This is a genomic window from Alkalicoccus daliensis (genome assembly GCF_900103955.1).
GTDB classification, from domain to species: Bacteria; Bacillota; Bacilli; order Bacillales; family Salisediminibacteriaceae; genus Alkalicoccus; species Alkalicoccus daliensis.
The window spans coordinates 113,160-945,964 of record NZ_FNIL01000001.1 but is presented as its reverse complement, the minus strand read 5'-3'; the positions used below and the strand labels follow the sequence as shown (position 1 = coordinate 945,964).

Genomic DNA, 832,805 nt, shown 5'->3' with positions numbered 1-832,805 from the left:
ACTCGGATCAAGGCTGGCACTACCAACACAAAAAGTGGGTAAAAACCTTAAAGAAACATCGAATCTTTCAAAGTATGTCCAGAAAAGCAACCTGCGCAGATAATGCCATGATGGAGAATTTTTTCGGGATTCTCAAACAGGAGATGTACCACGGAGAAGACCTGGTTTCGTATGAAGAACTGAAACGAAAACTGGAGAGGTACATGGAGTACTATAATCATGAACGCGTAAAAGCAAAATTGGACGGATTGAGCCCCATCCAATATCGGAATCAAACCATCCAATCAGCTTCATAAGAAAACTCTAACTTTTAGGGGTCACTACCAAAGCGTCCATCTGTAGTGGAGATCATTCTACATTGTTCGGAATGTACTCCCTAATAATCAATTATGAAATCTGCTCAATTCACAGTGTGAAAATAATATGCTTCAAATGAAAGCTCACTATCTGTTTACAGATAGTGAGCTTTCAGGCTGTTGAGAAAGTACTTAATCTGTATAAGTATTCGCTGCTTTGCTTTTTCTCCGAAGGATCGCTTTGGTTCCACCGGGAAGCGAAGGAAAAGTAAATACATTGAAATTATAAATATACAATAACTCTTACTTTTTATGTTTTATCTAAGGAAAACACTTAAATAATATCTCTGTATCCACATGTAATGGGGTTCGTTCCTATCGGGTGGAAATCACTTAACTCTAAATGATTATAAAATTCATTTCTCGAGTGACTATGAAAGTGCAGAAAATTTGGAATGGACTGGGATAAACAGGGAAACAAATGAAATTGCGCCGTTTTTGTGAACAACGATTGATTTTCCTTTCACTTAAAGTTAAAAAGCGTTAAAATGTGTAACGGATATACAGGTTTATATTTTGTCTTGATTATTAAAAGAAGATAATCATCAACACAGTTAAAATAATGACATTTGTAAAACAACTTTGAAGAATAATGAGGTGTAAGCAGTAATGCAGCAGATGAATGACACGTTTTTAAAAGCAGCCAGAAGAGAAAAGGTAGATCACATTCCTGTATGGTACATGCGGCAGGCAGGGCGTTCGCAGCCTGAATACAGAGAGCTTAAAAAGAAATACAGTCTGGAAGAAATTACGCATAGGCCGGAAACATGTGCATGGGTAACGAAACTGCCCGTCGATAATTACAATAACGATGCAGCTATTCTTTACAAGGATATTATGACGCCGCTTCCTGCTATGGGAGTAGATGTACAGATTAAAAGTGGCATTGGTCCGGTGATCTCCAACCCGGTTACTTCACTGGCGGATGTGAATAAACTCACAGAACTGCACCCGGAAAAAGATGTAGACTATGTATTGGAAACAATTCGTATTCTCCGAACACAGCTGCAGGTTCCGTTAATCAGTTTCAGCGGAGCTCCATTTACCTTGGCAAGCTATATGATTGAAGGCGGACCCTCGAAGAACTATACAAAAACAAAAGCAATGATGTACAGTCAGCCCGAAGCCTGGAACGCGCTGATGGAAAAATTAGGGGATATGGTCATAACCTATGCACGTGCACAGATCAAGGCAGGTTCTCAGGCAATACAAATCTTTGATTCCTGGATTGGTGCTTTAAGCCAGGCAGATTACCAGCAGTATGTTAAGCCGGTAATGCGGAGGATTTTTGCAGAGCTTTCGAAAGAAAATGTTCCTTTGATTATGCATGGAGTGGGAGCGCGCCACCTTACTCAAGACTGGGCAGAGCTGCCGCTTGACGTAGTAGGACTTGATTGGAGATATCCTATCGCTGAAGCCAGACGGGATGGGATTACGAAAGCGGTACAAGGAAACCTTGATCCGAGTGTTCTTTTAGCACCCTGGCCTGTAATTGAAGCAAAGGCAAAGGAAATTCTTGATCAGGGAATGGAGCAGCCGGGATTTATCTTTAATTTAGGGCACGGAGTTTTCCCGGAAGTTGATCCTGACGTATTAAAACAATTGACAGCTTTTGTACACGATTATTCCGCTGAAAAATTATCTAAATAATTATAGTAGAGGATGATAATTGATGAAGAAAAAAATGGGCCTGCTCGTAATGGCATATGGAACTCCGCGTTCTGAAGAAGAAATTGAACCGTATTACACGCATATCAGACGAGGAAGAAAACCGTCGCAGGAACAGCTGGATGACCTTACAAGCCGTTACAAAGAAATTGGCGGTATTTCACCGCTTGCAAAAATTACTTCTGCCCAGGCAGAGGAACTAAAGAATGAACTGAACCGCAGAAATGAGGAAATAGAGTTTACAGTTTATGAAGGATTGAAACATATTGATCCATTTATTGAAGATGCAGTACTGCAGATGAAGCAGGATGGCATTAAAGAAGCAGTCAGTATCGTGTTAGCTCCTCATTATTCCACGTTCAGCGTAAAATCTTATAATGGAAGAGCGAAAGAAGAATCTGAACTTATTCAAGGACCTTCCATTACCAGTGTAGAACAGTGGTATGATGAGCCAAAGTTTATTAGATTCTGGGCAGAGGGCGTAAAAAACACAATTCAGAAAATGAGTGAAGAAGAAAAAGAACATCACTGCGTAATTTTTTCAGCGCACAGCCTTCCTGAAAAAATTCTGGCAGCAGGCGATCCTTATCCAGAGCAGTTAAAAGAAACTGCTGCACTTATTGCAGAAGAAGCAGGAATAAAAAATTATGAGATCGGCTGGCAGAGTGAAGGTAATACGCCGGATCCGTGGATCGGTCCAGATGTGCAGGATCTTACAAGGGATCTTCACAGGGAGGAAGGATATAAAGCCTTTGTATATTGCCCTGTTGGTTTCGTAGCGGACCACCTTGAGGTTCTTTTTGACAATGATTATGAATGTAAAGTTGTCACGGATGAAGTGGGAGCAGGCTACTACCGTCCTCCAATGCCAAATGCAAAGCCAGAATTTATTGATGCTCTTGCGACTGTAGTAGAGCGGCAGCTTACGAAAAAGGAAGCGTAAGAAATGGCTGAAGAAAAAATCGCGGTAATTGGCGGCGGTATTACGGGATTATCCGCTGCTTATAAGCTGCAGAAAGCAATCGGGCAGGGTAAACTGAATGCTTCGTATAATTTATATGAAGCATCCGCTGAATTCGGCGGAAGTATAAAAACAGAGTACCGGGACGGGTTTGTTATTGAGAAAGGACCGGATTCTTTTTTAGCCAGGAAACGCAGTATGTATGAATTAGCGAAAGACCTGGGAATAGAAGATGATCTTGTTACGAACAAAACAGGATCGTATATTCTTCATAAGAACAAACTCCATAAAATTCCCCAAGGGGCAGTAATGGGTATTCCCACGCAGTGGCGGCCATTTGTAACTACTTCTTTGTTCAGCTGGAAAGGGAAATTCCGGGCAGCAATGGATGTTTTTCTTCCGCGTAGCAAAAATGAAGACAGTGATATTTCTGTCGGAACTTTTTTCAGAAGAAGACTTGGAAATGAAGTAGTTGATCACATGATTGAACCGCTTCTTTCAGGGATATATGCAGGGAACATTGATAAATTAAGTCTTAAAGCAACATTCCCGCAGTTTCTTGAAGTAGAAAAAAAGCATAGAAGTCTTATCCTGGGAATGAGAAATTCTACAGGCAGCAAAAATACTAAAGAAGAACCAATACTGCTTGGCAGAGAAAAAAAACCTGCAGGGATGTTTCTTACTTTCCGCAGAGGGCTCCAATACTTCACAGAAACGTTAGCGGCAAGTCTCCCTGCAGAGAAATTGCACAAACACAAGAAGCTCGTGGAATTAAAACGTACGCAAGGGAAATATATGCTGTTTTTTGAAGATGGAAGTTCTTCAGAAGCAGACAAAGTAATTTTAACAACGAGACATCAGCAGGCTTACGAACTTTTTCAGGATCATTCATTTATGTCTTCCCTGGGAAAAGTTCCTTCTACTTCCGTAGCTACTGTGGCTCTCGCATACAATGAGAGTGATTTAAATGAGAAGATAGATGGCACTGGATTCCTTGTCCCGAAGTATGCAGGCTATACGATAACTGCATGCACGTGGACCCATCAAAAGTGGAAGCATACAGCACCGAAGGGGAAAGCACTGCTACGAGCTTATGTAGGCCGTGCCGGTGACGAAGACATTGTAGCTGAGTCAGATGAAGCAATTGTAGAAACAGTGAGGAAAGATTTAAAAGATATTATGGGTATCAAAGCGGAGCCGGCATTCAGCATCGTAACAAGATGGCGTCAGGCAATGCCTCAATATGAAGTGAACCATAAAGTACTTCTGGAGGATGTTAATAAAGAACTTTCCGTTTCTTTTCCTGGCATCATTCTAATCGGTGCAAGCTATCATGGTATCGGACTGCCTGACTGCATAGATCAGGCAAAAAAAGCTGTAAATAAAATTGTGAAAGAAGCTGAATAAATAATAAATCCCTGCAGCCGGAAAAATCCTTATCCGACCTGCAGGGATTTTTATATTATAATATCGTTTACTGTAAGTAAATCCAGCGAGATTTAAGCAAAAAAATAGACCGCCCGTAAGTACGCGCGGTTTTTTCCTCATTTGAGGAACATAAGAAAGTGGGGGGAGTTAAGGCTATTATTCCACGATGTAAATAATTATAAACCTTTAAATAAAATAATTTATTTATTTTCTCTGCGGACTGCTTCTCCGGCAAGGGCATACAAAGCTATAAAACTTGCGAAGTGGGAGCTGAAGTCCGTCGTATCCTGCTGAGGATATACTTCCACAAAATCCATACCCACTACCCCGAGCTTACAGACTTCATGAACAATTTCAAGCAGTTCAAAAGAGTTTAACCCATTGCCGTCTACAGGGCCGCCTGGGTTGAATGCATGGTCGAGAACATCGCTGCAGATACTCAGGTAAACTACATCCGTACCCTCTGAAGCTGATGCATAAGCTTCTCTTGCAATCGCTCTTGCAGATTCTGCTCTGCGAATATCCTGAATAGTAATTGTTTTTGCTCCTGCAGCCTGTGCATCTTTACCGTTCTGCGGCTTATTTCGGGGTCCGTGGATACCCATGTGGACGAGCGCTTCGTTTACTACGCCTTCCGTTTCGTACAAGCGCTTGAAGGGGGCACCACGGCCGTAAGGATCTCCGTTGGAATGATCGTTGTTATCGTAATGCGCGTCCAGATGGATAATCCCGACTTTTTTGTCTGTCGCCTCAATTAACCCTTCAATAATAGGATAGGTAATCCCATGGTCTCCGCCAAAAGCAATAGGAAATGAATTTCCTTTCCAAATATCCTTTGCAAAACTGCGTATTTTCTCCATCGTTTCTTCAGGTTCAGCAGGAGTTACTGCTACATCGCCTTTATCTCCCATTTTTAAATGGGAAAAAACATCGATATGATCAAGTTCCGGCAGATATCCGCTGTAGCGGCCGGAGCTTAAACGAATTACCTTGGGTCCCAGCTCACAGCCTGTAAAATCTCCCCATGTGACAGCACCTTCCCAGGGCACCCCATATACCACTACATCCATTTCATTTTCTCTATGAGGTTCTTCAACAAGATTTATTGAATTTAAAAAGCAAGGGGTGTTTCCATAAATATTTTTAGCCATACGATAATACCTCCCAGAAAATTAAGTTACTTCTATATTTTAAACGATTTTAAAGAAATACAAACCTTTTATTAAAAAGCTACCTTGCAAAGAGTCCGTTTATGAGATATACATAATGCTGCTGAACTCTCAATTCGGCTTACCCGAGGGCTTGTTCCCGACTGATTTTAGTTAAAGAAAACCTCGCCAAAACAGATTCTCGACCTGCGTAGTTGTAAAGTGATAGGAGATCAGTGGTTTAAGATAGAAGCTCTGTTAATGTTCATTGTTGGTATTAGAAACCTCGCTGCAACTGACCTGCTGTGGAGGAGTTCTCCGGGTAGATTCACTTCTTCCGGTGTCTTGAATCCAAACAAGACGGTTTTGTTTTTCTTGGATTGGCTGCGCAGAACCCTGCTGATTTCGAAGGGATAGCTGAAGGGTTTCTCCACGGCAAGCGAAGATAAAAGAGCCTTAGGCGTACCTTCCTTTTATCAACACCAGCCTTAACAGAGACAAGATAGAAAGAGAAATTTCAGCACCAGACGCTCGATTTTCCAAGTCTATTTCTTTTGCTTCGATCCCTCAGAAGAGGGGAATATTTGTGGAAAGCCTCTACCTGCAGTGAAAATCCTTTACAAAGTGAAAATGTTGAAGCAAAGAGAACTTAAAAATTTATTTAAACCACCTTCAGTGGTGAAGAGCCATTTATGAATAAATGTTCCACTATATAACTGCATGAAGCTGCCGGCCTCAAAACCTTCAGTATGGAACAACGCCTTGTAAAAAGGATGATTCCTATTTGCAGAATATATGTTATGATTAAGAGTATTGTCAATTTCGTTGGAAGTATTCCTGAAAAAGTTTAGAAGAATGTCAGGAGAGATATGATGGCAGGCGTCCAAAATATAGTTCAGGCATTAAGCCACTACCGGCATGATTTTTTAAATGATATACAGTTGATAAAAAGCTATTTAGCTTTAGGGAAATTAGAAACTGTAGATGCAGTGCTTGAAAAAATAATTTACCGAGCAGAGCAGGAAAGCAGGCTCAGCAGTCTTCATATGCCTGCTTTTGCTGAAAAACTTTTGACTTATAACTGGCACTCCCCGAAAGTACCTGCTGAAATTGAAATTAATGCAGGTAATGATAACTGGGCAGTAGTTGAACAACATGCTTTAACAATTTTTAACCGTTTTACAGGCCTGGTGGAAAAGAAAACGAAGCTGGGAGAAGATCGTCAGCTGCTGATTATATTGCAGCAACTGGAAAACAAAGAACTTGCACTGGAATATACCGGCATGGAAATCAGCCAATCCATGAAAGAACATACAGAAATATTTTTAAGGGAACTTGACTGCTTAATGGAAGCTGACATATCATCAGATACGATTTATTTCCGGGTGGCTTTGCAGCCGGAGAAGAAGAGAGAGGAGAAATAATATGTTTGTAGATAAGGTTGATATATATGTAAAAGGAGGCGATGGAGGTAACGGTCTTGTTGCTTACCGTCGCGAGAAATATGTCCCGAACGGCGGACCTGCCGGAGGGGATGGGGGAAAAGGTGCCGATGTAGTATTTGAAGTGGATGAAGGACTCCGCACGTTAATGGACTTCCGCTACCAGCGGCACTTTAAAGCAAAACGCGGGGAGAACGGAATGCCTAAAAACCAGCATGGTAAAAGCCGTGCGCAGATGATTGTGCGGGTTCCGCCCGGTACAACCGTGCTTAATAAAGAAAGCGGAGAAGTAATTGCCGACCTTACAGAAGACGGCCAACAGGCTATCATCGCACGTGGTGGACGTGGAGGAAGAGGAAATTCAAGATTTGCTACCCCGGCCAATCCAGCACCTGAAATTGCAGAGAATGGAGAACCAGGTCAGGAAAAAGACATTACCCTGGAACTGAAGGTTTTAGCTGATGTGGGGCTGGTTGGATTTCCAAGTGTAGGAAAGTCTACGCTCTTGTCTGTAGTATCAGCTGCTAAACCCAAAATTGCTGATTACCACTTTACCACTCTTGTTCCTAACCTTGGAGTCGTGGAAACTGATGATCAGCGTAGCTTTGTTATGGCTGACCTTCCGGGCTTAATAGAAGGAGCTCACAGCGGGGTAGGGCTCGGCCATCAATTTCTCCGTCATATCGAACGCACAAGAGTAATTGTTCACGTAATTGACATGAGCGGTATTGAAGGCAGAGATCCCTACGAGGATTACCAGACGATCAACCAGGAATTAGAGCAGTACAATATGCGTCTTATGGAACGTCCGCAGATAATTGTTGCAAATAAAATGGATCTTCCTGATGCCCAGGAACATCTGGAATTATTTAAAGAGCAGGTAGGAAATGAAGTGGAGATTTATCCAATCTCTGCTGTTACACAGTCCGGCCTGCAGAATCTGCTGCGTTCAATAGTAGATAAGATAGAAACTACTCCTATGTTCCCGCTTTACGAAGAAGATACAGATCAGCGTGTCGTATATAAATATACGAAAAAAGCAGATCCATTTACAGTAGAACAGGATGAGGACGGAAGTTTCGTAGTCAAAGGTCATGAAATTGAAACACTCTTTAAAATGACAAACTTTGACAGGCACGATTCTGTGCAGCGTTTTGCAAGAAAGATGAGACGTATGGGTATTGATCAGGCACTCCGCGATCTGGGAGCCCAGGACGGGGATATTGTCAGGATTCTGGAACACGAATTTGAGTTTATCGAATAGTGTGTGTTTCCCCCTGGTAGACAAACGTTTTTGTCTGCTATACAATAAACTCTTATAAACAGAATTATAAGGGATTAGGCGGTGAAACAGTTTGCGGAAAAGATCAGATCAGTTTTATCTTGTGCGGGAGGATATGCTCTCGGAAGCTATGCTTAAAACTGTAGAAGCTAAGCGCCTGCTGGAAAGTGATACAGTTCAGACAATCAACGAGGCAGTAAACGAAGTAGAACTCAGCAGAAGTGCATTCTATAAATATAAAGATGGAATTTTTCCCTTTCATACAATGGTGAAAGAAAAAATCATTACCCTCACCATTCATTTACAGGATCAGTCGGGATCATTATCTAAGCTGCTTTCCATGGTTGCGCAGACAGGAGCGAATGTATTAACGATAAATCAGACAATTCCTTTACAGGGAAAAGCTACGATTACACTGACAATTGAAACAGCGGCGATGACTTCAGACGTTACCGGACTGCTGGATCAAATGCAGCAGCTCGAAGCTGTACAAAGAGTTGAAATTGTAGGCTCAGGTGCTTAACTGCAGAGAAGGAGAGAAGTAAAGTGGAAAAAGTTGGTTACCTTGGTCCGGAAGGATCTTTTACTGAGGCTGCTGCCGCTACGCTTGTTCCGGATATGAAGAGAGTTCCTTTCAGGTCCATTCCGGATACGATGGATGCGGTGGCTGAGGAGAAAGTTACACAGGCAGTGGTCCCTATGGAAAATGCAATTGAAGGAACGGTAAATATCACGCTGGATTATTTCATTCATCATCAGCGGATGAACATTTCTGCGGAGATAGTAGCACCTATTGAACAGCATCTGCTGATTTCAAAAGGAAAAGAGCAGGCGTGGAAGGATATTGACGTTATTTATTCCCATCCCCAGGCGATTGCCCAATGCCATCAGTTTTTACGGGAATGGCTTCCTGACGCAGAAATCTCGTACATGAATTCTACAGCCTCAGCTGCAAAATACATTATGGAGCATCCGGAAGAAAATGCTGCAGCGATTGCAAATGACATTGCTGCAAAAGCATATGGCTTATCATTGGCACAGCTGAAAATAAATGACTATGAACACAATCGTACCCGTTTTGTTTTATTAACGAAAGATGAGCATACCTTCCAGCACGAGTTAATTACTCCGGAAACTACTTTTAAGACATCGATGATGATTAGTCTTTCTTCTGATTTCGCAGGAGCTCTTCATCAGGTGCTAGCAGCATTTGCATGGAGAAAAATAAATCTTTTAAGAATTGAATCCAGACCTACAAAAACCGGGCTGGGAAATTATTTCTTTATTATTGATGCAGAAATAAAAAAAGATAATGTTCTTATTCCTTCAGTAATTGAAGAACTCAGGGCATTAGGATGCGGTGTGCATGTTTTAGGAAGCTACCCCTGCTTTACCTGGGAAGAATTAAATGGAGCAAGGGCAATACCTAAGGTAAGGCAAAAATAATTTCTGCGCTGTTATGGGCGCGAATGCATTCTTTATTTATGGATGTTAACTGTACGTTCAGATAAAAAGCATCACCTGAATCTCTTTCTGCAGGACAGAAGGAGATTTTTCAGGTGTATTCAGGAGGGTCTATTATGGCGGGTCATTCTAAATGGAGTAACATTAAGCATAGAAAAGGCAGACAGGATGCAAAGAAAGGGAAGATATTCACAAAAATATCAAAGGAAATCTTCCAGGCTGTTAGAAACGGCGGTGACAATACAGAGACCAACCATGCTTTGAAAACAGCTCTCGATAAAGCAAGGCAGGCGAATATGCCAAATGAAAATATTGATAGAACCATAAAAAAAGCCAGTGGAAATTTGGAAGGCATTAATTATGAAGAAATTATTTACGAAGGGTATGCGCCTCATGGGGTGGCAGTCTATGTAGAAGCTTTGACAGAGAATAAAAACCGGACTGCCGCTGAAGTCCGTCTTGCTTTTAATAAAAATGGCGGAAACTTAGGAGAAACCGGATGTGTTGCCTTTATGTTCCAAAGAAAAGGTTATCTTTTGTTTGAAAAAGAGCAGGAGATAGAGGAAGATGATTTTATGATGGAGGCTCTTGAAGCAGGAGCAGAAGATGCAGTATTTTTTGAAGATTCCGTGGAGGTATTTGTACCCGCAGAGGAGACGCAGAAAACTGCACAGTTACTGGAGGTCCCGGGGCTTCGTCTGGAAACAGCCGAGGCGGCTATGATACCTGATACAAAGATTGCATTAACAGAAGAGCAGCTGGAAGAAGTCATGGTTTTAATTGAAGCGCTGGAAGACAGTGATGATGTCCAGAGTGTTGCCCATAATGCTTCCTTCTGATTTACTCCCTCTGCCTTTATTTATTCGAATATGCTAAAATGGAATGTGTGTTCGTTATGAATAGAGTGGAGGGAAATACTAAGTGATTGAATGTTTAACAGGCAATGTTGTGCATATAGAGGCTGATACAATTGTATTAGATGTAAATAAAGTAGGTTATTTACTGCACTGTGGAAATCCATACCGGTATGAGCAGGACAAAGGAAATGAAGTTACTGTATATACATACCAGCACGTAAGAGAAGATGCGATTAAGCTTTATGGTTTTTCCCACCGGGAGGAACGCCGCTTATTTGAAAAGCTGCTGCAGGTTTCAGGTATTGGACCTAAGGGGGCGCTCGCTATCGTAGGCTCAGAGCAGCCGAAGCTTGTAGTGGAAGCGATAGAACAGGAAAATGAAACATTTTTAACTAAATTTCCGGGTGTGGGAAAAAAAACTGCCCGTCAGATTATTTTAGATCTGAAAGGAAAAGTAAGCGAAATTGTTCCTACGCTTGCTGAAGGATTATTTGCTGCTCCACTTACAGTTCCTACAGATCAGGAATCTGCTTTAACAGAAGCATTGGAAGCCCTTCGAGCACTGGGATATACAGAACGGGAAATTAAAAAAGTTACTCCGGCCCTGAATGCAGAATCGCTGACGACAGATGCATATATTAAACTTGCTTTACGGGAAATGCTGAAGGGCTGATCGGAAAGGAGAAACCGAGATGGACGAAAGAATGATGAGTGGAGAAGCACAGGGAACAGAGGAAGCAGAAGAATTCAGTCTTCGTCCGCATACCCTGGGGCAGTATATCGGACAGACGACGGTTAAAGAAAATCTGCGTGTTTTCATTGAAGCTGCTACAATGCGGGAAGAGAGCCTGGACCACGTGCTGCTTTATGGACCGCCCGGACTCGGAAAAACGACCCTCGCTATGATTATTGCAAATGAAATGGGCGTTCAGCTGCGGACTACTTCCGGACCGGCTATTGAAAGACCGGGAGACCTGGCTGCAATACTAACAGCGCTGGAACCGGGGGACGTGCTCTTTATTGATGAAATCCATCGGCTTCCCCGAGCTGTAGAAGAAGTTCTGTATCCGGCAATGGAAGATTTTTTCCTGGATATTGTAATTGGCAAAGGACCATCTGCAAGATCTATAAAACTCGATCTTCCTCCCTTTACTCTGGTGGGAGCAACCACACGAGCTGGGATGCTCTCAGCGCCATTAAGAGACAGGTTTGGAGTAATGAGCAGACTTGAATACTATACGGAGCCTGAACTTAGGGAAATCGTCCTGCGTACAGCAGATGTTATGGAGGTGGAAATTATGAATGATGCTTCCTATGAAGTAGCAAGGCGTTCCCGGGGCACTCCAAGGATTGCCAATAGGCTGCTGCGGCGTATACGTGATTTTGCACAGGTAAAGGGTGACGGAAGTATTTCAAGCTTCATAACGAATGAAGCGCTGGATTTATTGCAGGTAGACAAGCTTGGCCTGGATGACATAGATCATAAATTACTCAAAGCGATGATTGAACGATTCAGGGGCGGACCTGTTGGACTGGATACGATCGCTGCCACAATTGGTGAAGAATCACATACGATAGAAGATGTATACGAACCTTATCTGCTGCAGATTGGCTTCATTCAGCGGACGCCGCGGGGAAGGATTGTAACGCCTGCAGCTTATCAGCATTTCCATATGGAGGTGCCGCAATAATGACAATTCCAAAAATGCTGGTTACTGCTGGAATAGTACTGATTATAGCTGGAGTAATCTGGCAGGTGGGCGGTAGATTTCTTTCGCTTGGGCGCTTGCCTGGGGATATTATTATTGAGCGTGGAAATTCTACTTTCTATTTTCCGCTCATGACATCAATTATCATAAGTATCGTGCTTTCTCTGCTGTTCATGTTTTTTCGCAGATAAAGTGAAATAAAGGAGATTGAAAGTATGGATGTTTCACAATTTGATTATGAGCTCCCGGAAGAATTAATTGCACAAACGCCTTTGAGAGATCGGGAGGCTTCCAGAATGCTGGTGCTGGATAAAGAAAAAGGCAGCAGAATGCATGAATATTTTCATCAATTAACGAACTACCTGGAGCCGGGAGATACACTTGTGCTGAACAATACTAAAGTTATTCCTGCCAGGCTGTTTGGAATAAAAAAAGATACAGGTGCTAAAATCGAAGTGCTGCTTCTGAAGGAAGATATAGGGCATGTATGGGAAGCGCTGGTGAAACCTGCAAAAAGAATAAAAAAAGGTACGGTAATCGAATTTGGAGAAGGCTTACTGCAGGCACAGTGCCTAGAAGAACTTCCGGATGGGCGAAGAAAACTGGCTTTTCAATTTGAAGGTATTTTCCATGAAATTCTTGATGAGCTGGGAGAAATGCCTTTACCGCCTTACATTCAGCAGCAGCTGGAAGAGAAAGACCGGTATCAGACGGTGTTTGCCAAACACCGCGGATCTGCTGCCGCGCCCACAGCCGGCCTTCACTTTACAGAAACAATGATAGAGAAGCTGAAACAAAATGGTATTGAAATAGCTTATCTGACTTTGCACGTTGGACTGGGGACGTTTCGTCCGGTGTCCGTTGAAGACGTGGAAAGCCATACGATGCACGCTGAATTTTATAATCTCCCGGGCTCGACCGCAGATGTCCTGAATGAAACGAAAAACCGAGGCGGAAGAATTATTGCGGTAGGCACCACTTCTGCACGTACCCTGGAAACAATTGCAAGAGATCAGGATGGAATTTTCACAGGATCCACAGGTTGGACTGATATATTTATCTACCCAGGATTTGAATTTCGCGCCATAGATGGACTTTTAACCAATTTTCACCTGCCTAAGTCCACATTGGTAATGCTTGTGAGTGCACTGGCAGGCAGAGAAGCAGTACTCGAAGCTTATAAAGAAGCTGTAGCGCAGAAATACCGATTTTTCAGTTTTGGAGATGCCATGCTGATCATTTAAACAAGCTGTATTAATAGAAAGAGGGACTTTAAATGCCAGCGATAACATACGAACATATTAAAACTTGTAAGCAGTCCGGAGCGCGGCTGGGTATTGTTCATACTCCGCACGGCTCCTTTGAAACACCGATTTTTATGCCTGTGGGTACACTGGCTACGGTGAAAACAATGAGTCCGGACGACCTTGTAGAAATGAATGCACAGATCATTCTCAGCAATACGTATCATCTATGGCTGCGGCCTGGAGAAGATATTATTGAAGAAGCTGGAGGACTGCATAAATTTATGAATTGGGACCGTCCGATTTTAACGGATTCCGGCGGCTTTCAAGTATTCAGTTTAAGTGATCTGCGTAACATTACAGAAGAAGGGGTGCATTTCCGCAATCATTTAAGCGGGGAGAAGCTTTTCCTGACGCCGGAAAAATCTATGCAGATACAAAATTCTCTAGGGCCTGATATCATGATGGCATTTGATGAGTGCCCCCCTTATCCAGCAGAACATAAATATATGAAAGATTCTGTGGAGAGAACAAGCAGATGGGCAGAGCGCTGTCTTGAAGCACACAAACGACCTGGGGACCAGGGGTTATTTGGAATTATTCAGGGAGGAGAGCATCCGGATTTACGCAGACAAAGTGCAGAAGATCTCGTTTCACTTGATTTCCCCGGTTATGCAATCGGAGGTCTTTCTGTAGGAGAGCCGAAAGATGTAATGAACCGCGTACTGGAAGAAACAACCCCGTTTATGCCGGATAACAAGCCCCGGTATTTGATGGGAGTGGGCTCCGCAGATTCTTTAATAGATGGTGCGATCCGCGGTGTAGATATGTTTGACTGCGTACTGCCTACGAGAATTGCAAGAAATGGAACTTTAATGACAAGTTCAGGCAGACTTGTTGTCAGAAACGCTAAATTTGCCCGCGATTTCCGGCCTTTGGATGAGAACTGTAACTGTAAAGTCTGTAAAAATTATTCCCGTGCTTATCTCAGACATCTTATTAAAAGTAATGAAACACTCGGGTTAATATTATGCTCGTATCACAATCTTCACTTTTTGATCACATTAATGGATAAAGTAAGGCAGGCGATTCGTGAAGACCGGCTCCTGGACTTCCGTGAACAATTTTTTGAAGCTTACGGGTTTAATAAGCCGGACGCAAAAAATTTCTAGTTAGGAAATTTTATTGATTTTATAGCATAAGTTTGTCTACAATAGAATTTGGGAGATTGTCCTTACAGTTCAAGCTGGAACGGAAGTTTCACTTGTTTAGTTAGAAGGGAGTGAATAGATTGGACGTTTTAGGAGCGTTAATTCCACTTATTTTAATGTTTGCTATTTTCTATTTTCTGTTGATTCGTCCTCAGCAGAAGCGCCAGAAAAAAGTTCAGCAAATGCATGCTTCCCTGCAAAAGGGAGACAGAATTATTACAATCGGCGGACTGCACGGCACGATTGATGCAATTGATGAAAATCGTGTAGTAGTAGATGTTGATGGAAGTAATAAGTTAACATTTGATCGTCAGGCGATTCGTGAAGTAACGAATCAGGACTGATTATCAATGGGGTGTCTAAAGGGAGAAACCTGATAGACTCCCCTTTTTTAGAATAAGTATACAGAATTTTACATAAAGGGAGATCTGTACCGTGCATTGGAGAAATTTGTACCGCGGCTTTTTAATGGGTATCTGCGATATTATCCCGGGGGTAAGCGGTGGAACCATGGCGCTTATTTTAGGCATTTATGAAGATTTTATCCGCGCAATCAGCGGGTTTTTCAGTAAAGACTGGAAGCAGCATCTCGGATTTTTAATTCCTCTTGGTATCGGAATGGGAACTGCAATTATTGCGCTTGCGAATCTGATAGGACTAATCCTGGAAAGATATGGCCAGGAAACAAACTTTTTATTCACAGGTTTATTAATAGGAGTACTGCCTCTGTTGATAAAACAGTCTTATGTTACCTCAGCTTTCAATTCCAGACATTATCTGTATATGCTGATTGCAGCTTTGGTTGCACTTTATATAGGCGGTACGGCAGATCCGGAAGCAGGACAGGCAGTAATGGAAGTAACTTCCGCAAATGCGATTTTATTCTTTGTGGCAGGATGGATCGCCAGTATGGCAATGCTTCTGCCTGGAGTAAGCGGGGCATTTGTACTTTTACTGTTTGGGGTCTATGCCTCTGCTACGAATGCGTTATCTTTTTCAAATCCGAACTTTGCAGTGATAGCCATTGTCGGGTCAGGTGTAATTTTAGGGTTTATTATCAGCAGTAAGGCAATACGATATTATTTCAAGCATCACCCTGTGAATGTGTACGCCATAATTATTGGTCTGATAGGCGGAGCAGTTTTTACTATTTTTCCAGGCTTTGGTGAAGGAAATGTCTTCGCCAGTTTAGGTACATTTGCGGCTGGTACTTTTGCAGCGTATGTATTAAGCTTAAAGCAGCCTTAAGGTACACCTGCGGCTGATTATTCTTTGCCTCTTAAGTTAAAGCGAAGTCTCTTCCTGTCAACATGGAATATAAACAGAGATATTTATGCAATATTTTTTCACTATGCAAGATGAAAAGAAATACTGTTGTGCAACGAAGGAGAAACCGCACCAGCATTATTACTTTTTTAGATGAACCGTTTACTTTTTCAGGCAGCGTAACTAAAAAGAATTTTAAGACAAAACATCAAGAGGAGGCGGTCAGTTTGGAAAATCAATGGGAGGCGTGGCGGGGGAAATTAGCTCCTGTAATTACAAGCAAAGCAGAAGAATGGGTTATTTACGGGCATGATCAAGTGACGGAAGAAGATGTATGGAATACATTTATTGAAAAAATGCGGCGCAAGAAAGATATCCCATCGAATCTTCGGCTTCACTGGGTAGTTGCGGAACTATTCGCTGTTTCAGCAAATGATTACATGACGCAGTTAACGGTCAGTGCTTACCGCAGTGATGATTGGTTTTCCTCAAAAGGATCGTTTTCTTTGAAAGATTTGTGAACTTAAACTTGAAAACCTGTGCGTGATTGACATAGGTTTTTTAACAGGACTATAATAAGTCTATTGGTTTTATATACTGAACCAATTTCATAAAGCAGTTTCCGAAAAATTCAACGGACATTATATAAAAAATCACTATTTTTTATCAAATATTAGCCGGCCGATCCCTCAGTATCAGCTTAGTCAGAAAGTCTGTTCAGCCCTTTTGGTATGGATTTAAATACGGGTACTGCGGGAAACGTCCGGATGAAATGCAGATCCTTTTCATTGTTCAGAAATAATTTTATTGATGTGACGTATGAAATTGATTCTATTGCATAAATTCTGAGAGGATGTCTGGAGGCGGCTTCAGCATCCTTCTCCTGTGTTTACATAAGCATAGAGCTGCGAATGAAGGAGGAGCTTGTATTGGTTAAAAGAAGAAAAGGGGTCCGGAAAAGTCTGATCGCCGTATTTTTTGCAATTATTATTGCTCTCGGTGCTCTGATCGCTTCCAATGTGACGGATCACGTGGAAGATATCAGTCTCGGACTGGATCTGCAAGGTGGATTTGAGGTGCTGTATGAAGTTCAGCCCCTCGATGATGAAGAAGGCACTGAGATTAACAGAGAATTACTTACGGATACTGTAAGTGCGCTGAATGCTCGTATAGACGTGCTGGGGGTATCAGAGCCCAGCATTAATATTGAGGGTGAGGACCGAATCCGGGTGCAGCTTGCCGGGGTGGATGATCAGGAACAGGCAAGAGAACTCCTGTCGACACAGGCAAGGCTTGAATTCCGGGACACAAATGATGTTTTAATGATGGATGGCTCTGACCTGGTAGAAGGAGGAGCACGTCAGAATTTCCGTGAACAGACAAATGAACCAATCGTTTCAGTTACGGTGGATGATGCTGATTTATTTCGTGAAATAACTGCAGAGATTTCCCAGCGTCCTTTTCCAGATAACCGGCTTGTAATCTGGCTGGATTATGAGGAAGGAGACTCCTACGAAGAAGAAATACAGAGAGAGGATTCAAAAATAGTTTCTGCACCGACAGTAAACGAAACGATTCCCTCTCGTGATGTAATGATTTCTGGGGACTTCACTACAGAATCTGCTCAGGATCTGGCAGGTATATTAAATGCAGGCGCACTGCCGGTGGAATTAGAAGAGCTTTCTTTGAATTCCGTGGGAGCACAATTAGGTGAAAGATCAATGGATATGGCGGTCAATGCAGGTTTCATTGGCATCGCACTAATCTTTGCCTATATGCTTGTGTATTACAGATTTATGGGAGCTGTAGCTGTTATTACGCTTTCTGCTTATATCTACCTTGTGCTTGTAGTATTCAATTGGCTGAATGCTGTCCTGACTCTTCCTGGTATTGCAGCTTTAATTCTGGGTGTCGGAATGGCAGTGGATGCGAATATTATTACTTTCGAAAGAATCAAAGATGAACTGCGGAGCGGCAGATCAGTAATGAGTGCTTTTAAAGCAGGAAGCAAACGTTCGTTATCTACAATACTCGATGCCAACATCACAACAATACTCGCAGCTTCAGTTCTCTTTTATTTTGGTACGAGTGCTGTGCAGGGTTTTGCGGTTATGCTTATTGTAAGTATTTTAACCAGCTTTATTACCGCAGTTTTTGGATCCCGGCTGATTTTAGGGTTATGGGTGAACAGCCGTGCACTGAATAGAAAGCCTCGACTGTTCGGTGTAAAGGAGCGTGAAATTAATGAACTTTGATCATAAGTCTTCCAAGCTGGATTTCATGAAGTACCGCAAAGCGTTCTTCGGCTTTTCACTGCTTTTCCTTCTTATCGGAGTGGCTTTGCTTTCTACTGTCGGTTTAAATTTGGGAATCGATTTTGAAAGTGGTACCACTGTGGAAGTACTTGCAGAAGAGGAAGTAACTGCTGCAGAAATTGAAGATGAATTTATGGAAATCGGCTACGAACCCGATGAGGTAGTGCTTGCCGGTGATAACAATGACATTGCGCGGGCTTCCTTTATCGGAGGTATTACCCAGGAGGAATCCCTGGAAATTCAGGCGCATTTTGATGAATTATATGGTACAACGCCTAACATAAGTACGATCACCCCGATTGTAGGGGAAGAATTAGCGAGAAATGCTATCATTTCTGTGTTAATTGCTGCGGTTGGGATTATTATCTATGTCACGGTCCGTTTTGAATTTCTTTACGGTATCTCTGCAATTATTGCTTTGTTTCATGATGCTTTATTTATACTGACCATTTTCAGTATATTGCAGATGGAAGTAAATATTCCTTTCATCGCCGCAGTTCTTACCATCATCGGTTATTCAATAAATGATACGATCGTTACCTTTGACAGGATCAGAGAAAATATGGGTCTGGAAAAGAAAGTGGAGTCATTCGAAGACGTTTCGAGAGTTGTAAATAAAAGTCTGGTGCAGACATTGGCCCGTTCCATTAATACTGTGTTAACAGTGGTGTTTGCTGCTGGTGCACTGCTAGTTTTTGGCGGGGAAGGTCTAAGAGTGTTTTCTTTCGCGCTGGTTATAGGTCTTGTTGCGGGTACGTATTCTTCCTTGTTTATTGCGGCTCAGATCTGGGCGATTCTTAAAACGAAGCAGATAAAAAAACAGCAGCAGAAAGCTTTACTCAGAGAAGAAGAAGCAGAACAGGCAGGAAACGTTTAAGTTACAGCGCCTTGGCTTAATTATAAAATGCAGCAAATATACGTAATATGAATGGTGAATCTATTTAAGAAAGTATATTTCGAATAGATAAGCGGAAAAATATCACTGATAATAATTTTTTCGACAGCCTGATAAGCACCCTGCGGTAAATAAGCAGGGTGCTTATTTATACCTGCAGTTTTACAGCATTCATGATATGGTTAAAGAAGAGTGGGCAGAAAGGCGTGTCTTTATGACGGAAATAAATGCAGATCGTTACAAAAAAGTTCAATTCGGCGCATGGATTGGCATATTGGGAAATGCCCTTCTTGCTATTGTAAAAGGAATCGTAGGGTTAGCGGCTGACAGTCGTGCACTTGTTGCCGATGCTCTTCATTCAGCTTCAGATGTAGTAAGTTCTATTGCTGTCTTAATAGGAGTGCGAGCTGCCCAGCAGCCGCCAGATGAAGACCATCCATATGGACACGGGAAGGCAGAAACTGTGACAGCAATCATTGTTTCTGTTTTATTAATCATTGTAGGCATTGAGGTGGCAGTGAATTCTTTTACCGCGATGTTTTCTCCGGAGTCTATTCCAGGTATATGGGCGGTATATGCAGCAATGTTTTCTATTCTCTTAAAAGAATTAATGTTTCAATACAAGTTTAAATTGGGTAAAAAATATAAAAGTGATGCTTTGATCGCAGATGCATGGCATCATCGTTCTGATGTATTTTCTTCTATAGCCGTTTTAGCTGGAGTAGGAGCGGCGATTGCAGGGGGAGCGCTCGGCTTCAATCAAGCCGCTATATTTGACCCGATTGCCAGTGTTATCGTTGCTGCATTCATAATAAGAATGGGCTGGAAATTGGGAGCAGAAGCGATTCATCAGACTATCGATCATGTACTTCATGAAGAAGACAGCAAATGGATGATGGAGGCCGCACACCGTGTACCGGATGTTTTGTCTGTAGATGAACTTCTGGCGCGGGAACACGGACATTACGTAATAGTAGATATCAAAATATCCGTGCATCCTTATATCACTGTAGAAGAAGGACATGCAATCGGCAAAAAAGTAAAGGCTGAATTAATGAAGTACGGATACGTCCGCGATGTGCGAGTACACATAAATCCATTTTCTGAGAAGGAGGAATAATAATGAAAGGTCAATGGGGATTAATCATAGGTCTTATCATCGTGCTGGTGATAGCAGTATTTGCTGTCATTAATGTGGATCCTGTTACTGTGAATTTCGGATTTGGAGAAGCGGACTGGCCGCTTGTACTGGTAATTTTAGGTTCAGTTTTAATGGGCGGACTGATTGTAGGACTTGTTGGAATGTATAAGATTCATAATTTGCAGCGGGAAAACAAAAAATTACGTACGAATAATGACCACAGCACTGCAAAAAATAATAAAAATCCGGATAAGTCCAAGAATGATGACGATATTAAACCGAACCCAATGGAAAAGTAATAACAAGTGAACTATTCCGGACAACGGAAGTGTTAGTGAAGCCCCCCCCCTTATTAAGGGGGGACTTTTTTGTAAAATAATATATAAAAAATCCAGTGGAATTTACAATGCTTAATTTCGTTTGTTTCCTTTGTTACGCTTATGTATAATGAACAAGTCAGGGGTGATACAATGCTACACGCGAATGCCGATTGGATTATTTCTGCAGCGCCGGAAGAAGAAGTGGAAGCACTGCAGAAAAAAACTGGATTAACAAAAATAGCTGCTCGTTTTTTAGTGCAGCGTAACATAACAGACACAGATGCAGTAAATGATTTTCTCACATTTGATGAAAGTAAACTGCATGATCCTTTCCTGATGAAGGATATGGAAAAAGCAGTAAACAGAATTAAAGAAGCGATTGCTTCTGAGGAAAAAATACTTATATTTGGAGATTACGATGCTGACGGCGTTACTAGTACGTCTTTACTTTATTCAGTATTGAGAAAACTTGGAGCGGATGCAGGCTTTTATGTGCCGAACCGTTTTACAGAAGGCTATGGACCAAACGAGCCCGCTTTCAGGCATGCAAAAGATGAAGGTGTCAGTTTAATTGTGACAGTAGATACAGGGATATCCGGAAATCATGAAGCAGAGGTTGCAAAGGAGATTGGGATAGATTTAATTATCACAGATCATCATGAGCCGCCGCCTCAGGTGCCCGATGGTTTTGCTGTCATCAATCCCAAGCAGGAAGACTGCTCCTATCCGTTTAAAGAACTGGCAGGTGCAGGAGTAGCCTTCAAGCTGAGTCACGCCTTATTAGGTGAAATACCTAAAGAGTATTATGATCTTGCTGCTGTTGGAACGATAGCGGATCTAGTGCCTTTACTTGGAGAAAACCGAATTATTGCCGCAAAAGGTCTGCGGGCCATGCAGTCAGTACTTCGTCCCGGATTAAAAGCGCTGCTGCATAAAGCTGGCGCAGAACAAGCTGATATTGATGAAGAAACAATCGGGTTTCTGATCGGACCCCGCTTGAATGCAGCAGGACGGCTGGACAGTGCAGATCCTGCAGTAGAACTATTACTCAGCAGAGATCCTGCAGAAGCAGAAGAGATAGCATTAATGATTGATGATCTGAACAAAGAGCGTCAGAAAATAGTAAAAGATATTACAGTCGAAGCAGAAGCGATTGCAGAAGAGCAGGGTATTCCTTCCGTTCTTGTGGTAGCAAAAGAAGGCTGGAATCCGGGAGTAATAGGAATCGTTGCCAGCAGGCTGGTAGAAAAATACTATCGGCCGGCAATCGTGCTCAGTATTGATCCGGAAAAAGGTACTGCGAAAGGATCCGCCAGAAGTATTGCTGGCTTTGATATGTTTCGCTCCCTATCAACGATGAGAGAGATTCTTCCCCATTTTGGTGGACATCCAATGGCGGCAGGTTTAACAATGGCGCTGGATAATGTGGATGAAATGAGATCCAGGCTGGTGAAAATTGCCGAAGAAACCCTGACAGATGAGGACTGGAAGCGAAAGCTTTATGTAGATTTACCAGCGTCTGTAGAGGAAGTTTCTGTAGAAACAATTAATGATTTAGCGCAGATGGCTCCTTTTGGTATCGGAAACCCTTCGCCAAAAGTACTGCTGGAGAACACAATTGTAGAGCAGTCCAAAAAAATAGGAGCGAATCAGGATCATTTAAAGCTAACGCTTACAAATGAAAACCACGATCGTGCGCTTGATGCTATTGCATTCAGAATGGGAGAGAAACATCATCAGCTTTCTCCGCTTGCTAAGTTGTCAGCAGTCGGAAAACTCTCGATTAACGAATGGAATGGCAGCGTAAAGCCGCAGATGATTGTAGAAGATATTAAAGTTTCAGAATGGCAGCTGTTTGATCACCGGGGAGACAAACGTTATGGTCAAAAGGCAGAAGAAGAAAAAACGATACTTTATTTTCAGAACAAAGAACAGGTAAAGCATCTTCCGTCCAGCTGGAGGAAAATAGATGTTTCCGCTCCGGAAGCAGTGAAAAAAGATCTTTCAGAAGTTACTTATGCAGTACTGTATGATGTACCTGATACGATGGAGCAGATATCACAGGTGATGAGTGAACTCATTAATATAGAAAGAATTGATGCTGTATTTCAGCATGAAGAAGAATTTTTCTTTACGGCGCTCCCTTCAAGAGATCAGTTTAAGTGGTTTTATGCTTTCATGCAGAAACGGCAGCGCTTTGACCTGAATGAGCATCTTACTGCTTTAGCAAAACATAAAGGATGGAGCGAAAGCACAATTACTTTTATTTGTGAGGTGTTTTTTGAGCTGGAATTTGTTAAGATGGAAGATGGTTTAGTTACTGTAAGGGAAGAACCAAGGAAACAAGCATTGACAGCGTCACCGACTTACCAGAAACATATACAAAAAAGCAGGATTCAGCAGGAACTTTGTTATTCAACATTTCGTTCCCTGAAAAAACAGCTGGATTCTATGATGATTTCGGCAGCTTCAGTTTCTCAGTAAACTGAAGGAAAAGCCGATAGGAGGAACTGTGAAATGGATTATAAGCAATATGTAACAGTAGTAGAAAATTTCCCGAAAGAAGGAATACGTTTTAAAGACATTACTACACTTATGGAAAATGGCCCTGTATATAAACAGGCGATTGAAGAAATGGCTGACTTTGCGGCGGATAAAAATATAGATGTAGTAGTGGGGCCCGAAGCCCGCGGCTTTGTTGTAGGATGTCCAATCGCTGTGCAAATGGGAATTGGGTTTGTCCCTGTTCGTAAAGCTGGAAAACTTCCGAGAGCAGTACTGGAAGTGGATTACGGGCTGGAATACGGAAAAGATTCCTTGAACATTCATAAAGGTTCTATTAAACCAGGACAAAGAGTATTGATTACAGATGACCTGCTTGCTACCGGCGGTACAATTGAAGCTACGATAAAAATGGTGGAAGAGCTTGGCGGTGTAGTAGCAGGAATTGCTTTCATGATAGAATTAAGCTATTTAAATGGTAAAGACCGACTAAAGCAGTACGAAGTATTTTCCTTAATGACTTATTAAATACCTGAAGCGACAAGCCGAAAATTCAAAAAGGTTTTGTCGCTTTTCTCTACCTGCATGATTTAAGATTTACATAAGCAATTAACCTCATGATATGATACTTAGAAGTATGCTAATATAAAAGTAATGTATTCGACATAATTAGTGTAATTTTGCAATATTATGACATAAACTCCCGCTCTGTCTTTACTTTGTGGCGATAGAGACTTAAAGAAAATGTAAGGTGATTACATGACTAGTGAACAAGTGCTTGAAAAAGCGAGTGAATATCTTCCCGAAAAAGATGTCGCTTTTTTACGGGAAGCTTATGAAATGGCGAAGTATGCTCACAGGGAGCAGTATCGGCGTTCAGGTGAACCGTATATTTGGCATCCAGTACAGGTAGCAGGGATCCTTGTGGAACTTGGCATGGATCCAGATACGATTGCTGCCGCCTTCCTTCATGACGTAGTGGAGGATACAGATATAGGTCTGGATGAACTGGAAGAAAAGTTCGGAGAACAGGTAGCCATGCTTGTAGATGGTGTCACCAAGCTTGGTAAAATAAAATACAAGTCAAAAGAAGAGCAGCAGGCAGAAAATCACCGGAAAATGTTTGTCGCCATGGCAAAGGATATTCGGGTCATTTTAATTAAACTCGCAGACCGTCTTCATAATATGCGGACATTAAAACATCTTCCTCCGGAAAAACAGCGGAGAATCTCAAATGAAACACTGGAGATTTTTGCGCCGCTCGCTCACCGCTTAGGTATATCCAAAATAAAATGGGAGCTTGAAGACACTTCCCTGCGCTATTTGAATCCGCAGCAGTACTACCGTATTGTAAATTTGATGAAAAAGAAGCGTGTGGAGAGAGAGAGCTATATTGAAGAAGTGCAGTCCCTGTTAAAAGAACGGTTGGGCGGAATGGATATTGAAGCAGATATTCATGGAAGAGCAAAGCATATTTATAGTATTTATAGAAAGATGGTACTGCAGAACAAGCAATTTAATGAAATTTATGATCTGCTCGCAATCCGGATCGTTGTAAAAAGTATTAAAGACTGTTATGCAGTCCTTGGTACGATCCACACGCAGTGGAAACCGATGCCGGGAAGGTTTAAAGATTATATTGCGATGCCGAAAGCGAATATGTACCAGTCTCTTCATACAACAGTTATCGGGCCGAAAGGTGATCCGCTGGAAGTGCAGATACGTTCAGAGGATATGCATAAAGTCGCAGAATTCGGTGTGGCTGCCCATTGGGCGTATAAAGAAGGAAAAACTGTTTCTGATGCCGAGTCTCTTGAAACAAAAATGTCATGGTTCCGTGAAATTCTTGAATGGCAGAACAATACAAATGATGCACAGGAATTTATGGAATCTTTGAAAATAGATTTATTTTCTGACATGGTATTCGTATTTTCTCCAAAAGGTGATGTGATGGAACTGCCGAAAGGCTCTGTGCCGCTTGATTTTGCCTTTAGAATCCATACAGAAGTGGGAAACCGCTGTATTGGCGCGAAAGTAAATGGAAAAATGGTACCGCTCGATCATCAGCTGAAAACCGGTGATATCGTGGAAATACTTACTTCCAAGCATTCTTACGGTCCCAGCCAGGACTGGATAAAAATTACGCAGAGTTCCCATGCGAAAAATAAAATCCGTCAGTGGTTTAAAAAAGAACGCCGGGAAGAAAATGTGGATAAAGGCCGGGACATGATCGAGAAAGAAATAGAAAACAAAGGATTTACTCCGAAACAGGCGCTGACGAAAGATAATATTCAGCGGGTAATGGATAAATTCAGCTTTACTACCGAAGAAGATATGTATGCTGCAGTAGGATATCATGGTATCACAGCAGCACAGGTAGTAACCCGGCTGACAGATAATCTGAGAAAGCAGGAGGAAGCCCCTGAAGGACAGACGCTTACAGAAGCGGTGGGAGAGTTAAAGCAGCAGACGAAAACTCCCGCAAAATCAGATCAGACTGGTGTAAAAGTGCGCGGGGTGGATAACCTGATGATTCGTCTTTCCCGCTGCTGTAATCCGGTTCCCGGAGATGAAATTGTCGGCTATATTACTAAGGGCAGAGGAGTTTCCATTCATAGGAGCGACTGTCCGAATGTTCAGGATGAAGAAAATTCAAGGATCCTTCCTGTAGAGTGGGAAGAGCGGCCGCAGCAGTCGAAAAATTATGATGTGGATATTGAAATATCGGGTTATGACCGAAGATCTTTACTAAATGATGTACTTCAGGCTGTAGCGGAGACAAAAACTAATATACAGGCTGTTTCAGGGAAAGCGGATAAAAATAAAATGGCACGGATAGATATGACAATTTCTATTCAGAACACCGCACATCTGCAGCGTGTAGTTGACCGTATTAAGCAGATTTCGGACATATATTCCGTGCGGAGAATTATGCATTAGAAGGAAGGTAAGCAGTCATGAGGGTGGTTGTACAGCGTTCAAAAGAAGGAAAAGTTACAGTAAATGAAAAAACAGTCGGGCAAATTCAGCATGGACTGATGCTGCTCGTTGGTGTAACACATGAGGACAGCAGGGAAGATGCTGAGTATCTTGCCGACAAGATAGCCGGACTTCGTATATTTGAAGATGAAGACGATAAATTAAACCTTTCCATTAAAGAAACAAATGGCCAGATTTTATCGGTATCTCAATTTACATTATACGGTGACTGCCGGAAAGGGCGCCGGCCTAACTTCATGGCTGCCGCCAAGCCGGATCATGCAGCGGAAATCTTTGATTATTTTAATGAATACCTGCGTGAGAAGCATGATCTGCATGTTGAAACAGGAGAATTTGGTGAAATGATGGATGTATCATTTACAAATGATGGACCAGTAACCCTCATTGTTGAAAGTAAATAATTTATCGACTTGACATACATGCAAACAATTCGTATTATAAGACAATATCGCATCACCAAGGACGGAGAAAAGTAGTAAAGAGTTTTCTTGTCGAACAGAGAGAAAGTGCCTTTGGCTGGAAGCACTTTTGTACAGAACTTTACGAAGGAACACTCCATAGGTGCCTCTTTGAAATATAAGTAGATGAGGCCGTGAATCAGGCGTTAACTGATATAAGTGGAAGCAGAACTGCTTCAACTAGGGTGGTACCACGGGTTTATTCCTCTCGTCCCTGACTATGTCAGGGAGGGGAGTTTTTTTTATGTCAAAAATTAAGTGAAACAGGAGGATTTGATCATGTCATTTACAATTCCACGGGGGACTCAGGATATACTTCCTGGCGAATCCGAAAAGTGGCAGATAGTCGAGCAGACTGCGCATGATTTATGCAGACGCTACAATTACAAAGAGATACGCACTCCAATTTTTGAACAGACAGAGTTATTTGCGCGTGGAGTAGGTGACACTACAGATATCGTGCAGAAGGAAATGTATGAGTTCAAAGATCGTGGAGATCGAAGTCTTACGCTGCGTCCGGAAGGAACTGCACCAGTGGTACGCTCTTATGTAGGAGAAAAAATGCATGGATGGGTGAACCAGCCGGTAAAACTTTATTATACAGGACCGATGTTCCGCTACGAACGTCCGCAGTCAGGACGGATGCGCCAGTTTGTTCAATTTGGAGTAGAGGCACTGGGAAGTGCAGATCCGGCGGTAGATGCTGAAGTTATCGCCTTGGCGATGGAACTTTATCAGGAACTTGGGTTAAAAGATTTAAAGCTTGTCATTAACAGTCTCGGCGATAAAGAAAGCCGGGAAGCGCATAAGCAGGCGCTGATTCAGCATTTTGAACCGAGAATTAATGAGTTCTGTGCCGACTGTCAGGCGAGGCTTACAAAAAATCCATTGCGTATTTTGGATTGTAAAGTAGACAGAGATCACGAACTTATGGGCAGTGCACCGGCAATTCTTGATTATTTAAATGAGGATTCCACAAAGTATTTTAAGCAGGTACAGGAATTTTTATCCGCGATGAAAATTCCGTTTGTAGTGGATCCGACACTTGTGCGTGGCCTGGACTATTATAATAATACTGCATTTGAGATTATGCTTGATGGAGAAGGGTTTGGAGCGATTACTACGTTGGCGGGCGGTGGAAGATATAATGGCCTTGTGGAAGATATCGGAGGACCTGAAACCCCGGGCATTGGTTTTGCACTCAGTATTGAGCGTTTGTTAATGGCGCTGGAAGTACAGGGCGTAGATTTAATCCAAGATTCCCAGCTGGACGTTTACTTAGTCACCCTGGGAGACAAGGCAAAAAATAAAGCTCCTGAACTGCTTTACCAGCTGAGAAAACAAGGATTTTCCGTGGATGCTGATTATATGGGCAAGAAAATGAAAGCACAGATGAAAACAGCGAACCGCCAGCAGGCACATGCAGTCCTGATATTAGGAGATGACGAGCTTGCAGAAGGAAAAATAAATGTAAAAGAGATGGCAACAGGAGAACAGAAGCTTCTGCAACTAGGTGAACTGGAAGCGGAACTTGCTGCACTGCTGCAAAGAAAGGATGAAGCATAGTGAAACAGCGTACACATACATGTGGAGAATTAACAGAACAACAGGTGGGAGAAAAAGTCATTCTGCTGGGATGGGTGAAAAAACGCCGTGATTTAGGCCAGGTCATTTTCATTGATCTGCGTGATGCCGCAGGGCAAGTACAGATTGTGTTTAATGGCGAAAAACAGCCGGAAGCTTTGGCTGTAGCAGAATCAGTAAGAAGTGAATATGTGCTGGAAGTCGAAGGGGAAGTAGTGCAGCGGGAAGAAAGCACCGTAAACCCTAAGATAGATACAGGCAGAATTGAGATAATCATTGAAGACGTCCGTGTACTGAATGCAGCAAAAGGTCTTCCGTTTGTTATTGAAGATGAAGCTGAATTAAACGAAGATGTACGTCTGAAATACCGGTATCTTGATCTGAGACGTCCAATGATGCAGGACACCATGAAGCTGCGGTACCGCACTACGAAGATGATCAGAGATATTCTGGATGAAGAAAAATTCATGGAGATTGAAACACCGATGCTTACAAAAAGCACGCCGGAAGGTGCCCGTGATTATTTAGTTCCCTCCCGTGTGCATCACGGTGACTTCTATGCGCTTCCTCAGTCACCCCAGCTGTTTAAGCAGCTATTAATGGTTGCTGGATTCGAAAGATACTTCCAGATTGCAAGGTGTTTCCGTGATGAAGATCTGCGGGCAGACCGGCAGCCTGAATTCACTCAGGTCGACATTGAAGCTTCTTTTATGGGGAAAGAACAATTAATTTCCATGATGGAAAAAATGATGCAGCGCCTCGTAAAAGACCTGCGCGGAGAAGACGTGGAAACTGCCTTCAAAAGGTTAACCTACCAGGAAGCAATGAACAGGTATGGATCAGATAAGCCAGATACAAGGTTCGGTATGGAACTTGTGGATATTTCTGAACAGGTGAAGGAAAGCGGATTTAAAGTGTTTTCTTCTACAGTAGAAAATGGCGGTGTCGTAAAAGGCATCTGTGTGAAAGGAATTGCTCCCGAGTATTCCCGTAAAGACCTCGATGAACTAAGTGGATTTGCAGAAATTTACGGTGCAAAAGGGCTGGCATGGCTGAAGGTTTCTTCTGAAAGTGAAGTGAAAGGACCGATCGCCAAATTCTTTAACGAAGAGGAACAGAAACAGTTAATAGAGGTGTTTGAAGCTGAAGAAGGAGATGTGTTGTTCTTTGCAGCTGATAAAATCCGGGTGGCATGGGATGTGCTGGGAGCACTGCGGACGAAATTTGCCAAGGAAAGAAACCTGATTCCTTCGAATACGTTTGACTTCCTTTGGGTGACAGAGTTTCCACTCCTGTCCTACGATGAAGACGAAAAGCGCTATGTAGCTGAACATCACCCATTTACACGCCCTGTAGCGGAAGATGAAGAGCTGCTGACGACGAATCCTGAAAAAGTAAGAGCAGAAGCTTATGACCTTGTATTAAATGGCTACGAACTCGGTGGTGGGTCTCAGCGTATTTATGAACGTGGACTTCAGGAAAAAATGTTTACAGCACTTGGTTTTTCAGAAGAAGAAGCGAAAGAGCAGTTTGGATTTCTCCTGGATGCATTCGAATACGGTACACCGCCGCATGGAGGAATTGCGCTGGGACTGGACCGGCTCGTGATGATTCTTGCAGACCGCACGAATCTGAGAGACACAATTGCTTTCCCTAAAACAGCAAGCGCCAGCTGTCTGCTGACAAATGCACCAAGCAGTGTAGAGCAGTCAAAGCTTGATGAGCTTCATTTGAACGTGCAGGAAAAGAAAAAAGAAGAAACAAAAGAAAAGTAAGATCAGTATGCTGTCGGAAAGGCAGCAGTGGAGCTTAAAAAAAATTCTGTGCCGGGATTTACCAGCAGAACATCAGAGTTAACTAATTATTTAGAAAATTCATCTTGCAATTATTAAATTCATGAGGTAAGATGAAGATGAAATAAACGTTATCTTTTATAAGGGTCCTGCGGTGTACGTGTTAAACGACGGTTTTGAGCCAACATTTTCACGTAGGGAGCTTATTCGTTCCATTGGAATGGACACGCCTCGCTTGTCAGAGGACTTCCGGACTTGTGGGCAGAGCACCCACCTGCCTGGGCAGGTTCAAAGCAAGTGAACATAACGGCATTATGGGACTCTTATACTCACTATAAAACTTTAAAGCTGATTTACTAAAGAATTTTCTTTAGTAAATCAGCTTTTTTTATTTTCCTTTTCTTTTTCTTTCTGCAAAGTAATCCAGTCTGCGCTGTACCGTTTTTTCATAGCCGTTCGTAGATGGGTGATAAAACGTCTTATGCTTCAAATGATCAGGCAGGTACTGCTGTACAGCATAATGATTCTCATAATTGTGAGGATACAGATAGCCCTCTCCATGTCCAAGCTTACTGGCTCCCTTATAGTGAGCATCTCTTAAATGCATAGGGACTTCTCCTGTTTTTTCTTTTTTAACAGTATTCAGAGCGCTGTCTATACTTGTAATTACCGCGTTGCTTTTCGGAGCGGTAGCTAAATAAAGTGCTGCTTCTGCTAAGGGGATACGTGCTTCAGGCATGCCGAGAAACTCCACTGCGTGAAAAGCAGCTTCCGCAATAAGCAGTGCGTTCGGATCGGCAAGGCCGACATCTTCTGCGGCATGCACATAAATTCTTCTGGCAATGAACCTCGCATCCTCCCCGGCATAAATCATCTTCGCGAGCCAATACATAGTCGCATCCGGATCTGAACCGCGGATGCTTTTAATAAAAGCTGAAATAGTATCATAATGATTATCTCCATCTTTATCATATCTCACCATCCGCTGCTGAATGGACTGCTCTGCGGTAGTAAGGTCTATTTGAATAATCCCCTCACTATTCGGATTTGTAGTAAGAACTGCAAGCTCCAGTGCGTTTAAAGCAGTTCTTGCGTCACCCTGAGCGATATTAATAATATGATTTAAAGCCTGCTGGTCAATTTGAATTTCATAATTCCCAAATCCTCTTTCACTATCGTGCACAGCTTCGTAAATCACCTTTTCCATATCTTCATCAGTAAGCTTTTCCAGCTGAAACAGGCGGGAGCGGGACAGAAGTGCAGGATTCACCTCAAACATAGGGTTTTCTGTGGTCGCTCCGATTAAAATAACGGTCCCATCTTCTACATGCGGCAGGAGTGCATCCTGCTGACTTTTATTGAACCTGTGGATTTCGTCAATAAATAAAACTGTTTTTCTTTCATCAAAACGCAGGCGGTCTTTTGCCTTTGCCACCACTTCCTTCACATCTTTTACTCCAGCCGTTACTGCATTGAGCTGCTCAAAAAAAGCAGTAGAAGCTTCTGCAATTACTCTGGCCAGTGTTGTTTTTCCTGTTCCGGGGGGGCCAAAAAATATCATTGCAGAAAGACGGTCTGCTTCTACAGCTCTTCTTAACAAAGTATTTTCACCAATAATATGATCCTGACCTCTTACTTCAGACAAAGTTCTCGGCCTCATTCTTGCTGCAAGCGGGCCTTTATTAGTATTTGAAGATTGATTTTCGAATAAATCCATGTAATACCTCCTGGAAAACTTAATTCACCGGTGCAACCTAATTGCAATTTTAGCGGAACCTCGTTAGAATGCAAAGGGTTACTGACTTTCGAACTTTGTTTCAGAAAGATATTTCATGCTATAATAGCGGAGAGACAGTTAAATTAGGAGGACTTGTTAGTGAAACCATTACATTTAAATTTAAACAGTCCTCTAATTCGATGGACAATTTTTACGATCGGTTTATTAATAATGAGTTTAGGGATTGCTTTGATGATACGTGCAGAATTAGGAAGTGCTCCCTGGGATGTACTGCATATTGGTTTAACACAGCAGCTCGGCTTAACGGTAGGAAGCTGGACAGTAATTATGGGCTTTTTATTATTAGCACTTTCGACAACGTTGACAAAAAAGTTTCCGCAGCCTGGAGCCTATGCGAACATGCTGCTGGTCGGCTTATTTGTCGATATTTTTTTGTTTCTAATCGGTACCCCTTCCGCGTGGGGAGGACAGCTGCTTATGCTTGTTACAGGAATTTTAGTTATGGGCTTTGGAATCGGAGTCTACATTGCTCCAAGATGTGGTGCAGGACCAAGAGACAGCATTATGCTGGCTCTTTCCGCCAGAACTGGAGCTTCGGTAGCACGCGTGCGTGTAATAATGGAAATCCTTGTATTAGCATGCGGCTGGATGCTCGGAGGACCGGTGTTTTTTGGAACAATCCTATTCAGTTTAACTATTGGACACGTAACCGGCTATTCATTAAATATATGCAATTATTGGATGGATCGACTAACGGAAAGAGGGATGCAGGTTGAAAATATCAACTAAAGGACGATATGGACTTACTATAATGATAGCACTTGCGAAAAAATCTGGAGACGGACCAGTTTCTTTAAAATCAATTGCAAAAGAGCATTCACTTTCAGAACATTATCTGGAGCAGCTGATTGCACCGCTTCGAAACGCAATGCTCGTAAAAAGTGTGCGCGGTGCTTATGGCGGCTATATGCTTGCAAAACCTGCTGACACTATAACTGCCGGGGATATTATCCGCGTACTCGAAGGGCCGATCACTCCTGTAGAAATTATTGAGGATGAAGAGCCTGCGAAAAGAGATCTCTGGATAAAAATACGTGATGCGGTAAAAGAAGTTTTGGATTCCACTACGCTTGAATACTTAGCAGAGTATAAAGATGAGGGAAATCAGGACAATTATATGTTTTATATTTAGGTGAAAGGTGGAAGTCAACTTGGAAAGAATATATCTGGACCATGCAGCCACGTCCCCAGTACACCCTCACGCTGCAGAAGCAATGATTCCTTATTTAACTGATTTTTTCGGCAATCCTTCGAGCATTCATCACTTTGGCAGGCAAGCGAGAGCAGGGTTGGATGAAGCGCGGGAAAAAATCGCTGCTTTTATCGGTGCGTCTTATAATGAAATTGTTTTTACCGGTGGCGGAACTGAAGCAGATAATCTTGCCATTATCGGTTATGCCCGGGCAAACCGGCAAAAAGGAAATCATATTATTACTGCTTCCACTGAGCATCACGGGGTGCTCAACGCTTGTAAGCTGCTGGAAACTGAAGGGTTCGAAGTAACTTATCTGCCGGTGGATGAGTATGGGCGTATTTCGTTAAAAGGGCTGGAAGCAGAGTTAAAAGATAATACGATTCTCGTATCGATTATGACTGCAAATAATGAGACTGGCATTCTTCAGCCAATAAAAGAAATTGGCGCACTTTTAAAAAGTCATTCCGCAGTCTTTCATACGGATGCTGTGCAGGCCCTGGGAAAGCATTTGATAAATGTGGAAGAGATGCATATTGATATGCTTGCTGCTTCTGCCCACAAATTCAATGGACCGAATGGTGTCGGTTTCTTATATGTAAAGCAGGGTATTGAGCTTTCTCCTATCCTTTTTGGAGGAGAGCAGGAACGAAAAAGAAGAGCCGGCACGGAAAACACTGCTGGAGTTATAGGGATGTACAGAGCCCTGGAGATATCTCTTGAGCATCGAGAGGCGAGAAATGAAGATTACTTGTCATTTCGTAATCTTTTGCTGGAAAAGCTATTTGAAGCGGATGTAAAATATGTTATTAATGGTGATGCCCCATATATGCTGCCGAATGTCTTGAATTTAAGCTTCCCGGGGGCAAACGTAGAACAGCTGCTGATGAACCTCGATCTGGAAGGAATTGCTGTATCAAGCGGTTCTGCCTGTACTGCAGGGTCAGTGGAACCATCTCATGTTCTTTTAAGTATGCATGGGGAAAATGAACGAAGTAAATCAGCAGTCAGGTTCAGTTTTGGCTATGGAAATACAAGCGGCCAAGTGGAGAAAACGGCACAGGTGTTAAATAAAGTATTAAAACGAATGAAAATATAATTTAAATTGGAGGTGTCTGCGTTGGCAGATAACGCAAATACAAGAGTCGTTGTCGGTATGTCAGGCGGAGTCGATTCCTCTGTTACGGCCCACTTGCTGAAAGAGCAGGGGTATGAAGTAATCGGCATTTTTATGAAAAACTGGGATGATACAGATGATTCCGGTATGTGTACAGCAACGGAAGATTATAATGATGTCATCCGTGTATGCAACCAGATTGGCATTCCTTACTTTGCTGTGAATTTTGAAAAAGAGTACTGGGATAAAGTATTCACGTATTTTCTGGAAGAGTACAAGGCAGGGAGAACCCCCAATCCGGATGTAATGTGCAACAAAGAAATTAAATTTAAAGCTTTCCTTGATCACGCACTTGCGCTTGGGGCAGATTATGTGGCTACCGGCCATTATGCACAAGTATCGAGGGAGAACGGCCAAGTAAAATTATTAAGAGGCCTGGATCAGAATAAAGATCAAACCTACTTTCTTAATGCACTGAGCCAGGAGCAGCTGCAGAAAGTAATGTTTCCGCTTGGTGATATTGAAAAACCCCGTGTGCGTGAAATTGCAAAAGAAGCGGCACTTGCGACAGCAGATAAAAAAGATTCTACAGGGATTTGTTTTATCGGCGAAAGAAACTTCAAAGAATTTCTTTCTCAGTATCTCCCGGCGCAAAAAGGAAATATGGAAACAATGGATGGAGAAATAAAAGGAACCCATGATGGGCTGATGTATTACACGCTTGGTCAGAGACAGGGGCTTGGTATCGGCGGTTCCGGTGAACCATGGTTTGTGGTAGATAAAGATCTGGATCGTAACGTTTTAATTGTCGGACAGGGCTTTCATCACCCGCAATTGTATTCTGAAGCTTTAACTGCAGTAGATGTAAACTGGATTTCCGGGAAAGCACCGGAAGAAGCTTTTACCTGCACTGCAAAATTCCGATACCGCCAGGAAGATCATCCTGTGACAGTAATACCGCAGAAAGATGGATCTTTAGAGGTTTCTTTCGAAGATCCAGAAAGAGCAGTGACGCCCGGACAGTATGTGGTATTCTATCACGAAAGAGAGTGCCTTGGCGGAGGAACGATTGATCAGGTCAAAAAAGCTGCGGCAGTATAATAAACAAAAGAAGCTGTGCCTGAATTATTTTAAGGCATGGCTTTCTTTGCTCAATCTAAAGGAGAGTGTATAATATGGACAAAAACACACAAGCTGTAACAGAAATGCAGGAAGGGAACATTGAAGAAGCGGCAAAACTGCTGAATGAAGCAATAGAAGAAAATCCAGAGGATCCTGTCGCCTTTACTAATTTCGGGAATCTGCTTGCTGCGGTGAACGAAGAGGACCGCGCTGTTGTTTTCTATGAAAAAGCAATTGAACTGGAAGAAACTTCCGGGACGGCATACTATGGTCTGGGAAACATATTTTATAACAAAGAAGATTTTAAGCAAGCGATTGATGCTTACCAGGAAGCGATTCACCAGGGATTAATGCAGGCAGATGTATATTACATGCTTGGAATGAGTTTCTTTCAGGGAGGAGATTTTCTGCGGGCAATTCCTCATTTATCCCGCGCAGTGGAAATGAATGATGAAGATGTAGACGCGCACTTCCATTTTGGACTGGCACTCGCCCAGGCAGAAGAAATTGATGAGGCAATGAAACAGTTTCAAAAAACAATAGAACTGGAGCCGGAGCACGCAGACTGCTATTTTAATATGGGTGTTGGCTATGCGTATCAGGATGACGCAGAAACGGCATTAAGTATGTTTAATAAAGCACTGGAAATTCAGCCCGATCATGCACTCAGTGCGAATGGGAAAAACCAGATGGAAAAAGCGATTAATGGAGAACTGGAAGAATAAGAATGGAGGTGAAGACAGGTGGAGGATCAGCAGCCGCATATTAAAGGAGAACTTCTCCACCTGATTTACCATCAGGAGGATTCTCTCTATACTGTAGCAAAGCTTAAAATCACCAGTGCTTCTGAAGAGGTTACTGAAAAAGAAACTGTAGTAGTGGGGTTAATGGCTAAACCGGAGCGTGATACGCTCTATACTTTTCATGGCTCGATGAAAGATCACCCCAGATTTGGCAGGCAGTTTAAATTTGATACATATAAAAAGGAGCTGCCTGATACTAAGCAGGGGCTGATTCTTTATTTTTCCAGCGATCGGTTTCCGGGTATCGGCCGTAAAACTGCGGAGAATATCGTGGATACATTCGGTACTGATGCAATATCTATTATTTTATCTCATCCAAGCAGACTGACAGAAGTACCAAAGCTCGATCCTGAAAAAGCTGATATTATCCACGAGCAGCTGATGGAAGATCAGGGAATCGAAGAAGTCTTAATGAAATTATATGAATATGGATTTGGACTGAGACTTGCTATAAAAATTTATCAGACCTATCAGACAGAAGCGCTCCATATTATCGAAAGAAACCCGTACAAAATGGTTGAAGATGTGGAAGGCGTTGGGTTTATTAAAGCCGACCAGATCGGAAGAAAACAGGGAGTGACCGGAGACCACCCGGACCGTATAAAAGCAGCAGTTATGTTTACGCTGCAGGAACAGTGTTTGAATGAAGGTCACGTGTACGTGGAGAGCGATCAGGTAATTACGAATGCAATTGAACTGCTGGAACATGGAAATGGTGAAAAAATTGACAGATTGAAAGTAGCAGAAGTCATTTTAATGCAGACAGAGGAAGAAAAAATTATCGATGTAGAAAAGGCGTTATATATACCTTCCCTGTATTTTGCAGAGAAAGGAATTGCGACCAACGTCCGAAGATTGATGGACCAGGAAGAACTGGATGAATTTCCTGAATCTGAACTGTTAAAATCGATTGGGGAGGTCGAGGACAGATTTAAAGTAACATATGCTCCTACACAGAAAACAGCGATTGAAACAGCTGTTACTTCCCCTATAATGATGCTTACCGGAGGGCCGGGGACAGGGAAAACGACTGTAATCCAGGGAGTAATTGAAGTATATGCTTCTTTAAAAGGTCTTTCTGTAAATAAAGACGATTACACAGGCACTAAAGATCCTTTCCCCTTTCTGCTTGCAGCTCCTACGGGACGCGCTGCGAAGCGGATGAAAGAGTCCACCGGCCTGCCGGCGTCCACAATACACCGGCTTCTTGGTTATAAGGGGATGGAGGGGGAAGGTTTTGAAAAAGACGAGGAAACCCCACTGGAAGGCCAGCTTCTCATTCTGGATGAAATGTCCATGGTGGACACTTGGCTTGCAAACCAATTATTCCGGGCAGTACCCGATGGAATGCAGGTGGTAATCGTCGGGGATGAGGATCAGCTTCCTTCTGTGGGTCCCGGTCAGATTCTGACGGATCTTTTAAAAGCAGAACAAATTCCTACGGTAAGATTAACTGATATTTACAGACAGTCGGAAGATTCAAAAATAATTACATTTTCTCATGAAATAAAAAACGGGACTTTACCGGAAAATATTGATAAATCAAGTGATGATCTGCGCTTCTTTCCATGTGAGTCGGAAAGCGTTCCGGAAGCGGTAGAAAAAATCTGCAGAGGCGCAATCTCGAAAGGCTACACTGCCCGGGACATACAGGTGCTTGCACCGATGTACAGAGGGGTGGCAGGTATTGATAATCTGAATAAGCTGCTGCAGGAGCTCTTTAATCCAAAAAAGGAACGCATGAAAGAAGTGGCTTTTGGCGATGTGGTGTACAGAACGGGAGACGTGGTACTCCAGCTTGTGAATAATCCGGAAGAAAATGTATTTAATGGGGACCGCGGTGAAATTGCTGCCATACTTACTGAAAAAGAGACCGCAGATAAAAAAATGCAGATCGTCGTATCTTATGATGGAATTGAAGTTATTTATTCAAAGCAGGATCTGACACAGATCACACATGCTTACTGCTGCTCTATTCATAAATCGCAGGGAAGTGAATTCCCGATTGTTATTATGCCGGTAGTAAAAAGCTATTACCGGATGCTGCGGCGAAAACTTATCTATACAGGCATTACCAGGGCAAAGCAGTATCTTCTGTTATGCGGCGATTGGAAAGCGCTGCAGTTTGCGGTGGAAACCGACCGTGAACTGATTAGAAATACTTCACTTGTAGATAAATTAATGCAAAAAGATGGGGATGAATAGCAGGTAAAAGACCGAGATCTTAAAGCTGCCGCTCTATCAAGCTGCTTCGATAACGTTTCGTAAGATGTTCGAAAGTAATACTTCTTTCGTTAAATATGATTTTGATAAAATATTTTTAAATTTGGTTTGACACAAAGTATAAATTTTTTCTATAATATGAAACGGATATAGTAAACATGTTGAAGGAGAAAAGTTTTCACAGCCCTTTTGCAGAGAGAGATTCCCCCGGCTGAAAGGAGTCTTAAAAGAAGAGTGAAAAACTGCTGCTCTGGAGTGCAGGGTAACACCTGCCGGCAGGCGACCGTTAATTCGTCAACTGAAGTGGCAGACAAGCGTCTGTAACCAGGGTGGTACCGCGTGAATTTATCTCGTCCCTAGCAATCGTTGCTGTGGGAGGAGATTTTTTTATTAAGTATTTATTTTTTACCGCAGAAGTGTCAGTAACAAAAGCGGTTTGGAAATGATGGGGAGAAGCCATTCACTTGATTAGAAAATCTAAGGAGGAAAATATAATGAAATATTTAACATCAGCAGAAGTGCGGCAAATGTATTTAGATTTTTTTAAGGAAAAGGGCCATACAGTAGAACCGAGTGCTTCACTAGTACCTCACGAAGATCCATCGCTGCTCTGGATTAACAGCGGGGTGGCAACGTTGAAGAAATACTTTGATGGTCGTGTGATCCCAGAGAATCCGAGGATCGTGAACGCCCAAAAATCTATACGCACAAACGATATTGAAAATGTAGGAAAGACTGCCAGGCATCATACTTTTTTTGAAATGCTCGGGAACTTTTCTATTGGTGAATATTTTAAAAAAGAAGCTATTCACTGGGGATGGGAATTTTTAACGGATAAAAAATGGATTGGTTTCGATCCAGATAAACTAGCAGTAACCATTTATCCAGAGGATGAGGAAGCTTTTCGAATCTGGCATGAAGAAATTGGTCTGCCGGAAGAGCGGATTATCCGTCTGGAGGAAAATTTCTGGGATATAGGTGAAGGGCCATGTGGTCCAAATACCGAGATATTTTATGACCGGGGGCCGGAATACGGTGAAGATGAGAATGATCCTGAAATGTACCCCGGGGGTGAAAATGAGCGCCATCTGGAAATATGGAATTTAGTATTTTCACAGTTCAACCATAATCCTGACGGAAGTTACACTCCGCTTCCAAAGAAGAATATAGATACAGGTATGGGGCTTGAAAGAATGGTTTCTGTTATTCAGGATGCTCCTACTAATTTTGATACTGACTTATTCCTGCCGATTATTAAGGAAACCGCTTCTATCTCCGGGAAAGAGTACGGAGTATCTCCAGAACTGGACACAGCTTTTAAGGTGATAGCAGATCATGTGCGGACAGTAAGTTTTGCAGTTACTGACGGAGCACTTCCTTCCAATGAAGGAAGAGGCTACGTGCTGCGGAGACTGCTTCGCCGTGCAGTGCGCTATGCGAAAGTACTCGGTATTGATGAGCCGTTCATGTACCGTCTTGTTCCGGTGGTAAGTGATATTATGGTAGACTTTTATCCTGAAGTAAAAGAGAAGTCAGAATTTGTGCAGAAAGTAATGAAGAATGAAGAAGAAAGATTTCACGAAACTTTGCATGATGGGTTAAATATGCTTCAAAAAATTATTGAAGAAGCAAAACAACAGGGAGAAACAAAAATCCAGGGTACTGACGTATTTAAACTTTATGATACCTATGGCTTTCCTGTAGACTTAACAGAAGAATACGTGGAAGAGGCAGGTTTGGAAACAGACCGTGAAGGCTTCGAAACAGAAATGCAGAAACAGCGGCAGCGTGCAAGAGCTGCAAGACAGGACTCCGGCTCTATGCAGCAGCAAGATGAAGTACTCGGAGGACTTACTACACCTTCTGCATTTGTGGGATATACCAAATTACAGACGACGACTCGGGTATCAGCTATTATTAAAGGTAAGCAGCTGAATGATTTTGCCACTAAAGGAGACAAAGTTCAGATTGTCCTTGAAGAAACTCCTTTTTATGCAGAAAGCGGCGGACAGATAGCGGATATTGGCACAATCGAAAATAAAGATGTTACTTTAAATGTTATCAATGTTAAAAAAGCACCAAACGGACAGCATCTCCATGAAGCTGAAGTAACAAATGGAACAGTAAAAATAAATGCAGAAGTATCTGCAGAAGTTGCGGAAAATACAAGAAAAGCAATCATTAAAAATCACTCTGCCACTCATTTAATGCATCAGGCACTGAAAGATATCCTGGGCGACCATGTGAATCAGGCAGGATCACTGGTGGAACCAACCCGGCTCCGATTTGATTTTTCACATTTTGGACCTGTTTCAGAAAAAGAAATTGAAGCAATTGAAGCAATCGTAAACGAAAAAATCTGGAATGCAGTACCAGTGGAAATTATGGAAACAAGCCTTGAAGAAGCAAAGCAGATGGGTGCGATGGCGCTGTTTGGTGAAAAATATGGAAGCAGCGTAAGAGTTGTCCGAATGAGTGATTACAGTCTGGAACTTTGCGGGGGATGCCACGTAAGCAGCACAGCGGAAATAGGCCTCTTTAAAATCGTATCTGAAGGACGCATTGGTGCAGGAGTTCGACGGATTGAAGCAGTCACTGGTAAAAACGCCTACGAATTTATGAACAGTCAGGTAGAGAAGCTTAAAAAAACAGCTGAAAGCCTGAAAACAGGCTTGGAAGAAGTTCCTGGCCGTGTGCAGCAGCTGCAGAAGCAATTGAGAGAAAAAGAAAAAGAAAATGAATCGCTTACTGCAAAATTAAGCCAGATGCAGGCCGGCAGTTTGTTAGATGAAACACAGGAAATCGATGGAGTTAAAGTATTAACAAAACAGGTAAACGCCTCAGATATGAACGCTTTAAGAGGACTGGCGGACAGTTTAAAAGAAAAGCTTGGATCCGGTATCCTGGTTTTAGCTTCTGTGACCGGAGAAAAAGTGAGTATTGTAGCAAGCGTGTCAAAAGATTTAATCGATGAAGGCTATCATGCTGGAAAAATTGTTAAAGAAGTAGCTGCTATCTGCGGCGGAGGCGGAGGCGGCCGTCCTGATATGGCACAGGCAGGTGCAAAAGATGCTTCAAAAGTAGAAGAGGCACTCGCAAAAGTTGAAGATCTTGTGAAAAAGTAATTGTTTTTCATATACAACTGCGAGTACTCATACTAAAATAGATATAGTGTACCTTTTCTTAAAATTATAAGAAAGGCGGGAGAGATATGAGTTCAATGGACAAAACAATGAAATTCAGTTTCAATGAAGATGATTCTATGGATCAGCATGTAAAAGACGTACTCATGAACGTTTATTCATCCCTTGAAGAAAAGGGGTACAATCCTATTAATCAAATCGTGGGGTATTTATTATCAGGAGACCCTGCGTACATTCCAAGACACAATGACGCCAGAACTCTTATTAGAAAGATGGAAAGAGATGAAATCATTGAGGAACTAGTCCGTTCTTATCTGGCGAAAGAAGATAAAAAAGATCAATGAAAACATTAGGACTGGATGTAGGAACTAAAACTATCGGTGTGGCTGTCAGCGATGCTTTCGGCTGGACCGCTCAGGGACTCACCACGCTCCGCCGTGAGGATGGAAAAGAAGAAGAGGATATTGAAGCAATAAAGCAGCTGATTAAGGAGCATGAGATCAGTACCATCGTAGTTGGACTTCCTAAAAACATGAATGGAACAATAGGTCCCAGTGCAGAATTATGCCAGGACTTTGCGCAGCAGCTCCGTGAGCGCACAGCACTTGAAGTGAAAATGTGGGATGAGCGGCTTACGACAATGGCAGCAGAAAGAATGCTTGTAGATGCAGATGTAAGTCGTAAGAAGCGGAAAAAAGTAATTGATAAAATGGCTGCAGTAATGATTCTGCAGGGCTATCTTGACAGCAAATAAAATTGACAGAGGAGGTGCAGTTACATGTCTGAAATGAAAATTAACCATCCAGAAGGTGATGATAATAAAATTGTCATTCCTGATGAAAACGGAGATGAGCATTTATTTGAAATCTTATTTACATTTGATGTAGACAGTACAGGAAATTCTTACATGGTTCTTGCTCCAGAAGGATCAAGTGAAGATGAAGAAGACGAAGTGGAAGTGCATGCTTTCCGCTACGAAGATGAAGAAGGAGAAGATCTTTCCCTATTCCCGATTGAAACTGAAGAAGAATGGGATATGGTGGAAGAACTATTAAATACGTTTACTGAAGATGATGAATAAAATTTTCCGCCGGTAAGTCTAACCGGCGGATTTTCTATGTATACAGATTTCCAAAAAAGCCAGGGCAGAAGGATTGCACTACTGATCAATTTTTCCAGTACTGTTGAAGAATGAGAGTTTATTGCTTAAAAAATTCAGCTCTGTTAATACTCCTTGTTAATAAGAGAAAACTTCGCTGCAACTGGCCTGGCGTGGACGAGCTCCTTCGCTTCCTCACTGCGCTGCGGGATGTTCCCAGCTCGTTCTTCCGGAGGCTGTGTGAACTTTCTCCGCGCACTGGCGCAGCCGACCAAATGATCTTAAAGTCATCTTCAGGGTCTTTGTGCTGATGACTGCTGGTCGAGCGGAGCAATGCTCACTCTCTAAACAGGCGTCCGCCGGTTTCCGCTCTGTTCTTCCCTTTGCGAAACAAAAGAAAGAGATTGTTTTTATTACAAGCTTTTCTATCCAAAAAATGAAGACAAGGCGGTAAAGACGCCTGCAGTAAAAGAAAGCGTGAAGATCAGAGATTCTTTCGGGGCTATGAACGAATTCACAGCAGGAGTGAAGCCAGCCATGGTCTTACATCCAAGTAAGACGATCTTTGGCTTACATGGATGGACTGTGCGGAACCCTGCTTTTTAAAAGGGAGGGATAACTGAAGGATTTCTCCGCGGCAAGCGCAGAAAAAGGAGCCCCAGGCGTACTTTTCTTATATCAACATCAGACTCCCTCAGTAAGATAGGTATATCTCTTTAACAGAGACACTCATGCAAAATATTTGCACCATGAAGTATGAACATTCATACTGCTGTGTAACGAAGGAGAAGACGCCCAAAGGATGAGCGCCGTTGGAGAATCCAAAGTGACCTTCCGGAAGGTCACGAAGCACGTGCGGAATCGATCCTGGTTTTTAAAGACAGCATGGCGGTCTTTGCCCTGCTGTCTGTGGATCGATGGAAGCCGTGCCCTGTGAGAGAAATTGGTCGAGAACAAGCCCTTGGGCAAGCCTCTCCGAAAGTGAAGCAGTATAAATACTTCTTTTTAGCAAAACTTTTATTTTCAAGGTAGCCAAAAATTTAAAAATCATTATTAATGAATATACTTATAAAGCCGTATGATAAGAATATCTTAATTATATTCCAGGAAATACATACGAAAGTGAGCAGGATTTATTGTATAATAATCGTGGAAGGAGTGACAGCATGTGAGTGAAATATCCAAAGAAGAAAAGAAGCGTTTGAAAAAAGAGGCGCATCTTAGAAAAGTTCAAGAACGAAAGAAAGAAGCCGGACTCGTCCGGAAAATTGTGTTTAGTATAATTGTCTTATTTATATTAATTTTAGGAGCGGTAGGATTCGGTTCCTACCAATATGTGATGGGGGCACTTGGTCCTTTGGATGAAGAAAGCAGTGAAGCAATAGAAGTCGAAATCCCTATCGGCTCTACGACTGATTCAATCGCAGAAATACTGGAAGAAGAAGAAGTCATTGCAAGTGCAACGATGTTCCGGTATTATGTGCGTTTGCAAAGTGAAGATGGATTCCAGGCAGGTCAATATGAACTTAGTCAGGATATGACACTGGATGAAATTATCGTTGAATTGCAGGAAGGGACAGTCTATGAAGATTATGCAGCTTCCTTTACGATTCCTGAAGGGCTTTGGGCGGAGGAAATCTTTCCAAGAATTGAAGAAGCAACAGAAGTTCCTGCAGATGATTTTGAAGCATTACTTGAAGACGATGAGTATTTACAGGAATTGATTGAGGAATATGACATCTTATCAGATAATATTCTGGAAGAGGATATCAGAGTTCCTCTAGAAGGATATCTCTTCCCTGCCCGCTATGATTTAATGGAAGAGGAGTTAGAAGCTGCTTCTATAATTGAAACAATGCTCAGCAGAATGCAGACGGAAATTGAACAAGCTACAGGGGATCCAGCTTCAGATAATATGCACGAGCTTTTAACGAGAGCTTCAATTATAGAAGGGGAAGCGCGCAACGATGAAGAACGGCATACGATTTCAGGAGTAATCGAAAATCGGATCAGTATCCCTATGGCGCTGCAGATGGATCCAACTGTAGCCTATGCCCACGGGGAACGATTAGCACGTACTATGTTTGGTGACACGGAGATTGAATCTCCTTACAACACCTATCATGTACAGGGGCTGCCGATTGGACCGATTAATAATCCGGGAGCTGCTTCTATTCAGGCAGCGGCAGAACCGGAACAGCATGACTATCTTTATTTTTATCATTCGCCGGACGGAGAGGTGCATTTTAATGAAACATATGAAGAGCACCAGGCTACGGTAAGCGAATATCAATAAACTAATAGTACAGTGTCAATATTCTTTGACACTGTACTATTTTATGTGTTACGCTTTCCCGGTTATATTTGCAATACTGCGGTAAAGGAGAGGCAGTTTATGGAAATAAGTAAAGCAACAAGAAATTATATTTATGAGATGCTGCCGAAAAGTTCAGGTCTCGAAGCAGAGATGGAGGAATATGCAAAAGAGAACCATATTCCGATTATGGATGCTGAGGGTCTTCACACAATGCTGACTATTATGGGCATTGCACAGCCGAAAAATATCCTGGAAGTAGGAACTGCGATAGGATATTCTGCAATACGCATGCTGCATGCAGCTCCAGAAGCAGTAATAACTTCCATTGAGCGGGATGAAGAACGGAGTCAGCTGGCCGAAGAAAACATTAAAAAGGCTGGACTGGAAGATCGTTTTCATCTGATTAAAGGCGATGCTCTTGAGTCAGCTTCACAAGTTGCTGAAAAAGCTCCTTATGATATTTTATTTATTGATGCGGCAAAAGGACAGTATGAAAGTTTTTTTAATTTATTTGAACCGCTCGTAAATGAGAACGGAATTATTTTTTCAGACAATGTTTTATTCCAGGGATATGTAGCTGGTGAAAAGGAAATGGAATCGCGAAGATTTCGGGCGATGGTAAAAAGGCTGGATCAGTTCAACAAAAACATAATGAATAATCCGCGATTTGCTTCCACCCTTCTGCCGGTGGGAGATGGATTATTAGTAACCAGAAAATGTAAATCAATCTAAACGAAAGTAACAGGATAATCAAATACTATATTGACAATCAGGTAGATTCTCTTGTACGATGACTTGAAAGGAATTTAGAGTTTATGCAGAAAAAACCGATTATTATAGGGGTTGCCGGCGGTTCTGGTTCCGGCAAAACTACAGTGGCCAACGAAATTTACAGACAGTTTCCAGAGCAGTCCATACTTATGATTGAGCAGGATGCTTATTATAAGGATCAAAAGGATCTTCCAATGGAAGAGAGATTACAGACAAACTATGACCATCCGCTTGCTTTCGATAATGATCTGCTGATTGAGCAGCTCAACAATTTGATGGAAGGCAGAGAGGTGGAGAAGCCGGTATATGATTATGCAAATCATACACGTGCTTCAGAAGTTATACCAATTGAACCGAAAGACGTAATTATTCTTGAGGGAATTATGATTTTAGAAGATGATAAATTAAGAGAATTAATGGATATTAAACTTTTTGTGGATACAGATTCCGATATGAGAATCATCCGGCGTTTAATGCGTGATATTAATGAGCGGGGACGCACGATAGATTCTGTAATAGATCAGTATACAAGTGTTGTCCGCCCGATGCACCTCCAATTCATTGAACCCACAAAAAGATATGCTGATATTATAGTTCCAGAAGGCGGAAAAAACCACGTTGCAATTGATTTAATGGTTACAAAAATTAAAACTATATTAGAAAATAAGTCTATGTTATAAAAAATTTGGCATTTTTGCCTAATTTTGATTATAATACTAGATATATAGCAGGATCACAATCAGATAGCAGCTCAAAACAGCGCCCTTATGTACTGTATTAGTGCATCGGGCGCTTACAATTTATATACTATACGTTGTTTGATTTTTGTAAACGCTACCTGCACATTTTATATAGGAAGAAGGAGAGGAACATGATGACAGAAGAAAAGCATTATATGACAGAAGAAGGTAAACAAAAGCTCGAAAAAGAGATTGAAATGCTGAAAACAGAACGCCGCAAAGAAGTGGTGGAACGAATAAAAGTAGCAAGAAGTTTCGGCGACCTTTCTGAGAACTCTGAATATGATTCTGCAAAAGAAGAACAGGCATTTGTAGAAGGGCGCATTCAGCAGCTTGAAACAATGATCCGTAATTCTGAAATCATTGAAGAAGACAATAACTCCTCCAGTGTACAAGTTGGAAAAACGGTAAAATTTAAAGAACTGCCTGATGGAGATGAAGAAGAATATACGATAGTGGGACGTGCGGAAGCAGATCCTATCGAAGGAAAAATCTCAAATGATTCTCCTTTGGCGAAGAGCCTGTTTGGTAAAGAAACAGGAGATCAGGTAACTGTGTCTACACCGGGTGGAGATATGAAAGTGGAAATAATTGAAATATACTAAGCATACATTCAAATAGAATGAAAGAAGAACTGTCCATAATTATATCGGACAGTTCTTCTTTATAGCCGCTTAAATTAGAGAATGAATATTTCACGCGTATGAATAATCCAGTAAAATCTGGATGCTTGCCTGCTCGTTTTCAGCTACTTGCAATGACTCCCAGCTTCAACAAAATAAAAAGAGAATGTCCAGAAAAATCGTTTGGACATGCTCATACAGACTGCGCTTGAATCCCGGGCGCCATGGGAATAAGTTTTTTTCTCAGCTGCAGTCAAAGAAGGTCGACTGCCAGGAAGATTAAGAACGATTCTTATATCTTCCCATGTGTTTTACTGGAAAGATATAGTAAGCATGCGCGAAACCAGCCAATGATCTTGAAATCCCTGAAAAGAGCTCTTTGCTTTCCAGTGATTTGGATGCGTGAAGCCATGCTCCTCTTTTAAGGAGGCAGGTTCGCTGAAAGAGTTCCTTTCGAAACGAATACTGCGAAGGTAAAGCATAAAAAGTTTATACTTATATAAAAGAAGCAATTTATTAACAGCCTGAAATATATAGAAGATAACCTCTATATATTCGTAAGATTTTCAAAGAAAACAGTGCAAAAGAAGGAGAATTACAAAAAATAGTCGAAATATACTTAACTATATCGTAATTTCTTTAAAAATAGCCTATAATAAATGAGAACCTTGGTAACAATAAAAGGAGGAGTTTTTCAACGTGAGTAATCGAATTCCACAGCGCCAGAATTATCGTAAAAAAAGAAAGATCAATACAGTTCTAAATATTTCAATCGGATTAGTGGCATTATTAATTTTAGTTGTAAGTATAAACTTATTTTTAAACAGCGGTTCGAACAATTTGGCCGATGAAAATAATTCGGGTGAACTGGCTTCTGCTGAAAATAATAACACAGAAAATACAAATAATATTTCTATCAACACGAACGACAATGAGAATGAAAACAATGCAGGCGAAGAGAATTTAAACGTTTCAATTAATAATGAAGAAAACAATAATGAAGATAACATGAATAATGAGAACGAAAACACTAACGAAGAAAATAATGGTAATAATGAAAACAATGAAAATGAAGAAAACAACGGTAATAATGAAAATGAAGAAAATAATAATAGAGAAAATGAAGAAAACAATGGTAGTAATGAGAATGAATCTCCTGATGGAGAATGGGAGCCGATCGGTACCGAGCAAACCGGCGGGTTAAGCGGCTCGTATGAACGCAATTCTCAAAACTGGCAGGAGATGGTCGAAGCAATTACGTATGCTGTCGGATTACCTAATGATGAAGATGAAATAGCCTTATGGAGAATTGAAAATGGCGGAAGTCCTGAAAGCGCAGTTGGTACTTTAAGCCCCCACGGTGGAGATTACGATTCTCCTTATCAGGTTAGAATTGAATGGGTGGAAGGTGAAGGCTGGCAGCCGGTAGATGTAACAAGACTTAATTCCAATCCCTATAGATAAGCGGAAAAACAACAGATATAGCCTGCAGGTACAGGTCGGTATCTGTTGTTTTTTAATTAGCTGATTATAATTAGGCATTCACTTTCAAAGGTCACTGGAAAATCTTCTTATAGAAAAATAATTATGAAACAGTGTTTTCTGCTCTGAAAATTGCTTTGCCGACATGTATTAGAAAAAAATATGGTAATTGTATTATCAGGAATTCTCCGGCTGCTTAAAATGAACCATCCCGGTCGCGTGCGTACGCCCATTTACGGGATTCGTAACTACCTGGTAGTGAACATGCTGCACTTCTAATAATAAATCTGCGTTCATTTCAATTTTTTTCTGAATCTGCGCTTCCAGCTGCTGAAGATCCTTTGCTTCAAAAAATTCTACTTTGTCCTTTATTGCATCTGATTTTAATATCATTCATTTATTCCTCCTCGTGATATATTGTACCTGTTTGCTGAGTCATGAGTAAACAAGGAGTGTTATTTTGACTTGTCTGCGGAAGCGAGTTGCGTTAAGATTGAAAAAGTTAAAACGTAGAAGGAGTGTTTATATGCGTATAGGCATCATTGGAGCAATGGAAGAAGAAGTAGATCTGCTGAAAAAAGAAATGAAAGACCCTGCAGAAACCTTTGTAGCAGGGTGTGAATTCTGTGAAGGGAGATTGCAGGGTGTTGATGTAATCGTAGTTAAATCCGGAATAGGAAAAGTAAATGCTGCAGTAAGTACTACACTCCTGAATCAGCTGTTTTATCCCGATTATGTCATTAATACCGGATCTGCCGGTGGTTTTCACAATGAGCTGGAAGTAGGTAATATTGTGGTCTCAAACCAGGTAAGATATAACGATGTAGATGCTACTGTATTCGGTTATGAATTTGGACAGGTGCCCCGCATGCCAGCTTTCTATGAGCCGGATTCCCTGCTGATGCAGAGCGCGCTGGACTGCGCAGAGGAAATAGGAATACCTTCTGTGGAAGGATTGATCGTTTCAGGGGATTCTTTTATAGGCAGCGAAGTACAGGTGGATGTTATACGCAATCGATTTAAAGAACCATATGCCTCAGAAATGGAAGCAGGCGCTATTGCACAGGTCTGTTATCAATTTCAGGCTCCGTTTGTTATTATCCGTGCCTTATCTGATATAGCTGGTCAGGACTCGAAAGTTTCCTATGATCAGTTTTTAGAAACAGCTTCAGTAAATTCTGCGAATATGGTTTTATTGATGCTGGAAGATTTAAGAAGAAAAGGCTAGTATTCAGTAGAAGATATTTAAATAAAGAGTAATTTTTCTTTATATGGATTTACTTATTATTGTGTCGACTTCGAAGTTGCTTTTTCCATAGCGACCGGCGGAAGCAAAGCGCCTTAACGCATTCTTGAAAAAAAGCTTCTTCTTATATTTTTTAGATAGGAAACACGAAATATCATTTGGATAATATTGGCTACTCAACAGACGTGATTGAAACCAGAAATATTCCGCCTTTACTACTTTATAAATATGCTGAAAAGCCTGTACTGCATTCAGTTCGCAGACAGGCTTTTTTTAATTTCATCAAGTGCATGGGTCAATAACCGGGCAGTTAAGCCCCAAATAATATAATTGTTATACTCGTAAAATTGTTCTTTGATAATTCCGCCGCTCCAGAGATAATCTTCCCCATTAGGAATTAGATGATATGGAAAATCGTCTTCAGGCTGAATAGAAAGATGTATTTTATGGGTCTGCGGTTTTAAGGATAAGAGTTCTTTTAAAGATATTGTAAAAACTTCTTTCACTTCCCGCTCATTAATTTGCAAAGACGTTCCTTTTTCAATTTCGCCGATAAATGGAAAAATCATTGCTTTAGAAGGAGTAACCATATAATCTAGTGCCCCAATTAAATTTACTTTTGTTTTGGAGACACCCAGTTCTTCACTAAGCTCTCTTACCGCTGCTTCTGAAGGAGAAGAATCTTCTTGATCCACTTTTCCTCCAGGGAAACAGATTTCACCAGGCTGTGAAACATAAGATGATCTAACTTCAAAAGCAAGATGCAGCTCCTCATTAATAGCAATTACAGGAATAAATATTGCATATTTTTGATATAATTTTTCATCCAGTACCTTGGGTTCCCGCTGTTTAAAATAATGATGCAGATTATCTGACCAGATTTCCAAGAAACATACCTCCAATCGTCCGTTCTGCAATTGATTGTAGCATGATTTTCACCAAGTTGCTTGAAGCACCAATATTATCTATTTTTCGGAAAGTGTTGGCGAATGTGTTGACTTTCGATATAATAGAGCAAAGTCATGGATGGAGGAGATAGTATGGATTTGAAAGTAAAGAAACCTATTTTTGCAAATACTGCAAGTATATTTGTGAATCGCATGAGTGAATACGAAGGAACAGTATTAATTAAAAAAGATCATTGGGTAGTGGATGCAAAAAGTCTGCTTGGTGTTTTAGCGCTCTCCTTACAGCCTGGAGATGTTATTGACCTGGACTTTTCGAATGGATCAGATGAAGACGCAGTGAGTTCCTTTGTAGATCAGGGCTTATTTGAAAAGAAATAACGTTAGGCGGTGTGGAGGATACTTCCACACCGCTTTTATTATATTTGTTTGAACCAGAAAATAAGTTCCTTTAATCGTTCTTTTCTTAGATGCGGCGGACCGCTGCGGGATAGTTCATGATTCGCTTCAGGAAAACGTACAAATCTTGTGCTGCGGTCCAGCTGTTTTAATGCTACAAACAGCTGCTCCGCCTGTTCAATGGGGCAGCGTAAATCATTTTCTCCATGCATAATCAACAGCGGTGTATGAATATTTTTTACATATTTTAAAGGTGAATGGTGCCAGAGTTTGTCCGGGTCGTCCAACAAGTCTGAACCGACTTCCCATTCGGTGAAATAGTATCCTATATCACTTACTCCATAAAAACTCGTCCAATTGGAAATACACCGCAGTGTAGCAGCAGCTTTAAAGCGATTTGTATGTGCTGTGATCCAGTTAGTCATAAACCCTCCATAGCTGCCTCCTGTGACCCCGAGTCTTTCTTTGTCGATGAATTTATAAGTATCGAGTACAGCATCTGTAAAGGTCATTATGTCCTGGTAGTCTTTACCGCCATAATCACCGCGTACTGCATTAACAAACTCCTGTCCGTACCCATGGCTTCCTCTTGGATTACAGTAGAATACTGTATACCCCTCAGAAACAAACAACTGAAGCTCGTGAAAAAAAGTATTTCCATACATGGCATGTGGTCCGCCGTGAATTTCCAGTATCCCTGGAGAACTTTCCTGATCGAGCGGCTTAATTATCCAGCCCTGAAGCTTCCATCCATCTTCAGCTTCACACCATACCTCTTCCGGTTCAAAGAGGTGAACTTCTTTCTTCCACTCTTCATGAAAATGAGTAAAAAGGCGATAATCCTCTTTTTTTAAAGAGCCGAGATATAATTCGCCTGGATTAACAGGCGTACTAATACCAAGTACAGCAATGTCTAATGAAGTATCCACCGCAAAAGAATAAACATGCTGCTCTCCATAAGTTTTCTGCGTGATCGTTCCATCCATTGTTATTTCGTATAGATGAGTATTCCCATGATAACTGCCAAGTACGTATAATGCAGAATCTGTATGATTCCAATATGGTCCCGGATGGGTCATTCCACCCCTGATATCCCCGATCATCGTGTCAGAGAATCCTATATCTTTATGATTTGTAAGACATAAAGCAGTTTCAGCATCAATATCATATACCCACACTTTCATCTGTGTGGCTCCTTTGAATTCTTGTTCATGTCCGTATACCGCAATTTTTCTGCCGTCATTCGAATATCTTGCTGATGAAAAAGCACCTGTTAAAATTTTGCGGTGCTCCTTGGTATTACGGTTATATAGAAAAAGGTCGGAGCCGATTCTTTTATCATCTTCCTTATTAGCAGTATAAATAATAAAGTTGTTATCAGGAGATACATCGGTTAATTCCAGATCGTAATTTTCTCTGGTAAATATAGTAACTTCTTCTAAATCTACTGATAAAGAAGCAATCTGTTTCTTTTTCGAAGTCAGGAATCCTTCTGCATCAGATTTATACTTAAGTCTTTCTACAATCAGAGGCTGGGATTTTTCTTCAGAGGCTTCTGTGTCTGAAGCTTCGCCTTCTGGGGCGTGGGAAGTATTGAAAAAAACTTCTGATGAATCAGGAGCCCAGACAGGCTGTACAGCGCCTCCTTTAAGTTCTGTCATTTTTCTTGCTTCCCCACCTTTTGTGGAAATGAGGTCAAGCTGGGCCAGGCTGCCTTTATCTTGTGAGGATGTGAAGGCAATCCAATTGCCATCCGGTGAAATACGAGGAGTGTGAACCGTACCTTCCCCGAAAGTCCACTGCACTGGCAGAGGCTCATCGAATTTTTGTACGAATAATTGAGAATAATAGGTATCGTTAATAATTTGCTTTCTAACATAAACAGTAAATGTGCCATCAGGAGAAATCTGCTGATCTTGAAGTACATGAATATTGTCTAAATCATTTACTTGAAGAGAACGCTTATTCATAAACTCACTCCTTTTCGAATAATATACTTATCGTAGCAAATAATTTCGCAATACGAAAATAAATACCTATAAATCCCTGGTATTAAACAAGAGGTCCGGAGGAAAGTGCGGACACCTGAAAGGCAATCTATAAGCGTGCTTTACTAATTAATTTTTACTGGAAGTTAAAATCCATCGGTAATTCCCGTATAATCTGCAAAGCCTGATAGAGTATAAATCATATATTCCCACCCTAAATCCCTTACTCCACATATATAAGAATTTATTAACTATAAAAAATCTGCCTACTTTTCTTTACAAATATAAGGGAACCTTTTATAATTATCACAGGAAATGTTTCCTTAAGGAAACTTTTATAGCCAAAGCAAAAACAGGAGGAAGTTATGAAAAAATTATTGCCAATATCTATAGCTGGTATTTTATTTTTAAGTGCATGTGGAAATGATTCAAACGATGCTTCTTCAGCCGCAGAAGCAGATGAGCTGATGGTTACCACCAGCTTCTCGGTTATTGCAGACATGGCAGAAGCTGTAGTCGGGGAAGAGGGAAGCGTGGATTATATTGTGCCAATAGGAGAAGAACCGCATGAATATGAACCTGTGCCCAGTAATTTTCAAAAAGTAAATGATTCACATGTTTTTTATGTGAATGGATTAGGTCTGGAAGAATGGCTGGAGCGAGTAGTAAATAACGCTGCTGAAACAGAAGTAGTGGAGCTGGCAGCGGGGGTAGATGAAATTACTCTTGTTGGAGAAGATGCTCCCGATCCCCATGCGTGGCTAAGTCCCAAAAATATAGATGTATATATAGACAATATTGTGGAAGATTTAAGCGGACGAGTACCTGAAAAAGCAGAAATTTTTGAAGAGAATGGAGAAATATATAAGCAGGAAGCAGAAGAACTGACAGAAGAAATAGAAGAGATGATGCAGGAAATTCCGGAAGAGCACAGGCTTATCGTAGTCTCTGAAAATGCGTTTAAATATTTTGGAGAAGATTTTAATATGGATACAGACGGCATTTGGGAAATGAATTCTCATGAAGAGGGAACTACCGGTCAGATGAACAGAATTATTGACGTATTAATCGAACGTGAAATACCTGCAGTATTTGTGGAATCAACGGTGGATAATAGATCTATGGAGACTGTGGCGGATAATGCAGATATCAGTATAGCTGGAGAAGTTTTTACAGATGCGGTCGGAGCGGAAGGTTCAGGTGCTGAAACATATTTCGATATGCTGCGGCATAATGCTGAAACCTTTGCTGATGGTTTAACTAACGAATAAGCAAAGATATTGTCAATCTGCTTATATCTTGCTAAAATGCAAAGAGTAAATATCATTACAGCGGGGTGAAAAAATGCAAATTACAAATGAAGCGAAAGAATATATTAAAGAACTTATGAGTGAACATGAGGCGACAAATATCAAAATTTTCGCAGCTGGAATGGGCTGAGGCGGTCCTCAGTTAGGGCTGGCGCTGGATGCGCCCGCAGAAGAAGATATTTTAGAAGAAATTAACGGAATTCAAGTAGCATTTGAAAAAATGATACATGAACAGGCTTCTACTTTACAGCTTGGTTATCAGGAAACTGAAGATGGCGGTGGACTGGTAATGAACGGCGGCGGAAGCGACTGCTGTTAATAGAATGTTCCATAACCTGTGCTGTTTTACCAGCGCAGGTTATTTTACTAATTCCCTGATAATGTGTCTGATAAAAATTATTTACTTAATAAAAGTCTCAGAAAAGAGGTTCTCGAATGAAATCTCCCAGAAGAAAGCTTGGACTATCAGATTTAGAATTATCACCTGTGGGACTTGGCTGCTGGCAGTTCAGCAAAGGCAGTAACACAATAGGAAAATATTGGGATACTGTAGAAGATAATGAAATGCAGGAAATCGTGAAGAAAAGCCTGGAGGGCGGTATTAACTGGTTTGATACTGCAGAGATATATGGTAAGGGAGCTTCTGAAAGAGGTTTAGCTTTTGCCCTGGACAATCTAGAAGTTACTTTCGATGAGGCAAAAATAGCGACTAAATGGTGGCCTGCACTTCGAAAAGCCAGTAATATACTTCATTCTATTGAAGCCAGAAAAGACGCTTTAAACCAACGACCAATTGAACTGTATCAAATTCATCAGCCCTTTTCATTTTCCTCTATTGATAAGCAGATGGAAGCAATGAGTAAATTAATGCGTGACGGTCATATAAAGAACATTGGTATAAGCAACTTTTCCGAAAAAGCGATGAGAAAAGCGCATGCTTCTTTACAAAATTATGGAAGTCCCTTGATTTCCAATCAAATGAAATACAGCCTGCTTGACAGAAGAATTGAATCTAATGGCTTTTTAAAGACGGCAAAAGAACTTGATATCGCAGTAATTGCTTATTCTCCACTGGAACAGGGACTTCTGACGGGTAAATTTCACGATAATCCTGAAATAATTAAAGGTTCTTCAGGACCACGGAAATGGATGAATAAGTTTAAAGAAAACGGTCTGCAAAAAACTGCCCCTTTAATTAAAGTATTACAAAAATACGCGGAAAAATATGGAGTAAGTGTAAGCCAGGTAGTGCTGAATTGGATGATATATTATCATGGAGAAAATATGTTCGTCATTCCGGGTGCTTCCAAAGTGAAACAGGCGGAGGATAATGCAGGAGCAATGAGTTTTAAACTATCAGAAGAAGAACTGGAAGATATTTCAGAAGCTTCGTGGAGAGTACAGCTTTATTAGAGGCCGAGGAACTTCAGCGAAAGTAAAATATGCACTTAATCCAAGGAGGAATCAGGGTGGAATTAGAATTTTTAAAATGTCATGGTTCTGGAAATGATTTTATTATTATAGATGAATGGAGTAAAGACTATGCTTTCTCTGAGACGGAGCGGGTGGAACTTGCGAAACAGTTAAGCAGGCGCAATGCAGTAATAGGATCTGACGGGATATTATTCGTGCTGCCGAGCAGTAAGGCTCATGCGGCTATGAGAATGTTCAACAGTGACGGAAGTGAAGCAGAAATGTGCGGAAATGGACTTCGCTGTGTGGCAAGATATGTACTGGAGATTGCCGGAAAAGACAAATTAACGATTGAAACAATGAAGGCAAACCTGGAAGTCGCCAGAGTTCCGGATGTTTATGAGGGAGTTCAAAGTTTTGAAGTGGCAATTGAACCAGTTTCCTTTGAGACGGACACGCTGCCCCTTAAGAATGAAAGCCGGGACTTAATTAGTCAGCCAATTCCGCAGCTGCATCAGTCACTTCGGTTTACTGCGTTAAGTGTTCCAAATCCGCATTTAGTTGCTTTAGTAGAAGATATTAATGACGAAATGCTAGAAGAAATTGGAAATAAAGCGAATGCAAATAAAGATATTCTTCCTAATGGAACTAATGTGAGTTTTGTTAAGGATTTAGGCGAAGGCTCCATCTTTGTAAGAACTTTTGAACGCGGAGTAGGACTCACCAATGCCTGTGGAACGGCGATGTCTGCTTCTACCGTCGTAAGCTGCGTTCTTGGTAATCAGAATCTGGATGAAGTGATAACAGTATTAAATCCCGGAGGAATGGTGCAGACAAAGGTTTTCAAGAAAGATGAGAGTACGTATGCAGTAAAACTGCGTGGAAACGCGACTTATGAATTTTCCGGAATAGTGGACCTTCACCTGAACAAGGAAGAAAATACGCAGTTATTAGAAATTATTGAATTTGAAGAAGAGCAAGCACTTTATCAGCAGATGGCAGACTTTGCAAATAAAAAAACAATAAAACTTTGATCAGTATAGTTCGTTTTTTCAAAAGGACAGTCTGATAAGTGCTGTGAATCTGTTCGCAGTATTAATTTGCAAAATAAATATAAAACAATGTAAAAAGTGATTTTTCTGGATAAGTTTACGATTTTATGCTTTTTTCTTTGAAGGGAACTCTCTTCGCGAACCTGCCTTTCTAAAAAGAGCATGGCTTTGCGCATGCTTACTAAATCTTCCCAGTAAAAACGCCCGGGAATATATAAGAATCGTTCTATCTCCTTATGGGAGTGGTCCTTCTGCGCCTGCAGCATAAATAGGGGAGACAATGGTTCTATACGAAACAGCAGAAACACGAACACTTTTATCAGCAATAACTTTACTCCATAGCGCCCGGCGAGGGAGAGCAGGAATTAAGCGCATTCCAAAGAACTGAAGATGAGCAGTCAAGCTTCCGCCGGATAGTGAAGGAGCATCTTATACCCAGCAATTATAATTATAAGAAATACCTGCTTTGTAAACACGCTGAAAATGAGTCTGCCGCTGCGGCAGACTCGTTTTTATTAAATAGGAACTGTATTTTTAATATTCATTATCTCGTATTCATTTCTGCAGGTTTTGGACCTTTACGGATACCACGGTCCAAGTTATTGATAATTTCTATTTCATCGTCTGACAGCTCAAAATCAAAGACCTCAAAATTTTCTTTAATTCTTGAAGGAGTAACAGATTTAGGGATAACGATAGAGCCATTCTGCAGATGCCAGCGCAGAATTACCTGCGCTCCCGTTTTCTGGTGATCTTCTGCAATTCCCTGGACTACGGGATGGTTCAACACTTCTCCTCCCTGCATCAGGGGACTCCAGGCTTCTACATAAATATCATGTTTGTGGCAGAAGGTTTTCAACTCATTTTGAGCAAGAAAAGGATGACACTCCACTTGATTCAATACAGGTTTCACTTCGCATTCATCTAAAATTCTTTCAAGATGCTCAATATCGAAATTACATACACCGATTGCCTTCACTTTTCCATCTTTATAAAGTTTTTCCATCGCTTTGTAAGTGTCAACGTAATCGTCAAATTCAGGTGTCGGCCAGTGAATAAGATACAAATCTACGTAATCCAGCCCGAGTCGTTCAAGACTTTCCTCGAAGGCACGCAGTGTATTGTCATAGCCTTGATCTCCATTCCACACTTTTGTAGTAATAAAAAGCTCTTCTCGCGGAACATCGACTTCTTTGATTGCCCGGCCTACACCAGCTTCATTTTTATAAATCATTGCAGTATCAATAGAGCGGTAGCCTGTTTTTACAGCTTCTTTTACAGCTTCAGTAGCTTCTTCATCGCCTACCTGCCATACTCCAAATCCAAGCTGTGGCATCTGCAATCCATTATTTAAAGTTATATGCTTCATAAAAAACCGCCTCCTAATACGAATTTAACATCCTAAAGTATAACATAAATGCGCTTACAAAAAGAATTAAGAACGCTTATAAAAGTGCTGCAGCCATTAACTTGGCTACCTTGAAAATTCTACAGTTCGAGACGAGCTTTCGATCTTCACGCTATCTTTTTCCGCAGCATCTAAACCGTCCAGTATTCGTTTTGTGAATAAAAAGCTTGTAATAGAAACGACCCCTATCATATGTTTCACAGTGGAAAGAGCGAGACGGAAACCTGCCCGTGGCAGAACGAGCCGGGAAGATCCCGCCGCGAGGAATGCCCGGTGAAAGGTAAGCAGGGGAGCATCATGAACAAGCAGGCTTGCTAAAGAATATGATAAAATGAATAAGGCGAATACTAAAGGAGGATATTTTAATGATTTTTATTGATAACGAAAATATTCACGATCCGGGAATTAATTTAGCTCTAGAGGAATATGCACTGAAAAAACTTCCTGCAGACGAAACTTATCTGCTTTTTTACGTAAATGAACCGTGCATTATTATAGGGAAAAATCAAAATACACATGAGGAAATTAATAAACCTTTTGTAGACGAAAATAATATTAAAGTTGTGAGGCGTCTTTCCGGCGGGGGAGCAGTATATCAGGACCTTGGTAATCTCAGTTTCAGCTTTCTTACAAAAGATGATGGAGATAGTTTTTCCAACTATGCTAAATTCACAGAACCTGTAATAGAAGCACTGAGAGAACTTGGAATAGATGCGGAGCTCAGCGGCAGAAATGACATACATGTAGGTGAAAAGAAGATATCAGGGAATGCCCAGTATTCCACCAAAGGCAAAATGTTCAGCCATGGGACACTTTTAGTAGATGTTGAAATGGAAAACATTATGGATTCGCTGAATGTAAATGAAGAAAAAATTCGATCCAAAGGAATAAAGTCTGTGCGAAGCCGGGTAGCAAACATAAACGAACTAATTGATCGAGAGATAAACGTAGAAGAACTGAAGCAGATTATTTTAAGCTATGTATTTCAAGGAGAAGATATTCCTACTTACCGGTTTTCAAAAGAAGAATGGGAAGAAATTTATCAATTAGCTGAAAAGAGGTATAAAAACTGGGACTGGAACTACGGAAAATCTCCCAAGTTTGATGTTCGCCGCTCTAAAAGGTTTGAAGGAGCCGGCTCCATTGACGTAAGACTTGATGTGAAAAAAGGAATTATTCAGGATTGCAAAATATTTGGCGATTTTTTTGGTATTGGAGAAGTAGGGGAGATTGAAGAAAAGCTTCGAGGAGTTAAATATGAAAAAAATGCTATTCTTCAGGAAATCGAGGATATTGATATGAGTTATTATTTTGGTCCTGTTTCCAGAGAAGGGTTTATTGAACTGATCTATTAAAACACTGCCATTAGTGGTTAAACTCTCTAGTTATTAACACATAAATAAATGATAAAGAACAGGCTGATGGAAATAATATCAGCCTGTTTATGGAGAAAAGTTATTAACGAAGAAAAAGTGTTCGTATCTCTGGAGTTTCGTATAAAACCATTATCTCCCTTAATTATGCTGCAGTCGCAGATGAGCCGACTCCTGGAGGATTTAGTACGATTCTTATATCTTCCCAAGTGTTTTACTGGGAAGATATAGTAAGCATGCGTGAAGCCATGTCCCTCTTTTTAGGAGGCAGGTTCGCGGAAAGAGTTCCCTCCGGAAAGCGTACCTTTGAAGGGAAAGCATAAAATCGTATACTTATACAAAAAAATCACTTTTTCAATAGCCTGTTTTATGAGGGGAAAAATAGATTCTACTGCTCTACAGCAGCGGAAAGTGCTACGTGAACCATTTCATTAAAAGTTTCCTGGCGCTCCTGGGAGGAAGTTTCTTCGCCGGTTAAAATATGGTCACTTACCGTAAGAACGGAAAGTGCCTGCACTCCAAAACGTGCCGCAATTGTATATAAAGCAGATGTTTCCATTTCCACTGCAAGCACCTGGTGTGCAGCAAGCATAGGAATCAGGTTTTTATCTTCGTTGTAGAACACATCAGAAGTAAATACACTTCCTACATTTACTTTCAAACCTTGTGCCACAGCGCCATCGTAAGCTTGCTTCAACAATGTAAAGTCGGCTGTAGGAGCAAAATCAATCCCATTAAAATGATGTTTATTTACTCCTGAGTTTGTAGTGGCGCTCATAGCAATAATAACATCCCGAACCTTTACATCTTTTTGAATAGCTCCACATGTGCCTACGCGGATAAGTTTCTTTACATCATAGCTGTTTATTAATTCATGTGCGTATATTGAAATTGATGGAACTCCCATGCCAGTGCCCTGCACGGAGACACGTTCACCTTTGTAAGTACCCGTAAAACCGTACATTCCCCGTACATCGTTATACTGAGTTACATCTTCAAGAAAATTGTCAGCGATAAATTTTGCTCTTAATGGGTCTCCGGGTAAAAGAATAGCTTCTGCTATCTCTCCTTTGTCTGCTCCAATGTGTACACTCATATTTATCATCCTTCCTTTTTTAAATCCCTTATTAATTTATCATACCTTTACTGTAACGTGTATTAGTTTTATTTTACAATAGGAAATTGAGCCAATGAACATAGATATTTTAAAATAGAAAAGGATCTGCTGAAGCTGGGTTAAAGCAGGCTTGTACCAAAGAAATCCTTTTGCTGAATCTCTTCAGTATCCGGCACTTATTGTACTTTCTTTTCCGTAAGCTCTGTTAATGTTTATGGCTCTTACGCAAACCTAGTGAAAGTAAGGTTTATTTAACAAATTTTCTAACTTTAACCAAATAACTTTAGCTGTTCAAACCTTTACTCACAGCTTTTTGAGCACAAGAATAACTGAAAATTAATAACAAAAAAATAAAATCACTTTTTTCACGTAAGAGCCATGTTTATTGTTGATAGAAGGACACTTCACTGCAACTCGGCAGGCTTGCCGTGGACGAGCTCCTCAGCTTCCTCGCTGCGCTGCGGGATCTTCCCAGCTCGTTCTACCACAGGCGTCCGCCGGTTTCCGCTTCGTTCTTGCTTTGCAAAAGACAGAGATTGTTTCTTTCTCCAACTTTCCTATCCAAAAAAGCGAAGACAAGGCGATTTTTCAAGACGCCTGCGGAAAAAGAAAGCGTGAAGATCATCCCGGACGAAAGGAAGGGATAGCTGAAGGGTTTCTTCGCGGCAAGCGAAGAAAAAGGAGCCGCAGGCGTACTTTTTTTATATCAACACCAGGCTTTAACAGAGCTTTTCCGTAAAAGCCCGCCTCTTAAAAAGAATAGAGAGATTCTAAGTCCGGCTGGGCAGGTTAGCTGAGAAAATCGACTAAGGTGCACCAATAAATTCGGAAGCTGGAAAACTTATATTTCTATAAAAATATTATTTCAAAATACTGTTAAAAATAATTAACAAATCGTTTTACTTTCGCTGCAGTTTAAGTGACGCTTAAAAATGTAATTGCTGAACAATGAAGTTTTACCGTTTGCTCTTTAACAGATTTAATTTAGTCATGGGGTGCTGTTGAAAACTTTTTGAATAATTTCTTCTGTAGATAACGCAGGATTGCTTAATTTAATTAACTCAGCTTCAAATAGGATTGCTGAAAAAGATTTATCAGGAGATCTGCCTGCTTTTATCAAGTCTTTTCCTGTTACCCAGTCAGTAATCCGGCATCTGCGATAAAGATACTTCATTATAGACCAACGCAGCTTTTGATCTGTAAAAGCAACTGTAAATGCTGTAATTGCATTGACACTGTAAGCATGCAGCTCTATATGAAGTTCTTTTATGCTTTTATTTTTCCAGCGCTCAGGAGCATTAGTCTCTAACCATCCGGTCCATATATAAACAGTTTTTTCTTCGTTTTTATTCATGGCAAACGGAAGGATATCACTTAAATTCGTTTTATTCCGTGAAGCAAACTGCATCCAGTAGCTGATCCACTGCCGTTCTCCATATGATAAACTTTTAAATAATTTCTCATAAGCATAAAGCTGACGTATTCTCTTATTTATAACTTGGTGCGGTGCCGAGTACTGCAGCAGCTCTCTTTCAATATTAAAATTTAAAAGGCGCTGTGCTCCTTTACGTGGATCAGAATGGGTAAAAAGACGCGACAATTCATCAGAGAGCCTTTTATGGGAAACTGAACGGAGAAGATGCTGATTTTCTTCTGCGAGGTACTTTGTCTGCGGAGCCATCCTGAAATTAAAACGGGTTTCAAATCTAACTGCTCTAAGGATTCTCGTAGGATCCTCCACAAAGCTGAGATTATAGAGAATCTTTAATTTTTTTGCATAAATATCATCCAGTCCGTTAAAATAATCGGTTAGTTCCCCAAAAGTTTTTTCGTTGATTGATACAGCCAGTGCATTTACAGTAAAATCTCTCCGGTATAAATCTTCCTTTAAGGAAGAAGGCTCGACTTGAGGCAATGCGGCTGGAAAATCATAGTATTCTGTTCTTGCACTGGAGAGATCTACTTTTTCTCCGTCAGGATGCGTCCAGGTGGCCGTACGGAAGGCTTCATGTGCCTTTACTCTTCCACCGTAAGATTTTTGCAGCTCTTCTGCCAGATCAATCGCATCACCTTCTACTACGATATCAATATCCTTATTTGGAATATGAAGAAACATATCTCTTACAATACCACCAATTAAATAAGCTCTTGTACCGCGCTTATCTACGTTACGCTTTACAAGCTCCAATAAGTAAAGGACTTCGGCAGCTAAAGTATGCTGCATTGTTTTCGTAACCTGTCTTTTCACCGGCCTGCCATTCAATATTGTTTTTTCAGCAGCAGGAGCTCCGTGCATCGCCTGGATAATATCTGTTCGGGAGACTAGCCCGATAATTTTACCATCTTTCATTACAGGGAGCCGGCCAACCTGGTTGTCCATCATAATGTTACGGATGGTTTCCAGGTGTGCGTTTTCTTCTATCCATAAAGGGTTGCGCTGCATAAAACCTTTCACGGGTGCGTGGCCGAGTCCATGATGAATTGCTTTATCGATATCCCTTCTGGAGATCACTCCTATTAACTCTTCATTTTCCACTACTGGAAAGCCGCTGTGTCCGTAGCGGTATAGCATTTTAGAAGCAGTATCCACAGCTGTTTCCGGTGCAATGACTCTGACCGGTGTGCTCATTAAATCAGATGCCCGCTGTGCAGGAACTACGCTGCGCGGGAGTTCCTTTTCAATAAAGGATTTCACTTCTGAAATTGGTGTGTTTTTCATACTCGCTGATGCTGCCTGAGGATGACCGCCGCCCCCTAGTTCTGCCATGATAGGTCTGTAATCTATTTGTTCAGACTGCGCCCGGGAAGTGACGAATGTTTTATTACCCATTCTAACTAAAGAAATTACGCCGTCCACTCCAGAGATCTGTAAAAGTTTGCGGGTAATATGTGCTAAGTGTCCTGTATAGTGTTCCTGTTCATGCAGACACAGCATTATTTCAAGCCCATTGATAATTTTTACTTCACCATGTTCGAGCATCTGCTGAAAAAGCTGCTGCTGATCACTTGTTAAAGGGACTTCCCTGAATTGATCGACTACTTTTAAATTCGCTCCATTTCTCAGAAAAAAAGCACCTGCCTCCAGGTCTCTGGAAGTCGTGGTCGAAAGAGTGAAGGAATCGGTATCAGAGTAAATCCCTAAAGAAAACACTGTCGCTTCCAACGGAGTAATTTCTATTTTTTCCTTTTGTATTCGTTCAGATAATAAAGTAATTGTAGCTCCCACAGGTTCACACTCGTAAAATTCAACATCCGGTATTTCTTCGAGCTCATGATGATCATGAATAATAAGAGGAAGGTCCTTTAAAGATTCAGGGAGCTGGTGATCTAAAAAGGAAGTATCTACCAGAATTATTTTTTCAGCTTTACTCCAATCGCATTCATTAGCTTTTACAAAAGGAAAAACATTTTTATAAATAGTAATAAAATGTTCTACTTCAGATGTTATACGGGAGGGGAGTACCGGAGTTGCATTTGGATATAATTTTTTTGCCGCAATCATTGATGCTAAAGCATCGAAATCCAAATTATTATGAGAAAGGATAAAATTCATCAGAACACCTCATTTATAGACATTCAACCTGTATCTTCTGCTTGAATAGAGCAGGCTTCGAAATTTTGTTACAATAAAGAAAACGTGTGACAATATTATAGCATAGCAGTACGCACATAAATTTAATAAGGCGGCGATCAATATGAAGAAAAAAACCTATCAGCTGTTAATGGATTTAACCCATAATCCGTTATATGCTTCAGTATTAAAGCGTTCCGTGGAAAGCAGGCTGAGCCGATGGATCGTTCCATCTTTTGCTAAAACGTTTAAAATTAATGAAGAGGAAGCGGAAAAACAAATAAATGATTTTTATTCCCTGCAGGATTTTTTCACCAGACATCTGAAGGAGGGAAGCAGACCGGTCTCCATGCTTGAAAAAGCGGTAGTCAGCCCTGTGGATGGCAGTATGACTGCAGCAGGAGAAATTTCACCAGCACAGACGTTTGAAGTAAAAGGAATGATCCATGATCTGCATACGCTGCTGCGCCGTCCGGATAAAATAACAAGATATGCAGGGGGGAGCTATGGCATTTTTTATTTGTCTCCCCGAGAATATCACAGAATACATGCACCAGTTTCCGGTAAAGTGATTTCAAGATGGGCACTGGGGGAATTTTCTGAACCTGTTAATGATCTGGCTTTTCAATTCGGGGTCCAGCCACTCTCTTCTAATTACCGGCTTATTACAGAGATACAAACAGAAACAGGGAAAGTAGCTGTAGTGAAAATCGGGGCTTTAAATGTCAACAGTGTGCATTATGCACACCTTCACGATGAGATGCAGAAAGGAGAAGAGTTCGCTTACTTTGGATTTGGCTCCACAGTTATTTTACTATTCGAACCGGGAATGATTAAATGGACGAAAGAACAAGGAAGTGTTTTAAAGCAGGGAGAGGCTTTCTGTTTCTTAAAAAAGTAATTGAGAGTGTTTTATTACAGGCTACCTTGAAAATAAAAGTTCCGCTAAAAAGAAGTAATAATGCTGCTCCACTTTCGGAGAGGCTTACCCAAGGGCTTGTTCTCGACTAATTTCTCTCACAGGGCACGGTTTCCATCGATCCACAGACAGCAGGGCAGAGACCGCCATGCTGTCTTGAAGAACCAGGATCGATTCCGCTCGTGCTTCGTGACCTTCCAGAAGGACACTTGGATTCTCGAACGGCGCTCGTGCGTCCTCTCTTTCGTTACACAGCATTATTAATTTTCATACTTCATGGTGCAAAAATTTTGCATGAGTGTCTCTGTTATCGTTTATTATTGTTATCACAAGAAACTTTGCTTCAGTCCGGCAGGCTCGCTGTGGACGTCCTCGCTGCGCTGCGGGATCTTCCCAGCTCGTTCTTCCAGAGGCGCTGTGAACTTTTACCTCTTTAAACCGAAACAAATTATTGCTTAACTTCCGAGCTTTTTAGCGAAAGGAAGTATACTGCGGTTTTTACAATATATATCGATAAGTAGTAAATGCCGGGATAAAAACTTCCAGCGAAAATTCATGTTAAGCAGTGCAGCAGCAGAGTACATTTTACTTTTAGTTATTTATGAAACGTAAAAAAAATTTTAAAAAATTAATAATAATAGTTAGAAAAAAGCGCTGAGACAGGGAGTCCCTGTCTCAGCGCTTTTTTTGCATTTTATTTTGTAGCGTCTTTTTTCATAAAGGCTTTTAAATCGTCCTGCTGCGTCATAGAGGAAAGAGGCACTCCCGTCCTGTACGCAGCCCTTGAAATCATGAAGGCACCTACTGGTGCAGTTAAAAAGACAAACACAATTCCCAGCAGGAGCTTTCCGACGAATAAGTCGTGAATTACCAGGAAATAGAGGAAAGTTGCAAGAACGATTCCAATAACTCCCAACGTTGCGCTTTTCGTAGCTGCATGCAACCTTCCATACACATCTGGAAAACGCAGAATACCCACAGACCCTAAAAAGCTTAGAATACCTCCGAGCAGAAGAAAGATACTAATAATTACTTCAACGATCAATAACAACGCCTCCTTCCAAAAACTTCGCAAAGGAAACTGTACTGATAAAAGCAAGGATCGCAATTATTAGCAAAGCTTCAGAATAAAGAATAGTCTGCTGAACAATCATGATTACCCCAATAAAACCAATTAAATTTAATCCAATAGTATCAAGAGCTACCACTCTATCTGCCATAGAAGGCCCTTTGAGCAGCCGGATAATACATAAGAGCACGGAAACAGACAGAAGACCTAAAGTGATGTAACTAGCTAAGACAACCAATTATTCTGTCACCTCCAAAATAGCTCTTTCAAAACTTTCATGAATTTCCCGGATTGCTTCTTCTTTATCCGGAACATGGATAGAATGAATAAACAGTGTTTGACCGTCTTCCGAAAAATCCATAGTCAGCGTACCAGGTGTTAAAGAAATTAGGTTTGCCAGTAGAGTTTTTTCCCACTCACTCTTTAATTTCGTTGGTACGGCAATAATTCCGGGTTGAATATCCATTTTCGGTTTCACAATAATTTTAATAACATCGTAATTTGCCAGGATTAATTTGTAAATAAACAAACCTAGCAGCTTAACAAAAGCGATTACCCGACGGAAATAAAAAGATTCTCTCAGGAACCTCCTCATCAGCCACAGCATGCCCAAACCTACAATATAGCCAATAGCGAATGTAACTCCGCTGAAATTGTTCTGCAGGAGCATCCAGATAAACGCAATGACGATATTAATTAATATTTGAAATTGCATAAATTACTCCCCCAGTACAGAATCAATGTAAATTGATGGATCGAGCAGCTGATTGGCTACAGTTTCTGAGAATACAAATATTGGTTCTGCAAACAGTCCCATAGAAATAGTAAGTACTATTAAAGGAATGATCGGCATCAGCAGCGGCATCAGCTTGATATGCGCATAATCCTGCTTTTGCAAGCTTGGGGCACCCCAGAACACATAAATAAATATTTTCATCATAGAAAAGAGCGTTAATATCCCTACGAGTAAGGCTACAGCTACGATGAGATATCTTCCTTCTTCCACACCGGATAAAATCAGGGCAAACTTACTGAAAAAGCCACTTAAAGGCGGGATTCCTGCGAGGGAGACCGCAGCGATAAAGAACAGCCAGGCCAGCGCAGGGTGTGTCTTCAAAAGACCACTCATTTTCTTTAAGTCAGTAGTTCCCGTAATTTTTTGTGTAGCTCCGGCAAATAAGAAGAGCGCCGCTTTAACTACGATATGGTGGGCAATATAATAAATTGCGCCAGCAAGGGCTAATGGAGTAAATAATCCAAGACCCATCACCATATATCCTACCTGACTGATAATGTGGAATGATAAAATCCGTTTAAAATCAAATTGTGCAACTGCACCAAGTACACCGAAGAACATCGTTAATCCTGCGACCATTAAAATAATATTATGTGTAAAAGATATATCATGTACAAATATTAAAGTAAAGGAGCGGATGATTGCGTATATCCCGACTTTAGTCAGCAGCCCGCCAAATAGAGCGGCAATAGCAGCCGGCGGTCCAAAATAGGAGTTCGGAAGCCAGAAATAAAGTGGAAATAAACCACCTTTAATACTGAAAACAATTAACAGGAGTATTGCAGCTACATTTACTACGCCCTGCTGTTCCAACTCGGCGATCTGTACAGCAATATGTGCCATATTTAAAGTTCCTGTCAAAGAGTAAATATAAGCGATAGCAATTAAAAATAACCCTGAAGCGAAAATGTTAATAACTACATACTTATAAGATTCACGCAGCTGATATTTTGATCCTCCAAATACAATAAGAATAAATGAAGAAATCAGCATTACTTCAAAAAATACAAAAAGGTTAAACAAGTCCCCGGTCAGGAAAGAACCATTAACCCCGGTCAGCAGAAAAAAGTAAAACGGGTAAAAGAAAAACTTTTCCCGCTCTTTTGCTAACGTCTGAAAAGCAAAAAACAAACAAGTAACTCCGACTATGGCGGTTAAAAGCACCATAAGAGTAGAAAATAAATCTGCTACTAATACAATTCCAAATGGTGCAGACCAATTACCAAGTTCTATAGTTAATATTCCACCCTGATACACCGTATAGAGGAGGTGTACAGCGCTGATAAGCAGAATGAGTACTACTACAGCACTGGCGACTCTCTGCGCTTTAGGGTAGTTCCGAAAGAGAATAAGAAGCGTTCCAGCTATAAATGGGATAAGAACTGGAAGCAGTACAATATTATTCATCAGCATTACCTCTCAATTCTTCTAAATCATCTGTTCCATGGTCCTGGTAGGTTCTATAAGCAAGTACCAGCAGGAATGCTGTCATACCAAAACTTATTACAATTGCTGTTAAGATAACTGCCTGCGGCAGCGGGTCTGTATATGCATCCGCATTCTCCGTCAAGAGAGGCGGGGCACCTGTCTGCAGCCCGGACAGAGTTAATATAAGCAAATGGACGCCATGGGAAAGCATTACTACGCCAAACACTACCCGGAGAAGACTCCGTGTCAGAAAAAGATATGTGGCTACTGCAATTATAATCCCTGAAGTAAATATCATGAGTATTTCCATTATGAAACATCCTCTGCAATCGATAAAATTGTAAGGAGAGCCACAGCAACTACAACCATATAAATCCCCAGATCAAAGGGAAGAGCTGTAGTTAATTCAACTTCTCCCATTATTGGTACTTGATAATACTCAAAATACTGTGTTAGAAAAGCATCCCCAAATAAAAGGCTGTTCAGACCTGTCAAAATAGCTATGAGCAGTCCCCAGCCAATGATGGTCGTATAATCAAAGGGAATGACTTTTTTTATTTTATCTATATCAAAAGATACGTACAGCAGAATCAAAGCACCAGCCATCATCAGTCCCCCGATGAACCCGCCTCCGGGTGCATTGTGTCCTGCGAAAAATAGATAAATCGAAAAAGAGAGGACGATAAATGAAACAATCCTTGTTATGGTGTGGAACATCAGGAAGTTCGTCTTCATACATCCTCACCTTCCTTCATTTTGTGTTTAATCAGTGTAACTACTCCAAGTGCAGCAATTGCGAGTACGAGAACTTCGAGAAGTGTATCCAGTCCTCGGAAATCAACAAGAATAACGTTTACCATGTTATACCCGCCGGCTAACGTCTTTGAATTCTCAATAAAGTAATCGGAAATAGGAGTGATATCTGTTCCTTGATTAAGCGCATGAACAGAAAGCCCTGTTAATATTACTGCTCCTCCCACGGCAGCTGAAACGATTGCTTTCATACTGGTTGACCATATGTTCTTCGCTTCTTTTGTAATTTCAGGCAGATGACGGTAAGTAAGAAGGAATAATACTACCATCACCGTTTCTACCAGCAGCTGAGTAAGCGCCAGGTCCGGTGCTCTGAAAATCACAAAAAGTAAAGCAATTAAAAAGCCTACGACACCGAGTAACACAATATTCGTAATCCGGTGAGAAATGAAAGGCAGTGCAAGAGTTGAAGCAAGCAGCGCTGCTACAACCAGGATTACATAAAAAGGCACCGCAAGTTCATTTGAAAAATCAATCGCAAAAGCATCGTAGCGGAAGAAGGTCCAGAGCATAATACCGCTGATGAAAACAGCCATATATAAGAGATAATCTCTTAATCTTCCAGTCATCTGCATATTCGTTACATTCTGTGCCTGCACTACAAGCTGGTCCAGACCTAGATCATAAACAGCATTAAGAGGATCACGTTCTCGCTGGAAAAAGTACGACTCCTGCCACTTTTTCAAGTTCAAAGCAATAGCAAGACCAATAAGAACTACTGCAATTGTCATCAAGAGCTCGGTATTGATTCCATGCCAGTGATAAATATTCACATAGAACTGTTCTCCAACCGAAGTAAGACCAGGTAAAATAGACTGCATTGTCGGCTCTATCAGTGTATAGGCAAGTATATTTGGGAATAATCCGAAGATGATTACCAGACTTGCAAGAATGATAGGAGAAATTAACAATCCGATAGGTGCTTCATGTACATCTTCTTTATAATTTTCAGGTTTAAATTCACCTGTAAAAGTACGGGTGAAAATCATCATGCTGTAAACAAATGTAAATACACTTGCTATCCAGGCCACTACAGGAATGAAGAAGCCTAAAGTTTCCAAGTTAAATATATCCAGGCTCGCTACATTTAAAGATGCAGTAAAGAAAAGCTCTTTACTGAGGAAACCATTAAAAGGAGGCAGTCCTGCCATAGCAGCAAGACCAATCAGGGAAACCGTGAAAGTTATCGGCATGATTGCCATCAAACCGCCCAGCTTACGGACATCCCGCGTACCGGTTTCATGGTCAATGATCCCCACCACCATAAAGAGAGCACCTTTAAAAGTGGCATGGTTTATTAAATGGAAAACTGCAGCCATGATTGCCGTATAATAGATAGCTTCCGTTTCCACATAATCAAAATGAAGTGCTGCTGAGCCCATCCCGAGCAGGGACATAATTAAACCGAGCTGGCTGACTGTGGAAAAAGCTAAAATTCCTTTTAAATCAGTCTGCCGCACAGCAGAAATGGAACCCCATGTTAACGTAACTAAACCAAAGATAAGCACGATCCAGAACCATTCCACCGTAAGACCAAACACAGGCGTCATCCGGGCAACAAGATATATCCCGGCCTTTACCATTGTGGCTGAGTGTAAATAAGCACTTACCGGTGTAGGAGCTTCCATTGCATCGGGAAGCCAGATATGAAAAGGAAACTGGGCTGACTTTGTAAATGCGCCGAGCAGTATTAAAAGCATTGCAGGAAGAATTAATGGGTCCTGCACTACTACATCCGCCTGCGCAATAATTTCTCTAATACTGAAAGTACTGCCGGCAATCACATATAATAGAGAAAAGCCAGCCAGCATCGCAAATCCGCCGCTTACAGTAATCAGCATGGATTTTTGAGCGCCGTACCGGGATTTTTCCTTATGGAACCAATAGGCGATAAGCAGCGCGGAGGATAAGCTTGTAAGCTCCCAGAATACATATAGCACTATTAAGTTGTCTGAGAAAACTACACCAAGCATTGCGCCCATAAACATAAGCAGGTAGACGTAAAAGTTATTGAGCGGTTCGTCAACCTTGTTTTTAATATAGAAGATCGAATACAAAACTACGAGCGTCCCAATACCGGTGATTAATAAACCAAACAGAAGACTGAGACCGTCCAGATAAACACTGAAATTGATGCCTAAAGAAGGAACCCAGGGCACCGTATGTTCCACCGGTTCCAGCCCACCTCCGTTAATAGGGATGTATGTAGCAATGTAAATGAAAAGAATCAGTGGCAGCGGCAGTAAAAACCAGCCTGTGTGTACTGAGCGGAATTTATAGTAAAAGAATGGCATAAAAATAGCCATGATAAAAGGTGCCAAGACCACAAAATGAAGCAATGACAAAGCGAGAACCTCCTTTATAAATTTTAAATTAGTTGAATTTTCGTTAATTCCAGGTCAAGTCCATAATAGATTATAATATAAAAGTTACTGGAATGCATTATGTTAGCACTTATATTCACTGCCGTAAAAAAGTACTTTTATGTAGAAAGTCGATAAAAATTAATTGAAATTTTTTAGTTATTCGATTGAAAGAAAGGAATTTTTATTTTTTGGCAGCTGATTTGGTGGAACAACGCGGGGGTACCTCAGTGTTAGGATTTACTGAAGTTGATAAATAGTGTATTCTAATCCCAGCTGAACCTTCGTAAAGTTGAAGAATTTATAAAAGGAGGAAATGATTTTGATCAAGAAATTTATACCGGATCAATATGTGCCATCCGTATATGACATAGATATTGAGGTGTTAAAAGAAAAGGGCATTAAAGGTATCATAACAGACTTGGATAATACTCTTGTGGAATGGGATAGGAAAGATGCGACAGAAGAGCTCCTGGAGTGGCTTCAAAAATTAGAAGATGAGGGATTTGAAGTAGTTATTGTATCAAACAATAATGAAAAGAGAGTGCATACCTTTGCAGCACCCCATGGACTGACATTTATTCACAGTGCAAAAAAACCTTTCAGTAAAGCTTTCAGGGCGGCGTGCAGGCTTATGAACCTTCAGCATTCTGAAGCAGTTGTAATAGGCGACCAGCTTCTTACGGATATTCTCGGCGGGAACAGAGCAGGCTTTCACACTATTTTAGTAGTGCCAGTTGCCGCTACGGATGGTATACTAACCAAGTTCAACCGTTCGATCGAACAGAGAGTATTTCGAGCGATGAAACGGAAGGGGTTAATTGAATGGGAGAAAAAATAATCTGCGCCGGATGCGGTGTGGAAATTCAGACTGAAAAACCAGGGGAGACTGGCTATGCACCAGCTTCTGCTTTACAAAGAGATGTGATTATCTGTCAGCGGTGTTTCCGCTTAAAACATTATAATGAAGTGCAGGATGTATCATTAACTGATGATGATTTTTTACGCATGCTGAATCAGCTGAGTTCCAGAGAAGCTTTAATTGTAAAAGTTGTGGATTTATTCGACTTTGATGGCAGCTGGCTTTCCGGAATGCCGCGGTTTATCGGAAACAATCAGGTGCTCCTCGTAGGAAATAAGGTGGACTTGCTTCCCAAGTCGGTAAAAAGACCGAAAGTAATTAACTGGATGAAGCGCCAGGCAAAAGAGTACGGACTTAAACCGGTTGATGTAACACTGATGAGTGCCGCTTCTGGTGAAGCAGTTCTGGAAACTGCACAGGCGATAGATAAATATAGAAAAGGAAAAGATGTGTATGTAGTAGGCTGCACAAATGTAGGCAAGTCCACGTTTATTAATCAGCTGCTTAAAGAGTTTGGTGCGGGGGACGGACCGATGATCACCACCTCCAATATTCCTGGAACAACGCTTGATATGATTGATGTCCCTCTGGATGATGACAGCACTTTATATGATACACCGGGTATCATCAACCATCATCAGATGGCACATCTTGTAACGAAAAAGGATTTGAAAATTATCAGTCCCCGGAAAGAAGTAAAGCCTAAGATTTATCAGCTGCAGCAGGCGCAGACTCTTTTCTTCGGGGGACTTGCAAGATTTGATTTTATAGAGGGAGACCCGCAGTCTTTCGTCGTGTATATGTCCAATGAGCTGACAATTCACAGAACAAAACTGGAAAAAGCGGATAATTTATATCAAAATCATGTAGGAGGACTTCTTACGCCTCCCAATGCGGAAGAATTAGATGAGTTTCCTCCTTTTAAAGAAAAAGAATGGAAAATGCCGAAAGAAAAAGTGGATCTCGTTTTTTCAGGTTTAGGCTGGGTGACGGTAAATGGAGAAGGCGGGACGATTCGCACCTATGCTCCTGAAGGTGTTACAGTAACGATGAGAGAATCAATATTTTAATCGGAGGGAATTAAATGACTCATGTATTTGGAGTAATAGGCAACCCCATTTCCCATAGTTTATCTCCCCTCATGCACGAAGCAGCTTATAAAAAACTGGAGCTTGATGCACGGTATGTGCCTTTCCAGGTGGAAGAAAAGAATTTGGAAACAGCTGTAAAAGGTATGAAAGGGCTAGGGATAAAAGGATTGAATGTTACTATACCTCATAAAGAAGCAGTGATTGAATTTCTTGATGAACTCGATCCTTCAGCAGCAGCCTTAGGGGCGGTTAATACAATATTCTATGATGAAAAGCAAAATAAATTAATTGGTTATAATACAGATGGGGAAGGTTTTTACCGCTCCCTGCGCCCAGAGCTGAGAAAGCCACTGGAAGACTCCCTTATATTAATGATAGGAGCCGGAGGCGCTGCCAGGGGGGTAGCAATCACGCTGGCAGGCAAAGGTGCAAAGCAGCTTACGATTGCTAACAGAACGAAAAGCAAAGCAGAGGAATTAGCTGCCGACTGCGGTGCTTCAGCAAGAGCAATGACACTTAATGAAGCACAGGCAAAATTAACAGAATTTGATATTATTATAAATTCAACTTCTATTGGAATGACGCCAAACATTGGTCAAATGCCGATGTCCCTTGAAACCTTAAGCCGGGATACGTTAGTATGTGATCTGATTTATTCACCAATGAAAACTAGATTTTTAGCAGAAGCAGAAAAAAAGCATGTCAGGACTTTAAATGGTATGGGTATGTTTGTTCAGCAGGGCGCCATTGCATTTGAACACTGGACAGGACTTGATGCGCCGGTGGAAATTATGGAAGAGGCTATTTTAAGCAGATTAAAAGAGGTGTAACAATGTTATCAGGTAAGCAAAAACGCTATTTAAGAAAAAAGGCACATCATATTAAACCAATTCTTCAGGTTGGAAAAGGCGGCATCAATGAAAATGTCATTAAGCAGGCAGATGATGCGCTGGAAGCAAGAGAACTTATTAAAATCAGTATCCTTCAAAATAATATGGACGAAAAAGATGAGGTTGCGGATGAAATTGCTGGAAAAACAAAAGCGGATATTGTGCAGATTATCGGAAGTACAATTATTTTGTACAAAGAGTCAAAAGAAAACAAGCAGATAGAACTCCCGGTTCAGGAGGACTGACGATGAAGAAAATAGGCATCCTGGGAGGAACTTTTGATCCTCCGCACATAGGACATCTGGCTATGGCAGAAGAAGCGAGAATAAAATTTGCGCTTGATGAAATCTGGTGGATGCCTAACCGCCTGCCCCCGCACAAATCTCTTACAGGTACTACCGAAAAGCAGCGTATTGAAATGGTAGAGCAGATGGTTCGATTATCACCGGCATTTGTTTTATGCTTAAATGAAATGGAGCGGAAAGGCCCTTCCTACACGATTGATACGTTCTCGGAGCTGCAGACTGAATTTCCCGAACATGATTTTTATTTTATTATGGGCGGAGACAGCTATGAAACTTTTCATTTATGGCACGGTTTTAAGAAATTACAGGAAATGCTGGCATTTATAGTGATGGAAAGACCTGGAACGCAGACATCAGAAGTCCGTCCGCAGGATTTTAAGAGCATTCATTTTTTGGAAAGAATTCAACTCGATATTTCTTCTACTTCTATTCGAAACAGTATAAAAGAAGGTACGTGGAATCGGTTTCTAGTAACTGAAGGGGTAGCGGAAGTAATAAAGGAGCATCAATTGTATGAATGAGCAGGAGGCACTGTCAGCAGTAAAAGAAGCACTAAAGCCCCAAAGGTATGAACATACACTGCGGGTAACGGAGACGGCGGAACAGTTATGCCATGTATACGGCGGGAACCTCCAAAAAATCCGCCTTGCTTCTATCCTCCATGACTATGCGAAATACCGCTCTGCTTCAGAAATGAGAAATACAGTTAAAGAAGAAGCAGATCTTCCGGACCAGCTGCTGGATTTTGGAGATGAACTTCTGCATTCATTCGTAGGTGCGTTTTACGTAAAAAAAGAATTAGGCATAGCAGATAAAGATGTGCTGCAGATGATCGCTTCACATACAACAGGAAGAGAACAAATGTCTCTGGAAGAAGAAATTGTTTTCCTGGCTGATTATATTGAGCCCGGCAGAACATTTCCTGGAGCTGCTGAAGCAAGGAAAGCTTCAAAAGTAAGTCTGGAAGCAGGATGCCTGTCAGCGCTGTCACAGACTATTACGTTTTTGGTTTCAAAAAGAATTTCGGTGTATCCGGATACTTTTGCAGCGTACAATTATTATATTATGAAACGAAAGGATGATTTTTTTAATGGAAAGTAAAGAATTATTGGATATTACCGTACGTGCTGCTGATGAGAAAAACGCGCAGCAGATTAAATCCCTGAATATGAAAGGTGTTTCTTCCATCGCAGATTATTTTGTGATCTGTCACGGGAATTCCGAAACACAGGTGGAGGCAATCGCCCAGGAAGTGAAACAAAAAGCGCTGGAGTCCGGAATTGATGTAAAAAGAATGGAAGGGCTGAAAGAAGCACGCTGGGTTTTAATAGATTTAGCTGATGTTGTTGTGCATATTTTCCACAAAGAAGATCGCGATTATTATCAGCTCGAAAAATTATGGGGTGATGCTCCGATTATGGACGTGGAAGAAATGCTCCGCTGATCCCCCGGGAGGGAATTATATTGTCAGAACAGCACTTTGCAGCATTATATGACACTCTTATGGAGGATGCTCCTTATGGTGCGTGGCTTCAGTTTGCGACCAGCTATGTGAAAAAATCTGCAAGAATTCTGGATCTCGCATGCGGAACAGGAACATTAACGCTGCAGCTTGAAGACCAGGGGTTCCAGACAACTGGAGTGGATATTTCTGGAGAAATGCTTGCTGTAGCGGAAAAAAAAGCGCGGGAAAGAGGAAATAATACCGTTTTTATGGAACAGGATATGAGGCATATCTCAGGCTTCAGCAATATGGATGCTGTAACTTTATTTTGTGACGGGCTGAACTATTTAGCTGAAGAAAATGAAGTGAAATCCACCTTTTCACATGTAGCCGAAAGTCTACGATCAGGAGGAGTATTTTTATTTGATGTTCATTCTCCTTTTAAGGTGGAACATATATTTGATCATCAGCTGTACGGGGAAAATGCCGAAGAAATAACTTATTTATGGTTTTGTGAACCAGGTGAAGCGGAACTCAGCGTTCATCATTCTCTTACCTTCTTCATTAAACAGGAAGATGGAAGGTATCTTCGTGAGGATGAGGAACTGTTCCAGCGTACTTTTCTTCCTTCCGTTTATAAAAAGTGGCTTATAGAGGCTGGGTTTCATAATATTGTAATTAGCGGTGACTTTGGAAAAAGAGATTACCTTGAGGAAGATGATCGTATTTTTTTCAAAGCTGAAAAAAAATAGTGGACGAATACGTGTTCGGTATATATAATATTTATAAATTCATATTTAACCACTTAGAAGTGGTCTGCCATTTACTGAAAGACTAATAACAGGAATTTTCTGTCCGCCGAATCAGGCAGGGCGGATTTTTTTGTGTAAAAAATATATTTTTACTGCAAAAATCATAATAAGGAGGGGGAAAATGAATGCTGTACTGGATAGGCTGAAAAATATGGATCGGTTACTGCTGGGGAAGATAGCAGGAGGGATCATTCTGCTTGCGGCGATTGGATTATATTACTTTTTTACAGAAGAGGAACAGTTAAACTCTGAAACTATCATGGACATAGGGCATACTGCTGAAGAAAATGATCTGGAAGAGACACCTGTAGAGATGAAAGTCGATATTAAGGGCGAAGTACAGTTTCCTGGTGTTTATACCGCATCCTCAGAAGACAGAGTAGAAAAATTAATAGATGAAGCCGGTGGACTTACAGCAGATGCAGCGATAGAGACGGTGAACTTTGCACAGCGTGTGTATGACGAAATGGTAATTATCATCCCCTCTGCTGAAGAAGCAGAAGCTCATACAGGTGAAACTCCCCAGCATGAAACTGTGGAAATGAATAAAATACCTATTAATACAGCTGAACAGGCATCCTGGGAAACGTTAAACGGTATTGGTCCTGCAAAAGCTTCAGCAATCATACAATACAGGGAGGAAAATGGCCCTTTCACTTCCGTGGAAGAGCTGATGGAAGTCCCGGGGATTGGGGAGAAAACACTGGAATCAATCAGGGATCAATTATCTTTGCATTAACAAACAATTTGTAAGGGGGAAACGCTGTAAAGATTACTTTATAATACTCCCGGGGCATACTGAAATCCTGATTAGTATGATAAACTTTTAGTCATAGTGAAAACTTGAAGGAGTGAGGTAGTTGGAACGGATTTCCTGGCATCAATATTTTATGGCGCAGAGTCATCTTTTAGCATTGAGAAGTACTTGTACGAGACTTATGGTCGGAGCTTCGATTGTAAGGGATAAAAGAATAATTGCAGGCGGTTATAACGGATCAATTTCTGGAGGAAGCCACTGCTCTGAAGATGGATGCTATCTTGTGGATGACCATTGTGCACGAACTATCCACGCGGAAGTAAATGCTATTATCCAGTGCGCAAAGTTCGGAGTAGCTACAGAAGGGTCCGAGATTTACGTGACTCATTTTCCATGTCTTAACTGCTGCAAAGCAATTATTCAAGCTGGAATCAGAAAAATTTATTACGCAGCAGATTATAAAAATCATCCATTTGCAGAAGAACTTTTCAGAGAATCCGGCGTATCGGTGGAACAAGTGGAACTTGAAGAAATGATTTTAGATACGAATAATAAAGAGAAGCTTGCATTTACAGCGGAACTGCTGGGAAAGCTTGAAAAAACGGGCATGCCCGAAAAAGAGCTGCAGAAAATGAGAAACAAAGCAAACGAACTTTTTATACATACCAGCTAGGTGTCGTTTGCGTGAATATTACAGAACGGATAAATGCTCAAGCGCTTCTCATGTGGAAGAAGGTTTGGTATGTATTCGTTTTTTTATTTATTCAGCGGTACCATCCTGGGAATAGTCTTATATATTAGTTATAATCCAGAAGGACGTCTCACCGGGATTGCATTATTATTTATTTTTATGTGTTTCAGCAGAAAGAAAAGCTTTTTGCTGGCAGGGTTGATATTTGGGTTCGGTGCGGCTTTGTTTACCGCTGCAGATATGGAAGCAGTGGAGCCAGAAAAAAACTTATCAGTTGCTGGGCAGGTGGTAACGGTTCCTGTTCCTGCAGGGAGTCAGAACAATGTCAGCTATACTTTTAATACAGCCACCTCGGGGAAACTGCGGGTTTATTCAGAGGCGATCCCAGAAGCAGGGTCTGAGTGTATTCTGCATGGAGAAATCGCAGTTCCTGCTGCGGTCAAAAGTCCATATCAGTTTGATTATAAAAATTATCTTGATACTTTAGGGATAGCAGGCCAGTTTTTTGCGAAAGAAGTAAATTGTAATAATAATACATCGATGTTTTATAAAAGTTTGGATAAACGGCATCACATTATTAAGAAAGTAAATGAGGAAGAGTCGGAAATCAGAGCTCTCTTTACTGCGCTTGTTTTTGGGGAGCGGGCTTATATTGCAGAGGAAAGAATTACCCTGTACCAGCGGCTTGGGGTAATTCATCTGCTGGCAGTTTCAGGGTTGCATGTAGGTCTGCTTTCCGGAGCACTCTGGTATTTGTTAGTCAGGATTGGCCTGACGAAGCAGCAGGCAGCAGCGGCTGTTATCCTGTGTATGCCGGTTTATATTGTCCTGGCTGGTGCAGGACCTTCCGTTATTCGATCTGGGAGTATGATGATACTTGGTTTAACTTTGTATTTGTTTAAACAAAGACCACCTTTAATAGAAGTGTGCAGCATTATTGGTACGGGGGTGCTGCTATGGAACCCGCTTATGCTTTTCCACGTAGGTTTTCAGCTTTCTTTTTTAACAAGTATCGTGCTTATTCTTTCTGCTCCGCTGCTGAGAGAAGGCGGATTTTTAATATTAAAAGTTACTTTTACAGCCCAGCTTGCTTCTCTTCCGTTGATTCTGTTTTATTTTTATGAAATCTCTTTTCTGACTTTAATTGCAAATACATTTTTCATCCCCTTTGTTACTTTCATTATGCTTCCTTCAGCTTTCGTGTTCATGATTCTGTTTCAAATTCATCCCGCTTCAGCAGAGTTCATTGAAAAGACAGTTCAATTTTTTCTTATTCCCGCACATGCACTTTTGGAATGGATGGACAGTTTCTCTGGCCATATGATTAATACCGGAGCCGTCCATCCTCTGGCAGCTGTGGTATTGGCAGCAGCGGCAGCGGTATTGTTTTTATGCTGGGAAATCAGGAAGTATCGGTATAGTGCTGCGGTTTTTCTGGTATTTTGTTTATTGGGTACTGCCACTTCTTTAAAATTAGATAAATATGGCTATGTGCATTTTCTCGATGTGGGACAGGGAGATACAACTATTATTGAAATGCCTTACAAACAGAACATTTATATGATTGATACTGGTGGAGAAGTCCGATTCACAGAAGGGGAACTCGAAGTTTCTGATAATGGACCCGGAAAAAGAACGATCCTTCCTTTTTTAAAAGGTAAGGGGATTACAGAAATAAATATAGTTGTAATTACACATGGGCATGCGGATCACATGGGAGAACTCTGTTATTTAACGGATCATATTACTATTGGACAGGTACTTCTTCCAATAAATATTAGTCAGTCAGATTTTCTGCAGGAACAGCTGAGCTGTTTAGAAAATAACCGTGTGCCTGTAAAATATGTACAGGAGGGTGATAGATGGATAGATGGTGAAAATATTTTTCAGGTTATCCACCCGCACCCAGATCTAATCTATAGTGAAAATGACCAATCTGTCGTTATCAATGCAGAAATTGAAGGAGTGAAATTTTTATTTACAGGGGATATTGAAGAAGAGGCAGAAAAAGATATTGTAAAGCAAGGCGGAAATCTCGCAGCGGATATTTTGAAAGTCGCACATCATGGCAGTGCTACTTCTTCTTATGAAGAGTTTTTAGCTGAGGCAGCTCCTGAAGCAGCTATAATTCAAGTGGGTGAAAATAACAGGTACGGGCATCCTTCCGCGGAGGTACTGCATGCTCTTGAGTCTGTGCAGGTATACCGAACAGATCTGCATGGAACTATTTCTGTGAAAGTCCTTGAGGGAAAGTGGGAAGTGCTCCCGTTTATTCGGGAGCAGGATGTAAGGTGACATTTATATACGACAAAAGCCTATCCTCAAAAAGGATAGGCTTGCTGAAGCTCTTTTGTCCGGTGCATATCGGTGTTTAGAAAAACAGGTCCACGATATGACCGATAGAGAAAATAAGCATAAAAAATACAAAGGAAGCGACAAAGCCGATCCCACTATCGATAGCATCATTGCGGTTCGACTGGACGTCTTTTTCGAACTCGTTCATACGTATCCCTCCTGTCATAAAAATTATAATCGATTATTTGATAAAAATCTACTCAGGGGTAAAAAGAAATTAATTAAGAACTTAATTTAACGCCTGTTATCATCGTTTTTAGAAAATGAACATGGTATGGTATGATATATGAACATTACATAGGGGGCATTTTTTATGTCTTATTTGGACAGGTTAAAGGAAATTAAACAAAATAATATAGCACCGGTGTATCTGCTTTATGGAAACGAAACATATTTAATGGAAGATGTTCTGCAGAAACTGATCACTCAAGTTCTGGCGCCTGAGGAGCAGGACATGAAATTATTGAAATTTGATATGACAGAAGAAAGCATTGATACAGCGGTCGAAGAAGCATATACATTTCCGTTTATGGGTGGTAAAAAAGTTGTGGTAGTGAAAGATGCTTATTTTTTAACTGCGCAGAAAAGAAAAGAAAAAGTAGAGCATGACATTACCAAATTAAATGAGTATGCCCTTAGAGCTCCTGAAGAAACTGTTTTTATAATTTTAGCTCCTTACGAGAAGCTGGATGAAAGAAAAAAAGTTGTAAAGCAGCTTAGGAAACAGGCCGCAGTTCTCGATGCAAAACCTTTAAATGAAAAAGAGCTCAGGAAATGGCTGGAGGAAAAAGCTTCTGAATTAAATACAGCGATCGACTCTGCGGCTGTAGAGAAGCTGCTTTCTTTAGTGGGAGACAATTTATTAATGTTAACTTCAGAAATGAATAAACTTGCTACCCATTCCGAGGATGGAGTTATTCGTGCAGAAGCAGTAGAAACTTTAGTATCCCGGTCTCTGGAACATGATATTTTCTCCCTAGTTGATCATGTTGTGAAAAGTGACATTGAGAACGCTATGAGGATCTACCGGGATTTAATTAAGCAGAAGGAAGCCCCGCTGAAAATTCTGGCACTGATGGTAAGGCAGTTTCGTATTTTATATCAGGTGAAGCAGCTTGTACAGCAGGGGTACGGAGAAAAAATGATCGCATCCCGATTGAAACTTCATCCTTTTGCAGTCAAACTCGCAGCAAAACAGTCCAGACAGTTTGAAGCAGCAACGCTGCTCAGCCTGCTGGATGACCTGGCAGAACTCGACTTTCGAATAAAAACAGGAAAAATTGAAGAAGAGCTGGGTGTGGAACTTTTTCTGTTAAGCAGATCAAAGCCATCTATTCAATTTTCTTAAATAATGAGAATATAATTAAGTGCAGACTCTGAATATTTGGCAGGTATTTAAACCGCAGACAGCTTATGAAAACACGAAAAAGGGTTGAACCGAAAGACCTGCCGGTTCAACCCTTTAGTGCATATTATGCGCTAATTTCGTTTAAACGCTTCTGTAAACGCGCTTTGCGACGATTTGCAGCGTTTTTGTGGAAAAGGCCTTTGTTTACTGCCTTATCCAGCTTGCTAGTTGCGCTGAGGAAAAATTCCTGCGCACTGTTTACGTCCTTCTCGTCTGCCTTCGCGTGGAATGCTTTAATCGTAGAACGTAGGTCAGATTTGAATGCATTATTGCGTGCACGAGCTAATTCGTTAACCTGAACACGTTTTTTTGCTGATTTAATATTTGCCACCTGCTTCACCTCCTCTAAGATGCAACGGTAACGGTTGAAGATAATTGCAACACTAGAGATTTTATCAAATGCCCTTTTAAAAAGCAATATTATTTTACTGTAAGAATTATAAAGAAAGTTTGAATCAAGGGTAGAGTTATTGTTATAATGAGGAGCAATGTAATGCTCGGAAGCAGGATACAGGAGTGATAATAGAATGAAACCAGAAGATAGAATTAAAAGAAGAGACAAAATACGAAATTTCTCCATCATCGCCCACATAGACCATGGAAAGTCTACGCTGGCAGACAGAATTCTGGAGAAAACCAGTGCGCTGACGCAGCGCGAAATGCAGGACCAGATGCTTGACGCTATGGATCTTGAGCGTGAACGCGGCATCACTATTAAGCTGAATGCAGTTCAGTTAAACTATAAATCGCAGGATGGAGAAACTTATATTTTTCATCTGATTGATACGCCGGGTCATGTAGATTTTGCTTATGAAGTCTCAAGAAGTCTTGCAGCCTGTGAGGGCGCACTGCTGATTGTCGATGCAGCGCAGGGGATTGAGGCGCAGACTTTGGCAAATGTATACTTAGCATTGGATAATGAGCTTGAAATACTGCCGATCATTAACAAAATTGATCTGCCGAGTGCGGAACCCGACCGGGTGCGCCAGGAAGTTGAAGATGTAATCGGACTTCCGGGAGAAGACTGTATCCCAGCTTCTGCAAAAAATGGGATCGGTATAGATGATATTCTGGAAGCAGTAGTGGCGAAAGTGCCTGCGCCTACGGGAGACCCTGAAGCACCTTTGAAAGCGATGATTTTTGACAGCATCTATGATCCATACAGAGGTGTTATCGTTTATATCAGAATCATGGAAGGAACCGTTAAGCCTGGCCAGAAAATTAAAATGATGGCGAACAATAAAGAGTTTGAAGTGCAGGAGATTGGAGTCTTCACACCAAAGCCTTTAGCACAGGAAGAACTTACTGTTGGAGATGTAGGATTTATGATTGCCGGGATTAAAAATGTCGGGGAGAGCCAGGTGGGTGACACAGTTACCCATGCGCATAAACCTACAGCAGAAGCTATGCCAGGATACCGAAGATTGAATCCGATGGTTTTCTGCGGATTATACCCAGTAGATGCGAGCGACTATAATGATTTAAGAGATGCTTTGGAAAAACTTGAGCTGAACGATTCTGCGCTGCAGTTTGAAGCAGAAACTTCCCAGGCGCTGGGCTTCGGTTTCCGCTGCGGTTTCTTAGGACTGCTTCATATGGAAATTATCCAGGAAAGAATTGAGCGGGAATTTGATATTGATTTGATTACCACTGCTCCAAGTGTTATCTATGAAGTGACTAAAACGGATGGTTCTTCGATTGAAATCAGCAACCCGTCAGATATGCCGGATGCGCAGTCTGTGGATTACGTACGGGAGCCTTATGTGAAAGCGGAAGTAATGGTACCAAATGATTACGTAGGGGCCGTTATGGAACTTTGCCAGCGTAAACGGGGGGATTATGTTGATATGAAATACCTTGATGCGAACCGGGTAAATATCATTTATGAAATCCCTCTTTCAGAAATAGTGTATGACTTCTTTGATACGCTTAAATCGAACACGAAAGGCTATGCTTCTTTTGACTACGAAATCATTGGTTATAAGGAAAGCAACCTTGTGAAGATGGACATCCTTCTTAACGGAGAATCAATTGACGCCCTGTCTATTATTGTTCACCGGGATTCCGCGTATGACCGCGGAAAGATAATTGCAGAAAAGCTGAAAAAACTTATTCCAAGACAGCAGTTTGAAGTTCCGGTCCAGGCAAGTATCGGCCAGAAAATTGTTGCCCGTTCCACGATCAAAGCCATGCGTAAAAATGTTCTTGCAAAATGTTACGGCGGAGATATTTCCCGTAAAAGAAAACTTCTTGAGAAACAAAAAGCAGGTAAGAAACGCATGAAGAGCGTTGGTAACGTAGATGTGCCGCAGGAAGCTTTTATGTCGGTACTTAGTATGGACGAAGACAATTAATAGAGAAGAGGGTGGCATCGTCACCCTTTTTTCTGTGTTTTAAAGAAAGGATTAATTCGAATGAGAAAATCTCTCTATGTGCACGTTCCTTTTTGTGAACAAATTTGCCATTACTGCGATTTTAATAAATTTTTTCTCAAAAACCAGCCGGTGGATGAGTATGTGGAAGCAGCTGTGGAAGAAATGAAAAAAACTGCTGCAGCGTTTCCCCAGCACGAATTTATTGAAACAATATATATTGGCGGCGGCACCCCTACTTCTCTTTCCAGTACACAGTTAAAACATCTGCTGGAAGCGATACCGAATAATTTCACACTGGCAGATACTACCGAATGGACAGTGGAAGTAAATCCAGGAAGTGCAGACAAAGAAAAGTTTGAAATGATAAAACAGGCAGGGGTGAACAGACTAAGTATAGGAGCCCAGACTTTTGATCCGGATCTTTTACAAAAAATAAACCGGGATCATAAGCCGGCGCAGGTGGAAGAAACGATCCGGCTTGCACAGGATGCAGGCATTGATAATTTATCTATAGATTTAATGTTCGGACTTCCCGGCCAGACGATGGAGCAGTGGAAGGACACGCTCTCTCAGGCGGCTGCACTTCCTATAAAGCATATTAGTGCCTATTCATTAAAAATAGAACCGAAGACAGTTTTTTATCAAATGCTGAATAAAGGAACATTAAAGCTGCCGGAACAGGAACTGGAAGCAGAAATGTATGAATATATGCTGCAGTTTCTCCGGGAAGAGGGATTTCAAGCTTATGAAATTAGTAACTTTGCAAGAAATAGAGAAGAAAGTCTTCATAACCTTACGTATTGGGACAATAACGAATACTATGGAATAGGAGCAGGCGCACATAGTTACATGGATGGCGTCCGACGGAGAAACCATGGTCCCCTTCCAAAGTATTTAAAAGCAATTGCTGAAGACAAGCTTCCGTATTTAGAGGAGAATCCAGTTTCCCGGAAAGAAATGATGGAAGAAGAAATGTTTATGGGCCTCCGAAAAAGGCTAGGAGTGTCTAAGAAGAAATTTGAGAATAGGTATGACCAGACGATTGACCAGGCATTTCCAGGAATTATTACTGGATTAAAGCAGCAGGGCCTGCTGGAGGAAACAGATTACTACATTTACTTAACTGAGACCGGTCTTTTGCTGGGAAATGAAGTTTTTGAACAATTTTTAGCAGGGTAACTTCCTGCAGCTTTCCTTAATTAATATACTCAGTTTCCCGGAAGCCCGGACAGAAGACGGCGGGAGAGTCAAACTCGTCAGGGCATTCGGGAAGGTCATAAAGTACGAACGGAATAAAACCTGCTTCTACAGGTAAGTGTGTGGATTTTTCATGCTGACTGATGGAGCGGCAAGATCAGGAGATACGACAGCAAATAATCAGAGAATGCCGGCAGGAAGCCCTTCAGCAAAAAATCTTTTTAGGGTAATTTCCAGCGGCGTAATTCAAAAGTTCGCTTTATAAGAATTATTTTTAAAAGAAATAAAGAAAAAAAGCATAGTTTCGTTGACAAACTAAATCCTTCTTTGGTACTTTATATAATAGATTTAGCACTCGTAAGGGAAGAGTGCTAACAGGAGGGATGCAAGATGTTGACAGAAAGACAGCTTTATATTCTCAAAGCCATTGTCGACGACTACATTACGAACGCTGAACCTGTAGGATCCCGTACGATTTCTAAAAGAGAGGACATAAGCTTTAGTCCTGCTACAATTAGGAATGAAATGTCCGATTTAGAAGAACTTGGTTTTTTAGAGAAACCGCACAGCTCAGCAGGCCGTATTCCTTCCCAGAAAGGATACCGCTATTATGTAGACCATCTTTTATCTCCATCAATTTTAACTAAAAAAGATGTTTCTGAAATTAGATCTCAGCTGGCTGTACAGTTTCACGAATCTGAACAGGTGATTCAGCAGTCTGCAAAAATGCTTTCTCAATTAACTTCTTATACCTCTATTGTATTAGGGCCGGAAGTTTTTGAGTCTAAACTGCAGCAGCTGCAAATGATCCCTATATCAGGTGAACAGGCAGTTGTAATCATCGTAACCGACTCTGGTCATGTGGAAAGCCAGACAGTTCAATTTCCTGAAAGTGTCGCCAGTGCTGACGTTGAAAAAGTAGTAAACATCTTAAATGAAAAACTGCGGGGAGTGCCGATTTATCAATTACAGCAGAAGCTTTCGCAGGAAATCGCAGCAGTGCTGAAAAAATATGTATCCAAGTATGAAGTGATGATTCATACGCTGAAAGATATTTTTTCAGATCAGCAGCAGGAAAAAGTATATTACGGCGGAAAGACAAATATTTTAAGCCAGCCGGAATTTAACGATGTGGAAAGAGTCAGAAATATACTCAATCTCTTTGAAGAAGATGCCGTCATTTCCAAGCACCTTCGTTCTGAAGATCAGGGATTAACTATCCGGATCGGCGAAGAAAATGAGTTTAAGCCTTTTGACGATCTTACTATCGTAACTGCTACTTATACGCTGGAAGGAAAATACATCGGCACACTCGGTATTTTAGGTCCTACACGAATGGAATATCCGAGAGTAATAAGCTTAATGGAATATTTTTCTAAGGATATGTCCAAACTTTTAAACAAAAAGCAAAGGGATTAAGTATGTTAAGGAGGTGAACGCAGTGTCACAAGAAAAAAGAGACGACCTGCACGAGGAAGAGGTACAGGAAGCATCTGAAACTGAAAACAATGCTTCATCCGAAGCGGAAGATATAGAGGAAGCAGAAGAAGAGAATGCTGAAGAGGTTTCTCCGGAAGCTGAAGAGATAGAGCAGTTAAAAGCAGAACTGGAAGAAGCACAGAATAGAAATATCCGCCTGCAGGCAGATTATGATAATTTCCGCCGCAGAACAAAAAAAGAAAAAGAAGAAGCAGCAAAATTTAAATCTCAAAAATTAGCAGAAAGCCTTCTGCCGGCTATTGATAATTTTGAAAGAGCGCTGACCATTGAACCTGAAACGGAAGAAGCAAAAAATCTTCTTCAGGGTATGAAAATGGTGTATAACCAGATTTCTGAAGCACTTCAATCAGAACAGGTGAAAGCTATGGATACCGTAGGACAGCCATTCGATCCGCATATGCACCAGGCAGTGATGCAGGTGGAAGAAGAAGGATACGAATCAAATGTTATTGTAGAAGAACTTCAGAAAGGCTATACCTTAAATGATAAGGTAATCCGCCCAGCAATGGTGAAAGTTAACGCTTAATTTGAACAAGGAGGAATTTGATTATGAGTAAAGTAATTGGTATTGACTTAGGTACAACAAATTCATGTGTCGCAGTTATGGAAGGCGGCGAAGCTACAGTAATTTCAAATGCAGAAGGTGCTAGAACTACTCCTTCCGTAGTTTCTTTTAAAGATGGAGAACGCCAGGTAGGGGAAGTAGCAAAGCGCCAGATGATTACAAACCCTGATACGATTACATCGATTAAGCGTCATATGGGTACTGACTATAAGGTGGAAGCAGAAGGAAAACAGCATACGCCGCAGGAAATTTCTGCAATCATTTTACAGAAGCTTAAAGCTGATGCAGAAGCTTATCTCGGAGAAAAAGTAACAAAAGCTGTTATTACAGTTCCTGCTTACTTTAACGACTCTCAGCGTCAAGCTACAAAAGATGCTGGTAAAATTGCAGGACTTGAAGTTGAAAGAATTGTAAACGAGCCAACAGCAGCAGCGCTTGCGTATGGTCTCGACAAAGAAGATGACCAGACGATTTTAGTTTACGATCTCGGGGGCGGTACTTTCGACGTTTCCGTACTTGAATTAGGCGACGGTTTCTTTGAAGTTAAATCTACTTCCGGAGATAACAAGCTCGGCGGGGATGACTTCGATGATGCTATCATTGATCACCTTGTAGCAGAATTTAAAAAAGACAATGGTATTGATTTAAGCCAGGATAAAATGGCGCTTCAGCGTTTGAAGGATGCTGCTGAGAAAGCGAAAAAAGACCTTTCCGGTGTTTCCCAGACACAGATCAGCCTGCCATTTATTACTGCGGATCAGTCAGGGCCGAAGCACCTTGAGCTAACACTCACTCGTGCTAAATTCGAAGATCTTACTTCACACCTTGTGGAAAAAACAATGGGGCCGGCGCGCCAGGCATTAAAAGATGCAGGACTTTCTGCAAGCGAAATTGATAAAGTGGTTCTTGTAGGTGGGTCTACACGTATTCCTGCAGTACAGGACGCTATCAAAAAAGTTACCGGCAAGGATCCTCATAAAGGGGTAAATCCGGATGAGGTTGTAGCACTTGGTGCAGCAATTCAAGCTGGTGTTCTCACTGGAGATGTTAAAGACGTAGTACTACTTGACGTAACACCACTTTCTCTAGGTATTGAAACAATGGGCGGCGTGATGACAAAACTTATTGAAAGAAATACTACAATTCCAACATCAAAATCTCAGACATTCTCCACTGCTGCGGATAACCAGCCTTCTGTTGATATCCACGTAATGCAGGGTGAGCGTGAAATGGCTGCAGATAACAAAACACTCGGCCGTTTTCAGCTGACTGACATCCCACCGGCACCGCGTGGAGTTCCACAGATCGAAGTATCTTTTGATATTGATGCGAACGGTATTGTAAATGTTCGAGCAAAAGATCTGGGTACTAATAAAGAGCAGTCTATTACCATTACTTCCAGCTCCGGTCTTTCCGATGAAGAAGTAGAGCAGATGGTAAAAGATGCAGAAGAAAATGCAGAAGCAGACAAGCAGCGCCGTGAAGAAGTAGACACACGCAACGAAGCAGACCAGCTTGTTTTTCAAACGGAAAAAACATTAAAAGACCTTGAAGATAATGTGGATGCTGAAGAAAAAGAAAAAGCAGAAGCAGCTAAAGAAAAAGTGAAAACAGCACTTGAAGGAGACGACATCGAAGCAATTAAAACGGCAAAGGATGAACTCCAGGAAGTGGTAACACAATTAACTACGAAGCTTTATGAGCAGGCCGCGCAGCAGCAGCAGGCTGAAGGTGAAGGCGAAGCAAAGCAGGACGACGACGTAGTAGATGCAGATTATGAAGAAGTAAACGACGATAAGAAAGAGTAATGGGTGGAAAGTCAAAGTCAGGGTTCTCTTGGCTTTGACTTTTTTCACGAGAACATATCTTTACTCATGGAACCCCAGGTGATAACATATCCGTTATGGAGAAAATTCGGGAGTGGTTAATTTATGGCTAAAAGAGATTTTTACGATGTATTAGGCGTTGATAAAAACGCAGATGAACAGGAAATTAAAAAAGCATACCGCAAGCTGGCACGAAAATATCATCCAGACGTAAACAAAGAAGAAAATGCAGAAGACAAATTTAAAGAAGTAAAAGATGCGTATGATACATTAAGCGACAGTAACAAAAGAGCTCACTATGACCAGTTCGGTCATGCAGATCCTAATCAGGGATTTGGCGGAGCAGGTGGCGGCGATTTCGGCGGCTTCAGTGATATTTTTGATATGTTTTTCGGAGGCGGCGGAAGAAGGCAGGATCCGAATGCCCCAAGGCAGGGTTCCGATCTGCAGTATACAATGACGCTCGAATTTAAAGAAGCTATTTTCGGAAAAGAAACAGATATTGAAATTCCAAGGGAAGAAGATTGTAATACGTGCGGGGGAAGCGGTGCAAAACCAGGTACCTCTCCGGAAACATGTACGCAGTGCGGCGGGGCAGGTCAGCTCAATGTAGAGCAGAATACACCGTTTGGACGAGTGGTCAACCGCCGGGTCTGTGATAAATGTGACGGTACTGGCCAGCAGATTAAAGATAAATGTAATACGTGCGGCGGCCGCGGCAAAGTGAAAAAGCGCAAAAAAATTCATATAAGAATTCCAGCCGGCGTGGATACCGGCCAGCAGATTAGAGTAGCAGGCCAGGGCGAGCCGGGTACCAATGGCGGACCTGCAGGAGATCTTTATGTAGTCTTTAACGTAAAAGAACACGAATTCTTTCAGCGTGACGGAGACGATATTTTCTGTGAAATGCCGATTACTTTTGTGCAGTCTGCACTAGGCGATGAAATTGAAGTGCCGACGCTGGAAGGAAAAGTGAAGTTGAAAGTACCTGCAGGGACACAGACAGGTACACATTTCCGTCTGCGTGGTAAAGGAGCGCCAAATGTAAGAGGTGCAGGCCAGGGTGATCAGCATATACAGGTTAAAATTATCACACCAAAAAAACTATCAGACCGTCAGAGAGAGCTGCTACGCGAATTTTCTGAAGAAAGCGGATCGCAGGCACCGGATGAACAGAGTGAAAATTTCTTTGCGAAAGTAAAGCGCGCTTTTAAAAATTTCGGATAATAGAGAGACAGGGAGCTGAATGAATTATGAAATGGTCGGAAATCAGTATTCATACTACTCAGGAAGCTGTGGAACCTATCAGTCACATTCTGCATGAAGCAGGAGCCGGCGGAGTAGTTATCGAAGATCCAGCCGACTTATTTAAGGAAAGAGACACAAAATTCGGGGAAATCTTTCAGCTCTCTGCGGATGATTACCCGGAGGACGGAGTTATTCTAAAGGCATATCTGCAGATGAACAGCTTTTTAAGTGAAACGGTGGATAATATCAAGCAAGCGGTGACACAGCTGGAGTTCTACGATATTGACATTGGAAGAAATGAAGTCATTTTAAATGAAGTACATGAGGAAGAATGGGCTACCGCATGGAAAAAATATTATAAGCCGGTGAAAGTGGGAGAGCGTATTACAATCTCCCCAAGCTGGGAAAATTATAATCGTGTGACAGAAAACGAAATTGTTGTACAGCTTGATCCCGGTATGGCTTTTGGGACAGGTACGCATCCCACTACAGTTCTCTGCATACAGGCGCTTGAAAGATATATTAAAGGGAAAGAGAGCGTGCTGGATGTAGGGACAGGTTCCGGAGTATTAGCAATAGCCTCTGCCAAACTGGGTGCCTCTTCCATAGAAGCGATTGATCTGGATGAAGTAGCAGTGGAGGCTGCTTTGGATAATGTGAAAATAAATGAAGTTGAGAGCAGCGTGAATGTTACCCAGGGGAATCTTCTGGATCACATTACAGGCACCTACGATGTTTTGGCGGCGAACATACTTGCAGAAGTTATTGTGGAAATGTCGGAAGATGCTTATAAAGCGTTGAAGCCGGGAGGCGTGATTATTACCTCCGGCATCATTGAAAAAAAGCGTAATTTAGTAAAAGAATCTTTAACTCAGGCAGGATTTCAGATCATAGAAGTAGTGGAAATGGAAGGCTGGGTGGCAATTGCAGCTGAAAAAAAGGCAGAGGAGCAAAAATAATGCAGCGCTATTTTCTTGCAGACCACTATTTTCAAAACGGTAAAGTAACTTTCAGTGAAGAAACAACAAAGCATATCAGCCGGGTAATGCGTATGAAAGCAGGCGCCCGGCTGATTGTCTGTAATGAACATGGAGCATGTTTTACAGCGGAATTGACAGAAGAAGAACCCCTTTCCGCAAAAATTATTGAAGAGGAAAAAGACATAAAAGAACTTCCTGTGCAGGTAACTATTGCACAGGGACTTCCAAAGGGCGATAAACTAGAATATGTGATTCAAAAAGGTACTGAATTGGGCGCAGCAAGCTTTCTCCCCTTTACTGCTGCTCGTTCCATCGTGAAATTCGATGATAAAAAAGCAGCCAAAAAAATTGAAAGATGGCAGAAAATAGCCCAGGAGGCAAGTGAACAGGCGCATCGGTCCCGGGTGCCGCTTGTGAAAACTCCTGTTAATTTTTCTTCTTTGTGCAAAGAAGCGGAGAAGTTTGATCACATTATTGCAGCTTATGAGGAGTCTGCAAAGATAGGTGAAAAGACCTTATTCAATCAGACGCTTCAATCAATGTCCGCTGGGGATAAAATTCTTGTTATAATTGGACCCGAGGGCGGTTTATCTGAAAAGGAAGCTGCATCATTAGAAGAGCATCAAGCAATGCTTTGTTCATTTGGCCCTCGTATATTGAGAACAGAAACAGCGCCATTATACGCGCTTGCTGCCCTCTCTTATTATTTTGAACTATCGAGGTGAGAATATATGCGGAAAGTAGCATTTCATACATTGGGATGTAAAGTAAATCATTATGAAACTGAAGCTATCTGGCAGCTTTTTCAGGCGGAAAATTATGAAAAGGTGGAATTCACGGATACTGCAGATGTTTATGTTATTAATACTTGCACAGTAACGAATACAGGAGATAAAAAAAGCAGGCAGGTTATACGCAGAGCGATTCGTAAGAACCCTGATGCAGTAATTTGTGTGACGGGTTGTTATGCACAGACTTCTCCTGCAGAAATTATGGCAATTCCCGGCGTAGATATTGTTGTTGGTACACAGGACCGCCATAAAATGCTTCCTTATATTGAGGAATTTCAGCGGGAACGGGAACCGATTAATGGTGTAGGGAATATTATGAAAACCAGAGTGTATGAAGAATTAGATGTCCCGGCTTTTACAGATCGCACGAGGGCTTCACTCAAAATACAGGAAGGATGCAATAATTTTTGCACATTCTGCATTATACCGTGGGCACGAGGGCTGCTCCGCTCCAGAAAGCCGGAAGATGTTTTATTTCAGGCGAATCAGCTTGTAGAAGCAGGCTACAAAGAAATTGTACTGACCGGAATTCACACTGGCGGCTATGGAGAAGATATGAAAGATTATTCACTGGCAAAACTCCTTGAGGAACTGGAACAAGTAGAAGGATTAAAACGTATTCGGATTTCATCTATTGAAGGAAGCCAGATTACAGATGAAGTAATCCGTGTAATAAATAATTCCAGCAAAATTGTGCGTCATCTGCATGTTCCAATGCAGTCCGGTTCTGATACAGTATTGAAACGCATGAGAAGGAAGTATACGATGGAGTTTTTTAAGGAAAGAGTTGATCGTTTAAAAGAAGCTCTTCCAGGTCTTGCTGTTACTTCAGACGTAATCGTCGGTTTCCCGGGAGAAACAGAACAGGAGTTCCAGGAGACTTATGATTCCATCCGGGATATCGGTTTTTCAGAACTTCACGTTTTTCCCTATTCGAAGCGGACTGGTACACCGGCTGCCAGAATGGAGGAACAGGTGGAGGACGAAGTGAAAAATGAAAGAGTCCATAAATTAATTGAGCTTTCCAATCAGCAGGCAAAGGAATATGCTTCTCTGTATGAGGGAGAAGTGCTGGAAATGATTCCGGAGGAAGCAGATAAGGAAGACAGCAGTCTTTTGATTGGATATACAGATAATTACATGAAAGTGAAAGTGAAGCTGGATGAAGCATTTATCGGAGAAATTGTAAAAGTGAAAATCACTAAATCCGGTTATCCGTTTAACGAGGGCGAATTTGTAAAGGTTGCTGGGGAAGCGGAGAAACTTGCCCTCACCTGAATTTATTGAAAAACCCCATTGACCGGAGATGTAAATTCCTTTATAATCGAATCATACATGCAATCTGGCATGTCTTATTGGTTGTCCGGAGGGAGGGATACAGAATGGCAGAAACACGCGTTCGAAAGAATGAGAATCTCGATACTGCTCTTCGTCGTTTCAAGAAAACGATGTCTAAGGAAGGGACTTTAGCGGAGGTAAAAAAGCGTAAGCACTACGAAAAGCCTAGTATTCGCCGCAAGAAAAAGTCTGAAGAAGCTAGAAAGCGTAAATTCTAAGGAGTGGATCGTTGTGTCTCTATCCGTTCTTGATCAGTTAAATCAGGATATGAAACAGGCCATGCGAGACAAAGACAAGCTGCGTCTGTCGGTCATTCGTTCGGTGAAAGGTGCACTGCAGAACGAAGCGATCAGTCTCGGACACGATCTTTCTGAGGAAGAAGCATTGACCGTGTTAAATCGAGAAATGAAACAGCGCCGCGAATCCCTCCAAGAATTCGATAAGGCAGATCGTGATGACCTTGTTGAAAAGATGCAGTCGGAAATAAACATCCTGACAGAATATCTGCCGGCCCAGCTTTCAGAAGAAGAGCTGCAGTCGATTGTAGATGAAACGATTGAAGAAACCGGTGCTTCCGGTAAATCTGATATCGGTAAAGTCATGGGAGCTGTTATGCCGAAAGTAAAAGGCAAAGCTGATGGTACGGCTGTAAGAAATCTTGTTCAGCAGTCATTGCAATAAAGATTTAAAATGAAAGCACAGGGGACCCCTGTGCTTTTTTATTTTTAATTATATTGTAAATAAAAAGATGCATACTCATCCAGTTGGCAGGGTAAAGAAAAATATGAAGCAGAGGAGGAATTCGAGATGGAAAAACAATCATATTTTGTTATTTGGAGATCAGGCACAGATGTAGAGTTATCACCTATGCTGCCTGATACTCAACTAATTCACTATGAAGTAGTGCTTGACAAGGAAGGAAAGCAGAAAATTGAAGACAAGCTTGCTGAAGTGCAGGAAGGTGATGTAATGCCTGAGCAGATTTTCACTTCACCATTTGATGAAACAAAAGATGAAAAAGAAAAATTAGAACTTGGAAGAGATGAAGATAATCTTTTTCATATGATCTATACGTATGGAACTCCTGAAACTAAAAAACGCCTGGAACAAATGTATAATAGCTAGTTTTAAAAAAGGCATCTCAAAATAAAATTTTGAGATGCCTTTTCATATGAGCCAATTTCATAATGCAATTTTACGGCTGTTTTAACGAATGTCTCAATAAAAAATAATAAAGACGTTCGTATACAAGACAGAGATTGAAACGTAAGACGGCGACTCCGATAGGTGAAAGTGAAGTCTGCAAATTCATTTTGACAGCGCATAGCGGTGAAGAAATAAGTTGAAGACGAGCCCCACCGGTTTTCGCTTTATCTTACATTTTTAAAACAGAAGGAAGACGGATTTTATAAATTACTCTTTCTTTTTTAATGAATTTAGAAGGCAAGGCGGTTTAGACGCCTGTGGAAAAAGAAAGCGTGAAGATCGATGGTTCGTCTCGATCTCCAGCCTTCAACAGAGACACTCATGCAAATTTTTTGCACCATGAAGTATGAAAATTAATACTGCTGTGTAACGAAGGAGAGGACACCCAAAGGATCAGCGCCGTTCGAGAATCCATTTTGGCGGACGTCTTTCCGTCAAAATTAGTCGAGAACAAGCCCTTGGGTAAGCCTCTCCGAAAGTGAAGCAGCAGTATTACTTCTTTTTAGCGGAACTTTTATTTTCAAGGTAGCATAAGAAAAAAGCAGCCGGTATTATTTTTCAGCATCCGGTGCACATAATTTTTAAATCTTCATAAAAATACTTACTGAATCGTGAAACTTTTCTCCAGTGCCGGTCGTAAGATATACTAGAACAATAAGGCACGATGAGGGGAGGCCGGCATAAGTGAAAAACATAAGAATAATGTTGTTTTCCTCGCTGCTTGTTGCAGCGTTTGCAATGATGATTTTTGTTCCTTCTGCAGCACAAACAGAAGGGGAAGGGAAAACAGTTTATTTTGTGCCTGTTGAAGAAACAGTGGAAAGAGGTCTTGAATCATTTCTAAGCAGAGCAATTGAAACCGCTGAAGAAGAATCGGTAGATCATATAGTTCTTGAAATGAATACGCCGGGAGGCAGGGTGGATGCTGCCGGAGAAATAGCAAAAGTTGTAAGAGAAACTGAAATTCCGACAACTGCTTACGTAGTGAGAGAAGCAATGTCTGCCGGAGCTTATATTTCGTTAAATGCAAACGAGATTGTTATGCAGCCAGGGACAGAGATGGGATCAGCGCAGGTGATTGACGGCACAGGGAATGCAGCTGAAGATAAAGCCCAGTCAGCGTGGCTTGGAAATATGAGGTCCGCAGCAGAAATAAATGACCGCGACCCTCAGGTAGCGCTTGCTATGGCAGATCCATCTATTGAAATAGAAGAACTGAACCTTGCAGAAGGAGAATTATTAACGCTTACAGCTTCTGAAGCAGTGTCAGTAGGATATGCTGAAGCAATTGCAGCTGACAGGGAAGAACTTCTAGAATACCTGGGTCTAGAAGGGGCAGAGGTGCAGGAATTTGAACTGAGCTTTGCTGAGCGTATTGCGAGAATTGTTACTCATCCAGTAGTCATACCGATCCTTCTATCTGTAGGGGGACTTGGACTGGTATTGGAATTATATTCGCCTGGATTTGGTATTCCAGGAATAATGGGTGCTTCCGCTTTATTTTTATTTTTCTTCGGTCATACGGTAGCGGGATTTGCAGGATGGGAAGCATTGATATTGTTTATTGTAGGAGCTGGTCTGCTTGTTCTGGAAGTTTTTTCTCCAAGTTTCGGTCTTTTTGGAATTTTGGGACTTGGAGCAATTCTGACAAGTTTGATCATGAGTTCTTTTTCTACAGTTAATATTTTAATTTCTTTTGTTATTGCAGTTCTGGTGACAATTACAGGCATGATTATACTCATGAAATATATTGATCGTGCAGGTCCAATGAAACGAGTTGTACTGAATGACGCCACTACCACAGAACTCGGTTATATTTCAAGTAATTCGCGGGATGATTTAGCTGGAAAGACAGGGGAATCTTTAACTGTCCTCAGACCTTCAGGTTCAGCGATGATTAATGATGAACGACTTGACGTTGTTTCTGAGGGAGGATATATTGAACAAGGAAGAAAAATTAAGGTGGTTTCCGTTTCCGGCTCCAAAATAGTAGTTCGGGAAACCAGGACAGAAGACAAGGATAATAAGAAGGAGGAAAATGAATAATGGCAGATCAGATTGGTATTTATATTGTCATCGGGGTAATCCTCGTTGGTGTAGTTATTCTATTTACGTTCGTACCGGTAGCTCTTTGGATTTCTGCATGGGCAGCTGGAGTTAAAGTTGGTATTTTCCAGTTGGTTGGTATGCGTTTAAGAAGAGTTATTCCTCATCGGGTAGTAAACCCTTTAATCAAGGCTGTAAAAGCAGGCCTGGATATCAGCACCAACAAGCTGGAAGGTCACTACTTAGCCGGGGGTAACGTTGACAGAGTAGTTAATGCACTCATTGCTGCACAGCGTGCAAACATAGAACTTACTTTTGAACGATGTGCTGCGATTGACCTTGCTGGACGGGATGTACTGGAAGCTGTACAGATGAGTGTAAACCCGAAGGTTATTGAAACACCTTTTATTGCCGGTGTGGCAATGGACGGGATTGAAGTAAAAGCAAAGGCAAGAATTACAGTTCGTGCCAATATTGACCGCCTTGTCGGTGGTGCCGGTGAAGACACTGTAATTGCGCGAGTAGGGGAAGGTATTGTTTCCACGATTGGTTCTGCCAACAGCCATGCGGCAGTACTGGAAAATCCGGATATGATTTCCCAGACAGTCTTAAAGAAAGGGCTGGACGCTGGTACTGCATTTGAAATTTTGTCTATTGATATTGCAGATATTGATATCGGTAAAAACATTGGTGCAGGACTGCAGACAGACCAGGCAGAAGCTGACAAGAAAATTGCACAGGCTAAAGCAGAAGAACGCCGTGCAATGGCAGTAGCACAGGAGCAGGAAATGAAAGCCAGGGTAGAAGAAATGCGTGCGAAAGTAGTAGAAGCGGAAGCGGAAGTTCCACTCGCTATGTCTGAAGCACTCCGCCAGGGTAATCTTGGTGTTATGGACTACCTGAACTTCAACAATGTAAAAGCTGATACTGATATGAGAGATTCAATCGGCAAAGCTACAAGTGATGGAAGTGAAGATGATAATTCCGGTGCAACAAGAGCTCCGAAACGATGATAAATAGAAAGGAGCGTTTATTATGGAGAATCTAATAAGTTTACTTCTGGATTCTCCGCTCCTTCTATTCTTTATCCTTGCGGCAATATTCAGTTTTATTCAATCCAGGTCAGGCAGCAGCGACCAGGAAGCGGAAGGACGAACAAACCAGCCGCAGACGTATGAGCAGGGTGAAGAAGTCTCTTCTGAGCGGAGACAGCAGAAAGAATTTGACTGGAAAGACATTTTATTTGAGGGTGAAAGAGAAGCTAAGCAGGAAGAAGCGCCTCAAAAAAGTGAAGAACCTGCAAATAATCAGACGGAAATGCAAAAACATTATGAGAAAGTTCGTAAACGCCAGAGGGAAGCAGAAAAATCTTCTGCAAAAGTAGAAAATTCTCCTATTACAAGAGGGGACATAACTAAAACTGACAATTCTCCTGTAGATATTGATTTCAGTAATATGTCGAAACAGGATATTGTAAAGGGTATTGTCTGGTCAGAAGTTTTAGGGAAGCCAAAAGCAAGACAGTCGAGACGATAAAGAAATAATTTGCTGCCAGTCTTAACGGGACTGGCAGCTTTTTCTTAATTAATTCATGACTGGAAAATACTTTGCACGAGTGAAATGTGAATGGTAAAGTAAAGGTAGCTTTAAATAGTGAATTTTGAAAAGCAGGGAGATTGACGCACATGAATCGCACCATCACTATACCGGCGCAGGATGCCAATGAAGTGCAGGCGCTGTTTGGTCCTAATGATAAACATCTTTTACGTCTGGAAGAAGCTTATAGAATTGACCTTGTAACAAGAGGACAGGAAATCATAATTGAATCCACGGAAGAAACTGCTGATAAAATAGAAAAGATTCTGCTTACCTTACTGCAGTTGATAAGGAAAGGTGTACGTCTCCACGAAAGAGATGTAGCTTATGCAGCCCAGCTGGCTGATAAGGATATGCTTGGTGAAATGCTTGATCTTTATGATGATAAAATTACGGTAACTGCGAAAGGGAAGCCGATTATTGCTAAAACGCTGGGGCAGCGTCATTATGTATCAGCAATAAGGAAAAATGATGTAGTATTCGGTATCGGGCCTGCAGGAACCGGCAAAACTTACCTGGCAGTAATATTAGCAGTACATGCTTTAAAAGAGGGGCATGTAAAAAAGATAGTACTTACAAGACCTGCAGTGGAAGCAGGAGAAAATTTAGGGTTTTTGCCAGGGGACTTAAAGGAAAAGGTAGATCCTTATTTACGGCCGCTGTACGATGCACTGCACGATGTTTTTGGTACGGAGCACACGAACAGACTGATGGAACGGGGAACAATTGAAATTGCGCCGCTTGCTTATATGAGAGGGCGTACGCTTGATGATTCTTTCGTTATTTTAGATGAGGCGCAGAACACAACGCCGGAACAAATTAAAATGTTCCTTACAAGATTGGGCTTCGGTTCGAAAATGGTGGTCACCGGTGATTTGACGCAGATTGATCTGCCAAGAGGAAAACAGTCCGGATTAAAAACTTCTCTCCGCATATTGGATAACATAGAAGGTATTTCGTTCATCCATCTGCAGGCAGCAGATGTTGTCCGGCATTCGCTGGTACAGCAGATGATCGATGCTTATGATAAGGAAGAAGAGCGCTCTAAAAATAATCATTCTTAGAGAACCTTACTAAAGAACATGCCTCTTTTATGCTGCCATGTATCTTCACAGTGCCATCAAAAAAACAAAGTTATTTAACTATTTATATCCATCATAAGTAAAAAATCTTATGATGGATTTTTAAAAGACAGGAGCATGAATAACTAATTTAAGCAGCTGGACCAGCAAGTAAGCTTTCATTAATTCATCATTTTACTGATGCTGGAAAAAACATAGAGGGTTACTTCTGCAGCTCATGGGAGCAGAAGAAATTAGCCGAAGAATAATTCTCAGGCATGTATTCCCTGAAATATAAATAAGAGATATTTTAATTTGGAAGAACCTGCAGAGTAAAAAACAAATAAAAATTCACTCACTGCTCACACATAGATATTTTTTGAAAACGGTAAATAACGGCATAGGGAAAGGTGGGGACCGGTGTGCCCAGTCAATCTTCAATTGAGCACCATAGCTGGTGGAAAAAAATCAAAAACCACCGCTATATTCGCTTCTTTTTATTTCTGATATTTGGATTAATAACGTTTGGCCTTCTGGCTTCCAACGTTATTCCGGATAATATTGATATTGAAGCAGGCGCTGTTTCAACGCAGGACATCCGCTCTCCTGTTACGATTGAAAAGACAGAGGAAACAGAACGGATCCAGCAGGAAGCAGCTGAGAGTGTGGAACCTGTTTATACGCTGAATGCAAGATATGCTGATAACCAGATGGAGCGAATTAATGATGTCTTTCATTCAATCAGGCTCATTCAGCTGGAAGTCCGGGAACAAAGAGGAGATTTTTCGAATATTGGAGATGCCGAAGCCGGGGTTACCCAGGATGAGGATCAAAATGTCTGGACAATGGAAGAACGGATCGAAGAACTGCAGGCCCGCCTTTCCCCTGAGCTGGGAGAACAGCTTTCAGAAGAAACACTGCAAACTTTATTAAACGCTTCTTCAGAGGAGCTGCAGGTTGCCCAGGAAGCTACTACGAGTGCAGTCTATGATGTGATGACTGAAGAAGTGGGGCTGGGGGATGTCAGTGAAGCCAGAGAAAATGCAGAAGAGAAGGTAAGGGCTGCTTCGGTAAGGGCTGGTTTATCTGATGCGATGACTGAAGTGGCCCGCCGGGGGATCACCGCCAACTATATGATAGATGAAGAAGCCACGCAGGAGGCCAGACAGTCAGCAGCTGAGATGATAGAACCGGCAATGATAAGAGAGGGTCAGCTGTTAGTGGAGGAAGGCCAGGTAATTACTGCTGAAGTCTACGAAGATTTATCACTCGTCGGATTAACGGATGATAACTATAATTACAGTCCGTTATTGGGACTTGCTATGCTGGTTTTCCTAATGATGTTTGTATTGGCCTTATATTTGAATAAAGCGAAAACTTCGCTCCAGTCAAATAATACACATCTGCTTTTGTTTATGCTTGTGTACGCTCTTACCTTAATATTAATGAAGCTTACGAGCTTCTTGTATCAGACAGATCTTCCAGGAGTGAGCTATATCGTGCCCGCTGCCGCAGGAACTATTTTAGTAGCAATGCTGCTTCAGTCAAGAGTAGCTTTGTTTATGAGTTTTTTACTTAGTATCGCTGCAAGCATTATATTTAACCAGCAGACAAGCGGAATGATGGACTATTCTTTTGGATTATTTGTTTTTTTCAGCGGAATTGCCGGAGTTTTCTTTTTAAATCAGTCCAATAGAGTTTCGCACATGCTGAAAACAGGTACGTTAATTTCCCTGATCAATCTTACTATAGTGATGGCACTGATATTGCTGAAGAGTCTGCCGCTGAGTATCGCAGAATTAGGGATGTATGCAGGTTATGCTGTTACTAGCGGATATTTGTCTATCATCCTGGCAGTAGGCCTACTTCCGTTTTTTGAAGCTGGGTTTGGTGTTTTGTCCACCTCAAAACTAATTGAATTATCCAATCCGAATAAACCGCTGCTTCGGAAAATTCTGCTGGAGGCACCAGGAACGTATCATCACAGTGTAGTTGTAGCAAATTTAGCGGAAGGTGCTTGTGAAGCAATAGGAGCAAATGGTCTGCTTGCAAGGGTCGGCGCTTATTATCATGATATCGGTAAAACAAAGAAACCGCAGTTTTTCATTGAGAATCAAATGAAAATAGAAAACCCGCATGATAAAATACCTCCAAAGAAAAGTGCGGAAATAATTATCGCTCATCCTTATGAGGGAGCGGATATGCTGCGGCGTGAAAAATTTCCTAAAGAAATTATTGAGATTGCGGAGCAGCACCATGGTACCACTCTGTTGAAATATTTTTATTTTAAAGCAAAAGAAGCTGGAGAAAAAGTTTCAGAGAATGAGTTCAGATATCCCGGTCCCCGTGCCCAGACAAAAGAAATAGCGATCGTAGGCATTGCGGATAGTGTAGAAGCTGCTGTAAGGTCGATGCAGTCACCTACATTTGAAAAAATTGAAGATCTGGTGCGTAAAATTATGAATGACAGACTGGAGGATGGCCAGTTTGATGAATGTGATATTACTTTAAAAGAGCTGCATAAAGTATTTCTCTCTATATGCGAAACTTTAAAAGGAACATTTCATTCAAGAATAGATTATCCAGACGATGAAGATATGAAAAAAGTAGAGGGGGAGTAGTATTATGTATCTGATAGAGATTAATGACGAAACATCACAGCTTTCGGAAAAAATCCTCGAAAGTCTGCAGGGGGTCTTGAAAAAAGCAATGGTTTCAGAAGATACACCGGAAGATACAGAAATATCTATAACTATCGTAAATGATGAGGCGATTCAATCACTTAACAAGGAATACAGGGGGAAAGACAAACCTACAGACGTCCTTTCTTTTGCGCTTAACGAGGGAGAGGAGGAAATCTTTGGAGCTGATATTCCAAATACTCTGGGCGATATTATTATCTCTATTGATAGAGCGCGTCTGCAGGCGGAAGAATATGAACACTCTTTAGAAAGAGAAGTCTGCTTCCTTGCAGTACATGGATTTCTGCATCTGAAAGGTTACCTTCATGAATCAGAGGAAGAAGAAAAAGTGATGTTTACCAGACAGAAAGAGATTTTAGAGGCGTATGGAATACAAAGATAATAAATCATTCATTTCCTGGAGCCGATTAAAAAAGAGCTTTCATTATGCCTCGCAAGGAGTTCGCTTTACCTGGAAAAATGAGCAGAACTTCCGGATTCATACACTTGTAGCTTTTATCGTATTTATTGCAGCCCAGGTGTTCAATATTCCACTATTGGAGCAGGCTGTATTATTTATCGCAGTGGGAGCTGTGCTCTGCCTGGAATTATTAAATACTTCAATAGAGCATATAACTGATTTAATTATACAGACTTATGATGAACGGGCGAAAATAATCAAGGATACCGCAGCAGGAGCAGTGCTTGTATTTTCATTGACAGCGGCAATTGTAGGCGGTATGATATTCATCCCTCGTATCATACATATTATATTTTAATAGGCGGTGTTAAAATGGGAACGAAAGAAGATTTAATAAGCAAAGCAAAAAGTGCACGTGATACGGCATATGTACCCTATTCGAACTTTCCGGTGGGAGCTGCGCTGGAAGCAGAAGATGGAACAATTTATACAGGATGTAATATTGAAAACGCAGCATACAGCATGTGCAACTGCGGAGAAAGAACTGCGATCTTTAAAGCGGTTTCAGAAGGAGCAAGAAAATTTATTGCAATTGCAGTCGCGGCTGATACGGAAGGACCGGTGTCTCCATGCGGGGCATGCCGTCAGGTTATGTCGGAGCTGCTTCAACAGGATACGAAAGTATATTTAACAAACATGAACGGGAACGTGGAAGAGACTTCGGTGGCAGCTTTGCTTCCGGGGGCTTTCACCAAGGAGGATCTGCATGGCTGAAACACCATTTAAATCAGGATTTGTAGCGTTGATCGGCCGGCCGAATGTTGGTAAATCAACATTGTTGAATAACCTTTTAGGTCAAAAAATAGCAATTATGAGTGATAAGCCTCAAACTACGAGAAATCGTGTCCAGGGAGTGTATACCGAAGAACGAGGCCAGGCTGTGTTTATTGATACACCGGGGATTCATAAACCTAAACACCGTTTAGGTGACTTTATGTCCAAAGTAGCAAGTACAACATTGCGCGAAGTAGATCTGATTCTTTTTCTAGTGGATGCCAAAGAAGGAAAAGGAGCCGGGGACAGCTATATTATCGAACGCTTGAAAGATACTAAAACTCCCGTATTCCTTGTGGTAAATAAGATAGATGAAGTGCATCCCGATGAACTGCTTCCGATCATTGCTTCCTATCAGGAAGAGTTTAATTTTGATGAAGTTATTCCAGTTTCCGCCCTCGAGGGAAATAATGTACCGGTACTTGTAGATCAGGTGTTTCACCGTCTGGAGGAAGGACCACAGTTTTATCCATCTGACCATGTAACTGACCATCCGGAACGATTTTTAATGTCCGAGATGATACGTGAAAAGGTCTTACATCTGACGAGGGAGGAGATCCCTCATTCCATCGCTGTAGAAATTGAGCAGATAAAGCCGCGTGAATCAAATGATACAGTTTATGTAGGAGCTGTAATTGTGGTAGAAAGGAAGTCGCAGAAAGGTATTATTATTGGGAAGCAGGGATCCCTGTTAAAAGAAATTGGAAAGCTTGCAAGACAGGACATTCAAAATCTGCTTGGAACGAAGATATTCCTGGAATTATGGGTGAAAGTAGAAAAGGACTGGCGCAACAAACCTAAATATTTAAAGGAGTTTGGATACGACCAGGAAGACTATTAACACAATAAGGCGGGAGAACTGTGCTGAATAAAGTTGAAGGAATCGTGCTGCGAACGACAGATTATGGTGAAACTCATAAAATCATTACTGTGTATACCGAGGAACTTGGGAAAGTAGCATTGATGGCGCGTGGAGCGAAAAAACCGAAAAGCCGTTTCGCTGCTGCGTGTCAACCTTATGTTCAAGCCGTTTTTGTGTTTAATCAGTCGAGAGGAATGGGGAGTTTAAGTTCCGCGGACATCGTAAATTCGTTTCGATATATCCGGAGCGACCTGATGAAAACTGCTTACGCTTCCTATGCGGTCGAACTTCTTGATAAGCTGACGGAAGACAGGGAACCAAACCCTCCACTTTACGATCTGCTTTCTGATATCTTTCTTCGTATGAATGATGAAGGAGAAGAGGAAATTCTGATTCGCATCTTTGAAACGAAAATGCTGTATACAACTGGTGCTGCCCCTGTTCTCCATGCGTGTGTAAACTGCGGAAATATGGAAGAACCACTGCGCTTTTCGCTGTCGCATGCTGGCGTACTCTGCCGTGATTGTATTCATCTGGATAAATATCCACTTCCGGTAGGGCCTCAGGCAGTAAAGCTGATGCGTCTGTTTCAGCAGTTGAATCTGGCAAGGCTTGGAAAGATTTCCGTAAAGCCGGAGACTAAAAAACAGCTGCAGCTGCTTCTTGAAGCATACTACGATGAATATGTGGGAGTATACGTGAAGGCGAAGCGTTTTTTAAAGCAGATGGAAGATTTGGAGAACAGGCAGGTTGACAAGGATTCAGATTTTACGTAAGATTTAATCACGAATAAAAGCCGCATTGAAAAAGATTAGTACTCTTTTATGGAACCTTTACATCAGCGAGTCCGGAATAGTGGAAGCCGGGTGGTTACCGAAAGAGGAAGGCGCTTTGGAGCGGATGCACGTAAAGTGGAATCGCCGACTGCGATTCAAGTAGGGTGGAACCGCGGGTAACTCTCGTCCCTATATCTTGCTGAAGATATAGGAGACGGGAGTTTTTTTGTTTTTCATCGAAATTTATTAATATAATGGAGGGTGTTATTGTGAATGTACAAGAAATGATACTTACACTGCAGGATTTTTGGGGAAAGCAGAACTGTCTTCTGCTGCAGCCGTACGACATAGAAAAGGGAGCAGGAACGATGAATCCGATGACTTTCCTAAGAAGCATTGGTCCTGAGCCATGGAATGTAGCATATGTGGAGCCTTCCAGACGCCCGGCAGACGGCCGGTATGGTGAAAATCCAAACCGCCTTTACCAGCATCATCAGTTTCAGGTAATTATGAAGCCGTCTCCAGATAATATTCAGGAATTGTATCTTGAAAGCTTGAAAAAGCTCGGAATTGATCCTGAAGCACATGATATTCGTTTTGTAGAAGATAACTGGGAAGCGCCGACACTTGCTGCATGGGGACTCGGCTGGGAAGTTTGGCTGGATGGAATGGAGATAACCCAGTTTACTTATTTTCAGCAGGTTGGGGGTCTCGATGCAAAGCCGGTTTCTGTAGAAATCACTTATGGGATCGAGAGGCTCGCTTCTTATATTCAGGATAAAGAAAATGTATATGACCTTGAATGGGTTGGGGATTTTACCTACGGCGACGTTTTTAAACAAAATGAGTATGAACAGTCTAAATATGCTTTTGAAGTAGCAGACAGACAAATGCTGTTCCAATTGTTTTCGACTTATGAAAAAGAAGCTAAAAGAGCACTCGAGGCTGGCCTCGTAATTCCATCTTACGATTATGTGCTTAAATGCTCCCATGTATTCAATCTCCTGGATGCCCAGGGTGCGATATCAGTTACTGAAAGAACAGGATATATCGGCCGTGTCCGTGCACTTGCAAGGAACTGTGCCAAAACATACTATGAATCCCGAGAAGCTCTCGGATTCCCTATGATAAAGGAGGAGAATCCACATGAATAAAAAAACATTGTTACTTGAAATAGGTTTGGAAGAAATGCCGGCAAGGTTTGTAACGAACGCAATGAATGAACTTACAACCCGTACTGAATCGTGGCTGAAAGATCTCCGGATGAACTTTGAAAGCGTACAGGGTTATTCCACTCCGAGACGCCTTGCTGTGATGGTTACGGAACTGGAAGATAAACAGCCGGACATTGAACAGGAAGCAAAAGGGCCGTCAGAGAATGTAGCTGTAAAAGATGGAGCCTGGACGAAAGCAGCAGAGGGCTTTGCAAGAGGACAGGGAGTTTCTGTAGATGACCTTTATTTTCAGGAGTTAAAAGGTGAAAATTATGTATATGCTAAAAAATATATTCAGGGCGAAAATGTGCTTTCACTTCTTCCGCAGCTGAAAGAAGTTTTATTGCAAATTCCTTTTCCGAAAAACATGAAATGGGCAGATAATGATCTTCGTTATGTAAGACCAATCAAATGGATTACCGCTTTACTCGATGAAGATGTTATTCCATTTGAGATTACAGAGGTGTATTCCGGAAGAAGTACACAGGGCCATCGTTTCCTTGGTAATAAAGTGGAACTCGACCGGGCGGAAGATTATGTGGAAACATTAATGGGGCAGCATGTGATCGTGAATCCTCTGGAAAGGAAGCAGGCAATTCAATCACAAATTGAAGATATTGCAGATAGCGAAGGCTGGGTAATTCCTGTAAATGAAGATCTGCTGGAAGAGGTTAATAATCTTGTGGAATATCCTACTGCGCTGTTCGGTTCGTTTGACGAGAGCTATCTTCAGGTTCCTGACGAAGTATTAATTACTTCGATGAGAGAGCACCAGCGGTATTTTCCCGTAATGGATAAAGAAAATAATCTGCTTCCTTTCTTCATAACAGTACGTAACGGCGATCACCGCCACCTGGAAAATGTGCGAAAAGGAAATGAAAAAGTGCTGAGAGCCAGACTGGCTGATGCAGAATTCTTTTTTAACGAAGATAAAAAAGAAACTTTGGAAGCTCGGCTGCCAAAGTTGGATGCTATTGTTTATCATGAAGAACTGGGGTCAGTGGGAGACAAAGTCAAACGAGTGGAAACGATCACAAGGTTTCTCGCTTTACAGACGAAAGCAGCCCCTGAAACTGTAGAAACGGCTTTAAGAGCTGCAAAATTATCTAAAGCAGATCTGGTCACACATATGGTAGGGGAATTTACAGAGCTCGAAGGAAACATGGGTGAATATTATGCACTGAATGATGGAGAAACTACCGCTGTGGCTCAGGCGATTCGTGAACATTACATGCCGAAACAATCTGGAGATCTGCCGCCGGCATCTGAAGCTGGCAGCCTGGTGGGAGCTTCAGAAAAGTTGGATACTCTTCTTACAAGTTTTGGTATAGGAAATATTCCTACAGGCTCTCAGGACCCGCACGGGTTAAGAAGGCAGACAGCTGGTATTCTTCAGATTTATCTGGCAGCCGGCTGGAAATTTGATTTGTTTGCTTTCATGGAGGAAGTTCTTTCTATTATTGAAAAAGAAGGAATCTTAAAACGAACTGTAAAAGAAATTATGTCAGATCTGCATGAATTTTTTGAGCTTCGCTATAAAAACCTGCTGAAGGATACGGGCGTAAGATACGATGTAGCAGAGTCAGTAATGAATGCAGGAGTTTCTTATCCGCATGTCGTAATGAATAAGAGCAGCTTTCTTATGAATCAGCTGGAAGATCCAGTGTTTAAAAAGGAAGTGGAAGCCTTCAGCCGCGTTACTAACATTGCACAGAAAGCAGATGAGCATACCGTAATTGCTCCTGAACAATTTCAACAGCAGGAAGAAAATAACTTGTATGAAGCAACCGTTTCAGCACAAGAAGAAATATTAGAAGCGGAACAATCAGGAAATGTTGCTTCAGCTTATGAGACCCTAAAGAAACTGGTTCCTGTTATTCACGAATATTTTGACAATATTATGGTAATGGCAGAAGAAGAGGAAATAAAACAGAACCGGCTGGCACAGATGCAGCGGACTTCCACGCTTATACGTTCCTTTGCTGATTTCCAAAAAATAGTATTTCACTCTCAGAATTAAAGAGAGTTGTATGAAGGCGGTGAAAGCATGGAATTATCCAAAAGGCAGCATCGTATTGTGGAGATTGTAAAAGAAAAAGGGCCGATAACTGGAGAAAATATTGCTGAGATTTTAGAGCTGACCAGAGCTACACTCCGTCCTGATTTAACCGTGCTGACAATGTCGGGATATCTGGATGCAAGACCGCGCGTAGGTTATTATTACACCGGTAAGACGGGCGGGCAGCTGTTTCAGGAAAGGCTTTTAAAACTAAAGGTGAAAGACTTCCAGTCGATTCCTGTAGTAATTCCTGAGAATGCCTCGGTATATGATGGTATCTGCACAATGTTTCTTGAAGACGTCGGGACTCTATTTGTAGTAAATAATAATGGGAAACTGATTGGAATTGTTTCCCGCAAAGATCTCCTCCGGGCCAGTATGGGAAAGCAGGATCTGGAATCACTCCCTGTTAGTATTATCATGACAAGGATGCCGAATATTACTGTTTGTTCGCCGGAGGATTCTATGCTGGAAGTTGCCAATAAGCTGATCAGCAAGCAAATTGATGGGCTGCCTGTAGTAAAAAGTGACGGGGACGGCGGCTATGATGTAATCGGCCGCATGACTAAGACCAATATTACAAAAGCTTTTGCTTATATAGGTGTAGAGGAACAGAGCTGAGAGGAGAGTCTGCATGGGGAAAAAACAAGAGCATGTAACTGTTTATATTATTTCTGATTCTGTAGGAGAGACTGCAGAACTTGTTGTAAAAGCAGCGATCAGCCAATTTGATGAAGCAAAAACAAGCATCAGGCGAATTCCATATGTTGAAGATATAGGTACGGTTGATGAAGTGATTGCTGAAGCAAAAGAAAATAAGGGGCTGCTGGCTTTTACCGTAGTAATTCAGGAGATCCGGCAATATATTCTTCGCAGGGCAAAAGAAGAAGGGCTCCCTGTGTATGATATTTTAAGTCCGCTGTTAACCATGATGGAAGACAGACTCGAGGAAGCTCCAAAGTATGAATCTGGCCTTATTCATACTTTGGATGAAGATTACTTCCGTAAAGTCGAAGCGATAGAATTTGCGGTAAAATATGATGATGGCCGTGATCCACGCGGCGTTCTGCGTGCAGATGTCGTACTTGTGGGAGTTTCAAGAACTTCGAAAACCCCATTGTCCCAGTATCTTGCACATAAACGGCTTAAAGTCGCAAATGTGCCCCTGGTTCCCGAAGTAGAACCGCCGGAAGAGCTATTTAAAATTAAACCGGAAAAAATCATTGGTTTAAAAATCAGTCCTGAAAAGCTGAATGGTATTCGAACAGAACGGTTAAAAGCACTTGGTCTCAAAGCAGAGGCGAATTATGCTACTCTGCAGCGCATTGAGGAAGAGCTTCGTTATTCTGAAGCCATGATGGAAAGATTAAACTGCCAGGTAATAGATGTTTCTACGAAAGCTGTAGAAGAAACAGCAAATATTATATACCAAATTGTGCACTCTAATCACTCCTGAAAATAATTGCAGATATTCAAAGTTCGCTACTGGTTAGAAATAATCTGCGGTACAGGTTTTTCTGCAGGCTATAGCTGCCTTCAGAACAGCAGCAGACAAGTTTAGCAGAACGTCTCCTCCTGGAGCGAAAATCATCTCTCACTATTCAAAATAAATTAGAGAATTCTTTAGTCATGATATTGATTCAATTAAACATTATCACTGGCTATTGGGACTGAATTGAATTATAATTAACTATTGTGATTATAATGATTTTAGAAAAAAATAAATTCAGCAGGATTATTTGGAATTGATGAAGAAAGAGTAATTTATGAAGAAAAATAATATTTCTATTTTTATTGATGCAGATGCCAGCCCCGTTGTAAATGGGGTAATACACCTTAGAGAAGAATTAAATGTTTCTGTGATTCTTATCCATTCCAGAGCGCACATTCGTAATAAAGAACTGCCTGCAGATGTCCAGACAGTAATAGTGGAAGCAGGTCCTGATGCAGCGGATTACGAAATAATCCGGAGAGCAAAAAGCGGAGATATCGCCGTTACGGAAGATTTAGGCCTATCAAGTATTCTGCTGGCAAAAGGCGTGCACGTTATTAATGCGCATGGAAAAATCATTTCTCAAATGGAAATGGACAGCCTCCTTGAGGTTCGTCACGCTGCTCAGAAGGAGAGAAGAAGCGGAAAACGGGTAAAGGGACCAAAGAAGCGAAAGCAGGAAGATGAGGAGCAATTTCTGGAAAAACTCAGAGAGCTCGTAAAGCTGAGTACTTAAGTACTCAGTCCTGAGATAAGGTTGGTGACAAAGTGTGACCCAGCGGATACCGGAAGAAGTTGTGAATGCTGTCCGCAGAGAGCTGGACGTAGTAGATGTAATAAGTGAATATATTCAGTTGAAAAAACAAGGGCGCAATTTTACTGGATTGTGCCCCTTTCACGGGGAAAAAACACCTTCTTTTTCTGTGTCGCAGGATAAACAGTTATATCATTGTTTTGGATGCGGAGCAGGAGGGAATGTGTTTACCTTTGTGATGGAATATGAAGGTCTCAGCTTTTTGGAAGCTATTCAGAAGCTCGGTAAAAAAACCTCTGTTGCTTTACCTGAAATAGATGAAGCAGCACAGGAGGCTCCGAAACAGGAGGAAAAATCCTGGTATAAAGGGCACGAACTGGCGATGAAGATGTATCATCATCTTCTTGTGTCTTCACCGGAAGGAAAAAAAGCGAGGGAATATTTACGCGGTCGGGGTTTCACAAAAGAAGTGATTGACCGGTTTCAAATTGGGTATGCACCTGATTCCTGGAACTTCCTTACAGATTTTCTCACTAAGAGGGGCTTGGATCCTAAAGAAATGAGTACGTGCGGGCTGCTGGCTGCCAGAGAAAGTGACGGAAAGCAGTTTGACCGTTTTCGTGACAGAATTATGTTTCCTATATGGGATAAGCGGGGAAACGTAATTGCCTTTGGAGGAAGGGTGCTGGATCCGGAAAATAAACCAAAATATTTAAACAGTCCCGAATCAGAAGTATTTAACAAAGGAAGTCTGCTTTATCATTTTCATGGGGCAAGGCCGTCCATGAAACGTAAAAATGAAGCCGTATTGTTTGAAGGCTATGTAGACGTTATATCTGCGTATCGTGCGGGTATAGAACATGGAGTAGGAGCGCTTGGTACAGCACTTTCTGATGAACAGGCAAGAATGCTTCGGAGGAATGCTGATAAAGTTATCCTTTGTTATGATGGGGATAATGCCGGACAGACAGCTTCCTGGAAAAATGCAGAAATATTAATGAATGCCGGCTTGGAAGTTTATATTTCTGTCCTCCCTGATGGCCAGGACCCGGATGACTATATCCAGCAGTACGGAACAGAACGATTTGCAGACAACATTATCGGCAGGCCGAAGACGCTGATGGAATTCAAATCAGGTTTTCTGCGCAGAGATAAAGATATGAGCCTGGAAGCGGACCAGCTCCGTTATGCAGAAGAAATGCTTATTGAAATAGGGAAGCTGCCGAAAGCATTGGAGCGGGATCATTATTTAAAACAGCTGGAAGAAGAATTTTCTTTATCTTATGAAGTATTAAAGCAGGAAATGAAGGAGCACGTGCAGAATAATGTAAAGGCACGTACTAAAGAAGTCAGACAGGTTCAGCGTAAAGAAACTGCAGCCAGAGCTAAGAAGATGCAGACAGCGGAGGAAAAAGCAGAGCAGGATTTAATTACACTGATGCTGCATTCTGAGGAGGCTGCAGAGAGGGTGGAAGAACGGATTGGCTCAGCTTTTCAAAATGAGACGAACCAGGCGTTGGCAGCTCTTCTTTACAGTTACTATGCCTCCGGTCATAACAGCGACCCTGCAAGATTTATTGAGTCTGTACAGGACAATGATTTAAAGCAGCAGGCTGCGGCTCTTGCAATGAAGCAGATTCATTTGGATTTGACTGAGCAAGTGATGGATGATTACGTAAACCAGATTCTTTACCGTGCACCTGTGAAGCGTCAGATAGAGCATCTCCAGCAGTTGATGAAACAGACTTCAGATAGAGAAGAGTTAACAAAATACGTGAATCAGCTGGTGGAATTGAAATCAAAGCTGCAATAGATGTTTTACTTCTATTGTTTCTTGATTATGAGAAAGGAGGGGTCGCATGGCTGAGAAACCAATCCGTCCAATGGCGGAAGGAGATTTAACCATCGATCAAGTGAAAGAGCAATTACTGGAATCCGGTAAAAAACGGGGTTCATTAACATATGCTGAGATTACCGAGCGCTTAGGGGCGTTTGATCAAGACTCCGAGCAGATGGATGAATTTTTTGAATATGTAGGGGAACAGGGAATTGAAATTATTAATGAAAGTGAAACAGTTCCGAGTATTCAACAGGTCCAAAAAGAAGAAGCGATTGATTTAAATGATTTAAGTGTCCCTCCAGGTATTAAGATTAATGACCCGGTCCGGATGTATTTAAAAGAGATCGGCCGCGTTCCTTTGTTGTCTGCAGCTGAAGAAATAGAGCTGGCAAAGAAAATTGAAGATGGCGATGAAGAAGCAAAACGCCGTCTGGCAGAAGCGAATCTTCGTCTAGTTGTAAGTATTGCAAAACGCTATGTCGGCCGGGGAATGCTGTTCCTTGATTTGATCCAGGAAGGAAATATGGGTCTGATTAAAGCGGTAGAGAAATTCGATTATAACAAAGGGTATAAATTCAGTACGTATGCAACATGGTGGATCCGTCAGGCAATCACTCGAGCGATTGCTGACCAGGCGCGTACGATCCGTATTCCGGTGCATATGGTGGAAACAATTAATAAGTTGATCCGCGTACAGCGGCAGCTGCTGCAGGATCTGGGCAGAGAGCCTACACCTGAAGAAGTTTCAAAAGAAATGGATCTGACACCGGATAAAGTTAGAGAAATTTTAAAAATAGCGCAGGAACCGGTTTCTCTGGAAACTCCTATAGGGGAAGAAGATGATTCTCATTTAGGTGACTTTATAGAGGATCAGGAAGCATTGGCACCTTCAGATGCAGCAGCTTATGAATTATTAAAAGAACAGCTTGAAGATGTTCTTGATACACTTACAGACCGTGAAGAAAATGTGCTGCGCCTCCGTTTTGGTCTGGATGATGGCAGAACGAGAACTCTGGAAGAAGTTGGTAAAGTATTTGGTGTAACGCGTGAGCGGATCCGCCAAATTGAAGCGAAAGCGCTGCGGAAGCTTCGTCACCCAAGCCGCAGTAAAAGACTTAAGGATTTTCTTGAGTAAAATTGCTTGAATAAAACCCAAATTTCAAAATGTCCCTTATCTAATTGATGAGGGACATTTTTGATTCCGCCTATTTTCCCCGGAAACCTGTATACTCTGTAAATCCTGCGTTATAATAAGTAAGAGAGTGTGAAGGAAATAGGTGATGTGCTTGGATGAAAGAAGTAAAATAATTGTGCAGGAAATAAACAAATGGAAAGAAAGCAGGCTTCTTCCAGAGACATATTGTGAATTTTTATTAAGTCTTTACCTGGAAGGAGATAAAGAAGCAACAGCAGATCCTGCTGTTTTAAAAAAGAGAAAATGGTTCAATAAAAAGAAAACAATTTTTTTGCTTGGAGCTTTTTTACTGTTATGTACGGTAATTATTTCCGCGATTATATTTGCTCTGCTCCCGGAAACAGGGCAAATAGCCGGGCTGGGAATCATTTTAATTGTATGTCTGGGCATTGCCGGGTTTTACATAAAGAATAAATCCCCGGCAGCCCATATTTATATCATTTTAGCAGCTTTTATTTCCTTTATATTTACGATGACAGCAGTAGAGTTGTTTTTTGACGGTGCACGGTATGCGCTGGGAGCAGGAGTTGCATTGTTGTGCAGTACCTGGCTGGCAGCAGGATGGAAATTCCGTATCGCCTACCTGCTCATATCCGGAGGAACAGGGTTATTGTTTCTTGCAGGACTGTTATTATGGGAAAGGATGTTGTAAGGAGGCTATTCGGCATGGATATTATTGGACACAGGGGATTTAAACGATTATACCCTGAAAATACGATGGTGGGATTTAAAGCGGCGTCTGCTTTTTCGATCGATGGGATTGAATGTGATGTGCACTGGACAAAGGATGAAGTTCCAGTGATAATTCATGATGCAGAATTAGAGAGGACAACGAATGGCAGAGGTCGGGTTGCTGATCATACCTGGGAAGAATTGCAGCTGCTGGATGCGGGAAGTTATTTCGATAAAAAGTTCAAAGGCGAAAAAATCCCGTCACTGCGGGAGCTCGCACAGTGGCTCCAGGAAAACAATCTTACTCTGCATCTTGAATTAAAAGAGCAGCTGCATACAGATAACTCTAACTTTGTACTGAGCTGTATCAGCCTTCTGCGGGAGCACTCTTTAATTAGAAGAACTATTATTTCTACTTTTTATCACAGTTATATTAGAGAAATTAAAAGGCAGGAGCCTCTGCTGCAGACTGCCCTTTTAACAAAAACTCCTTTTCGGAGGGGGAAAAAATACGCAAACAAAGTTGCAGCTGACGGCATTCATATTCGTCACGGTGTGCAGGCTTCTATGTATTATGGTCCCTGGAGAAGACAGGGATTAACTGTCAGAGCCTATAATGTAAAACGGAAACAGGATTATCTTCGCTGTCTCCGTGCTGGAGTATCCGGAATCATTACAGATGATCCCGAACAGATGGCGGAATTGAAATTTGATCGTTTTGTGAACTCTTAATGTGCTGCACTTATAAAGTTATATTGAAAATACTTTTCATTCTTAATTTTTTCATATACAATATAATAGAGCAATGATACGGGCATTTTTTAGCCTTTAGATTCACAGATATATAAGGGAGGTACATACAGATGAAGGGAGCACCTTTAATCCCATTTGCAGCAACTGCATTTCTTGGGCTTCTGCTCGTATTCCTACTTTCTCTCGTTGGTCTTAATGTCGGAGGCGACATGGCTGGTGAAAATGGAGAAGGAAATAATAACGCAGAAGAGCAGGAATTCGATGATCCAATTGAGTTAGGCGAGAGTGTATATGAAGGAAACTGTGCATCTTGTCATGGTGGTGACCTTAGTGGTGGTGCAGGTCCAGCTCTTGACGGCGGAGACCACTCTGCAGAGGACATTATCGCAGCGATCGAAGAAGGTCCTGGAAGCATGCCTGCCGGTCTTGTCGATGGAGAAGAAGCAGAAGCTGTAGCAGAGTTTATATTAGCTGAAAATGAATAATCAACGGGGGTGTTTTAAAGGGAGTTTCCTTTTAAGACACCCTCTTTGTTGATAAGATATAATCATATTAAATTTTTAAGAAACCAGGTGGTTGAAGTGAACGAACAGCATTTATCAAAACGACTGGAAAAAGTGGCCGATTATGTGTTGGAAGAAGGAACGGTAGCGGATATCGGTTCAGATCACGCATATCTGCCTGTTTATTTAGTAGGAAACAGTTTATGCGAGTATGCAATAGCAGGAGAATTAAATGAAGGACCATTAAATTCAGCGATTGAAAAAATTAAAGCAAATCATTTATCAGATAAAGTGGAAGCAAGACTTGGCAGCGGGTTATCAGTGCTGGAAGGCCGAAAAGCTGATACAGTAGTAATCGCAGGCATGGGGGGGCCATTAATAGCTAATATTCTTCAGGAAGGCCAGAAGCATCTGCCGGATGTGAAGCGGCTGGTGCTTCAGCCGAATGTAGCAGCGGAGCATGTAAGAAGATGGCTGAAGAAGAATGGCTGGTCTCTGATCGACGAAGCAATTGTGGAAGAGGACGGCCATATTTATGAAATTTTAGTAGCTGACAGGTCAGGAGTAGATCCTTACAAAGAAGAAACAGTAGAAAAGCAGCTCTGGCTGGGCCCCTACCTGATGGAAAGCAAAGAACCGCCTTTCCATGCAAAATGGAGAAAAGAATATGATCAGTTAAAGCGGATAAAATCCCAGCTGCAGCTTGCGAAAAACACGCATGCGCAGCGGAGAATTGAAGAAATGAATATGAAAATGAATTGGTTAGAGGAGGTTTTATCTTGAAACAGGCACACGCACAAACAATCATTCAGGAGTTTGAGCAGTACTCACCGAAACACCTTGCAGTAGAAGGAGACAAAATTGGCCTGCAGGTCGGATCTCTCCAAAAGAAAATTTCCAAAGTAATGATTACTCTGGATGTCCTGGAGCCGGTAGTGGATGAAGCGGTGGAAGAGGGAGTAGACCTGATCATTGCACATCATCCGCTCTTATTCCGTCCGATCAAAAAGCTTGATGTAGATACCGCTTATGGAAGAACCGTAGAAAAATTAATTAAACATGATATAACTGTGTATGCCGCTCATACGAATCTTGATGTTGCTGAAGGCGGAGTCAATGATTTAATGGCCGATGCACTTGAACTGCAGGATACGGAAGTACTGGTGCCTACTCACGAAGATAAACTGTTTAAATTAATTGTGTTTGTTCCTGTCTCCCATGCAGATAAAGTGCGGGAAGCTTTAGGTGATGCAGGAGCTGGAAAAATAGGAGACTATAGTCATTGCGCTTTCACTTCCCAGGGAAGAGGTGCTTTCCGGCCTGAGTCAGGTGCAGATCCTTATATCGGGGAACAGGGAAAACTGGAACGGCCGGAAGAAGAGAAAATTGAAACTGTCTTCTATGAATCCGACAAGCAGAAAGTTTTAAAAGCAATGTTTAAAGCACATCCTTATGAAGAAACAGCTTATGATATATTTGAATCAGCGGCTGGAGGAAGAAAGCAGGGTCTTGGAAGAATAGGGAAATTAAATAGCGAAACGACACTCGACGAATTTGCTGAAAAAGTGAAAGAGGCTTTCCAGGTGGAAGGACTCCGGGTTGTAGGAGACGGCTCACGAACTGTTAAGAAAGTTGCAGTACTCGGAGGAGATGGCAACAAATATACGATGACTGCTCTTCATAAAGGCGCAGATGTATATGTTACAGGGGATTTATATTTCCATGTGGCGCACGATGCCTGGATGGAGGGATTAATGATGATAGACCCCGGGCATCATGTAGAGAAAATAATGAAGCAGGCAGTAGCTGACAGACTGCGGGAATTCTTATCAAAGAACCAATATGATACTGCAGTGATGGTATCCAAGGTGCAGACAGATCCATTCAGATTCAAATAAAAAAGTAAAAAAATGAGCTGGAGAACGAATCTCCAGCTCATTTTTTATAAAATATCTGATTACTGCACAGGACTTTTAGCTGTATGATTTCTTTTTTTGCGGATTTTCGGAAGAATTTTTGCGAGCTTCACTGTGCTCGTAGTGTCCCATGTGTGCGGGTCATCTTCATCGAATTGCTCAATAAATTTAATAACTTCTTTTGTAATCAGCGTAGGGGTACTGGCTCCAGCCGTAACCGCTACTTTATTGATTCCTTTCAGCCATTCTAAGTTTATATCATTTACGTTGCTGATCCGGTAAGAAGGAGTTCCAGCAATTTCTTTGGAAACCTGTGCCAGGCGGTTGGAGTTATTACTTTTTGGATCACCGACTACAAGAAGCAGATCTGCTTCTCCCGCCTGCTGTGCAACAGCTTCCTGCCGCACCTGCGTGGCATTACAAATTTCGTTATGAATTTCTGCGTGTGGATATTTATCTGCCGCAGCCTGAATTAAGTGGCGAACATCCCATTGGCTCATTGTTGTCTGATTCGTAATGATAATCTTTTCAGACTGAATGTTTAAGGCGGCGACATCGTCCAGGTTTTCAACAAGATGAACGATCTCCGGAGCGACTCCGATTGCACCTTCAGGTTCCGGATGTCCTTTTTTCCCAATATAGATAAACTCGTAACCTGCATTCATTTTTCCTTTAATCAGATCATGAGTAACTGTTACATCAGGGCATGTTGCATCAATAGCAGTGAGGCCCTTTTCATCAGCAAGCTTCCTCACTTCAGGAGAAACACCGTGAGCAGTATATATTACTGTCCCTTTTTCAACTTTTTTCAGTATTTCCAGCCGGTTTTCTCCATCAAGCGTGATAACACCGTCTTCTTCAAATGCGTCCGTAACATGTTTATTATGAACAATCATGCCAAGAATATAAATAGGCCTTGGCAGATCCGGATTTGCCGCTGCTTCTTTTGCCATTACCATCGCATCTACTACACCGTAGCAGTAACCGCGGGGGGATATTTTCATAACTTCCATTAACGTAAATCCTCCTCTGTTATTATCGTTCTGCGCTCTATTATAATATGTGCGGAGGGCACGTGACAAATAAAGCTTAGATTTTAACTCAGGCTTCTTTTAAAGGAGTATTAATTTTATCTTCTAAAATTCTTACTGCATCAGCTTCTTCAGCATCATGGACCAGCATCAGTTCACTTATTAATAGTTTTCTTGCTAAGTCGAGGCTTTTCTTTTCTTCTATATGGAGCTTCTGCGGACTATGGGATTTCTTGCATGTTAATTCAAAGTAAACATCGATACAATCTTCAATTTTTCCGGAATTTAATCTTTCATCCTGACGTCGGGACGGTTTTTGAAATTCCTCCTGGATATCTTTCGTCCCGTAGGATGCCAGTAAATCCATCAGCTCTTCTTTATCCGTTGTCTGTCTTAGTCCAGAATCAAGAATTTTCTTTTCTGGTAAGCTTAGAGTGATACGCTGGAGTGGAAAATAAACAACAAAATATAGTTGTTCTTCGTTTAATATTGTTTTCTGCATTACTTCCTGTATTTTCCCTGCACCATGGCCGGGATATACGACATGATCTCCTACTTCAAACATGCGCACTCCTCCATTCTAATCAATTCTCTTACTATCTTACCATATCTGTTGAAAAAAGCACACCGATACGAATTGTTATTATAGTCAAAGCAGTAGGATTCATGCTAAAATAAACTGTTGGAGATTTGAACGTGTATTGGAATAGAAAAGGATGATAATAATGGAAAAACACAATTTTGAACGGTATGACTTAAATGAGGAACTCATAAATGCTCTTCGTAATGATGGAATAGAACACCCAACTGAAATACAGGAGCGGTTAATCCCATCGATTAAACGTGGAGTGGACGTCATTGGGAAATCACAGACCGGCACAGGGAAAACTTTGGCTTTCTTACTGCCGATGCTTCAAAATGTGAACGCGGATGTAGTGGAAACACAATATATAGTAACCGCCCCGACAAGAGAACTTGCTTCTCAGCTGTACGATGTATTTACCAGATATGCAGGTAAAAGTATTACGACAAGTCTTGTAGTAGGCGGAACTGATAGAAACAGAATGGTGGAAAAAGTAAGCAACAAGCCGCACGTAGTGATAGGGACACCGGGACGCGTACTTGATATGATGAAAGAACACGCAATCCATCCTGGCACAGTGAAAGGTTTCGTAGTAGATGAAGCAGACCAGATGCTTGATTTGGGATTTCTGGAAGAAGTGAATGCAATTGCTTCAGCGCTTGATGAAGATACACAGCTGCTCGTATTTTCCGCAACGATTCCAGAAAGCCTTATGCCTTTCTTAAAACGATATATGAAACAGCCGAAGCAGGTGGAAGTACAGCCGAAAACTATTTCTCCGAAAGAGATGGAGCACTGGCTAATTTCGGATCGTGATAAAGAACGTCACGAAGCACTGCTGAGTGTTATTAGAAAAGTAAATCCTTTCCTTGCTATAGTGTTCTGCAACACTAAAGAAATGGCAGATGCTGTTTACAGCACGCTGCAGAATGAAGGGCTGAACGTAGATCTTCTTCATGGAGGAGTAGCTCCTAGAAAAAGAAAGAAAGTCCTGAAAAAACTGCAGGATGCAGATGTACAGTATCTAGTAGCAACAGATCTAATCGCGCGTGGAATTGATATTACCGGCGTAAGCCATATTATCAATGCAGAAATTCCTCATGAGCTTGACTACTATATTCACCGTGTAGGACGAACAGCGCGAGCAGGATGGACAGGAAAAGCCCTGACGATTTATGGGCGATCTGACGAAGCAGCAATTGCTAAATTAAAGAAACGCGGCATCCATTTTGTTTACAAAGAATGGAAAAATGATGAGTGGGCAACAGTGGAAAAGCGCTCAGACAACCGGCCGCAGCAGCAAGTAACTTCTATGCCTGCAAAAAAGAAAAATGCAAAAGTAAAGCCTGCCTATAAGAAAAAGGCACGTGAAAAGGCTGAAAGAGACCAAAAGAGAGAAAGAAGATTGAATCGTCGCAGAGATAATAAAAAATAGGGGTGGGAGTAAGATGCTTTTAGGTTCACATGTTTCAATGAATGGGAAAAAAATGCTGCTGGGAGCAAGTGAAGAAGCTGCTTCCTATGGGGCCGGAACATTTATGATTTATACAGGGGCACCGCAGAATACCCGCCGCAAAGCAATTGAAGAATTAAATATTGAAAACGGCACTGCACACATGAACGATAATGGAATATCAAATATTGTAGTGCACGCTCCGTATATTATTAATATCGGTAATACAAATAAGCCGGAAACATTTCAGCTTGGAGTAGATTTTCTGAAAAGCGAAATTGACCGTACAGAAGCTCTGGGGGCGAAACAGATCGTACTGCACCCCGGTGCTCACGTAGGGGCTGGTCCTGATAAAGGAATTGCAAAAATCATCGAAGGATTGAATGAGGTTATCGATCCTGATCAGGATGTGCAGATAGCTCTGGAAACAATGGCCGGTAAAGGATCTGAATGCGGCCGCACCTTTGATGAGCTGGCTAAAATAATTGATGGGGTTACTCATAATCAACAGCTATCAGTATGTTTTGATACTTGCCACGTGCATGATGCCGGGTACGACCTGATTCACGATCTGGATGGAACTTTAAAAGAGTTCGACGAGATCGTCGGGCTCGACAGAATAAAAGTAGTACACGTAAATGACAGCAAAAATGAACGGGGTGCCGGGAAAGACCGTCATGAAAATATCGGCTTCGGTCACATCGGTTATGATGCGCTGGAAAAAATTATTTATCATAATCAGTTTAAAGATATCCCAAAAATTCTGGAAACTCCTTATGTAGGCGAAGATAAGAAAAACAAAAAGCCTCCATATGAAATGGAAATAGCTATGATCAAAAATAAAAAGTTTAACGAGAAATTAAAAGAAGAATTAATGAACTAGCTCCAACGGGAAAGCCAACGCAAAACTCATACAATAGAATTTTTAATTGTCTTTCCGCTGGTTATAATTCAATAAAATCAATTAAAATGTACGTTCCTTACACCTTTGCAAAACTGATATCTCCAAAAGAATAAGTTCAGCTTGAGAGGCCTTCCGATTATTATTGGAAGGCCTCTTTTAGATTCAGGGTAGCGGTTGGATTCACGCCTGCTTTTCGAGTTCGTCTACAGTTCAATTCACACTTTCTTTTTCCGCACGTTGTCTTCGTTTTGTTGTTTGTGGGTGAAACAAACTTTTTCTTTCGTTACGCCAAGGGAAGAACGAAGCAATCACCTGCGGACGCCCATGACAGGTCAGCTGCACGAAGATTTCTAAATATCATCAATGAACATTAACAGAGACACTCATGCAAAATTTTTGCACCATGAATTATGAAAATTAATATTGCTGTGTAACGAAGGATTGGACGCACCAGCGCAGCTTAATAATCCAAGTGGCCTGGTCACGCAGCACGAGCGGAACCGATTCTGGTTATTAAGGCAGCGTGGTCTCTGCCCAGATGTCTGTGGATCAATGGAAGCCGTGCCCTGTAAAAAGAGATTATTTGAAAACTGGCCTTTAGTAAAGACTCTCCGAAAGTGAACCAGTATGATCACTTCTTTTCAGCAAAACTTTTTTTTGAAGGCAGCGTATTTAATAAAAAATAGAATTATTATCAACTGCTGAAAATGTAATGGGAAGTATTCAGCTGTCACTTATTCTGCCTGATGTTATGCAGTTTGCAAAATAAGAATTCGTCTATTATAATAGAATTATCAGAAAAAGTTTCCTTAGTGCAACTTTTTAAATAGACTACAACTTTTTATGAGGGGAGGCGCATTAAATATGAAAAAAACTATAGAAGTAAAAAATCTTTCAGTGCATTATTACGGAGATATTGCATTGGAAAATGTATCGTTTTCTATGAATGAAGGAAATATTATAGGAGTCGTTGGGCCAAACGGTGCAGGTAAATCAACTTTGATGAAAGCTCTGCTTGGTCTTGTAAAATTTGATGGCGAAGTTTCTATTTTCGGTCAACGTGTGAACGAACTTCGTAAAAACATTGCTTATGTTCCCCAGAGATCAACAATAGATTGGGATTTTCCGATTTTGGTAGAAGATGCTGTATTGATGGGGAGGTATATGCACATTCCCTGGTATAAGAAAACAGCTAAAAAGGATCGAGAGAAAGCGGAAAAAGCCTTGGAACAAGTAGGGATGGAGTCATTTCGGAAAAAGCAGATAGGGGAGCTTTCGGGCGGGCAGCAGCAGAGAGTGTTTATAGCCCGTGCCTTAGCACAGGATGCCGATTTATTTTTCCTGGATGAGCCGTTTGTAGGGATTGATGTTAATTCTGAAGAAATTATTGTTAATTTACTCAAACAGCTCAGAGAACAGGGGAAAACAATTTTTGTTATTCACCATGATTTAAGCAAAGTAGAAACCTATTTTGATGAGCTGCTCATGCTGAATCAGCGTCTGATCGGAGCAGGCCCTGTGAAGGAAATATTTAATCCGCAAATTTTAAAACAAGCGTATGGAGGGAATGCAGCAGTAATTTCTTCCGATAAAGAAATGGTGGTAGTAGGACCATGATTGGAGAAATACAAAATTTCATTCAACAGTTGATGAATTATTCATATCTGCAAAATGCTCTGATTACAGCTGTTCTTGTAGGCCTGATCTGCGGGGTTATCGGATGTTTTATTATTTTAAGAGGAATGGCTCTTATGGGAGATGCTATTTCTCATGCGGTGCTCCCTGGAGTAGTTTTTTCTTATATGGTCGGTGCAAGTATGTTTATCGGTGCCTTTATTACAGGTGTCCTGACCGCGCTTGCTATCGGCTTTATCTCCCGTAACAGCAGAATAAAAGATGATTCGGCAATCGGAATCATGTTTACCGCCATGTTCGCTTTGGGAATAGTAGTAATGACGTCTTTGCGGGGGACGTCTGTAGATTTAATGCACTACTTGTTCGGAAATGTACTTGCAGTATCATTTACTAATTTTATTATTACATTAATTATTGGCGGAGTTGTATTAATCTCAGTGGTATTATTTTATCGGCCGCTGCTGCTGAGCACTTTTGATGAAACGATGGCCCAGGCTGCAGGGCTTCCTGTCAAAAGAATTCACTATTTGTTTATGCTGCTTTTATCATTAGTAACAGTAGCTTCATTGCAGACAGTAGGAATTATTTTAGTAGTGGCTATGCTGATTACACCAGGAGCTACTGCTTACTTATTAACGGATCGTTTTCCAGTGATGCTGGGTTTATCCGCTGCTTTCGGGGTTTCATCAGCAGTCATCGGCCTGTTTTTTTCAGTGGTTTATGATGTTGCCTCAGGTGCCTCTATTGTACTGGCGGCTTCTTCCTTTTTTGTTATTGCGTTCTTCTTCGCTCCGAAACAGGGGTATTTTATGAAGCTGTTGCGCAAACCTGCCGGCAGAGAAAAAGCAGCTTAATGTCAGGGAGAGACACCTGAGTCTTTAGAAGGTATTTTATTTGCATCCTGCTTAAAGTTCCGTTAATATAACTACTTGTATTTATTTTAATAGACTTAACTACTTTTAGGAGGATGAGGGATGAGGTTGTCTTTCCTTACGATGCTTACTGCAATAGTTCTATTGGGTTCCGTTTCTCTGGTGCTCGGTACTAGCTATCTTGAAACGCAGGAGCAGATTGAAGAACTTGAGCAATATCAATTAAGTGTACAGGAACATAATCGCAGTAAAGTGGACGAAACTTTTGTGGAACTGCTTGATGAAGTTGAAAAACTTCCGGGAGGTTATGAGGTAGCTGGTGCAGCAAACTGGCAGAGCGCCAGTCAGCTGGCTTCCCTACTTTATGAAGACAGTGAGGGACTTTTCCCGAAAGACTGGGGCCTGCTGCTTGCCTTGGAATCAGAGAAAAGAAATATTGACCCGATGGTTGTATATGAACTTTTACGAGTGGAAACGGGCGATACTTTTGATCCGGAACTGATAGGTCCGGAAACGAAGTATGGAAAAGCTTATGGGCTTGCTCAGTTTATGGAGAATACCGGTCCGTGGGTTGCAGAAATGGCAGGACTCCCTTATGAACAGGAAATGTTATTTGATCCACACTATTCCATTCAGCTGTCTGTAACTTATTTAGAGTACTTGTATGATAAGTATGACGACTGGAATCACGCGCTCACAGCGTATCATCGCGGTATGACTGGTCTGCAGGAGTATATCGCAGATAACGGAGATGCGAAAAGCTGGTATGCTGTAGAGATTATTGAAAATGCTGAATCCACAGCTACCGCTTTCAGCGACTGATTGTCAGCGCTGAACAATAATATTATAGATTATAAAAGGCCGCAGGAAATGTTCCTGCGGCCTTTTATATCGATGGTTTCATGGATTGAAGCATTATCATGACCCGTCTAATTATCTTCAGAAACAGTTTTTGCTTTACTTTGAAAAATTTCCTGGCTGTTAAGTGGAGCGGAAGATTTTGTCTTTACATATCTGTAGGACCCGTCACTTTTTAACTCTCTTGCTTTTTGGTTGTCTTCCAGAGAAACGAAGAGCACTTCTTTTACTCTGTCTTTTACATGAGATGCATAAACGGGGAATACCACTTCAATACGCTTTTCCATATTGCGGGTCATCCAGTCTGCTGATGAAAGAAAAATAGCTTCTTTCCCATTTTTGTAGAAATAAAAAATCCGGCTGTGCTCCAGAAACTGTCCTATAATTGAACGGACTCTTATGTTTTCACTAACGTCCGGAACACCAGGTTTTAAACAGCAGATCCCGCGGATTATTAGATCGATTTTTACTCCTGCGCAGCTTGCTTCATACAGCTTCATGATCAGTGGCTTATCAGTTAAGGAATTCATTTTCCCAATAATATATCCGTTCCCGTGAACCTTATGAGATTTAATTTCCTCATCAATTCGTTTCATAAAGGAATCTCTAATTTCAAAAGGTACAGTTGCTATTTCTTTCCACTCAGGTTTGCTGCTGTAGCCGCTTAAATAATTAAAGAAATTCGTTGCATCGATCCCGAAGCTTGTGCCGGAAGTAAGCACTCCCATATCGGTGTATAGTTTTGCAGTAGAATCATTGTAATTTCCGGTACCCAGGTGCACAATCCGCTGAATACTGTTTTTCTCATGACGGACAATTAAAGTAATTTTACTATGCGTTTTTAACCCGGTAATCCCATAAATTACATGACAGCCTGCTTTTTCAAGTTTTTTTGCCCACTGGATATTTTTTTCTTCATCAAATCTCGCCTTCAGCTCCACAAGCACAGTTACCTGTTTTCCTAATTCAGCAGCTCTGGCCAGGGCTGCGATGATAGGAGAATCACCACTGACTCTGTACAAAGTCTGCTTGATTGCCAGTACATTTTCATCTTCTGCTGCCTGCATCATCAAATCTATAATAGGCTGAAATGACTCAAAGGGATGGTGCAGGAAAATATCTTTTTTAAGAACTGCTTCAATAATATTCTCTTCATGAATAAGGTCCTTCGGCGGCTGGGGAATAGCTGTTTCATAAATAAGGGATTCATGATACGGAGCAAGTTCTTCGTAAAACGAAAAAAGAAAAGATAAATCAAGCGGTCCGTCTAACTCATATATATCTTCTTCTTTTAATTCCAATACTTCCATTAATAATGATAGAACGTTGCTGTCCATTTTATCTTTTACTATTTCAAAGCGGACAGCAGCACCCCATTTTCTTCGTTTTAATTCCTTCTCAATTTCCACAAGTAAATCTCGGGCTCCCTCTTCGTGGATCGTCAGGTCTGCATTGCGCGTAATTCGAAAAGGAGAAACAGACCCAACTTCGCTACCTGAAAATAAATGAGAAATAAACTCTGTAATTACTTCTTCCAATAATACATATACGTGGCCTTTGTCAACAGCAACAGTCCGGGAGAGAACAGCTGGAACCTGAACAATAGCCAGTTTTCGCTGGATTTCATACTTTAGGACAACGGCAAGATTTAAGCTTTTGTTAGAAAGTTTCGGAAAGGGTCTTGAAGCATCTATTGCCATAGGGGTTAATACCGGAAGAATATAGTTTTTAAAATGTTCATTCAGTCTTTTGTATTCTTTTTTGCTGAGATCTTTTATGCTTTTAAAGGTGATACCAGCTTTATCAAGTGCTGGTATCAGCGGTTTTTTAAAGTGTTCATACTGACGCTCCACCAGTTCGTGATTCTGAAGTGAAATTCGCTCCAGCTGCTGCTTGGGCGTAAGAGAAGTTTTGTTTTCCGGTTTATTATATCCTGCACGTACCTGGTCCTTTAAACCAGCTACCCGCACCATAAAAAATTCATCCAGGTTTGAACTGAATATTGCTAGAAATTTCAGCCTTTCCAGCAGAGGATTGTTTGTATCCATCGCCTCTTCCAAAACTCTCTCGTTAAAGCGAAGCCAGCTAAGTTCTCTATTATGATAATACTGCGGGTTTTGAAAAACCTGATATTTATCTTCTGTTTTCATCCTGAATCACCTTCTTTTAAAATCTTCATTAATTACCTTTACTGCATGCAGCAGGTTATTCAAAAAATCAGGCGCTGTTATCTGTAGTTGTAGTATCAGCAGAAACTCCGCTCCAGCCCGGACCTGACGTGGATAATCGTCTTTTTCCCAAGCGGTTTGAGAATTTTAGCGCAGGCGCAGGTCTCTGTTCCGTGCTTTATTCCAAATGAATTCCCCGCATGCAGGAAGTAAGCAATTAGTTATTAGCGAACGGTGAAATTTTAATAGTACAGCTGTATTCTATTTGTCCTCTATAAATTTAAGGTCAATGCTTCTGTTTAAAGGCCTTTCTAAATGCTTTTTATATTTATTTGCTTGTTCTTCCTCGAAAAAACAGTCTCCCGAATAATATATTTCGAAAGTAATGCCGCGTTTAGATACTTTCGTAATTTCCAGCTTGTTAATAACACTTTGTTCCGAAATATTTAATGCATGGCAGAATCTATTCAGTGCACCTAATAATTCATATGTCTGCAGGGTATCCTTTTCCACCCATTTTTTAAAAGGCTTTGCAAATTGTTTCAGCTGCGATTTAGATTTAAAGGAAGAAATAAAGGCCACAGCCAGTCTGTCCATATGCGATAATCCATCAATAGACTGATTGGTTAATAGATAAAATGTATGTTCACTTTCTGACTCCGCATGAATGGATCTTCCGATATAAAATACATTTGCTCCGAGACGAAGCAGGTGGGACTGCTCGGCAGTTAAATTAATTAAATCGTGTCTTCCGAGTTCATTTGCCAAATAAGTAGAGAGTACGGAGATCCGTTTTTGATGCTGGGCGTTTAAGCGGTAATAGTTGCTCAGCTGATAAAAACTTTCTTCTTTAACATTAGGAAAATGTGTTACTTCAATAGAAGCAAGCATTTTTTCGAAAAATAAACCATCTCTTAGTCCTCTGTTACTGACAACAAACTGTTCTGTCCCAACTTCCTCAAGAAGTACCTGCATCGCTGCAATTGCCGGTAGAATAATGTCGGCCCGGTCTTTTGAAAGCCCATCAAGTTTTTCTCTTTTTTTCATAGACATGTCCAGAAGATCCTCTGCGGTATTTGAGATATCATCCAGCGTCATTGTATATTGGTGCAGTCCGGAGAGAGGATAGGAGATATCATCCTGATGCACAAGTGCCAGGTTTCTGGCAGATCCGCCGATACCAATCACCGGAACATTTTTGTCAGCGATCCAGTCCAGCGTATGATAGGAATGCTTAATAAATTCACAGAGCTTTTCCCATTCATCATCATTTGGTGTATCTCCGGATATAAACTGTTTTTTTAATGTAATCGCCCCGAAAGGAAAGCTGAAAGACTGCTGCAGTTCCCGGTTCTTAAAATACGTTATTTCCGTACTTCCACCGCCGATATCAATAGTCACGGCTTCATCAAAATCTGTTGAATTTGTTACAGCCAGGTAGCCATAGTATGCTTCCTGCTCTTCTGTCAGAACTTCAAAAGGGAATTCGGATTCTGTTCTTATTGCTTCCATAATTTCATCGCGGTTGGATGCGTTGCGGATTGCTGCAGTGGCGACTCCCCTTACCGCAGTTAACTGATAACTTTCCGCGATAGAAGCAAACTTATCAAGGGTGTCCAGTACAAGAGATATTCCTTCCTTATTCATAAATCCTTCATCGTCAATGTATGTGCTGAGACGGGCAGTAATTTTAAGATTTTGAATTTCTCTGAAACATGCCTGTTCATCCACCTCATAAATGACGAATCTTACGGAGTTTGATCCCATATCAATAATTCCGATTTGCTGTATAGTCATTTTATCTGCCTCCTTTGTTCGTCTCAGTCTATTATAACCTCTGTAAAGAAAGAGGGGAAAAGTTTTCAGAAAATACCTCTGCATTTACAAATAACACACGGATAAGTTATACTACAAACATCATAAATCGTAATAGTTACTATCATAAGAGTCGTTCATAATTAAGCAAGCTCAATAAGAAAATAAAAACTGCTGCTGCCGTGAACCTGACCAAGGCGAAAAACAATCTCTTGATCAAGTTTATGGCAATGAAAAGTTTTTTTGCCGGAAGCACTAATGTTTTCAAGGTAGTTACTGTTTATCTAAAAGGAGTATGTAACATGCAAACGAATAACCCGTCTCATATATTAGAAATGGATAACGTCCATTTCAGTTACGCGCATCAGCCAGTATTAGAGGATATTAATATGAAAGTTTCTCCTGGATCTTTTCTAGGACTGGTAGGGCCAAATGGTTCAGGAAAGTCCACATTAATGAAACTTCTGCTCGGTCTGCTTACTGCTGACCGGGGAGATGTTAAATTATTCGGAGAGCCTGTAAAATCGTTTAAACAATGGAGTAAGGTGGGCTTTGTTTCACAGAAGGCAAACAGTTTTAACAGTGGTTTTCCTGCAACTGTATTTGAAGTAGTATCAATGGGAATGTATGGAAAAGTAGGGTTGTTCCGCTTTTTAAAAAAACATCATAAGCAGAAGGTAAGAGAAGCAATTGCCCAGGTAGGAATGGAAGAATATATGTATCAAAATATTGGGAAGCTTTCGGGGGGCCAGCAGCAGCGTGTTTTCATCGCGAGAGCTCTCGTAAGTGAACCGGATCTGCTTATCCTCGACGAGCCGACTGTAGGGGTGGATGCCCAGTCTGTCACAAACTTCTACGAAATGCTGAAAGAGCTGAACGTTCATAAAGGTATAACACTTATTCTGGTTACCCATGATATTGGAGCTATGAGTGACTATGTCACAGATGTAGCATGTTTAAACAAGTGCATACATTTTCATGGCAACAAAGAAACATTTGAGGCGAACCGCGAAGAAATGATGACCGCCATGTATGGGCATGATGTCAGTGTGATTGAACACAACCATGCACATGATCACCATGACCATTCACATGACCACGATGATCTGGCAGGTACTCGTTCATGATTGAAGTTTTCTTTCAATATGATTTTTTAAGATATTCATTATTTACAGGTCTGTTAATAGGTTTACTGGCTCCGTTAATCGGAGTTTTTATTGTGGTTCGCAGGCTATCTCTTATGGCAGATGCGCTGTCTCACATAACACTCACCGGAATAGCTTTCAGTCTACTGCTCGGCAGGCATATTAACTTTTTTGCAGGCATGAACCCTGTATATATGGGAATGATCTTCGCCGTTTCCGGATCAGTAATGATTGAAAAGCTCCGCCACACTTATCGGTTTTATAAGGAGCTTGCCATACCCATTATTCTATCAGCAGGCATAGGAATTGGGGTTGTATTTATTTCTTTGGCAGATGGGTTTACCACTGATTTATTCAGTTATCTATTTGGAAGTGTAGTAGCAATATCCCGGACAGATTTTATTGTAGTATTACTTTTAACAAGTGTTGTAGCTATTTTATTGTTTCTATTTTATAAGGAACTTTTTTTCCTGAGCTTTGATGAGGAACAGGCAGTAATTTCAGGAATCCCAAGAAGATCTCTTCATTTGATGTTTATCGTTATTGTAGCTGTCGTGATTGGACTTTCGATGCAGATAGTAGGGATACTTCTCGTTTCTGCTTTAATGACGCTGCCGGTAGCCGCGGCTATGAGACTGGCAGGATCATTTAAGCAAATGTTTTTGTATGCTGTCATCATTGGGGAAGTATCCGTTCTTTCAGGACTATTCACAGCGTTTCACATGGATCTGGCTCCTGGAGGAATGATCGTTGTAATAAATGTGGTAATCCTGTTATTCGTACTGGCCTTTACCTCGAAAAAATAGGCTCTGTTAAAGCCTGGGGCTCTTACGCAAACTTAGTGAAAGTAAGATTTGTTTGGTTCTTCACCATAACATATAGTTGAAATACAGATAGGTATTTTTTACCTTGATGATTGCAGCCTTTGTGTCCATGGGGACGCTTTCCGGGCGGCCCGGTCTCAGCTAATTCCTTCCTCCGGCTCGTCGGGCGGAATGGATCTTCGACTCGGCCAATTTCGCCTCGGAGTCGCCCCATTTCCACTTGGGCTGCAGAAGCAGTGTTATTTTGGGGTAAAATCTTTTTCGATTTTTTCTTATCAACTACACTTCGTGGTGATGAACCGTTTGTTTAACGAATTTTCTGACTTTAACCAATAACTTCAGTTATCCAAACCTTTACTCACGGCTTTTTGAACATAAGAACAACTGGAAATTAATAACTACAAAAATAAATTCACTTTTTTCACGTAAGAGCCGAGAACATTAACAGCACCTTTATGCAGAAAACTGTACCATGAAAGATAAAAATTAATACTGGTGTGTAACGAAGGAGAGAACAAGCCATTAGGTAAGCCTCTCCGAAAATACAGCAGCAGTATTACTTTCTTTTGAAGAATCTTTTTTCAAGGCAGCAAAAAATAAGAAAAAGACTCGGGTGATATTTTGGAATTGCTACAGCAGTTAACGTTTTTGGAAAGAGGAATTGCTGCGGGACTTTTAATAGGATTTATTAGTCCTCTTATCGGAGCTTTCCTGCTTGTTAGAAGAATGACAATCATATCTGAAGGACTCTCGCATGTAACCTTAACTGGAATTACTGCCGGCGTGCTGATGACGCAGACAACGGTTCTATTTGCTGGAGTTAATCCGCTTTATATGGGTCTGCTGTTCTCTCTGGCCGGGTCATTATTAATTGAAAAGCTCCGTCAGGTTTACCAGCACTTCCAGGAGCTTGCTATTCCGATTATACTTTCAGCAGGAGTAGGATTGAGTGCCGTACTGATAAGTATGACTCAGTCTAGTTATACTGAGTGGTACAGCTACCTGTTTGGAAGTATAATCACAGTTACCTTAAATGATTTAATATTTATTTTCGTTACCGGAATAGCAGCGATGATTATAGTCGGATTGTTTTATAAAGAATTACTTTCTATTTCTTTTGATCAGGAGTTTGCAGTCACTTCGGGTATTTCAGTTAAAAGAATTAATTTTATTTTTTCGGTACTGATTGCATTAGTTATTTCTATGTCTATGAAGGTGGTGGGCATTTTATTGGTAGGAGCATTGATCACCCTTCCTGTTGCTGCCGCCATCTTATTTGCGAAAAGCTTTCGACATGTGTTAATTCTTGGTATCCTGTTTGGAGAGGCTGCTGTATTAGGCGGAGTTATTTCCTCTTATTATTTTAATGTAGCTACAGGTGGAATGATTGTCGCTGCAGGTATATTTATTTTAGTAAGCGCAGCCTTTGTGAGGAAACTAATGGATCTGTCTGCGAAAAGAGTAAGAAAGGAGCAGCTGTCATGAATGTACAGGACGCAATTGAACTGTTAAAAAAAGAAGGATATAAATATACAGATAAAAGAAAAGATATGCTTCAGCTTTTTTCTGATGAAGGAAGATACCTGGCGGCAAAAGACGTACTGGAGTATTTACACCCGACATACGGAGGAATGAGCTTCGATACAATTTATCGAAACTTATCTTTATTTACAGAACTGGGAATTTTAGAAGCAACGGAATTAGAGGGGGAAAAGCGATTCCGCTTTTCCTGTGCAGTCGAAGATCATCACCACCATGTGATTTGTCTGGACTGCGGCAAAACAAAGCATATCCATCATTGTCCGATGGATAATGAGCCGGTGAAAGCTTCTGGCTTTGAGGTAGTCGGCCATAAGTTCGAGATCTATGGATATTGCGAACAGTGCAGCGCTCAAACTTAATGTTTGAGCGCTTTTTTGAATAAGTCCACTGTATTTTCTCTATTAATAAAAGGAAAAAGAAGAAAGGTGGAAAAGTGGCGAGGGCCAATGTGAGAAGCTGGGACAAAAGCATAAAATCGTATACTTATACAAAAAAGTACTTTTTCAACAGCATGAAACCCCTCCCTTTCATTAGAAAGAGAGGGGTTTCATGTAAAGCATTTCACATCCAGCCAGGAGTATTTACTTCGATGTCATAAATAAACGGTCTACAATTTCTTTTGCATGATGCCAGTTTTTTGCACGATGCACATTATCAGGAACGCTCATCTGATTATAAGGTGTTTCCATTAGGATCACCGGAATTTGGAATTCTTCTGCAATATTTACCGCATTATCGTGCTTGTCTTCAAAGAAGGTATCTACTTTATGTTCTCTGACAGCATCAAGTTTATCGTGCTGCCCCAGCAGCTCAATATGGTCATAAGGCACTTCGAGACGGTGGAACCATTCTTCTGTAATATCATATAAATGGTTTGGCCGGGCACTGATATAAAACAATTCAAAATCGCTTTTCCACGCAGTTAAAATTTCTTTCGCATTATCAGCGATAATTGATTTTTGATAAAGCATGGATTCATGTTTCTGCATCCACTTCCAAAACTGCTCTTCTGTCACATCCAGTGCTTTTGTTAAATCATAATCTACGATATCAGCGAGCGTCAGCTGCTTATTAAAGTGTTTGTTCAGGTGGGGGATAAATGTTGCCGGATCTGTAACAGTACCATCTATATCTATCCCAAAGCGGTAGGGCTGATTTGACATTCTTACATCACCTCATTTGTTGGTAATACGCATTAAAGAGCATTATCTCATACTTTGCTTTTAGTTTCACGGTCTGGGAAGGAATAAAAAGCGGAAGTTAGTAAAAAACTGCCTCTCAATTGCTGGAGGCAGTTTTACAACTGAATCTATGCTTTTTCCACAGCTTCTTTTTCAAGACGCTGTTTTTCATAATGTGCTTCAGCGAGCTTATCGATTTCTTTCTTTAATTCTTCCACCATTGTCTCCTCCGGTACTTTCCGGATGGTCTTGCCTTTCATAAACAATAGGCCTTCTCCTCGTGCTCCGGCAATCCCAATATCTGCTTCTTTTGCTTCGCCCGGGCCGTTTACTGCACAGCCGAGCACAGATACCTTAATTGGTGCATGCACTCCCTGGAGGTATTCTTCTACTTCGTTGGCAATGCTGATAAGATCAATTTCAATTCTGCCGCATGTTGGGCAGGAAACCAGCGTAGCAGCATTCGCAGCCAGTCCAAAGCTTTTTAAAAGTTCCTTTTGTACTTTAATTTCCTCTACAGGATCCGCACTTAAGGAAATTCTCATCGTATTACCGATTCCTTTATGCAGAAGTACACCCAGGCCTGCAGCACTTTTTACTGTTCCTGCAAAAAGAGTACCGGACTCTGTAATCCCTAAGTGCAGAGGATAATCAAATGCTTCTGCAGCTTTTTCATAAGCCTCAATGGCAAGATCTACGTCAGATGCTTTCATAGAGACAATAATGTCATGAAAGTCTAGATCTTCTAAAATCTTAATGTGATGCAGTGCGCTTTCAACCATGCCTTCTGCAGTAGGATAACCGTATTTGTCAAGAATTCTCTTTTCAAGCGAACCTGCATTTACACCAATGCGGATTGGAATTCCTTTTGCTTTTGCAGCGTTTACTACTGCTTCTACTTTTTCACGGCGTCCGATGTTTCCGGGGTTGATCCGGATTTTATCTGCGCCGCCTTCAATAGCTTTTAATGCCATTTTATAATCAAAATGAATATCTACAACAAGTGGAATATTAATACGTTTTTTTATTTCGGGAATTGCTTCCGCATCTTCCATTTTTGGACAAGCTACACGAACAATCTGGCAGCCAGCTTCTTCCAAGCGTAGGATTTCAGCTACAGTAGCTTCAACATCGTGTGTCTTTGACATCGTCATGCTTTGCATAATTACTTCGTCAGAGCCTCCGATTGTCAGTGGTCCAACTTTCACTTTACGTGTATTTTTTCTGTGAGTAAATTGGGTCATTATTCACCATCGCCCCTTTATAGTCTTCGCGCGTTCAACGTATATTGTAACAACGTGGTCAAGAAACTACAAGCGAGAAAGGGTTGGGACTGTGTAAATATTAAGTAAATTTATAAATTCTCACTGTATGTTTCATTAAAAGTGAAACTTTTTCATAGGGAAGAACGACTCAAATAATGTACTTATACAAAATAAAGCGGGGGATTGAAATGAATCAATGGTTAAAAACGGGACTGATCTTATTTCTTACATGGTTTGCATTTTCTTCAATAGTATTTGCAGATGCTGCCACTGGAGATGAATTAGTTACACTGGGAGAAGACTTAAACCCACAGCAAAGAGAAAATCTTTTAAGTGAGATGGAAGTTTCAGAAAATGAAGTGATGATTATTGAGGTGACCAATGAAGAAGAACACCAATATTTAGGAGATTATATTGATGCATCTGTTATTGGAACAAGAGCACTTTCTTCCTCTAAAATAACACTGCTGGAAGAAGGCGCTGGTATTGATGTTGAGACGAATCGAATTACCTGGGTATCTGAAGGTATGTATGCAAATGCGTTAATTACAGCTGGAGTGGAAGATGCGGAGATATATGTTACAGCGCCTTTTGAAGTTTCCGGTACAGGAGCGCTTACAGGATTAATTAAAGCGTATGAAGAATCAATGGAAGAAGATATTCCGGAAGAGCAGAAGCAGGCGGCAAATGAAGAACTAGTTAAAACAGCTGAACTCGGAGAAGAGTATGGTGTGGAAGAAGCGACGGAGCTTATGGCGCGTATTAAAGAAGCACTGGCAGAAGAGGATGTAGAAACTGAAGAAGACCTTCGGGCGCTGATTCAAAGGATTGCTGAAGAATTGGGAATGAATTTGTCAGAAAGTGAGCTGGACGGCCTGGTTTCTTTATTTGAAAGAATCCGCGGGCTGAATATAGACTGGGATCAGGTAAGAACTCAGATTGACAGTATCCGTGGTAATATCGGAGACTTTGTGCAAAGTGAAGAAGGACAGGGAATCCTGCAGTCAATTATAGATTTCTTCCATTCTCTGCTGGACATGATTCAAGGGTGGTTCAGTACAGAATCATCATCTAATTAAAAACATTTTCTTAATAGGAGGTATCCCTGCATATGGGATATCTCCTTTTTCACATACTGATAGAAAAATAAATTTTTTTGATTTTCCTCTCTTCGGTGTTTATAATTCTTTTCTTCAATTATGAAACTTTTTCTCTGAACGTTCGTACGTGATATTAAGGATAAATATCTGGTAAAATAAAATTGTAAGCGAGGAAAGAGGGAGTGACGATATATGGAATTTTTAGATATGGCCGTGTTAGGTTTTTTCGTGGTCTTTCTCGCAACTTTATTCCTTTTTGGGGAAGTAATGGTAAAGGCTAAGGGCTTGTTTGCGGTGATAGGAATTGTAATCATGTCGGTATATTTCTCTTACCATTTAACTGCGGCAGACAGCATGTGGGTAGTACTGTTATACGTTATTGGCCTGGCGCTTATTATTTTTGACGGCAAAGTAACTTCGGATGGCTCCATTGCCGGTGTTGGTATTATACTGATGATCTTAGGGCTGGCACTGCCGGCACCGACTTTCACCTATGGCGTATTAGTTTCTATGGCATTTGTATTCGCTGCGCCAACTTCTTATCTCTTTACAAAAGTATTTACTGCAAGAGCAATGTGGGATAAAGTTCTGCTGAAAGACAGAATGACGGAAGAAGAAGGTTATAACTCTATGAACAATTCCTACAAAGAACTTGTAGGAAAAGAAGGAATTACGAAAACTCCTTTTCGTCCTACAGGTACTGTAGAAATTGAAGGGAAGCTTTACAGCGCAACCACTGATAATTTTTGGCTGCAGGAAGAAACCGATATAAAGGTACTTTCTGCGGATGGGACAAGAATTCTTATCACGCCGGTTAAAGAGAAAGAAAAAGAATCATAAAAAAATCTCTCCTTGGCTCAGTGCCGAGGGGAGATTTTTTATTTATCCAAAATGATTTTCTTTTGTATTATCAGATTCCATAATCTTTTCAAGCGGTATATCCAGAACGATAAATAGTCTCTTGACTATAGTAATAGAAGGGTTTTTCTTTTGATTTCTTTCCAGATAGCTTAAATATGATTTAGAAACACCGGTGCGTCTGGAAAGCTGAGAGAGTGTCCATCCTTTTCTTTTTCTTTCATATCTGATTAAGTCCCCAATACTCATTTTATATCCACCTCTCTTCGCTGTTTTGTTCATTATAACGCACGGTCTTTAAAAAGTAAATTAAAATGCTCATAAATATCCTAAATAAAGAACAAGTCCTAGATAAAAAGAAAAACACAAAAAACTGCAGGAGAATGGTCTCTCCTGCAGGGCATCAAAAATTTTGATTATAGTGAATTAGAGCTACTTTTGCTTTATTTTCCACTTATTGTATTCCAGGAAGTCTCTAAATTCTTCTTTGGAAACTCCGGAATTCATTGCTTCTGCAATGAGTGACTGCCACTCTTCATCAAGAGCTGCAGCTTCTTCATAAGTAGAGCTTGTTACATCTTTTAGCAAAACATTTATATCTACATCTAGTACCGATGCGATTTTATCTAGAAACTGTATCGAAGGGTTTGTCTGGATGTCTCTTTCAATTGCACTCAAATAGGATTTTGCTACTCCTGCGCGTTCGGCGAGTTCACTCATAGTTAATCCTTTAGCATTTCTGTATTGTCTCACTCTGGATCCGATCATTACGCAAAATCACCTCCGTCAATGAATCCTGCTATTTATAATATACCTTAAAACATTTTCTTTCGAAACTAATAACAAGTTTATTTTAAAATATCTTTCCTCTGAATTATAGCACTTGATTTAAACAATAAACAATCAAGGAGTATAATTAATAATTTCAGTTTAAGGTATTTTCTTCGGCAGGTCGTGTTTTAGGAGCCGGAACCTGTTTTAAAACCAAATTCATCATTACTGCTGCAATAATCCAATAGATCACAAACGAAAATGGAATTAATAACCCAAGGCCTTCGAGGACTGCAAACAGAATGGTTGGAAGGGTTACAGTATAAGCAGCAAGTATCCAGCAATGTCTGTAACGCAGGTGGTCTGCTGTATTCTTTTTCATTGCAAGAGCAATTACCGACAAAGTAAAAATACCAAGAAATTTTAGTGCAGTATTAAATAGATAAAAACCTGCAAGAACAATGGTAATAATTAAAATAGACAAATCGCTCAGCGTAGTGTAAAAATTCTCAAGCTCCTGCTTGGAAACATCAATACCAAATTCCTGATAGGCGATCCGTTCTGCTACTCCCCCCGTTACAAATATTATTTCTCTTTCCAAAAATGCAATCACATTTCCGTATTCTTCAAGGTCTCCTCCGGACATGTCACCCGTAGAATCAAATACTAACGTCATATCATCTTCATCGTTCACGTATGGTTCTTCCTGATCAGCCTGAAGCACTCCATTCTCAATATCGAAATCAGGTATTTCTTGCATATACTGATCTCCCGCTGCAAATAATGCGGATAATGATATAGTTAGAGAAATAAACATAGGGATTGATGCAATCAGCATTAAAAGGAATACATATAAAATTGTTCTTCCAATTTTCGCCATTCTAAACTTCGCTATTGTCTCAGGGGAATACAAACTTTTAATAAATTGTTGGAAGATATTCATTTTTACTCTCCTTCTTATGTATATGAACTGCATGAACTATTTTACAGTTTGAATTAATTTAATACAACAAAATCAGTTATTTACAAACTTAATAAAATCTTTACAAAACCTTAACATATAATTTACAAACTTCACGTAGGATGAACACGGGTCAACGAACGATACATATTGAAATCAGGGGGACATCGTTTTGGATATGGAATTAAGAGATTTAATATTTATGTTTGTCGGAGGCCTTGCTATTTTTCTTTTTGGAATTAAATATATGGGGGATGGATTACAAAAAGTAGCTGGAGACAAACTGCGGGATATATTAGATAAATTTACGAGTAATCCAATTATGGGTGTTCTTGCTGGGATTGTAGTGACAATATTACTGCAGACAAGTACAGGTACCACTGTACTTGCAATTGGTCTTGTTAACGCAGGATTTATGACACTGCGGCAGTCGATCGGTGTGATCATGGGTGCAAACATAGGAACAACAGTTACAGCATTTATTATCGGGCTGAATATTTCAGATTATGCGCTGCCTATTGTTGCGGTAGGAACATTTCTTATATTTTTCTTTAAAAATAAAAAGGCAAATAACTACGGACAGGTTTTCTTTGGGTTTGGTGCATTGTTTTATGGACTGAATCTAATGGGGGACGGACTGCGGCCGTTAAGGGAACTGGAAGCTTTTGCAGAACTTACAGTAAATATGAGTGCGAATCCGCTGCTCGGAGTTTTGATTGGTACTATTTTTACGGTAAGTGTTCAAAGTTCTTCCGCTGCAATTGGTTTGCTTCAGCAGCTTTTTGCTCAGGGGGCTCTTGATTTGGATGCCGCACTTCCTGTATTGTTTGGAGATAATATTGGGACAACAATTACAGCTGTATTAGCATCTCTCGGGGCCTCGATTGCTGCGAAACGCGCTGCGCTTACACATGTTATCTTTAATGTAGTAGGTACTATTCTCGTCTTAATTATTATTCGGCCGTATATCTCGATGGTCGCATATTTTCAGGAATCATTAAATTTAAATCCTGAGATGACGATTGCTTTTGCGCACGGTATATTTAACGTGTCAAATGTATTAATACAGCTGCCTTTTGTGGCGCTGCTTGCACTCGCAGTAACAAAGATAATTCCGGGTAATGATATGATAATTGAATATAAAGCGCAGCATCTTGATCCAAGCATCATTTCACAATCATCTTCTATCGCCTTATCACAGGCGAAAAAGGAAACGCTCCGTATGGGAGAATTATCTTCCCAGGGGCTGCAGGAAGCAGCAGAATTTGTTAAAACAAATAACAAACGTCACGCAGAACTTACGTATCAGTTTGAAGATGCTATTAATAATCTGGATAGAAAAATCACCGATTATTTAACCAGAATTTCAACAAATTCCCTCACAGCGGCTGATTCCAGATATCATTCAATGCTGATGGATACAGTCCGGGATATTGAACGTGTCGGCGATCATATGGAAAACATTATAGAATTAAAAGAATATCAGGTGGCAAATAAGGTGAAACTTTCACAGTCCGCGATGGAGGACCTGGAAGAAATGTTTACATTAACGATTGCCACGTTGAAAGAAGCTTTTGAAGCTTTGGACAATGATAATGTAGAAATGGCGCGCTCTGCAATCTTAAAAGAAGAAGAGATAGATAAAATGGAACGTCAGCTTCGAAAGAAACATATTATGCGTTTGAATGAAGGTCTTTGTGAAGGTTCAGCAGGTATCGTATTTGTAGACATGATCAGCAACCTGGAAAGAATTGGAGACCACTCTGTAAATATTGCAGAAGCAGTAGCTGAAGAGGGAGAATAAACGCAGTATTTAACCAAGAAGATTATCTTAAAAAAATATTTTTTAAAAAACGTTGACTAATTTAAAAGGTGCATGCTAAGATATTACTTGTCTTTGCAGAAATGGCGGTGTAGCTCAGCTGGCTAGAGCGTACGGTTCATACCCGTGAGGTCGGGGGTTCGATCCCCTCCGCCGCTACCAACCTTTTACATATGATTGGACCCTTAGCTCAGTTGGTTAGAGCTGACGGCTCATAACCGTCCGGTCGCAGGTTCGAGTCCTGCAGGGTCCACCATTATTTTCCTGAGGAGGAATACCCAAGTCTGGCTGAAGGGATTGGTCTTGAAAACCAACAGGGGTGTCAAAGCCCGCGGGGGTTCGAATCCCTCTTCCTCCTCCATAATGTATTCAACGAGAAGCTGATGCTTCTCGTTTTTTATTTGTACATTTTTACAGCTATAATTAAAAGGCTCTGATTAAGCTGGTTGGTGTTATAGATAGGTGCGCAGAAGTGCTGTGTTTTCTTAGATTTATATGAATCTTTATAATTTATAATAATCATAATTAGTTTGTAAATCGATTTTAAAGGGAAATGTATATATTGGAGTGGAAAGGAGAGGTTCAAAGTGAAAGTAGAAATTACAAATGCCGCACTGGAAAAGTTGAGCGAAATGAATTTTCCTGAAGAGCTGAATGTATTATTCATTAGTCATGAGACGGCGGGCACAGGTTGTGTTGTCAACGGAGTGAGTGATCTGGTTTTAACATCAGAATCTCAGCTGCCGCAAAGTATTTCTTTTATTGAAACGAACGCAGACTCCTTTCTGGCTGCGCTTGATTCCAGAGTAGACTGGATTTATGAGGAAAATATGAAAATAGATTACAATGAAAAAGCAGGTGCGTTCCAACTTTCATCGCCTGCGCAAATGTTAAACCCGCGGATGAAAGTCCGATCAGCAGAGAAGGTTTAATATTTGAAAGGTTGTGGAATGTTTGATATTGTAAGTAATGCAGGAAACATTTCAAAAGATTGGTTTTCTGACTGCATTGGATCATAAATTTTAAGGAGGAGATATGAATGGCATTTACACTACCAGATTTACCTTATGCACACAACGCTCTAGAACCTCACATTGATGAGGAAACTATGAAAATTCACCACGGTAAGCACCACAACACGTATGTCACGAAGCTGAATGATGCGTTAGAAGGTCACTCCGATCTTCAAAACAAAAGCATTGAAGAGCTCCTAACAGACTTAAACTCGCTTCCAGATAGCGTGAAAGGTCCTGTCCGAAATAACGGCGGCGGTCATTACAACCACACAATTTTCTGGAAAATGATGTCCCCGGATGGCGGCGGTACTCCAGACGGAGAATTAGCAGAAGCTATCGACAAAGCTTTTGGAAGTTTTGACAAATTTAAAGAAGAATTTAAAAATGGTGCGTTAACTCGCTTTGGTTCCGGCTGGTCCTGGCTTGTAGTTAATAACGGCCAGCTTGAAGTAATGACTACTCCAAACCAGGATACACCTATTAGTGAAGGTAAAACTCCATTACTTGGTGTAGACGTTTGGGAGCATGCTTATTATCTCAAGTATCAAAACAAGCGCCCTGATTATGTAGATGCATTTTTCAATGTAGTTAATTGGGATGAAGTAGCAAAGCGCTACGCTGACGCAAAATAATTAATGAGGCGGCCTTTTTATAAAAGGCCGTCTTTTATTTTCCGGCAAATCTTCTCTTGAAAAAACTTTCATATAAAAGACATTTCAGTAATATTGATTAAAAGGTAAATAGTGTTGTATACTTGTTTTAGATTAATAACTGCCTGCGGTGTTGGTGAACTTCCAGTTTAATTCGAACCGAACACCAATTCACTTCGGGAGCCTTATATTAAACTGTCGACAACACGCCTGATTTTTTCAGGAAGTTGAAGCCAGTTTTGCGGGCACCCACCTGCCTAGGGCGGGTTCGTGAAATCTTGAAGATAACCGCACATGCGGGCAATAGTTTCTTGAGGGTGTCCTGAAAGTTTCACTTTGGGACACCCTTTTAAAAATTTTAAGTTACTGCGGAATGCAGCAATGTAAATAGAGGGTGTAATTATGAGTGAGAAAAAAATACATAAATCACATTTGTCCATTCGCCTGAATATATTATTTTTTGTAGTCTTTTTATTGTTTTCTGCATTAATCCTGCGTCTCGGAGTAGTGCAGATTGTGCAGGGAGAAGAGTTCCAGAATCAATTGGAAAATGAAGTGAGTGTCAGTCAGGAAGTAGAAGCCCCGAGAGGTCTTATGTATGATAGGTACGGCAACCTGCTGGTAGATAATAAACTTCAGTTAACAGTTACTTATACAAATCGAAACCGTCCTCAGGAAGAACTGTTAGCGACAGCGGCTGATTTAAATGAGTTTATTACGCTGGATACTGAGGGCATAGAATCCAGATACGAGAGAGACCGAAGAGAATACTGGGCGCTGCTGAATCCTGAAGAGTTTGAGGAAAAATTAACCTTAGAACAGCAGAATCAGCAGGAGCTTAGTGATGGAGAAGCTCATACTCAGCGAATAGAAGCTATTACGCAGGAAGAGCTGGGTTCTTTTTCTGAAGAAGAACTGGAAGTGTTTATGATTTGGCGTGAATTCAACAGCGGTTATAACGATGTGCCACATAAAGTGCTGCGTGGAGTGGAATATGAAGAAGCTGCGCAGATAATGGAGCATATGGAATATTTACCAGGGGTAGATATTATTCGTGATTCCACTCGGAGATATGTTTACGGTGATCATATGAGTTCTATATTTGGACGGGTAGGTTCAATTCCTAGAGATGATTTAAGTGGATTTCTAGCGAAAGGCTACCAGAGAAATGATGAAGTGGGTAATAGTTATCTGGAAGCGCAATATGAAAACGTGCTGAGAGGCCGGAATGGAAGTTTGGAAAACTACACAGATCAAAGCGGGAATATCATTCGCAGTCCAGAAGAAGAACCTGGGAGCAGGGGCAATGATTTAATGCTTACGTTTGATATGGAGTTGCAGCAGCGGGTCAGCGAAATTATTGATGAGGTGCTCGAAGACCGCAGCAGCGATTTTATTGCAGACCCTGATGCTTATGTAGTAATGATGGAACCTGATACAGGGGAAGTGCTCTCCATGGCTGGAGGAAGCAGTGACCTTGGTACGTTTACCCAGGGCTACGTAGTCGGATCATCAATGAAGGGAGCAACTGTGCTCGCTGGATATGATACGGGAGTTCTGCCGCCTGGATCCGGCATATATGACAGACCGATTAATCTGCCGGGCTCCCAGCCGATAAGATCGGTAAATCAATTAGGCTATGTTGATGATTTAACGGCTTTGGAGCGTTCTTCCAATATTTATATGGTGGAAGTTGCTATGCGGCTGGTAGATTACGTGCCGGGCGTTTCCGGACGTAATTGGGGGAATTATACTCGTGGATACGATATTCTTCGTTCTTATTATCAGCAGTTTGGCCTGGGAGTAGAAACAGGAATTGATCTTCCAAGTGAGTTCGCTGGTATTAATGGTGGGATAATAGATCCAGGAAGCATGCTCTTCCTTTCTTTTGGCCAGTTTGATACGTATACGCCTATGCAGCTTGCGCAGTATGTATCTACAATAGCCAACGATGGGGTAAGAATAGCACCGCGGGTAGTAAGCGAAATTATCGATCCGGATCCGCAGTCTGAGGAATGGGGAACTATTTCTCATCAGTTCGAACCGGAAGTATTGAATATTATTGATGTAGATCAAACCTACTTTGATAGAATAAAAACTGGGTTTCATAGAGTTATCAATGGAAATCAAGGTACTGCGCGTGCCTACTTTAACAATCTCGATGTAGAAATGGCTGGAAAAACAGGAACTGCGCAGGTAACCGTTAATGGAGAAGAAGCGCATAATCAAACGTTCGTCGGTTTTGGACCGTATGAGGATCCTGAGGTAGCTTTTTCTGTTGTTGCTCCAGGAGTGGATACAGATTCTGATGCAGCAGGTATCGCCAATACGATTGCAGAACGTGCAGCTGAAGCCTACTTTGAGCTGAAGGAAGAGCGGGAAGGTCCACAGCAGCCCGAGGATGGAGCAGAAATTATTGATCCTGAAGAGGAAACTGAAAATTAAATTATAAAAAAGCTGATCCAGATGACTGGATCAGCTTTTTTTCATTCATCGGCAATCAAATGCGCTATTTCTTCCGGACTCATCGTATCATTAATTTCATAAGTTCCGATTTGAATATTCTGTGCCAGGTCATTTGCACGCACGGCATCTTTTAAATCCTGAGATTCCTCAATCATTTGCAGTTGAACGAGCCGCTCTGAAATCTCTTCCAAATTCATTCCGGAATTAATTTCTAGTATGGCTACTCTATGAATGTCATCCTGATCCGACGAATTATCTGGCGATCCAGAATTAATTTCTTCCTGCATGGAGAGAATCGTCTCTTCTAAACGCTGAATCTCTTCTGTCAATTCCTCAGATTCGTTTTCCTCAACTTCCTGAACCTGGTTAGAGGAAAAATTTTCTTCGACTGTATTTTCTTCGCTGAAAACGTAATAATAAACGGCTGAAATAACTCCAAGAATAAAACTCAGAGCAGCAGCACCTCGTAAAAAATCACTATTCATTCAGGCTCTCCTCTATTCCTTTCATATTATCCATACAGCAGTTCTTCCACTTGCACAACAGTGTACCCGGTTATTCTTGCAATTTCCGCTACATCATAACCTTCTTCCTGAAGTTCCAGAATGTCATTACGACTCAGTTCAGGTGGGGAAGGGTTAGTGGTTTCCCTGAATTCATCTTCCAGCTGCTGAATTTTTTTCTTTAAAAAGTACATTTCCTGCATCATTTGAATAGAATTCTCTTCCATCTGTTTTTCAAGCTTCTGGTAAGAATCTTTTTTCAAATAAGAAACTATAAATAATAAAATAGAGATTAAAAACAAACCTCCAATTAACCATTCAGCCATTTTGTTTACTTCACCTTGCTTTCATGAATATTCATTTATTTTATCAAACCCGGGAAATAAAAGCGATAGGACTTAAACGCAGATTATTTATTTTATTTTGAGGCACTTGAAACTTCATAAATGATGTATTAAATTGAACTAAAGGAAAATTCCTTTACAGACATACTTGAATAAATTATGTTTCTCTGCTATTATTTTAAGGTATGAGTAAAACAGAGTTTGGAGGGGTATTATCATGCGTGTACAAGTAACTTTAGCTTGCACTGAAACTGGTGATCGTAACTATATCACAACAAAGAATAAACGTACGAATCCAGATCGTATTGAACTGAAAAAGTACAGCCCGCGTCTGGGTCGTCACACGACACACCGCGAAACGAAGTAAGCAAGAGATAAAAGCCTGTTTTCCTTTAATAAAGGGAGACGGGCTTTTATTTTTTGGTTCTGTTTAAGGATGATGCAGACATAAGAAAACTTAGGGCTTACTTAAAAAAGGCTACACGCAGCCAATCTCAAGAAAGGAGACCGCCTTCCTGAAATTTCAAATCCTTGGATGGCTACAATCATGCGAAGGTCCGACCAAACGGCAGGGTGTCCAGTGATCTTCTAACTTTCTTTTTCCGCAGTATCGAAATAACACCCTGCCCCTGCAAAGAATCTTTTATTTACGTAGAAGATGTAGGGGGTATCTCGTCATTTCGTAAAACTACAGTATCGCTTTTCCTAAACGTGAAAAAAAAGCGGCGCACAGCCGGCGACTCTTGGAGGAAAATTGGACGATTCGAACATCCGGCTGCCGAAGACAGACCAGCGGAGAAAGTCTCTTGTGGAAATCCTCCGGTGGAAACAAAGCGCCGTAGCACATTCTTGAAATGAAGCACCGTCTATCCTTTTTGGATAGGAAACACGAAATATCATTTAGATAATATCCGCTAATCAACAGAAGTGATTGTAAATTATATTACAAAACTTAATTTCTTAATTATTTAAATAAATCCGTTTAAAAATCATCACTCCCAAAAATAGATTAATTATTTTTTGAAACTTTCTAATATAAGTCAGTTTTCTTGCCGATAATAAACTTATAAGTATAATAGAACTAACAGCATGTGAAAACGGCTGTTGGTTCCATCTACAAAAGAGGTTAATATTTCAATCATAGAGGGGGATTCACTGATGGATTTAAAAGAAGTAAAAAAGATGCCAAAAAGTCCTGACAGTGTGCAGAAAGTAGAATCTGAAAAGAAAGTTTCTGCTGAAGAGAAAGAGGGAGTTGGCCCTTACAACTATAATGTACGAAAACCTACATTAAGTTAAAGCATCCTATACGGATGCTTTTTATATTTTAGGAGAATAATAATAATTTTATATAGAGGTTACTATAAGCATACGCAGTTATTTTTAATAATTACTCGCAGGTACATTATAAATGCATTGTTGTATTATGAATGACTGAGTGAAAACGAATTCGTTTTTCCAGGGATTAGCACAGAACAAGTCTTTGGATTATCATTTCCGAAAGTAAAGCAGCGTTATTACTTTTTTAAAACGAACTTTTTATTTTCAAGACAGCTTTTATAATAGAAGTTGTTTTCTCCGTTAGTTATATTTTTAAAAAATGACTTATGAAATTCTTTACGGTAAAATGAGGGAACGTTTAAACTGCAGTTTATCTTTCTGCGGATTGGTGCAAGTAAATTTATCTGTGAGTAAGTGTTAGGAGGTTTTGGGGAAAATGAAAACACAAATCAGGCAGAAAATGCTTTCATACCGAAAAAATACAGAGATCTATGATAAAAAAGACCAGGAACAGTTATTATATAAGCAGCTCTTTGAGCACGAGGCATGGAAACATGCTGACGTAATTGCAGTAACTATTTCTGTCGGAGATGAACTTGATACATATCCCATCATACAGAAAGCCTGGAAAGAAGGTAAAACAGTAGCAGCTCCTGTTGTTAATAAAAATACACGTCAATTAGATTTTTACAGCTTTACCGACTTTTCTGAATGCAGGAAAGCATCATTCGGCCTGATAGAGCCCGATCCTTCAAAAACAGGCTTTTGTGCAGCTGATATGCTTGAATTAATTATAACTCCCGGTCTGGCTTTCAATAAGGAAGGCTATCGCATTGGATACGGCGGGGGATATTACGATAAGCTTCTTTCAAGAACATCTGGATATTCCATTAGTTTATGTTTTGATTTTCAATTAGTGGAACATATACCAGTCGAAACATTCGATCAGCCTGTAAATGAAATTCTGACCCCGTAACGGAGGATGTTTAACATGGATTTAATATTATATGGAATAGTAGGGGCAGCTGCCTTTACAGCCTGGAAAGCGAATTCATTAACTTCTTCTGGAGCGGGAGCAGCCCTTATTGTAGGTACTTTATCTGCTGCAGCATTTCATTGGACCGGCTTACTTGTACTTGGCGCTTTTTTTATACCGGCTGTATTGTTAGAAAAATTTTTGAAAGTAAATGATAAGGTAGAGGAAAAAGGTTCAAAAAGAGATGCATTGCAGGTACTTGCAAATGGTGGTCCTTCAGGATTGGCTGCGATGTTATTTCTCCTCTATCCACACCCCGCTTTTTTGGGTGGTTTCATTACAGGTTTTGCCGCAGCAGCTGCGGATACCTGGGCTTCTACTATTGGTAAACGGTCAAAAAAACAACCTAAAAGAATTTTTACTTCTCAGTCTGCAGCCAAAGGAATTTCAGGTGGAGTAACTACTGCTGGACATGCTGCTGCATTTGCAGGGAGCGGCATCACGGTACTGGCTGCCTACATAACACATGACACAGGGCTCAGTCTTTGGCTTCTTACGACTTTTGTAGTAGTCGGTTTTTCCGGACAAATTGGAGATGCCTGGATGGGGGACCGCTGGCAGTCGCTTTACCAATGCAATGTGTGCTGTGCTGTTACTGAAAAAACGCAACACTGTGGCGAAAAGCCAGTACTTATTAAAGGGAAAACTTTTATTTCAAATGATATAGTGAATTTGGTAACTGTATTTTTAGCGGCGGTCCTCGGAGGAATTATTACGATGTTATTCACGTGAAAGTCATAATTTACTCTTATTGGTTTGTGACATAAGGATTTGGATGCGTTACAATGAATGTGAATGTAATCACAATTATATTATTTTAAAGGAGCTTGATATTTGATGGCATTTGATAAAAAGCCCAATAAAGTTGTTGTAATCGGCACAGGCTACGTAGGGTCAAGTTATGCATTTTCTTTAATTAATCAAAATATTACAGATGAGTTGGTATTAATAGATTTGAATAAGGATAAAACAGAAGGCGATGTAATGGATTTAAACCATGGGGTGCCTTTTGGAGCGCCAACCAAAGTGAAAGCTGGAGATTATGAGGATTGTGAAAATGCAGATCTTGTCGTAATCACAGCAGGAGCAAATCAGCAGCCGGGAGAAACCCGCCTGGACTTAATTGAAAAGAATGCACGCATATTTAAATCCATAGTAGAAAATGTCATGAAGGCAAACTTTGATGGTATTTTTATTATTGCCACAAATCCAGTCGATGTTCTATCTTATGCAACCTGGAAATATTCGGGTCTGCCGATGGAACGTGTTATTGGTTCAGGTACGATTCTTGATACGGCAAGATTCAGATTTATGCTGGGAGAATATTTTGATTTAGATGTGAGAAATATTCATGGGTATATTATGGGGGAACACGGTGACACCGAGCTTCCTGTCTGGAGTCAGACTAGAATTGGCTCAGAGCATATCCATCGTTTCATGGAGAAGTATAAACCTGAAGGAACGATGGAAGAACTTGAAAATATCTTCATTAATGTGAGAGATGCTGCATATCATATCATTGAACGAAAAGGGGCTACCCATTATGCAATCGCTATGGGGCTTGCACGCCTCACGAAAGCTATACTCCGGAACGAGCAGTCAATTTTAACAGTTTCGACTCTTGTAAGAGGAGAATATGGCTTGGATAACTTATATATAGGTGTGCCGGCTGTTGTAAGCAGGCGGGGAGTAGAAAGAATCATTGAAATTGATTTAAATGATCTTGAGAAACAGCAGCTGGAACATTCTGCAAAAGTCTTAAAAGAAGCGATGAAACCTGTCTTTGAAGTATAATATATAAAGGCTAGTAATTGAAGGTGCTTCGTTTACCTGTTCCTATATTAAGGAATAGTGTAGAAGCATCTTTTTTGTAGATAAGCTCATTAAAACATTATTTTTCGGCTGAGCTGCTTATCTTGTCAGCAGTGGATGCAGTAAGCTGAGCTGTTGCAGGATCGGCTTTAGTTTGTTTTTAAACAATTGAGTAAAATATTCTGTACGTAGAATCCCGGCCAAAGAAGTGATTGTAAGGGGAAGAATCAGACTGCTGGGAGATCGGAACAGAGAAATTTTATCTGGAAGCACACTGAAATCCTTTTTAAGCCGACAAAGTATTAATGAAATCAGTATTTTCAGGGAGGAGGAGCAGTTTGGATCATTTAAAGGCAGAAATACGATTTTGGGAAACACTTCATCATTTAATAAAAAAAGAAGATATGAAAGTGATACACATAAATGAAGAAGGTAAAATAGTCTGGCTCGAAGACGACAGATTTAAAAACAGTAATCTGATTCGTCTCCATTTAAGAAGCTATGACTGGAGCAGCCAATTGCGCAATGATATAAACCGGGCGCATGAATCGGCGAAATCGATCAGAAAAAAAATGAAAATGCGTGATGCAAATGTGACGAATGTAATTTTTGCTCCTTTTACCCCTGTGGACAGCTATGAAGACGAAGTTTCCCAGCCTTTACCATTTACTGCAGGAGGAAAAAGGCAAATGAGGTCCATTATTATTCCAATGGAAAACCTCTATGAAAATTTTTTTCCGTTGGCCACTGAGTGGAAGCTGCATGATATGCCATCCTATGTGCCTGAGTATCAGCTGGAGGATGAAGAACAGAGTGAACAACTGTGCAGGACTTTAAAACACATGGTGGAAAGAAGTTATCATAAAAGAAGAGAAGAAGAGCGAAACATTTTTATGTATGGAAAGCCAACTTTTACCTTGGCGCTGCTTATTGTAATTTTTTCGATCTATTTTTTTATGGAACAAGTAGGATCTTCCACCAGTACGAGAACATTAGTATCGCTGGGAGCAAAATTTGATCCTTTAATCATAGAAGGAGAATGGTGGCGTTTCTTCAGTGCTATGTTTCTTCATATAGGTTTTCTTCATTTATTTATGAATTCTCTCGCGCTTTTTTATCTGGGCAGTGCTGTAGAAAGAATATTTGGTTCAGCCAGATTTGTTTTTATTTATTTCACCGCAGGATTTTTTGGCTCAATTTCCAGTTTTGTGTTTAATGACAATATTTCTGCAGGTGCCAGTGGTGCTATTTTCGGATTATTTGGGGCCCTGCTGTATTTTGGTGCAAGAAATAAAAAATTGTTTTTCAGAACCTTTGGAAGCAGTGTAGTGATTATTCTTGGAATTAACCTCGCTTTTGGATTTCTGGTACCCATGGTTGATAATGGGGCGCACATCGGCGGGCTGATAGGAGGGTTCGCTGCCTCAGCTATTATAGGCTTACCTGAGAGAAAATATTTGAAATCGCAGCCGCTTGCTGGTATTGGAGCTGTTTTAGCCGCGCTGATTCTTTTACTAGCAGGCTTTACACAAAATGTAGAAAGTTCTCAGCTGCAGACAATTTATTATGAGCTGGGAAGAGAATCAATCGAAGAGAACGATTATGAAGACGCGGAAAGTTATCTGGTAAGAGCGGTAGATATAGAGGGTGATGAAAGCGGCCCTGTATCTGATGAAGAAATTCAGGCCAACTCGTACTTTTTGCTTTCCTATGCTCAGCTGCAAAGAGAGAGATATGAGGAAGCTGAAGAAAATCTCTCCACTGCAATTGAGCTCCGCACGGATTTTCACGAAGCCTATTATAATCTGGCAATACTTCAGTATGAGAGAGGGAATTACGAAGAAGCACTGGAAGCAATAAACAGTGCTCTGGAAATAACGGGAGAAAGTGATTATGAAGATTTAAGAAATGAAATAATAGAAAATGCGCCTGACAATTCCTAATTGCCGGCGCATTAATTTTTCCCCATTTCCTCTTCAAATATGCTGTCCTTAATAAAAATATTATCTTCCTGATGGATAGCATAATCTGTCGTGAAAACTATGCCGAGCGGTGTTGCCTGAAAATCATTATGCACAGTAAAGGGAACATTTTTTTCATTTGCTGCTTTGACATAATTGTTATAAGAAGTATAAGGGAGGTTGCCATTAATAAGCATACGCATATCATTATGTCTGCTCATCAGCTGGAGTGCTTCCTCGTACATTCCTTTCTTGTAAACCTGGCCGTTTGTCAATGCTAACCTGACTCGTTCCGCGTACGTTCCTAAAAACAAATGTTTTTCTTCCGGCCTGATCTCGGGTTTTCCGTAAATACCTTCCTGTATAATCTGTTCAAGTTTATCCTGATGCATCAGTGGTCCCTCATTTCTGTAAGCGTGATTGTGAATTTGTGAACAATTTTATTTTATCATGTTTATCACTTCTTCTCAATCACAACCGACACTTCTCAAATATAATTATATAATTGACGCAAAGTATATAGTCTACCTGTTATAATAGTAGAGATTTGGTTATTGTGATAAATTCTAGCCGAGCAATTATTTTAATTTGTTAGCTCTGTTAAAGTTCATGGTTGCCATGAGAAAACTTCGCTGCCACAGGTCTGCCGTGGACAAGCCTCTCCGAAAGTGCAGCAGCGGTATTACTTTTTTAAAACAAAACTTTTATTTTCAAGGTAACCAATTTTTATTAGGACCCTGGATAAAATGCGGGAGGAAAATCGTTGACTTACTTAGAACTTCTTCAACATTTAAGAGTGTATCATGTGTTTGTTTATACAGGGGATAAAGAAGCTGATTTAGACCTGATAACAGAAGAAATAAAAGAGCAGTATCAGCTTGGTATTGTAGATAAATTTTTTTTGCATCAGGCTTTAACAGCTGTTGCAGCAGAGCGTTCTAAATTGAAAAAGCAATCATGAATGCTGCATGTTACAATGGATAAATGATTTTTAAAATGAGGTGAAGGGAAATGGACAAAAAAGCTGTCGTAGGAATAGATGTTGGCGGCACTACTGTAAAAATTGCTTTTATAGCTCTGTCAGGAGAGATTCTAAAAAAATGGGAAATTACAACGAACCAAAAAGATAACGGCGCTTACATAGTAGAAGAAATAGCTGCTTCTATTATTAAGGAGCGTAAAGAGCTGAATGAGGAATTGCTTGCGGCCGGGGTAGGTGCACCTGGCTTTATTGATGTAGATAATGGATTTATTTATGAAGCTGTAAATTTAGGGTGGAAAAATTACTCTCTGCAAAATGAAATGGAAGCACTCTTAGGTCTTCCTGTGATAGTGGATAATGATGCAAATCTGGCTGCCGGCGGCGAAAAGTGGAAAGGTGCCGGAGAAAATGCCCGGAACATTATAGCTGTAACACTCGGTACCGGAGTAGGGGGCGGAATTATTGCCGGCGGCGAGATTATTCATGGAGAAAGCGGCATGGCAGGAGAAATTGGTCACATATCCTCTGTGAAATCAGGCGGAGCGCGCTGTAATTGCGGGAAAAGCGGCTGCTTGGAAACTGTTTCTTCAGCTACAGGAATTGCCCGTTTAGGGTTGGAAGCTGTTCAACGGGAGAAAGCCGGTTATTTACAGAAGGTATTCCTTAAGGACGGCAGCGTCACGGCAAAAGATGTCCTGGACGGAGCAAAACAAGGAGATGTACTGGCTGGAAAAGTTTTAGATGAGTCAATGGAGCATTTAGGATTTGCTTTAGCTAATTTAAGTAATTCACTGAATCCGGAAATCATTGTGATAGGCGGAGGAGTGTCCAAAGCTGGAGACTTCCTGCTCGAAAAGCTTTCTTACTTTTTCAAAATGTATGCAATTCCTAAAATTGCGCAGGAAACTAAAATTAATATTGCTACGTTAGGCAACGATGCCGGAGTTATTGGAGCGGCCTGGATTGCAAAAGAATTAATTTCTCAAAAGGGGCTTGATGCAGGTGCAAGGTAATAAAATCCTTATATTTCTCCCCCTTTTAGTAATGCTTGGGTTATTTGCAATTGGATATTACTCGTTAACCCAGACGGGAGGTTTCACAAATACAGATCTGGAAGAAAATATTTTTATCGCTTATGAAAGAGAAGAAAATCAATATATAGAATGGCAGTGGGGAAGTTTTCCTGAGGATGGGATTGCAGGAACTGACTATATTGAACTGGTAATTGATGCTGATGCAGTGGAGGAAGTGGAACTGCGGCTTCAGCAGGCAGGAGAAATATTATATGAAACTTCTGAGTGGGAAGAAACCCCGGATGGAATAGCGGTAGAATTTCCTACTTATGCAGATGGTGAGCAAATTATTGGAGCATTAGGTGAATTGCTGTTGGATGCTTCTGCAGATATAGATGCTGTAAGATATTATCATACCTGGGCTGCTGCAGAAATTAATGTTTCCTCCTCGGAATCAATACAGGAACTGCTCGAAGAGAGAATTCCTGATCAATTTTGGGTGGTAGAAGAGCCGGTTTAATTGGAGGGCATGAATGATACGGGGAATCTCACATGCAAAAGGTATTATGTTTTTCAGTCCGGCGTGCATTTCTCACGCTTGGAATGTTCATGGCCAAATACACCATCAGGTAAACGCTTATTCAAAAAAAGGAGTGCTCTTTGAGTGCATACGAGCGTTTTTCATGCTTCCAGCCAGGTTTATTATAATTATTCTTGGAAGCGCAGCGATTTTAATTTCAACATATTTTTTTGATGCTGTTCCTCCTATTTCTTTTCATTATTATCTGATTTTCTTGTTCAGCTTTCATTTTTGGTTCCCGAAAGAAATGAAAAAATTTCATGCTGCTGAGCACCAGGTGTTTTCCTGCAGGGGGGAGATTCGGGGGGACAACCTTTCTCTGATTAGTAAGAGTTCCGTTATAAATCGCAACTGTTCTACCAATGTTATCGTCCTTTTCTTTATAAGTTTATTTTTGTTATTCCTATTAGGAAATGTTTTTTTGCCGGCGGGCGAGGCTTTAGCCGCAAGTACTTACATTGCTGCTGTATTATCATTTGCAGCATTGGGAAAGTGGTTTAAATCAGATAAGTATCTTATAAAAAAAGCAAGAAAAATTTCTTATTGGCTGCAGAGAAAAGTAACGACCTCCATTCCACAGCGCATACATGTACAGACAGCGATTACAGCATATGAAAATCTGAAAAGATTTGAAAACGAAAAAAAATCCGGTGAATAAACTCACCGGATTTTCTTTGATTATAAAGTAGATATAAAGGCTACTACGCCTCCGCCGTCCGTAAAGATTACAGCTATGATTGTCCGCACAGAAAACCATCCAAATACAGCAAAAGAAACAAAAGCAAATCCTGCTCCGAATATGTTTTTCCGTTTCATCTCTTTAATCAGACCAAAAAATGATAAAATAGCAACAGCTAAAGTTATAAGACCAAGAAACATGTTGTGTGAACCTCCTTCTGTCAAAATAAAAAAGTATAATAATTATGTAGCAAATCTCAATATCCTAAAGGATGACAGCTACTATCACTTCATATTTTACTTTTTTTCTGATAAATTGTCGAGTGGGAGTTTCTGAGAAATAAAAAAATAAAGGATATTTTGTGAACAATAAGCAAATAAAGAGAGGGGAATTTACATATGAATTACGAACGTATGCCATTAGGTGCACTGCAGACAAACAGTTTTATTTTATGGAAAGATCAAAAAGCGATAGTAATTGATCCTGCAGGGGAAGCAGAAAAATTAGCAGCAAGGCTGGAGGAGCTTCAAGTGGAAGTTGAAGCAATTCTTCTAACGCATGCACATTTTGATCATATAGGAGCTTTGGAGAAAGTCCGTAAGCGATGGAACTGTCCAGTATATCTGCATGAGGAAGAGAAGGATTGGCTTGGAGATGAAAAACTGAATGGGTCAGGTCTGTTCCCTGGTATAGAAAAAGTATCCTGCAGCCCAGCTGATTATCATTGGGAAAAGGAAGGAGTAAAGCAGATAGGAAGCTTTCAATTTGAACTGCTGGAGACACCCGGACATTCTCCCGGAAGTGTCACTTATTATTTTTCAGAAGAGAAAACCGCTTTCTCTGGAGATGTTTTATTCAGAGGCGGAGTGGGCAGAACAGATTTGCCCGGGGGCAATCATGATGTGCTGTTAACTTCCATTCATGAGAAGCTGCTTGAACTTCCTGAGGAAACTCTCATTTTAAATGGCCATGGTCCCGAAACTACAATTATGGCTGAAAAAGAAACAAATCCTTTTATTAATGGTTTTGGGTGGTAGATATGAGTAAAAACTGTTTGAAAAAGAAGTAACAAAACTGAATAAGAATTAATTTTTCATTTGATAAAAGATTTAGTTGCAGAACTGGTCAGATGTTAACAATTTTCATATAAAAAAACTGCTCTCTTTAAGATAGAGGCAGTTTTTTTATGAATAGTGTTTTAGTGACCGACACCAGGTACCATAATAAACGTAGTGTAATAAGTAAAGCCGACGAAAAATACTGTTAAATAGGCACCGAAAATATAAACATATGCACGTTCAGAAAGTCTTAAATAACTAAGTGCAACAAACACACCTGTTTGTGCGAAGAATAAAATCGATGCTTCCAGCATGTCGCCCACAAGAAATAATACGGCAAAAATACCCGTCCAGAATCCCAGAACCCGATACATGCGCTCCATGACTTGCCCTCCTTTTTATGTAGCTGATACTTATTATATGAACGTAAGTAAGTTCACTTTATTATAAATCGTTTCCACGCCTTTTGTAAACTATTGCATCTATATAGTTTTAAAAAGAGCTGCAGTTATTTTCAACAGGTACTGCTCCTTATTTGATCTGATTTAATAACAACAGGCTCTGTAAAAGATCTTGCACTGCAGTGAGGAAGCGGAGGAGCTCATCCACGGAAGGGCAGTTTCAGCAGAATTTTTTTCCTATCCACAATGAAGATTTACAGAGCTAAATCTTCAAAAAGGTGTTGATTTAATGGATGTTAATGTTTATTTTTAAATAAAAGAAGGTATATAACACTTTATGTAGAACTTAATACATATCGGAATTAAAGGAGGATGTTATGAATGGGTAAAATGGATACGAAGGATTTTATTATCGGAGCTGTAGTTGGCAGCGTTGTCGGAGCTGCTGCCGCAATGCTTTACGCACCAAAGTCAGGTCAGGAACTGCGTACTGATATTAATCAAAAGGCCTCTACTGCGAAAGACAAAACAGTAGAATGGTCGAATACTGCAAAAGAAAGAGGTGCAGATTATACGCAGACTGCAAAAGAAAAATCAGATGCCTGGACTAAAACAGCAAAAGAGAAAAGCGCTGAATATTCACAGGTAGCTAAAGAAAAGTCCAATGCTCTTACAAGTGCCGCTAAAGAGCAGTTCGAACGGGTCACTGAAAGAGCGAGCGGAGTAGCAAATAAAGCGTCCAACATGGGTGATGAGCTTGCAAAAGATGTCAAGAGTATTATGGACAGTGAAAAGTCTGAAGGTAAAAAACTGGCACAGCAGGTTGTCGATGAGATTGAAGAAACAAAAGAGCGATTACGAGCAGATGTGGAAGAATTAAAACAGGAAGATTTAAAAAATGAAGAACAAAAATAACTTTTAGAAAAATCTCCGTTCTGCGGAGATTTTTTTGTTTTTTTAGCAGGAATTTTGTGTTTAATGTCGAATGTATGTTCTGTGCAGTAAAATAATAGTAAAGGAGCGTGATGAATGGAAGCAGCCTGGAAGTTAAAACAATTAGTTAGAGAAGCAGCATTGTTAAGAGCATCCGATGTGCACTTAATCCCCGAAGAAAGAGGTGTTATTGTCCGATACCGGCTGGATGGTCAATTAATAGATGTAGAAGTTCTTACCCACCAACTGGGAAGAAAATTAATTTCCCACATGAAGTTTATTGCTGGAATGGATATTGGAGAAAGAAGAAGACCTCAAAACAAGCGTATAGAGCTGCAGGTCGATGATATTACGATTTTTATACGATTGTCTACTTTTCCTTCTGCACTGATTGAAACATTGGTATTAAGAATATTCCCATACTCAAAATCAGACAACCTTTTGGAATTAGCACTTTTTCCCTCGCAGGTAGAATATCTTCAGAAACTTATACATAGCCCCCATGGTTTAATACTTATTTGCGGTCCGACCGGGGCCGGAAAAACTACTACCCTTTACTCCCTTCTTAAAGATAGAATGCAGCATACGAAAGAGAACATCATGACTTTAGAAGATCCTGTAGAAAGAAGAGAAACAGGACTTTTACAGATGGAAATTAATGAAAAAGCAGGAGTGACCTATGCAGCTGGACTGCGTAGTTTATTAAGGCACGATCCCGATTTGATTGTAATAGGAGAAATAAGAGATGAAGAAACTGCAGAGATCGCGGTAAAAGCAGCAATGAGCGGCCATTTGGTTATTTCAAGCCTTCACAGCAGCTCCACTTCAGGCGCAGTCCGAAGAATGCTGGATTTAGGAGTGGATGCAGCTGATTTACAGGAAGTGCTTCACGGTGTAGTAGCCCAAAGACTGATTGATCTGAAGTGCAGCTTCTGCACAGGAAAATGTTCTATCCATTGTAAAAAAAGAAGAAACACCAGAAGAAAAGCTTTATATGAGATTTTAATGGAAGAAGAACTGCAGCAGGTCTTTCATTATCTCGATACACCTCATGCTTCGGCCTACCCTGTCAATAATCTGCGCAAGCAGTTACGCAGAGGGATCGCTTTAGGTTTTATAAGTGAAAAAGAATGGATGCGACTCGGAAAAGGGGCCTATGTGTGAAAATCCGTCTTTTTAAAAATGATTATGAACGCGGCAAACTTCTTGTTGAATTATCTTCGCTTCTTCAGGATGGATATCATATTGATGAAGCTATTGAACTGTATTCCACATTTTTAACAGGGGAAAGAAGAGCATGGCTGCTGCAGGCTTATGAGGAAATGGAACAAGGAGAAATGTTTGCTGACCAGCTGAAGGAAGCCGGTTTTTCGAATGAAACTATCAGTTTTATCAGAATGATGGAGCTGTACGGTTCATTTCAAAAAGCTTTAGATCAGTCTGGCTATTTGTTATTAAAACGGCATGAATTAAAAAAGCAGCTTCAGACTGTGCTTCATTATCCACTGATTCTGCTGGCAGGGGTTTTCCTGCTTGGAATTGTTTTATTGGAAGGAATTCTGCCGCAGTTTGAGCAATTTTTCACTTCTATGCAGCATGAGCTTCCAGGGATTACGAAATTCATGCTGTTTTTTACTGAATGGGTAAGGCTCCCATTATTCTTAGCAGGTATTTTCATATTCGCAGCTTTATTTCTCTGGGTGAGAAGAAAACCTGTCTCGGAACAAGTGAATTTACTTTTAAAAATTCCATTGATACATCTATATGTACGCCAGCTGATAACATATTATTTCACTGCACAACTCGCTCCCATGCTGAAGGGCGGGCTTTCTTTACAGCAGGCGCTGCTGACGATGGAAAAGGAATCCATGATTTTATTCTTTCAGCTGGAAGCGGAATTTTTTCTGAAACAGCTGGAGGAAGGCGAAAAATTTTCTGAAGTACTTTATTTAAGGCCTCATTTCATCCCGCAGCTTTCTGTTGTCTGGTCTTTTGGTGAAACAAAGGGACAGACTGCACAGGAATTAGAAACCTTTGCAGCTTACTTATTTCAGCAGATGTATGATTATTCCGCAAAAGCAATCAGATTAATCCAGCCTGTTGTCTTCTGCTTGATCGGCGGAGTAGTGCTTATTTTGTTTTTTTCGATGATGCTGCCGGTATTTTCAATAATCGATACTTTTAACTAAGTTTAGTTTACTTGTGTTTTTTCCTAAATGAAGACTTTTAAACAGCAGATGAAAACATTAAATCCAAATAAGAGGAGCAAATTTATGAAAAAAATAATGAAGTTTTTTAAAGCTCAAAAAGGTTTCACATTAATAGAAGTAATGGTGGTCCTCGTGATCATTTCCATCCTCCTTCTCGTGTTTATACCAAATTTAACGAAGAACCATAGTGTAGCAAATGAAAAGAGCTGCAGTGCTACGCTGGAGCTCGTAGAAGCACAGATCATGGCCTACCAGGTAGAAACCGGCAAACTGCCAGCTTCTATTAACGTAATGAAAGAAGCAGGATATGTAGACAGCGAAACTTGTCCAAATGGTGAAGCTATTACGATTAACGGATTAAAAGCTGATTCCGTTGGGCAGTAAAGGAGCAAGTCTGCTGGAAGTAATGACAGCCCTTGTCTTAATAGGCATTATTTCCACGATGGCCATTCTGCCGGTACAAAGTTTAGCTGCGCAAATGCAGGCAGAGTATGTAATAAAAGAAATTCAGCAGGATCTTCATCAAATGCAGCTGCATGCAATGAAGACTGGAAAAGAAGTGAGTTTTCGATTTTACCCGGGAGGAACGTATACTGCAGCTTCAGAAGGGAAAGTGATTCTCCAAAAAGAATTTGATTACCCTGTACGTTTTCAGGAATTATCACTGCATTTACATCAGGTAGTGTTCAGGCCTAACGGAAACCTGAGAAATTTCGGTCAAATAAGAGTACAGGCTGCCGGAAAAGCGTATCGGCTGGTATTTCAAATAGGGAGGGGAAGATTTTATTTTGCAGAACTGTAATCAAGGTTTTGTATTTATTGAAACAATGGCTTCGCTGTTAATAATGGGAACAATCATCAGTGCGTTTGTACTTATCTCCCATACCATTCATCTTGAGTCCCAGCATATGAATATGGAAAGAGAAGCAAATAATTTGCTGTTCCGCCAGCTTCAGGAACATGATACTGTAAGCGGAAAATATACAGGACAATTTGGGGAATATCAGGGAAAAACTATTTATACTCAGGACAGCCGTATGTCTTGTCTTACTTCACAGAGTGATAGAAATAGAAAAGTGGAAGTCTGCCTTCCAGCATATGCGTCATAACCAGAAGGGCTTTACACTTATTTCTGTCCTGGCAGGTTTTCTTGTATTAATGGTGTTAATTTCTTTACTGACTTTTGGTCTGAAGTTCTGGCTGCAATCGAAGCCTGAAGTAAATGAGTTTGCTTCCTATGAATATCAGGTGTTTCTTTCCCAGCTGGAACTTGAGTTTCGTCAAAGTGAGCAATTTTCAATTTCTCATAACCAGCGCGCTGTAAGTTTTAATAATAATAAAGATATTGTAAGATATGAACCTTACCAGACCAGTATCAGGAGAGTAGTAAATGGGACTGGCCATGAAATAACATTGCAGCATGCTGGTCAGTACAGATTTGAATATCATCCTGCAGGGATTCTTATTATTAGAACCGAAAAAAATAAAGAGCATACGAACCTGCTTATACACCCAAGAAAATGGTCGAAAGATATTTAAGCCGGAAACAGGGGAGAGTCATATGAAACACCGTCAGTCCGGATTTATACTGCTCTATTCAATGCTGCTTGTACTATGCCTCAGCGGATTAGCATTTTATATTATTTATGATTATGAAATGGATAGAAAGCTATTAACATTTGAGCTGGAGAAAATACAGGTAAACCAGTTGATATTCACTGAAGTTAAAAATATAATCCGTCAGTTTCCCGACACGCAGGATTACGAAGTTTCTTATGAAAATACAGCCTTTGGCTACGTGCACAGAGAAATATCGAAAAATGAAAAAGAGTGGGAGGTATCACTTAATCTTGTAAGAGATGGATATACAAAACAAATTTTTTTTATTTATAATGAGGAGATAAAGGAAATAATAAGCTGGAGAGAGGGGAATGCATAATTGTGAGAAGAAGATCTATCTTTTTAACTGGATTTATGGGAGTAGGAAAAACAACTATCGGCAGAATACTTGCAGAATCTTTAAACATAGAATTTATAGATTTGGATGAGTATATAACTGCGAAAGAAAAAAAAGAAATCAAAGATATTTTTCTGGAAAATGGGGAAGCAGCTTTTCGGGGAATGGAGGCGGAAGCGGCTGCGGAATGGACTGGCAGAGATGCTGTAGTCGCAACAGGGGGCGGTATTATAGAGAGTCCTGAAGCAGTGAAATCTATGAAGGAAAAAGGATATGTTATTTATCTGCAAGCTTCTTTTCCAATATTGTATGAGAGAATAAAAGGTGATAAGACAAGACCGTTGACTGCTGTTGGTAAAGAAGCATTGGAAGAGCGCTTCACACAACGCATAACTTTATACGAAAAGGCAGATATTGTGTTGAACACTGAAAATAAGACTCCAGAGCAGGTTGTAAATGATATTAAAACTTCTTTAGCAGATAAAAGAAAAACTTGATTGAAAAAAGAGAATAGTGGTACTATTAACATGCATTCACGCAGCAAGCGAATATAATATAAGCGAATGACAGCAGGGGGAGAGAACGGCTACGCCGTCGCCGAAGGAGCAAGCGCATCAGCGTGAATCTCTCAGGCAAAGCAGACTCCTGTTGGACGCATCTCTGGAAAGTCCCGTTATATGGGCACCCATGGGGAAACCTTTCTTTAAAAAAAGGAAAACTCTCAGGTCAAAAGGACAGAGGCGTACTGATTTATTCAGTATGCCCCTGTCCTTTTTTGTGTAAGTCGTGAGTATATACATATTATTTGGAGGTGCTGTTATTGGGAAATAAAACACCGCTTTATGACAGTTATGCAAAATACGGAGGAAAGACGATTGATTTTGGAGGATGGGATTTGCCTGTACAGTTTTCTTCTATTAAAGAAGAGCATCATCAAGTGAGAAACAAATCAGGTGTGTTTGATGTTTCTCATATGGGTGAAATCCGCGTAACAGGTAAAGATACCATTAAATACCTGCAGAAGATGCTCACAAACGACATAAGCAAAGTGAAAGACGGTCAGTGTCAATATACGGCTATGTGTTATGAAAATGGCGGTACAGTTGATGATCTTGTTCTTTATAAATTTTCTGACCAGGAAGTCCTTCTTATTGTGAACGCAGCAAACATACAAAAAGATTATGAGTGGCTGCTTGAGCACAGAACAGAAGAGGTAAATGTAGATAATGAGTCAGAAAAATTCGCCCAGCTTGCTGTGCAGGGTCCTGAAGCAGAAAACATTTTGCAAACATTTACGGATACAGATTTAAATAACATTAGATTTTTTCGTTTTCAGAATGATGTGAGGTTAGCGGGGCATGCAGTTTTAATTTCCAGAACTGGTTATACCGGAGAAGACGGGTTTGAAATTTACTGCCGGCCGGAAGCTGCAGCTGACATCTGGGATAAAGTAATAGCTGAAGGAGTTTCACCAATTGGTCTGGGAGCGAGGGATACGCTTCGATTTGAAGCGAAATTAGCGCTGTACGGGCAGGAATTGTCAAAAGATATTACGCCAATTGAAGCCGGTATCGGGTTCGCTGTAAAACCGGACAAAGACATTAAGTGTATTGGATACGATACTTTAAAGAAGCAAAAAGAAGAAGGCCCTGAACGGAAGTTGATCGGTCTCGAAATGATCGATAAAGGGATCCCCAGAACAGATTATAAAGTGCTGACAAACGACAAAGAAATTGGTTTTGTCACTACTGGTACACAGTCTCCAACATTGGGGAAAAATGTGGGACTTGCAATAGTGGACAAAGAATACACAGAGTTGGGAACTGAAGTTTTCGTGCAAGTAAGAAAACGAACTTTAAAAGCCAAAGTAGTAAAAACACCATTTTATGTACGTAATAAAGAGTAAGAGAGGATGAATATAGTATGAGTGAATACCGATATCTGCCGATGACGGAACAGGATCAGCAGGAAATGCTGGATACAATTGGAATAAGTCAGCTGGAGGACCTGTTTGATGATGTACCGGAAGAAGTGAAATTTAAAGGAGAACTTGATGTAAAGCCTGCTCTCCATGAGACTGCGCTGATAAAAGAAATGCAGCGCCTTGCTGGAAAAAACACAAATATTAAAGACTATCCTTCCTTTTTAGGAGCAGGTGTATACGAACATTACATTCCTTCGGTAGTAAATCATATGCTGCTGCGCTCGGAATTTTTTACAGCATATACACCATATCAGCCCGAGATTTCGCAGGGAGAACTCCAGGGTATTTTCGAATTTCAGACAATGATTTGTGAACTCACCCAGATGGACCTTGCCAATTCATCAATGTATGATGGTCCCACGGCACTCACCGAAGCTGCGATGATGAGCTGCGGACAGATGAAGAAAAAAGAAATTCTGGTATCAAAGACCGTACATCCTGAAGCTATTGAAGTATTAAAAACAAATGCTGTTGGCCAGAATTTAACGGTTATTGAAGTAGAGGACCTAAATGGACAAACAGATATGAAAGACCTGGAAAGCAAGTATTCTGATAACACCGCTTGTGTTATTGTGCAGTACCCAAATTTCTTCGGTGAAATAGAAGATTTAGCTTCAATCGAAAAGATTGCTCACGCTGAAAAAGGCTTAATGATTGTTTCTTCTAATCCTCTCAGCCTGGGCATGCTGAAGGCACCTGGCGCTTTTGGTGCAGACGTAGTAGTGGGAGATGCCCAGCCGTTTGGTATTCCTACGCAGCTTGGAGGACCCCACTGTGGATATTTTGCAGTAAATAAGAAATTAATGCGTAAAGTTCCTGGAAGACTTGTCGGCCAGACGGTTGATGAAAATGGGGAACGCGGTTTCGTCCTTACCCTGCAGGCCAGAGAACAGCACATCCGCCGTGATAAGGCTACGAGTAATATTTGTTCCAATCAGGCGCTGAATGCACTGGGGGCTTCTATCGCTATGAGTGCCATAGGTAAATACGGGCTGAAAGAAATGGCTTACCAGAATATGCAGAAAGCGCATTATGCAAGCAGACAGTTAGCTGCTGCCGGATTTAAAGTCGTGACGCAGGGCTCATTCTTTAATGAGTTTGTAGTTGAATTTGATAAAGAAGTAAAAGAAATAAACGAAAAATTGTTTGCTGAAGGAGTAATAGGAGGGCTCGATCTCGGACGATTTTATCCGGGAAAAGAAAAGCAGATGCTGATTGCTGTCACTGAGCTGCGTACAAAAGAAGAAATTGATGCGCTTGTTTCTGCATTGGAGGGGTTGAAATGACGAATAAAAATCAAGCACTTATATTTGAGATGAGCAAAGAAGGAAGAATCGGGCATAGTCTGCCTGTATTGGATGTTGAAGAAATTCCGTTAGAAGAAATGCTTTCAGGCGAATTTGTACGTGAAGAACCTGCAGAGCTGCCGCAGGTGTCTGAATTGCAGCTGGTACGGCATTATACTGCTTTATCAAGAAGGAATCATGGAGTGGATACAGGCTTTTATCCGCTGGGCTCCTGTACGATGAAATATAACCCGAAAATTAATGAGGATGTTGCACGTTATCCTGGATTTGCGCATCTGCACCCTTATCAGCCGGAAGCACAGATTCAGGGAGCACTGGAGATGATGTATGAACTCCAGTATTCACTGGAGGCTATTACTGGAATGGATCAGGTTACTTTACAGCCAGCGGCCGGTGCTCATGGCGAATGGACTGGCCTGATGCTTATCAGAGCATACCACGAAGCAAATGGCGATACACAGCGTACAAAAGTAATCGTTCCGGACTCTGCACATGGCACAAATCCTTCATCAGCTGTTGTCGCCGGATTTGAGGCAGTAACTGTTCGTTCCAATGAAGAAGGTCTGGTTGATCTGGATCATCTCCGTGAGCTTGCAGGAGATGACACTGCTGCACTTATGCTGACGAACCCAAATACACTGGGGCTTTTTGAAAGACAAATTGTTGAAATGGCTTCAATTATCCACGAAGCAGGTGGCAAGCTTTATTATGATGGAGCAAACTCCAATGCAATTTTAGGTATTACACGTCCAGGAGATATGGGCTTTGACGTAGTTCATTTAAATCTGCATAAAACTTTTACAACCCCGCACGGCGGCGGCGGGCCTGGCTCAGGGCCGGTGGGGGTGAAGCAGGATCTGGTACCTTACCTCCCTGCTCCGATCGTAATGAAAGAAGGGGATTCCTACCGCTTTTCTTATGACTTCCCGGATACTATCGGCAGAGTAAAGCCGTATTATGGAAATTTCGGAATAAATGTACGTGCATACACGTATATTCGCACCATGGGTCCAGAAGGATTAAGACAGGTGTCAAGACAGGCAGTGCTGAATGCAAATTATATGCTGCGAAAATTGCAGCCTCACTTCGATACTCCTTATGAACAGCACTGCAAACATGAATTTGTGCTTTCTGGAAAGCGCCAGAAGAAACTTGGTGTACGTACACTGGATATGGCTAAAAGGCTGTTGGACTTTGGTTATCATCCGCCGACAATTTACTTCCCGCTGAATGTAGAAGAGTGTTTGATGATAGAACCTACGGAAACAGAATCGAAAGAAACTTTGGATGAATTCTGCGATGCGATGATCCAGATTGCGAAGGAAGCTGAAGAAAATCCGGAAATTGTCCAGGAAGCACCGCATACGACGGTCGTAGGACGCATGGACGAAACTACAGCTGCAAGAAAACCTGTACTTCGTTACACTCCGGAAGAGTACGCTTCAGTTAAGTAATTAAAAAGAGCGTTATGGTGTGGTTACCATAACGCTCTTTCTTTATTACACTATATTTTCAAGAGGAAAAAAGTTATTTTTTGATTTTTCCGGACCATTTTTTAAATCCGCCTTTTAACATGGAAATATCTTCTGCATTCCGTTTTTTCTTGAGGATTTTTGCTGCCTGGATAGAACGGGAACCATTCTGATCATAAAGGTAAACAGGTTTATCGGGGCGGATTTCCGCGTTCCTCATTCTTAACTGAGAGAGAGGAATATTACGTGCCCCAAGAATATGGCCTGTTTTAAATTCGCGTTCTTCCCGAACATCAATCAACTGAGCTTTACGGTAATTTTTTGTAAATTCCTCCTGATCCAGTGTTGTGAGGTAACTGGGTTTTCGGAGACGAAAAAGTATAAAAGCGATTAATAACAAAATAAGTATGAGGATCATCCACCAAGTCATTCTAGCACTCCTTTGTTGATTTACATGTTTCTTCATAAATGATATACCTTAATAATGATTTGTGCAATCTTTGGATTTTCTTTTTGTACAAATTCTTTAAATTAGGTATGATAAAATAGATAGGAGGAATTCTCTTGGAAACTTGGTCATACATAGATTCAAAAAAACAGAATCCTGCCTTTAATATGGCAATGGATGAAAAACTGATGGACTGGCACCGGACGGGGGCTGTTCCTCCAACTATTCGATTTTATGAATGGGACCCGCCAACACTCTCCTTGGGATATTTTCAAAGAATAGAGAAAGATATAGATTTAGCGCAGGTTAAAGCGCACAAAATTGGTTTGGTGCGAAGGGCCACGGGCGGAAGGGCAGTATTGCATGATGATGAACTGACTTACAGTGTCATCGTGAGAGAAGACCACCCTCTCATGCCTGCTTCTGTAACAGAAGCGTACCGCGTGATTTCACAGGGGCTGCTGGAAGGGTTCCGCGAGATGGGCCTGGATGCGGATTTTTCAGTGCCAAAAACAGAGCGGGAAAAAGAAGAGCTGAGAAATCCCCGGTCTGCAGTTTGTTTTGATGCACCTTCCTGGTATGAAATGGTTGTCAATAACCGCAAAATTGCGGGAAGTGCGCAGACAAGGCAGCGGGAGGTTATTCTGCAGCACGGCTCAATTATCAGGACGCTTAATGAAGATCAGCTGTTTGATATGTTTAAATTCCCCAATGAAAGAGTACGGCAGCGAATGCAGCAGGGATTCAAGAAAAAAGCTACCCCGATTGAAGACCTGCTGAATCCGCTGCTATCGCTGGAAGAAATGAAACGCATCTTTAAAAAAGGATTTGAAAAAGCACTAAATATTAATCTTCAGCCATTGGATCTTTCTGAAAAACAGCTGCAGGAAGTCAGATCTCTTGCAGCTTCAAAATATGCACAGGACAGCTGGAATTTTAAATATTAGTCCAGGAACCAATTTCAAAATTTTATTTTATAGAAAATTAATGAATACTATCTGAAATAACTATCCAAATGTTCGTGTATCTGAAGTGAAAGATGAGAACTCCCATATCAGGCAGTTTGAATTAACGAGGATTTTTATCGTTCTATTAGCTGCAGGAGGAAAATTTCCAGCTTACAATTTATTTTTATATATTTATTTCTCAGAAAGCCTAAAGCAGTAAGCTTTCAATATTATTTACATTTTCCGGTACAAAATAATAAGTTTACAACCTAAAGCGCAGGGTATAGAATATGAAGAAGATACCCTATATGTTGATATTGTGTTCGATACAGGCACAATATATAGCGTGTGAAGGTGTAGGCGCCAACTTTAGAAGCCTGACTTCAGGCTTCATTTATTTTTGTGCCGGCACAATTTAAGAAGAAAAAGGAGCGAGGCCTGTGACTACTTATATGTCAGAGAAACGTATTGACGTGGAGCAGCTGAACAAAGATATTGAACAATTTCCTCAGGTATTCCCAATTACACCAGAAATGAATAAAAAACAAAGTGGAGTTTCAAGACTCGTAATGCTTGACCGATATACATTCAAAGATACGGAGAAGAAAACGTTGAAAACAGGAGATTTCGTTGTCCTTACTGTAAAATCAGATCCTAAATTTCCGGCTCGAGGCTATGGGTTTGTGACAGAAGTAAACTGGAATGACGGGACTGCAAAGATCGCAGTTGATGAAGAATTTGTTGGAGTTCTGGATCATCCTGAAGAAAAGAAAACTGGCATTGTGGAACGTCCATTGGCTACAATTGATAAACCTCTTGAAATTTATTATGAGCAGATCGCAAAGAGAAATGCGAGAGGCTTATCTTCTGTTGAAACTACAGAAGAAAAACAACAGGAATGGTTCGAAAAGTTTTATGCAGAACTGGTCAATATGAACTTTGTTCCGGCAGGAAGAGTGCTTTACGGAGCAGGAGCGGAAACAGATGTAACTTATTTCAACTGCTATGTAATGCCGTTCGTAGCAGATTCCCGCGAAGGAATTTCTGACCACAGGAAACAGGTTATGGAAATAATGAGCCGCGGCGGCGGTGTAGGAACAAATGGTTCTACGCTTCGACCTCGTAATGCTCTTGCAAGAGGAGTTAATGGAAAATCTTCAGGTTCTGTTTCCTGGCTTGATGATATCGCGAAACTTACTCATTTAGTGGAACAGGGCGGCTCCAGACGTGGTGCGCAGATGATTATGCTTGCTGACTGGCATCCTGACATTTTAGAATTTATCATTTCTAAAATGCAGAATCCAAGAATTCTCCGCTACTTATTGGAGCAGATTTCAGACGAGCAAATTAAACTTCTTATTAAAGAAAAACTGAAATTCACTCCGTTAAGTGAATTGGAAGAAGCAATGTACCAAAGCATTGTAAATTATAAGCACCTGGAAGGCCAGGGTGGATTTGACCCCAAAGTTATACGTGAAGCAGAGTCTAAACTTCGTGACGGCGGTACTTATCAGGTGAATAATCCTGAATTTCTGACCGGTGCGAATATTTCGGTATGTATTACGCATGATTTCATGAAAGCGGTGGAAGAGAATGCTGAATACGAGCTTCGTTTTCCTGATGTGGAAAACTATTCAGAAGCTGAAATGGAAGCTTATAACCGGGAATGGCAGGAATATGGTGATGTGCGTGAGTGGGAAAAACTAGGTTTTGGAATTCGGACTTACAGAAAAATTCAGGCACAGGAGCTGTGGAATTTAATTAATATCTGCGCCACCTATTCTGCAGAACCTGGCATTTTCTTTATTGATAATGCGAACGAAATGACAAATGCAAGTGCATATGGCCAGAAAGTAGTTGCTACTAATCCATGTGGGGAACAGCCGCTTGCTCCATATTCAGTATGTAACCTTGCTGCAGTAAATCTGGCAGAAATGGCTGATCTGGATAAAAAAGAAGTGGACTTTGATAAGCTTGCTAAAACTGTAGCGACAGGAGTAAGGATGCAGGATAATGTTATCGATGCCACTCCATATTTCCTTGAAGACAACACGAAGCAGGCACTTGGGGAAAGACGAGTGGGTCTCGGCGTAATGGGGCTTCATGATCTGCTGATTGAAACAGAAACAACTTACGGCTCAGCAGCAGGGAATGAACTGGTTGATAAAATTTTCGAAACAATTGCAACAACGGCTTACCGTACTTCCATTGAAATTGCGGGAGAAAAAGGAAGCTTTCCATATCTCATAGGCGAAAATGAAAAAGAAACAGAACATCTTCGTGATAAGTTTATAAGCACTGGATATATGAAAAAGATGCCTGCAGATATCTTAGAGGGAGTTAAAACAAATGGAATCCGCAACTCTCATCTGCTGACAGTTGCTCCAACAGGCTCTACTGGAACGATGGTTGGCGTTTCTACGGGGCTTGAACCTTACTTCTCTTTCTCTTATTTCCGAAGCGGAAGATTAGGGAAGTTTATTGAAGTGAAAGCTGAGATTCTGCAGCGTTATCTTGAAGCTCATCCGGAACAGGATCCGAACGAACTGCCTGAATGGTTTATATCCAGCATGGAATTAGCGCCGGAAGCACACGCGGACGTTCAATGTGTCATTCAGAAATGGGTGGACAGCTCATTAAGTAAAACAGTAAATGCACCTAAAGGATACACTGTAGATCAGGTGAAATCTGTTTACGAAAGATTGTATAAAGGGGGAGCAAAAGGCGGTACGGTTTATGTTGATGGCAGCCGTGATTCCCAGGTGCTGACCCTAAAAGCTGAAGAAAATGATAATTATGCAGTTGACTTAACTGGTGGTGAAGAGAAGAACGAAACTAACAAACCGGTAGTGCTTGTTGACACAATTAATGATCTGCGATCAACTTCTGTAACTTACGGAAGTGAAGTTGGAGATACATGTCCCGTATGTCGTAAAGGAACAATTGAGGATATCGGTGGTTGTAATACATGCACAAACTGCAGTGCGCAATTAAAATGCGGACTATAAAAAGCTTATTTAAAACGGGTTAATAAATAAAAACATGCTGTCAGTCTACTGACGGCATGTTTTTTTGTGAAATTTCTATTCGCATTCTGTGGCTTTAGAAAGACTGAAAACTCCATAGTAAAGCATTTTATGTTATGCTAAAATGAATTGTATAGAATGTATTTTTATCTGCGAGGTTTAAATGTTTGGAGGATCGCTGCATGCCGACACCCAGTATGGAAGACTATTTAGAAAGAATCTATCAACTAATCGATGAAAAAGGATATGCAAGAGTTTCAGATATCGCGGATGCTTTAGAAGTACATCCATCTTCTGTTACTAAAATGGTACAGAAATTAGATGCGAATGAATACCTGGTATATGAAAAATATCGTGGTTTGATATTGACTGCAAAAGGAAAAAAATTGGCAAGCGACTTGTTTTCAGGCACGAACTTTTAGAGGAATTTATGAGGATTATCGGAGTGGACCAAAAATATATATTTAAAGATGTGGAAGGTATCGAGCACCACTTAAGCTGGGAAGCGATTGATAGAATCGGTGATCTTGTACAATACTTTGAAGAAGATAATGATCGTCTGCTTGAATTGAGAAATGTTCAGGAAAAAAATGAAAAAAACATGAAAGAAGAATAAGGCTTTGAAAAAGCTTTTTAAGCAGATGAAAAACTACCTGAGCAACCCAGGTAGTTTTTTTATTAATTCTTTTCGGTACAGGATAATACTGGCTTCTGAGGATCTTGCATTCTTCGTCCAGGAGGTTATACTATTTGTTCAGATTTTCCATGCTTTTCATATAAATTGGCTGCCAGCATAATAAACGGAAGCATCAGCGTTATCCACAGACCGGTAAAAACACCGGAAATTAATTCTCCTGCAGGAAAGATACTGAATACTGGTCTTACAGCAGCATGACTAAATACGATGCCACCAGAACCTACAAGAAAAGCAATTATTTTTGCTTTTCTTGCAGTTGCTTCTATATTCATTCTTATTTTGTACTGTTCCAGGGAAGCACCGATGCCAATCCCAAGCAGTAATCCAGGAAATAACAGAAAATAAGCTTCTGGATAAATTAAAGCAGAGATAAAAAAAGGAAGAATAATAGCGAATGTAAATAAGTAGAAATCCGGCATAGCACCTAGCCACTCCAGACTTCGATAAAATGAATAACTTACAAATCCTCCTATAAGTATTCCCCCGCTTACAGTGAAAGCTGGTATCCCCTGCATAAGCAGATATAATAGGCTGATAATCAATGGAGCAGCAATACATATCACAAGCTCCCTGCGACGCTTACATAAAGGAAGTAAAAAAGCGAATAAAGTTACTGAAGCCTGAATATGCGGATGGGTAACCAGTACATTTTCGTTACTTAAATAAATAAACGGAAAGTATATTACAATAATATATCCTAAAGATAATGATAAAATGGTTAAATATAATAGCTGAAAGCCGGCACGTTTATCCAGCCCCCAATAGATGCCGCCGGCAGTAATCAGCCAGCCGACAAAAAGTAGCTGTGAGTATATACTTACAAAAAAAGAAGGAGCCGTCATAGTAAAACCTCCTGCATTTAAAAGCTGATTTCCATCAAATTTATTGTGAAGTTTAAGGAGAATACTGGTTCAAATAATAGAATTTAGATGCAGTTTTAATAGGTGGACAGAAAAAAAGCACTGCTGCTTAAAAGAAAAGAGCCAAGCAGTTAAAACAAAGCCCGGCTCTTCTTCTTTGTGTTCTTCTTTCCTTCAATCACCGTTAGTTTTACATCAGATTGACGTTTAACCAACGGTTTTGCTCTGCTTTTTTCCTGTTTTACAGTCTTCAGCTGAGTAGTGCTGCGGCGGGTTTTCGGTTTAGGCTTCGTTTTCGCCTGGGTGGAAGTAACCGGCCTGCCGTTTTTAACAGGAACCTGAAATCCGGATTGACGCTGCATTAATTTCGGCTGGATAAAACGCCGGAAAACTAAAATGAATAAAGTGAGTATCCCAATGGTGACAAATATGCTGGTAATAAAACCAGTAGGATCTTGAAATAAACTGGTTCCTATTCCAAGGACTGCAAGCCCTATTATTACTAAAAGCAGTAGATGGGATTTAACTTTGGACATATGCTCACACCTCCTAGGAATTTTTAGTGGAACGAGGGGCCGAGAACATTGAATATAATATATCTATTCTACACCAGTAGAGTAAATTCCTCTACGTTCTTTATTTTCTTTTCCCTTTTTGCAAGCAATTTACACCTCTATTTACGTGATGATGAACGCAACTATTCAAGTTCACTGGCGTATGATAAAATATGCGGGGGAGAGAATTCAATTCAGAACTGAGGTGTTTATTTTTGTCGAAAAAAATCCTAATTATAAATGGGCCTAATTTAAACAGACTGGGCAAAAGGGAACCGGATTTATATGGGTCATCAAGCCTGAATGATCTGGAAGAAATGTTAAGAAATGAAGCTTCAGGATTCGATATGGAACTGGATTTTTTTCAAGCGAATGTGGAAGGAGCAATTATAGACCGGCTGCACCAGGCAGAATCAGATGCAGCAGCGGTGATTATTAACCCTGGAGCTTTCACCCATTACAGCTATGCGATCAGGGATGCTATAGCAAGTATTCACATTCCTGTGCTGGAGGTTCATATTTCCAATGTTCACGCAAGAGAAGAGTTTCGTTCTACCTCTGTTACCGCACCTGTGTGTGCAGGGCAGATAAGCGGCTTGGGATTTGAAAGTTATACAGCAGGATTGTATTATTTTGCGAGGAGGCTCACGAATGAATAATATTAGTGCACTTAGAAAACAGCTGGCAGACAACAATATCGATGCTCTTGTAGTAACAAGTACATATAATCGCAGGTACATTTCAGGTTTTACGGGGACAGCTGGAGCTGCTTTGATTTCAAAGGAGGATGCAATTTTTCTTACTGACTTTCGTTATACAGAGCAGGCAAAAAAGCAAGCTGAAGAATTTGAAGTAATCGAACATAAGAAAACACTGATAGAAGAAATAAGCACTCAGGTTGAAAAACTTAACATTAAACGGCTTGGGTTTGAAAAAGCACATCTTTCATATGCAGAATACGAGAGCTATAAAGAGAAAATTCAGGCAGAGCTCGTACCAGTAAGCGGTTTGATTGAAAAGCAGCGATTAATTAAATCACCGGCAGAGCTGGAAATAATCCAAAAGGCTGTCGATATTGCTGATGCAGCTTTTGCGCATATCCAAAGCTATATAAAACCCGGTGCAAGAGAAATTGATATTTCTAATGAGCTGGAGTTCTTTATGAGAAAACAGGGAGCAGTCTCCTCTTCTTTTGATATAATAGTAGCATCAGGCTACCGCTCAGCACTTCCTCACGGTGTTGCAAGTGACAAAATCATTGAGGATGGAGATTTGGTAACTTTGGATTTCGGTGCCTATTATCAGGGATATTGTTCAGATATTACTCGGACAGTGGCTGTTGGTGAACCAAGTCAGGAACTTCGAGAAATCTACGAAACTGTTTTGGAAGCACAGAAAAGGGGGGTTGCCGGATTGAAACCGGGTATTACTGGTAAAGAGGCAGACGCTCTTACAAGAGATTATATTAATGAAAAAGGGTATGGGTCCTACTTTGGACACTCGACCGGTCATGGAATGGGACTGGAAGTTCATGAAGGTCCAGGACTTTCATTCCGCACAGATCAAAAACTGGAGCCTGGGATGGTTGTCACCGTGGAGCCGGGAATTTATGTTGCTGGTGTCGGCGGCACGCGAATTGAAGATGATGTAGTAATAACTGAAGACGGGTGCAGAATTCTGTCCCGGTCACCAAAAGAACTTATCATATTGGGATAGTGAATTTAAAAGGAGGATTTTAATAATGATTTCTGTAAATGATTTTAAAACTGGTTTGACGATTGAGACTGATAACGACATTTGGCAGGTATTGGAATTTCAGCATGTGAAGCCTGGAAAGGGAGCTGCTTTCGTTCGATCAAAACTGCGCAGTCTGCGTTCAGGAAATATACAGGAAAAAACTTTCCGTGGGGGAGAAAAAGTAGAAAAAGCACATATAGACAACTCAAAAATGACGTATTTATTTTCCAGCGGGGATACTCATTCATTTATGGATACTTCCTCCTATGAGCAGATTGAACTGCAGACTGCTCAGATCGAAAGGCAGCTTAAGTTCTTAAAAGAGAATATGGAAGTAAGTGTACTTCAGTATGGCCACGAAATTTTGGGAGTAGAACTTCCGCAGTCTGTAAAGCTGGAAGTTACAGAGACAGAACCTGGCATTAAAGGAGATACAGCGTCCGGTGGTACGAAGCCGGCTACACTCGAAACCGGGTTGACAGTGCAGGTTCCTTTCTTTGTGAATCAGGGAGATATACTAATAATTGATACAAGAGAAGGAAAATACGTTTCAAGAGCATAACGCTCACATTGAAGCTGAATTAATTTAGGAGGCAAAAGCATGGATTGGTCAGAATTAACTGAAGGTGCCAAGGCGGTACTGGAGCAGACACGCAACATTAAAAGCGATAAAATTCAAATTGTAGAATTTGAAGTAGGTTTTGAACAGACAGAGGAAGAAGCCGAGGGAAATCCTCCTGTTTCAATTCAGGAAGAAGATTACCAGAGCTTAAAACGCTTTACTAAAGAAAATGAATATGGAGAACATTACCATATGGCACGCAATAAAAATATTGTTAAAATTATTCTTCTGGAAGATGGAAAAATCCCGGATAACTTATCTGATTTTCCAATATTCCGTGAATACAAAACAGCACCCAAGCCTGAAGAGTCCTAATGAAAAAGGAGATGTCTAAAAGACATCTCCGATTTTTCTTTTTCCAGTGTAAGCGCTGTCAAATTCTTTTCGCGGGAAAAAGGTTTTCAATTATTGATTTTTAAGGTAGCATAAAAATAATGAGCATCAGGCACTAAGACCTGATAATCTACATATATAGATGATTTAAATTCGATAGGAGTGAAGAAACATGTTAAAAATCCAGGAAATAAGAGAACTCATTAAATTGATTGATGATTCAAGTATTGACGAATTCAAATATGAACAAAATGGAGCGAAAGTTTCTTTAAAGAAAAATAATGGGGGAGAAACAATCTCTGTTCCGCAGAAGCAGCAGCCTGCCGTACAGGCAGCACAGCCGGAGGCGCCCCAGGAGACAGCTGCGCCTGCTCCGCAGCAGACATCCCCGGAAGCTGAGCCTGAGACTGATTCACCAAAGGAAGGTCATTTTACAATAACTTCCCCAATGGTGGGCACATTTTATTCTTCCCCTTCTCCGGAGTCAGATCCGTATATTCAAAAAGGAGATAAAGTTTCAAAAGACAGTGTCGTCTGTATTGTAGAAGCGATGAAACTTATGAACGAAATTGAAGCAGAAGTTAAAGGTGAAGTAGTAGATATTCTTGTCGAGAATGGACAGCTGGTTGAGTATGGTCAGGATCTGTTCCTCGTCAAGCCGGAATAGAGGGATGAAAATGCTCAAAAAGATTTTAGTGGCAAATCGTGGAGAAATTGCAGTTCGAATTATTAGAGCCTGTAAAGAATTAGGCATAGAAACGGTAGCAGTTTATTCTGTTGCTGATAAAGAGGCACTGCACGTGAAATTGGCTGATGAAGCTTATTGTATCGGTCCAGCTTCCAGTACAGACAGCTATTTAAACTTCACCAATATTATGAGCATAGCAACACTTACAGAGTCGGATGGAATTCATCCCGGTTACGGCTTTTTATCCGAAAACCCTGACTTTGCAGAAATTTGTGATGCATGTAATATTACATTTATTGGGCCAAGTCCTCATGCCATCAGCCAGATGGGTACAAAGGATGTTGCCAGAAAAACGATGGAAAAAGCTGGGGTGCCTGTGGTTCCAGGATCCGACGGGCTTATTGAATCTCCGGAAAAAGGAGTGAAAATCGCTGAACAAATCGGCTATCCTGTCATTATTAAAGCAACAGCTGGAGGCGGCGGTAAGGGTATCCGGGTTGCCAAGACGGAAGAAGAGCTTATCAAAGGTATTTCAGTAACTCAAAAAGAAGCAAAAGCTAACTTTGGTAACGAAGGGGTATACCTTGAAAAATATATTGAGGATTTCAGGCACGTGGAAATTCAAGTAATGGCAGACTCTTTCGGGAATACGATACACTTGGGAGAGCGGGACTGTACTATTCAGCGGCGTCTGCAGAAGCTGGTGGAAGAAACTCCTTCTCCTGCTGTTTCTGAAAAAGTCAGGGCAGAAATGGGAAAAGCGGCAGTACGTGCAGCTGAAGCTGTAAATTACTGTGGAGCTGGTACGATAGAATTTATTTTCGATCATAATGATGATAAATTTTATTTTATGGAAATGAATACACGTATTCAAGTGGAGCATCCGGTGACGGAGATGGTAACGGGAGTGGATCTTATTAAAGAGCAGATTCGGGTTGCTTCCGGAGAAAAGCTTTCGCTTTCGCAGGAGGAAATAACGTTTAATGGCTGGGCCATAGAGTGCCGGATCAACGCAGAGGATCCGTATAAAAACTTTATGCCTTCTCCAGGTAAAATAAACTTTTACCTCCCCCCCGGCGGTCCTGGTGTAAGAATTGACAGTGCTGCTTTTACAGGCTATGCAATTCCGCCTTATTATGATTCAATGGTTGCAAAGCTGATTGTTCATGGTGCAGACAGAGAGGAAGCTGTAGCGAAAATGGAAAGAGCTTTAGGTGAATTTATGGTTGATGGGGTGAAAACTACGATTCCATTTCATATCCGGCTGTTCCAGCACGAAGTTTTCAGAAAAGGCGACTTCAATACGAAGTTTCTTGAAACTTATCCTATTCGACCGGAAGAGGAGGATGAAGATGGTAGATAACCATTTAGTAAAACTTTCAGAGGATAAAAATGAGCTGGGAAAAGTAGAAATTTCTCCAGAAGTTATAGAAGTTATTACCGGTCTTGCTGCAATCGAAATCGAAGGGGTAGACCATTTACGCGGTAACTTTGCATCTGGAGTTGCTGAAAGACTGGGGAGAAAAAGCACTCACAGTAAAGGTGTAAAAGTAGAACAGGCTGAAGACAGTATTACTCTGGATGTTTTTATTGTTACGAAATACGGCTACTCTATTCCTGAAGTAGGAAAGAAAGTACAGGAAAATATTGTACAGACGTTAAAAACAATGACGGCAATCAATGTCCTGCATGTAAATATCCATGTTACGGGAGTACAGTTTGAAACTAAAATTGAGCCTGAGCCTCGTAAAAAAGATTCAGATCACTTGTAATTAATGAAGCGGCAGTGGTATATCCACTGCCGCTTTCAAAGTGTTTATAAAGTAAGAAATTTTGTACATTTATGATTTGCTGTGTATAGGTTCTCCTCAACTTTCCGGCGGAAGCTTGCCGACCGGTCTTCAGCTATTTGCAATGCCTGCCGACATTACAAAGGATCTTCAGACTGCGCTTTACTCCCGCTGTCACCGCCGGGCGCTATAGAGAAAAGTTATTGCCGGAGAAAAAGTGTTCGTATCTTTACGGTTTCGTATAAAAACCAATGTCTCCCTTAATGATGCTGCAGGCGCAGAAGAGTCGACTCCTGGAGGATTTGAACGATTCTTATATCTTCCCAGGCGTTCTTTCCGGGAAGATATAGTAAGCATGCGCGAAACCAGCCAATGATCTTGAAATCACTGGAAAGAGCTCTTTGCTTTCCAGTGATTTGGCTGCGTGAAGCGATACTCCTCTTTTAAAAAGGCAGGTTAGCTGAGAGAGTTCCCTCCCGAAAGCGACCCTTCGGAGACAAAAGCATAGAATCGTATACTTATACAAAAAAAGTACTTTTTCAACAGCCTGGAAGCGGCAGTGGTATATCCACTGCCGCTCTTAAATGTAAAGTGAAAGATTGGCGATTAAAATTTTAATTAAATTAATTCGGGAAATCCTCCCGTGCACCAGCTGCTCAATTTATGCTATTATGAGTAAGTGTTGAAATGATCTGTGATAGATAAAAAAGGAGCAAGATATAATGAATCGAAGAGTAGCCAGGATCAAATCGGTCCAAGCGCTTTATCAAGTAGAAATGACAGGAGTAGAGCCTCAGACAGCGATTGAAACCGTACTGGAAGAGGGAGAAACCAGTGATGGGTTTTTAACACAGCTGGTGGAAGGGACGCTTGACAACCAGGAAGAAATTGACGGGCTCCTGGAAGGAGCCCTGGAACATTGGACGCTATTAAGACTCTCGAGAATAGACCGGGCCATTTTAAGACAGTGCGTCTATGAAATGAAATATATAGAAGATGTTCCTGTAAATGTAAGTATCAATGAAGCCGTGGATTTAGCAAAAGGCTTCAATGCAGAAGAAGAATCCGGCAAATTCGTTAATGGTGTAACTTCTAAAATTGCTTCAATTATCAGTGAAGAACTATAAATTCCAGGGAGTGATAATATCATGGCTGCAGAAATAATTTCAGGCAAGGAACTTGCTCTAAAAACAAGAGCAGAGCTGAAGGAAGAAACTAATAAACTGATTTCCCAGGGAGTAACTCCTGGACTTGCAGTAATATTGGTAGGGGACGATCCTGCGTCCTCTTCTTATGTAAAAGGGAAAGAAAAAGCATGCGCAGAAACCGGCATTTATTCTCAGGTAGACCGTGTTCCCTCAACTATTTCAGAAACAGAACTTCTCGAAAAAATTGAAACATTAAATAATGCAGATGAGATTCATGGAATACTTGTCCAGCTGCCTCTGCCTGATCATATTTCTGAAGATAAAGTAATTGAAGCGATTGATCCGCAAAAAGATGTAGATGGTTTTCATCCAATCAATATCGGAAAAATGATGATTGGCAAGGATACTTTTCTCCCTTGTACACCATTTGGCATCATACATATGCTCAAATCAAAAAATATTGAAATATCCGGCAGGCATGCTGTGATAATTGGAAGAAGTAATATTGTCGGAAAACCTGTCGGTCAGCTTCTTTTAAATGAACATGCGACAGTTACTTACTGTCATTCCCGTACAGCAAATATGAAAGAGATCACCAGACAGGCAGATATCCTTGTTGTTGCTGTTGGTAAAGAAGGGTTCGTAGACAGTTCCTATGTAAAAGAAGGAGCGGTTGTCATCGATGTAGGGGTAAACCGGAACAGTGAAGGTAAATTAGTGGGGGATGTAGTATTTGATGAAATAAAAGAGTCTGCTTCATATCTTACTCCAGTTCCCGGCGGTGTAGGACCGATGACGATTACTATGCTCATGTATAATACAGTGCTTTCTGCACAGCGGTTCGTTGAAAGAGAGCAGGGGGTAAAGTGAGTCAGCAATTTCTAAGCGTCACAGATGTTACCCAGCAAATAAAAAAGCTGCTTGAAACTTCAGCACGTCTGCAAAATGTGTGGATTCAGGCGGAAATTTCAAATTTCAAAAGGCATTCCCGCGGCCACATGTATTTCACCTTAAAAGACGACAACTCCCGACTCCAGTCAGTAATGTTTGCTGGAAGTAATAAATCTCTAAAATTTCAGCCTGAAAATGGAATGAGTGTGCTGGTAAGAGGAGATATCTCTGTTTACGAACCATTCGGCCAGTATCAGTTTTACGTAAAAGAGATGCAGCCTGACGGTATTGGCCATTTGTATATGGCCTTTGAACAGCTGAAGAAAAAGCTCAGCATGGCAGGGTACTTTGAAGATTCGATTAAGAAAAAAATTCCGAGAGTGCCGTCACATATAGGGGTGGTTACTTCTCCTACTGGAGCTGCAGTAAGAGATATTATTACTACAATAAGAAGAAGATACCCATTGGCAAAAGTGACTTTATTTCCAGTTCTTGTGCAGGGTCCTCAGGCAGCTGCATCAGTTTCAAAAGCAATTTATCAGGCCAATGGGATAACCAGCCTCGACACCCTCATAGTAGGAAGAGGAGGAGGATCTCTGGAGGAATTATGGGCGTTTAATGAGGAAATCGTAGCTACTGCAATATATAAATCTCATATTCCAATTATATCAGCAGTAGGACATGAAACTGATATTACCATCAGTGATTTCACTGCAGATGTCAGAGCTGCCACTCCTACGGCTGCAGCAGAGTTAGCTGTTCCAGACATCCAGGAAATGCGGGCGTTTGTCAGTGAAAGGCACGCACGGCTGTTAAGAGTGATGAGCCAGCATGCCAGTCAGGCAAAGGAAAGACTGCACCGCCTGGAAAACTCTTACGCTTTCAAGTACCCTCAAAAATTAATTGAAGAAAAAGAACAGCAGCTGGATATGATGCATGATCGTTTAAAGCGGAGTCTTGAAATAAGCACGAAAGAAAAGTCGAATACCCTGAAAATGTGGGATGACCGGTTAAAGAATGTCCATCCGCAGACAAAAATAATAAAAGCAGAGGAAAATCTGCTGCAATACAAAAAGGGATTGGAGAAGTCGATGGCGCAGCTTCTGCAGCGAAATCAGCAAAAGCTGGAAATGCAGATGTCCAAACTGGATCTCTTAAGTCCCATGAATCTCATGAAAAAAGGCTATTCACTTGCTTATACCAGCGAAAACAGCCTTATCAAATCAACAGAACAAATTCATGAAGGGGCGCAGATAAAACTAAGAGTAAAAGACGGAATGCTCGACTGTGAAGTAAAAGATATTACAAGGATGACAGAGGAGGAAAAATAAATGACAGAAGATAAAAAGCAGACTTCTTTTGAAACTTCCATGCGGGAACTTGAAGAAATTGTTCAGAAGCTTGAACAGGGAGATGTTCCTCTGGAAGAAGCAATAGACATGTTCCAGGAAGGAATGAAACTCTCAAAGGATTGTCATGACAGACTACATAAAGTAGAAAAGCAGATGACAGAGGTGCTTTCAGAAGACGGCACTTTATCTGAGCTGCCGGAGGGCGATCTTTAATGACAAACCTGCAGAATTTTATTGAGGTTCATAAAGAGCGGGTGGAAAATTTATTCCCTGAAATTATCGAGTCGCTGCACTGTTCATCTCCTCTTAAAAAATCTATGCTCTATTCACTGCAGGCAGGCGGAAAAAGAGTAAGACCGATGCTTCTTTATGCAGTACTGGACAGTTATAAAATAGATAAGAGTTTGGGAGACAACGCTGCGGCTGCGCTCGAGATGATTCATACTTACTCTTTGATTCACGATGATCTTCCCGCAATGGATGACGACGACCTGCGGAGAGGAAAACCGACCAATCATAAAGTTTTTGGGGAAGCTACGGCTATTTTAGCTGGAGATGCTCTTCTTACTCACAGCTTTTATTTGATTGCTTCAGATGACCGCCTTTCCACAGAAGTGAAAATTGAGATAATTAAACTTCTGTCATTTGCTTCAGGGGCAAACGGTATGGTTGGCGGACAGACGGCAGATATGGAAGCGGAAGGAAAGTCTATTGACGTCGATTCTCTTGAAAAAATACATACGCATAAAACGGGAGATTTATTAGCAGTTGCACTGCAGATCGGAGCCGCGATTGCCGGAGCTTCTCCAAAAGAACAAGATCATCTTTATCAGTTCGGGAAAAATATAGGGCTCTCTTTTCAGATCAAAGATGATTTACTGGATGTAGAAGGAGACCAGGAAATTATTGGGAAACCTGTCGGCAGCGATGAAGATAATGAGAAAAATACTTATGTAAAGCTGCTGGGGCTGAATGGTGCGAAAGAAAAGCTGGCATGGCACACGCAACTGGCTATGGATGAGTTAAGCGGTATATCGGCAGATACAGGAATACTGAAAGCCCTGGCGCAATATATTGGGGAGAGATCTCAGTAGCGAACGCTTGTCCGTACCTTTAAATTCATGTTACAATGAAGTATATGAGTGGTGCAGTATCCTAGTCGGTTCTACACTTTCGAAAGCGGGCCTAAAAATCCGCTAAAGGGCACATCGATGAAGTTCCTAGTCTTGGCTTGAGGCGCCCAGCCTTGGGTCTTGACTGGGAGTAAAGGCTGTAGGGCGATCCACAATGGCATGTGGGCGATGACCCTGCAACCGCGGAGGCCCGTAAGTGTGGCGTCGTTCCCATCGACGCTATGCTTATGGGTATGAACCTGCCACGCAAGTTAGGGAACTTGTGGGCAGCGTAGCCTGCCTTGAGTGGAGATTGAGGGGATTATGGTAAGCCAACCATATGAAATCGACTCTGCAAAAGAGGATAGAGAGTGCTGTTGAACTGTTGAGGAAAACTCCTAGGCTGTTCCGATGGACATTAAAAGAGGATTATAGTGCGTTCTAAGTGGCAATCCAGTCTGACGTTTGGCAACAGCGTCAAGTCGGGTTTAAAGGGAAACCGTCACGGCGGCGACGCCGAGGTACCCGGCTGGGAAAACCTACTGGACCTATGGCGCAGTTTTTACTCTTTTAATGACCACTCTTATACATATTATGCAACCAGCAAAGGAAAGCCGGGAATAACTTATGAAAGCCTCGATAAAAAAATCTCTTCATTGGAGCTGGATGATTGCCGTTATCACACTCGTGCTAGCGGCTATTTTTTCTGTGATTTCCACCGCTATTTTAAGCGGGGTAACATGGGCAGTGGGCATGATAATAGTGTTTTTGATTGTGCTGTTAGGGGTAATATCAGATACTATAGGGGTAGCTGCGACTGCAGCGAGAGAAAAACCCTTTCATGCAATGGCTGCAGAAAAACTTCCGGGGGCCAGGCAGGCTGTTCAAATTACACGGAACGCAGATAAATTTTCTAATTTTACAAATGATGTAATTGGAGATATAGCGGGTGTTATCAGTGGTACAGCTTCTGCTTTTGTCGTCATCCAGCTTGTAACTCAACTGGGTCATGGGGAAGGCTCTAATGTACAGATAGTCGTTTCAGTAATTTTTACCAGCGTGGTTGCAGCCCTGACTGTGGGAGGAAAATCAGTCGGTAAAACAATTGCAATCATGTATTCTACTGAGATCATCTACCGTGTGGGTAGATTATTTTATTTGATAGAGGTAAAATTGAAGATAACAATTTTTAAAGATAAAAAACACCGGAAGAAATCTAAAAGATAGAAAGCGAGGGTTTCTCTTGAATGTACTTGATATGAAGGATCCTGCATTCCTGAAACAGCTTAGTGAAAAAGAGCTGAGCGAGGTAGCTGCGGATATACGGGCGTTTCTAATTGATAAACTATCAGTAACGGGCGGACATTTAGGACCAAACTTAGGCGTAGTAGAACTCACTTTGGTACTTCATCAGCTGTATGACAGTCCGAAAGATAAATTTTTGTTTGACGTTGGTCACCAGGCTTATGTGCATAAGATATTAACAGGCCGGGCAGGTCAGTTCGATACGTTAAGACAGCATAAAGGCTTATGCGGCTTTCCGAAACGGTCCGAATCTATTCATGACTGCTGGGAGACTGGACATAGTTCCACTTCTTTGTCTGGAGCTATGGGAATGACGCTCGCCAGAGATTTAAAGGGAACAGATGAACACATTATTCCTATCATTGGCGATGGCGCATTGACCGGAGGTATGGCTTTGGAAGCGCTTAACCATATCGGGCATGAACAGCGAGATATGACAGTGATTCTCAATGATAATGAAATGTCTATCGCCCCCAATGTAGGTGCGCTTCACAACATGCTCGGCAGAATGAGAACAGCTAATAAATACAATAAGGCAAAAGAAGATTTAGAACTTCTTATTAAAAAAGTTCCTGCTTTTGGAGGGCGCCTTGCTTCCACAGCAGAAAGAGTGAAGGACAGTCTGAAGTATTTACTTGTTTCGGGTATGTTTTTTGAAGAGCTTGGATTTACTTATCTAGGACCTGTAGACGGACATGATCTCCATGATTTAAAAGCTAATATTTCTTACGCCAAGAAGACAAAAGGACCTATAATAATTCATGTAGTCACTAAAAAAGGAAAAGGCTATGCTCCTGCTGAAAATGATGCAAAAGGAACCTGGCATGGGCTTGGTCCTTACAAAATTGAGTCAGGGGAAGTAGTGAAAAAACCGGGTCCTCCAAGCTACAGCGGTGTTTTTGCAGAAACGTTAAAAACAATTGCGCGTTCAGATGATCGTTTAGTTGCAGTTACTCCTGCAATGCCGAACGGAAGCGGACTGGATAAATTTGCGAAAGAGTTTCCAGAAAGAATGTTTGATGTAGGTATTGCAGAACAGCATGCGACTACTATGTCCGCAGGCCTGGCTGCTCAGGGAATGAAACCGGTGCTGGCAATTTACTCCACGTTTTTACAGCGTGGATATGATCAGCTGGTCCATGACGTTTGCCGCCAGAATTTAAACGTTGTTTTTGCAATCGACAGAGCAGGTCTGGTAGGGGCAGATGGTGAAACACATCAGGGTGTTTTCGATATTTCCTATATGAGACACCTGCCGAATATTACCCTGCTGGCGCCAAAAGATGAGAATGAGTTTCAGCACATGCTCTATACGGCTGTAAATCATGAGGATGGACCGATTGCAGTACGCTATCCTCGCGGCAGTGGACTGGGAGTACCGATGGATGAAGAGTTGAAGGAACTGCCAATTGGAAAATGGGAATCAGTAAGAACAGGGAAGGATGCTGCAATTCTTGCATTTGGCACAATGATGCCGGTAGCGGAAGCTGCTGCAGAACTTCTTGCTGCGAAAGGAATTGAAGTAGAAGTTATCAATGCCCGGTCGATTAAACCACTGGATGAGGAGAAACTCAGTGAGATTTCGGAATCAGGCAAACCTATTTTAACACTCGAAGAACACGCTCTTCAGGGAGGTTTTGGAAGTGCGGTGCTGGAATATTATCATTCAGCAGGAATCCATTCTATCGTTGTAGAGCGTATGGGTATACCAGACTGGTATATCGAGCACGGCAGTGTACCTGAACTGCTGGAAGAGATCGGTCTTACCGCGTCTGGTGCAGCTGAAAAAGTCCAGAAGTTAATTCCCAGAAAGAAGCAGCGTGCATAACTTATGAAAAAAGAAAGAATAGATGTGCTCTTAGTAGAGCAGGGATTTTTTGAATCACGGGAGAAAGCAAAGAGATCTGTGATGGCGGGCCTGGTGCTTGCAGATGGAGAACGGGTTGATAAAGCAGGTGCAAAAGTAGCGATAGAAGCCGAATTAACAATTAAAGGAAATGCGATCCCCTATGTAAGCAGAGGTGGCTTAAAGCTGGAGCGCGCAGTGAAGGAATTTAAACTGTCACTGGAAGAAAAAATTGTTCTTGATATTGGAGCATCGACAGGTGGATTTACTGACTGCGCTCTGCAAAATGGTGCAAAACTGGTTTATGCGCTTGACGTAGGCTATAATCAGCTTGCGTGGAAGCTGCGGCAGCATGAACAAGTGGTGGTCATGGAGCGGACGAATTTCCGCTATTGTACACTGGAAGATTTTCCGCAAGGGCGGCCGGAGTTTGCCACAATTGATGTCTCTTTTATATCTTTGAAATTAATTCTGCCTGTGCTCAAGGATATATTAACTGCAGATGGAGAGGTATCTGCATTAATAAAGCCGCAATTTGAAGCAGGACGAGAACAGGTTGGAAAAAAAGGAATAGTGCGTGATCGTAAAGTTCATGAAAGTGTTATTGAGGAAATGATTACATTTTCAGAACTGCTTGGTTTTACTGTACAAAATATAATACCTTCCCCAATAAGAGGCGGTGAAGGTAATATTGAATTCCTGATGCATCTTCAAAGAAAGGGGAAGTCAAACTTCTCTATTGAGCACATAAAATCACTCGTAAATACAGCACATGCTTCACCAAAAATCTAGCGGGTTGAATTGTCATTCCCTGACGCTTGGAGGAAAATACGAATGAACAAAGGGCAGCGCCATATTAAGATCAGAGATTTAATTGGAAATAATGATATAGAAACTCAGGATGACCTTGTGCACCGGCTGAGATCCGCTGGTTTTAATGTGACACAAGCTACAGTGAGCCGTGATATTAAAGAACTGCATCTAGTCAAAGTTCCGATGATTGATGGCCGTTATAAATACAGTCTTCCCTCAGATCAAAGGTTTAATCCGCTGCAGAAACTGAAAAGAGCTTTGGTGGACAGCTTTGTTTCCATCGACCAGACTGCAAATATGATAGTGATAAAAACACTTCCAGGAAATGCAAATGCAGTGGGGGCTTTAATTGATAATTTAGACTGGCAGGAAATTATGGGTACAATCTGTGGAGATGATACGATACTAATTATCTGCAGGTCCGAAGAAGATCCAGCGCTCCTTACAGAGAAATTTTTAGAAATGCTTTAATACGTTCAATGTTCATAACTATTCTTATTGATCATTCTATAGATCAAGGTGATTTTTTCGATAATCATCGCTTTGGAATGTATAGGTGAGCCTTATGTGAACTGCGGAAGCTAAGCCCCGCGGGCCCTCCAGTGAAATATGCAGGTGTTCAACGCTTAGATATCAATTTTGGGAATTTATTCTTTATAGAAAAGGGCTGGTCCAATTAACAGGATACAGCTCTTTTTTCAGCATTTAAAAAGAACAGTAGGAGCTATGCTGTAAATTCATAATTAAACAGCAGACTTTTTAAAGAAAGTATGCCGGCTTAAAAATTTTAAAATGCGGTGGAGATATTATAATTAATTACATAATTAAGAAAGGTAAAATTATACTATTGAAATGTTTATAGGTATAATGTAACTTGCCGGAAAGCTGCAGTAACAGAAAGATACAACATATAACTAAGTTAATTGATATTAAAATCTAAACGTCTAAAAACGAGTACATGCGAGTGTCCAGCTTTTTGGAGGGTTGCTTTCCATTCTGGCCTTCAGCTGTTCAGAACGGAAAATACTCCTGCCAGCTTTTAAGATTGAGCCCGCAAGAGCATTTCAGGAGCTTTATGACAAGTGTGCAAAAGTGTTCATTTAAATTAAAATCCGTAAATAATATTCGGAGATGAAATAGAAAATTACTTCAGCTGTTTTGCGTTGAATTCATAACCGTCGTTATTTATACAGCCAACGCAATGCAGTTTTTGCTCTGAATATTTAAGCAGAGATAATAGCGAATAAAGAAAGGTTGATTCAAATGCTGATGGAGTTATCAATAAGAAATTTTGCGATAATTGATGAATTAACAGTTTCGTTTGATGAAGGGCTAACCGTGTTAACAGGGGAAACTGGAGCTGGAAAATCCATTATAATAGATGCTATAGGACTCTTGATAGGCGGAAGAGGCTCTGTTGATTTTGTAAGGCATGGAAGCAAACGTGCTGAAATCGAAGGGCTTTTTACTATCGATCAGCCGGTAACTGAGGAGTTAACAAATCTTTTTGAAGACATTGGGATTAATTTTGATGAAGAAGAAACGCTAGTTTTAAAACGGGAAATTACAAAGCAGGGGAAAAGTGTCTGCAGAATCAACGGTAAATTGATAACACTTGCAATCCTCCGCCAGGCCGGACAGCAGCTTGTTGACATTCATGGACAGCATGAACATCAACAGCTTTTGCAGACAGATAAACACGGAATGTTTTTGGACAGATTTGCTGAAGAGGATCTTCGTGATGCATTAAAAGAGTATAAGGTACTTTATAAACAATTCATGAAAAAAAGACAGCAGCTTAAGCAGCTGACGGAAGGTGAACAGCAGGTAGCGCAGAGGCTGGACCTAATCCAATATCAATATGAGGAAATTGAAAAAGCCCAGCTGCAGCCGGAGGAAGATATTGAATTAACGGATGAAAGAAATAAATTAAATAATAGTGAAGGCCTTTATTCCACGGTACATGGAGCCTATGATTCTTTGTATGGGGAAGGTAAGGGACTTGAATGGGTAATGGCTGCTATGAACCAGATAGAAGAAGCTGCTGAATTAGACCAGAACCTGTTGAATTTAAAAGAAAGTATTACAAATAATTATTATATGCTGGAGGAAGCATCGTTTTCATTAAGAGATTATTATGAATCCATCGAATTTGATCCGGAAAGACTGAATACAATTGAAGCCAGGTTAAGCGAAATCAGTCAGCTTAAGAGAAAATACGGAAGTTCTGTCACTGAAATTCTAGAATATGCCCAAGGTCTGGAAGAGGAACTGGATACGTTGACTAATAGAGAGCAGCGGCTGGGGGAGTGGCAGAAAGAACTTGAATCTACTGCACAGGATCTTTTTGTAGAAGGAGCTAATATCAGCAAAATAAGGAAAAAAGCAGCTGTAGAACTTAAAGAAGCGATTCAGCAGCAATTAAAGGATTTATATATGAATGATACTGTCTTTGAAGCATTTGTGAATAGCACTTCCAATGAACAATTGCACGCTGAAGAGTTAGTAAGCACCCATCCTTTTCATGCTGATGGTATTGACACTATTGAATTTCAAGTTGCTACAAATAAGGGTGAACCACTAAAATCACTTGCAAAAGTCGCCTCAGGCGGGGAAATTTCAAGAATGATTCTGGCACTAAAATCTATCCTTGCTAAACATGAAGGAGTAACTTCATTAATTTTTGATGAGGTCGATACCGGGGTAAGCGGCAGAGTTGCCCAGTCAATTGCAGAAAAAATTCATGGCATTGCGCAGGGGTCGCAGGTATTATGCATCACACACCTGCCTCAGGTAGCGGCAATGGCGGATACGCACTTATTTATATCGAAAAAAGAAAAGCAGGGTAGAACTATTACCAGCGTGGCACCTTTAAAGGCAGAAGAGCAGACTGAGGAAGTCGGCAGGATGATTTCTGGTGTAGAGGTCACTGAATTAACAAGAGAGCATGCGAGAGAGCTGATAGGGCAGGCAAAAGCAAAAAAGCGATAGACGATTTTCCTGCATAAAGTAGTGACTATTATTGCAGGTAAAGGTTATGTTATACTAATCTCTACTATGTCAGCAAAATTTCTTTTTGTTTGAAAAAGCTTCACTTTCGGTAAATGCTTGCTGAAGAGATGGTCTGCGGCTGTTTCTCTGCCGCTGCACATCCAGTGGATTCTCAGACTGAATTAATCCATTCGGAGGCCTTTCTTTTTTACGCAGCAGAGGGGAATTTCACCATATATTGTGAAGATTTATTTTCTCAAGTGTCAGACAAGCACGAAATTAAATAAAGTTTGTATTGAGTAACTTATCGTTAGGGGGAATCTCTCATTGAGTAATATTACAGTTTGCGTGGCAGATGATAATCGGGAGTTAGTTCATTTGCTGGAAGAATATATTAATAATGAAAGTGACATAGAGGTAATCGGCAGAGCCTATAATGGGCAGGAATGTTTGAGTATTATTGAAAATAATACTCCTGATGTGCTGATATTGGATATTATAATGCCTCACCTGGACGGTCTTGCTGTATTAGAAAAGATCGGGAGCTTAAACCTTTCAAAAAAACCAAACATTATTATGCTGACAGCATTTGGTCAGGAAGATGTAACAAAAAAAGCGGTGGATCTGGGTGCTTCTTATTATCTGCTGAAACCTTTTGATATGGATATTTTAGTGAATAAAATCAGGGATGTTGCAAAAATTGGAAGTGGAGTTAACGCAAAATCTATGGATGCCAACCAAATGCGCCATGATAATACTCCAATGAATCTGGATGCAAGTATCACAAGTATTATTCATGAAATTGGAGTTCCGGCACATATTAAAGGTTATATGTATTTAAGAGAGGCAATTACTCTTGTCTATCATGATATTGAACTATTGGGGACAGTAACAAAAGTACTTTATCCAGACATAGCGAAAAGGTTCAATACAACACCGAGCCGAGTGGAACGTGCAATTCGGCACGCCATAGAAGTTGCGTGGGGCCGGGGTAATATTGAATCTATTTCAAAAATGTTCGGGTATACGGTAAATGTTTCTAAATCAAAACCTACGAATTCGGAGTTTATTGCCATGGTAGCTGACAAGCTTCGGGTGGAACATCGAAAAAATTAGCAGGCAAATATGGCTGTATAGGATAATGTTTCTTCATATTAGATTTTCTTTAACAAAGGCTACCTTGAAAATAAAAGTACGGCTAAAAAGAAGTAATACTGCTGCTTCACATTCGGATAGTCTTGCCCAAGGGCTTGTTCTCGACTAATTTTGACGGAAAGAACGACCGCCAAAATGGATTCTCCAACTGCGCTCATCCTTTGGGCGTCCTCTCCTTCGTTACACAGCAATATTAATTTTCATAATTCATGGGGCAAAAATTTTACATGAGTGTCTCTGTTAAAGGCCGGTATTGATATAAGAAAGGCAGGCCTGCGGCTCTTTTTTTCGCTTGCCGCGGAGAAATCCTTCAGCTCTCCCTTCGAAACCAGCAGGGTGCCGCGCAGCCAATCCAAGCAAGACAAAAACCGTCTTGTTGGGATTCAAGATCCCGGAAGACGTTAGTCTACCCGGAGATCTCCTCCACGGCAGGTCAGTTGCAGTCGCAGAAGGTCGACTCCGGGAGGAATCCACCTGCCAGAGGCAGGTTAGCTGAGAGAGTTCCCTCCGGAAAGCGTACCTTCAAAGGCAAAGCACAAAAGCGCATACTTATACAGAAAAAATACTTTTTCAACAGCCTGAAAAAGCTGCGAACCCATTAGGTTCGCAGCTTTTTTATGTTCGAGCTGGTTTTTTTTGAAATTTAGGGGCTACTTTATTGTTTTTGCGATCTCTATGCAGGATAAATCCGCCGATTATCCAGATGCCGGCTGCGAATGCAATCATCCCAGCTAAAAATTGAAGGTATAGAGATGGGAAAGGAACATTTAAAATTTGAAACAGCGTATCTCTCATTAATTTAATTCCATAACCAGCTGTAAGTATAGGAATTAATAAAATAATCAATGCAATAAATCGCATAATTGTCATAATAGTACCTCTCTTTATTCATTAAGTCATTATCATTCTATCTAATATTTTAAAAAAAGTCGAGTGGCATATCCTCCTGTTATTTTAGTATGATAGACAGGAAGGGAAGACAGGAGGCTGAAAATGTTAAATTTATTTTTCTATGGAAGGTCAGAAGAAATAAATAACTTTCTGAACAAAACACCGGTGCCTTCGGAGGTAAGTATTGAAGGAGCTGTGCTTACAGGAGAGGAGAGAGTACTTAATCATCCGCTTCCTGTTTATCATTCATTGGAGCAGGTTGATTTTAATAAAGATAACATTCTACTTGTGACAAATCACCATTTAGAAGAAAATTATAAAAATATAAATTATGAGGGAGCAGAATTACTGTTCACTTTAATGATTTCAAAAGAACAAACATATAAAGAATATAAAAAAAATAACGAGAAGTTAATGAAAATTATTAATGCGACTCATGACGGAATGATAGCAATTGATGAAAAAAGCCGCTTAGTGCTAATTAATAAACGAGCAGCAGAAATGACGGAACTGTCAGTGGAAAACTCGCTGGGCAGAAATATAGAAGAAGTAATGCCTACGAGCAGACTGCCCCGGGTATTAAATACAAATATTACAGAATATAATAAAAAACAAATAATTGGAAATGATCGAAGTATTATTACTACCAGAGTTCCTATGTATGAAGAGGGTAATATTATTGGAGCACTGGCAGTCTTCAGGGATGTTACTGAAATAGTAAAAATGGCAGAAGAAGTAACCAATTTAAAAAGTATAAGAACAATGCTGGAATCTATCATTAATTCTTCCGATGATGCTATTTCGGTTGTAAATGAAAAAGGCATCGGCTTACTGATTAACCCTGCATATACCCGTCTGACAGGATTATCGGAAAAGGAAGTAGTAGGAAAGCCTGCAGCTACGGATATCTCTGAAGGAGAAAGTATTCATATGCGGGTACTGCAGACAAAAAAACCTATAAGAGGAGCCCGGATGAAGGTAGGCCCTTTAAGAAGAGATGTTGTAGTGAATGCTGCCCCGGTAATAGTCGATGGAAAAATAAAAGGGAGTGTCGGAGTAGTTCATGACGTTTCAGAAATGGAATCCCTGGCATTGGAGCTGGAGCAGGCGAAAAGTATTATTAGAACGCTGGAAGCTAAATATGAATTCGCTGACATCATCGGGAACTCGACAGAAATCAAAATGGCTGTTGAACAAGCAAAAGTAGCCGCTAAAACGCCAGCAGCTATATTGCTCCGTGGAGAGTCAGGAACAGGAAAAGAACTATTCGCACATGCAGTACATAACGAGAGTAAAAGAAAGTTCAATAAATTTATCAGAGTTAATTGTGCCTCACTTACAGAAACGCTGCTGGAAAGTGAACTTTTTGGCTATGAAGAGGGAGCGTTTTCCGGTGCCAAAAGAGGAGGAAAAAAGGGGCTGTTTGAAGAAGCTGATAAAGGAAGTATATTTTTAGATGAAATCGGGGAGCTTTCCCCAAAAATGCAGGCAAAATTACTCCGGGTGCTTCAGGAACATGAAATCGTCCGCGTGGGCGGTACTGCAGCTATTAATGTAGATGTAAGATTAATAGCTGCGACGAATATTAATATAGAAAAAAAGATCGAAGAATCCCAGTTTAGAGCAGATTTGTTTTTCCGGCTGAACCGGGTCCCTATTTTTATACCGTCATTAAGAGAAAGAAAGCAGGATATTCCTATTCTTGCAATGCACCTTCTGAGAAGATTAAATCAGGATTATGGTAGATACGTGAATGGTTTAACTGAGGAAGCTGCGTTGAAACTGCAATCATATCACTGGCCCGGGAATGTAAGAGAATTGGAAAATGTTTTAGGCAGAGCGGTAATTCATATGCCGCAGACTGCCCAGAAAATTCATGCCTCACATATTACGATTGCAGAGGAAACGAAACCCGCTTTTCAAAACAGTGAAACTTTTGACAGCCGCACTTTGGAAGAGCAGTTAAATTGGTTTGAGAAAAATCTAATACAACAGCAGCTGATCAAAAATGATGGAAATAAAACACAAACTGCTAAAAAATTAAATATCAGTCTGCGGAATTTATATTATAAAATGGAAAAATTCAGTCTCTAGAAACCGCGCAAAATAATGCATGCAATAATTTGCGCGGTGTGCAATAATTTGCATGTTCTAAAATAATAGTTCACGATGATAAAAGAATAAAATATATTTAATTTAAAGAATATTAATGTTTTATTTTTCTCGGGAGGACTATTAACTATATTGGAACAAAATATAATAAATTGGTAAAAAGGTATTCCTTTTTCATTAGTTCTGTCACTGCTCAAAGCTGATATGAGAAACCTTCGCTGCGGGATCTTCCCAGCTTGTTCTTCTTAAGGCTGTGAGAACTTTCACAGCCAAAAGCATAGGCGCATCCGATTAAATGTTCTCGAGGCTATCTTCACGATCTTTGTGAAGATGGCTACTGGACGAGCGGAGCAATGCTCTCTCTAAAAAGGCGCCCGCCGGTTTTCGCTTCGTCTTACATTTGATAAACAGCAGGAAGACAGCTTTTATAAATTACTCTTTCTTTTTTAAAGAATATAGAGGGCAAGGAGGTTTAGACGCCTGGGGAAAAAGAAAGCGTGAAGATCATAGATTTGTTCAGGTCTTTGAACGAATCTCTTAGCAGGAGTGAAGCAAGTTATTGCCCTGCATCCAAGTGATACGGTTTTTGGCTTTCTTGGATGGGCTGGACGGAACCTTGACTCCGGAGGTGTCCTTATCTTATAGCAACATCATATTTGATTAGAGAACTTTCAGCAAAAAGTGCACCATAAAGTATGAAAAAATCACTGTATTACTCATAATGAAAAATCTTGTGCAGAAAAGAGGAAATCAGCTTTTTGGCAAGTCAGTTTCAAAAGCGGAGCTGTTTTGGCATCATTATTGCATATTATAATACTGAAAATTAGAGGAGGTAAAAATGAATATTGCCGAATTGAAATTAAAAATCAGCCAAAGAGAAAAAAAAGCTGTTATTGCAGTGGCGAATGCGACAGATCCTTCTATATTTTTAGCTGCACAGGCAGCAAAAGAGGATGGACTTGCCAAGTTCGTTTTTACAGGACCGCTTCAGGAGGTTACTGATGCAATGGAAGAAGCTTCTTTTACACCAGATGATCAATACCATTCATTTATAGACTGCAGCACAGACCAGGAAGCAGCAGAAGTTGCTGTCAGACTTGTTTCTGAGGGGAAAGCAACGGTGCTGATGAAGGGGATGATTGCTACCTCTACTTTGTTAAAAGCCGTACTAAATAAAGAATACGGGTTAAGAACTGGCGGTATTCTTTCTCACATTGCTGGGTTCCAGATTAACAGCAGAGAGAAAATTTTATTTTTAACAGATGCAGCGATGAATATTGCTCCAGAGCTGGAGGAGAAAGTTCAAATAGTTGAAAATGCTGTAAAAGCTGTCCGGCAGATGGGAATCGAACAGCCGAAAGTAGCAATGCTTGCTGCAGTTGAAACAGTAAACCCTGCGATGCAGGCTACGCTCGATGCGGCTGCAATAACTCAGATGAACCGCAGAAACCAGATAAAACATTGTCTTATTGACGGCCCTTTAGGCTTTGATAATGCGATTTCAGCCGAAGCCGCAGTTCAAAAGAAAATAGAATCTCCAGTGGCAGGAAGTGCTGACATACTGGTTGCTCCACAAATAGAAACTGGAAATTCACTTTACAAATCCTTTACTTATATTGGTGGAGCTGTAGTCGGAGGAATGATCGTTGGAGCTAAAGCTCCAATCATTCTGACTTCGAGAAGTGATTCGGAAGAAAGTAAATTATTTTCATTGGCCATGGCAGTAAGTACTACATGAAACCAGCATTTACTGATGTTAAACCTTTTCTTTCATCCTAAAGCTCGAAGCAGAAAAGGACAAAATAAATTATATAAACTCAATTAACATTGTTACTAATTTTAGGGGGAATACGCAATGGAACTTTTCACTTATATGGAAGAATACGATTATGAGCAAGTGGTAGTGTGCCAGGATAAAGAGTCAGGCTTAAAAGCTATCATAGCAATTCATGATACAACGCTGGGCCCGGCTCTGGGCGGCACGAGAATGTGGACTTATGAAACGGAGGAAGCTGCGTTTGAAGATGCACTTCGTCTCGCTAAGGGGATGACATACAAGAATGCCGCTGCAGGACTGAATCTCGGCGGTGGTAAAACTGTAATCATAGGCGATCCTAAAAAGGATAAAAACGAAGCAATGTTCCGCGCATTTGGCAGGTTTATTCAGGGGCTTAACGGTCGTTATATTACTGCGGAAGATGTAGGAACGACAGTGGAAGATATGGATCTTGTTTATTCAGAGACAGATTATGTAACAGGGGTTTCTCCGGCATTCGGATCTTCAGGCAATCCTTCTCCTGTAACAGCCTACGGCGTATACGTCGGGATGAAAGCTGCAGCGAAAGAAGCTTTTGGAACAGATTCGTTAGAAGGTAAAACAGTGGCAGTGCAGGGCGTCGGGAATGTTGCTTATAATATGTGCCGCTATTTACACGAAGAAGGAGCAAAGCTCGTTGTTACTGATATTAATAAAGATTCAGTAAAAAAAGCTGTAGAAGAATTTGGTGCAAGAGCAGTCGATATTGATGATATTTATGATGTAGACTGTGATATTTATTCTCCATGTGCTTTAGGCGCTACAGTGAATGATGAGACAATTCCCAGATTGAAAGCGAAAGTAATCGCAGGTGCTGCAAATAATCAGCTGCTTGAAAACAGACATGGTGATATTATACAGGATAAAGGAATTGTCTATGCGCCGGATTATGTAATTAACTCAGGCGGAGTAATAAATGTTGCAGATGAGCTGCTCGGGTACAACCGGGAAAGAGCAATGAAAAAAGTCGAAACAATTTACGACAGTATTGCTAAAATAATGGATATTTCCAGACGGGATCAAGTACCGACATATGTAGCCGCAAATCGTCTTGCAGAAGAAAGAATTGAAACTATGAGAAAGTCACGTCGTCAATTTTTACAGAATGGGATGAATATACTATCCCGCGGACGTTAACAGGAGGGACCGAAGTGGAACATTTTCGTATATTAGCCATTAATCCAGGTTCAACTTCAACTAAGATTGGTGTATTTGATAACGAACAGGAAATATTGGAACAAACAATTAGACATGACAGAGATACAATTGATACTTATCATACAATTATTGATCAATATTCATTTCGTAAAGATATGATATTGCAGACGCTCGACCAGGCCGGGATCAATTTATCGAAGCTTTCAGCGGTAGTGGGCCGCGGAGGGTTGCTGCGGCCAATCGAAGGCGGCACATACAAAGTTAATGAGGATATGCTGCATGACTTGAAGCTTGGATATGCAGGGCAGCACGCTTCAAATCTGGGAGGTATACTCGCTTATGAAATAGCTTCCCAGTTAAACATTGAATCTTTTATAGTAGATCCAGTGGTTGTGGATGAACTTGAAGATGTAGCGAGAGTTTCAGGTTTTGCTGATTTTGAAAGAAAAAGTATATTTCATGCGCTGAATCAAAAAGCAGTAGCGAGAAAAGTAGCAGAGCAGCTGGACCGTTCCTATGAAGATTTGCGGCTGATAGTTACACACATGGGCGGTGGTATTACCGTAGGTGCGCATCGATATGGACGTGTTATCGATGTAAACAATGGTTTGCATGGGGAAGGGCCTTTTTCACCTGAAAGAGCAGGAACTGTACCTGCAGGTGATTTAGTTTCCATGTGCTATTCGGGAGATTTTTATTCCGATGAAATTATGAAAAAAATTGTCGGTCAGGGTGGGCTTGTAGGCTATCTGGGAACGAATGATGCGGTGGAAGTGGAAAAGCGTATTTCTCAGGGGGATGAAAAAGCAGAACTTGTTTATAACTCCATGGCTTATCAAATTGCCAAAGAAATAGCCGCAAATGCAGCGGTGCTGGAAGGAAAAGTGGATGCGATCATTTTAACCGGAGGACTAGCTTATGGAAAAGAATTTGTGCAGAAAATTGCTTCTCGTGTAAAATGGATATCAAGAGTAGTTATACATCCAGGAGAAAATGAACTTCAAGCACTGACTGCCGGGACATTGCGCGTGTTAAGAGGGCAGGAAAAATCAAAAGAATACAGTATTTCGTAGAGAAATTCATTGAAAAGGAGAGATACCTATGGCTGAAAAATATGATCTGGTCATATTAGGAGCTGGTACAGGCGGGTACGTAGCCGCAATACGAGCTGCTCAGTTGAATTTGAGTGTCGCAGTAGTAGAAAAGTCAAAGCTAGGGGGCACTTGTCTGCATCAAGGATGTATTCCCAGTAAAGCTCTTTTAAGAAGTGCCGAAGTATTTAAAACAGTAAAAGAATCGGAAAATTTTGGAGTATCTGCAGAAGCACCGTCATTAAATTTTTCGAAAGTTATGGAGCGGAAGCAGTCGATTGTCAATCAGCTTCATAAAGGTGTACAAAACCTAATGAAAAAAGGGAAAATAGATGTATACCACGGATTTGGCCGTATTTTAGGACCTTCTATTTTTTCGCCTACTCCAGGTACTATTTCTGTGGAGTACGAAGAAGAAGATAAAGAAAACGATATGCTGATACCTTCGAATGTCATCGTTGCTACAGGAAGCCGTCCGAGATCACTGCCTGGATTGGAAATAGATGAAGAAAAAATCCTTTCATCCAATGGAGCCTTAATGCTGGAAGAACTGCCTGAATCGCTTTCTATTATCGGAGGCGGGGTAATCGGTGTAGAGTGGGCTTCCATGTTTGCTGACTTCGGGGTAGATGTAACTATTTTTGAATATACAGAACGCCTGCTGCCAACCGAGGATAAAGAAATTTCTAAAGAAATGGAAAAATCTCTGAAAAAAAAGGGAATCTCAATATTTACAAATACAAAAGTGGATGCTGCCAATATTAAAGCTGCTGATAAAAATGTAATTATTCCTTATGAAAGAGAAGGAGCAAGCGAAACTGCCACTACTGAAAAAGTACTTATTTCTGTTGGAAGAGAAGCCAATGTAAAAAATATAGGTCTCGAAAATACAGATATTGAAGTAGAAAATAGTGTAATAAAGGTTAATAAACATTACCAGACAAAAGAAACTCATATCTATGCGATTGGTGATGTGATCGGAGGAATGCAGCTTGCCCACGTAGCATCTCACGAAGGTATTGCAGCAGTGGAGCACCTGGCAAGACTTCAGCCGCATCCCGTAGACCCCTCTCTTGTAGCCCGCTGTACATATTCTTCCCCGGAGGTCGCGAGTGTAGGGCTGACGGAAGAACAGGCATTGGAACAGGGATATGAAATTAAAGTCGGTAAATTTCCTTTCCAGGGTGTAGGCAAGGCACTGGTATATGGAGATGCTGACGGGTTCGTAAAATTAATCTCTGATAAAAAGAGTGATGATCTGCTGGGTGTTCATATGATTGGCCCTCACGTAACCGATATGATTTCGGAAGCTGCCCTTGCTAAATTCCTGGATGCTACTGCCTGGGAAATAGGAGAGTCCATTCATCCGCATCCGAGTTTATCAGAAGTAATAGGAGAAGCTGCACTAGCAGTGGAAGGAAAGCAAATTCACGGCTAATCGTTTAAAGGAGGTTTTAATAATGACAGAAAATCGACATCACGCGCTTGGTTTATCAGACGATCAGGTTTTGACGATGTATAAGACGATGCTTGAAGCAAGAATGATTGACGAAAGAATGTGGCTGTTGAACAGAGCTGGGAAAGTACCTTTTGTAATTTCTTGTCAAGGACAGGAAGCAGCTCAGGTAGGAGCATCTATGGCACTGGATACTGAGGTGGATTTTGCACTTCCGTATTACCGGGACATGGGAGTAGTGCTTCATTTTGGGATGTCAGCCAAAGATCTGATGTTATCTGCTTTTGCGAAAGCAGAAGATCCAAACTCAGGGGGGCGTCAGATGCCCGGACATTTTGGCTATAAAGCAAAACGTATTGTTACCGGTTCTTCTCCTGTAACGACGCAGGTACCGCATGCAGTTGGCTTCGGACTCGCTGCAAAAATGAAAAAACAGAATTTTGTAGCATTTACTACTTTTGGCGAAGGATCTTCCAATCAGGGAGATTTTCATGAGGGGATTAATTTTGCAAGTGTACATGATCTTCCTGTAATTTTTATGTGTGAAAACAATAAATACGCAATTTCAGTGCCACTGGATAAACAGCTGAATATTGAACACGTGTCCGACAGGGCTGCCGGATATGGAATTTACGGGGAATCTGTAGATGGGAACGATCCACTCGCAGTATACGAAGCTATTAAAAATGCGAGGGAACGTGCCGTAAAGGGAGAAGGCCCTTCTCTGATAGAAACAGTTTCCTATCGTCTTACTCCTCACTCAAGTGATGATGATGACAGCACATACCGCTCCCGGGAAGAAGTCAACGCTGCGAAGAAAATTGATTCTATTCACACTTTCAGCGAATATTTACGTGAATTGAATATACTTACAGAAGAAGTTGAGGAAGAAATTAAATCCAAGCTGCGCAGAGAAATTGATGAGGCTACTGACTATGCGGAAAATGCAGATTACGCTTCAGCAGATACGCTGATGCAGTATGTCTACGAGGAGGAATAATCTTATGCCTGTGATGACATATATCGAAGCAATTACAAAAGCGATGCATGAAGAAATGGAACGTGATGAAAATGTTTTTGTGCTAGGAGAAGATGTTGGAAAAAGAGGCGGAGTTTTTCGTGCCACCGATGGGTTATATGAGGCTTTTGGTGAAGAAAGAGTAATAGATACCCCTCTAGCTGAATCTGCGATAGCAGGTGTAGGAATTGGTGCAGCAATGTTCGGCATGCGGCCTGTGGCAGAGATGCAGTTTGCAGATTTTATTATGCCTGCGGTGAACCAGATAGTATCTGAAGCTGCTAAAATCCGTTATCGTTCCAATAATGACTGGACTTGTCCTATTACAATACGTGCACCTTTTGGAGGGGGAGTGCACGGAGCGCTTTATCATTCCCAATCAGTGGAAGCCCTTTTTGCAAACACTCCAGGCCTGAAAATTGTCATCCCTTCAAATCCATATGATGCAAAAGGGTTATTGAAGTCGGCAATAAGATCAAATGACCCAGTTCTATTCTTTGAACATAAGCGGGCTTACCGCTTGTTAAAAGAAGAAGTACCTGAAGAGGATTACACAGTACCGATTGGAAAAGCAGCTGTTGCGAGAGAAGGATCTGACGTAACTGTTATCACCTACGGGTTATGTACACACTTTACCAAACAGGCGGCAGAAGAAGTGGCCGAAGACGGCGTCGAAACACACATACTGGATCTGCGTACAGTTTATCCTCTGGATAAAGAAGCAATCAAGGAAGCAGTGACAAAAACCGGGAAGGTGCTGCTCGTTACCGAGGATAATAAAGAAGGAAGTATTATGAGCGAAGTAGCCGCAATAATTGCAGAATATTGCCTCTTCGAACTCGATGCCCCTGTAGAGCGGCTGGCAGGGCCTGATGTGCCGGCGATGCCATATACACCGCCGTTGGAAAAAGCATTTATGGTGAATACGGATAAGATTCAAAAAGCAATTCGTGATTTAGCTGAATTTTAATTGAGTTAAAGGAGGAGAGAAAATGGCGACTGAAATTACAATGCCCCAATTAGGTGAAAGTGTTACTGAGGGGACTATCACAAAATGGCTCGTCTCCCCGGGAGACAAAGTAAATAAATATGATCCCCTTGCTGAAGTAATGACAGATAAGGTGAATGCAGAAGTCCCGTCTTCCTTCAGCGGAACAATTGAAAAATTAATTGCAGAAGAAGATCAGACGATTGCTGTTGGAGAAGTAATCTGTACAATGAATGTGGAGGGCCAGCCGGAAAAAACTCCGGAAACATCTAAAGAGCAGCCGGATCAGGAAACATCCACTTCACCCGCGGAAGAATCACCTAAAGCAGAAAGTGATAATTCCTCTAAAAATAGATATTCTCCAGCAGTTATGAGGCTGGCACAGGAAAACGACATTGATTTGTCTAAAGTCGATGGGAGCGGAAGAGGGGGAAGGATTACTCGAAAGGATATTCAGGCGCTTATTGAAAACGGTCAGGAGTCCGGAAAAGAGCAGGAAGCTGCTCCCGTAAAATCAGAATTTTCATCTCCTTCTCATGCAGCGACGTCTCCAAGTCTCTCTGCCCCAGCAGGCGGACAGGGAAGGACCGAAGAAATTCCTGTAAGCGGGGTAAGAAAAGCCATAGCACAAAATATGGTGCAGTCTAAACATAATGCGCCGCATGCCTGGATGATGGTGGAAGTAGATGTAACAAACCTGGTCAAGCTCAGGGAGCAAAAGAAAAACGAGTTTGCTTCGCAGGAAGGCTTTAAACTGACGTATCTTCCATTCTTTATGAAAGCTGTCGTAGATGCTCTTAAAAAATATCCACAGGTAAATGCGAAGTGGGCAGAAGATAAAATCATCCGTTATAAAGATGTTCATTTATCCATGGCAGTAGCTGCAGATGAAGAATTATATGTTCCGGTCATAAAAAATGCTGACGAAAAAAATATTACAGGCCTGGCTCGTGCTTTAAATGATATAGCAGGGAAAGTTCGTACCGGCTCATTAACTTCCCAGGATATGCAGGGAGGTACTTTCACTTTAAATAATACAGGGTCGTTTGGTTCTATTCAGTCGCAGCCTATTATCAACGCCCCTCAGGCAGCAATTTTATCTGTAGAATCCATCGTGAAGCGTCCTGTTATCATGGAAAACGATGCAATAGCAGTAAGACATATGGTGAATTTATGTATGTCCCTCGATCACCGGGTACTTGATGGGTTAATATGCGGAAAGTTTATGAATGATATTAAAACAAGCTTAGAAAGCATTAATGAATCAAATACAACAATTTATTAACACCACCCGATTTTCTGAAGCGTTACTGAATACAAAATCCGATTGGATTGAATTTCAGTTCAGCAGCTTATCCAATTATAAATTGGATAAGAACTATCTTTGGAAATTATTCAGTATAACGTGTAAAATAGAAATAGAAACTATAAGGAAAGGGTGATATTACATGGAATTCCAAATGTTTATGAACGATGTGGTTCAATCCGCTCGTCAAGATATGGACCAGGCTGGTTATCAGCAGCTGACTTCGGCAGAAGAAGTAGAGCAGACTCTTTCACAGGAGGGTACTACATTTGTAGTTGTTAACTCTGTCTGTGGGTGTGCTGGAGGTATTGCCCGGCCATCTGCTGCCTACATGAAGAATTATGAGGTGCAGCCTGACCGTTTTGTAACGGTATTCGCAGGTCAGGATAAGGAAGCTACAGAAAAGGCCCGATCTTATTTCACTGGATACCCTCCATCTTCCCCGTCTTTTGCGCTTATTAAAGATGGAGAAATTAAGGCAATGGTGGAACGCCATGAAATTGAAGGACATGAGCCTATCGAGGTAGTAAATAAACTTGAGTCTCATTTCGATGCTCATTTTAAAAAGTAATTTCTGTTAAGAGCTGTTCTGACAAAATAGGGAGCAGCTCTTTTCCCTTTAAAGTTAAGGGGGCCTCTCACTGGGGCTATGCAATAAACAAGTAGTATGCTATAATCTTAAATCGTCAGCACAATCGTCCGAAACTATTTTTAGGAGTGGTGGATTAATGCAAGAACTGTATAAAGAGATACATATGTATTTAAATCAGGAAGAGGAAATTCCATTTAAACAGTTTGATGATTACTACAAAAGAGTGATGAAGTATTTTAATGATCATGCAGACGAATTTGATGAGGATCACATCTGGAAAGCATTATTTATTTCGGAAAATGTAATGTCAAATGCAGATGGACGTGCAAAGGAAGTTACGAATCAAAAAGAAACTAAAAAGTATGCGCGTATGTCTAAGCGTCTTACACTCTGGGCACAAAATTTTGCAGCAAGACTCGCTCGTAAAGGCTATAATGAGGAACAAATGAATGCCCGATTTGAAAAGATGTTCGAGGATTATGAAAAATTTAAGAATGAATAGTGCTTGCTATTATTAAGTTATACTGCTATAATTATCTAGTGTCGGTGAAAAGCTGCGACACTTTAGGCGCCCGTAGTGAAATGGATATCATACGAGATTTCGGCTCTCGCGTTCCGGGTTCGAATCCTGGCGGGCGCGCCATTTAATAATGTTAACCTCCAGTCTGCTGGAGGTTTTTTGTTATTACAAAGCAAATAGTTTACACTTGAAATTGCTTGGAATCGTAAAAAGAAAGAAGCGATAAAATTATGTTTGGTATCGGATATCGTACTTTAAAAACAGCGGTAGGAGCATCTGTCGCGATTTTAATTGCCCAGATGCTGCAGTTGGAATTTTTTGCTTCAGCGGGAATTTTAACAATTTTATGTATTCAAAAAACAAGAAAAAAGTCGTTTCAAAGTGCCTGGGAGAGAATGCTTGCTTGTTTCCTGGGACTTGCAGCTGCAGGTCTTATTTTTGAATTGATCGGATATCATTTTATAAGTGTAGCTCTTCTGCTCCTTATTTTTATTCCTATCACTGTACAGCTTAAAATTACTTCAGGCATTGTTACGAGCGCAGTAATTATGTTTCACGTTTATACAGCTGGAGCTCTTACTGCAGAACTGATGTTAAATGAACTTGCGCTTATTTCCATAGGTGTAGGCATAGCACTGCTGATGAATATTTACATTCCAAGTAACGAATCCGTGTTGGATTCTTACCAGGAGGAACTTGAAAGTCTTTATGCAAAGATTTTTCATGAATTTGCTGCTTATATAAAAAATGGAGACAACAAGTGGAACGGCAAAGAAATAACAGAAGCATCAGAACTGTTAATAAATGCAAAAAATTTAGCCATGCAGAATCTTGAAAACCATATATTCAGGTACGAAGACAGCTATTACCACTATTTTAAGATGAGAGAGAAACAGCTGGATATTATAGAGAGAATGATGCCGCTGCTGACATCTATAGATTATCATGTGGAACAGGCTGACATGCTTGCTGCTTTTATGGATGATCTTGCAGAAGGAGTTCATCCGGCAAATACAGCACACCTGTATATAGAAAAATTGGAAAAATTACAGAACTCCTTTAAAGAAATGCCGTTGCCTGATACAAGAGATGAATTTGAAGCGCGCTCTGCTTTAGCTCATCTTGTCAGAGAGCTGGATCAGTATTTATGGATTAAACAGCAGTTTAAAGTTACAAAAAAATATGGTGTGTTCGAGTCAGATAAATAGTCAGATTGGTGCTGGCACGCACGATATTTCACTGCATACAAAATTACCCTGCTGCAGCTTTGCTGCAGCAGGGTAATTTAAATTGGTTTTATTCTCTTTAGAAGTAGGACACTCCCATAAGTGCTGTTCCTAAAAACATTACAATAATCATCATATACACAATCGCTTTGCGAAACTTTCGAGGCATACCTTTTCCCTCCTCATTGACTTGTTCTGCTTTTATTTTATCTTTAATAGCAATCGTTTTCAAGAGTAGAGGTGGCAAAAGGAAAGATATGTTATAATGAATACATATTCACCAGCTTAAGGAGGATATTATGGAAGAGTATAAAATTGCTTATGAGAAGTGGCAGCACGAAGTAAAAAAGAATCTTTCCAGGCGGCCGGAAAGAAAAGATGAATTTACTACCGGCTCTCAGCTGGAAGTGAAGAGAGCTTATTTTCCGAACAATTTTGACAGCGCTTACATAGATAAACTTGGTTTTCCAGGGCAGTATCCTTACACCAGGGGAATTCGTCATACAATGTACCGTGGACAGCTGTGGACGATGAGGCAGTATGCGGGGTTTGGTTCTGCCAAAGAAACAAATAGTCGTTTCAGATATCTGCTGGAACAAGGGCAGACCGGCCTGTCAGTAGCTTTCGATCTCCCTACACAAATCGGCTATGACTCAGATGATCCTATGTCTCTTGGAGAAGTAGGAAAAGTAGGAGTCGCCATAGATTCTCTGGAAGATATGGAATTGTTATTCGATCAGATTTCTTTAAAAGATGTAAGTACGTCTATGACCATTAATGCTCCGGCTGCAGTCCTGCTTGCCATGTATATAGCTGTAGCGGAAAAGCAGGGGGTACAGGCAAGTCAGGTAAGAGGAACAATTCAAAATGACATTTTAAAAGAATACATTGCAAGAGGGACTTATATATTTCCGCCGAAGCCTTCCATGCGTCTAATTACTGATATTTTCGCATACTGTGCAGACAATGCCCCGTCGTTTAACACAATCAGTATCAGTGGTTATCACATACGGGAAGCAGGATCGACTGCAGTGCAGGAACTTGCGTTCACGATGGCAAATGCAATTGCTTATGTAGAAGCTGCGCTTGCAGCAGGCTTGGATATAGATGATTTTGCTCCAAGACTTGCTTTTTTCTTTAATGGGCATAATGATTTTTTTGAGGAAACTGCAAAATTTCGTGCAGCGAGAAGAATGTGGGCAAAGCTGATGAGAGAGCGCTTTGGGGCTAAAAAACAAAAAAGTGAACAGATGCGTTTTCACACACAGGTTGCAGGCTCTACGCTGACTGCACAGCAGCCGGAAAACAATGTCATACGAGTGGCCCTGCAGGCAATGGCAGCAGTACTTGGGGGAACCCAGAGCCTTCATACAAATTCAAAAGACGAGGCGCTTTCTCTTCCGACAGAAGAAAGTGCACGAATTGCACTCAGAACGCAGCAGATTCTCGCGCATGAAACTGGAATTGCGAATACTATAGATCCATTAGGCGGCTCTTATTATGTGGAAGCACTTACCGACCAGCTCGAAGAGGAAGCATTCCGCTATATTGATCATATTGAAAAGCTTGGAGGCGCAGTGAGTGCGGTCGAAAAACAGTATATGCAAAGGGAAATTCACCGAGCAGCCTATGATGCACAAAAAAGGCTGGAAAAAGAAGAAGATATCGTTGTAGGAGTAAACAAATTTCAGAGTGGGGAAGAGCAGGCTCCGGACGTAATGACGGTAGATGAAACATTTGTAGAAAATCAGCTGAACCGGCTAAAAGAGCTGCGAAAGGAAAGAGATAACGAACGTGTGAGACTTTCACTACAGCAGCTTAAAGACACAGCCTCAGGAGAAGGGAACTTAATGTACGATATTTTGGAAGCAGTGAAAGCATATGCGACAGTTGGAGAAATATGTCATACGCTGCGCGGTGTATTTGGTGAATATTCTGTATAAGGGGGAGGAGCATATGAAAAAAATACGAGTACTTATTGCAAAACCCGGACTCGATGGTCATGACAGGGGAGCGCTTGTTATTTCACAGGCACTGCGGGACGCAGGAATGGAAGTTATATATACTGGATTGCGCCAGTCTCCCGCCCAGATAGTACGAGCGGCTGTGCAGGAGGATGTAGATGTCATAGGACTTTCCAGCCTTTCCGGAGCACATAATGTCCTTTTTCCTGCAGTAATTAAGCAGCTTCAGGAAGAATCTGCAGAAGATATCATGGTGATCGGGGGAGGAGTCATTCCGATAAATGATGTTATTGCCCTGGAAAAACAAGGTATTGATAAAATATTCACACCCGGCACACCGACTTCATTAATTGCCGCTTATATAGAAGATGCTGTAAGAAAAAAACACGGGGAAGAGTCTATGTTTTTTACGAAACCAATCGGTATTGATCACATAGGAATTGCGGTGAATTCAATTGAAGAGACTGCAGCTTTCTACACTACCCATTTTCAATTAGAAATAGATAATGTAGTGGAAGTACCTGAACAGGGAGTACGTGTTGCATTTCTTCCATTAGCTTCGGTTACGCTGGAACTATTAGAACCGATGGGAGAAAACAGCCCCATCCAGAAATTTATTGATCAAAGAGGAGGAGGACTGCATCATATTGCCGTCGCTGTAAGCAGTATTGATGAGAGGCTGAATCAAATGAAGAAATCAGGCATACCATTAATAGATGAAGTTCCTAAAAAAGGAGCGAAAGGTGATCCAATAGCTTTTATTCATCCTAAAGCAGCGGATGGTACATTAATTGAACTGCTGGAGAAAAAGGAGGAAGCAGCTGATGGATATGTATGACAAACTGAATGAACTATATGATAAAAGAAGAAAAGTAGAATTAGGCGGGGGTGACGAACGAAGAAAAAAACAGCATGAAAAAGGAAAGCTCACTGCCCGGGAACGTATAGATATTCTTCTGGACGAGGGGACGTTTGTAGAGCTGCAGCCTTTTATTGAACACCGTTTTAACGAACCTGGAATGGAAAAGGGCTCTGCACCAGGAGAAGGTGTCGTTACAGGCTATGGACAAATAGAAGGCAGGAAAGTCTTTCTTTTTTCACAGGATTTCACTGTCTATGGCGGTGCACTGGGAGAGATGCATGCCAAAAAAATCGCCAATGTCATGGACCTTGCTGTAAAAAATAAAGCCCCCTTTATCGGATTAAATGATTCCGGCGGTGCCAGAATACAGGAAGGTGTTCTTTCTCTCGATGGATACGGGCAGGTGTTTTACCGGAATTCAATTTATTCGGGTGTAATTCCGCAGATTTCTGTAATTATGGGGCCCTGCGCAGGTGGAGCAGTTTATTCCCCTGCGATTACGGATTTTGTTTTTATGGTGGAAAAGACCAGTCAAATGTTTATTACAGGTCCTAAAGTAATTGAAACAGTTACAGGTGAAAAAATCTCAGCTGAAGAGTTAGGCGGAGCAGATGTGCATAACTCTATAAGTGGAAATGCACATTTTTCTTCTGAAACGGAAGAGGCAGCGTTAAGCCAGGTACGTAAGTTACTTTCCTATCTTCCGCAGCATCAGGGAGAAAGTGCTCCCGTGGTGGAATATGTAAACAAAGACGAGTTCTTATATGATCTTTTGGATTACATTCCGTTCGACCCTGCAAAGCCATATGATGTAAGAAAAATGATTATGCAGATAGCAGACAGTGAATCATTTTTTGAGGTGCAGCAAAATTTTGCGAGAAATGCAGTGGTTGGTTTTGTGAGATTGGGAGGTAAACCTGCCGGAATTATTGCTAATCAGCCAAAAGTGATGGCGGGGGGGCTGGATATCAATTCCTCTGATAAAATTGCAAGGTTTATCCGTTTTTGCGACAGCTTTAATATTCCTATTATTACTTTTGAAGATGTTACTGGCTTCCTTCCAGGTGTTCAGCAGGAACATGGAGGAATTATCAGGCACGGAGCAAAAATTTTATATGCATATTCGGAAGCCACAGTTCCTAAAATTACCGTAATTACCCGTAAAGCCTATGGAGGTGCGTATGTAGCGCTTAATAGTAAATCAATTGGTGCGGATATGGTCTATGCATGGCCCAATGCCGAAATAGCAGTAATGGGCCCCCATGGAGCCGCTAATATTATCTTTGCAAAAGAAATAAGAGAAAGTGACAATCCTGATAGTACACGGGAAGAAAAAATTGAGCTCTACCGCGAAAAATTTGCAAATCCATACATTGCTGCAGCGAATGGGATGGTCGATGATGTTATTGATCCCCGGGAAACGAGACAAAAATTGATGGAAAGCCTGACAATGCTGGAAAACAAAACCGAGTATCGTCCAACCAAAAAGCATGGAAACATTCCTCTTTAGAAGCTTTATGATACAATCGGGTTCGTACATATTGTTTTAGGAGGATGTTTTAAATGAATGAAGAACGACTGTTAAATGAATTTTTAGAATTAGTAAAAATTGATTCGGAAACAAAATATGAAAGAGAAATTGCAGACGTATTGATTAAAAAATTTCAGGAGCTTGGAATGAAGGTGGAGGAAGACGATTCAATGAAACATACCGGCCACGGGGCAGGAAATCTTATCTGCACCTTGGAAGGCAGCATATCAGCACCAGCTATTTATTTCACTTCGCATATGGATACAGTAGTACCAGGATTAAATGTTAATCCGATTGTAAAAGAAGGTTATGTTTATTCGGATGGAACGACGGTACTCGGAGCTGATGATAAAGCTGGAATTGCGGCCATGATCGAGGCTGTTCGGTCAATACAGGAAAGTGGAGCAACACATGGCACAGTTCAGTTTGTGATTACTGTAGGAGAAGAATCAGGTCTGCTGGGAGCAAGACACCTGGATATGAGTAAAATTAAAGCTGAGTTCGGCTATGCACTCGACAGTGACGGACCGGTCGGAGACATTGTTACCGCAGCGCCTAATCAATCAAAAATATTTGCCACGATTCATGGAAAAAAAGCTCATGCCGGCGTTGCACCGGAAAAAGGAGTTTCTGCGATTGCTGTAGCTTCTAAAGCAATCGCTGCTATGCCGCTTGGAAGAATTGATGAGGAAACTACTGCAAATATAGGAAGATTTGAAGGCGGAACGCAGACAAATGTGGTATGCGATAGGGTAGAAATTAAAGCCGAGGCTCGCTCATTGGTGAAAGAAAAAATGGTGCAGCAAACAGATAAGATGAAAGCAGCTTTTGAAAATGCAGCTAATGAAATGGGTGCGGAAGCCGAAGTAGATGTGCATATTGTGTATCCAGGGTACAAGCAGGCAGAAGATGATAAAGTAGTTGCTATTGCTAAGCAGGCTGTGAACAGAATTGGGCGGGAACCTAATATCAAACAGAGCGGCGGCGGAAGTGATGCAAATATCATAGCAGGACACGGCATTCCTACTATTAATTTAGGAGTGGGCTATGAAGATATCCACACTACTGATGAAAAAATAGCAATTGCAGAATTAAATAAATTAACGCAGCTGGTAATGGAAATTATTCATCAATCAACGAAGTAGCAGTTTCAGGTAATAAATGAAAAAGGGATCTCCCGGCGTCGACCATTTTCAAAGCCGGGAGATCCCTTTTTAAAAACTCATTTTACTGTAAAATTGAAACTTGTTCTAACATGCCGTATTCGAGCGATTCTAATATGGTTTCTTCAGAATGTCCTATTTGCATAGAAATCTGTTTGATCGTAGGTGATGGTCTGTTTTGGACTGCATGGTCACTTACCGCTTCCAGTACAAGATGAAGTACAGAATGGTAAGAAGAAGTAAAAGAAGACAAGCCTGTCATAATTATCGACCACCTTTCTTGTAAGTATTGTAACATACTTTGCCATCTTAATTTAAGGGGTTAAGCTATAATAGTATGTGTATTTATCCAAATTAATACACCTGCATTACAACTATATTAAGGGAATGTGTTAATATATAGATAAATAGAACGTACGTTTCACAAGGGGATGATTCGGTGACAGCCCGTGTAGTTTTCCACGTAGATATGAACAGCTTTTATGCATCTGTTGAAGTGGCAGATGACCCATCACTGTTGGGAAAACCCCTCGCGATAGCAGGAAATGCAAAAAAAAGGAAGGGGATCGTCGTCACTGCCAGTTATGAGGCAAGAGCGAAAGGCATCAAACCGCCTGTGCCCCTTTGGGAAGCAAAGAAATTGTGCAGGGACCTCATTGTAAAAGAACCCAGATTTGAACGTTATAGGGAAAAGTCTAAACAAATGTTTCAGATCTTAATGGAATATTCAGAACTAGTACAGCCAGTATCTATTGATGAAGGATATATGGATGTCACACATACAACCAGCCGTAATTCGGCGATTCACATGGCAGAAACAATCCAGCAGAGGCTTTTAAAAGAATTAGGGCTCCCAAGCAGTATAGGCATTGCCCCTAATAAATTTCTTGCAAAAACAGCAAGTGATATGAAAAAACCTATGGGAATTACTGTGCTTAGAAAAAGAGAGGTATCTACAAAGTTATGGCCGATGGCTGCCGTGGAAATGCATGGAATCGGTGAAAAAACTGCAAAAAAACTCGAACATCACGGTATAAAAACAATAGGAGACATTGCAGGAGAGGACCCTGAAAAGCTTTCGCGGATTTTTGGCGCGGGAGGCAGAAGAATGTATGAAAGAGCTTATGGTATAGATAACAGACCGGTAGATCCGGAAGAGGCGAAGCAATTTAAAAGTATCGGACATTCCCGTACTTTGGAGGAGGATGCTGTAGACACTAAAGATGTTTATCCAGCATTAACTCTTATGAGTGATTCTGTAAGTGAACGACTTAAAAAAAAGCATGTTTATGCGAGTGGAATTCAGCTTACGATACGATACGCTGACTGGGAAACCGTGCAGAGATCAGCCAGGCTTCCTGCTCCTCTGGATGATGGCAGTATAATTCTTTCTACAGCAATTAAAATCTGGGAAAACAGCTGGAACGGTAAGCCTGTACGTTTAGTAGGGGTTACCGGAATAGATTTGGTCCCAAAGGGCCAGGCGAATAAACAGCTGGATTTATTTTCTTACCAGTCAGATAAAAAAAGCTGGGAAAGAGAAGAGCTTTTAGAGAATTTAAATAAAAAATTCGGCGAAGGAAAAGTCAGGCGCGGTTTTAATCAGCCTCCTCTTAATTAAAAAATTTTATAAGCCTTGCCGTTTTTATTATTCACGCCTCCCTGCCTTTTTTCACGCTATGCATAGTCGCCTAATTAATCCATCCAGAATCGACTTCTGGATGGATTTTTAGGCTTCGCCGATCAGCAGAAGCAGCAGCCTGACTCTTCCAATGTACGGTTCTGTGTTAATCAACTGCTGCTTTTTCGGCTGGGAGCGGGGTTTCTCATGATTACAATATAAAACAATTACAATTTTTTTTGTGCAAAAAATCTGCATCTAAAAAGAGGGAAATAAACATCGCTTTGTAACGAAAGAGAAAACGGACACCATCGCTGATCCCTTTCTTTAACGATCAATTTTGTAAATGATCTTATTTCCCTTTTATATAAATTCTCTAAAAGTTGTAATAATTGACTCAAATGAATGAAGAATTTGAGATGTATCTTAAAATATATTAAGAAGTTATTTTAATTACCTAAAGAACATAGAAATACCGCCGATATAAAAGTCAGCTGAAAGTTCAAAGGAGCGGGAAATAATGGAAATTCAATCACAAGCCGGGGCCCAGACCTTAAGTGGGGACAAAGCAGGGAATATGAAAACTGGAGAAACTGTTCGTCTGCAGGTAACTGAACGAATTTCTGATAAGGAAGCAATGGTAAAAATACGAGGAAATGAAGTGCGTGCAGTTTTTGAAGGAAAAATACCTTCAGGAGAAAAAATAAACGCAGAAATAAAGCAGATTACCGCTGATGGAATTAGAGTACAGGCGATAGAAGAAAAACATCCCAGAGAGCAGAAAAATGAGGTTTCTAAAGGAAATGGAGATGCAAGGCAGGTGCTTAAAGAACTGGGAATAAAAGAGCCCTCCCGAGAGCTGCAGCGGGCTGCCCAGCAGTTGATAAATAGGGGCATCGAGCTGAATAAAGAATCTGCAAGGGATCTCAACCAATACATAGAGAAAGGTCCTGGAACCCCCAGGGAACGAATGCAGACAGTTCATATGCTCGCCCAGAAGAGAATTGAACCTGGAGCAGCCCAGATAAAAAGTGTTCATGAAACACTGCATGGTCCAAAAATGCAGGATCAAATGAGGCAGTTAAATGCTCATTCAACTTCAGAATCCCGCTTTACACAGCAAGAGACACAACAAATTTCTGCACAGCACTCAGGAAAAAAACTGGGGGCTGGCACTCCGACAGAATTAATGCGTGCTGTAGATCAAGTGCGTGCGAGCCTGCAGGACGGTAAGGGGCTCCGCCAGTCTATAGAGAATTTGCAGCAGGCTGCAAAAAATACAGGAGAAAATGTACAAGTACATAACGTAAACCAGCTGTTACGCAATATGCTGACGGTCCAGGCACAAAGTGGGAAAACTGCAGCAGTTTCCGTTCTTACAGAATTTTTAGGGAGTACTGGTACCCAAAATATTCCAGGTAACACTTCGGCCGTTCAGAGTACCCCCGCGCAATGGCAGCACAAATTAGAGCAGGCGACAGATATACGGCCGGTATTGAAAGAAATAACTCAGCAGTTGCATTCTTCCGGATTTGAGAAACCTGTAATTAAGTCTCTTCTGCAGAAAATTGACAGTGCACAGCAGTTATTAACAGAAGGCAGGGAATTAAAGGCAAGATCGACACTTATAGATGCATTTAAGCAGCTGCCTCAAGCAACTGCAGAAATTACAACCCAGTCGCCGGCATTAAAAGAACTCGAACACTTTGTTCGTAATGAAGTACTCGCTCCGGCCAATGTAGAAGCAAAAGCGGTTCTTGTTACCGAAATTACGGAAAGACTTGCAAAGGCTACCGATGAATTTAAAGCGTTTCAGCGGGATAGCAGGAATCATCTACATAAAATTGAGCAGGTTATACAGCAGGTAAAATTACAGGCAGCTCCCATTGTAAAACCAATGCTGGAAAATGTAATAAAACAGCTTGACCGTGCAATTACCAAAAGCGACTGGCTTCTCTACGCTGATATGAAGCAGGAGAGAAAACTTTTAGGGGCTAGCAGTCAGCTGGCGGAAGCAAAAAATCTTTTAGCAAAAGGTCAGGTGCAGGAAGCAGCACAGCACGTTAGAGAAGTGAGACAAGTTTTGGAACAAATACAATTTAAGCCGTCTCACCAAAGATTACAGCATCATGTTACAGACACTATGAGGTTTGAAAGAATGCCGACTTCCGGAGAGCAAGCTTCAAAGCAGTTTGAACATGCTGCAAGAACACTTACCTATAACGACCATTCTCCCAGACAGATATTCGAAGGAATGCGCACGCTTGGACTAAACAGAGAGACAGAATTGTCACAGACACTTATACAGGGGAAAACCCCAACGGACCAGCAGCAGCGGGATTTAAAATCAGTTCTATTGCAGATGGCGAAAAATACAACTGAGGAAGGAAGCAGACAGGCACAGCAGGCGGTTTCCCATATAAATGGGCAGCAGCTTTTAAATCGGCATGATTCCACTCAATTAATGCATCTATTTCATCTGCCTGTCCAGTTGAAGGAAGAAGTGGAAGAATTAAAGATTTTTGTGAATGATAATAATGGAGGAGAAGAAGTTGACTGGGAAAATATGAATTTATATTTTCATATTGAAACGAAAAAACTTGGACCGCTTGGAATATCTCTAAACGTAGCTAACAGACAGCTGTCCATTGTTTTAAAAAATGATTCGCATAATTTTGAAGAAAAAGTTCTTCCACTCACTCAAAAATATATGGATAATTTTGAAGAGATAGGATTTCAAGTGCAAAAAGTTAAAACCCAGGGGTTAAATTCTCCTGAAAATATAAAAAAAGAAAGTAAACCTGTGAGTCACCCTCCAATTATGACGGAGAAAGGATTTGATTATAAAGTATGATAGTCCAAAAACATTTTAATCAGGTCAATCGGAGACAGATCAATGGTCCGTCAGCTGTAGTTATCAGCTACGATGAAGCTGAAGGCAATGAACCAAGAGTTATCGCTTCCGGCAAGGGGTATGTAGCAGAGAAAATCTTAAAAATGGCGGAAGAAAATAATATTCATATGGAAGAAGATGCTTCTCTGCTGGAAAATCTGCTCGATTTAGACTTGGGAGAAAATGTACCTCCCCAGCTTTATGCAGTAATTGCAGAAATTCTATTATTAATCGAAGAATTAGAAAGAAGCTATTAAGAATATAGATTTAAAAACCGATATTGAAAATAGAAACATATTTCCAACAAAGTATGAAGACAGGATGTATTTAACGGAGGTCAAGTAAATGATTACAAATGAAGCACTGCATAAAAAATCTCCACAGGAACTCACCAGTCTTCTTTATGAAGCGCTTCTTGAACGTCTGGAAGAAGCAGGGGAAGCAATGCAGGCCGGGGATATGTGGAAGGCTAACGAAAAATTCCAGAAAGCAAATGACATACTGACACGGCTCGGCGCCGGGATAAATTATGAAGCAGGAATCATTGCAGATCAGCTGGATACTCTATATAACTACCTGAGTGATCAATTAGTTCAAGTGAATTATAAAAAGGATATAAAAATGCTTGAAGAAGTTATAAAATTAATTCAATCGATTATGGCGGCCTGGCGGGAAGCAATGAAAACGCAGAAAGACAGCCAGCCTAAAATGATGAAGCAGCGAGTAAGTGCGTACGAAAAAAATACAGTCTTCGAATAGAATGTTAAAGGGAGTGTTTTAAATTGAAAATTAACAACAATATCCAGGCATTAAATGCTTATAGAAATTTATATCAAAATCAGCAGTCCACGTCCAAAAATCTGGAGAAATTATCTTCCGGTCTTCGTATTAACAGAGCAGCGGATGATGCAGCAGGGTTAGCGATTTCGGAAAAAATGCGTTCTCAGATCCGCGGGTTAAAAATGGCAGAGCGCAACGCCATGGACGGCATATCTTTAATGCAGACTTCTGAAGGGGCACTGCAGGAAGTTCATTCGATGCTGCAAAGAATGAGAGAACTCGCAGTGCAGGCTGCAAATGATACAAACACGGATGAAGACCGTGACCAGCTTCAAAAAGAAATTGATCAGCTGAAAGAAGAAATTGACAGTATTTCCGAGAAAACGGAATTTAATACAAGAAAACTTCTCGATGGCAGCAGTGCAGTGCTGACGAGCTTCCCGGACAATAACTCAGCTACGAATATGACGAACTTTCCACAGGTCCAGAATGCAAACTATCCTACTGGAACTTACCGCTTAGATTTAGGAGCATCCGAGCAGAGTGTCAATATCACTCAGACCTCTGCAGGCATTAACAATGCTGCTGACGTTACTTTAGCTGGATTCGGGACAGATGAAGCTGAAGGTGCAAAATTTGGTGAGTACTCAGTGCTAATCCGCGATTATAATAGTGAAACTAATACGGCGCGGGTGGAAGTTCTGGATCCGGACGGATTAAGCAAGGGAATTAAAGTGGTTGACACCAATGGAGAAGGTGATGCAGCCCGGGATACGATCGGCGGCCTGAGCATCGACGTAGGAAAAATCAGCGGCAACGGAACAGTAAAAGCAAGCATTGAAGTTAAGGCACAGCTTACATTATTCCAGGTGCAGGATGAGGCAGCTGAAAGAATCAGAGCGCCGAAAACACTGACTTCTGTAAACGGCAATTTTAAGTATGAAGGTATTGAATACAGCTATAATGGAAATATTGCAGATGGAGAGGAAACTTTTAATCTGACAAATAATTCACTTGCTTTCCAGATCGGGCCGAATACGAATCAGGATGTAATGATTGATATTCCTCGTATGGATGTAGTAACTCTGGGTATTACTAATATTAATGTATCTTCCAATACCGGAGCGAACCAGGCAATCTTTGAACTGGATCAGGCCATAAGCAAGTTATCTGATGCAAGAGCAAAGCTTGGAGCGGTACAGAATCGTATGGAACATACGATCAACAATCTGCAGGTGACGCATGAAAATCTTACAAGTTCTGAATCCAGGATCCGGGACGCTGATATGGCGCTGGAAATGACTGAATTTACGCGTAACAATATTCTTAATCAATCTGCTACTGCGATGCTGGCGCAGGCCAACCAGCTTCCACAGGGAGTGTTACAGCTGCTTCAGTAGTAATAATATAACTATGCGACAGTCAAACGTTATTATATAAAGCCTTAGAAGTGTTTTTTTACTGCACTTCTAAGGCTTTATTATATTTTTTATGATCATTCTTTTCACTATTCGATCCATCCGTTATACTGAAGAGATGAAGGGGAAGGAAAGGAAGGGAAATTATGGATGTAAATAGAGTGGGAAGGCCTGGACTGCAAAAAGCAGAATCCAAGACTTCTTCCGGTACGCAGGCAAAAATTTCTTTTCAGGAAATTATGCAGCAGGGAAGAAACAGTGCGCAGTATGAAAAACTCGGAGAGCTGCTTCTTAAAATTGAAGATCAGGGAAAAACTCTTTCAGAATCCCGTACAGTAGATGAATTAAGAAAGTATAAACAGCTTGTGAAAGAATTTTTGGACGATGCTGTGAAGTTAGGTCTGAATTTGGAAGAACGGAAAGGTTTCAACCGCCGTGGGCGGACAAAAGTCTACAAAATTGTTAGAGAAGTAGATACAAAATTAATGCAGCTTACAGATGCTGTACTGAATGAACAGAAAAAAGGGCTGGATGTATTAAAAATGACAGGGGAAATTCAAGGACTGCTTGTAAATATATATGCGTAACTTTCAAGATACTGTAATACATCCAGTATCTTTTTTTATCAAAGAACTGGCTGCGGTTTTAAATTAAACCATTCACTTTTACAGCTTCAAATTAACAAACATTATTTTACTGGGAGGCATAATATGTTTACAGGTACGTTTCATTTCAAAACAGAAATTGATAAGCCGCTGGAACAGGTTTGGAATTTTTTTCAATCTAATGAAAATTTAGTTGCAATCACTGGATTTCCTAAAATTTCTCTTCTTGGAGACAAGGAGGTATTTGAAGGGGCTGATATTCAGTTAAAGATGAATTTTATATTTATGAAATTACACTGGCAGGGGGAAATTACTGAGGTTGCAGACCATTCATATTTTATAGATGAAGGAAAAAAACTTCCGTTTCCTTTTAAATCATGGAAGCACGTCCACGCTTTTAAAGAAAAAGATGCTGAAACGACAATCATGTATGACAGGGTGGAGTTTGAAAGTTATCTTCCCGCCCCATTTATTAACTTAATGCTTACAGGTATGTTCAAAGATAGAAAAAGACAGCTTAACGGTGTGCTGGGGAAAGTGAGGTAGCACCAGAGGATACAGATAATCAAAGCAAAAGCGGGACTCTGAGGAACTGTTAATTTCGAAAACAGCGCTTCACGGTGACAGCAAAATAAAAAAACGCCCCGATTTGTTTAAATCAGAAAGGCGCTTTAATAATAATTTAATTTTCATTCTGATGAAATGTTTTTCTTAAGTCATGCAGATACCCATTAAGATGTGCGAGTATTTTACTCCGGGGAATAATACCGATGAATTGCTTTTGAGGATCTTCTACACATACGAAGGGATGTTGGATAGACTGAGTCATCACCCGCTCAAAAGGAGCATCTTCCTGCACAGATACGAAGTCTCTTTCCATTACGTCCTCTACGAGCCAATTGCTCAGTTTTTCGGGTTCTATTCGTTCGATTCCTAATATCGAATCCAAAATTTTCGCTTTACTGATAATTCCTTTTAGTTTATTATTCATTCCGAGCACAGGAATAGCAGTATAACCGGACTTTACAAGAACCAGTAGTGCGTGCTCTAAAGAGTTGTCCGGCTGAACATGTGCTACTTCTTCTGCAGGCACAACGAACAAATGGATGCTGCCGCTGAGGAGATCCATTTCCTGAATGTTTGGCATTATGATGCACACTTTCTCTTGTGGGATTAGAGGTAAAAGAGCCTCTCAAAGCTAATATTAGATGGAAAGAAGAAAAAAGTCAATGCAGCGAAGAGGACAGACAAGGAGAAAAATCACCAGTATTTCCATTTGAAGGTAAAAGGAGATCTGGTGATTCTTCTCGTTATTTGCGCATTTTAAATGCGGCATTAAGCTGTCCACGTAACATTTTGCTCCGTACGTCTGATTTTTTCATTTCCTCTTTTCGAATTTCAAAAGTCTGCATGCCATCTTCCATTTTATTTGCAATATCTACTAATCTTTCCACATCTCCAAAGGAGTATTTCCGTGTACCCCCTTTACTTCGGTCTGGAAAAATAAGCTTCCTTTCTTCATAATATCTAATCTGCCTTTCAGATAATCCAGTGAGTTCGCTGGCGATTCCAATACCAATCACTTTTTTATCTTTATAGGATGCTGTTTCTGACAAAGAAATCCCCGTCCTTCCCAATGCAATGGCGTTTTTTATACTATACCACGATAGGATTATAAGGCGGGATAAATTGTTAGATAATCTAACATAATTACTGGAGGTTAGTTTTTTTCTCTCATCATATCTTTTAACTCTCCAATTTCTTCACGCAGTTTGAGGATTTGATCTTTTGTTTCAGCTTCTTTTGCTGCTGCCTCTTTTTCTTTTTCCTCATTTTCAGCTTTTTCAACATTATTAACAATAACCCCGATAAAAAGGTTGAAAACAACGAATGTACCAACAAGCACAAAGCCAACAAAATAAATCCACGACCACCATACCTGCTCAAAAATTGGTCTCATCACCTGAGAAGCCCAGGACTCCAGGGTAACCACCTGAAACAGCGTCAGCAGAGAGAGCTGAAGGTTTCCAAAATATTCAGGGGCAATGTTCTGAAACAGCATTGTTCCTATTACAGCAAAAATGTAAAAGATAATACTCATCAGAAGCATGATGTTACCCAGCGCAGGAATCGTCATCAGCAGTGCATCCACCAGCCTGCGCAGGCTGGGGACGATAGAAATGGTTCGGAAAACTCTTAAAACCCTTAAAATTCGGAGCACAGTAACAAATTGCCCGCCTACAAAAATGTGGCTTGCTGCAACGATAAGAAAATCAAACCAGTTCCAGCCGTTGGAAAAAAAGTGTTTAATAGAATTTGAAGCCAGCATTCGTAGTGCAATTTCCACTGTAAATATCCACAAGAGTATTCTATCAAGAGTAAAAAATAACATCTGATTGTTTTCGTAAACTCCCGGGTATGTTTCAATTCCTACTATAACGGCATTAAATAATATCAAAGTCAATATGGTATACATAAATATATTATGGTCAACAAGAGTGACTATTTTCTTTCTCCATTTCGAAGTTAAACTTGCCATATGTATTCGTACCTGACCTTTCTGGATATCAGTATTCTCATGCTTTATCCATTCTACTAAAAATAGATGGATGGAGAAAGAAAAAGCTTTAGGAATTAATCTCTTTACGCAGGAAATATACTATATATATGTCCGGGCTGAGATTTTATACCAAATCATTTGATTGCTCCTAATAAATAACGGCAGCAATAATTAACTGCCGCCGTTCAATAATATAAATGAAACTTGCTATCTCTGCTTAAGAGAAGTTTTTCCTTTTCCAAGTTGCTGAGACCTCTCATAAGCACTTCCTATGCAGTCGATTATAGCTTCCTGTACCTGTCTTTCTTTCAAAACATCAAATCCTGCTTCCGTAGTTCCTCCAGGACTCATTATCTGCTTATAAAGTTCTGCTGGCGTAGATTCTTCTTCCTGAACTCTTCTGCTCGCTCCTATTAGTGTCTGGGCCACCAGGTCACGCCCTATATGGGCTGGGACACCAATGTTGGCTGCAGCCTTTTCCATGGACTCCATTAAATAATATATATAAGCCGGCCCAGTTCCAGTGAGAGCAGTTACCGCATCCATCATTGTTTCTTCGAGAACTGCAGTTTCTCCAATATAACTAAATAAAGATTCTACAGCTGCTTTTTGAGAGGAACTTACCTGAGCTCCGTATGAGATGGATGTCATGGAAGCAAGTACAGCTGCCGAAGTATTTGGCATCGTACGAATGACTGGAGAAACAGGTACCAATTCTTCTATTGAAGTAATAGTGACCCCGGCCATTACAGAAGCAATCATAGTTTTTTCATTTAGATGAGGAATAAGTGGTTTTAAAGCAGATTCCCAGTCTTTAGGCTTACAGGAGAGGATAACTATATCTGTTTTATCAGTAAGCTCTAAAATATCCCGTGAAATACTTACTCGGTAGTGATCTTTTAATTGGTTTAATCTGCTGTTATCCTCTCGATTTGTTACAAATATCTCCGCAGGGTTGAGCGAACCTTCTTTTACCCATCCTGCAATTAAAGCTTCAGCCATAGAGCCGGCGCCGATCATAGTTATTTTCATTTTATCCGTTCCTTTCTCTTTTGCCTTGTTAGTAGATACAGCAGAGTTATATAATAATTTATAATGCAGAAGATTTTGATTGCCTCATTTGATACCAGTTCGTCTTCAGCTCTTATAAATTTAATAGGTGAGTCACGAATGACGAAAGGAAACCATTCATAAGAAGGACACTTCTAACCGAAAGCTTTCTCTACGCCAGGCGAAGAAATAGAAATCTCAGACATCGCAATAAAGCATTTTATACCCAGATTATTTCAAATGAATAGATAATCAACAGGCTTGTTATTTTTTAAAACAAAACAGGCTATCAAAACCATAATATCTAAATAAGAGCCAGCTGGAAATGAAAATTAAATCTATTATCTGTGTTACGGCTGCTTATGTCAACTTAATTCAGAAAACGTTTCAATTAGAGGTACTATCTTAATAATTTTTCTTTTTAGCGTTAACAAAATTAATTATTTATTTTAGAAGAAGGTGCAGAATGAAAAAAAATCTCAGTGAAAAAATTGTAGTAATTACTGGAGCTTCAAGCGGTCTCGGTGAAGAAATGGCTTTAGAGACTGCTCACAGGGGCGGAATCCCAGTACTTCTGGCGCGGCGAGAAAATAAATTAAAAGCTTTATCTGCCAGAATCCAGGAGGAAACCTCAATTTATGCCCCCTGTTATCCGATTGATATAAGTGATTTTGAAAATGTATATGATGTTTTTCAAGAGATCGAGACGCATATGGGAAAAATCGATGTTCTTATTAATAATGCAGGATTTGGAATTTTCGATTACGTGAATAATGCATCAATCCAGGATATTGAAGAAATGATGAAAGTAAATGTAATTGGTGGAATAGCTGCGGTGAAAGCTGTACTTCCCGGAATGCTGAAAAATCAACAAGGTCATATTATTTTTATTGGTTCTATTGCTGGTAAAATGGCAACACCAAAATCAAGTGGCTATTCCGCTTCCAAGCACGCTGTTATAGGATTTGCAAACGCTTTGAGAATGGAAGTAGCTCAGCAGGGAATTAAAGTTAGTACGGTAAACCCCGGTCCGATAGAAACAAGTTTTTTTGACAGAGCTGATAAAGAAGGTACTTATAAAAAAAGCGTATCAAAAATTATGATGCAGTCAGAAAAAGTAGCAGCAAAAACTATTAATCTGCTTTACAAACCGAAACGAGAAATAAATTTACCTGTGTGGATGGGGATTGCTGCCATCGCATACCAGACAGCACCTAAAATAGTAGAGTGGGCAGCAGGAAGTCAGTTCAGAAAAAAATAAATAGATACGGAAGATTATCTGGGAAAGAAGGTGCAGAATGATTAAAGTACTTTTCGTTTGCCTGGGAAATATATGCCGTTCTCCAATGGCAGAAGTAATTATGAATGAATTAATAGAAACGAACGGTTTGGATAAACATATAACTGTGGATTCAGCAGGAACCGGGGACTGGCATACTGGCCTTCCTCCTCATGAAGAAACTGTAAAAATTCTTTTGAATAATAAATTAAGCCCCGAGGGTCTTACTGCGAGACAGATTACAATTCAAGATTATGAAGCTGACTACTTAATTGGCATGGATGCAGCTAATATAGGTTTTTTGCATCAAATGAGGAAGCCAGACGCATCTCCAGAAATCTTCCGTCTGCTCGATTTTGTGACGGATACCGAAATAATAGATATACCTGATCCGTATTTTACTGGCGATTTCAATGAAACTTATGAACTTATACAAAAAGGCTGCACAGCATTATTAAAATATATACAGCAAAAACATCATTTGACATAACTGAACAGTTTAAAAATCCTTTTCCAGGGAATGTAGATTACATTGATTAACATTTTATGAAATGGGAAGGTGAGCAGTTTGAGCGAATTACAACGTGTTCTGCAGGCGCGCAATTGGATGAAAACAAATGAAAATTTTTTACAAACTTGGCATGCGCACGTAGGCTATAAAATGGACCTATTTGACAGCTTTAAAAAATCTGCAGAAGTAAAAAGTGTAGCAGAAACAAGACAGCTATCACCTGATCTCCTGCAGCGGTGGGTAGATGTCGGAGTAGTAGTCGGTCACTTAAAAGAAACAAAAAAGAACCAATATAAATCGAAAAGAAGGCTGGTTAAGTATGCTTCTAAAAACAGTTCCGAGTCAGTTGGTATTTTACTGAGCGAAATGATGGAACTTCATATACCTACACTGTTGGAATATCCGGAAATATTGGTGTCTGATGAAAGAATTACATATATGTCAGACAAGTTTGCCCAAATAGTAGCAGAGACTTCAACGCTGCTTGAAAAAGCAGCTGTCAATCCTATATTAAAATGGGTGAAGAAGGAAAAACCTTCCAGTATTATAGATTTAGGAAGTGGACTAGGCGGTTATTTAAAGTCCATCAATAATAAATTTCCAAGGATCGAACTTACTGGAGTGGAATTAAGCGAAGAAGTAGTTAAGAATGCAAAGGAAAAACATGGCGATCAAATAAACATTATTCAAGGCGATATAGTAGAATTCCTTAATAAGTTTGAAGGGAAGACCGATATGCTTATGGCTCATAATCTGCTGTATTATTTTAAGCCGGAAGATAGAGTTGGTTTATTTAAAAAGTTTAATAATGCTTTATCCAGTAAAGGCTCTGTTACGATTATATCTCCGCTGGTTAAAGCAAAATATGGTGCTGCCTTCACCACAGCATTCAATACATTTATGACAGCACATGCAAATCTTTATCCGCTTCCTTCTCCAGAAGAATTAGAGAAGGATGCAGATGCTGCAGGATTTTCAGTGAAAGAAATGAAACCTTTAATCAGAGAAGGCGGATGGTATCTGGTGACGCTGAAGAAGGTTAATTAAATCAAGCCCGGCCAAAAATGGCCGGGCATTTTATGCGGAAAATAAAAGGGTTTTATGGTACGATAAAACTCATACAAGAGTTATACAATTATTGTTTAACTAAATTTGAATATATTATGTATTGATGGAGCCTGTAATCAAGAAAGAAGGTGCTTAAAAATGACACAAGTGGCAGTTATCGGCGCAGGCCCAGGCGGACTGGCAGCTGCAATGATTTTATCCTCGCAGGGATACAAAGTTTCAATTTACGAAAAGCAATCATATATAGGCGGAAGAACTTCTTCCTTCTCAGAAAACGGTTATACGTTTGACCTAGGCCCGACTTTTTTTAGTATGCCCCACATTCTCGAAGAAGTTTTTGAACAAAGCGGAAGAAAAATGGGTGATTACCTTGACCTCATCAGGCTTGACCCTATGTATACTCTTAAATTCAAGGATTTAGAAATAAATGCAAGCAGCGATGAAGTTACAATGTTTAATGAAATAGAAAGACATTTTCCGGGGAGCGGTCCAGAATATAAAAAATTCATGAAGGACACAAGAAAAAAATTAGCAGTACTTTCTCCAATTCTGCAGCAGGAGCATGCTTCCTTGTTTGATTATATCCGCTTAAGAAGTCTGAAAGCACTTCCTGAGCTTGAAATCGGAAAATCTTTATATGATGTATTATCTAAATATTTTTCAGATGAACGATTAAAGCTTTCATTTACGTTTCAATCCAAATACTTAGGAATGTCTCCTTGGGACTGTCCGGGCGCTTTCAGCATTCTCTCCTTTATGGAGCATGAATACGGAGTTTACCACCCCAGGGGAGGAATGAATCAAATTACTAAAGCTATGGCAAAAGTTGCGGAAGAGCATAATACTTCCATTCACCTGAATACAGGAGTTTCCAAAATTCATATTGAGAATGGTAAAGCTTCAGGGCTGCGGCTGGATAGCGGAGAAGAAATTGAAGCAGATCATATTATTATGAATTCTGACTTTGCGCACAGTATGCAGCACTTGATAGATGATGATCACAGAAAAAAATACAAAGATGAAAAGCTTTCTCAAAAAAAATATTCATGTTCCACTTTTATGATTTATGCAGGAGTAAAAGGAAAAATAAACTTGGATCATCATACAGTTTTCTTTGCAGATGATTATAAGAAAAACGTTGAAGAAATAATGAAACTTGGACATTTATCTACGGATCCGTCTATTTACGTTCATAATGCTTCTGTAACAGATGACTCCCTGGCGCCGGAAAATAACTCTGCTCTTTATATACTGGCACCAGTGCCGAATAATATGAGTGGGATTGACTGGGAAAATAAACAGATAGAGTTTCGGAATTTGGTTATGAAATTAGTAGCTGAAAAAGCAGGTATTCCTGATTTGGAAGAAAGAATTGAATTTGAGAGGATTCTTACACCAAAGGGCTGGGAAATAGACAAGTTCATTTATGAGGGAGCCACCTTCAGTCTGGCTCATAACCTTGGTCAAATGATGTATTTTCGTCCTCATAACCAGTTCGATGATATTAAAGGTCTCTGGCTTACGGGCGGCGGGACGCATCCTGGGAGCGGACTGCCTACGATATTTGAGTCAGCACGAATAACAGCTAAATTAATTCATAAAGCAGGTAAAAGGAAAGTGACATCATGAAAACAATAATTGTAGGCGGCGGAATCGGCGGCATGATTACAGCACTTTATGAAAAACAGGCAGGCCATGATGTGGAAATTTATGAAGCTAAACCGAAACTCGGCGGCAGACTTGCATTTCATAACAGAGGCCCTTACAAAATTGATGAAGGACCTACTGTAGTGCTTCTTCCTCAAATGATTAATGACATCTTAAAAGATCTCAATCTGGAAAATAGAATTGAGATGCTGCGTATTGATCCGCTATATCCACTTCATTTTCCAGGTGGGGAAACACTTTTAAAATGGAGCGACAGGAAGAAGCAGGCTGCAGAAATCGAAAGAATTTTTCCGGGAGAGTCAGATTCATTTCATAAATATATGAAAGATATGGAGCAAAGGTTTGAGGCTGGAAAACCTGCTTTTCTTGATCGTGCTTTTTTACAAAAAAGTTCTTTTTTTACAAAATCCAATATTAGTATTTTAATGAAGCTGAAAGCATATCAGAGTGTGCGGAAGCAGGCAAAAAAATATTTTAAATCAATAAAGCTGCAGGAAGCTTTTTCGCTCCAAACGCTTTATATCGGTGGTTCGCCCTTGCAGACATCTGCAATATATTCCCTGGTGCCTTTCAGTGAGCATGCACATGGAATTTGGTATGTAAAAGGTGGATATGGAAAGCTTGCAGAAGTCATTGCTGAAGCTTTAGAAGAACGCAATATTAAAGTAAATACACATGCTTTTGTAACTGAAGTAAAAACGGAGAAAGATAAAGCCACAGGTATAGTATCCCGAAATAAGTATATTCCTGCAGACCGAATCATCTTAAATGGAGAATTTCCCTTTATGAAAGACCTTATGCCCGGCCAGCAGAAGAAAACTTTTCAACCTTCCTCAGGATGTCTGTTAATGTTTTTCGGGTTAAGCGATAAAATAAATACAAAGCACGTTCATAATTTTTTTATGGGAGAGAGTCTGGATACCCACATGGAGAATTTGTTTAAAAAAAATAAATTGGATGAGGACCCAGCTTTTTATGTGTTTAATCCATCTTTAATTGATGATACTTTAGCGCCGCAAGGACATGGGGTTGCTTACGTCCTGGTACCGGTACCTGCTGCGGAGCATATTACCAGAGAGGATTATTTAATTTATTCAGAAAAAATAAAAAAGCTGCTGATTCAAAGAACAGATCATAATTTACAGGACAAAATTGTATGGGAACATATAAGGACACCTCATGAAGCTAAAGCTGATTACTTGTTTGAAGGCGGCAGTTTCGGAATAGCGCCAAGTTTATTGCAATCTGGTGTGTTCCGTCCTCAAATAAAGCCTTTTTCATATAAAAATGTTTATGCTGTAGGGGCATCAGTGCACCCTGGCGGAGGGATTCCCATAGTTATGCAGGGAGCAAAAATACTTTCTGAACTGCTTCGTAAAGAAGATGAGCAAGTAACTATCAACTAAGCTGAACTGATGGTAAAATTTTGTTAAGTATTTTATTTTTTTAAACTGAAATCTTGCGGCGAACCGAAGAAAGGAGTTACGCCAATGCATGTACAGCAGGCTTATGAGTACTGTAAGGGAATAATTGAAACTAATTCAAAAACTTTCGCAAAAGCTTTTCACCATCTCCCGAAACATAAGCGGCAGGCCGTATGGGCCGTTTATGCTTTTTGCAGGCAGGCTGATGATATTGTGGATGAGGAGTCGAGTGAAAATATATCACTGGAAGACTTTCAAACGCAGCTTAATCAATTTGCAGATGGGGAACTTATTACTGAGGATCCTTTATGGATTGCCTTAAAAGATACTTTCAAGAAATATCCAATGGACTTGCAGCCTTTTTATGAAATGCTTCAAGGACAAAAAATGGATTTAAATCATTCTAAGTACAAAACGTTAAGTGAAGTATTAGATTATTCCTATCATGTAGCCAGTACAGTTGGTCTTATGCTCCTGCCGATTTTAGCGCCCGATAAAACAAAGGAACTCCGGGAAAGCGCGGTGAAACTTGGTTACGCAATGCAGATTACGAATATACTCCGGGACATCGGAGAAGATTATGAAAAAGGCAGGAGGTATCTGCCTGAAGAATTAATGAAAAAGCATGGCTATACAGAATCTATGCTGTCGGCAGGAATAGTAAATCAAGCATTTATTCATCTTTGGGAGGATCTGGCAGGCTGTGCTGAAGGGTTTTACCGAGAGGCACTAAAGGATATGCATTTATATCCTCTGCCATCCAGAGTACCAGTGCAGGCAGCAGCACACTTCTATGAACGTATTCTGCATTCAGCCAGAGCGAATAATTACGATGTATTTCAGCAGCGTGCTTTTGTTTCGTTAGAAGAAAAGAAAACGATTTTAAATGGATTAGCAATGATAAAATAAATATCAAATCTTAATGGCAGTTACTCTTTTCCGCAGGCGTCCGCTGGTTTCCGATTCGTTCTTCCCTGTGTAAATCAAAAGAAAAAAATTGTTTCTATTACAAGCTTTTTTATTAACAAAATAAAGACTGGGCGATGTTCAGAAAGCCTGCGTAAAAAAGAAACGCTGCAATGATAGTGGCGTAAGTTTGAAACGCGGAGGGAACTCTTTATCTTGCAAAAAGGGCGGCGAATGATCTAACAGATCATTCGCCGCCCTTTTTATAGGGGTTTTAATAGGATAAAAACTCTTACGCTCACCTCGGGAACACAAGCTGATAAGCAGTGGAGCCCCCAAACAACAAAATCCTTCCTGTATTATTTTTTTATGTTGCACATTTAACCGTGGATTTTACTGATAAGGTTCCCAACATTCAATCCGCTTAAAGTAACCATTGGAGAGCCGCCTCCCGGGTGAGTGCTTCCTCCTGTAAAATATAAATTATTAATATCTGCTGAACGGTTATACGGACGGAGGAATGTGTTTTTACGGTCATTGGAAGAAAGACCGTAAAGCGCTCCGCGAAAAGCATGAAATTTATTTTTTATATCTTCTGGATGTATCATTTTTTTTGCTTCGAGATAAGGGGAGATATCTATTTTATGCTTTTTTAAGACATTGAATATAATTTCTTCTTTTAACGAAGGAGAAGCATCTTTCTTATGAAGAGGAGGAGCATTCACAAGTATAAATAAATTATCTCCTTCAGGGGAACGTGCAGGCTCTGTTTTTGCTGATGTACATATATAAATCGTTGGATCATCAGAGAATAAGCCCTTTTCAAATATATTCGTGAATTCTTTGCGCGGATCTTCTCCGAAAAAAACATGATGATGGTTCAGCGGAAAGCTTTTATTAGTGGCTGCGAGCATTACTGAAGCAGACACAGATGGCTCAAAATGATCGATTTTTTTGTCCGATAAAGAAGGACGGTCTGTTTCTTTTATGAGCCGCGGATATTGAGTAAGCAGATCTCCGTTTAAAACCACAACATCTGCTTCATAGCTGCTTTTATCAGTAACTACAAGTGTTGCTGTTTTTTTGGATACAGCTATTTCTTGTGCTTCTTCAGCAGTTCTGATATCTACGCCTATTTTTAAAGCCAGCTTTTCAAGTCCCTCAGCAATTTTATGGTTTCCTCCTTTCGTGTAAAACACTCCTTGCCCCAGTTCCAGATAACCAATTAATCCGAAGGTCGCAGGGGATGAATAAGGAGAGGAACCGATGTATGTCGCGTATCTGTTAAAAGCAGAAATGACACGTTCATCCTTAAAATAACGCCGGTGAAAATGATCCAGAGTTTCCAGTGGGCGGGAAGAAATAAGACCTTTTGTTAAGGGAAGGGATAAGTAATCTTTCCAGCTTTTAAAAGTTCTGCGCAGAAAGTAATTCTGTGCCAGGTCATGAAGCTTTTTCACTTCTTTTAAATAGGAGGAGAAGTGATCCGCTGCATACCCATCTAAAGACAATAATTCTTCTTTCATTCTTTCGTTATCAGATGAAAACATAAAAGAAGAGCCGTCTTTAAAAGAGTTTGTAGTATGATTCGTTAATTTTTGAAATTGGAAAAAATTTTCAGGTTCTTCCCCGGTCTGCCTTACCACCTCATTAAATACTTGAGGCATTGTAATTGTATTCGGACCAAAGTCAAAGCTTGCAGACCCTAAACAAACTTCATGCAGTTTGCCTCCAGTGTGATTATTTTTTTCGATCAGTGTGGTTTGAAAGCCTTTATTTTGAAGGGTAATAGCCGCAGCGAGCCCTCCTAGTCCTGCACCAATTATTACTGCACGCTTAATATTCATTGATACTTCCTTCCTTTCCAGTCGAAACCTTTTCTCGAAATACCTAAATAGGCAGAATAAGCGAGCATTGCAAGCATTGCAGCAGCTGAAAGAGGAAACAGCAGAAATAAGTAAAGTTTCTGATTTGAGAACACATCTACCGTTAGTTTTATGGAGAAAGTTAACAGAAGGGGCAGAAAATAAACAAGATTCAAAGAAAGGATACCCATAAAAGCAATCAATGCCGGCAGAATAAACAGCCCCATATAAACTACAGTTAAACCAAAGGCTGCTGTAAGACTTCTTCCCAGTCCAGGGAAGAAATTTTTAGCAAAACCGTGCCATACTTCTTTATTTGTTTCATACATATAGCAGGAAACAAAGTTTGTATTATTTACAAGACTTACGTACCAGCCGTGTTTCTTAAGTTCTTTCGCAATATGTATATCCTCAGTGAGTGAGTTTTTTACTGACTTGTGTCCGTCAATAGCGTGATATGCTTCTGCACGGAACATCATAAATGCTCCATGTGCAGCTGTTGCTTTAGACCAGAGCGTTTTATTTGCGAGCAGTACAGGAAGATGGACATAAACAAAAAAGTGCTGCATAGGAACCAGCAGGTGACCGAGAAAGCTTTTTAAGGGAATGTGAGGAAAACCAGTAATAAGCCCCGTCCCTTTCTTGAAAAGGGCCAGAGAACGTTGAATTACCATCGGATCTACTCTTACATCAGCATCTAAAAACAGGAAAAACTCCCCTCTGCCATACTGAGCCAGCTGATAACATGCGTGTACTTTTCCAACCCATCCCTCAGGCAGTTTCTTCCCGGAAATTATTTTCATCCGTGCATCGCCGTCAATATATTCTTTTAGTAAGGCATCAGTATTATCAGTGGAATTATCATTTAAAAATATAAATTCAACATTGTTATAACTTAAATTTTTTAAGGAATTTATTAAAGCAGGAATATTTCTTTCTTCGTCTCTTAAAGGAATGAGTACAGATACCAGGGGCGCATCTGTTTGAGGCATAAACTGATTTTTCATACCTGGCAGAGAGATGGTATTAAAAATTGTCCACACGAAAAGCAGAGCTAATAAGGTGAGGTAGAAAGTCATTTCAATATGCCTGCCTTTCTTTTTAACCTTTCCCAATGAGTACTGATATCCTGATATCCGGAAAGAAGTGGAACGAAATTATCATTTTCTTGAATTATATCCTCACGAAGATAATTTAACTCCTGCGTATGATAATCTTCCATTTGTTTCGTCCATTTTTTTCGGTTCCATGAAGGGGCTCCGGAAACCGGGGCTCCAATATGAATGAACCATTCAGGTTTGGAATGATGAAAAAGTCCGTGATAAAAGGAGATTGGTATTACAGGGGCAGTAGGCACCTGGTATTTCAAATGGCCCGCCCCGGAAAAAAATTGCAAGGGTCTTTTATCAAGAGGAAATTCATTGCCCTGCGGAAAAAGAAAAATATGCTTTCCTGCCCGAAGCTGTGCTGCGGCGTAATCAAGTGATTCTACTATAGAGCGGGGAGAATTGGGATTAATGGAAAACGCCCCTATTTTTTTAAAAAAAGGAAATCTGGCCAATCCATCTTCACTCATCATCGCAAGCGCATTTTTTTTCCAGATACTTTGATTTAAATAGAATAAAATTAATGGATCCCACCACGAGCTGTGATTTATAAGGACTATGGACCCCTTGGCAGGAAGGGGATTAGAGTTCTTTGTTAAATAAATTCCGTGAAAATTACGGCGGATCAGATGCTTATTATAATTATGGAAAATAAGTTTAAAAGTTTCATTATCTGAAGCCTGTATCATTATCTATACTTCCTTTGTAATTTATTATAAATAACATAAAATACAGCAGTTAGAAATATTACGATTACAGGAGCGAGTATAAGACCATTTACTGCTGCAATAATCACAAACATGACTACCATCATTCCGTACAGATATAACATTTTTTCTTTCCAGAAAGAGTGCTGTAAATTTCTCCATTCTCCTCTGCGGAAAAATACAAGTGAAATAATAAAGTGCAGGACAAAAGAAAGAATAAACCAGCCTAAGAAATTACTGAATGGAATATCATAATAAAATCCACCTTCGTGCCAAACCCAGTACTGTTTTACTTCAAACGCTACCGGGTCAAGGATCAAATCCAGGGAAACAGCAATGAAAGCTCCATAAACAGAATAAATAATCCTGCTGAAATGGTGGACAATATTAACTAAAGGAGCAGCAAGTACGTGGGAAGTGGCGATCACCATAACCCAGGCAAACCCAATAGTAACCGGGACCCCTATCACTTTTGGACCGAAATCAGCCTGATAACTGTACTCTCCAAAAAATAATCCTGTATGTACCCCGAAACTTTCGATAGCAATAGAGAGCACAAAAATGAAAATAACAACCATTATACCGAGAATGCGGGACTGGCTGCGGTAAAAATAAATCATTCCAAGAAAACCGGATGTGACCAGGAAAACTACATTTGCCCATTCCAGCCACGGTGGTACAAGGTCAAATGTCAACAGGACTACGCCTATTGCATACCATACAAGAAAAAATCTGTAAATATAAAGGTCGAATTTCGCTGGCATAATGTATCCCTCTTCTAAAGTAAAATATTAAATGAAATAGATTAATTTCCCTATGAAGGTTTTTTGTCATACAGTTTCAGCAGTATTCTTTTTTCCAGCCACGCTGCTGAGCAATTTATGTTTGGGGCTGTTCAATTTACTTGATAAACTTATTAGAGTTTGCCATCATTAGATTTTAATAAGAATCTTTTTATGGATCTTGAATTAATTATACCTAACAGAATTTTTTAAAGCGAGTGAAGCGTGCTTTATTAAGTGTGGAAAGCAGGAGGTTAATAATGAGAAATGTTATTGTAACGGGAGCGGCGAATGGAATAGGAAAAAGTATAGCAAGAAGATTTGTGGAAAACGAAGATAGAGTTTTTCTTGTAGATAAAGATGCAGCAGGAGAAAAAACTGCTGCTGCATTAGGAACTAATGCTTTTTTTATTCAGGCGGACCTCGCAGTACCTGAACAAATCAACCGTACTTTTTCTGACATTTCTGAACATGCTTCTCAAATTGATGTGTTAATTAATAACGCAGGAATTTCAGCATTTAGAAATTTTGATGAACTTACGATCGAAGAGTGGGATCACGTGATTAACTCAAACCTGAGAAGCGTGATGCTTATGAGTAAATATGCCTCTAAAATAATGAATAATGGGGCTATAATTAATATAGCTTCCACAAGAGCAGCAATGTCAGAACCGGGAAGTGAAGCATACGCAGCTTCCAAAGGCGGTATCACAGCACTAACGCATGCGCTGGCTGCAAGTCTTGCTGCAAAGAAGATCACGGTAAATGCAATAAGCCCCGGGTGGATCCATACAACAGAAGAGCCATTAGATGATTATTATCATGATATGCACTGGTCGAAAAGAGTTGGCAGACCGGAAGATGTAGCTTCGTTATGTATGTTTATAGCGCAAAAAGAAAATGCTTTTTTAAATGGTGAAGATATTCAATTAGATGGCGGGATGACAAAAAATATGAGGTATGACTGAAGGAGAAATTAATGAACTCAGTAAAATTAATTGCAACTGATATGGACGGCACTTTGTTAAACAGCAGAAGAGAAATTTCTGAAGAAAATATTCAAATGATTAAAGCGGCACAGCGAGCGGGAATCATTGTGTGTGCTGCGACAGGAAGAGATTATGCAGAAGCTTCACATCCACTAAAGAAAGCCGGATTAAGCTTGCCTATTATCGGTACCAACGGGGCTGAAGTCTATCTGGAGGATGGGGAACTGCTGGCCGAAAAAGGGATTGAAGAAACTTTATTCAGGACTATTACTGAAGAGTTGGAAAATCAGAATGTTTATTATGAAGTGTATACGAATAAAGGAGCATTTACAGTTAATAAACAGCAAGGTTTAAATCTTGTGATAGATGTTTTAACAGGGAAAGGGTCGCAATATACTTTAGAAGAAGCCCATTATTTAGCAGAACAGCGTTTTGAAGAAGGAGCAATTAAAGTTATTGATAGTTTTCAGGCGCTCCTTGAAGAAAGAACAAGAATTCTCAAAATACTAGCTTTTTCAGCAGAATTGACTGTAAGAAACAAAGTTAGATACGAGCTCGCTGATCTGCCATTAATTATCACTTCTTCTGCAATGGAAAACTTGGAAATTAATTATGAAAAAGCGACAAAAGGAAGGGGACTCCGGACATTGGCAGATCATTATAATATTGATATTGCCTATACTTTGGCAATTGGAGATAATGAAAATGATTTATCAATGTTTCAGGAAGCTGCTTTTTCTGCAGCAATGGAAAACGCAGTGGAAAGCGTAAAAGAAGCGGCAGGAAGTCTTACAAGCAGCAATAACGAATCTGGCGTGGCAAAAGTAATCGAGAAGGTCCTCGTTCCTGAAAAGAAAAGTTTATAAATTTTTTTCAAGGGAAAAGTATTCCTAGCACGACTAAGAGTGCAGCCTGCCATGCTGAAAATCCACAAAAATTTAAAAGTATAATGTATTTTATAACGCAGTAAGAGAAAGGAGATTATTATGTTTAAAAAATTATTTGGCAAGGAAAAAAAACAAGATGTAGAAATGCCTGAAGCTGATGGAAAAGATATATTAGTGAGTCCTGTAAATGGAGAGGTTGTACCTCTTTCAGAGGTTCCGGATCCTACATTTGCCGAAAAGATGATGGGGGATGGAGTGGCAGTGAAACCTACTTCCGGCACAATTGTTGCACCTATTACAGGAGAAGTAATGCAGTTATTTCCTACAAAGCATGCTGTTGGAATTAAAACGGTCAACGGGGTGGAGATCCTTCTTCATATCGGCATAGAAACGGTAAATATGCAGGGAGAAGGTTTTAAAGCTTTCGTGAAAGAAGGAGACAGAGTAGCTGTTGGGGATAAGCTGATTGAGTTTGATATGGATATGGTAAATGAAAAAGCCGAAAGTACGATTACCCCGGTAATTGTAACAAATGGCGATATAGTTTCTACCATAGATAAAGTCGAAGGCCAGCAGGTAACTGCAGGTGAAACCACAATTTTAACAATTACTACGAAACAGTAAACTTGCATAAAAAAGCCCTTTTCTCTTAGTGAGAAAAGGGCTTTTTTTTAAATATCCATGACAGTATTCGGATCAATATAAAATAACACAAAAGCAGCCAACGCAAAGCAGTAAATGGCAAAATAGATAAGCTTACTTTTTTTCAAGAAGTCAATCAGCCAGATAATCCCCAAAATTGAAAATATAAAAGTAATAATAAAGGAAACTATTAAATTAAGTACTCCAATGTATTCAACCATTTCAGGAGTGAAATCTCTGACTCCAAGAACTGTCGACCCTAAAATAACAGGGATCGCAAGAAGAAAAGAGTAACGTACTGCAGTTTCACGGTTTAAGCCGCACAACAGAGAAACAACCAATGTAGCTCCAGAACGAGAGATACCAGGAAAGACTGCAAGCGTCTGTCCTAAACCAATAATTACAGAATCTTTTGCTGTCATAGTAGCTTCGGTTTTCGGCCCGGTCCGATGAAATCTCTCAATAAAAATGAGAGCAAATCCTGTCAGTGTTAAAGCAGCTGCAATAATGCCAGGTGTTTTAATTGCATCTCCCATAAAATCTGAGAGGAAAAATCCTAGTATTCCTGTAATGAAAGTAGCTGTTAAAATGTAGATACCGAAAAAGAACATTGGCTTATCAGAGGAGGACCTCCTGGAAATAAAACGAAAAAATCCAACAAATACTTTTTGGAGATCCTTCCAAAAATAAATAGTAACTGCTAATACAGATGCTATATGTAAAAATATTTCAAAAGACAGTCCTGGAAACGAATAACCGAATACAAGCTGGGTGATAACGATATGTGCAGTACTTGAAATAGGCAGAAACTCCGTAATACCTTGGACAATACCAAATATTATTGCTTCAATCAGTGACATGAAATTCGTCCTTTCCTCCTTAAAATTCATACGTGTTTTATTGTAGCAGGATATTAAAAAGATTGATATGTTATTTTTGTTACATATTCACTTCTGGTGTATTGTTAAACTGCAATTTAAAGTATAATTTACTAATGTGTTTTATTTTAGTTTGTTTTAGATAGTAAAGAGGTGATTCTATTGAAAAAAATTGTTTCTATCCTGCTTCTAGTAACTGCAATCGCAGCAGGGGTGTTTGTAATATATCAAGAGCAGCAGGGTGATACTGCAGAAAACAGTGAAGCCCTGAATGCTTATATGAACCAGCAGGGAATTGAAAGGGCTCAGCCTGAAGAAAATGAAATGATAAGTTTTGAGCAAATCGATGAAACTGGGGTGACGCCTGGTATGATGGCTCGCGAGTTTCAGCTGCCTGACTTGCACAAGGATGAGGAAATAGCGTTAAAAGATTTAAGAGGGAATTTCGTGATAGTAAATATGTGGGCAACTTGGTGTCCGCCCTGCAGAGATGAAATGCCGGATTTTGTAAAATTTTATAATGATTATGAAGACGATAATTTAGAGATGATCGGTGTTAATATGACCGCTACAGAGCGGAATACGGAGGTTGTATCCCAATTTGTAGAAGATTTTGATATTCCCTTTTACACCTTGCTGGACGAGGAAGGAATTATGGAAAATTTATATGACGTTTATGTTATGCCGTCCACTTATATTATAGATCCGGAAGGCAGAGTAGTTATGAATCGGCCGGGATATATAAGCTATGACATTTTAGAAGAGAATTATCTGGAGATAAGAGAAAACTATGAAGCAGGAACATAAAAACTTTTTTGGGTAAAAATTCAGCGGTTCAAATGATATGAACCGCTGATGAACCCTTATTTAATCAGGGGATCGTTTTGCAGAAATTACATAAAACTACTCTCGGTGATTTTCGTAAATTGAAGCCTTTGCAGCCTGCTTCACAGCATCTATAATATCTGAAGAAAGAGACGGTACTTCAGATGCCTCCAGATTTAATTGAAGCTGTTCTTTTGTTCTAGCCCCCTGCACAGCAGTAGCTGTAGTTTTTTGATCCAGCACGTACCTGAGTGCCAGTGTACTGAGTTTCATGCCGGCGTCTGAGGCAATAGTTTTTAACGTATGAATCGTTTGTTTCAATTCATCCTCAGTATAGTCAAGATAGCCTTCGCTGGTTATTTTTTTCTGATAGCTGTCTGTTAAAAGGCCTTTCGCAACCGGTCCCCTTGCTATTACAGATATATCTGCATTTTCCAGAAGTGACAGCCATTCTTCCGGTCGCCGGTCAAGAATACTGAACTGCATCATATTGCTGACTATTTCAGAAGAGGAAGAAAATCGTTTGATCACATTCGGCCGGATGGAAGAAGTTCCGTAATAGCGGATTAGCCCTTCTTTTTTCAACTCTTCCAGTGCTTCAATTGTTTCGTCCAACGGATCATCTATTGTTCCTCCGTGCAGCTGATAGAGATCTATATAATCAGTCTGCAGACGATCCAAAGAATTTTTACAGGCGTTTTTAATATATTTTTTAGAAGGGTTCCAGCGCCAGCCGTCAATACCCTCTCCCCATTCATTACCGCCTTTCGTAGCAATATAGATATCTTTCCGTTTTTCCTTTAAAGCTCTGCCGACCGATTCTTCATTAAAGCCAAACTGATAAAGATCTGCAGTATCAAAATAATTAATTCCACCATCGACTGCCTGGTGAAGAATTTCTTCATTTGCATGATGGTCATCTGAAAGTGACATACATCCAAATCCTACTTCAGAAACTTGAAGTTCAGAAGATCCAAGCTGATTTTTACGCATATTTACCGCCTCCTAATCGTCAATATAAATTCAACTTTACGTAAACGATTGCGGGAACGCAAGGAATAGCCTATTCTTGGAAAAGAGATAAAATGAGGAGTGGATGGAATGAAAAAACTGTATGAAGAAACAATTAAAACTGAATCAATTTATAAAGGGAAGATAATTGACCTTGAACTGCAGGAGGTAGTGCTGCCAAACGGCTCACACAGCAAAAGAGAAATAGTAAATCATCCCGGAGCAGTCGCAGTTATTTGTATTACTGGAGAGAATAAAATGGTTATGGTACGTCAATATAGAAAAGCACTTAAGAAATCCATCATTGAAATCCCTGCCGGAAAACTGGATGCAGGAGAAAAACCTGAAGATTGTGCGAAAAGGGAATTGGAAGAGGAAACGGGAATTATTGCAGGGATACTGAAAGAGTGTGATTCGTTTTATACCAGCCCGGGATTTGCCAATGAGCTTGTGTATGTATATGAAGCTGAAAATTTAAGGCAGGGCGAAGTGCATACAGACGAAGATGAGTTTGTAGAACGTATGGATGTAACTTTGACGGAAGCAAAAAAATTAATTAGAAGCGGCGAGATTCACGACGCAAAAACAATTTATGCCATTCAGTATTGGGAATTGAAGCAGTATAACAAAGCTTAATTATAATAATTATTAAATTATCATGATAATCATTATCATTTGACAGTGATTTTTAAACAAGCTTATAATACAATAAGAAGAGGGGCTTTCCCTGTTTCATATGAATGTATCTTTGTGATACATCGATTGGGGGATAAACATATTATGGAGCAACGTATAGATCGAATTAAAAAGCAGCTGCATTCCCAGAGTTACAAGTTAACACCGCAGCGTGAAGCAACCGTAAGAGTGCTGCTTGAGCATGAGGACGATCATTTAAGTGCTGAGGATGTATATATGCTCGTAAAAGAAAAGTATCCGGAAATTGGGCTGGCTACCGTCTATAGGACACTTGAATTACTGACTGAATTAAAAGTAGTTGATAAAATAAATTTTGGAGACGGTGTTTCCCGGTATGATTTACGGCAAGAAGGAGCTGCACATTTTCATCATCATCTAGTCTGCCTGGAATGTGGGTCTGTGGATGAAATTCAAGAAGATTTACTGGACGATGTAGAAAAAGAAGTTGAAACAAGATGGAATTTTGAAATAAAAGATCATCGGTTAACTTTTCATGGGATATGTCACAGGTGCAAATAAAATAGTTTGTGAAAGGAGCTGGTTATTTAAAGCTCCTTTTTTTAGTGGGAATTAATAGCAAGATTCGAATTCATTATTCCTTTCTTTTCGTTCCTTCTAATATATAACAGACATTATGTAGAATTTATTTAATGCACTTTCTGTATTTTCAGAAAACCTGATAATAAATTTGGTTCAGTGAATTAAAAATAGTTCGAATTTAATAACAGGATTTGAAATTATCATCATATTCATTTGAAGTCTCCCTATTGAATCCGCGAAGCAAAAAATTAACCTTCTCCTCCTAAGAAAAAAACTAATAATAACAACGATTTTTGTTAACGTGAAGACAATATTACCATCAGTTAATGAAATTACATTTTTTCAAATGCTAATGCACGTTAGTGCATATTATGGTATGCTGAAAGCGTGAAATCCGGAAAATGAGGTGAGTTCAGCTGAATAACGAGATTGAAGAATATATGAACTTTCTTGTAGTAGAAAAAGGCTTGGCAGTAAACTCATCCAAGGCATATCGCCGGGATTTGAAAAAGTATCAGGATTATCTTCAGAAAGTAGAGCTATTAAAAAATTGGGAGCAGGTAAACAAAGCGCATGTGCTTGCGTTTCTTCATTATCTTCATGATCTGGGGCGTGCTTCGACTTCAGTATCCAGAATGCTGTCCTCTGTGCGTTCTTTTCACCAGTTTTTAGTGAGGGAAAAATTCACTTCTGCAGACCCAACCCTTCATGTTGACAGACCCAGACTGGAAAGAAGGCTGCCTAAAGTGCTGTCCATGAAAGAAGTGGATACTCTTTTGGAGCTTCCGGCTTCCAATTCACCGCTTGACCGAAGAAATAAAGCAATGCTTGAACTGCTTTATGCAACTGGAATGAGGGTTACGGAGCTGTGCAGCATTAAACTTTCAGACCTACATCTTTCTATGGGTTTTGTGCAATGTCTCGGGAAAGGAAATAAAGAAAGAATTATTCCTTTAGGCAACCATGCAGTGGAAGCTATGGAAAAATATTTAAACGAAAGCAGATCTCAGCTTGTTAAAAAGGAGCATGAATTTGTTTTCGTCAACCATCATGGTCGATCTTTATCGAGACAGGGTTTTTGGAAGATTCTTAAAAAGCTTGCTGACGATGCTGAAATCGAAAAAGAACTTACGCCACATATGCTCAGACATTCATTTGCTACACACTTACTGGAAAATGGTGCTGATCTGAGAGCTGTACAGGAAATGCTGGGGCATGCAGATATTTCCACCACTCAAATTTATACACATGTAACAAAAATGCGTATGAAGGATGTCTACACTAAATTTCACCCCCGTGCTTAAAAAGGGGATAAAAAGAAGTCTGACTTCAGACAACGATGCATGTTAGTGTTAGCATTAGAGAGGGAAATATACTAGAAATTCTAATTATCGGAGGGGTAATAAAATGACATCACATAATTTTAAAAGAATTTTTCTTATCGTAATGGATTCTGTAGGAATAGGAGAAGCACCTGATGCGGCTGAATTTAATGACAACGGGGCAGACACACTCGGTCACATAGCTGAAAAAATGAAAGGACTCCATATGCCTAATATGGATAAGCTGGGTCTCACAAAAGTGAAGGAATATATGGGGGGACAGGAAACAATATCTCCATTGGCATATTTCGGGAAAATGGCCGAGCTGTCCGCAGGAAAAGATACAATGACAGGTCACTGGGAGATCATGGGGCTTCACATTGACAAACCTTTCCGAACTTTTCCAGATGGTTTTCCTCCAGCGCTTATCAATGAAATTGAAGAAAAAACGGGAAGGAAAGTGCTTGGTAATAAAGCAGCTTCCGGTACGGAAATTTTAGATGAATTGGGAGAAGAACATGTAAAGACAGGAGATCTGATTATATATACATCTGCAGACTCTGTGCTGCAAATTGCAGCTCATGAAGAAGTTATCCCTCCAAAAGAACTTTGGGAAATCTGTGAAATGGCAAGAGAAATGACGTTAGAAGATCCTTATATGATTGGACGTGTTATTGCACGGCCTTTTATAGGCACGCCTAACAATTGGGAAAGAACTCCTAATCGTCATGATTATGCATTAAAACCTTTCGGGAGAACCGTGATGAATGAACTCGCTGACAGTGGTTTCGATTCCATTTCCATCGGAAAAATTTCCGACATTTTTGACGGGGAAGGTGTAACTGAATCACTGAGAACTGAATCAAATATGGACGGAATGGACAAACTGGAAGAAACGCTGGAAATGGATTTCACCGGGCTGAGCTTCCTGAATCTCGTAGACTTTGATGCGAAGTTTGGACACCGCAGAGATCCTATTGGGTATGGAAAAGCTTTAGAAGAATATGATGCCCGTCTTCCAAAGGTGATGGAAATGTTAAGAGAAGATGATTTACTAATTATCACTGCCGACCATGGAAATGACCCGGTCCATCACGGAACGGATCACACGAGGGAATTTGTACCCCTGCTAGCATACAGCAAAAAACTGCAGAAGCCAGCTTCATTAAACACTAGAGCAACTTTTGCAGACGTTGGCGCTACTATTGCAGAAAACTTTAATGTGAAAATTCCGCAGCATGGTACCAGTTTTTTAGCAGACTTAAAATAATCACAAAAGGAGCCGATAAAATGAATTCTTTAATTGAAGCAAAAAATACGATTGAATCTAAGTTAAATGGAGCTAAACCAACGATAGGTCTTATTTTAGGATCAGGGTTGGGCGTTCTCGCTGAGGAGATTACTTCTCCCACTGTAATTAAATACCAGGATATACCAGGATTTCCGTCATCCACAGTAGCTGGACATAAAGGCCAGCTTGTCATAGGTGAATTAGAAGGAAAAACTGTAGTTGCCATGCAGGGAAGGTTTCATTTTTACGAAGGTTATGACATGTCTCTTGTAACATTGCCGGTACGGGTAATGAAGGCAATTGGGGTAGAAAAATTGATTGTCACAAACGCAGCCGGTGGAATTAATGAAAATTTTGAGGCGGGAAACCTGATGCTGATAAAAGATCATATTAATCAATTTGGAACAAATCCGTTGATTGGAAAAAATGATGATTCTCAGGGAGTGCGTTTTCCAGATATGTCGAATGCATACAGCAGGGAATTATTAGACCTGGCTGAGAGTGCAGCTGAGGAGCAAAATGTAACTGTGCAGAAGGGAGTCTATGTAGGGACAACTGGACCTTCGTACGAAACTCCGGCAGAAGTCCGTATGCTTAGAAAAATGGGAGGAGACGCGGTTGGAATGTCTACAGTACCTGAAGTAATTGTAGCACGCCACAGTGAAATTGAAGTACTTGGAATCTCCTGCATCTCCAATATGGCAGCCGGTATTTTAGATCAGCCATTAACTCATGATGAAGTCATGGAAACTACGGAACTGGTGAAGCAGGATTTTCTGACGCTGGTAAAATCAATCATTAAAAAACTATAGGAGGATATTTTGATGCAGCAATCATTTATTAAAGAAGCTGCTGAAGCGATCACGAGTAAGCTGGATTTCCAGCCTGCAGCAGCACTTATTTTAGGCTCCGGGTTAGGAGAATTGGCTGATGATATAGATAATCCAGTAGTTTTTCCTTACGAGAGCCTCCCGCATTTTCCAGTATCAACGGTCGAAGGCCATAAGGGACAGCTCGTGGCAGGGTTTTTAGAGGGAGTCCCTGTCCTTGCGATGCAGGGAAGATTTCATTATTACGAAGGATATTCTATGGCGGAAGTTACTTTTCCCGTTCGCGTAATGCAGGCAGCAGGATGTACGAGTCTGATTGTCACGAATGCATGCGGAAGTATGAACAAAGAATTTGCTCCAGGAGATTTAATGCTTATTACAGATCATATTAATAATACTGGAGGAAATCCTCTTATTGGAGAAAATAATAATGCTTTAGGTGAGAGGTTTCCTGATATGAGTCAGGCTTACAGCAGGGAGTTGATTCATCTTGCGGAAACTTCCGCATCGGATATCAACCTTAATGTCCGGAAGGGAATATATACAGCTGTAAGTGGACCCACTTATATGGCCGGTGCGGAATTAAAAATGCTTCGTTTGTGCGGGGCTGATGTAGTGGGTATGTCTACAGTTCCTGAAACAATCGTTGCGCGTCATATGGATATGCAGGTCCTTGGTATTTCCTGTATTACTGACATGGCAGTCGGAGAAGAAATTGATGGAATCACCCATGAAGAAGTAATGGAAGTAGCCGCGAAAGCGAAACCTGCTTTTAAAAAGCTCGTGCGCAGTGTCCTGGCAGCAGGGGACTGGAATGCACTGGTAAAATAGGAGGACGTAAAAATGCGCATGGTGGATGTTATAGAAAAGAAAAGAAACGGGAATGCTTTAACTGAAGAAGAGATTCGTTACTTTGTTGATGGATATACGACAGGGGACATACCTGACTACCAGGTTTCTGCTCTAATGATGGCAGTTTATTTTCAGGGTATGTCAGATAAGGAAACTGCAGTTTTGACGCAGGCTATGGTAGACTCAGGAGAAACCATTGATCTGTCTTCGATACAGGGGCATAAGGTGGATAAACATTCTACTGGCGGTGTAGGAGATAAAATAAGCTTCCTGGTTGGGCCGATGGTAGCTTCTGTAGGAGTTCCTGTCGCAAAGATGAGCGGACGCGGGCTGGGCCATACAGGCGGAACGATAGATAAACTGGAGTCCATTTCGGGGTTTAATGTTGAAATCACCAAAGATGAATTTATTGCAAATGTAAATAAAAATAAATTAGCTGTAGCCGGCCAGACAGGAAATTTAGCACCGGCTGATAAAAAACTTTATGCACTCAGAGATGTAACTGCTACTGTTGATTCTATACCATTAATCGCGGGCTCCATTATGAGTAAAAAAATTGCTTCTGGCGCAGACAGTATCGTGCTCGATGTGAAAACAGGATCAGGTGCTTTCATGAAAACACTGGAAGATTCTGAAGCGCTGGCCCGGGAAATGGTTGCTATCGGAAAAAACCTGGGAAGAAACACAATTGCAGTAATCAGTGATATGAATCAGCCGCTTGGTTATGAAGTAGGAAATGCCAATGAAATCAGAGAAGCTGTGGAAGTATTACAAGGGGCAAAAGTGAATGATTTACGAGAACTTTCCTTAGAATTATCCGCCCATATGGCTGTTCTTGCAAAAGTATTCCCGGATTATGATGCAGCATATAAACAAATCGAGGAGAATATTGATAACGGAAAAGCGTTTGAAGCTTTTAGAACATTCGTTGCTGCGCAGGGCGGAGACGTTGCTATGATAGACGATTTATCTCTGCTTCCTTCAGCTCCTTACGCTGTTGAAGTAAAGGCACAGGAAGAAGGATATGTGAATGCAATAGATGCAGCCTCTATCGGAGTTGCAGCCATGTATCTTGGGGCAGGCAGAGCTACGAAAGAAAGCGAAATCAATCACGGGGTCGGAATCTCCTTAAAGAAAAAAATAGGAGATCATGTAAAAGCAGGGGAGACACTTCTGGTCCTGCATTCTGAAGAGGAAGAGCCGAAGGATTCCACAGAAAAAGCTTTACAGGCCTATGAAATTTCGTCAGGAAAGCCTGATGATCTGCCATTGATTTATAAAGTCATTCGTTAAATAATTTTTCATGTGAATTTGTACTGCTTGATTTATTATCTGCTATGTGCTATGGTTGAGCAAATTAATTGAATATGAGATAGAGGTGCAGAACTAATAAGTATATTCCGGGAACGTCAGGTGCGTATAGATCGGAGTAAAAAGGTAGTTCTGCCGAAGGAGAATTTCTTGCCTGAGTTATTTTCCTGGGGGCACAATGAATAATTGTGTCACTGTCACGGGTAACTGTGGAGAACTATCTTTTTTCGACTCGGAAATGAATCGGGAAATGAATGGTTGTCATCATTCATTTCCTTTTTTGTTGGGGATTTTTACAGAAGGAGTGTTTTTAATATGAGTATGTATGGTACACAGATAATAAATGAACAAGGCCACCTGGAAATAGGAGGGGTGGATACTATCACCCTTGCTGAAAAATACGGCACACCTTTATTCGTATATGATGTAAAGGATATTCGTGATCGCGCAGAGCAGTTTCATGAAGCTTTCCGGGCGCAGCAGGTGAATTACCAAATTGCCTATGCATCGAAAGCATTCAGCTGTATTGCAATGATGGAACTTGCAGACGAATTAGGCTTAAGTCTTGATGTGTGTTCTGACGGAGAATTATTTACAGCTCTGGAAGCTGGTTTTCCTGCAGAAAGAATTCATTTTCATGGTAATAACAAAACACCGCAGGAACTTGAAATGGCAGTAAAAGAAAAAATCGGCTGTATAGTAGTGGATAACTTTACTGAACTGAGCTGGCTGATGGCCCTTACCGAAACGGAAAAAACGGAAATGGAAGTTTTAATCCGTATCACTCCCGGGGTGGAGGCGCACACTCATGAATATATTTCTACAGGCCAGGAGGACTCTAAATTTGGTTTTGATTTAAACAGCGGTCAGGCGGATAAAGCAATTAAAACAATTCTCGCGCATGACTATTTAAAACTGCAGGGAGTGCATTCTCATATAGGTTCCCAGATCTTCAGAGCAGAGGGCTTTGAAGAGGCAGTAAAAGAAATTTACCGCTCTATCAAAAAATGGGATACAGAGTTTAATTATTATCCAAAAGTTTTAAATGTCGGCGGCGGCTTTGGAATTCGCTATGCAGCAGGTGATGAACCGCTTCCTCTTCATGTGTATATAGACAGAATGGTGGAAGCTGCTAAAGATGAAGCAGAAAACATGAATCGTCCAGTGCCGGAAGTCTGGATTGAGCCGGGAAGAGCACTTGTAGGAGAAGCGGGTACTACACTTTACAGTATAGGCTCCAGAAAGGACATTCCCGATGTCAGAACATATATTTCTGTGGATGGGGGTATGACTGATAATATCCGGCCGGCGCTTTATCAGGCAGAATATACTGCTGTACTTGCCAATCGTGCAGCAGAGGCACTGGAAGAGACCGTTTCTGTAGCGGGTAAATGCTGTGAGAGCGGAGACATGCTTATATGGGATTTATTGCTCCCGAAAGTAACTCAGGGGGATATACTTGCAGTTTTTTCTACAGGAGCGTATGGATACTCCATGGCGAATAATTATAATCGTATTTTAAGACCTGCAGTTGTATTTGTAGAGAATGGCAGACATGAATGTGTTATTGAAAGGGAAGTACTCTCTGATTTGACACGCAGGGAAAAGAGCTATTCACAAATTCGTGCAGTTGATCCGATTTAACTTTAAAGTAAAATACATTCCTTTAAACAGTTTATAATTGAAGACTAATTTGTTATTTAATAAGGCACGGATGATAAGCTTTTTGCTTTCATCCGTGCCTTTTAATTATGGGTGGGCAAGCGGCATGATTATTTGGAAGACCTTAAATTACATCTTCAAAAATAACTATAGTTTAGTTCAAGTATTATATATGGCATGAGGAAGCGGGTTCTGCTAGAATGAATATGTTACAAATAAATTAAACTTTTGGAGGTTTTACATATGAAAAAAGGCGAAATTAAATTTGAGAACGGCGAAGTAATCGAAATTGAGTTTTTCCAGGAAGACGCACCTGGAACAGTAGAAAATTTTGAAAAACTTGCAAATGACGGTTTTTATAACGGACTGACTTTTCACCGTGTCATTCCAGGATTTGTTGCTCAGGGAGGATGCCCAAACGGAACAGGCACAGGTGGCCCAGGATATACAATTAAATGTGAAACAGATAATAATCCACACAAGCACCAGAAAGGAAGTCTTTCTATGGCGCATGCCGGCAAAGATACAGGCGGCAGCCAATTTTTCCTTGTGCTTGAAGCTCAACCCCATTTAGATGGAGTTCATACAGTATTCGGTCAAATTACTGAAGGTCTGGATACACTGGAGCGTATTAAGCCGAATGATACGATGCAGGAAGTAAAAGTTTACGAGGTATAATTCTCATAAAAGCGTAAATTCTTGCCTCTTTCATTTTGTTAGTGGTATAGTAGTTTGTAAGAATCTCAATAAAACTAAATAAAACGCAGCATTTTGTTAAGATGGTGCGGTTCCTTCGGGGTCAGGTGAAATTCCTAACCGGCGGTGATAAAGAGGAAACTCTTTTTAGTCCGTGACCCGGCTATTTTTAATAGACGGTGGATTTGGTGAAACTCCAAAGCCGACAGTTAAAGTCTGGATGGGAGAAGGAATTTTTAAGCGGAAATTCGGGAAGTCTAGAGGTATGTCTTTTTTTTCCTGAATCACTCCGCTTAATTTGAAGTACAAAATTCTGTACTTATGCCCTGAATGGATTGATATTCATTCAGGGCTTTTTGTATTTTAAACGTGGGGGATCGAAGAATATGAATGAGACCTATATGAAATTAGCTATTGAATTAGCAGGTGCTGCAGCTGGACAGACCTCTCCGAATCCTCTGGTCGGGTGTGTGATTGTAAAACAAGGTGAAGTTATTGGCATGGGGGCGCACCTAAAAGCAGGTGAAAAGCATGCAGAACGGCACGCATTGGCTATGGCAGGCGAAAAAGCCGCAGGTGCGGAAATGTATGTGACGCTGGAGCCATGTTCTCATACAGGCAGAACTCCGCCATGTGCAGATGCAGTGGTGGAAGCAGGAATAAAAAAAGTATATATTGGTTCAGTTGATCCTGACTCGCGTGTTGCAGGAAAGGGAATCCAAAAGCTGCAGAATGCAGGGATTGAAGTTGTTACTGGTGTAATGAAGGAAGAAGCGGACAGCTTAAATCGCATCTTCTTTCATTATGCTGTGAACAAAAAACCATATGTTACTTTAAAGATGGCTACAAGCATTGATGGTAAAATCGCTACAGTAGATGGAGAAAGTCAGTGGATTACAGGAACAGCAGCCAGATTAGACGGGCACAAACTGAGACATCTTCATGATGCAATACTTGTCGGTATTGAAACTGTACTGGCCGATAACCCTTCGTTAACAACGAGACTTCCTCAGGGAGGTAAAAACCCTCTGAGAATTGTGCTGGATTCGAGACTGAGAGTTTCTAAAGAAGCTACTGTTATTAAAGATGGGGGAGAAACATGGATCTTTACTACAGAGCAGGCTGATACGGAAAAAGTAGAGGAAATTAGGGCTGCGGGTGTGAAGTTGACTGTAGTACCTGGATTCAGGGTCCCGGTAGAAGAAGTTCTTATAAAGCTTGGTGAAGCAGAAATAACTTCTTTATTAGTAGAAGGCGGGGGAACGATCCATGACAGCTTTCTGCGTGCTGGAATACTGAATGAAATTGTCCATTATTCTGCACCGTTGCTAATAGGAGGAAATAGTGCTCCTCAAGCTGTGAGCGGGCAGGGACTTTCCAGGTTGGCTGAAGTTCCGAGATATAATCTTGCAGCGACCGAAATTTTGGGAGATGACATGAAGCACGTGTATTATCGAAAGGAATGAAGCATATGTTTACAGGTATTATTGAAGAAAAAGGAAAGGTTCTCTCTATGCAACAAACGGGAGAAGCAATTGTTTTGTCAGTAGAAGCTCCGACTATTTTAAAAGATGTAAAGCTTGGCGATAGTATTTCTGTAAACGGGGTGTGCTTGACCGTTACGTCTTATACAGCAGAATATTTTACAGTCGATTTGATGCCGGAAACAGTCAGAGGAACGAGTCTGAGAAATATTAAGGAAGGTTCTCAAGTCAATCTGGAGAGAGCGATGGCTGCAGGCGGTAGATTTGGCGGACATTTTGTAAGCGGCCATGTAGATGGAGTGGGCAAGATACGGTCTAAGGAATCTGATCATAATGCAGTTTATTATACTATTGAAATACCTTTGGAACTGCGTAAATATTTTACGATGAAAGGCAGCGTATCAGTAGATGGCACAAGCTTAACGGTGTTTGGTTTGACAGATAACTCTTTTACTATTTCTATTATCCCCCATACACTTGAAGAGACGGTGATAGGACAAAAAGAAGCAGGAGATATAGTGAATGTGGAATGTGATATGCTCGCTAAATACGTGGAAGAATTGCTTCTGCAGAGATTTCAGTCAGAAAATTCACCTGAAACAATGTCAGAAGAATTTTTGAAGAATCACGGCTTTTAGAAGGAGTAGAGAAAGGGGAGGCAGGCAGATATGAGTTTATTTGACCCGATTGAAGATGCTATATATGCATTGGCACAAGGAGAAGTTGTGATCGTATGTGATGATGAAGACAGGGAAAATGAAGGAGACTTTATTTCTCTGGCAGAAAAGACTACACCTGAAGTGATAAATTTTATGGCTACCCACGGAAGAGGACTGATCTGTGCGCCTATTACTGAAGAAAGGGCTGCTAAATTAAATTTAGTACCTATGGTGGACAGAAACTCCGATCCCCACGGTACAGCTTTTACTGTAAGTGTAGATCATAAACATACTACTACTGGTATTTCTGCTCCGGAAAGAGCGCTTACTGTAGAAGCGCTGATTAATGAAAATACAAAACCTGCAGATTTTCAGCGGCCGGGTCATATTTTCCCGCTTGTAGCAAAAGATGGAGGAGTCCTGCGCCGGGCGGGCCATACGGAAGCTGCTGTAGATCTGGCAAAAATGGCGGGGGCATCCCCGGCTGGAGTAATTTGTGAAATTATGAATGAAGACGGTACGATGGCAAGGGTTCCTGAACTGCGGAAAATAGCAGACAGGCATGAGCTGAAAATGGTAACTATTAAAGACTTGATTCAATACCGTAACCGTAAAGATAAACTGGTCCAGCGGGAAATTGAGATCAAGCTGCCTACGGATTATGGAGAATTTAAAGCAATTGGGTATTCAAATGTAGTGGATGGAAAAGAACACATCGCTATTGTTAAAGGAGAAATCGGGGGCAACAAACCTACTATGGTGCGTGTGCATTCTGAATGTCTGACTGGGGATGTGTTTGGCTCAAGACGCTGTGACTGTGGCCCTCAGCTGCATGCAGCCCTTGCGCAGATCGAACAGCATGGTTCCGGGGTTATACTTTACATGAGGCAGGAAGGCAGAGGAATTGGTCTTTTAAATAAAATGCGGGCATATAAGCTGCAGGAGGAAGGCCTTGATACTGTAGAAGCAAATGAAAAATTAGGATTTGGTCCTGATTTAAGAGATTATGGGATCGGAGCGCAAATTTTGAGGGATCTTGGAATTCGTAAAATGAGGTTATTAACAAATAACCCTCGCAAAATTACAGGATTAAAAGGGTATGATCTCGAAGTGGTAGAAAGACTGCCAATCCAGTTGCCGCATTCTATGAACAACGAAAAATATTTGAAAACTAAAAAAGACAAGCTGGGACACATGTTGCACTTGTAAATTAAGAAGGAGCTGTTATTCAATGGGGAAAACTTTTGAAGGAATTTTGTCAGGTACGGATTTAAAAATAGGAATTGTAGTAGGAAGATTTAACGATTTTATTACGAGTAAATTATTAGCGGGAGCTGAAGATGCCTGCCGCCGTCACGGCGTAAGTGATGAAAACGTGGATATTGCATGGGTTCCTGGAGCTTATGAAATACCTTTTATAGCTAAAAAAATGGCTGAAACTGGAGAGTATGATGCTGTTGTAACGCTTGGTACCGTTATAAGGGGAGCAACTCCTCACTTTGACTATGTATGTGGAGAAGCAGCTAAAGGAGTTTCCCAGGCAGGACTGTCCACCGGTATTCCTGTTATTTTCGGAGTGGTAACTACCAACACGATTGAACAGGCAATTGAGCGAGCGGGTACGAAAGCAGGAAATAAAGGCTGGGATTCCGCTGTTGCTGCTATTGAAATGGCTAATTTAAATAAGCAGTTTTCTTAAGAAGTATTATAAAAAACGAACAGGGATTAAAAAATCCCTGTTCGTTTTTTATAATGATTGTAATTCATTAATAACGGGCTGCTGACTTTGTTACAAGTGATGCTTTCCTTGCGGCAATCACTTCACTCCGGTCACGCATTCTATGCTTAAAGCGTAAATCTGCAGGAGTATTTTGATCATCATTTTTCCAGTCAGCATTCCAGGAAGCAGCTATATTGCGGCATTCTACAAGAAGGTCTTCATCTATAAGCGGCAGGTTTAAAGGTTGATAGGGCTGATTCTCTTCCAGGCCTTTTATCCTTTTTGAAATAAGAAACGCAAGCTGTTCTGCATCGATACTTAATTCTTCAAATAATCTTTTATCATGCAGCATATGATGCTGTACTTTATTATAAAGTTTGTAGCTTCCACGCAGGTTTCCCTGCCGTTCATGATAAACTGCTACTGCAAGCTGTATTAAGGCAAGCCAGCGGGTTTCTTTATTTTGTTCGAGCCAGTACTCTTCCAGAATTTCATGACATTCGAAAAAATCACGAGTACCATGAAAATGGGCCAGGAAAAGCTTATATTCTGCAGGGTAATTATATTTCGTAGTGGTCGTCAAAAATAACTCTCCTTTGTAAATACAGGTTCTGGTTTATATTATATAGGAGAGCAGCAAATAAGTGAAGAAATGAGACTGATTTCTGTTTTGCATATGATATAATAACGCATGGAAAAGGAAGTGTTTAAAGTGAGCTACAGTGTAAAGCTGCAAGGGTTTGAAGGGCCGTTGGACCTGCTCCTTCATTTAATAAATAAAAATGATCTGGATTTATACGATATACCAGTGAAAGAAATTACTGAGCAGTATATGAACTATATCCAGGCGATGCAGGTAATGGAATTAAATATAGCGAGTGAATATCTTGTTATGGCTTCTACTCTTCTGCAGATGAAAAGCCAATTGCTTCTCCCGATCGAAGATACAAACTGGGAAGACGGCTTAACTGAGGAAGAGGATTGGACAAAAGAAGACTTAATCGACCGCCTGGCTGAATACAAAAGGTATAAAGAAGCAGCTTCAGGTTTGAAAGAAAGGGAACTGGCCCGAAGCGAACTTTTTTCAAAACCAATGACAGATTTAACTAATTATTTGGCGGAAGAAAAAGAAGATAAAAATGCTACAATAGATGTCTCTGTTTACGATATGATGAAAGCTTTCCAAAATATGAAAAAAAGAAAAAAGAAAAGTACCAAGCAAACAACAAAAGTAGCCCGCGAAGAAATTCCCATTGAAGCCAGAATGAAAGATGTAGTTTCTTATCTTGATCTTAATAATGGCGCTGCAACGTTTAATGATTTATTTGAGGAAACAGAAGACAGTGCGCTCGTTGTAACTTTTTTAGCAATATTGGAACTGATGAAAGTAAAAGAAATTGAATGCAGTCAGAGTGGAAATTATCAGGATATTCATATTATAAAGAAAGGAGCTTACATCACGATATGAATGAAGAAATAAAAGCTGTCATAGAAGGACTTCTTTTTGTAGCGGGAGAAGAAGGGATGGAGGAAAAACAGCTTCTGGATGTCCTTGAAATTAATCAGCAGGAGCTCCATGAGTATATTGAAGCGATGAAAAAAGAGTACGATTCCCCGGGGAGGGGGATGCAGCTGAACAGTCTTGCAGGAGGTTACCAGCTTACTACAAAGGAAATTCATGCACCTTACTATAAAAAATTGCTGCAGTCGCCATCTTCCGGCACATTATCGCAAGCTTCTCTGGAGTCGCTTGCAGTAATTGCCTATCGTCAGCCGGTTGCCCGTATGGAAATTGAAGACATCCGTGGTGTAAAAACTGAAAGACCGTTAAGGACCCTTCAGTCTAAAGGATTAATTAAAGAAGTCGGACGCCAGGAGGGTGCAGGACGGGCAATATTATATGGCACAACAAAACAATTTTTAGAACAGTTTGGACTTCAGTCTATTAATGATCTTCCTCCACTTCCTGAAGCAAAAGAAGACGATCCGGAGGAAGAATTTGATTTATTTTTTGAAAAGTTTCAGGATGCAGTGAAAACGGAAAATTAACGCATTACACTGCCTCCGGAAATTTTAATGGATTCCCCGATGATATTTTTAGAAGCGCCTGTAAGAAGGAATAAAATTGTATCTGCTACTTCTTCAGGAGTAGTTATTTTTTTGGAAGGAAGTGCTTCTTCAGTACGATTCCGCTGCTCCTCATAGCTTATGCCGGCTTTTGCTGCTTTCTTTTCAAGAATATGCTGTGCCATAGATGTATCTACAAACCCAGGACAAACAGCATTCACCCTTACTCCATAATCAATAGCTTCTAAAGCGAAAGATTGTGTAAAGCCGATCAGTGCAAATTTGGAGCCTGCATAAGCTGTGTTACCATAAGTGCCTCTTAACCCTGAGAGAGATGATACATTTACAATATTTCCTCGCTGCAATTCCTTCATCTGCTTAAAGACGAGCTGGCTTAACATAACTTGCGCAGTGAAATTTAACTCCATGATCTCATTAATTTCTTCTTCCTGAATATTTTCTACAACGTCTCCGCCAGATATGCCAGCGGAATTTACCAGTCCCGTAATAGGACCAAACGAATCATTCGCTTCTTTAACAATACGATGCCTGTCATTAGGAACCGTAATATCTCCACTGACCACGTGCATGCGCGAGGCATCAGCATGATAGTGAGCTTCCTGTTTGATTCTGGACAATTTTTCATCATTTCTTCCTGTTACAGTAACGCAGGCACCGGCTTTAAGAAGTGCGAGGGATGTCACATAGCCTATGCCGCCTGTGGCCCCTGTGATTAAGATATGCTCGTTGGTAAAAGCGCTGTTTGAATAAAAGCTCATTCGTTATTCCTCCTTTATTTACATATTTTTAATGTTCCCTAATCGCCTCTTTGAAAAACTTTCTCTCCCGGATAAAAGACTTAAAAAGTAATTTCAAAGAATGAATGGCATAATGGAAAATAACTGAGGAAAAAGTCTCCTTATTAACTGGAAACGTATTCTGCTTTCCTTCAGCTGAGTGAGATCTTTAACAAATCTCTCATAGGCTTTCCGCAGCAGTCGATTCATGCAGGTGTCATTAGCAGGAGCTCTCACATATTAAAGCATGGAAGGCTCGTTTATTTACCTCTGCAAAAATGTAATTATTTAATCGATCCTGATTAAATAATGTGAATAACAAGTATTGCAAGATTACTTTAATTGATGGAAAAGAGAATTAATTAAGTTAAAATTTCAAAGGGCTTTGTTATATTGAAAACTCAAGTTTAAATTAATGTTTTTTATTAATAATCTCTGTTAATGTTCATTATTAAGATCAGAGTATTCATTTTAAACTTACAGTTTAACGGGCACAGCATTAATTGGACTCTGTATTATTATCTGAAGTTTGTTTTTAATGAGGAGGAAAATATATGAATAAAGAAGAGCAGGAATCTCTGAAGCTGTTTGTAGTGTTTTCAAGAGCTTACGCTGCAGTGCATAAAGAAGCAGAAAAAGACATGAAAAGCTATGGTTTGAATCCAACGGAATTTGCTGTCCTGGAACTTATTTATCATAAAGGAGAACAGCCAATTCAAAAAATTGGAGAAAAAGTTTTAATAGCCTCTTCAAGCATCACATATGTGGTTGATAAATTAGAAGGAAAAGAATATCTAGTACGAAAAGCTTCTAAATATGACAGAAGAATTACACTCGCGGATATTACGAATAAAGGCAGAGAGTTTATGGATGAAATCTTCCCAAAACACCGTGCTTTTATTAATGGTCTAATGGAGCCCTTGAGTAAAGATGAGAAGAAACAGATGCTTACACTTTTGAAGAAAATGGGATACCATGCAGAGAAATAATTTAGGAACTAACAAATTTATAGTAATTTTCATTTGTAAAGAATCAAACAGTATGATATATTTAATTTAAGAAATATCTCGAATTAATAATAAATTAATCCGAGGAATGTGTTATTTATAATTTCCCGCATGATAAGTCGGAGGGAGCATGAAAATGAGTATTTTCAGTAAGCTATTTGGTAAAAAGGAAGAGAATAACAACAAAGAGGAGAGATTTTCAATGAGTGAATTAAATGTAGCAGTTATCTACTATAGTTCTACAGGATCTAACTATCAGCTTGCTAAGTGGGCGAAAGAAGGAGCAGAAGCAGCTGGAGCAAATGCGAAACTTTTAAAAGTGCAGGAACTTGCTCCCATGGGTGCGATTGAATCGAATCCAGCATGGAAAGAACATTATGAGGCTACAAAAGATGTGCAGGAAGCTTCAATGGATGATTTAGAGTGGGCTGACGCAGTTATTTTCAGTATGCCAACTCGTTTCGGTAATCTACCTTCTCAAATGAAGCAGTTTCTAGATACAACTGGTGGTTTATGGGCAAATGGTAAACTTGTGAATAAGGTTGTCAGTGGAATGTCTTCTGCGAGTAATGCTCACGGTGGACAGGAAGCAACAATTTTAGCTCTTTATAATACAATGCACCATTGGGGCGCAATTATTGCATCCCCTGGGTATTCTGATCCCGTACAATTCGCAGCAGGTGGAAACCCTTACGGAGTAAGTGTAACCGTTGGACAAGATGGAGTAATGCAGGAAAATGTAGAGGATGCGGTGAAGCATCAGGCAAAAAGAACTGTAGACGTTGCCACATGGGTTAAAAAAGGTCAAGAATAAAGAAAGAAAGCCGGCCGGCAGCGGCCGGCTTTTCTTTGTCCAGAAAATTATAAGTAACTTTCTCTGTGGATAACCTGCCAGATTTTGATAGAAAGGAGATAGTGCAGGCATGAGGAATTCATACGCAAGGTGACTGCAGTTAATCTTGGTGATTTTAAGGAGTTTCATGTCATGTTGCAAAATAATTCCAGAATTACCAGGAAGAAATGGTCGAGAAAGCGATACACTGTGGCTTAGGTACAATGAATTTATTAACAATTTATTTATGTAATAACTATTGATGAGTGTTTTAAAAATAATAGGTCGAAATAAAACAACGGGGAAGCTTTTGGAAAAAGCAGAGCAGTAATATAAACACTTCTTTTTCAAAAAATGTAAGTAAACCTAATTAAAAAATTCAGCTGTATTGCAAGTCTCCTATAGGAAATTTATAAATTAATTCATTACATTTAAGTTTAAAAGATATAATAGAAATTAAGTGGGAGTTCCACTTCTTTAGTTTACATAATTAAATTACTGTCTATTGATTGACTGATTTAAAGTGAATAGCTTATTACGCATAATTGCACTGGAAGGAGTGTTGAAATTGAATCTTATACCGAAAATGCTCGCTTCGATCCTGTGGTCTGTTATATTTTCATTTAGTATAACAAGTCTTCTTTATGTGCCACAGGTGGAAAGAAGCAGTGAAGGAAGTTATTTTGAATTTCTTCCTCTTTTTACACTTTTCATTTTTCTTTTCACTCCTTTTATTATTGTATTAGGCATTTTCGCAGGAATAATAGCTGAACATATTTCAGGGAAGATTTCCTGGTCTCCTTATTGGAGCCAGCTTTTAATATATGCAGGAATAGGTGGATTAATAAATTATTTTTTTTACTATTCATTGTTCGTATATGGTCCTGCGGCAGTTACATGGGTCCTCTTGCTATACGGTATAGGGGGCGGATGGCTGTATATGCATATATTGATGTTTGTTAAATGGCTGGGGACAAGAAAAAAAGAGCCTGATCCGGCTCTTTAGGAATTTGAAGAAATATCACTTAAAAAAGAATGGATTCCTTCCCAAAATAAAGGGGACTGCTGCAAATTATTATGATGGTAACCTGCAAGTTCTATAGTCGTGACAGGACCACTCCACTTGCTGAATGTTTCATACGAATGTGATGGCGGTATTACTTCGTCATCTGTGCCTGTAATACCAAGTAGTGGTGAATTGATCTCTTCAGCCATTTCGCTTACTTCAAATGGGTGGCGGATAAAAGTGCCGTGGGGAAGATAAGGAAACCTTTCCTGCTGGAGCCTGGTTCTCGTATCATAAGGAGAAACAAGTATCGTACCGGCTGTCTGTTCCGTTAAACTTAAATGTGCAGCGGAAGCAGTTCCCATGCTGCGGCCCATTACTACAATTCGGGAAGAATCAATATCTTTTCTGCTGGCTGCATAGTCAAAAATCTCCCTGCTGTCCTCGAACAATTTTTGTTCACTTGGAGTTCCACTGCTTTTACCATAATCTCTGTAATTGATATATAGTCCTGCCCAGTTTTCAGGAAGACTGTGTGACTCCATCGCTTGAGAGGCTTCTTCTCCATTTCCTCCAAAATAGATAAGCAGCGGAGAAAGCTCTTCATTCGATTGTTTTATCCAGCCATGGAGTGTTTCTCCATCCTCAGTATCTATTAACACCTCTTCAGTTTCCGGGATGTTATTTACTTCTTGTAACCTATCTTCACTTAATTGCGCCCCTTCAAACAGAAGCTCTTCCTGGTTCGCAAGCACCGTCCATGCCTGAAAACCATAGAGCAGTATAATAATAATGAAAGCTGTACCTAATATCTTCAAAATTTTCTCTCCTCACCTTAACCAAACTATGGAAGAATAGTACCCTGAAAAAGGAGGGAGTATGTTTAATTCCTTTATTTTTCATAATTTCCCGATATTATTGAAGCAATTTCATATTACTGAAGCATAATGACACAGATCGCATGGAGAAGTATTAATCTTATAAATATTTTCTCCAGGCAATAAACCAGGCATCCATTTTCTCCACCAATTCTTTGGAGGCATATTTTAATTGGGCTGCATCGCTGTCTGGAAGACTGTCATTCCCTGAAAATACGGTTTTTAATGTGCCTTTTTTAGTAAACCAATGCTGTTGTAAGTAGGTTTGATAAAGTCTGTAGAACTCCTCTACAAGAGCTTTTTGCTCTTCAGATAATGCGTTAAGCAGCCGTTCATCCCCGCCCAAATAGTGCTTTGGAGCGAGCTTCATTTCCGTGTAATGTATTTTATCTGTTTGTTTATCTACTGCGTTTCTTATACGCAGGCATTGAAATTCCAGCGTGCGAATAACCTCTTTAAGCCACTCTGTTTCTCCCACAGTTTCTTCCACTGGATTTTCAGCCTGTTTAACTGGCATTTTGCTTTTAGACTTCCATATTAAAAAAATAGTTAAAGCCTGAAGCAGCCCAATTACCGTAAAAGAAATATACATTCCAACCATCTTTAGTTAAAACCCCTTTCTCTGCTTTGCGCATCTTCCCATTTAGAGTTACAATATAATACTGGTGCTGAAATTGTATCATATTAACGTTGTCGCGATGATAACAAGAAGGAGAGATTTATATGGAGAGACTTCAAAAAGTAATAGCAAATGCAGGAATTACTTCCAGGCGCAAAGCTGAAAAATTAATAGAAGAAGGTAAAGTTACGGTCAACGGAAATGTTGTAAAGGAATTAGGAGCAAAAGCTGACATATATAATGATGAAATTGTCGTGGAAGGTGTGCCGATTGAAAAAGAAGAGCCTGTGTATTACTTGCTTTATAAGCCGGCAGGAGTTATTTCGAGCGTAAAGGATGAGAGTGACCGGAAAGTAGTTACAGATTTTCTTCCGGCTGATAAACGAATTTATCCTGTAGGAAGACTGGATTATGATACTGCAGGGGTTCTTATTATGACGAATGATGGAGATTTTGCCAATAAATTAATGCATCCAAAATATAAAGTAGAAAAAACTTATTTTGCAAAAGTAGAAGGTATTCCTACCAGAGAAGCAATCCAAAAAATCAGCAGAGGTGTGCAGCTGGAAGATTTTAAAACTGCTCCTGCGTTTGCAAAAGTCAGAAAAAGCGATGCGAAAAAAGGGACTGCAATTGTGGAACTGACGATACATGAAGGGCGCAACAGGCAGGTAAGGCGCATGTTTGAAGCGTTGGGGTATCCAGTATTGAAATTAAAAAGAGAGCGGTATGGCATACTGGACTTAAAAGGCCTGAATGCAGGTGAATACAGAGAATTAAAACCACATGAAGTGAAAAAACTAAGAGAGTCGGCTGTCACATAACTTTCAAATTCTTGCGGTACTTTGCGCTATGTAGTCTTTTTTAATAAATGATAAGATGTACTAGAGATAAAACAAGACAGAAGGATGGATGCGGCATGAGAAAAAAGAAGAGGCTGTGGATGCGTTCCGCTATTCTTCTCGTGATGGTGGCAGCTATCGCTTATACTTTCTATAACCATTTTTCTGAAGAGCGCGGCTTAGTGGACGCTGGGGACGAAGCTCCTAATTTCGTGCTGGAAGATATGGATGGAGAGCGGGTGGAGCTTTCTGAACTGAGAGGTCAGGGTGTATATTTGAATTTTTGGGCGACTTACTGCACTTACTGCCGTCAAAAAATGGAATATTTAAAAGATTACCATGAAGAATATGCGGAAAAGGGTGTCCGTATACTTTCTGTGAATGTGGATGAAACTACTTTACAGGTGGAAAGACACCAGCAAAGATATGACATAAATTATAATCTTTATATTGATCGTAATATGCTCGTAAGTAATGCATATGGAGTCGGAGTATTACCTTCCGTTTTTCTGATCAATGAAAATGGTTCAGTCATTGAAAGGCAGATTGGCGGCAAAACGGAAGAGCAAGTCGTAGCTGCTCTGGATGAGCTGGTACCTGAAAGCTAATTGGGGGTTCGTCATGAATAAAGTAACATGCGAATGTGGACATAAGAATCCATACGGGACGTACTTATGTGAATCTTGCGGGAAACCTTTAAAAGATGAAGGTAAGCTTGCAAATATGCGGTATGAAGGGGTTGCGCGGCGTTCACAGACGTATCAGAAATCCATTGTCGACAAAATTTGGAACTTCTTTTCTTCCGTGAAAGTGGGCATTTGGATTATCGTACTGTTGTTAGTTACTTCTTCCTTAGGAACTTTGTTTCCGCAGGAGATGTATATACCGCCTGGAGAAGATCCTTCTTTATATTATGCACAGGAATATGGAATTCTGGGACAATTATATTATGATTTAGGATTTCACAATTTATACTCCTCCTGGTGGTACATGCTGTTAATAGCAGCTCTTGGAATATCCTTAGTCATTGCAAGCCTTGATCGCTTTGTTCCTCTCTACCGAGCACTTAAAAATCAAAGAGTTACCAGACATACTGCTTTTATGAAAAAACAAAGAGTGTATGGAATGAAAGAGAACAGTGAAGCGTTGGATATCAAGGCGCTGAGTACTTCCTTAAAAGAAAGAAAATATAATGTACGGGAAGAAGATGGTAATCTGCTTGCTGAAAAAGGCAGGTTTGCAAGATGGGGTCCCTATGTGAATCACATTGGGCTGATAATATTTCTAATCGGAGGGATGCTCCGCTTTTTCCCGGGAATGTATTTAGACGATTATGTATGGATAAGGGAAGGAGAAACGGAAGTAATCAGCGGAACAGAAGGCGAATATTTTGTTCAGAATAACCAATTTTTAGTAGAGCTTTATGACGAAGAAGATAACGAAATTTTTCAGGAAGCGCTGATGAGAGAAGGATCGCCGGTCGTATCCAACTATCAAACTGATGCAACGCTTTTTAAGCGTTCTACAGAAGGAAGTATCGGAAGCGAAACAGAACTGGAAAAAGTAAAAGATCACAGTATTCGCGTGAATGAGCCGTTAACTTTCGAGGGTATTTCCCTTTACCAGGTGGATTACCGCTTAAATGAGCTTTCTACATTTACATTTGGTGTAGAAATAGAAGAAGATGGGGAAGTGCAGGCGCTTGAAGAAGTAGTATTTGAAGTAGATCTAAATGACCCCCAGATGTATTATGAATTTGATAATGGCTATCAAATTGAGATAATAGAATATTTTCCAAACTTTAATATTGATGAAAGTGGAGAACCGACAACGTTAAACAGAGTTCCGGATAATCCGAGAATTATTTTTGAACTGTATCCTCCAGATGCAGATCCTGAAGAAGATACTGGTGAGATAAGTCTTATTGGAGTACAAGTAAATGAACCGCTGAACGAAGATCATGATCATACTTTACGAATGCTGGATGTTGAATTCGTAGATGTTACGGGACTGACTATCCGCAGAGATCATACGCTTCCCATCATTATTGCGGGCGGAATTATTTTTATGATCGGTCTTACGCAGGGTTCTTACTGGTTCCACAGAAGAATCTGGATCCAGCAGAAAGATGGCCAGCTTTACGTAGCTGGACATGCCAATAAAAATTGGCATGCTTTAAAAAGAGATATTGAATATCTCAGAGAAAAACATGATCTGCCGGAGACAGTGGATCAGGCTGATGAAGAAGTGAAAGAGAAAGATCAGGTAAATGAAGGGGGCAGGGATAAAAATGTTTGAACTCAGTAGTACGCTTTTATATATAGCCTTTGTACTTTATTTAGCGGCCACGGTGTTTTTTGCTGTTTCAATCACAGGGAAAAAGTTTAGGGACAGAAGCGGCAATGAAAATAATAAGGCTGGTTTATTTGGTTATATAAGTGCTTTACTGGCTCTTATTACTGCAATTTCTTATTTTATTATAAGGTGGATGGCCACTGGTCATGCTCCTGTGAGTAATATGTTCGAATATACTACGGCGCTTGGGATAGCTATGTCATTGGCTTTTGTTATCCTTTACCCTATTTATAAAAGTAATTATCTGGGATTATTTACAATGCCGGTGGTAATGTTAATAATTGCGTATGCTTCTATGTTCCCTGGAGAAGCGCAGCCGCTTATTCCAGCGCTTCAGTCCAATTGGCTTTTTATTCACGTAATAACTACGGCGATCGGCCAGGGTATTCTTGCGATAGGTTTTGCGGCCGGAGTGCTTTATCTCGTGCGAATGATAGATTTTACAAAGGCTTCAAAGAAAGTTAAAGGCATTGAATTTATCATGTTTACCCTGCTGGCAACTATCGCATACGTGGCAATCGGTATGGGGTTCGAGGCTTCGGGATATACTGCAACGTTTAATTATGTCAACGAATTTGGTGAGGAAGCGCAGATGGATTATCACCTTCCGCCACTTGTGGGGCCAAATGAAGGTGAACTGGCTTCTGAACAAGGATTTTCACCAGTTGTTAACACACCGGAGTATATAAGAAGTAATGATGTTAATACGGTGTTATGGTCGATTATTGGCGGGTTAGTTTTATATGGAGGCCTGCGCTTTGGTTTTAGAAAGCCGGTTGCAGGGCTGCTGCAGCCTTTAGTCAGAAACGTAAATCCCCAGACAGTAGATGAAATAAGCTACCGGGCAATTGCGATAGGATTTCCTGTGTTTACCCTGGGAGGATTGATTTTTGCAATGATCTGGGCGCAGATTGCCTGGACGAGGTTCTGGGGATGGGATCCTAAAGAAGTCTGGGCCCTTATAACATTTTTATTTTATGCTGCTTATCTGCATCTTCGGTTATCCAGAGGATGGCAGGGAGAAAAAAGTGCTTGGCTCTGCGTAATTGGGTTTGCCCTGATAATGTTTAATTTGATTTTTGTGAATCTCATTATCGCCGGACTTCACTCTTATGCTTAAGTCGGCTACAATAGAATTATGAAATGAGGCTGTCTTGTTATTATAAGACAGCCTTTTAGTTGGAGGGGTATATATGGAAAACAACAGTACAAATATATTAGTGGTAGATGATGAAGAACGAATCCGCCGGCTTCTGAGAATGTATTTAGAGAAAGAAAATTATCATGTAGAAGACGCTGAAAATGGAGAATCAGCGCTCGAATTTGCTTTAAATAATGACTACGATTTAATTATTCTTGACTTAATGATGCCGGGTATGGATGGAATAGAAGTCTGTGAAGAAATCAGAAAGCAGAAAGCTACACCTATTATTATGCTTACAGCTAAAGGCGAAGAAGTTAACAGAGTGCAGGGATTTGAAGCTGGAACTGATGATTATATAGTTAAACCATTCAGCCCGAGAGAAGTAGTACTCAGAGTTAAGGCTCTGCTGCGACGTTCTTCTTCTACTAAATTTCTGCAAACTGAAACGAAAACAAAAGAGGTTTTTGAATTTCCATATTTGTTAATAGATAATGATGCGCATAGAGTAACGGTAGAAAATGAGCATATCAGCCTTACTCCTAAGGAATATGAGCTGCTCCTCTATTTAGCTCAGGCGCCTGATAAAGTATTTGCTCGGGAACAGCTGCTGAAAGACGTATGGAATTACGAGTTTTTTGGAGATTTACGTACAGTAGATACACATGTAAAGAGACTGAGAGAAAAATTAAGCCAGGTGCAGCCGAAAGCAGCAGATATGATTAAAACAGTATGGGGAGTCGGTTATAAATTTGAGGTCACGGAAAACGGATGATGTTCTGGAGAAGCGTAGTTGGAAAACTATGGTTTACTATTCTGCTTTTAGTGTCCGTCGTGCTTCTTGTACTCACAGTATTGCTTTTAGGCTTTTTCGAACAATTTCATACGGAACAGGCCGAAGGGGAACTTTTTAACCATGCAAATCTTTTAGTTTCATTTTTGGAAACGGAAACAACTGATGGTGCAGCGCTGGATATGAGCCAGATAATTTCTGAATCTTATGCTTCCCGGGCTGTTCTTATAGGAGAAGATAATTACTGGTATACAGCCAACGAAGATTCCGATGGTATACCTATTTCTTATTTTTATGAAGATCCGGTACTATCAGAGGTAATTGAAGCTGACGAAACTATTGTGACTCAGGGTGATTATGCGCTTGCTAATCAGGAGAACTGGGGAGGAGAGATCATGATAGTAGGGATGCCGGTTACATTTGCAGATGGGGAAGAAGGCTCTCTTTTTCTATACCAGTCTTTAGCAGTCGTGGAAGAAGCTTCAGCGCAGACGAAGCAGATCATATTTTTATCAGCTGGATTTGCTATCATACTTACAACAGTATTTGCGTTTTTTCTATCTTCCAGAATTACGGCACCTTTACGTCAAATGCGCACTGCATCTTTGGAAGTAGCAAAAGGAAACTTTGAAACAAAAATTCCTATACAAACTAAGGATGAGATTGGTCTTCTGGCTATGGCTTTTAATAGAATGGGGCGTGCTTTAAACACCAACCTGCATGCTTTAAATCAAGAAAAAGAACAGCTTTCACGCATACTGAGTTCCATGGCTGACGGTGTAATGACATTGAACAGACAGGGACACGTAATGATTATGAACCCGCCTGCCTCAGCCTGCATGGCTGCCTGGAGATATGAAAAACAACTTTCAGAAGATGAAGAACCCCTCCATTTAAATCGTCTGTTTGATAAAGTAGTCTCTGAAGAGACAGAAGTCGTAGATGAAGTTACAATTCAAGGAAGAACGTGGGTGATTTTAATGACGCCACTTTACGATGAAGAAAATATCCGCGGCGCCGTAGCTGTTCTTCGGGACATGACAGAAGAGAGGCAGCATGATAAGCTGCGGAAAGATTTTATCGCTAACGTTTCTCATGAGTTGCGGACACCTATTTCTATGCTTCAGGGATACAGTGAAGCAATTGTTGATGATATAGCTGAAACACAGGAAGAGAAAAAAGAAATGGCCAGTATTATCTACGATGAATCGCTTCGAATAGGGCGTCTTGTAAATGAATTGCTGGATATCGCGAGAATGGAAGCGGGGTATCTGAACTTAAGAAAAGAAGAAATTGACATGAAAATTTTTGCTGACAAAATTCTGCGGAAATTTCAAGTTGTAGCAAAAGAGCAGCAGATAGAATTAATAGGAGAATTTTCTCCACTGACTAAAACATTATCAGCAGACGTTGACCGGCTGGAGCAGGTAATGACGAATTTAATTGATAACGCAATGCGTCATACGATGGAGCATGGACAAGTGATATTTAGAATTTCAGATGCAGAGACTGGAGTTCGTATTGAAGTCGAAGACACAGGAGCCGGAATTCCGGAAGATGACCTGCCTTTTGTATTTGAGAGGTTTTACAAAGCAGATAAAGCACGTACGAGAGGAAGGGCCGGAACCGGGCTGGGTCTTGCAATTGTAAAAAATATTACAGAAGGCCATGAAGGAAAAGTTTCAGTTCATAGTAAAATTAATGAAGGCACTACTTTTTCTGTATTTCTACCTTACGATACTTCGGGCTGAAGAAGGCAGGCGCTTGGGCTGACTCGCTGCATGCGGGATTACATTAAAGAAAGCAGGGGTTAATTTGAAGATTTATACTAAAAAAGGAGATAAAGGACAAACTCAGCTTATTGGGAAAAGAGTAGCTAAAACAAATCAAAGAGTAGAAGCTTATGGAACTGTAGATGAATTAAACAGCTTTATCGGAGTAACAATAAACGCGCTGGAAAGTGAAAAAGTCGCAGATATGCGGCAGGAACTTCTAACTATTCAGCATGAGCTGTTTGATCTGGGTGGTGATCTTGCAAACGTCACCGCAAAGAAAGAATGGAGCCTTTCGATGGAATCTGTAGAAAGATTGGAATCTCGCATTGATGAATACTGGGCAGAGGCTCCGGAATTACGAAAATTTATTCTTCCGGGAGGAGAACCTGCAGCAGCTCATCTTCATGTATGCCGTACAGTAGCAAGAAGAGCAGAGAGATTAGCTTCAGCAATTGCAGATGAACATGAAGTTTCTGCATCAGCGCTCCCATATTTAAACAGACTTTCAGACTTTTTCTTTGCAGCAGCAAGAGCTGTTAATTCCCGGGCAGGGAAAGAAGATATATTATATGCAAGAAGTAAAGATGTATTCAAATAGAGGCTGTGAAGCGGATACCACCAGGATTAATGGAATATCGTTTTTATAAATATTTTATTGAGAACTGGAAAGCACAAAAAAACTGCTCCTGAATAAAGGGAGCAGTTTTTGTTTCTAATCTTATTATAGTAAAATTTCTATTTCAGCACTTTCGCGAAGATCTTCTACATATTGATTTTGAAGAAGCTGTTCTTCAAGGTCTTCCTGTACATCTTCAAACTCCTGATCTGCGATCTCAGGATCATTCGTTGAAGCAAGTTCATAATATTCTCTTACTTCTTCTTCACTTACTTCATACTGATCTTCGTCTACATGGTCCATAGTAAGAAGTTCTTCTACCAGTGTAAGCTCACGAATTTCCTGCATTAAGTCTTCCTCGGTGTAACCTTGCATTTCTAATGCTTCCTGGAAATCATCTTCCGAATCGAACTGGCTGCGGATTTCTTCCATTTGTGATTCGACCTCATCTTCATCAGCTTCAATGCCTTCTGATTCAGCCTCTTGAGCTAATACGCGCTGGTTGATCAGCTGGTCCAGGAACTGCTGCTGGAACTGCATCATCATCATTGCGCCTTCCTCTTCATCCATATCCTGTTGTGCAAACATAGCTTCAAATTGTGCAAGCTGCCCCTGGAGTTCGCCACTTTGAATTTCTTCACCATTTACTATCGCAATTGGCTCTTCAGGATCCTGATCCATTACAGATGTTCCGGATTCAGGTGCTGCTGTTTCATTCATTCCATCGTTGGTTTCTTCATCAGCATCATTTTCTTCCGTATTATCTGCAGCATTGTTTTCGTTGACAGCTGCTTCTTCGTTGTTTTCCTGATCTTCATTTACTTCCACATTCGTTTCTTCTGTGTTCGTATTTTCGTTATCGTTTGTAGCATTATCTTCATTGTTATTTCCACATGCTGCCACTACCATCACTGTAGATAGTGATAGAGTTAACAAACCGTTCCGTACTGTTTTTTTCATTCTTGTATCAACCTTTCTAGTATGTGTCCCTTTATGCATATAACTGTATCATAAAAGAAGATGTGTTATCAATTTTCTAATTCTATAAAAGTGTGGGGCTAAAGTCACCAATATATTATAACAGACATTATAGAAGAATATAACAGATGATCTGAAAATTCAAATAAATAATTTTAAAAAGACCACAGTGCCGACTTATGTTAAGTTCTGTTAATATTCATATTTAATTAATAGCTTTTCAAGGACTAAATTTTAATATTTGTAAAATCATTATAAAGTTCGTTGAGAGAGACGGAGTGTGCGCGTCTTTTTGAAATTATGCAGGTTCCAGTGAGAAAAGAACCGGGCTGGTTAAGCTGATGAAACTCATTGAAAGAAATCAATAAAGGCGAAAGGTAAAAAACCCCTGCTGTTTGAACAGCAGGGGCGTAAAGGTATATTCGAAAGAAAAAAGATACTGGAAGCAGTAATTTACAGTTCGATTGCAGAAACAGAAATTATTTCTTCAATTTCCTCAAATGCCTGGATAACTTTTTCATTACATTCTTTATCGGTGGATAATAGCATAATGGCGTCTCCGCCTTCTTCTTTTCTGCCGACCTGCATTGTGGCGATGTTTACATCATGAACACCCAGGAGCTGGCCAACCTTTCCAATAACACCGGGGCGGTCATTATGACGCACGTAAAGAGTGTGTTTTGCAGGCTGGAAGTCTAATTTAAAGTCATTGATTTGTACAATTCGCGCTCCAATCTCCTGACTGTAAGTGCCATGAATATGAATGGTACTATGCTCTCCGCGAATAAATGCTTTTACGAAATTGGCATAGCCCTGAGATTCACTCTCATGTTTTTCCGAAACCTGTACATCTCTTTCTTTTGCAATCCATGAAGCATTTACCTCATTTACATAGTCATCGATGCGGTGTTTAAAGAAACCTGCAAGGAAGCTGCGGTTAAAAAGGCCTGTTTCCTGGTGAGATATTTCACCTGCATAACTGATTTCAATTTCTTTTACTGGTTCTCTAAACAGTTGTGAAGCTGTATCACCTAAAGTTCGTGTTAATTTTGTAAAGGGAGAAAACTTTTCAAATACATCCTGGTCAAGGTAAGGTAGATTTAAAGCATGAGGTGCAGGCTTGCCGTTTAAATAACCAAGCACTTCGTGAGAAACAGATTCTGCCACATTCTGCTGAGCTTCTGAAGTAGATGCAGCAATATGCGGAGTAGTAATTACTTCCGGCAGTGAAGAAAGCGGATGGTTTTTCGCTGGCTCTTCTTCAAAAACGTCAATTGCTGCTCCCCGCACATGACCTGATTTAACAGCATGATAAAGAGCTTCTTCATCAATAATACCGCCGCGTGCACAGTTCAAAATGAAAACACCAGGCTTTGTCTGCTTCAATGTTTTCTCATTCAATAAACCTTTTGTTTCTTTCGTAAGAGGAGTATGAACCGTAAGCATGTCACTCTGCGCAAGGATCTCATCAAGAGTAACAGCTGTTACATGATTTTTTTCTGCTCTGGATTGAGTTAAGAATGGATCAAAGGCAAGTACATTCATACGGAATGCTCTTGCTCGCTGAGCGATTTCAGCACCAATTCGTCCGAATCCAATGATACCCAATGTCTTTCCGTATAATTCTGCCCCTTGATATTTTTTGCGGTCCCAGCGGCCTTCCTGCATAGATTGATTCGCCTGTGGAATATTTCGCACGAGAGAGGCAAGCATTGCAAAAGTGTGTTCTGCTGTAGAAATTGTATTTCCATCAGGAGCGTTAATTACTACAACACCATGAGAAGTAGCTGCTTCAAGGTCTACATTGTCTACACCGACTCCTGCACGTCCGATGATTCTTAAATTTGGCATTTGATCTAAAAGTTCAGATGTAACAGTAGTGGCACTTCTTATTAAAAGCGCATCTACTTCATCAAGAGGAAGGCTGGTTTCGTAGATATTCTCACGAACTACGTTCACTGTTGCACTTTCTAATATAGGCTTCAACCCATCTTCGCTCATATTATCTGAAACGAGAACGTTGTAAATTCCTTTTTCAAGCTTTACTGCCTGTTGAACCTGTGTCATTTGCTAATCTCCACCTTTACTTTTAATTGTTGATTTCATAATACTAACATGAAATTCTGAAAATTTGGTCGTCCTTGAGGAAAAAACAAAAGTTTTTTAGTGAAGAACTTAAAAATCTGAATATTAAAACGCTTACATTGGAAAACTATAAAAAAACTCCCTTAAAACTTAATTTAAGGGAGTTTCTCAACTTATTCGAATTTTAAAGCATCACCATCAAATGGTTCTTCTGCTATTTTAATAGAATCAGTTGGACAGCCGTCGAAAGCATCTTCCAGATCTTCATACAGGTCCTCCGGAACAGCTTCTGTTCCTGCGTTATCGTCCAGAATAACATAAGCGATACCTTCATCGTCATAATCATATATATCTGGAGCTGCTGCACCGCAGGCACCGCAGGCAATGCAAGTATCTTTATCTACGATAGTAAATTTAGCCATATTTAAACCTCCTTGGAATGAAATTGAGCATAAGAGCAGACAAGGCTTAAGAGTCTGCGGAAATAATATACTACTGGCAGATGATCTACGCTAATCAATTGTAAAGGTTCTTATCTGACTTTTCAACTGTCAATTGATTACAGAACAAAGATTAGTGGATAACCTGTACAGAGAATATGATATTATACATGTTGAAAACGTATAAACCGGGGTGGGCGTAAAATGGACATTCTAATATTAAATGTACTGAACCTTTTAAGAGGAGAACGATCATTAAGTGGAGCAATTCATATATTAAAAGGGAAACGTTCCGCACAGACGATCCAGGATATTTCTTTATATAACCTTGAAAAATGGGCCGCTGCATTGAAGTTGCATAGTTACACAGATATTAATAAAATCGGCGTACACCTTTATAACAGAGAATTAATCGTTGACCAAGGAAAGCAAACATTAGTTACAAATAAGGGGAAAGAAATTATAAATAAAGCAGCTCCGCTGCTGGATAATATTAATTTTCAGGGAAGAAAATATGAATGGAATAATGAAGCTGAAAATTTTTGGAGAAGATTATCTCTGCTCATTCAAACTGTCAGTTATGTAAAAGCAGGGCAATATCAATTCATACCTGTACTTTCTGAATACCAGGACAAAAATATTGTTAAACAATTACTGCGTTCTCATTCGGCAGAGCAGATCGTTTCAGAACTGGAACCCTGGCTGTATCATATATTGAATCAATATGACGAGAAGGATGCACATATTTTTGTCGACAGACTAAGTGGGTACAATTATCATGGTGCTACTTTAAAACAACTTGCCGCTAAAGAAGGTGGAGAACTTGCTGTTTATTTAAAATTCCGCAGTATGCTTCACTTTTTCCTGGAAAATCAACATCAGGCGCCCGGGATCTTCCATCAGCTCTTTCCTCTGCAGTCAAAAGACAAAGCATTAACGAAAACTGCAATTGAAACTAGATTTTTGGTCAACAAGGGATATGCGAAAGAGGAGATTGCAGCAGTCCGGAGCTTAAAAACTAGCACGATTGAAGATCATTTGGTTGAATTAGCTATGTACGATAACAATTTTCCTTATCAGGCGTATATTGAAGCGAATGTTTTAGATAGAATTTTAAAGATGATCAATGCATACGATAAAGTGGATGGATTAAAACAAATCCGTGAAAAATTAAACAGAGAAATAGATTATTTTGAAATCAGACTTGCGATGGCACTTAAGTATAATTGGAAGGAGGGAGACTATGCTGCAAAAAACACTGAATGAAATGGGTTACCAATCGTTCCGTCCCGGCCAGAAAGAGATCATTAACTCAGTTATGCAAGCGAAAGATACCTTCGCAATGCTTCCTACAGGCAGCGGGAAAACCTTGTGTTATCATTTGCCGGCAAAAATTTTACCGGGACTTGTACTTATTGTGTCTCCACTCGTTTCATTAATGTCAGATCAGGTTACCCAGATGCGTGCACAAGGAGAAAAAAAAGTAAATCTATTAACGAGTCATCAGTCTTCGGCTGAAAAAAAAGATATTTTACGCAATATTTTTTATTGGGATATGCTTTTTGTCTCACCGGAAATGCTTTCCCTGCCTAGAATTCAAGAACAGCTGAAGAGGGTGTCGGTGGATTTATTTGTAGTGGACGAAGCGCATTGTATTTCTCAGTGGGGACACGAATTCAGACCGGAATATCAGCGGCTGGGAAATTTTGCTGAATTGCTTGGGCACCCTCCTCTTCTTGCATTAACTGCTACAGCCACCAGGGAAGTGGAAGAAGATATCAAACAGCAATTAGGAATGAAGGAGCCCGCTGTATTTAAAACCTCAGTAAACAGAGAAAATATTTACTTATCAGTTATAAAAGCTGAGTCTGCTCAGCATAAAAATGAAATATTAGAAGAAAATATCTCAAATGTCCCGAAACCCTGCATCATATATGCGGGTACGAGAAAAGATACAGAAGAGATAGCTGCTGTTCTGGGAAAGTACAAAACAGCCTTCTACCACGGGGGGATGACTGGAGAGGACAGGACGCTCGTGCAGGCACAGTTTCTCTACAGCGAGATCGATATACTTGTAGCTACAAATGCATTTGGAATGGGAATAAACAAGCCGGATATCCGCACTGTAATTCATACGCATATGCCAGCTTCTTTGGAACAGTATACACAGGAGATCGGAAGAGCCGGAAGAGATGGGCAGCAAAGTGCAGCGATTCTTTTGAGTGCAAAAGGGGATAATATGCTGCCATTTCATTTTATCAGTATGGAATTCCCTGCGGAAAAATGGTTGGAGGAGAAGCTTTATCCGGAGATTCGTCATGAATGCAATGTTACAGATACACAGGTTAAACTGGAGGTTTCTGAGGGCATCTGGCGGATGATATTATCTCATTTAAAAGAATATTCTCTTATAAAAGATGATAATTTTGTTCACAGAAGTAACACTTTAGAAATTCTTGAATTGCTGGAAGAAAGATATAAGAAAAGAAAATCGAAAAAAATAGAGCAGTTTAGAAGCGTGGAATATTTCGCTTCTTCCCAAGGCTGTTACAGAAGGAAATTGCTTGATTATTTTGAAGAATTTTCGCAGATGCAGCAAGGCAGTCCGTGCTGTTCCACCTGTCATCCGGAATTTTATTGGAAGGATGAGAAAAAATCAATTTCAATTTCAAACAGATCCTGGCAGGAGCGTCTGAATAATATTCTTCATCCGGTCGCCGAGGTAAATCAGTGAGAAGCCAAAAAGAAATTCTGCATACCTTATCCGACAAAGAATTGTATCTGAATTTATACCTTACTCAATGTTTTATGCTGTTTACAGCTGTCATTGGAGCATACTTTTTCCAGGGATCTATTTTAGTGCCTTTTCAGCAAATCACGATTTCGTTAAAAGCAACTTTAATAGGAGCAGTGTTTGCTTTTATTGTTATCGTAATTGAAATTATCTGTATGAAACTGCTTCCTGAAAAATGGTTTGATGACGGAGGAATTAATGAACGTATATTTAAAAATATGCACCCGTTACAAATTGTTTTTTTCAGCATAATTGTAGGTTTTTCAGAAGAGCTTCTATTCCGAGGTGTAATACAGACTGAATTTGGAATTGTTATTGCTTCATTAATTTTTGCACTTATTCATATCCGGTATCTTGGAAACGTGTTCTTATTTAGTTTCGTGGTAATAATCAGCTTTTCCTTGGGTGCTCTATACTGGTGGACAGGAAATCTTTGGACATCGATCACAGCCCACATAATAATTGATCTCGTATTAGGGATACTTATCCGCTATAATAGATTTAAGTAATTATTATAAACTATTTCTGAACCATTTGATCACAATAAGCAGTTGGAGGAGGTGGATGCTTTTGGAGAGAGAATTGGCAGATTACCCTGAAACAAAAGAGGAAGAAGTATCCTCTTTACCATCCAGAAAAGAGCTTAGACAGACAAAACGCAGGTCATCCAGGAAGCGGAGGAAAAAAAAGAAAAATACAATTGAATTTCCTTTAATGAGAATTTGTCTTTTGTTGTTTTTTTCCATAGTTACAGCAATGTTTACTTATCCAGTTTGGATTGATGCATTACCATAGAAGAAAGGAGCGCCCCAGCGGCGCTCTTTTTCAGTTTCAAAAACCCATTGGGACTGAAAAAAGATAAACACGGGCAGACATACAAATTTGTTCTGATGTTACAAATTCTCATTCAAGTTATTATTTAAAAAGTCCGTTAAGATTAATTAAAAATATTAAAAGAAAGCGTTTTCATAATATCTTGCACAGTGAAGTAAGATTGTATATGATAAATATGGTTCTATCACATTACGGAATGAGGAGAGATACATATGTCCCACGTGCCATCTGATATTGAAATAGCACAGGAAGCGAAAATGAAAAAAGCTTTGGAAATAGCTGAAGATTTAGGTATAGAAGAGGCAGATATCGAGCCATATGGTCATTATAAGGCAAAATTGTCCCTGGATATTCTTGAAAAAAAAGAACGAGATAAAGATGGAAAAATTATTCTTGTAACCGCTATTAATCCTACTCCTGCAGGTGAAGGGAAATCTACAGTTACCGTTGGACTTGGACAGGCATTAAATTACACTGGAAGAAAAGCTGTTGTTGCACTGAGGGAGCCTTCTCTCGGACCGACTATGGGTATGAAAGGCGGAGCGTGCGGCGGGGGGTTTTCACAAGTTGTGCCAATGGAAGACATTAATTTGCATTTCACTGGAGATATACATGCAATAACAACAGCTCATAATGCACTGACTGCACTAATTGATAACCATATCCATCGCGGAAATGAGCTTAACCTTGATGTGAGAAAATTGACCTGGAAGCGTGTAATGGATATGAACGACCGCTCACTTCGTCATATTGTAGCAGGACTGGGAGGCCCGCTCCAGGGAGTGCCGCACGAATCAGGATTTGATATTACTGTTGCTTCTGAAATTATGGCAATTCTATGCTTATCTGACAGTATTGATGACCTGCGTAAAAGACTGAAGAAAATAGTTATCGGGTATGATTTCTCTGATCATCCAGTCACAGTGGCTGACCTAAAAGTGGAAGGGGCACTTACTCTGCTTCTGAAAGATGCATTAAAACCAAACTTAGTACAGACACTTGAAAATACCCCGGCATTAATACACGGAGGCCCATTCGCAAATATTGCTCATGGGTGTAATAGTGTACTTGCTACTAAAATGGCTGCAAAGCTTGGAGATTATGTTGTTACTGAAGCTGGGTTCGGAGCGGATCTTGGAGCCGAAAAGTTTCTCAATATCAAAACTCGTGCTGGAAAAATAAAGCCTAGTCTCGTAGTCGTAGTTGCTACAATACGTGCGTTAAAAATGCACGGTGGTGTGCCCAAAGATGAATTAAAAGAAGAAAATATCGATGCAATGAAAAAAGGGCTGGCAAATCTTGAAAAACATATTGAATCTATTAAAACGTTTGGTCTGCCGCATGTAGTAGCAATAAATAAGTTTGTTCACGATACAGAAGCAGAAATTGCTACATTAACCGATTTTTGTAATTCCAAAGGTATTAATGTGGAACTGGCAGAGGTTTGGGAAAAAGGCGGAGCTGGCGGGAAACAGCTGGCAGATAAAGTAGTTAATGTCATTGAAGAAGAACAAAACAATTTTAGACATCTATACGATCTTGAAACTGCCCCGGAGGAGAAAATTAATACCATCGCAAAAAATATTTACGGGGCACAGGGTGTAGACTTTTCTGCGCAGGCTGCCAAACAGCTGGAACAGTTAAAAAAGCATGGTTGGAGCAGTCTGCCGGTATGTATGGCTAAAACACAATACTCTTTAAGTGATGACCCTGTAAAAGTAGGCCGGCCTTCTAATTTTCGTATAACTGTCAGAGAACTTAAGGTCTCTGCAGGAGCCGGGTTTATCGTGGCCTTAACCGGCAACGTAATGACCATGCCTGGCCTTCCGAAACATCCGGGAGCACTTGATATGGATGTTTCAAGTGAGGGAAAAGCTGTAGGTCTATTTTAAGCTGATTAAAAGTCGTTTTAGTCGAATAAGTATATGAGCTTTTATAACAGCAGAAGTCCTGAATTGTGGTATGCTGATAAGATATTCAGATACTTGTGGAGGACGACAATGAAAAAAGTTATTTTAGGAATATTTACTGCCTGCGTTTCAGTTTTTATCTTAATGCTTCGTCAAGCAGGAAATACTTCTTTTAAGACGCACCATATTCCGTTCTTTACAAACAGTGCCTCTGTAAAGCTTTTATTTATCGCCGATTTGCATAAGCGCCGAATAAATTATCGGGACTTTGCAAATGCAGGTGAAATAGAGTTAATTTGTCTGGGCGGAGATTTAGCCGAAAAGTCCACTAGAAACAAAACTATAGAACATAACTTGCAAATTCTCTCAGCGATGGCTCCCATTTATTTTGTCTGGGGAAATAATGATTATGAGAAAAAAGAGGTGCTTCAGGAGCTTTTTAAGAAGTATGGTGTAATTGAACTGAATAATGATAATATTTTCTTTGAAGCCAAAGGCTGGACATTAGCAGGAGTGGAAGATATTAAATTACTGCGTGATGATACAGCTCTTTCACTCGCTGGTTCGAGAGGACCGGTTTTACTGCTGAGTCATAACCCTGAAGCAGTATGGAAGCTGCCCTTGATACACAATGTAAAACTTGTGTTATCAGGTCATACTCATGGTGGTCAGATTAGGCTGGGGCCCTGGGGGATTGATGAATTAGGAGGATTAAAGGAAAGAAATAAAGTTCTTCTTCTTTTATCAAATGGCTACGGCACTACCGGTTTACCGCTCCGGTTTGGAGCCAGACCTGAACTTCATATTGTTCACCTCCTGCATCATCGATAGTCTTACTTGATATAACTTCGAATGTACTATATTCTTATAAGGTAAAAAAAGTTAGGGAAGAAGCAGGTGACAAACACATGGGTGAACCGCAAGGGAAATATAACATTAAAGCAGTATCGAACCTTTTAGGTATACATGCGGGAACTCTTCGTGCTTGGGAAAGACGCTATAAAATGATTGAACCTGTAAGAAATGAAGCCGGTCACAGACTTTATACAGATGAACATATAAGGATTTTAAAATGGATAGTAAATAAAGTCGAAAATGGATTTACCATAGGACAGGCGGTAGAGTTATTACACAAACAGGATGAACCAGCTTTTATAGAGCATGACCCGCGGATAGCTAATCAAATGGATGTATTAAAAGAACAGCTGCTGCACGAATTGTTGAAGTTTAATGAATCAAAATCAAATGAACTCATTGATAGAGCATTTAGTCTTTTTTCAACTGAGAAAGTATTGATCCGTATTATGGGAGGCATACTTACTCAAGTGGGATTAAAATGGGAAAAAGGAGAAATACTAACTGCGCATGAACATTTTGTAACTTCTTTGCTTCGCACGAGAATAGGGATGGTGTTTAATTCTTTGCCCGTAAACGGGTTTCTTCCTAAAGCACTTTGTGTATGCGGTCCGGAAGATCAGCATGAAATAGGGCTGCTGATTTTCACTTATTTCTTAAAACGCCGTGGATACGAAACAGTCTATCTAGGTACCGGCATCCCAGCTGAAGAAGTAGAACAAATAGTGGAAGAAATCGATGCAAAACTTGTAATAATTTCATCTACTATCCCTACCCATAGATCTAAAGCAGTTCAGCTTGCTTGCGCCTTAAAAGATAGCGGCAGAGATTTAAAAGTAGGGCTTGGCGGAAATGCTTTAAATATGCTGAGTGATCAGGAAAAGAAACGATGCAGGGATATGCTGGTCGGCAGTACAGAAGCTGAGTGGCGGGAATGGCTGAAAGAGTAGCAGATAAATGCTGCTCTTTTTTTATGGTTCATTTAACTGAATTACTTTTGTAATACAAACGCAGCGAATCAAATTAGATGAAATATACTCCCTGAGTTTCAGCAGGATGCCAGTCGCCTTGAAAACCCAGCCCTTCAGACTGCACATCAATCCTTCATACGTCATCACCTTTTACTTTGAAATATATATAAATGAACATCAACAGTTCAAAGTGACTTATTATACTAAGATTTTTCACTATCCAGAAATAAGATGATAGAGTCGAGATTCATGGAGAAAAAGCTGTAAAAATGGTTAATAGCAACCAGAGAAACCTTTTTGGTACCACGAAATCAAAAAGATTGTGGAAAAACCTTCTCTTCTTCTTTATAGTAGATAGTAGAAGACAATATTTTCAGCGGTACTTATAAAATCGGAAAACTCATAGAGGTGAATCGTATGGATGAAAATACTAACACTGAAAAGCAAGCTGCCTTGGATAAACAGGAAAGAAATGTGCTGGAATCCACGCAAAAAGTTATCCATAAAGCATTAGGCAAGCTAGGCTATTCCGAACAAGTGTATGAATTACTGAAAGAACCCCTTCGTATGATGACAGTAAGGATCCCTGTGAAAATGGACGATGGATCCACTAAGATATTTACCGGATTTAGAGCCCAGCATAATGATGCAGTCGGTCCTACAAAGGGAGGAGTGCGGTTTCACCCTCATGTAACTGAAACAGAAGTAAAAGCGCTTTCTATATGGATGAGTTTAAAAGCAGGAATTGTAAACCTTCCCTACGGCGGAGGGAAAGGTGGAATTGTATGTGATCCAAGGAATATGTCATTTCCTGAAGTCGAGCGTCTAAGTAGAGGGTATGTTCGCGCTATCAGTCAAATAGTCGGCCCGACAAAAGATATTCCTGCCCCAGATGTACAGACGAATTCTCAGATTATGGCCTGGATGATGGATGAATACAGCAGAATGAAAGAGTTTGATTCTCCGGGGTTTATCACTGGGAAACCTCTCGTACTGGGAGGTTCGCATGGCCGGGAGTCTGCCACTGCGAAAGGTGTGACGATTTCAATTAAAGAAGCTGCCAAGCGAAAAGGAATCTCTTTGGCGGGAGCAAAAATTGTTATTCAGGGATTTGGCAATGCAGGAAGTTTTTTAGCTAAATTTATGCATGACGCTGGAGCTAATGTTGTAGGAATATCAGATGTCCAGGGTGCCTTATATGATCCAGATGGGCTGGACATTGATTATCTGCTGGACCGGAGAGACAGCTTCGGAACAGTATCCAACCTTTTTAAAAACACAATAACAAATGAAGAGTTATTAGAGCAGGAATGCGATATACTTGTACCGGCAGCTATTGAAAATCAAATTACAGAAAGAAATGCACATAAAATTAAAGCTAATATTGTAGTGGAGGCTGCAAATGGCCCGACTACAATGAAAGCTACGGAAATACTTTATGACCGGGGTATTTTATTAGTGCCTGATGTACTTGCCAGCTCCGGTGGTGTGACAGTTTCCTATTTTGAATGGGTACAGAACAATCAAGGTTTTTACTGGGAAGAAGAAGAAGTAGAAGAGAAGTTAGAAAAAGTGATGGTTCAAGCTTTTGATAACGTGTATAGAGTGGCCCAAATGAGGAATGTAGACATGCGATTGGCTGCTTATATGGTAGGTGTGAGAAAGATGGCGGAAGCAAGCCAGTTCAGAGGATGGATTTAATAAATATTTTTAACTTGTATAGAGGATGTCTCGATTCAAACTGAGACATCCTCTTTGTATGTGAAAGTTATATAATTTAAAATAAACATATATAAGTAAGAGGTGCTGATTTACTGGATCTAGCAAATTTGAGTATGATAAGTAAAGAGTAAGTCTCAGCTCACAAAAGTTTACTGCCTATTAATCAGAATAAATTAGCAGCATTAAATTATATTTGGATACAGAGATTAGTTTTGAAAGGAGATTTATCGTGAGAAAGGAAAAAGTAATCGTTATTGGGGGAGGACCCTGTGGGATGTCAGCGGCAATTGAATTACAGGAACGGGGATTTGATCCACTTATATTAGAGCGGGGCAATATAGTTCATTCTATTTACCGTTACCCTACGCATCAGCAGTTTTTCAGTACGAGTGAAAAACTATCGATAGGCGGCATTCCTTTTTACAGCACGGAAAGAAAACCGAAACGGAACGAAGCGCTTGTTTATTACAGAAAAGTCGCTGAAGAAAAAAAACTGCGTATCAATTCTTATGAAGAAGTTAAGAGTGTCACGAAAAATGAAAAATTTCTTGTGGAAACAGTAAAACGGGGAGAAACAAATATATATGAAGCAGACTATATTGTAGTGGCTACCGGGTATTATGATTCTCCCAATACTCTTGGGGTACCTGGGGAAAGCCAGCCGCACGTTTTTCACTATTTTCATGAAGCACACCCTTATTACGGACAAAAGGTAGCGATTATAGGAGGGAAAAACTCTGCAGTAGATGCAGCTTTAGAGTTGGAAAAAGCAGGAGCAGAAGTTTCCGTATTCTACAGGGGTGAAGAATATTCTAAAAGTATCAAACCCTGGATACTTCCGGAATTTCAAAGCCTGGCAAAAAATGGTTACATTAACTTAATATTTAATGCTGATATTACAAATATTGGTACAGATACGCTGACTTATGAAGTGGACGGCAAATCCTATAAAGAAACAGCGGATTTCGTTTTTGCAATGGTCGGATATCATCCAGACCATACTTTTATTCAGAGCATGGGTGTAAGCATAGATCACTTGTCAGGAAGGCCTGAATTTAAAGAAAATATGGAAACCAATGTTCCTAATATATATATTGCAGGGGTAATTGCAGCAGGTAATAATGCGAACGAAATATTTATCGAAAATGGCCGATGGCATGGAGTGGATATTGCAGAAGATATTTTAATGAAGGAAAAAATGTCGTCTCCTGTGGAAAAATAATTTACAGCAGAGGATTTTATATTTAAGCTCTGTTAATACTCATTGTTGATAAGAGAAAACTTCGCTGCAACCCGGCCTGCCGTGGACGAGCTCCTCAGCTTCCTTCCTGCGGGATCTTCCCAGCTCGTTCTTCCGGAGGCGGTGAGCACTTTCACCGCGCACTGGCGCAGCCGGCCAAATGATCTTACAGTCATCTTAACGCTCTTTGTGAAGATGACTGTAGGTCTAGCGGAGCAATGCTCCCTCTAAAAAAGGCGTCCGACGGTTTTCGATTCGTTTTCCCTTTGCGAAACAAAAGAAAAAGATTGTTTCTATTACAAGATTTTCTATTAACAAAACGGAGACAAGGCGGTGTAGACGCCTGTGAAAAAAGCTCACCAGACTACACTTCCTTCTACATATGTTACCGAAGGACGGACTGGAGAAAAGTGATTTATACGAAAAAGCCACATGTTGTCATCATAGGAATCCTTATTAAATGTTTGTTTTCAAAACCAGGAGATCAGGTACTGTGTTTAAATAAATGAATTTAGGAGGAAAAAATGAAAAAAGTACTAATAATAAGTACAGGCGGCACAATTGCCAGTACAGAAAATGCAGAGGGTAAACTGGAAGCAGGAAAATATTCCGGGGATGAACTTGCAGCAAAACTCGGTATCCCTGAAGATATAGAAGTGGATATATTGTCAGCACTTCAAAAGCCGAGTGTACATATTTCGATTCAGGATTTAGATAATATAAAAAAAGTAATTGAAGAGAAACAAAATTATTATGATGGAATAGTAATTACTCATGGAACAGATACTCTGGAAGAGTCTGCCTACTACCTGGATTTAATTACAAATTACAGCCTGCCAATAGTAGTAACTGGTTCGCAGAGGTCCCCGGATGCTCTCGGAAGTGATGCGTATATTAATCTGCGTCATGCTATTTATACAGCAAGCAGCCAAAGTATGAAAGATACTGGAGTAACTGTAGTATTTAATGAACGGATTTTTTCCGCACAGTATGTGAAGAAGGAACATGCGTCAAATATTCAGGGTTTTAATGCTTTTGGTTTTGGATACTTAGGAATAATTGATAACGACAAAATTCATTTATACCAAAAGCCGGTACGAAGAGAATTTTATGACATTAACGAAAATAAACCTGCTCATGTAGTTTTGATTAAGTGTCATATGGACTCGACTGATCTATTTATCAGAGCAAGCATTGAAGCTGCTGTGGATGGAATAATATTAGAAGGACTGGGGCGCGGACAAGTTCATCCTTCTATGATGGAAAAAATTGAAGAGGCCATACAGCAAGGGATCCCGGTAGTAATTACTACTGCATCAGAAGAAGGGCATGTATATACAACATATGATTATGTTGGAAGTGCCTATGACCTTTTTAAAAAAGGCGTGATAATGGGAAGAGACTATGATGCGAAAAAAGCGAGAATTAAGCTGATTGCCTGCTTGAGAGCTGAAAAAGAAATTTACAGTGCATTTAATTACTGACAGGTACGGTCAGGACCTTTTTAGGAATTAAACGCGCCTGCAGGACTGAAGAGAATTGACTAAAAAATTTAATATTTATAATTTAAATGTGATTTGCAGAGAGAAGGTGTAGATTTGATTGGCATCCTGACTGCAGCATGCGCTCCCGCTATTGCACTTTTACTTTACTTTTATTTAAAGGATCAATTTGAATTAGAACCTTTTCATATGGTAATAAGATCTTATGTTTTTGGAGGCCTTTTAGTTTTTCCTGTTATGTTCATTCAGTACGCGGTAATTACTGAAACCGGAATTTCTTCTTCGTTTCTGCTGTCAGTTATTTTAGCTCCTTTTACCGAGGAATTTTTAAAATGGTTTACTGTAATGTTTACTGTGTATTTTCATATGCATTTCAACCAGCGGTACGATGGCATAGTATATGCATGTGCAGTGGGTCTCGGTTTTGCTTCTGTAGAAAATATATTTTACCTTATTGAAAATGGCCTGGATACTGCTTTTCTCAGAGCTGTTTTTCCAGTAACCAGCCATGCGCTTTTTGGAGTAGTCATGGGATATTACTTTGGGCTGGCTAAATTTTCAGCAAAGCGCAAAACTTTTCTTTTAATTTCTTTTCTGGTGCCTCTGCTGCTGCACAGTGTCTATAATGTGATCCTGCTGGCACCGGGTTCCTGGGCATATCTGCTAGTTACCTTCATGATCTTTATGTGGATATTTGCAATGAAGAAAGTAAAGTCTGCTAATAAAGCACAGGCTGCAGATGAATGGCGCTTTTCTTGAATGAAAAGTGTGATTCATTGTATAGTGAATGCATGATTATCTTTACAAAGAAGAAGGGAAGTGAGTTTTTTGCCTGAAACTAAACAGCGCTACAAGGTTACGATTCGTTGTCAAGCTTGCGGGGAAAAATACATCCTTCGGGGAAGGCCTAACGAGAATGGTGGATTCGATACGGGATTTAAAAGATGTGTATGCGGAAATGAGCACTTGTTCGATACGGATATTTCACCTGAATAAAATCGTTTAATGACCGATAATAGATATAGCGGATTTTCCGCTGTATCTTTTTTATTTACATTGCCTAACCAAGCAGAAACTACTGCACCTCTAAAGGAAAATACTTTAAAATTCAAAGGTCAAGTATTTATTTAAGTGCAGCTGCGCTCCACTCAAATGATTCGGAAGAAAGACTTGCAGTAAGTTTCTGCCGTATATGAATCAGGTGGAAGAACTCTTATAATTATTACAAAACAGGATTCCCTTTTGTGGTAATCTGTCTATAATAGAATATAGGATTATTTAAAAGTCATTGCTAAGGGTGGGGGAGCTTACGTGCTTGTAAAACTGGGAAGCACTATTAATTTGGAACTTGAAGATGCTGAAAAAGGGAAACATAGATTAAGGAGTAAAATTTTAGATTATCATAACTCAAAGTTTTATATAGATTATCCCATCTCAGAAGAATCTGATCGACAAAAGTTTTTTTTGGAAGGAACGGAATTCCAGGTTTCCTTCATAGGAAAAGATGAAGCAGTATATTCTTTTAAAACAGAAGTAACCGGAAGAGTCAAAAAAAATATTCCTATGCTGGTACTCCGGGATCCGGGTAAAGAGAATTATTCTCGTATCCAAAGAAGAGAATATGTAAGAATAGATACTTCTATAGACCTTGCTTTATACAGTGAGGAAGAAAAATTTCAGCCTTTTACCACTATTACGAATGATATCAGCGGAGGAGGAATGTCGGCTACTCTCCCTAAAAATCACAAACTGCATAAAAATGATGTGATTACTGCCTGGCTTTCCCTGCCTTATCGAAGTGGAGAGATTCAATATCTGTCTGTAAAAGCTCAGGTCATCCGCATCAGGCTGGAGAGAGAATGGCCCAGAGCTTCTTTTAAGTTCAGGAACGTCGATGAGGGAGTGAGGGAAAAGATTATTCGCTTTACCTTTGAGAAACAGCATGAAGAAAGCGAAAAAGGCCTTCACTAACTTAGACAATCGTAGTTCGACCATCCTTATCCATTATGTTAAAATAAGATCACAAACTATTTAAATTACAGTGAGGTATGCTGCATGAAGTCAAAAGTAAATATAGCAATCGATGGACCGGCCGGAGCCGGTAAAAGTACTGTAGCAAAGAAGCTTGCAGATAAGCTTTCCTACGTCTATATCGATACCGGAGCAATGTACAGAGCGTTGACCTGGAAGGCGCAGAGAGAAAAAGTAAATTATAATGATGAAGAGAAACTTGCAGAATTGCTGAGAAGGATGGATCTTAAGTTATCCAACAGTTCTGCCGGTACGAATATTTCAGTTGATGCAGAAGATATTACGAGTGAAGTGAGGGAGCCTTCGGTTACCAATGAAGTTTCCTATGTAGCGAAGCATGAGGCTATACGTAAACAGATGGTAGCGAAACAGCAGGAACTTGCTGCAGGTGGAGGAACTGTCATGGATGGAAGAGACATCGGCACAGCTGTATTGCCTGATGCTGCAGTAAAGTTTTTCCTGAACGCGACAGTTGATGAAAGAGCTTCAAGGCGACACCAGGAACAGTTAGTAAAAGGGATGGAATCTGATTTAAAATTATTAAAGGAAGAAATCTCTCTTAGGGATAAACTGGATTCAGAAAGAGAGTTTGCACCACTCAAGAAAGCACCGGACGCTATGGAAGTAGATACAACAAGCATGAGTATTGAAGAAGTAGTAAATTATTTGTATGATCAAGTAAGGAAGCAGGCTGATGTCCATGAGTAAGCTTTATTCTGTAGGACAATTCGTATGCAGAGTTTATTTAAGGCTTTTTTTCCGCCCAAAAATAATTGGAAAAGAAAATATTCCTGATAATAAGGGCGTGTTGCTCTGCAGTAATCATATTAATAATTTAGATCCTCCATTTCTTGGTGCTTTTCTTAAAAGGCAGACCAGGTACATGGCAAAGGCAGAATTATTTGAACTTCCTGTATTAAAGCAGCTTCTCCCAAAGCTTGGTGCTTTTCCTATAAAGAGAGGATCCAGTGACAGACAGGCGATGAGATCCGGTTTAAAGCTTTTAAGGGATGGTGAAGTGGTAGGAGTATTTCCTGAAGGAACCCGCAGTAAAAATGGAAAACTTGGGAAGGGTCTGGCCGGGGTAGGTTTTTTTGCATTAAGGTCTGATGCGGATGTCATCCCCTGTGCTATAGTAGGTTCCTATAAGCCTTTATCAAAAATTTTACTGGTATATGGTCCGCCTGTGGATATGGAAAAATTACGAAAAGAAAAAGCTTCACCGGAAGCAGCAACAGAAGAAATTATGTCTTCCATACAAAAACTTTTAGATAAATATCAAAAATAAGCAGGAATTCGCTGTTTCAGCAGAGAATTATATAAAATGTAGAAGTTTTAGGCCCGGAAATTTGACGGGGCATAGGGAGGTAATTGTCAATGGTAGAAGAAATGAATAATGAAATGACGGATTTCCGTTCACTATCTGTCGGAGATCTCGTCAAAGGTACGGTTGCAAAGGTGGAAGATAAGCAGGCTTATGTAAATGTCGGCTACAAAATGGATGGGGTATTACCTATTAGTGAACTGTCGAGCCTTCATGTGGAAAAAGTAAGCGATGTACTGCAGGAAGGTGAAGAGTACGAGTTCAAAGTAACTAAACTTTCAGAAGATGAACTTGTTCTTTCAAAAAAAGCAGTCGTAGCTGAAAAAGCCTGGGAAGAAATGGAACGCCGTCTGGAAAGTGGAGAAGTGTTTGAGGCGGAAGTAGCGGATGTCGTTAAAGGCGGTCTTGTAGTGGATGTGGGAGTAAGAGGTTTTATTCCTGCTTCTTTGGTGGAGCGTCATTATGTAGAAGATTTTTCTTCCTATAAAGGTAAAACACTGCGACTAAAAGCAGTTGAAATGGACCGTGAACGCAATAAGCTTATTTTATCCCAGCGGGCAGTGCTTGATGAAGAAGCAAGCGAGCGCAAAAAAGATACTCTTGAGCAGATTAAAGAGGGCGATATTATCGCTGGAACCGTACAGCGTCTTACTGACTTTGGAGCCTTTGTAGATGTCGGGGGAGTAGACGGATTGGTTCATATCTCACAAATGGCGCATCAGCATGTGGAAAAGCCATCGGATGTGGTATCTGAAGGAGATGAAGTCAATGTAAAGGTTCTTTCAGTGGATCCTGATAATGAACGTATTTCGCTTTCGATTAAAGATACACTGCCCGGTCCCTGGGAAGCCATTGCGACAGAAATTAAGCAGGACGATGTGCTTGAAGGTACTGTGAAGCGCCTTGTTTCATTTGGAGCTTTTATTGAAGTGGCACCTGGTGTGGAAGGGTTAGTGCACATTTCTCAAATTGCCAACCGGCACATTGCTACTCCGGGTGAAGTTCTCACAGAAGGTGAAACTGTAAAAGCAAAAGTTCTGGATGTGAATATTGGTGAAAAACGTATCTCTTTAAGTATCCGTGTATTAGAAGAGGATAAAGTTGAAAAAGAAGAAAGTGCCGCTAAGCAGGAGTATAAAAAAGATGATGAAGGCGGATTTTCTCTTGGGGATATGATTGGTGACCAGTTAAAGAAATATAAAAACTAATACCTTTCTTAATAGTGTGACAAAACAGCAACGGTGCAGGAGGTTCTGATGTTTTTTGATCAGGCCTTTGTTCCGTTGCTATATTTTTGTTTAAATGCTTAATTAACTTGACTCATTAGAAAAGTTTCAAGTACTAAAATAATTGATTCGTTTTGTTTAAAGTTAGTGTGTAAGTATGCATCAGACCGAGCCAATTACTCAGCAGTGGAAAAATGCTGTTTTTAGAAAGGAGATTAAACTTGAGCAGAACAAAGAGAAAATTAGACCATATAAACCACGCCCTCAGCAGTAAAATAGTAAATACGAATGGATTAGAAGATATTACTTTTGTTCATCAAAGTTTTCCTGAAACGTCATTAAATAGTATATCGATTGAGAGTGAATATAATATTTTGAAGCTCGGCGCTCCACTGTTTATAAATGCCATGACCGGTGGGGGAGGCAAGGCTACGGAAGGAATTAATGCCCAGTTGGCTGAAATAGCAAATTCTCTGCATATTCCTATCGCCGTTGGTTCTCAAATGGCTGCTTTAAAAGATAATTCGCAGAGAGCTTCATATGAAATCGTACGAAAAAATAATCCTCGCGGGTTAGTTTTCGCAAATGTTGGAAGTGAAGCTACGATTGATGAGGCATTGGCATGTGTGGAGATGCTTGAAGCAGATGCACTTCAAATCCATATGAATACAATTCAGGAGCTGGTGATGCCGGAGGGTGACAGAGATTTTAAAGGAGCACTTTCTCATATTGGAAAAATTGTCGAAAAGCTTCACATACCTGTAATTGTAAAAGAAGTCGGGTTCGGCATGAGCAGGGAAACAGCAGAAAAACTTCTGGAGAATGGTGTAGAGTGCCTGGATACAGGAGGAAAAGGGGGAACTAATTTTTCGTTGATCGAAAATGCCAGAAGAGAAAAACAGCTGCCTTTTTTTGATGAATGGGGAATCAGTACTGCAGCCAGTCTTGTGGAAGTCAAAGCAGCTGGTGTACCGCATATTGCAGCTTCCGGGGGAATTAAAACTTCGGAAGATATAGCAAAAGCTATAGCTCTTGGTGGAGACATGTGCGGAATGGCTGGTCAGGTGTTAAAGTGGCTCCAGCAGTCAGGACAACAGGCGGCACACGAAAATTTAGAAAATGTATTATCTGAACTTAAAATTATCATGACTGCTCTTGGGGCAAAGAATATCAGCGAACTGCAGCGTGTGCCATTAATAATTTCTGGCGATACCTATCACTGGCTGCAGGAACGTGGAAACTCAACAAAGCATTTTGCAGGCAGGACAATAAAATAATACCTTTTTTTTATTATTTTCAGGTGCTAGTATGAAGATACAAGTATTAATAAGGGAGTATGCTATAATTAGCATTGTTTTAAAGAAAGATAATGGAACTGAAAGCGGGGAAATAGAGTGTCTAAACCAGTATTAGCAATTGTAGGGAGACCGAATGTTGGTAAATCTACAATCTTCAATCGCCTGATTGGAGAAAGATTAGCAATTGTAGAAGATAAACCAGGAGTGACCAGAGATAGAATTTACAGCTCAGCAGAATGGCTGCACCATCAATTTTTTATTATTGATACAGGCGGCATTGAAATTACAGATGAGCCATTAATGGAGCAGATGAGAATTCAGGCGGAGCTTGCGATAGACGAAGCAGATGTAATCTGTTTTGTCGTAAATGGAAGAGAAGGAATTACAGGAGCTGACGAAGAAGTTGCGCAGCTATTGCTGAGATCTAAAAAGCCTGTAGTTATCGCGGTGAATAAAATGGATGACCCGACGCTGCACGAGAAGCTTTACGAATTTTACAGTCTTGGAATCGGAGATCCTTACCCAGTTTCAGGTTCTCACGGTCTTGGTCTTGGGGATCTGTTAGATGCGGCAGCTGAATATTTCCCTAAGGACAATGAAGCTGACTATGAAGATGATACGATCCGTATGAGCCTAATCGGGCGTCCAAATGTAGGGAAGTCATCTTTAGTAAACGCTATTCTTGGGGAAGAAAGAGTGATTGTAAGTAATATTCCCGGAACTACAAGAGATGCCATTGATACTCCCTTCACAAAAGATGAACAGGATTATGTAGTTATAGATACAGCAGGCATGAGGAAGCGCGGTAAAGTTTATGAAACCACCGAAAAGTACAGTGTGCTGCGTGCATTAAAAGCGATAGAACGTTCAGATGTAGTGCTTGTGGTTATCGACGGCGAAGAGGGTATTATCGAACAGGATAAAAAGATAGCCGGATATGCACATGAAGCAGGAAGAGCGATCGTTATTGTAATCAACAAGTGGGATGCTGTGGAAAAAGACGGGAAAACGATGCAGAAATTTGAAGAAAATGTTCGACAGGAGTTTCAATATCTTGATTATGCACCGATAGTTTTTCTTTCGGCGCTTACAAAACAGAAGCTCCAGAATCTGCTTCCTGTAGTAAATCAGGTAAGTGAATCGCACAATCTGCGTATTAAGACCAATGTTCTTAATGATGTAATCATTGATGCCGTAACAACAAATCCTACACCTACAGATCATGGTGGAAAAAGGTTAAGGATCAATTACGCTACGCAGGTGGCTGTTGCTCCTCCTACTTTTGTGCTTTTCGTAAATGATCCTGAACTAATGCATTTTTCCTACCGCAGATATCTTGAAAATAATATTCGCAGGGCCTTTGGTTTTATTGGAACACCAATTCGGATTTTAGCACGTAAAAAAAGTGATTAACCGCAGATTAGTAAAAGGGGGCTAATATGGGGATTCTTTCTATTGTACTGTCTTATTTGATTGGAGCTGTCAGTTTCAGCTATTTAACAGGACAGCTATTAAAAAAATTAGATATAAGAGATCACGGCAGCGGGAATGCAGGAGCTACTAATACGCTGCGGGTGCTCGGAATCGGTCCGGCTATTGCAGTGCTGCTTTTGGATTGTGGTAAAGGTATCCTTGCTGTGTGGCTGGGGTACTTGATGAGCGGCGGCGATCCAGTAATCTCAGCCGGAGCTGGAGTTGCTGCTGTTATAGGACATAACTGGCCGGTATTTTTTGGATTTAGAGGAGGGAAAGGTGTCGCTACTACGATTGGTGTACTGGCTACATTAGTATTTTGGCCTGCGCTGATCGCTGGTACTATAGCTATCCTCTCTATTGTATTTACGCGGTATGTTTCGTTAGGTTCATTACTTTTTGTCATAGGAACTACTGTTTTGACTGCCGCTTTATATAATGTATTTAATTATCCTTTTGAATACATTTATTTTCTTGCCGGCTTAACCATTCTGTCAGTATGGAGACATAACGAAAATGTAAAAAGGTTAATGAAAGGAACAGAAAGTAAATTAGGGCAGAAGGTAAAAGCAACTTAAAGAGGAGGATGTACTATGAAAAAAGCAGCTGTAATAGGTGCCGGGAGCTGGGGGACAGCACTATCAATGGTATTAGCGGATAATGGGCATGAAGTAAAATTATGGACCAGATCTCAAGAGCATGCAGAATCGATCCAGCAAACCGGGAAAAATCTGCGTTACCTCTCCGGAGTTGAACTGCCTTCTTCCATTCAAGCTACTTCCTCTATACAGGAAGCGGTCAGCGGGAGTGAATTTGTAATAGTAGTAGTTCCGACAAAAGCAATGCGCGAAGTTTTACCTATGTTAAAAGACTTTTTAGAGAAAGATGCGGTAATCGTGCATGCCAGCAAAGGGATTGAGCCGGAAACTCATTTGAGAATCTCAGAGATTATTGCGGAAGAAGTGGGAGATCGGCCTGTAGCCTGTATCAGTGGTCCGAGTCATGCAGAAGAAGTCTGTAAAAGGCAGCCTACTACAATAACGAGTTCTTCCATACATACAGAAATTGCAGAACAGGTACAGGATTTATTTATGAATCAATCTTTCCGGGTATATACCAATCCTGATTTAATAGGTGTGGAGATCGGGGGATCTTTAAAAAATATTATCGCCATCGGTTCAGGAATGACAAGCGGACTTGGATTTGGAGATAATGCACGTGCAGCTCTGATGACAAGAGGGCTGGCCGAGATTTCCAGACTGGGAGTGAAACTTGGGGCAAACCCCTTAACTTTTTCAGGTTTGTCAGGATTAGGAGACCTGATTGTGACCTGCACTTCTTTCCACAGCCGTAACTGGAGAGCAGGAAATATGATCGGTAAAGGTATGTCTGTCAGCCAGGTGGAAGCTGAAATGGGTATGGTAGTGGAAGGGGTCAGAACTACCAAAGCGGCATTCCAGCTCTCTAAAAAGCTTGGTGTAGATATGCCGATAACCAAAGAATTGTTTGAAGTTTTATTTGAAGATAAAGATGTGGAAAAAGCGGTTAATGCCCTAATGGGAAGAGTGAAAAAGAAAGAAGTTGAAGGCTTGATGAGCGGTTTTGATAAAATGAACAACAATGATCCTTTAGATCATTTTGAGCCTTAAAATAAAAATCACCCGAAGCCTGATTTTAATATTTTCAGCTCTGCTGAAGTTCATTGGTAATTGGAGAAAACTTCGCTGCCACTAACTTTCCATGAGTGCGCTCCTCCGTTTACATGGATCGCCTGTTCGGAACCCTGCAGGAACAGGGGAAAGATTTCTCCGCAGCAGGCGCAGAAAAAAGTAGCCGGCGGAGTGCCTTTTTTGTAACAACTCCAAACTTTAAAAGAGTCATTTTTATTTATCAGTCCCGTAAAAAGCTTATGCTTTATTTCGGGGCTATTAGCTCTGAGATTAGTTTTAAAAACCTGTTACCGCAGTATTAATTTCAACTTCAGGCTTAGGAAACGCGAGTAAATAAACTCGCTGAACATCCAGTAACGAATTAAAGTGCAGTCTCATGCACTGTTGATGGTATTATGCTATAATAATGCAGAATTCAAGAGATTGAGGGGAGGAAAAATATAATGTTTGAAGATCCATTATTAAAAATGTGGATATCCTTTATTGCTATGGGTTTAATGTTTCTCTCCGTTGTTATCACAATTTTAACGAAAGAAAAACTGACAGGTTTTCTTAGATATACATTACTTACAATCAGTTTTGCATGCATTATGGTTTCTGGATTAATCGTTTTCCTTGTGACTTTCAGCGGACCTGTCCCAGACTGATTTTACAAAAAGAAAGCAGGTATAGTATGAAAATTTTGAAGGTTATTCTGCTGTCATTAATAGTTGCATTGTTAAGCGGCTGTCTTTATCCTCAGGATCAGAGAAGCAGTCAGCAGGGGCCTAATCAGGAGCAGCTGGAAAGAGTACAGGCTGCTGTAGCACAGTTTCAAGAAACTACAGGGGTGCTCCCTATAGCCACACGAGACGCGGACACCCCAATATTCCGCAGGTATCCGGTCCAGTTTAGTCAAATTGTTCCAGGATACATGAGTGAGCGTCCGGCGAATGCTTTTGAGAACGGTGGCAGTTTTCACTATGTTCTTATCGATGTGGAAGAACAGCCTACTGTAAAACTTATTGATCTAAGAACAGCGAGAAGAATTCAGGAGTTTGAAGCGAGACTGAATGCTTACAGACGCGAAAATCAGTATGCCCCAGTAGATGAGATTATTAAGGGCGAAATAATTCGTCCTGATTATGAGGAACTGGGATATGATGAGCAGCCTACGGTGGAAAGCCCATTTCATCCAGATCATCTGCTTCCTCTTTTATTGACTACTCAGGGAGATGTTATTATTGATTTTTCTTTGGACATTCAGCATTATATAGATGAATTCGGAATGGGCAGCTTTGAAGAAGGAGATGATCTCCGCTGGCTGCTCGCTGAAGAGTCGCCATTTGTTCCTGCATATTCTAAGCCGCAGACATTGGAAAATGATGAAATAGTGTTTATAGAAGGAGATTTAGGGTAAACCTTTGATGGAGAGGAAGTTTAGGGGAATTAATGGACAATATACCTATTTATTTCCTTTTTTTCTAATATAATTATAATTTTTCAAAGAAATGCGTAAAAATTGTTGAATTAACAGGGTTTTTCGTTTAACATAAGCCTTGTTATCCCGTGTTTGCACGGGTATAGCATTTCAAAGGTTACAACAATGCAAAAGAAGTATACCTTGCAGGGAGGTGAATAATGTGAATAAAACAGAACTGATCAATGCGGTTGCTGAAAAAACAGACCTTTCTAAAAAGGATGCAACAGGTGCTGTTGATGCTGTCTTTGATATCATCACAAGCTCTCTTGAAAAGCAGGAAAAAGTACAGCTGATCGGATTTGGTAACTTTGAAGTTCGCGAGCGTGCTGCCCGTAAAGGCCGTAACCCGCAGACTGGTGAAGAAATCGAAATTCCAGCAAGCAACGTTCCTGCATTTAAGCCTGGTAAGGCATTAAAAGATGCAGTAAAGTAATTACATAAGTCTACTTATGTAATAAAAGGAACCCGTTAAGCTTTTGCTTATCGGGCTTTCTTTTATTTTAGGCTTGCTGATGCTGTGCTAAGGAAGGCGGTTCTCAGGATATTTTTTGCCTGCCGGGAAGATCCCGCAGCAAAGCGAGAAAGCGGAAGAGCTCGTCCCCGGAAGGGCAGTGGCAGCGAAGTTTTCTATTATCATCAATGAGCATTAACAGAGGCACTCATGCAAAATTTTTGCACCATGAAGTATGAAAATTAATAATGCTGTGTAACGAAGGAGAGGACACCCAATGGATGAGCGCCGTTCGAGAATCCATTTTGGCGGATGTTCTTTCCGTCAAAATTAGTCGAGAACAAGCCCTTGGGTAAGCCTCTCCGAAAGTGGAGCAGCATTATTACTTCTTTTTTAGCGGACTTTTATTTTCAAGGTAGCTTATTGATATAAATTTTTTAAATAAAAGCGATCCCTTTTAAAATCATATAGGTTAGAACGAAGCGAGTATGCTCTGAAGTCTTTTTTTTGGAAAGACAGGTGAAGGTCAGGACTGTTTTCAAAGATTTTTATAGCTTCTTAATAGGGAAATTTGTTGAAATAATTCTCCATCATTTACATTAATAATAACCGCCTTTTAATTAAAATCCATAAGCTTTTGAGCAATGATATTTAATTTTTTTCTTAGGAATCTGGTGCAATATATTGACCTTTAACATACCTCTGAAATCCGGCAGCCGGTAAAAACCTTATTTAAGATATGACTTATGAAATATCCAGGGTCGAAAACTTGAAAGCATATAATTTCTGAGGAAACCGCCGCTTGGGATACATACAGTTTGATCCAACATGAGCATCTCAGTAAATGTTAGAGCTGCGCAATATGAAAGTCTCATTTCTTGTCCTAATAATTTACGCTGTGATATTATCTAAACACTGCAATTAATTTGTTTTATTAGATTTGAATAGGGGGCACTTTTGAATGAGCCAGGTAGATCACCAAAAAATCCAGCAGGCAGTAACCATGATTCTCGAAGCAATTGGGGAAGACCCAACTCGCGAAGGACTGGAGGATACGCCTAAAAGAGTAGCAAGAATGTATGAAGAAGTTTTTCAGGGACTGAATGAAGATCCGAAAGAACACTTTAAAACTGTATTTGGGGAAGACCATGAGGAACTGGTTCTGGTTAAAGATATTCCCTTTTATTCTATGTGCGAGCATCACTTAGTGCCTTTCTTTGGTAACGTGCATATAGCATATATACCTAAAGGTGGAAAAGTCACTGGATTGAGCAAACTGGCCAGAGCAGTGGAAGCTGTAACCAGACGTCCTCAGCTTCAGGAGCGAATTACTTCCACGATTGCTGAATCAATGGTGGAAACACTTCAGCCAGGTGGTGTTATGGTCGTGGTGGAAGCAGAGCATATGTGCATGACGATGCGTGGGGTTAAGAAGCCGGGGTCCAAGACAGTTACTTCTGCAGTTCGTGGTACATTTGTTGAAAACGATGCCGCTAGAGCGGAAGTATTATCGTTCATAAAATAGTTTTCTAAAGGAGGACTAAGATTGGCAGAATCTAATGATTACATTGTGATTAAAGCGAAGGAGAACGGTGTGAACGTAATCGGACTTACCAGAGGGACAGACACCCGTTTTCATCATTCTGAAAAGCTAGACAAAAATGAAATGATGATTGCTCAGTTTACTGAGCATACTTCCGCTATTAAAATACGCGGAAAAGCTACGCTTCACACAGCGCATGGGACTGTATCAAACGAAGATAGCAATGAATAACTTTTCATAAACGTGCCGCTATACAGCGACACGTTTTTTGCAGGAGATATATTATTGCAATAAAACTTTGGTTCGATCCTTTCTCGTCGTAAATTAATTATGCTATACTGAACTAGCGGGTTTTGGACTAAATATTTTAATACAGAGAAAGAAAGCTGTCTGGAGGATTATGGAATGACTGCTACGTATGATCACGTCCACATACTACATAAATTAACAACTGAGTTTTACCAGCAGGTAAGGCTTCCTTATGTGCAAAGGTTCATCCCTGAACCTATTATGAATCCTATGCAGGCAAAACTCCTGCTGATTATGCTGGAAGACGCAGAAATAAGCAGTCCCTCCCAGCATTCGATCACTCTTGCTGCCCTTCTGGTACAGGCAGCCATGGATACTCACGACCGTATAGGCACGCTTGAAGTTTCCTCAGAGATTGAAAGAAAGCAGCGGCAGCTGACTGTGCTTGCAGGTGACTATTACAGCAGTTTATATTACAGTATACTTGCAGGCAGAGGAGAAGAAACTTATATAAAAGTGATGTCAAATGCTGTTGAAACAATTAACGATGCCAAAATGAGAATTTTACAAGCATCAGATATAGAAACTTCCCTATTTCATTTAGTTACTGTTAAGAGTGCTTTGACCACTCATATTGCTGAGTATTTAGGATTCCATGATGCAGCAGATTCTTTAAGACAGCTTTTTCTTATTCAAATACTGACAGAAACTGACGAATTGTCAGCGAATAAATTTCCTATAAATATCCACTTGATTCAAAGCAAGAGGAAAATCAAGGAATCTCTGGAGCATATTCAACGAAATGAGAACTCCAGTAATAGAATTCAGCGTATTATTTTTGAAGAAGCAGTAAAAAGAGCATCTGCTTCTTTCTAGAGGTGAATGAAATGAATCAGTCGAAAGAAAAGCGGGTACATGAGGTATTTGAATCTATATCGACCAGATATGACCGAATGAATGCGATAATAAGCTTTCAGCTGCATGTTTCCTGGCGTAAAGATACAATGAAAAGAATGAAAGTGAAAAAAGGCGCTGCTGCTTTAGATCTCTGTTGTGGAACTGCGGACTGGACCAGGCAGCTGGCAGAAGCTGCAGGAGCTGAAGGGGAAGTAAAAGGACTTGATTTCAGTAAAAATATGCTGCAAATAGGTGAAGAGAAAACTGCAGACCTCCCCCAAGTCGAACTGATTCACGGGAATGCTATGGAACTACCCTTTGAAGATAACTACTTTGATTATGTGACAATTGGTTTTGGATTGAGAAATGTTCCTGATTATCTAACAGTCCTCAAGGAAATGAAAAGAGTAGTTAAAAATGACGGATTAGTAGTTTGTCTTGAAACATCCCAGCCGACACTTCCAGTTTTTAAACAGTTTTACTGGCTTTATTTCACTTATGTGATGCCGGTATTCGGAAAGCTTTTTGCAGGCAGTTACGAACAGTACTCCTGGCTTCAGGAATCCACGAAAGAGTTTCCTGATAAAGTGAAATTGAAGCAGCTGTTTCTGGAAGCAGGATTTAAGACCGTAGAAATAAAATCCTATTCAGCTGGTGCTGCAGCTTCTCATTTTGCATCTAAAGAAGAGGGCAGGAAGCTTATATGAGAAAATTAAAAATAATTTTGGAAATGATAAAATTTGAACATACAATATTTGCGCTTCCCTTTGCTTTTTTAGGAGCGATCCTGGGAAGTGTGCTGGTAACTGGTTCCTGGCCGGCTGCAGCAGACTGGCTGTGGATTACTCTTGCAATGGTTGGAGCGAGAAGTGCGGCTATGTCTTTAAATCGTGTGATTGATGCTAAGATCGATAAAGATAATCCACGGACTGCCAATAGAGCTATTCCAGCTGGTCTTCTGTCGGTTTCTGAAACGCTTGCTTTTATAGCAGTGTCTTTTTTTGTGCTTATCTTTTCTGCGTTTCAATTAAATATGCTGGCGGTCTATTTGCTGCCGTTAGCTGTTTTCTTTTTAGTTTTTTATTCCTATACCAAGCGGTTTACCTGGTTTTGTCATGTTTTTCTGGGGATTACTATAGGGCTTGCTCCACTTGGCGGCTGGGTTGCAGCTGCAGGAACGCTCAGCTGGGAAGCCTTTGTGTTGTTCGCTGCAGTAGCGTTATGGACTGCAGGTTTTGATGTAATCTATGCCACACAGGATGCAGAATATGATAAAAACGTGAAATTGCATTCGATTCCAAGTCATTTCGGAATACCACGTGCATTAACTTTCGCAAGAGGATTTCATATGGTGAGTTTTGCAGCAATGGTGACCCTGGTATTGATTACTCCTTTAAGCTGGATCTTTTTAGCAGGTACACTCATTGTAGGAGCTATCATGGTTTATGAGCATTCATTAGTCTCTCCCAACGATCTGTCGAGAGTCAATGTAGCTTTCTTTACTATGAATGGTATTATTTCTCTGGTAATGTTAAGTTTTACAATTGGAGACCTGCTGTTGATATCTTAGAGAGAAAAGAGGCTGGTCAATGTCTTTGAAAATTGGTGAAATTAATTACACAAATATTATGCCAATGTTTTTTTATCTCAATCGTACAGAGTTAGTAAATAGAGGCTTTATTTTTGAACAGGCAACACCTTCTGAGTTAAATAATAAAATGTCTGCAGGACTGGTAGATGTAGGAGGTATAAGTTCCTTTGAGTATGCACGTAATCCTGATGAATATATGATACTCCCGGAATTATCAGTATCTTCTATAGGCAGTGTAGGTTCTATATTCATGTTTTCAAAAAAAGAAGCATCAGAACTGAACAACAGCTCTATTGCATTAACTTCAAGTTCAGCCACATCCGTTCACCTGCTTAAGCTGATTATGAGCCACTACTTTAAAGTGAAACCATCGTATACCACAGAAACACCATCGCTGGAAAAAATGCTTGAGTCTCATGACGCATGCCTGCTTATTGGAGATGATGCAATCAGAGCTTCATGGAAGATGGATGAGACCCTTTATAAATATGATCTGGGAAAGTTATGGTATGAATGGATGCAGGTTCCGATGACTTATGCACTTTTTGCAGTGAGAAAAAAAGCAGCTGAAGCTTACCCGGAGAGCCTTCAATATTTATTCGAAGAATTTCACCGAAGCAAACTGTTAAATATGGAAAGATCTTTTGATGAATTGACGCAGCATATAAAACATAACATTGGTGGGGAAGAGAAGTTCTGGATAGAGTACTTTCAACAGCTCCATTTCGGCCTGACAAATGAACATATTACTGGGCTAAACAATTTTTTTGATCTACTGGCAAAAGATAAATATATTAATTCTGCTGAAAATATTAAATTATGGGCGCCAATCAAGACTGATTTTAGTAATAGGGTGGATATAACATGAAGTTAGCGGAAATTTACAGGCACCTGCGGCCGGATATACTACAAATAGAAAAAGAGATTGAGCTGCAGGTGCAGGCGGAACATCCTCAGCTTCGGGAAGCTTCCACTCATATACTAAAAGCTGGCGGGAAAAGAATCCGGCCGATTTTCGTATTATTGAGCGCTCAATATGGAGATTATGATTTAAATGAAATCAAAAAGGTTGCAGTCCCTTTGGAATTGATTCACATGGCTTCTCTTGTGCATGATGATGTGATAGACAATGCAGATCTTCGGCGGGGGAAAAAAACGATCAAATCCAAATGGGATAACCGCGTAGCGATGTACACGGGAGATTATATTTTTGCAAAAGCGACGGAGATAGCTACGAAAAGCAAATATCCGCAAGTGCATTCAATTCTAGCGAAAGCGATGCAGGAAATGTGTATAGGTGAAATAGAGCAGATCCAGGATCAATATCAGCTTGATCAGCATGTGAAACAGTATTTACGCCGCATCCGCAGAAAAACTGCATTACTTATTTCTGTCAGCTGTGAGTTAGGAGCGCTTGTCAGCGGCACATCAGCAAAAACACAGCATGCTTTAAAAATGTATGGATATTATGTAGGAATGGCATTTCAAATAACGGATGATATTTTGGATTTCGTGGGTTCTGAGCGGGAGCTGGGGAAGCCGGCAGGAAGTGATCTTGCACAAGGAAATGTCACTTATCCGGCCATCTATGCTATGTCTAAAGACAGAGAGTTTTATCAAAAGATGCAGGAATTTGCAGCCGAACCTTCACGTTATCCACTGCAGGTAGATGATGCAATTCAATCTATTAAAAACTCTGGTGCTGTAGAAGCTTCCAAGGATCTGGCCAATAAATATGTAAACAAGGCGAATAAAATGTTATATAGTATCGAAGAGAAAGAACCTGCAGCATCTTTAGAGAAAATTGCTCAATATATTGGAAACCGCAAGTATTAATTGAAAAGATTGGTTCTTCACCATAACATATAGTGGACAATAATAAAGAAAGAAAACTGAAGAGAAAATAATCACCTTCAATGTATCAGCGCAGAGGCTGCTGATGAAGTGGGAAAAAGCGTATTATTATTTACCTTTGTGGTAGGGATTTCTCCTGCGCTTACCGGAGGAAGCTTGCCGGCCCGTCTTCTGCTGTTTCCCCTGTCTGCAGGCAAGGGAAATGATCTTAAGACTTCGCTTAAAACCCACAGGCGTCCCCGTCGGACACTCTGGTAAAGTCTCCTGGTTTCTCAGCAGAAAGACTAGTCTATCAGCACTTTTCTTCCCGTAACATTGCTTCTCTATTTTAGATAATATAAATAAATTCATTAGTCAACTATACTTTTTGGTGAGGAGCCTAAAGGTTGCATATTTTTAAATCGCAATAATACTCTTAAAGTGAAAATCTTGCTGTGAAAACAGGGACGCTGATTTTTCGCTGATGGCAGTATTCACTTCATATGAAGTTTCTGCGCTCAGAAGAAAAAATATCCAGAATGATTTCTGCATGTTTTGAGATAATATGCATAGACTTTAAATAGGCATTCTCATCAGACGGTGTTCAAAACTTACATATGGTTCCCGCCTGCGGCTTTGGAAAAGCACAGCCATTTTTAAAATAACATTTGAAAGCGTTGTCATGTGATTTTTGTTTTGTTATAGTAAGATAGAATTACATATTTTGCATTTAGGAGTGGGTAAAGATGGAAAGAACTTTTGTAATGGTAAAGCCTGACGGTGTAAGCAGAGGATTAACAAGCGAGATCTTAAGTCGTTTCGAGAAAAAGGGATATTCTTTAGTAGGTGCTAAACTGCTTCAGATGTCAGAAGACCTTGCTCAAACGCATTACGAAGAACATAAAGAACGGCCTTTTTTCAATACGCTTGTGGCATTTATCACTTCAGGTCCTGTTTTTGCAATGGTACTTGAAGGAGAAGGGGTTATAGCTGAAGCTCGGAAAATGATTGGTGCTACGGATCCAAAAGAAGCAGTCCCAGGGTCTATCCGAGGGGATTTAGCAATTAAAAAATCTGAGAATGTGATTCATGGATCTGATTCTCCAGAGAGCGCAGTACGGGAAATCTCTTTATATTTTAATGAGGATGAGTTAATAGGAAATAAAGCAGCTCAAAACGTTTAGAGTGAAAAGCCTTGATAAACATCGAGGCTTTTTATAATTTTCAGCTTTTATTTATCATCTAATATGGAGTGCGGGAGATTTTTATGGTATGACTAAAGAGATAGTTTTTATCTAAAGTGAACTTAAAGGAGATACAATATGGAAGATTATCAACAATTCACCGCTAAAATACATACCCGCACAGGGATAAATCTTGCTTTATATAAGGAAGCCCAGATGAAGCGACGGTTAACTTCTCTTCGTGAAAAAAGAGGCTACAGTAATTTTGATGCCTATTATTCAGCTCTCACAAAAGATCAGGAGTTGTTTGAAGAATTCCTGCAGAGAATGACAATTAATGTTTCAGAATTTTTCAGGAACAGAAGCAGATGGGACGTGCTGGAAAAGAAAATAATGCCCAGAATTCTCAAGGATAAAACAAAAATAAAAATTTGGAGTGCTGCATGTTCCACTGGGGAAGAACCTTATTCACTTTCTATATTAATGAAAAATTTAGTGGAGCCTTCCCAATTCAGCATTACAGCTACAGATCTTGATAATTCCATTCTTGAAAGAGCTAAAAAAGGCTTTTACCCTGAACGATCTTTAAAAGAAGTAACGACAGATCACATCAATAAATATTTTACCGCGGAGAGCTTAGGCTATGTAGTAAAAGATGAATTAAAAAAACAAATCACATTTAAAAAGCATAATCTCTTAGATGACAGCTATGGTTCGGGTTACGATTTGATAGTATGCAGAAACGTGATGATTTACTTTACTGAGGAAGCAAAAAACATTATGTATCAGAAATTCAGTGACGCTTTAAATAAAGGCGGAGTGCTGTTTGTCGGCAGCACAGAGCAGATATTTAACCCTGGAAAATATGGCCTTGAAACGGAAGATACTTTTTTCTACAAAAAGAAATAATAATGAATGGTGTTTAATGTGGAGTTTCACGTATTTCAGTACAGATGTTTTACCAAAGTGTAAGACAGTAAATGAAACGAGAAAGAAGCTGAGGGTAAAAACTTCAAAAGATCATTACGTATGAAATCTGCTTGAAATTCAGAGGAAAATAACATTTTCTGAAATACGATTCCAATCCCGCAAAATCATCCGGAAATTCCTATTATTATAATGTTTATGAAAGCTTCCTATAATCGCTATTTAAAAATGATTTGTAAAAATCAGCTCTATCCCCTTGAAAAATGACCGAAAATCGTAAACAATAGGAGTATGACATTTTAACGCATAAAAGCGATAAAGAAAGCAGAGGTAGGTAAAATGCGATTTTTAACAGCGGGCGAATCACACGGCCCTCAACTTACAACCATTATTGAAGGAGTTCCTTCACAGCTTCCATTAACAGCAGAAGATATTAATGAGCATTTGGCAAGAAGGCAGAAAGGTTACGGACGCGGCAGAAGAATGCAGATTGAAAAAGACCAGGTGCAGATTTTGAGTGGAGTGCGCCATGGTAAAACGACCGGTGCGCCCATAACATTGGTAGTTGAAAATAAAGATTGGACCCATTGGACTAAAATAATGGGTGCTGAACCATTAACCGAAGAAGAAGAGAAGGAAGTAAAGCGGAAAATCACACGCCCTAGACCCGGACACGCTGATTTAAACGGCGCGATTAAATATAGACACCGTGATATGCGTAACGTACTGGAACGCTCCAGTGCGAGAGAAACTACAGTGAGAGTAGCAGTCGGTGCGCTGGCACAGGTTATTCTAAGACAGTTTGGCATTAAGCTGGCTGGACATGTACTTGAAATAGGAGATGTTAAAGCTGAGCAGCAGCCCTTCACAACAGTCGACGCATTAAAAGAGATAACTGAATCTTCAGAAGTACGCTGCATGGATGAAGCTGCAGGCGAAAAAATGAAAGCGGCAATAGATGATGCTAAAGAAAATGGAGATTCTATTGGTGGAATTGTAGAAGTAATTGCTGAAAATGTTCCTATTGGACTTGGAAGCTTTGTACATTATGATAGAAAGCTCGATGGAAAAATTGGTCAGGCAGTGCTAAGTATAAACGCGTTTAAGGGAGTAGAAATTGGTCTGGGCTTTGAAGCAGCTCGAATGAAGGGCAGTAAAGTACACGATGAAATCGCTTATGAAGAAAACCGTGGATTTTACAGAAGCTCCAATCGACTGGGTGGATTTGAAGGCGGAATGACAAATGGAATGCCGGTTGTTGTTCATGGGGCGATGAAACCTATCCCAACTTTATATAAACCGCTGAAGAGTGTCGATATAGATTCAAAAGAACCATTCACAGCTTCTATTGAACGATCCGACAGCTGTGCTGTACCTGCTGCTGCTGTAGTTTGTGAAGCAGCTGTTGCATGGGAACTTGCAGATGCATTTTTAGATAAATTCGGTTCAGATACGATGGAAGATATTCATAAAGCTTACGAACAGTATCAGGAGGAAGCGAGGAATTTTTAATGGGAGAGCAGCTTTCCGTAAAAAGTAAAGATCACCGTTATTCTATCTGGATAGGAGATAATCTACGGTTCCAAACTGCAGAATACGTACAAAAAGCTGTTCCAGATATGTCTACTTGTATGATTGTTGCCGATGAGCACGTATCCTCGCTGTATTTAGAGGACGTGCTTTCCTCTTTTAATACCAGACCTGCAGTGACTGTAATACCTTCAGGAGAACAGTCAAAATCAATGGATCAGCTCCATATCCTTTTGACGAAATCATTAGAAGCTGGGCTCGACAGAAAATCCGTGATTATTGCCCTCGGAGGCGGAGTGACTGGTGATTTAGCTGGGTTTGCAGCAGCATGTTATATGAGAGGCATCCGTTTTATCCAAATGCCAACCACACTGCTTGCCCACGACAGCAGCGTTGGCGGGAAAACCGGTATTAACCATCCCCTTGGAAAAAATCTTATCGGTGCCTTTCATGCACCGCATGGAGTTATTTATGATGCTGACATGATGAAAACTCTGCCTGAAAAAGAATGGCGTTCTGGCTTTGCGGAAGTAGTAAAACACGGATTAATCGAAAAGAACACAGGCTTTCTTCAATGGCTGAAGTCAGAAGCTCCTTCCTTAAAGAAAATGGAAGGGGAGATATTGCATGAATTACTCCGGCGCTCTATCCAGGTAAAAGTAGATATTGTGGAAGAGGATGAATTCGAAAGAGGTAAAAGAGCATACCTTAATTTAGGGCACACTCTGGGGCATGCTATCGAAGCAGAGGCAGGGTACGGAATAATTACTCATGGAGAAGCAGTAGCAATTGGAATTATTTTTGCTTTGAAGCTGAGTGAAAAGCACTTTCAAATTAAACTTCCTGTAAAAGAAACTGCTGCATATTTCGAAAAAAATGGATACAGTCTTGCTGTTCCGGATGGATTGAAAGCAGACAGGCTGCTTGAAAAAATGAAACGGGATAAGAAAGCGCAGGGCGGAAAATTAAATTTTGTTCTTTTAAAAAATGTTGGAGAACCGAGTCTGGAAGAAGTAGATGAAAGCATAGTACATAATTTATTAGTGGAGGAGGGAAAATAATGATTCGTGGAATAAGAGGTGCCACTACAGTCGAAAAGAATGACGCTGGTTTAATTCATCGTGCTACGGAAGAGCTTATGAAGCAGATTGAAGAACAAAATAATTTGAAGCCACAGGATATTTCTCATGTCATCATTACTGTTACAGAAGAATTAACAGCCACCTTTCCAGCCAGAGCTTTGAGAGATCTCCCCGGTTATCAGTTTGTACCAGTAATGTGTGCACAGGAAATTCCCGTTCCCGGAAGTATGAAAAGCTGTATCAGGCTGATGGTCACAGCTGCTACAGAAAAAAACCAGGAAGAAATTAATCATATTTACCTGAATAAAGCAGAGAAGCTGCGGCCGGACTTGTCCTTGACAAAAGAGCGGTGATCACGTAGGATTGTCGCTAATAGCAGAGTAAAGAGAAGAGCAGAGAGAAGTTTAGCAGAGGATTGAAGAGCAGAGTAGAGGCAATGTTACCCGCGTATTAATAGAATAGTTCAGCCAATGTTTTGTGAAATATACACAAAGCATATTTAAAGCTATTCTCCTTCAAGCAGTTCCCCGCTGACTTCATCTGAATCCAAGATGAGGTGATTTACATGCATTCATTTTCCAAACAGCAATTCATTGATCAAGCTGCCCAATACAAAACAGTAGCTTTATCTACAACAGTTATAGCTGATACTAAAACCCCTATCCAGCTTTTTCAATTATTTGACAAGCAGGCAGCTTTCCTTTTGGAGAGTAAAGATCCTGTGTCCCCTTGGTCAAATTACTCTTTTATAGGATTAAACCCTACATTATATCTCCGGGATGAAGAAAAGCAATTTGTTCTGCGGGATGCGAAAGATAATTTATTATGGCAGGAACAAAACCTCCAGACCGCCTGGGAACGAGTAATGAATGGATTTCAAATTTCTCCGGATCTCCCGGATCTCCCATTTCCCGGCGGAGCGGTAGGCTATCTTGGGTTTGAAGGTTTTCGCTTTTATGAGCCGAGAATTGGCGGAGAAGCGGAAGGCATTCATGATGCTAATTTCATGTTCTGTGAAACAATTCTTGCATTTCATCATAAAGAGGAAATCCTTACCCTCGTGCACTTTCAAGAGACTTCCGCCGGTCCGGAAGCCTCTTATGAAGCAGCTAAAAAGAAATTAACAAATATTACAGAGGCTATTGAAAAAGGGGCCAGTGTGAAGTTTCCGCTCCTTCCAGCAGATGAAAAATTAAAAGAGGAAGATATTTTTGAAGGCGTAACCTCTAATTACACAAAAGCTTCATTTGAAGCAGATGTAAATAAAATTAAAGACTATATAGCACAGGGTGATGTGTTTCAAACAGTTCTTTCACAGCGCTTTGAAATTCCAGTTAAGTCAGATGGTTTATCATTATACCGTGTCCTTCGTAAAGTGAATCCAAGCCCCTACTTATATTACATCAGATTTAAAGACCAGGAGATAATAGGGAGCTCCCCTGAAAGACTGGTTAAAGCTGATGACACGAGAAAGCTGGAAATACACCCTATTGCAGGCACACGAAAGCGGGGCTCCAGTAAAGCAGAAGATGATGCTCTTGCTGCGGATCTTCTGGCGGATGAAAAAGAACGTGCGGAACACCTGATGCTCGTTGATTTAGCCAGAAATGATATCGGAAGAGTAAGTGAATATGGGAGTGTAGAAGTACATGATTTGATGGACGTATCGTATTTTTCCCACGTGATGCATCTTACGACAAAAGTAACCGGACTGAGGAAACCTGATGTACATCCCTTTGAAACTTTGTTTTCAACTCATCCGGCAGGAACAGTTTCAGGAGCACCGAAAGTCCGTGCAGTGGAAATCATTCAGGAGTTGGAGCAGTCTCACCGCGGGGTTTACGCCGGAGCTATTGCTTATTACGGGTTTAATCGTGCGATTGATTCCTGTATTGCAATCAGAACCATGATATTAAAAAATGGCACAGCATATGTTCAGGCAGGCGCAGGAGTTGTGCAGGACTCAGTACCTGAATTAGAATGGGAAGAAACAAGGAACAAAGCCAAAGCTTTAATTTACGCAGTGAAAATAGCAGAGCAGAGAACAGCAAAAGAGGAGGTTATGAGTCATGACATTGCAAACAGTCATGAAAGATAAGCCGCTCAGCAGAGCAGAGTCGAGAAAAATAGTTACGGATATGATGGAAGGAAAATATTCAAACGAAGAAATGGCAGCAATTCTTGCGATTCTGGCATACCGGGGGGAGTCTCCGGAAGAAATCAGCGGATTTGCACAGGGGATGATCGATAAAGCGACAAATATCTCGCTGCCTTATGAACTATTAGATACATGCGGAACCGGAGGAGACAGTTCACATACTTATAATGTTTCCACGGCTTCTGCGATTCTTCTCAGCTCTATGGGTGTGAAAGTTGCAAAGCACGGAAATAGAAGTGTCTCCTCAAAAACAGGCAGTGCTGATGTTCTGGAAATAATGAATATCCCCTTTCAGGCGAATATTTATGAAGCAGAAACTGCATTAAAAGATCATTCTCTGAGCTTCTTTTTTGCTCCCATGTATCACGAAGCGATGAAGTTTGTTGCTCCAGTGAGGAAAGCTCTGAAACAGAGAACGATTTTTAATATCCTTGGACCGCTTACTAATCCTGCTAAGGCTTCCCGTCGGATTATAGGAGTTTACAACCTGGAAACCGCGAGAAAAATGGCCGAAGCTTCTCTTTCTCTCCCGATCTCACAGGCCTTATTTGTTACCGGGGAAGATGGACTGGATGAAATAACTGTACAGGGAAAAACACATATTATCGAACTGCGGAATGGTGAAATAAGAGAGTATACGATCACGCCGGAGGATGTGGGACTGACCACAGGCTCCTTATCTGAAACCTTAGTTTATACACCCGAGCAGAGTGCCCGGATGATACAGGATATTTTCAATAAGAGAGCTTCTGCTGCAGCCACTGACCTGCTGCTGATAAATGCAGGAGCAGCACTTTATATTGCAGATCATTCTCCTTCGATTAAATCAGGAGTGGAGGCTGCAAGAGAAGCATTGGGTGATTCTGTACAGGCTCACCTGAATAATCTGCAGCAGAAAGGAGCAGGGAGTTTATGACAATACTTCAAACGATTACAAACAGAAAAAAAGAAGAGTTAACCAGTCTGCAGCTTCCTGCAGAAAGGTTGACTGAAGCACCGAAGCTTTCTTTAGCAGATGCCTTAAGAAATAGCAGCTATCCACTGGGAATAATTGCTGAAGTTAAAAAAGCTTCTCCATCGAAAGGAGTGCTTCTGGAGGACTTTCACCCTGTCGCTATCGCGAAAGAATATGAAAGTGTGAATGCCTCTGGAATTTCTGTGTTAACCGACAGAGATTTTTTTCAGGGCCACGCACAATATTTAACAGATATAAAAAATGAAGTAAATCTTCCATTATTAAGAAAAGATTTTTTAATTGACCACAGGCAGGTTACGGAAGCAGAAAGAATTGGAGCGGATGCGATCCTTCTTATCGCTGCTATTCTGGAAGGGAAACAGCTGCAGGAATTGTATCTGCAGGCAGAGGAACTTGGAATGGAAGTGCTCGTAGAGGTTCATAATGAAGAAGAGCTGGAAAAAGTCCTAACCTGGAGCAAACCCGAAATTATTGGTGTAAACAATCGTAATCTTAATACGTTTGAAACGGATTTAGCCACCTCGGCAAGACTGCAGCCTTTGATTCCTGAAGATATTTTATTCATCAGTGAAAGTGGTGTGCACAACAGCAGGGATGCCCAGTACCTTGCATCAATTGGAGCAGATGGGCTATTGATTGGAGAGGGATTCATGAAAGCAGTAAACAAAAAAGAGTTCATTCATTCTCTCTTTAGTGATTTGTCATGAGTTTGCTCAAATTCTGCGGTACCCGCACTGAGGAAGACTACAAAAAAATCATTCAGACAGATGTTGATTATATAGGTTTTATTTTTGTGAAAAGCAAGCGTCAAGTTTTTCCTGAGGATGTTGCAAAATGGCAGCAGAATAATCATAAAGGTACAAAAAAGCTTGTTGGAGTATTTGTAAACGAAGCAATCGAAAAAGTTGTAAGTACTGCAAAAGAAGCTAAGCTTGATGTGCTTCAGCTTCACGGAACGGAATCGCCTGAATACGTAGAAAATCTGCGGACAGAATACCAGGGAGAAATCTTTAAAACAATTCACCATGATACGCATGGGATCGAAATGATGAAGCAATTTGAAAATGTAGTGGACGGTTTTGTAGTGGATACAAAATCGCCCGGACACTGGGGTGGCACGGGAAATAAATTTGACTGGGGAGCTGTACCTTCTTATCAGAAGGAAGCAAAGAGGCAGGGGGTCAGCTGCTTTATCGCAGGCGGAGTAACCCCGGATAATATAAAAGAACTTCTTTTATATCAACCTGATGGCATTGATGTTTCTTCAGGAATTGAAAGTAAGGAAACGAAAGACGAAAGGAAGATGAAGCAGATGACTGATTCACTGAAAAATATTTATCAGGCGCCTGATGCGTTAGGAAGATTCGGCCCGTTTGGTGGAAAATATGTGCCGGAAACGCTGATGTATGCACTGGAAGAACTGGAGAATGCTTACCGGGATGCGAAAGATGATCCGGCGTATCAGGAAGCATTGTGGAAAGAAATGAAGGAGTATTCCGGTCGGCCTACAGCTTTAACTTATGCAGAACGGCTTACGGAGCACTATGGCGGAGCAAAAATTTATTTAAAACGGGAAGATTTAAACCATACAGGTGCACATAAAATTAACAATGCTCTTGCACAGGCGCTTCTCGCGATTAGAATGGGGAAAAAGCAGATTATCGCTGAAACCGGTGCCGGACAGCACGGTGTAGCATCAGCTACGGTAGCAGCAAGGTTTGGTTTAACCTGCAAAGTGTTTATGGGTGCCGAAGACATTAAAAGACAGGAGTTAAATGTTTTTCGAATGAGGCTGCTGGGAGCAGAAGTAATTGAAGTAACTTCAGGCGGGAAAACGTTAAAAGATGCTACGAATGAAGCAATCAGGCACTGGGTAGCAAATGTAGAAGATACTTTTTATCTAATCGGAAGTGCTGTAGGCCCTCATCCTTACCCGATGATGGTCAGGGATTTTCAAAGTGTTATCGGTACGGAAAGCAAAAGTCAGTTAAAAGAAAGAATCGGAAAACTGCCGGATCATGTGGTAGCCTGCGTCGGTGGCGGCAGTAATGCGATCGGAATGTTCCATCCATTTATAAATGACAGCGAAGTTAAATTAACTGGAGTCGAAGCTGCAGGAAAAGGAATAGACACAACAGAACATGCAGCCACGTTATCTAAAGGGAGAAAAGGAGTACTTCATGGTTCCTTATCTTATCTGCTGCAGGATGAGCACGGAAATATCACGGAGCCTTATTCTATTTCGGCAGGTCTGGATTACCCGGGCATTGGACCGGAGCATGCACATCTCAGGGATATTGAAAGAGTAAACTATGTTCCGGCAACTGACGAGGAAGCAATGAAAGCGCTGAAGGACCTTTGTGAACTCGAAGGAATACTTCCTGCAATTGAAACTGCGCATGCGTTAGCATTTGTAGAGAAACATGCGCCCGAAATGGATAAAGAGGAAGTAATTCTTGTTTGTCTCTCTGGTCGTGGAGATAAAGACGTAAATACAATACAGCAGACGTTGGAGGGGAATGAGGAATGAATCGTTTAACTGCGAAAGAATTTCAGGAAGAGAAAAATCGGTTTGTCCCTTATATTATGAGCAGTCACCCTTCGTACGAAGCTTCTATCGATATTGCGTTAACTCTGCAAAAAGCCGGTGTCAGTGCTATTGAATGGGGGGTCCCTTTCAGTGACCCTCTTGCAGATGGGCCGGTTATCCAGGAAGCGGGAGATCAGGCAAGAGCAGCTGGTGGAAGTTTAAAAAAAGCTGTACAGGGAGCTAAAGAAGCAAGAGACAGAGGATTAACTGTACCTCTTGTATTATTTACTTATGTGAATCCAGTACTGTCAGTTGGTTTTCAGGAAGTCATTAACTTAATGAAGGAAGCCGATATGGATGGGATACTGATACCGGACCTTCCGCATGAAGAAAGTGATGAACTAAGAGCTATTTGTAATGAAGCTGGAATTTCCCTGATTTCTCTCGTAGCTCCCAGCTCGCGAAACAGAATGCAGAAAATAAGCAGTTTAGGTGAGGGGTTTATTTATTATGTTACTTCCCTTGGAGTCACAGGGACCAGAGAAAATTTTGCAGATGAACTGGAAGAAACGATTGCAGAATTAAAGTCATTCTCTAAAGTTCCAGTACTTGCAGGATTTGGCATATCCAAACAGGAGCATGTGCAGTTTTTTCAAAAAATTGCTGACGGTGTGATTGTCGGAAGTGCACTTGTCCGATTTATTTCCGAGAGAGCAGAACACCTTAATAATCCGGATGAAAAACCAAAAGCTTTAGAAGAGATCGCTTTATTTATTAAAGATTTAACTGCATAAAGTTTAGGAGGAAAAACAATGAAAGTTAAACAATCTATGATAGGACTTCACCCTTATCAGCCAGGGAAGCCTATGGATGAAGTGAAAAGGGAACTCGGACTGGATGAAGTTATTAAACTTGCTTCCAACGAAAATCCTTATGGTGCGTCTCCTGAAGTAGCAAAGGCTGTTAATGAAGCAATTGCGCAAGTAGCTGTATATCCCGATGGCTATGCCCGGCTGCTGCGCCAAAAAGTTGCAGAACAGCAGAATGTGAAAGAAGAACAGCTTATATTTGGGAACGGTTCTGACGAAGTAATCTTAATACTATGCAGAGCAATTTTAAGTGCTGGCGACAATATTGTCACAGCCGTTCCTACGTTTCCACAATACAAACACAATGCAGTAATAGAAGGAACGGAAGTAAAAGAAGTTCCGCTGGCAGACGGTGTACATGACTTGGAAGCTATGTATGCTGAAATAGACGAGCGCACGAAAATTGTGTTTGTATGTAATCCAAATAACCCCTCAGGTACTTACGTCAACGAGCAGGCATTTACTGCTTTTATGGAAAAAGTTCCAGAAGATGTCCTGGTAGTAAGTGATGAAGCTTACTTTGAGTATGTGCGGGCAGAAGATTATCCGTCAACTATCCCGTTACTGGATAAATATAAAAATTTAATGATTTTAAGAACTTTTTCTAAAGCATACGGACTTGCTTCGCTTCGGGTAGGGTACGGTATTGGGCATGAAGAATTTATTCAAGCTGTAGAGCCCGGGAGAGAGCCATTTAATACAAATAGTGTAGCGCAGGCAGCAGCGATAGCTGCAATAGATGATACTGAATTCTTAAACGGATGTGTACAGCAGAATGCTGAGGAAATGATAAAGTTTGAACACTTCTGTAAAGAAAACAACTTTCCCTACTTTCCTTCTGAAGCAAATTTTATTTTAATGAGTGTAAACAGGCCAGGCGGTGAAGTTTTTGATAAGCTCCTGCACGCAGGCTTTATTGTAAGAAACGGAGAAGCACTCGGCTTTCCTGAATATGTAAGGATCACTCTGGGCACCCCGGCTCAAAATGATAAGATAAGGGCTGAGCTGTTAAGCTGGCTTAAATAGGAGGATTCTTTTTTGAAGAAAAATGTTGTTATTATAGGTTTAGGGCTCATTGGAGGATCTCTGGCTCTTGCAATTAAAAGCAGCTATCCTCAATCGGTAATCAAAGGTTTTGATGTAAACAAGCAGGCAGTGAAACTGGCAAGAAGTCTTCAAATTATTCAGGAAGACGGGGATAACCTTGGAGAAATAGTCAAGGATGCAGATGTGATTATTATTGCTTCTCCAGTAGAAAGCTCTATAAAAATTCTGGATGAGCTTTCTTCTCTGCCGCTGAAAGAGGGTGCGATCGTTACCGATGTAGGAAGTACCAAGCAGTCAGTAATGGAAGCAGGAAACCGTCTGAATGGGAAAGGAGTTACTTTTATCGGCGGTCATCCGATGGCCGGTTCTCACAAAACGGGAGTGGAAGCAGCACGGGAAAGGCTGTTTGAAAATGCTTTTTACATACTGACTCCCAGTGAAGAAACACCTGATTCAAAATTAATTCAGCTGCAGAACCTTTTAAAAGGGACCAGAGCTAAGTTTATTCAGCTAGATGCGGTCTCCCACGACAGGTTTGCCGGTTTGGTGAGCCATCTGCCGCACATTATTGCTTCTTCTCTCGTTCATCAGGTGAAAAAAGCAGGGGAAGAGGATCCACTGGTACAGCAGTTGGCAGCCGGCGGTTTCAGAGATATTACTCGCATTGCCTCTGCTTCACCAACGATGTGGCGCGATATATTAATCCACAATCGATCAACTCTTCTCCCAATGATTGGAGAATGGAAAGAGCAGATGACACGTATCGAAGAGATGATTGAAAGTGAAAATGCAGAGATGATTTATGACTTTTTTGCTGATGCCAAAGCTGCCAGAGATAATTTACCTTCAAAGAAAAAAGGTGCGATGCTCCCGTTCTATGACTTATTTGTCGATATCCCGGACCATCCAGGGGTAATTTCTGATGTAACGGGATTACTAGCTAAACAGAATATCAGTATTACTAACATCCGAATTATCGAAGCCCGCGAAGGAATAATGGGGGCTTTAAGATTGAGTTTCCGTTCAGAAAGTGATCTGATTACTGCGAAAACATTATTAGAGGAACATATGTATGAAACCTACGACGCTCCATAACATTCAGGGAGGCAATGAAATGATAAAAGTGATACAGAAAGCGAAAGGCCCTCTGAAAGGGACTGTGAAAATACCCGGAGATAAATCTATCAGTCATAGAGCTGTATTATTTGCATCTATTGCAGAAGGAACCTCCACTATCCATGGATTTTTAAGAGGACAGGATTGCTTAAGTACAATCAGCTGCATGAGGGAACTTGGGGTTGAAATAACCGAAACTGATGATGTGATTACTGTAGAAGGAAAAGGGTCTTCAGGATTGGCTGAACCTGATAAACTGTTGGATGTAGGAAACTCCGGTACAACGATACGTCTGTTATCCGGTATATTGGCAGGTCAGGAATTTTATAATGTATTGGCCGGAGACGATTCAATTGCGAAACGGCCAATGCGGCGTGTAACAGGACCTTTAAAAATGATGAATGCTTCTATAGATGGCAGGGATTTTGGGAATTACACCCCTTTAACGATACGCGGCGGAAATCTGCAGGGAATTCACTACTTTTCTCCAGTAGCAAGTGCACAGGTGAAATCGGCTGTTCTTTTGGCAGGATTGTACGCAAATGGACAAACGACAGTAACGGAGCCGTTCCTTTCAAGAGATCATACTGAAAGAATGCTGAGAACCTTCGGCGTGGAAGTAGAAACTGAAGATCTGTCAGCGACAATCAGAGGCGGACAGAAGCTGCAGGCGACAAAAGTGGAAGTACCGGGAGATATTTCTTCTGCTGCATTTATGCTGGTGGCAGGCGCAATTGTTCCTGAGAGTGAAATCAAACTGGATGTAGTAGGAATTAATCCTACAAGAGCCGGCATTATCGATGTAATGAAAAGAGCAGGGGCAGATGTTACTCTGGAAAACGAGCGTATGCTCGGGGGAGAACCAGTAGCTGATATTAGAATAAAAGCTTCTTCCCTAAAAGCCGTAGAGATAGCTGGAGCAGATATTCCGCGGTTAATAGATGAAATTCCCGTATTAGCGCTGCTTGCTACCCAGGCAGAGGGGACTACAGTGATTAAGGATGCTGCTGAATTAAAAGTAAAAGAAACGAATAGAATTGATACTGTAGTAAATCAGCTGAACAAACTGGGAGCTTCCTGCGAAGCTACGGAAGACGGTATGATTATTCACGGACCTACCCCTTTAAAGGGAGCAGAAGTAGAAAGTTTTCACGACCATCGTATCGGCATGACAATGGCACTGGCAGGCCTCATTTCTGAAGGAGAAGTAAAAGTAAAAGATACAGAAGCAATTGCAGTATCTTACCCGGATTTCTTTGAGGATTTAAAAGGCTTGTTAAATTAAAATGTTTTTCTATTTAGAGGACGTATGGGACTGTACATATACGTTCTCTTTTGCTTTGTAATGTCACGTCTATTGATTATCCATTTAAATGAAAATGATTGCCTATAGGATGCTGGAATGCAGTGTCTGCGGTTTTTATTTCTCCGCTTGCCGTGGAGAACCTTTACATCTTAAGCAGAAGGCTTAAAACAAAATTTTGAAGTTGTATCGAAGTTTTTTACTGACAAAAGGAGCTCATGGAAGCCGGAGGCATTAATGGTGGACAATCTTCTTTTCAGTTGACAAAATAGAAGAAGCAGAAAGAAGGGAGAACTTAACTTTATGAATGAGAAACTGCAGGAAGCTATTAAACTAATTGAAGATGGGTACCATGAAGAAGGACTTACAAAAGTTGAAAATATCATTGAGGGTGCGGATGATGAAACTAAGCGGACGATCGCTGAGCTGTATTACGAGCTGGGGCTTGTAGATAAGGCATTAATATTAGCAGAAGATCTGATGTTTAAATATCCTGATCATGGAGAGTTATTTGCATTTGCTTCTGAATGCTATATAGAGCTTGGTAAAGAAGAAGAAGCCTTGGACATGCTCAATGAAATCAATGAAAAGGATCCTGCGTTTCTTCAGGCACAGCTTCTTTTAGCTGATTTATATGAAAGCCAGGGCCTGGAGGAAGTTGCCGAGAAAAAATTACTGGAAGCACTGAAGCATATGCCGAACGAAAGTGTACTTCAGTTAGGCCTGGCGGAATTTTATTTAAACAGAGGTGACTATCAACAGGCTATCTCCTATTACAAACAAGCTGTTTACCAGGGGAATCTGCCGGATGATCTGCCAGTAGACCCTCAGGTAAGACTTGCAGAAGCATACAGTGCAAGCGGACAGTTTGAGGAAGCGATTGAACATTATAAAGAAGGTTTAAAGAAAGAACCAACGGCAGATGGTTTATTTGGCCTGGGTTATACCTCACTGCAGCTGGAAGATTATATCACCGCAGTCGATGCATTTAATAAACTGCTGGAACAGGATCCTGATTATACATCCGCGTATGGAGCACTAGCAAAAGCGCATATGGCAATGAAAAATTGGGATGAAGCAAGAGAAGCACTTAAAGAAGGAATCAGCAGAGATGAATTTAACGAAGAGCTCTATCTTGAAATGGCTAAATTACAGCTTTCCCAAGGGGAAACAGAGGATGGGAGAGAATTTTTAAAAAGAGTGATTGCAATGAACCCTTCAAATGTATCTGCGGTGCAGGAGGCATTATTTTATTATGACGATGTGGAGGATTATAAGGAAATGCTGGAATTAATCCGCTTCCTGGATGACTACCATGAATTTGACCCTATGTATGAAAGGTTCCGTGCGAAAGCATTATTTGAGGAAGATGATATCCAGGGCGCAGCACAGGCTATGGACGTTGCTTTATCCAGCTCTGACAGAGATGAGAGACTGCTGGAAGATGCAGCGATGGTATATCTAGCCAACCGCCAGAAAAATAAAGCACTGCCCCTGCTGGAAGAAGTTTTATCTCATGATCCGGACAGGGAAGATATACGGTTCAGAATAGAAGAGTTAAAAGAAATATAATGTAATAGTTTTTCTTTGCAGGATTTTATCTGCAGGCGTAGAATAGATACTATAGCAGAATATATCTTGCTGCGAGCGAATAGTGAAAGGGAGGGAAACGTAATGAACAGTGCAATTCCAGTAATGGAAAAGCGGGATTTTCTTAAGTGGTTCCTGGAAAAATACCAGCTTAAAAGAAGAGAATGTGCATGGCTGCTAAATTTCTTGATGAGTGACGATATATTAATGGAACGCGTGCATTTTGTTGAGCAGGCGGAACACTGCCCGAAAGCTTTGATGATTTCAGCTAACGACGTGGACCAGGTACCTTTTGCATTTCACAAAAATCAGCATGTTACCATGGATGCTGAAAAATCTTTTCATGATATTCGACTTAATCGCAACGAAGATATTTTTATTCAGCTTAACTTTAGAGAGAAACACACACTGCCTCAGTATGCTGCAGTACTGGAAGAAAATCCTTATTTACCGGTAAATGTAGAAGAAGAGACAGTAAATGGTCTTTTAGCAGAGCTTGTCCTTGACGAGGCAGTGCGAAAACAGCAGCTTAAAACGCTGGAGGAACAGATTGATGCTGCACTGGAGAATAAGAACCGTGATGCATTTAATACTCTTTCTAAAAGATATTCAGAATTGAAAGCCCTCGATTCCTAGGGCTCTTTTTTTTGGATAGGCAGTGCTGAAAAACCTGCACAAGCACCGCCTGAACATTCATAATGGCAAAATGTCTTTTCGCCGAAATTAGCCGGGAACAAGCCAATAGGCAAGCCCTTTCGAAAGTGTAACAGCGTTATTACTTCTTTATAAATGGAACTTTATTTTTTAAGGCAGCTTTTCTATTAACAAATTACTTGAAGATAGGGGTATTTTTATGAGATGGAATGAAAATGATGCAAAAACGTACCAAAGCGCAAAAGAATATGTAGATACAGCAATTATCCCTCTACTGCCGGTTGCTGGAGGGAAAGAGCAGGAAGAAGCGGTGCGTATGGGAGAATTCACTTCCTATTTAACAGATTTTCTTGAAAGACAATATACTGGAAGAGTTTACCTTTTGCCTCCTTTCACTTATCTGAAAGAAGAATCTACCGAGGATAGGCTGGAAAGATTAAAGACTTGGACAGAACATTTTAAGAATCAGGGATTCTCACATTTTCTTTATGTTACTTCTGATTCCCGTTGGAGACAGGCAGACGCAAGGGATTTAGGAGAATTAGTATGGATACCTGCTTTTTCATTAGCGGAAATGGATACGAACAAAAGACAGCAGTCTATAGAACAGCAGGCGCAGCAGATCATTCCATTAATGACTGAAAAATGGAGTTAGAAAGCGCTTTTAGAGAATACTATTCTTATAAAATGATTAGCCTTATTTTATTGACATGGTCCTGTTTGATAGGCTATGATGTAAATGTCTTAGTATGATATTTTATAAAAGTGTGTAGAAAGTAAGTGAGGAGGGAAGGTCGTGAGCGAGAAAAACCACCGAGTTTCAAGACGCCAGTTCTTGACCTATACATTAACAGGTGTAGGCGGGTTTATGGCAGCAGGAATGCTCGCTCCCATGGTAAGAATGGCTTTAGATCCAGCGCTTGAAGCTGCAGGAGACTCTGAATTTGTTTCCGTTGGATTAAGTGAAGACGAAGTTTCTGAAGAACCGCAGCGAGTAGATTTCAGTATAGAGCTGGATGATGGCTGGTATTCATCAGAGCAAAGCCGCTCGGCCTGGGTATTGCGAGAAGGAAATGAAATTCTGGCACTATCACCTATATGTACCCATCTTGGTTGTACTGTAAACTGGGGTACCAATGAAGAAAATCCAGAAGAGTTTTTCTGTCCGTGCCATTTCGGCAGATTTGAACGTGACGGAACAAATATTCCTGGTACGCCGCCAACGCGGCCGTTGGATGTCTACGAGGTTGAAGTTCGGGACGGAATGATTTATTTAGGACAAATTAATCAGCGTGGTTAATTAAGGGGGCCAGAAAATGTTACAAAAAGTGTACGACTGGGTTGATGAACGGCTCGATATAACCCCTCTATGGCGAGATATTGCAGACCACGAGGTACCTGAGCACGTTAATCCGGCCCACCATTTTTCAGCATTTGTTTATTGTTTTGGAGGAATGACATTTTTTGTTGTTGTCATTCAGATTTTATCGGGTATGTTTTTAACAATGTATTATGTACCGGATATCATTCATGCATATGAATCAGTTTATTACTTACAGAATGAAGTGACGCACGGGATGATTGTGCGGGGAATGCACCATTGGGGTGCCAGTCTGGTTATCGTAATGATGTTTTTACATACATTACGGGTTTTCTTTACCGGTTCCTATAAAAAACCGAGAGAATTAAACTGGGTTGTAGGTGTTCTATTATTCTTTGTAATTTTAGGTCTTGGTTTTACAGGATATCTCCTGCCTTGGGACATGAAAGCATACTTTGCAACGGTAGTTGGACTGGAAATCGCAGAAGCTGCTCCGGTAGTTGGAGACTTTGCCAGAGTTCTATTAGCCGGCGGTGACATCATCGGCGCACAGACACTGGCCCGATTCTTTGCGATTCACGTATTCTTCCTGCCAGGTGCACTGCTTGGATTACTCGGAGCGCACTTCTTCATGATCCGTAAGCAGGGTATTTCCGGGCCGTTGTAAAAAGTAGAGAAGGAGGGGAAAATATGCATCGCGGAAAAGGCATGAAGTTCGTCGGGGACTCACGTGTTCCTGCCGAAAAAGAGCCGAATATACCAAAAGACTATTCCGAATATCCAGGTAAAACCGAAGCATTTTGGCCGAACTTTCTGCTTCGGGAATGGATGGTAGGGGCGGTGTTTTTAATCGGTTTCCTCGTGTTGACAGTTGCACACCCAGCTCCGCTGGAATCAATTGCCGACCCTACGGAAACAGGATATATTCCACTGCCTGACTGGTATTTCTTATTTTTATACCAGTTGTTAAAATATGAATTTGCTTCTGGTCCTTATACAGTTATTGGTGCGGTAGTTCTCCCAGGTATCGCTTTTGGAGCACTGCTGCTAGCCCCATGGCTTGATGGCGGACGGGAACGACGTCCTTATAAGAGACCAATTGGAAGTGCTTTAATGCTTCTGGGTGTTATTTCAATCATCTTCCTTACTTGGGAATCTGTAGACCAGCATGACTGGGAAGCAGCTGCTCAGCAGGGAGCAATTGAAGATGAGGTAGAAGTCGATGAATCTGCGGCAGGTTATGAAATTTATCAGACGCAGGATTCTTGTATCGGTTGTCACGGTGGGGATATGCAGGGCGGCGCTGCTGGTCCAAACATCTTCCAAAGTGATTATGATACAGATGAAGTAATTGATATCATTCAAAATGGTATCGGAGAAATGCCGGCTGGCCAGTTTGACGGTTCTGATGAAGAACTGGAAACACTCGCAGCCTTTATTGCCAATGATGGACAAGATCCGGAAAATGGTGAGGGCGGCGGAGATGAAGATGCCGAAGGCAACGAAGAAGAAAACACTGAAGGCAATGAAGAAGAAGCTGAAGGTGAAGAAGAAAACGAATAGAATTACAGGGAAGAGCCGGCTGATGTGTGTGTCGCCGGCTCTTTTAATGGATTATTTTATATATTTCATTTGTCTGGAGGAATTTCATATATGAAGGAGTACATATTAGGTATACTGCGCTCCCGGGGATTTTTATGGGCTTTATTCATTGTAAACTTTCTCGGGACGGTTTATGGTTATATATGGTATGATGCTCAGCTGCTGCAGACTCCTTGGTACTTTTTGATATTTGTACCGGACAGCCCAACTGCCAGTCTGTTTTTTACGATAGTACTTGGATGTTTCTTAGCAGGAAAAAGATTTCCTCTGATGGAAGCCCTTGCAGCGGTTACGCTGATAAAATATGGTATATGGGCAGTGATAATGAATCTTGCAGCTGGAGCTGCAGGCACACCGTTAAACATTCTTCATTGGATGCTCGTTTTTTCTCATGCAGGAATGGCGCTGCAGGCAGTATTATATCTCCCATATTTTAGGATTAAAAATTGGCACTTAGCAGCCGTAGCATTATGGACTGTCCATAACGACTTTATAGATTATATTTACGGTATGCACCCATGGGTTTCAAGGTCATTAACTCCTTATATCAGTGAAATTGGTTATTTTACCTTTTGGCTGAGCATAGCTTCTATTGCAGCGGTTTATTATATGAACAAGAAGTATCAGGCTGACATTTTTTCTGCAGGCATTTCAATTGACGCTGACAAAAATTCTGACTAAAATTGACCTTAAGAGATATAAAAATTTAAGGGGGAGTGCTTGAATGTTTGGTAATATGGGCTTTTTTCTTTTGTATTTCGCGGTACTTTTAATCGTTCCCTTATGGGCAAATGCAAGAGTTAAAAATACGTACAAAAAATATTCCCAGGTAGCATCTTCTTCCGGAATGTCCGGGGCGGAGGTAGCGAGGAAAATCCTGAATGATAATGGCTTATTTGACGTAACTGTGGAACCTGTCAAAGGACAGTTAACGGATCACTACGATCCCCGTCAGAAAGTTGTTAGATTATCTGAAAGTAATTATTACGGCAACTCCATAGCAGGTGCCGCTGTAGCTGCGCACGAAGTCGGGCATGCAATACAAGATGCAGAAGCATACAGCTTTCTCCGGTTTCGTTCCGCGCTGGTACCCGTAGCGAGCTTCGGGTCGAATATATCTATCTTTTTGATCATCGGGGGAATCCTGCTTTCTGCTTCCGGCCTGCTCCTGGCAGGTATAGTATTAATGTCTTTCGCAGTATTGTTCCAGTTTGTAACGCTTCCCGTGGAATTTAATGCATCTTCAAGAGCAATGGAGCAGGTGGTTTCCACCGGGGTTATCCGCAATGATGAAGAGCGGGAAACGAAAAAAGTTCTTAATGCTGCAGCTCTGACTTACGTAGCTTCCGCGCTGGTAGCCGTAATTGAATTAGTGCGATTCATAATGATGTACTTTATGATGAATGATGATTAAAAAAAACAGACCATCGGATTTCCAATTTCCAATGGTCTGTTTTTTTATTCAATTGGTCTTTTTTGATCATCAAGTGTAAAACCTTCTCCCATCACGTCCTGCACATCCTGTAAAGTAACGAATGCATGTGGATCTACTCGTGAGATTAAGTTTTTTAATCGTACCATTTCATTTCTGCCTACTACGCAATATAAAACTTCGCGTTCTGAGCCGGTAAATGATCCTCTGCCCTGAAGTAATGTTGCTCCCCGATCCATCTCCTGCAGAATTACTGCTGCAAGCTGCGGAGCTTTTTCAGAAACAATCATTGCTGCTTTGCCGGAATAAGCTCCCTGCTGCATAAAGTCTATTACTTTGGCAGCTACAAATACTGCCAGCAGTGTATACATAGCCTCCCTGTAATTCAAGTAAAATAATGAGGCAGTAATAACACAGGCATCAAACACAAACATCGTTCTGCCCATACTCCATCCATAATACTTAAATCCCAGCTTTGCTATAATATCCACCCCTCCTGTCGTGCCTCCAAAACGAAAAACGATACCAAGGCCAACTCCAATAAATACACCGGCAAAAAGTGCGGCCAAAGTCATATCGTCCCGCAGGGGTATAGAAATAACAGGATAAGCTTGAAATATCCAAAGAAAAACTGATACAGCCACTGTGCCAATCAGCGTATAAATGAATGCATTTCTCCCCAGCACTTTCCATCCTAAAATAAATAAAGGGATATTCAGCCATAGGTTAGAATAAGCTGGATTTAAATCAAAGATAAAAAACAGAATTAGTGTAATTCCAGTAAAGCCCCCGTCAGCTAAGTTGTTTTCCATGTTAAAATAAACAAGTCCAAACGAGAGAATTGCTGTACCGATTAAAATAAAGAATATGTTTTTAACATGCACCCGATTAATCAAGTAAATGCCTCCTTTCAGCCTGCTTCATTATAATCCAAGCCCATAGTTCCTGCAATGGCAATTCTTAATATCACCCATACATAAGGATTTTCACTGCGAAGTGTATTTGGCAGATAAAAATCACTAGTATTTGCCGCTGCATTGTTTATTTTTCAGGCTACCTTGAAAATAATAGTTTTGTTTAAAAGAAGTAATACCTCTGCTGCACTTTCGGAGAGGCTTACCTTAGGGCTGTTCTCGACTAATTTTTCTCACAGGGAATGGCTTCCATCGATCCACAGCCAGCAGGGCAGAAACCCCCATGCTGTCTTGAAGAACCAGGATCGCAGGCCAGTTGCAGCAAAGTCTTCTATTATTATCTGAACATTGACAGAGCTATTTTAAAAACCTTAGGAGATGTCTGCCGTGGCAGATGACCGATGACCGGATGGATTGTTTCCGGCTACTAAAAAAATACTTTATAAAAAAACATATTATTTTCAGATGTTATATTCAGGCAAGGGGTTGCAGGTGGACTTGTTTTTCAGCTAAGTTACAGGAAGTCCTGAATTCATAAAACGAAGCATTTATATGCTGGGGAATCTTGATAAAAAAAATTCTTATCTACAGGGTAAAAATTTGTAATACGGAGTTAAATTCGCTACGATAATCTTGGGTTTAATTTGGTGAGGGAGTGATAAAGTGAGCGACAAATCGATTAAGGACATGCAGCTTGAAGTAGACAAATACATAGGTCAGTTTAAAGAGGGTTATTTTAGTCCACTGTCCATGATGGCAAGACTTACAGAAGAAATGGGCGAACTCGCACGCGAGATAAATCACACATATGGAGAGAAGCCGAAAAAATCCACAGAAGATGATAATTCAATGGAACAGGAAATGGGGGACATATTATTTGTGTTAATATGTCTTGCAAACTCACTCGATATTAATCTGGAAACATCTTTTGAGGAAGTAATGCATAAATTTAATACCAGAGATAAAGACCGCTGGACGAGGATAGATTCTGAGGAGGATAACATATGATAAATATTATAATTGCGGGTCCAAGAGGAAATATGGGAAAAGAAGCTGTAAAAATGGTTGAGAAGCAGCATGAATTTAATTTGTGTGCTGTCGTAGATTATAAATATGATAATATTCAGATGAAAGATGCAGAAGGCATGGAATCTCTGAAGATCCCTGTATATTCAGATCTGAAAACATGTATCGCCAAAGAGAATCCGGATGTACTGATCGACCTTACTAACCCGGAAACCGGAAAAAAACACCTTCGTACTGCGCTGGAAAAAGGGGTCAGACCTGTTATTGGAACTACAGGTTTTACTGATGAAGACATTAAATCATTAAGTAATCTGGCGGAGGAAAAGCAGCTTGGAGCAATTATAGCGCCTAACTTTGCGATCGGTGCTATACTGTTGATGAAATTTTCGCGGGCTGCTGCAAAATATATGAGTGATGTGGAAATTATAGAGCAGCACCACGATAAAAAACTTGATGCGCCATCAGGAACAGCGATGAAAACAGCGCAGTTAATCTCTGAGATCCGCGAGGAAAAACAACAGGGGCATCCTGAAGAAACTGAGGCATGGCCGCATGCGAGGGGTGCAGAATATGAAGGCATGAGGATTCACAGCGTCCGTCTGCCCGGAAGAGTTGCTCATCAGGAGGTAATATTTGGCGGGGAAGGACAGGTTCTTACGCTGCGGCATGATTCCATGAATAGAACTTCTTTTATGCCCGGAGTAAAACTGGCAGTGGAACATGTGATGGAATCTACCGGTTTAATATACGGATTGGATGAGTTAATAGATTAATCGAGGAGGCACAATAGTATGAATATTGCTTGTATTGCTCACGATGAAAAGAAGAAAGATTTGGTACAGTTTATGATGGCGTATGAATCAGTTTTAACGGGGCACTCACTATTTGCTACGGGTACTACCGGGACCCGGATAAAAGAAGCTACCGGCCTTAATCCGCATTTGTTTCGTTCCGGACCTCTTGGCGGCGATCAGCAGATTGGTGCCATGATAGCGGAAAATAAAATGGATCTCGTGCTTTTTTTTAAGGATCCTTTATCAGCCCAGCCCCACGAACCGGATATTAATGCACTCAGCCGGCTTTGCGATGTGTACAGCGTACCAATTGCCACTAATATGGCGACTGCTGAAGTTCTGATTCATGGTTTAAGCAGAGGTGATTTAAATTGGCGTGAGCTTGTCAATGGAGAGAAGAGGTTAATAGAAGATGAAAGCTGATATTCTCGCAGTTGGGGCCCATCCCGATGACATAGAAATTGGCATGGGCGGTACAATTGCGAAAGCTGCTGCAAATGGAAAAACTGTAGTCATGGCACATCTTACAAAAGCAGAGCTGTCTTCCAATGGTTCAGTGGAAGAAAGACTGAAAGAATCTGCAGCAGCTGCCAAGGTGCTGGGAGCTGAAAAACCTCTATCTTACTCATTCTCAGACCGCGGACTGTTAAATGAGAGGAAGGAAGCGATAGCTGCGCTGGTTAAATTAATCCGGGAAGTAAAGCCGGTACATATATTTGCACCTTACCATGAAGACCGGCACCCGGATCACGGTCATTGTGGAGAAATTGTAAAAGAAGCCTTTTTTTCAGCGGGGATAAAAAAGTATGGTGAAGGTGAATCCTTCAAACCGGAAGCGTTATATTATTATCAGATAAACGGTTTGATAAAACCGGACTTTGCAATAGATATCAGTGCTTTTATGAATCAAAAATACGAGGCATTAGCGTGTTTTGCTTCACAGTTTCAATCTGGAAAGAATAAAGTAGAAACTCCTCTAACAAACGGCTACCTGGATGATTTAAGAGCGAGAGACCGTCTGCTCGGAAGAGAAACTGGCGTTTCGTCTGCTGAAGGTTTCGTTTCTGAGAGACTTTTGCTTTATCCTTTTCCTGAAAAGGAGAATAAAGAATGAAAATTGGAATCACCTGTTACCCTACGGTAGGGGGATCAGGAGTCGTAGCAACAGAACTAGGTAAAGCACTTGCACAGAAGGGCCACCAGGTACATTTTATTACTTCCAGTATCCCATATAGGTTAGAGGAGGGTGAGTCGAATATTTATTTTCACGAAGTAGCTGTAAGTTCTTATGCAGTTTTTCAATATCCGCCTTATGACCTTGCTCTCGCTAGTAAGATGGCAGACGTTATCAAACAGGAGAAACTTGATATTCTTCATGTCCACTATGCTGTGCCTCATGCAGTAAGCGCTTTTTTAGCCAAAGAAATGGTTGAGAGGAAAGTGAAAATTGTCACTACATTACACGGGACCGATATAACAGTACTCGGGTATGATCCTTCCCTAAGTGAAATGATCCGCTTTGGAATAGAGCGTTCTGACGCAGTGACTGCTGTATCAGATGACCTGGCAGCCCAAACCAAAAATTTACTGCGGACGAACAGCAGAATCGATACTATTTATAATTTTATTGATAACAAAATTTATTATCCCAGAGAAGCTGCAGGTCTTAAACGCGAACTAGGGATCGAAGAAAACACGAAAGTTATTGTCCATGTCTCAAATTTCAGGAAAGTGAAAAGAGTAGAAGATGTAGTCCTTACTTTCCATAAAGTACTTCAGGAGATAGATGCAAAACTACTTTTGATCGGCGATGGTCCGGAACTTCCAGTGATCAGAGAGTTGGTGGATCAGCTGGGATTAAACGGGAAAGTCCATATAACCGGCAGTCAGAAGCGTGTAGCAGAACTGCTTTCGATCAGTGATGTGAAACTGCTGCTGTCCTCTAAAGAAAGCTTCGGTCTTGTAATTTTAGAGGCAATGGCCTGCGGCGTACCTGTAATAGGAGCTGATGTTGGTGGAATTCCAGAAGTGATTCAGCATGGAAAGAGCGGTTATATTACTCCGGTGAAAAATCCTGAAGCTGCAGCACAAAGAGTATTGGAATTATTGCAGAATCCAGAAAAGCAAAAAGCTATGGCTGCAGAAGCAATGCGGAGGGCTGCCGAAGATTTCAGGAAAGAAGATATTGTAAAACAATATGAAGCGATATATGAAAGAGTCGTTGAAGAATGAATAACTACTTCTGGGAAGAAGCATTTCTCATACTGGAAGAAATAAACAATTATGGCTATGAAGCGTACATAGTAGGAGGAGCCGTTCGAGACCGAATTCTACAAAAAGAAGTAAAGGACATAGATATAGCTTCGAATATACCTGCGGAAAAGCTGAAGCAGGTATTCTCAAAAGTAATACCGATTGGAAGAAACGGTCAGACCTTTCTCGTATATCAATCTGAATATCATTTTGAGATTACAAAATTTAAGGGAAACAACATTGAGGAAGATCTACAGAAAAGAGATTTCACCTGCAATGCTTTAGCATTAAACAAAGAAGCAGACTTAATCGATCCACTAAATGGAATAAAAGATATAAGCTCTGGACTGCTGAAAGCAGCAGGTGATCCATACAGAATGTTTCAAAATGATCCAGTACGCCTTTTAAGACTCATCCGATTTTCAATTTCAGAAAACTTTCTGGTAGAAGATCTTCTTTTCAAAGCATTTATAGTCAATGGCAATTTAATACACAATGCAGCTGGAGAACGTATTTTCAATGAACTGGATAAAATAAGAACATGGGTTGAAGATCAAAGTGACTGGGAGAGGTTTATTTTTTATTTAAGCAAACTTCCGCTCTCTTTACTTCAAAATGAAAAGATCCAGTACTACCTTTTACATTACTCAGGTTTCGTGTCCCAAAAAACATGGTGGACTTTACTGCTGTATGGAATTGATAATCATGAGCTGTTTCCTTATATTCCTTCAAATATTAAAAGACACCGGAAGAAAGCTGAAAATGCTTTGAGCGAATATCCATGGGACAATATTAAGCTTTACGATTACGGAATCGAAGTTATCAATACAGCTGTATTTTTAAAAAAATGCTTTGGTGCAGATATTCAAGACGAGGTTGAAAAACAATTTTTATCGCTGCCTATCCAGCATCGCAGTGATCTGGAAATAGGAGGAAAGGATCTGCTTTTTTTTCCGGCGAAATTAAGGGGCAGCCTTCTGCGTGCGTGTGAACAAGCAGTTCTTCGTCATCAGGTAGAGAATGATCGAGCTCAACTATTAGCTTTTTTAAGAAGAGGTGAATTTTTTGAAGAGTGAATTGTTAACGCTGTTAATGGAGGCTGCCCCCAATTATATTTCTGGCCAGGCAATCTGTGAAAAATTAAACTGTTCCAGGACAGCAGTGTGGAAGCAGATCGCGCAGCTGAAAGAAGAAGGGTATGAAATAAAGGCAGTAAGAAATAAAGGGTATCTGCTTGCACATTCTTCTGTACCTTTTTCAGGACATGCGGTAAAAGCGAAATTAAATTGCCGGATATTACCCTATCAGATAATTTTTTCATCCTCGCTTCCTTCAACGCAGACAAAAGCACTCCGTCTCGCAACGGATGGCGCGGAAGAGGGCACGGTCGTCATAGCTGACCAGCAGACGGGAGGGCGAGGGAGACTTGGGCGTGCCTGGTCTACTGCAAGGGGCACCGGGTTAGCGATGAGTCTTTTATTAAAGCCCGATATTCCTATACATCAAGCGCCGCAAATTACTTTAGTCGCTGCGGTGAGTATTATAAAAGTGTTAAGAAAAATAGGATTTGATGCGAAAATAAAATGGCCGAATGATATTTTAATTGATAACCGGAAGGTCTGTGGTATTTTAACTGAAATGCAGGCAGATCCGGACAGAATTCAAACGATTATTCTGGGAATTGGACTGAATGTCAACGAACAGGAATTTCCGGAGGCTATTAGGAATTCTGCAGTTTCACTGAGTTTAATCAATAAAGAAGAACTCAGCCGTACTGACATTGCTGCAGGACTATTAAATGAATTTGAAACTGACTATCAATTATTTTTACAAAAGTCTTTTTCAGCTTTTAAAAGCCGGTGGGAAGAGTATTCTGCAACATTGAATCGGAATGTCTCAGTATTACATAACAATCAAATGATATATGGTCAGGCTGTTTCTATAAGCAACGAAGGTGTTTTGAAAATAGTAGATGAAAGCGGTAAGGAGCATAATATCTACTCTGGAGACATTGAAATTCATTGATTTCGACACAGAAGGAAAGCATTTGATATAATATGTACTGGACAGTATCTGTCATAAGAACTGTACCTCTATAAAATTTTTTAAAATCGAAACTGCCTTGATCCAATCTGGACAGGGACAGAAGGAGTGTAAATCATGGTGAAAACAACTTCAGATTTCCAGAAAATGAAAAGCAGCAGGGAGCCAATCGTTATGGTAACTTCCTACGATGCACCTGGTGCCTCGTTATGCGAGGAAGCGGAAGTAGATACTATTCTCGTGGGAGATTCTTTAGGGATGGTGGTATTAGGGTACGAGTCGACTGTTCCGGTGACCATAGATGACATGGTTCACCATACGAAAGCGGTGAAAAGAGGAGCAAGGAATACTTTTATCGTAACCGACATGCCATTTATGACGTATCATGCTTCTCTACAGGAAACAATGGCAGGGGCCCGCAGACTGATGCAGGAAAGCGGTGCAGATGCCTTGAAGCTTGAGGGGAGTGGGGAAGTATTTGTACACACTAAAGCACTGGTGGATGCTGGTGTTCCTGTCGTAAGCCATCTTGGTTTGACCCCCCAGACTGTGGGTGTAGACGGCGGGTATAAAGTAAAAGGAAAAAGTGCTGCAGAACAGGAGCAGCTTTTAAAAGATGCAAAGCAGGCTGAAAAAGCTGGTGCGTTTATGCTGGTACTGGAATGTGTGCCTGAAGAAGCAGCAAAAAAAGTACAGGCAAGCATCTCAATACCAGTCATTGGTATTGGAGCAGGAAGGTATACAGACGGGCAGGTGCTCGTTTACCACGATATCACCGGGTATTATGCAGGCCATACTGCAAAATTTGTAAAGCAGTATACGAATATCAGCGAGCCGGTGCAACGAGCTTTAAAGGAATTCAAACAGGAAGTAAAAGCAGGTATTTTTCCTGCAGAAGAACATGTTTTTCAGCCGCTGGATAAACACGTTAAATTATATGGTGACAAATAATGAAGCAGATCAGAACTTTGCAGGAATTAAATGAATATCTAAGCTCCGAAAAACAGGCAGGCAAAACTATAGGGTTTGTCCCCACGATGGGATATCTGCATGAGGGGCACCTGCAGCTTGCAGCACAAGCTGTGAATAAGTATGACTGTGTTGTGATGTCCATCTTTGTAAACCCGCTGCAGTTTGGAGCAGGGGAGGATTTTGAAACGTACCCCCGGGATGAACAGAGAGACAGCAGACTTGCTCAAAATGCAGGAATTGATGTTCTTTTTATTCCGGAAATGGAAGAAATGTATCCTCAGAAAATGACCATTTCATTAAAGGTAAACGAGGGTGCTGATATTCTTTGTGGGAAAAGCAGACCCGGCCATTTCGACGGAGTTGCTACAGTAGTGATGAAGCTTTTTCATATGGTGGAACCTGACGGCGCTTTTTTCGGGCAGAAAGACGCCCAGCAGGTGGCTGTCATTAAAAACATGGTAAGAGATTTCAACATGAATATTCATATTCATACAGTGCCGGTCGTACGGGAAAAAGATGGGCTAGCCATGAGCTCAAGAAATATACGATTAACAGCAGTAGAGCGTCAGGAAGCCCCACAGATTTATCAGCTGTTGAAAGATATTGTGAAGATGACAGAGAAAAATAAAACTTCAGTTTCTTCTGCAGAAGCGAAAGCATATTTTCAGGATCATCTGCACGGGAAAATAGATTATGTGGAAATATTGACATTTCCGGATCTCCTTCCGCCGGCCCCCTCATATAAGGGAAAGCTGCTGGCAGCAGCTGCAGTGCAATATTCTCAGGCAAGACTGATCGATAATATTATTTGGGAAAGCGGAAAGGATGAACAGAATGTTTAGAGAAATGATGAACGGAAAGCTTCACCGGGCAACGGTAACTGAAGCGAACTTAAATTATATAGGCAGTATTACTATTGATGAAGATTTGCTGGATGAAGTTGATATGCTGGAAAACGAAAAAGTTCAGGTGGTAAATAACAATAATGGAGAAAGACTGGAAACTTATATAATTGCCGGAAAAAGAGGTTCCAGAACTATTTGTTTGAATGGAGCTGCTGCAAGGCTTGTGCAGCCGGGAGATAAGGTGATAATTATCTCCTATAAATATCTGGAAGAGCAGGAAGTAAGAACTCATGTACCAAAAGTGGCAATTCTTGATGAAGAAAATAATATCGTTGAAAAGATGGGCACGGAAACTCCTGCTACTGTCCGCTGAAAATTTCAGTCTCAGCTGACAGGGTGAAATTTTTCACCCACTTATTTTTAAGCAATATTTTTAAAGGGTTGTATATTTTTAGCTCAGTGAATGCTCATTATTGATAAGAGGAAAATTCGCTGCAACTAGCCTGCCGAGGGCAAGCTTGTGCTGCGGAGTCTTCCCTCCTCTCTAAAATCCACTTCTTTCTTCTAATGGCGAAACAAATGAAAGAGATTGTTTCTATTGCAAGCTTTTCTATCAACAAAACGAAGACAAGTCGGGGTAGACACCTGCGGAAAAAGAATGCGTGAAGAGCGAAAGTTCATCTCGGACTGAAGACGAACTCGTAAAGCAGGTGAAGACAGCCAATATCTCGAATCCATAAAAGACGGTCTTTGTCATGCTTGGATTGGCTGTGCCGAATCCTGCTTATTTAGAGGGATAGCGGAAGGATTTCTCTGCAGAAAGCGCAGATAAAGGAGCCTTAGGCGTACTTTTTTTATATAAGTATCAGACTTGAACAGAGACACTCAGCAAAATATTTGCACCATGAAGTATGAAAATTAAAGCTGTTGTGTAACGAAGGAGAGGACACCCAAAGGATCAGCGCAGTTGGAGAATTTATTTTGGCGGACGTTCTTTCCGTCAAAATAAGTCGAGAACAAGCCTTTGGGTAAGCCTCTCCGAAAGTGAAGCAGCAGTATTACTTATTTTTAGCGGAACTTTTATTTTCAAGGCAGCCATATTTTTAAACAAGACCGGCTGCGCAACAGCCGGTCTTTCTATTCGTCAGTCGTAAACACTTATCAAAACATGTTACAATGACGTAGCAAAGTTAACTTGAAAGAAGGGACTTAAATGCTACGTTTTGTCGTACTGGACCTGGAAACAACCGGAGTTTCATATACTGCAGGGGACCGGATTATTCAACTGGCTTACAGTATTATTGAAAATAATAAAATTATCAAAACATATAACAGTTATATTCATACAGATCAGGATATCCCGCCTTTCGTGCAGCAATTAACGCAGATTGACCGGGAAAAAATAAAGAATGCTCCTGCATTCAGCGAAGTTGCACCGGAGCTGCTTCGAGATTTGAATAATGCCTATTTTGTAGCTCACAATGTAGATTTTGATTTGTACTTTTTAAATGAATCACTGGAAGACGCGGGTTATGATGCTTTTGAAGGACCTGTACTCGATACGGTAGAATTAAGCAGAATCACTTTTCCAACTGAGGACAGCTATAAATTATCAGAGCTTTCCGAAACGCTGGACGTATTGCACGAGGCTCCGCATCGAGCTGATAGTGATGCGATGGCCACAGCTGAACTGCTGCTGAAGAACTTATCTATGCTGAAAAGCCTTCCAAAGGCTGTCTTAAAACATCTGTTGGGTCTGCAGAATGGGTTAAAAAGTGACATAAGGCCAATTTTAGAAGAATTTTTTGAGGAATCTTCCGATGATCTGTCAGGTATAGAAGAATACCGGGGGATTGCTTTGAAAAAAGAAAATAATACAAAAGCTGAATATGAATCTGAAACTACCTCCTTTGAAGATCTTTTCTCTCTTTTTCAAAATCCAGATAAAATGTCAGAAATTATGCCTGATTTTATCCGCAGGGAAGGTCAGGAAAAAATGATGCATTTTGTACATAAGGTATTATCAAATGATCAAATTGGGCTAGCTGAAGCTGGTACTGGTACAGGAAAAACGCTTGCTTATCTTCTTCCGGCAGCTTGTTTTTCAGTGAGCAGGGGAGAGAGAGTTGTTATCAGCACAGAAACGATTCAGCTGCAGGAACAGCTGTTAAAAAGAGAAGTTCCTTTAATTGATAAGTTCCTGCCTTTTCCTGTTCGGACAGCGTTGTTAAAAGGGCGCAGTCATTATATCTGTCTGCAGAAAGTGGAAACGCTCCTGGATACAAGTTTTCAGGATGTTTATGAAAGAACTTTAGCAAAAGCACAGATTCTCGTCTGGCTGACAGAAACAGCAACAGGTGATATAGAGGAGTTGAACCTGGCAGCAGCTTCAGATCGCTTCCTGAGAGAGATAACGAGTGATCCAGATTCGTGCAGAGGGCCTGAGTGTCCCTGGTTCAGCAGGTGTTTTTACCAAAGAGCTAAAAAATCTGCGAGACACGCAGACATCATTATCACGAACCACGCACTGCTTTTAACAGATATTGTTCATGACAGCCAGGTGCTTCCCGGATACGACAGCGTAATAATTGATGAAGCACATCATCTGGAAGAAGCTGCTACCAGGCAGTTTGGATTAAATTTAAACTATGCAGATATGGCACAGCTGTTAAACGAATGGAGTTCAAAAGACAGCAGCTTTACACTGGAAAGCTGGCTGGATTTAAACTTTGGAGAGTTATGGAATTCCTGCAGGGAGCAGCTTGCAGAAACACGTATGGAATGGAATGACTTATTTCTTACGATTTTTGATTATGCAAATAAGAATTCAGGAAGAATCGATACGGGAGATCTTTCCAAGATAATTGAATATAATAAAGACTGGGAGGTTGTTACGGAGGCTGCTTCGAGATTCAGCTTTCACATAAAAAAATCTCTTGCGGATCTTTTTACTATTCAACAGCAAGCAGATGATAAATGGGACACGGCTGGAGAGTACCAGCGGGAAAGAGCAGCGATTACAAAATATTTAAACGAGCTGGAAGAAATGAACCGGCAGTTTGAACAGCTTATTCTTCAGCATGACGATAATCACGTATATTGGATGGAACGATCGGCCAGAGGACCAAAACAATCTATTTCTATCTACCGAAGTCCAACGGATGTGTCTAATTTACTGGCAGATAGATTTTTCCAGAAAAAAAAGCGTGCTCTGCTGACGAGCGCAACGTTAACAGTAAACCGTTCATTTGATTATATTATCAGACAGCTTGGACTGGAAGATTTTGAAATTGCTGTAGAACAGGTAGAATCTCCCTTTCACTGGGAAAATCAAGTTGCATTTATGGTTCCTGAAGATATGCCGCTCATCCAAAGTGACGGGGAAGAAGCTTATATTTATTCCTTAGTGCATGCGGTCTATCAGGTTTCGCAGGTATCCAAAGGGAAAATGCTCGTATTATTTACATCCTACGATATGTTGAAAAAAGCACATAATCTGCTCCAGCCTATGCTGGATGAATCCTTTCTTCTTATCGGACAGGGAATACAATCAAAAAGCAGAACGAAACTAGTAAAAATGTTTCAGCAATTTGATCAAACCATCCTTTTCGGTACGAGCAGCTTTTGGGAAGGGGTAGACATCCCCGGTGATGATTTAAGTATTATTGTTATGGCGAGACTCCCATTTTCACCACCGAATGATCCTGTTTTTCAAGCGAAATCTGCCAAGTTAAAGGATAAAGGAGCTTCACCATTTATGAAACTTGCCCTGCCACAGGCAGTCCTTCGGTTCAAACAGGGGTTCGGACGGCTGATCCGAAGGGAAACTGACCGGGGAGTAGTCCTGGTGCTGGACCGAAGAATTGTTACAGCTAAATATGGGAAGCAGTTTATTAAATCCCTGCCTGACATACCTTTGAGAGAAAAATCAATCCATGAAATTGAAAAAGATATTCATGAATGGCTGTATGAAATTCCGGAAAGCGGGGGCTCATCTTCGTGAAAATATTAAAAAATGTTGTTATCGTCAATCCTGGTGAAAAACCTTATAAAGGTTTTGTAACAATCGAAAAAGATAAATTTATTTCTGTTTCTCCCGGGGATCCGAAATCTCAGGGAATTCCGGAAGAGGATGGTTGTGGTGGATGGCTTCTTCCGGGTTTGGTAAATACGCATGGACATGCCGGGAGCTCCATCCTGCGGGGTGCAGGAGATGATATGGCTCTTGACACATGGCTGAAAACTGTTATGTGGCCGAATGAAAGCAAATTCACCGAAGAAACTGTAAAGGCAGCCACAAATCTTGCAATGGCAGAGATGATAAAATCGGGCACTACAACATTTTTGGATATGTATCATCTATTTGTAGACCAATTCGCGGAAAGAATCGCTGATACTGGTTTAAAAGCTGTATTAGGCAGAGGAATGATTGCTTTTGGAACTGAAGAAGAGAAGCAGAGTAGATTAGAAGCTTCGAAACATTTAATTCAGCAATTTCATGGAAGCGCGGACGGCCGGCTGCATATTGCCGTGACCCCACATGCCCCCTATACTTGTCCGCCGGAATTTATGTTGAAAGCTGTTGAATTAGCATTAGATAAGAATGTACTATTTCATACGCACTGTGCAGAAACAAAAAAAGAAGTGGAGGAGCATTATTCCACCTACGGAATTCATCCGGTAGATCATCTTCATAAACTGGGAGCCTACTCCGGGAAATCTCTTCTTGCGCATGCAGTACATGTTACGGAAGCACACATTGATTTATTCGCTGCACATAAGGTCTCGATTTCTCATAATCCGATGTCCAACTTAAAACTAGGTTCCGGAATTGCACCTGTAGCTGAGATGATAAAAAGAAAAGTGAATGTAAGTATAGGAACGGATTCTACTGCAAGTAATAATTCTCTGGATATGGTAGAAGAAATGAGAATGGCAGCGCTGCTGCCAAAAGGACGGCAGGAAGATCCTACAGTGACCAATGCAGATCAAAGCTTTTCTGCAGCAACTGTCGGAGGAGCCAGAGCTCTTCATTTAAACAAAACTGGAATGCTGAAACCCGGTTGGTTCGCAGATATGATTCTTATTGATCCGAAAGGACTTCACCTGCAGCCGCAGAGCCTGGAAAAAATTAAATCCCACATTTTGTACGCCATGAAATCATCAGATATTCAAAGCGTTTGGATTCATGGAAAGCAATTATTGAAAAACAGGGAATTAACAACATTGGATGAAGAGAAAATAATTTATGAGGCGAATATTCAGGCACAAAAATTAAGATAATATAAAACAGCCTGACGAAAAATATGATAAAATAAGATCGATCATTTATTAGAGCCTGTTTTATAATTTGCAGTCTGCAAGACTAGTGATAGAAAGATATTTTATTTCATTTATATGAGTCCGAATATGAAAAAAATAACGATCATTTTTCACGAAGTTCAATTGCAGACAATATATCAGCGGCATTAATTTCATTTTCATGAAATGGGTTCAAATTACAGGGAGGATTTTGCATGGATAAAGACCAGGTTCAGCTGCTCAGCTCAGTAAAACTCGACAAATGCAAAGATGCTTACAAACTGGTCGATTCACTGAACAGAACTTTAAAAGACAGAGATTTGATGTTCGGGATTGCTTTAGATGAGGCAGATAAAGATAAAATGGTATTTACTATTTATGATACAAAAGGAAAAGCTGAATGAAAGCGTGGATAGTATCAATATCCTTAATGGTTGCAGCTGCTGTCACTGCATCACTGTACTTGCTTTATGCGTCAGCTACTGATCCTATGGAGGAGAGACAGCGGGAGGCTGATGTTTTTGCAAGAGAATCACTTGATTTTAATGCTGTGAGGGAAGTTACCTTTTTTCATGGAACCCATTCCTATCAGGTAGTGGATGGCGTAAACGACGCTGGTGAAGATGTTTTTGCCTGGGTACCGGAACACATAGAAGAACCTTCCTTGGATATGGAAGTACAAGAAGAGGAAGAAGCGGAAGGTGAAGAGGAAGTAATGGAGCCCGTTATCCGGCTTCATTCTGAAGGGATTTCCGCAGCAGAAGCATTGGAAATTGCTGAAAATGATGCAGACGTAGCAAGCCTGCGGTCTGTCCAGCTGGGAATTATCGGTGCTTCCCCTGTATATGAAGTAAACTACAGAGACAGTGATGGCCGTTTCGGTTATTACTATGTAGCTTTTGAAGATGGCCAGTATTTAAGAAGATATGAACTGGCCCCATAATCTATTTCAATGAGGAGAGATACTTATGAAATTTTCTGCAAAGGTAGAATCAATTACTCCATCATCTACACTGGCTATTACCGCAAAAGCGAAAGAATTGAAAGAACAGGGACATGACGTTATCGGCCTAGGGGCCGGAGAACCGGATTTTAATACACCCAATTATATAATTGAAGCGAGCTATAAGTCTATGCTGGAAGGCCATACGAAATATACACCTGCGGCAGGGCTGCCAAAATTAAAGCAGGCGATCTGTGATAAGTTTAAGCAGGACAATAACCTGGAATATACACCTGATCAGATCATTGTCTCTACAGGAGCAAAGCATGCTTTATCATCTATATTCCAGACAATTTTAGAGGATGATGATGAAGTGATTATTCTGACTCCTTACTGGGTCAGCTATCCGGAACAGGTGAAAATTGCTGGTGGAATTCCAGTATATGTAGAAGGGAAAGAAGAAAATCAGTTTAAAGCTGCGAAGGATCAGATTGCAGCAGCAGTTACGGATAAAACAAAAGCAATAATAATTAACTCACCCAGCAACCCTACAGGCATGACCTATTCTAAAGATGAACTGCTGGATATCGGAAATCTATGTCTGGAAAAAGATATACTGATTATTTCCGATGAAATTTATGAGAAACTTCTTTACGATGGGGCAGAGCACGTATCTATTGCACAGCTGTCTGATGAATTGAAAGAACAGACGCTTGTTGTCAACGGCGTTTCGAAATCACATTCCATGACAGGCTGGAGAATTGGATATACAGCAGGGAGAAAAGATGTTATTAAAAAGATGGCCAATCTTGCCAGCCACACAACTTCCAACCCGGCAGTGATGGCACAGTTCGGTGCAATTGCAGCTTATACAGAGGATGATGGGTCGGTGGAAAACATGAGAAAAGCTTTTGAAGAAAGACTTTCAAAGGTAATTGACCGTGTGAATGAAGTGCCTGGATTTACCTGCCAAAAACCTCAGGGAGCTTTTTATCTTTTTCCGAACGTAAAAGAAGCGGTTGAAAAAAGTTCTTACAGCAATACAGAAGATTGGGTAAAGGGACTCCTGGAAGAAGCGAAAGTGGCCGTTGTACCTGGAGATGGATTTGGAGCTCCTGACAATATCCGGCTGAGTTATGCTACCAGCCTGGAGCAATTTGAAGAAGCGCTGGACCGGATTGAAAAATTTGTAAGCAAACAGTAAAACATATTGGTGGAGGTTTTTGTGTGAAAACAACAATTAAGCAGATTGGTAAATTTGTAGATAAAGAAGTGAAGCTCGGAGCGTGGCTTGCTAACAAACGTTCAAGTGGTAAGATTGCTTTTTTACAGCTGCGGGATGGTACGGGCTTCATTCAGGGAGTAGTAGTTAAAGCAGAAGTGGGAGAGGAAAAATTTCAGCAGGTGAAAGATCTTACGCAGGAAAGCTCTCTGTATGTAACCGGCGTCGTTAAAGCAGATGACCGGGCTCCTTCTGGATTTGAACTTACGGTGAATGACATTGAAATTATTCACCAGGCAGAGGATTATCCGATTACACCGAAAGAACACGGTACTGAATTTTTAATGGATCATAGGCATTTATGGCTCCGCTCTAAAAAGCAGCATGCTATTATGAGAATACGAAATGAAATTATCAGAGCTACTTATGAATTTTTCAATGAAGAAGGTTTTGTAAAAGTAGATCCTCCGATTCTGACGGGCAGTTCGGCGGAAGGTACAACGAACTTATTCCATACAAAATACTTTGATGAAGATGCCTACCTTTCCCAGAGCGGACAGCTTTATATGGAAGCGGCAGCGATGGCGCTTGGGAAAGTATTTTCTTTCGGCCCTACTTTCAGAGCAGAAAAATCTAAAACCAGGCGTCATTTGATTGAATTCTGGATGATAGAGCCTGAGATGGCTTTTACAGACCATGAGGAAAGTCTGGAGCTTCAGGAAAATTACGTGAGTTATGTTATTCAGTCAGCTTTAAAAAACTGTAAACAGGAGCTGCAGGCTTTAGAAAGGGATACTGCACAGCTCGAAAAAATCAAAGCGCCTTTTCCCCGGATTTCCTATGATGATGCCATCACTTTTTTACAGAAGGAAGGGTATGAAATTACTTGGGGGGAAGATTTTGGGGCGCCTCATGAAACTGCAATAGCAGAATCACATGATATGCCGGTTTTTATTACTAATTATCCTAAAGATATTAAAGCATTTTATATGAAACCACACCCCGAACGGGAAGATGTAGTTTTATGTGCTGATTTAATAGCTCCGGAAGGCTATGGAGAAATTATTGGGGGAAGCCAGCGGATAGATGATGAAGAATTGCTGAAACAGCGGTTTGATGAGCACAGTCTTTCTGCAGATGCTTACCAGTGGTATCTGGATCTGAGAAAATATGGATCAGTTCCGCATTCAGGTTTTGGTCTCGGATTGGAACGTACAGTAGCATGGATTTCAGGTATTGAACATGTTCGTGAAACAATTCCTTTCCCTCGATTGTTAAACCGTTTATATCCTTAATGCCGACGACTGTCCTGTTTTTGATCTGCGGGACAGTTTCTTTTTTGAAAGAAAGGGGACACCTGATGAATAAACATAAAGCAATTGCATGGATGCAGGAAAAACCATTCGTGTTTCCTGCGTCACTTTTTAAAAATTATAAACTGCTTGGATTAAGTGATATGCAGTTCCTTGTAATCCTTCAGCTGCATCAATTAAGGGAAGAAGGGCACAGTCTGCCGACACCGGGGCAGATATCTCAGCGTATGAGTGTGAATGAATACGAATGTTCAAAACTCCTGCATGAACTCCTCAGTGCACGCTTTATTGAAATTAAAGAAGTGGCTGTAGAAACCGGTCAGGTAATTGAAGAAGAAATCTCGCTGGAGCCTTTATTTGAAAAATTCTATGAGTTTACGTCTGAGGAATCTATGGAAGAGGACCAGGAGACTATAAAGAAAATTGAAGGCACTTTATTTGAAACATTTGAAAATGAGTTTGCGAGACCGCTGACTCCTATGGAAATGGAAATGATTTCCATGTGGCTGGATGAAGATCTGCATGAGCCCACGCTGATAGAAGCAGCCTTAAAGGAATCAGTCATTTCTTCAAAGCTGAATTTCCGGTATATTGACCGTATTTTGCATGACTGGAAAAAAAGCGGTGTAAAGTCTGTGGAGCAGGCGAAAAAGCATGGAGAAGAAGTGCGGAAACACCATACTGCAGCACCGCTTCAATTAAAAGTATCCAAACCTCATCCCGGTTATAATTGGCTGGAGGGAAGAAGTTAATGCTGAAAAAACAAGAAATCAGATATGTACTGGATACTATGGCAGAAATGTTTCCTGAAGCGGAATGCGAATTAACCCATAAGAATGCTTTCGAATTAACAATTGCAGTTGTATTATCCGCTCAGGCTACAGATGCTTTAGTTAATAAGGTGACTCCAGGTTTATTTGAAAAATATAAAAAGCCGGAAGATTATATTAATGTTCCTCTTGAAGAATTGGAGCAGGATATCCGGCGGATCGGCCTGTTTCGAAGTAAAGCAAAAAATATTCAGAAGCTGTGCCGTTCTTTAATAGATAATCATAATGGAATTGTTCCTCAAGAAAGAGATGAGCTGGTGAAATTAGCAGGAGTCGGCAGAAAAACTGCCAATGTGGTAACTTCTGTTGCTTTTGGGGAACCTGCAATTGCAGTTGATACGCATGTGGAAAGAGTGAGCAAAAGACTAGGATTCTGCCGCTGGAAAGATTCAGTGCTTGAGGTGGAAAAAACTTTAATGAAAAAGATTCCAGAAAATGAATGGTCCGACACTCATCATCGAATGATTTTTTTCGGAAGATATCATTGTAAATCCCAGAGACCCAATTGTCCTGAGTGCCCGCTTTTAGAATTATGCCGGGAAGGAAAGAAAAGAATGAGGAAGACGGCAAGTGCGTGAATGTATCATACCGGAATCATTTATAAAATTACCTTTTCATACGCCAGGGACCTCAATAAATACGACTTCTAAGCTCTGGGAAACGGACGTCCCTTTTATCGAAGATATATGTAAAATTCAATTACCAGCGCCTGAAGATACATGGGTATTATTCTTTTCAACCTGGGATAAGGAAAAAAACCTCATAAAGTCCGGGAACAGCAGAGGGCTTGTGGTATGCTGGCTCGCGAGGTTTATTCAGTTATTCCATTATATAGAGGGCAGACATGTACAAAGTATTACGCAGGGACTCCTCTTTTTGAATTACCATAAGTCTTCACCATGGAACGTGGAAGAAAGAATTGCTTTTATTATGGAAAACCCCGGGCATTTTACCAGGCAAATAGAAATTATTAAATTAATTGAAGAATCGCAGTATAGAATAAAAAGGTATATATCTTCAAAAGAGTAAAGCAGCCCTGCTAAAATAGCAGGGCTGCTGTTTACGTTACAATAGAATTTACTTCAGCTGAGTTCCGGGAGTGTCTGTCGTATGTTAAAGGAATAAGTTTTTTTAAAAGAAGAAATTTTCTCTTTTGCTTCAGTCGCAGAAGGCTAACTCTGCGAGGAGAAGTTCCCTAGGAAATGCGCTTCTTCAACGATAAACATAGAAGCGTAACTTCTCCATAGGTTCTTTTCTAATAGCCCGAGCTCCCTTAACATAATTAAGGGAGCTCATAATTCATTTTTTAATCACTGTTGTTTTGAGAACCATTAGACTCGTTTATACTGCTGGTTTCTACTTCGTTGTTATCTCCGGAGTTGTTCGTATTTTCTGCTCCTTCAGGTCCTTCGTTATTATTCACTGGTTCCTCCGCTGGTTCATTTTGAGGAGTATCAGCAGGCTGGTTATTCTCTGTATCATTTTCTTCAGGCTGTTCTGTATTCTCCTCGGCAGGTGCTTCAGTATTTTCTTCGGATTCATTTGTTTCTTCCAGATTTTCATTACTGTTCTCTTCATTATTATCTGTTTCTTCATTTTCGTTAAGTGCTTCATCATTTTCATTTAATTCATTGTTTTCTTCTTCATTTATTTCATTTTCATTTTCTTCAATTTCTTCTTCTTCTTCAGGAACAGTTACGCTTACTGTAGCTGCCTCTCCAGATTCATCACTGTTATCTGCCACTGGAGTTACTCTGAACGTATAGGTTTCACCTGCCGCTGGGCTTGAAATGCTGTATGACATTTCTTTTGAGGTGGAAACCGTGGAAAATTCGGCACCGCTTCCTTCAGCTACATCAATTTGGAAGCTGTAAGCACTTAATTCTTCTTCAGGAAAGCTCCAGGAAGCATTAATTGAATCTGAATTTTCATCATAAGAAGCAGAAAGATTGGAGATTTCAGAAGCTTCTTCAATTTCAAATTCCTCTGACACAGTGCCTGGCTCCGTGCCTCTGACAAAATACTCCGTGATAATTTCACTTTGAGGAGTATTTGAACTTGGGAGCAGTCCGGTCGACTCTTCTATTGCGACTTCAACTACCGAATCAGGCTGGAGGAAGGGAGAAGCGCTTAAACCTTCGTGCGCATAGTTCATTACTTCCTGGAAAATATCCTGTGATATATGATGTTCATTGTTGTTTCTATCAATATATCCTTCATTTGCCGATGGATATCCGGTCCAGATAGAAGCAGTAAGTTCAGTAGAATAACCTACAAACCAGGCATCAGGTATTGCATCTGCGTCCGCAGGAATACCAAATGTTTCCCGGTCTTCCGGCTGAAAATTTGTAGATCCGGTCTTCCCGGCTACTTCGAAATTCCCCATCTGCAGTCTTGCAGCAGTGCCATTTGTGATAACATCTTTCAGAATGTCGGATACCATAAATGCAGTGTAATCATTCATTGCCTGCGTTTCTTCCGGCGTCAAATCAATTACCTGTCCATCCGGGAATTCTACTTTTCTTACAGTATGCGGTTCATTGTACAAACCGTTATTACCGAAAGCCCCGTAAGCACCTGCCATTTCATAGGATGAAACCTCATTTGCCCCAAGAGCAAATGACTCCTGCGGTGTATCAACTGGTATGCCAAGTCCTCGAGCGAAATCTCCTGCAGTATCCACTCCAACTTCGTGAATTGCTTTAACAGCAGGGACGTTAAGAGAATCTCTTAATGCTTCTCTGATCGTTATATCCCCGCGGAAATCACGGGAAAAATTTCTTACCGGTGTCTGATCCTCATCGTTATACGTGTATTCTTCATCAGTAAGGAGATGCCCTGTGGACCATTGTTCATTGTCAATTGCCGGACCGTAGGCAAAAATAGGTTTGCTGGTAGAGCCTGCCTGACGGGAAGGGTTTGTCGCCCAGTTCCACATCCGGACGCCTTCCGCTGCTTCTCTCATCCCGCCGATGGCCCGGACCTGCCCAGAGTCTGTATCCATTAAAGTTATCCCTGCCTGCATAAACTCATCAGGAAATTGAATGTATTCATCCGTCTGCATTACACTTTCCACATGCTCCTGCAGGTTTTGATCAAGATTTGTATATATCTTTAAGCCGCCGGTATAAATGTCACTTGACTCGATACCGTCGATTTCTTCTACTTCACTAAGAACCTGATCAATATAAGACTGATAGGCATTTGTTTCGCGCTCTGATCTCTGCAGCTGATCTTCTACTGGAACACTCTTTGCCTGTTCGCCCTCTTCTGCAGTTATTTTTCCATAATGAACCATTCTATCAATTACCGTATTTCTTCTGTTTTCTGCAAGGTCTGGATTATTGTAAGGATTGTGTGCATTTGGACGCTGGGGGATACCTGCCAGTAACGCAGCGTCTTCTATTTCAAGTTCTGACAAATCTTTACTGAAGTAATAATTTGAAGCTTCTACAATTCCATAACGTCCATCTGAAAAGTAAATTGCATTTAAATACATTTCAAGTATTTGATTTTTCGTGTAATTCTGCTCCAGCTGAACCGCTAAGTACTGTTCCTGCAGTTTTCTTGTAATAGTTTTATCAAAGTCAAAGAACAGGTTTTTAACTACCTGCTGTGTAATTGTGCTTGCTCCTTCACTGCCAAAACCGCTTCTGACATTTGCTACTATTGCACCCCCGAGTCTTCTGATATCTATCCCAAAATGATCATAAAATCGGGCATCCTCAATAGAGAGGACCGCATCTACCATTACTTCAGGTACGTCATCAATATTCGTCGATCTTCTATTTTCAATTGATTCAAGAGTAGTGACAACCTCATCATTCATGTCCAGGATCTCCGGATTCTGCGAAAGGGTCAGCATATCGTGATCTAACTCAGGTGCGTCCCGAATAATAGCGAATGCCGTAATGCCCCCTGCAACAATGCCTGCAAAGAGTAAAATAAGTAATATCATAAAAGTTTTCTTAATCCAGCCGCTTCCTTTGGCTGAAGTATTCTTTTTCTTTGGTGCCGGCTTCTTACTGCTTTTCCTTGCTTGACGTGACAGATGATCTGCCATAGTTCATCTTCCTTTCTCCCCCTGTATACTTATTGATTATGCAGCCATTTATCTAAAGCGGCTAAATAATCAATTTTCGGTAAATAACCGGTGGAAACCGGGATACCATTTTTTTCAATCTCTTTTTTTGGAATCGACTTTCTTGCCTGATCTTTGTTATCAAACCATTCTATAAAACAGGATCCGGGCACAAGGTATATTTCCTGATGTATTCGAAAATGAAGCAGCACAAACACTATTCCCTGCTGACTCAATACAGATTTCATATGTTCAATCTGGTGTGCATGGAAATTTTTTAAAGGAAAACTTGTTTTATTCCTAGTTTCTTTCGCTTCGAAATCTATATAAAGTCCTTTATACACCCCGTTGAAGTCCGTAGTAGAAGGCTTTTGAAAATAAGCTTCTGTAACCACTGCAGCACTGCGGTGGGGATAGTGGACATTCACTATCTGCAGAGGGGTGGGCTTTTTATGAATCACTGCTTTTTCGTGAACCCGGTAATATTCATTAGACTCCTGAATATCATCCTCAAAACTCATTCCGCGGTTACTGAAACTATCATCTTTTTTATAGTCGCTTTTTTTCTTGTCCGGGATACGCTTTTGAATAAATTTTTTTCCGTTAGGATAACGTATCGGCATATTTTCCCTCCTATCTGCAGGAATCATCAATCTATCATATCATAACTGTGCAAAACGGAAATAGGGCACCCGTCTTATTCGCGAAAGGAGAAGGAATCTGATACAATACTGCGTGGGGTGAAGATATGGCAATTCAAATCGTGCAGTTAAAGAGACAGATTAATGAACTGAGAGCTTTAAATGAAGAGGCTTATCATAATTTTCATAAATACAGACTTGGAGAGGATGAAGCTGATTTTTATGAAGATGTAAAACCATTTGCAGACTGCGTAAGAGAAAAGTTAGAAGAAACTGTTTCTCATATTCTGCGTTTTTTGGAAAGAGCAAAACCTGCGTATGTCCATCCTCAGCAGATAGACCAGCTGGCGGAAAATTTCGAAATGGTATCAGTAACTTGTTTTCAAAAAGATACGAAAAAAAAGAGATTCAATGAACAATATAAATCAATAGAATATACGCTCTCCATGGTACTGCAGGCTATCGAAGAGGAAAATAAACAGGAATGAAGGGAAGAGGATTCATGCGTAAAGCGTTAATACTTCTGATCGCTGCTTTCGTATTGACAGCTTGTGGAGAAGAAGGTGTGTGGGAAGAAGTTGATAGGGCAGGAGCAGAAGAAGAGGAAGAATTCATTCTAGAGTACATTTCAGCGTGGGAAGAAAGCTTGGAAGTACAGAGTTTTTCCGTACTTGAACCATATTATGTTTTAAATACTCACGGGTATCATACAGAAAGGCGTCAGCACCAGCAGCTTGTATCAAGCAGAAGTGTAGAAGCCCTGGAAGAACTGCACTCTATTTATCCGGAAGAAAATGAGTTTGGGGAAGAACGTGTACGATTAGAAGGGGTTTTTTCCACCACTGCTGGAGGGGAGAGTGTAGAAGAAGAACAGACAAGATATTATTATTTAATGAGAAAAAACGACGAATGGAAGATAGATGCAATAGGCAGGGAAAATCAATCTGAATAATAAGACACTGCAGGCCCGCTTAAAACTTTAAGCGGGCCTGCAGTGTCTTATTGTGAAAAATCTTGAGCATCTTTGCATTTAAACTATCACTTTCTGCCCCTGTAAAGCTGCATCCAAACGCTGGAAGAGCACGGCAAAGCTCAACTCGTATCGCAAACATCCGCTGAGACCGGGAAGAAAAAAGCATAACAGGTGTTGAAATGCGTATGAACCTTAAATTTTTTCTACATCGAAAACCCGAAAGCCGTCTCCTTCAAGCTGAGCAATCATCTTTTTTAAAGTTTCCGCCTGTATCTCTTTCGGAAGAGTAATAATAACCCTTCTAAAAAAAGTACTGTCATTATCCAGAGTCATCATACTATGTATAGGTGTAAACCTTTTTATGCTGGTCATAATAGAGCTGAGTGCCCCCTGGTATTCGTGTGTGGAAACTGTAAGAGTGTAATTGCCTTGTGCCACACCCCAGGAATCTTCGAGAATGGCCATAACATTTGCGTGTGTCAGAATACCGGAAAATAATCCGTCTTCATCCTGAACGGGGAGGTAGGGATATTTTTTAATACTTGAAAAAATCCTGAAAAATGAAGCAGTTTCTTCTATTGAAACATCACTGTCTTCTGCAAGTTTCATAATATTATCGCTTTCTGCTGCATCATTTTTCCATAGGGCCCTGTAAACTACCTGGGCATAAATATTTCCTTTAAAAACTTTTTCATCATCTGAAAGAATCGGAACACACCGGTAGCCGCTCTGTTCTAATATTGCTAAAGATTCAGCAAGGGTATTGGATTCTCTACAAACGGTAACTTTGTGTTTTGGAATAATATTGTACTTAATCTGCATGAGATCATTCCTTTCATTATCGAGTACTTTCCTTCTGATTATATACTAAAAACATGCTGAGACAAACTTTGGAAACGTATGCCATGTTAACCCGGGAATATGGCGGAAGTATCGGGGGAGGGTAAGAAAGGAAAAATTGATCTTTGTATATGCTATACTTAATTTAACAATTTAAAGGGGGATTCATGAATATGGAAGCCTTGCTGGTCATAGATTATACAAATGATTTTGTTGCCGAGAATGGGAAATTAACCTGTGGTGAACGTGGACAGTCTATTCAGGAAAGAGTGACAGAAATAACAAAAGAATTTATTGATAAAAAACAATATATTGTTTTCGCAATTGATGCACACGAAGAAGGGGATAACTACCATCCGGAATCAAAATTATTTCCTCCGCATAATCTTTTAGGCACTAAAGGAAGAAAGCTGTATGGCGTACTGGGAGATTATATTGATAATTTAAGAGATGAACCGTATGTGTGGATGGATAAAACCAGATACAGTGCATTTGCCGGTACAAACCTTGAGCTGAAACTGAGAGAACGCAACATTACGAAACTGCATTTGATCGGAGTCTGTACAGATATATGTATACTTCATACTGCTGTTGATGCTTATAATAAAGGTTTTCAGATCGTTGTTCACAGAGATGCCGTAGAAAGCTTTAATCCTGAGGGGCATGAATGGGCGCTTAACCATTTTAAAGACACGCTCGGAGCAGAAGTAACAGGAAAAAATGACGGTTAAAATTGTATTATGCAGGGTAAGTTTCTACAGGAGGGATAAACTATGGATTTACAATCAAGCAGAAAGAAATTAGTAGAAGTATCTCATGCCAGTCAGGAATTGAAAAATATGTATTTAAGAATGAATGAAAATGAGAGAAAAGAGTTTCTGATAGGTTATAAATTACCTACAGACGTAGATGAAATGGCAAGAATTTTATTTGACTGGTCTGAAGAGCAGGATGCACGCCAGCGTAATTTGAACGATTAAAAGTTTTAGATGCCTCCGCATTACTGGTAGGCATCTTTTCTTGATTCTTAATACTTTTCAGGAGGGCAGTTATGTGGATTGATATTTCACAGGAATTAAAAATCGGAATGAATGTTTGGCCTGGAGATGTAGAGTTTCAGTATCATAAAACATTAAAAATTTCAGAAGGAGACTCTGTGAATACTGGAAAAATCACAATGAGTTCTCACACAGGAACGCATATAGATGCCCCCTTCCACTATGATGATAACGGGATCTCTATAGAGAAAATGGATATAAACCGCTTGTCAGGTATTGCAGAAATTGTTAATTTAGAAGGGGTAAAACAAATAGATTATCATACAGTTGCTGGATTGCTGCCTTTTGAAACTACGATACTTATTTTTAAAACAACTGAGCAGGAGCATGATTATGATTCTTATCCCTCTTTTACAAAAGAGGCTGCAGAGCTGCTCTCAAAGAATGGCATTCAAATGATCGGCACAGATGGCCCTTCAGTAGACCCTTTAACAAGTAAAGATCTGCCGGCACATCATGCCTTTAATACCCATCACATATATATTCTGGAAGGACTACGTCTTCAACATGTGAACCCGGGGTTATACGAATTTATGGCGCTGCCTCTTCCGATTAAAGGCGCAGATGGGTCTCCAGTAAGAGCGGTGATAAGGGAAATGGAGTGAGAAGCTGATGGAAGAGATTGATAACTTTACAGCTGGAAAGGCGCAGGCTGCAATATATTTTTATACTCCTGCCTGTGGAACATGTGCGCTGGCAAAGTCCTATCTGACAGTGTTAAAAGAAGTACCTGAAATGCCGGAAGTATTAGAGCAGGATATTAATTATTTGCCTGAAGCAGCTGAAAAGTGGAGAATTGAAAGTGTACCTTGTTTAATAAAACTGGAAAACGGGGTTATAACAAATAAATTATATGCATTTGAAAACGTTACGAAAGTTTATAAATTCTTAAGAGGTGATGAATAATGGCAGCTCCCGATTTTAAATTACAGGATATTCATGGTGAAAAAACTTATACACTGGAAGATTTTAAAGGTAAACCAATACTATTAACTTTCTGGGTTTCTTGGTGCCCCGACTGTAATAGGGACCTTGAAGCCAAAAGAGCATTATATGATGCTATGAACACAAGTGCACTGGAAGTAGTAATGATAAACGTTCCTGGAAGAGAAGCAGAGAAGGATGCGGGTTTAAAGCACTATGAAGAAAAAGAATACCCGTTCCTTTCTTTACAGGATGACGGGCAGAAAACATATGATAAATATCAATGTATGACTGTACCAACTACAGTCGTGCTGAATAAAAATGGAGAACTGGAAGCGAAATTTCACGATAAAGCTTCAATTCAGGAAATGATGCCTGCCATTGCCAATGTTATGACAAATTAAGGTCTTTTCCCATAACGGTAAATGTGTGTCAGCAGTGAAACAGCAGCTTCAGGATACCCAGTCTCGTGCAGGTCTCTTACCGCTCTTTCAGTATCATAAGCAACTCTTCTGAACTGCATATGAATATCATTTTCTCTCGTTAAAATAGTATATGAAGCCCTCGGATCACCATCAAAAGGGAGCCCTACACTGCCTGGATTAAATATTTTTCTTCCATCAATATGCCTGAAATGACTTAAATGGATGTGTCCGTAAGTAAAAAATTCAGCTCGAGGATCTGCATCAATAAAAGTTGAGAATTCCTCATTTTTGCTTTCATCAGTTATTACATCAAATAAGCTTGAGGGGGTCGCATGACAAGCAAATAACTGACGTTTGTTAGTTAAAGGAATTTCTAAAGTAGCAGGCAGTTCATCCAGAAAACGCAGATCTTCCGTGCTGAGTAAAGAAGAGGTAAAAATCTGCTCTGCCTGCATCATTTCCAGTGCGGCGGGAGGGACTTCACCTTCTTTAATTCCGCGGACTGCCCACGCGTCGGCATTACCTTTTACAATTTTATCCGCCCGGCTGCGGACTAAATCCAGACACTCTTTAGGCTTTGGTCCTCTGTAGGAAATATCTCCCAGCATAAGAACGTCGGTGACATTTTGTGCTTCCATATCTTCAAGTACTGCCTGAAGTGCTGCTTCATTCCCATGAACATCTGAAAAAACTGCAAGTTTCATTATATTGCCTCCTTAATAATTAAGCGCTGCTGATGTAATGTGTCACTTTGAATTTGCGTTCCTTGCATCAAAAATAAACTGCGTTTACAAACAATGATTCAACAGTGCTTTGAGTAAGATATGGATTAAGCTTAACAAAACTTTTCTTCGTTAAAAAGGTTTTGCGCTTTTGAAGCGCTATTAAGAGTATGATACGATGAGAACGTTACATAAGAAAGGGGTAATAACTATGAAAATTATTGCTGTGGAACCGACTCCCAGTCCAAATACAATGAAATTTACTTTAAGTGAAGCTTTACCGCAGGGAAAAGCAAATAACTATAATCAGGATAATTTAAGCGATGCACCCGATTTTGTAAAAGATATTTTTGCGATTGAAGGAGTGAAAGGACTGTATCATGTTGCTGATTTTATCGCTGTAGACCGTCATCCGAAAGCTGACTGGCAGACGATTCTCCCAGAAGTGAAGAGTGTATTCGGCGAAGAGTCTGAAGAACTGGAAACAGCTAGTATAGATGAGCATTTCGGAGAAATTCAAGTTCAGGTCCAGATGTTTAAGGATATTCCAATGCAAGTAAAAGTTACTGATGGAGAAGAAGAACATAGAGAAGCGTTATCTCCGAAGTTTGTAGATGCAGTAACTTCAGCGACGAAACCAGAAGACAATGTAGTTATGCAGCGAAAATGGGTGGCTCAGATGCCCAGATACGGAGATCTTACAGATGTTGCGAAAGAAGTTGCAGAAGAACTGGAAGCAACTTATTCCATGGAGAGGCTGGATCAGCTTGTTGCTTCAGCTGCACTGCCTCCGGAGGAGCAGAAGACAACTCGTAAATGGTTGAAGGTAACGGAAGAAATGCTTGATGTGGAAGATTGGAAAAAGCGCTTTGCCCTTTTAGAGCAGATGGATCCAAAATTAGAAGACCTTCCTGTTCTGGAAAAAGCATTAAAGGATGTAAAACCTTCTATAAGACGGCTTGCAGTAGTGTATCTTGGTATGCTGGAAAGTGATGAGGCAATCCCTTATCTTGAAAAAGCTATGGAAGATAAATCAGTCACAGTAAGACGCACCGCAGGAGATGCATTTTCGGATTTAGGTAGTAAAGCAGGTATTGATGCAATGATTAAAGCATTAGAAGATAAAAGTAAGCTGGTCCGCTGGCGTGCAGCAATGTTTTTATATGAACTTGGGGATGAGCGTGCACTCCCGGCACTGAAACAAGCTGAAGGAGATACAGAGTTTGAAGTAAGCCTCCAGGCAAAGCTTGCCTCTGCCAGGATTGAAAAAGGAGAGGAAGCAAAAGGATCAGTATGGAAACAAATGTCTGAAGCTTTCGATAAAAATGAATAAGGAGATATAAATATGACAAGAGATGAATTAGTAAGACGTCTGGAAGATAACAATATGTCAGAAGCATTGGAACTGTTGACTGATGCGGAGAAAGGCGGTCTCGAAGAACTTGAACTGGCTCCTTCCATCGGACTGCTGCGGGACGAAGAATTAAATGATGCACTGCTTTCTTATTTAAAAGAGCAGGGTGTTGAAATTATTTACGTTAATGAAGAGGATGAATAAGAAACGGGGCGGTAAGCATGCGGTCTTTACCTGATAAATCACTTGCCCCAAAAGCATTGTCAGTTTGGAAAATCAGCGCTGTAATTGAATCTGTTTTTTTGTTTTTAATTCCACTGGCCTATTGGGGTACTATGCAGATCTGGGAACTTCCACTTTGGATTTTATATGCTTTAATTGCGTTTGCGGCAGTAATTGCTGTTTTAGATATCTTTATTATCCAGACGCTTAAGTGGAATCGATGGAAATATAAAGTTTACGAAAATGAAGTGGAATTAATGAGGGGAGTTTTTATTGTAGAACGTGTTATTATCCCGATGATCAGGGTGCAGCACGTTGACACGAGGCAGGGCCCTATTCTGCGCCATTATAAACTTGCAAGTGTTACAATTTCAACTGCGGCAACTGTGCATGAAATTCCAGGTCTGCAAATGGAAGTAGCAGATGAATTAAGAGATCAGATTGCACAACTTGCGAGAGAAGCTGATCCTGATGAATAACTGGCAGCGACAGCATCCCGCCGCAATTTTTATATCTTTTTTAAACAGCTTAAAACAGTTAATAGTAACTCTGGTACTTGTATTTATTTTCGGGCAAACATCCCAGGGGATGTCTTCCATCTTTTTCATCAGTTTTTTTCTTTTAATTTTATTCGGATCTCTTATCAGCGGCTTTATCGGCTGGTGGAAGTTTCAATACTACTTAAAAGAAGACGAACTACAGGTGAAGCAGGGATTGATTTTCAGGAAAAATAGATTTATCCGCCGAGACAGAGTGCAGAGTATCGACATTAATGCAAAGGTGATCCAGAGAATCTTCGGGCTTGTCGAGTTAAAAATAGAAACGGCCGGCGGGGGAAGTGAACCTGAATTCAGACTGATTGCTTTAAAAAGAGACGATGCTGAATTAATAAAAAAAGAACTCCTGGAAGGAAAATCGGCTTCTCAGGAAAAAGAAGGATATTTAGGAGAAATAAGTGAAGGAATGGCGCAGAGTCTTTCTTTATCAGATTATAAGGAAGCAGAGACAAAGGAACAAGAGAGCAGCAAAGCTTTTACATGGGATCTTACTCCAAAACGGTTGATTATTGCTGCTATTACATCCAGTGGAGTAGGGATTGCAGCCACTTTTATGGCAGCTGTTATTTCCCAGGTACCTCAGTTTCTCCCTGATTGGCTGATCAATATTGCAATTGGCTGGATTGTGCAGTCAAGCATTGTTTATGTAGGAATGTTTTTAGTAACAGTACTTATATCTGCATGGATTTTCACCATAATTTCTACAGTCTTAAAATACGGAATGTTTTCTGTTACAAAGCGGGGAAAAGATATTCATATCTCCCGTGGTGTTCTTGAACAGAGACAGTTAACTTTATATGAAAATAGAATAAATGCAGTAAGGATTGTTCAGAATGTACTGCGGCAGCCTTTTGGCTACTGTGCAGTATATGTGGAAAGTGCTGGAGGTGGGACGAAAGAGGAAGATTTATCGACGATCCTCCTGCCCCTATGTAAAAGAAATGAAGTAATGAATCTGCTTGAAGAATTAGTACCGGAATATGCTTTTGAAGTAAGTTATGAGTCTCTGCCGAAAGAAAGTATGCGAAGGTACATGATTAAATTATTTGTACCGTTGTTTATTGCTGCCGGGATAATTACCTACTTTTTCAGCTATGGATGGCTTGCTTTCATTTTTCCAATTGCAGGAGGAACATTAGGGTATATTCAGTATAAAACGGCAGGAATTGAATCTTTTAAAGAGTATTTATGCATTCGTTCGAGACAGCTTTCCAAGACAGAAGTATTTTTACCTAAAAGAAGAATCCAGGATATGGTGCATTCCCAAAATCCTTTACAGCGGTTAGATCAGCTTTTTACAATTGAAGTTTCAGTGCTGACTACAGTGGTAGGGAAAGTATTCTCTCTGAAACATATTTCTTCTCAGCAGAAAGAGAATTACATGGAATGGTATTCTTATGAAGAAAGTACAGAAACTTTGCTTCCGGAAGAAAATATTTAGTAAGGATTCTTTGAATCTTAATTTTCATAAAGCAGTTTACCATTCCATAAAGAAGACCTCGTTCATTGAACGAGGTCTTTTCAAAGCATTTATAATAATTTAAGTCTGGATTAATCCTGGGATACTTCTGTCGTGTAACTGGCAATCGAGCGGCTGCCTTTATCCGAAGTAAACTCAAAGCGGTCAAAAATATAATCCGTCGCTTTTTCTTTGATGATTCTTTCGTAGTGATGCTGTACGAGTATTTGATTTGATCCTGTAGAATAGGAGATAAAGTTAACCCCGCTAAATTGTTTTTCTTCAGGAGGAGCAAGTAATTGAATTAAAAGTGAGTTATGGCAGTGAACACAGTTTTCATGACCTATATTCAGCTGCTTTAAACCTTTTTCAAGTGCCTGTAGAGAAGCAGGTTCCAGTTCATTTGTGAGCATTTTATAAGGATCAAACTGCTCTTTGTTTAACCGGAGCATTGTCCCATCAGCTACTTTAAGCTGATTTCCTTCTTCCGTTCTGAAAAACAGGTCGTAATCATACCAGGCGGATACCCATTCAGCATCTATTTGGATCTCAAATTCAAATGGACAACCATCCAATAGCAGTGAATCTTCTTTTAACTCATCATAAATATAAAGATCTTTTCCTTTTTTAGTTACTTTATAATATACATAGGAAGCTTGATCCAGTACGTGTTCCATCTGCCATTTTTTAAGTTCCTGCTGAATAAGAAGAAGGTGATTTTCCTTCTGCTCAAGAATATCTCTTTCCTGATCCCATTCTCGCTTAAGCGCCTGCGCAAAGGATTCGCGATAGGATAATTTGAAATCACCGGAATAAATATCTATCTTACTTCCATTCACAGTGACGGATTCATCTTTTTCGTATGCAAGTGGAAGCATACTTTGTTCCGTCTTATCTAATAAAGGGGTTGATAATATACCTTTTATTGTAATCTTGCCAGACCATGGTTTTTTTGGTTCACTGATAATCTCGTTTAGCACACCAACATATTTTCCATATAGTCCTTTATTAATTACTACGAATTTATTCACATATTGTTTTGCAGTTTCTCTATCCATGAAAATCCCTCATTTTCTATCCATATAAGCCTGCAGAGGCTGTTTACCATATCTTATCATGGGAAGAGGGGAGACAACAAATGAGATTAACTGAGTGTTCGTGGAAAGGAGGGAAAAGAAAAATTATTTCAATGCGGGCGGCAGATCTAAAAAGAGCTGGAACATTTTAAATTGAATGTCCAGCCTTTTTCTTAATCGTTATCGATCTGTTTTTGATGCCTGCGCATCATGGTAGAGGTCTTTTCATTTTCCCGCGGCAGGTTTGGGTCATATCGCAAATCATTTAATTGCAATAGATGTTCCATCCGCTCCATTCTAGTAGCCTGCAGATCGTTTGCCTGCTTGTCTATAAATTGAAACATGTTTAAAAGAGACTGCTGCACTCTGGGATAAGATTCTTTTTTTTGTTCATTGGAAAGTGAATCGTACGTCTGCAGAAGATTGGGAATATCGTGCAGAATCATCCTTTTAAGATGATGTTTTTCTTCCACATCGAGTAAAGAATATTCTTCAGAAGTCTTTTGCATAGAACCATACATTTTATCTAGTTGCAGTAATAGTGGATGATCCAGGTGCTTGAATCTTTTTTGTGCATCTGACAAAGCATCCACCAAAGAAGCTGCTTCCTGCGCAATGGTCATATTTGTACTTTGCGCGACGGGCTCAGATTGTGGAAGCTCTTTAGGAAGAGGCTCTCCAGCGATTGACAGGTCGAGTCTGTGCACGTGATAAAAAATAGACTGAAACAGAGGATGTTTTCTTACGCTTCTTACCTGAGTTTTCCCATCTTTTTGAAAATAAATAGTGGAATCTATTAATTTGCCTGTCCCTGACTCTTGTTTAATATGGCTTCTGAACATTGTGATGAATACGCGTTTTTTCATCGCAGAAGCAGATTTTTGCGTGTCGATCATTTCCACGTGAATTTTTCTCTGTTTTATTTTAATTTTGTAGGTGAATCCCTGTATGCTCCGTTTAAATGTTTTGTTTACCCGGGGCAGCTCGGATAAAGCTGCCAGGTCAGATATAAATTCTTCTGCTTCGTATACAAATTCCCTTGTATGCTCATTCATTAAGCCGGGTTCATCCAGAGGTTTCATATAACTAGGCAGAAACGGAAGCAGCCAGCTTTGTTCAGTTAATTTATCCCGCCAATTCATCACCGCCACAGTTCACCCTCCTATTCAAGCAGTTTTTTCTCCATCTGCTGGTTTAGTTCATCCATTTCAGTAATGAATTTCTTGCTGGAAGTAATAATACGCTCATTGGACTGCTCTGTCATTTCAATTGCAGAATAAACATCTTCATATGCTTTCCGGAAAGTTTCCAGGGCAATAGCTGGCTCTTCCAGAGTTTTTAAAGTTTGTTCTGTATTTGTTTTCAGCATTTCAGCGTTACTTAAAAGCATTTGTTCAGTTGATTTATTGACATTCTGTACTGCATCAATTACCTGACGCTGATTACTTAATGAAAGTTGAATGGAAGCAGTAACAGTAATTATATTTTTTGTCATAGTAATAGAGTTGAATATTGCCTCTTCAAGCTTATCGTTGTTTTCTACTATTATATCTACCGAAGCAAGAGACTGTTGCAGTACAAGCACGGCCTGCTGCATGTTTTTCACTCTGGAAAGAACTTTCTGCTGGCCTTTCTGCACTGGAGATGGGTCATCTTTCCATTCAGGCTTCTTCAGTTCTTCTTCCAGCATTGAATTTAATTGTTTTCCCACTTCAATCTGCTCTGTTAATCCGCTGATCCTTTCCCGCGCCACGCCTTTTAACTGGTGAAGCATGACAGTGTCTTCCTGCAGTTTGTCTTTTCCATGAAGCAGTGCTTCAATAATCGTATCCACTTCAGACTCTACAGACTGATATTTTCTTGCATATTTTTCTATCGGACTTTTGCGCGCTACCTTTGATAAAAACTGTTTGAACTTTCCCTGTTGTAAATAGTTCGGTTCAAGCTCAGCTACTACTTCTTTCAGTTTGCTCAATTGATCGGGCAGGCTGTGATTAGGATCATTCATCATATCACTCACTGGTCTTTTGAGTGCTTCCAGCGACTCACCAGCTTTTTCCTGTTCTTTTGTGCCTAAAGATCCGATGGAATCGAGGATCTTATCAATATTGGAAGTATCACGCAATCCCGAAACGATAGCTTCCGCTTCACTGTTAACAGGCTGGTGTTTTTCATTGTTATTGTCTTCATTTATAGGGTTCTGCTCCTGCGGGTTATTAAACTCGTTATTTTGTTCAGACATATATATACCCCTCCCAATTCTCTTCTATTAATACTCTATATACGCTGCTATCTTATATAAGTTTCATTCCCATTATACTCTCTCATTAACCGCCATACAATTGTCACAGCGTCCTGCATAATTAGGGTGTATATAGATACGTCCTGAGACTTAGGCAAAGGAAGACCCGGTTAGTGTCCAGGACACTGCAGACCTTGCAAAAATTTTTCATTGAAATCGACTTAAACTAAAAGATTTTATAACATCAGGCAGTCAGGGGGTATATAAAAAAAGCTGCCTTAATAAAAGTTTTGCTAAAAAGAAATAATAGTACTTCTTCATTTTCAGAGAGGCTTACCCAAAGGTTTGTGTTCGACTAATTTTGGTGAAAAGAATGTCCGCAAACATCGATTCTCTAACTTCGCACATCTATTGGGTATCCTCTCCTTCGTTAGAGAGTAGTATTAATTTTCATATTTCATGGTGCAATAATTTTGCATGAGTGTCTCTGTTAAAATCGTGAGTGGTTAGGAGGATAGTACGCTTGCAGCTCCTTTTTATCCACCTGCCGTGGAGAACCCCTTTAGCAGTCTTTACTTTTTAAAAAAGGGACCGTCGAGCAAACCATATACCGCCAGCTTACGAGCATGAGCATGGCAGGCTATACTCCAGCTCAAAGGTTCGTTTAAGGGCCTGAATGAATCTTTGATCTTCAAGCTTTCTTTTTCCGTAGGGGTTTTTAAAATCACCTCGTCAGCGCTTTTGGTGTTAAAGGATTCGAATGGGAAGCCTATATCTGCTTTGGCTTTACAGAAGGAAGAACAAAACAGAAATTGGCCCACGTCTTTTTCAGAGATTGTATTGTATCGCTCGGCGTTGAATTTTTCACAGCTTTGAAAGAATGAACTTAACAATTAATTGTTAATAACTAACTGTAAGGATGAAGCAAATTATTAAACATCTACCTGCTGTTCTTGATATACTTGTCAGCGTAGATGAATAATGGCTACAGCTGTGTTAATGATGCTTTGTATTCTACAAAAATATCGGTTTCTCAAATTTCTAATAAAGTAAAAATTAATAATCTAAGGTGATAGAAAACCAATTCTAAAAAGGGAGATGAATCATGTGTGTATTATTGGTACGGCTCTCCAGGTTCATGAATCATTTCCGTTTATACTAGCTGCTAACAGAGATGAGTTTATTCAAAGACCTGCCTCCTCAGCACACTGGTGGAATGGGAATTTTGTAGCAGGAAAGGATTTATCCCAGGGGGGAACTTGGCTTGGTCTTGCACAGGATGGGAAAATCGGTGCGTTAACAAACGTGAGAGCCCCCGAAGAAGACGGATTGGCAGAATATTCACGAGGAATGCTGATTCCATTATGGCTGAAAGAAGGAGAGATAACTTCTCTGCTGGAAAAGAAATTTAAGTTTGGTGGATTTAATATGTTTTATGGCACAATTAAAGATTTATATTATGTTTCAAACAAAACGAATAAGTTTATTAAGTTAGAAACAGGCATTCATACAATTTCCAATGCAGATTTATCAACAGAGTGGCCTAAGACAGCACAATTGAAAAAAGATTTCGAGTCGTTTATGGATCTGCCGAAAAATCAATTAATTGAAGCACTTTTTTCAGCATTGTATAAAAAAGAAAAATGGCCTGATAAAGTTCTCCCGGATACGGGGGTAGGGTTAGAACTGGAACGGTCACTTTCTCCTGCTTTTATTGAAATGGAAGATTACGGTACAAGATGTTCCACTGTTATACTCGTAAATAATGATGGAGTAGCAACATTTATAGAAAGGTCGTTTCGGCCGCAGGAAAAAGAAGTCTGCTATCAATTCCAGCTCCAAATTAAGCCGGATAAATAATACTAACCAGAGTGTTGAAAAGTATTTTTATTTGGCTCTGATGTGGCGTGCCTGCAGCAGGAAAAGAGTCACCGGAAGAAGCTGAAAACAAGCATTCAGGTTACCGCCTGAATGCGATGGAGAACACTATTCACATTACAATATTTACATACTTTGTATTCGAATTTGTCTCCACTCTGAGGAACGGTTATTTTTGAAAGTGCATATGTTTATTAGCATTCGAAAATTCATGGTTCTGTAACTTTTTACTCCTAGTACCATTACGTTAATTGTGTTATGATGTACCCAGTTATCGATCCATTTGCAGGATCAAGGAGGTTAAAGTTATGTTAGGCGGTATTGGTATTCCAGGTTTAATATTAATTCTCGTTATTGCGCTAGTTATTTTTGGCCCTAAAAAGCTTCCGGAGATTGGGAAAGCGATGGGAGAAACGCTCAAGGAATTCAGGAATTCTACGAAGGACTTGACTCAGGACGACGAGAAAGACAATAAAAAGCAGCAGTAAGCAAAACATTTAAGGGAAGCTTGCTCAAGTAAAAGCTTGAGCTGGCTTCTCTTTTGTGCTCATAAAATAGATTGAGGGAGAAGGTTTCATGGCTGCAGGAAATAATATGGAAATTGTAGAACATTTAGATGAATTAAGAAAAAGACTTATAATAATTATTGGTACATTTATACTTTCGTTCATACTGGCCTTTGTATTTGTACAGGATATTTATTCCTGGCTGACGAGAGATTTAGATACGGCACTGGCAGTGCTTGGCCCCCTGGATATCATATTAATTTATTTTAGTATCGCAGCGGTAGCTGCGCTTGCATTAACGGTACCAGTTATTATCTTTCAACTCTGGCTTTTTGTTAAGCCGGGACTTACGCCTGAAGAACAAAGGGCTTCAAGCCTTTATATACCTGCTTCTTTTATTTTGTTTGCAGGAGGGCTGGCATTTGGTTATTTCATCGTGCTGCCGCTCGTATTAGATTTTCTTTTAAACTTGGGAGCAGGAACGTTTGAAACAGTGTTTACAGCAGATCGATATTTTCAGTTTATTTTAAGAATGACAGTACCTTTTAGTGTACTGTTTGAAATGCCTCTGGTAGTAATGTTTTTAACTTCCATTGGAGCCATTACTCCTCAGGGGATGCATAAAAACAGAAAATACGCTTACTTTGTAATTGTAATTGTAAGTGTACTTGTTTCTCCACCGGATTTTTTATCTGACATACTCGTAATAATACCACTAATTTTCTTATATGAAGTGAGTATCAGTCTTTCTAAAGTTGTATACAAAAAGCGATTGAAAAGACTTGAAAATGAAAAATATTGATAAATTATTAAAGAGCCTTTCTTATGAGAAGGGTTCTTTTTTTACGCTTTACTTTAGGCTGCCTTGAAATAAAAGTTTCGCTAAAAAGAAGTAATACTGCTGCTTCACTTTCGGAGAGGCTTACCCAAGGGCTTATTCTCGACTAATTTTGGCGGAAAGACCGTCCACCAAAATGGATTCTCGAACGGCGCTGATCCTTTGGGTGTCCTCTCCTTCGTTACGCAGCAGTATTAGTTTTCACCTTTCATGATGCAGTTTCTTTCTGCATGAGTGTCTCTGTTAAAGCTGGTGTTGATATAAGAAAGGTACGCCTGCGGCTCTTTTTTATTCGCTTCCTGCAGAGAAATCCTTCAGTTGTCCCTTGAAAATAAGCAGAGGGCCATGCAGCTAATCCAAGCAATCCAAGTAAGACAAAGAAAGACAAAGAAAGACCATCTTCCTGGATGCAAGACTTTGGCAGGCTTCCTTCCTGCTTTTAAAGTTCGTCTGCAGTTAGAGACGAACCATCAATCTTCACGCTTTCTATTCCGCAGGCGTCTTGAGGAGAAAGTTCCCTCCGGAAAGCATCCGGTGGGAGCACTGTCTCTTACCGCATTCCAGATAAGAAGCTTCTTTTTTGTTTTTAGAAAGAAACAAGAGATATCAATTGGATAAGCAACATAGGTGGAGTATTAATTCATTTATAATGCTGGGAAGTTTTCTCCGGAAGCGCAGGCAATAGCATTCGCTGCTGTAACTGCAGAAGTCATAAAAAACCGCCTCAATCCGTTTTGTATACATAAACAGATTGAAACGGTTTTCTTTCATTTTTATAGCAGTCTGGAAAGAGATGATGACTAACTACTGATCAAAATACCTCAAGTAAAACAAGAATATAATATTTATTTACTAATATAAGTGAAAGCGGGCACCACCTTCCTGTGCCTATCTATAAATAACGTGTTTGGAAGAAGGGCTGGCCTGCAGAGCTTCAACTGCACGAATAATCTCTCTCATGGAATCCAGATCGTTGCAATCATAGTTATCAATATCTAAATGCAATACCGGACACTCCTGAAAATTTTCAATCCATTGCTGGTAACGGTTATATAAATCTTTCCAGAATTCTGGAGGAGTATCAATTTCCATCTGCCGTCCACGACTATGGATACGGTCCATGATACTCTCAAAAGATCCATTAATGTAAATCAAAACATCTGGTTTTGGAAAATATGGATTCATTACCATCGCCTCAAACAAAGAATGATATGTATTGAAATCTCTGGAAGTCATATTTCCCTGATCATACTGCAGTTTTGCAAAAATTCCTACGTCTTCATAAATACTTCGATCCTGTACATATCCAAGGCCCTCTTCATGCATTTGCTTTTGTTGTTTAAATCTTTCAGCTAAAAAATACATTTGTAAATGGAAAGACCACTTTTTAAAATCATGATAGTAATCCTCCAAGTATGGATTCCCATCTACTTTTTCAAAAGCAGCTTTAAAGCCCAATGTCTCTGCAAGAGTTTTTGTTAAAGTTGACTTTCCTACACCGACAGTACCGGCTAAAGTTATTAAAGAGTCTGGTTTTAGTTTATGAGCAATAGGGGTCATAATATCCGCTCCTTCAAATTTTAAATTAGTCAATAATAGTTACAGCAGAGTTCTTTTACGCCGCATTGCTTCATCCACTTGGTCAACAATTCGTTGAAAATCATGTTCTTTTTCAACAAAATCAAGATTATCCCCATTTATAGTAACGATTGGAATTTCAGGATATACATGTTTGTGGTCCCGCATAAACTGTTCGTAGTCAGAGGATAACTGCTGAAGATAATCTGGATCGATACCTTTTTCGATTTCTCTTCCGCGTAATTTTATTCTGCTCAAAAGAGTTTCCAGACTTGCATTTAAAAAAATGATTACATTAGGGCGTGGGAGATCATCTGTAAGAATATGATAGATTCTTTCGTATTTTTCCATATGCTCATCTGTAAGTGTCTGCTTCGCAAAAAGATGATTCTTAAAAACATGATAATCACTTACCACCGGGTAACCGGCGTGCAAATGATTTTTGTAAAGGTCTTCCAGCTGCTTAAACCGATTGCAGAGAAAAAACATTTCAGTTTGAAAACTCCACTCATCTATATCTTCATAAAATTTAGATAAAAAAGGATTTTCATCGACAATTTCCTTTAAAAGATGAAAATTATAATACTTGCTTAATTTGATTGCTAAGGAAGTTTTTCCAACCCCAATGGGTCCTTCTACGGCAATAAATGGAGCATCAAATTGTTTAGTCAAGACGATTCCTCCTTTGGTTCATTTAAACCTGACGCTTATCAGTAAGAGATTCATGTAATTACAATCTCGATATCTTACAAAAATCAGCATTTTTTATTTTATCATAGAAGCTGCATTATGGGTGGATTTTTAGATTAAATAAAGAAGAGAAAGATAACGCAGTTAAGCAGGTTTCATGGCTTAATTCAATTCTGTTCACTTTAAAGTGAAAAGACAAAAACGGCATTCAAGATTAACTGCTTTTCCTTGTGACAGCCGGTCTTTTTCTTCAGCAGAGTAAGTCTTAACATAAGAAGATAGTTATAGTATGCTTTAGTGGAGTACATTATTAGTTTGAAGGAGTGAAAAATTTGGCTGAACAGGTAAAAATCGTCACTGATTCTACAGTAGACCTTCCTAAAGAACAGTTAGCAAAAATGGGTGTAACGGTTGTTCCGCTTACAGTAACAATAGAAGGGGAATCCTACTTGGATGGTATAGATATTACGAATAGTGAATTTGTATCAAGACTTGTATCATCAAAAGAAATACCAAAGAGTTCACAGCCCTCTGCGGGGGTGTTTGCAGAAACGTATGAAAAACTTGGAGCGGATGGCAGTAAAGTTATTTCCATTCATATGACTTCCGGTATGAGCGGCACTTTCCAAAGTGCACTAACAGCGTCTGAAATGACGGATGTAGAAGTAACGGTAGTGGATTCAAAATTTATTTCCCTTGCTTTAGGTTTTCAGGTGCAGGAAGCTGCAAAACTCGCTTCAGAAGGAAAAAGTGTCGCACAAATTATTAAAAGGTTACATGAAATTAAAGAAGCAACTTCCCTTTATATAATGGTGGATACCCTGGAATACTTAGTAAAGGGCGGGAGAATTGGCCGTGGAAAAGCCCTGGTAGGTTCGCTCATGAAAATTAAACCTATTGCTTCACTGCAGGATGGTCTTTATACCCCCGTAAGCAAAGTACGGACACATGCGCAGATGGTCAAAAATCTGACGGCCAGATTTGAGGAAGAAACAAAAGGAAAAGTGATTAAAAAAATAGGGATCGCGCAGGTGGAAGCTATGCACCTGGCTGAAAAATTAAGAGATAATTTAGTTTCGATTCATAAACCCGAAGAGTTTCCTATAGTGTCTACAACACCTATTATCAGCACTCACACGGGTCCGGGTGCTTTAGCATTAATGTATTATGCAGAGTAATAAATTTTCCGAATGACAGGATTTGCCTGCCGCTCCACTTTTCGTTAAGATAATATTAGATAATGTAAGAGAGGTGGACACATTGGAAAAAGCAGGATTAGTGTTAGAAGGGGGAGGAATGAGAGGAGTCTTTACAAGCGGGGCTTTAGAACTTCTCCTGGAAAAAGATATTCAGCTTCCATATATTATTGGAGTTTCTGCGGGAGCCTGCAATGCCGCTTCCTATGTATCCAGACAGGCAGGAAGGAATAAAGCGGTAACGGTTGGATACGCAGGGCACCCGGATTATATTTCGTTAAAGCGGCTGTTAAGGTATGGGGAACTTTTTAATATGGATTTAATTTTCGATCGCATTCCCAACAATGAGAATCCTTTTAATTATGAGCAGTTTTTCTCTTCAAGCCAGGAATTTTATGTCGGAGTCACAGACTGTTATACAGGAGAAACGTTATACTACGAAAAATCAGAATTACGTAAAGATTTTAATATGATACTGCGTGCTTCTTCCTCGCTTCCCATGGTAGCTCCTTTTGTTGATTACAAAGGGCGCAGGCTGCTGGATGGAGGAATAAGTGACCCAATTCCTATTAAAAGATCCATAACAGACGGTAATAAAAAACACGTAATAATTTTAACGCAGCAAAGCGGCTATCAAAAAACACCTGCCAAAAGGGGAATGTGGTATTTCCGCAGGAAATATAAAGATTGTCCCGGATTAGTCAAAATAGTGCAGGAACGATATGAAATTTATAATGAAGCTTTATTGCAAGTGAAAAAACTTGAGCAGGAAGGGAAAGCTTTCGTGTTAAGACCGGAAAGTCTGTTTGATGTCGGAAGAACAGAAAGAAAAGCATGGAAACTGGAAAAACTTTATCAGCACGGGTATGAAATGATGAAAGAAAGGGAAGAAGAGCTGCTTGCATTTTTAAAATCATAAATTCCTTCAGCAAAAACGGCTATCTGCCGTTTTTTTTTTGATATAATATTACGGAATGCGAAATAAATAGCGGCAAGAGGCGATGGTAGTAATGACTAATAAAAATCTAACGGTAATGTGGATTGCGAATTTTTTTGTAGCTGCGAGTGCGACAATGATCCTGCCGTTTTTATCAGTATATATCGAAACATTTGGAGACTACCCAGCGGATTATGTACAGCGCTGGTCTGGTATAATATTTGGCGTTACCTTTTTAGTAGCATTTATTGTTGCCCCGCTATGGGGAAGATTTGGTGACAAATTTGGAAGAAAGAAAATTTTATTGCTCACAGGGTATGGTATAGCCGTTTCAATCCTTCTTATGAGCTTTGTTTCCACAGTTTGGGAACTCTTTTTACTGCGTATGTTTATGGGAGTGGTTACTGGATTTATTCCTACTTCTATGGCGCTTATATCTGCACAGACAAATAAAGAAGAAGCGGGTAAAGTATTAGGTACATTACAGATGGGCACAGTTTCCGGCGGGCTATTTGGACCTCTGCTCGGTGGAATTCTTGCTGACAGCATAGGATTTACATATACTTTTCTTATTACTTTTGTTGTAATAGCACTTGCTACCAGCTTCGTGGCTCTGGGTATTAAAGAAGTAAAACCAGCTGATGTGAATACTGAAAAGTATAAACGTTCTATGAAAGAAGTAGTTATCCTGATGTTAAGGAACAGAATGCTTCTTATGGTGATGGTCCTGTCCTTAGTAGTTCAAACAGCAAATTTCAGCATTCAGCCGCAGCTTGCACTTTATGTAGGAGAATTGACGCAGGCAGAAAATGTGGCATTTTTAGCAGGAATGGCTTTTTCAGCTACCGGTCTCGGAAATTTAGCAGCCACACGTTTTTGGGGAATAAGAGGAGACAAAATGGGACACGATAAGATAATATTAATATGTCTTATACTGTCAGCGGCAGCTTTTCTGCCTCAGGCTTTTGTCACTTCTATCTGGCAGCTGGTAATACTAAGATTTCTGTTTGGGCTTGCCCTGGGAGGAATTATTCCTTGTGCGACTGCTTATATCAGGCAGACAGTTCCAATAGAGGTACAAGGAGAAGTACTCGGGTATAATCAAAGTTTTCGCTTCCTGGGGAATGTGACTGGTCCTGTAGCCGGCGGGTTCATAGCCGGATCTTTCAGTATTGCTTCTGTTTTTTATTCATCAACTATTCTGCTAACGTTAATGGCAGTTATATTTTATATTGTCTATCGAACAAAAAGAAATTTTCAGAAAGGAAGAAATATGTATGCTTTTAACATCAAAAGAAAAAAATTTAATTCTTAAACTGCTGAAAAAGGAAAAGAGAAAAAAGTTTCTCAGTAGGGAGAGGTCTGCCTCTTTGAAAGAATTAATAAATAAATTAGAGCAGAATAACCGTAACGAAAAAGTAAATGACACTAAGCCTACAAAACTGTAACAGTTCTTTTCCTGCTGAATAAACTCATGTATACTAAGCTAGGGACAAAGAACAGAGGGGAGAAAATGAAAATTAATTCTTTTTGGAATACATTAGTTAAACATCATATTAAAACTGTCATTATTATTACTTTAACAGTAAATATTCTTATAATGATTTTATCCTTCCTTCCGGGATATGTAGGGGAACTTCCTTATTGGGTCACGCAGCTTCCGCTGGTTAATGCAATATTAAACAGTTTCACTTTCTTTTTTCTTTTAAGTGCACTGTTAGCGATAATGAAGCGCAATATTACGCTGCATAAGCGATTTATTTATGCAGCTTTTACGACTACTTTTTTCTTTTTGATTTCCTATGTCACTTTTCACTTTATGGCGGAATCCACTCCATATGGCGGGGATGGATTTATTGCAGTATTTTATTACTTCATTCTTATTACACATATTATTTTAGCTGTAATTATAGTTCCTCTTGCGTTGATGAGCTTTTTTACAGGTTATAAAGATATGAGGCCTGTGCACAGAAAATGGGTGCGCTGGACGATGCCTTTATGGCTTTATGTAAGTTTTACAGGAGTGCTTGTTTACGTAATGATTTCTCCTTATTATTCATTTTAAAGCTTAAAACACCTGAAGAAATAGCTTTCTTCAGGTGTTTTTAATAGAAATGAAAGTAAAACTTAATGGATTAATTATCATCCATGGTAGATAAATCACCTGTAGGTTCATCCAGCTCCCAAGCCTTCAGAACTCTTCGCATAATTTTCCCGCTGCGCGTTTTAGGCAGGTTATCTTTGAATTCAATTTCTTTCGGCACAGCATGAGCAGCCAGCTCTGTTTTAATAAACTTCTGAATATCAGCAATTAATTCATCGTTTTCCTCATAGCCGCTGTTTACCGCAATAAATGCTTTGATAATGTGCCCTCTGATTTCATCGGGTTTGCCAATTACTCCTGCTTCAGCGACCGCAGGATGCTCTAACAGCTTACTTTCAATCTCAAATGGTCCCACCCTTTCTCCTGCAGTCATAATGACATCATCATTTCTTCCCTGGAACCAGAAATATCCGTCTTCATCCTGGTAAGCTGTATCCCCGGAAACATACCATCCTTCAATAGCAAAATATTCATTGAATTTTGCTTCGTTATTCCAAATTTTTCTCATCTGTGCAGGCCAGCCTGCCTTAATAGCAAGGTTTCCCATTTCATTGCGAGGCAGTTCATTACCCTGGTCATCAATGATTGCTGCTTCCACTCCAGGAATAGGCTTGCCCATCGATCCAGGTTTAACAGGTTCAGAAGGATAGTTGCAGATCAGCATGGCTCCTGTTTCAGTCATCCACCACGTATCGTGTATACGTAAGTTAAACTTTTCCCAGCCCCATTTAACCACTTCAGGATTGAGAGGTTCTCCTACACTTAAAATATGACGGAGGGAGCTTAGGTCATGTTTCTCAAGTACTTCAGCTGGAGCTGCCATTAACATCCGGAATGCAGTAGGAGCGCTGTACCATACAGAAACATTGTATTTATCTATAGTTCCATACCAGTCGTCAGGTGAAAATCTGCCGCCGCGTACCACATTGGTTACGCCGTTCAGCCAAGGGCCGAATATACCGTAGGATGTACCCGTAACCCACCCTGGATCGGCAGTACACCAGTAAATATCGTCCTCTTTTAAATCCAGCACCCATTTAGCAGTTTGGTAATGCTGCAGCATGGCGTGATGAACATGATAAACACCTTTAGGTTTCCCGGTGGAACCAGAAGTATAATGCAGTATAAAACCATCTTCCAGGTCTACCCATTCAATTGCACTGTCATCAGTTGAAGCCTCTTTCAAATTTTCATCAAATGAAACAAATTTTTCTTCAGAACCGATAAGATCACTTTCTCCAGCTATAATTATTTTGTTAAGAGAGGGGAGATCGTTATGTGGTATTCGGGATACCAAATCAGGTGTAGTAACAATTGCGGTTGCTTCACTATCTTCCAGTCTCGCCCGAACTGCGTCCTGCATAAATGCCTCAAACAGTGGTCCGACGACTGCACCGGCTTTTACAGCACCGAGCAGAGCTACATACAGTTCAGGAGAGCGTGGCATAAATATAAAGACGCGCTCTCCCTTAGAGATGCCCATATTTTTAAACATATGCGCAGCCTGATTTGTTTTTAATTTTAACTCTTCAAATGTGAAAGATTCTTCCCGTTTAGCATCAGAGTAAAGAAGTGCCGTTTTACCGCCGTTTCCTTCTTCTACATGTCTGTCAATCGTTTCGTAAGCAATATTCACTTTTCCTGTTTTATTCCAGGTGAAAGCTTCCTTTGTCTGTTCCCAGTCAAAGTTTTCCCTGACTTTACTGTAGTCTGTTAATTGGTATGTACCATCCTGCGGCTGTATTGTCTCCACGCAAAACACCTCCAGTAAGATTATCTTTCTATAAATATCATAACTATATAATTCTGAAAATTCAATCGATATATATTTTTCTGTAAAGAATGAGCTTATCTTGATTTTTTAAGGAAAAATGGGTAACGTAAACGATGTACTGATGATACAAGTTTTATAAGTAAGGGCTTACATAATTTTAATCTGACATTATTAAGGAGGAAATGAAATGAGCTATCGTACAGAGAAAGATACACTTGGTGAAATACAAGTACCCGCAGATAAATGGTGGGGGGCACAAACTCAGAGAAGTACTGAAAACTTTAAAATTGGAAAAGAAATTATGCCAAGGGAAATTACCGATGCTTTTTCAGTATTGAAAGAAGCTTGTGCAGCAGCCAACCTGAAACTGGAGAATATGGAAAGTGAAAGGTCTGAGATTATTCAGCAGGTCTGTAAAGAGATACGCGAATCGAACAACTATGATCATTTTCCGCTCGTTGTCTGGCAGACAGGAAGCGGCACCCAGTCCAATATGAATATGAATGAAGTGGTAGCCTACCGAAGCAATCAGCATTTAGAGCAGGAAGGAGCAGAAATCCGAATACATCCTAATGATGATGTTAACCGGTCACAAAGCTCGAATGATACTTTTCCGACTGCTATGCATATTGCTGCCCTGCAGGAAGTTCATAATAAACTTATTCCTTCATTGCAAAAGCTTAGAAGTACTATTGAAGAGAAGTCAGAAAGATTTAATGATATTATCAAAATTGGGCGGACACATCTGCAGGATGCTACGCCGCTGACGCTTGGCCAGGAAATGAGCGGCTGGGCTTTCATGCTGAAAAAATCCGAGGAGATGATTCAGCAGTCAGCAGAGCAGCTCCGCCATCTGGCGATCGGTGGAACAGCTGTAGGCACAGGTATTAATGCGCACCCTTCTTTTGGAGATAAAACAGCAGAAGAAATAAGCCGGATTACGGGTATGCAATTTTATTCTTCGGAAAACAAATTTCACGCTCTTACAAGCCATGACGAAATTGTTTATGCGCACGGTGCGGTAAAGGGGCTGGCTGCAGATTTAATGAAAATCGCGAATGATGTAAGATGGCTTGCGAGCGGTCCGAGATCAGGGATCGGAGAAATAACTATCCCTGCAAATGAACCGGGGAGCTCTATTATGCCGGGGAAAGTAAATCCTACTCAGTCTGAAGCACTTACCATGGTTGCTGCACAAGTGATGGGCAATGATACAACTATTGGGATTGCTGCAAGTCAAGGTAACTTTGAACTGAACGTATTTAAGCCGGTTATAATATATAACTTCCTGCAGTCTGTACGTTTACTGACAGATGCAATGGAGTCCTTTAATGATAAATGTGCTGTGGGGATTGAAGTAAATGAAGATATCATTAATAAACACGTGAAAAATTCTTTAATGCTGGTTACGGCGCTGAATCCTCATATAGGATATGAAAAAGCAGCTACTATTGCGAAAACTGCTTTTGCAAATAATTCTACCTTGAAGGAAACAGCTGTAGAACTGGGATATTTAACTGAAGAACAGTTTGATGAATACATTAATTTAGAAAAAATGGTACGACCTACCGAGTAAGGAGGCTCAATGAATATTTATGATTTACACTGTGATGCTTTATTGAAACTGCAGGAAGACCGTTCGTTGAACTTTACCGACAGCAGTAATTTAGAGGTTAATGCAGAAAGATTAAAAAAAGGGAATGTAAAGCTGCAGATTTTTGCTGTATTTATCGAACCGGAAGTTTCAGCAGATGAAAAGTTCGGGCAGGCACTTGATCAGATAGATTTATTTTATGAAAAAATAGTGAAGCCTCACCCTTTTATAAAGCATATTACGCAGTGGGAGCAAGTGAACGAACTGAAAGATGGAGAAATTGGAGCAGTCCTTTCTTTAGAAGGAGCGGATGCATTCGGTAATGACCTAGGAAAATGGAGAATATTAAATTACCTCGGAGTTATTTCACTCGGATTAACCTGGAATAACGCTAATTTATGTGCTGACGGTGTGGGAGAGTTAAGAGGTGCCGGACTCAGCAGATTAGGCAGAGAAGTCGTGCTGCTGAATAACAGCAGGGGGATTTTAACTGATGTATCTCATCTTTCCTTACAAGGTTTTTGGGATGTCATGGAAATTGCAGATTATCCTGTGGCGACGCACTCGAATGCAAGAGGATTATTTGAACACCCAAGAAATCTAAATGATAATCAGCTGAAAGCTTTATTTGAAGCTGGAGGACTGGTCGGAGTTGTTTTTAATCCTCCTTTTATCGGAAATAACTACAATGATACCTCCGTCTCTGAATTTATCGAGCATATTGCTTATATGCTTAAATTAGGGGGAGAAAATTCCGTGGCCCTAGGTTCAGATTTTGACGGGATAGAAACACATGTAGTTGAACTCTCGAATGCATCTGAACATCAAAATCTGGTAAAAATATTGCAGGACCGTTTCGGTAACGAACTTACTGAAAAGATCTGCTGGAAAAATGCCCATCGCTTTTTTGAGAAAATTAAGCCGAATGGCAGCAATTCTTTTTAATTCATTGCTGCATAATATAAGAAGACGAGCTGGATTTTGAATTTCAGCTCGTCTTCTTTTTTAAAAGAGTTCGTTAAAGCTGATGTTAGTGTAAAAAAGGTACATGGGTGGCATAATTTTTCTTCTTCTGCCGTGCAAATGAATTTAAGATTATTTGATCGGCTGCGCAAATGCTTCCGGCGGTGAAAGCTCTCATAGCCTCAATAAGAACGAGCTGGGAAGATCCCGCATTGCAGCGAGAAAGAGTTCGTCTATGAAGGTCACTGGCAGCGAAGTGTACTCCCATAAACAGTAACCCTAAACAGAGGACTTCATATAGAAAAAGCTGCACCTTGAAAGATGAAAATTAATGTTTATGTGTAACGAAGGAGAGGAAACATGTGCGCAGTTTTAATTCCAATTTTGCGGACGTTCTTTCCGTAAAAATTAGTCGAGAACAAGCCCTTGGGTAAGCTTCTCGGAAAGTGAAGCAGTATGATAACTTATTTTAAGCAAAATTTTATTTGCAAGGTAGCTTATTTTATAAGCTGATGGCATTTGCAGGGAAATTAAATGCAGCAGGAACATATTAAGTACTGTGGTGGTAGTGGGTAATTCAATAGTATTTAATGGAGGGTTTACAAGGCCAGGTGGAAAAGATGTGAAGAGAGTCATGGGACAGAAGAGCAGGGATGTGAGTAAAAGTTAAACAAATTCGATTCTCTCTGCTTTATTCGATACAGTTTTTGAAAACCCGCAGTCTAAAGCACACTTATAAGTAACGTATGAATACACGGTGTATGCACCACCCCTTTCCGTACTGACAGTTTTAAATCTGCTGGAATACAATTTCCCTGCACATTCTGGACATTTTTTCATATCTGCACCTCCCGTTCTTCCCTAAATTATATACAAACAATTCAGATAATTCAATTATTTCTTTTCTTTTTTAATTATGCAGCTTCAATGATAAAATATAGTGAAAGGAGGGATTCATTAATGTTAGAAAAAGCTACGTTTGCAGGTGGATGCTTTTGGTGTATGGTTTCTCCATTTGAAGAAGAAGAAGGAATTGAGGAAGTGATATCCGGGTATACTGGAGGTCATACTGAAAATCCGACATATCAGGAGGTATGTTCTGAAACTACCGGTCATCTGGAAGCTGTACAGATAACTTACGATCCAGATAAGTTTTCCTATGAGAAACTCCTCGGTCTTTTCTGGGCGCAAATTGATCCAACTGATCCCGGGGGTCAATTTAACGATAGAGGAGAGTCCTACACAACTGCTGTTTTTTATCATTCTGAGGAGCAGAAAGAAATGGCGGAAGCTTCAAAAAATAAACTGGAAAGCAGCGGTAAATTCAGTAAGCCTGTAGTTACTAAAATAAGACCTGCTTCCGCTTTTTACAAAGCGGAAGAATATCATCAAAAATATCACCGTAAAAATCCGCTCCATTATAAAATGTACCGTCATGGCAGCGGAAGAGCCTCATTTATAAAAAAGCATTGGAGCGTGTAAATAATGAGAGAAGATATAAAAAAGAAATTAACACCTCTTCAATATCAGGTCACCCAGGAAGATGGCACGGAACCTCCTTTTAAAAACGATTTATGGAATTTTTTCGAAGAAGGACTTTATGTAGATATTGTATCGGGAGAACCACTTTTTCATTCTGCTGATAAATTCGAGTCGAATTGCGGATGGCCGAGTTTCAAGAAACCTGTGCAGGAAAGTGCAGTCATAGAAAAAACAGACAGAAGTCATTTTATGGTGCGGACAGAAGTGAGAAGCGTGGAAGCAGATTCTCATCTGGGCCATGTTTTTCCAGATGGGCCTCCTCCTACAGGTTTGCGATATTGTATTAACTCTGCTTCGCTCCGGTTTATACCGAAGGATAAGCTGGAGGAAGAAGGATACAGCGACTTTGTTTCAACCTTTTAAAGCGGAAAGCTATTTTAATGGAAGCAGCAATGCCTGCTGAGATCTTTGTTGAGAGAGATGTGTAAAATGTCCATCAAAAAATACCCAGCGGTCCATTAGAGGTCCCTGGGTATTTTTTTGATTTAAGATACTACTGTCTGATCCTGTTAATGGCAGCGATAAGCTCCTGTTTCCGGGGGAGTGCTATATTTCCAGGATGCTTTCCGGAAAATGGAGATATCACGTCTAAGTTATCGTTCTGCACTTTACTGTAAAGATCCTCGCACGCTTGCACCAGATCCTTGCTCGTGCCATTTTCCTTCCATAGCTTTTTAATCATCATAGCAATAGCTTCAGTTTGGCTTGGAGATACGATTTGTTCAACTGCGTCCAGCTGTAAGCTGCTTCTTCCAATACTAATCTCTGACATACCTCGTCCTTGAATGTTCTCTTTTTTATCCAGCTTCGCTTTAATGTCTTTAAAAGGAAACTGCCGCTCATGGAAAGCAGGGAAGCGGGCACCATATTCTTTATCTCTGTGGGAAACATATGATTTTACAAGTTCTTTCGCTTCAGCAGTTTTATCGACCGGCTTGTATTCATCCATCATTATCACTGCATCTGCCGCTTCAAAATAATCACCGGAACCTCCCAGGACTAGAATCGTTGATGTTTTTTGTTCCTCGAAGAGATCCCTGACTCTATCTACAAATGGAGTTATAGGTTCTTTATTCTTCCTGACCAGCTTCTGCATCCGTGCATCTCTTATCATAAAATTAGTGGCGCTGGTATCCTCGTCAATTAACAAAGTACTGCTTCCAGCTTCCAGTGCTTCCATTATATTCGCTGCCTGCGAAGTACTGCCACTTGCGTCGGCAGAATTGAACCTTTCTGTAGATTTATTATTAGGTAATTCATTTATGAAAGGAGATATATTCACATCCCTTACACTGCGTCGATCCTCTGCTCTTATTTTCACAGCTGAATCTTCGGTTATAACAAATTCTCTTCCATCGTAAGGTTCGTGGTTATAAACTCCGCGTTCGATTGCCTGGAGCAGAGTACTTTTCCCATGATAGCCGCCGCCGATAATTAACGTTACTCCTTTATTAATTAACATGCCGGTAATTTTCTTTCCGTTTGAAAGGGTAATGGAATGTTTGAATTCTTCCGGTGTTTCAAAAGGCACGACGGATGAATGAGATAAAGGAAGGCTGCTTTCTCCACTTTTTCTCGGGAGGACAGCTCCATTACCTATAAAAGCAATTTTATCCAGTCTGTTTAATTCTTCCCGAATGATCTGTTGGTCATCAGCAAGAATAAGAGCATTTGTTAATTTTTCTTTATCAAAAGACAATGCAGTTTCTTCTGCAATTAATGGAATTGTTTTGCAAAGAAGATCTGCCGCTGCCTTTCCCATAACTTTTCTTCCTTTCGCAGGAATCCCGCAGGAAATTCTAAATTCCAGATAGGAAGAGCTTATCTCAACAGAACTGCGGTCAATTACTTCCTGACCGGGAGTGTCAATCATAATCATTCCGCTTTTTCCTGTGCCGGATATATATGATTGTTTCTGCTTACGGACATTATCAAACTCTTTCGTGAAAAAATGCTTCAAGGCAATTTTACGTGAGGGAGAAGAAAACATCTCTCCGGTAATTTGAGTATTTGTCAGGGGAATCCTGATGCGGAGTCGGGAAGGGGAAGCAAAAGGATCTCCCTGTATATAGTCTAAGTGCACTTCAGTATTGCTGGCATTAAGATAAGTACCTTGAACAGATTTTAAGGTATTGTAGCTTTTTTTATCGAGCTCCAGCAATTTATCTTTTAAATTCGATAGGGATTTTATCATTTTTAAGCTCCTTTTCTTAAAACTGGTTAAATCTTCATAAGTAAAATCATGTATAATAGTAATCAGAATATATCGTGTATTTGGGGGAACTCTTCAGAATAATACCCGGCTGAAGGGACACGGTAAACATTCAAAGAAGGTTAGTTGATTGACAGGGGGTTACCAGGGAATGATGAGGTTAAGGGCTGCTTTTAAAAATATATTTTTAATCAGTTCGGTCTTTGTAGCTTTAATGCTAGTAGTTATTTCTGCAGCAGTTTTTTTATGGCAGACTACAGAGGAGGGGAGACTTCCCGCGAAAACCGCTGTAGTGCTGCATGCAATCAATAATAACTTAGTTGATCTGGATATTAATATTACTCCTCCCAGAATTGTTTCCGGTGAAAAAGGAGGAAGTCCGACCATACTTAAAGAAGATATATTTATGCCTGTCCAGGGAGATGTCCAAATTCCTGCAAGAATTTACCGTCCAAGGGGAGAGGGACCCTTTCCTATCGTAATGTATTATCATGGAGGAGCATTTATGGAAGGATTTGGGAATCTGGATACGCATGATAATATTATCAGGTCTGTGGCATCAAGAACAAACAGTATTGTTATAGCGCCATCCTATCGCCTTGCTCCGGAACATATTTTCCCATCCGCAGTAGAAGACAGCTATACAGCGCTGCAGTGGGCTGTTTCAAATGCGGACAGCTTAAATGGTGATATTGAGAAAATTACTGTTATGGGGGACAGTGCCGGAGGAAATATAGCGACCGTAGTGGCACAGATGACCCGGGACAGAAATGGTCCGGAACTGCTATCTCAAGTGCTTTTATATCCCCTGACTACGTTTCAGGAGGTACCACTTGCGTCCAGGGATATATATGACAGCGGCTATTATCTGCTTTCACGTTCGGTGATGTACCGGGCACGGGATGCATATACTCCGGAAGAATGGATGTGGTCTCATCCCTATACTTCTCCGCTGCACTCTGAAGATCTCAGCGGACTGCCGCCGGCTTTAGTTATAACTGCGGAATTTGATCCGCTTCGTGACGAAGGAGAACAGTACGCAGAATTACTGCATGATCACGGAGTTTCTGTAAGAACTTCAAGATATAGGGGAGTCATGCATGGATTCATCTCCTTTTATGAGGTGATGCAGAGTGGAAGGAATGGCATGCATGAAGCGGCTTCATTTATAAAACAGGCCAATCAGGATCAGCTTGTTTTTACCGATGAATATCAACTGCAGGTACGACAGCCCCCACAGGGAATGGAGCGGGTGAGGGAACAGACTGAAGCGTTTGCTATTGCAGCATATTTATTAGGTCGATCAGGAGCTGATATATTTATTAATGAGTAGAGTGAGGGAAACTTTTATGAATTATGATGTGAGACAACAGGTTAATTGGGGAATACGCATTTATGCAGCAGCTATTCTCCTTTTTTCACTCATGTATATTGGATATTATCTTTACATTAGTTTTACTTGGGGACTGCGTCAGGGAGGACTGAGCCTTTTAGTTTCTGATGGAATTTTTTTATTATTTCTTCCAATAGCTGCAGCCCTATTTTATTTTAAGCCTGCCGGCTGGTGGCTGAATATGATTGTTTTTACATATTTACTTATTTCAAAGATTGTTGCAGTAGCGGCGAATATTTTTTTGCTCCAGGCTGGATTGATCGTAGACCAGGAAGGCGGCATGAATTTTGCTATAGAAACATTTTATATTGTGCTTTATCTTGCAATTCTCATCTTATTTTTATGGAAGCCCGTAAGAGAAGCTTTAAATGTATATTTGGAGAGACTGAGAATCAGCGCATTTTGGAGGATTTTTCCGGCTGCACTGGTAATTTACGCCCTGCAATTTTATGCAGCAATTATATTTCTTAATTAAGTTGTTTCAGAAAGGTGATTACTCGCATGAACCCAAACATAAATCCACACGTAAAAGAAATTCAAATTTCCGGAATCAGACAATTTTTTAATCGCGTGCAGGAATATCCTGAAGCAATGCAGCTGACTTTAGGACAGCCTGATTTTCCGACACCAAAACATATTAAAACAGCAGCTAAAACAGCACTTGATAAAGATAAAACCACCTATACAGCGAACGCAGGAACGATAGAGCTGCGAAAAGCTGCTAGTGAATGGATACAGAATAAATATGAACTTGCTTATCATCCATTTTCTGAAATCATTGTAACTGCGGGTGCTTCTCAGGCTATAGACGTTGCTATGCGCACGATACTTGAGCCTGGGGATGAAGTTATTGTTCCTGCACCCGTATATCCTGCCTATGCTCCTATTATTAAACAGTGCGGGGGTATAATTAAGTATGCAGATACGAGAAAAAGTGATTTTAAATTAACGCCGGAATTAATAAGAGAACATATATCTCCTGCTACAAAAGCCATAATGATCCCTTACCCTTCAAATCCTACAGGAGTTGTTTTAAGTGCTGATGAAATGCAGGCTTTGTATTTGGAACTGCGTGAGAAAAACATATTTATTGTTGCTGATGAAATATACAGTGAGTTATGTTTCGATGATGCACACAGGACAATTGCATCCTACCCGGGGATGAAAGAAAAAACTATACTGATTAATGGACTCAGCAAATCTCACTCCATGACAGGTTGGAGAATTGGATTTCTTTTTGCCGATGCTTCAATTACGCAGCACTTGCTGAAAGTTCATCAATACAATATCAGCTGTGCCAGCTCCATATCACAGGAAGGGGCCCTGGCTGCTCTGGTAGAAGGTCAAAATGACCCCGAAGAAATGAGAGAAACATATCAGAAACGAAGAAATTGGATGCTCAGTAAACTGCAGGAAATAAATATCCCGGTGGTAAAACCGGGCGGCGCCTTTTACCTTTTTCCCGATATTCGAGCTTCCGGATTAAGTTCTTTTGATTTTGCACTGCAGCTGCTTGAAACTGAGAAACTGGCGGTAGTCCCCGGAGATGCTTTCTCAGAATACGGAGAAGGTTATATAAGAATATCTTATGCATACTCCATGGAGCAGCTGGAAGAATCCATGGAACGGCTGGAGCGATTCTGGAAAAGAATAATTTCCTGAAAGAATTAAACAATTAAGTGCAATAGTGATTTTAATAAAAGCATAACTGAAATTTCTTCAAAAAAGTTTTAAACTGACTAATTAAATGATTACAAAACATTTGAGAGATATTTTTCCAAATACCTCACTTAAAATCAGGAGAAATGGTAAACTAATCTTTGAGGAAAGGATTAGATAATGGTAGAATAAATGTGTAAACGCTTTACATTACTCGGTGACAACTTTTACATATTTACAAATTCACTGGAGGTAGCAGACATGGGAAGTGAGTCAATTAAGTTGAGCGAAGGCTGGTCGCAGTTTTATGGACCGAACCTTGGTTACATGCTCGAAAAGTTTGATGATTATCAGGATGATCCGGAATCAGTAGAGGAAGATCTCGCCGCTTTTTTTCAAAAGTGGGGAGCATACCAGGAAACGGCTGAAAAGCAGCCCGCAGCACCTGTTGCAGGTACTGAAGAAAATCGGGGAAAGCAGGATTATTACACAGCTATTAATGCTATGAGGCTTGCAGAATCCATTCGTAGAAATGGACATTTGATGGCAGACATAATTCCTGTCCGTCTGGATGAAGTAAAAGACATTCTTAATTATGAAGAGTTCGACCTTACCAGAGAAGAATTAAAACTTGTACCACCAGAACTTCTCTCCCCTCATAATTATGAGTCTTTTAATAATGGTCTGGAAGCGGTGGATCATTTAAAAGAAACATATACGAAAAGAATGGCATTTGAAATTAAACAGGTACATGATATCGAAGAACGCCGCTGGCTGTTTCGTCAAGTAGAGTCAGGTAGATACCTTCCCGAATTGACGAACGATATTCGTAAGCAGTTTTTGGAAAGACTGAATCAGGTAGAAGGTTTTGAACATTTCATACATAAGACTTTCAAAGGGCAGAAGAGGTTTTCGATTGAAGGTCTGGATGCTATGGTGCTGATGCTTGATGAAGTCGTTCGTGAATCCGTTGAAGACGGTGCTGAAAAAATGATGATCGGCATGGCTCACCGCGGGCGTCTTAATGTTTTAGCCCACGTATTAGGAAAGCCTTATGAACTTATTTTTTCGGAGTTTCATGATGCGCCGAATAAAGACCTTGTACCATCAGAGGGTTCTGTGGGAATAAATTACGGCTGGACCGGAGATGTAAAATATCATCTGGGTGCAGATCGTGAAATTCATGAAGATCAAACGGATGTTACTATTACATTAGCAAATAATCCAAGTCATCTTGAGTTTGTTGATCCAGTAGTGGAAGGTCTTGCAAGAGCAGCACAGGATGACCGTTCCAAGCCTGGAAAACCTTCGCAGGATATGACAAAAGCTCTGCCAATTCTAATACATGGAGATGCAGCATTTCCAGGTCAGGGTGTAGTAGCTGAAACTCTCAACATGAGCAGGCTGGATGGTTATGCTACTGGTGGTACTATCCACATCATTGCTAATAACCTTATCGGATTCACTACAGTAAGCGGTGATTCGAGATCTACTATCTATGCCAGTGACTTGGCAAAAGGATACGAAATTCCAGTCATCCATGTTAATGCGGATGACGTGGAAGCTTGTGTTTCTGCTATGCATCTTGCCTATACGTACCGTCAGGAATTTAATAAAGATATTGTAATTGATCTGATTGGTTACAGACGCTATGGTCATAATGAGATGGACGAGCCGATGACTACACAGCCCAGCCTTTATAAAAAGGTGAAAGAGCATCCTACTGTATTCAATATTTACGGCGAAAAATTAGTACAGGAAAATATCGTTTCAGAAGACGAATTCAATTCTATGCGGGATAAGCTGAACGAAAAGCTTACCAATCATTTTGAAAACATCAAAGGAAACAAACGGGAAACTATTGACGGGGATATGAATCCGCCTGAATATGTGGAAGACAGACTGGAAGGTATTGAAACTGCAGTAGATAGAGATACGCTGAAAAAAATAAATGAAGAACTTTTGCAGTTCCCTGAGAATTTTAACGTTTTTCCTAAATTAGGTAAAATATTAAACCGAAGAGTAGAAGCTGTAGAAGAAGGCGGTAAAATAGATTGGGGCCATGCCGAAACTTTAGCATTTGCTTCCATAATTACTGAGGGAATTCCTATTCGATTAACTGGACAGGACTCCGAGCGGGGCACATTCTCTCAAAGAAACCTTGTACTGCATGATTACGAAAACGACAGCACGTATTATCCGCTTCACGGGCTATCAGAAGGTAAAGCATCTTTTACTGTGCACAACAGCCCGCTCTCTGAAGTAGCGGTAGTTGGATTTGAATATGGATACAATGTACAGTCTCCTGAAACTTTAACGATTTGGGAAGCACAGTATGGAGATTTCTCCAATGGAGCCCAGGTTATCTTTGACCAGTTTATTTCCAGTGGCCGGGCAAAGTGGGGACAGAAGTCGGGCTTAGTTCTTCTGCTTCCGCACGGCTACGAAGGGCAGGGTCCGGAGCATTCCAGTGGACGAATGGAAAGATTCCTTACGCTTGCTGCAGAAAATAACTGGCACGTAACAAATTTGACGCGAGCAAATCAATATTTTCATCTTCTTCGAAGACAGGCGAAAATGCTCAAAGAAGATGTATCAAGACCGCTCGTTCTCATGGCACCTAAAAGCTTATTGCGAAATGAACTGGTTGCCTGTGACCTTACTTCTCTCGCAGAAGGAGAATTTAAGCCGGTATTACCAGTGGATGGATTAGCAGAGACACCGGATAAAGTGAAGCGTGTAGTATTTGCTTCCGGAAAAGTAGCAGTTGATATGGAAGAGCGGCTTGCGTCTCTTGATGAAAAGCCGGATTGGCTGCAAATCATTAAAGTAGAAGAGCTCTACCCATTCCCACGGACTCATATTAAAGAAATTATTGATGAATATACAAATCTGGAAGAAATCTTCTGGGTTCAGGAGGAGCCGCAGAATATGGGCGCCTGGCATTATATACATCCACATTTGTTAAGTTTGACGAACAGTGAAATTGCAGTGGAATTTGTTGGGCGCAGACGTCGTTCAAGTACTGCTGAAGGTGATCCGAAAGTTCACAAACTGGAACAGAACAGAATCATTGATGAAGCGACGACACGAGATGGTGAAGGGAGTAATGAATAAATGTTGGAAATCAAAGTACCAGAATTAGCAGAATCTGTAACAGAAGGTACGGTGGCAGAATGGCTGAAACAGCCGGGGGATTATGTGGAAAAAGGGGAAGACATCGTTGAGCTTGAAACTGATAAAGTCAACGTAGAAATTTCTGCAGATGAAGCTGGAGTGTTAAAAGAAACAAAAGCAGAAGAAGGAGATACTGTAAAAGTAGGAGATACAATTGCAGTGATTGATACTGAAGCATCTTCGGGGGATTCTGCGGAATCTTCAGAAGATAAAAAGGAAGAAACACCTAAAAAAGAAACACCGAAGGAAAAAGAACCTGAGAAGGAAGAAAAACAGGTGAATAAGGAATCCGGGACTACTGACGGTTCTTCCGATCAAAGCAGCGATGAAAGAGTTATTGCTTCACCTTCAGCAAGAAAATATGCAAGGGAAAAAGGAATTAACTTAAATGATATCCAGCCGCGTGATCCGCTCGGTCGTGTAAGAAAAGAAGACATAGATGAACATTCTTCCAAAAAAGAAGCGCCTAAATCAGAAAAGCAGCCAGAAAAACAAGATGACCCTTCAAAGCCTGTCCGAAGGGAAAAAATGTCGCGCAGACGACAGACCATTGCCAAACGTCTAGTTGAAGCGCAGCATACTGCTGCAATGCTGACTACTTTTAATGAAGTTGACATGACAAACCTTCTTGATTTAAGAAGCCGCCGTAAGGATAAGTTCATGGAAGATAATGGCGTAAAACTTGGCTTCATGTCATTTTTCACAAAAGCAGTAATCGGGGCTCTAAAAAAATTCCCATACATTAATGCTGAAATTGACGGGGATGAAATCATCCTTAAAGATTATTACGATATTGGTGTAGCAGTTTCCACCGATGACGGATTACTAGTACCGGTAGTCCGAGATGCAGATCGATTAGGATTTGCTGGGATTGAAAAACAGATTGGTTCTTTGGCTCAAAAAGCTCAAAATAAGAAACTTAAACTTGATGACCTGCAGGGTGGAAGCTTTACAATCACAAATGGAGGAGTTTTCGGGTCCCTATGGTCCACTCCGATTTTAAACACTCCACAAGTAGGTATTCTTGGGATGCATAAAACGCAGATGCGTCCAGTCGCAATAGATAATGAAAGATTTGAAAACCGGCCAATGATGTACATCGCGCTCTCTTACGACCACCGTATTATCGACGGCAGTGACGCAGTCCGGTTCTTAGTAAAAGTGAAGGAACTACTTGAAGATCCAGAACAGTTATTACTCGAAGGATAACTAATTTACCGCAGTCAGATATTCTGACTGCGGTTTTCTTGTTCTCGGAAAACAATTTAAATTATACTGGTAGTATTAGTTTTGGCAGGGGTGAGTTAAAGTGAGCAAAAAAATTGTGATAGTAGGTTCAGGATTTGCCGGAGTAACGGCAGGGGCACTTCTTCAGAAGCAGGGACAGCAAGTTACTCTGCTTGAAGCCGCTGCTGAATGGGGAGGCAGCGCAGGGAAATTCCAGAGAAATAAGTTTCGATTTCCTGTCGGAGCTACGCTGGCTATGGGGTTTGAACGGAACGGTGTCCATGATCAGATAAATAAATATTTAAATATCAGCGTCGATATCAGTAAACTTGATAAAGTAATGGATATCCATTTAGGAAATGAGCACATTCCCTATTACCAAAATAGAAAACAGTTTTTAAGAATGTGGTCGAGGCATATTCCTGAAGCTTCAGAAAGAATAGAAGCTTTTTTTAAAGAAGTTTGGTTTTATGCTTCTCTCACAAGGACTTATATGGAACATTTTCCTGTATTGTATCCTAAACGTTTGCACGAATTAATGGCCGTCCGCAGAGGGTTTACCATCAACTCTCTGCTTTTGATGCCTCACATTCATTCTTCACTTGATAAATTAGTTAAAAAACATCGTCTAGAAGATGAAACAACATTTACTCAATTCCTGGATAGTGTATTAATCGATAGTATGCAGACAGGTTATAAAACATGCTCACTGCTAATGGGATGTACCGCTCTGGATGTTTATCATAGAGGAGTCTGGTATATTAAAGGTGGTTTCTTTAAGGTAATTGAAGAATTAATTGAATCTCTGAAAAGAAACGAAGGAACTGCAAAAAAATTGCGAAGAGTTACTGAAATCATACCGGGAATATGCAACGGACCAGCCTGGCTGGTGAAAGATCATCGTGGAAATGAATATCCGGCAGATGAAGTAATTTTAAATATGCCAATTAAAAATACGAAAGACTTATTTCCGCAGCATTGTTATGATCAGCTGAAGCCTCATTTTAAAGGAAAAGATTCTTCAAATGAACAGTGGGGGGCATTTACATTATATTTAGGTACAAAAGATATATTTCCGGCTGATACACCGCTTTTTCAACAAATTCTGGTAAATCCAGAAGGACCCGTCAGTGCAGGCAATCATTTTTTTGTATCAATTTCGGAACAGGGTGACATAGAAAGAGCGCCTGAAGGATACAGGTCAATTACTATATCCACCCATATTGATTTATTAAACTGGAATACAAAAGAAGAATATGATCAACTATCTGAACAAATCCAGGAAACAGTATTGAGTATATTGGAAAAAAAGTTTCCCGGATTTACTGAATCAGTGGTGCATGGTTTAAGTGGTGGACCTAGAGCCTGGGAAAGGTATACAAAGCGAAAAGGGGGAGCGGTTGGTGGATTTCCCCAGACACCTCAGAACGCTTTGCAAAGAGCCATTTCTCACAGAACACCGCTTCAGGGTATATGGCTGTGTGGGGATAACGTATTCCCCGGAGCAGGGTCTATCGGAGCTTCCAGTTCTGGAGTTCACGTTGCTCGATCCATTTTGAAAGATCGGATTTTTTAATGTATAACGGAGGGTAGCAAGTGTCAGATTATAACAAGGACGATGATAAAAATCAGGATTTAAAAGACAAAAAGCCGGAAGATTTAGAAGAGAAGAAAGAATCTGAAGAAGAGTTGTTTTTCGATGGGGAGAACTATTTAACGAAAGAAGAATTTTTCAATCCTCCTGAAGAAGAAAAACTCGAAAATCAGAAGCCGAAGAAAACGAAGCGTTTTTTTAAGGTTATTATTGCATCAGTAGTTACTGTAGCTTTGTTAGCAAACGTGTTTGCAGTATGGCCCCAGCTGTTTAACTTTCCAGCTGCAGAATTTTTAGAAAATGCAAGAGAGCTGTCAGATAATGAAGAGGTTCAAAGTTATAAAGAATCAATTGTCGTAGTAAGAACGGAAGATTCCAAAGGAACAGGATTTGTATTTGACGAAGGCAGAATAATGACAAATGAACATGTGATCAGGGACGGTGCAGAAATCACGGTTCACTTTGAAAACGGTGATTCTTATTTTGCTGAAGTAGAAGATGAAAGTGAAGAACTGGATATTGCACTGCTGACAGTTGACAGCGATGACTTTTCCCACCCTGAACTCTCACTGTCAACAGCCTGGACAGAAAATGAAGATATAGTTGTAATTGGAAACCCTTTATTTTTTAATTATATAGCGAATAGAGGTATGATTTTGGAGCATGTTTCTATAAACAGTAAACCAAGTGATGTCATTGCTCTTGAGGCTCCAATTTACAGGGGCAGCAGTGGTAGTCCTGTAATTAATGAGGATGGGGAAGTAACTGGAGTAATTTATGCTACTTCCAATATTCAATTTGATACAGAATCACAGCGGGTTGGTCTTGCTATTGATATGGAGGATATTTTGGAAGGGTTCGAAGAGTTAAATTAATATACTTGCTTTTTTTATGATAGCTTGAGATAATGGCACATGGTTTTAAATGAACGGAGCACTACGCGAGATTAAAGAAATGAGGGTTTACCATGAAAGAGTCTATTTACGGTTATACTTTTACAGCACTGGAAGATTGGTTTGTTGAACGCGGCCATAAAGCTTTCCGTGCGAAACAGGTATGGGACTGGTTATATAAAAAAAGAATTGATAGTTTTTCTGAAATGACAAATGTGAAACAGGAACTTATTGAAGTTTTGGAAGAATCATTTACACTGCAGACGCTGGATGTTCATTCAAAGCAGGTATCACAGGATGGAACTATGAAATTTCTTTTCCGTCTGAAAGACGGGAATCTTATTGAAACAGTTTTAATGAGGTTCGATTACGGATCTTCCGTCTGTGTAACCACACAGGTAGGATGTAATATCGGATGCAGTTTCTGCGCAAGCGGACTGCTGACGAAGAGCAGAGATTTAACAGCGGGAGAAATTGTTGAGCAGATCATGCATGTGCAAAAAGCAATGGATGAAGAAGAGAAAGAAGAACGCGTAAGTCATATAGTAGTTATGGGTATTGGAGAGCCGTTTGACAACTACGAAAATCTTATGGCCTTTCTACGGGTAGTTAACAGTGACCGCGGCCTTGGAATAGGAGCCCGTCATATTACGGTTTCAACAAGTGGGATTATCAAAAGAATTTATGACTTTGCAAATGAAAATATTCAGGTCAACCTGGCTGTTTCTCTCCATGCGCCTAATAATGAAATGCGTACGAGAATAATGAAAATTAATAAAGCACAGCCGATCGAAAAGTTAATGGAAGCGATAGATTACTATTTAGAAAAAACGAACCGCAGAATTACTTTCGAATATATTCTGCTGGACGGAGTCAATGACAGTAAAGAAACTGCATTGGAGCTTGCTGAGCTAATTAAAGACAAGAAAAAGCTTTCCTATGTGAATCTTATCCCCTACAACCCGGTGGATGAGCATATTCAATATGAACAAAGCAGAAAAAGTAATATCCTTACCTTCTTTGACACTCTGATGAAGCAGGGCGTTCAATGTGGTGTGCGTCATGAGCAGGGATCGGATATTGATGCTGCATGCGGCCAGCTGCGAAGCAAGCAAATGGAGAAAGACCGTAAAAAAGCAAAGGCCTCTGCAGGAAAAGAATAGTATAAGAAGAATTTGATAAGGATGTCTCATATATGGGACATCCTTTCTTACATAATAATTTACTGGCAAAGGAGAAACGAATTCATATGAAAGCTATATTATTTGATCTTGATGGTACACTGCTCCCTATGGATACGGAAGCATTCATTAAAAATTACACAAAAGAACTAGCACCAAAAGTCGCGCATATTGTAGAACCGGACCAGTTTATTAAAGCTTTGTGGACCGGCACAGAAGCTATGATGTCAAACAAAGATGCGGCAAAAACCAATGAAACAGTATTTATGAATGCATTTCTACCAATTGCTGAGGTGGAAAAAGATGAAATTTGGCCTGTGTTGGATAACTTTTACAATTATGATTTTGCTTCTTTTTCTTATTTAACTTCTCCTACTTCAAGTGCCAGAGAAATTGTAAATACTGCGCTGACCAAAGGATATAAAGTAGCGATAGCCACGAACCCTGTTTTTCCAAAAGTAGCCATTGAGCACAGGTTGGAATGGGCGGGACTAAAAGATTTACCGCTTGATCATGTAACCTATTACGAGAACAGTTATTACACAAAACCTCATACTGAATATTACCAGTCGATTGCTGAAGAATTAGGAGTAAATACAAATGATTGCGTGATGGTCGGGAACGATAAACAAGAAGATATGGCAGCAGGAAACTGTGGAATGAAAACATATTTAGTACATGGACACGTTATTGACCGGGGAACTGATAGCTTCGCGGTTAATGATGAAGGAACGCTCGAGCAATTAACGAAAGATATTTCAGATAATACAGGCATATTCAAAACCTAAGCTGCCTTGAAAATAAAAGTTTTGCTGAAAAGAGGCTCTTCACCTTAATAAGTAGTTGAAATAGAAAGAACAACCTTCCTTTCATATACAGCCTCCTCTTTCATAGTGCAGTTTAATCTGCCTGTAGTTTTCATTGTGACAGGAGAAAATTTCGCTTCTGCTGTCCGGCTCTGGAGAACCTCTACAGCTCAGACTTCCATCTTCCGTGATATTCCACATGTGTCTGCCGGTTTTCATTTTTTATTACCTATGCTATATAAAATAAACGCCTGTTTCTGCTGTGCACACTTATATTAACAGGAAGGTTTATACGCCTGAGGATAAAAAGACCGGAAAAAATAAGGGAACAGCTGAAGAAGGTCACCACGTCAGGAGGGGTTTTCAACACCAAAACAGACGTTAGTAGGTCCAAATTATTAAAATAATATACTTTTTAAATGAAAATGTTCTGTAAAGTGGATATTTCTATAGCCAGCTGGAAAAGAATCTGTAGACGTATGAATAAATTTTCTGGCATCAGAGCAGTCGAAAAGGTAAGATAAGTTTGTAGAATTAACAAAGATTCACAAGTGGAGGGATTAACAGATGAAAAAAATAGCTGTATTAACAAGTGGAGGAGACGCACCAGGAATGAATGCTGCAATAAGAGCAGTAGTAAGAGCGAGCATTTATTTTGATATGGAGATATATGGTGTAAAAAGAGGTTTTGAAGGACTTATCCATAAGGACATATTTCAACTGGATGCTTCTTCCGTAGGTGATATCATACATAAGGGCGGAACCTTTTTAAAAACTGCCCGTTCAGTAGAGTTTATGTCCAGAGAGGGACGTTTAAAAGCAGTGGAAGCTTTAAAGGACATAGGGATTGAAGGATTAATAGTAATAGGAGGAGACGGCTCATTCAGAGGAGCAGAAAAATTAACGGAAGAAGGAATAAAGACGATAGGCATCCCAGCTACTATAGATAATGACCTCGCTTATACAGATTATACTATTGGCTTTGATACTGCGGTAAACACAGTGATTGATGCAGTTACCAAGATCAGGGATACTTCCACTTCTCATGAGAAAACTACAATAATCGAAGTAATGGGGAGATATTGTGGAGATCTGGCACTGTATGCAGGTGTTACCGGAGGGGCGGAAAGCATAATAGTTCCTGAAGATCCAGTTTCTATAGAAACGATTATTAATAAATTGAATCAAGGAAAAAAACGAGGAAAACTTCACCATATTCTTATGCTCGCAGAAGGAGCAGGAAGTGCTTCCAAACTGCAGGAGGAGTTACTTGCTTCCACTGGAGAAAATGCGAGAGTTACTGTGCTGGGTTTTATTCAACGCGGTGGAGATCCTACAGCTGATGATCGGCTGCTTGCCAGCAGAATGGGTGTAAAAGCGGTTGAATTGTTAAAGGATGGGGTTTCAAATCACGTGATAGGAGTCAGAAAAAATAAACTTTTTTCAAAGAAAATTGATGAAGCTCTCAAAGAAGACAAAGTACTCGATAAAGAACTTATCCGATTAGCAGAAATTTTGTCAGTTTAATCTATTTATCAACCTCGTGTTTAAATGTGGAAGATCAGGTGAATATACATCTATGAGACTCTACAAGGAGGAATTCCACATGGAACAAAAAAAATTGGATAAATTTAAAAAGATATTGGAAAGCAGAAAAAAAGAATTAAAAACTGATTCCACAGTCGATCCGCTTGATGATGAAGAACTATCGAACTATGATAATCATCCGGCAGATCAAGGTACTGAATTAGCGGACAGGCATACAGAGCAAGCTCTGACTAATCATCAGAAAAACGAGTTATTTGAAATAGAGGAGTCTCTCAGGCAGATAGAAAAAGGAACTTATGGAATATGCCAGGTGAGTGGAGAAGAAATCCCTGAAGAACGTCTGGAGGTTCAGCCTACTGCTAAAACAAAGGTTGAATACAGTGACCAGCTCCAGGAAAATAGAAGACCTGTGGAGGAAGAAGTAACGAGTACTATGCAGAGTGGCCAAAGAGACCGCCTGCGGCAGGGTCACTTAAATGACGCGATGGATCATGGCACTTCAGATTCCGATCAAGATAAATAAAGATAATAAGTGCTTGATAAATCAATCTTGTCTATTATGAGCTTCTTGTGTAAAGATAGTGGACACTGTGCCAAGCACCTTCTCAATTAGTGAAGCCTGTTATTTAAGAAATAAATTACTGCTGGTTTTCCAGCATGTTAGACTGCAGAAAAATTAAAAAGGCAGAGGACCTATGACCGTCAGTTGCCATAGTCCTCTGCTCTTTTTATTCGTTTTTTCTTTAAAAAAAGGAAAATTATCAGAAACAGAATATATAATATAATAGCTACAATTATTAAATTTGAATATTCAATCATTGCATTGTACCGGGTTACAATTATGATTGAAATAAGAAGAGCCGTAATAATTATCGTATACTTAGGAATCGGAACATTCTTTAAACTGGGAACTGGAATTTTACTGACCATCAAAATGCATAAAAGCATATATACTGCAGAGATAGCTGCCTGTGGAAGTGCATAGTTAAATAAAGTTAATAAAGCGATGATCCCTCCTGCAGCAGTTATCGGTACACCTGTAAAGTAGCTTTTAGTGGAAGTATCGGAATCAATGTTAAATCTAGCAAGACGAATTGCCCCAAAAATTGGGAACGTACCAGCAATGAGTAATCCGATAAAACCAAGGTCTGTAAAAGTTGTACCGAATATCAGCATAGCAGGAGCGGCCCCAAAGGTGACAATGTCTGCAAGTGAGTCGAGTTCCTTTCCAAAAGTGGATTCTACCCCTAATTTTCTTGCAGTCCATCCATCCATGCTGTCAAGCATCATTCCTATCAATATAAATATCGCAGCATTCTGATAATCTCCAATACTTGTTGCACCTATAGACATAAATCCAAATAACAGATTGGATAAGGTTATTCCGTTTGGTATATGTTTTATCATCACTAAGTTTTTTCTCCCTCCCTGTTATTTTCGTAATAATCTTTAGTATACCTTACTTTGTGAGTGAGAAGAAACTCCGAAGGAATCAATCTGAAAAATGGAAAAGTACCGACAAAGCTTACTGCATATGATAATATGAGAACATTGATATAATGCTGGAGGGATTATTATGCAAAATGATATGAAATTATTTACTTTAAATTCAAACAGAAAATTAGCAGAAGAAATTGCAGATAAGTTAGAAATGCCCCTGGGTGTTTCTTCAATTACACGTTTTAGTGATGGGGAAGTACAGATGAATATTGAAGAAACTGTCCGAGGATATGATACTTATTTGATTCAATCTACTTCTGAACCAGGTAATGAATATTTAATGGAATTATTAATCATGATTGACGCATTAAAACGTGCTTCTGCCAGATCCATTAATATTGTAATTCCTTATTATGGCTATTCACGCCAGGATCGAAAGGCTCGTTCCAGGGAACCGATTACAGCAAAATTGATTGCAAATTTATTGGAATCTGCTGGAGCAACGAGAATTCTGACGCTTGATCTTCATGCTGCACAAGTTCAGGGATTTTTTAATATCCCTGTGGATGAATTAAGAGCAAACAGCTTATTATCAGAATATTTTCTGAAAAAGAAGTTAAAAGATATCGTGGTAGTAGCTCCTGAAAATGCAGGAACTGCAAGAGCAAGGCGCTTAGCTGATCAGCTGGATGCACCGATTGCATTTATCGATAAGCAAAGAACCGCTGAAACAACTTCCGTTCACGGAATAAATATCATTGGAGACATTAAAGGAAAATCAGCAATAATTATAGACGATATGATTGATACAGCACGTACAGTGACATCCGGGGCCTCAGCTTTAATAGATCTGGGTGCGAAGGAAGTTTATGCATGCTGTACACATGGCGTACTGTCGGAGCCGGCAGTATCCAGAATAAGAGATTCTGATTTAAAAGAAGTAGTGATAACTAATTCTGTATTTTTACCTGCTCAGAAACAAGACGAACGAATTAAAGTTCTTTCTGTGGGAACATTATTAGCGGAAGGAATCAGACGCGTCCAGACAAATGAATCTGTGAGCACTTTATTCTAAAATAATTCGTAATATACTATTAAAATAAAAAACTTATATGAAAGAATTCACAAATCAAATAATACTTTTAAGGCAAAGCGGGTAAGAGTCATAGAAGGGTAATATTTCATCAGTGTCAGTACAGGGGCTGCTGAAACATTTATTTTATTAGTATATGTATATCAGTATGATCCTGACAGAAGTAAATATCCCTCTTCCGGTGATGGAATCGATTTAAATAACCACCCTATGAAATTTTCCATGGAACAGGGGGAAAATTCAAAAGAATTTATTGGCAGAGAGGAGTAATGTATGCCTAAGTCGAAATGGTTTTTGTTTTTATACAGCATCGTCCTACTTTTACTGGCAATTAATTTAGCGGTAGAAGTACCGTTTATATTTACGCCGATTACAGTAGCATTGTCATCAATTGCCCCAGTTATTATCGTCGGGGGAGTACTCTATTATATTTTAAGGCCGCTGGTAAATTTACTAGAAAAGTACATGCCGACTGTAGTGTCGATTTTACTTATTTTCTTAACATTTATTGGAGCGATTGCTGCATTAGTAACTTTTGTGGGTCCTATTATAGTGAGGCAGGCTCAGAACTTTGCCGATAATGTACCTAATATCATCAGCTCTGTCGAACAATGGATTAACGACATGATGACCAGTGAATGGATGGAGATGGTGCAGGGGGATCAGCTCCTGGAAGATTTCGATCCATCTGTAATTACTGATAACCTTACGCAGATAGCTGCTAACTTTGGAGGGAATATAGCAAGCATTTTAGGAATGATATTCAGTATCATCATGCTCATTGTTGTACTGCCTTTTGTATTATTTTTCCTTTTAAAAGATGCTCAAAAGCTGCCTGAAAGTATTCTGGGCTTTCTCCCGAGCGATCAGGAAGACGAAGGTAAAAAAATTATGAGTGAAATGGACGGCACTTTGAGTGCCTACATTCAGGGACAGGCTATCGTGAGTTTTTGTGTAGGTATACTTTCATTAATCTTATATTTAATTATTGGTTTAGATTATGCGTTAGTATTAGCTCTTGTTGCAATGCTGACAAATCTAATTCCTTTCGTAGGTCCTTTTATTGGAACGATTCCAGCAGTATTTGTAGCGTTTTTTGATGCACCAATTACAGCGCTTTGGGTGATATTAGGTATTGTGGTTATTCAGCAGATTGAAAGTAATTTAATATCCCCGAATGTAATGGGACATAAACTGCATATCCATCCGTTAACTATTATCCTTCTACTATTACTGGCTGGAAACCTGGCAGGGTTAATAGGACTGATACTTGCCATTCCTGCTTACGCTGTATCTAAAGTGATAGTACAGAATGTATATCGTTTATTAAAACTAAAGTATCCGAACCTAAGGTAATATTTATACAGTTTAACCGGCATTTTCAATAAAAAAGGTGGTTCCCCAATGTGTTTTTACATTTGAAACCTTTTTTATTTGAACAAATGATGCTGAGAAAGAAGATTTCTTTTAGCTGTGGAAGAGAGTGGGATGATGTAATTTCTCACTTTCTTATTCCTGCAGCCTTTAAGGGAATTTTCTTTTTTTATGAGCAGACAACTAATTTTCCAGACATCTTAAAAAAAGTTTTAAGAAGGGAAGGTACCTTCTATTAAATGTATCTTCACCAGTTTTGTTCTGCTTAATTTTAAAACTTAAACGATTTTTGCTTGTTAGTATAAGCTGTAAATAGGTTAAGCCTGAATCTGTTTCTAATTTACATAACTTATAATTTTTTTAAACACACAATAATCTAATGTGATAAAGCTGATTCGTACTGTTAAACTTTAAAATATCTTACAAACTATCTATATTCAAAAAACTGATAAAAAGAGGGATAAACATGTATGTATTTTTAAAGGAATACTTTTTAGAAATTAAAAAAGAGTGGAGTAAAGACCAGGCTCCGTTGTTGGCAGCTGCGCAGGCTTTTTATTATTTATTGTCGATTGTCCCTATGTTAATCCTGATAATTTCAATTCTGCCTTATTTCCAGTTTCAGCCTGAGCAAATTATAGAGTATGGAGAAGAATTTTTACCGGCTGAAGCGATGGAGGTAATGGAAGATACAATCATAGATACCGTTTCCACTCCTAATGGGGGGTTGCTTACTTTCGGAATTATAGGAACTATATGGTCGGCCTCTAATGGAATGAACGCTTTTATCATGGCGATTAATACTGCCTATAATGTTAAAACCAGGCGTACGTTTATTAAGCACCGGGCACTGTCCATACTTATGACGCTGCTGCTTATCTTTTCTTTTTTGGTCTCACTGACTCTGCCCATCTTCGGACAGGCTATTCTGGATTTAGTGACATCTTTTATAAACCTTCCGGAACAAATAGAACTCATCTTTCAAATAAGCAGGTGGGTTGCAGCCTTGATTATTATTACTCTAATTCTCTCTATTCTTTATAAAGTTGCACCTAATATGAAAATTCCTTTTAAAAAAGTCCTTCCTGGTGCATTGATTGCTACAGTCAGCTGGATGTTAGCTTCATTTGGTTTTTCCTTGTACATTAGCAACTTCGGTAATTTTTCTGCTACTTACGGAGGCTTGGGAGGAATTATTATATTGATGCTTTGGTTCTTCCTTACAGGTGCAATCTTACTGTTAGGTGCAGAAATAAATGCGATTCATTATAGAAAAACAAAAGGAAGGTAGTTTCTTAATAGAATTGCACTGCTGAACTGTAGAGGAAGGTGAGGTAATGATCACCTTTTCAGACTTTATTTCGAGTAAGAAAGCAGCAGAGTAATTAGCCGGAGACAACACCTCATTGAATGTGAATCAGCAATTTGAAATCTCTTTTTAAAATAAATTATATTTCAAGAAAGGTAATCTCTTTGAAAACAAAAAAAGCATACCAGGATAAAACCTGGTATGCTTTTAATTAAACAGCAGAAGAATATAATTTTCTTTGTAAAATTTGATAAATATGCTGCTCCTGCTCCTGAGTTAATGGAGTCAGCGGCAGTCTGACGGATCCTGCTTTCACATGAACCATTTCAAGTGCTGCTTTGACAGGAGAAGGACTAGGCGCGCTGAACATCGCGTCCATTACAGGCACGAGTTCGCGGTGCTGCTGGGCTGCATAGGCAGTCTGACCATTATGGAAGGAAGACAGCATCGATTGCATTTCGTTACCAATAATGTGCGCCGCTACAGAAATGATTCCTGCTGCTCCCACGGCAGCGGAAGGCAGTGTCAGACTATCATCTCCACTGTACAAAGTGAAATCTTCCGGTGTGCCGGAGATTACAGCCGTCATGTGATCCAGGTCTCCGCTCGCATCTTTAATGGAAACTATATTATCAACATTTTCAGCTAAAGCAATCGTTGTAGAAGCGTCTAAATGTACTCCCGTTCTCCCGGGAACGTTATAAAGGATTACAGGCAGAGAAGTTGCATCAGCTACAGTTTTAAAATGCAGATACATTCCCTCCTGATTAGGTTTATTATAATAAGGGGTAGAAAGCATGACAGCATCTACACCAGCCTGTTCTGCTAACTGAGTTAATTCTACAGCTGCATAGGTACTGTTTGTGCCCGTGCCTGCAATAACAGGTACCCGATTAGCTGCAAAATCAACTGTATTTTTGAATAAAGCTGCTTTTTCTTCGTGAGATAATGTAGGTGCTTCACCAGTAGTTCCTGCTACTACAATGGCATCGGAACCATTTGCAATAAGGTGATTAATCAGTTCACGAAGTGCCTGAAGATCAATATTTCCATTTTCATCAAAAGGAGTCACCATAGCTGTAATAACTTTTCCAAAATTCATAAAAATCCACCCTCTATTCAATAATTTTTCTGCCGGAACGACAGAGCTTTGAATAGAGCTAAATCATTGGCTTTAAAAACGAAAAAACAGCAGCTTGAAAGGCTCAGCTGCTGTGGTAAACTTCGTTTATCCAGCGTGAGATAGCCCTTCATACAGTCCGATTTTAAGACTATATGACAGTGTTGAACTTATTCAGTCCAACCCCAGCATTCCGTTCATGGTGAAACAGTCTGCTTCGGCAATGTTTCCTTTCAGTAAATATCTTAGGGACCCCATTCCCTCCATTTACCTAATTTTAAACAATGCGCCTCTAAACTCACTTCAATTGTTTGAAGTAATGTTAATTTGTAATTTCACACTACCAGAAAAAATAAAGTTTTGCAATCTTTACTTCTTATCAGGCAAATGTTTGAGAATATACTTTCATTTCGCTAAAATGGGGAGGATAGGAATCGGAATAATGGAGGATATTATGACAAAAATCAATGTAATCGGAGGAGGAATTCTTGGGGCTTCTACTGCTTTTCATTTAGCTGTAAAAGGAGCGGAAGTCACTTTAATTGATTCTTCCTATAAAGGACAGGCAACAAATGCCGGGGCAGGAATTATTGGTCCCTGGCTCTCGCAGCGGAGAAATAAAGACTGGTACAACATGGCGCGGGGAGGCGCAAAATTTTACCCTGAACTGATCAGCCGTCTTGCTGAATATGATGAAAGAAATACAGGATATAAAAAAGTAGGATCGATTCATCTTCATGATTTAGATGAAAGGCTGGAACATAAATATAACCATGCAGTGAAACGAAAAGAAACAGCTCCAGAAATAGGGGAAATATCGCTGCTGGATGAAAAGGAAACGAGAGCTTTTTTCCCGCAATTGAGGGAAGGATATCGTTCAGTTCACATTACAGGATCTGCGAGAGTAGACGGCAGAGAACTTAAAAATGCTTTACTGCAGGCTTCGGTAAAACTAGGTGTAAATATAATACATGGAGAAGCTGAACTTATTAAAGAAAAGAAGGAAATAATTGGTGCAACAGTTAATAAAAAGCATACTTATTACGCTGATAAAACAGTTGTGACTACGGGGGCATGGACCAAAAAATTATTGGAGCCGCTGGGTTACAAGTGCCTTGTAACACCTCAAAAAGGACAGATTCTTCATATGAAAATTGAACAAGAAAATGATTCCTGGCCCGTGGTAATGCCGCACAGCGAATACTATCTTCTTCATTTTGGAGGAGGTCATGTAGTCTTTGGAGCGTCTAGAGAAGATAACAGCGGGTATAATACTCAGGCTTCTGTCGGCGGACAACAGGAAATTATCAATGCCTGCCTGGAACTCGCTCCTGGTTTGAAAAACGCCGAAATAATTGAAACAAGAGTGGGGCTGAGACCTTTCACACCTGGGTTTTTACCGATTTTCGGGCGGATACCGGATACCGTCAACGGGTATATAGGCGATGGACTGGGAGCTTCCGGCTTAACTGCAGGTCCTTATCTAGGCAGGGAGCTTGCTTCACTTGCTCTGGAAAGTGAAACAGAGTTGAATCCCGATAATTACTCGGTGGATAATGCAGTAAGCGTTTGGAACAATGATTAATATACAATTAAAACGGATATAGAGGAAGAAGGAGTAACGTTCATGCAGCTGCACGTATTTTTAAGAGCAGGTCTGATATTATTTATACTTATTGCTCTATATTATATTAATACTACGTATTTGAATTTAGAAGCAGAAGAGCTTCAGAATTTTTTACTTTCTTTTGGAATTTTAGCGCCGGTTATATTTATATTGCTTTTTAGCATCAGGCCTTTTCTATTATTTCCTTCTTCAGTATTAGCTATTGCAGGGGGGCTGGCATTCGGGCCGTTTATCGGTCCGCTTGTTACTTATATTGGTTCTTTAGCAGGCGGGATATTATCCTTTCTATTTATAAGAAAAGTCCGAAAGAAAAAGACTGAAGGAGAAGGCACGAAAAGAGAACTTATAAAAAAACGTATCGAAGAAAATGGGTTATTTTATATAGTTTCCCTGAGAATCATTCCTGTAATTAATTTTGACCTTGTAAGTTACTTAGCTGCACTATCCACAGTACGTTTTAAAACTTACGCTGCTGCAACGATGATCGGGATAATTCCTGGAACAATTGCTTTTAATTTACTGGGAGCTTCTTTAGCAGACCTTTCCCCTGGTTTAATTGCAGTAACAGCTTTAATGTTTGCGATTGCCCTTTCAATTCCTGTGTATGTAAGACACCTGCTTCGTAAACGAAATCTGGATATAGAAGATATTACTGATAAGAAGTGACCGTGCAGAAGGTGGTGTAATTTTGGAGAAATTTCAAGTGGTTATTATTGGGGGAGGAGTCGGAGGTTTAACTCTTGCACTTCGGCTTGCTCAATCAAATGTAAAAGTACTGGTGATAGAAAGAGATAAAAATCCTGGAAAAATATACAAAGGGGAACTTCTGCAGCCTAAATCACTGCTTCACTTTCAGGAAATGGGCATCGCAGATAATGTTTTAAAAGAAAGTCTCGCACTACCCACTATTCATACTTATGAAGTGAAGGAAGATAAAAATGGAACAATCAGCGATTCTATGTATATCCCTTTACATTATGACCGGCTTGAAACAGCTTTTCCAGAAGCCAGAATGATTCCCCACGAAAAGCTTAAAGAAATTATATTTAAAGAAGCTGAGAAGCTTGAGAATTTCCATTATTGGAATCCAGCTGTGTTTAAGAAGTTCACAAAAATGGATCAAAAGAAGAAAAAGTTTTCTAAAGCAAGCGTGAAGTACGGGGAAAAGGAAATTGATGTAGAAGCGGACTTTTTTGTAGGAGCAGAAGGAAGAGCTTCACTAATGAGAAAAGCAATGAATCAGCATTTAGTTACTACACAGTATAACCATCACTTTCTCACAGTAACTTTTCCGAGGCCTGCCAATTATACCGAGGCACGAATGTATGCCTCTCACAAATCATTTATTGGACTTTTTCCACTCCCAAATAATGAAGTAAGGTGTGTGATGTTAATAAAGCCTGGTGAATATAATAGGATGAAGAAAGAAGGCCTTCATACATTTACTGATCCTTTTATTCAATTTGAGCCTGAATTAAAAGATTACGTAACGCAAATAGCATCCTGGAAGCAAATTCAGCTGATGATTCCTATCAGGCATAATATTCACGAATACGTCCAGGGGAATGCTGCTATTATTGGCGATGCAGCGCACGCTGTTCATCCGATGGCAGGGGAAGGGATGAACTTAGCTATACAGGATGGGGCAAATCTGGGAGACCTCCTGGCATGGATGTATGAAAATAATCAGCTGCATCCAAAAAATTTAAAGAAATTTGAAAGAGTGCGCAAAAAACGATCTGACAGAATTTCCATGCTCAGTCACTTTTCTGCGCTTGGCTATGCGTGGTCTTTCAGGTGGTACCAGTTTGGGAGAATGTTTGCGTTAAAGAGATTTGAACGGCATCCAATTTTACATTATAAACATATGCTCAATATTTCCGGAGTAGGGTGGTGGACGTATACTCCTATGGATGTACTCAGGTTTTTCGGTCCTGCCTCAATGTACCTTAAAAGAAGATTTAAAAAAAGAAGCAAAGAAGCAATATTTTCTGAATCGGATGATTACCCATGGCGGTATAAGAAATAATATAAGCAAAACTAGATGCCCCTCATAAAAGTATACTCTTTGTGCGGGGCATTTTTACTGTGCATCTGAGGGTTGCTGAAGCAGGTAAATACATATTTTAAAAAGTGCAGCATCATAAAGTCTTAGGAGAAGGTAAAGGTCATAACAGCAAATTCTGAAATAATACAGAGTGTTTATAAAATAAGAGTTATTGTATATTTATGACTTTCTATGCATTGGGTTCTCCTCCGCTTCCCGGCGGAAGATTGGTCTGGTCTTTAGCTGTTTCTCCTGCCCTTGGGGCAGAAGAAAGGACCTTCAGACAGCGCTTAAATCCCGCTCGTCTTTTTCTCAGCTGCAGCCGCAGGAGGTCAACTCCTGGAGGATTATGAACGACTCTTATATCTTCCCAAGTGTTTTACTTGGAAGATATAGTAAGCATGAGCGAAGCCGTGCTCCTCTTTTAAGAAGGCAGGTAAGCTGAGAGAGTTCCCTGCGGAAAGCGACCCTTTGGAGACAAAATCATAGTAGCGAATACTTATATAGAAAAATGCTTTTTCAACAGCCTGTATTCTTTCAGCGTAGTGCGGTGAAAGAATATTTGAGAAGAAGCGCTGCAGAAAGATTCCTAAGGAGTTGAACATAATATTTATATTCCTGACAGATATAGTATATAAGATGAAGGAAACTAATTAATATGAGTAATAATTAAATTTAAACAGCTTATCTGTATAAAGGATATCAGACGCTAAGGTTTACCTACCTCGTTTTTAAAAACTCTGGTAAAATAAAGATATACGAACATACGGTTGTATTAAAGAAAAGAGGTGTTCTTTTGGCTATTAATATTTACACCGGCAGATCTGGAACTGGAAAAAGTTATGAGATGCATACAGAAATAATTCAGCGTTGTACAGATAACCCCGATGGGTCTCCCATCGTCCTGCTAGTACCTGATCAGATGACTTTTCAAACAGACAGAGAACTGCTCTTACGTGCCGGTAAAGGTCTAACACGAGTGAGAGTGCTCAGTTTTACCCGCCTTGCATATCTGCTTCTTCAGCAAGAAGGCGGTATAACTAAAAAACAAATTTCAAAAACTGGTATTCACGCTTTGATTAGAAAAGTAGCTGCAGAAGCTGCCGATAATCTGGAGCTATATGGAAATTCGATTACATCGAGAGGATTCATTACACAGTTAGAAAGAATGCTTACTGAATGTAAGCGCTATGACCTGACCTGTGAGACCATGCAGCAAATATATGACGAACTCTTAAAAAGCGAAAATTTATCAGCTTCTGAAAGAAAATTAAAAGCGAAGCTGCATGATTTTCTTATTATCCAGAATGCAATGGAGAAGACGCTGCAGGGAGTCCATGTGGAAGAAGAGGATCTGCTGAACATGGCAGCTGAAAAGATTAAAAATGGCGCTAAGGAAAATACAGATTTTTATGTAGACGGTTTTCATAGTTTTACTCCCATAGAAATGAATGTAATTGACAAACTGATTCAATCTGCTGACTTTCATATCGCACTAACAGCAGACAAAATACCTGCCATTTCAGAAAATCTGCAGCCGCTTGATTTGTTTTATGAACCAGTTTCTACAATACAGACAATTTTGCAGCTTGCAGAAGAAGCGGATGTACCATGTTATATTAAACAGTTTAATAAACAGAAAAGATTTATATCACCGGAATTGGAACATCTGGAAAAAGATTTTAATTCATTTCCCCCGAGAAAAATCGTAAATAACCAGGTGAACCTCTGGGAAGCAGTTCATCCAAGGGCCGAAGTGGAACATACAGCAAGAGAAATATTCCATCTTATTAAAAAGAAAGAATACAGATATAAAGATATTGCTGTGATAAGCAGGGACATTAACAGGTATAAAGATTATGTTGAAACTATTTTTCCATTAGAAGACATTCCGTATTTTACTGACAGCAAAAGATCAGCTGAAGATCATCCTTTAACTGAATTTATTAAATCCAGTTTGGAAGCAGTGGAAAAAAACTGGCCTTATGAAGCGATGTTCAGGCTTATAAAAACTGAGTTTTTGTTCTCAAATGACAGAGTGAGAGAAAGAGAATTAGCAGACCAGCTGGAAAATTATGTGCTTGCATACGGGATACGAGGGAAACGCTGGTATGATCAAAAGCCCTGGAACTACCGGTTTTCCAACAAATCAGAGCAAACGGAAAATGAAGAGGAAGATACACTAATTCAGGATTTAGAAAGTATGCGAAAAAAATTAACAGAGCCGGTTCTGAAATTACAGGAAAAGTTAAAAACAGCTGTATATTTGAAAGAATACGCACAGGCGCTCTATGATTTTGTAGAAGCTGCAGATATTCCGGAAAAGCTTGAAGAAATGAGCAGGGAAGCCATTGAAAAAAACAATTTAAAAGAAGCAGCAGAAAATGAGCAGATGTGGAAAGAGACAATTCAGCTGCTGGACGATATTGTTGAAGTAAGCGGTGAAGAAAAAGTAACGCTCTCTATTTTTCGTGACATGATAGATTCCGGGCTGGAATCTATGAAATTTTCTATTATTCCTCCTGCATTTGATCAAGTCGTCCTTGGTGATGCAGAAACTTCCCGATTATCAAACATAAAAATTTTATTTCTTTTAGGAATGAATGATGGGGTCTTTCCAAGAAAGCCGGAAGAGGAAGGATTTCTTACAGAGGAAGAACGAAATTTAATGGAGAGGACTGGAATGAATCTGGCACCTGGTGCGGAAGCACAGCTTCTCGGGGAAAATTACTTATTTTATCGTGCAGTGACCCAGCCCGAAGAAAGACTTTATGTAAGTTATTCCCTGCAGGATGCCGATGGGAAAAATTTGCAGCCTTCTCTCTTTACCGGAGTTCTTACAGAAAGGCTTGAAGGTCTTCAGGCAGAGACAAAATTTGAATCCCCTCATGAACATGAAACAGAACATGAGAAGCTGTTTGTCACGAATGAAGACAGATCATTATCTTACCTTACCGTTCAGCTGCAGCAGTGGAAAAATGGGTATGCGATCCATCCATTGTGGTGGGATGTTTATAACTGGTTTGCTGAGAAAAATCCAAGCAGAAGATTTGAAGTGCTTGTATCCAGCTTATTTTATAAGAATTTACCGGACACTTTAAAAAAGGGAACAGCAGAGAAAATATATGGCAAACGGTTAAAAGCCAGTGTTTCAAGGTTTGAGCAGTATAACGCCTGTCCTTTCTCCCAATATGCAAAATACGGACTGAAGTTAAAAGAAAGAGCTGTATTTAAGCTGGAAGCACCTGATATCGGTTTATTATTTCATGATGCGCTGAAAGATGTGTCTACGAAAATAATGAAAGAAAGAGGAGATATCAGGGAATTATCTAAAGCTGAAGTGATCAGATATTCCGATGATATTGTAGAAGCCCTCGCTCCCCAGATCCAAAGGGAAATTTTCCAAAGCTCTGATCGTTATAAATATATACTGCATAAATTAAAAAATGTAGTATCCCAGGCTGCTGTAATGATGGCTGAACAATCTAAGCGAAGTGAATTTGTGCCTGCTGGATGGGAGCTTGGTTTTGGGAAAGGGGAAACCCTGCCTCCGCTCAGTTTTAAACTTGCAAACGGTGCCCTGGTTGAAGTAGTTGGAAGAATAGACCGGGTGGATAAAGCCGAGACAGCTTCTGGGGTTTATTTACGGATTGTGGATTATAAATCAAGTGATAAAGATATAAAGCTGGAAGATATTTATTATGGCCTCTCCATGCAGATGCTCGTGTATTTAGATGTAGTGCTTACACATTCTTATGAATGGCTGCATGTAGAAACTGATGCTGCAGGTGTACTTTACTTTCACGTTCATAATCCAATGCTGAAATCAGATAAGAGATTGACGCTTGATCAGATAGAAAAAGAAATTTTAAAGCAGTTTAAAATGAAAGGATTACTATCTGCAGATCCTGAAGTTATAAGTGCTACGGATACGTCACTTTCCAATGGCTCTTCTGAAATAGCGCCTATTCACGTAAAAAAAGATGGAACCCATGGAGCAAGGTCGAAAGTACTCGGCCCGGACAATTATGAGCTGTTGCGGCATTTTGTACGCAGACAGATGAAACAATATGCAGAAAAAATTGCTGAAGGAGATATTTCACTTACGCCTTACAAGAAAAAACAGCATGTGCCGTGCACCTACTGCTCCTACCGGTCTTTCTGCCAGTTTGATCAATCTCTTGAAACAAATAAATATCGAGTCCTAAAGTCAAAATCTGAAGAAGAAGTTATGCTGAAGATTCAACAAGAGGGAGGGGTGCCAAAAAATGAAGGATAAACCTGCAGATTCAAAATGGACAGATGAACAATGGGAAGCGATCGCAGATGAGCACCGCCCCATGCTTGTTGCCGCCGCGGCAGGGAGTGGAAAGACTGCAGTGCTGGTAGAACGCATAGTCAGAAAAATTATTGATCCGGGAAATAATATTGCACTGGATCAACTGCTGGTGGTTACATTTACAAACGCAGCAGCTGCAGAAATGAAGCAGAGAATAGGTAAAGCTATTGAAAATGAATTATTAAAAGAACCAGGCTCCAATCATCTCAGAAGGCAGCTTTCCTTACTTCAGCGGGCGAGTATATCGACTCTTCATTCCTTTTGTATGAATGTGATCCGAACTTATTATTATGAGTTAGGAATTGATCCACAGTTCAGAATGCTTGACCAGACGGAGTCTCAGCTGCTGGAAGAGGAAGTAGCGGAAGAAATGATTGAAACGGCATACAGAGAAGATCCTGAATTTATTAAGCTAGTTGATTACTTTACCGGGGATCGTACAGATGACCAGCTGAAAGTTTTATTTTTGGAATTATATCATTTTTCACGTTCCCACCCAGACCCTGAGAACTGGCTGAATCAAATTATAAAAGTATATGAATCATCTGGTACGGAGGAATTTGATAATCTTCCATGGGTACAGGAAGCAGCAGCGCACGTTAAAGAAAAACTGAGCTATTGTATTTCAAGGCTGGAACTGGCTGTAAAAAAATCAAAAAGTCCTGAAGGACCCGGTATGTACGTTCAAACACTTCAAAACAATATTCACCAACTGAATTTTCTTTTAAACGCAGCTGGATGGGAAGATTTAAACAATAGTTTTAAATCACTAAAGTTAGAATCTCTGCCGCGTGTAGTTAAAAAAAATCATCCTGATATGGATCCGCAGCTGCAGAAGGAAGTGCAGGCCATCCGCAAAAAAGTAAGTGAAGACCTTGAGGCAGTTGAAAATTCATTTTTCCATGCAGACAGCGATCTTATAGCTGCAGATATGCAGCAGATGGCTCCTGTCCTTAAGCAGCTTATATTTTATGTGAACCGGTTTTCTCAGCTCTTTCAGCAGGAAAAAGTTTCCAGAAACTCTCTGGACTTCAGTGACTTAGAGCATTATTGTCTGGCTTTGCTGCAGCAGGAGGAAACACCAACGGATATTGCCATTCAATATCAGCAGGAATTTCAAGAGGTCCTTGTAGATGAATATCAAGATACTAATTTTGTACAAGAAACGATCCTTACCAAGCTTTCAGGTACCGACCAACTGTTTATGGTAGGAGATGTGAAGCAGTCCATATATCGTTTCCGGCTGGCAGAGCCTGGACTTTTTCTAAATAAATATAAGCAATACCAGCAGCTGAGTGAAGGGAAAAGAGTGGATCTTACAAAAAATTTCCGGAGCAGGGAAGAAGTTTTATCTTCCACGAATTTTGTATTTCGCCAAATTATGAGTGAGAATTTTGGCGAACTTGAATATGATGAAGCGGCTGCATTAAAACAGGGTAATTTTGAATTTAGTGAAAATGATACTATGAGTACAGAAGTTTTGATAGTAGACAAACAAAAAAAAGAAAATAATACAAGCGAGCTGGAAGAGCTGGAAACCTCCCAAATTGAGGCAAGAGCAATAGCTGAGAAAATCCGGGAAATGGTGGACAGTAAATTTATGATTTACGATAAATTTCTGAAAACGGAAAGACCTGTTACTTACAAGGATTTTGTCCTTTTAATGCGTTCCATGCCCTGGGCAGAAACTATGATGGAAGAATTTCAACTTTATGATATTCCTCTTTACGCTGATTTAAGTACTGGATACTTTGAAGCCATAGAAATAAAGGTAATGCTTGCTTTGCTGCATACCGTAGATAATCCATATCAGGATATTCCGCTTGCTTCAGTACTGCGGTCTCCTATTTTTTCGCTTGATGAAGAAATGCTTTCAACAATAAGATTGCGTGCCCCTGAAGATTATTATTTTACTGCGTTAAAGATGGAAGCTGAAGCTGTACCGGAAGGAAAAGCAGCAGCAGCTCTGCAGCAGCTGGAAAAATGGCGTGACGCAGCAAGATCCAACGGGTTATCAGAATTAATATGGAAATTATATGAAGAGTCCGGTTACCTGGAATATGTAGGAGGGCTGCCGGGGGGAAAGCAGCGACGTGCGAACTTAACTGCCTTGTATGATAGGGCCCGTGCTTACGAAACTACCTCTTTCAGAGGATTGTTCCGCTTTTTAAGATTTATCGAACGAATGCAGGAACGGGGGGACGATCTCGGCAAGGCGAGGGCAATTGGGGAACAGGAAGATGTGGTCAGGTTAATGACCATTCATAAAAGCAAGGGTCTTGAATTTCCTGTTGTCTTCGTAGCCGGAATGAATAAACAATTTAATATGATGGACGTTAATAAATCGTATCTTAAGCATAAAAGATTAGGTTTTGCCGCCAGGTTTATCGACCCAGTGCATAGAATTTCCTATCCTACAATTTATTATTATGTAGTACGGGAAAGAATTCGTAAGGAAATGTTAGCTGAAGAAATGCGTATACTATATGTAGCGATGACAAGGGCTGAACAAAAGCTGATTCTTACAGGGACTGTTGATCAGCTGGAAGATTCACTGGCGGGCTGGACTGCTTATATGCCTGGAGAAAAAGTTCCGGAATCGCAGCTTTCTCAAGCTAAAAACTTTCTGGATTGGATAATGCCTGCTGCTTTAAACAGCAAAGAAGGAAACAGATTTCTGCAGAATTTCAGCACTGAAAAATATAAATATTTAGAAAGCAATGCCAGGTGGAAATTTACTGTTTTACAGGCTGGGGAATTAGAAGCGCCATTAACAGAAGATGTTTCGACAGATAAAGACTTCAGGCTGCGTGCTGTAGAGAATCTTGAGCCGGTAGAGACTAAGTCAGAAAAACAGTCTTTATCGCTGGATTGGCAATATCCTTTTAATGATGCGGTAAGAACGAGAGTAAAGCAGTCTGTCACAGAATTAAAAGAATATGAAAAAGATCCTTATGCAGCAGAAAACTTGGTGCAAATCCCTTCAGCATTTGACAGACCGAAATTTGTGCAGGAAAAAGCTTTCAACCCTGCAGAACTCGGAACAATTCTGCATAAATTAATGCAGTTCATTAATTTTAATATAACTTCAGCGGAAGAAGTGGAAAAAGAAATATACAAGCTGGTAATAGAAGAAAAAATGATGAAGACGGAAGCAGAACAAATAAATATTCATTGGATAACTGCTTTTCTGAATTCACAAATAGGAGATGTATTACGAAGGTCAGTGCGGATAAAAAGAGAATTGCCATTTACTTATCCTATAGAGGCTTCTACTATTTATTCAGAATGGAATAGTAAGGAAGAATATTTATTTGTGCAAGGGATAATGGACTGCGTATATGAAACGGAAAATGGAGAGTTGTACATTCTGGACTATAAAACGGATCGAATTACTGGACGTTTTCATTCAGATCAGGAAATTACTGCTTATTTCAAGGAAAAATACTCTTTTCAACTTTCGCTCTATAAGCAGGCATTGGAATCAGCATGGAACCGAAAAGTCAGTGGCGCATGTTTATATATGTTCGATGGCGGATATGTGATCGAAACTGATTAAAACCAGCAATGAATGAAAGGTGAACGAAAAGCTATTAATAACAACCCTCGGATAAGGAGGGTTGTTATTTTATTTTGAAAGAATTATTTTCTAACTAATGAAAGAAAAGAACGCTTCCGGGACAATTCCGGAAGCGTTCTTTATATATAATGGGTCAGTGCAGTCTTTTAATATTGAAATTAAATCGTTGCTGATGTCATACGTTCTTTTACATATTCATCATAGGAAATCTCTTTATCATAAATGCCATCATCTTTAATCTCTATAATTCTGTTCGCTAATGACTGATTGAACTGATGGTCATGTGTAGCAAATATTAATGAACCTTTAAACTCCAGCAGACCATTATTCAATGCTGTAATCGACTCAAGGTCCAGGTGATTTGTCGGTTCATCGAGCAATAGAACGTTTGCTCCGGAAAGCATCATTTTAGAAAGCATGCAGCGTACTTTCTCTCCTCCGGATAAAACAGAAGGACTTTTCTTCGCTTCTTCTCCGGAAAATAACATTCTTCCTAGGAAACCACGGATAAACGTTTCAGATTGATCATCTGGAGAATATTGACGCAGCCATTCTATCAGGCTTCCTTCATTCCCGTGAAAGTGTTCAGAATTATCTTTTGGAAAATAAGCCTGGGAGGTGGTAATACCCCATTTATATGATCCGCTGTCAGGCTCTACTTCTCCCATTAGAATCTGCATGAGTATCGTTTTTGCTTGTTCATTTGGTCCGGTCAGTGCAACTTTGTCGCCGGGGTTTAAAGAAAAAGATACGTTATCCAAATATTTCTTGCCATCTATCGTCTTGGAAATATTTTCCACTGTCAGCATATCGTTACCCATTTCCCGTTCCGGTTTAAAAGCAATATAAGGATATTTACGGGAAGATGGTTTGATATCTTCCAGTTCAATTTTTTCCAAAGATTTTTTACGGGAGGTAGCCTGTTTCGATTTGGAAGCATTCGCACTAAATCGGGCAACAAAAGATTTTAGTTCTTCTATTTTTTCTTCTTTCTTTTTGTTACGCTCCTGTGCCATTTTCAAAGCCAGCTGGCTGGATTCATACCAGAAGTCGTAATTTCCGACGTATACCTGTATTTTTCCATAATCTAAATCTGCAATATGTGTGCAGACGTTATTGAGGAAATGACGGTCGTGGGAGACAACAATTACTGTGTTCTGGAAATTGATTAAGAAATCTTCCAGCCAGTGAATTGCTTCAATATCAAGACCGTTCGTAGGCTCATCCAAAAGAAGAACTTCAGGATTACCGAATAGAGCCTGCGCCAGAAGTACCTTCACCTTATCTCCTTCAGTAAGTTCTGAAAGCGTCATATAGTGTTTAGCATCTTCTATGCCAAGGCCCTGTAAAAGAACAGCAGCATTTGATTCAGCTTCATAACCGTTCATCTCGGCAAATTCACCTTCGAGTTCAGCAGCTTTCATACCATCTTCATCCGAAAAATCTGCTTTCATATAGATAGCATCTTTTTCCTGTCTGACTTCATACAGACGTTTATGGCCCATCATAACTACTTCAAGAACCTGCTCATTTTCATAAGCATAATGATCCTGCTTAAGAACTGCCAGACGCGCATCTTTTGGCAGGGAGACATGACCAGACTGGGCATCAATTTCTCCGGACAGAATTTTGAGGAAAGTGGATTTTCCGGCACCATTGGCACCAATTAATCCATAACAATTCCCCGGTGTGAACTTAATATTAACATCTTCGAACAGCTTTTGATCGCCAAAGCGTAAGCTGACATCTGAAACTTGCATCATAATTTATATCATCCTCTTCATAAACATACTGCATACAATTATAACACCTTTTCAACTTTATTACGAGGGTTATTAAGATTTAGGAGGCAGGCACAGCAGTGAATGAGAAAGGCAGTATGATTTATAAAGAAAATAGTTTTCAGAAAGATTAATAAAAAGCAAGCTCCAGCTTTAAACAGTATATTAATATATTATTGATTTAATTGTTGTTATTTTTAAATGCGTTTATCTTTAAAAATTCAGTTCTGTTAATGCTCATTCTTGATAGGAGAAAATTTCGCTGCCACAGGCCTGCCGAGGACGAGCTCCTCCGCTTCCTCGCTGCGCTGTGGGATTTTCCCAGCTCGTTTTTCCAAAGGCGGTATGTACTTTCACCGCCGCAAGCATTGGCGCAGCCGACCAAATGATCTTAAAGTCATCTTCACGCTCTTGATGAAGATGACTGCTGGTCGAGCGGAGCAATGCATACTCTCTACACAGGCGTCCGCCGGTTTCCCCTCCGTTCTTCCCTTTGCGAAATAAAAGAAAAGATTGTTTTTTATTACAAGCTTTTCTATCAACAAAATGAAGACAAGACGATTTTCAAGGCTCCAGCGGAAAAGAAAGCTTGAAGTTCATTCCGAAGGATAGGGAGACAGTCAGCTGAAGGAACTTTCCGGGGCAGATACAGAAAAGGAATTCACAGGCGAAGCTTTCTAATATCAATATCAGACGTTAACAGAGACATTCATGCTAAATAATGCAAATTGAAAAATGAAGAGAAATATTGTGATTAACACGGTAGCACAAGCCCTTGGGCAGAACTTTTCAAATGTGAAGCAGCATAATTATTTCTATATAGCAGACCTTTTATTTTCAAGGAAGATTTCTATAAAATAGGTGATTTTGTAAAATTTTTATCATTATTTATATCATCGTACATTTTTTAAAATGAATATTAGTTAAATAATGGAAGTTTAAAAAAGTTGTTTTTAGGATATTATTTCAATAAAGAGATTGTTTAAGTAAATTGAAAAGAGTGATGGTTTATGCAGAAAATACCTAGCTTAAAGGATGATTATGCTGACGTGGAAGAAAGACTGATTCATTTTATAGAAATGATGTCACACGCAGATATTAACAGTGCCTGGCATCACTTTGCATTCTTAGCTGAAGACAGATCAAGTACATTTTATGAAGAAGGATATTTAAAAAAATCACGAAAATTCCAGGTATATTATAAAGATAAGCTTTCCTACGAAGGTTACCTATGCTGGTGTTATCCTCATAAAAAGAACGGAAAATGGCATGCAGAAATTTCCGTGAGGTTCGACAAAATTAGGAAGGGGAACAGTCTGGACCTCACAGAAAAGTATTTTCAGCTGGATATAAATCTTTTGGACTTCTTAAATGAATCGAGAGAAGAACTTCATATTGATGTTATTGAGCTGCCAGAATCATTAAGTGACTACGATCAGAAGCGAATGAATATTATTCTGGAAAAATGGGGATTGCAGAGCAGGACAGTAATTAATTTTGATAAAGTTGATTATTCCCAGCTGGAAGTTTTTGTGCAGCACCTTATTTCTACGGCAATATTAGTGCAGGCTGGATACCGGCGAGAAAAAGTTCCTTACAGTAAAGCATCATTATCATAGTAATTATAGGAAAAGAACTGTCCAGCAGGGCAGTTCTTTTTAATTGTATGCACTTTTGTTATGCGTCTTCAAAAGTAAGCTTTATGAAGAGGTCTTTTCATCCAGGCTGCCCAGGAGGTTGTTAAACCATTGGATATCCTCCATATTTCATAAAACTGCAGTAGCACTTTGCTGAAAGTAATTAAAAAACCAAGACGGCCTTTTTCAATAAAAAGAGCGGCACGCAGCGACAACACCCCCGGGAGGAAAATGGACGATTAGAAGATCCGGCTGCCAAGGGCATACCAGAGAAAAAAGCCTCTCTGGAAAGCGTGCAGCGGAAGCAGAGTGCCTAACACATTCCATTCAATAAGCCCTTTCGAACATAGACAGGGGACACGAGGTTTTTGCTTGGATAATAATAGCTAATCAACAGAAGTGCTTTAATATAAACTAGATAGAATTTGCAAGGTGTGGCAGGAGTTAGTAAAATATCAATAACTAACAATTTAAACTTAGGTTTTGTGCGTGAAAACATACACGAGATAATAACAGGAATAAAAATTTAAAGAGGTGAAAAAGTGAAAAGTCTAAACGAAGAAATAGCAGAGACCCTGGATAAAAAAAGATTATGGAATAAATGGAATGAACATGTTTTAAGACTTTCTGAGCAGATCGCAAAAAAACAGATTAAAGCAAGTCAACTATCAAAGCTTATAGAGTCACATAATCACAGCTTAGAGGATATACATACCATGTCGGTACTGAAGCTTATTTCTACTGTACTAAAAAAGGAGCAGGAAGGGTTTTCGCAGGAGCAGGAGGAAATAACCGGAGCAAAATTAAAGTATCAGGAAGCAGTAACAGCTTTAAATGAACTTGAAAAAGAGAAAAAAATGTATGAAGAGCACCGGGATAGTCTGGGAGAAGTCCACCAGGCTTCTGAAAATTTACTTTATCGTAAAAAACAGCTCATTGAAGATGAAAATACCGTCTGGTCTGAAAAACTTTATGAAATTACTTCCAGAGAAATAGAATTATTAGGAGGGGAACAGGAACTCTCAGAAGCGGTTGATGCGGGAGAACATGTTTACTATTCACTGGAAGATTCATTAAAAGCACTCGATAAAGCTTCTAATTGGTCAGTTATGGATTTGATAGATAGAGGGATGGTCACAACTTACATGAAGCACAGTCAGCTGGATAATGCGAAAGATTCCCTGCATCGTGCTGAAAGGAGATTAAGGCAGTTCCAGGATGAGCTAATTGATGTTGAACAGCATGAGTATATCCAGTTAGATATAGGGGACTTTTTAAGTGAAGCCGATACCTTTTTCGATGATATTATTCTTAGCTGGCTTATCCATAACAGAGTAAGGGAAGTGTCTGATAAAATATCTTCTATTCAGGAAGCAGTAAGTGAATTCGTTAACCTGCTAAAAGAAAAAAGAACTGATATTAAAAAACAGAGAATCCGTTTATCAGAAGAAAGAGTAAATATTTTACGCAATGCTTAACTATATTATTATTATGTAAACTAAAAGGAATGATTTAATGTTTTTATTTGTATACGGTACATTAAGAAAAGGTGAAACAAACCATGCACTGCTTCAGGGACTAGATTGTATTGCGGAGCAGGCATATACTACAGGAAATTTATATGATACAGGGTATGGATATCCTGGATATGTGGAAGAAGGAAATGAGAAGGTCTTTGGTGAGATATACTTTCTTCCGGAAAACCTTCTTCCGGCTGTCGACAGACTGGAAGGGTATCAACCGGGCAGAAAAGATAATTTGTATGAAAGGATTACTAAAAAAATAATTACTGATGAAAAAGAAATAGAAGCTGTTGTTTACGTATATAATGATACTGCTTCATTAGATAAGAAAGTCCCGTTTCAAGACTGGAAGGTATATCAATGGCTGAAAGAGAAAAAAGCAGTAGCCTATTTTGCATATGGATCCTGTATGGATACTGAACGAATTGAAGCTGCAGGCATGGAAGATGCTTTTCAGCAGTGGGAAGCGGCTGAAGCAGAAAATCACAGAGTTGATTACACCCAGCATAGAGCAGATGGTGCGCGGGCGAATTTACTGGAAGCAGGGAAAGAACCGGCGGAGGGTATTCTTTATACAGTTCCTTCTGGCGCCGTGGAATATCTATTCAGACGCGAAGGAGTAAAAAAAGGAGCTTATCGTCCTGCATTTATTAACGTAAGAACACAAAACCGTTCTATGGCAGCTTTAACTTTCATCGTATTGGAAAGTAAAGCACCTAAAGCTCCTCCATGGCATTATGCAAAAGAAATTTTAAGAGGAGCACAGCGGGGATTAAGCAGAGAATACCAGCACAAGCTTTTGGAAAGAATGAAAGAACTTAATACTGAACTTTACCCGGAAGAGCTTTAATAAATTTTCCGGGTTATTTGTTTTCCCAATAAATTTCTCCTGACTGTTCCGATTCGTTCAGATGAATATGAAAGTTGTGTTTTTGGTAAAAATGAATAAGTCTGTCAGAGTGTCCCCAGTCCCGTGGTGAAATATTTCCTGTCAGAAAAGGAACGTTCCGGCTTTTTATATAATCCTTTAAATGCTGAATACATACAGAACCGAATCCTTTGTCCGCCTCTCCACGGATATCGTCGATATGGAGACAGTCTTCTTTATAGCTTGCATGAATAGAGAAATCCCAGTGGCCCTGGAAGGGTTTATTGCATTCATGAGCCATAAATCTGCATATTTCTCCATTATCCGAAGTATATAAAATTAATAAACTATCTTCTTTTGTCTGTTCGACCCCAACCACATTATAATGTTTAGCGATTTCTTTTAAATTGTTCTGCAGCCGAAGAAGCTGCATCTCTAAATTTTCATATTCCTGGATTATAGTTTCTTTTTCTTTTGTTTCCTTTGCATCCATTAAAAATGCTGTCTGCACAATAGGGCCTCCTTTCAAAAAACGCTCACAATTTTGGTATTCTACTAGAAAACTTAATTTATTTCAAGCCTGTTTCTTTTCTTTTTATATTTTAAAAAGCTATACTTTTACTAACTTAAGTAAAGCAGAAGGTGACAATATGCAGATAGGAATTGAAGCGATTGAAGGAAGAGGCAATGCCTACGAATTTGGCAGAAAACAGGCAGCAGCTTTGAAAGAAACAGCGCTTTTCGATAAACATACTAATAGAAGGAAAAAATCTATAAAAAGATATCAGACAGATTTTATGGAAGCGAAATCCTGGATAAAAGAGTTATCTCCTTCTCTATGGGAGGAAATGCAGGGACTTGCAGATGGATTAGAGTGGCGCCTTTCCGATGTGGTACATGAGTATGGCGGCTATCAGCAGAGCTGGAAAAAAAGCGGGTGCAGTGCGATTATTACGAATGAAGTGTATGGAAGAAATTACGATTATCACCCAAAAACCTATGATGGAAGGTTTGTATTATGGCAGCCGGAAAACGGATATGCCCATATTGGTTTTGCACAGAGAATTATTGGACGCATGGACGGAATGAATGAACATGGTCTGGCTGTTGGATATCACTTCGTTAATAGGATATCGCCTGAAGACGGGTTTATCTGTTGTTCTATTGCACGCTTTCTGCTTGATTCCTGCAGGACTACGAGGGAAGCAGTGGAAATACTGAAAGATCTTCCTCATCGGCATTCTTTCAATTATTCTTTATCTGACCGTTATGGTGATGCAGCGGTAGTTGAGGGTTCTGCAAAGAGCACAATTGAACTGATAAAACACGATAATGTATGTTCCAATCATTTTCGTAGTGAAGCGAAAGCGAATGAAAACAGACATATGCTTACGGAATCGAAAGAAAGGCTGCACCGATTGAAAAAACTTCAGAAAAGTAATCCTGGTGCGCTTGAAGTATTTAAAATGCTGAATCAGCTAGACTACGGTGTGGCAAAAACCGATTATAAGAATTGGTCTGGAACAATACACACAGCAGTTTATAATTCAAAATCGCTGGAAGTGACAGCAGGAATTGGTGTCAACGCCTTACCAGTGCAGATTTCCTTTAAAAATTGGCTGGCTGGCAGCAGGTTTATCGTAAAAAGACTGCGTGGAAAAATTGAAGATGTGAGTGGGGGAGAACACCTTTCTTCAGAAAAACTTCCTCTGAATCCCTAGGAATCTCAGAACAATTTGAAGCTTTTAGAAGGATTTCTCCGCGGCAGGCGAAGAAAAAAGAGCCGCTGGCGTACTTTCTTATATCAACACAAGCTTTAACAAAGACTCTGATGCAGAAAGAAACTGTACCATGAAAGGTGAAAATTAATACTGCTGTGTAACGAAGGAGAGGACGCACCAGCGCCGTTCGAGAATCCATTTTGGCGGACGGTCTTTCCGCCAAAATTAGTCGAGCTCTTGGGTAAGCCTCTCCGAGAGTGAAGCAGTATTATTGTTTCTTTTTCTTTATAGCAAAGCTTTTTATTTTCAAGGCAGCCTAAAGTATAAAAACCGGCTGAGAAACAACTCTGAACTTAAAAGTACATTTTTTCAGCAAAAAGAGGTTTAATTTACGGATAAGTAGTGAATAGGAGTAACTGTGAGAAGATTTTTACAATAAATGGAGGATGATCTAACATGGCAGAAACAGTATTTTCTACAAAAGCTACAGCAAAAGGCGGAAGAGAAGGTCATGTAAAAAGTGATAATGGTGTGGTAGATGTTGATTTGAGAATGCCGGACAAAAACGGAATTCCAGATGATGCTTCTAATCCGGAACAACTTTTTGCAGCGGGATACAGTGCCTGCTATGATGGAGCATTAAATCTTATGGCTTCAAAAGCAAAAAAAGAAATTGATTCTGAGATCACAGCAGAAGTCAGCCTTAATAAAGATCCTGAGGACAACGGGTTCAAAATCAGCGTAAAACTGCATGTAGATATCAGTGGTGTTTCCCAGGAAGAAGCAGAAGAGCTGGCGCATAAAGCACACGATTTCTGCCCATATTCAAAAGCTACAAGAGGCAATATTGATGTAGACCTGCATGTTACAAGTAAATAAATTATGATGAAATGCTTCGCTGAATTTTTCAGCGAAGCATTTTTAATGAGAAAGGCTAATGAATCAGTTATAATTATTTAGTAAGTATAGGAGGTGAGACAGCATGAAAAAAATCATCATTGCGTTATTCACCCTGATATTTTCTATAGTTGCAGTTATTTTTATTCCTATTATTTATGATTATTTCACGCAGCGCTCTTATGGAAGTGAACCAGTGGAAATAAACGAAAAAGACTTCAGGGAAATTGCAACCTTTGCAGGAGGATGCTTTTGGTGCATGGAACCTCCTTTTGAAGAGGTAGAAGGAGTAGATCAGGCTGTTTCCGGATATATCGGAGGAGAGGAAGAAAATCCTTCTTATGAAGATGTGGCTTCCGGAGAAACATCTCACGTGGAAGCAGTACAGATAAGCTATGACCCTGAACTTGTAAGCTATGAAGACTTACTGGAAATCTTTTGGAGACAGATTGATCCTACCGATGATGAGGGACAATTTGTAGACCGGGGAGAACAATATACAACTGGAATTTTTTATCATGACGAAGAACAAAAATCAAAAGCAGTGCAATCAAAAAAACAGCTTGAAAATTCAGGCCGTTTTGAAGATCCTATTGTAACTGAAATCACAGCGGCGGACACTTTTTATAAGGCAGAAGATTATCATCAGAATTTTTATAAAGAAAATCCTGTCCGCTATGAGTTTTACCGTTCGAACTCCGGCAGGGATGAATTTATAGAAGAACACTGGGAAGAAGAAGAGTATGAGGTGGAACAGGAAGAAAGTGATATACCATTCTGGCGCCAATATGAAAAGGAACCTGAAGAAGTGTTGGAAGAGCGCCTGACAGATGAAGAGTTCTACGTAACACAGGAAGACGGTACAGAAACAGCTTATCAGAATCAATACTGGGATCATTATGAAGATGGAATCTATGTAGATATTCTATCAGGAGAACCTCTTTTCAGTTCCACTCATCAGTATGATTCAGGTACTGGATGGCCAAGTTTTACGCAGCCTATAGCAGAGGAATATATTGTGTTGGAGCCGGAATGGTCATTATTTGGAAAACGGATGGAAGTGAGAAGCAATTATGGCGATTCACATTTAGGACATGTGTTTGAAGATGGGCCAGAGCCGGAAGGTTTGAGATATTGCATGAACTCTGCTGCAATGAATTTTGTACCCGCAGAAGATATGGAAGAGGAAGGATACGAATCCTTTCTATATTTATTTGAAGATGATGAATAAAGGGATGATCAGTCATGAAGAACAATTATAAAGTTGCAACATTTGCAGGAGGGTGTTTCTGGTGTATGGTAAAGCCATTTGATGAACAGCCTGGAATTATAAATGTCACTTCCGGTTATACCGGGGGTGACATTAAAAATCCTACTTATGAAGAAGTGAAATCTGGGAAAAGTGGTCATTATGAAGCTGTCCAGATTAAGTATAACCCAGATGTCTTCACCTATGCTTCATTACTTCATTTATTTTGGCAGCAGGTAGACCCGACGGATGATGGCGGACAGTTTTTTGACCGGGGGAGTCAGTATCGCACTGCAATTTTTTATCATTCCTCAGCACAATATGAGCTGGCTGCAGCTTCGAAAAGAGATATGGAAGAAAACGGGCCGTTTCGTGATCCTATCGTTACAGAGATCCTTCCAGCTGCGGTTTTTTATGAAGCAGAAGAAGAACACCAGAAATTTTATAAGAAAAACCCTGAAAAATATCGAGCTGAAAGAGTAGAGTCCGGTCGGGAAGGATTTATTAACTCGCATTGGGACTAACTTAGGAGGCGCAAGTGAATGGATGAACAGAAACTGCTTGAAAAGATGAACTTCCACCAAATGTACGCTTGTGTTATTAATAAAGAGGGAAACCGGACATTCTCTTATTTCCACGACGGTAATAGAAACAGTTTACAAGTATTAAATTCCGTCAGTAAATCCGTATTAGCTTTAGCAATCGGTATCGCTGTGGATGACGAACTTATTACTCTGGATACAAAAGTCGGTAAAGTACTGACCGATGTTCATCCGCATATGAAAAACAGGACAATAAGGGATCTTTTAATGATGCAGTCTGGTTATTCCGAAAAACAATGGAATCTCATTATTAAGAATCAGGAATGGGCGCAAAAAGCAGCAGAAACTATGCCGGGGACTCTGAAACCTCGGTACAGCAATGCAGATTCATATTTATTGAGCTTGATTTTATCAAAAGTTATATCTACAGACTGGTTAGATTATTTCTATCAGCGTTTGTTCCGGCCTCTTGGAATTGAAGAATTCATCTGGGAAAAGTCTCCGGAAAGGATACCTGTGGGCGGATATGGGCTGCAAATGAAGGCAGAAGATTTATTGAAATTAGGGGAGCTGGTTTTAAATCAGGGCGGTTATATGGATAAACAGATAATAGGTTCAGAATTTATTAGCGAAATGACATCTCCTTTAATTAAAGGTTTGATTAGAAATCAGCATTATGGTCTTCACTGGTGGAGTACTCCGGATGATTCCGTCATCAATTATGCAGCTGGTACAAATGGTAAATTTTTATTTGTGCAGCCGGATAAAAAAATAACTGCGGTATTTATCGGGCACCTTCCCGGCAAAGATTTGCTGCCTTTTCGCTGGTTTACAAAATTAGTCTTGGAAAATTGAGTTATTTTACATAATGTTATATACTATATTAAAGTAAGCGAAAGGGTGGTGCTTATGAAACCTTTAAAAGGGATTCATCATGTTTCAGCACTTACAGCAAGTGCGAAGAATAATTTGTATTTTTATACTGAAATATTAGGAATGCGTCTGGTAAAGAAAACAGTAAATCAGGATTCTCCTTCGATGTACCATTTATTTTATGCGGATGAAAGAGGAAATCCGGGAACTGATTTTACTTTTTTTGAAATTCCTCATGCAGCGAAAACATATAAAGGCTCTCAAAGTATCAGTTTAACTTCTTTGCGTGTACCTTCCGACAAAGCAATTTACTATTGGGAGGAAAGGCTCTCCTCTTTTCAAGTAACGGTTGAACAGCCAAGAAACAAATTTGGTCGCCTTACTTTGGATTTTGAGGATTTTGAAGGACAGCGTGTGCAGCTGATTTCAGACGAAACAAATTCCGGTGTAGCAGGAGGCAGGCCATGGAGCGGTTCAAATGTACCGGTACACTTTGCAATATATGGTTTAGGGCCCGTCCGCCTGTCTGTTAAAAAGCCGCATAAAACTAAATTTGTACTCGAAGAAGTGCTGGGATTTCAAGAAACAGGGTCATATGAAGATAATGGGGAAAACTACCTGGTCTTTTCTACAGGAGAAGGAGGCACCGGTGCAGAAGTGCATGTAATGGAAGATTTATCTGCCTCTGAAAGACCTGGGAGAGGCAGCGTGCATCACGTTGCATTCCGCGTTGATGATTCTGAGGAGTTGAAAAAATGGCATTCTCTAATAAATGAAAAAGGATATGCAAATTCTGGTATAGTAGAACGATATTATTTTGAGTCTTTGTATTTCAGAGAACCTAATGGAATTTTATATGAACTTGCTACCGATGGACCAGGATTCGAAAGTGATGAATCATTTGAAGAGTTAGGAAAAAATTTAGCTCTCCCTCCTTTTTTAGAAACAAAAAGAGAAGAAATACAAGCCGCTTTAAAACCATTAAACAATTAATTTTAAAACTCGATACGAAAATTTTCAGCACAAAAAGCTGCGCAGGCATCTCAGCTTTTTGTGCTTTTGTTATTATTAGACGTGCATATGAATGTACCAAGCTTTTTTCGGTTTATTCTAAGGTAAACGAGAGGGGACCTGGAGGGAAACCATAATAATATTATTATAGCGAATTAAAATGATCAATTTCTAAAATGGTGACTTTTATAGAGATAAGGGTTGCTGGATGTTCTATTTCACAGAAAATAAAAAAAGCTGGAGGCATAAAACGCCTTTCTGAAAAATTGAAAGAATTTCACAGTGGAGAGATTTGTGCAGAAAATGGAAAACTAAGGTAAACTACATATAAGAAGTGCTTGGAAAGGAGTAAGTATGGATATAGTATCTTTACTATTGCCACTATTATTTATCGTTAACATTATGTTTGCAGGAATTATTATTTTTATTGAAAGAAAAGATGCTACCGCTACCTGGGCGTGGGTGCTTATATTATTTTTTATCCCATTTCTAGGATTTATTATTTATATTTTTTTAGGACAGAATTTAACGAGGAGAAGACTATTCGATTGGGAAGGAATTCAAAAAATCGGAATAAACGATATCTTAACACACCAGATTGAACAGATTAGAAACCCTTCATTCTCTTATCATGATGACAATATCGATCCATACAGGGATCTGATCTATATGCATTTGATTAACAATGATGCAATTCTCACAAAAGATAATCAAATACAGGTGTTATCAGATGGTAAGTTGAAATTTGATCAGTTAAAAGAAGATTTAATGGCAGCTGAAGATCATATACATATGCAGTATTATATTTTTCGAAATGACCAGCTTGGGAAAGAGTTAATTCAAATACTTGCGAAAAAAGCTGAAGAAGGTGTTCAGGTAAGGATTTTATATGATGAATTAGGCTCTAGAAAATTGAGAAGAAAGCATTTTAAAGCTCTTACAGATGCTGGAGGAGAAGTGGGAGTGTTTTTCCCTTCTAAAATAGCATTAATTAATATTCGTTTAAATTATAGGAATCACCGTAAATTAACAGTGATTGATGGAAAAACCGGTTATGTTGGAGGGTTCAATGTAGGAGATGAATATATAGGAAAAAGTTCAAAATTCGGTTATTGGCGCGATACTCATTTAAGAATCTGCGGAAATGCAGTAGACCCTATGCAGACACGTTTTATCCTCGATTGGAACCAGGCTTCTAAAAGCTATACGATTGAATATGAGGCACGATATTTTCCAATGAAAGAATCTTTGGGGACAGCTGCCTTGCAAATTGTTTCAAGCGGTCCGGATTCCGAATGGGAGCAAATTAAAAACGGATATATAAAAATGATTTCAGCAGCTGAGGAAAGTATTTATATGCAGACACCTTATTTTATTCCTGATCAGAGCCTGCTTGACGCACTTCGGGTAGCATCTTTGTCAGGAAAGGATGTACGTATCATGATTCCGAAAATGCCGGATCACCCTTTTGTATACTGGGCTACCTTTTCTCATATCGGTCAGATGCTTAAGGCCGGTGTCAGTGTGTATATTTATCAGGAAGGATTTATACATTCTAAATCTATCGTAGTGGATCGTAAAGTCTGCACTGTCGGAACAGCTAACATTGATATGCGCAGCTTCCGTTTGAATTTTGAAGTGAATGCTTTTATATACAATCAGGAAACCGCTGAGCAGCTTGCGCTGGATTTTGAACAGGATATGATTAAGTCAGACAGGCTTACTATAGAACAATATGCAAAAAGGTCAAAAACAATACGTTTTAAAGAATCTATTTCCCGACTTATGTCACCTATTTTATAAATAGGTGGCTTTTTATATAATGGATGTATAAAAATTAGTTTTATTACATATTTAATATTGCATAAAAATAATACAAAGAGTATAATAATGAATTAAATCAACTATGCAGCGGAAGGTGTGAGACGTTTTGAAACGAGCAGCAATAATCGGCGGTACCGGCTATGGTGGACTGGAACTTATCCGTCTGCTGGACAATCACCCAAACATTCAAACTGAAAAAGTAATCTCCCGTTCTGATGAAGGACTGGAAATTTCAGCACGGTATCCCCATCTCACAACGATTATTAATACAAACTTTTACGGGTTAAATAAGGAAGCACTCAATAATATAGATGTAGTATTTTTTGCTACTCCGGCTGGCGTTGCTAAAAATATCATCCCTGATATTCAAACGCCTGGAGTACAGTATATCGATTTATCCGGAGATTTACGGATAGACAATCAAGCAGAATATGAAACCTGGTACCAGCTCTCCCCGCCGGATCAGTCTTTACAGAAATCTGCAGTGTTTGGTCTTCCTGAACTTTATAAAGAAGAAATCCGGCAGGCGGAAATTATATCAAACCCCGGGTGTTTCGCCACTGCTGCAATTCTCGGACTTGCTCCGTTAATAAGCAGGGAAATAATTGACCCTGAAACTATAATAATTGATGGTAAAACAGGAGTTTCAGGCGCGGGAAGAAAAGTATCTCTTATGACTCACTTTTCGGAAACGAATGAAAATATTAAAGCATATAAAGCAGGGGCCCATCAGCACACCCCGGAGATAGAACAGCATCTGACAAAACTTGCCGGCAATAAAATTTTTATAACATTACAGACTCATCTTATACCTATGACACGGGGGATCATGTGTACTATTTATGCAAAAGTAAAAAAAGAGGAAGACGTTTTTAAACTGTTTAATGAATTTTTTAAACACCAGCCCTTTGTAAGAATTCGACCTGAAGGAAATATGCCGCAGACGAAAGAAGTTTATGGAAGTAATTTTTGTGATATTGGTCTTCATTTTGATAAGCGTACTAAACAAGTGGTAATTGTAAGTGTAATTGACAACCTGGTCAAAGGAGCATCAGGACAGGCTCTACAGAATGTAAATTTAATGAATGGCTGGGATGAAACCGCAGGGTTAACAGGAATCCCGCTGTTTCCTTAAGAGGAGGAATTACGATGATAACTACAAAAAAATCAGAAATTAAAATACTGGAACAGGGTCACATCACTACAGCGGAAGGTTTTTATGCAGGAGGTATTCACTGCGGACTGCGCAGGAAAAAACTGGATTTCGGGTGGCTGTATTCTGAAACACCGGCAGCTGCAGCGGCTGTTTACACTCAAAACAGTTTTCAGGCAGCGCCATTGAAAGTCACGCAGGATTCCATAGGGAAAAATCAAACATTGCAGGCTGTCGTAGTAAATTCTGCTAATGCTAACGCGTGTACCGGTTATATTGGTCTTGAAAATGCTTATCATACCCGTAAAAAGACTGCTGAAAAGTTAGGAATTGCTGAAGAATTAGTGGGAGTAGCATCCACCGGTTTAATTGGCGTCCAGTTACCAATGGAGAAAATAAATCATGCGATAGAACAAATTGTGGAAATGGAGAATGATCCCGAGAAATTTGAGGAAGCAATTTTAACGACAGATACCGTTACTAAACACGTAGCTGTTCAATTGGAAATAGAGGGTAAAACAATTACAATTGGCGGCGCTGCAAAGGGATCAGGAATGATTCATCCCAATATGGCCACAATGCTCGCTTATGTGACGACTGATGCTGCAGTGGAGCCGGATGCTCTGCAGCAGCTGTTATCTCAGACTACTGATAAAACATACAACATGATTACAGTCGATGGCGATTCCAGTACAAATGATACGGTACTGGCAATGGCAAATGGAAAAAAAGGAAATACTCCACTCTCCGAACATCATCCGGAATGGGAAAAATTTAAAAACGCATTTGCTGCTGTTTCCAAAATATTGGCGAAGAAAATCGCAAAGGATGGGGAGGGAGCAACAAAGCTGATTGAAGTTCAAGTAATGAATGCCTCATCTACGGAAAATGCAGGTAAAGTTGCAAAAGCGGTAATATCATCAAATCTGGTGAAGACTGCAATTTACGGTGCAGATCCTAATTGGGGGAGAGTAATCTGTGCAGTTGGATACAGTGAAGTCCCGGTTGATCCTGACAAAGTGGATGTTTATTTAGGCCATATACAGGTGGTTGCAGACGGCCTGCCGTCTGAATTCAGTGAAGATGAGGGAACAGCATATCTGGAAGGTTCCCAGATTATCGTGAAAATCGATTTAAAGCAAGGCAGTGCTGAAGCGACCGCGTGGGGCTGTGACTTAACGTATGATTATGTGAAAATAAATGCTTCATACCGTACCTGACAGGAGATGATTCATTTGAATTTTTTAGTGCTTAAATTAGGAGGCAGTATTGCAGAACAGCTTCCTGACAGTTTTTATACAGATCTGGTAAAACTGCAGGCAAATTTTTCGATATATCCCATAATCGTCCATGGGGGCGGGCCGGAAATAAATGAAGCACTGGAAAAAAATCAGATTCCCGTTTCTTTTAATCAGGGTTTAAGAGTTTCTTCAAAAGAAGTTGTCAGAACAGCAGAAACAGTACTGAGTGGAAAAGTAAACAAAGCTATTGTAAAGAAAATTATCGGTGCAGGAGGAAATGCATTTGGTTTCAGCGGCGTGGACGGGAAATGCTTCACTGCTGAGTTATCTCCAGAGTCAGAGGAGATAGGTTATGTAGGAAATATAGCAGACGTCAATTCCGGGCTCATTAAATTAATTGCACAGTCAGGAAGCATCCCGGTTATTTCTCCAATCAGTCTTGATAAGCAGGGAACTACATTAAATGTAAACGCAGATGAAGCAGCTGGTGCCTGTGCAGCTGCACTTCATGCAGATATTATTTTTGTCAGCGATATTCCTGGAGTAATGAATACGAAAAGTAGAGAAAGTTATATTTATGAAACTTTAACCGAAAAAGATATAGATTCGCTGATTGCTTCAGATATTATTACGGGTGGAATGATTCCCAAGGTGAAATCAGCTGCAGCTTCCTTAGGTGATACAGGGAATGAAGCAGTTATTTTAAACGGATATGAAGAGAATATTTTAATTTCCTATGCAAGTAAGGAATTCAGCGGTACAAGAATAATGAAGGAGGAAGTACTGAATGTCCATCCTTAAAACAACGGAAAACGCGGTAATGCAGACATATGGGAGGTTTCCTCTTTCCATTAAGCAGGGAGCCGGGAGCTATGTATGGGATCATGAAGGTAATACTTATCTGGATTTCACTTCCGGTATAGCAACATGCAATCTTGGCCATGTCCCTACTGGAATAAAAGAAGCAGTGCAGGCACAGATGGAGGTTCTCTGGCACTGTTCTAATTTATATCACATTCCGCAGCAGGAAGCTGCAGCTGCTGCGCTTACTGAAGGAACACACCTTGATCAGGTTTTCTTCTGCAACAGCGGAGCGGAAGCAAATGAAGCAGCATGGAAGCTTGCCAGAAAATACACGCATGATAAAGGTTTAAAAGATAAAAATGTAATAGTCACGTTTTCTCAGTCTTTCCACGGCAGGACTGGAGGGGCTATGGCGGCTACTGCCCAGGAAAAAATTCATAAAGGGTTTGCTCCGCTGATGCCCGGTTTCCAACATCTTCCTTTTAATGACCCGAAAAGTATATATGAAATAGATGGCGATAAAACTGCAGCTGTGCTGCTGGAGCTGGTTCAGGGAGAAGGAGGAGTCCGCCCGGCAGAATACGAATGGGTGCAGGAACTTTCAGAAGTCTGCCGGCAGAAGGATATTTTATTCATGATTGATGAAATTCAAACAGGCGCAGGCCGTACCGGAACCTTCTATTTATACGAACAATATAACTTAAAGCCCGATGTTGTTACTTTAGCTAAGGGAATTGGTTCTGGTTTCCCTGCAGGGGCAATGCTTGCAGTAAATAAAGCCGCAGCTGCCTTTACTGCAGGCACACACGGAAGTACTTTTGGAGGAAATCCATTGGCAATGACCGCTGTAAAAGCTACGGTGGAAACTTTAAAAAAACCTTTCTTTTTATCAGAGGTGAAAGAAAAATCCGAACGCTTTCTGTCGCAGCTGCAAAAAATTGAATCCAGCCAAGTAAAAGAAGTGCGAGGCAAAGGCTGTTTAATCGGCATTGAATTTAATGGACCAGTTAAGGAAATAATTGAGCAGTTAAGGAACAGAGGTGTGTTAGTTCTTCCAGCGGGAGAAAACGTAGTAAGAATTCTCCCACCGCTGACAGCTACAAATATGGAATATGAAAAATTTCTATCGGAATTTAAAGAAGTAATTTCGGAAAGGGGTGCAGTTTAATTATGGCAGCAGGATATCTCATCTTAGAGTCAGGAGAAGTTTTTGAAGGAGAATGGATAGGCGCTTCCACAGCAAAAGAAGGCGAGCTGGTTTTTAATACAGCAATGACAGGTTATCAGGAAATGGTGACTGATCCTTCCTACAAAGGGCAGATCCTTACCTTTTCCTATCCGATAATAGGGAATTACGGATTGAACAGTTTTAGTGATGAAAGTGCGCGTCCGGCTGTTGAAGGCGTTATTGTAAATGAATCATGTGCTGGACCAAGCCACTTTCAGTCTATTCACAGCTTCGATTCTTATTTAAAAGAACATAATATTCCGGGCCTTGCCGGTATAGATACCAGGGCGCTGGTAAAAATCATAAGAAAGTCGTCTACGGTGCGAGCGAAAATCACGAAAACTTATCATCAGGAGGAAAAATACACCTTTATTAAAAAGAAAAAAGGTGAGCTGGTGAAAAGTGTTTCTGTACAACAGAAAAAATATTATTCCGGTAATGGAAAACACGTAGTGTTATTAGATTATGGTTTTAAAGAGTCTATTTTACAAGCTCTGCTGGACGAAGGCTGCGCCGTTACGACAATGCCTTATCATTCGAGTTTTGCGTCTGTGGAAGCAGAAAAGCCGGATGGTGTACTTTTTAGTAATGGTCCTGGAGATCCAATGGAATTGGAGAAATATTTTGGGGAAATTAAAAAAATCACAGAAACATATCCCTCTCTCGGCATATGTTTAGGACATCAGCTGATTGCATTAGCACATGGGGCAGCGTCAGAGAAAATGCTGTTCGGTCACCGTGGAAGCAACCATCCGGTACTTCATATCCCAAGTGGAAAAGTAAATATCACTTCACAAAATCATGGTTATGTAATTACTGATGAAAGTTTAAAAAATACGGAATTTGAACCTTTATTCATTAATATAAATGATAAATCTGTGGAAGGAATGCAGCATAAAAATTTGAATGTATCATCTGTGCAGTTTCATCCCGAAGCACATCCGGGCCCAAGTGATACGCATTTTATTTTTGAAGAATTTATTCAGCAGCTGTCGGCAGGAGGAGTAAAAGAATGTGTCAAAATATAAAAAAAGTTTTAGTTCTAGGATCAGGGCCAATTGTTATCGGACAGGCTGCAGAATTTGACTATGCAGGGACGCAGGCTTGTCTCGCTTTAAAAGAAGAAGGCATGGAAGTAATTCTTGTGAACAATAATCCTGCTACAATAATGACTGATGACCAGGTGGCAGACAGAGTATATTTAGAGCCAATGGAAACAAGCTCGATTGAAAAAATTATTGCTAAAGAATCCCCGGATGGAATTATCGGCTCTTTAGGTGGGCAGACGGGTCTGAATCTGACGATTAAACTTTATGAGGAAGGGATTCTTCAAAAATATGGAGTGGAAATACTCGGTACTTCAGTTGAATCGATTCAGATGGGAGAGGACAGAGAAAAATTCCGCCAGCTGATGCATGATATTAAAGAACCAATTCCAGCTTCCGCTATCGTGGAAACCATTGATCAGGGAAAGAAATTTGTAGAAGACACTGGTTTCCCCGTTATTCTCCGACCTGCCTACACCCTGGGAGGTGCAGGAGGAGGATTTGCCTACAATATGCAGGAACTTGAAAAAAAGCTTCACCACGCGCTGCAGGCGAGTCCGATCCATCAGGTACTGGTGGAACAGAGCATAAAAGGCTGGAAAGAAGTTGAGTATGAAGTTATGCGGGATCATAACGATACATGCATTATTGTATGCAATATGGAAAATATGGATGCAGTCGGTGTTCACACTGGGGATTCCATCGTGGTGGCACCGTCTCAGACGCTTTCAGATTTTCAATATCAAATGCTCCGCACGGCTTCCTTAAAAGTAATAAGGGCCTTGGATGTGGTAGGAGGATGTAATATTCAATTTGCCATTCATCCGGAAAAAGATGAATATGCCATTATCGAAGTTAACCCACGGGTAAGCCGGTCTTCTGCACTAGCTTCAAAAGCTACGGGCTATCCGATCGCAAGAATAGCTGCAAAATGCGCCGTAGGATATCGTCTGGATGAAATTTTAAATCCAATCACCGGAAACACGTATGCATCATTCGAACCCGCAATCGATTATATTGTAGTAAAACTGCCGAGGTTCCCTTTTGACAAATTTTCAGAAGCTGACAGAACGTTAGGAACGCAGATGAAAGCTACCGGAGAAGTAATGGCAATGGACCGTTCGTTCGAAGCTGCGCTGCTGAAAGCAGTCCGTTCTTTAGAAATGAATGTGTTCAGCCTGCACAAATCCGGAATGGAAAGTGTTTCCGATGAAACACTGAAAGAGCTGCTTACTTCCGCAAATGATTTGCGTCTGTTTGCTTTAGGGGAATCATTCCGCAGAGGAATCGACATATCGCAGCTTCATGAATGGACGGATATAGATCCATGGTTCTTAATTAAAATCCAGTCTATTTACCTTTTAGAAAATAAGATTGCTGAAGCAGGAAAAACTATCACTTCCACTCTTCTTTTAGAGGCGAAAAAGATGAATATCAGTGATGTACGTATCAGTGAGTTAACAGAGTTAAGTGAAGTTCAAGTCAGAACAATGCGTACAAAACTGGGAATGCAGCCTTCCTATAAACTGGTGGATACCTGTGCTGGTGAATTTGATGCAGACACACCATATTATTATTCCACATGGCAGGGCCTGGATGAAGTGGAAGTGACAAATGAGAAAAAGAAAATTCTCGTCGTAGGATCCGGTCCCATAAGAATCGGACAGGGTGTAGAATTTGATTACTGTTCTGTGCATGCAGCAGAAGCAGTGAAAACATTAGGTTATGAAGCGGTAGTTATTAATAATAATCCGGAGACTGTGAGTACTGATTATTCTGTAGCCGATCGATTGTATTTTGAACCAATAACGACAGAAGACGTACTGCATGTAATTAATAAAGAAAAAGTTTCAGGCGTGCTGTTGCAATTCGGCGGACAAACTGCGATTAACCTTGCCAGAGATCTGGAAGCGGCAGGAGTCTCCATATTGGGAACGACACCGGAAGATATTGACAAACTGGAGGACAGAGAGCAGTTTTATTCACTTCTTGATTCGCAGAATATTTCTCACATTAACGGAGTAATTGCAGATTCTGCTGATGAATTAGTAGATGCTGCAGCAGGGCTAGGTTATCCAGTTCTCGTTCGCCCGTCTTATGTTATCGGCGGTCAGTCTATGTATATCTGCTACAAGGAAAGTGAACTATATTCCTACCTGGAACGACTTCAGGCTACGACCAACGATAGATGCTGGCCGCTGTTGGTAGATTCCTTTATTCCGGGGCTTGAATGTGAAGTTGATGTAATCAGTGACGGGAAAAATATTCTTATTCCGGGTATTTTCGAACATATTGAAAAAGCAGGGGTGCATTCTGGAGACAGTATTACTGTTTTTCCTCCACAATCACTCTCTGAGGAGCATATTCAAAAGATAATTTCAATAAGCGAGTCTATTGCATTAAACACTCCCGTAATCGGTATGATGAATATTCAATTTGTAATAGAAAATAATCTGGTGCATGTACTGGAAGTAAATCCACGCGCTTCCCGCACAGTACCTATTATGAGTAAAGTTACCGGGGTTAAAATGGTAGAGGAAGCTGTAAAATGCCAATTAGGCTATTCTTTAGATACTACAGGTTTGATGAAGGCACCGGATCACATTACAGTTAAAGCTCCAGTTTTTTCTGAAAAGAAACTGAAAGGTGTGGATCATGCCCTCAGCCCTGAAATGAAATCTACGGGAGAAATGATAGGGATATCCTACACTTTTGCAGAAGCTTTAAATAAAGTGTTCCCGGCTCCTGCTGAAAATGCCAGTTTATTTATATCCGTTTCCTCACGAGATTATGAAGAACTGACTCCACTTATTAAAGATGTAGATGGTAATATTTACGCTACCCGCGGTTCTTCTGAATTTCTTAAGCAATTTAGTGAGAAAGTAGAATGTATAGATACGCTTGCGGGCATTGAGGAATTAATGAAAAATAATATGATAGATGCTGTGATTAATATTCCAAAACAAGGCAGAAATCCTGAGTCCTTTGGTTTCCAGCTCAGAGAACTTGCTGCAAGTTTCGATATTCCCTGCTATACACACTTAGATACGGCGGATCTATATCTGAATCACTCGAAGCAAATAGATACACCTTTGGCAATTCAGGATCTTCAATTAACAGGGAGGGAACAGCTTGTATGACTACAAAAACGATAGAGCACATGTTAACTATCAATGATTTATCTCAGAAAGAATTATTCGGCCTTATAGATGAAGCAATAATATTAAAGCAGCAGTTAAAAGAAGGAATTCCTCATCATCATCTTGCAGGAAAGTCATTAGGAATGATATTCGAAAAATCTTCAACAAGAACCCGTGTTTCTTTTGAAGTAGGAATGATGCAGCTGGGAGGACATGCTTTATTTCTTAATTCCAACGATCTTCAGCTGGGAAGAGGAGAATCCGTGGCAGACACGGCGAAAGTTCTTTCCCGTTATGTGGACGGAATTATGATTCGTACTTTTGCGCATGAAAAAATTGAGGAATTTGCTTCTGCAGCTACTGTACCGGTCATTAATGGCTTAACCGATTCTCACCATCCAACTCAGGTGCTGGCGGATCTGATGACAATATATGAATATAAACAGAAGCTCCAGGGTGTGAACATGGTGTTTGTAGGTGATGGAAATAATAATATGACACATTCATTAATTCAGGGAGCAGTACTTGCGGGAATGAATATGAAAGTTTCCAGTCCCCCTGGATTTGAACCTGGGGAAGACGTTTGGAAAGAAGCAGAGGAAGCTGCAGGCAGAAAAGGGCAGATACTGCAATTTTATGCAGATCCTGCAGAAGCAGTGAAAGATGCAGATGTAATTGTCACTGATGTATGGACGAGCATGGGACAGGAAAAAGAAGCTGAAGAGAGATTCACCCACTTTCAGCCGTATCAGGTAAATAAAGAACTTACTTCTCATGCAGCACCGGATTATTTGTTTCTGCACTGTCTTCCAGCACACAGAGAAGAAGAAGTAACTGCTGAAGTTATTGACGGCCCTCATTCTGTCGTATTTGAAGAAGCGGAAAACAGACTTCATGCGCAGAAGGCTCTCCTTAAAAAATTAATGGGATAAAGTATTTTTTTGTTGCATTATGCATAAAGATACGTTATTATCTATATAAATACTAATTGAGGAGAGGTTTATATTATGAGTAAAGGAAAAGTTGTCTTAGCTTATTCCGGAGGTTTGGATACTTCCGTTTGTGTTAAATATCTGCAGGAAGAGTATGATTATGATGTAATTGCATTAGGACTTGAAATAGGAGAGGGGAAGGATCTTGAATCTCTGCAGCAGAAAGCACTGGAAGTTGGTGCTGTAAAAGCTGTTATTATCGACGCGAAGGAACTGCTGGCAGAAGAGTATTTACTGCCGGCACTGCAGGCAAATTCCTTATATGAAGGGAAGTATCCTTTATCATCTGCACTTTCAAGACCTTTAATTTCAAAACTTCTTGTAGAGGTGGCGGAACAGGAAGGTGCAGTTGCAGTTGCGCATGGCTGTACAGGAAAAGGTAACGACCAGGTGCGATTTGAAGTTTCTATTCAGGCACTAAATCCGGATCTCCAGGTTATTGCTCCGGTAAGAGAATGGGGCATGAACAGAGAAGAAGAAATCGAGTATGCAAAAGAAAAAGGAATTAAAGTTCCAGTAAACGTAGAAAAACCATACTCCATTGATGCAAATATCTGGGGAAGAGCCTGCGAGGCAGGTGTTTTAGAAAACACATGGGCAGAAGCTCCAGAAGAAGCTTTTGCATGGACAGCATCTATTGCGGATGCTCCTGATGAGCCAGAATATGTTGAAATTGGTTTTGAAAAAGGGAAGCCGGTTTCTTTGAACGGTGAATCAAAGTCATTTGTGGATATCATTAAAGAACTGAATGTTACTGCCGGCAAGCACGGAGTGGGAAGAATTGACCACATTGAAAACAGACTTGTCGGTATTAAAGCGAGAGAAGTTTATGAAAATCCTGGAGCTCTTGCTCTTATAAACGGCCATAAAGAACTGGAATTTTTAACACTGACAAAAGAAGTTTCTCAGTTTAAAACTACGATAGAGCAGAAGTTTACACAGCTGATCTATGATGGACTATGGTATTCACCGTTGAAAGACGCGCTATACGCGTTTATTAGTGAAACACAGGATAAAGTAAACGGCAAAGTAAAGCTGAAGCTTTGGAAGGGTACACACACAGTAGTAGCAAGACATTCAGATAACAGCCTGTATAATGAAGAACTAGCTACTTATTCTAAGGGTGATGCGTTCGATCACAATGCAGCTCTTGGATTTATCAAACTGTGGGGTCTTTCTACAAAAACGTATTCCCAGGTGAATCAAAAAAAGAAAACATTGATCAACTCTAAATAAATAAACAAAAGCGGGCGTCAATCGGCGTCCGCTTATTATTTTATAAACATTGCTTAATATATAAATATCCTTTTATACTGGATACATACTTAGAAGAGAAAGGAAGAAGATAGCATGTCTAAATTATGGGGCGGCAGATTTACGAAGCCTACAAATAAACTGGTAGAAGAGGAAACGGCATCCATCGGATTTGATCAAAAGTTGATGGAACAGGATATAAAAGGAAGTATTGCCCACGTGACGATGCTTGGAAAGCAGGGAATCGTTTCGGAAGAGGAGAAGGATCAGATTATTAATGGATTAAAGAAAGTGGAGGAAAAAATAGTAAATAAGGAAGTGGAGTATTCAGTTGCAAATGAAGATATTCATATGAATATCGAAAAATTTCTGATTGAAGAAATCGGACCGGTCGGGGGGAAGCTGCATACTGGAAGAAGCAGAAATGATCAGGTGGCCACTGATATGCATCTTTACTTAAAAGAACATACGGAAATGATCATTGAGTTAGTGGAAAAAGTGCAGGAAGCAGTGTATGCACAGGCAGAAAGCAATGTAGAAACACTTATCCCCGGGTATACGCACCTGCAGCGGGCGCAGCCTGTATCATTTGCCCATCATCTGCTCACATACTTCTGGATGCTGGATCGGGATAAAGAACGTTTCAAGGACAGCTTAAAGAGGACAAACATTTCTCCGCTAGGTGCAGGAGCACTGGCAGGGACTACCTTCCCAATTGATCGTCACACTGTAGCAGAAGAGCTTGGCTTTGATAAAGTATATGAAAACAGTATGGACGCTGTAAGCGACCGTGATTTTATACTGGAGTTTATGTCAGCTGCTTCTATCATGATGATGCATATTTCCAGGCTTTCTGAAGAGCTGGTTATATGGAGCAGCCAGGAATTTCAATTTATAGAGCTGGATGATTCTTTCTGCACAGGCTCTTCTATAATGCCTCAAAAGAAGAATCCGGATGTGCCTGAACTTCTGAGAGCAAAGACAGGCAGGGTCTACGGAAACTTATTTGGTCTGCTTACAGTATTGAAGGGTCTGCCTCTCGCTTATAACAAAGACATGCAGGAAGATAAGGAGGGTATGTTTGACACTGTGGAAACTTTGGAAGCCTCTCTTCAGATGCTCGCTCCTATGATTGCTTCTATGGAAGTGAAAACCGACAATATGAAGCAGGCGGTCTCTCAGGATTTTTCTAATGCTACAGATATTGCTGACTATTTAGTTACGAAAGGGGTAGCTTTTAGAGAATCTCATGAAGTGATCGGAAAAATAGTACTTCATGCAATAAATAATAATAAGTTTTTACTTGATTTAACTTTAGAAGAATACAAGGATTTTCATCCATTGTTTGAAGAGGATATATTTACTGTGTTAAAGCCGGAGGAAGTTGTAAGAAATCGTAACAGCTATGGTGGCACTGGACAGAAGCAGGTTATTGTTCAATTAGAACAGGCTAAAACAAAAATGAGCAGATAATTAGTGAATTTTCTAATAACTTTGTACAATTATTTATAAGTTCATGGTACAATTATCAACATTCTCCGTAAAAGGTTAGGAAAGAGAGGGTTTTTAATGGAAGCAACAGTAGCAATTACAGAAGCACAGCAAAAAAAGGTGAAGCCGGACCCGGAAACTTTAAAATTCGGGAAAACTTTCACCGATCACATGTTTACAATGGATTACACGTCAGATTTAGGATGGATCCAACCTGAAATCAAACCGTATGCCCCGGTTGAAATCGATCCTGCTGCAATGGTTTTTCACTACAGCCAAAGTGTATTTGAAGGACTGAAAGCTTATAAAAATCCGAATGGGGAAGCAGTACTGTTCCGTCCGGAAGAGAACTTTAAACGATTAAATCGTTCTAATAAACGGCTCAGCATTCCTCCAATTAATGAAGAACTGGCACTCGATTATTTAAAACAGCTGATTGAACTTGAAAAAGACTGGATTCCTTCTGCGGAAGGTACATCACTTTATATCCGGCCATTTGTTATTGCCACAGAGCCTAGTCTTCAGGTAGCGCCGGCACACAATTATAAGTTTTTTATTATCTTATCTCCCGTAGGTTCTTATTATCCTGAAGGAATTCATCCTGTAAGCATCATGGTTGAAGATCACTTTACCCGAGCTGCCAGAGGAGGTACCGGCACAGCAAAAACAGGAGGGAACTATTCCGCAGGATATAATGCACAGGCGAAAGCTGCAAGCGAGGGGCATGCCCAGGTGTTGTGGCTTGATGGGGTAGAAAAAAAGTATGTTGAAGAAGTCGGCAGCATGAATGTATTCTTTAAAATTAATGGAGAAATTGTAACACCTCAGCTGAATGACAGCATCCTTCAGGGTGTTACGCGAAAATCTGTTATAGAGCTGCTTAAACACTGGAATATTCCCGTTTCGGAAAGAAAAATTCCTATGCAGGAGATATTTGATGCGTATGAATCGGGGGAACTTGAAGAAGCATTCGGCTCCGGTACAGCTGCTGTCATTTCTCCAATAGGCGAATTAACCTGGAAAGACAGTACAATGATTGTGAATGGGCGTAAAACCGGAGAAGTAACAAAATCACTTTATCAGACCTTAACACAGATTCAAACGGGCAAGCAGGAAGATCCATTTGGATGGACAGTTAAAATTTAGTAAAATAAATTAGCTAATTTTACTTTTAGTAAACATTCATATTTAACGTAATATATCTAGAAATTACGTATAAGATAACCCGGCTCTATTGCCGGGTTATCTTATTTTTTTATGTATATTCGCTGAAATTGCTTCTGCTTTTGCCTGTAAATAAGCGCAGTATGATAATATAAGTGAGGGAGTGAATGTATGAAGACTTTATGTATAATACCTTGCGGAAAAAAGAAAATCTGGGATATAAACCCTTCAGCTGGAGCTGTACAGGCGCAACATGCGTATGTAGGAGATCTTCATAAAAAATCTCAGGCATATGCTGATGTTTTCTGCTCTGACTACCGTATTCTCTCAGCAAAGCACGGTTTTCTTGGAAAAGATGATATATTATATGAAAACTATGATGTAAGTTTCAATCATCAAAAGAAATATCAGATAAGCAGAGAAAGACTAAAAGATCAGGTGAAGCAGGAGGGCCTGGCTGAATTTGATAGTATTATAGCTTTGACTGGACGTAAATATATACCAGTTATTTATTCGGTATTCCCGGAAACTGCAGATATCCAATACCCGCTTTATAATCAAAAAGGTATTGGATATATTCTGCAGGCACTTGCAAAAGCTGTACAGGAAGAAAAACCACTTTCCTGGTCTGGTATCCTGTAAGAATTTCCTGTAAGTGCACTTTTAAAACAGCTGTATGTAATTTAAGATATGACTTACATAACATTTTTTACCTGCAGCAATAAAACAGCAAATTTTCCTGTTAACTAAACAAAAGTCTTAAAAAATTTACAGAGCGGGGTTTTATCTTTGAAAAAATTAGTATTAATTGACGGGTTTAATCTGTTAAGCAGAGCTTATTTTGCGACTGCTTACGGAAAAGAAGAAGAGCAGCTTGCTAAAAATGAAAATGGGAGATTTATCAATGCATTAAGAGTGTTTTTTGCCAAGTTGAATCAACTGGAACAGGGGCTGGGTGCCACCCACATGAGTATAGCGTGGGATGGCAAGCGTGCGGATACGAAACGGAATCAGGATCATACGTTTTATAAAGCGCAGCGTAAGGATCTTCCTGCGCCGTTGATAGACCAGTATCATTTAGCTGCAGAAATGCTGCCTCAGCTGGGAATTCATCAGCTGCAGGTGCATGGATATGAAGCGGATGATATTATCGGCACTTTTACAAATGCTGCATTTGATGGCCATTCCTATATATACAGTAATGACCGGGATATGTTTCAACTTTTATCAGAACAGACAGATCAGATTTTTATGAAAAAGAAACAGGAAATTCATTACACTGCAGCTGATTTTCAACATGAATTTGAAATCCTTCCGAAACAGTGGATTGATGTAAAAGCACTGCTTGGTGATCCCAGTGACAATATTCCCGGCTGTCCGGGAGTAGGGGAAAAATCTGCCCTCCCGCTGATTAAACAATATGGATCTATTGAAGAGCTGTACAGAAAGCTGGAAGAGCTTGATCCATTGTTTAAAAGGTATTCCAAAAAATTAGAAGCAGGAAAGCAGTCCGTGCTAATCAGTAAGGAGCTTGTAACGATCGAACGAAATTTGGAAGAAGTATTCGGGGTTAAAGAATCTGCAATTGAACTTCCAAAAGATGATGAAAGAAGAGCAGATGTTTTAAAAGAACATGGCTTAATTAAATAGACAGGAGGATTAGGATGAGAATAATTTCGATTTGTCCCAGTAATACGGAGCTGTTAACTTACGCTGGATTAATAGATCAAGTGGTCGCAGTAGATGATTTTTCAGACTGGCCGGATGCCGTAAACCAGCTTCCAAGACTTGGACCTGACTTAAGAATTGACATGGATAAAGTGGAAGCTTTGCAGCCTGACTTAGTTTACGCCTCATTATCAGTACCTGGAATGGAAAAGAATATTGAAAAACTTGCGGAGCGAGGTATTCCATATACAGTGGTAGACAATCCTAAATCTCTTGGTCAAATCGGGGAAGTATTAAAAACAATCTGCAGTGAAGCAGGAAAAAGGGACCGTGGGATAGAACTGCAGGAGAGATTTAATCAATTTTTAGATCATTACAGAAACTTAAGTAAAAAAGTGAAAGAGCCGAAAACAGTTTATTGGGAGTGGTGGCCAAAGCCTATATTTACACCCGGTGCTACAAACTGGCTATCCGAAATGTCTGAGCTCTCCGGGGCTGTAAATGTATTTGCATCTGAAGATGTTTCAAGTGTTAAGACAGATTGGGAAGCTGTTATTCATAAAAATCCAGAAGTGATTTTTATCGCTTGGGTAGGGGTGCAGAAAGAAAAGGTAAATACAAAAGTGGTGCTGAAAAGATCCGGTGCTGAAAAGATGGAGGCTGTACTGAAAAAAGAGCTTTATATATTGGATGAGCCTTTTTACTGCAGGCCATCACCCAGGCTTCTGATCGGCCTTGCAGAGGCTGCCTATATTCTTCATCCGGAGATATTTCCAGCACCTACTCGAAAAGAAGATGAGATTCTGTATTTGTAGGTTCTTTTTAAAGTTAAATTGATCAGCTTAAAAAACGTGCCCTTTCTTCTTTTGTAGGAAGCCGGCACGTTTCTTTTTTACCAAAGAAACGATACCTGAATTTGGCTATCAGATCATACATTGCATCACGCAGCGGACGGGGAAAAAATTTGAAAATCTTTAATATTTTCAAAGGTCCTCCCAGCAGGGAGCAGATTTCGAGCACTGCATCAGATTTTACAAAAGCCCTGCCGTCAGCGCGTATAAGTACCACGCTCTCCACAGCAAGGGGCACCTTAAATTCCCGCAGCAGTTCTTCACCTTTGTTACTTTGTAAGGAAGCGAAGTTAAACTGATTTTTATTGTCGTTCTTCATTATGAAATTAACTGCAGAATTGCACAAGTTGCAAACTCCATCAAATAAAAGTATTTGTCTCATTATATTCACCTCTTTTTTCATATTCCCGCTGCATTCAGGGTATGAAACAACTTTTAATAATACAAATAACTCATTTAGTATTATTGATTAAAATGTTTAAGAGATAATATTCTGGGATTTAATAATACTAAATGATATTATAGTATTATTAATGCAGCTATAATAATATTTATCTATCAGGGGAATAATCCTCATATCTGCACGATTTTCAACATAAGGAGGATCCAGCAATGAAGTCGGAATCAGAATATATTAATTTAACTGACCGCCAATATAAGTCACTTGAGAGATTTTTAGGTGAAAAAGAATTAACAATAAGAATGAAGAGGCTGATTAATCTGAAGAAAGCAAATAAAAGACCTGTGCAGATGAAATCTGATTTTCAGGCACTTTCAGCAATGGGGGCTAGGCCGGTAGCGCCTATAAAAAATAAGGAAAAGATCGAAAAGATGAAGAAGGTTTTAGCAGCTTCATCTCAAAGAAATTATTTTTTATTTATTTTAGGATTAAACAGTGGACTGCGGGTCAGTGAGCTGCTCGAACTCCGCGTGAAAGACGTAAGAGGAAAGCGGAGCGTGGAACGGCTGGAAAGAAAAACAGGGAAAGTAAAATACTTCCCCCTTAATAAAGAAACTCGTGAAAATATAAATAATTATATCAGCGGGATGCTTGATACAGACTTTTTATTTACTTCCCGAAAAACGGGGAAGCCTCTTCACAGAGACAGAGCTTATAAAATACTGAAAGAAGCAGCGGAGGAAGCTGGGATTTCGGAATTCGGCACCCATACTTTAAGAAAGACTTTCGGCTACCACTTTTATCTTAAACATGAAGACGCCGCAATACTGCAAAAATTATTTAATCATTCTTCTGTAAGTGTCACCCTGAAATATATAGGGATCTCACAGGAAGAAATTGAAGCAGGACTGGAAGACTTCAGTCTCTAAACAATACTTTCTTTAGGAAAACTGGTACAAAAACAATTATAATAATAATTCTTATAAGCTGCAGTGAGGTGACAACGGCAGGATCTGCTCCAACGATAGAAGCAGTCAGCACCATCTCAATTAAACCACCGGGAGCTGCACTTAATAAAGCGGTTGTAAGATTCATATCCGTCCATACGTAAAGCAGCGTGCCCAGAGCAGCAGAAATCAAAATTAACAGTACAGTAAGCACTGCAAACAAACCGCTGTAAAGTCCTGCCTGCTTGATGTCTTTAAAATAGATGGTTCTGCCTAAAGATACACCAACTGCCAGCTGAGCGCCGTAAAATAATATATCCGGTACAGCAGGGAGCGCAGCAGGGCTGACCATTACCAAAATGGTTAACAGAAGGGGGATAATCATTATTCCGGCGGGCAGAAGGTTTCGGAATTTAAATCCAAGTCCTCCTATTAATATAAAAAGCAGGGAAGAAAGACTGAAAAAAGAAATTCCATCACCGCTCTGCATTAAAACTGCAGTACTGGTATAAGAATCTCTAAAAAGAAATGTCATTACATAAGGGACCGTAAAGAGCACAATTAATAATCGGACTGTCTGGAAAATTAAAACCTGGGAAGATTCAGCTTTCAGCTGTTCACTTGCTATCACCATTTCGGTCAACCCTCCGGGAATTGCACCAAAAATGGTCGTGGCGGGCTGTAACAGAGTTTTTTTAGCGATGAATAAAGCTAGAATTACACTTGAGCCTACCAGCACTATCGTAATTAGTATGTAGGGGATAAGATAAGTGCTTATCTGCTGCAGAGTATTCATGTGGAAGTATAATCCGAATGATATACCAAGGATAATCAAGCCCAGCTGTTTAAATGCAGGGTTCCAGGGAAGTGTCACTTTTCCAAGCTGCTGGACCAGCATGACGGCAGTAAGAGGACCGAGCATCCAGGCAAGGGGAAGGGAAAGAAGCTGGAAAATCAATCCGCCGGCAGCGGCAGTGATAATTGTTAATAAAGGATTTGCTCTGGCCATATAAGTTACTCCTTTAAATCAGTTTCATAAATGAATCTTCTTTTCCAGTGTAACGCATAATACTTCCTTGGTGGCAGGAAGAGTCAGATCAGTAAATCAAGAAAGATTAGCATTTCCGAATTTTATAGGTGATCCTGCCTGGACAAAATCTCCTTCCAACGATTATCGGAATTTACTATGAAAAACATTTAAAGGCTTCCTAACACACTGCGCGTGGTGGCTTTTCTAAAGAATGCGCGCCTCACAGGGCTGAGGGTACCGAAGCTGGTTATTATTTGATACATATAAGAGAAAAATACCTGAATTATAAAAAAGAGATTCCACCGCAGAAAGCTCAAATAGGAAGAGGTCTTGCTTGTCCTATGTTCAACTGCAGGGTAAGCCAAACAGCTTATTACACAAGTGCGCTCAATTATTATTGCTTAATCTGGATAAATGATTTGGAATAATTTTAGTAAAAAATAAAAAGAAGATAAAAATTATTTTTATGATTAGTAAACAAATTTTTAAAGCAGGTTCTAAAAAATAATAAGCAAATTATAACGATACGTTAATTTATAAAGAAAGGAGACAGGTATTAAAAAGAAAGAATGATATAAGCTGGAGAAATTGAATTCGATGTGGATGAAGGAGAGTTAAATAAACTTGTGAATGACATCGGTCCTTTATAATAAAAGTATAGAGACAGAGCATCCGGAAAGATAATCTCTATTATAAGAAGGGAGTGGTGCCTTTCATAAAAAATCCTCCAGGCGCTTAAAGCCTGGAGGGGATAATTATTTAGTTGCCAGTTTTTTTCTTTTTTCTTCCCGTTCGCGTGTTGATTTATCAAGAATCTTTTTACGCAGACGGATTGACTCAGGAGTTACTTCACAGTACTCATCGTCATTTAAATATTCAAGCGCTTCTTCAAGTGTAAGAATACGAGGGCGCTTCATCGTTACTGTTGCTTCTTTTGTAGCAGAACGGATATTAGTCTGAGCTTTGATTTTAGTGATGTTTACAGTTAAATCGTTCTCACGGTTGTGTTCACCAACAATCATGCCTTCATAAATATCAGTACCCACATCGACAAACAGTGTTCCGCGGTCCTCAAGTGCAAGCATACCGTAACCAGTGGATTTGGCAGTTTCCATGGAAACAAGTACTCCTTGACGGCGTCCGCCTACAAGGCCTGTAGCTCTTGGCTGGTAGCTGTCAAAGGTATGGTTAATAATTCCGTAACCCTTTGTCTGGGACATGAACTCAGTTGTATAACCGATTAGCCCGCGGGAGGGAAGAAGGAAGTCCAGGCGGACCTGTCCGTCACCTTTGTTAATCATGTTCTGCATTTCACCTTTTCGTTCCCCGAGGGATTCCATAACTGCACCTGTATATTCTTCAGGAACATCCACCTGTACACTTTCAAATGGCTCGCAGACTTTTCCATCGATCTCTTTTAAGATTACTTCCGGTTTGGATACCTGGAGTTCATAACCTTCCCGGCGGAGATTTTCAATTAATATAGATAGATGCAGTTCACCGCGTCCGGAAACTGTCCATGCGTCAGGAGAAGAAGTAGGCTCCACTCTTAAACTAACGTCCGTTTCCACTTGTGTCATTAAACGGGCTTCAATTTTTCTGCTCGTTACGTGCTTACCTTCGCGTCCTGCAAAAGGACTGTTGTTTACAACAAAAGTCATTTGAAGAGTCGGCTCATCAATTCGCACAAGTTCCATTTGTTCCGGATGCTCAGGAGGGCAGATAGTATCGCCTACCATAATATCTTCAATTCCGGAAAGTGCGATTAAATCACCAGCTTTTGCTTCTTTAATTTCTTCTTTCTTCAGACCGAAAAAGCCGAACATTTTCGTTATTCTAAAGTTTTTCTGCGTACCATCCCGTTTAATCAGGATTGCGCTGTCTCCAACTTTCATCGTCCCCCGGAAAACCCGGCCTACACCGATTCTTCCAAGATAATCATTATAATCAAGCATGGTTACCTGAAACTGAAATGGTTCAGAAGTGTTATCTTCCGGCGCCGGAACGCTTTCTACAACAGTTTTAAAGACATCTTCCATAGAATCATTTTGAGTCTCTGGATCCAGGCTGGAAGTTCCGTTAATAGCAGAAGCATATACTACAGGGAAATCTAATTGATCTTCATCCGCACCGAGTTCAATAAATAAATCAAGAACTTCGTCAATTACTTCTGTAGGACGCGCCATTGGGCGGTCAATTTTATTTACAACTACTACTGGAGTAAGCTTCTGTTCCAGCGCTTTTTTCAATACGAATCTTGTCTGCGGCATGCAGCCTTCAAAAGCATCTACAACAAGAAGTACTCCATCCACCATTTTAAGGATACGTTCTACCTCGCCACCGAAATCGGCGTGGCCGGGGGTATCCAGAATGTTGATGCGCTTTCCTTCATATTTTACAGCAGTATTTTTCGCAAGGATGGTAATACCTCTTTCTTTTTCAATATCATTGTTATCCATTGCGCGTTCTGCTACCTGTTCATGGCTTCCAAAAGTACCGGACTGTTTAAGCAATTCATCCACCAAAGTTGTTTTACCATGGTCAACGTGGGCAATAATTGCAATATTTCTAATATCGTTACGTACGCTCATTCGTTAAAACGCTCCTGTCTTGTGTTAGATTACATCTGTCCCATTATAGCACAGGTAGAAGGAAAAAGCACGTTTTACTTCTGGATATTTCCTGAAAGTGGAAGATTTCCTTTTGTCTGGCCGGTTCCGCTGACAAGATATTTTGTTGAAGTTAATGCCTGCAGTCCCATTGGGCCTCTTGCGTGAAGCTTTTGTGTACTGATTCCGACTTCTGCACCGAACCCAAATTCAAATCCGTCAGTAAATCTCGTAGAGGCATTATGGTATACAGTGCTTGCATCAACTTTTTTAAAGAAGATATCTTTTACTTTCGCGTCTTCTGTGATGACAGCTTCGGAATGCATCGTGCTGTACTGCTGAATATGTTCTATCGCTTCCTCTGCAGAAGCAACCACTTTAACTGCAAGATCGAGAGATAAATACTCTTTTTCCCAATCTGATTCGTCAGCTTTCTGAATTATATTGCTGTAGGCAGCAGCTTCAGAATCACCATGCAGCTGCACGCCGTGAAAAGAGAGATCGTCTAATAAGTCTGCAAAGTTAGCTTCTGCCCATTTTTTATGCAGAAGAATTGTTTCACAGGAGTTACATACAGAAGGGCGCTGTACTTTGGCATCTATAATAATTCTTCTAGCAAGCTCCGGGGCTGCGTGTTCATCAATGTAAATATGGCAGTTTCCGGCACCGGTTTCAATTACTGGGATTTGTGCTTCCCGTACCACTGTATCTATGAGGTCTTTTCCTCCTCGAGGGATTAAAACATCTATATATTGTTTTGCGGTAAACAGAGATTTTGTCAGTGTTCGGTCAGGACTTTCGATTAGTTGAACACTGTTACGCGGGAAGCCTGTTTTCTCCAGTGCTGTCTGCATAATTGAAACTAATACTTTATTTGATTCGATTGTGGAAGAACTTCCGCGGAGCAGAACTGCATTACCTGTCTTTAAAGCAAGGGAAGTAATGTCTACAGTGACGTTCGGCCTAGCTTCATAAATAACGCTTACGACGCCGAGAGGAACGATCGTTTCCCTTATGGTAAGTTCATTTGGGGGAGTGAATTTTTGTTTTACTTCTCCCAGGTGATCAGGTAATTCTGCTACATTTATGACTGCCTGTGAAATGTCTTCAAGCCGGGAGTGGTCCAAATGAAGTCTGTCAATCAACGCGGAACTTACTCCTTTTTCCCTGGATTTTTTCACATCTTTTTTATTTGCAGCCAAAATCTCTTCCACATTTTCTCTAAGCGCATCAGCAATACTTATTAATGCTTTTTTTCTGTCGCCTGCATCAAAATCTGATAGGGAATATGAAATTTCTTTCGCTGTCTTTGCTTTTTGAATAACCTCGTCCATGTAAATCATCCTCTCTGTACTTATTTCATGGGAACCCATTGGTCCCGGTGTATTACAATGGAACTTGCCGTACTCTCATTTTTTAATACACTTCTTAGTTTTTCTGCCGTCAGGTGTGCCTGTCCTTTTCCAATCAGGCTCCCTTGCTCATCATAGGCATCAATCACGTCCCCGGTAGAAAATTCACCGGAAACATCAGTCACTCCGACATGGAGCAAACTGCTTCCTTCATTCAGTATCGCATTCGAAGCTCCTTTATCAAGGACGATGCTCCCTTTGGATGAAGCGTGAAAAGCAATCCACTGCTTTTTCGTTTTCATTTGCCTGGAAGTATCTGGAACGATATAAGTGCCTTCCCCTGAAAATTCTGTTATCTTCAAAATTGATTCTGATTCCCGGAAGGTACTGATGTATACGGATGCTCCCATTTCCTGTGCAGCCTGCGCTGCTTTTAACTTTGCCCGCATACCTCCAGTGCCTACTGCAGTGGTAGTACCGTCGGTCTGTGAAAAAAGCTCCTCATCAATATTAGTGATTTTTTTATATTTTTTCGCCTCCGGGTAAAGAAGGGGATTTTTATTGTAAAGTCCATCTATATCCGTCATCAGCAGAAGCATGTCTGCATGCATTACGCCGCTGATGAGCGCAGAAAGCATATCATTATCTCCAAATGTAAGTTCCTCTACGGCGGTGGAGTCGTTTTCGTTAATGATGGGAATTATTCCTCTTTTTAATAATTCACTTAATGAAGAAGAAACATTTTTGTAATGTTCTGCATCCCTGAAATCATGTCTGGTTAAAAGAACCTGCGCAGGGATCAGTCCGTACTGGGTCAGCTGGAATCGGTACTGCTGCATTAAAAGTGTCTGGCCCACGGCCGCAGCTGCCTGTTTTGCTCTCACCGTTACGGGGCGGGAAGGGTAGCCCATTTCTTTAAAACCTGCGGCAACCGAGCCTGAAGATACAACGATTAAGTCGTGGCCTGCTTTTTTAAATTCTGCAAAAGCATGACAGAATTTCGCGAGTTTAAGAGGAGAGAGGGTCCCGTCTATGGAAGTAAGGGAGCTGCTTCCAATTTTAATAACAATTCTTTTTTTAGACATATATGCTCACCTCTCCTTCATAATTAATGTGTATGAATTGATTTTTTTGGTTACCTTATTTGTTATTTCCATCCTGCTTTTCTTAAATACATTCCTTCAATTAAAAAAAGCTCTTCATCCTTTTGTAAAGGACGAAGAGCTGTGCTCACCGCGGTACCACCTTTATTGACTCGTTAATCAAGCCCGGCTCAAATATTATTCAACTGCAGCTTGCAGCAGAAGCAGGTTCACAGCATCACCTCAGATATCCGATTTCAGCTGAGACGGATACTCTCTGGCAGGGGAGCGGCAGTTACTAATCATCTGCGAATTTAATAACTATTATTCAAAAAAATCTGATTATTGTCAAGTGCTAATAAGAGAAAACTGTAAAGTTGAATTTGAAAAATACCTGCGGCGCAGCCAGAGGCAGTTAATTAAAAGAGATCTAGTTAATTAATGCCTGAAGCGGTGCTGGAATTCTGCCGCCTCTGTTGACGAATTTATCGGAAGAAAAAGGATTTAAATCGATAACGGGGGCTCTCCCAAGAAGTCCACCGAATTCCACCATTTCTCCTTCTTTTTTCCCTGCTACAGGAATGACTCTTACTGCAGTAGTTTTCTTGTTAATCATGCCAATCGCCATTTCGTCCGCTATAAGTCCGGAGATGGAAGCAGCGGAGCTGTTCCCATTGATAGCAATCATATCCAGGCCGACTGAGCAAACGCAAGTCATTGCTTCCAGTTTTGAAAGCGTCAGTGATTTATCTTCTATGCCTTTAATCATTCCATTATCTTCGGATACAGGAATAAAAGCGCCTGAAAGACCGCCGACGTAGGAACTTGCCATTGCACCGCCTTTTTTTACAGCGTCATTCATAAGTGCGAGAGCTGCAATCGTTCCGTGCGTACCTACTCTTTCCAGGCCTATTTCTTCCAGAATTTCCGCTACAGAGTCATTTAATGCATTGGTTGGTGCTAAAGAAAGATCCATAATACCGAAAGGCACTTTGAGTCTCTCTGCCACTTCACGGCCGACGACTTCACCGGCACGGGTAATTTTAAAGGCAGTTCGTTTGATAATATCCGATACTTCACCAAGATCTGCTTCAGGATATCTTCGCAGCGCGTGCAGAACTACGCCTGGTCCGCTGACTCCGACATTGAGGACAACTTCCTGTTCTCCTGCACCATGAAATGCGCCGGCCATGAAGGGGTTATCTTCCGCAGGGTTACAGAATACTACGAATTTTGCACAGGCAATACCATTTTGGGAAGCCGTTAATTCGGACGCCTTTTTAATAATTTCCCCCAGCTGCTTGACGCCATCCATGTTAATCCCGGTTTTTGTAGTGGCCGCTGAAACAGATCCGCATACGCGCTCCGTCTGACTGAGTGCTTCAGGTAAAGCATCCAGCAGTACTTTGTCTCCCTTGGTAACACCCTTATGAATTAAAGCAGAAAAACCGCCGATAAAATCTACATTAATATCAGCTGCAGCTTTATCCAGAGTTTTTGCCAGCGCTATAGCATCTTCTTTCGTGGAATTTCCCAGAAGTTCTGCAACAGGCGTGATAGAGATACGCTTATTAACAATCGGAATACCATACTCCGTTGCTACTTTATCAGCTGTTGTAGTAAGAGCTGCTCCATAAGAGGTGATCTTTTCATAAACAAGAGATCGCATATTTTCCTGATCGCGGTCAATACAGTCCCGGAGGCTGATTCCCATCGTAACAGTTCTTATATCTAATTTTTCCATTTGGATCATCCGGATCGTTTCCTGAATTTCCTGAAATGCTATTGTCATATTCCGTGTCACTCCTTTAAATTCGGTGCATTGACTGGAAGATCTCTTCCCGCTGCATATCTATTTTTAAGCCCATTTCATTTCTTACCGGATCAAGTGCGGCGTGCAGTTCTTCCAGAGATTCTTTATCTTTAATTTCTATAAGCATCATCATTGTAAAAAAGTCCTGGAGAATTGTCTGAGAAATATCAAGAACGTTCACATTATTATCTGCAAGAACCGCTGTAACTTTTGCGATTATACCGACCTGGTCTTTTCCTACGACACTTAAAACTGCTCGATTATTCGGCATTCTAATTCCTTCTTTCCTAAATAGATTATAAAACTAACTGCTGGTAAAGGCGCTTCTCTAACTGCCTATTTAATTACCTGTAAACATGGCTCTGTTATTGTATTGTGTGCTTAAACAGGTTTCATCAAGAACTAAAAGCGCAGTAAATCCTAAAAAAACACAAAAAAATAGATTGGCTGCTATACCAATCTCTACACATAAAAAATAAGACAGTGACGTCTTATTCCTTCTGTACATTTGCCTGAGATTGTGAACCCTTCGGCGCTGCAGATGCAGTCTCTCCAGAAGATGCTCCCGCTGTAGTGACCCCACAGTTTTCATCGCAGCTTTTTCAGTTGTGAAAACAATTTATCAGCTTTCTGCTGGTTAGTCAAGAGAATGCTCTGGCTTCACGGGTAGGCATCTGTTATATTTATCTTAGCAGAGTCAGTAGAGGATGATCGGTTTTGTTTAACAAATTGATAGCGGGGTTAATAATTGTCATCTTAAGTCTGGTGGGATTATTTATGTATATATATTATTCTTTAGAAGCCGCTGAAGAGACATCCTGGGCACAGCATAATTCAGCAGAGGAAGCAGGATTTAACCCGGAAGCATTAGAACAAGCGCGCACTTACTATGAATCAATTAATTCTACTGCTGTAATTGTAATTTCTGAAGGGAAGGTGCTGCTGAGCTGGGGGGATGTTTCAAAAAATACCAATGCCCATTCAGTGCGCAAGAGCTTTCTATCTGCACTATACGGGATGGAATTTAATAATGGAACTTTTCGAATGTTTGATTCACTTGCAGATCATGAAATAGAGGACCAGACGCCACTCACAACAATTGAAAAACAAGCTACGATTTCTAATCTGATGACATCTACTTCAGGAGTATATCTTCCGGCAGGGGAAGAGTCCTGGGGGATGAGAATGGCAAGGCCGAGCCGGGGAAGTTATCTGCCTGGAGAATACTATTATTATAATAACTGGGATTTCAATGTATTAGGAACAATTTATAATCAGCAGTTTGAGGAAGATTTGTTTTCACATTTTAAAACCAGAATAGCAGAACCGCTTGGGATGGAAGATTTCGAGTTGGGGAATACCAATTATAAATATGAAAACCGGAGATCCCGGCATCCTTCGTATCTTTTTCGGATGTCTGCAAGAGATATGGCGAGATTTGGCCAGTTATACCTTCAAAAAGGGCAGTGGGAAGGAAAGCAGCTTATTCCTGAGGAATGGGTGGAGCGGAGTACCAGTCCGCAGGTAGAAGTTCCTTCCAACAGTATATTTGACTATGGTTATTTATGGTGGGTGGCAACAGAGCCGCCATACAGTGAGTTAAATATGTATTCCGCTGTGGGGAGATACGGACAGTCCATTGATATTATCCCGGAACTGGATCTGGTATTTGTCCACAGAGTGGATTCCAACAGATTATCTTTCCAGCTTAATAGAAATTCAGTCAATGACTTGCAGCGGCTTCAGCTGCTCCAGCTGATAATTGATGCAAAACGAAGAGAAGATTAAAAACCAGCTTCGCAGATTATTTCACATTCTGCGAAGCTGGTTTTTTTGCCGGCTGAAAAGGAACACCTACCTGCCCGATGATCAGGTATCCATATTTCCACTTATTGACGATTATTATTGTGCCAATGCTCGCAAACAAACTGAAAAAGAATAAAACAATAATGTACATGAAACCTATTGATACTGGCTGTAACTGAAACATTGCATCCAGAAAGAATATATAAATATAGTGAAGAAGATAAATCCCAAACGAGTATCTGCTGATCAGCTCAAGAAAGGGAGGAAGGTGTTTCAATCTGGAAGTAAGGTAAAACAGAAAAAAGCTGCACATAATAGTATGTACCAGAATGTCTGTTCTTTTAGAACTGTGAACTGTTAGGAAACCTGAATGATAAAAAGTAAGCATTAACATACTGGTGATTACGGGACCGATAATTATAATATAGCGGTATTTGTAAATTAATTTGGAAAACATCTCATAATAAGTACCGGCATAGTAACCTACAGCAAAATAAAATACCCACCCCAGCATCGGCACCCAGTAAAAACGTTCCCAAATATAGGTACCATACGGAAGGTTTTCCGGCGGGAGTGTAAAGTTAAAGAACATTAAGTACCCTGCATTGATAATAAAAGCAATAGTAAGTACGAGCTGAGGTTTCCATCGTTTTAAATAAGAATGGAATAAGTAATGGAATAAATAAAATTGAAAAATAATTAAAATAAAATAACCATGATAATCTCCTATAAAAATGTTAAGCGCTATTTTTGTAAAACCCTGTTCCATCCCCTGGAAAAAGAAAGGTAAAGCGTATAAGATTCCCATCACAAAGAAAGGAATAAGAATATATCTTAATCTTTTCTTTAAAAAATAATCTGGCAGAGGCCGGGTGCGGTAGGAATAGGCAATTAAAAACTCAGAAATAAATATGAACATGGGAGTTCCGTAATATAAGATCATTTGAATAGAATCAAAAAAAATAGCGGCAAGTTCTCCCATTTCACGAATTGTCATCGTTTCTATTCCTATATGAATGCTGTGCAAAAGCACGATGCTTAGACAGCCTATGCTCCGGAGTATGAATATTTCTTTGATCATAAGCTTCTGTCCCTTCTAAAAATGAAAAATTTCACCCTTAAACATATCATATATTTCCAGCTGAGAGTAGGGAATCACAGGATAAACTATACTTGTTTTCAAAGCTTCGAAGACCGCAATTCTATATTTCTCCTAAATTAAGCTACTAATATAGAAGAATTCCGCTGACTGCAGCAATAGTTGATTGCCGGAGAAAGAGATCTTCACGGTATGCAGTCCCGCTGTTCCACCGGTAAAAGACAATATATTGAATTGGAGCATTCCTTCAGACTCACATCACCAATACGTGCGATTAATAGGAGAACTGCCGAAAGAAAATGATTTTATTATTATAAATAATAGAAAAAGAAATATTTTAATAGGAAATAAATGAATTCGTTTTCATCGCTGTCCCCACTTCGATAGAAGATTTTCTGAGGCTTACGCTCTACTAAATACCGTGTCAAATAATCTGACAATTTTATTGTGTCAGAAAATTCAGCCGGTATACTAAAGGACATAGCAGTTGGCAAATAAGCTGACAGCAAAAAAAATCAAGGAGCGTGAAGCACGATGGATGAAATGTTCTTAATGAACAATGTATGGATTATGATATCTTTTGTATTAGTGCTATTAATGCAGGGGGGATTCATTCTCCTTGAAGCGGGTTCGACTCGAATGAAAAACGCAGGACATATTGCAGGTAAAACAATTTTCACGGTAGGAATCGCATCACTCGTTTTCTGGGCAGTAGGATGGGGCTTTATATACGGAGAAGGAAATGCTTTTATCGGACTTTCTGATTTCTTCTACGGTGACCTAACTTCTACAGACGGCGGCCTGATGGGAACAACAAGCTTTGTCTTTCAATTAGCATTTGCTGCCATTGCACTTACAATTGCTTTTGGCGGTTTTGCAGAAAGAGCGAAATTATCTGTTTATATTATCTTTGCAGTAGCTTTCTCAGCATTTATCTATCCGGTTATCGCACACTGGATCTGGGGGGGCGGATGGTTATCCGACCTTGGTAAACAGGACTTTGCAGGTTCTACAGTAGTTCACTTGACTGGTGCGGCTGCAGCATTGGCAGCTACTATCATTTTAAAACCGCGAATTGGTAAATTCAATAAAGACGGTACTTCCAACGATATCGCTGGTCACAACCAGGTATACACTGCTTTAGGGGTATTGCTTCTATGGGTAGGGTGGTTCGGTTTTAACGGTGGTTCTACACTGGAAGTAGATGGAGCATTTTTCGGGTATGTTGCTCTGACTACGCAGCTTGCAGCAGCCGCCGGTGCAGTAGCAGCTATGATCATTGTTTCTGCTATGACTGGTAAAAATGATATTCCTACGATGCTGAACGGTGCGCTGGCGGGTCTTGTAGCAATCACAGCGTCGACAGCTTTTGTTGCTCCATGGGCAGCGGTAGTTATCGGGCTGGTTGCAGGATTTATTGTTCACTTCAGTATGGTATTCTTTGAAAGAAGCAAAATTGATGACCCTATTTTCGCTTTATCTGTTCACGGTGTAGCAGGTGTATGGGGTACACTTTCCACAGGGTTCTTTGCAACCACTGAACTTGCGGAAATGAACGGCGGACAGGCTGGACTGTTTTACGGCGGTGGATTCTCACAGCTTGGCGTACAGCTGATCAGTGTATTAGCCTGCGGTATTTACGCTTTCCTAGTAGCATTTATTATTCTGAAAGTACTCGACAAAGCGCTGGGCGGACTTCGTGTTTCTGAAGAAGAAGAGCTTATCGGTCTTGATATGAGTGAACACGGAAGCTACGGCTACCCGGAAAACATGCCGGAAGAAAATAAAAAATCAGAAAAAACGGGTGCTTAATTATGATTGAAAAAACAATAGAAAATATCACATCATTTGCGGATCTAGCTGCATGGCGGCGCGAAAACATGAATGAAGCTGCAAACTCCTACAAAGAGTTAAACGAACTTCATGATGCGTTGATGTCTTCTATTGTACAGCTCTCGATTCAACAAATAGAAGCCGAGCAGGGAAATCTTCCTGCTCGGTTTAGCTTCTTTATCATGGGAAGCGCCGGAAGAAAAGAGCAGGCAATATGGAGTGATCAGGACCACGCAATTGTGCATGAAGGCAATGCAGACGATGACATTATTTTTCGTGGACTGGGAAAGGAAATTGTCAAAGGAATGGAAATATGCGGATATGAGCCCTGCGAAGGAAAAGTAATGGCGGAGGAACCACGATGGTGTAAATCAAAGTCAGCCATGGAAGAGCAGGTGAAAGGATGGCTTGAGGAAGCGGAATGGGAAGATATCCGGCATACCCTGATACTGTTTGATTCCAGAACCTTATACGGAAGTAAGGAAAGCAATCAAAATTTGAAGGAAGTTATGTTTAACTATGCGAGATTTCGCGAATCTATCCGGTTAAAAGTAGTAGAAAATACAATATTCAGACAGCGTCGGAGGAATATTTTCGGACAGATTTTAACAGACAAACAGGGTTTCATTAATTTTAAAACTGCAGTACTTTTCCCATATGTAAATGCTGCAAGAATCGCTGCACTGATTGAAGGGCTTCAAATTACGGAAACAGAAGAAAGAATGAAAAAGCTGAACAATGTTTTTCCACAGATGGATCATTTTCACGCTTCATTTGCAGAAGCTTTAGCATTCAGGCATGAAAAAACAAAACATATCACCTCCTACGAGTACGTACATCATTTAAAATTAGATGATTTAACGACAGAAGAAAAGAATATGATTAAAAGATGGATGAAGGACGGAAAAGAAATGCTGGACCAGGTTCAGTCTTATTACCTGAAGAAAGAAAGGAAGAAGAAGGTATGAATGTAGTCGATCGCTGGAAGAGGCAGCTCGGTGCTTTGACTGGCAGAGCAGCTTATGATGCGAAAGGCAGCCGGGATGCGGCAGCTGTTGCTTATGCAAGAAGGATGCAGCGGTCCCAAAAAGAGCGGGACCATTTGACACTTCCCTTTCATCAGCTCCCGGTCGTAGTATTTGATATTGAAACAACAGGTTTTTCTCCACGAAAAGGGGATACCATTCTTTCTATAGGCGCTGTGAAGCTTTCCGGAGAAAAAAAAGAAGAATTTTACTCTCTGCTGTATTCTGAGAATGATCCGCCGCTTGTAGTAAAAGAATTAACGGGGATTTCAAGGGAGGAACTGATCGAAGCGCCTGCAGCAGAAAATGTTCTGACTGATTTTCTGTCTTTTATTCAAGGGCATACCCTCGTGGCACACCATGCGAGTCATGAAAAAGCATTTATGAACCACTCATTGTGGAGTCTGTTCAGAACAAGATTCGATTACCGGCTGCTGGATACGACATTTCTAACCAGGTTAATCCCGTCCATGCAGCATATGCAGGCTTTGGATGACTGCTGTAATTTTCTGAACATTGCGCTGGAGGAGAGGCATCACGCACTTGCGGATGCACGTATTACCAGCGAGCTTTGGCTGAAGTGTGTCGGACTGCTGGAACAGCAGGGATACGTAAACCTGAAGGATATATATGCGGAGCTGGCGAAGCAGCGGCATTAATTCTGCTTTCTGCAATAGGAATAGTTAGCTATAGTATATGATAATTTACAGCTGTTTTTGATTTTCTACTGAAAACATCCTTTGAAAAGCAGAGGATGTTTCTTTTTTTAGATCTGTAAATGATTATAGAAAACTTCGCTGTCATTGACCGGCCGTGACTGCACTCCTCTGCTTCCTCACTTTGCTGCGGGAGCTTCCCAGTTCGTTCTTTCAGAGACTGTGTGCGTTTGCACCACCGAAAGCATTGCCGCAGCCGGCCAAATGATCTTAAAGTCCTCTTCTCGGTCTTTCTAATGATGACTGCTGGTCGAGCGGAGCAATACTCACTCTCTGAACAGGCGTCCGCCGGTTTTCGTTCCATTCTTTTGTAAACAAAAGTAAAAGATTGTTTCTGTTACAAGCTATTCTGTCAACAAACCGATGATCAGGCTTTTTTTAGTTGAAAAATCTGCCTGTAAATATAGATGGATATTTCTCTTCTTATTCTCCGGTAAACTTTTCCGGAGTGGGTATTCTTAATTACAATCGCTTATTTTCAGGCTTTAATATGTTAAGAGTTCTGATTTATAACGGCTGCGGTGAGCTGCACGAGAAAGAGAACGCTTACATAAAGAAAAGTCAAGAAGGATTTTAAAACTTTGTTTTCAGCACTCGCATAGTTGTGATAAGATTAGTCATAATATTCGAACGAAGAGGAGATAATAGGGATGGAAGAGACTAAAATGCAAAGCGTTCACGTAAAAGACATTTTACTTGCTCACCAGGCTTTAAAAGACGTAGTAGTTAAAACTCCGCTGCAGCGGGACGCAATCCTCTCAGAGAAATACGGTGCGGAAGTATATTTAAAAAGAGAAGATCTCCAGGTAGTCCGCTCATTCAAACTGCGAGGTGCCTATAATTTAATGCAGGGTCTTTCTGAACAGGAATTACAGCAGGGTGTTGTATGTGCCAGTGCCGGTAATCATGCACAGGGTGTAGCTTACTCGTGTAAAGCCCTGGGAGTGAGAGGGAAAATATACATGCCTTCCACTACTCCCCGCCAAAAAGTTTCTCGCGTTGAATTTTTTGGCGAACCGTTTGTGGATGTTATCTTAACCGGTGATACATTTGACGATGCTTTTAAAGAAGCAATGACGGCCTGTACCGAAGAAGGAATGACATTTATTCATCCATTCGATGATTTACGCACCATCGCTGGTCAGGGCACCGTCGGCATGGAGATTTTAGAGGATATTGATGTTCCGGTCTCCCATGTATTTATGAGTATCGGCGGAGGTGGTCTTATTTCCGGAGTTGGTTCTTATTTTAAGGAAATTTCCCCTTTAACAAAAATGATTGGGGTAGAACCTGCAGGAGCCCCGGGAATGAAAATATCCATCGAAGCAGGAGAAGTTACTACCCTTACTAAAATTAATAAATTTGTAGATGGGGCTGCAGTTAAAAAGGTGGGGGAGATTACCTTTGAGATTGCTAAACACGTTGTCGACGAAATAAAAACGGTCGACGAAGGAAAAGTGTGTTCCACCATGCTTAATTTATATAACGAAAATGCAATTGTTGCAGAACCAGCTGGTGCGCTCTCCATAGCAGCTTTAGACGATTATAAAGAAGAAATTAAGGGGAAAACGGTAGTGTGCATCGTAAGCGGAGGAAATAACGATATTGACCGTATGCAGGAAGTAAAAGAACGTTCTATGATTTATCAGGGGCTGAAACATTATTTTATCGTGAATTTCCCACAGCGGGCAGGAGCTCTGCGGGAATTTTTAATTGATGTACTTGGTCCGACAGACGACATTACACGTTTTGAGTACACGAAAAAAAATAACCGTGATAAAGGTCCGGTGATGTGCGGAATTGAATTAAAACATCGGGAAGATTATCACTCTCTCATTGACAGGATGGAGAAAAAAGGGTTTGCTTATATAGAGATTAATAAAGATGAAGATTTATTTAATCTGTTGATCTGATAAATGGATACTGCCTTATTGATGAGCTGTTTATCATTAATAAGGCTTTTTTCTGGATAACTTTAAGGAGGAATAAATTTATGAACGATGTACCAGTGACAGGCAGAATGGTGAAGGCAAAGGTAAAGTCCCAGACGAGAAAATGGATGAATCTGATATATGAAGGAAAAGAAGTTATTATGTCAGCGGAGGATATTACCGGGCCTGTCGGAGATTTTGTCGAAGTATTTCTTTTTGAAGACAAGGAGGGTACTTTAAGTGCCACTATGAAACAGCCGCTGGTTACTGCGGATACCTATGACTGGGTGTACGTGGTAGGAGGTATTGAGCCGGGAGTGTTCGTAGACATCGGTCTGCCAAAGGATATTTTGGTTTCAAAAGATGATCTGCCGGAAGATCGTAAATTATGGCCGTTAAAAGGAGATAAGCTGTTTGTTACCCTATCACATGACCGCAGGCAGCGTCTGAAAGCTGTTCCCATCAGCGAGTGGCTGATTGATGAAGAGCGGGACCATGCGACAAGCGAACTTCGCTCAGCAAATGTCCGGGGGAATGTGTATCTTCATAAGGAAGGTGGAGCTGCAATGATCACAGAAGATGGAGTCAGAGGATTTATCCACGAAAGCCAGGCGAATTTCACGCCAAGACTCGGCCAATTCGTAGAAGGAAGAGTCATTGAAGTAAAAGAAGACGGCACAATTAATGTAACCCTGCGGGATGAAAGAGTGGTTGCCCAGGGAAAAGATGCTGAAAAAGTACTGGAGCTTCTGCAGAAACGCGGAGGTGAAATGCCTTTTACTGATAAATCCAGCCCAGAAGAAATTGATGCCGCATTTAATCTGAGTAAGGCTGCTTTTAAGCGGGCGTTAGGCAAGCTGATGAAAGAAGGGCTTGTTAAACAGGAACCGGGGCGCACTTATCTAGTCCAGGAAAAAAATGAATAATTGCAGAATGCTGACTTCCCCTCTATAATAGAAACAAACGTTCTATATAGAGAGGAAGTCGATTTTTTATGCAATTAATCATTGCAGAAAAACCCGATCAGGCAAAAAAATTAGCTGCGCCTTTTCAGCATCAGACCAATAAAGACCATATTATTCTTGCACCGTGTGAAACTTTTTCGCAGGGTGCCGTTTTAACGTGGGCGTTGGGGCATCTTTTGGAGCCGGTGCCTCCGGAAACCTACAGAGCGGACTGGAAACGCTGGAACCTGCAGACGCTGCCAATGATCCCGGAAGACTTCCGCTACCGTGTAAAAAGAAGACGTGAGTTCAACGTAATTTATAAATTTGCGAAAGATAATAAAATTAAGGGATTTATCCATGCCGGGGATGCGGAAAGAGAAGGAGAAGCAATTGTCCGATTAATTATTGAAGAAACCGGGGTCCATAAGCCGATCAAGCGGCTTTGGATCTCCTCACTGACGCCGCAGGCAGTGCTGCAGGGCTTTCAAACCTTAAAGGATGGCAGCCAAACAGAAAGTCTCCATAACGAAGCAGTAAGCCGTGCATATGCAGACTGGGTAATAGGACTGAACGCTACGAGACTTTATACATTATTAATGCAGAAAAAAGGAATTAATGCTGTTTTTACGGTAGGAAGAGTACAGACTCCAACCTTGTGTCTTATCGTTAAGCGGGAGCATGAAATAGCTTCGTTTACTCCTGTCCCTTATTGGGAAGTGAAAGCCCGCTTTCAGCATGAGAAAGGAGTTTATGAAGGAACCTGGCACAAAAAAGGGGAGTCAAAAATTGAAACGCTGGAAATGGCGGAAAAAATTCATGCTTTCGTTGAAGGAAAAGATGCACAAATTACTTCTTTTAAAGAAAAAATCCGTAAAATAAAACCGCCGCTGCTGTTTTCTCTATCCACACTGCAGTCCTATGCGAATAAAGCATTTCAATTCTCACCGAAAAAAACACTCGATACTGCGCAGAAGTTATATACGAAGGGACTGCTGACTTATCCGAGGACTGATTCATCCCATGTAACAAAAGAAGAAGCCCAGCAGTTTCCACGAATGCTGAACCAGATTGAAAAAATTGCTGCTTTTGAAAAACATTTCCCTTTACCGAAGCAGACATTACTTCAGGATAAAAGGTATGTGGATGCAAAAAAAGTAAAGGATCATTACGCTATTATTCCCACGGAAGAAATTAAAGATCCGGGAAAACTGAGCGCAGACGAAAAGAAAATATATGAAGCTGTCATTCTGCGCCTTCTGGCGGCACATGAAAATGATGCAGAAATAAAGGACATTCACTGTGAGACACTGGTGGACGAACGGGCAACTTTCAAATCTAATACAAGTGCAGTAATGAAAGAAGGATGGAAAAGAATTTTGCCCTCCTCCAAGGAACAAAAGACAGAGCATGGGCTGACGGCTCTCAGAGAAGGCCTGGCTTCCATTGTGTCGCAGGCAGAAGTGGAAGCGAAAAAAACGAAAGCGCCGAAACGTTATACAGAGGGTGATTTGATCCAATTGATGAAAACCTGCGGCAGAGAGCTTGACCCGGAACTGGCCCAGGTCCTGAAACAGACAGAAGGGCTGGGAACAGAGGCGACAAGAGCAGGTATTATAACCGTGTTAAAAGACAGGGATTATATTCAAGTCGCGAAAAATTTAGTATATGCTACAGAAAAAGGAAAAACATTGTACCAGGCTGTGGAAGGAACGATCCTGGCTTCACCGGAAATGACCGCGAAGTGGGAGCAGCGGCTCTCGGAAATTGGTGCGGGAGAAAAAGGAGCGGGAATGTTTTTGGAGCAAGTCAAAAAACTGTCAACTGCTGTAGTGGAGAAAGCACAGGCACAGGCCGGGTCGTGGGATATCTCCGGGGAGGGAATCCCGCAGAAAAAGAAAAGTACTCGAAAGCCGGCCAAAGCGGGCAATTGTCCCCTCTGCGGAGAAGCGGTGCTCGATAAAGGTAATTTTTATGGATGTGCCGGGTATAATAAAAATAAATGTACTTTTACTTTATCCAAGATTCTCCTGGAAAAGAAACTCCCGTTAAAACAAGTGAAACTTTTGCTTAAGCAGGGGGAAACCGAAGTGATTAAGGGTTTTAAAAAAGAGAACAACCACTTTGATGCAGTTTTAAAATGGGATCAGAAACTGAAGAAAATTATTTTTGTTTCAAACACATCCGGCGCTCCTGTTTCTGAAAAAAATTCCGGAAAGACTGGGTGAAAATCGCAGCACTCTGTGAAGCAGGAATACGTTAAATTTTTTTGCTCTGGAGAGATCATCATCTCTTTTTTCGGAGGCATTCGGCATTAACAGCCTTTACAACATAAGCAAGTGCAGCAGTGGCTGGAAATCGATAACTCGTCCAGCCGTAAGCTTTTGATAAAGCAGGCATGTTCCGCTTGAATTATTCCATCTCTTACTGCTGCTGTTTTGTTTCTTGGCAGGTAAGATGTATAATGGGAGTATTCTGTAATATAAACAGTTTTAACTTATTAATTCATACTTCAGGGAGTGAAAGCATGAAACATTTAACGCTGGAAAACGGAAAACTTTTTACAGAGGCGAGAGTAAAAACAGATGGAGAGTATGAAACTTTCTATGTAATGATTGACACGGCGCTTCCAAACACAGTGTTGAACAAGCATAAAGTAACTGTTTCTGATTTAGATGCGATGAGTATTGGTCCTTTAAAGGTAAGCAATTTTCAGGCAGAGCTGCAGGAACTTGATATTGATGGCATCATTGGGCTTGATTTTCTTTTGAAAACAGGTGCGAAATTAAATTTTGACGCGATGACCATCTCGAGTTCCAGAACGTAAACTGGAAAATGATTGACCTCATCCACAGAAGCGTGTATTATCACTTTGAAAGCTTGATAAGAGTGGAAAGGGGATAGACCAATGTCTGAAGAACAAGAAGAAATACTGGTTCAGCCGGGGGATCATATTTTTATAACTGCCGGAGAATATAAGGGAGAACTGGCGAAAGTGATTTCACCTTATACAAACTCGGCCACAGTAGAAATGGAGAAGCGTGATGAAGATGGTACGAAGCCTCGTACAGTCCTCCGTCACACTGAATATGAAGTGATTGAAAAAGCAGAATGATCAATAATCAGCTCAGGGCGCTCTAATATTTATTAGGGCGCCTTTTACCTTTTATAATTACAGTAATCCTGCAAAATGAAAACTGTAGACAGCTGTACTCAGAACGACAAACGCCACGAGTACAAATTTGGAATTCTTCTTACTCACTTCCACCGGTTTTTCACTCATCAGGCGGGAAGCGAGGAGCACCTGTCCGGAAAAAGGAGAAAGCTGTGTCGCTACAGTCCAGCTTACAAGCAGGAGCAGTGCTGCATACTCAGCACTTATTCCTATCGCGGCAGGGGTAATGGAACTGCCGATCCCAATAATAATAATAATCGGGTGAATTCCCACCAGTGCCAGGAGCAGCGTAATAAACATAATAAGCACAGTAAAAAATAACACTGAACCAAGCGTCCATTGAATAAGCAGCTCTGAAATAATAGTGCCGAAATTAGTAGCTGCCACTGCGGTGCCGAAAAAGCCTGCTGCGATGAAAATGGCGAGTTCATTTTTCACTTTTTGAAAAGACCCCGTAATCTGTTCCATAATATGCTGGCTGAACCCTATTACCTCCCGTTTAAACACAGCAAAAATATAGGGGATCAGGATTGCCAGAAAAGTTACCACCTCAATCATGGTAGCGTCGGCAGCGTAATAAACGAGAAAAGATAAGCCGATAAATACTAATGTGAACCGGAGAAGCGGGATAATTTCTGCAGAGGCATCCTGGCGTTTTCCTTCATTGGTAATTAACGTATCTTCTGAAAACTTTATATCTGATAGGAATATTGCGGAAAGCACCCCGTATAATACCGCCAGTACCAAGCCGTATCCAAAAATAGTAAACCAGGAAACATCGAATAAAGCGAGCACTAAACCGACGTTTACAAAATACGGGGACCAGAGCATACAGCAGGCAAAACCACGCATCATGTGAAGCGTCATTTTTTTAGGGTAGAAGGAACGGAAGCTTTCATCCGCAATTTGTCTTATAATAGCCATGGAACCAAAATTAAGAATTAAGCCGGCCGTGCACATCAGCGTAAAACTCAGCCGGTAAGGCCTGTTTTTGTTTCCGCTGCTTTTTAATATAATGAACTGTTTCAGCTGATTTAAATATCCTGTGTAACTCATATAGGAGCCCACCAGGGGAATAAGTATAAACAGCGCTAATATGTTTACATTTGTTCCAAAAGCAGCTGCAGCTGCTGCAGGCGTGAAATTTTCTTCAGCTGCGATAAATACTGCAGTAATAGTTAGAATAGAAATAATTATTTTGTTTATCCTCTGAATAGAAAAAAATGCTGCGGACAGCAGTAACAGTGCCAGAAACCCGTATACAGGAGAGATATCCCGGGGGAGTACCGTATCTAATAAAAAAAGAACTGCCGTTACATAAGCAGTAATACCAAGTATTGTTTCCATACGTTTATTCAGCGTAATCCCTCCCCTCGACGTTTCTATTTTATCATGAAGGAGGCCTCTATGACCCGGAGAAACATCTTAATTACAGGAGCAGGAAGCGGATTCGGTTTTATACTTGCCAAAGAGCTGAGTAAAACTCATACAGTAATTGCTGTTATTCGCAGAGTGTCAGATGCTTCCGCACTTAAAAAAGCAGGTATTCAATTTATTTATCAGGCAGACATTACTCGTACTGCTGACAAAGACCGCCTGTGTGAAGAATTAAAGAAGCAATTTACCGCAGTTGATGTTTTAGTTAATAATGCAGGTTTCTGCCAGGGGGGCGTAACGGAAGCTCTTGATGACGAAGACTGGGCAGCACAGCTTCAGGTAAATGTAGTGGCCCAAGCAGATATTACAAGAAGAATGCTGCCTTATCTCAGAAAGTCCGATCAAGGAAAAATTATCCAAATGGGAAGTGTAAGCGGCATAACCGGTCTTCCCGGACTCGGTGCCTACGCTGCTTCAAAATTTGCACTTCGTGGATGGAGTGAATCTTTAAGGTATGAGCTGCTGCCGCAGGGGATTTATGTAACGCTGCTTGAAATTTCCTCCTATAAAACGGATATCTGGGGAAAGAGTGCGAATGGGGCAAAATTTTCGCAGCAGTCCTACTATGAAAATCTGGAAAATGCTTTGAAAAAACATGCAGATCAGAATGCTTCTTCTTCCGGTGACCCGTTTGAAATACTTGCATATGTAAAGCAGATTATAAAAGCAGAGAAGCCTCCATTTCTCCTCTCTGTCGGCAGAACAGCAAAACTCTGGAAACTAGGTACCGTCCTGCTTCCCCGGAAGATTCTGGAGACTTTAATTCTTTATAAAACAAAATAAACAGGAGGCGGGTATGAATATTCGGTCTCATCACTATTTATTCTTTACATGTGTCGTAGCTTTATATTTACTTTCATTAATTATCAATCATTATCTACTGCACTATTTTCTCGCCTTTGCAACGATTATATTATTTGCTATGTCATTTCCTTATGCCTCTTTTTTATTTCGGCTGCTTGCTGGAATTTTTGGCAGTATCGGCCTGGCTTTACTTTTTATTTATCCGATGGCAGGTATGGAAACCATTTTATATGTAAATGAAAATTTGTCCCTGCTTGCACTGCTGTTTATGCTTCCCTGGATGAACAGTATTGTGCGGGCAGGGAGGTATGACCGGAGGATTAATGAACTTCTGTCTGCAAACGTAAGCGACCTGGGCAGGCTGTATCAGCGGGCTTCGGTTACCAGTTACATATTGGTGGCTTTTATCAACTTATCCGCCCTGAGTCTTTCGCAGGGTGTCTTAAAAGAGAATATGCGGAATTATGAGCTTCAACTGCAGCAGAAGTTTATTGTACAGACGACGTTAAGAGCATTTGCTGTGGCACTTTGCTGGAGTCCGATGGAAATCCTTGTAGCGATCAGTGTCGACGCTACGGGAGTAAGCTACTTTACCATGCTTCCCTGGCTGATGCTTGTCTCCTTTCTTACGTTAACACTGGATGGAGTGGTCGGCAGGTGGAGGTACCGGGCAATTTCTTATAAGGCGCCTGAAAAAACTGTGAGTACCAAAGGAATATTAAAACCGATCAGCATCCTCACTGGAGCACTTTCCTTATTTCTTCTCACAATTGTAGCTATCGGAAATCTTTTTGAACTTAATTTTATTCTTACCGTTACAATCGTTATTTTTCCTTTCGCCTTTCTCTGGGCTGCATCTGTCAGACGTATTAAAAGTTTTCTTGCAGTTGGGCTTCCTGTCTGGAAAGAGAGAAATAATCATATGCAGAATTTCATTCTGCTTTTTGTTTCTCTGGCATTTTTTTCCACGGCCTTAAATCAAACACCGCTGCTGGAAACCATTCAGTCTCCCTTTCTTGCAATGGAAGATACCCCCTGGGTAGTTTTGTTTATGATTCAATTCACATATTTATTGATGAGTATGATAGGTATTCACCCAATCGCAACGATCGCAGTCCTGATTGAAGCAATTACTCCACTGTTTGCAGCAGCAAATCCTCTCAGCTTTAGTATTGTATTGGTCAGCGGCGCTCTTGCTACGGCAACGGTAGGAACTTACGGCATCACTGTGAATATCAGCGCAATGAATACAGGTTTAAATCCGTACCGGATTACCTGGATGAATATGCCCTATGCTCTTCTGTACGGCGGTGTAGGGACAGTTGTCGCTATATTACTACTTTAAAAAATGCCGCAGTTTTGTTCAGGAATGTTCCTGTAAATAAAATGGTGAAATCAGGACAATTTTTCAGGGAGTCTGCAGGAAATTCCTTTCATTCACTGAAGATTGTTTTCTTTCCGCTTCAATTTTCGATATAGTTATTATATGAGTTCATTAAAAGGACGTGACATGATGGAGACAGAAACTATACTGACATTAACAGAGCAGGAACAGGACCGTTTAGAAAAGATTGAAGATAAAAAGAACAGCGGTATTTTTGAAGTCGCTTTCTGCGGTCATTTTTCCGCTGGGAAATCCACTCTGCTAAATGCGCTGCTGGGAGCAGAAGTGCTTCCTACAAGCCCGATCCCTACGAGCGCGAATATTATAAAAATATCGAAAGGGGATTTTGGACTGCAGTTAATCGGTCCGAAAAATAAAAAGATTCATTCGTATGAAGGCGAGCTCCCCTGGTCCCGTATTAACGAGTGGGGCAAAGAAGGAGAGCAGATTAAAGAACTGCATATCCAGGCCCCCCTTTCTTTTTTATCAGATAATGGAGTGATCGTAGATACTCCCGGTGTCGATTCCACAGATCCGACTCATGCAAAAGTTACGGCTGAACAGCTTTATTCAACAGATACGATCGTTTATGTAATGGATTATAATCACGTACAATCGGAAACGAACCTTCACTTTTTAAAGCAGCTTTCCCAGGCAGGAAAACCTATTTTTATTGTCATAAACCAGATTGATAAGCATGAAGAAAAAGAAGTTTCCCTGGAAGATTTTCGTGCGCAGGTAGATGAAATATTTGAGAAATGGCATATCCGTTATGCGGGATTTTATTTAACTACGATGAAAGAACAGGATCATCCGCTGAATCAATTTCCAGCGCTTCGTCAAAAAATGAAAGCTATATTAAAACAAAGCAATCAGTTCATGCTCCCTGCACAGGAAGCATTGAAAAAAGGCTATTATGAAGCGCTCACTGCCAGGATTCAGTCAGAGTTTAATGAGAAACGTAAAGAAATAAAAGAAAATGCCGGGAAAGCAGGTTTTACTGCAGCGGAAGTTGAAGAAATTTCTACGATTAAGGAACAGATGTCAGAGCTTAAAGGATATGAAAGGGCTTTGGAGCAGGATTATGACGATCAGTTAAAGCGGCTTTACGACAATGTACATTTGTTTCCATTTACGACAACAGAGCTGCTGGAACGTTATGTAGAGTCGAAACAACGCACATTTAAAGTGGGAGTTCTGTTCTCCGGTAAAAAAACAAAGGAAGAACAGGAAAAAAGGCTGAATCAGCTTACAGTGGAGTTAAATGATAATTTAAAATCGCAGCTGATTTATTATGTAGAAGATTATTTTAGAAAGGTTCCGGTACAGAAGCTGTCTAATCAGGAGGAATTTTTACAGGCGATGAAAGCTCTGGATATTGCAGTTTCGAGTGATTGGATTGATGGACATATTACTTCTGCTTCTACAAACCGTGAATATGTGTATACCCTTTCGAAGAAAATGAATGAAGCGCTTGTAAGAGATGTACGCCAGGCAGGGTCTCAGCTGCTTCTGCTTTATATTGAAGGATTAAAACAGCATGTGGATTCGCAGATCAAGGAGCTGGATAAAAAGCAGGAAAAATTAGCTGATCTGGAAAAATATCATGAAGAGTTAGCCGCAATAAGTGAAATGGAAAAAGAAATGCTCCACACTGCTGAAGTTTACAAGCCTTCCGGCGCGGTGATTAAACCACTGGAGGATCTGCTCGAAAAAGTTTCGCCGGACACACAGGTGAAGGAAGAAACATTCTGGAAGGATATTACTCTTGAACAGGAAAATACTGAGGCAACTCCGGAAGAGACAGAGAATATATATAATGCTTCTTCCCCAAAGCTGGATCAGCAAGCAGCTTCGGAATGGCTGCAGGATTTAACAGCATGGACAGCACCTATCAAAAAGCATATTTTATTTAAAGAAGAAGTGCAGGAATTAGAGAAAGCGGTCGAAAATTATGAAAAGTCCACCTTTACTATTTCGCTCTTCGGCGCTTTCAGTGCCGGGAAATCAAGCTTTGCGAATGCACTGCTGGGTGCAGAGGTTATGCCGGTGTCACCGCACCCTACAACAGCAACGATTAATACGGTCCGCTGTGCAGATGAAACACATTCTCACGGAGAAGCGGTAATTTACTTTAAAACCAGAACAGCTTTATCTGAAGAGATAGAGTCTGTAGCAAAATCCATCCGGCAGAAAGTGGATATTGACACGATAGCGAAGTGGAGTGCAGCCTCTTTAACAAGATTAACCAGGCAGCAGAGAACGCTGGTCGATTATCTGCTCATGCTTCAGGCATCTCTCAGGGACAATAAGGAATTGCTGGGAACCGTGAAAACAGTAAATATGGATAACCTTTCTCCATACGTAGCTGATGAAACAATGGCCTGCTTGATACAGAATGTTACTATGTATTATAATTCTCCCTTAACAGAGCAGGGAATTATTCTTGTAGATACTCCCGGAGTTAATTCTATTCATGGAAGACATACAAATATCGCTTTTCGGCAGATGGAGACATCGGATGCTATATTTTACCTGACATATTACAATCACGCCTTTTCAAAAGCAGATCAATACTTTCTACAGCAGCTGAACAGTGTAAATGAAAGTTTTTCAGCCAACAAAATGTATTTTGTTATAAATGCCAGTGATCTGGCTGACTCTGCCAGTGAACTGCAGATGGTAAGAAAACATGTGAAAGAGCAGCTGCAGCAAAATGGATTTTCAGTTCCTAAATTGTATGACGTTTCAAGTAAGCTCGCGCTCCAGCCTGGTTCTGAAGATAAGAGCTTTGAAATTTTTGAGAATCATTTTTATTCCGCAGTTCTGGATGAGCTGAAGCGGCTCGGCATTGAAATTATTAAGGAACAGGAAAGCAGAGTTGCTGAACAGCTTCACAATTACTCTGCATACCTGCAGGAATCATCGGAAGAGAGAGCTGCGCATTTAGGGAATTTAAAAGAAAGTGCAGGAGAAGCAATCAAGGATGTAAAACAGCAGTCTTTTCAATATGTTGTCAGAGATGCGCAGCGGGAACTGGAGCAGCTGTCCCTGCATCTGCGTAAACGAATGAATTATGTACTAAGCGATTATTATTTGGAAGCGGTAAATGTTTCAGTATTATCCGGAGATAATAAAAAAAATCTTCAGATGGATCTCATCCATGCTGTACTTGACTGGGCAGCGATGGGGGAACAGTTTTTAAAACAGGAATGGGAAGCAGTTTCAATCAGGCTGGATCATGCAGTGCAGCGTTTATTCAGGAACTGGAGTAACACCTACGAAGAAAATCTGCAGAAACAAATTCCGGATCTATATATTATCAGGCCAGCTTTTCAACTGAATATTCGTACTAAAATGGAAGATATAAAGTTGGTAGAAAACGAAGAAAAGTATAAATCTTATTTAAAAAGTAAAAAAGATTTTTTTGAAGGAAACAAAAGTAAAGAATTAAAAGAAGCGCTGGTGCAGGAAGCTATGGAAAATGTTACTCTGCTACTGCAGCGGAAGGAACTTGAAATTAAAGATTTTTTGGAAGAAGCAGTTGGAGAAATCACGGAAGAAACAAGAGCTGCATTTATTCACGCACTGGAACGGGAAATTGAAAAATACGATGCTCTTATGAGTGAAGAACAAAAAGAAGTGATCGAGCAGAGAAAACAGGCTCATCAGGAGCTGGCAGCATATCCTTTATAACTTCCACTGGCTCAAGTACCGGGATTATAAATACAGCCTTCCTGCTGCCATGGGACCTGTGCATCGCTTTAGAAAGCGGGTGATTTAATGAACATGACACCTTATTTAATAATTGCAGGGATTATCTGTGTTATCGCGCTGGCAGCTACAATATTTATTGGAATGAATCCAGAGGATAAAAACTACTCTGATAAGAAAAAGTCGAAAAATCACTTTAAACTGCTTACTTATATTTATATAGGCACATTTATTCCAGCAATTATCGCTACAGTAATTTACTTTATTTATGTTTAAAGGGAATGACAGAAGGGAGCAGCAAATGAGCAGTCAAATTAAGCTGGCAGTACTGGATATGGATGGGACCGTATTATCGAATGATCATCGGATATCAAAGGAAAATAACGAGGCTGTGAAACTTGCAGTGGAAAATGGCATTACCGTAGTGATAGCTACCGGAAGGTCTTTGATGGCTGTAGAAGACTATGCGGAAGAATTGAATCTCAATGATTATATTATTACTGGAAACGGCAGTGAAATCTGGCATTTAAACGGTCCAGAATTAATTGAGAGAACTGTACTGGATACGAAGCTGGTGGAGCTTATGTGGGAGCTCAGGAACACATACAAAGCGCGTCACTGGGCGGCCTCTGTCGGTAAAGTATGGAAACAGGAAATGCCGGATAATATGGGGGAACTGGAGTGGCTTAAATTCGGGTTTGACCTGGATGATGAAGATGTCAGAGAAGATATTTTGAGTGAGCTGAAAAAACATGACGGGCTGGAAATAAGTAATTCTCATCCATTAAATATTGAAGTTAATGCAAAAGGAGTTCATAAAGCAAAAGCAATACACCGAATCTTGGAATTTAAGAAGTTAAACTTTGATCAGGTTCTGGCTTGCGGAGACAGTTTAAATGATATGACTATGATTCAGCAGGCAGGCATAGGAGTAGCTATGGGGAATGCCCAGCCGGCCGTGAAAGAAGCTGCTGATTTTGTAACTCTCGGGAACCAGGAACACGGAGTAGCAGAAGCATTCAGGCATTTTAAATTAATTTAAGCTTCTAACATTCTTACATTCGGATCCATCTACGCTTGCTTTTTATGTTTGTAAAGGAGGGCAGAGGCATGTATGCTAAATATTTTACAATAACTCAGGCAAATAAACTGCTGCCCGTGATAAAAGAAGAAATTACTGCACTTAAAGATGTACAGGCAGAATTTAATGAGCTTTGGAAAACCTATCAGCAGCTTAAAGATGGAAATCATGTTGCCACAGATGCAGGAAGAATTTTTAAATTGGAAAGCCAGCTTGAGTTTATGGAGATTCTTGCGCAGCAGCACGTGAATAATATTCAGGCAAACGGAGCTTTATTAAAAGGCATTGAGCCTGCACTGGTTGATTTTCCGTCATTTAAAGGCGGCGCAGAAATTCTGCTCTGCTGGAAAGAAGGAGAGGAAACAATCAGCTATTATCATGATACGAAAGATGGTTTCAGTGGGCGCCGTCCCTTATAAATTCAACGGAGTCACAAGACCAGTGGAAGGAGTATATCTGAAATAAATACTTGAAAAAGAAATCTATATTAACCTGCCGACGGCTGTCTCTTCATTGGGACAGCTGTTTTATTGTTAAATTTATAATTGCACTGTTTGTACAAATGTGTAACAGGGTATATACATTATATGTACAAAAGTAATTCTAATATTTTAAGAGGTGGTTAATTTGTATTTAATTCCTGAACCCCTCCATCCTGCAATAGTTCATTTGCCTATTGCGCTTTGGATTGTAGGAACACTCTTTATTGTTTTATCTGTCTGGCGATCCTGGTTTTTTGAACGTGCGGCTTTATGGGTAGTGGCTATAGGTACGGCAGGCGGCATAATTTCCTACCTAACAGGACCTGATGCGGTAGGTGTTGCAATTCAGCTTTATGGAGATTCTGTAGGAGAATTTCTTGGGCTGCATCAGCAGTTTGCCTTTTATTCACTTATCACATATATTATTATCACAATTTTACTAGCAATTAATCTGGTAATGAACAATAAATTTCTCCGCTGGGGTCTTGCTGTTTTATCTGTAATTGGCGCAGTGTTAGTATTCGCAACCGGTCATTATGCCGGCAGGTTAATGTACGATGGTATATGATATCTGAAGGCTGACCGTCCGGATAGTGAATGGCCGAAGTATTAATTAAATATCGTTTTTCGGCTTCCTCTGCAGATCTGCAGAGGTTTTTTCGTTGACGATACTATAAGAATTATCTATCATAATTATCTGGAGGGAATATATGCACATATTAATTGCATCACCACACTTTAATGAATGGCGGGGAAATAAAATTACCGCGGAAAGAATAAAGCAGGGAATCGAAAACAGATCCCATAAAGTATCAGTTATTTCTTCAACCGAAGAGGGAGCCCCAATTCCAGAAAATATTGATTTGGTTCACGGTTTTCATGCTTATAAATTTGCGATTTTCCAAAAAAAGTATAATATACATCTTCCTTATATTCTTACATTAACCGGTACTGATATAAATCAGAATCTTGAAGAAGAGGATAAAAGAGATGTTATTTTACAGTGTCTGCAAAATGCACAAATCATTCATGCATTTGACAGTAAAATGAAAGAAAAGGTTGTACATTACCTTCCTGATATCCAGGAAAAGATAAAAGTAATGCCTCAATCGGTAGAATTGAATAAAAAACCGTTAAATAAGAACCCGGATCCCTTTATATTTTTGCTGCCTGCCGGTATCCGCAAAGTAAAAAATATAACTTCAGCAATTGAAATGGCTGCTATTATGCGCGATAAATATAATATTGCACTTGAATTGGCAGGACCAGTAATTGAAGAAAATGAATATAAAAAAATTGATCATTTTCTTCAAAAATATGATTGGCTGACGTATCATGGCGAAATACCTTTTGCTGATATGGCAGATTTTTATAAGAAAGCTGATGTTGTGCTCAATACTTCACTGAGTGAAGGACAATCATCAGCCTTACTCGAAGCTATGGCTGCGTACCGTCCGGTACTAGCTTCAGACATTGATGGGAACAGGGGAGTAATCAAGCATGAGTATTCAGGATTTCTCTATAGGAACGAAGAGGAATTTGCAATGTTTGCAGAAAGGTTAATAAATAATTATGAGATGAGACAAAAAATTGCTGAAAATGCTTACATTCAGGTGTCGGAAAATAACAGCAAAGAAATCGAAATCAACACTCTTTTATCATGGTACAGCTATGCATTAAAATAAGTTTGTTTTAATGCTGCTTTTTCGCGTTTTTGATTTTAAAATGATATGGTAGTAAGGGAAATTGTAAAAAATGTTGAAATGGAGTGTTTTTTATGGCAGATCAGACAACTTTCAGAGGAATTATGGGAAATTATCCTACCGGTGTTACTGTAGTAACTGCTAACACACCAGAGGAGGAACCAGTAGGCTTAACAGTAAATTCATTTACATCTGTATCGATGGATCCAATGCTGATTTCTTGGTCAATTGATAAAAATGTTTCTACACATGACGTATTTGCATCTCAGGAGCATTTTAATGTACATGTACTTGCAGAGGATCAAGGAGATTTATGCATGCTTTTTGCTACAAAAGGTACAGATCGCTTTTCGAAAATAGAATGGGCAAATTCTCAATATAACGCGCCGATTATAAATGGATACACTGGGCTTCTTGAATGTAAAGTTTTTAAAACTGTGGATGCAGGCGATCATACGATGATCATTGGAGAAGTAATCGGTGCCGATAATAATGAGACGGCACCATTGTTGTATCATCAGCGCAATTTTGGGAGGATACCGCAGGAATTCTATAAATAAACTGCACATAAAGAGAAGGCCGGTATAAACTGGTCTTCTTAATTTAAATCATAATTCTAGTTTACATAATATAAATTATACGAACCAATAGACCAAAGAGAATCTATTGTCTCAATTAAGAAGATTACTTTAAGAAATGAGACAAAACAAAATTATTTTGTACTTACTAATTTCATTAAACTCAGTTTATCAATACCAAGAGTTTCTGCAGCAGATTCATATGTTTCTGTTTCTAACAAATAAACTGCGTAAGCATGTCTTATCAGATTAGTAGTTATCGTTTCTTCCCACTGAACGAATTCTGAGATTTTTTTTAAATTAAGACTGATGGTCATTCTTTCAATTGGTTTTTCTTTGCCGTCCCTGGTTTTTGAATTCAGTAAGAATGTATTATCACTTATTTGTGTATTTATATATATTTTTATAACTTCTGCTGATTTTCCGTTTATTATGATGATTCGCTCGTGTTCAGGTTTACTGATGTATATTCGCACCTTTGATTTTTCAGTAATTATCTGATCATAAGTCACTTGAAATTCATCAGGCCTCAAACCGTTTACAGCGAGTATATAAATGACTTTTCTTTTTATTGGAATGTCTGCTGATAGTATTGAATCCAGTATTTTTAAATACTCCTCATACGGCTTTCTTTCCTGATCAGATACTGTAAGATTCTCGTACCGGATTTTTTGTGCTGGATCTACAGCAACTGCATTGATAGTCCAGGCATAATCAAAAAAATTTCTTAAAATAGAAATAATTTTGTTTATCGTCGTTGTTTTTAAATCCTGACTCTTTTTATAAGCTAAATATTTTTTAATATCTGACGGCAGTATTTCAGAAAGTTCTTTTTGCCGTTTATATAAATCATCTATAAACATAAAGAAATACTCCAGTTGCCTTACATGTTCATCTATCGTTAATTCTTTATAGTTATTTTTACGCAAATAATCGCTGTAACCAAAAGGCACGGATACCCCTCCTTATTAAATAGGAACGTACGTTTTTCGTTTTTACTGGAATATTATAATTTAATTAATATATTTACAGTGGTATATTACTGTATAGTTTATTATTATAAACAAAACCTGGTGTTAAAGCAATCAGGCCGCCTTTCTAAAAGCAGCCCGCAGCATTATTCAATTTCTTCCGTCCAGAAATCAGTTATTTCGCCATGTTTCTCAATATCTATCACAAAACTTCCATTCGTATACCTATCACTTAATCTGATCGATGGTGCGGGTATCTCGTGGACCTTCCCGTCATGTGTTTGTACTTTCAATACGCTGTTGTCATACAAAGTTCCTGCAGCAACGACTCTGTGTGGTTCCTTTTTCAATTCTTTTAAGATGCGGATACCTCTGGTTGCCCTGCCCTGTTTTTCCATCTTATCTAATTTCATCCGCTTTACTGCTGCCCTCTGCGTAAGGGCAAACAGATAAGGAGAAGATTCCGGAGAAGCAGCATCGAATGCAGTGATGAAGTCTTCTTCTTTTAAATTCACAGCCTTCATACCTGAAGTGCGTTGTCCTGTTGGCGTCACTTCTGTTTCAGCATAGTATAAAGCATATCCTGTATAAGTGAAGAAAAAGAGATTGTCATTTCCATTTGTTAATCGTACAGAAACTACCTCATCATCTTTTTTTACTTTTACTGCCATTAATGCTTTAGAGTACCGTTGTGCTTCATATTCCTTTAATAAAGTTCTTTTTACCATTCCATACTTCGTGACAAAAGTAAGGTACTGTTCAGCTTGATTAAATGATTTCACAGGAATGACATTCACGATGCTGTCTTCCTGACTTACTGCTACTACATTTGCTATGTGCTGCCCGCTGTCTTTCCATTTAGTTTCTGGAAGCTTATGCACAGGCAGATAGATATAATACCCCTGCTTTGTAAATACGAGCAGCGTATCTGTAGTATTGATATCACTGGAATAGAGCAGCCTGTCAGTTTCTTTCATTGCAGGAGGTTCACCGTTTGAGGCTCCATAGCTGCGGAGGCTCGAACGTTTTATATAGCCTTCTTTTGTAACAGAAACACGTACATCTTCTGCAGGGACCATAACTTCAAGATCTATTTTAATTTCTTCAATTTCTGCCTCCACTGATGTATTCCTCTCATCAGCAAACGTTTTTCTGACTTGTTTTAACTCTTTTTTCATCTGGGAAGCCAGTTTTTTATCTGAAGCAAGCAATGCTTCCCACTGCGTAATACTTTTCTGCAGTTCTGCAGCTTCTTTTTCCAGCGTAGTAACATCCGTATTAGTTAATCGGTACAGCTGTAAAGTAACAATTGCTTCCGACTGTTCCGGAGTGAAACCGAATTTCAGTTCCAGTTTTTCTTTCGCATCTTTTTTATCCGATGCGCTGCGAATTTCTGCAATTACTTCATCGAGGATAGATATAGCCTTAATAAGACCTTCGACAATATGAGCGCGCTCCTGCGCTTTTAAAAGGTCATACTGTGTGCGTCTTGTAATAACTTCTTTCTGATGCGTTATATATGCACTTAAAAGCTGCTTAAGATTCATTAACTGCGGTGTTTTGTGAGCAATTGCAACCATATTAAAGTTAAATTGGGTCTGCAGATCGGTGCTCTTATAAAGAAAATGTAAAATTCCTTTTGCATCAGCATCTTTTTTCAATTCCACAACTATCCGCATGCCTGTACGATCTGTTTCATCTCTTACTTCAGCGATGCCTTCGACTTTTTTATCAATGCGGAGTTCATCCATCTTTTTCACTAAATTCGCTTTATTTATTTCAAAAGGAATTTCTGTTATAACTATCTGCTCCTTGCCGCCACGGATTGATTCAATCTCTGCCCTGCCGCGTACGACTACTTTTCCTTTGCCGGTTTCATATGCTTTCTGTATGCCTTCTACACCCTGAATGATGCCCCCGGTAGGAAAATCCGGACCTTTGACATACTTCATTAACGCAGCGATATCTGCTTCAGGATTGTCAATTAAATGTACCGTAGCATCAATAATTTCGCTAAGTGCATGCGGAGGTATATCAGTTGCATAACCACTGGAAATTCCCGTGGAGCCATTTACAAGCAGATTTGGAAACGATGCAGGCAGCACTACCGGTTCATTTTGTGAATCATCAAAGTTGGGCATGAAGTCCACTGTATTTTTTGTTATATTTTCAAGCATCGCTTCAGACAGCTTAGCGAGTCTTGCTTCTGTATAACGCATTGCGGCAGGCGGATCTCCATCAACAGATCCGTTATTTCCGTGCATCTCCACAAGAGGCATCCGCATTTTCCAGTCCTGGCTCTGCCTGATCATTGCTTCATACACGGAAGAATCTCCGTGGGGATGATAATTACCAATTACATTACCGACAGTTTTTGCAGATTTTCTAAATGGTTTATCTGAAGTATTTTTATCCATATGCATCGCATATAATATTCTTCTCTGCACCGGCTTCAGACCATCTCTCGCATCTGGAAGCGCACGGTCCTGTATAATATATTTGCTGTATCTGCCAAAACGATCTCCAAGCACTTCTTCTAAAGGAAGATCGAGATAACGTTCATTTTCTGCCAAAACCTATTCCTCCTCTGTTACGTGTAAACTCTGGTTCTCCAGAATATTTGTTTCTTCGTTTAATCCAAATTCCACATTTTTCTCAATCCATCTTCTTCGCGGCTCTACTTTATCTCCCATTAAAGTGGAAATATGTTTTTCAGCACGCGCTACATCATCTAGCGTTACTCTTACTAACGTTCGGGTTTCAGGATCCATGGTAGTTTCCCACAATTGTGTTGCGTCCATTTCTCCAAGACCTTTATAACGCTGCACAGTATATCCTTTGCCAACCTTAGCGGCAGCTTCTGCAAGACCATTTTCATCCCACGCATATTCAATTTTCTGTTTCTTGCCGGTTCCTTTACTTACTTTGTAAAGCGGCGGCAGTGCAATGTATATTTTTCCGGATTCAATCAGCGGCTTCATATAACGGTAAAAGAAAGTAAGCAGCAGAACCTGGATATGGGCACCATCCGTGTCAGCATCCGTCATAATAACTACTTTATCGTAATTAATATTCGTTACATCAAAATCCGCTCCTACATCTCCGCCAATTGCATATATAATCGTGCGAATTTCTTCATTTTTCATAATATCAGCAAGTTTTGCTTTTTCAGTATTGATAACTTTTCCCCTTAAAGGAAGCACTGCCTGAAATTTACGGTCCCTTCCCTGTTTTGCGGATCCGCCTGCAGAATCACCCTCGACAAGATAAAGTTCATTTTTATCTGCATTTTTTGACTGCGCAGGAGTCAGCTTGCCGGAAAGCATCGCATCTTTTCTTTTGTTTTTCTTCCCGCTCCTTGCTTCCTCTCTGGCTTTGCGAGCAGCTTCTCTTGCCTGGGAAGCTCTTATCGCCTTTTTAATTAACTTATTGCTGAAGTCCGGGTTTTCCTCCAGGTAATACGAAAGTTTCGCTGTAAGAACGGCATCTACAGCCGCTCTGGCTGAAGCTGTTCCCAGTTTGCTTTTTGTTTGTCCCTCAAATTGAAGAATCTCTTCAGGAACGCGTACAGAAAGAACACCGATAAACCCTTCACGAATATCACTGCCGTCCAGATTCTTTTCTTTTTCCTTTAATAATCCAAGTTTGCGTGCATGTTCATTGATTGTACGGGTAATTGCAGTCTTCGCACCCAGTTCATGTGTACCACCGTCTTTAGTGCGTACATTATTTACAAACGAAAGCATATTTTCCGTATATGCATCGTTATATTGAAATGCAAAATCCACTTCGATGTTTTCGTGTTTTCCTTCCACAGAAACAACAGGATGAAGTGTTTCTTTGTCTTCGTTCAAATAAGCCACAAAAGCTTCCAGACCGGTTTCAAAATAAAAAACTTCTCTTTCATCGTGTCTCTTATCTATTAATTCTATTGTCAGGCCTTTCAGCAGAAAAGCTGCTTCCCGAAGTCTTTCAGCTACAGTCTCATAATTATAAACAGTAGTGGAAAATACACTTTCATCTGGTTTAAACGTAAGTTCTGTTCCTGATTTCGCAGTATTTCCTTTTTTCTCTAACGTGGTAACAGGTTTTCCTCCATCTGCGAACTTTTGTTCGTATACAGAGCCATCACGAAAAATTTTTACTTTTAATTCAGAAGAAAGTGCATTTACAACAGAGGCACCGACGCCGTGCAGCCCGCCGCTTGTTTTATAACCGCCCTGGCCGAATTTACCCCCTGCGTGCAGCACAGTTAAAATAACTTCCGGTGTTGGTTTGCCTGTAGCATGCATCCCGACAGGATACCCTCTGCCATTATCTGCAACAGTAATACTGTTATCTTTTTGAATAGTAACTATTATTTTATCGCCGTACCCTGCGAGAATTTCATCTACTGAATTATCTACTATTTCAAATATTAGGTGATGCAGCCCACGATGATCTGTACTTCCTATATACATTCCGGGTCTTTTACGAACCGCTTCCAGACCTTCTAACACCTGGATTGCTTCATCATTATAGTCAAATGTTTGTTTTACCACCCTTTGGTCCCCCTTCTCAATCCCGACAACTGTTCACTGCCTGTATCACTCTACCACAGTTTTTCGTTCGTTTCACGATCGTCTCTCTCTATTATTAACGGAAAGTGCCCCTTTTTGTCAAACGTATGTACGCATTTTTTAGAATTACGGCAGGAATCATACATAAAAATATCCCGCCAGCTGGTTTCAACTGACGGGCAGCAGTGCTTTTAACGATTTTTATCAACCAGCAGTGCATGATCCACTTTAATGCAGGAGTTCATCACCACCTGCTTCCCTTTTTCTTTCAACAGCTGTTCCGCTTTCGCATCATATACTCCGAGCTGAGCCCAGAAAGCCGGGATATTTGTTTTCACCGCCTGCTCTGCAAGTTCGTATATATATTCACTTCGGCGGAAGACATTTATTATATCTACATCTTCACCTAAATCTTTGATGGAATCAACAGATTTAACACCAAATACCTCTTTTACATGGGGATTGACAGGTGTTATTTTGTATCCCGCCTGAATTAATGCTTCTCCAATCTGATAAGAAGTTCTGTAGGGTTTATCGGACAGGCCTACGATAGCAATATGCTCTGCTTCTTCCAAAAGCTTCTTTTTATCTTTACTGTCCATGATACTCCGCTCCTTTACCTTTATTTCACCACCATCACGGGACATACAGCCCGTTTGACTACTTTATGGCTCACACTCCCCAGTACCATCTGCTGGAACTGGTTTAAACCCCGGCTTCCAATAACAACCAGGTCTACTTCATTGTCATTTGCCTCCCGTACAATCGTCGGGCCAGGTTCCCCGAATACATGTTTTACTTCTACAGGAATTCCTTCTTTTTCAAGATACTTTATTAATGGCTGGACACGTTCTTTCCGGTGATCAGGAATTTCTCTCGGTTTCATTTCTTCATCCATGACATCTGTACGAGAAGGTAAATCATCCACTACATGAACAAGCATTACTACAGCACCTTCTGTATTTCCTGCGATAAAAGCTGCCTTTTCACAGGCTCTCCGTGAATGATTGGATCCATCGCCGGCCAAAAGAATTTTTTTGAACATTACGTTCCCCCCTTAACGAAAAATTCTTACCTCCTTTAATAAATTCGCTTCACTCCTCCAATAACCCTGCTTCTATAAGATAATTTCTTGCTACTTCTTCCTCGTCCGCATCTTCCACATCTACCTGATAGTTCATTTCCATCATTTCTTCTTCAGAAATTCTGCCCCCGAGCTGATTAAGAATATTTTCAATTTCCGGAAATTCCATTAGTACATCTTCCCTGAATAAAGGTGCACCATTAAACGGCGGAAATAAATTCTCATCATCCTCCAGTGTTACGAGGTTATAACGAATCATATAACTGTCTGTCGAATAAGCATCAATTAAATCTACATCTCCAGCTACAAGCGCTTCGGAACGAAGGCCGGGATCCATCGTCTGCACATCATTAATATCTAATCCATAAACTTCCTGCACTCCCGGGTATCCATCGTTATCTCTATCTGCAAATTCAAATGTAAAAGCAGCAGTTAATTCATCTTCAATTGCGGTTAAATCTGAAATTGTTTCTACACCTGTTTCCTCTGCCATTTCTTCCGTAATCGCGAGAGCATAAGTATTCTGGTAGGCCATCGGCTCGAGGAAAACGAGATTAAATTCTTCCAGCATTCCTTCCCGTGCCTGTTCATATGCTTCCTGCTCATCATTGCTGACAGGTTCTTCATTCAGCAGGTTGGTGATTGCAGTTCCTGTAAATTCAAAATAGCCGTCAATATCTTCATTTAAGAGAGCCTGGAAAACAATATCTGTCTGGCCAAGTCCCGGTTCAAGTATTACCTCATAATCTGTTTCTTCTTCAATTAATAATTTATACATATTAATAACGATTTCCGGTTCAGCACCTATTTTTCCTGCAATGACGATCTCTTCCGGTTCATCTTCAGCCAGGTTAAGCGCCTGCAGGACATTCGGCGTTGCTACCACCAGTACAGCTGCCAGTACCACGATAAAAATTGGTGTAATGGAGGAACCGCTTGATTTTCTTTCAGTAATTCTGAGCACTGCATCAAAAAATAATGCAAGCAGAGCTGCAGGAATTGCGCCCAGTAGAATATAGTAGTTATTGCTCCGGTTTAACCCTGTCATGATTAAATCTCCAAGCCCGCCTGCTCCTACAAGCGCAGCCAGTGTAGCAGTGCCTACTATTAATACCATTCCAGTTCTGATCCCTGCCATAATTGTAGGCATAGCTAAAGGAAGCATTACTTTCATCAGCTGCTGTCCGTAATTCATTCCCATTCCGCGGGCAGCTTCTGATAATGCCGGATCCACCCCTTTAACACCGGTATACGTGTTTCTTAGTATAGGCATCAGCGCATAAGCACTTAAAGCGATAATCGCAGGCATTGTTCCAATACCTACAAACGGGATCAGAAATCCGAGAAGTGCCAGACTCGGGATAGTCTGAATGACAGCTGTCGTGCCAATGACTGGTTCTGCGCCTTTTTTATACATTGCGAGAAATATACCGAGAGGAACTGCGATAAATACTGCTATTAACAAGGATATCAGGGACATTTCAATATGTTCCCATAAAGCATTAATTAATAGATCGGACCTGTCTCTTCCAAGCTGGAAAAATGTCTGTACAGCGAATAGCTTCATTTCTGCACCTCTTCTTTCACAGAAGCCTCAAAGTCACTCAGATAATGAACAATCTGTTTGTAAGAAATGCTTCCCACGGCTTCATTCCGGTTTAATACCCGCAGCACATCTTTTTCAGATGCCTTCAGCTGGTCCACTGCCTTCGTAAGAGTAGCGGTATGCGGAATGACCGGTGCCCCTGGAGCATCTGTTTCAGACATGACTTTTTCTACTGTTTCTTTCCATGGATTCGTTTTATTTCCTATAAATGACCTTACAAAATCATTGGCAGGGTGATCCAAAATATTTTCAGGAGTATCTACCTGCACGATGCTGCCTTCCTGCATAATAGCAATTCTGTCTGCTAAAAGAAGTGCTTCATTAATGTCATGTGTAACGAAAACAATTGTCTTCTTTATCTGTTTCTGCAGATCACCTACATCCTGCTGCAGCTGGTCTCTGCTGAGAGGATCCAGAGCGCTGAAAGGTTCGTCCATCAGGAGAATATCCGGATTTCCGGCAAGTGCTCTCACCACACCTATCCGCTGCTGCTGGCCCCCGGACAATTCGCTGGGCAGCCGGTCACGATATGTACCCGGATGAAGCCCCACCATTTCCAGCAGCTCATCTATTCTTGCATTCGTATCTGATTTACTCCATTTTTTCAATTCAGGTACAATTGCGATATTCTCTGCAATCGTCATATGGGGAAATAAAGCAATCTGCTGAAGTACATATCCTATTTCCCAGCGCAGCTTGTGAAGATTTTTCGATAAAATATTTTCATCGTTAATCTTTATCGTGCCTTCTGAAGCATCAATCAGGCGGTTGATCATTTTTAATGTTGTAGTTTTACCGCATCCGCTGGGACCAATCAGAACAAAAAATTCTCCTTCTTTCACCCGGAAGTTAATGTTATTTACTGCTTTTGTACCGTCTGGAAACTGCTTCGTTACCTGATCAAATTCAATCAAGAGAGTATCATCCTTTCTCAGAGGAGTATTATTTGCTTAGTTCCAATTACCTCTCTACTACCCTAATTGAAAACACTCATAACATCATTGCTCTCTCAGATTGTAAACTTCTTCATATTTATCCGTTAAATAATGAATTAAATGAGAAGCGTCTATTTTTTCTCCGGCTGCGTCATGTAAAATCTGCAGCGGATCTTTTAATTTTCCGTGCTGATGTACGTTCTCAGTTAGCCATTCCTTTATTGGGGCTAAATTACCAGAAGAAATCAGTTCTTCAAACTGAGGCAGATCCTTCTGCATTGCTGCCTGCAGCTGTGCTGCATAAACATACCCCAGGGCGTAGGAAGGAAAATACCCGAATGCTCCCCCTGCCCAGTGAACATCCTGCAGTACACCCTCACCATCATGCGAAGGTTTTATACCAAGCAGTTCTTCCATTTTTTCATTCCATTTTTCTGGAAGATCTGTCACTTCTATATCCCCATTGATCAGAGCTTTTTCCAGCTCATAGCGGAGAATAATATGCAGGCAGTATGTTAATTCGTCAGCTTCGATGCGGATAAGCGAAGGGCCTGCCACATTCACAGCTTTGTAAAATTCATCTAAAGAAATTCCCTGAAACTGTCCGGGAGCAAATTCCTTCAGTAAATCAAAATGCTTCTCCCAAAAACCGAACCGTCTGCCGATAAAATTTTCCCAGAACAGGGACTGCGATTCGTGAATCCCCATCGACGTTCCTCCAGCAAGAGGAGTTCCTGCCAGGGAAGGATGAATATTCTGCTCATACAGCGCGTGGCCGCCTTCATGAATCGTACCAAATACAGCAGTTCGAAAGTCGAACTCATCATATTTCGTGGTTACTCTGACATCACCAGGATTAAGTCCTATTGCAAATGGGTGTACCGTAGTATCCAGTCTGCCTGCCTGAAAATCGTACTGCATGCTTTCCAGAATTTTTCTGCTGAATCTCTTCTGCTGCTCCACGGGAAATTTTTTAAACAGATAGTTTGTTTCCGGCGCATTCTGCTTAGAAATTTTCTCTACTAAAGGCACAATCGCTTCTTTTAGCTGGGTAAACACTTCGTCTATGGTGTCAGTAGTCAAACCTGGTTCAAAATCATCCAGAAGTGCATTATACCTGTTTCCCTTGAATCCTTTCCAATCTGCATAATTACGTTGATAATCCACTATTTTTTCTAAGTATGGCTGGAATGAGGCGAAATCCCCTTTATCCTTTGCATCTTCCCACGCCTGCTCAGCCTGAGCAGTCAATATTATAAAAGCTTTAAATTCATCCGCAGGCACATTTTCAAACTTTCGAATCGTTTTCTCACATTCTTTCACGCTTCCCTTAGTAATTTCGTCTAAAGAAATCCATGTTTCCTCCTGGTTTAAATGAGATATCATCTCTTTCAAATGAGAGGAGGTGGATAATTGAAAAACTTCAGATGACAGAGTGCCGATTACTTCACCACGCCTGGCAGCTCCTTTTTTAGGAGCTCCTGTGCGGAGGTCCCAGGTCATCAAACCAATTGCTTCCTCAAGATGACTAATTTTTTGTATGTATTCCTGAAATTCTTCCACTATCGCTTCACTGCTCATATTATCTCTCCTTAAGTTTATTATTAGGTTCATAATCTATTATACGCAGTTTCAGATCACTTTTCATGAGACACCTGTTTTTCCGTTTCGAACAGTTCATGCTACAATAATAAAGAGGTGATACGATGAACTTGTCTATATCAGATAAAGCAGTGTCCTTTTACCAGTCAGAAATGAATCTTTATGAAAATGATCCTCTTTGGCTGTTTGTGCGAGTAGGCGGCATAGGTTCCGGCGGATTTTCGGTAGGTGTAGCAGGAGAAACACCGGATACTGAAGCGGTGCTGATCAAAAAAGAGGGGCTGCATATTTATGTGACGGAAGAAGATGTCTGGTATTTTGAAGGTTTAACAATTGATTATGATACAGACATTGAGGAAATTACTTTTTCCCACTCTTCCGGACACGACCTTTTCTACCCAAATGAGTAAAAAACGCAGTCCGGGAGGTAAAAGGAAATGAAATAGGCTGACAAAAACACCCCGTCGTGAGTAAAGTTTCTTTTCTCACGACGGGGTGTTCATATTATCCTCCAACACGGTGCATTTCAAGCTTCTGTTTGTTCTTATTTGCAGCATCTGCTGCCACACGCTCTTCAGAATAATTGTCGTCACGAAGCGTCCATAGTTTTGAAACCACTCCTGCTAAGTTTTGAGGCTCATCCCTTACCACCTTTTTTAAATCCGTCCCTTTTGTTGAAAAGAGACAAGTGAGGAGCTGGCCATCTGCAGTGAGTCTCGCACGATTGCAGGAGTTACAGAAAGCATCTGAGACAGAGGAAATAACCCCAATCTCGCCGCTGCCATCCTCATAAGCATAGCGGCTGGCTGTTTCCCCATGATGAGAAGGCGGAACTTCCACCAGTGGATATTCAGCGCCGATCATAGAGATTATTTCTTTTTTCGAAATTACATGATCCCATTTCCAGCCGTTGGAATTTCCAACATCCATGTATTCAATATACCGTAGTGTAACATCTTTCCCACGGAAAAATTCTGCCATTGGGAGAATGTCTTCTTCATTCATTCCTTTTTTCACTACCATATTTACCTTTACTGCCAATCCGGCAGCCTGAGCTGCTTCAATGCCATTCAGAACATGTTCAACTTTCATCGTTCTCCCGGTAATTGCCTGGAATCTGTCATCCGAAAGAGAATCCAGGCTGACCGCTACACGTTTTAAGCCTGCTTCTTTCAGCGCGGCAGCATGCTTCGGTAGCAGAATGCCATTCGTTGTCATTGCGATGTCCTCAATCTGCGTTTCATTGTAAAGCTGCTCAATCAATGCAGGAAGTCCTTTGCGGAGAAGCGGCTCCCCCCCAGTAATTCTCAGCTTTTTTAAACCGCTTACTTTATGGCAGGCCTTTGCGACAGAGACTATTTCCTCGAAGCTTAACAGTTCTTCTTTATCTAAAAATGAAAAATTATTATCAAATATTTCTTTCGGCATACAGTATCTGCAGCGCAGATTACACTGATCTGTCACTGATATTCTTAAATCACGGAGTGTTCGGTTCCTTTGGTCGACCAGCATTAGCATACCCTCCTTAATACGCCTCATTATACGCGCTGTTTCAGTCAGGGGGCAACTAATTCGTTAGTTTCTCGGAAGTCTTTCTCCCCAGTACTGATAAAAATGAGTTTTTAAATTACCGTTATACAACTTTCGTTTCTTGGTTGCTTTTTTACCGTATAGAGTTTCAAATTCCTCATGGCTTGTTAACATATATACACTCCAGTGGGGATAGCGGCTCATCAGTTTACCTAAATCTTTATAAAGAGATTCCACATTTTCCTTTTCATCCATCCGCTCACCGTAAGGAGGATTGCCGATCAATACTCCTTTTTGGGCTTTTGGTGAAAAATCACGTACCTGCATCTGCTTAATATAAATCTGATCTGAAAACCCTGCTTCTGCCGCATTATAACGGGCAAGTTCTACCATGGAATGATCAATATCAGAGGCAACAATCTCAAACTTTTCCTGCGGTTTTCTTACGTCTTCCGCTTCTTCCAGTGCTTCTGCGTAAACGTTATCCGGGAACCATCCCCATTCTGAAAATGAAAAAGACCGGTTCATGCCGGGAGCAGCATTCTGTGCTATCATTGCAGCTTCAATCGGTATAGTGCCGGAACCTGCAAAAGGATCGTGCAGCGGTATATCCGGATACCAGTTGGCAAGCTGGATTAAAGCAGCAGCAAGGGTTTCCTTCAGAGGTGCCTGGTTCTGCCGAGAGCGGTAACCTCTTCTGTTCAACCCTTCTCCGCTTGTATCAAGTGTGAGCTGCGCAATATCTTTATGAAGCGCCACCTCAACTCTCGTAAGAGGACCTGTTTCCTCAAACCAGGAGATATCATGTTTTTTCTTTAAACTCTCTACAATTGCTTTTTTTGCAATTGCCTGACAGTCTGAAATACTGAAAAGTTCTGATTTTACTGAGCGGCCAAGTACAGGAAATTCTGCATCTTTCGCTATAAAATCAGACCAGGGCAGTGCTTTCGTCTGTTCAAATAATTCGTCAAATGTAACAGCTTTAAATTCACCTACTAATAATTTAATTCTGTCAGCAGTACGAAGCCATAAATTCGCTTTCGCAATACCCGCTTCATCTGCCTCAAATCTTACTCGTCCGTTTTCTACCTGTACATTTTCAAATCCCAGAGCTTTTACTTCTTTGCCTACAATAGCTTCGAGCCCCATTGTAGCAGTTGCCAGGAGTGTATACTTACCCATATTCATATCCCTGCTTTCTCGTTCATTCTAATGAAAAAGCCTCACGACACCGTACATCGTGAGGCAGTTGCATATCTTAAGACGCCATCTGTGCTCCGTAAGCCATGTTCTGTTACTCCGTACTGCATACGGGAGTCACCCTCGTACGAAAGCAGTAATCATCTGTCTGCGGATAATAATCCGCCTTCTGCTCCGTTCATTTCCTTTGCAGAAGTGCCCCTACCTAATTTTGGGTTTCTCACTCGCGGGGTTTACCTCGTTCCACCTTTTTTGTTTCCAAAAAAGCTCCGTCACTGTGGCACTTTCAAGAAGTGTCCGCCATATCTTCACAGACTTAGGCGTTCCTTCTGCCGTTAGCCTTACAGGCTACCCTGACTTATGATTTCGTCAGGCACGAACACTACAGTCATCTCAGACTGTGTGAGCATGGACTTTCCTCTGTGCTGTTACACACAGCGATTACTCGAACACAAATGGGTGTTTAAACAACGAAAACTATTATATCACTTTTCGCACGTAATAATCAATTATTTCTTACGAGCGGAAGCATTTCTTACTGCCTGCTTGGCAAGTTTATCTGCTTCCCCATTCTGTTTGGTGGGAATCCATTTAAAAAATACATATTCAAAAAAGGGATCATCCACCTGCTTCAGTATACTGTCCAGTAAGCTCTTATACGAAGTGTTTTTAACAAATCTTTTTTCCACAGCTTCTACCAGTACTTTTGCATCGGAGCGGATGGATATAAGAGTATACCCCTTTTCTCTGCAGAGACGGAGTGCTTGCAGGCATGCGTGAAATTCTGCTTCGTGATTGGTCATTGGAGAAAGCGGATGCGATACCCGTAATTGTTCTGCTTTGGATTTTATAAAGATTCCCGCTCCGGAAGGACCTGGATTTCCTGCACTTGCTCCATCAATATAAACTTGAACCATTTCACTCATTATTCGTTCAATTTGCTCCCGAACACATGTTTTTCCAAATTGGAGAGTCTGCGTAAAATATCATAATTCGTATTCCCTGCCGCAGGCTGGGGTTTAGGAGCTGTTTTAATTTCTTCCCGGCCGGGCCTGGCATGCTTTGCTTCTTCCAGCTGCTTTTCAAGCTTTTGGATGTGTGTTTCAAATGCCTCGTAATCTTTAATAATATCATCTAAAAACTGATCCACTTCGTCCTGGTTATAACCGCGCATACTCGTTTTAAATTCTTTTTCATAAATATCATTTTTTGTTAATTTAGCCATTCTCTCCATACACGTCACCTCATTCACTTGTTATGTTCATTTTTTCAAACAAGACGGGGAATGTCAATTCCAGTCATCCAGTTCTTCCCGGATTAAATCTTCAATGTCTTCAGGAGACATATACAAGATAGGATAGTTTGTATTTTCCTGACGTTTTAAAGCAGCATCTTCATAAAACTTTGGGGTACCTGCTGTAGTTTCATCATATACTAACAATAGTGCATCTGTCTTCTGAATGATAAAATCATTTTTCATGCGGAGCTGTTCCGGTCCTTCATACGCTCTTTTCGTAATAAAATCTTTAAAATCGCTCGCTTCCCATATATGTTTATAAAGTTCTTTGGTAGGTTCGGAATATTTTTCTTCCTGCGCAAAAAAAGGAGCAATAGTAGCTACTTTAACAGCCACTCCTTCAGCTTTCAGCTCAATCGCTGCTTCAGCTGCCCATAATTCAATTCCGGACTGGCCGCTTGTTACTATCCACTCTGTTCCATAAGCTTCTATAATTTCATGGATTTTACGTTTAATTGCTTTTTTTAAATAGGGAAGCTGCTCATGCTTCTCTTTAAAAACACCGATTTCATGAGGTTTATAACCTGAGACAGCAATTACTGTGTACATAGCAGCCTCCTTTACGATAAATCAATTCCGAGATCTAATTCTTCAAAAGAAAACTGTTTCGTTATTACTCTGCAAAACGAAACAGTTCCCTTAGATCTGTTACTGGAAAAATACTACAGTACCGCAGATCACGGCAAAAAACATACCTACTAAAATTTTTGTCATGCTTTCTCTCTCTCCTTATTCATATGGTAACATATAGTATCATAGTCAATAATGACCGGTTTTGCAATGTTTATCTGCTTCTTCTTTTTCTTCCTGCAGCATTTAGTTCCTTGAGCAGTTCTTTCAGGGAGTGATAATTCTTTTCCTGCGCCGCATCTAATAAATTCTGGAAAAGTTCTGCAGTAATTACTGCGTCATTTAATGCATGATGTCTTTCAATAACCGGCATATGAAATCGCTGCAGCAGACTGTCCAGACTGTTATCTGCTCCGGGATACAACAGCTTAGCAAGTAAAAAGGAGTCCACCACCACCGGCCGGATAATCGGGAGTTTCCATCTTCTGCATAAAGTCTGCAGAAAGGGGATATCAAAACTTGCTGGATGCGCCACAAGGACAGTATTTTTAGTGAATTGAAGAAACTGCCGTAATACACGCGGGAAATCTTCTCCCATATTGGTTTCCGCAGACGTAAGACCAGTAATTTCTGTTACTGCCTCCGGAACAGGTTTTGCAGCGTATACTAACGAATAAAAAGTATTATTTACAAAAGCTTTTCCATTTTCCAGATATAAAGCGCCGATGGAAATCATTTCATCCCCTAGTCCTGCATAAAACCCGGTTGTTTCAATATCAAATATTGTAAATGTAGTTTGGGAAATCTTTCGTGAATCATCGATCTTTACTGCATTAAAATCGCGTATTAGCTTTTCCGTAAGCTCCCATTCTTCCGGGTAGTTTTCAATCCATTCATTTCTGTACTGCCGGAAGCGGTTAAAATCATAGCCGGATTGAGTAAACAGCTGCTTCCACATAGTCAGATCCCCCGATTTTTCTGAAAGCTTAATTCACTCATCTGCTGCATCCTTTTCGCAATAATGAGAGCTTCTTTAAATTGTTTCCGGTCTTCTTTCGAGAGCTCAAGCGGAGCAATTTCATTACTCAGCGGTTTTTCTGCCCGCAGGTCTTTTAAATTCTGCTTTATTCTATGATAGTGAAGCACATCCATCGCAAGCTTTGCATTTCTCACATCCCGCGGATGAAATACTTCCAATTTTTCAAGCTGATCTAAACGTGCCGTGGTCCCCGGCTCTTTAATTCCATATTTAATGGCAAAAATCCGAACTCCATTCACTATCTGCATCAGCGCAGATTTTTTTAGATCAATTTTTTTCTCCTTCCCGCGGATGGTGATTCTGCCGAAAGGATTGATGGGAACTTTGAATCGAATTGTATCTTTCATCAGGAACGCCTGCAGGATCCTGCCGTTTTGAATCCGCTCCGTTATTTCCTCCCGAAGGGTTTCTGCAAGAGAGAAATCCCCGAATACGGGCCGGTAATCAATAAAAATGGTGAAATCCCTGATCTCCTGACCGTCACTTTCTTTTACCCAGCGGAATACTTCTTCTCTCCATTCATTAATTCCACGGCACCATTTGCGTTCCCTGGCCATAATTCCTCCAGTACACTCAGGAAAACCTGCATCGGCAAGCCCCTGATTTACCTTCCCGGCAAATCTGTGAAAATAATCTTCAACTTCTCTCCAGTGAGTCAGATGCCGGTAATTATCCAGGATCAATCCATTATCCTGATCTGTACTGAAAGCCTGTTCTTTGCGCCCCTGGCTGCCCATGACAATAAAACAGTAATTAACCGGAGGCGGCCCGTGCCCCTCTTTCTTCATTGAGTGAATCGCAAGCTGAATTACTTTACGGTGGAGCTGATCGTTATAGCTGGATATAAATTCGCTTACTTCCGTAGGGTGCGTACGTTCATTTAATAAAGCCTCTGTAAAATAATGAAAATCTTCATGATTTTTTGGAGCCACTTTCGCAATTTCCCTGATCGTTTTCGCATGCTGTAAACGATAGGAGAGGTGAAGATATTTAGAATCCTGGAGCTGAAGAAATGATTCCGCGGTCAGTACCCCTACTACAATTTCTCCGCGCATGACCGGGACCAGATCAATATAGTCATCTTTAAAAAAAGTTAAGACTTCATAGCTGAAAGCATTTTCCTGGATAGTGTGAGGCCTGTCGTCCATCCAGCGGCTGACAGGGTCTGCTGCTGAGCCATGAAGGAGGCCGTTTATTAATCGCTGCTGTGTTAAAATACCGCGCAGATGCTCTCTGCTGTCAATAATAATAAGTCCGGCAGAATTTTGTTCATTTAATTTTCCGGCTGCAGCTTCCAGAGTAGCAGCATCCCGGATCGTAACCGCCTGATCCATCATCGTCTGAACCCTTGTTCTAAAAAGACCTATATTTTCAGCATCAGCATAGGTACGTTCTTTTTTTATTTCATCATACAATGATTTCATCCTGTCTCCGATACCTGTTAAAACAGCTTCATTGAACGCTTCATTTTCTGTCATTAAATCTAAAAAGGTACTTTTCTGGAATCGAACTAATTCACAATCCTCCAGAGCCTGCACGGAAAAATTCATCTGTCCGCTGGCAAGAAGAATCATTGCTCCAATTAAATCACCAGGGTAATAAAATCTGACAGATATCTGCTGGCCGTCTTCCCTGTGCAGTACGTTTTTCGCAAGTCCCTTTAAAAGAAAGAATAGCTCCACTTCATTATCTTCTTCCTGAAAAACATATTCATTTGCCTGAAAAGAAGCCCTGGTGGATTCCTCTGCCATTCTTTGGAACTGAATATCTGTTAATAAGTCAAAAGGGAAAGAAGAACGAAGAACTTTTTCATATTTTTCCAATTCAATCATCTGGTTTTCTCCTTTTTTGTCCGTATCCGATCCCGCCGTTTTCGCAGCTTTAGAACTGTTTTTTCAGGAGCGGCAGAAGTAAGGCCTGTTTCAACTGCCTTCAGCGCTTTATCTAAATTTTTTTCCGTGTTTTCGTAGTATTTTGCGAGCTCTTCCATAGCTTCTGCATGAGGATATTTAGCTGCCTGTAAAGATTCTAATATCGTAATAGCTTTTACCACTTTATTCTGTTTCCGCAGATTCAGCGCCATACGATACAAACGCTGGGAAGAGGGTTTGTCGGCAAGTTTGTCTGCCAGCCGCCAGTGATGCTCAGCCCTCTCCCACTGCTTTAAGGATTCCCACCAGTGAGCAGCTGCTTCATGTTCTGCAGCAGAAGTATGCTCCGCATAAGTACATGCTTTTTCTGCCAGCAGTATGTACAGACGAACCAAACTGATCACATCCTGCTCATGGTGGTCGATAATTCCCTTTAAAGGAAAAGGGTCTTTAGAATGTACATAGTCAAAATAAAGCAGGGGAGCAAGGCTTCCAGGTGTATCGTTATGCCGCTTAATTAATAATTTATGTTCTTCCACAACTGCCAGCCGGCAGGAAGGTAATTCATTTTTCCAAAACCGTCTCGCAGCATGAAGGAGATCGATGTGTCCTGCTTCCGGAAGTTTTGGAAGCTCTCTCCGTAAAAATGCATGTCTGGATTTAACCTGGGGCCAGTCAAAAGATTTTCCATTATAAGATACAATAATATCCTCTTCGGAAAAATCATCTAAAAATCCACCCATAAATGCAGCTTCCTGTTCCGGGCCTGTGAGAAAGTGCTGCGTTACTTCAATACCTTCCTCCAGCACCCGCGCGTAGCCGATTAAAAATATCATTGTACCGGCACCTGTAGACAATCCTGTCGTCTCGGTATCAAAAAACAATAAATTCCCTACTTCTTTTGAGAAATGAAGCGGATGTGCTGCTTCGTCCATTTTCCAGATATTCTTCAATTTCTCCAGCGATGCTTTCAAATTATTTTCTTCAGTAAAGGGATAAAGGACTTTTCTGCGGTAGGATATATCACCATCAAGATAAAAAGGGTAAAATCCCAATTCTTTAAACTTATCTACATCCTCCGGTTCCTGTGGTATTGTTTTTTCTTCTTCTTTTACTCCCGGTTTCATCCGTAAAAGCTTCTTTTTTAAGCTCATAAATTTTCTTCCTCCGTCAAATAACTGAGAAGTTTCAGCACCCAGGCTTTTTCTTTGCGGTCTTCCGATCCCGGAATCCCGGTGCAGGAAGGACAGCCTCCTTCACACGGACAGTTCCAGACAAAATGCAGCGCCTTCTCCATTACAATAGATGACTGCGCATAAATCCTTTCCGCCAGACCTATGCCTCCTGGATATTTATCGTATAAATACAGTGTAGGAAGCTCCGCATGCACTGACTTCACTTCTGGAACTGCATGAATATCCTGTTTGTCACACATGACATGGACGGAGGCCACATGCTGCAAAGTATGAGCGAGGCCCAGCAGCACTTGTTCCACCTCGTCTTCTCCAAGCTCCTGAAACATATGATCCGCAAATTCAATCATCATCCCATTTGTATGCAGTTCCTGTTCAGGCAGATGAATGGGCCCAGAGCCGATGTTTTCAAAGCTGTCCAGCTTTATTTTTTTGAAAATGGTGGCCATAGCGGTGACCATCACATCCCCATATTGAATCACAGCATCTTTCACTTCTTTTTCTTTATCGATTTCCAGCACAGTTAATTTTACTGCGAGATTTGCGTCCGTAAAATAATCAACATCCACTTTCCGCACAAAGGCTTTCTTTTCATCCCAATCCAGATATTCCACTTGGTGCTGTATTCCCTCATGCAGATATATAGCTTCATCATGCAGCAAAGTTAATGCACTGAAAGTATTCATTTCTCCAATCACTTTATGACTTGCTACATCCGATTGATCTATAATAACTACATTTTCCTGTGCAGCTGAACGTAAACTTATATTGTGGGCAGGAAAAGCATCGTTCATCCAGTACCATTTTTCTGCACGCTGATGCAGTACCCGCATTTCAGTTAAATAGTCAAGCAATTCTTCTACTTCTTCTGCACCTAAATCATCAAAGGACTCTCCTTTCCGAAAAGGAAGCTCATAGGCCGCACATTTAATATGGTCTGATAGTATAATCAGATTATCTTTATTGATTCTTGCTGACTCCGGGGAGCCGGAAAAAAAGAATTCAGGATGGCTGAATACGTATTGGTCAAGCGGGGTTGAAGAAGCGACCATAATTACTAATGATTCATCCTGCCTTCTGCCAGCTCTGCCTGCCTGCTGCCAGCTTGATGCAATAGACCCGGGATACCCGCTCATGACACATACCTGGAGCTGTCCTATATCCACACCAAGTTCTAAAGCATTTGTGCTTACCACTCCTATCGTTTCTCCATTTCGCAGACTGCGTTCAATATCCCGGCGCTGATTTGGCAGATATCCGCCTCTATACCCTCGAATGGAGCGTTTTATATATTCATCTTTTATCAGTTCCTGTAGATGGCTTAAAATTATTTCCACTCTTACTCTGCTTCGCGCAAAAACGATCGTCTGAATTTTTTCTCTTAAAAATCTTGATGCCAGTTCATTTACAACTTTCGTAGCACTTTTTCTTATATTCAACTGCTGATGCACGATGGGCGGATTATAAAACGCAATATGTTTTTTTCCGCGGGGTGCTCCATTATTGTCAATCAGCGTAACTTTTTCCCCTAAAAGGTCCTCTGCCAGTTCCTTTGGATTTTGTATGGTCGCAGAAGTACAGATAAAGGCAGGATTGCTCCCATAATAATTACAGAGACGTTTTAGTCTTCTAATGACATTTGCTACATGCGAACCGAACACCCCCCGATAAGTATGCAGTTCATCTATCACAACAGTTTCCAGATTCTCGAAAAGTGATATCCATTTTGTATGGTGGGGCAGAATGGCGGAATGGAGCATATCCGGATTTGTGATCACGATATGTCCCGCCTTTCTTACCACCTGTCTGATATTTGCCGGAGTATCACCATCGTAGGTATAGCTCTTTAAATCAGCTTCCATTTCATCAACCAGGTCATTCAGTTCCGTTTTCTGATCCTGGGCAAGCGCTTTCGTAGGAAATAAATACAGTGCCCTTGCATTCGAATTCTGAAAAAACTTATCTATTACCGGGAGGTTGTAACACAACGTTTTGCCGGAAGCAGTAGGAGTCACCGCCACCACGTTTTCCTTCCGCTTCACTGCTTCGTAGGCAGACCGCTGATGTGTATATAAAGAATTAATGCCTCTATGTTGAAGCGCTTTGATAATTTTAGGATCCAGATTTTCAGGAAAAGAAGTTGACTTTGCTTCCATTTCCGGGATTTCATGCCAATGTTCAATCTGCGGGTCCTGCTTTAATTCTCCAATTAATTCCGAAAGGACTTTTTTTCTTATCATAAAACCTACTTCCTTTCTTTCCTTTTTCTCTGAGTGTAACGAATATACGTTCCCTGTTCAATATTATACTATAGTTCCAATAGTTGTATCATGTCCTTAGTCTCATAGACGAGTGAAGGCCGCTTCAAAAGTTTTAAACTTCTGAAACGGCCCTTATACTAATTCATTCGAAAAAGAATAATCCTCCTGTTTTAATGTTCTTATCAGTTCCTCCAGAATCTCCACTGTCTGCGGAAGTTCATGCAGAAGAATTATTGCACCCGGAGAGGCGTTATCCCGTACGTTTCGGACAATATTTTCCGGCGTCTCTCTGTTGATCCAGTCGAAAGAAGAAATATTCCAAAGCACTGTAGACAAATTCATTTCAGCTGCGATCCTGAGCGTGTCCTGGTTATACCTTCCATAAGGAGGTCTGAATAACTCCGGAATCGTGCCTGTTACAGTTTTATGGATTTCAGCATTAGTCAACAGCTGCCGGCACTGCTCTTCAAAAGTCATCTTCTCAAGATTTACATGTAAATGACTGTGCAATCCTAATTTATGTCCTTCTTTTAATAACCGCTGCCAGGGTCTCTTATAATGAAAAAGCCGGCTCTGCCAAAAAAATACTGCTGGCACCTGTTCTTCTCCCAGGATATCCAGAATCTTATTTGTATATTTTCCCGGTCCATCATCAAATGTTAAAAAAACCTGGCGTTTTGATGCACTGCCTTTTGAAATCACTTCTTTATCCGGGAAGTTGAACTCAACTTCATCGGTAACTACTCACGGAGTAGGGTGATAACTCATAAGACCTACCTACTTTCTCTTAAGTTCTCTTTTTCCATCCAAAATTTAATCGCTGTTTTCGCAGAGTGATCAACATTTATTTCGAGCTCATTTTTAAAAGGGGCTAATATTCTGGCATGTGCAGGGTGCATTCCGATTAAAACGGTTTCCATTCCCATTTGTTTAAAAGTAACTATAAAATCTCTCAGGTGACCAACATCCTGCTTTTCGATAAAGCCGACACTTGTAAAGTCCAGCAGGACCCGGTCAGGCTGGGCCCGGAATGCTCTTTCAAAAACGTTTGCCTGAATTGCCTGGAGTTTCTCCCTGGACAGGTCTCCGAAGATTGGGACAATGGCCAAAGACTCAGTTAATTCAATAAAAGGACCTGACAGCTTATAATACCGCTTCAGAATTTCAGATAGTTCCTCGGACTTTTCAAATAGTTCAAAATTCGTTTCGGACAACCTGTTCTGCAGCCCGGTCAGCTTGTCAGAAACCCGGTGATAACTGCTTGATAAGGGGATAAAAGCACATTCACAGATTCCATCCTCCCAGTCCGCATACATTGTACATAACAGCACACTTCCATTTACGGAAAGCAGATTAATTTCTGCACCTTTAACTGTGCCTGCATGATCAATCAGCCCTTTAAATTTAGCTATGCTTTCTACGTCTAATATATCCAGCACACTCTGCTGCACGGAAAATAATAATTCTGCTTCTTTAGATTGAAAAGAGATTTCATACTCCTTGTTAAATTTATATAATGGAAGAGGTAGTTGTAGTTCCATCTTTATTATCCCGCCCAGCTCTTTCTTGATTAGTAAACCAGTAATGAAGATCATCTAAATTTTTTATAAATGTCGTCTTCAAAGAGCCTATCGAAGAGAAATCATACTTGTGTATCAACCTTCCTCCAACTAGCACTTCCATCTGGTCTTTTCTTTCATCGAGTGCTTTTAAATAATCTCCCAGTTCTTCCGCTCTATAGCTTAAGGAAAAAGATAAACCAATAACACCCGGTCTCCAGCGGTCCACTTCTTCCATCACTTTTACTACCGGAAGATCAGACTGTAGAAATTTTACATTCCAGTTTCTTTCTCTGAACAATATGGAAACCATTTTCAGGCCGAGATAATGCTGTTCATTCTTCACAGAAAAAAAGAATGCCTTTGGCGTTGCATCTATCGACTTAGAATTACTTAGTAATTCGTATTCCGATTGGTTTAATATAAAATCACATACTCCGGTTGCTAAGTGTTCCTCCGCGACAGTTATATCTCCCTGCTGCCATTTCAGGCCAATGCTGTACATTGCAGGAGTCAGCAGGTCGCGGAACACTTGAAATCTAGAAGCATCCAGTCTCCACTTTTTCACAATTGCCAGAGCTCTCCCGTGATCACCGTCCAATAAAGCCTGCTCAAATACAGGCATTGATATATCCACTGCGGGGACCTCCTTATTAATATTTATTAAGAGTAACCATTCACTGCTATCCGGTTATTTTAACATATAATAATATATCCCACTACTCATAAAGCAGGTTTGCGTCCAGGAAAAGATTCTTCCGGATAAAGAGCTTTACCCAAGTTCTTCCTACTTTAGAATTCTGCTTCTGTCTCATCAGATAAATTTCTATCCTAATGATTCTTTGATGAGCTGTTCCGCTTTTTCTCTATGGACCTGGCTTTCATTCAGCAGCTGATGCCTTGCTCCCGGGAAGACAGTAATGTCTACATTTGCCCCTTTCTTTCTGAAAAACTCCAGGTTCTTTTTCCATTCCACTGTAGTATCTTTCGTACCCTGTAAAATAATTACTTCTCCCTCATACACAGAGCAGTTAAAAATATCCTTCTGCCAGAATTCCAGCGCTTTCGTCCACTCCAGCTGCAGCCATTTTCCCTGCAGAGGATCATTTTTAATAAATTGATTATATAATTTGTCGTTGGAGTTCTTTTTAAATCTGCGTTTCTGTCTGGAAAAAACTTTTCCTGCTGCCTTTATGAACCCTTTCGTACTTTTCCACCTGTAAGGAAGATATAAAGGTGCAACTAAAATTAATTTTTTGAAGGAATAATTGTTTTTGCATGCTGCATGGAATAATACAGCAGCTCCAGTACTGTGTCCTACCCCGCTGACCGGTGCACCAGCTGCAAAATCTTCAGCAATTTTATAAGCTGTTTCTACCGCTTCTACATACTCATTGAATGAAGCGATACTGCCCGACTCTCCCGGAGACAATCCATGACCCGGCAGATCAAGAGCTAAAACACTGTACCCTTCCTTCAGCAAAAAGTTTATCGTCTTGGACGCTCCTCCGGTATGATCCAAATAGCCGTGAATATACAATACCACCTGTGCTGATTTATTTTTCTGAAAATATTGTATGTATAAAGGAGAATATTCATTACTGACAAAGCCGCATTGATACGAATCAAATAATGTAATATCGAAATTATAAAATGCTAAGTATTGCTGCACCGGCTGGTTTCTCAAATGAGGATCCCGAATACTGAAATCCATTTGGGATTCTTTTAACGCTGTAATCCAGCTAAATTCATTCATTACTGCTTCCTCCAATAAGTTTTAAACCTCTAATAAGCCATGAAAGAAAATTTTCCCACCGGGTATACGGTGGGAAAAGCTGATTTTATTTTTCGATTGCTTCTACAAGTGCTCTGCCATAAGCCGGCAGATCAGGCGGTCTCCTGCTGGAAACGATATGCCCATCTGTCACAACTTCTTCATTATGCCACTCTGCTCCTGCATTTGTCATGTCATCTTTAATACCGGGGGTACTTGTAACTTTAACTCCTTGTAAAATATCTGCAGATATAAGAACCCAGCCAGCATGGCATATTTGACCAATGATCCGTTTCTGATCATTCATATATTTCACCATCTTTATCACTTCTTCATATCTTCTGAGTTTATCAGGTGCCCAGCCGCCCGGTATCAGAATAGCATCATATTCTTCAATATATATCTGGTCCAGCGAAAAATCAGATACTACAGGTACACCATTCTTACCATAATACGTCTTTTCTGCTTCTTTACCGGCAATATGGCATACAGCACCTTCTTCCTGCAGCCGGTAGTGTGGGTAAATCAGCTCGGAATCTTCAAAATCATTTTCAATTACGGTGAGTACTTTTTTATTTTCTAATCGCATTATTCATCCTCCTAATAAAGTCTATATTCTGCACTTACCCGAGATACGGTTTTAATAAGCAGAAATTATGAATGGCCCTCCCACTCAGAATAAAAATCGTCAAGAAAATTTACTAAGCGGTTATGTCTAAGTTCTGCCCGTTTTTTCCCGGAAGCTGTCAGCATTAACCCTTTGAGTTTTAACAGTTTTTCGTAAAAGTGGTCAACCGCACTGCTGTTATCATCACGGTACTCTTCGATTGACATGTTCTCACGGGATGCTCTCCCCGGCCGGTGCATGTCATGATTTTTATTGCCCGCAAACATAAAGCATCTCGCAATTCCAATTGCACCAATCGCGTCCAGGCGGTCGGCGTCGTGAACTATCTCAGCTTCCAAAGTTGCTGGAGAGGTATTGTTCCCGCCTTTAAAGGAAACAGTAGATATTATAAGTAAAATATCATTTATTTCCTCAGAAGACATTTTCTGATGCGCTAACCAGTTCTTTAAATATTCTTTTCCTGCTTTTTCACTTTCGTGAAACTTAGCATCTGCAATATCATGCAGAAGTGCAGCAATTTCGCATTTTTCTATTGATGCTCCTTCTTCCTCAGCTATTGCTACAGCCTGGTTTCTGACTCTGTCAGTATGAAACCAATCGTGTCCCGTAGTATCAGATGAAAAGAAATCCTTTGCAAATATTTCTGCTTTTTCCGTTAAGCTTTTATTCAACATGTGTCCTCCACTTTAAATATTATTCCCTCAATAGTCTAGTCATTATAACTTAATTGCAAGGTTGATTAAAGAAACTCTTTTTAAATCTGCATATTTTTAAATGAAAGTATTTGCAGCCTGATTGTTTTCCAATTCGAAATAGCTGCAAAAAAAGATTATTTGCCCACGTGTTTATAAAATTAGGAATTACTTGTATTTATAATTTGCTATGTATAACGTTCTCCTCCGCTTTCCTGCGGAAGCATGCCGACCGGTCTTCATCTATTTGCATTACCTGCTGGAAAGAACTCTTCGCTTTCCAGTGATTTGGCTGCGTGAAGCCATGCTTCTCTTTTAAGGAAGCAGGTTAGCTGAGAGAGTCCGTTTCGGAGAAAAAAGCATAAAATCGTACGCTTATACAGAAAATTAGTTTTTCAGCAGCCTGTTTTGCTATCCTGTGCTAATACACACAAAAAAACCGGCAGCTCTTTTATGCAAGCTGCCGGTTTTTTATTACATTTTTAGTACGGTTACATCTTTTTCACATTCATCACACTGCTGAATGTACGATTCATGCATTTCGTCTAAAGTGTTCCCACACTTATTGCATTGCTTTGGTGGCAGGTTCCGGAAAAATTCTACGCTGGACATCATCATGTTAAAATCCCTCCAAATATTTTTGTTAAATTCATTGTATTATAACAGTTTGGAAAACGCAACCCTTTATTATAACAATTTTTAAATTTTTTAAATATTCATTCAATGAATTAGCTGCGTTGAAAATAAAAGTTTGCTAAAAAGAAATAATAAAGCTGATGTATTTTTGAAAGCCTTACCCTATGAACTATACTCCTTCGTTGCACAGCAGAATAATTTCATCTTTTATGGTGCAGTTTTTCTGCATGAAGGTAACTGATAATGGTCAATGCTGCAGGGAGGAAACTTTGCTGAACCTGATCTGCAGTGGAAGAGTTCTTCTGCTTCCCCGCTTCACTTCTGGCTCTTTTTAGCTCATTCTTCCAAAGGAGGTGTGCACTTTCACCGCCGGCAGCATTGGTGCAGCCGACCAAATGATCTTAAAGTCATCTTCGTACTCTTAGTGAAGCTGACTGCTGGGCGAGCGGAGCAATGCTCACTCTCTATACAGGCGTCTGCCGGCTTTCGCTTCGTTTTTCCATTGGCGAAACCAAAGAAAAAGGTTGTTTCTATTACAAGCTTTTCTACTAAAATAGTGAAGACAAAGCGGTGTAGACGCCTGTGGAAAAAGAAAGCGTGAAGATCAAAGATTCGTCTCGAACTGCAGACGAATTCGTAAAGCAGGTGGAAAGCCATCCGGGCTCTTGAATCCAAGTAAGACGATTTTTGTCTTGCTTGGATTGGCTGCGCGGAACCCTGCTTATTTCGAAGGGATAGCGGAAGGATTTCTCCGCACCAAGCGCAGAAAAAGGACACAGGCTTTTCTTTTAACCACACCAATCTTTAGCAGATCCAAAAAAAGTATCATTGTAAAACATCATAAAAAATTTAAAAAACCGCATTCTCTGTTATAGAATACGGTAATGAATTTATTATATTTATGATTCCTGTATTAATAAACAGCTTTTTGTAAAAGCTTTTGATGTGCCTGCTGTTCAATATAGTGAATACTCAGGCGGCTACAAGCCAGTCAGTTCATCAAGTTTTCTTACAAGCTGGCCTATTTCAGGTTTGCTTATCTGTGCATCTGCGCCAACTGTTTCTCCTTTATGAAACAGATCTCCAGTTATTAAAGAAGAAAAAATTATGACAGGAATGCTTTTATAAACTTCATTCTCCTTTATAATTTTAGTTAAATGATGCCCATCCATCACCGGCATTTCAATATCGGTTATAATTGCGTCGAAAGACGACTCACTGTCATTCAAATATTCCCAAGCTTCTTTTCCATCTGAAGTAAAGTTTAAATTTGAATATCCAGCTTCTTTTAAAGTTTCTTCCAAAAGCTGTCTCAGTATTCTTGAGTCCTCTGCGATTAGCAGTTTTTTTTCTGCTCGTTTAATATTTATAGATCCATCTAGTTTTTTTAGAGATAACCCTGCTTCAGGCATAATATCATATACGATTTTTTCATAATCTATTAAAAGAACCATGTTATCCTGCATCTTCACTACACCAATAGTTAATTCTTCCAGGCCCTGACTCAGTTGATTCGGCTTTTCAATTTGTTCCCAGGATATACGGTGAATTCGTGACACAGCATGAACACGAAATGCTACTTTTACTTGATTTAGTTCAGAGACTATCAGCTTATCTGCCGAATGCTCTTCCAACGGGGGAAATCCAAGTGCCTCGGATAGGTTAATCAAAGGAATAATTTCATCCCGCAGGCGGATAACACCCTCCACATTTTTAGGGGAATGGGGCATCTTCGTGACTTCCACAGGTTGGATTATTTCTCTTACTTTCATAACATTAATACCAAATGTACCGTTACCAACCTTAAATACAATCACTTCCAGTTCGTTTGTTCCGCTTTCTAATAATATTCCATCAGTCTTCAATTAAATACCCCTTTCATAATAAACCCTTTATAAGTCTAGATTACCATGACTTATGGTTTACTGCTATATATCTTTTATATATATATTACATGAACTTATTAAAAAATTTGCTTTGCGCAGTATTTCATTTTATAATAAACGTGATATGTGAGTAGAATTGGAGGTTTAATTGTATGCTGAATAAGTTAATGCCCTTTGGAATTTTTTCTGCTTTGTTCCTGCTTCTTCCTTCAGCTGTAGTATTTGCAGCGGAAAATGGGAATGGATCTGACAATGGCGGGATGGGATTTACTGAAATTATTTTTTCCATTTTAGCTTTTGTAATCCTGGCAATCTTTGTATTTTATATGTTCCGTGATAATGCTAAATAATCGGTATACATAAGAAAAAAGACTCCGGAAACCCGGGGTCTTTTTTCTTGGAAGTAAAACATTAATTTATTCCATATCTTCAGTTATAACGATATCTTCGATTACAATATCTTCTGCAGGCATATCTGCACCTTCAGTCTCAACAGTAGCAATTTCATCCACTACGTCCATTCCACTTATAACATGGCCGAAAACAGTATGGCGGTTATCAAGGTGAGGCGTACCACCTACTTCAAGATAATGCTCTATAGTTTCTTCCGGAAAACCGCTTTCTTCAAACATTTCTTCTGTCAGATTCTCACTGCCAGCCTGCACAATAAAAAATTGACTTCCGTTTGAGTCCGGACCACTGTTGGCCATGGATAGTGCTCCATTAAAGTGCGCAAGAGATGGATCAAACTCATCTTCAAAAGCTTCACCAAAAGCACTCTCTCCTCCCATACCTGTACCGGAAGGATCACCGCCCTGAATCATAAAATCTTCGATTACCCGATGAAAAATAACATCATTGTAATAATCCTCTTCTGCCAGCGTCAGAAAATTTTCGACCGCTAAAGGAGCTTTCTCCGGATAAAAAACTACTTCAATATCTCCCATATTTGTTTCAATAACTGCTTGAGGAAGACTTTCAGTTTCTCCAGAAATCTGAGGCATTTCCAATCCTCCCTCAGTCACGGCAGCGGCGCTATTATTTTCATTTTCTTCCTCTTCAATCTCTGATTGTTCGTTCTGCTCAGTTTCCTCCGCATTGCTGTTTGCTTCTTCCTGATGATTTTCCTCAGCTGCATTTTCATTATTAGTATCACCACAGGCAGTCAGTAGAGCAATTCCTGCTGCTGCAGTTAAAAATTTCTTTTTATGTAGCATCTCGTCAGCTCCTTTCTTTCGTAATTCTAAGCTTATGTACTAAATTATACAAGTATAATCAGCTTAAATTATAATTTTTTAAAAACCTTTAAAGCGTTATTATAAAATACATCTTCCCAGTGTTCCGCAGGTATAACTGATTTAATAAAATTAATATAAGGTATTAAAGGGACAAGGGGCCAGTCACTTCCAAATAAAAGCTTATCATATGAATCGCCATAAGCAAGTGCATGCCGGAAATGATCAAAGTAGTGCGGAATTGCACAGATTCTTTCTACTTCTTTTTCTGAGCCGACAATAAGACCGGAAAGATCCGCGTATACATTATCATTTTTGTACAGGATTTCAGCAGCATCAAGCATCCATGGATCACCAAGGTGAGCTAAAATAAATGTAACTTCCGGGTGATAAACAGCGACTTCATCTATAGAAAGTGGATGTGAATATTTTAATAATCCTCTTTTGGAATAGGTGTCGCCCGTATGAAAAACGACAGGTAGTGAATATCTGCGTGCTAATTCGTATACAGGCTGATACACTTTGTCATAAGGAAAAAATGGATAATAACCCAGATAAATTTTAATTCCTACAGTCCGTTCATCCAGCAGCACACGTTCTAACTTATGCAGATCTCCTTTAGATAATCGATACGGATTAATCCCTGCACATAAAGATATTTGTTTGCAGCTTCCTTTTAATAAATCCAAACCCATGGGAGTGACTGCAGATTTATCAGGAAAACCTTGTCCTCCCTCCATTTCATGCAGGCCCATGCCGATACTGTGTATTACGCCACTATGATACATTTCGTCCAACAGGCCCTGGTGGGTATAATTTACCTGTGAAATGTTTTTTGCTGTATGCTGGAATGATTCAATATGCGAAAGATGAATATGAGTATCTATAATCTTCATTTTTTTTCATCAAAACCTTTTGCTCTTGCTTGTTCATAGGCATTTGAAAGAATACCCTGAATGGCACGGCCCCTGTCTTTTTTTCGGCGGCGGAATTCAGCGTACAGTTCTTCCCCGCTGAAACCTTCGTCAAGCAAGTTTCTTAACAGCATATCAGAGAGGTCTTCCTTCTTTGCTACAATTCGTCCTTCAATATGAATAGACAAATGCTCCTGCAGTTCATGGACTGCTTTAATCTGGCAGTATAAGGTTGCAGGATCATTCGTTCTTTTTGTAATAGTCACTTCCGCCATTACATGCTGGTCTCGGCTGATATACTCTTCAAAGAAATTTTTCCAGTCTTTGTGGACAACTGCTTCTAACAGCCAGTTTTTTTCAGACTCTTCCTTATTGATGATAAGTCCCTCTTTTATAGGGATTTCTTTACCGCGTACAGATTCATTTTCTGCAGGGGGTTCGTCGAATAAAATTATCAGAGAACAAAGACGGAACGTTTTCATGAAATCACTCCTGTTTATAAAGTAAAATAAGTAGCTTAATAATTTATTATTTAACCTGCGGATTGTGTAAATTAAGTGTAGCATGAAAAGAAAGTGAGGTTTACTATGAATCGCAGAGCAATGATATATATAGACGATAATATTCCTGAAATAAAAGAAAATACTGACTTTTATCGCATGCACGCCAGCCTGCAGCCCGGTTGTTTAAGAATAACACCTGCCGCAATAAAAAAAGTGTGTGAAATGTATGATACGGTAATTCTCCTTCTCCCGCTTTCCACAAACGATGCTTTTCAGCAGGGAAAGCCAGAGGTTCAGCAGGCATTTATACTGGAGCTTTTCAGACATTGGGCAGCAATACACCGCACAACTCTAATTCTCGAAGAAAATAAACAACTAACCATTGATAAAAAGGCTGGAAGGCACGTTACTTCCGTGCAGGCCTGGCATGAGAAATCAGTATCGCCGGCAGAAGATATTGCCAGAAGCTATTTCCGGTTTCTGCCCCGATGGACCAAAAAGGTAATCCGTGTATCTTATAATAATGATAAAGTTAAGCTGATTTTGCTGCGGGTCCCATTAATTGAACTGGCTAAAGATACTTCTGCAAGGATGCCTGCTGCAGTTAGTTCGTGGATCGTAAGCGGCGGTTTACTGGTTAAAAAATCCAATCATTCGAAAGGCAGGCTTTGGTTTGTGCGCTCAAGTGTAAAACCCGGCCTGACTTATGCAGCAATCACTCATTTTAAACCCGCGGTTCCCTGGCTTCTGTATGTGTACAGCCAGGCTTTAATTCACAAACTCGTAATGAATCATTTTGCTGCATGGCGCTTTCAGCTTACTCGCCGGAAAAAAAATCGGAAATAGTGTCAGGGCTCTCTGCAGATGGAGAGTATAAATAGGCAGAAAAAGCACTATCAAGGTCTTCTATATCTTCCTGCTGAATTATAAGAGCTGCTCCGGATCCAGCCATATATAAAGGAAATACATCCTGTCTGATCCTTACTTCCGAAGCATCCAATACTCGGTAATGATCAGTAAAATCACTTTTTGTATTTAATGAGATGGAAAATATATAGTCCAGGGTCAACTGATCAGGTGATTTATCTACCTGATTGGTGCTCTGCAGATTCTTTTTATATTTATTCAGCTCTTCCTTTTTTTTATTTCCTGCTGCCGTCAATCCTTTTCTGCTCACAGCCAGCAGCAGAATGATAACTGTGCCACTCCAGGAAATTATTGTTACTATTATGCTTTCAAATAGGAACAGTGAGCCTGTAATCATTAAAATTAAGGAAACAAGCATCATAATTTTAAAAGCTTTATTCATATTATATAGATATCCCTTTTCAATTAAATCTTTTTCAATATAATTTTTCCATTCTTCCATTGATTCTGTAAATTTTTCTCTTTCTCCACTGGTTATTGTGGAATTCCATATGTCACTAGTTCGAAAATTTCCAGATGATCCTATACTATAGAAGATCCATTTTAAGAAAAAAGATTCATGCAAAAGGCCTTTCTGTGATTCATCACTTATTTTATATACATATTCATTATTTTTATTTTCTACTTTCACACTGCCTTTGTAAACTTCGTATAAAAGCATTCCAGTAATCTGGCTGCTGGATACACTTCTTTGCAATAAATAATATGCCGCTGCAGGACTCAGGGACTGAGGAGATAAAACATTTGACTGTTTGTAATTTGACAGCACTTTTAGATAAACAAAAAGCGCTGTTAAGAACAATATGATTACCATAAATACCACCAGGTCCGCATACATTTAAGCTTCCTCCTCTGGATATAATTTTCCTTTCAAAAAAAATCCCAGCACAACTATAAGTAAAAATAGAAAATAAAGAAGGAGAAAAAAGAAAAAACTTTGTTCTTGTGTATTCCATATTGGAAAGGATAATAATGATAAGACCCAAACCATTGAAATGTTACCGAGCACGGTAGCAAAAAAGTATGTCTTAAAATTCATAGGAGTAACGGCTGCCGCGACTGAAATAACATTACTTGGCATAATAGGAATGCTTCTTAAAACTACCATCACTGGAAGAGCATGTTTATCAATTAAGGATGCCAGCCTGACCCACCTCGTTCCCTGCCTATTCCAGAACTGCTTCACTTTGTTTTCGCTCCAAGACCTAGCTAATAAAAAACAAAGTGTAGAACCTGCCATCACCCCGATAAAACTTAATAAAAAAGCTTGTGCAAAGTTAAAAGCAAGCATATGGATTATGATAATTACTATCACCGGAAAAACCGTAAAAATATTTTGGGCTATCAGCAGGGGGATCGTTAGCAGAAGCAGCCAGATTCCATACTCCGGAATTAATTCTTCAGTAAAATATGTTAAATTTTCACTTCTTAATTCTTCAATTAATTCCCATTGAAATACAATTAAAATAATTAAAGCAGCAGCTAGGATTGTAGTAAACCATTTTTTCATAACCTACCCCTCAAATACATATTTAAGTTCTTCAATTAAACTTAAATCAAAAATTAGCTTCAATTTTATATCAGCTGTCAGCAGGGAGGTGCGCAAGGTGTTCTGCAGCAGAAATCTTTTTAATATATCGATGATTCTCCATGAAGAAAGCTTATTATCGGAAATTCAGCTTTTCATAAAGTACATTAAACAAAGTAAAAGCTGATCTGAATTTATCTTATTCAATAATTATATCTTTATTTTAGATGGAACGTAAAATAACTGCCTGTAATCATGTCCATAGTTTTTATAAAAATGTACTTTATTGATTTCAAGATTAATTTATCCTCGACAGACGAAATTCACTAATCCGGAACAATAAAAAAACAGCAGCAAAAAATTCCGATGCTGCTGAAAAAGTGGTAAATAGCTTATGCTTATTCGCTTTTCGTTATTAGATTTTCTCCTGCGCTTGCCTGTCCGCAGGTAGAGAAAATGATCATAAGACTTCGCTTAAATCCTGCAGCACACGCCGGATGCTCCCGAGGAAAGCCGTTTTTTAACAGAAAGGCTGCTATACCAGGACTTTTATCTAACGTAATATTATTTTTTCTGCCGCTGCAGCCGCAGCGGTCGACTCCTGGGCGAATCAGGTCGAGCAGAAGATTCAATTAGTCTTCCTTGTTTTAGGAAGACCAAGAAAGCATGTGCGAAGCAAGACGTGGGTCTTGAAATCAATGGCTTTCCATTGATTTGGCTGCATGAGCCATGCAGGGAAGAACTTAGCTGAAAACGGCCCTCCCTGAAAGCGTGCAAAGAAAAACGAAAGCATGCTGCTGTTATATTTATAAAAAAAATATTGTTGTAAGCAGTCATAATAATCCCTGCCGCTTGCGCTGCCCTGAAAATAAAAGTTACGTTTAAAAAAGTAATAACGCTGCTGCACGTGCACGGTCAGGGAGTATTACGCTAAAACTTATTCCGACTCTTTTGGTGAGAGAAAGTTCTTCAAAATGGATTCTGGAACAGTGCCGGTGCACTTTCTCCGTTCCAGATAATAAAAACTGATTTTAAGAGGCTATTCTGCTGTTCTGAAGGTTTATATAATACTTTCTATATAATAGTGCTCCAACCACTCCCAAGGCAGCTAAACCTGCCATTATTCCATAAAGCGTTTTTAAATCAAAAAGGTCAACTATAATCCCACCAAACGAAGAGCCTACTACACCTGAGAAACCAAAAAATACTGAAATAAACAGTAAATGCCCTGTAGAGGTTAATTCCCTTGGTACCAAGGTAGTTACAAATTGAAACGCTGTCAAATAAAATATACCAAAAGCTATCCCGTGTGTAGCCTGAATTGCGAGGATGAAAGAAGCATTCGGCGCAAACCACATCAGTCCCCAGCGGATTGTATAAACAGAGGCTGCAATCACTATCAAAGTCAGTGGATGAAATTTTCTCATCCAGTAAACGCTGGTAGCAAATACGAACGCTTCTGTAAATACACCAATAAACCAGGCCATCCCTATCACGGATTCATCTGCTCCTAAATCCACTATGTAGAGTCCAATAAAGGTATCGTTTATCCGGTGCGTCAGACTAATTGAGAATACAAACATCAAAAAAAGAACAAGCTGTTTATCTTTAATTAACTGCTTTGTACTTTCTAACTTTACAGGCTTACGGGAAGGAGTGCTGTCCGGTGCCATAGCAGCAAAAATAAATGCCATAACGATGAACACTGCAAAAACTGCATAAATATGCTGTATGCCGATCCAGCTGAGTAAATATCCTCCTGCCAGAGAAGCAGAGCCAAACCCCAGCGAGCCCCACATTCTGATGCTCCCGAAGGAAACTCCTTTTTCCATAGACACTTTTTGAGCAAGACTGTCCCCCAGACCGCCGGCAGGAGAAAGAAATGAAAAGAAAATATATATTACTGGAATTATAAGTAAAAAGTGACTTAGTTGAAATAAGATAAATCCTATACCAAGTGTACCAGCCAAACAGAGAAGCAGTACTTTTTTAACGGTTTTCCACTTATCACTCATAAAACCCCAAAATGGCTGGGCAATTATTGCTGCAGCAGGACCCACTGCAAGCAGTATACCAATTTCAGTCGGGGTAAGTCCTAAAAATTGAAAATAGACTGGTAAATAACTGACCATAATAGTCATGGAAGCATGAAAGAAAAATAACGTTCCTTTCAGCTTCCATACTGATTGCGATGGCACTTGCAACGACTCCTTTATCCTGTGAATTTAAGAAGAAAACCAATTTTTTTCATAGAGGAACAAAGGATCTATATCAATAAAAATATACATATCTGAAGAAAGTGGATAGGAATAGGTGCGTATATTTTCATTTGTGTCGATATCTCTGTACTTATCGGAGAGCATCCCGTTTTTATTAAACTGCATTTCGCCTACATGGTCTAAAAAATAAACTCTCCAGCTCCAGTTTTTCCCAAGTGCTCCTTTATCACGAAGCCAGTTCCCGTCTTCTTTTTTTATCCAGTTATCAGAAAGCTGATAACCATACTGGTTGCAAATATACATCCGAAAAGCTTCTTTTTTAATACGGGAAGCTAGAGTTTTCAGGAAGGCACTGATTTCTGTGTTTTTCAGCCATGTTTCCTGCACCTTAAGATCCATATCACCTAGAAACTCCATCTGCCTATTCAAGGACCGATGGTGCATATCAATAAATGAATGAATATCTTTTCTCACCTTTTCCTGCTTCACAGTTTTTTCGACAGGATAATTTTCAGGATTCCCCAGATAAAACCCCTGAAAAAATTGTCCTCCGTATTTCCAGGAAATATGCAGCTGGTGAGGATCTTCAATGCCTTTAAAATGAAGTGAGGCTCCTAATTTACGTGCAAAAAAAGCAAGGGTATCTAATATTTCGCTGTATGTATAATATGATCTGGTTTCATTCAAATCAGAAACATCCACTTTTATTATTGAGGGCTCGAGTTTGGAAAACTGATCAAGATGAGTGTCATAGACCCGGACGTCGTCAAGAGCTACTTCAAATCCTGAAGCTTTCATATAAAGCATGACATGACTTAATTCATCCAGCTCCCCTTCATAGTGAGGAACTTTTATTTCAAAAATTACACGATCTTTGGAAAGCCCTTTTTCTTCGAACCTGTGAAACATTTCCATGAGAGATTCCACAGCATCCAGGGGGCCGAGAACTCCATGCTGAATGTTAAAAAATATTTTAGGTCTTCCCGGTAACTCAATAAGCTTCTCTACTGCATTTTCATATAAAATCTGATCTACTTCCCATTTATATTCATCAGGAATTTGAGGATTTTCAAAAAAAGGGCCGAGAGAGTGTACCCTTTCATTCAAATGAAGCCTTCCTAATACTTCATACCCTGCCACTTCGTACCTTTCTGCATCAATGATTGGCTGCAGATAGGCAGAAATGTTATCTAAATAATCCATTACTTCAAATGGGTCCATATTTATCCCCCCAGCTTATTAATCGAAAAAAAAATCTTGAATTCTCGCAGCTTCACTCCTTGGGAGCGGGGACATTCCAATTTCTTCTCCCCTTCTTCCAAAATTTTCATGATGGAAATCAGTACCGCCGGTTCGGAAAAATCTTTTCCCAGTTAGATTTTCAGCTTGTGCTGTCAAAGTTTCAAAACGAGCGATATCAGTGAAAGTATGATCTCTGTGGTAAATTTCTATTCCATCTATCAGTCCATCAATAAGCCACTTCTTAATAAGATCGTCTATTTCATAATAGACTGGATGCGCTACTACAGCTATTCCGCCGGCATTTTTAATGACGCTGGCAGCTTCTTCAGGTGTCATCTCTGCTTCCTTTGATTCGTAACATTTTTTCCCGGACCCTACAAATACTTTAAAAGCTTCGTTGATGTCCTCCGCATATCCTTTACTGACTAAAGCCTTTGCTAAATGAGGACGTGAATACGTATCTCCCGTAACAAAAAACTCTACATCTTTCATCGATATGTCTAAATTACAGTCAATGCACTTCTGCACCATTTTCTTCATTCGCTCATACCGTTTTTTACGGTGAAAAGTTAATGTATGCTGAAGCATATCATTTTCAATGTTTAAACCGTATCCAAGAATATCTACACTTCTTCCGGCAGCTTCAGTAGAGAGCTCTATACCGTTTAAAAAAGACAATCCAAGAGATGTTGCAGTTTCTTCTGCTTCCTTTAACCCTGAAGTGCTGTCGTGATCGGTCAATGAGACCAGTTTATAACCAGCTTCTGCACATTTATGCATTAATTCAGATGGAGAGTATCCTCCATCTGAAACAGTTGAATGCATATGAAGATCCGCAGTATTCATTAATCCTGCCACCAGTAGTCAAATAAAGTAACAGGAAGCTGACGTTTGTGTTCTGTCTGTTTATATCTTGTTTCAATATTTTCCCTGGCTTTGTCTTCAATCTGTTTATCCTCTAAATAATCATCAATTTGTTTATAAGTGACTCCTAGTGCCTCTTCGTCAGAGAGAAGTGGCTGATCATCTTCCAAATCTGCAGTGGGCACTTTGGATAAAAGCTCGGAAGGCGCCCCGTATTCTTTCAGCAGCATTTTTCCCTGCCGTTTTGATAGTCCGAACAATGGTGCAATGTCGCAGGCCCCATCGCCAAATTTCGTGTAAAATCCAGTTACAGCTTCTGCCGCGTGATCGGTGCCGACTACCAGGCACTGATAATGAGCTGCTACATCATAATGCACTTTCATACGTTCTCTGGCTTTTGTATTTCCCCTGATAAAGTCGGACATTTCTTCGCCGGTAGCTTCTTTGAACTGATCGATGGAAGCATCTACAGCTGATTTAATATTGAACGTCAGTACTTTATCCGGTCCGATAAATTCCAGCGCTGTCTGGGCATCGTGTTCATCTGCCTGTACAGCGTAGGGAAGCCGTAGAGCGATAAAAGAATATTTCCCATTTTCTTCTTCCTCGTTTAATTCATTGACAGCCTGCTGGATTAATTTCCCACCCAGTGAAGAATCCTGGCCGCCGGAGATTCCGAGCACATACCCTTTCATTCCTGATTTCTTTAAATAAGCTTTTAAAAAATTGACTCGGTTACGAATTTCTTCTGCAATATTAATATCAGGTTTTACTTCAAGAGCTGCGATTACTTCTTTTTGTAAATTATGCATTGAGCTCATCCTTTCACTTATTTTTAAGTTTTATTCTGTTATGCATTTCCACCAGCTTATGTTGTTTTCCTTCTGCAGTTAAAATCTCTGTCTCCGTACTGCCGATAAGATCATAATGGGGGAAGTGGTTATCAACATGAATCCAGCTTCGCTTTAAATTATATTTTTCTCCCCAGCTTACAAGCGTTTCTATATCACTGCAAGCCGCTTTTGTAACTGTTTTATACTCGGGAAATCTCGGATCGTACCAGAAATGAGTAAGAAATGCCACTTCCCCGCTGTTCGCTGCAGCTTTCCAGTTTTTTAATTCTTTCTTGGTAACTCCAAATGCCATAACAGTCCCTCCAAGGAAATATCTAGTTATAAATATACCATGCAGAGGATACAAAAGGAAAATCATGCTCTTACGTTTTGATTGTATAATTCATGCCACTTCGGGAAATGTTTTTTCATTGAGAGCGGCCGAAAAGTTTCTTTATCAACAAGTACATGCTGACTTTTTCCATCAAAGCAGAGATTGCCGTCACTGTCAGATATCTCATATCCATAGGTTACCCGAACTCCGGAGTAATCTTCTATCCAGGTTTTTACATGAATATCTTTTCCATACCTCGCTGGATATTTATAATTCATATTTACATTTGTTACTGGGGCAAGCACGCCGCTTTCTTCCATTTCAGCATAAGATAATCCTAATGCCAGGATCAAACCTGTCCTGCCAATTTCACACCAGACGAGATAGTTCGCATGATATACTACTCCCATTTGATCAGTTTCTGCATAGCGAACTTGGATTGTTTCCGTATGACTATACATTTCCATCCTCCTGTAAATGATCAAAATCTTCTATTTTCAGTTCAGACATGTCATCACGATTATAATACTCAGCGTGGTATGCCTGCTTTTGAATTGCTGTCTCTACAAGATCTTTAATTTTTCTCGCATTTCCGTTTTGAGCATAAGTTTCCAGTTTTCCATTGAGCTTCCTTTTAACATTCTCCCCCATATAATATCCAAAGTGTTCGACATACATCTCTAGAATTTTCAATAATTCTTTTTCAGTATACGCAGGAAACTTTATATGTTTTTTAAACCTTGAAGCTAATCCAGGATTACTATTCATTAAAGCTTTCATCGGCTCTTCATATCCGGCGAGAATAACTATGAGATTTTCACTATGCTTTGTCATTTCCTCCACTAATGTATCAACAGCTTCTTTTCCAAAGTCTTCATTACTTCCTCTGAGTAAAGAGTATGCTTCATCAATAAACAATACTCCTCCTAAAGCCTGTTTAATTATCTTTTTTGTTTTCAGAGCTGTCTGACCTGTGTATCCTGCTACTAAATCACTTCTTCCGGCAACTATCAGATGCCCCCGCTTTAACAGACCAAGCTGTTTTAAAATTCGGCTGTATATTTCAGCTATTGTAGTTTTTCCAGTACCCGGCGGCCCGGAGAAAACGGCATGAAGCTGGACGGGAACAGAACGAAGTCCTTTTTTTTCTCTTTCTTTTTGAATTTTCACAAAAGCTGTAAGCTGCTTCACTTCTTCTTTCACCTGATCCAGCCCAACTAAATGGTTTAAAGCTTCCATGGGATCTTCCTCGGAATTTTGTTCTTCATCCTGCTGAAATGCTTCTGCATCCAGTACAGTAAATGCACTGTCTGTATAATTTTCATTTCTGGCTGTTTGCGCTCCCTGAAAAAAAACTGCTTCCTGAATCAGCTGCTGCACAGATCTTGCATTTCCAAAACTTTCGTCCACCCGTTCTTTCTCCAGTCGCCTTCTTAATTGCACATATGCCTGCTCAGTTAATGTAAAATCCTGATCCAAGGCAGCCTGCTCTCCTATTTCAATTAATTCCGAGGTAGAATAATCCGGCAGATGAATATAATTCGATGGAGGAAATCTGCTTCTTAATCCAGGATTCGCTGTCAGAAAAGCTCTTATTTCTTCTGTGTAGCCTGCAAGCATCACTGCAAATGTTCCTGCATATTTCCCGCTGGTCATCGCAGCGACCAGCGTATCTATGGCAGTCTGTCCATAATCCGCACCTTCCGAATTGCCAGAGTAAAGTGTATGGGCTTCATCAATAAAGAGCACCCCTCCTGCCGCTTCATCAATAACCGAAAGCGTTTTTTCTTCCGTCTGACCAACGTAGGCACCTACAAGCCGGGATCTGTCAGTTTCTATAACTTCTTCTCTTGGGAGAACTCCAAGCTGGTGATAGATTTTCGCCAGCAAGCGGGCAATAGTTGTTTTACCTGTCCCTGGATTTCCGGTTATTACCATATTGAGACTTTGATTATCGCTGGATTGCAGTCCTCTTTTTGCCCTTTCTTTTTCATAATGTAAATAATGGTAATACATTTCAACTTTCTTCTTAACTTCCGTCAGTCCAGTCATTCTATTGAGTTCCTGTAAAGCTTCCGAACCTTCCTTTAATTCCTCAAACTGCGATTCCCAGTCTTCCGTTAATTTTTTTACTTCATCAAGGGAGGATAAAAGCATTTCTTTCTTTTCTTTTGATGCATATATACCTGAAATAGACTGGCTGTACTCTTCTGAAGCATGTTGTGCTTGCAGCAATGCCTGCTGAAGTTTTGGCAGCAGTTTTAAAATATGCTTCATTTTCTTCTGCTGTTTCGTATCTTCTGTTATTTCACACGCACTCTGCATTTGCAGCTGCAGCTTTTCGAGGTCTTCAGCTTTTTTGAATGCTTCTGCCAGCTGATGGTTAATCATTTCCAACTTTTTCTTTTTACCCTGACTATGGTCTGTTTCTCTTATTTTTTGGAAATCATCATTAAACCACATAATATTATAATATTTTTCAGCAATATCAATAAAGACTTTACATACGAAAGCACTGATTCTTTCCTGTTCAAATACCTGATTCAGATGTGCCTCCAGCCTCTTATCAAATTCATATTTTCTATGATATCTTGCTGCAGCTGCGAGAATCTGCCACTCAGCGTAAACTGGATCATCTTTATCGAGCTCCTGAAGCTTCTGAAGAATTACTGCTTCATCCAGCTCTTCGTAATCTTTATGTTTCATTTCTTCCAGACTCGTTTCCTGTACTTTCATTCTTCTATGATTCATTTTGCTCCTCCCTCTATCTACGTGTACCATAGGTGACCCCGCCCAGTACCAAAGCTGCCCCAATTACATGCACCGGCAGCAGAGGTTCTCCCAAAAATATTACTGCCAGAATTACAGCAGTGAGCGGCATAAAATTAATGAATATTGATGCTCTTGCTGCCCCTATAAGCTTGATTCCCTGATAATACATGATAAAACTTATGACAGAGACTATCACACTCATATGTAAAATTGCTATCCAGGAATAAATGGAAGTATTTAAAAGCTCCGTCCAGGCAGTTTCATATACAGCAATCGGCAGCAGCATTAGTGTTCCAGCAGTTACTGCATATGTTGTAGAGGTAACGGCACTGAATTTCTGTAAAGCAATTTTTCCTATCACACTATATGCGGCCCAGCAGATTACGGCCAGGAAAAGTACGATATCAATTGGTTCCAGTCCTGCTTCTAATATTCGTTTCAGATTTCCTTCAGTTATTATCAGCCCTGCTCCCAAAAATGCAATAATCAGTCCAACAATATTATTTTTTGATATTGTTTCTTTTAAAAATAGACCTGACAAAACAATAATTAATACCGGATTTGAAGCGATAAATAAGGAACTTTTAATTATGGGAGCATCCCGTGTTGCAATAAAAAATAAAATATTATAAAGTGCAATTCCGGTTAAACCTAAAAAAAGAATGAGAAACCATTCTTTACCTTTCGGCCTTCTTCCTCCAGGATCCAGAGTAAGCATAACGGGTATTAAAACAGCTGTTGCAAACAAAAATCTTAAAAAAGCTACCGTAACTGGACCAAGATCTTCTGTAGCAATACTTCCTGCGATAAAAGCACTTCCCCAGCTGCTAGTCGCAGCAGCAAGCATTATGTATATTAAAACAGGTCTGTCTTCAAATACTTTTTTCCAATTGGGCACATGATCACCTTCATTGTTTCCTTACCAGGAGAATTGTATACTGTAAAGAGTATTTATTTAAGGGGACAGCTTTATGTATAAACGTTGGAGTATTGTATTAATAACAATTATATTAATATTTTTGTTATGGAGCCAGCAGAGCCATTTATTAAATTGGCTCGAAACTAATGGGGAGAACTATATTTTATTAACTACAGTAATTGCTACTTTGCTATCTCTTTTTCCAGTGATTCCCTACCCTATTGTGGGAGGTATTATCGGGGCTGCATTTGGTCCCCCAGGAGCATTTATTGTCTGGACAGGATCTACCGCAGCTTCCCTTATCTTCTTTATAATGATCCGCTACGGCGGGTTTGAAAAAAAAGGACATAAACTGCTGATTGCTTATAAACCAATCCGGAATTTAACCGTTTTATTTGAAAGAAACGCTTTTTTATCAATTACTATTTTAAGAATGATTCCTATAGTCCCCTCTATAATTATTAATGCTTATGCAGGCCTGAGCAGAATAAAATTTATTGTTTATGCTGTTGCATCTGCGCTGGGAAAGATTCCCTCGATGCTGCTTTTTGTTCTGGCCGGCTACTCTGCAGTAACCGACTTTACTATGCTTGTTTATACTTTAATACTATACGCCATTTTCCTTACAGTCGTATACATTTGTTACACCCTTTGGCTGCGAAAGGTGACTGCTTCCAACTTACGGACTCCTGCGGTACCAAAGATAGACGATATAGCCGATAAACGCCCCTGAGGTATTTAAAATAACATCGTCCACATTCGCAACTCTATACGTAAAAATATACTGATTAATTTCTATAAAAGCAGATAACAGCGCAGCAGCGAAGATGAGCACAAGCATCTTCGTCTTTTTTTTATTTTTTCGAAATCTTTCTAATATTAAAGGAAACAGAAAACCAAAAGGGATAAATAGAACAATATTTCCTCCAAGTATTCGGATTGGATTTTCCAATGAGGTGCTGTACTGACTAATATTATAAATGCTCAAAAAAGGCTCCAAATTATAATTTCTTCCGCCAGGTCCTACAGGCCCAAAGGAAGACCCATAATTCCATGCAAAAAAAACTACATAGGAAAGACTTGCTAAATAAGCAATGAAAAGTAAAAGAAGACTAACTGCCTCCAGTCTGCTTCCTTTCCATTGAAATGAATTTTTCACCAGGGAAACTCTCCTTTTTCTTCCGTATTTCATTAAATCAAAAATTACATGTATAAGTTGAATATAACAGCTTTGCTTTCGCTGAAAGCAAAACGGAGAGCTTAAACACGTCCAGATTCTGCAGAGAAAGGATTACCATGCTTCGCAGATCTGCGGCACCGCTTCACAGAAGTTAAAATTATGCTTTATGGACGGTTTTGTTAAAGATAACAGCCTCATTCTTTAAAGCTACCCAGAAATTGATAGTTATTAGGAAGTATGTCACGCTGTTCCATTCTCGGCAAGGTCTTACCCGATAGCTTATTCTCAACTAATTTGAGCGAGGGTCATATTACTGAAATAAATTCTCCAACTGTGATGATCCTTCGGGTGTCCTTGCCTTCTTTAAAACAATCTGTCTAATATTATGTGCTTTCCTTTTTTGTTTGACAAGAGATAAGAACTATAATTTCTTACAGGGATCATCTAAATTATGTATTCAGTAATATTGAAGTTCGCAGTCATTCCTTTTTTACTAGGCGCTGTTAAAGGCCGGCGTTGATATAAGAAAGGTACGCCTGCGGCTCTTTTTCTTCGCTTGCCGCGGTGAAAGCCTACAGCTATCCCTTCGAAATAAAGCAGGGTTCCGCGCAGCCAATCCAAGCAAGACAAAAACTGCCTTGCCTTCTATATTCATTAAAAAGAAAGAGTAATTTATAGAACCTTTCTTCCTTTTGTTTATCAAATGTAAGACGAAGCGAAAACCTGCGGACGCCTGTATTAGGGAGAGCATTGCTCCGCTCGACCAGCTGTCCTCTTCACAAAGAACGTGAAGAGGACTGTAAGATCATTTGGTCGGCTGCGCAAATGCTTCCGACGGTGAAAGTTCATACCGCCTCCGGCAGAAGGAGGCCGGAAGATCCCGCAGGACATCAGTCCAGCCGAAGATCTCCTCCACTGCAGGTCAGTTGCAGCGAAGTCTTGTATTATTATCAACACTAAACATTTGCAGAGCTTTTTATTAACACAGGTTAAACATGCCGGTGACTCAGGGAGTTTAAGATGATTTAAAGATACGGGGTTGACTGGAGCTGCAGAGCAGCTGATAAATTTCCTCCGAAAAAGAGCAGCGCAGGAACTTGGCAACTTGCTGGGGAAAACTCTATTTCACTTTCCTACTCTGTCAGTTTACTGATTTAAAAAAGTAAAAACTGCCGGAAGCAGAGGCTGCTTCCGGCAGTTTTTTTAAATTATTAAGCTTTTTGGAGAGTATTACGAAGAACCATTTGCAGGATCCCACCATGACGATAGTAGTCTATTTCAACTTCGCTGTCAAAACGAGCAATAACTTCAAATGTTTTCTTTTCTCCTGTTTCATCATCTGTAGCAGTAACTTTTACTAAATCACGAGGCTGTACATCGTTGGTAACCTCTACATCAAAGTGCTCCGTACCTTTCAATCCAAGCTTTTCAGCATTATCTCCTGCCTGGAACTGAAGAGGAAGAACTCCCATCAAAACAAGATTACTTCGGTGTATTCTTTCAAAGCTTTCCGCTATAACAGTTTTAATACCCAGCAGATTCGTACCTTTTGCTGCCCAGTCACGGGAGCTTCCCATTCCATAATCCTGTCCTGCAAGAACTGCCAGATCAGTTCCCTCTTCTTTATATTTCATACAAGCATCATAAATTGCCATAACTTCACCTGTTGGCCAGTGCGTCGTATAACCGCCCTCTGTGCCAGGAGCAAGCTGGTTTTTGATACGAATATTTGCAAAAGTACCTCTCATCATTACTTCATGGTTTCCGCGACGGGAACCATATGAGTTAAATTGAGCCGGGCTTAAGCCTTTGTCCATTAAAAATCTTCCCGCAGGACTATTTTTCGCAATCGCACCTGCTGGAGAGATATGGTCGGTTGTTACAGAATCACCCAGCTTTGCCACCGCACGTAAATTAGATAGTGGTTTTACATCCTCAGGCTCTGGTGAAAGATTCTCAAAGAAAGGTGGATTTTGGATATACGTTGATTCATCATCAAAGTTATACAGATCCCCTTCAGGAGTATCAAGCTCATTCCACTGTTCATTGCTGCTGAACACTCCGGCATATTCCTGCTTAAAGAGCTTAGGATCCACAGCTTGTTCCATCGCAGCCTGGATTTCCTCATTGGATGGCCAGATATCCTTAAAGAACACATCTTCTCCATCTTTATTTTGACCTATCGGCTCATTATAGAAGTCCACATCTACTGTACCCGCAAGAGCATAAGCTACAACAAGCGGTGGGGAAGCAAGATAATTAGCTTTCACCAGTGGATGAATCCGCCCTTCGAAGTTTCTGTTACCACTTAATACAGAAGAAACTGTAAGGTCATTATCTGCAATAGCTTTTTCTATTTCTTCCGGCAGAGGACCGCTGTTTCCGATACAGGTTGTACAGCCATAGCCAACCAGGTTAAAACCAAGCTGATCAAGATAGCTCATCAGTCCTGCATTTTCGAGATAGCCCGTTACCACTTTTGATCCCGGTGCAAGACTTGTTTTTACATATCCAGGAACTTCAAGACCTTTTTCTACTGCTTTTTTCGCCAGAAGTCCTGCTCCAAGCATTACGTGTGGATTGGAAGTATTCGTACAGCTGGTGATTGCAGCAATAGCAAGTGCCCCAGTTTTTAATACGGACTTGCTTCCATCGGTATGGGTAACTTCAGCCTGCTTATCAATTTCTTCCGGAGACAGACCAAATCCCTTATTGCTTACCGGTGCTGTTAAAGCCTGCTGCCATTCCTTTTTCATATCAGCTAATTCAATAAGGTCCTGAGGACGTTTCGGCCCGGCAAGGTTAGGCTGAATCGCACTTAGGTCCACTTTTAATACATCAGTGAATTCCGGATCTTTATCACCGGCAGTATAGAACATATTATTTGCTTTTGTATAAGCTTCGACCAGTTTTACTAATTCTTCGCTGCGACCGGTAAACCTCAGGTAGTTGAGCGTCTCATCATCCACTGGGAAGAACCCGCAGGTAGCACCATATTCAGGTGCCATATTGGAGATAGTTGCACGGTCTGCAAGTGTCATTTCTGCTAAGCCCGGACCGAAGAATTCAACAAATTTTCCTACAACATTTTTTTCGCGAAGCGCCTGTGTGACTCTTAATGCTAAATCCGTAGCTGTCGCTCCTTCAGGCATAGCTCCTTCCAGTTTTACCCCTACTACTTCAGGGACCGGGAAATAAGAAGGCTGCTGCAGCATGCCTGCTTCCGCTTCAATACCGCCAACACCCCAGCCAAGAACACCGAGACCGTTGATCATTGTAGTATGCGAATCAGTTCCAACCAGAGAGTCCGGATAGGCGACTTTTTCCCCGCTTGCATTTGTGTTTTCCTGTACTACATTGGCAAGATATTCAAGGTTTACCTGGTGTACAATACCTGTAGCTGGTGGAACCGCCCGGTAGTTATCAAGGGATTTCTGTGCCCAGTTAAGGAACTTGTAACGTTCCAGATTCCGTTCAAATTCCAGTTCCATATTCCGGCGTAATGAATTTGGAGAACCAAATTCATCTACTTGGACAGAATGATCTACAACCAGATCTACCGGAATGGCAGGGTTAATTTCTTTCGGGTTCCCACCAAGATCGGACATTGCTTTTCTTAATGAAGCAAGATCCACTACCGCAGGAACCCCAGTGAAATCCTGAAGTATAACGCGGGAAGGCTTAAATGGAACATCAATATTCTTCACATCTTTTGTGCCCCATTTTGCAAGGTTTTCCACGTGTTCTTCTTTAATAACACGACCATCATACTGACGTAAAACAGATTCAAGCAGTACCCGGATAGAATAAGGAAGACGATTCACATCGCCGATTCCTGCTTCGTTCACCGCTGCAAGATCGTAGTAATGGTAAGTTTCACCATTCACGTCAAAAGTTTTTTTGGAATTATAAAGTGTTTCTTTTTCGTTAGACATATGTAGTTCCCTCCTCAGTAATAATCATATAACATATTTTCAAAATTGTCTAAAACCTGTTGAGCAAAAATCCAAAGATTATATATGCCACCCACTATTATGAATTGAAAACGAATACAATGCAAGCAGCAATTATGGTGTTGCAGCTCTATCCAGCGCCTCTAATGCCTCTTTAATTTCCAGCCAGTCATCTGGATCCACCGTTCTCATATCGAGCAGTACTTTATCATGCTGAACCCTTCCTATAACTGGTACTTTTCTTTTTCGCAGAAAAGCTTCCGTATCCTGCACCTTCCACCCCGATTTAATAACTTTCAGCACCGCAGTAGGGAGTTCTGCAAGAGGCATTGTGCCTCCTCCCACCTTAGAAAAGTCATCAGCAGTTTCCACAGTAACAGTGGATAAGGAAATTTCGCTGCATCTTAATTCCGCTATTTGCTGCAATGTACTGAGAGAAACAGTAATATCCCTGACTGCAGGAATATCCTCCTGCGGATTTTCACTGTAAATATATTCAAACAGCGTAGCTTCCAGCGCAGCCAGCGTCATCTTGTCAAGACGCAGTACGCGTGCAAGCTGATGTTTTTTTAGCGCATCCACATATTTCTTTTTTCCTGCGATAATGCCAGCCTGCGGACCTCCCAGCAGTTTATCGCCGCTGAAAGAAATTAAATCTCTTCCTTCAAACAGATTTTTTTTAATTTCAGGTTCGTCACCTATTCCATGTCGATGGAAGGGATAAAGTGAACCGCTGCCCAGATCATCATAAACAATAATTTCGTCTTTACCCTGTTCTACTAATTCTTTTTTAATTACAGAAGCGTCAACGCTTTCAGTAAACCCAATCAGAGCAAAGTTACTCGTGTGCACTTTCATTATCATATGCGTATCCTCTGAAATACGCTCCATATAATCGGTTATACGCGTTTTGTTTGTGGTACCTACTTCCACTAACTCAGCTCCGCTTTCCTCCATAATAGAAGACACTCTGAATGAACCGCCTATTTCTACTAATTCCCCGCGGGAAACAAGTACTTCTTTATGCTTTGCAAGAGCAGTCAGAATAAAGTAAACTGCTGCAGCATTATTATTCACCACTAATGCTGCTTCAGCTCCAGTAGCTTTAATAATTAATTCCTCAACAATCGAAGTTCTGGAACCTCTGCCCCCCGACGCGAGATCATATTCCAAATTGGAGTAGCCGGTCGCAATGCTTAATACATGTGATGCAGCTTTTTCACTTAACCGTGCTCTGCCAAGATTTGTATGCAGTACCGTACCAGTTGCGTTGATAACAGGTTTGAGGTTCCAGAGGGAATTCTGCAGCTGAAATTCAACCTTTTCAAGAATAAGCTTGCATGTCTCTTCTTTGGAATGAAGATTTATTCGGCCGGCCAGAGCATCTGCCCTGATTTTTTCTGCTGCAGACTTCACGCTTTCCTTAAATAATTTTGGAAGAACATTGTAGCGTGCCTGTAATTCGATTACTTCTTCAGCGGACATCATTTCGTGAACAGAGGGGATATAACGTACACCGTACATATCTTTTCTGCTCACGACTTAATCAGCTGCTTTCTCTTTTTTTCATCTTCAATAAGTCCATAAGAATAAAAACTGAAACCCAGAATAATAAAAATTTTAATCAGCTTACCCAGCATGATCTCCGCTCCTCTCTTTTTCCATCTATTGTTATTATATCTAAGAGGCAGCACAGTGTCGAACGCTAAGCAGGGACTTATTTGATTTATGATTGTAATTAACTTGTTTTCATTCTTTATTCAGCTTTTTAATATTAGGCTACCTTGAAAATAAAAGTATTGCTAAAAAGAAGCAATTATACTGCTTCACTTATGGAGATGCTTACCCAAGGGCTTGTTCTCGTAAATTTTGACGGAAAGAACGTCCGCCAAAATGGATTCTCGAACGGCGCTCATCTTTTGGTGTCCTCTCCTTCGTGACACAGCAGTATTAATTTCCATACTTCATGGTGCAAAAATTTTGCATGAGTGTCTCTGTTAAAATTGCCTGTTAATAAAAGACAGCTTGCCAAATGCGGCGGTTCCTTTTTCTTCACTTGCCGCGGATTATTCCTTCAGTTACGCCTTGGAAAAAAGCAGAGTTCCTCACAGCCAATCCAAGAAAGCCAAAAAACGTCTTTCTTGGATTCAAGATCCCGCATCGAAGCGAGAAAGCGGAGGAGCTCTTCCACGGCAGGCCGGTCTGGAGCAAAGTTTCTTTTGATATCAACAACAAAGCCCATTATTAAACCAGATACAATTACCGCTGTGCAGAGCATTACCGTTCAGATGCTATTTTCTTAAGTATGTCTTCAATCGCAGGAAATTCACCTGTGTCTAACTTAGAGTAAATTTTTTCCTCTTCTAAGAAAATTTCAAAAGCTCCACCGCTGGAAGGAATTAACTCCAGCACATTTATTTCTCCCCGTAATTCATGGAAAAGTTTTTCTGCGAAACTCGCAGCTTTGGGAGCATAATTTCACTGCATACAGAATTCTAACTTAAGTTTCATAGGGATCCACCTCCATATAAGTTATTATCAGCGTAGTGTATCGTTTGGCTCAGGTCAATATGGAGGTTATAATAGATAACGTTAGGAAAGGAGGAAATTAATAATGGAAAATATTTTTCAAGGCAGCAAAAGATTAACACAAATGACAAAAAAAGCTGGTTGAGGCTGCAAAATTGGTCCAAGTGACCTGACGCAAGTTTTGCGTCATTTGCCGAAAGACAGTGGAAATGAAAATTTACTTGTGGGCATTGATACGAAAGATGATGCCGGGGTGTATAAATTAACGGATGAGATTGCTCTTGTCCAGACAGTTGATTATTTCACACCAATTGTGGACGATCCTTATGATTTCGGACAGATTGCTGCAGCAAATGCTTTAAGTGACGTATACGCAATGGGCGGAAAGCCTGCTACAGTTTTGAACATCGTTGGATTTCCTATCAAAAAACTTCCACCGGATATGCTAGCATCAATTTTACTGGGCGCATCCGATAAAGTAAAAGAATCGGGTGCCGTGCTCGCAGGTGGACATTCTATTGATGATCCTGAGCCGAAATTCGGATTAAGCTGTACCGGGATCGTTCACCCGGACAGAATCTTTAAGAATGTCGGGTCTAAACCGGGAGAAGTACTTGTGCTTACAAAACCTCTCGGTGTAGGAATTATGACAACTGCGATTAAAGCAAATAAAACTACGCAGATGGAAACCCGCGCCGCTACAAAAGTAATGGCGGAATTAAATAAAACTGCTGCGGAAAAATTAGAGAAATATCATCCCAGCGCTGTTACTGATGTTACTGGTTTTGGCCTGGTAGGACACGGCTATGAAATGGCTTCCGGCAGTAACGTATCTTTTCAGCTTGATTTTAATGCAGTTCCATTTTTACCAGGAACTGAAAGACTTGCAAAGGCAGGAATTATTCCAGGCGGCACAAAAGAAAATCTTGAGTGGCTTAAAGACGAAGTTTCTTATGCGGATACTTTAAAATATCATGAGAGAGCCAGCATAGCTGATTCGATTACTTCAGGCGGTCTTTTAGTCAGCATGGACCCAGAAGAAGCCGAACATTATATTCAGGATATGGAAGATTCGTTATATGGAGCTCATATAGTTGGAAAAGTAATTGAGCCGGGAGATAAGACTGTTTATGTAACTCAGAATAACAATTAATTACACTGGATGTTAAGTGATTAAAATAAGACAGTTTATAAATATACGAAGGAAGCGCCCGTCGATGCATTCAACGGGCGCTTCAGTCTTTTAAAAGTTAAATTTCTGTTTAAGCCAATATTTCTATGCTTTTGTCTTAGACGGTACATTATCCGCATGGTAAACTATATCAGCTAGTTTACCATGCGGATATTCGAATCGTTCTATTTTCTTCCAGATTGCACCTTCTGCAGTTTGAACTTATATAGCAACGACATAATTATATAGGAATCAGCTGAGATACGAAAATTTCCAATTAAAAACCCTTTCCTTCACGGTGTCCGGGAGTGCCGGCGAATTGGAAGCACAGTCTGAAGATCCAATACAGCTGAAGTTTTTTTCTAGATGGGTTTTTTCCAGATTCTTTTTTCATTTTCCCGCTTTGTCAGTCCTTCTCTGTCCAGCAGCTCGAGCAAAGGAACTAGAAATTTACGGGATAGGGACAAGGTCTGTTTTGCTTCCTGCAATGTAAAAGCCTCACCGGTATTTTTCTCTAAACGTTCTACAGCATTTGAAACAGCCTCTGCTGAAATAATATGTTTATCATCAAGTTCGAGCATTTTATGCTTAGCCAGAAATTTCCTCAGCTCCAGTTCATACTCCTGCGGGATCCCCGCTTCTTTAATTACTTCAGTGAAAGGAGTAGGCTGAAGACCTTCTGAAATGAGCCTGGTTTCTGCCTGTTCCATTCTTTTTTTCCATTGTTTTGGGTAACCGGCGCTGTGCTCCGGTAAAAATATTTCTTCGTTTCTTCTTTTAATTTTGTTGTTTTTCTCAAAATAACTTGTAAGTAAGGCTGCTGCCTGTTCAGAAATTGGCGAATCATTATTGATTTCCGCAATATTTTTCCCCTGGCGCATAGGATGTTTTTCATGATAGTTTTTTAGTTTATCCAGCAGCACTGCTTCCTGGAACTTTACTTCTTCTGCAAGAAGCCACCAGTCTTCCAGTACTATAAAGTTTGTTGAATGCAGATAAACTGCTTCCAGCTCCTCCGTTGAAACAGATATCCTGCCTAAAAGATCCTCTTTCTTTACTGCTTTGTTTTTCTTTAGCTCCGCGGTAATTCGTTCTTCAGGAGAACCTTGATTTTGAAGTGCAAGCATTTCCACAGTTTCTTCGCCGAACCTGTACTTTTCTCCATAAGGATTAATCACGCTTCCTCCACCAATTGTTTCAGCCGGGGATGGCCTGCGTAAAATAAATCGATCATTTCTGTCCGCAATAACTTCTTCATCCAGTCTAATTTGACAGAGAATTTCTTTGCTTTGGCCAGGGTGCAGCTCATTTCTGTCAAAAAAAACTATCTTCCCATATACTTCAGAGGTACCTATATGGATTTTTACAGGTGCTCTTTGTTTCAGCACATGAGAAAATAAAGGTACACAGTGCAGAGTGATATCCAACACTTTTGTTTTAGGAAAACTGCCTTTCACCAGGACATTTCCTCTTTCTATTTCTTCATAATTTATGCCGGTTAAATTAAGCGCAGTCCGCTGTCCAGCGCTGCTTTCTTTTCTATTTTCGTGATGGACCTGCAGCTGTTTCACTCTAAGATTTTTATTTTGAGGAAGTAAAGTTACTATATCACCTTCTGCGACACTTCCGTCAAATATCGTTCCCCGTACTACCGTTCCGTGTCCTTTTACACTGAAAGACTGATCAATCGGCATCCGAAATCCATTACCTGCATTCTTATGGTCTATTTGAGATAACAAACGAGCGATTTCTTTCTCCAGCAGGGGTATTCCTTTTTTTGATACGCTGTCCAAAAATATTATGCTGCTTCCTTCCAGGAAGGTGTTTTCAGTATGTTCCATAATATCTTCTTCTACTAGCTCTTTCATTTCTTCATCTATTAGATCTGCTTTAGTTACTGCAACAATACCTTTTTTAATGCCTAGTAAGTGCAGTATATGCAAATGTTCATTTGTCTGCGGCATAAATCCTTCATCTGCAGCTATCACAAGAATAACTGCATCAATTCCCGCTACACCAGCTATCATCTGTCGAATAAATTTTTCATGCCCTGGTACATCAACGATAGAAACTTCCAGTTCATTCGTCTGTAGAAGCGGTGCGTAACCTGGCTCAATGGAAATTGATCGGTCTTTTTCTGCCTGCAGCCTGTCAGTATCAATATTTGTTAAAGCCTTCGTGAGTGTTGTTTTGCCATGATCAATATGGCCTGCCATTCCAATTGTATAATAGCGTTTCATAATATACCTCCTGACTCTTAAACTATTTTAGCTGAAGCCGCTGAGAATTACGAGTCTGAGTTCTCCCCATTGCATTATCCCTGCACCCGTATTATAATGAATTTCGTGTCATGGGGTCGGATGTGTAGCTGGTGCTTACCTGGGCCTTCAAAGCCTTTTGGGAGGCGCGTGTCGTCTCCGGTGGGTTCGATTCCCACACGATCCCGCCAATTTTTCGCTGAAGCCGGCTTATGCTGGTTTTTTTAGTTTTATTACTTTTTTTATTTTCCTTTATGACGTAAAATAGAATCAACAAGTGAGGTGGTTCTAATATGGAAGACATATTCATGTGGTTTATTATGATTTGGTCCGTACTTTTTTTCGTTCTTATATCTATTGGTGGATACTTTATGTTCAGAAAATTCCTTAAAAAACTGCCTAAAAATGATGGGAAGTCTATCCTTGACTGGCAGGAATATTATATTGACCAGGCACTTCCTCTATGGACAGATGAGAAGAGACAATTTTTAAATGAACTTGTGGAGCCGGTTCCAGAATTATTCAGGGACATTGCCAAGCATAAAATAGCAGGACAGATTAGTAAATTTGCATTAGAAGAAAATGCCAGAGAGCTGGATGAGGCTTTAATCATTAAAGGTTATATAGCAGCTACTCCGAAGAGAGACCATAAATTTCTCCGTAAAAAATTAAAAGAAAAAAATATTGATGCAGCTCCTTATGAAGTTTATTTTGATCAGGCGCCGAAAGAAATAAAAAACGCTTAGCACCGGGGACCGGCGCTAAGCGTTTTTTAATGTAACAGAATTTTTATCTAAATGATTCTGTTCATAAAGTTCTTTTTCTACTTCTTTAAATTTCAAAAACATTGCTATTCTCCAGGGGAGAAGCATTCCAAATGCTAAAATGAAAAACATGCCTGCCAGCACTTCATATTCAAAATAGATGCCGAAAGTCAGCTTAAATAATAATCTTACTGCCAGCAAACCAACTAAAATAATTGGCAGCATTTTAGATCTTTTCATGTAAACATTGTTGTCTCTTATCTCAAACGAAGATGTTTTTATTAATAAGATGGAAAATAAAAGTCCTACAATAAATGCTTCAGCCATTTCAAGCCACGTAATTTCCTGCACCGGCGGATATAAAAACATTAAAAATCCTGTGGACATAGCAAGCGGCGGTATTAGTATTTTTTTTGCGGTTGCTGGTTTTTTCATAGATTTCATGCGGACAAATAATGCAAACACTGCCATCATCATCGCCAGCACTGCAAATAAAACAGCGTACATGATAGGTCCCCCTTATCGAATTAAGACAGCATTAGTATAGCATAATTTGCATAAAAAAGGGGCGGCAAAGTAAAAGGTCTGCCGCCGAAACTGTTTATTTTTTAACATCATACCCCTGATCTTCAATTTCTTCGATAACTTTTGCGAGGTCAGCATTATCTTCCATCTTCACAAGCACATTCCCTTTATCAAGATTTACTTCAGCATTTGTTACGCCTTTTACACCTGCTGCTGCTCCTTCAACCGCAGATTTACAATGCCCGCAAGTCATACCTTCTACTTGAATCAGTTCTTCTCTCAAAATAAACACCTCCCTTATAAAATTATACTTCTTTCAAAGACGCTAATTTAACTTTTTTCAGCCGCAGTGAATTCGACACTACAGAAACAGAACTGAATGCCATAGCAGCTCCAGCAACCCAAGGCGCCAAAAATCCTAATGCTGCAATCGGAATACCTATGGAATTATATACAAAAGCCCAGAATAAATTCTGCTTAATATTTCGAATAGTTTTCTGACTAAGCTGCACAGCCTGAAGGATTGCCCGCAGATCCCCTTTCATTAAAGTAATATCTGCAGCTTCTATTGCAACGTCCGTCCCGGTACCAATCGCTGCTCCAATGTCAGCAGTTGCTAGCGCCGGAGCATCATTTATTCCATCTCCCACCATCATGACACGTTTCTTTTGCTTTTGTAAACTTTCTACAATTCCTGCTTTTTCTTCGGGAAGAATTTCGCTGAATACGATATCTATTCCTATTTCTCTTGCAATAGCATTTGCTGTCCGTTCATTATCACCGGTGATCATCGCAACTTCATAACCTGCTTTTTGCAGCTCATGGATTGCTTCTTTCGAAGAACTTTTTATTTGGTCAGCAACTGCGATTATACCAGCTATCCGGGCATCCACCGCGGTAAAAATAACCGTTTTCCCATCAGCTTCCCAGGTTTCTGCCTGGCTTTCGGCGCCTGACAAATTCACTCCATTTTCCTTCATCAATTTTCTTGAACCCACCAGGACTGCCCTCCCCGATAGTGCACCTTCAATACCATGTCCAGGTACTGCCTGAAAAGAGTCGGGTTTAAATAATTGATAGTTGTTTTCTTTCGCATAATGAACGACCGCTTCCCCTAAAGGATGTTCTGAAGCAGTTTCCATTGAAGCTGCAATTTCTATAAATTCCTGTTCATTAATTTTTCCGAAAATCTTTATATTCGTTACTTCCGGTTTACCTTTTGTGATTGTACCAGTCTTATCCAGTACTATTGTGTTGATTTTATGGGTTCTTTCAAGATGCTGTCCTCCTTTAAACAAAATTCCATTTTCAGCACCCTTGCCCGTGCCAACCATTATGGAAGTAGGAGTAGCAAGACCTAACGCACAGGGACAAGCAATTACAAGAACTGCTGTAAAATTAATGAGTGCAGTTTCAAATGAAGCTCCTGCAACAAAATACCAGCCGAGAAAGGAGAGTACTGCTACACTAAAAGCAGCCGGCACAAAATAATTGGATATTACATCAACCATCCGTTGTATAGGAGCTTTGGACCCCTGTGCCTCCTCCACCACTTTGATAATTTGTGATAAAGCAGTGTCAGAACCGACTTTTGTTGCTTGAATAGTTAATGTTCCATTTTTATTAATAGTAGCTCCCACAACTTCTTTTCCTGCTTCTTTATCTACCGGAACACTTTCTCCAGTAAGCATTGATTCATCTACACTGGAATGTCCGGATTGAACAATTCCGTCTACAGGGATCTTTTCTCCTGGCCTTACTATTACCTGGTCTCCCTTTACAACTTCTTCGATCGGAATTAATATTTCTTCCTCACTGCGGATAACTAATGCTTTCTTTGCCTGCAGACCCATTAATTTTTGAATCGCTTCCGAAGTTTTTCCTTTAGCTCGGGCTTCTAAAAGTTTCCCTAACAGTACGAGTGTGATAATAATAGCACTCGTTTCAAAGAATAAATTTACTTCACCGATCATTACGAGATAAATGGAGTATACATAGGCAGCTGTCGTCCCCATCGCCACCAGCACATCCATGTTTGCGCTGCTGCCCCGTAAAGACTTGTATGCTCCCTTATAAAACTGCAGGCCAGCGTAAAATTGAACAGGTGTAGCAAGTGCCCACTGCACATATCCGTTCATCAGCCAGTGCGGCAGCAGCATTTCGTCAGGGTAAAAATGATCAATCATCGTAATAAATAAAGGTACGGAGAAAATTAAAGAAAACAGGAAAAGAAACCGCTGTTTTTTATATGCACTCTCTTTTTTATTTTCCCTGGCGTCTGCATTAATTACTCTAGGTTCATATCCCAGTTTCTTTACTTTTTTAAAAATTTCTTCTTCACTGATGAATGCTTCAGTGTATTTCACAGAAGCTTGTTCGGTTGTTAAATTCACATTCGCCTCTTCTACTCCGTCTGTTTTTGAAAGCACCTTTTCTATACGGGAGGAACAGGCGGCGCAGGTCATTCCTTCTATTTGAAACTGAAGAGATTCATTTCTAACTCTATAGCCAGTCTTCTCGATTTTTGCTTTAATATCTTCAAAGCTTGAATGACTGTCATCGTACGTAACTTTTGCCTGCTCTGTTGTTAGGTTAACCTCTGCATCCACACCTTCTTGTTTATTTAAAACTTTTTCAATTCTGGAGGAACAAGCTGCACAAGTCATCCCATCAATTGGAACTGTAATCGTCCTGGAACTCATTTCATATCCTCCCTTTGTCAGGTTTTTGAAAATTGTTTGATCACCTGCATTAATTCTTCTATGGATTCTGTTTGGTCTCCTGACTTAACAGCACTGCTTACACAGCCTTTTGTGTGCTCTTCGAGTATATCAAACCCTACTTTTTTTAAAGCGGCCTGTACGGCAGTTAATTGCACAAGAATATCTATACAGTACCGATCCTCATTTACCATGTTCTGCAAACCTCGAACCTGGCCCTCTACTCTTTTCAGCCGGTCATTTAACTGTTTTTTTTCTTTTTCAGATCTCGGATGAACCTTTTGAGAATGCATCATCATTATCACCTCTGTTTATACTATACCCTCGTAGGGTATATGAGTCAATATTTTAAACCTGTATTTAATTGAACTATTGGACGCCTGTTTAAAGAGTGAGCATTGCTCCGCTCTTTAAGTCGGCTGCGCCAATGCTTTCGGCGGGAAGTGCAACGGCCTCTGGAAGAACGAGCTGGGAAAATCCCGCAGTGATGCGAGGAAGCGGAGGAGATCGTCTACGGTTGGCCGAATTGCAGCAAAGTTTCCTCTTATCGACAATGAGTATTGACAGAGCTTAAATCTTAAATTTAAAGTTTGATTTTATTTACACTTCGTCGAAGTTTAAATGATTGTTATAAAATGCGCGAATGGTTTCCCGGCTAATATTACCTTTCAATTTCTACTTTTGTATATAATTCATCCCTTGCTGGAGATGATACATTTTTTCATATATCCCTTTTTTAGAAATCAATTGCTGATGGGAGCCCTGTTCAGCTATCCTTCCCTGTTCCAGCACGATAATATGGTCAGCTTCTTTAATAGTAGAAAGACGGTGTGCTATCGCAATCGTAGTTCTTCCTGCACGTGCATTTTTTAATGCATCCTGAATTTCTGCTTCCGTCTCTGTATCTATACTAGCCGTAGCTTCATCAAGTATTAAAATTTTAGGGTTATGCGCGATAGTTCTTGCAAAAGAGAGCAGTTGTCTTTCCCCTGTAGAGAGCGTTGTTCCTCTTTCTCCGATCACATGATCGTACCCATTATCCAGTTCCTGAATAAAGGCATCTGCTCCTACGGTTTTTGCAGCGGTGAAAATTTCTGCTTCAGTGATATTTTTATTGTAAAGCCTAATATTATCTTTAATGGAAGCAGCATATAAAAAAGCATCCTGCTGGACCAGTCCAATATTTTTTCTTATTTCCTGAAAAGGAATGGTTTGAATTTCTTTCCCATCAATCAAAATATTTCCTTCCCTGATAGGATAAAACCTCATTAAGGCATTAATGAGGGAACTTTTTCCGCTGCCAGTCTGGCCAACGATCGCGAGCATCTCTCCTTTATCTATTCGAAACGAAATATCACTTAGAACCATTTCATTTTCAAAATAGGAAAAATGAACTTTTTTAAATTCTACATTCCCTTTTTCAATCTGATATCCTGCGTTTGGCTGCTGTTTGGGAGGAGGTTCGTTATGATCCATCAGCCTAAACACTCTTCCTGCTGATATCATTGCCTGCTGAAACATAGATAAGCGCTGCATAATCTGATTTACAGGTTCAAAAAATCTGTCCAGATAATTTACAAAGGCATAAACAACTCCTATTTCCACCGGCCCCGTAAATGAAGCCGCTCCAAAGTAAGTTAAAACTAGCATCAAAGCAAGTATAGAAATTAAGTCAATTGCCGGACGCAGCAGCAGCCCGTCTAATTTCATGCTTTTCATCCAGGAATCCTGGTGCTGCTGATTTATAACTGCAAATTCCCTGGACATTCTCCGCTCCTGCCGGAACATCTGAATCACACTCATGCCTTGAATTGATTCATTTAAACGCGCGTTCAGCTGACTGAGCTTCTCACTCATATCCGCATAAAAAATTGAACTGTATTTCCGATAAAAGTAAATCACAATTAATAATAATGGAAGAATTAAAAGAGCAAAAGCTGCGAGGGCAGCATTTAAATAGAACATTGCTGCAAATATCCCTATCAAAAAAATAATATTTTGAAGAAAATTTGCAAGGACCGTAATATATAACTCTTTCACCTGCTCTGTATCATTTGTGATTCTGGAGATTAGACCCCCAGTAGGGAACTGATCAAAAAAAGACAATCCGAGGCTTTCTACTTTTGCAAAAATATCAACTCTAATATCCTGAATGATAGAGAGCGCTACTTTCTGAAACAAATAGCCCTGTATGTAATTCATCACAGCGGACCCTGCATAAAGCAGGAGATAGACGACTCCTAACGTAATAAGTGCATCCTGAACAAAATTTCTCGGCGCCAGATAATCATCTATAAAAGTTTGAATAATCAGCGGTCCTGCCAGATCTGCTGCGGTACCTCCAATTAACAAAATCATTGCAGCAATTATTAATTTTTTCTCTTTTCCTGTATAAACAAGCAGGCGCCTGAATACTTCTTTTTGAGGAAGGGGATGCAGTAATTGTTTATGTTTGTTATTCATCACCATGCCCCTCCTCTATTTTCATTTCTACCTGCTGCGCTTCATACATGGTTTTATACCAGCTTTCAAAATGCATTAAATCATTATGAGTACCTTTTTCTGTTAACTCCCCCTGATCAAGTACAGCAATTTCATCGGCATGCATAATTGCACTAAGTCTGTGCGCCGTGATAATCGTAGTTTTATTTTGTCTGATTTTCTTTAAATTCCGCAAAATAAATTCTTCTGTTCTGGCGTCGACTGCGGAGAGAGAATCATCCAATATAAGAATCTGCGGATTTAAAAGCAGTGCCCTTGCAATGGATATTCTCTGTTTCTGTCCTCCGGAAAGTGTTACTCCCCTTTCCCCTACCATGGTTTCATATCCTTCTGTAAATCTGCTAATATCAGCATGTATTCCTGCATGCCTTGCCGCTTCAATAATTTCTTTATAGGAAGCATCAGGTTTTCCAAAAGCGATATTATCTGCAATGGTAGCTGAAAATAAAAAATGATCCTGCGGAACAAAAGCCACAGCGTTTAAAAGGGCATTCTTCTCAAAACTTCTGATAGATTTTCCGCCTATATATATATCCCCATCTTTAATATCAAAATCTCTTAATAGTGCTTTAACCAAAGTAGTTTTCCCACTTCCAGTTCTTCCTGCAACACCAAGAGTATTTCCTTCCTGGAGTTCAATATGTATATCTTTTAAATTCTCTTCCGTCTCATCATAGGAAAAACGATCAATCTGAAATGAAATATTTCCCTGGGGGACCGTGGAAGCTGCCTGCGCGCTGTCTTTAACATCCATAGGCACTTTTAATATATTATTTACCCTGTCATTCGATGCTCTGCCTCTTTCAACAATATTAAAAAACCAGCCGAACGCAAGCATCGGCCAAATTAGAAGCCCCAGATATACTGTAAAACTTGTTAACTGCCCGATAGTAATCGCTTCATTTACAACATATACTGCACCAAATGCGATAGAAAGAAAAAAAGACATACCAACCACTAATGAAATGGTCGGATCGAACAAAGCATCCACTTTTGCTACAGCCATGTTCTTTCTGACTACGTTATTGGACTGCGATTTAAAAGAAGACACCTCTTCGTTTTCATACCCGTGCGCTTTCGTTACTTTGATTCCACTCATACTTTCCTGAACTTTATCATTTAAAGAAGAAAATGCCTGCTGTGCTCTGCTGAAACGCTTATGAAGCATTGAACCATAGATAGAAGTCATCAAAGCCATAAACGGCATCGGAATTAAAGCTATTAACGTAAGTTCCCAGCTGATAGTGAGAGCCATTGTAATAATTACAAAACTTCCCATTGTTAAAGAATCCACCAGTGTGAGTACACCTGCACCGGCAGTTTGTTCTATCGCACGTATATCATTTGTAGCGTGCGCCATTAAATCCCCTGTCCGCTTTTTCTGATAAAATTTACCACTCATTAAAGTGAAGTGTTCATAAAGTTTATCGCGGAGAATTCTTGCTAATTTTATCGACGCCCCAAAGATAAGTATTCTCCAGACATACCGGAGTAGATAGGATAATACGCCAATTGCCAGCAGCACTGTCATCCAGATGAGAAGCTGCTGCTGCGTTAAAGCTTGTGCAGAAATTCCATCTACGACCACACCGATAATATACGGAGGGATCAGTGTTAGCGCCGATACTAAGATTAATATGAAAATCCCAGTAAGATACCTCCACTTTTCCTGTTTGAAGTACCAGCCTAAATCCACAAATACCTTCATAATTTATACCTTCTTTACTTCCAGCATAATTTCTGATTGCAGCAATGGCAGAATATCTTCTTCTTTTAAATCTGATATATTCAGATACCGCTTGTAATCTTTTTCAATATAACCTGTTTGTTTGTGCGAGTAGCTTGGATCATAATAATTTTCGAGCAGGCATTTAAAAATACTGTAGTAATCATCTTTCTTTTCGGCTTCTTCAATGAACTTTCCTGCGGCAGGTTTCAGCCTTTTCTTTAGTTTATTTAAAGCTTCATGAAATGATTCTTTATGATTTTGCGGCTGATATTCTTCCAGAAGATACTGGACCCTCCTGTCCATGTTATCAGTCAGTTCAATAAATCTCCCGTATTCTTTTTTTTCCTGCAGCCACTCCGGAAGAATAATAGGCCCGATTCTTTTGCTTTCTGCTTCGATCAGCACATATTCTTCTTTTTCCAATCGCTGCAGTTCTCCCACTAAGAGCCATTCGAATTCTTTTTGAGAGCGCTTATCCTTGCCTATATGACCAAATATTGAACCGCGGTGGTTCGCCAGTTTTTCAAGATTAAGTACAGGGTAGCCTTCCTCATGAAGTTTTTCCAGCCATACTGTTTTTCGAGTGCCTGTATGTCCGCTGATAACAACCATTTTCCAGGAAAGGGAAGATAATCTTGATAATTCTTCCTGCACATATTGTCTTACACTGCGCATACCGCCTTCCAGGCGTTTCACGGGGATATCCAGACTATTTATTAAAGAAACAAAAGATCCGCTTCTCATACCTCCTCTTGCACATGTAATCACTAATTCCCGGGCATTATTCTTTTTCAGATCGATAATTTGTCTGTAAAAACCGGGTAATTTTGCAGAAAAAATTTCGATTCCGAGCGATTTTGCTTTATCCGGACTATCCTGTTTATAAGCTGTACCCACTGTGGCGCGTTCCTCATCAGTGAATAAAGGCAGATTTATACTCCCGGGAATATGAAATTCTTTATATTCTGCCGGGGAACGGACATCGATTACCTGGGTATTTTTATCATCTATTTCATTAAACGGTACGGAAGGTATATAAATGCTGGTCATATAATTCATCCTTTCGTTAAGACTACAAGAAAAGAGCTGCCTGGATTCCTCCAGGTCAGCTCCTCCATTTACGGGCATTACGCTGCAGGGTCTGTGGAAGAGCCCTGCTTTATATTACTTATTCTGCTCGTTGTTCATTGCTTTCATCATTTGATTTATTTTCTTCTGGGATGGATTCATACCCATCTGCATCATCATTACTCTCAGCATCTTTTCGTTAATTGGCGGGTTCTTCTTCATATAGTTCATCATATATTTTCTTGCAATAAAAAACCCAGCTGCGATTCCTGCTAGTAAAGCGATGACGATTAACAAAATTGCCAGCCACAATTGCATCGCCTTGACCCTCCTTCATCTATTTACAATTTCTAACCTTCATAAGTATACACGACTGAAGTTCTTTTGCAAAGACGTTAAAAAGAAACAATTAAAGTAAAACCGCCCTCTGGTAAACAGAGAGCGGTCAAAGTAAAGTTATTTATTCAAAAGCTGTTTAAAGCGGCTGACTACGTTATCTTTATGGAAACCATACTCTTCCATGATTTTTCCGCCCGGAGCAGAGGCACCGAAGATACTGATGCCAAGAACAGAACCTTCATCTCCTGTATAACGTTCCCAACCAAGTGGATTTGCAACTTCAATCGCAAGGCGTGCTTTAATATTGGAAGGGATCACGCTTTCTTTATACTCTTTTGACTGTGCTTCAAAAAGATCCCAGCTTGGCATAGACACAACATTTACATAAATACCTTCTTTTTCAAGCTCCTGCTGGGCTTCTACAGCAAGGGAAACTTCTGATCCGGAAGCAAGCAGGAGACCATCCGGCTCCCCGGAAGCATCTGATACTACATAAGCACCGTGGCGAACTCCCTGGTTTGCCCGCTCTTTTGTATTTGCGAGCGTAGGAAGACCTTGGCGCGTTAATACAAGGGCAGTAGGTGTATCTTTTGATTCTACTGCAATTCTCCAGGACGCAGCTGTTTCATTGGCATCTGCTGGTCTCAGAAGTGAAAGCCCCTGCAGTGCACGCAGCGCAGGCAGCTGTTCCACCGGCTCATGCGTAGGTCCATCTTCTCCGACAGCGATACTGTCATGTGTAAATACAAAGATAGACGGAATCTGCATAATCGCTGACAGCCGAAGTGCAGGACGCAGATAATCAGAGAATACAAAGAACGTAGCTCCAAATGGTTTCACTCCTCCGTGAAGTGCCATACCGTTTACTGCACAAGCCATCGCAAATTCTCTTACCCCGTACCAGATATTACGTCCAGCATAATTATCTCTTGTAAAGTCTACTTCGTCATTCATCATCGTTTTGGTTGAGGAAGCAAGATCAGCTGAGCCGCCAAACAGAGATGGTACATTTTTGGCGATTGCATTTAAAACTTCTCCACTTGAAGCACGGGTAGCCGGAGCATCTCCCTCTTCATATACAGGAATATCCTTATCCCAACCTTCCGGAAGATCGTTATTGATAGCTTCTTCCAGCTGTTTCGCAAGTTCCGGGTATTCATTTTTATAAGAATCAAACAGTTCATTCCATTTTTGCTCTGAGTCTGCACCTTTTTCTTTTACCTGTGCAAAATTTTCTTTCACTTCATCCGGAATATAAAAAGTTTCTTCGTAATCCCATCCATAAGCTTTTTTCGTGGCAGTTACTTCATCTTCCCCAAGCGGCGCACCGTGAGAAGAATTTTTACCGCTTTTATTCGGTGACCCAAATCCAATTACTGTTTTTACTTCAATCATCGTAGGGCGGTCATCTTTACGTGCAGCTTCCAACGCTTTGGAAATCTTCGCAGTATCATTTCCATCCTCTACGTAAATTACCTGCCAACCGTATGCTTCATACCGGTCTGCAACGCTCTCTGAGAAGGACTGATGAAGATCTCCGTCCAAAGAAATATCGTTGGAATCATAAAGTACGATAAGTTTACCTAACTTAAGGTGTCCCGCAAGAGAAGCTGCCTCTGCAGAAACCCCTTCCATTAAATCACCATCTCCACAAATGCTGTAAGTAAAATGATCTACTACTGGATAGTTTTCTTTGTTATAAGTAGCAGCCAGATGTGCTTCCGCCATTGCGAAACCTACAGACATTGCGATACCTTGTCCTAAAGGTCCTGTAGTAGCTTCCACTCCCGGCGTATGTTTGAATTCAGGATGTCCTGGAGTTCTGCTTCCCCACTGACGGAAGTTTTTTAAATCATCAAGCGTAACATCGTACCCCTGCAGATGAAGCAGGCTGTAAAGGAGCATGGAGCCGTGTCCAGCTGAAAGAATAAAGCGGTCCCGGTTAAACCAGTTCGGATTCGCTGGATTGTGCTGCATAAATTCTGTAAACACTTTATACGCCATAGGAGCTGACCCCATAGGCATACCCGGATGGCCGGAATTCGCTTTTTCAATTGCATCAATTGATAATGTTCTAATCGTGTTGATAGACCTTTGTTCCACTGAAGTAGACATAAAAGATTACACCCTCACTTTACATTTTTATTTTTCTCACATATCTTATGATAAACGTTTCCAAGAGGTTAGACAACCTATAAGTAGAACTTTCCTTTACTTAATTAAAGACAAAATAAAAAAGCCGAGTGGAAAACTCAGCTTTTTGCAGTAGCATTTAATGAAGCAGGTTATTGTTTCTTTTTTCTTTTTTTACTTTGTCAGGAGTAACGTCATTACCTTCCTCATCAACGACCTTTACAGAACTTAACTGGTTCTTAAAAGAGCTTCTTACATTCTTCAGGTATTCTTTTCGTAATTCTTTTTGTTCCTTCTGCTCCCTCAAAGAAAGGCCTTCAGACTTTGACTTTCGGGCTAATATATTAATCCGGTCTAATTTATCTTTACTTATCAATGTAAATCCTCCAATAGCTGTGGAATATCTACTATCGTATCGAATCTAATCTTCAGATGCAATATTTTCGCTTCGCTCCTGATATTCTTTATACCGCCGATGTACAGTAGCTTTAGATATTGAGAAGCCTAAGCCTCTTAACATGACCGCAATTTCATAAAAGGTCATTCCGTTTTTTCTTAATCTTAAAATTTCTTTCATCGGGGCATCCTGTCGTTTACGCCCTCCCTGGCCGGCGCGCTTTAGATTATCTTCCGGATGATACCCGTTCTCAACAGCTTTTACCATCCCCCGTTTAATTTTCGCATTGTGCAGTTTTCTTTGATACTCTTCTACGATCGCTACAATATCAAGAACCATTGAATCAGTTTCTGAGATAAGAAGTGCACCGTCATCTTTTAAAGAAAAAATAGAACAGCCCATCTTGTGCAGCTGATGAACTAATGCGATCCTTGCATTTCCCCGGCCCAGCCTTGTTTCATCCTGGATCAGCAGCACATCAGACTGGGTTTCTTTTATTTTGTCCAGCAGATCAAGCACCCCGGGACGATCAACTTCGTAACCGCTTGCCTCTTCAGCAATAACATCTATAATACGGATATTCCATTTTTCCGCCGCAGCAGCAAGCTCTTCCTTCTGGCGTTCAAGGGAAGTCTGCTGCGATTCTTTTGAAGTGCTTACTCTCGCATAAATAAACCCTTTCACTCCGCTGCAACTCCATTCCATTCCGCAGGAATAATGATTGTTTCCCCTGGATGAATAACTTCATTTTCCAGGTTATTTTCTGTTTTCAACCAATATACCGTTTCTTCGAGCTGCAGATCAATATCTTTGGACACAAATTCAGCAATTGACCAGATAGATTCGCCTTCTGTAACAATTTTTTCTTTTGTCGGCAGAGTATTATCTTCATCGAAATCAGCAAACATTGTCCAGCCAGTTATCCCTGCAGCAGCAATTAGTAAAATTAATGATCCGTCAAAATAACTTTTTAAATTCATCATATTGTTCGCTCCTTTGTTCGTAGGAATATTTGTTCGCATCTGTTAATATCCACTATAATTGGAACGGACGTTCGTGTCAAGATAAAAAATAGAACGGACGTTTGCGAAACCTTTGTTCTCATGTTATAATTATTTTAACGTTTTCGATGATAATGTCGTTGATATAAATAAATAACTTAAAAGAGGTGTTTTTATTGACTAAATTGTCCACGCGTCAGCAGGCAATCCTGGATTTTATCCGCGCAGAGGTCCGGGATAAGGGATACCCTCCCTCTGTGAGAGAAATTGGGGAAGCTGTCGGTTTAGCTTCCAGCTCGACTGTTCATGGTCACTTATCCAGACTTGAGAAAAAGGGGTATATACGGAGAGATCCTACAAAGCCCCGGGCAATTGAAGTAATGGGCCAGGAAGAAGGACTGGAAAGTTCTTTCCCTCAGACACATTCTATTTCTGTACCGGTTATTGGTAAAGTTACTGCCGGTCAGCCTATCACTGCTATTGAGAATGTGGAAGAATATCTTCCAATGCCGGCAAGTTTTGTACAGGATGAGGAATCTTTCATTTTGGAGATATCCGGTGATTCCATGATTGAGGCTGGTATTTTCGATGGTGATTATGTAGTAGTGCGCCAGCAGCAGTATGCAGATAATGGTGATATTATCGTAGCGATGACAGAAGATAATGAAGCTACTGTAAAAAGATTTTTTAAAGAAGCTAACCATTTTCGCCTTCAGCCGGAAAACGCTTCGTTAGATCCTATTATTCTTGATTACGTTCAAGTATTAGGAAAAGTAATTGGTGTGTTCCGAAGTATTCATTAAATGCAAGGGCCCCGGATGTTTATTGCATCCGAGGCCCTTTTTTATATTAGGCTCTGTTATCGTTCATTGCTGCTATCAAGAGAAACTTTGCTTCAGTTCGGGATATTCCCAGCTTTAGTGAACTTTCACCGCCGGAAGCATTGATGAATCCGACCAAATAATCTAAAAGCCATCTTCACATTTTTGGTGAAGATGGCTGCTGGTCGAGCGAAGCAGTCATCGCTCTCTAAACAGACGTCCGCCGGTTTTCGCTTCGTTCTACCTCTTCAAAACCGAAGCAGATTATCGCCTCTCTTTGAGCTTTCAAACGAAAAAGCATGGATAAGGCGGTTAGACGCCTGCGGAAAAAGAAAGCGTGACGACCGAAAGTTCATCTTGCACTCTAGATGATCCCGAAAAGCAAATGGAAAGCCTGCCGGGATCTTGAATCCAAGAAAGACGGTCTTTGTCTTACTTGGATGGGCTGCACAGAACCCTGCTTCTCCCAAGGGATAGCTGAAGGATTTCTCAGTAGCAGACGGAGCACAGGTGCATACTGTCTTTTATCAACCGACAACTTTAACAGAGACACCCATGCAAAATTTTTGCACCATGAAGTATGAAAATTAATACTGCTGTGTAGCCCAAAGGATGAGAGCAGTTGGAGAATCCATTTTGGCGGACGTTCTTTTCGCCAAAATTAGTCGAGAACAAGCCCTTAGGTAAGCCTCTCCTAAAGTGGAGCAACGGTATTATACTTCTTTCAAACAAACTCTTATTGTTAAGGCAGCTTTATATTAAGCAATTTATATTTAATCAGGGAGAGTAAGCGAAAGAATAGGAAATTGATAATTAATAAATAGTTCCTACTAAAACTTTCTCTAATGGAATGCCGATTTCTTTTGCAATTGCTCCAGCTATATAATCCTTGTCTTCTCCTTTATCCCCCTGAATATCCAGCTCAATAGAATGTATGATGTTATCTTTCGGAACAATTGCCCCCTCTTTTTCTTCGCCAATCAGGTACTCAACATACTTAGTCAATGCCTTCACCTCCTGTAAAAGACTCTTTGTATTTATGTTAACCTTGTTATCTGCATATTAAACTCACGTTTTTTTATTTAAACTCAATAGAGTCTTCGTATATTTCAATCTAATAAATACAAAAAAAGTACCCTGGAATCATATCGATACCAGGGTACTTCCCATTAAAACTGCTGCATATACTGCTCGCGCTCCCAAGGGTGAACCTGGGTTGCAAACATATCCCACTCAATTTCTTTCAGTTCAATAAAGTGCTCCAGCGCATGTGCACCGAGGGACTTTGTAATCGTTTCGTTCTTGGAAAGTGCCTGAATTGCTTCCTGCAGAGAAGACGGAAGTGCTTCAATGCCTTCTGCAGCTCGCTCATCAGCATCCATTGCATAAATATTGCGGTTAGTTTCTTCAGGAGGAGTTAGTTTCTTACGTACTCCATCAAGACCAGCAGCAAGAAGAGCAGCCATTGCAAGATAAGGATTCGCTGCAGGGTCAACACTGCGTACTTCAATACGCGTGCTTAATCCACGTGAAGATGGGACTCGCACAAGTGGTGAACGGTTACGCATGGACCAGGCAATATAGCAAGGTGCTTCATATCCTGGAACCAGTCGCTTATAAGAGTTTACAGTAGGGTTAGTAATTGCTGTAAACGCATCTGCATGCTTTAAAATTCCTGCAAGGAACTGCATAGCTATTTCACTAAGTCCATTTTCGGCAGACTCATCATAGAAAGCATTATCTTTAGGTCCACGGAAAAGAGACATATTCGCGTGCATACCATTACCGTTTACACCGAACAAAGGTTTTGGCATAAATGTCGCATGAAGTCCGTGCTTACGTGCAATTGTTTTTACTACCAGTTTAAATGTCTGAATATTATCTGCAGTAGTTACAGCATCCGCATATTTAAAGTCGATCTCATGCTGACCTGGAGCTACTTCATGGTGGGAAGCTTCAATTTCAAATCCCATATCTATCAGTTCTAATACGATATCACGGCGGCAGTTTTCACCTAAATCTGTAGGCGCAAGGTCAAAATATCCACCCTTATCATTTAATTCAAGTGTTGGTTCACCTTTTTCATCATTTTTGAACAAGAAAAATTCAGGCTCTGGTCCAATATTGAAGTCAGTAAATCCAAGATCTTCTGCTTCTTTTAATACGTTCTTTAATATACCGCGAGGGTCACCTTCAAATGGTGTGTGATCCTTATCCGGATTATGGATATCACAAATTAAACGTGCCACTTTACCTTTTTCAGGAGTCCAAGGGAAGACAACCCAAGTATCAAGATCCGGGTGTAAGTACATATCTGATTCTTCTATGCGAACAAAACCTTCGATGGAAGATCCGTCAAACATCATCAGATTATCAAGTGCTTTTTCAAGTTGATCTACCGGAATCTCTACGTTTTTAATAGTTCCCAGTAAATCTGTAAATTGGAGGCGGATAAACTTAACGTCTTCCTCCTCAGCCCATTTCATAATGTCTTCTCTTGTCGTTTTACTCATGCAATCATTCTCCTCCTTCAATATACTATGCAGAAATAATTATGATTGTACTTTGATTTCTGCGATAACTGTATACTAACTAACTTGCAAAACAAAATGTGGTACTTTGTCAGATTATCTAACAGGGAAATTTTCTGACAATGCATTTAAAGTCGTTGTGCCTGTTTTAAGGTTATAAAAACGGAATTTTAGAAATCTGCTCAGTGAGAAACCAATTTCCTCTTAATATCCCTGAATTATACGGTAAGTATTTCTTTTTCATACAAAGAAACCAGTGATGCCGTTACAGCTATTTTAATATGTTCAAACGTTAATCCGCCCTGGACATATGCTTTGTAAGGTTCTCTTAAAGGACCATCTGCAGAAAGCTCAATACTTGCCCCCTGGATAAAAGCTCCTGCAGCCATAATTACTTCACTTTCATAGCCCGGCATTGCCGAGGGATAAGGCTTTACATGCGCATCTACTGGAGAATGCGCCTGAATTTCCTGACAGAACAAAATCATAGCTTCTCTATTTGGGAAGGACACTGACTGTATTAAATCTGTGCGTTGCTCGTCAGGACCAGGGGAAGTTGTCATTCCAAAAGACGAGAGCAGAGCAGAAGAAAAAACAGCTCCCTTTAAAGATTCTCCGACTACATGGGGTGCGAGGAAAAATCCCTGAAACATATCAAGAAGCGTTCCGAGAGAAGCACCGCCTTCCAGACCAATTCCCGGTGCCGTCAGCCTGTTACCGCATTGCTCAATAAGTTTTTTTCTTCCAACAATATAACCGCCTGACTTTGCAATTCCGCCGCCTGGGTTTTTGATTAAAGATCCCGCTACCAGATCAGCACCTGCATCGGTAGGTTCTAAAGTTTCCACAAACTCTCCGTAACAATTATCTACAAAGATAACTATCTGTGGGTATACTTTTTTTATAGAACTTATCGCTTCTCTTAATTCTTCTATTCCGATTGACGGACGGTCCCCATAACCGCAGGAACGCTGCATACCGATGATTTTTGTATGCGGCTTAATAGTTGACAGGATTTTTTTGATATCAATTTTCCCTTCGGATAAAGGAACCTCCCGGTAAGTTATACCGAATTCATTCAGTGAGCCTGCATTTTTCTTTCCCCGGATTCCTATAACTTCTTCCAGCGTATCGTATGGACGTCCCGTTACATATAACAGCTCGTCCCCCGGCCGCAGTATACCGAATAGCGCTGTACTGATAGCATGAGTTCCTGAAACAATTTGATTTCGCACAATTGCTGCTTCTGCATTAAAAACATCTGCATAAACTTTTTCCAGCGTTTCCCTGCCCGCGTCATCATATCCATATCCTGTAGACGCCTGGAAGTGAAAATCTGAAACTCCAGCTTTTTTAAAAGCATTTAACACCTTTGCCTGGTTGTGTTCCACTACTTTTCCCATTTCAAAAAATTTCGGCAAGAGTTCCTGATGAACCTTGTCAGCACGTTCGTTTATTTCATTCATTTGTCCACTAAGAAACAGTAGCATCTACTGTTTCTTTTCCCACCTCTCTATTTTTGAATTTCATGAAAAATGGAAGAAGACGGGGAAGCATACCCACGCACCTCAAATGTCTCGTCTTCTTCATAAAAAATTTCTTTATTCATAATCGTTTCTTCGCGTAACCTGTGAAGCCATTTGCCTTCTTTTGCATGAAACCTGGATATATACGGCTTGAATTCTGCAATCACTGCCTCTTCCAGCCTATTCATTAGATCTTTTAAATCTTCTGCTTCATTGGCACTGATCAGTATTGAATTCCCTGAATCAGCTGAAGCGATAAAATCCCCTTGTATTCTGTCTCTTTTATTGTAAACTGTCAGCACCGGGATGTGTTCTGCATCCAGTTCTTTTAATAATTTATGCACTGATACTTCGTGATTATCCGCATCAGGATGGGAAGCATCCACTACATGGAGCAGATAATCAGCCTCTTTTACTTCTTCCAGGGTAGACCTGAAAGCTGCCACTAATGTTGTAGGAAGCTGTTGAATAAAACCTACAGTATCTGTAAGCAGGAAGTCAAAACCTGATGGAAGTTTAATTTTTTTCGTTGTAGGGTCCAGTGTAGCAAATAACTTGTCTTCCATTAATACTTCTGCAGAGGCAAGCTTATTCAGCAACGTAGATTTTCCAGCATTTGTGTACCCAATCAAAGCGACTTGAAAAACATTGTTTCCTTTTCGGTTCTCCCTGTACTGTATGCGGTGTTTCGCTACCTGATCAAGCTGTCGTTTTAATTCAGTTATTCTGTCCCTGATATGCCGCTGGTCTGTTTCAAGTTTCGTTTCCCCGGGTCCTCTTGTGCCGATTCCTCCTCCGAGTCTGGATAATACATGCCCCTGCCCTCTCAGCCTCGGAAGCGTATAATTCATCTGTGCCAGTTCTACCTGAAGTTTCCCTTCTCTAGAGTTTGCTCTCTGTGCGAAAATATCGAGAATCAGCTGTGTACGGTCAATGACCGGCGTTTCTAGTTTTTCAGTAATATTTCTTAATTGTGAAGGAGTTAATTCATCATTAAAGACAATCAAGTCACTTTCCCACTCTTCTGCAGCCAATGCTAATTCCTCTAATTTCCCTTTTCCTAAATATGTACCAGTGCGGGGATTATCCATGGACTGGGTCATTATACCAACGGTTTCTCCACCCGCGGTAGATACAAGGGCCTTTAATTCATCCAGACGGTGATGAAAAGCATCATCGTCTCCACCTTTTCTGTTTACTCCAACCAATATTACTCTTTCCTCGTCGTGGTGCTCTGTCATATTGTGTGCCACCTCTTTCTTTCCATGATGAAAAACCCCGGAGAGAATTCTCTTCCGGGTTGTTTATCGCTTGTATAAAACTAAGAAGAAGATTTTTCCTGTTGAAGCTGAACATTTCTCTGAGGGGAAAAAGTAGAAATAGCATGTTTATAAACAAGTTGCTGCTTGCCGTCTGTGTCAAGTATCACCGTGAAATTATCAAAGCTTTTGACAAGTCCGCGCAGCTGAAATCCATTTAACAAAAACACAGTAACCGGAATGCTCTCTTTGCGTAATTGATTTAAAAATTGATCTTGAATATTTACTGGTTGCTGTTTCATGTAAATTCCCCCTCTTTATTCTATTAATAAAAGCTCTGTCTTCTAAACGATACACCTATATCTAAATTAAATCCAATGGCATTCTGCCTGCTGAACCAGAAGTTAGACAAAGCCTTATATAAAGTTTATCTCTTTTGGAGACTTTCTGCTATATATCTTTCAATATCTTTTATTTTTCCTTCCCTGTTTTCGGTCACATCAAACCATTGGACAGGCATTTTGTTCCGAAACCAGGTAAGCTGCCTCTTGGCGAAACGGCGGGAATTCTGCTTTAAATTATCTGCAGCTTCTTCCAGCGAAATCCGCCCTTTAATGTATGGAATGAGCTCCTTATATCCTATCGCTTTCATAGAGGAATAATTTTCTGCACCGTCTTTTATAAGGTTTTCTACTTCTTCCAACAATCCGTTTTCGAGCATCAGATCGACTCTTTCGTTGATTCTTTGATACAATAATTCTCTATTCATCGTTAATCCGATGATAAGAACATCGTACTTACTTTCCAGTTTTTGTTCTTCCATTGCTTTCACTGGAGCACCGGTCTGATGGATAATTTCCAGCGACCGGATGATCCGGCGCGAATTATTAAAATGTATTTTCTCTGCAGATTCCGGGTCTTTTTCCTGCAGCAAAGCATACAAATAATTTTTCCCATTGCGCTCCAGTATTTCCTCCAGCTCTTTTCTGTATACCATATTTTCTTTCGATTCAGAAAAAGAATAATTATACAGCAGGCTTTGAATATAAAGCCCGGTGCCCCCCACGATAATAGGAAGTTTATTTTTTGAGCTGATCTTATTTATCGCCTTTTCAGCTTTCTCCTTAAAATCAGCTGCAGAGAAATTTTCCTCTGGTGATAGAATATCAATTAAATGATGAGGAACGAGATTTTGTTCATCTTTTGTAGCTTTTGCTGTTCCAATATCCATTTTGCGGTAGACCTGCATCGAATCCCCGCTGATTATTTCACCATTAAATTTTTTGGCCAACTTAATTCCTGTCTCAGTTTTACCAACTGCAGTAGGTCCTGCAATTACAATGAGAGGCTGCTTCAAACTCACACCTCCTTTAAAGAAATATAACCGTAATGAACGGATTTAATATTGCTTCGTGCAATTCTAAAGAATCCAAAGTCTTTAAATATAGAACTGGAATGTCTGGCTTTCACTACTACCCGCTTTAATGCCACCCTTTTTGCTTCTTCAATTAAGTTGGCTGTTAAGCCCTGGTGGTCTGCGTAATGGCGGAGCGTCTGCATACCACTCGAGGTATCCAGGGTGGATTCAAACATTGGATCAAAATAAACAATATCTACCGAATTATCATCCAAAGTTTTTAAATATGTGCATGCTTCAGCATTAACTACTTTAATTCTTTTCGCGGCCTCCTGAAGCGCCTCGAATGGCATTGCATAACTTTTCAAACCTTCTCGTACCAACATTGCTGTAACTTGATTTTTCTCCACTGAAGTTACTTTCGTATGTTTTCCACCGGCAAGAGCCAGGATAAGGCTATCTGCTCCAAGACCCAGTGTTCCATCAATAATTTTGTCACCCGCTTTTAAGTTACAAGCTTCAACTAAAAGATCTTTCTGGATGTTCCTCCAGTTTTTTGCACGGACAGCAGCAATATTTGGGTGGTAAAACAGCGGGGGCTTGTTATCCGCACTGTAGTAAGTTAGTTTATCCTGTGTTAATACAAACAGTGGACCATCATGTTTTTTAATTATTTCCTTCACTGAATATTTATTTCGTTTTATAAATGTTAAGCCATATGTTTCGGCTAAACTTCTTGCTTTTTCTTCCATATGTTCCGCATTTTTCACACCAGTAGTTATAAAAGAACCCGGTGTCATCATTAATTCATCACCCGTTTAAACATTTTTTCAATTTCATAAAGAGAATATTGAATCATTACTGGTCTCCCGTGCGGACAGGTAAAAGGATCCTGGCATTTTCTCCATTCTTCAATTAACGCATGCATATCTGAAACCTGAAGTCGATGATTTGCTTTAATCGCAGCCTTGCAGGCCATCATCGCTGCTGCATCATTTCTCAGCTTATCCAGCTGGATATTTTTCACTTCTTTAATCTGTTCAATAATTTCTTCCAGTGTACTTTTCTCTTCACCTGCTGGAAACCAGCTGGGGTATGATCTGATAAGAAATGTGTTCGTACCAAAAGGTTCTGCAAATACTCCTACCTTTTCCAATTCAAGTGTATGCTGTTCAATGATAGCTGCTTCTATCCCATTTAAGTGCAAAGTTATAGGAACTAACAGCTCCTGTGTTTCTTTTGGAGGATCAGCGAGCTTTCTTAAATAAAATTCGTAATTAATTCTCTCCTGGGCCGCGTGCTGATCAATCATATAAAATCCCTGCTCGTTCTGGGCTAATATATAAGTACCGTGCAGCTGTCCGATTGGATAAAGTGAGGGAATTCTTTTATTATTACTGTTTTCTGCTGCTTGGCGATCGGATTCACTTACTTGAAAATTATTTTCAGGAGCATGTTTCTCCGCAGATTCATTTACTTTATTTTCTAATTGAGTGAATTCCGGCTCTTTATAGGCAGAAACTTGTCTTTCCTGTTCAGAACTGCGGGTTTCCTCCTGGATATTAGAAGCACTTTCTGCCTCGAACGAAAACTGAAGCTGTTCTGCGGCTGGTTTTTTTTGCTTTGGCGGTTTCATTTCCGGAACGATCGGGTCATACGACCATAAACTTTTTAAAGAATCCTGAATTAATTTCTGTAAAGCCTGCTCTTTACTTAGCCTTACTTCCATTTTAGAAGGGTGGACATTTACATCTATTAACATTGGATTCAGCGTAATATGAAGACACACAATCGGATATTTTCCAATCGGCAGCAGCGTATTATACCCAGCCTGCACTGCTTTGGAAACTGCTATATTTTTCACATATCTCCCATTTATTACAATTGTCATATAGGACCGGTTAGATCTGGCATGGCCCGGCTCTGCAGCATAACCTGAGACTTGAAAATCAGCGGAAGACGCTTCCAGCTTTTTCATTCCTTTTACTACAGATTTTCCATAAATCGCGTGGAGCACCCTGAGCAGATCCCCCTGTCCTGCCGTTTTCAGCAAGTTTTTATCGTTATGGTACAGCTCAAAAGCTATTTCCGGATGGGACAGCGCCATCCTATTTATAACGTCACTTATATGTCCTATCTCTGTGTGGACACTTTTTAAATATTTTAACCGGGCTGGGGTATTGTAAAAAAGATCTTCGACGATAATTTCAGTTCCCTGGCGTGGTGGTGAAGCTTTACGCTCTTTTATTTCTCCCCCTTCAATTTTTAATGTTTCTCCTTCCTGCCCGTCAGTGGAGGAAGTGAGCGTCATTTTTGAAACGGAAGCAATACTCGGAAGAGCTTCGCCGCGAAAACCTAACGTTCGAATTCTGAATAAATCCCGGTCGCTGTGTATTTTACTCGTCGCATGCCTGTAGAAAGCTGTTTCCCGGTCTTCTTTTTCAATTCCTTCCCCGTTGTCGAGAATGCGTATTTTACCCAGGCCTCCATCTTCCACATCCACACGAATTTTAGAACTGTTTGCATCTATCCCGTTTTCAACAAGTTCTTTTACTACAGAAGCGGGGCGCTCCACCACCTCTCCTGCAGCTATTTTGTTTGATAGGTGGTCTTCCATTTTAATAATGCGCCTCATGTTATCACCCCGCTATTTTAATTTCTGCTGAAAATCATTTAAAAGCTGTATTGCCTGCATAGGAGTTAAGTTCATTACATCAAGTTCTTTCAATTCATTGATAATCGGATGTTCAGGGACTTCTTCAAATAGTGAAAGCTGCTGTGGTTCTGCTTCTCTCTTTTCAGCAGTACCATTTTGGTTTTTTCCATTTTCAAGAGCCGATAAAATGTGATCTGCTCTTTTTATCAATGAATCAGGCAGATCAGCGAGCCTTGCAACATGAATGCCATAACTTTTATCTGCAGCTCCTTCTACCAGTTTATGCAGGAAAGTCAACTTTCCTTCTTCCTCCACCGCAGAAACATGAACATTTTTCAATCTCGCCAATTCATGTTCCAGGCTGGTCAGTTCATGATAGTGGGTGGAAAATAAAGTCATCGCTTTAATTTTATCGTGAATGTGTTCGATCACTGCCTGCGCGAGAGCCATGCCATCATATGTGGACGTCCCCCGGCCAATCTCATCAAGCAGAATCAGACTGCTTGGAGTAGCTCTCTCCACTGCCTGCTTCGTTTCAAGCATTTCTATCATAAACGTACTCTGTCCCTGCGATAAGTCATCTGCTGCACCTATCCTCGTAAATATATGATCAAATAGGGGCAGTTCAGCTTCTGCTGCTGGAACAAAAGAACCTGCCTGCGCCATAATTACGATTAAGGCAAGCTGTCTCATATATGTGCTTTTCCCGGCCATATTCGGACCTGTAATAAGAAGCATATCCCTTTCTTCATGGAGCAGGATATCATTAGCCACATACTCTCCGGCATCAATAGTTACTTCTACCACCGGGTGCCTGCTTTCCCGAAGCAACACGTTCCGCTTCTTCGTAAAAACAGGCCTGACATAATGATTCTGTTCGGCGACTTCCGCAAAGCTCTGCAGTACATCTATAATACTTACCGCTTTCGCAGTATCCTGGAGCAGTCTTATGTAGGACTTCACCTTTTTCCGTACTTCTAAAAACAATTCATATTCTAACTTTCCGCCTTTATCTTCAGCTTCAAGAATAATCTGTTCTTTTTCTTTAAGTTCTTTTGTCACATAACGCTCTGCATTTGTCAGCGTCTGCTTTCTCTCATATCTTCCTTCCGGGAGATATTTTAAATTCGCTCTGGATACTTCAATATAATAGCCGAATACTTTATTAAATCCTATTTTTAATGATTTGATCCCTGTTTCCTTTTTTTCTTTTGCTTCTAATTCTGCTATCCAGCTCTTACCGTTTATCATGGCATCTCTGTATTGATCCAGCTGCTCATGATAGCTGTCTTTAATCAGATTGCCGTCTGTAATTGACGGAGGACAGTCTTCCTTGATGCTCTGCTCCAGCAATTCTACCAGCGGTTCTGGAGAAGATAATGTACCTATTAATTGTTCTGCATAACTGCTGTTTAAAGCTTTCAAAGTTTCGAATATATATGGAAGCTGCTGCAGCGACTTTTTTAACTGGATTAAATCTCTTCCGTTCACATTTCCAAATGCTACTCTTCCGCTTAATCTTTCCAGATCGTATACTCCTCTTAACTGTTCCCTGACTGTTTCTCTTTCTAAAAAATGCTCTAAAAAAGCCGCGGTAAGCTCCTGTCTCTTTTCCGCAGTTTCCTTGTGGACCGCCGGTCTTTCGAGCCACCTCTTCAGTCTCCTGGCCCCCATGGCTGTTTCGGTTCTATCCAGCACAGACAATAGCGAACCTTTTTTCTTCCGGTCCCGCATTGTCTCCGTAATTTCTAAATTTCTGCGTGAATATCCATCAATAGATAAATACTGGCTGGATTCGTAATACGTGACATTCTGCAGGTGATCCAAGTCTCTTTTTGTTGTTTCCAGAAAATACTGCATCAGCTGACTGCATGTTCTTTTTAAAAATTCAGCAGGAACCTGATCAACTAAGGCAGAAAAATCCTTCTCTATCTGCAGATTCGCAGCTTCTGATACAGGAAGCTGCGACCGATGACGCAGTTTCTCTTTAAAATCCTCACTCATTTCGCTTGTAAGCACTATTTCTTTCGGCTCATAGGAAAGTAATTCTTCCAAAGCGAGCGTAAAATCTTCTGCTCCGGTAACAAATATTTCCCCTGTCGTCATATCCGCTGCTGCAACCGCAAAAGAGTGTGCGGATTCTTCACCGATAGCAGCTACGTACTGGTTGCTTTTTTCACTTACAGCCTGCCCGCTCATTACCGTACCGGGAGTAATAATCTGTACGACTTCCCTTTTTACTACCCCTTTAGCTGCTGCGGGATCTTCTGTTTGTTCGCAGATCGCTACTTTAAAACCTTTTTCAATTAATCTTGATATATACTGCTCAGAAGAATGATGCGGCACCCCGCACATTGGAATTGCATCCTCACCTTTTCCGCGCTTAGTTAAAGTAATTTCCAATTCTTTTGCAGCTTTTAAAGCGTCCTCCTGAAAGAGTTCATAAAAATCTCCCAGACGGAAAAACAAAAAGGCATCTCTGTGCTGTGCCTTGATTTTCTCGTACTGCCTCATCATAGGCGTAGTTTGCGTCATATTATCAGCCAACTTTCTCCACTTTTCCTGTCTATTTATTATATCACAGCAGACTGCTGGTTCTACGAATAAGAAACAGCTGTTCCGCCGGAAGCAGAACAGCTGTTTTTCCAATATTAGCAGCCGCTGTCAAAAGGATTTTTCGAAGTAGTTCCCTTCAGTAAATCTCCGCCGCTTGCTTCTATAATTTGATTTGTTACCGTGTTGGAAATTGTATTGCTCACCATCTGGAGCAGTTCATTTACTTCCATCTGTGACTGCTTGAATTCCTGCACTAATGGAATATCATCCAGCTCATCCTGCAGTGCATCAATTTTAGCATCTGTTTCTTTCAAAGCTTCACTTTTTTCATAGTGCTTTAAATTCACTGCTTCTTTCTGCAGTTTTTTAATCTTGGCGATGATTTCCTGGACTCTTAAATGGTCATTTATCTGTGCTTCTGCACGCTTAAAGAAATCGACTTCTTCCGTTTCCGCAATTTTAATCGCCAATTCTCTTGCTTCACTCATTATTTCCTGTTTTGTATAATTACCTGACATTAAATATTCACCTCTGCCGGCTCTACAACTTCTCCGTTGAGAGACCAAGTTTTTGCTTCTGTTATTTTAACATAAATTACTGTACCGATCGTACTTTTTGGTGCCCGGAAATTTACCAGGCGGTTTGTTCTCGTTCTTCCGCTGAGAACTTCTGGATCTTTTTTACTTTCGCCTTCGACAAGCACCTCAACTGTTTTACCTGGATATTCCTTATTTTTTTCTGCAGAAAGTTCATTTACAAGTGCATTTAACCTTGCAAGCCGCTTCTTTTTCACTTCGTGCGGCACATTATCTTCCATCTTTGCTGCTGGTGTACCGTCACGGGGGGAGTAGATATAAGTGAAAGCACTGTCATATTCCATTTCTTTCACAAGTGTCATCGTGTCCTCGAACTGTTCTTCAGTTTCGTTAGGAAATCCTACAATAATATCGGTAGTAAATGAAGCATTTGGAATTGCTTTCTTAATTTTATTGGCGAGTTCCACGTAAGACTCCCGTGTGTACTTCCGTGCCATTAATTTCAGAATATCATTGTTCCCGCTCTGTACCGGCAGATGGATATGCTCTACCAGATTTCCGCCTTTTGCAAGCACCTCGATTAAGTGATCATCAAAATCACGCGGATGGCTTGTGGTAAAGCGAACTCTCGGAATATCTATTTTCCGTATTTCATCCATCAAATCGCCGAGGCCGTAATCTATATCTGCAAGGTCTTTTCCATAAGCATTTACATTTTGGCCGAGCAGTGTAATTTCCTGATATCCGTTTCTTGCTAAATGACGGACCTCTTCGATTATATCCTCTGGACGTCTGCTGCGTTCTTTCCCTCTGGTATAGGGCACAATGCAGTAAGTGCAGAATTTATCACAGCCGTACATTATATTTACCCAGCCTTTAATTTTGCCTTTTCTGGCCCGCGGCATATTTTCAATGATGTCTCCTTCTTTCGACCATACTTCTACGACCATCTCTTTACCGAAAATCGCATTTTTCAATAATTCAGGGAGACGGTGGATATTATGAGTTCCAAAGATAAGGTCAATCTGCTGATGCTTCTGCAGAATTCGGTTTACGACAGATTCTTCCTGGGACATACATCCGCATACTCCAATTACCAGACCCGGATTTTCCTGCTTTAAAGCTTTTAGATGCCCAATTTCTCCAAACACTTTGTTTTCCGCATTTTCTCGGATTGCACAAGTATTTATGAGAATTACATCTGCTTCTTCCACAGCTGCAGTAGATTCAAATCCCATACGCATAAGAATTCCAGCCATATTTTCGGAATCGTGCTCGTTCATTTGACAACCGTAAGTACGAATAAGAAATTTTTTATCTTTTCCTATTTGCTGCATGTCCTCCGGCACATCAAAATCATAATGAATTTCAATGTTTTCTTTCCCTCTTTTTTTCGCCTGTTTCAGACTTGGAGGTGTATAAGTAGTTTCAAAATACTGAGAGTAATCTTTTTCTCCAGTAGATGATTTATTAATCTGGGCTTTTTTTTGCTCTTCATTCATAGGACGCATTGCTCCTTCATAAATAGACTGTCAACCACTCATTATAAAGGGTTTCTGAGTAGTATACAATAGTTTCCTCTTAAAGGTCCAAAACAGCTATTATCTTAATACCTGATACTTTTTTACCCAGTCTCGAAATTATACCCTGCCGCTGTGGAGTGTCTTTTATTCACAAGGAATTCATTTTGTCACACAAATTTCATAAACTCTCCCTGAAGCGAATACTTAAAAAAAGTACTTCCCCTAAAGAAAACTGGAAAAGTACTTTTTAATATAACAGTTTATAGCCATGCTATATTACTGCAATGAATAATGTACTGTTGAAATTTTTTCAGCAGTCAGGATATCTAAATAATGTTCAATTCTTTCCCTGCTTTTTCAAACGCGGTTAAAGCTTCATCCAGTATAGTCTGATTGTGCTGTGCCGTTACGATTGTGCGGACACGGGCCAATCCTTTTGCTACAGTTGGAAAAGCAATTCCCTGCGCAAACACGCCATATTCTTTCAATTTATCTGACAGCTGATGTGCTTTTGCTTCATCTCCTACAATCACAGGCGTAATCGGCGTATCACTGTGACCGGTATCAAAACCAAGTTTCGTCAGTCCTGCTTTAAAATACCTTGTATTTTCCCAAAGTTGTTCAATCAGTTCAGGTTCCTCTAATAAAACATCCACCGCCTCACTGCATGCAGCTGTTACTGCCGGAGGGTGAGAGGTACTGAATAAGAAGGGTCGTCCTTTATGGATAAGATAATCTCTTACTGCCTGTGTACTGGCAATATATCCTCCGAGTACACCCACAGCTTTACTTAATGTACCGACTTGAATATGCACTCTTCCGTTCAGGTCAAAGTGATCTACCGTCCCTCTGCCATTTCTTCCAAGCACACCGCTTGCATGCGCATCGTCCACCATAATAAGTGCGTCATACTTTTCGCACAATTCAACAATTTCCGGAAGCGGTGCAATATTTCCATCCATGGAAAATACTCCATCAGTCACTACTAAACGCTTACGATAATCCTGAGTAGACTGCAGCGCTTCTTCGAGACTTTTTAGATCTACATGCTTATAAATTTTCCTGGCTGCTTTCGTCAAACGAATGCCATCAATGATTGAAGCGTGATTCAACTCATCTGAAATTACGACATCTTCTTTTGTTAGCAGCGAAGCCAGTACCGCCTGATTCGCAGTAAATCCTGACTGTAAAACAAGTGTAGCTTCTGTATGTTTAAATTCAGCAAGTTTTTCTTCAAAGTCATTGTGCATGGAAAAAGTACCTGCGATCGTTCTTACTGATCCTGTGCCGGCACCATACTCATCTGCAGCCCTTACTGCAGCCAGCTTCAGCCTCGGGTGTGTAGTAAGACCCAGATAATTGTTGGAAGAAAGCTGAATCAGCTCTTTTCCTTCTATCGTTACTTTCGCCCCCTGATCTGATTCGATAGGTATCAGCGGACGAAAAGTACCTTCAGCTTTCATCTGATTCAATTCTTCTTCAATATATTCAAAGCCCTTCATATTAATTTCCTCCTTTTAAAAATGAATATTGCAGTTTCATGTTATGTTCAGTTTTACATATTCTTTTGAAAAGAGCTGTTGTCTTCCTTGGACCTGAAGTTAAGACAACAACTGACTTTATTTAGTTTCACTTAGTGCTCTGTCAAAGTATTCATTGTGAGAATTTATGGATGCAGCACTACTTTCCCACATTCCCCTTTCAGCATTAGATTAAAGCCTTTTTCAAAATCAGCTAAATCAAAATGGTGGGTGATAATTGGATCTACATCTACCTGACCGGAAGAAAGCAGTCCGGCAGTCTGCTGCCATGTCTGGAACATCTTCCTTCCTGTAATTCCCTGCACAGTCACACCTTTAAAAACAATGTCATTAGTTACATCTATTTCTACCGGGCGCACTGGCAGACTTAAAATAGAAACGCGTCCTCCGTTTGTGACCATTTTAAAACCCTGGTCCATTGCTACCGGATGACCACTCATCTCGCACACAACATCCACTCCGGCATTATTCGTTTCTTTTCTTACAACTTCCAATGGATCTGCATGCATAGAATGTATTGTATCTGTTGCTCCCATTTTCTCAGCCAGATTCAGCCGGTAATCGTTCAAGTCAAAAGCAAATATTCTTGAGGCTCCAGAAGCTTTTGCTACGGAAACAGCCATTAACCCAATTGGACCGCATCCAATCACTGCTACAGTTTTTCCTGAGACTTCGCCAGCCAATACCGTGTGCACTGCATTTCCCAAGGGTTCCTGAACACTTGCCCGGTCCCAGGATAAAGAAGGATCATTTTTCCATATATTCTGTGCAGGAAGAGAAATATATTCTGCAAAGCACCCATCTCTATCCACACCGATAATCTGCGTTTCCTGACAGATATGTGCGTTTCCTGTCATGCACTGAGCGCAGTGTCCGCAGACAATATGCGTCTCTGCAGAGACATGATCGCCCACTTGTATATTATGAACTAAATCTCCCGTTTCAACGACCTCGCCTGAAAATTCATGGCCGAATATATACGGAGGTTTTACTCTGCTCTGTGACCATTCATCCCAGGCATATATATGTACATCTGTGCCGCAGATAGAAGTTGCCTTTACTTTTATTAATACTTCCTGCGCGCCGCATTCAGGTACTGGAACTTCTTGTAATTCTGCACCTTTTGCTTTCTTCGATTTTACAACCGCTTTCATCATTTTAGTCATTTAACTCGCCTCCTTTGCTTCTTCTTAACACAGTTTATCATGTTTGTATGTTCACCTCAACCGAACTGTCCATTCCAAAAAAACATATTATACTGTCTTTTGAATAATATCATAATAAAAAACCGGACATAGGTCCGGTTTTTTATTATGATATTATTATCTAGGTTCTACAATAAGCTTTATTGCTGTACGCTCTTCTCCATCAATTTCAATATCAGTAAATGCAGGAACACATATTAAATCGATGCCGCTTGGAGCAACAAATCCTCTGGCTATCGCAACAGCTTTTATTGATTGATTTAATGCACCGGCGCCTATTGCCTGAATTTCCGCTGTACCTTTCTCGCGAATAACGCCCGCAAGTGCACCAGCTACTGAGTTCGGGTTGGATTTTGCTGATACTTTTAATATATCCATGTAAGCTACCTCCTCTATTGTAGTTAAAGAACGATTTTGAGCATGTTAGTTTGCATCCTGCCGGCCTCTAACGCAACACAACTACCCGCTTTCTTTCTCTTTACCACTATACCCACTCCTGCTAAACCTAAAATCTTTTTCAATCAAAAAATGGAGCATCCTCACTGATATGGACTCTTTTAATCAATGTTGCTTTTCCAGTGTTTTCGTCGATATCAAAATATACACCGTTTAATTGTTCCCGTCCTTTTGAAACTTCAAAGCGGGCAGGCAGATTTGTTAAAAATCGATTAATTACTACGTCTTTCTCCATGCCCAGTATGCCATCGTAAGGACCGGTCATACCAACGTCAGACAGGTAAGCTGTTCCTTGTGGAAGGATCCTTTCGTCAGCTGTAGGGACGTGTGTATGTGTACCTATCACCGCCGATACTCTTCCATCCAGATACCATGCCATCGCCTGTTTTTCACTTGTGGCTTCCGCATGAAAATCTACAAAAATATTCTTTGTAACTTTCCCGGCTTCGCTGACAAGTAAATCTGCTTTTTGAAAAGGACAATCTATTGCTGGCATAAATGTTCTTCCCTGCAGGTTTAATATAGCTACTGTCTGTTTGTTAATTTTTAAATAACGGATTCCTTCTCCCGGAGTGCCTGGAGGAAAGTTTGCCGGCCTTACCATTTTCTCGGCACCATCTATGAAATCGAAAATTTCTTTTTTATCCCACGTATGATTTCCCATCGTTAACATATCTGCGCCTGATTCCAGAAGCTCGTGATAAATCTTTTTTGTTATTCCTTTTCCCCCTGCAGCGTTTTCTCCATTGACAATTGTCACCTGCTGATGAAACTTTGAACGTATTCTGGCAGCATAAGTTTTCCATATATCACGGCCTGGGGAACCTACGATATCTCCAATAAACATAATTCTCATATAAACACTCCCTAAAACTATTATTGCTATTTCACAAGAGAAGGGCTGTACCGCAATAATAAATTGTCTGCGGTACAGCCCTTACTTACCTCTTTATTTTGCGTATTCAACTGCTCTTGTTTCCCGAATTACGGTTACTTTAATGTGACCGGGATAATCCAGTTCATCTTCTACTCTTTTCGTTATATCTCTTGCTAAACGATACGAGTCCTCGTCTGAAATAGTATCAGGCTGCACCATAATGCGAATTTCCCTGCCTGCCTGAATCGCATATGATTTCTCTACTCCCTCGAAGGATTCAGAAATCTCTTCAAGTTTTTCAAGTCGTCTGATATACGTTTCAAGCGTTTCTCTTCTCGCACCTGGCCGAGCGGCTGATAACGCATCTGCTGAAGCAACGAGAGTTGCAATAACAGAAGTAGCCTCAGTGTCACCATGGTGGGAAGCGATACTATTAATTACAACCGGATGCTCTTTATATTTTGTTCCAAGTTCAACACCGATTTCCACGTGACTTCCTTCTACTTCATGGTCAATAGCTTTGCCGATGTCATGTAACAAGCCAGCTCTTCGTGCCAGCTGCACATCTTCCCCTAATTCAGCCGCCATTATTCCGGTTAAGTGAGCCACTTCTTCCGAGTGCTTTAAAACGTTTTGACCATAGCTGGTCCGGAATTTTAATCGACCGAGAATTTTAATCAAATCAGGATGCAGATTATGAATGCCCATTTCGAATGAAGACTGCTCTCCGTATTCTCTGATCATTTCATCTACTTCACGGCGTGATTTTTCAACCGTTTCTTCAATTCTTGCTGGATGAATTCTTCCATCCTGTACCAGCTTCTCTAAGGAAGACTTGGCAATCTGACGCCGGATTGGATCGAACCCAGATAATACTACCGCTTCCGGTGTATCATCTATGATTAAGTCAATGCCTGTAAGGGTTTCCAGTGCACGAATATTCCGGCCTTCCCGTCCGATAATTCTTCCTTTCATTTCGTCATTCGGCAGATTCACAACTGAAACCGTAGTTTCTGTAACGTGATCTGCAGCACAACGCTGAATTGCCAGAGAAAGAATTTCTTTTGCATTTTTGTCTGCTTCCTCTTTTGCACGGTAAGTAAAGTCTTTAACTAATACTGCCTTCTCATGCTTCAATTCATTTTCCATTGTTTCCATAATAATATCTCTTGCTTCATCTTTCGTAAATCCTGAAATTCTTTCCAATTCTTCCTGTTGCCTGTTTACTAATTCCTCGACTTTGCTATTCATGTCGTCGACTTCTAGCTGACGCTCAGACAGCTGCTGCTCGCGCACTTCAAGCGCATGTTCTTTCTTGTCCAACGTCTCACTTTTACGATCAAGGACTTCTTCCTTTTGAACTAATCGGTTCTCTTGTTTTGAAATGTCGTTACGACGATCACGGATTTCCTGTTCAGCATCCAGACGAATTTTGTGCGCTTCATCTTTCGCTTCGAGGATTGCTTCTTTTTTGCTTGATTCTGCTTCCCGTTTCGCATCATCTATTGTAGTTTTAGCAAGCATTTCTGCACTGGAAATTTTTGCTTCTGCAATAGACTTACGTACAAAATATCCGACAAAGAACACGATTACTGCAGTGAATAGCAAAATGAGGATTTGTAGTGTCAAATTCACGATTGACTCACCTCCTCATGCTATTTCTGTAGTAGAGCTAAGTTTTTAAATGGTTCATGTCTCATTAGCACTAAAAGAACAATTCAATATTAAAATATTCACACTTACTGCAAACCTTTAATAAAGTGTTCTTGTTAATTGTATGCTTCCCTAAGAATTCTGTCAAGCATTGGAAAAGTGAGGAAACCATATGCCCCAACGTTTACGGCAGTAAAGCATTGCTTTTGACAAAAGGTTTGCAACAGCGGATGTTCCTATAGTCCCCCTAAACCTTAAAATCCCGCCAGATGATCTGACGGGATTTCAAAGTATTGTTTATAACTTTAATTATTTAAGATCAAGTTCGTCGTCTATTTCGCCGGGCTCTTCAGGAGCAGGAACCTCGACCGGCTCTAAAAGCCCGTGATGCTCTCTGACTCTGCGGTCTACTTCTTCCATAATGTCTGTATTCTCTTTCAAATACTGCTTCGCATTCTCGCGTCCCTGACCCATACGCTCTTCATTATAAGAGTACCATGCACCACTTTTCTGCACGATATCAAGTTCTGAAGCAATATCAATTAATGATCCTTCGCGGGAAATTCCTTCCCCATACATTATATCTACTTCTGCTGTACGGAACGGAGGAGCAACTTTATTTTTCACTACTTTTATTTTTGTTTTATTACCAATCATTTCATTACCCTGTTTTAAAGTTTCAGCACGTCGCACTTCCAGTCTTACAGAAGAGTAGAATTTTAATGCTCTTCCCCCTGGGGTAGTTTCAGGGTTACCAAACATTACACCAACTTTTTCACGGATCTGATTAATGAAAACTGCAATCGTGTTCGACTTCGATACAGCACCTGACAGCTTTCGCAGTGCCTGAGACATTAAGCGTGCCTGAAGGCCTACGTGGCTGTCTCCCATTTCACCTTCAATTTCTGCTTTTGGAACCAGAGCTGCAACAGAGTCAACTACGATCATATCTACTGCACCACTTCTTACCAGTGCTTCTGCAATTTCCAGTGCCTGCTCCCCTGTATCAGGCTGTGATAATAGAAGTTCATCAATATTCACACCAAGATTCTGCGCATATTCAGGATCAAGTGCATGCTCAGCATCAATAAATGCAGCTTGTCCACCGTTACGCTGCACTTCAGCAATTGCATGAAGGGCTACTGTGGTCTTACCGGAAGATTCAGGACCATAAATTTCGATCACACGCCCTCTTGGATATCCGCCTACACCCAGCGCTATATCCAATGCAAGTGTACCGCTTGAAATAGTAGAAACGCGGCGGTCGGTCTGTTCTCCAAGTTTCATAATGGACCCTTTACCAAACTGCTTTTCGATTTGTTTTAATGCCATGTCTAATGCTTGTTTACGGTCTGACACGTGTACATCTCTCCTTTTAGATCTATATTAGTTCAACTGCCTACAGACAGATAAAGCTTCGTTCTGCAAACATCCGTTCGCTTATTTCAGTATATATAAAAACACCCGCTTCGTCAATTAATTAGAAGCGGATGTTTGATTTATTTTCTTTTTGGTCTAGGTTTAGCAGGTTCGAGGTTGATCTTTGCTCCGCCTACTCGTGCGTATTTAAGACCTTCATACACAAAAGGTGCTGATTCTTGAGGAACCTCCATAAAAGTGAAGTTTTCAAAGATATCAATCTTACCGATAACTTTCGGGCTAATCCCTACAAGTTTAGATACATCTTCTACGAGTTTTTTCGGTGTCATATCCACATTACGGCCTACGTTAATGAAGAAACGTGTCATACCCTGCTGTGCTCCTGTTTCCCCAAAGTCCTGGGTAGCAGTTTTTTCATCAGCTTCATGGCTGTAGAAGGCAAGTTTCATTAAAGAACTTACTACTTTATCAGCTGGATATTCCCCAAGAAGATCTGCAACAAGAGAAGAGTACAGAGAGTCATCCTGCTGGTCATCTTCAATTAGCTGAACGATCTGGTGTTTCCAAGCTTCCTGCTGCTTTTCCACAACTTCTTCAATGGAAGGAATGCCACGCACAGGGATTTTACTTTTAATTTCTCTTTCAATCGAACGCAGATGCTTCATTTCACGCGGCGTAACAAGAGTAATTGCAATACCGTCACGTCCAGCGCGTCCTGTTCTGCCGATTCGGTGAACATAGCTTTCCGGATCCTGAGGAATATCATAGTTAATAACGTGAGTAACGTTGTTCACATCGATACCGCGTGCGGCTACATCAGTAGCAATTAAAAATTCAATTGTAGACTTACGGAACTTTTTCATTACTCCGTCACGCTGAGACTGCGTAAGGTCGCCATGCAGACCATCTGCAGCGTACCCGCGAGCCTGAAGAGATTCTGTAAGTTCAGAAACACCTTTTTTCGTACGGCAGAAAATAATTCCTAAGTCCAGCGTTTCACTGTCGATAATACGGCAGAGAGATTCAAGCTTGTTTTTATCAAGTACTTTATAATAAACCTGCTCAATTGAAGGTGCAGTCATTTCACCTTTATCAATTGTCACATGTTTAGGTGAATTCATATACTTATTAGAAAGTTTGCGGATAGCGGGGGGCATTGTAGCTGAGAATAACAGCGTCTGACGCTCCGTGCTCGCATTCTTTAGAATTTTTTCAATGTCATCGATAAAGCCCATATCCAGCATCTCATCTGCTTCATCCAGCACTAATGTGCTGATTTGGTCGAGCTTCAGTGTACCTCTGTTTACATGGTCCAGAATTCGCCCGGGCGTTCCGACAACAATCTGTACACCGCGTTTTAGAGATTTAATCTGATGTCCAATAGACTGGCCGCCATATACCGGCAGAGTCTGCACCTTGTTGAATTTTGAAAGCTTTTGAAATTCACCAGATACTTGAATTGCAAGCTCACGTGTAGGAGTTAATACTAATGCCTGCACATGTTTCTGCTTTGAATTTACGTCGTTAATCAGCGGAAGACCAAATGCTGCTGTTTTACCAGTACCGGTCTGCGCCTGGCCGATTACATCATGCTTTTCTAAGATAACAGGAATTACTTTTTCCTGGATTGGAGAAGGAGCCTCAAAGCCCATCTCTTTAACTGCCTTTTTTAAACTGCTAGCAATATCAAATTCTTCAAACTTAAATTCCATGTATTCATCCATCCTTTTCGTTTCGTAACTCTTGAAACAAGAGGTATAACCCTCGCTTCACCGCGTACGTACGGATTCTGTTTCTGCTGCCGCCCACTCTTACAAAGTGAGCTTCTGTCCCTTCAGGACCAGCTAAGCCTATAAACATTTCCCCTGGCTGGTATCCTTCCAACGGATCGGGACCTGCAGCGCCAGTAAAACTTATCGCATAATCCGATTGGAATAATTTTCTTGCGCCCTCTGCCATTGATTTGGCACAGGCTTCGCTGACAGCTCCATCATTCTCTAAAATATCTGAGGGGACATTCAAGGAAGCCTGTTTGGCATCATTACTGTAGCACACTACACCACCGGGGAAAATCATGGAAGCTCCAGCAAAGGAAGTCATCGTATTTGCAAATAATCCTCCGGTTAAGCTCTCCGCTGCACTTACAGATATCTCTTTATCTCTCAGCATATCTGCAACCGTCTGCTCCAGTTCCTGATCACTTTCACCATAACAATATTCGCCGACTCTTTCAAAAACTTTTTCCTTCAATTCATTCAGCATTTCTTCATTCGTTTCAGGAGAAGGTCCTTTTACTGTTAGACGAAGAGTGACTTCATCATCTGAAGCTAACGGAGCAATTGTAGGATTTGTCTGTTCCTCCAGCAAATCGTCTATTTTATCTACCAGCTGAGATTCTCCTATTTCATAAAACCTTAAAATCATGGACTGCATTTTTTGATTATCACTTATGTTTTTAGATAAGTATGGAATTCCATAATTTTTAAACATAGCTTTCATTTCTCTTGGCGGGCCGGGGAGAAGCATAAATACCGTACCCTGGTGTTCAAAAATGCTTCCGCATGCCAAACCTTCATCATTCTGCAACACTTCAGCACCATCAAAAGTTAATGCCTGCTTTAAATTGTTGGAAGTGGCTTTCTTTCCTCTTTTATCGAAAAATTCTTCGAGACGTTTCATGGCTTCATCATCATAGATCAGATCAATACCAGTCATGGAAGAAAGTGTTTCCCGGGTGAGATCATCTTTTGTTGGACCTAATCCACCTGTAAATATAAGAATATCCGCTCGGTTTTGCGCTGTTTTAACAGCTTCCTGTAATCTCTCCGGATTATCACCAGCAACTTGATGATAATAAACATTTACCCCAATTTTAGACAGCTCTTTCGAAATGAAAGTAGCATTTGAATTATCGATTTGTCCGAGCAGCAGCTCAGACCCCACTGCAATAATTTCAGCATTCATTTTCTTATTACCTCCTACTGGGACTCTGTAAGGACGTGTTTGTTTTTAACAAAGTAGTCTATGCCGGAATACAGTGTGAGTATCACAGCAATATAAATCATTACAGTGTCAAATGGTATGGATGCCAGCTCAAATATAACATTATGCAGCAAAAGCGCAGCTGCAGCAACAATTTGACTGACTGTTTTCCATTTACCCCATATGCTTGCAGCTATAACCTCACCGCTTCCGGAGGCTACAAGACGGAGTCCAGTAACAGCAAATTCTCTGCTTAAGATAACTACTGCAGCCCATGCCGGAAACATATCTAATCCGACCAATCCTACAAATGCAGCAGTAATCAGCAGTTTATCTGCCAGGGGATCAAGAAATTTGCCCATATTCGTTACCATGTTATAGCGGCGCGCATAATAACCATCCAGCCAGTCTGTGGCAGCAGCAACGATAAAAATCATTGCAGCAATAAAGTGGGATAAGGGGATGTCTGCTCCTAATAAAGCAAAAGAGCCCCATCCAAAATCAACCAGCAGAAAGACCATAAAAACTGGAATGAGCAATATTCGGGAAATCGTGATCTGATTGGGAATATTCATCGTATCCTCCTCAAGTATCCTGAGCGCAATTGATATATAAAGCCGTATTCATTTTATCAAAATACCGGGCTAATTGCGAACGTTCTTTCTATTATTGAAATTATTCAGCTGTATTCACAAAAAAAAGTGCCCAGAGGCAGGCAGAGCTGCCTGAAGCGGGCACTAAGCTTAAAAATTATCTCTTTCAATAATAATATACTGGTGATGATCATCCGACTCATATTCTAATTCTTCTCCGTTAATTAGGAGAGTCGCTGTTCTTGTGCTTCCCATATTAAAGATTACCTCAGATTCATCACTAAAGTCAAATGATATCTCATCACCGGAAGAATGCGTCTGCTGATGAAGCTCATCTCCTTCATCATTAGAAATTAAAATCCAGCTGTCACCGGTGAAATTCAATTCTACTTCAAACTCTTCTGCTCCGCTTAAAGTGTAAGTGTAGCGGTTACCGTCCTCATTTGTAAACTCAAGTTCATTTTCAGGAGTTTCATTTTCATTATTTTCATTGTTTTCATCATTTACGCTGTTTTCTTCGTTATTATCTGCATTATCACTGCCGATATTCATTTCATTTTCAGGTTCTTCCGGTCCTTCGTTATCGAAAGAAGAATTTTCGTTCAGGCCGGCCTGCTGTTCATTATTGTTCCCGACATCTGCAGTATTATTATTATTCCCAGGAACTGCTGTCTGATCATCCTGATTGAATATCCAGACTGCTAAAACAATAGCCACAATGAAAAATAAGGCTAAAATTGTAGGTAGAAGAGAAGCAAAAGCAGATTTTTTCCTTCCGGAGGGCGCTGATTTATTTCGGGAAGTTCTAGGAGGAAGCTCCTGAACTTCACTCTTTTTCGGCTTAGGAAGTTCAGCTTCGTGCTCTGCAAAAATCTGATTTGGATCAAGCCCCACGGCTTCAGAGTAACTTTTTACAAAAGCTCTGGAGTAGAATTCCCCAGGCATTTTTGAAAAATCCCCTTCTTCAATCGCTTCAAGATAACGTTTTTGAATCTTTGTAATTTGCTGGAGTTCCTCCAGTGAATATCCTTTTTCCATTCTTGCTGTTTGTAATCTTGTACCTAATTCTGACAATCTAAACACCTACTAACTAAGTGATATCAAAATGAAGAATAGTTCTGTTCCACAGCTTCGTAAGAAATCACTTGATTTTCATCACTGCGAAGCTCGATGATATAATCGAAATCATCAATCGTGTACTCAGTAGTACGTACAAAAATATCAGGATGTTCAATTACTTTTGTAGCAGGCAGACGCATCATTTCAGAAACCAGCATCTGGTGCTTTTCCGAACCTCTGATTGTGGATACTATTCCATCAATAATGTAAATATTATCTTCTCTCATTTCATCATCAGCAAGCTGGCTCCGCATTGTTTGTTTCAACATGGTGGAAGAAAGAAATGACCACTTGCGATTTGCACATACGCTTGCTGCTACTACAGATTCTGTTTTACCTACTCTCGGCATCCCGCGGATGCCAATAAGCCGGTGCCCGTCTTTTTTGAATAACTCTGCCATAAAATCGACGAGTATCCCCAGCTCTTCACGTACAAAACGGAATGTTTTCTTTTCTTCTTCATCCCGTTCTATATAGCGCCCGTGCCTAACAGCCAGCCGGTCCCTCAATTTGGGCACCCTAATTTTCAATAAAGTAATGATATCCATTGTTTCCAGTATGAATTTTAAACGCTCTATCGCTTCGTCATCCTGACTTACGATAAGCATCCCTCTTCTCTGGTGCTCTACCCCATTAATAGTTAAAATATTTATACGGAGCATTCCCAGCAATGAAGCTATTTCTCCAAGAAGACCAGGTCGGTTCTCATGAATTTGATACTCCAGGTACCACTCTTTGCGCTCCATAAAGTAACCCCTCTCTTCAATCTCCATACCTTTTTTCATCATAATAGATCCTGTGAATAATGAAAAGAGTAATTCCATTATTCTCTAAAAATTCTTTTGAAATTTTCATTTCTTATATGGGGAGTCTATTAAAACAGCCTGTAAAATCCGTACATTAAATAAAAATGAGTTATTCATTCCTGTCAGCACACGTACTAAGTATACCATGCTCCATTTACAGAAAGCACGTGTCCATGAATATAAGAAGAATTTTCACCTGCTAGAAATTCTATGCAAGCAGCAATTTCTTCCGGGGAAGCAAACCTGTTCAGGGGAATCTGCTCTTTTACTTCTTCTGTTTCTTCTTTGGAGTATAGGCTGAGCATGGGAGAATGAACCGCCCCAGGGGCCACCGCATTTACCTTGACACCACTGAGCGCAGTTTCTTTTGCCAGAGATTTCACAAAGCCAAGCTGCGCAGCCTTCACTGTAGAATAAATCACTTCCATAGCTGCTCCTGTTTCTCCCCAGATAGAAGAAACAAACACAACAGCACCTTTTTTTCTTGAAATCATAGACTGCAGTACTCTTTTCGTAATAGCCGCAGGTGTAAAAAGTCCAATAGTCATTTCTTCAACAAGCATTTCGTCCTCGGTGAGCTGAAATATTTCAGGACGGGAAATGCCGGCATTGTGTATTAAAAGCTCCAGCTCTCCAGCGTAAGGTTCTAATGCAGCTACAGCAGCTGCGGTATTTGTGAAGTCAGCCTGAACGATAAATACCTCTGTTTTCTTCTGCAGTTCTTCCTGTAATTTTAATGCTCCTTTATCATTCTGGTGGTAATGCAAAAGGAGCCGATACGAAGAAGCCAGCTTTTTCGCTGTTGCTTCTCCAATCGCTCCTGTTGCTCCGGAAATAAATGCTAAAGGTTTCATGTTTCATTTCTTTCAGGAACTATAAAGCATGCTGATACTTGATTTGCCAAGTCGAAATGGTCTTCCAGAACTTCCTGTAATAATGCCGGATCGATTTTCTCCAATTGTGGAATTACGTCAAACAAATCCATCTCGTTGAATCGATAGCGGGTAAATTGATTCGCGATATATTCAGGAGAATTCAGTGCACGTAAAAAGAAACCAATTTTCTTTTTGCGGATTCTTTCAAAACTCTCGACCGGAAAAGGTTCACTTTTAAATTGTTCAATTGTTTTCTTTATTTCTCCTGCAAGTTTTTCAGGGTCTTCTGAATCTCCGCCTATTACAGAAAAGCCGAATCCACTTTCAGCGGTATAATCAAAACTGAAAGTATCATCAATTAACCCCGAAGAATAAAGACGCTGATAGTTTTCAGAACTCTGTCCAAAAATAAGTTCAAGAAGAATTTGGATGGAGAGCTCTCTGGATAAAAGGTCTTGCCCTTGAATGTCAGGATTTTTCTCTTTAACTCCAACTAAACATTTCCCAATATTCACCGGCATAGGAATTTCTGTCGCTTTCCGGTAGACATCTTCTCGTTCCTCAGGATAAAAACGTACCGGCTCTTCGGCAGTCTCAAAGGATTTTGATGCCTGATTCTCTCTCACTACTTTCATAACATGCTCAGGCTCCACGTTCCCTACAATAAATAAGACCATATTGGAAGGATGATAAAAGCGGTGGTAGCAGGTGTACAAATCATCTTTAGTAATTTCACTGATAGATGCTGCTGTTCCTGCAATATCTGTTCGAACTGGATGAGTTTCATACATTGTACCGAGCAGCCCGAAGAAATTCTGCCAGTCTGGATTATCTTCATACATATTAATTTCCTGTTCAATTATCCCTTTTTCCTTCTCCACGGTTTCTTCCGTAAAGTAAGGGTACTGCACAAAATCAATAAGGGTGTTTAAGTTCTTATCAACACTGGAAGTACTTGAAAATAAATAAGCAGTTCTTGTAAAACTTGTAAAGGCGTTTGCGCTGGCACCCTGTTTGCTGAAATCCTGAAACACATCGCCATTTTCGTGTTCAAACATCTTATGTTCCAGAAAATGTGCAATTCCATCAGGAACCTTAATCGGCTCTGAACCGTTCAGAGGTATAAATTTATTGTCAATAGAGCCGTACTTCGTAGTAAAGGTGGCATAAGTTTTGTTAAAGCCTTTTTTAGGAAGAATAAATACCTTTAATCCATTATTAAGCTCTTCAGTATACAACGTTTCATCTAACTGCTTGAAAGTTAAATTATGCATTGGCTTGTTCCTCCTTCCCTGAAAGAAAGTACACTGTATCTTTTTCCACTTGCTTTGCTGCGCTGATAATTTCGTCTTTTGTTACTTTCTTTATCTTTTCAATCCATTTTTCTGCAGTCCATTCTTCTCCGATAATTGAGCCGTGATATTCAAGCTCAACTCTTCCTCTCGGAACATCAATTGTCTCCAGGATCTGGTTGATAAGTACTGCTTTAGTCTGTTCGATATCTTCTTCAGTAAAATCACCATTTTTCATATCTTCCAGCTGCTGGTCAATAATAGAAGAAGCTTCGTCAAATTTAGCAGAGTCTATTCCCGCCATTACTATCATGATGCCTTTATGGCTTTCCAGTCTTGAGGCGGCATAGTAAGCAAGGCTCGCTTTTTCCCGCACATTCACGAACAGCTTTGAATGGGGAGAACCTCCAAATAAACTATTAAACACCTGCAGGGGGAAATATTGTTCATCACCGAATGTAATTCCGGTGCGGTAGCCGATATGAAGCTTTGCCTGCTGGACCTGCTGCTGCTCTTTAATAATATTAGGTGCTGAAGCAGCTTTCTTTTCCATGACTTTAACTGGAACTGGATTATTATCTTCCAGCCTCATGTATTTTTCAATATGGCCAAGAAGTTCTTCTTCCTGAATATCTCCAATGACGTAAAGATCCACATGGCTTTCCTGCAGCAGCTTTTTATAAGCCTTATACAAACTTTTCCCTGTTACTTTTGGAAGGTCCTGCTCATAACCCAGAACTGGCACGGCATAAGGCTCGTCTTTACACATTTCTTCCGTCAGACGTTTGTTTGCAAACCTCATTTTATCATCATACACACTTGCTATTTTCTGTTTATGGGAACGTACCTCTTCTGCAACCGCCTGTGCTGGGAAGCTTTCATTTTCCAGTGCCGGGTATAGGAAGATGGAAGAAAGAAGCTGAACAGCTCTTTCGGTTAAGGGAGCAGCATCTTTGAGAAATTTTTCATTTGCCACTTCCAGCCGGAAAGTTAAAATGTGATGTTCCCCTTTTTTTACTACATCTGCAGAAAGGTGTGCTCCATAAAGCTCCTCAAGCGCTCCCTGAATGTGAAGCCTGCTTGGAAAGTGCTGTGTGCCTCTTTCCAGAATCGAAGGCAGTAGTGCTTTCTCCGTAATATCTGATGAAGACAGTTCTGTTCTCAGCTGCAGTATAAAAGTATTTGTCTTAAATGAATCCACAGGCATGACATGCGTGCGGATAGAATGGATTGTCGCTTGATTCATAAAAAAGTGCCTCCTGTTAAAATACACGTTTTCGCAGCACGTGAAATTTAAATTTGTCTGCTCTGAAATAATTAATGGAATAAAGAACAGCTTGTTCATTATCATCGTAATGCATCTGCTTCAGTACCAGCAGTGCTGTTTCTGGATCACATTGAAGAATCTCGGATATATCTTCATGATACCCTATCGGCTCGATCTGCGTCATGGCATAGGCAATCGTCGTGCCGGATTTTTCTAATTGGTCAAAAATAGATTGATGCTCATGAGAAACATAATCAGGCAGTAAATGTTTAGGAATTTTATCCAAACAATATACAACCGGCTCATCATCAGCAGTTCTTACTCGTTCAATCGTCAAAATTTCTTTTAGCTCCTCATTATGAAACCGATGGCTATCCTCCTCTTCTGCTTCCTCTACGGCAGAAGAAAGAAAGTTCGTCCCTGGTTGTTTTTTCCCTCTTCTGATCATGTCAGTAACACTGAAAAGTTCCTCAATCCCGGAGGAGAAAAGCGGTTTGGAGTTAATAAAAGTTCCTACTCCATGCCTGCGGATTACTACGCTTTCATCTTCAAGCATACGCAATGCTTCTCTCAGCGTAGCTCTGCTCACTCCCAATTGTTTAGAAAGCTGAAACTCTGAAGGGAGTCTTTCTCCTGCTTCATACCTGCCTTCTTCAATATCCTGCTTTATCCTGTCTATAACCTGTAGATATAAGGGTCTTGAATCCGATTTAATCAATATGCACTCCTCCTGCACTTTTCCTATTATTCATAATATTAAATGTAACATGGATAGAGAAAATACTCTATCTGCAGCTTATCTACTCTTCTTCTCTTTTCGCTGCCAGTACTTCTCTCGGTTTACTTCCTTCATAGGGCCCGACAATCCCCTGCTGTTCCATTTCATCAATTAATCTTGCTGCTCTTGCATAACCTACACGAAATCTTCTCTGCAGCATGGAAACAGAAGCTGTCTGCATTTCTGTAACAAGCTGGACAGCATCCGGAAATAAAGCATCATCAGATTCCGCAGTTTCTGTTTCCGGCTCTTCACTCGGCATCATTTCCTCTGCATATTGAGCTTTTTGCTGCTCAATGCAATGTCTTACTACGCTTTCAACTTCTTCATCAGCTAAAAATGCTCCCTGGATCCGGGTGGGTTTGTTTGCACCCACTGGTAAAAACAGCATATCTCCTTTACCAAGGAGCTTTTCTGCCCCGTTTCCGTCTAAAATAGTCCGGGAATCCGTAGAACTGGAAACGCCAAAAGCAATACGTGATGGAATGTTTGCTTTAATAACACCGGTAATTACATCTACAGAAGGCCGCTGCGTTGCTATAATTAAATGAATCCCTGCAGCTCTTGCCATCTGAGCAAGCCTGGTTATCGAATCTTCCACTTCCCCGGAAGCCACCATCATAAGGTCAGCAAGCTCGTCTACCAGCACAACGATATACGGAAGCGCTGAATAAGCTTCCTCACGCGTTTCATTTTCTCTGCGTATGAGCTGATTATATCCTTCAATATTTCTCGTTCCCGTGGATGCAAATAGTTCATACCTGCGTTCCATCTCATTAACAACTTTCTTTAAGGCCTGTGCAGCTTTCTTCGGTTCAGTTACTACAGGGGAAAGTAAATGGGGAATACCATTATACACGTTAAGTTCCACCATTTTAGGGTCAATCATCATTAATTTCACTTCGTGCGGTTTGCTTCGCAGAAGAATACTGATAATTATGCCGTTTATACATACACTTTTACCAGAACCGGTAGCTCCAGCTACCAGCAAATGCGGCATCTTATTTAATTCTGCCATCACTGCTTCTCCGGAAATATCACGTCCTAAAGCAATGGCCAGTGGATTTTTTTCCTGTTTCATTTTAGAAGATTCCAGTACTTCTCTTAAGGTTACGAGCGCTACATCTGTATTAGGCACTTCTATCCCTATTGCAGATTTCCCTGGGATAGGCGCTTCCATACGGATACCTTTAGCAGCAAGAGCAAGTGCCAGATCATCTGTTAAATTTACAATTTTACTTACTTTTACTCCTGTTGCAGGATACACTTCATACTTGGTTACGGAAGGACCCAGATGCACTTTCGTCACTTTTGCTGAAACGCCGAAACTAGCGAGAGTTTCTTCTAACTTTCTTGCATTTTTGGAAAGCATGGAATGTTCTTTCGATTGTGACTGCTGTTTAGGAACCTGCAGAAGAGATGATTTAGGAAGTTCATAATCACGGTTTTCAAGTTCCTGCACTACTAAATTTGAACTTTCCTGTATTTTTATATCTTCATCTGCTGCAGGGGCCTCCGGTTCATTTTCATCTGGTTCCATATCGGAATCTTTGCTGCTGTCATTTTCAACAGGATCTTTTTCTTCATAGGCAGTTGCAGTAAAGTCATAAATTTCCGGTTCCTGTTCATTATCAGCTTCACTATTTGGTTCAGTTTCAGGAGAGGCTGTCGTCTCTTCAACAGATGTTTGGGCTTTTTTTTCTTTCCGCCTGCTCCAGCGCTCTTTTAATTCGTATAAAAAATTATTCCACTGTGCAGTTACCTTTTTCCTGAGTATTTTCCACATAGGTTTTTGAAGCTCATTACTTTTCTTTAATATGTCCACAAATGATCTGCCGCTCAGTATGATAACTCCTGAAATTGTCAGACCCAGGGCTGTGAGGACTGCACCTGCAAATGCAATCAGCTGATACGCTGACTGAAAAAAGAATGCGCCTGTTATTCCTCCATTAAATACCTGCTGATTTCCGAAGTTATTCATGAAATAACTGAATGGATCTGAAAAAGCGGGATTGCTCAATTGATTATGTAAAGGAATATGAGCAAGCATCGTAATTCCTGCAATTAACAGGAGCAATCCACTAATGTTTTTAAACTTCCAGACTGGGAATTGCCGCTTCCACATTATAAATAAGGAAAAATAAAGAAGTCCAAGTGATAGGAAGACGTGCAGACTTCCAGCGATAAACCTGAATACCGCCTGCCCTGTTTCTCCTGCAGGACCTAAAGAAAACAGGATTACCACTGCGAAAATCAATAAAAATAAACCCGTAATTTCATATTTCAGCGTCCGCTTCCAGAGCTGCTGTTTCTTTGTAGTTTTTTTGTTTTTAGTTGAAGCCATAAATATTCCCCCTGGATTATCCTTTTACGAACGTTTGTTTTACTGTTTTATTTTATCATGTTCTCAGCACTTTAAAAAGTTACAAAAAGAAAGATGTCCTGAGCAGCAACCAGGCGGCTCGGGACATCTTTCATTAAGCTTCCATAATAATCGGCATAATCATAGGGCGGCGTTTTGTCTTTTCATAAAGATATCGGCTTAATCGGTCTCTTACATGACTTTTAAGCTGGGACCATTCCGTTTGATTCTGCTCCATTGCTTCTCCAAGTGATTTTGTTACCAGCTTTTCAGCTTCATTTATCAATTCTTCTGATTCACGTACATAAACAAAGCCTCTGGAAATAATATCGGGACCGGATAAAATCTGATTGTGCTTTTTATTCAAAGTAACGACAACTACCAGAATTCCATCTTTGGATAAGAGACGTCTGTCCCGAAGTACGATATTTCCGACATCCCCTACTCCCAGTCCATCGATCAGTACATGGCCGGAAGGAATCTTATTTGCTCTTTTTCCCTTACGTTTTGTGAATTCAGCAGTTTCGCCTTTTTCAAGCAGAAAGATATTCTCCTGATCAACATTTACTGAAATTGCCAATTCACGGTGGGCGTGCTGCATTCTGTATTCCCCACTGATTGGAATGAAATACTGCGGCTTCACTAAGTTCAGCAATAATTTCAATTCTTCCTGGCTTGCATGCCCTGGAACATGAACTTTTTTAGTTTTTCCGTAAACCACATCAGCACCAGTCCGGGAAATAAGATCTATCAACTGCGATACCAGCTTTTCATTACCTGGATTTGGACGGGAAGAAAATATAATTCTGTCCTTCTTTTCAATTTTAAACAACGGGTGCGATCCTTTTCCCATTTTTGTCAGGTCGCTTAAAGGCTCTCCCTGACTTCCCGTAGTTAAAATCACTAAGTCTTCCCGGTTTCTGTCCTTAATTTCTTTTTTGGATATTAAAGTTTCATTTTCATCCACTAAAAACCCAAGTTCCTGAGCAATAGCTACCGCTCTCTCAATCGGCTTCCCTACCACAGCAACTTTACGCTCTTTATTTTCAGCAGCATCAATGACCTGCTGGATTCTATGAATATGAGTTGAAAAAACAGAGACTACTATCGCTTTGGGAGCTTCATGAAAAGCATCTCTTAATCCGTCTGCCACTACTGTTTCTGATGGTGTGTAGCCAGGCATTTCAGCATGGCTGCTGTCAGATAGCAGACACAGCACTCCCTTGGATCCTATTTCCGTCAATTTATCGATATCCATTGTTTTTCCATCCACAGGATTCTGATCAAATTTAAAATCTCCTGTGTAAAGAATCGGTCCCTGGGAGGTGTGAATAACAATCCCTAAGGAATCCGGAATGTTATGATTGGTCCGGAAAAAGCTTACAGGTGTTTTTGCTATTTTAATTTTTGAATCTGCATGTACTTCATGGAACTTCGGCCTGTTTTTCAGCTTGATTTCATCGCACTGGTCTTTAAGTAAAGCCAGTGTAAACTTTGAACCGTATACAGGCACCTTCAGATCTCTAAGCAGATATGGAACAGCACCTATATGCTCTTCATGACCGTGTGAAAGTATGATAGCTTTGATCCGATCTTTATTTTCCGTTAAATAAGTAGTATCAGGAATAACGATATCTACCCCAAGCATGTCATCTTCCGGGTGCATGCAGCCTGCATCAAGTATAAAAATATCTTCATCCAGTTCTACTACATATAAATTTTTACCAGTTTCCCCGAGTCCACCCAGGGCAAAAATACGAATTTTTTCAGTTTGTTGATTTGACAATGATTGTTCCTCCTGTGTAATTAAATTGTTGCTCCGCGCTCAGCCTCTCAGATCAAGTATACATGAATATTCAATTTCTCTACAAGTTTTCATAAAAATAAATATATCAAACATAATGATTATTTACTTTGCGCAAGTAAATATTTCCTCTTTCTACTACACATATGAAGAGAAAAGCTTTTATTTTTATATCGCTTTAGATGCCAGCTGAACTACCGCCATTCGCATCCAGCATTCAAACTTATACCTAATAACACACCTATAGATTATCCATTTATTTAAAAAAACCGTTAGGTAATAGTAATGAAGTGTCTGCGGTTTCTATTTCTACGTTTGCCGTGGAGAAAGCTTTCAGCTTCCGAATAGAAGGCATGGTTACGCACAGCCAATCCCATGAAAACCATTGGCTGGCTTCACTCATGTCAAGGTCCTTCCAGAATGCGGGACGGTCCAGTGATCTTCAAATTTTCTTTTTTCGCAGTCTCACCCAGCCACTGCGAAATGTCTTATATTACGAGAAAAATATAATGGTAACTCCAACCTTCATAAAACTACAGCACCATTTTTCTAAAAGTAATTTTAAAACAAATGCGGTCAAAAAAGAGCGGCGCACAGCTGGCGATTCCGGGTGGAAATAGGACGATTCGAAGATCCGGCTGCCGAAGGCAGACCAGCTGAGAAAGTCCCCTCCGGAAAGCGTCCAGCGGAAGCATAGCTTCTTACCGCATTCCAGAAAAGAAGCTCTTTCGTTCGTTTTTATATAGGAAACACGATATATTATTTGGATAATATTAGCTGATCAACAGACGTGACCTAACTAATACTAATATACTGATTTAAATTTCATCTTCGATTCATACTGTGTATTATATTAAAACTCTGCTAATTTAAGTGTAAAGCATAAGGGAACTTGTAAATTTTTTTCGTCTGCATTGTTTGTTTACCCCAGCATATACTGCAGAACCAAATTAATAACGCTTTCCAACAAAAATAACACTTCCCGGCTGCCGGTTTAAAATCCCAGCAACGTAAGGAAGTGCCGCTACCAAACTATGAATTAAATAAACTGACTGCAAAAAGCTGTTTTAGAAGAACCTATAAAAATATAAATCATTTATCGGCCGAAGCTTTATCATCTGCTTTTAAATTTGAAATGCGGATAAATCTATGAAGAAGGAAACTGCTCCACATTGGATACTTCATCTAAAGCTTTTTTCACGATATTCAGTTCACCTTCGGTAAGAGGAACTAACGGCAGTCTTACTCCTCCAGTATCAACTCCAGTTAAATGAAGTGCAGTTTTCACCGGAGATGGACTTGGTGCTATGAACATCGCATTCATAAATGGCACAAGTTTTTGGTGGATCGCCGCTGCTTCCTGAACTTTACCGTTTCGAAACAGTTTAATCATTTCCTGCATTTGGCTTCCTACAATATGGCTGGAGACAGATACAATTCCATCTGCCCCTACCGCCACAGCAGGAAGTGTCAGGCTGTCGTCCCCGGAATATACTTTAAAGTCCTGAGGAGTATTCGCTATAATAGTCGTGATTTGATCTAAATTACCGCTTGCTTCTTTTACAGAAAATATATTTGGCACTTCAGATAAAGCAATTGTAGTTTCCGGAAGCATATTTACCATTGTTCTTCCCGGCACATTATAAAGCATTACAGGCAGGTCCACTTTCTCAGCGATGGTTTTAAAATGTTCATATAACCCCTGCTGGGAAGGTTTATTATAATATGGTGCTACGAGCATTACTCCGTCAACGCCGTCTTTTACTGCCTGAATAGAAAGTTCTGCAGTAGCATACGTATCGTTCATTCCAGTTCCTGCAATCACAGGAATACGTCCCCCGCTTGCGTTTACTGATTCTCTGTAGAGCTCTGCTTTTTCTTTCATGCTCAGTGTTGCGGATTCTCCAGTGGTCCCTCCAACTATGACAGCTTCTGTTCCTCTGGAAATTAAAACGTCCATCAGCGGTCCTAATTTTTCAAAGTCGACAGAACCTGCCTTGTTAAATGGTGTGACCATTGCAGTTACTACATTTCCTAAATTCATTTAAATTCCTCCTTCAGCCATTATTCAGCGAGAAATGCTTCATGCAGTACGTTTACTGCCTCCAGCATATCACTTTCAGCAACCAGAACCCAAATAGTTGTGTGTGAATCTGCTGACTGCATAATAGGAATGTTTTTCTCATTTAACGCACTGACAATTTTAGCGGCTACGCCAGGTACACCACTCATCCCTGCACCTACTACAGCCACTTTTGCACATCGGTCCGTCCATGTTACTTCATAACCGGCAGCTTGTAAAGATTTACAAGCTTCTTCCCGCCTGGCAGCTGGTATGGTGAAAGTCAGGAAATCCGGATGAATGGAAATAAAGTCTACGGATAATTCTGCTTCTGTCATAATTTTAAAAATATCTCCCTGGCTTTCCGGATGTGAAATTTTCAGCTGTGAAATATCCTTTACCTGCGTAATTGCGCTTACAGGTTTTTCATCCAAATCCCTGCCCCTGATTGCAGACGTACTGGAAGCAATCAAGGTTCCGAAACCTTCCTCCTGAGAAGAGCGGATTCTTATTGGTACATCTGCCTGCATTGCTATCTCAACTGCCCGCGGGTGGATTACCTTCGCTCCTTGATAGGCCATGTTGCTAACTTCGCCATATGTAGCTGTTTCCATCGACTTTGCAGATTTTACGATTCTGGGATCTGCCGTCATAATGCCGCTTACATCAGTAAAAATATCTACGTAGGAAGCTTTTAAAGCTGCTCCGAGAGCGGTAGCTGAAGTATCAGATCCTCCTCTGCCCAGTGTGGCCACCGTTCCTTTCGGTGTTTCCCCCTGGAACCCTGTAACTACTATGACATCGTAAGTCTGGAGCACTGTTTCAATATTTTCTGTCTTGATATTTAATATTCTTGCGTCCCCATAGCTTTCTGAAATTCGGAAGCCTGCTTCCGCTCCGGTCATTGCATAGGAGGAAATTCCTTTTGACTGAAGCAGAGATGAAAACACTACAGAAGAAATTGTTTCTCCACAGGACATAAGAAGGTCCTGCTCTTTTTTGGATATATTCGGTAAAGAACCACCTACCAGATTCAAAAGCGTGTCTGTAGCATATGGATCTCCGTTCCTTCCGATAGCTGACACCACAACGACAACTTTATAACCGTCACGAAGCGCCGTGATCACATGCTCTGCACAGCGATCACGGCGCTCCTCGGTTTGTAAAGATGACCCGCCGAATTTTTGGACAGTAATTTTCATCTTTTCCACCTACTATTAATTATTTTAACAAGCCTAATTTTTGTAAGGAAAATGCAATTTGTACAGAATTTAAAGCTGCACCTTTCAAGAGGTTATCTGATACTATCCATAAGTGGAATCCTAATTTATCATCAAGATCCTGCCGGATACGTCCTACAAAAATATCATCTTTTCCTTTAGCATCTGCTGCCAGAGGATAAATCTGCTGTGATGGATCATCCTGGAGAGTTACACCAGGTGCCTCTGATAATATTTCACGGATTTTCTCAACATTTAATCCTTCTTTTTCCACTTCAATATAAACAGATTCTGAATGTCCTGTTTCTACAGGCAGCCGCACACAGGTAGCTGCTACTTTCAGGGATTCATCTTCCATTATTTTTTTTGTTTCGTTTATCATTTTCATTTCCTCAAATGTATAGCCGTTCTCTGTGAACACATCAATCTGCGGAATTGCATTAAACGCAATCTGATAATGCTTTTTATCGCCAGAGGCAGGCAGTACCTGTGGGTTAATTTCTTCTTCATTCATAATCTGACGGGACTGTTCGTACATCTCATCTATTGCATCCGCACCAGCTCCTGATACAGCCTGATACGTAGAAACTACTAATTTTTTCATTCCAAATTCTCTGCGGATCGGTTCAAGTGCTGCGACCATTTGAATAGTAGAACAATTTGGGTTTGCAATAACTCCATTATGATCTTTCAGTGCATGCTCATTCACTTCCGGAACTACCAGCGGAACATTTTCATCCATGCGGAATGCGCTTGTGTTATCTACAACAATGGCGCCGCGTTTTACTGCTTCGGGAGCCAGTGCTTTGGAAATGGAGCCGCCTGCAGAAAACAGCGCCAGCTGCACTCCTTCAAAAGATTCAGGTTTTGCTTCCTCCACAGTAAGCTCCTCATTGCGAAACTTAATTTTTTTTCCAGCGGATCTTTTAGAAGATAATAACTTTAACGAATTGATAGGAAAATCAAGCCGATCCAAAGTATTGATCATCTGCTCGCCTACGGCACCTGTAGCACCTAATATAGCGACATTAAAAGTTTGATTTGCCATGACTAAACTTACCCCTCTCAAAAATAATTTCTGTATTCACCTTAATAATTGTAGCAATGACTACGGAGAAATGCACTCTTCATTACAAGCAGTTTCACCCGATTTCCGCTTATGAGAGGCGTTAGCCGAGCTTCTGCGAACGATTCCTCAAGGAAAGAGGCAGACTTCCACTCGTGCTCACTAATGAGATGGAAGGCTGCTGGGATAATAATTCTTTACTTACAGTTTCAATCTCTCCCATCGTTACTTCTTCAATCCGGTTCACGACCTCTTCGATTGTTTTATGCTCGCCCAGAAGAAGTTCATTTTTTCCGTTTCTGCTCATAAAGCTGCTGGAGCTCTCCATGCTTAGCAGAAGGCTTCCTTTCAACTGTTCTTTGGCATTTCTTAATTCTTTCTCCAGGATACCGTTTTCCGAAATGTCCTGGATAGTAGCAGCAATAATATTATAAACTTCTTCTAAATATTTTTCCTGAGTTCCTGTATATACGGTAAGCAGCCCAGTATCCTTAAAGGCTTCGTGGTAAGAAAATATCGAATAGGCTAATCCTCTTTCTTCCCGCACTTCCTGAAATAATCTGCTGCTCATATTTCCGCCGAGAATATTGTTCAGCAGCACCGCAGCGTACATTTTTTCATCTGCTAACTCGTAACCTTCAAATCCCAGGCAGAAGTGTGCCTGTTCCGTTTCTTTTTCCTTAATTGCTTCTTCTGACTTAAAATAAGGGTAGCCGCTTTTTAAGCTTCCTTCACTTTTTGGAAGGCCATTAAAATACTTATTAATTGTTTCTACGAAAGTTTCATCGATGTTTCCCGATACTGAAATAACTACACGGTCAGCTCCATAATACTTTTTCATAAACTTCATGAGATTTTGCTTCGTAAAGGAATTCAGCGTTTTTTCCGTCCCTAATATCGGATCAGCCAGAGGATGACTGCCAAACGAAGATACTGACAATAATTCATGAACTAAATCATCCGGTGCATCTTCATACATATAAATTTCTTCCAGTACCACCTGTTTTTCTTTTCTGATTTCCTCTTCATCAAACACAGAATTAAAAAACATATCAGCAAGAATGTCCAATGCAGTTTCTGCATGCGTGTCCAGCACTTTCGCATAATAGGAAGTATACTCTTTGGAAGTCATTGCATTTACATAACCTCCAACTGCATCAAAGGCTTCCGCAATGTCTTTAGCAGATCTTTTTTTTGTGCCTTTAAAAATCATATGCTCAATAAAGTGGGCCATTCCTTTTTCTTCCTGGGTTTCATAACGTGAGCCTACGTTTACCCAAATTCCTAATGAAACCGATCTTACGTGGGAGTTCGGTTCCAAAACTACTCTCACTCCATTATCTAATACAAATTTCTTCATTCATACGCCTCCAGCTTTACCATGAATATTTCTGCTTATTCAACAGCTTCTTGAAATTCCAGATTCAAACCAGCTTTTTCCATCAGCAGGGTACCTTTTCAAACATTCAAAACGGTACTGCTATGAATGCTGTTTAATTTTTTGAAAAGCCCGTCAGAATATTTTTCTGACGGGCTGTGAAAATTAAATTATTCTTTCTCAAGCAACGCTTTACGAGACAAATTTACTCGTCCCTGGTTATCAATTTCTGTAACTTTTACCATTACTTCGTCCCCAAGGGCCAACACATCTTCTACTTTATTTACACGTTCATTTGCAAGTTGAGAAATGTGTACAAGTCCATCTTTTCCTTTAAATAATTCAACAAAAGCTCCAAATTTTTCAATTCGCTTAACTTTTCCTAAATATGTTTCGCCAACTTCTACTTCACGAACAAGGTCTTCGATCAGCTGCTTCGCTTTATCATTCGCTTCTGCATCTGTAGAGGCGATATATACAGTTCCATCCTGCTCAATATCAATTTTTACACCGGTGTCATCAATAATCTGATTGATGGTTTTACCGCTCGGTCCAATAACGTCACGAATTTTATTTGGACTGATAGACATCATGATAATTTTAGGTGCATACTGACTGAGTTCTTTTCTCGCATCAGGAAGTGCACTCATCATATTTTCAAGAATCGCCAGTCGGCCTCGTCTCGCCTGAGACAGCGCTTCTTCCAGTACCTGTCTGTCAATTCCTTCAATTTTAATATCCATTTGAAGTGCAGTGACACCATCTTTTGTACCTGCTACTTTGAAATCCATGTCGCCCAGTGCATCTTCCATGCCCTGGATATCTGTGAGCACTTCCACATCTTCCTCATGCTTCACAAGACCCATGGCAATTCCAGCGACCGGTGCTTTCAAAGGAACACCTGCAGCCATCATTGCAAGTGTACTTGCACAAATGCTTGCCTGAGAAGTAGAACCATTGGATTCCAGCACTTCAGATACGAGACGGATCGTATAAGGAAAATCCTTTTCTGAAGGAATTGCTTTTTCTAAAGCCCGTTCCCCTAAAGCACCGTGGCCGATTTCCCGGCGGCCTGGGCCACGGATAGGCCCTGTTTCACCAACACTGAATAACGGGAAATTATAATGATGCATAAATCGTTTTGATTCTTCAATTCCAAGCCCATCGATAATCTGCATGTCTCCAAGTGGAGCTAATGTACACACACTTAAAGCCTGTGTCTGTCCGCGGGTAAATAAAGCAGACCCATGAGTTCTTGGAAGAATATCCACTTCGGAAGCAAGCGGACGAATTTCATCTACTTTGCGGCCATCCGGACGAATACCTTTTTGGGTTATCAAGCGGCGTACTGTTTCTTTAAGAAGCTTTTCCAAAATGCTTTTTACTTCTTTCGTGCGGTCTTCTTCATCACCCTCTGGAGCATACTGCTCCAGTATTTCGTCATTCACTTCTTTGATAGCAGTGTCTCTTGCTTTTTTCTCCATAACTAACGCAGCTTCAGAAAGTTTATCCTGCACTTTTTCACGCACTTCTGCTTCTAATTCCGCATCTAAAGTAGCAAGCTTCACTTCCATCTTTTCTTTACCAACTTCAGCTGCCACTTTCTCCTGGAACGCAACCAGCCTTTTAATTTCTTCGTGTCCGAATAAAATTGCTTCAAGCATTACTTCTTCGGATACTTCATCTGCTCCGGCTTCCACCATGTTTATAGCATCTTTTGTACCGGCAACGATTAAATCTATATCACTCTGTTCCATTTCATCTGTACTTGGATTGATTTTAAAATTACCATCAATTCTTCCCACTACTACTCCTGCAATAGGTCCGTCAAACGGAACATCAGAAACGGAAATAGCCAGTGAAGAACCCAGCATCGCAGCCATTTCAGATGAGCAGTTCTGATCATTACTCATCACCATACTGATTACTTGAAGGTCATTTCTGAATCCATCTGGAAACAGTGGACGGATCGGCCGGTCGATCAGGCGGCTTGTTAATACTGCCCGGTCACTTGGACGTCCTTCTCTTTTAATAAATCCTCCAGGAATTTTTCCGGCAGAATACATTCTTTCTTCATAATTTACAGTTAATGGAAAAAAGGGAAGGTCTTTAGGTTCTTTTGATGCTGTCGCAGTTGATAGAACAGCTGTATCTCCATATCTGACCATTACAGCTCCATTTGCCTGCTTCGCCAGCTGGCCAATTTCCACAGTGAGCGTGTGCCCCGCCCATTCGGTAGTAAACGTCTTTTTTTCTGATGACATATATTTATTGCTCCTCTCTTCTTGCATCTTCAGCAGCGTTAATGTGTAATATGTAAACGTCATTAAACGTTATGCTTTTTCGTGATTTACATCCTTATTCATCATATCAAAAAAGAGGAATGATGAAAAGCGTTGGCTTCGCAAAGGAAGGCATAAGAAAAAGCGGGAGCATGCTCCCGCTTTAATCGCCTTAACGGCGAAGACCCAGCTTGTCTACAACATTACGATAGCGTGTAACGTCTTTCTTACGCAGATACGTAAGCAGGTTACGACGCTGTCCTACCATCTTAAGAAGTCCACGACGAGAGTGGTGATCCTTCTTGTGAGTACGCAGGTGCTCGTTAAGTGTGTTGATTTGCTCTGTAAGGATAGCTACCTGAACCTCTGGGGAACCGGTATCGTTCTCATGCGTTTTGAACTGGGAAATAAGTTCATTTTTACGCTCTTGTGTTAATGCCATCCTATTCACCTCCTAAAAATTTAATATAATCGCCAAGTGCTGAGCGTGCGTTGGTGAATCGCTGCGCCAAGCAATGGTTCGACTAATACAATATACATAAAATTAAGATAAAATGCAAGGATTATTCAGAGGATATGCCAAAAATTCTTTCTGCTTCTTTTACATCTTCTTTTATCCTGGAAACCAGTTCCTCTACAGAATTAAATTTAATTTCTCCGCGCAGGCGGTCATAAAAAGAAACAGTCACAAATTCATCGTAAATATCTTCCTCGAAATCAAAAAGATAAACTTCCAGCGTTTGTGAATTATTATTCTTATGAAAAGTAGGTTTTACACCTATATTCGCTACTCCTTCAATGGTTCGGTCCTTTAATTCTGTTTTCACTGCATAGACACCTGGAGCAGGAAGCAGGATTTTCGGTGCGGCTTCAACATTCGCTGTAGGAAACCCAATCGTTCTACCCCGTTTTTCCCCGTGAATGACAATGCCTGTCACTTCAAAAGGCTCTCCCAGATAACGGGCCGCTTTCAGGCTGTCACCTTGTTTTAAAGCTTCACGAACAGCAGTAGAGCTGACTTTTTCTTCTCCTTCGGTCCACTTTTCTACTGTTGTGGCTTCTATCAGACCACGTGAATGAAAAGAAAATGATTCCATCGTTCCTTTTCCCTTTTGTCCATACGTGTAATCAAAGCCAGCAACTACGTGCTTAACGTTTAAATTAATCAAATACTGATCAATAAACTGCTGCGGAGATAACGAGGCAAACTCTTCACTGAATTGAACTACATACAGCAGTTCGACTCCCAGGGATGCTAATTTTTTCTTTTTCTGGTCAAGAGTAATTAAATAATCCGCACTTTCTTTCCTGAGTACTTCTTTCGGATGCGGATTAAATGTCATCACAGCAGCAGTAACTTTTTTCTCTGCAGCAATAGCAATAGCTTTTTTTATTACTTTTTTATGTCCTTGATGGATACCATCAAAAAAACCAAGGGCTGCCACTGCCGGCTCATATTTTTCGCCGCTCTGGATCGGATGGACAAGTTCTACTACTTTCATATACCCACCTCTATTATAGGTCAATTGTGCGGATCATTTTTTCAGGTTTCATCATGCCATTTCGCTTGCTGTCTTTCTTATATAAAGCAAGTAGTTCATTTTTTTCATTCAATAACCCAAAGAAATCTTCCGTTATATTCTCTGCTGCTTCCGGAAGAGGAATAATTCCACCCTGGAGCACTTTTCTCTCGATTTCCGGCGCTATAATAAAGGTAGGAATTCCCTCCATCGCTTTCTCCACCGGCAGCAGGGCGAGGTCCGGATCATCCATTTTTTCCAATATATCCAATGGAATGCAGTCTTCTTTTGAAAATTTCCCCGAAGCAGTTCTCACAAGGTCAGACATATGGGCAGCATAACCAAGCATTTCTCCTATCTGCACAGAAAGCGTGCGGATATATGTTCCCTTACTGCATTCTACGTCAAAAGAAAATATCATTTTATTATCCTGAAATTTAATATCTGAAGTTCTTTCGATATTATAGATAGTTACTTCTCTGCTGGGACGGTCAATAACTAGACCTTCACGGGCATATTCATACAGTTTTTTTCCTTTAATTTTTACTGCAGAGTACATAGGAGGAGTTTGAGATATCACTCCCCGAAGACTCTCTAGAGTTTTTTCAATGTCCTCTTCCGATATTCGCTTTTCCACCGGGGTCGACTGTACGATCTCTCCATGTGCATCTTCTGTAGTAGTAGAATATCCTATTGTTACTTCCGCAGAATATTTCTTTTTATCAGCGGTTAAATATTCTACTAATTTTGTAGCTCTTTCCAGACAGATAGGAAGCACTCCTTCCACCTCCGGATCAAGCGTCCCTGTATGACCTGCTTTTTTCGTTTTATATACTCTGCGAACGCGGCTTACTGCATCAAAGGAAGTCATTCCCTTCGGCTTCCAAAGCGGCAGTATCCCTCCAATGGGGTGCATCTGCGCTGCTCCTTTCTATGTAACGAACAGAAAGCTGTCCTATAAACTATAAGACAGCTGACTATTAATATTATTCTCTTTCTTTCATTTCTCTTAATAAAGATTCGATACGGTTGCCTCTTTCAATGCTTTCATCAAACTCAAAAGAAATCTCAGGAGTTTTGCGGAGCTGTACCCGCTTACCTGCTTCAGAACGTATAAAACCTTTCGCCTTTTCAAGAGCTTCCAGTGTTTTTTTTCGTTCCTCTTCTTCTCCATAAACAGTTACGAAAACTGTCGCCTGCTGAAGATCTCCGGTAATATCTACATCTGTAATAGTTGTAAAGCCTAAACGGGGATCTTTCAGGTCACGCTGGATAATATCTGAAATCTCTTTCTTCAGCTGTTCAGCAACCCGGTTCGCTCTTACATTTGCCATGTTAATCACTCCTGAATTCACTGCGTCTTAATACCATTCCCAATTAATCAAGGTGGTATCCAAATAAGGGGAGCTGTCAATAAAAGCTATTAGCGCCTGAAGCTCTTTTTCTGCTGACAGCTTGTCCCCGCTTACTGATACTGCTACCCATTTTACACGCTGCCAAACATTTTGATGATCAATTTCTGCAAAAGAAACATTAAATTTTCTTTTTGCTTTATCAGAAATGCTTTTTGTAACAGAACGCTTTTCTTTCAAAGAGTGGGCATCATAAATTACTGCTTCAATCGTAATGCATGCAATTATCATGCACGCTTAATTTCTTCCATTACATAAGCTTCAATAATATCTCCCTCTTTAACATCATTGAAGTTTTCCAGGGTAATACCGCACTCATAATTTTTCGCTACTTCTTTTACATCATCCTTAAATCGCTTAAGTGCATTTATTCCGCCTTCATGCACTACTACACCATCACGAAGGAGACGAACAGTTGCGTCTCTTGTAATTTTGCCTTCTGTTACGTAAGAGCCGGCAATAGAACCGATTCGGGACACGTTAATTACCTGCCTTACTTCAGCCTGCCCAATGATTTTTTCTTCAAATTCAGGGTCAAGCATGCCTTTCATTGCTGATTCGATTTCTTCAATCGCTGCGTAGATTACTCTGTGCAGGCGTACATCAACCTTCTCAGCTTCGGCAGTACGTCTTGCATTTACGTCAGGGCGAACATTAAAACCAATGACGATAGCATTGGAAGCAGAAGCTAAAATAATGTCTGACTCTGCAATTGCGCCTACACCGGTGTGGATAATATTAACCTTTACACCTTCTACTTCAATCTTCTCCAGAGAACCTTTCATTGCTTCAGCAGAACCCTGTACATCTGCTTTTACAATGATATTAATATCTTTTATTTCTCCCTGCTGAATCTGGTCAAAAAGATCATCCAGACTTACCGTGGAATTCTGTTTACGGCTGGCAACTTTTTCTTTCATTGCTCTAGTTTCACCAATCTGACGCGCTTTTTTCTCATCTTTAAATACTTTAAACTGATCTCCGGCCTGCGGTACTCCGCTTAAGCCTGTGATCTCAACAGGCATAGAAGGTCCTGCTTCTTTCACTCGGCGTCCTATATCATTTACCATCGCCCGGACTTTACCGTAGGTGTTTCCGACTACAATTGCATCTCCTACACGCAGCGTTCCGCCTTGCACGAGAAGTGTAGCGACAGGGCCTTTACCTCTGTCTAATTCTGCTTCTACTACTGTTCCGTTTGCTTCTTTATCAGGATTCGCTTTAAATTCTTCTACTTCAGATACAAGCAGAATCATCTCAAGCAGGTCATCTATACCTTCTCCCTGAAGAGCTGAAACATTTACAAAAATTGTTTCGCCGCCCCATGCTTCAGCAACCAGGCCGTGCTCAGTTAGTTCCTGCATGACCCGGTCAGGGTTGGAACCTTCTTTATCTATTTTATTGACAGCCACAATAATTGGCACTTCTGCTGCCTTGGCATGATTAATAGCTTCCACCGTCTGCGGCATAACACCGTCATCCGCTGCAACAACAAGGATTGTAATATCTGTTGCCTGGGCACCGCGTGCTCTCATTGTAGTGAACGCAGCATGTCCTGGTGTATCAAGGAAAGTGATTTTTTTACCGTTCTCTTCCACCTGGTATGCACCGATATGCTGTGTAATTCCACCAGCTTCGCCAGCAGTTACTTTTGTATGGCGGATACTATCAAGTAGAGTAGTCTTACCATGGTCAACGTGTCCCATTATTGTTACGACGGGAGATCGTTCCTGGAGGTCTGCCGGATCATCCTCTGAAATCATGTTTTCAAATTCTGTTTCATCTACCACAATTTCTTCTTCTACTGCCACGCCAAACTCTTCCCCGAGCAGTTCAATTGATTCGTTATCGAGCTCCTGATTAATAGTAGCCATTACACCTAGGCCCATTAACTTTTTAATGATCTCAGAAGGCTCTTTATTAATTTTGTCTGCGAAGCCGCCTACAGTTAGTGGAAGTTCGTACGTGATGGACTCCGGTACTGGTTTAGCTTTAGGCTGAGGCTTTGGCGTACCCGGAGATCTGCGTCCTCCTCCTTTGCGGTTATTATGCGGACCTTTTTGAAAAGTTCCTTTTCCGCCTTTTTTGTTTTGCGCCTGTTTAGCCCCAGGTTTTTCTTTTACAGAAGGCTTATCATTTGAACGCTTTGGGTTGGAAGCAACCTTTTTTTCTTTCGCAGGTTCTGATTTCGCTTCAGATTTTCCTTCCAGCTTATCAATAGTATCCTGTGTAATCACGCTCATGTGATTATTCACTTTGATTCCCTGTTTTGCAAGCTTATCGATAACTTCCTTGCTTGTTACGTTTTTCTGTTTAGCATATTCATAAATACGTACCTTGTTCATAAACGTACCTCCTATTGGTTCCCTTTTATATTCAAGACTCTGTTAATTTACACATCAGCCCTTTTCTGTTCATTCTTCTTAAATGCTTTAGAAAATCCTTCATCAAGAATTGCAATTACCACGCGTGCTTCTTTGCCTATTGCATGTCCAAGTTCATATCTGGTGCCGGTGATATATAGAGGAACTTTATAAAAACTGCATTTATCATTAATTTTCTTGTGTGTATTTGCTGAAGCATCAGAAGAAAGAATGACAGCTTTCGCCTTTTTCGACTGAATTGCTTTTACTACCTGTTCTTCTCCTGTCGTAACAGCTCTGGCCCGCTGCATCAATCCAAGAAGAGAAGTCTGCTTCTGGTCCATCATATAACCTGGCCTCGTAAATGATGTCTTCTCAGCTGATCATATATTTCATCAGACACCTCTGTTTTTAAATGTCTATTCAATACTTTCTTTGACTGAGCTTCATCTATTACTGCGAGGTCATTGGAAACGTAAGCTCCTCTTCCGGATTTTTTTGAGGTCGGGTCGAGGAACACTTCACCCTCCGGAGACCGCACTACCCGGATCAGTTCTTTTTTTGGTTTCATTTCCTGAGTCACTACGCATTTGCGCAGAGGAGTTTTTTTCTTCTGCATAAAAAAACCTCCTTTTACTTTTCGTCTTCATCCAGCCAGTCAGCCACATTGTCCATTTCGTATTCTGCAGATGCTTCTTCTGTAGTTTCATCTTCTGCCTTCTGATCTTCGTCATCAAGCAGTCCAAGCTCCTCGGCTTCTGATTCACTTTTAATATCAATTTTCCACCCTGTCAGCTTGGCAGCCAGCCTCGCATTCTGGCCCCTTTTACCAATAGCAAGGGAAAGCTGGTAATCAGGTACTATCACCTGAGTCATTTTTTCTTCTTCGTTTACTGTAACTTTCACTACTTTGGAAGGACTCAGTGCATTTGCTACATAGACCTTAGGATCATCCGACCAGCGTACAATATCAATTTTTTCTCCACGAAGTTCGTCAACAATGGTCTGAACGCGCTGTCCCTTCTGGCCTACACAGGAACCTACTGGATCAATATCTTCATCCTCTGCATGCACGGAAATTTTAGATCTTTCTCCTGCTTCCCTGGAAACTGATTTCACTTCCACTGTGCCGTCGTAAATTTCCGGCACCTCCAGCTCAAACAACCTTTTCAGGAGCCCTGGGTGAGTTCTTGAAATCATAATCTGAGGTCCTTTTGTTGTTTTTTCAACTTTTGTAATAAATGCTTTAATTCGATCGTTATGCTTGTATGACTCGGTAGGCATTTGTTCATTCAAAGGCATTAATGCTTCTACTTTTCCGAGATCCACATAAATAAAGCGATGGTCCTGTCGCTGGACAATTCCTGTCATAATATCTTCTTCGCGGTCGATGAAATCAGAATAAATAATTCCACGCTCTGCTTCACGTACACGCTGTGTCACTACCTGTTTCGCAGTTTGTGCAGCTATACGTCCAAAATCACGTGGTGTCACTTCAATTTCCACTACATCATCCACTTCATAAAGCGGGTTGATATGATGTGCTTCTTCCAAAGAGATTTCCAGGCGTGCATCAAACACCTCTTCCACCACTTCTTTTCTCGCGAATACACGAATTGTTCCAATCTCTCTGTCAATGTCTACTCTAACGTTCTGCGCAGAGTTGAAATTTCTTTTGTAACCTGTAATTAAAGCCTGCTCAATCGCTTCCAGGATAACTTCTTTATCAATTCCCTTATCCTTTTCAATTGTAGCAAGAGCTTCCATAAATTCACTGTTCATAAACCGGGACTCCCCCTTTCTAAATTAAAAAACAACTGCTAATCTTGCTTTTGCAACTTGGCTGTAAGGAATTTCATATTCTTTAATACGAGTTTTTACTTTCACTTCAATCTTCAGTACTTCATCCTCAAAAGAAGCTAGTTTTCCTTCAATTGCTTTTTCACCATCTACAGGCGCATAAGTCGTGACATGTACGTGTTTGCCTACAGCTTTTTCAATATCCTGCTTTTTCTTCAGGGGTCTTTCCGCCCCTGGAGAAGACACTTCAAGATAATACGCCTGTTCAATCGGATCTTCAGCATCCAGTCTTTCACTAAGCTGTTCACTTACCTTCGTACAGTCATCAAGATCAACGCCGGAATCAGAGTCTATAAAAACACGCAGGAACCAATTTTTTCCTTCTTTTTTAAATTCGATATCAACCAATTCCAAAGAAAGTTCTTCTAATATTGGCGTAACGATCGTTTCAACGGATTGATAAACTTGCTGAGACATATTGAATATAACCCTCCTTTTCGATGGTCATTGGTAATTTATTTACAAATAATGGTTTTTTTCGCAAAAGAAAGAGTGGGTTCCCCCACTCTTTCTTCCACTCGTATCGCGCTGTCTGAAACAAATATACCATAACAGAGCGCTTCTTGCAAACAGATCAGAACAGCGACAGCTGATTGGAATCAGGAAGTCCTTCCAGACATCCATGGTCGTCAAGCTTTTCTAAAACACTCTTCGTGATTTTACTTCTTTCTCTCAGGTTTTCTTTGGATAGGAACTCTCCATCTTCTTTCGCTTTTTCAATTGCTATCGCTGCATTTGTCCCCACACCTGTAATTGCATTAAATGGTGGGAGCAGCTTGTCCCCGTCGACTTGAAACTCAGTAGCTTTAGATCGGTATAAATCTACTTTTTCAAAAGAGAAGCCGCGCTCACACATCTCCAATGACAATTCAAGCACTGTTACAAGACTTTTTTCTTTTGGAGAAGCGTCCAGCCCTTTAGCCTGAATTTCTTCAATCTGTTTCTTTATAGAAGCAGAACCTCTAATCATCGTATCCAAATCAAAATCGTCCGCTCTGACAGTAAAGTATGCAGCATAAAACATCATTGGCTCATGGACTTTAAAGTAGGCGATCCGGACCGCCATTAAAACATAGGCTGCAGCATGGGCTTTCGGGAACATATATTTTATCTTTAAGCAGGAACCGATATACCAGTCAGGCACACCATGTTTTTTCATTTCTTCTATCCATTCCTCTTCCAGACCTTTCCCTTTTCGTACAAACTCCATAATTTTAAATGCCAGTGGATGATCGAGACCTTTGTACATTAAATAAACCATAATATCATCCCGGCACCCGATAACATCCTTTAATTGACATGTACCAGCAGCGATAAGATCTGCGGCGTTATTCAGCCATACATCAGCTCCGTGTGACAGGCCTGAGATCTGCACCAGTTCACTGAACGTGGAAGGCTTTGTTTCCTCCAGCATTTGTCGTACAAACCTTGTACCAAATTCAGGAATTCCGTAGGTGCCTGTCTTACAAAGAATTTGTTCTTCGGTGACTCCAAGAGATTCCGTACCGCTGAACAATTTGAATACTTCCGGATCATCGATGGGAATTTTTTTAGGATCCATGCCGCTCAAATCCTGAAGCATACGGATTACAGTCGGGTCATCGTGTCCCAGAATATCAAGTTTCAAAAGATTATCATGAATAGAATGAAAGTCGAAATGCGTAGTTTTCCATTCGGATTCACGGTCATCTGCAGGAAATTGAATAGGAGAGAAATCGTAAATATCCAAATGATCAGGAACAACTATAATTCCCCCCGGGTGCTGTCCTGTAGTTCTTTTCACGCCGGTACAACCCTGCACAAGCCGGTCGATTTCCGCCCCGCGCAGCTGCAGAGCTTCATCGCTCTCGTATCCCCTGACATAACCATAAGCAGTTTTTTCAGCGACTGTGCCAATCGTTCCGGCACGGTATACAAAATCTTCTCCAAAAAGCTCCTTCGTATAATTGTGGGCTTTCGGCTGATAATCACCAGAGAAATTCAAATCAATATCAGGAACTTTATCACCTTTAAATCCTAAAAATGTTTCAAAGGGAATATCATGGCCATCTTTATCATAAAGTTCTCCGCATTTTTCACAATGTTTATCAGGAAGGTCAAATCCTGACCCGACGCTCCCATCATTAAAGAAGTAGGAATGTTTACAGTTCGGGCATACATAATGGGGAGGTAATGGATTTACCTCAGTAATTTCCGTCATTGTAGCTACAAAACTGGAGCCTACCGATCCCCTGGAACCGACCAGATATCCGTCGTTCAACGACTTTTTTACAAGTTTCTGCGAAATTAAATAGATGACTGAAAACCCATTTGAAATAATACTTGTCAATTCTTTTTCCAGCCGGTCAATTACCAGCTGGGGCAGTTCTTCCCCATAGATGGATTTTGCCATGTCATAACACAGCTGCCTCATTTCTTCATCTGCTCCTTCAATATGGGGAGTGTAAAGATCATCAGGGATAGGTTTTATTTCATCAATCCGCTCTGCAATTGCCTGAGAATTATGAACTACAATTTCTTTGGCTTTGTCTTCAGTCAGAAAAGAAAATTCTTCAAGCATTTCCGTCGTTGACCTGAAATGAACCTGGGGGAGCGTCTGCCTGTTTAATGGGTTTGCCCCGCCCTGGGAAGCAATTAAAATTTTCCGGTACACATAATCTTCTTTATCTAAATAATGTGCATTTCCAGTAGCAACTACCGGCCTGTCTATTTCTTCTCCCAATTTCACCAGCTGCTTTAAAATATCTTTTAAAGCCAGTTCATCCCGCACAATTTCTCTTTCAACAAGGTGCTGATAATTTCCAGGAGGCTGCACTTCTATAAAATCATAAAACGAAGCGGTATCTTTACTTTCTTCCAGACCTTTCTGCATGAGGGCATCAAAAACTTCCCCTTTATCACAGGCTGAACCCACCAGTAATCCGTCTCTGTTTTTTACAAGGACCGATCTTGGAATACGGGGCACACGGTAAAAATAATCTATATGAGACATAGAAATCAATCTGTATAAATTCTTTAAGCCTGCTTTCGTGCTGGCATATATTGTGCAGTGCATTGGACGCTGTTTTTTATAATCATCTGAAGAGCCCTGCTCATTGAGAGAATCATGTGTATGGATGTTTTTCTCTATTGCATCTTTCACCATTTTCCATAGAAGATGAGCAGTAGCTTCGGCATCATAAATTGCTCGGTGGTGTGCTACGAGTTCAATGTTAAACTTTTTACAGAGTGTATTCAGCCTGTAATTTTTAAAATGAGGATACAGCATACGGGCAAATTCAAGTGTGTCGATAACTGGATTCTTCACTTTGTCATAACCTATTTTTTGATAACCTGCATTTAAAAAGCCTATGTCAAAGCTTGCGTTATGGGCCACAAGTGTATCATTCCCGCACCAATCATAAAACTCCTTTAATACTTCCCCCGGTTCCGGCTGTCCTTTTACCATGTCATCTGTGATGCCAGTGAGGTCGATAATTGTTGGGCTCAATTTTTCTTTAGGATCTGCAAAGGATTCAAATTTATCTATTACTTCGCCATTGTGAATTTTGACTGCAGCAAGCTCAATTATCGTATTATATACTGCTGAAAGACCGGTAGTTTCCACGTCAAACACAATATATGTTTCATCTTGTAAATCTCTTGTTACTGCGTTATAAGCAACAGGAACGCCATCATCCACCAGATTTGCTTCAATTCCATATAAAATTTTGACTCCATGCTTTTTTCCCGCAGCATAGGCTTCGGGAAAAGACTGAGCCACTGCATGATCTGACAACCCTATCGCCTGGTGGCCCCATTCCTTTGCTCTTTTTACATAATCCGAAATAGAAGTAACTGCGTCCATCGAACTCATATTTGAATGTACATGGAGCTCGACCCGCTTTTCGTCTTCCGGCGCTTTATCTTCTATTAGACGGGGTTTTACTTCATGAAAATCCCTCGCCATCATCGTCATATCCCTGATAAAAGTATCATACTGCACTGCTCCGCGGGCTTTTATCCACATTCCTTTTTTTACAGCTTCCAGAAGAGGAATGTCTTCTTTGTCATTTGAAAATACTTTTATAAGCAGCGAATCCGTATAATCCGTTATTTTAAATGTGAGAAGTACTCTGCCGCTTTTCAGCTCACGTGTTTCTGCGCTGAAGACATAGCCCTGCACAGTGATACGCTTTTCTTCTTCAATGATCTGCTCCATTGGAACCGGATCATCTTTAATCGCCATGCCCACAGCGACTTTTTGGTTCTGACCAAGTTCCTGTGCCTGTTCCTGCTGTTTCTTTTGTTCCAGCATCGCCTCGACGACTTTGTTATGATCTTCTTCCTGCTTTTGTTCTTCAAATTTCTGAATTTCTTCTTTTGCTTCTTTTATTTCAGTAGCAATCTGCAGCTCCGGAAACCCTGTTTTGAATAAAAGTGCCTTCAGCGGAATGCTGACTCTTCGTTCTATTATTTCTGCTTCAGCTTCATTCATTACAGATATATACAGCCGGTTATTTTCTATCTTCGGCTGCTGTGCTTCCAGGCGCTTTATCAGTCCGTTCGTAGCCTTGCGCAGATGTTCCACGAAATAAGGCCAGTAGCTTTTAATCATTTCCCCTGCATCCGCCTCTTCTTCACAGCGAATGGAAAAATCAGCTTCAGCGATATGATTCAGCCCTTGTACGATACGGGATTCTAAAAGTTCAAATGCTGGAAAAGGGAGGATTACAGGCATTACAAAATGAAAGTGCCATTTTTGTGCACTCTGATAAATTTCTAATTTTTCTATGTAAGCCGATTCAGCGTACCTGCTTACAAAATCCTCAGGCATTTGTATTTGCTGCATCAAAAGCTGAAAACGGGCTTTACGCGCTTCTTTATCAAGTGCCATTATTGCTTCGCTCCTTTTTAATCTTCAGATAAAAAGGCCATCCCTGAAAAGAATCAAGGGACGGCCGCCTTTTTTACAGCTGATACTTGGATATTACAGCAGACAGCTCATCTACGTGTACTTCCTGCAGTTCTCCTGTTTTGCGCTCTTTTACTTCAACTATACCTTCTTCGGCCCGTTTACCTATCTGAATTCTTAAGGGAATACCGATAAGGTCAGCGTCTTTAAATTTTACGCCGGCTCGTTCCGGACGATCATCAAATAAAACTTCTCTGCCTTCCGTTAAGAACTTCTCATATAATTGTTCTGCAAGGTCTCTCTGTGCTTCCTGCTTTATGTTTATAGCGATTAAGTGGATATGAAAGGGTGCAACATTCTGTGGCCACACAATACCATTTTCATCATGATGTTCTTCGATAATAGCTGCTACAGTTCTCGAAACACCTATTCCATAGGAGCCCATCACGATCGGCTTTGATTTTCCCTGATCATTCAGGTACTGCGCGCCGAGCGCTTCACTGTATTTTGTGCCAAGTTTAAAAACGTGCCCTACTTCAATTCCTTCTTTGAAACGAACCGTTCCTCTGCCATCGGGAGATGGATCTCCCTCCTGAATATTTCGAAGATCTTCATAAAGATTCGGACGGAAGTCTCTATCAGGATTAACATTTTTCAGGTGATATTTTTCTTTATTTGCACCACATACTGCATTTACCATGTATGAAACCGCATGATCAGCAATTACTTTTACTTCTGCAGGAATATTTACCGGTCCAATAAAGCCTGGAGACGTTTTTAATATATTCTTCGTCTGAGTTTCATCAGCCAGTTCAACATTCTCAGCATCAAGTACGTGTTTCAGCTTAATATCGTTTGCTTCATGGTCCCCTCTGACTAAAAGCAGCACCGGCTCCTCATCTACAATGAATAAAAGTGACTTTATGCATTTTTCAGGCATCACGTTTAGAAACGTGGAAACTTCCTGAATTGTTCGCTGGTCCGGTGTTTCTATTTCCTGCATTTCTTCCGGCTGGTCTGCAGACTTATCATAGTTTACTTTTACTGGCGCAATTTCAATATTTGCGGCAAAATCTGACTCGTCCGAATAGGCAATTGTATCTTCTCCTACGTTGGAAAGCACCATGAATTCATGTGTATCTTTCCCGCCCATAGCCCCGGAATCAGCGATTACTGCTCTGAAATTCAAATTCAGGCGGCTGAAGATCCTGTTATAGGCATCATACATTGTTTGGTAGCTCTTATCGAGCCCCTCAAAATCATGATCAAATGAATAAGCATCTTTCATCAGAAATTCTCTGCCACGCAGCACGCCGAAACGCGGCCGGCGTTCATCCCTGAATTTCGTCTGTATTTGATAAAGTGTCATAGGCAGCTCTTTGTAAGAGCGTATATCATCCTTTACGATAGAGGTGATAACTTCCTCATGGGTTGGTCCGAGAGCGAATTCCCGGTCATGACGGTCCTTAAATCTCATCAGCTCCGGCCCGTAAGCTTCCCACCGTCCGGATTCTTTCCAAAGGTCGGAAGGCTGAATAGAAGGCATAAGCATTTCCTGCGCACCGCTCCGATCCATTTCTTCTCTGACTATTTCTTCTACCTTCCGGAGTACCTTCCAGCCTAAAGGAAGAAAAGTATAAACGCCGGAAGCACTCTGCCGGATCATGCCGGAACGGAGCATTAATTGATGACTGATTACATCTGCATCACTTGGTATATCTCGCAGTGTCGGAACTAAAAACGTTGATTGTTTCAAAACAAGCCACCTCAGTTAGTTAAATTATAAGAATAAGCGGTTAATATCATTCCATGTTACAGCTAATACAAGAAGCATAAGAAGCGCAAATCCTACAAAATGCACTAATCCTTCTTTCTGTGGATCAATTGGTTTACCTCTGACTGCCTCCAGTCCGATAAATAACAGCCTGCCTCCATCAAGTGCAGGAAGCGGTAAAAGATTGATAATACCCAGGTTCACGCTTAATATTGCTGCCCATTGAAATAACAGCAGAAAGCCCATGGATACAACTTCCCCGGTATAGTCATAAATACCAACCGGTCCTGCAAGAGCGTCCAGGCTAAATCCGCCCGTAATTAACATGCCTAAAGCATTAAATATTAATGTGGTATATTCGTATGTCTGGGTAAAGCCAAATGTGACTGCTCCTGTGATACTTCTTTCTGTAGGAGCCATTACGCCAATCACTCCTACATTTTCTGCTTCTGGAACCTCACGTTCTTCCGGCGTCATCGTCACAGTAAATTCTTCGCCGTTTCGATCGATTACAAAATCCATTGCTTCATTAGGGCGCTCCTGAATAATTGAGGTCATGTCTTCCCAGGTTTCAACAGGCTGGCCATCGATAGCTTCGATCGAATCTCCGCTTTCAAGGCCTGCATCTATTGCCACTCCGTCTTCCGTAACTTCCCCAACCTGGGCTTCATTTACCGGAAGGCCTGCAAGCGCTGCATATAAAATCAACACTACAACAGCGAGTACAAAGTTCATAAAAGGCCCTGCAAAAATAGCTAAAGCCCGCTGTCCTACTGTTTTTGAAGAAAATTGTCTATCATACGGTGCAATCTGTGTAGCTTTTTCATCATAAATATAAGCAGCTTTCCGGTCCAGTTCATACGTAACCAGTTCTTCACTATCTTCTGTATAACCCTGGATAAAAAGATCGTGTTCCATATCAATCTTTTCTACCTGAATCACTTTTGACTCTGGATGCTTCGATTTGTTATTTATGATAATTTCGCGGACTTTTCCCTCTTCATTGAAAGTCAGCCCAACTTCATACCCTGGCTTAATCTGCACCAGTTCAGGATCTTCTCCTGCCATACGAACAAATCCACCGAGCGGGAGTAATCGAATCGTGTAAGTTGTTTCGTTCCGGTAAAAACTGAAAAGCTTGGGACCAAAACCAATCGCAAATTCTCTGCATAAGATCCCTGCCCGTTTTGCCATTACTAAATGTCCCCATTCATGAATGAAAACGAGCAGTCCAAATATTACAATAATAGCCAGAAAAGTATTCATATTTATTTACACACCCTTTAACGTATATAAGTGGCTACGCTGGAGCGTGTTTTTCGGTCAATTTCCATAATCTCTTCAAGCTCCGGAGATGAAACAGGAACATGTTCATGCAGTGCCCGTTCTACGAAAGCTTCGATATCGAGAAAATGAATTTTATCCGCTAAAAACATCGCTACTGCTTGTTCATTCGCTGCATTCAGCACGGCAGGCAGCGAGCCTCCCTGTTTTCCAGCTTCAATCGCAAGCTGGAGCGCTTTGTATCGTTTATAATCCATTTTACTAAAATGCAGTGTGCCGACTTCCCATAATTTTAACCCTGGAGCTCCAGGGATAGCAAGCCTGGATGGCTGGGTAAGTGCATATTGAATCGGAACTCTCATATCAGGAGTTCCTAAGTGTGCAAGAACACTACCATCGATGTATTCCACCATCGAGTGCACAATACTTTCTTTGTGAAGAAGCACATCTAACGACTCATAGGGAATATCAAACAGCCAGTGAGCTTCTATTACTTCCAGACCTTTGTTCATCATCGTCGCTGAATCTATCGTAATTTTAGCACCCATGCTCCAGTTAGGATGATTAAGTGCTTCCTGTACAGTGACTCCCTTTAGTTCTTCACGCGTTTTATCCCGAAAGCTTCCACCTGATGCTGTAAGAATCAGTTTTTTTACTTCTTTTTTACTGCCATGTAAACACTGGAAAATTGCAGAATGTTCACTATCCACCGGTATTAACGATACGCTTTTTTCCTGCTGCAGCTTCGTAACAAGATGCCCCGCAGTAACAAGGGTTTCTTTATTTGCAATCGCAATATCTTTGCCTGCCTGCATTGCGGCCAGTGTAGGAGCAAGCCCGACACTGCCCATTACTGCATTTACAAGTATATCTTTCTCTGAGCCGGCCTCCGCAATTTCGAGCAGCCCCTCTTCCCCCCACACTACTTCCGCTCTGTAATTCAATTTTTCCTTCAGGAGATCTGCTGTTTCTTTTTCCTGTACAGAAATAAGCGAAGGCTGGAATTTATTAATCTGCGGAAGTGCTTTGTTAATGTTACGTCCAAATGACAAAGAATCCAATTTAAATTCTTCAGGATGTTTACCTATTACATCGAGCGTCTGCTCACCTATAGAACCAGTTGCACCGAGTAAATGGATATGCTTCATATTTTTCCTCCTGTGAGCTTACGTTAAAAATCCAAATAAGTATAATATTGGCATAACGAATATTAAACTATCAAATCTATCAAGAATCCCTCCATGTCCTGGAAGAACATGTCCTGAATCCTTTACTTCATAATGGCGTTTAAAAGCAGACTCCACCAGGTCTCCCACCTGTCCAGCCACTGACACTACTAATATACATAATACTATCATCAAAGTGGAATTAAAAACGGGGACCACTGCGGTATATATTAAGCCTATAATAAAGGCCAGTGCTATTCCGCCCAGGGAACCTTCAATTGTTTTTTTAGGGCTGATTTCAGGCCACAGCTTATGTTTTCCGAAGCTTCTGCCTGCAAAATAAGCGCCTGAGTCTGTAGACCAGACGAGAAGCAGTATAAAGAATATCAGTTCCAAGCCGTTATCCAGAAATCTGCCGTAAATAAAATAATGAAATCCAAAACCTACATAAACAGATGCCAGAATAGTAAAACCCGCTTCATCAAAGGTAAATTTATTTTTTGTAAGTACAGTCAATGAAAGCATGGCTACAATAAGCAGAAGAAATAGTTCCAGTCTGTCTATCTGCCATAAAGCTGTATCCAGCCAATTTTGGGGGAGCACCAGCAGAAGTACGAATATAAAGCCAATGCTTCCTCTAAGTGATAAAGGGGATATTCTTTTCATTTTTAATAATTCCCACATTCCAATGAGTGCGAGAGCTACAACAAGTAGTGCAAAGGGAATCCCGCCTAAAAAAATAAGACCGAGAAATCCTGCACCTGCTACTACTCCGGTAATTATGCGCTGCTTCACAAAATTCCTCCTCTTAAACGCCGCCGTACCGTCTTTGGCGTTTTTGATATGCTTTTACAGCCTCATGAAAATTATCTTGAGTAAAATCAGGCCATAATACATCTGTAAACCAGAATTCTGCATATGCGAGCTGCCACAGCATAAAATTGCTTAATCGCATCTCTCCACTCGTGCGAATCAGTAAATCCGGTTCTTTCAGTCCACTGGTCATTAAATAATCAGTTACTGTTGTTTCAGTGATATCTTCTTTTTTTATCAGGCCTTTATCCACATCTTCGTAAATATCTTTAAAAGCGTCCATTAATTCAGAACGGCTCCCGTAATTTAAAGCAAAGTTTAGAATAAGCCCGCTATTATGCTTGGTGGAATCAACTGCTTTATTCACAGCTTTTTTAGTATAATCGGGCAGCTTTTCTAATTCCCCGGTTATTCTTACCCTCACATTCTCTTCAATCAACTTAGGAAGCTCCACACTTAGAAACCTCTCAGGGAGTCTCATCAAAAAATCAACTTCCTGTTTGGGCCTTTTCCAGTTTTCTGTTGAAAAAGCGTAAAGAGTGAGCGTATCCACTCCTATGTTATTACAAGCTTTTACAATGTTTCTGATGACATTCATTCCTTCACGATGTCCGGCTATACGGGGAAGACCACGCTGCTTTGCCCATCTTCCGTTCCCATCCATGATTATAGCGATATGAGAAGGGATTTTTTCGTGCTGCAGTTCCTCCGCTGCTTCTGGAGAACTCATTTTTTTTCTACCTGTAAGTTTGTTCAACATGAACGTGTGCCTCCAACTTATTCGTTCTGTCATAGTAAAGCTACGTTCTTATTCTATCATGTTTGCTCATTAGGTATAACATGGAAAAAAATTTTTTCAATATATGTAGAAAATAATTTTAGAGCTGTTATTAATATTGCTCATTCGTAGACATGGTTATGATTTCTTTTTATAAGTAGAGCAGTGTATTTTACCTGCTCAATGTAAAAAGAGACTGCACTGCCATATTAAATCAACTGGCAAAGCAGCCTCTTTCCCCTATATTAAACCTCTTTTACTTCTGCTTCTTTATTTTTAGCATATTCATCAACAGTTTTAATTGTTTTATCCGTTAATTTCTGAACTTCTTCCTGAGATCGTTTTAAATCGTCTTCCGTCATTTCTCCATCTTTTTGAAGTTTCTTCAGCTCGTCATTAGAATCTCTGCGGATATTTCTTACTGCTACTTTTGCTTCTTCCGCATAACGTCCAATAATTTTAATTAATTCTTTTCGACGCTCATCAGTTAAAGCAGGAATGCTGATTCTGATTACATTCCCGTCATTATTAGGAGAGAGTCCCAGATCTGCCTTCTGGATACCTTTTTCAATATTTTGAATAGAAGTTTTGTCAAAAGGAGTAATTAAAAGCATACGGCCTTCTGGTACAGAGATTGTTGCAAGTTGATTTAATGGAGTAATTGCCCCATAATACTCTACTTGAACTTTATCCAGAAGGGAAGGGTTCGCGCGCCCAGCTCTTATTGTGGAAAGCTCGCGGCTGAACGCTTCAACGGATTTATTCATTTTTTCTTCTGCTTGGTTCAGTACAGTTTTACTCATTAAGATTTCCCCCTTATAATCGTTCCTATTTCTTCGCCTGTGACGGCACGCTTGATATTTCCTTTTTCTGCTATGGAGAACACAATCAGCGGTATATCATTATCCATACAAAGTGAAGAAGCAGTGGAATCCATTACTGCAAGTCCATCTTTAAGTATATCTAAATATGTTAATTTATCATATTTTTTTGCATTCACATTTGTAGAAGGATCTGAATCATAAACTCCATCTACTTTATTTTTAGCCATAAGAATTACATCTGCTTCGATTTCTGCTGCCCGAAGCGCAGCTGTGGTATCTGTAGAAAAATAAGGATTTCCTGTTCCCGCTGCAAATATTACTACTCTCTTTTTTTCTAAATGACGGATTGCACGCCGACGGATGTACGGTTCAGCTACCTGCCTCATTTCTATGGAGGACTGCACTCTGGTCTGCACGCCGATATCTTCCAGGCTGTCCTGAAGTGCAAGAGAATTCATTACAGTAGCCAGCATGCCCATATAATCAGCTGTTGCACGGTCCATTCCTTTTGCAGCACCTGCCATACCGCGCCAGATATTTCCTCCTCCAACTATAATAGCAATTTCCACGTCCAGTTTGTGGAGGTCTTTCACTTGTTCCGCAATGGACTGAATCATTTCCGGATCAATGCCAAATCCCTGTTCTCCGGCCAATGCTTCACCGCTGAGTTTCAATACAATTCTATTATATTTTCGCTGCTCCATAGTCCCCTCCAATAGTGAATTTCAATAGCTTTTTTTATAAATACTCAGGAAAAAGGGACACGAAGGTGCCCCTTTAAATGGTATTACTTTTTCACTTGAGACATTACTTCTTCAGCGAAGTTGTCTTCACGCTTTTCCATACCTTCTCCAACTTCGTATCGATAAAAAGTTTTAACACTTCCGCCTTTAGATTCAACGTAAACTCCCACTTTTTGGTCTCCGTCTTTTACGAAAGCCTGCTCATTTAAGCAGATTTCCTCGAAGAATTTACCTAGTCGGCCTTCAACCATTTTCTCTACAATATTTTCCGGCTTGCCTTCATTCATTGCCTGCTGCTTCAATACTTCACGCTCACGGTCTGTTTCTTCTTTGGAAACAGCGTCCCGGCTTACATATTTAGGATTAATTGCAGCTACGTGCATTGCTACATCTTTCGCTGTCTGCTCGTCCGCTCCTTCAAGAACTGTAAGCACTCCGATACGGCCGCCCATATGAATGTATGAACCTACGTGCTCATTTTCAGCAAGTTCTACAGCTGCGAAACGGCGCAGGGAAATTTTTTCTCCGATTGTGGCAATTTGAGAATTAATAAAGTCCTGCAGAGTATCCTGCTCGCCATCAAAATCCTGCGCAAGCGCCTCTTCCACGTCTGCCGGGCTGTTGTTAAGAATATGCTTCGCTACAGTATCCACCATATTAATGAAGCCTTCGTTTTTAGAAACAAAGTCAGTTTCAGAATTAATTTCAACTAATACTGCACGGTTTCCTTCCTGTACGATATGAGAAAGACCTTCTGCTGCAACGCGGTCCGCTTTCTTCGCAGCTTTCGCAATACCTTTTTCACGCAGAAAATCAATTGCTTTTTCCATATCACCATCTGTTTCAGAAAGTGCTTTTTTGCAGTCCATCATACCTGCGCCTGTTTTTTCACGAAGTTCTTTTACCATGCTAGCTGAAATTGCCATTTTTATTCCTCCTATATTTTAATAGAGTATCTTCCCTAAAAAAAAGGGTGATAAAGGGTCTGCCCCTCTATCACCCTTTGATAACTACGCTGTTGTTTCTTCCCCTTGGTTTGCCTCGATAATAGCATCAGCCATCTTTGCAGTTAACAGGCGAACCGCACGAATTGCGTCGTCGTTACCTGGGATGACATAGTCGATCTCATCAGGGTCACAGTTTGTATCTACAATTCCGACGATTGGAATATCCAATTTGTGTGCTTCAGCCACTGCGATACGCTCTTTACGAGGATCGATAATGAAAAGCGCGTCAGGAAGTTTATTCATTTCTTTAATACCGCCGAGAAATTTCTCCAGACGATCCATTTCTTTGTTAAGAATAACTACTTCTTTTTTAGGAAGAACTTCAAAAGTTCCGTCTTCCTGCATAGTTTCAAGCTGCTTCAGGCGTGTAATACGCTTGCGGATTGTTTCAAAGTTTGTAAGAGTTCCACCTAACCATCTCTGGTTAATGTAGTACATGCCAGCACGTTCTGCTTCTTCCTTCACAGAGTCCTGTGCCTGTTTTTTCGTTCCTACGAAAAGAACTGTTCCACCTTGTCCTGCCAGATCGCGGACAAAATTAAAAGCCTCTTCGACTTTCTTGACCGTCTTTTGCAGGTCAATAATATAAATACCGTTTCGTTCTGTGAAAATGTAGCGATCCATTTTTGGATTCCAACGTCGTGTCTGGTGTCCAAAATGTACCCCAGCTTCTAAAAGCTGCTTCATGGAAATCACTGCCATATCCACTCACCTCCTAATAGTTTTTTTATTCCTCCGAACTCTTCCTCTTTGAAAAGAACTTTTCTGTAATGAAAAGCAAACAATTTCAAATCCGAGAACGTGTGTATTTAACACCAAAGAGAAATATATCACATCTGCTGCTTCTTGACAATGCTCAGCCTATAAATTATTGATAGAATTTTATCAGGAGTTCCACTTCTCCTGCACCAATTTTTAATTGTTGGGCGATTTCATTTTCGCTGTAGCCTTTTTCTTTCAGAGCCAGGACCTGAGATCTCAGCGTTGTTTCCACAAGTGGAGGCTTCTCCAAATCTGGCAGCGGTGGTTCATAATTTTCATATTTATCATAAAGCGCCTGTTCCTTATTAGTTTCAGGATGCTGGGTTGAGTCAGGCAGATTCTCCTTAGGAGCAGGAGGACCTGTTTGTTTTTCCGTTTCTTCCTCTGCACTGTTAATACCGCTTTTAATATAAGAAGCTTTTTCTTCTTTTAACCTGCGTATCAGCCTTTCATTATTGTCTTTCATTTCAGTGGTATAGGATAAGAGCATGTCTTCCATTTCTTTGATATTTTTATTATCGTTTTCAGGTCTGTAGGCTTCTTGTCTTTTATAAAGGACCAGAAGAGCGAAGAACGAAATAAGATGGAGAAAAAGACTCACCATTAATAAATAAAACATTTTTATTAATCCTTCTTTCGTAAACGAAATATTGATAAGTACCAGCAGTTTCCCAGGAATGAAAAACTGTATGTCATAAGAAAGCAGGGGTCCACACCGCAAATCCAAGAAAACCAAAGACCGTCTTTCTGAATGCAGTGCTATGCCTGGCTTCACTTCTCGCGGAGTTTCCTTTCATTACTAAACACGACCATCAAAAAGGTTTAAATTTTATTAATCTTTATTTCACTGTCCTCGAGAGTTAATTCTATGCTTTTACTCTCTTCAAGTACTTTTCGCATGTATTTACCAAAATGAAATTCCGTATTAGGGTAACATATTTTATGTATTTTTACAGAAGCATTCTCAGGAGTTTCCTCTACTTCTTCTAAATCTTCTAAAATATCTACTGCATTTTGATACCTGAGGAGTGTTTCATCAATTGATGTATAAATTTTATGGAGAGATGCCTCTTCACGAGCTGTCAAAGAAGCTGTATTCTGCTTTTTTTCGAGCCCTGCTCTTAAAATTTTTAATTTTTTCAATGTATCGATGCTTTCTTTTTTTTGAGAATTAAATTTTTTTTCCATTTCTTTTGCCTGTCTTCCTGCACCTAAATAAATAGATGTTTGAGTGTGCATCCGGTTTCCTATTTCGTTCACTTTAATACCCTTACCACTGGAAACGCTGCCACCCACTATATTCCCTCTCCCTGCTGTGCATGTCAGGAGGCCGCTGGTCGCTGTATTGCTGTGAAGAATTGATTTTTCTATCGTTATATCACCTGCAGCAGTAACGTTAGCTTCATTCAGAAAACCAGCCGCTATCTGTCCCTGTGCATTAATAGACCCTGCCCCTTGTGCTACAACACCATGAGTTATATATATATTGCCTTCAGCTTCTAAATCTGCAGCCTCGACAGATCCATTGATTCTAATATCTCCTCTGGCTGTAACCTTAAACCCGGAGGGGACATTCCCATGAATAGTGACATTCCCATTAAATTTAATATTTCCAGTTTTTAAATCAAGATCTCCATTCACCTCAAAAACGGAATAGACATGAACCTTATTCGCTTCTACGGACAATTGTCCTGCAGTTTCAGCGGTTAAAAATAATTCATCATCAGAAAGAATTGTATTTTTTCCTGGTCTTAATTTGAAATCTTTTCCTTTCAAGGCTGCTATTTCCGAACCATCTACACCCAGTCCATTTCTGCCGGATTCTGGAGGAACTTTTTCCGCAACTTTTTCGCCTGCTTCCACCATTGGAATATCAATGACTTCTCTTAAGTTCACAGCTTGTACTGAAGAAAGTTGATCTGCTTTATCTTTTTTAAAATTTGACACACTAAGCAGCCGGGCATCGTTTCCTTTGTGGGGAGGAGTTCCTGCTGCCACTTTTACAGGTTCCGCCATTGAATTTTCTAGAACCTGCTTGATGGCATCTTCCTTTATCCCATGAACTACTCCATTCGATTCTAAGAATTCCTTTAAATCCTCTGCCATTATTTTTTTATCAAGATCTTTTTGAAGTTTCAAAGAAGCACTTAATTTATCTTTTGAGATTTCAACTTTAAAATATTCCTGCAGGTCCATAAAAGGCACTCCCTTTACTTAATTACAACGGATATATTAATTCTGCTTTAATAAATTTTGCAGTTTGAAGATACATTTTGAGTGTATCTGCGAAATTCTTGAAGTAGATAGATTCATGATTTCTCCGATTTCAGTCAATGTCATTTCTTCTACGTAGAACAATGAAACAACAAGCTGCTCATTTTTATTAAGCTGTCCTACCGCAGCTGCTAATTCTTCTCTGGTAGCCATGTTCATTACATGATCCTCGGGAGACTGGCTGTTCTTATCTACGATAACATTTGCGTAAGTATCTTCTTTTCCTGAATCATTCGTTGGTTCATCAATAGAAAGCAGGTGTGAAAAAAACGTGTCATTCATAGTTCTTAATACTTCCTCCACAGGAATATTCAATTGTGCTGCTACTTCTTCAGGAAGCACGTTTCGTCCATATTTCTGTTCCAGGCTCTCTATAGTCTGTTCAATTTTTTTCGAACGATCACGGACCGACCTCGGCAGCCAGTCTTCCTGTCGCAGCCCGTCCATAATCGCCCCTCTTACACGAAATGAGGCATATGTATCGAATTTAAGATCCCGGCCTGCATCGAATTTCTCCAGTGCATCTAACAATCCTGTCATTCCATGGCTCCGCAAATCATCTTCTCTTACACTCTTAGGAAGGTGTGTCCGGATTCGCTGTACATGATATTCTACTAAAGGCATATAAGCCTCGATTAAATAATCTCCTGCAGTCGTGGATTTTTGAGTAAGCCATTCTCCCCAATATTCTTTTAACTGCTGAGTATCTTGTTTACGCACCATATCCACACCTCCTAATTACTCATTAAATCTTTAACATAATCACTTGTTTCTTTAACTTTTTCTTCAGAAAGAGGGCCATCTGCTTCTTCATCCATATCAAAGTTTTTGAAAGAATTCTCCAGCTTCTCTCCAGTATCATAAATGATCATTGAATACAATCCATAGAATACTATTCCAGCACCACTTCCGCTAATAAAACCAATTGCCGAACGAAAAAGGGAAGTAGGCACCTGATTTATTGAAATAGAAGCCAGAAAAACGACAATTCCTCCAATAAGCCCACCTATAAGCATAAAAAATATATGTTTTTTCATACATGAACTACTCCTTTGTTTACTGTTCTGATTTCCAGAACTCCATCTAAAGGATTGAATTCAATAGTGCGCCCGCTGCTCCCCCCCGTATCCTCATAAATTACAGGGATTTTTTCTGACCTTAAATGTTCTTTCACAGCACTGACGTTTCTGGGCCCTATTCTTACTGCTTCATTATTTGAAGCAAATTGAAACATTTGAGCTCCTCCGGCTATTTTAGCTTTCAGCCTGAATTTTGAAGCTCCTTTTTTCTGCAGTTCCTCTATCAGGTCAGCAATTGCAGTATCTGCATATTTGGCTCTGTTTAAAATACCATTCCTGGCCATAGAAGAATCCGGAAGCATGATATGCGCCATTCCTGCAGTTTTCATCCGTTCATCATAGAGGATAATTCCCACACATGAACCAAGGCCTGATGTTCTTAACATACTAGGAGCACTTGCAAATTGTAAATCAGCCATTCCTACTTTTATCACTTTATTCATCGACTTGAATTCCTAAAGAAGAAAATAATGTGTCCAGAGATTCAGGGTCCGGCAGCAGGAAAAAATAGCCTTTCACAGGGCTTTTTGCAACATTTGATTCCTCATGAATACGAGTATCAACAACAATTGCCACATCTCCATACTGAGCCGTTTCTACCAGGCCAAAAGAGAGCACAGCCATTGTCATATCACAAGCCACAGCCGGAGGACTGGGAAATAGATTTAATTTTGTGAAATCTGACAATGCAGATAAATAAGATCCTGCTAAAATATTTCCAAGTTCACTTAAAGCTGAAGCTCCCATTTCATGCATGGGATGTTCTGCTAAGTTCAAATCTTTTTCCATAATAAGACTTCCTATCAGATGATTGGCGTCCTCCAAAGGTATCATGAAAAACATGTTGCCGGGTACCTCTCCTTCTAATCTTAAAAGAACTGCCGCCACTACAACTTCTTCTCCTCCCAGTGCTTCACTTAACTCACTGAATGGGATTAAGTTTACTGCAGGCACCTGCATGTCAATCGTTTTATTCAGCATCTGGGAAAGAGATGTAGCAGCATGAGCCGCCCCAATATTTCCAATTTCTTTGAGAATATCCAGATGCTCATGTTTCAGTTTCCTGAGATCTTTCATTTATTTGTTACCTTCAATCTCTTTTATCTCTTCCAGTTCTTTTGGATTCAGTACTTTATCCAAATTAAGAAGAATCAGCAGGCGTTTTTCTAACTTTGCGACGCCGCGGATATATTCTGCTTCGACACCACCTACCACTTCCGGAGGAGGCTCGACAGATTCACGTGGAATATCAATTACATCGTTAGCGGCATCCACAACAAGCCCTACTTCCATCGCTCCTACAGTTACAATAATCACTCGGGTTGCATCGGAATGAGAGTTTTTTTCAATGGAAAATCTTTTTCTTAAATCTATAATAGGCGTTACTACTCCCCTCAAATTAATTACGCCTTCAACAAAGTCGGGTGTACTGGGAACACGTGTGATATGCTGGACCCGCTCTATAGACCTTACCTGCTCTACTTCCACTCCATATTCCTCATCTTTCAACTGGAAGACAATTACCTTAATGTCCTGGGTAGCTGTTTCACTCATTATAACTTCCTCCTTTTTGATATTAAAATTATATTTTATTATTTTCTCCGGCTGCCCTGCTGAAGATAAATACTCTCCATTCATTTAAGCTTTCTATTACAGGTTTTAAAATGAAGAACCAGACTGTAATGATAATAGAGTAAGGAATCACTTTTGTGCATAAGAGACTAATTTGATACTGATATAAGAAAGGCACGGTGCCTTGGAGAAATTCTTCCGATGTCCCTGAAAGAAACAGGGTTCCGTACATCCCATCCGAGAAAGCTCATAACCGTCTTTCTTCGATGCAGAGCCCGGCTGCCATTCCTTAAAATCAATTGAGAACAAACCTTTGGGTAAGCCCCTGCCTCAGTGAAGCAGTATTATTGCTTCTTTCAGCAAAGCTTTTATTTTAAAGCAGCTATTTAATTAAAGCATTACAGTCTAAAATTAACGCTACCTGACCGTTGCCAAGTATAGTCGCTCCAGAAATCGCATAGACACTCTGCAGATAATCCCCTAAAGATTTCAACACAATTTCCTGCTGGCCGATAAAGGAATTCACTACCAGTGCAGCCATCTTCTCACCTTTTCTGACAATAATAATGGAAAAATATTCATTGTCTTCCACTGTCCTTGGTACTTCAAAGAAATCAGTCAGATCCATTAATGGAACGACACTTCCTCTGAAATCAATCACTTTTTGGTTGTGCGCGTTCATAATATCTTCTTTTTTTATAATGGCTGTTTCAATAATCGAAGACAGCGGCACTGCATAAACTTCTTTTTGCACTTCTACAAGCATTACAGAGATAATAGACAAAGTGAGCGGCAGCTGAATTAAAAATGTTGTTCCATTTCCAGGAGCTGAGTCGACAGAAACATTCCCGCCTAATGATTCGATTTTATTTTTTACTACATCAAGTCCTACCCCTCTGCCGGAAATATCAGAAATCTGGTCCGCAGTACTTAAGCCGCTGGAAAATAAAAGTTCGTACACCTGTTTATCAGTTAATGCCAAACCGTTTTCTTTAGAAACAACACCACTTTTTATTGCTTTTTCAAGGACTTTTTCACGATTAATTCCAGCCCCGTCATCTGCGACCTCAATAAACACATGATTTCCGCTGTGATAAGCTTTTAATGTTATATTCCCTTGTTCATTTTTATTGTTATTCCTGCGTACAGCAGGCATTTCGACCCCATGATCGATAGAATTTCTAAGCAGGTGCACCAGTGGATCTCCAATTTCATCAATAACAGTGCGATCCAGTTCAGTTTCTGCTCCGATAATCTCCAAATTCACTTTTTTATTTAATTCTTTAGCCAGTCCCCTGACCATTCTCGGGAAACGATTAAACACCTGCTCGACAGGAACCATACGCATATTCAAAATAATATTCTGTAAATCTCCCGAGATTCTTGACATATGCTCTACAGTTTCCGTTAATTCGGGACTGCTCAGGTCACTCGAAATTTGCTCAAGACGTCCCCGGTCAATAACTAATTCCTCAAAAAGATTCATCAGGCTGTCCAGTCTTTCAATATTAACCCGGATTGTTTTGCTGGCAGGAGCGGTTTTTTCTTCTTTTTGTACTGGTATTTCTGCCACACCATCTTCAGCTTTTACAACCGGAAGTATAGATTCGCCGGAAGATCCATCATTTGATTTATTAACTGGTTCCTCGTCCTCTTCAAGATGAACTTCCTTAATACTTACCTCTACAACTTCAGAGACTTTAAATATCTTTGATTTAATTTCGTCCGCTTTTTCTTTTGAAACAATCACTACAGTGAATGTTAAATCAAACTTTTCTTCTTCGAGAGCTTCAACTCCAGGAATTGATTTAATAACTTCTCCTGATTTTTCAATTACTTCAAATATCATATATACTCTGGCTGCTTTTAATATGACTTCCGGCGCGAGTGAAATTGTAATTTCAAACGCTGAATATCCCTGCTCTCCGGATTGTTTCATAACTGTTCTTTCAAAATCATCATACTGCAGTGCTGTTTCCCTGTTGTATACAGATACTGGTGCAGGGGATTCTTTGATTACTTCACCGTTTTCAATAGCTTCGAGCTTTGCTACAACCGCTGTAACATCCCTTTTACCTTCTCCTCCCGAAGCTATATCTGTAACCATTGCCTCTAAATCATCTACAGATTCAAACACTACATCCAGAAGATCACTGTCCGTCTCTATTTTGTCATTTCTTATCCCATCCAGAACATTTTCCATCTGGTGAGTAAGGCTTGCTAGATCGTCATATCCCATCGTAGCTGCCATGCCTTTCAGCGTATGGGCTGATCGAAATACCTCATTAATGATCGCTGTATCTTTTGGATCTGCTTCCAGTTTAAGCAAGTGGTCATTGATTGCCTGCAAATGTTCCGTACTTTCGTCAATAAACATTTCTAAGTATTGATTTCGCTCCAATGTCTTCTCCTCCATAAATTAACAATATTTAAGTAAAGTTTGTGCTATTTGATCCAGGTCTTTTACTTCATCAACTAAACCAGACTCAATTACTGCTTTTGGCATTCCAAATACTACTGATGTAGCTTCTGATTCTGCCAGTACCGTGAGGGGCACAGCATCATGAAGTTCGATAAGTCCTTTTTTACCGTCCTGTCCCATTCCCGTCATTACTATTGCAACAGCTCTTTTAATTCTTTGGGACGCGATTGATTGAAACAGCACATCTACGGAAGGCCGGTGACCATTGACGAGCGCTTTATGTTCTAATTGTATCGCGACGGAAGTCCCAATTTTCCTTATAGTTAAATGGTAGCCTCCCGGAGCAATATAGGCAACACCTTTTTTTATTAATTCTCCATCTTCCGCTTCTTTAACTTTTATCCTGGATAAATGATCCAGTCTTTCACTTAAGGATTTCGTAAAGCCCTTCGGCATATGCTGCACTATTAAAATTGGATGGGGAAAGTCTTCAGGCAGTCTAGTAAGCAGAGCCTGAAGTGCTTTAGGTCCTCCAGTAGACGTACCTACTGCTACAACCATTTCAGCAGCACTGCCTTGATTATCAGACTTTATGGAAGTACGTGCCAGCATTGGTACTTCAGTTTTCCTGTTGGTGATTTTATTAGTTTTAACTGATCCGGCTAAGCGGACGAGTTTAATTAAATGGTTCTTTACTTTGTCTATGTCAAGAGAAATTGAACCTGAAGGCTTGGAAATAAAATCAAATGCTCCGAATTCCATTGCTTTTATTGTAGCTTCTGCACCCGATTTAGTAATACTGGATACCATAATTACTTTTGTGGGAGACTCCCTCATTATTATTTTCAACGCATCCAACCCGCTCATTACTGGCATTTCTACATCCAGAGTTATTACATCAGGTTTCAGCATTTTGGTTTTCTCTACTGCTTCTTGTCCATTTCTTGCTTTATCAACGACAAGAATATCTTTTTCCGCTGACAGCATTTCAGCAATCATTTTCCTCATAAACGCAGAATCATCCACTACCAGTACTTTTATGGGAGAATTCACGGCTTTTTCCCTCCCTTAAGAAATCCCTTTAATTTATTAATAAAATGATCAAAAGTTTCTTTTGATCTTCCTGTTTCTCCAAGAAAGGTGTGCACTGCTGTTTCTATGGCATAGGATGGTTTAGAGTTTGGTGCATAAAGTAAAAAAGGCGTCTGCGCTCTTACTGCTTTCCATACTATCTGGTCATTTGGTATGTAAGCGAGGTAATGTATTTCTCTTTTTAAAAATTTTTCTGTGACCTGCTGGAGATTTCTTGAAGCGTTTTCTCCATCTTTTTTAGACGATGCACGATTTACAATTACAGAAATAGGAATAGTACGGTCATTAAGTGTCAAAAATTTAATCATGGCATAAGCATCAGTAATCGAAGTAGGTTCCGGCGTAGTTACCAGCAGTGTCTCGTGCGCTGACAATAGAAAATGGAAACTGTCCGAGGTTACCCCTGCTCCCATATCTAAAAATATATAATCAAAGTGTCCTTCCAAAGAAAGTAATTCCCTGGAGAAGGAATCTGCTTTTTGATCATTCATTTTAAATAAGTGGTTTAAACCGCTCCCGCCCGCAATATAAGAAAGCCCGCTTTCCACACGTTCTATAATAGACCAAATAGACATGTCCTTCTCTAACATGTCTACAATTGAATAAGAAGAAGACGTGCCCAGCAGGATATCTATATTTGCCATCCCAATATCTAAGTCAATAATAAGAACTTTTTTTCTCATTTTCTGAAGCTGAAGCGCAAAATTTACAGCCACATTGGACTTTCCAACGCCTCCTTTGCCACTAACAATTGAATAAACCTGAGTAAGACTCTTTTTAACAACAGATCCTTCTATTGGCTCCATATTATTTATTCGCTCCCGCAGTGCATCTGCCTGGTCTTTCATGTTACGTCCCACTCCTTAAGACAAAGTCCACAATTTCATTTTTGCCTGCTTCAATTATGTCATCAGGAACATTTTGACCAGTCGTAATGTAGCTGACAGGCTTTTGAAAATCATGCGCAGCATTAATCATTGAGCCTGTAGAGCCGGTTTCATCAAATTTTGTAAATATAAAGGAATCAATTTTAATTAAATTAAACTGATTGATGATACTTTTCATATCACTGTATTTAGAAGTCACCGACAGCACCAAATGGTTTTCCATTTCTTCCTCAAAATCTATTAATTCCTTGAGCTGCTCTACATAAAGTTTGTTACGAAAATTTCTGCCCGCTGTATCAATTAAAATAAAGTCATAGGAAGCAAGTTTTAATTTTGCTTTTTTAAAATCTTCCATCGAGTATGCAACCTCTACTGGCACGTTTAAAATATCAGCATAAGTTTTCAGCTGTTCTATGGCAGAAATTCTGTAGGTATCCGTAGTAATAAAAGCTACTTTTTTCCCTTCCTGCACTACTGCCTTTGCAGCAATTTTAGCAAGCGTTGTTGTTTTACCAACTCCCGTTGGTCCAAATACATTCAAATATTTTTTGTGCTTAACTGGAGTATGCGGCGGCAGTAATTCCCCTACAGCTTCTTTTAACCAATTGTAAATATCTTCTTCCGGAGCATTTTCATCCGACTTGTACCAGTTTTTTAGTAATCCATTCATAACCTGCAGCCTAATTTCAGATTTTACTTCCTGACTCTTTAAAACAGCATGAATTTCTTCTAAGGCTTTTGGATATTCACTAACAGAAACTTGATTGTTTGAAGAGATTCTTTCTACAACTGATCTTAATTCTTCAATTTCCTTTTTCATTTCTAAGTTATCTGCAGCTGGAATCTTATTAATTGTTTTATTCACCGGCGGTTTTGGCACAGGCTTTCCCGCATCAGGGTCAATAGCTGCGATAACTTCCACATAATTCTTAGCAAAAAAACCTAAGAAGCCGCCTGTTTCTACATTTTTTGAATTTAATATGACAGCATCCTGGCCCATTTCCGAGCGAACTTTGGACATAGCTTCATTCATATCTTTTCCTGTGATTTTTTTTACCTTCACTGCATATTCACCACCCCGATACTCTGTACTTCCACCGTAGGCTCCAATTCATTATAGGAAAGTACCGGAACCTGCGGTATATATCTTTCGATCAAATGTCTTACGTACATTCTTACAGCTGGAGAACAAAGCAGCACCGGCATTTGTCCTGTTTCCTGCATTCTTTCTACTTCTGTCATTACCGATTGTACTACCTGCTGTGCCTGTTCTGGATCCAGATTTAAAAATGCACCGTGCTCTGTCTGCTGGACTGCGTCTGCAATTAGTTTCTCTACAGAAGCACCCACAGTAATTACGTAAAGCGGTTCTCCTTCACTGACATATTGTGCAGAAATTTGTCTCGAAAGCGCTTGCCGCACATACTCAGTTAATAAGTCAGTATCTTTCGTCATCTGTCCATAATCAGCGAGCGATTCAAAAATAATCGGGAGATTCCGTATAGAAACTTTTTCCTGAAGCAGCTTACTTAATACTTTTTGAATATCTCCTGTCTGCAGAGGACTTGGCGTTACATCTTCTACAAGTGTAGGATACGATTCATTCATATGGTCAATCAGCTGTTTTGTTTCCTGACGGCCCAGCAGCTCATGTGCATGTCTCTTCACTACTTCAGTTAAGTGTGTGGAAACAACAGAAGGAGGATCTACCACTGTATACCCGGAGAGCTCTGCTTGTTCTTTTGTGTCTTCCGCAATCCATAATGCAGGAAGTCCGAAAGCAGGTTCCACTGTCTCAATCCCCGTTATGTTTTCATCTTCCACACCCGGACTCATTGCCATGTAATGATCGAGAAGAAGTTCTCCTCTTGCTATTTCACTTCCTTTAATTTTGATACAGTATTCATTTGGCTGCAGCTGAATATTATCTCTGATACGGATGACAGGAACAATCATCCCCATCTCAATAGCAAGCTGCCTGCGGATCATTACGACTCTGTCCAGTAAGTCGCCCCCCTGGTTTGCATCTGCCAGTGGAATAAGACCGTAGCCAAATTCGAATTCAATAGGATCTACCTGCAGTAAATTCACAACACTCTCGGGAGATTTAATATCATCTTCTTCTGCTGCAGGAGAGGATTCTTCCTCCTCCGCAAACATTCGGTCTTTCTCCTGCGTTTTTAATAACATAAATCCTCCTACTCCGAGTGCAGCGGCTATCGTAGTAGTCACAAACAAGTCGATAGGGGTAAATATACCGAGACCCATGATTGTGCCCCCTGCTACATAGAGCATCTTAGGATAGGCAAAAAGCTGCTTGGTAATGTCGTGTCCCAGATTACCTTCTGATGCAGCACGGGTGACAACAATACCGGTAGCTGTTGAAATTAACAACGCTGGTATCTGGCTGACAAGTCCATCTCCAACAGTCAGAAGCGTATATTTATTTGCTGCTTCCGCTATAGGAAGACCTTCCTGGAGCATACCGATGACGAGACCGAAGATGATATTTATTATTACAATTACTATTCCCGCAATGGCATCTCCTTTTACGAATTTACTGGCACCATCCATCGATCCGTAAAAATCAGCTTCTCTTTCTATTTTCTGCCGGCGCTCTTTTGCTTCAATATCTGAGATCATGCCGGCATTTAAGTCTGCATCTATACTCATCTGCTTACCGGGCATTGCGTCTAAAGTGAATCTTGCTCCAACTTCCGATACCCGTTCCGCACCTTTTGTAATTACCACAAATTGAATTACTACCAGAATCACGAAAACAACAAAACCTACCAGTGCATTTCCACCTACTACAAACTGACCAAACGTTTCAATAACGTTTCCTGCATCTCCCTGATTCCCGAGAATTGCCCTCGTAGTGGAAACGTTCAGCCCCAGCCGGAAAAGTGTAACCAATAATAAGAGAGTGGGAAAAATAGAAAACTGCAGAGGTTCCTGCGTATTCATTGATACCAGAATAATTATCAGCGCAATGGTAATATTAATAATAATTAAAAAGTCAATAATTCCCGTAGGAAGAGGAATAATTAACATAATTACTATTAGTATTACTGTCATTAGAATACTAAAATCTTTCAAAGGCATTGCGCTTCTCTCCTTCATTTTTGCGAATACTATATTTTTCTCTGCATGCGGTAGACGTAGGCCAAAACTTCAGCAACAGCTTTAAATAAATCTTCAGGCACCTGATCCCCGATTTTTGTCTGCGCATACAGCGCCCTTGCGAGCGGTCTGTTCTCCACCATTACAATATTATTGTTTTTAGCAGTATTTTTAATTTTCACAGCAATATAATCGACACCCATTGCAGTAATTACAGGAGCTTCCATATTGTGGTCATCATATTTCAAAGCTATTGCATAATGTGTAGGATTTGTAATTACAACATCTGCTTTAGGGACTTCCTGCATCATCCGGCTCATTGCCATCTGACGCTGTTTCTCTTTAATTTTAGATTTAATTAAAGGGTCCCCTTCCGCTTTTTTATATTCATCCTTCATGTCCTGTTTGGACATCCGGATATTTTTTTCGAAATCATATTTCTGGTACATATAATCAAGTATGGCAAGAAAGATCAGAAGAAAACCGACCGCCAGTCCCATAATAATGATCATATTTCCAATTAAAATCATTCCATCATATATACTGTAAAGACCCAGACGCAGTAAATCGTCAATAAAAAACCACATTACAGCACCTGTTACCAAGCCAACTAAGGCAATTTTCAGCATTGATTTTAAAAATTCTACAAGTGCTCTAACTGAAAATATTCGCTTAAATCCTTTAATCGGATCAATTTTTTCAAGCTTTGCTTTTATTGCTTCCGGAGCAAACAGCACACCTACCTGAAGAAGGTTGCTTGCTACACCGGCTACACCGGCTGCAAGCATCACTGGAGCTGTAGCAATAATCCCCTGCATTGTAAAAGTTAAAAACATGGAGCGGAGATTTTCTTCATTTAATTCCATCAATAAATAATCAGTAAATGTAAAAGTAACCATGTCAAACATTTTTCCTGTAATAAAACTTCCAGAAAGCCACAGCAGCAGGAACACAAACATTAAAATAAATGCCGTATTTACATCCGTGCTTTTAGCAACCTGCCCTTTCGTCCGCGAATCTTTACGCTTTTTAGGAGAAGCCTTTTCTGTTTTTTCCTGCGCAAAAAATTGCAAATCCAGCTTAAGAAACATTTTATCCGACTCCTCCATAAAGCTGCATTAATGTACGCATAGCTTCAATTACGACCTCCATCATGTATTCTACAAGCATAAAGAAGGGCGCCATCGTAAGAAACATGACGATCAGACCGAGAAAGATTTTCAGCGGAAGACCCACTACAAAAACGTTTACCTGCGGGACGGTTCGGGCGATCATACCCAACGCCACGTCTACAAGAAAAATAGAACCTACCACCGGCATAGACATTTGAAAAGCAATAATAAACATTGTGTTAAAACTAGTAACAACGTGCTCCATTACTGCTTCATTACCAAAAGGCAGATAAAGCTGATCTATTGGAACAAACTGATAGCTGTAAAATGCTCCATCAATCATAAGGTGATGACCATCAATAGCTAAAATAAACAGAAGAGAAAACGTATATAAGTAGCTTCCTAACAGCGGAGACTGCGTCCCTGTCTGTGGATCTACTACGTTTGCTATTAAAAACCCAAGCTTCAAGTCCATCAGACCGCCCGCAATTTGGATAGCATAAAAAATTATTGTTGCGATAAGTCCTACTGTCAGACCAATAAGTGCTTCTTTTAAAATTAACAAAAAGAATTCATAATTTATTTCCAGAACAGGCCAGTCTTCAGTGAAAAAAATTATCCAGGTCATAAATACTGCTATTCCTATTTTTAATTGACCAGGGATTCTCTGGTGCGAAAAGAAGGGGAGTGTCAGCATAAAAGCAGACATTCTAACCAAAATCAGCATAAATACGGGGAACCATTCTAAAAATTCCATTGCTACCCGATAAACTGATGCAGATTACTAAAAATTGACTCGGCAAATGTCAGCAGTTGTGTAAGCATCCAAGGTCCAAATATTATAAGTGCTAACATAACTCCTGCAATTTTCGGAATAAAAGCAAGCGTCTGCTCCTGAATTTGTGTAGTAGCCTGAAAAATACTTACTCCCAGACCTATTACCAACGCTGTTATCAAAAGCGGTGCTGCAATTAATAAAGTTATAAAAACACCTTGTTCCGCCCAACCAAGTACCATTTCCTGACTCATGTCTGACTCCCCCTAAAAGCTGAATAAAAGTGATCGTACGATTAAATGCCAGCCATCCACCATCACGAATAACAGCACTTTAAATGGAAGTGCAATCATTACTGGCGGGAGCATCATCATTCCCATTGACATTAATACACTGGCAACTACCATATCGATGACCAGGAAAGGAACAAAAATCATAAATCCTATTTGAAATGCTGTTTTTAATTCACTGATTGCGAAAGCTGGGACTAAAGAAGTTAATGGAATGTCTTCTAAAGTTTCCGGCCTTTCTTCTCCTGCATAACCCATAAATAAAGCAAGATCCTTTTCTCTTGTATGCTCAGCCATAAAAGATTTCATTGGCACTGCTGCGGCTTCAAAAGCTTCTTCCTGGCTCATTTCACCCTCGAACATTGGCTGCAGTGCAGTTTCATTTACTTCAGAAAATACTGGAGCCATTATGAAAAATGTTAAGAATAAAGCCAGCCCGACAATTACCTGATTCGGAGGCATCTGCTGGGTGGCAAGTCCTGATCGAACAAAAGATAATACAATTACTATTCTCGTAAAGCAGGTCATTAGTATAAGAATTGCCGGAGCAAGAGATAATACGGTTAAAATTAATACAAGCTGAATCGTAGAAGTAAGATTTTCAGTATCCTCACTAAAAATATCGAGCGCTGGAATTTCTAAAAAGGCTAATATCATCTATCTTTCTCCTCAAGCGTAGAATGCACTTTTTCCTGTGACTTTTTCACATCTGTCATCTCTTTTGATAACAATGATTGAAACCTGTTTTTATCATTATCAGCATAAGGATTTTCTTTGTTTTTCCTATTTGAAAACCAGGCTTCCAGCGCTTGTTTTGGCTTAATTAATTCTGTCTGCTGCTCTGCCTGCAGCATTTTTTCCACCTCTTGGGGATCATCGATCTCTTTTAATAAAGAAACAGAATCACCTACTCCCAATACGAGAAGTTTCTCCCCCACGCGTACAAGCTGCACTGATTTATTCGTTCCAATTCCCACGCCGCCTACTGACTGCACGGTTTGATGACTGGAAAAACTTCTTGCTCTTTTATTCATAAATTTGAGCAGGCCATAAATGAGAAATAACACTACGCCCAAAGCTAATATCAGCTGAAGAGTTAATCCTATTAAATTAGGGCCCTGATCTCCGCCAACTACTGCCTCGTTTTCTTCTTCTGTTTCATTTTCGTCGAAAAAAAATGTCCCTTCCTCTTCCGGAGAGTTTTCTTCCCCCAGCCCTTCAATTACGCTGCGGTCTGATTCCCCATAGCTGTCATCTTCAGCGTAGGCTGTGAAACTAAAAAGAAAAAGAAGAAGAATGCTGTATATTACTATTCTCACGCTGACCCACCTCATAAAAAAGTATTCTAGCTTAATGTCTTATTGATAGCTTCCAGCACACGATCTGCCTGGAATGGTTTTACGATAAAATCTTTTGCTCCAGCTTGAATTGCATCTATTACCATTGCCTGCTGTCCCATGGCCGAACACATAATTACATTTGCATTTGGATCGTGTTTTTTAATTTCTTTCAAAGATGTAATCCCATCCATTTCCGGCATTGTAATGTCCATAGTAACGAGATCCGGAGATTTTTCTTTGTACAGTTCAAGTGCCTGTGCGCCATCTCCTGCTTCTCCTACTATTTCAAAATTATTTTTTTGTAAAATATCTTTAATCATCATTCTCATAAATGCTGCATCATCCACAATTAAAACTCTTGTAGCCATAGTCGTACTCCCCTTTTTCTAATTATCTTAAGTTTTTAATTCTTTCTTCTTTTGAAACTATCTCTGTTAACCGGACACCGAAGTTCTCATCAATGACAACTACTTCGCCTTTTGCAATTAATCTTTGATTCACAAGTATATCTACCGGCTCTCCGGCAAGCTTATCAAGTTCAATAATGGATCCTTTGGAAAACTCAAGTATCTCTTTAATAGATTTTTTCGTTCTCCCAAGCTCCACAGTTACTTCTAAAGGAATTTCCATCAGCATGTCCAGATTTTTCGATTCCTGTTCATTTAACTGCGGTGCGTCAAAAGTAGAAAAAGCTGCGGGCTGTACATTGACATTCCGCTCTTCCGACTGCCGGCCTCCGGTATGATGAACCTGTGGAGTTTCCACTCTCTCACTTTTGGGAGGTCCAGCTGGAGAACCTGCAGTTACATCCGATACAGGTTCTTTGTAGTCAGGTGGTGGAGAATCACTGTTTTCAGATGGTTTTTCCATCGTTTCCGGAAAACTTTCTTCTTCTTCTTCTGACCCACCCGGATTCATCAATTTTTGAACCATATCTTTCGCAAAACTTACAGTAAACATCTGCATGATTTTTGAATCAATCAAGTCTCCAATTTTTAAATTGAAGGCAATCTGCACTAAAACTTCTTCATTCGGAATTTGCACACTTTCGGGATCTTCAGACAAATTCATTACCTGAATCCCCGGAGGCGAAATATCCACTTTCTGGTTAAATATTGTCGACATAGAGGTGGAAGCTGATCCCATCATCTGATTCATCGCTTCCTGGACTGCACTGATTTCCATCTCAGTCAGCTCTTCCGAGACATCAGTTCCATCATTACCCATCATTAAATCAGCGATGATAGCTGCATCTTTTGAACGGATAATCAAAAGATTTAACCCTTCAAATCCCTCAGTGTATTCAACAGAGATTGCTACATGCGGTTTGGGAAACTCTTCTGCAAGCTTTTCTCTTTTTACTAAATGGACAGTAGGTGTAGTAATTTCCACCTTTTGGTTCAGCAACGTTGATAAAGCTGTAGCAGAACTGCCAAACGAGATATTTCCTATCTCTCCTAAAGCGTCTTCTTCGATAGAATCCAGGTAATCTTCAAGTTCCGGCTCATCAGCTTCCGGTTCATCCCCTGCATCCATACCATTTAAAAGTTCGTTTATTTCATCCTGTGACAACATATCGTCATTCATCATAATAATCCCCCTCAATAACCTCGGTGACTTGTACGGCAAGATGGTTTTTAACTTTGCCCGGCTGCACTTTATATTTCACCGAATCTCCGACTTTAGTAATTAGTGGATCATCAATTAATTGTTTTAATTCGATGGTGTCCCCCGGTCCCAGATGCAGCATATCCTGGACTGTAATTTGTGATTTTCCTAATTCTACTTTCAGCTGGACAGCAGCATGCTTTAAGTGTTTTTCCAGCTTAGCTACTTCTCCATCATCTCTTTCTTTCTGTTTCTCCTGCATCCAAAGGTGAATAGATAGTTTAGGAAGAATACTTTCAATGACTACATGCGGAATACAGATATTTATCATACCGGATGCTTCTCCGATAGTAGTGGAGAAAGAAATGACCACCACAGTTTCATTAGGTGAAACGAGCTGAAGAAACTGCGGGTTCACTTCGATTTCCTCCATCATGGGATCAAATTCTTCTACAGATATCCAGGCTTCCCTGAATACTTCCAGTGTCCGCTGAAACAGCTGAGTCATAATTTTAGTTTCAATTTCAGTTAAATTTTCAACTTTATTATACGGTTCACCTTTACCGCCGAGCATCCGGTCTAGCATGGAGTAAGCAATGTTTGGATTCATTTCCATCACAAGTCTGCCTTCTAAGGGATATGGTTCAAAGACATTCAATATGGTCATTTTGGGAACTGAGCGGATAAACTCTTCATAAGGAAGCTGATCTACGGAAGCTACCTGAATTGAGACATAAGTGCGCAATTGAGCCGAAAGCTGTGTTGTCAGCAGGCGGGCAAAATTTTCATGTATTCTCGTAATTGATCTGACCTGATCTTTTGAAAATCTTAACGCTCTTTTGAAATCATAAGATTTTATTTTTTGCGCTTTTTCTTCTTTTTTTAATTCGTCTGCATCCACTTCACCTGTAGATAATGAAGAGAGGAGTGCATCTATCTCACTTTGTGAGAGTACATCAGCCATTTTTGTCCCACCTCACTTGATTTAACAGCTGCGGCTGAATCATCATTGAATTACTTTTTGGTTCATATACACTTGAACCACTTCGCCTTCCTGCATAATTTCATTGAGCTGTTCCCGTATATTGTTTTCCAGGGTCCTGATTCCTTCTGATCCCCGGAAATCTTCAGCACTCATATCAGACAGTTCAGCGATAATAATATTCTCTACTTGAAAATTACGCATTTCCAGCTCACTTCTGGCATCTTCATGTTCTCCTTCAAGAACAAAGGACGAACGGATAATCTGATTTGTAAGTAAGTTTGTAGTAATTTCTTCTGTTTCTATTGAACGGGCAACGACTTCCTCAATCGTTGGCTGTATATCTGTATCTGCTTCTGCTTCTTCAAAAAATTGTGTATAGAGTACAAAAGCTATGACTCCTATTAAAGTTAAAGCCACCAGGATGATGAGCATTATATTTAATAACCTGTTTTTAAACATTTATTATTCCTCCTTCTTTTTCGTATTAATAGAAGATAGAGAAGGAGCTAAACCGATTTTTTTGTAAAATTCACTAACTAATTCTGTTAGTATTTCTTCAGATTCTTTTACTACTATTTTTTTACCGTTAATTAGTGTAATTGTTGTATCAGGAAAAGCTTGGATCTGTTCAATATATAATGCATTTAACGTAAAAGTATGATCATTTAATTTAGTAAGTTCTACCATAAATTCCACCCGGGCATTTTACTTTCTCCTCCTTAATTTTAAGAACGAAGTTTAGAGCTCCGGTTCTGCTTCAGAACCGGAGCTCTGAATTAACGTTTCAAGTTGACAAGTTCCTGTAAAATTTCATCTGAAGTAGTTATCATTCGTGTGTTTGCCTGAAACCCTCGCTGCGCAACAATCATTTCTGCGAATTCTGCAGATAAATCAACATTCGACATTTCCAGTGTTGAACCGACAAGGTTTCCTCTGCCGCCGGTGCCTGCTGTACCTATTTGTGCATCACCTGAGTTGGCTGATACTGTATAAGTATTATTTCCTGCTTTATTTAGTCCACCTGGGTTTGCAAAGTTCGCTAAAGCTAATTGGCCGATTACTGCTGTGGTACCATCGGAATAAACCCCATTAATTTCCCCTGAAGGAGCTATGTTAAAGCTTTCGAGAGTTGATCCGTTTGGTCCGTCAGATCCTGCAAGGATAGTAATATTCTGTTCATCAATGCCTAATATATTTTTCCCATCGCCATTTACTAGGGTCCCTTCACTATCTAGGTAAAAATTACCTGCTCTTGTAAAGAATCGTTCATCTCCATCCTGGATTATGAAGAATCCATCACCTGAAATTGCCATATCTAAATTTCTACCCGTAGACTGCAGAGACCCCTGGGTATTAATGGTATCAATAGTTGACATTCCGCCCCCCAGACCGATCTGCTGAGGATTCGTTCCCCCTCTTCCATTTGCAGCAGCTCCTGCTCCCTGCATCTGCTGACTAACAAGATCATTAAATGTTGTTCTACCTTTTTTGAACCCGGAAGTGTTTACATTAGAGATATTATTACCAATGACATCTAGTTTGTTTTGAAAATTATTCATTCCGCCGATACCTGAATATAGTGAACGTAACATTATATAGTCTCCCTTCAAATTGGCGGACCTGCTTCCTTCAATCCGCAGATCCCTGACTTCCTTTCGGTCCAGTCAGTCTTTTAAAATAATTGCTCCATTTATATTGGTAAAAAGCTGCTCAGAAGCTTCTTCCCTGTTCATCGCAGTAATTACTGTTTCGTTTTTTGCACTGACTACAAAAGCTGCACTATTTGTTAAGACAAGAGAATCGTTTACTCCACGTTTATGTGCTTCTTTTATCTTAGTTGTCATCTCCTGCCAAGTTTGTTCCGGCAAGTGAATCCCTCTTTCTTCCATTCGCTTTTCTGCATGTCTGCTGATTTTAATTGAATCGTTCAAGCGTTCCTTTAAAACATTTTGAAATTCAGCTTGCTGCGGCTTGGAGGACTGTGTTGTTTTTAAAGGTCTCGGTAGTGGCTGCTGGAGATGATGCGGCATTATTTTCATGCTCATCCTATACCTCCTTAGGAACCTTCACTTACAGAGAATAACTTATCTGATTTAATCCTGGCGTCTCCATCAATGATGAATTGCGCTTTTCCTTCATGAAACACTACCGAAGTTACAATCCCTTCCCGTAATTCAGTCTGGGCAGGCTCTGTTTCTGTCGCTTCTTTGGCAACATGTTCGTATTCTACTTTTTTACCAATTAAATCACTATGAGAGACGAAATCTGACTTTTGCTGCTGTTCGAACATTTTCTTCATGGTTTCATTAAGATTCGTAATTTGCTCCAGACTTGAAAATTGTGCCATCTGCGCAATGAATTCTTTATCTTCCATAGGATTCATAGGATCCTGGTGCTGGAGCTGTGTCAGCAATATTTTTAGAAATGCATCTTTATCTAAATCCGATCCTGGTGCTTTGTTCTTTTTTTGCTGTACATAGTCCTCATAAAAAATTGGTTGTGATGGTCCTAGATTTGATTGAATCGGCATTTTCTATCCCTCCCTTATACCTCGGTATCGATTGTTTCAGCTAAAAAATCCGCAAAGTTCAAAGTTTCTTCTTCTGAGTCCGGTTCTTCGTCCTTTAAAAGTTCCTCCTCAGTCTGCTGTTTCTGCTTTTGTTCTTCCTGTGAATCCTTCCACAACTGCGTCTGCTGCTGCGTTATTTCTATACGCTCTACCTGAAGGTTCGACCCCTGGAATGCCTGTTTTAATTGATGGACCTGGCTTTCCATTAACTCCCTCGCAGTATTGGTGGAAGTAAGCAGCCTTGCAGTCATTACCCCATTAATCTGCTGAATTGTGATATCCAGCCTCCCTAAACTTGCTGGATGAAGCTTTACAGTCAGCTGCTGAATCCCATTTTGCAATTGTTGGAAATTACTTTTTGACAGAAGATTTTCAAACTGCCGGATAAGTGCCTCTTGAGAAGCTTTATTGTTCTCCTGTGCCATAACCGGCTGCTGAGAAAACATTTGGGTAAATAGCTGCTGCTGAACTAAAGGTACACTGTGCTGCTGTGTGTTAGTCTGATGTTGAACTGACTCTGCAGCATTTCGCAAAATTTCCGTAACAGGCTTTGTTGAGAATTGATTTTTTAAGCCGTTCTGCAGGTTAATTGTTTTATCTCCCTCCATAAACATGCGGGTGTTTACCCCCATAGGAAACAAAAGCTTATCTTGTGCTGAAGCGCCTGAAGCCACCGGCAGTTTTGTGAACAGATTATCCTTACCCCGGATTTCTTTCTCCAGTAATAAAGAAAGATCTTGTCCAGAAAGCTGCTGCAGATGCGTAAGTTGGTTTCCACTCACCCAGACTTGGGGGGCAATTTCAAAAACCAATTGTTTAAGTTCCTGCATAGTAAAGTTTTGGTCACTTGTTCTTAATAGCTTATCTAATTCAGGAAGAAGAAATTCAATTAAATTTTTAAAATTATTTTTTTCAGGCTCACTTAATTCATAAGTTTCATCTGATTTAGACATTTGAAGAGCTAATGCTAAAAGCTCAGGAGCTGTTTTATTGTCTTTGAAATTATCAAGAAGCGTTGCAATTGATACTTTTTCATCAAATAATATTTCAACTTCTTCGCTTAATTCTGTTGGAATTTCTTTTAGAAATGCTTTGTTTTCTTCTTCTTCCAGCACGGCTTCATCAAGAAAAATGTTTTCCAGCTCTTCGCTTTGTAAAGCCTCAATCAACTTATGGAAAGTTATTTCAATCTCTTCTTCGTTTTTTTCCTCCGAAGGAAGCGTTGTTTCGCTTTCTATCACCTGCAGAGAACTGAAAATATTATTGAAATTCAGTTTACTGCCTGTCGGATCTGCAGCTGAAATGTCCCCTTGTGAAAGGTTTTCTTTTGGGAACTGCGCCTGTATATTCGATACGTTTATCAATTTTTCACCTCCTTTCCTTTTAAATTTAACTAATTAGAAATTTGATTTAATATAGAGGCTGCAAGTTCTGCATCCACCCGGCTCAAAATTTCTGCCCTTGTATTTACATTCATGCCTCGTAAATACAGCACAGCCTGTTCTTCCGGAAGCTCTTCAATAATACTGGCAGCACGGGAGGCAGTCATTTCGGACAATGTTCTGACAACATCATTGAAATCTGCCAGCGCCTGGTCAGCTTCTTCTCCATCTTCCTCTTCTTCATTCTCCACCGCACTAAGTTCCTCTTCTATACCTGCCAGTTCGGAAGTTGCAGCCTCCAGCTCTCTTTCTAATTCCTGAATTCTCTGTGCATAGGATTCATTTTCAAATTCGAGCTGCGCTAAATACTCTTCTTCATCAATTTCATCTTCCTGCTCCGATTCCACAAATGGCAGGTTCGAAGCTAAATCCCTGACAGTATCTCCTACATTAAAACCTAAGTAATAAAGCATTACTACGGCTAAAATAAGTGCAAATACGAGAGGAATAATTACAATCATAAAAATGATTTGAAATTTGTTTTGTGTTTTTTCTTTTTGCTTAGTCATATATTCACCCGTTTTTATTTTCTCACGTACTGCTGCACTGAAATCTCGTCTAGAAATGCCTGTTCTGTAACTTTTACATTATCTTCATACTTCTTCTTTTCCAGTTCCTTCATTTTTTCGTATTTTTTTACGTCAATTGCTTTTGTAAATAAATATTTTTCTTTATCTGCCATATTTCTTCTTGATTTATCTGTTAAAATTTGAAGTTTTTCAATTTCTTTTTCCAAATAAGAAATTGTTTTTTCTCTTTGTTGAATATAATGAACAGACAATCCGGTAATAAGGTCTTTCTCAGATTTTTTAATTAACTCTTCTTTCCTGCGAAGTATTTCATACAGTTTTGTTGCAGTTTCTTCAAAATGCTGTACTGCTTCCGAATATATATGTTCCGCATTTCTTTTTTCATATTCTTTTACTTCCAATACTTTAATTAGTGAATACCTGAAGCTCATCCCTCTGGCCCCCCGCTAAAAGATTCCACCATTTCACTTGTAGTTCTCATGAAATTATAGTGCTCGTTATTAGCTTGTTTTAAAAATGACATTACTGCCGGATATTCTTTTATAGCATTGTCCACCTGGGGGTTGGAACCTTTTTTGTAAGCACCTATATTAATTAGATCTTCCTGTTCAGTATAAGTAGCAATTACCTGGCGCATATTGTCAGCTGCCTGCTGATGGGGATCTTCTGTAAGATCACTCATTATTCTGCTTATGCTCTGCAGTACATTAATTGCTGGAAAGTGCCCTTTATTCGCCAGTTTCCGATCTAACACCAGGTGCCCATCAAGTATTCCCCTTACTGTATCTGCAATAGGCTCGTTCATGTCGTCCCCATCTACCAGCACAGTATAAAAAGCTGTAATCGAACCTTTCTCACTCATTCCGCTTCTTTCCAGGAGACGCGGGAGTAAAGCAAACACAGAAGGTGTATATCCTTTTGTGGTAGGTGGTTCCCCTATAGCGAGACCGATTTCTCTTTGTGCCATCGCCACCCGCGTAACAGAGTCCATCATCAGATTCACACTTAAACCTTGTTCTCTGAAGTATTCAGCAATTGCAGTAGCAGTAAAAGCTCCTTTAATCCGCATTAATGCCGGCTGGTCAGATGTGGCAACTACTACGATAGTATTTTCCATACCGGAAGTTCCAAGATCGCGTTCAATAAAGTCTCTTACTTCTCTGCCCCGCTCACCGATTAAAGCGATTACGTTTATATCAGCATCTGAATTTTTAGCAATCATCGCCATTAAGGTGCTCTTTCCTACTCCACTTCCAGCAAAAATACCCATTCTCTGCCCTTTACCAACAGTAAACAATCCGTCAATTGCTTTTACCCCTAAACTAAGCGCTTCCTGTATCCGGGGCCTTGTCATTGGATTTGGAGGGTCATTATCGGTAGAGTAGGAACGAAAGCCTGTTGTTTCCACGGAGGAATCAAAAGGACGACCGAGGCTGTCTACTGCTGCGCCAATCATATTCATCCCTACTTTAATCTCCAGTGGATGATTCCATGTTTCCACTAAACTTCCCGGAGCAATAGACTCCACTCGTTCATAAGGCATAAGCAGAACTTGCTGATCACGAAAACCTACCACTTCTGCAAGGATTTTTTTATGTTTTGAAACGATAATGGAGCAAAGGTCTCCAACTGAAGCCTGCGGCCCTTGAGATTCGATCATTAATCCTACTACTTGACTTACCTTTCCGTAGTGTTTATAAGGCCTGCAGTCTGATATTACGTTTTTAAGTTCTGCTACGTTAATCAGACTCACCCTCTTTCAGCTTTTCAAAGAGAAACCTTTTTATCTCAGCCAATTGCATATCTACAGTAGCTTCTACTTTTCCAAAAGGAGTATCTATTACACAACCATTTTCTGAAAGCTGGCCATCAGGATAAATTGTTAATTCAGCTGCATGCATGGCTGCCTCTTTTAATTCTTCCTGCTGATTTAATGTTGTTTCATACCAGTAAGGGTGGACATAAATCTTGATCGGATCCTGTTCCCGCACTTCGTTTACTGCCTGTTTAACAAGAGAAACCCACTTTTTATTATCTGACTGGAGACTCTCTCCTATTATTTGTTCTGAAATTTTCAGAGCCAGCTCTAAAATTACGGGTTCTGCTTCTTCAATCCGTTTTTGATAGTCCAACTGAGACAGATCTACTATTTCAGAAGCTTTACGCAGGTATTCGTCAACTTGTTTCTGTGCTTCATCAATTCCATCCTGGTAACCCTTCTGGAAACCTTCCTCTGCTGCAGAATGGTAGGCATTTTCCGCTTCGGACTTAATAAATTCTTCCTGTTCTTTCTTCCAGACAGCAAATGCAGCTTCTTTTTCCTGAAGCAGCGATTGCTTCTCCTCAAGCTCTCTGATACGTTTTTCTTCTTCATTTATATCTGTATAAACCCGATCATCAGCTGCGGCGGCTTCACTCTTAACATCACTGTTCTTCTGCTGTAATGATCTCACTTTTATAATTTTTCGGTTATCGGCAGCTTCATTAATTGATGAAGATTTAATAAGTCTAGACAATAATGTCATCTCCTCCACCACGAGCTATGACTATCTCTCCAGCTTCCTCAAGTCTTCGAATTATGGATACAATGCGTGTCTGGGCTTCTTCCACATCCCGTAATCGGACAGGACCCATAAACTCCATTTCTTCTTTGAAAGTTTCTGACATTCTCTGCGACATATTATTAAATACAATATCTTTCACTTCGTCACTCGCTACTTTCAGTGCAAGCTGCAGATCTGCATTTTCCACGTCACGGATAACTCTTTGTATGGAGCGGTTATCCAATGTAACAATATCTTCAAACACAAACATTCTTTTCTTAATTTCTTCTGCCAATTCCGGATCCTGTATTTCAAGTGCATCAAGAATAGTACGCTCAGTACTGCGGTCTACACTGTTCAGCACTTCTACTACTGATTCAATTCCGCCGGCTTCAGTAAAGTCCTGGGTGACAGTAGATGAAAGTTTCTTTTCCAGAATAGACTCAACTTCATGAATAATTTCTGGTGATGTACTGTCCATTACAGCAATTCTTTTTGCAATGTCTGCTTGTAATTCCTGTGGCAGCGCTGATAAAATCTGTCCGGACTGTTCGCTGTCCAAGTAGGAGAGAACCAGTGCAATCGTCTGTGGATGTTCATTCTGGATAAAATTAAAAATCTGCATGGAATCGGCTTTTCTTGCAAAATCAAATGGTCTTACCTGAAGTGTAGAAGTAAGCCTGTTAATAATAGCATTGGCTTCTTCTCCACCGAGTGCTTTTTCTAAAACATCTTTTGCATATCCTATTCCGCCCTGGGTAATATAGTCCTGGGCAATAGCCAGCTGATGGAACTGCTCAAGTACTTCTTCCTTTTGTTCCTGCTCCACTTTTCTTACTCCTGCGATTTCCAGCGTGAGCTTTTCTATCTCTTCTTCAGATAAATGCTTGTAAACCTGTGCCGAGACGTCCGGACCTAAAGAGATGAGAAGAATGGCCGCTTTTTGTTTTCCAGTTAATTCTTTCTTTCTCGCCATAAACTCTTACCCCCTAATCTTCAGACAACCATGTTCTTATTAATTTTGAAAATTGGTCCGGTTTGTCTTTTGCAAGCTCCTCCAATTGTCTTTTCCGTGCTTTCTCCTCGGAATCTGGAGTGTCATTCAATGAAGGGAGTTCAATTTGTGTCTGCTCTTCCAACGCAAATTCCTCTTCTTCACTCTCCTTACCTTTTCTTACAAGAAGAAAAATAAGAAAACCTACGACTAACACTAATGCACCAACGATATAGTACCAGAATGGAATCCCGGAAGGGGGCTCTTCCATTTCAACCTGTCCCATAAACGGCAGGGAGGAAACATAAATTCTTTCTGCAATTTCTTCCTCTCCCCATTCAGCGGTGATTTCTCCATCAATCGAGGTTCTCACTACCTGGCCTATGATAGCCTGAATGTCGTCAAGTCTTGCCTGTGGCAGCGATGCCTCATCTTCAGGATCAGGTGGCTCCACCATTACCTGGATGCCAATATCCCGGATAAGGTAAGGACTCTCAACGATATCTCTAGATATTCTGTTAACTTCATTATTAATTCTTTCTTCAATTCTTTCGGAGTCGCCATAAGCACCTCCACCGAGCATTCCCGGGAAGTTAGGAATATCGTCTTCCCCTGCACCGGGTACTCCAAATTCTTCCATGTCCATTCCTTCATATGTTTCGGTGATTCTCTCCACGCTTACCGCGATTCCTTCGTTCGTTTCTTCATCTACTGGTTCTACTAATTCTTCCTGTCTGTTCTCTTGAGTGAAATCAATATCAGTAGAAACGGCAACGACAACTTTATTCTGGCCCATCATCGTTCCCAGCATCTGCTGGAGATCTCTTTGAATATCTTTTTCAATATCTTTTTGAATTGCTCTGTTCTGCTCATAAGCTGACAGGGTGCCGCCAATTGAATTACTATCTTCGAACTCGAGATATCGGGACATCTGATCCGTAATCACAATATTTTCAGTAGTTAAATTCGGCACACTTTGTGCTACAAGATGGTATAGGGAACGAACCTGATTCTCGTCCAACGACGCACCCGGCTGTATGTTCACCATTACTGAAGCTGTTGCTGCATCTTGTTCCTCTGCAAGCCAGGGGCTTTCTTCAGGCAGTGTAATCATTACCTGGGCGTTGCTTATCCCATCAATATTACGAATCAAATCTTCCAAAGAAGTCTGAATTGCTGCCCGTTCCAATAACTGGAATTCATTTTCGGTAGTTCCAAAACCGAGATTTTCACTGAAAGTGCTGTAATCTATTCTTCCTGTCTGTGGAATACCTTCTGCAGCTAATGAAACCTTTAAATCATCCACAGCGTTCTCAGGAACAGAAATTGTTGTACCGTCTGCACTCACTTGGTTGGCAATACCTCTGGCGTCCAGAGTCTCTTTTACTTCCCCAGCTTCCTGCATCGTCATGTTTGTATAAAGCGGCACATAATGCGTCTGAGAACCCAACCAGGAAAAAGTTATAATAAGTAATAAAGCGAAAGTAAATGCGCCAAATATCAGACCCTTTTGATTTTTGCTTCTGGACTGCCAGAAGTTCATACTGCTGTTTTTAAAGTTCGTAATCTGATCTTTCATGTTTCCTCCCACTAAAACAATTTCCAGCTGATATTAAAAAAAATGTTTACCCCTTTAAACATCCGGGTATATTACCGATATATAGGGTATAAGCCAGAAGTATGTCCTTATAAAAAAATTATACCTGCATTCTCATGATTTCCTGATAAGCTTCAATTACTTTATTACGAACTTCTATCGTGGTCTCCAGCGTAATAGAAGCTTTTTGCGCGGAGATCATAACTTCATGCAGATCCACTTGTTCTCCCCGAGCCATCGCCTGGGTCATATTTTCAGAATCTATACGCGTGTTATTAACTCCTTCCACCGCTTCATTCAGCCAGGTCTTAAATGACTGCTGCGCTTCCGCAGGACTGGTTTCCAGACTCGCTCTGTAATTCGGTTTGGCCATTAATGACTGCATGTTGGCTATTTGATCGATTGCCACGAGCATTCTCTCCCTCTATATTTATTATCTTCCAATTTCCAGTGCTCTCATCAGCATACTTTTGTGAGCATCCAGGGTTGTGATGTTCGCCTCATATGAGCGCGTTGCACTCATTAAATCAATCATTTCCTTTAAAGGATCTACATTTGGCATTTCTACATATCCTTCTTCATTTGCATCAGGGTGCTCCGGTTGATACACCTGCCGGAAAGGACTATTGTCATCAATAATTTCACTAACGTGAACACCTTGACCTGCCTGTGTTACCTCTTTTGCTTTCTGCATGTGATGTTGAAATTTTCCTGCTTCGTTATTATCTGCTTTCATATGGACCAGCTTTCTGCGGTAGGGCTGCCACTCTCCATTAACCATGGTACCTCTCGTAGTATCTGCATTTGCCATATTTGCTGAAGTAACGTCCATCCGAAGTCTCTGTGAAGTTAAACCTGAAGCACTGATGTTCATACCGTGAAACATAGACATTTTAATTACCTCCCAGAGCCTAGAGCTGTTCTTATAGAATTAAATGAGCCATTCAATCGCTCTATTAATGAATTATAATAAATTTGATTTTTGGCCATCTCACTCATCTCGTGATCGATGTCCACATTATTTTCATTATGATTATACATTGTGTTATTTTTTTGAATTACTGTAGGTTCACCATTATTTGATCCACCGGAAAATTGAATATGCTTTTCATTTGTGCGATGTGCATTTAACTGATTAGATGCTGCTTCAAGCTGATGCTGGAAAATTGTTTTCTGCGCTTTATACCCCGGAGTATCTGCATTGGCAATATTTGAAGCAGTCGTATTTTGACGACTCACCGCAGCATTCAGCGATTGTTCCAGTAAATTCATACGTTCATTATTAATTAAATTCATCGAGGTCTCCTCTCTTACGGTACAAGTGTACGAGTTCATTAACTACATCTTATAAAAAAGTATGACTTTTGTCTAAGTTTTTTGGAGAAATATATAATATCAAGGTAAAAGTCCCTGTTTTGTTTAGACTAAGTCCCATTTCCTAGTAAAATTTATATACGAGGAATGTATTTCTATTAGCACCTTATCACAATCCAGAAATTTACGGTATAAATATCGACAAAATTTCCAATAATTTTTTGTGAATTTTTTAATCAGCTGTACGTTAATTTAATATTACTTGAATTCTATGAAGAGGATTTCTTAAATCAAACGACAGTTATTCTTTTTAAAACCAGCCTGAAATCCTATTAGTCCAGTCTTCGGGAAAATATACAGTAAGCCTGTATTCCCTCTATTAGAGCTGTTGGCTCATATATAAAGCTGCTCTGTAAAGACAAATCTCGGATACTAAAAAAGAATTAAAATAGATATAGAATTGGTAAATCTTTTTTCAGACTATCTAAATACAAACTTTCCAGACGCTGCCGATTCTCTAAAATAAGAAATGGAGAGACTGCATGTCCTTTATATTTTGAATTTCGCCGCAAAACATTAACTTTTTTCGACAAATTTCACGATAGCTATTTTTACATGCACCTCCAAGAATCTATTGAACTCTGTTAATTTTTTAATATTCAAATAATGAATGTTATGGGAGATTTATTGTGTTTATCTACATATATAGATTCATCCTGCTTATTTTTAAATCAAAAAGGGTGAAAAGCATAGAAAAACCTGGCAGAATATTTCTGCCAGGTTTTAAAATATTAATTTAAACTGCTTAATCTATTACCATCATTAATATCAATCCAGTTCAGTAGCTGCTGCGGCAATTTATTATAATAATTTGTATGCAGAAAAATCAATAATGTTAATTATTAATAATCGGGTTCTTATCTTACAGTTTTTAATGCAGCAATCTGAAATTTTATTCCTATATTAATTTTTGTGTTTTTTCAGCTCATGAAGAAACTTATCATTTAATACTTTTATATAAGTTCCTTTCATACCAAGAGACCGCGATTCTATTACTCCAGCGCTTTCCAGCTTACGAAGGGCGTTTACAATAACGGATCTCGTAATTCCGACTCTGTCTGCAATTTTACTTGCTACCAGCAGACCTTCATTGCCATCTAACTCCTGAAAAATATGATCTACTGCTTCGAGTTCGCTGTAGGAAAGGGAACTGATCGCCATCTGTACTACTGCTTTGCTTCTCGCTTCCTGCTCAATCTCTTCTGCTTTTTCGTGAAGAATTTCCATACCCACCACGGTAGAACCGTACTCAGCCAAAATTAAATCATCTTCATCAAAAGAATCATCCAATCTCGCTAAAATAAGAGTTCCCAGACGCTGACCGCCTCCCTGAATAGGGACTATAGTTGTTAATCCATTTTTAAATAGATCCCGGTTTTCCACAGGAAACGCGGTATAATCACTATTGATATCGATATTAGAAGAAGTTTCATTAATATTAAATAACCCGCTCGTATACTCCTCCGGGAACTGTCTTTCTTCGAGAATAGACTTCATTCTCTGGTTCTCAATTTCCTGCTTAATAGAGTATCCCAGTAATTTCCCTCTGCGGCTCAAAATAAAAGTATTCGCTTCAATTACATCACGCAGTGTGGCAGCCATTTCTTTAAAGTTGACTGACTGGCCCCCGCTTTTTTGCAGTAGTTCGTTAATCTTTCTTGTTTTTGATAATAGATTCATTTCTGAATTCCTCCATTGTTTTATAATATATACTGACTAACATCTCTATTTTTTGCTACATCTGCTAATTTTTCTTCCACATAATTCGCTGTAATTGCTACAGTTTCCATCGTGATTTCAGTAGCTTCGAAGGAAAGGTCTTCTAACAATCTTTCCATAATTGTATGCAGACGGCGTGCTCCTATATTCTCGGTATTATCATTAACTTCAGCTGCAATTTCAGCGATTTTCCGAACTGCTTCAGGTTCAAAATTCAATTGAATTCCTTCCACACCCAACATTGCTTCATATTGTTTTAAGAGCGCATATTTGGGCTGTGTGAGAATGTTAACAAAATCTTCCACTCCGAGGGAGTCGAGTTCCACCCTTATAGGAAGTCTTCCCTGAAGTTCAGGAATTAAATCTGAAGGCTTGGAAAAATGAAATGCACCTGCTCCTATAAACAGCATATGGTCCGTTTTTACAGCTCCATGTTTTGTTACAACAGTTGACCCTTCAATTATAGGAAGAATATCCCGCTGCACTCCTTCTCTTGAAACATCCGCAGACTGCTGGCTTTTGCCTGCCACCTTGTCAATTTCATCTATAAAAATGATTCCGAGCTGCTCAGCACGATCAATCGCTTCCTGGGTTACTTCTTCCATATTAATCAGTTTTTCAGCTTCCTGTTCTGTTAGAACTTTTCTTGCTTCTTTTACTGGCAGGGATCTTTCTTTTTTCTGCTTCGGCATCATGCTTCCAAACATATCCTGCATGTTCATTCCCATTTGGTCCATGCCGCCGCCCTGGAACATGTCCATGAAGTTTTTTCCCTGTTCTTCTACTGTAAGTGTTACAGTTTCATCTTCCATTTCTCCGCTGTTTAATTTTTCTTGGATTCTTTTTCTTGCTTCCCGATAGGATTCATCCTGAGCGTTATTTTCAACTTCAGACTCTTCCTCCTCTTCTGCCTGTTCCTGAAAAAACATTTCTAACGGGTTTCGATAATTGTTATTGGAATTCTTAGATTTTTTCTTTTTCGGATGAAGCAGTTCCACTAATCTCTGCTCTGCGAGTTTTGCCGCCTTATCTTTTACTCGATTTTTCTTTTCTTCCTGAACGAGCCTTACAGAGGTTTCCACAAGGTCACGAATCATAGATTCTACATCTCTTCCCACGTAACCTACCTCAGTGAATTTTGTGGCTTCCACTTTTATAAAAGGAGCCCCCACCAGCTTGGCAAGTCGTCTGGCAATTTCAGTTTTCCCTACCCCCGTAGGTCCTATCATTAAAATATTCTTCGGAGTAATTTCTTCTTTTAAAGAATCATCCAGTCTGCTTCGTCTGTACCGATTCCTTAAAGCAACCGCTACAGATCTCTTCGCTTGCTTTTGACCGACGATAGTCTGATCCAGCCGGTCAACTATTTGTGCTGGAGTCAATGAACTGCTCATGCTAATTCCTCCTTGACTAATTGTCAATTGTTTCTACGATTATATGATGGTTGGTATAAACGCAAAGGTCTGCTGCAGTTTTCAAGCTTGCTTCAGCCAATTCTGCTGCAGTAAGGTGTTTCGCGTGTTCTGTCATCGCCCGTCCTGCTGCCAGTGCATAGTTGCCGCCGGATCCTATTGCAATGATGCCATCATCCGGTTCGATCACTTCTCCCGTACCAGCGATCAGGTAGATAGAGGACTTATCCATTACGATCAGCATAGCTTCTAATTTTCTGAGTACTTGATCACTCCGCCACTCTTTAGCGAGTTCTACGGCAGCTCTTTGAAGATTACCACTGTATTCTTCCAGCTTCGTTTCAAATTTTTCATATAACGTAAATGCATCTGCCACAGAACCGGCAAACCCGGCTACTACACTTCCCCGGTATAGTCTACGTACTTTCCGTGCAGAATGTTTCATTACCACTGCATTTCCAAAAGTCACTTGTCCGTCGCCGGCCATAGCAGACTCTCCATTGTGGCGGACCGCAAATATTGTTGTGCCTTTTATTGCTTCCACAGAAAAGCTCCTTTCTATTGATCAAGCTCGCGGGTGGCTGCTCCTATAAACTTCCCTCAGCCTGTCCTTTGTAACGTGCGTATAAATTTGGGTAGCTGAAAGATCGCTGTGTCCAAGAAGTTCCTGCACTGTCCGAAGATCGGCTCCCTCATTTAATAAATGAGTAGCAAAAGTATGTCTAAGAACATGCGGGCTCATTCTTGCTTTCATAGAGCCTTCTTCCGCTATTTTATTTAACGCTTTTTGAATACCCCTTGCCGATAGTCTTTTTCCTGCATAATTTAAAAAAAGGGCATCATCAGCAGGATTCAATTCAGGTCTTACTGCCTCTAAATAAATATTTAAAGCTTCTGCCGCAAAACTTCCTACCGGAACATATCTCTCTTTTCCGCCTTTACCCTGCACCAGAAGTGTTTCCAGCTGCTTATCGAAATCCCGTACATCAAGCTTTACGCACTCTCCCACCCGAATACCGGTTGCATAAAATATCTCCAGTAAAGCTAAATTGCGCTTTCCTAATGGAGTGGAGGTGTTTACTGATTCAAAAAGCGCTGAAAGCTCTTCCTCATAAAAAAAAGAGGGCAGTTTTCTTCCCTGCTTAGGAGCATGAATTAACGCTACAGGATTTGCCACTATTTTCTCTTCCCTAAGTAAATACCTGTAAAACGAACGTAAAGAAGATAATTTCCGCGACACCGTGGTTCTGGCGAGTTCATTTGCATAAAGCTCAGTTAAATACTCTCGTATATGTACATACGAAACTGCAGCGGCAGAAAGTTTCCATCGCTGCTCTGTGTATTGAAAAAATTCTTCAATATCACGCTTATAATTATCGACTGTATAGGAAGAAGCTTTTTTTTCAATTCTGAGATACGTAATGAAAGCATCCAGTTCATGACTCATTAAGGAAGGCTCCTTTTGAAAAGCTCAATTAGAATTATTGTAGAAATTACACAGTTTAATAAGCAGATAAGATTCACCTAATAGTATCATGAGTAATTAAAATACCTGAATCGATCTTGAGCATAATTTATTTTATTTAATAATCCCTCAGGAAGTTCTTGTTGGAGTCAATTAGAGCTACTAAATAGTATCATATCTTTGTAACCCATTTCAATAAACTTTACAATTTTTTCACAAAATTCTGAATTGATTCTCCTTACTCCTCTATATTTCATCGTATCTTTATTATAATGGAGTATGAATAAGATTTCTTGCTATCTGCCTGAGTTTTTCTTTACTACTTTTACATTCTAAAACATTTCATGAATTTCAGACGCTGTTCTAACTTTGCTGAATGAATGCAGGATAATCACATAATAAGAAGCCGTCTATATAAAAAGTAGACGGCTACGCTTTATTAATTTACATCTTCTTTATAGTCACATTCAGTACAGCTTACGTGTGTACCTTTTTTACTTTTCTTTTCTACCAGCAGATTTTCGCATTTTGGACAGGGTCTGCTTATAGGTTTATCCCATGAAATAAAGTCACAATCCGGGTAACGGTCGCAGCCGTAGAAAATCCTTCTTTTTTTACTCTTTCTCTCTACAACATTGCCCTTAGTGCATTTCGGACAAGGAACCCCGATATCTTTAACGATCGCTTTTGTATTTCTGCACTCTGGAAAATTCGAGCATGCCATAAATTTCCCGTAGCGGCCCATTTTGTAAACCATTTCATTCCCGCATTTTTCACAGTCTTCGCCTGCAGGCTCATCTTTGATTTCTACTTCTTTCATTTCTTCTTCAGCAGTTCTCAGTCTTTTTTCAAAATCCCCATAAAATTCATCGATAATTTTAACCCATGACTGTTCACCATCTTCAATAGCATCCAAATTGGATTCCATCGTAGCAGTAAATTCCACGTTCAAAATTTCCGGGAAAAATTCTTCTATTAATTCTAAAACTATTGTCCCGAGCTCCGTCGGAACAAAACGCTTATCTTCCAAAGCTACATATCCTCTGCGCTGAATCGTATCAAGTGTAGGCGCAAATGTTGAAGGTCTTCCGATCCCTAATTCTTCAAGAGTTCTTACAAGTCTTGCTTCAGTATACCGCGGTGGCGGCTGTGTAAAGTGCTGATTAGGATCTATTGTTTTCGCCTTTGTTTCTTCCCCTTCTGTTAATTCAGGAAGAAGCTTATCTTTTTCTTCTTTTCCATCATCCGTACCTTCAATATATACTTTCATGAAACCGGCAAATTTCAGCTTGGAGCCGGTAGCCCGGAACTGCACACCGTTATTGGACATATCGACTGACATCGTGTCCATGACAGCTGGTGCCATTTGACTTGCAACCAACCGCTCCCAAATTAATTTATACAAACGATATTGATCTCTCGATAAATATTGTTTTATTGTTTTAGGATCGTTTATTACGCTGGTTGGACGAACAGCTTCGTGTGCGTCCTGGGAATTAGTAGATTGTTTCTGCTTTGGCTTATTTTCTGCTCCTGTAAATTCTTTACCATAATGATCAACAATATAATCATACGTTTCATTTTTAGCAGTATCAGAAATCCGCGTGGAATCCGTCCGCATATAAGTAATCAGACCAGTTGTGCCTGATTTTCCTATATCGATCCCTTCATAAAGCTGCTGAGCGAGCATCATTGTTTTCTTTGCTCTGAAATTGAGCTTTCTGGCTGCTTCCTGCTGCAAAGAAGATGTTGTGAAAGGAACAACAGGATTTCTTTTTCTTTCACGTTTTTTTACGGCATCAACTTCAAAAGCTTTTCCATTCATCTGGGAAAGCACAGCGTTAACTTCTTCTTCTGTACCCAATTCCTGCTTTTTCCCATTTACGCCAGTAAATTTCGCTTCAAATTCCATTCCATCTTTTTCTAACTGCGCAGTAATAGACCAATATTCCACCGGTTCAAAAGCCAGAATTTCATTTTCCCGGTCGATGATCATTTTCACAGCAACTGACTGTACCCGTCCTGCACTTAAACCCTTTTTCACTTTTTTCCATAAAAGCGGACTGATATTGTAGCCTACCAGCCTGTCAAGGACTCTGCGCGCCTGCTGGGCATCCACCAGATTGATATTAATTTCTCTGGGATGTTTAAACGAATCTTTGATTGCCTGTTTAGTAATTTCATTAAAAACAACCCGACATTTGGAATTTTTTTCGATATTCAAGCTGTCAGCTAAGTGCCAGGCAATTGCTTCCCCTTCTCTGTCGGGGTCGGCAGCAAGATAAACCTTTTTTGCTTTTTTCGCAGCTTGTTTAAGTTCTTTTAGAATCGGTCCTTTCCCGCGAATCGTAATATACTTAGGAGAGAATTCATTTTCTACGTCTACACCCATTTGACTTTTTGGCAAGTCGATGACATGTCCCATCGATGCTTTAACGACATATTTTTTACCTAAATATTTTCCAATTGTTTTCGCTTTAGCGGGGGATTCTACGATCACTAAATAATCCGACATAAGGTGTCGCTCCTCCCTTATTTACAACTATAAGAATCTCCCCTATTATTAAACACTCTCTCTTGATTTGTCAAACGACTTTTCAGAAATTACTCACTTCCCTGAACTCTTCAAGCAGGTCTTCCGCACTTAAAATCAGTTTTGCACCATCCTGAATTAACCGATTTGTTCCTTCAGATAGAGGATCAGATATTCTGCCTGGCACTGCATAAACATCTTTTCCCTGCTCCAATGCTGTTTCTGCAGTAATTAAAGATCCACTTCTTTTTTTTGCCTCCACCACCAGAACTCCTTTACTTAAACCGCTGATTAATCTGTTACGTTCCGGAAAGTGCCATTTCTGAGGTTTGACATACGGGGGATACTCAGAAATTAATAATTGTTTTTCTTCAAGCTCCTGTTTTAACAGTCTGTTTGATGAAGGGTACAGCTGATCCGTTCCAAAGGCAAGCACTGCAATAGTTTTTCCTCCTGCTGCTATCGCTGTTTTATGGGCTGCTGCATCTACTCCTGCTGCCATCCCGCTCACTATTACAATATTTTTAGATACTAAAGGCGCAATTAATTCTTCGAGCTCTGTATTTATTTTTGAGGTTGGAACTCTTGCACCTACTACTCCTAATAAATTATTTTCCTTTAGTAATGAAATGTTACCTTTCATATATATAACTGAAGGCGGAGTATGCAGATGTTTTAACTGGAGAGGATAGTTTTCATCCACCTTCGTAAGAATACTACCTCCCGATTTCTTAATTATTTTAATTACTTCCTCTGCAGTCTGCTTTCTTACTTTCTGCAGAAGCTGATATATTGATTGATAATTCCCCGGAAAAAAAGAAGCCAGCTTATCAACGGGTTCTTCAAACCAGGCGGTTAAATTCGGATCATAACTTAATAATTTTTCTATCAATCTGCTGTTTCCTTTTGAATAGTAATGCAGTACTAATAATCTTTTTCTTAATAAATTCTCCATTATATATCCCCCTCAATATTAATAATTTTTTTATGACATCTTGATTCAGCTTTTTAAATTGTTGGCTGTTTTGAAAATAAAAGTTTTGTCGAAAAAAAAGTAATAACGCTGCTTTACTTTCGGAAAAGCCTGCCCAAGGGTTTGTTCTCGACTAATTCCCCTAACAGGAGACGGATTCTATAAAATTACAGACAGCAGGGCAGAGATCACAATGCACTCTTTAAGAACCAGGATCGATTCCGCTCGTGCTCCGTGCCCTTCCGGAAGGTTACTTAAATTTTCGAACTGTACTGGTGCGTCCTCTCCTTCGTTACGCAGCAATGTTAATTTTCATCTTTCCCAGCGCAGTTTTATATCGCATCAAGGTCTATTTTAATGTTTATTGTTGATACTAAACTACACTGTTTCAGACCTGAAGAGGACGATTTCCCCTGCTCCCTCCCTGTGCTGCAGGAACTTCCCGGGTTGACGCCTTACGTTTCAGCTTCGTTTATCCCTTTAAAAAAACTAAAGCTAGTGATTCCTTCTTTTATAAATTTTTATCTCAACAAAAAAGTGAAGACAAGGCTGGTTTCAAAACGCCTCCGGAAAAAGAAAGCGTGAAGATCGATGGTTCGTCTCGATCTGCAGACGAACTCGTAAAGCGGGGCGGGAAGCCAGCCGGGAACTTATATCCTGGAAAAACGTTATTTCTGTCTTGCTTAGCTTGGCTGCGCGGACCCTTGCTTATCTATAAGGGATAGCCCAAGGATTTCTCCAAGCAAGCGAAGAAAAATAAACTGAAGGCTACCCTTTTTATAACGACATCAGACTTAAAGATTGCCAATTTATAAACAGTTGCACGCGTGCTTAAAACAAAAAAAAGCATGTGAAAAAGGATTACTCCTTTTTCACACACTCAAAACTTACTGTAGCGGTTAATTTACCGCGTGTGTAACACACTTTTCATAAATACCTTTTTCTTTCAGTACAGAGATTAACGTCTCTCCCATTACTGCAGGAGTATCTGCTACTTGTACACCTGCGCTGTTAAGAGATTTAATCTTTTCATCAGCCGTACCTTTCCCGCCGGAAATAATCGCACCTGCGTGCCCCATACGCTTTCCAGGAGGTGCAGTTTTACCACCGATAAATCCTACCACGGGCTTTGTCATATTTTCCTTGATCCATTCTGCAGCTTCTTCTTCTGCAGTTCCACCAATTTCACCGATCATAATCACTGCATAAGTATCCGGATCTTCATTAAATAAACGCAGCACATCGATGAAATTCGTTCCATTTACAGGGTCTCCCCCGATACCAACTGCCGTAGACTGGCCAATTCCTTCAGTCGAAAGCTGATGCACAGCTTCGTAGGTAAGTGTTCCTGATCTTGAAACTACGCCTACATGACCTTTTTTGTGGATATAGCCTGGCATGATACCAATTTTACATTCGTCCGGAGTAATTACTCCAGGACAGTTTGGTCCAATTAAACGAGTTTCCTTATCTTCAAGAAATCTGCGGACTTTAATCATATCGATAACAGGAATACCTTCTGTAATAGTAATTACAAGCTCGATTCCTGCATCTGCAGCTTCCATGATAGCATCTGCTGCAAACGGTGGTGGAACGTAAACCACGGAAGCATTTGCACCAGTTTGTTTTATCGCTTCTTCTACAGTATTAAATACTGGGATTCCTTCAATTTCCGTCCCGCCTTTACCAGGCGTCACGCCTCCAACTACTTTTGTTCCATATTCCACTGCCTGCTTTGTGTGGAACAAACCTGTAGCACCAGTGATTCCCTGTACAATCACCTTCGTGTCTTTGTTTAATAAGATACTCATTCTTTATCCCGCCTTTCTTACTGCCGACACAATTTTTTCCGCGCCGTCTGCCATAGAATCTGCAGAGGTAATGTTTAAGCCGGACTCATCAAGGATCTTTTTACCGAGTTCTACATTCGTACCTTCAAGACGAACTACCAGCGGCAGTTCAAGTCCCATTTGCTTTGTAGCTTCTACGATACCTTCTGCGATAATATCGCATTTCATAATACCGCCGAAAATATTAACATAGATACCTTTTACACTTTTATCAGAAAGAATGATTTTAAAAGCTTCTGTTACCTTTTCAGCTGTAGCACCGCCCCCAACATCGAGGAAGTTCGCCGGATCACCTTCGTAATGCTTGATAATATCCATCGTAGCCATAGCAAGTCCTGCTCCGTTTACCATGCATCCGATGTTTCCGTCGAGTGAAATATAGCTGAGATCGTACTTAGAAGCTTCAATTTCCTTTTCATCTTCTTCATCGAGATCACGCAGTTCCAGCACGTTCTTTTGACGATAAAGAGCATTGGAATCAAAGTTCATTTTCGCATCCAGTGCCATAACATTTCCATCACCTGTCGTAACAAGCGGGTTGATTTCTGCAATAGAACAGTCTTTTTCTTCGAATGCTTTATAAAGCCCAAGCATGAACTTCACAGTTTTTCCTACCAGTTCTTTTGGAATGTTCATGTTAAACGCTAGGCGACGCGCCTGATAAGGCATTAATCCAGTTACCGGATCAATGACTTCTTTAAAAATTTTCTCAGGAGTCTTTGCTGCTACTTCCTCAATTTCTGTCCCGCCTTCTTCAGATCCCATCATAACGATCCTTGAAGTGTCACGGTCTACTACGAGGCCAACATAGTACTCATCTTTAATATCGCACCCTTCTTCAATAAGAAGACGCTTTACTTCTTTACCTTCTGGACCTGTCTGGTGCGTCACGAGAGTTTTTCCCAAAATCTCCTCCGCATATGTACGTACATCATCCAGATTTTTAGCGATTTTAACTCCGCCTGCATTTCCTCGTCCACCTGCGTGGATTTGTGCTTTGACAACGGTTACATCTGTACCTAAAGATTTTGCTGCATCTACTGCTTCTTGTCGAGTATATGCAACCTTACCATTAGGGACAGCAACACCATAGTCTCTTAATATTTCTTTACCTTGATACTCATGGATATTCATAGCCATCCTCCTTACTTGAGTTACTGCTACTCTGATTTGAGCTGTTCAGCTCATGAGTGAATTAGAACATTTGACTGTGCGATCTATTTCACACAATTACTATTTTACAATAGATGAGCTGGATTATGTACTGAAAAGCAAAAAAAATTAGAAATTCTTTCATTTCTTATTTTTATCAGCAAGCGATTTACCAGGAAAACGTATGAACTCAACTTAAATTTCCTTAAGCGAATTGCTTTCAGCAGAAGTGAAATCCCTTGTATTTAATATAGGAAATATTTTTAAGCGCTGCTTATATGTGAGGGGCACCAGAAGTTTACGGTGCTGCTTTCCTGTATAATAATACAGCAGCAGATGATTCATTTATTAAAAAAGTTGAGCACAGCTGGCTTCACTCCTGCTGGAAGATCCGCTCAAGACCCAAACGAACCTCTGGTCTTCACAATTATTTTCCGAAGGGAGTTAAACCTTCTAGTCTTCATTTTAAACTCTAAAATGAGTTTGTGATAGTTGGGCATCTTTCTTTTGTTTCAAAAAGGTAGAATAACGCGGAAACCGGCCGAATCCTTTTTAGAAACTAGGGTGATTTGAAGACCCGGCTTCCGAAGGCCGATCAGCTGAGAGAGGCCTCCTCCGAAACTCACCCTAGAGAGCAGAGCGTCTTAATACATTTCTGATAGAAATTTCTTTCTCTCGTTTATAAGCGCGAAATACGAGTTATATTTTAGATTATCAACTTACCTGAAAAAATTTCTATCTTTATGCAGGAAAAACATAATAAAACCGGAATTTCATTTTCCAGAATTCTGCTGCTCCTTATCCACTTTATATATGAATGCAAAAATCTCTGCTACAACTTCATATAAGTTATCAGGTATTTTTTCATTAACTTCCAGCTGTGACAGAAGCTCTACTAATGATGAATCTTCCTGCAGTGGAATCTCTGCTGCTTTCGCCCGGGCAACTATTTCTTCTGCTACATATCCTTTTCCTTTCGCTTTAACTTTCGGGGCTGCATCTGTCCCTGCTTCATACCCAAGAGCAATTGCTTTCTTGTTTAAGTAAGGATTTGCTTTGTAGCTCATATTCTGTAATCCACTCCCTTATAAGGCTTATAGTCTGTGGACTGTATCTGGCTGTTTACCGGTTCTTTAATAAGTTCTTCACGGGGTAGTTTCCACTGTATGCTGGATAGGTGGTAATTCATATCCAGCAGCTTCTCGGTAAGAATCGGTCCCCACACTTTTTCCACAGACACAGGTTTTTTATTCTCATTAAATACATTCACAGTAACAATCCTGTTTTGAATTTGTACATCTATTACTAACTCTTTTAAATTTTCCAGATGCAGGTAAAATAAAATTCTGCAGTGGTTCTCATCCATAGTCCCTTCGGCATTTTCCTTCCCCGACCACTGGATTGTTATGTCCTGAAATTTATCAAATGAGGCAATTGGGAGCTGAATCAGCAGATGCTGAAGCGGTCCCTGCTGCTCCTGGTTTACTATCTGCATTCCTGTAATTCGGTTCAATAAAAAATCCGCCTGCTCTTTTATCCCTTGAGGCAGCTGGGTATTCTGGAGCATATTTAATAAATTTGCTTTTAAGGACGCGGCCTGCTGAGCTTCCTGCTGACTTCCATTCTGGAGCATTGAACGCACTGAACTTTCATAGTTTAATCCCAGCTGCTGCATTAACACACGGAGAGGATGCAATTGTTCAGAGGACCTCACAGAGGTCGCACCTCCCGTATCTGTTACTGGAACTGCAACAGCTTTTAATGCATTCTCAAAGCCACGGAAATTTTCTGGAACTGCCTCCCGAGAAAAATTCTGTAAGCTCTGCATTGCCTGAGGCGGATCTTTTACACCCAAAAGCTGTAGTAACTGTAAAGCTGAATTCGCAGACGGAAGCTGAAGATGTTTTATAAAGTGGTCAAAAACCTGTAATGGACTCAGCTGCTGAATAGATATACTTCCTCCATTCCTTTGCAGTGCTCCAGGAAATATATCTTTTATCACTGAAAAGTTTTCCTGTTTTAATAATCCATCTTTAAATTGCTGTATCAATTCATTAAAAGTATTTTGATTCGTAATTCCGAGCCTTTGAAGAACCTGCACCATTTGTTCTCTAGCTTCTGTATTACTTCCTGATATAAACTGCATTATTTCTTTCAGCTGAGCAGGAGCGTTCCCTTGCCCTGTCTGCTGCAACGAAGTGAGCTGCTGCTGCAGGTGCATTGTCCCGGGAATATTATTTGCACGCAGTGCTCCTGCTAATTGATTCATTGCTTCTGCCAATGGAAGCTGATTTTGAAGCGATGCAAGTGCATGAAAAGAATCTCTGCTGATAGGAAGCTGTCTTTGCATCATTGAGGATAGAAGCTGCAGCGTATCTTTTTCGGGCAGTGGAGAATTTAATAAAAGCGGTGCGGCATTTATAACGTTTTGCTTTGTAAAAGGCAGATTCTGCTGAGAAAGAAACTGAATCATTTTTTCATTTTGATTATTCACTTGCAGCCCCATCTGCTGGAGTATCTGCTGAACGCTCTGATGCTTTTGTGCAGTGGCTGAAGAAACATTTTCAATTACTTTCAAGCGGGGTATTCCTTCACCAGGAGCCACCCGGAACCAGTATTTTTCTCCTTTTTCCAGCTGCGCTTCCAGCTGTGCTGTTAACTGCATCTGACCTACCTGCAGTTTGGCCAGAGAACCAGTGTATAACTGAGTGATTTTTCCGTGAAATATCTGCCCCGGCTTCAGCTGGATGGAAGCAGTACTGGAAGGATCAATGCGATTTATGAAAGAGTTTAATATTTTTGTCTGCATCCAGAAAACTCCTACTCTTCTAAATATATTTTCACAGGGGCAAAACTTTTCCTATGCTCCTTTATCGGACCGTGTTTTTTTAAGCCTGTTAAATGCTCTTTTGTCCCATAACCTGCGTTTGCACGAAACCCATATTCAGGATATTGCTCGTGCAGCTTTTTCATATAAGTATCTCTATGTACTTTTGCAACTATGGAAGCAGCAGCTATAGATATTGAATTTGCATCTCCTTTAATAATAGAAATCTGTTCTGTTTCTACCGGGAGTGTCATCGCATCAATTAACAGTGCATCACACTGCTGCCCCAGTGAATCAATCGCTCTTAACATCGCTAGTTTAGTCGCTTCATATATATTAATTTCATCTATTTCTTCTGCACTTGCTTCACCGATGCCTACAGCAGCTTCCGCAGTAATTAAGCTGTAATATTTATTTCGATTTACTTCTGATAATTTTTTCGAGTCATTTAACCCAGGCGCATAAAAATTATCAGGAAGAATAACCGCTGCCGCTGTCACAGGTCCTGCAAGCGGCCCCCGTCCTACTTCATCAATTCCGGCAATTTGAAATTTTCCTTTGTTTTTTAATGCTCTTTCATAAGAAAGCATTCTTTCCCATTCTTCTTCCTGCCTTTTTTGAAACTCCATTTTTCTATCCCAGGATTGCAGCAGCTGCTGCACACCTTTTCGCTGATCCTGCCGCAGTTCCTTTATCTTTTCTGATTCTGTTTTTGTATTCAGCAGTGTTTCTTTTATTTCGGAAATACTCTTTTTCACTTCTTTTCACTCCTAACTTTACTATCGGAAAATATACATTTATTTTAAACAAAACTTTAAAAAGCGGCTTCAAAATATAAGAAGCCGCTCGTATGCTATATTTTTTTTGGTTGCTCCAGCGTAACAGGACCAAATTTTCCATGCCTGAAATCTCTGAATACAATTTCAGCGACACGGTCATAGTCTATGATTCCTCCAGGTACCAGGCAGCCTCTGCGCTTCCCTATATCGTCGAACAATTGAATCACATCTTCAGGAAGCGTCTCCAGATCATATCTTTTCTTTAGTAAATCAGGATAAGCCTCTTTCATGAAATTCAGAAAAAATACAATGGTATCCTGAAAATCAAATATTTCTTCTTTTACTGCCCCAGTTAATGCCAGTCTGTAACCTACCTGGGCATCCTCAAATTTTGGCCATAAAATACCCGGTGTATCAAGCAGCTCCATTTCTTTCCCTACTTTTATCCATTGCTGCCGCTTGGTTACTCCCGGCTTATCACCGATATTCGCAATTTTTTTACCTGCAAGTTTATTAATTACTGTGGACTTCCCTACATTCGGAATACCCAGGATGAGCGTTCTTAAAGCTCTGGGATTAATACCTTTGCGTTTCCATTTTTCTAAGAGCGGCGAAGCAAGCTCCCGTACTTTACCAGGGATCTGTTTTATCCCTTCTCCCCGCTGCGCATCCACTACCAGACTCTGGGAGTATTCACTTTCAAAGTAGCGAAGCCATTGCTTTGTCAGTTCCGGATCCGCCAGATCAGCTTTATTTAAAAGCACAAGGCGGGGTTTTTGCTGGACCAGTTCATCGATTGTAGGGTTTCTTGAAGAAAGCGGTGTTCTTGCATCCACAATTTCGATGACTACATCTATCTGCTTTAGTTTTTCCCGGACTTCTCTTTTCGCTTTCGCCATGTGTCCCGGATACCATTGTATTTTCAATTTCATCTACCACCTTAATTTACAAGTTTCAGGCGCTCCACGGGCCAGAAAACTATTTTTGCTGTTCCCACTACTTCTTCATAAGGAACGAGACCTATATGCCTGCTGTCTTTACTGTATCTTCTATTATCCCCAAGCACAAACAAATGATCAGAAGGGACAGTGTCCGCACTTAACACATCCCCCAGTTCAAAACTTCCTGTAAGAGGCAGAAAAGGAGCGTCCGCTTTAAATTCCGTTAAAAACTCTTCTTCCAAAGGCATTCCGTTTACATATAAAATATCATTTTTATAGGATATTTTATCTCCTGGCAGCCCTATTACTCTTTTTATATAATCTTTTCCTTCTTCTGCATGAAAAACAATAATATCAAATCTTTCTGGTTCATCCAGTAAATATCCCAGCTTATTCACTATCATGCGATCGTGGTCCCCTAATGTAGGAAGCATAGATTCTCCTTCTACTATTACAGGAGTAAAGATAAAGCTCCTTACGATAAAAGCCAGAACCAGTGCAAACAATATAGCTTTTATCCACTGCCAGGATTCAGAATCATTCACTTTGTCTGCACCTCCAATATTATGTAATTTTACCACACAGCAGTACTCTTACTTAATAAAAATACAAAAATTCGACAAAAAAAGAAGCTGTCCGTTGCGGGACAGCTTCTTCTCTCCTGTTATCGCTCTTGAATTCGCGCAGCTTTACCGCGTAGTGCACGCAGATAGTAAAGTTTCGCACGACGAACCTTACCGCGACGTTTAACCTCTAGCATATCAATGCGAGGTGAGTGTACAGGAAATGTACGCTCAACGCCTACGTTGTAAGATACTTTACGAACAGTAAATGTTTCGCTGATTCCAGAACCGCGGCGCTTGATTACCACACCTTCGAATACCTGGATTCGCTCACGAGTACCTTCGACTACTTTTGCGTGAACACGTACTGTATCTCCAGCACGAAATTCAGGATTATCAGTCTTCAGTTGTTCTTTCGTAATATCACGAATTAGTTGTTCCATTCTGTTCGCCTCCTTCCCTACAGATACTCTTGTCCGAATCAACAGCGGAATATCTTGATCTGGCCAAAGCCACAACGAGAATAATACCATATCACAGCAAATATGACAAGGTATTGTTTTATTTTTACTTATTTAAAAACTTCTTTTTTTCCTCTTCCGTCAGCTCTGCTTTTTCAAGTAAGTCAGGCCGTCTTTCTTTCGTTCTTTTCAGAGACTCTTCCCTCCGCCACTGATCTATTTTAGCATGATGTCCGGAAGTTAATACCTCAGGGACCTTAAAACCTCTGAAATCGGCGGGTCTGGTATAATGCGGGTATTCCAGCAGTCCAGTACTGAATGAGTCTGTAACAGCGGATGTATCGTTTCCCAGTGCACCGGGAAGCAGGCGGGTAATACTATCAGCAATTACCATCGCTCCAATTTCTCCTCCGGTGAGTACAAAATCACCAATAGATATCTCATCAGTGATAAGATGTTCACGAATTCTCTCATCATAACCTTCGTAATGACCACAAAGAAGAATTAAGTTTTTTTCCCTGGAAAGCTCTTCTGCTTTCTGCTGTGTGTATTTTTCTCCCTGCGGACAAAGCAGAACCACTCGGGGACTCTCTGTTTCCTGAGAGCGCAGATCTTCCACCGCATCGAACAGAGGCTGTGGTGTCAGAACCATTCCTCCGCCCCCTCCGTAGGGATAGTCATCTACTCTTCCGTGTTTGTCTTTGCTGTAATCCCGGAAGTCCACCACATTATACTCCACCACATTATTTTTCTGTGCCTGATGGAGAATGGAGTGGGAGAATAATCCTTCAAACATCTGCGGAAAAAGAGTCAGTATGGAGATTTTCATAAATCCAAAAGTCCTTCCATTGGAGTAATAATTACTTTATTCTCCTTTAGATCAATTTCTTTCACTACTTCTTCTATATAAGGAATCAGCACTTCTTTTTTTGAATCCTCCGCGTGAATGACCCAGACATCATTTGCTCCTGGTGTGAGAATTTCTTTAACTGTGCCTATTTTCTCTCCTTGATCAGTGAATACTGTTAAGCCAACAATCTCATGAAAGTAATATTCTCCGGTTTCAAGTTCATTTTCATGCAGCTGATCCCGATGTATTTTCAAGAGCGAACCTTTAAATTTTTCTGCTTCATTTACATTTTCCACTTTTTCAAATGTAAGAAGATCAAACTGCTTATGCTGTCTCCAGGAAGCTACGATAACAGTTTCAGAAGACTTTCCCTCTTGAAATACAGTAAGCTTTGAGCCTTCCGCAAAACGCAGTTCAGGGAAGTCGGTGCGGGAAATCACCCGCACCTCGCCGCGAATACCGTGAGTGTTCACGATTTTCCCGACGTTCAGCCAATCACTCATCTTCCATGCCTCCAGCACGAAGCTCGTGTACTACACCATCTTTAATGACGATCTCTGTGCCTTTCATTACCTCGTCCCAATTGTCACCTTCTGCTACCTGTTCAATCATTTGGATGGTACCTTCTCTTAACTCTGCTCCAAGATCCAGCTCTTCCAGCTGGCCAAGCTTCAGCTCAATCTGGCGAATTCTTTCTTTACGTTTTGCCACTTCCTTATTAAAGCTTTCTTTTAACGACTGCTGATACTTCGGATCAGTGTTTTCTTTCATTTTTTTATGTAACACAAATTCCAGCTGCTTCAGTTCATTCGTCAATTTGTACTGACGGGATAAAAACTGCTCCTGCAGCTTTGTTTTGCTGTCTTCTGTAAGGATCTGCTTTACTACTACTTTTTTGATGATCTCCATGTGGAGCACCTCCTGATTTATACGTTCCTTGATAATTATACATGGTTTAAGGCACAAAAAAAAGGGCGAGGTAAATCCCTCTGCCCTTCAGCCGATATCTAACTGTATCCGCTTTTGCTGATTTGTACCAGCCGCATAAACTACAGAGCGGAATGCCTTAGCTATGCGTCCATGCTTTCCGATAACTTTTCCCATATCATCTGCATGCACTTCTAAACGGAGGCTTAATGAATGACCATTGTCTACCTCGGTTACCCGGACATCCTCAGGATGATCCACCAGCGACTTTGCGATTGTTTCAACCAGCTCTTTCATAGCCATCCGCCTCCTGTAAAGAATTATTTATTGTTTTTTGCGTTGTGAAGCTGCTCCATGAGACCTGCACGTGAAAATAAGTTACGTACAGTATCAGACGGCTTTGCTCCATCAAGCATCCACTTAAGTGCCTGCTCTTCGTTCACATTGAATTCTACTGGATCTTTAAGTGGGTTATAAGTTCCAATCTCTTCAATAAAACGTCCATCACGCGGCGCGCGGGAATCCGCAACGACCACACGGTAGAACGGAGATTTATTTGCTCCCATTCGCTTAAGACGAATTTTAACTGCCATGTGTTTCACCTCCAAAAATATCTATCACGATTTATTATATTAGCACATTACTTTTAAAACGGCAACCCTAGTAAAGGAAAAAATCTTTACACATTGAAAAATAGTTAAAAACATTTTTATCCAGCCCAATGGGATGCAGAATTTAACATGGATTTCCATCGGCAAAATTGTCTCACCAAAGAAATTCCTGTTCGAAAACCAGCATTTTACATAAACGGCATCTTGAATCCGCCTTTTTTCTTTCCCTTTTGCATACCTGTCATCTGTTTCATCATTTTTTTCATTTCTTCAAACTGTTTAATGAGACGGTTTACTTCCTGAATATTTCTGCCGCTCCCCTGGGCAATTCTTCTTTTTCTGCTTGCATTTAATACTGAAGGGTTATCCCGCTCTTCTTTCGTCATTGATTTTACAATTGCTTCAATATGTGCAATCTGCTTATCATCAACCTGCAGGTTTTTCATCCCTTTCATTTTGTTTGCTCCGGGCATCATCTGCAGAAGTTCATCGATCGGCCCCATATCCTTTACCTGCGCCAACTGATCCAGGAAATCATCAAAAGTCAGTTCATTCGTTCTCATTTTTCTTTCTAATTCTCTTGCCTTATCTTCATCCACATTTGTCTGAGCTTTTTCGATTAAACTCAGGACGTCTCCCATTCCTAAAATCCGGGAAGCCATCCGTTCCGGATGAAACGGTTCCAGTGCATCTGACTTCTCACCCATACCTGCAAACTTTATCGGCTTTCCTGTGACGGCTTTAACAGAAATAGCTGCACCACCGCGTGTATCAGCGTCCAGCTTTGTCATAATTACACCGGTGATACCCAGCTGCTCATCAAAGCTTTCCGCTACATTTACGGCATCCTGACCAGTCATCGAATCAACTACCAGAAGAATCTCATCGGGCTTTGTTGCTTCTTTAATGTCAGAAAGCTCTCCCATTAAATTCTCGTCCACATGCAATCGTCCGGCAGTATCAATCAGTACATAATCATGATGTTCCTCTTTTGCCTGTTCCACAGCTTTCTGTGCTATTTCCACCGGGCTGACTTGATCCCCCATAGAAAACACGGGCATATTCAGCTGTTTTCCGAGTGTTTCCAGCTGTTTAATTGCTGCAGGACGATATATATCTGCCGCAGCCATTAAAGGCTTCCGATTATGCTTTTTTCGAAGGTGCAGCGCAAGCTTTCCAGTGGTCGTAGTTTTACCGGCCCCCTGAAGCCCAACCATCATTACGACAGTAGGAGGTTTTTGAGCAGTATTCAGCTTGCTCTGCTCCCCCCCTAATAACTGGGTCAATTCTTCATTTACTACCTTAATTACCTGCTGCCCGGGAGTCAGACTTTCCATAACTTCCTGTTCCACAGCTCTTTCTCTTACATCTTTTACAAATTGTTTAACAACCTTAAAGTTAACATCTGCTTCTAAAAGGGCGAGCCTTACTTCTCTCATCATCTCTTTTACATCTTGTTCAGAGACCTTTCCCTTGCCTTTAATCTTCTTCATTGATCCCTGCAGACGTTCGGCTAATCCTTCAAATGCCATATGACGCCTCCTATTCCAGGTTTTCCAACGCACGTACAACTTCGTTTAAGTTTGGATGATCACCCTGTTCCAATAGCTCTTTCATCCTTTTTATCTGCGCTTTTCTACCTTCATATTTTTTAAAAAGTTCCAGTTTCTGCTCATATTCTTCCAGAAGTGCTGCAGTCCGGCGGATATTATCATAAACCGCTTGTCTGCTTATTGAAAAATGCTCAGCGATTTCTCCTAATGACCAGTCATCCAAGTAATACATTGCCATATACTGATTTTGCTTATCGGTTAAGAGGCTGGAGTAAAAGTCATATAAATAATTCATGCGAACCGTTTTTTCTATCACAATTAAGACACCCCTTGTTAAGGTAAAATCCTTTACAATATCGATGCTACAGGATGAGCTGAAAACTTGTCAACTAGGAACTTTCCTCACGTGCTTCTGCATCTTCAATTATATCTGCAAACAGTCCATTTACATATTGTTCAGCTACAAATTCCTGCAGATCGTCCACACTTTCTCCCAGTCCGACATATTTCACTGGGATATCAAGCTCATTCCTGATTGCAAGCACAATTCCACCTTTTGCAGTACCGTCCAGCTTAGTTAAAACGATCCCCGTGACTTCAGTTACTTCTTTAAATATTTTCGCCTGGGACAGCGCGTTTTGTCCGGTAGTCGCATCCAGTACAAGCAGCACCTCGTGAGGGGCATCAGGAATTTCTCTGGTAAGAACTCTTTTTACTTTTTCCAATTCTTTCATTAAATTCACTTTGTTCTGAAGTCTGCCTGCAGTATCACAAAGAAGCACGTCCGCTCCTCTGGATTTTGCTTTCTGTACAGCATCGAACATAACAGCTGCAGGATCGGAGCCTGCCTGCTGTTTTATCACATCCACGTCTGTTCGTTCTCCCCATACTTCCAGCTGCTCTATCGCACCAGCACGGAAAGTATCTCCAGCAGCAAGCATTACTTTTTTACCTTCCTGCTTAAATTTGTTTGCCAGTTTTCCAATAGAGGTAGTTTTACCGACACCGTTTACTCCTACAACAAGAATAACAGTCAGTTCTCCATCCTGCATATTTATTTTTGTTTCCTGTTCCGACCTTACAAGAAGCTCGGACAGCTTTTCTGTTATCAGCGGCTGAATATTCACGGAATCTTTGATATTGCGGCGGAGTGCTTCTTCCCGCAGTTCGTCTACTAGTTCCATTACAGTATTCACGCCGACATCTGCAGCTATTAATATATCTTCAAGCTCTTCGAAAAACTCTTCGTCTACTGTTCTGTATTCCATCATCAGTTCGTTCATCGCACCGACGAAGGAATCTCTTGTTTTAGAGAGTCCTCCTTTAAATTTCTCCGTTACCTGTTCTGTCTGGGTTGATAAACTTTCCTTTAACTTTTTGAAAAAACTCATATTTGGCCCTCCTTTACAGCGCCTGCCTCCACTAATTCTTCTGCAGCTCCGAGTTTTACCGACACGAGGTTGGAAACTCCGGACTCCTGCATTGTAACTCCATATAAAGCGTCTGCTTCTTCCATAGTACCTTTACGGTGTGTCACAACTACAAATTGAGTGTTGTGACTGAAATCTTTTAAAAAGCCTGCAAATCTCTGCACATTTGCTTCATCCAGTGCTGCTTCCACCTCATCCAGGACGCAGAAGGGTACCGGACGTGCTCTTAAAATAGCAAAAAGTAAAGCGATCGCAGTCAACGCCCGTTCGCCTCCTGATAACAGTGCTAGGTTCTGCAGTTTTTTACCTGGAGGCTGTGCAACTATCTCAACTCCTGTACTAAGCAGATCTTCCTTGTTTGTTAATTCAAGCGCTGCTTTGCCGCCGCCGAACAACTCGCTGAAAACATCTTTAAAATGACCCTGAATTTCTGTAAATGTACTTTCAAAGCGGCTCGTCATTTCCTCATCCATTTCTGAGATAATGTCCTGCAGCGTCTGCTTCGCATCTTCCAGGTCATTTTTCTGCTCCAGCAGGAAATCATAGCGTTCTTTTACACGGGCGTACTCATCAATAGCTCCCAGATTCACTTCACCCAGTTCTTCAATTCCCATTTTTAACAGCTTAACTTTTTCTTTCGCTTCTTCTAAGGCCTGTTGTAATGGATATTCCTTCAATGCAGCTTCAAAAGTAAGTTCATATTCATTCTGCAGATGACCGAGTCTGCTGTCCAATTCTACATCGAGCCTGTTAATGATGATTTCTACAGCGTGATGCTGTTCCTGGTGGTAAGTATGCTGATTTACTGTATCGCGGAGTTCGCTTTCAATCTCTCTCTGCGCTTTGCTTAATTCATCTCTATTTATTTTGCTTTTGTCTACTTTGCCTATCAGCTCTTGTTTCTGCTGTTTTTTCTCTTCTAAAACTACTTCGACGGAAGAGGCATCTACCGCCTGTTCTGATAATTCAGCTTCAATCAAGCTGTTTGCTTCATCTTTTTCAATTATCTCTTTTGTTAACGCCTGATATTCACTTTTCATTCGTTCCAAGGCTCTTAAAGCATGAGCTTCCTGTTCTTCTTCCTTAGCTAGAGCAATTTGAAATTCTTTTTGCTGCTGCAAAAGTTCACTTTTTAAAGAAGCATCATGCTCTTTTCTATTGGAAAGTTCCTGAATCCTATCATTCGATGTTTTTAATATGCCAGAAACTTTTTCTATCTCAGACTTAAGCTGCTCGATTCTCTTTTCGTTGGCAGATTTCTCCTCGATAGTTTCCTGAGTTTCCATATCATATACACGTAGTCTTGTTTGCAAGGAATCATAATGCAATTTTGCTTCTTCGAGTTTCATTTTGCTTTTTCGCTCTTTTTCTCTCAGATCTTCTCCCTGATCTGCCAGCTGCTGAAGATCCTGCTTCCATTTCAGCTTCTTGTTTTTCCATTCTTTCAACTCGTGTTCTAAAGTTTCAGTCTGTTCTCTTAAAATACTTATCTTATTTTTTATGTCGTCAATTTCTCTTTGTCTTCCCAGCAGCTGTCCCTGCTTTTTCTGTACACTTCCTCCCGACATTGCTCCCCCGGGGCTTAACACGTCTCCATCCAGTGTAACAATACGGAATTTATATTGAATAGACTGAGCTAATGATTTTGCTTCTTTTAAATTCGTCGCAAATATAACGTTTCCTAATACATGATTAACGATACCTTCATACTGTGAATCAGCTTCCACTAAATCACTGCCGACTCCTAAATAGGCCTCGTACGTATTTAATTTTTGAAGCTCATAAGCAGGAATGTTTCTTGGTTTCACTACTGATTTTGGCAGAAATGTTGCTCTGCCCAGATTCCTGTCTCTCAAAAATTGAATCGCTCTTCTGCCAGTGGCTTCATCTTCTACCACTACGTGCTGCTGCGCCGCACCCAGAGCAGTCTCTACTGCGAGCTGAAGGTGTGCCGGTACAGTTAAAAGCTCAGCTACAGCCCCATGAATTCCTGGAAAAGACTTGTCTCTTTCTTTTAAGACGTGTTTTACCCCGCTGAAAAACCCAGCATAATCCTGCTGCATCGTTTCCAGCGTGTCCTGCTTCGCTTCCATCTGCTGCAGGTGTCTTAATCCCTCATAATATAAAGATTCCTTATCATCATATTTTCGCGTTTCTGCTTCCAGGGACTGGTTTTTTTCTTTCCAGAGGTGTATCTGTGCTGTCACTTCTTCTTTTGCCTGATTCCACTCTTCCTCTATTTTCTCTACCATCTGCTGCTGTTCTTTACGGGATTTAAGTAAATCAGTATTTGACTCTTCTTTACGCCGCAGAGAAGCTGTAATTTTAAGCTGCTGCTCTTCCAGATATCGAAATTCATTTGACAAAGAAGTTTTATTATTAAGTTTATCAATATATTCTGATTTAAGATCTTCCAGCTCTGCTTCTTTATTCTCTCCTATATTATTCATTTTCTCATTTACTTCAGCGAGCTTCTTCTGTGTTGCCGATGTTTTCTCATGTATGTTCTGCCACGACTGTTTTTCTTGTTCCAGCACTCTCTCCAGCTGACTTCTTTTATCCTGCAGCTGCTCGAGTTCTTTTCTGTATTGCTGACGATTCTGGGAATAATGCTTTTTTCTTTCTTTCCAAAGCTCTTTTAAGCCTTCCTGTTTCTCTGTATCTTCACTTATTTTAAGCAGCATTTTTTGCAGCTCTTCCACTTCTGCGTCTGCTTCTTTTAACTCTCTTACTTTTTGATGAAGCTTTTTTTCCAATCTTTCCACAGAACTCTGCAGGCGCTGTTTTCTTGCGCCGATTTCACTGAATTTCTGTTTGTTTTCTGTCCAGTCTGCATGCATTGTTTTAATTTCTTCTGCTAAAACTCCAACTTCCACAAGTTTAAGCTCTTCTTTCTGCGCCTTATATTCTGAAGCGACAGAAGCTTGTTCCTCCAGCGGCCCAACCTGTGCTTCCAGCTCATAAATAATATCTCTTACTCTTTTAAGATTGTCTTCCGTATCTCCCAGTTTCTTCTCTGATTGCTGCTTTCGTTGTTTATATTTACGCACACCAGCAGCTTCTTCAAAAATAGCCCTTCTGTCTTCAGCTTTACTGCTTAAAATTTCCTCAACTCTACCCTGGCCAATAATAGAAAAACTTTCTTTCCCTAGACCGGAATCCATAAACAATTCCACAATATCTTTTAACCGGCAGGGATGATCGTTTATTAAATATTCACTATCGCCGGATCTGTAAACTCTTCGTGTGACTGCTACTTCACTGTAATCTATAGTTAAATGACTGTCTTCATTATTCAATACTAATGAAATTTCTGCCATTGGCAGGGCTGCACGTGTTTCACTGCCGGAGAAAATAACATCCTCCATCTTTGCGCCGCGTAAGTTACGCGCTGATTGTTCTCCCAACACCCAGCGGACTGCATCTGAAATGTTGCTTTTTCCACTTCCATTGGGCCCGACAACCGCTGTGACACCGTCCTCAAATTCTATACTTACTGGATTAGCGAAAGATTTAAATCCTGCTAATTCAAGTCTTTTCAGGAACATGTCACTCACCTCAACTCTCTATCTAATCTTTTACTTCTAACTAAGCTATTTTATCATATATTAAGCTGATGTTTAATACGCATTCTATTTTAAGAGAGTGATAGCAGCATCTTATGCAGTATAATTCACTGCGCTCAAATAATGAAAACATTTACTGCTTTAGAGAAAGCCTGGGTCAAACCATCGAAACAGGGGAATCCAGTCTTCTCAATATGTAATGCTGAAAAATTAATCGAGCAAGAGTTCTCAGGTAAACCTTCACCGAAAGCGCAGCATTATATGAAACTCACCTAAGTTATTCTGCTATCATCATATTAAGGAACCCAGGGGCCTATTCAATGATATTGGATGATAACTCAGAAAGTTCCATGTTAATATATAATTATGTCTAAAGAAGAGAGGATGATAATCTTGGATGAAACAGCACAGAAAAAACAGGAAATAGAAGTTATGATCGAAGATATTAAGAGTAAACTGCAAATTGTAAACGGAGCTGCCATGAAAGCTGAATTTTATGGAGCTGAACAGTATGATGAACTAAAAGAACTTCATCAAATGGTTATGGCAAAACCATCCTTAAGTGTAAGCGAAATGGATGCGATTGTCTCAGAATTAGGCAGCATGAGAAATAAATAATAATGAGGTGTTTTGATTGCAAAAGGGTGATATTGTACGCTGCTCCTATAAAACCGGAGTTTATGCAGGTGAAGTTTTTGAAATCCGCGGAGAAAACAAACCTGTAGTAGTAAAGATTTTAGCAGTGTTAAAACATCCCCTTCAGGGTGATCTGCATAATCCGAAACAAACTGATGTGCAGCTGTTTCATGAAAGACCGGCTTTAAGCTTTAATGAAAAAGCCAACATTCCTCCTGCGCAGGTAAAACCTTTTGAACAGGAAGTTCCTCCCTACCGTCAATCACTTGAGGAAGCTGTGAAAAGGTATGAAGATGAGCTGCAGCAGGAAGATACCGCTTTTGCTGAAGCCTGTTATAAAGCACTTCAATCTGTTAAAGATACTTACAGATCCAGAGATGTGTTTACATCCTGAATATACTCTTTTAAACCATAGTAAAAAGCGTGATCTATCAGCAGGAAAATTGCTGATAGATCACGCTTTTTCATTTATTCCGGATTATTTAACTTCTCCAATGCTTTCTGTGCGGCCATTTGTTCCGCTTCTTTTTTTGATTTTCCTGAACCAATTCCAAGCGGCTCTTCATCCAGCAGCACTTCAGATACAAACTCTCTGGAATGAGCTGGGCCTTTTTCCTGCACTATCTGGTAATTTACCTGGCCCTGGTTTTCACGCTGAATTAATTCCTGCAGCTGACTTTTGAAATCCATCATGTGGGAAAATTCCCCATCATGGATTTTTGGATACACAAATTTCTGCAGAAAGCCGTAAACTGCTTCCATACCGGAATCTAAATATAAAGCACCTATAAAAGCTTCAAATACATCTGCAAGAAGAGCCGGTCTCTCTCTTCCGCCAGTCATCTCTTCACCTTTACCCAGCAGGACATAATCCCCAAAATGCAGCTGTTCAGCATTCTTAGCTAGTGAAGGCTCGCATACGATGGCAGCTCTGAGTTTGGTCATCTCCCCTTCACTCATATGGTCAAACAATTTAAAAAGGTACTGAGAGATGGCCAATTCCAAAACAGCATCGCCTAAAAATTCCAGCCGCTCGTTATCATCATGCGGACGGATGCGATGTTCATTCACATAGGATGAATGAGTAAATGCCTGTATAAATAAATCTTCTTTTTCATATGTAACACCTATAGATTCAAGAAACTGCTTATACTTTGCTTTTTGTGCTTTTGTCATCTGCAGCTTCTTTCCCTGGCGTTTCATACCGCGTCTATAAATTTTTCTTGATTGATGCATGAGGACCCCCACCAGTGTCTTATTTCGCTTGCGGTAAAGTTTTAGGAAGAGAATCAATCAGGGCGAGCCGGCGAAAGCCAGCATCGCCCTGTTATTATTATTTGTGATTCTCTATGTAATCTACTACGTCCCCGACTGTCGCGATTTTCTCTGCATCTTCATCAGAGATTTCCAGATCGAATTCGTCTTCGAGTTCCATTACTAATTCTACTACGTCCAGCGAGTCAGCTCCTAAGTCTTCTTTAAAAGTAGCTTCACGCTTTACCTCTGATTCATCAACTCCGAGGCGCTCAGATACGATTTTAGCGATACGTTCTTGATTCGTTGCCATGTTATTCACCTCCTTTAGCTATTATAGGACAAAGCTTAGTGAAATACTAGCTTCGTTTCAGGGCATATACATGCCGCCGTCTACATGCAGTGTCTGGCCGGTCATATAGGCTGCATCTTCCCCTGCAAGAAATCGAACTACCTTTGCTACCTGTTCAGGTTCTCCAAGCTTACCAAGAGGGATCTGCTGAAGTAAAGCTTCTTTCTGCTCTTCAGGGAGATCATTTGTCATTTCAGTTGTCACAAACCCCGGCGCTACTGCATTCACAAGAATATTACGATTTGCAAGCTCCCGCGCAAGAGATTTTGTTAAACCGATAACGCCGGCTTTGCTGGCGACGTAATTCGCCTGCCCTGCGTTGCCGAGTGCTCCTACGACAGAAGAGATATTAATTATTCTTCCGGAACGCTGCTTCATCATAGGTCTTGTAACAGCTTTTGAACAGTTAAACACTCCTTTTAAATTCGTATCTATCACTGCATCAAAATCTTCCTCTTTCATCCGCATGATTAAAGTGTCCCGGGTAATACCCGCATTATTTACAAGCAGATCAATACTGCCGAAGGTTTCCACCACTTCTTTCACCATTTCCTGCACCGCTCCGCTGTTCGCAACATCTGCCTGGACCGCATAGGATTCCACTCCCAGCGCCCGGCATTCTTCTGCGACTGCTTCCGCTTTCTCTTTGCTTCCGGCATAATTTACAGCAACATTTACTCCAGCCTTCGCGAGTTCAAGGCTGATTGCGCGCCCAATTCCTCTGGAAGCACCTGTCACAAGTGCATTATTCCCCTTCATTTATTTACCCTCCTTTAAAACTGCTACAGCTTTGTCTAACGTTTCTTTGTCATATACCGGCAGCGTTACAGCTCTTCTGGAAACTTTTTTCACCAGGCCGCTCAGCACTTTTCCTGGTCCAGCTTCAATAAAAGTGTCTACCCCCTGCTCCAGCAGATAATTGATCGTGTCTTCCCATAAAACAGGAGAAGTAATCTGCTGCTCCAGTAAAGATACAACATTTTCTTTTGCAACCGGCTGTGCGGTAACATTTCCGATTACTTCCATTTCAGCCTCGCCAATTTCCATAGGAGTAAGAACAGGATTCATTTTTTCAGCTGCCGGCTTCATCAGACTTGAATGAAAAGGTCCACTCACCTGCAGCTGCATTGTTCTTCTGGCTCCAGCTTTTTTCGCAAGTTCCATTGCTTTTTCCACACCCGGTGCAGAACCCGAAATTACTATCTGGCCGGGACAGTTGAAGTTCGCAGCTTCAACAATACCAGCTTCCTCTGTTGCCTGCCGGGTAACTTCTTCCAGCGCCTCTCTTTCCAGGCCGAGCACCGCTGCCATTGTCCCCTGGCCTGAGGGAACAGCTTCTTCCATATACTCTCCCCTTTTACGGACTACCTGAACCGCTTCAGTAAAAGAAAGAGTGCCTGCTGCTACATGCGCGCTGTATTCGCCTAAGCTGTGACCAGCGGCGTAAGATGCGCTGATTCCCTCATTCTTCAACGCCTGCCATATGGCAGCACTCACCGTAAGAAGCGCCGGCTGCGTATTCGCTGTAAGCTTAAGTTCTTCTTCCTCGCCGGAAAAAATTAATTCCGAAAAAGATTCGTCCAGAGCTTTGTCAGCTAATTCAAAGATTTTTTTAACATCATCTCTTTGATCGGCAAGCTCTTTCCCCATGCCTATATGCTGAGAACCTTGTCCGGGAAATAATACTGCTATTTTTTCCATCGTTATTCACCTGCTTCTTTTGTATTTTCAATTGATTTACGAATTGTTTCTATTACGGCTTCATCATGCATTATTTTCGCCTGCTTTATCGCACTGAAAAAAGACTGCTTGTTTGAGGACCCATGGGCTTTTATTACAGGTGCGTTCAGTCCGAATAATCCTGCACCGCCATACTCTGAATAGTCCATTTTATCTTTTACCCTTTTGAAAGAAGGTTTTAAGACACCTGCTGCCAGTTTATTCTTCAGGGAGGAAGTTAATTCTTCTTTTAATAAACTGAAAAGGGAAAGCGCAGTACCTTCAATAGATTTCAAAACTAAGTTACCTGAGAACCCGTCACAGACTACTACATCTGCAGCGCCTTCCAGCAGATCACGAGCCTCTACATTGCCAACAAAATTAAGTGAAAGCTTTGAAAGATCATCGTATGTCTGCTTCACTAATTCAGTCCCTTTTCCGCTCTCACCGCCTACATTTAATAGACCGATTCTTGGGTTTTCCACCCCTCTTACTTTTTTCATATAAATATCACCCATAATTGCATACTGCACAAGATGACTTGATTTAGCTTCCATATTGGCACCCACATCCAGCAGTAAAAATCCGTCTCCATTCAGCGTAGGGAGCATCGGGGATAGAGCAGGACGTTCAATCCCTTTTGTTCTGCCAATTACAAGAAGTCCTGCAGTCATTAAGGCACCTGTATTCCCAGCAGATACTGCTGCATCAGCTTCTCCATCCTTTACAAGCTGCACCGCCTGAACCATAGAAGCATCTTTTTTTCTTCTAACCGCCTTTACAGGAGAATCATCCGCTTCTATTACTGTCTCAGTGTGAATGATCTTTACCCGTTTTGATTTTTTCAAATAGGGAGCCATTTTTTCATTGTCCCCGATAATTATTAACTCAAGATCTTTGTATGTATCCAGTGCCAGCTGACAGCCTTCGATAGTACTTTGTGGAGCATAATCTCCACCCATTGCATCCACTGCTAAGCGCATTATTTATGCTCCTCTCTTTCCTCATTGTCTTTTTCATCCCTGAACATAGAAAAAGTCCCTTCAAAAACAATCGTCTGGTCTACGAAGCTCTGCACATGTACAATTGTCCGGGCAGCTCCAATTGATTTTACTTTCGCTTTCGCAATTACCCTGTCCCCGGAAGATACCTGCTTTCTGAAAGAAACTTCAGCGTTGGCTGTTAAAGCAAGTTCATCATTAATTACAGCTACCGCAAGCGAATTTGCCTGGGCAAATAAATGATGTCCGCGTATGATGTTGTTTCTTGAGAAAACATGATCCTGATGTACATCAAATACAGAGATTGCATACTTGTCCAGTTCCAAATCAACAATATCCCCAATAACTTCTTCTTCTGCTAAAGCTTTTACCGGATCATACTGCTTCTGGGCAACGCTTTTAATCCTTTCCCGCACTTCGGGTATATTTAATTCCAGACGGTCTAATCGGATTGTCTGCACACTGACAGCAAATATTCCAGCCAATGCTTCATCGGTTATAAATGGATCTTCTGCAATTTTTTCTTTTAATTTAGGCTGACGCTGCCTTTTTGTCCATTTCATTGTGACATCCCCTCTGTACTCCTAGGACTAGGTACTAATTGTAGTATATAGATAACTTCTCCCATTTTCAACTGGAAGAAGTTAATCTATTCTCTCCTTACGAAAAACGCCTTCTTCTTCAAGAGCTTGTCTAAGGGGTGCGTATATTTCAGACTTCCAGAAAGCCTCAGATGCTACTAATTTAGCAGCATCCTGCCTTGCTACTTCGAGCGTACGGAAGTCCTCCACAATATCTGCTACTTTCATCTGAGGAAGCCCGCTTTGTTTAACACCAAAAAAGTCACCGGGTCCTCTAAGCTCTAAATCCCGCTGGGAAAGCTCGAATCCGTCATTTGTTTCCGTCATAATAGCCATTCGTTCTTTTCCGGAATCTGACTTTGGATCTGCAAGAAGAATACAGTATGCCTGATCAGACCCCCGCCCTACTCTTCCTCTCAGCTGGTGAAGCTGTGAAAGCCCAAAGCGGTTCGCATCATAAATTACCATCGCCGTAGCATTCGGAACATTCACCCCGACTTCCACTACTGTCGTAGATACAAGTATTTGCACTTTATTTTCTGCAAATTCCTTCATCACTTCTTCTTTTTCATCGGAATGGAGCCTTCCATGCATAAGTCCAGTATGAAGATGAGGCAGCACTTCCTGAATCTGGCGGTGAAGGTCAATTGCATTCTGAACATCCAGCTTATCAGACTCTTCAATTAATGGACAGATAACATATGCCTGGTGTCCCATAGACACTTGTTTATCAATAAATTTCAGCACACGCGGCAGCGTATCCGGCTTTGCCCAGTAGGTCTCCACAGGTTTCCGCCCTTTTGGCATCTCATCAATCGTTGAAACATCCATATCTCCAAATGCTGTAATTGCAAGCGTTCTGGGTATCGGTGTCGCTGTCATAAATAGAACATCCGGACGGATCCCTTTTTCACGCAGCACCCTTCTCTGCGCAACACCAAATCGATGCTGTTCATCCGTAATTACCAAACCGAGCTGATGAAAGTCCACCCCCTCCTGAATAAGTGCATGTGTGCCGATAATAATATCAATTTCTCCGGAAGCAAGTTTTTCCAGCGTTTCTCTTCTTTCCTTCACTTTTGACGAACCGGATAAATGGCCAATTGTTACAGGATAGCCGGCAAACAACTCCTTCAGGGAAGCACTGTGCTGTTCTGCAAGAATTTCTGTCGGTACCATTAATGCTCCTTGATATCCAGCATTTACCGCAGCGTATAAAGCTATGGCTGCAATAACTGTTTTCCCGGACCCTACATCTCCCTGCAGCAGGCGGTTCATTCTATATGGAGAGTTTAAGTCCTTAAGAATTTCTTCCAGCACCCGGGATTGTGCAGCTGTCAATGGAAATGGCAGTGCCTCTACAAAACTGTTTACTTTTTCAGCCGGCCAGGATTTCTCTTTTCCATCAGTTGATTCTCTTGTCTGTTTTCGGAAATACTGCATTTTCAACTGGAACATTAACAGTTCTTCGTACACCATCCGTCTTTTTGCCTGCTTGAATTTAGCCATATCCTGAGGGAAGTGAAGAAAATAACAAGCTTCGGCCCGTGGAATCAGCTTATAACTTTCTAACAGACTTTCCGGAAGCAGTTCTTCGATCTCATCTCCATAATCTTTATAGGCCTGTGAAATCCACTTTCTTAAGGAAACTAGTTTCACGTCCCCTTTTAAAGGATATACCGGCTCGAAGGCACCGTCAGACTGGGCATTTTTCACAATAGCTCCCTGAATCATCAGACGATGCTTATCAAATTTTCCATGAAAGATTAAATGCTGGCCCAGCTCTATCTGTCTTTTTAAAAACGGCTGATTAAAAAAGATCGCCTGCACAAGAAAACCGTCCACTAATACGCGAACGGTAAGACGCGATTTCTTTTTGCCAAAAAAACGAAGTTCAGGAAGACTGTGCACGGTTCCCTGCAGAGTAACCCGTTCTTCATGCTGCACTTCTTCGAGTCTGCGAATAGAAAAATCTTCATATCGAAAAGGGAAATAAAAAAGTAAATCTTTTACTGTTTCAATTCCCATTGCCGCCATCTGCTCAGCTGCCTTTCCACCAGCGCCTTTTAATACATGCACGGGTACATTCATATTAATTCATCTCCCTACTTACCTGCCCCGAATATTTCTTCTTTCAAACGTTTCCCTGTAGGAGTAGCGGCTAAACCGCCTTCCCCAGTTTCTTTCAGGGCCGTTGGCATGTTTTCCCCGATACGGTACATTGCATCTATCACTTCATCGCATGGAATTCTGCTTTCTATTCCAGCAAGCGCTAAATCCGCTGCCACTAATGCATGAGACGCTCCAAAAGCGTTTCTTTTCACACAAGGTACTTCCACCAGGCCTGCTACTGGGTCGCATACAAGGCCGAGCATATTCTTTAATGCGATGGCCATCGCCTGTGCAGACTGTCTCGGTGTTCCGCCAGCCATTTCTACAATTGCTGCAGCAGCCATACCTGTAGCAGACCCAACTTCTGCCTGGCATCCCCCGGCAGCCCCTGAGATAGAGGCATTATTTGCAATCACAAACCCAAACGCTCCACTTACAAATAAATATCTAACCATTTGCTCTCTGGTGGGGTTCAGTTTTTCTTTCACTGCAAATAAGGTGCCCGGCACTACCCCTGCCGCCCCAGCAGTCGGCGTAGCGCATATAGTGCCCATTGCAGCGTTCACCTCGTTTGTAGACATAGCTTTAGCTACAGCATCCAGCGTGAGGTCCCCGGAAAGTGTATCATTCAGCATCATATATTCATGCAGCTTTTTTCCATCTCCACCTGTCAGTCCTGATACAGAACGTACACTTTCAGTAATTCCTCTATTCACAGCCCGTTCCATTACATCAAGGTTATTTTCCATCTGCTGCATGATGTCCTCTCTTGACCTATCGTGAACAGACATTTCCTGCCGAATCATTACTTCGGACAGCAGTATTCCATCTTTTTCAGCTATTTGAACCAGCTCTTCTGCATTTTTAAACAAATGTATATCCTCCTTTACTCATGAACTTTCGTTACCTGTGTTATATGTTCCAGCTTCGATATTTCTTCTAAAGTGCTTTCATAAACATTTTGATCCACTTCAATTACCATTAAAGCTTCTTTTCCTTCTTCTTTCCGGGAAACTTCCATATGTCCTATGTTGATTTTCTTTTCTGCAAGCACTGAAGCGACAGAAGCAATGGCTCCATAGCGGTCATGATGTACTACTAAAATTGCTGGATGATTCCCGCTCAAACCAAGTTCAAAGCCGTTTAGTTCTGTAATCTCCACTTTACCTCCGCCAATAGATATGCCAACCAATGACATTTCTTTATCAGCTTTTTTCATTTCAATTTTCACAGTATTCGGATGCCTGCTCACTTCATTTTCTTCAATAAATTCATATGTTAAGTCAGCGTCTTCGGCTTCAGTAAATGCGTTTGTAAGTCTCTGGTCACTCGTATCAAACCCAAGAATTCCTCCTAACAAGGCTACATCAGTCCCGTGCCCCTGGTAAGTTTTCGCAAAAGAACCATAGAGCCTGAACGTTACATGGTCCGGCTGTGATAGAAACAGCTGCCTGGCTACCAGGCCAATTCTCGCCGCTCCCGCAGTATGTGAACTTGAAGGACCTATCATTACCGGGCCTATAATCTCAAATACACTTCTATATTTCATCATTCATCCTCCTGAAAACTTATTAAAGAAAGCGCTGTCACTATACATATTCCCTCAATATAATAACAAAACATTCTGTTTGAGGCTACGATTGTTTCATTTTTCTTCTAACAGCATAAATTCAACTGCATTATAAATCTTCATTATTTAATTTGGGAAACGAATAACCCTTTACTCCTTAGTAATACAGGTTATTTAAAAGCTATGCTGTGCAATCATCCTGATGCAGTATGCTTTCTAGGTTTTCCAAAAAACAAAGAAGGCCCCATCAATCTTCTGCTCGTCCTGATTTGTCCCGGAGGCGGACACAGCGGCTCCAGTGCCAATAATAATATTACTTTATAAAAAGTCCTGACATTCCAGTCTTTCTGTTAAGAAACCGGCTTTTATTCCGGAGTATCCGGCAAGTACTGCTGGATTTAAAGGAAGGGGAAAATCTATTCACGAAAGCAGATAAAAAAAAAGCGCCCTGTAAAGGCGCAATTTTTCTCTCGATTATCTTTCCACTGGGGTAACTGCAATAGAAAGCGTTCCCGGTCCCACATGTGCTCCAATGACAGGGCCGATATTTGTTATAACTTCCTGACGAATATCAAATTGTTCTCTCATCGTGTCCATAAACTCTCTGGCTTCTTTTTCAGCTTCTGAATGAGAGATTCCGACGTGCAGCGGCTTCGCATTATACAGCTTGGTGAATTCTGCAAGAATCCGCTGAACCGCTTTTTTGTTTCCTCTTACTTTTTCAAAAGGATATACTTCACCTTCTGCATTAAGAGATAGAATAGGCTTTATTTTAAGAAGGGATCCTACTAGTGCTGAAGCTTTGCCTATTCTCCCGTTTTTTTGCAGATACTCCAGTGTATCCACCATAAAAAATACATTTGTGTCTTCTAGCATTTTATTGATTCTCGCCATAATTTCTTCTTTCGGATTGCCTTGCTGAGCCATTTGTGCTGCTTCCACCACAATTACCCCTATCGCGTAAGAGGCACGTTTTGAGTCGATGACTTCTAAAGAAACACTTTCGCCGAGTGTCTGCTGAGCAATGTAAGCAGATTGAAAGGTTCCGCTTAATTTAGATGATAAATGTATAGAAATAATATCAGGTGCATGTTCTTTGTGAAGCTTTTGATATACTTCCTCAAATTGATTCGGGGTGGGCTGGGAAGTAGAAGGCATCACTGATTCGCTGTTCAATTTTTTATAGAATTCTTCTGGTGAAAGGTCTACTCCATCTTCGTAGGCTTCCTCACCAAAATGAACCTTTAAAGGAACTACTTGAATTTCAAGTTTCTCTGCCAGCTCTCCAGGAATGTCAGCTGTTGAATCTGTTACGATCATAACCTTGCTCATATTATATTCATCTCCTTATGCCACACCTACTCAACAGAGATAATGTATGAGTAAAGTGGTTGATGACCAGCATGAATTTCAACTTCTATATCTTCGAATTTTGATTCAATATAATCTGATAATTTATGCGCTTCATCCTCTGTTCGATCTTCTCCATAGATAATAGTTAAAATTTCACTTTCTTCATCTATCAAAGCGTCAATCAACTCTTTTGCAGCTTTTGAAACAGAAGAACCGCTGGAGACAATTTCTTTTTCAGAAATGCCCATAAAATCACCTTTTTTAATGTCTACCCCATTAATACTTGTATCACGCACAGCGTAAGTTACTTCTCCTGTTTTAACATGCTGCAGTGCTTCTTTCATAGCTTCAGCATTTTCCTGAAGCGAATGCTCTTCGTTAAAAGCGAGCATAGCGGCCATTCCCTGCGGAAGCGTTTTAGAAGGAACAACTTCCACTTCCACTTCTGCTACGTCTGCAGCCTGATTGGCTGCCATAACAATGTTGCTGTTATTAGGCAGAAGAATGATTTTCTCAGCATTTACTTCCTCAATAGCTTTAATGAAGTCCTGAGTGGAAGGGTTCATAGTCTGACCGCCTTCAATAATCTTTTTCACACCTAGGCCCTTAAACAACTCGCTGACTCCGCTCCCCAAACCTACAGTAATCACGGCGTAATCGCTGGGTGATTCCGATGCCGGCTCCCTGTTCTGTTCTTCGCTTAAAATAGAAGTATGCTGTTCCCTCATATTTTCAACTTTTATATTCACCAGAGAGCCGTACTGCTGTGCTTCATTAATTACGGTACCGGGATACTCTACGTGAATATGTATTTTTAACAAATCCTCATCAGACACAACCAAAAGAGAATCACCATATTCATCAAGCTTATTACGGAATTCATCTTCATTATAAGGGTTCTTCCTTAATATTTCCTCGTCGAACTTTACCATTACCTCAGTACAGTATCCAAATTCAATATCCTCAGTAGACATATGGCTCTGCGCTGATTGATGATGTTCAAATTTCACAAGTTCTTCTAAAGAAGGTGCCTGTCCGGCATTATGAGTGATCTTTTCTCCTTTTAAAACTGCGAGAAACCCTTCATAAATAGTTACTAAACCCTGACCACCGGAATCTACTACTCCTACTTCTTTCAAAACAGGAAGCAGATCAGGAGTTCTGTCCAAAGAAGCCTTTGCTTCTTCCAGTACTTTTTCCATAAAAACAATGCAGTCTTTTTCTTTTTGCAGTTCCTGCGCTTTTGCGGCAGCATCTTTTGCTACAGTAAGAATAGTACCTTCCACAGGCTTCATCACTGCTCTGTAGGCAGTATCAACTCCATTTTGCAGAGCTGACGCAAGACTTTCCACAGAAAGCTGTTCTTCTTTTTCCACAGCTTTTGAGAAACCTCTGAAAAGCTGCGACAGAATAACTCCGGAATTTCCTCTTGCACCCATAAGGAGACCCTTTGCAAAATGAGCTCCCACACTGCCTGCATGCGAAGAATTTTTTTCCTGCACCTCTTTAATCCCGGAAGACATCGTTAAATTCATGTTTGTACCGGTATCTCCATCCGGCACCGGAAATACATTTAAAGCATCGATTTTTTGTGAATTGCTGGATAAATTCGCCGCGCCTTCCAATAGCATTTGCGTGAGCTTTTCTCCATCAATATGATTAATTGCCACGTATGTTCCTCCTAGCTTAAACTAATTAGTTACTCTTACTCCTGATACAAATATGTTAACAGTGTCCACCTTAAGGCCGAGCATCTGCTCGAGCTGGTATTTCACCTTTTGCTGTACATTGTAAGCAATCTCAGAAATCTTCGTTCCATAGCTTACAATAATGTACATATCGATATTAATTTCTTCATTTTCTTCCCGAATTACTACACCTCTTGCCAGGTTCTCTTTACCGAGTAAATCAGTAATGCCATCTTTAAGTTGTTTTTGGGAAGCCATTCCCACAATTCCATAACAATCAACCGCAGCTCCACCTGCGATTACGGCTACTACTTCTCTTGAAACGTCAATATTTCCATATTTTGTGTTAATTTCGATCGTCATATTCGGAATGCCTCCTCTGAGGAATTTTTTGCTGAAAGGCTAACGTTATTTTACTACAGTTAATATAATTTTAAAAGCGCTCTCCTGCGTCCGTCTTCGAGAATAGCATAATAACGGCTTTAAATCGACAGATACTGTCAAGGTTTTTCACTTTAAATTAACTCTTGAATTCCAAAATCGACAGTGCTACAATGTTTAAGTATGAATTATGTTAGTTTTGATGAAGGAGGGAATATGAATGTCACGTCGATGTGTAATCACTGGTAGAGGTCCATCTACTGGAAATAAAAGATCTCACGCACTTAACGCTACGAAACGCCGTTGGGGCGCTAACGTTCAAAAAGTAAGAATTATGCTGGATGGTAAGCCGCAGCGCGTATACGTTTCCGCTCGTGCACTTAAATCTGGTAAAGTACAGCGTGTTTAATTAAAAAGAGCTGCCCCGTCACACGATTGACGGGGCAGCTCTTTTTATTTTCTTTTCTATATATTATCTCTGCTTTCAATAAAAAGAGCATCTCCCCCTTTTAACTCCACCACTGCTTCAGTTTTATCCCATTCATTACTAACACACAGGCTTGACCCTTTTTGAATATGCATTTTCTCAATCTCATATTTGAATCCCTGTAATGTTAGTTCTTTTATCTGCACCCCAGCCGGAAGAAATGACACATATTTAAATGCTGACCGCGTTAGGACGTGCTTCCCGGGCTGGAGAAGGCGCACCCGGTTAAACTTGTCGACAATATATAGTGGTATTTCACAAATCTGCATCAGCTGGATCGTCAGCTGAGCGTGGTCGAGCCTGCCACCGGTTGCACCAAGCAGAATAATCTCAGAAGCACCATTGTTTACAGCAAATTCCACAGAGAGCTCCAAATCTGTAGCATTCTTTACCGCTGGATGCTTAATGATTTGTGCGGCGTTACCCTGAATCTGCTGAAATTCGTTTGCTGTTACAGAATCAAAGTCACCCACAGCTGCAGTCATACCGATATTTTTATCTGCTAGTGCGTATGCTCCTCTGTCAATACCTATCCAAGAGAAAGGCCCCTGATAATCTTTTTCAATGTGATCTAAAGGAGGAATTAAAAATTCCGGTCCTCCCGCCATTAATACAAACTTCAAATATACTCCTCCTTACGCTTCTTATGCTTCCGGATGAAGGACTCTTTTACCTGCACGTGCAAATAAAATCATGACAATTAATAATAATACAAAGGTTGGGCCCAGATAGCTTAGATTATACAGAAAAGAATATACTGCCACTGGAGTACCTTCCGGTGCAAACTCCCCAAACCATATTATTCCTGCGGTAAAATGAGCTGTAAAACGTAGAAATACCGCAAGTGCGATACCAGCACTTAAGTACAAGTACTTCTTTTTAACTGAAAGTTTTTCCTGAAAAGCGAAAATTCCCGCAAGGCCTACTGCTGCAAATGCTACTGGATATTCCAGCACTGCCTGCACCCAGTGCACCACATAAGGACCGAACATCAGATTTGCGAGACCGAACAAAAATCCCGTGGTGACTCCGGCTTTTACCCCTCTTCGGTAGGCAATCACGATTATTGGCAGCATAGACAGGGTTACGGAACCGCCAAAAGGCATGCGGAAAAGCGTTATCAGATCTAATATGACAGCCAGGGCTACCATCAAAGCAACCTCCAGTAATACAATGAGTTTTTTTCTATCCATACAAATCACTCCTCATTTAAGATTAATAAAATAAATACAGCAAAAAAACAGCTGCCGAGCAGGCAGCTGTTCATACAACCGTCATCTACTCCACTATCCCTTTGCAAGCATGAACTTGCAGGTGCGTCAGGGTCGAAGCTTACAGCTCCCTCTCAGCCCTTCTAAGGACTCCCCTTGTGGCTTAGTTTTATTAACTTACTTACACGGTGCCGCGGATTTCTGCAATTGCAGCTTCTCTGTCTTTTTTATTAAAAACAGCAGAACCAGCAACGAGCACATTTGCACCTGCTTTTTTACAAAGCAGCGCTGTTTCTCTGTTAACTCCCCCATCAACTTCTACATCTAATTCCGGTCCTCCAAGCTCTCTTACCTGTTCAATTTTCGGCAGCACCGATTCAATAAATGCCTGGCCTCCGAAGCCTGGATTCACTGTCATTAGTAAAACTAGATCTACATCAGCTATGACAGGCTCTATCATACAAACGGGGGTAGAAGGATTTATCACAACGCCCGCTTTTACACCACTCGCTTTTATCAGCTGAATTGTGCGGTGCAGGTGCCTGGATGCTTCTGCATGTACGCTGATAATATCAGCGCCGGCGTCTGCAAATTCCTGAATATACATATCCGGATTTTCAATCATCAAATGTACATCAAGCGGCAGATTGGTGTGTGGTCGTACTGCTTTTACAATTAAAGGTCCGATAGTTATATTAGGAACGAAGTGACCATCCATTACGTCGATATGAATATAATCAGCTCCACCTTTGTCCACTTCTTTTATTTCTTCTGCAAGTCTGGCAAAATCTGCAGATAAAATAGAAGGTGCAATTTTTACAGTCATCAGTTAATATCTCCTTTTTATCGATTGAATCTCTTCCAGGAATTGTTTGTAGCTGTCGTATCTGAATTGAGCAATATCTCCTTCTTCCACCGCTCTTTTTACAGCACAGCCGGGTTCATTTATATGCGTACACCCTCTAAACTTGCAGTCGTTTATTCTTTCCGCCATCTCCGGGTACTGATGGGAAAGCGTATCAGCCTCAATCTCCCGAAAATCGAGCGAACTGAAGCCGGGGGTGTCTGCAACATAACCGTTTTCCTGCGTCAGCTTAATTAATTCTACATGCCTGGTAGTATGTTTTCCTCTTCCCAGACTCTTAGAAATTGCATTTGTTTCAAGTTTCAGTTCCGGCTTTAAAACATTTAATAAAGTTGATTTCCCTACTCCTGACTGCCCTGCGAAAACAGAAACTTTCCCACTGAGTACTGGGGTCAGCGTCTGTACGGATTCTTCATCTTCCATAGATGTATAAAGTACCTGATAACCTGCCATTTCATAGACCTTCACTTTTTCAGTTACATCCTCTTGGGTACCTAAATCCTTTTTTGTAAGACAAATAATTGTCTCAATCTCATTTGCTTCAATATGCACGAGAAATTTATCCAGTAAATGTGTACTGAAATCAGGTTCTTTTACAGAAAAAACTAATATCGCCTGATCGATATTTGCAATGGGAGGCCGCACCAGTTCGTTCTTCCGTTCATCAATTGCAAGCACATAACCATCAGTACGATTTTCTGCTTCGAATGTAACCCAGTCTCCGACAAGTGGAGTGATTTTTCTGTTTCTGAAATTACCTCTGCCTCTGCATTGAAAAATACCATCTTCATTTTCCACATAATAAAATCCACTCAGCGCCTTTACAATTCTTCCTTTAGCCATACACCCCTCCTGAGCTTAATTGTATTCCTGCAGTTCTTCATACGAATATTCATAAGGTGAATCTTCAAATTCTTCTCCATTTACCTGCAGTATTAAATATCCAGTTTCGTCAGGTCCTAACGTAAATGGCACCTGATATTCAGTAGTTTCAGTTATTTCTTCTTCATAAATTTCTGAAGGTGTGGCATTGTCACTATCAATTACCGAAATTCGTATCTGATATGGACCTCCCTCTTCTTCTTCCGCTTCCGGTACTTCTACCAGAAATGGCACTTCCGCAGAAATTGGCTCTTCTGAACTTTCTTCATTAACGCTGTTTTCCTCATTTTCTGCATTATTATTATTTTCGTTGCTGTCTGCATTGTTATTTTCTTCGCCCTCGGCATTATTATTCTCTGCAGAATCACTTTCGTTTTCTACAGGCTCTTCCACCGGCTCAGGTCCCCGTGAAAATGTAACTGTTACTGAAGTCCGTTCAGTGAGTTCAGTTCCTCTGGAAGGCTCTTGTTCAATTACTCTTCCCTCCTGCATGGAATCGTCATAGACTTCATCAAATGAAAGCATTACATAAGGTTCATTTCCCACCGTATTCAAAACTTCCTGTCTCGACATCCCATATAGGTTTCCAAGCGTAAATACTGCTCTTTCACTTACAGTCAAAACAACATCGGTTTCCTCAGGGATAATTTCATCACCCGGGGAAGGATCCTGATCTAATACAATCCCTTCTTCTTCTTCTGTCGTTTCTTCCATTACTACAGACACTGAAGAAAAGTCATTGAGGATTTCTTCTGCATCATCCCGGTTCATTCCTAATACATCTTCCATAGCAATTTCCTGATTTTCTTCGTTTACTATTAACGTAACTGAAGATCCTATTTTAACAGAAGTTCCTTCTCCTGGCCGCACTGTAATTACGTGATCCGGCGGAATATTTTCTTCTTCCCTGAATTGAAGATTCACTTCAAGGTTTAACTCTTCCAGTTCACTTACTGCTTCCTCTGAAGGCAGGCCTTCTACTTCCGGAATCACCACTTCATCCACCCGCAGTATTTGTGGCAGAACAAAAATTACAAATAAAATAAGTCCAGCTGCAAGGATCATTCCGGCTGCCGCCCATTTTTTCCATTTTTTCTTCTGCTTTTTCTCCTCTGGTGGAACTGCCGGCTGATTATGAACAATCGTATCTTCTTCCGGCTGATTTAATGATTTAGGAATTACAGGTATTGCTTTAGTTTTATCTGCATCTTCGTCAAATGAAAGGGGTGCTTCATTTAACCTGTATGTCTCAAGAACTGTCTGTAAATCAAGTAACAGGTCTTCAGCAGACTCAAATCTATGAATTGGATTTTTCGCTGTAAGCTTAGTTATCATATTTTCTACACTCTGCGGTATGTCAGGATTCACATCTTTCACTGAAGGCAGTGGTTCCTGCAAATGCTTTAAAGCTACAGAGACTGCAGTATCTCCTTTAAAGGGAACACTTCCAGTCAGCATTTCATATACGATTACGCCGACTGAATAAAGATCCGACTTATAGGTTACCTGTCCTCCCCGAGCCTGCTCAGGTGACAAATAATGTACTGAGCCAAGTATAGAATTTGTGTGTGTGATCGTAGCTTCACTGATTGCTCTTGCAATACCAAAATCAGCGACTTTGGCAACACCATCTACACTCATTAATATGTTCTGCGGTTTTACATCCCGATGCACAATTCGATTTGTATGTGCATGACTGACTGCAGAAGCTATCTGTTTTAAAATACGTATCGTTTCATTTACTGACAGGGGACCATTCTCCTGAATATACTCCTTTAAAGTCTGCCCCTCAATATACTCCATCACAATAAAGTAAAGGTCTTCTTCTTCTCCTACATCATAAATCGAAACAATGTGTTCGTGAGAAAGACTTGAGGCAGCTTCCGCTTCCCGGTGAAATCTTCTAATGAATTCGTCATCCTGGGAAAACTGGCTCTTAAGCATTTTTACTGCAACGTAGCGGTCCAATATTAAATCTTTTGCTAAATAAACATCAGCCATACCCCCGCCGCCAACTGGACGAATCAGCTTATATCTTTCGTTTATTCTTTTCCCTATCATGTATGATTCACGTCCCTGGGGCTGTTGCGAACAATCGCTACAGTTATATTATCTTCTCCCCCGCGTTTGTTTGCGATCTCAATAAATTTACCAGGCAAGGCATCTATGTTTTTTTCAGAAAGAAACATTTCTCTTATTTCATTATCACTTAATTTATTAGAAAGCCCATCTGAACATAAAAATACAGCGTCGTCCTCATCCCAGCAGATTAATCCTGTATCACTCTCAATAAGTTCATCGGTACCCAAAGCCCTGAGCAAGACATTTTTTCGTGGATGTACTTCTGCTTCTTCTTCTGTTAATTCACCCTGCCTTACTAATTCTCCCACAAGAGAGTGATCTGAAGTTACCTGCCGCATACTTTTTCCCTGCTGATAATATAAGCGTGAATCTCCAACATTTACATAGGCAAAAAATTCATTTGTACAGACTGCTGCAGTTAAAGTAGTCCCCATGCCTCTGCACTCTGGATGTGTCTGTTGATATTCAAACAAAATCTCGTTTGTTTTTTCCACTGTGGTTTTCAGCCATTTTGTCGTATTGCCTACTTCGAATATTTCTTCAAATTCCTGAAAATAAGTAATTAAAGTTTCGCATGCGAGCCGGCTGGCTACATCCCCAGCCTGGTGGCCTCCCATACCGTCAGCGACAACAGCCATAAATTCGCCTGAATTCCGCTTCGACACAGTTACACTGTCTTCGTTATGTTTCCTGACTTGTCCTTGATCTGTCCCGTAACTTCTTTCCACCGATTATCCCCCCGCTATGCGCTATTCAGATGTTTTTAATAGAGAAGCTATAAAAAATCCATCCGTCCCATATTTACCTGGCAGTAATTGAAGAGTGTTTTTTGAATCAAAATGTTCTACTAAATTTGCAGGAAACTTTTCCATAAGTTTCAGATTAGGTGCTGCATCTTTATGTGCTTCCAAAAATCTGTTAATCTGCGAATCATTTTCTTCATAGTCTATTGTACATGTGCTGTAAATCAATTCTCCGCCCGGCTTTAGAAATTTCCAGATGTGATCCATAATATCTGCCTGAATCTGCACCAGTCTAGTAATATCCTCTTCTTTTTTAGACCATTTCATATCTGGTTTTCTTTGAATTACACCTAATCCGGAACAGGGGGCATCTATTAATATTCGGTCAAACAACGGCAGATCTTCCACTTTTCGGGCATCCCCTGTCTGTGTGATTACATTGTTGAGGTGAAGCCGCTGCACCTGTTCACTAATCAGTTTTACTTTATGATCATGCAGGTCCATGCTGTAGACCGTACCCGTGTTATTTAACAATTCCGCAATATGAGTAGTTTTTCCTCCCGGTGCAGCGCATGAATCTAATATAGTTTCTCCTTTTTGAGGGGATACAGCCATTCCGACGAGCATTGAACCCTCGTCCTGAATGGAGATCCTGCCTTCTCTGAATGCTGCCGTAGCTGCTGCTGAACCATTTCTCACTCTTAAAGCATTGGACAACAGTGGGCTTTCTTCCACTGATAATCCTTCTGCTTCAAGCTCTTTAATCACACTGGATTTTTTCGCGGAAATTTCATTAATCCGGACGGAAGTAACCGGTGCCTCATTATTAGCTTCTGCAATTGCCGCAGCCTGTTCTCTGCCGTAATGCTTTGTCCATCTGGCGATCATCCATTCCGGATGAGAAGTTTCTACTGCGAGACGTTTGACAGGATCCTTGATTGCTTCGAATGAGGGGCTTCCCTCTCTTAAGTAAGTTCTTAACATTCCATTTACTAAACCAGCAATACCTTTATGTCCTCTTTTTTTAGCAATGTTTACTGCTTCATTCAGTACTGCGTGGTCAGGTACTCTATCCAGAAACATGAGCTGGAATAAGCTTAAACGCAGAAGTGTAACAACCCAGCTCTCTAGTTTTTCCAATGGTTTCTTACTGTAACTTTCCAGGATAAAATCAAGTTTCTTTTTCTGCTGAATTGTTCCATAGACTATTTGAGTAAATAAAGGCACATCTATAGCAGACAAACTTTTTTTATTGATAATATCATTCAGGAGCAGATTACTGTAAGCCTGGTTTTTTTCGATTTTCAGCAGTGCATCAAGGGCTGCTTCACGGACATTTGAATTTTTATTCATCGGTCACCTCTGCACGTATTCCCGGTTTTAAATTCTTACCCTGTCCATTTAGAAATGTGGGAATATCCATCGGCTTTTTACCGGAAGGCTGTACCTGCTGCAGCGCTAAAATTGTTCCGCTTCCGCAGGCAATCCAAAAATCCCTGCCTTCTGCTTTAATGATTGTTCCTGGTTCCTGGTTCGTATGTTCATTTACTGCGTGCGTTTTCCAGACTTTCACTCTTTTATCATCAAACACCGTATAAGCGACCGGCCATGGAACGAGCCCCCGCACCTGATCATTTACCTGTGATGCCGTATTTGTCCAGTTTATTTTTTCCATTTCCTTTGTAATATTCCGTGCAAAAGTAACTTTCTCTTCATCTTGAGCTTGCGGGTGTATCTCGCCTGATTCAATTGCAGGGAGAATTTCTTCTATCATCTCTGCGCCAAGAGCGCTTAATTTATCATGCATCGTACCTGTATTATCTTCAGGAGAAATAGGAACTGCTCTTTTTAGCAGCATATCTCCAGCATCCAGTTTTTCCACCATATACATAATAGTTACACCGGTTTCTTTTTCACCATCAATAATTGCCTGGTGAATGGGTGCTCCTCCCCTGTATTTCGGAAGAAGACTTGCGTGGACATTTACCGCACCTAATTTAGGAATATCAAGCACTACTTTTGGAAGAATCTGTCCGAAAGCAGCAGTTATGATTAAATCAGGAGAGACAGAAAGCACTGCCTCATAATCTTCTTTAATTTTTTCCGGCTGAAACACCGGGATATTGTTTTCTTCTGCAGCTACTTTCACTGGAGGAGGGGTCAGTTCTCGTTTTCTTCCTTTCGGCCGGTCCGGCTGTGTCACTACCAAAGAAACTTCATACCCCTTATTTATAATTTTTTCTAATACAGGAACTGCAAAGTCGGGCGTCCCCATAAATACAATTTTCATTCCATTCACCCTTTCCAATATGTTACATCATCATAAATGGATTTGTATCTATAATAATCTGTAAATCTGTTCTTGCAATGTCAGATTGATAAGAGTGCATTAATTCCTGCAGAGCCTCCATCAATTTCGGTTCAATTTTGTATTTTATCATGCATTGATACCTATATCTATCTTTGATCCGCGGGATAGGTGAAGCCACAGGACCAAATATTTTCGTTGATTCTGATAGTGAACTTTTTAAATATGCGCTCATTTTTTCCGTAACCTGCACTACCTGCTGCAGGTCAGTATGACTGACGTGAATCATGGTTAAAAAATAAAAAGGCGGGTAACCTCCCATTTTTCTCATGTACATTTCTTTTTCATAAAATGACAAAAAATTATGCTCTTTTACTTCTGTAATACTATAGTGCTCAGGAGAATAGGTCTGAATTAATACTTCTCCAGTTTTATCGTGTCTCCCAGCTCTGCCTGCTACCTGTGTCAGCAGCTGAAAAGTTCTTTCAGCAGCCCTGAAATCCGGCAGGTGAAGCATAGAATCAGCTGCCAGTACACCTACCAACGTGATATTTGGAAAGTCCAGACCTTTTGCTATCATCTGAGTCCCAAGCAGAACATCAGCTTCTCCTTTACCAAAAGCAGTTAATAGTTTCTCATGAGAGCCTTTTCTTCTGGTAGTATCAACGTCCATTCTGATAATACTTAAATCTTCAAAAGTTTTATGAAGTTCTTCTTCTACTTTTTGCGTGCCAGTGCCAAAAAAACGAATCTGGTCACTGTCACATTCCGGACATCTAGTAGGAACTGTTTCTCTGTGTCCGCAGTAATGGCACTGCAGAGACTGATTTGTCCGATGATACGTTAATGAAATATCACAGTGAGGACACTGGGGTACGTAACCGCACTCCCTGCACATAATGAATGTAGAATATCCCCTTCTGTTTAAAAGAAGAACTATCTGTTCTCCTTTCTGCTTCCGGTCTTTAATTCTTTCAATTAAGTCATCTGAAAACATAGAACGATTCCCGCTTTTTAATTCCTCCCGCATATCTACTAAAGTTACTGCGGGCATAGCATTATCATTCACTCGATTTTCAAGCGTAAGCAGGTCATACACGCCACGCTGGGCTCTTGCATAGCTGTCAAGAGAAGGGGTCGCGCTTCCCAGCAGGACTGGGCAGTTATAATGTTCTGCTCTGCTGATAGCTACAGATCTTGCATGATAGCGCGGAGATTCCTCCTGCTTGTAACTCGCTTCATGTTCCTCATCTATTATAATAATTCCTAAATTTTCAAATGGCGCAAACACAGCAGACCTGGCACCTACCACCACATCCACTTTTTTATCACGGATTTTTTTCCACTCATCATATTTTTCGCCTTTTGAGAGCGCACTGTGCAGAACAGCTACTCTCGCACCAAATCTGGCTTTAAACCGTTCTACCATCTGTGGAGTCAGTGAAATTTCCGGTACTAGCACGATTGCTTCTTTCCCATTCCTGAGTACCTTATCAATAGCCTGCAGATAAATTTCTGTCTTACCGCTGCCAGTAACCCCTCGAATTAAAAAAGTCCGGTGAATCTTTTTATCTATAACCCGCGTAATGTCAGAAAGCACTTCTTTCTGTGCCGGCAGCAGAGTTAATGATTCCGAGGTCTCGAAATGACGGCCTTCATACGGGTCTCTGTTTAAGACAGCTTCATTTTTTGAAATTAATCCTTTTTTCACCAACGCTTCCAACGCAGCTTTAGAGCCATAAGGTTCTAATTGTTTAGCCGTGTGCTCTTCTTTGGAAGACTGTAAAAAATTCAGTACAGCAGCCTGCTTAGGTGCTTTTCTATTTAGTTCTCCAATATGGTTTTCAGCATCAGCATCTGAAAGGATGGAAGCATAAACGAGCTGTTTTTTTGCAGCGTCTTTTGTTGTCACCTTTGGCTCAACTATCAGCAGTCCTTTTCTTATCGCTTTTGCTGCGCTTATTTTATCTTCTTCAGATGCTTCTTTAATCCACTCATCCCAGTTTTCAATAAATTTTGATTCTGCAAAATGCTTTTGTAAATTTTGATCCAGCTTCGCAACCGCTGCTCCAGGAAATACGCTTTTTTTGTACTTGGCTCTCATTGCCTGCGGAAGCATCGCTTTTAATACAGAAACATGTAAAGAAAGAGTTTCTTCTTTGATGGACTCAGCAAGTTGTAAAAGCTCAGGAGTTAAAGGCGGTGTTAAATCGATCTGTTCCTGCACTGGCTTTAACTTGGCAGCCGGCACTTCCGAACTCTCTTTTATTCCTATAACAAATCCCTGGACAGGCCTGTTGGCAAAAGGAACGTGAACGCGGCAGCCTGCCGACATGGTTTCCTGCATTTCCTCCGGTACAGAATAATCAAAAATCCGGTCCACTGCCTGGGAAGCTACATCAACGATTACATTCACAATCATTTAACACCCTCCATAAGCGGAGCAATCGCATCTAATATTTTCCTTGAAGCATCTGCTTTCGATGTAAGAGGAATATCAGCAGAAGTACCGTTTTTAAAAAACAGTGTTAAAGCATTGGTGTCACCTTGAAAGCCATGTCCTGCTTCTATTACAGAATTTGCACAAATGACATCCGCATTTTTTTTAGCAAGCTTTTGCAGCGCATATTCTTTAATATTATTGGATTCAGCAGCAAATCCTACTAAAACTGTTTTTTCTTTTCGCTGACCCAGTTCCATAAGAATGTCCTTTGTTCTTTCCATTTTAATTTCCAGGGGATCATTTGATTTTTTCATCTTTTTTTCAGAAGTTTCAGCAGGCCGGTAATCTGCTACTGCAGCTGCCTTAATGATAAGGTCTGCATGGGAAGTTTGCGCCATCACAATCTGGTACATCTCTTCTGCGGAAACTACATCCATTCTCTTTACTCCATGAGGGGTCGGCAGGGAGACTGGTCCCGCTACCAAAGTAACATCTGCCCCTCTTGCGGCAGCTTCTGCTGCAAGAGAGAATCCCATTTTCCCAGAGGAACGATTGGAGAGAAAGCGGACTGGATCGATTACTTCCTGCGTGGGACCTGCAGTAACTACTACTTTTTTATTGTGCCATTCCGGATGAGACTTCCTGATAAAAAAGTGATCTACCATAGAAAGTAAATCTTCGGGTTCTGCCATTCGGCCTTTCCCTGTATATCCGCAGGCTAGATAACCCTCATCCGGTTCTACAAAGATGAATCCATCAGCTTCCAGCTGCTTCATATTTCTCTGCACTGCAGGATGAGCGTACATATGTACATTCATTGCAGGAGCAATGTAAACTGGAGCTGTTGCAGCCAGTAATGTAGTAGTGAGCATATCATCAGCAATCCCATTGGCAAGTTTGCCAATTACATTAGCCGAGGCGGGAGCAATAAAAATAAGGTCTGCCCAGTCGGCGATGTCAATATGCGCAATGTAGCCCGGATCAGGTTCTGTGAAAGTATCTGTATACACATGATCTCTTGCTAACGCCTGAAAGGTGAGTGGTGTTACAAATTTTTGTGCATTCTCCGTCATGATCACTTTCACATCATAGTCTGCCTGAACGAGTTTAGAAGTGAAAGCAGCAGCTTTGAAAGCAGCAATCCCACCCGACACAGCTAACAAAACACGTTTCTTTCTATCCATTCCCTATCCCTCCGTCTATTTTGATGAAATTTCTCCAGAACCAAAAGAAAAACGATCTGATGCTCAGATCGTTTCCTTGACGTTATCTTCGTTTAGTTCAAATGACAGCTGTTCGGCTTCAATCTCTTCGAGCGCCATCCCTACATAATTAACGGATTTGGCACCTTTTGGATGATTGAATTTTTCCGGGTGCTCACGAAGTTGGCGCGCACGGGCTGCAGAAACCGTTACGAGCGTATACTTTGAATTAATTTTCGTTTGTAATGAATCTATCGATGGTTGTAGCATCGTGATAATCACTCCTCAACAATTTGTTTATACAGGTGGATCAGCCGATCTTTTTTACAATTCTCTGCCGTAACAATAGACTTAATTCTTTCAACAGCAAGATGAACCTCATCATTCTCTACTACATAATCATATTTATCCATAAGATCAATCTCGTCTTTGGCAACAGTCATTCGGCTGTCAATTAAATCACCCGTTTCAGTGCCTCTTCCTTCAATTCTGCTTCGAAGTTCTTTTAAGCTTGGCGGCATAAGGAAAATAAATACACCTTCCGGAAAAGACTCCTTTACCTGAAGCGCTCCCTGAACTTCAATCTCCAGAATCACATCATGACCTTTTTCAATCATTTCTTCTACATACGCACGGGGAGTACCATAATAATTACTTACATATTTTGCGTATTCAAGCATTTCTCCCTCGTTAATCATTCTTTCAAACTCTTCTTTAGACTTAAAAAAATAACTTACCCCATCTTCTTCCCCACTACGTGGTCCGCGGGTAGTTGCAGATACCGAATATTTAATTTCCGTATCCTGTTCTCTCAGGGCACCACAAACAGTACCCTTCCCTACTCCAGACGGGCCGGAAAGGACGATGAGCAGACCTTTTTCTCGCTTCATTCGTATCCTCCACTATCATCAATATTCTTTTAGTATATCATGAAAAAGTTTTATTAGTAATTATTTACACAAATTACTCTTCTGACGCATCTTCTTTACTTGTGATTACTCTCTGCGCAACTGTTTCAGGCTGGACAGCTGATAAAATCACATGATCACTATCAGCAATAATAACTGCCCTGGTGCGTCTTCCATATGTAGCATCCACCAGCATGTTTCGATCACGGGCATCGGAAATAATTCTTTTTATCGGTGCAGATTCCGGACTTACGATAGAAATAATTCTGTTTGCAGATACAATATTCCCAAAACCTATATTTATTAGCTTAATGTCCAATGTGATTTCCCCTTTTTTATTCAATATTCTGCACTTGTTCCCGCATTTTTTCTAGCTCATTTTTCATTTCAACTACGATCTTTCCCAGTTCACCTGAATTTGCTTTCGAACCGATGGTATTAATTTCTCTGTTCAGCTCCTGTATAATAAAATCAAGTTTTCTGCCGACTGGTCCTTCTGACTTAAAAGTTAAGCCCAAATGTTCAGTATGGCTTTTAATACGTGTGATTTCTTCACTAATATCAGCTTTTTCACTGAATACAGCAATTTCGGTCATCAGCCGATTTTCATCTGCTTTTCTTCCAGCCATAAAGTCATTTACCTGCTCCGACAGCTTGGCACGGTAATCTTCTTTTACTTGAGGAGCAAGCTTATGAATTTTGTCAGTATAGGATTCCAGCAGTTCTGTCCGTTTCCGCAGATCTGTATAAAGAATTGAGCCTTCCTGTTTCCTCATAGCTGAGAGTTCCTTTAACGCTTCATCCAGCACTGGCAGAAGTTCTGCTTTTGTTTTATTCACGATCTGTTCAGGTTCAGATATATAAACTATATCTTCATTTTGCAGCATAGCTGCTGCAGGGAATGTTTCTTTTGAGCCTGTAAAGCTCTTAATCTCTTCAAAGCGCTGCTGAAACTGGAGAAGCAGATCCCAGTCAATATGAACTTCTTTCGTTTTTGCTTCTTCCTCATTTAAAAAGAAAGATACATCTAACTTACCACGGTGAACATACTCCCTGCACCTGGAAATAATACTTTCTTCCAAACCTGCCCACTGCTGGGGCAGCCGGGGTTTAATTTCACAAAAGCGATGATTCACAGCTTTAATTTCAATTGTAAGGCGGCCGCTGCTAATTTTCTCAGCAGAGCGCCCAAATCCTGTCATACTTCTCAGCATTGCTATCACATCCACTTTATATTCTAAACAATTTTTCACCTTACAACAAGTCCACCTGCAAATTCTCTGAAGATACAGTGCTTACTGTCTCTGGTATAATGATGACTGAGTTGGATTTAAGGAGGAAGTATTATGGCATTTGACGGCATTGTAACACGAGCAGTTACAGAGGATTTAAGCAAAGTATTACCATCAGGCAGAGTTGTTAAAATACATCAGCCTTATGCTACTGATATTGTAATGACTATAAGAGCACACGGAAAAAATTATCCATTATTTATTTCAGTTAACTCAAATTTTGCGAGATATCATCTGACGGATGTTAAATTTCAAAACCCAAAAGAACCCCCGCTCTTCTGTATGGTGTTAAGAAAACACTTGGAAGGAGCAATGATTGAATCAATCTCGCAGGAAGGATTAGAGAGAATTGTCACATTTTCATTTAAAGGAAGAAATGAACTTGGTGATGTATCCTATAAAAAACTGGTATTGGAGCTGATGGGACGCCATAGTAATCTTATTTTTACAGATGTAGATAACAACGTTATTCTGGAAAGCATTAAGCATATCCCGCCCTCGCTTTCTCAATTCAGGACAGTTTTGCCGGGACAGCCATATCATGAACCACCGCACATGGATAAAAAAAATCCTCTTCTTACTACCGAAGATGAGTTAGTAAAATCTGTGGACTTTAACGCCGGGAGAATGGATAAACAGCTGCAGCAGGTATTCAGCGGTCTTTCACCGCAGGTTATTAATGAAATACTTCATCGTGCTGGTTATGTGAACCGCGATACTCTGCCGGGAGCTTTTTTCGAAGTATTAGCTCCGGTAAAGCAGAACATTTATTCTCCTCAAATGATAATAGAGGATGGAAAAGAAAGCTTTTCCGTGCTGAACCTTAACCATAAAAAAGGAGAAACCCGCCTCTTTCCTACTGTGCATCAGCTGCTGGATAATTATTTCACTAACAAAGCTGAGAGAGACCGTGTAAAACAGCGGGCGTATGATTTAGAAAGACTTCTTAAAAATGAATATGAAAAAAATAAAAAGAAAATAAAGAAGCTCGAGAAAACTTTAAAGGATGCTGACAAAGCTGCCGAGCAGCAAAAGTTCGGCGAACTGCTGACTGCGCACATGCATCTGGTTAAACCGGGCCAGACAGAAATAACAGTTGTTGATTATTATGATGAGAATCAAGGCGAAATAACCATTCCTCTTTCGAACAGGAAAAGTGCCTCGGATAATGCACAGCAATATTTTAAAAGATATCATAAACTTAAAAATTCGGTGAAGTATGTGCAGAAAGAAATTCGCCACGCTAAAAAGGAAATGGAGTATTTTGACCGCTTAATCCAGCAGATGGAAATTGCTTCTACAGAAGATATCGAGGATATTCGGGAAGAGCTTATTCAAGGAGGATACCTTAAAAACCTAAGCAGGCAGTCTAAAAAGAAAAAGCAGGATAAACCAAGCCTGGACCGGTATATGTCCAGCAATGGTATTGAACTTTATGTTGGCAAAAACAATAAACAAAATGAATATTTAACTACACGTATGGCCAGACAGGATGATACCTGGCTTCATACAAAGGATATTCCTGGATCACACGTATTGATTCGCAGCACTGAACCGGATGAAGAAACAATTCTCGAGGCTGCTGAATTAGCCGCTTACTTCAGTAAAAGCAGAATGTCGGGCAATGTTCCAGTGGACTATACGCTTATCCGTTATGTAAAAAAACCAAATGGTGCAAAGCCCGGGTATGTTACTTATGACCGCCAGACGACGGTGTATGTAACTCCTGATGAAAGAAAAGTAGCCGATTTAAAGAAAAACTTCAAACAAAACGGCTGAGAAATTAACCAGAGGGTCAGCCCTTCTGGTTAATTTAGTTTACATAAAAAATTTACGGTAACTAAAATTTGGACTCGCAGATATTTTATAAAATATTATCAGGTCTTAATTATGAAGCTGCTGCTTAAAAAAAGCATGCTTTCCTGCCTTATTTCTTAGAAACATGATAAGCAAAACCTATGCCCCTTTGAATTTTCAAAACACCGCTGATAAGACTGCTGAAAACTAATTTTTATCAGTTCACAGCTGAATGCTATCACCTTAATTGAAAATTATTCATAAAGGTCAGATATAAGCCATAAAAATACTTCAAGTCATAAAAAATAAGTTTCATTTATTTATTGAACGGCTATGCAATACATATCTCATTAGAGAAAATTGTTTTAAAGGAGGGATGCATCGTGATAATTCAAGAAAAAGAGCATTCCTATATCATGATCTCCCAGCATGATCATGCTGCCATTTCCGGAAGCATTGCTCGAAATTATGCAGTTGATTATTTCCCATTCAGTGATTTTCAGCAGGAATTTATTCAAGCTGTACTTCAGCACGATCAAGCCTGGGTGGAAATAGATAAAGTTCCCGTATGGAATGATGTAAAAGGACGCCCTTACAGCTTTATTGACTTTCCTGTGCCGATGAAACTTGTACATTATAAAGCAGGTATTGATTCACATGAACCTGAAAATCCTTATGGAGCATTATTACAAAGTAAACATTACGCTTCTCTTGTCGGAGAGTCAGAGGAAGAAGCTGTTTTTTGGGAAAGAGAAAAGGACCGGCAGCAAAAAATCATCCAATTGCTAGGTTTAACCAAAGATCATGAAGAACTTATAGAAGAGCATTTTAAAGCACTGCAGTTTTGTGACAGTGTGTCTCTTTATACCTGTATGCAGCCTCCTGGAACAGAGAATAAATACAAAAATGCAGAACACGGATTTCAACATGGCAAACAATTCAAATTTTCCAATGGAGAAGACGTTATTGGCGATTGGAAAAATAATATGCAAATTCAATTATCGCCCCATCCATTTAAAGAGGATTTTGATGTAACACTTTTATACAAGGAAGTGCAAAAGGACGACATTAGTATCAAGGGCATTGCTAAAGCGTATCATGGTGCTCCTCTGTGCGAGCATAAATTTACTTTTGTAAGCTAAGACTTTCAATCATTAAGAAACCGGCAGAGAAAAATAATCTGCCGGTTTCTATATTGCTTTTAATATCATTACCCTGCTTCCAGCGCTTTAAATTGGGATTTGACCAGTTCATAATACTCGCCGCGCTTCTCCATAAGTTCTTCATGATTCCCTTGTTCCAGAATCTTTCCTTGTTCAAGCACAAAAATATTATCAGCTTCTCTAATAGTAGACAATCTATGTGCAATCATTACTGCTGTCCTGTCCTTCAGAAGTTTTGCCAGAGCTTCCTGAATAAGAAGTTCTGTCTCTGTATCAATGGAAGCTGTAGCTTCATCGAGAATGAGTATTTGAGGATCGGCAAGTAACGCCCGCGCAAAGGAAATCAGCTGTCGTTCACCTACAGATAATATATTTCCTCTCTCCTCTACTTCTGTATAATATCCCTTTGAAAGCTGCTTAATAAATCTGTCTGCCCCGACCGTAGTTGCTGCTTTTATACATTCTTCATCACTTGCTTCCGGCCGGCCGAAGCGAATATTATCAATAATAGTTCCAGAGAATATAAAAGTATCCTGGAGTACAATACTGACTTGTTTTCGAAGACTGTCCAGACGAATGTTACGCAGATCTTCTCCATCCAGCTTTACTGTACCCCCAGTGGGATCGTAAAATCTGCTTATCATATTTACTATCGTCGTCTTTCCACTGCCTGTATGCCCCACCAAAGCAACAGTCTGCCCTGCTTTCATCTCCAAATTTATGTTATGCAGTGCTTTTCTTTTACTGTCATAGGCGAATTCCACATTTTCAAATGTAATCTGCCCTTTTACGTTTTCCATCGTTACTGCGTTGTCTTTCTCAGGCACGGAAGGACGTTCATCCAGAAATTCAAAAATCCTTTCGGAAGAGGCCATCCCTACCAACAGCTGATTATATACCTGCCCCAGCCGGGAAATAGGTTCCCAGAACATCCCTAAAAAGAGAGAGAACGTAAAGAATTCCCCTACCGTAAGCATCCCATCCTGAATTAATACAACTCCGTACCACAAAAGAACACCAGTACCTACAGCACCGCTCATTTCAACAAAGGGCCGGAACATAGCGCTCTTTTTCGTAGCATTTCTCCAGGATTCATAATTCTGGCCGTTGATTTTGTTAAAAAAACCGATATTGGATTTTTCCTGCGTATAAGACTGTGTCACCCGAATCCCCTGAATGCTTTCATTCAAATGCGAATTGAGCATAGATTGTTTCAACCGTACATCCTGCCAGGAGCGCCTGATATTCCGTCTTAGCTTTGTTGAAATAAAAAACATCAGAGGGAGAATAATCATAATAGCAAGTGTAAGCTCCGGACTGATGTAAAACAATAATGCAATGATACCTGCAAGCATGATGACATCCATTAAAATATTGATTACACCGTTTGTAAATAAGTCCTGCAGACTGTTAACGTCGTTTGTAATTCTGACCAGAATTGATCCAGCCGAACGCTGATCAAAAAAACGATGCGACAGCCTTTGAATATGGTTAAAGAGAGCAGTTCTCAGATCAAATATTACATACTGTCCAAGCTTATTCATGAACCTTATTCGCAGTACATTCCCAATCCACGAAACACAATATAATCCAGCAATTACGAACACCATGATGATTAAGAAATTCATGTCACCGAACTCAATTATGTGATCCAGTGCATAGCTTCCTATTAAAATTGGTGCTAAGAGGCGGACCGCAGTGGAAAGAAGCATCCCTACAATTGCTACAGGAAGAATTGTTTTTGCGTATGGTTTCATGTAACCGAATAAGCGGCTCATTTGTTTCCAGTTAAAGGGTTTTTCTATGGCTTCATCTGTAGAATAGTGGAACCTTTTTAAAGTACGTGATTCTGCATTTTTCTGCGTCATATAAATTCACCTCCTACTTTGCTTCCTGTAAAAATTGATGTTTATCTTTATATTGAAGCTCATAAATTCTACGGTAATGACCGTTATCTTTTTGGAGAAGCTCTGCATGGCTGCCTCTCTCCACCATTGAACCATCTTTCATCACGATAATTTCATCCGCATGCATTAAAGAAGAAATTCTGTGTGCAATAATAAAAGTTGTTCTGCCTTTCATAACTTCTCTGAAGGCAGCTTGAATTTTTCCCTCGGTTTCCATATCAACTGCACTTGTAGCATCATCTAAAATTAAAATACTTGGATCTACACAAATTGCCCTTGCGATGGCAATTCTCTGCTTTTGGCCTCCGGAAAGGCCTCCTCCTCTTTCCCCTAATATAGTGTCATATCCATCGGGGAGATCCATTATAAATTCGTGTGCGTCTGATCTTTTGGCCGCATCAATAATTCTTTCCATGGAAGCCTCCGGGTTTCCATAAGATATATTATCTTTTACAGAAGACGAAAATAAAAATGACTCCTGAAGAACTACCCCGGTATTTTTTCGAATTGTTTTTAAAGTATAGTCAGTAAGAGGTCTGCCATCAATTAATACTCTCCCTTTATCAGGTTCATAAAACCGGGTAATTAATTGAGTGATGGACGTTTTACCTGAGCCTGTAGCTCCGATCAGCCCAATAGTTTTACCAGGCTTCGCTTCGAAAGAAATGTTATCTAATGCTAAATCTTCGTCTTCATCATACCGATGGCTGACATTTTCAAAAGTTACGTGTCCATCCAGCCGGTCTTTGGAAACAGCATCTTTTTTGTCCATTATATCTTCCGGTTCTTCCAGAACCTGCAGCAGCCTTTCTCCTGAAGCTTTTGCCTGTGAAAACGTATTTACAATAAATCCTAAGTTCATCAGCGGGTTGATAATAAACCAGACCAGGCTGAAAAACGCTACCAGGACCCCCGGCTGGATTTCCCCTGTGATCACAAGATATCCTCCATAACCAAGCAGTGCTACTACACAGAAGTGTCCAATCAGCTCCATGAACGGAAAATATTTAGACCAGATATTAGATGTAAAAATAAATTTATCTTTATAATCGGTATTCTTATCACCGAATCTGCCCATTTCAAACTCTTCTTTTGATAAAGACTTAACCGTTGTCATGCCACTAATATTTTCCTGTACCTTTGTCGTAAGTCCAGCAAAGGATTTCCTGATATCTTTAAATGCAGGATGCACTTCTTTATCAAATTTATACACAGTTAATATTAAAAATGGCATTGCAGCAAGAGTGACAAACGCGAGTGATGGACTGTAATAAAACATGATTCCTAAACTTAACCCAACCAGCATTACGAGATTAATCAGCTGAGCAAATCCAAAAGATAAAAAGAACCGGAATCCTTCTACATCAGCAGTTAATCTGGACATTAAGTCCCCTGTGCGGGCATTATCATAATATCTGAATGGTAAAAACTGCAGCTTTTTATAAAGTGCATTCCTTAATTCAAATACCGCTCTTATGCCAAATAAATCTCCTAAGTATTGATGATAGTAAACAGCAATCCCTTTTAATAAAGTTATGAAGAAAAATCCAATTGCTACATAAGGGACCCATTCATAATTTTGCTCTAAAATAATATAGTCAATCGTAAACTGTAAGATTACCGGATAAGCAACGGTAAATCCCGTGACTGCAAGGAGCAGCACGATCGACCAGATAAAATAAACTTTATAAGGCCAGTAAAAATCTTTAAGCTTTTTAAACGTTTCCATTATTTTTCACCTTCCAATCCTTTATGGCAGTTATTATAATATATCGATTCCCGAAATATTAATCTAGTCCAAGATTACACCAAATTCTTGGGAATTAATAGAATATTCGCCACTTTATTAATTTTTACACCTTTTATCTGCTCAATGCTAATTATTTGAACTATCCGACTGCATAAAGGATATTTAGGGATTCAAATTTCTCCAGAGTGATAAAGCCTTGTGCAGATTCCTTCAGATTAGTAGAGACAAAACCTCAGCAAACCTCTGTCAGCACTAAAACAGCAAAAGAATTTTCCCACTTTCTAAAAGTATTCTTTTATAAATTTCTAACAAAAAAGCTACCTTAAAAATAAACTTCAATAACAAAGAACCAGAGAATAAATTAATTTCTCTGGTTCCATGCTGTTGAAAAAGTACTTTATTTGTATAAGCATACGATTTTGTGCTTTTGTCTCCAAAGGGTCGCTTTCCGGAGGGAACTCTCTCAGCTAACCTGCCTTCTTAAAAGAGGAGCATGGCTTCACACAGCCAAATCATTGACTGGTTTCGCGCATGCTTACTATATCTTCCCAGAAAGAACGCCTGGGAAGATATAAGAATCGTTCAATTCCTCCAGGAGTCGACTCTTCTGTGACTGCAGCATAATTAAGGGAGGCAATGGTTTTTATACGAAACCGCAGTAACACGAACACTTTTTCTTTGGAATTAACTTTTCTCCATAGCGCCCGGCGGTGACAGCGGGATTTAAGCGCAGTCTGAAGATCCTTTGTAGTGCCGGAAGGCATTGCAAATAGCTGAAGACCAGCCTCAAGGCAAGCTTCCGTCGGAAAGCGGAGGAGAGCCCATACACAGCAAATCATAAATATACAAAATTTCTTGCTTTATAAACACTCTGGAACTTTGTACTCCAAAATGCTTTATAAATAGTAGTGGAAACCCTGTTAAAGAATCATTGCTGCGATCCACCCAAAAATCAGTAAAGGAATATTAAAATGAATAAATGTAGGAACAACCGTATCCCAAATATGATTATGCTGCCCATCTGCGTTTAATCCTGCTGTCGGACCAAGAGTACTGTCTGAAGCAGGACTCCCTGCATCACCCAATGCTCCGGCAGTTCCTATTAAAGCAATCGTAGCTAAAGGAGAAAACCCAAGTGACGCAGCCAGCGGCACAAAAATTGCTGCAAGAATAGGTACAGTTGCAAAGGAGGAACCGATTCCCATAGTGATAAACAATCCAATGAATAGCATTGCGAGGGCTGCGAGTCCCATCCGTCCGTCAAACCATCCTTCTGCACCTGCAACCAAAGAATCTACATGACCTGTCTCTCTAATAACTTCTGCAAATCCTCCGGCAGTAATCATGACAAATCCAATAAAAGCCAGCATCTTCATTCCGCTTGTCATTAATTCATCAGCTTCCTGAAGAGAAAACTTTTTATTTATATGAAGTACTGCAAAGTACAGATTAAGAATCAAAAGTCCTGTAAACACTCCAAATATCATAGAATCTGCGTTAATTTGCGCTATCAGTACAGCTGCGATCGAAACAAGCCCTACGATAATCCCAGCTTTAGAACCGGAATTATCTTTTCGGACATTATCCTGGACGATTTCTTTTTCTGCATAACTGCGCGCATTTTTATAACTGAAAAGGATAGCGGTAATAAGACCTAAAACCATACCTCCCACAGGAAGCAGCATGGCCTGAGGAATATCTGCCATGGAGATCTGCATTCCGCTCGCTTCCATATTTTCTGCAATTGTTTCATGAAAAATGAATCCATACCCCGCTGGAATTAAAATATAAGGAGCTTTTAATCCGAAAGTTAATGCAGTGGCTGCAGCTCTGCGGTCCATAGCCAATTCATTGAATACCTTTAATAACGGAGGAATAAGTAAAGGAATAAATGCAATATGTACAGGAACGAGATTTTGAGAAAAACAAGCTAGAAGAGCCACTATAAATAAAATCAATACTTTGGTTAAAGATTTCCTTCTTTCTTCACTTTCTTTTCCTACTAACTTTATTGCCAGTTTAACTATTACATCAGGAAGACCGGTGAAGGTTATCGCAATAGCAAATGCTCCCAGCAGACCATAGCTGAGTGCTATTTGCGCATTCGTACCTAAACCCTCTCCAAACACTTCAAGTGTCTGGGTCAAGGACATCCCTGCAGTAAGTCCGCCAGCAATGGCACCTACTAATAAAGATATAACAACATGGATTCGCGATAAGCTTAAAATGATCATAATTAAGACAGCAACAATAACAGCATTCATAGAAATTCTCCTCTATTCTTTATTCTGATAAATCACTAATGTAAAAAAGCCTTAATGAGAATATCATGAAGAGAAAATACCGTCAATGCTTTTCAGAATTTCAATCAGTACAAAACCTGCGATCAAAAGAAAACTGCTTTTGGTTAAAATACTTTTTTTCTCCGGTGAAATAATAATCCTGTCCACCAGATGATAATAAATAAATTCATGGCGGTGAATAAAAGTGCCTGCCAATTAAAATTTATCACTTCCTGGTAAATAAATAATGCTTCATTCACTGGATATGGAGCTTCAATGATTAGCATCACGAGCACAAACGGCGTAATAAGAACTACAGGTACAACAAAAGCAGACATTGCTGTATATTTTTTGTTTATAAGAAACATTACCGCTGTTACTACCGTGAATATGATTATGCCAGCATATATCCACCATCCCCATACAGGAAAAAGTCCTTCCATAACAACTCTCCTTTTAAATAAAATATACATTCTGAATTTACTTTTGGTTTTCACCGATTCATGATGAAAGTAACGCTGATAATATTTTATCATGCCAGCACCTGCGTATTTATTATACCGTTCATATGGCTGAATGATAATATTTTAGTAGTGAAAATTTCAAACGGATTAATATGTATTCTGCTGTCTGCCAATAATCTCCCTGATATCTGAGAAATTAATTATAATAAGCGTTGTCACTAATGGAATTGTTTTTAAAACACTATTTACATAAACGCCGGATATTATTTACCATATAATTATTATGTTAACTTATTATTTCCAGTCCGTTTGTAACAATTAAGCTTTATTTGAAATATATTAATTCTTCACCATAACATGTAATCGACAATAATAAAGAAAACTGGTGGGAAAATTATTGCCTTCAGCGGATCAGCGCAGCGGCTGCTGATAAATTGGTAAATAGCCTATTATTATTTAACTTTATGGCAGGGGTTTCTCCTGCGTTTACCGGCGGAGACTCCGGTGAAATCATCGTTTCTTCGCAGAAAGACCAATCTCTCAGTACTTTTCTTCCTGTAATATTTATTCTCCATTTTAGTGAATATAATTAAATTCATTCTCCAACTACACTTCGTGGTAAGGAACCAGTATATTTCATTAAATACACTTATTGTGAGGAAGAATATTTCTCCGGCGAAATCCATTTTCCCAGTATTATTTCATTGATAAATCTATTATTTACCTGTAGTGAATTTATTTTTTCTCCTTCTTTACAAAATCCGTTTTTGTAAAGTACTTTCAACGCATTAGCATTATGACTCATAACATTAACTTCCAATTTCTTAATGTTATTATCCTCAGCTGTGTGGCATATTTCTTTTAATAGTGCATCTCCTATCCCTTTTCTTCTAAAATTTTTCTGCACCCCTCCTTCTAACAAACCACAATGCCTTTTCATTTTATTCTTAGATATAGTTATAATGAGATAACCAACCGCTGTTCCATTATCTATATATAAATAAATGCCTGAGCCCTTATCTCTCTGATATGACATTATATAATCCTTCATTTTTTCCTCATTCTCTAATGGGTCCTGAACATTTTGAATGATCCATCCACTCCGCTGAATTTCATGAAGAAGTGATATAAATTGTCCAGCATCACTCAACGCGGCTTCTCTTATCATAATGAGGCTCCCCGCTTTCTGCTCTTGGTATAATTTCAAAAAGCTTAATTAAACTTAAACTCTCATTTATTGAAATATTTATCAAGTGAGCCGATTTCTTAATTGATGATTAGCGAGTGCATTCCGAATAATGTTGAATGATCTCCACTACAGATGGACGCTTTCCACGGGGCTCGTCTTCCACTAATTCTTCTATCGCACAGCTCTTTCTGAATGGATTTTCAGACTTCGCTTCCTCCCGTTGGAGTCGCCATCTTTCGTTTCTATCATTTCTCTAAAAAAACGAATAATCATTATGTATGAAGCTTGAAGCGGTCGTAAAGTGATCAAGATAACGCATTATGAAATTGACTCAAGTGAATAATTCCTAAAATTTATGATTTTCCCTGTGTGGCGTTTTCCTCGATATTTGGGGGAAGCATCACCCGGGACTGGTCGACAGATATTTGCAATACATAATGGATAAATTAGGAAGTGTTGCAGTACCTCCCGGCCCCTCCAGCTTGCAAAAAGCACCCGGCATAGGAAGAGTAATTTTACCATCGCGAAAAGCGGTGATTAATTAAGCCCACCGCTGATCATTACATTCATATTCACTGTTTAAAATATATGCTGAATTTCTTTATTTAACAAAACGTTAAGAAAGTAATTATTTTTTCTCTATTTCTGATGCGCTGCTTCTTTGCTCCAGGATTCCGGATCCTGCTGCCACGCACGTAAACTTTCAAGAGATTCTTTTGTGATGTATCCTTTGTCACTTGCTGCCTCTGCTAAAGTTCCAAAAGTAGTCAATGCAGTAACCGGATAGGATTTTGACGCTATCGCTTTTTCTGCAGCAGCAAGTTCATAAGTGAATATAGCATGAACCGCAATCACATTAGCTCCAGCTGCTTCCACCGCTTCGGCTGCTTGAAAAGCTGACCCTCCCGTTGAAATTAAGTCTTCGATAATTACTACCGCACTGCCTTCTTTTAATTTACCTTCAATCTTATTTTGTTTACCATGGCCTTTATTAGAAGAACGTACGTAAATCATTGGCAGATTCAGTTCTTCTGCTATCCAGGCTGCGTGAGGAATTCCTGCAGTGGCAGTGCCTGCAATTACGTCTGCTCCTGAATTCTTTATTTTGTCAGCCATCGCTTTATAAATAAAACGTCTTTCTTCAGGATGTGATAACAATAGCCTGTTATCACAGTAAATAGGAGATTTTAAACCGGAACTCCAGGTAAATGGGTTCTCCGGTGCAAGTGTAACCGCTTCGATGCCAATCAGCGTTTCCGCTGCTTTTACTGCTGTGTCCATGCGCTTTCCCACTCCTTTTTATATGTAAAATATGCCGAAAGCGGATTAGATTTGGAAGTAATTCCCCTCCCTACTACAATTGCATCTGCTCCATTTGCAGCCGCATCTGCCGGCGTAACGATTCTTATCTGGTCATTGGCTTCGTCTTCTTTCAGGCGGATGCCTGGTGTCACACATTGAAACTCATTTCCGCAGAGTTTTTTAATATCAGCAGCTTCTAAAGCTGAACATACTACTCCATCCATGCCTGCTTCCTTTGCAAGTGAAGCTAGCGAAAGAACAGCTTCATTTATACCTAATCTTGAAGCCTGTTCTTCCTGCAGCTGCTTTTCTGTTGTACTAGTTAACTGCGTTACTGCTATTAACTTTGGTCTCGTCCGGGTATCGGCTGTCCCTGCTGTAAGCCCTTCAAGCGCAGCTTCCATCATTTTTTTCCCGCCTAACGCATGCACATTCACCATATCCACTTCGAATTCCGCCAGCTGCTTCATCGCTTTAAAAACGGTGGTAGGAATATCGTGCAGCTTTAAATCGAGAAAAATTCTGTGTCCATTTTCCTTTAAATATTCAAGCATCGGCCTTCCTTCCCGAAAGTATAATTCCATACCCACTTTTACATACAGGGATTCTTTTCCGAAGGAAGTCAGCAGCTTTTCTGCCGCATGCTTATTTTCTTTATCGAGTGCAATTATGAGAGGCTTGTCTGCCACTGCTTCCAGCTCCTTCCGGTCAGTTCAGAGATGTGCGATATACCCATCTCAGATAAAAGCTCTTCTAAATCATCAATTATCGCGGGGCAGGCAAATGGATCACTGAAATTCGCTGTTCCTACCGCTACAGCAGACGCACCGGCCATGAAAAATTCGACAACATCTTCTGCAGTGTAGATGCCCCCCATTCCAATTATAGGTATGGAGACCTGCTGGCTTACTTCATGAATCATCCGCACAGCTACAGGTTTAATTGCCGGACCGGAGAGACCTCCTGTTTTGTTGGCAAGTATCGGCTTTCCTGTACGGATATCAATTTTCATACCGACCAGCGTGTTAATCATACTAAGTCCATCTGCGCCGGCAGCTTCCACAGCTTTTGCCATAGAAACGATGTCTGCTGTGTTTGGTGAAAGCTTGACATATACAGGCACTTTGGAAACTTTTTTTACTTCTTTCGTCAATTCGGAAGCCATCTGAGGATCACTTCCGAACTGAATACCGCCTTCTTTCACATTCGGACACGATATGTTAAGTTCCAGTGCATGTACATTTGGAGCTTCGGAAATTTTTTCTGCAACTTCTATATAATCTTCTTTAATTTTTCCTGCGACATTTGCTACGAGCGGTACATCATACTGCTCCAGCCAGGGAAGTTCATTTTCCATTATATGATCAATTCCGGGATTCTGCAGGCCGATCGCATTTAACATGCCGCTTTCTGTTTCTGCAACGCGCGGGGTTTTGTTTCCTGCTCGCGTTTCCGGGGTAGCCGCTTTTATTGCGATTGCCCCCAGCTTGCTTAAATCATAAAATTTTGCATATTCCTGGCCGAAAGCAAAGCAGCCGGAAGCTGGCATTACGGGATTTTTCATCGATAACCCAGGAAGTTCTATATTTAAACGACTCATAATACCACCTCCCCAGTTTGAAAGACCGGACCATCCTGACATGCTTTTACATAGGATTTGCCTGTAAACGGCTCCTTTTTGTCACATACACATGCCAGACAAGCGCCTACCCCGCATCCCATTCTTTCTTCTAAGGATATATAACCCGCTGTAGCAGCTGCCAGCTCTACAGCTCTGAGCATTACTTTTGGTCCGCAGCTGTAGAAAACGTCATAAGGAGCTGTTTGAGGCAGTGCATCTGTCACAAAGCCTTTGATGCCGAATGAGCCATCTTCCGTTGTAACAATTACATCCGCGTATGTCTTGAATTCCTCTGTTAAAAACATATCTTCTGCTGTTCTGAAGCCTAGTACAGCTTGAACTTTTACTCCTTTTGCTTTGAGCTGCTTCGCTAAATACAGGAGCGGCGGAATTCCCACGCCGCCTCCTATCAACAAAGCTTTTCCACTCTCCTGAAGCGGAAATCCTTCTCCAAGCGGTCCAAGTGTGTCTACAGTATCTCCTATATTCTTTTCATTCAGCAGGGCGGTTCCCTGGCCTTCTATTCTGTATATAATTGTCAGCTTATTATTTTCTACGTTACAGATACTGATCGGTCTTCTTAATACAGGGTGCTTTAATGTTCCAACTTTTAAATGAACAAACTGACCAGGGGTAAGCATGGACTTTACGCTTTCCCCCTCCAATATCATTTTGTAGACACGGGGTGCTACATTTTCTTTTGATAAGATTGTCAGATTTTCTTTTTTCATACCATCACCGGAGCGTTGGAACGAACTGGCTCTATAGAAAAATGCATGGATTCAATTACCTGGAGTACAGCTTTAGTAGTATCAAGCGAAGTGTTGCAGACAATTCCTCTCTCTACTGCTTCTCTTCGAATTCTGAATCCGTCTTTTGCCGGTTTTTTCCCTTTTGTAAGAGTATTCACTACAAACTGTGCTTTTCTTTTTGTAATAACATCAAGCATATCCGGTTTTTCAGCACCGATTTTAGAAATAGTTTCTACTGGGAGACCGGCTCTGCGGAAATATTGAGCTGTTCCCTCAGTAGCCATCAGGTCAAAACCTAGCTGATGAAAACGCTGTGCCAGCTGGAGGGACTCTTCTTTGTCTTTATCGGCGATCGTAAAGAGTACTGAACCATGCATTGGAATTTCCATGCCGGAAGCTATAAGCCCTTTGTATAAAGCTTTTTCCAGAGACTGGTCACGTCCCATCACTTCTCCGGTAGATTTCATTTCAGGGCCAAGTGTTATATCCACACTGCGGAGTTTCTGGAATGAGAATACGGGTACTTTCACAGAAACATAATCCGGCTCCGGAAGGCATCCTGTAGTGAATCCCTGGTCCTTTAGTGATGTTCCTAAAATAGCTTTTGTTGCAAGCTGCGCCATGTTCACTCCAGTAATTTTACTTAGGAAGGGAACAGTACGGCTGGATCTGGGATTCACTTCCAGTACATAAATATTTTCTCCCTGTAAAACAAACTGTATATTCATCAGTCCCTTTACATTAAATCCTTTTGCAAGGCGGATCGTATAGTCAATCAGCTGATTTTTAATTTTTTCTGAAAGGTGCTGGGGCGGGTAGACTGCGATAGAATCCCCAGAATGTACTCCAGCGCGCTCAATGTGCTCCATAATTCCTGGTATTACCACAGTCTCTCCATCACTTATTGCATCTACTTCTATTTCTTTCCCTACCAGATATCTATCTATTAAAACTGGATATTTATCATTGACTCTCACTGCCCGATTCATATAAGTCAGCAGTTCTTCTTCGTGATATAAAATTTCCATCGCCCTGCCGCCTAAAACATAAGATGGGCGAATTAAAATCGGATAGCCGATTCTGTCGGCAATTACCTGTGCTTCCTCTACAGATGTCGCTGTCTTACCGAGCGGCTGTGGAATATTTAATCCCTGCAGCGTAGCTTCAAATTTATCCCGGTCTTCACAGGCATCAATATTCTTAAGTTCTGTTCCTATAATTTTTACTCCGCGCTTTACCAGGTCATCTGCTAAGTTCAAAGCAGTCTGGCCGCCGAATTGAACAATTACCCCTTCCGGCTGCTCATTTCTAACTACATTCATTACATCTTCAATAGTAAGAGGCTCAAAGTACAGCTTATCTGAAATTTCAAAATCTGTTGAAACAGTTTCGGGATTATTATTGATAATAATCGCTTCATAACCTGCTTCTCTAATAGTATTTACCGTATGCACAGTAGCATAATCAAATTCTATTCCCTGCCCAATTCTGATAGGACCAGAACCGAGTACCAGTATAGAAGGTGTTTCTGTTCTTTCAGCTTCGTTTTCTTCTTCAAATGTACTGTAATAGTAAGGTGTTCTCGATTCGAATTCAGCTGCACACGTATCTACCATTTTATATACTGGATAAGCATTCAGTTCCTGCTGCTTTGCTTCCATCTCCATGAGATCTTTTTTGGTAAAAATAGTCATTGCTTCGTTGGAAAATCCTGCTTCTTTTGCTTCTAAAAATAATTCGTCTGAGAGCGGTTCGTTTTCCAATTTCTTTTCGACTTCCACTATTTCCACTATTTCTGCAAGAAAATAATAATCTATTTTAGAAATTTCATGAATTTCCTCCAGTGTATGACCCTGGCGGATTGCTTCAGCTACATACAGCAGTCTTTCATCATCCTGAGAAGCTATCTTTGCCAGCAATTCTTTTCTGGAAAGTTCCTTGTTTGGCTTCAGGTGGACAAGATCCACTTCGGCAGAACGAACTGCTTTTAAAATAGATTCTGAAAAAGTGCGGCCGATCGCCATTACTTCTCCGGTTGCTTTCATTTGCGAACCGAGGGTCCGGTTTGCGGAATCAAATTTATCGAATGGGAACCTGGGCCACTTCGTTACAATATAATCAAGAGCAGGTTCGAAGCTTGCATACGTTGTTTTCGTAATCGGATTCTGAAGTTCATCCAAATGATACCCGACAGCAATTTTTGCTGAGAGTTTAGCAATTGGATAGCCTGTTGCTTTAGAAGCCAGTGCAGAGGATCTGCTCACTCTTGGGTTCACTTCAATAATATAATACTGCTCACTGTGCGGATCAATCGCACACTGGACGTTACAGCCACCTTCAATACCCAGCGCTCTAATAATTCTTAGCGATGCATTGCGGAGCAGCTGATACTCTCTGTCAGCTAGTGTCTGACTGGGAGCAACGACAATAGAATCACCAGTGTGTACGCCTACAGGATCAATATTTTCCATGTTACATACTACGATCGCTTGATCATTTCCGTCTCTCATCACTTCATATTCAATTTCCTTAAATCCAGCAATACTTTTTTCTATCAGGCACTGATGCACAGGACTCGCATACAGCCCATTGGCCATAATTTCCTCCAGCTGTTCTTCATTATATGCCATTCCTCCGCCAGTACCGCCAAGCGTATAGGCTGGACGGATGATAACAGGATAGCCGATTCTTTCAGTGAACTTTTTCGCCTGTTCAATGGAGCGTACAATATCGCTTTCCGGGATCGGTTCGTTCAATTCATTCATCAAGGCTTTAAATTCTTCTCTATCCTCTGCTTTTGTAATTGCGGAGAGGGGTGTGCCGAGCAGTTCTATACCATATCTTTCTAAAATTCCCTGATTCGACAGCTCCATCACCAGATTCAGCCCTGTCTGTCCTCCAAGCGTGGCAATTACTCCATCCGGACGTTCTTTACGAATAACAGAGGTTACAAATTCCGGAGTAAGCGGCTCTATATACACTTTATCCGCTGTGGATTCATCCGTCATAATTGTTGCAGGGTTGGAGTTTACGAGGACTACCTCATACCCTTCTTCTTTCAAGGCGTGGCAGGCCTGCGTACCAGCGTAATCAAATTCCGCAGCCTGGCCGATAATAATAGGTCCTGATCCTACAACTAGAATTTTTTTAATATCAGACCGTTTAGGCATGAATAATCCCCCTTTTTTCAGTTACAAGCTTCTGAAACTGATCAAACAAATATTTTGATTCTTCCGGTCCGGGTGAAGCTTCCGGATGATACTGCACAGAAAATGCTGGAAGCGTTTTATGCTTTACACCTTCAATTGATCCATCATTCACGTTTATATGGGTAACCTCCAGCGGCGTATTGATCAGCGATTCCCTTGATACGGTGTAACTGTGGTTCTGAGAGGTAATTGCAACTTTCCCAGTAATAATATCTTTTACAGGATGATTTGCTCCCCGATGGCCGAACACCATTTTTTCGGTGGCAGCTCCAAAAGCAAGCGCGAGCAACTGATGTCCCAGACAAATACCAAAGACAGGCACGTTTTCTGCAAGTGTTTTAACATGTGGAATTACATGCTTAATATCTTTTGGATCTCCAGGTCCGTTGCTCAGCATTACACCATCTGGTGACAATGCAAGAATATCTTCAGCCGAAGTGTCATAGGGTACCACGATAACTTCAAATCCACGTGATAATAAATCTTTTACGATGCCTTTTTTTGCTCCATAATCAATTAAAACTATCCGGTCGTTTGTTCTACCTGGATGCCAGTATTGGTTCTTAGTAGATACTGCTTCCACCTGATTTCTTGGAAGCTGTATTCCTTTTAATTCCTGCACAACCTTCAGTACATCCTGCTCCATATCGCAGATTCTTCCCTTTAAAGTCCCATAAGTACGAATTATCCGGGTCAGCCTCCGGGTATCAATATCAGCTAATCCAGGTACTTTTGTTTGCTTCAGCCATTCATCCAACGTTTTTTCATTACGAAAGTGGTTCGGTTTATTTGCAGGCTTTTTAACAATCACCCCAGCTACATTCGGAATTACATTTTCAAAGTCATCCCGGTTAATTCCGTAGTTGCCTATAAGTGGATAAGTCATTGTTACAATCTGCCCACAGTAGGAGGGATCCGTAAAAATTTCCTGATAACCACTCATACTTGTATTAAAAACGACTTCTCCTGTCTGCTCCATCGCTGCACCAATTGCTTGTCCTTTGAAAATTTCACCGTTTTCCAGTATAAGTTGTCGCTTCATTATAAAATTCCCTCCTCATTCGTCCATACAATCTTACCCGCAGCAACTGTCATCTCCGGCCACCCGCTGAGCTCCCATTTGTTAAAAGGAGTATTTCTGCCTTTAGAATAAAATTCTTCTTTTTCTACCGGCTGTTTAAGATTTGTATCCAATACTACAAGATCCGCCGGGCTTCCCTCTTCAATAATGCCGAATGGAAGCTGGAACGTCTGTGCCGGCTTCACGGTAAGCCATTCGAGCAGCTGCTCTATTTTAATATGATCAGGCTGGACCAGATGTGTATAAAGAAGCGGAAAGGCTGTTTCCAGTCCTACAATTCCAAAAGGTGCCTCTTCGATTGATTTCTTTTTTTCATCAGCTGTATGCGGAGCATGATCCGTTGCTATAAAATCAATTGTTCCATCCAATAAGCCTTCTACGAGGGCAAGCCGGTCTTCCTGTGCTCTGAGCGGCGGGTTCATTTTAAAATTGGCATCATCACCCGGAATATCATCTTCTGTTAAAAGTAAATGATGGGGTGTTACTTCTGCTGTCACATGTATGCCTGCTTTTTTTGCATCCCGGATTACTCTGACAGAAGCCTTTGTGCTGACATGGCATACGTGATAATGGACTCCTGTTTCTTCGGCTAGTAATACATCCCTTGCAATATGTACTGCCTCTGAGGCGGAAAGAATTCCTTTCATGCCTAATTCTGCTGCTTTCTTCCCACTGTGAAGGCTGCCTCCATAAAGAAGTGAATTATCTTCACAATGAGCTACGATCGCTTTATTTAATTCGGCTGCTTTCTTCATCGCTTCATACATTGTTCCTGCAGATTGAACACCTACGCCATCGTCAGTAAATGCGAAAGCACCCTGTTCAGCAAGTTTATTCATGTTTGTAAGCGATTTTCCCAGCTGTCTTTCTGTAATAGAAGCGTACGGAAGTACGCGGATAAGTGCTGTTTCTTTAATCCTGTCCAGCACAACCTGCATCGTCTCTTCACTGTCCGGTACCGGCCGCGTGTTAGGCATTGCGCAAACTGTAGTAAAACCACCGCGAGCCGCAGCTTCTGTTCCGGTTTTGACGGTCTCTTTCGCTTCTCCCCCTGGTTCTCTTAAATGAATATGAACGTCCACAAGTCCTGGAGCAAGAAGTTTTCCTTCCAGATTTATCACTTTTTCTGCGTGTTCTTCTGCAATAGATTTTGCTACTTTGTCAATATTTCCAGATGCATCATCCACAATCAAATCCTGCTTTTTTATTTTTCCTTGATAAAAGACGTGAGCGTTCTTAAACAATGTTTTCATAGCGTTTTGCCCCCTTGGTTTCTAGAAGATATTTCAGTACGGACTGTCTTACCAGCACACCATTCTGTACCTGCTTAAATATCCTTGATCTTTCAGCTTCCACAAGTGAATCTGCTAATTCAACGCCTCTGTTTACAGGTGCAGGATGCATAATAATTGCATGAGGCAGCATCTTTTGTTCTCTTTCTTCAGTTAAACCGAATCTGTTGTGATAGCTCTGTTTACTCCAGAAAGCTTTGCCGTCATGTCTCTCCGTCTGAATTCTCAGCATCATCATCACATCCGCCTGTTTTACTGCTTCATCCATAGTAAGCAGCTGTTTTGCAGAAATATGTGGCGGCATCCATTCAGCCGGCCCGGCATAGGAAACCCGTGCTCCCAGCTGTTCCAGAATTTTCGCATTTGTATTCGCAACCCTGCTGTGAAGAATATCTCCTGCTATTACTACGTGAAGCCCGAGCAGTGTTCCAAATTCCTGCTTCATCGTGAGCAGATCCAGGAGAGACTGCGTCGGATGATCTCCTGCACCATCACCGGCATTTATGATTGGAATATTTAATCCTTCCAGTTCCTGATAATATCTTGCCTGAGGATGTCTGATTACTAATAAGTCTGTACCAAATGATTCAAATGTTTTTAAAGTGTCGTACAAAGATTCTCCTTTTTCCAGGCTGGAAGCCTGAGCTGCAAAATCAAATTTATGAATTCCCAGTTTTGCTTCTGCCATTTCAAAGCTGTATTTTGTCCGTGTACTTGCCTCAAAAAATAAATTTGCTGCAGTGTAGAATCCGTTCAATGGTGCAATAGGTTTTTCTGCCTGCGTTAGTAAATAGTTAATTTCAGTAATTGAAAGGTCATTTAGTGTGCGAAGCTGTCTCATGAAAAAATCCTCCTTGCGGGCGGCTTTCTATAAAAAAAGCACCCGTTTTTTTATATACGGGTGCTTCATGCAGGAGAACTCCCCCTGTCATGAACACCCTTTTACGTTTCTCTGAACGTATTTAAAAGGTGTCTTATGCAGCTGGATCATCTTTCATTGCTTCAAACATTTCTTCATCAGTCTGGACATAATCTTTCCCTGGCAGAATTAAATTTAAAATAATACCTATAACTGTCGCCAGCGCCATTCCTGCAATCTGAATTTCTTCTGTTACTTGAATAAAAGCGCCGCCTATTCCTATTACGAGTATCACAGAAGAGATAACCAGATTCCTTTTCTTGCCGAGATCTACTTTATTATCAATCAGCATCCGCATACCGTTGGAAGCGATGATACCGAAGAGCAGGATGGACACACCGCCCATCACCGCAGTGGGAATCGTCGTAATTAAAGCTGAAATTTTTCCTACAAAGCCAAACATTACCGCTGCAACTGCAGCTCCGCCAATCACAAATACGCTGAACACTCTCGTTAAAGCAACTACTCCGATATTTTCACCGTATGTTGTATTGGGAGGTCCTCCAAGAAACGAACTGATTACTGTAGCTACCCCGTCACCAAAAATGGAGCGGTGCAGCCCCGGCGTACGCACTAAATTTTTTCCTACCACTTTACTGAGTACCATCTGATCTCCAATATGTTCACTGAGAGTAACCGCAGCAATAGGTACCATAATCGCAATAATCGTCCAGTTCATTGTTGGATTATAGGTGACAAAAGGAATCAGAAATTCCGGTGACTGGATCCAGGCTGCTTCCATTACCGGTGAAAAATCAACCAGTCCCTGCCAAGCTGCAATAGCGTAACCACCGATAATTCCTGTAAGTATCGGCAGAAGGCTGAAGAATCCTCTGAAAAAGATAGCTGCAAGAATAGTTATTCCGAGCGTTCCTAAAGCAACTCCAAAGTGGGTACCGCTGTAACTTTCTGTTGCAGGGTTTTCCATTGCCATACCGACTGCCACCCCGGCAAGCCCTAAACCGATCACCATAATTACCGGCCCGACTACGATAGGAGGAAGGATTCTCATAATCCACTGCACTCCTGTCAGCTTAATAAATAGTGCAACTAATCCGTAAAGCAGTCCTGCGAAGAAACTTCCGATCATTGCTCCTTCCGGTCCCCCGATGCCGATTGCAGCAATAAGAGGCGCAATAAATGCGAATGAAGACCCTAAGTAAGCAGGAATTCTGCCCCGTGTAATAACCAGATAAGCAAGTGTGCCTAAACCACTTGAAACGAGCGCAACTGCCGGTGATAACCCGGTCAGGAGCGGTACTAATATCGTAGCTCCAAACATTGCGAAAAGATGCTGTATACTCAGCATAATCCATTTATCTATTCTTGGAATTTCTCTGATACCAATTTCTTTATTTTCCATTTATCGTATACCCCCTGTATTTAGGTAAATAAAAAACCCCTTTGCTTCCCAAAGAGGTTATCCATCTACACACTGAACCAGAGAGGCTCAGCATTACAGAAGAATATACCCCTTTTCAGTCTCTCAGGACCAGTTTAAAGGGAGGCTGTTTTATCTACTAATTAATTCTTACGGCTTCTTCTTTGTCAACTTCCTGTAATTTCACTTCCACTACTTCCGTCTTGGCTGTTGGAACGTTTTTCCCTACATAGTCAGGGCGTATCGGAAGTTCCCGGTGCCCTCTGTCTATTAATACTGCAAGCTGAATCTGGGAAGGGCGGCCCAGATCTACAATAGCATCCAGCGCAGCTCTCACAGTTCTGCCAGTAAATAATACATCATCAATTAAAATTACTTTTTTATCATTTACCTCTACTTTAATATCAGTTCCATGTACTTCCGGCTCTGCATCTTCCCGCTTATGTGTGAGATCGTCCCGGTAGAGAGTAATGTCAATCTCTCCTGTAGCAATGGATTCCCCTTCTATTTCTTTAATCCTATCGGCCAGTCTGTCAGCCAGGTAAGAGCCTCTAGTTTTTATACCAACAAGTACACAGTCTTTAATACCTTTATTTCTTTCAATTATTTCATGGGCTATCCTCGTGAGTGCACGTCTGATCGCCTGCTCATCCAAAATTTCCTTACTCACTCTACCACCTCGTTCAGCTGGGATCATTCTAAACAAAAAGCCCTCCTGTCCATGCATAAAGGGACAAGAGGGCATACGTGTATCAATAACGTATTCACCGATTCCTTGCCAGCCTCACAGGACTAAACTTAAAGGACTTATTTAATTCTTACATTATTGTGCCATAATATGATCCCTTTGTCAAATTGAAAATAAACTAGCATGATGGAGAGAATTTTTGAAATCTGCAGGTGGCTCTGCTGTAAAAGTCATATCATCTCCGGTGCGCGGATGCTTAAACCCAAGCAGTGCGGCATGCAGTGCCTGGCCTTCAATAGGAAAGTCATGTTTTTTTCTGGGACCGTACTTTGGATCTCCAACAATCGGAAATTCGATGTACCGCATATGGACGCGGATCTGATGGGTCCTTCCAGTTTCCAGTTCACAAGCAACATGGGTGTGTCTCGCATATCTTTTTAACACCTGAAAATGAGTAACTGCATCCCGCGAATGTGACTCCGTTACAGTCATTTTCTGACGGTCCTGCGGATCACGTCCAATCGGCGCATCGATGGTACCTTTCTCATGAGAGATAACCCCGGCAACGATAGCTTCATAACGCCGCTTCGTAGTTTTATTTTTCAGCTGCTCCACAAGCGATTCGTGTGCTGCATCATTTTTTGCAACCATAATCAATCCCGAAGTATCTTTATCAATGCGATGGACGATTCCCGGTCTAGCCACTCCATTAATACCTGAAAGATCCTGACAGTGGTGCATCAAGCCATTGACCAGCGTCCCTGAAGGGTGTCCCGGTGCAGGATGAACTACCATTCCTCTTGGCTTATTAATTACTATTACATCTTCATCCTCATATACAACATCAAGTTGTAAATCTTCTGCATTTATCTCCAGCTCTATAACTTCAGGAATTTCTACAAAAATCTGATCTCCCTGCTTTAATTTATAATTACTTTTCACTACTGTCTGATTGACTTCTACATGTCCTTCTTTAATCCAATCCTGCACAGCACTTCTTGACCATGATGGATCTTTATCGGTAAGCCATTTGTCGAGCCTCGCGCCGCCTTCTTCTGCGGTAAAAGTATAATTTTCCATTAATTTATTTCTCCTGACGTTTTTCTTCTAATAAAACATGAATAATTACCATAATCACTCCTGAAACCAACGCCATATCAGCAACATTGAATATAGGATAATTATAATTAAAAATGTAAACATCTACAAAATCAACTACTGCTCCCTCGAGAACCCGATCGATAAAATTGCCTATCGCTCCGCCTAAAATTAATCCAAGTGCAGTACCGTACCATCTGCTGCCATTCAGCTGCGTCTGAATCATATAAATAATTACAGCAGTTACTCCGATGGTGGCGATATAAAAGAGCCACATCTGCCCCTGCAGCATGCCAAAAGCTGCTCCTGCATTTCTATGTGATGTAAGATAAAGTACATTTTCAATAATTGGGATACTTTCTCTGATTTCCATGTTCTGCACTACTAGCCATTTTGTAAATTGATCAACTGCAATTATTAAACCCGCGATTATATAGTAAATCACGTGCAAAGCCTCCATTTCTTCTGTCCATACTTCCTGAGATATCATAGCACAGCAATCTTATTCCGGCAATCTTAAGAAAAAGAGACCGCCTGTTATCCTTTCACAGCACGGCCTCCTAAAAAATCTCTGTACAATCCCTTTATAATATAAAAGTAAGAACCTATTTAAACTGATATTTTATACTTTAAATATATGAAATTTTAAATTATTGGCTGGGTCACCATTAAAAAGCTTCCCGGATCAATTTTAAAAATCATACCAGATGCGGGTAATAATTTACAACTGTATCTGTACATTCAGGGCAAAGTCCAGGATGCTCAGGGTCTTTTCCAAGTTCAGTGGAAGCTACCCAGCAGCGTTCACATGTTTCCCCTTCTGCTCTCGATACTTTTACGAGCATTTCTTCGTAAGTTCTTGCCTCTGCAGGAGCATTCTCTTTAAGAGAAACAACTGCACCGGAAGTGATAAATAACTTTTTAAGGTCTTCCAGGGAATCCAAAAGTTCCTTATCTTCAGAAGAAGCAAACACTTCTACCGAAGCATGAAGGTTTTTCTTTATACCTTCTTCGTTTCTTGCATCCTCTAAAGCTTTCAGGACGTCATCTCGCAGAACCATGAACCGGTCCCACTTTTTCACTAAAGTATCTACACCCTGATAACTCTGCACTTCGGGCATATCTGTCAGCTGTGCTGCTTCAGCATCCACTCCTTCAATGTTATTCCAGACTTCTTCTGCAGTATGAGTAATAATTGGACTCATCAGCCTTACCAGGGAAGTGAGTGTTTCAAACATTACAGTCTGAATGCCCCTGCGCTCCTGATGGTCTTCATGCTTTAGATACAGCGTATCCTTAGAAATATCCATAAAGAATGAGCTTAATTCAATGGAACAGAAGTTATGCACTTTATGATAAACCGCAGAGAACTGATAATTATCATAAGCCTCCCGTACTTCTTTTACCAGCTCATTCAGCTTTACAAGCATGTATTGATTTACACCGGATAACTCTTCATAAGAAACTGTATTCATCTCAGGATGAAAGTCATTTAAATTACCGAGAAGGAAACGGAATGTGTTCCGGATTTTTCGATATGCTTCTGCTACCTGCTTCAGAATATCATCCGATACACGTACATCCGCCTGATAGTCTACAGAAGAAACCCAGAGACGCAGAATGTCAGCGCCCAGCTGTTTCATAACTTTATTCGGCACAATTACATTTCCAAGAGATTTACTCATTTTCTTCCCTTTACCATCGAGCGTAAATCCATGGCTCACTACTGATTTAAAGGGAGCTTTTCCTGTTACCGCTACTGCAGTTGATAGTGAGGAATTGAACCATCCTCTGTACTGGTCAGACCCTTCCAGATAAACATCCGCAGGCCGCTGAAGATCTTCTCTCTCTTCCAGCACTGCCTGATGGGAAGAACCGGAATCGAACCATACATCCATGATATCCGTTTCTTTCGTAAAATGGCCATTTGGACTTTGCTCTGAAGTGAAGCCTTCCGGAAGAAGGTCTTTTGCTTCTTTCTCAAACCAGATATTAGATCCGTGCTGACGGAACAGCTCGGAAACGTGGGAAATCGTTTCATCAATAATGATCGGCTGGTTATCTTCCCCGTAGAAAATTGGAATCGGTACTCCCCAGGCCCGCTGGCGCGAAATACACCAGTCTCCTCTGTCACGAACCATATTATAAAGACGGGTTTCTCCCCATTTTGGAAGCCATTCTACTGCTTCTACCTCGCGCAGCAGATCTTCCCGAAAGTCTTTAATCGAAGCAAACCATTGTGCTGTAGCGCGGAATATTACTGGTTTTTTTGTTCTCCAGTCATGAGGGTAGGAGTGTGTAAAGAAATCCAGCTTTAACAATTTCCCTGCCTCTTCCAGCTTTTCTGTAATTGGTTTGTTTGCGGTATCATAGAAGAGCCCTTCAAACATAGGTGCTTCCTCTGTAAATACACCTTTATCATCTACCGGACATAATACGTCCAGATTATACCGCTGACCTACAATGTAGTCATCTTCCCCGTGTCCAGGAGCCGTATGCACACATCCAGTACCTGCATCAAGCGTTACATGATCTCCAAGAATTACTAAAGACTCTCTATCGTATAACGGGTGCTTCGTCTTAATCCCTTCTAATTCCTTACCTTTATAAGTAGCAGTAACTTTCGGGTTTTCCCACTCAAATTTTTGAGTAAGTTCTTCAAGCAGTCCCTCTGCAACAATAAACTTCTCTTCCTGAACTTCCACTACTGCATAGTCAAGATCAGGATGAACCGCAATAGCCAGATTTGCCGGAATCGTCCATGGGGTGGTTGTCCAGATAACAAATTTTTCATCACCAAGCAGAATACCTTTGCTCTCCGTTACATCAAACGCTACATAAATAGAAGGAGAACGCTTATCGTGATATTCAATCTCTGCTTCTGCCAGCGCAGATTCAGACGATGGAGACCAGTAGACTGGTTTTTTACCTTTATAGATATAGCCCTTCTTTGCCATTTCCCCAAACACTTTAATCTGCTGTGCTTCATACGCGTGCGTTAACGTTACATAGGGGTTGTCCCAGTCTCCCCGAACACCGAGCCGCTTAAATTGTTCCCGCTGACTGTTAATTTGTTCAAGTGCATACTCTTCACACTTCTGTCTGAATTCAGCAATACTCATTTCTTTTCGGTTCACTTTCCCTTTTTTCGTAAGAGCAGTTTCGATAGGGAGTCCATGCGTGTCCCAACCTGGTACATACGGAGCGTGATAGCCCGTCATAGATTTTGACCTTACAATAAAGTCTTTTAAAATTTTGTTTAATGCATGCCCCATATGGATATCTCCATTAGCATAAGGAGGACCGTCATGAAGAATAAATAAAGGACGTCCCTCTGTCCGTTCCTGTACTCTTTCATACATTTTCTTCTCGTTCCATTGTGCCTGCATATCAGGTTCTTTGTTAGGCAGATTTCCTTTCATCGGAAAGCTTGTTTTTGGCATTAATAATGTATCTTTATAATTCATTTTTCTTATCCTCCAATCATAATTTGAACATAAAAAAACTTCTCCCCCTTATATATGAAGGGACGAGAAGTTTACCCGCGGTACCACCCAAGTTAGCTGCTGCACAGCCGCTCGCACATGAAATAACGATCATGAACCGGCTTACCTACTAAGAATTAGCTTCCGTTCAGTTCGCTGCTCGAGGGAGATATTCTGAAATAAGGGTTCCACCGGGCTTCCACCTCCCCCGGCTCGCTGTTGGTCTGCTCATTTCATACTGACCCTGTCTTCGCTTGAAAATTAATATAAGTATAAAGTACGATTTGATACAGCGTCAATACTTAGCTGCGAGATTCTTCTGATTCGTATCTATTCTCTTCAGGTTCTTCAGTAATTCCTTCCCAACCTTCAGTATGTAGCATTTCCAGCTGTGCTTCCAGCAGCATTTTAAATCTCGTACGGTATACTGCAGCCTGCTTTTTTAGTTCTTCAATTTCAAGAGAAACTTTACGTGACTTGGAAAGTGCTTCATTAACAATGCGATCAGCGTTCTTTTCGGATTCCTTAATAATTAATTTAGACTCTTTTTCTGCATTTCTCTTAACTTCTTCAGCGGTTTCCTGTGCTACGAGAATAGATTTATTAAGTGTAGTCTCAATACTGGAAAAATGACTTAATTTTTCTTCAAGTTCGTGCACCCGGTCAAATAACTCTTTTTTTTCACGGGTTACCGTTTCATAATCTTTAATTACCTGATCTAAAAATTCATTCACTTCGTCCTCATCATAACCTCGGAAACTTCTCGTAAATTCTTTATTATGGATATCTAATGGCGTCAATGGCATTCCCTGGGGCACCTCCGATTATTTTACACTTCTTTATTATTAATAAATGATTCGACACACAGCACCGGAATCCTCTATAAATTCCATTAATTATTTCCTGTTACGCGCAGCTGAACTCTCAGCTTCCCTTTTTTTGTGACTCCTTCTACCGACTCTACCTTACAGCGGCCGCTTCCCCTCAACGAAAGTACATCTCCCTCTTCAATTGTTACTGAAGGATCAATTATAACTTTCCAATTTACTTTTACTTTCTCATTTTGAATCAAGGGTTTTATTTTAGACCGGGAAATTTTAAAAGCTTCAGATAGAACGGTGTCCAATCTCATAGAAGAAACTGTTACGGACAAATCTTTTGATACTTCAGCCGGCTCCAGCAGGTCATCCAGAGATATAGAAAGCATTGTTACAGATGCTCTGCCAACACTGGTAAACTGCTGTTCCAGATACCCTGCTATTTCACCGGCTGCTACAATCTGAATTCGGTTCCCTGAAATAAGAATATCCCCGAATTTTTCACGTCTCACTCCCAGGCTGGTTAAAGTACCCAGCACCTGCGGGTGTTCAAGTGTTACGAATTTCGACGGATATTGAAGTTCATATGCAGCCAGCTCAAAATCTGAGTAATCCGGATCCATATATTCCGGATATAAAAGTGCACGCTTTCTTTCGACTGCAGAAGCACCACCGTGAAAGGAAAGCTTCACATCTTTATCAGTACCAACAACAGAGGTCACTATCTGCTGCTGTCTGGGGTCCAGAAAATCTGAGAGCTTGGAACGATATTCTTCTTTTACGGTCGATTTCCAATCAAGCACCTGATCTATAAAAGGCCTTTCTTCTTTGCGAAAATGATCATATAGTGACATGATGCCTCCTGCAGCTTAAATTAAGAATGAAAATAAATACCTAACACCATCCATAGCGAATCTTAATGCAATAAGCGCTACTATGGGAGAAATGTCTATCATCCCCAATGGGGGGATAATCTGTCTGAAAGGAGCAAAAAAGGGTTCTACGATTCTGCCGATCATCTGGCCGAACGAAGACTCTTTTGCACTCGGTACCCAGGACATAAATATATAAATAATGCATATAAACCAGTACAGCTGCATAAGCTGCAGAATTACGTTTGCTAAAGTTACCAATGCTTTCACCTGCCTGAATTGTTATTCCTGTAGCATCTCTGAAATTGATCCTGAAACGTTCACATTATCAGGAGTACATAAGAAGATATGTTCCCCAAGCTTCTGAATGTCTCCTCCAATAGCGTAAACAGTTCCACTCAAAAAGTCTACAATTCTCTTAGCCTGTTCTCTGGGTATTCTTTGTAAATTAATAACTACCGCAGTTCTGTTTTTCAACTGATCAGCGATTTCCTGCACCTCGTCATATGAATGAGGTTCAAGCAGAATCACTTTTGAATTGGAAGAGGATTGTACAGAACTTAAACTTACCACATTTGCTTTCTCTTGTCTGCGTTGTTTTTTACTCATTACGGGCGCCTGATATTGTTCCGCCTGCGTTTCTTCTTCAACTTTCACTTCCCGTTCTTCATACTCATCTTCCATTTCAAAGAATTTTTTCAGCTTGTTCTTGATCGTCATCTCTCTGAACTCCTTTCTCTTATGAAGTTGACTCAGTCCCAACGAGCGATGTACCAAGACGAATAAATGTTGCGCCTTCCTGCACGGCTATTTCGAAATCATTTGACATTCCCATAGATAATTCTGTACAGGGTGCATGGTCAAGATTTTCAGCCATCACTTGATCTCTTAATTCACGCAGGTGAGAAAACACCGGACGAACTTCCTCCGGATTTTCCACATGAGGAGCCATCGTCATCAATCCGATGAGTTTTACTGCAGGATACTTGTCAAGACTCCGTATGAAGCTCAATACCTCTGCCGGTGCAATGCCGGATTTGGATTCTTCCCCGCTCACATTTACTTGTACAAAACATTTAACTGTTCTGCCACTTTCCACTCGTTTATTCAATTCCTTCGCCAGAGAGCCACGGTCAAGAGAATGTATGTATTCATATGCATGAATCATACCTTTTACTTTGCGGGACTGTAAATTCCCTATAAAGTGCCAGTGGGCTTTTCCCCCGATTTCTTCATATTTTTCCATGGCACCCTCAAGCCTGTTTTCGGCAAGATGAGAAATTCCAGCTTCCACTGCCTCTTTTGCCCTATCAACTGAAACATATTTTGTCACAGCAACAATATTCACTTCTTCCGGACTGCGGTCTGCTTTTTTACAGGCAGCAGCAATTTTTTGCTGAATCTCCCGAAGATTTTCCTGAACAACCAAGGTATTTTATCCTCCTTATAAACAATCCTGCTACTGTTAATCATAAAGAAAAGTCTTTCATCATTCAATCTTTTCTTAACAGGCAGTTAAAATTGACTAAATTATTATTTGTCTTCTTTCATAATCTTTTCTATGTAATTATAACACGCGCAACAGAATTCCTTAAAAAAGAACTGCCCCGCAGGACAGTTCTTCATAAGTTCTTATCTTTTTCTGCGATTTCGCAGGAAAGTCGGGATATCCAGCGTTTCTTCTTCCTGCGCTTCTTGTTCCACAGGCTGCTGCTCCTGCTGCGAAGGCTCATACTGCTGTCTTGCAGGAGCTTCTTTTTGAGGATTTGACTGAGGCTTGGATAAACGGCTCGGTTTCGCCATCGCCTTCTGCGTATTTTCATCAAATCCTGTAGCAATCACTGTAACTACTATTTCATCTTTTAAATTTTCATTAATTACAGAACCAAAAATCATGTTTACTTCTTCATCGGAAGCGGAAGATACAATTTCTGCAGCTTCGTGTACTTCAAACAAGCTTAAATTCGTTCCACCGGTTATATTCATTAAAACACCCTGCGCTCCGTCGACACTTGTCTCCAGTAACGGTGAGGAAATAGCTTTTTTAGCCGCTTCCGCAGCACGGCTTTCACCTGTAGCTACACCGATTCCCATTAATGCAGAGCCTTTTTCACTCATGATAGTTTTTACGTCTGCAAAGTCAAGGTTTATCAGTCCGGGAACTGCAATTAAATCCGAAATTCCCTGCACACCCTGGCGGAGGACGTTATCAGCTTCTCTGAAAGCTTCAAGCATCGGCGTATTTTTATCGACGATTTCTAAAAGCCGGTCATTCGGGATCACAATTAAGGTATCTACTTTTTCTTTTAAAGCTTCAATACCTGCTGCTGCCTGATTCATTCGCTTTCTTCCTTCAAATGTAAAAGGACGAGTAACTACTCCCACTGTCAGTGCTCCTGCTTCTTTTGCAATCTCTGCAATTACCGGCGCAGCTCCAGTACCGGTGCCGCCTCCCATGCCTGCAGTGATAAATACCATATCTGCACCTTTCATATGTTCTTCCAGCTGGTCCCGGCTTTCTTCTGCAGCCTTTTTACCAATTTCAGGATTTGCACCTGCACCAAGTCCTCTTGTAAGCTTGCCGCCAAGCTGCAGTCTTTCGCTTGCCTGAGACATTTTTAATGCCTGGGCATCCGTATTAAGCGCAATAAAGTCTACTCCCTGCAGTCCATTTTCAATCATTCGGTTAACGGCATTACTACCGCCGCCCCCTACTCCAATTACCTTAATCGTAGCTAACTGTTCTGTTTCCATTTCAAACTCTAGCATAGTTGCGATCCTCCATTCCAAATCTAGCCAATTAGTAGATGTCCGATCATCTATTATTCTAAAAAGGACTTAAACATTTTTGAGACTTTTTGTTTTAAACCTGGTCCTTCTTTTTCCTGTCGTTTTACTTGCTGCGGACGTTCTTTTCTCGCTTCCTGTTTCTGAACCGGCTGATTTGATAATTCTTCCAAACCAGATTCAAGCTCCTTACCTTGTATCCGTGCATTTTTATGAGCAAAAGTAATTAAACCAACACCATTTGTATACTGCGGCTCTCTAACCCCGATATAATCAGGAACAGAGACACGTACATTCTGCTGGAAGACTTCTTTTGCAAGCTCAAGCATGCCTGGAATTTTCGCATTTCCTCCAGTCAGAACAAACCCACCCGGCAAATCTTCATAGCCCTGTTTTCTGAGTTCCTGTTCTGCAAGCAGCAGAATTTCTTCTGCTCTGGGTTCCATTACGTTGGCAAGCTGCCATTGGGAAAACTCCTGCATCTGCTCACTGCCTATCTCCGAAACTTCAAAAGTTTCTTCATCGGAGGCGTCATCAATTAAAGCATGGCCATAATTCATTTTAATTTCTTCTGCTTCTTCTGTAGATGTACGGAGGCCCACAGATATATCATGAGAGATGTGGTCTCCTCCTATAGGAATCTGCCTGACTGACTGAAGAGAGCCACCTTCAAATACTGATACAGTAGTAGAGCCTCCGCCAAGGTCAAGCAGGGCCACACCGAGACTTCGTTCATCTTTACTGATTGCAATGGAACCAGCTGCCAGAGGCTGAAGTACGATATCTGCAGTTTGCAGTCCTGCTTTTTCTACACACCTCAGAAGATTATGTAAAACAGTTTTCGACCCTGTAATAATGGTGCCTTCCATTTCCAGCCTGACACCAATCATGCCTCTCGGATCATTGATTTCTTCAAGGCCATCCACGACAAACTGCCTTGGAATGACATCAATAATCTCCCGGTCAGGTGGAATAGACATAACCTGAGCTGCATCTATTACCCGCTTAACATCTTCATCACCAATTTCACGGTCTTCACTGGATACTGCCACCACTCCATGACAGGGCTGCAGTTTAATATGATTACCAGTTACCCCTACAATTACATTGGATATACTCATATTAATCATGCGTTCTGCTTTTTCTACTGCAGCACGTATGGACTGCACTGTTTCATCAATATCGACTATCGCACCTTTACGGAGGCCTGAAGATTTAACCTCCCCCACTCCAATAATATTTAAAGCACCACTGGAAACTTCACCAATTAAAACACGAACGAATGAAGTTCCAATATCCAGTGTTACATATGTATGTTCATAATTCACAAAGCGGCACCTCCCCCAACTGAAATTATCAGCTCTTCTTCTCTACATTTACTATTCTACAAAATTCACAATAATCCTTTGCTTTTTTCACTTTTATTCATTGTATCAGAATTTTTAATTCATTTTACTTCATTAAATTTCATTCGATGTCTCATAATACAAGTCTACACTAAGTTAGGGCCTCAGAAAAGCTATTATGGGGTTGAATATTAAATTACTCAAACGCTTATTCAAATAATTTAATATTTCACCCGCATATAATTGAAAATAAACATTATCGCTGCCAGATTTTTTACATAATTTTTCAAAATTCTACTTCTGGAATGAATTCAGGAAGCCGATAACAATTGCTTTTCTCTTAGCTCTGTTAATGCTCATTGTTGATAATAGAAACGTCACTGCAACTGGTTTGCCGTAGACGGGCTCCTCACCTTCCTCGCTTCGCTTCAGGATCTTCCACAGGCGTCCGCCGTTTTCCGCTTCGTTCTTTCCTTTGCGAAACAAAAGAAGGAGATTGTTTCTATTACAAAATTTCAATTAATAAAACGAAGGCAAGTCGATTTTCAGGACGCCTGCGGAAAAGAAAGCGTGAAGATCAAAGGTTCGTCTCGCACTGCAGACGAACTCGCAAAGCAGGCAGGAAGCCAGCCGGGACTTTATATTTAAGAAAGACAATCTTAGGCTTGCTTGTATGGGCTGTGCGAAACCTTGCTTATTTCCACGGGCTAGCTGAAGGATTTCTCCACAGCAAGCGCAGAAAAAGAAGCAGCAGGCGTACTTTTATTTATATCAACATCAGATTCTAACAGAGATACTCATGCATAATTTATGCATCAAGAAAGATGAAAATTAATACTGCTGTGTAGCGAAGGAGAAGATACCCAAAGGATGAGCGCAGTTGGAGAATCCAAGTGACCTTCTGGAAGGTCACGAAGCACGAGCGGAATCGATCCTGGTTCTTCAAGACAGCATGGCGGTCTCTGCCCTGCTGGCTGTGGATCGATGGAAGCCGTGCCCTGGGAGAGAAATTAGTCAAGAACAAGTCCTTGGGTATGCCGCTCCGAAAGTGAAGCAGCAGTATTACTTCTTTTTAGCAAAACTTTTATTTTCAAAGCAGCTTTTCTGTACTCCATTTTATTATTCATTTTCAACATTTATTTCTTCTTCTTCCTCGATATTATCCACTTCCTCAGCATCTTCTTCATCAAATGATTCGAAATAAGGATTTATGCGCATATGGATAATCCCATCAGCATCCTCATCCAGCTGCTGTACAACCGCAGGATATGGAACCATGCGGCTGGCGAAATTAGTAAGAGTAGAACTTACTGTATGGCCATCATTCATCAGTAAAGTAATGCGGCTTGAATCATTTTCCACAGGAGTGTGAATGATGTCTGATATACGCGCACTAATATGAGGTGCCATTTTGCTGAGTTCCTCAGCTGCTTGATTTATCAGTGTCTGATCATTAAAGTCCCGAAGAATTGGAGCATTTCCAGCCTCCACATCCGCATTTTCATTTAACGCACCTGTAGATAAAACTGGAATTGATCCGTTACTCTGGTAAAGATAAGCGACTATTTCATGCTCTTCAATGGATATATTGACAGTATTGGGAAAGGATCTGCTGAAATCAGCACTCAAAACTACATCATGATTCTCTATTTCCTCAACGCGTTCTTCCTTATTTAAGTTCCAAATGCTGACTTCAGAACTTAAACCTGACATATCTATGACTTCTTCTCTGGATAAAGTGTCATTTCCCTGTACTTCCACCCGCTGCACATGGCTGAAACTGCTTTGAAAGTAAAGCACCAGCGCAATAAGAAAAGTAAACACAGCTAAATATATGATAAACCTTCTTTTTGTCCGGCGTTTTCTTTCCGCCTGCAGCTGAGGCAGCTTATGTTCCATATCCAGGACTTTGTCTTTTCCCATCTCTTTGTCCTCCATTATATCCTTACGCGTCGAGTAATCCTACATCTAATACAGATCTATAGAAAAATACATTTTTTAATTATTGGGCAGAGTAAGTGATATCAGTTCTTTCTCCAGTAAATCAGCAGCTTCCGGCTTTCCAGTATTCAATGAAGCATTTTTCATTGCCCCCAGCTTCTCCGGATCCTGGACGATATCCATTTTTTCGGTCAGTGATGCTGCATTCAGTTCTTTTTCTTCAAGTAATATTGCTGCACCCTTATCTACAAGCGATTTTGCATTTTTAAACTGGTGGTTATTTGTTACGTAAGGACTCGGCACTAAAATGGATGGTAATCCGAGCGCAGTTATTTCTGCAAGTGAAGTTGCTCCTGCCCGGGCTATTACCATATCAACCTTTTTTAGTAAAGATGGCATATCTTCAACATACGGCAGTGTAACAATATGGTTTCCGACCTTTAAATTTTCCAGTGCAGACTTTATAGAATCGAAATGAACTTCTCCAGTTACATATACTACTTGATACGGTTTGTCTTCCCAGGAAGTTACTGCTTCCAGTACAGCTTCATTAATAGGTTTTGCTCCTCTGCTTCCGCCTACAATTAAGATTGTCTGCTTGTCATCTGACAGTCCAAAATCTTTCAGCGAAACTGTATCTCCTGGTGCTGTTACTTCACTAGCACGTGGATTTCCAGTAAGTACAGTTTTATTCTCAGGAAAATATTCCGCAGCATCCTCAAAAGATATCGCAACTTTATCTACATACTTTGAAAGAAATTTATTTGTCAGTCCCGGGACACTGTTTTGTTCATGAATTAAAGTTGGTATGTTTGCTTTTGCAGCAGCATAAACTACAGGTCCACATACATATCCACCAGTACCTACAACCACATCGGGCTGAAATTCCTTAATATATTTTTTTGCCTTTTTTACTGCTTTTAGAAAACGGAGGACCGTTTTAACATTCTCAAAACTGATTTTTCTGCGGAAGCCGGTAATGTGTACACTTTTAAAAGGAATTCCTGCCTTTGGCACTATCGTTGCTTCCAATCCTTTTTCCGTGCCGATATATAAAAATGAATTATTATCATCTTCAGCTAAATGCCGGACCAAAGCAAGCGCAGGATATATGTGCCCCCCGGTACCCCCGCCGGAAACTAATACTTTCATAATAAATCTCCTTTTGGCTGATTGTTAAATTCTTCGATGTTTTTTTCTACAGCTCTGATAAAAGCATCTCCGCGTTCTTCAAAGGTTTTAAATTGATCCCACGAAGCGCATGCTGGTGAAAGCAGAATCACTTCCCCCTCTTGAGCGTGATTTACCGCTTCTTTTACAGCTTCCTCCAGCGTCTCTAATGCTGAAATGAGAGGTACGCCTGCATTGTGAGCTGTATCCTTTAACTTTTCTGCAGTTTCTCCGTAAGTAAACGCAGCAGTTACATTTTTCAGGGAAGATTCTAAATCATCAAAAGGAATACCCCTGTCAAGTCCTCCTGCAATCAGCACTATCGGCTGATCAAATGCTTGAAGAGCTTTTACTGTAGCAGTTACGTTTGTAGCTTTGGAATTATTAAAGAATTCTCTTCCTCTCCAACTTCCTACATGCTGCAGCCGATGCTTTACTCCTGTAAATGATTTCATTACTTCTGTAATCTTTTCATTAGATGCTCCTCCAAGCTTTGCAGCACAGGCAGCAGCAAGTGCGTTGGCAATATTATAATCACCTGGCAGAGAAAAATCCGATACAGGCATAAGCTCTTCTCCAAACAATTTTATTCTGCCATGAGATAGACAAGCACCATCTGGTAAATCTTCTTTTAATGAAAACGGAATTTTTTTCGCCTTTGCTTCTTTCACCATATCTATTACTGTTTCATCATCTGCATTGTAGATAAGATAGTCTTCAGGAGTCTGATAAATGAAAAGACGTTTTTTTGCTTCAATATACTCTTCTCGAGTGCCATGATAATCTAAATGAGCATCTATTAAATTCAGCAGCACTGCAATATCCGGACGGAAGCTGTCAGTTCCGAGCAGCTGAAAACTGGATAATTCCATAACTAGCGTGCTTGTTTCAGCAGCATTCTTTGCAACACCTGATGCTGCATGCCCTATATTCCCTGCCAGAAGCGGTTGTGTTTTACTGTCTTCAAGCATATCAGCTATATATGTTGTAGTAGTTGTCTTACCATTCGAACCTGTGATGCCAATAATTGGAGCTGAACTTACATCATATGCCAGCTGAATTTCAGTCAATACCGGAATATTATGTTTTTCTGCTTCTACAATCAGCTCATGGTCATATCTAATGCCCGGGTTTTTGATTAATGCATCTAACTCACTGTGAATCAGACTTATCGGGTGACTACCGCAGATCACTTCTGCACCAAGTTTCTGCAGGTCCTTTGCCTGCTCATTTTCTTCCCAGGGTGTCTGGTCATTTACTGTTACCTGTGCTCCGAGCTGCAGTAAAAGTTTAGCCGCTTCTGTACCGCTTTTTGCTAGTCCGAGCACAAGTACTTTTTTGTTTGTCCAACGTGATGATTCCTTCATAAATTAACCTACCTCCAGCCAAATGCCTGTAAGAGCAAATAAGAGTCCTGCTGCCCAAAAAGTCAGAACAACTCTCCACTCACTCCAACCAGTCAGCTCAAAATGATGATGAATAGGGCTCATCTTAAAAATTCGTTTTTTACGGATTTTAAAAGATGCTACCTGCATAATTACAGAAAGAGTTTCTATTACAAAAACTCCTCCTATTAAAATCAACAGCAACTCTGTTTTTGTAAAGACCGCAATCAGTGCAAGAACTCCTCCAAGGGCCAGCGAACCAGTGTCCCCCATGAAAACTTTCGCAGGATAGGCATTAAATACAAGGAAACCCAGGAGTGCACCTGCGACTGCTAAAGAAAATATAGCCACTGTCCAGAGTTCAGTAAATCCAGCGAGTACTGCAAATGCCGTAAAAGCAATGGCTCCTGTTCCGGCTACTAACCCGTCCAGTCCGTCTGTTAAATTTACTGCATTGCTTGTTCCTACGAGCATAATAATAATCAAGGGCAGATAAAGCCATCCGATATCCACAGACCAGCCTGTACCCGGCACAATAATCTCCGTAGATAACCCTGTCTGTAAAAGCACCACATAAACAATCGCTGAAATTACGACCTGGCCAAGAAATTTTTGTTTGGAAGTTAATCCTAAATTTCTTTTTTTAACAACTTTAATAAAATCATCCATAAATCCAAGCAGGCCAAACCCGAGCATTACAAGCAGCAGCAACCATATTTCTACTGTTAATCCCTGGAATTGCCCGGCAATAACCAGTGTCGCAATTAGTGCAGAAAAAATAATCATCAGCCCTCCCATAGTAGGAGTGCCCGTTTTTTTATGATGCGATTCAGGTCCAACATCTCTTATGCTCTGTCCAAATTTTAACCTTCTTAAAAAAGGTATGAACACAGGTGAAATAAATACTGTTAATAAAAATGACAATAATAAGGCAAAAAGCAGCCCATTTTCCAACATCAAACTTTCCCCTCTCTAATTCCTGTTCAATTGGTGCAGAATCTGATAAATTAATTCCCGGTTCGCACCTTTATACATTAATACGTGTGGTCCATTCAAAACTTCTCTTAAATCATCAATCGCTTCAATATGAGTCCGGTAGTGGGTTGCTTCAGGTAATTTTCTTTCTGATCTCTGCAGCGCATCAGACACCCAAAAAGCTTTTTCACCAACTGTAAATACATCTGTAATTTGAGAAGTCAGATGGTCCGCAAACAGTTCGTGAACAGATTTATGTGACCTGTCCGACTGAAACCCCTCATCGATCACGAGAACCCTGCGTTCATAGGGCTCTACATGAGAAAGCCATCCGAGGGAATAGTCTAAGTTTGCTACTTCCATTGCTTCTGCTTCAAATAAGACCAGTCCTGCAGATTTCGTTGTCATTGTCTGAAAACCAAAAGTCTCTCCGTGAATAAAAGAAACAGGTGGATATGAATTTCCCGTGATTTCGAAGTAAACTTTAGCCGCAGTTTCCATAAGCGGCCGGTAACTTTCCAGCCATACTGGTAAATCCAACGTTTCCATCTCTGGATAGACTGGTGAAACCGAGGTTTCAAAATGTAATTTTCCTTCTTCCGGGAAGGTGGATGAATTTAAGCGGTCTTTCCTGTAATGACTAGTAATATTAATATCCGGCTTTAAAGAATCAACTACTTCAGTCATGGAGTTTTGCTGGTCCAGATCTTCTATAAAAATAATTTCTGTATCCAGATCTATAGATAAGATCGTTTCAGCATGGGAAATATTTAAATTCGATCTTTCTTTAATAATTTCCGTTCTTTTCCCTTTCGTCCATGCAGACAATACACGCATAACAATGCTTGCAGTATAATCTCCTGTAATATATATAACAGGTGCTTTATGAAATTTAAGGTAATCAGCTGCTAATAAATCACAGACTTTCTGCGGCGAATCAGTGATAAACAAAGGGAAATTTTCGGGCAATGTTTCTGGAACAGGTTCTCCTGCTTTCCATAACGCTCCCGCTGCTCCTGCTTCCACTGCAGCTTCCACAAACTGATGTCCATCATATCTGTTATCTTTTCTTGGTACAAACAGGCTTCCTTCTTCCACGTCATAAATATTACTTACTACCTTAGGAAACGTTAAGTTTTCTGCATCACCTCTTACTTCGCTTACCAACGAAATTATGTTAGAGGAGGACACGAATGCTGTCATTATTTCCACTCCTTTAAAGCTTGCTCTGCTACAGCCTTGTCATTAAAATCAAAACGTTCCTTTCCGATTTCCTGATAAGTTTCATGACCTTTGCCTGCGATTAATATAACATCTTCAGGTCCTGCCTGCATCACTGCTTTGTATATCGCTTCTTTTCTATCTTCAATCACTTCATAGGCAGAACCTTCAACTCCGGCTGCCATTTCGTCTAATATTAACGCAGGATCTTCCGTGCGCGGATTGTCAGAAGTTAAATAAACAAAATCAGCATATCGTTCAGCAATTCCTGCCATTACTGGTCTTTTTGTCTTATCCCTATCTCCCCCGCACCCAACTACGACATATATCTTCTTTTCTGCTAAGTCCTTAATTGTCTCCAGGACATTTTGAAGACTGTCCGGTGTATGCGCATAATCCACAATTACATGTACTGATGCATTACTCATCACAGGCTCAAATCTTCCACTGACCCCGGTAAGGTCTGACAGTAATGGCAAGAGCTTCTCCCATTCATATCCTCTTACATACAGCGCTGCTGCAGCTGCTAGAGCATTATAAACTGAAAACCGGCCGGGCAGCTTTAGTGAGACTTCTTTTGTAATTCCCTGTGCAGAAAATTTGAATACTGAACCAGTTGGTGTCAACCGTACATTTTCAGCTCGAATCATTGCATTATCCGTCATTCCATAAGTAATAACTGGCGCTGCTGAAGCTTCCATCATGATATCAGCATATTCATCATCAATATTAATAATGGAGACTGCCTGTGGATTCCGGTTAAAAGAGCTGCCCAGCTGAGCAAACAATAGACTTTTAGCTCTCGCATAATCTTTCATTGTGACATGATAATCAAGATGATCCTGCGACAAATTAGTGAAAATAGCAGTATTAAATTGAGTACCATGAATTCTGCCATTAGCCAGAGAATGTGAGGAAACTTCCATTGCTACTGTGTCCGTATCGGCATCCCGCATTTCTGCTAACAACTGCTGCAGGATCAATGATTCCGGCGTAGTATTTTTTGAAGGAATTATCTTTTCATTATATTTTGTGTACATGGTACCAATAATTCCTGTATTGATTTTAAGTTTTGCTAACATCTGCTCTATGAAATGGGTTACGGAAGTTTTCCCGTTTGTGCCGGTAACACCTATTAAATGCATGTCACTGCTTGGGTGCTCATAAAACACTGCAGAAAGAAGTGCCATAGCACGTCTTACATCCGGGACTTTTAAAACAGGAACCGATACGTTCAGCCACCGATCCGTTACGAGAGCTGCTGCTCCATTTTTTACTGCGTCTTCTGCAAAATTATGTCCATCCACAGTAAACCCGGGTACACAAAAAAATATATCTCCATGTTCTATTTCTCTGTGATCCATTTTCATACCGTATACAGTTACATCTTTCTCCTGTGATAATTCCATTAAAGGTAGATTATCTGCTAAATTATGTAACGACTTCATCACATGTCTCATCCTTTACTTAACGCGATCTTATTTCTTGTCTATTTTACTTCTCCTGGAGGGATTTGTCATATTATTTTCAAAAGATATGGCAGTAATATTTAAAAATTTGCACCACGTTAGTTATTACCTCTGCAAGAATGAATTAAACCTTAACTCACTTCTTTTTAAAGAGGCTGAGTTTTACTGTTTATCTAAATGTATTATGAAAGAAATATTACTTAACAAACCCTCCTTTAAGTGGTATTTCCTGAAAAGTAAATTATAACACCGTTACAGCTGAAAATAAAAAGGGGCAGCTGCTGCTACCGGCACTGTCCCCTTTCTCTACTATGCTAATCCATAATGAAATTTTGTTCATTTTCTTCGTCTGTACCTTCTTCTATAACCTCTTCTTCTTCCTCTTCTGAATCTTCTTCCAGTTCTTCGTCTCCTAAAGTTACAGCAATCCGTTTCACATTTTCCAGCGTCTTTCCGTAGTCAGGTTTCTGCTCAATCACAAAACCGATTCCCTCTGCCTCTACTTCTATTTCAAGCAGTGCGGCAGCCTGCTGGACGCTTCGAAGGCTCCAACCTGTAATATCAGGCATTTCAGCCTTTCCTTCAGTGAGAAGAATAACCTTTTCCTGCGAAGCTAAGGTACTTCCTTCCTCATGAGACTGAGCAACTACAGATTCTCCCTCTCCCAGTATTATTGTCTGAATCCCTTCATCTTCCAATACTTGCTCAGCCTCTTGAATATTTTCTCCTGCCAAATTTGAAATTACAACATTATTTACAGGTTCATTCTGCAGCTCATCTTCTTCTGAAGGTGCGATGTTCAGATATTGGAGGCTTTGTTCCATGATCTGCTTAAAAATCATAGATACTGGTTCATTACCCAGCTGATACCCTTCAAGCTGTGGTCGATCCACAGCTACGTATACAATCACTTCAGGATCAGAAGCGGGGGCCATACCTATAAATGAAAATATATTCTGTCCGTTACCAGTAATATAACCGCCGCCGCTTTCTCTTGGAATCTGTGCTGTACCTGTTTTACCCGCTATATCAAAACCTTCTACAGCATAAGGTTGACCTGTACCCGCTTCTTCTGTCACGACTGTCTCCATTATTTCTCTTACTTGTTCCGCTGTTTCTGCAGAAATTGGTTCTCCTGCTATTTCAGGCTCCGTTTTCTTAATCGCCTCTCCACTGGCTGCATCTACAATTTCAGATACTACATAGGGCTTCATCATTTTTCCATCATTCGCTATTGCGGTGGCAGCCTGGACCTGCTGCATTGGAGAAATAGACGTAGCTTGTCCAAAAGCTGTAGTGGCAGCATCAATAGGATAAGACTCTGCGATGGAACCTCCTTCTATCTCGTTCGGAAGGTCAATTCCAGTCGGAGTTCTAAAACCAAACTTATCAATATATTCGTAAAGTTTTTCAGGGCCTAAAATTTCCATTGCAATAATTGAAAAAGCGACGTTGGATGACCGCTGCACGCCTTCATTAAAGGTGATTTCTCCCCATCCTTCTCCTTGATTGTGGTCTCTGATTGTTCTGTCATAAATTTTGTAAGTACCAGAATCAAACGTATCTTCCCCATCGTATACACCTTCTTCAATAGCAGCTGCCAATGTGAAAATTTTCATAGTTGAACCTGGTTCAAATCGGGAGGATATATTAAAATTCGTAAAATTTTCTATATTTTCATATTCATTAGGATTGAAGCTCGGTCTATTGGACATTCCTAATATTTCCCCAGTTTTAGCATTCGCTACAATTGCCATCATTCGTTCGGGTTCATATAATTCATCTACCTGGTTCATCGTCTGTTCCATTGCAGTCTGAATTCTTGAATCCAAAGTCAGTACTACATCACTTCCATTTTTAGGTTCGTCGATAAACTCCTCAGCGTTAGCAAGCCTTCTGCTCTTTCCGTCCTTTTGATATTCTATCGAGCCTGGTTCATCCTGCAGATACTCATCTAAACTGTTTTCAAGTCCCATTCTTGCCTCTGACATATCCCGCTCGGTATAACCAATAATATGCGATGCAAAAGTTTGTTTTGGATAGTACCTCCGGGGGTCTTCCCGAAATGTAATTCCAGGAAGCTCTAACGCTTCTATCTTTTCTTTTGTTTCATAACTCATATTTTTTGCAGAGGGGCCAAGCTCCACCTGCACAGAATCTCTTGAAAGCTGAGATTCTAAAAATTCGCGGTCAATTTCTAATACTGAAGATAAAGCTTCTGCAGTTTCTGAAGGGTTCTCCACATGAGAATCGTATCTGTCATCCAAAACAGCAACAATTGTATATGAAGGGATTTCTTCAGCAAGAACCTCGCCATTCCTGTCTAATATATTTCCCCTCTCACCTTCCAGGGCTACCGTCTGCGTCCATCGGTTTTCAAGCAGCTGCTGCAAATCAACATCTTGTACTTCCTTGGATGCCTGAATGTATACAAACCTTGAAAACATAAACAGAATAGCTAGTGCAAATATCCCCATCATGGTTAATGCTCGTCGGGTAATCATTTTATTTTTATTATTTTCCATACTATTATCCACCCCTAGATCAGCTGGTTTACTGTGAAACCATAGAAAAAACCTTTCCGGAATTCTTTAAAAAGTTCCGGAAAAGTTTTCCTCTCTAAAATAATCTATTAGTTTGACTGATGAAGCACCTGAACTTGTTCCTCATTCAGAGACATCCCCAGATCAGTTTGAGCAATTGATAAAATACGCTCCGGATCCGAAAGTTCTTTTACTTGAAGGGACAATGCATCGTTTACATTCTCCTGCTGCGCAATTGTTGCTTCCGTTTGCTGCAGTTCGTGATTTAATGAATAGATGGCCGCGTAATTAGAGATAATCATAAAACCAAAGGCAATAACTAATGGAACAATAAGACTGTAAATTAATTTCTCCCCGCGGGTAATACCGCCTTTATAAACTCTTGTTTTCACATGCTGAGTCTGGTGCCGTTTTGGTTCCGCTGCATGCTGTCTCTGATCAAGAAGTGGACTCATCTAATATTCCTCCTTTAATTTAGTTTTTTTCTGCGATTCTCAGTTTCGCTGAATGCGCTCTGTTATTTGTCGCTAACTCTTCTTCTGAGGCGGTAATAGGTTTTTTTGTGATTAAATTCAATTCAGGTTCCATGCCTTCAGGAATAACAGGTAAGCCTTTCGGAAGTTCAGGATAACTGCTCATTTTTTTGAAAGTCTTCTTGCATATCCTGTCTTCCAAAGAATGAAATGTTATGACAGCTATTCTGCCTCCGGGTGCAAGCAAGGAAACTGCCTGCTCTAAAGTATTCTGGAAAACTTCCAATTCATCGTTAACAGCTATTCTGAAAGCTTGAAAAGTTCTTTTCGCCGGGTGTCCGCCTGTTCTTCTGGCGGGTGCAGGGATCCCTTCTTTAATAAGTTCTACTAGTTCGAAGGTTGTTTCCACAGGTTTTACTTCCCTGGCTTTTTCAATTTTTCTGGCGATTTGCTTTGCGAACTTTTCTTCTCCGTAATTATGTATAATACGATGAAGATCCTGAAAGCTCCAATTGTTAATAATTTCGTAGGCAGTCAAAGGTTGAGATTGATCCATGCGCATATCCAGCGGAGCATCAAAACGATAACTAAAACCTCTCTCAGGAACATCAAATTGAGGAGAGGAAACACCTAGATCAAACATAATTCCATCAACTTTTTCTATACCGAGTTTTTCTAATTCTTCTTTTAACCCTGAAAAATTAGACTTGATAAAGCTGATATTTTTGTAATCCAATCTTTCTTTTGCAGCTTGCAGTGCGCTTTCATCCTGGTCAAAAGCATATAGATGTCCTTCCGGGGAAAGCTCTTTTATCAATCGTTCACTGTGTCCCCCGCCTCCGAGAGTACAATCTACATAAATACCGGAAGGATCTACTTTTAGCCCAGCAATTGTTTCTTCTTTTAAAACCGTTTCATGTTCAAACAATATCAGCGATCCTCCTTCTAATCCGTATCGAATAATCCTTCAGCAATTTCAGCAAATGAATCAACTGAACCATTCACATATTCGTCCCATATTTGTTTGTTCCATATTTCCACTCTGGAAGAAACTCCAATAACTACACATTCTTTGTCGAGTTTCGCGTAATTACGCAACACTGATGGTATATTAATTCTATTTTGTTTATCTAAATCACATTCTGCGGCTCCTGAAAAGAAAAATCTTGTAAATGCTCTCGCATCTTTCTTCGTAAAAGGGAGCTCACGCAGACGCGTTTCGAGTTTTTTCCATTCTTCCCGCGGATATACGAATAAACATTCATCCAATCCACGGGTAACCACAAAAGCGGACCCTAAATCATCCCGGAACTTAGCCGGAATAATCATTCTGCCTTTCGTGTCCATCTGGTGTTCGAATTCTCCGATGAACATACGGTCCACTCCCCTCCCACTACTTAACACTAATTTACCACATCTCCCCACTTCCTACCACTCTATTTAAAAATTATTCATAAATTTTCAGACTTCTTCATAATGAACATCTGAAAAACCCTTTTATATCAAGGATTTTTCAAAGAAAAAAGAAGGTGGGGGAAAAAATTTATTTTTCACACGATGTTGGACTTTGAATAAAAAAACAACAAAAAGAGCGTTGCGCAATTAAAATTGCGCAACGCTCTTAATTTTTATCTAGGAAACATGTAGTTATATAGGCATTTATTGTGCGTTGGATAAATGAAAAATAATCAACAGCGGCTGATAAATTTAATTCCAGCTCTCCCTTACTTCTGCTGAAAATACATTACTTGTATAGAGTGGAATGCTGTAGAGCTGAATATTTAATGGAGAGTATTTTAAACTGTTTACAAATAACTTACGAAATGAGCCGGGGTCCCGCTTTCCTCTTCTGCTACTTTATTTAAAAGTCTTGATACGGTATCAGGACCGCCTGTATTTAAATAAGACAGTATTGATATTTGTCTTTCCTGTTTTTGTGCATTCGGAAAAATTTCTGCTTCCAGCGAGGATAACCTGTTAAGATGCACGCCTTCCAGCTCTTTAATTTTTTTATCAATACTTTGCTCATAGTCTTCAAGCATGACTGTAAGCTTTTTTTTGTAATGTTCATGGAGCTGGAGGTAAGAATTTGAATCAGCCTGAGCAGCTGGAATTTCTTCAAACCTTTCTATAATATCTTTTTGAATCTGATAAAATATACTATTATTATTTTGTGATTTTACTTTTGCTATTGTCTGCTCTCTTTTTTTCCGTGCTTCTCCATTTAATACATCCTCTACAGATAAATCATATTGTTTCAGCGTTTTTTCTGATTTTCTCGAGAGCAGTGTTACCGAATGCCTTGGCCGGACAATCGGCATTTTATGTCCAAACAAATGGAATACAGGCTTGAGAACCCCCCAGTAAGCCAGTTCCCCCGCTCCTGCAATAAATGTATGAACCGGCAGCAGTAAATCCTGCATTACAGGTCTTGTGATAACGTTATTACTTAACTTATATTCCCCGCTCGCAACCTTTTCTTTAAATTCAGCTTCCTGCCATACACGATTGCTTGTTTTTTCCTTCCAGATTCCGTCCTTTGACTGAAGTAAAAACCTTTGATGATTATCGTGCAGAAATAAGTGAGCATTATCTTCATCAACTTCTACCGGTTCGCCAAAGCCCAGCGAATTAAAATCTGCACTTTGAGTGGTGAAAGCTTTTCTAATACTGTTATTTTTTTCTGTCATTTCCAGAAAAAAGTTTGACTCAATCCTGCGAACAGCCGGATCATGGGCATCCATTATTACGAGTCCAGTACCTTTAAACAGCCTGTAAAGAATTTTTGCACACCAGGAAGTGTAAGTTAAATTTTCTTCAACATCCGAGAGGAGCGACTCTTTTAACCACTTTGTATATTTTGTTTCCTGTAAATGACGCAAGCCTTCTGTTACAGCCGCTATGGCTTTTTCGGGATCTATTTTCCTCTCACTCGCCGGGGTTTTAATATTGTTTTTTTCCGGTATCCTCACTTTGTGTATTTCACTGCTGTGCTGTACATAAGTATGATTTATTTCATCAATATCATGATCTTCGCCAGCAATCCAAAAAATTGGAATTACCGGCTGGTGAAGGATATTTTCCAGCCTTTTGGCTTCAGTGATAATAGATATAATTTTATGTATTGTATACATAGGTCCTGTAAAAAGACCTGCTTGCTGTCCCCCTACTACTGTTACTGCATTGTTCTCCCTAAGACGGTTTATTTGGTAAAATGCTTCGTTGCAGGGGAAAAATTTCTCATGAAATTCCTTCATGGCGTCCGCCACTTTTTCCCGCTGGAAATTCAGATGGCTGAGTTCTTCTGCCCTCTCTTTTTCCATTGTAAGATTATAATCATAAAATCGCAGTATATTTTTATCGCCCTGCAGATACTTTCCTGCAAAACTCGAATTTTTAAAAAGTTGTTGTTTAATCAGCTGCATGTCGGTTCAACCTTTCTTTCCCAAAGTCTCGTTAATTATAGCAGACTGACTGCCCAAGACCAATAATATGCTTTATATGTAGATTAACCCAGTTATAGTAACAATAAAGTACAAAATAAAGTAAACTAAAAAGTGAAACCGCCAGGATTGTTTTAAAATTATGGTTATAGCTGTATCTCCACGAATTTTCCAATGTAAAGTTGTTATAACTGCAGCTGTTATAATAAATCCTAATATCATATACCATCCTGTATTTATCCCCCACACCTCATTAACGATAAAATACACAGAAATCATAAAAACAGGCATCGTGAGATCTGCTGCCATTCTTACAGCTTTCGAGGAACTTTTCCCTGACTTTTTAAAAACCATAAAAATAATGATAAGTACCAGCGGCGGAATAGTTACAGTTGTAGCTATTATCGCTGCAGCTATATCTGTCATCTATCTTTCTCCTTTCTTAATATTTCTTCCATAATATTTTCATGTGCTGAGGCTTTTTGGCCTTTCCTTTCTGCCTCTTTTACTATATAACCGTTTATTGAATCTAATTCCATCTGCCGGCGCTCTAAAAAGTCTACCAGCATAGATGAACGATTTTCTCTCGTTTTCTCTATTACTTTATTAACATTTTCCCATTCACTCAGTGGCAGATCCAGTACCAGCGCAGCCTCTTTAAAAAGAATCTGAGCACGTTCCCACGCTTCTTTGTTGGAAAGAAGAATTTTATTCTGAGCTTCATATATGACAGTCAACGGATTTACTACGGCGTTCACAATCAACTTTTTTTTCATAGCGATAATTATATCGTCAGTCCAGCGAGCGGAAAAAGGTTCTTTTAAAGCCAGCATTGCATGGGCTAACGGATTTGCTTTTGAGCTCCCACCCATAATTATTTCACCAAGCCCAGTATGAGTTACATGCGCAGGAGCATTCTTCATGGCTCCATGAGTCACTACTGCAAAAAGGGGGTTTGTATGTTGTTCTCTCGCTTTATCCTGGTGTCCCATCCCATTTTGAATAAACAATACTGGACAGTCTGGAAGCCCGGTATCAAAAACTTCCGTAAGGTCATATTGTTTCACTGCAATAATTACAGCATCCACATTCTCTTCAAATAAAGTGGAAGAAGCTGTCAAATTGTTATATACGTTATTTTCTCTGGTAATTCCTTCTTCATTTAAAACTTCTGCCTGCTTAGGTGACCGCGTCCAGATATGGATTTTATGTCCGCCCTCCATCAGATAACTCGCAAACAGCAGTCCTAAGGCGCCTCCGCCTGCAATTCCAATTTTCATCTGCTGATTCTCCTTTTCCCCCATCTTATCACAGGCTATCTTCAAGAAAGTTACTTTCTTAATTGTAAATTTTACTATATAATAAAGAGAACGTTTACAATTTATTATTAATAATTGTAGCTAGATTTGGAGGGACAGTCCATGGATAAGCATGAAGTAGTCAGACTAAGAGTTAATTTCAAAACATTGGAGGATTTTGAGAATTTCAGAGAATATGGCGTTCAGGAATTATCGATGAAAGAAGATTTACAGGATAATATTGTCGAAAATGACAGCGAATCTCCTTTTTACGGAATTTATTTTGGAGATAAACTTGTAGGAAGAATGAGTCTCTATAAAATTGATGCAAAATTTGACCGTTATTTTGATCCACCTCAGGATTATCTGGAACTTTGGAAACTGGAAGTGCTACCTGGCTTTCAAGGAAAAGGGATAGGTAAAGCTATGGTCGATTTTGCAAAAGCTGAAGGATTGCCTGTTAAAACAAATGCAAGACAGCGTTCAGATGATTTTTGGACAAAACAGGGATTTGAACCAATTACTTATGATGAAAACCGGGACCGTGGTGAAAACCCATATGTTTGGTTTCCTAGTGGAGTTGGGGAACAAAAATAACATATTTACGAGGGAGCTTCATTTGAAAAACTTTCTTAAATTTTTTTCTGCTCTTTTGTATACTTCGTTAAACGTGATGTTCCCGCATCACGTTTTTTTATATTTTTGCTCTGTTAATGTTCAGTGTTGATAATAACAGAAGACATCGCTGCAACTCGGCAGGCTTGCCGTGGAGGAGATCTCCAGCTTCCTCAGACTAACGTCTTCCGGGATCTTCCGATCTCCTTCTTCCACAGGCGTCCGCCGGTTTTCGCTTCGTTCTTTCCTTTTTAAAACAAAAGAGAGGGATTGTTTTTTTCATACATTCTTCTCCATAAAAAACGAAGACAAGGTGATTTTTCAAGACGCCTGCGGAAAAAGAAAGCGTGAAGATCGATGGTTCGTCTCGATCTGCTGACGAACTCGAAAAGCAGGTGGGAAGCCAGCCGGAATCTTAATCCAAGAAAGACGGTCTTTGTCTAACTTGGATTGGCTGCGCGGAACCCTGCTAATTTTAGAGGGATAGCTGAAGGATTTCTCCGCGGCAAGCGAAGAAAAAAAAGCCTTAGGCGTACCTTTTTTATATCCACACTAGCCTTGGCTCTTACGCAAACTTAGTGAAAATAAGATTTATTTAACAAATTTCCTGCATTTAACCAATTAACTTTGACTGTTTAAACCTTTACTCAAGGCTTTTTGAGCATAAGAACGATTGGAAATTAATAACCATAAAAATAAATTCACTTTTTACGCGTAAGAGCCCTAGCCTTTAACAGAGCCTTTATTTTAGATTCTTCTTTGTTCAAGCAGTTACAGCAACACAACATATTCACTCATTAATTCGGGTAACGAAAGGCGCAGGGTGTAAATTCCATGGGTACTAAGCTTCAAATGTAAAAAAATATGTTTTAATCTGTGGCAGTTGTGGAATCTTTGACTAATGTAAGATCAGTAATCAGTAAAATTAAATTTTGGAGGTGGATTCATATGGTAAATAACAACCAATCTAACCGTAAAATGTCACGAGAGGAAGCGGGACGTAAAGGCGGCGAAGCTACTTCTCAAAATCATGATAAAAAGTTCTTTGAAGATATTGGTGAAAAAGGTGGAAAAGCAAGCGGCAGCTTGAACACTGATAGTCCTATGTCCCGCGAAGAAGCAGGACGCAAAGGCGGCGAAGCCACTGCCCGAAATCATGATCAGGAGTTCTTTGAAGATATTGGTGAAAAAGGTGGAAAAGCAAGCGGCAGCTTGAACACTGATAGTCCTATGTCCCGTGAAGAAGCAGGACGCAAAGGCGGCGAAGCCACTGCCCGAAATCATGATCAGGAATTCTTTGAAGATATTGGTGAAAAAGGCGGAAAAGCAAGCGGCGGAGACAACAGTAAAGATTCTTAATTATTTTAACAGCTTCGGAAGAAGTATAGTGTAAGCAGCATTCATTAGTGAATGCTGCTTTTTTATTAGTTAAGAAAATTCTTTATAAACCTTGAGTGGAGAATTTATCAAAAGAGAGACTAAACATTACTTCTTTATTTTATTTTAAGCATATTTGAGAAAAACAAAAAAACAGGAAGGGAGGATCCCTTCCTGTTAAAACGTAATTATTTGCTTGCTACGTCTCGTCCTTTATAAGTGCCGCATGCTTTACATACGCGGTGAGAAAGTTTCATTTCTCCACATTCAGGACATTCAACCATACCAGGTACTCGCAGTTTAATGTGAGTCCGGCGCTTATTTTTACGAGTTTTACTTGTTTTTCTAAATGGTACTGCCATTAGTCCCACCTCCTTGAAAATTATTCATCTTTCTTAAATAAATTTTCCAGTTTTGCCAGCCTTGGATCTACTTGCTTCTTCTGGTCGGCGTCTGCATCTTCAGCCTGCATCTTCCAGCCGTTTCCAGAATGTGGAGCAGGTCCTTCACTTTTTTCACTAAATACTCGAAACGGTTTTTCTAATAGAATCCGTTCTTGTACAAAAGGTAATAAATCCACCGTGTTACTTGTTAATTCGTGAACTTCATCCTCTTCGTCAAAGGTGGCCCCCTCTGACAGTTGGAAAGCTTCAATAGCATCTATAGCAAAAGGAAATTCAACATCATTTAAGGTCCGGGCACAAGGTAAAGTCATTGTACCTTCGATCTTAAGATGAAAGGTTGCCAGATCTCTCGATATGGAACCACTTCCCTTTACTTTTACTGTACTGATATCACGAATTTCACGGTCTACTTGTTTTACCTCTGATACATCGACCGATTCATCCAAAAGCACTCCATCGTTTTTGAACGATTGAAGCTGCTGTATCGACCATTTCATTTATATTCACCTCAAGACAACAAATGTAATTATATCGCTGTAAAAATCAATTGTCAAGATAATCTCTTTACATTCTTCCTGACTTCCCTCTCTTACTTTTTCCATGTAAACATACTCTCAGCGTTCATGCAAGTATCTTATGCTATACTGATTTCACATACTTAAAGAAGGTGATTTTTTTGAGAGTTTTAGGACTTATAGTAGAATATAACCCTTTTCATAATGGTCATAAACTCCATTTGGATGAATCCATAAAAAAATGCGGAGCCGATATTACTATTGCTGTAATGAGCGGTTCTTTTCTGCAGCGAGGAGAGCCGGCTCTTGTCGATAAATGGACAAGAACCCAGATGGCTTTAGCTCAAGGAGTTGATTTAGTAATAGAACTTCCTTATCAATATGCAGTACAAAAAGCAGAAATATTTGCACAAGGTGCGGTAGCCTCTTTACATGAGATGGGTGCCACCCACATCTGCTTCGGGAGTGAAGCTGGTGAAATTCAGCCTTTTTATACGACGATGGACTGGATGCGTATGCATAAATCAAAATTAGATATCAAAATCAAAGAACATTCTGCATCCGGAAAAAGTTATCCCCGTAGTTTTTCAGAAGCTTTCAGCGAACTTAATAACGAACCAGGGGCTGTGGATTTGTCCAAGCCAAATAACATTTTAGGCTATCATTACACGATCGAAGCTGAAAAACATGGAATTCACAGCGCGACCATCCAGCGAACCGGTGCCGGGCATAATGAATATTTTCCTAATTATACTGCTAAAATAGCAAGCGCCACTTCATTAAGAAATCTTATTGGCGACACAGGCGTATCTTCCATCAAGAATTTTGTTCCCGAAAAAACTTTTCAGCTGCTTGTAGATTATCAAAAAAATAATCGTATGTTTCACACGTGGGAGAACTATTATCCTTTTCTTCAATATAAACTTCTCACCATGACGCCGGACACTTTAAAAACAATTTATGAATGCGATGAGGGTCTGGAAAATCGATTACTTCGATTTAAATATATGCCCACCTTCTCTTCTTTCATAGATGCAGTTAAAACGAAACGCTATACCCGTACACGCCTGCAAAGACTTTGTGTACATATTCTTACAAACAGTGAAAAAAAGACTATACGTGAGCTTGCCTGGAAAGATCCTGATTTTATAAGAGTGTTGGGAATTAACAATAGCGGCAGAACACATTTAAATAAAATAAAGAAAAAATTGTCTGTACCGCTCATTACAAAAGTTAAAGATAGTGCAGGTACAAGCTATATATATTCTTCTTCAGCCGCAGATATTCATTCTCATATCCTGCCTGCTGAAAGCAGAAAGTTTGATTACGAACATCCTATCATTATCGAATAAAGTAACCCCAGCCTCCAATTTGAAAAAGTTTCAGGAAGCTGGGGTTACTCTCATTTTTTTATTCTTCTTCAAGTGAATTTAAATAATCCAGCGCTTCCTGAAAATGTCCGACCGGCACTATTTCCATATCAGTATCTATTTCTTGCGCAGTATTTGATGCGATAATATAATTTGAATCCTCTGCACCTTCTTCTACAGGAACAAAAAATACATCCATACCGTCTTCATCAGACGCATACACTTTTTGTTTAACTCCGCCGATTCTGCCAACGTTCCCTTCTTCATCTATTGAACCAGTTCCGGCAATATGAAGACCATGGGTAATATCCTTTTCTGTCAGCTGATTATAAATTTCCAGAGCAAACATCAGTCCAGCGGAAGGACCGCCAATCTGATCTGTATTTATTTCTACTTCAGGATCACGAATTAAATCTCTGTCAGTGACAGGATTTGAAATTCCTAACCCCCCTGCCCCTTCTTCAGCTCCGAGCTCAGCAGGAAATTCCTGCATTTCAATTTCCGCTTCCCCCGGCTCTTCATCTCTTATATACCCTACGGAGATGGTATCTCCTATTTCAGCATCTTCAAGTAATTCAAACATGCTGTTTACTTCCGTCACTTCTTCACCATTGATAGAAGTAATCAAGTCTCCAGCTTCAAGTTTACCTTCTGCATCCATACCAGAGATTATACCTGTTACAAGTACTCCATACTCTTCAAATTCCGCTTCTTTGCCAGCGGCATCATACGCTACTAAAATTGCCTGTTCCTGTGAAGAAGTCATCAGCATCATCTGACGGTGCTGATACATTTCGTCCGTTTCACCAGGTGGTCTGATTTGATCCTCATGCATTAATTCTCTTCGATCACTCAATAAAGACCAAACATAGTTTACAGGGTTCGCCTGACCCATTCTAATGGTTGTCAAAGCGAAGCTCCCTTCATAATCGTACCCTTCTTCTACTTCTATAACTTCTGTTAATACCTGTGCGTCCCCAGGTACTGAAAAATAATACGGAAGTTGAACAAAATTTACAGCAATCAGCACTGCAAAAAGTATAACCCATTTTACCCAGGAAAATTTCCCAGGAGAATTCGTCTCTTGATTTTCCATTAACAACACCTCTATCCTTACCTATATCAAAGATACAATATTTATTAATAACTTGCTAATATTACACCTTTTATTTTGCTAAAGACAGCACTGAGTTTTATAAAAGGTATTTTTTAATTTTTGAAGAATTTATCAGATTAATTATAGAGGTGTTTCATGCACCGAAAATGATAATATTACATAACTTTGTAAAATAACAGCTGTTTTCATTCATTAAAGAATGCTCAGAGAATCAGACTCTTTCAGGCTGGCTGTGAGGACTATGCTACACCACCCGGCAGAAAAATAACTCTCCCCGTCATGTTAGTTACAAAGTTCTTTATTTCCTTTTTAAGCATGCAAGCAAAATCTTCTGTGCTTGCGGAGTATTGTTTCAGAATATGATTTATTTGAACTTATCTTTTAAAGCCTCTTCCACCAGCCCCGGTACTAAACCTGCAGGAAGAGCATTGAATTTAGCTACTTCCTTTACAAGAGAGGAACTGAGTGAAGCAAATTCAGGATTCGTGTGTAAAAATACCGTTTCAATATCCGCAGCTATTCTTTTATTCATTACTGCCATCGGCGCCTCGTAATCGTAATCTGTGATGGAGCGGAGTCCTTTTAAGAGAACTGATGCTTCTTTTTCAATTGCAAAATCAATTAATAAACCGTCAAAAGAAGCAATTTCTATATTTTCTATGTGTGAAGTTCCTTCTTTTAGGAAATGTATTTTTTCTTCCAGGGTAAACAAAGGTTTTTTTCGGCAGTTATGAAGTACTGCTACTATAACTTTATCAAACATTCCAGCACCGCGTTCCATTATATCAATATGGCCATTTGTAACAGGGTCAAAGCTTCCGGGCATCATAGCAGTTGTCATCTAAATGTACCTCCCCTTAAATATAGACATCTTAGTGATACCGTATACTTCACTTCTCCAAAGACTGAAATTTTTAAAAGAATCATTCAGTTCTATTTCTTTTTTATGTTCTGCAACAATAATTCCGTTTTTTTTCAGAAGCGCTGCCTCATCTATTAAATCGAGTTCTAGATTAATTTTTTGTTTTTCATAAGGTGGATCAAGAAAAATAAAGTCAAACTTCTTCTCCTTACGCACTACTGCTTTCAAAGCCCGGCCGGCATCGTTTCTGTAAACTTCTGTCTGTAATCTAAATCCTAAAGCCTCTACGTTTTCATTAATTATCTTTACAGCTTTAGGATCCTTATCTACAAATACAACTTTAGAGAACCCCCGGGATATTGCTTCCAGTCCCACTACTCCGCTACCTCCATATAAATCCAGCATTTCTCCCCCCTCAAAATAAGGGCCTATTATATGAAAAAGAGACTCTCTTACTTTATCGGTCGTGGGCCTGGTGGTTTTACCAGGCACCGCTTTCACTGCCATGCCTTTTTTTGTACCGCTTATAATACGCATCTGCTTCACCTACAGTATTTAATGAAATGGCTGCCTTGAAATAAAAGTTTTACAAAAAAGTAGTAATAATACTGCTTCACTTTCGGAAAGGCTTACCCAAGGGCTTGTTCCCGCTAATTTTGACGAAAAGAATGTCGGCCAAAATGGATTCTCAACCTGTGCTCATCCTTAAGGAGTACTCTCCTTCCTCCTAATTACACCAGGCTTTAACAGAGCTGATGGAATAAGAAAAAGCCCAATAAGACTGCTCATCTTATTGGGCCAGCTTTCTATAAACCCATTTTATAATCATCTTTTTTCTCCCTGTCGGGTACTAATCCCTGATATTCTGTTTTAATCCAAGGACGCATCGAAAGAGAAACCTTTTTGACAAAAGACAATCGCTGCAGCTTATTCATTACATCTTCTGATTTATCTAAATCACAATATAAGATTACATATTTCATCTTTTTCGAAGCATAATGAACGTGCCCAAAACGTTTCAGCTGTTTCACCTGCTTCAACGATTGAATATACACAGCTAATCCTACTCTTTCCGTGACCATATTCATTCACTCCTAATTATCCGCAACCGCAGCTTCCTCCTGACCCACAACCGCCGCTGCAGGAAGACTGTGCATCAAAAAATGGATTGCCGGTAGGGACTTTTATATTTGGTGATACCTGATTTGCAATTAGTAAACTGATCTCACTTAAAAGTTCATGTAATTCCTTTTCTGCTGTCTTAAAAGCTGCAATTAAAGGGTCTGTATCTAATTGTCTTTTATATTCCCGTACTTCAGCTGTAATTGTTCTAAAATCAGGATGGTATTTCCCAAACCGCTGTACTTCTTCATATTTTATTTTCAAATTTTGAAAATGTTTGATCTTTTCCTGTGCTTCGGCATTATTCTGCACGATAGTTTTTGTTTCTATATATGTTTTAAAAACTTGCGAGTCTGAAATATGTTCACTTAAATCCTGCGCTGCATGCGCAAGGGATACATCAGTCATCGTCATCATGGGGACCACACCTCCATTTTTAGTATAGCACGGAAAGAGCTTTTCAAGAAAGTACCGATATTATGTGAACTTATTTTAAAAATATTGCCGTCTACGTTGCAACGGTGACGATTTCATAATATCATTGTAAGAGGTAAGGTTACATTGCTTGTAGGAGGGACATAATGAAATTAGATCAGTCAGAGTTTAATGGTAAGATTATTAATTTCGGAGATTTAGATGAAACAATGAAGAATGCTGGTTTTGACATCCAGTGGGATTACGAAAGAGTAACATATGATTTTAAAATTGTCGATAATGTTAAGGAAGATGTCTATTATTTACGGGTTCCCGGGCATGTTCATGAGGGAGAGATCCCAAAAGAAAGTGCAAAAGTCCGTATGATGGAACCTTATCTGGGCAAACACTATTATCCTCATGGTGTAGAGTATGATGAAGTCTTTCCTGAACGAATCATTGAAAAGTGTATTAAAAAATTAGATCTGATTCGTAATCAAGTAAAAGAAGATTCTGTTTGATAAACAGTTTCTAAAGGCTTTCGATCTTTACTGGAGATACTTCTGTATAGATCGAAAGTTTTTTTACACTTATCTTCAAAATACATATTTTTTAAAATAGTTAAATTACATAGAAAGGGGTCTGGCTTTGTCTCCTCAACTGAAACGCTACTTATTGACAGGTATAGGAATCATCCTGACCCTGTTAATTCTTTATTTTATTCTGCCAGTTTCTGTGCCTTTGATACTGGCTTTTTTAACAGCTCTGTTCCTCTCACCTGCTGTAAAAGCCTTAGTGTCGAGAACTAAACTAACGCGAAACATCTCAGTATTTATTGTTTTTATAATCTTCGTGGCTCTGCTTTCTTTAGTAGTTTACTTCATAATGACCAGAGCACTTATTCAAATAAATTCCTTTATAGAAAATCTGCCTATTATGATAAATGAAATTAATTTAGCATGGATGTCTATGCTTGATAATTTGAGAGGACAGTTTGACCATTTATCTGAAGATATCGTAGACACAATAGATACCGAAGTAACCACTTTGTTAACAAACTGGAGGTCAGATCTTCAGGAAATGAATCTAATAGGCTGGGTAACAGCCATTATTATCCGCATCCCCTCCTATATAGTTTCTTTGCTTGTATATCTGATTGCATTATATTTATTTTTAACTGATCTTCCACGCTTAAAACATAAAGCTTTTTCTTATATGAAACCTGAAACTGCTGAAAAAGTTCAGTTTATGGCTTCGCGGCTTTCCATTGTAATATTCGGGTTTTTTAAAGCACAGTTTTTAGTGAGTATAATTATTTTTGTGGTTACTTTTATCGGGCTGCTTATCATTGCGCCTGAAGTTGCGTTAATTATGTCGATTGTTATATGGCTAATAGATTTCATTCCCATTATTGGTTCCATTGCTATACTTGCACCATGGGCCGGTTATCAGCTGTTAGCCGGGGATTCTGCCGTTGCTGTTCAGTTATTTATTCTTGCTGGTATACTATTAACTATTCGCCGGACAGTGGAACCTAAGGTTATGGGGCATCATATTGGACTATCTCCTTTAGCCACTTTAATCTCCCTGTATATCGGTCTGATGCTCTTTGGGGCGATAGGATTTGTACTCGGTCCGCTTCTTGTAATTTTATTTACAAGTGCACGTGAGGCGGGTATTATAAAAATAAACTTTAAAGTTTAAAAATGACTGGATCAGAGCACATCCCATAAAAAAGAGCTTTCCCAATTTTAAAAGGGAAAGCTCTTTTTATTTATATGAAGAAGGAGTTCTCCACATTTTCATGCAGTTATCTGCTTGTGCTGCAGATTCTGCTTCTTTTCCGACGTATTGATCCTGAATTCATCATCACGGCCTGGGTGCAGACGACTGTTGGCAGAACAGTGCAATGTTCTCCCCACCACAGGCATCCGCTGGTTTTAGCTTCGTTCTTAGCTTGTAAAAACAAAGCAGAAAATAGTCTATGGCGAACTTTTCTAAAGCAAATAATGAAGAAAAAGACCCGCAGACTTACCTTTTTATTAGCGACACCAAACTATGGTAAAACCTAAATAAACAATATTAAATTCAGTATAGCGTCAAAAAGCTGTGTGGTTTCTCCAGGCTCATATATTACATAAAGCAGCAAGTATACGGCGATGCCCGTGGTAGCAGAAATAAACCATACCACAGAAGTAAATGGACCCAGCTTGCGATGGAGTTTTAAATTATTTTTATAGCCTGTTGTTAAAGAAATTATCCCTAAAACTGCTGCTAACGAAGCCATAGTAATATGAAACAGCAGGAAAATAGTATAATACAGCCTTATATCATCCGGTCCCCCAAAAGAAGTGGAGCCGATGAATATTGTCTTGGATAAGTAAGTAATAAAGAAAACAACAGCAAGGATTGCTGCCCAGTACATTACTTTTTTATGGGCTTCGATTTTACGCCTAGCAACGAGCACCCATCCTATCGCCACAAATAAGCCACTGATAGCGATAAACACTGTACTGACAAAAGGTAAAAATGTTGCCATTATTCCGCCCCTCACACCTTTAGATTTTTTATAATTAGAGTTGACGGGTTACATAAAAGGAGGTACGCCGGCGATACCGGCGTACCTCCTTTTTAAGTACACATTAATACTTTGTTATTCCTATAAGAAGCATCAGTGCCGCCACGGTCATAGCCGCAACGAAAAGTCCGCCCCATATTAATGCATTTACCCATCCTGTACCTTTGGCATTCATATGCATAAAATAATATAGCTGCATAATTACCTGGACACTTGCTAGAAGTAGGATAAACGGGATTGCAAATCCAGATGGAATAACATCACTTGCTACTGTTAAAAATGCAGTTGTAGTGATAAAAACCATAAATACGAAAGATACAATCTGCGTACGGGATTCTCTTTTTAATTTACGTTCTGTCTCTTTAGAGGCTTTCCCTTCTAAAGGAGCACTGGGATCTACATGAGCCATTCCATCAACCTCCTACTCCGAGTAAATAAACTACCGTAAAAATAAATACCCATACTACATCAATGAAGTGCCAGTAAAGTACGGCAGTGTAAAACTTCGGTGCGTTGGTCAGTGTAATTCCACTCTTTCGGTAACGAATTAGGAGTGTAGTTATCCAGAGCACACCAAATGTTACGTGGGCACCGTGAGTTCCTACAAGTGTATAGAAGGAAGAAGCAAAAGCACTTACTCCATACCCTAAACCTTGATGAGCATACTCATAGAACTCATAAATTTCGAATCCTAAGAATCCCAGCCCTAATATAACAGTAGCCCACATCCACACGAGCAGCATTTTAAAATTGCCCCGCTTCATGTTAATAACTGCAAATACACTGGTTAAACTACTTGTAAGAAGTATCATTGTCATAATAAATACGAGATCCAGGTGGAATAAGTCTGCCGGTCCAGGACCTCCCTCAGTACTGCTTCTCAGACCAAGGTAGGTTCCGAATAAAGAACCAAATAAAACTGTTTCTCCTCCTAGAAAAAACCAAAAAGCTAAATACTTATTTCTGCCTTCAAGCGTAGCTTTTTCGGGATTTGGCGGGAGAATCTGTGGGGTAATCGCTTCATTTTGCGCCATTATTTCTCCACCTCCTGATCCGCTTTAATTTCTGATACAGGAACATGATAGCCATGATCCTCTTTAATAGATCGTATAAACATTGCAGCAAAAGTTACCAGCAGGCCAACTATAATTACAATCCAGGATGTGAAGATAACCCCGAAACTTGCAATAGAAAGACCTAATGCGATGAAAAACGGTAAGATCGAGCCGTTCGGCATATGAATTTCATCGAGTGGTTCAGCTGCTTTCATACGTCCATCACCATTCATTTTTTCAAACCAAAGTCCATCCAACTCCCGCACTAACGGTGTCTGTGCAAAGTTATAATGAGGCACCGGCGATGGAATGGACCACTCAAGAGTTCTACCATCCCAAGGATCGTTAACATTTGTTGTATTTTTACGAGATATAAATACATTGATAACGAGAAGAATGAAAGCAATACCCATTAAGAAAGCTCCCATTGTACTAATGAAGTTCAGGTCATTTAAATCCTGTCCGTCAAGGTAAGAAGCGATTCGGCGCGGCATCCCCATTAAGCCGAGGAAGTGCTGGACAAAGAAAGTTAAGTGGAACCCGATTAAGAATAACCAGAAGAACCATTTGCCCCAGGCTTCGCTCAAACGATAACCGAACATTTTCGGCCACCAGTAGAAGACACCTGCAAAAATACCAAATACAGATCCACCAATAATTACGTAATGGAAGTGAGCGACAACAAAGTAAGTATCATGAAACTGATAGTTTGCCGCACTTGTGGCAAGCATTACACCTGTTACCCCACCCATAACAAAGGATGGAATGAAAGCTAATGCGAACAGATTAGCCACTGTAAAGCGGATACGCCCGCCCCATAATGTCAGCAGCCAGTTGAATATTTTAATACCTGTAGGTACCGCAATAGCCATTGTTGCTACAGCAAAGACTGCGTTTGCCACTGGTCCCATACCAACTGTAAACATGTGGTGTGCCCATACCATGAATCCAAGGAAACCAATGATAAGTGTTGCAAACACCATCGCTGTATATCCAAAGAGACGCTTTTTAGCAAAGGTTGGTATAACTTCAGAAAAGATACCAAAAGCAGGCAGAATAAGAATGTAAACTTCCGGATGTCCAAAAATCCAGAATAAATGCTGCCAGATAACTACGTTTCCTCCAAGACCTACATCAAAGAAAGCCCCTCCGAAGATCCGGTCCAGCATAAGAAGTAAAAGTCCGATTGTAAGAGCAGGGAATGCAAAAAGAATTAACATAGATGTTACGAAAGAACTCCATGTAAATAGTGGCATTCTCATCATACTCATACCTGGTGCTCTCATGTTTATAACTGTAACGAGAAAGTTAATACCCGACATTAATGTTCCTATACCACTGACCTGCAGCCCCATTACATAGAAATCCACACCATGTCCTGGAGAATTAGAAGAAAGCGGTGCGTAAGCAGTCCAACCAGCATCAGGTGCTCCACCAGTAAACCAGCTCACATTTAATATGATACCACCAAACAGGAACAGCCAATAACCAAGGTTATTCAAAAAGGGAAAAGCTACATCCCGCGCTCCGATTTGAAGTGGAATAATAAAGTTCATGAAACCGAAGAATATCGGCATGGCTGCAAAGAAAAGCATCATTGTACCATGCATTGTAAGTATTTCATTATATGTTTGTTCGCCTAAAAAAGACATTTCCGGGAACATAAGCTGGATACGCATTAGAATTGCTTCCAACCCAGCAACAGCAAAGAAGAAAAGTCCGGTTAAGAAATATAAAATACCGATTTTCTTATGGTCTACTGTTGTTATCCAGTCCCAGATTACGCTTTTTGACGAAGCGGCACTGTTAGACACAGAAAAATACCTCCCTTTATCAAGACTTTATTCAAGTACTCGTAAGTCATTTATATATTCAATTAGTGAATCCATTTCATCTTCTGAGATTGTATTCTCATCGAAAGCAGGCATGTCATTTCCCGGCTTCAAAGATTCAGGATCGCGGATCCAGTCATGAAGATTATCTTCATTATATTCAAGGAATCCTGCAATTACTGTACGCTCACCAAAGTTGGTAAAGTTAGGTCCGGTAGGACTTCCTTCATCACCCACAGCATGACAGCCGATACAGTTATTCTCAAAGACTTCTCTACCTTCGACAGCAACTTCTCCGGAAGGTTCAGTAAGCTCTTCGTCTGGCTCTGCCATATTTTCAGCCCATACTGCGAAAGTTTCAGGATCTACAGCCACAACTTTAAAATCCATCAGCCAATGTGATGGTCCACAAAGTTCTGTACATTTACCTGCATATATTCCTTCTTCCGGAGCTTCGAACCATAAATCGTTAGTGATACCCGGAATATTGTCCTGCTTACCAGCTAATGAAGGAATCCAGAAAGAGTGAATTACATCACTTGCTTCAAGTTCCACGACAATTCTAGTGTCCGTAGGTATATAAAGATCCTGGCCTGCATTTATCCCTAAATCGGGATATTCAAATTCCCACCAGAACTGATGTCCAGTAGCCTGAACTACAAGATAATCCTCTACTGCTTCATCTTCATCCAGCAGCGCTTCGTCTACTCCCTCTTCCGGCACACCTGTATCAGCTAGTGTAAACGTATCCATAACGTTAGGAATAGCCAATAAAAGGAGTAACAGAATAGGAATGGTAGTCCATATAAATTCAAGTGCACGGTTTCCATGGACCTGTTTCGGGATATGTGTATCTCCCGGCCGCTCACGGAAGCGGATCAATACGAAAATGTAAATAGTAAAAACGATTACTATTACAAAAATCATGATGTATAAGGATAGTTGAATCAAAGACATCTGCATTTCTGCAACTGGACCCCGAGGATCCAATGCCGTTAGGTTTTCCATACCGCACCCTGCTAAAAGCAGAATCAGCGAAAATGGAAGCAATCGCAAAATGTGCCTCATCGCGTCGTAAACCCCGCTTTCTGTTTTCATTTTTTAGAACATGTGTACAAGTACCATCAGTACAAACATAATTGTTAAATAATTCAGGGAGTAAATGAACATACCCGTTGCCCATTTCATATCATCTTTTGTCTTTAGACCACGGATTCCATAAATCAACCAGCCCCCGCCAAGAATTACAGCGGCTGCTGTATAAATAAATCCGAAATCTGCAACAAGCAGAGATACAGGTATTAAAGCTGCAATATACCAGATAATTTGGCGCTTTGTTAAAGCAAAGCCTGCCACTACCGGCAGCATAGGAATTCCTGCTGCTTTGTATTCATCAGCTCTGCGCATTGCAAGAGCTAGAAAGTGAGGCGGCTGCCAAATAAACATTATCAGGAACAAGGACCAGGCGTAAGGATGAAGACCTGGGTCAATTGCGGCCCATCCAATTAAAGGCGGCACAGCTCCGGAAAAACTGCCAACAATTGTATTCAGCGTAGTAGTACGTTTCGTCCACATCGTATACAGTACCACATAAATAATCAGACCAATTACACCAATTAATGCAGCCATTAAAGAAGCAACGGCAAGAGCAGCGGTCCCGGCAATGGAGACAGCAAGTCCATATGTAAGTGTCTGTTTACCAGTGAGTCTTCCATTGACAGTAGGTCTCTCTTTCGTGCGTTCCATAAGATGGTCAATATCTCTATCAATGAAATTGTTTAATGCACTGGCTCCGGCAATAATTAATGCTGAACCTAATAGCGCCATGAAAGCAATCCACGCATTCGCCACAAGTGTAGTACCAGTATAGTGTGTTGCCAGATACAGCCCTGCGAACGTTGTAATCAAGTTGGACATAACAATTCCAGTTTTCGAAATAGTTACGTAGTCTCTCCACGTTACGGCTGAATCTTCGACTTCCCGTACATTTGCTACTGTCTCCGCTGAAGACATTGCATTTAGTTTACTCAATATTCGTTCACCCCCTGTTTCGGCCACCTAAATTCGCTATGCATATTAGCAATTAAGAATAATATCAGACTAATAAATTACTTTTCACAGAGTTATGGAAGTACAGATAACTGCACTAAAATTTTCTTTGAAAAATTATGCATAACAAAAAAGATGACAGTTTGCACCGTTCATACACATTATAAAGGAAGGACCATAGTTTTTCATCACCTTTTTTATTTGTAAGTATTTTCAGGTGTTCTTTGTGACAATTATGTGAAATTCGTTTCTTCCTATTATATTTGCTATATTATGAGATAGTAATTAAGTTTGCAGATAGAACTAAATCAATTATACTAATATAGGTTTAGCCTCATTTTTTAACGCATGATTATTATCAGTTTTATACTATTATAGTAACTTATATATTTTGTTAAACTCTTTTATTTTAAATTAACTATTTATATCCAGAAAGACGGTGAATTTATGCATCGACTCCTTAAATTTTACGGCATTCTTACTTCTTTAGGCATGCTGCTGGTATTGATCCAGGGAGCACTTGTTACCCAGACCGGATCCGGTGATGCCTGTGGGGCGGAATGGCCTCTTTGCTATGGCCAGCTGATCCCTGAAAACCCTACGATTGAAACATTAATTGAATATACACACAGGCTGGTTTCCGGAGTTCTCGGAATTATGGTAGTAGTTCATGCTATATGGAGCTGGATTTCTATCGGGCATTTACGTGAAACTAAATTCTTCGCTTTTATAGCAGTTCTATTTATTGTACTACAGGGCTTGTTAGGGGCAGCTGCAGTTGTTTGGGGACAATCCGATGCAATTATGGCGCTGCACTTTGGTTTTTCTCTCATTTCCTTTGCCAGTGTTGTACTATTAACAATACTTGCATTTGAAGATGGAAAAGCTGTTAGTTTGACTCGTCCCGTTCTAAACAGGAATTTTAAAAATCTAATATTCTTCAATCTTATCTACATGTATGCAGTAGTTTATACCGGGGCGTTCGTAAAACATTCCGGTGCGGGCGGAGCATGTGCGGGCTGGCCTCTCTGTAATGGAGCAGTGATTCCTTCGCTTGAAGGAAGAACAGCAATTCAATTTGGTCACAGGGTAGCTGCCGGACTATTATTCATTAGCATTCTTATTATGTTTATCCAAATGTTAAAAACACAGGTTTCAAACAAGCCTTTGTTGTACAGCGGTTCTTTAAGTATGATTTTTATCACCGCTCAGGTAATCAGCGGTGCAGTAGTAATTTTCACAGGTTTCACCTTATATGCAACAATGGCACATGCCATTATCGTAAGTCTTCTCTTTGCAACCATCAGTTATATGAGTTTATTAGCTTCCAGAGCTGAAAAATAGTCCGGTTTCATTCTTTTAAATTCTATCTTTTTTTTCCCAAAAAATATTCAATTGAATGAAACAGCAAACAAATAACATTTCGTAATAAAAAGAGCTGAGAAGTATCTCAGCTCTTTTTATTAATTACTAGGTGATTCTATAATTTAGTGCCCAAGAAATGATCTCAGCATCCAATTGTGTTTTACTACTGATTGACGAATCGAGACAAGCATATCTGCAGTATCCTCATCATCAGCATCTCCTTCAAGTGTTTCAATATCTTCTTTTAGCTCATTTGAAAAAGTTTCAAAATCTTCTACCAGTGCTCTTACCATTTCAACGTCCGTCTTTTCCCCACTGGCTTCGCTAATAGTAGTAGTCTCCAGGAAAACCTTCATAGAGGCTACAGGTTTACCTTTTAATGACAGAAGGCGTTCTGCAAGTTCATCAATATGCTCAGCTGCTTCATTATAAAGTTCTTCAAACTTATTATGAAGGGTAAAGAAATTTGATCCTTTTACATTCCAATGATAATTATGCAGTTTTACAAACATAATGTTCCAGTTTGCAACATGCCGGTTTAATATTTCAGTTGTCTGCTTGTGTGCCATTGTGTATTCACTCCTATATCTTAAGAAATAATTCATGCAGTTATATCTATTTCCTTTTTTCAAATTCTCCAAACACAGTAAACCAAATATTTTCAAAGAAAGTGCTGCTTTTGTGGACATTTGATGAACTTAATGTTGTTATCTCTCTCCAAAAAAAGAAGATTCCCTTAATAAAAAGGAACCTTCTTTATCCGCTTATATAACTAAGCATTATTTTCCCTGGCCCGCATCGTCGCTTCATGCAGTGCAGACAATTGCTGTTCCAGCTGTGTCAAAAGCATTTTACCTTCGTCATCGGAGACGAGGTTCAGGCGAATCGCAAAATCAATTTCACGTGACAAACCGAACATTTGCGTATCTAATACCTCTTCATAGAGTGGACACTGCGGCATCGTTAAGTTCTTCATTTGAACTTCAATGAGCTTGACTATCTTTTCAGCGTCCTCTTTTAGAAGGGCATAGGCTTTTTCACATTGTTCGGGCAGGATTTCAGTGGACACGCGAATCCCTCCTCTATTTCAAAACGATCACGGATCGAGCAAATATCACGATTCATGATTTATTCTTATCTTATCGGTTATGCTAAAAAATTGCAACTGAAGATGTATGGGTGACTTCTATTCCATTCACTATTATACTATTGATAGAAAGGAAGTGATTTACTTGGATGAAATGATTGTGAAAATCACAGGAGCTGTAAAACATCCTATCATGATTGACCCAGGTGTGTGGATATTTGATGAGCGCAGGGTGGATATGGATAAAGTATTCGATGAAGAAGAAAAAAGCATTGAAGAAAAAGACTTCGCTGCAATGGGGCGAGCTTTTGACGAACAACGAAAAGGCGTTAACCCCCAAACCAATGGTAACAAAGTCACCATCAGCAAAAAAGACCTCACTGAAAAGTCATTAGGGATACATCTTACCCCATTTATTGTGAATGCAGAACCTGAGTCACATGCAGAAAGAGTAATAGTGCAGAGAATTAATAATCAGGAAGTAATTCTTCCCCTGGATAAGGTGAAAACTGCGATTGCAGCATTTTCCCATAAAGGAGCTCCGCTTAAAGAAAATGGTCCAATTCACTTATATATGGCAGATGGCTCAAATAGATATTCGCCAATTACAGGGGTTACAGGTTTTACCATTTTATAAATTGAATTTTTAATAAATAAAAAGGCTTGCAGCAATGAAATTTCTGCGAAGCCTTTTTAGGTTTTCAGGTCTGTTAATACTCATTATTGAGATGATAATATTGTAAGGGAGTTCGGCCTGCTGAAGAAAAAATATCTGGATGGCCGCACTTGCTGCCGGCTCCTCTTCCTTGCTTTTTCCAAAAGCGTGCGAGTCGACTTTAAAGTAAATCAGCTGCCAGTTGTGCGAGACCGGACCGTTCACCCTTTTCAAATTTCATATGTCCCGAAATCGTAAGATGTTTCATTCTTTCTATAACATAGGACAGCCCATTCGTATATTCATCTAAATATGGGTGATCAATTTGTTTAGGATCTCCCATAAGTACGACTTTACTTCCTTCTCCCACCCTGGTAATAATCGTCTTCACTTCATGTTTTGTCAGATTTTGAGCTTCATCAATGATAATAAACTGATCTGGAATGCTTCTTCCCCTTATATAAGTTAAAGCCTCCACCTGTACAGAAGACATACCAGCGAGAATATCTTCTAATTCTGTATCTTTCTTTGTATTGAACAAAAACTCTAAATTATCATAAATAGGCTGCATCCACGGCCTGAGTTTTTCGTCTTTTTCCCCAGGAAGATAACCGATATCTTTCCCGACAGGTACAACGGGCCTGGTAACAAGCAGTTTTTTAAACAGCTGTTTATCTTCCGTAAGGTACATTCCACATGCCAGCGCCAGCAGCGTCTTTCCTGTTCCAGCTTTCCCTACTAAAGTGACCAGAGGTATATCTTTTCTGGTCAACAGTTCCATAGCCATTCTTTGCTGTACATTGCGTGGGCGTATCCCCCATATGCCTTCAGATTCACCTAAGAATAATTCTAATTTCTGCATACTCTCGTCTGCCATTGCCAAAGCTGAACGGGATTGATTCACCGTATCTCTAAAAATATAAAAATGATGAGGAAAAGTTTCTTTAATGCCGGCTTCTTTTAAACTTAAACTGCGATTTTCAAACAGCCGGTCCATTGTGTCACTTTCGATCCAGCTTTCACTGTATCCTTTATAAATATGATCAAATTGACTGACATGATCTGATAAAAAGTCTTCAGCAGGTAAGCCGAGTGCATCGGCTTTTACTCTTAACAGCGCATCCTTTGTGATAAGGACAACACTTCTCGGATCAGAGGCTTCTTCTTTTAAATTCAATGCAATCGCAAGTATGCGGTTATCATTTGTCTTTTCAAGCCCATGCTTTTCAAGCTGTTCATGAGATCTATGGTTAAGTTCCACCACCATCTGTCCTTTGTTCGGCATTTCTACCCCTTCATGCAGTTTGCCCTGTTCTCTTAGTTTATCCAGCAGACGTGCTACCTCTCTGGCATTTCTGCCGATCTCATCAGTCAATCTTTTTTTGGTATCTATTTCTTCGAGTACTACAGCTGGTATAACAACTTTATTATCTGCAAAAGAGTATATTGATAGAGGGTCATGCAGTAAAACATTCGTATCAAGAATGTAAGTTTTGATCATAGGAATCCCTCCAAATTAATTCATGCATCCACAACCTGATTTCTTTAGTAAATTCCTCTCAAGAAAAAAGGTAAAAATTTCCATTCCCTGACCCCTTTACTGCTGCTGTTAAGTCATACTTATTTTCTTATAATGTATCCCCAGAAAAACTTATTGCACGATATATAATAAAATATTATTAAATCTTATTTCATCAAAGCGTTCATTACCTGTTTATCTAATTTTGCAGCTGCCTCTTCATCGTAGGTTTTTTCGAATTTTGGTTCTGCTGTGAGTCTCGCTCCATAAAACATTACATCTTTTACTTCACTGACTTTCAAATCAATCATAGATAATTTTAATGGAACGTCTTCAATAAGTTCAGCAGTGATTTTAGCTCTTCCTGATAAAGAATAAGTAGAACCTTCAGCTATCACAGTCATGCTGACGAGCGGTTCTTCTTTAATATTTTTTATAATTTGTGAACGACAGTCGATTGCAAAACGAACTGTCTGCTTGTCCTTAGCATAAATCCAGGAAATAGCATTCACTGTTGGTGCCCCTGTTTCAGCATCTACCGTAGCTATCGTTACGTAATGTTCTTCCTGTAAAGTAGAAAGTAAATCTTCTGTTAATGAAATCTCTACCCGGTTTCCCATTATTTATCTTCCTCCTTTGGAAAATCCGCTCCCCAGTTTGTGAGCTTAATAAATATTATTCGACAAAAACGACAATTTTCCTTCTCCATTAAATTTATATTTTACAATCATTTTTCTTCATAAAAGCTTGGACCATGTTATACTGAATCCGATACCTTATAATAAAAGCAGGTGATACTCCATGAGAGTGAAATGCGTACTATGTGATAAAATTGAAACTATTTCATCAAATTTACCAATAGCGAAAAAATTACGGAACAGGCCTATTCATACTTATATGTGTGAAGGGTGTCGAGAGAGAATTGGTCATCGTACTGAAGAAAGATTAAAAACCGGTTCTTTTAGAAAGCACCATACCGAAGAAGAAAAAGATGACTATATTTAAAAGTTATTATTTTGTATAAGCATACGCTTTTATACTTTGCCTTCGAAGGTACGCGTTCCGGTGGGAACTTTCTCAGCTAACCAGCCCAGGCGATCTTCAAATCGTTCTAAACCCTCCCGGAGTCGACTTTCTGCGACTGCAGCTGAGAAAAAGAGGATTAGATTTTATACAGCGCTTCAAACACAAGCGCAGTCTGTAGAACCTTTGTAATACCGGCAGGCATTGCAAGTAGCTGAAGATCAGCCTCACGGCAAGGCTTCCGCCGGAAAGCCGTTGAGAACCCTTACTCATCAAATCATAAATATACAAAATTCCTTACTTTATAAAAACGCTAAAAGGACTGGACCATTAAATGGTCCAGTCCTTTTAGCGTTTTTTACTATTCTTCTTCCGAGGCTAATTGTTTATGACGCCTCAGCTGCAGTTTATATATTCCCAGAACTAATGCCGCTAAAAATAGTGACTCTATTATAGGAAGAGTAAAAGCCAAAAAAGTAATAAACATATTCCCAAACAGCATTGCTGCATAAATCACGATATTTTTTAGCAGTGGTAATTTGCGTGCAAACCCCAGGTTAAATACAATAATACTTAATACATTAATAAGTATATATAATATCCAGAAAGCTGTAAGGAAATTCTCAGGATCATTTGCTCCTAAAAATTCTGCAATGGGTGTCATATCGGGAGCAACGACATCATTGTTAGCAGTTAATATCATTAATTTTACACACTCCTATAAACTCTTTTTTATCACTCACCTACTATAGCACATCTTAGTATTGAACCTATAGCAATTATGCTGATTGTCACATAGTATTCATTATCTTAAAACCTTTTCAAAACTAATTACTTCGAGTAAACTGTAAGTAGAAAAAGGAGGAGCGCATTTATGAAATCTTTCGATATAATTTTCTTTATGCTTGCAGTTTTAGGTACTGTTGGAATGATGGGATTAGGTGTAGCGTTAGCGCAGCTTAGTTTGACTATACTTTTTGTATCACTTTTGCTGCTTGGAGGAAGTCTTTTTATCGGTTTCCGAAGAAAGCATAAATTATATGCCACCAGCATCAATGAATCATAATCAGCTGTTTTGAAATTTTTCAGTAAAATTTCTTCTTTCATCAGTCAAAATAAAAGATCGCCTGCTCCTTTATGGATTCCAGGCGATCTTTTTTTGATTATTTAAGTTGAGCATCAATTTCTCTATAAATATAAGGGTTTGCAGCAAATAAAGTATCCTTATCAAGAAAACTTAACTTATTGCCTTCGTAATTAGTAGCGATTCCTCCAACTTCCTGCAGCAGTGCATAGCCTCCCGCAACGTCCCATGGAGCTAAATTCATACTGATATAAGCATCCAGACGACCAGCCGCTACATAAGCAAGCTCTAGTGCAGCTGAACCAAAAGACCGCGTTCCTCGTACCTGTTTCACAATATGCTGAAGCTTTTCATCTTTTAGCACCCACCCAGTGTTAAAACTAACAATCGCTTCATCCAAAGGTTTTTCTTCAAGTAAAGGAAGTTTCTTATCATTCAAATAAGCACCTTCCCCTGTTAAGGATACAAAGAGTTCACCGTTCATTACATCCAGAATGATACCTATTAATGGTTTGCCGTTTTCAAAAATTCCAACCGAGACAGCAAAATTCGTGCTCATATGTACAAAATTCATCGTTCCGTCTATTGGATCCAATATCCAGACTATTCCATCCAGATCTTTTATATCCTCAAAAGATCCCTCTTCCCCCATTAACCGGTGCTCAGGGAAATCATGTTCTATTTTTTCTTTAAATAAAAGCTCTACATTTTTATCTACATCTGTTACGAGATCATTTTTATTCGCTTTTGTATCAATATGATAAGATTTTTTCATTTCTTCCTTTATATAAATACCTGCTTCTTCCACATATCTCACAGCTGTATCTTTTAATTCATGTATATTCATTCCTGCTTTCACATCCTTCGCTTCGATTATTGTAATGTATACACTTATATCATAATCGCAGCTGTGGAGGCAAATAAAATAAGCCCTTTTACAAGTTCTTTCCGGGAGAAGGTCATAAAAAATCCCGTAAAAATCCCTTCATGAAATTCATGAAGGGCAAAGAAATACTTTTACAATGCCTGGAATGTATGAAAATATTATTAAATGCGTTTAAAATTCGTTAAGTTCGGGCACTAAGCTTCTAGACGAAGCCATTCTTCCCGGAGTTCCTCCAGCCGAACTTTACTCATTTCAATCTGGCTGCTTTCATTCTCCTGCATTGCGTCAAAAAGTGTCTGAAGCTCGTAATCAATTTCCAGTTTTAGTACAGGGATACGACGCTCCCCATCTTTTCTCTTTAACGTTTGAATGACCTTCTCCATGATTCGCACCCCTTTTTTCTCCGATAATGATCGGATATTTTTTTAAAAAATAGTGGAAAGAAAGAGCAAATGTAATTGGGTTATACTAAGGTTAGTTTATTTATCGGAATTTTGCAACTATTATATTTCTTATTTTTAAATTTCCACAATTCGAGAACTTTTAAACCTCTTTATTTTATTTATATAATTTGCTTTGCTACAATATGATTATTCTTTTAAGGTGGGTGTTGTTATGAGCTTTCACGGATTTGATCAAAAGGACTTTGATGTTTTTGCAGTAGAAGGACTGGATGAAAGGATGCACGAATTAAAAAAGACAATTCGGCCTAAGTTAGAAACGCTGGGAGAATATTTTAAAACTTTTCTTTCAGAAAAAACAAATGATGAAATGTATTATCATGTTGCAAAGCATGCAAGAAGAAAGGTTAATCCTCCGAAGGACACCTGGGTGGCATTTTGCAATAATAATAGAGGATACAAGAAACTCCCTCATTTCCAAATTGGGATGTTTGGTTCTCATTTATTTATATGGTTTGCAGTTATTTATGAGTCCCCTGTTAAAAATGAACTGTCTGCTGACTTTTTAAACAATATTGAAGATATCGAGCAGACTATTCCAGATTCTTTTGTGTGGAGTATCGACCATACAAAACCTGACACTATATCTCATAAGGATGTAACAAGATCTGAGTTGCAGGGAATGCTGGAAAGACTGGGAAATATTAAAAAAGCCGAACTGCTTTGCGGAAAAACTATCGATGCTGACGATCCTTTACTGCAGGACGGAGAAGCACTTCTAAAAGAAATCGAAGCTACTTTTAACACATTGCTTCCTCTGTATAATCGCAGCATAAAACTTTATGAACAAACTGTTTAATATTAATTACGGCCATGGCAGGGATATGGATAACCTGAATTTTTCACTTTATTTCTCAGAGTACTAACTTTCGTTTTACAAGCAGACTCAAATTTTTCGATCTACCTGATTGATCCAAAGAAAAAATGTGAGTCCTGATGGAGGAGCAAAGTTTAAAGATCCAACGATTAAGCTGCTTCTTCTACTGCTGGAAACACCGGTATGTAGACAGGAACCTCTTATTAAACAAAATCGTCCGTATTTATTTATATTATGAAATTGACTCAAATTATTCTAAAAGGCTGGGCCCCTCTTATAGGGAGCAGCCTTTTATACTGAAAAATAATATTTTCCTTAATCATTGTATCTGTTATCCCCTGATGGCGTGATGAGCAAAGCACACCTGTCGCGGAGAAATCCTTCTGCTCAGCTTTCCTAATAATATGCAGATGCCCGCGCACCAAGCCAGGTAAAACAAAGAGCTTCTTACCTGGATGTCAAGATCCTGTCTGGCTTCACACCAGCTTGTACTGTTCACCAGCCATTCTCAACTAATTGGTAAGCCTCTCCATAGGTACAGCAGCGTTAATACTTGATTTAAACATAACTTTTTTCAAAATAGTCAATACGCATATTCCGTCAAATCAGACAATTAAACAATTTGACACTTTTAAAGAACTGCATAGTTGGAATTTTTACATTCTAAGAATATTTCCATCTTCCATTTCTTTTGCTTTTTTCACCACATGATAGGGTGACTGACCAGTCTGTTCCTGATATTCTTTAAAGTGCTGCTTTTCTTCGGATTTTGAGGGTACGATTTTTTTAAAGTGATTGTAAAGAGTCAACAAAACTGCACGATCCACACCCTTACCATAAGCTTTATTTACTGCTTCAAAAAAATTTACTATATCAATTACTTCTTCCTTCGACCAATTCATCGAAATAGGAAAATATATATCTTTCGACATTGGAGACCTCCTGATTGAAATATCTGTTCTTTTAATTATGTTTCTGCTATACTTTCTTTTGTTCTTTTATAAAACTATTTGTATTCTATCAAAACCTAAGTATTTTTAAAAGCGAAATGGAGGCACATCTGCGTGTATAGTTACGACCAAAAACGTGCTCCTTTGTTTGAGGGGCTGTTAAAGCATAAAGAAAAAAATACCCTTCCCTTTCATATCCCCGGCCATAAAAAAGGCAGAGGAATGGACCCGGACTTCAGAGAGTTTCTGGGAGAGAATGCTCTTGGAATTGATCTTATTAATATTGCCCCGCTTGATGATCTCCATCACCCTCACGGTATGATCCAGGAGGCGCAAAATTTTGCCGCTGAAGCCTTTGGAGCTGAAGCTACTTTTTTTTCTGTGCAGGGTACCAGTGGTGCTATCATGACCATGATAATGACAGTATGTGCTCCGGGAGATAAAATAATCGTTCCCAGAAATGTACATAAATCTATTATGTCAGCTATTATTTTTTCAGGTGCAACGCCCATTTTCATTTCACCGGAAGTGGATTCCGAATTAGGAATCTCTCACGGGATTACTGCAGAAGCAGTGGAACGTGCAATACGTTCTCATCCTGAAGCAAAAGGTCTTCTCGTAATTAATCCTACGTATTTTGGAATAGCTGCAGACCTTAAAAAAATAGTGCAGATATCTCACGCTGCCGGTATTCCTGTATTAGTTGATGAAGCACATGGAGTGCATATTCATTTTCATGATAATCTGCCTCTTTCGGCAATGCAGGCAGGAGCAGATATGGCTGCTACAAGTGTACATAAGCTCGGTGGATCTTTAACTCAAAGTTCTGTGTTAAATGTACAGGGCAGCCTTATCTCCACTGCAAGAGTTCAAACAGTTATCAGTATGTTAACTACTACTTCCACCTCCTATATTCTGCTTGCTTCACTGGATACTGCGAGACGTTATTTAGCGACAGAAGGGCGTAATGAATTGGAGAGGATCCAGAACCTGGCTGACAGTTTAAGAAATCATATAAATAAAATCCCAGGTCTCCATGCGCCCGGGAAAGAAATCATTAATGAACATTCGAGATACGACCTGGATCCTACGAAAATCACCATATCTGTTAAAAATCTTATGATAACTGGATATGAAGCAGAAGTCTGGCTCCGTGATCATAAAAACATTGAAGTAGAATTATCTGATTTATATAATGTTCTTTGTTTAATAACTTTTGGTGACAGTGAAGATACCATTCATACTCTTTTAGCAGCCCTGAGCGCGATGAGTGAAAACTTTTATCCTGGTAATGATCAAATAAAAAATGGTGTACATGTAGATATCCCTAATATTCCAGTGCTCGCATATTCCCCACGGGATGCTTTCTATGCAGAGACTGAAACAATTCCTTTATTTGAAGCAGCAGGAAGAATAAGTGCTGAATTTATCATGATTTATCCCCCAGGTATTCCAGTCTTTATTCCTGGTGAAATTATTGAACAGGAAAACCTTGATTATATCGAAAAAAATATTAGAAGCGGCCTGCCTGTCCAGGGACCTGAAGATGCTTCATTAAAAAATTTGCGTGTTATAAAAGAACGAAAGGCTATTTTATAAACTGCCGGTCAATCATCATTTGATAACTGCCTGTAATTCTCCTGCTTTGTTATAAGATAAACGTTATATCAGGGCTTACTTCCTGCGCTTTTCTTATATTAATATGCAGCAAAGCGTAATTACTAATATGAAGAATTTTTAACTCCTATTTAATTACTAACAATTTCTAACAAAAAAAGACCTTTGCACAGTTTGGAAATCATCCTCTGCGCAAAGGTCTTTAATATTTACATTTTTATTGGTGGTTTCGCAATATAAGGTTTCATAGCTTCTTTAAAAAATGCTGCCAAAATTTCCATATCTTCTTCATCATCGACGTGCAGCATACCTGATAAATTTGAAATATCATCGAGGTGTTCATATTCAAGAAGTACCTGTCGTCCCGTGTGCATGCATATGACTAATGCTTTCCCAAAAAACATACTCGTATAAATAAGTGAAAAGTCATAACGGTCACCAGCAATATCGACTCCTACAAACTGAACGTCTGCTTTTTCATGCTCATTATATAACTCACGGTATATAGGCATATCAGCAACCTCCTTTATTTTATTATACGAAAATTCAAACATCTTCTCAACTTTTAAAAAACAGTCCTCTTTTCATTTTTGAAAAGAGGACTGTTTTGCCTGTATAAACTGAATAAGTTCCTGCGCAAAAATAATATCCTGTTTAGAAACTACATAATCGGTATCCATTAATTTAATACTTATAATGTATAAGAGCTTATCTTTATCATAAATAGGAAGATAAAGAACGTGATCTCTCCCGCGTTGTACGTAAGTAACCATTTTCATTGTATCCGCAAACAGAAAACCCTGCCCCAGCAGCTCCTGCTCTCTCGTAAGTCCGCGAATACCTAAAGCATAGGATAATTCCAGCTTTTTATTTTTATAGCTGTGAATTGTTAACGTAATTTGTTTTTTTGCTACTGCATGAATAGTTTTTAAAATACGCATTATGAAATCCTGTTGGTTCAAAGCGTAATCATAAGCAAGACCAATTTCCAGCCTTAATTCATCCAAAAAATCTGATTTCCTCATACTTTTCACCACCGTTTATCATGATGTATCTGTAAATCCCCTGTTAAAAATCATAATAACATAATATTCTTATATTTCTTGTCGTCTTTTGTCAATTCGAAAAAGAAATTATATATTGTGGATAAACAGCGCTTTGTACCTAATAAAAAACCGCATGGAAGGTACTTTCTCCCATGCGGCTGCTAGAATTACAAAACTTTGCATCATATAAGTTCTTCACCATAATATATAGTTAAAATAGACCGAAGAGCATCCCTTCCTCACACAGCTTTTGTTTCCATGGGGACACATTTCAGGCGGGCCGATCTCAGCTGATTCCGCCCTCCGGCTCATCAATTCGGACTGAACCGTTTTGCAGTAGCCCCATTTCCACGTTGGTTGAAAAAAGTACCTTTATTAATTAAAAAGACCATTTACTTCGTTACGATTCTTTATATTATTGCCGACAACACTTCGTAGTATAGAGTTAATTATGTGCAATTTAAAATAAAGTTAATTTTTAGGAATTATTCTTCTATTAACGCGGGATCGACAAATTCGTAACCCTTATCACGTAACCCTTCCACAATATCTTCCAGCGCTTCCAGGGTAAAGGAGCGATCATGCATCAGCAAATTTGCTCCATCTCTTAATTGATCTGTTTCTACCATTATTTCAGCAAGAGCTTCAGCTTCCATATATTCTTCAAAATAATCATAGCCATAGCTCCAATTCATCCGTTGCATATTTTCCTCTTCCATAATCTGATCGGAATATTCCGAGTTGACTCCAAAAGGCGCACGGAAAAATCTTGGTCGTTCGCCGATAATATCCTCTATTAAATCGTTTAGACCTACTATTTCTTCATAAGTTTCTTCTTCAGAAATTTCACTTAAATTAGGATGACTCATAGTATGATTTCCTATTTCAAATCCCAGGTCATATATTTCCTGCAGCTGCTCCTGCCCTTCTTCACTTTGAATAAAGTGGCCATTTACAAAAAATATCGCTTCTGCATCAAGTTCTCTTAAAGCTTCTGCCATTTCTACCCCATGATTATCCGGCGCATCATCAATTGTTAATAGGACTACACTCTCCTCAGCATCGCTTATGGGACCGATAGAGCTGTCATCCCGAATTTCATACTGTGCTTCTGCTGGCTCTTCTTCTTCATTGCTGTCGTTATTTTCATCCAAGGTTTCGGACTCTGCATTTTCGTTTGCTTCGTCATTGCTGCTTTCCTCATTTTCCTGGGAAGCATTCTCAGATGTGTTCTCTGCGTTATTATTGCTGCTGTTGTCCACTTCATTGCTGCCGTTAATATTATCTTCATTTGTATTATTTACTTCGTTATTTTGAACATTCTCAGAAGCTTCATTTGAATTATTTTCATTTCCACATGCCGTCATAAATAATACTGTAGATATTCCAAGCAGGACTGATGTCTTTTTCATTGATATGTCACTCGCCTTCTTCTGCAAAATTTCAATCTTTGTCGATTTTACCACATGATATTTTTAATTGGTACATTTTACAAAATATAATCCTTAAAATTATGTTTCCAGACAATTGAAACTGTAAATTTCTTAAAATAACACGATGCTGTCTCAATCAGGTAACCTTTAGGTAACAGTTTGATTACAAATCACTTATCCAGCTGCTCTTATGCTAGGATTAGGAAAGATTAAGTTAAGGAAAGGAGTGGAAGCGTTGAATAAAGGGTTAATAATCCCTCTCATGTTTTTTTGGATGATGCTTCCAAGCTGTCAGCATGATAATTTAAGTTCAAAATATCCTTATCTTAATAATGAGGAAGAACTCGTTACTTTACTTTTCACTGAAAACGCAGAAAGCGAACCAGCTGATCATCATGCATATTATGATGCTCTTTTGGATTTTCAGCAGGAGTATCCGGATGCATTAAGTAAGGTGCATGCTGTGGACGAAACTGACCATCAGCTGATGCAGTATTATGAAGTAACTGATTTTCCAGCTATGATTATACTTGATGGTGAAGAAGTGCAGCTTCGGTTGGAAGGCTCTAATGATTACACCGTAATTAAAGATGAGATTAAGAATAAAGTTTTAGCGGAAGATCTTCTTACTTCCAGTAAAAGATATAATTAATTTTAAGCATCTTTCTTAAATTCAATAATAGATGGGGATGCAGCGATTTCATCCCAGCTTGTAATATTTATTGTATATAGTAATAAAATAAACCCCGGTATTTTCAGACTAACAACTGAAAATACCGGGATTTTTGTTGAGAAATTAAATCAGCCACCTCCACTAATAGCGAAGATGGCTGATTTCAAAGAGTGAACTCATTTATTTAACGATATGAACCGGATGACCAATTGCAACTTCTGCAGTTTCCATCGTGATTTCACCTAAGGATGGATGTGCATGAATAGTTAACGCAAGATCTTCCGCAGTCATACCTGCTTCAATCGCTACACAGGCTTCTGAGATCATGTCAGAAGCATTGTGACCGGCAATCTGTACTCCAAGTACAAGACCATCTTCTTTACGTGTAACCATCTTCATAAAGCCTTCTGAGTCATTCAGAGATAAGGCACGGCCATTTGCCTGGAATGGGAATTTAGAAGCAACTACATCATATCCCTCATCCTTAGCCTGAGCTTCTGTAAGTCCTACCTGTGCTAGTTCAGGCCCGGAGAAAACAACTTCAGGAATCGCAGTATAATCGATCTCTGTTGGCTGTCCGGATATAGCTTCTGCTGCTACCTTAGCTTCATAAGATGCTTTATGCGCCAACGCAGGACCCTGCACAATGTCTCCAATCGCATAGATATTGGAAGCAGAAGTACGGCACTGTTTGTCAATCTTAACTAATCCCTTGTCGTCTACTTCAATACCAGCCTGCTCAAGACCAAGCTCATCTGTATTCGGCTTGCGTCCAACTGTCACCAGAAGTACGTCAGCTTCAAAGTCTTCATTTTTTCCTTTAATTTCTGCAGTAACTTTTACCCCGTTATCTGTTTCTTCCATTTCCTGCGCAAAAGCTTCTGTTTTAATCGTCACGCCTTTATTTTTAAGACGCTTTGATACCAGCTGGCTCATCTGCTTTTCGAAGCCTGGAAGAATTTGTTTTGTACCTTCCAGAATAGTTACTTCAGCACCAAGATCGGCGTAAGCAGATCCAAGTTCCACACCGATATATCCTCCGCCGATAACGAGCATTTTTTCAGGAACTTTATCAAGCTTTAGAGCTCCGGTGGAAGACATTACTTTTCCTTCAATGAATTTGAATTTTGGAAGTTCAATTGGACGAGAACCTGTTGCAATAATACAGTTGTTAAACTTGTAAGTCTGAGAACTTTTATCGTCCATAATTTTAGCAGTAGAGTCGTCCATGAAATAAGCTTCTCCACGGACAAGTTCTACATTGTTCCCTTTAAGAAGTCCTTCAACTCCTCCAGTAAGCTTATCGACAACAGAACCTTTCCATTCCTGTACTTTTGTGAAGTCCAGCTTCACATCTCCTACAGAAATACCCATATCATCAGAGTTCGTTGCGTTGTGATATCGGTGACCTGCTTCAATTAGCGCTTTTGAAGGAATACAGCCGACATTTAAACAAACACCGCCGACATAATCTCTTTCAACAATTGTTACTTTTTGACCCAGCTGTGCAGCGCGGATTGCTGCTACATAGCCTCCAGGGCCTGACCCAATAATGAGCGTATCTACTTCAACTGGAAAATCTCCTACTACCATGTACTATCCCTCCATTACAAGTAATTGTGGATCGTTTAACAGACGCTTGATATGATTCAGTGCGTGCTGTGCAGTCGCACCATCAATGATACGATGATCAAAGCTTAATGACAAGGCTAAAACTGGAGCAATCACAACTTCGCCATCTCTTACCACTGGCTTTTCCGCAATACGGCCTAAACCAAGTATCGCAACTTCCGGATGGTTAATAACTGGTGTAAACCACTGACCACCTGCAGAACCGATATTTGTAATTGTTGTAGAAGCACCTTTCATTTCTTCAGAAGAAAGCTTTCCATCCCGGGCTTTCCCTGCAAGTTCGTTAATTTCATCTGAAATTTTGAAGATAGACTTACGGTCAGTATTTTTAACTACTGGAACAAGAAGTCCTTTTTCAGTATCAGCTGCAATACCGATATTGTAATAATGCTTATGCACAATTTCTTCCGTAGAATCATCTAATGAAGTGTTTAATGCCGGGAATTCCCGAACTGCGCTTGTAAGAGCTTTAACCACATAAGGAAGGTACGTAAGTTTAATTCCTTTTTCTTCAGCTACCGGCTTAAACTGCTTACGGTGTGCAACCAGTGCTGTTACATCAATCTCATCCATAAGAGTTACGTGCGGAGCAGTCTGCTTGGAATTCACCATCGCTTTAGCAATTGCTTTACGCATGCCTGACATTTTCTCGCGGGTTTCTGATTGTCCTTCTGCAGGCTCGTAGGATGAAACAGGCTGCTTTTCAGCTGCACTTTCTTTTTCTTCAGAAGATTCTTCTGTGGATGCTGCAGGCTGATCACCTGATTTAAATGCATCAACATCTTCACGGAGTACGCGTCCGTTTTTGCCAGAGCCTTTTACCTGGCGGATATTCACGTCTTGTTCACGAGCATATTTGCGAACAGAAGGCATGGCAATTACCCGTGCATTTTCATCTGTATCTTCTTCTGCAGAAGGCTCTTCTTTTTTATCGTCCTGCTTATCTTCCACTTTTTCCTGTTTTTCTTCTGCTTTTTCTTCAAGTTCGTTATCTTCCTGCTCTTCCTCTTCTTCCGGTGGTTCAGCATCTGTTTCAAACGTAATAATTACTGTTCCTACTGTAGTTACTACACCTTCATCAACGTGAAGCTTTTTAATAGTTCCTTCTACAGGTGAAGGAATTTCAACTACTGCTTTATCATTTTGAACTTCACAAAGCACATCGTCTTCCTGAACCTCGTCACCTTCTTTTACTTCCCATTTAACAATTTCACCTTCGTGAATTCCTTCCCCGATATCCGGGAGTTTAAATTCATAAGCCATGTATATGCCTCCGTTTCTTAAAATATTCTATGAGAGAAAGAGGAGCAGCTCTGCTATCAGGCTCTCCTCCTATTCTGAATCAAGTTTAAAATTCGATAATTTCTTTCGCTTTAGCTACGATGTCTTTTTCATTAGGCAGCCAAGTATCTTCTGCTGAAGCAAACGGGAAAATAGTGTCAGGAGCAGTTACCCGTCCTACTGGAGCTTCCAGGCTGAGAATAGCACGGTCATTAATTTCTGCTACAACTGTTGAAGCAATACCAGCCTGCTTCTGCGCTTCCTGAACCATAACTGCACGATTCGTTTTCTTCACTGAATCAACAATACAGTCGATATCCAGCGGGCTGATAGTACGCAGATCAATCACTTCTGCTGATACGCCATCCTTTTCAAGCTGCTCCGCAGCTTTCATTGAAGCCTGTACCATTGCACCATAAGCAATAATTGTAATATCAGTACCTTCCCGCTTAACATCAGCTTTCCCAAGGGGTACAGTGTATTCTTCTTCAGGAACTTCATCCCGGAAAGAACGGTAAAGCTTCATGTGCTCAAGGAAAATTACTGGGTCGTTATCTCTGATTGCAGATATAAGAAGACCTTTTGCGTCGTAAGGATTGGAAGGGATAACTACTTTCAGTCCAGGAGTCTGCGCCATAAGTCCTTCCAGGCTGTCAGCATGCATTTCCGGCGTCTTCACTCCTCCGCCAAATGGGGAACGGATTGTAACCGGTGCATTGTAAACACCGCCGGAACGATTGTGAAGTCTTGCCATCTGGCCTGCAATAGAATCAAAAGCCTCAAACACGAAGCCAAAGAATTGAAGTTCCATAACAGAACGATGACCTGTAAGGCTTAACCCGTGTGCCAGACCACCAATTCCCGATTCAGCTAAAGGAGTATCAAATACACGGTCTTCACCGAATTCTTTCTGAAGACCCTCGGTTGCCCGGAATACTCCCCCGTTTTTACCTACATCTTCTCCATAAACTAAAACTCTGTCATCATTCTTTAATTCATTACGCATTGCATCTGTAATTGCTTGAATCATCGTCATTTGGGCCATAGCTTACTTCGACTCCTTCTTCTCGTAGTATTCACGCTGCTCTTTAAGGTTATGAGGCTCTTCATCAGAATAAGCAATGTCAATGAGGTCAGTAACTTTCTGCTTTGGAGCACTGTCTGCCTCTTTAATTGCAGCTTTAATATCTTCCTTCGCCTTTTCTACTACTTTATCTTCGTCTTCTTCAGACCAAAGTTTTTTATCTTCCAGAAACTTACGGAATCTGACGATAGGATCTTTTTTCTCCCACTCGTCGTCCTCTTCGGAAGTACGATAACGGGTCGGGTCATCCCCAGCCATTGTGTGAGGACCGTAACGGTAAGTTAAGAATTCAAGTAATGATGGACCATCTCCATCTATACCTCTTTCTCTTGCTTCTTTTGTAGCTGCATACACAGCCAGGATGTCCATGCCGTCCACCTGCTGCCCATGGATACCAGCTGCTACTGCTTTTTGAGCGATTGTAGCTGCTGCTGACTGCTGCTCTACAGGTACTGAGATCGCAAATCGGTTATTCTGGACGATAAATACTGCAGGAAGGTTGTACGCCCCTGCGAAATTCATGCCTTCGTAGAAGTCACCCTGAGAAGCACCGCCGTCACCAGTATAGGTAATAGCAACCTGCTTTTCTCCATCTTTTTTAAGACCCATAGCTACACCGGCAGTCTGAGTAATCTGCGCGCCAATAATAATCTGTGGAAGCATAATTCTCACGCCTTCAGGAACCTGTCCGCCGTGGAAATGTCCTCTCGACCACAAAAATGCCTGATGCAGCGGCAGCCCATGGTAATAAATCTGCGGGATATCACGATAACCGGGTAAAATCCAGTCTTTTTTATCAAGTGCAAATTGAGAACCGATCATGGAAGCTTCCTGTCCAGCTACTGGTGCATAGAAACCGAGTCGTCCCTGACGGTTTAAAGAAATTGCACGCTGATCCCAGATACGGGTATAAACCATACGGGTCATCATTTCTTTCAATTCCTCATCAGATAACTCTGGTAATGCATCTTTATTTACGACCTTACCTTTTTCATCGAGAATCTGAAACATTTCAAACTGCTCTTCTACTTTTTGAAGCTCTTTCGTTTTTTTCATGAAAAGATTCACCTCATCATTTTTATTTTACAAGCTCCCTGCTACTCTATGCCTTCTTCATTTCAAGCAATTAAGTAAGAGGAATCTTGCTCTGTAACATAGTTAACATTGAATAGCATTAATACAACCCTGCCTTCACTCTTCCTAGTTTACACGAACAAAATAATATTCGTCAACGCTTTTACTCTTCTTGCATATGAAGATCTTCTATTTTGCACTTGTTAATGCCTTCACAATTAAACTATAACTGTGTTAATAGATTTATTCTTCTGTTATACCAAAACCCGCCTCTGTTTTTCAAGTTAATACTATGACCTTTTCCTATACCCGCTTTTCAATCTTCGTATTCAAATATAAAAATGTTTCCATATAAACAAAAAAACAGCTGATATCAGCTGTTTTTTTGTTTATTGCGCGTCTACATTTAAATCCGCAGTGTTATAAAAGTTCATTTTTTCCTCATTAAATTCATCAGTTTTCTCATTGAATTCCGCATTCAAGTCCGAAATCGTCTGATATGATTCATTCACTACTTCATGCTGCTCCTGTAGTTCCTCTACTTCCACCTGCTCGTTTGCAATCATTTCATAAAGTTCAATGTCGTTATCAATTGAAACAATATACTGATCATATAATGCATTATATGCATCATATCGTTCATCCATGGTAGAAACCACTTCTTCAGCAGCCTGACGTTCTTCTTCCTCTTCAATATTTTCAATATGGGTAGTAGAATTCTCAAACTGTTCGTAAGCTTCGTCTACGATACTTTTTTCTTCGTTCATTAACTCTCTTCTCTCTTCAGCAGATGCTACCGCTTCCTCTGAAAGAGGCTCAATATCTTCCACTTCTGAAAGCTCAAGCATTTCTGAATAAAGTTCAGACTCTGTCTGTTCATTTTCTGCTAACGGATCCTGTAAAGATTCTATTTCCAATTCAATTTGAACAGCTTCTTCCCACTCCTCAAATATTTGTTCTGATGCATTTTCTCCATTGCAAGCTGTAAAAACAAACAGCATGAGCAATGATGCTGACAACCTATATGTATTCTTCAAAAATAGCCCTCCTAATATTGTTCACTCACTACAAAATTACCTTATTTTTTGAACATTTACAAGTATTTCTTGTTAATTTCCCGGTACATAGATAGAATAACATAGTAGGAAAGCTGATTGTTGATAATATTATCTTAACTAAATTAAAATAATTACATAGTGAACCTATTTCGTTCTACCTTCTTCTCAAAAAATTTTAACATACTTTTAAGAACTCTCTTACTGGAGATTTGTTAGATTTTAAAGAGGAGAGAAATGAAAATCAGCGGGTTCTGCCTTGAAAGCTTTTTATCGCTTTGTATTTGAAGATAGTAACCTTTGATATTGATACTTTCTAAGGTGAAGATTACCTGCACTGGACTTCCGTCAGGTATTTATCCAAGGCAGAACATTCAACATAAAAGGCTGTTTTCACAGGAGTCAAAAATCAGAATGTAATTTAGTTCATTCCCTTTATGGAGAAACAGTTATACCATTGAATCTATGTAATTGATTCACAAAATTAAGAGAGGAGCCGAATATATGATTACAATGAAGGACATTATAAGAGAAGGACATCCGACTTTAAGAAAAAAAGCAGAGCAGGTGGAGCTTCCTTTGTCGGATAAAAATTTAAAGACCTTGCATTCTATGATGGAATTTTTAAGAAACAGTCAGGACCCTGAAAAAGCAGAAGAGTTAGAATTAAGACCCGGGGTTGGCCTGGCTGCTCCCCAAATAAATGTTTCTAAGCAGATCATAGCTGTAAGAACTTTCAATGATAATGACGAACCAAAGGAACTTCTTCTGATAAACCCAAAACTCGTAAGTCATTCCCAGGAAACGGCATACCTTGAATCAGGCGAAGGTTGTTTATCAGTAGACAGACCCGTGGAAGGAATAGTTCCAAGATATGCAAGAATAAAAGTGGAAGCTTATAATGAGCACGAAGAAAAAAATATCTTTCGTTTTCGTGGATACGAAGCGATAGTAGTGCAGCATGAGCTTGATCATTTAAATGGAATTATGTTTTATGACAGAATTGAGGATTATGAAGACGATTTAAAACAGGCCCTGCCTGCACAATCTGTAATTCCCCGTTCTGAAAACGAGACAATTATTTAGTCTGTTTCTCCCTAAAATTCTTTAGGGAGAATTTTTCATTTCCATGAAAAACAGCTTCCATCTCAGCTTAAAATTGACTTTGGTAAAAACATCAACCTTGAATTGCAGCAGCGGAAGGTTTAAAATATGGAAAAGGTGGAGAGAACGGATTTCGAAGCAGCTGACTGCAGAATAGGAGAGCCTAACAGCCGGAAGCATGATCAATATCATGTCGTAGGTTTTCCGCAAGCGTCTGCTTGGTAGATTTGAAATAATAACGGACTTTAAAACCTATTTATAATGATGCAGTAATTGATAGACAAAAGGAGAGGATTATTAATGATATTTAAAGTTTATTATCAGGAAAATTTAACTGAAGTACCTGTACGTGAAAATACGCATACTTTGTATGTAGAAGCTGAAACAGAGGAAGAAGTCCGCAAAGGATTGAAAGAACGTGCATACAATATTGAATTTGTGACCCCGCTTTCTGAAAAAGCCCTTGCTTATGAAAAAGAATCAAATGTGGATTTTGAAGTGGAGAACTTGAAGTAATGAAAGTTAAAAATCATCAAGTTGCTGTTTTCTCTCTCGGGGGTCTAGGAGAAATCGGTAAAAATATGTATGCAGTACAATTTCAAGATGAAATTATTGTAATTGATTCTGGAATTAAATTTCCGGAAGACGAGCTGCTCGGAATAGACTATGTCATTCCAGACTATACGTATCTCGTTAAAAATGCTGATAAAATAAAGGGTGTGTTTATCACACACGGGCATGAAGATCATATAGGTGGTGTCCCTTATCTTCTAAAGGCTATAAATGTTCCTATTTATGGCGGAAAACTAGCCCTTGCCCTTATCCGCAAAAAATTGGAAGAGCATGGTCTTCTTCGAACTGCAGAACTTCATGAAGTAAATGAAGATAGTGTAATAAAATTCCAAAAAACATCTGTTTCTTTCTTCCAGACTACACACAGCATACCTGATGCGTATGGTGTAGTTGTAAAAACACCTTCCGGCAATATTGTACAAACAGGCGATTTCAAGTTTGATTTTACACCCGTAGGTGAACCGGCAAACCTTTCTAAAATGGCTAAAATTGGTGAAGAAGGCGTGCTGTGTTTATTATCAGACAGTACGAATGCAGAAGTCCCTGGATTTACAATGTCCGAAAGAAAAGTTGGAGAAAGTATAGAAGCTATTTTCCGCAAAGTAGACGGCCGAATTATATTTGCTACCTTCGCTTCAAATATTTACAGGCTTCAGCAGGCCGTTGAATCTGCAGTTAAATACCGCAGAAAGGTTGCTGTTTTTGGACGCAGCATGGAGAATGCTATTACCATCGGCCGGGAGCTTGGTTATATTAAAGCACCAGACAGCACTTTCATTGAGTCTTCACAGCTGAATAAAATACCTGCGGATCAAGTATTAATTTTATGCACAGGAAGCCAGGGCGAACCAATGGCGGCACTCTCAAGAATTGCTCACGGTACACACAGGCAGATTCAAGTTATCCCTGGAGATACCGTCGTATTTTCTTCTTCGCCTATTCCAGGAAACACACTGAGTGTAAGTAAAATTATAAATCAGCTTTTCCGCGCCGGTGCAGAAGTAATTCACGGTCCTTTAAATGACATTCATACGTCCGGTCACGGCAGTCAGGAAGAGCAGAAATTAATGCTTCGCCTGATGAAGCCAAAGTATTTCATGCCGATCCACGGTGAATACCGGATGTTAAAGATGCATGCTGATATGGCGCAGGACTGCGGTGTTCCTGAAGAAAACTGTTTTGTCATGGATATAGGCGATGTGCTTGCTATGGATAAAACAGAAGCTGCGCCAGCAGGTAAAGTGCCAGCCGGCTCTATATATGTGGATGGCAATGGAATTGGGGATATTGGTAATATTGTACTTCGGGACCGTCGAATTCTTTCAGAAGAGGGACTTGTCGTGGTAGTAGTCAGTCTTAACATGAAAGATTTCAAGGTAGCTTCCGGACCGGATATTATTTCCCGAGGATTTGTATATATGCGTGAATCCAGTGATTTAATCAATGAAGCGCAGCGAAAACTGCATGCACACCTTCAACAGATGATGGGCTCCAAAACTACACAGTGGTCTGAAATTAAAAATTCCATTTCTGATACGTTGGGTCCTTTCCTGTATGAAAAAACAAAGCGTAAACCAATGATCCTTCCAATCATTATGGAAGTATAAATAGAAAAATGCATCGGCTTTAAGTGCCGGTGCATTTTTTTATTCTGTATCATCATCAAAAAGATCCTGTTCCATCCTGGTAATGTCACTATCTGCTCCTATAACAATTAAAATATCTCCACTATTTATTTTTTCCTCCGCTGCGGGGGAAACATCAATATTTTCTTCTCTTTTTATTGCCATTATGTTACACCCATATTTTGCCCGAAGATCAAGTTCTGTTAAAGAATAATTATGAACTCTCCTGCCAGCTATCAATTCTACAATACTATATTCGTCTGACAGTTCAAGATAATCCAGTACATTTTTGGAAACAATATTATGAGCAATTCTAATCCCCATATCTCTCTCCGGATGCACAACTTTATGAGCACCCAACTTATTTAAAACTTTCTCATGATAATCATTTTGAGCTTTTACGGTAATATGGGCCACTTTCAACTCTACCAGCATCAATGTCGTTAAAATGCTCGATTGTATATTATCTCCGATAGCAACAATAACGTGATCGAAATTTCTGATGCCTAAACTTCGAAGTGTGTTTTCATCCGTTGTATCGGCCATTACCGCATGTGTTGCAACGGAAGCAAATTCGTTAACTTTTTCTTCATTTCTGTCTATTGCCAGAACTTCCATTCCCTGATCATTCAATTCTTTTACAATACTTCCACCAAACCGGCCTAAACCAATAACTGCAAATTGTTTTTTCATAGTATTAAGAAGGTGCGCAAGGACACCTGCCTCCTTTCCCTCATTCAATCATAACTGAGCGGATTCTTACTTTCAATCTTAAAACTAATTTCCCCGGTTCCCGCTGTGATCACTATATGATAAACTTTGAAAGTGTGTAACTATATACTTGAAAGGAGCAACACTCATGCCTGATTGGATGATCGCCGTTAACTGGGAGGAAATTGGAACAAAAGCTGTTACTGTCTCTCTTCAGTTAATTGGCATACTGATTGCATTTGTTATTATACGTGCTATCGGTAAAAAGTTTATTGAAACAAGCTTTACAAAAATGGGACGGCAGCGCAATATAACCCCCGGCCGTTCAAAAACACTGGAAAAACTGGCCCTTAATGTTTTTTCATATGTACTTATATTTATTGTTATCACATTAATTGTAGGAGTATTTGAATATGATATTGCTCCGCTTATTGCTGGTGCAGGTATCATAGGGCTTGCAATCGGCTTCGGTGCACAAGGACTCGTAAGCGATGTGGTAACAGGGTTTTTCATATTATTAGAGAAGCAGATTGATGTAGAGGAATATGTCACCCTTGCCGGACTGGATGGAATTGTGGAAGAAGTAGGGCTCAGAACTACAAGACTTCGCGGATTTGATGGAACGGTTCATTATATTCCCAACAGGGAAATCAGCAGCCTAAGTAACCATTCCCGCTCTAATATGCAGGCGCTTGTCGATATTGGTATCAGTTATGACGAAAATATTGATAAAGCTGTAAAAGTAATGCAGGACGTCTGCGACCGTGCAGCCCAGGAAGAGGAAGCGATCATAGAAGGGCCTGACGTGCTCGGTGTGCAGGGACTTGAAGATAGTGATGTGGTTATCAGGGTAATTGCGAAAACTGCTAATATGGAACAGTGGAGGATCGAACGAAGGCTTAGAAAAGATATTAAAGAAGCTTTTGATCTTCATGGAATTGAAATTCCTTTCCCGCATCAGGTGAATATCTCAAAAGAGGAAAATAATTAAAAAAATGCTGGTGGCACATCCAGTTAACAAAAGCAGCTCCCGCCAAAGTTCACGGGAGCTGCTTTTATTCTGCAAAAATAAAAGTTCACTGCACCCCCGCTTTCTAAATAGGGGGTGCAGTGGCTGCTGGAGCTTGATTTAATAATCAGCCCCAGTACACAGACTTTCCTATTATGACGCTCTGTACTCGAGCCATTCTATCAGCCATTTTACTGCAGGAAGCAGCGCATCTTCTTCCGGGTTTAATTTATTAGAGTGAAGTCCGTGCTCGCTGTTAACACCCAGCCAGAACATAACACCAGGTACTTTTTCTAGAAAATATCCAAAGTCTTCTCCTGTCATTGCTTTATCACAGATTTCTAAATTTACAGTATTACTTTTTTCAGCATAACTAATAAATTCTTTTGTTAGCGCTGCATCGTTATATACCTGACAGTAATTTGCTCCATAATCAATAGAAGTCCTGCATCGAAACGAAGTTTCAATCCCTTTTGCAATATCTTCAATCCGGGATTTTACTTCCTGCATTGCCTCCATGGAAAGAGTCCGGATGGTACCTTCCGCTCTTGCATTTTCAGCAATAATATTCTGCTTGGTCCCTGCTTCAATTTTGCCAATCGTTACAACAGCAGAATCAAGCGGAGAGACATTTCTTGCTACAATCGTCTGCAGCTGAGTTACAAAATGGCTGGCAGCTACGACCATATCCTCCGTAGTGTGAGGAAAAGCGGCATGTCCCCCTTTTCCCTGAAAATCTACAAACAGTTCACTTGTATTTGCAAAAAGTATTTCCGGTTTTGTAGCAATGGTACCTACCGGATACTCCGGTGCAATATGAAGCGCATAAATTTCGTCTGGATAAAAGGATTTAAACTGAGAGGCAGCCATCATTGGCTCTGCTCCACCAGGCCCTTCTTCTGCAGGCTGGAAAAAGAACACAAGATTATGGACTGGTTGATTAACAGCAAAATATTCGATCAAAGCAGTTCCTATTGTCATATGAAAATCATGTCCACATGCATGCATCATGCCCTCATGTACAGATGAAAACGGAAAACCCGTTTCCTCTTTCATCGGAAGTCCATCCATATCTGCTCTGTAACCAATTGTTTTGCGCGGACTGCTCCCCGCAACAAACACAAAAATCCCAGTTTTCCATGTCTCAATCGTTAAATGCTGCTGCGGGCAGTTTTTAAAAATTTCCAAAAGAAACTCCTGCGTTTTAAATTCTTGAAAACCAGCCTCTGGAATTTGATGAAGCGCCCGGCGACGGGTCGCCAGACGCTCACTGTTTAAAATATTGTTCATTTTATTTCTTCAGCTTTCTTAATTCCTGTTTGATTTCTGTCTTTCCTTTTGTCTGATCATCTATCTCTTTAATTACCCGGGCAGGTGTTCCTGCTACTACCGTATTTGGAGGCACATCTTCTGTAACAATAGCCCCAGCTGCCACTACAGCGCCTTCACCTACGGTTACACCTTCGAGTACAACTGCATTTGCCCCGATTACCACTCCATCTTCAACTACTACAGGCTTTGCAGACGGTGGTTCGATCACTCCTGCCAGCACTGCCCCGGCACCAATATGGCAATTTTTCCCTACGGTAGCTCTGCCGCCAAGTACAACGTTCATATCAATCATTGTACCCTCTCCAACAACAGAACCGATGTTGATGGAAGCTCCCATCATAATTACTGCAGAATCTCCAATTTCCACCTGCTCACGAATAAGTGCTCCAGGTTCAATTCTCGCATGAATATTTTTCATATCCAATAAAGGTATCGCAGAGTTGCGGCGGTCATTTTCAATTACAAAATCCTCAATTTTACTTTCATTCTGCTGAAGCGCTTCTTGGATCTGTGCCCACTCTCCAAACAACACTCCTGTGTTTCCCTGGATGAAAGATTTGGTATCTGCCCCAAAATCAATTCCTTCCAGCTCACCTTTAATATGTACTTTTACCGGTGTAGATTTTTCTGCATCGGAAATGTACTGAATAATTTCATTTGCATCCATTTGTTTCATTTCTCATCATCCTCCTGAAATCAATTAAGTATCTATTCTATCATATTGGTGTATACTTCAAAAAGCAAAAGCCATTTATCTAATCATAGACTTTTGAAATAAATACGGTAGTTTCTACTGCCAGATCCACTTCTTCAAAAGTAAAGCTTTCTTCATCCCCATCATACACTCGGATGATCGGGCGCTGGGGAAGGCCTTTGTGCTGCCCTGTAACTACCCCTACCTGATTTGTTGATAATTTAACCTGTGTACCATTCGGATAAAAAGCAATAGAACGTAAAAATCGCCAAACTACATTATGATCATATCTTTTGCCTGTTAAGCTCATTATGTATTCCCCAGCTTCATGGGGAAACATCTTTTCTGCTGGATCAGAATGCGTAATCAACCGATCATAGTCATTGGTCACAGCAACGATTTTAGCTAAGAAATGTATGTCTTCCCCCTGCATTCCGCGTGGAAGGCCAGAGCCATCTACATATTCATGGTGGGCAAGAGCAATATGTGCAGAAAGAGTGCTTATATCGCTGGATTTCCTTAACACATTGAACCCTTTCCAGGAGTGGTGTTTTAACTCTTCTTCCCCACCGGAGTACCCAGAAGGAATATCTTTTAATGGAACCCGATCAATTAACTTACCAATATCATGCAGTATTGCTCCAATAGCCAGCTCCTGAATTCTTTCTCTGTTTAGGTTTAACTTTACTCCGATCATCGTAGACAATATACATACATTCAGCAGATGAACAAATATTTCATTTTCTTTCGTTCGAATATCTGTGATCGACATTAATACTTCATGATTTCCCATGATTTCTTCAATAATCGAATCTACTGAATTACTAATTTCTTCTCCATTAAGAGGTTTGTCCTGTTGCAGAAATTGCACCGAATTAGCAAGCGTCTTCATAGTTTCACGCTTTGTAGTTTCTGATACTACCTCTTCAATTACAATATCATCAAACCTTGTATCCTCAATAAAGAGTGCGGACACACCCATTGCTCTGAGCTTGGAAATTAATCCAACAGTTAACTGCACGCCTTTACTAAGCATAATTCTGCCATCATTAGATAATATCTGCTTCCCCAATTTCTCTCCCTGCTGTACATTCTCTAATGATACATATCTCATGAATGACTTCCTCTCCCTGCTTAAACTTTATGTTCTTCCAACTCTTTCGACATATGAAGTGTCCTTGTCGGATAAGCGATCGAGACTTCTTCTTCTTCTAAGATCTGAAGCACTCTAAAGTTAATCTCTTCTTTTACTTTCATGTGCTCCACCCATCCAGTGGGAATGGTAAAGAAATACAGAAATATATCCAGGCTGCTGTCACTGAATGTATTAAACTTTACTATGATTAATTCATTATCCACACTCTCATTTTCATAGAGCATTTTTTCAAATCTTTCTACGCACCTTTTAATTTTATAAGAAGGAGTAGAATATAAAATATTTACATCAAATGTAATCTGCCGCTTCCCCATCTTGGTCCAGTTTTCAATGGGCTCGTTCGCAAGCGTCGCATTGGGAATAATCACCACAGAATCTTCAAAAGTTCTTATTTTCGTACTTCTAAAGGAAATATCCTCCACAAACCCTTCTACAGACGGAGTTTTAATCCAGTCACCGAGCTTAAATGGCTTTTCCGTAATTATAACGACGCCGCCGAAAAAATTACTAAGGGATTCCTGCGCAGCCAGTGCAAAAGCAAGACCTCCGAGACCCAGCCCTGCAACAAATCCGCTCACATTGTACTGCCATTCAGATGCGATAACACTTAATGCCATCACCACGATCGCAAACCTGATTAATTTCGATACAAATGGAAGCAGAATATCATCAAACTGTATGTTGAGTTTCTTGCCTACCTGAGTAAAAATCCGGGAATTTTCAGACGTTAAAATAAATAATCCCCAGGCTATATGAAATATTACCAGGGTTCTGAAAACTCTCAGCATAAACAATTCTACCGATGAATCTAAAGGAAAATAGTTTACAGCTACAAATAAACCGATAAAAATAAAGAATGAACGAATCGGCCGTTCAAAAGCCAGCAGAATATTCGTTAATATTTCCACCGGCGTTTTCTTCGACACTGCTAAAATAAATTTAAATAAGTATTTTGTAAAAATTTTACGAAATAAAAGAAATAAGAGAAATATACCGATAGCAATTCCAAAATCATGCCAGGTAAATGCTCTTTGAATTTCTTCTACCACTTCTGGAATATCCTCAATCATCCTGCCTTTTCACCTCTTTAAGTCATTCACGTCCGGGAACTATCGTAACTGGACAAGAGGATAAATGAAGGACCCCATAACTAACGCTGCCGAGTATCTGACTTACTACTGGACCGTTTCCTCTTGAACCCATGATGATAGCACTGGCGTTTTGATCGCGAGCTTCATTTGCAATCTCAATAGATGGTACACCAATCCTAATTTTTGTATCGTATTCTACCTTGCTTTCAAGAAAGTCTACAGCTTTCTGCAAAGCAGTTTCTCCTTCTTTCTCCAATACCTTATCAGAAGGCTTCATTTTAGGAGAATCGATATAGAAGTTTCTATCTTTCACCTGCTGTACATTTACAAGTAAAATTTTTTCCCGAAAACTTTCAGCCGCTTTGACTGCATATTCCAATGCATTTAAAGAATGATTTGATCCATCAATCGGTACAACAATCATGAAAGAACCTCCTTCATTATTTCTCCACGTGATTGTTTAAAAGCTTTTGTCGCAAGCTTTATGATTTTAGTCTACCTTGAAAATTCAGGAGTGTAAATGCTATAATTTTCTCTGCTGACAACATTCTATGAAGAAGAAAAGAAGGTATATACCTATGAGAAAACAATTCGCTATCATCGGACTGGGCCGCTTTGGATCCAGTATCTGCAAAGAGCTTTACCATATGGGGCATGAAGTATTTGCAATTGATACAGATGAGAAAAAAGTAGAAGCGGTACGCGGCTTAGCTACGCAGACTTTTGTAGGCAACGGCACCGATGAAAATCTGCTTGAACAAATCGGAATAAGAAACTTCGATCATGTAATTATTGCTATTGGGGACGATATTCAGGCAAGTATTCTTACCACCCTTCATATTAAAGATCACAATGTCCCGAATGTATGGGTAAAAGCGCAGAATGATTACCACCACAAAGTATTAGAAAAAATTGGAGCAGACCGAATCTTTCATCCTGAAAAAGAAATGGGAAGCAGAATTGCCGCTTACCTTACTTCAGATACGGTTCTGGATTATATAGATCTTTCTGCTGACTACAGTATTATAGAAATGCTTGCAACTAAAAAAGTCGCCGGGAAAACATTAGTAGACCTCGATCCCCGTAAGAATTTCGGATGCACCATTATTGCGATCAAAAGAGCAGGAAAAGTTGATGTGACACCAGATCCTTCTGCTCCCCTGAATGCAGGGGATATCCTTATAATGATCGGAGATAAGCGTGACTTAAGACGCTTCCGGGAAGGTCAGCTTTAATACTGCTGACAACTAAGTTTCCACTTAACTCGATGCTTTTCCAGGTAAATTACAAAGGACCAGAGAGAAAGGCATTTTCCTCTCTGGTCCTTTTTATTTCTGCTTTGCGTAATTGAACCTGTCTTTATATAAGCTTTATTTATTCCTGTGATTATATCCACTCCTGGTTAAAATCGGAAAATTATTCTTTACAATGTTTCCATCACAGAAAGCACGGATAGAATAGAAAAAGCGATAACCAATCCACCGGCTGCAATTAATAAGACGAGTATAATAGCTTTCTTTAAAAATTCCACTTTCATCCACACCCTTAATTTACTTTTCATTTCATTATGACAAATCCCACTTGAAAAAGAAAGAATTGTCGATGCATTTTCACACAAATGCTACAATATGAAAGATACTATCAGGAAAGGATGTTATCATGTGAATTCTATGATCGAGACAATACTCGCGCACCGTTCTGTAAGAAAGTTCACGCCGGAAAAACTTTCAGAAAAAACAATTGAAACTTTAGTGGAGGCTGCTCAAATGGCTTCGACTTCAAGCTATATTCAGGCGTATTCCATTATTGGTATTAAAGAGCAGTCGAAGAAAAATAAATTAGCAGAATTAGCAGGAAATCAGCCATATGTAGCGGAAAATGGGCATTTATTTATTTTTTGTGCAGATTTTCACCGTCATAATATTGCAGGAAAGCAGGAAGGAACTGAAGTTATACCTGCAATTGAGTCTACCGAAAAAATGATAGTAGGCATCACAGATGCTTCTCTTGCTGCCCAGAACTGCGCATTAGCTGCCGAATCTCTCGGCTATGGAATTTGTTATATAGGTGGACTCCGCAACAATATTAAAACAGTATCTGAACTTCTGGAACTGCCCGACCACGTCATACCTTTATTCGGATTATGTGTGGGGGTACCGGCTGCGCAAACTGAAACTAAGCCGCGACTTCCTTTAGAGGGGGTTTATTTCGAAGATAAATATCCTGATGATTCCCAGCACATCGCACAGCTTGAAAAGTATAACAGCATTGTAAGTGAATATTATAACAAGAGAACAGCCGGGAATAGAAACCAGCGCTGGACAGAGCAGATCACAGGAATGCTTTCTTCTGTTAAGCGGGCACATATGAAGCAGTTTTTACAGGAAAAAGGTTACGGAAGACATTAATTTATCCTGAATCCAGAGCTTCAATCAAAACGAATTACCAGCACCAGGTCGGGAAATATACATTTTTCTAACTTTCATTAGTAAAAGACAAAAACGGCAGTTTTCCTATAAAAGAAAACTGCCATCAGGCTGTTGAGAAAGTGATTTTTCTGTATAAGTATACGATTTTATGCTTTTGTCTCCGAAGGGCGCTTTCCGAAGGGAACTCTCTCAGCTAACCTGCCTTTGGCAGGTGGATCTTCGAATCGTTCTATCTCCTTTCGGAGTCGCCCTTCTGCGCCTGCAGCATAAATAAGGGAAACAATTACTTTTATTCGAAACCGCAGAAACAGGAAAACTTTTTCGTCGAACATAACTTTTTTACATAGCGTCCGGCGGCGACATCGGAATTTAAGCGTAGTCTGATGACCTTTTCTTCTGCCAAAAGTAGAGAAAAAAATAGCTGAAGACGAGCAGGCAAAGTTCCGTCAGAAAACGAAGGAGAACCTTATACATAGCATATTATAATTAATATAAAAAATTCCATACTTTATAACACGCTGACGGCAGTTTTCCTATAAAAGAAAACTGCCGTAAACAATTTATAGTTTTTTCTGCATCGTTACGTGTTTTATCCCAGCATCTAAAAATGGTTCTTCAGAAATAACTTCGTACCCTATCTGAAGGTAAAAAGGTTCTGCCTGGACTTGCGCATTTAATTTCAGGAATTCCAGTCCTTGAGATTCGGCCTCTTCTTCCATAGCTTTCATCAAATGTCTTCCTAGTCCTCTGCCTCTTTTACTAAGGAGTATGCAGACACGTTCTGCTTTTCCGGCCCCGTGAACAACCCTCAGCCTGGCAGCACCGCTTGGAATTCCGTCCTCATATAATATAAAATGAACAGCTTCCTCCTCCCTTTCATCTATCTCTATGGAAGCAGGCACCCCTTGTTCTTCTATAAACACTGTCCGCCTTACCTGATATACATCTTTTAATGTACTTTCAGTTACTGCCTTTTTGACAATAATCACTATTCGCGTTCTCCAAGTAAAAATGTTTCGTAAACCGTCCAGGCTCCATTTTCAAGTTGATACAATAGTGAAAAACGGTCAATAGTTTCCTCGTGCTCAATTGATTCGAGTTTCAATCTTCCAAATACATCGGACAGCTCATCATAATTCATTTCCTGTCCAATCGTAATATGCGGCACAAAAGGGTGCTCTCGTTCTTTTTGGAGCAGTCCTGAATTCAATTTTTCCTGCAGTGCTTTCAATTCTTTATTTTCTGCGACTTTCATATATAACGTATTTGTCACAGGATAAAAGCTGCTGTACCGAAGTACTTTCAGTTGAAATGGTTTACTCTTATCCGCCGCTTTCTGGATTTCTTTTACAATATTATCCAATTCACCTTCTTTAATTTCAAATGGATCTTTAATCGTCAGGTGCGGAGGTACCATAGAGTATTTAGTGTCATATCGTTTCCGGTAAGAATTTGCTATATCCTGAAGCTTTTTTGAAGGAAAAACTGCAATCCCATATTTCATTCATCATCAACCTCCCTAATAACTGCTTTAAGTGATTTTATCATAATACATTTCGGCAAGTTTTACAAAATTCCTTTCAAAGGATAGAAATTATATGATTCAGCAGGAAAATTTAATTAATAGGAGAATATGTTAAGATACGTATTAAAGGAGTGATACTCATGCCTAATAAAGAACCTATTAAGTCCCATGTCGTTGAAAAAGCTGCAAGGGATTTATTAAAAGAACGCGGAGTTGAAATAGAAGATATTTCTGATATTGTTTTTCAGATGCAGTCTCAGTACAGCGATACTCTTACCCGGGAAGATTGTACCGAAAGTGTTGATGCCGTATTGGAAAAGCGTGAAATCCAACATGCAGTGCTTGTTGGGATTGAACTTGATAAACTCGCTGAAAAAAACCAGCTTTCGGAGCCACTGCAGTCAATTGTCGATTCCGACGAAGGATTGTTCGGCGTAGATGAAACAATTGCTCTAGGTTCTGTTTTTGGATACGGAAGTATTGCAGTTACCACATTTGGTTATCTGGACAAAGAAAAAATTGGAATTATAAAGAAATTAGACTCAAAATCTTCCGGTGAAGTTCATACTTTTCTCGACGATCTGGTATGCAGTATTGCAGCAAATGCTTCCAGCAGACTAGCCCACCGTCTCAGAGACCGGGAAGAGGACATGGACCAAAAAGAAATTGAACACCGGGACCAGGAAGAAAGAATGGCATAAAATTGTATGTTATATCTTTTCTTAATTTCTTGACTCAGTTAAGATCTAATGATGTTATAAGAGCGTTACACCTGTAGAATGGAAGAGAAGTTTAATTTATACGAAGCAAATAAATTCACCTTATACCGCTCTCAGTAATTCCAAGAGAGGGTTATAAGGTGATTTTCTAACTGCTTGATTATTCCCACTGCTGGTGCTATTCTTTTAGAAGTGATTTTTATCCTGCTGATGAGGTGACAAGCTGATGGCAAGACCAAGATGGATTTATTTCAAACAAATTTTCCCTACTAAATTTCAGGCGAGCTGTACAAAAGCTAAAATCGAAGATAACTGGATCAATGGTTATGAAGTAGGTCCCCTTGTAGAAATCCGTAAACTTAAGGATGAGAGGTATGTAGTCCGTTACACATATGATGAATAGTATGGTGCGTTTGACAAAATTATTGCAAGAAGGTAATATATAATTTGTCGCCTATGCATCATTACATATTGTTCCGTTAGCTCAGCGGGAGAGCACTTGCTTGACAGGCAAGGGGTCACTGGTTCAAATCCAGTACGGGACACCATACATAATTTTAAACTCCTGCGCTGGCAGGAGTTTTTTTAATGCATTATACCTAGTAAAATTGAAAGCGACACTCCAGCTGCTGCCATTGCTACAGCCGAGGAAGCCCCTTCGAGTTCTCCTTCCTGTACAATATGAGCAGTCCCTATCCCATGTGCGATTGATCCTATTGCTGTTCCTCTTGCCACAGCATGATAGATATTAAAAAAACTGAGTATTTTCGGTCCGAATACTGCCCCTATCACTCCTGTCGACATTACAGTTAACACTGTTAATGAGACATCTCCCCCCTGCATAGCTGTCAGTTCCAAAGCAATAGGTACAGTGGTTGTTTTTACAAGCAATGCAGTAGCTATTCCAGTGGTAAAATTATAAAGGGATATGCTGATTAAACTGAAAAATAAAGCAGCAGAAACTCCTGCGAAAATACCGCATGCCATTTCTTTTACATGTGCTGCTATCAGCGAGCGATGTTTATACACAGGAATTGCAAGTGCGACCGTAGCCGGTCCCAAAAGCTCTCCGGCTATCAATTCTACGATAGCGTAATCTGCCATACTTAAATTCAAACTATATATAACTACCAGCACGAAACAAGTCCCGGTTAATACCGGTGTAAGAAAAGGATGTGGATACAGTTTGTACATCTTTTTTGCGATAATATATGAAATCAGCGTGATACTAAGATAAAGAAAAATCATCACACTTCACCTTTCTTATGTAACCATTGAAAAGATTTACCTGCTGTTAAAATTCCAATTATGGTACTCAAAGTAATAATCATTAATAAAAGCAAGAGTGATTGGCCGGTAATTCCATCCAGTAAAACTACTCCAGCGCAAAAAGGTATGAATAACAAGCCAAGGTGTTTCACTGCAAAAGTCCCTGTTTTTTCAACCCATTTAAATGGTAAAATTTTGAAATATAATAATATAAATAACATCACCATACCTGTAACATTACCAGGTAAAATTAAATTAAACTGATGGCTCAATAATACTCCTGCATAATAAATTGACCATAAAAGACACAGCTGGAAAATAAATATGAAAACCTGCTTCAGCACCTTACTCCCTCCTCTACTTCAAATAACCTGTTTTCAATTTTTTGTCCTGTCCCTATATTTGATGTTAAACATGCCTTATGCTCGTAAGATTACTAGTCAGATAAATAAAAGCAGTACTAAGTTTATGTTCTATATTAGAATTTAGGTCTACCCGGTGGTATAATAGATGATATTCTCTACATAAAGGAAAAATTATTAACTTATTTAAACGGAAGTCATGCAACAAAATAATTAACCAAATATATATGGGGGTTCAAAAGCTTTATGGAAAATTCAATAATCAAGAAAATGGGACAATCGTTGATAGCAGAGAATTATTCAATTGCAAAAGAGATTCACAATAATGTATTCAATAAAAATCATACGATTAATGAAGAAGAAGCGCTCCAGTACCGGGCAGTTTTTCTTACTTATATCGGTGAAGCCCTTGCTGGCGACGAGCTGGAAAACCATTTAGGAAAAGTAGAAGAATGGGCTAAAGGACTTGGAAACTATTCCTATGCTAAAAACATACCGCTTGACGAAGTAATGATTGATCTTCCTATTTACCGAAATTCGATTTACAGCTTTCTCAGCCAAAGATTCGCAGAGGAAAAAATGACGTTTGCAGATTTCCGTTCTATAATTGACCAGATTGATCCTATCATTGATAAAGTCATCTATGCTTTCAGCCAATCGTATGTGAATAACCATGCTGCAGAATTCCGCAAGCAAAGCGATGAATTAATTGAACTGTCCGTGCCAATTGTTCCTTTAACTAAGAATGTTGCCATTCTTCCGCTTATAGGTACTTTAGATACTTACAGAGCGAAACTGCTTACAGAGAAAACTTTGGAGTCTGCAGCTACTTTAGGAATCACGCATTTAATTATTGACCTGTCCGGGGTACATGCCGTTGATGCGATAGTCGCACAAAATTTATTTCAGCTGCATGATGCTCTTAAGCTGATCGGGGTAACAGCGATCATTTCCGGATTACGACCTGAGCTTGCACAGACACTTGTATCTCTTGGAATTTCTTTTAAAAATTTCCTCGTAGTGCACAGTCTTCCTCAGGCACTTCCTCTTGCTGGATTAAGTATTAATTTAGAGGGATAATGCAAATTCATACTAAGTACATTTTTTCAATAAAATGGATAACGCAGGTGAAAGAAAAACTTGCGGAGGGAGACTGGAATACTGTTTTTCTCCCTTCCGCTTTGATCCATTTTGTTACCTGAACTTATGCTTGTTTTTCTCATACTCTTTCTGATCAAACTGCCAGTACATAGTATTTTGCTTTTCGGTGGAGCGAATTAATTTTGTTTCTTCTATATCTTTTAGAAGCTGATATATACGATCATCTTTTTCTTTCCCGTTAAAGATTTCTGTATTCAGTGCTTCTGTTGATTTTTTTCGGCCGGGATTTTTTCTTAAATGTGTAAGCAGCTTCACCCGCTTCTGCTGCATTTTATCCTGAGTGTACTTGCCTGTAAATATTTTCTTCAGCGGTTCCGCAGCAATGACACCGATGGTCATTCCGAATAGCACCAGAAATAAGTCATAAATCCACATACCGTCCTCCTTACTTAATATCTTCTATTGTATAGGGCTTTATGTAATTTGAACACTCCCAAAATAACCCATGCTGTGTTTTAATTTGCAGAATCATACGGAACGTCTTTAGGAGGGTTTTTAGTGAAATTACGTCTATACAGCATTTTAATGCTTTTTTTAATAATAATGCTTACCAGCTGTGGAACAGCAGGCAGCAATTCAGATCAATCTGCTCAAGAGCAGATTTCTTCGGAGCAGGAAAATCATCCTGATAACAGTCCGCAGGAGATACCCGAAGAAGAAAACAATGCTTCAGAAAACCTCTATGAATATCATGAAACTGACTTTTCAGAGGCAGGCGAATTAACAGTACATTTTATTAATGCGGGGCAGGCAGATGCAACATTATTCATCTATGAAAGCGAAATACGGACCTATCAAGTACTTTTTGATACGGGAGATTGGAATAATACACTGGTAATCGATTATTTAGAAGCGAACGAGATTGATTATCTGGATATTTTAATCTCCAGCCATCCTCATGCTGATCATATTGGTCAGATGGATCTGATAATTAACGCATTAGATGTAAACGAGGTCTGGATGAGCGGCGCTGAATCAGACTCAGATACTTATGAGCGGGTATTGGATACAGTACTTGCAAGCGAAGCTGCTTATGAAGAGCCCAGAGCCGGCGACTCATATGAACTGGGAAGTTTTAGTATTGATATTTTGCATCCTGCTTCCTTATCCGGAGATTTAAATGAAGATTCTCTGGCTGCTAAATTTATGTTCGGAGAAACTTCCTTCCTGCTGACAGGAGACGGAGAAACACATGCAGAAACAAGTATGCTTCACCGTTCTGATAACTTGGAAGCAGATGTATTGCAACTGGGGCATCACGGTTCGAACACTTCAACGAGCGAAGAATTCCTAGAGGCAGTGAACCCAGACATTGCTGTTATTTCAGCGGGAGAAAATAACTCCTATGGCCACCCTCATACGGAAGTAATAGAGCGAGTAGAAAATGAGGCGATTGACCTGTACGGCACCTATGTACATGGGCATATCATTATAACATCCGATGGAAATAATGTTACAGTTTCAACAGAAACTGATGGAAATGTTACGGCGCAGGAATCGGAGCAGAAAAATGAAAATAACCCTCAAAACAATGAAAATATAAACCCCATAGATTGCATTGATATTAATAAAGCTGATAAGGAAGAACTGGAGCAGATTATCCATATAGGAGAAGAGAGAGCAGCTGACATTATCGACGCACGACCATTTCAATATGTATCTGATTTAACTGCAATTCATGGTATAAGTGAAAGCCGTTTGTCTGATATTAAAAATCAAGGTGAAGCGTGCGTTGCCGACTAGAAAAGAGGTATGTATGAATATTTATAGATGTTACCTGGATCGGATAGAAGATAATCAGTACGCAGTATTGATAGTAGATGAGCTAAACCGGGAATATATAATGCCTGTAGATCAGCTTCCTGAAAACGCGGAAGAAGGGACCAGGGGAAATGTTCAAATCGAAGATGATAAAGCTGTTTCTTTTGTAGAAGATAAGCAGGCAACCGTATCTGCAAAAGATAGAATCTCACAAAAAAAAGAGTTACTGAAAAAGAAAAAACGATCTGAATTTAAACGTTAAGCTCCTATGAAAATAAAAATTTCCATTAAAAAGAAGTAATAACGCTGTTAAACAGGAGTGTTTATTTTCATCTTTCATGGTGCAGTTTTTCTGTATGAAAGTCTCTGGTAAAGTCTGATGATTTTAGAAGGAAAGGCGCCTGCTGCAGAGAAATTCTGCCGCTCTCCCGCAAAATTAAGCAGGGTTCCGCCCAGCCAATCCAATTAAAACAAAGACCGTCTTCCCTGGATTCAAGATATCGGCTCACTTCACATGTGCTTTCCGCAGCGCTGCGAAGAAACAGAGGAACTCCTCCTCCACTGCAGGAATGCCTGGAGCGGAGTTTCTGCTGAGCACAACATAACAGATTCAACGTTAAAAAGCAGCTGCTTAAAATATCGCAGCCGCTTTTTTAAATCCATTTCAACTCACTGCATGTCCCTGCGGGTAATCGGAATCTCCTCCCATGCGTAGGCAATATTCGTGTAGGTTTTTCCCCCGATTTCCACTGGAGTATCATACACTTTGTCTGCACCAGTTTTTTGAAAGAAAGATCTGCAGACATTTTCGGAAAGGGTCCACATTGCTGCTTTCTCATGATGTTGATTTTTCAAATGAAGAAAAGATGTGTTTAAGAGTTCTCTTCCAAGTCCCTGCCGCTGAAATTTTTTATTCACAAACAGACCATATACTTCTCCTGAATAACGCATCCGAAGTCTTTCATCCCGCATCGTGCCGGATAAAACAAACCCTATTATTGAATTATTTTGCTCTGCAACAAAGGTCATATTCCCTCCGCTGATGGCACTTTTAATACTTTTTTTCCATCGGGCTTCCCTTTCCTGATAAGTCCAGGTTCGTAATGCTTTTTCAGGAAGAATGTCTTTATAATTTGCGAGCCAGTTATCTACATGTAAATGCGCAATACCTGCAGCATCCTCCACTTTGGCTTGTCTAATATTCATCTTATCCCTCCTGCAGCTTTAATCTATGAAATCCCTGGATAGATGCATAATTCTAAGCTAACTAACCACTTTCATATGATAATTCTAAGAGTAAAATTCGTAAATAAAAGAACCTGTTTTCATAACAGGCTCCTCCATAAAAAACTTTACGTTCATTGGAAGACATCATTAAAACAGTGAAATATCCTATTTTAAAATGTTATATTCCTTTTAAACTTCTCCAAATCCTCTTTCAATTACACCAGTTTTCCGTAAGACAGCTGTTTTTCCTCAAGATTTAAATTTAACGTTTCCCCAATCTGCAGGAGACGCTCTTTTTCACCTTCCGTCACTATAGAAACGACGGTACCTTTATTTCCAGCTCTTGCTGTACGCCCTGCCCTGTGCACGTATTGATGCACGTCATTCGCCAGATCAAGCTGTACCACATGGGTGAGTCCCTCCAGATCCAGTCCCCGGGAAGCAACATCTGTCGCTAATAATAAAGGAATTTCTCTGCTGCGAAACTTTTGCATCGCAGCTTCTCTCTCCTGCTTTTTCGTTTCACCTTCGAGCACTGCTGCCTTTTTCGATTTATACTCAAGTCTTTCCTTATAAGTCTGAAGTTCATTTCGGTCATTACAAAAAGCTATTCCATAAAAATCGTCCATTGCGACAAGTTTCTGGAATAATTTTGTTTTATCCCTGCGTTCTCCAACCAGATATACATGTTCCATATTGTCGAGCTGTTCTTTATCCATTCGAATACGAATCGTTTTAGGTTTTTGCAGCCTTTCCTGTGCAAGCTGCTCGATCCTTCCTGGAATCGTGGCAGATAAAATTAATTTTTGGCAGTCTCTTTGCACTGAAGTCAGCAGCTGATCTACTTCTTTCAAATGTTCTTTGGCAAAAAGCTGGTCAGCCTCATCAAAAACAAGCGTAGAAACTTCATGCATTTTTAATTTTTTAGACTGCACCAGTTCTATAAGTCTGCCGGGCGTTCCAACAATAACTGCCGGCTTTTTTTTCAACTTCTCCTGCTGTCGTTTTACGTTTGCTCCGCCGATAAGTGCTGCACTTGTGAAACCGCTGCCTGCGGTCCATGTCTGGACTTCATTCAGCGTCTGCATGGCCAGTTCCCTGGAAGAAACGACAATTACAAGCTGTGCCTGCTTCACGTCTTTTTTCAATTTGTTTAAAGAAGGCAGCAAATATGCTACTGTTTTACCTGATCCTGTCGGCGCTTCTGCAATAATATCTTTTCCCTCGAGCGCTGGAGAAATCATATCTTTCTGTACAGCTGTAAATTCCGTAAAGCCGGAAGTTTCCCAGGCTGATTGTATAAATTCCGGTAGTGATGAAATAACTTTTTTCTCTTCCATGGTTGATCCCCTTTAATTTCTGCATAGTTTAATCTCTATTGTATCATTTCCATAAAGAAAAACCCTCCTGTTTTTCACAGGAGGGAAATATTTTATTGCTGTTCGTCATTGAATTCCATGTAAACTGTCTGTGTGATTAGGAATTCTTCCAGTCCATGCTTTCCATCTGCTCCGCCGATGCCTGATTTTCTGAAGCCGGCATGGAAACCTTGTACCGCTTCGAAATTTTCGCGATTTACAAATGTTTCACCAAAGCGAAGACCTTCTGTGAGCTTCATTGCCTGATGGTAGTTATCTGTAAAAATCGAAGAAGAAAGACCATAGTCAGAGTCATTTGCTTTCTCTATTACTTCATCCAGCGTTTTATAAGTGACGATTGGAAGTACCGGGCCAAATATCTCTTCCTGAATAATATTCATTTCCTGAGATACATTGGAAAGTACGGTAGGTTCATAAAAGAAGCCTTTTTCTACATCCGCCGGCTTACCTCCTGCAAGCACTTTAGCTCCATTCTTTACTGCTTCCTGTACCATTTCATCTACTTCATCCATGCGTTCCTGGTTTACAAGTGGTCCCATATCCAAGGATTTATCTTTCAACGGATCTCCGTAGGTAACATTCTGCATTGACTCTGCAATTTTTTTCGTGAATTCTTCTGCGACATCTTCATGTACATACACACGTTCTGCATTAGTACATGCCTGGCCTGCATTAATAATACGGCTTTTTGTAATGTTTTTCACTGCAGTATCAAGGTTTGCATATTCTGTCACGATCGCAGGGGCTTTACCGCCGAGCTCCAGATTTACTTTCGTAATATTTTTCGCAGCGGCTTCCATTACTTTACTTCCTGCCGGCACACTTCCTGTCATAGTGACCATAGCTACTTTTTCATGAGAAGCCATTGCATTACCGATCGTGGATCCCTTACCCGTTACCAGGTTATAGACACCCTTGGGAATGACTCCCATTTCATGCACCATTTCTGTGAAGTAGGCAGCTGTATTCGGTGTCTGCTGGCTTGGTTTAAGCACAATTGTGCAGCCTGCAATCAGGGAAGTTGCAACTTTTCTTGCCAGAATAAATACCGGAAAGTTCCAAGGTACAATTCCTGCTACTACGCCAATTGGTCTTTTATGAATAAATATATTTTCGTTCGGACGGTCACTTGGCAGAATTTCTCCTTCAATCCGTCTTGCCCATTCGGACATATATTGGAAATAATCAATCGCAAGTTCCACTTCTCCTGTCGCCATTTCATAGCTTTTCCCCTGCTCTTCTATCAGCAGTTCAATAAAGGTTTCTTTATTTTCCTGCATTTTTAAACCTATCTCACGTACAATTTGCCCGCGTTCATTCGACGGTACTTTACTCCATGACGTCTGCGCATCCCATGCGGCCTGCACTGCCTTCTCTACATCCTCTTCGGTTCCGTTCGGCGTCTGGGAAATCACTTCCTCTGTCGCTGGATTAGTAATTTTAAGCATATCTTCCGTAGTAGATTTAGTGTATTCCCCGTTGATATAAAGCTGATGAGTTTTCATGTAAGTATCCCTCCGTTTGTAGTGTCAGGGAAACTTTTCCTTCTTTACATAAAAGTTAAACATTACTTTCATTATGTAAGCACAACAAAAAAGCACTCTGTTCCTTATATATCAAAGGACAGAGTGCTTTTATTTTAGGAATTGGCTAAGCATAAAATTTCTCCTTTATCATTTTCTAATGAAGTGGTTTCTCTTTATCCTCAGTGTCCTCTTTATTTTCGATGCTGACTACAGGACCGCCTTCACTTATCATATTGTCTACAGCAAGGTCATATGATTTCCGGTCGGTTTCTAAAACTATCGGGATGCGTTTGTTCATGATTTCACCCCCTTTTCCAGACCTAGGTTATCTATACCCGCTTTTACATAATATCAATCAATAATACTATCGTGAATAATTATAATGGATTTCATCAATGACAGTTAGTTGTATATTTACCAGCATTGTAACTTATTTTCATTTTCGTACATTAACTTTTGGGGAGTCTCTTTAGATAAAGACCCCTCCAGCTCAGCTAGTTAAAAATGGATTTTTATAGCTTCGCTTAAAGTGCAGATTTTCAATTTAATCCTTATTCCATTTAAAGCATTGTATATAAAAATTAATTCATCTGTTTATTAAATATTCACTTACTGCTAAGAGTCAAATTTTCTCTTTCGATAATCTTTTTAACTTCAGCGTGTTTATTTTTAAATTATACAGTTTTTTACGATTAAAAATATAGAGTTTAAAAATCTGAGGATGAATAAAAAACATATGCAATTCAATTTTACGTCTGGCAGGGAGCAAGTTCTGATATTTGTTAAAATCACTTCGATACATGTCTATTAATTCTTTTAGCTTTAAAGTTTCCTCCGGCAGATTTTTTTCAAGTAAATTGTAATGAATAATTAGATGGTGCATATACATGTTTAAGGCCCTGGACTGAAACTGAATGTATTTATTATTCATAAAAAATTCAAATCGCTCCCGCAGTGCCGTAACAGCATCCAGTCGCTTTAAGTTATAAGATTCATTCATAAAACTGGAGGGATGATGATAGTAATAATATAAATTTTGCTCAGTTATCACTATTTTGTTCGTGGCTTGAATGATATGGTGTACAGTAAACTCATCATCATGAACCTTCCCTTCAGGATATTGCACTTTACGAATAATTTCTTTTTTGTATAATTTATTCCAGGGAACCACTAAATTAACATTCGTATCTGCAAAGAGATGTTCGAAAGCTTCCTGCTTTGAGATTACATTTAGTTTTTCACTGTCTGGTAACTCATTATTTTTATTATTTGTAAAATTTCTCTGGTATACTTTTTTGAAATTACACATAGATACACCTGCATTCGTTAACAATAAATTATTCAGCAAAATTTTATACATATCGGAATGAATATAGTCATCGGAATCTACAAAACCTATATAATCACCTTTGGACTCTCTTACACCGCGATTTCTAACAGCAGACAATCCCTTATTTTCCTGATGAATTACTTTAATTCTTTGATCTTTCGATGCATAATAGTCACATATTTCGCTGCTGTTATCCTCAGAACCATCATTAATTATAATGATCTCTAAATTTTGATAAGATTGAGATATTATACTTTGAAAACATGTTTCAATATACTCCGCGCCATTATATACAGGAATTATTACACTTATTAATGGGGATGTTTGCATAATATCGCTCCTTTAATCATTGATTGTGTTGCTTTTTAAAGTAATAAGGTTTACTTCCGGAGGATTAAATAACCTGAATTTAAATATCCCCAAAGTATTACTTGCTCCTAGCCCTGTACTGACATATTGCTTTAAGTTATTATATTCCCACAGCCCCCGGATTCTATCCTGATCGGGAAACAGTCCATAATTATCGTAATATGCCTCTGGTACAATAAGTGCTCCGAATAAAGGAATTCTGATTTGTCCGCCGTGGTAATGACCTGCAATATGAAGATCTATTGGGGGTAATTTTATGTTTTCATCCGCCTCATAAATGTCCAATCTCACATCCGCTAATGGATAGTGGAACAAAGAAATAAGTGGTGTGTTTTCTTCAAGAGAATTCAGCATCTGCATATCTTCATCCAGTTGAGCTGCATATTGATTTTGCGCAGCCGGTTTGTACTCTGTCGAATTTCGCAGTATCATTTCAAAATCTGCAAAGATCATCGAGTCTCCATTTTTTTCAACTACTTCAATAGAATCAAGCTGCTTAACCCCTCTTTTCTCTAATCCTTCAATGAATTCCGGTATTTCTTGAGTTCTTTCTTCTGGGGGCTGATAAGCATTAGGATCAGTATTCCCTTTTACGAACCAAGTGTTTGCCGGAAGCGTAATTCCATCTAACAATTCATAGGCAGGGTCAAAGTTTGTGCTGGTTTCCTGATCCAGCAGGTCTCCAGTAATTACTACCGCATCATATGTTATTCCGTTAATAGTCTCTGTCAGTCGCTGCTGGTTATTACCAAATCTTTTTTCATGAAGATCGGCAATTTGCAATATCTTAAAATTTTCGAATGACCGAGGAAGGTTTTCTATATATACAGTCTGCTCTGCTACTATGATCCTTTCATTTGAGGTGTAATAAAGTACACCTCCGACGATGATCACGATTACAAAACCAGCAAATATTTTCATTGAATTTTATTCCCTTCAAAAGGAGTAACTCCTCCCTCCTGCTCTATTCCTTCTTTTTTCAACACTTTCCATACAGTTAACCACAAGATTTGCATATCAAAAAGCAGTGTCTGATTCTCTACATAATATAAATCGTATTCAAACTTTTCTTTCCAGGAAATTTCATTTCTTCCATTTACCTGCGCCCAGCCGGTTATGCCAGGCTTCAAAAAGTGCCGCTTTTTCTGATCCGCAGAATACAAGTCTAAATATTGCACAAGCAGTGGCCTTGGACCTACAAGGCTGATATCTCCTTTTAATACATTCCAAAGCTGAGGCAATTCATCTAAACTCCTTTTTCTTATCCATTTCCCTGTATCTGTAAGTCTTTCATGATCAGGCAGCAGATTTCCATTACCGTCTTTTTTATTATTCATCGTACGAAACTTATAAAGTGTAAACAGAACTTCATTCTTCCCCGGTCTGACCTGCTTAAAGATGACAGGAGAACCGATACTTGTTTTTAACTTGATATAAGTGAATAAGAATACGGGAGAAAGTAAAAGCAGTAATACAAATGATACAGAAGTGTCAATCATTCGTTTTAACAAGATTTTCTCCCCCATTTCTATCTGAAAATTTTTCCATTGCTTCTGTCAATGGAGGCATTGATCTGTCTTTATTAGACAAAAGAGGTTCAAATGTACCCCAATCAATATTTAATTCTTTATCATTCCAAATGATTCCACCTTCAAATTCAGGAGCATAGTATTCATCAGTTTTGTAGATGACCTCTGTATTTTCAGTTAATGTGACAAATCCATGTGCAAAGCCTTTAGGTATATATAATTGTTTCTTATTTTCAGCACTCAGTACTATCTTGTAATGCTGCTTAAATGAGGGTGAATTGTTTCTCAAATCTACAATTACATCCAGTATTTCTCCATGAATGACTCTTATGAGTTTCGCCTGTTCATAGGGTGGGAGCTGTAAATGGAGTCCTCTTAAAGTACCCTTTTGCACGGAAAGGGAATGGTTTTCCTGTTTTGTAGGCAATAAAATATCTGCCCTTTCTAAAACCCTCTCATTAAAAGATTCCATAAAAAAACCACGGCTGTCTTCATGCAGCTGCGGCTCTAAGATTTTCACTCCTATAAATGGGGTGTATACAATATTCATTTAACTGCCTCCCTTCTCCTGCCCTCATACCACTTTTTCTCCCACCAGTCTTTGTTCTCTTTATACCATTCAATGGTAGAACGGAGACCGCTTTCCATATCAATTAATGGCTGCCATCCAAGCTCACGCTGTATTTTATCAGCATTTATTGCGTAGCGTCTGTCGTGTCCCAGCCTATCAGATACATAGGATATTAAACTTTGAGGTTTATCCAGGCTCATCAATATACTTTTTGCAATTTCCAGATTGGTCTTTTCAGATTGGCATCCGATATTATAAACCTCTCCGTCAATCCCTTCTTCCATTACTAATTTTATCGCCCGGCAGTGATCTTCCACGTGCAGCCAATCCCTGATGTTTAATCCGTCACCGTAAATAGGAAGATGTTCATCATATAATGCTTTCCCAATGAGTCTGGGAATTAACTTTTCAGGGAACTGATATGGACCGTAGTTGTTGGAACATCTAGTGATCATGACCTTCATTCCGTATGTCCTGCCATAAGCAAGTGTAATTAAATCTCCTGAGGCTTTGCTCGCTGCGTAGGGACTGTTAGGAGAAATAGGAGAATCTTCATAAAACAGTCCTTTCTGTCCTAAACTTCCATACACTTCATCGGTTGAAACCTGAACGAACGTTTTTACTTCGCAGTTTTTAGCTGCTTCCAGAAGAACCTGCGTACCTTTTACATTTGTATCCGTAAAAACAAGAGGATGTACGATACTGCGGTCTACATGACTTTCTGCGGCAGCATGAACGATTGTATCGATATGATAATGCTGGATTATTTCTTCCATTTTCTTTTGATCTAAAATATCACCTTTAATAAAATTCTTTTGCGAAGCAGTCGCTTCCGGATCGCCTGCATAAGTTAATTTGTCTACATTAACTACCAGATATTCTTTTTCCAGCATATCGACGAGATGTCTTCCAATAAATCCCGCTCCTCCAGTCACAAGTACATTCATCTCTTATTTCCTCCCTTTAGATAGCAGTTACTTTAGACATGTGTGGTGAATCTACGTTAGCGATCCTTACCAGATATTTTCCATACTCGGTTTTCGCTAAAGGTCCTGCCAGTTCCAAAAGCTCCGTCTTATTTATATACCCTTTAATATAGGAAATTTCTTCCAGGCATGCAACTTTCAAACTCTGCCTTTTTTCAATAATTTCTATAAATTGAGAAGCTTCCAGGAGAGATTCATGAGTGCCTGTATCAAGCCAGGCAAAACCACGTCCTAGAAGTTCAACTTTTAACGTTTGATCAGCAAGATACTGGTCAAGAATATCCGTAATCTCAATTTCTCCTCTTTCAGAAGGTTTTACTTTTTTAGCAAAGGACACTACTCTATTATCAAAGAAGTAAAGTCCTGTAATGGCATAATTTGATTTGGGAGCAGCTGGTTTTTCTTCCACAGACATTACATCTCCATTTTCCGCAAACTCTACTACTCCGAACCTTTCGGGATCCTTAACATTATAGCCAAACACCGTAGCTCCGCGATTATTATTACGTACTTTCTCCAGATGATACGTAAATTCATGACCGTAGAATATGTTATCTCCAAGTATTAAAGCGACATCCTCATTACCAATAAAGGATTCTCCTACGATGAATGCATCTGCCAGACCTTTCGCTTCTTCTTGCACTGCATAAGAAATGGACACCCCCAAATCTTCACCTGAGCCTAAAAGCTGCGCGAATCTCGGAGTGTCCTCTTTTGTTGAAATTATTAAGATTTCTTTTATACCTGCAAGCATTAAAACAGATAATGGATAATAAATCATAGGTTTATCATACACTGGCAGCAACTGCTTCGACATTGATTTCGTTAGAGGATAAAGTCGCGTTCCTTTACCTCCGGCAAGAATAATTCCTTTCATCTCTTTTCAGCCTCCAATGTTTTAATGTTTTTGTATCCTTTCGGAAATTGCAGCTGCCATCTCCACATATCCTCGCACATTGTTTTGATATTCCGTTTCGCTCTCCACCCTAACTCTTTTCTAGCTTTGTTTGTATCTGCATAACTTACAGCTACATCCCCTTCTCTTCTATCGGTAACAACAAAAGGAACGTGTTTTCCAGTAACTTCTTCAAAAGCTGTGATTAATTGAAGTACACTTGTCCCTTCTCCTGTGCCAAGATTGTAAGTTCCAACTCCTGTATGATCCATACCTTTATTTAATGCTGCAATATGACCTAGCGCCAGATCTGTCACATGGATATAATCTCTAATTCCTGTTCCGTCAGGTGTGTCATAATCAGACCCAAATACTTTCAGCTCTTTTTTTACGCCTGCAGCAGCCTGCATAAGAAAGGGAGCCAGATTATTTGGAGTTCCCTGTGGTTCTTCTCCAATAAGTCCGCTGTGATGAGCACCTATTGGGTTGAAGTATCTCAGGATAGATATACTCATTTCCGGATAGGCTTTCCCTGCATCTTCCAGCATTTTTTCAAGAATCAGCTTTGTTCTTCCATAGGGATTAGTTACCGAGAGACTAGCATTTTCCGTCACCGGCATATGCTGCTGATCACCGTAGACCGTCGCTGAAGAACTGAATACCATAATTCGTGTGTCATATATCCTCATACTTTTAAGCAAATTAATTGTAGACCCAATATTATGATCATAGTAAGAGAGTGGATCTGCCACAGATTCACCCACTGCTTTTAAACCTGCAAAATGTATTACTGCTTCTGGTCGTTCAATTCTGAATATCCTGTTTACTACCTCTTCTTTTCTTAAGTCTGCACAGTAACAGGATGTTTCTTGTCCTGTAATTAGCTTAATACGGCTTAAAACCTCCTTATTACTATTGCTGAAGTTATCTGCAATAGTAATCTCATGGCCGCTCTGTATCAGCTCCACTACAGTGTGGCTTCCTATAAAGCCCGCTCCACCGGTTACAAGAATTTTCATTTCATTGCCTCCTATATTAGCTTGCATTGATAAACAAAGAGTAAAACAGTTATTCTCTTATTATAAAATTAACTTATTTCTTATTTTGTAGACGTTCAAGGTGATATTAGGCATTTTAGCCCAAATCCACAACAGTGTTTTTTCTTTCGTTGTTACTTGAGAATTATTAATCATTTTCTGTTTCCATTTTTTAATTTGCTTATTCACTATTTTTAATGCTTTTTTTTGATCTTTCATATCTGCATTAAGAATATCGATTGTGAGCCCCCTTAGGGAACGGTAATAATTAGCTAAGTTAAGCTCAACAATTTCCTCAGGCAAATGATTATCTTTCATAAATTGATAACTTTCTTCAAAATTCATTATAATATCTAACCTTCCACTACTGTAATTCTGCAAATCAGCTCTTGTAGTGCTTGCTGCATGAATCAAATAATAATACAATTTTTCATCTGTCATTATTATTCTTTTCGCTTTATAAAGTAATTTATATTGTATCGCAGCGTCTTCAAATTTTCTGTTTAATGGAAATTTCACCTCTTCAAATAATTCTTTTTTGAATAATTTATTGCAGAGACCGAATCCGGTAAAGTTATTTTTTAACAGCATTGTTAACGCAGTTTTATTGTTTAATAATTGAATTGTACTTTCTGCGTAATATTCAAACTTAATCTCACTATCTGATTTCACTGAAAGCAATTTGCAAGTAGCAATCTCTGCATTATATTCTCTGCAGAGGTAATATAATTTCTTGATCATATCAGGATGCAGTGTATCGTCTCCATCTACCAGTAAATAATATTCTCCTTTGAAAAGATCTAAAGCTTTATTTCTTGCAGCAGATACTCCTTTATTTTCCTGGAATACATAACTAATTCTTGCGTCGATGGTAGATAATTTTTCACAAATCGATCTGCTGTTATCAGAAGATCCATCATCGATGATAATTAATTCGAAATCTGTGAATGTTTGGTTCAATATCGAGAGAATACACTTTTCAATATATTTCTCGAGATTATATACCGTTACCCCAACACTCACGATTGCATTACTCACAACCACTCCTCCCTTCAAACAATAGATTTTTCGAATTTCCTGACATTTATAAGCGAGCCGTTTTTCATTTCGTATATAATGTCGCAATTTTCTATAGTGGATAGTCTATGGGCAATGATGATAAGTGTTTTTGCTCCTTTCAACTGATTGAGAGAGTTCATGATTTCTTTTTCAGTGTTGTTATCAAGCGCTGATGTAGCTTCGTCCATAAACAGTATCTGAGGATCATGATACAACGCTCTGGCAATACCGATTCTCTGCCTTTGTCCTCCTGATATTCTTGCTCCCCTTTCTCCGATATTTGTGTATATCGAATCTGGTAGAGATTCCACAAACTCTTTTAGTTGAGCCTGTTCTAATGCTTTCCACGCTGCTTTCTCATCAATTTCATTTTCTTCAATTCCAAAAGCGATATTTCTTAAAATAGTGTCATCGGATAAAAAGATAACTTGCGGTATATAGCCAATGTTTCGCTGCCATAATTTTTTCTGTTTACTGATTTCCTGACCGTCAATAGTGATTTTACCTTCCTGAGGCTTTAACAATCCGAGCATGATATCCATCGCCGTAGTTTTTCCTGACCCCGATGCTCCGATAAAAGCGACAGAAGAACCAATGGGAATCTCCGCAGTTACATTGCTTAAAGCATGTGCTTCCTGAGCAGGATACCTATAAGAAACATGATCCATCTTTAATAGATGCTTAAATGTTTTATTCTTTTGTTCTTCACTGGATAATTGTAATTGCTCCGTAAACTCTTCATTATCGATATTTAAATCGTTAAATACGACTTCTAGCGCAGGATAATTATATTTTATTTGAGTAACCATCGATAAGACTCTCGTAATAGATGGCATTAGACGAAATGCTGCCATTGCAAAAAGTGCCATTGTTGTAACAATTTCTGCTGTGTTTGCTCCTTGAAAAATGACAATAAGCATAGTTATCAAAACAGTTGCTACTAAAAGTGTTTCAATAAATAATCTCGGGCTTTGATCCAGCATTTTTATATATCTGCCATTATTTGCTTTTATTTGACTGTAATGCTGGAAACTTTTTATGAAGAAGTTTTCTTTTCCTGTAACTTTTACATCTTTACTCGCACCAAGACTTTGGTTAATCCATTTAATCATTTTCCCGGTTACAGCTTGCTGTTCCGTTCCTAATCGCGATATTTTTTTCTTGAATATTCCGTAAAAAAGTCCGATGCTTAATCCTAATATTCCAATTGCTGATATAGTAGCCACAGGTGCAGTAAGCACTAATAATGTTAATATAAAAGTTATTACTAATATTTCCGTCATCAGCTGAAAGGCAGGCAATATCATACCTTGAAATACTTTAGGTACTTCAGCAGTTACATTTCTCAGCAAATCTGATGAATTCCGTTGTAAGTGAAAAGTATATGGTTTCTTTAAATAACTTTTTAGCAGCTGACTGGAAAGCTTCACCTGCTGATTAAGCAAAATTCTGTATTGAACATAGAAGAAAGCTAGTAAATATACATTTTTAAATAAAAATAAACTCATCATTATTATTACAAGAAATATCGTAAATTGCGTAAAGCTTGTAAAGTTAAACAATTCGTATACGTAATTTAAAATCGGCTGTGAATTAATTATGTCAGGGTTTGTAATGATCCCGACAAATGGGAGCATTAAACCTACACCCAATGTCTCCAATAAAGCTGCGCCTATCATGAGTATAAAAATTAATCCGAATTTCTTTCTCTCTCTTTTATTAAATAATGATGATATTTTTTTAAGACTTTCTTTCATTTGATTCTACCTCCTTTTTAAATGAAATTTTTGCGTACGGTTTCTACTTCTGTATTCAATGCTTGAATTAGTGAATGTCTTAATGAAGAATCTTTTAGTAGGGTTACAACTCCATTAAAAAGACTTTGATCGTCTATTTTAGTGATTAAACCAGTTATGTTATGTGTGATCTGATCCATTGCACCAGCTGTAGCAGTAGTAACGATGGGCTTATTCAGCGCTTTAGCTTCAGCTATTGTTATACAATATCCTTCATGATCAGAAGGCTGCACATATATATTTGCTTGATTAATATAGGGATAAGGATTTACTTGAGAACCTTCCAGAATGAAAATCCCTTCTAAGTTGTACTCGATTACTAATTGCATCATATGAGCTTTTAAATTTCCGTCGCCTATCCAGTGCCATGTTATATTGAAGCCGTGATCAATTAAGTCCTTGCATACTTTTAAAGCTCTTTCCGGGGCTTTTTCCTTTGTCAGCCTTCCTACGGTAACAATTTTGATCCCGGGATATTTTAATACCTCCTTACTAGAAGCCATTTCTTTAATTTTCGATGATGATACAATATTTTCATGAACTTCAACTTTATTTTTAATGTCAGGAATTAAATGTATCAACTTCTCAGCAGCTTGCTTCGACACAACGTAAATTTTATTGAATTGTTGATACATATGTTTTGCGAAAATTGGATCGAATCCTATTCGTGTAATATCAAAATGAATCCACTGTATCTTCTCCTTGGCCTTCACGCGGTAATTTGTAAAATATGTTATAAAATTCATCGGACCTGCATAAGCTATTGCCAAATCGAAATCCTCTTTTAATTCTGGCACGTCTTTCATCAAAAATTTATAGTACAGACGGGAATCATTCTTAACTTTTCTATAGATATATGTGTACATGAAAAAAAACGCTTCCCTAAAGGAGCGTTTTAATAACGATCTTTTTAATTGAGACCTGGGACTACAAGACAACTTAGGCTTTATATTAGCGTACTCTTTAAGTTCTAATATTCTTATATGAGAAGGAATCTCCTTTAACAAACCCCCTTTATTTTCGAGAAGCAGCAATGAAATATCATATTGATCCTGCGGCAGCTGATCTACTAAATTCAAAAAAGATTTTTCTGTTCCGCCTACATTCATATTTATTAAGATAAAAAGAACTTTTTTCATGTACTGCTCCTTTCTTATGTTTCAACGAGCTCATAAAATTTATTAATCTCTTCAACATTTCCTTTTGCTTCTAGTTTTTGATAACTGATTATTTTTTCTCTTAATGCAGGTTCTTCTACAAGTTTTTTTATACCGAAGTAGACAGCTTCTGGGTCAATATCTACAATAATTCCGTTTTCATTATGTTTCATCTGACTTTCCACTGCATCAAAACGAGTAGTTACAATCGGCGTATTTAACATTCTTGCTTCCGCTAAAGCAATTCCGAAACCTTCAAATCTGGAAGTCTGTACATATATATCCGCTTCCTTTATAAAAGGATAAGGATTTGACTTGACTCCCAATAAAATCATTTCTTTTTCAATATTTAGCTCTTTAATTCTAGATTTTATTTCTGATTCTAATGGTCCTTTCCCTAAAACATACCATCGAAAATTTAGTCCACCTTTTTTTAGACGTGAACATGCTTCCATTGCGATATCATAACCTTTTTGTTTTGCTAATCTGCCTATTGTAAGAATTTTAATACCCTTATATTTATCTTGAAATCCTTCTCCATTATCAGCCATTTTTGAAATCATTTTTGGATTATTTATATCATATATTACTTTTAGATCCCCTTTAATATTTAGTTTATTCTGCGTAAAGATATCTTTGGTTGTTCCTGATACAGTAACTACAGCATCAAATTTATTATAATGTTTTTCCTGGAATATTTTATTTTCACCCTTCAAATAGTAGCTTACGTTTACCCACGCCAGTTTCTTTAATGCATTTACTTTTTCTGACACATAAAACGTTGGCACCCCCTGTGCATAAGCGATAGCTGAATCATACAAAACAGGGTTTTCAGAAATTACTTTACTGGCACTTTTCCAAAAAAGCCGTGCCTTAGTTATATTATCTGATTTTTTTAATCTTAACTTATAAGAATATTGAATTCTCGCCATACTATGTGTGAGCGGGGAGCTTATAAGTGAATTCCATAAATTTTTTTTGACATGATCCATATATTGAAGAGGTGGAAGCAAATTCACCTGTTTAGGAACTAATTCTTCTAGCTCTCCTCCATAATTAAAAAGCTGAAGATCCACTTCATATTTTTCATAGTTGATCAGGTTCAACAGCGTTACAAGACTTTTTTCTGCTCCAGCACAAGCTAACGAATCTATCACAAATAGAAGTTTTTTTTTCATTATGCGCCCTCCTTTCTTCTTTCTAAGTTTACAGTTAATTGATTATAGAGATTAGGACTTACTATGAATACACTGTAAACAATTTTCTTTTTTATATTTTCAGATTTATTCATTATAATTTTAGGATATAACTTTTTAAATAATTTAAATATCTCTTTCCTTTCCCGGCTTGCATCAGGCAGTGCTTTTTGGGATTCAATATAATACCAGAAAAAGTGTTCACTAAAATGCCTGAGCGCTAATTTTTCCAGCTCAGGTAAGTTGTTTGAGTGAAATAGATTTACTCTTTCATATAATGCTTTCATTTTCTTAAACATTTGCTTTGTCATAGTTATTGGAGTAATACTGCCTTTCCTACCAGGAACAATAACATAAAAATATAAATCTGCTTTTATATATACAACTGTTGTAGATTGAAAAAGTAATTGGTGTGCTGTGAATTCTTCTTCATCTAATGTATCTTTCGGAAATGGGTATTGAGCAATTAACTCTTTCTTATATAATTTATTCCAATTCATGGTAAATGTCCGGTCAGTGCTGTATAAATATCTAAGAGCCTCTTGGTTATTTAAAATTTTCGCCTCATGAATGGCTACTTTATTTTTTAGTACCTCACTTTCGTGTGATAAATAAACGCCTTCTTCTATTGGCTTAAAATCGCAAATACTTATATCTGCTTTGTTCAGAAGCATTTCACTGTACAATATTTCAAGCATATTTGAGTGCATCATATCGTGAATGTCAATAAACCCAATATAATCACCTTGAGCATGTACAATTCCTGCATTTTTTGCTGAAGGTATATCGCTAATTGTTTCATTTAAAAACTTAATTCTATTATCTTTCTTTTTAAATTCATGTGCTTCTTTTATTATTTTTTTTGAAGCACCTGTATTTATCAATATTAATTCAAACTCTTGAAAAGACTGATTAAGAATGGATCTTAAACAATTCACTATCCCTCCTTCTTTTGAAGTTATAGGCAATATTATGCTTATTTTTACCATGTTAATTATCCTTTCTGCTTAGCTTTTAGCTGTAAGGAGTTAAAAGGCATTCCTGAGAAATAATCTTTTGTGAAGTACAGGACTGATTCGAAACGTTGTATAAATTACTTTTTGTTTAAATGCAGCATTTTTATACACAATATAAAAAAGATCGTTATACAATTTTTTTAATTTTTTTCGTTCTTCATGTGCTCCAGGTAAATCTTTCTGTGATTGTAAGTAATACCAAAAGAAATATGTTAAAAATCTTTCCAAAGCTGGTTTTACTAAATCAACGTAATTTTTCGAAATGAAAAATTCAAGTCTGTCATACAACGCTTGTACCTTGTCGAATTTTTTAACTGTCATGGAAGAATGGGTCGAACTGCCTTTTCTCAATACATAAAAATATAGCGGTAAGTGCACGTAAGAAATCTTTTTTGCTCTATCCAGTACTCTGTGTGCGGTGAATTCATCATCATAAAGGTAGCCGTTTGGGTACTTTATGTTATTAAATATTTCTTTTTTATATAATTTGTTCCAAGGCACAACAAAGGTAAACTTCTCATCAAACAAATGTGCAAGAGCTTCATACGAAGTGAGATGAGTTGAGGTTATAGTATTTATATTATTAAACCTGCCTATCTCCATTCCTTCGGGAGTAGGTTCATAGTCGCACACTGCAATATCTGCATTATCTTCCATCATCTGCTCATATAATATTTCCAGCATTCTTTCATGATAGTAGTCATCACAATCGATAAAAGCTATATATTCGCCCATTGATTGAGAGATTCCAGTATTTCTAGCAGCAGCTATGCCGGCGTTGGTTTTGTGAATGACTCTTATTCTATTATCTTTTGATGCAAAATCCTCACAAATAGAACCGCTGTTATCGGTAGATCCATCGTTAACCAATATCAGCTCGAAATTTGTAAACGTTTGATCTAAGACTGAATTTATACAAAGGGCTATATAATTTTCTAAGTTATAAATTAATGCTATCACACTAATTTTAGGCATTTTAAAGCTCCTTTCATTTTACAGAAGCTGTTAATATCTTCTTTTGGTTTGTGGAAATATAGAAATTCTTACTAATAAGGAATAACTTTAACTTATCTTTACGATTCAATCTTTCATTTTTTTTGATAGCTTTATAATTTTTTTGTAAGTTTTTACTTATATACGTAAATTGTTGATTCGCTTCTTCTTTATCATTAATTTGTTTGAGGATTATTTGAATATTATCGAAGATCCAGTAAGCATATCTTCTCCAAACTTCGCTCATTACTTCAGGATGCGCTCTCATTAAGTCCTTAATAATATTATCCCACGCTTCAAAACTATCCATTCTACCAATATGAAATCGAGTTGTTAGAATACTTTTTTCACGATGCCTATAGATATAACCAGTTCTCGAAGTGACTAATATTAACTCACTGTTCATTATAAGCTGGTGAGCTACAGCTAAATCCTCGTGAATTCTCCCTTCAGGAAATAAGATCTCATTGAAACATTTTCTTTCATATAATTTATTCCATAATGCAAATCTGTAAACATTCCCTCTGAACAATTCTCTTAATCCATTTTCTTTATTTAAAACTAGTAATTCCTGATCAGTTCTAAATTCTGTTAAAGAACTTCCAAATTGTCGTGCATGCCCACATATTGTTATGTCACTTTTGTGTTCAAGTGCTAAGTCTAATAGGTTTTCATACATATCCGGCAGAATCCAATCATCACTGTCTACAAAACCAATGTATTGTCCCGATGCTCTCTTTACACCGGTATTTCTTGCAGCACTGACTCCTTTTCTATTTTGATTGATTAAAATTACTCTTTCATCCCAGCTAACATATTTTTTACAAATTTCTAAACTTCTGTCATTCGATCCATCATTAATCAATATAATTTCAATTCTTTTCTCATTTTGATTTATAATACTTTCTATACATTCTTCCAAGTATTTTTCAACGTTATAAACAGGTACAATAACACTAACTAACGGAGAGTCAGTCATTTTATCCCCTCCACTACCGGCACTTCGGGATAATACTTTAGTTTTTCCTGCAGCATTGTAGAGGATACTCCTGGTGTATATGGAAAATATATGATTTCAACTCCATGAGGACGGAATTTTTCCTCCGTTTCTTTAAATATTTGTGACCCTTTCCAATCATCTCCAACAAACATTACGTTAAACTGGTACTTTTCCAAAGCTTCGTATTTATTTTTATTCCATTGAGGTACTACTTCATCTACATATTTTATTGATGCCACGATTTCCATACGTTCTGCGAAAGGAATAACAGGTGTTTTATGCTTGCAGGCCCTGACCAGCTCATCGGTGCTGACACCTACAACAAGATAATCACATTTTTCTTTCGCCTGCTTCAGGATATTTAAATGACCTACGTGAAAGACATCAAAAACTCCAGTAGTATAACCCTTTTTATATTGTTTCAAGAGGATTCATCTCCTTTTCTGAACACAATTGTTTAATTCTGTCTGTAATTTCAGCTGCTGCTCTTCCATTTTCAAATGAACCAACCTGGGACAAAAATGAATTTAGATTCTCTTTGTATCTTGCAGCATCCCATTTAACGATTGTTTCTGTTAACTCTTGCGCTGATTGGGCGATAGGAAATGGAAGATCTTCCAAGTTAAAATAAAATTTTCTTTCCTTTGCAAGATAATCGTTTAAATCTGGTGCAAATAATATAATAGGTTTACCTGTTAGCGCAAAATCAAACATCAGCGATGAATAGTCAGTAATTAATATATCTGTGATTGCCAGCAGCTCCTGGGTATCATCTGCATCATTCATTATTTTTCCTTGCATATTATTTACCATTTCTTTTACATGTGGATGAAGCTTTATAATTACCTCCCAGTCTCCTTCAAAATTTTCATTTAACGTTTTATTAATATTTATTCCCGGATAAAAGCCGTTATTGTTTCTTCGAAAGGTAGGCGCATACAGTACAATCTTCTTATTTTTCAAATCGAACTTCTTTTTGATTTTTTCCCGCTCTGCATAATCTGTCGAAAGTAGAACATCATTTCTTGGAGTTCCTTTTTCAAAAATTTCTCCATCATACCAAAATGCATTTTTCATTATTTCAGTGCTTTTTTGACATCCGGATAAAAGCAGGTCACACATTGAAGAGTCTCTGACAGCTCTCCTGATATAACCTTCGTCCAGTGTGTTCCCAGCATCTTTCTCAATTTGTTTTAACCTAAGCGAACTGTGCCAGGTCTGTAAGTAGAACTGATTCTTTCTTTTTGTAAAAAATCCAGGAAGTCTTTGATTAGAAATGATAACTTTTGCAGTAGCAAAATGAAACAATGCATGCATTGACATTGCCTGAACCGTTTTGAATGGAAGATTGCTGGTTTTATTAAGGATCCATACTATTTCAAATTCCTCTTTATGATTTTCCAGTATATAGTTCGTAATATATTTAGGGTTGCAGCTGTACTGGCCGCCGTCATAGCTCATAAATAAAAGCTTATTCCTTTTCACCGGGAATAAGCTGAAAACTGCTATTAATAGTTTCGTTATATTTATTTTAACCTGATTCATAAAGGCACCCTTTCTTCCTTTACTTAAAATATGGAGTTTACCGCAGAGAATTCAATATGCTGCGCTGCTTTTACAGAATATTTACTCTAGAAGCCGATCAGGTCGTCCGCTCCGGAAGGATGGGTTCTTGTTCTTTTCTGCTCCCAGTCTCCGCACTCACTTTGTGCAAGTAAAATTTCTTTAGTAATGAGGAATTTGTTTTGCTTCATGAGCGGTTTACTTTTATCAAAGATTCTTCAGGCAGGTGTTTATTCATTTTTCTTTTCAGTTTATTAAATAATAATTGTGTTAAATACAACGTTGGGTGTATATAGAACATTTTCAGCTTTTTACTAAGTTCCTTATCTTTTTCTGCAGCTTTTATAATTGTATCTTTTTCTCTTTTTAAATCTCGTTCAATTATAGACCGCTGTTTTTTTTGATCTCGATAAGGCTTGATCGTTAAGAGAAGACGATAATGTTCCAGTTGAAGTTTCCCAAGCTGCCTGTATGCTTCGGAAGTTAACCCTTTGTAATTTTCTTCTATAAAAGTAACCCTTTCTTTCATTCCTTCAATAATATCTAAATGTTTTAAAGTATATTTACCTACAATGCTTTCTTCTCTCTGCCGGTAATAATAAAGCGGTTCTCGATTGATTACATATGTTTTCACTTTCGCCATAACTAAATGTGCCCAGAACATATCTTCAAAAAGCATCCCTTTCCGAAACGGTATAGAACGTATTACATTTGTCTGATATATTTTCCCCCATGCAAAATTTTTTACTTCCTCATTTTCCAATAGCTTTTCCATTAATGAATTATTATCCAATAGTTCTATGGAGAATTTATTGGAAAACATTTTGTTATCCAATAGCAGCTTATCTGGATACGCATAATAAAAAGAAGACTGCACGACTTCAGCCTTCTGTAAAACTGCTATTTTTAAAGTTTTTTCTATAAACTCAGGGTCCAGCCAGTCATCACTATCTATAAAAACAGTGTAATCTCCTTTAACTTGTGCCATTCCTGCGTTCCTCGCATCAGACAATCCTCCATTTTCCTTATCAATAATTTGAATTCTTTCGTCTTTATAGGAAGCTGCTAATTCTCTGCTTTTATCTGTAGTACCATCATTTACAATTATGATCTGCAAATGATCATATGTTTGATTCAAAATAGACTCTAAACAAAATAATATATATTTTTCCACTTTATACACTGGAACAATTACACTTACTAATGGTTTCATATTTGCCCCCTTACCAAGGAATGAAACCTGTCGAGGTGCTTGGCTGAAGAAAAATCGTATTCTGCACATCCTTTTATAAGCTGAGTCCTCAGAGTTTCATTGTCTTTCAGCAGCATTATTCCTTTAGCGATTCCTTTGGGAGATAATTCGGTTATAAAACCATTGATCCCGTGATGCACTTGACTGGCTGCTGTGGCATAATTTGTAATTAAAACTGGCAGCTTCATTATCTGGGCTTCTGTAACAGTCACTGCTTTCCCTTCATACCTGGAAGGCTGCACATATAAGTGTGCTTGTTTTAAAAAAGGATAAGGATTAATTTTTTTTCCCAGAAATATAATATGATCTTCTAAATCATTATCTTTTACTAGCTTTTTCAGTTTATCCAGCTCTCCTCCATATCCGACAATATACCAGGTAAAATCATCCCTGCCTTTACTTTTTAAAATTCCGGCTGCTTCTACTGCTAAATCTATTCCTTTAGCATATGATAATCTCGCAACTGTAATAATTTTAAACTTTCCTTTATCCATTTCATTACTGATCTCTTTTCCTGCTTCTAATTCTATACTGTGAGGGGAAGCCATATTTTCAATTACTATTATCTTTTCTTTAAGTGCGGGGTGCACGTTTACAAATGCTTCTTTACAGCTTTCTGATACAGCGACAATGCTGTTAAACTTCTGCCACATCTCTTTATCTCTCTTTAAGTTCACTTCCACTGTTGAAAAATCCGTATGAATCCATGCAGCCTTTTTATGAGCTTTCACTTTATTCAATACTGTGTAATGCGGCCATAAATAACTTACCGCTAAATCATAATCTCCTTGTATATCTGGCAGATACCGCATACTTTTAAGCCACATTTCCTGCATCTGGCGGTACCCCGGTTCGTTAAGAGATAAATAAATTTTCTGCATTGATGCATTCCATTTTGCAGCCAGTCTCACTTGACCAAACTTAAAATTTCTTTCCAAAAAAATCTCTTTTATCGATTTTCTAAAAGTAGCATATTCTTGAGCTTCAGGAAGCAAATTCACATGTTTTGGAATGAACTCCATGAATTCACCAGTATGCCTGTATAAAAATAAGTCTATTTCATAGGGAGCATCCTTTAATTCGTTTAATAGAGATATTAAACTTCTTTCAACACCGCCCACTTCAAGATCAAAAGAGACAATCAGCAGTTTTTTCATGTTTCCCCTCCTTTCTCCAGTAAATATAATTCAGACATTCTTGCTGTTATTTTTTGAGTATCATATCCCTTTTCCATTATTTTTCTTCTTCTTAAATCTGTACCTTTATGTTTTCCCTGTAAAGCTGCTTTTTTTATTTCAACTATCCACTCTTTCTTACTTTGCTGTAAAGAAAGCTGTTTTACGAGCTTCAGGCCAGCATCAGCTTCAGGCTGGATAAACTCCGACGTTATACACGGTACACCTGCGGCCTGGGCTTCCAAAAGCACCAGCCCTAACCCTTCATATGTGGAGGGAAAAACAAATACATCCATGGCATGAAGGGCGGTACTCGGATCCTTTAATGCCCCTGTAAATATAATATACTCAGTTAATCCAAGTTGGGCTCCTTTCACTTCCAACTGCTTTCTCAAATGTCCTTCACCTACTAATAAAAGCACTGCTTCCAACTTTTCTGTTCTCATCTCTATAAGCAGATCTAATAAAAACTCGTGATTTTTAGCTTCCATTAACCTTCCAACATGCCCAATGACGAGTTTATTCTGCAATCCGTTATCTTTTTTGAATTTCATCACTTCCGCTGACTCTTTTGCTAAAAATTTTTCTGTTTGAATAATATTCGGCAGCCATTCAGCGTTCGTATGTCCATACAAAAATACTCCAGCTTCTTTACTGCATGTAAGAAAAAAACTCGAGTATTGATTGATGAATTTTCTCATCATTAAAATATACAGTTTTCTTTTTAATGTGAAATTGTCATCTTTTGTAGTGTGAGCATGTGAAATGCGTATTTTAACTCCTGCAGCTTTTGCTGCTGCCATGACAACACCGCTGTGAAACAGTGTATGTGCATGTACTGCATGATAATTTTCTTTTTTCATTAATTTGTAAAGTTCTTTAAATGAAGTTGAATTTCCGGCATAAACAATTCGGCCGCCCAGTGATTTTATTTCGTCATCAAAATATCCATTCATTTTTGAGAATGTTAAAAAATCAAATTGAATAATCCTGCGGTCAATTGAACGATATAGATTCATCAGCATAGCCTCGGTGCCGCCTATATTCATTGCACCAGTTACCTGCAGCACACGAATGCTTCCCATATTGTCACTTCCCTTGTGTGATTGGTTTCGCTGTCTGTATTGTTTTCCAAATATTAAAAATCCGGCTGGGAGGAAGCGTAATTTTTTGAAAAGTAATTACTTCCCCTTCTTTTATAGGTTTTTCAATTATCATATTTTTCATAAGGCCAATTGGCACGTGATCCGGTTTCTCAGAACTTGTGACAGCTTCACCTCTGATATCAAAGCTTCCAATTGCTTCACGAATATATTCTCCAGGATTCAAGTCACGCTTTGCAATACCAGCAACACTGACAGAAGGATTGGTGGAATTTGTAAGCAACGGTTTTTTTCCTTCTACCACTCTTTTAATAGTTTTAATGATTTCCAAATGACATAAATGGTACGGAGTAGTAAGGGTATAAATTGGCCCATCACCTACCTTAAAATAAGAGAGTTCATTTTGCTGGTCATCTTCGTGAGTAGCAGAGATAAATACTCCAGGAGGTCCTTCTTTACGAATGATATAGTCACTAATAGGAGTTTTTAATTCTATTGCTTCTGCAGCCAATGCTGCTCCAGCTCCTTCAATAGACCGTGCTTGCAGGCCTGATAATCCTTGCTTTATGATTGCTGCGTTCAATCCGTTCGCAACTAACGCCTGCTCAATCTGCACTTTTGTTCCATCAGTAAAAGATGTAACTTTAGCAAGGCTGATTCCTTTTAAATTGGCCCAGTACTTCATATCCTTTAAAGTTGGATTTGTGTTTAAAAAACCTTTAATATTTCCATATACAAGAGGATGGAATCCCATATCAATCATATTCTCATTTAAAGAGGCCAGGCTGCCGGGCTGATCACCTTCCGCTTCTGTAATATATCCTGTGCCAGTAAAATAAGATCCTGTGGTAACTTGAAGTTCTGCATTCATCGTTACTACCGGAAGCCCTTGAAAATGTGCTTCTTCAATAACATTAGATCCATGTTCAATATCTCCACTGCATTCAACAATGATATCTGCTTTATTTGTAAACTCTACCAAATTATTTGTGAGTATACTTTGAGGTACTACCGCTACCTCCTCTTTTCTTCTTCTAGTCAATACACTGCTTACCTGGTAATTATGGTCTCTAACTAATCTTTTATATAAACCAGCTGCAATAAATCCTGTGCCCGAAATTCCGATATTTATCATATATCTATGCTCCTATCCTTTGACAGATTTTTTTTGCCATTCTATAAACTCCAGTACTTTCTCATATTCTTTTAATTCTACTTCTGTGAGATTTAAACTCGATATCCGCTGCAAAATTGTTTCATATTCTTTCTGAATCTCGTTTTCGGCTTTTAAGTCAAGAATTGTAATCAAATCCGTTTCCAGTACTTCGGCCAGTTTTTCCAGAACTTTAATTGAAGGATTTTGATTGATTTCTCTTTCAATATTACTTAAATTTGATTTCGATATATTTGCTTTCTCAGCAAGTTCAGTAAGAGTTATCCCTTTCTTTTTACGAAGCCGGGCAATGTTTTTCCCTATCATTCTCACTACCTCATTTTCTATAGAGTTAGAAGATTACCGCCTCCTGTGAAATGGTGGTTCTCGTATTTTCCCTTAAAAGATTCATGACATAGAGCTGTTCTTCTTTCGTCATATTCGTTCCTGAGGGAAGGCATATTCCATGCCTGAAAAAAGTTTCAGCTACACTCAGTCCTTTCGTATGCTGATAAAATTCCGTATTCTGAAATAGAGGCTGCATATGGAGCGGCTTCCATACTCTTCTTACCTCTATTTGGTGGGAACGCATCGATTCAATTATTTCTACAGGATCTGAGTCTGAAGGGAGTAAACATGCAGTCAGCCACCTTGAAGATCTTGAATTGCTGTATTCGGGCATAAAGTAAAAAGGTAGTGACTGTGCGTACCTTTGATAGATTTTTCTTTTTTCTTCTACTCTTTCATTTAACACTCTTAACTGAGCTCTTCCGATGCCTGCCAGTACATTACTCATTCGGTAGTTATAACCTTTTTCTTTATGCTGGTAATGTTCAGCCTCTTCCTTTGCCTGTGTTGCCAAAAACTTCGCTTTATCTGCAAGGTCTTTTTTGTTTGTAACGAGCATTCCTCCACCGGAAGTGGTAATTATTTTATTCCCATTGAAAGAATATATGCCGATATCACCTATGGTTCCCGAAGCCTTCCCTTTGTAAGATGATCCAAGTGACTCAGCTGCATCTTCTATTACCGGCACTTTGTATTTATTACAGATTTTCATAATCTCTTCCATCCTGCTTGTCTGTCCATAGAGATGCACTACAATTACAGCTTTCGGCAGTTTCTTTTTCTTATAAGCAGTACTCAATGCACGCTTCAGAGCTGTGGGAGACATGTTCCAGGATGTCGGCTCTGAATCAATGAATACCGGTTCAGCCCCCTGATACAAAATAGGATTGGCACTTGCTACAAATGTAAATGTAGAACAAAATACTCGGTCCCCCTGCTTGATTCCCAAAACCGCAAGAGCTAGATGGATGGCTGCCGTTCCAGAGGTAACTGCGACTGCATACGCCGCTCCAGTCAACAATTCCATTTCCTGTTCAAAAGCCTGCAGGTGCGGTCCTACCGGCGCTATCCAGTTGGTTCGAAATGCTTCTTCGATATAATTCTGTTCCTCTCCGCTCATATGCGGAGGTGATAAATATATAGGTTTACGAAGGGTACTTTTCAACTTTGCTTCCCCCTTTTTGTTTCATGACAGCTGGCGAACCTATCGCAGTAATATAAGCGGGGATAGATTTAATCACGGTGGAACCTGCCCCAATTACAGCCCATTGTCCAACTACTTTTCCAGGTATAACGGAGGCATTGGCTCCGATATGCACACCATTCATTATTTTTACACCGCCAGTTAATACTGCCTGTGGTGAAATATGCGTATAGTTTCCAACTATACAATCATGTTCGATTACAGCTCCTGAATTAATAATAGAATGCTCCCCAATAACTGCTTGTGCATTTATTACTGCATTCGGCATGATTACCGTGCCGAACCCTATCTTTGCGCTAGGACTGATAACTGCCGAAGGATCTATCAATGTTGCATAACTGGTGAGAGGAATTGCCAGGCGCTTGAATATTTTTTTTCTGATTTCATTCGTTCCTACTGCTATGATCCATTTTGCGTCAGGAAAAGTTCTTCTAATTGGCTCCACTCCCATAAAAGGAACATGAAGTTTATGATCTTTCATGTACGCTTCTTCGAATGCATCGTCTACTACCGCAACAATTCTAAACTGTGCTTCCCTTAACACAATATCCCTTAATACTTTACTGTGACCGCCATTCCCTACTATTACTAAATCCTTCATGTTCCCTCCTCCTCCCGGAAAAATGGCAGATACTCACTTTGATAGTTTATGTTGAGTGTTACGCTGTATTCATAAAAAAAATAAAATAAGTAAAGAACTACTATCACGTAATAAATAAACCGCTGATCTTTTTCTGCGAATACTTTTACAACCCAGGAGATTAATATTAAGGAGAAAAGGTCGAAATATATTGCCATCCTTGCAAATATCCATTGCTGTGTAGAAACCATCATAAAAATAAAACCCATTAATGATAGGTTTACAACAATGTGGCTCTCTGGAAATATCTCTTTTAATTTATGTCTCCCGAAATAAGCAAGCATCACTGGTGCCGCTGTTACCATCACCCTGATAATATTGGCTCCTCCTTCATCAAATTCTGAATAAGAGCCGTATTTTGTTTCTGAAATAGCACCGAATATTATATGAGAAAACTGATCATATCCAAAAGCAAACACTGTTCCGGCAAATACAAGTGCCATTGTAGATTTCGTCCATGCTTCTCTTCTCACAATAAAATATACGGGAAGCATTATTAATGCACTTTGATGAAAAGTAGAAGCCAGTAAAACGGTAAGTACGTATGGAATTAACTTTCCTTTAAATAAAAATGATGCTCCTGCAAATACAATAGAAGCTGCTAAATATTGCCTCATTCCGTTCATGGAGACAAGGAACATTCCTGAAGTTATGAAAACATATAAACTTAGTTCAAATAGACGGGAATATTTATATAATACTGCTGTAATTAAAGTGAGCGTGATTAAGGAAGCTGTAAATATTAATATTTGGCCATCAGAAGATATATGCTGAAGCAGCCACTGTAATACTGCAAAACCAGGCTCTTCCGCTTCCAATGCAAGATTCAGACTCCATACTGTTTCATCAAATATGTCTCTGTAAACATAAGTATCTCCAATTCCTCTCCGTAAGCCGGCAACAGCCACCATTACGGACAATGCCAATAACGCAAGATATGCATTCGGTTTTGCTTTTGGAGGGAAAGAGAGGTCCTGTATGACAGGCACAGAAAAATAACGCGCAGTAAATGCAAAACTGAATACTGCACCCAGGTTGAGCCATAGCATTTCCATCTTATCCCTCCTTTTCAAATGCTCATTTAGTCGTTTTAAATTTAATATAGCTTGTAAGCAGCATCCCGGCGGGAAGAGCAGCAATCGTTAAAATTTTTTCCGGAGTTTCCTTCAAAAATTTTTTATTTTTCATCAGGAGCGAACTTGAAACAAAATGTACTGCCTGACGGAATTTAAAAGTAACCGTTGCATAGGAAAGCTGCATTAATTCTTTTCTATAAAAAGCAAACCCGCGGGGGTTTCTTCGGTACTGGTGAAACATATTGTGCGATGATCCGTCGAGCTGATAATCTACACAGCAGACCACCTGGTTTAATATTAGAAGTGGAAATTTTTCATCAATTTTTAAATATTTATAATCAAGTCCTACATACCGTTCATTGTGAAAAAGTGGGTAACGGAATTGTTTTGTTAATTCACTTCGGTATATAAGTTTTTTATCTCCCCGTACTTTATGTTTATGATAGAGATTATATAAAGTGGCTGCTTTTATCGCTGGGAGTCTTGTTCCTATCACATCACCTTTTAAATTTTCATTTAAACATACAATGCCGCTCACTTTTTCAGAACTTTCGTTTTTCCAAAAGGTTAAAATTGTCTCCACAGCACTGTCGGTAAAAAAATCATCTGAATCCAGACATACATTCAGTTCTGTAGATATATTTTCATACGCCGTATTGTGCGCTCCGTGCATACCCTGATTCGGCTGATAAAGATACTTAATTTTTATTTTGTTTTCAGTTATCCAGTCGGAGACCAATAGGTTCGTGTTATCTTCCGAACCATCATCGATGATCATCCAGATAAAATCTTTAGTCGTTTGCCTGCATAAACTTTCATAACACCTGTGCAGGCAGTATGCACGGTTATACGTGGGAGTAAATATCGTTAATTTTTCCATATCGCAACTCTCTTTCTCTCCCGACATAAAAGTTTTCAAGGACTCTTGCTGACTCCGCTGCATCAAATGATTTTATTCCCGCATCTATTTTAGGAGATCGTCTTGCATCACCTCTGCTTCGTGCGCGGAGCATTTCATTTTCCCAGCTGCTTGTCTCTTTTAATGCTAAGTAGTTACATAATCCGGCTCCTATATCTACGTCCCTAGTAATCACGTCTGAAAGAATACAGTACAGTCCTGCTGCCTGAGCTTCTATTACGGAAACAGGCATGCCCTCATGCAGTGAAGGGAAGCAGAATACATCCATTGCATGCAAAAAAGCAGGAATCTCTTTTCTGATTCCTGTAAAAATTACTGCTTTATCTATACGTAAGTTTTCTGCAAGCAACTGAAGTTCTTCTTTTAGCGGGCCATCTCCAATAATTATTAGTCGTGCTTTCTTGTTTTGCTGGTAAACTGCAGCAAACCTTTTTATAAGATATTTTTGATTTTTTTGCGGCTGCAGCCTTCCTACAGTTCCAAAAAGTGTATGTTTTTCAGTTAACCCCAGCGCAGTTCGAATTCGCCGCCGCTGCATTCGGTCAAAAAGAAAATCTCCTGTATTGATACTGTTTGTCAATAATAAATAGGAAGTGTTATCAGGAAACAGCCATTGTCCTGCTTCTTTTGAACAGGCTATCTGATGCGTCGAGGAATCTTTTATTTTTTTTCCTATATTCCATTTATATAATTTCATTACCGTATTTCCTTCACTCATCGTATTATGGCTGTGGGCAATTCTTACTGGCACTCCTGCCATTTTTGCCCGTTCTAAAATATTTCCGCTCAGTTTATCCATATGCGCGTGTACTATTTTATATGGATGAGCTGTGAAAAAACTGTCGAGTGTATTTAAATATTTTGTATGGCCTTCTCTTATCGAGGGAATCCGGTAAATTCTTCCTCCCAGCTTTCTTATCTCTTCATCATAAGCTCCTTCAAAAGAAGTTAAAAAATCAAACTGTATTTCTTTTCTGTTAATATTTTTATAAAGATTCATTATCAGTGTTTCTGCTCCGCCTCTGTTCATGTTTACTACTGCGTGGAGCACTCTGACAGGCTTTGTCATGCCAGCACCTCCTTTGACTCGTATAATGTGATTAATTCCTCCATTACTACCTTTTCGCAATACTTTTCGCTGATCCTCTCATATGCTCTTCTTCCAAGTTCTTTACGTTCTTCTGGATGTTCTATTAACTCATTTATTGCTTCTGCAAATACGCTGCCCTCTTCCAGGGGAACTAAAATGCCGGCTCCTTGTATTAATTCCCGGTGACCACGATTTTTTGTAGCTACCACCGGCAGCTTGTGGGACATTGCTTCCATTACATTCACCGGCAGGCCTTCTCTTAAACTGGAAGCTACTGCGATATCACTTGCTGCATAAACCGCGGAAATATCTTTTCTATATCCTAATATATGAATATTTTTAGACATGCCGTATTCTTCTGCCAGCTGAATGATTTGGTTTGGATCACCAAGACCTGCAAGCAGCAAATGTACGTGAGGATGTTTCTCTAATACTATTTTCATGGCCTTAATCAACAGCTGTTGATTTTTATTTTTATTAAATTCCGCTGCATAGCAGAGCACGATGTCATCTCTGCGAAGCTCAAGTTCTTCTCTTACTTCTTTTCCTGTATATTTTTTTATTGCCGGAGGCACGCCAACTCCATGAACATGCACTATTTCTTTTGCTGGAAATCGATGTTTGACCGCCCGATTATAATCTTCTTCATTAATGGTTACTAATACATCTGTCCACCTGGCACATAAACGTTCAATGGGATAAAACATCATCCACTGTTTCAATGGAGCTCCTTTACAAAAGTGAAAGCCATGGGCTGTATAATATAGGATGCTTTGATTTTCAACACTTCTTGCGGCAAGCCTTGCAAGTACGCCTCCTACAGGAGTATGACAGTGTATAATATTGTAATCGTATGTTTGAATTAATTTCTTCAGCTCTTTATAAGCTTTGAAGTTTTCTTTATCAAAAGGATTTCTTCTGATAGGAAGCTCGAACTGTTTATCAGTATATGGGAGTTTTTCTTTCCCTCCGGAAGCTACATGTACTTCATATCCATTTCGCTGGAGCCATGCCATAAATGGCAGATGAAATGTACTGAAGTGATAGGCTACTGTTGCACATAAAAGTACTTTTTTCATCACCTTTCCTCCATTGCAAGTAAGGAAAGTTCATTTTGCATAAAGCTGATGAGAGAGTCACGTAAATCTTTATCTCTCATTGCATAAGAAATTGTCGTTTGAATAAATCCTAATTTTTCTCCGACATCATACCGCCTGCCTTCAAAATCATATGCATAGACAGCTTCTTCCGCTGCCATTTCATTAATAGCATCCGTTAATTGGATCTCTCCGCCGGTACCTGGCTGCAGTGTCTCCAGTAATTGGAATATGCGGGGAGATAATATATATCGGCCTAAAATGGCAAGATTCGAAGGAGCATTGCCGGGCAGTGGCTTTTCAACAAGTCCCTTTACTTCGTAAAGACGATTGTTTTTCATTGTACTTTCTACTATTCCATATCTTGATGTTTCTTCTTCCGGTACTTTTTGTACACCCAGGATAGACCCTTTATGTTTCTCATACTCCTCCATAAGCTGCTGCAGGCAAGGTTTGTCAGAATGGACAATATCATCTCCCAGTAATACAGCAAAAGGTTCATTCCCTATGAATTTTCTTGCACACCATACTGCATGACCTAATCCTTTCGGCTCCTTCTGGCGGATATAATGGATGTCCACTAATGTAGAGGAAACCCTTACTTTTTCCAGCAGCTCTAATTTCCCTTTTCCCCATAAAGTTTCTTCCAGTTCAAATGCATGATCAAAGTGGTCTTCAATCGCACGTTTTCCTTTGCCTGTAACTATAATAATATCTTCAATTCCTGCAGCAACTGCTTCTTCTACAATATATTGAATAGTCGGCTTATCTATGATAGGAAGCATTTCTTTAGGCATCGCCTTCGTAGCTGGAAGAAATCTTGTTCCTAGCCCTGCAGCAGGTATAATTGCTTTTCTAACTTTCATCCAACTCACCCCTTTTATTATTATCCTGTTGAAACAATTTCCATTGGGAACGTCTTTCTGTTCGCCAGTTCCAGTAAACGATCACGAAGCGTATCTTTGTCCAGTTCGTGATACTGTGTTATAAACTGTTCAATTTCATGGAGTGGTATTTTAGTGGCTTTTCCTAAATAAATTTTTGGATACACCTGTTCCTCGTGAATTTCATCACTGTTCAGCAGTTCTTCATACAATTTCTCGCCACTCCTTATTCCTGTATAAGTGATAGCAATCTCTTCCTGTGTGTATCCGCTCAAGGAAATCAGGTTCCTGGCCAAATCCACAATTTTCACAGGCTCCCCCATATCAAGAACGAATGTTTCTCCGCCTTTGGAAAGACTGCCTGCCTGTAAAACAAGGCGGGAAGCTTCTGGAATTGTCATAAAGTACCTCACCATTTCGGGGTGGGTTACTGTAACCGGGCCTCCCCTTTCAATTTGTTTTTTAAATAAAGGAATTACGCTGCCGTTACTGCCCAATACATTTCCGAACCTGACGATTGTAAATGAAGTATTACTCCTGTCATTCAAGTGAGTGATTAGCATTTCTGCCAGTCTTTTTGAAGCTCCCATAACGCTTGTGGGATTGACAGCTTTGTCCGTAGAAATCATTACGAATGATTTTACTTTGTTTTCCAGTGCTGCTGTAGCAGTATTTAAGGAGCCAAGCGTATTATTTTTCACTGCTTCCCATGGACTTTCCTCCATTAATGGTACGTGTTTATGTGCTGCCGCATGGTAAACTTGGTGCGGCTGAAACAGCTGCATTACTTCGCGCATTCTTTCTAAATCCTGCACATCTGCAATTACCGGAAGAATTTTCGTTTCCCCTGCTTCTTCTTTTAGCTCCATATAAATATGATAAATACTGTTTTCGCCATGTCCCAGAAGGACCAATTTCTCGGGCCTGAAATAAATTATCTGTCTGCAGAGTTCAGATCCAATGGACCCCCCGGCACCGGTTACCAATACGGTTTTTCCTTTAATGGAGGATTCAATTAGTTCATGCTGCAGTTTCACCTGCTCTCTTCCTAATAAATCTTCAGGAGATACATCTCTTAATTCTTTTACAGAAAGTTTTCCAGTGACCAAATCTTCTATCATAGGCAGGATTTGAGTTTTTACATTCGCTTGTAAACAGGATTCGTATATTGTCTTCATTTTTTTTCGTTCCAAAGAAGGTATAGCAATTATTATTCTTTCAATTTCAAATGCTTTTACAAGCTCTGGTATCTGGGAAGTGCCGCCTGGCACAGGGAGAGCGAATATATCCAGCTGCTGTTTATTCGGATCATCATCGACGAACAATACTGGTTTTAGTTCACATTGAGCATTATATAGCAGCTGCCTTGCTATCATCGTTCCAGCTGAACCGGCCCCAACAATCAATGTTCTTTTCCTTTCTTTTACATGCTGAAAAGTCGATTCTTTTTTTAATCGCCATAAAAACCTTGTGCCTCCTATTCCCAGAACCATCAATACCCATGTGACAAAAAGCACTCTGTATTGTATGTGGGAAAATAGAATAAATTGTATACTGCCGTTTAACAATATTGCAACTGTCAGGGTTTTCAATATGTTTTGCAGTTCCCCAACACTTGCGTATTCCCATGCCTTTCTATTCATTTTGAAATAAATGGAACTCAAATGATAACTAAACAGTATGATCGAAGCAGAAAGCCAATAGTTGATACTGAACACTACACTTGGTACATCTACAATGATAAAACTTGCTGAAAATGCAATTAAAATAATCAGAGTGTCCAATAACATTAAAAGTTGATTTCTTATTCGATGATTCAATCATTTCCCCCCCTTTTATTAGATATTCATTCTCTTTCTCTGCTAAACGTTTTGATCATCAAACTATTTAGAAGAAAAAAAGAAAAATAGGCATTCAACCCACCCTCACTCCATACTAATGACGACTCGCGTCTAAGGTGCTGCTGCACCCACGGCATGGACGAGTATTTCTGTTGATAAAGGAGAAGAAATAACTCCATTGTTCTTTATTTAATTTAAATGTGCTTAATAACGAACAAATTTGTTAAAAATTTTTATTTTTGCAGCCATGCTAATTTTCTAGTATTAAAAACCGCTCCTGTAATATGAATACCATAACTTTTAAAGGCCGTACGCATATTCATGAGATCTTCTGTATTTGTTTTTTTCTTACGAATAATAACGATACTGCTGTCTGCTTTTGCAGCTAAAATTTTAGCTGCAGTGCTTTCTTTCATTGCTTCTGTGTCTATGAACACATAATCATAACTATGGCGGAGCGCAGTGATGAGAGCATTCATCTGACTGCTGTGAATAATAGACTCAAGCTGTTTGGAAATCGTTCCGGCTGGCAGGATTGAAAGACCAGGATAGGAAGTTCGTTGAATACAGTCTGTGAGACTGCTTTCTCCTGTTAAATAATTACTTAACCCCTGCTCATTTGATAAGTGAAACGATTTATGCAGTCCAGGTTTTTTAAAATCTCCATCTATCAGGAGTACTCTTTTTTCTTCTTTACAGAAGGTTAAACCGATATAAGTTAAAAAATTTGTTTTTCCGTCTTTTTCGTTAGGCGAAAGAACAGTAAAAATTTTTAAATTATTTTTATTTGCAGCAAAAGTAATATTTGCTTTAATTCGCTGATAATCCTGGTCTACTCTCGAACCGCTCGATTCATAAAATGCCATAAATTCTTCTTTATTCTTAAACAATTTTTTCACCTCTTTTTAATTCCGGTATGTTCTTTTTTTTCGAACTCCTCATAGAATATTTATCAATTTTTGAGATCATCCCTAATACTGGTACTTCCAGCAGGTTTTCAATTTCTCTTTCAGTTCTGATTCTTTGGTCAATGCTGTCCAGTAAAAATGCTGCTCCTACTCCAGCTGCTAATCCTGCAACCAGTGAAAATAATGGCATCATGTTTGTATCTTCACCTGCGATAATACCTGCTTCTTTAATATCTGCTTCAGATAATATCGTTACAGTATTAATACCAGTGATTTCTTGTGATACTTCTGGAAAAACTTCTACTATTGTATTTGCTAAAACAACTGCTTCTTCCGGAGTTTTCTCCGTCGCCGTCACCCTAATAATCTGAGATCCTTCTACTTCTTCAGTAGTTATTTTTCCATTCAGTTCAGAAATACTTGTTTCCCATGGGAGTTCTTCCACTACCTTTTCCAACACTGCAGGTTCATTCATAAGAGCTGTCATTGTTTTCATATTAACTTTAGGGCCCTCTCCCTCTCCTACTAATACTGAAGCAGTCACAGTAGCAAGTGAATCTGCAGTTTCACTTTGGAAATAATAGTTTCCGCCTCCTCCGATAATCATGGTAAATAAAACGATAACCCAGGATTTCCTCAGTAGAGAAGTTAATATTGACCGAAGCTGGATTTCTTTAGTTGCACTCACCACTGCTTCACTCCTTTTTATTGTTTTGTTCATAATAACGAATACATATGAAGATTACGTTCTATATTTAATTCTTTCTCCAATAATAATTCGTAATAACGAACAAGTCAATAGAGATTTATTAATTTATTATTGAAAATTATGAAAAATGTTCTTTGCAACGAACATTTGTAATTGTTTTTAATCACCCTTCCATAGTGATTTTTTATTTAGCAGAATCAAGTACATTTAAGTATTTGGCTACCTTGAAAATAAAAGTTCTGCTAAAAAGAAGTAATACTGCTGCTTCACTTTCGGAGAGGCTTGCCCAAGGGCTTGTTCTCGACTAATTTTGATGGAAAGAACGTCCGCCAAAATGGATTCTCCAACAGCGCTAGTCCTTTGGGTGTCCTCTCCTTCGTTACACAGCAGTATTAATTTTCATACTTCAGGTGCATAAGTGTCTCTGTTATAGTCTGATGTTGATATAAGAAAGGTACGCCTGCGGCACTTTTTTTCTTCGCTTGCCGCGGAGAAATCCTTCAGCTATCCCTCTAAAATTAGCAGGGTTCCGCGCAGCTAATCCAAGTTAGACAAAGACCGTCTTTCTTGGATTAAGATTCCGGCTGGCTTCCCACCTGCTTTTCGAGTTCGTCTGCAGATCGAGACGAACCATCTATCTTCACGCTTTCTTTTTCCGCAGGCGTCTAAACCGCCTTGCCTTCTGTATTCTCTAAAAAAGAAAGAGTAATGTATAGAAGCTGTCTTCCTTCTGTTTATTAAATGTAAGACGAAGCGAAAACCGGCGGACACCTGTATTAGAGAAGGAGGTCGGAAGTTCCCGCAGGACGTGAGTCCAGCCGGAGAGTTCCTCCACGGCAGGTCAGTTGCAGCGAAGTCTTCTATTATTATCAACACTGAACATTAACAGAGCTAAGTACTTCAATTAAAATAATTATCTTTTTGATTGATCTGTAAAATTTTTTGGGATAGCTAGTAAAGCTTTCTATATAAATTTCATAAGTCGATGGGGTAGTATTATTTCTAAACAATGAGAACGACTTCTACTTCAGGCGGACTCTTTCCGTTGAGCTCCGTCTTCAACTAATTCTCCACCGCTATATGCTCTCAAAATGGATTTTAAACTTTACTTTCACCCATCGGAGTCGTCGTGTTACGTTTCAACCTCTGTTTTTTATACGAACGACTTTATTATTTTTATTGAGACATTCGTTAAAATACCCGTGAAATTGGCTCAGTTTTATAAACGCACAAAAAAACCCTTCCGATTTCCCGGAAGGGTTTTTTATTATGGCAGTTACGCCTTAGTTACGTTAGCAGCTTGTGGGCCACGCTGACCTTGCTCGATTTCGAAGTTAACAGACTGACCTTCTTCAAGCGTCTTGAAACCTTCTTCTTGGATTGCGGAGAAGTGTACGAATACGTCGTCTTGTCCTTCAACCTCGATGAAACCGAAACCTTTTTCTGCGTTAAACCATTTTACTGTACCTGTAGTCATAATAATTTCCTCCTGCGCGGCTGTGCCGCTGATTTATTACTTACTTGAGTCGTTCTTTTATTCTTGCAAGAGGAACATTACAGTTCTTCATCTTACATATATAAGCGAACTCAATAAGCTGATGTTTTTACTTAGAAGTTACCGTAGTACATGCTGCAAAACTTTCTAATAAACGAAAGTTTGAGTGTAAGACAATTACGCCTTAGTTACGTTAGCAGCTTGTGGTCCACGCTGTCCTTGCTCGATTTCGAAGTTAACAGACTGACCTTCTTCAAGCGTCTTGAAACCTTCTTCTTGGATTGCGGAGAAGTGTACGAATACGTCGTCTTGTCCTTCAACCTCGATGAAACCGAAACCTTTTTCTGCGTTAAACCATTTTACTGTACCTTGTGTCATGCTAAAATCCTCCTGCGCGGTTGTTTTCTGTTAGACCGCTGTTTTATTACTTGATTGAGTCGTTCTTTTACTTTTGCAAGAGAAACTTTCATTAAGTTATTCTTCTTACTTTCATAGCCGAACCTCAATAAGCTAATTCTTATTATAGTACACCTGCCCAAAAAAAGAAACCCCTTTTTCCAATTTCTTTTTTTCAGCGTTTGAGATGGGTGGTCAAATAAACACCAGCCATTACAAAACCTGCTCCTGCCATCTGCCTGATTGAGATATCTTCTCCGAGCCATACGGCAGCTCCAGCAATGGTAAACACCGGAAGCAGATTTAAAAAAACAGAAGCACGGGAGGCTCCAAGCAGATGAACGGCGCGATTAAACAGAAGTAAAGCTACCACCGATGGAAAGATCCCTAAATATAATATTCCGGTCAGTGCTGGTCCTGAGGTAAGGTCAGGAAGCCCTAGAAACAGCCATTCCCCTGCTGCAAATGGCAGCAGGACAAGTACGGATACAGCATTCATTACAAGCAGCGCTGCGAGTGCAGGAAAAAGATGCATATAGCTTTTTACCAACAGAGAATAAACGGACCAGCTCACAATTGCTCCGATCATTATTGCATCCCCGGGATTCCAGCTGATCTGTGCCAGTCCAAGCAGTCTTCCGTCCGCTACCACCCACAGGGCGCCAAACAGCGATAACCCGACTCCTGCCCACTGCCATTTTCCGAGTCTTTCTTTAATAACCATTGCAGCTAATACAATTGTTACTGCCGGAATTACCGTTTCCAGCACTGCAACATTTGTTGCTGTAGTAAACTGCAGTGATCCATATATAAATGTATTAAAAAAAGTAACTCCGGAGAGTGTCATCCAAAAAAACGGCTTTCTCCACTCCCAGAACAGCTGTCTGTTTTTCCAGGCGGAGCTGTATGCAATTGGTAAGAGCAGCAAAAAAGCAAGTAACAATCGAAAGAAAGCAATTGTAAAAGGCGGAAGATCATTGATTGCTTTTCCTGTCAGGATATTTCCGGAATAAAATATTACGACAAGTATCATAAATATAGAGCCGCGTACGATTCGTCCCGCCTCCTTTTTCTTTATGGAAGATCGTTTCCTGCTGCACGGTAAAGCTCATACCATTCTTTTCGGGAAAGCGTATTTCGAGAGGCCTGAGCTATTTCTTTAATTCTCGTTTTATTCATAGAACCTATTACCGGCTGCATACTTCCTGGTATTCGCAGAATCCATGCGATAGCAATTGCAGTTGCAGTAATTCCTTTTTCTTCCGCAAGTTCATTCAGTTTTTTATTTACTTCCGGAAAATCTTTATTTCCTACAAACGGTCCCTGGATCATTCCATGCTGCAATGGAGACCAAGCCTGCAGTGTCATGCTTTCTCTCCTTGTATATTCCAGCAGCTGCCCTTCTCTATTTACAGCCGCTTCATTATGCATATTTACATTAAACCCTGCATCCAGCATAGGGGTGTGCATCAGGCTCAGCTGGAGCTGGTTAATTAACAACGGCTCCTCCACATGGCTTCTTAAAAGCTCTGTCTGTCCTGGACGTAAATTACTTACTCCGAAGTGCTTCACTTTCCCTGCCTGCTTCAGCTCTGAAAATGCTGCAGCAATTTCTTCCGGCTCCATGAGCGCATCCGGGCGATGAAGTAAAAGCACATCCAAACTTTCTGCTCCGAGACGTGTTAAACTTCCTTCCACTGAGCGTATGATATGTTCTTTAGAAAAATCGAAGAACCCGTCTCTTATCCCGCATTTTGACTGCAGCACAATTTGATCTCTTATAGAAGAACGCAGATCTACTGCCTTGCCAAATACTTCTTCGGATTTACCTTTTCCATAAATATCTGCATGATCAAATAAGTCAATTCCTGCATCTAACGATGTTTTAATCACTTCTTCTGCTTCATTCACCGAAAGCTGATCCATCCGCATACATCCTAAAGCTATTTCTCCTGCTTCCACTTCACTGGTGCCAAGCATAATTTTTTTCATCTTTTTCACCCCTGTTTTATTTTTTTATTTCATTCCGATTTATTGTAGCACAGCCCTGAAAGCGCGGCACAGCAAACGCTTTCACTCATTTTTATGTTTCTCAAAAATTTAAAAAAATTCCTTTTTTCTGCAGGCAATCAAATTTAGGTATAAAGGTTTATTTACGCGGCTTTATTTTCCGTTTAAATTTGGGGCAGGAAGAACTTGATTATCATGTTTTTCATTGGCATCGAGCTGAATAGTTTTTGGCTCTTTCATATTATTTTTGGAGGAATGAATATATGGATATCCGTATGAATGAACGGACAAAACAATGGCTCCGGCTGCAGGGCGGAGTTACAACAATCGATCCTTTTGTTTTCCCTGGTCTGATTAAGAATAAGAGAATTCTTGTAGATCATGAAATCAGTCACGAAGAGCCAGAGGAACTCGAAGACTATTACCGCTGCGATGTCGATGATTTAGTGATATATGTAAACTGCAAGCTCCGTACCAAAGCATGTATTGAACTTTCTATAGGTGGCCGGGCTCCTTTTGAACAGCTCCAGGTAAAGGGAGTAAAACGGTTATTTACAGAAAACGCCTGGTAAGATTATTAACGAAAGCGGACTGAACCGTCTCATTTATTTTATGAGGCGGTTTTTTTCATTTTCCCTTATCAACAATGAACATGGCTCTTACACAAACTTAGTGAAAGTAAGGTTCAGTTAACAAATTTTCTAACTTCAACCAAATAGTTTTAGCTGTTTAAACCTTTACTCACAGCTTTTTGAGTATAAGACCTGTTGAAAATTAATAACCATTAAAATAAATTCACTTTTTATGCGTAAAAGCCATGAGCATTAACAGAGACACTCATGCAGAAAGAAACTGCACCATCAAAGGTGAAAATTAATACTGCTGTGTAACGAAGGAGAGGACATCCAAAGGACCAGCGCCGTTCGAGAATCCATTTTGGCGGACGATCTTTCCGCCAAAATTAGTCGAGAACAAGCCCTTGGGCAAGCCTCTCCGAAAGTGAAGCAGCAGTATTACTTCTTTTTAACGAACTTTTATTTTCAAGGCAGCTTTATTTTAAAGTATTAAAAATCATACTGCCTTCGCTGTAATTAAAAGCGTAACATTTGATGGTTACGTCCTCTTCCCTTAGGGTAATAACCCCATAAGAGAACATACGTTCTTGACTCTCCCGAAAGCAGTCGATATGATGGAATTAATTATGCCTGAAAGGAGTGAAAGAAATGAATCGAGCTGTCTTTTTAATTGATATGCAGTCTTTTTTCGCTTCTGTGGAGCAGCAAAGGTACCAGCTTTCTCCGGGGGAGCCGCTGGTAGTGTCAGGAGATCCCTCCCGGCCCTCGGGTGTAATCTTAGCTGCCTGTCCGATCGCTAAGCAGGCTGGTGTGCAAAATGGGGAACGACTCCGGGAAGCCCTGTTAAAATGTCCTTCTTTAACAGTAGTTCCTCCTCATATGCAGGACTATATTGACTATTCTCTGCAAATTACAGAACTTCTGGAAGACTTTACAGACCGCGTGGAGCCTTACAGTATTGATGAACAATTTCTTGATGTCTCCGGATCCGAGTACTTATTTGGCAGTCCGGAAACAATAGCCTTGCAAATACAGGAAAAAATTATGGAGAAACTCGGTCTCTATTCCCGGATTGGGATTGGGGAAAATAAAGTGCTTGCCAAGATGGCATGTGATACCTTTGCAAAAAAGAATTCCAGAGGTATTTTCACCTTGCATAAAAACAGTCTTTCTCAAGAACTTTGGCCTCTCCCTATTGAAAAGCTTTTTCGTGCAGGGAAGAAAATGAGCCGCAATTTACGGTTGCGCGGGGTACAGACTATCGGTGACTTTGCAGCTATGGAAGCAGAACAGGTGCGGAGTATATGGGGAATCCACGGGCAGGTATTATGGATGAATGCGCATGGTATTGATTATTCTCCGGTGGCACTGAATACGCTGGGCGGCCGCAAAGCGATCGGGAATGGAATGACTCTTCCTGGAGAATATGCAGAAGAGGAAGATATCCGCACTGTAGCACTCGAACTCTGTGAAGAAGTCTGCAGACGGGCACGGAAGTCGTTTGTCACGGGGAATACCGTTTCTTTAGGTGTAAGCGGTACTGAAGGAGGCTTTCACAGACAGCGGACCCGGGAGGAAGCTACAAATATTACAATGGAGGTTTTCCAGACGGTAACTGAGCTGCTGGAACTGCATTGGGACGGCACCCCTGTCAGCCGCCTGCATGTATCTTTATCTTCCCTTTCTCCTGACAACGGGCTGCAGTTAAGTTTGTTTGAACCGCCTGAAGTACGTACCGGCCGTCATCAGCTCGGCTTTACTATGGATAAATTGAATGAAAAATACGGACGCACTTCGGTGATGCGTGCTTCCTCTCTTCTTAAAAAAGCGCAGGCAAAAGAACGTGCTGCTAAGATTGGAGGCCATTATAAATAAAGAAAAAACGTTAAATTTCAAGAACATATTTTTATCATTATGCTTCCCGCTTTCTTTTAAGTGAAAAATATGTCATCATCGTAATAAATTTGAAAAAGGGAATGATTATGCATGGCACTACATAATATACCGCTCACTTCCGAAAACCTGCGCGGATCCTTCAGCCGGGAGTACTCTCCTGCAGTTACAATTTCATCTGGTGATACCCTATGTTTAACTACTCCTGATATCGAATGGGGGTACAGCACAGACAAAGATACTCCCCGGAAAATTTTCCATCCAGCAGAAGAAGAATCTTCCCCGAAGCACCCTGTAATAGGGCCAGTGCATATTGAAGGTGCAGCCCAGGGAATGACAGTAGAAATACATATTGAAAAACTCGTGCCCGGCTGGTATGGGCGAAACTGGGGAGGCGGCGGCACTTCGTGGCAGAACGAAGCAATGCAGATAAACGTTGCAGAGAAAAAACAGCTGGATTGGATCCTTGATTCCTCCACCGGAGAGGCAACAACAGTAATAGCCGGGAAAAATTTTACCGTACCTATGAATCCGTTCCTGGGATTGATTGGTTTACAGCCGAGGGGACGGGGAGTGCATCCTACTTCCCCTCCCTATTACACCGGAGGAAATATTGACTGTAAAGAATTAACTGCGGGCAGCAGGCTGTTTTTACCTGTAGAAGTATTGGAAGCAGGACTGTATGTCGGAGATGGACATGCTGCGCAAGGTGACGGTGAAGTCAGCGGCACTGCAATTGAATGTCCGATGGATGAAGTTGTACTCACAATTCATCTGCATAAAGAGCAGACAATCACACAGCCGTATGCCTTAACTCCTGCAGGATTAATTTCTTTCGGATTCGATACTGATCTGAATATAGCTGCAGCAAATGCGCTGAGGGATATTATCCGCCGTACAGCGGAAACGTATAAAATATCCCGGGAAGAGGCAGCCGCCCTTGCAAGTGCTGTAGTAGATTTACGGATTACGCAGGTAGTAAATGGTGTGAAAGGTGTCCACGCTGTTCTGCCTTTGCATAAAATAAAGCAGCAGTAAAAAACAGCGTTGCCCGTAAAAAGTGAGGGCAACGCTGTTTATTTTAAGTATAGTGATTACAAAGATCTTTTTTTCCTGGGATTCCTGCTGGAAAACCTGGCCACTGTATAGTAGGCACGGTCATAAAGTTTTGCCTTTTCCAGCGTTCTCTTTCTTTTCATTTTTACATAGTAATAAGCTGTAAAGATAACTGCAGTTAAAACAATAAAAACTATCCACATAGTCATTCCCTCACTTCGCTTGTGGCCGCTCCCCTGCTGCTGTATCGGCATGTAAAAAACGAGTGATTTTTTTCCATGTTTTATTTGAAGACCGCGGATAGTGAAGTGTTCTGTATTTACGGTAGGTGTCTTCTTTTAAATTACGGCTGATATGCCGGAAGCGAAGTCCATTTTCTTCCGTAGGGTATACTGCAACCGGATCCTGATAAAAGGAAAAAGAATCAGAATCAAGCACAAATCCGACAATTCTGTCTGTCAGTGTATTTTCAATCAATTTGTCCACGCCTACAGATGCTTCCACATCAAAACGGTTTACCAACAGTTTAGGATTCAGGCCGAAAGTTGATTCCAACTGTCCGAGCACAAAATCCGTACGCTGCAATGCAGCTTCTTCCAATGCTGTCACCACAACCACTTCATCACAAAAAGAAAGAAGTTCGAACTGCTCTGTATTGCTTCCAAGATCAACCAAAACAAAATCCGCTTCTGAGTCACGTGCTTCCTTGATTATTTCGCCTGCTTCTTCCACCACAGCAAACGCATAGAATAAAGAAGCGGCATATGTTGTGCCTCCGGCTTTCATTCCCGCGTACTTATGGAGAGAAAATCGGCTGTCAAATTCCACCAGCAGCACACTTTTCCCTGCCAGTGCAAGAGAAGCTCCTATATTTGCAGCGGCAGTCGTCACTCCGGCGCCTGATTCACCCGCGGTAAATGCAATAACTTTTGTCATGAACGATCTCCTCCTTTATAAACATAAAGCAGTTACAGACTTCTTTTGATACACTATACAAAAAGGGGGTTATACAAATGCCATCCCGTTACCATTGCTGTGCCACCTGCAAACATTTCTCTGCAGTGAAAACAGAAAAAGGTATGCGTTATTCATGCATTCGTCTCGGATTTGATACCAGGCCGGAATATAAATTCAATTGCTGGGATCCCCGTGAAGATATCCTTAAAAAGATGAATCAATAATCAATAGTGATATTCTTTACCCGATTTTTTAAGCGCTAAACAGCAGATAAGGGAACTTATGTTCTCATTAAACCACACTTCCCCTGCGCAGTCAATTATCAGAGAAGAAACAAATAATTAAATATTTTTCTGACTTGGTCAGCTGATCGGTCACGGCAAAAAAAGGAATCCAGCTAAAAGCCTTGGATTCCTTTTTATATTCAATGAAAATCTGTTATGAAGATTGATGCTGTGCAAGAAAATTCAGCATATCTTTGTAAACGCGGATTTCATTTTCCTTTTTTGAAAACCCATGGCCCTCATCTTCCAGCACCACATAATCTACAGAGGTTCCCTGACGGCGGAGTGCTTCCACAATTTGATCAGATTCTTCTTTTACTACCCGTGGGTCATTCGCACCCTGAATCACCAGCATCGGTTTTGTCATCGAGCGTAAATAGGTAATTGGCGAATCCCGCTCCAGGCGCTCCTTATCTTTTTCCGGGTCGCCGAGCCAGCGGTTCATAATCGGCTTCCAGTGTTCAGGCACAGACTTCATAAATGTAAACAAATTTGAGACGCCAAAAATATCTACTACTGCCCTGAAATATTCTCCATGACGTCCTGCCAGCAGCAGCGCCATGTAGCCCCCGTAACTTCCACCCACCAAAAACAGTTTATCTCTGGAGCACTTTCCAGTTGAAAAAAGCCATTCTATTCCGGCGACGCAGTCCAGACGCGGTCCATGTCCCCAGTCCTGTTCTACAAGCTTCGTAAAAGATGCACCATATCCGGTGCTTCCCCGGAAGTTAGGGGCAAAGATGGAATACCCTTCATTCAGAAAACTTTGGAACATTGCACGAAATTGTTTACGCTCTGCCGCCTGTGGTCCACCATGCGGCCAAAAAATAACATGACCATTGGATTTTTCCGGCTTTGCGGGAAACCAGAGAGATTCAATTTTTTTCTCATCGAAAGTCTCATAAGTAACAATTTGCGGGGTGACCATATCCTGCTTGGGAACTCCAAGCACTCTGTTTTCTGTAATGGAAGACCAGCGTGTCCCATCATACTTATGTATGTTAAACGGTTCATCTGCTTTCATCCCGAGCACATACACATTGCCGCCTTTAGAGATTGTCAATTGCTGCAGGACAGTTACAGGTGCATGCAGCGGCCTGGGTTCACTATCCTTATCCGGCGTCCAGGCATATAATAGATCCTCTACCCCTTTTGTCACACTGAAGAAAAGTGTACTGGTCTCTTTATGCCACTTAATGGAAGACACGCTTTCTTCCGCAAGTGACATTACCAAGGTACGTTCCCCAGTGGATAAATTCATATGCACAATATACGCATGCTCTGAATTTTCATCACTTACAAAATACAATTCTTCCTCGTTAATAAAAACAGCGTCATTAATTACATGCACCTCATCAGGATTACGGCTGAGATTCTTCCATTCACCATCCTTATTTACTGCATAAGCTGCAATATGCGTATTTGCACGCAGTTCACTTACTACAATACTGGAGCCGTCAGGGCTTACGGCATTAATAAACGTCGCCCCTTTTTTCCCATCATACAGCTTGGTTAAGGAATTTGTATCCGGCTGGTACCGATACCCGCTTAAAAAACTAGGATTATCTTTACTCGTTGCGAAATATATACTTCCGTCTTCTTTCATTTCCTGAAAAAAATGTTTCTCCCCTGAATGAGCATCAAATAACGGCTGGGGCAGGCCTCCTTCAAAAGGAACTGCCTGTAACTGATAATTCTCATTCCCATCTTCATCTAAAGCAGTTAATACAAACTGTTTATCTTCATCTTCCTGCATAAACTGGGCAGACTGCTCTGTATGGGCAAATAAATAAGGAAAGCCATGTGGAAGTTCCATTGCCCATATATTCATTTTCCCATTTAAATTTGTGGAAAATAAAAGACGGCTTTCATCTGAAGAAATCGAGAAATTCTGGATGACATACGTCCGAAAAAACTGCTCTACTTTATGACCGGGAAAATACATTACAGTTCCTCCTTTTCATCAGCTACTCTCAATGCTATTTTTCCAAATTGAGAAGCTTTTTCCAAATACTTCATTGCTTCTGCTGCTTCTTCAAGCGGGTACACCTTGTCTACTACAGGATGAATATTATGTTTGCTTATAAAAGCAAGCATATCCTGATATTCCTCATGGCTCCCCATCGTGCTGCCGAGCAGATTATACTGTCCATAAAAAAACGAGCGCAGATTCAGGGTGACTTCGTCTCCCGCAGAAGCACCAAAAATAACCATGGTTCCGCCCTTTTTTAACTGGTCCAGCGATTTTTGAAAGGTAACTGCCCCTACAGTGTCTATCACTATATCTGCTTTCTCTTCTTCCAACTGCTCGTTCCAGTCCCCTTCACTGTCTATTGCTTTATCCGCCCCTAATTCCAAAGCTCTTTTTCTCTTTTCTTCAGAGCGGGAAGTAACGATCACCCGGGCACCTATTTTTTTTGCAAATAAAAGCATAAAAGTAACCGCTCCACTGCCGGCTCCAGGCAGCAATAACGTATGGGAAGGCTGTAAATTTGCACGTGTGACAAGTGCACGGTAAGCAGTAAGCGCAGCGAGCGAAAATGTCCCTGCCTCTTCCCAGGTAAAATGGGGAGGTTTCGGTTCCAGGTTGGCAGCAGGGACCACTGCGAACTCTGCGAAAGTACCATTGCCCGGAAAACCAACAAGCTGGAAATCTTCCGGCGGTGCTTCACTTTCTTCCGGCCAATTTAAGCCGGGATTAATAACCACTTCCTGGCCCACAGAGATTCCTTCTACATCGCTGCCAATTTCTTCTACGATCCCAGCCGCATCCGAGCCGAGCACAAGCGGTGTTTTTTCTTTGTTTCTATCAAGAATAAATAAGTCGCGATGATTAAGTCCAGCTGTAATGACTTTTACTTTTACCTCTAAAGGACCAGGCTCAGGTGATGTAATTTCTTCTATGCGAGTGTTTTCCACTCCGGATATTCCTAAATGTACAAACGCTTTCATTTCAATATTCCTCCTTCATCACTCTGCAGTAATCCCAAATAGTTTTGATTGGTTCCATTTTCCATTATACTATATAGAGCGCATTCTATCACGAATGAAAGATAGGAAGGAGTAAGGGAGAATGAAATTATCTCTGCATGATCTTCCTGTATCAGAGCAGGCAGTGTATACAGCGTTAAAAGAACTTCCCCTGGAAGAAAAGAAAACGCTCTGGCGGCTGCTTCAGTATACAAACAAAGA

At 40.2% G+C, this 832,805-nt stretch carries 792 protein-coding genes, 6 tRNA genes, 3 other RNA genes, 2 pseudogenes, 6 riboswitches and 2 other annotated features (1 of these 811 only partly in view); of the genes and pseudogenes, 410 read left to right on the top strand and 393 right to left on the bottom strand.

The features are described from left to right. The 4 genes from BLP92_RS04655 to hemY all read left to right on the top strand — a co-directional run. The coding region (locus tag BLP92_RS04655) for an IS3 family transposase (RefSeq protein ID WP_139148912.1) at positions 1-296 on the top strand (296 nt) is incomplete at its 5' end. A 669-nt stretch (positions 297-965) separates the two neighbouring features. After that, on the top strand, positions 966-2,006 hold the full coding sequence (hemE, locus tag BLP92_RS04650) for a uroporphyrinogen decarboxylase (RefSeq protein WP_090841016.1): 1,041 nt from the start codon (positions 966-968) through the stop codon (positions 2,004-2,006). 19 nt (positions 2,007-2,025) lie between these two features. Then, positions 2,026-2,967, top strand: coding sequence for a ferrochelatase (hemH, locus tag BLP92_RS04645; protein ID WP_090841014.1), 942 nt, complete (start codon positions 2,026-2,028; stop codon positions 2,965-2,967). 3 nt (positions 2,968-2,970) lie between these two features. After that, positions 2,971-4,392, top strand: coding sequence for a protoporphyrinogen oxidase (gene hemY, locus BLP92_RS04640; RefSeq protein WP_090841013.1), 1,422 nt, complete (start codon positions 2,971-2,973; stop codon positions 4,390-4,392). A 221-nt stretch (positions 4,393-4,613) separates the two neighbouring features. On the opposite strand, the gene BLP92_RS04635 is transcribed toward hemY, so the two are convergent. Further along, positions 4,614-5,564 (bottom strand): agmatinase family protein, encoded by a 951-nt coding sequence (locus BLP92_RS04635; RefSeq protein ID WP_090841011.1) that lies wholly within the window; start codon positions 5,562-5,564, stop codon positions 4,614-4,616. Positions 5,565-6,433: 869 nt separating this feature from the next. On the opposite strand from BLP92_RS04635, the gene BLP92_RS04630 reads away from it, so the two are divergent. The 24 genes from BLP92_RS04630 (at position 6,434) to ssrS (BLP92_RS04515) (ending at position 30,369) form a co-directional block, all read left to right on the top strand. After that, positions 6,434-6,985 (top strand): Spo0B domain-containing protein, encoded by a 552-nt coding sequence (locus tag BLP92_RS04630; RefSeq protein WP_175444176.1) that lies wholly within the window; start codon positions 6,434-6,436, stop codon positions 6,983-6,985. A gap of 1 nt (position 6,986) precedes the next feature. After that, a complete protein-coding gene (obgE, locus tag BLP92_RS04625) occupies positions 6,987-8,267 on the top strand; it encodes a GTPase ObgE (protein ID WP_090841007.1) in 1,281 nt (426 codons plus the stop codon). 91 nt (positions 8,268-8,358) lie between these two features. Beyond that, on the top strand, positions 8,359-8,808 hold the full coding sequence (locus tag BLP92_RS04620; protein WP_090841003.1) for an ACT domain-containing protein: 450 nt from the start codon (positions 8,359-8,361) through the stop codon (positions 8,806-8,808). Between the two features lie 23 nt (positions 8,809-8,831). Beyond that, positions 8,832-9,731 carry a prephenate dehydratase gene (gene pheA / locus BLP92_RS04615; RefSeq protein WP_090841001.1) on the top strand — a complete coding sequence of 300 codons (900 nt, stop codon included), beginning with the start codon at positions 8,832-8,834 and terminating at the stop codon, positions 9,729-9,731. A gap of 134 nt (positions 9,732-9,865) precedes the next feature. Next, a complete protein-coding gene (locus BLP92_RS04610) occupies positions 9,866-10,588 on the top strand; it encodes a YebC/PmpR family DNA-binding transcriptional regulator (RefSeq protein ID WP_090840999.1) in 723 nt (240 codons plus the stop codon). Positions 10,589-10,670: 82 nt separating this feature from the next. Further along, positions 10,671-11,279, top strand: coding sequence for a Holliday junction branch migration protein RuvA (gene ruvA, locus BLP92_RS04605; RefSeq protein ID WP_090840997.1), 609 nt, complete (start codon positions 10,671-10,673; stop codon positions 11,277-11,279). A 19-nt stretch (positions 11,280-11,298) separates the two neighbouring features. After that, positions 11,299-12,297, top strand: a complete 999-nt coding sequence (gene ruvB, locus BLP92_RS04600; RefSeq protein ID WP_090840995.1) for a Holliday junction branch migration DNA helicase RuvB — start codon at positions 11,299-11,301, stop codon at positions 12,295-12,297. After that, on the top strand, positions 12,297-12,506 hold the full coding sequence (locus tag BLP92_RS04595; protein WP_175444175.1) for a DUF2905 domain-containing protein: 210 nt from the start codon (positions 12,297-12,299) through the stop codon (positions 12,504-12,506). Before ruvB ends, BLP92_RS04595 begins: the two co-directional genes overlap by 1 nt. A 24-nt stretch (positions 12,507-12,530) precedes the next feature. Further along, positions 12,531-13,559, top strand: coding sequence for a tRNA preQ1(34) S-adenosylmethionine ribosyltransferase-isomerase QueA (gene queA / locus BLP92_RS04590; RefSeq protein WP_090840993.1), 1,029 nt, complete (start codon positions 12,531-12,533; stop codon positions 13,557-13,559). Positions 13,560-13,591: 32 nt separating this feature from the next. After that, entirely contained in the window at positions 13,592-14,731 is a 1,140-nt protein-coding gene (tgt, locus tag BLP92_RS04585) for a tRNA guanosine(34) transglycosylase Tgt (protein ID WP_090840990.1), read from the top strand. 119 nt (positions 14,732-14,850) lie between these two features. After that, complete coding sequence (gene yajC / locus BLP92_RS04580; RefSeq protein WP_090840988.1) at positions 14,851-15,114, top strand: preprotein translocase subunit YajC; 264 nt, start codon at positions 14,851-14,853, stop codon at positions 15,112-15,114. Positions 15,115-15,205: 91 nt separating this feature from the next. Then, positions 15,206-16,018: a DUF368 domain-containing protein gene (locus BLP92_RS04575; protein WP_090840986.1), complete on the top strand. Its 813-nt coding sequence runs from the start codon at positions 15,206-15,208 to the stop codon at positions 16,016-16,018. A 245-nt stretch (positions 16,019-16,263) separates the two neighbouring features. Further along, positions 16,264-16,557 (top strand): post-transcriptional regulator, encoded by a 294-nt coding sequence (locus BLP92_RS17945; RefSeq protein WP_175444174.1) that lies wholly within the window; start codon positions 16,264-16,266, stop codon positions 16,555-16,557. A 408-nt stretch (positions 16,558-16,965) separates the two neighbouring features. Then, complete coding sequence (gene secD, locus BLP92_RS04565; protein ID WP_244516642.1) at positions 16,966-18,291, top strand: protein translocase subunit SecD; 1,326 nt, start codon at positions 16,966-16,968, stop codon at positions 18,289-18,291. Further along, entirely contained in the window at positions 18,281-19,228 is a 948-nt protein-coding gene (gene secF, locus BLP92_RS04560) for a protein translocase subunit SecF (RefSeq protein WP_090840980.1), read from the top strand. The genes secD and secF overlap by 11 nt, the downstream gene beginning before the upstream one ends. Positions 19,229-19,460: 232 nt before the next feature. Next, complete coding sequence (locus BLP92_RS04555; RefSeq protein WP_090841102.1) at positions 19,461-20,366, top strand: cation diffusion facilitator family transporter; 906 nt, start codon at positions 19,461-19,463, stop codon at positions 20,364-20,366. A 2-nt stretch (positions 20,367-20,368) separates the two neighbouring features. Continuing rightward, positions 20,369-20,686 carry a LapA family protein gene (locus BLP92_RS04550; protein WP_090840978.1) on the top strand — a complete coding sequence of 106 codons (318 nt, stop codon included), beginning with the start codon at positions 20,369-20,371 and terminating at the stop codon, positions 20,684-20,686. Positions 20,687-20,857: 171 nt separating this feature from the next. Next, positions 20,858-23,191, top strand: a complete 2,334-nt coding sequence (recJ, locus tag BLP92_RS04545; RefSeq protein ID WP_090840976.1) for a single-stranded-DNA-specific exonuclease RecJ — start codon at positions 20,858-20,860, stop codon at positions 23,189-23,191. A gap of 33 nt (positions 23,192-23,224) precedes the next feature. Beyond that, positions 23,225-23,737: an adenine phosphoribosyltransferase gene (locus BLP92_RS04540; RefSeq protein WP_090840974.1), complete on the top strand. Its 513-nt coding sequence runs from the start codon at positions 23,225-23,227 to the stop codon at positions 23,735-23,737. Between the two features lie 231 nt (positions 23,738-23,968). After that, on the top strand, positions 23,969-26,149 hold the full coding sequence (locus BLP92_RS04535; RefSeq protein ID WP_090840972.1) for a RelA/SpoT family protein: 2,181 nt from the start codon (positions 23,969-23,971) through the stop codon (positions 26,147-26,149). 17 nt (positions 26,150-26,166) lie between these two features. Beyond that, positions 26,167-26,610, top strand: a complete 444-nt coding sequence (dtd, locus tag BLP92_RS04530) for a D-aminoacyl-tRNA deacylase (RefSeq protein WP_090840970.1) — start codon at positions 26,167-26,169, stop codon at positions 26,608-26,610. A gap of 49 nt (positions 26,611-26,659) precedes the next feature. Next, positions 26,660-26,886: a binding site (T-box leader), on the top strand. A gap of 60 nt (positions 26,887-26,946) precedes the next feature. Continuing rightward, a complete protein-coding gene (gene hisS / locus BLP92_RS04525) occupies positions 26,947-28,233 on the top strand; it encodes a histidine--tRNA ligase (RefSeq protein ID WP_090840968.1) in 1,287 nt (428 codons plus the stop codon). After that, complete coding sequence (gene aspS, locus BLP92_RS04520; RefSeq protein WP_090840966.1) at positions 28,233-30,026, top strand: aspartate--tRNA ligase; 1,794 nt, start codon at positions 28,233-28,235, stop codon at positions 30,024-30,026. Before hisS ends, aspS begins: the two co-directional genes overlap by 1 nt. 161 nt (positions 30,027-30,187) lie before the next feature. Continuing rightward, positions 30,188-30,369, top strand: a non-coding RNA gene (gene ssrS, locus BLP92_RS04515) — 6S RNA. A 63-nt stretch (positions 30,370-30,432) separates the two neighbouring features. Here the strand turns inward: ssrS (BLP92_RS04515) and BLP92_RS04510 are convergent. Continuing rightward, positions 30,433-31,761, bottom strand: coding sequence for an AAA family ATPase (locus tag BLP92_RS04510; RefSeq protein WP_090840964.1), 1,329 nt, complete (start codon positions 31,759-31,761; stop codon positions 30,433-30,435). Between the two features lie 159 nt (positions 31,762-31,920). Between BLP92_RS04510 and BLP92_RS04505 the strand changes: the two genes are divergently transcribed. The 15 genes from BLP92_RS04505 (at position 31,921) to BLP92_RS04435 (ending at position 48,456) form a co-directional block, all read left to right on the top strand. After that, positions 31,921-32,571, top strand: coding sequence for a YczE/YyaS/YitT family protein (locus BLP92_RS04505; protein ID WP_090840962.1), 651 nt, complete (start codon positions 31,921-31,923; stop codon positions 32,569-32,571). Next, a complete protein-coding gene (gene cymR, locus BLP92_RS04500; RefSeq protein ID WP_090840960.1) occupies positions 32,555-32,974 on the top strand; it encodes a cysteine metabolism transcriptional regulator CymR in 420 nt (139 codons plus the stop codon). Before BLP92_RS04505 ends, cymR begins: the two co-directional genes overlap by 17 nt. A 19-nt stretch (positions 32,975-32,993) precedes the next feature. Next, entirely contained in the window at positions 32,994-34,133 is a 1,140-nt protein-coding gene (locus BLP92_RS04495; protein ID WP_090840958.1) for a cysteine desulfurase family protein, read from the top strand. A 21-nt stretch (positions 34,134-34,154) separates the two neighbouring features. Beyond that, positions 34,155-35,252 (top strand): tRNA 2-thiouridine(34) synthase MnmA, encoded by a 1,098-nt coding sequence (mnmA, locus tag BLP92_RS04490; protein ID WP_090840956.1) that lies wholly within the window; start codon positions 34,155-34,157, stop codon positions 35,250-35,252. A 74-nt stretch (positions 35,253-35,326) separates the two neighbouring features. Then, on the top strand, positions 35,327-35,998 hold the full coding sequence (locus BLP92_RS04485) for a tetratricopeptide repeat protein (protein WP_090840954.1): 672 nt from the start codon (positions 35,327-35,329) through the stop codon (positions 35,996-35,998). Positions 35,999-36,016: 18 nt separating this feature from the next. Continuing rightward, positions 36,017-38,281 (top strand): SF1B family DNA helicase RecD2, encoded by a 2,265-nt coding sequence (gene recD2, locus BLP92_RS04480; protein WP_090840952.1) that lies wholly within the window; start codon positions 36,017-36,019, stop codon positions 38,279-38,281. A gap of 512 nt (positions 38,282-38,793) precedes the next feature. Next, on the top strand, positions 38,794-41,424 hold the full coding sequence (gene alaS, locus BLP92_RS04475; protein WP_090840950.1) for an alanine--tRNA ligase: 2,631 nt from the start codon (positions 38,794-38,796) through the stop codon (positions 41,422-41,424). A gap of 86 nt (positions 41,425-41,510) precedes the next feature. Next, positions 41,511-41,786, top strand: a complete 276-nt coding sequence (locus BLP92_RS04470) for an IreB family regulatory phosphoprotein (protein WP_090840948.1) — start codon at positions 41,511-41,513, stop codon at positions 41,784-41,786. Then, a complete protein-coding gene (ruvX, locus tag BLP92_RS04465; RefSeq protein WP_090840946.1) occupies positions 41,783-42,196 on the top strand; it encodes a Holliday junction resolvase RuvX in 414 nt (137 codons plus the stop codon). The genes BLP92_RS04470 and ruvX overlap by 4 nt, the downstream gene beginning before the upstream one ends. Positions 42,197-42,220: 24 nt before the next feature. Beyond that, entirely contained in the window at positions 42,221-42,523 is a 303-nt protein-coding gene (locus BLP92_RS04460) for a DUF1292 domain-containing protein (RefSeq protein WP_090840944.1), read from the top strand. A 1,186-nt stretch (positions 42,524-43,709) separates the two neighbouring features. Further along, positions 43,710-44,837, top strand: coding sequence for an endolytic transglycosylase MltG (gene mltG / locus BLP92_RS04455; protein ID WP_244516641.1), 1,128 nt, complete (start codon positions 43,710-43,712; stop codon positions 44,835-44,837). 99 nt (positions 44,838-44,936) lie between these two features. After that, on the top strand, positions 44,937-45,590 hold the full coding sequence (locus BLP92_RS04450; RefSeq protein WP_090840943.1) for an O-methyltransferase: 654 nt from the start codon (positions 44,937-44,939) through the stop codon (positions 45,588-45,590). Between the two features lie 83 nt (positions 45,591-45,673). Further along, on the top strand, positions 45,674-46,309 hold the full coding sequence (gene udk, locus BLP92_RS04445) for a uridine kinase (protein WP_090840941.1): 636 nt from the start codon (positions 45,674-45,676) through the stop codon (positions 46,307-46,309). A 191-nt stretch (positions 46,310-46,500) separates the two neighbouring features. After that, positions 46,501-46,974 carry a transcription elongation factor GreA gene (gene greA, locus BLP92_RS04440; RefSeq protein WP_139148911.1) on the top strand — a complete coding sequence of 158 codons (474 nt, stop codon included), beginning with the start codon at positions 46,501-46,503 and terminating at the stop codon, positions 46,972-46,974. Between the two features lie 717 nt (positions 46,975-47,691). Next, complete coding sequence (locus BLP92_RS04435) at positions 47,692-48,456, top strand: YrrS family protein (RefSeq protein WP_090840937.1); 765 nt, start codon at positions 47,692-47,694, stop codon at positions 48,454-48,456. A 195-nt stretch (positions 48,457-48,651) separates the two neighbouring features. Here the strand turns inward: BLP92_RS04435 and BLP92_RS04430 are convergent, their stop codons facing one another. Beyond that, on the bottom strand, positions 48,652-48,867 hold the full coding sequence (locus tag BLP92_RS04430; RefSeq protein WP_090840935.1) for a DUF2536 family protein: 216 nt from the start codon (positions 48,865-48,867) through the stop codon (positions 48,652-48,654). A gap of 133 nt (positions 48,868-49,000) precedes the next feature. Here BLP92_RS04430 and mtnN point away from each other — a divergent pair, with 133 nt between their 5' ends. Next, positions 49,001-49,702 carry a 5'-methylthioadenosine/S-adenosylhomocysteine nucleosidase gene (gene mtnN / locus BLP92_RS04425; protein ID WP_090840934.1) on the top strand — a complete coding sequence of 234 codons (702 nt, stop codon included), beginning with the start codon at positions 49,001-49,003 and terminating at the stop codon, positions 49,700-49,702. 269 nt (positions 49,703-49,971) lie between these two features. Here mtnN and BLP92_RS04420 read toward each other — a convergent pair whose 3' ends face one another. After that, positions 49,972-50,607 (bottom strand): NUDIX hydrolase, encoded by a 636-nt coding sequence (locus BLP92_RS04420; RefSeq protein ID WP_090840932.1) that lies wholly within the window; start codon positions 50,605-50,607, stop codon positions 49,972-49,974. A 153-nt stretch (positions 50,608-50,760) separates the two neighbouring features. On the opposite strand from BLP92_RS04420, the gene BLP92_RS04415 reads away from it, so the two are divergent. Next, positions 50,761-51,006 (top strand): HPr family phosphocarrier protein, encoded by a 246-nt coding sequence (locus BLP92_RS04415; protein ID WP_090840930.1) that lies wholly within the window; start codon positions 50,761-50,763, stop codon positions 51,004-51,006. A gap of 38 nt (positions 51,007-51,044) precedes the next feature. On the opposite strand, the gene BLP92_RS04410 is transcribed toward BLP92_RS04415, so the two are convergent. Then, the gene (locus BLP92_RS04410; RefSeq protein WP_090840928.1) at positions 51,045-52,994 is read right to left on the bottom strand and encodes a S9 family peptidase; all 1,950 of its coding nucleotides are present in this window, start codon (positions 52,992-52,994) and stop codon (positions 51,045-51,047) included. Positions 52,995-53,377: 383 nt separating this feature from the next. On the opposite strand from BLP92_RS04410, the gene BLP92_RS04405 reads away from it, so the two are divergent. The 3 genes from BLP92_RS04405 (at position 53,378) to dapF (ending at position 56,769) form a co-directional block, all read left to right on the top strand. Further along, a complete protein-coding gene (locus tag BLP92_RS04405; protein ID WP_090840926.1) occupies positions 53,378-54,283 on the top strand; it encodes a metal ABC transporter solute-binding protein, Zn/Mn family in 906 nt (301 codons plus the stop codon). Between the two features lie 474 nt (positions 54,284-54,757). Continuing rightward, on the top strand, positions 54,758-55,735 hold the full coding sequence (locus BLP92_RS04400; protein ID WP_090840924.1) for an aldo/keto reductase: 978 nt from the start codon (positions 54,758-54,760) through the stop codon (positions 55,733-55,735). A 56-nt stretch (positions 55,736-55,791) separates the two neighbouring features. Next, positions 55,792-56,769, top strand: a complete 978-nt coding sequence (gene dapF, locus BLP92_RS04395; RefSeq protein ID WP_090840922.1) for a diaminopimelate epimerase — start codon at positions 55,792-55,794, stop codon at positions 56,767-56,769. Positions 56,770-57,331: 562 nt separating this feature from the next. Here the strand turns inward: dapF and BLP92_RS04385 are convergent. Continuing rightward, positions 57,332-58,156 (bottom strand): aldo/keto reductase, encoded by an 825-nt coding sequence (locus tag BLP92_RS04385; RefSeq protein WP_090840919.1) that lies wholly within the window; start codon positions 58,154-58,156, stop codon positions 57,332-57,334. A 404-nt stretch (positions 58,157-58,560) separates the two neighbouring features. On the opposite strand from BLP92_RS04385, the gene lplA reads away from it, so the two are divergent. Continuing rightward, entirely contained in the window at positions 58,561-59,550 is a 990-nt protein-coding gene (gene lplA, locus BLP92_RS04380) for a lipoate--protein ligase (RefSeq protein ID WP_090840917.1), read from the top strand. 406 nt (positions 59,551-59,956) lie between these two features. Here the strand turns inward: lplA and deoD are convergent, their stop codons facing one another. Together deoD and BLP92_RS04365 are read right to left on the bottom strand one after the other, a co-directional pair. Beyond that, positions 59,957-60,664: a purine-nucleoside phosphorylase gene (gene deoD / locus BLP92_RS04375; RefSeq protein ID WP_090840915.1), complete on the bottom strand. Its 708-nt coding sequence runs from the start codon at positions 60,662-60,664 to the stop codon at positions 59,957-59,959. A 1,009-nt stretch (positions 60,665-61,673) separates the two neighbouring features. Then, on the bottom strand, positions 61,674-64,238 hold the full coding sequence (locus BLP92_RS04365) for a CBS domain-containing protein (protein ID WP_090840912.1): 2,565 nt from the start codon (positions 64,236-64,238) through the stop codon (positions 61,674-61,676). A gap of 142 nt (positions 64,239-64,380) precedes the next feature. Between BLP92_RS04365 and asd (BLP92_RS04360) the strand changes: the two genes are divergently transcribed. Next, positions 64,381-65,157, top strand: a complete 777-nt coding sequence (gene asd / locus BLP92_RS04360) for an archaetidylserine decarboxylase (RefSeq protein WP_090840910.1) — start codon at positions 64,381-64,383, stop codon at positions 65,155-65,157. Positions 65,158-65,869: 712 nt separating this feature from the next. Here asd (BLP92_RS04360) and mnhG read toward each other — a convergent pair. The 7 genes from mnhG to BLP92_RS04320 are packed head-to-tail and all read right to left on the bottom strand — an operon-like array spanning position 65,870 to position 71,626. Next, positions 65,870-66,217, bottom strand: a complete 348-nt coding sequence (mnhG, locus tag BLP92_RS04350; protein ID WP_090841098.1) for a monovalent cation/H(+) antiporter subunit G — start codon at positions 66,215-66,217, stop codon at positions 65,870-65,872. After that, positions 66,210-66,482 carry a Na(+)/H(+) antiporter subunit F1 gene (locus tag BLP92_RS04345; RefSeq protein WP_090840906.1) on the bottom strand — a complete coding sequence of 91 codons (273 nt, stop codon included), beginning with the start codon at positions 66,480-66,482 and terminating at the stop codon, positions 66,210-66,212. The genes mnhG and BLP92_RS04345 overlap by 8 nt, the downstream gene beginning before the upstream one ends. Continuing rightward, positions 66,483-66,959, bottom strand: coding sequence for a Na+/H+ antiporter subunit E (locus BLP92_RS04340; RefSeq protein ID WP_090840903.1), 477 nt, complete (start codon positions 66,957-66,959; stop codon positions 66,483-66,485). Positions 66,960-66,962: 3 nt separating this feature from the next. Further along, on the bottom strand, positions 66,963-68,447 hold the full coding sequence (locus BLP92_RS04335; protein ID WP_090840901.1) for a Na+/H+ antiporter subunit D: 1,485 nt from the start codon (positions 68,445-68,447) through the stop codon (positions 66,963-66,965). After that, on the bottom strand, positions 68,440-68,778 hold the full coding sequence (locus BLP92_RS04330; protein WP_090840899.1) for a Na(+)/H(+) antiporter subunit C: 339 nt from the start codon (positions 68,776-68,778) through the stop codon (positions 68,440-68,442). Before BLP92_RS04330 ends, BLP92_RS04335 begins: the two co-directional genes overlap by 8 nt. Beyond that, a complete protein-coding gene (locus BLP92_RS04325; protein WP_090840897.1) occupies positions 68,778-69,203 on the bottom strand; it encodes a Na(+)/H(+) antiporter subunit B in 426 nt (141 codons plus the stop codon). The genes BLP92_RS04330 and BLP92_RS04325 overlap by 1 nt, the downstream gene beginning before the upstream one ends. Beyond that, positions 69,200-71,626 (bottom strand): Na+/H+ antiporter subunit A, encoded by a 2,427-nt coding sequence (locus tag BLP92_RS04320; protein ID WP_090840895.1) that lies wholly within the window; start codon positions 71,624-71,626, stop codon positions 69,200-69,202. Before BLP92_RS04320 ends, BLP92_RS04325 begins: the two co-directional genes overlap by 4 nt. A gap of 343 nt (positions 71,627-71,969) precedes the next feature. Here BLP92_RS04320 and BLP92_RS04315 point away from each other — a divergent pair, with 343 nt between their 5' ends. The 11 genes from BLP92_RS04315 to BLP92_RS04265 all read left to right on the top strand — a co-directional run bounded on the left by BLP92_RS04315 (position 71,970) and on the right by BLP92_RS04265 (position 80,791). Further along, on the top strand, positions 71,970-72,485 hold the full coding sequence (locus BLP92_RS04315) for a YqeG family HAD IIIA-type phosphatase (protein ID WP_090841096.1): 516 nt from the start codon (positions 71,970-71,972) through the stop codon (positions 72,483-72,485). Beyond that, positions 72,470-73,576, top strand: coding sequence for a ribosome biogenesis GTPase YqeH (gene yqeH, locus BLP92_RS04310; protein WP_090840893.1), 1,107 nt, complete (start codon positions 72,470-72,472; stop codon positions 73,574-73,576). Before BLP92_RS04315 ends, yqeH begins: the two co-directional genes overlap by 16 nt. 14 nt (positions 73,577-73,590) lie before the next feature. Beyond that, positions 73,591-74,427, top strand: a complete 837-nt coding sequence (gene aroE, locus BLP92_RS04305; RefSeq protein WP_090840891.1) for a shikimate dehydrogenase — start codon at positions 73,591-73,593, stop codon at positions 74,425-74,427. A gap of 2 nt (positions 74,428-74,429) precedes the next feature. Then, complete coding sequence (yhbY, locus tag BLP92_RS04300) at positions 74,430-74,732, top strand: ribosome assembly RNA-binding protein YhbY (protein ID WP_090840889.1); 303 nt, start codon at positions 74,430-74,432, stop codon at positions 74,730-74,732. 2 nt (positions 74,733-74,734) lie between these two features. After that, the gene (gene nadD / locus BLP92_RS04295; protein WP_090840888.1) at positions 74,735-75,313 is read left to right on the top strand and encodes a nicotinate-nucleotide adenylyltransferase; all 579 of its coding nucleotides are present in this window, start codon (positions 74,735-74,737) and stop codon (positions 75,311-75,313) included. Beyond that, positions 75,306-75,893, top strand: a complete 588-nt coding sequence (yqeK, locus tag BLP92_RS04290) for a bis(5'-nucleosyl)-tetraphosphatase (symmetrical) YqeK (protein ID WP_090840886.1) — start codon at positions 75,306-75,308, stop codon at positions 75,891-75,893. The genes nadD and yqeK overlap by 8 nt, the downstream gene beginning before the upstream one ends. Next, positions 75,883-76,236, top strand: a complete 354-nt coding sequence (rsfS, locus tag BLP92_RS04285) for a ribosome silencing factor (protein WP_090840884.1) — start codon at positions 75,883-75,885, stop codon at positions 76,234-76,236. The genes yqeK and rsfS overlap by 11 nt, the downstream gene beginning before the upstream one ends. Positions 76,237-76,256: 20 nt before the next feature. Further along, positions 76,257-76,988, top strand: coding sequence for a class I SAM-dependent DNA methyltransferase (locus BLP92_RS04280; RefSeq protein WP_090840882.1), 732 nt, complete (start codon positions 76,257-76,259; stop codon positions 76,986-76,988). Between the two features lie 181 nt (positions 76,989-77,169). Further along, positions 77,170-77,787 carry a helix-hairpin-helix domain-containing protein gene (locus BLP92_RS04275; protein ID WP_090840880.1) on the top strand — a complete coding sequence of 206 codons (618 nt, stop codon included), beginning with the start codon at positions 77,170-77,172 and terminating at the stop codon, positions 77,785-77,787. Positions 77,788-77,908: 121 nt separating this feature from the next. After that, a complete protein-coding gene (locus BLP92_RS04270) occupies positions 77,909-78,478 on the top strand; it encodes a ComE operon protein 2 (protein WP_090840878.1) in 570 nt (189 codons plus the stop codon). Positions 78,479-78,547: 69 nt separating this feature from the next. Continuing rightward, the gene (locus tag BLP92_RS04265; RefSeq protein ID WP_175444173.1) at positions 78,548-80,791 is read left to right on the top strand and encodes a DNA internalization-related competence protein ComEC/Rec2; all 2,244 of its coding nucleotides are present in this window, start codon (positions 78,548-78,550) and stop codon (positions 80,789-80,791) included. A 76-nt stretch (positions 80,792-80,867) separates the two neighbouring features. Here the strand turns inward: BLP92_RS04265 and BLP92_RS04260 are convergent, their stop codons facing one another. Beyond that, on the bottom strand, positions 80,868-80,999 hold the full coding sequence (locus BLP92_RS04260) for a YqzM family protein (protein ID WP_090840874.1): 132 nt from the start codon (positions 80,997-80,999) through the stop codon (positions 80,868-80,870). Positions 81,000-81,164: 165 nt separating this feature from the next. On the opposite strand from BLP92_RS04260, the gene holA reads away from it, so the two are divergent. Continuing rightward, positions 81,165-82,199 (top strand): DNA polymerase III subunit delta, encoded by a 1,035-nt coding sequence (holA, locus tag BLP92_RS04255; RefSeq protein WP_090840872.1) that lies wholly within the window; start codon positions 81,165-81,167, stop codon positions 82,197-82,199. A 124-nt stretch (positions 82,200-82,323) separates the two neighbouring features. Here holA and rpsT read toward each other — a convergent pair whose 3' ends face one another. Then, positions 82,324-82,590, bottom strand: coding sequence for a 30S ribosomal protein S20 (rpsT, locus tag BLP92_RS04250; protein WP_090840870.1), 267 nt, complete (start codon positions 82,588-82,590; stop codon positions 82,324-82,326). Between the two features lie 196 nt (positions 82,591-82,786). On the opposite strand from rpsT, the gene lepA reads away from it, so the two are divergent. From lepA to BLP92_RS04080, 34 genes are all read left to right on the top strand, one after another. Then, complete coding sequence (gene lepA / locus BLP92_RS04245; protein WP_090840868.1) at positions 82,787-84,613, top strand: translation elongation factor 4; 1,827 nt, start codon at positions 82,787-82,789, stop codon at positions 84,611-84,613. Between the two features lie 60 nt (positions 84,614-84,673). Beyond that, positions 84,674-85,813 (top strand): radical SAM family heme chaperone HemW, encoded by a 1,140-nt coding sequence (hemW, locus tag BLP92_RS04240; RefSeq protein WP_090840867.1) that lies wholly within the window; start codon positions 84,674-84,676, stop codon positions 85,811-85,813. A gap of 408 nt (positions 85,814-86,221) precedes the next feature. Further along, complete coding sequence (gene hrcA, locus BLP92_RS04235; protein ID WP_090840865.1) at positions 86,222-87,250, top strand: heat-inducible transcriptional repressor HrcA; 1,029 nt, start codon at positions 86,222-86,224, stop codon at positions 87,248-87,250. Between the two features lie 22 nt (positions 87,251-87,272). Continuing rightward, the gene (grpE, locus tag BLP92_RS04230; RefSeq protein WP_090840863.1) at positions 87,273-87,857 is read left to right on the top strand and encodes a nucleotide exchange factor GrpE; all 585 of its coding nucleotides are present in this window, start codon (positions 87,273-87,275) and stop codon (positions 87,855-87,857) included. A gap of 23 nt (positions 87,858-87,880) precedes the next feature. Further along, the gene (gene dnaK / locus BLP92_RS04225; RefSeq protein ID WP_090840861.1) at positions 87,881-89,704 is read left to right on the top strand and encodes a molecular chaperone DnaK; all 1,824 of its coding nucleotides are present in this window, start codon (positions 87,881-87,883) and stop codon (positions 89,702-89,704) included. Positions 89,705-89,827: 123 nt separating this feature from the next. Continuing rightward, complete coding sequence (gene dnaJ / locus BLP92_RS04220; protein ID WP_090840859.1) at positions 89,828-90,949, top strand: molecular chaperone DnaJ; 1,122 nt, start codon at positions 89,828-89,830, stop codon at positions 90,947-90,949. Positions 90,950-90,975: 26 nt separating this feature from the next. Further along, positions 90,976-91,929 carry a 50S ribosomal protein L11 methyltransferase gene (prmA, locus tag BLP92_RS04215; protein ID WP_090840858.1) on the top strand — a complete coding sequence of 318 codons (954 nt, stop codon included), beginning with the start codon at positions 90,976-90,978 and terminating at the stop codon, positions 91,927-91,929. Continuing rightward, positions 91,929-92,675, top strand: coding sequence for a 16S rRNA (uracil(1498)-N(3))-methyltransferase (locus BLP92_RS04210; RefSeq protein WP_090840856.1), 747 nt, complete (start codon positions 91,929-91,931; stop codon positions 92,673-92,675). Before prmA ends, BLP92_RS04210 begins: the two co-directional genes overlap by 1 nt. 6 nt (positions 92,676-92,681) lie before the next feature. Next, complete coding sequence (gene mtaB, locus BLP92_RS04205) at positions 92,682-94,019, top strand: tRNA (N(6)-L-threonylcarbamoyladenosine(37)-C(2))-methylthiotransferase MtaB (RefSeq protein ID WP_090840854.1); 1,338 nt, start codon at positions 92,682-92,684, stop codon at positions 94,017-94,019. A gap of 104 nt (positions 94,020-94,123) precedes the next feature. Further along, positions 94,124-94,297: a 30S ribosomal protein S21 gene (gene rpsU / locus BLP92_RS04200; protein ID WP_090840853.1), complete on the top strand. Its 174-nt coding sequence runs from the start codon at positions 94,124-94,126 to the stop codon at positions 94,295-94,297. A gap of 13 nt (positions 94,298-94,310) precedes the next feature. Continuing rightward, positions 94,311-94,760 carry a GatB/YqeY domain-containing protein gene (locus tag BLP92_RS04195; protein ID WP_090840851.1) on the top strand — a complete coding sequence of 150 codons (450 nt, stop codon included), beginning with the start codon at positions 94,311-94,313 and terminating at the stop codon, positions 94,758-94,760. 126 nt (positions 94,761-94,886) lie between these two features. Next, the gene (locus tag BLP92_RS04190) at positions 94,887-95,204 is read left to right on the top strand and encodes a hypothetical protein (protein WP_090840849.1); all 318 of its coding nucleotides are present in this window, start codon (positions 94,887-94,889) and stop codon (positions 95,202-95,204) included. A 765-nt stretch (positions 95,205-95,969) separates the two neighbouring features. Then, a complete protein-coding gene (locus tag BLP92_RS04185) occupies positions 95,970-97,331 on the top strand; it encodes an NfeD family protein (RefSeq protein ID WP_244516640.1) in 1,362 nt (453 codons plus the stop codon). Further along, complete coding sequence (floA, locus tag BLP92_RS04180; protein ID WP_090840847.1) at positions 97,331-98,344, top strand: flotillin-like protein FloA; 1,014 nt, start codon at positions 97,331-97,333, stop codon at positions 98,342-98,344. The genes BLP92_RS04185 and floA overlap by 1 nt, the downstream gene beginning before the upstream one ends. Before the next feature lie 22 nt (positions 98,345-98,366). After that, complete coding sequence (locus tag BLP92_RS04175) at positions 98,367-98,867, top strand: hypothetical protein (RefSeq protein ID WP_090840845.1); 501 nt, start codon at positions 98,367-98,369, stop codon at positions 98,865-98,867. A gap of 149 nt (positions 98,868-99,016) precedes the next feature. Then, complete coding sequence (locus BLP92_RS04170) at positions 99,017-99,991, top strand: PhoH family protein (RefSeq protein WP_090840843.1); 975 nt, start codon at positions 99,017-99,019, stop codon at positions 99,989-99,991. A 419-nt stretch (positions 99,992-100,410) separates the two neighbouring features. After that, entirely contained in the window at positions 100,411-102,609 is a 2,199-nt protein-coding gene (locus tag BLP92_RS04165; RefSeq protein ID WP_090840841.1) for an HD family phosphohydrolase, read from the top strand. 4 nt (positions 102,610-102,613) lie between these two features. Next, complete coding sequence (gene ybeY, locus BLP92_RS04160) at positions 102,614-103,072, top strand: rRNA maturation RNase YbeY (protein ID WP_175444172.1); 459 nt, start codon at positions 102,614-102,616, stop codon at positions 103,070-103,072. Next, complete coding sequence (locus BLP92_RS04155; RefSeq protein ID WP_090840838.1) at positions 103,056-103,448, top strand: diacylglycerol kinase family protein; 393 nt, start codon at positions 103,056-103,058, stop codon at positions 103,446-103,448. The genes ybeY and BLP92_RS04155 overlap by 17 nt, the downstream gene beginning before the upstream one ends. 14 nt (positions 103,449-103,462) lie before the next feature. Further along, positions 103,463-103,864, top strand: coding sequence for a cytidine deaminase (locus BLP92_RS04150; RefSeq protein ID WP_090840836.1), 402 nt, complete (start codon positions 103,463-103,465; stop codon positions 103,862-103,864). Further along, entirely contained in the window at positions 103,857-104,765 is a 909-nt protein-coding gene (gene era / locus BLP92_RS04145; RefSeq protein ID WP_090840835.1) for a GTPase Era, read from the top strand. The genes BLP92_RS04150 and era overlap by 8 nt, the downstream gene beginning before the upstream one ends. 20 nt (positions 104,766-104,785) lie before the next feature. Continuing rightward, positions 104,786-105,562 (top strand): DNA repair protein RecO, encoded by a 777-nt coding sequence (gene recO / locus BLP92_RS04140; RefSeq protein WP_090840833.1) that lies wholly within the window; start codon positions 104,786-104,788, stop codon positions 105,560-105,562. Between the two features lie 269 nt (positions 105,563-105,831). Continuing rightward, positions 105,832-106,716, top strand: a complete 885-nt coding sequence (gene glyQ / locus BLP92_RS04135; RefSeq protein WP_090840831.1) for a glycine--tRNA ligase subunit alpha — start codon at positions 105,832-105,834, stop codon at positions 106,714-106,716. Beyond that, positions 106,709-108,796, top strand: a complete 2,088-nt coding sequence (gene glyS, locus BLP92_RS04130) for a glycine--tRNA ligase subunit beta (protein WP_090840830.1) — start codon at positions 106,709-106,711, stop codon at positions 108,794-108,796. Before glyQ ends, glyS begins: the two co-directional genes overlap by 8 nt. 27 nt (positions 108,797-108,823) lie before the next feature. Further along, positions 108,824-109,456 (top strand): transcriptional regulator CcpN, encoded by a 633-nt coding sequence (ccpN, locus tag BLP92_RS04125; RefSeq protein ID WP_090840828.1) that lies wholly within the window; start codon positions 108,824-108,826, stop codon positions 109,454-109,456. Positions 109,457-109,469: 13 nt separating this feature from the next. Then, on the top strand, positions 109,470-110,291 hold the full coding sequence (locus BLP92_RS04120; protein ID WP_090840826.1) for a pyruvate, water dikinase regulatory protein: 822 nt from the start codon (positions 109,470-109,472) through the stop codon (positions 110,289-110,291). A 310-nt stretch (positions 110,292-110,601) separates the two neighbouring features. Then, complete coding sequence (locus tag BLP92_RS04115; RefSeq protein ID WP_090840823.1) at positions 110,602-111,063, top strand: DUF188 domain-containing protein; 462 nt, start codon at positions 110,602-110,604, stop codon at positions 111,061-111,063. Between the two features lie 34 nt (positions 111,064-111,097). After that, positions 111,098-112,894, top strand: coding sequence for a DNA primase (gene dnaG, locus BLP92_RS04110; protein WP_090840821.1), 1,797 nt, complete (start codon positions 111,098-111,100; stop codon positions 112,892-112,894). A 46-nt stretch (positions 112,895-112,940) separates the two neighbouring features. Then, positions 112,941-114,056, top strand: a complete 1,116-nt coding sequence (gene rpoD / locus BLP92_RS04105) for an RNA polymerase sigma factor RpoD (protein ID WP_090840819.1) — start codon at positions 112,941-112,943, stop codon at positions 114,054-114,056. A gap of 151 nt (positions 114,057-114,207) precedes the next feature. Continuing rightward, on the top strand, positions 114,208-114,768 hold the full coding sequence (locus BLP92_RS04100; RefSeq protein WP_139148910.1) for a hypothetical protein: 561 nt from the start codon (positions 114,208-114,210) through the stop codon (positions 114,766-114,768). A gap of 14 nt (positions 114,769-114,782) precedes the next feature. Then, positions 114,783-115,520, top strand: coding sequence for a glycerophosphodiester phosphodiesterase (locus BLP92_RS04095; RefSeq protein ID WP_175444171.1), 738 nt, complete (start codon positions 114,783-114,785; stop codon positions 115,518-115,520). A 131-nt stretch (positions 115,521-115,651) separates the two neighbouring features. Beyond that, a complete protein-coding gene (locus tag BLP92_RS04090; protein ID WP_090840813.1) occupies positions 115,652-116,026 on the top strand; it encodes a c-type cytochrome in 375 nt (124 codons plus the stop codon). Between the two features lie 96 nt (positions 116,027-116,122). Beyond that, complete coding sequence (locus BLP92_RS04085; protein ID WP_090840811.1) at positions 116,123-116,827, top strand: tRNA (adenine(22)-N(1))-methyltransferase; 705 nt, start codon at positions 116,123-116,125, stop codon at positions 116,825-116,827. Next, positions 116,824-117,942 (top strand): Nif3-like dinuclear metal center hexameric protein, encoded by a 1,119-nt coding sequence (locus BLP92_RS04080; protein WP_090840809.1) that lies wholly within the window; start codon positions 116,824-116,826, stop codon positions 117,940-117,942. Before BLP92_RS04085 ends, BLP92_RS04080 begins: the two co-directional genes overlap by 4 nt. 59 nt (positions 117,943-118,001) lie before the next feature. Here the strand turns inward: BLP92_RS04080 and BLP92_RS04075 are convergent, their stop codons facing one another. Beyond that, positions 118,002-118,973: a 4-hydroxy-3-methylbut-2-enyl diphosphate reductase gene (locus tag BLP92_RS04075; RefSeq protein WP_090840807.1), complete on the bottom strand. Its 972-nt coding sequence runs from the start codon at positions 118,971-118,973 to the stop codon at positions 118,002-118,004. Between the two features lie 88 nt (positions 118,974-119,061). Further along, on the bottom strand, positions 119,062-119,556 hold the full coding sequence (locus tag BLP92_RS04070) for a CarD family transcriptional regulator (protein ID WP_090840805.1): 495 nt from the start codon (positions 119,554-119,556) through the stop codon (positions 119,062-119,064). A 160-nt stretch (positions 119,557-119,716) separates the two neighbouring features. Between BLP92_RS04070 and BLP92_RS04065 the strand changes: the two genes are divergently transcribed. The 5 genes from BLP92_RS04065 to BLP92_RS04045 all read left to right on the top strand — a co-directional run bounded on the left by BLP92_RS04065 (position 119,717) and on the right by BLP92_RS04045 (position 125,260). After that, complete coding sequence (locus BLP92_RS04065) at positions 119,717-121,009, top strand: DEAD/DEAH box helicase (protein WP_090840803.1); 1,293 nt, start codon at positions 119,717-119,719, stop codon at positions 121,007-121,009. Between the two features lie 13 nt (positions 121,010-121,022). Then, positions 121,023-121,910: a deoxyribonuclease IV gene (locus BLP92_RS04060; RefSeq protein WP_090840801.1), complete on the top strand. Its 888-nt coding sequence runs from the start codon at positions 121,023-121,025 to the stop codon at positions 121,908-121,910. Between the two features lie 885 nt (positions 121,911-122,795). After that, positions 122,796-123,548 carry a metal ABC transporter ATP-binding protein gene (locus tag BLP92_RS04055; RefSeq protein WP_090840799.1) on the top strand — a complete coding sequence of 251 codons (753 nt, stop codon included), beginning with the start codon at positions 122,796-122,798 and terminating at the stop codon, positions 123,546-123,548. Beyond that, the gene (locus tag BLP92_RS04050) at positions 123,545-124,420 is read left to right on the top strand and encodes a metal ABC transporter permease (RefSeq protein ID WP_090840797.1); all 876 of its coding nucleotides are present in this window, start codon (positions 123,545-123,547) and stop codon (positions 124,418-124,420) included. The genes BLP92_RS04055 and BLP92_RS04050 overlap by 4 nt, the downstream gene beginning before the upstream one ends. A 120-nt stretch (positions 124,421-124,540) precedes the next feature. After that, on the top strand, positions 124,541-125,260 hold the full coding sequence (locus BLP92_RS04045) for a lytic transglycosylase domain-containing protein (RefSeq protein ID WP_244516639.1): 720 nt from the start codon (positions 124,541-124,543) through the stop codon (positions 125,258-125,260). A gap of 107 nt (positions 125,261-125,367) precedes the next feature. On the opposite strand, the gene BLP92_RS04040 is transcribed toward BLP92_RS04045, so the two are convergent. Together BLP92_RS04040 and BLP92_RS04035 are read right to left on the bottom strand one after the other, a co-directional pair. Further along, complete coding sequence (locus tag BLP92_RS04040; protein ID WP_090840795.1) at positions 125,368-127,446, bottom strand: RNA degradosome polyphosphate kinase; 2,079 nt, start codon at positions 127,444-127,446, stop codon at positions 125,368-125,370. A 279-nt stretch (positions 127,447-127,725) separates the two neighbouring features. Then, positions 127,726-129,261: a Ppx/GppA family phosphatase gene (locus tag BLP92_RS04035; protein WP_090840793.1), complete on the bottom strand. Its 1,536-nt coding sequence runs from the start codon at positions 129,259-129,261 to the stop codon at positions 127,726-127,728. Between the two features lie 320 nt (positions 129,262-129,581). Here BLP92_RS04035 and BLP92_RS04030 point away from each other — a divergent pair, with 320 nt between their 5' ends. The 4 genes from BLP92_RS04030 to BLP92_RS04015 all read left to right on the top strand — a co-directional run bounded on the left by BLP92_RS04030 (position 129,582) and on the right by BLP92_RS04015 (position 133,149). Next, the gene (locus BLP92_RS04030; RefSeq protein WP_090840790.1) at positions 129,582-130,406 is read left to right on the top strand and encodes a metal ABC transporter ATP-binding protein; all 825 of its coding nucleotides are present in this window, start codon (positions 129,582-129,584) and stop codon (positions 130,404-130,406) included. Next, a complete protein-coding gene (locus BLP92_RS04025) occupies positions 130,403-131,230 on the top strand; it encodes a metal ABC transporter permease (RefSeq protein WP_090840788.1) in 828 nt (275 codons plus the stop codon). The genes BLP92_RS04030 and BLP92_RS04025 overlap by 4 nt, the downstream gene beginning before the upstream one ends. 636 nt (positions 131,231-131,866) lie before the next feature. Next, positions 131,867-132,733, top strand: a complete 867-nt coding sequence (locus BLP92_RS04020) for a metal ABC transporter permease (RefSeq protein WP_425284415.1) — start codon at positions 131,867-131,869, stop codon at positions 132,731-132,733. After that, a complete protein-coding gene (locus BLP92_RS04015) occupies positions 132,730-133,149 on the top strand; it encodes a Fur family transcriptional regulator (RefSeq protein WP_090840784.1) in 420 nt (139 codons plus the stop codon). Before BLP92_RS04020 ends, BLP92_RS04015 begins: the two co-directional genes overlap by 4 nt. A 222-nt stretch (positions 133,150-133,371) precedes the next feature. Here the strand turns inward: BLP92_RS04015 and BLP92_RS04010 are convergent, their stop codons facing one another. Continuing rightward, the gene (locus BLP92_RS04010) at positions 133,372-133,953 is read right to left on the bottom strand and encodes a hypothetical protein (RefSeq protein ID WP_090840782.1); all 582 of its coding nucleotides are present in this window, start codon (positions 133,951-133,953) and stop codon (positions 133,372-133,374) included. Between the two features lie 146 nt (positions 133,954-134,099). Next, positions 134,100-135,215: a flavodoxin-dependent (E)-4-hydroxy-3-methylbut-2-enyl-diphosphate synthase gene (ispG, locus tag BLP92_RS04005; RefSeq protein WP_090840780.1), complete on the bottom strand. Its 1,116-nt coding sequence runs from the start codon at positions 135,213-135,215 to the stop codon at positions 134,100-134,102. 209 nt (positions 135,216-135,424) lie between these two features. Here ispG and BLP92_RS04000 point away from each other — a divergent pair, with 209 nt between their 5' ends. Together BLP92_RS04000 and BLP92_RS03995 are read left to right on the top strand one after the other, a co-directional pair. Then, on the top strand, positions 135,425-136,315 hold the full coding sequence (locus BLP92_RS04000) for a DUF1002 domain-containing protein (protein ID WP_090840778.1): 891 nt from the start codon (positions 135,425-135,427) through the stop codon (positions 136,313-136,315). Between the two features lie 213 nt (positions 136,316-136,528). Next, positions 136,529-137,176 (top strand): NfeD family protein, encoded by a 648-nt coding sequence (locus BLP92_RS03995; RefSeq protein ID WP_090840777.1) that lies wholly within the window; start codon positions 136,529-136,531, stop codon positions 137,174-137,176. A 42-nt stretch (positions 137,177-137,218) separates the two neighbouring features. On the opposite strand, the gene BLP92_RS03990 is transcribed toward BLP92_RS03995, so the two are convergent. From BLP92_RS03990 to BLP92_RS03980, 3 genes are all read right to left on the bottom strand, one after another. Continuing rightward, positions 137,219-137,443, bottom strand: coding sequence for a helix-turn-helix domain-containing protein (locus tag BLP92_RS03990; protein ID WP_175444170.1), 225 nt, complete (start codon positions 137,441-137,443; stop codon positions 137,219-137,221). Between the two features lie 183 nt (positions 137,444-137,626). Next, positions 137,627-137,962: a helix-turn-helix domain-containing protein gene (locus BLP92_RS03985; RefSeq protein ID WP_090840773.1), complete on the bottom strand. Its 336-nt coding sequence runs from the start codon at positions 137,960-137,962 to the stop codon at positions 137,627-137,629. Positions 137,963-138,119: 157 nt separating this feature from the next. Then, positions 138,120-138,908 carry a DUF1189 domain-containing protein gene (locus BLP92_RS03980; protein WP_175444169.1) on the bottom strand — a complete coding sequence of 263 codons (789 nt, stop codon included), beginning with the start codon at positions 138,906-138,908 and terminating at the stop codon, positions 138,120-138,122. Positions 138,909-139,104: 196 nt separating this feature from the next. On the opposite strand from BLP92_RS03980, the gene BLP92_RS03975 reads away from it, so the two are divergent. The 8 genes from BLP92_RS03975 to BLP92_RS03940 all read left to right on the top strand — a co-directional run bounded on the left by BLP92_RS03975 (position 139,105) and on the right by BLP92_RS03940 (position 144,859). After that, complete coding sequence (locus tag BLP92_RS03975; protein ID WP_090841090.1) at positions 139,105-140,730, top strand: Na/Pi cotransporter family protein; 1,626 nt, start codon at positions 139,105-139,107, stop codon at positions 140,728-140,730. A gap of 103 nt (positions 140,731-140,833) precedes the next feature. Next, positions 140,834-140,910 (top strand) — tRNA-Met (locus tag BLP92_RS03970). 17 nt (positions 140,911-140,927) lie between these two features. Next, positions 140,928-141,004 (top strand) — tRNA-Ile (locus BLP92_RS03965). A 12-nt stretch (positions 141,005-141,016) separates the two neighbouring features. Further along, positions 141,017-141,109, top strand: a tRNA-Ser gene (locus BLP92_RS03960). Positions 141,110-141,335: 226 nt separating this feature from the next. Beyond that, positions 141,336-141,680 carry an iron-sulfur cluster biosynthesis family protein gene (locus BLP92_RS03955; protein WP_090840769.1) on the top strand — a complete coding sequence of 115 codons (345 nt, stop codon included), beginning with the start codon at positions 141,336-141,338 and terminating at the stop codon, positions 141,678-141,680. A gap of 107 nt (positions 141,681-141,787) precedes the next feature. After that, positions 141,788-142,396, top strand: coding sequence for a superoxide dismutase (locus BLP92_RS03950; RefSeq protein ID WP_090840767.1), 609 nt, complete (start codon positions 141,788-141,790; stop codon positions 142,394-142,396). 137 nt (positions 142,397-142,533) lie between these two features. Beyond that, positions 142,534-142,721: non-coding RNA, 6S RNA (gene ssrS / locus BLP92_RS03945), on the top strand. Positions 142,722-142,816: 95 nt separating this feature from the next. Then, positions 142,817-144,859: a penicillin-binding transpeptidase domain-containing protein gene (locus BLP92_RS03940; RefSeq protein ID WP_090840766.1), complete on the top strand. Its 2,043-nt coding sequence runs from the start codon at positions 142,817-142,819 to the stop codon at positions 144,857-144,859. A gap of 41 nt (positions 144,860-144,900) precedes the next feature. Here the strand turns inward: BLP92_RS03940 and BLP92_RS03935 are convergent, their stop codons facing one another. Continuing rightward, positions 144,901-145,365, bottom strand: coding sequence for a hypothetical protein (locus BLP92_RS03935; RefSeq protein ID WP_090840764.1), 465 nt, complete (start codon positions 145,363-145,365; stop codon positions 144,901-144,903). Between the two features lie 26 nt (positions 145,366-145,391). Further along, positions 145,392-145,709 carry a hypothetical protein gene (locus BLP92_RS03930; RefSeq protein WP_090840762.1) on the bottom strand — a complete coding sequence of 106 codons (318 nt, stop codon included), beginning with the start codon at positions 145,707-145,709 and terminating at the stop codon, positions 145,392-145,394. Between the two features lie 235 nt (positions 145,710-145,944). Between BLP92_RS03930 and rpmG the strand changes: the two genes are divergently transcribed. The 6 genes from rpmG to BLP92_RS03905 all read left to right on the top strand — a co-directional run bounded on the left by rpmG (position 145,945) and on the right by BLP92_RS03905 (position 151,799). After that, positions 145,945-146,094: a 50S ribosomal protein L33 gene (rpmG, locus tag BLP92_RS03925; RefSeq protein WP_090840759.1), complete on the top strand. Its 150-nt coding sequence runs from the start codon at positions 145,945-145,947 to the stop codon at positions 146,092-146,094. Between the two features lie 791 nt (positions 146,095-146,885). Beyond that, positions 146,886-147,026 (top strand): hypothetical protein, encoded by a 141-nt coding sequence (locus BLP92_RS17940; RefSeq protein WP_175444168.1) that lies wholly within the window; start codon positions 146,886-146,888, stop codon positions 147,024-147,026. A gap of 418 nt (positions 147,027-147,444) precedes the next feature. Continuing rightward, positions 147,445-147,984 (top strand): 5-formyltetrahydrofolate cyclo-ligase, encoded by a 540-nt coding sequence (locus BLP92_RS03920; RefSeq protein WP_090840757.1) that lies wholly within the window; start codon positions 147,445-147,447, stop codon positions 147,982-147,984. Between the two features lie 15 nt (positions 147,985-147,999). Then, positions 148,000-148,776 carry a DUF92 domain-containing protein gene (locus BLP92_RS03915; RefSeq protein ID WP_175444167.1) on the top strand — a complete coding sequence of 259 codons (777 nt, stop codon included), beginning with the start codon at positions 148,000-148,002 and terminating at the stop codon, positions 148,774-148,776. Positions 148,777-148,881: 105 nt separating this feature from the next. Then, the gene (locus tag BLP92_RS03910; RefSeq protein WP_090840754.1) at positions 148,882-149,838 is read left to right on the top strand and encodes an L-lactate dehydrogenase; all 957 of its coding nucleotides are present in this window, start codon (positions 148,882-148,884) and stop codon (positions 149,836-149,838) included. 356 nt (positions 149,839-150,194) lie between these two features. Further along, positions 150,195-151,799 (top strand): rhomboid family intramembrane serine protease, encoded by a 1,605-nt coding sequence (locus tag BLP92_RS03905; protein ID WP_175444166.1) that lies wholly within the window; start codon positions 150,195-150,197, stop codon positions 151,797-151,799. Positions 151,800-151,810: 11 nt separating this feature from the next. Here BLP92_RS03905 and BLP92_RS03900 read toward each other — a convergent pair whose 3' ends face one another. Next, entirely contained in the window at positions 151,811-152,209 is a 399-nt protein-coding gene (locus tag BLP92_RS03900; RefSeq protein ID WP_090840751.1) for a YueI family protein, read from the bottom strand. A 371-nt stretch (positions 152,210-152,580) separates the two neighbouring features. Between BLP92_RS03900 and BLP92_RS03895 the strand changes: the two genes are divergently transcribed. From BLP92_RS03895 to BLP92_RS03880, 4 genes are read left to right on the top strand one after another with little or no spacing between them, the layout of a single operon-like run. Next, positions 152,581-152,778 (top strand): YqgQ family protein, encoded by a 198-nt coding sequence (locus BLP92_RS03895; RefSeq protein ID WP_090840749.1) that lies wholly within the window; start codon positions 152,581-152,583, stop codon positions 152,776-152,778. 50 nt (positions 152,779-152,828) lie between these two features. Beyond that, a complete protein-coding gene (locus BLP92_RS03890; protein ID WP_090840747.1) occupies positions 152,829-153,812 on the top strand; it encodes an ROK family glucokinase in 984 nt (327 codons plus the stop codon). Beyond that, complete coding sequence (locus BLP92_RS03885; RefSeq protein WP_090840745.1) at positions 153,802-154,332, top strand: hypothetical protein; 531 nt, start codon at positions 153,802-153,804, stop codon at positions 154,330-154,332. Before BLP92_RS03890 ends, BLP92_RS03885 begins: the two co-directional genes overlap by 11 nt. A gap of 13 nt (positions 154,333-154,345) precedes the next feature. Further along, positions 154,346-155,050 carry a DUF1385 domain-containing protein gene (locus BLP92_RS03880; RefSeq protein WP_090840743.1) on the top strand — a complete coding sequence of 235 codons (705 nt, stop codon included), beginning with the start codon at positions 154,346-154,348 and terminating at the stop codon, positions 155,048-155,050. A gap of 20 nt (positions 155,051-155,070) precedes the next feature. Here BLP92_RS03880 and BLP92_RS03875 read toward each other — a convergent pair whose 3' ends face one another. Beyond that, positions 155,071-155,271 (bottom strand): DUF2759 domain-containing protein, encoded by a 201-nt coding sequence (locus BLP92_RS03875; protein ID WP_090840741.1) that lies wholly within the window; start codon positions 155,269-155,271, stop codon positions 155,071-155,073. Between the two features lie 198 nt (positions 155,272-155,469). On the opposite strand from BLP92_RS03875, the gene BLP92_RS03870 reads away from it, so the two are divergent. Continuing rightward, positions 155,470-156,108 carry an MBL fold metallo-hydrolase gene (locus BLP92_RS03870; RefSeq protein WP_090840740.1) on the top strand — a complete coding sequence of 213 codons (639 nt, stop codon included), beginning with the start codon at positions 155,470-155,472 and terminating at the stop codon, positions 156,106-156,108. 161 nt (positions 156,109-156,269) lie between these two features. Here the strand turns inward: BLP92_RS03870 and BLP92_RS03865 are convergent, their stop codons facing one another. Further along, a complete protein-coding gene (locus BLP92_RS03865; protein WP_090840738.1) occupies positions 156,270-156,512 on the bottom strand; it encodes a DUF2626 domain-containing protein in 243 nt (80 codons plus the stop codon). A 399-nt stretch (positions 156,513-156,911) separates the two neighbouring features. On the opposite strand from BLP92_RS03865, the gene BLP92_RS03860 reads away from it, so the two are divergent. The 12 genes from BLP92_RS03860 to gcvPB all read left to right on the top strand — a co-directional run bounded on the left by BLP92_RS03860 (position 156,912) and on the right by gcvPB (position 166,375). Next, positions 156,912-157,445, top strand: coding sequence for a YtxH domain-containing protein (locus BLP92_RS03860; RefSeq protein WP_090840737.1), 534 nt, complete (start codon positions 156,912-156,914; stop codon positions 157,443-157,445). Between the two features lie 114 nt (positions 157,446-157,559). Continuing rightward, entirely contained in the window at positions 157,560-158,627 is a 1,068-nt protein-coding gene (gene comGA / locus BLP92_RS03855) for a competence type IV pilus ATPase ComGA (RefSeq protein WP_090840735.1), read from the top strand. Then, positions 158,624-159,652, top strand: coding sequence for a type II secretion system F family protein (locus tag BLP92_RS03850; protein ID WP_175444165.1), 1,029 nt, complete (start codon positions 158,624-158,626; stop codon positions 159,650-159,652). Before comGA ends, BLP92_RS03850 begins: the two co-directional genes overlap by 4 nt. Positions 159,653-159,736: 84 nt before the next feature. Then, on the top strand, positions 159,737-160,057 hold the full coding sequence (gene comGC, locus BLP92_RS03845; protein WP_244516638.1) for a competence type IV pilus major pilin ComGC: 321 nt from the start codon (positions 159,737-159,739) through the stop codon (positions 160,055-160,057). Continuing rightward, positions 160,047-160,475 carry a prepilin-type N-terminal cleavage/methylation domain-containing protein gene (locus tag BLP92_RS03840; protein ID WP_090840731.1) on the top strand — a complete coding sequence of 143 codons (429 nt, stop codon included), beginning with the start codon at positions 160,047-160,049 and terminating at the stop codon, positions 160,473-160,475. The genes comGC and BLP92_RS03840 overlap by 11 nt, the downstream gene beginning before the upstream one ends. Beyond that, positions 160,462-160,782: a hypothetical protein gene (locus tag BLP92_RS03835; RefSeq protein WP_090840729.1), complete on the top strand. Its 321-nt coding sequence runs from the start codon at positions 160,462-160,464 to the stop codon at positions 160,780-160,782. Before BLP92_RS03840 ends, BLP92_RS03835 begins: the two co-directional genes overlap by 14 nt. Beyond that, on the top strand, positions 160,772-161,212 hold the full coding sequence (comGF, locus tag BLP92_RS03830) for a competence type IV pilus minor pilin ComGF (RefSeq protein WP_090840727.1): 441 nt from the start codon (positions 160,772-160,774) through the stop codon (positions 161,210-161,212). Before BLP92_RS03835 ends, comGF begins: the two co-directional genes overlap by 11 nt. Positions 161,213-161,234: 22 nt before the next feature. Beyond that, entirely contained in the window at positions 161,235-161,612 is a 378-nt protein-coding gene (locus BLP92_RS03825) for a hypothetical protein (RefSeq protein ID WP_090840725.1), read from the top strand. Between the two features lie 2 nt (positions 161,613-161,614). Next, positions 161,615-162,127: a shikimate kinase gene (locus BLP92_RS03820; RefSeq protein ID WP_090840723.1), complete on the top strand. Its 513-nt coding sequence runs from the start codon at positions 161,615-161,617 to the stop codon at positions 162,125-162,127. 66 nt (positions 162,128-162,193) lie between these two features. Continuing rightward, positions 162,194-162,285, top strand: a riboswitch (glycine riboswitch). Further along, a riboswitch (glycine riboswitch) is annotated at positions 162,286-162,378 on the top strand. A 72-nt stretch (positions 162,379-162,450) separates the two neighbouring features. After that, positions 162,451-163,536 carry a glycine cleavage system aminomethyltransferase GcvT gene (gcvT, locus tag BLP92_RS03815; protein WP_090840721.1) on the top strand — a complete coding sequence of 362 codons (1,086 nt, stop codon included), beginning with the start codon at positions 162,451-162,453 and terminating at the stop codon, positions 163,534-163,536. Between the two features lie 17 nt (positions 163,537-163,553). Further along, positions 163,554-164,900, top strand: a complete 1,347-nt coding sequence (gene gcvPA, locus BLP92_RS03810; RefSeq protein WP_090840719.1) for an aminomethyl-transferring glycine dehydrogenase subunit GcvPA — start codon at positions 163,554-163,556, stop codon at positions 164,898-164,900. Next, positions 164,897-166,375, top strand: coding sequence for an aminomethyl-transferring glycine dehydrogenase subunit GcvPB (gcvPB, locus tag BLP92_RS03805; protein ID WP_090840717.1), 1,479 nt, complete (start codon positions 164,897-164,899; stop codon positions 166,373-166,375). The genes gcvPA and gcvPB overlap by 4 nt, the downstream gene beginning before the upstream one ends. Positions 166,376-166,448: 73 nt before the next feature. On the opposite strand, the gene BLP92_RS03800 is transcribed toward gcvPB, so the two are convergent. Further along, on the bottom strand, positions 166,449-166,823 hold the full coding sequence (locus BLP92_RS03800) for a rhodanese-like domain-containing protein (protein WP_090840715.1): 375 nt from the start codon (positions 166,821-166,823) through the stop codon (positions 166,449-166,451). Positions 166,824-166,957: 134 nt separating this feature from the next. On the opposite strand from BLP92_RS03800, the gene BLP92_RS03795 reads away from it, so the two are divergent. The 3 genes and pseudogenes from BLP92_RS03795 (at position 166,958) to mntR (ending at position 171,430) form a co-directional block, all read left to right on the top strand. Then, the gene (locus tag BLP92_RS03795; protein ID WP_425284405.1) at positions 166,958-167,788 is read left to right on the top strand and encodes a lipoate--protein ligase family protein; all 831 of its coding nucleotides are present in this window, start codon (positions 166,958-166,960) and stop codon (positions 167,786-167,788) included. Positions 167,789-168,240: 452 nt separating this feature from the next. Further along, positions 168,241-170,796, top strand: coding sequence for a vitamin B12-dependent ribonucleotide reductase (locus tag BLP92_RS03790; RefSeq protein ID WP_425284414.1), 2,556 nt, complete (start codon positions 168,241-168,243; stop codon positions 170,794-170,796). 200 nt (positions 170,797-170,996) lie between these two features. Continuing rightward, a pseudogene (gene mntR, locus BLP92_RS03785) lies at positions 170,997-171,430 on the top strand (transcriptional regulator MntR). A 125-nt stretch (positions 171,431-171,555) separates the two neighbouring features. On the opposite strand, the gene BLP92_RS03780 reads toward mntR, so the two are convergent. Beyond that, positions 171,556-172,353 (bottom strand): hypothetical protein, encoded by a 798-nt coding sequence (locus BLP92_RS03780; protein WP_090840709.1) that lies wholly within the window; start codon positions 172,351-172,353, stop codon positions 171,556-171,558. A gap of 149 nt (positions 172,354-172,502) precedes the next feature. After that, the gene (locus BLP92_RS03775; RefSeq protein ID WP_090840707.1) at positions 172,503-172,907 is read right to left on the bottom strand and encodes an SA1362 family protein; all 405 of its coding nucleotides are present in this window, start codon (positions 172,905-172,907) and stop codon (positions 172,503-172,505) included. Positions 172,908-173,098: 191 nt separating this feature from the next. Here BLP92_RS03775 and aroQ point away from each other — a divergent pair, with 191 nt between their 5' ends. The 18 genes from aroQ (at position 173,099) to spo0A (ending at position 190,669) form a co-directional block, all read left to right on the top strand. Then, positions 173,099-173,584, top strand: a complete 486-nt coding sequence (gene aroQ / locus BLP92_RS03770; protein ID WP_090840706.1) for a type II 3-dehydroquinate dehydratase — start codon at positions 173,099-173,101, stop codon at positions 173,582-173,584. Further along, positions 173,577-174,641: a M24 family metallopeptidase gene (locus BLP92_RS03765; protein ID WP_090840704.1), complete on the top strand. Its 1,065-nt coding sequence runs from the start codon at positions 173,577-173,579 to the stop codon at positions 174,639-174,641. The genes aroQ and BLP92_RS03765 overlap by 8 nt, the downstream gene beginning before the upstream one ends. Positions 174,642-174,666: 25 nt before the next feature. Then, positions 174,667-175,224, top strand: coding sequence for an elongation factor P (gene efp, locus BLP92_RS03760; RefSeq protein ID WP_090840702.1), 558 nt, complete (start codon positions 174,667-174,669; stop codon positions 175,222-175,224). A 39-nt stretch (positions 175,225-175,263) separates the two neighbouring features. After that, positions 175,264-175,599 carry a hypothetical protein gene (locus tag BLP92_RS03755; RefSeq protein WP_090840700.1) on the top strand — a complete coding sequence of 112 codons (336 nt, stop codon included), beginning with the start codon at positions 175,264-175,266 and terminating at the stop codon, positions 175,597-175,599. Between the two features lie 190 nt (positions 175,600-175,789). Continuing rightward, positions 175,790-176,284, top strand: a complete 495-nt coding sequence (gene accB, locus BLP92_RS03750) for an acetyl-CoA carboxylase biotin carboxyl carrier protein (protein ID WP_090840698.1) — start codon at positions 175,790-175,792, stop codon at positions 176,282-176,284. A gap of 10 nt (positions 176,285-176,294) precedes the next feature. Further along, entirely contained in the window at positions 176,295-177,668 is a 1,374-nt protein-coding gene (gene accC / locus BLP92_RS03745; protein ID WP_090840696.1) for an acetyl-CoA carboxylase biotin carboxylase subunit, read from the top strand. After that, the gene (locus tag BLP92_RS03740; RefSeq protein WP_090840694.1) at positions 177,658-178,077 is read left to right on the top strand and encodes an Asp23/Gls24 family envelope stress response protein; all 420 of its coding nucleotides are present in this window, start codon (positions 177,658-177,660) and stop codon (positions 178,075-178,077) included. The genes accC and BLP92_RS03740 overlap by 11 nt, the downstream gene beginning before the upstream one ends. Before the next feature lie 740 nt (positions 178,078-178,817). Next, on the top strand, positions 178,818-179,222 hold the full coding sequence (gene nusB / locus BLP92_RS03735) for a transcription antitermination factor NusB (RefSeq protein WP_090840692.1): 405 nt from the start codon (positions 178,818-178,820) through the stop codon (positions 179,220-179,222). Positions 179,223-179,243: 21 nt separating this feature from the next. Beyond that, positions 179,244-180,113 (top strand): bifunctional methylenetetrahydrofolate dehydrogenase/methenyltetrahydrofolate cyclohydrolase FolD, encoded by an 870-nt coding sequence (gene folD / locus BLP92_RS03730; RefSeq protein WP_090840690.1) that lies wholly within the window; start codon positions 179,244-179,246, stop codon positions 180,111-180,113. After that, positions 180,110-181,465: an exodeoxyribonuclease VII large subunit gene (gene xseA / locus BLP92_RS03725; protein WP_090840688.1), complete on the top strand. Its 1,356-nt coding sequence runs from the start codon at positions 180,110-180,112 to the stop codon at positions 181,463-181,465. Before folD ends, xseA begins: the two co-directional genes overlap by 4 nt. Then, entirely contained in the window at positions 181,466-181,699 is a 234-nt protein-coding gene (locus BLP92_RS03720; protein WP_090840686.1) for an exodeoxyribonuclease VII small subunit, read from the top strand. Continuing rightward, positions 181,699-182,580, top strand: coding sequence for a polyprenyl synthetase family protein (locus tag BLP92_RS03715; protein WP_090840684.1), 882 nt, complete (start codon positions 181,699-181,701; stop codon positions 182,578-182,580). The genes BLP92_RS03720 and BLP92_RS03715 overlap by 1 nt, the downstream gene beginning before the upstream one ends. A 645-nt stretch (positions 182,581-183,225) precedes the next feature. Continuing rightward, positions 183,226-183,825 carry a hypothetical protein gene (locus tag BLP92_RS03710; protein ID WP_090840682.1) on the top strand — a complete coding sequence of 200 codons (600 nt, stop codon included), beginning with the start codon at positions 183,226-183,228 and terminating at the stop codon, positions 183,823-183,825. A 31-nt stretch (positions 183,826-183,856) separates the two neighbouring features. After that, positions 183,857-185,731 carry a 1-deoxy-D-xylulose-5-phosphate synthase gene (gene dxs, locus BLP92_RS03705; RefSeq protein ID WP_425284413.1) on the top strand — a complete coding sequence of 625 codons (1,875 nt, stop codon included), beginning with the start codon at positions 183,857-183,859 and terminating at the stop codon, positions 185,729-185,731. Positions 185,732-185,734: 3 nt separating this feature from the next. Then, a complete protein-coding gene (locus tag BLP92_RS03700) occupies positions 185,735-186,541 on the top strand; it encodes a TlyA family RNA methyltransferase (RefSeq protein ID WP_090840679.1) in 807 nt (268 codons plus the stop codon). Between the two features lie 42 nt (positions 186,542-186,583). After that, entirely contained in the window at positions 186,584-187,033 is a 450-nt protein-coding gene (gene ahrC / locus BLP92_RS03695; protein WP_090840677.1) for a transcriptional regulator AhrC/ArgR, read from the top strand. A 792-nt stretch (positions 187,034-187,825) separates the two neighbouring features. Then, the gene (recN, locus tag BLP92_RS03690; protein ID WP_090840675.1) at positions 187,826-189,553 is read left to right on the top strand and encodes a DNA repair protein RecN; all 1,728 of its coding nucleotides are present in this window, start codon (positions 187,826-187,828) and stop codon (positions 189,551-189,553) included. 327 nt (positions 189,554-189,880) lie between these two features. Next, a complete protein-coding gene (spo0A, locus tag BLP92_RS03685) occupies positions 189,881-190,669 on the top strand; it encodes a sporulation transcription factor Spo0A (protein ID WP_090840673.1) in 789 nt (262 codons plus the stop codon). Positions 190,670-191,323: 654 nt separating this feature from the next. Here the strand turns inward: spo0A and BLP92_RS03680 are convergent. Further along, positions 191,324-191,572: a DUF2627 domain-containing protein gene (locus BLP92_RS03680; RefSeq protein ID WP_090841086.1), complete on the bottom strand. Its 249-nt coding sequence runs from the start codon at positions 191,570-191,572 to the stop codon at positions 191,324-191,326. A 129-nt stretch (positions 191,573-191,701) separates the two neighbouring features. Between BLP92_RS03680 and BLP92_RS03675 the strand changes: the two genes are divergently transcribed. The 12 genes from BLP92_RS03675 (at position 191,702) to BLP92_RS03620 (ending at position 204,864) form a co-directional block, all read left to right on the top strand. Then, the gene (locus BLP92_RS03675) at positions 191,702-193,693 is read left to right on the top strand and encodes a sigma-54 interaction domain-containing protein (protein ID WP_090840671.1); all 1,992 of its coding nucleotides are present in this window, start codon (positions 191,702-191,704) and stop codon (positions 193,691-193,693) included. Positions 193,694-194,549: 856 nt separating this feature from the next. Then, a complete protein-coding gene (locus BLP92_RS03670) occupies positions 194,550-195,449 on the top strand; it encodes a bifunctional enoyl-CoA hydratase/phosphate acetyltransferase (RefSeq protein ID WP_090840669.1) in 900 nt (299 codons plus the stop codon). A gap of 117 nt (positions 195,450-195,566) precedes the next feature. Beyond that, positions 195,567-196,664, top strand: coding sequence for a branched-chain amino acid dehydrogenase (bcd, locus tag BLP92_RS03665; protein ID WP_090840668.1), 1,098 nt, complete (start codon positions 195,567-195,569; stop codon positions 196,662-196,664). A gap of 14 nt (positions 196,665-196,678) precedes the next feature. After that, positions 196,679-197,758, top strand: a complete 1,080-nt coding sequence (gene buk / locus BLP92_RS03660) for a butyrate kinase (protein WP_244516636.1) — start codon at positions 196,679-196,681, stop codon at positions 197,756-197,758. Between the two features lie 28 nt (positions 197,759-197,786). Continuing rightward, a complete protein-coding gene (gene lpdA / locus BLP92_RS03655) occupies positions 197,787-199,214 on the top strand; it encodes a dihydrolipoyl dehydrogenase (RefSeq protein ID WP_090840665.1) in 1,428 nt (475 codons plus the stop codon). A 22-nt stretch (positions 199,215-199,236) separates the two neighbouring features. Further along, a complete protein-coding gene (locus BLP92_RS03650) occupies positions 199,237-200,232 on the top strand; it encodes a thiamine pyrophosphate-dependent dehydrogenase E1 component subunit alpha (RefSeq protein ID WP_090840663.1) in 996 nt (331 codons plus the stop codon). A 4-nt stretch (positions 200,233-200,236) separates the two neighbouring features. Continuing rightward, the gene (locus tag BLP92_RS03645) at positions 200,237-201,220 is read left to right on the top strand and encodes an alpha-ketoacid dehydrogenase subunit beta (protein WP_090840661.1); all 984 of its coding nucleotides are present in this window, start codon (positions 200,237-200,239) and stop codon (positions 201,218-201,220) included. Between the two features lie 22 nt (positions 201,221-201,242). Next, the gene (locus BLP92_RS03640) at positions 201,243-202,523 is read left to right on the top strand and encodes a dihydrolipoamide acetyltransferase family protein (RefSeq protein ID WP_090840659.1); all 1,281 of its coding nucleotides are present in this window, start codon (positions 201,243-201,245) and stop codon (positions 202,521-202,523) included. Between the two features lie 163 nt (positions 202,524-202,686). Beyond that, a complete protein-coding gene (locus BLP92_RS03635; protein WP_090840657.1) occupies positions 202,687-203,115 on the top strand; it encodes a BrxA/BrxB family bacilliredoxin in 429 nt (142 codons plus the stop codon). A gap of 157 nt (positions 203,116-203,272) precedes the next feature. Then, positions 203,273-203,638 carry a hypothetical protein gene (locus BLP92_RS03630; protein ID WP_090840655.1) on the top strand — a complete coding sequence of 122 codons (366 nt, stop codon included), beginning with the start codon at positions 203,273-203,275 and terminating at the stop codon, positions 203,636-203,638. 66 nt (positions 203,639-203,704) lie between these two features. After that, a tRNA-Arg gene (locus BLP92_RS03625) sits at positions 203,705-203,779 on the top strand. Positions 203,780-203,886: 107 nt separating this feature from the next. Next, positions 203,887-204,864 carry an aromatic acid exporter family protein gene (locus BLP92_RS03620; RefSeq protein WP_090840653.1) on the top strand — a complete coding sequence of 326 codons (978 nt, stop codon included), beginning with the start codon at positions 203,887-203,889 and terminating at the stop codon, positions 204,862-204,864. A gap of 97 nt (positions 204,865-204,961) precedes the next feature. Here the strand turns inward: BLP92_RS03620 and prli42 are convergent, their stop codons facing one another. Further along, positions 204,962-205,051: a stressosome-associated protein Prli42 gene (gene prli42, locus BLP92_RS17935; protein ID WP_168006330.1), complete on the bottom strand. Its 90-nt coding sequence runs from the start codon at positions 205,049-205,051 to the stop codon at positions 204,962-204,964. Between the two features lie 130 nt (positions 205,052-205,181). Between prli42 and BLP92_RS03615 the strand changes: the two genes are divergently transcribed. The 4 genes from BLP92_RS03615 to BLP92_RS03600 are packed head-to-tail and all read left to right on the top strand — an operon-like array spanning position 205,182 to position 210,384. Beyond that, a complete protein-coding gene (locus tag BLP92_RS03615; protein WP_090840651.1) occupies positions 205,182-206,825 on the top strand; it encodes an acyl-CoA mutase large subunit family protein in 1,644 nt (547 codons plus the stop codon). Between the two features lie 13 nt (positions 206,826-206,838). After that, a complete protein-coding gene (gene mce / locus BLP92_RS03610; RefSeq protein WP_090840648.1) occupies positions 206,839-207,684 on the top strand; it encodes a methylmalonyl-CoA epimerase in 846 nt (281 codons plus the stop codon). Then, positions 207,668-209,218: an acyl-CoA carboxylase subunit beta gene (locus BLP92_RS03605; protein ID WP_090841084.1), complete on the top strand. Its 1,551-nt coding sequence runs from the start codon at positions 207,668-207,670 to the stop codon at positions 209,216-209,218. Before mce ends, BLP92_RS03605 begins: the two co-directional genes overlap by 17 nt. A gap of 53 nt (positions 209,219-209,271) precedes the next feature. Continuing rightward, a complete protein-coding gene (locus tag BLP92_RS03600) occupies positions 209,272-210,384 on the top strand; it encodes a M20/M25/M40 family metallo-hydrolase (RefSeq protein ID WP_090840646.1) in 1,113 nt (370 codons plus the stop codon). An 82-nt stretch (positions 210,385-210,466) separates the two neighbouring features. Here BLP92_RS03600 and BLP92_RS03595 read toward each other — a convergent pair whose 3' ends face one another. Further along, positions 210,467-210,664 carry a hypothetical protein gene (locus BLP92_RS03595; RefSeq protein WP_090840644.1) on the bottom strand — a complete coding sequence of 66 codons (198 nt, stop codon included), beginning with the start codon at positions 210,662-210,664 and terminating at the stop codon, positions 210,467-210,469. Positions 210,665-210,841: 177 nt separating this feature from the next. Here BLP92_RS03595 and BLP92_RS03590 point away from each other — a divergent pair, with 177 nt between their 5' ends. From BLP92_RS03590 to BLP92_RS03560, 7 genes are all read left to right on the top strand, one after another. After that, entirely contained in the window at positions 210,842-212,023 is a 1,182-nt protein-coding gene (locus tag BLP92_RS03590) for a DNA polymerase IV (RefSeq protein ID WP_244516635.1), read from the top strand. A gap of 520 nt (positions 212,024-212,543) precedes the next feature. Next, entirely contained in the window at positions 212,544-214,877 is a 2,334-nt protein-coding gene (locus BLP92_RS03585; RefSeq protein ID WP_090840642.1) for an NfeD family protein, read from the top strand. Next, positions 214,874-215,173, top strand: a complete 300-nt coding sequence (locus BLP92_RS03580) for an EscU/YscU/HrcU family type III secretion system export apparatus switch protein (RefSeq protein WP_090840640.1) — start codon at positions 214,874-214,876, stop codon at positions 215,171-215,173. The genes BLP92_RS03585 and BLP92_RS03580 overlap by 4 nt, the downstream gene beginning before the upstream one ends. An 88-nt stretch (positions 215,174-215,261) precedes the next feature. Beyond that, positions 215,262-215,675, top strand: a complete 414-nt coding sequence (gene fliS, locus BLP92_RS03575) for a flagellar export chaperone FliS (RefSeq protein WP_090840638.1) — start codon at positions 215,262-215,264, stop codon at positions 215,673-215,675. A gap of 23 nt (positions 215,676-215,698) precedes the next feature. Next, positions 215,699-217,096, top strand: a complete 1,398-nt coding sequence (locus BLP92_RS03570; protein WP_090840636.1) for a flagellin N-terminal helical domain-containing protein — start codon at positions 215,699-215,701, stop codon at positions 217,094-217,096. 164 nt (positions 217,097-217,260) lie between these two features. Further along, positions 217,261-217,701, top strand: coding sequence for a YaaR family protein (locus BLP92_RS03565; protein WP_090840634.1), 441 nt, complete (start codon positions 217,261-217,263; stop codon positions 217,699-217,701). Between the two features lie 123 nt (positions 217,702-217,824). Continuing rightward, the gene (locus BLP92_RS03560) at positions 217,825-218,265 is read left to right on the top strand and encodes an SRPBCC family protein (protein WP_090840632.1); all 441 of its coding nucleotides are present in this window, start codon (positions 217,825-217,827) and stop codon (positions 218,263-218,265) included. A gap of 136 nt (positions 218,266-218,401) precedes the next feature. Here BLP92_RS03560 and cbpB read toward each other — a convergent pair whose 3' ends face one another. The 4 genes from cbpB to proC all read right to left on the bottom strand — a co-directional run bounded on the left by cbpB (position 218,402) and on the right by proC (position 221,311). After that, a complete protein-coding gene (gene cbpB, locus BLP92_RS03555; RefSeq protein WP_090840630.1) occupies positions 218,402-218,866 on the bottom strand; it encodes a cyclic-di-AMP-binding protein CbpB in 465 nt (154 codons plus the stop codon). 163 nt (positions 218,867-219,029) lie between these two features. Continuing rightward, positions 219,030-219,335, bottom strand: coding sequence for a MerR family transcriptional regulator (locus BLP92_RS03550; RefSeq protein ID WP_090840628.1), 306 nt, complete (start codon positions 219,333-219,335; stop codon positions 219,030-219,032). A gap of 104 nt (positions 219,336-219,439) precedes the next feature. Then, positions 219,440-220,258 (bottom strand): ion transporter, encoded by an 819-nt coding sequence (locus tag BLP92_RS03545; protein WP_090840626.1) that lies wholly within the window; start codon positions 220,256-220,258, stop codon positions 219,440-219,442. A gap of 228 nt (positions 220,259-220,486) precedes the next feature. Next, positions 220,487-221,311: a pyrroline-5-carboxylate reductase gene (proC, locus tag BLP92_RS03540; protein WP_090840624.1), complete on the bottom strand. Its 825-nt coding sequence runs from the start codon at positions 221,309-221,311 to the stop codon at positions 220,487-220,489. A 484-nt stretch (positions 221,312-221,795) separates the two neighbouring features. On the opposite strand from proC, the gene BLP92_RS03535 reads away from it, so the two are divergent. The 6 genes from BLP92_RS03535 to BLP92_RS03510 all read left to right on the top strand — a co-directional run bounded on the left by BLP92_RS03535 (position 221,796) and on the right by BLP92_RS03510 (position 228,188). After that, positions 221,796-222,590 (top strand): SDR family NAD(P)-dependent oxidoreductase, encoded by a 795-nt coding sequence (locus tag BLP92_RS03535; protein WP_090840622.1) that lies wholly within the window; start codon positions 221,796-221,798, stop codon positions 222,588-222,590. A gap of 37 nt (positions 222,591-222,627) precedes the next feature. Further along, on the top strand, positions 222,628-223,098 hold the full coding sequence (locus tag BLP92_RS03530; RefSeq protein ID WP_090840621.1) for a low molecular weight protein-tyrosine-phosphatase: 471 nt from the start codon (positions 222,628-222,630) through the stop codon (positions 223,096-223,098). 78 nt (positions 223,099-223,176) lie between these two features. Further along, the gene (locus BLP92_RS03525) at positions 223,177-224,166 is read left to right on the top strand and encodes a class I SAM-dependent methyltransferase (RefSeq protein ID WP_244516634.1); all 990 of its coding nucleotides are present in this window, start codon (positions 223,177-223,179) and stop codon (positions 224,164-224,166) included. Positions 224,167-224,325: 159 nt separating this feature from the next. After that, positions 224,326-225,816: a phytoene desaturase family protein gene (locus BLP92_RS03520; RefSeq protein WP_090840617.1), complete on the top strand. Its 1,491-nt coding sequence runs from the start codon at positions 224,326-224,328 to the stop codon at positions 225,814-225,816. Further along, on the top strand, positions 225,813-227,261 hold the full coding sequence (locus BLP92_RS03515) for a phytoene desaturase family protein (RefSeq protein WP_090840616.1): 1,449 nt from the start codon (positions 225,813-225,815) through the stop codon (positions 227,259-227,261). The genes BLP92_RS03520 and BLP92_RS03515 overlap by 4 nt, the downstream gene beginning before the upstream one ends. A gap of 84 nt (positions 227,262-227,345) precedes the next feature. After that, positions 227,346-228,188, top strand: coding sequence for a phytoene/squalene synthase family protein (locus BLP92_RS03510; protein ID WP_090840614.1), 843 nt, complete (start codon positions 227,346-227,348; stop codon positions 228,186-228,188). Between the two features lie 377 nt (positions 228,189-228,565). Here BLP92_RS03510 and BLP92_RS03505 read toward each other — a convergent pair whose 3' ends face one another. From BLP92_RS03505 to BLP92_RS03490, 4 genes are read right to left on the bottom strand one after another with little or no spacing between them, the layout of a single operon-like run. After that, on the bottom strand, positions 228,566-230,032 hold the full coding sequence (locus BLP92_RS03505) for a phytoene desaturase family protein (RefSeq protein ID WP_342028370.1): 1,467 nt from the start codon (positions 230,030-230,032) through the stop codon (positions 228,566-228,568). Further along, positions 230,029-231,165: a glycosyltransferase family 2 protein gene (locus BLP92_RS03500; protein ID WP_210184559.1), complete on the bottom strand. Its 1,137-nt coding sequence runs from the start codon at positions 231,163-231,165 to the stop codon at positions 230,029-230,031. Before BLP92_RS03500 ends, BLP92_RS03505 begins: the two co-directional genes overlap by 4 nt. Then, positions 231,126-231,845, bottom strand: a complete 720-nt coding sequence (locus BLP92_RS03495) for a lysophospholipid acyltransferase family protein (RefSeq protein ID WP_090840610.1) — start codon at positions 231,843-231,845, stop codon at positions 231,126-231,128. Before BLP92_RS03495 ends, BLP92_RS03500 begins: the two co-directional genes overlap by 40 nt. Then, a complete protein-coding gene (locus BLP92_RS03490) occupies positions 231,845-232,627 on the bottom strand; it encodes a carotenoid biosynthesis protein (RefSeq protein WP_090840608.1) in 783 nt (260 codons plus the stop codon). Before BLP92_RS03490 ends, BLP92_RS03495 begins: the two co-directional genes overlap by 1 nt. Positions 232,628-232,905: 278 nt before the next feature. On the opposite strand from BLP92_RS03490, the gene BLP92_RS03485 reads away from it, so the two are divergent. From BLP92_RS03485 to BLP92_RS03475, 3 genes are all read left to right on the top strand, one after another. Continuing rightward, the gene (locus tag BLP92_RS03485) at positions 232,906-233,613 is read left to right on the top strand and encodes an SDR family NAD(P)-dependent oxidoreductase (protein ID WP_090840606.1); all 708 of its coding nucleotides are present in this window, start codon (positions 232,906-232,908) and stop codon (positions 233,611-233,613) included. A gap of 11 nt (positions 233,614-233,624) precedes the next feature. Continuing rightward, positions 233,625-234,500: a Cof-type HAD-IIB family hydrolase gene (locus BLP92_RS03480; protein WP_090840604.1), complete on the top strand. Its 876-nt coding sequence runs from the start codon at positions 233,625-233,627 to the stop codon at positions 234,498-234,500. Positions 234,501-234,620: 120 nt separating this feature from the next. Further along, on the top strand, positions 234,621-235,145 hold the full coding sequence (locus BLP92_RS03475; RefSeq protein WP_090840602.1) for a PTS sugar transporter subunit IIA: 525 nt from the start codon (positions 234,621-234,623) through the stop codon (positions 235,143-235,145). A gap of 47 nt (positions 235,146-235,192) precedes the next feature. Here the strand turns inward: BLP92_RS03475 and BLP92_RS03470 are convergent, their stop codons facing one another. After that, complete coding sequence (locus tag BLP92_RS03470) at positions 235,193-236,023, bottom strand: undecaprenyl-diphosphate phosphatase (RefSeq protein ID WP_090840600.1); 831 nt, start codon at positions 236,021-236,023, stop codon at positions 235,193-235,195. A 180-nt stretch (positions 236,024-236,203) separates the two neighbouring features. Between BLP92_RS03470 and BLP92_RS03465 the strand changes: the two genes are divergently transcribed. Beyond that, positions 236,204-236,848 carry a TlpA disulfide reductase family protein gene (locus BLP92_RS03465; RefSeq protein ID WP_090840599.1) on the top strand — a complete coding sequence of 215 codons (645 nt, stop codon included), beginning with the start codon at positions 236,204-236,206 and terminating at the stop codon, positions 236,846-236,848. A 96-nt stretch (positions 236,849-236,944) separates the two neighbouring features. On the opposite strand, the gene BLP92_RS03460 is transcribed toward BLP92_RS03465, so the two are convergent. Further along, the gene (locus BLP92_RS03460) at positions 236,945-237,859 is read right to left on the bottom strand and encodes an aldo/keto reductase (protein ID WP_090840597.1); all 915 of its coding nucleotides are present in this window, start codon (positions 237,857-237,859) and stop codon (positions 236,945-236,947) included. A 108-nt stretch (positions 237,860-237,967) separates the two neighbouring features. Here BLP92_RS03460 and BLP92_RS03455 point away from each other — a divergent pair, with 108 nt between their 5' ends. The 13 genes from BLP92_RS03455 to ribH all read left to right on the top strand — a co-directional run bounded on the left by BLP92_RS03455 (position 237,968) and on the right by ribH (position 250,919). Next, on the top strand, positions 237,968-238,513 hold the full coding sequence (locus BLP92_RS03455; RefSeq protein ID WP_090840595.1) for an NUDIX hydrolase: 546 nt from the start codon (positions 237,968-237,970) through the stop codon (positions 238,511-238,513). Positions 238,514-238,657: 144 nt separating this feature from the next. Beyond that, complete coding sequence (gene fur / locus BLP92_RS03450; protein ID WP_090840593.1) at positions 238,658-239,092, top strand: ferric iron uptake transcriptional regulator; 435 nt, start codon at positions 238,658-238,660, stop codon at positions 239,090-239,092. Positions 239,093-239,529: 437 nt separating this feature from the next. After that, positions 239,530-240,417 (top strand): site-specific tyrosine recombinase XerD, encoded by an 888-nt coding sequence (gene xerD / locus BLP92_RS03445; protein ID WP_090840591.1) that lies wholly within the window; start codon positions 239,530-239,532, stop codon positions 240,415-240,417. 103 nt (positions 240,418-240,520) lie between these two features. Beyond that, positions 240,521-241,705 carry a phosphopentomutase gene (deoB, locus tag BLP92_RS03440; protein ID WP_090840589.1) on the top strand — a complete coding sequence of 395 codons (1,185 nt, stop codon included), beginning with the start codon at positions 240,521-240,523 and terminating at the stop codon, positions 241,703-241,705. Positions 241,706-241,725: 20 nt separating this feature from the next. After that, entirely contained in the window at positions 241,726-242,538 is an 813-nt protein-coding gene (locus tag BLP92_RS03435) for a purine-nucleoside phosphorylase (protein WP_090840587.1), read from the top strand. Between the two features lie 12 nt (positions 242,539-242,550). Next, positions 242,551-243,387 carry a purine-nucleoside phosphorylase gene (locus BLP92_RS03430; RefSeq protein WP_090840585.1) on the top strand — a complete coding sequence of 279 codons (837 nt, stop codon included), beginning with the start codon at positions 242,551-242,553 and terminating at the stop codon, positions 243,385-243,387. 12 nt (positions 243,388-243,399) lie between these two features. Beyond that, entirely contained in the window at positions 243,400-244,701 is a 1,302-nt protein-coding gene (locus BLP92_RS03425; protein ID WP_090840583.1) for a pyrimidine-nucleoside phosphorylase, read from the top strand. 72 nt (positions 244,702-244,773) lie between these two features. Further along, positions 244,774-244,947, top strand: a riboswitch (Lysine riboswitch). 87 nt (positions 244,948-245,034) lie between these two features. Further along, the gene (lysA, locus tag BLP92_RS03420; RefSeq protein WP_090840581.1) at positions 245,035-246,363 is read left to right on the top strand and encodes a diaminopimelate decarboxylase; all 1,329 of its coding nucleotides are present in this window, start codon (positions 245,035-245,037) and stop codon (positions 246,361-246,363) included. A gap of 261 nt (positions 246,364-246,624) precedes the next feature. Further along, positions 246,625-247,059 (top strand): peptidylprolyl isomerase, encoded by a 435-nt coding sequence (locus BLP92_RS03415; protein ID WP_090840579.1) that lies wholly within the window; start codon positions 246,625-246,627, stop codon positions 247,057-247,059. Between the two features lie 107 nt (positions 247,060-247,166). Next, a riboswitch (FMN riboswitch) is annotated at positions 247,167-247,313 on the top strand. Positions 247,314-247,463: 150 nt separating this feature from the next. Beyond that, positions 247,464-248,543: a bifunctional diaminohydroxyphosphoribosylaminopyrimidine deaminase/5-amino-6-(5-phosphoribosylamino)uracil reductase RibD gene (ribD, locus tag BLP92_RS03410; RefSeq protein ID WP_090840577.1), complete on the top strand. Its 1,080-nt coding sequence runs from the start codon at positions 247,464-247,466 to the stop codon at positions 248,541-248,543. A 5-nt stretch (positions 248,544-248,548) separates the two neighbouring features. After that, complete coding sequence (gene ribE / locus BLP92_RS03405; protein WP_090841079.1) at positions 248,549-249,199, top strand: riboflavin synthase; 651 nt, start codon at positions 248,549-248,551, stop codon at positions 249,197-249,199. 30 nt (positions 249,200-249,229) lie between these two features. Beyond that, positions 249,230-250,429 carry a bifunctional 3,4-dihydroxy-2-butanone-4-phosphate synthase/GTP cyclohydrolase II gene (locus BLP92_RS03400; RefSeq protein ID WP_090840575.1) on the top strand — a complete coding sequence of 400 codons (1,200 nt, stop codon included), beginning with the start codon at positions 249,230-249,232 and terminating at the stop codon, positions 250,427-250,429. A gap of 22 nt (positions 250,430-250,451) precedes the next feature. Next, the gene (gene ribH, locus BLP92_RS03395) at positions 250,452-250,919 is read left to right on the top strand and encodes a 6,7-dimethyl-8-ribityllumazine synthase (RefSeq protein WP_090840573.1); all 468 of its coding nucleotides are present in this window, start codon (positions 250,452-250,454) and stop codon (positions 250,917-250,919) included. 67 nt (positions 250,920-250,986) lie between these two features. On the opposite strand, the gene BLP92_RS03390 is transcribed toward ribH, so the two are convergent. Continuing rightward, entirely contained in the window at positions 250,987-251,523 is a 537-nt protein-coding gene (locus BLP92_RS03390) for a DUF309 domain-containing protein (RefSeq protein ID WP_175444164.1), read from the bottom strand. 129 nt (positions 251,524-251,652) lie between these two features. On the opposite strand from BLP92_RS03390, the gene BLP92_RS03385 reads away from it, so the two are divergent. Together BLP92_RS03385 and scpB are read left to right on the top strand one after the other, a co-directional pair. Beyond that, positions 251,653-252,408 (top strand): segregation/condensation protein A, encoded by a 756-nt coding sequence (locus tag BLP92_RS03385; RefSeq protein ID WP_244516633.1) that lies wholly within the window; start codon positions 251,653-251,655, stop codon positions 252,406-252,408. Next, complete coding sequence (scpB, locus tag BLP92_RS03380; protein WP_090840567.1) at positions 252,405-252,989, top strand: SMC-Scp complex subunit ScpB; 585 nt, start codon at positions 252,405-252,407, stop codon at positions 252,987-252,989. The genes BLP92_RS03385 and scpB overlap by 4 nt, the downstream gene beginning before the upstream one ends. Here scpB and BLP92_RS03375 read toward each other — a convergent pair. Next, positions 252,986-253,786: an SDR family NAD(P)-dependent oxidoreductase gene (locus tag BLP92_RS03375; RefSeq protein ID WP_090840565.1), complete on the bottom strand. Its 801-nt coding sequence runs from the start codon at positions 253,784-253,786 to the stop codon at positions 252,986-252,988. The two genes, scpB and BLP92_RS03375, sit on opposite strands and share 4 nt — an antisense overlap. 572 nt (positions 253,787-254,358) lie before the next feature. Here BLP92_RS03375 and BLP92_RS03370 point away from each other — a divergent pair. The 3 genes from BLP92_RS03370 (at position 254,359) to BLP92_RS03360 (ending at position 256,649) form a co-directional block, all read left to right on the top strand. After that, positions 254,359-254,793, top strand: coding sequence for a MarR family winged helix-turn-helix transcriptional regulator (locus tag BLP92_RS03370; protein WP_090840563.1), 435 nt, complete (start codon positions 254,359-254,361; stop codon positions 254,791-254,793). Positions 254,794-254,947: 154 nt separating this feature from the next. Beyond that, positions 254,948-255,625, top strand: a complete 678-nt coding sequence (gene wrbA, locus BLP92_RS03365) for an NAD(P)H:quinone oxidoreductase (RefSeq protein ID WP_175444163.1) — start codon at positions 254,948-254,950, stop codon at positions 255,623-255,625. A gap of 586 nt (positions 255,626-256,211) precedes the next feature. Then, positions 256,212-256,649, top strand: coding sequence for a hypothetical protein (locus BLP92_RS03360; RefSeq protein WP_090840561.1), 438 nt, complete (start codon positions 256,212-256,214; stop codon positions 256,647-256,649). Here the strand turns inward: BLP92_RS03360 and BLP92_RS03355 are convergent. Together BLP92_RS03355 and BLP92_RS03350 are read right to left on the bottom strand one after the other, a co-directional pair. Next, on the bottom strand, positions 256,646-257,467 hold the full coding sequence (locus tag BLP92_RS03355) for an alpha/beta hydrolase (RefSeq protein ID WP_090840559.1): 822 nt from the start codon (positions 257,465-257,467) through the stop codon (positions 256,646-256,648). The two genes, BLP92_RS03360 and BLP92_RS03355, sit on opposite strands and share 4 nt — an antisense overlap. A 160-nt stretch (positions 257,468-257,627) precedes the next feature. After that, the gene (locus BLP92_RS03350; RefSeq protein WP_090840557.1) at positions 257,628-258,128 is read right to left on the bottom strand and encodes a hypothetical protein; all 501 of its coding nucleotides are present in this window, start codon (positions 258,126-258,128) and stop codon (positions 257,628-257,630) included. A gap of 122 nt (positions 258,129-258,250) precedes the next feature. Between BLP92_RS03350 and BLP92_RS03345 the strand changes: the two genes are divergently transcribed. From BLP92_RS03345 to BLP92_RS03315, 7 genes are all read left to right on the top strand, one after another. Further along, complete coding sequence (locus tag BLP92_RS03345) at positions 258,251-258,970, top strand: pseudouridine synthase (protein ID WP_090840555.1); 720 nt, start codon at positions 258,251-258,253, stop codon at positions 258,968-258,970. A 95-nt stretch (positions 258,971-259,065) separates the two neighbouring features. Beyond that, a complete protein-coding gene (gene resA / locus BLP92_RS03340) occupies positions 259,066-259,596 on the top strand; it encodes a thiol-disulfide oxidoreductase ResA (protein WP_090840553.1) in 531 nt (176 codons plus the stop codon). A gap of 13 nt (positions 259,597-259,609) precedes the next feature. Beyond that, positions 259,610-261,286: a cytochrome c biogenesis protein ResB gene (gene resB / locus BLP92_RS03335; protein WP_090840551.1), complete on the top strand. Its 1,677-nt coding sequence runs from the start codon at positions 259,610-259,612 to the stop codon at positions 261,284-261,286. Beyond that, positions 261,279-262,463 (top strand): c-type cytochrome biogenesis protein CcsB, encoded by a 1,185-nt coding sequence (gene ccsB, locus BLP92_RS03330; RefSeq protein WP_090840549.1) that lies wholly within the window; start codon positions 261,279-261,281, stop codon positions 262,461-262,463. The genes resB and ccsB overlap by 8 nt, the downstream gene beginning before the upstream one ends. Positions 262,464-262,536: 73 nt before the next feature. Beyond that, positions 262,537-263,259, top strand: coding sequence for a response regulator transcription factor (locus BLP92_RS03325; RefSeq protein WP_090840547.1), 723 nt, complete (start codon positions 262,537-262,539; stop codon positions 263,257-263,259). Then, complete coding sequence (locus tag BLP92_RS03320; protein WP_280138079.1) at positions 263,259-265,028, top strand: ATP-binding protein; 1,770 nt, start codon at positions 263,259-263,261, stop codon at positions 265,026-265,028. The genes BLP92_RS03325 and BLP92_RS03320 overlap by 1 nt, the downstream gene beginning before the upstream one ends. Positions 265,029-265,092: 64 nt before the next feature. Beyond that, on the top strand, positions 265,093-265,650 hold the full coding sequence (locus BLP92_RS03315) for a cob(I)yrinic acid a,c-diamide adenosyltransferase (protein WP_090840543.1): 558 nt from the start codon (positions 265,093-265,095) through the stop codon (positions 265,648-265,650). Positions 265,651-265,773: 123 nt separating this feature from the next. On the opposite strand, the gene BLP92_RS03310 is transcribed toward BLP92_RS03315, so the two are convergent. The 3 genes from BLP92_RS03310 to BLP92_RS03300 form a co-directional block, all read right to left on the bottom strand. Continuing rightward, the gene (locus BLP92_RS03310; protein WP_175444162.1) at positions 265,774-266,628 is read right to left on the bottom strand and encodes a SurA N-terminal domain-containing protein; all 855 of its coding nucleotides are present in this window, start codon (positions 266,626-266,628) and stop codon (positions 265,774-265,776) included. Between the two features lie 471 nt (positions 266,629-267,099). Then, a complete protein-coding gene (gene serA / locus BLP92_RS03305; RefSeq protein ID WP_244516632.1) occupies positions 267,100-268,713 on the bottom strand; it encodes a phosphoglycerate dehydrogenase in 1,614 nt (537 codons plus the stop codon). A gap of 191 nt (positions 268,714-268,904) precedes the next feature. Beyond that, the gene (locus BLP92_RS03300; RefSeq protein ID WP_090840539.1) at positions 268,905-269,153 is read right to left on the bottom strand and encodes a ferredoxin; all 249 of its coding nucleotides are present in this window, start codon (positions 269,151-269,153) and stop codon (positions 268,905-268,907) included. 222 nt (positions 269,154-269,375) lie between these two features. Between BLP92_RS03300 and BLP92_RS03295 the strand changes: the two genes are divergently transcribed. The 50 genes from BLP92_RS03295 to BLP92_RS03045 all read left to right on the top strand — a co-directional run bounded on the left by BLP92_RS03295 (position 269,376) and on the right by BLP92_RS03045 (position 319,350). Further along, a complete protein-coding gene (locus tag BLP92_RS03295; RefSeq protein WP_090840537.1) occupies positions 269,376-270,437 on the top strand; it encodes a YpbB family protein in 1,062 nt (353 codons plus the stop codon). After that, entirely contained in the window at positions 270,415-271,905 is a 1,491-nt protein-coding gene (locus BLP92_RS03290; RefSeq protein ID WP_090840536.1) for a RecQ family ATP-dependent DNA helicase, read from the top strand. Before BLP92_RS03295 ends, BLP92_RS03290 begins: the two co-directional genes overlap by 23 nt. Then, positions 271,902-272,474, top strand: coding sequence for a CPBP family intramembrane glutamic endopeptidase (locus BLP92_RS03285; RefSeq protein WP_090840533.1), 573 nt, complete (start codon positions 271,902-271,904; stop codon positions 272,472-272,474). Before BLP92_RS03290 ends, BLP92_RS03285 begins: the two co-directional genes overlap by 4 nt. A 61-nt stretch (positions 272,475-272,535) precedes the next feature. Beyond that, complete coding sequence (locus tag BLP92_RS03280) at positions 272,536-272,760, top strand: hypothetical protein (protein WP_090840531.1); 225 nt, start codon at positions 272,536-272,538, stop codon at positions 272,758-272,760. A gap of 251 nt (positions 272,761-273,011) precedes the next feature. Then, positions 273,012-274,691, top strand: coding sequence for a formate--tetrahydrofolate ligase (locus tag BLP92_RS03275; RefSeq protein WP_090840529.1), 1,680 nt, complete (start codon positions 273,012-273,014; stop codon positions 274,689-274,691). Positions 274,692-274,799: 108 nt separating this feature from the next. Next, positions 274,800-275,540 (top strand): metallophosphoesterase, encoded by a 741-nt coding sequence (locus BLP92_RS03270; RefSeq protein ID WP_175444161.1) that lies wholly within the window; start codon positions 274,800-274,802, stop codon positions 275,538-275,540. A 77-nt stretch (positions 275,541-275,617) separates the two neighbouring features. Beyond that, positions 275,618-276,514, top strand: a complete 897-nt coding sequence (locus BLP92_RS03265; RefSeq protein ID WP_090840525.1) for a MerR family transcriptional regulator — start codon at positions 275,618-275,620, stop codon at positions 276,512-276,514. A gap of 438 nt (positions 276,515-276,952) precedes the next feature. Beyond that, positions 276,953-278,236 carry a Glu/Leu/Phe/Val family dehydrogenase gene (locus BLP92_RS03260; RefSeq protein ID WP_090840523.1) on the top strand — a complete coding sequence of 428 codons (1,284 nt, stop codon included), beginning with the start codon at positions 276,953-276,955 and terminating at the stop codon, positions 278,234-278,236. Positions 278,237-278,486: 250 nt separating this feature from the next. Continuing rightward, positions 278,487-279,479, top strand: a complete 993-nt coding sequence (locus BLP92_RS03255; protein ID WP_090840521.1) for a YpdA family putative bacillithiol disulfide reductase — start codon at positions 278,487-278,489, stop codon at positions 279,477-279,479. A gap of 542 nt (positions 279,480-280,021) precedes the next feature. Further along, positions 280,022-280,981 carry an asparaginase gene (locus tag BLP92_RS03250; protein ID WP_090840520.1) on the top strand — a complete coding sequence of 320 codons (960 nt, stop codon included), beginning with the start codon at positions 280,022-280,024 and terminating at the stop codon, positions 280,979-280,981. 114 nt (positions 280,982-281,095) lie between these two features. Beyond that, on the top strand, positions 281,096-281,758 hold the full coding sequence (prsW, locus tag BLP92_RS03245) for a glutamic-type intramembrane protease PrsW (protein ID WP_090840518.1): 663 nt from the start codon (positions 281,096-281,098) through the stop codon (positions 281,756-281,758). A 552-nt stretch (positions 281,759-282,310) separates the two neighbouring features. Next, positions 282,311-282,970: a flagellar brake protein gene (locus BLP92_RS03240; protein WP_090840516.1), complete on the top strand. Its 660-nt coding sequence runs from the start codon at positions 282,311-282,313 to the stop codon at positions 282,968-282,970. An 84-nt stretch (positions 282,971-283,054) separates the two neighbouring features. Continuing rightward, positions 283,055-283,738: a (d)CMP kinase gene (cmk, locus tag BLP92_RS03235; RefSeq protein ID WP_090840515.1), complete on the top strand. Its 684-nt coding sequence runs from the start codon at positions 283,055-283,057 to the stop codon at positions 283,736-283,738. Next, positions 283,725-284,318, top strand: coding sequence for a lysophospholipid acyltransferase family protein (locus tag BLP92_RS03230; protein WP_342028369.1), 594 nt, complete (start codon positions 283,725-283,727; stop codon positions 284,316-284,318). Before cmk ends, BLP92_RS03230 begins: the two co-directional genes overlap by 14 nt. 89 nt (positions 284,319-284,407) lie before the next feature. Further along, the gene (rpsA, locus tag BLP92_RS03225) at positions 284,408-285,562 is read left to right on the top strand and encodes a 30S ribosomal protein S1 (RefSeq protein ID WP_090840511.1); all 1,155 of its coding nucleotides are present in this window, start codon (positions 284,408-284,410) and stop codon (positions 285,560-285,562) included. A gap of 239 nt (positions 285,563-285,801) precedes the next feature. After that, positions 285,802-286,857: a type 2 isopentenyl-diphosphate Delta-isomerase gene (gene fni, locus BLP92_RS03220; RefSeq protein WP_090840509.1), complete on the top strand. Its 1,056-nt coding sequence runs from the start codon at positions 285,802-285,804 to the stop codon at positions 286,855-286,857. A gap of 117 nt (positions 286,858-286,974) precedes the next feature. Beyond that, a complete protein-coding gene (gene der, locus BLP92_RS03215) occupies positions 286,975-288,291 on the top strand; it encodes a ribosome biogenesis GTPase Der (protein WP_090840507.1) in 1,317 nt (438 codons plus the stop codon). Positions 288,292-288,317: 26 nt separating this feature from the next. Beyond that, positions 288,318-288,929: a glycerol-3-phosphate 1-O-acyltransferase PlsY gene (gene plsY / locus BLP92_RS03210; RefSeq protein ID WP_090840505.1), complete on the top strand. Its 612-nt coding sequence runs from the start codon at positions 288,318-288,320 to the stop codon at positions 288,927-288,929. A gap of 15 nt (positions 288,930-288,944) precedes the next feature. Further along, the gene (locus BLP92_RS03205; protein WP_090840503.1) at positions 288,945-290,000 is read left to right on the top strand and encodes an NAD(P)H-dependent glycerol-3-phosphate dehydrogenase; all 1,056 of its coding nucleotides are present in this window, start codon (positions 288,945-288,947) and stop codon (positions 289,998-290,000) included. Positions 290,001-290,464: 464 nt separating this feature from the next. Next, on the top strand, positions 290,465-290,668 hold the full coding sequence (locus BLP92_RS03195; protein WP_090840499.1) for a DUF2768 domain-containing protein: 204 nt from the start codon (positions 290,465-290,467) through the stop codon (positions 290,666-290,668). A gap of 26 nt (positions 290,669-290,694) precedes the next feature. Next, entirely contained in the window at positions 290,695-291,420 is a 726-nt protein-coding gene (locus BLP92_RS03190; protein WP_090840498.1) for a hypothetical protein, read from the top strand. Positions 291,421-291,643: 223 nt separating this feature from the next. Further along, complete coding sequence (locus BLP92_RS03185) at positions 291,644-291,916, top strand: HU family DNA-binding protein (protein ID WP_090840496.1); 273 nt, start codon at positions 291,644-291,646, stop codon at positions 291,914-291,916. Between the two features lie 979 nt (positions 291,917-292,895). Further along, positions 292,896-293,459 carry a GTP cyclohydrolase I FolE gene (folE, locus tag BLP92_RS03180; protein WP_090840494.1) on the top strand — a complete coding sequence of 188 codons (564 nt, stop codon included), beginning with the start codon at positions 292,896-292,898 and terminating at the stop codon, positions 293,457-293,459. 21 nt (positions 293,460-293,480) lie between these two features. Continuing rightward, complete coding sequence (mtrB, locus tag BLP92_RS03175; protein WP_090840492.1) at positions 293,481-293,708, top strand: trp RNA-binding attenuation protein MtrB; 228 nt, start codon at positions 293,481-293,483, stop codon at positions 293,706-293,708. A 174-nt stretch (positions 293,709-293,882) separates the two neighbouring features. Next, complete coding sequence (locus BLP92_RS03170; protein WP_090840490.1) at positions 293,883-294,602, top strand: heptaprenyl diphosphate synthase component 1; 720 nt, start codon at positions 293,883-293,885, stop codon at positions 294,600-294,602. Positions 294,603-294,613: 11 nt separating this feature from the next. Then, the gene (locus BLP92_RS03165) at positions 294,614-295,330 is read left to right on the top strand and encodes a demethylmenaquinone methyltransferase (RefSeq protein WP_090840488.1); all 717 of its coding nucleotides are present in this window, start codon (positions 294,614-294,616) and stop codon (positions 295,328-295,330) included. After that, the gene (locus BLP92_RS03160; protein WP_090840486.1) at positions 295,327-296,193 is read left to right on the top strand and encodes a UbiA-like polyprenyltransferase; all 867 of its coding nucleotides are present in this window, start codon (positions 295,327-295,329) and stop codon (positions 296,191-296,193) included. The genes BLP92_RS03165 and BLP92_RS03160 overlap by 4 nt, the downstream gene beginning before the upstream one ends. Positions 296,194-296,212: 19 nt before the next feature. After that, entirely contained in the window at positions 296,213-297,082 is an 870-nt protein-coding gene (locus tag BLP92_RS03155; RefSeq protein WP_090840484.1) for a menaquinone biosynthesis protein, read from the top strand. Next, positions 297,079-298,050, top strand: coding sequence for a heptaprenyl diphosphate synthase component II (hepT, locus tag BLP92_RS03150; protein WP_090840482.1), 972 nt, complete (start codon positions 297,079-297,081; stop codon positions 298,048-298,050). The genes BLP92_RS03155 and hepT overlap by 4 nt, the downstream gene beginning before the upstream one ends. Before the next feature lie 743 nt (positions 298,051-298,793). Continuing rightward, positions 298,794-299,231: a nucleoside-diphosphate kinase gene (gene ndk / locus BLP92_RS03145; RefSeq protein WP_090840481.1), complete on the top strand. Its 438-nt coding sequence runs from the start codon at positions 298,794-298,796 to the stop codon at positions 299,229-299,231. 138 nt (positions 299,232-299,369) lie between these two features. Then, the gene (locus tag BLP92_RS03140) at positions 299,370-300,140 is read left to right on the top strand and encodes a CheR family methyltransferase (RefSeq protein ID WP_090840479.1); all 771 of its coding nucleotides are present in this window, start codon (positions 299,370-299,372) and stop codon (positions 300,138-300,140) included. Positions 300,141-300,497: 357 nt separating this feature from the next. After that, entirely contained in the window at positions 300,498-301,670 is a 1,173-nt protein-coding gene (aroC, locus tag BLP92_RS03135) for a chorismate synthase (RefSeq protein ID WP_090840478.1), read from the top strand. Then, complete coding sequence (gene aroB, locus BLP92_RS03130) at positions 301,670-302,749, top strand: 3-dehydroquinate synthase (protein WP_090840477.1); 1,080 nt, start codon at positions 301,670-301,672, stop codon at positions 302,747-302,749. The genes aroC and aroB overlap by 1 nt, the downstream gene beginning before the upstream one ends. Then, positions 302,749-303,123, top strand: coding sequence for a chorismate mutase (gene aroH, locus BLP92_RS03125; protein WP_090840475.1), 375 nt, complete (start codon positions 302,749-302,751; stop codon positions 303,121-303,123). Before aroB ends, aroH begins: the two co-directional genes overlap by 1 nt. A 212-nt stretch (positions 303,124-303,335) precedes the next feature. Continuing rightward, positions 303,336-304,868 (top strand): anthranilate synthase component I, encoded by a 1,533-nt coding sequence (gene trpE / locus BLP92_RS03120; protein ID WP_090840473.1) that lies wholly within the window; start codon positions 303,336-303,338, stop codon positions 304,866-304,868. Beyond that, positions 304,840-305,844 (top strand): anthranilate phosphoribosyltransferase, encoded by a 1,005-nt coding sequence (gene trpD, locus BLP92_RS03115; protein WP_090840471.1) that lies wholly within the window; start codon positions 304,840-304,842, stop codon positions 305,842-305,844. The genes trpE and trpD overlap by 29 nt, the downstream gene beginning before the upstream one ends. 2 nt (positions 305,845-305,846) lie before the next feature. Next, positions 305,847-306,611 (top strand): indole-3-glycerol phosphate synthase TrpC, encoded by a 765-nt coding sequence (trpC, locus tag BLP92_RS03110; protein WP_425284412.1) that lies wholly within the window; start codon positions 305,847-305,849, stop codon positions 306,609-306,611. After that, complete coding sequence (locus tag BLP92_RS03105) at positions 306,608-308,434, top strand: bifunctional phosphoribosylanthranilate isomerase/tryptophan synthase subunit beta (RefSeq protein WP_090840468.1); 1,827 nt, start codon at positions 306,608-306,610, stop codon at positions 308,432-308,434. Before trpC ends, BLP92_RS03105 begins: the two co-directional genes overlap by 4 nt. Continuing rightward, complete coding sequence (gene trpA, locus BLP92_RS03100; RefSeq protein ID WP_090840467.1) at positions 308,431-309,228, top strand: tryptophan synthase subunit alpha; 798 nt, start codon at positions 308,431-308,433, stop codon at positions 309,226-309,228. The genes BLP92_RS03105 and trpA overlap by 4 nt, the downstream gene beginning before the upstream one ends. A gap of 18 nt (positions 309,229-309,246) precedes the next feature. Then, positions 309,247-310,329, top strand: a complete 1,083-nt coding sequence (gene hisC / locus BLP92_RS03095) for a histidinol-phosphate transaminase (RefSeq protein WP_090840465.1) — start codon at positions 309,247-309,249, stop codon at positions 310,327-310,329. A 12-nt stretch (positions 310,330-310,341) separates the two neighbouring features. Next, on the top strand, positions 310,342-311,445 hold the full coding sequence (locus BLP92_RS03090) for a prephenate dehydrogenase (RefSeq protein WP_090840463.1): 1,104 nt from the start codon (positions 310,342-310,344) through the stop codon (positions 311,443-311,445). Between the two features lie 19 nt (positions 311,446-311,464). Then, a complete protein-coding gene (aroA, locus tag BLP92_RS03085) occupies positions 311,465-312,751 on the top strand; it encodes a 3-phosphoshikimate 1-carboxyvinyltransferase (protein ID WP_090840461.1) in 1,287 nt (428 codons plus the stop codon). A 321-nt stretch (positions 312,752-313,072) separates the two neighbouring features. Beyond that, complete coding sequence (locus tag BLP92_RS03080; RefSeq protein ID WP_090840459.1) at positions 313,073-314,341, top strand: tetratricopeptide repeat protein; 1,269 nt, start codon at positions 313,073-313,075, stop codon at positions 314,339-314,341. A 102-nt stretch (positions 314,342-314,443) separates the two neighbouring features. Beyond that, complete coding sequence (locus BLP92_RS03075) at positions 314,444-314,995, top strand: ReoY family proteolytic degradation factor (RefSeq protein WP_090840457.1); 552 nt, start codon at positions 314,444-314,446, stop codon at positions 314,993-314,995. Positions 314,996-315,212: 217 nt separating this feature from the next. Then, positions 315,213-315,668, top strand: a complete 456-nt coding sequence (locus BLP92_RS03070) for a YpiF family protein (protein ID WP_090840455.1) — start codon at positions 315,213-315,215, stop codon at positions 315,666-315,668. Positions 315,669-315,809: 141 nt separating this feature from the next. Next, positions 315,810-316,313: a QcrA and Rieske domain-containing protein gene (locus tag BLP92_RS03065; protein ID WP_090840453.1), complete on the top strand. Its 504-nt coding sequence runs from the start codon at positions 315,810-315,812 to the stop codon at positions 316,311-316,313. 16 nt (positions 316,314-316,329) lie between these two features. Further along, positions 316,330-317,001, top strand: a complete 672-nt coding sequence (gene qcrB, locus BLP92_RS03060) for a menaquinol-cytochrome c reductase cytochrome b subunit (protein WP_090840451.1) — start codon at positions 316,330-316,332, stop codon at positions 316,999-317,001. A gap of 23 nt (positions 317,002-317,024) precedes the next feature. Then, a complete protein-coding gene (locus tag BLP92_RS03055; RefSeq protein ID WP_090840449.1) occupies positions 317,025-317,897 on the top strand; it encodes a menaquinol-cytochrome c reductase cytochrome b/c subunit in 873 nt (290 codons plus the stop codon). A 90-nt stretch (positions 317,898-317,987) separates the two neighbouring features. After that, positions 317,988-318,617: a lipoprotein heptaprenylglyceryl N-acetyltransferase LhaT gene (lhaT, locus tag BLP92_RS03050; protein WP_090840447.1), complete on the top strand. Its 630-nt coding sequence runs from the start codon at positions 317,988-317,990 to the stop codon at positions 318,615-318,617. A 43-nt stretch (positions 318,618-318,660) separates the two neighbouring features. Continuing rightward, on the top strand, positions 318,661-319,350 hold the full coding sequence (locus BLP92_RS03045) for a zinc metallopeptidase (protein ID WP_244516631.1): 690 nt from the start codon (positions 318,661-318,663) through the stop codon (positions 319,348-319,350). A gap of 44 nt (positions 319,351-319,394) precedes the next feature. On the opposite strand, the gene BLP92_RS03040 is transcribed toward BLP92_RS03045, so the two are convergent. Further along, on the bottom strand, positions 319,395-320,264 hold the full coding sequence (locus BLP92_RS03040; protein ID WP_090840445.1) for a YitT family protein: 870 nt from the start codon (positions 320,262-320,264) through the stop codon (positions 319,395-319,397). Positions 320,265-320,945: 681 nt separating this feature from the next. On the opposite strand from BLP92_RS03040, the gene BLP92_RS03035 reads away from it, so the two are divergent. From BLP92_RS03035 to BLP92_RS18315, 19 genes are all read left to right on the top strand, one after another. After that, positions 320,946-321,290 (top strand): nucleotide pyrophosphohydrolase, encoded by a 345-nt coding sequence (locus tag BLP92_RS03035; RefSeq protein WP_090840443.1) that lies wholly within the window; start codon positions 320,946-320,948, stop codon positions 321,288-321,290. Continuing rightward, the gene (dapB, locus tag BLP92_RS03030) at positions 321,287-322,081 is read left to right on the top strand and encodes a 4-hydroxy-tetrahydrodipicolinate reductase (RefSeq protein ID WP_090840441.1); all 795 of its coding nucleotides are present in this window, start codon (positions 321,287-321,289) and stop codon (positions 322,079-322,081) included. Before BLP92_RS03035 ends, dapB begins: the two co-directional genes overlap by 4 nt. Positions 322,082-322,099: 18 nt before the next feature. Beyond that, on the top strand, positions 322,100-322,525 hold the full coding sequence (locus tag BLP92_RS03025) for a methylglyoxal synthase (RefSeq protein ID WP_090840439.1): 426 nt from the start codon (positions 322,100-322,102) through the stop codon (positions 322,523-322,525). Then, entirely contained in the window at positions 322,515-323,216 is a 702-nt protein-coding gene (bshB1, locus tag BLP92_RS03020) for a bacillithiol biosynthesis deacetylase BshB1 (protein ID WP_090840437.1), read from the top strand. Before BLP92_RS03025 ends, bshB1 begins: the two co-directional genes overlap by 11 nt. Beyond that, positions 323,213-324,334, top strand: coding sequence for an N-acetyl-alpha-D-glucosaminyl L-malate synthase BshA (bshA, locus tag BLP92_RS03015; RefSeq protein ID WP_090840435.1), 1,122 nt, complete (start codon positions 323,213-323,215; stop codon positions 324,332-324,334). The genes bshB1 and bshA overlap by 4 nt, the downstream gene beginning before the upstream one ends. Next, on the top strand, positions 324,331-325,431 hold the full coding sequence (locus BLP92_RS03010) for a hypothetical protein (RefSeq protein ID WP_090840433.1): 1,101 nt from the start codon (positions 324,331-324,333) through the stop codon (positions 325,429-325,431). Before bshA ends, BLP92_RS03010 begins: the two co-directional genes overlap by 4 nt. After that, on the top strand, positions 325,421-326,380 hold the full coding sequence (locus BLP92_RS03005) for a biotin--[acetyl-CoA-carboxylase] ligase (RefSeq protein WP_090840431.1): 960 nt from the start codon (positions 325,421-325,423) through the stop codon (positions 326,378-326,380). The genes BLP92_RS03010 and BLP92_RS03005 overlap by 11 nt, the downstream gene beginning before the upstream one ends. Positions 326,381-326,518: 138 nt before the next feature. After that, positions 326,519-327,349 carry a 3-methyl-2-oxobutanoate hydroxymethyltransferase gene (gene panB / locus BLP92_RS03000; RefSeq protein ID WP_090841072.1) on the top strand — a complete coding sequence of 277 codons (831 nt, stop codon included), beginning with the start codon at positions 326,519-326,521 and terminating at the stop codon, positions 327,347-327,349. Continuing rightward, complete coding sequence (gene panC / locus BLP92_RS02995; protein WP_090840429.1) at positions 327,349-328,212, top strand: pantoate--beta-alanine ligase; 864 nt, start codon at positions 327,349-327,351, stop codon at positions 328,210-328,212. The genes panB and panC overlap by 1 nt, the downstream gene beginning before the upstream one ends. Then, positions 328,205-328,588 carry an aspartate 1-decarboxylase gene (panD, locus tag BLP92_RS02990; RefSeq protein ID WP_090840427.1) on the top strand — a complete coding sequence of 128 codons (384 nt, stop codon included), beginning with the start codon at positions 328,205-328,207 and terminating at the stop codon, positions 328,586-328,588. The genes panC and panD overlap by 8 nt, the downstream gene beginning before the upstream one ends. An 840-nt stretch (positions 328,589-329,428) precedes the next feature. Continuing rightward, positions 329,429-332,218, top strand: coding sequence for an ATP-dependent DNA helicase DinG (gene dinG, locus BLP92_RS02985; protein WP_090840425.1), 2,790 nt, complete (start codon positions 329,429-329,431; stop codon positions 332,216-332,218). Beyond that, positions 332,215-333,498 carry an amidohydrolase gene (locus tag BLP92_RS02980; RefSeq protein ID WP_175444160.1) on the top strand — a complete coding sequence of 428 codons (1,284 nt, stop codon included), beginning with the start codon at positions 332,215-332,217 and terminating at the stop codon, positions 333,496-333,498. The genes dinG and BLP92_RS02980 overlap by 4 nt, the downstream gene beginning before the upstream one ends. Positions 333,499-333,731: 233 nt before the next feature. Continuing rightward, complete coding sequence (locus BLP92_RS02975) at positions 333,732-333,920, top strand: YpmA family protein (RefSeq protein WP_090840421.1); 189 nt, start codon at positions 333,732-333,734, stop codon at positions 333,918-333,920. Then, the gene (locus BLP92_RS02970; protein ID WP_090840419.1) at positions 333,917-334,459 is read left to right on the top strand and encodes a cell wall elongation regulator TseB-like domain-containing protein; all 543 of its coding nucleotides are present in this window, start codon (positions 333,917-333,919) and stop codon (positions 334,457-334,459) included. The genes BLP92_RS02975 and BLP92_RS02970 overlap by 4 nt, the downstream gene beginning before the upstream one ends. A gap of 25 nt (positions 334,460-334,484) precedes the next feature. Next, complete coding sequence (locus BLP92_RS02965) at positions 334,485-335,663, top strand: pyridoxal phosphate-dependent aminotransferase (RefSeq protein ID WP_090840417.1); 1,179 nt, start codon at positions 334,485-334,487, stop codon at positions 335,661-335,663. Between the two features lie 23 nt (positions 335,664-335,686). Beyond that, on the top strand, positions 335,687-336,976 hold the full coding sequence (gene asnS / locus BLP92_RS02960; RefSeq protein WP_090840415.1) for an asparagine--tRNA ligase: 1,290 nt from the start codon (positions 335,687-335,689) through the stop codon (positions 336,974-336,976). 65 nt (positions 336,977-337,041) lie between these two features. Next, on the top strand, positions 337,042-337,746 hold the full coding sequence (locus BLP92_RS02955) for a DnaD domain-containing protein (RefSeq protein ID WP_175444159.1): 705 nt from the start codon (positions 337,042-337,044) through the stop codon (positions 337,744-337,746). Further along, positions 337,746-338,402 (top strand): endonuclease III, encoded by a 657-nt coding sequence (gene nth, locus BLP92_RS02950; protein ID WP_090840412.1) that lies wholly within the window; start codon positions 337,746-337,748, stop codon positions 338,400-338,402. Before BLP92_RS02955 ends, nth begins: the two co-directional genes overlap by 1 nt. Next, the gene (locus BLP92_RS18315) at positions 338,395-338,853 is read left to right on the top strand and encodes a YpoC family protein (protein ID WP_090840410.1); all 459 of its coding nucleotides are present in this window, start codon (positions 338,395-338,397) and stop codon (positions 338,851-338,853) included. The genes nth and BLP92_RS18315 overlap by 8 nt, the downstream gene beginning before the upstream one ends. Positions 338,854-339,130: 277 nt before the next feature. Here the strand turns inward: BLP92_RS18315 and BLP92_RS02940 are convergent, their stop codons facing one another. Together BLP92_RS02940 and recU are read right to left on the bottom strand one after the other, a co-directional pair. Continuing rightward, entirely contained in the window at positions 339,131-341,887 is a 2,757-nt protein-coding gene (locus BLP92_RS02940) for a transglycosylase domain-containing protein (RefSeq protein ID WP_090840408.1), read from the bottom strand. A 29-nt stretch (positions 341,888-341,916) separates the two neighbouring features. Further along, positions 341,917-342,528, bottom strand: coding sequence for a Holliday junction resolvase RecU (gene recU, locus BLP92_RS02935; protein WP_090840404.1), 612 nt, complete (start codon positions 342,526-342,528; stop codon positions 341,917-341,919). Positions 342,529-342,653: 125 nt separating this feature from the next. Here recU and BLP92_RS02930 point away from each other — a divergent pair, with 125 nt between their 5' ends. Beyond that, a complete protein-coding gene (locus tag BLP92_RS02930) occupies positions 342,654-343,034 on the top strand; it encodes a YppE family protein (RefSeq protein ID WP_090840402.1) in 381 nt (126 codons plus the stop codon). Between the two features lie 14 nt (positions 343,035-343,048). Continuing rightward, positions 343,049-343,498 (top strand): hypothetical protein, encoded by a 450-nt coding sequence (locus BLP92_RS02925; RefSeq protein WP_139148909.1) that lies wholly within the window; start codon positions 343,049-343,051, stop codon positions 343,496-343,498. A gap of 213 nt (positions 343,499-343,711) precedes the next feature. Here BLP92_RS02925 and cbpA read toward each other — a convergent pair whose 3' ends face one another. After that, positions 343,712-344,341, bottom strand: coding sequence for a cyclic di-AMP binding protein CbpA (cbpA, locus tag BLP92_RS02920; RefSeq protein ID WP_090840398.1), 630 nt, complete (start codon positions 344,339-344,341; stop codon positions 343,712-343,714). Between the two features lie 191 nt (positions 344,342-344,532). Between cbpA and BLP92_RS02915 the strand changes: the two genes are divergently transcribed. The 5 genes from BLP92_RS02915 (at position 344,533) to BLP92_RS02895 (ending at position 346,745) form a co-directional block, all read left to right on the top strand. Then, positions 344,533-345,090, top strand: a complete 558-nt coding sequence (locus tag BLP92_RS02915; protein WP_425284403.1) for a cysteine hydrolase family protein — start codon at positions 344,533-344,535, stop codon at positions 345,088-345,090. A gap of 42 nt (positions 345,091-345,132) precedes the next feature. Continuing rightward, positions 345,133-345,339 carry a hypothetical protein gene (locus BLP92_RS02910; RefSeq protein WP_090840394.1) on the top strand — a complete coding sequence of 69 codons (207 nt, stop codon included), beginning with the start codon at positions 345,133-345,135 and terminating at the stop codon, positions 345,337-345,339. Between the two features lie 71 nt (positions 345,340-345,410). After that, positions 345,411-346,022 carry a cyclase family protein gene (locus tag BLP92_RS02905; protein WP_090840393.1) on the top strand — a complete coding sequence of 204 codons (612 nt, stop codon included), beginning with the start codon at positions 345,411-345,413 and terminating at the stop codon, positions 346,020-346,022. Between the two features lie 7 nt (positions 346,023-346,029). Continuing rightward, positions 346,030-346,323, top strand: a complete 294-nt coding sequence (locus BLP92_RS02900) for a thioredoxin family protein (protein ID WP_090840391.1) — start codon at positions 346,030-346,032, stop codon at positions 346,321-346,323. Further along, positions 346,323-346,745 carry a TlpA family protein disulfide reductase gene (locus BLP92_RS02895; protein ID WP_090840389.1) on the top strand — a complete coding sequence of 141 codons (423 nt, stop codon included), beginning with the start codon at positions 346,323-346,325 and terminating at the stop codon, positions 346,743-346,745. Before BLP92_RS02900 ends, BLP92_RS02895 begins: the two co-directional genes overlap by 1 nt. Here the strand turns inward: BLP92_RS02895 and BLP92_RS02890 are convergent. After that, positions 346,742-347,470: a metallophosphoesterase family protein gene (locus tag BLP92_RS02890; RefSeq protein WP_090840387.1), complete on the bottom strand. Its 729-nt coding sequence runs from the start codon at positions 347,468-347,470 to the stop codon at positions 346,742-346,744. The genes BLP92_RS02895 and BLP92_RS02890 overlap by 4 nt on opposite strands. Before the next feature lie 229 nt (positions 347,471-347,699). On the opposite strand from BLP92_RS02890, the gene BLP92_RS02885 reads away from it, so the two are divergent. From BLP92_RS02885 to BLP92_RS02870, 4 genes are read left to right on the top strand one after another with little or no spacing between them, the layout of a single operon-like run. Further along, positions 347,700-348,821 carry a conserved virulence factor C family protein gene (locus tag BLP92_RS02885; protein WP_090840385.1) on the top strand — a complete coding sequence of 374 codons (1,122 nt, stop codon included), beginning with the start codon at positions 347,700-347,702 and terminating at the stop codon, positions 348,819-348,821. Between the two features lie 12 nt (positions 348,822-348,833). Then, positions 348,834-349,046, top strand: a complete 213-nt coding sequence (locus tag BLP92_RS02880; RefSeq protein ID WP_090840384.1) for a hypothetical protein — start codon at positions 348,834-348,836, stop codon at positions 349,044-349,046. 17 nt (positions 349,047-349,063) lie between these two features. Continuing rightward, positions 349,064-349,543 (top strand): PH domain-containing protein, encoded by a 480-nt coding sequence (locus tag BLP92_RS02875; RefSeq protein ID WP_090840382.1) that lies wholly within the window; start codon positions 349,064-349,066, stop codon positions 349,541-349,543. Beyond that, positions 349,536-351,062 (top strand): PH domain-containing protein, encoded by a 1,527-nt coding sequence (locus BLP92_RS02870; RefSeq protein ID WP_090840381.1) that lies wholly within the window; start codon positions 349,536-349,538, stop codon positions 351,060-351,062. Before BLP92_RS02875 ends, BLP92_RS02870 begins: the two co-directional genes overlap by 8 nt. A gap of 110 nt (positions 351,063-351,172) precedes the next feature. Here the strand turns inward: BLP92_RS02870 and BLP92_RS02865 are convergent, their stop codons facing one another. The 3 genes from BLP92_RS02865 to BLP92_RS02855 all read right to left on the bottom strand — a co-directional run bounded on the left by BLP92_RS02865 (position 351,173) and on the right by BLP92_RS02855 (position 354,398). Beyond that, entirely contained in the window at positions 351,173-352,138 is a 966-nt protein-coding gene (locus tag BLP92_RS02865) for a DUF2777 family protein (protein ID WP_090840380.1), read from the bottom strand. 191 nt (positions 352,139-352,329) lie between these two features. Continuing rightward, on the bottom strand, positions 352,330-353,307 hold the full coding sequence (locus tag BLP92_RS02860; RefSeq protein WP_090840378.1) for a hypothetical protein: 978 nt from the start codon (positions 353,305-353,307) through the stop codon (positions 352,330-352,332). A gap of 11 nt (positions 353,308-353,318) precedes the next feature. Beyond that, positions 353,319-354,398, bottom strand: coding sequence for a toxic anion resistance protein (locus BLP92_RS02855; RefSeq protein WP_090840376.1), 1,080 nt, complete (start codon positions 354,396-354,398; stop codon positions 353,319-353,321). A gap of 1,107 nt (positions 354,399-355,505) precedes the next feature. On the opposite strand from BLP92_RS02855, the gene BLP92_RS02850 reads away from it, so the two are divergent. The 3 genes from BLP92_RS02850 to tatC all read left to right on the top strand — a co-directional run bounded on the left by BLP92_RS02850 (position 355,506) and on the right by tatC (position 357,584). Further along, entirely contained in the window at positions 355,506-356,258 is a 753-nt protein-coding gene (locus BLP92_RS02850) for an NRDE family protein (RefSeq protein WP_175444158.1), read from the top strand. A gap of 326 nt (positions 356,259-356,584) precedes the next feature. Beyond that, positions 356,585-356,764 carry a twin-arginine translocase TatA/TatE family subunit gene (locus BLP92_RS02845; RefSeq protein ID WP_090840373.1) on the top strand — a complete coding sequence of 60 codons (180 nt, stop codon included), beginning with the start codon at positions 356,585-356,587 and terminating at the stop codon, positions 356,762-356,764. An 88-nt stretch (positions 356,765-356,852) separates the two neighbouring features. Further along, entirely contained in the window at positions 356,853-357,584 is a 732-nt protein-coding gene (gene tatC, locus BLP92_RS02840) for a twin-arginine translocase subunit TatC (protein WP_244516630.1), read from the top strand. A 924-nt stretch (positions 357,585-358,508) separates the two neighbouring features. Here tatC and BLP92_RS02830 read toward each other — a convergent pair. Both BLP92_RS02830 and BLP92_RS02825 read right to left on the bottom strand, forming a co-directional pair. Continuing rightward, positions 358,509-359,180 carry a deoxynucleoside kinase gene (locus tag BLP92_RS02830; RefSeq protein WP_090840369.1) on the bottom strand — a complete coding sequence of 224 codons (672 nt, stop codon included), beginning with the start codon at positions 359,178-359,180 and terminating at the stop codon, positions 358,509-358,511. Positions 359,181-359,219: 39 nt separating this feature from the next. Next, positions 359,220-359,870 (bottom strand): deoxynucleoside kinase, encoded by a 651-nt coding sequence (locus BLP92_RS02825; protein WP_090840367.1) that lies wholly within the window; start codon positions 359,868-359,870, stop codon positions 359,220-359,222. A gap of 350 nt (positions 359,871-360,220) precedes the next feature. On the opposite strand from BLP92_RS02825, the gene BLP92_RS02820 reads away from it, so the two are divergent. The 4 genes from BLP92_RS02820 to BLP92_RS02805 all read left to right on the top strand — a co-directional run bounded on the left by BLP92_RS02820 (position 360,221) and on the right by BLP92_RS02805 (position 364,086). Next, complete coding sequence (locus BLP92_RS02820) at positions 360,221-361,066, top strand: DegV family protein (protein WP_090840365.1); 846 nt, start codon at positions 360,221-360,223, stop codon at positions 361,064-361,066. Positions 361,067-361,148: 82 nt separating this feature from the next. After that, complete coding sequence (locus BLP92_RS02815) at positions 361,149-362,003, top strand: patatin-like phospholipase family protein (RefSeq protein WP_090840364.1); 855 nt, start codon at positions 361,149-361,151, stop codon at positions 362,001-362,003. Between the two features lie 82 nt (positions 362,004-362,085). After that, the gene (locus BLP92_RS02810; RefSeq protein ID WP_425284402.1) at positions 362,086-363,336 is read left to right on the top strand and encodes an MFS transporter; all 1,251 of its coding nucleotides are present in this window, start codon (positions 362,086-362,088) and stop codon (positions 363,334-363,336) included. Between the two features lie 198 nt (positions 363,337-363,534). Beyond that, positions 363,535-364,086: a DUF420 domain-containing protein gene (locus BLP92_RS02805; protein ID WP_090840362.1), complete on the top strand. Its 552-nt coding sequence runs from the start codon at positions 363,535-363,537 to the stop codon at positions 364,084-364,086. A gap of 70 nt (positions 364,087-364,156) precedes the next feature. On the opposite strand, the gene acsA is transcribed toward BLP92_RS02805, so the two are convergent. Next, positions 364,157-365,878 carry an acetate--CoA ligase gene (gene acsA, locus BLP92_RS02800; protein ID WP_090840360.1) on the bottom strand — a complete coding sequence of 574 codons (1,722 nt, stop codon included), beginning with the start codon at positions 365,876-365,878 and terminating at the stop codon, positions 364,157-364,159. A 208-nt stretch (positions 365,879-366,086) separates the two neighbouring features. Here acsA and fumC point away from each other — a divergent pair, with 208 nt between their 5' ends. The 4 genes from fumC to msrB all read left to right on the top strand — a co-directional run bounded on the left by fumC (position 366,087) and on the right by msrB (position 370,361). Further along, positions 366,087-367,475, top strand: coding sequence for a class II fumarate hydratase (gene fumC, locus BLP92_RS02795; protein WP_090840358.1), 1,389 nt, complete (start codon positions 366,087-366,089; stop codon positions 367,473-367,475). 9 nt (positions 367,476-367,484) lie between these two features. Beyond that, positions 367,485-368,438, top strand: a complete 954-nt coding sequence (locus BLP92_RS02790; RefSeq protein ID WP_090840355.1) for a dipeptidase — start codon at positions 367,485-367,487, stop codon at positions 368,436-368,438. A 978-nt stretch (positions 368,439-369,416) separates the two neighbouring features. After that, on the top strand, positions 369,417-369,938 hold the full coding sequence (gene msrA / locus BLP92_RS18155) for a peptide-methionine (S)-S-oxide reductase MsrA (protein WP_244516628.1): 522 nt from the start codon (positions 369,417-369,419) through the stop codon (positions 369,936-369,938). 3 nt (positions 369,939-369,941) lie between these two features. Beyond that, on the top strand, positions 369,942-370,361 hold the full coding sequence (gene msrB / locus BLP92_RS18150) for a peptide-methionine (R)-S-oxide reductase MsrB (RefSeq protein ID WP_244516627.1): 420 nt from the start codon (positions 369,942-369,944) through the stop codon (positions 370,359-370,361). Between the two features lie 130 nt (positions 370,362-370,491). On the opposite strand, the gene BLP92_RS02780 is transcribed toward msrB, so the two are convergent. After that, a complete protein-coding gene (locus BLP92_RS02780; protein ID WP_090840352.1) occupies positions 370,492-372,192 on the bottom strand; it encodes an ABC-ATPase domain-containing protein in 1,701 nt (566 codons plus the stop codon). 169 nt (positions 372,193-372,361) lie between these two features. On the opposite strand from BLP92_RS02780, the gene BLP92_RS02775 reads away from it, so the two are divergent. From BLP92_RS02775 to BLP92_RS02725, 11 genes are all read left to right on the top strand, one after another. Next, entirely contained in the window at positions 372,362-373,543 is a 1,182-nt protein-coding gene (locus BLP92_RS02775; RefSeq protein ID WP_090840350.1) for an alpha/beta hydrolase, read from the top strand. 16 nt (positions 373,544-373,559) lie between these two features. Further along, positions 373,560-374,078, top strand: a complete 519-nt coding sequence (locus BLP92_RS02770; protein WP_139148908.1) for a hypothetical protein — start codon at positions 373,560-373,562, stop codon at positions 374,076-374,078. Between the two features lie 26 nt (positions 374,079-374,104). Next, entirely contained in the window at positions 374,105-375,265 is a 1,161-nt protein-coding gene (locus tag BLP92_RS02765; protein ID WP_090840347.1) for an aminotransferase A, read from the top strand. A 258-nt stretch (positions 375,266-375,523) separates the two neighbouring features. Continuing rightward, entirely contained in the window at positions 375,524-378,379 is a 2,856-nt protein-coding gene (locus BLP92_RS02760; RefSeq protein WP_090840345.1) for a 2-oxoglutarate dehydrogenase E1 component, read from the top strand. After that, on the top strand, positions 378,380-379,648 hold the full coding sequence (odhB, locus tag BLP92_RS02755; protein WP_090840343.1) for a 2-oxoglutarate dehydrogenase complex dihydrolipoyllysine-residue succinyltransferase: 1,269 nt from the start codon (positions 378,380-378,382) through the stop codon (positions 379,646-379,648). A gap of 100 nt (positions 379,649-379,748) precedes the next feature. Continuing rightward, positions 379,749-381,242, top strand: a complete 1,494-nt coding sequence (locus BLP92_RS02750; protein ID WP_090840342.1) for a phytoene desaturase family protein — start codon at positions 379,749-379,751, stop codon at positions 381,240-381,242. 20 nt (positions 381,243-381,262) lie between these two features. Beyond that, positions 381,263-382,135: a S1 family peptidase gene (locus tag BLP92_RS02745; protein ID WP_090840340.1), complete on the top strand. Its 873-nt coding sequence runs from the start codon at positions 381,263-381,265 to the stop codon at positions 382,133-382,135. Positions 382,136-382,227: 92 nt separating this feature from the next. Further along, entirely contained in the window at positions 382,228-383,316 is a 1,089-nt protein-coding gene (rlmN, locus tag BLP92_RS02740) for a dual-specificity RNA methyltransferase RlmN (protein ID WP_090840338.1), read from the top strand. 86 nt (positions 383,317-383,402) lie between these two features. Beyond that, entirely contained in the window at positions 383,403-384,122 is a 720-nt protein-coding gene (locus BLP92_RS02735) for an HAD family hydrolase (RefSeq protein ID WP_090841066.1), read from the top strand. Positions 384,123-384,707: 585 nt separating this feature from the next. Beyond that, a complete protein-coding gene (pfkA, locus tag BLP92_RS02730; protein ID WP_090840336.1) occupies positions 384,708-385,667 on the top strand; it encodes a 6-phosphofructokinase in 960 nt (319 codons plus the stop codon). A gap of 79 nt (positions 385,668-385,746) precedes the next feature. Continuing rightward, entirely contained in the window at positions 385,747-386,211 is a 465-nt protein-coding gene (locus BLP92_RS02725) for a TraR/DksA C4-type zinc finger protein (protein WP_175444157.1), read from the top strand. 179 nt (positions 386,212-386,390) lie between these two features. On the opposite strand, the gene pssA is transcribed toward BLP92_RS02725, so the two are convergent. Continuing rightward, on the bottom strand, positions 386,391-387,095 hold the full coding sequence (gene pssA, locus BLP92_RS02720) for a CDP-diacylglycerol--serine O-phosphatidyltransferase (RefSeq protein ID WP_090841064.1): 705 nt from the start codon (positions 387,093-387,095) through the stop codon (positions 386,391-386,393). A 169-nt stretch (positions 387,096-387,264) separates the two neighbouring features. On the opposite strand from pssA, the gene BLP92_RS02715 reads away from it, so the two are divergent. The 3 genes from BLP92_RS02715 (at position 387,265) to BLP92_RS02700 (ending at position 390,886) form a co-directional block, all read left to right on the top strand. Then, the gene (locus tag BLP92_RS02715) at positions 387,265-388,203 is read left to right on the top strand and encodes a ribose-phosphate diphosphokinase (protein WP_090840332.1); all 939 of its coding nucleotides are present in this window, start codon (positions 387,265-387,267) and stop codon (positions 388,201-388,203) included. 291 nt (positions 388,204-388,494) lie between these two features. Further along, entirely contained in the window at positions 388,495-389,577 is a 1,083-nt protein-coding gene (locus BLP92_RS02710; protein ID WP_090840330.1) for an AI-2E family transporter, read from the top strand. Positions 389,578-390,061: 484 nt separating this feature from the next. Continuing rightward, positions 390,062-390,886 (top strand): YihY/virulence factor BrkB family protein, encoded by an 825-nt coding sequence (locus BLP92_RS02700; protein ID WP_090840326.1) that lies wholly within the window; start codon positions 390,062-390,064, stop codon positions 390,884-390,886. 229 nt (positions 390,887-391,115) lie between these two features. Here the strand turns inward: BLP92_RS02700 and dapA (BLP92_RS02695) are convergent, their stop codons facing one another. Then, positions 391,116-392,006, bottom strand: a complete 891-nt coding sequence (dapA, locus tag BLP92_RS02695; protein ID WP_090840324.1) for a 4-hydroxy-tetrahydrodipicolinate synthase — start codon at positions 392,004-392,006, stop codon at positions 391,116-391,118. Between the two features lie 133 nt (positions 392,007-392,139). Beyond that, positions 392,140-392,327: riboswitch (Lysine riboswitch) on the bottom strand. A gap of 151 nt (positions 392,328-392,478) precedes the next feature. Between dapA (BLP92_RS02695) and BLP92_RS02690 the strand changes: the two genes are divergently transcribed. The 5 genes from BLP92_RS02690 (at position 392,479) to addA (ending at position 403,596) form a co-directional block, all read left to right on the top strand. Beyond that, entirely contained in the window at positions 392,479-393,609 is a 1,131-nt protein-coding gene (locus BLP92_RS02690; protein WP_090841062.1) for an NAD(P)/FAD-dependent oxidoreductase, read from the top strand. A gap of 42 nt (positions 393,610-393,651) precedes the next feature. Continuing rightward, the gene (locus tag BLP92_RS02685) at positions 393,652-394,317 is read left to right on the top strand and encodes a TVP38/TMEM64 family protein (protein WP_090840322.1); all 666 of its coding nucleotides are present in this window, start codon (positions 393,652-393,654) and stop codon (positions 394,315-394,317) included. 22 nt (positions 394,318-394,339) lie between these two features. Further along, positions 394,340-395,680 (top strand): FAD-dependent oxidoreductase, encoded by a 1,341-nt coding sequence (locus BLP92_RS02680; protein WP_175444155.1) that lies wholly within the window; start codon positions 394,340-394,342, stop codon positions 395,678-395,680. An 814-nt stretch (positions 395,681-396,494) separates the two neighbouring features. Further along, positions 396,495-399,977 carry a helicase-exonuclease AddAB subunit AddB gene (gene addB, locus BLP92_RS02670; RefSeq protein ID WP_175444154.1) on the top strand — a complete coding sequence of 1,161 codons (3,483 nt, stop codon included), beginning with the start codon at positions 396,495-396,497 and terminating at the stop codon, positions 399,975-399,977. Next, a complete protein-coding gene (gene addA / locus BLP92_RS02665) occupies positions 399,967-403,596 on the top strand; it encodes a helicase-exonuclease AddAB subunit AddA (protein WP_090840315.1) in 3,630 nt (1,209 codons plus the stop codon). The genes addB and addA overlap by 11 nt, the downstream gene beginning before the upstream one ends. A gap of 179 nt (positions 403,597-403,775) precedes the next feature. On the opposite strand, the gene BLP92_RS02660 is transcribed toward addA, so the two are convergent. Next, positions 403,776-405,380, bottom strand: coding sequence for an ABC-F family ATP-binding cassette domain-containing protein (locus tag BLP92_RS02660; protein ID WP_090840313.1), 1,605 nt, complete (start codon positions 405,378-405,380; stop codon positions 403,776-403,778). 1,028 nt (positions 405,381-406,408) lie between these two features. Between BLP92_RS02660 and BLP92_RS02650 the strand changes: the two genes are divergently transcribed. The 3 genes from BLP92_RS02650 to BLP92_RS02640 all read left to right on the top strand — a co-directional run bounded on the left by BLP92_RS02650 (position 406,409) and on the right by BLP92_RS02640 (position 409,408). After that, positions 406,409-407,017, top strand: coding sequence for a hypothetical protein (locus tag BLP92_RS02650; RefSeq protein ID WP_090840309.1), 609 nt, complete (start codon positions 406,409-406,411; stop codon positions 407,015-407,017). Between the two features lie 560 nt (positions 407,018-407,577). Continuing rightward, entirely contained in the window at positions 407,578-408,513 is a 936-nt protein-coding gene (locus BLP92_RS02645; RefSeq protein ID WP_090840307.1) for a hypothetical protein, read from the top strand. A gap of 37 nt (positions 408,514-408,550) precedes the next feature. Further along, positions 408,551-409,408 carry a gamma-glutamylcyclotransferase family protein gene (locus BLP92_RS02640; protein WP_090840305.1) on the top strand — a complete coding sequence of 286 codons (858 nt, stop codon included), beginning with the start codon at positions 408,551-408,553 and terminating at the stop codon, positions 409,406-409,408. 13 nt (positions 409,409-409,421) lie between these two features. Here the strand turns inward: BLP92_RS02640 and BLP92_RS02635 are convergent, their stop codons facing one another. Continuing rightward, on the bottom strand, positions 409,422-409,937 hold the full coding sequence (locus tag BLP92_RS02635) for an N-acetyltransferase (RefSeq protein ID WP_244516626.1): 516 nt from the start codon (positions 409,935-409,937) through the stop codon (positions 409,422-409,424). 139 nt (positions 409,938-410,076) lie between these two features. Here BLP92_RS02635 and BLP92_RS02630 point away from each other — a divergent pair, with 139 nt between their 5' ends. The 20 genes from BLP92_RS02630 to BLP92_RS02535 all read left to right on the top strand — a co-directional run bounded on the left by BLP92_RS02630 (position 410,077) and on the right by BLP92_RS02535 (position 433,539). Then, a complete protein-coding gene (locus BLP92_RS02630) occupies positions 410,077-411,147 on the top strand; it encodes a C45 family autoproteolytic acyltransferase/hydrolase (RefSeq protein ID WP_090840303.1) in 1,071 nt (356 codons plus the stop codon). A 456-nt stretch (positions 411,148-411,603) separates the two neighbouring features. After that, entirely contained in the window at positions 411,604-412,026 is a 423-nt protein-coding gene (locus BLP92_RS02625) for an organic hydroperoxide resistance protein (RefSeq protein ID WP_090840301.1), read from the top strand. A 103-nt stretch (positions 412,027-412,129) separates the two neighbouring features. Then, entirely contained in the window at positions 412,130-413,275 is a 1,146-nt protein-coding gene (gene msrA, locus BLP92_RS02620) for a peptide-methionine (S)-S-oxide reductase MsrA (protein WP_090840299.1), read from the top strand. A 14-nt stretch (positions 413,276-413,289) separates the two neighbouring features. Further along, entirely contained in the window at positions 413,290-413,817 is a 528-nt protein-coding gene (gene msrA / locus BLP92_RS02615; protein WP_090840297.1) for a peptide-methionine (S)-S-oxide reductase MsrA, read from the top strand. Between the two features lie 18 nt (positions 413,818-413,835). After that, positions 413,836-414,690: a serine hydrolase domain-containing protein gene (locus tag BLP92_RS02610; protein WP_090840295.1), complete on the top strand. Its 855-nt coding sequence runs from the start codon at positions 413,836-413,838 to the stop codon at positions 414,688-414,690. A 48-nt stretch (positions 414,691-414,738) separates the two neighbouring features. After that, positions 414,739-415,701: a ring-cleaving dioxygenase gene (locus BLP92_RS02605; protein WP_425284398.1), complete on the top strand. Its 963-nt coding sequence runs from the start codon at positions 414,739-414,741 to the stop codon at positions 415,699-415,701. A gap of 372 nt (positions 415,702-416,073) precedes the next feature. Beyond that, on the top strand, positions 416,074-417,522 hold the full coding sequence (gene cls / locus BLP92_RS02600; RefSeq protein WP_090840291.1) for a cardiolipin synthase: 1,449 nt from the start codon (positions 416,074-416,076) through the stop codon (positions 417,520-417,522). Positions 417,523-417,649: 127 nt separating this feature from the next. After that, positions 417,650-418,678 carry an N-acetyl-gamma-glutamyl-phosphate reductase gene (gene argC, locus BLP92_RS02595; RefSeq protein ID WP_090840289.1) on the top strand — a complete coding sequence of 343 codons (1,029 nt, stop codon included), beginning with the start codon at positions 417,650-417,652 and terminating at the stop codon, positions 418,676-418,678. A gap of 14 nt (positions 418,679-418,692) precedes the next feature. Continuing rightward, positions 418,693-419,916, top strand: a complete 1,224-nt coding sequence (gene argJ / locus BLP92_RS02590) for a bifunctional glutamate N-acetyltransferase/amino-acid acetyltransferase ArgJ (protein ID WP_090840287.1) — start codon at positions 418,693-418,695, stop codon at positions 419,914-419,916. A 15-nt stretch (positions 419,917-419,931) separates the two neighbouring features. Then, positions 419,932-420,738, top strand: coding sequence for an acetylglutamate kinase (gene argB, locus BLP92_RS02585; RefSeq protein ID WP_175444153.1), 807 nt, complete (start codon positions 419,932-419,934; stop codon positions 420,736-420,738). Further along, entirely contained in the window at positions 420,725-421,909 is a 1,185-nt protein-coding gene (locus BLP92_RS02580) for an acetylornithine transaminase (RefSeq protein ID WP_090840283.1), read from the top strand. The genes argB and BLP92_RS02580 overlap by 14 nt, the downstream gene beginning before the upstream one ends. A gap of 2 nt (positions 421,910-421,911) precedes the next feature. Next, positions 421,912-422,997 (top strand): carbamoyl phosphate synthase small subunit, encoded by a 1,086-nt coding sequence (locus tag BLP92_RS02575; RefSeq protein ID WP_090840281.1) that lies wholly within the window; start codon positions 421,912-421,914, stop codon positions 422,995-422,997. Next, positions 422,982-426,155, top strand: coding sequence for a carbamoyl-phosphate synthase (glutamine-hydrolyzing) large subunit (carB, locus tag BLP92_RS02570; protein ID WP_090840279.1), 3,174 nt, complete (start codon positions 422,982-422,984; stop codon positions 426,153-426,155). Before BLP92_RS02575 ends, carB (BLP92_RS02570) begins: the two co-directional genes overlap by 16 nt. Next, entirely contained in the window at positions 426,152-427,087 is a 936-nt protein-coding gene (gene argF / locus BLP92_RS02565) for an ornithine carbamoyltransferase (RefSeq protein WP_090840277.1), read from the top strand. The genes carB (BLP92_RS02570) and argF overlap by 4 nt, the downstream gene beginning before the upstream one ends. 75 nt (positions 427,088-427,162) lie before the next feature. Then, on the top strand, positions 427,163-428,383 hold the full coding sequence (locus BLP92_RS02560; protein WP_090840275.1) for an argininosuccinate synthase: 1,221 nt from the start codon (positions 427,163-427,165) through the stop codon (positions 428,381-428,383). Between the two features lie 114 nt (positions 428,384-428,497). After that, the gene (gene argH, locus BLP92_RS02555; RefSeq protein ID WP_090840273.1) at positions 428,498-429,874 is read left to right on the top strand and encodes an argininosuccinate lyase; all 1,377 of its coding nucleotides are present in this window, start codon (positions 428,498-428,500) and stop codon (positions 429,872-429,874) included. 96 nt (positions 429,875-429,970) lie between these two features. Continuing rightward, positions 429,971-431,038 carry a branched-chain amino acid aminotransferase gene (locus BLP92_RS02550; protein WP_090840271.1) on the top strand — a complete coding sequence of 356 codons (1,068 nt, stop codon included), beginning with the start codon at positions 429,971-429,973 and terminating at the stop codon, positions 431,036-431,038. Between the two features lie 189 nt (positions 431,039-431,227). Further along, positions 431,228-431,698: a DUF6884 domain-containing protein gene (locus BLP92_RS02545; protein ID WP_090840269.1), complete on the top strand. Its 471-nt coding sequence runs from the start codon at positions 431,228-431,230 to the stop codon at positions 431,696-431,698. 147 nt (positions 431,699-431,845) lie between these two features. Further along, the gene (locus tag BLP92_RS02540; RefSeq protein ID WP_090840268.1) at positions 431,846-432,706 is read left to right on the top strand and encodes a 5'-3' exonuclease; all 861 of its coding nucleotides are present in this window, start codon (positions 431,846-431,848) and stop codon (positions 432,704-432,706) included. 14 nt (positions 432,707-432,720) lie between these two features. Further along, on the top strand, positions 432,721-433,539 hold the full coding sequence (locus tag BLP92_RS02535; protein ID WP_090840267.1) for a cobalamin-binding protein: 819 nt from the start codon (positions 432,721-432,723) through the stop codon (positions 433,537-433,539). A 22-nt stretch (positions 433,540-433,561) separates the two neighbouring features. Here BLP92_RS02535 and BLP92_RS02530 read toward each other — a convergent pair whose 3' ends face one another. Then, on the bottom strand, positions 433,562-433,957 hold the full coding sequence (locus BLP92_RS02530) for a thiol-disulfide oxidoreductase DCC family protein (protein WP_090840265.1): 396 nt from the start codon (positions 433,955-433,957) through the stop codon (positions 433,562-433,564). Positions 433,958-434,187: 230 nt separating this feature from the next. On the opposite strand from BLP92_RS02530, the gene BLP92_RS02525 reads away from it, so the two are divergent. Further along, positions 434,188-434,904: a site-specific integrase gene (locus tag BLP92_RS02525; protein WP_425284397.1), complete on the top strand. Its 717-nt coding sequence runs from the start codon at positions 434,188-434,190 to the stop codon at positions 434,902-434,904. Here BLP92_RS02525 and BLP92_RS02520 read toward each other — a convergent pair. From BLP92_RS02520 to BLP92_RS02495, 6 genes are all read right to left on the bottom strand, one after another. After that, positions 434,894-435,931 (bottom strand): AbrB family transcriptional regulator, encoded by a 1,038-nt coding sequence (locus BLP92_RS02520; RefSeq protein ID WP_090840263.1) that lies wholly within the window; start codon positions 435,929-435,931, stop codon positions 434,894-434,896. The two genes, BLP92_RS02525 and BLP92_RS02520, sit on opposite strands and share 11 nt — an antisense overlap. A 776-nt stretch (positions 435,932-436,707) precedes the next feature. Next, positions 436,708-438,543 (bottom strand): translational GTPase TypA, encoded by a 1,836-nt coding sequence (typA, locus tag BLP92_RS02515; RefSeq protein WP_090840261.1) that lies wholly within the window; start codon positions 438,541-438,543, stop codon positions 436,708-436,710. Positions 438,544-438,617: 74 nt separating this feature from the next. Further along, on the bottom strand, positions 438,618-439,895 hold the full coding sequence (locus BLP92_RS02510; protein ID WP_090840259.1) for a glutamate-5-semialdehyde dehydrogenase: 1,278 nt from the start codon (positions 439,893-439,895) through the stop codon (positions 438,618-438,620). A gap of 20 nt (positions 439,896-439,915) precedes the next feature. After that, positions 439,916-440,998 (bottom strand): glutamate 5-kinase, encoded by a 1,083-nt coding sequence (gene proB, locus BLP92_RS02505; RefSeq protein WP_090840257.1) that lies wholly within the window; start codon positions 440,996-440,998, stop codon positions 439,916-439,918. Positions 440,999-441,425: 427 nt separating this feature from the next. Next, positions 441,426-442,787, bottom strand: a complete 1,362-nt coding sequence (locus BLP92_RS02500) for a PFL family protein (RefSeq protein ID WP_090840256.1) — start codon at positions 442,785-442,787, stop codon at positions 441,426-441,428. A 16-nt stretch (positions 442,788-442,803) separates the two neighbouring features. Further along, complete coding sequence (locus tag BLP92_RS02495; RefSeq protein WP_090840254.1) at positions 442,804-443,079, bottom strand: ACT domain-containing protein; 276 nt, start codon at positions 443,077-443,079, stop codon at positions 442,804-442,806. A 219-nt stretch (positions 443,080-443,298) separates the two neighbouring features. Beyond that, a riboswitch (glycine riboswitch) is annotated at positions 443,299-443,374 on the bottom strand. Positions 443,375-443,525: 151 nt separating this feature from the next. On the opposite strand from BLP92_RS02495, the gene BLP92_RS02490 reads away from it, so the two are divergent. Then, a complete protein-coding gene (locus tag BLP92_RS02490) occupies positions 443,526-444,596 on the top strand; it encodes a serine hydrolase domain-containing protein (protein ID WP_090840253.1) in 1,071 nt (356 codons plus the stop codon). A 16-nt stretch (positions 444,597-444,612) separates the two neighbouring features. Here the strand turns inward: BLP92_RS02490 and BLP92_RS02485 are convergent, their stop codons facing one another. Further along, positions 444,613-445,695: an acyltransferase family protein gene (locus tag BLP92_RS02485; protein ID WP_090840251.1), complete on the bottom strand. Its 1,083-nt coding sequence runs from the start codon at positions 445,693-445,695 to the stop codon at positions 444,613-444,615. A gap of 552 nt (positions 445,696-446,247) precedes the next feature. On the opposite strand from BLP92_RS02485, the gene BLP92_RS02480 reads away from it, so the two are divergent. From BLP92_RS02480 to BLP92_RS02440, 8 genes are all read left to right on the top strand, one after another. Beyond that, positions 446,248-447,525 carry an ammonium transporter gene (locus BLP92_RS02480; RefSeq protein WP_090840249.1) on the top strand — a complete coding sequence of 426 codons (1,278 nt, stop codon included), beginning with the start codon at positions 446,248-446,250 and terminating at the stop codon, positions 447,523-447,525. Between the two features lie 2 nt (positions 447,526-447,527). Then, positions 447,528-448,514: a DUF294 nucleotidyltransferase-like domain-containing protein gene (locus BLP92_RS02475; protein WP_090840248.1), complete on the top strand. Its 987-nt coding sequence runs from the start codon at positions 447,528-447,530 to the stop codon at positions 448,512-448,514. Further along, positions 448,511-449,230 carry an exonuclease domain-containing protein gene (locus BLP92_RS02470; protein ID WP_175444152.1) on the top strand — a complete coding sequence of 240 codons (720 nt, stop codon included), beginning with the start codon at positions 448,511-448,513 and terminating at the stop codon, positions 449,228-449,230. Before BLP92_RS02475 ends, BLP92_RS02470 begins: the two co-directional genes overlap by 4 nt. A 707-nt stretch (positions 449,231-449,937) precedes the next feature. After that, entirely contained in the window at positions 449,938-451,200 is a 1,263-nt protein-coding gene (ilvA, locus tag BLP92_RS02460) for a threonine ammonia-lyase IlvA (RefSeq protein ID WP_090840242.1), read from the top strand. Between the two features lie 80 nt (positions 451,201-451,280). Next, a complete protein-coding gene (locus BLP92_RS02455; protein WP_090840240.1) occupies positions 451,281-452,144 on the top strand; it encodes a CvfB family protein in 864 nt (287 codons plus the stop codon). Between the two features lie 68 nt (positions 452,145-452,212). Continuing rightward, positions 452,213-454,390 carry a type IA DNA topoisomerase gene (locus tag BLP92_RS02450; protein ID WP_090840238.1) on the top strand — a complete coding sequence of 726 codons (2,178 nt, stop codon included), beginning with the start codon at positions 452,213-452,215 and terminating at the stop codon, positions 454,388-454,390. A gap of 299 nt (positions 454,391-454,689) precedes the next feature. Continuing rightward, positions 454,690-454,989 carry a pepsin/retropepsin-like aspartic protease family protein gene (locus tag BLP92_RS02445; RefSeq protein ID WP_090840236.1) on the top strand — a complete coding sequence of 100 codons (300 nt, stop codon included), beginning with the start codon at positions 454,690-454,692 and terminating at the stop codon, positions 454,987-454,989. 81 nt (positions 454,990-455,070) lie between these two features. Next, the gene (locus BLP92_RS02440) at positions 455,071-455,277 is read left to right on the top strand and encodes a KOW motif-containing protein (RefSeq protein WP_090840234.1); all 207 of its coding nucleotides are present in this window, start codon (positions 455,071-455,073) and stop codon (positions 455,275-455,277) included. Positions 455,278-455,334: 57 nt separating this feature from the next. On the opposite strand, the gene BLP92_RS02435 is transcribed toward BLP92_RS02440, so the two are convergent. Next, entirely contained in the window at positions 455,335-456,684 is a 1,350-nt protein-coding gene (locus BLP92_RS02435) for a hypothetical protein (protein ID WP_090840232.1), read from the bottom strand. Between the two features lie 60 nt (positions 456,685-456,744). Between BLP92_RS02435 and BLP92_RS02430 the strand changes: the two genes are divergently transcribed. The 9 genes from BLP92_RS02430 (at position 456,745) to BLP92_RS02390 (ending at position 466,502) form a co-directional block, all read left to right on the top strand. Next, positions 456,745-457,557: an SDR family NAD(P)-dependent oxidoreductase gene (locus BLP92_RS02430; protein WP_175444151.1), complete on the top strand. Its 813-nt coding sequence runs from the start codon at positions 456,745-456,747 to the stop codon at positions 457,555-457,557. A 13-nt stretch (positions 457,558-457,570) separates the two neighbouring features. Next, entirely contained in the window at positions 457,571-458,923 is a 1,353-nt protein-coding gene (locus tag BLP92_RS02425) for a hypothetical protein (RefSeq protein ID WP_090840228.1), read from the top strand. Between the two features lie 165 nt (positions 458,924-459,088). Beyond that, on the top strand, positions 459,089-462,658 hold the full coding sequence (locus tag BLP92_RS02420; protein WP_175444150.1) for a dynamin family protein: 3,570 nt from the start codon (positions 459,089-459,091) through the stop codon (positions 462,656-462,658). Positions 462,659-462,745: 87 nt separating this feature from the next. Next, on the top strand, positions 462,746-462,952 hold the full coding sequence (locus tag BLP92_RS02415) for a hypothetical protein (RefSeq protein WP_090840224.1): 207 nt from the start codon (positions 462,746-462,748) through the stop codon (positions 462,950-462,952). A gap of 25 nt (positions 462,953-462,977) precedes the next feature. Further along, a complete protein-coding gene (locus BLP92_RS02410; protein WP_090840222.1) occupies positions 462,978-463,718 on the top strand; it encodes a Cof-type HAD-IIB family hydrolase in 741 nt (246 codons plus the stop codon). A gap of 68 nt (positions 463,719-463,786) precedes the next feature. Beyond that, the gene (locus tag BLP92_RS02405) at positions 463,787-464,176 is read left to right on the top strand and encodes a DUF2203 domain-containing protein (protein ID WP_175444149.1); all 390 of its coding nucleotides are present in this window, start codon (positions 463,787-463,789) and stop codon (positions 464,174-464,176) included. Between the two features lie 208 nt (positions 464,177-464,384). Further along, the gene (locus tag BLP92_RS02400; RefSeq protein WP_090840218.1) at positions 464,385-464,807 is read left to right on the top strand and encodes a DUF2231 domain-containing protein; all 423 of its coding nucleotides are present in this window, start codon (positions 464,385-464,387) and stop codon (positions 464,805-464,807) included. Between the two features lie 142 nt (positions 464,808-464,949). Next, entirely contained in the window at positions 464,950-465,924 is a 975-nt protein-coding gene (locus BLP92_RS02395; protein WP_090840216.1) for a glycosyltransferase, read from the top strand. Positions 465,925-466,016: 92 nt separating this feature from the next. Next, a complete protein-coding gene (locus BLP92_RS02390) occupies positions 466,017-466,502 on the top strand; it encodes a flavin reductase family protein (protein WP_090840214.1) in 486 nt (161 codons plus the stop codon). Positions 466,503-466,654: 152 nt separating this feature from the next. Here the strand turns inward: BLP92_RS02390 and BLP92_RS02385 are convergent, their stop codons facing one another. The 8 genes from BLP92_RS02385 to BLP92_RS02350 form a co-directional block, all read right to left on the bottom strand. Further along, positions 466,655-467,473, bottom strand: coding sequence for a tyrosine-type recombinase/integrase (locus tag BLP92_RS02385; protein ID WP_090840212.1), 819 nt, complete (start codon positions 467,471-467,473; stop codon positions 466,655-466,657). Between the two features lie 164 nt (positions 467,474-467,637). Beyond that, on the bottom strand, positions 467,638-470,064 hold the full coding sequence (gene parC / locus BLP92_RS02380) for a DNA topoisomerase IV subunit A (RefSeq protein WP_090840210.1): 2,427 nt from the start codon (positions 470,062-470,064) through the stop codon (positions 467,638-467,640). 3 nt (positions 470,065-470,067) lie between these two features. After that, positions 470,068-472,032, bottom strand: coding sequence for a DNA topoisomerase IV subunit B (gene parE, locus BLP92_RS02375; protein ID WP_090840208.1), 1,965 nt, complete (start codon positions 472,030-472,032; stop codon positions 470,068-470,070). A gap of 209 nt (positions 472,033-472,241) precedes the next feature. Then, entirely contained in the window at positions 472,242-472,652 is a 411-nt protein-coding gene (locus tag BLP92_RS02370) for a CoA-binding protein (RefSeq protein WP_090840206.1), read from the bottom strand. A 20-nt stretch (positions 472,653-472,672) separates the two neighbouring features. Continuing rightward, positions 472,673-473,095: a universal stress protein gene (locus BLP92_RS02365; RefSeq protein WP_090840204.1), complete on the bottom strand. Its 423-nt coding sequence runs from the start codon at positions 473,093-473,095 to the stop codon at positions 472,673-472,675. A 49-nt stretch (positions 473,096-473,144) separates the two neighbouring features. Then, a complete protein-coding gene (locus BLP92_RS02360; RefSeq protein WP_090840202.1) occupies positions 473,145-474,701 on the bottom strand; it encodes an ABC transporter permease/substrate-binding protein in 1,557 nt (518 codons plus the stop codon). After that, complete coding sequence (locus tag BLP92_RS02355; protein WP_090840200.1) at positions 474,698-475,654, bottom strand: ABC transporter ATP-binding protein; 957 nt, start codon at positions 475,652-475,654, stop codon at positions 474,698-474,700. Before BLP92_RS02355 ends, BLP92_RS02360 begins: the two co-directional genes overlap by 4 nt. A gap of 84 nt (positions 475,655-475,738) precedes the next feature. Then, positions 475,739-477,256, bottom strand: coding sequence for a carboxypeptidase M32 (locus tag BLP92_RS02350; protein ID WP_090840198.1), 1,518 nt, complete (start codon positions 477,254-477,256; stop codon positions 475,739-475,741). Between the two features lie 125 nt (positions 477,257-477,381). Between BLP92_RS02350 and BLP92_RS02345 the strand changes: the two genes are divergently transcribed. Further along, complete coding sequence (locus BLP92_RS02345; RefSeq protein ID WP_090840196.1) at positions 477,382-477,687, top strand: HesB/YadR/YfhF family protein; 306 nt, start codon at positions 477,382-477,384, stop codon at positions 477,685-477,687. A gap of 94 nt (positions 477,688-477,781) precedes the next feature. Here the strand turns inward: BLP92_RS02345 and moaA are convergent, their stop codons facing one another. The 18 genes from moaA to BLP92_RS02245 form a co-directional block, all read right to left on the bottom strand. Continuing rightward, positions 477,782-478,795: a GTP 3',8-cyclase MoaA gene (moaA, locus tag BLP92_RS02340; RefSeq protein WP_244516625.1), complete on the bottom strand. Its 1,014-nt coding sequence runs from the start codon at positions 478,793-478,795 to the stop codon at positions 477,782-477,784. A 57-nt stretch (positions 478,796-478,852) separates the two neighbouring features. Further along, on the bottom strand, positions 478,853-479,989 hold the full coding sequence (locus BLP92_RS02335; RefSeq protein ID WP_090840192.1) for a THUMP domain-containing class I SAM-dependent RNA methyltransferase: 1,137 nt from the start codon (positions 479,987-479,989) through the stop codon (positions 478,853-478,855). Positions 479,990-480,082: 93 nt separating this feature from the next. Further along, positions 480,083-480,460, bottom strand: an RNA gene (rnpB, locus tag BLP92_RS02330) — RNase P RNA component class B. A 56-nt stretch (positions 480,461-480,516) separates the two neighbouring features. Next, positions 480,517-480,933 (bottom strand): reverse transcriptase-like protein, encoded by a 417-nt coding sequence (locus BLP92_RS02325; RefSeq protein WP_342028365.1) that lies wholly within the window; start codon positions 480,931-480,933, stop codon positions 480,517-480,519. Then, positions 480,933-481,241, bottom strand: a complete 309-nt coding sequence (gene gpsB, locus BLP92_RS02320) for a cell division regulator GpsB (protein ID WP_090840190.1) — start codon at positions 481,239-481,241, stop codon at positions 480,933-480,935. Before gpsB ends, BLP92_RS02325 begins: the two co-directional genes overlap by 1 nt. Positions 481,242-481,295: 54 nt before the next feature. After that, entirely contained in the window at positions 481,296-481,853 is a 558-nt protein-coding gene (locus tag BLP92_RS02315; RefSeq protein ID WP_090840188.1) for an SLOG family protein, read from the bottom strand. A 235-nt stretch (positions 481,854-482,088) separates the two neighbouring features. Then, entirely contained in the window at positions 482,089-482,832 is a 744-nt protein-coding gene (locus BLP92_RS02310; RefSeq protein ID WP_090840186.1) for a 3'-5' exonuclease, read from the bottom strand. A gap of 2 nt (positions 482,833-482,834) precedes the next feature. Then, entirely contained in the window at positions 482,835-484,745 is a 1,911-nt protein-coding gene (locus tag BLP92_RS02305; protein ID WP_090840184.1) for a DUF294 nucleotidyltransferase-like domain-containing protein, read from the bottom strand. Continuing rightward, the gene (locus tag BLP92_RS02300; protein ID WP_090840182.1) at positions 484,742-485,938 is read right to left on the bottom strand and encodes a ribonuclease H-like domain-containing protein; all 1,197 of its coding nucleotides are present in this window, start codon (positions 485,936-485,938) and stop codon (positions 484,742-484,744) included. Before BLP92_RS02300 ends, BLP92_RS02305 begins: the two co-directional genes overlap by 4 nt. Beyond that, a complete protein-coding gene (locus tag BLP92_RS02295) occupies positions 485,935-488,217 on the bottom strand; it encodes a DEAD/DEAH box helicase (RefSeq protein WP_090840180.1) in 2,283 nt (760 codons plus the stop codon). Before BLP92_RS02295 ends, BLP92_RS02300 begins: the two co-directional genes overlap by 4 nt. Before the next feature lie 153 nt (positions 488,218-488,370). Continuing rightward, positions 488,371-488,940: a polysaccharide deacetylase family protein gene (locus BLP92_RS02290; protein ID WP_244516624.1), complete on the bottom strand. Its 570-nt coding sequence runs from the start codon at positions 488,938-488,940 to the stop codon at positions 488,371-488,373. Between the two features lie 71 nt (positions 488,941-489,011). Beyond that, on the bottom strand, positions 489,012-489,779 hold the full coding sequence (locus BLP92_RS02285; protein ID WP_090840178.1) for an STAS domain-containing protein: 768 nt from the start codon (positions 489,777-489,779) through the stop codon (positions 489,012-489,014). After that, positions 489,748-490,434, bottom strand: coding sequence for a cobalamin B12-binding domain-containing protein (locus BLP92_RS02280; protein WP_090840177.1), 687 nt, complete (start codon positions 490,432-490,434; stop codon positions 489,748-489,750). The genes BLP92_RS02285 and BLP92_RS02280 overlap by 32 nt, the downstream gene beginning before the upstream one ends. 189 nt (positions 490,435-490,623) lie before the next feature. After that, a complete protein-coding gene (locus BLP92_RS02275; RefSeq protein WP_090840175.1) occupies positions 490,624-491,553 on the bottom strand; it encodes an alpha/beta hydrolase in 930 nt (309 codons plus the stop codon). An 85-nt stretch (positions 491,554-491,638) separates the two neighbouring features. Beyond that, positions 491,639-492,160, bottom strand: coding sequence for a type 1 glutamine amidotransferase domain-containing protein (locus BLP92_RS02270; RefSeq protein ID WP_090840173.1), 522 nt, complete (start codon positions 492,158-492,160; stop codon positions 491,639-491,641). Between the two features lie 65 nt (positions 492,161-492,225). Further along, positions 492,226-492,873: an HD domain-containing protein gene (locus BLP92_RS02265; protein WP_090840171.1), complete on the bottom strand. Its 648-nt coding sequence runs from the start codon at positions 492,871-492,873 to the stop codon at positions 492,226-492,228. Positions 492,874-493,365: 492 nt separating this feature from the next. Then, positions 493,366-493,503, bottom strand: a complete 138-nt coding sequence (gene yhfH / locus BLP92_RS02260; protein WP_425284411.1) for a protein YhfH — start codon at positions 493,501-493,503, stop codon at positions 493,366-493,368. A 1,004-nt stretch (positions 493,504-494,507) separates the two neighbouring features. Beyond that, positions 494,508-495,392 (bottom strand): chemotaxis protein, encoded by an 885-nt coding sequence (locus tag BLP92_RS02245; protein ID WP_244516623.1) that lies wholly within the window; start codon positions 495,390-495,392, stop codon positions 494,508-494,510. 173 nt (positions 495,393-495,565) lie between these two features. Between BLP92_RS02245 and BLP92_RS02240 the strand changes: the two genes are divergently transcribed. After that, entirely contained in the window at positions 495,566-495,763 is a 198-nt protein-coding gene (locus BLP92_RS02240) for a hypothetical protein (RefSeq protein WP_090840164.1), read from the top strand. Positions 495,764-495,829: 66 nt separating this feature from the next. Here BLP92_RS02240 and BLP92_RS02235 read toward each other — a convergent pair whose 3' ends face one another. The 3 genes from BLP92_RS02235 to BLP92_RS02225 form a co-directional block, all read right to left on the bottom strand. Continuing rightward, on the bottom strand, positions 495,830-496,630 hold the full coding sequence (locus tag BLP92_RS02235) for a peptidylprolyl isomerase (RefSeq protein WP_090840162.1): 801 nt from the start codon (positions 496,628-496,630) through the stop codon (positions 495,830-495,832). A 68-nt stretch (positions 496,631-496,698) separates the two neighbouring features. Beyond that, positions 496,699-497,544: an amidohydrolase family protein gene (locus BLP92_RS02230; RefSeq protein WP_090840160.1), complete on the bottom strand. Its 846-nt coding sequence runs from the start codon at positions 497,542-497,544 to the stop codon at positions 496,699-496,701. Further along, entirely contained in the window at positions 497,541-498,044 is a 504-nt protein-coding gene (locus BLP92_RS02225; protein WP_090840159.1) for a YwpF-like family protein, read from the bottom strand. Before BLP92_RS02225 ends, BLP92_RS02230 begins: the two co-directional genes overlap by 4 nt. Before the next feature lie 105 nt (positions 498,045-498,149). Between BLP92_RS02225 and BLP92_RS02220 the strand changes: the two genes are divergently transcribed. Further along, positions 498,150-498,911 (top strand): hypothetical protein, encoded by a 762-nt coding sequence (locus tag BLP92_RS02220; RefSeq protein WP_090840157.1) that lies wholly within the window; start codon positions 498,150-498,152, stop codon positions 498,909-498,911. Here BLP92_RS02220 and BLP92_RS02215 read toward each other — a convergent pair. The 10 genes from BLP92_RS02215 to BLP92_RS02165 all read right to left on the bottom strand — a co-directional run bounded on the left by BLP92_RS02215 (position 498,883) and on the right by BLP92_RS02165 (position 509,682). Further along, on the bottom strand, positions 498,883-499,830 hold the full coding sequence (locus BLP92_RS02215) for a DUF2207 family protein (RefSeq protein WP_090840156.1): 948 nt from the start codon (positions 499,828-499,830) through the stop codon (positions 498,883-498,885). The two genes, BLP92_RS02220 and BLP92_RS02215, sit on opposite strands and share 29 nt — an antisense overlap. Next, entirely contained in the window at positions 499,831-500,502 is a 672-nt protein-coding gene (locus tag BLP92_RS02210; protein ID WP_090840155.1) for a TVP38/TMEM64 family protein, read from the bottom strand. Between the two features lie 1,049 nt (positions 500,503-501,551). Beyond that, positions 501,552-502,718 carry an MFS transporter gene (locus BLP92_RS02200; protein ID WP_090840151.1) on the bottom strand — a complete coding sequence of 389 codons (1,167 nt, stop codon included), beginning with the start codon at positions 502,716-502,718 and terminating at the stop codon, positions 501,552-501,554. Positions 502,719-502,745: 27 nt separating this feature from the next. Continuing rightward, positions 502,746-503,960: an EAL domain-containing protein gene (locus BLP92_RS02195; RefSeq protein ID WP_090840149.1), complete on the bottom strand. Its 1,215-nt coding sequence runs from the start codon at positions 503,958-503,960 to the stop codon at positions 502,746-502,748. Positions 503,961-503,978: 18 nt separating this feature from the next. Then, positions 503,979-504,827 carry a PHP domain-containing protein gene (locus tag BLP92_RS02190; protein ID WP_090840147.1) on the bottom strand — a complete coding sequence of 283 codons (849 nt, stop codon included), beginning with the start codon at positions 504,825-504,827 and terminating at the stop codon, positions 503,979-503,981. Beyond that, complete coding sequence (gene nadE / locus BLP92_RS02185; protein WP_090840146.1) at positions 504,827-505,657, bottom strand: ammonia-dependent NAD(+) synthetase; 831 nt, start codon at positions 505,655-505,657, stop codon at positions 504,827-504,829. Before nadE ends, BLP92_RS02190 begins: the two co-directional genes overlap by 1 nt. Before the next feature lie 13 nt (positions 505,658-505,670). Continuing rightward, the gene (locus BLP92_RS02180; protein WP_090840144.1) at positions 505,671-505,991 is read right to left on the bottom strand and encodes a hypothetical protein; all 321 of its coding nucleotides are present in this window, start codon (positions 505,989-505,991) and stop codon (positions 505,671-505,673) included. Positions 505,992-506,053: 62 nt separating this feature from the next. Beyond that, complete coding sequence (locus BLP92_RS02175; RefSeq protein ID WP_090840143.1) at positions 506,054-506,473, bottom strand: acyl-CoA thioesterase; 420 nt, start codon at positions 506,471-506,473, stop codon at positions 506,054-506,056. Further along, on the bottom strand, positions 506,466-508,763 hold the full coding sequence (locus BLP92_RS02170) for an AAA family ATPase (protein WP_175444147.1): 2,298 nt from the start codon (positions 508,761-508,763) through the stop codon (positions 506,466-506,468). Before BLP92_RS02170 ends, BLP92_RS02175 begins: the two co-directional genes overlap by 8 nt. Positions 508,764-508,776: 13 nt before the next feature. After that, positions 508,777-509,682, bottom strand: a complete 906-nt coding sequence (locus tag BLP92_RS02165) for a DMT family transporter (RefSeq protein WP_244516622.1) — start codon at positions 509,680-509,682, stop codon at positions 508,777-508,779. Positions 509,683-509,755: 73 nt separating this feature from the next. Between BLP92_RS02165 and BLP92_RS02160 the strand changes: the two genes are divergently transcribed. Continuing rightward, the gene (locus BLP92_RS02160; protein ID WP_090840140.1) at positions 509,756-510,436 is read left to right on the top strand and encodes a TVP38/TMEM64 family protein; all 681 of its coding nucleotides are present in this window, start codon (positions 509,756-509,758) and stop codon (positions 510,434-510,436) included. Here BLP92_RS02160 and BLP92_RS02155 read toward each other — a convergent pair. The 4 genes and pseudogenes from BLP92_RS02155 to BLP92_RS02135 all read right to left on the bottom strand — a co-directional run. Continuing rightward, the gene (locus tag BLP92_RS02155; RefSeq protein WP_244516621.1) at positions 510,383-510,862 is read right to left on the bottom strand and encodes a VanZ family protein; all 480 of its coding nucleotides are present in this window, start codon (positions 510,860-510,862) and stop codon (positions 510,383-510,385) included. The two genes, BLP92_RS02160 and BLP92_RS02155, sit on opposite strands and share 54 nt — an antisense overlap. 1,232 nt (positions 510,863-512,094) lie before the next feature. Further along, positions 512,095-514,818: an aconitate hydratase AcnA gene (gene acnA / locus BLP92_RS02150; RefSeq protein WP_090840136.1), complete on the bottom strand. Its 2,724-nt coding sequence runs from the start codon at positions 514,816-514,818 to the stop codon at positions 512,095-512,097. Between the two features lie 132 nt (positions 514,819-514,950). Next, positions 514,951-516,375, bottom strand: coding sequence for an L-seryl-tRNA(Sec) selenium transferase (selA, locus tag BLP92_RS02145; RefSeq protein ID WP_244516620.1), 1,425 nt, complete (start codon positions 516,373-516,375; stop codon positions 514,951-514,953). 738 nt (positions 516,376-517,113) lie between these two features. Beyond that, positions 517,114-517,302: pseudogene (locus BLP92_RS02135) on the bottom strand (Rdx family protein); the annotation flags it as partial. Between the two features lie 187 nt (positions 517,303-517,489). On the opposite strand from BLP92_RS02135, the gene selD reads away from it, so the two are divergent. Beyond that, a complete protein-coding gene (selD, locus tag BLP92_RS02130) occupies positions 517,490-518,518 on the top strand; it encodes a selenide, water dikinase SelD (RefSeq protein ID WP_425284410.1) in 1,029 nt (342 codons plus the stop codon). A gap of 380 nt (positions 518,519-518,898) precedes the next feature. Here selD and selB read toward each other — a convergent pair whose 3' ends face one another. Further along, complete coding sequence (selB, locus tag BLP92_RS02125) at positions 518,899-520,776, bottom strand: selenocysteine-specific translation elongation factor (RefSeq protein WP_090840128.1); 1,878 nt, start codon at positions 520,774-520,776, stop codon at positions 518,899-518,901. 112 nt (positions 520,777-520,888) lie between these two features. Here selB and BLP92_RS17930 point away from each other — a divergent pair. Next, positions 520,889-520,985 (top strand) — tRNA-Sec (locus tag BLP92_RS17930). Positions 520,986-521,087: 102 nt separating this feature from the next. Continuing rightward, on the top strand, positions 521,088-521,540 hold the full coding sequence (locus BLP92_RS02120) for a DUF2621 family protein (protein WP_090840127.1): 453 nt from the start codon (positions 521,088-521,090) through the stop codon (positions 521,538-521,540). 15 nt (positions 521,541-521,555) lie between these two features. Here BLP92_RS02120 and BLP92_RS02115 read toward each other — a convergent pair whose 3' ends face one another. From BLP92_RS02115 to yneA, 12 genes are all read right to left on the bottom strand, one after another. Beyond that, positions 521,556-522,065 (bottom strand): CcdC family protein, encoded by a 510-nt coding sequence (locus tag BLP92_RS02115; protein ID WP_090840125.1) that lies wholly within the window; start codon positions 522,063-522,065, stop codon positions 521,556-521,558. Positions 522,066-522,159: 94 nt separating this feature from the next. Next, on the bottom strand, positions 522,160-522,366 hold the full coding sequence (locus BLP92_RS02110) for a cation transporter (protein ID WP_090840123.1): 207 nt from the start codon (positions 522,364-522,366) through the stop codon (positions 522,160-522,162). A gap of 22 nt (positions 522,367-522,388) precedes the next feature. Continuing rightward, entirely contained in the window at positions 522,389-524,785 is a 2,397-nt protein-coding gene (locus BLP92_RS02105) for a heavy metal translocating P-type ATPase (protein WP_090840121.1), read from the bottom strand. A gap of 17 nt (positions 524,786-524,802) precedes the next feature. Beyond that, positions 524,803-525,096 (bottom strand): metal-sensing transcriptional repressor, encoded by a 294-nt coding sequence (locus tag BLP92_RS02100; protein ID WP_280138078.1) that lies wholly within the window; start codon positions 525,094-525,096, stop codon positions 524,803-524,805. Positions 525,097-525,478: 382 nt separating this feature from the next. Continuing rightward, positions 525,479-527,266 (bottom strand): ABC transporter ATP-binding protein, encoded by a 1,788-nt coding sequence (locus BLP92_RS02095; protein WP_090840115.1) that lies wholly within the window; start codon positions 527,264-527,266, stop codon positions 525,479-525,481. Further along, positions 527,259-529,013, bottom strand: a complete 1,755-nt coding sequence (locus tag BLP92_RS02090) for an ABC transporter transmembrane domain-containing protein (protein ID WP_090840114.1) — start codon at positions 529,011-529,013, stop codon at positions 527,259-527,261. The genes BLP92_RS02095 and BLP92_RS02090 overlap by 8 nt, the downstream gene beginning before the upstream one ends. A 3-nt stretch (positions 529,014-529,016) precedes the next feature. Further along, on the bottom strand, positions 529,017-530,084 hold the full coding sequence (gene mnmH / locus BLP92_RS02085) for a tRNA 2-selenouridine(34) synthase MnmH (RefSeq protein WP_175444146.1): 1,068 nt from the start codon (positions 530,082-530,084) through the stop codon (positions 529,017-529,019). A 114-nt stretch (positions 530,085-530,198) separates the two neighbouring features. Further along, on the bottom strand, positions 530,199-530,420 hold the full coding sequence (locus tag BLP92_RS02080) for a YneF family protein (RefSeq protein ID WP_090840110.1): 222 nt from the start codon (positions 530,418-530,420) through the stop codon (positions 530,199-530,201). Positions 530,421-530,558: 138 nt separating this feature from the next. Then, on the bottom strand, positions 530,559-532,556 hold the full coding sequence (gene tkt, locus BLP92_RS02075; protein ID WP_090840109.1) for a transketolase: 1,998 nt from the start codon (positions 532,554-532,556) through the stop codon (positions 530,559-530,561). Positions 532,557-532,713: 157 nt separating this feature from the next. Beyond that, complete coding sequence (locus BLP92_RS02070; RefSeq protein WP_090840107.1) at positions 532,714-532,950, bottom strand: DUF896 domain-containing protein; 237 nt, start codon at positions 532,948-532,950, stop codon at positions 532,714-532,716. Positions 532,951-532,995: 45 nt separating this feature from the next. Then, complete coding sequence (locus BLP92_RS02065) at positions 532,996-533,655, bottom strand: YneB family resolvase-like protein (protein WP_090840105.1); 660 nt, start codon at positions 533,653-533,655, stop codon at positions 532,996-532,998. Next, on the bottom strand, positions 533,652-533,954 hold the full coding sequence (yneA, locus tag BLP92_RS02060) for a cell division suppressor protein YneA (protein WP_090840103.1): 303 nt from the start codon (positions 533,952-533,954) through the stop codon (positions 533,652-533,654). The genes BLP92_RS02065 and yneA overlap by 4 nt, the downstream gene beginning before the upstream one ends. A 194-nt stretch (positions 533,955-534,148) precedes the next feature. Between yneA and lexA the strand changes: the two genes are divergently transcribed. After that, positions 534,149-534,775 (top strand): transcriptional repressor LexA, encoded by a 627-nt coding sequence (lexA, locus tag BLP92_RS02055; protein ID WP_090840102.1) that lies wholly within the window; start codon positions 534,149-534,151, stop codon positions 534,773-534,775. Positions 534,776-535,606: 831 nt separating this feature from the next. Here lexA and BLP92_RS02050 read toward each other — a convergent pair. The 111 genes from BLP92_RS02050 to smc form a co-directional block, all read right to left on the bottom strand. Continuing rightward, complete coding sequence (locus BLP92_RS02050; RefSeq protein WP_090840100.1) at positions 535,607-535,798, bottom strand: hypothetical protein; 192 nt, start codon at positions 535,796-535,798, stop codon at positions 535,607-535,609. 164 nt (positions 535,799-535,962) lie between these two features. After that, a complete protein-coding gene (gene glnA / locus BLP92_RS02045) occupies positions 535,963-537,306 on the bottom strand; it encodes a type I glutamate--ammonia ligase (RefSeq protein WP_090840098.1) in 1,344 nt (447 codons plus the stop codon). Between the two features lie 236 nt (positions 537,307-537,542). Then, positions 537,543-538,814 (bottom strand): methionine gamma-lyase family protein, encoded by a 1,272-nt coding sequence (locus tag BLP92_RS02040; RefSeq protein ID WP_244516619.1) that lies wholly within the window; start codon positions 538,812-538,814, stop codon positions 537,543-537,545. A gap of 23 nt (positions 538,815-538,837) precedes the next feature. Next, positions 538,838-540,091: a GTPase HflX gene (gene hflX, locus BLP92_RS02035; protein ID WP_090840096.1), complete on the bottom strand. Its 1,254-nt coding sequence runs from the start codon at positions 540,089-540,091 to the stop codon at positions 538,838-538,840. An 80-nt stretch (positions 540,092-540,171) separates the two neighbouring features. Next, positions 540,172-540,411, bottom strand: coding sequence for an RNA chaperone Hfq (hfq, locus tag BLP92_RS02030; protein ID WP_090840094.1), 240 nt, complete (start codon positions 540,409-540,411; stop codon positions 540,172-540,174). A gap of 125 nt (positions 540,412-540,536) precedes the next feature. Further along, on the bottom strand, positions 540,537-541,472 hold the full coding sequence (gene miaA, locus BLP92_RS02025) for a tRNA (adenosine(37)-N6)-dimethylallyltransferase MiaA (protein WP_210184558.1): 936 nt from the start codon (positions 541,470-541,472) through the stop codon (positions 540,537-540,539). Further along, entirely contained in the window at positions 541,469-542,269 is an 801-nt protein-coding gene (locus BLP92_RS02020) for a class I SAM-dependent methyltransferase (RefSeq protein WP_090840091.1), read from the bottom strand. Before BLP92_RS02020 ends, miaA begins: the two co-directional genes overlap by 4 nt. After that, complete coding sequence (gene mutL, locus BLP92_RS02015; protein ID WP_090840089.1) at positions 542,269-544,101, bottom strand: DNA mismatch repair endonuclease MutL; 1,833 nt, start codon at positions 544,099-544,101, stop codon at positions 542,269-542,271. The genes BLP92_RS02020 and mutL overlap by 1 nt, the downstream gene beginning before the upstream one ends. A gap of 12 nt (positions 544,102-544,113) precedes the next feature. After that, positions 544,114-546,657 carry a DNA mismatch repair protein MutS gene (mutS, locus tag BLP92_RS02010; protein ID WP_090841046.1) on the bottom strand — a complete coding sequence of 848 codons (2,544 nt, stop codon included), beginning with the start codon at positions 546,655-546,657 and terminating at the stop codon, positions 544,114-544,116. Positions 546,658-546,773: 116 nt separating this feature from the next. After that, positions 546,774-547,196, bottom strand: a complete 423-nt coding sequence (locus tag BLP92_RS02005; RefSeq protein WP_090840087.1) for a YlbF/YmcA family competence regulator — start codon at positions 547,194-547,196, stop codon at positions 546,774-546,776. Then, positions 547,196-548,716, bottom strand: a complete 1,521-nt coding sequence (gene miaB, locus BLP92_RS02000; protein ID WP_090840085.1) for a tRNA (N6-isopentenyl adenosine(37)-C2)-methylthiotransferase MiaB — start codon at positions 548,714-548,716, stop codon at positions 547,196-547,198. The genes BLP92_RS02005 and miaB overlap by 1 nt, the downstream gene beginning before the upstream one ends. Positions 548,717-549,063: 347 nt before the next feature. Then, complete coding sequence (locus tag BLP92_RS01995; RefSeq protein ID WP_090840082.1) at positions 549,064-550,239, bottom strand: glycine C-acetyltransferase; 1,176 nt, start codon at positions 550,237-550,239, stop codon at positions 549,064-549,066. A gap of 164 nt (positions 550,240-550,403) precedes the next feature. Further along, positions 550,404-551,444 (bottom strand): L-threonine 3-dehydrogenase, encoded by a 1,041-nt coding sequence (tdh, locus tag BLP92_RS01990; RefSeq protein WP_090840080.1) that lies wholly within the window; start codon positions 551,442-551,444, stop codon positions 550,404-550,406. Positions 551,445-551,600: 156 nt separating this feature from the next. Further along, positions 551,601-551,861, bottom strand: coding sequence for a stage V sporulation protein S (locus BLP92_RS01985; protein ID WP_090840079.1), 261 nt, complete (start codon positions 551,859-551,861; stop codon positions 551,601-551,603). A gap of 139 nt (positions 551,862-552,000) precedes the next feature. Then, positions 552,001-552,795 carry a TIGR00282 family metallophosphoesterase gene (locus tag BLP92_RS01980; protein WP_090840077.1) on the bottom strand — a complete coding sequence of 265 codons (795 nt, stop codon included), beginning with the start codon at positions 552,793-552,795 and terminating at the stop codon, positions 552,001-552,003. 93 nt (positions 552,796-552,888) lie between these two features. Next, complete coding sequence (rny, locus tag BLP92_RS01975) at positions 552,889-554,451, bottom strand: ribonuclease Y (protein ID WP_175444145.1); 1,563 nt, start codon at positions 554,449-554,451, stop codon at positions 552,889-552,891. 327 nt (positions 554,452-554,778) lie between these two features. Next, positions 554,779-555,828 (bottom strand): recombinase RecA, encoded by a 1,050-nt coding sequence (gene recA / locus BLP92_RS01970; RefSeq protein WP_090840074.1) that lies wholly within the window; start codon positions 555,826-555,828, stop codon positions 554,779-554,781. A 140-nt stretch (positions 555,829-555,968) separates the two neighbouring features. Then, the gene (locus tag BLP92_RS01965) at positions 555,969-557,561 is read right to left on the bottom strand and encodes a DEAD/DEAH box helicase (RefSeq protein WP_090840072.1); all 1,593 of its coding nucleotides are present in this window, start codon (positions 557,559-557,561) and stop codon (positions 555,969-555,971) included. Positions 557,562-557,565: 4 nt separating this feature from the next. Then, positions 557,566-558,813 carry a competence/damage-inducible protein A gene (locus tag BLP92_RS01960; protein ID WP_090840070.1) on the bottom strand — a complete coding sequence of 416 codons (1,248 nt, stop codon included), beginning with the start codon at positions 558,811-558,813 and terminating at the stop codon, positions 557,566-557,568. Positions 558,814-558,827: 14 nt separating this feature from the next. Further along, positions 558,828-559,406: a CDP-diacylglycerol--glycerol-3-phosphate 3-phosphatidyltransferase gene (gene pgsA, locus BLP92_RS01955; protein WP_090840068.1), complete on the bottom strand. Its 579-nt coding sequence runs from the start codon at positions 559,404-559,406 to the stop codon at positions 558,828-558,830. A gap of 168 nt (positions 559,407-559,574) precedes the next feature. Further along, a complete protein-coding gene (locus BLP92_RS01950) occupies positions 559,575-560,498 on the bottom strand; it encodes a helix-turn-helix domain-containing protein (RefSeq protein ID WP_090840066.1) in 924 nt (307 codons plus the stop codon). A 26-nt stretch (positions 560,499-560,524) separates the two neighbouring features. Continuing rightward, positions 560,525-561,289: a YmfK family protein gene (locus BLP92_RS01945; RefSeq protein WP_090841044.1), complete on the bottom strand. Its 765-nt coding sequence runs from the start codon at positions 561,287-561,289 to the stop codon at positions 560,525-560,527. Positions 561,290-561,483: 194 nt separating this feature from the next. Beyond that, positions 561,484-562,203: an elongation factor P 5-aminopentanone reductase gene (gene ymfI, locus BLP92_RS01940; RefSeq protein ID WP_090840064.1), complete on the bottom strand. Its 720-nt coding sequence runs from the start codon at positions 562,201-562,203 to the stop codon at positions 561,484-561,486. Beyond that, positions 562,200-563,498 carry an EF-P 5-aminopentanol modification-associated protein YfmH gene (gene yfmH, locus BLP92_RS01935; RefSeq protein WP_090840062.1) on the bottom strand — a complete coding sequence of 433 codons (1,299 nt, stop codon included), beginning with the start codon at positions 563,496-563,498 and terminating at the stop codon, positions 562,200-562,202. The genes ymfI and yfmH overlap by 4 nt, the downstream gene beginning before the upstream one ends. Beyond that, entirely contained in the window at positions 563,491-564,762 is a 1,272-nt protein-coding gene (gene yfmF, locus BLP92_RS01930) for an EF-P 5-aminopentanol modification-associated protein YfmF (protein WP_090840060.1), read from the bottom strand. The genes yfmH and yfmF overlap by 8 nt, the downstream gene beginning before the upstream one ends. A gap of 16 nt (positions 564,763-564,778) precedes the next feature. Further along, on the bottom strand, positions 564,779-565,504 hold the full coding sequence (locus BLP92_RS01925; RefSeq protein WP_090841042.1) for a GntR family transcriptional regulator: 726 nt from the start codon (positions 565,502-565,504) through the stop codon (positions 564,779-564,781). Between the two features lie 79 nt (positions 565,505-565,583). Further along, positions 565,584-567,905 (bottom strand): DNA translocase FtsK, encoded by a 2,322-nt coding sequence (locus BLP92_RS01920; RefSeq protein ID WP_090840058.1) that lies wholly within the window; start codon positions 567,903-567,905, stop codon positions 565,584-565,586. A 133-nt stretch (positions 567,906-568,038) separates the two neighbouring features. Then, the gene (locus BLP92_RS01915; RefSeq protein WP_090840056.1) at positions 568,039-569,709 is read right to left on the bottom strand and encodes a ribonuclease J; all 1,671 of its coding nucleotides are present in this window, start codon (positions 569,707-569,709) and stop codon (positions 568,039-568,041) included. A gap of 1,165 nt (positions 569,710-570,874) precedes the next feature. After that, positions 570,875-571,771, bottom strand: a complete 897-nt coding sequence (gene dapA, locus BLP92_RS01910; protein ID WP_090840054.1) for a 4-hydroxy-tetrahydrodipicolinate synthase — start codon at positions 571,769-571,771, stop codon at positions 570,875-570,877. A 20-nt stretch (positions 571,772-571,791) separates the two neighbouring features. Then, a complete protein-coding gene (dapG, locus tag BLP92_RS01905; protein ID WP_090840052.1) occupies positions 571,792-572,991 on the bottom strand; it encodes an aspartate kinase in 1,200 nt (399 codons plus the stop codon). A gap of 19 nt (positions 572,992-573,010) precedes the next feature. After that, positions 573,011-574,057, bottom strand: a complete 1,047-nt coding sequence (gene asd, locus BLP92_RS01900; protein WP_090840049.1) for an aspartate-semialdehyde dehydrogenase — start codon at positions 574,055-574,057, stop codon at positions 573,011-573,013. A 121-nt stretch (positions 574,058-574,178) separates the two neighbouring features. Beyond that, the gene (locus BLP92_RS01895) at positions 574,179-575,435 is read right to left on the bottom strand and encodes a M16 family metallopeptidase (protein WP_090840047.1); all 1,257 of its coding nucleotides are present in this window, start codon (positions 575,433-575,435) and stop codon (positions 574,179-574,181) included. 188 nt (positions 575,436-575,623) lie between these two features. Continuing rightward, positions 575,624-577,717, bottom strand: coding sequence for a polyribonucleotide nucleotidyltransferase (gene pnp / locus BLP92_RS01890; protein ID WP_090840045.1), 2,094 nt, complete (start codon positions 577,715-577,717; stop codon positions 575,624-575,626). Positions 577,718-577,907: 190 nt separating this feature from the next. After that, entirely contained in the window at positions 577,908-578,177 is a 270-nt protein-coding gene (gene rpsO / locus BLP92_RS01885) for a 30S ribosomal protein S15 (RefSeq protein ID WP_090840043.1), read from the bottom strand. A gap of 121 nt (positions 578,178-578,298) precedes the next feature. Continuing rightward, positions 578,299-579,237, bottom strand: coding sequence for a bifunctional riboflavin kinase/FAD synthetase (locus tag BLP92_RS01880; RefSeq protein WP_090840042.1), 939 nt, complete (start codon positions 579,235-579,237; stop codon positions 578,299-578,301). Positions 579,238-579,250: 13 nt separating this feature from the next. After that, positions 579,251-580,171 carry a tRNA pseudouridine(55) synthase TruB gene (gene truB / locus BLP92_RS01875; protein ID WP_090840040.1) on the bottom strand — a complete coding sequence of 307 codons (921 nt, stop codon included), beginning with the start codon at positions 580,169-580,171 and terminating at the stop codon, positions 579,251-579,253. Positions 580,172-580,241: 70 nt separating this feature from the next. Next, the gene (rbfA, locus tag BLP92_RS01870) at positions 580,242-580,589 is read right to left on the bottom strand and encodes a 30S ribosome-binding factor RbfA (RefSeq protein ID WP_090840038.1); all 348 of its coding nucleotides are present in this window, start codon (positions 580,587-580,589) and stop codon (positions 580,242-580,244) included. Between the two features lie 27 nt (positions 580,590-580,616). Further along, positions 580,617-580,898 (bottom strand): DUF503 domain-containing protein, encoded by a 282-nt coding sequence (locus tag BLP92_RS01865; RefSeq protein WP_090840036.1) that lies wholly within the window; start codon positions 580,896-580,898, stop codon positions 580,617-580,619. Beyond that, a complete protein-coding gene (gene infB / locus BLP92_RS01860) occupies positions 580,895-583,012 on the bottom strand; it encodes a translation initiation factor IF-2 (protein WP_090840034.1) in 2,118 nt (705 codons plus the stop codon). Before infB ends, BLP92_RS01865 begins: the two co-directional genes overlap by 4 nt. Positions 583,013-583,059: 47 nt before the next feature. Then, a complete protein-coding gene (locus BLP92_RS01855; RefSeq protein ID WP_090840032.1) occupies positions 583,060-583,377 on the bottom strand; it encodes a YlxQ family RNA-binding protein in 318 nt (105 codons plus the stop codon). After that, complete coding sequence (gene rnpM, locus BLP92_RS01850) at positions 583,374-583,649, bottom strand: RNase P modulator RnpM (protein ID WP_090840030.1); 276 nt, start codon at positions 583,647-583,649, stop codon at positions 583,374-583,376. Before rnpM ends, BLP92_RS01855 begins: the two co-directional genes overlap by 4 nt. A 14-nt stretch (positions 583,650-583,663) precedes the next feature. Continuing rightward, on the bottom strand, positions 583,664-584,812 hold the full coding sequence (gene nusA, locus BLP92_RS01845; RefSeq protein WP_090840028.1) for a transcription termination factor NusA: 1,149 nt from the start codon (positions 584,810-584,812) through the stop codon (positions 583,664-583,666). 24 nt (positions 584,813-584,836) lie between these two features. After that, positions 584,837-585,307, bottom strand: a complete 471-nt coding sequence (rimP, locus tag BLP92_RS01840) for a ribosome maturation factor RimP (RefSeq protein WP_090840026.1) — start codon at positions 585,305-585,307, stop codon at positions 584,837-584,839. 157 nt (positions 585,308-585,464) lie between these two features. After that, positions 585,465-589,766 carry a PolC-type DNA polymerase III gene (locus BLP92_RS01835; protein ID WP_090840024.1) on the bottom strand — a complete coding sequence of 1,434 codons (4,302 nt, stop codon included), beginning with the start codon at positions 589,764-589,766 and terminating at the stop codon, positions 585,465-585,467. 73 nt (positions 589,767-589,839) lie between these two features. Further along, the gene (locus BLP92_RS01830; protein WP_090840022.1) at positions 589,840-591,540 is read right to left on the bottom strand and encodes a proline--tRNA ligase; all 1,701 of its coding nucleotides are present in this window, start codon (positions 591,538-591,540) and stop codon (positions 589,840-589,842) included. Between the two features lie 24 nt (positions 591,541-591,564). Then, positions 591,565-592,824, bottom strand: coding sequence for an RIP metalloprotease RseP (gene rseP, locus BLP92_RS01825; RefSeq protein WP_090840020.1), 1,260 nt, complete (start codon positions 592,822-592,824; stop codon positions 591,565-591,567). Between the two features lie 17 nt (positions 592,825-592,841). Then, positions 592,842-593,990, bottom strand: coding sequence for a 1-deoxy-D-xylulose-5-phosphate reductoisomerase (gene dxr / locus BLP92_RS01820; RefSeq protein WP_090840018.1), 1,149 nt, complete (start codon positions 593,988-593,990; stop codon positions 592,842-592,844). A gap of 18 nt (positions 593,991-594,008) precedes the next feature. After that, a complete protein-coding gene (locus tag BLP92_RS01815; protein WP_090840016.1) occupies positions 594,009-594,803 on the bottom strand; it encodes a phosphatidate cytidylyltransferase in 795 nt (264 codons plus the stop codon). Positions 594,804-594,816: 13 nt separating this feature from the next. Next, positions 594,817-595,581, bottom strand: coding sequence for an isoprenyl transferase (locus BLP92_RS01810; RefSeq protein ID WP_090840013.1), 765 nt, complete (start codon positions 595,579-595,581; stop codon positions 594,817-594,819). A gap of 263 nt (positions 595,582-595,844) precedes the next feature. Next, complete coding sequence (gene frr, locus BLP92_RS01805) at positions 595,845-596,402, bottom strand: ribosome recycling factor (protein ID WP_090840011.1); 558 nt, start codon at positions 596,400-596,402, stop codon at positions 595,845-595,847. Continuing rightward, a complete protein-coding gene (gene pyrH, locus BLP92_RS01800) occupies positions 596,402-597,127 on the bottom strand; it encodes a UMP kinase (RefSeq protein ID WP_090840009.1) in 726 nt (241 codons plus the stop codon). Before pyrH ends, frr begins: the two co-directional genes overlap by 1 nt. Positions 597,128-597,210: 83 nt before the next feature. Beyond that, on the bottom strand, positions 597,211-598,092 hold the full coding sequence (gene tsf, locus BLP92_RS01795) for a translation elongation factor Ts (RefSeq protein WP_090840007.1): 882 nt from the start codon (positions 598,090-598,092) through the stop codon (positions 597,211-597,213). A gap of 84 nt (positions 598,093-598,176) precedes the next feature. Then, complete coding sequence (gene rpsB, locus BLP92_RS01790; protein ID WP_090840005.1) at positions 598,177-598,875, bottom strand: 30S ribosomal protein S2; 699 nt, start codon at positions 598,873-598,875, stop codon at positions 598,177-598,179. A 166-nt stretch (positions 598,876-599,041) separates the two neighbouring features. Beyond that, the gene (locus BLP92_RS01785) at positions 599,042-599,554 is read right to left on the bottom strand and encodes a DUF6115 domain-containing protein (RefSeq protein WP_139148906.1); all 513 of its coding nucleotides are present in this window, start codon (positions 599,552-599,554) and stop codon (positions 599,042-599,044) included. Positions 599,555-599,757: 203 nt separating this feature from the next. Beyond that, a complete protein-coding gene (locus BLP92_RS01780) occupies positions 599,758-601,131 on the bottom strand; it encodes a DUF342 domain-containing protein (RefSeq protein ID WP_090840001.1) in 1,374 nt (457 codons plus the stop codon). 36 nt (positions 601,132-601,167) lie between these two features. Then, positions 601,168-601,932: a FliA/WhiG family RNA polymerase sigma factor gene (locus BLP92_RS01775; RefSeq protein WP_090839999.1), complete on the bottom strand. Its 765-nt coding sequence runs from the start codon at positions 601,930-601,932 to the stop codon at positions 601,168-601,170. An 11-nt stretch (positions 601,933-601,943) separates the two neighbouring features. After that, complete coding sequence (locus tag BLP92_RS01770; RefSeq protein ID WP_090839997.1) at positions 601,944-602,246, bottom strand: hypothetical protein; 303 nt, start codon at positions 602,244-602,246, stop codon at positions 601,944-601,946. Further along, positions 602,243-602,731 (bottom strand): chemotaxis protein CheD, encoded by a 489-nt coding sequence (locus BLP92_RS01765; protein WP_090839995.1) that lies wholly within the window; start codon positions 602,729-602,731, stop codon positions 602,243-602,245. The genes BLP92_RS01770 and BLP92_RS01765 overlap by 4 nt, the downstream gene beginning before the upstream one ends. Continuing rightward, the gene (locus BLP92_RS01760) at positions 602,724-603,365 is read right to left on the bottom strand and encodes a chemotaxis protein CheC (RefSeq protein WP_090839993.1); all 642 of its coding nucleotides are present in this window, start codon (positions 603,363-603,365) and stop codon (positions 602,724-602,726) included. Before BLP92_RS01760 ends, BLP92_RS01765 begins: the two co-directional genes overlap by 8 nt. Then, positions 603,366-603,842 carry a chemotaxis protein CheW gene (locus BLP92_RS01755; RefSeq protein WP_090839991.1) on the bottom strand — a complete coding sequence of 159 codons (477 nt, stop codon included), beginning with the start codon at positions 603,840-603,842 and terminating at the stop codon, positions 603,366-603,368. A gap of 400 nt (positions 603,843-604,242) precedes the next feature. Next, positions 604,243-606,261 carry a chemotaxis protein CheA gene (locus BLP92_RS01745; protein WP_090839987.1) on the bottom strand — a complete coding sequence of 673 codons (2,019 nt, stop codon included), beginning with the start codon at positions 606,259-606,261 and terminating at the stop codon, positions 604,243-604,245. A gap of 18 nt (positions 606,262-606,279) precedes the next feature. Then, on the bottom strand, positions 606,280-607,335 hold the full coding sequence (locus BLP92_RS01740; RefSeq protein ID WP_090839985.1) for a protein-glutamate methylesterase/protein-glutamine glutaminase: 1,056 nt from the start codon (positions 607,333-607,335) through the stop codon (positions 606,280-606,282). Further along, positions 607,332-608,222 carry a MinD/ParA family protein gene (locus BLP92_RS01735; RefSeq protein WP_090839983.1) on the bottom strand — a complete coding sequence of 297 codons (891 nt, stop codon included), beginning with the start codon at positions 608,220-608,222 and terminating at the stop codon, positions 607,332-607,334. Before BLP92_RS01735 ends, BLP92_RS01740 begins: the two co-directional genes overlap by 4 nt. A gap of 1 nt (position 608,223) precedes the next feature. Beyond that, a complete protein-coding gene (locus BLP92_RS01730) occupies positions 608,224-609,324 on the bottom strand; it encodes a flagellar biosynthesis protein FlhF (RefSeq protein ID WP_090839981.1) in 1,101 nt (366 codons plus the stop codon). After that, on the bottom strand, positions 609,321-611,366 hold the full coding sequence (flhA, locus tag BLP92_RS01725; protein ID WP_244516618.1) for a flagellar biosynthesis protein FlhA: 2,046 nt from the start codon (positions 611,364-611,366) through the stop codon (positions 609,321-609,323). Before flhA ends, BLP92_RS01730 begins: the two co-directional genes overlap by 4 nt. Before the next feature lie 29 nt (positions 611,367-611,395). Further along, positions 611,396-612,475, bottom strand: coding sequence for a flagellar biosynthesis protein FlhB (gene flhB / locus BLP92_RS01720; protein ID WP_090839977.1), 1,080 nt, complete (start codon positions 612,473-612,475; stop codon positions 611,396-611,398). A gap of 1 nt (position 612,476) precedes the next feature. Continuing rightward, entirely contained in the window at positions 612,477-613,253 is a 777-nt protein-coding gene (gene fliR, locus BLP92_RS01715; RefSeq protein WP_090839975.1) for a flagellar biosynthetic protein FliR, read from the bottom strand. A 2-nt stretch (positions 613,254-613,255) separates the two neighbouring features. Next, positions 613,256-613,525, bottom strand: coding sequence for a flagellar biosynthesis protein FliQ (fliQ, locus tag BLP92_RS01710; protein ID WP_090839974.1), 270 nt, complete (start codon positions 613,523-613,525; stop codon positions 613,256-613,258). Between the two features lie 12 nt (positions 613,526-613,537). Beyond that, entirely contained in the window at positions 613,538-614,218 is a 681-nt protein-coding gene (gene fliP, locus BLP92_RS01705; protein WP_090839972.1) for a flagellar type III secretion system pore protein FliP, read from the bottom strand. Next, positions 614,215-614,880 carry a flagellar biosynthetic protein FliO gene (locus BLP92_RS01700; protein ID WP_175444144.1) on the bottom strand — a complete coding sequence of 222 codons (666 nt, stop codon included), beginning with the start codon at positions 614,878-614,880 and terminating at the stop codon, positions 614,215-614,217. Before BLP92_RS01700 ends, fliP begins: the two co-directional genes overlap by 4 nt. Positions 614,881-614,906: 26 nt before the next feature. Further along, a complete protein-coding gene (locus BLP92_RS01695) occupies positions 614,907-615,269 on the bottom strand; it encodes a response regulator (RefSeq protein WP_090839968.1) in 363 nt (120 codons plus the stop codon). 22 nt (positions 615,270-615,291) lie between these two features. Next, positions 615,292-616,491 (bottom strand): flagellar motor switch phosphatase FliY, encoded by a 1,200-nt coding sequence (gene fliY / locus BLP92_RS01690; protein ID WP_090839966.1) that lies wholly within the window; start codon positions 616,489-616,491, stop codon positions 615,292-615,294. Further along, positions 616,481-617,473, bottom strand: coding sequence for a flagellar motor switch protein FliM (fliM, locus tag BLP92_RS01685; protein ID WP_090839964.1), 993 nt, complete (start codon positions 617,471-617,473; stop codon positions 616,481-616,483). The genes fliY and fliM overlap by 11 nt, the downstream gene beginning before the upstream one ends. A gap of 42 nt (positions 617,474-617,515) precedes the next feature. Further along, entirely contained in the window at positions 617,516-617,953 is a 438-nt protein-coding gene (gene fliL / locus BLP92_RS01680; protein WP_090839962.1) for a flagellar basal body-associated protein FliL, read from the bottom strand. A gap of 3 nt (positions 617,954-617,956) precedes the next feature. Continuing rightward, positions 617,957-618,181 carry a flagellar FlbD family protein gene (locus tag BLP92_RS01675; RefSeq protein WP_090839960.1) on the bottom strand — a complete coding sequence of 75 codons (225 nt, stop codon included), beginning with the start codon at positions 618,179-618,181 and terminating at the stop codon, positions 617,957-617,959. Positions 618,182-618,270: 89 nt separating this feature from the next. After that, positions 618,271-619,086 carry a flagellar basal body rod protein FlgG gene (gene flgG, locus BLP92_RS01670; protein WP_090839958.1) on the bottom strand — a complete coding sequence of 272 codons (816 nt, stop codon included), beginning with the start codon at positions 619,084-619,086 and terminating at the stop codon, positions 618,271-618,273. A gap of 72 nt (positions 619,087-619,158) precedes the next feature. Next, positions 619,159-619,539, bottom strand: coding sequence for a TIGR02530 family flagellar biosynthesis protein (locus tag BLP92_RS01665; protein WP_090839957.1), 381 nt, complete (start codon positions 619,537-619,539; stop codon positions 619,159-619,161). Between the two features lie 11 nt (positions 619,540-619,550). Next, on the bottom strand, positions 619,551-620,024 hold the full coding sequence (gene flgD / locus BLP92_RS01660) for a flagellar hook assembly protein FlgD (RefSeq protein WP_090839955.1): 474 nt from the start codon (positions 620,022-620,024) through the stop codon (positions 619,551-619,553). A gap of 14 nt (positions 620,025-620,038) precedes the next feature. Continuing rightward, a complete protein-coding gene (locus tag BLP92_RS01655; protein WP_090839953.1) occupies positions 620,039-621,427 on the bottom strand; it encodes a flagellar hook-length control protein FliK in 1,389 nt (462 codons plus the stop codon). Positions 621,428-621,456: 29 nt separating this feature from the next. After that, a complete protein-coding gene (locus BLP92_RS01650) occupies positions 621,457-622,014 on the bottom strand; it encodes a magnesium transporter MgtE N-terminal domain-containing protein (RefSeq protein WP_090839951.1) in 558 nt (185 codons plus the stop codon). 14 nt (positions 622,015-622,028) lie between these two features. Continuing rightward, positions 622,029-622,466: a flagellar export protein FliJ gene (gene fliJ, locus BLP92_RS01645; protein ID WP_090839949.1), complete on the bottom strand. Its 438-nt coding sequence runs from the start codon at positions 622,464-622,466 to the stop codon at positions 622,029-622,031. Beyond that, a complete protein-coding gene (gene fliI / locus BLP92_RS01640; RefSeq protein WP_090841040.1) occupies positions 622,463-623,779 on the bottom strand; it encodes a flagellar protein export ATPase FliI in 1,317 nt (438 codons plus the stop codon). The genes fliJ and fliI overlap by 4 nt, the downstream gene beginning before the upstream one ends. After that, complete coding sequence (gene fliH, locus BLP92_RS01635; RefSeq protein ID WP_175444143.1) at positions 623,775-624,551, bottom strand: flagellar assembly protein FliH; 777 nt, start codon at positions 624,549-624,551, stop codon at positions 623,775-623,777. Before fliH ends, fliI begins: the two co-directional genes overlap by 5 nt. Beyond that, entirely contained in the window at positions 624,544-625,554 is a 1,011-nt protein-coding gene (gene fliG / locus BLP92_RS01630) for a flagellar motor switch protein FliG (RefSeq protein WP_090839945.1), read from the bottom strand. The genes fliH and fliG overlap by 8 nt, the downstream gene beginning before the upstream one ends. Before the next feature lie 13 nt (positions 625,555-625,567). After that, positions 625,568-627,151 (bottom strand): flagellar basal-body MS-ring/collar protein FliF, encoded by a 1,584-nt coding sequence (gene fliF / locus BLP92_RS01625; RefSeq protein ID WP_090839943.1) that lies wholly within the window; start codon positions 627,149-627,151, stop codon positions 625,568-625,570. A gap of 118 nt (positions 627,152-627,269) precedes the next feature. Next, positions 627,270-627,554 (bottom strand): flagellar hook-basal body complex protein FliE, encoded by a 285-nt coding sequence (fliE, locus tag BLP92_RS01620; protein ID WP_244516646.1) that lies wholly within the window; start codon positions 627,552-627,554, stop codon positions 627,270-627,272. A 48-nt stretch (positions 627,555-627,602) separates the two neighbouring features. Then, on the bottom strand, positions 627,603-628,061 hold the full coding sequence (gene flgC / locus BLP92_RS01615; RefSeq protein WP_090839939.1) for a flagellar basal body rod protein FlgC: 459 nt from the start codon (positions 628,059-628,061) through the stop codon (positions 627,603-627,605). Positions 628,062-628,066: 5 nt separating this feature from the next. Then, a complete protein-coding gene (gene flgB, locus BLP92_RS01610; RefSeq protein ID WP_090839938.1) occupies positions 628,067-628,465 on the bottom strand; it encodes a flagellar basal body rod protein FlgB in 399 nt (132 codons plus the stop codon). Positions 628,466-629,446: 981 nt separating this feature from the next. After that, on the bottom strand, positions 629,447-630,223 hold the full coding sequence (codY, locus tag BLP92_RS01605; RefSeq protein WP_090839936.1) for a GTP-sensing pleiotropic transcriptional regulator CodY: 777 nt from the start codon (positions 630,221-630,223) through the stop codon (positions 629,447-629,449). 20 nt (positions 630,224-630,243) lie between these two features. Continuing rightward, positions 630,244-631,656: an ATP-dependent protease ATPase subunit HslU gene (gene hslU, locus BLP92_RS01600; protein WP_090839934.1), complete on the bottom strand. Its 1,413-nt coding sequence runs from the start codon at positions 631,654-631,656 to the stop codon at positions 630,244-630,246. 16 nt (positions 631,657-631,672) lie between these two features. Then, positions 631,673-632,218: an ATP-dependent protease subunit HslV gene (gene hslV / locus BLP92_RS01595; RefSeq protein WP_090839932.1), complete on the bottom strand. Its 546-nt coding sequence runs from the start codon at positions 632,216-632,218 to the stop codon at positions 631,673-631,675. Between the two features lie 21 nt (positions 632,219-632,239). Further along, a complete protein-coding gene (xerC, locus tag BLP92_RS01590) occupies positions 632,240-633,121 on the bottom strand; it encodes a tyrosine recombinase XerC (protein ID WP_090839930.1) in 882 nt (293 codons plus the stop codon). Between the two features lie 457 nt (positions 633,122-633,578). After that, positions 633,579-635,654, bottom strand: a complete 2,076-nt coding sequence (gene topA, locus BLP92_RS01585; protein WP_090839928.1) for a type I DNA topoisomerase — start codon at positions 635,652-635,654, stop codon at positions 633,579-633,581. Positions 635,655-635,736: 82 nt separating this feature from the next. Then, positions 635,737-636,627 carry a DNA-processing protein DprA gene (dprA, locus tag BLP92_RS01580; RefSeq protein WP_090839926.1) on the bottom strand — a complete coding sequence of 297 codons (891 nt, stop codon included), beginning with the start codon at positions 636,625-636,627 and terminating at the stop codon, positions 635,737-635,739. A gap of 917 nt (positions 636,628-637,544) precedes the next feature. Then, the gene (sucD, locus tag BLP92_RS01575) at positions 637,545-638,456 is read right to left on the bottom strand and encodes a succinate--CoA ligase subunit alpha (protein ID WP_090839924.1); all 912 of its coding nucleotides are present in this window, start codon (positions 638,454-638,456) and stop codon (positions 637,545-637,547) included. 3 nt (positions 638,457-638,459) lie between these two features. Then, entirely contained in the window at positions 638,460-639,629 is a 1,170-nt protein-coding gene (sucC, locus tag BLP92_RS01570; RefSeq protein WP_090839922.1) for an ADP-forming succinate--CoA ligase subunit beta, read from the bottom strand. A gap of 791 nt (positions 639,630-640,420) precedes the next feature. Continuing rightward, positions 640,421-640,714 (bottom strand): EscU/YscU/HrcU family type III secretion system export apparatus switch protein, encoded by a 294-nt coding sequence (locus tag BLP92_RS01565; protein WP_090839920.1) that lies wholly within the window; start codon positions 640,712-640,714, stop codon positions 640,421-640,423. Then, positions 640,711-642,456 (bottom strand): hypothetical protein, encoded by a 1,746-nt coding sequence (locus tag BLP92_RS01560; RefSeq protein ID WP_090839918.1) that lies wholly within the window; start codon positions 642,454-642,456, stop codon positions 640,711-640,713. The genes BLP92_RS01565 and BLP92_RS01560 overlap by 4 nt, the downstream gene beginning before the upstream one ends. Positions 642,457-642,467: 11 nt before the next feature. Next, positions 642,468-643,232, bottom strand: coding sequence for a ribonuclease HII (locus BLP92_RS01555; protein WP_090839916.1), 765 nt, complete (start codon positions 643,230-643,232; stop codon positions 642,468-642,470). Positions 643,233-643,327: 95 nt separating this feature from the next. Continuing rightward, the gene (gene ylqF, locus BLP92_RS01550) at positions 643,328-644,179 is read right to left on the bottom strand and encodes a ribosome biogenesis GTPase YlqF (RefSeq protein ID WP_090839914.1); all 852 of its coding nucleotides are present in this window, start codon (positions 644,177-644,179) and stop codon (positions 643,328-643,330) included. A gap of 14 nt (positions 644,180-644,193) precedes the next feature. Further along, the gene (lepB, locus tag BLP92_RS01545) at positions 644,194-644,775 is read right to left on the bottom strand and encodes a signal peptidase I (RefSeq protein WP_244516617.1); all 582 of its coding nucleotides are present in this window, start codon (positions 644,773-644,775) and stop codon (positions 644,194-644,196) included. Positions 644,776-644,858: 83 nt separating this feature from the next. After that, a complete protein-coding gene (gene rplS, locus BLP92_RS01540) occupies positions 644,859-645,200 on the bottom strand; it encodes a 50S ribosomal protein L19 (RefSeq protein ID WP_090839913.1) in 342 nt (113 codons plus the stop codon). Positions 645,201-645,324: 124 nt separating this feature from the next. Beyond that, positions 645,325-646,047, bottom strand: a complete 723-nt coding sequence (trmD, locus tag BLP92_RS01535; protein ID WP_090839911.1) for a tRNA (guanosine(37)-N1)-methyltransferase TrmD — start codon at positions 646,045-646,047, stop codon at positions 645,325-645,327. Next, a complete protein-coding gene (gene rimM / locus BLP92_RS01530) occupies positions 646,044-646,571 on the bottom strand; it encodes a ribosome maturation factor RimM (RefSeq protein ID WP_090839909.1) in 528 nt (175 codons plus the stop codon). Before rimM ends, trmD begins: the two co-directional genes overlap by 4 nt. Beyond that, a complete protein-coding gene (locus BLP92_RS01525) occupies positions 646,564-646,977 on the bottom strand; it encodes a YlqD family protein (RefSeq protein WP_090839907.1) in 414 nt (137 codons plus the stop codon). Before BLP92_RS01525 ends, rimM begins: the two co-directional genes overlap by 8 nt. An 87-nt stretch (positions 646,978-647,064) precedes the next feature. Next, on the bottom strand, positions 647,065-647,292 hold the full coding sequence (locus BLP92_RS01520; protein ID WP_090839905.1) for a KH domain-containing protein: 228 nt from the start codon (positions 647,290-647,292) through the stop codon (positions 647,065-647,067). 23 nt (positions 647,293-647,315) lie between these two features. Then, a complete protein-coding gene (gene rpsP / locus BLP92_RS01515; RefSeq protein ID WP_090839903.1) occupies positions 647,316-647,588 on the bottom strand; it encodes a 30S ribosomal protein S16 in 273 nt (90 codons plus the stop codon). A gap of 206 nt (positions 647,589-647,794) precedes the next feature. Then, positions 647,795-649,138 carry a signal recognition particle protein gene (gene ffh / locus BLP92_RS01510; protein WP_090839901.1) on the bottom strand — a complete coding sequence of 448 codons (1,344 nt, stop codon included), beginning with the start codon at positions 649,136-649,138 and terminating at the stop codon, positions 647,795-647,797. 10 nt (positions 649,139-649,148) lie between these two features. Continuing rightward, a complete protein-coding gene (locus BLP92_RS01505) occupies positions 649,149-649,475 on the bottom strand; it encodes a putative DNA-binding protein (RefSeq protein ID WP_090839899.1) in 327 nt (108 codons plus the stop codon). Positions 649,476-649,548: 73 nt separating this feature from the next. Continuing rightward, positions 649,549-650,550, bottom strand: coding sequence for a signal recognition particle-docking protein FtsY (gene ftsY, locus BLP92_RS01500; protein WP_090839896.1), 1,002 nt, complete (start codon positions 650,548-650,550; stop codon positions 649,549-649,551). Further along, entirely contained in the window at positions 650,547-654,137 is a 3,591-nt protein-coding gene (smc, locus tag BLP92_RS01495) for a chromosome segregation protein SMC (protein WP_090839894.1), read from the bottom strand. Before smc ends, ftsY begins: the two co-directional genes overlap by 4 nt. Before the next feature lie 402 nt (positions 654,138-654,539). On the opposite strand from smc, the gene BLP92_RS01490 reads away from it, so the two are divergent. Both BLP92_RS01490 and kapB read left to right on the top strand, forming a co-directional pair. Beyond that, positions 654,540-654,773 carry a DUF1128 domain-containing protein gene (locus BLP92_RS01490; RefSeq protein WP_090839892.1) on the top strand — a complete coding sequence of 78 codons (234 nt, stop codon included), beginning with the start codon at positions 654,540-654,542 and terminating at the stop codon, positions 654,771-654,773. A 16-nt stretch (positions 654,774-654,789) separates the two neighbouring features. Then, positions 654,790-655,185, top strand: coding sequence for a kinase-associated lipoprotein KapB (gene kapB / locus BLP92_RS01485; RefSeq protein WP_090839890.1), 396 nt, complete (start codon positions 654,790-654,792; stop codon positions 655,183-655,185). Positions 655,186-655,259: 74 nt separating this feature from the next. On the opposite strand, the gene rnc is transcribed toward kapB, so the two are convergent. The 12 genes from rnc to BLP92_RS01425 form a co-directional block, all read right to left on the bottom strand. Continuing rightward, positions 655,260-656,027: a ribonuclease III gene (rnc, locus tag BLP92_RS01480; protein ID WP_090839888.1), complete on the bottom strand. Its 768-nt coding sequence runs from the start codon at positions 656,025-656,027 to the stop codon at positions 655,260-655,262. A 97-nt stretch (positions 656,028-656,124) separates the two neighbouring features. Further along, positions 656,125-656,358 carry an acyl carrier protein gene (acpP, locus tag BLP92_RS01475; RefSeq protein ID WP_090839886.1) on the bottom strand — a complete coding sequence of 78 codons (234 nt, stop codon included), beginning with the start codon at positions 656,356-656,358 and terminating at the stop codon, positions 656,125-656,127. A gap of 57 nt (positions 656,359-656,415) precedes the next feature. Further along, entirely contained in the window at positions 656,416-657,156 is a 741-nt protein-coding gene (gene fabG, locus BLP92_RS01470) for a 3-oxoacyl-[acyl-carrier-protein] reductase (protein WP_090839884.1), read from the bottom strand. Further along, entirely contained in the window at positions 657,157-658,098 is a 942-nt protein-coding gene (fabD, locus tag BLP92_RS01465) for an ACP S-malonyltransferase (protein ID WP_090839881.1), read from the bottom strand. It lies immediately after the preceding gene. A gap of 2 nt (positions 658,099-658,100) precedes the next feature. After that, positions 658,101-659,099: a phosphate acyltransferase PlsX gene (gene plsX, locus BLP92_RS01460; RefSeq protein WP_090839879.1), complete on the bottom strand. Its 999-nt coding sequence runs from the start codon at positions 659,097-659,099 to the stop codon at positions 658,101-658,103. Further along, positions 659,099-659,680 (bottom strand): transcription factor FapR, encoded by a 582-nt coding sequence (gene fapR, locus BLP92_RS01455; RefSeq protein WP_090839878.1) that lies wholly within the window; start codon positions 659,678-659,680, stop codon positions 659,099-659,101. The genes plsX and fapR overlap by 1 nt, the downstream gene beginning before the upstream one ends. Before the next feature lie 81 nt (positions 659,681-659,761). After that, positions 659,762-661,789: an ATP-dependent DNA helicase RecG gene (gene recG, locus BLP92_RS01450; protein WP_090839876.1), complete on the bottom strand. Its 2,028-nt coding sequence runs from the start codon at positions 661,787-661,789 to the stop codon at positions 659,762-659,764. 14 nt (positions 661,790-661,803) lie between these two features. Then, positions 661,804-662,682: an L-serine ammonia-lyase, iron-sulfur-dependent, subunit alpha gene (sdaAA, locus tag BLP92_RS01445; protein WP_090839874.1), complete on the bottom strand. Its 879-nt coding sequence runs from the start codon at positions 662,680-662,682 to the stop codon at positions 661,804-661,806. Between the two features lie 14 nt (positions 662,683-662,696). After that, positions 662,697-663,359: an L-serine ammonia-lyase, iron-sulfur-dependent subunit beta gene (gene sdaAB / locus BLP92_RS01440; protein ID WP_090839872.1), complete on the bottom strand. Its 663-nt coding sequence runs from the start codon at positions 663,357-663,359 to the stop codon at positions 662,697-662,699. A gap of 495 nt (positions 663,360-663,854) precedes the next feature. Then, positions 663,855-664,712, bottom strand: a complete 858-nt coding sequence (locus BLP92_RS01435; RefSeq protein WP_090839871.1) for a DegV family protein — start codon at positions 664,710-664,712, stop codon at positions 663,855-663,857. Between the two features lie 26 nt (positions 664,713-664,738). Further along, positions 664,739-666,403 (bottom strand): DAK2 domain-containing protein, encoded by a 1,665-nt coding sequence (locus BLP92_RS01430; protein WP_090839869.1) that lies wholly within the window; start codon positions 666,401-666,403, stop codon positions 664,739-664,741. 21 nt (positions 666,404-666,424) lie between these two features. Beyond that, a complete protein-coding gene (locus BLP92_RS01425) occupies positions 666,425-666,784 on the bottom strand; it encodes an Asp23/Gls24 family envelope stress response protein (protein ID WP_090839867.1) in 360 nt (119 codons plus the stop codon). Positions 666,785-667,022: 238 nt separating this feature from the next. Between BLP92_RS01425 and rpmB the strand changes: the two genes are divergently transcribed. Continuing rightward, a complete protein-coding gene (rpmB, locus tag BLP92_RS01420; RefSeq protein ID WP_090839865.1) occupies positions 667,023-667,211 on the top strand; it encodes a 50S ribosomal protein L28 in 189 nt (62 codons plus the stop codon). A gap of 56 nt (positions 667,212-667,267) precedes the next feature. Here rpmB and BLP92_RS01415 read toward each other — a convergent pair whose 3' ends face one another. From BLP92_RS01415 to BLP92_RS01350, 14 genes are all read right to left on the bottom strand, one after another. Further along, positions 667,268-667,912 carry a thiamine diphosphokinase gene (locus BLP92_RS01415; RefSeq protein ID WP_090839863.1) on the bottom strand — a complete coding sequence of 215 codons (645 nt, stop codon included), beginning with the start codon at positions 667,910-667,912 and terminating at the stop codon, positions 667,268-667,270. A gap of 21 nt (positions 667,913-667,933) precedes the next feature. Next, complete coding sequence (thiT, locus tag BLP92_RS01410) at positions 667,934-668,482, bottom strand: energy-coupled thiamine transporter ThiT (RefSeq protein ID WP_090839861.1); 549 nt, start codon at positions 668,480-668,482, stop codon at positions 667,934-667,936. Positions 668,483-668,681: 199 nt separating this feature from the next. After that, entirely contained in the window at positions 668,682-669,326 is a 645-nt protein-coding gene (gene rpe, locus BLP92_RS01405; RefSeq protein WP_090839859.1) for a ribulose-phosphate 3-epimerase, read from the bottom strand. 3 nt (positions 669,327-669,329) lie between these two features. Beyond that, positions 669,330-670,208 (bottom strand): ribosome small subunit-dependent GTPase A, encoded by an 879-nt coding sequence (gene rsgA / locus BLP92_RS01400; RefSeq protein ID WP_090839858.1) that lies wholly within the window; start codon positions 670,206-670,208, stop codon positions 669,330-669,332. 15 nt (positions 670,209-670,223) lie between these two features. Continuing rightward, positions 670,224-672,308 carry a Stk1 family PASTA domain-containing Ser/Thr kinase gene (gene pknB, locus BLP92_RS01395; protein ID WP_090839857.1) on the bottom strand — a complete coding sequence of 695 codons (2,085 nt, stop codon included), beginning with the start codon at positions 672,306-672,308 and terminating at the stop codon, positions 670,224-670,226. Continuing rightward, the gene (locus tag BLP92_RS01390; RefSeq protein WP_090839855.1) at positions 672,305-673,057 is read right to left on the bottom strand and encodes a Stp1/IreP family PP2C-type Ser/Thr phosphatase; all 753 of its coding nucleotides are present in this window, start codon (positions 673,055-673,057) and stop codon (positions 672,305-672,307) included. The genes pknB and BLP92_RS01390 overlap by 4 nt, the downstream gene beginning before the upstream one ends. A gap of 21 nt (positions 673,058-673,078) precedes the next feature. Next, positions 673,079-674,425, bottom strand: a complete 1,347-nt coding sequence (gene rsmB / locus BLP92_RS01385) for a 16S rRNA (cytosine(967)-C(5))-methyltransferase RsmB (protein ID WP_090839853.1) — start codon at positions 674,423-674,425, stop codon at positions 673,079-673,081. Next, positions 674,418-675,362 (bottom strand): methionyl-tRNA formyltransferase, encoded by a 945-nt coding sequence (gene fmt, locus BLP92_RS01380; RefSeq protein WP_090839851.1) that lies wholly within the window; start codon positions 675,360-675,362, stop codon positions 674,418-674,420. Before fmt ends, rsmB begins: the two co-directional genes overlap by 8 nt. 22 nt (positions 675,363-675,384) lie before the next feature. Beyond that, positions 675,385-677,802 (bottom strand): primosomal protein N', encoded by a 2,418-nt coding sequence (gene priA, locus BLP92_RS01375; RefSeq protein WP_090839849.1) that lies wholly within the window; start codon positions 677,800-677,802, stop codon positions 675,385-675,387. Beyond that, positions 677,799-679,007 carry a bifunctional phosphopantothenoylcysteine decarboxylase/phosphopantothenate--cysteine ligase CoaBC gene (gene coaBC, locus BLP92_RS01370; RefSeq protein ID WP_090839847.1) on the bottom strand — a complete coding sequence of 403 codons (1,209 nt, stop codon included), beginning with the start codon at positions 679,005-679,007 and terminating at the stop codon, positions 677,799-677,801. The genes priA and coaBC overlap by 4 nt, the downstream gene beginning before the upstream one ends. 63 nt (positions 679,008-679,070) lie before the next feature. Then, the gene (gene rpoZ, locus BLP92_RS01365) at positions 679,071-679,295 is read right to left on the bottom strand and encodes a DNA-directed RNA polymerase subunit omega (protein ID WP_090839845.1); all 225 of its coding nucleotides are present in this window, start codon (positions 679,293-679,295) and stop codon (positions 679,071-679,073) included. A gap of 8 nt (positions 679,296-679,303) precedes the next feature. Then, entirely contained in the window at positions 679,304-679,915 is a 612-nt protein-coding gene (gmk, locus tag BLP92_RS01360; protein WP_090839843.1) for a guanylate kinase, read from the bottom strand. A 73-nt stretch (positions 679,916-679,988) separates the two neighbouring features. After that, positions 679,989-680,252: an extracellular matrix/biofilm regulator RemA gene (remA, locus tag BLP92_RS01355; protein WP_090839841.1), complete on the bottom strand. Its 264-nt coding sequence runs from the start codon at positions 680,250-680,252 to the stop codon at positions 679,989-679,991. Positions 680,253-680,268: 16 nt separating this feature from the next. Then, entirely contained in the window at positions 680,269-681,186 is a 918-nt protein-coding gene (locus BLP92_RS01350; protein WP_090839839.1) for a YicC/YloC family endoribonuclease, read from the bottom strand. Between the two features lie 93 nt (positions 681,187-681,279). Between BLP92_RS01350 and BLP92_RS01345 the strand changes: the two genes are divergently transcribed. Further along, a complete protein-coding gene (locus BLP92_RS01345) occupies positions 681,280-683,004 on the top strand; it encodes an Rqc2 family fibronectin-binding protein (RefSeq protein WP_090839837.1) in 1,725 nt (574 codons plus the stop codon). Positions 683,005-683,405: 401 nt separating this feature from the next. Beyond that, complete coding sequence (locus tag BLP92_RS01340) at positions 683,406-684,164, top strand: DUF3891 family protein (RefSeq protein WP_090839835.1); 759 nt, start codon at positions 683,406-683,408, stop codon at positions 684,162-684,164. 68 nt (positions 684,165-684,232) lie between these two features. On the opposite strand, the gene BLP92_RS01335 is transcribed toward BLP92_RS01340, so the two are convergent. From BLP92_RS01335 to BLP92_RS01145, 38 genes are all read right to left on the bottom strand, one after another. Next, positions 684,233-686,053, bottom strand: coding sequence for an ABC transporter ATP-binding protein (locus tag BLP92_RS01335; RefSeq protein ID WP_090839833.1), 1,821 nt, complete (start codon positions 686,051-686,053; stop codon positions 684,233-684,235). A gap of 13 nt (positions 686,054-686,066) precedes the next feature. Then, a complete protein-coding gene (locus tag BLP92_RS01330; protein ID WP_090839831.1) occupies positions 686,067-687,821 on the bottom strand; it encodes an ABC transporter ATP-binding protein in 1,755 nt (584 codons plus the stop codon). Positions 687,822-688,762: 941 nt separating this feature from the next. After that, a complete protein-coding gene (locus BLP92_RS01320) occupies positions 688,763-690,106 on the bottom strand; it encodes a Na+/H+ antiporter family protein (RefSeq protein ID WP_090839827.1) in 1,344 nt (447 codons plus the stop codon). A 143-nt stretch (positions 690,107-690,249) separates the two neighbouring features. After that, entirely contained in the window at positions 690,250-690,567 is a 318-nt protein-coding gene (locus tag BLP92_RS01315) for a hypothetical protein (protein ID WP_090839825.1), read from the bottom strand. Positions 690,568-691,237: 670 nt separating this feature from the next. Continuing rightward, positions 691,238-691,756, bottom strand: coding sequence for a GNAT family N-acetyltransferase (locus tag BLP92_RS01310; protein WP_090839823.1), 519 nt, complete (start codon positions 691,754-691,756; stop codon positions 691,238-691,240). Positions 691,757-692,416: 660 nt separating this feature from the next. After that, positions 692,417-693,058: an orotate phosphoribosyltransferase gene (gene pyrE, locus BLP92_RS01305; RefSeq protein ID WP_090839821.1), complete on the bottom strand. Its 642-nt coding sequence runs from the start codon at positions 693,056-693,058 to the stop codon at positions 692,417-692,419. After that, complete coding sequence (pyrF, locus tag BLP92_RS01300; RefSeq protein WP_090839819.1) at positions 693,043-693,768, bottom strand: orotidine-5'-phosphate decarboxylase; 726 nt, start codon at positions 693,766-693,768, stop codon at positions 693,043-693,045. Before pyrF ends, pyrE begins: the two co-directional genes overlap by 16 nt. Next, positions 693,747-694,679, bottom strand: coding sequence for a dihydroorotate dehydrogenase (locus BLP92_RS01295; RefSeq protein ID WP_090839817.1), 933 nt, complete (start codon positions 694,677-694,679; stop codon positions 693,747-693,749). Before BLP92_RS01295 ends, pyrF begins: the two co-directional genes overlap by 22 nt. Beyond that, on the bottom strand, positions 694,676-695,431 hold the full coding sequence (locus BLP92_RS01290; protein ID WP_090839815.1) for a dihydroorotate dehydrogenase electron transfer subunit: 756 nt from the start codon (positions 695,429-695,431) through the stop codon (positions 694,676-694,678). Before BLP92_RS01290 ends, BLP92_RS01295 begins: the two co-directional genes overlap by 4 nt. Then, a complete protein-coding gene (carB, locus tag BLP92_RS01285) occupies positions 695,428-698,622 on the bottom strand; it encodes a carbamoyl-phosphate synthase large subunit (RefSeq protein ID WP_090839814.1) in 3,195 nt (1,064 codons plus the stop codon). The genes BLP92_RS01290 and carB (BLP92_RS01285) overlap by 4 nt, the downstream gene beginning before the upstream one ends. Beyond that, positions 698,615-699,703, bottom strand: a complete 1,089-nt coding sequence (locus tag BLP92_RS01280; protein ID WP_090839812.1) for a carbamoyl phosphate synthase small subunit — start codon at positions 699,701-699,703, stop codon at positions 698,615-698,617. Before BLP92_RS01280 ends, carB (BLP92_RS01285) begins: the two co-directional genes overlap by 8 nt. Then, the gene (locus tag BLP92_RS01275) at positions 699,703-700,995 is read right to left on the bottom strand and encodes a dihydroorotase (RefSeq protein WP_090839810.1); all 1,293 of its coding nucleotides are present in this window, start codon (positions 700,993-700,995) and stop codon (positions 699,703-699,705) included. The genes BLP92_RS01280 and BLP92_RS01275 overlap by 1 nt, the downstream gene beginning before the upstream one ends. Beyond that, complete coding sequence (locus BLP92_RS01270; protein ID WP_090839808.1) at positions 700,979-701,875, bottom strand: aspartate carbamoyltransferase catalytic subunit; 897 nt, start codon at positions 701,873-701,875, stop codon at positions 700,979-700,981. The genes BLP92_RS01275 and BLP92_RS01270 overlap by 17 nt, the downstream gene beginning before the upstream one ends. Positions 701,876-702,008: 133 nt before the next feature. Next, entirely contained in the window at positions 702,009-703,316 is a 1,308-nt protein-coding gene (locus BLP92_RS01265; protein WP_090839806.1) for a solute carrier family 23 protein, read from the bottom strand. Positions 703,317-703,473: 157 nt separating this feature from the next. Next, positions 703,474-704,004, bottom strand: a complete 531-nt coding sequence (pyrR, locus tag BLP92_RS01260) for a bifunctional pyr operon transcriptional regulator/uracil phosphoribosyltransferase PyrR (protein WP_244516615.1) — start codon at positions 704,002-704,004, stop codon at positions 703,474-703,476. A 180-nt stretch (positions 704,005-704,184) separates the two neighbouring features. Then, positions 704,185-705,102: an RluA family pseudouridine synthase gene (locus BLP92_RS01255; RefSeq protein WP_090839802.1), complete on the bottom strand. Its 918-nt coding sequence runs from the start codon at positions 705,100-705,102 to the stop codon at positions 704,185-704,187. Positions 705,103-705,106: 4 nt separating this feature from the next. Beyond that, positions 705,107-705,565: a signal peptidase II gene (lspA, locus tag BLP92_RS01250; protein ID WP_090841036.1), complete on the bottom strand. Its 459-nt coding sequence runs from the start codon at positions 705,563-705,565 to the stop codon at positions 705,107-705,109. A 253-nt stretch (positions 705,566-705,818) separates the two neighbouring features. Then, positions 705,819-708,587, bottom strand: coding sequence for an isoleucine--tRNA ligase (gene ileS / locus BLP92_RS01245; protein WP_090839800.1), 2,769 nt, complete (start codon positions 708,585-708,587; stop codon positions 705,819-705,821). 55 nt (positions 708,588-708,642) lie between these two features. Further along, positions 708,643-708,865 (bottom strand) — a binding site (T-box leader). Positions 708,866-708,907: 42 nt separating this feature from the next. After that, positions 708,908-709,411, bottom strand: a complete 504-nt coding sequence (locus tag BLP92_RS01240; RefSeq protein WP_090839798.1) for a DivIVA domain-containing protein — start codon at positions 709,409-709,411, stop codon at positions 708,908-708,910. An 86-nt stretch (positions 709,412-709,497) separates the two neighbouring features. Then, positions 709,498-710,277 carry a YlmH family RNA-binding protein gene (locus BLP92_RS01235; RefSeq protein ID WP_090839796.1) on the bottom strand — a complete coding sequence of 260 codons (780 nt, stop codon included), beginning with the start codon at positions 710,275-710,277 and terminating at the stop codon, positions 709,498-709,500. Between the two features lie 15 nt (positions 710,278-710,292). Next, the gene (locus BLP92_RS01230; RefSeq protein WP_244516614.1) at positions 710,293-710,556 is read right to left on the bottom strand and encodes a YggT family protein; all 264 of its coding nucleotides are present in this window, start codon (positions 710,554-710,556) and stop codon (positions 710,293-710,295) included. 21 nt (positions 710,557-710,577) lie between these two features. Beyond that, on the bottom strand, positions 710,578-711,015 hold the full coding sequence (locus BLP92_RS01225; RefSeq protein ID WP_090839794.1) for a cell division protein SepF: 438 nt from the start codon (positions 711,013-711,015) through the stop codon (positions 710,578-710,580). 19 nt (positions 711,016-711,034) lie between these two features. Further along, positions 711,035-711,724, bottom strand: a complete 690-nt coding sequence (locus BLP92_RS01220; RefSeq protein WP_090839792.1) for a YggS family pyridoxal phosphate-dependent enzyme — start codon at positions 711,722-711,724, stop codon at positions 711,035-711,037. A 203-nt stretch (positions 711,725-711,927) separates the two neighbouring features. After that, positions 711,928-713,064 carry a cell division protein FtsZ gene (ftsZ, locus tag BLP92_RS01215; protein ID WP_090839791.1) on the bottom strand — a complete coding sequence of 379 codons (1,137 nt, stop codon included), beginning with the start codon at positions 713,062-713,064 and terminating at the stop codon, positions 711,928-711,930. Positions 713,065-713,117: 53 nt separating this feature from the next. Then, positions 713,118-714,410 (bottom strand): cell division protein FtsA, encoded by a 1,293-nt coding sequence (gene ftsA, locus BLP92_RS01210; RefSeq protein ID WP_090839789.1) that lies wholly within the window; start codon positions 714,408-714,410, stop codon positions 713,118-713,120. A 1,137-nt stretch (positions 714,411-715,547) separates the two neighbouring features. Then, positions 715,548-716,351 (bottom strand): cell division protein FtsQ/DivIB, encoded by an 804-nt coding sequence (locus tag BLP92_RS01205; protein ID WP_175444142.1) that lies wholly within the window; start codon positions 716,349-716,351, stop codon positions 715,548-715,550. Between the two features lie 75 nt (positions 716,352-716,426). Then, on the bottom strand, positions 716,427-717,521 hold the full coding sequence (gene murG, locus BLP92_RS01200; protein WP_090839785.1) for an undecaprenyldiphospho-muramoylpentapeptide beta-N-acetylglucosaminyltransferase: 1,095 nt from the start codon (positions 717,519-717,521) through the stop codon (positions 716,427-716,429). Beyond that, on the bottom strand, positions 717,518-718,906 hold the full coding sequence (gene murD / locus BLP92_RS01195) for a UDP-N-acetylmuramoyl-L-alanine--D-glutamate ligase (protein ID WP_090839783.1): 1,389 nt from the start codon (positions 718,904-718,906) through the stop codon (positions 717,518-717,520). Before murD ends, murG begins: the two co-directional genes overlap by 4 nt. A gap of 3 nt (positions 718,907-718,909) precedes the next feature. Further along, positions 718,910-719,881 (bottom strand): phospho-N-acetylmuramoyl-pentapeptide-transferase, encoded by a 972-nt coding sequence (gene mraY, locus BLP92_RS01190; protein WP_090839781.1) that lies wholly within the window; start codon positions 719,879-719,881, stop codon positions 718,910-718,912. Positions 719,882-719,896: 15 nt separating this feature from the next. Further along, a complete protein-coding gene (locus BLP92_RS01185) occupies positions 719,897-721,102 on the bottom strand; it encodes a UDP-N-acetylmuramoyl-tripeptide--D-alanyl-D-alanine ligase (protein ID WP_090839779.1) in 1,206 nt (401 codons plus the stop codon). Continuing rightward, positions 721,102-722,568 carry a UDP-N-acetylmuramoyl-L-alanyl-D-glutamate--2,6-diaminopimelate ligase gene (locus BLP92_RS01180; protein WP_090839777.1) on the bottom strand — a complete coding sequence of 489 codons (1,467 nt, stop codon included), beginning with the start codon at positions 722,566-722,568 and terminating at the stop codon, positions 721,102-721,104. The genes BLP92_RS01185 and BLP92_RS01180 overlap by 1 nt, the downstream gene beginning before the upstream one ends. A gap of 335 nt (positions 722,569-722,903) precedes the next feature. After that, entirely contained in the window at positions 722,904-725,114 is a 2,211-nt protein-coding gene (locus BLP92_RS01175; protein ID WP_090839775.1) for a penicillin-binding protein, read from the bottom strand. 107 nt (positions 725,115-725,221) lie between these two features. Continuing rightward, the gene (gene ftsL, locus BLP92_RS01170; RefSeq protein WP_090839773.1) at positions 725,222-725,587 is read right to left on the bottom strand and encodes a cell division protein FtsL; all 366 of its coding nucleotides are present in this window, start codon (positions 725,585-725,587) and stop codon (positions 725,222-725,224) included. A 19-nt stretch (positions 725,588-725,606) separates the two neighbouring features. Then, complete coding sequence (rsmH, locus tag BLP92_RS01165; RefSeq protein ID WP_090839771.1) at positions 725,607-726,533, bottom strand: 16S rRNA (cytosine(1402)-N(4))-methyltransferase RsmH; 927 nt, start codon at positions 726,531-726,533, stop codon at positions 725,607-725,609. Positions 726,534-726,550: 17 nt separating this feature from the next. After that, on the bottom strand, positions 726,551-726,979 hold the full coding sequence (gene mraZ / locus BLP92_RS01160; RefSeq protein ID WP_090839769.1) for a division/cell wall cluster transcriptional repressor MraZ: 429 nt from the start codon (positions 726,977-726,979) through the stop codon (positions 726,551-726,553). Between the two features lie 431 nt (positions 726,980-727,410). Continuing rightward, entirely contained in the window at positions 727,411-729,030 is a 1,620-nt protein-coding gene (gene bshC / locus BLP92_RS01155; protein ID WP_090839767.1) for a bacillithiol biosynthesis cysteine-adding enzyme BshC, read from the bottom strand. Positions 729,031-729,102: 72 nt separating this feature from the next. Then, positions 729,103-729,474: a DUF3397 domain-containing protein gene (locus tag BLP92_RS01150; RefSeq protein WP_090839764.1), complete on the bottom strand. Its 372-nt coding sequence runs from the start codon at positions 729,472-729,474 to the stop codon at positions 729,103-729,105. Continuing rightward, positions 729,471-730,328: a ketopantoate reductase family protein gene (locus tag BLP92_RS01145; RefSeq protein ID WP_175444141.1), complete on the bottom strand. Its 858-nt coding sequence runs from the start codon at positions 730,326-730,328 to the stop codon at positions 729,471-729,473. Before BLP92_RS01145 ends, BLP92_RS01150 begins: the two co-directional genes overlap by 4 nt. Positions 730,329-730,469: 141 nt before the next feature. On the opposite strand from BLP92_RS01145, the gene BLP92_RS01140 reads away from it, so the two are divergent. Both BLP92_RS01140 and BLP92_RS01135 read left to right on the top strand, forming a co-directional pair. Then, on the top strand, positions 730,470-730,943 hold the full coding sequence (locus BLP92_RS01140) for an N-acetyltransferase (RefSeq protein ID WP_090839760.1): 474 nt from the start codon (positions 730,470-730,472) through the stop codon (positions 730,941-730,943). 966 nt (positions 730,944-731,909) lie between these two features. Further along, complete coding sequence (locus tag BLP92_RS01135; RefSeq protein ID WP_090839758.1) at positions 731,910-732,320, top strand: glucose starvation-inducible protein B; 411 nt, start codon at positions 731,910-731,912, stop codon at positions 732,318-732,320. A gap of 206 nt (positions 732,321-732,526) precedes the next feature. Here BLP92_RS01135 and rpmF read toward each other — a convergent pair whose 3' ends face one another. Both rpmF and BLP92_RS01125 read right to left on the bottom strand, forming a co-directional pair. Next, positions 732,527-732,700, bottom strand: a complete 174-nt coding sequence (rpmF, locus tag BLP92_RS01130; RefSeq protein WP_090839756.1) for a 50S ribosomal protein L32 — start codon at positions 732,698-732,700, stop codon at positions 732,527-732,529. A 20-nt stretch (positions 732,701-732,720) separates the two neighbouring features. After that, on the bottom strand, positions 732,721-733,239 hold the full coding sequence (locus BLP92_RS01125) for a YceD family protein (RefSeq protein WP_090839754.1): 519 nt from the start codon (positions 733,237-733,239) through the stop codon (positions 732,721-732,723). 179 nt (positions 733,240-733,418) lie between these two features. Here BLP92_RS01125 and BLP92_RS01120 point away from each other — a divergent pair, with 179 nt between their 5' ends. Beyond that, the gene (locus tag BLP92_RS01120; protein ID WP_175444140.1) at positions 733,419-734,609 is read left to right on the top strand and encodes a nucleotidyltransferase; all 1,191 of its coding nucleotides are present in this window, start codon (positions 733,419-733,421) and stop codon (positions 734,607-734,609) included. 58 nt (positions 734,610-734,667) lie between these two features. Here BLP92_RS01120 and BLP92_RS01115 read toward each other — a convergent pair whose 3' ends face one another. The 5 genes from BLP92_RS01115 to BLP92_RS01095 form a co-directional block, all read right to left on the bottom strand. Further along, on the bottom strand, positions 734,668-735,723 hold the full coding sequence (locus tag BLP92_RS01115) for a SepM family pheromone-processing serine protease (protein ID WP_090839750.1): 1,056 nt from the start codon (positions 735,721-735,723) through the stop codon (positions 734,668-734,670). Between the two features lie 385 nt (positions 735,724-736,108). Then, positions 736,109-736,585 carry a pantetheine-phosphate adenylyltransferase gene (coaD, locus tag BLP92_RS01110; RefSeq protein ID WP_090839748.1) on the bottom strand — a complete coding sequence of 159 codons (477 nt, stop codon included), beginning with the start codon at positions 736,583-736,585 and terminating at the stop codon, positions 736,109-736,111. Then, entirely contained in the window at positions 736,586-737,143 is a 558-nt protein-coding gene (rsmD, locus tag BLP92_RS01105) for a 16S rRNA (guanine(966)-N(2))-methyltransferase RsmD (RefSeq protein ID WP_090839745.1), read from the bottom strand. It lies immediately after the preceding gene. A 269-nt stretch (positions 737,144-737,412) separates the two neighbouring features. Next, on the bottom strand, positions 737,413-737,688 hold the full coding sequence (locus BLP92_RS01100) for a YlbG family protein (RefSeq protein WP_090839743.1): 276 nt from the start codon (positions 737,686-737,688) through the stop codon (positions 737,413-737,415). Positions 737,689-737,704: 16 nt separating this feature from the next. Beyond that, on the bottom strand, positions 737,705-738,145 hold the full coding sequence (locus BLP92_RS01095; protein ID WP_090839741.1) for a YlbF/YmcA family competence regulator: 441 nt from the start codon (positions 738,143-738,145) through the stop codon (positions 737,705-737,707). 164 nt (positions 738,146-738,309) lie between these two features. On the opposite strand from BLP92_RS01095, the gene BLP92_RS01090 reads away from it, so the two are divergent. Beyond that, positions 738,310-738,663: a YugN family protein gene (locus BLP92_RS01090; RefSeq protein ID WP_090839739.1), complete on the top strand. Its 354-nt coding sequence runs from the start codon at positions 738,310-738,312 to the stop codon at positions 738,661-738,663. A gap of 127 nt (positions 738,664-738,790) precedes the next feature. Next, entirely contained in the window at positions 738,791-739,846 is a 1,056-nt protein-coding gene (gene ytvI / locus BLP92_RS01085) for a sporulation integral membrane protein YtvI (RefSeq protein ID WP_342028356.1), read from the top strand. Positions 739,847-740,210: 364 nt separating this feature from the next. On the opposite strand, the gene BLP92_RS01080 is transcribed toward ytvI, so the two are convergent. From BLP92_RS01080 to cyoE, 6 genes are all read right to left on the bottom strand, one after another. Next, on the bottom strand, positions 740,211-740,681 hold the full coding sequence (locus BLP92_RS01080; protein WP_090839735.1) for a DUF420 domain-containing protein: 471 nt from the start codon (positions 740,679-740,681) through the stop codon (positions 740,211-740,213). 103 nt (positions 740,682-740,784) lie between these two features. After that, a complete protein-coding gene (locus tag BLP92_RS01075; protein WP_090839733.1) occupies positions 740,785-741,129 on the bottom strand; it encodes a cytochrome C oxidase subunit IV family protein in 345 nt (114 codons plus the stop codon). Between the two features lie 4 nt (positions 741,130-741,133). Then, entirely contained in the window at positions 741,134-741,754 is a 621-nt protein-coding gene (locus BLP92_RS01070; RefSeq protein ID WP_090839731.1) for a cytochrome (ubi)quinol oxidase subunit III, read from the bottom strand. Continuing rightward, positions 741,754-743,589 carry a cytochrome c oxidase subunit I gene (gene ctaD, locus BLP92_RS01065; RefSeq protein WP_090839729.1) on the bottom strand — a complete coding sequence of 612 codons (1,836 nt, stop codon included), beginning with the start codon at positions 743,587-743,589 and terminating at the stop codon, positions 741,754-741,756. The genes BLP92_RS01070 and ctaD overlap by 1 nt, the downstream gene beginning before the upstream one ends. Positions 743,590-743,616: 27 nt before the next feature. Continuing rightward, the gene (gene coxB / locus BLP92_RS01060; RefSeq protein WP_090839727.1) at positions 743,617-744,675 is read right to left on the bottom strand and encodes a cytochrome c oxidase subunit II; all 1,059 of its coding nucleotides are present in this window, start codon (positions 744,673-744,675) and stop codon (positions 743,617-743,619) included. A 33-nt stretch (positions 744,676-744,708) separates the two neighbouring features. Continuing rightward, positions 744,709-745,620 (bottom strand): heme o synthase, encoded by a 912-nt coding sequence (gene cyoE / locus BLP92_RS01055; protein ID WP_090841033.1) that lies wholly within the window; start codon positions 745,618-745,620, stop codon positions 744,709-744,711. A gap of 483 nt (positions 745,621-746,103) precedes the next feature. On the opposite strand from cyoE, the gene BLP92_RS01050 reads away from it, so the two are divergent. Further along, positions 746,104-747,000, top strand: a complete 897-nt coding sequence (locus tag BLP92_RS01050; protein WP_090839725.1) for a COX15/CtaA family protein — start codon at positions 746,104-746,106, stop codon at positions 746,998-747,000. A gap of 143 nt (positions 747,001-747,143) precedes the next feature. On the opposite strand, the gene BLP92_RS01045 is transcribed toward BLP92_RS01050, so the two are convergent. After that, complete coding sequence (locus tag BLP92_RS01045) at positions 747,144-747,590, bottom strand: Dps family protein (protein WP_090839724.1); 447 nt, start codon at positions 747,588-747,590, stop codon at positions 747,144-747,146. Positions 747,591-747,793: 203 nt separating this feature from the next. Next, positions 747,794-748,090: an Fpa/YlaN family protein gene (locus BLP92_RS01040; RefSeq protein WP_090839722.1), complete on the bottom strand. Its 297-nt coding sequence runs from the start codon at positions 748,088-748,090 to the stop codon at positions 747,794-747,796. A gap of 163 nt (positions 748,091-748,253) precedes the next feature. Between BLP92_RS01040 and BLP92_RS01035 the strand changes: the two genes are divergently transcribed. Then, the gene (locus BLP92_RS01035; protein WP_090839720.1) at positions 748,254-748,745 is read left to right on the top strand and encodes a hypothetical protein; all 492 of its coding nucleotides are present in this window, start codon (positions 748,254-748,256) and stop codon (positions 748,743-748,745) included. Between the two features lie 199 nt (positions 748,746-748,944). On the opposite strand, the gene BLP92_RS01030 is transcribed toward BLP92_RS01035, so the two are convergent. Both BLP92_RS01030 and BLP92_RS01025 read right to left on the bottom strand, forming a co-directional pair. Next, a complete protein-coding gene (locus tag BLP92_RS01030) occupies positions 748,945-750,264 on the bottom strand; it encodes a PhoH family protein (protein WP_090839718.1) in 1,320 nt (439 codons plus the stop codon). A gap of 185 nt (positions 750,265-750,449) precedes the next feature. Then, the gene (locus BLP92_RS01025) at positions 750,450-750,902 is read right to left on the bottom strand and encodes a pyridoxamine 5'-phosphate oxidase family protein (protein WP_090839716.1); all 453 of its coding nucleotides are present in this window, start codon (positions 750,900-750,902) and stop codon (positions 750,450-750,452) included. 181 nt (positions 750,903-751,083) lie between these two features. On the opposite strand from BLP92_RS01025, the gene BLP92_RS01020 reads away from it, so the two are divergent. After that, positions 751,084-751,287, top strand: a complete 204-nt coding sequence (locus BLP92_RS01020; protein ID WP_090839714.1) for a YlaI family protein — start codon at positions 751,084-751,086, stop codon at positions 751,285-751,287. 379 nt (positions 751,288-751,666) lie between these two features. Here BLP92_RS01020 and BLP92_RS01015 read toward each other — a convergent pair whose 3' ends face one another. Continuing rightward, entirely contained in the window at positions 751,667-751,969 is a 303-nt protein-coding gene (locus BLP92_RS01015) for a YlaH-like family protein (RefSeq protein ID WP_425284409.1), read from the bottom strand. A 210-nt stretch (positions 751,970-752,179) separates the two neighbouring features. On the opposite strand from BLP92_RS01015, the gene BLP92_RS01010 reads away from it, so the two are divergent. Then, positions 752,180-752,371: a DUF5325 family protein gene (locus tag BLP92_RS01010; protein WP_090839710.1), complete on the top strand. Its 192-nt coding sequence runs from the start codon at positions 752,180-752,182 to the stop codon at positions 752,369-752,371. 97 nt (positions 752,372-752,468) lie between these two features. Here the strand turns inward: BLP92_RS01010 and BLP92_RS01005 are convergent, their stop codons facing one another. Both BLP92_RS01005 and BLP92_RS01000 read right to left on the bottom strand, forming a co-directional pair. Continuing rightward, complete coding sequence (locus BLP92_RS01005; protein ID WP_090839708.1) at positions 752,469-753,236, bottom strand: inositol monophosphatase family protein; 768 nt, start codon at positions 753,234-753,236, stop codon at positions 752,469-752,471. 233 nt (positions 753,237-753,469) lie between these two features. Next, positions 753,470-753,658: a hypothetical protein gene (locus BLP92_RS01000; RefSeq protein ID WP_090839707.1), complete on the bottom strand. Its 189-nt coding sequence runs from the start codon at positions 753,656-753,658 to the stop codon at positions 753,470-753,472. Positions 753,659-753,890: 232 nt separating this feature from the next. Between BLP92_RS01000 and BLP92_RS00995 the strand changes: the two genes are divergently transcribed. After that, the gene (locus tag BLP92_RS00995) at positions 753,891-754,535 is read left to right on the top strand and encodes a DUF1054 domain-containing protein (RefSeq protein ID WP_090839705.1); all 645 of its coding nucleotides are present in this window, start codon (positions 753,891-753,893) and stop codon (positions 754,533-754,535) included. A gap of 674 nt (positions 754,536-755,209) precedes the next feature. Here BLP92_RS00995 and BLP92_RS00990 read toward each other — a convergent pair. Then, a complete protein-coding gene (locus BLP92_RS00990) occupies positions 755,210-755,485 on the bottom strand; it encodes a UPF0223 family protein (protein WP_090839703.1) in 276 nt (91 codons plus the stop codon). A 132-nt stretch (positions 755,486-755,617) separates the two neighbouring features. Between BLP92_RS00990 and BLP92_RS00985 the strand changes: the two genes are divergently transcribed. After that, a complete protein-coding gene (locus BLP92_RS00985; protein WP_090839701.1) occupies positions 755,618-757,102 on the top strand; it encodes an aminotransferase class I/II-fold pyridoxal phosphate-dependent enzyme in 1,485 nt (494 codons plus the stop codon). A gap of 227 nt (positions 757,103-757,329) precedes the next feature. Here BLP92_RS00985 and BLP92_RS00980 read toward each other — a convergent pair whose 3' ends face one another. The 3 genes from BLP92_RS00980 to BLP92_RS00970 all read right to left on the bottom strand — a co-directional run bounded on the left by BLP92_RS00980 (position 757,330) and on the right by BLP92_RS00970 (position 759,578). Continuing rightward, positions 757,330-757,632 (bottom strand): SAV0927 family protein, encoded by a 303-nt coding sequence (locus BLP92_RS00980; protein WP_175444139.1) that lies wholly within the window; start codon positions 757,630-757,632, stop codon positions 757,330-757,332. Between the two features lie 72 nt (positions 757,633-757,704). After that, positions 757,705-758,145: a hypothetical protein gene (locus BLP92_RS00975; RefSeq protein WP_090839697.1), complete on the bottom strand. Its 441-nt coding sequence runs from the start codon at positions 758,143-758,145 to the stop codon at positions 757,705-757,707. Positions 758,146-758,651: 506 nt separating this feature from the next. Next, positions 758,652-759,578: a polysaccharide deacetylase family protein gene (locus tag BLP92_RS00970; protein ID WP_090839695.1), complete on the bottom strand. Its 927-nt coding sequence runs from the start codon at positions 759,576-759,578 to the stop codon at positions 758,652-758,654. A gap of 256 nt (positions 759,579-759,834) precedes the next feature. Between BLP92_RS00970 and BLP92_RS00965 the strand changes: the two genes are divergently transcribed. Continuing rightward, positions 759,835-760,251 carry a hypothetical protein gene (locus tag BLP92_RS00965; protein ID WP_090839693.1) on the top strand — a complete coding sequence of 139 codons (417 nt, stop codon included), beginning with the start codon at positions 759,835-759,837 and terminating at the stop codon, positions 760,249-760,251. A 201-nt stretch (positions 760,252-760,452) separates the two neighbouring features. Here the strand turns inward: BLP92_RS00965 and lpdA (BLP92_RS00960) are convergent, their stop codons facing one another. The 5 genes from lpdA (BLP92_RS00960) to BLP92_RS00940 form a co-directional block, all read right to left on the bottom strand. After that, positions 760,453-761,865, bottom strand: coding sequence for a dihydrolipoyl dehydrogenase (gene lpdA, locus BLP92_RS00960; RefSeq protein ID WP_090839691.1), 1,413 nt, complete (start codon positions 761,863-761,865; stop codon positions 760,453-760,455). A 3-nt stretch (positions 761,866-761,868) separates the two neighbouring features. Further along, positions 761,869-763,167, bottom strand: coding sequence for a dihydrolipoamide acetyltransferase family protein (locus BLP92_RS00955; RefSeq protein WP_090839689.1), 1,299 nt, complete (start codon positions 763,165-763,167; stop codon positions 761,869-761,871). 85 nt (positions 763,168-763,252) lie between these two features. Next, positions 763,253-764,230: an alpha-ketoacid dehydrogenase subunit beta gene (locus BLP92_RS00950; RefSeq protein ID WP_090839686.1), complete on the bottom strand. Its 978-nt coding sequence runs from the start codon at positions 764,228-764,230 to the stop codon at positions 763,253-763,255. A gap of 3 nt (positions 764,231-764,233) precedes the next feature. Next, positions 764,234-765,325: a pyruvate dehydrogenase (acetyl-transferring) E1 component subunit alpha gene (pdhA, locus tag BLP92_RS00945; protein WP_090839685.1), complete on the bottom strand. Its 1,092-nt coding sequence runs from the start codon at positions 765,323-765,325 to the stop codon at positions 764,234-764,236. Between the two features lie 407 nt (positions 765,326-765,732). Next, positions 765,733-766,380: a YkyA family protein gene (locus BLP92_RS00940; RefSeq protein ID WP_139148905.1), complete on the bottom strand. Its 648-nt coding sequence runs from the start codon at positions 766,378-766,380 to the stop codon at positions 765,733-765,735. Between the two features lie 522 nt (positions 766,381-766,902). Between BLP92_RS00940 and def the strand changes: the two genes are divergently transcribed. From def to rnjA, 3 genes are all read left to right on the top strand, one after another. Beyond that, a complete protein-coding gene (gene def, locus BLP92_RS00935) occupies positions 766,903-767,484 on the top strand; it encodes a peptide deformylase (RefSeq protein WP_090839681.1) in 582 nt (193 codons plus the stop codon). Between the two features lie 318 nt (positions 767,485-767,802). Further along, a complete protein-coding gene (locus tag BLP92_RS00930; RefSeq protein ID WP_090839679.1) occupies positions 767,803-768,018 on the top strand; it encodes a DNA-dependent RNA polymerase subunit epsilon in 216 nt (71 codons plus the stop codon). Beyond that, a complete protein-coding gene (rnjA, locus tag BLP92_RS00925; protein ID WP_090839677.1) occupies positions 768,018-769,682 on the top strand; it encodes a ribonuclease J1 in 1,665 nt (554 codons plus the stop codon). The genes BLP92_RS00930 and rnjA overlap by 1 nt, the downstream gene beginning before the upstream one ends. Positions 769,683-769,721: 39 nt before the next feature. Here rnjA and BLP92_RS00920 read toward each other — a convergent pair whose 3' ends face one another. Then, complete coding sequence (locus tag BLP92_RS00920; RefSeq protein ID WP_090839675.1) at positions 769,722-770,393, bottom strand: potassium channel family protein; 672 nt, start codon at positions 770,391-770,393, stop codon at positions 769,722-769,724. Between the two features lie 166 nt (positions 770,394-770,559). On the opposite strand from BLP92_RS00920, the gene BLP92_RS00915 reads away from it, so the two are divergent. Continuing rightward, positions 770,560-771,402, top strand: coding sequence for a mechanosensitive ion channel family protein (locus BLP92_RS00915; RefSeq protein WP_090839673.1), 843 nt, complete (start codon positions 770,560-770,562; stop codon positions 771,400-771,402). Positions 771,403-771,573: 171 nt separating this feature from the next. Here BLP92_RS00915 and BLP92_RS00910 read toward each other — a convergent pair whose 3' ends face one another. The 5 genes from BLP92_RS00910 to BLP92_RS00890 all read right to left on the bottom strand — a co-directional run bounded on the left by BLP92_RS00910 (position 771,574) and on the right by BLP92_RS00890 (position 776,117). Then, entirely contained in the window at positions 771,574-772,710 is a 1,137-nt protein-coding gene (locus BLP92_RS00910) for an N-acetyldiaminopimelate deacetylase (protein ID WP_090839671.1), read from the bottom strand. A gap of 1 nt (position 772,711) precedes the next feature. Then, entirely contained in the window at positions 772,712-773,428 is a 717-nt protein-coding gene (gene dapD / locus BLP92_RS00905) for a 2,3,4,5-tetrahydropyridine-2,6-dicarboxylate N-acetyltransferase (RefSeq protein ID WP_090839669.1), read from the bottom strand. Positions 773,429-773,507: 79 nt separating this feature from the next. Further along, the gene (locus tag BLP92_RS00900) at positions 773,508-774,560 is read right to left on the bottom strand and encodes an HD-GYP domain-containing protein (protein WP_090839667.1); all 1,053 of its coding nucleotides are present in this window, start codon (positions 774,558-774,560) and stop codon (positions 773,508-773,510) included. A gap of 20 nt (positions 774,561-774,580) precedes the next feature. Continuing rightward, the gene (locus BLP92_RS00895; protein WP_090839665.1) at positions 774,581-775,672 is read right to left on the bottom strand and encodes a mechanosensitive ion channel family protein; all 1,092 of its coding nucleotides are present in this window, start codon (positions 775,670-775,672) and stop codon (positions 774,581-774,583) included. Between the two features lie 22 nt (positions 775,673-775,694). Continuing rightward, positions 775,695-776,117: a universal stress protein gene (locus tag BLP92_RS00890; protein ID WP_090839663.1), complete on the bottom strand. Its 423-nt coding sequence runs from the start codon at positions 776,115-776,117 to the stop codon at positions 775,695-775,697. A 154-nt stretch (positions 776,118-776,271) separates the two neighbouring features. Between BLP92_RS00890 and BLP92_RS00885 the strand changes: the two genes are divergently transcribed. Together BLP92_RS00885 and nfsA are read left to right on the top strand one after the other, a co-directional pair. Then, positions 776,272-776,928: a potassium channel family protein gene (locus tag BLP92_RS00885; protein WP_090839661.1), complete on the top strand. Its 657-nt coding sequence runs from the start codon at positions 776,272-776,274 to the stop codon at positions 776,926-776,928. Between the two features lie 426 nt (positions 776,929-777,354). Then, entirely contained in the window at positions 777,355-778,101 is a 747-nt protein-coding gene (gene nfsA, locus BLP92_RS00880) for an oxygen-insensitive NADPH nitroreductase (RefSeq protein WP_090839659.1), read from the top strand. A gap of 581 nt (positions 778,102-778,682) precedes the next feature. Here nfsA and BLP92_RS00875 read toward each other — a convergent pair. Next, complete coding sequence (locus BLP92_RS00875; RefSeq protein ID WP_425284391.1) at positions 778,683-779,111, bottom strand: GNAT family N-acetyltransferase; 429 nt, start codon at positions 779,109-779,111, stop codon at positions 778,683-778,685. After that, positions 779,111-779,626: a YjcG family protein gene (locus tag BLP92_RS00870; protein ID WP_090839657.1), complete on the bottom strand. Its 516-nt coding sequence runs from the start codon at positions 779,624-779,626 to the stop codon at positions 779,111-779,113. Before BLP92_RS00870 ends, BLP92_RS00875 begins: the two co-directional genes overlap by 1 nt. A gap of 161 nt (positions 779,627-779,787) precedes the next feature. On the opposite strand from BLP92_RS00870, the gene BLP92_RS00865 reads away from it, so the two are divergent. The 3 genes from BLP92_RS00865 to BLP92_RS00860 all read left to right on the top strand — a co-directional run bounded on the left by BLP92_RS00865 (position 779,788) and on the right by BLP92_RS00860 (position 780,914). Next, positions 779,788-780,348, top strand: a complete 561-nt coding sequence (locus BLP92_RS00865) for a phosphatidylglycerophosphatase A family protein (protein ID WP_090839655.1) — start codon at positions 779,788-779,790, stop codon at positions 780,346-780,348. Between the two features lie 244 nt (positions 780,349-780,592). Next, positions 780,593-780,769: a hypothetical protein gene (locus BLP92_RS17925; protein ID WP_175444138.1), complete on the top strand. Its 177-nt coding sequence runs from the start codon at positions 780,593-780,595 to the stop codon at positions 780,767-780,769. A gap of 70 nt (positions 780,770-780,839) precedes the next feature. Then, positions 780,840-780,914, top strand: a tRNA-Val gene (locus tag BLP92_RS00860). A gap of 37 nt (positions 780,915-780,951) precedes the next feature. Here BLP92_RS00860 and BLP92_RS00855 read toward each other — a convergent pair. Then, the gene (locus BLP92_RS00855; RefSeq protein WP_090839653.1) at positions 780,952-781,614 is read right to left on the bottom strand and encodes an LrgB family protein; all 663 of its coding nucleotides are present in this window, start codon (positions 781,612-781,614) and stop codon (positions 780,952-780,954) included. Continuing rightward, complete coding sequence (locus BLP92_RS00850; protein WP_090839651.1) at positions 781,614-781,979, bottom strand: CidA/LrgA family protein; 366 nt, start codon at positions 781,977-781,979, stop codon at positions 781,614-781,616. The genes BLP92_RS00855 and BLP92_RS00850 overlap by 1 nt, the downstream gene beginning before the upstream one ends. Before the next feature lie 264 nt (positions 781,980-782,243). Here BLP92_RS00850 and BLP92_RS00845 point away from each other — a divergent pair, with 264 nt between their 5' ends. After that, positions 782,244-783,077 (top strand): STAS domain-containing protein, encoded by an 834-nt coding sequence (locus BLP92_RS00845; RefSeq protein WP_090839649.1) that lies wholly within the window; start codon positions 782,244-782,246, stop codon positions 783,075-783,077. 114 nt (positions 783,078-783,191) lie between these two features. Here the strand turns inward: BLP92_RS00845 and BLP92_RS00840 are convergent, their stop codons facing one another. Further along, positions 783,192-783,533, bottom strand: coding sequence for a hypothetical protein (locus BLP92_RS00840; RefSeq protein ID WP_090839647.1), 342 nt, complete (start codon positions 783,531-783,533; stop codon positions 783,192-783,194). A 123-nt stretch (positions 783,534-783,656) separates the two neighbouring features. Here BLP92_RS00840 and BLP92_RS00835 point away from each other — a divergent pair, with 123 nt between their 5' ends. Further along, the gene (locus BLP92_RS00835) at positions 783,657-784,901 is read left to right on the top strand and encodes an MBL fold metallo-hydrolase (RefSeq protein ID WP_090839645.1); all 1,245 of its coding nucleotides are present in this window, start codon (positions 783,657-783,659) and stop codon (positions 784,899-784,901) included. 13 nt (positions 784,902-784,914) lie between these two features. Beyond that, a complete protein-coding gene (locus BLP92_RS00830; RefSeq protein WP_090839643.1) occupies positions 784,915-785,181 on the top strand; it encodes a DUF3006 family protein in 267 nt (88 codons plus the stop codon). 407 nt (positions 785,182-785,588) lie between these two features. Here BLP92_RS00830 and BLP92_RS00820 read toward each other — a convergent pair whose 3' ends face one another. The 40 genes from BLP92_RS00820 to BLP92_RS00635 all read right to left on the bottom strand — a co-directional run bounded on the left by BLP92_RS00820 (position 785,589) and on the right by BLP92_RS00635 (position 824,830). After that, the gene (locus tag BLP92_RS00820) at positions 785,589-786,125 is read right to left on the bottom strand and encodes a GNAT family N-acetyltransferase (protein ID WP_090839639.1); all 537 of its coding nucleotides are present in this window, start codon (positions 786,123-786,125) and stop codon (positions 785,589-785,591) included. Positions 786,126-786,361: 236 nt separating this feature from the next. Next, positions 786,362-787,486, bottom strand: coding sequence for a DEAD/DEAH box helicase (locus tag BLP92_RS00815; protein WP_090839637.1), 1,125 nt, complete (start codon positions 787,484-787,486; stop codon positions 786,362-786,364). A 92-nt stretch (positions 787,487-787,578) separates the two neighbouring features. Then, entirely contained in the window at positions 787,579-789,030 is a 1,452-nt protein-coding gene (aldA, locus tag BLP92_RS00810) for an aldehyde dehydrogenase (RefSeq protein WP_090839635.1), read from the bottom strand. A gap of 175 nt (positions 789,031-789,205) precedes the next feature. Further along, on the bottom strand, positions 789,206-789,349 hold the full coding sequence (locus BLP92_RS17920) for a hypothetical protein (protein WP_175444137.1): 144 nt from the start codon (positions 789,347-789,349) through the stop codon (positions 789,206-789,208). Positions 789,350-789,673: 324 nt separating this feature from the next. Beyond that, the gene (locus BLP92_RS00805; RefSeq protein ID WP_090839633.1) at positions 789,674-790,711 is read right to left on the bottom strand and encodes a glycosyltransferase family 2 protein; all 1,038 of its coding nucleotides are present in this window, start codon (positions 790,709-790,711) and stop codon (positions 789,674-789,676) included. Positions 790,712-790,723: 12 nt separating this feature from the next. After that, positions 790,724-791,671 carry a metallophosphoesterase gene (locus BLP92_RS00800; protein ID WP_090839632.1) on the bottom strand — a complete coding sequence of 316 codons (948 nt, stop codon included), beginning with the start codon at positions 791,669-791,671 and terminating at the stop codon, positions 790,724-790,726. Continuing rightward, positions 791,668-792,261, bottom strand: a complete 594-nt coding sequence (locus BLP92_RS00795) for a sugar transferase (protein WP_280138077.1) — start codon at positions 792,259-792,261, stop codon at positions 791,668-791,670. Before BLP92_RS00795 ends, BLP92_RS00800 begins: the two co-directional genes overlap by 4 nt. Continuing rightward, positions 792,242-792,829, bottom strand: coding sequence for a dTDP-4-dehydrorhamnose 3,5-epimerase (rfbC, locus tag BLP92_RS00790; protein ID WP_090839628.1), 588 nt, complete (start codon positions 792,827-792,829; stop codon positions 792,242-792,244). The genes BLP92_RS00795 and rfbC overlap by 20 nt, the downstream gene beginning before the upstream one ends. Continuing rightward, positions 792,826-793,797: a dTDP-glucose 4,6-dehydratase gene (rfbB, locus tag BLP92_RS00785; protein WP_090839626.1), complete on the bottom strand. Its 972-nt coding sequence runs from the start codon at positions 793,795-793,797 to the stop codon at positions 792,826-792,828. Before rfbB ends, rfbC begins: the two co-directional genes overlap by 4 nt. Positions 793,798-793,813: 16 nt before the next feature. Beyond that, entirely contained in the window at positions 793,814-794,713 is a 900-nt protein-coding gene (rfbA, locus tag BLP92_RS00780; protein WP_090839624.1) for a glucose-1-phosphate thymidylyltransferase RfbA, read from the bottom strand. Next, positions 794,710-795,750: a UDP-glucose 4-epimerase GalE gene (gene galE / locus BLP92_RS00775; RefSeq protein WP_090839622.1), complete on the bottom strand. Its 1,041-nt coding sequence runs from the start codon at positions 795,748-795,750 to the stop codon at positions 794,710-794,712. The genes rfbA and galE overlap by 4 nt, the downstream gene beginning before the upstream one ends. A gap of 60 nt (positions 795,751-795,810) precedes the next feature. Then, the gene (locus BLP92_RS00770) at positions 795,811-796,806 is read right to left on the bottom strand and encodes a glycosyltransferase family 2 protein (RefSeq protein WP_175444136.1); all 996 of its coding nucleotides are present in this window, start codon (positions 796,804-796,806) and stop codon (positions 795,811-795,813) included. 14 nt (positions 796,807-796,820) lie between these two features. After that, positions 796,821-798,584: an ABC transporter ATP-binding protein gene (locus BLP92_RS00765; protein WP_090839619.1), complete on the bottom strand. Its 1,764-nt coding sequence runs from the start codon at positions 798,582-798,584 to the stop codon at positions 796,821-796,823. Positions 798,585-798,601: 17 nt separating this feature from the next. Next, complete coding sequence (locus BLP92_RS00760; RefSeq protein ID WP_090839617.1) at positions 798,602-799,762, bottom strand: glycosyltransferase; 1,161 nt, start codon at positions 799,760-799,762, stop codon at positions 798,602-798,604. Between the two features lie 14 nt (positions 799,763-799,776). Then, complete coding sequence (locus tag BLP92_RS00755) at positions 799,777-800,958, bottom strand: glycosyltransferase (protein ID WP_090839615.1); 1,182 nt, start codon at positions 800,956-800,958, stop codon at positions 799,777-799,779. After that, entirely contained in the window at positions 800,958-801,965 is a 1,008-nt protein-coding gene (locus BLP92_RS00750) for a glycosyltransferase family 2 protein (RefSeq protein ID WP_090839613.1), read from the bottom strand. The genes BLP92_RS00755 and BLP92_RS00750 overlap by 1 nt, the downstream gene beginning before the upstream one ends. A gap of 39 nt (positions 801,966-802,004) precedes the next feature. Next, the gene (locus BLP92_RS00745; protein ID WP_090839611.1) at positions 802,005-802,967 is read right to left on the bottom strand and encodes a glycosyltransferase family 2 protein; all 963 of its coding nucleotides are present in this window, start codon (positions 802,965-802,967) and stop codon (positions 802,005-802,007) included. A 13-nt stretch (positions 802,968-802,980) separates the two neighbouring features. Next, a complete protein-coding gene (locus tag BLP92_RS00740) occupies positions 802,981-803,964 on the bottom strand; it encodes a glycosyltransferase family 2 protein (RefSeq protein ID WP_090839610.1) in 984 nt (327 codons plus the stop codon). After that, positions 803,961-804,410 carry an FAD synthase family protein gene (locus tag BLP92_RS00735; protein ID WP_090839608.1) on the bottom strand — a complete coding sequence of 150 codons (450 nt, stop codon included), beginning with the start codon at positions 804,408-804,410 and terminating at the stop codon, positions 803,961-803,963. The genes BLP92_RS00740 and BLP92_RS00735 overlap by 4 nt, the downstream gene beginning before the upstream one ends. After that, positions 804,397-805,530 carry a CDP-glycerol glycerophosphotransferase family protein gene (locus BLP92_RS00730; protein WP_090839606.1) on the bottom strand — a complete coding sequence of 378 codons (1,134 nt, stop codon included), beginning with the start codon at positions 805,528-805,530 and terminating at the stop codon, positions 804,397-804,399. Before BLP92_RS00730 ends, BLP92_RS00735 begins: the two co-directional genes overlap by 14 nt. Before the next feature lie 86 nt (positions 805,531-805,616). After that, the gene (locus BLP92_RS18245) at positions 805,617-805,739 is read right to left on the bottom strand and encodes a hypothetical protein (protein ID WP_280138076.1); all 123 of its coding nucleotides are present in this window, start codon (positions 805,737-805,739) and stop codon (positions 805,617-805,619) included. Next, a complete protein-coding gene (locus tag BLP92_RS00725) occupies positions 805,736-806,761 on the bottom strand; it encodes a glycosyltransferase family 2 protein (RefSeq protein ID WP_175444135.1) in 1,026 nt (341 codons plus the stop codon). Before BLP92_RS00725 ends, BLP92_RS18245 begins: the two co-directional genes overlap by 4 nt. Continuing rightward, the gene (locus BLP92_RS00720) at positions 806,758-807,957 is read right to left on the bottom strand and encodes a glycosyltransferase (RefSeq protein ID WP_090839603.1); all 1,200 of its coding nucleotides are present in this window, start codon (positions 807,955-807,957) and stop codon (positions 806,758-806,760) included. Before BLP92_RS00720 ends, BLP92_RS00725 begins: the two co-directional genes overlap by 4 nt. Then, positions 807,954-809,060, bottom strand: a complete 1,107-nt coding sequence (locus BLP92_RS00715; protein ID WP_090839601.1) for a glycosyltransferase family 1 protein — start codon at positions 809,058-809,060, stop codon at positions 807,954-807,956. Before BLP92_RS00715 ends, BLP92_RS00720 begins: the two co-directional genes overlap by 4 nt. A gap of 4 nt (positions 809,061-809,064) precedes the next feature. Further along, positions 809,065-810,213 (bottom strand): NAD(P)-dependent oxidoreductase, encoded by a 1,149-nt coding sequence (locus tag BLP92_RS00710; RefSeq protein ID WP_090839599.1) that lies wholly within the window; start codon positions 810,211-810,213, stop codon positions 809,065-809,067. 12 nt (positions 810,214-810,225) lie between these two features. Continuing rightward, positions 810,226-810,558: a helix-turn-helix domain-containing protein gene (locus BLP92_RS00705; protein ID WP_090839597.1), complete on the bottom strand. Its 333-nt coding sequence runs from the start codon at positions 810,556-810,558 to the stop codon at positions 810,226-810,228. A gap of 25 nt (positions 810,559-810,583) precedes the next feature. After that, positions 810,584-811,744, bottom strand: a complete 1,161-nt coding sequence (locus BLP92_RS00700; RefSeq protein ID WP_280138075.1) for an aminotransferase class I/II-fold pyridoxal phosphate-dependent enzyme — start codon at positions 811,742-811,744, stop codon at positions 810,584-810,586. Next, complete coding sequence (locus BLP92_RS00695) at positions 811,725-812,384, bottom strand: acetyltransferase (RefSeq protein ID WP_090839596.1); 660 nt, start codon at positions 812,382-812,384, stop codon at positions 811,725-811,727. Before BLP92_RS00695 ends, BLP92_RS00700 begins: the two co-directional genes overlap by 20 nt. Then, positions 812,381-813,478 carry an EpsG family protein gene (locus BLP92_RS00690; protein WP_090839594.1) on the bottom strand — a complete coding sequence of 366 codons (1,098 nt, stop codon included), beginning with the start codon at positions 813,476-813,478 and terminating at the stop codon, positions 812,381-812,383. The genes BLP92_RS00695 and BLP92_RS00690 overlap by 4 nt, the downstream gene beginning before the upstream one ends. A gap of 22 nt (positions 813,479-813,500) precedes the next feature. After that, on the bottom strand, positions 813,501-814,379 hold the full coding sequence (locus tag BLP92_RS00685) for a glycosyltransferase family 2 protein (protein WP_090839592.1): 879 nt from the start codon (positions 814,377-814,379) through the stop codon (positions 813,501-813,503). Then, entirely contained in the window at positions 814,345-815,487 is a 1,143-nt protein-coding gene (locus tag BLP92_RS00680; RefSeq protein ID WP_090839590.1) for a glycosyltransferase, read from the bottom strand. The genes BLP92_RS00685 and BLP92_RS00680 overlap by 35 nt, the downstream gene beginning before the upstream one ends. Then, positions 815,484-816,587, bottom strand: a complete 1,104-nt coding sequence (locus BLP92_RS00675) for a glycosyltransferase family 4 protein (protein WP_244516613.1) — start codon at positions 816,585-816,587, stop codon at positions 815,484-815,486. Before BLP92_RS00675 ends, BLP92_RS00680 begins: the two co-directional genes overlap by 4 nt. Then, on the bottom strand, positions 816,587-817,471 hold the full coding sequence (gene galU / locus BLP92_RS00670) for a UTP--glucose-1-phosphate uridylyltransferase GalU (RefSeq protein WP_090839586.1): 885 nt from the start codon (positions 817,469-817,471) through the stop codon (positions 816,587-816,589). Before galU ends, BLP92_RS00675 begins: the two co-directional genes overlap by 1 nt. A 20-nt stretch (positions 817,472-817,491) precedes the next feature. Then, the gene (locus BLP92_RS00665) at positions 817,492-819,309 is read right to left on the bottom strand and encodes a polysaccharide biosynthesis protein (RefSeq protein ID WP_090839584.1); all 1,818 of its coding nucleotides are present in this window, start codon (positions 819,307-819,309) and stop codon (positions 817,492-817,494) included. Positions 819,310-819,563: 254 nt separating this feature from the next. After that, positions 819,564-820,220, bottom strand: coding sequence for a CpsD/CapB family tyrosine-protein kinase (locus BLP92_RS00660; RefSeq protein ID WP_090839583.1), 657 nt, complete (start codon positions 820,218-820,220; stop codon positions 819,564-819,566). Further along, entirely contained in the window at positions 820,213-820,926 is a 714-nt protein-coding gene (locus BLP92_RS00655) for a YveK family protein (protein ID WP_175444134.1), read from the bottom strand. Before BLP92_RS00655 ends, BLP92_RS00660 begins: the two co-directional genes overlap by 8 nt. Positions 820,927-822,223: 1,297 nt before the next feature. Further along, positions 822,224-822,424 (bottom strand): cold-shock protein, encoded by a 201-nt coding sequence (locus BLP92_RS00650; RefSeq protein ID WP_090839579.1) that lies wholly within the window; start codon positions 822,422-822,424, stop codon positions 822,224-822,226. A 195-nt stretch (positions 822,425-822,619) separates the two neighbouring features. Next, positions 822,620-822,820, bottom strand: coding sequence for a cold-shock protein (locus BLP92_RS00645; RefSeq protein WP_090839577.1), 201 nt, complete (start codon positions 822,818-822,820; stop codon positions 822,620-822,622). Between the two features lie 193 nt (positions 822,821-823,013). After that, positions 823,014-823,892: a DMT family transporter gene (locus BLP92_RS00640; protein WP_280138080.1), complete on the bottom strand. Its 879-nt coding sequence runs from the start codon at positions 823,890-823,892 to the stop codon at positions 823,014-823,016. Between the two features lie 20 nt (positions 823,893-823,912). Beyond that, positions 823,913-824,830, bottom strand: coding sequence for an aldo/keto reductase (locus tag BLP92_RS00635; RefSeq protein WP_090839574.1), 918 nt, complete (start codon positions 824,828-824,830; stop codon positions 823,913-823,915). Positions 824,831-825,111: 281 nt separating this feature from the next. Between BLP92_RS00635 and BLP92_RS00630 the strand changes: the two genes are divergently transcribed. The 3 genes from BLP92_RS00630 (at position 825,112) to BLP92_RS00620 (ending at position 828,354) form a co-directional block, all read left to right on the top strand. After that, complete coding sequence (locus tag BLP92_RS00630) at positions 825,112-825,420, top strand: hypothetical protein (protein WP_090839573.1); 309 nt, start codon at positions 825,112-825,114, stop codon at positions 825,418-825,420. 651 nt (positions 825,421-826,071) lie between these two features. Continuing rightward, complete coding sequence (locus BLP92_RS00625; RefSeq protein WP_090839571.1) at positions 826,072-827,298, top strand: DNA polymerase IV; 1,227 nt, start codon at positions 826,072-826,074, stop codon at positions 827,296-827,298. 111 nt (positions 827,299-827,409) lie between these two features. Then, entirely contained in the window at positions 827,410-828,354 is a 945-nt protein-coding gene (locus BLP92_RS00620; RefSeq protein ID WP_090839569.1) for an acetamidase/formamidase family protein, read from the top strand. 231 nt (positions 828,355-828,585) lie between these two features. Here BLP92_RS00620 and BLP92_RS00615 read toward each other — a convergent pair whose 3' ends face one another. The 3 genes from BLP92_RS00615 to BLP92_RS00605 form a co-directional block, all read right to left on the bottom strand. Next, positions 828,586-829,308 (bottom strand): nucleotide-binding protein, encoded by a 723-nt coding sequence (locus BLP92_RS00615; protein ID WP_090839567.1) that lies wholly within the window; start codon positions 829,306-829,308, stop codon positions 828,586-828,588. A gap of 459 nt (positions 829,309-829,767) precedes the next feature. Then, positions 829,768-831,558, bottom strand: a complete 1,791-nt coding sequence (locus BLP92_RS00610) for a S9 family peptidase (RefSeq protein WP_090839565.1) — start codon at positions 831,556-831,558, stop codon at positions 829,768-829,770. Next, on the bottom strand, positions 831,558-832,565 hold the full coding sequence (locus BLP92_RS00605) for a zinc-binding dehydrogenase (protein WP_090839563.1): 1,008 nt from the start codon (positions 832,563-832,565) through the stop codon (positions 831,558-831,560). Before BLP92_RS00605 ends, BLP92_RS00610 begins: the two co-directional genes overlap by 1 nt. A 121-nt stretch (positions 832,566-832,686) precedes the next feature. Here BLP92_RS00605 and BLP92_RS00600 point away from each other — a divergent pair, with 121 nt between their 5' ends. Next, positions 832,687-832,805 carry the beginning of a hypothetical protein gene (locus tag BLP92_RS00600; protein ID WP_090839562.1) on the top strand. The gene runs 178 nt beyond the window's last position, so the window shows 119 of its 297 coding nt (coding positions 1-119); its start codon is at positions 832,687-832,689; the stop codon falls past the right edge of the window.

Excerpts from the sequence above, each read along its gene's own strand:
- udk (WP_090840941.1), top strand. The coding sequence starts at position 45,674 with ATGCAGAAAAAACCGATTATTATAGGGGTTGCCGGCGGTTCTGGTTCC.
- BLP92_RS02455 (WP_090840240.1), top strand. The coding sequence starts at position 451,281 with ATGAACGATGTACCAGTGACAGGCAGAATGGTGAAGGCAAAGGTAAAG.
- BLP92_RS03140 (WP_090840479.1), top strand. The coding sequence starts at position 299,370 with ATGGAAGATTATCAACAATTCACCGCTAAAATACATACCCGCACAGGG.
- BLP92_RS02350 (WP_090840198.1), bottom strand. The coding sequence starts at position 477,256 with ATGAGCAGTGAAGCGATAGTGGAAGAATTTCAGGAATACATACAAAAA.
- asd (WP_090840910.1), top strand. The coding sequence starts at position 64,381 with ATGAAGAAAAAAACCTATCAGCTGTTAATGGATTTAACCCATAATCCG.
- BLP92_RS02325 (WP_342028365.1), bottom strand. The coding sequence starts at position 480,933 with ATGAGTGAAATGGTTCAAGTTTATATTGATGGAGCAAGTGCAGGAAAT.
- BLP92_RS04385 (WP_090840919.1), bottom strand. The coding sequence starts at position 58,156 with ATGAAGCATATAACTTTAAATAATGGATTGCAGATGCCACAGCTTGGA.
- BLP92_RS02095 (WP_090840115.1), bottom strand. The coding sequence starts at position 527,266 with ATGAATAACAAACATAAACAATTACTGCATCCCCTTCCTCAAAAAGAA.
- BLP92_RS03325 (WP_090840547.1), top strand. The coding sequence starts at position 262,537 with ATGGAAAACAACAGTACAAATATATTAGTGGTAGATGATGAAGAACGA.
- lysA (WP_090840581.1), top strand. The coding sequence starts at position 245,035 with ATGAGTATGTATGGTACACAGATAATAAATGAACAAGGCCACCTGGAA.
- BLP92_RS04275 (WP_090840880.1), top strand. The coding sequence starts at position 77,170 with ATGAATGCTGTACTGGATAGGCTGAAAAATATGGATCGGTTACTGCTG.
- BLP92_RS01080 (WP_090839735.1), bottom strand. The coding sequence starts at position 740,681 with ATGGCAACATTTTTACCTTTTGTCAGTACAGTGTTTATCGCTATCAGT.
- BLP92_RS01095 (WP_090839741.1), bottom strand. The coding sequence starts at position 738,145 with ATGATGACGATGACTGATGTATCCCTTGCGCATGCAGCGCAGGATTTA.
- lepA (WP_090840868.1), top strand. The coding sequence starts at position 82,787 with ATGAAACCAGAAGATAGAATTAAAAGAAGAGACAAAATACGAAATTTC.
- rpsU (WP_090840853.1), top strand. The coding sequence starts at position 94,124 with ATGGCAGAAACACGCGTTCGAAAGAATGAGAATCTCGATACTGCTCTT.
- BLP92_RS04210 (WP_090840856.1), top strand. The coding sequence starts at position 91,929 with ATGCAGCGCTATTTTCTTGCAGACCACTATTTTCAAAACGGTAAAGTA.
- BLP92_RS03875 (WP_090840741.1), bottom strand. The coding sequence starts at position 155,271 with ATGTTTCTTGGTCTTATAACTTTAGCTGTTGCTATTTTATCATTTTTT.
- rseP (WP_090840020.1), bottom strand. The coding sequence starts at position 592,824 with ATGAATACTTTTCTGGCTATTATTGTAATATTTGGACTGCTCGTTTTC.
- floA (WP_090840847.1), top strand. The coding sequence starts at position 97,331 with ATGGCAGATCAGATTGGTATTTATATTGTCATCGGGGTAATCCTCGTT.
- BLP92_RS01320 (WP_090839827.1), bottom strand. The coding sequence starts at position 690,106 with ATGAATGCTGTTATTGTTGCTGTCTTAATTATGATCATTTTAAGCTTA.
- BLP92_RS01330 (WP_090839831.1), bottom strand. The coding sequence starts at position 687,821 with ATGGAAACGTTTAAAAAGCTTAAAGATTTTTACTGGCCTTATAAAGTT.
- BLP92_RS01785 (WP_139148906.1), bottom strand. The coding sequence starts at position 599,554 with ATGTTTTATTTATTAATGGTGAGTCTTTTTCTCCATCTTATTTCGTTC.
- BLP92_RS00745 (WP_090839611.1), bottom strand. The coding sequence starts at position 802,967 with ATGCCTAAAATTAGTGTGATAGCATTAATTTATAACTTAGAAAATTAT.
- comGC (WP_244516638.1), top strand. The coding sequence starts at position 159,737 with ATGAAAAAAATAATGAAGTTTTTTAAAGCTCAAAAAGGTTTCACATTA.
- BLP92_RS02005 (WP_090840087.1), bottom strand. The coding sequence starts at position 547,196 with ATGTCAGGTAATTATACAAAACAGGAAATAATGAGTGAAGCAAGAGAA.
- BLP92_RS01280 (WP_090839812.1), bottom strand. The coding sequence starts at position 699,703 with ATGAAGCGACAACTTATACTGGAAAACGGTGAAATTTTCAAAGGACAA.
- BLP92_RS00605 (WP_090839563.1), bottom strand. The coding sequence starts at position 832,565 with ATGAAAGCGTTTGTACATTTAGGAATATCCGGAGTGGAAAACACTCGC.
- BLP92_RS01205 (WP_175444142.1), bottom strand. The coding sequence starts at position 716,351 with ATGGGAAAAGACAAAGTCCTGGATATGGAACATAAGCTGCCTCAGCTG.
- BLP92_RS01810 (WP_090840013.1), bottom strand. The coding sequence starts at position 595,581 with ATGTTGAACAAACTTACAGGTAGAAAAAAAATGAGTTCTCCAGAAGCA.
- BLP92_RS01235 (WP_090839796.1), bottom strand. The coding sequence starts at position 710,277 with ATGTCACTATATGATCATTTTCGCAAAGAAGAAAGGCCTTTTATAGAT.
- BLP92_RS04170 (WP_090840843.1), top strand. The coding sequence starts at position 99,017 with ATGAATCGCACCATCACTATACCGGCGCAGGATGCCAATGAAGTGCAG.
- carB (WP_090840279.1), top strand. The coding sequence starts at position 422,982 with ATGTGTCAAAATATAAAAAAAGTTTTAGTTCTAGGATCAGGGCCAATT.
- BLP92_RS03860 (WP_090840737.1), top strand. The coding sequence starts at position 156,912 with ATGGGTAAAATGGATACGAAGGATTTTATTATCGGAGCTGTAGTTGGC.
- BLP92_RS04410 (WP_090840928.1), bottom strand. The coding sequence starts at position 52,994 with ATGAATAAGCGTTCTCTTCAAGTAAATGATTTAGACAATATTCATGTA.
- hemY (WP_090841013.1), top strand. The coding sequence starts at position 2,971 with ATGGCTGAAGAAAAAATCGCGGTAATTGGCGGCGGTATTACGGGATTA.
- hepT (WP_090840482.1), top strand. The coding sequence starts at position 297,079 with ATGAAGTTAGCGGAAATTTACAGGCACCTGCGGCCGGATATACTACAA.
- BLP92_RS04155 (WP_090840838.1), top strand. The coding sequence starts at position 103,056 with ATGGAATACAAAGATAATAAATCATTCATTTCCTGGAGCCGATTAAAA.
- fliM (WP_090839964.1), bottom strand. The coding sequence starts at position 617,473 with ATGGCTGATGTACTCTCACAAAGTGAGATAGATGCACTCCTCTCTTCA.
- BLP92_RS02550 (WP_090840271.1), top strand. The coding sequence starts at position 429,971 with ATGGAAGCAACAGTAGCAATTACAGAAGCACAGCAAAAAAAGGTGAAG.
- BLP92_RS00615 (WP_090839567.1), bottom strand. The coding sequence starts at position 829,308 with ATGACAAAAGTTATTGCATTTACCGCGGGTGAATCAGGCGCCGGAGTG.
- dapB (WP_090840441.1), top strand. The coding sequence starts at position 321,287 with ATGATAAATATTATAATTGCGGGTCCAAGAGGAAATATGGGAAAAGAA.
- BLP92_RS04325 (WP_090840897.1), bottom strand. The coding sequence starts at position 69,203 with ATGAAGACGAACTTCCTGATGTTCCACACCATAACAAGGATTGTTTCA.
- BLP92_RS02040 (WP_244516619.1), bottom strand. The coding sequence starts at position 538,814 with ATGCTACTGTTTCTTAGTGGACAAATGAATGAAATAAACGAACGTGCT.
- mnmH (WP_175444146.1), bottom strand. The coding sequence starts at position 530,084 with ATGACCAGCATTTATATACCTTCCGTACCGTTTAATGAAATAGATGAT.
- BLP92_RS02500 (WP_090840256.1), bottom strand. The coding sequence starts at position 442,787 with ATGACAATAGCATTTCAGGAAATTCAGGAAACGATCCGGATGATCCAA.
- BLP92_RS01650 (WP_090839951.1), bottom strand. The coding sequence starts at position 622,014 with ATGACTAAGCAAAAAGAAAAAACACAAAACAAATTTCAAATCATTTTT.
- murG (WP_090839785.1), bottom strand. The coding sequence starts at position 717,521 with ATGAAAGTATTAGTTTCCGGCGGGGGTACCGGGGGGCACATATATCCT.
- BLP92_RS01225 (WP_090839794.1), bottom strand. The coding sequence starts at position 711,015 with ATGACGATCAAGAACAAGCTGAAAAAATTCTTTGAAATGGAAGATGAG.
- fliF (WP_090839943.1), bottom strand. The coding sequence starts at position 627,151 with ATGAAAGATCAGATTACGAACTTTAAAAACAGCAGTATGAACTTCTGG.
- BLP92_RS02300 (WP_090840182.1), bottom strand. The coding sequence starts at position 485,938 with ATGAGCTTAAAAAAGAAGCTTTTACGGATGAAACCGGGAGTAAAAGAA.
- BLP92_RS02830 (WP_090840369.1), bottom strand. The coding sequence starts at position 359,180 with ATGACCCCTATTGCTCATAAACTAAAACCAGACTCTTTAATAACTTTA.
- asd (WP_090840049.1), bottom strand. The coding sequence starts at position 574,057 with ATGGCAAATCAAACTTTTAATGTCGCTATATTAGGTGCTACAGGTGCC.
- thiT (WP_090839861.1), bottom strand. The coding sequence starts at position 668,482 with ATGGATAGAAAAAAACTCATTGTATTACTGGAGGTTGCTTTGATGGTA.
- mraY (WP_090839781.1), bottom strand. The coding sequence starts at position 719,881 with ATGTTGGAAAATGGGCTGCTTTTTGCCTTATTATTGTCATTTTTATTA.
- BLP92_RS03920 (WP_090840757.1), top strand. The coding sequence starts at position 147,445 with ATGAAAACACAAATCAGGCAGAAAATGCTTTCATACCGAAAAAATACA.
- hemW (WP_090840867.1), top strand. The coding sequence starts at position 84,674 with ATGAGAAAATCTCTCTATGTGCACGTTCCTTTTTGTGAACAAATTTGC.
- qcrB (WP_090840451.1), top strand. The coding sequence starts at position 316,330 with ATGTTACAAAAAGTGTACGACTGGGTTGATGAACGGCTCGATATAACC.
- rpmF (WP_090839756.1), bottom strand. The coding sequence starts at position 732,700 with ATGGCAGTACCATTTAGAAAAACAAGTAAAACTCGTAAAAATAAGCGC.
- nth (WP_090840412.1), top strand. The coding sequence starts at position 337,746 with ATGCTGAAAAAACAAGAAATCAGATATGTACTGGATACTATGGCAGAA.
- pdhA (WP_090839685.1), bottom strand. The coding sequence starts at position 765,325 with ATGAAAAAAACGAAAGAGCTTCAAAAAGTAGAAGAGCAGTTTGAAATG.
- BLP92_RS04045 (WP_244516639.1), top strand. The coding sequence starts at position 124,541 with ATGAGGTTGTCTTTCCTTACGATGCTTACTGCAATAGTTCTATTGGGT.
- BLP92_RS02845 (WP_090840373.1), top strand. The coding sequence starts at position 356,585 with ATGTTAGGCGGTATTGGTATTCCAGGTTTAATATTAATTCTCGTTATT.
- BLP92_RS02160 (WP_090840140.1), top strand. The coding sequence starts at position 509,756 with ATGTATAAACGTTGGAGTATTGTATTAATAACAATTATATTAATATTT.
- BLP92_RS03565 (WP_090840634.1), top strand. The coding sequence starts at position 217,261 with ATGGATGTAAATAGAGTGGGAAGGCCTGGACTGCAAAAAGCAGAATCC.
- BLP92_RS17925 (WP_175444138.1), top strand. The coding sequence starts at position 780,593 with ATGGCAAGACCAAGATGGATTTATTTCAAACAAATTTTCCCTACTAAA.
- BLP92_RS01855 (WP_090840032.1), bottom strand. The coding sequence starts at position 583,377 with ATGATGGACCAGAAGCAGACTTCTCTTCTTGGATTGATGCAGCGGGCC.
- BLP92_RS02870 (WP_090840381.1), top strand. The coding sequence starts at position 349,536 with ATGAATAACTGGCAGCGACAGCATCCCGCCGCAATTTTTATATCTTTT.
- bshC (WP_090839767.1), bottom strand. The coding sequence starts at position 729,030 with ATGCAGCTGATTAAACAACAACTTTTTAAAAATTCGAGTTTTGCAGGA.
- BLP92_RS00610 (WP_090839565.1), bottom strand. The coding sequence starts at position 831,558 with ATGTATTTTCCCGGTCATAAAGTAGAGCAGTTTTTTCGGACGTATGTC.
- yneA (WP_090840103.1), bottom strand. The coding sequence starts at position 533,954 with ATGATGAATTTAAAAAGTTATTTTGACGGATCATTAATTTTACTAATT.
- pyrE (WP_090839821.1), bottom strand. The coding sequence starts at position 693,058 with ATGGACACAGCAGTAAAAGCAGCGGAAACGCTGATTGGCATCGAAGCG.
- BLP92_RS02420 (WP_175444150.1), top strand. The coding sequence starts at position 459,089 with ATGATGGAGACAGAAACTATACTGACATTAACAGAGCAGGAACAGGAC.
- BLP92_RS01960 (WP_090840070.1), bottom strand. The coding sequence starts at position 558,813 with ATGAATGCTGAAATTATTGCAGTGGGGTCTGAGCTGCTGCTCGGACAA.
- BLP92_RS02710 (WP_090840330.1), top strand. The coding sequence starts at position 388,495 with ATGCCTAAGTCGAAATGGTTTTTGTTTTTATACAGCATCGTCCTACTT.
- BLP92_RS03460 (WP_090840597.1), bottom strand. The coding sequence starts at position 237,859 with ATGCGTAAAAATCAGCTTGGATCTTCTGAACTTCAAGTTTCTGAAGTA.
- BLP92_RS00730 (WP_090839606.1), bottom strand. The coding sequence starts at position 805,530 with ATGAATCAGGTTAAAATAAATATAACGAAACTATTAATAGCAGTTTTC.
- dinG (WP_090840425.1), top strand. The coding sequence starts at position 329,429 with ATGCTACGTTTTGTCGTACTGGACCTGGAAACAACCGGAGTTTCATAT.
- BLP92_RS03870 (WP_090840740.1), top strand. The coding sequence starts at position 155,470 with ATGAATTACGAACGTATGCCATTAGGTGCACTGCAGACAAACAGTTTT.
- BLP92_RS03585 (WP_090840642.1), top strand. The coding sequence starts at position 212,544 with ATGGAAATTCAATCACAAGCCGGGGCCCAGACCTTAAGTGGGGACAAA.
- BLP92_RS02285 (WP_090840178.1), bottom strand. The coding sequence starts at position 489,779 with ATGGAACTACAACTACCTCTTCCATTATATAAATTTAACAAGGAGTAT.
- BLP92_RS02295 (WP_090840180.1), bottom strand. The coding sequence starts at position 488,217 with ATGATAAGAAAAAAAGTCCTTTCGGAATTAATTGGAGAATTAAAGCAG.
- cbpB (WP_090840630.1), bottom strand. The coding sequence starts at position 218,866 with ATGCCAAACATTCAGGAAATGGATCTCCTCAGCGGCAGCATCCATTTG.
- flgC (WP_090839939.1), bottom strand. The coding sequence starts at position 628,061 with ATGTCTATGTTTCACGGTATGAACATCAGTGCTTCAGGTTTAACTTCA.
- deoD (WP_090840915.1), bottom strand. The coding sequence starts at position 60,664 with ATGAGTGTACACATTGGAGCAGACAAAGGAGAGATAGCAGAAGCTATT.
- BLP92_RS01995 (WP_090840082.1), bottom strand. The coding sequence starts at position 550,239 with ATGAAGGGCTTTGAATATATTGAAGAAGAATTGAATCAGATGAAAGCT.
- BLP92_RS00970 (WP_090839695.1), bottom strand. The coding sequence starts at position 759,578 with ATGAAAAAGACATCAGTCCTGCTTGGAATATCTACAGTATTATTTATG.
- BLP92_RS03985 (WP_090840773.1), bottom strand. The coding sequence starts at position 137,962 with ATGATCGGATCCAGAGTGAGACAATACAGAAATGCTAAAGGATTAACT.
- aroE (WP_090840891.1), top strand. The coding sequence starts at position 73,591 with ATGACTCATGTATTTGGAGTAATAGGCAACCCCATTTCCCATAGTTTA.
- BLP92_RS03880 (WP_090840743.1), top strand. The coding sequence starts at position 154,346 with ATGATACGGGGAATCTCACATGCAAAAGGTATTATGTTTTTCAGTCCG.
- BLP92_RS00845 (WP_090839649.1), top strand. The coding sequence starts at position 782,244 with ATGGAAAATTCAATAATCAAGAAAATGGGACAATCGTTGATAGCAGAG.
- murD (WP_090839783.1), bottom strand. The coding sequence starts at position 718,906 with ATGAAGGAATCATCACGTTGGACAAACAAAAAAGTACTTGTGCTCGGA.
- BLP92_RS01275 (WP_090839810.1), bottom strand. The coding sequence starts at position 700,995 with ATGAAAACATTGTTTAAGAACGCTCACGTCTTTTATCAAGGAAAAATA.
- odhB (WP_090840343.1), top strand. The coding sequence starts at position 378,380 with ATGTTGGAAATCAAAGTACCAGAATTAGCAGAATCTGTAACAGAAGGT.
- mraZ (WP_090839769.1), bottom strand. The coding sequence starts at position 726,979 with ATGTTCATCGGAGAATTCGAACACCAGATGGACACGAAAGGCAGAATG.
- BLP92_RS01185 (WP_090839779.1), bottom strand. The coding sequence starts at position 721,102 with ATGACAGCATTCGTGTCCTCCTCTAACATAATTTCGTTGGTAAGCGAA.
- BLP92_RS01010 (WP_090839710.1), top strand. The coding sequence starts at position 752,180 with ATGAAATCTTTCGATATAATTTTCTTTATGCTTGCAGTTTTAGGTACT.
- yfmH (WP_090840062.1), bottom strand. The coding sequence starts at position 563,498 with ATGCATAATTTAACTTTCAAGCAGTTAGATGAAACGTTGTATACTGAA.
- BLP92_RS02335 (WP_090840192.1), bottom strand. The coding sequence starts at position 479,989 with ATGGGTAAGTATACACTCCTGGCAACTGCTACAATGGGGCTCGAAGCT.
- BLP92_RS02450 (WP_090840238.1), top strand. The coding sequence starts at position 452,213 with ATGCAATTAATCATTGCAGAAAAACCCGATCAGGCAAAAAAATTAGCT.
- fmt (WP_090839851.1), bottom strand. The coding sequence starts at position 675,362 with ATGAAAATTGTATTTATGGGGACGCCCGACTTTGCAGTTCCTGTATTA.
- BLP92_RS03270 (WP_175444161.1), top strand. The coding sequence starts at position 274,800 with ATGAAAAAAGTTATTTTAGGAATATTTACTGCCTGCGTTTCAGTTTTT.
- BLP92_RS04030 (WP_090840790.1), top strand. The coding sequence starts at position 129,582 with ATGCAAACGAATAACCCGTCTCATATATTAGAAATGGATAACGTCCAT.
- fliY (WP_090839966.1), bottom strand. The coding sequence starts at position 616,491 with ATGATGAATGACGATATGTTGTCACAGGATGAAATAAACGAACTTTTA.
- BLP92_RS02775 (WP_090840350.1), top strand. The coding sequence starts at position 372,362 with ATGATGAGGTTAAGGGCTGCTTTTAAAAATATATTTTTAATCAGTTCG.
- BLP92_RS17920 (WP_175444137.1), bottom strand. The coding sequence starts at position 789,349 with ATGAACAAACGCATCCCGATAGTTTTAGAAACCGACCGGAAATCATAT.
- BLP92_RS03350 (WP_090840557.1), bottom strand. The coding sequence starts at position 258,128 with ATGGTTGGAATGTATATTTCTTTTACGGTAATTGGGCTGCTTCAGGCT.
- fliR (WP_090839975.1), bottom strand. The coding sequence starts at position 613,253 with ATGGAATTTTTAGAATGGTTCCCCGTATTTATGCTGATTTTGGTTAGA.
- BLP92_RS03510 (WP_090840614.1), top strand. The coding sequence starts at position 227,346 with ATGCATGTACAGCAGGCTTATGAGTACTGTAAGGGAATAATTGAAACT.
- BLP92_RS04335 (WP_090840901.1), bottom strand. The coding sequence starts at position 68,447 with ATGAATAATATTGTACTGCTTCCAGTTCTTATCCCATTTATAGCTGGA.
- BLP92_RS01025 (WP_090839716.1), bottom strand. The coding sequence starts at position 750,902 with ATGGGAAACCGGGTAGAGATTTCATTAACAGAAGATTTACTTTCTACT.
- BLP92_RS03640 (WP_090840659.1), top strand. The coding sequence starts at position 201,243 with ATGGCGACTGAAATTACAATGCCCCAATTAGGTGAAAGTGTTACTGAG.
- BLP92_RS03715 (WP_090840684.1), top strand. The coding sequence starts at position 181,699 with ATGACAAACCTGCAGAATTTTATTGAGGTTCATAAAGAGCGGGTGGAA.
- lplA (WP_090840917.1), top strand. The coding sequence starts at position 58,561 with ATGATTTTTATTGATAACGAAAATATTCACGATCCGGGAATTAATTTA.
- fliS (WP_090840638.1), top strand. The coding sequence starts at position 215,262 with ATGATTACAAATGAAGCACTGCATAAAAAATCTCCACAGGAACTCACC.
- BLP92_RS02715 (WP_090840332.1), top strand. The coding sequence starts at position 387,265 with ATGCAAAATGATATGAAATTATTTACTTTAAATTCAAACAGAAAATTA.
- BLP92_RS04190 (WP_090840849.1), top strand. The coding sequence starts at position 94,887 with ATGGAAAAACAATCATATTTTGTTATTTGGAGATCAGGCACAGATGTA.
- BLP92_RS04365 (WP_090840912.1), bottom strand. The coding sequence starts at position 64,238 with ATGAATTTTATCCTTTCTCATAATAATTTGGATTTCGATGCTTTAGCA.
- BLP92_RS03025 (WP_090840439.1), top strand. The coding sequence starts at position 322,100 with ATGAATATTGCTTGTATTGCTCACGATGAAAAGAAGAAAGATTTGGTA.
- BLP92_RS02700 (WP_090840326.1), top strand. The coding sequence starts at position 390,062 with ATGTATGTATTTTTAAAGGAATACTTTTTAGAAATTAAAAAAGAGTGG.
- topA (WP_090839928.1), bottom strand. The coding sequence starts at position 635,654 with ATGTCGGATTATTTAGTGATCGTAGAATCCCCCGCTAAAGCGAAAACA.
- ccpN (WP_090840828.1), top strand. The coding sequence starts at position 108,824 with ATGGAATTATCCAAAAGGCAGCATCGTATTGTGGAGATTGTAAAAGAA.
- BLP92_RS04065 (WP_090840803.1), top strand. The coding sequence starts at position 119,717 with ATGGAAAAACACAATTTTGAACGGTATGACTTAAATGAGGAACTCATA.
- BLP92_RS00895 (WP_090839665.1), bottom strand. The coding sequence starts at position 775,672 with ATGATTGAGGATATTCCAGAAGTGGTAGAAGAAATTCAAAGAGCATTT.
- BLP92_RS03045 (WP_244516631.1), top strand. The coding sequence starts at position 318,661 with ATGTTTGGTAATATGGGCTTTTTTCTTTTGTATTTCGCGGTACTTTTA.
- rpoD (WP_090840819.1), top strand. The coding sequence starts at position 112,941 with ATGGCTGAGAAACCAATCCGTCCAATGGCGGAAGGAGATTTAACCATC.
- wrbA (WP_175444163.1), top strand. The coding sequence starts at position 254,948 with ATGAGTATTTTCAGTAAGCTATTTGGTAAAAAGGAAGAGAATAACAAC.
- nusB (WP_090840692.1), top strand. The coding sequence starts at position 178,818 with ATGAATCGAAGAGTAGCCAGGATCAAATCGGTCCAAGCGCTTTATCAA.
- BLP92_RS02445 (WP_090840236.1), top strand. The coding sequence starts at position 454,690 with ATGAAACATTTAACGCTGGAAAACGGAAAACTTTTTACAGAGGCGAGA.
- BLP92_RS04090 (WP_090840813.1), top strand. The coding sequence starts at position 115,652 with ATGAAGGGAGCACCTTTAATCCCATTTGCAGCAACTGCATTTCTTGGG.
- BLP92_RS02650 (WP_090840309.1), top strand. The coding sequence starts at position 406,409 with ATGCAGAAAATACCTAGCTTAAAGGATGATTATGCTGACGTGGAAGAA.
- BLP92_RS03890 (WP_090840747.1), top strand. The coding sequence starts at position 152,829 with ATGGACAAAAAAGCTGTCGTAGGAATAGATGTTGGCGGCACTACTGTA.
- BLP92_RS04485 (WP_090840954.1), top strand. The coding sequence starts at position 35,327 with ATGGACAAAAACACACAAGCTGTAACAGAAATGCAGGAAGGGAACATT.
- dxs (WP_425284413.1), top strand. The coding sequence starts at position 183,857 with ATGAAGGATCCTGCATTCCTGAAACAGCTTAGTGAAAAAGAGCTGAGC.
- BLP92_RS00865 (WP_090839655.1), top strand. The coding sequence starts at position 779,788 with ATGCCTAATAAAGAACCTATTAAGTCCCATGTCGTTGAAAAAGCTGCA.
- BLP92_RS00695 (WP_090839596.1), bottom strand. The coding sequence starts at position 812,384 with ATGAAGGATTTAGTAATAGTAGGGAATGGCGGTCACAGTAAAGTATTA.
- BLP92_RS01125 (WP_090839754.1), bottom strand. The coding sequence starts at position 733,239 with ATGAAATGGTCGATACAGCAGCTTCAATCGTTCAAAAACGATGGAGTG.
- BLP92_RS01520 (WP_090839905.1), bottom strand. The coding sequence starts at position 647,292 with ATGAAAGAGCTGGTTGAAACAATCGCAAAGTCGCTGGTGGATCATCCT.
- BLP92_RS02305 (WP_090840184.1), bottom strand. The coding sequence starts at position 484,745 with ATGATTGAATTGGAAAAATATGAAAAAGTTCTTCGTTCTTCTTTCCCT.
- BLP92_RS00760 (WP_090839617.1), bottom strand. The coding sequence starts at position 799,762 with ATGAAAAAAGTTCTTTTTATCTTAATAAATATGAATGTAGGCGGAACA.
- pnp (WP_090840045.1), bottom strand. The coding sequence starts at position 577,717 with ATGTCATCAGAAAAAAAGACGTTTACTACCGAATGGGCGGGGCACACG.
- selB (WP_090840128.1), bottom strand. The coding sequence starts at position 520,776 with ATGAAACGCTATTATACAATTGGAATGGCAGGCCATATTGATCATGGC.
- BLP92_RS02370 (WP_090840206.1), bottom strand. The coding sequence starts at position 472,652 with ATGGACAGTAAAGATAAAAAGAAGCTTTTGGAAGAAGCAGAGCATATT.
- rlmN (WP_090840338.1), top strand. The coding sequence starts at position 382,228 with ATGAAAGAGTCTATTTACGGTTATACTTTTACAGCACTGGAAGATTGG.
- BLP92_RS03765 (WP_090840704.1), top strand. The coding sequence starts at position 173,577 with ATGAATAATATTAGTGCACTTAGAAAACAGCTGGCAGACAACAATATC.
- dapA (WP_090840054.1), bottom strand. The coding sequence starts at position 571,771 with ATGAATTTAGGAAATGTAGTAACTGCAATGGTCACACCATTTAACAAG.
- BLP92_RS00885 (WP_090839661.1), top strand. The coding sequence starts at position 776,272 with ATGAGAAAACAATTCGCTATCATCGGACTGGGCCGCTTTGGATCCAGT.
- nadE (WP_090840146.1), bottom strand. The coding sequence starts at position 505,657 with ATGCATAATTTACAAAAAGAAGTAATCGCAGCTCTTGAAGTAAAACCT.
- BLP92_RS02440 (WP_090840234.1), top strand. The coding sequence starts at position 455,071 with ATGTCTGAAGAACAAGAAGAAATACTGGTTCAGCCGGGGGATCATATT.
- BLP92_RS00765 (WP_090839619.1), bottom strand. The coding sequence starts at position 798,584 with ATGAAAGAAAGTCTTAAAAAAATATCATCATTATTTAATAAAAGAGAG.
- BLP92_RS04095 (WP_175444171.1), top strand. The coding sequence starts at position 114,783 with ATGGATATTATTGGACACAGGGGATTTAAACGATTATACCCTGAAAAT.
- dapD (WP_090839669.1), bottom strand. The coding sequence starts at position 773,428 with ATGAAACAAATGGATGCAAATGAAATTATTCAGTACATTTCCGATGCA.
- BLP92_RS02875 (WP_090840382.1), top strand. The coding sequence starts at position 349,064 with ATGCGGTCTTTACCTGATAAATCACTTGCCCCAAAAGCATTGTCAGTT.
- moaA (WP_244516625.1), bottom strand. The coding sequence starts at position 478,795 with ATGCTAATGCTGGTCGACCAAAGGAACCGAACACTCCGTGATTTAAGA.
- BLP92_RS02910 (WP_090840394.1), top strand. The coding sequence starts at position 345,133 with ATGGATTTACAATCAAGCAGAAAGAAATTAGTAGAAGTATCTCATGCC.
- BLP92_RS04260 (WP_090840874.1), bottom strand. The coding sequence starts at position 80,999 with ATGAACGAGTTCGAAAAAGACGTCCAGTCGAACCGCAATGATGCTATC.
- BLP92_RS03430 (WP_090840585.1), top strand. The coding sequence starts at position 242,551 with ATGCAGCAATCATTTATTAAAGAAGCTGCTGAAGCGATCACGAGTAAG.
- BLP92_RS04115 (WP_090840823.1), top strand. The coding sequence starts at position 110,602 with ATGAAGAAAAATAATATTTCTATTTTTATTGATGCAGATGCCAGCCCC.
- BLP92_RS02890 (WP_090840387.1), bottom strand. The coding sequence starts at position 347,470 with ATGAAACTTGCAGTTTTTTCAGATGTTCATGGGAATGAAGCAGCACTT.
- BLP92_RS03935 (WP_090840764.1), bottom strand. The coding sequence starts at position 145,365 with ATGAATAGTGATTTTTTACGAGGTGCTGCTGCTCTGAGTTTTATTCTT.
- BLP92_RS00990 (WP_090839703.1), bottom strand. The coding sequence starts at position 755,485 with ATGTCGAAAGATATATATTTTCCTATTTCGATGAATTGGTCGAAGGAA.
- BLP92_RS02520 (WP_090840263.1), bottom strand. The coding sequence starts at position 435,931 with ATGGCCAGAGCAAATCCTTTATTAACAATTATCACTGCCGCTGCCGGC.
- BLP92_RS00855 (WP_090839653.1), bottom strand. The coding sequence starts at position 781,614 with ATGATTTTTCTTTATCTTAGTATCACGCTGATTTCATATATTATCGCA.
- BLP92_RS04175 (WP_090840845.1), top strand. The coding sequence starts at position 98,367 with ATGGAGAATCTAATAAGTTTACTTCTGGATTCTCCGCTCCTTCTATTC.
- BLP92_RS04550 (WP_090840978.1), top strand. The coding sequence starts at position 20,369 with ATGAAAGGTCAATGGGGATTAATCATAGGTCTTATCATCGTGCTGGTG.
- lhaT (WP_090840447.1), top strand. The coding sequence starts at position 317,988 with ATGAAGGAGTACATATTAGGTATACTGCGCTCCCGGGGATTTTTATGG.
- BLP92_RS02735 (WP_090841066.1), top strand. The coding sequence starts at position 383,403 with ATGAAAGCTATATTATTTGATCTTGATGGTACACTGCTCCCTATGGAT.
- BLP92_RS02925 (WP_139148909.1), top strand. The coding sequence starts at position 343,049 with ATGCGTAAAGCGTTAATACTTCTGATCGCTGCTTTCGTATTGACAGCT.
- BLP92_RS03470 (WP_090840600.1), bottom strand. The coding sequence starts at position 236,023 with ATGTCACTGATTGAAGCAATAATATTTGGTATTGTCCAAGGTATTACG.
- recG (WP_090839876.1), bottom strand. The coding sequence starts at position 661,789 with ATGAATGTACCCGTGCATGTATTAAAAGGCGCTGGTGGAAAGGCAGCT.
- BLP92_RS03475 (WP_090840602.1), top strand. The coding sequence starts at position 234,621 with ATGTTTAAAAAATTATTTGGCAAGGAAAAAAAACAAGATGTAGAAATG.
- BLP92_RS03790 (WP_425284414.1), top strand. The coding sequence starts at position 168,241 with ATGTCAGAGAAACGTATTGACGTGGAGCAGCTGAACAAAGATATTGAA.
- BLP92_RS02885 (WP_090840385.1), top strand. The coding sequence starts at position 347,700 with ATGAAAATTATTGCTGTGGAACCGACTCCCAGTCCAAATACAATGAAA.
- BLP92_RS01315 (WP_090839825.1), bottom strand. The coding sequence starts at position 690,567 with ATGGAAGGACTTTTTCCTGTATGGGGATGGTGGATATATGCTGGCATA.
- trpE (WP_090840473.1), top strand. The coding sequence starts at position 303,336 with ATGCATTCATTTTCCAAACAGCAATTCATTGATCAAGCTGCCCAATAC.
- greA (WP_139148911.1), top strand. The coding sequence starts at position 46,501 with ATGATGACAGAAGAAAAGCATTATATGACAGAAGAAGGTAAACAAAAG.
- BLP92_RS02580 (WP_090840283.1), top strand. The coding sequence starts at position 420,725 with ATGTCCATCCTTAAAACAACGGAAAACGCGGTAATGCAGACATATGGG.
- BLP92_RS02915 (WP_425284403.1), top strand. The coding sequence starts at position 344,533 with ATGGAAGCCTTGCTGGTCATAGATTATACAAATGATTTTGTTGCCGAG.
- addA (WP_090840315.1), top strand. The coding sequence starts at position 399,967 with ATGAAGGATAAACCTGCAGATTCAAAATGGACAGATGAACAATGGGAA.
- BLP92_RS04595 (WP_175444175.1), top strand. The coding sequence starts at position 12,297 with ATGACAATTCCAAAAATGCTGGTTACTGCTGGAATAGTACTGATTATA.
- BLP92_RS02345 (WP_090840196.1), top strand. The coding sequence starts at position 477,382 with ATGAACTTGTCTATATCAGATAAAGCAGTGTCCTTTTACCAGTCAGAA.
- fumC (WP_090840358.1), top strand. The coding sequence starts at position 366,087 with ATGAGCTATCGTACAGAGAAAGATACACTTGGTGAAATACAAGTACCC.
- BLP92_RS03160 (WP_090840486.1), top strand. The coding sequence starts at position 295,327 with ATGAGAAAATTAAAAATAATTTTGGAAATGATAAAATTTGAACATACA.
- priA (WP_090839849.1), bottom strand. The coding sequence starts at position 677,802 with ATGATTGTGAATGTAATCGTTGATGTAGCTTCCCAGGCAGTGGACCGG.
- mutS (WP_090841046.1), bottom strand. The coding sequence starts at position 546,657 with ATGACGCAAACTACGCCTATGATGAGGCAGTACGAGAAAATCAAGGCA.
- BLP92_RS02425 (WP_090840228.1), top strand. The coding sequence starts at position 457,571 with ATGAATATTCGGTCTCATCACTATTTATTCTTTACATGTGTCGTAGCT.
- fliJ (WP_090839949.1), bottom strand. The coding sequence starts at position 622,466 with ATGAGCTTCAGGTATTCACTAATTAAAGTATTGGAAGTAAAAGAATAT.
- flhB (WP_090839977.1), bottom strand. The coding sequence starts at position 612,475 with ATGTTTCTTAAGCTGGATTTGCAATTTTTTGCGCAGGAAAAAACAGAA.
- BLP92_RS02905 (WP_090840393.1), top strand. The coding sequence starts at position 345,411 with ATGTGGATTGATATTTCACAGGAATTAAAAATCGGAATGAATGTTTGG.
- mtnN (WP_090840934.1), top strand. The coding sequence starts at position 49,001 with ATGCGTATAGGCATCATTGGAGCAATGGAAGAAGAAGTAGATCTGCTG.
- BLP92_RS03275 (WP_090840529.1), top strand. The coding sequence starts at position 273,012 with ATGTCCCACGTGCCATCTGATATTGAAATAGCACAGGAAGCGAAAATG.
- BLP92_RS03545 (WP_090840626.1), bottom strand. The coding sequence starts at position 220,258 with ATGGCAAGTTTAACTTCGAAATGGAGAAAGAAAATAGTCACTCTTGTT.
- BLP92_RS02225 (WP_090840159.1), bottom strand. The coding sequence starts at position 498,044 with ATGAAAACGTTCCGTCTTTGTTCTCTGATAATTTTATTCGACGAACCC.
- BLP92_RS03375 (WP_090840565.1), bottom strand. The coding sequence starts at position 253,786 with ATGAGCTTTTATTCAAACAGCGCTTTTACCAACGAGCATATCTTAATC.
- BLP92_RS03195 (WP_090840499.1), top strand. The coding sequence starts at position 290,465 with ATGTTTGAAGATCCATTATTAAAAATGTGGATATCCTTTATTGCTATG.
- ffh (WP_090839901.1), bottom strand. The coding sequence starts at position 649,138 with ATGGCATTTGAAGGATTAGCCGAACGTCTGCAGGGATCAATGAAGAAG.
- recN (WP_090840675.1), top strand. The coding sequence starts at position 187,826 with ATGCTGATGGAGTTATCAATAAGAAATTTTGCGATAATTGATGAATTA.
- yqeH (WP_090840893.1), top strand. The coding sequence starts at position 72,470 with ATGGGAGAAAAAATAATCTGCGCCGGATGCGGTGTGGAAATTCAGACT.
- BLP92_RS03290 (WP_090840536.1), top strand. The coding sequence starts at position 270,415 with ATGCTGCAAAAAACACTGAATGAAATGGGTTACCAATCGTTCCGTCCC.
- cmk (WP_090840515.1), top strand. The coding sequence starts at position 283,055 with ATGAAGTCAAAAGTAAATATAGCAATCGATGGACCGGCCGGAGCCGGT.
- rpsA (WP_090840511.1), top strand. The coding sequence starts at position 284,408 with ATGGTAGAAGAAATGAATAATGAAATGACGGATTTCCGTTCACTATCT.
- BLP92_RS00740 (WP_090839610.1), bottom strand. The coding sequence starts at position 803,964 with ATGACTGACTCTCCGTTAGTTAGTGTTATTGTACCTGTTTATAACGTT.
- mtaB (WP_090840854.1), top strand. The coding sequence starts at position 92,682 with ATGCGGAAAGTAGCATTTCATACATTGGGATGTAAAGTAAATCATTAT.
- BLP92_RS03295 (WP_090840537.1), top strand. The coding sequence starts at position 269,376 with ATGGACATTCTAATATTAAATGTACTGAACCTTTTAAGAGGAGAACGA.
- BLP92_RS03630 (WP_090840655.1), top strand. The coding sequence starts at position 203,273 with ATGCAAGAACTGTATAAAGAGATACATATGTATTTAAATCAGGAAGAG.
- prli42 (WP_168006330.1), bottom strand. The coding sequence starts at position 205,051 with ATGCCTCGAAAGTTTCGCAAAGCGATTGTGTATATGATGATTATTGTA.
- BLP92_RS02275 (WP_090840175.1), bottom strand. The coding sequence starts at position 491,553 with ATGAATGAATTTAGCTGGATTACAGCGTTAAAAGAATCCCAAATGGAT.
- BLP92_RS03265 (WP_090840525.1), top strand. The coding sequence starts at position 275,618 with ATGGGTGAACCGCAAGGGAAATATAACATTAAAGCAGTATCGAACCTT.
- BLP92_RS03720 (WP_090840686.1), top strand. The coding sequence starts at position 181,466 with ATGACAGAAGATAAAAAGCAGACTTCTTTTGAAACTTCCATGCGGGAA.
- BLP92_RS04430 (WP_090840935.1), bottom strand. The coding sequence starts at position 48,867 with ATGATATTAAAATCAGATGCAATAAAGGACAAAGTAGAATTTTTTGAA.
- BLP92_RS01425 (WP_090839867.1), bottom strand. The coding sequence starts at position 666,784 with ATGACGATCGAAATTAACACAAAATATGGAAATATTGACGTTTCAAGA.
- gcvPB (WP_090840717.1), top strand. The coding sequence starts at position 164,897 with ATGACGAATAAAAATCAAGCACTTATATTTGAGATGAGCAAAGAAGGA.
- BLP92_RS02690 (WP_090841062.1), top strand. The coding sequence starts at position 392,479 with ATGACAAAAATCAATGTAATCGGAGGAGGAATTCTTGGGGCTTCTACT.
- hemE (WP_090841016.1), top strand. The coding sequence starts at position 966 with ATGCAGCAGATGAATGACACGTTTTTAAAAGCAGCCAGAAGAGAAAAG.
- rpe (WP_090839859.1), bottom strand. The coding sequence starts at position 669,326 with ATGACTGTAAAAATTGCACCTTCTATTTTATCTGCAGATTTTGCCAGA.
- argH (WP_090840273.1), top strand. The coding sequence starts at position 428,498 with ATGTCTAAATTATGGGGCGGCAGATTTACGAAGCCTACAAATAAACTG.
- BLP92_RS00830 (WP_090839643.1), top strand. The coding sequence starts at position 784,915 with ATGAATATTTATAGATGTTACCTGGATCGGATAGAAGATAATCAGTAC.
- BLP92_RS01760 (WP_090839993.1), bottom strand. The coding sequence starts at position 603,365 with ATGAAAGATCTCAGGAAACTGAAACATGAGCATCTGGATATTCTCAAA.
- BLP92_RS04075 (WP_090840807.1), bottom strand. The coding sequence starts at position 118,973 with ATGGAAGTTATGAAAATATCCCCCCGCGGTTACTGCTACGGTGTAGTA.
- BLP92_RS03490 (WP_090840608.1), bottom strand. The coding sequence starts at position 232,627 with ATGCCAGCGAAATTCGACCTTTATATTTACAGATTTTTTCTTGTATGG.
- BLP92_RS00690 (WP_090839594.1), bottom strand. The coding sequence starts at position 813,478 with ATGGAAATGCTATGGCTCAACCTGGGTGCAGTATTCAGTTTTGCATTT.
- BLP92_RS04610 (WP_090840999.1), top strand. The coding sequence starts at position 9,866 with ATGGCGGGTCATTCTAAATGGAGTAACATTAAGCATAGAAAAGGCAGA.
- BLP92_RS02545 (WP_090840269.1), top strand. The coding sequence starts at position 431,228 with ATGAAGACTTTATGTATAATACCTTGCGGAAAAAAGAAAATCTGGGAT.
- BLP92_RS02430 (WP_175444151.1), top strand. The coding sequence starts at position 456,745 with ATGACCCGGAGAAACATCTTAATTACAGGAGCAGGAAGCGGATTCGGT.
- BLP92_RS02855 (WP_090840376.1), bottom strand. The coding sequence starts at position 354,398 with ATGTCTGAACAAAATAACGAGTTTAATAACCCGCAGGAGCAGAACCCT.
- BLP92_RS03995 (WP_090840777.1), top strand. The coding sequence starts at position 136,529 with ATGGAATTTTTAGATATGGCCGTGTTAGGTTTTTTCGTGGTCTTTCTC.
- rpoZ (WP_090839845.1), bottom strand. The coding sequence starts at position 679,295 with ATGCTACAACCATCGATAGATTCATTACAAACGAAAATTAATTCAAAG.
- BLP92_RS01435 (WP_090839871.1), bottom strand. The coding sequence starts at position 664,712 with ATGAGCAAGGTTATGATCGTAACAGATTCAACAGCTGACATTCCTGGA.
- BLP92_RS02525 (WP_425284397.1), top strand. The coding sequence starts at position 434,188 with ATGAAGTCGGAATCAGAATATATTAATTTAACTGACCGCCAATATAAG.
- miaB (WP_090840085.1), bottom strand. The coding sequence starts at position 548,716 with ATGAATGAAGAGCAAAAAAAAGCCCAGATTAATAAATCATCTACTGGA.
- BLP92_RS04630 (WP_175444176.1), top strand. The coding sequence starts at position 6,434 with ATGGCAGGCGTCCAAAATATAGTTCAGGCATTAAGCCACTACCGGCAT.
- ahrC (WP_090840677.1), top strand. The coding sequence starts at position 186,584 with ATGAACAAAGGGCAGCGCCATATTAAGATCAGAGATTTAATTGGAAAT.
- BLP92_RS02810 (WP_425284402.1), top strand. The coding sequence starts at position 362,086 with ATGGTAGTAATGACTAATAAAAATCTAACGGTAATGTGGATTGCGAAT.
- BLP92_RS00630 (WP_090839573.1), top strand. The coding sequence starts at position 825,112 with ATGGATATCCGTATGAATGAACGGACAAAACAATGGCTCCGGCTGCAG.
- tsf (WP_090840007.1), bottom strand. The coding sequence starts at position 598,092 with ATGGCAATTTCAGCTAGCATGGTAAAAGAACTTCGTGAAAAAACAGGC.
- aroH (WP_090840475.1), top strand. The coding sequence starts at position 302,749 with ATGATTCGTGGAATAAGAGGTGCCACTACAGTCGAAAAGAATGACGCT.
- nadD (WP_090840888.1), top strand. The coding sequence starts at position 74,735 with ATGAAGAAAATAGGCATCCTGGGAGGAACTTTTGATCCTCCGCACATA.
- BLP92_RS03495 (WP_090840610.1), bottom strand. The coding sequence starts at position 231,845 with ATGATACAGGCTTCAGATAATGAAACTTTTAAACTTATTTTCCATAAT.
- aldA (WP_090839635.1), bottom strand. The coding sequence starts at position 789,030 with ATGAAAACTCATCAGCTTTATATCAACGGGGAATACACTAAATCTACT.
- BLP92_RS02310 (WP_090840186.1), bottom strand. The coding sequence starts at position 482,832 with ATGTGGAAGCAGCTGTTTACTCAATCCGGCTATGATTTTAACCGCTTC.
- mutL (WP_090840089.1), bottom strand. The coding sequence starts at position 544,101 with ATGAGGCGCATTATTAAAATGGAAGACCACCTATCAAACAAAATAGCT.
- folE (WP_090840494.1), top strand. The coding sequence starts at position 292,896 with ATGAGCCAGGTAGATCACCAAAAAATCCAGCAGGCAGTAACCATGATT.
- BLP92_RS03480 (WP_090840604.1), top strand. The coding sequence starts at position 233,625 with ATGAACTCAGTAAAATTAATTGCAACTGATATGGACGGCACTTTGTTA.
- tgt (WP_090840990.1), top strand. The coding sequence starts at position 13,592 with ATGCCAGCGATAACATACGAACATATTAAAACTTGTAAGCAGTCCGGA.
- BLP92_RS03975 (WP_090841090.1), top strand. The coding sequence starts at position 139,105 with ATGGAATTAAGAGATTTAATATTTATGTTTGTCGGAGGCCTTGCTATT.
- BLP92_RS03775 (WP_090840707.1), bottom strand. The coding sequence starts at position 172,907 with ATGTCCAAAGTTAAATCCCATCTACTGCTTTTAGTAATAATAGGGCTT.
- BLP92_RS02220 (WP_090840157.1), top strand. The coding sequence starts at position 498,150 with ATGAATCGCAGAGCAATGATATATATAGACGATAATATTCCTGAAATA.
- BLP92_RS02625 (WP_090840301.1), top strand. The coding sequence starts at position 411,604 with ATGGCAGAAACAGTATTTTCTACAAAAGCTACAGCAAAAGGCGGAAGA.
- BLP92_RS01865 (WP_090840036.1), bottom strand. The coding sequence starts at position 580,898 with ATGATAATTGCATGCATTACGATTGAAGCAGTAATTTATGATGCCCAC.
- BLP92_RS02630 (WP_090840303.1), top strand. The coding sequence starts at position 410,077 with ATGCAGATAGGAATTGAAGCGATTGAAGGAAGAGGCAATGCCTACGAA.
- BLP92_RS02415 (WP_090840224.1), top strand. The coding sequence starts at position 462,746 with ATGAACATGACACCTTATTTAATAATTGCAGGGATTATCTGTGTTATC.
- BLP92_RS04025 (WP_090840788.1), top strand. The coding sequence starts at position 130,403 with ATGATTGAAGTTTTCTTTCAATATGATTTTTTAAGATATTCATTATTT.
- resB (WP_090840551.1), top strand. The coding sequence starts at position 259,610 with ATGAATAAAGTAACATGCGAATGTGGACATAAGAATCCATACGGGACG.
- fapR (WP_090839878.1), bottom strand. The coding sequence starts at position 659,680 with ATGAAATGGACAAAAAGGCAGCGTCAGCCTAAATTAAAAGAAAAAATT.
- BLP92_RS02805 (WP_090840362.1), top strand. The coding sequence starts at position 363,535 with ATGAAAATTAATTCTTTTTGGAATACATTAGTTAAACATCATATTAAA.
- msrA (WP_090840297.1), top strand. The coding sequence starts at position 413,290 with ATGAAGAACAATTATAAAGTTGCAACATTTGCAGGAGGGTGTTTCTGG.
- aroQ (WP_090840706.1), top strand. The coding sequence starts at position 173,099 with ATGCGGGGGAGAGAATTCAATTCAGAACTGAGGTGTTTATTTTTGTCG.
- holA (WP_090840872.1), top strand. The coding sequence starts at position 81,165 with ATGTCTTATTTGGACAGGTTAAAGGAAATTAAACAAAATAATATAGCA.
- BLP92_RS02215 (WP_090840156.1), bottom strand. The coding sequence starts at position 499,830 with ATGTATGCGGACCTGGTGGTATTTATGGTAATCATATTGTTCTTAACA.
- glnA (WP_090840098.1), bottom strand. The coding sequence starts at position 537,306 with ATGAGTAAAACGACAAGAGAAGACATTATGAAATGGGCTGAGGAGGAA.
- coaBC (WP_090839847.1), bottom strand. The coding sequence starts at position 679,007 with ATGGATAGAAAGAAACGTGTTTTGTTAGCTGTGTCGGGTGGGATTGCT.
- hisC (WP_090840465.1), top strand. The coding sequence starts at position 309,247 with ATGAAAGTTAAACAATCTATGATAGGACTTCACCCTTATCAGCCAGGG.
- BLP92_RS02390 (WP_090840214.1), top strand. The coding sequence starts at position 466,017 with ATGGCAGATCAGACAACTTTCAGAGGAATTATGGGAAATTATCCTACC.
- ndk (WP_090840481.1), top strand. The coding sequence starts at position 298,794 with ATGGAAAGAACTTTTGTAATGGTAAAGCCTGACGGTGTAAGCAGAGGA.
- BLP92_RS01775 (WP_090839999.1), bottom strand. The coding sequence starts at position 601,932 with ATGGTGCGTAAACAAGATACTCAGCAGTTAAAAGAATATTGGGGAGAA.
- BLP92_RS01145 (WP_175444141.1), bottom strand. The coding sequence starts at position 730,328 with ATGAAAATTGGAATTGCAGGCGGAGGCGCCTTAGGACTGCTGTTTGCG.
- BLP92_RS01945 (WP_090841044.1), bottom strand. The coding sequence starts at position 561,289 with ATGGAGCGCAAAGAGTGGTACCTGGAGTATCAAATTCATGAGAACCGA.
- BLP92_RS03670 (WP_090840669.1), top strand. The coding sequence starts at position 194,550 with ATGAATATTGCCGAATTGAAATTAAAAATCAGCCAAAGAGAAAAAAAA.
- rsfS (WP_090840884.1), top strand. The coding sequence starts at position 75,883 with ATGGAAAGTAAAGAATTATTGGATATTACCGTACGTGCTGCTGATGAG.
- BLP92_RS04540 (WP_090840974.1), top strand. The coding sequence starts at position 23,225 with ATGGATTATAAGCAATATGTAACAGTAGTAGAAAATTTCCCGAAAGAA.
- BLP92_RS00680 (WP_090839590.1), bottom strand. The coding sequence starts at position 815,487 with ATGACAAAGCCTGTCAGAGTGCTCCACGCAGTAGTAAACATGAACAGA.
- BLP92_RS04415 (WP_090840930.1), top strand. The coding sequence starts at position 50,761 with ATGGATTTGAAAGTAAAGAAACCTATTTTTGCAAATACTGCAAGTATA.
- BLP92_RS00890 (WP_090839663.1), bottom strand. The coding sequence starts at position 776,117 with ATGATTGTTGTACCGATTGATGGATCAAATCATTCTTTAAATGCATTG.
- BLP92_RS03535 (WP_090840622.1), top strand. The coding sequence starts at position 221,796 with ATGAAAAAAAATCTCAGTGAAAAAATTGTAGTAATTACTGGAGCTTCA.
- gpsB (WP_090840190.1), bottom strand. The coding sequence starts at position 481,241 with ATGGAGAGAATGGCTAAATTAACAAAAAATGATATTTATGAAAAAGAA.
- BLP92_RS02480 (WP_090840249.1), top strand. The coding sequence starts at position 446,248 with ATGGATGAAATGTTCTTAATGAACAATGTATGGATTATGATATCTTTT.
- BLP92_RS02880 (WP_090840384.1), top strand. The coding sequence starts at position 348,834 with ATGACAAGAGATGAATTAGTAAGACGTCTGGAAGATAACAATATGTCA.
- def (WP_090839681.1), top strand. The coding sequence starts at position 766,903 with ATGATTACAATGAAGGACATTATAAGAGAAGGACATCCGACTTTAAGA.
- BLP92_RS01240 (WP_090839798.1), bottom strand. The coding sequence starts at position 709,411 with ATGCCATTGACGCCATTAGATATCCATAATAAAGAATTTACGAGAAGT.
- msrA (WP_090840299.1), top strand. The coding sequence starts at position 412,130 with ATGAAAAAAATCATCATTGCGTTATTCACCCTGATATTTTCTATAGTT.
- ftsL (WP_090839773.1), bottom strand. The coding sequence starts at position 725,587 with ATGAGTCCACTTCTTGATCAGAGACAGCATGCAGCGGAACCAAAACGG.
- BLP92_RS02405 (WP_175444149.1), top strand. The coding sequence starts at position 463,787 with ATGTATGCTAAATATTTTACAATAACTCAGGCAAATAAACTGCTGCCC.
- BLP92_RS04555 (WP_090841102.1), top strand. The coding sequence starts at position 19,461 with ATGACGGAAATAAATGCAGATCGTTACAAAAAAGTTCAATTCGGCGCA.
- BLP92_RS00800 (WP_090839632.1), bottom strand. The coding sequence starts at position 791,671 with ATGAAAATATTTGCTGGTTTTGTAATCGTGATCATCGTCGGAGGTGTA.
- bshB1 (WP_090840437.1), top strand. The coding sequence starts at position 322,515 with ATGAAAGCTGATATTCTCGCAGTTGGGGCCCATCCCGATGACATAGAA.
- ccsB (WP_090840549.1), top strand. The coding sequence starts at position 261,279 with ATGTTTGAACTCAGTAGTACGCTTTTATATATAGCCTTTGTACTTTAT.
- mce (WP_090840648.1), top strand. The coding sequence starts at position 206,839 with ATGAAAAAAATACGAGTACTTATTGCAAAACCCGGACTCGATGGTCAT.
- fliQ (WP_090839974.1), bottom strand. The coding sequence starts at position 613,525 with ATGAGTCAGGAAATGGTACTTGGTTGGGCGGAACAAGGTGTTTTTATA.
- BLP92_RS02790 (WP_090840355.1), top strand. The coding sequence starts at position 367,485 with ATGAATATTTATGATTTACACTGTGATGCTTTATTGAAACTGCAGGAA.
- BLP92_RS03400 (WP_090840575.1), top strand. The coding sequence starts at position 249,230 with ATGAGTTTATTTGACCCGATTGAAGATGCTATATATGCATTGGCACAA.
- sdaAB (WP_090839872.1), bottom strand. The coding sequence starts at position 663,359 with ATGAAATATAGAAGTGTATTTGAGATTATAGGCCCGGTAATGATAGGT.
- lpdA (WP_090840665.1), top strand. The coding sequence starts at position 197,787 with ATGGCTGAAAAATATGATCTGGTCATATTAGGAGCTGGTACAGGCGGG.
- BLP92_RS03425 (WP_090840583.1), top strand. The coding sequence starts at position 243,400 with ATGCGCATGGTGGATGTTATAGAAAAGAAAAGAAACGGGAATGCTTTA.
- BLP92_RS04470 (WP_090840948.1), top strand. The coding sequence starts at position 41,511 with ATGAGTTCAATGGACAAAACAATGAAATTCAGTTTCAATGAAGATGAT.
- BLP92_RS00720 (WP_090839603.1), bottom strand. The coding sequence starts at position 807,957 with ATGAAAAAACTGCTGATTGTCTCTTTTGATCTTGAAGTGGGCGGTGTT.
- BLP92_RS03505 (WP_342028370.1), bottom strand. The coding sequence starts at position 230,032 with ATGAATATTAAGCGTGCAGTAATAATTGGTGCAGGACTAGGAGGGCTC.
- plsY (WP_090840505.1), top strand. The coding sequence starts at position 288,318 with ATGGGGATTCTTTCTATTGTACTGTCTTATTTGATTGGAGCTGTCAGT.
- galU (WP_090839586.1), bottom strand. The coding sequence starts at position 817,471 with ATGAAAGTTAGAAAAGCAATTATACCTGCTGCAGGGCTAGGAACAAGA.
- dprA (WP_090839926.1), bottom strand. The coding sequence starts at position 636,627 with ATGGAGAATTTATTAAGAAAAAGATTATTAGTACTGCATTACTATTCA.
- BLP92_RS03250 (WP_090840520.1), top strand. The coding sequence starts at position 280,022 with ATGAAAAAAGTACTAATAATAAGTACAGGCGGCACAATTGCCAGTACA.
- tkt (WP_090840109.1), bottom strand. The coding sequence starts at position 532,556 with ATGTCTACTTCAGTGGAACAAAGGTCTATCAACACGATTAGAACATTA.
- rfbC (WP_090839628.1), bottom strand. The coding sequence starts at position 792,829 with ATGAATATTGTATACACCCCATTTATAGGAGTGAAAATCTTAGAGCCG.
- BLP92_RS01895 (WP_090840047.1), bottom strand. The coding sequence starts at position 575,435 with ATGAAGAAATTTGTATTAGATAATGGAGTGAGAGTAGTTTTGGAACCG.
- BLP92_RS02365 (WP_090840204.1), bottom strand. The coding sequence starts at position 473,095 with ATGTTCAAAAAAATTCTTTTGGCCGGCGATGGATCCAATCATTCACGG.
- alaS (WP_090840950.1), top strand. The coding sequence starts at position 38,794 with ATGAAATATTTAACATCAGCAGAAGTGCGGCAAATGTATTTAGATTTT.
- BLP92_RS01070 (WP_090839731.1), bottom strand. The coding sequence starts at position 741,754 with ATGGCGCAAAATGAAGCGATTACCCCACAGATTCTCCCGCCAAATCCC.
- lpdA (WP_090839691.1), bottom strand. The coding sequence starts at position 761,865 with ATGGTAGTAGGAGATTTTCCAGTTGAAGTAGATACGCTCATTATTGGG.
- ruvB (WP_090840995.1), top strand. The coding sequence starts at position 11,299 with ATGGACGAAAGAATGATGAGTGGAGAAGCACAGGGAACAGAGGAAGCA.
- BLP92_RS01000 (WP_090839707.1), bottom strand. The coding sequence starts at position 753,658 with ATGGAGAAGGTCATTCAAACGTTAAAGAGAAAAGATGGGGAGCGTCGT.
- BLP92_RS03940 (WP_090840766.1), top strand. The coding sequence starts at position 142,817 with ATGAGTGAGAAAAAAATACATAAATCACATTTGTCCATTCGCCTGAAT.
- BLP92_RS04265 (WP_175444173.1), top strand. The coding sequence starts at position 78,548 with ATGTATTCGTTTTTTTATTTATTCAGCGGTACCATCCTGGGAATAGTC.
- BLP92_RS04035 (WP_090840793.1), bottom strand. The coding sequence starts at position 129,261 with ATGACTATACAGCAAATCGGAATTATTGATATGGGATCAAACTCCGTA.
- BLP92_RS03165 (WP_090840488.1), top strand. The coding sequence starts at position 294,614 with ATGAATCAGTCGAAAGAAAAGCGGGTACATGAGGTATTTGAATCTATA.
- BLP92_RS03345 (WP_090840555.1), top strand. The coding sequence starts at position 258,251 with ATGGAGAGACTTCAAAAAGTAATAGCAAATGCAGGAATTACTTCCAGG.
- BLP92_RS00955 (WP_090839689.1), bottom strand. The coding sequence starts at position 763,167 with ATGGCTTATGAATTTAAACTCCCGGATATCGGGGAAGGAATTCACGAA.
- BLP92_RS03515 (WP_090840616.1), top strand. The coding sequence starts at position 225,813 with ATGAAAACAATAATTGTAGGCGGCGGAATCGGCGGCATGATTACAGCA.
- BLP92_RS02180 (WP_090840144.1), bottom strand. The coding sequence starts at position 505,991 with ATGGCATTTGGAGTTACCAAGAAAGAATTAAAAAACTGGAAAGCTGCA.
- rimM (WP_090839909.1), bottom strand. The coding sequence starts at position 646,571 with ATGAGTGATTGGCTGAACGTCGGGAAAATCGTGAACACTCACGGTATT.
- BLP92_RS01045 (WP_090839724.1), bottom strand. The coding sequence starts at position 747,590 with ATGGCACACAAGCAGACAACTGAAATATTAAACCGGCATGTTGCAAAC.
- msrB (WP_244516627.1), top strand. The coding sequence starts at position 369,942 with ATGAGAGAAGATATAAAAAAGAAATTAACACCTCTTCAATATCAGGTC.
- rbfA (WP_090840038.1), bottom strand. The coding sequence starts at position 580,589 with ATGGCAAATGTAAGAGCGAACCGGGTTGCTGAACAGCTGAAGAAAGAG.
- BLP92_RS04150 (WP_090840836.1), top strand. The coding sequence starts at position 103,463 with ATGGGAACGAAAGAAGATTTAATAAGCAAAGCAAAAAGTGCACGTGAT.
- BLP92_RS04635 (WP_090841011.1), bottom strand. The coding sequence starts at position 5,564 with ATGGCTAAAAATATTTATGGAAACACCCCTTGCTTTTTAAATTCAATA.
- BLP92_RS02210 (WP_090840155.1), bottom strand. The coding sequence starts at position 500,502 with ATGAAAAAATGGTTTACTACAATCCTAGCTGCTGCTTTAATTATTTTA.
- BLP92_RS02780 (WP_090840352.1), bottom strand. The coding sequence starts at position 372,192 with ATGATAAAATCCCTATCGAATTTAAAAGATAAATTGCTGGAGCTCGAT.
- ribE (WP_090841079.1), top strand. The coding sequence starts at position 248,549 with ATGTTTACAGGTATTATTGAAGAAAAAGGAAAGGTTCTCTCTATGCAA.
- BLP92_RS01335 (WP_090839833.1), bottom strand. The coding sequence starts at position 686,053 with ATGACGCAGAAAAATGCAGAATCACGTACTTTAAAAAGGTTCCACTAT.
- BLP92_RS01150 (WP_090839764.1), bottom strand. The coding sequence starts at position 729,474 with ATGACAGATATAGCTGCAGCGATAATAGCTACAACTGTAACTATTCCG.
- BLP92_RS00840 (WP_090839647.1), bottom strand. The coding sequence starts at position 783,533 with ATGTGGATTTATGACTTATTTCTGGTGCTATTCGGAATGACCATCGGT.
- BLP92_RS00915 (WP_090839673.1), top strand. The coding sequence starts at position 770,560 with ATGCCTGATTGGATGATCGCCGTTAACTGGGAGGAAATTGGAACAAAA.
- BLP92_RS00900 (WP_090839667.1), bottom strand. The coding sequence starts at position 774,560 with ATGAGATATGTATCATTAGAGAATGTACAGCAGGGAGAGAAATTGGGG.
- BLP92_RS03055 (WP_090840449.1), top strand. The coding sequence starts at position 317,025 with ATGCATCGCGGAAAAGGCATGAAGTTCGTCGGGGACTCACGTGTTCCT.
- BLP92_RS00910 (WP_090839671.1), bottom strand. The coding sequence starts at position 772,710 with ATGAACAATATTTTAAACAGTGAGCGTCTGGCGACCCGTCGCCGGGCG.
- pgsA (WP_090840068.1), bottom strand. The coding sequence starts at position 559,406 with ATGAATATTCCCAATCAGATCACGATTTCCCGAATATTGCTCATTCCA.
- BLP92_RS17940 (WP_175444168.1), top strand. The coding sequence starts at position 146,886 with ATGGATTTAAAAGAAGTAAAAAAGATGCCAAAAAGTCCTGACAGTGTG.
- BLP92_RS02270 (WP_090840173.1), bottom strand. The coding sequence starts at position 492,160 with ATGCGATTAGAAAATAAAAAAGTACTCACCGTAATTGAAAATGATTTT.
- BLP92_RS02930 (WP_090840402.1), top strand. The coding sequence starts at position 342,654 with ATGGCAATTCAAATCGTGCAGTTAAAGAGACAGATTAATGAACTGAGA.
- BLP92_RS02970 (WP_090840419.1), top strand. The coding sequence starts at position 333,917 with ATGAAAGCGTGGATAGTATCAATATCCTTAATGGTTGCAGCTGCTGTC.
- BLP92_RS01965 (WP_090840072.1), bottom strand. The coding sequence starts at position 557,561 with ATGGAATTTAAGTTTGAAGAATTTGATATTGCTAGCAGTTTAAAAAAG.
- ribH (WP_090840573.1), top strand. The coding sequence starts at position 250,452 with ATGGGGAAAACTTTTGAAGGAATTTTGTCAGGTACGGATTTAAAAATA.
- BLP92_RS01090 (WP_090839739.1), top strand. The coding sequence starts at position 738,310 with ATGAAATTAGATCAGTCAGAGTTTAATGGTAAGATTATTAATTTCGGA.
- BLP92_RS02510 (WP_090840259.1), bottom strand. The coding sequence starts at position 439,895 with ATGGACGAGGTTATTCAAAAAGCAAAGACAGCGAAAGAAATTTCATAT.
- queA (WP_090840993.1), top strand. The coding sequence starts at position 12,531 with ATGGATGTTTCACAATTTGATTATGAGCTCCCGGAAGAATTAATTGCA.
- trpA (WP_090840467.1), top strand. The coding sequence starts at position 308,431 with ATGAATCGTTTAACTGCGAAAGAATTTCAGGAAGAGAAAAATCGGTTT.
- ruvX (WP_090840946.1), top strand. The coding sequence starts at position 41,783 with ATGAAAACATTAGGACTGGATGTAGGAACTAAAACTATCGGTGTGGCT.
- BLP92_RS01020 (WP_090839714.1), top strand. The coding sequence starts at position 751,084 with ATGAGAGTGAAATGCGTACTATGTGATAAAATTGAAACTATTTCATCA.
- BLP92_RS00805 (WP_090839633.1), bottom strand. The coding sequence starts at position 790,711 with ATGCAAACATCCCCATTAATAAGTGTAATAATTCCTGTATATAATGGC.
- tatC (WP_244516630.1), top strand. The coding sequence starts at position 356,853 with ATGGCTGCAGGAAATAATATGGAAATTGTAGAACATTTAGATGAATTA.
- yhbY (WP_090840889.1), top strand. The coding sequence starts at position 74,430 with ATGTTATCAGGTAAGCAAAAACGCTATTTAAGAAAAAAGGCACATCAT.
- BLP92_RS01290 (WP_090839815.1), bottom strand. The coding sequence starts at position 695,431 with ATGAAAAAAGAAAATCTGACAATCTTATCAAAAGAAAATGTAGCACCC.
- sucD (WP_090839924.1), bottom strand. The coding sequence starts at position 638,456 with ATGAGTATCTTATTAAACAAAGACACGAAGGTGATTGTACAGGGAATC.
- ileS (WP_090839800.1), bottom strand. The coding sequence starts at position 708,587 with ATGAATTATAAAGATACATTATTAATGCCAAAAACAAGCTTTCCGATG.
- BLP92_RS01115 (WP_090839750.1), bottom strand. The coding sequence starts at position 735,723 with ATGGAAAATCAAGAGACGAATTCTCCTGGGAAATTTTCCTGGGTAAAA.
- gmk (WP_090839843.1), bottom strand. The coding sequence starts at position 679,915 with ATGAAGCGAGAAAAAGGTCTGCTCATCGTCCTTTCCGGCCCGTCTGGA.
- BLP92_RS00645 (WP_090839577.1), bottom strand. The coding sequence starts at position 822,820 with ATGACACAAGGTACAGTAAAATGGTTTAACGCAGAAAAAGGTTTCGGT.
- BLP92_RS03370 (WP_090840563.1), top strand. The coding sequence starts at position 254,359 with ATGAATAAAGAAGAGCAGGAATCTCTGAAGCTGTTTGTAGTGTTTTCA.
- BLP92_RS03825 (WP_090840725.1), top strand. The coding sequence starts at position 161,235 with ATGAAACACCGTCAGTCCGGATTTATACTGCTCTATTCAATGCTGCTT.
- BLP92_RS02575 (WP_090840281.1), top strand. The coding sequence starts at position 421,912 with ATGGCAGCAGGATATCTCATCTTAGAGTCAGGAGAAGTTTTTGAAGGA.
- nusA (WP_090840028.1), bottom strand. The coding sequence starts at position 584,812 with ATGAACAGTGAATTTATGGAAGCTCTTGCTACAATTGAAAAGGATAAG.
- glyS (WP_090840830.1), top strand. The coding sequence starts at position 106,709 with ATGAATAAAAAAACATTGTTACTTGAAATAGGTTTGGAAGAAATGCCG.
- BLP92_RS03155 (WP_090840484.1), top strand. The coding sequence starts at position 296,213 with ATGTCTTTGAAAATTGGTGAAATTAATTACACAAATATTATGCCAATG.
- BLP92_RS00635 (WP_090839574.1), bottom strand. The coding sequence starts at position 824,830 with ATGAAAAAAATTATGCTTGGCACCAGTGAAGTGGAAGCAGGAGAAATA.
- BLP92_RS02105 (WP_090840121.1), bottom strand. The coding sequence starts at position 524,785 with ATGAGTTCCAGGACGATTACAGTTCCAATTGATGGGATGACTTGTGCA.
- yfmF (WP_090840060.1), bottom strand. The coding sequence starts at position 564,762 with ATGAATCAAGCGACAATCCATTCTATCCGCACGCATGTCATGCCTGTG.
- dxr (WP_090840018.1), bottom strand. The coding sequence starts at position 593,990 with ATGAAGCATATCCATTTACTCGGTGCAACTGGTTCTATAGGTGAGCAG.
- ymfI (WP_090840064.1), bottom strand. The coding sequence starts at position 562,203 with ATGAAACCTTTAGCATTTATTTCCGGAGCAACAGGAGCGATTGGAGAA.
- yhfH (WP_425284411.1), bottom strand. The coding sequence starts at position 493,503 with ATGTCCAGCGTAGAATTTTTCCGGAACCTGCCACCAAAGCAATGCAAT.
- BLP92_RS03910 (WP_090840754.1), top strand. The coding sequence starts at position 148,882 with ATGGCATTTGATAAAAAGCCCAATAAAGTTGTTGTAATCGGCACAGGC.
- frr (WP_090840011.1), bottom strand. The coding sequence starts at position 596,402 with ATGAGTAAAACTGTACTGAACCAAGCAGAAGAAAAAATGAATAAATCC.
- BLP92_RS03415 (WP_090840579.1), top strand. The coding sequence starts at position 246,625 with ATGAAAAAAGGCGAAATTAAATTTGAGAACGGCGAAGTAATCGAAATT.
- BLP92_RS00815 (WP_090839637.1), bottom strand. The coding sequence starts at position 787,486 with ATGGAAGAGAAAAAAGTTATTTCATCACTACCGGAATTTATACAATCA.
- BLP92_RS02940 (WP_090840408.1), bottom strand. The coding sequence starts at position 341,887 with ATGGCAGATCATCTGTCACGTCAAGCAAGGAAAAGCAGTAAGAAGCCG.
- dapG (WP_090840052.1), bottom strand. The coding sequence starts at position 572,991 with ATGAAAATTACTGTCCAAAAATTCGGCGGGTCATCTTTACAAACCGAG.
- BLP92_RS01560 (WP_090839918.1), bottom strand. The coding sequence starts at position 642,456 with ATGCAGACAAAAATATTAAACTCTTTCATAAATCGCATTGATCCTTCC.
- pyrH (WP_090840009.1), bottom strand. The coding sequence starts at position 597,127 with ATGGAGCAGCGAAAATATAATAGAATTGTATTGAAACTCAGCGGTGAA.
- BLP92_RS02080 (WP_090840110.1), bottom strand. The coding sequence starts at position 530,420 with ATGCAATTGTGGCTGGCAATTTTGTTAATCGTCATCGCTTTACTAGCA.
- BLP92_RS01770 (WP_090839997.1), bottom strand. The coding sequence starts at position 602,246 with ATGAAAAAACATATATTTTTTATGCTTATAGGTGGGCTTATTGGAGGA.
- BLP92_RS02765 (WP_090840347.1), top strand. The coding sequence starts at position 374,105 with ATGAACCCAAACATAAATCCACACGTAAAAGAAATTCAAATTTCCGGA.
- BLP92_RS02020 (WP_090840091.1), bottom strand. The coding sequence starts at position 542,269 with ATGATGACACCGGGTTCTTTTATAACTACTGGTGTGAAAAATGCGGAA.
- carB (WP_090839814.1), bottom strand. The coding sequence starts at position 698,622 with ATGCCTAAACGGTCTGATATTAAAAAAATTCTAGTTGTAGGATCAGGA.
- BLP92_RS03950 (WP_090840767.1), top strand. The coding sequence starts at position 141,788 with ATGGCATTTACACTACCAGATTTACCTTATGCACACAACGCTCTAGAA.
- BLP92_RS01980 (WP_090840077.1), bottom strand. The coding sequence starts at position 552,795 with ATGAGAATTATGTTTATTGGAGATATCGTAGGTTCCCCAGGCCGTGAT.
- BLP92_RS01295 (WP_090839817.1), bottom strand. The coding sequence starts at position 694,679 with ATGAGTCGTTTAAATATAGAACTTCCTGGGTTATCGATGAAAAATCCC.
- BLP92_RS03260 (WP_090840523.1), top strand. The coding sequence starts at position 276,953 with ATGGATGAAAATACTAACACTGAAAAGCAAGCTGCCTTGGATAAACAG.
- BLP92_RS01735 (WP_090839983.1), bottom strand. The coding sequence starts at position 608,222 with ATGAAAGACCAGGCAGATGCACTGCGGGAGCGAATAAATAATATGGAG.
- BLP92_RS03560 (WP_090840632.1), top strand. The coding sequence starts at position 217,825 with ATGTTTACAGGTACGTTTCATTTCAAAACAGAAATTGATAAGCCGCTG.
- BLP92_RS03780 (WP_090840709.1), bottom strand. The coding sequence starts at position 172,353 with ATGACGGCTCCTTCTTTTTTTGTAAGTATATACTCACAGCTACTTTTT.
- resA (WP_090840553.1), top strand. The coding sequence starts at position 259,066 with ATGAGAAAAAAGAAGAGGCTGTGGATGCGTTCCGCTATTCTTCTCGTG.
- BLP92_RS04040 (WP_090840795.1), bottom strand. The coding sequence starts at position 127,446 with ATGAAAACAGAAGATAAATATCAGGTTTTTCAAAACCCGCAGTATTAT.
- BLP92_RS03615 (WP_090840651.1), top strand. The coding sequence starts at position 205,182 with ATGGAAGAGTATAAAATTGCTTATGAGAAGTGGCAGCACGAAGTAAAA.
- cls (WP_090840291.1), top strand. The coding sequence starts at position 416,074 with ATGGATATAGTATCTTTACTATTGCCACTATTATTTATCGTTAACATT.
- BLP92_RS02640 (WP_090840305.1), top strand. The coding sequence starts at position 408,551 with ATGTTTTTATTTGTATACGGTACATTAAGAAAAGGTGAAACAAACCAT.
- BLP92_RS01695 (WP_090839968.1), bottom strand. The coding sequence starts at position 615,269 with ATGGCTACAAGAGTTTTAATTGTGGATGATGCAGCATTTATGAGAATG.
- BLP92_RS02660 (WP_090840313.1), bottom strand. The coding sequence starts at position 405,380 with ATGATGCAAGTTTCAGATGTCAGCTTACGCTTTGGCGATCAAAAGCTG.
- BLP92_RS02610 (WP_090840295.1), top strand. The coding sequence starts at position 413,836 with ATGGATGAACAGAAACTGCTTGAAAAGATGAACTTCCACCAAATGTAC.
- BLP92_RS00870 (WP_090839657.1), bottom strand. The coding sequence starts at position 779,626 with ATGAAATATGGGATTGCAGTTTTTCCTTCAAAAAAGCTTCAGGATATA.
- proB (WP_090840257.1), bottom strand. The coding sequence starts at position 440,998 with ATGTCTAAAAAAAGAATTGTTATTAAAATTGGAAGCAGCTCCCTTACT.
- panD (WP_090840427.1), top strand. The coding sequence starts at position 328,205 with ATGTTTAGAGAAATGATGAACGGAAAGCTTCACCGGGCAACGGTAACT.
- coxB (WP_090839727.1), bottom strand. The coding sequence starts at position 744,675 with ATGAGGCACATTTTGCGATTGCTTCCATTTTCGCTGATTCTGCTTTTA.
- rsgA (WP_090839858.1), bottom strand. The coding sequence starts at position 670,208 with ATGGCTAAAGGAAGAATTGTAAAGGCGCTGAGTGGATTTTATTATGTG.
- recJ (WP_090840976.1), top strand. The coding sequence starts at position 20,858 with ATGCTACACGCGAATGCCGATTGGATTATTTCTGCAGCGCCGGAAGAA.
- BLP92_RS02495 (WP_090840254.1), bottom strand. The coding sequence starts at position 443,079 with ATGCCGAATAATCGAGCAGTTTTAAGTGTCGTAGGAAAAGACCAGGTC.
- BLP92_RS03710 (WP_090840682.1), top strand. The coding sequence starts at position 183,226 with ATGAAAGCCTCGATAAAAAAATCTCTTCATTGGAGCTGGATGATTGCC.
- scpB (WP_090840567.1), top strand. The coding sequence starts at position 252,405 with ATGAATGAAGAAATAAAAGCTGTCATAGAAGGACTTCTTTTTGTAGCG.
- BLP92_RS03010 (WP_090840433.1), top strand. The coding sequence starts at position 324,331 with ATGAATAACTACTTCTGGGAAGAAGCATTTCTCATACTGGAAGAAATA.
- BLP92_RS03435 (WP_090840587.1), top strand. The coding sequence starts at position 241,726 with ATGAATTCTTTAATTGAAGCAAAAAATACGATTGAATCTAAGTTAAAT.
- BLP92_RS01490 (WP_090839892.1), top strand. The coding sequence starts at position 654,540 with ATGATAATCTTGGATGAAACAGCACAGAAAAAACAGGAAATAGAAGTT.
- BLP92_RS04050 (WP_090840797.1), top strand. The coding sequence starts at position 123,545 with ATGATTGGAGAAATACAAAATTTCATTCAACAGTTGATGAATTATTCA.
- BLP92_RS01255 (WP_090839802.1), bottom strand. The coding sequence starts at position 705,102 with ATGGAAAATTATACTTTTACCGCAGAAGAAGGCGGCGCGAGGCTCGAC.
- BLP92_RS00920 (WP_090839675.1), bottom strand. The coding sequence starts at position 770,393 with ATGAAAAAACAATTTGCAGTTATTGGTTTAGGCCGGTTTGGTGGAAGT.
- BLP92_RS03700 (WP_090840679.1), top strand. The coding sequence starts at position 185,735 with ATGAAAAAAGAAAGAATAGATGTGCTCTTAGTAGAGCAGGGATTTTTT.
- BLP92_RS03600 (WP_090840646.1), top strand. The coding sequence starts at position 209,272 with ATGAATGAAGAACGACTGTTAAATGAATTTTTAGAATTAGTAAAAATT.
- BLP92_RS03980 (WP_175444169.1), bottom strand. The coding sequence starts at position 138,908 with ATGAATATCTTCCAACAATTTATTAAAAGTTTGTATTCCCCTGAGACA.
- BLP92_RS02725 (WP_175444157.1), top strand. The coding sequence starts at position 385,747 with ATGGAACAAAAAAAATTGGATAAATTTAAAAAGATATTGGAAAGCAGA.
- BLP92_RS01880 (WP_090840042.1), bottom strand. The coding sequence starts at position 579,237 with ATGAAAGTAGTAGAACTTGTCCATCCGATCCAGAGCGGCGAAAAATAT.
- BLP92_RS02090 (WP_090840114.1), bottom strand. The coding sequence starts at position 529,013 with ATGAAGGTATTTGTGGATTTAGGCTGGTACTTCAAACAGGAAAAGTGG.
- xerC (WP_090839930.1), bottom strand. The coding sequence starts at position 633,121 with ATGAGTCATGAACTGGATGCTTTCATTACGTATCTCAGAATTGAAAAA.
- rpmB (WP_090839865.1), top strand. The coding sequence starts at position 667,023 with ATGTCACGTCGATGTGTAATCACTGGTAGAGGTCCATCTACTGGAAAT.
- BLP92_RS00980 (WP_175444139.1), bottom strand. The coding sequence starts at position 757,632 with ATGCCTATATACCGTGAGTTATATAATGAGCATGAAAAAGCAGACGTT.
- ybeY (WP_175444172.1), top strand. The coding sequence starts at position 102,614 with ATGTATCTGATAGAGATTAATGACGAAACATCACAGCTTTCGGAAAAA.
- BLP92_RS00620 (WP_090839569.1), top strand. The coding sequence starts at position 827,410 with ATGGCACTACATAATATACCGCTCACTTCCGAAAACCTGCGCGGATCC.
- BLP92_RS02975 (WP_090840421.1), top strand. The coding sequence starts at position 333,732 with ATGGATAAAGACCAGGTTCAGCTGCTCAGCTCAGTAAAACTCGACAAA.
- prmA (WP_090840858.1), top strand. The coding sequence starts at position 90,976 with ATGAAATGGTCGGAAATCAGTATTCATACTACTCAGGAAGCTGTGGAA.
- obgE (WP_090841007.1), top strand. The coding sequence starts at position 6,987 with ATGTTTGTAGATAAGGTTGATATATATGTAAAAGGAGGCGATGGAGGT.
- efp (WP_090840702.1), top strand. The coding sequence starts at position 174,667 with ATGATTTCTGTAAATGATTTTAAAACTGGTTTGACGATTGAGACTGAT.
- acpP (WP_090839886.1), bottom strand. The coding sequence starts at position 656,358 with ATGGCAACGAATCAAGAACGTATCGCTAAAATCGTATCTGAGCGCCTC.
- flgB (WP_090839938.1), bottom strand. The coding sequence starts at position 628,465 with ATGAATTTAATTAATAATGAACGTATGAATTTACTGGAACAATCGCTG.
- ftsZ (WP_090839791.1), bottom strand. The coding sequence starts at position 713,064 with ATGCTAGAGTTTGAAATGGAAACAGAACAGTTAGCTACGATTAAGGTA.
- BLP92_RS03755 (WP_090840700.1), top strand. The coding sequence starts at position 175,264 with ATGGATTGGTCAGAATTAACTGAAGGTGCCAAGGCGGTACTGGAGCAG.
- BLP92_RS01270 (WP_090839808.1), bottom strand. The coding sequence starts at position 701,875 with ATGAGACAGCTTCGCACACTAAATGACCTTTCAATTACTGAAATTAAC.
- BLP92_RS03310 (WP_175444162.1), bottom strand. The coding sequence starts at position 266,628 with ATGAAAAAAACAGTACGGAACGGTTTGTTAACTCTATCACTATCTACA.
- BLP92_RS01835 (WP_090840024.1), bottom strand. The coding sequence starts at position 589,766 with ATGGCACTTGATAAAGAAGCGCGTAAAGCCCGTTTTCAGCTTTTGATG.
- BLP92_RS04405 (WP_090840926.1), top strand. The coding sequence starts at position 53,378 with ATGAAAAAATTATTGCCAATATCTATAGCTGGTATTTTATTTTTAAGT.
- BLP92_RS01050 (WP_090839725.1), top strand. The coding sequence starts at position 746,104 with ATGCATCGACTCCTTAAATTTTACGGCATTCTTACTTCTTTAGGCATG.
- yqeK (WP_090840886.1), top strand. The coding sequence starts at position 75,306 with ATGAATGAGCAGGAGGCACTGTCAGCAGTAAAAGAAGCACTAAAGCCC.
- BLP92_RS02190 (WP_090840147.1), bottom strand. The coding sequence starts at position 504,827 with ATGAATACTGCGGATCTTCATATGCATTCAACTGTTTCAGATGGAGGA.
- BLP92_RS03635 (WP_090840657.1), top strand. The coding sequence starts at position 202,687 with ATGGAATTCCAAATGTTTATGAACGATGTGGTTCAATCCGCTCGTCAA.
- BLP92_RS02895 (WP_090840389.1), top strand. The coding sequence starts at position 346,323 with ATGGCAGCTCCCGATTTTAAATTACAGGATATTCATGGTGAAAAAACT.
- BLP92_RS02115 (WP_090840125.1), bottom strand. The coding sequence starts at position 522,065 with ATGTACGCTGTTTTATTTGCAGTGCTGGCGATGATGATGGCAGTGTTT.
- fabG (WP_090839884.1), bottom strand. The coding sequence starts at position 657,156 with ATGAAGGGGAATAATGCACTTGTGACAGGTGCTTCCAGAGGAATTGGG.
- flgD (WP_090839955.1), bottom strand. The coding sequence starts at position 620,024 with ATGCCGATTCAATCAAATCTAGGACCATCACAACCAATTTTTTATGAG.
- BLP92_RS04010 (WP_090840782.1), bottom strand. The coding sequence starts at position 133,953 with ATGTCAAATCAGCCCTACCGCTTTGGGATAGATATAGATGGTACTGTT.
- recU (WP_090840404.1), bottom strand. The coding sequence starts at position 342,528 with ATGCCGATACGTTATCCTAACGGAAAAAAATTTATTCAAAAGCGTATC.
- BLP92_RS03740 (WP_090840694.1), top strand. The coding sequence starts at position 177,658 with ATGGTAGATAACCATTTAGTAAAACTTTCAGAGGATAAAAATGAGCTG.
- BLP92_RS03170 (WP_090840490.1), top strand. The coding sequence starts at position 293,883 with ATGACTGCTACGTATGATCACGTCCACATACTACATAAATTAACAACT.
- codY (WP_090839936.1), bottom strand. The coding sequence starts at position 630,223 with ATGAATCTATTATCAAAAACAAGAAAGATTAACGAACTACTGCAAAAA.
- BLP92_RS02360 (WP_090840202.1), bottom strand. The coding sequence starts at position 474,701 with ATGAAGCTATTCGCTGTACAGACATTTTTCCAGCTTGGAAGAGACAGG.
- BLP92_RS03900 (WP_090840751.1), bottom strand. The coding sequence starts at position 152,209 with ATGCATCAGGATAAACTTGAACAGATTATACAGGAAGGTATTTACGGA.
- BLP92_RS02435 (WP_090840232.1), bottom strand. The coding sequence starts at position 456,684 with ATGGAAACAATACTTGGTATTACTGCTTATGTAACGGCAGTTCTTTTT.
- comGF (WP_090840727.1), top strand. The coding sequence starts at position 160,772 with ATGCGTCATAACCAGAAGGGCTTTACACTTATTTCTGTCCTGGCAGGT.
- BLP92_RS04000 (WP_090840778.1), top strand. The coding sequence starts at position 135,425 with ATGAATCAATGGTTAAAAACGGGACTGATCTTATTTCTTACATGGTTT.
- BLP92_RS02955 (WP_175444159.1), top strand. The coding sequence starts at position 337,042 with ATGAATAAACATAAAGCAATTGCATGGATGCAGGAAAAACCATTCGTG.
- BLP92_RS02395 (WP_090840216.1), top strand. The coding sequence starts at position 464,950 with ATGCACATATTAATTGCATCACCACACTTTAATGAATGGCGGGGAAAT.
- ftsY (WP_090839896.1), bottom strand. The coding sequence starts at position 650,550 with ATGAGTTTTTTCAAAAAGTTAAAGGAAAGTTTATCAACCCAGACAGAA.
- cbpA (WP_090840398.1), bottom strand. The coding sequence starts at position 344,341 with ATGCAGATTAAGTACAATATTATTCCAAAACACAAAGTTACCGTTTGT.
- BLP92_RS01180 (WP_090839777.1), bottom strand. The coding sequence starts at position 722,568 with ATGAAGTCGTTACATAATTTAGCAGATAATCTACCTTTAATGGAATTA.
- BLP92_RS01920 (WP_090840058.1), bottom strand. The coding sequence starts at position 567,905 with ATGGCTTCAACTAAAAACAAAAAAACTACAAAGAAACAGCAGCTCTGG.
- aroA (WP_090840461.1), top strand. The coding sequence starts at position 311,465 with ATGATAAAAGTGATACAGAAAGCGAAAGGCCCTCTGAAAGGGACTGTG.
- BLP92_RS03190 (WP_090840498.1), top strand. The coding sequence starts at position 290,695 with ATGAAAATTTTGAAGGTTATTCTGCTGTCATTAATAGTTGCATTGTTA.
- BLP92_RS02475 (WP_090840248.1), top strand. The coding sequence starts at position 447,528 with ATGATTGAAAAAACAATAGAAAATATCACATCATTTGCGGATCTAGCT.
- BLP92_RS00625 (WP_090839571.1), top strand. The coding sequence starts at position 826,072 with ATGAATCGAGCTGTCTTTTTAATTGATATGCAGTCTTTTTTCGCTTCT.
- BLP92_RS02530 (WP_090840265.1), bottom strand. The coding sequence starts at position 433,957 with ATGAGACAAATACTTTTATTTGATGGAGTTTGCAACTTGTGCAATTCT.
- BLP92_RS01345 (WP_090839837.1), top strand. The coding sequence starts at position 681,280 with ATGGCATTTGACGGCATTGTAACACGAGCAGTTACAGAGGATTTAAGC.
- BLP92_RS04450 (WP_090840943.1), top strand. The coding sequence starts at position 44,937 with ATGGAAATAAGTAAAGCAACAAGAAATTATATTTATGAGATGCTGCCG.
- rnpM (WP_090840030.1), bottom strand. The coding sequence starts at position 583,649 with ATGCAGAAGAAAAAAACTCCTCTGCGCAAATGCGTAGTGACTCAGGAA.
- ilvA (WP_090840242.1), top strand. The coding sequence starts at position 449,938 with ATGGAAGAGACTAAAATGCAAAGCGTTCACGTAAAAGACATTTTACTT.
- rpsO (WP_090840043.1), bottom strand. The coding sequence starts at position 578,177 with ATGGCATTAACACAAGAGCGTAAAAATGAACTTATTTCCCAGTTCAAA.
- BLP92_RS01665 (WP_090839957.1), bottom strand. The coding sequence starts at position 619,539 with ATGAGCATGAAAATAATGCCGCATCATCTCCAGCAGCCACTACCGAGA.
- accB (WP_090840698.1), top strand. The coding sequence starts at position 175,790 with ATGTTAAAAATCCAGGAAATAAGAGAACTCATTAAATTGATTGATGAT.
- folD (WP_090840690.1), top strand. The coding sequence starts at position 179,244 with ATGGCTGCAGAAATAATTTCAGGCAAGGAACTTGCTCTAAAAACAAGA.
- BLP92_RS03080 (WP_090840459.1), top strand. The coding sequence starts at position 313,073 with ATGAATGAGAAACTGCAGGAAGCTATTAAACTAATTGAAGATGGGTAC.
- aroB (WP_090840477.1), top strand. The coding sequence starts at position 301,670 with ATGGGAGAGCAGCTTTCCGTAAAAAGTAAAGATCACCGTTATTCTATC.
- BLP92_RS02560 (WP_090840275.1), top strand. The coding sequence starts at position 427,163 with ATGAGTAAAGGAAAAGTTGTCTTAGCTTATTCCGGAGGTTTGGATACT.
- BLP92_RS03800 (WP_090840715.1), bottom strand. The coding sequence starts at position 166,823 with ATGACTTGGTGGATGATCCTCATACTTATTTTGTTATTAATCGCTTTT.
- BLP92_RS02195 (WP_090840149.1), bottom strand. The coding sequence starts at position 503,960 with ATGGACCCATTTGAAGTAATGGATTATTTAGATAACATTTCTGCCTAT.
- BLP92_RS01030 (WP_090839718.1), bottom strand. The coding sequence starts at position 750,264 with ATGATCAAAACTTACATTCTTGATACGAATGTTTTACTGCATGACCCT.
- BLP92_RS03620 (WP_090840653.1), top strand. The coding sequence starts at position 203,887 with ATGTTTGGTATCGGATATCGTACTTTAAAAACAGCGGTAGGAGCATCT.
- trpD (WP_090840471.1), top strand. The coding sequence starts at position 304,840 with ATGACATTGCAAACAGTCATGAAAGATAAGCCGCTCAGCAGAGCAGAG.
- BLP92_RS03320 (WP_280138079.1), top strand. The coding sequence starts at position 263,259 with ATGTTCTGGAGAAGCGTAGTTGGAAAACTATGGTTTACTATTCTGCTT.
- BLP92_RS03300 (WP_090840539.1), bottom strand. The coding sequence starts at position 269,153 with ATGGCTAAATTTACTATCGTAGATAAAGATACTTGCATTGCCTGCGGT.
- BLP92_RS02965 (WP_090840417.1), top strand. The coding sequence starts at position 334,485 with ATGAAATTTTCTGCAAAGGTAGAATCAATTACTCCATCATCTACACTG.
- BLP92_RS00685 (WP_090839592.1), bottom strand. The coding sequence starts at position 814,379 with ATGGAAAAATTAACGATATTTACTCCCACGTATAACCGTGCATACTGC.
- comGA (WP_090840735.1), top strand. The coding sequence starts at position 157,560 with ATGGAAGCAGCCTGGAAGTTAAAACAATTAGTTAGAGAAGCAGCATTG.
- fliG (WP_090839945.1), bottom strand. The coding sequence starts at position 625,554 with ATGGCGAGAAAGAAAGAATTAACTGGAAAACAAAAAGCGGCCATTCTT.
- truB (WP_090840040.1), bottom strand. The coding sequence starts at position 580,171 with ATGCACCCCATTGGAGGGATACTGCCGCTTTGGAAGCCGAAGGGAATG.
- BLP92_RS01135 (WP_090839758.1), top strand. The coding sequence starts at position 731,910 with ATGGTAAATAACAACCAATCTAACCGTAAAATGTCACGAGAGGAAGCG.
- trmD (WP_090839911.1), bottom strand. The coding sequence starts at position 646,047 with ATGAAAATCTCCATACTGACTCTTTTTCCGCAGATGTTTGAAGGATTA.
- BLP92_RS02900 (WP_090840391.1), top strand. The coding sequence starts at position 346,030 with ATGGAAGAGATTGATAACTTTACAGCTGGAAAGGCGCAGGCTGCAATA.
- BLP92_RS02170 (WP_175444147.1), bottom strand. The coding sequence starts at position 508,763 with ATGAATCATAGAAGAATGAAAGTACAGGAAACGAGTCTGGAAGAAATG.
- sucC (WP_090839922.1), bottom strand. The coding sequence starts at position 639,629 with ATGAATATCCATGAGTATCAAGGTAAAGAAATATTAAGAGACTATGGT.
- BLP92_RS04510 (WP_090840964.1), bottom strand. The coding sequence starts at position 31,761 with ATGGATTTATTCGAAAATCAATCTTCAAATACTAATAAAGGCCCGCTT.
- BLP92_RS02315 (WP_090840188.1), bottom strand. The coding sequence starts at position 481,853 with ATGTACACAGTAATTGCTGTCTCAGGTTATAAACCTCATGAAATCGGT.
- BLP92_RS02235 (WP_090840162.1), bottom strand. The coding sequence starts at position 496,630 with ATGCTACATAAAAAGAAATTTTTAACTGCAGCAGCAGGAATTGCTCTA.
- BLP92_RS03520 (WP_090840617.1), top strand. The coding sequence starts at position 224,326 with ATGACACAAGTGGCAGTTATCGGCGCAGGCCCAGGCGGACTGGCAGCT.
- infB (WP_090840034.1), bottom strand. The coding sequence starts at position 583,012 with ATGAACAAGGTACGTATTTATGAATATGCTAAACAGAAAAACGTAACA.
- gcvPA (WP_090840719.1), top strand. The coding sequence starts at position 163,554 with ATGAGTGAATACCGATATCTGCCGATGACGGAACAGGATCAGCAGGAA.
- argF (WP_090840277.1), top strand. The coding sequence starts at position 426,152 with ATGACTACAAAAACGATAGAGCACATGTTAACTATCAATGATTTATCT.
- BLP92_RS04060 (WP_090840801.1), top strand. The coding sequence starts at position 121,023 with ATGCTTTTAGGTTCACATGTTTCAATGAATGGGAAAAAAATGCTGCTG.
- bshA (WP_090840435.1), top strand. The coding sequence starts at position 323,213 with ATGAAAATTGGAATCACCTGTTACCCTACGGTAGGGGGATCAGGAGTC.
- typA (WP_090840261.1), bottom strand. The coding sequence starts at position 438,543 with ATGAGCGTACGTAACGATATTAGAAATATTGCAATTATTGCCCACGTT.
- rfbA (WP_090839624.1), bottom strand. The coding sequence starts at position 794,713 with ATGAAAGGAATTATTCTTGCCGGAGGTAAAGGAACGCGACTTTATCCT.
- acnA (WP_090840136.1), bottom strand. The coding sequence starts at position 514,818 with ATGTCTAACGAAAAAGAAACACTTTATAATTCCAAAAAAACTTTTGAC.
- BLP92_RS03645 (WP_090840661.1), top strand. The coding sequence starts at position 200,237 with ATGCCTGTGATGACATATATCGAAGCAATTACAAAAGCGATGCATGAA.
- BLP92_RS02230 (WP_090840160.1), bottom strand. The coding sequence starts at position 497,544 with ATGAAGATTATAGATACTCATATTCATCTTTCGCATATTGAATCATTC.
- era (WP_090840835.1), top strand. The coding sequence starts at position 103,857 with ATGGCTGAAACACCATTTAAATCAGGATTTGTAGCGTTGATCGGCCGG.
- dnaJ (WP_090840859.1), top strand. The coding sequence starts at position 89,828 with ATGGCTAAAAGAGATTTTTACGATGTATTAGGCGTTGATAAAAACGCA.
- BLP92_RS01100 (WP_090839743.1), bottom strand. The coding sequence starts at position 737,688 with ATGGTCACGGAAAGAGTAGGATTAGCTGTGTATATTCAATCGTTGAAG.
- pfkA (WP_090840336.1), top strand. The coding sequence starts at position 384,708 with ATGAAAAAAATAGCTGTATTAACAAGTGGAGGAGACGCACCAGGAATG.
- hisS (WP_090840968.1), top strand. The coding sequence starts at position 26,947 with ATGTCATTTACAATTCCACGGGGGACTCAGGATATACTTCCTGGCGAA.
- fliE (WP_244516646.1), bottom strand. The coding sequence starts at position 627,554 with ATGCAGTCATTAATGGCCAAACCGAATTACAGAGCGAGTCTGGAAACC.
- pssA (WP_090841064.1), bottom strand. The coding sequence starts at position 387,095 with ATGATAAAACATATACCAAACGGAATAACCTTATCCAATCTGTTATTT.
- BLP92_RS00930 (WP_090839679.1), top strand. The coding sequence starts at position 767,803 with ATGATATTTAAAGTTTATTATCAGGAAAATTTAACTGAAGTACCTGTA.
- pknB (WP_090839857.1), bottom strand. The coding sequence starts at position 672,308 with ATGATAGGGAAAAGAATAAACGAAAGATATAAGCTGATTCGTCCAGTT.
- BLP92_RS02175 (WP_090840143.1), bottom strand. The coding sequence starts at position 506,473 with ATGTATAGTCATACGGAAACAATCCAAGTTCGCTATGCAGAAACTGAT.
- BLP92_RS03075 (WP_090840457.1), top strand. The coding sequence starts at position 314,444 with ATGAACAGTGCAATTCCAGTAATGGAAAAGCGGGATTTTCTTAAGTGG.
- BLP92_RS03070 (WP_090840455.1), top strand. The coding sequence starts at position 315,213 with ATGAGATGGAATGAAAATGATGCAAAAACGTACCAAAGCGCAAAAGAA.
- BLP92_RS00675 (WP_244516613.1), bottom strand. The coding sequence starts at position 816,587 with ATGAAAAAAGTACTTTTATGTGCAACAGTAGCCTATCACTTCAGTACA.
- BLP92_RS01765 (WP_090839995.1), bottom strand. The coding sequence starts at position 602,731 with ATGAATAAAGTGATAAAAGTAGGAATGGCTGATTTACAATTTGCAAGT.
- BLP92_RS02485 (WP_090840251.1), bottom strand. The coding sequence starts at position 445,695 with ATGATCAAAGAAATATTCATACTCCGGAGCATAGGCTGTCTAAGCATC.
- BLP92_RS03580 (WP_090840640.1), top strand. The coding sequence starts at position 214,874 with ATGATAGTCCAAAAACATTTTAATCAGGTCAATCGGAGACAGATCAAT.
- BLP92_RS02760 (WP_090840345.1), top strand. The coding sequence starts at position 375,524 with ATGGGAAGTGAGTCAATTAAGTTGAGCGAAGGCTGGTCGCAGTTTTAT.
- rfbB (WP_090839626.1), bottom strand. The coding sequence starts at position 793,797 with ATGAATGTACTTGTGACTGGAGGAGCGGGATTTATTGGAAGACATCTC.
- tdh (WP_090840080.1), bottom strand. The coding sequence starts at position 551,444 with ATGACTAAAATGATGAAAGCGGTTGTAAAATCGAAGAAAGCAAAAGGT.
- BLP92_RS04070 (WP_090840805.1), bottom strand. The coding sequence starts at position 119,556 with ATGTTTGAAGTAGGAGATCATGTCGTATATCCCGGCCATGGTGCAGGG.
- BLP92_RS03485 (WP_090840606.1), top strand. The coding sequence starts at position 232,906 with ATGAGAAATGTTATTGTAACGGGAGCGGCGAATGGAATAGGAAAAAGT.
- BLP92_RS00715 (WP_090839601.1), bottom strand. The coding sequence starts at position 809,060 with ATGGGAAGCATTCGTGTGCTGCAGGTAACTGGTGCAATGAATATAGGC.
- BLP92_RS02770 (WP_139148908.1), top strand. The coding sequence starts at position 373,560 with ATGAATTATGATGTGAGACAACAGGTTAATTGGGGAATACGCATTTAT.
- BLP92_RS01015 (WP_425284409.1), bottom strand. The coding sequence starts at position 751,969 with ATGACACCCATTGCAGAATTTTTAGGAGCAAATGATCCTGAGAATTTC.
- rpmG (WP_090840759.1), top strand. The coding sequence starts at position 145,945 with ATGCGTGTACAAGTAACTTTAGCTTGCACTGAAACTGGTGATCGTAAC.
- hrcA (WP_090840865.1), top strand. The coding sequence starts at position 86,222 with ATGTTGACAGAAAGACAGCTTTATATTCTCAAAGCCATTGTCGACGAC.
- BLP92_RS03650 (WP_090840663.1), top strand. The coding sequence starts at position 199,237 with ATGACAGAAAATCGACATCACGCGCTTGGTTTATCAGACGATCAGGTT.
- plsX (WP_090839879.1), bottom strand. The coding sequence starts at position 659,099 with ATGCGCTTAGCAGTGGATGCAATGGGTGGAGATTATGCTCCACAAAGT.
- ribD (WP_090840577.1), top strand. The coding sequence starts at position 247,464 with ATGAATGAGACCTATATGAAATTAGCTATTGAATTAGCAGGTGCTGCA.
- argJ (WP_090840287.1), top strand. The coding sequence starts at position 418,693 with ATGATAACTACAAAAAAATCAGAAATTAAAATACTGGAACAGGGTCAC.
- BLP92_RS18245 (WP_280138076.1), bottom strand. The coding sequence starts at position 805,739 with ATGAAGCAAAACAAATTCCTCATTACTAAAGAAATTTTACTTGCACAA.
- dapA (WP_090840324.1), bottom strand. The coding sequence starts at position 392,006 with ATGAATTTTGGAAAAGTTATTACAGCTATGGTGACTCCTTTTGATGAA.
- BLP92_RS02240 (WP_090840164.1), top strand. The coding sequence starts at position 495,566 with ATGCTGAATAAGTTAATGCCCTTTGGAATTTTTTCTGCTTTGTTCCTG.
- BLP92_RS04055 (WP_090840799.1), top strand. The coding sequence starts at position 122,796 with ATGAAAAAAACTATAGAAGTAAAAAATCTTTCAGTGCATTATTACGGA.
- BLP92_RS03530 (WP_090840621.1), top strand. The coding sequence starts at position 222,628 with ATGATTAAAGTACTTTTCGTTTGCCTGGGAAATATATGCCGTTCTCCA.
- rpsP (WP_090839903.1), bottom strand. The coding sequence starts at position 647,588 with ATGGCAGTTAAAATTCGTCTTAAGCGAATGGGAGCAAATAAATCTCCG.
- hslU (WP_090839934.1), bottom strand. The coding sequence starts at position 631,656 with ATGAGCAGTTCATTGACTCCAGCACAAATAGTTGACCGGCTGGATCAG.
- rplS (WP_090839913.1), bottom strand. The coding sequence starts at position 645,200 with ATGGAACAACTAATTCGTGATATTACGAAAGAACAACTGAAGACTGAT.
- BLP92_RS01140 (WP_090839760.1), top strand. The coding sequence starts at position 730,470 with ATGGATAAGCATGAAGTAGTCAGACTAAGAGTTAATTTCAAAACATTG.
- BLP92_RS01525 (WP_090839907.1), bottom strand. The coding sequence starts at position 646,977 with ATGGAGATCATCAAAAAAGTAGTAGTAAAGCAGATCCTTACAGAAGAC.
- fabD (WP_090839881.1), bottom strand. The coding sequence starts at position 658,098 with ATGGAAAAAATAGCAGTATTATTTCCCGGACAAGGTTCTCAGCATATA.
- BLP92_RS00995 (WP_090839705.1), top strand. The coding sequence starts at position 753,891 with ATGAGCTTTCACGGATTTGATCAAAAGGACTTTGATGTTTTTGCAGTA.
- hflX (WP_090840096.1), bottom strand. The coding sequence starts at position 540,091 with ATGACAGAGCACCACGACGAGGAAAGAGTAATATTGGTTGGAGTAAAC.
- BLP92_RS00650 (WP_090839579.1), bottom strand. The coding sequence starts at position 822,424 with ATGACTACAGGTACAGTAAAATGGTTTAACGCAGAAAAAGGTTTCGGT.
- BLP92_RS03455 (WP_090840595.1), top strand. The coding sequence starts at position 237,968 with ATGAAAAAACTGTATGAAGAAACAATTAAAACTGAATCAATTTATAAA.
- fur (WP_090840593.1), top strand. The coding sequence starts at position 238,658 with ATGGAGCAACGTATAGATCGAATTAAAAAGCAGCTGCATTCCCAGAGT.
- fliL (WP_090839962.1), bottom strand. The coding sequence starts at position 617,953 with ATGTTTAAAAACAGGTTATTAAATATAATGCTCATCATCCTGGTGGCT.
- BLP92_RS03230 (WP_342028369.1), top strand. The coding sequence starts at position 283,725 with ATGTCCATGAGTAAGCTTTATTCTGTAGGACAATTCGTATGCAGAGTT.
- dnaK (WP_090840861.1), top strand. The coding sequence starts at position 87,881 with ATGAGTAAAGTAATTGGTATTGACTTAGGTACAACAAATTCATGTGTC.
- BLP92_RS02100 (WP_280138078.1), bottom strand. The coding sequence starts at position 525,096 with ATGCATTCTCAAAAGGTTCATCCGAGATCTGAAAAAGAAAAAAAACAG.
- ispG (WP_090840780.1), bottom strand. The coding sequence starts at position 135,215 with ATGACCCAATTTACTCACAGAAAAAATACACGTAAAGTGAAAGTTGGA.
- BLP92_RS00710 (WP_090839599.1), bottom strand. The coding sequence starts at position 810,213 with ATGATAAATATCGGAATTTCGGGCACAGGATTTATTGCAGCTGGTTTA.
- secF (WP_090840980.1), top strand. The coding sequence starts at position 18,281 with ATGAACTTTGATCATAAGTCTTCCAAGCTGGATTTCATGAAGTACCGC.
- BLP92_RS02685 (WP_090840322.1), top strand. The coding sequence starts at position 393,652 with ATGCAGCTGCACGTATTTTTAAGAGCAGGTCTGATATTATTTATACTT.
- fliP (WP_090839972.1), bottom strand. The coding sequence starts at position 614,218 with ATGATATTAGCCTTTTTAGAAATTCCAGCGCTCGATATTTTTAGTGAG.
- BLP92_RS03595 (WP_090840644.1), bottom strand. The coding sequence starts at position 210,664 with ATGACAGGCTTGTCTTCTTTTACTTCTTCTTACCATTCTGTACTTCAT.
- accC (WP_090840696.1), top strand. The coding sequence starts at position 176,295 with ATGCTCAAAAAGATTTTAGTGGCAAATCGTGGAGAAATTGCAGTTCGA.
- BLP92_RS04340 (WP_090840903.1), bottom strand. The coding sequence starts at position 66,959 with ATGCAATTTCAAATATTAATTAATATCGTCATTGCGTTTATCTGGATG.
- BLP92_RS03990 (WP_175444170.1), bottom strand. The coding sequence starts at position 137,443 with ATGAGTATTGGGGACTTAATCAGATATGAAAGAAAAAGAAAAGGATGG.
- rsmB (WP_090839853.1), bottom strand. The coding sequence starts at position 674,425 with ATGAATAAAAATTCAAATGTCCGTGAAGCAGCCCTTGATGCACTGCTG.
- BLP92_RS03105 (WP_090840468.1), top strand. The coding sequence starts at position 306,608 with ATGAGTTTGCTCAAATTCTGCGGTACCCGCACTGAGGAAGACTACAAA.
- bcd (WP_090840668.1), top strand. The coding sequence starts at position 195,567 with ATGGAACTTTTCACTTATATGGAAGAATACGATTATGAGCAAGTGGTA.
- flgG (WP_090839958.1), bottom strand. The coding sequence starts at position 619,086 with ATGTTACGTTCACTATATTCAGGTATCGGCGGAATGAATAATTTTCAA.
- BLP92_RS01310 (WP_090839823.1), bottom strand. The coding sequence starts at position 691,756 with ATGATAAGAGAAGCCGCGTTGAGTGATGCTGGACAATTTATATCACTT.
- rnjA (WP_090839677.1), top strand. The coding sequence starts at position 768,018 with ATGAAAGTTAAAAATCATCAAGTTGCTGTTTTCTCTCTCGGGGGTCTA.
- BLP92_RS01755 (WP_090839991.1), bottom strand. The coding sequence starts at position 603,842 with ATGAGTGAAACAGCTACCCAGGACATTAAGGTAATTGTCTTCCAGTTG.
- BLP92_RS01985 (WP_090840079.1), bottom strand. The coding sequence starts at position 551,861 with ATGGATATATTAAAAGTATCAGCAAAATCCAACCCGAACTCAGTAGCT.
- BLP92_RS00755 (WP_090839615.1), bottom strand. The coding sequence starts at position 800,958 with ATGAAAAAAAAACTTCTATTTGTGATAGATTCGTTAGCTTGTGCTGGA.
- BLP92_RS02865 (WP_090840380.1), bottom strand. The coding sequence starts at position 352,138 with ATGGATAGAGAAACTGCAAAACAATATGTGAATAAATTCGTAGTAATT.
- proC (WP_090840624.1), bottom strand. The coding sequence starts at position 221,311 with ATGAAAATAACTATGATCGGCGCCGGCTCTATGGCTGAAGCTTTAATT.
- BLP92_RS00750 (WP_090839613.1), bottom strand. The coding sequence starts at position 801,965 with ATGGTAAAAATAAGCATAATATTGCCTATAACTTCAAAAGAAGGAGGG.
- dtd (WP_090840970.1), top strand. The coding sequence starts at position 26,167 with ATGAGGGTGGTTGTACAGCGTTCAAAAGAAGGAAAAGTTACAGTAAAT.
- BLP92_RS02120 (WP_090840127.1), top strand. The coding sequence starts at position 521,088 with ATGGAAGACATATTCATGTGGTTTATTATGATTTGGTCCGTACTTTTT.
- BLP92_RS02410 (WP_090840222.1), top strand. The coding sequence starts at position 462,978 with ATGAGCAGTCAAATTAAGCTGGCAGTACTGGATATGGATGGGACCGTA.
- BLP92_RS01005 (WP_090839708.1), bottom strand. The coding sequence starts at position 753,236 with ATGAATATACATGAATTAAAAGATACAGCTGTGAGATATGTGGAAGAA.
- cyoE (WP_090841033.1), bottom strand. The coding sequence starts at position 745,620 with ATGTCTTCAGCGGAGACAGTAGCAAATGTACGGGAAGTCGAAGATTCA.
- BLP92_RS03930 (WP_090840762.1), bottom strand. The coding sequence starts at position 145,709 with ATGGCTGAATGGTTAATTGGAGGTTTGTTTTTAATCTCTATTTTATTA.
- BLP92_RS00975 (WP_090839697.1), bottom strand. The coding sequence starts at position 758,145 with ATGAGGAAATCAGATTTTTTGGATGAATTAAGGCTGGAAATTGGTCTT.
- BLP92_RS01780 (WP_090840001.1), bottom strand. The coding sequence starts at position 601,131 with ATGGACCTGCAGGAATATTTTAAAGTTGAAATCTCAAAAGATAAATTA.
- BLP92_RS03915 (WP_175444167.1), top strand. The coding sequence starts at position 148,000 with ATGGATTTAATATTATATGGAATAGTAGGGGCAGCTGCCTTTACAGCC.
- BLP92_RS04015 (WP_090840784.1), top strand. The coding sequence starts at position 132,730 with ATGAATGTACAGGACGCAATTGAACTGTTAAAAAAAGAAGGATATAAA.
- rnc (WP_090839888.1), bottom strand. The coding sequence starts at position 656,027 with ATGCATCAATCAAGAAAAATTTATAGACGCGGTATGAAACGCCAGGGA.
- BLP92_RS01175 (WP_090839775.1), bottom strand. The coding sequence starts at position 725,114 with ATGGAAAATAATAAAAATAAAATGATTACCCGACGAGCATTAACCATG.
- BLP92_RS03675 (WP_090840671.1), top strand. The coding sequence starts at position 191,702 with ATGTTAAATTTATTTTTCTATGGAAGGTCAGAAGAAATAAATAACTTT.
- rsmD (WP_090839745.1), bottom strand. The coding sequence starts at position 737,143 with ATGCGTATTATAAGCGGTACAAAAAAAGGCATGGCAGTGAAAGCGGTG.
- msrA (WP_244516628.1), top strand. The coding sequence starts at position 369,417 with ATGTTAGAAAAAGCTACGTTTGCAGGTGGATGCTTTTGGTGTATGGTT.
- BLP92_RS04400 (WP_090840924.1), top strand. The coding sequence starts at position 54,758 with ATGAAATCTCCCAGAAGAAAGCTTGGACTATCAGATTTAGAATTATCA.
- BLP92_RS01265 (WP_090839806.1), bottom strand. The coding sequence starts at position 703,316 with ATGGAAAATAAAGAAATTGGTATCAGAGAAATTCCAAGAATAGATAAA.
- hfq (WP_090840094.1), bottom strand. The coding sequence starts at position 540,411 with ATGAAACAGCAACCAGTAAATATTCAAGATCAATTTTTAAATCAATTA.
- BLP92_RS04460 (WP_090840944.1), top strand. The coding sequence starts at position 42,221 with ATGTCTGAAATGAAAATTAACCATCCAGAAGGTGATGATAATAAAATT.
- BLP92_RS04120 (WP_090840826.1), top strand. The coding sequence starts at position 109,470 with ATGGGGAAAAAACAAGAGCATGTAACTGTTTATATTATTTCTGATTCT.
- BLP92_RS00725 (WP_175444135.1), bottom strand. The coding sequence starts at position 806,761 with ATGAAACCATTAGTAAGTGTAATTGTTCCAGTGTATAAAGTGGAAAAA.
- BLP92_RS00950 (WP_090839686.1), bottom strand. The coding sequence starts at position 764,230 with ATGGCCCAAATGACGATGATTCAAGCAATTACAGATGCAATGCGTAAT.
- BLP92_RS02265 (WP_090840171.1), bottom strand. The coding sequence starts at position 492,873 with ATGTTGAATAAAAGCTTAACGGAAAAAGCAGAAATATTTGCAAAGGAT.
- BLP92_RS01675 (WP_090839960.1), bottom strand. The coding sequence starts at position 618,181 with ATGGTAGAACTTACTAAATTAAATGATCATACTTTTACGTTAAATGCA.
- BLP92_RS01565 (WP_090839920.1), bottom strand. The coding sequence starts at position 640,714 with ATGAGCTACAAAGCAAATCCTTACTTAAACAAGAAAGCAATTGCTCTT.
- rimP (WP_090840026.1), bottom strand. The coding sequence starts at position 585,307 with ATGTCTCAGCAAGTTTATCAATCCGTTGAAACGATCGTTACGCCAATA.
- BLP92_RS00820 (WP_090839639.1), bottom strand. The coding sequence starts at position 786,125 with ATGAATATTAGACAAGCCAAAGTGGAGGATGCTGCAGGTATTGCGCAT.
- BLP92_RS02470 (WP_175444152.1), top strand. The coding sequence starts at position 448,511 with ATGAATGTAGTCGATCGCTGGAAGAGGCAGCTCGGTGCTTTGACTGGC.
- serA (WP_244516632.1), bottom strand. The coding sequence starts at position 268,713 with ATGACACAGGTTCAACAGGCAGTAAAGCTTGAAAAAGGAATTTACAAC.
- galE (WP_090839622.1), bottom strand. The coding sequence starts at position 795,750 with ATGAAAATTCTTGTAACCGGTGGAGCGGGCTTTATAGGAAGCCACACT.
- aroC (WP_090840478.1), top strand. The coding sequence starts at position 300,498 with ATGCGATTTTTAACAGCGGGCGAATCACACGGCCCTCAACTTACAACC.
- rpsB (WP_090840005.1), bottom strand. The coding sequence starts at position 598,875 with ATGGCAGTGATTTCCATGAAGCAGCTTTTAGAAGCTGGGGTACATTTT.
- flhA (WP_244516618.1), bottom strand. The coding sequence starts at position 611,366 with ATGCCTTTGAAAGATTTTAGTATTCTAATGACAGTAATACTAATAGTA.
- panC (WP_090840429.1), top strand. The coding sequence starts at position 327,349 with ATGAAGCAGATCAGAACTTTGCAGGAATTAAATGAATATCTAAGCTCC.
- smc (WP_090839894.1), bottom strand. The coding sequence starts at position 654,137 with ATGTTCCTGAAAAGACTTGAATTAGCAGGATTTAAATCTTTCGCTAAT.
- coaD (WP_090839748.1), bottom strand. The coding sequence starts at position 736,585 with ATGACAACTGCTATGATGCCCGGAAGCTTTGACCCTGTTACAAATGGC.
- BLP92_RS03205 (WP_090840503.1), top strand. The coding sequence starts at position 288,945 with ATGAAAAAAGCAGCTGTAATAGGTGCCGGGAGCTGGGGGACAGCACTA.
- BLP92_RS00705 (WP_090839597.1), bottom strand. The coding sequence starts at position 810,558 with ATGATAGGGAAAAACATTGCCCGGCTTCGTAAAAAGAAAGGGATAACT.
- BLP92_RS02535 (WP_090840267.1), top strand. The coding sequence starts at position 432,721 with ATGAGAATAATTTCGATTTGTCCCAGTAATACGGAGCTGTTAACTTAC.
- deoB (WP_090840589.1), top strand. The coding sequence starts at position 240,521 with ATGACATCACATAATTTTAAAAGAATTTTTCTTATCGTAATGGATTCT.
- BLP92_RS04330 (WP_090840899.1), bottom strand. The coding sequence starts at position 68,778 with ATGGAAATACTCATGATATTTACTTCAGGGATTATAATTGCAGTAGCC.
- BLP92_RS01075 (WP_090839733.1), bottom strand. The coding sequence starts at position 741,129 with ATGGCTCATGTAGATCCCAGTGCTCCTTTAGAAGGGAAAGCCTCTAAA.
- BLP92_RS03865 (WP_090840738.1), bottom strand. The coding sequence starts at position 156,512 with ATGGAGCGCATGTATCGGGTTCTGGGATTCTGGACGGGTATTTTTGCC.
- BLP92_RS04535 (WP_090840972.1), top strand. The coding sequence starts at position 23,969 with ATGACTAGTGAACAAGTGCTTGAAAAAGCGAGTGAATATCTTCCCGAA.